General features: G+C 42.4%; 615 protein-coding genes, 28 tRNA genes, 12 rRNA genes, 4 pseudogenes and 2 riboswitches (1 of these 661 only partly in view). Of the genes and pseudogenes, 411 read left to right on the top strand and 248 right to left on the bottom strand.

Annotation, left to right across the window (positions count from 1 at the left end):
* Positions 1-659: 659 nt before the first annotated feature.
* From rpmH to mnmE, 5 genes are all read left to right on the top strand, one after another.
* The gene (gene rpmH, locus ABZP31_RS14860; RefSeq protein WP_000831329.1) at positions 660-794 is read left to right on the top strand and encodes a 50S ribosomal protein L34; all 135 of its coding nucleotides are present in this window, start codon (positions 660-662) and stop codon (positions 792-794) included.
* A 31-nt stretch (positions 795-825) separates the two neighbouring features.
* Positions 826-1,218 carry a ribonuclease P protein component gene (gene rnpA, locus ABZP31_RS14855; RefSeq protein WP_017401113.1) on the top strand — a complete coding sequence of 131 codons (393 nt, stop codon included), beginning with the start codon at positions 826-828 and terminating at the stop codon, positions 1,216-1,218.
* Between the two features lie 8 nt (positions 1,219-1,226).
* On the top strand, positions 1,227-1,547 hold the full coding sequence (gene yidD, locus ABZP31_RS14850; protein WP_017401114.1) for a membrane protein insertion efficiency factor YidD: 321 nt from the start codon (positions 1,227-1,229) through the stop codon (positions 1,545-1,547).
* A gap of 5 nt (positions 1,548-1,552) precedes the next feature.
* Positions 1,553-3,307 carry a membrane protein insertase YidC gene (gene yidC / locus ABZP31_RS14845; RefSeq protein ID WP_005023828.1) on the top strand — a complete coding sequence of 585 codons (1,755 nt, stop codon included), beginning with the start codon at positions 1,553-1,555 and terminating at the stop codon, positions 3,305-3,307.
* Positions 3,308-3,409: 102 nt separating this feature from the next.
* Positions 3,410-4,765 carry a tRNA uridine-5-carboxymethylaminomethyl(34) synthesis GTPase MnmE gene (gene mnmE / locus ABZP31_RS14840; RefSeq protein ID WP_348907627.1) on the top strand — a complete coding sequence of 452 codons (1,356 nt, stop codon included), beginning with the start codon at positions 3,410-3,412 and terminating at the stop codon, positions 4,763-4,765.
* 347 nt (positions 4,766-5,112) lie between these two features.
* Here mnmE and ABZP31_RS14835 read toward each other — a convergent pair whose 3' ends face one another.
* Positions 5,113-6,285, bottom strand: coding sequence for an MFS transporter (locus ABZP31_RS14835; protein WP_005404705.1), 1,173 nt, complete (start codon positions 6,283-6,285; stop codon positions 5,113-5,115).
* 145 nt (positions 6,286-6,430) lie between these two features.
* Positions 6,431-6,694: a metal/formaldehyde-sensitive transcriptional repressor gene (locus tag ABZP31_RS14830; RefSeq protein WP_005023836.1), complete on the bottom strand. Its 264-nt coding sequence runs from the start codon at positions 6,692-6,694 to the stop codon at positions 6,431-6,433.
* Between the two features lie 53 nt (positions 6,695-6,747).
* Between ABZP31_RS14830 and dmeF the strand changes: the two genes are divergently transcribed.
* Both dmeF and ABZP31_RS14820 read left to right on the top strand, forming a co-directional pair.
* Positions 6,748-7,677, top strand: a complete 930-nt coding sequence (gene dmeF / locus ABZP31_RS14825; RefSeq protein WP_367156851.1) for a CDF family Co(II)/Ni(II) efflux transporter DmeF — start codon at positions 6,748-6,750, stop codon at positions 7,675-7,677.
* A gap of 98 nt (positions 7,678-7,775) precedes the next feature.
* Complete coding sequence (locus tag ABZP31_RS14820) at positions 7,776-8,489, top strand: DsbC family protein (RefSeq protein ID WP_017401117.1); 714 nt, start codon at positions 7,776-7,778, stop codon at positions 8,487-8,489.
* Between the two features lie 58 nt (positions 8,490-8,547).
* Here the strand turns inward: ABZP31_RS14820 and ABZP31_RS14815 are convergent, their stop codons facing one another.
* From ABZP31_RS14815 to ABZP31_RS14800, 4 genes are all read right to left on the bottom strand, one after another.
* Positions 8,548-8,817: a GlsB/YeaQ/YmgE family stress response membrane protein gene (locus ABZP31_RS14815; RefSeq protein WP_005017546.1), complete on the bottom strand. Its 270-nt coding sequence runs from the start codon at positions 8,815-8,817 to the stop codon at positions 8,548-8,550.
* A gap of 206 nt (positions 8,818-9,023) precedes the next feature.
* Complete coding sequence (gene hpt / locus ABZP31_RS14810) at positions 9,024-9,551, bottom strand: hypoxanthine phosphoribosyltransferase (protein ID WP_005017552.1); 528 nt, start codon at positions 9,549-9,551, stop codon at positions 9,024-9,026.
* Between the two features lie 216 nt (positions 9,552-9,767).
* A complete protein-coding gene (gene guaD / locus ABZP31_RS14805; RefSeq protein ID WP_017401118.1) occupies positions 9,768-11,093 on the bottom strand; it encodes a guanine deaminase in 1,326 nt (441 codons plus the stop codon).
* 122 nt (positions 11,094-11,215) lie between these two features.
* Positions 11,216-12,172: a TerC family protein gene (locus ABZP31_RS14800; RefSeq protein ID WP_005017558.1), complete on the bottom strand. Its 957-nt coding sequence runs from the start codon at positions 12,170-12,172 to the stop codon at positions 11,216-11,218.
* A 385-nt stretch (positions 12,173-12,557) separates the two neighbouring features.
* Between ABZP31_RS14800 and ABZP31_RS14795 the strand changes: the two genes are divergently transcribed.
* Complete coding sequence (locus ABZP31_RS14795; protein ID WP_005017561.1) at positions 12,558-12,839, top strand: GNAT family N-acetyltransferase; 282 nt, start codon at positions 12,558-12,560, stop codon at positions 12,837-12,839.
* Between the two features lie 57 nt (positions 12,840-12,896).
* Here the strand turns inward: ABZP31_RS14795 and ABZP31_RS14790 are convergent, their stop codons facing one another.
* Both ABZP31_RS14790 and ABZP31_RS14785 read right to left on the bottom strand, forming a co-directional pair.
* A complete protein-coding gene (locus tag ABZP31_RS14790; protein WP_248134735.1) occupies positions 12,897-14,414 on the bottom strand; it encodes a 3-hydroxyacyl-CoA dehydrogenase in 1,518 nt (505 codons plus the stop codon).
* 15 nt (positions 14,415-14,429) lie between these two features.
* On the bottom strand, positions 14,430-15,203 hold the full coding sequence (locus ABZP31_RS14785) for an enoyl-CoA hydratase (RefSeq protein ID WP_367156850.1): 774 nt from the start codon (positions 15,201-15,203) through the stop codon (positions 14,430-14,432).
* A 458-nt stretch (positions 15,204-15,661) separates the two neighbouring features.
* Between ABZP31_RS14785 and ABZP31_RS14780 the strand changes: the two are divergent.
* The 4 genes and pseudogenes from ABZP31_RS14780 to ABZP31_RS14765 all read left to right on the top strand — a co-directional run bounded on the left by ABZP31_RS14780 (position 15,662) and on the right by ABZP31_RS14765 (position 22,416).
* A pseudogene (locus ABZP31_RS14780) lies at positions 15,662-16,939 on the top strand (MFS transporter).
* A gap of 146 nt (positions 16,940-17,085) precedes the next feature.
* Positions 17,086-18,459, top strand: a complete 1,374-nt coding sequence (locus tag ABZP31_RS14775) for a long-chain fatty acid transporter (protein ID WP_248134737.1) — start codon at positions 17,086-17,088, stop codon at positions 18,457-18,459.
* A gap of 318 nt (positions 18,460-18,777) precedes the next feature.
* Positions 18,778-20,580 carry an acyl-CoA dehydrogenase C-terminal domain-containing protein gene (locus ABZP31_RS14770; RefSeq protein WP_248134739.1) on the top strand — a complete coding sequence of 601 codons (1,803 nt, stop codon included), beginning with the start codon at positions 18,778-18,780 and terminating at the stop codon, positions 20,578-20,580.
* Positions 20,581-20,757: 177 nt separating this feature from the next.
* Positions 20,758-22,416, top strand: coding sequence for an AMP-binding protein (locus ABZP31_RS14765; RefSeq protein WP_248134741.1), 1,659 nt, complete (start codon positions 20,758-20,760; stop codon positions 22,414-22,416).
* Positions 22,417-22,455: 39 nt separating this feature from the next.
* On the opposite strand, the gene mpl is transcribed toward ABZP31_RS14765, so the two are convergent.
* A complete protein-coding gene (mpl, locus tag ABZP31_RS14760) occupies positions 22,456-23,820 on the bottom strand; it encodes a UDP-N-acetylmuramate:L-alanyl-gamma-D-glutamyl-meso-diaminopimelate ligase (protein ID WP_248134743.1) in 1,365 nt (454 codons plus the stop codon).
* A gap of 272 nt (positions 23,821-24,092) precedes the next feature.
* On the opposite strand from mpl, the gene ABZP31_RS14755 reads away from it, so the two are divergent.
* From ABZP31_RS14755 to ABZP31_RS14740, 4 genes are all read left to right on the top strand, one after another.
* On the top strand, positions 24,093-24,443 hold the full coding sequence (locus tag ABZP31_RS14755) for a DMT family protein (protein WP_016801137.1): 351 nt from the start codon (positions 24,093-24,095) through the stop codon (positions 24,441-24,443).
* A gap of 184 nt (positions 24,444-24,627) precedes the next feature.
* Positions 24,628-25,140 carry a 5-(carboxyamino)imidazole ribonucleotide mutase gene (gene purE, locus ABZP31_RS14750; protein WP_248122826.1) on the top strand — a complete coding sequence of 171 codons (513 nt, stop codon included), beginning with the start codon at positions 24,628-24,630 and terminating at the stop codon, positions 25,138-25,140.
* Positions 25,141-25,155: 15 nt separating this feature from the next.
* Positions 25,156-26,277 (top strand): 5-(carboxyamino)imidazole ribonucleotide synthase, encoded by a 1,122-nt coding sequence (locus ABZP31_RS14745; RefSeq protein ID WP_248130396.1) that lies wholly within the window; start codon positions 25,156-25,158, stop codon positions 26,275-26,277.
* A gap of 662 nt (positions 26,278-26,939) precedes the next feature.
* Positions 26,940-28,223 (top strand): lytic murein transglycosylase, encoded by a 1,284-nt coding sequence (locus ABZP31_RS14740; protein ID WP_248130397.1) that lies wholly within the window; start codon positions 26,940-26,942, stop codon positions 28,221-28,223.
* A 64-nt stretch (positions 28,224-28,287) separates the two neighbouring features.
* On the opposite strand, the gene ABZP31_RS14735 is transcribed toward ABZP31_RS14740, so the two are convergent.
* From ABZP31_RS14735 to grpE, 3 genes are all read right to left on the bottom strand, one after another.
* Positions 28,288-28,683, bottom strand: a complete 396-nt coding sequence (locus ABZP31_RS14735) for a hypothetical protein (protein WP_005023870.1) — start codon at positions 28,681-28,683, stop codon at positions 28,288-28,290.
* A 166-nt stretch (positions 28,684-28,849) separates the two neighbouring features.
* Positions 28,850-30,796 (bottom strand): molecular chaperone DnaK, encoded by a 1,947-nt coding sequence (gene dnaK, locus ABZP31_RS14730; RefSeq protein WP_005023873.1) that lies wholly within the window; start codon positions 30,794-30,796, stop codon positions 28,850-28,852.
* Positions 30,797-30,913: 117 nt separating this feature from the next.
* The gene (gene grpE / locus ABZP31_RS14725; RefSeq protein ID WP_248130398.1) at positions 30,914-31,468 is read right to left on the bottom strand and encodes a nucleotide exchange factor GrpE; all 555 of its coding nucleotides are present in this window, start codon (positions 31,466-31,468) and stop codon (positions 30,914-30,916) included.
* 612 nt (positions 31,469-32,080) lie between these two features.
* Here grpE and ABZP31_RS14720 point away from each other — a divergent pair.
* Complete coding sequence (locus ABZP31_RS14720) at positions 32,081-32,365, top strand: molybdenum ABC transporter substrate-binding protein (protein ID WP_248130399.1); 285 nt, start codon at positions 32,081-32,083, stop codon at positions 32,363-32,365.
* A 452-nt stretch (positions 32,366-32,817) separates the two neighbouring features.
* Here the strand turns inward: ABZP31_RS14720 and ABZP31_RS14715 are convergent, their stop codons facing one another.
* Complete coding sequence (locus ABZP31_RS14715) at positions 32,818-33,138, bottom strand: hypothetical protein (RefSeq protein ID WP_005017598.1); 321 nt, start codon at positions 33,136-33,138, stop codon at positions 32,818-32,820.
* A 205-nt stretch (positions 33,139-33,343) separates the two neighbouring features.
* On the opposite strand from ABZP31_RS14715, the gene ABZP31_RS14710 reads away from it, so the two are divergent.
* Positions 33,344-34,414: an alpha/beta hydrolase gene (locus ABZP31_RS14710; RefSeq protein WP_005017599.1), complete on the top strand. Its 1,071-nt coding sequence runs from the start codon at positions 33,344-33,346 to the stop codon at positions 34,412-34,414.
* Positions 34,415-34,489: 75 nt separating this feature from the next.
* Here ABZP31_RS14710 and ABZP31_RS14705 read toward each other — a convergent pair whose 3' ends face one another.
* Positions 34,490-35,155, bottom strand: coding sequence for an acetoacetate decarboxylase family protein (locus ABZP31_RS14705; protein ID WP_005017601.1), 666 nt, complete (start codon positions 35,153-35,155; stop codon positions 34,490-34,492).
* 99 nt (positions 35,156-35,254) lie between these two features.
* Between ABZP31_RS14705 and ABZP31_RS14700 the strand changes: the two genes are divergently transcribed.
* The 14 genes from ABZP31_RS14700 to rrf (ABZP31_RS14635) all read left to right on the top strand — a co-directional run bounded on the left by ABZP31_RS14700 (position 35,255) and on the right by rrf (ABZP31_RS14635) (position 50,164).
* Complete coding sequence (locus tag ABZP31_RS14700) at positions 35,255-35,824, top strand: peptidylprolyl isomerase A (RefSeq protein WP_005023877.1); 570 nt, start codon at positions 35,255-35,257, stop codon at positions 35,822-35,824.
* 436 nt (positions 35,825-36,260) lie between these two features.
* Positions 36,261-37,797 (top strand): 16S ribosomal RNA (locus ABZP31_RS14695).
* A gap of 61 nt (positions 37,798-37,858) precedes the next feature.
* Positions 37,859-37,935: transfer RNA gene (locus tag ABZP31_RS14690), tRNA-Ile, on the top strand.
* A gap of 54 nt (positions 37,936-37,989) precedes the next feature.
* Positions 37,990-38,065 (top strand) — tRNA-Ala (locus ABZP31_RS14685).
* A 363-nt stretch (positions 38,066-38,428) separates the two neighbouring features.
* Positions 38,429-41,318 (top strand): 23S ribosomal RNA (locus tag ABZP31_RS14680).
* A gap of 190 nt (positions 41,319-41,508) precedes the next feature.
* Positions 41,509-41,623: ribosomal RNA gene (gene rrf / locus ABZP31_RS14675) — 5S ribosomal RNA — on the top strand.
* The 16S, 23S and 5S rRNA genes sit together here with 2 tRNA genes alongside, the layout of an rRNA operon.
* A 436-nt stretch (positions 41,624-42,059) precedes the next feature.
* Positions 42,060-42,374: an ankyrin repeat domain-containing protein gene (locus tag ABZP31_RS14670; protein ID WP_248130451.1), complete on the top strand. Its 315-nt coding sequence runs from the start codon at positions 42,060-42,062 to the stop codon at positions 42,372-42,374.
* A 311-nt stretch (positions 42,375-42,685) separates the two neighbouring features.
* Entirely contained in the window at positions 42,686-43,123 is a 438-nt protein-coding gene (locus ABZP31_RS14665; protein WP_005017607.1) for a MarR family transcriptional regulator, read from the top strand.
* Entirely contained in the window at positions 43,120-43,971 is an 852-nt protein-coding gene (locus tag ABZP31_RS14660) for an alpha/beta fold hydrolase (protein ID WP_075041420.1), read from the top strand. Before ABZP31_RS14665 ends, ABZP31_RS14660 begins: the two co-directional genes overlap by 4 nt.
* An 831-nt stretch (positions 43,972-44,802) precedes the next feature.
* Positions 44,803-46,339: ribosomal RNA gene (locus ABZP31_RS14655) — 16S ribosomal RNA — on the top strand.
* 61 nt (positions 46,340-46,400) lie between these two features.
* Positions 46,401-46,477: transfer RNA gene (locus ABZP31_RS14650), tRNA-Ile, on the top strand.
* 55 nt (positions 46,478-46,532) lie between these two features.
* Positions 46,533-46,608 (top strand) — tRNA-Ala (locus ABZP31_RS14645).
* A gap of 361 nt (positions 46,609-46,969) precedes the next feature.
* A 23S ribosomal RNA gene (locus ABZP31_RS14640) occupies positions 46,970-49,859 on the top strand.
* Positions 49,860-50,049: 190 nt separating this feature from the next.
* Positions 50,050-50,164 (top strand): 5S ribosomal RNA (gene rrf / locus ABZP31_RS14635).
* Between the two features lie 107 nt (positions 50,165-50,271).
* On the opposite strand, the gene ABZP31_RS14630 is transcribed toward rrf (ABZP31_RS14635), so the two are convergent.
* The 3 genes from ABZP31_RS14630 to ABZP31_RS14620 form a co-directional block, all read right to left on the bottom strand.
* Positions 50,272-50,817, bottom strand: coding sequence for a type 1 glutamine amidotransferase domain-containing protein (locus tag ABZP31_RS14630; protein WP_248130420.1), 546 nt, complete (start codon positions 50,815-50,817; stop codon positions 50,272-50,274).
* Positions 50,818-51,052: 235 nt separating this feature from the next.
* Positions 51,053-52,138, bottom strand: a complete 1,086-nt coding sequence (locus tag ABZP31_RS14625; protein WP_111282697.1) for a putative zinc-binding peptidase — start codon at positions 52,136-52,138, stop codon at positions 51,053-51,055.
* Positions 52,139-52,210: 72 nt separating this feature from the next.
* Positions 52,211-52,903, bottom strand: coding sequence for a TIGR04219 family outer membrane beta-barrel protein (locus tag ABZP31_RS14620; protein ID WP_005023885.1), 693 nt, complete (start codon positions 52,901-52,903; stop codon positions 52,211-52,213).
* A gap of 537 nt (positions 52,904-53,440) precedes the next feature.
* On the opposite strand from ABZP31_RS14620, the gene ABZP31_RS14615 reads away from it, so the two are divergent.
* The 3 genes from ABZP31_RS14615 to zupT all read left to right on the top strand — a co-directional run bounded on the left by ABZP31_RS14615 (position 53,441) and on the right by zupT (position 55,955).
* On the top strand, positions 53,441-54,919 hold the full coding sequence (locus ABZP31_RS14615) for a sodium-dependent transporter (RefSeq protein ID WP_248135499.1): 1,479 nt from the start codon (positions 53,441-53,443) through the stop codon (positions 54,917-54,919).
* An 8-nt stretch (positions 54,920-54,927) separates the two neighbouring features.
* On the top strand, positions 54,928-55,056 hold the full coding sequence (locus ABZP31_RS14610) for a methionine/alanine import family NSS transporter small subunit (protein ID WP_005017618.1): 129 nt from the start codon (positions 54,928-54,930) through the stop codon (positions 55,054-55,056).
* Positions 55,057-55,145: 89 nt separating this feature from the next.
* Positions 55,146-55,955, top strand: a complete 810-nt coding sequence (zupT, locus tag ABZP31_RS14605; protein WP_248135497.1) for a zinc transporter ZupT — start codon at positions 55,146-55,148, stop codon at positions 55,953-55,955.
* Between the two features lie 23 nt (positions 55,956-55,978).
* Here zupT and rsmB read toward each other — a convergent pair whose 3' ends face one another.
* Together rsmB and fmt are read right to left on the bottom strand one after the other, a co-directional pair.
* Positions 55,979-57,286 (bottom strand): 16S rRNA (cytosine(967)-C(5))-methyltransferase RsmB, encoded by a 1,308-nt coding sequence (gene rsmB, locus ABZP31_RS14600; RefSeq protein WP_248135495.1) that lies wholly within the window; start codon positions 57,284-57,286, stop codon positions 55,979-55,981.
* Complete coding sequence (gene fmt, locus ABZP31_RS14595; RefSeq protein WP_248135494.1) at positions 57,283-58,245, bottom strand: methionyl-tRNA formyltransferase; 963 nt, start codon at positions 58,243-58,245, stop codon at positions 57,283-57,285. The genes rsmB and fmt overlap by 4 nt, the downstream gene beginning before the upstream one ends.
* A 315-nt stretch (positions 58,246-58,560) precedes the next feature.
* Between fmt and ilvD the strand changes: the two genes are divergently transcribed.
* Both ilvD and ABZP31_RS14585 read left to right on the top strand, forming a co-directional pair.
* Positions 58,561-60,246, top strand: a complete 1,686-nt coding sequence (gene ilvD, locus ABZP31_RS14590; protein ID WP_367156847.1) for a dihydroxy-acid dehydratase — start codon at positions 58,561-58,563, stop codon at positions 60,244-60,246.
* Between the two features lie 74 nt (positions 60,247-60,320).
* Complete coding sequence (locus ABZP31_RS14585; protein ID WP_005404695.1) at positions 60,321-61,625, top strand: hypothetical protein; 1,305 nt, start codon at positions 60,321-60,323, stop codon at positions 61,623-61,625.
* 63 nt (positions 61,626-61,688) lie between these two features.
* Here the strand turns inward: ABZP31_RS14585 and ABZP31_RS14580 are convergent, their stop codons facing one another.
* Positions 61,689-62,435: an HAD family phosphatase gene (locus tag ABZP31_RS14580; protein WP_005404694.1), complete on the bottom strand. Its 747-nt coding sequence runs from the start codon at positions 62,433-62,435 to the stop codon at positions 61,689-61,691.
* A gap of 185 nt (positions 62,436-62,620) precedes the next feature.
* On the opposite strand from ABZP31_RS14580, the gene ABZP31_RS14575 reads away from it, so the two are divergent.
* Entirely contained in the window at positions 62,621-63,364 is a 744-nt protein-coding gene (locus ABZP31_RS14575; RefSeq protein WP_005023901.1) for a sulfite exporter TauE/SafE family protein, read from the top strand.
* Here the strand turns inward: ABZP31_RS14575 and ABZP31_RS14570 are convergent.
* The 4 genes from ABZP31_RS14570 to ABZP31_RS14555 form a co-directional block, all read right to left on the bottom strand.
* Positions 63,361-64,266 (bottom strand): LysR substrate-binding domain-containing protein, encoded by a 906-nt coding sequence (locus ABZP31_RS14570; RefSeq protein ID WP_005017641.1) that lies wholly within the window; start codon positions 64,264-64,266, stop codon positions 63,361-63,363. The two genes, ABZP31_RS14575 and ABZP31_RS14570, sit on opposite strands and share 4 nt — an antisense overlap.
* Positions 64,267-64,354: 88 nt before the next feature.
* Positions 64,355-65,650 carry a solute carrier family 23 protein gene (locus ABZP31_RS14565; RefSeq protein ID WP_005404693.1) on the bottom strand — a complete coding sequence of 432 codons (1,296 nt, stop codon included), beginning with the start codon at positions 65,648-65,650 and terminating at the stop codon, positions 64,355-64,357.
* Between the two features lie 362 nt (positions 65,651-66,012).
* Positions 66,013-68,697 carry a phosphoenolpyruvate carboxylase gene (gene ppc / locus ABZP31_RS14560; protein WP_005404692.1) on the bottom strand — a complete coding sequence of 895 codons (2,685 nt, stop codon included), beginning with the start codon at positions 68,695-68,697 and terminating at the stop codon, positions 66,013-66,015.
* A 151-nt stretch (positions 68,698-68,848) separates the two neighbouring features.
* Positions 68,849-69,481 (bottom strand): TetR/AcrR family transcriptional regulator, encoded by a 633-nt coding sequence (locus ABZP31_RS14555; protein ID WP_005404691.1) that lies wholly within the window; start codon positions 69,479-69,481, stop codon positions 68,849-68,851.
* Positions 69,482-69,626: 145 nt separating this feature from the next.
* Here ABZP31_RS14555 and ABZP31_RS14550 point away from each other — a divergent pair, with 145 nt between their 5' ends.
* The 4 genes from ABZP31_RS14550 to dnaJ all read left to right on the top strand — a co-directional run bounded on the left by ABZP31_RS14550 (position 69,627) and on the right by dnaJ (position 75,596).
* A complete protein-coding gene (locus ABZP31_RS14550; protein ID WP_005404690.1) occupies positions 69,627-70,733 on the top strand; it encodes an efflux RND transporter periplasmic adaptor subunit in 1,107 nt (368 codons plus the stop codon).
* Positions 70,730-73,858 carry an efflux RND transporter permease subunit gene (locus ABZP31_RS14545; protein ID WP_005404689.1) on the top strand — a complete coding sequence of 1,043 codons (3,129 nt, stop codon included), beginning with the start codon at positions 70,730-70,732 and terminating at the stop codon, positions 73,856-73,858. The genes ABZP31_RS14550 and ABZP31_RS14545 overlap by 4 nt, the downstream gene beginning before the upstream one ends.
* A gap of 144 nt (positions 73,859-74,002) precedes the next feature.
* Complete coding sequence (locus tag ABZP31_RS14540; RefSeq protein ID WP_005017647.1) at positions 74,003-74,380, top strand: hypothetical protein; 378 nt, start codon at positions 74,003-74,005, stop codon at positions 74,378-74,380.
* Between the two features lie 103 nt (positions 74,381-74,483).
* The gene (dnaJ, locus tag ABZP31_RS14535) at positions 74,484-75,596 is read left to right on the top strand and encodes a molecular chaperone DnaJ (RefSeq protein ID WP_005017657.1); all 1,113 of its coding nucleotides are present in this window, start codon (positions 74,484-74,486) and stop codon (positions 75,594-75,596) included.
* Positions 75,597-75,707: 111 nt separating this feature from the next.
* Here the strand turns inward: dnaJ and ABZP31_RS14530 are convergent, their stop codons facing one another.
* Positions 75,708-76,067, bottom strand: coding sequence for a hypothetical protein (locus ABZP31_RS14530; RefSeq protein WP_005404688.1), 360 nt, complete (start codon positions 76,065-76,067; stop codon positions 75,708-75,710).
* A gap of 297 nt (positions 76,068-76,364) precedes the next feature.
* Between ABZP31_RS14530 and dapB the strand changes: the two genes are divergently transcribed.
* Together dapB and ABZP31_RS14520 are read left to right on the top strand one after the other, a co-directional pair.
* On the top strand, positions 76,365-77,186 hold the full coding sequence (gene dapB, locus ABZP31_RS14525; protein WP_005404687.1) for a 4-hydroxy-tetrahydrodipicolinate reductase: 822 nt from the start codon (positions 76,365-76,367) through the stop codon (positions 77,184-77,186).
* 67 nt (positions 77,187-77,253) lie between these two features.
* The gene (locus tag ABZP31_RS14520; RefSeq protein ID WP_005404686.1) at positions 77,254-77,907 is read left to right on the top strand and encodes an START domain-containing protein; all 654 of its coding nucleotides are present in this window, start codon (positions 77,254-77,256) and stop codon (positions 77,905-77,907) included.
* A gap of 40 nt (positions 77,908-77,947) precedes the next feature.
* Here ABZP31_RS14520 and ABZP31_RS14515 read toward each other — a convergent pair whose 3' ends face one another.
* Both ABZP31_RS14515 and dkgB read right to left on the bottom strand, forming a co-directional pair.
* Complete coding sequence (locus ABZP31_RS14515) at positions 77,948-79,114, bottom strand: MFS transporter (RefSeq protein ID WP_111282685.1); 1,167 nt, start codon at positions 79,112-79,114, stop codon at positions 77,948-77,950.
* A 6-nt stretch (positions 79,115-79,120) separates the two neighbouring features.
* On the bottom strand, positions 79,121-79,924 hold the full coding sequence (dkgB, locus tag ABZP31_RS14510; RefSeq protein WP_101161967.1) for a 2,5-didehydrogluconate reductase DkgB: 804 nt from the start codon (positions 79,922-79,924) through the stop codon (positions 79,121-79,123).
* Between the two features lie 110 nt (positions 79,925-80,034).
* On the opposite strand from dkgB, the gene ABZP31_RS14505 reads away from it, so the two are divergent.
* Positions 80,035-80,943 carry a LysR family transcriptional regulator gene (locus ABZP31_RS14505; RefSeq protein ID WP_151725653.1) on the top strand — a complete coding sequence of 303 codons (909 nt, stop codon included), beginning with the start codon at positions 80,035-80,037 and terminating at the stop codon, positions 80,941-80,943.
* On the opposite strand, the gene ABZP31_RS14500 is transcribed toward ABZP31_RS14505, so the two are convergent.
* Positions 80,922-81,296, bottom strand: coding sequence for a hypothetical protein (locus ABZP31_RS14500; RefSeq protein WP_075040574.1), 375 nt, complete (start codon positions 81,294-81,296; stop codon positions 80,922-80,924). The genes ABZP31_RS14505 and ABZP31_RS14500 overlap by 22 nt on opposite strands.
* Before the next feature lie 89 nt (positions 81,297-81,385).
* On the opposite strand from ABZP31_RS14500, the gene ABZP31_RS14495 reads away from it, so the two are divergent.
* Positions 81,386-82,813, top strand: a complete 1,428-nt coding sequence (locus ABZP31_RS14495; protein WP_005404682.1) for a PLP-dependent aminotransferase family protein — start codon at positions 81,386-81,388, stop codon at positions 82,811-82,813.
* On the opposite strand, the gene ABZP31_RS14490 is transcribed toward ABZP31_RS14495, so the two are convergent.
* The 8 genes from ABZP31_RS14490 to ABZP31_RS14455 all read right to left on the bottom strand — a co-directional run bounded on the left by ABZP31_RS14490 (position 82,810) and on the right by ABZP31_RS14455 (position 88,070).
* Complete coding sequence (locus tag ABZP31_RS14490; RefSeq protein ID WP_005404681.1) at positions 82,810-83,838, bottom strand: NAD(P)-dependent alcohol dehydrogenase; 1,029 nt, start codon at positions 83,836-83,838, stop codon at positions 82,810-82,812. The genes ABZP31_RS14495 and ABZP31_RS14490 overlap by 4 nt on opposite strands.
* Positions 83,835-84,428, bottom strand: a complete 594-nt coding sequence (locus ABZP31_RS14485) for a DNA-3-methyladenine glycosylase I (RefSeq protein ID WP_005404680.1) — start codon at positions 84,426-84,428, stop codon at positions 83,835-83,837. Before ABZP31_RS14485 ends, ABZP31_RS14490 begins: the two co-directional genes overlap by 4 nt.
* A 34-nt stretch (positions 84,429-84,462) precedes the next feature.
* Positions 84,463-84,708: a hypothetical protein gene (locus ABZP31_RS14480; protein WP_005404679.1), complete on the bottom strand. Its 246-nt coding sequence runs from the start codon at positions 84,706-84,708 to the stop codon at positions 84,463-84,465.
* An 8-nt stretch (positions 84,709-84,716) separates the two neighbouring features.
* The gene (locus ABZP31_RS14475) at positions 84,717-85,253 is read right to left on the bottom strand and encodes a M23 family metallopeptidase (protein ID WP_005404678.1); all 537 of its coding nucleotides are present in this window, start codon (positions 85,251-85,253) and stop codon (positions 84,717-84,719) included.
* A 51-nt stretch (positions 85,254-85,304) separates the two neighbouring features.
* Positions 85,305-86,336, bottom strand: coding sequence for an A/G-specific adenine glycosylase (mutY, locus tag ABZP31_RS14470; RefSeq protein ID WP_075040572.1), 1,032 nt, complete (start codon positions 86,334-86,336; stop codon positions 85,305-85,307).
* 210 nt (positions 86,337-86,546) lie between these two features.
* Entirely contained in the window at positions 86,547-86,912 is a 366-nt protein-coding gene (locus ABZP31_RS14465; RefSeq protein ID WP_005023934.1) for an HIT family protein, read from the bottom strand.
* Positions 86,913-86,997: 85 nt separating this feature from the next.
* The gene (locus ABZP31_RS14460; protein WP_005023935.1) at positions 86,998-87,732 is read right to left on the bottom strand and encodes a dienelactone hydrolase family protein; all 735 of its coding nucleotides are present in this window, start codon (positions 87,730-87,732) and stop codon (positions 86,998-87,000) included.
* A gap of 179 nt (positions 87,733-87,911) precedes the next feature.
* Complete coding sequence (locus ABZP31_RS14455) at positions 87,912-88,070, bottom strand: DUF1328 domain-containing protein (RefSeq protein ID WP_005017692.1); 159 nt, start codon at positions 88,068-88,070, stop codon at positions 87,912-87,914.
* Positions 88,071-88,259: 189 nt separating this feature from the next.
* On the opposite strand from ABZP31_RS14455, the gene ABZP31_RS14450 reads away from it, so the two are divergent.
* Complete coding sequence (locus ABZP31_RS14450) at positions 88,260-88,712, top strand: YcgN family cysteine cluster protein (protein ID WP_005023938.1); 453 nt, start codon at positions 88,260-88,262, stop codon at positions 88,710-88,712.
* A 46-nt stretch (positions 88,713-88,758) separates the two neighbouring features.
* On the opposite strand, the gene ABZP31_RS14445 is transcribed toward ABZP31_RS14450, so the two are convergent.
* A complete protein-coding gene (locus tag ABZP31_RS14445) occupies positions 88,759-89,376 on the bottom strand; it encodes a cation transporter (RefSeq protein ID WP_005023940.1) in 618 nt (205 codons plus the stop codon).
* A gap of 72 nt (positions 89,377-89,448) precedes the next feature.
* On the opposite strand from ABZP31_RS14445, the gene ABZP31_RS14440 reads away from it, so the two are divergent.
* The 5 genes from ABZP31_RS14440 to ABZP31_RS14420 all read left to right on the top strand — a co-directional run bounded on the left by ABZP31_RS14440 (position 89,449) and on the right by ABZP31_RS14420 (position 95,266).
* The gene (locus tag ABZP31_RS14440) at positions 89,449-89,853 is read left to right on the top strand and encodes a MerR family transcriptional regulator (RefSeq protein WP_005023942.1); all 405 of its coding nucleotides are present in this window, start codon (positions 89,449-89,451) and stop codon (positions 89,851-89,853) included.
* Between the two features lie 130 nt (positions 89,854-89,983).
* Complete coding sequence (locus tag ABZP31_RS14435) at positions 89,984-91,156, top strand: PQQ-dependent sugar dehydrogenase (protein ID WP_005023944.1); 1,173 nt, start codon at positions 89,984-89,986, stop codon at positions 91,154-91,156.
* 143 nt (positions 91,157-91,299) lie between these two features.
* On the top strand, positions 91,300-92,571 hold the full coding sequence (locus tag ABZP31_RS14430) for a replication-associated recombination protein A (protein ID WP_005023946.1): 1,272 nt from the start codon (positions 91,300-91,302) through the stop codon (positions 92,569-92,571).
* A 529-nt stretch (positions 92,572-93,100) separates the two neighbouring features.
* Positions 93,101-93,337 (top strand): DUF378 domain-containing protein, encoded by a 237-nt coding sequence (locus tag ABZP31_RS14425; protein WP_005023947.1) that lies wholly within the window; start codon positions 93,101-93,103, stop codon positions 93,335-93,337.
* Between the two features lie 357 nt (positions 93,338-93,694).
* Positions 93,695-95,266: a histidine-type phosphatase gene (locus ABZP31_RS14420; RefSeq protein WP_026444019.1), complete on the top strand. Its 1,572-nt coding sequence runs from the start codon at positions 93,695-93,697 to the stop codon at positions 95,264-95,266.
* Between the two features lie 120 nt (positions 95,267-95,386).
* On the opposite strand, the gene purC is transcribed toward ABZP31_RS14420, so the two are convergent.
* Genes purC through dapA form a run of 3 tightly spaced genes read right to left on the bottom strand, consistent with a single transcriptional unit; the run spans position 95,387 to position 97,661 of the window.
* Complete coding sequence (purC, locus tag ABZP31_RS14415) at positions 95,387-96,106, bottom strand: phosphoribosylaminoimidazolesuccinocarboxamide synthase (protein WP_005023952.1); 720 nt, start codon at positions 96,104-96,106, stop codon at positions 95,387-95,389.
* A 36-nt stretch (positions 96,107-96,142) separates the two neighbouring features.
* Positions 96,143-96,751 (bottom strand): hypothetical protein, encoded by a 609-nt coding sequence (locus ABZP31_RS14410; RefSeq protein WP_005023954.1) that lies wholly within the window; start codon positions 96,749-96,751, stop codon positions 96,143-96,145.
* Between the two features lie 13 nt (positions 96,752-96,764).
* Entirely contained in the window at positions 96,765-97,661 is an 897-nt protein-coding gene (gene dapA, locus ABZP31_RS14405) for a 4-hydroxy-tetrahydrodipicolinate synthase (RefSeq protein ID WP_248133786.1), read from the bottom strand.
* Between the two features lie 709 nt (positions 97,662-98,370).
* Between dapA and mhpT the strand changes: the two genes are divergently transcribed.
* The 3 genes from mhpT to ABZP31_RS14390 all read left to right on the top strand — a co-directional run bounded on the left by mhpT (position 98,371) and on the right by ABZP31_RS14390 (position 101,444).
* Positions 98,371-99,573, top strand: coding sequence for a 3-(3-hydroxy-phenyl)propionate transporter MhpT (mhpT, locus tag ABZP31_RS14400; protein ID WP_119879725.1), 1,203 nt, complete (start codon positions 98,371-98,373; stop codon positions 99,571-99,573).
* 145 nt (positions 99,574-99,718) lie between these two features.
* On the top strand, positions 99,719-100,363 hold the full coding sequence (gene pncA, locus ABZP31_RS14395) for a bifunctional nicotinamidase/pyrazinamidase (protein WP_248133785.1): 645 nt from the start codon (positions 99,719-99,721) through the stop codon (positions 100,361-100,363).
* Positions 100,364-100,481: 118 nt separating this feature from the next.
* On the top strand, positions 100,482-101,444 hold the full coding sequence (locus tag ABZP31_RS14390) for a bile acid:sodium symporter family protein (RefSeq protein WP_248133784.1): 963 nt from the start codon (positions 100,482-100,484) through the stop codon (positions 101,442-101,444).
* Positions 101,445-101,800: 356 nt separating this feature from the next.
* On the opposite strand, the pseudogene ABZP31_RS14385 reads toward ABZP31_RS14390, so the two are convergent.
* A pseudogene (locus ABZP31_RS14385) lies at positions 101,801-103,213 on the bottom strand (PLP-dependent aminotransferase family protein).
* Positions 103,214-103,325: 112 nt separating this feature from the next.
* Between ABZP31_RS14385 and ABZP31_RS14380 the strand changes: the two are divergent.
* Complete coding sequence (locus tag ABZP31_RS14380) at positions 103,326-104,234, top strand: DMT family transporter (protein WP_248133783.1); 909 nt, start codon at positions 103,326-103,328, stop codon at positions 104,232-104,234.
* Between the two features lie 74 nt (positions 104,235-104,308).
* Here the strand turns inward: ABZP31_RS14380 and glmS are convergent, their stop codons facing one another.
* The 8 genes from glmS to ABZP31_RS14340 form a co-directional block, all read right to left on the bottom strand.
* Complete coding sequence (gene glmS / locus ABZP31_RS14375; RefSeq protein WP_005017717.1) at positions 104,309-106,147, bottom strand: glutamine--fructose-6-phosphate transaminase (isomerizing); 1,839 nt, start codon at positions 106,145-106,147, stop codon at positions 104,309-104,311.
* An 11-nt stretch (positions 106,148-106,158) separates the two neighbouring features.
* Entirely contained in the window at positions 106,159-107,523 is a 1,365-nt protein-coding gene (gene glmU, locus ABZP31_RS14370) for a bifunctional UDP-N-acetylglucosamine diphosphorylase/glucosamine-1-phosphate N-acetyltransferase GlmU (protein ID WP_248133782.1), read from the bottom strand.
* Between the two features lie 21 nt (positions 107,524-107,544).
* Positions 107,545-108,021, bottom strand: coding sequence for a phosphatidylglycerophosphatase A (locus ABZP31_RS14365; RefSeq protein WP_248133793.1), 477 nt, complete (start codon positions 108,019-108,021; stop codon positions 107,545-107,547).
* Positions 108,022-108,043: 22 nt separating this feature from the next.
* Positions 108,044-108,961, bottom strand: a complete 918-nt coding sequence (gene thiL / locus ABZP31_RS14360) for a thiamine-phosphate kinase (RefSeq protein ID WP_248133781.1) — start codon at positions 108,959-108,961, stop codon at positions 108,044-108,046.
* A gap of 12 nt (positions 108,962-108,973) precedes the next feature.
* Positions 108,974-109,423 carry a transcription antitermination factor NusB gene (gene nusB / locus ABZP31_RS14355; protein ID WP_005017726.1) on the bottom strand — a complete coding sequence of 150 codons (450 nt, stop codon included), beginning with the start codon at positions 109,421-109,423 and terminating at the stop codon, positions 108,974-108,976.
* Positions 109,424-109,426: 3 nt separating this feature from the next.
* Positions 109,427-109,897 carry a 6,7-dimethyl-8-ribityllumazine synthase gene (gene ribE / locus ABZP31_RS14350; RefSeq protein WP_005017729.1) on the bottom strand — a complete coding sequence of 157 codons (471 nt, stop codon included), beginning with the start codon at positions 109,895-109,897 and terminating at the stop codon, positions 109,427-109,429.
* Positions 109,898-109,908: 11 nt separating this feature from the next.
* On the bottom strand, positions 109,909-111,030 hold the full coding sequence (gene ribBA, locus ABZP31_RS14345) for a bifunctional 3,4-dihydroxy-2-butanone-4-phosphate synthase/GTP cyclohydrolase II (protein WP_005017730.1): 1,122 nt from the start codon (positions 111,028-111,030) through the stop codon (positions 109,909-109,911).
* Between the two features lie 280 nt (positions 111,031-111,310).
* On the bottom strand, positions 111,311-112,594 hold the full coding sequence (locus ABZP31_RS14340) for a hypothetical protein (protein ID WP_155757371.1): 1,284 nt from the start codon (positions 112,592-112,594) through the stop codon (positions 111,311-111,313).
* A gap of 59 nt (positions 112,595-112,653) precedes the next feature.
* Between ABZP31_RS14340 and serB the strand changes: the two genes are divergently transcribed.
* The 3 genes from serB (at position 112,654) to ABZP31_RS14325 (ending at position 115,256) form a co-directional block, all read left to right on the top strand.
* Positions 112,654-113,874, top strand: coding sequence for a phosphoserine phosphatase SerB (serB, locus tag ABZP31_RS14335; protein ID WP_005017734.1), 1,221 nt, complete (start codon positions 112,654-112,656; stop codon positions 113,872-113,874).
* A gap of 414 nt (positions 113,875-114,288) precedes the next feature.
* On the top strand, positions 114,289-114,624 hold the full coding sequence (gene aciT / locus ABZP31_RS14330) for a ciprofloxacin tolerance protein AciT (RefSeq protein WP_005017736.1): 336 nt from the start codon (positions 114,289-114,291) through the stop codon (positions 114,622-114,624).
* A gap of 152 nt (positions 114,625-114,776) precedes the next feature.
* On the top strand, positions 114,777-115,256 hold the full coding sequence (locus ABZP31_RS14325) for an SCP2 sterol-binding domain-containing protein (RefSeq protein WP_005023979.1): 480 nt from the start codon (positions 114,777-114,779) through the stop codon (positions 115,254-115,256).
* Positions 115,257-115,305: 49 nt separating this feature from the next.
* Here the strand turns inward: ABZP31_RS14325 and dtd are convergent, their stop codons facing one another.
* The gene (dtd, locus tag ABZP31_RS14320; RefSeq protein ID WP_075040556.1) at positions 115,306-115,746 is read right to left on the bottom strand and encodes a D-aminoacyl-tRNA deacylase; all 441 of its coding nucleotides are present in this window, start codon (positions 115,744-115,746) and stop codon (positions 115,306-115,308) included.
* A 206-nt stretch (positions 115,747-115,952) separates the two neighbouring features.
* Here dtd and ABZP31_RS14315 point away from each other — a divergent pair, with 206 nt between their 5' ends.
* From ABZP31_RS14315 to asd, 5 genes are all read left to right on the top strand, one after another.
* Positions 115,953-117,473, top strand: a complete 1,521-nt coding sequence (locus ABZP31_RS14315) for a catalase (protein ID WP_248133780.1) — start codon at positions 115,953-115,955, stop codon at positions 117,471-117,473.
* Positions 117,474-117,611: 138 nt separating this feature from the next.
* The gene (locus ABZP31_RS14310) at positions 117,612-118,097 is read left to right on the top strand and encodes an ankyrin repeat domain-containing protein (protein WP_248133779.1); all 486 of its coding nucleotides are present in this window, start codon (positions 117,612-117,614) and stop codon (positions 118,095-118,097) included.
* A 172-nt stretch (positions 118,098-118,269) separates the two neighbouring features.
* On the top strand, positions 118,270-119,478 hold the full coding sequence (gene pncB / locus ABZP31_RS14305; RefSeq protein WP_106438842.1) for a nicotinate phosphoribosyltransferase: 1,209 nt from the start codon (positions 118,270-118,272) through the stop codon (positions 119,476-119,478).
* A gap of 114 nt (positions 119,479-119,592) precedes the next feature.
* On the top strand, positions 119,593-120,438 hold the full coding sequence (locus tag ABZP31_RS14300; protein WP_248133792.1) for a sulfurtransferase: 846 nt from the start codon (positions 119,593-119,595) through the stop codon (positions 120,436-120,438).
* Positions 120,435-121,286 carry an archaetidylserine decarboxylase gene (asd, locus tag ABZP31_RS14295; protein WP_111282629.1) on the top strand — a complete coding sequence of 284 codons (852 nt, stop codon included), beginning with the start codon at positions 120,435-120,437 and terminating at the stop codon, positions 121,284-121,286. Before ABZP31_RS14300 ends, asd begins: the two co-directional genes overlap by 4 nt.
* A 46-nt stretch (positions 121,287-121,332) precedes the next feature.
* Here the strand turns inward: asd and phoR are convergent, their stop codons facing one another.
* The 3 genes from phoR to ABZP31_RS14280 all read right to left on the bottom strand — a co-directional run bounded on the left by phoR (position 121,333) and on the right by ABZP31_RS14280 (position 124,327).
* On the bottom strand, positions 121,333-122,691 hold the full coding sequence (gene phoR, locus ABZP31_RS14290; protein WP_005017755.1) for a phosphate regulon sensor histidine kinase PhoR: 1,359 nt from the start codon (positions 122,689-122,691) through the stop codon (positions 121,333-121,335).
* 9 nt (positions 122,692-122,700) lie between these two features.
* The gene (gene phoB, locus ABZP31_RS14285; protein ID WP_005017756.1) at positions 122,701-123,411 is read right to left on the bottom strand and encodes a phosphate regulon transcriptional regulator PhoB; all 711 of its coding nucleotides are present in this window, start codon (positions 123,409-123,411) and stop codon (positions 122,701-122,703) included.
* Between the two features lie 238 nt (positions 123,412-123,649).
* Positions 123,650-124,327: a TetR/AcrR family transcriptional regulator gene (locus ABZP31_RS14280; protein WP_248133778.1), complete on the bottom strand. Its 678-nt coding sequence runs from the start codon at positions 124,325-124,327 to the stop codon at positions 123,650-123,652.
* Between the two features lie 198 nt (positions 124,328-124,525).
* On the opposite strand from ABZP31_RS14280, the gene ABZP31_RS14275 reads away from it, so the two are divergent.
* Positions 124,526-125,377: an SDR family oxidoreductase gene (locus tag ABZP31_RS14275; protein ID WP_005017759.1), complete on the top strand. Its 852-nt coding sequence runs from the start codon at positions 124,526-124,528 to the stop codon at positions 125,375-125,377.
* 86 nt (positions 125,378-125,463) lie between these two features.
* On the opposite strand, the gene ABZP31_RS14270 is transcribed toward ABZP31_RS14275, so the two are convergent.
* The 5 genes from ABZP31_RS14270 to ABZP31_RS14250 form a co-directional block, all read right to left on the bottom strand.
* Positions 125,464-126,831, bottom strand: a complete 1,368-nt coding sequence (locus ABZP31_RS14270; RefSeq protein WP_005017760.1) for an MATE family efflux transporter — start codon at positions 126,829-126,831, stop codon at positions 125,464-125,466.
* A 117-nt stretch (positions 126,832-126,948) separates the two neighbouring features.
* Entirely contained in the window at positions 126,949-128,103 is a 1,155-nt protein-coding gene (locus ABZP31_RS14265; protein WP_248133777.1) for a methionine aminotransferase, read from the bottom strand.
* A 33-nt stretch (positions 128,104-128,136) separates the two neighbouring features.
* Positions 128,137-129,438, bottom strand: a complete 1,302-nt coding sequence (locus ABZP31_RS14260) for a DUF445 domain-containing protein (RefSeq protein WP_248133776.1) — start codon at positions 129,436-129,438, stop codon at positions 128,137-128,139.
* Between the two features lie 32 nt (positions 129,439-129,470).
* Positions 129,471-130,037 (bottom strand): hypothetical protein, encoded by a 567-nt coding sequence (locus tag ABZP31_RS14255; RefSeq protein WP_034672305.1) that lies wholly within the window; start codon positions 130,035-130,037, stop codon positions 129,471-129,473.
* Positions 130,038-130,089: 52 nt separating this feature from the next.
* Positions 130,090-130,629, bottom strand: coding sequence for a DUF924 family protein (locus tag ABZP31_RS14250; protein WP_367156846.1), 540 nt, complete (start codon positions 130,627-130,629; stop codon positions 130,090-130,092).
* A 206-nt stretch (positions 130,630-130,835) separates the two neighbouring features.
* On the opposite strand from ABZP31_RS14250, the gene gshA reads away from it, so the two are divergent.
* Complete coding sequence (gene gshA / locus ABZP31_RS14245) at positions 130,836-132,413, top strand: glutamate--cysteine ligase (protein WP_367156845.1); 1,578 nt, start codon at positions 130,836-130,838, stop codon at positions 132,411-132,413.
* Positions 132,414-132,436: 23 nt separating this feature from the next.
* Entirely contained in the window at positions 132,437-132,961 is a 525-nt protein-coding gene (locus ABZP31_RS14240; RefSeq protein ID WP_367156844.1) for a disulfide bond formation protein B, read from the top strand.
* Between the two features lie 136 nt (positions 132,962-133,097).
* On the opposite strand, the gene ABZP31_RS14235 is transcribed toward ABZP31_RS14240, so the two are convergent.
* The gene (locus ABZP31_RS14235) at positions 133,098-134,429 is read right to left on the bottom strand and encodes an alpha/beta fold hydrolase (RefSeq protein ID WP_367156843.1); all 1,332 of its coding nucleotides are present in this window, start codon (positions 134,427-134,429) and stop codon (positions 133,098-133,100) included.
* Positions 134,430-134,653: 224 nt separating this feature from the next.
* On the opposite strand from ABZP31_RS14235, the gene ABZP31_RS14230 reads away from it, so the two are divergent.
* The 9 genes from ABZP31_RS14230 (at position 134,654) to ABZP31_RS14190 (ending at position 147,728) form a co-directional block, all read left to right on the top strand.
* The gene (locus tag ABZP31_RS14230; protein WP_034669752.1) at positions 134,654-135,241 is read left to right on the top strand and encodes a YqiA/YcfP family alpha/beta fold hydrolase; all 588 of its coding nucleotides are present in this window, start codon (positions 134,654-134,656) and stop codon (positions 135,239-135,241) included.
* Positions 135,242-135,256: 15 nt separating this feature from the next.
* Entirely contained in the window at positions 135,257-137,137 is a 1,881-nt protein-coding gene (gene parE, locus ABZP31_RS14225) for a DNA topoisomerase IV subunit B (protein WP_248133773.1), read from the top strand.
* Between the two features lie 112 nt (positions 137,138-137,249).
* Positions 137,250-137,885, top strand: coding sequence for a TnsA endonuclease N-terminal domain-containing protein (locus ABZP31_RS14220; RefSeq protein WP_367156842.1), 636 nt, complete (start codon positions 137,250-137,252; stop codon positions 137,883-137,885).
* Complete coding sequence (locus ABZP31_RS14215) at positions 137,875-139,791, top strand: Mu transposase C-terminal domain-containing protein (protein ID WP_367156841.1); 1,917 nt, start codon at positions 137,875-137,877, stop codon at positions 139,789-139,791. The genes ABZP31_RS14220 and ABZP31_RS14215 overlap by 11 nt, the downstream gene beginning before the upstream one ends.
* Positions 139,791-140,786, top strand: a complete 996-nt coding sequence (locus tag ABZP31_RS14210; protein ID WP_367156840.1) for a TniB family NTP-binding protein — start codon at positions 139,791-139,793, stop codon at positions 140,784-140,786. The genes ABZP31_RS14215 and ABZP31_RS14210 overlap by 1 nt, the downstream gene beginning before the upstream one ends.
* 614 nt (positions 140,787-141,400) lie before the next feature.
* Complete coding sequence (locus ABZP31_RS14205; protein ID WP_367156839.1) at positions 141,401-142,861, top strand: TniQ family protein; 1,461 nt, start codon at positions 141,401-141,403, stop codon at positions 142,859-142,861.
* Between the two features lie 159 nt (positions 142,862-143,020).
* Entirely contained in the window at positions 143,021-144,277 is a 1,257-nt protein-coding gene (locus ABZP31_RS14200; RefSeq protein ID WP_367156838.1) for a DNA cytosine methyltransferase, read from the top strand.
* Positions 144,277-146,379 carry an ATP-binding protein gene (locus tag ABZP31_RS14195; RefSeq protein WP_367156837.1) on the top strand — a complete coding sequence of 701 codons (2,103 nt, stop codon included), beginning with the start codon at positions 144,277-144,279 and terminating at the stop codon, positions 146,377-146,379. The genes ABZP31_RS14200 and ABZP31_RS14195 overlap by 1 nt, the downstream gene beginning before the upstream one ends.
* 20 nt (positions 146,380-146,399) lie before the next feature.
* Complete coding sequence (locus ABZP31_RS14190; RefSeq protein WP_367156836.1) at positions 146,400-147,728, top strand: hypothetical protein; 1,329 nt, start codon at positions 146,400-146,402, stop codon at positions 147,726-147,728.
* Positions 147,729-147,775: 47 nt separating this feature from the next.
* Here the strand turns inward: ABZP31_RS14190 and ABZP31_RS14185 are convergent, their stop codons facing one another.
* Entirely contained in the window at positions 147,776-148,540 is a 765-nt protein-coding gene (locus ABZP31_RS14185) for a hypothetical protein (protein ID WP_367156835.1), read from the bottom strand.
* A 16-nt stretch (positions 148,541-148,556) separates the two neighbouring features.
* Positions 148,557-148,769 carry a helix-turn-helix domain-containing protein gene (locus ABZP31_RS14180; protein WP_367156834.1) on the bottom strand — a complete coding sequence of 71 codons (213 nt, stop codon included), beginning with the start codon at positions 148,767-148,769 and terminating at the stop codon, positions 148,557-148,559.
* 88 nt (positions 148,770-148,857) lie between these two features.
* Between ABZP31_RS14180 and ABZP31_RS14175 the strand changes: the two genes are divergently transcribed.
* On the top strand, positions 148,858-149,352 hold the full coding sequence (locus tag ABZP31_RS14175; protein ID WP_367156833.1) for a hypothetical protein: 495 nt from the start codon (positions 148,858-148,860) through the stop codon (positions 149,350-149,352).
* 335 nt (positions 149,353-149,687) lie between these two features.
* Here ABZP31_RS14175 and ABZP31_RS14170 read toward each other — a convergent pair whose 3' ends face one another.
* The gene (locus ABZP31_RS14170; protein ID WP_111282610.1) at positions 149,688-150,425 is read right to left on the bottom strand and encodes an outer membrane protein OmpK; all 738 of its coding nucleotides are present in this window, start codon (positions 150,423-150,425) and stop codon (positions 149,688-149,690) included.
* A 692-nt stretch (positions 150,426-151,117) separates the two neighbouring features.
* On the opposite strand from ABZP31_RS14170, the gene ABZP31_RS14165 reads away from it, so the two are divergent.
* The 3 genes from ABZP31_RS14165 (at position 151,118) to ABZP31_RS14155 (ending at position 152,914) form a co-directional block, all read left to right on the top strand.
* On the top strand, positions 151,118-151,471 hold the full coding sequence (locus ABZP31_RS14165) for an HPF/RaiA family ribosome-associated protein (RefSeq protein WP_005017781.1): 354 nt from the start codon (positions 151,118-151,120) through the stop codon (positions 151,469-151,471).
* Positions 151,472-151,589: 118 nt separating this feature from the next.
* Positions 151,590-152,132, top strand: coding sequence for an ankyrin repeat domain-containing protein (locus ABZP31_RS14160; protein ID WP_248133772.1), 543 nt, complete (start codon positions 151,590-151,592; stop codon positions 152,130-152,132).
* 14 nt (positions 152,133-152,146) lie between these two features.
* Entirely contained in the window at positions 152,147-152,914 is a 768-nt protein-coding gene (locus ABZP31_RS14155; RefSeq protein WP_017400576.1) for a transporter, read from the top strand.
* Between the two features lie 159 nt (positions 152,915-153,073).
* On the opposite strand, the gene ABZP31_RS14150 is transcribed toward ABZP31_RS14155, so the two are convergent.
* On the bottom strand, positions 153,074-153,985 hold the full coding sequence (locus ABZP31_RS14150; protein WP_248133770.1) for an alpha/beta hydrolase: 912 nt from the start codon (positions 153,983-153,985) through the stop codon (positions 153,074-153,076).
* Between the two features lie 159 nt (positions 153,986-154,144).
* Between ABZP31_RS14150 and ABZP31_RS14145 the strand changes: the two genes are divergently transcribed.
* Positions 154,145-154,582: a DUF2147 domain-containing protein gene (locus tag ABZP31_RS14145; protein WP_005017798.1), complete on the top strand. Its 438-nt coding sequence runs from the start codon at positions 154,145-154,147 to the stop codon at positions 154,580-154,582.
* 65 nt (positions 154,583-154,647) lie between these two features.
* On the opposite strand, the gene ABZP31_RS14140 is transcribed toward ABZP31_RS14145, so the two are convergent.
* Together ABZP31_RS14140 and ABZP31_RS14135 are read right to left on the bottom strand one after the other, a co-directional pair.
* Positions 154,648-155,004: an arsenate reductase gene (locus tag ABZP31_RS14140; RefSeq protein WP_248131763.1), complete on the bottom strand. Its 357-nt coding sequence runs from the start codon at positions 155,002-155,004 to the stop codon at positions 154,648-154,650.
* A 447-nt stretch (positions 155,005-155,451) separates the two neighbouring features.
* Positions 155,452-156,273 (bottom strand): exodeoxyribonuclease III, encoded by an 822-nt coding sequence (locus ABZP31_RS14135; protein ID WP_248133769.1) that lies wholly within the window; start codon positions 156,271-156,273, stop codon positions 155,452-155,454.
* A 39-nt stretch (positions 156,274-156,312) separates the two neighbouring features.
* On the opposite strand from ABZP31_RS14135, the gene pyrE reads away from it, so the two are divergent.
* Together pyrE and gshB are read left to right on the top strand one after the other, a co-directional pair.
* Entirely contained in the window at positions 156,313-156,963 is a 651-nt protein-coding gene (gene pyrE / locus ABZP31_RS14130) for an orotate phosphoribosyltransferase (protein WP_248133768.1), read from the top strand.
* A 309-nt stretch (positions 156,964-157,272) separates the two neighbouring features.
* Positions 157,273-158,217, top strand: coding sequence for a glutathione synthase (gshB, locus tag ABZP31_RS14125; RefSeq protein ID WP_248133767.1), 945 nt, complete (start codon positions 157,273-157,275; stop codon positions 158,215-158,217).
* 36 nt (positions 158,218-158,253) lie between these two features.
* Here gshB and ABZP31_RS14120 read toward each other — a convergent pair whose 3' ends face one another.
* Complete coding sequence (locus ABZP31_RS14120) at positions 158,254-159,450, bottom strand: CynX/NimT family MFS transporter (RefSeq protein WP_248133766.1); 1,197 nt, start codon at positions 159,448-159,450, stop codon at positions 158,254-158,256.
* Between the two features lie 402 nt (positions 159,451-159,852).
* On the opposite strand from ABZP31_RS14120, the gene murG reads away from it, so the two are divergent.
* The 7 genes from murG (at position 159,853) to lpxC (ending at position 167,974) form a co-directional block, all read left to right on the top strand.
* Positions 159,853-160,950: an undecaprenyldiphospho-muramoylpentapeptide beta-N-acetylglucosaminyltransferase gene (gene murG / locus ABZP31_RS14115; protein ID WP_248121983.1), complete on the top strand. Its 1,098-nt coding sequence runs from the start codon at positions 159,853-159,855 to the stop codon at positions 160,948-160,950.
* A 13-nt stretch (positions 160,951-160,963) separates the two neighbouring features.
* Complete coding sequence (gene murC / locus ABZP31_RS14110) at positions 160,964-162,412, top strand: UDP-N-acetylmuramate--L-alanine ligase (RefSeq protein ID WP_174498802.1); 1,449 nt, start codon at positions 160,964-160,966, stop codon at positions 162,410-162,412.
* A gap of 52 nt (positions 162,413-162,464) precedes the next feature.
* Positions 162,465-163,400, top strand: coding sequence for a D-alanine--D-alanine ligase (locus ABZP31_RS14105; protein ID WP_248133765.1), 936 nt, complete (start codon positions 162,465-162,467; stop codon positions 163,398-163,400).
* A gap of 3 nt (positions 163,401-163,403) precedes the next feature.
* Positions 163,404-164,261: a cell division protein FtsQ/DivIB gene (locus ABZP31_RS14100; RefSeq protein ID WP_005024040.1), complete on the top strand. Its 858-nt coding sequence runs from the start codon at positions 163,404-163,406 to the stop codon at positions 164,259-164,261.
* 67 nt (positions 164,262-164,328) lie between these two features.
* On the top strand, positions 164,329-165,591 hold the full coding sequence (ftsA, locus tag ABZP31_RS14095) for a cell division protein FtsA (protein WP_005017834.1): 1,263 nt from the start codon (positions 164,329-164,331) through the stop codon (positions 165,589-165,591).
* Between the two features lie 165 nt (positions 165,592-165,756).
* On the top strand, positions 165,757-166,941 hold the full coding sequence (ftsZ, locus tag ABZP31_RS14090) for a cell division protein FtsZ (RefSeq protein WP_034429207.1): 1,185 nt from the start codon (positions 165,757-165,759) through the stop codon (positions 166,939-166,941).
* Between the two features lie 130 nt (positions 166,942-167,071).
* A complete protein-coding gene (gene lpxC, locus ABZP31_RS14085; RefSeq protein WP_005405195.1) occupies positions 167,072-167,974 on the top strand; it encodes a UDP-3-O-acyl-N-acetylglucosamine deacetylase in 903 nt (300 codons plus the stop codon).
* Between the two features lie 98 nt (positions 167,975-168,072).
* On the opposite strand, the gene ABZP31_RS14080 is transcribed toward lpxC, so the two are convergent.
* Positions 168,073-168,513: a DciA family protein gene (locus ABZP31_RS14080; protein WP_248133764.1), complete on the bottom strand. Its 441-nt coding sequence runs from the start codon at positions 168,511-168,513 to the stop codon at positions 168,073-168,075.
* A 106-nt stretch (positions 168,514-168,619) separates the two neighbouring features.
* Between ABZP31_RS14080 and ABZP31_RS14075 the strand changes: the two genes are divergently transcribed.
* From ABZP31_RS14075 to recJ, 10 genes are all read left to right on the top strand, one after another.
* On the top strand, positions 168,620-169,306 hold the full coding sequence (locus tag ABZP31_RS14075) for a M23 family metallopeptidase (RefSeq protein ID WP_248133763.1): 687 nt from the start codon (positions 168,620-168,622) through the stop codon (positions 169,304-169,306).
* Between the two features lie 207 nt (positions 169,307-169,513).
* Positions 169,514-172,231: a pyruvate dehydrogenase (acetyl-transferring), homodimeric type gene (aceE, locus tag ABZP31_RS14070; protein WP_248133762.1), complete on the top strand. Its 2,718-nt coding sequence runs from the start codon at positions 169,514-169,516 to the stop codon at positions 172,229-172,231.
* Between the two features lie 5 nt (positions 172,232-172,236).
* Positions 172,237-174,276, top strand: a complete 2,040-nt coding sequence (locus ABZP31_RS14065) for a 2-oxo acid dehydrogenase subunit E2 (protein ID WP_248133761.1) — start codon at positions 172,237-172,239, stop codon at positions 174,274-174,276.
* Positions 174,277-174,405: 129 nt separating this feature from the next.
* A riboswitch (yybP-ykoY riboswitch) is annotated at positions 174,406-174,563 on the top strand.
* Positions 174,564-174,653: 90 nt separating this feature from the next.
* Positions 174,654-175,229, top strand: coding sequence for a TMEM165/GDT1 family protein (locus ABZP31_RS14060; RefSeq protein WP_248133791.1), 576 nt, complete (start codon positions 174,654-174,656; stop codon positions 175,227-175,229).
* Between the two features lie 179 nt (positions 175,230-175,408).
* Positions 175,409-176,206, top strand: a complete 798-nt coding sequence (locus ABZP31_RS14055; protein ID WP_005017851.1) for an MBL fold metallo-hydrolase — start codon at positions 175,409-175,411, stop codon at positions 176,204-176,206.
* Between the two features lie 92 nt (positions 176,207-176,298).
* Complete coding sequence (locus ABZP31_RS14050) at positions 176,299-176,661, top strand: YkgJ family cysteine cluster protein (RefSeq protein ID WP_111282584.1); 363 nt, start codon at positions 176,299-176,301, stop codon at positions 176,659-176,661.
* A 173-nt stretch (positions 176,662-176,834) separates the two neighbouring features.
* Positions 176,835-178,301, top strand: a complete 1,467-nt coding sequence (gene guaB / locus ABZP31_RS14045; RefSeq protein WP_005017853.1) for an IMP dehydrogenase — start codon at positions 176,835-176,837, stop codon at positions 178,299-178,301.
* Positions 178,302-178,441: 140 nt separating this feature from the next.
* Complete coding sequence (glmM, locus tag ABZP31_RS14040; RefSeq protein ID WP_005024058.1) at positions 178,442-179,788, top strand: phosphoglucosamine mutase; 1,347 nt, start codon at positions 178,442-178,444, stop codon at positions 179,786-179,788.
* A gap of 3 nt (positions 179,789-179,791) precedes the next feature.
* A complete protein-coding gene (gene pdxH, locus ABZP31_RS14035) occupies positions 179,792-180,445 on the top strand; it encodes a pyridoxamine 5'-phosphate oxidase (protein WP_005017855.1) in 654 nt (217 codons plus the stop codon).
* Positions 180,446-182,158, top strand: a complete 1,713-nt coding sequence (recJ, locus tag ABZP31_RS14030) for a single-stranded-DNA-specific exonuclease RecJ (protein ID WP_248133760.1) — start codon at positions 180,446-180,448, stop codon at positions 182,156-182,158.
* Between the two features lie 142 nt (positions 182,159-182,300).
* Here the strand turns inward: recJ and ABZP31_RS14025 are convergent, their stop codons facing one another.
* The gene (locus tag ABZP31_RS14025; RefSeq protein WP_005017857.1) at positions 182,301-183,086 is read right to left on the bottom strand and encodes a putative porin; all 786 of its coding nucleotides are present in this window, start codon (positions 183,084-183,086) and stop codon (positions 182,301-182,303) included.
* 561 nt (positions 183,087-183,647) lie between these two features.
* Here ABZP31_RS14025 and prfB point away from each other — a divergent pair.
* A protein-coding gene (prfB, locus tag ABZP31_RS14020; protein ID WP_100067877.1) for a peptide chain release factor 2 occupies positions 183,648-184,743 on the top strand; the annotation gives its coding sequence in 2 pieces (ribosomal slippage) (positions 183,648-183,719 and positions 183,721-184,743; 1,095 coding nt in all).
* A gap of 71 nt (positions 184,744-184,814) precedes the next feature.
* Here the strand turns inward: prfB and ABZP31_RS14015 are convergent.
* Together ABZP31_RS14015 and ABZP31_RS14010 are read right to left on the bottom strand one after the other, a co-directional pair.
* Positions 184,815-185,300 carry a VTT domain-containing protein gene (locus ABZP31_RS14015; RefSeq protein ID WP_227499305.1) on the bottom strand — a complete coding sequence of 162 codons (486 nt, stop codon included), beginning with the start codon at positions 185,298-185,300 and terminating at the stop codon, positions 184,815-184,817.
* A gap of 365 nt (positions 185,301-185,665) precedes the next feature.
* The gene (locus ABZP31_RS14010) at positions 185,666-186,103 is read right to left on the bottom strand and encodes a GNAT family N-acetyltransferase (RefSeq protein ID WP_248133759.1); all 438 of its coding nucleotides are present in this window, start codon (positions 186,101-186,103) and stop codon (positions 185,666-185,668) included.
* 307 nt (positions 186,104-186,410) lie between these two features.
* On the opposite strand from ABZP31_RS14010, the gene ABZP31_RS14005 reads away from it, so the two are divergent.
* The 4 genes from ABZP31_RS14005 (at position 186,411) to ABZP31_RS13990 (ending at position 189,905) form a co-directional block, all read left to right on the top strand.
* On the top strand, positions 186,411-186,716 hold the full coding sequence (locus ABZP31_RS14005; RefSeq protein ID WP_005017861.1) for a helix-turn-helix transcriptional regulator: 306 nt from the start codon (positions 186,411-186,413) through the stop codon (positions 186,714-186,716).
* A gap of 42 nt (positions 186,717-186,758) precedes the next feature.
* Positions 186,759-187,814 carry an alkene reductase gene (locus tag ABZP31_RS14000; RefSeq protein ID WP_248133758.1) on the top strand — a complete coding sequence of 352 codons (1,056 nt, stop codon included), beginning with the start codon at positions 186,759-186,761 and terminating at the stop codon, positions 187,812-187,814.
* Positions 187,815-187,901: 87 nt separating this feature from the next.
* The gene (locus ABZP31_RS13995) at positions 187,902-189,179 is read left to right on the top strand and encodes a 3-deoxy-D-manno-octulosonic acid transferase (protein ID WP_248133757.1); all 1,278 of its coding nucleotides are present in this window, start codon (positions 187,902-187,904) and stop codon (positions 189,177-189,179) included.
* 12 nt (positions 189,180-189,191) lie between these two features.
* Positions 189,192-189,905, top strand: a complete 714-nt coding sequence (locus tag ABZP31_RS13990) for a 16S rRNA (uracil(1498)-N(3))-methyltransferase (protein ID WP_262475460.1) — start codon at positions 189,192-189,194, stop codon at positions 189,903-189,905.
* Here the strand turns inward: ABZP31_RS13990 and ABZP31_RS13985 are convergent.
* Together ABZP31_RS13985 and ABZP31_RS13980 are read right to left on the bottom strand one after the other, a co-directional pair.
* Positions 189,879-190,871, bottom strand: coding sequence for a mechanosensitive ion channel family protein (locus tag ABZP31_RS13985; RefSeq protein WP_005017875.1), 993 nt, complete (start codon positions 190,869-190,871; stop codon positions 189,879-189,881). The genes ABZP31_RS13990 and ABZP31_RS13985 overlap by 27 nt on opposite strands.
* 98 nt (positions 190,872-190,969) lie before the next feature.
* Complete coding sequence (locus tag ABZP31_RS13980) at positions 190,970-191,533, bottom strand: DUF805 domain-containing protein (RefSeq protein ID WP_005024080.1); 564 nt, start codon at positions 191,531-191,533, stop codon at positions 190,970-190,972.
* 299 nt (positions 191,534-191,832) lie between these two features.
* On the opposite strand from ABZP31_RS13980, the gene acs reads away from it, so the two are divergent.
* Positions 191,833-193,779, top strand: coding sequence for an acetate--CoA ligase (gene acs / locus ABZP31_RS13975; RefSeq protein WP_248133755.1), 1,947 nt, complete (start codon positions 191,833-191,835; stop codon positions 193,777-193,779).
* A gap of 118 nt (positions 193,780-193,897) precedes the next feature.
* Positions 193,898-195,082 carry an acyl-CoA dehydrogenase family protein gene (locus ABZP31_RS13970; protein ID WP_248133754.1) on the top strand — a complete coding sequence of 395 codons (1,185 nt, stop codon included), beginning with the start codon at positions 193,898-193,900 and terminating at the stop codon, positions 195,080-195,082.
* Positions 195,083-195,270: 188 nt separating this feature from the next.
* Here ABZP31_RS13970 and sfnG read toward each other — a convergent pair whose 3' ends face one another.
* Together sfnG and msuE are read right to left on the bottom strand one after the other, a co-directional pair.
* Entirely contained in the window at positions 195,271-196,380 is a 1,110-nt protein-coding gene (gene sfnG / locus ABZP31_RS13965; RefSeq protein WP_075040529.1) for a dimethylsulfone monooxygenase SfnG, read from the bottom strand.
* 20 nt (positions 196,381-196,400) lie between these two features.
* Positions 196,401-197,138: an FMN reductase gene (gene msuE, locus ABZP31_RS13960; RefSeq protein ID WP_248086972.1), complete on the bottom strand. Its 738-nt coding sequence runs from the start codon at positions 197,136-197,138 to the stop codon at positions 196,401-196,403.
* 367 nt (positions 197,139-197,505) lie between these two features.
* Between msuE and ABZP31_RS13955 the strand changes: the two genes are divergently transcribed.
* On the top strand, positions 197,506-198,156 hold the full coding sequence (locus ABZP31_RS13955) for a response regulator transcription factor (protein ID WP_005017881.1): 651 nt from the start codon (positions 197,506-197,508) through the stop codon (positions 198,154-198,156).
* A gap of 60 nt (positions 198,157-198,216) precedes the next feature.
* On the opposite strand, the gene ABZP31_RS13950 is transcribed toward ABZP31_RS13955, so the two are convergent.
* Together ABZP31_RS13950 and ABZP31_RS13945 are read right to left on the bottom strand one after the other, a co-directional pair.
* On the bottom strand, positions 198,217-198,984 hold the full coding sequence (locus tag ABZP31_RS13950) for a hypothetical protein (RefSeq protein ID WP_005017882.1): 768 nt from the start codon (positions 198,982-198,984) through the stop codon (positions 198,217-198,219).
* A 396-nt stretch (positions 198,985-199,380) separates the two neighbouring features.
* Positions 199,381-202,878: a PAS-domain containing protein gene (locus tag ABZP31_RS13945; protein WP_367156969.1), complete on the bottom strand. Its 3,498-nt coding sequence runs from the start codon at positions 202,876-202,878 to the stop codon at positions 199,381-199,383.
* 192 nt (positions 202,879-203,070) lie between these two features.
* Here ABZP31_RS13945 and ABZP31_RS13940 point away from each other — a divergent pair, with 192 nt between their 5' ends.
* Both ABZP31_RS13940 and ABZP31_RS13935 read left to right on the top strand, forming a co-directional pair.
* Positions 203,071-203,415, top strand: a complete 345-nt coding sequence (locus ABZP31_RS13940; protein ID WP_005017884.1) for a DUF485 domain-containing protein — start codon at positions 203,071-203,073, stop codon at positions 203,413-203,415.
* Position 203,416: 1 nt separating this feature from the next.
* Positions 203,417-205,132, top strand: coding sequence for a cation acetate symporter (locus ABZP31_RS13935; protein WP_005017886.1), 1,716 nt, complete (start codon positions 203,417-203,419; stop codon positions 205,130-205,132).
* A 48-nt stretch (positions 205,133-205,180) separates the two neighbouring features.
* Here ABZP31_RS13935 and ABZP31_RS13930 read toward each other — a convergent pair whose 3' ends face one another.
* Positions 205,181-206,221 (bottom strand): hypothetical protein, encoded by a 1,041-nt coding sequence (locus ABZP31_RS13930; RefSeq protein ID WP_248114878.1) that lies wholly within the window; start codon positions 206,219-206,221, stop codon positions 205,181-205,183.
* 346 nt (positions 206,222-206,567) lie between these two features.
* Here ABZP31_RS13930 and ABZP31_RS13925 point away from each other — a divergent pair, with 346 nt between their 5' ends.
* Both ABZP31_RS13925 and ABZP31_RS13920 read left to right on the top strand, forming a co-directional pair.
* Positions 206,568-207,263, top strand: coding sequence for an ion channel (locus tag ABZP31_RS13925; protein ID WP_248131864.1), 696 nt, complete (start codon positions 206,568-206,570; stop codon positions 207,261-207,263).
* A gap of 165 nt (positions 207,264-207,428) precedes the next feature.
* The gene (locus tag ABZP31_RS13920; protein WP_262475467.1) at positions 207,429-209,396 is read left to right on the top strand and encodes a choline BCCT transporter BetT; all 1,968 of its coding nucleotides are present in this window, start codon (positions 207,429-207,431) and stop codon (positions 209,394-209,396) included.
* A gap of 60 nt (positions 209,397-209,456) precedes the next feature.
* On the opposite strand, the gene omp33-36 is transcribed toward ABZP31_RS13920, so the two are convergent.
* On the bottom strand, positions 209,457-210,383 hold the full coding sequence (omp33-36, locus tag ABZP31_RS13915; protein ID WP_026444009.1) for a porin Omp33-36: 927 nt from the start codon (positions 210,381-210,383) through the stop codon (positions 209,457-209,459).
* A gap of 1,388 nt (positions 210,384-211,771) precedes the next feature.
* Here omp33-36 and ABZP31_RS13910 point away from each other — a divergent pair.
* Positions 211,772-213,469, top strand: a complete 1,698-nt coding sequence (locus tag ABZP31_RS13910; protein WP_262475469.1) for a GGDEF domain-containing protein — start codon at positions 211,772-211,774, stop codon at positions 213,467-213,469.
* A 271-nt stretch (positions 213,470-213,740) separates the two neighbouring features.
* On the opposite strand, the gene uvrA is transcribed toward ABZP31_RS13910, so the two are convergent.
* Entirely contained in the window at positions 213,741-216,572 is a 2,832-nt protein-coding gene (gene uvrA / locus ABZP31_RS13905) for an excinuclease ABC subunit UvrA (RefSeq protein ID WP_034688131.1), read from the bottom strand.
* A 107-nt stretch (positions 216,573-216,679) separates the two neighbouring features.
* Positions 216,680-217,354, bottom strand: a complete 675-nt coding sequence (gene tenA, locus ABZP31_RS13900; RefSeq protein ID WP_262475471.1) for a thiaminase II — start codon at positions 217,352-217,354, stop codon at positions 216,680-216,682.
* A gap of 240 nt (positions 217,355-217,594) precedes the next feature.
* On the opposite strand from tenA, the gene ABZP31_RS13895 reads away from it, so the two are divergent.
* The 3 genes from ABZP31_RS13895 (at position 217,595) to ssb (ending at position 220,826) form a co-directional block, all read left to right on the top strand.
* Positions 217,595-218,677, top strand: coding sequence for a DUF475 domain-containing protein (locus ABZP31_RS13895; protein ID WP_262475473.1), 1,083 nt, complete (start codon positions 217,595-217,597; stop codon positions 218,675-218,677).
* A 148-nt stretch (positions 218,678-218,825) separates the two neighbouring features.
* On the top strand, positions 218,826-220,190 hold the full coding sequence (locus ABZP31_RS13890) for an MFS transporter (protein WP_262475475.1): 1,365 nt from the start codon (positions 218,826-218,828) through the stop codon (positions 220,188-220,190).
* Between the two features lie 51 nt (positions 220,191-220,241).
* Positions 220,242-220,826 (top strand): single-stranded DNA-binding protein, encoded by a 585-nt coding sequence (ssb, locus tag ABZP31_RS13885; RefSeq protein WP_005017910.1) that lies wholly within the window; start codon positions 220,242-220,244, stop codon positions 220,824-220,826.
* 145 nt (positions 220,827-220,971) lie between these two features.
* Here ssb and ABZP31_RS13880 read toward each other — a convergent pair whose 3' ends face one another.
* The 5 genes from ABZP31_RS13880 to ABZP31_RS13860 form a co-directional block, all read right to left on the bottom strand.
* Positions 220,972-221,838, bottom strand: a complete 867-nt coding sequence (locus tag ABZP31_RS13880) for an SDR family oxidoreductase (protein ID WP_262475476.1) — start codon at positions 221,836-221,838, stop codon at positions 220,972-220,974.
* A gap of 75 nt (positions 221,839-221,913) precedes the next feature.
* Positions 221,914-222,240 carry a hypothetical protein gene (locus ABZP31_RS13875; protein WP_005024124.1) on the bottom strand — a complete coding sequence of 109 codons (327 nt, stop codon included), beginning with the start codon at positions 222,238-222,240 and terminating at the stop codon, positions 221,914-221,916.
* Positions 222,241-222,516: 276 nt separating this feature from the next.
* Entirely contained in the window at positions 222,517-223,164 is a 648-nt protein-coding gene (locus tag ABZP31_RS13870) for a hypothetical protein (RefSeq protein WP_111282560.1), read from the bottom strand.
* A 313-nt stretch (positions 223,165-223,477) separates the two neighbouring features.
* The gene (gene katE, locus ABZP31_RS13865; RefSeq protein WP_138000923.1) at positions 223,478-225,601 is read right to left on the bottom strand and encodes a catalase HPII; all 2,124 of its coding nucleotides are present in this window, start codon (positions 225,599-225,601) and stop codon (positions 223,478-223,480) included.
* Between the two features lie 52 nt (positions 225,602-225,653).
* Positions 225,654-226,124 (bottom strand): CinA family protein, encoded by a 471-nt coding sequence (locus ABZP31_RS13860; RefSeq protein ID WP_005017921.1) that lies wholly within the window; start codon positions 226,122-226,124, stop codon positions 225,654-225,656.
* A 670-nt stretch (positions 226,125-226,794) separates the two neighbouring features.
* On the opposite strand from ABZP31_RS13860, the gene ABZP31_RS13855 reads away from it, so the two are divergent.
* The 3 genes from ABZP31_RS13855 to ABZP31_RS13845 all read left to right on the top strand — a co-directional run bounded on the left by ABZP31_RS13855 (position 226,795) and on the right by ABZP31_RS13845 (position 230,782).
* The gene (locus ABZP31_RS13855; protein ID WP_075040524.1) at positions 226,795-228,213 is read left to right on the top strand and encodes an iron-containing redox enzyme family protein; all 1,419 of its coding nucleotides are present in this window, start codon (positions 226,795-226,797) and stop codon (positions 228,211-228,213) included.
* A 427-nt stretch (positions 228,214-228,640) separates the two neighbouring features.
* A complete protein-coding gene (locus ABZP31_RS13850; RefSeq protein WP_248121968.1) occupies positions 228,641-229,939 on the top strand; it encodes an FAD-dependent oxidoreductase in 1,299 nt (432 codons plus the stop codon).
* A gap of 6 nt (positions 229,940-229,945) precedes the next feature.
* Positions 229,946-230,782: a cyclopropane-fatty-acyl-phospholipid synthase family protein gene (locus ABZP31_RS13845; protein ID WP_367156831.1), complete on the top strand. Its 837-nt coding sequence runs from the start codon at positions 229,946-229,948 to the stop codon at positions 230,780-230,782.
* A 27-nt stretch (positions 230,783-230,809) separates the two neighbouring features.
* Here the strand turns inward: ABZP31_RS13845 and ABZP31_RS13840 are convergent.
* The 3 genes from ABZP31_RS13840 to ABZP31_RS13830 form a co-directional block, all read right to left on the bottom strand.
* Positions 230,810-230,885, bottom strand: a tRNA-Thr gene (locus tag ABZP31_RS13840).
* A gap of 137 nt (positions 230,886-231,022) precedes the next feature.
* Positions 231,023-232,084, bottom strand: a complete 1,062-nt coding sequence (locus ABZP31_RS13835; protein ID WP_367156830.1) for a type II asparaginase — start codon at positions 232,082-232,084, stop codon at positions 231,023-231,025.
* A 456-nt stretch (positions 232,085-232,540) separates the two neighbouring features.
* Positions 232,541-232,630: transfer RNA gene (locus ABZP31_RS13830), tRNA-Ser, on the bottom strand.
* Between the two features lie 120 nt (positions 232,631-232,750).
* Between ABZP31_RS13830 and ABZP31_RS13825 the strand changes: the two genes are divergently transcribed.
* The 3 genes from ABZP31_RS13825 (at position 232,751) to ABZP31_RS13815 (ending at position 236,175) form a co-directional block, all read left to right on the top strand.
* Positions 232,751-234,628: a potassium transporter Kup gene (locus ABZP31_RS13825; RefSeq protein ID WP_005404642.1), complete on the top strand. Its 1,878-nt coding sequence runs from the start codon at positions 232,751-232,753 to the stop codon at positions 234,626-234,628.
* 160 nt (positions 234,629-234,788) lie between these two features.
* Entirely contained in the window at positions 234,789-235,862 is a 1,074-nt protein-coding gene (locus ABZP31_RS13820; RefSeq protein WP_005405261.1) for a DNA/RNA non-specific endonuclease, read from the top strand.
* A 70-nt stretch (positions 235,863-235,932) separates the two neighbouring features.
* Entirely contained in the window at positions 235,933-236,175 is a 243-nt protein-coding gene (locus tag ABZP31_RS13815) for a hypothetical protein (protein WP_005404640.1), read from the top strand.
* A gap of 39 nt (positions 236,176-236,214) precedes the next feature.
* Here the strand turns inward: ABZP31_RS13815 and ABZP31_RS13810 are convergent, their stop codons facing one another.
* Positions 236,215-237,222 (bottom strand): AraC family transcriptional regulator, encoded by a 1,008-nt coding sequence (locus tag ABZP31_RS13810; RefSeq protein ID WP_005404639.1) that lies wholly within the window; start codon positions 237,220-237,222, stop codon positions 236,215-236,217.
* Positions 237,223-237,336: 114 nt separating this feature from the next.
* On the opposite strand from ABZP31_RS13810, the gene ABZP31_RS13805 reads away from it, so the two are divergent.
* Positions 237,337-237,981 carry a sterol desaturase family protein gene (locus ABZP31_RS13805; RefSeq protein WP_004797727.1) on the top strand — a complete coding sequence of 215 codons (645 nt, stop codon included), beginning with the start codon at positions 237,337-237,339 and terminating at the stop codon, positions 237,979-237,981.
* A 323-nt stretch (positions 237,982-238,304) separates the two neighbouring features.
* On the opposite strand, the gene hisF is transcribed toward ABZP31_RS13805, so the two are convergent.
* The gene (gene hisF / locus ABZP31_RS13800) at positions 238,305-239,063 is read right to left on the bottom strand and encodes an imidazole glycerol phosphate synthase subunit HisF (protein WP_004659983.1); all 759 of its coding nucleotides are present in this window, start codon (positions 239,061-239,063) and stop codon (positions 238,305-238,307) included.
* A 112-nt stretch (positions 239,064-239,175) separates the two neighbouring features.
* Between hisF and ABZP31_RS13795 the strand changes: the two genes are divergently transcribed.
* The 3 genes from ABZP31_RS13795 to ABZP31_RS13785 are packed head-to-tail and all read left to right on the top strand — an operon-like array spanning position 239,176 to position 241,179.
* Positions 239,176-240,126 carry a homoserine kinase gene (locus tag ABZP31_RS13795; RefSeq protein WP_005405260.1) on the top strand — a complete coding sequence of 317 codons (951 nt, stop codon included), beginning with the start codon at positions 239,176-239,178 and terminating at the stop codon, positions 240,124-240,126.
* A gap of 8 nt (positions 240,127-240,134) precedes the next feature.
* Complete coding sequence (locus ABZP31_RS13790; protein ID WP_017400563.1) at positions 240,135-240,752, top strand: DUF1294 domain-containing protein; 618 nt, start codon at positions 240,135-240,137, stop codon at positions 240,750-240,752.
* 31 nt (positions 240,753-240,783) lie between these two features.
* A complete protein-coding gene (locus ABZP31_RS13785; RefSeq protein WP_005404635.1) occupies positions 240,784-241,179 on the top strand; it encodes a hypothetical protein in 396 nt (131 codons plus the stop codon).
* Between the two features lie 29 nt (positions 241,180-241,208).
* Here ABZP31_RS13785 and ABZP31_RS13780 read toward each other — a convergent pair whose 3' ends face one another.
* The 6 genes from ABZP31_RS13780 to hisB all read right to left on the bottom strand — a co-directional run bounded on the left by ABZP31_RS13780 (position 241,209) and on the right by hisB (position 246,179).
* Entirely contained in the window at positions 241,209-242,156 is a 948-nt protein-coding gene (locus ABZP31_RS13780; protein WP_005017954.1) for a DMT family transporter, read from the bottom strand.
* A gap of 217 nt (positions 242,157-242,373) precedes the next feature.
* Positions 242,374-243,114: a 1-(5-phosphoribosyl)-5-[(5-phosphoribosylamino)methylideneamino]imidazole-4-carboxamide isomerase gene (gene hisA / locus ABZP31_RS13775; protein ID WP_005017957.1), complete on the bottom strand. Its 741-nt coding sequence runs from the start codon at positions 243,112-243,114 to the stop codon at positions 242,374-242,376.
* A gap of 422 nt (positions 243,115-243,536) precedes the next feature.
* Entirely contained in the window at positions 243,537-244,193 is a 657-nt protein-coding gene (locus ABZP31_RS13770; RefSeq protein ID WP_005017959.1) for a 3'-5' exonuclease, read from the bottom strand.
* A gap of 73 nt (positions 244,194-244,266) precedes the next feature.
* Positions 244,267-244,800 (bottom strand): DUF805 domain-containing protein, encoded by a 534-nt coding sequence (locus ABZP31_RS13765; RefSeq protein ID WP_005017961.1) that lies wholly within the window; start codon positions 244,798-244,800, stop codon positions 244,267-244,269.
* 168 nt (positions 244,801-244,968) lie between these two features.
* Positions 244,969-245,586, bottom strand: a complete 618-nt coding sequence (hisH, locus tag ABZP31_RS13760; RefSeq protein ID WP_005017963.1) for an imidazole glycerol phosphate synthase subunit HisH — start codon at positions 245,584-245,586, stop codon at positions 244,969-244,971.
* A complete protein-coding gene (gene hisB / locus ABZP31_RS13755) occupies positions 245,586-246,179 on the bottom strand; it encodes an imidazoleglycerol-phosphate dehydratase HisB (RefSeq protein ID WP_005024164.1) in 594 nt (197 codons plus the stop codon). Before hisB ends, hisH begins: the two co-directional genes overlap by 1 nt.
* A gap of 104 nt (positions 246,180-246,283) precedes the next feature.
* On the opposite strand from hisB, the gene ABZP31_RS13750 reads away from it, so the two are divergent.
* The 4 genes from ABZP31_RS13750 (at position 246,284) to ABZP31_RS13735 (ending at position 247,814) form a co-directional block, all read left to right on the top strand.
* Positions 246,284-246,661 carry a GNAT family N-acetyltransferase gene (locus ABZP31_RS13750; RefSeq protein ID WP_005017967.1) on the top strand — a complete coding sequence of 126 codons (378 nt, stop codon included), beginning with the start codon at positions 246,284-246,286 and terminating at the stop codon, positions 246,659-246,661.
* 166 nt (positions 246,662-246,827) lie between these two features.
* A tRNA-Phe gene (locus ABZP31_RS13745) sits at positions 246,828-246,903 on the top strand.
* A gap of 123 nt (positions 246,904-247,026) precedes the next feature.
* A tRNA-Phe gene (locus tag ABZP31_RS13740) sits at positions 247,027-247,102 on the top strand.
* A gap of 244 nt (positions 247,103-247,346) precedes the next feature.
* Positions 247,347-247,814 (top strand): hypothetical protein, encoded by a 468-nt coding sequence (locus ABZP31_RS13735; RefSeq protein WP_228127195.1) that lies wholly within the window; start codon positions 247,347-247,349, stop codon positions 247,812-247,814.
* A gap of 71 nt (positions 247,815-247,885) precedes the next feature.
* On the opposite strand, the gene ABZP31_RS13730 is transcribed toward ABZP31_RS13735, so the two are convergent.
* The 3 genes from ABZP31_RS13730 to ompR form a co-directional block, all read right to left on the bottom strand.
* On the bottom strand, positions 247,886-249,400 hold the full coding sequence (locus ABZP31_RS13730) for an acetyl-CoA hydrolase/transferase family protein (RefSeq protein ID WP_005017988.1): 1,515 nt from the start codon (positions 249,398-249,400) through the stop codon (positions 247,886-247,888).
* Between the two features lie 202 nt (positions 249,401-249,602).
* A complete protein-coding gene (locus ABZP31_RS13725) occupies positions 249,603-251,060 on the bottom strand; it encodes an ATP-binding protein (protein ID WP_005017989.1) in 1,458 nt (485 codons plus the stop codon).
* Between the two features lie 210 nt (positions 251,061-251,270).
* Positions 251,271-252,035 (bottom strand): two-component system response regulator OmpR, encoded by a 765-nt coding sequence (gene ompR / locus ABZP31_RS13720; RefSeq protein WP_005017991.1) that lies wholly within the window; start codon positions 252,033-252,035, stop codon positions 251,271-251,273.
* A gap of 336 nt (positions 252,036-252,371) precedes the next feature.
* On the opposite strand from ompR, the gene ABZP31_RS13715 reads away from it, so the two are divergent.
* From ABZP31_RS13715 to ABZP31_RS13705, 3 genes and pseudogenes are all read left to right on the top strand, one after another.
* The gene (locus tag ABZP31_RS13715) at positions 252,372-254,729 is read left to right on the top strand and encodes a Tex family protein (RefSeq protein ID WP_005017993.1); all 2,358 of its coding nucleotides are present in this window, start codon (positions 252,372-252,374) and stop codon (positions 254,727-254,729) included.
* A gap of 84 nt (positions 254,730-254,813) precedes the next feature.
* A pseudogene (locus ABZP31_RS13710) lies at positions 254,814-256,790 on the top strand (DUF2075 domain-containing protein).
* Between the two features lie 219 nt (positions 256,791-257,009).
* Complete coding sequence (locus ABZP31_RS13705; RefSeq protein ID WP_367156829.1) at positions 257,010-259,196, top strand: SulP family inorganic anion transporter; 2,187 nt, start codon at positions 257,010-257,012, stop codon at positions 259,194-259,196.
* A 58-nt stretch (positions 259,197-259,254) separates the two neighbouring features.
* Here the strand turns inward: ABZP31_RS13705 and ABZP31_RS13700 are convergent, their stop codons facing one another.
* Positions 259,255-260,142, bottom strand: coding sequence for an SDR family NAD(P)-dependent oxidoreductase (locus ABZP31_RS13700; protein WP_005407184.1), 888 nt, complete (start codon positions 260,140-260,142; stop codon positions 259,255-259,257).
* Between the two features lie 410 nt (positions 260,143-260,552).
* Positions 260,553-261,830: an aminotransferase class I/II-fold pyridoxal phosphate-dependent enzyme gene (locus ABZP31_RS13695; protein WP_105919102.1), complete on the bottom strand. Its 1,278-nt coding sequence runs from the start codon at positions 261,828-261,830 to the stop codon at positions 260,553-260,555.
* 284 nt (positions 261,831-262,114) lie between these two features.
* Here ABZP31_RS13695 and ettA point away from each other — a divergent pair, with 284 nt between their 5' ends.
* Together ettA and ABZP31_RS13685 are read left to right on the top strand one after the other, a co-directional pair.
* Complete coding sequence (gene ettA / locus ABZP31_RS13690) at positions 262,115-263,776, top strand: energy-dependent translational throttle protein EttA (protein ID WP_005018007.1); 1,662 nt, start codon at positions 262,115-262,117, stop codon at positions 263,774-263,776.
* Between the two features lie 232 nt (positions 263,777-264,008).
* A complete protein-coding gene (locus tag ABZP31_RS13685) occupies positions 264,009-264,935 on the top strand; it encodes a cation diffusion facilitator family transporter (RefSeq protein WP_005018011.1) in 927 nt (308 codons plus the stop codon).
* A 13-nt stretch (positions 264,936-264,948) separates the two neighbouring features.
* On the opposite strand, the gene ABZP31_RS13680 is transcribed toward ABZP31_RS13685, so the two are convergent.
* The 5 genes from ABZP31_RS13680 to ABZP31_RS13660 form a co-directional block, all read right to left on the bottom strand.
* Positions 264,949-265,287, bottom strand: coding sequence for a hypothetical protein (locus tag ABZP31_RS13680; RefSeq protein WP_005024185.1), 339 nt, complete (start codon positions 265,285-265,287; stop codon positions 264,949-264,951).
* A gap of 106 nt (positions 265,288-265,393) precedes the next feature.
* Positions 265,394-265,469: transfer RNA gene (locus tag ABZP31_RS13675), tRNA-Glu, on the bottom strand.
* Between the two features lie 33 nt (positions 265,470-265,502).
* Positions 265,503-265,578: transfer RNA gene (locus ABZP31_RS13670), tRNA-Ala, on the bottom strand.
* Between the two features lie 56 nt (positions 265,579-265,634).
* The gene (gltX, locus tag ABZP31_RS13665) at positions 265,635-267,146 is read right to left on the bottom strand and encodes a glutamate--tRNA ligase (protein ID WP_005405258.1); all 1,512 of its coding nucleotides are present in this window, start codon (positions 267,144-267,146) and stop codon (positions 265,635-265,637) included.
* 113 nt (positions 267,147-267,259) lie between these two features.
* Positions 267,260-267,601 carry a hypothetical protein gene (locus ABZP31_RS13660; protein WP_005018018.1) on the bottom strand — a complete coding sequence of 114 codons (342 nt, stop codon included), beginning with the start codon at positions 267,599-267,601 and terminating at the stop codon, positions 267,260-267,262.
* Positions 267,602-268,092: 491 nt separating this feature from the next.
* Between ABZP31_RS13660 and ABZP31_RS13655 the strand changes: the two genes are divergently transcribed.
* From ABZP31_RS13655 to ABZP31_RS13620, 8 genes are all read left to right on the top strand, one after another.
* Positions 268,093-269,073: a sulfate ABC transporter substrate-binding protein gene (locus tag ABZP31_RS13655; RefSeq protein WP_005405257.1), complete on the top strand. Its 981-nt coding sequence runs from the start codon at positions 268,093-268,095 to the stop codon at positions 269,071-269,073.
* Positions 269,074-269,274: 201 nt separating this feature from the next.
* On the top strand, positions 269,275-270,186 hold the full coding sequence (gene rsmH / locus ABZP31_RS13650; RefSeq protein WP_005018024.1) for a 16S rRNA (cytosine(1402)-N(4))-methyltransferase RsmH: 912 nt from the start codon (positions 269,275-269,277) through the stop codon (positions 270,184-270,186).
* Positions 270,187-270,197: 11 nt separating this feature from the next.
* Positions 270,198-270,545, top strand: coding sequence for a cell division protein FtsL (gene ftsL / locus ABZP31_RS13645; RefSeq protein WP_075040515.1), 348 nt, complete (start codon positions 270,198-270,200; stop codon positions 270,543-270,545).
* 10 nt (positions 270,546-270,555) lie between these two features.
* The gene (gene ftsI, locus ABZP31_RS13640) at positions 270,556-272,379 is read left to right on the top strand and encodes a penicillin-binding protein PBP3 (RefSeq protein WP_005407254.1); all 1,824 of its coding nucleotides are present in this window, start codon (positions 270,556-270,558) and stop codon (positions 272,377-272,379) included.
* Positions 272,380-272,391: 12 nt separating this feature from the next.
* The gene (locus ABZP31_RS13635) at positions 272,392-273,891 is read left to right on the top strand and encodes a UDP-N-acetylmuramoyl-L-alanyl-D-glutamate--2,6-diaminopimelate ligase (RefSeq protein ID WP_248133748.1); all 1,500 of its coding nucleotides are present in this window, start codon (positions 272,392-272,394) and stop codon (positions 273,889-273,891) included.
* 8 nt (positions 273,892-273,899) lie between these two features.
* Positions 273,900-275,306, top strand: a complete 1,407-nt coding sequence (gene murF / locus ABZP31_RS13630; RefSeq protein WP_005405254.1) for a UDP-N-acetylmuramoyl-tripeptide--D-alanyl-D-alanine ligase — start codon at positions 273,900-273,902, stop codon at positions 275,304-275,306.
* The gene (gene mraY / locus ABZP31_RS13625) at positions 275,306-276,424 is read left to right on the top strand and encodes a phospho-N-acetylmuramoyl-pentapeptide-transferase (protein WP_005018035.1); all 1,119 of its coding nucleotides are present in this window, start codon (positions 275,306-275,308) and stop codon (positions 276,422-276,424) included. Before murF ends, mraY begins: the two co-directional genes overlap by 1 nt.
* Positions 276,425-276,490: 66 nt before the next feature.
* Positions 276,491-277,297, top strand: coding sequence for a putative RNA methyltransferase (locus ABZP31_RS13620; protein ID WP_248133747.1), 807 nt, complete (start codon positions 276,491-276,493; stop codon positions 277,295-277,297).
* A gap of 46 nt (positions 277,298-277,343) precedes the next feature.
* Here the strand turns inward: ABZP31_RS13620 and ponA are convergent, their stop codons facing one another.
* Complete coding sequence (gene ponA / locus ABZP31_RS13615; protein ID WP_262475134.1) at positions 277,344-279,890, bottom strand: penicillin-binding protein PBP1a; 2,547 nt, start codon at positions 279,888-279,890, stop codon at positions 277,344-277,346.
* 160 nt (positions 279,891-280,050) lie between these two features.
* Here ponA and ABZP31_RS13610 point away from each other — a divergent pair, with 160 nt between their 5' ends.
* The 18 genes from ABZP31_RS13610 (at position 280,051) to ABZP31_RS13525 (ending at position 302,677) form a co-directional block, all read left to right on the top strand.
* Positions 280,051-281,109, top strand: coding sequence for a pilus assembly protein PilM (locus tag ABZP31_RS13610; protein ID WP_119879669.1), 1,059 nt, complete (start codon positions 280,051-280,053; stop codon positions 281,107-281,109).
* On the top strand, positions 281,109-281,768 hold the full coding sequence (locus ABZP31_RS13605) for a PilN domain-containing protein (protein ID WP_139880691.1): 660 nt from the start codon (positions 281,109-281,111) through the stop codon (positions 281,766-281,768). The genes ABZP31_RS13610 and ABZP31_RS13605 overlap by 1 nt, the downstream gene beginning before the upstream one ends.
* The gene (locus ABZP31_RS13600) at positions 281,765-282,475 is read left to right on the top strand and encodes a type 4a pilus biogenesis protein PilO (RefSeq protein ID WP_111282513.1); all 711 of its coding nucleotides are present in this window, start codon (positions 281,765-281,767) and stop codon (positions 282,473-282,475) included. Before ABZP31_RS13605 ends, ABZP31_RS13600 begins: the two co-directional genes overlap by 4 nt.
* A complete protein-coding gene (locus ABZP31_RS13595) occupies positions 282,472-282,999 on the top strand; it encodes a pilus assembly protein PilP (RefSeq protein WP_005018049.1) in 528 nt (175 codons plus the stop codon). Before ABZP31_RS13600 ends, ABZP31_RS13595 begins: the two co-directional genes overlap by 4 nt.
* A 17-nt stretch (positions 283,000-283,016) precedes the next feature.
* Entirely contained in the window at positions 283,017-285,197 is a 2,181-nt protein-coding gene (locus ABZP31_RS13590; RefSeq protein WP_005405252.1) for a type IV pilus secretin PilQ, read from the top strand.
* Between the two features lie 36 nt (positions 285,198-285,233).
* Positions 285,234-285,785, top strand: coding sequence for a shikimate kinase AroK (gene aroK / locus ABZP31_RS13585; protein ID WP_005018052.1), 552 nt, complete (start codon positions 285,234-285,236; stop codon positions 285,783-285,785).
* A gap of 18 nt (positions 285,786-285,803) precedes the next feature.
* Positions 285,804-286,889: a 3-dehydroquinate synthase gene (aroB, locus tag ABZP31_RS13580; protein WP_005405251.1), complete on the top strand. Its 1,086-nt coding sequence runs from the start codon at positions 285,804-285,806 to the stop codon at positions 286,887-286,889.
* Between the two features lie 7 nt (positions 286,890-286,896).
* Positions 286,897-287,760, top strand: a complete 864-nt coding sequence (locus ABZP31_RS13575; protein WP_248133745.1) for a hypothetical protein — start codon at positions 286,897-286,899, stop codon at positions 287,758-287,760.
* Positions 287,761-288,228: 468 nt separating this feature from the next.
* The gene (gene gltB, locus ABZP31_RS13570) at positions 288,229-292,698 is read left to right on the top strand and encodes a glutamate synthase large subunit (protein ID WP_265755693.1); all 4,470 of its coding nucleotides are present in this window, start codon (positions 288,229-288,231) and stop codon (positions 292,696-292,698) included.
* Positions 292,699-292,770: 72 nt separating this feature from the next.
* Positions 292,771-294,192 carry an FAD-dependent oxidoreductase gene (locus tag ABZP31_RS13565; RefSeq protein WP_119879663.1) on the top strand — a complete coding sequence of 474 codons (1,422 nt, stop codon included), beginning with the start codon at positions 292,771-292,773 and terminating at the stop codon, positions 294,190-294,192.
* Positions 294,193-294,562: 370 nt separating this feature from the next.
* Complete coding sequence (locus ABZP31_RS13560; protein WP_138000990.1) at positions 294,563-295,426, top strand: metal-dependent hydrolase; 864 nt, start codon at positions 294,563-294,565, stop codon at positions 295,424-295,426.
* Positions 295,427-295,646: 220 nt separating this feature from the next.
* Positions 295,647-296,237, top strand: coding sequence for a LemA family protein (locus ABZP31_RS13555; RefSeq protein ID WP_005018078.1), 591 nt, complete (start codon positions 295,647-295,649; stop codon positions 296,235-296,237).
* A 21-nt stretch (positions 296,238-296,258) separates the two neighbouring features.
* A complete protein-coding gene (locus ABZP31_RS13550; RefSeq protein WP_138000907.1) occupies positions 296,259-297,323 on the top strand; it encodes a YgcG family protein in 1,065 nt (354 codons plus the stop codon).
* Positions 297,317-297,877, top strand: a complete 561-nt coding sequence (locus tag ABZP31_RS13545) for a TPM domain-containing protein (protein ID WP_138000906.1) — start codon at positions 297,317-297,319, stop codon at positions 297,875-297,877. The genes ABZP31_RS13550 and ABZP31_RS13545 overlap by 7 nt, the downstream gene beginning before the upstream one ends.
* Positions 297,878-298,077: 200 nt before the next feature.
* Positions 298,078-298,494, top strand: coding sequence for a pilin (locus tag ABZP31_RS13540; RefSeq protein WP_111282499.1), 417 nt, complete (start codon positions 298,078-298,080; stop codon positions 298,492-298,494).
* A gap of 61 nt (positions 298,495-298,555) precedes the next feature.
* Positions 298,556-300,490, top strand: a complete 1,935-nt coding sequence (locus tag ABZP31_RS13535; protein ID WP_138000905.1) for a hypothetical protein — start codon at positions 298,556-298,558, stop codon at positions 300,488-300,490.
* A 96-nt stretch (positions 300,491-300,586) separates the two neighbouring features.
* Positions 300,587-301,438, top strand: coding sequence for a glycosyltransferase family 2 protein (locus tag ABZP31_RS13530; RefSeq protein ID WP_111282495.1), 852 nt, complete (start codon positions 300,587-300,589; stop codon positions 301,436-301,438).
* 9 nt (positions 301,439-301,447) lie between these two features.
* The gene (locus ABZP31_RS13525) at positions 301,448-302,677 is read left to right on the top strand and encodes an oligosaccharide flippase family protein (protein ID WP_138000904.1); all 1,230 of its coding nucleotides are present in this window, start codon (positions 301,448-301,450) and stop codon (positions 302,675-302,677) included.
* A 24-nt stretch (positions 302,678-302,701) separates the two neighbouring features.
* On the opposite strand, the gene ABZP31_RS13520 is transcribed toward ABZP31_RS13525, so the two are convergent.
* Genes ABZP31_RS13520 through ABZP31_RS13505 form a run of 4 tightly spaced genes read right to left on the bottom strand, consistent with a single transcriptional unit; the run spans position 302,702 to position 307,057 of the window.
* Complete coding sequence (locus ABZP31_RS13520) at positions 302,702-303,733, bottom strand: class I SAM-dependent methyltransferase (RefSeq protein WP_111282491.1); 1,032 nt, start codon at positions 303,731-303,733, stop codon at positions 302,702-302,704.
* The gene (locus ABZP31_RS13515; protein WP_248133744.1) at positions 303,733-304,773 is read right to left on the bottom strand and encodes a glycosyltransferase; all 1,041 of its coding nucleotides are present in this window, start codon (positions 304,771-304,773) and stop codon (positions 303,733-303,735) included. The genes ABZP31_RS13520 and ABZP31_RS13515 overlap by 1 nt, the downstream gene beginning before the upstream one ends.
* A 47-nt stretch (positions 304,774-304,820) precedes the next feature.
* A complete protein-coding gene (locus ABZP31_RS13510; protein WP_111282487.1) occupies positions 304,821-305,924 on the bottom strand; it encodes a glycosyltransferase family 4 protein in 1,104 nt (367 codons plus the stop codon).
* A 20-nt stretch (positions 305,925-305,944) separates the two neighbouring features.
* Positions 305,945-307,057 (bottom strand): UDP-N-acetylglucosamine 2-epimerase, encoded by a 1,113-nt coding sequence (locus tag ABZP31_RS13505; protein WP_111282485.1) that lies wholly within the window; start codon positions 307,055-307,057, stop codon positions 305,945-305,947.
* Positions 307,058-307,343: 286 nt separating this feature from the next.
* Between ABZP31_RS13505 and ABZP31_RS13500 the strand changes: the two genes are divergently transcribed.
* Positions 307,344-307,508 carry a prepilin-type N-terminal cleavage/methylation domain-containing protein gene (locus ABZP31_RS13500; protein ID WP_111282483.1) on the top strand — a complete coding sequence of 55 codons (165 nt, stop codon included), beginning with the start codon at positions 307,344-307,346 and terminating at the stop codon, positions 307,506-307,508.
* A 318-nt stretch (positions 307,509-307,826) separates the two neighbouring features.
* On the opposite strand, the gene bfr (ABZP31_RS13495) is transcribed toward ABZP31_RS13500, so the two are convergent.
* From bfr (ABZP31_RS13495) to gmk, 6 genes are all read right to left on the bottom strand, one after another.
* Positions 307,827-308,291 (bottom strand): bacterioferritin, encoded by a 465-nt coding sequence (bfr, locus tag ABZP31_RS13495; protein ID WP_005405243.1) that lies wholly within the window; start codon positions 308,289-308,291, stop codon positions 307,827-307,829.
* Positions 308,292-308,599: 308 nt separating this feature from the next.
* Positions 308,600-308,794, bottom strand: coding sequence for a bacterioferritin-associated ferredoxin (locus ABZP31_RS13490; protein ID WP_138000902.1), 195 nt, complete (start codon positions 308,792-308,794; stop codon positions 308,600-308,602).
* A 222-nt stretch (positions 308,795-309,016) separates the two neighbouring features.
* The gene (locus ABZP31_RS13485) at positions 309,017-309,400 is read right to left on the bottom strand and encodes a RidA family protein (RefSeq protein WP_005024272.1); all 384 of its coding nucleotides are present in this window, start codon (positions 309,398-309,400) and stop codon (positions 309,017-309,019) included.
* Positions 309,401-309,488: 88 nt separating this feature from the next.
* Complete coding sequence (locus tag ABZP31_RS13480; protein ID WP_138000901.1) at positions 309,489-311,588, bottom strand: HD domain-containing protein; 2,100 nt, start codon at positions 311,586-311,588, stop codon at positions 309,489-309,491.
* Positions 311,589-311,792: 204 nt separating this feature from the next.
* Positions 311,793-312,074 carry a DNA-directed RNA polymerase subunit omega gene (gene rpoZ / locus ABZP31_RS13475; RefSeq protein ID WP_005024277.1) on the bottom strand — a complete coding sequence of 94 codons (282 nt, stop codon included), beginning with the start codon at positions 312,072-312,074 and terminating at the stop codon, positions 311,793-311,795.
* Between the two features lie 76 nt (positions 312,075-312,150).
* On the bottom strand, positions 312,151-312,774 hold the full coding sequence (gene gmk, locus ABZP31_RS13470; protein WP_005018152.1) for a guanylate kinase: 624 nt from the start codon (positions 312,772-312,774) through the stop codon (positions 312,151-312,153).
* Positions 312,775-312,907: 133 nt separating this feature from the next.
* On the opposite strand from gmk, the gene ispH reads away from it, so the two are divergent.
* From ispH to rplS, 12 genes are all read left to right on the top strand, one after another.
* On the top strand, positions 312,908-313,858 hold the full coding sequence (ispH, locus tag ABZP31_RS13465; RefSeq protein WP_119879648.1) for a 4-hydroxy-3-methylbut-2-enyl diphosphate reductase: 951 nt from the start codon (positions 312,908-312,910) through the stop codon (positions 313,856-313,858).
* A gap of 152 nt (positions 313,859-314,010) precedes the next feature.
* Positions 314,011-314,442, top strand: a complete 432-nt coding sequence (locus tag ABZP31_RS13460) for a Tfp pilus assembly protein FimT/FimU (protein ID WP_119879647.1) — start codon at positions 314,011-314,013, stop codon at positions 314,440-314,442.
* A complete protein-coding gene (gene pilV / locus ABZP31_RS13455; RefSeq protein WP_119879646.1) occupies positions 314,433-315,011 on the top strand; it encodes a type IV pilus modification protein PilV in 579 nt (192 codons plus the stop codon). The genes ABZP31_RS13460 and pilV overlap by 10 nt, the downstream gene beginning before the upstream one ends.
* Positions 315,012-316,061, top strand: a complete 1,050-nt coding sequence (locus ABZP31_RS13450) for a PilW family protein (RefSeq protein WP_119879645.1) — start codon at positions 315,012-315,014, stop codon at positions 316,059-316,061.
* A complete protein-coding gene (locus ABZP31_RS13445) occupies positions 316,061-316,840 on the top strand; it encodes a PilX N-terminal domain-containing pilus assembly protein (protein WP_138000900.1) in 780 nt (259 codons plus the stop codon). The genes ABZP31_RS13450 and ABZP31_RS13445 overlap by 1 nt, the downstream gene beginning before the upstream one ends.
* Before the next feature lie 21 nt (positions 316,841-316,861).
* Complete coding sequence (locus ABZP31_RS13440; RefSeq protein WP_138000989.1) at positions 316,862-320,782, top strand: PilC/PilY family type IV pilus protein; 3,921 nt, start codon at positions 316,862-316,864, stop codon at positions 320,780-320,782.
* Positions 320,766-321,332, top strand: coding sequence for a type IV pilin protein (locus ABZP31_RS13435; protein ID WP_138000899.1), 567 nt, complete (start codon positions 320,766-320,768; stop codon positions 321,330-321,332). The genes ABZP31_RS13440 and ABZP31_RS13435 overlap by 17 nt, the downstream gene beginning before the upstream one ends.
* The gene (locus ABZP31_RS13430; protein ID WP_034669853.1) at positions 321,319-321,762 is read left to right on the top strand and encodes a type IV pilin protein; all 444 of its coding nucleotides are present in this window, start codon (positions 321,319-321,321) and stop codon (positions 321,760-321,762) included. Before ABZP31_RS13435 ends, ABZP31_RS13430 begins: the two co-directional genes overlap by 14 nt.
* Before the next feature lie 143 nt (positions 321,763-321,905).
* The gene (gene rpsP, locus ABZP31_RS13425) at positions 321,906-322,163 is read left to right on the top strand and encodes a 30S ribosomal protein S16 (protein WP_005018185.1); all 258 of its coding nucleotides are present in this window, start codon (positions 321,906-321,908) and stop codon (positions 322,161-322,163) included.
* A gap of 20 nt (positions 322,164-322,183) precedes the next feature.
* Complete coding sequence (gene rimM / locus ABZP31_RS13420) at positions 322,184-322,732, top strand: ribosome maturation factor RimM (RefSeq protein ID WP_005404607.1); 549 nt, start codon at positions 322,184-322,186, stop codon at positions 322,730-322,732.
* Positions 322,733-322,775: 43 nt separating this feature from the next.
* The gene (gene trmD, locus ABZP31_RS13415; RefSeq protein ID WP_138000898.1) at positions 322,776-323,525 is read left to right on the top strand and encodes a tRNA (guanosine(37)-N1)-methyltransferase TrmD; all 750 of its coding nucleotides are present in this window, start codon (positions 322,776-322,778) and stop codon (positions 323,523-323,525) included.
* Positions 323,526-323,699: 174 nt separating this feature from the next.
* A complete protein-coding gene (rplS, locus tag ABZP31_RS13410; RefSeq protein ID WP_005024307.1) occupies positions 323,700-324,074 on the top strand; it encodes a 50S ribosomal protein L19 in 375 nt (124 codons plus the stop codon).
* A 59-nt stretch (positions 324,075-324,133) separates the two neighbouring features.
* Here the strand turns inward: rplS and ABZP31_RS13405 are convergent, their stop codons facing one another.
* From ABZP31_RS13405 to ABZP31_RS13395, 3 genes are all read right to left on the bottom strand, one after another.
* Positions 324,134-325,105, bottom strand: a complete 972-nt coding sequence (locus ABZP31_RS13405; RefSeq protein WP_138000897.1) for a triacylglycerol lipase — start codon at positions 325,103-325,105, stop codon at positions 324,134-324,136.
* Positions 325,106-325,206: 101 nt separating this feature from the next.
* Complete coding sequence (locus ABZP31_RS13400; protein WP_138000896.1) at positions 325,207-326,193, bottom strand: triacylglycerol lipase; 987 nt, start codon at positions 326,191-326,193, stop codon at positions 325,207-325,209.
* Between the two features lie 427 nt (positions 326,194-326,620).
* On the bottom strand, positions 326,621-327,649 hold the full coding sequence (locus ABZP31_RS13395; protein ID WP_138000895.1) for a lipase secretion chaperone: 1,029 nt from the start codon (positions 327,647-327,649) through the stop codon (positions 326,621-326,623).
* 149 nt (positions 327,650-327,798) lie between these two features.
* Between ABZP31_RS13395 and truB the strand changes: the two genes are divergently transcribed.
* The 3 genes from truB (at position 327,799) to ABZP31_RS13380 (ending at position 330,166) form a co-directional block, all read left to right on the top strand.
* On the top strand, positions 327,799-328,704 hold the full coding sequence (gene truB / locus ABZP31_RS13390; protein WP_248133742.1) for a tRNA pseudouridine(55) synthase TruB: 906 nt from the start codon (positions 327,799-327,801) through the stop codon (positions 328,702-328,704).
* A 37-nt stretch (positions 328,705-328,741) separates the two neighbouring features.
* The gene (locus ABZP31_RS13385; RefSeq protein ID WP_248133741.1) at positions 328,742-329,518 is read left to right on the top strand and encodes a TSUP family transporter; all 777 of its coding nucleotides are present in this window, start codon (positions 328,742-328,744) and stop codon (positions 329,516-329,518) included.
* Positions 329,519-329,710: 192 nt separating this feature from the next.
* On the top strand, positions 329,711-330,166 hold the full coding sequence (locus tag ABZP31_RS13380) for a hemerythrin domain-containing protein (RefSeq protein WP_005018199.1): 456 nt from the start codon (positions 329,711-329,713) through the stop codon (positions 330,164-330,166).
* A gap of 47 nt (positions 330,167-330,213) precedes the next feature.
* Here ABZP31_RS13380 and ABZP31_RS13375 read toward each other — a convergent pair whose 3' ends face one another.
* The 3 genes from ABZP31_RS13375 to serA all read right to left on the bottom strand — a co-directional run bounded on the left by ABZP31_RS13375 (position 330,214) and on the right by serA (position 333,436).
* Positions 330,214-331,095, bottom strand: coding sequence for an EamA family transporter (locus ABZP31_RS13375; RefSeq protein ID WP_026056639.1), 882 nt, complete (start codon positions 331,093-331,095; stop codon positions 330,214-330,216).
* Between the two features lie 95 nt (positions 331,096-331,190).
* Positions 331,191-332,096, bottom strand: a complete 906-nt coding sequence (locus ABZP31_RS13370) for an EamA family transporter (protein WP_034669864.1) — start codon at positions 332,094-332,096, stop codon at positions 331,191-331,193.
* 107 nt (positions 332,097-332,203) lie between these two features.
* Positions 332,204-333,436 carry a phosphoglycerate dehydrogenase gene (gene serA, locus ABZP31_RS13365; protein WP_367156827.1) on the bottom strand — a complete coding sequence of 411 codons (1,233 nt, stop codon included), beginning with the start codon at positions 333,434-333,436 and terminating at the stop codon, positions 332,204-332,206.
* 400 nt (positions 333,437-333,836) lie between these two features.
* Here serA and ABZP31_RS13360 point away from each other — a divergent pair, with 400 nt between their 5' ends.
* The 3 genes from ABZP31_RS13360 to ABZP31_RS13350 all read left to right on the top strand — a co-directional run bounded on the left by ABZP31_RS13360 (position 333,837) and on the right by ABZP31_RS13350 (position 337,328).
* Positions 333,837-335,246, top strand: coding sequence for an FAD-binding oxidoreductase (locus tag ABZP31_RS13360; RefSeq protein WP_017400873.1), 1,410 nt, complete (start codon positions 333,837-333,839; stop codon positions 335,244-335,246).
* Positions 335,247-335,324: 78 nt separating this feature from the next.
* Positions 335,325-335,690 carry a hypothetical protein gene (locus ABZP31_RS13355; protein ID WP_005024332.1) on the top strand — a complete coding sequence of 122 codons (366 nt, stop codon included), beginning with the start codon at positions 335,325-335,327 and terminating at the stop codon, positions 335,688-335,690.
* Between the two features lie 408 nt (positions 335,691-336,098).
* Positions 336,099-337,328 carry an MFS transporter gene (locus ABZP31_RS13350; RefSeq protein ID WP_248087063.1) on the top strand — a complete coding sequence of 410 codons (1,230 nt, stop codon included), beginning with the start codon at positions 336,099-336,101 and terminating at the stop codon, positions 337,326-337,328.
* A 72-nt stretch (positions 337,329-337,400) separates the two neighbouring features.
* On the opposite strand, the gene sodC is transcribed toward ABZP31_RS13350, so the two are convergent.
* The 3 genes from sodC to ABZP31_RS13335 all read right to left on the bottom strand — a co-directional run bounded on the left by sodC (position 337,401) and on the right by ABZP31_RS13335 (position 339,949).
* Positions 337,401-337,949, bottom strand: a complete 549-nt coding sequence (sodC, locus tag ABZP31_RS13345; protein ID WP_248133739.1) for a superoxide dismutase [Cu-Zn] SodC — start codon at positions 337,947-337,949, stop codon at positions 337,401-337,403.
* Positions 337,950-338,058: 109 nt separating this feature from the next.
* On the bottom strand, positions 338,059-339,177 hold the full coding sequence (locus tag ABZP31_RS13340; protein WP_248133738.1) for an AI-2E family transporter: 1,119 nt from the start codon (positions 339,175-339,177) through the stop codon (positions 338,059-338,061).
* Between the two features lie 127 nt (positions 339,178-339,304).
* Positions 339,305-339,949, bottom strand: coding sequence for a ParA family protein (locus ABZP31_RS13335; protein ID WP_248121925.1), 645 nt, complete (start codon positions 339,947-339,949; stop codon positions 339,305-339,307).
* Between the two features lie 123 nt (positions 339,950-340,072).
* On the opposite strand from ABZP31_RS13335, the gene ABZP31_RS13330 reads away from it, so the two are divergent.
* Positions 340,073-340,543, top strand: coding sequence for a Holliday junction resolvase-like protein (locus ABZP31_RS13330; protein ID WP_005018222.1), 471 nt, complete (start codon positions 340,073-340,075; stop codon positions 340,541-340,543).
* 143 nt (positions 340,544-340,686) lie between these two features.
* Entirely contained in the window at positions 340,687-341,247 is a 561-nt protein-coding gene (locus ABZP31_RS13325) for a hypothetical protein (protein WP_005018223.1), read from the top strand.
* A 139-nt stretch (positions 341,248-341,386) separates the two neighbouring features.
* On the opposite strand, the gene ABZP31_RS13320 is transcribed toward ABZP31_RS13325, so the two are convergent.
* Together ABZP31_RS13320 and ABZP31_RS13315 are read right to left on the bottom strand one after the other, a co-directional pair.
* Complete coding sequence (locus ABZP31_RS13320) at positions 341,387-341,968, bottom strand: hypothetical protein (RefSeq protein WP_005407245.1); 582 nt, start codon at positions 341,966-341,968, stop codon at positions 341,387-341,389.
* A gap of 34 nt (positions 341,969-342,002) precedes the next feature.
* Positions 342,003-342,785: a class I SAM-dependent methyltransferase gene (locus ABZP31_RS13315; protein WP_005407273.1), complete on the bottom strand. Its 783-nt coding sequence runs from the start codon at positions 342,783-342,785 to the stop codon at positions 342,003-342,005.
* A 125-nt stretch (positions 342,786-342,910) separates the two neighbouring features.
* On the opposite strand from ABZP31_RS13315, the gene ABZP31_RS13310 reads away from it, so the two are divergent.
* The 3 genes from ABZP31_RS13310 to ABZP31_RS13300 all read left to right on the top strand — a co-directional run bounded on the left by ABZP31_RS13310 (position 342,911) and on the right by ABZP31_RS13300 (position 345,649).
* Complete coding sequence (locus ABZP31_RS13310; RefSeq protein ID WP_119879633.1) at positions 342,911-344,179, top strand: hypothetical protein; 1,269 nt, start codon at positions 342,911-342,913, stop codon at positions 344,177-344,179.
* Between the two features lie 201 nt (positions 344,180-344,380).
* The gene (locus ABZP31_RS13305) at positions 344,381-344,599 is read left to right on the top strand and encodes a hypothetical protein (protein WP_248133737.1); all 219 of its coding nucleotides are present in this window, start codon (positions 344,381-344,383) and stop codon (positions 344,597-344,599) included.
* A 96-nt stretch (positions 344,600-344,695) separates the two neighbouring features.
* Positions 344,696-345,649 (top strand): 2-hydroxyacid dehydrogenase, encoded by a 954-nt coding sequence (locus tag ABZP31_RS13300; RefSeq protein ID WP_005018230.1) that lies wholly within the window; start codon positions 344,696-344,698, stop codon positions 345,647-345,649.
* Between the two features lie 146 nt (positions 345,650-345,795).
* Here the strand turns inward: ABZP31_RS13300 and ABZP31_RS13295 are convergent, their stop codons facing one another.
* The 6 genes from ABZP31_RS13295 to ABZP31_RS13270 form a co-directional block, all read right to left on the bottom strand.
* A complete protein-coding gene (locus tag ABZP31_RS13295; protein ID WP_005018232.1) occupies positions 345,796-346,281 on the bottom strand; it encodes a hypothetical protein in 486 nt (161 codons plus the stop codon).
* Between the two features lie 219 nt (positions 346,282-346,500).
* The gene (locus ABZP31_RS13290; protein WP_248133736.1) at positions 346,501-346,890 is read right to left on the bottom strand and encodes a hypothetical protein; all 390 of its coding nucleotides are present in this window, start codon (positions 346,888-346,890) and stop codon (positions 346,501-346,503) included.
* A gap of 71 nt (positions 346,891-346,961) precedes the next feature.
* Positions 346,962-347,912: a COG2958 family protein gene (locus tag ABZP31_RS13285; protein ID WP_248087073.1), complete on the bottom strand. Its 951-nt coding sequence runs from the start codon at positions 347,910-347,912 to the stop codon at positions 346,962-346,964.
* 69 nt (positions 347,913-347,981) lie between these two features.
* A complete protein-coding gene (gene glyS, locus ABZP31_RS13280) occupies positions 347,982-350,051 on the bottom strand; it encodes a glycine--tRNA ligase subunit beta (protein WP_248133735.1) in 2,070 nt (689 codons plus the stop codon).
* Positions 350,051-351,040 (bottom strand): glycine--tRNA ligase subunit alpha, encoded by a 990-nt coding sequence (gene glyQ / locus ABZP31_RS13275; protein WP_005018241.1) that lies wholly within the window; start codon positions 351,038-351,040, stop codon positions 350,051-350,053. The genes glyS and glyQ overlap by 1 nt, the downstream gene beginning before the upstream one ends.
* A gap of 261 nt (positions 351,041-351,301) precedes the next feature.
* Positions 351,302-351,760, bottom strand: a complete 459-nt coding sequence (locus tag ABZP31_RS13270; protein ID WP_005018242.1) for a hypothetical protein — start codon at positions 351,758-351,760, stop codon at positions 351,302-351,304.
* Positions 351,761-351,968: 208 nt separating this feature from the next.
* Between ABZP31_RS13270 and ABZP31_RS13265 the strand changes: the two genes are divergently transcribed.
* The gene (locus ABZP31_RS13265) at positions 351,969-353,075 is read left to right on the top strand and encodes an HPP family protein (protein ID WP_367156826.1); all 1,107 of its coding nucleotides are present in this window, start codon (positions 351,969-351,971) and stop codon (positions 353,073-353,075) included.
* Between the two features lie 77 nt (positions 353,076-353,152).
* Here ABZP31_RS13265 and ABZP31_RS13260 read toward each other — a convergent pair whose 3' ends face one another.
* Positions 353,153-353,422 carry a PspC domain-containing protein gene (locus ABZP31_RS13260; protein WP_151828691.1) on the bottom strand — a complete coding sequence of 90 codons (270 nt, stop codon included), beginning with the start codon at positions 353,420-353,422 and terminating at the stop codon, positions 353,153-353,155.
* A gap of 350 nt (positions 353,423-353,772) precedes the next feature.
* Between ABZP31_RS13260 and ABZP31_RS13255 the strand changes: the two genes are divergently transcribed.
* Positions 353,773-354,435 carry a hypothetical protein gene (locus ABZP31_RS13255; protein ID WP_227499304.1) on the top strand — a complete coding sequence of 221 codons (663 nt, stop codon included), beginning with the start codon at positions 353,773-353,775 and terminating at the stop codon, positions 354,433-354,435.
* A gap of 93 nt (positions 354,436-354,528) precedes the next feature.
* Here the strand turns inward: ABZP31_RS13255 and ABZP31_RS13250 are convergent, their stop codons facing one another.
* Positions 354,529-356,352, bottom strand: a complete 1,824-nt coding sequence (locus tag ABZP31_RS13250) for an acyl-CoA dehydrogenase C-terminal domain-containing protein (RefSeq protein WP_034682871.1) — start codon at positions 356,350-356,352, stop codon at positions 354,529-354,531.
* 243 nt (positions 356,353-356,595) lie between these two features.
* On the opposite strand from ABZP31_RS13250, the gene ABZP31_RS13245 reads away from it, so the two are divergent.
* On the top strand, positions 356,596-358,986 hold the full coding sequence (locus ABZP31_RS13245) for a hypothetical protein (RefSeq protein WP_034682870.1): 2,391 nt from the start codon (positions 356,596-356,598) through the stop codon (positions 358,984-358,986).
* A gap of 53 nt (positions 358,987-359,039) precedes the next feature.
* On the opposite strand, the gene aroE is transcribed toward ABZP31_RS13245, so the two are convergent.
* The 4 genes from aroE to ribA form a co-directional block, all read right to left on the bottom strand.
* Positions 359,040-359,831 carry a shikimate dehydrogenase gene (gene aroE / locus ABZP31_RS13240; RefSeq protein WP_046205891.1) on the bottom strand — a complete coding sequence of 264 codons (792 nt, stop codon included), beginning with the start codon at positions 359,829-359,831 and terminating at the stop codon, positions 359,040-359,042.
* A gap of 123 nt (positions 359,832-359,954) precedes the next feature.
* Complete coding sequence (locus ABZP31_RS13235; protein ID WP_005018267.1) at positions 359,955-360,161, bottom strand: hypothetical protein; 207 nt, start codon at positions 360,159-360,161, stop codon at positions 359,955-359,957.
* A gap of 339 nt (positions 360,162-360,500) precedes the next feature.
* Positions 360,501-361,442 carry an oxygen-dependent coproporphyrinogen oxidase gene (gene hemF, locus ABZP31_RS13230; protein ID WP_026443875.1) on the bottom strand — a complete coding sequence of 314 codons (942 nt, stop codon included), beginning with the start codon at positions 361,440-361,442 and terminating at the stop codon, positions 360,501-360,503.
* A 134-nt stretch (positions 361,443-361,576) separates the two neighbouring features.
* The gene (gene ribA, locus ABZP31_RS13225; protein WP_005407243.1) at positions 361,577-362,179 is read right to left on the bottom strand and encodes a GTP cyclohydrolase II; all 603 of its coding nucleotides are present in this window, start codon (positions 362,177-362,179) and stop codon (positions 361,577-361,579) included.
* 302 nt (positions 362,180-362,481) lie between these two features.
* Between ribA and dxs the strand changes: the two genes are divergently transcribed.
* The 8 genes from dxs to ABZP31_RS13185 all read left to right on the top strand — a co-directional run bounded on the left by dxs (position 362,482) and on the right by ABZP31_RS13185 (position 371,306).
* The gene (dxs, locus tag ABZP31_RS13220) at positions 362,482-364,395 is read left to right on the top strand and encodes a 1-deoxy-D-xylulose-5-phosphate synthase (RefSeq protein ID WP_005407177.1); all 1,914 of its coding nucleotides are present in this window, start codon (positions 362,482-362,484) and stop codon (positions 364,393-364,395) included.
* A gap of 117 nt (positions 364,396-364,512) precedes the next feature.
* A complete protein-coding gene (locus ABZP31_RS13215) occupies positions 364,513-365,343 on the top strand; it encodes an inositol monophosphatase family protein (RefSeq protein ID WP_005024392.1) in 831 nt (276 codons plus the stop codon).
* 523 nt (positions 365,344-365,866) lie between these two features.
* Positions 365,867-367,735 carry a DEAD/DEAH box helicase gene (locus ABZP31_RS13210; RefSeq protein WP_367156825.1) on the top strand — a complete coding sequence of 623 codons (1,869 nt, stop codon included), beginning with the start codon at positions 365,867-365,869 and terminating at the stop codon, positions 367,733-367,735.
* A gap of 347 nt (positions 367,736-368,082) precedes the next feature.
* On the top strand, positions 368,083-368,901 hold the full coding sequence (locus tag ABZP31_RS13205) for an ABC transporter ATP-binding protein (RefSeq protein WP_005024396.1): 819 nt from the start codon (positions 368,083-368,085) through the stop codon (positions 368,899-368,901).
* Positions 368,898-369,674: a lipid asymmetry maintenance ABC transporter permease subunit MlaE gene (mlaE, locus tag ABZP31_RS13200; RefSeq protein WP_005024399.1), complete on the top strand. Its 777-nt coding sequence runs from the start codon at positions 368,898-368,900 to the stop codon at positions 369,672-369,674. The genes ABZP31_RS13205 and mlaE overlap by 4 nt, the downstream gene beginning before the upstream one ends.
* On the top strand, positions 369,674-370,336 hold the full coding sequence (locus tag ABZP31_RS13195) for an outer membrane lipid asymmetry maintenance protein MlaD (protein WP_005024401.1): 663 nt from the start codon (positions 369,674-369,676) through the stop codon (positions 370,334-370,336). The genes mlaE and ABZP31_RS13195 overlap by 1 nt, the downstream gene beginning before the upstream one ends.
* Positions 370,337-370,353: 17 nt before the next feature.
* Complete coding sequence (locus ABZP31_RS13190; protein ID WP_005024404.1) at positions 370,354-370,992, top strand: phospholipid-binding protein MlaC; 639 nt, start codon at positions 370,354-370,356, stop codon at positions 370,990-370,992.
* A gap of 23 nt (positions 370,993-371,015) precedes the next feature.
* The gene (locus ABZP31_RS13185) at positions 371,016-371,306 is read left to right on the top strand and encodes a lipid asymmetry maintenance protein MlaB (RefSeq protein ID WP_005024406.1); all 291 of its coding nucleotides are present in this window, start codon (positions 371,016-371,018) and stop codon (positions 371,304-371,306) included.
* Positions 371,307-371,340: 34 nt separating this feature from the next.
* Here ABZP31_RS13185 and ABZP31_RS13180 read toward each other — a convergent pair whose 3' ends face one another.
* Entirely contained in the window at positions 371,341-372,354 is a 1,014-nt protein-coding gene (locus ABZP31_RS13180) for a magnesium and cobalt transport protein CorA (RefSeq protein ID WP_005024408.1), read from the bottom strand.
* 164 nt (positions 372,355-372,518) lie between these two features.
* On the opposite strand from ABZP31_RS13180, the gene ABZP31_RS13175 reads away from it, so the two are divergent.
* Complete coding sequence (locus tag ABZP31_RS13175) at positions 372,519-373,100, top strand: TIGR00730 family Rossman fold protein (protein ID WP_005404596.1); 582 nt, start codon at positions 372,519-372,521, stop codon at positions 373,098-373,100.
* A gap of 9 nt (positions 373,101-373,109) precedes the next feature.
* Positions 373,110-373,511 carry an NUDIX domain-containing protein gene (locus ABZP31_RS13170; RefSeq protein ID WP_005024410.1) on the top strand — a complete coding sequence of 134 codons (402 nt, stop codon included), beginning with the start codon at positions 373,110-373,112 and terminating at the stop codon, positions 373,509-373,511.
* Here ABZP31_RS13170 and ABZP31_RS13165 read toward each other — a convergent pair.
* Both ABZP31_RS13165 and recG read right to left on the bottom strand, forming a co-directional pair.
* On the bottom strand, positions 373,508-374,143 hold the full coding sequence (locus ABZP31_RS13165) for a ComF family protein (protein WP_367156824.1): 636 nt from the start codon (positions 374,141-374,143) through the stop codon (positions 373,508-373,510). The two genes, ABZP31_RS13170 and ABZP31_RS13165, sit on opposite strands and share 4 nt — an antisense overlap.
* Complete coding sequence (recG, locus tag ABZP31_RS13160; RefSeq protein WP_248133727.1) at positions 374,130-376,175, bottom strand: ATP-dependent DNA helicase RecG; 2,046 nt, start codon at positions 376,173-376,175, stop codon at positions 374,130-374,132. The genes ABZP31_RS13165 and recG overlap by 14 nt, the downstream gene beginning before the upstream one ends.
* Before the next feature lie 23 nt (positions 376,176-376,198).
* Here recG and ABZP31_RS13155 point away from each other — a divergent pair, with 23 nt between their 5' ends.
* Positions 376,199-377,008 carry an NAD-dependent epimerase/dehydratase family protein gene (locus ABZP31_RS13155; protein ID WP_248133726.1) on the top strand — a complete coding sequence of 270 codons (810 nt, stop codon included), beginning with the start codon at positions 376,199-376,201 and terminating at the stop codon, positions 377,006-377,008.
* 39 nt (positions 377,009-377,047) lie between these two features.
* Here ABZP31_RS13155 and plsB read toward each other — a convergent pair whose 3' ends face one another.
* Positions 377,048-379,615 (bottom strand): glycerol-3-phosphate 1-O-acyltransferase PlsB, encoded by a 2,568-nt coding sequence (plsB, locus tag ABZP31_RS13150; RefSeq protein ID WP_248133725.1) that lies wholly within the window; start codon positions 379,613-379,615, stop codon positions 377,048-377,050.
* Between the two features lie 289 nt (positions 379,616-379,904).
* On the opposite strand from plsB, the gene ABZP31_RS13145 reads away from it, so the two are divergent.
* Both ABZP31_RS13145 and ABZP31_RS13140 read left to right on the top strand, forming a co-directional pair.
* Positions 379,905-380,777 (top strand): acyl-CoA thioesterase II, encoded by an 873-nt coding sequence (locus ABZP31_RS13145; protein WP_248121912.1) that lies wholly within the window; start codon positions 379,905-379,907, stop codon positions 380,775-380,777.
* 143 nt (positions 380,778-380,920) lie between these two features.
* Positions 380,921-382,168: a dicarboxylate/amino acid:cation symporter gene (locus ABZP31_RS13140; protein ID WP_248133724.1), complete on the top strand. Its 1,248-nt coding sequence runs from the start codon at positions 380,921-380,923 to the stop codon at positions 382,166-382,168.
* Positions 382,169-382,265: 97 nt separating this feature from the next.
* On the opposite strand, the gene yihA is transcribed toward ABZP31_RS13140, so the two are convergent.
* The 4 genes from yihA to ABZP31_RS13120 form a co-directional block, all read right to left on the bottom strand.
* Positions 382,266-383,102: a ribosome biogenesis GTP-binding protein YihA/YsxC gene (gene yihA / locus ABZP31_RS13135; protein WP_005018323.1), complete on the bottom strand. Its 837-nt coding sequence runs from the start codon at positions 383,100-383,102 to the stop codon at positions 382,266-382,268.
* Positions 383,103-383,202: 100 nt separating this feature from the next.
* Positions 383,203-383,652: an Rrf2 family transcriptional regulator gene (locus tag ABZP31_RS13130; protein WP_005018324.1), complete on the bottom strand. Its 450-nt coding sequence runs from the start codon at positions 383,650-383,652 to the stop codon at positions 383,203-383,205.
* Between the two features lie 102 nt (positions 383,653-383,754).
* Positions 383,755-384,516 carry a globin domain-containing protein gene (locus ABZP31_RS13125; protein WP_111282407.1) on the bottom strand — a complete coding sequence of 254 codons (762 nt, stop codon included), beginning with the start codon at positions 384,514-384,516 and terminating at the stop codon, positions 383,755-383,757.
* 266 nt (positions 384,517-384,782) lie between these two features.
* Entirely contained in the window at positions 384,783-385,976 is a 1,194-nt protein-coding gene (locus ABZP31_RS13120) for a PLP-dependent transferase (protein WP_248133723.1), read from the bottom strand.
* Positions 385,977-386,137: 161 nt separating this feature from the next.
* Between ABZP31_RS13120 and ABZP31_RS13115 the strand changes: the two genes are divergently transcribed.
* From ABZP31_RS13115 to ABZP31_RS12970, 30 genes and pseudogenes are all read left to right on the top strand, one after another.
* Positions 386,138-386,866 carry a type 1 glutamine amidotransferase gene (locus ABZP31_RS13115; RefSeq protein ID WP_248133722.1) on the top strand — a complete coding sequence of 243 codons (729 nt, stop codon included), beginning with the start codon at positions 386,138-386,140 and terminating at the stop codon, positions 386,864-386,866.
* Positions 386,867-387,123: 257 nt separating this feature from the next.
* The gene (rpsJ, locus tag ABZP31_RS13110) at positions 387,124-387,435 is read left to right on the top strand and encodes a 30S ribosomal protein S10 (RefSeq protein ID WP_000070912.1); all 312 of its coding nucleotides are present in this window, start codon (positions 387,124-387,126) and stop codon (positions 387,433-387,435) included.
* Positions 387,436-387,493: 58 nt separating this feature from the next.
* Positions 387,494-388,132: a 50S ribosomal protein L3 gene (rplC, locus tag ABZP31_RS13105; RefSeq protein ID WP_005018329.1), complete on the top strand. Its 639-nt coding sequence runs from the start codon at positions 387,494-387,496 to the stop codon at positions 388,130-388,132.
* An 11-nt stretch (positions 388,133-388,143) separates the two neighbouring features.
* The gene (rplD, locus tag ABZP31_RS13100; RefSeq protein ID WP_005018333.1) at positions 388,144-388,746 is read left to right on the top strand and encodes a 50S ribosomal protein L4; all 603 of its coding nucleotides are present in this window, start codon (positions 388,144-388,146) and stop codon (positions 388,744-388,746) included.
* A complete protein-coding gene (rplW, locus tag ABZP31_RS13095) occupies positions 388,743-389,063 on the top strand; it encodes a 50S ribosomal protein L23 (protein WP_005018334.1) in 321 nt (106 codons plus the stop codon). Before rplD ends, rplW begins: the two co-directional genes overlap by 4 nt.
* 11 nt (positions 389,064-389,074) lie before the next feature.
* Positions 389,075-389,899, top strand: coding sequence for a 50S ribosomal protein L2 (rplB, locus tag ABZP31_RS13090; protein WP_005018335.1), 825 nt, complete (start codon positions 389,075-389,077; stop codon positions 389,897-389,899).
* A 20-nt stretch (positions 389,900-389,919) separates the two neighbouring features.
* Positions 389,920-390,195, top strand: a complete 276-nt coding sequence (rpsS, locus tag ABZP31_RS13085; RefSeq protein ID WP_004985338.1) for a 30S ribosomal protein S19 — start codon at positions 389,920-389,922, stop codon at positions 390,193-390,195.
* A gap of 9 nt (positions 390,196-390,204) precedes the next feature.
* Positions 390,205-390,534: a 50S ribosomal protein L22 gene (gene rplV, locus ABZP31_RS13080; RefSeq protein ID WP_001982638.1), complete on the top strand. Its 330-nt coding sequence runs from the start codon at positions 390,205-390,207 to the stop codon at positions 390,532-390,534.
* A 1-nt stretch (position 390,535) separates the two neighbouring features.
* Positions 390,536-391,352: pseudogene (gene rpsC / locus ABZP31_RS13075) on the top strand (30S ribosomal protein S3).
* A complete protein-coding gene (gene rplP / locus ABZP31_RS13070) occupies positions 391,292-391,705 on the top strand; it encodes a 50S ribosomal protein L16 (protein ID WP_005018339.1) in 414 nt (137 codons plus the stop codon). The pseudogene rpsC and the gene rplP overlap by 61 nt, the downstream one beginning before the upstream one ends.
* Positions 391,705-391,902 carry a 50S ribosomal protein L29 gene (gene rpmC / locus ABZP31_RS13065; RefSeq protein ID WP_005018343.1) on the top strand — a complete coding sequence of 66 codons (198 nt, stop codon included), beginning with the start codon at positions 391,705-391,707 and terminating at the stop codon, positions 391,900-391,902. Before rplP ends, rpmC begins: the two co-directional genes overlap by 1 nt.
* Positions 391,899-392,156: a 30S ribosomal protein S17 gene (gene rpsQ, locus ABZP31_RS13060; RefSeq protein ID WP_005018344.1), complete on the top strand. Its 258-nt coding sequence runs from the start codon at positions 391,899-391,901 to the stop codon at positions 392,154-392,156. The genes rpmC and rpsQ overlap by 4 nt, the downstream gene beginning before the upstream one ends.
* A 92-nt stretch (positions 392,157-392,248) precedes the next feature.
* Entirely contained in the window at positions 392,249-392,617 is a 369-nt protein-coding gene (gene rplN, locus ABZP31_RS13055; protein ID WP_005018345.1) for a 50S ribosomal protein L14, read from the top strand.
* A gap of 9 nt (positions 392,618-392,626) precedes the next feature.
* The gene (gene rplX / locus ABZP31_RS13050) at positions 392,627-392,947 is read left to right on the top strand and encodes a 50S ribosomal protein L24 (RefSeq protein ID WP_005018346.1); all 321 of its coding nucleotides are present in this window, start codon (positions 392,627-392,629) and stop codon (positions 392,945-392,947) included.
* A gap of 15 nt (positions 392,948-392,962) precedes the next feature.
* Positions 392,963-393,499, top strand: a complete 537-nt coding sequence (gene rplE / locus ABZP31_RS13045) for a 50S ribosomal protein L5 (RefSeq protein ID WP_005018347.1) — start codon at positions 392,963-392,965, stop codon at positions 393,497-393,499.
* A gap of 9 nt (positions 393,500-393,508) precedes the next feature.
* Positions 393,509-393,814: a 30S ribosomal protein S14 gene (gene rpsN / locus ABZP31_RS13040; protein WP_005018349.1), complete on the top strand. Its 306-nt coding sequence runs from the start codon at positions 393,509-393,511 to the stop codon at positions 393,812-393,814.
* Between the two features lie 12 nt (positions 393,815-393,826).
* Complete coding sequence (rpsH, locus tag ABZP31_RS13035) at positions 393,827-394,222, top strand: 30S ribosomal protein S8 (protein WP_005018351.1); 396 nt, start codon at positions 393,827-393,829, stop codon at positions 394,220-394,222.
* A gap of 13 nt (positions 394,223-394,235) precedes the next feature.
* Positions 394,236-394,769 carry a 50S ribosomal protein L6 gene (gene rplF / locus ABZP31_RS13030; protein WP_005018353.1) on the top strand — a complete coding sequence of 178 codons (534 nt, stop codon included), beginning with the start codon at positions 394,236-394,238 and terminating at the stop codon, positions 394,767-394,769.
* A gap of 14 nt (positions 394,770-394,783) precedes the next feature.
* Entirely contained in the window at positions 394,784-395,134 is a 351-nt protein-coding gene (gene rplR / locus ABZP31_RS13025; RefSeq protein ID WP_005018355.1) for a 50S ribosomal protein L18, read from the top strand.
* Between the two features lie 2 nt (positions 395,135-395,136).
* A complete protein-coding gene (rpsE, locus tag ABZP31_RS13020) occupies positions 395,137-395,634 on the top strand; it encodes a 30S ribosomal protein S5 (RefSeq protein ID WP_005018357.1) in 498 nt (165 codons plus the stop codon).
* Positions 395,635-395,640: 6 nt separating this feature from the next.
* Positions 395,641-395,817 (top strand): 50S ribosomal protein L30, encoded by a 177-nt coding sequence (gene rpmD / locus ABZP31_RS13015; protein WP_005012961.1) that lies wholly within the window; start codon positions 395,641-395,643, stop codon positions 395,815-395,817.
* A 3-nt stretch (positions 395,818-395,820) separates the two neighbouring features.
* On the top strand, positions 395,821-396,261 hold the full coding sequence (rplO, locus tag ABZP31_RS13010) for a 50S ribosomal protein L15 (RefSeq protein WP_005018359.1): 441 nt from the start codon (positions 395,821-395,823) through the stop codon (positions 396,259-396,261).
* A gap of 45 nt (positions 396,262-396,306) precedes the next feature.
* Entirely contained in the window at positions 396,307-397,626 is a 1,320-nt protein-coding gene (gene secY / locus ABZP31_RS13005) for a preprotein translocase subunit SecY (RefSeq protein ID WP_171053907.1), read from the top strand.
* Between the two features lie 20 nt (positions 397,627-397,646).
* Complete coding sequence (rpmJ, locus tag ABZP31_RS13000; RefSeq protein ID WP_000867907.1) at positions 397,647-397,763, top strand: 50S ribosomal protein L36; 117 nt, start codon at positions 397,647-397,649, stop codon at positions 397,761-397,763.
* 106 nt (positions 397,764-397,869) lie between these two features.
* Positions 397,870-398,226, top strand: a complete 357-nt coding sequence (gene rpsM / locus ABZP31_RS12995) for a 30S ribosomal protein S13 (RefSeq protein WP_005018362.1) — start codon at positions 397,870-397,872, stop codon at positions 398,224-398,226.
* A gap of 19 nt (positions 398,227-398,245) precedes the next feature.
* Positions 398,246-398,632 (top strand): 30S ribosomal protein S11, encoded by a 387-nt coding sequence (gene rpsK, locus ABZP31_RS12990; RefSeq protein WP_001040166.1) that lies wholly within the window; start codon positions 398,246-398,248, stop codon positions 398,630-398,632.
* Positions 398,633-398,644: 12 nt separating this feature from the next.
* Positions 398,645-399,268 (top strand): 30S ribosomal protein S4, encoded by a 624-nt coding sequence (gene rpsD / locus ABZP31_RS12985; protein ID WP_005018363.1) that lies wholly within the window; start codon positions 398,645-398,647, stop codon positions 399,266-399,268.
* A gap of 17 nt (positions 399,269-399,285) precedes the next feature.
* Positions 399,286-400,293 (top strand): DNA-directed RNA polymerase subunit alpha, encoded by a 1,008-nt coding sequence (gene rpoA, locus ABZP31_RS12980; RefSeq protein WP_005018365.1) that lies wholly within the window; start codon positions 399,286-399,288, stop codon positions 400,291-400,293.
* A gap of 18 nt (positions 400,294-400,311) precedes the next feature.
* Positions 400,312-400,689: a 50S ribosomal protein L17 gene (gene rplQ, locus ABZP31_RS12975; protein WP_005018373.1), complete on the top strand. Its 378-nt coding sequence runs from the start codon at positions 400,312-400,314 to the stop codon at positions 400,687-400,689.
* Between the two features lie 180 nt (positions 400,690-400,869).
* Positions 400,870-402,360, top strand: coding sequence for an NAD(P)/FAD-dependent oxidoreductase (locus ABZP31_RS12970; RefSeq protein ID WP_248133721.1), 1,491 nt, complete (start codon positions 400,870-400,872; stop codon positions 402,358-402,360).
* Positions 402,361-402,413: 53 nt separating this feature from the next.
* On the opposite strand, the gene ABZP31_RS12965 is transcribed toward ABZP31_RS12970, so the two are convergent.
* A complete protein-coding gene (locus ABZP31_RS12965; protein WP_248133720.1) occupies positions 402,414-403,586 on the bottom strand; it encodes an acyl-CoA dehydrogenase family protein in 1,173 nt (390 codons plus the stop codon).
* 183 nt (positions 403,587-403,769) lie between these two features.
* Here ABZP31_RS12965 and ABZP31_RS12960 point away from each other — a divergent pair, with 183 nt between their 5' ends.
* From ABZP31_RS12960 to ABZP31_RS12940, 5 genes are all read left to right on the top strand, one after another.
* Entirely contained in the window at positions 403,770-404,027 is a 258-nt protein-coding gene (locus tag ABZP31_RS12960) for a succinate dehydrogenase assembly factor 2 (protein WP_111282399.1), read from the top strand.
* Positions 404,020-404,406 carry a hypothetical protein gene (locus tag ABZP31_RS12955; protein ID WP_005024450.1) on the top strand — a complete coding sequence of 129 codons (387 nt, stop codon included), beginning with the start codon at positions 404,020-404,022 and terminating at the stop codon, positions 404,404-404,406. The genes ABZP31_RS12960 and ABZP31_RS12955 overlap by 8 nt, the downstream gene beginning before the upstream one ends.
* Positions 404,407-404,885: 479 nt before the next feature.
* Positions 404,886-406,001 carry a hypothetical protein gene (locus tag ABZP31_RS12950; protein WP_005024452.1) on the top strand — a complete coding sequence of 372 codons (1,116 nt, stop codon included), beginning with the start codon at positions 404,886-404,888 and terminating at the stop codon, positions 405,999-406,001.
* 77 nt (positions 406,002-406,078) lie between these two features.
* Entirely contained in the window at positions 406,079-406,672 is a 594-nt protein-coding gene (gene rrtA / locus ABZP31_RS12945; RefSeq protein WP_005024454.1) for a rhombosortase, read from the top strand.
* Positions 406,673-406,830: 158 nt separating this feature from the next.
* Positions 406,831-409,110 (top strand): TRAP transporter large permease subunit, encoded by a 2,280-nt coding sequence (locus tag ABZP31_RS12940; protein ID WP_248133719.1) that lies wholly within the window; start codon positions 406,831-406,833, stop codon positions 409,108-409,110.
* A 66-nt stretch (positions 409,111-409,176) separates the two neighbouring features.
* On the opposite strand, the gene ABZP31_RS12935 is transcribed toward ABZP31_RS12940, so the two are convergent.
* The 4 genes from ABZP31_RS12935 to rnr form a co-directional block, all read right to left on the bottom strand.
* Entirely contained in the window at positions 409,177-409,608 is a 432-nt protein-coding gene (locus ABZP31_RS12935; RefSeq protein ID WP_005407221.1) for a hypothetical protein, read from the bottom strand.
* 9 nt (positions 409,609-409,617) lie between these two features.
* Complete coding sequence (locus tag ABZP31_RS12930) at positions 409,618-409,833, bottom strand: YheV family putative zinc ribbon protein (RefSeq protein ID WP_248133718.1); 216 nt, start codon at positions 409,831-409,833, stop codon at positions 409,618-409,620.
* A 36-nt stretch (positions 409,834-409,869) separates the two neighbouring features.
* Positions 409,870-411,924 carry a M3 family metallopeptidase gene (locus ABZP31_RS12925; RefSeq protein ID WP_248133788.1) on the bottom strand — a complete coding sequence of 685 codons (2,055 nt, stop codon included), beginning with the start codon at positions 411,922-411,924 and terminating at the stop codon, positions 409,870-409,872.
* A gap of 194 nt (positions 411,925-412,118) precedes the next feature.
* Complete coding sequence (gene rnr / locus ABZP31_RS12920) at positions 412,119-414,527, bottom strand: ribonuclease R (RefSeq protein ID WP_174498813.1); 2,409 nt, start codon at positions 414,525-414,527, stop codon at positions 412,119-412,121.
* 267 nt (positions 414,528-414,794) lie between these two features.
* On the opposite strand from rnr, the gene ABZP31_RS12915 reads away from it, so the two are divergent.
* The 4 genes from ABZP31_RS12915 to ABZP31_RS12900 all read left to right on the top strand — a co-directional run bounded on the left by ABZP31_RS12915 (position 414,795) and on the right by ABZP31_RS12900 (position 415,437).
* A tRNA-Ser gene (locus ABZP31_RS12915) sits at positions 414,795-414,884 on the top strand.
* Positions 414,885-414,898: 14 nt separating this feature from the next.
* Positions 414,899-414,975 (top strand) — tRNA-Arg (locus tag ABZP31_RS12910).
* A 74-nt stretch (positions 414,976-415,049) separates the two neighbouring features.
* Positions 415,050-415,126: transfer RNA gene (locus ABZP31_RS12905), tRNA-Arg, on the top strand.
* A 234-nt stretch (positions 415,127-415,360) separates the two neighbouring features.
* Positions 415,361-415,437 (top strand) — tRNA-Arg (locus tag ABZP31_RS12900).
* 77 nt (positions 415,438-415,514) lie between these two features.
* Here ABZP31_RS12900 and ABZP31_RS12895 read toward each other — a convergent pair.
* Positions 415,515-416,822, bottom strand: coding sequence for an SRPBCC family protein (locus ABZP31_RS12895; RefSeq protein WP_248133717.1), 1,308 nt, complete (start codon positions 416,820-416,822; stop codon positions 415,515-415,517).
* A gap of 155 nt (positions 416,823-416,977) precedes the next feature.
* On the opposite strand from ABZP31_RS12895, the gene ABZP31_RS12890 reads away from it, so the two are divergent.
* Both ABZP31_RS12890 and ABZP31_RS12885 read left to right on the top strand, forming a co-directional pair.
* Complete coding sequence (locus ABZP31_RS12890; protein WP_034682819.1) at positions 416,978-417,475, top strand: YcxB family protein; 498 nt, start codon at positions 416,978-416,980, stop codon at positions 417,473-417,475.
* Positions 417,476-417,512: 37 nt separating this feature from the next.
* Entirely contained in the window at positions 417,513-418,151 is a 639-nt protein-coding gene (locus ABZP31_RS12885) for a fumarylacetoacetate hydrolase family protein (RefSeq protein ID WP_248133716.1), read from the top strand.
* Between the two features lie 71 nt (positions 418,152-418,222).
* Here the strand turns inward: ABZP31_RS12885 and ABZP31_RS12880 are convergent, their stop codons facing one another.
* Positions 418,223-419,467 (bottom strand): YhjD/YihY/BrkB family envelope integrity protein, encoded by a 1,245-nt coding sequence (locus ABZP31_RS12880; protein WP_005024473.1) that lies wholly within the window; start codon positions 419,465-419,467, stop codon positions 418,223-418,225.
* Positions 419,468-419,579: 112 nt separating this feature from the next.
* On the opposite strand from ABZP31_RS12880, the gene wrbA reads away from it, so the two are divergent.
* On the top strand, positions 419,580-420,173 hold the full coding sequence (gene wrbA / locus ABZP31_RS12875) for an NAD(P)H:quinone oxidoreductase (protein WP_005018403.1): 594 nt from the start codon (positions 419,580-419,582) through the stop codon (positions 420,171-420,173).
* A gap of 38 nt (positions 420,174-420,211) precedes the next feature.
* On the opposite strand, the gene ABZP31_RS12870 is transcribed toward wrbA, so the two are convergent.
* From ABZP31_RS12870 to ABZP31_RS12860, 3 genes are all read right to left on the bottom strand, one after another.
* On the bottom strand, positions 420,212-420,787 hold the full coding sequence (locus ABZP31_RS12870) for a xanthine phosphoribosyltransferase (RefSeq protein WP_005407147.1): 576 nt from the start codon (positions 420,785-420,787) through the stop codon (positions 420,212-420,214).
* 92 nt (positions 420,788-420,879) lie between these two features.
* On the bottom strand, positions 420,880-421,593 hold the full coding sequence (locus tag ABZP31_RS12865; protein ID WP_248133715.1) for a DUF3108 domain-containing protein: 714 nt from the start codon (positions 421,591-421,593) through the stop codon (positions 420,880-420,882).
* Positions 421,594-421,760: 167 nt separating this feature from the next.
* Positions 421,761-422,441, bottom strand: coding sequence for a hypothetical protein (locus ABZP31_RS12860; RefSeq protein ID WP_005024481.1), 681 nt, complete (start codon positions 422,439-422,441; stop codon positions 421,761-421,763).
* A 243-nt stretch (positions 422,442-422,684) separates the two neighbouring features.
* On the opposite strand from ABZP31_RS12860, the gene ABZP31_RS12855 reads away from it, so the two are divergent.
* On the top strand, positions 422,685-423,566 hold the full coding sequence (locus ABZP31_RS12855; RefSeq protein WP_010699894.1) for an energy transducer TonB: 882 nt from the start codon (positions 422,685-422,687) through the stop codon (positions 423,564-423,566).
* A gap of 15 nt (positions 423,567-423,581) precedes the next feature.
* Here ABZP31_RS12855 and ABZP31_RS12850 read toward each other — a convergent pair whose 3' ends face one another.
* The 4 genes from ABZP31_RS12850 to miaB all read right to left on the bottom strand — a co-directional run bounded on the left by ABZP31_RS12850 (position 423,582) and on the right by miaB (position 427,135).
* Positions 423,582-423,962, bottom strand: coding sequence for a hypothetical protein (locus ABZP31_RS12850; protein ID WP_227548706.1), 381 nt, complete (start codon positions 423,960-423,962; stop codon positions 423,582-423,584).
* A 91-nt stretch (positions 423,963-424,053) separates the two neighbouring features.
* Complete coding sequence (gene ybeY, locus ABZP31_RS12845; protein ID WP_005018409.1) at positions 424,054-424,533, bottom strand: rRNA maturation RNase YbeY; 480 nt, start codon at positions 424,531-424,533, stop codon at positions 424,054-424,056.
* An 8-nt stretch (positions 424,534-424,541) separates the two neighbouring features.
* On the bottom strand, positions 424,542-425,639 hold the full coding sequence (locus ABZP31_RS12840; RefSeq protein WP_005018410.1) for a PhoH family protein: 1,098 nt from the start codon (positions 425,637-425,639) through the stop codon (positions 424,542-424,544).
* A gap of 38 nt (positions 425,640-425,677) precedes the next feature.
* Positions 425,678-427,135, bottom strand: a complete 1,458-nt coding sequence (gene miaB, locus ABZP31_RS12835; RefSeq protein WP_005018411.1) for a tRNA (N6-isopentenyl adenosine(37)-C2)-methylthiotransferase MiaB — start codon at positions 427,133-427,135, stop codon at positions 425,678-425,680.
* Positions 427,136-427,405: 270 nt separating this feature from the next.
* Here miaB and ABZP31_RS12830 point away from each other — a divergent pair, with 270 nt between their 5' ends.
* The 4 genes from ABZP31_RS12830 to ABZP31_RS12815 all read left to right on the top strand — a co-directional run bounded on the left by ABZP31_RS12830 (position 427,406) and on the right by ABZP31_RS12815 (position 431,709).
* A complete protein-coding gene (locus ABZP31_RS12830; RefSeq protein WP_005024490.1) occupies positions 427,406-429,391 on the top strand; it encodes a lytic transglycosylase domain-containing protein in 1,986 nt (661 codons plus the stop codon).
* Between the two features lie 47 nt (positions 429,392-429,438).
* Positions 429,439-430,095, top strand: a complete 657-nt coding sequence (locus ABZP31_RS12825) for a hypothetical protein (protein ID WP_005024492.1) — start codon at positions 429,439-429,441, stop codon at positions 430,093-430,095.
* 201 nt (positions 430,096-430,296) lie between these two features.
* A complete protein-coding gene (locus ABZP31_RS12820) occupies positions 430,297-431,283 on the top strand; it encodes a malate dehydrogenase (protein WP_005018414.1) in 987 nt (328 codons plus the stop codon).
* A 162-nt stretch (positions 431,284-431,445) separates the two neighbouring features.
* Positions 431,446-431,709, top strand: coding sequence for a DUF2789 family protein (locus ABZP31_RS12815; RefSeq protein WP_005018415.1), 264 nt, complete (start codon positions 431,446-431,448; stop codon positions 431,707-431,709).
* A gap of 37 nt (positions 431,710-431,746) precedes the next feature.
* Here ABZP31_RS12815 and ABZP31_RS12810 read toward each other — a convergent pair whose 3' ends face one another.
* A complete protein-coding gene (locus tag ABZP31_RS12810; protein WP_138000882.1) occupies positions 431,747-432,274 on the bottom strand; it encodes a hypothetical protein in 528 nt (175 codons plus the stop codon).
* Between the two features lie 74 nt (positions 432,275-432,348).
* The gene (locus tag ABZP31_RS12805) at positions 432,349-432,951 is read right to left on the bottom strand and encodes a 2OG-Fe(II) oxygenase (RefSeq protein ID WP_248133709.1); all 603 of its coding nucleotides are present in this window, start codon (positions 432,949-432,951) and stop codon (positions 432,349-432,351) included.
* A gap of 116 nt (positions 432,952-433,067) precedes the next feature.
* Between ABZP31_RS12805 and ABZP31_RS12800 the strand changes: the two genes are divergently transcribed.
* The 9 genes from ABZP31_RS12800 to ABZP31_RS12760 all read left to right on the top strand — a co-directional run bounded on the left by ABZP31_RS12800 (position 433,068) and on the right by ABZP31_RS12760 (position 443,149).
* Positions 433,068-433,925: a 23S rRNA (adenine(2030)-N(6))-methyltransferase RlmJ gene (locus ABZP31_RS12800; RefSeq protein ID WP_005407192.1), complete on the top strand. Its 858-nt coding sequence runs from the start codon at positions 433,068-433,070 to the stop codon at positions 433,923-433,925.
* Between the two features lie 49 nt (positions 433,926-433,974).
* Positions 433,975-434,805: a CDP-diacylglycerol--serine O-phosphatidyltransferase gene (gene pssA, locus ABZP31_RS12795; RefSeq protein WP_005024502.1), complete on the top strand. Its 831-nt coding sequence runs from the start codon at positions 433,975-433,977 to the stop codon at positions 434,803-434,805.
* A gap of 19 nt (positions 434,806-434,824) precedes the next feature.
* On the top strand, positions 434,825-435,898 hold the full coding sequence (locus ABZP31_RS12790) for a DUF6670 family protein (protein ID WP_111282372.1): 1,074 nt from the start codon (positions 434,825-434,827) through the stop codon (positions 435,896-435,898).
* 439 nt (positions 435,899-436,337) lie between these two features.
* A 16S ribosomal RNA gene (locus ABZP31_RS12785) occupies positions 436,338-437,874 on the top strand.
* Between the two features lie 61 nt (positions 437,875-437,935).
* Positions 437,936-438,012 (top strand) — tRNA-Ile (locus tag ABZP31_RS12780).
* Positions 438,013-438,067: 55 nt separating this feature from the next.
* Positions 438,068-438,143: transfer RNA gene (locus tag ABZP31_RS12775), tRNA-Ala, on the top strand.
* A gap of 361 nt (positions 438,144-438,504) precedes the next feature.
* Positions 438,505-441,394: ribosomal RNA gene (locus tag ABZP31_RS12770) — 23S ribosomal RNA — on the top strand.
* Between the two features lie 190 nt (positions 441,395-441,584).
* Positions 441,585-441,699 (top strand): 5S ribosomal RNA (rrf, locus tag ABZP31_RS12765).
* A 172-nt stretch (positions 441,700-441,871) separates the two neighbouring features.
* Positions 441,872-443,149: a M20/M25/M40 family metallo-hydrolase gene (locus ABZP31_RS12760; protein WP_174498962.1), complete on the top strand. Its 1,278-nt coding sequence runs from the start codon at positions 441,872-441,874 to the stop codon at positions 443,147-443,149.
* Positions 443,150-443,198: 49 nt separating this feature from the next.
* Here ABZP31_RS12760 and ABZP31_RS12755 read toward each other — a convergent pair whose 3' ends face one another.
* Positions 443,199-444,581, bottom strand: coding sequence for a dihydrolipoyl dehydrogenase (locus tag ABZP31_RS12755; protein ID WP_367156821.1), 1,383 nt, complete (start codon positions 444,579-444,581; stop codon positions 443,199-443,201).
* A gap of 207 nt (positions 444,582-444,788) precedes the next feature.
* Between ABZP31_RS12755 and ABZP31_RS12750 the strand changes: the two genes are divergently transcribed.
* Positions 444,789-446,471 carry an Ig-like domain-containing protein gene (locus ABZP31_RS12750; RefSeq protein ID WP_248135235.1) on the top strand — a complete coding sequence of 561 codons (1,683 nt, stop codon included), beginning with the start codon at positions 444,789-444,791 and terminating at the stop codon, positions 446,469-446,471.
* 150 nt (positions 446,472-446,621) lie between these two features.
* On the opposite strand, the gene ABZP31_RS12745 is transcribed toward ABZP31_RS12750, so the two are convergent.
* Positions 446,622-447,056, bottom strand: a complete 435-nt coding sequence (locus tag ABZP31_RS12745) for a sulfur transferase domain-containing protein (protein WP_248132934.1) — start codon at positions 447,054-447,056, stop codon at positions 446,622-446,624.
* Positions 447,049-447,384, bottom strand: a complete 336-nt coding sequence (locus ABZP31_RS12740; RefSeq protein ID WP_005018435.1) for a TIGR01244 family sulfur transferase — start codon at positions 447,382-447,384, stop codon at positions 447,049-447,051. Before ABZP31_RS12740 ends, ABZP31_RS12745 begins: the two co-directional genes overlap by 8 nt.
* Positions 447,385-447,647: 263 nt before the next feature.
* Here ABZP31_RS12740 and trxC point away from each other — a divergent pair, with 263 nt between their 5' ends.
* Entirely contained in the window at positions 447,648-448,079 is a 432-nt protein-coding gene (gene trxC, locus ABZP31_RS12735) for a thioredoxin TrxC (protein WP_005018437.1), read from the top strand.
* Between the two features lies 1 nt (position 448,080).
* Positions 448,081-448,503, top strand: coding sequence for an acyl-CoA thioesterase (locus ABZP31_RS12730; RefSeq protein ID WP_005404776.1), 423 nt, complete (start codon positions 448,081-448,083; stop codon positions 448,501-448,503).
* Positions 448,504-448,545: 42 nt separating this feature from the next.
* Here the strand turns inward: ABZP31_RS12730 and ABZP31_RS12725 are convergent, their stop codons facing one another.
* Positions 448,546-449,049 (bottom strand): DUF4442 domain-containing protein, encoded by a 504-nt coding sequence (locus ABZP31_RS12725; protein ID WP_248135238.1) that lies wholly within the window; start codon positions 449,047-449,049, stop codon positions 448,546-448,548.
* Positions 449,050-449,076: 27 nt separating this feature from the next.
* Positions 449,077-449,565, bottom strand: a complete 489-nt coding sequence (locus ABZP31_RS12720) for a YajQ family cyclic di-GMP-binding protein (protein WP_005018442.1) — start codon at positions 449,563-449,565, stop codon at positions 449,077-449,079.
* Positions 449,566-449,656: 91 nt separating this feature from the next.
* On the opposite strand from ABZP31_RS12720, the gene ABZP31_RS12715 reads away from it, so the two are divergent.
* Positions 449,657-449,971, top strand: coding sequence for a rhodanese-like domain-containing protein (locus ABZP31_RS12715; RefSeq protein ID WP_248135241.1), 315 nt, complete (start codon positions 449,657-449,659; stop codon positions 449,969-449,971).
* 77 nt (positions 449,972-450,048) lie between these two features.
* Here ABZP31_RS12715 and mnmC read toward each other — a convergent pair whose 3' ends face one another.
* Genes mnmC through ABZP31_RS12695 form a run of 4 tightly spaced genes read right to left on the bottom strand, consistent with a single transcriptional unit; the run spans position 450,049 to position 453,432 of the window.
* A complete protein-coding gene (gene mnmC / locus ABZP31_RS12710) occupies positions 450,049-451,956 on the bottom strand; it encodes an FAD-dependent 5-carboxymethylaminomethyl-2-thiouridine(34) oxidoreductase MnmC (RefSeq protein WP_248135244.1) in 1,908 nt (635 codons plus the stop codon).
* 39 nt (positions 451,957-451,995) lie between these two features.
* Complete coding sequence (locus ABZP31_RS12705) at positions 451,996-452,484, bottom strand: hypothetical protein (protein ID WP_005018451.1); 489 nt, start codon at positions 452,482-452,484, stop codon at positions 451,996-451,998.
* A gap of 4 nt (positions 452,485-452,488) precedes the next feature.
* Entirely contained in the window at positions 452,489-452,791 is a 303-nt protein-coding gene (locus ABZP31_RS12700) for a YciI family protein (RefSeq protein WP_005018454.1), read from the bottom strand.
* Positions 452,792-452,817: 26 nt separating this feature from the next.
* Positions 452,818-453,432, bottom strand: a complete 615-nt coding sequence (locus tag ABZP31_RS12695) for an inner membrane-spanning protein YciB (RefSeq protein ID WP_005018456.1) — start codon at positions 453,430-453,432, stop codon at positions 452,818-452,820.
* 44 nt (positions 453,433-453,476) lie between these two features.
* Between ABZP31_RS12695 and ABZP31_RS12690 the strand changes: the two genes are divergently transcribed.
* Positions 453,477-454,343: a PHP domain-containing protein gene (locus ABZP31_RS12690; RefSeq protein WP_248135247.1), complete on the top strand. Its 867-nt coding sequence runs from the start codon at positions 453,477-453,479 to the stop codon at positions 454,341-454,343.
* 6 nt (positions 454,344-454,349) lie between these two features.
* Here ABZP31_RS12690 and ABZP31_RS12685 read toward each other — a convergent pair whose 3' ends face one another.
* Positions 454,350-455,261, bottom strand: coding sequence for a bestrophin family protein (locus tag ABZP31_RS12685; RefSeq protein WP_005018461.1), 912 nt, complete (start codon positions 455,259-455,261; stop codon positions 454,350-454,352).
* Positions 455,262-455,303: 42 nt separating this feature from the next.
* Entirely contained in the window at positions 455,304-456,029 is a 726-nt protein-coding gene (gene radC, locus ABZP31_RS12680; RefSeq protein ID WP_248135250.1) for a DNA repair protein RadC, read from the bottom strand.
* Between the two features lie 111 nt (positions 456,030-456,140).
* On the opposite strand from radC, the gene coaBC reads away from it, so the two are divergent.
* Positions 456,141-457,406: a bifunctional phosphopantothenoylcysteine decarboxylase/phosphopantothenate--cysteine ligase CoaBC gene (gene coaBC / locus ABZP31_RS12675; RefSeq protein WP_248135253.1), complete on the top strand. Its 1,266-nt coding sequence runs from the start codon at positions 456,141-456,143 to the stop codon at positions 457,404-457,406.
* Between the two features lie 59 nt (positions 457,407-457,465).
* Here coaBC and secB read toward each other — a convergent pair whose 3' ends face one another.
* The 4 genes from secB to rsgA form a co-directional block, all read right to left on the bottom strand.
* The gene (secB, locus tag ABZP31_RS12670) at positions 457,466-457,918 is read right to left on the bottom strand and encodes a protein-export chaperone SecB (RefSeq protein WP_005018466.1); all 453 of its coding nucleotides are present in this window, start codon (positions 457,916-457,918) and stop codon (positions 457,466-457,468) included.
* Between the two features lie 27 nt (positions 457,919-457,945).
* Positions 457,946-458,203 (bottom strand): glutaredoxin 3, encoded by a 258-nt coding sequence (grxC, locus tag ABZP31_RS12665; RefSeq protein ID WP_005018469.1) that lies wholly within the window; start codon positions 458,201-458,203, stop codon positions 457,946-457,948.
* A gap of 11 nt (positions 458,204-458,214) precedes the next feature.
* The gene (locus ABZP31_RS12660) at positions 458,215-458,637 is read right to left on the bottom strand and encodes a rhodanese-like domain-containing protein (protein WP_005018472.1); all 423 of its coding nucleotides are present in this window, start codon (positions 458,635-458,637) and stop codon (positions 458,215-458,217) included.
* 102 nt (positions 458,638-458,739) lie between these two features.
* Entirely contained in the window at positions 458,740-459,798 is a 1,059-nt protein-coding gene (gene rsgA / locus ABZP31_RS12655) for a small ribosomal subunit biogenesis GTPase RsgA (protein WP_248135255.1), read from the bottom strand.
* Positions 459,799-459,924: 126 nt separating this feature from the next.
* On the opposite strand from rsgA, the gene orn reads away from it, so the two are divergent.
* Positions 459,925-460,488 carry an oligoribonuclease gene (gene orn, locus ABZP31_RS12650; protein WP_005018477.1) on the top strand — a complete coding sequence of 188 codons (564 nt, stop codon included), beginning with the start codon at positions 459,925-459,927 and terminating at the stop codon, positions 460,486-460,488.
* An 88-nt stretch (positions 460,489-460,576) separates the two neighbouring features.
* Here orn and ABZP31_RS12645 read toward each other — a convergent pair whose 3' ends face one another.
* The 3 genes from ABZP31_RS12645 to ABZP31_RS12635 form a co-directional block, all read right to left on the bottom strand.
* On the bottom strand, positions 460,577-462,358 hold the full coding sequence (locus ABZP31_RS12645; protein WP_005405087.1) for an acyl-CoA dehydrogenase C-terminal domain-containing protein: 1,782 nt from the start codon (positions 462,356-462,358) through the stop codon (positions 460,577-460,579).
* Positions 462,359-462,528: 170 nt separating this feature from the next.
* Positions 462,529-464,331: an acyl-CoA dehydrogenase C-terminal domain-containing protein gene (locus tag ABZP31_RS12640; RefSeq protein WP_005405088.1), complete on the bottom strand. Its 1,803-nt coding sequence runs from the start codon at positions 464,329-464,331 to the stop codon at positions 462,529-462,531.
* Between the two features lie 309 nt (positions 464,332-464,640).
* Positions 464,641-465,048, bottom strand: a complete 408-nt coding sequence (locus ABZP31_RS12635; protein ID WP_005018481.1) for a hypothetical protein — start codon at positions 465,046-465,048, stop codon at positions 464,641-464,643.
* Between the two features lie 133 nt (positions 465,049-465,181).
* Here ABZP31_RS12635 and baeS point away from each other — a divergent pair, with 133 nt between their 5' ends.
* Together baeS and ABZP31_RS12625 are read left to right on the top strand one after the other, a co-directional pair.
* On the top strand, positions 465,182-466,849 hold the full coding sequence (gene baeS / locus ABZP31_RS12630; protein ID WP_034430262.1) for a sensor histidine kinase efflux regulator BaeS: 1,668 nt from the start codon (positions 465,182-465,184) through the stop codon (positions 466,847-466,849).
* Between the two features lie 12 nt (positions 466,850-466,861).
* Positions 466,862-467,548 carry a response regulator gene (locus ABZP31_RS12625; RefSeq protein WP_005018483.1) on the top strand — a complete coding sequence of 229 codons (687 nt, stop codon included), beginning with the start codon at positions 466,862-466,864 and terminating at the stop codon, positions 467,546-467,548.
* A 335-nt stretch (positions 467,549-467,883) separates the two neighbouring features.
* Here the strand turns inward: ABZP31_RS12625 and ABZP31_RS12620 are convergent, their stop codons facing one another.
* Positions 467,884-469,326, bottom strand: coding sequence for a protein adenylyltransferase SelO family protein (locus tag ABZP31_RS12620; protein ID WP_196432061.1), 1,443 nt, complete (start codon positions 469,324-469,326; stop codon positions 467,884-467,886).
* Between the two features lie 173 nt (positions 469,327-469,499).
* A complete protein-coding gene (locus ABZP31_RS12615) occupies positions 469,500-470,663 on the bottom strand; it encodes an acyl-CoA desaturase (RefSeq protein WP_005018486.1) in 1,164 nt (387 codons plus the stop codon).
* A 196-nt stretch (positions 470,664-470,859) separates the two neighbouring features.
* Here ABZP31_RS12615 and ABZP31_RS12610 point away from each other — a divergent pair, with 196 nt between their 5' ends.
* Positions 470,860-471,393 (top strand): META domain-containing protein, encoded by a 534-nt coding sequence (locus tag ABZP31_RS12610; protein WP_196432060.1) that lies wholly within the window; start codon positions 470,860-470,862, stop codon positions 471,391-471,393.
* Between the two features lie 9 nt (positions 471,394-471,402).
* Here ABZP31_RS12610 and ABZP31_RS12605 read toward each other — a convergent pair whose 3' ends face one another.
* The 3 genes from ABZP31_RS12605 to ABZP31_RS12595 all read right to left on the bottom strand — a co-directional run bounded on the left by ABZP31_RS12605 (position 471,403) and on the right by ABZP31_RS12595 (position 474,656).
* Positions 471,403-472,116: a glycerophosphodiester phosphodiesterase gene (locus tag ABZP31_RS12605; protein ID WP_005018491.1), complete on the bottom strand. Its 714-nt coding sequence runs from the start codon at positions 472,114-472,116 to the stop codon at positions 471,403-471,405.
* A gap of 44 nt (positions 472,117-472,160) precedes the next feature.
* Positions 472,161-472,739 (bottom strand): cob(I)yrinic acid a,c-diamide adenosyltransferase, encoded by a 579-nt coding sequence (locus ABZP31_RS12600; RefSeq protein ID WP_005021357.1) that lies wholly within the window; start codon positions 472,737-472,739, stop codon positions 472,161-472,163.
* 99 nt (positions 472,740-472,838) lie between these two features.
* Positions 472,839-474,656, bottom strand: coding sequence for a TonB-dependent siderophore receptor (locus tag ABZP31_RS12595; RefSeq protein WP_196432059.1), 1,818 nt, complete (start codon positions 474,654-474,656; stop codon positions 472,839-472,841).
* Between the two features lie 38 nt (positions 474,657-474,694).
* Positions 474,695-474,900: riboswitch (cobalamin riboswitch) on the bottom strand.
* A 145-nt stretch (positions 474,901-475,045) separates the two neighbouring features.
* On the opposite strand from ABZP31_RS12595, the gene ABZP31_RS12590 reads away from it, so the two are divergent.
* From ABZP31_RS12590 to ABZP31_RS12575, 4 genes are all read left to right on the top strand, one after another.
* Positions 475,046-475,687 carry a phosphoribosylanthranilate isomerase gene (locus tag ABZP31_RS12590; protein WP_196432058.1) on the top strand — a complete coding sequence of 214 codons (642 nt, stop codon included), beginning with the start codon at positions 475,046-475,048 and terminating at the stop codon, positions 475,685-475,687.
* Complete coding sequence (gene trpB, locus ABZP31_RS12585) at positions 475,671-476,900, top strand: tryptophan synthase subunit beta (RefSeq protein ID WP_005018505.1); 1,230 nt, start codon at positions 475,671-475,673, stop codon at positions 476,898-476,900. The genes ABZP31_RS12590 and trpB overlap by 17 nt, the downstream gene beginning before the upstream one ends.
* Positions 476,901-477,164: 264 nt before the next feature.
* Positions 477,165-477,674 (top strand): DUF1543 domain-containing protein, encoded by a 510-nt coding sequence (locus tag ABZP31_RS12580; protein WP_005407019.1) that lies wholly within the window; start codon positions 477,165-477,167, stop codon positions 477,672-477,674.
* Between the two features lie 255 nt (positions 477,675-477,929).
* Positions 477,930-478,925, top strand: a complete 996-nt coding sequence (locus ABZP31_RS12575) for a DUF2804 domain-containing protein (protein ID WP_196432057.1) — start codon at positions 477,930-477,932, stop codon at positions 478,923-478,925.
* Between the two features lie 74 nt (positions 478,926-478,999).
* Here the strand turns inward: ABZP31_RS12575 and ABZP31_RS12570 are convergent, their stop codons facing one another.
* Positions 479,000-479,878, bottom strand: a complete 879-nt coding sequence (locus ABZP31_RS12570; protein ID WP_196432056.1) for a metal-dependent hydrolase — start codon at positions 479,876-479,878, stop codon at positions 479,000-479,002.
* Positions 479,879-480,004: 126 nt separating this feature from the next.
* Here ABZP31_RS12570 and ABZP31_RS12565 point away from each other — a divergent pair, with 126 nt between their 5' ends.
* A complete protein-coding gene (locus ABZP31_RS12565; protein ID WP_248135258.1) occupies positions 480,005-481,030 on the top strand; it encodes an AraC family transcriptional regulator in 1,026 nt (341 codons plus the stop codon).
* A gap of 38 nt (positions 481,031-481,068) precedes the next feature.
* Here ABZP31_RS12565 and ABZP31_RS12560 read toward each other — a convergent pair whose 3' ends face one another.
* Positions 481,069-482,400 carry a Na+/H+ antiporter NhaC family protein gene (locus ABZP31_RS12560; protein WP_005021370.1) on the bottom strand — a complete coding sequence of 444 codons (1,332 nt, stop codon included), beginning with the start codon at positions 482,398-482,400 and terminating at the stop codon, positions 481,069-481,071.
* 353 nt (positions 482,401-482,753) lie between these two features.
* Here ABZP31_RS12560 and trpA point away from each other — a divergent pair, with 353 nt between their 5' ends.
* From trpA to ABZP31_RS12540, 4 genes are read left to right on the top strand one after another with little or no spacing between them, the layout of a single operon-like run.
* Complete coding sequence (gene trpA / locus ABZP31_RS12555) at positions 482,754-483,557, top strand: tryptophan synthase subunit alpha (protein WP_005021373.1); 804 nt, start codon at positions 482,754-482,756, stop codon at positions 483,555-483,557.
* Positions 483,554-484,450 carry an acetyl-CoA carboxylase, carboxyltransferase subunit beta gene (accD, locus tag ABZP31_RS12550; RefSeq protein ID WP_005018522.1) on the top strand — a complete coding sequence of 299 codons (897 nt, stop codon included), beginning with the start codon at positions 483,554-483,556 and terminating at the stop codon, positions 484,448-484,450. The genes trpA and accD overlap by 4 nt, the downstream gene beginning before the upstream one ends.
* The gene (folC, locus tag ABZP31_RS12545; RefSeq protein ID WP_248135260.1) at positions 484,447-485,730 is read left to right on the top strand and encodes a bifunctional tetrahydrofolate synthase/dihydrofolate synthase; all 1,284 of its coding nucleotides are present in this window, start codon (positions 484,447-484,449) and stop codon (positions 485,728-485,730) included. The genes accD and folC overlap by 4 nt, the downstream gene beginning before the upstream one ends.
* Positions 485,727-486,728 carry an SPOR domain-containing protein gene (locus tag ABZP31_RS12540; RefSeq protein WP_367156820.1) on the top strand — a complete coding sequence of 334 codons (1,002 nt, stop codon included), beginning with the start codon at positions 485,727-485,729 and terminating at the stop codon, positions 486,726-486,728. The genes folC and ABZP31_RS12540 overlap by 4 nt, the downstream gene beginning before the upstream one ends.
* Before the next feature lie 8 nt (positions 486,729-486,736).
* On the opposite strand, the gene ABZP31_RS12535 is transcribed toward ABZP31_RS12540, so the two are convergent.
* On the bottom strand, positions 486,737-487,267 hold the full coding sequence (locus tag ABZP31_RS12535) for a dual specificity protein phosphatase family protein (protein ID WP_196432054.1): 531 nt from the start codon (positions 487,265-487,267) through the stop codon (positions 486,737-486,739).
* Positions 487,268-487,416: 149 nt separating this feature from the next.
* Positions 487,417-488,058 carry a peroxiredoxin gene (locus tag ABZP31_RS12530; RefSeq protein WP_075041321.1) on the bottom strand — a complete coding sequence of 214 codons (642 nt, stop codon included), beginning with the start codon at positions 488,056-488,058 and terminating at the stop codon, positions 487,417-487,419.
* A gap of 339 nt (positions 488,059-488,397) precedes the next feature.
* On the opposite strand from ABZP31_RS12530, the gene secA reads away from it, so the two are divergent.
* The 20 genes from secA to hisC all read left to right on the top strand — a co-directional run bounded on the left by secA (position 488,398) and on the right by hisC (position 508,005).
* A complete protein-coding gene (secA, locus tag ABZP31_RS12525; RefSeq protein ID WP_248135263.1) occupies positions 488,398-491,127 on the top strand; it encodes a preprotein translocase subunit SecA in 2,730 nt (909 codons plus the stop codon).
* 135 nt (positions 491,128-491,262) lie between these two features.
* Positions 491,263-491,622, top strand: coding sequence for a hypothetical protein (locus tag ABZP31_RS12520; protein WP_248135269.1), 360 nt, complete (start codon positions 491,263-491,265; stop codon positions 491,620-491,622).
* Positions 491,623-491,786: 164 nt separating this feature from the next.
* On the top strand, positions 491,787-493,007 hold the full coding sequence (argJ, locus tag ABZP31_RS12515; RefSeq protein WP_248135266.1) for a bifunctional glutamate N-acetyltransferase/amino-acid acetyltransferase ArgJ: 1,221 nt from the start codon (positions 491,787-491,789) through the stop codon (positions 493,005-493,007).
* A gap of 140 nt (positions 493,008-493,147) precedes the next feature.
* The gene (gene nadA, locus ABZP31_RS12510) at positions 493,148-494,212 is read left to right on the top strand and encodes a quinolinate synthase NadA (protein WP_034683707.1); all 1,065 of its coding nucleotides are present in this window, start codon (positions 493,148-493,150) and stop codon (positions 494,210-494,212) included.
* 153 nt (positions 494,213-494,365) lie between these two features.
* A tRNA-Pro gene (locus ABZP31_RS12505) sits at positions 494,366-494,442 on the top strand.
* Between the two features lie 45 nt (positions 494,443-494,487).
* Positions 494,488-494,564: transfer RNA gene (locus ABZP31_RS12500), tRNA-Arg, on the top strand.
* A gap of 36 nt (positions 494,565-494,600) precedes the next feature.
* Positions 494,601-494,676 (top strand) — tRNA-His (locus tag ABZP31_RS12495).
* Positions 494,677-494,680: 4 nt separating this feature from the next.
* A tRNA-Pro gene (locus ABZP31_RS12490) sits at positions 494,681-494,757 on the top strand.
* A 694-nt stretch (positions 494,758-495,451) separates the two neighbouring features.
* Positions 495,452-496,988, top strand: a 16S ribosomal RNA gene (locus ABZP31_RS12485).
* A 61-nt stretch (positions 496,989-497,049) separates the two neighbouring features.
* A tRNA-Ile gene (locus tag ABZP31_RS12480) sits at positions 497,050-497,126 on the top strand.
* Positions 497,127-497,181: 55 nt separating this feature from the next.
* Positions 497,182-497,257, top strand: a tRNA-Ala gene (locus tag ABZP31_RS12475).
* A 363-nt stretch (positions 497,258-497,620) separates the two neighbouring features.
* A 23S ribosomal RNA gene (locus ABZP31_RS12470) occupies positions 497,621-500,510 on the top strand.
* A 190-nt stretch (positions 500,511-500,700) separates the two neighbouring features.
* A 5S ribosomal RNA gene (gene rrf / locus ABZP31_RS12465) occupies positions 500,701-500,815 on the top strand.
* 249 nt (positions 500,816-501,064) lie between these two features.
* Positions 501,065-502,510, top strand: a complete 1,446-nt coding sequence (locus ABZP31_RS12460) for an RNA polymerase factor sigma-54 (protein WP_005406579.1) — start codon at positions 501,065-501,067, stop codon at positions 502,508-502,510.
* 170 nt (positions 502,511-502,680) lie between these two features.
* Positions 502,681-503,013 (top strand): ribosome-associated translation inhibitor RaiA, encoded by a 333-nt coding sequence (gene raiA / locus ABZP31_RS12455; RefSeq protein ID WP_034686074.1) that lies wholly within the window; start codon positions 502,681-502,683, stop codon positions 503,011-503,013.
* Positions 503,014-503,148: 135 nt separating this feature from the next.
* Entirely contained in the window at positions 503,149-503,400 is a 252-nt protein-coding gene (ibaG, locus tag ABZP31_RS12450; RefSeq protein ID WP_005018558.1) for a BolA family iron metabolism protein IbaG, read from the top strand.
* Between the two features lie 7 nt (positions 503,401-503,407).
* Positions 503,408-504,667, top strand: coding sequence for a UDP-N-acetylglucosamine 1-carboxyvinyltransferase (gene murA / locus ABZP31_RS12445; protein WP_119879572.1), 1,260 nt, complete (start codon positions 503,408-503,410; stop codon positions 504,665-504,667).
* Positions 504,664-505,362 carry an ATP phosphoribosyltransferase gene (hisG, locus tag ABZP31_RS12440; RefSeq protein WP_005406781.1) on the top strand — a complete coding sequence of 233 codons (699 nt, stop codon included), beginning with the start codon at positions 504,664-504,666 and terminating at the stop codon, positions 505,360-505,362. The genes murA and hisG overlap by 4 nt, the downstream gene beginning before the upstream one ends.
* Positions 505,363-505,545: 183 nt before the next feature.
* Positions 505,546-506,844 carry a histidinol dehydrogenase gene (gene hisD, locus ABZP31_RS12435; RefSeq protein ID WP_171405379.1) on the top strand — a complete coding sequence of 433 codons (1,299 nt, stop codon included), beginning with the start codon at positions 505,546-505,548 and terminating at the stop codon, positions 506,842-506,844.
* Between the two features lie 72 nt (positions 506,845-506,916).
* Entirely contained in the window at positions 506,917-508,005 is a 1,089-nt protein-coding gene (hisC, locus tag ABZP31_RS12430; protein WP_248134197.1) for a histidinol-phosphate transaminase, read from the top strand.
* On the opposite strand, the gene ABZP31_RS12425 is transcribed toward hisC, so the two are convergent.
* Complete coding sequence (locus ABZP31_RS12425; protein ID WP_248134195.1) at positions 508,006-509,364, bottom strand: anthranilate synthase component I family protein; 1,359 nt, start codon at positions 509,362-509,364, stop codon at positions 508,006-508,008.
* A gap of 261 nt (positions 509,365-509,625) precedes the next feature.
* Here ABZP31_RS12425 and ABZP31_RS12420 point away from each other — a divergent pair, with 261 nt between their 5' ends.
* The 6 genes from ABZP31_RS12420 (at position 509,626) to ABZP31_RS12395 (ending at position 517,653) form a co-directional block, all read left to right on the top strand.
* On the top strand, positions 509,626-510,591 hold the full coding sequence (locus ABZP31_RS12420; RefSeq protein WP_005027722.1) for a DUF6160 family protein: 966 nt from the start codon (positions 509,626-509,628) through the stop codon (positions 510,589-510,591).
* 193 nt (positions 510,592-510,784) lie between these two features.
* Positions 510,785-511,618 carry a C39 family peptidase gene (locus ABZP31_RS12415; protein WP_005018574.1) on the top strand — a complete coding sequence of 278 codons (834 nt, stop codon included), beginning with the start codon at positions 510,785-510,787 and terminating at the stop codon, positions 511,616-511,618.
* A 49-nt stretch (positions 511,619-511,667) separates the two neighbouring features.
* Positions 511,668-512,777, top strand: coding sequence for a hypothetical protein (locus ABZP31_RS12410; protein WP_106439133.1), 1,110 nt, complete (start codon positions 511,668-511,670; stop codon positions 512,775-512,777).
* A 12-nt stretch (positions 512,778-512,789) separates the two neighbouring features.
* Positions 512,790-514,454 carry an OmpP1/FadL family transporter gene (locus ABZP31_RS12405; RefSeq protein ID WP_248134193.1) on the top strand — a complete coding sequence of 555 codons (1,665 nt, stop codon included), beginning with the start codon at positions 512,790-512,792 and terminating at the stop codon, positions 514,452-514,454.
* Between the two features lie 14 nt (positions 514,455-514,468).
* Entirely contained in the window at positions 514,469-515,680 is a 1,212-nt protein-coding gene (gene filE / locus ABZP31_RS12400) for a putative pilus assembly protein FilE (protein WP_174498850.1), read from the top strand.
* 23 nt (positions 515,681-515,703) lie between these two features.
* The gene (locus tag ABZP31_RS12395) at positions 515,704-517,653 is read left to right on the top strand and encodes a hypothetical protein (protein WP_367156819.1); all 1,950 of its coding nucleotides are present in this window, start codon (positions 515,704-515,706) and stop codon (positions 517,651-517,653) included.
* Positions 517,654-517,749: 96 nt separating this feature from the next.
* On the opposite strand, the gene ABZP31_RS12390 is transcribed toward ABZP31_RS12395, so the two are convergent.
* A complete protein-coding gene (locus ABZP31_RS12390; protein ID WP_005404874.1) occupies positions 517,750-518,298 on the bottom strand; it encodes an NUDIX hydrolase in 549 nt (182 codons plus the stop codon).
* 130 nt (positions 518,299-518,428) lie between these two features.
* Here ABZP31_RS12390 and ABZP31_RS12385 point away from each other — a divergent pair, with 130 nt between their 5' ends.
* The 7 genes from ABZP31_RS12385 (at position 518,429) to fghA (ending at position 524,441) form a co-directional block, all read left to right on the top strand.
* The gene (locus ABZP31_RS12385; protein WP_005018581.1) at positions 518,429-519,034 is read left to right on the top strand and encodes a CoA pyrophosphatase; all 606 of its coding nucleotides are present in this window, start codon (positions 518,429-518,431) and stop codon (positions 519,032-519,034) included.
* A 24-nt stretch (positions 519,035-519,058) separates the two neighbouring features.
* On the top strand, positions 519,059-519,589 hold the full coding sequence (locus ABZP31_RS12380; protein ID WP_106439130.1) for a gamma carbonic anhydrase family protein: 531 nt from the start codon (positions 519,059-519,061) through the stop codon (positions 519,587-519,589).
* 135 nt (positions 519,590-519,724) lie between these two features.
* Positions 519,725-520,390, top strand: coding sequence for a tRNA (adenosine(37)-N6)-threonylcarbamoyltransferase complex dimerization subunit type 1 TsaB (tsaB, locus tag ABZP31_RS12375; RefSeq protein WP_367156818.1), 666 nt, complete (start codon positions 519,725-519,727; stop codon positions 520,388-520,390).
* 13 nt (positions 520,391-520,403) lie between these two features.
* A complete protein-coding gene (locus ABZP31_RS12370) occupies positions 520,404-521,228 on the top strand; it encodes an undecaprenyl-diphosphate phosphatase (RefSeq protein WP_005018595.1) in 825 nt (274 codons plus the stop codon).
* Between the two features lie 3 nt (positions 521,229-521,231).
* Positions 521,232-522,032 (top strand): class I SAM-dependent methyltransferase, encoded by an 801-nt coding sequence (locus ABZP31_RS12365; RefSeq protein WP_005404876.1) that lies wholly within the window; start codon positions 521,232-521,234, stop codon positions 522,030-522,032.
* A gap of 128 nt (positions 522,033-522,160) precedes the next feature.
* Positions 522,161-523,588 carry a C13 family peptidase gene (locus ABZP31_RS12360; protein WP_005404877.1) on the top strand — a complete coding sequence of 476 codons (1,428 nt, stop codon included), beginning with the start codon at positions 522,161-522,163 and terminating at the stop codon, positions 523,586-523,588.
* 13 nt (positions 523,589-523,601) lie between these two features.
* Entirely contained in the window at positions 523,602-524,441 is an 840-nt protein-coding gene (fghA, locus tag ABZP31_RS12355; protein WP_005406862.1) for an S-formylglutathione hydrolase, read from the top strand.
* A gap of 24 nt (positions 524,442-524,465) precedes the next feature.
* On the opposite strand, the gene ABZP31_RS12350 is transcribed toward fghA, so the two are convergent.
* Positions 524,466-524,747 (bottom strand): DUF2218 domain-containing protein, encoded by a 282-nt coding sequence (locus ABZP31_RS12350; RefSeq protein ID WP_005018600.1) that lies wholly within the window; start codon positions 524,745-524,747, stop codon positions 524,466-524,468.
* 172 nt (positions 524,748-524,919) lie between these two features.
* On the opposite strand from ABZP31_RS12350, the gene rpe reads away from it, so the two are divergent.
* From rpe to ABZP31_RS12335, 3 genes are all read left to right on the top strand, one after another.
* Positions 524,920-525,606: a ribulose-phosphate 3-epimerase gene (rpe, locus tag ABZP31_RS12345; RefSeq protein ID WP_005027700.1), complete on the top strand. Its 687-nt coding sequence runs from the start codon at positions 524,920-524,922 to the stop codon at positions 525,604-525,606.
* A 538-nt stretch (positions 525,607-526,144) separates the two neighbouring features.
* Positions 526,145-526,465, top strand: a complete 321-nt coding sequence (locus tag ABZP31_RS12340) for a multidrug efflux SMR transporter (protein WP_005018603.1) — start codon at positions 526,145-526,147, stop codon at positions 526,463-526,465.
* A gap of 16 nt (positions 526,466-526,481) precedes the next feature.
* The gene (locus ABZP31_RS12335) at positions 526,482-526,970 is read left to right on the top strand and encodes a methylated-DNA--[protein]-cysteine S-methyltransferase (protein ID WP_005018605.1); all 489 of its coding nucleotides are present in this window, start codon (positions 526,482-526,484) and stop codon (positions 526,968-526,970) included.
* A 17-nt stretch (positions 526,971-526,987) separates the two neighbouring features.
* Here ABZP31_RS12335 and ABZP31_RS12330 read toward each other — a convergent pair whose 3' ends face one another.
* Positions 526,988-527,551 carry a 3'-5' exonuclease gene (locus tag ABZP31_RS12330; RefSeq protein WP_005027697.1) on the bottom strand — a complete coding sequence of 188 codons (564 nt, stop codon included), beginning with the start codon at positions 527,549-527,551 and terminating at the stop codon, positions 526,988-526,990.
* A 125-nt stretch (positions 527,552-527,676) separates the two neighbouring features.
* Here ABZP31_RS12330 and ABZP31_RS12325 point away from each other — a divergent pair, with 125 nt between their 5' ends.
* From ABZP31_RS12325 to ABZP31_RS12310, 4 genes are all read left to right on the top strand, one after another.
* A complete protein-coding gene (locus tag ABZP31_RS12325; RefSeq protein WP_005027695.1) occupies positions 527,677-528,303 on the top strand; it encodes a nuclease-related domain-containing protein in 627 nt (208 codons plus the stop codon).
* A gap of 450 nt (positions 528,304-528,753) precedes the next feature.
* Entirely contained in the window at positions 528,754-530,967 is a 2,214-nt protein-coding gene (locus ABZP31_RS12320) for a TonB-dependent siderophore receptor (protein ID WP_016801133.1), read from the top strand.
* 603 nt (positions 530,968-531,570) lie between these two features.
* Positions 531,571-532,485, top strand: coding sequence for a LysR family transcriptional regulator (locus ABZP31_RS12315; protein WP_005027690.1), 915 nt, complete (start codon positions 531,571-531,573; stop codon positions 532,483-532,485).
* Positions 532,486-533,448: 963 nt separating this feature from the next.
* Positions 533,449-537,372, top strand: a complete 3,924-nt coding sequence (locus ABZP31_RS12310) for an alpha/beta hydrolase (RefSeq protein ID WP_248134178.1) — start codon at positions 533,449-533,451, stop codon at positions 537,370-537,372.
* A 400-nt stretch (positions 537,373-537,772) separates the two neighbouring features.
* Here ABZP31_RS12310 and ABZP31_RS12305 read toward each other — a convergent pair whose 3' ends face one another.
* The 6 genes from ABZP31_RS12305 to ABZP31_RS12280 all read right to left on the bottom strand — a co-directional run bounded on the left by ABZP31_RS12305 (position 537,773) and on the right by ABZP31_RS12280 (position 545,111).
* Positions 537,773-539,776, bottom strand: coding sequence for a TniQ family protein (locus ABZP31_RS12305; RefSeq protein ID WP_248134176.1), 2,004 nt, complete (start codon positions 539,774-539,776; stop codon positions 537,773-537,775).
* A complete protein-coding gene (locus tag ABZP31_RS12300) occupies positions 539,776-540,720 on the bottom strand; it encodes a TniB family NTP-binding protein (RefSeq protein ID WP_248134174.1) in 945 nt (314 codons plus the stop codon). Before ABZP31_RS12300 ends, ABZP31_RS12305 begins: the two co-directional genes overlap by 1 nt.
* A 368-nt stretch (positions 540,721-541,088) precedes the next feature.
* A complete protein-coding gene (locus ABZP31_RS12295; RefSeq protein WP_248134172.1) occupies positions 541,089-542,669 on the bottom strand; it encodes a Mu transposase C-terminal domain-containing protein in 1,581 nt (526 codons plus the stop codon).
* Between the two features lie 2 nt (positions 542,670-542,671).
* On the bottom strand, positions 542,672-543,343 hold the full coding sequence (locus ABZP31_RS12290) for a hypothetical protein (protein WP_248134170.1): 672 nt from the start codon (positions 543,341-543,343) through the stop codon (positions 542,672-542,674).
* Positions 543,344-543,578: 235 nt separating this feature from the next.
* The gene (locus tag ABZP31_RS12285) at positions 543,579-544,130 is read right to left on the bottom strand and encodes a hypothetical protein (RefSeq protein ID WP_262475646.1); all 552 of its coding nucleotides are present in this window, start codon (positions 544,128-544,130) and stop codon (positions 543,579-543,581) included.
* 642 nt (positions 544,131-544,772) lie between these two features.
* Positions 544,773-545,111 carry a hypothetical protein gene (locus ABZP31_RS12280; protein WP_248134166.1) on the bottom strand — a complete coding sequence of 113 codons (339 nt, stop codon included), beginning with the start codon at positions 545,109-545,111 and terminating at the stop codon, positions 544,773-544,775.
* A 439-nt stretch (positions 545,112-545,550) separates the two neighbouring features.
* On the opposite strand from ABZP31_RS12280, the gene ABZP31_RS12275 reads away from it, so the two are divergent.
* Positions 545,551-546,698 (top strand): IS3 family transposase gene (locus ABZP31_RS12275; RefSeq protein WP_104425814.1). Its coding sequence is split into 2 segments (ribosomal slippage): positions 545,551-545,797 and positions 545,797-546,698, totalling 1,149 coding nucleotides; the frame shifts between segments, so codons are not numbered across the junction.
* Between the two features lie 75 nt (positions 546,699-546,773).
* Positions 546,774-547,832 (top strand): hypothetical protein, encoded by a 1,059-nt coding sequence (locus ABZP31_RS12270; RefSeq protein WP_367156817.1) that lies wholly within the window; start codon positions 546,774-546,776, stop codon positions 547,830-547,832.
* A 459-nt stretch (positions 547,833-548,291) separates the two neighbouring features.
* Here ABZP31_RS12270 and ABZP31_RS12265 read toward each other — a convergent pair whose 3' ends face one another.
* From ABZP31_RS12265 to ABZP31_RS12255, 3 genes are all read right to left on the bottom strand, one after another.
* Positions 548,292-549,575: a ribonucleotide-diphosphate reductase subunit beta gene (locus tag ABZP31_RS12265; protein ID WP_005027688.1), complete on the bottom strand. Its 1,284-nt coding sequence runs from the start codon at positions 549,573-549,575 to the stop codon at positions 548,292-548,294.
* Between the two features lie 139 nt (positions 549,576-549,714).
* Positions 549,715-549,843 carry a hypothetical protein gene (locus tag ABZP31_RS12260; RefSeq protein WP_005018611.1) on the bottom strand — a complete coding sequence of 43 codons (129 nt, stop codon included), beginning with the start codon at positions 549,841-549,843 and terminating at the stop codon, positions 549,715-549,717.
* Positions 549,844-549,943: 100 nt separating this feature from the next.
* Positions 549,944-552,772 carry a ribonucleoside-diphosphate reductase subunit alpha gene (locus ABZP31_RS12255; protein ID WP_248134162.1) on the bottom strand — a complete coding sequence of 943 codons (2,829 nt, stop codon included), beginning with the start codon at positions 552,770-552,772 and terminating at the stop codon, positions 549,944-549,946.
* A gap of 597 nt (positions 552,773-553,369) precedes the next feature.
* Here ABZP31_RS12255 and bfmR point away from each other — a divergent pair.
* Both bfmR and bfmS read left to right on the top strand, forming a co-directional pair.
* On the top strand, positions 553,370-554,086 hold the full coding sequence (bfmR, locus tag ABZP31_RS12250) for a response regulator transcription factor BfmR (protein WP_005018641.1): 717 nt from the start codon (positions 553,370-553,372) through the stop codon (positions 554,084-554,086).
* A gap of 55 nt (positions 554,087-554,141) precedes the next feature.
* Positions 554,142-555,794 (top strand): sensor histidine kinase BfmS, encoded by a 1,653-nt coding sequence (gene bfmS / locus ABZP31_RS12245; protein WP_034685885.1) that lies wholly within the window; start codon positions 554,142-554,144, stop codon positions 555,792-555,794.
* Positions 555,795-555,816: 22 nt separating this feature from the next.
* On the opposite strand, the gene ABZP31_RS12240 is transcribed toward bfmS, so the two are convergent.
* A complete protein-coding gene (locus ABZP31_RS12240; RefSeq protein WP_005018643.1) occupies positions 555,817-556,173 on the bottom strand; it encodes a hypothetical protein in 357 nt (118 codons plus the stop codon).
* 96 nt (positions 556,174-556,269) lie between these two features.
* Positions 556,270-557,691 (bottom strand): GGDEF domain-containing protein, encoded by a 1,422-nt coding sequence (locus tag ABZP31_RS12235; RefSeq protein WP_248134160.1) that lies wholly within the window; start codon positions 557,689-557,691, stop codon positions 556,270-556,272.
* 414 nt (positions 557,692-558,105) lie between these two features.
* On the opposite strand from ABZP31_RS12235, the gene ABZP31_RS12230 reads away from it, so the two are divergent.
* The 14 genes from ABZP31_RS12230 (at position 558,106) to upp (ending at position 573,914) form a co-directional block, all read left to right on the top strand.
* A complete protein-coding gene (locus tag ABZP31_RS12230; RefSeq protein ID WP_005018657.1) occupies positions 558,106-558,657 on the top strand; it encodes an NADH-quinone oxidoreductase subunit A in 552 nt (183 codons plus the stop codon).
* A 6-nt stretch (positions 558,658-558,663) separates the two neighbouring features.
* Entirely contained in the window at positions 558,664-559,341 is a 678-nt protein-coding gene (locus ABZP31_RS12225; RefSeq protein ID WP_005018660.1) for an NADH-quinone oxidoreductase subunit B family protein, read from the top strand.
* Positions 559,342-559,429: 88 nt separating this feature from the next.
* Positions 559,430-561,217 (top strand): NADH-quinone oxidoreductase subunit C/D, encoded by a 1,788-nt coding sequence (gene nuoC, locus ABZP31_RS12220; protein ID WP_005018663.1) that lies wholly within the window; start codon positions 559,430-559,432, stop codon positions 561,215-561,217.
* 13 nt (positions 561,218-561,230) lie between these two features.
* A complete protein-coding gene (nuoE, locus tag ABZP31_RS12215; RefSeq protein ID WP_005018664.1) occupies positions 561,231-561,740 on the top strand; it encodes an NADH-quinone oxidoreductase subunit NuoE in 510 nt (169 codons plus the stop codon).
* Positions 561,737-563,065: an NADH-quinone oxidoreductase subunit NuoF gene (gene nuoF, locus ABZP31_RS12210; protein WP_005018667.1), complete on the top strand. Its 1,329-nt coding sequence runs from the start codon at positions 561,737-561,739 to the stop codon at positions 563,063-563,065. The genes nuoE and nuoF overlap by 4 nt, the downstream gene beginning before the upstream one ends.
* Positions 563,066-563,076: 11 nt before the next feature.
* Positions 563,077-565,761 carry an NADH-quinone oxidoreductase subunit NuoG gene (nuoG, locus tag ABZP31_RS12205; RefSeq protein WP_119879555.1) on the top strand — a complete coding sequence of 895 codons (2,685 nt, stop codon included), beginning with the start codon at positions 563,077-563,079 and terminating at the stop codon, positions 565,759-565,761.
* Between the two features lie 2 nt (positions 565,762-565,763).
* On the top strand, positions 565,764-566,777 hold the full coding sequence (gene nuoH / locus ABZP31_RS12200; RefSeq protein WP_005027679.1) for an NADH-quinone oxidoreductase subunit NuoH: 1,014 nt from the start codon (positions 565,764-565,766) through the stop codon (positions 566,775-566,777).
* A gap of 18 nt (positions 566,778-566,795) precedes the next feature.
* Positions 566,796-567,338: an NADH-quinone oxidoreductase subunit NuoI gene (gene nuoI, locus ABZP31_RS12195; RefSeq protein WP_005018674.1), complete on the top strand. Its 543-nt coding sequence runs from the start codon at positions 566,796-566,798 to the stop codon at positions 567,336-567,338.
* Positions 567,338-567,862, top strand: coding sequence for an NADH-quinone oxidoreductase subunit J (gene nuoJ / locus ABZP31_RS12190; protein WP_248134204.1), 525 nt, complete (start codon positions 567,338-567,340; stop codon positions 567,860-567,862). Before nuoI ends, nuoJ begins: the two co-directional genes overlap by 1 nt.
* On the top strand, positions 567,855-568,163 hold the full coding sequence (gene nuoK / locus ABZP31_RS12185; RefSeq protein WP_005018679.1) for an NADH-quinone oxidoreductase subunit NuoK: 309 nt from the start codon (positions 567,855-567,857) through the stop codon (positions 568,161-568,163). The genes nuoJ and nuoK overlap by 8 nt, the downstream gene beginning before the upstream one ends.
* On the top strand, positions 568,160-570,052 hold the full coding sequence (gene nuoL, locus ABZP31_RS12180; RefSeq protein ID WP_248134158.1) for an NADH-quinone oxidoreductase subunit L: 1,893 nt from the start codon (positions 568,160-568,162) through the stop codon (positions 570,050-570,052). The genes nuoK and nuoL overlap by 4 nt, the downstream gene beginning before the upstream one ends.
* Before the next feature lies 1 nt (position 570,053).
* Complete coding sequence (gene nuoM / locus ABZP31_RS12175; RefSeq protein WP_005018684.1) at positions 570,054-571,661, top strand: NADH-quinone oxidoreductase subunit M; 1,608 nt, start codon at positions 570,054-570,056, stop codon at positions 571,659-571,661.
* 3 nt (positions 571,662-571,664) lie between these two features.
* Complete coding sequence (nuoN, locus tag ABZP31_RS12170) at positions 571,665-573,158, top strand: NADH-quinone oxidoreductase subunit NuoN (protein ID WP_248134156.1); 1,494 nt, start codon at positions 571,665-571,667, stop codon at positions 573,156-573,158.
* 120 nt (positions 573,159-573,278) lie between these two features.
* On the top strand, positions 573,279-573,914 hold the full coding sequence (gene upp / locus ABZP31_RS12165; RefSeq protein WP_005018688.1) for a uracil phosphoribosyltransferase: 636 nt from the start codon (positions 573,279-573,281) through the stop codon (positions 573,912-573,914).
* Positions 573,915-574,198: 284 nt separating this feature from the next.
* Here upp and gigC read toward each other — a convergent pair whose 3' ends face one another.
* Positions 574,199-575,080, bottom strand: a complete 882-nt coding sequence (gigC, locus tag ABZP31_RS12160; protein WP_367156816.1) for a LysR family transcriptional regulator GigC — start codon at positions 575,078-575,080, stop codon at positions 574,199-574,201.
* Positions 575,081-575,165: 85 nt separating this feature from the next.
* Here gigC and ABZP31_RS12155 point away from each other — a divergent pair, with 85 nt between their 5' ends.
* The gene (locus ABZP31_RS12155) at positions 575,166-575,927 is read left to right on the top strand and encodes a ferredoxin--NADP reductase (protein ID WP_248134152.1); all 762 of its coding nucleotides are present in this window, start codon (positions 575,166-575,168) and stop codon (positions 575,925-575,927) included.
* Positions 575,928-575,953: 26 nt separating this feature from the next.
* Here the strand turns inward: ABZP31_RS12155 and ABZP31_RS12150 are convergent, their stop codons facing one another.
* On the bottom strand, positions 575,954-576,376 hold the full coding sequence (locus ABZP31_RS12150; RefSeq protein WP_005018694.1) for a hypothetical protein: 423 nt from the start codon (positions 576,374-576,376) through the stop codon (positions 575,954-575,956).
* Positions 576,377-576,532: 156 nt separating this feature from the next.
* Here ABZP31_RS12150 and ABZP31_RS12145 point away from each other — a divergent pair, with 156 nt between their 5' ends.
* The 4 genes from ABZP31_RS12145 (at position 576,533) to ABZP31_RS12130 (ending at position 579,668) form a co-directional block, all read left to right on the top strand.
* On the top strand, positions 576,533-576,865 hold the full coding sequence (locus tag ABZP31_RS12145) for a hypothetical protein (protein ID WP_005406693.1): 333 nt from the start codon (positions 576,533-576,535) through the stop codon (positions 576,863-576,865).
* 272 nt (positions 576,866-577,137) lie between these two features.
* Positions 577,138-579,099 carry a mechanosensitive ion channel gene (locus tag ABZP31_RS12140; RefSeq protein WP_005406548.1) on the top strand — a complete coding sequence of 654 codons (1,962 nt, stop codon included), beginning with the start codon at positions 577,138-577,140 and terminating at the stop codon, positions 579,097-579,099.
* 78 nt (positions 579,100-579,177) lie between these two features.
* Positions 579,178-579,384: a hypothetical protein gene (locus ABZP31_RS12135; RefSeq protein WP_248088142.1), complete on the top strand. Its 207-nt coding sequence runs from the start codon at positions 579,178-579,180 to the stop codon at positions 579,382-579,384.
* 137 nt (positions 579,385-579,521) lie between these two features.
* Positions 579,522-579,668 (top strand): hypothetical protein, encoded by a 147-nt coding sequence (locus tag ABZP31_RS12130; RefSeq protein WP_248088144.1) that lies wholly within the window; start codon positions 579,522-579,524, stop codon positions 579,666-579,668.
* A 1-nt stretch (position 579,669) separates the two neighbouring features.
* Here ABZP31_RS12130 and ABZP31_RS12125 read toward each other — a convergent pair whose 3' ends face one another.
* From ABZP31_RS12125 to ABZP31_RS12110, 4 genes are all read right to left on the bottom strand, one after another.
* Positions 579,670-580,869 (bottom strand): NAD(P)/FAD-dependent oxidoreductase, encoded by a 1,200-nt coding sequence (locus ABZP31_RS12125; RefSeq protein WP_367156815.1) that lies wholly within the window; start codon positions 580,867-580,869, stop codon positions 579,670-579,672.
* Between the two features lie 31 nt (positions 580,870-580,900).
* Complete coding sequence (locus ABZP31_RS12120; RefSeq protein ID WP_248088148.1) at positions 580,901-581,797, bottom strand: 1-aminocyclopropane-1-carboxylate deaminase/D-cysteine desulfhydrase; 897 nt, start codon at positions 581,795-581,797, stop codon at positions 580,901-580,903.
* A gap of 102 nt (positions 581,798-581,899) precedes the next feature.
* Entirely contained in the window at positions 581,900-583,045 is a 1,146-nt protein-coding gene (locus ABZP31_RS12115; protein WP_248088149.1) for an HlyD family secretion protein, read from the bottom strand.
* Between the two features lie 57 nt (positions 583,046-583,102).
* On the bottom strand, positions 583,103-584,740 hold the full coding sequence (locus tag ABZP31_RS12110) for an MFS transporter (RefSeq protein ID WP_248088151.1): 1,638 nt from the start codon (positions 584,738-584,740) through the stop codon (positions 583,103-583,105).
* A 463-nt stretch (positions 584,741-585,203) separates the two neighbouring features.
* Between ABZP31_RS12110 and ABZP31_RS12105 the strand changes: the two genes are divergently transcribed.
* Positions 585,204-585,371 carry an NF038215 family lipoprotein gene (locus ABZP31_RS12105; protein ID WP_171405377.1) on the top strand — a complete coding sequence of 56 codons (168 nt, stop codon included), beginning with the start codon at positions 585,204-585,206 and terminating at the stop codon, positions 585,369-585,371.
* A 268-nt stretch (positions 585,372-585,639) separates the two neighbouring features.
* Here the strand turns inward: ABZP31_RS12105 and ABZP31_RS12100 are convergent, their stop codons facing one another.
* Positions 585,640-586,095 carry a DIP1984 family protein gene (locus ABZP31_RS12100; protein WP_005406622.1) on the bottom strand — a complete coding sequence of 152 codons (456 nt, stop codon included), beginning with the start codon at positions 586,093-586,095 and terminating at the stop codon, positions 585,640-585,642.
* A gap of 186 nt (positions 586,096-586,281) precedes the next feature.
* Here ABZP31_RS12100 and ABZP31_RS12095 point away from each other — a divergent pair, with 186 nt between their 5' ends.
* Complete coding sequence (locus ABZP31_RS12095) at positions 586,282-586,905, top strand: LysE family translocator (RefSeq protein WP_005027647.1); 624 nt, start codon at positions 586,282-586,284, stop codon at positions 586,903-586,905.
* 278 nt (positions 586,906-587,183) lie between these two features.
* Entirely contained in the window at positions 587,184-587,561 is a 378-nt protein-coding gene (locus ABZP31_RS12090; RefSeq protein ID WP_119879544.1) for a hypothetical protein, read from the top strand.
* A 63-nt stretch (positions 587,562-587,624) separates the two neighbouring features.
* On the opposite strand, the gene metG is transcribed toward ABZP31_RS12090, so the two are convergent.
* Complete coding sequence (gene metG, locus ABZP31_RS12085; protein ID WP_248088153.1) at positions 587,625-589,685, bottom strand: methionine--tRNA ligase; 2,061 nt, start codon at positions 589,683-589,685, stop codon at positions 587,625-587,627.
* 367 nt (positions 589,686-590,052) lie between these two features.
* Here metG and apbC point away from each other — a divergent pair, with 367 nt between their 5' ends.
* The 8 genes from apbC (at position 590,053) to ABZP31_RS12045 (ending at position 598,981) form a co-directional block, all read left to right on the top strand.
* Positions 590,053-591,282: an iron-sulfur cluster carrier protein ApbC gene (apbC, locus tag ABZP31_RS12080; RefSeq protein ID WP_034675728.1), complete on the top strand. Its 1,230-nt coding sequence runs from the start codon at positions 590,053-590,055 to the stop codon at positions 591,280-591,282.
* A gap of 222 nt (positions 591,283-591,504) precedes the next feature.
* Complete coding sequence (locus ABZP31_RS12075) at positions 591,505-591,681, top strand: hypothetical protein (RefSeq protein ID WP_171070615.1); 177 nt, start codon at positions 591,505-591,507, stop codon at positions 591,679-591,681.
* Between the two features lie 246 nt (positions 591,682-591,927).
* Positions 591,928-592,521 carry a LysE family transporter gene (locus ABZP31_RS12070; protein WP_005018736.1) on the top strand — a complete coding sequence of 198 codons (594 nt, stop codon included), beginning with the start codon at positions 591,928-591,930 and terminating at the stop codon, positions 592,519-592,521.
* Between the two features lie 116 nt (positions 592,522-592,637).
* Entirely contained in the window at positions 592,638-593,207 is a 570-nt protein-coding gene (gene dcd / locus ABZP31_RS12065) for a dCTP deaminase (protein ID WP_005018739.1), read from the top strand.
* Positions 593,208-593,450: 243 nt separating this feature from the next.
* A complete protein-coding gene (locus ABZP31_RS12060) occupies positions 593,451-594,914 on the top strand; it encodes a hypothetical protein (protein WP_034675725.1) in 1,464 nt (487 codons plus the stop codon).
* A gap of 9 nt (positions 594,915-594,923) precedes the next feature.
* Positions 594,924-595,580, top strand: a complete 657-nt coding sequence (locus ABZP31_RS12055) for a hypothetical protein (RefSeq protein ID WP_034675722.1) — start codon at positions 594,924-594,926, stop codon at positions 595,578-595,580.
* A 33-nt stretch (positions 595,581-595,613) separates the two neighbouring features.
* Positions 595,614-597,890 carry a DUF6160 family protein gene (locus ABZP31_RS12050; RefSeq protein ID WP_034675719.1) on the top strand — a complete coding sequence of 759 codons (2,277 nt, stop codon included), beginning with the start codon at positions 595,614-595,616 and terminating at the stop codon, positions 597,888-597,890.
* Between the two features lie 29 nt (positions 597,891-597,919).
* Positions 597,920-598,981, top strand: coding sequence for a hypothetical protein (locus tag ABZP31_RS12045; RefSeq protein WP_005018748.1), 1,062 nt, complete (start codon positions 597,920-597,922; stop codon positions 598,979-598,981).
* A 39-nt stretch (positions 598,982-599,020) separates the two neighbouring features.
* Here ABZP31_RS12045 and ABZP31_RS12040 read toward each other — a convergent pair whose 3' ends face one another.
* The 4 genes from ABZP31_RS12040 to ABZP31_RS12025 all read right to left on the bottom strand — a co-directional run bounded on the left by ABZP31_RS12040 (position 599,021) and on the right by ABZP31_RS12025 (position 605,715).
* On the bottom strand, positions 599,021-600,736 hold the full coding sequence (locus ABZP31_RS12040; protein WP_005018749.1) for a proline--tRNA ligase: 1,716 nt from the start codon (positions 600,734-600,736) through the stop codon (positions 599,021-599,023).
* Between the two features lie 90 nt (positions 600,737-600,826).
* Complete coding sequence (locus ABZP31_RS12035; protein ID WP_248088162.1) at positions 600,827-603,931, bottom strand: efflux RND transporter permease subunit; 3,105 nt, start codon at positions 603,929-603,931, stop codon at positions 600,827-600,829.
* Positions 603,932-603,943: 12 nt separating this feature from the next.
* Positions 603,944-605,071, bottom strand: coding sequence for an efflux RND transporter periplasmic adaptor subunit (locus ABZP31_RS12030; protein WP_248088164.1), 1,128 nt, complete (start codon positions 605,069-605,071; stop codon positions 603,944-603,946).
* A gap of 62 nt (positions 605,072-605,133) precedes the next feature.
* A complete protein-coding gene (locus tag ABZP31_RS12025; RefSeq protein ID WP_248134202.1) occupies positions 605,134-605,715 on the bottom strand; it encodes a hypothetical protein in 582 nt (193 codons plus the stop codon).
* Between the two features lie 337 nt (positions 605,716-606,052).
* Here ABZP31_RS12025 and pilG point away from each other — a divergent pair, with 337 nt between their 5' ends.
* The 6 genes from pilG to ABZP31_RS11995 all read left to right on the top strand — a co-directional run bounded on the left by pilG (position 606,053) and on the right by ABZP31_RS11995 (position 614,522).
* The gene (gene pilG / locus ABZP31_RS12020) at positions 606,053-606,436 is read left to right on the top strand and encodes a twitching motility response regulator PilG (protein ID WP_005018759.1); all 384 of its coding nucleotides are present in this window, start codon (positions 606,053-606,055) and stop codon (positions 606,434-606,436) included.
* Between the two features lie 21 nt (positions 606,437-606,457).
* On the top strand, positions 606,458-606,826 hold the full coding sequence (locus ABZP31_RS12015; protein ID WP_005018768.1) for a response regulator: 369 nt from the start codon (positions 606,458-606,460) through the stop codon (positions 606,824-606,826).
* A 4-nt stretch (positions 606,827-606,830) separates the two neighbouring features.
* The gene (locus ABZP31_RS12010) at positions 606,831-607,367 is read left to right on the top strand and encodes a chemotaxis protein CheW (RefSeq protein WP_005406522.1); all 537 of its coding nucleotides are present in this window, start codon (positions 606,831-606,833) and stop codon (positions 607,365-607,367) included.
* A gap of 45 nt (positions 607,368-607,412) precedes the next feature.
* Positions 607,413-609,494, top strand: a complete 2,082-nt coding sequence (locus tag ABZP31_RS12005) for a methyl-accepting chemotaxis protein (RefSeq protein ID WP_248134151.1) — start codon at positions 607,413-607,415, stop codon at positions 609,492-609,494.
* A 165-nt stretch (positions 609,495-609,659) separates the two neighbouring features.
* Entirely contained in the window at positions 609,660-614,042 is a 4,383-nt protein-coding gene (locus tag ABZP31_RS12000; RefSeq protein ID WP_367156814.1) for an Hpt domain-containing protein, read from the top strand.
* A 15-nt stretch (positions 614,043-614,057) separates the two neighbouring features.
* The gene (locus tag ABZP31_RS11995) at positions 614,058-614,522 is read left to right on the top strand and encodes a hypothetical protein (protein WP_005027621.1); all 465 of its coding nucleotides are present in this window, start codon (positions 614,058-614,060) and stop codon (positions 614,520-614,522) included.
* Between the two features lie 60 nt (positions 614,523-614,582).
* On the opposite strand, the gene dapE is transcribed toward ABZP31_RS11995, so the two are convergent.
* The 3 genes from dapE to ABZP31_RS11980 form a co-directional block, all read right to left on the bottom strand.
* Positions 614,583-615,719 (bottom strand): succinyl-diaminopimelate desuccinylase, encoded by a 1,137-nt coding sequence (gene dapE / locus ABZP31_RS11990; RefSeq protein WP_005027619.1) that lies wholly within the window; start codon positions 615,717-615,719, stop codon positions 614,583-614,585.
* A gap of 143 nt (positions 615,720-615,862) precedes the next feature.
* Complete coding sequence (locus ABZP31_RS11985) at positions 615,863-616,003, bottom strand: entericidin A/B family lipoprotein (RefSeq protein WP_005018775.1); 141 nt, start codon at positions 616,001-616,003, stop codon at positions 615,863-615,865.
* Between the two features lie 137 nt (positions 616,004-616,140).
* Positions 616,141-617,010: a DUF1853 family protein gene (locus ABZP31_RS11980; protein WP_005027617.1), complete on the bottom strand. Its 870-nt coding sequence runs from the start codon at positions 617,008-617,010 to the stop codon at positions 616,141-616,143.
* A 105-nt stretch (positions 617,011-617,115) separates the two neighbouring features.
* Between ABZP31_RS11980 and ABZP31_RS11975 the strand changes: the two genes are divergently transcribed.
* The 9 genes from ABZP31_RS11975 (at position 617,116) to ABZP31_RS11935 (ending at position 619,494) form a co-directional block, all read left to right on the top strand.
* Positions 617,116-617,523, top strand: a complete 408-nt coding sequence (locus tag ABZP31_RS11975) for a YbaN family protein (RefSeq protein WP_005404349.1) — start codon at positions 617,116-617,118, stop codon at positions 617,521-617,523.
* Between the two features lie 3 nt (positions 617,524-617,526).
* A complete protein-coding gene (gene elsL, locus ABZP31_RS11970; RefSeq protein WP_005404350.1) occupies positions 617,527-618,036 on the top strand; it encodes a cell wall-recycling L,D-carboxypeptidase ElsL in 510 nt (169 codons plus the stop codon).
* Between the two features lie 228 nt (positions 618,037-618,264).
* Positions 618,265-618,340: transfer RNA gene (locus tag ABZP31_RS11965), tRNA-Val, on the top strand.
* Positions 618,341-618,364: 24 nt separating this feature from the next.
* Positions 618,365-618,441 (top strand) — tRNA-Asp (locus ABZP31_RS11960).
* 45 nt (positions 618,442-618,486) lie between these two features.
* Positions 618,487-618,563 (top strand) — tRNA-Asp (locus ABZP31_RS11955).
* Positions 618,564-618,582: 19 nt separating this feature from the next.
* Positions 618,583-618,658, top strand: a tRNA-Val gene (locus tag ABZP31_RS11950).
* A 43-nt stretch (positions 618,659-618,701) separates the two neighbouring features.
* A tRNA-Asp gene (locus ABZP31_RS11945) sits at positions 618,702-618,778 on the top strand.
* Between the two features lie 102 nt (positions 618,779-618,880).
* Positions 618,881-618,956: transfer RNA gene (locus tag ABZP31_RS11940), tRNA-Val, on the top strand.
* 76 nt (positions 618,957-619,032) lie between these two features.
* Complete coding sequence (locus tag ABZP31_RS11935) at positions 619,033-619,494, top strand: DUF2750 domain-containing protein (protein ID WP_005404351.1); 462 nt, start codon at positions 619,033-619,035, stop codon at positions 619,492-619,494.
* 58 nt (positions 619,495-619,552) lie between these two features.
* On the opposite strand, the gene ABZP31_RS11930 is transcribed toward ABZP31_RS11935, so the two are convergent.
* Both ABZP31_RS11930 and ABZP31_RS11925 read right to left on the bottom strand, forming a co-directional pair.
* Positions 619,553-620,728 carry an acetyl-CoA C-acyltransferase gene (locus tag ABZP31_RS11930; RefSeq protein WP_367156813.1) on the bottom strand — a complete coding sequence of 392 codons (1,176 nt, stop codon included), beginning with the start codon at positions 620,726-620,728 and terminating at the stop codon, positions 619,553-619,555.
* A gap of 110 nt (positions 620,729-620,838) precedes the next feature.
* On the bottom strand, positions 620,839-621,363 hold the full coding sequence (locus ABZP31_RS11925) for a type IV pilin protein (RefSeq protein WP_101235255.1): 525 nt from the start codon (positions 621,361-621,363) through the stop codon (positions 620,839-620,841).
* Positions 621,364-621,745: 382 nt separating this feature from the next.
* On the opposite strand from ABZP31_RS11925, the gene omp38 reads away from it, so the two are divergent.
* On the top strand, positions 621,746-622,792 hold the full coding sequence (gene omp38 / locus ABZP31_RS11920) for an outer membrane protein Omp38 (protein ID WP_005018785.1): 1,047 nt from the start codon (positions 621,746-621,748) through the stop codon (positions 622,790-622,792).
* A gap of 401 nt (positions 622,793-623,193) precedes the next feature.
* Here the strand turns inward: omp38 and ABZP31_RS11915 are convergent, their stop codons facing one another.
* Genes ABZP31_RS11915 through ABZP31_RS11905 form a run of 3 tightly spaced genes read right to left on the bottom strand, consistent with a single transcriptional unit; the run spans position 623,194 to position 627,122 of the window.
* Positions 623,194-624,657 (bottom strand): amino acid permease, encoded by a 1,464-nt coding sequence (locus ABZP31_RS11915; protein WP_005018786.1) that lies wholly within the window; start codon positions 624,655-624,657, stop codon positions 623,194-623,196.
* A gap of 18 nt (positions 624,658-624,675) precedes the next feature.
* Positions 624,676-625,692, bottom strand: a complete 1,017-nt coding sequence (locus ABZP31_RS11910) for a class I SAM-dependent methyltransferase (RefSeq protein WP_034670713.1) — start codon at positions 625,690-625,692, stop codon at positions 624,676-624,678.
* A 59-nt stretch (positions 625,693-625,751) separates the two neighbouring features.
* On the bottom strand, positions 625,752-627,122 hold the full coding sequence (locus ABZP31_RS11905; protein WP_005027602.1) for a uracil-xanthine permease family protein: 1,371 nt from the start codon (positions 627,120-627,122) through the stop codon (positions 625,752-625,754).
* A gap of 174 nt (positions 627,123-627,296) precedes the next feature.
* Here ABZP31_RS11905 and typA point away from each other — a divergent pair, with 174 nt between their 5' ends.
* Positions 627,297-629,132: a translational GTPase TypA gene (gene typA, locus ABZP31_RS11900; RefSeq protein ID WP_005018791.1), complete on the top strand. Its 1,836-nt coding sequence runs from the start codon at positions 627,297-627,299 to the stop codon at positions 629,130-629,132.
* A gap of 175 nt (positions 629,133-629,307) precedes the next feature.
* Positions 629,308-629,754, top strand: coding sequence for a large conductance mechanosensitive channel protein MscL (gene mscL / locus ABZP31_RS11895; protein WP_005027600.1), 447 nt, complete (start codon positions 629,308-629,310; stop codon positions 629,752-629,754).
* A gap of 94 nt (positions 629,755-629,848) precedes the next feature.
* On the opposite strand, the gene ABZP31_RS11890 is transcribed toward mscL, so the two are convergent.
* On the bottom strand, positions 629,849-630,133 hold the full coding sequence (locus ABZP31_RS11890; protein ID WP_005018793.1) for a peptidylprolyl isomerase: 285 nt from the start codon (positions 630,131-630,133) through the stop codon (positions 629,849-629,851).
* A gap of 26 nt (positions 630,134-630,159) precedes the next feature.
* Complete coding sequence (gene mutM, locus ABZP31_RS11885) at positions 630,160-630,978, bottom strand: bifunctional DNA-formamidopyrimidine glycosylase/DNA-(apurinic or apyrimidinic site) lyase (RefSeq protein ID WP_367156812.1); 819 nt, start codon at positions 630,976-630,978, stop codon at positions 630,160-630,162.
* Positions 630,979-631,065: 87 nt separating this feature from the next.
* Here mutM and ABZP31_RS11880 point away from each other — a divergent pair, with 87 nt between their 5' ends.
* On the top strand, positions 631,066-631,632 hold the full coding sequence (locus ABZP31_RS11880; RefSeq protein WP_005018795.1) for a DNA-3-methyladenine glycosylase: 567 nt from the start codon (positions 631,066-631,068) through the stop codon (positions 631,630-631,632).
* A 167-nt stretch (positions 631,633-631,799) separates the two neighbouring features.
* Positions 631,800-632,921 carry an NADH:flavin oxidoreductase/NADH oxidase gene (locus ABZP31_RS11875; protein ID WP_119879526.1) on the top strand — a complete coding sequence of 374 codons (1,122 nt, stop codon included), beginning with the start codon at positions 631,800-631,802 and terminating at the stop codon, positions 632,919-632,921.
* Positions 632,922-632,965: 44 nt separating this feature from the next.
* Here ABZP31_RS11875 and ABZP31_RS11870 read toward each other — a convergent pair whose 3' ends face one another.
* Both ABZP31_RS11870 and ABZP31_RS11865 read right to left on the bottom strand, forming a co-directional pair.
* Complete coding sequence (locus ABZP31_RS11870) at positions 632,966-633,754, bottom strand: tetratricopeptide repeat protein (RefSeq protein WP_106438857.1); 789 nt, start codon at positions 633,752-633,754, stop codon at positions 632,966-632,968.
* A gap of 426 nt (positions 633,755-634,180) precedes the next feature.
* Positions 634,181-634,900: a folate-binding protein YgfZ gene (locus ABZP31_RS11865; protein ID WP_017401156.1), complete on the bottom strand. Its 720-nt coding sequence runs from the start codon at positions 634,898-634,900 to the stop codon at positions 634,181-634,183.
* A 260-nt stretch (positions 634,901-635,160) separates the two neighbouring features.
* Between ABZP31_RS11865 and acnD the strand changes: the two genes are divergently transcribed.
* From acnD to ABZP31_RS11810, 11 genes are all read left to right on the top strand, one after another.
* Positions 635,161-637,767, top strand: coding sequence for a Fe/S-dependent 2-methylisocitrate dehydratase AcnD (acnD, locus tag ABZP31_RS11860; RefSeq protein WP_262446937.1), 2,607 nt, complete (start codon positions 635,161-635,163; stop codon positions 637,765-637,767).
* A 76-nt stretch (positions 637,768-637,843) separates the two neighbouring features.
* Positions 637,844-638,380 carry a hypothetical protein gene (locus tag ABZP31_RS11855; RefSeq protein WP_119879524.1) on the top strand — a complete coding sequence of 179 codons (537 nt, stop codon included), beginning with the start codon at positions 637,844-637,846 and terminating at the stop codon, positions 638,378-638,380.
* A 379-nt stretch (positions 638,381-638,759) separates the two neighbouring features.
* A complete protein-coding gene (locus ABZP31_RS11850; protein ID WP_106438859.1) occupies positions 638,760-639,032 on the top strand; it encodes a hypothetical protein in 273 nt (90 codons plus the stop codon).
* Positions 639,033-639,172: 140 nt separating this feature from the next.
* Positions 639,173-639,856, top strand: coding sequence for a hypothetical protein (locus ABZP31_RS11845; protein ID WP_367156811.1), 684 nt, complete (start codon positions 639,173-639,175; stop codon positions 639,854-639,856).
* A 39-nt stretch (positions 639,857-639,895) separates the two neighbouring features.
* The gene (locus ABZP31_RS11840) at positions 639,896-640,603 is read left to right on the top strand and encodes a DUF1003 domain-containing protein (protein ID WP_248134131.1); all 708 of its coding nucleotides are present in this window, start codon (positions 639,896-639,898) and stop codon (positions 640,601-640,603) included.
* A gap of 604 nt (positions 640,604-641,207) precedes the next feature.
* Positions 641,208-641,873: an RluA family pseudouridine synthase gene (locus ABZP31_RS11835; RefSeq protein WP_005404917.1), complete on the top strand. Its 666-nt coding sequence runs from the start codon at positions 641,208-641,210 to the stop codon at positions 641,871-641,873.
* A 230-nt stretch (positions 641,874-642,103) separates the two neighbouring features.
* Positions 642,104-642,490 carry a ribonuclease E inhibitor RraB gene (locus tag ABZP31_RS11830; protein ID WP_005404916.1) on the top strand — a complete coding sequence of 129 codons (387 nt, stop codon included), beginning with the start codon at positions 642,104-642,106 and terminating at the stop codon, positions 642,488-642,490.
* 99 nt (positions 642,491-642,589) lie between these two features.
* The gene (locus tag ABZP31_RS11825; protein WP_005404915.1) at positions 642,590-642,970 is read left to right on the top strand and encodes a hypothetical protein; all 381 of its coding nucleotides are present in this window, start codon (positions 642,590-642,592) and stop codon (positions 642,968-642,970) included.
* 220 nt (positions 642,971-643,190) lie between these two features.
* Complete coding sequence (locus tag ABZP31_RS11820) at positions 643,191-643,436, top strand: hypothetical protein (RefSeq protein WP_005404914.1); 246 nt, start codon at positions 643,191-643,193, stop codon at positions 643,434-643,436.
* A gap of 132 nt (positions 643,437-643,568) precedes the next feature.
* Positions 643,569-644,162, top strand: a complete 594-nt coding sequence (locus ABZP31_RS11815) for a DUF2939 domain-containing protein (RefSeq protein WP_248134130.1) — start codon at positions 643,569-643,571, stop codon at positions 644,160-644,162.
* 114 nt (positions 644,163-644,276) lie between these two features.
* The gene (locus ABZP31_RS11810) at positions 644,277-645,320 is read left to right on the top strand and encodes a DUF1176 domain-containing protein (protein WP_248134129.1); all 1,044 of its coding nucleotides are present in this window, start codon (positions 644,277-644,279) and stop codon (positions 645,318-645,320) included.
* A gap of 30 nt (positions 645,321-645,350) precedes the next feature.
* Here ABZP31_RS11810 and ABZP31_RS11805 read toward each other — a convergent pair whose 3' ends face one another.
* Positions 645,351-646,292, bottom strand: a complete 942-nt coding sequence (locus tag ABZP31_RS11805; protein WP_248134128.1) for a tRNA-dihydrouridine synthase — start codon at positions 646,290-646,292, stop codon at positions 645,351-645,353.
* A 216-nt stretch (positions 646,293-646,508) separates the two neighbouring features.
* Between ABZP31_RS11805 and ABZP31_RS11800 the strand changes: the two genes are divergently transcribed.
* Positions 646,509-647,276, top strand: a complete 768-nt coding sequence (locus tag ABZP31_RS11800) for a class I SAM-dependent methyltransferase (protein ID WP_367156810.1) — start codon at positions 646,509-646,511, stop codon at positions 647,274-647,276.
* Between the two features lie 43 nt (positions 647,277-647,319).
* Here ABZP31_RS11800 and ABZP31_RS11795 read toward each other — a convergent pair whose 3' ends face one another.
* Positions 647,320-648,129, bottom strand: a complete 810-nt coding sequence (locus ABZP31_RS11795; protein WP_005027562.1) for an inner membrane protein YpjD — start codon at positions 648,127-648,129, stop codon at positions 647,320-647,322.
* Positions 648,130-648,273: 144 nt separating this feature from the next.
* On the opposite strand from ABZP31_RS11795, the gene ffh reads away from it, so the two are divergent.
* Complete coding sequence (ffh, locus tag ABZP31_RS11790; RefSeq protein WP_005018824.1) at positions 648,274-649,689, top strand: signal recognition particle protein; 1,416 nt, start codon at positions 648,274-648,276, stop codon at positions 649,687-649,689.
* A gap of 156 nt (positions 649,690-649,845) precedes the next feature.
* Positions 649,846-650,412 carry an alpha/beta hydrolase gene (locus ABZP31_RS11785; RefSeq protein ID WP_005018825.1) on the top strand — a complete coding sequence of 189 codons (567 nt, stop codon included), beginning with the start codon at positions 649,846-649,848 and terminating at the stop codon, positions 650,410-650,412.
* On the opposite strand, the gene ABZP31_RS11780 is transcribed toward ABZP31_RS11785, so the two are convergent.
* Both ABZP31_RS11780 and ABZP31_RS11775 read right to left on the bottom strand, forming a co-directional pair.
* Positions 650,394-651,128 carry a type III pantothenate kinase gene (locus ABZP31_RS11780; RefSeq protein ID WP_005018826.1) on the bottom strand — a complete coding sequence of 245 codons (735 nt, stop codon included), beginning with the start codon at positions 651,126-651,128 and terminating at the stop codon, positions 650,394-650,396. The two genes, ABZP31_RS11785 and ABZP31_RS11780, sit on opposite strands and share 19 nt — an antisense overlap.
* Positions 651,129-651,145: 17 nt before the next feature.
* Positions 651,146-651,892, bottom strand: coding sequence for a biotin--[acetyl-CoA-carboxylase] ligase (locus ABZP31_RS11775; RefSeq protein ID WP_005027555.1), 747 nt, complete (start codon positions 651,890-651,892; stop codon positions 651,146-651,148).
* A 30-nt stretch (positions 651,893-651,922) separates the two neighbouring features.
* Between ABZP31_RS11775 and ABZP31_RS11770 the strand changes: the two genes are divergently transcribed.
* The 6 genes from ABZP31_RS11770 (at position 651,923) to ABZP31_RS11745 (ending at position 661,633) form a co-directional block, all read left to right on the top strand.
* Complete coding sequence (locus tag ABZP31_RS11770) at positions 651,923-652,732, top strand: sulfite exporter TauE/SafE family protein (protein ID WP_026055462.1); 810 nt, start codon at positions 651,923-651,925, stop codon at positions 652,730-652,732.
* A gap of 150 nt (positions 652,733-652,882) precedes the next feature.
* On the top strand, positions 652,883-653,578 hold the full coding sequence (locus ABZP31_RS11765; protein ID WP_026444054.1) for a GntR family transcriptional regulator: 696 nt from the start codon (positions 652,883-652,885) through the stop codon (positions 653,576-653,578).
* Positions 653,579-653,588: 10 nt separating this feature from the next.
* On the top strand, positions 653,589-657,038 hold the full coding sequence (gene smc, locus ABZP31_RS11760; RefSeq protein ID WP_026444055.1) for a chromosome segregation protein SMC: 3,450 nt from the start codon (positions 653,589-653,591) through the stop codon (positions 657,036-657,038).
* A 2-nt stretch (positions 657,039-657,040) separates the two neighbouring features.
* Positions 657,041-658,051 carry a cell division protein ZipA C-terminal FtsZ-binding domain-containing protein gene (locus ABZP31_RS11755; protein WP_026444056.1) on the top strand — a complete coding sequence of 337 codons (1,011 nt, stop codon included), beginning with the start codon at positions 657,041-657,043 and terminating at the stop codon, positions 658,049-658,051.
* A gap of 75 nt (positions 658,052-658,126) precedes the next feature.
* Positions 658,127-660,163 carry an NAD-dependent DNA ligase LigA gene (gene ligA / locus ABZP31_RS11750; protein WP_367156809.1) on the top strand — a complete coding sequence of 679 codons (2,037 nt, stop codon included), beginning with the start codon at positions 658,127-658,129 and terminating at the stop codon, positions 660,161-660,163.
* Between the two features lie 270 nt (positions 660,164-660,433).
* Positions 660,434-661,633 carry an MFS transporter gene (locus ABZP31_RS11745; protein ID WP_075040994.1) on the top strand — a complete coding sequence of 400 codons (1,200 nt, stop codon included), beginning with the start codon at positions 660,434-660,436 and terminating at the stop codon, positions 661,631-661,633.
* A gap of 93 nt (positions 661,634-661,726) precedes the next feature.
* Here the strand turns inward: ABZP31_RS11745 and ABZP31_RS11740 are convergent, their stop codons facing one another.
* Both ABZP31_RS11740 and otsB read right to left on the bottom strand, forming a co-directional pair.
* Entirely contained in the window at positions 661,727-663,163 is a 1,437-nt protein-coding gene (locus ABZP31_RS11740) for a trehalose-6-phosphate synthase (RefSeq protein ID WP_101159952.1), read from the bottom strand.
* Positions 663,151-663,999 carry a trehalose-phosphatase gene (otsB, locus tag ABZP31_RS11735; protein ID WP_248134122.1) on the bottom strand — a complete coding sequence of 283 codons (849 nt, stop codon included), beginning with the start codon at positions 663,997-663,999 and terminating at the stop codon, positions 663,151-663,153. The genes ABZP31_RS11740 and otsB overlap by 13 nt, the downstream gene beginning before the upstream one ends.
* 533 nt (positions 664,000-664,532) lie before the next feature.
* Between otsB and bfr (ABZP31_RS11730) the strand changes: the two genes are divergently transcribed.
* From bfr (ABZP31_RS11730) to bioD, 6 genes are all read left to right on the top strand, one after another.
* A complete protein-coding gene (gene bfr / locus ABZP31_RS11730; protein WP_248134119.1) occupies positions 664,533-664,997 on the top strand; it encodes a bacterioferritin in 465 nt (154 codons plus the stop codon).
* A gap of 107 nt (positions 664,998-665,104) precedes the next feature.
* Positions 665,105-665,821 (top strand): transporter, encoded by a 717-nt coding sequence (locus ABZP31_RS11725; RefSeq protein WP_248134117.1) that lies wholly within the window; start codon positions 665,105-665,107, stop codon positions 665,819-665,821.
* A gap of 105 nt (positions 665,822-665,926) precedes the next feature.
* The gene (gene bioA, locus ABZP31_RS11720) at positions 665,927-667,219 is read left to right on the top strand and encodes an adenosylmethionine--8-amino-7-oxononanoate transaminase (protein WP_248134115.1); all 1,293 of its coding nucleotides are present in this window, start codon (positions 665,927-665,929) and stop codon (positions 667,217-667,219) included.
* The gene (locus ABZP31_RS11715; RefSeq protein WP_248134113.1) at positions 667,206-668,363 is read left to right on the top strand and encodes an 8-amino-7-oxononanoate synthase; all 1,158 of its coding nucleotides are present in this window, start codon (positions 667,206-667,208) and stop codon (positions 668,361-668,363) included. The genes bioA and ABZP31_RS11715 overlap by 14 nt, the downstream gene beginning before the upstream one ends.
* The gene (bioC, locus tag ABZP31_RS11710; RefSeq protein ID WP_248134111.1) at positions 668,360-669,142 is read left to right on the top strand and encodes a malonyl-ACP O-methyltransferase BioC; all 783 of its coding nucleotides are present in this window, start codon (positions 668,360-668,362) and stop codon (positions 669,140-669,142) included. The genes ABZP31_RS11715 and bioC overlap by 4 nt, the downstream gene beginning before the upstream one ends.
* On the top strand, positions 669,139-669,783 hold the full coding sequence (bioD, locus tag ABZP31_RS11705) for a dethiobiotin synthase (protein WP_005027530.1): 645 nt from the start codon (positions 669,139-669,141) through the stop codon (positions 669,781-669,783). The genes bioC and bioD overlap by 4 nt, the downstream gene beginning before the upstream one ends.
* Positions 669,784-669,831: 48 nt before the next feature.
* Here bioD and rluB read toward each other — a convergent pair whose 3' ends face one another.
* The 6 genes from rluB to ABZP31_RS11675 form a co-directional block, all read right to left on the bottom strand.
* Complete coding sequence (rluB, locus tag ABZP31_RS11700; RefSeq protein WP_005018857.1) at positions 669,832-670,737, bottom strand: 23S rRNA pseudouridine(2605) synthase RluB; 906 nt, start codon at positions 670,735-670,737, stop codon at positions 669,832-669,834.
* 41 nt (positions 670,738-670,778) lie between these two features.
* On the bottom strand, positions 670,779-671,369 hold the full coding sequence (gene scpB / locus ABZP31_RS11695; protein ID WP_248134109.1) for an SMC-Scp complex subunit ScpB: 591 nt from the start codon (positions 671,367-671,369) through the stop codon (positions 670,779-670,781).
* Entirely contained in the window at positions 671,366-672,157 is a 792-nt protein-coding gene (locus tag ABZP31_RS11690) for a segregation/condensation protein A (protein WP_005027523.1), read from the bottom strand. The genes scpB and ABZP31_RS11690 overlap by 4 nt, the downstream gene beginning before the upstream one ends.
* Before the next feature lie 237 nt (positions 672,158-672,394).
* Positions 672,395-672,664 (bottom strand): hypothetical protein, encoded by a 270-nt coding sequence (locus tag ABZP31_RS11685; RefSeq protein ID WP_005018862.1) that lies wholly within the window; start codon positions 672,662-672,664, stop codon positions 672,395-672,397.
* A gap of 74 nt (positions 672,665-672,738) precedes the next feature.
* Positions 672,739-673,356, bottom strand: a complete 618-nt coding sequence (locus ABZP31_RS11680) for an L-threonylcarbamoyladenylate synthase (protein WP_005018864.1) — start codon at positions 673,354-673,356, stop codon at positions 672,739-672,741.
* A gap of 94 nt (positions 673,357-673,450) precedes the next feature.
* A complete protein-coding gene (locus ABZP31_RS11675; protein WP_248134199.1) occupies positions 673,451-674,113 on the bottom strand; it encodes an elongation factor P hydroxylase in 663 nt (220 codons plus the stop codon).
* 97 nt (positions 674,114-674,210) lie between these two features.
* Between ABZP31_RS11675 and ABZP31_RS11670 the strand changes: the two genes are divergently transcribed.
* From ABZP31_RS11670 to lysM, 6 genes are all read left to right on the top strand, one after another.
* Complete coding sequence (locus ABZP31_RS11670; protein WP_005018869.1) at positions 674,211-674,768, top strand: YceD family protein; 558 nt, start codon at positions 674,211-674,213, stop codon at positions 674,766-674,768.
* A 73-nt stretch (positions 674,769-674,841) separates the two neighbouring features.
* A complete protein-coding gene (gene rpmF / locus ABZP31_RS11665; protein WP_000290730.1) occupies positions 674,842-675,027 on the top strand; it encodes a 50S ribosomal protein L32 in 186 nt (61 codons plus the stop codon).
* Between the two features lie 154 nt (positions 675,028-675,181).
* A complete protein-coding gene (fabD, locus tag ABZP31_RS11660; RefSeq protein WP_248134108.1) occupies positions 675,182-676,168 on the top strand; it encodes an ACP S-malonyltransferase in 987 nt (328 codons plus the stop codon).
* The gene (gene fabG / locus ABZP31_RS11655) at positions 676,165-676,899 is read left to right on the top strand and encodes a 3-oxoacyl-ACP reductase FabG (RefSeq protein WP_262475375.1); all 735 of its coding nucleotides are present in this window, start codon (positions 676,165-676,167) and stop codon (positions 676,897-676,899) included. The genes fabD and fabG overlap by 4 nt, the downstream gene beginning before the upstream one ends.
* 85 nt (positions 676,900-676,984) lie before the next feature.
* Positions 676,985-677,224, top strand: a complete 240-nt coding sequence (gene acpP, locus ABZP31_RS11650) for an acyl carrier protein (protein ID WP_005018879.1) — start codon at positions 676,985-676,987, stop codon at positions 677,222-677,224.
* A 220-nt stretch (positions 677,225-677,444) separates the two neighbouring features.
* Positions 677,445-677,960 carry a peptidoglycan-binding protein LysM gene (lysM, locus tag ABZP31_RS11645; protein ID WP_101235180.1) on the top strand — a complete coding sequence of 172 codons (516 nt, stop codon included), beginning with the start codon at positions 677,445-677,447 and terminating at the stop codon, positions 677,958-677,960.
* An 84-nt stretch (positions 677,961-678,044) separates the two neighbouring features.
* Here the strand turns inward: lysM and ABZP31_RS11640 are convergent, their stop codons facing one another.
* The gene (locus ABZP31_RS11640) at positions 678,045-678,812 is read right to left on the bottom strand and encodes a hydroxymethylpyrimidine/phosphomethylpyrimidine kinase (RefSeq protein WP_101235181.1); all 768 of its coding nucleotides are present in this window, start codon (positions 678,810-678,812) and stop codon (positions 678,045-678,047) included.
* A gap of 99 nt (positions 678,813-678,911) precedes the next feature.
* Here ABZP31_RS11640 and ABZP31_RS11635 point away from each other — a divergent pair, with 99 nt between their 5' ends.
* Positions 678,912-679,568 carry an HAD-IA family hydrolase gene (locus ABZP31_RS11635; protein ID WP_101235182.1) on the top strand — a complete coding sequence of 219 codons (657 nt, stop codon included), beginning with the start codon at positions 678,912-678,914 and terminating at the stop codon, positions 679,566-679,568.
* Positions 679,569-679,692: 124 nt separating this feature from the next.
* On the opposite strand, the gene hemJ is transcribed toward ABZP31_RS11635, so the two are convergent.
* Positions 679,693-680,142: a protoporphyrinogen oxidase HemJ gene (gene hemJ, locus ABZP31_RS11630; RefSeq protein WP_101235183.1), complete on the bottom strand. Its 450-nt coding sequence runs from the start codon at positions 680,140-680,142 to the stop codon at positions 679,693-679,695.
* Positions 680,142-681,371, bottom strand: a complete 1,230-nt coding sequence (locus tag ABZP31_RS11625; RefSeq protein ID WP_005018889.1) for a beta-ketoacyl synthase N-terminal-like domain-containing protein — start codon at positions 681,369-681,371, stop codon at positions 680,142-680,144. Before ABZP31_RS11625 ends, hemJ begins: the two co-directional genes overlap by 1 nt.
* Positions 681,372-681,662: 291 nt before the next feature.
* Between ABZP31_RS11625 and ABZP31_RS11620 the strand changes: the two genes are divergently transcribed.
* The 7 genes from ABZP31_RS11620 to rimI all read left to right on the top strand — a co-directional run bounded on the left by ABZP31_RS11620 (position 681,663) and on the right by rimI (position 689,534).
* On the top strand, positions 681,663-683,132 hold the full coding sequence (locus tag ABZP31_RS11620; protein WP_101235184.1) for an EcsC family protein: 1,470 nt from the start codon (positions 681,663-681,665) through the stop codon (positions 683,130-683,132).
* A 159-nt stretch (positions 683,133-683,291) separates the two neighbouring features.
* A complete protein-coding gene (gene rpsL, locus ABZP31_RS11615) occupies positions 683,292-683,666 on the top strand; it encodes a 30S ribosomal protein S12 (RefSeq protein WP_000246374.1) in 375 nt (124 codons plus the stop codon).
* 164 nt (positions 683,667-683,830) lie between these two features.
* Positions 683,831-684,301, top strand: a complete 471-nt coding sequence (rpsG, locus tag ABZP31_RS11610; RefSeq protein WP_004655203.1) for a 30S ribosomal protein S7 — start codon at positions 683,831-683,833, stop codon at positions 684,299-684,301.
* A gap of 132 nt (positions 684,302-684,433) precedes the next feature.
* Positions 684,434-686,572, top strand: coding sequence for an elongation factor G (fusA, locus tag ABZP31_RS11605; protein WP_005027507.1), 2,139 nt, complete (start codon positions 684,434-684,436; stop codon positions 686,570-686,572).
* A 94-nt stretch (positions 686,573-686,666) separates the two neighbouring features.
* Complete coding sequence (gene tuf, locus ABZP31_RS11600) at positions 686,667-687,857, top strand: elongation factor Tu (protein ID WP_005017071.1); 1,191 nt, start codon at positions 686,667-686,669, stop codon at positions 687,855-687,857.
* 237 nt (positions 687,858-688,094) lie between these two features.
* Positions 688,095-688,970 (top strand): metal-dependent hydrolase, encoded by an 876-nt coding sequence (locus ABZP31_RS11595; protein WP_005406897.1) that lies wholly within the window; start codon positions 688,095-688,097, stop codon positions 688,968-688,970.
* A gap of 105 nt (positions 688,971-689,075) precedes the next feature.
* Entirely contained in the window at positions 689,076-689,534 is a 459-nt protein-coding gene (rimI, locus tag ABZP31_RS11590) for a ribosomal protein S18-alanine N-acetyltransferase (RefSeq protein WP_005027502.1), read from the top strand.
* An 11-nt stretch (positions 689,535-689,545) separates the two neighbouring features.
* On the opposite strand, the gene ABZP31_RS11585 is transcribed toward rimI, so the two are convergent.
* The 3 genes from ABZP31_RS11585 to trxB all read right to left on the bottom strand — a co-directional run bounded on the left by ABZP31_RS11585 (position 689,546) and on the right by trxB (position 692,199).
* Positions 689,546-690,361, bottom strand: a complete 816-nt coding sequence (locus tag ABZP31_RS11585) for an arginyltransferase (RefSeq protein ID WP_005027500.1) — start codon at positions 690,359-690,361, stop codon at positions 689,546-689,548.
* Positions 690,362-690,380: 19 nt separating this feature from the next.
* Positions 690,381-691,112 (bottom strand): leucyl/phenylalanyl-tRNA--protein transferase, encoded by a 732-nt coding sequence (aat, locus tag ABZP31_RS11580; RefSeq protein WP_005027498.1) that lies wholly within the window; start codon positions 691,110-691,112, stop codon positions 690,381-690,383.
* 127 nt (positions 691,113-691,239) lie between these two features.
* Positions 691,240-692,199 (bottom strand): thioredoxin-disulfide reductase, encoded by a 960-nt coding sequence (gene trxB / locus ABZP31_RS11575; protein WP_005018904.1) that lies wholly within the window; start codon positions 692,197-692,199, stop codon positions 691,240-691,242.
* A 251-nt stretch (positions 692,200-692,450) separates the two neighbouring features.
* On the opposite strand from trxB, the gene ABZP31_RS11570 reads away from it, so the two are divergent.
* A protein-coding gene (locus tag ABZP31_RS11570) for a DNA translocase FtsK (RefSeq protein ID WP_005027496.1) crosses the window boundary here: on the top strand, positions 692,451-693,047 show its beginning. It continues 2,535 nt past the right edge of the window; the window shows 597 of its 3,132 coding nt (coding positions 1-597); its start codon is at positions 692,451-692,453; its stop codon lies beyond the right edge, outside the window.

Genomic DNA, 693,047 nt, shown 5'->3' with positions numbered 1-693,047 from the left:
GTGAATCCCCTATCTTCATGTTTTAAATTTAAATTGAACTACAGCACCCCTTGCGAGGGGTGGCCATTCTAACCAAGTTATCCACATCTGTCATGGGTCATTTCTAAAGTTTTGGCCAAAAAAGAAACTTTCTGTTTTAAATTTGAATTTAAACCACATGTGGATAAAGTTTTCCATAACCTGTGGATAAAATATATCACAAAGTTATCCACAATTCATATAAATTATAAAAACATAGTTATCCACAATATAATCATATGATATTAGAATATAAAAGTATCATTTCCACAGAAAAAAGCCGCTCTAATAATAATAAATTTAAATTTTAAAATTTGAATTTAATAATAACGATGCAATCTGGTGTGGATAACTTAACTTACAATGAATTTAAATTCAAAACCAGTAGCCTAATTCAGAAATACAAAATATTGTTTATAAAACTGTGGATATTTTTAGTTTTTAAATAAATGTATTTTAAAATAAATGGTTTATATTGTGTATAAGTTTTAAATTTTATCTCTCTCATTTTTATATTTGTATATTTCTCTATTCTTGGAATTACAATCAAAATTGAACAAAAGACGGGTTTTCATTGACAGCGTAAAGATTGCACAATACAATCGCGAACCTTTATAGAAAGATCATTTTGGAGTTTCGACATGAAACGTACATTCCAACCATCTGAATTAAAGCGTAAGCGCGTTCATGGTTTCCGTGCTCGTATGGCTACTAAAGCTGGTCGTCAAGTATTAGCTCGCCGTCGTGCCAAAGGTCGTCACAGCTTAACTGTTTAATTTCAGTTTAAGTTTAAACGACTTGGGTGTCATGACACTTTATAGCTTCAGCACAGCTGTACGTATCCGCTGTGCTGCAGATTACAAAAGTGTGTTTGATGGTGCGCTTTTTAAAGTGCATCAACCCCACTTCTTATTTCTTGCCAGACCGACCGAATTGCATTATAGCCGTTTGGGTATTGTTGTGGCCAAGAAAAAAGTGCGTCGTGCACATGAAAGAAATCGGATAAAACGACTTGCTCGCGAAAGTTTTCGCCTGCATCAGCAGCAACTGGAATTATTAGATATCGTAGTAATGCCTAAATTAGGTATAGAAGATATTTCTAATGCCGAGTTGCACCAGCAATTACAGATAGCTTGGCAAAAGTTACAACGCCAGGTTAAAAAACACCGAAAAATAGCTGTTTCTTCCTCACAAAACTAGAGATACCAATGAGACGTTTATTGCATTGGTTGATACGTTTCTATCAAATTGCGATTAGTCCGCTGCTTGGACCTCGTTGTCGTTATATTCCAACTTGTTCTCAATATTCGTTAGAAGCCATTCATGCGCATGGCGCGATGCGTGGTGTGTGGTTGGCCGGTAAACGTATCTGTCGCTGTCATCCGTGGGGTGGTTCTGGCTATGATCCTGTTCCCCCAAAAGCAATTCGTTTTATTTCATTTCAGCAAATAGATTCTCAAACCTTTCACGTTGCTGTACCCTTTCGTGATCGTTTTTTGAATCAAAATCACTCTAACCACTTGGGGTAATAGATATGCAACAATGGGCCAGGTTTGCAATTCTCGGGGCCATGTTTGTCGTCGCATATTTGCTCATTTTGGCGTGGCAAAAAGATTATGGTCATGCAGAGACAGCGCCGCAGCAACAGGCAGTCGTTTCGCATGAAGTATCTGCAGATTTGCCAAATAGCCAAGCGGCATCAGCTTCTTCTGATGTACCGCAAGCAAATATTGCAACGCCACAAGCAACAGATGTAACTGCACCTGTAAATCAGCAGCTGATTTCAGTACAGACTGACCTCTATCATCTTTTGATCAATCCAAAAGGTGGGGATATTGTACGAATTGAATTACTGAATCATGACAAGAATAAAGACAGCGATCAGCCGTTTGTCATGCTGGAAAGTGATGCCAAGCGTACCTATGTCGCACAATCTGGTCTGATTGGACTCAATGGTCCAGACAGTAACCGTAGCGGCCGCCCGGTATATGAGGTTGAAAAAACTTCTTATGACTTGCTTAAAGATGCTCAGACTGTCAGTAAAGATAATGGTAAAGCAGTAAAAGTACTGACTATACCAATGGTCTACAAGACTGCCGATGGTGTAGAGATTATTAAGACCTTTACCTTTAAGCAGGGCGAATACCCGATCGTGGTCAACCATAAAGTGGTGAACCGTAGTCAGCAAAACTGGCAGGGTCAGATGTTTGGCCAGATCAAACGTGATAATTCTGAAGATCCTGGTAAGTCTGATCAAGGGATCTTTACGCTGGGTACCTTCCTGGGCGGTGCCTGGGGCACACCAGAAGAGCATTACAACAAGCTCAAGTTTGATAATTTTAATGATGAAAAGCTGAATGTTGATGCAAAGGGTGGCTGGATTGCTGTAGTACAGCATTACTTTGTGAGTGCCTGGATTCCGGGTCAGCTTAAACTGACTCAAGCCAATGGACAGCCATATGCTGCCAAGCTCGAATCACGCAAATCAGCTGATGATATGAATATCATTAGTTTTACTTCGCCAACTATCAATGTGCCAGCCGGTACGGTTGCTGAAGTAGATGCAACCTTCTACTCAGGTCCAAAGATTCAGTCCGAGCTTAAAGATCTGGCAGTAGGTTTGAACCAGACTGTAGATTATGGCTGGTTATGGCCAATTGCTAAATTATTGTTCCTGGGTCTGCAGTTCTTCCATAACATTGTCGGTAACTGGGGTTGGTCAATTATCCTGCTGACTATACTGGTTAAACTTATTCTTTGGCCACTATCGTCCAAGAGCTATCGCTCTATGGCGAAAATGCGGGTAATTGCACCAGAAATGCAGCGCATGAAAGAAGAGTTCGGTGAAGACCGTATGCGTTTCTCTCAGGAAATGATGGCACTCTACAAGCGTGAGCAGGTTAATCCTCTCTCAGGCTGTTTGCCGCTCTTGCTGCAAATGCCAATTTTCCTTGCCCTATACTGGGTATTGATGGAAAGTGTAGAACTGCGTCATGCGCCATGGTTCGGCTGGATTCAGGATTTGTCGGCGATGGATCCGTGGTTTATTCTGCCGTTAGTCATGGGTCTGACCATGTTTACTCAGCAATCACTGAATCCGCAGCCAGCTGATCCAATGCAGGCAAAAGTCTTTAAGATCATGCCGATCATTTTCACTGTATTTATGCTGTTCTTCCCAGCAGGACTAGTACTGTACTGGATTGTCAACAACAGTATCACTATCTTGCAGCAATGGTTTATTAACCGGAGCGTGAAGAAAGAACGTGAAAATGGTGTTGAAGTGATTTAATAATCCATTCAGCTCACTTGATCGATGCTGAATAAATCCGTCCAAGATGATAATCTTGGACGGATTTTCTTTTGCTGTTTTTAAAATTTTTAGGTGATCAATATGCTCAACTCCACCACAATTGCTGCGATAGCGACTCCACCTGGCCGTGGTGGTGTTGGGGTAATTCGCCTCTCAGGTCCGAAAGCCTATATGATTGCCGAACAGTTAACCCAGCGCTCTTTACCAAAAGCCCGCATGGCAGCTTTTCGACAGTTTTATGATGCAGAGCAGCAGGTAATGGATGAGGGATTGGTTATCTGTTTTCCAAATCCCTATTCATTTACGGGAGAAGATGTTGTTGAGCTACAGGGTCATGGTGGACCGGTAATTCAAAATGCCCTGCTCTCCCGACTATTCGAGCTGGGTGCCATAGCGGCCAAGGCTGGCGAGTTTTCCATGCGTGCCTTTGAAAATGGCAAACTTGATCTGGTACAGGCCGAAGCCATTGCTGATCTGATTGATGCCACGTCACAGGCAGCTGCACGCTCGGCAGTACGTTCTTTACAAGGTGCTTTTTCTGTTAAGGTGAATTCTGTATTAGAGAAGCTTATTCATTTACGTTTACATGTAGAAGCGGCGATTGATTTTCCTGAAGAAGAAATTGATTTTCTCGCTGACGGAAAAATTCTCAAGCTGCTGGATGATGTTGCCAGTTCAGTTACGCTGGTACAGCAATCTGCACGTCAGGGCCAGTTACTGCGAGAAGGATTACAGGTGGTCATTGCCGGAAAACCAAATGCCGGTAAGTCTTCGCTCTTAAATGCATTGGCAGGCAATGACCGCGCTATTGTTACTGATATTGCCGGAACAACCCGTGATGTACTGCATGAAAAGATTAGTCTGAACGGGCTACCCATTACGCTCACAGATACAGCAGGTTTACGTGAAACCGGTGATATTGTAGAACAAGAAGGGATACGTCGCGCAATTAAGGAAATTGAACAGGCTGATTTACTGTTACTGGTCTATGATTTGAGCCAAGGTGAAGATCCTTTAAAATTAGCCCAGAATTATTTTGCTGAACATCTGGAGCCTAAGCGGCTTATGTTAATTGGAAATAAGTGTGACCTCATTGGGGTCCAGCCAGAAGCAGGACAATATCAGGGTTTTCGTCATATCAGTGTATCTGCAAAAATGGAAACCGGCGTCCAGATGCTCATAGAAGCGATTACAGACCATGCCGGCTTCCAACCAGAAGAAGATACCTTTATTGCCCGAACACGGCATCTGGACGCAATGAAGCGTACACAGGCATATCTGGCTGAGGCACGTGAGCAGCTTACAGATTTTCATGCAGGTGAGCTGGTAGCCGAATCATTACGGCTGGCCCAAAATGCTTTAAGTGAAATTACTGGTGAATTTAGCGCCGATGACCTGCTTGGGAAAATTTTCGGATCTTTCTGTATCGGGAAATAGTTCAAAAGCAAGTGAACTCATTATCAATAAATTGATAAGTTATTTAAGCCGGTCTTAGGACTCTTTATAGAGAATTAAAACCCTACCTTCATCAGAGTTGGCCGGCTTTTAATCTCTATTAATAATTTGCCAGAATTTTTATAAAAAGTATAAGCAATGAGCTAAATTTTAATATTAGTAACTCCAAGACTTAATAGAAAATTTTACCTGAATCAGGTCTAGATAAAATTTATGGAATTCCAAATATCTAAATAATATTTCCAGTGAAAATGATTAAAATATAATAAATTAAGCTGATTTAGGATTTGATGACTGCTCCATTCTGCTAAGCCATAAAGTTCAGGTAGTCATGATGAAACTATTTTTTTAGGCCAGAGTAATAAGGCCAGACAGAGCAGCGCTATGCTTGCACAGAAACTCAGTACCCCGAATGTTAATCCAAAATGATCAGCCAGATAGCCTACGGCAATAATTGGTACAATTGTGCCCAGATAACCGATAAAAAGATAAGTTGACATAACCGCAGCACGATTACGTTCATGAGTCATGCTGTGAATCAGACCAAATGCACCCATTAACCCTAACCCATGCCCTGCGCCGACCAGAAGGTCACTGATGAAAAATAGCGGGCTCCATTGCGAAATCATACACAAGGCCAGTAAGATCAGGCTGAACATTAATGTACCCACACCCAGATTCAGACTTTTAATGGGTGACAGTGAGCGTGCAAAAAACTGTACAACAGCAGAGGTAAGTAAAATACTGGCAATTGCACTGCCACTTACCAGCGGGCCATGCCATGGAATTAAATCTTTCACAAAAGAAGGTGACAGTGAAGCAAATAAACTAAAAGCACCAAAAGCACTAAAGGCAGTCAGGCCGGCAATAAAAAACAGGGTCTTGTAATGTGACTCAGGAATTTCCAGATGTGGCGCTATAGAAAAATTCTGCCGTTCGAATTGAGGTGATTCAAGGCGGGCCAAACCTAACAGGCAAAGGAAAGCTACCACAATCACCGGCAAATAAGGACTTATAAGAGGCTGATCAGAAAACTGGGCAATCAGTCCTCCAATAAAGGGCCCAAGCCCGAAACCAATCACAGTAATCACTGAACTGAGTTGCGGTGCATAAAGTTTATGTTGATCAGGAATCGTCGTAATCAGGCCAAGCATGGCTGAGGTACTAATCAGTCCAGAAGCAATCCCGATCACAAATCGTCCTGCCATCAACCAGTAAATATCAACGGCAACTGCAGAAAGTGCCAATCCACAAATCACGATGACTAAACCGATTTGCAGTGTACGGAGAAAACCCAAACTATTACTAGTACGACCAAAGAACAGTAAAGTGGCAAGACAGCCAAACATATAGGCGACGAAAATATAAGTAATGTGACTTGGCAGTAAATGCCATATTTGCTGGTAAATCGGATAAAGCGGGCTAGCGAGCGCTGTTCCAATGGTACCAGTACATAAGGCAAGGCTTACCATAAGAAATGGATGCCAAGATTGTTGTTTCATAAATGAAAAGATCAGGTCGTAAGCAGGAATAAAGCTGATAGTAGCCTGAAGCCTTCGAAAAATCGAAAGTAAATAAGTAACCTGGATTAGTGCCTGTCATAAATCTGGGACATTACTATTTAGATAGCCAAGATCTATGGCCAAATCAGGTATAACGCTTAAGCAACCTGAGAAACTCGGCCAGTTCCTTTTCATTATCATCATTTTGTTTGATTACATGTTCACGTAGATGAGATTCAATCAGCTCGTTCATCAGGCCATTTACTGCACCTTTTATAGCTGCCACCTGCTGTAATACTTCAATGCAGCTTTTATCTTCTTGCTGCAACGCAGTTTCTACAGCTTGAAGCTGCCCTTGAAGCCGCTTGACCCGATTTAAAATCTTCTTGTCCTGATGTAAATGACCCATGCATGACCTCTAAAAATAATTATACTAGGGGGGAGTATATGGAATAAACTGTTATGCAAAATTTTAACCTATCCCGACACCATAAACACCAGTTTGATCAGGGGAATCCGCTAGCCCAGAAACGAATCCTGTGGGCTACACTGTTAACCGGTTTCATGATGCTACTCGAAATAAGTGGTGGCTGGCTATTTAACTCTATGGCTTTACTGGCTGATGGCTGGCATATGAGTTCACATATGTTGGCTTTGGGGCTCGCTTATCTGGCTTACCGCGCGGCGCGCCACTATGCAAATGACCAGCGTTTCAGTTTTGGAACCTGGAAAATCGAAATTCTGGCAGGCTACAGTAGCGCCATTTTATTGATTGTTGTAGCTTTATATATGGCGGTTCATTCAGTTGAACGTCTGATTTTTCCGGTTGCTATTCACTATAATGAAGCAATTCCGATCGCAGTACTCGGCCTATTGGTAAATCTGCTTTGTGCCTGGCTCTTGCATGATCATACTGACCATCACCATCACCATCACCATCATGAACATGAACATCGTAAGCATAGTCATGATTTAAATCAAAAAGCTGCTTTCTTGCATGTGGTTGCTGATGCGGTGACATCGGTTTTCGCTATTATTGCGCTTCTGGCTGGAAAATATTTCGGCTGGGCCTTTCTGGATGCCGTCTTGGGAGTTGCTGGTGCTGTATTGGTAGCGCGCTGGGCCTGGGGACTTATAAGAGATACAGGCCGAACCTTGCTGGATGCAGAAATGGATCATCCGGTAGTCGCTGAGATTCGTGAGGTTATTGTCGGTTTACCAGTACAAGTAGAAATTACTGATCTGCATGTGTGGAAAGTAGGCCGTGGAAAATTTGCCTGTATTTTGGCTTTGGAAACCCAAGATGACTTGAATGCTGATCAGGTTCGTGATGCATTAAGTATTCATGAGGAAGTGGTGCATATTTCGGTTGAAATCAATATGCCATTGTAGATGTTCCACGTGAAACCTTCCTTAGTTAGTTAAAATATTTTGTTAAAAATATGTTTAAAAAGAGCCAAAAGATTAGAATCAGGCAGGATTAACCTAAAATGAGCCATCCACGCATGAAAAAATTATTAATGCTAGCGCTAGCTGGAATACTCAGTAGTAGCTGCTTTGCCAATGTAGAGTCAGTACAGAATAATTTAAAGCAGCATTATCCTAACCTGAAATTTGAGCAGATTCAGTCTACTGAGATGAATGGAATCTATAGTGCAGTGCTAGATGGCCAAGTAGTTTACGTGGGTGAAGAAGCCAATCATATTCTGGTTGGTTCCATGATACGTCTTAAGGATCAGCAGAATCTAACCAAAGATCTGGTGCTTAAGCAAAATAGTATTGACTGGAAACAGCTGCCTTTACAGGATGCGATTAAAATAGTGCGAGGCAGCGGCAAGCGTCAACTTGCTGTTTTTTCTGACCCAAATTGTCCATATTGCAAAAAGCTTGAGACTGAGCTTGCCAAACTTAATAATGTGACGATTTATAGTTTTATTTATCCGATCAAACCACAGTCGGTAAAACCGGCTAAACAGGTATGGTGTTCGGATAGCCGTACAGTGGCTTGGCAAAACCTGTTAGTTAAAGGAATACAGCCCACTGCCAATACCAATTGCACTAATCCGATTGAGCGGAATTTGAGTCTGGGAAAATCACTGGGCTTGCAAGGTACTCCGGCAATCATTTTCTCAAACGGTTTTAAACTGATGGGGGCTTATCCGGCGGAACAGATTGAACAGGCTTGGCAGGAATTTGGCTTATAAGCTATAGCCATAAAAAAGCACCGGAAACGGTGCTTTTTTATTTTAATTTTTAAATTATTTAAGGATGATGATTTACACGTGAACGCTTGGTAATCATGTTATAAATAAACAGGATGATCAATGCACCCACGACTGATGCAATAAAGCCTGCAGCCGAGTTTTCATCATAAAGGCCGAGCATACGGCCACCATAGGTAGCCACCAGTGCACCAGCGATCCCTAATAAAGTGGTAACGATAAAGCCTGCCTTGTCATTACCTGGGTGAATTGCCCGTGCAATTAGCCCTGCAATGAAACCGACGATAATAGCAACAATAAGTGACCACATACGCGTTCTCCTTCTTATCTTTTCTGATGTGATGTCTGGAACATGTACGCTTATTATCATTGAGCACGTATCAAATTTTAAAAAGTGCCATAATGCTACTTCCTGTTGAGTTTTTGTGCCGCTAGGGCATCAATACGATAAAACTGCTAAAGAACGTATAAAAAAAGTGGCCATAGGCCACTTTTAAGTATCAGGAATTTAGAAAACTAAAGACCAATTTCCCCAATAAAAGGAATGTGTCGATACTTCTGGTCATAATCCAGACCATAGCCAACAATAAATTTATCTTCTACTTCAAAGCCTAAAAATTTGACTTCAAGTTCAATTTCACGGCGTGACGGTTTGCTTACCAAGGTGCAGAGTTCGATTGAATTAGGATTACGGGTTTGCAGAATTTCCAGAACTTTACTCAGGGTATTGCCTGAGTCGATGATATCCTCGACTACCAGAACATCTTTACCCCGGATTTCCCCGTCCAGATCTTTCAGGATTTTTACATCACGACTTGAAGTAGTGCCTCCCCCATAACTGGAGACGGTCATAAAGTCCAGTTCATGTGGTTTATGAATGGCACGGCATAAATCTGCCATGAAAATGACCGAGCCACGTAACAGTCCGATCAGAACCAGTTCCCGGTCACTTTGTGCATAGTGAGCATCAATTTTTGCACCAAGCTCTTTGACTTTTGCCTGAATCTCTTCAGCAGAAATCAATACGCTCATTTCAATGGTCATGGGCAGATCCCTAAAAACGAGTAAAATGGAAAAATAAAAAAGGTGTTGACCTGCAACACCTCGAATAGGGAAATTTTAATGCAATTTTTCATTCTGTGCATCCTTTTCAGAAGCCAGAATGTGAATTATCTGTTAGTTGAGGGCTGATCAGACTTGAGCAGAACTGCACAGGCTAAAGCCAATACTCCCCATTTAAAAAGACTACTACCAGGAACTCTAGACTGGTTCTGCTTTGCTGTAGGCCTTTTGTCCATAGATATAGGTTGCTTCAACATTACGATCATCTCCTAATGTAAACAGGGCAAATAGGCTGTCTTCTAGTCCCTTGCTATGTTCCTGACGCAGTTTCTGTAAAGCTGTTGCCTTCAGGTCGAGTACTATAAAGTCAGCTTCTTTACCTAAATCGAAATTGCCCAGTTTGTCCTCTAGGTTCAATGCACGTGCGCCCCCCAGTGTAGCGTGGTAGAAAGCTTCAAGCGCAGAGAGCTTGTTGCCCTGTAACTGCTGGACTTTATATGCTTCATTGGCTGTCTGTAACAGGCTGAATGATGTACCTGCACCAATATCAGTCCCGAGGCCAACCTTTACCTGTTTTTGCCAGGTTTTAGACAATGGAAACAGCCCGCTTCCTAAAAACAGGTTTGATGTTGGGCAGAATGCGATTGCAGATTTACTCTGGTGCAGACAGTCCCATTCCTGCTCCTGCAGATGAACACAATGTGCAAATACACTGCGTTCTCCAGTCAGGCCGTAATGGTGATAAACCCCCAGGTAACCCTGCTGCTCAGGGAACAATTCTTTTACCCAAGCAATTTCATCCAGATTTTCACTCAAATGGGTATGTATATAGACATCCGGAAATTCTGTTTTTAATTTTCCCGCCAGCTGCAATTGTTCCGGTGTAGAGGTAGGCGCAAAACGTGGTGTAATAGCATAGAGTGCCCGGCCCTTGCCATGCCATTTTTCAATCAGTGCCCTGCTATCTTCATAGCTGCTCTGGGCCGTGTCACAAAGTGCCTCGGGCGCATTACGGTCCATCATGACCTTACCTGCAATGAGCCGCATCTGGTACTGTGCTGCCTGCTCAAATAATGCATCTACTGATTGTGGATGCACCGTACAGAAAACCAATGCAGTGGTGGTTCCATTTCTAAGCAGTTCTTCTACAAAAAAATGGGCAATCTTGCTGGCATGTTCAGGATTTTCAAACTGCATTTCAGCCGGAAACGTATAAGTATTAAGCCAGCTCAGCAGTTGCTCGCCATATGCACCAACCATTTCACTTTGCGGATAATGTATATGCGTGTCAATAAAGCCAGGAACAATCAACTGTTCAGGATAATGTTCTACCAGAATACCGGCAGGTAATTGGGTCTGGCCCTCCTGCCACGGGCCAAACCAGACTATTTTCCCCTGTTCTGTAATCAGCAGGCCATCTTCTAAATAGCGGACCTGATGAGCCAGATCGGTAGGCTGGGCTACAATCTGCCGAATATCTAGAAAACGCCCGCGAATGGCTGTGGAAATGGGAAGTGAAGACATGGTTAAAACCTGCAAGTTATACTTTTTTCAACCGATTTTAACCGTAACTCTCAGCGACTGTATACCGTTATAATGCGTAAAACGGTTAAGTCAGAGTCTTAACCGTTTAAGCTATCTGTGGACTATTGTGGTAGCTGCTTTTGGTTATAACGGTATGACATCCAGCCGGTAATGGTGAGCACAACTGCAATAAAGCCTAGAGAAATCCAGATTGGCATATGGAATACGTCAAGCAGAAGCATTTTTGCGCCAATAAACAGCAGGATTACACCTAAACCATAAGGAAGGTAATGCATTTTTACTGCAGCACCAGATAGCAGAAAGAACATGGCACGTAAACCGAGAATCGCCATCAGGTTTGCTGTAAGAACAATAAACGGATCACTGGTGACTGCGAAGATTGCCGGAATAGAATCTACTGCAAAAATTACATCAGAGAATTCAACCAGAATCAGTACTACAAAGAGCGGCGTCAACCATAACTGGCCCTGTTTACGTACCCAGAATTTATGACCTTCGAGCTGCGGGGTAATACGAAAATGCTTACGCAGCCATTTCAGTAAGGCCATCTCTTCAATATTGGGGTCATCATCTTGCCCTTTCAGGAATTTATAGCCGGTATATACCAGGAAGGCACCGAAGATATAAAGTACCCAGGAAAACTCCTGTACCATCCATGCGCCAATAAAGATAAAAATGGTCCGCAGGATAATTGCACCCAGAACCCCGTAAAGCAGAACCTGTTTCTGCAAAGCAGGTGGAATGGCAAATGCCGAGAAAATCATCAGCCAGACAAACACATTATCAATAGCCAGCGATTTTTCCAGTAGATAACCGGTAAAGTATTCCATGGTTTTCTGGTTGGCAATTTCAATTCCGCTGTTCTGTTGCAGATAAAACCAGAGACCTGCACCAAAAATCACTGAAACGGTTACCCAGGCTGCACTCCACCACGCAGCCTGCTTCATAGGAACAGGCTGATCCTGATGCTGTCTGAAACCTAAAAAATCTACCAAAAGCATGACTGCAATTATGGCAAAAAATACCAGATACAATCCCATACTGCCGATTGATTCCATCACTATCTCCTCATCCGGCATACGGGCACAAAAAAACCTTGACCTGCTGCCAGATGTTTTTATTCATCTGTGTCAACATGATCAAGGTCTTGCCTACATCAGGGTTAGAACATCCTGATGCTCAGATACCGACTTTTTGCAAAGTGTATTGACGATATCTGACACGCAACCGAACGTTATAAAAAACTATCGGCTACGCTTGGAGGAGGCTACTCCCCTTGTCAAACTAAAATTCTGTCTCAAATAGAATGCTCTATTTGAATATGTGTAGAGTTGCACATTTTTTAACAAAGTGCAATTTAAAAAAATAACTCAAATCAACGGTAATTGTTGTCTGGATGTGGCATGTTAAAACAAATTGACAAGATTCATGAAGGAGAAAAGTATGGAAGTTCAGCATCATGAAAATGACCAGCGCGGTGCCTTTATTATTCCTGAAAATGGCGAACGCTTGGGCGAGCTGACTTATGTGTGGCAGGGTGAGGACAAATTTGCTATTGATCATACCTGGGTCAGTCCGGCAGCACGTGGCCGAGGCGTGGCACGCGAACTGCTTGATGCTGCAGTTGCTTATGCACGTGAGAAACAGGTCAAGATTATTCCAGTCTGCTCTTACGTAGCTACCATGTTTCAGCGTGAGAAAAGTTTTGCTGATGTAGCTGTCTGAGTCTTGTATCTGAACAGGTACTGCTGCTACAAGCAGTACCTGAGAGACTTTAAAGGATTATACAGTCGTGACCAATGGCAGTTTTAACTGAACACGACGGCGTAACCATGCACTCGGACGATAACGTGGATCACGGCTAATTACAGACATACGGTCCAGAATAAGCAGAATTTTATCTGCTCCCAACTTGTCGCCCCATTCAATCGGGCCATAAGGATAGCCCAGACCCATACGTACTGCAGCGTTAATATCCTCAACACTGGCCACACCCTGCTGGGCAATGTCACAGCCCAGATTGACGATCATGGCCAGTACACGCTGTGCTACGAAGCCGGTACTTTCCTGAATCATGCTAAGTGAGGTGCCATCCAGATTAAAAATGGAATGTGCTGCTGTCTTATGTTTTGAGTCAGTGATGAGGGTTGGCATAAGAGTACGATGTTTATTAAAACCGTATAGCAGGTCAATACATACTACCTGTTTCGGATTTACCTGATAGCGTAAGGCCGCAGTCGTTGCGTCTTCACCATAGCTGGCAATGAGCACTAAAGCCTGTTCAGAAGGCTCTGGACCTGTTTCTAGCATTATGCCCTGCTGTTCCAGATAATCTTTTAAAATACTCTGGTCTTTTTCAAGGTCTGCTGCAATCCAGACGGTTGGATAATGATCCAGCTTTTCTACAAAAACTGCCGGGTCTTCACCCTGCTTTTCACCAGTCGTATAGTCATAAAAACCTTTACCGGTCTTTCTGCCCAGCTGTTTGGCTATATATCGCTGCCGGGTAATAACACTTGGACGATAACGGGCTTCTTCATAGTACTGATGATAAATTGATTCGCTCACCGGATGGGAGACATCCATCCCGGTCAGGTCTACCAGTTCAAATGGACCCATTTTAAAACCGATACCATCACGGTAAATCCGGTCAAGCTCAGACACTGAAGCCACATTTTCAATCAGCATGGCATAGGCTTCACTGCCAAAAGCTCGGCCCGCATGATTAATGATAAAGCCCGGGGTATCCTGTGCTTTAACCGGATGATGACCCATTTTGACAGAGAGCTGCATGAGTGCATCTACAATATCCTCACGGGTATTGAAGCCCTGAATGACTTCGACAACTTTCATCAGCGGTACAGGGTTGAAGAAATGGTAACCTACGATCTGTTCAGGACGCTTACAGCCAGCAGCAATTGCAGTAATAGATAAAGAAGAGGTATTGGAAGCCAGAATGGTTTGTGTACCCACCAGGCTTTCCAGCTGCTGCATGAGCTGCTGCTTGACCTCAAGATTTTCAACAATTGCTTCAACAATCAGGTCACAGTTTTTGAGCTGTTCCAATTCGGTCGCTATACTAAGATGGCTCAAATCCTGATCGGCTTTTTCCTGACTGAATTTTCCTTTACTGGCCAGCGTATTTAAAGTCTTGCCGAGTTTTTCTCTGGCTTGCTCTGCAGCCCCCGCCTTGGCATCAAACAGTATTACATCGTGGCCAGATTGGATTGCAATCTGGGCAATACCTGCGCCCATAGTGCCTGTGCCAATAATTCCGATCTGCTGAATCTGAATACTCATGTTTCTATCCCTGAATTATTTACCCTGATAATTTGGTTTTCGTTTTTCAATAAAAGCCTGCATGCCTTCTTTCTGGTCTTCGGTATCAAAGAGTAACTGGAAGGATTTACGCTCTAGCGCCAGGCCCGCATGAAGAGGTACATCTTCGGCCATCAGCGCAACTTCTTTAATCTGTTCCAGCGCGACAGGAGGCAATTTAGCTATAGATTCAGCCATTTTGAGGGCAGCTGGAATCGCATTATCTTCTTCAACTAACTGGGACACCAAGCCCATTTGTAAGGCTTCTTGAGCTGGAACCAGACAGCCAGTCAATATCATGCGCATGGTCTGGAATTTGCCTACCGCACGGAACAGACGCTGGGTACCACCTGCCCCTGGCATTACACCAACTTTTACCTCTGGTTGTCCAAATACCGCTGTCTGGCTGGCAATAATAATATCTGCATGCATGGCCAGCTCACAGCCTCCACCCAAAGCATAGCCATTGACTGCAGCAATGACCGGTTTTGGACAGCTGGCAATTGCCTGCCAGTAACGCTCACTGCGACGTTGCATCATCTGAACTGCATGAGCATTTGCCAACTCTTTTAAATCTGCGCCTGCTGCAAAGTCCTGTTCTCCGCCTGTCAATACAATGGCACGAATTTCCGGGTCATCGCTGAGTTGATTAAAGATTTGTGCCAGCTGAATCCTGACCTGGGTATTTAAGGCATTTTTTGCTTCTGGACGGTGAATTTTAACTACAGCTACATAGGATTTTAAATATTCAACCTGAACGACCTGTTCCATTTTATCTCCATTGTTTCGTTATGCGGAAATATGTTTTATTAAAAATAAGTTTATTCTATAGCCAATGCAATGCTTTTTTAATAAAAACTTAGCTTAATAGGCAATCTTGGCTTCTTTGTAGTGTTTTAGGAAAAACACTTGAGCAGTTTATGGGAATATGATTTTATATTTCGTATTATGAAATAAAATTTTGGACTCATCTAAAGCTGGTTTATTTCATTAATATCCGACTCATATAAAAACTCAATTCAAGACAAAAGCTGCTGCAGTGACGCAATAGCAGAAACCATAAAGATAAGCCTCTACAGCCCAGGAGGAAAACTAGAAAAAATATTAAGAATTTGATGAGCCTGTTCTATCACCGGTATATCTAACTATATGACATCACTTCTAATTGCTGCTTAATACCCAAAACAATAATTTGCTGTAAGCAATAAAGATAATAAGGAAAATTTAATATGGAAAAGGTTTCACCTTTAATAATAGAAGAGGTTTCAGTACCGCCTGCTAAAAAGGTCTGGATGACCGCATTTATATTTTCATTTCTGGTTTTACTGGTCGATGGCGCTGATATTGCATTTTTAACCTATAGCCTGACCAGTCTTAAAGCCGAATTCGAATTAACCTCGATTCAGGTAGGTGCCTTGGGCAGCTGGTCATTGATTGGCAGTGCAGTAGGTGGCCTGATTGGCGGCTGGGCCTGTGACCGTTTTGGCCGGGTACGTATTATTGTAATTTATCTGGTAATTTCATCTGTTCTATCCTGTGCATTAGGTTTCGCAGACTCCTATTATCAGTTTGTTATTTTAAGAACGCTGGCTGCGGTCGGACTGGGTTCATTATACATTGCCTGTAATACCTTAATGTCAGAATATGTGCCTACCAAATACCGGACTACGGTACTTGCGGCGCTAATGACCGGTTTCACTATGGGATCTCTGGTGGCCACACTGTTAGCCGGCTGGATTATTCCGGCTTATGGCTGGCGAATGCTGTACTGGATTACTATTGTTCCCATCTTTCTCTCGGTTCTGATTCATTTTATGGTACCAGAGCCGGAATCCTGGAAAAAATCCATTGCCTTAAAGCTCAAGAAAGCCGAACAGCTGGCACAAACTATCAAACCCACCAATCCATATAAAAATATATTTAAAGAGAGAAAACACCGCAAGATGTTTTTACTCTGGTCATTAAGTGCGGGTGCATTATAGTTTGGTTATTATGGTATGAGTAACTGGTTACCATCTTATCTTGAGGCCGAAGTCGGCATCAAGTTTAAAGAGATGACCATGTATATGATCGGTACATTCCTGATCATGATCTTTGCCAAGGTTGTAGCAGGGATGGTCGCCGACCGCTGGGGACGCCGTGCAGTTTTTGCTTTTGGAACTATGGGCACGGCGCTGTTTATTCCTGTTCTGGTCTACCTCAATACACCTGCCAATATTTTATGGCTGATGTTGTTGTTCGGTTTCCTGTACGGTATGCCATTTGCTATTAATGCTACTTACATGACCGAAAGTTTTCCAACATCTATTCGTGGAACGGCGGTTGGCGGTGCATTTAATGTCGGGCGAATTGGAGCAATTTTTGCGCCTGTTACAATTGGTATTTTTGCTCAGAATGGCTCTATTGGAACCGGCCTTCTGGTAATGGGGGCTGCTTATTTTCTATGTGGCCTGATTCCGCTGTTATTTATTAAAGACCGCTTATATGATCCGCAAAAAGCTGATTAAAAAAGAATTCACAAAGCAAAAATCTACTTTTAATTAGATTTTTTATTAAAAATGCAAGACAAATTAACAGATTAAAAAGAATTTTTATAAATAAAAAACCATGATCAATAACCGATCAGATTCCATATAAGAAAAGGATCACAAGAATGAGAAAGACAGTAATCGCTACAGTAATTGGAACATTATTTAGCCCAACACTTCATGCGGCAGCATTTGACCGTACTGGCCAATCAATCTCCAGTTTTTTACAGCCGGGCAATTACTTTGAAGCCACTTTAACGGTCAGTGATACTACACTCAAGGGCCAGGAGGCTGGCACGACAAATACTGACCGTATGATTGATGATATTGCCAATACTGATTATCGGCCGGCTGCTGCATTCAAATTGCAGCTTGCACCACAATTTTCATTTGGCCTGATTTATGATCAGCCTTTTGCTTCAGACAGTGAATACTCAGGAAATAACAGTTTCACTGCTACTCCGCAGGATCAGGTGGTACTGCCAGGAATTACAACTGGCAGTCTGGCTGAGGCTACAGATGGTCAGATACCTGAGGGACAAACCCTGTCACAGGTAGATACACAGAATTTGAGCTGGATCATGGGCTATCAGCCCAATAAAAACTGGAATGTTTATGCAGGGCCGGTTTATCAGACTTTTAAAAGCGATATTCAACTGCGGGGGGCCACTTACAGCTTATATAACGGTTATAACTTTCAGGCCGAGGAAACAGGAGATTGGGGCTGGCTTGCCGGCTTCGCCTACCAGATTCCTGAAAATGCTATCAGGACTTCCTTAACTTACCGCTCTGCAATCACCCACAAGATTAATGCCAGCGAAGAAGCACCACTGATTGATATGCTGAGTACCCGGTCCGGACGAGATTATGTGGGCAATTATCTGCAACAGCTGGTAGCTCTTGGCCAGATTTCTCCGGAGCAGCAGGCTGCCATTAATAGTATCGTTGCCCGTTTACCTTCTGCAGGGGAGTCTGGAACCACCAAATTTGAATCACCGGCTTCGCTTAATCTTGAGTTCCAAACTGGTTTACGGCCGGGCACTCTTCTGTTTGGTAATGTGCGCTGGGTAAACTGGGATGACTTCGCATTTCAACCTTACCGCTTTGGCGCAATATCTGAAATAGTCGGTGTGCTTTCTACGCCGAGCCGGCCGGAGGGATTTAATCTGGTGCGCTATTTTCATGACCAGTGGTCAGCGAATTTAGGTATTGGACAGCGTTTTAGCTCCAAATGGAATGGTTCTGCTTCTATAGGTTGGGATTCCGGTGCTGGAGAATATGTATCTACGGGCGGTCCAATAAAAGGTTATTACAATATTGGACTGGGCTTTCAATATAGCCCTGCCACGTCATATTTTATTTCTGGAGGAATGAAATATACCTGGCTTGGAGACGCCAAAGGGCAAGTCGGTGCACAGGCAGGAAGTCAATACTATGTCAGCGAATTTAAAGATAACCATTCTATCGGCTATGGATTAAAGATTGGTTATCGTTTCTAGTCAACTAATGGTACAGCCGGTCTCATCCAATAGAACCAATAAGATGTACAGCTTATTTAAAGTAAATCCTAAGCCACTTGATTAGTAAAAATAAGATGACTGCTTTTCTGAGTATATTTAAAAATTTTAGCTAAAATTTAATTTCTTGATATGAAATTTTTTGTAATAGCTATTCTTATGCTTCACTGGATTTTCAAGATTTCTTAAATTATGATGGAATAAAACATAACTGAATTTCACAGTGCGAAATATTATTTACAAATAGCTTGAGCCGTACAGATAGAAATTCAGACTACAAACCCGATAAGGATATGGCCGATGCCGAATTATATTGCACCGCTACGCGACATGAAATTTGTTCTCAATGATTTTTTAAACTTTGAACAGAGCTATCAACAATATCCGGCTGCCCAAGATAACTTTAGTGCAGAGATATTAGAGCAGTACTTGGAAGCTGCAGCAGATTTTTGCCAGAACGAACTTTTACCACTTAACCGTATTGGTGACCAGCAGGGCTGCAAGCTGGAAAATGGTGTAGTAACCACGCCAGACGGTTTTAAAGATGCCTATAAAAAATATGTCGAGCTGGGTTTTACTTCACTCACTGGCGATGAGCAGTATGGTGGACAGGGCTTTCCTACCCTATTCCGTATTGCAATTTCAGAAATCATTACTTCAACCAACTGGGCTTGGGGCATGTACCCTGGACTCTCACATGGAGCCATGCGAACTATTGAACATCATGGTTCTGAACAGCAGAAGCAGCACTACCTTACCCGGCTGATTTCGGGGGAATGGACAGGTACTATGTGCCTGACCGAATCCCATGCGGGCTCTGATCTGGGTCTGATCCGGACCAAAGCAGTGCCCAATGCGGATGGCAGTTATGCTATCAGTGGTGAAAAAATCTTTATTTCTGCTGGGGAACATGACCTGGCTGAAAATATTATTCATATTGTACTGGCACGTTTACCAGATGCTCCTGCGGGTACCAAAGGAATCTCCCTGTTTATCGTACCTAAGTTTAATTTGGATTCGGACGGGAATATTGCCGAACGTAATGGCGTGGTGTGTAGTGCACTTGAACATAAAATGGGTATTCATGGAAATGCGACTTGTGTACTGAATTTTGATCAGGCTAAAGGCTTTCTGATTGGGCCGGAAAACCGGGGCCTAAACTGCATGTTTACCTTTATGAATTCGGCACGGATCGGCACTGCAATTCAGGGACTGGCTGCTTCTGAAGCTTCTTATCAGGGTGCACTGGCATATGCCAGAGAACGCCTGGCAATGCGCTCTCTAGCTGGACCCCAATACCCAGAACTGCCGGCTGACCCAATAATTGTGCACCCGGCAGTACGCCAGATGCTATTAACTCAAAAAGTCTTTGCAGAAGGCTCGCGTGCCCTTGCCTATTACTTATCTACTTATGTCGATATGGCCGAGTTTTCAAATAATGAAGATGAAAAGAAACAGGCAGAAAACAAACTTGCCCTTTTAACCCCAATCGCCAAAGCATTCATGACCGAAACGGGGGTAGAGTCGGCCAAGCATGGAATGCAGATTTTTGGCGGACATGGTTATATCGCTGAACATGGAATGGAACAAATTGCTCGTGATGCACGGATCGCCTGTCTTTATGAAGGAACAACCGAAATTCAGGCAATTGACCTGCTGGCACGTAAGGTAATTGGTTCTAAAGGTAACCTGCTCAAAGCCCTGACCGATGAAATTCAGGAGTTTACTGCGCAGCATCAGCAGCACGATAAATTCTCTGCTCAGGTGCAGCAGCTTGAGCAGCTAGTCAAGGAATGGTTAGAACTGACCAGAGACGTGGTGGATAAAATGCAGCAGAGACCAGAAGAAATTGGTGCCGCAGCAGTCGATTATCTTTATTTCTCTGGATACACCGTATTTGCCTATTTGTGGGCAAAAATGGCGATTGTAGCGGAAGATAAAATTGCTCAGGGCGATACAGATCCTTACTATCCGGCCAAGGTAGCTACGGCGCAGTTTTATTATAGCCGCATTCTAAACCGTACCTTAACCCATGCGGCAATGATCCGTTCTGGAATGGATACCCTATTTGAACTTAATCCGGCACAGTTCAAGTTTGATTAATGACTTTGACTCGACAGGTGTGTAATTCACACCTGTTTTTAAAATTCAAATATAAAGATCATTTTGAAGCTGCTCGCAATGAGCAGTAACTAGCTCCATGATAAGAGACTGATTTAAAAATAATAATTCTGAATAGAAAACTGCTTTGATCTAAAGCGCACAATAAAGGATAGAGCAATGACAGAAAATGTCTGGTCAAATGAATACAAACAATGGAATATTGCCCCAACTATTCAATTGCCTGCACGACATGTGACTTTACTGGATTTCTGGGAACATAGTTTTCAAAAATTTAGCTCGCGTACTGCATTTATTTTTAAAGATAGAAAATTCTCTTTCGACGAGATTGAGCAATATAGCCGTAAATTTGCCAGCTTTTTACAACATCTTCAACTACCTCAAGGTAGCCGCATAGCAGTGATGATGCCGAATATCATTCAGTATCCGATTGTATCACTGGCTGTCATCCGGGCCGGTTATATACTGGTCAATGTCAATCCACTTTATACCGCACGTGAACTACAGCATCAGCTTCATGACGCAGGTGCCTCTGTACTGGTACTGCTCGACCAGTTTATGCCTGTCTACCAGCAGGTCAAAGATCAGCTTGCTATACAGTATGTGGTGATTACAGCTGCGCCAGATTTGCTGATTGATCCTGCTGAAAAACCTGAAAGCCAACAGGAAGCACAAATATTCAGTTTAAAAGATATTCTCTCTGAAACTTTACCGGAGACCTATCTTCGTCCCAAGCTTGATCAAGAGGATACTGTAGTACTGCAATATACAGGTGGAACGACTGGAGTTTCTAAAGGTGCAGAGCTGACACATCGTAATATTATTGCCAATCTACTGCAAAATAATGCAGTGTTTTGCAGTTACTTCGGTGACCGTGATGCCTATGCAGATGAAGTCACGATCTGTGCCCTTCCGCTATATCATATTTTTGCCTTTACCGTGTGTTTATTGCACAGTACATTAAATAAAGGCTATGCCACGGTGCTGGTAGCCAATCCGCGCGATCTGTCTGATCTGGTGCATTGTTTTAAAACATATCAGCCTGCAGTTTTTCCAGCAGTAAATACCCTGTTCAATGCACTTATTAATCATCAGGAGTTTAAAACACTCGACCATAGCCATCTGCGCATCACTACAGGCGGCGGCATGACTGTACTCAAATCTACTGCCGATGCCTGGCAGAGAATTACCGGCTGCATGATCCGTGAAGGCTATGGTCTGTCTGAAACATCTCCAGTGGCTACATTTAACCCTCCGGCTTCCACTACATTCAGCGGTTCAATTGGCATTCCACTCCCGGCAACAGAAATCAAAATTCTTGATGATACAGGGCAAGAAGTGGTACAAGGCGAAAAAGGCGAGATCGCCATACGGGGACCGCAAGTAATGAAAGGTTACTGGAATCTGCCTGAAGAAACAGCAAAAGTCATGACAGTAGACGGGTTTTTCCGTAGTGGCGATATTGGCGTCATGGATGCAAAAGGCTATGTACGAATTATTGACCGTAAAAAAGATATGATTCTGGTTTCAGGTTTTAATGTCTTTCCCAATGAAATCGAGGCTGTCTTATCACAGCATCCTAAAGTGCTGGAAGTTGCAGTGATTGGGGTAGCAGATGAAAAATCTGGGGAAGTACCAAAAGCTTTTATTGTCAAAAAAGAACAGTCTTTAACAGCAGAGGAAATCCAGTCTTATGCCCGAGAAAATTTAACCGGCTACAAACAGCCACGCTATATCGAATTTCTGCATGAACTGCCTAAATCAACGGTGGGCAAAATTCTGCGTAAGGCACTCAGGCAGGATACATCACTACAGTAAAGAGTCATAAAAAAGCGGGTGTTAACCCGCTCTTTCAGTTTAGCTTTGTAATGCTGCCAGCAGTTTTTGATGCAGTCCGCCAAACCCGCCATTTGACATAATCACCACAGCATCACCCTCACCTGCTTCCTGAACTATACGCTGGATAATTTCATCCAAAGAACGGCTCACCTGTGACTTATTCGGAGCGGCCTCGACTACAGGTTGCAGATCCCAGTCCAGGCCTTCTGGCTGATACCAGATTACCTCATCTGCCAGGCGGGTCGAGTGGGCCAGTCCGTCTTTATGGCTACCCATACGCATAGTATTTGAACGCGGTTCAATAACCGCCCAAAGGCGCCGTTCACCCAGACGTTTACGGGCACCATCCAGTGTCGTTTCAATTGCAGTGGGATGATGTGCAAAGTCATCATAAACTTCGATACCCCTGAGCGTACCCAGCAGCTCCATACGGCGTTTGACACCCCCAAAACTGGACAGTGCTTCACATGCCTGAACAATACTGACACCCACATGCTGTGCAGCAGCAATGGTAGCCAAAGCATTGGCAACACTATGCTGGCCTGTCATGGACCATTGAACTTCAGCAATAACCTTACCCTGCTCCAGCACCTTAAAATGGCTGCCATCTGCTTGAATTAGTTCTGCATAGAGTTCGGCTTGGGTATCGGTATCCAAACCGGTACGTATAACAGGTGTCCAGCAGCCCATTTCCAGTACTTCATCAATATGGGTTTCAGTAATAGGCGCAATAATCCGGCCAGTGCTTGGAATGGTGCGCACCAGATGATGAAACTGTTTTTGAATGGCAGCCAGATCATCAAAAATATCGGCATGGTCAAATTCGAGGTTATTCAGGATTGCTGTTTTAGGATGATAATGAACGAACTTGGAGCGTTTATCGAAGAAAGCCGAATCATATTCATCTGCCTCGACTACAAAGTACTTGCCCCCGCCCAGCCGTGCGCTCTGGCTAAATCCAAGGGGCACACCGCCAATTAGAAAACCGGGATTTAAACCGGCCTGATCCAGTACCCAAGCCAGCATGGTGGTGGTGGTGGTTTTACCATGAGTACCCGCGACACCAAGAACATGTTTACCCTGTAATACATGATCAGCCAGAAACTGTGGTCCCGAAATATAAGGCAGACCGGCATCTAGCATATATTCAACAGCATCAATTCCACGCTTCATGGCGTTGCCCACAATGACCAGATCGGGATGTGGCTGTAAATGGCTGCGATTATAGCCCTGCATTAAGGTAATGCCCGCATTCTCAAGCTGGGTAGACATTGGCGGGTAGACACTCTGGTCTGAACCGGTCACAGTATGCCCAAGATCACGTGCCAGAAGTGCCAGTGATCCCATAAATGTGCCGCAAATACCTAAAATATGCAGATGCATAACTCACCCTCTCTACTACTTTTGACACATCACTTGATCTTATCGTGTTGTTGTCGTGATCGATTAAAATTGTCAGCAACGATAGCAAGGCTATTCATGAAAAGATAGTTGTTCTTGTAGTCGTTATAAGGCTTTCAGGGATTTTTTATCAGATCTGATTACTGTTGCCCCGCTATTAAATTATTACGATAAAAAATCTGGTTAAAATATTTGTCGAATTTTTCAAATAGATTAAAGTCTTTACTCTCCTGTACCGTCTTGTATAAATACCCATGAATCCAAACCTGTACCTGCCCCTGCTGTTATTGATTATTTCGAACTGCTTTATGACTCTGGCCTGGTATGGGCATTTAAAATTTTTACATGGTGTACCGTTATGGCAGGCTATTTTATTTGGCTGGCTGATTGCACTGCTTGAATACAGTTTTATGATTCCGGCAACACGTCTTTTATCCCAGTATGGATGGAGCTTGGGCCAAATGAAGATTACCCAAGAAGTAGTCACCTTACTGGTATTTGTTCCTTTCATGATTTTTCTGTTTAAGCAGCCGTTTAAGTTGGACTATTTATGGGCAGGTTTATGTCTGTTAGGCTGTGTTTATTTTATCTTTCGCAGCCAGTAAGAATTTTTTAACTATTTTAATAAAGTTTCTCGGCTGCTTCCTGAAAAATCATAAAAAACAGCCAGCAGCTATAAGGTTAAATGGTCGTGAGCGCAAAAATCAGTCTATAATAGAGGGCTACTTATTCATTTAAAGCTTGGCTCTGGTCGAGATCTCTTTTTACCTAGTCTCTGGAACATTAGCAATGAATGCGGTCGCAACTGACGCTCAACCCCTAGTCGGAATTATCATGGGCTCCCAATCGGATTGGGCTACCCTCGAACATACTGCCAATATGCTCAAGCAGCTTGGTGTCCCTTTTGAAGCTGAAGTCGTCTCTGCACACCGTACTCCAGACCGTCTGTTTGAATACGCTGAAACAGCTCGCGATCGTGGGATTCAGGTCATTATTGCAGGAGCTGGTGGAGCTGCACATTTACCTGGAATGTGTGCAGCCAAAACCGATCTACCTGTACTGGGTGTTCCGGTTAAGTCCTCAATTCTAAATGGTGTAGATTCCCTGTTGTCTATTGTACAAATGCCGGCAGGTATTGCAGTCGGTACCTTGGCCATTGGCCCTGCAGGTGCTGCCAATGCCGCTATTATGGCCGCCCAGATTCTGGGTTTGACCCGTCCCGAAATTGCAAAAAATATAGCAGGCTTCCGTGAAGCGCAAACTGCAAAAGTTGCGGGTAATAATATTCCAGGTCAGGGTTAAGACAGGATCGATATCATGAATAAGACTATCGGTATTTTTGGTGGCGGCCAGCTCGGCCGTATGATGGCCCAAGCTGCCTTACCACTCAACATTCAATGTACGTTTTTTGAAGCCAACCATAACTGCCCTTCAGCAATATTGGGTCAGGTCTTTTCTGAGCATGACGTGCAGGGTCTGGAAAAATTTATTGAAAGTGCAGATGTATTTTCCCTCGAATTTGAAAATACGCCTCTCGCGGATGTTGATACTCTCTTGCAGAGCAAACAGCTTTATCCACCACGTCAAGCATTGGCTACTGCTCAGAACCGTCTGCTAGAGAAGGCACTGTTTGACCAGCTGGATATACCAGTAGCGCCGTATCGTGCAGTAGATTCTTTGTCGAGCCTACAGCAGGCTGTAACCGAGTTGGGTCTACCGATTGTACTGAAAACGGCAACTGGAGGTTATGATGGTAAAGGGCAATTTGTACTGCGCGAGCAAGAGCAGATTGAACAGGCTTGGGCTGAACTGGGTCCGGCCAAATCTTTAATTGCAGAAAGCTTTGTAAAATTTTCCCGTGAAGTTTCAATTATTGCGGTACGTGGACAGAACGGTGAAGTTAAGAGCTGGCCATTAGCTGAAAATCATCATCATCATGGTATTTTGTCACATTCGATTATACCTGCACCGAATAGTGAGCAGTTACAGCCGGTTGCTCAGGATTATATTACCCGGCTGCTGAATCATCTGAACTATGTAGGTGTACTGACACTTGAGTTATTTGTGACAGAAGCCGGTCTGTATGCCAATGAAATGGCGCCAAGGGTACATAACTCGGGGCACTGGTCAATTGAAGGTGCAGTCTGTTCACAGTTTGAAAACCATATACGTGCTGTTGCAGGCCTACCGCTCGGTTCTACAGAAGTGCTTCGCTCTACGGTGATGGTCAATATTATTGGGCGATATCCTGATGCCGCACAGGTACTGGCTTTAAATGGTGCGCATCTGCATATGTATAACAAGGAAGAACGGCCGGGGCGTAAACTCGGTCATATTACCTTAATGCCGGTTAATCATGCAGAGCTGACAGAGCTATGCCGTCAGCTGGCGAAAATATTGCCAGAGCCATTAGCCTTGACTCAAGATATGAACATTTAAACCTTAAACTGTTGCTAAAAAAAGCGGTCATTTTAGTGACCGCTTTTTTTATAGCTGTCATTACGGCATGATTGCGCCTCTTTTTTATTAGCTATAAATATCTTTAATTTTTTAAGTTTTATTTAATATCTGAATCGCGCCAGATTCTTCAATAGTTACTGAATTTATCAACTCAATATTCGACTGAAAAAAGTAGCTTTATATATAGAGTTTATGAAATTAGGGAATAATATTTAGATTTATGAATTCATTTTATTGAATTTAAATTTTCTATTTTAAGTTTGAATTCAAAGTTTCATGCTGTTTGTCTTATGGATAAAATTTAAATTTAAAAAATAAATTCTGAATTTAAAACTAAAAAATAAATTCAAAATTCATCTTGTTGAGCGTAACCATTCTTTAGCCAGTGTATTCGTATTGATAATTATCTATAAATTTAAAAGAAATTATTTGAATTCAAATCAGTTAAAGATGGATTTTAAATTTGAATTTAAACTATTTTTATAAATTTAAATACTGAAAGGTTGTGGATAAAATTTTTAAATTTAAAATAAATTTAAAACAAGGAATTATGAATTTAAATTTACGTTTCAAAACTTCCATTTTGACTTCAGAATGCTATGGTAAAAACAATAATTTAAATTCAAAGTGATAAGGATCTTATGCGCCACTTTGCTCTAATTTTTTCTACCGCTTTTTTGAGCGTGTCTCAGGTTAATGCTGAATTAATTATTAATGGTCAATCGAGTTCTACTTCGGTAACAGCAACATCTGCTATTTCAAATGCCTATAGTCCACAAAATAATTTTCAGGCATGTCTGGGCAACTTGCGTTCACAGGCTATATCTGCTGGAGTAAACGGAAGTACTTATGACCGTTATACCCAATCTTTAACACCTGATTATTCAGTAATCGACAAGCTAAATTATCAGCCAGAGTTTTCTACACCAATCTGGGATTATCTGTCGGGTCTGGTGGATGAAGAGCGAGTACAGGCAGGCCGAACGAAACTGGCACAGCATGCAGAGGTACTCAAGCGTGTTGAGGCAGCTTATGGTGTACCAGCCGAAACAGTAGTAGCAGTATGGGGGGTAGAGAGCAACTTCGGTGATATTTCAGGAAGTTATCCCTTGTTGCAAGCGCTTGGAACATTAAGCTGTGAAGGCCGGCGCCAAAGTTATTTTCGTGGCGAGTTTTTTGCAGCCATGCGAATTTTACAACGTGGAGATTTACGTGAAGAGCAATTAAAAGGTTCATGGGCAGGCGCTTTTGGCCATACCCAATTTATGCCTTCGACCTATGAGGAACTGGCGGTCGATTTCGATGGAGATGGCCGGCGTGATTTAGTCTCAAGTACTACAGATGCCTTGGCTTCTACAGCAAACTTTCTAAAAAAACGCGGCTGGCAAACCGGTATGCCTTGGGGATTTGAAGTCAAACTTCCTTCAGGTTTTTCTGCACAGGGAGAAGGGCGGCGTAATAAAAAAGCTTTAAACAGCTGGGTAAATCGCGGATTAACTCGTACTGATGGTACTGCACTGGTTCAGGGAAATCTTTCAGGTTCTACACCAGCAGGTTTGATGATGCCGGCAGGTGAAAATGGACCGGCTTTTCTAGTATTTAAAAATTTTGATGCAATTTATAGTTATAACGCGGCAGAAAGTTATGGGTTGGCGATTGCCCATTTGTCTGACCGTTTACAAGGACAGGGACCTTTTTTGACGGCCTGGCCAACCGATGATGCCGGAACATCACGTGCGGAGCGGCGTGAAATTCAACAGTTTTTATTAAGAAAGGGTTATGACATCGGGGCAGTAGATGGACTGATCGGTGATAAAACCCGGCAGGCCATTCGTCAGGAACAGCAGCGTTTAGGATTAAATCCAACCGGACGGGCGGGGCAGCAAATTCTGCGTGCTCTGCGTGCTGAATATATTATGCAGTAAAATTTAAAATTAAAGCAGCGAAATATTTCGCTGCTTTTCATGAATATAAAAGTCGGAAAATAATTTAAATTATTTCATCATCTTCGTCTGGTGTAATCATCGCCTCTAGCAAGTCCATAATAACGGCGGTAACATCTTGGCAAACTTCATGGTCATTTAAAATTTCAGATGCAGTGATGGTAATTTCAGTATCACTTGGCAAAAGTTTTTGTTCTTCTTCAATGAGCTGTTCAATAGGTAACAAGGTCTGCTTGATAGAGAAATGTAAAATATCATTAAATTCAATATTTTCATCTTCAAGTTCAATCGCACAATCATTTAAGTAGGGGAGCAGTACTGAATAAAGATAGGGCTTTAAGTCTGTAATATTAAATAGCTCGATATCACGCGATTGCTCAATAGTGCTGATATGATCATTTGCTTCAATCAGAATATGATAGTAACTCACCTGAATATCCATCTTTGTTCCCCTCTAGCTGTCTTAACCATATCATGAAAATGATCTGTAACTAGACAGGGTAATATCCATACATAATATTGCAAGGCTTTTTACCGGAAAACCCTAAAACTATAAACAAGAAAAAACCGCGCCTGAGCGCGGTTTTTTTGAAAGTTAAAGTGAAAAATTATTTTTTATCATCTTTAACTTCAGTAAATTCAGCATCAACGACACCGTCATCAGCTTTTTGTTGCTGACCAGCATCACCACCTTGAAATGCATTCGGATCAAAGCCTTGCGCACCACCCTGAGCACCTTGAGCGGCTTCATAAGCACGCTGGGTGATTGGCATAATGATGTTTTGTAATGCTTCAGTTTTTGCCTTAATAGCGTCAACATCATTTTCTTTAGTTGCAGCTTCAAGTTCAGAAACTGCTGTTTCAACGGCAGTTTTCTCATCAGCAGTTACTTGCTCGCCCAGATCTTTTACTGCTTTTTGTGCAGAAGAGATCAGTGCATCCGCTTCATTACGTGCTTTTGCCAGTTCTTCAAACTTGCGGTCTTCTTCCGCATTCGCTTCCGCATCTTTAATCATTGCTTCAATTTCAGCATCAGACAAACCTGAGTTTGCTTTAATCTGGATCGATTGCTCTTTACCAGTACTCTTGTCTTTTGCAGAAACTTTCAGGATACCGTCAGCGTTAATGTCAAATGACACTTCAATTTGCGGTACGCCACGTGGAGCAGGTGGGATATCGCCTAACTGGAAGTTACCCAACAATTTATTTTGTTGAGCCATTTTTCGTTCACCTTGGTAAACCGAAATATCTACAGCAGGCTGATTATCTGCCGCTGTAGAGAACACTTGTGATTTCTTCGCAGGAATCGTCGTGTTTTTCTCGATAATTGGAGTCAACACGCCGCCCATAGTTTCAATACCCAGTGTTAACGGGGTTACATCCAGCAATAGTACGTCGTTCTTGTCACCAGACAATACAGCACCTTGAATCGCAGCACCAATCGCAACTGCTTCATCCGGGTTTACGTCTTTACGTGGCTCTTTACCAAAGAATTCTTGTACTTTTTGTTGTACAAGCGGCATACGAGACTGACCACCAACCAAAATGACGTCAGAGATGTCAGAAGTTGAAAGCCCAGCATCTTTAAGCGCAATACGGCAAGGCTCAATGGTACGCGCCACTAAATCAGCAACCAAACCTTCAAGTTTCGCACGTGTTACATTGATCACTAAGTGTTTAGGACCAGTTGCATCGGCGGTGATATATGGAAGGTTGATTTCAGTTGCATTTGATGAAGAAAGCTCGATTTTTGCTTTTTCAGCAGCTTCTTTCAAACGTTGTAACGCAAGTGGATCATTTTTCAAGTTCACACTTTGTTCTTTCTTAAATTCTTCAACTAAGAATTCAATTAATGCGTTATCAAAGTCTTCACCACCAAGGAAAGTATCACCGTTTGTTGATAACACTTCGATTTGCTGGTCGCCATCAAGGTCTGCGATTTCAATAATTGATACGTCAAAAGTACCACCACCTAAGTCATAAACTGCAACTTTACGGTCGCCTTCTTTTTTATCCATACCGAACGCAAGTGCAGCAGCAGTAGGTTCGTTAATGATACGTTTAACGTCTAGGCCAGCGATTTTACCCGCATCTTTGGTTGCCTGACGTTGCGCATCGTTAAAGTAAGCAGGAACGGTAATGACTGCTTCAGTTACGGTTTCACCTAAATAGTCTTCTGCAGTTTTCTTCATCTTTTTCAAGATTTCAGCAGAGATCTGTTGCGGTGCCAATTTTTTGTCGTTAACTTCAACCCAAGCATCGCCATTGTCTGCTTTGATGATTTTATAAGGTACAAGGCCGATGTCTTTTTGTACCGCTTGATCTTCATAACGACGACCGATCAAACGCTTGATTGCGAATAATGTATTTTTCGGGTTGGTTACTGCTTGGCGTTTCGCGCTTTGACCAACCAGAATTTCGCCATCTTTATAGGCAATAATGGATGGGGTAGTGCGTGCGCCTTCCGCATTTTCGATTACTTTAACTTTATCGCCTTCAAGTACAGCAACACATGAGTTGGTTGTACCCAAGTCAATACCAATAATTTTAGCCATCTGACATATTCCTCAGTAATTTTTACAATCTTATGTTTGTTATCCGATATGAGAGTCTTTCAAAAATTTTCAAGTAAATTAGCTAAAAATTTTTAAAAACTCCCGCATTTAGAAGGCTTATTGCCCTACCATGACCATTGCAGGCCGTAACAGACGACCGGATAGGGTATAGCCTTTTTGCAAAACTGTACCTATTTCACCAGACTTGGCATTTGGATCAATACCCACCGCCTGATGCAGATCGGCATTAAAACCATTTGCCGTATCCACAACTACCACGCCCGCTTTTTCAAGCGTAGTCAGTAACCCTTTTAATGTGAGTTCTACACCTTCCGATAAGGGAGTTTGTTCTTCACCAGTGGCTTGCAGCGCACGTTCAAGGTTATCTACTGTCTCAAGCAGGTTTTTCGCAAATTTCTCTAGAGCAAATTTTTTCGCAGTCTCAGCTTCACGCTCAAGACGCTCTTTTACTTTTTCACTCTCATAAATGGCATTCGCCGCACGAGCTTTTTCAAGTTTCAGGCTTTCTTCAAGCTTGGTAACTTGTGCTTTTAAATCTTCAGAATCTGTTTCTAAATGCCCTGAACCGCTTTCAGCCTGGGTCTGTTGGTCATGTGCTTCTAATTGCTCTTCTTGAGGATTTTGAGCCTGCTCATTTTGCTCATTCGCCATTGCTGATCTCCGTTTAAATGGGTTTTTAAACATGTACAGTCCTTATTTGGCCTCAGTACTAACTGCGTTACTTCTGAACTGCCATGATTGCTCATTCATTAATACTGTTGAAGTCGGGGCTAGATGAAAAAAATCAAGCAGAAACCCATATAAATATAAGGTTTTTTATTCCTTCTATATATAAAAGATCATTTTTCTAAAAATTATCGGAAAATAAAATCGCTAAACCCCCTATAACAGGACGCTATAGAGGTATTTTTTCTTAAAACGGGCATAATTCTTAAATCATCTTCTTCAATTACAATGTAAAGCTTTTATAACGGTGTATAAGAGTTGTATAGCTGAATTATTATTAAAAATGAAAATTTCATCCTTTATGTAAACTAAAATCTTTATAAACTGAATAATTTAAATAATTCTCATTTTCTAATCCTAAAGATGTGCTTATTTATTTTACTCTGTAACAGTTTAATAAAAGATTTCAGAAGCTGTACCTGTCTTATTCAAAACACCAACCAATTGTATGCAGGACAATGAAAAGCTTTTGTTCATTATGACTTTCGCAAAGCAGTGTCTAGGCTTTGTGTATTTGATGTTTTTTTAAGGAAGGAAATGATGAAAAAATTAGGTTTAATTTCACTGGTGCTGGCAGGTGTTTCTTTTGCAGCTGTAGGCTGTGCGACCAATGATGGTATGACTCATCCTGAAACTGCACAAAGCCAGTCTGCTGTACAGTCTGAGACTGACACTTCATTAGTAAGTGCTCAAGCGTCTACAGATATTAGCGCACAAGGTGAAGTTGCGGCTCAAGCTGATCCTGCAGCTCAACAAATCGAAGCAGTACAGGCAGCTCCTGCTGAGCAGCCAGCAGCTATGACTGATGCTACAGCACAGTAAGAACTAATCCTCCAGGAAAGGATACAATGAAGAGGAGCCATCTCTTGCTTGTTTAATTGTTGAGGAAACAATTGGAAATAGATAATAGACCTGAGATCTGTTATCTATTTTTGTCTAAACAGTCGTTATTAATAAAAATATAAAAACTCAATAAGAAAGATGAACTGTTGATTTAGAATCATAGATGAGAAAGTAATCCAAGTGTTTGACTTAATATTTTAAGTTAACCATAGAGATATTGTTGTTAAGCTGACGGCTGACTTGTTTGGTAGAAATATCTGGCATGATATAAATAGAAAAGACAGTTAAAGTTTTAGTCTGCTCTATAATTTTGAGTTTATTTTAAAGAATAACTGCTATGTCAAACTATGCATAGGTTATAGCTAGAGTAAAAGATAAAAGAAAGCCCGGTTAAAACCAGGCTTAGTCTAGAGGAGGTAAGAAAAAGAGATTTAGTCTCTATCCCATTTCCGATATTCACGCTCGCGTTCACGCTGACGCTTTTCCCATTCCTTGTGATCTTTCTTCCATTCTTTACTATTTTCTCTACGCTGTTCATACAGCTTTTTACGCTGCTCCATACGCTTACGTTCCCATTCACGCTGATCATAACGCTGCTGGTCATAGCGTTGATCTCGGTCATACCGATGATCACGATCATAACGCCGGTCCTGATCATAACGGCCATCATATTGATAGTCATCCGGATAAACCGCACAACCACTTGCTAATACTGCTGTTGCAAGCGAAAGTCCTAATAATTTATTTAACATGCTGCTGTTCCTTTCTACTCTTGCCGTCCAGTGGCAAAAAACATCCTGAAAACCATTGCTTAATGTCAATGACAGTTTATAGAAATAAGAATAGCGTATTCAGCTTGTTGGATTTGTATACACACTAGTTGTTTTATATACCAGTATAGTCAAATGACAGTTAATCATGTAGAAAGTATGAAGAAATAAATAAGGAGAAAATGGCATGGCAGTTTCTAACTTGGCAATACAACAATTATTAAAAAAAACTCAAGGTCCCGCAGCACGTGCACTCGATAAATTGCCTGATCTTGCCAAAGAATCAATTGCCAAGGCATTGGGCTATAGCTATATCTATCCGCAGCTCGACCCTCTGGTCAAATGTTTAATGGCCATACAGCATAAGCAGGGTAAGTTTGGTTTAATTACAGATCAGCCCTTAAAAGATCGAGAAGGCTTTGAAAAACAGATTGCAGAGCTAACCGCAAAGAAAACTCCTATCAAACATGTAGAGGACATCCGGCTACCTTTACAAAGTGGCACGATTACAGCCCGGCATTATCATCCTGATCCACAGAAAAAATTACCTTTAATCATGTTTTATCATGGAGGAGGGTTTGTGATTGGTAGCTTGAATACACATGATGAAGTTTGTCGTCTGATTGCCAAATATGCCAATACTCAGGTGATCAGTATAGATTATCCACTTGCACCTGAGGTTGGTCCAAAACAGATAATTCAGTGCTGTGAGGATGCGCTCGCATGGGCCTATCAGAACCGTAAGCAGCTTAAGATTTATAAAAACCGTATTGCAGTCGCAGGGGACAGTGCCGGTGCCAATATCAGTGCAGTAGTTGCACAGCGTACAGTGAATAAGGCTTATAAACCTTCTGCGCAGTTATTAATTTACCCGGTAGTAGACTTCAAGAGCCGTCACCCTTCTTTTTATAACTATAATGAAGGATTAGTACTGACCAAAGATGACGTGGACCGCGTTACAGAGTTTTATGCTATTCGTCATCATATCGAATTGGATGACCCGATGATTTCGCCTACTTATGGTGAGTTAAAACATCTGCCGCCAACTTTTATTTTAACTGCCGGGCATGATGTTCTACACGATGAAGGAAAGATTTATAGCCATAAGCTGCGTCAGCAGGGCGTAAAGGTCCGCTATCAGGAATTTGAAGACCAGGCTCATGGTTTTGTTAATCTGACTTTGGTATCTGGAAAAGCCAAAAAATATACAATTCAAATTGCCAAGGATTTCCGTAAATTCTGGAATAAAGCAGCATAACTGCTATCAAGGTTTCTTATATTTCTAAAGCTCATTTAGATGAAGTATTTTAGGTTCCACGTGAAACAAAAAATATCAAGTGATCTGAGCTTTAGGAAATATTAAGTCAAACGCAGGTACGTATAGACCTTTTAGAAAAATTGCCTGGGAAAAGTCCGGAAACAGGCAGCCAGTATTTTTCCAGTGTGCCTGATATATTACATTTAAGGAACCTTTAAATTCAGGACGGAAACGGTAATGCCGTTGTCCATCAAACTGATCAATCTGCATCAACTGTTTAGGTAGATATTTAGAGTTGACTGGTACACTTTTAAAGTAAGGTGAAAAACCAATATGCAGAGACATTTCATGTTCAGAAGATGCAATATGGCAAAAGAGTTGATTCTGCTGTCGTCGCCATTCAAAACGTGCCAGTTCTTTAGGAATGCCCCATAACTTACGGCCGTGTATTACAGACTCTGTAGTTGAGACATAAATTTTTGGAATAGTAGAAAGTATACGTTGTGTCATTAAAGGATGATCAAGAATCAATAATTCATCATAAGGTTGTATAGGAGTATCCTGATAGCGTACCAATATGACTTGGACGAAGCGCCCTGTAGAAGAGTAGGACAAACCAAAATGGCGAAATTTTTTCAGAAACTGCGGAGTAAGCCAGTAATTTAAAATAAAGCCTTCTCCTTGCAAGTTCCAAGGCGGTAACTGTAAGTTATGCGGATCAGTATGATTTATTCTTGTCATAACACATACTCAAAATAATTACTTTTCTGCTGATTAATAAATTATGAAAGCTTAATATAGCTAAATCTAAAAGCTCTAGAAAATAGTGTGGGTAAATAAATGTTAAAACAGATAATCGTGGGTATGAGCGCAGGTTTTTTGAGTATCTCGGTATGGGCTGCCAACAGTGCCATGCAAATAAAAACATCTTTGGGTAATATCGAAATAGAATTATTTAACGATAAAGCGCCTGTGTCAGTTAAAAATTTTGAAAGCTATGTAAAGAGTAATTTCTACAATGGTACCATTTTCCATCGGGTCATTCCTGGCTTCATGATTCAGGGTGGAGGGTTTGATGCACATATGAAACAGAAACCTACAAATGCCCCTATACGTAATGAAGCAGGTAATGGTTTAAAAAATACCCGGGGTACTTTAGCAATGGCACGTACCAATGATCCAAACTCAGCTACCAGTCAATTTTTTATAAATATTGCTAATAATGACTTTTTAAATAGAAATATAATGAATGACGGATACGCAGTATTTGGCCGGGTTACTCAAGGAATGGAAATAGTCGATAAAATCGGTGCTGTACCGACAGGTAACAATGGCCCATACCAAAATGTTCCAGTTCAACCAGTTAAAATTTTAGAGATAAAAACAAAAGTAAACAAAACTGATAAATAAATACTCATTTAAGTGGGAATATTTAACTTATATTTCTATTTTAAAATTAATAAGTTATAGGGTAGCTATACTAATAAAAAGTTAAATAAAATGTATATTTTTAGAACACTTGTAAAAACAGCAGCTTAAAAGTGCTTGCCATAGCTCATTTTTGCCCTATAATGAGCTCATCCCGACGCGATTAAGACAAAGATCTTCACTAAAGGGTGAAGGTAGTGGTTCTTATTTGCGTTAATTCTGTCTCTGACGAAGAGCAGAAAGATCATTAAGAGAGTATGAAGAACAACTTGTGTGGATTTTTACTGGTTGATCGATCGAAATAATTTTCATTGATTGAATGGTAGAAATTTCTCGAAGTTTATTTGAGTAAATTTTTAGTCAGAAGATTAATGAGCCAGAATTGGTACCTTGTCTATAAATAAGGTACAAATGATTTTAACTGAAGAGTTTGATCATGGCTCAGATTGAACGCTGGCGGCAGGCTTAACACATGCAAGTCGAGCGGATGAAGGTAGCTTGCTACTGGATTCAGCGGCGGACGGGTGAGTAATGCTTAGGAATCTGCCTATTAGTGGGGGACAACGTTCCGAAAGGAGCGCTAATACCGCATACGTCCTACGGGAGAAAGCAGGGGACCTTTGGGCCTTGCGCTAATAGATGAGCCTAAGTCGGATTAGCTAGTTGGTAGGGTAAAGGCCTACCAAGGCGACGATCTGTAGCGGGTCTGAGAGGATGATCCGCCACACTGGGACTGAGACACGGCCCAGACTCCTACGGGAGGCAGCAGTGGGGAATATTGGACAATGGGGGGAACCCTGATCCAGCCATGCCGCGTGTGTGAAGAAGGCCTTTTGGTTGTAAAGCACTTTAAGCGAGGAGGAGGCTACCTAGATTAATACTTTAGGATAGTGGACGTTACTCGCAGAATAAGCACCGGCTAACTCTGTGCCAGCAGCCGCGGTAATACAGAGGGTGCGAGCGTTAATCGGATTTACTGGGCGTAAAGCGTGCGTAGGCGGCCAATTAAGTCAAATGTGAAATCCCCGAGCTTAACTTGGGAATTGCATTCGATACTGGTTGGCTAGAGTATGGGAGAGGATGGTAGAATTCCAGGTGTAGCGGTGAAATGCGTAGAGATCTGGAGGAATACCGATGGCGAAGGCAGCCATCTGGCCTAATACTGACGCTGAGGTACGAAAGCATGGGGAGCAAACAGGATTAGATACCCTGGTAGTCCATGCCGTAAACGATGTCTACTAGCCGTTGGGGCCCTTGAGGCTTTAGTGGCGCAGCTAACGCGATAAGTAGACCGCCTGGGGAGTACGGTCGCAAGACTAAAACTCAAATGAATTGACGGGGGCCCGCACAAGCGGTGGAGCATGTGGTTTAATTCGATGCAACGCGAAGAACCTTACCTGGCCTTGACATACAGAGAACTTTCCAGAGATGGATTGGTGCCTTCGGGAACTCTGATACAGGTGCTGCATGGCTGTCGTCAGCTCGTGTCGTGAGATGTTGGGTTAAGTCCCGCAACGAGCGCAACCCTTTTCCTTATTTGCCAGCACTTCGGGTGGGAACTTTAAGGATACTGCCAGTGACAAACTGGAGGAAGGCGGGGACGACGTCAAGTCATCATGGCCCTTACGGCCAGGGCTACACACGTGCTACAATGGTCGGTACAAAGGGTTGCTACACAGCGATGTGATGCTAATCTCAAAAAGCCGATCGTAGTCCGGATTGGAGTCTGCAACTCGACTCCATGAAGTCGGAATCGCTAGTAATCGCGGATCAGAATGCCGCGGTGAATACGTTCCCGGGCCTTGTACACACCGCCCGTCACACCATGGGAGTTTGTTGCACCAGAAGTAGGTAGTCTAACCGCAAGGAGGACGCTTACCACGGTGTGGCCGATGACTGGGGTGAAGTCGTAACAAGGTAGCCGTAGGGGAACCTGCGGCTGGATCACCTCCTTAACGAAAGATTGACGATTGGTAAGAATCCACAACAAGTTGTTCTTCATGACGATGTATCTGAGGGTCTGTAGCTCAGTTGGTTAGAGCACACGCTTGATAAGCGTGGGGTCACAAGTTCAAGTCTTGTCAGACCCACCACTACTGACGAAAGCAGTATGCAGAAAAACAGATATATTGACTTATTGATAAGCTGGGGACTTAGCTTAGTTGGTAGAGCGCCTGCTTTGCACGCAGGAGGTCAGGAGTTCGACTCTCCTAGTCTCCACCACGAATCAAACATGATTTGATTCGAAGCTAGAGATTACAGAATTTAATAAATGGAAGGTTCAAGAATCCTGGTTTATTAACTTCTGTGATTTATCACAGTTGACTGCAATCCGACGAGGATGCAGTGAATCATTAACAGATTGGCAAATTTGAGTCTGAAATAAATTGTTCAACTCATTCAATAGACGTTACAGGGTAACCTGTTAACTAACGTAGATTGAACTGAGAACTAGCAAATTAACTGAATCAAGCGTTTTGGTATATGAATTTAGATTGAAGCTGTACAGTGCTTAAATGCACAGTACTCTAAACTGTAATGTTGAAGTTGCTCCTTGTAGGTAACGTCGACTGTTTGGGGTTGTATAGTCAAGTAATTAAGTGCATGTGGTGGATGCCTTGGCAGTCAGAGGCGATGAAAGACGTGATAGCCTGCGAAAAGCTTCGGGGAGGCGGCAAATATCCTGTGATCCGGAGATGTCTGAATGGGGAAACCCACTTACCATAAGGTAGGTATTGCATGATGAATACATAGTCATGCAAGGCGAACGAGGGGAAGTGAAACATCTCAGTACCCTCAGGAAAAGAAATCAATTGAGATTCCCTCAGTAGCGGCGAGCGAACGGGGATCAGCCCATTAAGTTATGTGTGTTTTAGCGGAATGCTCTGGGAAGTGCAACCGTAGAGGGTGATAGTCCCGTACACGAAAGGGCACACATAATGATGACGAGTAGGGCGAGGCACGTGAAACCTTGTCTGAATATGGGGGGACCATCCTCCAAGGCTAAATACTCCTGACTGACCGATAGTGAACCAGTACCGTGAGGGAAAGGCGAAAAGAACCCCTGTGAGGGGAGTGAAATAGATCCTGAAACCGCATGCATACAAGCAGTGGGAGCACCTTCGTGGTGTGACTGCGTACCTTTTGTATAATGGGTCAGCGACTTATATTCAGTGGCGAGGTTAACCGAATAGGGGAGCCGTAGAGAAATCGAGTCTTAATAGGGCGTCTAGTCGCTGGGTATAGACCCGAAACCGGGTGATCTATCCATGAGCAGGTTGAAGGTTGGGTAACACTAACTGGAGGACCGAACCCACCGTCGTTGAAAAGCCGGGGGATGACTTGTGGATAGGGGTGAAAGGCTAATCAAACTCGGTGATAGCTGGTTCTCCCCGAAAGCTATTTAGGTAGCGCCTCGGACGAATACCATTGGGGGTAGAGCACTGTTTCGGCTAGGGGGTCATCCCGACTTACCAAACCGATGCAAACTCCGAATACCAATGAGTACTATCCGGGAGACAGACTGCGGGTGCTAACGTCCGTAGTCAAGAGGAAAACAATCCAGACCGCCAGCTAAGGCCCCAAAATCATAGTTAAGTGGGAAACGATGTGGGAAGGCATAGACAGCTAGGAGGTTGGCTTAGAAGCAGCCACCCTTTAAAGAAAGCGTAATAGCTCACTAGTCGAGTCGGCCTGCGCGGAAGATGTAACGGGGCTAAAACTATGTGCCGAAGCTGCGGATGCACATTTATGTGCGTGGTAGGGGAGCGTTCTGTAAGCCGATGAAGGTGGATTGAGAAGTCTGCTGGAGGTATCAGAAGTGCGAATGCTGACGTGAGTAACGACAAAACGGGTGAAAAACCCGTTCGCCGAAAGACCAAGGGTTCCAGTCCAACGTTAATCGGGGCTGGGTGAGTCGACCCCTAAGGCGAGGCCGAAAGGCGTAGTCGATGGGAAATTGGTTAATATTCCAATACTTCTGTGTAATGCGATGAGAGGACGGAGAAGGTTAGGTCAGCCTGGCGTTGGTTGTCCAGGTGGAAGACAGTAGGCATGCATCTTAGGCAAATCCGGGGTGCTCTATGCTGAGAGTCGATAGCAAGCCAGTTTACTGGCGAAGTGGCCGATACCATACTTCCAAGAAAAGTCTCTAAGCTTCAGTTACACAGGAATCGTACCCGAAACCGACACAGGTGGTCAGGTCGAGTAGACCAAGGCGCTTGAGAGAACTCTGCTGAAGGAACTAGGCAAAATGGTACCGTAACTTCGGGAGAAGGTACGCTGCTGATGGTGATAGGACTTGCTCCTTGAGCTGTCGGCAGCCGCAGAAACCAGGCCGCTGCAACTGTTTATTAAAAACATAGCACTCTGCAAACACGAAAGTGGACGTATAGGGTGTGATGCCTGCCCGGTGCTGGAAGGTTAATTGATGGGGTTAGCGTAAGCGAAGCTCTTGATCGAAGCCCCAGTAAACGGCGGCCGTAACTATAACGGTCCTAAGGTAGCGAAATTCCTTGTCGGGTAAGTTCCGACCTGCACGAATGGCATAATGATGGCGGCGCTGTCTCCAGCAGAGGCTCAGTGAAATCGAAATCGCTGTGAAGATGCAGTGTACCCGCGGCTAGACGGAAAGACCCCGTGAACCTTTACTGCAGCTTGACACTGAACTTTGACCTTACTTGTGTAGGATAGGTGGGAGGCTTTGAAGTAGGGACGCCAGTTCCTATGGAGCCATCCTTGAAATACCACCCTGGTAATGTTGAGGTTCTAACTCTGACCCATAATCTGGGTCGAGGACCGTGTCTGGTGGGTAGTTTGACTGGGGCGGTCTCCTCCTAAAGAGTAACGGAGGAGTACGAAGGTGCGCTCAGCGTGGTCGGAAATCACGCGTAGAGTATAAAGGCAAAAGCGCGCTTAACTGCGAGACCCACAAGTCGAGCAGGTACGAAAGTAGGTCTTAGTGATCCGGTGGTTCTGTATGGAAGGGCCATCGCTCAACGGATAAAAGGTACTCTGGGGATAACAGGCTGATACCGCCCAAGAGTTCATATCGACGGCGGTGTTTGGCACCTCGATGTCGGCTCATCTCATCCTGGGGCTGAAGCAGGTCCCAAGGGTATGGCTGTTCGCCATTTAAAGAGGTACGCGAGCTGGGTTTAGAACGTCGTGAGACAGTTCGGTCCCTATCTACCGTGGGCGCTGGAAATTTGAGAGGATCTGCTCCTAGTACGAGAGGACCAGAGTGGACGAACCTCTGGTGTACCGGTTGTGACGCCAGTCGCATCGCCGGGTAGCTATGTTCGGAAGGGATAACCGCTGAAAGCATCTAAGCGGGAAGCCTACCTCAAGATAAGATTTCCCCGTGACTTTATGTCACCTAAAGAGCCGTTCAAGACCAGGACGTTGATAGGTTGGATGTGGAAGCATAGTGATATGTGAAGCTGACCAATACTAATTGCTCGTGAGGCTTGACTATACAACACCCAAACAGTTGTATACAAAGCATCAATCGATTCATAAATATGCAATATCCCTTGATTCAGCCTGATGCTGGAACATACAATTCAGACCCAGATCTGCCCTCTGTTAATAACTCATTTGGACTAAAGTACGGCATATACTGCACCGCAGTTAAATCAGACCCGAACAAGTCCATCAACAGTTGTGCTGGCGACCATAGCAAGAGTGAACCACCTGATCCCTTCCCGAACTCAGAAGTGAAACCTCTTAGCGCTGATGGTAGTGTGGGGTTACCCATGTGAGAGTAAGTCATCGCCAGCTCATTATTCTAAAAAGCCCCCTCATATGAGGGGGCTTTTTTTATGCGTGGGGGAGTGGAAAAAATATTTAGAATGATATTTTTTGAACTCTTTTAAGTAATAGTCAATAATTCATCTAATGTTAAGTAGTCCTATATAAGGATTAAACAATATAAAATTTAGTGAATATTCAACAGGCTTGCTCTAGCCTATAAATATTTTAATATTTAAATTTCTTTTAAAAGCATGAAGTAGCTTATTTTATAAATAATCAGTTATAAGCTAAAAATCTATACTTTATTTTTAGATAATATTTATAAATATTTAAAATACTTCTAGAATGAGAAAATTAATTTTCTGTAAATAAATAGAAAATAAATAACTAAGGTTGGATCTTATTTAAAAGCTGTCTCTCAATTTAAACTAGCCATACTCAAGGCAAAGTAGGCGTTATTCATATGAAATTTAATTCATTCTCTCCTGTATCCCAAGATGAATCTGAACTTCACCTTCCTGAACTTGTGTATTGGGCGTCTTTAGGTGATATGGAACACGTTAAACAGTTATTAGATGCTGGCATTGATCCAAATCAGGCTGATGAAGAAGGATACAGTGCACTGCATGCTGCAGTCGAAAATGGTTATTTAGGTATTGTGAAACTTCTTATAGACAAAGGAGCTGATCTACATAGTAAAGGACAATATACTGCTCTACAGCTGGCAGAAATGGCTATGCATTCTGAAATTGTCGAGTTTCTAAAATCATTTAAATAATTATATTAAAAAAGGAACCTCATCATCCTGATGAGGTTCCTTTATATTTCGCTTGTAGGTAAAACTCCTGTTATACCTCACGTTCCTGGTGCTAAAACATATTATTGTTGTTTTATGTTCTGGAACTTGTCTGTTCCTTGTTGATCTCAGAATACTTTGAATAACTTAACTGATCTAGCTGCAAAAAGCAGAAGAAGATGTAAGTTTAAACTGACAATATTATATTTCTTGACTGTTCAGTAAATTTGAAAAATTTACACTTTTGCTTTAATCAAGCAGAATAATTAATTATTTCACATATGAAGTATTTTGTGTCTCGACCTAAATTGATCTATCTGCTGAGTCAGGCAGACCATAAAGTACAAAGCCTGATCAGGCAGTGTCTTCCAGAAGAATTACAAAGTCCTTCACAAATGCTGGTACTGTTTTATCTTGATCAGCAGGATGGCATAACGCTTACGGAACTGGCTTCACGGATGCAGTTGGTTCCCTCTGCAATTACCGGGCTCATTCAACGAATGACAATACAAAAGCTGGTGATTAAAAAAAGTTCTCCAACCGATGCTAGAACTACCTGTCTATTTTTGACCGATTTATCCAGATCACTTCTTCCAGAGCTCAAGCAAAAAGCCACTTATTTAAATCAGTATATGCAGCAGGGATTTAGCATTGAAGAAATTTGTACTATTGAAAAATGGCTAGATTTTTTGACAAAAAATTTAGATAAAATGAAGGAAAAAGATTTATGAATAACTATATTGAAGTGAAATGTCGAGATGGCTATATCCTGAAAGGAATTTTTTACCCTAGTACTGCCCCTATAAAAAAGAGTGAACCTGTAATCATTTCTCCAGCTACTGGTATTGTTCAGCAATTCTATCAACCTTTTGCCGTATGGTTAACTCAGCAGGGCTATGATGTTCTGACTTTTGACTTTAGGGGAATTGGTGCTTCACTTAATGGCGCACTAAAAGATTCTAAAGCATCTATTCAAGATTGGGGTTTACTGGACCTGCCAGCGGTCATTGATACGGCGCTAAAAAAGACGGGTGCCTCTCAGGTAAACATTATCGGGCATAGTGCGGGTGGTCAGTTAGTGGGTCTGGTTGAAAATCATCAGCAGGTTAAACAGCTTATTTCTATTGCAGGCTCGACAGGGTATATCAAAGGATTAAAAGGTCGTACCAAACTTCTGGCACCCCTTATGTTTAATCTGCTATTTCCCCTAAGTTCAGCTTTTAAAGGATATGGAGCCGCTAAAGTAATTGGAATGGGCGAAAACTTACCGAAAGGCGTTGCGCGGCAATGGGCACAATTCTGTAGCCGTCCTGGCTATGTTATGAATGCGGTAGATAAAACGATCAATAAACATTATCATGAGCAGGTTTGCTGCCCGATTACTGCTATTGCAGCAGCTGATGATGAAATTGCAACAGAACAGAATATTGATGCTTTGTTGAAACTTTATCCGCTAGCCCCTACAAAGAAATTAATTATACAACCAAAACATTATGGCCATCGATCAATTGGGCATATGTTAATGTTCAGGCCTTCACACCAAAATTTATGGCCACTTATTGCTGGTCAGTTAAACTGATTCTAGAGTATTAAGGAAGAGTGAATAAAGCTACTCTTCCTTGATACGTAGAGAACAGAAAATTTAAAAATAAAATTTTTTAATATCATTAAGAGGCTAGGGTTAATTATATCTAAGCGGGATATTAATCTGCCTGAATACAAGCAGTGAGTGATTCTTCATTATCATATAAAAAATGCGCTCAACTATTTTTTGAAAAAGAATATAAAAAGGTCCGGGCCAGTATCCAGCAATGACCAGCCTAAAGGTCGATGAAAGCTATATAGCCTTTCTTAAAAATTAATTTAAATAGAGGCGATAAAACATACAGCAGGGTTTAAATAATAATTTAGGTCATATGAAATAGATGAGTGAAGAATAAAAATTGACTTGTCTAGCCGAAGTTAAAATAAGAAATAATGATTTAAAAAAATTAAAAAAGTAAGAAAAAATACAAGAAAATGGTTAAAAAATGAGAAATAAAAAGCCTTTTTCCCTATTTTTGCTGAAAAATAGTACATACGTGAAAAATATATTAAATGGGGGGTTGCAATGATTCCGAAATCCTCTAGAATGCACCCCATACCGACGAGATAGACGGAAATAAACAAGCGCAAGGCGCTAAGTTGTTGAGTTTATCGAAGTCCAGCTTCTAGTACTGACGAGGTATTAGAAAGATCATTAAGAGAATATGAAGAACAACTTGTGTGGATTTTTACTGGTTGATCGATCGAAATAATTTTCATTGATTGAATGGTAGAAATTTCTCGAAGTTTATTTGAGTAAATTTTTAGTCAGAAGATTAATGAGCCAGAATTGGTACCTTGTCTATAAATAAGGTACAAATGATTTTAACTGAAGAGTTTGATCATGGCTCAGATTGAACGCTGGCGGCAGGCTTAACACATGCAAGTCGAGCGGATGAAGGTAGCTTGCTACCGGATTCAGCGGCGGACGGGTGAGTAATGCTTAGGAATCTGCCTATTAGTGGGGGACAACGTTCCGAAAGGAGCGCTAATACCGCATACGTCCTACGGGAGAAAGCAGGGGACCTTCGGGCCTTGCGCTAATAGATGAGCCTAAGTCGGATTAGCTAGTTGGTAGGGTAAAGGCCTACCAAGGCGACGATCTGTAGCGGGTCTGAGAGGATGATCCGCCACACTGGGACTGAGACACGGCCCAGACTCCTACGGGAGGCAGCAGTGGGGAATATTGGACAATGGGGGGAACCCTGATCCAGCCATGCCGCGTGTGTGAAGAAGGCCTTTTGGTTGTAAAGCACTTTAAGCGAGGAGGAGGCTACCTGGATTAATACTTTAGGATAGTGGACGTTACTCGCAGAATAAGCACCGGCTAACTCTGTGCCAGCAGCCGCGGTAATACAGAGGGTGCGAGCGTTAATCGGATTTACTGGGCGTAAAGCGTGCGTAGGCGGCCAATTAAGTCAAATGTGAAATCCCCGAGCTTAACTTGGGAATTGCATTCGATACTGGTTGGCTAGAGTATGGGAGAGGATGGTAGAATTCCAGGTGTAGCGGTGAAATGCGTAGAGATCTGGAGGAATACCGATGGCGAAGGCAGCCATCTGGCCTAATACTGACGCTGAGGTACGAAAGCATGGGGAGCAAACAGGATTAGATACCCTGGTAGTCCATGCCGTAAACGATGTCTACTAGCCGTTGGGGCCCTTGAGGCTTTAGTGGCGCAGCTAACGCGATAAGTAGACCGCCTGGGGAGTACGGTCGCAAGACTAAAACTCAAATGAATTGACGGGGGCCCGCACAAGCGGTGGAGCATGTGGTTTAATTCGATGCAACGCGAAGAACCTTACCTGGCCTTGACATACAGAGAACTTTCCAGAGATGGATTGGTGCCTTCGGGAACTCTGATACAGGTGCTGCATGGCTGTCGTCAGCTCGTGTCGTGAGATGTTGGGTTAAGTCCCGCAACGAGCGCAACCCTTTTCCTTATTTGCCAGCACTTCGGGTGGGAACTTTAAGGATACTGCCAGTGACAAACTGGAGGAAGGCGGGGACGACGTCAAGTCATCATGGCCCTTACGGCCAGGGCTACACACGTGCTACAATGGTCGGTACAAAGGGTTGCTACACAGCGATGTGATGCTAATCTCAAAAAGCCGATCGTAGTCCGGATTGGAGTCTGCAACTCGACTCCATGAAGTCGGAATCGCTAGTAATCGCGGATCAGAATGCCGCGGTGAATACGTTCCCGGGCCTTGTACACACCGCCCGTCACACCATGGGAGTTTGTTGCACCAGAAGTAGGTAGTCTAACCGCAAGGAGGACGCTTACCACGGTGTGGCCGATGACTGGGGTGAAGTCGTAACAAGGTAGCCGTAGGGGAACCTGCGGCTGGATCACCTCCTTAACGAAAGATTGACGATTGGTAAGAATCCACAACAAGTTGTTCTTCATGACGATGTATCTGAGGGTCTGTAGCTCAGTTGGTTAGAGCACACGCTTGATAAGCGTGGGGTCACAAGTTCAAGTCTTGTCAGACCCACCACTACTGACGAAAGCAGTAATGCAGAAAAACAGATATGTTGACTTATTGATAAGCTGGGGACTTAGCTTAGTTGGTAGAGCGCCTGCTTTGCACGCAGGAGGTCAGGAGTTCGACTCTCCTAGTCTCCACCACGAATCAAACATGATTTGATTCGAAGCTAGAGATTACAGAATTTAATGAGAACTTAGCGTAAAGCACATCTTATTAACTTCTGTGATTTATCACAGTTGACTGCAATCCGACGAGGATGCAGTGAATCATTAACAGATTGGCAAATTTGAGTCTGAAATAAATTGTTCAACTCATTCAATAGACGTTACAGGGCAACCTGTTGACTAACGTAGATTGAACTGAGAACTAGCAAATTAACTGAATCAAGCGTTTTGGTATATGAATTTAGATTGAAGCTGTACAGTGCTTAAATGCACAGTGCTCTAAACTGTAATGTTGAAGTTGCTCCTTGTAGGTAACGTCGACTGTTTGGGGTTGTATAGTCAAGTAATTAAGTGCATGTGGTGGATGCCTTGGCAGTCAGAGGCGATGAAAGACGTGATAGCCTGCGAAAAGCTTCGGGGAGGCGGCAAATATCCTGTGATCCGGAGATGTCTGAATGGGGAAACCCACTTACCATAAGGTAGGTATTGCATGATGAATACATAGTCATGCAAGGCGAACGAGGGGAAGTGAAACATCTCAGTACCCTCAGGAAAAGAAATCAATTGAGATTCCCTCAGTAGCGGCGAGCGAACGGGGATCAGCCCATTAAGTTATGTGTGTTTTAGAGGAATGCTCTGGGAAGTGCAACCGTAGAGGGTGATAGTCCCGTACACGAAAGGGCACACATAATGATGACGAGTAGGGCGAGGCACGTGAAACCTTGTCTGAATATGGGGGGACCATCCTCCAAGGCTAAATACTCCTGACTGACCGATAGTGAACCAGTACCGTGAGGGAAAGGCGAAAAGAACCCCTGTGAGGGGAGTGAAATAGATCCTGAAACCGCATGCATACAAGCAGTGGGAGCACCTTCGTGGTGTGACTGCGTACCTTTTGTATAATGGGTCAGCGACTTATATTCAGTGGCGAGGTTAACCGAATAGGGGAGCCGTAGAGAAATCGAGTCTTAATAGGGCGTCTAGTCGCTGGGTATAGACCCGAAACCGGGTGATCTATCCATGAGCAGGTTGAAGGTTGGGTAACACTAACTGGAGGACCGAACCCACCGTCGTTGAAAAGCCGGGGGATGACTTGTGGATAGGGGTGAAAGGCTAATCAAACTCGGTGATAGCTGGTTCTCCCCGAAAGCTATTTAGGTAGCGCCTCGGACGAATACCATTGGGGGTAGAGCACTGTTTCGGCTAGGGGGTCATCCCGACTTACCAAACCGATGCAAACTCCGAATACCAATGAGTACTATCCGGGAGACAGACTGCGGGTGCTAACGTCCGTAGTCAAGAGGAAAACAATCCAGACCGCCAGCTAAGGCCCCAAAATCATAGTTAAGTGGGAAACGATGTGGGAAGGCATAGACAGCTAGGAGGTTGGCTTAGAAGCAGCCACCCTTTAAAGAAAGCGTAATAGCTCACTAGTCGAGTCGGCCTGCGCGGAAGATGTAACGGGGCTAAAACTATGTGCCGAAGCTGCGGATGCACATTTATGTGCGTGGTAGGGGAGCGTTCTGTAAGCCGATGAAGGTGGATTGAGAAGTCTGCTGGAGGTATCAGAAGTGCGAATGCTGACGTGAGTAACGACAAAACGGGTGAAAAACCCGTTCGCCGAAAGACCAAGGGTTCCAGTCCAACGTTAATCGGGGCTGGGTGAGTCGACCCCTAAGGCGAGGCCGAAAGGCGTAGTCGATGGGAAATTGGTTAATATTCCAATACTTCTGTGTAATGCGATGAGAGGACGGAGAAGGTTAGGTCAGCCTGGCGTTGGTTGTCCAGGTGGAAGACAGTAGGCATGCATCTTAGGCAAATCCGGGGTGCTCTATGCTGAGAGTCGATAGCAAGCCAGTTTACTGGCGAAGTGGCCGATACCATACTTCCAAGAAAAGTCTCTAAGCTTCAGTTACACAGGAATCGTACCCGAAACCGACACAGGTGGTCAGGTCGAGTAGACCAAGGCGCTTGAGAGAACTCTGCTGAAGGAACTAGGCAAAATGGTACCGTAACTTCGGGAGAAGGTACGCTGCTGATGGTGATAGGACTTGCTCCTTGAGCTGTCGGCAGCCGCAGAAACCAGGCCGCTGCAACTGTTTATTAAAAACATAGCACTCTGCAAACACGAAAGTGGACGTATAGGGTGTGATGCCTGCCCGGTGCTGGAAGGTTAATTGATGGGGTTAGCGTAAGCGAAGCTCTTGATCGAAGCCCCAGTAAACGGCGGCCGTAACTATAACGGTCCTAAGGTAGCGAAATTCCTTGTCGGGTAAGTTCCGACCTGCACGAATGGCATAATGATGGCGGCGCTGTCTCCAGCAGAGGCTCAGTGAAATCGAAATCGCTGTGAAGATGCAGTGTACCCGCGGCTAGACGGAAAGACCCCGTGAACCTTTACTGCAGCTTGACACTGAACTTTGACCTTACTTGTGTAGGATAGGTGGGAGGCTTTGAAGTAGGGACGCCAGTTCCTATGGAGCCATCCTTGAAATACCACCCTGGTAATGTTGAGGTTCTAACTCTGACCCATAATCTGGGTCGAGGACCGTGTCTGGTGGGTAGTTTGACTGGGGCGGTCTCCTCCTAAAGAGTAACGGAGGAGTACGAAGGTGCGCTCAGCGTGGTCGGAAATCACGCGTAGAGTATAAAGGCAAAAGCGCGCTTAACTGCGAGACCCACAAGTCGAGCAGGTACGAAAGTAGGTCTTAGTGATCCGGTGGTTCTGTATGGAAGGGCCATCGCTCAACGGATAAAAGGTACTCTGGGGATAACAGGCTGATACCGCCCAAGAGTTCATATCGACGGCGGTGTTTGGCACCTCGATGTCGGCTCATCTCATCCTGGGGCTGAAGCAGGTCCCAAGGGTATGGCTGTTCGCCATTTAAAGAGGTACGCGAGCTGGGTTTAGAACGTCGTGAGACAGTTCGGTCCCTATCTACCGTGGGCGCTGGAAATTTGAGAGGATCTGCTCCTAGTACGAGAGGACCAGAGTGGACGAACCTCTGGTGTACCGGTTGTGACGCCAGTCGCATCGCCGGGTAGCTATGTTCGGAAGGGATAACCGCTGAAAGCATCTAAGCGGGAAGCCTACCTCAAGATAAGATTTCCCCGTGACTTTATGTCACCTAAAGAGCCGTTCAAGACCAGGACGTTGATAGGTTGGATGTGGAAGCATAGTGATATGTGAAGCTGACCAATACTAATTGCTCGTGAGGCTTGACTATACAACACCCAAACAGTTGTATACAAAGCATCAATCGATTCATAAATATGCAATATCCCTTGATTCAGCCTGATGCTGGAACATACAATTCAGACCCAGATCTGCCCTCTGTTAATAACTCATTTGGACTAAAGTACGGCATATACTGCACCGCAGTTAAATCAGACCCGAACAAGTCCATCAACAGTTGTGCTGGCGACCATAGCAAGAGTGAACCACCTGATCCCTTCCCGAACTCAGAAGTGAAACCTCTTAGCGCTGATGGTAGTGTGGGGTTACCCATGTGAGAGTAAGTCATCGCCAGCTCATTATTCCAAAAAAGCCCCCTCATCGAGGGGGCTTTTTTTATGCCTGGGATGTAGAAAACAAAGGGAATTAACTATAGCAATGCTGGCAATGGCTGATAGTCCGGTTTAAGCGGCTTCTAGTTCTTTTAAGATTGCTTCATTAAATTCAGGCAGATCTCCTGGATTACGTGAAGTAATTAAAATCCACCCATGGGCCTTGCAATAGGCCACCGCTTCATCTTTCCATAATCCACCTGCATTTTTCAGGTCCAGTTCCAGGCTTTGATAGCCAGTAACGGTTTTACCTTCAATTCGCCCGGCATTAATTAATGTCCAAGGTGCATGACAGATCATGGCTATGGGTTTACCGTTATCTGTAAAATGCTGAATGAGTTGTTGCACCTGTTCATTAATGCGCAGGGTATCAGCATTTACCGTACCGCCTGGTACAATCAGGATGTCATAATCGACCGGATCGACCTTTTCAAAAGTACTGTCAGGTGTGTAGGTTGGTCCAGGTTCTTTATCACCTTTCATGGTCTGTACTTCTTCATTTTTTTCGGCAGCATGAATTGCTTCAATGCCTTTACTCTTCAAAAATTCAAGCGGTTTAATCAGCTCGTCATGTTCTACACCGGCATTTGAAGTAATAATTAATGCTTTTTTTGCCATGTTCCTGAACTCCTTACTGGTTTTATATTTCTTTAGATTAGTCGAGTTTTATAGAACCCCCTATAGCAGTTCTTAAGCAGCTTTGTATAAAACAGATACAGTTTCAAATTTATTTACATTCATTTTTATGACTCATATAAAAAGCCCTACTAAAAGCAGGGCTTTTTAAATACTGTGTTTTATTCAGCATGAAATTGTCTAATTCAAGTAATAATCATTGTCCAATTTCAGTGATTCAGGCTTCCCGTACTTCTGGCTGTAATGCTACTTTGAGTAATCCATTATGTATGAAACGGAGTTTATCCAGTACTGTATCGGATAAGGTAAACGGATAAGCGTCTTCAAGCCCCATACTGCGATTAAGTGCATTTAAGCTATAGCTCAAAGCAAACCAGTTAATCAGGGTCTGTTCAAAGTCCTGTGAGCCAATAGGAGATTCTTTAAACTTCATGGCAGGGTCAGATGGACGGTTAGGCTCTAACCTTAGACCAGCATGATATGCGGTATCGAGCGTATCCATCATATGTAGGTAATGCGCCCAGGTTTCCGCCCAATCTTCCCAAGGATGTGCAGAGGCATATTGGCTAATATAGCTCTCACTCCAGTTCTCTGGTGCACCCTGTTCATAATGATGCTCTAAGGCCTTGGCGTAGTCCTGTCTTTCATCACCGAACAGCTGGCGAAATTCTTCCAGCCATTCTGGATAAGTATGGGTCAGCAGATCAAAATAATAATGGCCGCTTTCGTGACGGAAATGGCCGAGCAGGGTGCGATAATTTTCACCCATGTTAAGCCGTGTCCGTTCACGATGCACTACATCCGCTTCTGAAGCATTTAAGGTAATCACACCATCAGCATGGCCAGTCATCACAGACTCATGCGGAAGGGGCATCAGGAAATTGAAACGCAGGCCATAACGGTCATGATCATCTGTTTTCGGACGCGGCAAGATATTCATCTGCTGGGTTAGATATAAAAATCTGCGTTTGGCCTGTTCTAATGCTCCCCAATACTGTTTATTTTCAGGAATGGATAGATCCGGAATCTTATGGGTTAACTGACACGAAGGACAATACATATTCGGGTCATCTACCGGAATCATCCAGTTGCAGACCTGGTGGTGAACGTAGTTATAACAGGGTTTATAGTCTGGCTTGGAATCCTTGGGATCCGCATGTTGCCAAAGCTGGTCATTAACTGGCTTGAAAGTACCCATTATTTTCTTTTCGACAATATAGCCTAGAGCGGCTTGGCACTTTTCGCAGTAGATATTATTAAAGAAAACTTGGTTCTGGCATTGTTGGCAATAGAAGATTTTCATTGCTTACTCAGTATGCATAGGTGATGACGACCAGTAATGAAGTTTTATTGGCTGGCCGTCTGGATGTTCTTGTTAAAAATGTGCTTCTAATCCTAGATATGGACCTTTGAACTCGAATTTCAGATCATTATCTTCATAGTCATCCAGGTCGATACTCAAACTACGGTAGCCAACTTTTGCACCTAAATCAACGAGCAGACTGTCAATTACGTTATATTTTATTTCAGCTTGTAGATCAGTTATTTTGGCATCATTGACGTTAGTATAAATACCTTCTGCCTGAGCACTTAGACCAGTAAAGGGAAGTTTGGCCTGCACCAGACCATAAAGTACCGGGTAGGTCTCATCAATGTCGAGGGTATTTAGCCCTACAGAAGAAATTTTACCATCAAGAAAACGTGCTCCCACACCGACATCAGCACTGATAATATTGTCGAGTATCTCGTAATATAAAATAGCATCAGTCTGATCTAGATCTACTTCATGTAATGGTACACCGGCAAGCTCATTTTCTGTCTGACTGTTTAAATTAACATATTTAAGTTTGGCATTCGGTATCAACGGTACAGGATGTTCAATAGAAAGCGACAGCTGAGGGCTACCTTTTTGGTCAAGGTCCTGATCATTAAGGTTCTGCTGGTTGCGGTTGAGCTGGCCATCATAGAACCAGTAATCTATACCGGCTTTTGCACCAATGATATCTGCATGGCTAAGCTGGGCTAGGCTGACCATTAATGCAATACCTGAATATTGAAAAAACTTCATAAGGTCTCTTTTATAATGATGAAAAAGCAAATTAAAAAACCGGAGCAGTAAAAAGGTGTTTTTTTACTATTTCTACGGGTAATAGAGCGCATCATATAGCAAACTTTATTTGATGACTTATATTTAAATGTAGAGTCAGCAAGAGAAAAATATTGGGTTATATTGGATAAAACAGAAAATTTTTAATAAGATTTTTATAATTTTTAGGACTATATAAGACTGTACTTTATAAATTATTTTTCTAAATAATTGAAATTAAAACAAGTGAAGGATAAATAGACGAAAGATTTAAAAAGGTGACTGTAGAAATTACAGCAAAGTAAAACAAAAACAGGTATTGTTTCTTCATAAAAAAGCAAAACTCCAGATTCGGCTTTAAGCAGGCCTTTCTGACTTTGCAGGTTTGTGAATTAGACATACAGCTCAAAAGGCTGACCTAAGTTCAAACAAGGAAGATTTATTCAGGATACTTTTTTTGCTTGCGTTATTATCCCAAAAAAAAGCAGCATTAAAAGAAACCTAAGATTTAGGTGTTTTATGACAGATAATCGTGAAAATTGGTCCGCGCGATCAGGTTTTATTATTGCGGCCATCGGTTCAGCCGTGGGGTTGGGAAATATTTGGCGCTTTCCCTATGTTGCCTATGAAAATGGCGGTGGTGCATTTTTAATTCCCTATCTTATTGCTCTATTAACAGCAGGATTACCCCTGCTATTTCTGGACTATGCCGTCGGGCACCGAAGCAATGGTGCACCGCCTAAGGCTTATAAAAAACTGTTTAAACCTGCTGAATCACTGGGCTGGTGGCAGGTGTGTGTATGTATCATTATTGCTTTGTACTATGCGGGAGTGCTCACCTGGGCGGGTAGTTATATATTTTTCTCCATGGGACAAATATGGGGGAATGACCCGGAGGCTTTCTTCTTCAAAACCTTCCTGAGAACTTCAGAAGCCAGCAATTTTGATATGTCTTTTGTTAGCCATCTTTTTTGGCCTCTGGTGGGTGTCTGGGCGCTGGTTTTGGCTATTCTCTATGGAGGCGTAAAAAAAGGAGTTGAGCTTTCTAACCGTATCTTTATGCCTTTACTGGTAGTGCTATTCACTATTCTGGTGATTCAGGCGTTACGCTTACCAGGTGCAGCTGATGGTTTGAACGCCTTCTTCACCCCGAACTGGAAAGCCATGATGGATTATAAGGTCTGGCTGGCAGCTTATGGTCATATCTTTTTTTCTTTGTCTGTTGGCTTCGGTATTATGGTGACCTACGCCTCCTATCTAAAGCCAAAAACCAATTTAACGGGTTCGGGTCTTATTGTCGGTTTTGCCAATTCGTCATTTGAGCTTCTAGCTGGTATTGGGGTATTTGCTGCACTGGGCTTTATGGCTCACTCGGCCGGTACTAGCGTACAGGAAGTAGTAAGTGGCGGGATCGGACTGGCCTTTATTGCATTTCCTAAACTGATTTCAAGTCTGGGAGCTGGGGCTGATCTGTTTGGTATTCTGTTCTTTGGTTCACTGTTTGTAGCTGGTGTAACTTCAATGGTCAGTATTCTGGAGGTGCCAATTGCTGCCATGCAGGACAAGTTAAACTGGAGCCGCAAGAAAGCTGTAAGTGTGGTTGGTTTCAGTACAGGTGCGGTATCTATTTTCCTGTTCTCAAGTGTCAATGCCATCAAGCTGGTCGATATTATTGACCACTTTATTAATAACCTTGGAATTGTGTCGGGTGCTTTAGTTTCAATTATTATCGTTTCCTGGTTCAAACGTGTACTGATGACTGAGCTAGAAATTCACATCAACTCGATTTCTACAGTTAAACTGGGCCGAACTTGGGAACTTACACTAACTGTAGTTACTCCAGTGGTACTGCTGTCAACTTTGGCACTGACTTTAAATGCCTTACTGCAAAAAGGCTATGGTGATTACTCCTTAAGCCTTCAGGTCTGGTTTGGCTGGGGCAGTATTATTTTCTGTGCGCTAGGCGCATTGCTGTTTACTAAGCTCAGTCAGCGTTAGGAGGTGATATGAATACATCTGCAATTATTATGCTGGTCATTTCCATTGTCTTTCTATGGGGTGGTCTAATTTTATCTATTCTTCACTTGATGCGACATCCTGAAGAGATCGATATTAATGACCAACATAGACTCTAAATAAAAATACATTGCTTCAATACTGAAAGACTATAAAAAAAGTCATTATCTCTTGTAGATAATGACTTTTTACTTTTAAGGGACAAACCATGGATAACTTCATGCAGCAAGAAGTCCTGATAGCTTTTCTGGTCACTTTATTGGCCGGACTGGCCACAGTGATTGGCGGAGCGCTGGTCCTGTTTTTTAGGCAGCCCAGCTTCCGGTTTTTATCATTCGGTCTGGCCTTTTCAGCCGGTGCGATGGTTTACGTTTCGCTTACTGAAATTCTTAATAAATCTATTGCTTCTTTCTCTGGTGCTTTTGACCCTAAAACCGGTTATGCCTTGGGAACTTTTTCATTGCTGCTGGGCATTATTCTGGTATTACTACTTGATCACTTCATTCCTAACCCGCATGAAAGTGTAGAAAAAGGTACAGAGCATGGACTGGATCAGCAGCAGCTGATGCGGACGGGACTGCTGACCCTGTTTGCTATTACTGCCCATAATCTGCCCGAAGGTCTGGCAACTTTTTTTGCCACACTGGAAAGTCCGACCTTGGGAGCACCACTTGCAGTTGCAATTGCTATTCATAATATTCCTGAAGGGGTAGCCATTGCTTTACCCGTCTATATAGCCACTCAGAATAAAAAACTTGCTTTAGGTGCAAGCTTTGTTTCCGGTCTTGCTGAACCTGTAGGTGCAGCACTTGGCTATTTTATTTTGCAGCCTTTCATGAGTGATGCAATTTATGGCATTGTCTTTGGAATTATTGGTGGTGTGATGGTTTATCTGGCCTTAGACGAGCTGCTGCCTACAGCCAAACGTTATAGCCAAGGCCATGAAACCGTATATGGACTGGTATCCGGCATGGCGATTTTGGCTTCAAGTCTGGTACTGTTCAGATTTATCAGTTAAGAGTGGCTGAATAAAAAAGTGGCTTAAATTGCCACTTTCTTAATTCTACAGTAATAAAAGCCATCGCCATGTCCAGGTTCTGGCAGCAGCTGGCGGCCATAGAGCTGCTCAATCCCCCAATCTGCCTGGATCTTGTCTTCTACAGCATCTTTGTGTTCAATAAAGAACTGGGTCATTTGCTGCTCATTTTCAACTTTTAAAATCGAGCAGGTGATATAAAGCAAAGTTCCGCCAACATTAAGCTGTTGCCACATATGATGCAAAATCCGTTTTTGCAGATCGACAGTCTGGGCAATGTCTGAGGGCTGACGCAACAGCCGGATGTCGGGATGCCGGCGCAGAACCCCAATAGCCGAACAGGGCGCATCTAAAATAATACAGTCTACTGGCTGTTCAGGCTGCCAGCGTGTTGCATCGCCTGCTTCAATCTGAACATGACCAGCTTCAAGGTCAAGCCGTTGCAGATTCTCTGTAATTCGTTTTAAACGCTGTGGGTCCTGATCTAATGCAACCAGTAGCGCAGGTTGGTACTTTTCTAGAAGATGCGCCGTTTTCCCGCCAGGCGCTGCACAGGCATCAATAACCGTTTTAGTATTCAAATTGGGCAAAAGGCTGGTACTTAGCTGGGCATGTTCATCCTGTACTGAAAACCAGCCCTCGTCATAACCTGGTAGTTCACGTATAGGCATACTCTGGTCCAGTACAATTCCTACATCTGATACAATGCAGGCATGGGCCTGAATCTGTATATTATGCAGTTGTTCCAGATAGGCTTCACGACTGATTTTACGCTGGTTTACTCTTAGGGTCAGTGGGGCTGATTGCTTGAGGTTCTGGCTGAGTGACTGAATCTGCTCGGGCCAGTCTTTATTTAATCGTTTAAACAGCCAGCTTGGCAGACCATGCGCCTGGTTCAGGGTGTGCTGAAATTGCTCGGTTTCCCGTGTGGCCCGCCTTAAAATGGCATTAACCACGCCGCTGAGCGGATGAAAGCCCAGCTGTTTGGTTGCAGTGACCGTTTCCGAAATTGCAGCATGTGGTGCAATACGAGTGCAAAGTACCTGATACAACCCTAAATACAGGCAGGTTTCGACTACAGGATTATTCAGGGGCTTGGTCAGCAATGGCAGGGCCAGTGACTTGAGGGCGAACCATTGGCGTAAAGTACCAAGTAACAACTCATGGAACAAGGCACGGTCACGGTCGGCCACCTGGTTTAGCTGCTGGTTCAGGATCAGTGATAGAGACTGGCCCTGTTGTACTGCCAGCAGACTATGCACCACTTGTGCACGTAAATTCAGGTCTGGACCGGGAGAGGGAATATAACTCATTGTAGGATTTGCCCAACCTTCAGTTTCTGGGTTTGATTAATTTGTACAGCATTCAGCGGTTTACCGCCTGGCCATTGCAGGCTGGTCAAGCAAAGTACAGTGTGCTGACCGCACTTTATATGAACCCCTTTTTTATCGATCGCAACAATCTCACCTGGCTGGGCGGCAGTATCTTGCTGATCTGAAAGCCGTGATTCCCAGACACGCAGCGCAGTATGGTCATCTAGTTGACAAAATGCTACCGGCCACGGATTAAACGCCCGGATATTGCGGTCCAGAGCTACTGCATCCTGAGTCCAGTCAATTTCTGCTTCAGCCTTGCTCAGCTTATGGGCATACACAGCCAAGCTATCATTCTGGACTTCACTGTCAGCAAGTGCCTGTTGCAGGGTCTGCTCAGATTCGAGCACTGTACAGATGGCTTCAGCGCCTTGTACTGCGAGTTTATCATGCAAGGTTGCCGAGGTATCACTGGCCAGAATCGGACATAGCGTTTTAAGCATCATATCGCCTGTATCCAGCCCGGCAGCCATTTTCATAATAGTGACACCAGTAACCTGATCGCCTGTAGCGATAGCGCGCTGAATAGGGGCAGCACCACGCCAGCGTGGCAGCAGCGAACCATGAATATTCAGGCAACCATATTTAGGAGTATCTAAAACAGCTTGTGGCAAAATTAGACCATAAGCCGCCACCACCATTACATCTGCATTAAGTGCGGCCAGCTGCTGCTGTGCGGCCAGCCCTTGTTCAGTACTGCTTTTAAAATGCAGAGGCTGAAAAACGGGCAGATCATGTGCAAGTGCCAGCTGTTTTACCGCTGAGGCAGTCAATTTCTGGCCACGACCTGCCTTGCGGTCTGGCTGGGTATAAACCGCCACAATGTCATGAGGTGTTTTTAATAATGCATTTAAAGCTACTGCGGCAAATTCAGGGGTGCCGGCAAAAATGATTCTCACAAGTGCAATCCGCTATAAATTTGTTTCAAGTATAAGGCATAATCGGCTGGAGGCCTAAAAGCGATGCGTATCCGGCTGTAACCTGAACAAACTGACTGCTATATATGAACAAAAATTTATTTAAAACTATTTATTTATAATTTTATTTTATATAAAAATAAAAAATTATTCATGCAAGTTTTCGGGATTATTCGAGAGATAAAGGCCTTTGCAGCTTTAAGAAATACAGAGGCTTCTATAGAATGATCACAATTAAAAAATACAGATGATGCGATCATAGCTACGGCCATCGCCTAAGCCACGGAGTGAGTTTTCATGAGCAAAGAAAATATACGCGAGCATTCAGCACCAGTTTATGAGGGCATCGAAAATGCGCCGGCACGTTCCATGATGCGTGCAGTGGGCTTTAATGATGATGATTTTACCCGTCCATTTATTGGTATTGCCTCGACTTGGGCAAATGTTACACCATGCAATATGCATATTGATGGTCTGGCGCGTGAAGTAGAAAGTGGTGTGAATACAGCCGGTGGTAAAGGAATCATTTTTAATACCATTACTATTTCTGACGGTATCTCAAATGGTACTGAAGGTATGAAATACTCACTGGTATCCCGCGAAATTATTGCTGACTCAATTGAAGCTGTTGTTGGCTGTCAGGCTTATGATGGCGTAATTGCAATTGGTGGCTGTGACAAGAATATGCCGGGATGCATCATGGGACTTGCTCGTCTGAACCGCCCGGGCCTGTTTATTTATGGTGGTACGATTCAACCGGGTGAAGGTCACACCGATATGATTTCAGTCTTTGAAGCAGTAGGTCAGCATGCCAAAGGTGAAATCAGTGCAATTCAGGTCAAGCAGATTGAAGAAGTGGCATTGCCTGGTCCGGGATCATGCGGTGGAATGTATACCGCAAATTCAATGGCCTCTGCCATTGAGGCGCTCGGCATGAGCTTGCCGGGTTCATCTTCGCAAGAAGCTATATCAAGTGACAAACAGCTCGACTGTGCGCGTGCTGGCGAAGCAGTAATGAACCTGTTGCGTCTGGATATCAAGCCTCGCGATATCATGACCAAGGCGGCATTTGAAAACTCAATTAAAGTTCTGATTGCTCTGGGCGGTTCAACCAACGGTGTATTGCATTTGATTGCGATGGCACATACTACCGGTGTCGAACTGACACTGGATGACTTCGTACGTATTGGCAAGGATATTCCGGTTGTTGCTGATGTACGCCCTTCAGGTAAATACCTGATGTCGGAACTGATTAAAATCGGAGGCATTCAGCCCCTGATGAAGCGGATGCTGGACCGTGGCATGCTGGATGGTTCTTGCATGACAGTAACTGGTAAAACTCTGGCTGAAAACTTGGCTGATGTAGAAGATTATCCTGAGGGTCAGCAGATTATCATGCCGTTTGATGCACCAATCAAAAAGGATTCACATCTGGTAGTGTTGAAGGGCAACTTGTCTCCTATGGGTGCCGTGGCAAAAATTACCGGTAAAGAAGGGCTTTACTTTGAAGGCCCGGCGCGGGTATTTGAAGGTGAAATTGGAGCTATGCGCGGTATTCTGGATGGCGAAGTTCAAGAAGGCGAAGTCGTGGTCATCCGTGGTGAAGGGCCAAAAGGTGGACCCGGTATGCCAGAAATGCTCAAGCCAACCTCTGCCATTATCGGTAAGGGCTTGGGCCAGTCAGTTGCCCTGATTACAGATGGCCGCTTCTCGGGTGGTAGTCATGGTTTTGTAATTGGTCATGTAACTCCGGAAGCCTATGAAGGCGGACCGATTGGTCTGGTCAAAAATGGTGACCGGATTTCGATTAATGCCGAGACCCGTGAGATGACCCTGCATATTTCAGATGAAGAAATGGCAGCTCGTAAAGCCGTTTGGGTTAAACCGAAACCAAATTATACTTCGGGTGCGCTGGCCAAGTTTGCTAAACTGGCAGCAGGCGCAGACAAGGGTGCCGTTACTGATCTAAATCTGGATGTGTAATTGAACATTTTGTCCTGACTTGTTATAAACCCTTGTATTAAGACAAGGGTTTTTTATTTTTAGAGGCTACTCACATGTCACTGTTACGCCGTTGGTTTGATCCGATCCGATCGAGCTGGTTTTATCAAAAACCTTCCCGGCAGGCGGTATTGCCTACAGATCAGGGGCTGAGTATTTATCTGCGGCTGGATGATGTCTATAGTTATCTGGCTGCACAGCAGCTGACCCAGCTCGACAATATTCTCAGTGATGACATCAAGCCGCTCAAAATTATTATTTCAAGCCGGGCAGCTGAACCACCTAATAATATGACAGCCAGTGAATGGCAGGCCTATTGTGTTAATGATGCGCAGATTCTGGCAAAGCAGCACCGGTTTAGTTTTCATGAAACTCCGGAACTGCCTACTGCAGAGGCCTTGCAACAGGCCGAACTGATACTTCGTAATACACCGTTACAGGGGCGTAATTTCCTGTATCTGCTTGAGGATGTGTTTCATATGCTTTGGCAGCAGCAATATGGCAAGTTGCGCACGCTGTATGCAATGGCCAAGCGTCATCAACAGCCGCATGACTATCCGGAGCGAATCTTTACAGATAATGCAGTCTTGTCCAGCTACTTTGAGTTCGGTGGACGAAAATACCATGCAGTTGATGATCTGCTGCGTTTAACCCGCCGTCTTAAACAGCAAAAACTGCTGACGGGTAATCCGATTTTTCTGATCAATCATATCGAATGGCGTGAGCATCTGCTCAGTGACGCTGAAGAGTTGTCAGATATTCAGAGTATGCATCCGGAGCTTGATCTGTATATTGCACTTGAAGACCCTATTAGCTGGCTACTGCTGGCTTATATTAAAGAAGAGTTGGCAGATTATTATAATATCCAGTTGCAGGTTTATCCACTCAGTTACCATGGCCGTGACTGGTTTGACTGGAGTCTGGCCACCCGCCTATCAAAACGCACCGAAGTTGCTTTTACGCCATTTTGCCGCCCCACTCAGGAAGCAACTTTAAATATGGCACGACTATTTCATAGTGTGCCGGAAGAACAGCGTATTGAAACCATGTACACTCTACTCAAAGCAGTGTGGACGCAAGGCAAAGATTTGTCGTATAAACTGCATTTTATGCAACTACAGCATAGTCTGGGAATTGAGCAGCTTGGTGAACAGGATGTTGTGACATTACTGGAAAAGAATGATATGCACTGTGAAAACATGCACCAACCTAGTTTACCAGTATTGCAATTACGGATTGATGGGCAGAGCTATACCTTTAACAGCCTGTACCGGGTCTGGATGATTGAAAGTATTTTTAACAATGTATTGGAAGAAAAGTATAAAACTGAAAATGATGCAGAGCATCAGCAGAGGGATTAATCAAAGAACCTGAACCCGACTGGAATAAAAAACAGCTGTAAGTTCCAAGCAGTAATATATCAGTTATATTTTCTTTGACCAGACTGAGCTGACAGCCTGCTGGTTCAGAACCTCCAACAATTCTTTATAGTCCTGCACTATATAGTCCGCTTTAAGACGGATTTGATCCTGTTCATGTTGGGAATGTTCATCATATATGGCCACGACCTGTATGCCAGCCGCATGTGCTGCCTCTACACCGACCAGCGAGTCTTCAATAATCAGGCATTCACTGGCTGTAATCTGAAAATGTGCCAAGGTCTTAAGGTAAACTTCAGGGTCCGGTTTAATGCGCGTAACATTTTCGCGGGTAAGAATGAGGGAAAACTGGGTATTAAAATCTATCTTCTGGTAAATGTTGGGATTATTCTGCTGATAACGCTGGATATTATGAATACTGGTTGTGGTGGCGAGGGCCAGCAGAAAATTCTGCTGTTGTAATTCCTTTATGAAATGCTCGGCATACGGTTTTAAACGTATTACCTGATCAAGAAAATGCTGGGAGATGGTATAACGTAATGTTTTGATTTCCTGTTTTGATAAAGCAGAACCATAACTGTCTTTTAAAAAACCACAATATTCTAGGTATGGATCAGCATGAGTCCTGAACAGATTCAGTTGTTGGTCGCGCTGCTGTTGAATCTGTGACAGTGAGATGTTCTGGCCACTCAAGCTTTTAATCAGGTGGGCATCAATATCATTCCAGATACCAACTGAATCGATCAATGTTCCATCGAGATCAAAACAGATTACTTTTTTGTTACTAAACATGGTACGTATTCTTTACTCAGCCCAAGCGCATGGAAGTATAACATGGACGGCTAAAACAGTTTTTCCGCTCTGTCCCTTGTATCATTTGGCCTCAATCTTCTGTTGAGGCCTGCTCCATAAAACCCTGATATTGGAAGTTGCTGACTTTACTTAAAATAATCGCTCTACCCAAAGGGATGAGTTGAATGCTTGGTTATGTCATAGGTGTATTTGCAGTAGCGGGAATGATCAAGGGAACTATTGGTCTGGGCCTGCCCGCAGTTTCAATGGGATTGCTAAGTCTGGTGATCAATCCATTTCAGGCGGCCACCTTATTGATTATACCTTCCATGGTCACCAACTTTTGGCAGCTTTTTGCCGAAGGCCATGTGGTACGACTGATCCGACGTTTCTGGCCGATGCTAGTGGGAATAGTCACCGGGACAATATGGAGTATTTTTCCAACCCTGGGTGAAACAGATATGGCGTTTCATAGCGAAATTTTACTAGGGGCTATGTTGGCGCTTTACGGACTATATGGCCTGTGCGCTAAAAATATGCCGAATCTGGCACCGTATGAGAAATGGCTTTCTCCAGCAATAGGATATCTGGGCGGAGCACTGACGGTAGCAACTGGGGTAGTAGTCATCCCGGTTGTCCCTTATTTGCAGTCTTTACAGCTTAAAAAAGATGATCTGGTACAGTCCTTGGGGTTAGCTTTTACCGTTTCCACACTGTGTCTGGCTATTTTTCTGCATCAAAACCCGGTTGATAATACACCGATTGATTATACTCTATCGATGATTGCCCTGATTCCGGCACTTATTGGCATGTGGTTGGGTACTAAAATCCGTTATCAGATAAGCGAGCAGAAATTCCGGAAAGTGTTTTTTATTGGTCTGGTTTTATTCGGCAGTTATATGATGCTACACCAGTTAGGCTGGCTCTAGCCCAGACTGAGCTGACTTTTCTTTGCCAGCAAAAACTGGCTGAAATGCTGATATGGCACAGGCAGCTCGTCAAAACTACGTGCGGCCAATAAGAGTTTACGATTGGCCCAAGCACCATTCAGCTTGATCTGATGGAAGGTGTAATGAACACTTAGTCGCATGGCTGCACGTTTAGGCATAACTGCCACTCCTACGCCATTGGCAACTACCTGGGCAATGGCTGCAAAATTTGGCAGGCGTAAACGGTACTGGATAGCGCAGCCAAGAAGCTGGGCTTGGGTTTCAATTGACTGCTGTAGAGAATGATGCTGCATTAATCCGACAAAAGGCTGGGTGAGCGTATCGGCCAGAACCAATTCTTTAAAATGACTCAGTTCATGCTTTAGGGGGCAGATCAGTACCAAAGGATCATCAGAGAACTCCAGTGTCTGTAACTGATGGGCCTGAAAGAAACTGGAAATCAGGCCCAGGAGCGCCGTCCCCTTATCCAATGCATAAATAATATCGTTACTTTCTGCCTCTTTCAGATCGATTCTGACCTGAGGATTTTCAACCAGATACTGGGGTAGCAACTGTGGCAGATACTCACTTTGTGCAGATGAGTTACACCAGAGTGCGACTTCACAGCTTAAATTTCTGGAGAAAGGTAGCATACTGTGCTGTAAATGCCGCCCTTGCTGAATCATCAATGTGGCCTGCTCGGCAAAGGCTTGTCCGGCTAAGGTCAGACTAACACCAGAAGAGTGCCGGATAAACAGCTGTACGGTAAACTGCTGTTCCAGTTTTTTGATACGTTCACTGGCTGCCTGCAAGGAAATGGCTGAGCGCTCAGCACCCCGGGTCAGACTGCCACTGTCTACAATATTCAAAAAAAGCTGCAGATCAAATAAGTCAAGGCGCATGGCTGAGCTGTTCTTGGAAAGTACCACTATCTTACTAAAACCCCCATAAAAAAAGCAGCCCGAAGGCTGCCGAAATCAACAGATCAAATCAGGTTTTATCTTTAAGGCTAAAAAACCAGTTCAATAAAATTGCTGCGAAGGTTGCAGTACCAATACCGCCCAGATTAAAGTTGCCAAAGACCAGCTCAAAATTACCGGCTCCCAGAATAATAGTCACGGCAGCAACCACCAGATTTTTGTTATTAGCAAAATCGACCTTGTTTTCAATCCAGATTTTGGCGCCGGCAATGGTAATCAGGCCAAATACTACAATTGATGCACCTGTCAGGATAGCGGTAGGAATAGTAGAGATGACTGCACCAAATTTTGGTGAAAGGCCCAGAAAAATTGCAAAGATACCGGCAATCACAAAAATAATGGTAGAGTAAACCCGGGTAATCGCCATTACCCCAATATTTTCACCATAAGTCGTCATACCGGGAGCACCAACACTGCCAGACAGTGAAGTCGCAATCCCGTCTGCAACAAATGCCTTGCCTAGATGCGGGGTCAGATTTTCACCTGTCATCGCCCCAACTGCCTTGATATGTCCCAGGTTTTCAGCTACCAGGATCAGTGCAACAGGTGCAATAATCAGCATGGCATTCATTTCAAACCGGGGCGTGGTCATACTTGGCAGTCCGAACCAGGCTGCATTCGAGATGACTGAAAAATCAATCGGTTTACCATAGCCCAGCACATTACTGATGATAAAATAAAGCAGGTAAGACAGTAGTAGCCCAACCAGCAATAATAAACGCTGCAAAAGTCCACGGGTAAAGACTGCGATCATACCCATAGAAAGTACCGTTAGTAGTGCCATCCACATATCAAACTGATTGCCTGCTACACTCTTGACGGTCACTGGCGCAAGGTTCAGGCCAATAATCATTACCACTGCGCCTGTTACCACAGGAGGCATCAGTTTCTCGATCCAGCGGGTACCAGTCAGCATGACAATGAAACCGATGACGGCATAAAATACCCCACAGGCCACTATACCGCCCAGAGCAACAGCCAGGTTCGGATTGACACCGCTACCAATGGCATGACCACTTGCTGCTGCGACTACACCAATGAAAGCAAAGCTTGAACCCAGATAACTTGGTACCCGACCGCCTGTAATTAAAAAGAATAAAATGGTGCAGATCCCGGACATCAAAATAGCCAGGTTAGGATCAAAACCCATCAGTAAAGGTGCAAGTACCGTTGCGCCAAACATGGCGAATGCATGCTGGATACCTAAAACTACACTTTGTGCCGGAGGGAGATATTCATTGGTAGAGACGGGTCGCTGGTCAATGTGACCGGCATAAGGACGCCATTTGGGAAACCAATTGGACATAAAATGAGCTCTTGAAATTCAAACTGGCGACATCATACTCTTTCTTTTCTGGAGAATTAATCTCTCCAGTAAAATTAAATGATGATAATTACAATAGTTTTTTGGTTTTTTTACCAACCGGTAAAAAGGTTGAATAAGCTAAATTTTACGAAATCAATCAATTAATTTATGATTTTTTAGAGTATTGACTTTAAAAATAATTTTTGCATGAGATAAAAATAATATGTTTTAAGCAGTATTTTTTAATAGAGCCTGATTGGAATGGAAAACGGATGATAGCTACATATTGATCTGCCAGTAAATTAAATCTTATTTACTGGCAGAGATTTTAAGTATTTAAAACCTATTCGCTAAAGTATGGATTAGCCTGTGTTACGTAAACCTGCGGCAATACCCGCAATACTGACCATCAGGGCGTGGTCAACCGGTGTATGTTCAAGTTGCTGTTCAGCCAGATAGATCCGGCGGCGTTTCATCAATTTGGCCTGTAACAGGTGCAGGGGCAACAGATACGGTTTACGCACCCGCATTGACTGGTCCAGTACTTCATTATGGCTGAGCAGCTTGGATTCGCCCTTGAGTGCCAGTAAAGTCTGAACAGCATCTTGCAGACGCTGACGCAACTCTTGTCCAAGTGCTTTGAGTTCAGGGTCATCAGTCAGATGAGCCTCATAATATAGCGCTACATGGGCATCGGCCTTAGAGAGCACCATTTCCAGCATGTCTATCAGTGTCTGAAAATAAGGCCATTGCTGTAACATTTCATCCAGCAGTTCTTTTTGGCCCTGATCCAGTACCTGATTTAGTGCAGCACCTGTACCCAGCCAGGCAGGGAGCATCAGCCGGATCTGGGTCCAGGCAAATACCCATGGAATAGCACGCAGGGATTCGATACCGCCACTGACTTTACGTTTGGCCGGGCGTGAGCCTAGCGGCAGCATCTGCAGTTCCAGCTCAGGAGTTACAGTACGCAGATATTGCACAAAGTGTGGATTCTCCCGTACAGTCTGGCGATAGACCTGTACTGAAAGATCAGTCATGCGATGCATCAGTTCACGCCATTCGGCTTTAGGTTCTGGCGGTGGCAATAAAGTTGCCTCTAGCGTTGCCGCGGTATAAATTTCCAAATTTTGCAGGGCAATACCTTCCACACCAAATTTGAAGCGAATCATTTCACCCTGTTCTGTTACCCGAATGGCCCCTGATATTGAACCGGGTGGCTGGGAGAATAAAGCCTGCTGGGTTGGTGCTCCACCACGGCTAATAGAACCACCACGACCATGAAACAGAGTCAGCTGAACAGCATGTTGCCGCGCCACCGCAGTTAGCTCTTCCTGAGCACGGTATTGTGCCCAGTTGGCAGACATAAAGCCGGCATCTTTTGCGGAGTCGGAATATCCGATCATTACCTCATGCTTACCCTGAATGTGCTGTCTGTACCAGTGCATATTGAACAGTGTCGCCATCGTAGCGGCTGCACCATCCAGATCCTTTAAGGTTTCGAACAGGGGCACAACACGCAATGGTCGTTGTATACCTGCTTCTTTTTGCAGTAGTAGTACGGCCAGTACATCGCTCGGGTACTCCGCCATGGATATAATATAGGCACCCAGGCTTTCAGTTGGCTGTTCGGCCAAGGTCTGCATAGTCGCAAACACTTCCTGAACATCGGGATGCAGGATCAGACTTTGTGCCGGCTCATTGAAGTGTTTAGGCAGTAAAGGCCGTTTACTTTGTAATTCCTGCAACAAGAAGTTCTGGCGTGCCTGTTCTGTCCAGGTGTCAAAATTTCCCAGACCCAAGTATTCAGTAATGGCCGAGATGGCTTGGCGATGACGGCCCGACTCCTGACGGACATCCAGTTTTAAGAGTTCGATACCAAAACAGTTAACCCGACGGATAAAATCCAGCAGTCGGCCATTGGCAATTTCTGGCAGATTACAGGCCATCAGTGAGCGATAACAGAGAAGTAAAGGCTGGAGTAATTCGTCCTTGCTATGAATAACAAGGCTGGCGTCAGCATCTTGCCCCTGTAATTTCTGTGCAAGCCAGTGACGGGTAGCGCGTAAACGTTCGCGTGTTTGACGCAGATATTCCCGGTAGGGTTCAGGATGGGTATATCCCAACGCTTCGCTCATTTCCTCGGAGCAGTTCTGAATGGAAAGTTCCCAGCGCAAGGCTTCAATATCACGTACATACAGATCAGCAGCCTGCCAGCGTGATAGCCATAAAACTTCCTGTGTAACCTGATGGGTTACATTCGGATTCCCGTCCCGGTCGCCGCCCATCCATGAAGCAAAGCGAATAGGTGCAACTTCGAGCGGCAGAGGTCGGCCACAATGCTCGAGTACCAGCTGATCCAGTTCATGAATAAATTTAGGTACAGCATTCCACAGGGTTTGTTCAATAGTGGTAAAACCCCATTTTGCCTCATCAATCGGGGTTGGACGATGCTGGCGGATTTCATCGGTTTGCCAGGCTGAACAGATCAGCTGCTTCATTTCATCCAGCACACTCTGACGTTCATGAGGGGTCAGTTTTTGCTGGTCCAGACGCGACAGGCACTGGTTGATTCCGTCATATTTCTGAATCAGGGTACGGCGGCTGACTTCTGTAGGATGTGCGGTCAGTACCAGCTCGATCTTGAGTTCACAAACTTGCTGGTAGAGCGCATCAGCACTGATATCTTTTTGTTTAAATTTCTGAAACAGGTGATCAAGCGGGTTTGGAGAAGGAGCATTTTCATCGAATTCATGCTGTCTCCGGCTGCGGACCAGATGATATTGCTCGGCAATATTGGCAAAGTTCAGAAAATGGGAAAAAGCCCGGGTCAGGGGCAGAATTTCTTCATCTTTTAATGTTGAAAATAGTTCTTCGAGCTGTTTTTCTGCTTCTTTTTGTCCGTCACGCGCACCTTTAGCTAAAGCACGAATCTGTTCAATCTGATTAAACAAATCCTGTCCCGCATGCAGTTTGAGGGTTTCACCCAGAAGATTACCGAGCAAACGGACATCTTCACGTAACGGGGCATCAATTTGTTGAATCATCACCTTTCTCCTGAGGCTGTTTTCCTTATATCTTTTTGACTATACCGCGATTATGTGACTTGCCAAGACAGAGAATTTGAATTCCTGATCTTTTGTGCAAAAAATAACAGGCAATACAGTTAAATTTTTTAAAATAGAGTAGAAGTCTGGTTCAAGGTGGAGATGAGCGAACCTGATAGCGTAATAAAAACAGCTCAATGGACTGCTGAATCATGCAGTCACGTTCTTGCTGATCTGGGACCGGCTGCATACCAAGTAATACATGCTGATGTCGGATACCCAATAACAGGGAAAGTAATAGCTCGGTATACATGACCGGGGCAGCTGGCTGAATAAAGCTCAACTCAATAGCCTGGCGGAAGAAATCTGTCAGGCTATTGGTCAGGCGCTGATGCGAAGCCTTAAAAAACTGTTCTACCAGAGGACTCTGCTCGGCTGCCAGCTGTAGCAGGATATATTCAAGCTTGAGCGCTTCTGGCAGGTAAATTAGATGTAATACCCGGCTACAGACCTGATACAGCTCTTTAGCAAAATGACTTTGTGCATGCAGACTGAACTGGCGGGCCGGTATCGCTTCCTCGCAACTTTCTTCAATGGCACAGGTAAATAAAGTGGCCTTGTCCTGAAAATGATTATAGACCGTCAGCTTGGTTACACCGGCTTCAGATGCAATCTGGTTCATACTGGAGCCGTGATAGCCCTGTTTTAAAAACATACACTTGGCTGCAGCCAGGATCCGGGCTCGTTTTTCCAAATCTTTAGGACGACCTGCTGTTATTTGCACACCATTATCCAGAAACTTTAAATAAAAGAAGAATTAAAAATATTTTAATTTATGTACCGCGCGGTATATTAATTAAAAAATAAACAATTTAGTATAGCGATCATTATTCTGCCTTAAAAATAAATCTGAAATAAGAGCAATTTGCATGAGTTTAACCAAATCCGCCCTGGTGAGCCTGATTTTTATGTGTTACCTGACTTTAGGGGGGTGTAGCCGGGAAGCTCCCCAAACTGAAGAAATTCCTTATGTAATGGTCGCACAGCCCTTGACTACGCATCATGAACAGAAAAGTTATGCCGGCGAGGTTCAGGCCCGCCAGCAGACAGCACTGGCTTTTCGGGTTGGCGGGCAGGTTACTGCCCGGCTGGCGGAGGTAGGGGATCGAGTCCGGGCAGGGCAGGTCTTGGCCCGGCTGGATGTGAGTGATGCACAACTACAAAGTAATGCTGCCAGGGCTCAGCTGGAAAGTGCTCAAGCTGCTTTAAAAATAGCGGCCGATGAATTACAGCGCTTTAGACAGCTGCTGCCGATGAATGCAGTCAGCCGTTCCCAGTATGACGCGGTTGAAAACCAGTATAAATCGGCTGAGTCCGCCTATCGTCAGGCCCAGTCCAATTATCAGGTCAGTACCAACCAGACCCGCTATAACCAGCTGCAGACTAATCGAGCGGGCGTGATTACCGAACGTAATATTGAGGTTGGGCAAGTGGTAGCAGCCGGGCAGGCAGCATATCAACTGGCAATTGATGACGACCGGGACGTAGTTATCGGCATACCTGAGCAGACTACCAGCGCTATAAAAGTTGGTCAGACTGCCTGGGTCACCCTTTGGTCACAGCCACAAGCCAGATTAGCTGCTTATGTTCGGGAAATCTCACCTGCAGCAGATGAGTCACGTACCTTCAAGGTTAAAGTTGCGTTACGTGAAGGGCCATCTGTCATTCAGCTCGGGCAAAGCGCACGGGTATTTTTTGACTATAGTCAGCCGAATGTCCTGAGTGTGCCTTTATCTAGCGTATCTGCCCATGAAAAACAGCCTTATATTTGGGTTCTTCAGCCGGATCAGCGTATACATAAAGTACCAGTTCAGCTCGGAGCCTATGGCCGGGACTCTGTGCCCGTACTTTCCGGTCTCAAAGCTGGGGACTGGGTAGTAATTGGAGGAGTACACCTGTTGCATGACAAGCAGAGAATTCATCCGGTAGACCGTAATAATCGTCCGGTGAAGCTTGCAGCAGGAGCACAACCATGAAGTTTAACCTGTCGGAATGGGCACTGCGTCATAAAGGATTAGTACTTTATTTGATGATATTGCTGGGTATTGTCGGCATTTATTCTTATTCCAAACTGGCACAAAGTGAAGACCCGCCATTTACCTTTAAGGTTATGGTGGTACAAACTTACTGGCCGGGAGCAACAGCCAGAGAAGTTTCCTTGCAGGTTACTGACCGTATTGAAAAAGAGCTGATGACCACCGGACAATATGAACGCATCATGGCTTATTCCCGGCCGGGCGAGTCAATGGTTACCTTTATTGCCAAGGACTCGCTCAAATCAAACCAGATTCCCGATGTCTGGTACAACGTGCGTAAAAAAGTCAGTGATATTCGCCATCAATTACCTCAAGGTGTACAGGGGCCATTTTTTAATGACGAGTTTGGAGATACCTTTGGCAATATCTATGTACTGACCGGAAAAGATTTTGACTATGCCATTTTAAAAGAATATGCCGACCGTTTGCAGTTACAGTTACAGCGGGTCAAGGACGTCGGTAAAGTTGAGCTGATCGGACTGCAGGACCAGAAAATCTGGGTTGAAATTTCTAATACCAAGGCGGCACAGCTGGGTATCCCGGTGACTGCCATCCAGCAGGCCCTGCAACAGCAAAATAGTGTTGCTAATGCCGGATTCTTTGAAACCAGAACTGATCGTATCCAGCTACGGGTGAGCGGACAGATTCAAAGTGTAGACGAATTAAAACAGATGCCGTTACTGGTCGGCGGGCAGACTATCCAGTTATCTGATGTGGCAGAGGTTTACCGCGGCTTTAGTGAACCGGCCCAGCCGCGGATGCGCTTTATGGGTGAAAATGGAATTGGAATAGCCGTTTCCATGCGTAAGGGTGGAGATATTCTGGCGCTGGGAAAAAATCTGGAAAATACCTTTGCTAAGTTACAGAAAACCTTGCCGCTGGGTATGCAACTGCAAAAAGTATCTGACCAGCCAGTTGCAGTGAAACGTAGTGTTAACGAGTTTATGAAAGTACTGGCCGAAGCAGTTATTATTGTTCTGCTGGTCAGCTTTTTTTCTCTGGGCTTTCGCACTGGTCTGGTGGTGGCTTTTTCTATACCGCTTGTGCTGGCGATGACATTTGCCGGAATGAACCTGTTTGATGTCGGCCTACACAAGATTTCACTTGGTGCCCTGATTCTGGCTTTAGGTCTGCTGGTAGATGATGCCATTATTGCTGTCGAAATGATGGCTATTAAAATGGAGCAGGGCTACAGCCGTATAAAAGCTGCTGGTTTTGCATGGAACAGTACAGCTTTTCCAATGCTGACCGGAACACTGATTACTGCTGCCGGTTTTCTACCAATTGCCACAGCTGCTTCAAGTACTGGTGAATATACCCGTTCTATTTTTCAGGTAGTCACAATTGCCCTGATTGTTTCCTGGTTCGCAGCAGTGTTGTTTGTTCCTTACTTAGGTGAGAAGTTTTTACCTGATTTTAATCAGTTACCGGTTCGGGCACCGTGGTACCAGCGTCTCTGGGCGCGGCTGCGCAAACGCCCTGAACCAGAGCCGGTCAGACCGGTACATATATTGGATGAAGTTCATGATCCCTATCAGAGCGGTTTTTATCAACGGTTCAGAAAACTCGTCAATACCTGTGTAACTTATCGTAAGACCGTCATCATCAGTACAGTGGGATTATTTATACTGTCAATCCTCATGTTTAAACTGGTGCCACAGCAGTTCTTTCCACCATCTAACCGTGCTGAAATTCTGGTTGATTTAAAACTTGAAGAAGGTGCCTCGCTTACTGCTACTGAAAATGCTGTCAAAAAGGTCGAGAGATTCCTCTCCACACAAGAGGGTATTGATAATTTTGTAGCCTATGTCGGAACCGGTTCACCACGATTTTATCTGCCTTTGGACCAGCAGTTACCTCAAGCCAGCTTTGCCCAGTTTGTTGTACTGGCTTCTTCTCTGGATGACCGGGATGAAATCCGTCGCTCACTGGACCAGCAGATCCGTAAACTTTTACCGGAAGTTCGTACCCGGGTGTCATTACTGGAAAATGGGCCTCCGGTCGGATATCCGATTCAGTACCGGGTTTCAGGTGAGGATTTAAGCTTAGTCCGTCAGTGGGCACAGCGTGTAGCGCAGGTCATTGGTAAAAATCCAAATACTACCAATGTACATCTGGATTGGGGTGAGCCCAGCAAGACCATTATTTTAAATATTGATCAGGACCGCGCTCGCCAGATGGGAATTAGCAGTGCTGATCTGGCCAGATTCCTGAACAGTTCCATCAGCGGGGCGGCTATTGACCAGTACCGGGAAAAACGTGAACTGATTGAGATCCGTCTAAGAGGAGACCAGGCAGAACGGGTGGATGTCGGTTCATTGGCCAGCCTGGCCGTACCGACCAGTCAAGGGGGTACTATTCCTTTGGCCCAGATTGCCCAGATTGATTACAGCTTTGAAGAGGGATTGATCTGGCATCGTAACCGTTTACCGACCATTACAGTCCGGGCAGACATACGCAGTCAGCAGCAACCTGCAACAGTCGTGAATGAAATGGCTGGACAGATCGAGCAGTTACGTACCGAGTTACCGCCTGGTTACCTGATTGAAGTTGGCGGGACAGTGGAAGAGTCGGCACGTGGCCAAAGTTCAGTAAATGCAGGAATGCCGCTATTTCTGGCTGTGGTCATGACTTTACTGATGTTACAGCTCAAGAGTATCTCGCGGGCATTGATAGTATTTCTGACCGCACCTCTTGGCCTGATTGGTGTAGTCATCTTTTTGTTGCTGTTTAACAAACCTTTCGGTTTTGTGGCCATGCTGGGCACGATTGCCCTGTCCGGCATGATTATGCGTAACTCTCTGATCCTGATTGACCAGATCGAGCAGGATATACAGGCCGGTCATGATCGCTGGAATGCCATTATTGATGCGACGGTTCGGCGTTTCCGTCCTATTATTCTGACGGCCTTGGCGGCGGTTCTGGCCATGATCCCCCTATCACGCAGTATTTTTTTCGGTCCGATGGCAGTAGCGATTATGGGTGGACTAATTATTGCGACGCTGTTAACACTATTTTTCCTGCCAGCTTTATATGCAGCATGGTTTAAGGTGAAAAAACCGTAAATATGCAGTAATTTTTGCTGAATATGAGGTGCGAAATATTGAAAACTTCAATATAGTAGCACCTTATCTTTTACACAAAATAACACAGCAAATTTCATTGCATAAAAATAACTGATGCATGCAATGAATGAGGTCAGAGAATCCATGAGGCAAGATACACTCGCACAGCATCGCCGTTATATTGCGATCTCGTATGTTTTCATGTTTCTGGCATTATTTAGTGTCATTACCGCAGTCATTGCCTATATTCTGGCGCGCAAAGTTGCTGGTGTCGATCATGCAGAAGTCTGGCTTAATTCCCATGCCTTATGGATTATGCGAAATATAGTGCTGTTTTTGGGAATGACAGTTTTTGCAGCGCTATGGTTTATTCCGCTGATTTTCTTTTACTGGGACAGCGAACTTTGGGTTACAGCCTGTACAGTTCTAGGCGTCGTCTTTACTGCGATTGCCTGGCTGTTCCTGTTAAATGCCTGGATTAAAGGTATTTCCAAGTTCTTCAATTACAAGGCAGTTTTTTAAAGTCTTTTAAAAAAACCGGCTTTGCCCTTGTAAAACAGTGCCTAATCCCCAATTTTACACGGCAGTTGTATAAATTAAAATTCCGTGAGGAGCATCGCCAGTCATGGCTAAACGTGATTATTATGAGGTTTTAGGGGTTTCCAAAACCGCAAGTGATGATGAGATTAAAAAAGCCTACCGAAAGTTGGCGATGAAATATCATCCGGACCGAAATCCTGATAACCCGGAAGCTGAAGAAAAATTTAAAGAAGCCTCAGAGGCTTATGAAGTCCTGTCTGACAGCGAAAAGCGTAGTATGTATGACCGTATGGGTCATAGCGCGTTTGAAGGCGGCTTTGGCGGCGCAGGCGGCGGCTTTGGCGGTTTTAGTGCTGAAGATATTTTTAGCCAGTTTGGTGATATCTTTGGCGGGGCTTTTGGCGGTGGTGGGCGTCAGCAGCGTCAACGCCGTGGTTCCGACCTGCGTTATGTGATGGAATTGACACTTGAAGAGGCAGTACGTGGTGTCAAGAAAACTATTACTTTCAATGCGCCTGCGCCTTGTGAAGTCTGTCATGGAAAGGGTTCCAAGAATCCAAATGATGTAGAAACCTGTAAAACCTGTCACGGTGCAGGACAGGTACGTATGCAGCAGGGCTTTTTCTCTGTACAGCAGACCTGTAGCACTTGTCGTGGCCAAGGTAAAATTATTAAAAACCCATGCCATGCCTGTCATGGTTCCGGTGTTGCAGACCGTCAGCAGACTCTGGAAGTCACGATTCCTGCAGGTGTGGATAATGGTGACCGGGTACGTCTGAGTGGCAAGGGCGAAGCCATTCGTGATGGCCAGTCAGGTGACCTGTATGTTGAAGTCGTAGTGCGTGAGCATGAAATCTTCCAGCGTGATGGGGCTGATCTGTATATGGATGTGCCTGTCAGCATTGCTGATGCAGCGCTTGGCAAGGAAATCCAGATTCCTACACTTGAAGGCCGTGTAAGTCTGAAAATTCCTGAAGGTACCCAGACCGGAAAGTTGTTCCGTTTACGTGGTAAAGGCGTACGTCCGGTACGTAGCAGCATGGTAGGCGATCTGCTTTGCCGTATCGTGATTGAAACCCCGGTCAATCTGACCAGCCATCAACGTGAACTGCTAAAAGAATTGCAGGCCTCTTTTGATGGTGAAGACAGTACGTCTTCACCGAAGAAAAAGTCATTCTTTGATCGCCTGTTTGACTAAGCAGGTGCTCTGAAATAAAGGGCAGCTATTGAGGAGCTTTTCTTCATAGCTGCTTTTTCTTATTTAAAATAATCTGGAATACTTAACAAACCTGTCTGTTTAGTCACAAGTTTATTCTGACTGTATAGCATCAATATCATTCCAGCTTACCAGTTCCTCCTGCCCAGTGGCTGAGGTAGAGGCCTGCACTATACTCTGCTGGGTAACCTGTGCCGCAGAAGACTGTTCCTGTATTCTACTTGCCTGCTCATCGGGCATAATAGTGTCAATTTCCTCGACTGCAATACCTGTAGCTGTTTCATTCGGAACCTGTACTGTCCCAGACGGTAAAGAGGTCTGGTGCAGAGTCGTCGTGATGCGTGCTGTAGATAAACTTGCCAGTGTATCGCCCGCTTGAACTGCCGGCTCAGCCCAGACTGCACCCGTAAACAGTATTAAAACGATTCCCAAACCCGTAAAGTGAAAGCGCATATCTTTTCCTTATCTGATGACACCCAATGGTGCTGGCTAGTCTGCGCCTGCTTGTTTAAAGAATTGTGAAAAATACGGAATTATCTGAACATTTTTTAATATTTTTTCAGTAGTTAACTAGATAAATAAAGTCATGAATGAGCTAAAAATATTGCTTCTTCTTTGAACTGTCTGTTTTCTTAATGGTTCATTTTTATAAAGGAACTTTAAGCCATAATTTTTCCAGACAAGTTTCAGAGAGCGGGAAGAGTTTTGTTATAGTAGAGCAATTTTAAAGATGACTTCAGGGAAAATGTTATGTCAGCAACTCCACGTATTGGTGTTTTAGGCGCAGGTGGCCGTATGGGCCGGATTCTGGTTCAGGCAGTCCAGCAGGCAGGTTACCAGCTGGCAGCAGCAGTAGAGCGTCCAGAGAGTTCACTGGTAGGAGCCGATGCGGGTGAGCTGGCAGGTATTGGTACGCTGGGGGTCAAAGTATCTGGACAGCTGGCTGACGTGCTTAATGACTGTGATGTGATCATTGATTTTACGGCACCTGCTGCCACTGAACAGCACTTGAAACTTTGCCGTGAAGCAGGGGTAGCAATGGTCATCGGAACCACTGGCATGAATGATGAACAAAAAGCCGTACTGGAAGAAAGTGCTAGCCAGACACCTGTAGTTTATGCAGCCAATTATTCAGTTGGAGTCAATGTGTCGATCAAGCTGCTCGAGCTTGCAGCAAAAGTGTTTGGTGATACGGTTGATATTGAAGTGATTGAAGCACATCACCGTCACAAAGTTGATGCTCCATCGGGCACTGCGCTCATGATGGGTGAAGCGATTGCGGATACTTTAGGCCGTAATTTAAAAGAAGTGGCAGTTTATGGCCGCGAAGGCCATACCGGCCCACGTGAGCGTCAGACCATTGGCTTTGAAACCATTCGTGGTGGCGATATTGTTGGTGAGCATACTGTCATGTTTATCGGGGAAGGTGAGCGCGTCGAAGTGACCCATAAGGCAACCAACCGGATGAATTTTGCCGCAGGTGCAGTACGTGCAGCCGCATGGGTTGTTGGACGTGAAGCAGGTAAATATGATATGAAAGATGTGCTTGGATTCAATAATATCCAGATGTAGCGCTAATGGCCCTTTTCAGGAAGAAAGGGGCCTGATTACAGTTATATAAAAAGTATGAAAAATAAAAATGAAAAAGAAAACTATATTCAATATTTGCTTGATGTTACTGAGTCTGTTAATTACTCAATCTACCTCGGCAGAGCAGGCCAGACTAAAAATTAATAAACAGAATATCAAGGTCTGGACTTACCAGACGTCTCGTAACCCGGCTGCATCCTATAAGGCAGAGACAGTATTTAATGTACCCCTGGAACGGGCTGTTGCGCTGATTATGGATGTTGAGCGTGCCCAACAATGGGTCCCCTATATGGGGAAAATCAGTATATTAAACCGAGATGATCAAGCTGGAGGATTTTTGCTGCATGTGGTAATGGACTTACCTTTTCCGCTTAAAGATCGTGACCTTATTATTCAAAGTAAAATTACTAGAGAGCGTAATGGTACAGTGAATATCCGTAACCGGGGTATGGCAGATTCCCGTTTTAGTCAGCCTGACTATATACGTCTTCAAGACTATCAGGGGGACTGGACTTTTCAGCGTTTAGGTGCAAATAAAGTTAAAGTCACCGCAATGGGATATGTAAACCCGGAAGGCAGTTTGCCCATCAGTTTTATGAACATGTTTGTGGAACAGCAGCCTTACCAAATGCTTAAAATCATGCGATCCGAGCTTGAACGGCCTATGTATATCAATGCCAAACTTCCTGTAGCTATTCAATAACGTCATTTCAGCCTGCCTTACAGGCTGAAATTGATAACACTTATGATTCACAGGCTATGGAAGGCTGTTGTCCTTTCCTCTGGATGAATACCAGAAGCAGGCCTACTATGCTCAGTACTGCGCCACTGACCGACACTGCCATATAACTCCAGCCCATGCTAAGTACGGCACCACCCGCTACAGCGCCAAGCGCATTACCCAGATTAAATGCCCCGATATTAACTGAGGACGCGAGTCCTGGTGCATCATGAGCGGCTGACATTACCCGCATCTGTAAAGGGGGTACCAGAGCAAAGGTGGCTATGCCCCAGATCACCAGTCCGACTGCTGCCCCCAGTGGATTTTTTGCCAGTAACGGAAAGAGCAGCATACTGACGATCAGCAATACAAAGAAACCGATTAGGGTTTTGTCCAGAGACAGGTCAGCAAATTTTCCGCCTAAATGATTGCCGATCGAGAAACCTATACCAATCAGTACCAGCATCAAGGTAATGAATCCTGGAGATGCCTGGGTAAATTCAACCAGGCTCGGGGCAATATAGGTATACAGGGTAAACATTGCACCAGAGGCCAATACTGTGGTCAGCATTGCCAGTACGACCGGCCTGCGTGTCAATACTTTCAGCTCAGCTCTTACATCAGGCCTGCTACCTCTATGGTCTTTAGGTAAAGCTTTCCATAAAGATAGCATCGTCAGCAGACCAAGACCGGTAATTGCCAGAAAGGACTTTCGCCAGCCAATATTTTGTCCAACCCAGGTTGCCAGAGGGACACCACCAATATTGGCAACAGTCAAACCCATAAACATAGCTGCTACTGCGCTGGCCTGTTTATGGACCGGAACGACACTGGCGGCTACTACAGACCCGATTCCAAAAAATGCACCATGGTTTAAACTGGTGATAAGACGTGCACCCATCAGACTCATATAACTGGGAGAAACTGCTGCCAGCAAATTACCTATAGTGAAAATAGCCATAAGCAGAATAAGTGCCTTACGGCGGCTAAAGCTGCTAAACCATAAAGTCATCACTGGAGCGCCAAGCATTACGCCCAGCGCATAACCGGTAATCAGCATACCAGCTCTCGGAATAGAAACATCAAGATCCCCGGCAATATCAGGTAACAGTCCCATTGGCGAGAATTCGGTTGTACCAATCGCAAACGCACCGACTGCAAGGGCAAGCAGCGGAAAATTAATTTTCATCCGTACTTAATCCCATACTGGTGCCAGCTGCTCCGGACTGATTTCCCGTCCATTACGTTCAAGTTCGGCGATTTGCTGCATCTCTTCATGGCTCAGCAGAATTTTCTGGGCTTCTAGATTACTGAGCAGATGCTCACGCTTGGTAGAAGATGGAATTACTGAAAAGCCCTGCTGCATAGCCCATGCCAGGGCAATCTGGGCGGTACTCGCTTCATGTAAGGCTGCAATACGCATAAGAACAGGGTCTTGCAGCACCTTGCCATAAGCCAGTGTCATATAAGAGGTAACCTGTATATTCTGGCTCTGCAGATATTGCACTAATGTACGGTTCTGCAAATAAGGGCTTAGCTCGATCTGGTTGGTTACAATCTGGTCTGGTCCAACTGCTGCAATCGCCTCTTTTGTCTGGGCAATATTGAAATTGGACACACCAATATGTTCGGTGAGTCCCAGCTTTTTGGCTTGATACAGGCTCTGCACCAGTTCAGCAGCAGAGTAGCCCAGACCGGGTGCTGGCCAATGAATGAGTGTCAAGTTCACAGCATCTGTCTGTAACTTGTGCAGGCTGTCCTTCAGGCTGGCAATCATCCGTTCTGGTGCATAATTTTCAGTCCAGATCTTGGTGGTTAAGAAAAGCTCCTGTCGGGAGACCTTACTTTGCTGTATGGCTGTACCAACTTCTGCTTCATTACCATAAATCTGGGCTGTATCAATCGCCCGGTATCCAACATCGAGTGCCTGGCTGACTGAATCAATGACGGTTTGACCGGACAGGCGAAAGGTACCTACACCGATTTTAGGAATAATCATCGTAACCTCGACTATTTTTAAAAGTTAAGATTATTTTGTCGGAAGCTTTATTGCTAAAAAAGTAGATAATCTGCAAAATATTATTGTTAATTTGTCATTAATTGGATTTGATGAAATCTACTTTTGAAGAGCTGCAGGTTTTTGTCAGTATTGTGGATAGTGGTTCGATTGTTAAGGCGTCTGAACAGCTCGGCCAGTCAACTTCTGGATTAAGCCGTATTTTGCAGCGTCTGGAGAGTAAGTTAAACGTTACGTTACTGGAACGTACTACCCGCAAGCTCTCGCTGACACAGGAAGGCCAGCTGTTTCTAGAGCGTGCACGCAAGATTATCAATGAGCTGAACGATGCTGAAGAGCTGCTGCTTAAATCTGACCACGAGGTTTCCGGTAAAATCCGGATCGACTCGGCCACCCCCTTTGTGCTGCATGTAATTGCTCCACTCATGCAGAAATTCATGCAGCGCTATCCGTGTATTGAAATTGAACTGAACAGCCATGACCAGATTATTGACCTTTTAGAACATCGGACCGATGTGGCTATCCGTTTTGGTCAGCTGAATGATTCAAGTCTGCATGCCCGTTTACTCACTCAAAGCCGCTTATATATAGTTGCAAGCCCCGCTTATCTGGAACAGTATGGCACTCCACAAACTGCTGGGGAGCTATTGCAGCATCAGTTAATCGGGTTTAGTTCTCCCAAGCATTTAAACACTTGGCCTCTCAAACTGGGTAATGAATACTTTACCGCAACTGCACCACTTCGGGCATCTAATGGTGAGACTGTACGGCAGCTGGCCCTGTTGCATCATGGAATTACCTGCCTGTCTGAATTTCTGGTGGGTCAGGATCTGGCCCAGAACAGACTGGTTGCCTTGTTTGAAGACCAGATTGAATTACATTATCAGCCTATTCATGCAGTTTATTATCAGCAGGAACATTTACCAAAACGGGTCAGGCTGCTGATCGAATATCTGGTACAGGAATTAAGCTCGGGTTTTCATTTTAAACCATTTGCCTGAGATGCTGGTACAGGTAAACGGAGCTCAAATAATGGAAGCCTCAGCTGTCTGGATGTCTGCAATAATTCGAGTCGTAAATACTGCTGCTGTTGTGAACAGACAAACTCGATTTTAGGTTGGAGTAGACCTGTCATAATCAGCCCGTTTTCAGTAGGTTTCTTATAAAGATAATGCCACTCTGTGCTGGAAGGGAGTGCTGTAATTTTCCAGAGCTGATAGCCAGGCAGTGACTGCATTTTTAAATAACCTCCAATTAATGACTGACACAGTGCATTTTGAGAAGTATTCTGCTGATATTGTGGCTGACAAGCTGCTAGCCATAGACAAATAAATAATAAAGTACAAGTTTTCATCAAGTTTTGCTCAATTTTAATTTTTTTCAGCTTAAACCTGTGCTATAGAGCATTACAGACACAAAAAAATTTAAAAAAGCAGTACAGATATGGCATTTCACTACCAACTTCTTGCCAGTCAGCTGGCCGGAAAAATTCACAGCCAAGCTTTAAAAGCCGATCAGCGGCTCAGTTCTCTTCGGGATTTTGCCCGGCAGCATGAAGTGAGCCTGAGCACTGCACAAAGCTGTTATGAATTACTGGAAGCTCAAGGCTTAATTTATGTACGGCCCAGATCTGGCTATTTTGTGAAAGGGCAGTCATTACAAAACCCGTTACCCCGTCATTTAGATTTCCAGTCCAGACCGCGTGATGTCAGTAATCTTGAACTGCAAATTGAAATACAGCAGGCTTCCATTCAGACTAATTTAGTACATCTGGGGGCTATCCAGCTATCACCACAACTGGTACCTGTAGAGGCTTTGCGCCGTTCGATTCAGCGTGCGCTCAAGCATAGCCAGCCGGAAGACTTTCTATACAGTGACCGGCAGGGCCATAAAAAGTTACGTCAGGCTTTAAGCGAACACTGGGCAGAAGATGGCCTGTATATTCAGCCAGAAGATATTTTAATTACCAGTGGCTGTATGCCTGCATTATCACTCATTATTCAGCAGCTTACTGAAGTGGGTGATAGCATTCTGGTACCAACCCCAAGTTTTAATGGCCAGTTACAGCTACTGGCCAGTCTGAAGCGTAAAATTATCGAAATACCGGCCAGTCATGCAGGCGTTGATCTGGACCGGCTGGAACAGATGATGCAAAGCGGGCAGGTAAAGGCCTGTCTGATGACTGCGAATTACCAGAATCCGCTTGGCTACTGTCTGACCAATACAGAAAAGGCACAGATTGCACAGCTGGCAGAACGCTACCGCTGTTATGTGATTGAAGATGATATTTATGCTGAATGCGGCTTTAATCTGGAACGACCATTACCTATTAAGTACTGGGATCAGGCTGGTTACATCATCTACTGCGGTTCAGTTTCCAAGTCTTTATCATCTGCTTACCGCATTGGGTGGGTATGTATCAGCCAGCAGCTACAGTCTTTTAGAATTGGGTTATTAAATGGAAATGCCATCGTCAATACACCATTGCAGCTTGCACTGGCCGATCTGATATACAGCCGCAGTTACCGTGAACATTTAAATAGTTTACGCCCCCGTCTTATGCAGCAAGTAAGACAATATCAGGAATATATTTTAAAGGCTTTTCAAGGCGTTAAAATCGGTCTAAGTCAGCCTGAGGGTGGTTATGCCCTGTGGCTGGAATTTCCGGTACAGATTGACGGACTGGAAATGTATCATTTTGCACAGCGGCATGGTATTAACATTGTACCGGGAGAAGTATTTGGAGAAGACCGGCGCTACCGGCATTTTATCCGTTTAAATGCCGGACATGGCTTAAGTCATGAGATCTGCCAGTCAATTGATAAACTGGCAGAATGGGTAAAACAAAAACTTGATAGCACAGACAGTTAGTCAAAATCTGCTTTTAAAACCACCCGGTAACGTACTTGACCTGAGTGCAGGCGTTCAATAGCTTCATTAATCTGTGACATTGGAAACAGTTCAATCTGTGGAGCAATATTTTTACGTGCTGCAAACTTGAGTAACTGACGCAAAGCCGCCGGTGAACCGGTGGGTGAGCCCGTCACTGATTTGTTCCCTCCAATAAGGGTTCCTACTGGTACCTGCATCGGTTCAAGGGTGAGTCCCAACATATGTACGGTACCATGTGGTGCCAGTGTGTGCAGATAGGATTTCCAGTCCAGACTGACATTAACGGTACTGAGCAATAAGTCAAACTTGCCGTATTGGTCTTTAAGTGCCGCAGAATCACGGCTGTTTACTACGTGATTTGCACCCATTTCAATCAGCTCGGGTGTTTTATCCAGACTGGAAGTGAAGGCGGTAATTTCGCAGCCCCATGCTTTAAGCAGCTTGATGGCCATATGGCCCAAGCCCCCAATTCCGATAACACCGACATGATGTACAGATTGAATTTGATGTTTCAATAAAGGGTCAAAAACAGTAATACCGCCACAAAGCAGGGGGCCGGCACTTTGTGGATCCAGATCATCGGGAAGAGGAATCGCCCATTGCCAGTCGGCACGTACTTTTTCAGCAAAACCGCCAGCATGGTCAACAATAGTCGCTTTAGAGCCACCATTACACATTACCTGATCACCGGCAATACAGTAATCACAATGCTGACAGCTTTCTGCTGTCCAGCCGATACCCACACGTTGGCCCAGTTGCAAGCCTCTGGCTTCTGAGCCTAAACCAATAATTGTACCGATAATTTCATGACCAGCCACAACCGGATAAACTGAACTGCCCCAGTCATTATTTAGTACTGAAATATCAGAGTGACACAAGCCACAGTACTCAACCTTGACTTCAACCTGATGTGGCTGCAAATCACCGGCATCGAACTCATAGGGAACCAGTGTTGCACCTGGCTGCATGGCAGCATAGGCACGAATAGTATTCTTCTGACTCATAACAACTCCTTGGCAGAAAAGCGGATGTTTGGCTTAGACTTAAATTTACAGCTATTTTCATGATCATCAACCATACCGACGGCCTGCATAAAAGCATAACAGGTCGTCGGTCCAACAAATTTGAAACCATATTTTTTTAAAGTTTTTGAAAGTGCAAGACTGGTCTCTGTCTGGGCAGGAGCCTGACGAAAATCTGTCACATTCCGATATAAAGGTTGACCATCGACAACTTGCCATAACCAGTGGCCTACATCACCGACTTCAGCTTTAAGTTTTTGCCAGGCAACTGCGTTGTCACGAATAGCCTTCAACTTGCCCAAGTGACGGATAAGACCTGAATCCTGCATTTTTTGCTGTAACAGCTCATCACTCAAGCCGGCAATCTTAGCAATCGGATATTGAAAAAAATGCTGCCGATAAGCCTCGCGCTTTTTTAAAACGGTAATCCAGGAGAGGCCGGCTTGCTGACCTTCCAGACACAGCATTTCAAATAGGCGTTGCTCATCATATTCAGGTTTTCCCCACTCCTGATCATGATAGGCAATATAAAGCGGGTCATCCGAGCACCATCCGCAGCGCTGAGGGGTCATCATGGTGCTCCCTGAGTGGTTTAACTTAAGGTTCTTAAACAGTAAATCTTAGCCACTCACTGGTAAGATTATTCCAAAAATATAGTTCGGCGATAGCAAGATCGTCAAACTTTAACCAGAAATCTTTACCATTCTTATCATTAAAACCTGTGCTGATCATCAGCGCATCTTCAGTAATTTCCATTATCCAGCCTTGGTAACTCTGTCCGGCTAGCACAATTTTCTGCTGGTTTCCAGATTCTGCAAACTCGACCAGCCGTTGAATTAAAGTTTCTGACATATTTTTTCCTAACGCAGATACAGATAAGGATTCACTGCACCACGACCTTTGCCTTGCAGATAAATTCCATAATGAAGATGAGGAGCTGTATGACGGGCATTACCAGTATTGCCTACGTAACCGATGAGCTGTCCCTTTTTAATATAATCACCGACTTCCAGACCTCTCTTGTGCCCATCAAGATGGGCATAATAGTGCCAGCTGCCACCTGGTCCCAAAATCCAGATGACTTTACCTCCAAGATTGTTATTGCGCAGATCTGCGATCAGCCCCTCTGTGGCACTATAAACTTTTGTACCGCGTGGAGACATAATATCAATACCTTCATGAGTGCGTCCTTTACTACGTGACACTCCCCAGGTATCACTGAGTTGTTGACGCTCCACACTCTTCACTGGAACCGGCAAACGCGAAGCAAGCTGCATACGATGAAGTTTACTTACTTGGGCAGCGGGTAGGGCAGAAGGTTTTTTCGGCGCAGAGGTACAGGCCGCTATCAAGATAAAACACAAACTTAAAAAAATATAACCGGCAAAACGTGACACACGACTTCCTTGATTAAATAAGTTTATAAAATGACAGTAACCAGTATGTCATCACTCGATAAGCTGAATCAATTTTTTCATAGCCGTTGGCAGACCACGCATTAGAGCCTGTTCAGGACTCAGCCATTCACCACCCAGTTCAGTCTGTAGAAACTCACGTTGTTCTGGTTCCACGTGGAACAGATAGGTATCTAGCAGCCAGGTAAAATGAGTGAAGCCATGTGTAATCTGAACGGGCGCTTGCTTCTGCTTTAAACCATATTGTGCCAGCAGCTGAGAAAACTGCTGCTTATCTTCAATTATAGGCAGACAATACAAGCCGCCCCAGAGACCGCTAGCTGGCCGCTGCTGCCATAACCATTGGTCTTGGCTTTGTAATAATAAGATATGGCCCTGTTTCAGCGGCACAGGCTTTTTGGGTTTTTTATAAGGCAATTCAGTTTCTAACCCTTGCTGATGGGCAAGACAGTGCTCCTGCATCGGGCAGTAAAGGCATAACGGTTTTTTGGGTGTACAAATGGTAGCACCCAGATCCATGATAGCTTGCGTATAATCATGGTTACGTTCAGTCGGACATAGCTCTTCTGCCAGTTTCCAGAGCCTGCGTTCTTGTGCCGGCTGGCTCAAATCTTCTTCAATTGCAAAAAAGCGTGCCAGTACCCGTTTAACATTGCCATCCATAATGACACCATACTGGCGCAATCCGAGTGACATTAATGCGCCTGCTGTCGAGCGGCCTATACCGGGCAAAGCAATCCAGCCCTCAAGGCTGTCTGGAAATTTACCTTCACGGCTAACTATTTCAGCTGCTTTATGCAGATTTCGGGCACGTGCATAATAGCCCAGTCCAGCCCAGTATGGGGCTACTTCATCCCAACTAGCCAGTCCCAAGTCATTTACAGTAGGAAACCGCTGGATAAAGCGTTCGAAATATTGCAGCACAGTCTTGACCTGGGTTTGTTGAAGCATAATTTCTGAAACCCAGACTTTATAGGGATCATCACTGACTTGCCAAGGCAGATCATGCCGGCCATGAACATCAAACCATTCAAGTAAAGCATGTGAAAAGGAAAATTCGGACATATAAATTTCAGGCAAGAATTACCTAGAGATTATAGCTGAACTACAGCGAGAATAGATTTTTTAGTTGGAAAAAGGCTGTTTCATGGCAGGTGTTTTAAACAGCTTAAAGATTAAGTATTAAAGATAAATAGCACCGTTATAGTAAATGGCAGAAATCAGTAAACTCAGTAACCAGGATAAAAGATGATGCCCTAGGCATCATCTACTCATTTATTCTTCGTCCAGTATTCCCCAGCGCTCGTCCAGTCTTAAAGCCTGACCCGCATAGCGTGGAATAATATGGATATGGAGATGCTGGGAAGCTTCTCCAAAGACAGAACCATCATTAAAGCCGATATGGAAACCTTCAGGCTGATGACGAATTTTAAGTTCATTACGCGCCAGTTCCAGAAGCGACATCAGACTTTTACGTTCTTTATCAGTGACATCGAAAAATGAACTGATATGGCGCAGGGGAATAATAACAGAATGTCCCTTAGATAACGGTTTTGGCTCAGGCAAAATGGCACCAAAGTCATTTTTATCAATCACATCATATTCATCAAAGTCACAATATGGACAATTATTTTCAATCATGATTATACCCTCATCGTTTTATTTATAGGTTGAATCTATGCAGTAAGGTAATCAGCACCTTACTGCGGTTTTAATCTTTTATAGGTTAAAGGTGACGTTGTAGCAAATCATACATGGCCTTTAAGCTTTGTCGCTCTGCTTCTGCGTTATAGCCCAGATCTACTCCATTGGCCCGGGCACGTTCATCGGCTAATGGATTACTAAAACCATGTTTTGCTGCTTCAAATACAATAACATCATGCTCTACATCCGCTGCCTGCATTTCCTGCTTGAAACTGGCTACATCATCTAGAGTGACCATGCTGTCGAGTTCACCGTGCAATACCAGAACTTCAGCCTGAATTTTTCCAGGCTGTGCCGGCTCTTTTGCAGAGAGATTACCGTGAAAAGTAGCAACGGCTTTAAGTGGTGCACCTGAGCGTGCCAGATCAAGGACGACCTTGCCCCCATAGCAAAAGCCTATTGCTGCCAGTTTATCCGGATTTACTTCATTTTGTTCAGCCAAAGCCTTTAGGCCAGCTGACGCACGAGTCACTATTGTGTCCGGATCCTGAAAAGTTTGGGTCATCCATTCATTGGCTTGGCCCGCGTCGATAGTTACCTTTTTGTCACCATACATATCAATTGCAAGTGCAGCATAACCATGCTCAGCCAGCTCACGGGCACGTTGTTCAGTATATTCAGTTCTGCCCCACCATTCTGGCGCTACAATCACACCCGCTACTGGTGCATCAGATTCTGGCGCAGCAAAATAGCCAACTAAATTGGTACCATCTGCTACGTTATAATGAATTTCGCGGGTTTTGATTGTTGAAGTCATTCTGATCAATCCTTGTATAAACTTAAGAGAATGACCTGATTAAATCATAAAAAATATTTAAAATGACTGAAAAGAAAAAGAATATAAAAGAAGAAATGTGAAAATTTATGTTTTTAATAAGATGAAAAAATAAAAAAGAAGGATAAATCCTTCTTTTTTATAACACGATGAATATATATTTATACTCGGCCGCGTGAGATAAAACCAACGATTGCCAGAATAACTGCAATCACAAGCAGAATCACTGCAAAGTCTTTAGATAAGCCTGCTACGCCACCAAAACCTAACAGACTTGCAATTAGTGCAATCACCGCAAAAATAATCGCCCAACGAAACATGATTTATCTCCATAATTTTTTATTAATGTGTTTTTAGTATAGAGAGCAAAATAAAATATAAGTGTGAGCTTTGTGTTTAAAAATTATACCAGGTATTGCGTTAAGTAAATGATTTGTGAGAGATGTATTTTTTAAAAGTCAAAACACACAATGATATACTGTTCAGGTAGTAAATTTGTATGAAGTATTATGGTGAAGCCGTTGCGTCCACAGTTTTGGAAAGTCTATCCACTTGAACAACTTAGCCCGGAAGAGTGGGAAGCGCTTTGTGATGGCTGTGGTTTGTGTTGTCTGGTCAAACTTGAAGATGAAGAGACTCAAGAGGTTGCCTATACCAAAGTTGCCTGTAAATTACTGGACTGCAAGACAGCGCGGTGCAGTGATTATACCAACCGGAAACAGCAGGTTCCTGACTGTATCCAGCTGACTCCAGAAAAGCTCGCTACAATTCACTGGTTACCTCCGAGTTGTGCTTATCGCCGTCTGTCTGAAGGTAAAAATTTACCTTCATGGCACTATTTGAATACCGGCAGTCGCCAAAGTGTGATGAAAGCCAAAAAATCAGCAGCCGGCCGCTGTATTTCTGAACTGGACATTGAGGAAGACCAGATAGAAGAATATATCGTGCGCTGGGTACGTTAAATTAAAAATAAAAGAGAAGTATCTCAAGCTTCTCTTTTATTCTATCTCATCCGAGCTTGGCCTGAATCCGTTCTTTCCATGAGGTCCGGATAATAGTAAGGCTGGAGCTTAAGCCAAGTAAAATCATAATTAAGGCTACAATTAAATCTGGCCAGACCTGCTGTGTTCCAAATACGCCTACAGCAGCCAGAACTACCGCTATATTACCAATCGCATCATTACGACTGCACAGCCACACAGACTTCATATTGGCTTCGCCATCCCGAAAAGCATATAGAATCAGGGCAGTCAGGATATTAGCGATCAGTGCCAGTGTACCAATAATACCCATAGTAATTGCTTCTGGCGGTACACTATGTATATAGGACCAGACCACTTTGCCCAGAACAATGAAAGCAAAAACCAGCATCATCAGTCCTTTTAGCAGGGCAGCTGTTGCGCGCCAGTATAATCCAAGACCCAGTACGAAAATAGAAATCAGGTAATTGAAAGAATCTCCTGCAAAATCCAGTGCATCAGCCCAGAGTGAAGTGGAACCTGTATGTGCTCCACCTGTAACCTCAACAATAAACATAGTGAAATTTAAAAATAGGGCTATCCACAGCGCATTTCTGAATTTACGGCTTTTGGCCTGTGTTTCCTGACAACTACAGCAACCTGCCATTATTCAACTCCTGAAAGATCAGATAGAATAATTAAAAAGTCTGGAGTAACTCCAGAGTCAAGAGGGGAACGTATGCTGTATTCGATTGGTGAACTGGCTAGGAAAAGTAAAATTTCGGTAGACAGTATTCGCTTTTATGAAAAGAAAAATCTGCTTTCGCTGCCATTACGGGGTAATAATAACTATCGTTATTATGATGACACTGCGCTTGAACAGCTTATCTTTATCCGGCATTGCCGTGAACTGGGAATGTCACTTAAAGAAATTGGACAGCTGACTGAACTGTTGAAAAAGCCGTATCAACAGTGCAATACAGTTGATCAACTGCTAGAAGATCATTTGGGACATATTGAACAAAAACTTCAACGCCTTGAAAATTTCCGTACAAAGTTACAACAGCTGCGCCAGACCTGTCGGGCTGACCTTACTATTCAGAACTGCAAAATTATTTCTGGCCTTAAGCACCCTGAACCATAAGCTTTAACTTTCCTGAAAATTAATTAAATCAAAAGGAAATATTTGGTAAAGCAATACTTTGATTAAATCGGACAGATATATTCATTCATTTGTATGATGGAAAATATAGTCAGAATTTAAGAGAGAAGTAATGTATAACAATAAATTCCGCATAACATCTATATTATTTTTTAGCCTGTTTACCTTGTATGGCTGTAATTCAAATCAGGGACACACTAATACTCCGGAAAGCCATCAACAGGCTGACCAGACTTCAACTTCTAAGCAATTACAGATATTTAAAGTACAGCAAATTACCCAGTTTAATGAACCTTGGGCACTCGCTATCCTACCTGACCAGCGACTACTGGTCACTGAACGAAAAGGTCAGCTCAAGCTATTTGACCCGCTGACAAAACGTACAGTAAATATCACAGGTCTGCCTGAAGTAGCATACGGTGGGCAAGGCGGTCTGGGCGATATCGTATTGCATCCAAATTTTAATCAAAACCAGTGGGTTTACTATAGTTATGCGGAAAAAGGTGCTGGAGGACAGGGAGCAGCTGTCGCCAGAGCCCGGCTGGACCTGAACAGTGCAGTGCCAGCTTTAAAAAACCATGAAGTAATCTGGCGTCAGATACCAAAAGTTTCGGGGCAAGGCCATTATGGTCATCGTCTGGCTTTTGACCATGAAGGAAAACTCTGGATTGCCTCAGGTGAGCGCCAGAAGTTTACGCCGGCACAGGATATGAAATCTAATCTTGGGAAAGTACTGCATCTAAACGATGACGGTACACCGGCCAGTAATAATCCATTTGCACAGCAGAGTAGAGTAACCGCCGAGATCTGGTCATTCGGACATCGAAATCCGCTTGGGATTGCATTTGATGCTAAAAATCAGCTCTGGGTCGTAGAAATGGGACCGAAAGGTGGGGATGAGCTGAACCTGATTAGAGAGGGGAAAAACTATGGTTATCCCATCGTTTCCAATGGAGACCATTATGATGGTAAAGCGATTCCTGACCATTCAACCCGACCTGAATTTCAAAAACCCGAGCTAAGCTGGACACCTGTCATTTCTCCCTCGAGTCTGCTGATTTATCAAGGCCGGCAATTTCCCAAGTGGCAGGGGAAGGCACTGATTGGAGGGCTGTCTTCAGAGGCTTTGATTATCGTAGATCTGGAGCAAAACCCGGCGAAAGAAATTCAGCGTATTGATATGAAGGAACGTATTCGGGGATTACAGGAAGCTCAGGATGGTTCGATCTGGGTTATTGAGGATGGCAAAAATGCAAAACTTTTGAAACTAACGGCTGGCTCATGAAGCATCGGGGTATGAAGCTGATATTTAAGCCAGAATATTTGCTATTTTTGCCCCGCACTTATATACAGTACTGCTTAAAAACTGCCGTGCAGCAGCCTGAAAATACGCTACTATAAAAGCTTATACAGTAATGCAAAAAGAATATGTCAGATACTCAAATCCCTCTACCTGAACGTCTGCGTCCACGTGACCTCTCAGAAATTATCGGACAGGATCATCTGCTCGGTGAGCAGGCACCTTTACGGCAGATGATTGATCAGGGGCATTTGCCTTCTATTATTTTCTGGGGTCCACCGGGTGTGGGTAAAACTACTATTGCCTTGCTTCTGGCACAGGCTGTAGATCGACCTTTTATTAGCCTTTCAGCGCTCAATACTGGGGTTAAAGAACTACGGGAAATTATTGCTGAAAGTGGCGATCTGCTGACACCTGTAGTTTTCATTGACGAAATTCATCGCTTTAACAAGTCTCAGCAGGATGCGCTATTAAATGCGGTAGAGAAAGGTAAAATCACCTTAATCGGAGCGACAACTGAGAACCCGTCTTTTGAGGTAAATGGTGCGCTTTTGTCACGCTGCCAGGTTTATACCTTAAATATTCTTGATAGCGAATCTATTCAAACCTTGCTTGATAAAGCACTTCAAACAGATGAATTTTTAAAAGAACGGCATATCCAGATTGAAGAATATGATGCACTCATCCAGTTTGCTGCTGGAGATGCTCGCAAGGCACTCAATCTACTTGATCTGATTGCCAGTACCTTTGAACCCGGCCTTGAAAATATAATTAATAATGCCATCGTGGTTAAGGTTGCACAGCAGAATATCGCACGTTACGACAAATCCGGTGAACAGCATTATGATTTAGTATCAGCATTTATTAAGTCAATTCGGGGAAGTGATCCGGATGCAACTTTGTACTGGATGGCCCGGATGCTTAAAGGTGGAGAAGATCCGGTATTTATTGCACGCCGTATGCTGATTGCAGCATCAGAAGATATTGGCAATTCTAATCCGAATGCACTTTTACTGGCTGGAGAATGCTTCCGTTCAGTTCAGGCAGTGGGTATGCCTGAAGCACGGATTATTTTAGGTCAGACAGCAGTATATCTGGCTACCAGTGCGAAAAGTAATAGTACTTATCTGGCAATTAATAAGGCCTTGGCCTTGGCCGAGAAAACTGCCAACCTGCCTGTTCCCCTACATTTAAGAAATGCGCCTACCAAAATGATGAAAGATCAAGGTTATGGAGTGAATTATCTATATCCGCACGATTATCCGGAGCATTTTGTATTACAGGAGTACTTGCCCCCTGAGCTAAAAGGTACTCAATTGTATGAGTCGGCACGTAATAAGCGGGAAGTGGAAGGTGAGAAGCTACAACAGCGCCGCTGGCAGCAACAACAGCAACAGTAAATCAAGGGCCGTACCCGGGCCCTTGTTTTTAGGATTTAAAAAGTCTGTTAATGATATTCAGCCTATTTTTCTAGATATTATTTTGAAAAGTTGAGTCTTCCGATAAGCCTTTTTTATTTTTGGTATATTTATTTATATTTACTTAATGGGTTATATAAAAAATAAAAAATTTCATTAAATATTTTAAAGTTATTTATTCTCTTAATTTTAAGATCATAAGTTAGTAATTGGCTAGAGATAAATTTTTTAAATAGAAAATTCCAAAATTTTTAATCTTTAGGCACTCTATATAAGGAATTTAAATTATATAAAATATTTAATAGTATTTCTTTTATAGCTAAAAAACTCAATTTTTATAAGTTTACATTGAACACTAATTGTACAAATAAAAGTAACCTAGTTAAAATTTAAACTCTATAAAATGACACTAGCTCAACATAGAAAACAGCTTTTTAGCATCAAAACAACATATTAAATTTAATTAAATTCTCATAATTAATATATCAAATAGATGGCTGGAGAGTAACCTATGAGACTTAATACAATCGACTGGATTGCATATGCTTTAACAATTATTGGTGGAATTAACTGGGGCCTGGTTGGTGCATTTAATTTTGATCTAGTTGCTGCAATTTTTGGTGAAATGAGTGCTCTATCCCGAATTATTTATGTATTGGTTGGTTTGTCTGCACTTTATCTAATTTATACGGGTACTAAACTGGGTAAAACAGTGCACCATGACCCTCATGCAAAAGTTGTTCGCTAAGTAAGCCTAATATTTTAAATTTTATATAAAAATGGAGTCTTGGCTCCATTTTTATTTTTATAAAACACTATTTTTACCTTTTTCTTAATATTTAAAAGCCACTCTATAAATATTAGCTTATAGCTTTTCTATTATTTTTTATAAATTTCCTACTGCTGCTTTACAGTTAAATATTAAATTTCTATTTTAAAAATTAACTTCTTATTTTAATGGAAACTATTTAATCAATACTATTCACCCAATTATAAAACAATTAATAGAATATTCTAGCAGAGATCCTCTTTTAAAATTAGTAATAAAATTGACATAACATTAAATTATTATACCCAGCATTTCCTTATCTATTATTTAAATTATATGAATAAAATATTTAAAATCAGCATATTAGCTTTAAATTTATTTATAGTTGCCTGTAACGATGAAACCAGTAAAAATTTAGTCATACCACCTTCAAATCATACTGAGTCAAAATATTATCAAACTAAAACCCCTTATCAGCCACAACAGGATATAAAAAGTTACGAGCCAGTTCCTTCAGGCTTTCAGCCTGTCTTTATAGAGATGGTTGCACGTCATGGATCAAGAGGGTTATCAAGCCTTAAGTATGATCTGGCCTTATATCATTTATGGAAACAGGCGAAAGCAGAAAATGCCTTAACTCCTTTAGGGGAACAACTGGGTAAAGACCTAGAAACTATGATGCAAGCTAATATACTTTTAGGCTATGGGGTAGAAGGTATTCGCCAGTTTGGTTATGGTAATGAAACTGTGACAGGCATTTTGGAACATCGTGGAATTGCTGACCGCTTACTGCAGCGTTTACCAAACTTGTTTAATCAGGATGCTTCAATCTGGATACAAAGTTCTGGAGTGGACCGGGCAGTCGATAGTGCAAAATTTTTCACAGCTGAATTAATTCAGCAGCGAAGTGAGCTTAAAAATAAAATAGAACCTGACTCCTATACCAGTCTGACCAGTACTATTTCTCCTACCATTGAAGAAGGTGGAGTCGACCGCTTCAAGCTTTATTTTCACCGCTTAAATGCAGAGGAAGATTTAATTAAAGCACTTAACCCTCATCAACAGGAAATTTATGAGACGAGTCAGACCTATCAACAGTTTGAAGAAAATAATGATGACTTGAACAAGAAACTTGATGAATTATCTAACCATACTCAGGCTGAGGCAGTTGCATTAACTGTACTCGAACCCATCTTTAAGGCAGATTTTATTCGAAAGCTCGGTTTACCTGACTATATTTTCAGTAATACAGGCTCATTTACGGTCACTACTCCTGCAGGGGAGCAAGTTACAGAAAAGGGTAAGGGTAAAAATACAATCGCAAGCACGGTAGATGCTGCAGCTTATCTGTATGAGCTTTATTCGATTTCAGGTGGAATGCAAAGTGAATTACGAGGAACAGACTTTGCTAAATACATGCCTTTAAATGCTGCCAGGTTTTACGCTGAATTTAATGATGCTCATGACTTTTATGAAAAAGGACCAAGCTTTTTAGAATCAAATCAGGTAACAAGTAAAATAGCATATGGCCTAAAACAGGATTTATTTCAACAAGCTGATCAGGTTATCGAGAAAACACAACCTTATAAAGCTGTTTTACGTTTTGCCCATGCAGAAATTATTATTCCGCTTGCGACCAGTCTTGATCTGCATAGTATGATGCAACCTTTAGCCCTGCATCAGACTTATAGTTATGCTACCAGCACATGGCGGGGCGAAACAGTTTCACCTATGGCCGCCAACATACAGTGGGATATTTATCAAAATCCTCAAGGTCATACGCTAGTAAAAATGCTTTATAACGAAAAAGAAACTTTATTTAAACCAGCTTGCAATTATGCACGTTACCAACCCACAAGTTTTTATTATGATTATCAAAAATTAAAACAGTGTTATCAGGGCCGTTAAATTGCTGGGTAAAAAATTATACTTATCTGAATAATAAATCCATGATTGAAGTGTCCAAACATAATACTATTAAAATAAAAAACCGGACTCTATGTCCGGTTTTTTGATTTACTGCTATTTTCAGATGTCGGACAGATCAATACCTAAACGTGCAGCTACTTCTTCATAGGCCTCAACAACACCTCCTAATCCCTGACGGAAACGGTCTTTGTCGAGTTTTTTCTTGGTATCCTTATCCCATAGACGGCAGCCATCTGGAGAGAACTCGTCACCAAGTACTATACGGTCATGGAACACACCAAATTCAAGCTTGAAATCTACCAGAAGCATATTGCCCTGAGCAAACAGGTCTTTTAGAACTTCATTTACTTTATAGGTAAGAACCTTCATCTGTTCCAGCTGCTCCGCAGTAGCCCAGCCTAAGGCAATTGCCTGAGACTCGTTTACCATTGGATCACCTAAACCATCATCTTTAAAGAACAGTTCAAAAGTAGGTGGATTAAGTTCCTTACCTTCTTCGATACCTAGACGACGACATAATGAACCTGCAGCATAATTACGGATCACACATTCTACCGGAATCATTTTCAGTTTCTTGACCAGAACTTCTGTAGGTGAAAGCAGCTTCTCGAAATGAGTTTCGATCCCGGCAGCAGCAAGTTTTTCCATGATAAAGGCGTTAAAACGGTTATTCACCTTGCCCTTACGATCTAGTTGTTCGATTTTTTCGCCATTGAACGCAGAGGCATCATCACGAAAGACTAAAATCAGATGGTCGGCAGAATCTGTTTCATATACAGATTTCGCTTTACCCGTATAAAGCAAGGTTTGTTTTAACATGGAGGAACCTTTTTACAAAAAAAATGCCTAGTACGACTAGGCTGGCCAATTTTGGTAAATCTGAGCTAACAGCTCTGCAGCCTGCTGTGGATCTGCAAAACTATTATCGGCATTAAACACAGCAAGTGTATGACTTGCACCTACGGAGGTTAGTCTTAAAACATATGTCCGGTTATCAGCTTTAATAGTGGCTTCATGACCATTTTTACTCTGGCCAACCACGCTATAGTTAAGGCTGCTCAGCGTGGCAAGAGTATATTGCCAGATCGTTGCCGAGTTACCCTCAATTTTAAGTAACGGATTGCGGTTACCATCCATCACTACTTGAGGACGCCCAGTTTCAGTCACATTCTGAGCTGTAGCAGACTGATTTGTACCTTGCTGAGCTGATTCTGGACGAGGCAGGGCAAAACGGTTGCCCCGCTTATTTTCAAGTTTAGGCGCATTATCAATGGCGAGCTGTTCAACTGTAGGTGCCGGATACAGCGGCGTAGCTGGTCGTACCAGAGAACCTTCAGGATATTTAAGTGGTTCTAGTGTGGTTGTATTTTTATAGTCAAGAGAACCATTATTGATGCTCATGGAACTGCAACCAGCCAGACTTAAGGCTGAAAGGGTCAGGGCTAAACCAATACGTAACTGCATAATCTTTGTGCTCTTATTCAAGTATACCCGCTGCTTTGAGGGCATCACGCAGTGGGGTGCGATACTGTTCTGCAAGTGGGGTCAGCGGCAAGCGAATACCAGTGCCAATCAGACCCATTTCATGAAGAGCCCATTTCACAGGAATTGGATTCGATTCACAAAATAGAATGTTATGTAAATTTGATACTTTATTGTTAAGTTCAAGAGCTAAAGTCTTATCTCCCTTGATTGCAGCTGCACAGATTTCGCTCATGATCTTAGGTGCAATATTGGCAGTTACAGAAATATTCCCCTGAGCCCCGCCATGAATCAGCTCGCATGCTGTAGCATCATCACCCGAATATACTGAAATCTTGTTTTTCAGCCCTTCGATCAGTTTGCAGCCCCGCATAATATCGCCGGTAGCATCTTTAATACCAATAATCTGTGGAAGATCAGCCAGACGGATTACAGTTTCATTCTGCATGTCTACACCAGTACGACCTGGTACATTATACAAAATCTGTGGTAAATCGACAGCTTCAGCAATCGCTTTATAATGTTGATAAAGACCTTCTTGTGTCGGTTTATTATAATAAGGAGTCACCAGCAGGGCAGCATCTGCACCCAGTTCCTTGGCTTCTTTAGTCAGTTCGATGGCTTCGCGTGTTGAGTTCGCACCAGTGCCGGCAATAATAGGAATACGTTTGTTGGCCACACGAATGATTTCTTTGATCACCTGTGTATGTTCAGCCATACTTAAAGTCGATGCTTCACCTGTTGTGCCAACAGCAACAATGCTGTTAGTGCCTTGTTCTATGTGCCACTCAACCAGCTTCTCAAGACCCTTCCAATCTACGCTACCATCTTCAAACATTGGGGTGACAATGGCGACAATTGAGCCTTGAATGGTCTGTGCTTGCTGAGTCATTTTAAAAAAATATCCTTGTTGTCCATCCGGATAGTTTAAGAATTAAGTGTCTGGATGGTTGCAGTATTTTGAGTGTAAGCAAAATATGAACAGGCATGGCCCATTGCATAATGCTTATGCAAATTATGACTGAACATCTGGTGAAGAACAATATACTTTCGCCAAAGCGATGAAAAACTTTGATGAAACATATTCAGGCGACCAAAAATTTTTAATTTCCAGTCTGATAATGAATTGAACCGAATTATTTTAATTTAGAAAACCTGTAGTTCAGGACAGTGAAATGACCAGGTAAATCATCAAATATTAAAATTAATAGTCTGGAGAGCCAGAAAGATAAAAATCACCTGATTAAGAGCTAATTGTGATGAGCTTATAGAGGAATATAATAAAAAAAATTTAAAATATGATGTGCTAAAATTACTCAAAAAATAATAAGTTATTAGTTCTAGCTATCAGAAAATTAGTAGAAGTTAGGCTAAAAAATCAAAAAAATATAGTATTTACAGCTCTATTGCTGAGTTTTTTAGTCAGTATTATTTGCCAGTTATTGTTTTTATCACTATCTCAGTATTTTTATATTAGAAGAAAATTCCAGTAATTAATAAAAAAAATAGAAATTTCTAGAACTTATGGATAGTTATATTAAATGTTGGCCTTCTGGATGATGTGAGGCTAAGTCATCACCTCTACTTTAAGGATACGCTAGATGGGTGGATCAAATAAAAAGCATTCCATTATTACGGTGGTTATCTGTTTTTTAATTGCTGTCATTGAAGGGCTAGATATTCAGGCTGCGGGAATTGCAGCTGCCGGTATCCGTGAACATTTTGGGCTAGATAGCTCACAGTTAGGCATATTTTTTAGTGCTGGTATTCTGGGGCTGTTACCGGGCGCATTAATCGGGGGACGTTATGCAGACCGGATTGGCCGTAAAAAAGTTCTGATCTGGTCAGTTGCAACCTTTGCGGTATTTACTTTATGCACGGTATGGGTCAACAGTTTCTATAGCCTGCTATTGGTACGGTTGCTGGCAGGTGCAGGGCTCGGCGCGGCTATGCCGAATCTGATTACTCTGGCTTCAGAAGCCGTGAGTCCTGCCCAGCGTGGCCGTGCTGTAGGTTTGATGTACTGCGGTATGCCGGTCGGCGCTGCCGCACTATCCTATATCGCCAGTCTGGAGTTTGGGGCTGACTGGAAAAATATTTTCTACCTGGGTGGATTGCTACCGATTATTGTTATTCCGATTATGGTTAAATTTTTGCCAGAATCACATGAATTTTTGCAATCCCGACAATTACAACCCCAAATCGAAATACCAAATTCATTTAAACCACTGTTCAACCAAGAAAATTTATTACGGACTTTGCTGGTATGGGGCAGTTATTTTTTGACCCTGATGGTGGTGTATATCATGTTAAGCTGGTTACCGTCCCTGTTTATGGAACTCGGTTTCTCGCGTAAAGAAGGCAGCACTGCACAGTTCTTCTTCATGGTCGCAGCTACCGTTGGTACAATTATTCTGGGTATTTTGACAGATCGCTGGAAAAAAGCCTATGTCATACTCCTCATGTATGGCGGTATTGCTGCCGGGCTGTTTAGTTTAAGTGCAGCGGGTTCCTTGCAGCAGATGTACTGGGCAGCTGCTTTAACTGGTGCTTTTGTCATTGGTTGCCAAGGGGTACTGTATGCGTTTGGCAGTATTGTTTATCCGACTAATATCCGGGCTAGTGGAGTAGGTATGGCATCTGCTGTAGGACGGGTTGGAGCTATGCTTGGGCCAGCAATTGCAGGTCAGTTGCTGTCTGCCGGTTTTGGTGCTGTTGGAGTCATTTCTGCAGCTATTCCCTGTATTATTATTTCAGCAATACTCATGCTGTTTTTAGTACGCCGCTTGCCTGCACAGACCTGAATCTGATCATTTAAAAGCCCGCATCTGCCGGGCTTTTTTATTGGTGTGACGAGAAAAACACAGAAATTCAACTTGTCTGGTTAAACTGTGCTGAAACCACGCTACACTATTTTGATTTTCAGATACAGCTTAGAGGGGCTACCGCATGCTTCCGCAAAACAGTGCTTTGATTATTGTCGATGTGCAAAATGGTTTTTGTCCCGGTGGCAATCTGGCAGTCAATGGGGCGGACCAGATTATTCCGTTAATTAACCGGCTGGCTCAAAAGTTTAAAAATATTATCCTGACTCAGGACTGGCATCCGGAAAATCATATTTCATTTGCAAAAAACCATGTAAATAAAAAGCCTTATGACAGTATTGAGCTAGCTTACGGGACACAAGTACTGTGGCCGGCACATTGTGTTCAAGGCACTGACGATGCTGAATTACATCCCTTGCTCAATGTTCCAGCTGCACAGCTGGTAATCCGAAAAGGATTTCATCCTGACATTGACAGCTACTCAGCTTTTCTGGAAGCAGACCAGGAAACTGTAACCGGTCTGGCAGGTTATTTAAAAGAACGCCGAATTGATACAGTATATATTGCAGGGATTGCTACAGACTTCTGTGTGGCCTGGACAGCAATGGATGCACGTCAATTCGGTTTTAATACTTTTGTAATTGAAGATGCCACCAAGGCAATTGATCTTGAGGGTTCACTTGAACAAGCTTGGCAGCAGATGCTGGATAGGGGCGTACAACGTATCCAATCAGATGATTTATTTAAAGTCACAGTTCAAGATGAGTGATGTGCTCAAAGAATATGGCAGAATGGGTATTTAAACCCGCTTACCTCAACAGAAAAAGAATATTTTTATAGTAAAACTTTAAAGTTTGATTTTCTCTGTCAATACATGGATGAATTTTATGGCTGCCTTGTTACGCTTAACCCAGTTTATTCAGAAAACTTTTGCATTATGGGTTGTCCTGTTTGCAGGGATTGCGCTATTAGTGCCTGAGGCTTTTGTCTGGCTCAAGGCCTATATTACCTGGATGCTGGGTATTATCATGTTTGGCATGGGCATGACCATGACACCAAATGATTTTAAAAGCGTATTACAAAGCCCAAAAGCAGTAATCATTGGAGTAGCTGCCCAGTTCGTAGTCATGCCGGGTCTGGCTTTTATTTTGTGTAAATTATTCCAGTTACCGCCTGAAATTGCGATTGGTGTCATTCTGGTCGGATGTTGCCCGGGAGGTACAGCTTCTAATGTAATTACTTATATGGCCAAGGGCAATACGGCGTTATCAGTAGCCTGTACCTCGGTATCTACCTTATTGGCACCTATTCTTACACCAGCAATTTTTTATGTATTGGCCAGCCAGTGGATTGAAATTAATGCTGCTTCAATGCTGGTTTCTATTTTGCAGGTAGTGCTATTTCCAATACTGCTAGGGCTCATTGTCCGTAGCTTACTTAAGCAAAAGGTAAAACAGTATATTCAGGTCATGCCTCTGGTTTCAGTGGTTGCTATTGTGGCCATTGTGGCTGCGATCATTGGCGGCAGCAAGGCTTCTATACTGGAATCCGGGTTAATGATTCTAGGAGTAGTCATGCTGCATAATACCTTGGGATATTTGTTGGGATTCTGGGCCAGTCGCCTGTTTAAGTTACCTTATGCAGACAGTAAAGCGGTGGCAATCGAGGTTGGTATGCAGAATTCAGGACTGGGTGTTGCACTTGCCGCCGTACATTTTGCTGCTTCACCAGTTACAGCAGTACCAAGTGCCATCTTTAGCCTCTGGCATAATATTTCCGGCCCGGCATTGGCAACTTACTGGGCCAGCCGAACTCGACAGGAAGTAGCGCCACAGCGGCATGAGGAATAAAACTGGTTGTATCTAAACTGTGAACCCAGCTTTTCTCAGAGATGATGATCTAAAGTGCTAGAGTGGTAGTGTTCAATAAGAGTGCGCAATATTAATGCGCTTCAGCCGGTATAATATAAAATTTGGCTAGCCTTAAACCACCAGATGAAACAGGTACAACTTATAGTCTTCACCCGGCCATACCATATAGCGAGCGATAATATTGGAAAATAGACGTTACGCATAATCTTGAAAATTCATGATTATTAAAGCTGTCAGCGGTACAACTATAACTGATCACCTAGAGACTAACTTTCCTAATCGGCTTATAGGATGGATATACAAGACGTCTATACTAATCAGGAATAATCCTGCAGTTAAATATCGGTGCTGCCAGCTCTGGATTGTTTGTTTAAGACTTTCTCCAGGATCTGGTAGATTTTCTTATGATTGGACTGTGCCACATTAAATCTTAGGAACTGATTAGCGGTTGGTGATGAGCTGAATGCTCCGCCTGGTGCGAGAATTACACCATGTTTGAGCGAATCTTTAGAAATTTTATCCGCCTGATAGCCCGCAGGTAACTGGCACCAGAGAAACATACCCGCTTTAGGTAACAACCAAGGGTGAATATCTAGCTTTTTTAAGTTTCCTGCGGTTTTACTCATAGCCTCTGCCAGATGCAGGCGCAGCCAGTCCAGATGCTTGCGGTAGGCTGAATCTGTTAAGGCATGATAAATAATTTCAGTATTTAAATGATTGCTGTTAAAACAGGTAGCAATCTTAAGATCGATCAGGCGTTCAACCCATTCTGGTTTGGCAGCGATATAACCGCAGCGAATAGATGCTGACAGGGTTTTAGAAAAGCTGCCAATCTGTATTACCTGATGAAAGCCATTTAATGCTGCATAACGGGGTGCCGGAATTAATTCAAGATCAGCAAAGATATCATCTTCTATAATAATCAGTTGAGCTGCCTCGGCCAGTTTGAGTATCTGGTATGCAGTAGAAATCGAGAGGCTGGCCCCAGTCGGGTTATGTATACCGGCATTAGTAATATAAAGTCGCGGCCGTTTAGCCAGTGCAGCTTGAAACGCTGCTATATCTGGACCCTGAGCTGTAAAAGGAACTGCTATAGTTTCGACTTTATGCACCTTGAGTAACGCGTGAAAGTTAAAATAGCAAGGGTCATCAATCAGGACAACATCACCTGGATTTACAAAGAGCCGACAGATCAGGTCGATTGACTATGTACCGCTATCAGACAAAATTATCTGCTCAGGTAGACTGTATACCCCTGTCATCTCCATACGTCTGGCAATCAGATGGCGTAAGGGTGCATAACCGGCAGGTGTAGAATAGCTGACCAGACCATCAGGTTCAGTTCGTGAGGTTTTTCTCAGTGCTTTTCGTAAAGCAGCTTCTGGCATCCAGTTTGCCGGCATCCAGCCACATCCTGGTTTGAGAGAATCTGGCTTTGCTTCAAGAGATTGCCGTGAGATCCAGAGCGGATCTATTTCCCGGGTGAAACAAGGTTCAACCGTATTTAAAGGATAAGCCCTGACCGACGAGCAAACAAAATAGCCCGCTCCGGCACGTGCTTCTATAAGTTCTTCCGTGACCAGCCGTTCATAAGCCTCTACAACGGTAGAGACCGAAAAATTAAATTCCTGGGCCATTGCCCGTACTGAAGGTAAGCGTGCCCCTGAGACCAGATGGCGGTTTGCTACTTTTTCACGCACACTTTGCATGACTATTTCTATTTTTGTTTTCTTTACATTATTTTCCATAACAGTGCCAATTTCTAGAGCAATACAGTACGTTTAAATTGTATGGGGCTGTATCTGTTAGTACAACTATAAGATGTCTTATAACACATCAACCGTTATAGGAAGATAGAGTATGTATAAGTCATCTAGAGGCTGGTTAAATGGGCTGATTGGCGTAATTATTTTTTCAGGTTCCCTGCCTGCAACCCGAGTCGCTGTGGCAGGTTTTACCCCGGAGTTTTTAACTGCTGCCCGTGCAGCAATTGCCGGATTGCTGGCCTTATTGGTCTTAAAAATATTGAAAGAGAAATGGCCTAAACGTACTCATGTGGGCTCTCTGGTAATTGTATCTTTAGGCGTTGTTATAGGTTTCCCTTTATGTACTGCACTTGCGTTGCAATACATTAGTGCATCATATTCAATTGTCTTTATTGCTCTGCTGCCCCTATCTACAGCTATTTTTGGTGTAATACGTGGTGAACAGTGGCCCCAGCCTTTATTTTGGTTATTTGCACTTCTGGGTAGCAGTGGTGTCATGGGTTTTATGCTGCTTAAAGTACAGGGTGAAAATAGCATGTCTGGAAACCTTTGGATGCTAGCTGCCATAACGGTTTGTGGACTGGGTTATGCTGAAGGAGGAAAACTGTCGAGACAGCTTGGCGGGTGGCAAGTAATTTCTTGGGCTTTGGTAATTTCTTTACCGCTTATGCTCATACTGAGTTATGTCTATCTACCACAAAGTTTTAGCCAGATTACTATTTCTGAGCTGCTGGCACTGTTATATGTCGCTTTCTTTAGTATGTTTCTCGGTTTTATTTTCTGGTATCAAGGCTTGGCACAAGGTGGGGTACTGGCAGTAGGACAATTACAACTGCTACAACCGTTTTTAGGTTTAGGCTTGTCTGCTTGGTTGTTGAATGAAACCGTAAGCCCAATAATGTGGGGGATTTCACTCATGGTTGTCATTTGCGTAGCAGGAGCTAAAAAATTTTCGGTATATCCCTCGTCTACTAATTCTATAAACAATGTAAAACAATCTTAATTATGAAATGATCATTTCTTTTAAATAATAAAAAAGAGAGCAATAAACTCTCTTTTTTATTATCAGATATTAAATTATTCGACAGTAACGGACTTGGCTAAATTACGCGGCTGGTCCACATCGGTACCACGTAGCACTGCAACATGGTAAGACAATAACTGCACTGGAACACTATATACAATAGGTGCCAAGCAGGCAGTTACAGTAGGAATGCTGACCACATGCTGACGCTCTTTTTCCTGTATACCACTGTTCTCATCTGCAAAAACAAATAATTCTCCACCACGTGCCTGTACTTCTTCCATATTCGATTTTAATTTATCGAGCATGTCATCTTGTGGCGCAAGAATAACTACTGGCATATCGTTATCTACCAATGCCAGTGGGCCGTGTTTTAATTCTCCTGCTGCGTAGCCTTCAGCATGGATATAGGAAATTTCTTTCAATTTAAGCGCGCCTTCTAGCGCGATCGGATAATGAATCCCCCGGCCTAAAAACAGACAATGCTGTTTTTCTACAAACAGCTCAGAGAGACGTAAAATCTCACTGTCATGTTGCAAGGTATCCAGTATTACTTTTGGACAGTGCCATAACTCTGCCGTAATCTCAGCAATCTGCTGAGCACTAATACTTTGCTTGACCTGACCGACTTTTAATATTAACAGCATTAATGCCGCCAGCTGGGTAGTGAAGGCCTTGGTTGAGGCGACACCAATTTCTGGCCCTGCCAAAGTCAGCAGATAATGATCTGTTTCACGTACCATTGATGAAGTTGCAACATTACAAATCGTCATGGTGGTAATTGGGATATTTTTCTCGGCAGCCCGTTTTTTGGTATCACGCAGGGCAGCAAGTGTGTCGGCAGTTTCACCAGACTGAGAAATACAGATATATAGGGTATTTGCTATAATTACCGGCGAACGATAACGGAATTCGCTGGCGATTTCGACTTGGCAGGACAGCCCGATAATCTGTTCAAACCAGTATTTGGCAATCATCCCGGCATGATAGCTGGTGCCACAGGCAATAATCTGTACCTGCTGGATATTCTTGAAATCATTTTCAGCACTTTCCAGAAAATCTTCACGCAGGTGGTCACTATTTAGAGCCTGAGATATTGTCTGCTGAATCGCTTCCGGCTGCTCATAAATTTCTTTGAGCATATAGTGCTTATATTCACCTTTAGATGCATTGCTTACTGTAGCATCCAGCTCTTTTACCGGACGGTCAATACGCTGGCCATGAGCATAAACTTCAATACTGTTACGGGTGAGGCGTGCAATATCACCTTCTTCCAGATAGATAAAACGGTTAGTGATCGGAAGCAATGCCAGCTGGTCAGAGCTAATAAAGTTCTCGCCAATACCTACTCCAATCACAAGAGGTGAGCCTTCACGTACTGTAATTAACTCATCCGGATGATCAGTATGGATAATTCCCAGTGCATAGGCACCTTTTAACTGTGGAACCACCTGATTAACTGCTTCCAGCAGATTTGAGGTTGATTTAAGGGCATCATTAACCAGATGTGCCACTACTTCGGTATCGGTCTGTGAGGTGAAAACATAGCCGAGAGCTTCCAGATCATCTTTGAGTTCCTGGTAATTCTCAATAATACCGTTATGAACAACTGCAACATTACCAGAGATATGCGGGTGAGCATTATCTTCAGTCGGTTTACCATGAGTGGCCCAGCGCGTATGAGCAATACCGACCGAACCGCTAATCTGGCTGTCACGAACTGCCTCTTCCAGCATGGCTACTTTACCGACACGGCGTTCGCGTACAATCTGGCCATTATGCAGCAGGGCAACACCGGCTGAGTCATAACCCCGGTATTCAAGGCGTTTTAGGCCTTCAATTAAAATATTAATAATATTACGTTCAGCAACGCCACCAACAATACCGCACATAGTTTATTCCTCTATTTTTTAATTTTTTGTGGACGCTGATAGTTTTCTTTGGAGAGCTGTTTGGCACGTTCAAAAGCCAGAGAATAATCTTCAACATCACGGGTAATGACTGAGCCTGCACCAACTGTTGCGCCATTACCTATTCTGACCGGGGCAACCAGTGAGCTATTTGAACCGACAAAGGCCTCATTACCAATAATGGTCTTATGCTTGTTGGCACCATCATAATTACAGGTAATTGTGCCTGCACCAATATTGGAATTTTCGCCGACTTCAGCGTCCCCTAAATAAGTAAAATGATTGGCTTTCGAGCCTGTACCGATAGAGGTATTTTTCACTTCAACAAAATTACCAATATGTACATCATTGCCAAGTTTTGCGCCCGGACGAAGGCGGGCAAATGGCCCAATCTGGGTATTTTCACCCACTACCGCGTTTTCAAATACGCTATATGGCTGGACTTTGGTTCCAGCCGCAATTTTAGTATTTTTGAGAACACAGCCTGCGCCAATCTCGACAAAATCACCGAGTTCACAGTCGCCCTCAATAATGACATTAATATCAATTCGCACATCTTGGCCGGCTTTTAATGTTCCACGTAAATCAAAGCGTGAAGGATCAATCAAATGCACCCCTTGCTGCATAAGATCTTTCGCCTGCTGCTGCTGAAAATCGCGTTCCAGTGCAGAAAGTTGCAGGCGGTCATTTATTCCTTCAACTTCAAATGCCAGTTCTGGTTGAATTGATGCAATCTCCAGACCGTCTGCCACGGCCATCGCTACAATGTCAGTCAGGTAATATTCACCCTGTACATTGTCATTGGAAAGCTGCGGCAGCCACTGATGCAGCTTGGCATTGCTGACACAATAAATACCGGTATTGATTTCATTAATCAGACGCTGCTCATCCGACGCATCTTTGTGCTCGACAATTGCCTGAATTTTGCCACTTTCACGTACAATCCGGCCATAACCTGCTGGATTTTCTGCAGTTAAAGTAATCATGCCAATACCGGTTTCTCTGGATGCCTCCAGCAGCTGTGCTAATGTCTGCTGGCGCACTAACGGCACATCACCATATAGAATCAGAGAAATACCTTCTTTAGGTAATACCGGCAGCGTCATTTGAACCGCATGTCCGGTTCCGAGCTGTTCTGCCTGTTCTACCCATTGAATTTTTTCTTCAACAAATGCATCTTGAACCAGTTGGCCACCATGGCCATAAATCGTAATAATATTTTCAGCTTGTAGTTTTTTTGCGGTCTCAATCACATGACCAAGCAATGGACGCCCTGCCAGAGGTTGTAAGACTTTAGGTAAATGGGAACGCATTCGGGTTCCTTTACCTGCCGCAAGAATAATAACGCTTGTAGACATGAGTAATCCTAAAAAATAGGGTTAAATCTTGGAAAAATATAAATAAATTAATATACAGAGTGCAGCCCAGATACCCGCGATAATATCATCAAGCATAATACCAAAGCCACCATGTACCCGGCGGTCAACTACCCGGATTGGCCAAGGCTTCCAGACATCGAACAAACGGAACAGGGCAAAACCGATAAGAACCCACAGCCAATTCATCTGACCCAGATACACCAGTGGTAAAAATGAAATAGACTGTCCAGCAAATTCATCCCAGACAATGCGGCCATCGTCATGTACACCCATGAGTTCAGCAGTACGCCCGCATAGATAAATACCTAGCAGTGACATCAGTACAATAATTAAGACACTATTAAAAAAACCCAGTGCCAGCCAAGCGGGTATAAACAGCAAGGCAAAAGCAGAACCAAACGTACCCGGTGCCTTAGGTGCTAGACCTGAACCGAAACCTACGCCAAAAAATACAATACAGCGCTGTGTCCAGGTCATCTGTTTAAATTTGATGGAAGGTTTATGCAAAATGTTGATATCCGTGAAACTGAAACGGATGGTCTATGCCATCTTTTTCAAAAGTTAAGCCGAGCCGCTCAGTAATATGCCCGATTTTGCTAATTTTTACATGACTTTGTTGTTGTAAAAGTTTTTCATAAGCCGTCGGACTCAGCGTAAAGCAAAGCTCATAGTCATCACCACCAGCTAGGGCATACTGGAATTTTTCATTTAAAGAGAGCTGCTGTAGTACAGGATCAAGTGGCAGACACTCGAGTTCGATCCGTGCGCCTACATGCGATACCTGTAAAATATGACCTAAATCCTGTGCCAGTCCGTCTGAAATATCGATCATGGCTGAGGCCATGCCTTTAAGCTGCTGGCCAAGTTCACAGCGTGGTGTGGGATAATCTAGCCGTTTTTGCAGAGGATGCCCGGGATGTTGCAGACCATAAGCCGCATCTCCAACCTGCCCACTTACACAGATATAGTCACCTGCCTGGGCCCCGCTACGTGTAATGGCCTGTCCGGCTTCAACCCAGCCCAATGCAGTAATACTGATAGTCAGATGTGGACCCTGAGTGGTATCACCACCAATCAGGCTAACACCAAACTGCTGGCAGCAGTCAAATAGGCCTTGGCTAAAAGCCTGTAACCACTCGTGATCTACCTGTGGCAAAGTTAATGCCAGTAAAATACTGTGTGGTTTGGCACCCATGGCAGCAATATCAGAAAGATTTACCGCGACACTTTTCCAGCCAATGGCATGGGCAGAGGTCGAGAGCGGGAAATGACGGCCGGCCACGAGTGTATCGGCACAAATGACCAGTTGCTGGCCAGGAGGAGGGGAGACCAGAGCCGAGTCATCTCCAATACCTAAATCAACCTGACTATGATGATCACGGTTAAAGTAGGTCTGAATTAAGGAAAACTCGGCCATCGTCAACAGCTTTTATTCAGCTTGCTGTTTTTCTGCCGCACGCAGACTTTGTGCCAGACGGTCAAGTACACCATTAATGTATTTATGACTATCTGCACCACCAAAATGTTTGGCTAGTTCGATCGCTTCATCCAGTACGACCCGGTAAGGAATTTCAAGATGATCCCGTAGCTCGTAAGCGCCCAGACGTAACGTAGCCAGTTCTACACCATCAAGTGCACCAAGCTCACGGTCAAGTACCGGAACCAATAAGGTATCAAGTGCTTCATGCTGGGCAACAACTTGCGTAAGCAGCTCATGGTAATAGCCAAGGTCGACCTTATGCATGGCATTTTCAGCACGGGTACGAGCTTCAATTTCATGCACCGGATTATGGCTCATTTGCCATTCATATATACCTTGTACAGCAAAACGGCGTGCTTTGCGTTTTGCTGCATAAGTTGCTTGAAGAGTTTGCGACATCTTTTAGATTGCCTTTAACAAGTTAACCATTTCAATAGCAGTCAGGGCAGCTTCGCTACCTTTATTACCTGCTTTTGTACCAGAGCGTTCAATCGCCTGTTCAATACTGTCCGTAGTTAATACACCATTGATCACTGGCAAGCCAGTATCTAGCCCAACTACGCCCAAGCCCTTGGCACATTCACCGGCTACAAAGTCAAAATGTGGTGTACTGCCGCGAATCACTGCGCCTAGCGCAATAATGGCATCAAATTTGTCTGTTGCAGCTAGTTTTTTTGCAACTACTGGCAGTTCCCAAGCACCCGGTGCGTGAACAACAGTAATATTCTCTTCAGATACACCATGACGTTTCAGTGTATCAATCGCACCTTCTAACAGATGTTCTACAACAAAACTGTTAAAACGGCCGACCAGAATCGCGTAACGGCCTTCGCTCGCGAGATGTAATAAACCTTCAATACGGCGAATCGCCATAGCAACCTCGATTATTTAACTAAAGTTTGATCTGCGGTGATATATTCCACCACTTCCAGATTAAAGCCGGACAGGGCATTAAAGCGTAATGGCGAGCTAAGTAGCTGCATTTTCTCTACCCCCAGATCCCGTAAAATTTGTGCCCCTACCCCAATAGTCTGATACTGCTGCGATAACGCTGCGTTCGATTTGATCGGTTTAGGCTTGTTCAGGCTTTCAAGCGCAGGGCCCAAGTCCTGCAAGTGACGCTGTCCGATCCAGACCAGTACACCACGTTCGCTATCAGCAATGGTTTTTAAGGCACGGTCCAGATTCCAGGCTGGCTCGCCTTCCTGCTTGTTAAGTTTCAGCAGATCACGAGCTGGATTAAAACCATGCACACGAACCGTAGTGACCCCTTCTTTAGGCTCACCTTTTACTAGCGCCAGATGAATATCCGGGTTACCGATTTCACGATAACGATACAGGTCAAAAGTTCCATATTCAGTGTCGATACTTTGCTGGTCAATACGTTCGATAGTCTGTTCATTGGTCATACGGTAATGAATCAGGTCTGCAATTGTACCGATTTTCAGTCCATGTTTTTCAGCAAAAATTTCCAGATCCGGACGGCGTGCCATTGTACCGTCTTCTTTAATAATTTCACAAATGACTGAAGCCGGTTCCAGTCCTGCCAGTCTTGACAGATCGCAGCCTGCTTCTGTGTGTCCGGCGCGGTGCAAAACACCTCCCGGTTGAGCCATTAATGGAAAAATATGTCCTGGCTGGACAATATCACTTGGTTTGGCATGGGCGGCTACGGCAGTACGAATCGTGTGAGCTCGTTCAGCTGCTGAAATGCCGGTTGTGATACCTTCAGCCGCTTCAATAGACAGCGTAAAGTTAGTTCCGTGCTGGGCACCGTTAGAATCCACCATCAGTGGCAGATCCAACTGCTTGCAGCGTTCACGGCTTAAAGTCAGACAAACCAGACCACGCGCATGCGTAATCATAAAATTAATATCTTCAGGGCGTACGTGCGTGGCGGCCATCACTAAATCGCCTTCATTTTCACGATCTTCATCATCCATCAGGATGACCATTTTTCCTGCACGGATATCTGCAACGAGCTCTTCTACAGTATTGAGCGGCATCTATCTAGACCCTCTTTTTTTGTCTTGCTGACAATAAATTGCATTGATAAGCCATAGTCTAACGTGTTTTAACTATATTTGCCTATGCTTATGATATGGATGTTCCGGTTCTGTTATACACACCCTAATAGCCCTTTGAAAAGAGTGAAGATTTTAAAACAGAGCTGAATGTGCTTAATCTTTGTTCACCTGGAAGATTTTGGGCCTGTGTGCCAAGGCTTTTAGACTGAAATAAAAAAACCTGACCTATATACAGATCAGGTTTGTGTTTTCAGAGAAACTAGACTTGTTCTGAACGTACTTTTTTACCCATCAGGATTTCAGTACGGATTTGCTGTGCAAGTTCAGCAGACTCAGTATTTAAACCATTGAGCATAAATGCATTTCGGGTAAGGACATTACTCGGATTTGGCATTGGCATTAGCTGGTAATTCTGGCTGATGTCTTTAAGCTGTTCATTATTGAGATATAAGGCAGTTTCCTTGGCGTTGAGCTGCTGGGCCAGACGTTCAGCAGCTTGCTGGGCGTTGAGTTGCATTGCCTCAACCGCGGTTGCAACCGCACTCCGTGTTTGCAGGGCAAAACGTTTGTCTTCACGGTAACGTTTATACAGTACATCTGAAAGTAACTGGAATACCGTGCCTACCATAAGCAGACACTCAACTGCCGGTTTGGAGTCAGCAGAGACAGAAACGACTGCACCATTCTGGTTAAATTCCTGTCGAATTTCCAGATTGCTACTGCGTAGATGATAATGCTGTGCACACAGCTCAATACTTTTATTCAGAAAAATCTGACAAAGCTTAAAGTAAGGCACAGAAACGGACTGGTTTACGCTACTAAGCAACTGTTTTGGATCATAGAACTGAATGTTTAAAGCCACTCGCTGATCATTATCTGAGGTTGTTTCGGCAGTTCTAGCTTTAGGTAATGGCTGGGCTTTAGCCTGCTGCTGGACTTGGGCCACCATCAGGGCAGAATTATGTTTCTCTAGTTCAAGGGCCTGGGTCAACTGCTGAATTTCATGTTTCAGGCGTGACTCATTATTGATCCGTGCCAGATATTCGCTACGGCTTGGACGCGCAACTGCCCGGTAAGCCAGCCATAACAGCATATGTATAAACAGTGATGCCAGAATTGCCAGCCATTGGGTCCGTAAAATTTCACCAATACTGGGTTTAATCAGACTGACTTCAATACTGCCCACTTTCTTTTCATTCTGCAGCGCATCACGCACAAATACTTCACCCTGACGGGTTTTAGCCATGCCACTTGATGCTAAAAGCTGGTTGTTGGCATCCAGAATGCGAATAGATGCCACACTCGGATTGGTCGCATAACGGTTGGCGACCAATGCCAGCGAAACCGGGTTGGGGGGGTCCAGCTCTGCCAGAGAGTCGCTGACCAGTTGACTGGTCATCAGCTGGCCTTGGCTGGCCCGATTCTCATTGAGTTGATGGGTTGTTGCAAGAACCAGTAAAAAGGTATGCAATGCAAAACTTATTATCAGCAGGCTAGCAAATAGCCCTTGTCTAGGCGCATTCAACGTAAACTTCCAAGGCAATTATATTTGATTTCGATTATGATTCTTACAATAGTTGTAGCTCAGACCCGAGTCAATTCATGCGAGAAATCATTCTTATATCATTTTTAGGACCTGATCAACCCAACCAGTTTACGCGATTAATGCAGGTATTGTCCGTACATTCCTTGCAAATTCTGGATGTGGGGCAGGCCGTTATTCACAATCAGCTCACCTTAGGCATTGTAGTCGCGTCAAACGACCAGACTGCAACAGCTCTGGCAATGAAAGAGATTTTGATTTTAGCACATGATATTGGTTTAACTGTGCGCTTTAAACCAATCTCAAGCACAGAATACGAACAATGGGTGAATGAAGGTGGCCGAACCCGTTATATTGTCACGGCTTTAGCACCTGAACTGTCAGCTTCGCATTTACAAGCTGTTACGAATATTGTCTCAGGGCAAGGCTTTAATATCGAAACGGTCACCCGTCTATCGGGACGGCCTCATCTGAATCATGAACAGGTAGAACCTAAGCGTAGTTGCATACAGTTTGGCTTGAGCGGACAAATGCTCGATGCCGCAGCTATGCGAGCTGCCTGTCTGAGGCTCTCAACTGAACTTAATGTTGACGTTGCTGTACAAGAAGATAATGCTTACCGGCGTAACCGACGCCTGGTCTGTTTTGATATGGATTCCACCCTGATTGAACAGGAAGTCATTGATGAATTGGCAATAGAAGCTGGTGTTGGTGCACAGGTGGCTGAAATTACCGAGCGTGCCATGCAGGGTGAACTCGATTTCCAGCAGAGTTTCCGTGCACGGGTTGCTCTGCTTAAAGGGTTAGATGCCGAAGTTCTACCAAAAATCGCCGAACGACTGACAGTGACAGAAGGTGCAGAGCGTCTGATTTCAACGTTAAAAGCTTTGGGTTATAAAACTGCTATTCTCTCGGGTGGTTTTCAGTATTTCGCAGAATATTTACAGGCCAAACTCGGGATTGACGAAGTACATGCCAATATACTTGATGTAGAAAATGGCCGTGTCACTGGTGAAGTGAAAGGACATATAGTCGACGGTGCCCGCAAAGCCTTCTTACTGCGTGAACTGGCAGAAAAAATGGGTATTTCCCTGGAACAGGCAATTGCTGTTGGAGATGGTGCTAATGACTTGCCTATGCTTTCAATCGCGGGCTTAGGGGTGGCTTTTCGTGCCAAACCTCTAGTACGGCAAAATGCTAATCAGGCAATTTCGAGTGTAGGCCTAGATGGTGTTCTTTATTTATTGGGTGTACACGATAAGGACCTGAATCGTGCCTGATGCGTAAATACAGTTACAACTTGTGCGACTCAGGAGTCGCACTTTTTGTTGGTAAACTTCTGATAAACAGATAGTTAATAAAAAAATAATCTTGGTTTGTATATGTGTAGATTAAACTAAAAAATTATCTTTTTGCTCAAAAAAGCAACATATTTTTTTGTAATGACGCGCCAAGATTGATACAGCTTGGGATAAGACATTTCTATATATTTTTTAAATGTAATGACAAAAGAATGTTGCGACAAGGTATGTCGTGTAATCGGAATTCAGGGCTTTTTTTCTATAGAAAACTCTTCATAATGCCAACAAGTACAAAACAGGCTAAGCAGAATAATCAATTTTGCAGGGCATTTGGGGAATAACATGATGGTCTAAGAAAGGGCCTAACGACATCATTAATGACGGAGATTGGTTATGTGGACAGCGAATTATGCAACCATCATGGGATTTGGTTTAATTGTTGCTGCACTTGTTGCTGTTTTCTTTTCGCCTTACCGTCGTTGGCTGAGTTTTATGCTTGCCGGTATGGTGTTCTGGGGACTACTGGAAATGGTACGTTTTGGTATTCAGTCAGTTTTTATTATTCCACTCACTTACAGTTATTTATGTGCACTCAGCCTGGCCATGCTGGCGATTACCATGCTCTTGCTGCGTGAAGACCACCGTGCACAAAAAGCCCTGGCTAAACGCCAGTATATTGAGCATACTCCAGTTTATGAAGACGACCAGCAACAGTGTTCAAGTCGCTAAAAATAAGCTGACTTAACAAAAAAGGTGTACCTGTCCGTACACCTTTTTTTACGTTTGATAATTTTTAATATACAAAGACTTTATTTAAAAATAAGCTTTTATGCTACGATCATAAGATTATTTTTTATAAGAATATAATAGGCGCGCATGTCATGAAACTCTCTTCAATTCCTGTTGTTCACTTGCCTCTGGTTGACCTGAGTACTGATCCTCTCGATTTACTCCTGATGGGATTAGCTCTACGTATGAAGCAATTGGCCCGTACCAGTCCAAAGTTTATTGAACTGACCCATGATCGCCAGTTCCGTATCCAGATTGGGACAGAACAGGGGATGGCACGTCAGTTTGTCATTAATCATGGGCAGGTAGAAACTGTATCTGGTTCTGCTGAAAAAGCTGACTTTATTTTACAGTTTGCTGATAGTGAGCAGGGGGTGAAGACGCTGCTTAAAGGTGATCCAACTGCTTTTATGACAGGGATGCAAAATGGCAGTATTAAAATGGAAGGTGATTTTGGTTTACTGGTCTGGTTTAACCAGGTAGCAAAACTGCTTCCACCTAAACTGCCAAAGCCGGTTAAAGAAAAAATTAAAATGGCTCGCCAGTTTTTAAAGGAAAAAACAGGTAAATAATAAAACCCAGCCCTCTTAAAATAGAGGGCTTCTTTATATTTTTTTAAAATTACTCTATTTCAAGATTGAAGGTAACCGGACCATCATTTACCAGATGGACTTTCATATCTGCTGCAAAAATACCGGTTTGTACATTCTCAAACTGAGACTTCGTGTAGGCAACCAGTTCTTCATAAAGTACTCTGGCTTCACTCGGTGGCATCGCTGGTCCAAAGTCCGGACGTAACCCTTTTTGGGTTTGAGCCATCAGGGTAAACTGGGAAACCAGTAAAATACCACCCCCTGCCTGACTGACATTCCAACCCATTTTTCCCTGCTCATCATCAAAAAACCGATATTTTAAAATTTTATCGATTAATTTCTTACCCGTATCCAGCGTGTCTTCTTTCCCTAATCCTAAAAATACCAGAATTCCATGACCAATTTCACCGGTAGTTTTGCCTTCCACTACGACTTTGGCCTCAAGTACACGCTGTAATAATGCCCGCATTTCACTCTCTTTTTTGCTTACTTAAAGACTGGGTTAATAGTGTATCAAAACTCGCTTTCTAAACTTGAATATATATTTTATTGATATTATACAATAGCTTATTTTTAAATATTTGAATAACCGATTATATTTATTTTTATTATCATTTTTAACTATTTTAAAGACTCTAGTAAAGTGCCGCTGCAGAAAATTAAAGAGATGATGTTATGTTTAAGCGTTCATTACTGGTCACCATGCTGGGTGTTACCATGTCAGCAAGTTACGCAGCGCCTTTGACCAAAGACAATGGAGCACCTGTAGGGGATAACCAGAATTCAATCACTGCCGGCGAGAATGGCTCAACTTTGCTTCAGGATGTACAGCTGATTCAAAAATTGCAGCGTTTTGGTCGTGAGCGTATTCCTGAGCGTGTAGTACACGCACGTGGTACAGGAGCATATGGCGAGTTTATTGCGACAAAAGACTTATCGGACTTAACGGTTGCATCACTATTTAAAGCAGGAACCAAAACACCGGTTTTCTTGCGTTTCTCTACTGTAATCCATCCTAAAGGTTCACCAGAGACATTACGTGATCCGCACGGTTTTGGCCTGAAGTTTTATACTCAGGAAGGCAACTGGGACCTGGTCGGCAACAACCTGCCTGTATTTTTTATTCGCGATGCTATTAAATTTCCCGACTTTATTCATGCCATGAAGCCAAGCCCGGTGACAAATGTTCAGGATCCAAACCGTGTGTTTGACTTCCTGCAAAGTCAGCCTTGGGCTGTAAATATGCTGACTTACGTGTATTCTAACCTCGGTACTCCAGTCAGCTACCGTAACCTGGATGGCTTCGGTGTGCATGCTTTCAAACTGTACAATGCTAAAGGCGAGTATAAGTATGTGAAATTCAATTTCCGTACTCAACAGGGTGTTAAAGGCATGAACATGGAACAGACCCGTGAAATGCAAGGTATGGACTTTAATCACCTGACCAATGACCTGTACAACAATATTTATGCCGGAAACTATCCAAAATGGGATTTATATATTCAGGTACTTGACCCGAAAGATCTAAACAAATTCGACTTTAATCCACTGGATGCTACTAAAATCTGGCCCACTCACCTGATTCCAGAAGTTAAAGTAGGTACTTTGACGCTAAACCGTATGCCGAAGAATTTCTTTAATGAAACTGAACAGTCGGCATTTGCACCAGGTAATCTGGTTCCAGGCATTGAGCCTTCTGAGGACCGTCTGCTACAGGGCCGTATCTTCTCTTATTCAGATACCCAGATGTACCGTTTAGGTGCAAACCATCAGCAGATTCCAGTAAACCGTCCTCTGGTCAAGGTCAATAACAATAACCAGGAAGGCTTCATGAATGTATCTGAACGTGATTCAGATGTGAACTATGAACCAAGCCGCAAGGAACCTAAACCTCCAACTACACATGCCAAAGCAGTCATGACACCACTTGAAGGAAGTGTATTACAGCAGGCAATCAAGAAAGAGCAACCATTCAAACAGGCCGGTGAACTCTATCGCTCCTATTCAGCGGTTGAAAAAAATGACCTGATCCGTAATTTGGCAGCTGATTTGGGTGCAGTAAAAGATACCGAAACCAAACACATCATGCTGTCCTACTTTTATAAGGCAGATGCAGAGTATGGTACACGGCTGACCCAAGCGGTAAAAGGTAACCTGACTACTGTTAAGGCAAAAGCAGAGCAACTGCAAGACTAAGTCCGGTCAGTCCTTCAGTGAGGAAAGGTGAGTTAACTTAATCACCTTTACCTCATGCGGTGCACTAGTTTTAAAGTGGAGTGATTACAGCAATATGTTAGAGATATTTTATTATTTTGAAGACTAAAGGGAATCCTGATGAGTTTTTTAAAAAGCACTTTCCTGATTTCACTATTTTGCCTGAGCAGTACCGTCGTGATGGCCGAAGTAGCTGAGACTCCTGTGCAAGACAGTAAGCTGTCAGCCCAGCAGGAACTGGTTGATCTTTTCTTTGCGGCTGCAAAAACAGGAAATAAAGAAGTAATTGATGAATTCCTAAAATATAGATTTCCGGTCGATAGCAGAAATCATGCAGGTTTTACTCCCTTGATGATGGCAACTTACTATGGCCAGCAAAATATTGTCAGCACATTATTGGCATCCGGGGCTGACCGCTGTGCCAGAGACAATAAAGGTAATACAGCCTTGATGGGTGCTATTTTTAAAATGGAATGGGCAATTGCCAGACAGCTGCGTAAGGTCGACTGTGATATGAATACACAGCAGCCCGGACAAAAAACTGTAGCAGAATTTGCTAAAGTGATTGGACAGGAACAGGCTCTTAAAGAGCTATTGAACGAATAATATATACTGGCTAAGTTTTTAAAATATAGATAAAAATTTAGCGGACTGTTTGCAGGTAGATTCTGAACAGTATAAGACCATAGTCTTGCTTTACGTATCTACATGAAAAACTTGGCTTATAGCTCATCAAAATATGTTTTAATTAAAAGATTAAAGCAAAAATTTTCTGCATATGTCTGCAATTATTCACTCCCTTCTTGATACTGACTTATATAAATTCACCATGCTACAGGTGGTATTACATAAGTTTCCGCAAACTGACAGCGTCTATCATTTTCGTTGCCGGAATCTGGAAGATACTGTATATCCTTTGTCAGATATCCTGGATGAACTCAATCAGCAACTAGATTATTTATGCCAGCTCACATTTAAAGAAGATGAGTTGCAGTATCTGCGCAATCTGCGTTTTATCAAGAGTGATTTTGTCGACTATCTGGAACTGTTTCAGCTCAAGCGTCGTTTTATTAAAGCCAGTATAGATGCAGAAGGCCGACTGGATATCTGGATTGAAGGCCCAATGGTTCAGGCCATGATGTTTGAAATCTTTGTACTGGCACTGGTTAACGAACTATATTTTCGCCGTATTCGCAGTGAAGAAGTATTGGCTGAAGGTGAACGACGTTTGCAGGCCAAGCTGGAACTGATCAAGAGTTATGAGCGTGGACAGCAGCCAAATGATCCTCCTTTTCTGGTGTCAGACTTTGGTACACGCCGTCGCTACAGTTTTGAATGGCAAAAGCATGTAATTGAAGAGTTCCATAAGGCCAGTCCAAGTGTTTTCCGTGGTACCAGTAATGTCTTATTGGCAAAAGAGCTGGGTATTACTCCTATCGGTACAATGGCACATGAATTCTTGCAGGCCTTTCAGGCACTGGATGTACGGCTGCGCAATTTTCAGAAAGCTGCACTGGAAACCTGGGTACAGGAATATCGTGGTGATCTGGGCATTGCCTTAACTGATGTTGTGGGTATGGATGCCTTCCTGCGTGATTTTGACCTGTATTTTGCCAAACTGTTTGATGGTCTGCGGCATGATAGTGGTGATCCTTATGCATGGGGTGACAAGGCCTATAAGCATTACCGCAAGCTAAAAATTGACAGCCGGACTAAAATGCTGACCTTCAGCGATGGCCTCAATCTGGAAAAAGCATGGAAACTTCATCAGTACTTTAAAGACCGCTTTCAGGTCAGTTTCGGTATTGGTACCAATTTGACTAATGATATGGGTCAGACACCCTTAAATATTGTTTTAAAACTGGTGGAATGCAATGGACAATCGGTTGCCAAAATTTCAGACAGTCCGGGTAAAACCATGACCGATAACGATACCTTTCTGGCCTATTTACGACAGGTTTTTGATATTCAGGAACCTGAAATTTAAGCCGGTTTACATAGCAGTTATTTTATAAAGGCCCTGTAAAAAACCGCAATGGCTTTAAATTAGACTATGCTAAAATTGGCTTCAGATAAAAAATAACCTGAAATAAGTGTAATGATGACACCTGATTTTAACTTTGGTTTACTGATCGAAGCCGAGGAGCTTTTACCACAGCTGGGTCATCCGAAACTGCGTATTGTCGACTTAAGCCGAGAATCGGTTTATCAGCAACTGCATATTCCGCACGCTTTACATTTAAAACCTAAATTATTGGTGCGTCATGAAGAGCAAGCCTCTGGCCTGCTCCCAGATGAGCTGGGCCTGCAGGCATTAATTGAATATTTACAAATTTCTCCAGAACATCATGTAGTTGCTTATGATGATGAAGGCGGGGCATGGGCAGGACGCTTGCTCTGGAACCTGCATTGCTTGGGTTTTGAACAGACCAGTCTGCTAAATGGTGGTATTCATGGCTGGCTGGCTGCCGGTTTACCTACTTCATCTGAACAGGCGGTTATTAAAGCCGCTGATGCACTGGTACAGGTTGACCTTGGCCAAATTGAGAAATATCGGGTAAAATATGATCTGCTTCGTCAAATGATTAAAGAAGATAGCACCCAGCTATGGGATTGCCGAACCTTTGATGAGTATACTGGCCTGCGTCTTGCAGCCCGTCGTGGTGGACATATTCCAGGTGCTCGCCATTTTGAATGGAGTACTGCCCTTGACCGACAAAATCATCTAAAATTGCATCCGCTAGAACGCACCCGACAAAATCTGCAGAATGCAGGTTTTCAGCTGGACCAGCCTGTCGTGGTGTATTGTCAATCGCATCATCGCTCTGGGCTGGCTTATATACTGGGCCGACTTCTCGACTGGGAAATACAGGCTTATGATGGTGCATGGAGTGAATGGGGCAATCGCCTCGACAGCCCTATTATTACCGGAGAGTTGCCGTTTTGAGCCTCACATCACGTCTGAAAAAAAATATCTTTATTCGGGTCCAGCGCCTAGTTCCCCAGCATCAGCTAAGCCGGGTAGTCGGTAAAATTGCTGCCAGTGAGAACCCGCTGGTACGTGCGGCGGTCATTCAGACCTTTAAAACCCGCTATGGCGTAGATATGTCAATTGCCGAGCAGGTTAATGCTTTAAAATATAAATCTTTTAACGAATTTTTTACCCGTGCCCTACGCGAAGGTGTGCGTATGGTAGATGCTGATCCTAAGAGTATCGTTTCACCAGCCGATGGCGCTATCTCACAGCTGGGTACGATCCATGACGGTGATATTTTTCAGGCGAAAGGGCAAAGTTTTTCTGTCGAGAAACTCATCGGTGATCCACAACTGGCAGAGCCATTTAAACATGGCCAGTTTGCTACGGTCTATCTTTCTCCGCGGGATTATCATCGTGTCCATATGCCAATAACAGGTACATTAACTGAAACCCTGTATATTCCAGGTGAGCTGTTTTCAGTTAACCAGATTACTGCCGAGAATATTCCTGGCCTGTTTGCACGTAATGAGCGTATGGTCTGTCTGTTTGATACCGAACTGGGACGCATGGCGGTAGTCATGGTAGGTGCCATGATTGTGGCTGGAATTGAAACAGTGGTTACTGGAAAAGTAAAACCGTCCGGTCGTCTTGAGCTAAACCAGCATAATGTGGTACTGGAAAAGGGTGCCGAACTGGGACGTTTTTACTTGGGCTCAACTGCTGTAATTTTATTTGAACAGGATAAAATGGCTTGGGATGCGGAATTTAAGGCCAATTCTGTGGTGACTATGGGACAGAAACTGGGTCAGGCTCTTTAGAAGACCAATAATAAAAAATGCGCCTTGAGGCGCATTTTTTATAGATCTAGTTTAAATGATATAGGCGTTCTTTAGGGAAGACAGCTTTGAAGGTCGAGCCTTCATTTTCCTTAGATTCAATTTCCAGATAGGCATTATGCTGCATGAGTACATGCTTGACGATCGCAAGGCCTAATCCGGTACCGCCGGTTTGCCGGCTGCGGGCACTATCCACCCGGTAGAAACGTTCAGTCAGTCTTGGTAGGTGCCGTGGGTCAATTCCGATGCCTGTATCCTGTACGGTAAAATAGCCATGTTCACCATCATCATGCCAGCCGATAGTAATTGTACCGCCCTTAGGCGTATATTTAATGGCATTGGTAATCAGGTTGCTAAAGGCACTAGCCAGTTCCATATCTGAACCGATCAGGTCACAATGGCTGTCTATGTCCAGATTAAGCGTATGGCCATAATCGACATTATAGGCCTGAGCATCATCAAAAAGCTGGTTCATTAGACCGGGCATTTCCACAATCTGGTTCTTGGCAATTTTCTTGTTATTTTCAAGACGTGATAACAGCAACAAGTCATTAACCAGAGAATTCATGCGCTTGGTTTGTGCCTGCATCTGGTCAAATGCCCGTTTCCAGCGTGGATTCAAATCTTCCTGATCGGTAAAAGTCTCAATGTAGCCACTTAATACAGTGAGCGGGGTGCGTAATTCATGCGAAATATTGTCGACAAAATCTTTACGCATCTGTTCCAGGTTTTGCATGCGAGTAACATCATAAGCCACCAGCAAATGACTTTCGCCACCAAAACGGGTTAGCTTGATTTGCACATAGTGGTCTTCATGCACGGGCGACTTCATCTTGATGCCATCTGGCGCCTGATCAATATTTTGAAAATATTCAATAAAAATAGGCTGGCGTAGTATCGTGAGCAAATTACGACCACGATCTAGGGGCTGTATACCAAGCAGTTTTTCAGTAGCCGGATTAAACCATTCTATCTGGTTCAGATCATCAATCAGCATTACTGCTTCAGACAGTGCGACTAATGAAGATTGCGCCCGGTCAATCAGTCCGACCATTTCTGCCTGCACGATGCGTTCCTGACGCTGGGCCCGGTATACATTAAACAGGAGTGCTCCCCAGATACCGTTTAAATTAGGTGGAGCATCATAAGGCCGGTTGGAAATCCATTCATTTACTAAATATAAGGACCGTAGTTGAAAGGCAAAAAACACGACAAAGCCAATGAAAATACAGCTCCAGAAATAGCCGATTCCGAAACCGATCAGACTGGCAACGAGCAGTAGAAAGACCAGCAGCCGTAAGTCCTGTTTAGCAAAAGTCCATAAACTGCTGTATCGGAATTTTTTGTAGTCCCGGGCCAGCTCAGGGACCGGATATGGTTCATACATAAAGTCAGTTTAACCTAGAGCGACATCAGCACGGGTCGAGAAGCGGTAACCGGTTCCACGTACAGTCTGTACAAAGCGGTCGGCACCATAAGGCTCAAGCACCTTGCGTAAACGTCGGATATGTACATCAATGGTACGATCTTCAATATATACATTTCCGCCCCAGACCTGGTCAAGTAACTGGGCACGGGTATAAGCACGCTCTGGATGAGTCATGAAGAACGCCAGTAATCGGTATTCGGTTGGCCCCATTTCCAGAATAGAATCACCAAAGCTCACACGCTGACTGACCGGATCTAATAGCAGGCCATTGGCATCAATTGTTTTCTCACCGCTCAAGGCATTGGCACGGCGCAGTACAGCTTTAATTCTGGAAACCAGTTCACGAGTTGAGAATGGCTTGGTCATGTAATCATCTGCACCGGCATCAAGGCCTTGTACTTTATGGTCTTCTTCGCCACGAGCAGTGAGCATAATTACCGGAATTTCAGAAAGATTTTCATCGCGCTTCAGACGGCGACACAGATCAACACCACTGATACCGCCTGGCATCATCCAGTCCAGAAGAATCAGGGCCGGGCGCTGATCAACAATCATCTGATGAGCCTGCTTGGCATCTTCAGCTTGCAGACATTGAAAACCTGCCATGTCCAGAGAGGTATGAATCATTTCACGGATCGGTAATTCATCATCTACAATTAAAATATAATCATCTTTCACAGCGCAATACCCTATTCGTTATTAACGGTGAACCGTTTTTATTTATGACAGGCTTATTACAAAGATAAATTATGACAGTATCATTGCAAAAATGGGGACAAAGTCTATTTTAGCAATTATTTGTGACAAATATTACATTCAAATAGCAGCTCTGCAAAAGTATGGTATTAATAATTCAGAAATTGTCAGAATATTAAATTAAGAAAGATAAGCGATCAGCTCACAATTTAAAGAAAGACTATTTCTCAAATTTTTCTAATAATGCCATAAATACCACTTGGGCTGCTGCCAGTATATCTTCAAGGCTCTGTTTAAAACCGCCCATAACCCAGCGAATTGCCAGCTGTGTGACATAACCATTCAGGCCAGTCGCGATCAGTGAAACTTCATGCTGGCTACGGCTTAGATGCGGCATCATTAACATCACAAAAGCCTGAATCATTCGATCAAAACGCAGCATGGTTTCCTGAATGGTGGCCTGGTTATGCAATTCCTGAACCAGCATGGCATCCACATAAATGATACGTGCAACCCGTGGATCATCTTTTAACATGTTGAGTAAAGCCCGTAAGCCGGCTTCAATCATTTTATCAGGATTAGGCGAAGCCTGCATAATAGCCTGCATTACCCTTTGCTGTAGCTCTTCAATCAGCTGGAGAAAAATAGTCTGGAACAGCTGTTCACTTTTCTTGAAAGATTCATAAAAATAACGTTCAGTCAGTCCGGCTTCACGGCAAATATCTTTAACCGTAACTGAAAAAAAACCTTGAGTACCGTAAGCCTTAATTCCCGCTTCAATCAGCTTGGTGCGACGTGCCAGTTTACGTTCTGACAGAGATAATCCCTTGAACTGGCGTTCCCTCGAACTGGTAGCTGTATCTGCCTGTGGCTCCTGAGCATATTCTGACTGACTCATCTTTACCTATTATTTATAGAATTTTATGGCAGCCATTTTAACAAGTTTTTTAAAAGAAGGTGCTGGCAGATACTGCCGTTTATTTTTTATACATTTTTAACTTTAAAGAAATATTGACAATATGAATTGTCAAAATTATATTGAAAAGGAAATTTGCTATCTATCTGCCACTGCAGAGAGAAAAATAAAGGAACATGCATGAAGAATTTTAAAAATAAAGTTGCTGCCATTACAGGTGCAGGCTCAGGGATTGGCCAACAGCTGGCAGTTTTGCTGGCTAAACAGGGCTGCCATTTGTCTTTAAGTGATGTTAATGCGCAAGGCCTACAAAAGACTGTCGAACTGTTAAAAGACAGTAATGTACGAGTCACGACCCAGATAGTGGATGTGGCAGATCGTGAAGCAGTAAAAGCATGGGCTGAAGAAACCGTCAGAAATCATGGGTCGGTAAATCTGATTTTTAATAATGCCGGCGTTGCTTTAGCTTCAACAGTCGAAGGTGCCAATTATGATGAGCTGGAATGGATTGTCGGAATTAATTTCTGGGGCGTAGTATATGGCACTAAAGAATTTCTGCCTTATCTGAAAAAGAGTGGTGATGGGCATATTGTCAATATTTCCAGTTTATTTGGTTTGACAGCTCAGCCTACTCAGTCTGCCTATAATGCGACCAAATTTGCAGTGCGTGGTTTTACTGAATCGTTACGTCAGGAACTGGACCTGCAAAAATGTGGGGTAAGTGCCTTATGTGTGCATCCAGGCGGTATTCGTACCAATATTGCCAATGCTGCTAAAGTCAATCAAAGTCTTAAATCACTAGGCATGCATCCCGAAAAATCAGTCAGTTCATTCAACAAACTGCTCCGTATTCCACCAGAAGAGGCTGCTCGCCAAATTCTGGATGCAGTACTGAAAGACAAGCGCCGTCTATTGATTGGTAATGATGCAAAATTTCTGGATGCCTTGCAGCGCGTTATGCCGGCCAAATACCAATATATTACTGGTCTGCTGACTGGCATGAATAAAAAACCACGTAACCAGATCGTATAACTGTTTATTAATATACTAAATAAAAAAAGCCCAGATCTTATTATCGGTTCTGGGCTTTTTAATACCTAAAAGAAGAGGGTATTATTTTAAATTAATACCTCTACAGTTTTTTTCTTCCATACAAACTGGTAATACAAACCTTGTAAAATACACAGACTTACAAAAGCAAGTGCATAGGCATACCAGATTCCTTTAAGGCCCCAAATTTGACTAAACCAGTAAGCGCATGGCAGTTCAATCGCTAAAATAGCAAAAATATTGATGAGCATCGGTACAGTTACGGTGCCACTGGCCCGCATGATGGAGGCGAAAATGGCACTGGCTCCAAAAAACAGAATAGACCACAGTACAATAAACAGTAACTGCTGACCCAGCTCGACTACTTCCGGATCGGTAATAAAAAGTGCCATCAGATACTTCGAGAAAAGATAGCCTAATATTACCAGAATGCCAGTGATGACAAAATTCATGCCGAGCGCAGTACGGCTCACCCGTGACAGTAAATCATTTTTACCCGCTCCAATCGCTTGGGCTGCAAAAATTGAAGCTGCGATACCTATAGAGAGTGCTGGGAACTGGATATAGTTTAAAACCTGGTTAACTGCACCATAAGCTGCTGTGGCATGGGCACCAAAACGGTTAACCAGCCCCACAATGACCAAGCCAGCTACAGAGGTGGTTACCATCTGGATGCCAGTAGGAATACCTAGCCTTAAAATAATTTTACTTAATTTCGGCTGATGACGGATATAACTGAACAGCTCCCGGTCTGGACGTAAAGGATGATGTTTTTTATTCAGATAAACTGCAAGAAAGCCCAGCACCGCAAGATAGCCCACAATAGTCGCAATAGCCGGTGCAATAATCCCCATTTTAGGTAAGCCGAAATAACCGGCGATCAGGATAGGGGTGATCATTAAGCCGATCAGGCTGGTCATACCCAATGCAATCAGTGGCGTTACACTGTCACCGACACCCCGTAAAATAGATGTATAAATAATATAAATAAATAGCAGGGGACTGCCAGCCAGCATCCAGCGGACATAAGGAAGTGATAAATGCATCACAGCCGGGTCTGTACCCAGTGCAAGCAGAATATGCTCGGCAAATATAACCCCCAGTAACGCCACAATAATCCCGCCGATTAATGTCATAAATAAGGTAGAACCAACTACGCAGCGTACCTTCTGAATATTCTGAGCACCCCAGGCCTGGCCAACCAGTACGGTGGCTCCTGCTGAAAGCCCAATTACAAATGCCATCAGGCAGAATAAAATTGGAAAAAACACGGAAACGGCAGCAATTGCCTCGACGCCCATCATCTGCCCGACAAAGATCGTATTAATTGTCCCGGACAGATTTTGCAGAATATTGGTTGCAATTAACGGTAAAAGAAAAACTAAAAAAGTTTTCCAGAGTTTCTGCTGCTGTATAGTAGTTTGATGTGGTGCCATAACAGTGCGTCGCACTCTCCCTGTTTTTAGTATTATCTTTAAAATAACCTTAACATAGGGCTGATCTGAAAAACGCTATGAATTAAGTAACTTCCTGCCGAATATAGTGGTATCTGTTTAGCAGCCGCGTAAAATTTCGCAAGCTTTATGCAATGTAGATTCCTGTTTAGCAAAGCAGAACCGGATCAAACGTAGTTCAGAGGGCGGTTTTTCATAAAAGGCAGAAACAGGAATAGCCACAATACCATGCTGTTCAGCCAAAAATTTACACATTTCCATATCATTCAGTTCTGGGCAGATCTGGCTGTAGTCCAGATTCTGAAAATAAGTACCTTGAGGAACTTCATACTGGAAGCGTGAACCTTTTAATCCTTCAATAAACAGGTCTCGCTTGGCCTGATAAAAACTGCCGAGCTGCTCAATATGTTCCGGATGCTGTTGCATATAGCTGGCCAAGGCTACCTGGCAGGGAGTATTCGCACAGAAATTTACAAACTGATAAACCTGACGAAACAGGCGCATGAGATGCGGTGAAGCTGCACAATAACCTGTTTTCCAACCTGTCACATGAAAGGTTTTACCAAATGAACCAATCACGAAACTGCGCTCGGCCAGCTCAGGGAAACTGAGGGCACTTAAATGCGGACGGCCATCAAATACCAGATGCTCATACACCTCATCGCTGAGAATCACGATATTGGTGTCTTGCACCAGTTTAATCAACTGTTGCCAGTCTTCACGTGTCCAAACAGTAGCACTCGGATTATGTGGAGTATTGACGACTATCATTCGTGTTTTAGAGTTGACCTGTTGTTTTAAATGTTCCCAGTCAACCTTGAACTCTGGCGCTTGCAGGGCTATACGCTTACAGCTTCCTCCCATCATCTGTACACTGGGTACATAGCTGTCATAACTCGGATCAAAAATAATTACTTCATCACCCGGACGAATCATCGCTTGAATAGCGCAAAAAATAGCAATTGTAGCACCTGGTGTAATGGTAAGCTGAGCCCGTGGATCAATATTGATCTGGTCCCGTTTATAAAACTGGGCAGCCAGCTGTTCACGAAGTGTCAGTAAGCCATCACCCGGAGCATATTGATGATGGCCGTCACGACTGGCTTTAGATAATGCCTCGACCAGATCGGGAGGTGCTGGAAAATCTGGAAAACCCTGAGACAAGTTCAGTGCACTCAGGCGCTGTGCCATTTCTGTCATCACGCTGAATATGGTCACGTTCTGTGCGGCAAACTTAGACTCTACTTTAAACATATCGTCAACCTCCTTTTAAAATTTAACTCAAGCTTAAAAAGCAAAGTCCACCAGCGCGCGAATAATGCCGAGAGTCAGTCCGATAAAAGCGCCTACGACTACGCCGTTGACGCGGATCATGTGCAGGTCGCCACCCACTTCGTTCTCAATTTTGTCAATCATTTCCCGCGAATCCCATTCATGAATTCGCTCACTAATAAAATGAATCACCCGGTCACTGTACTGGTCACTAAAGCTAACAGCTAAACTACTCATCCGCTGATTCAGCAAGTGACGGACTTCTCTATTCTGCATTAGGTTCTCACCCACCTGCTGAATGGCAACTCTTAAATTCAGAGCAATTCCCGAATCCGGTTTTTCTAAATCGTCCTTGACAGCATTACACAATATAGCTACCGCGCCACTAATAAAGTTAAGTACTTGCGGACTGCCGAGCAAGGCATCCTTGGCACTGTTCAGACGTTGACTCGACAGGCTATTTTCATCTGTCAGTTCCAGCATAAGCTGGCTTGCATATTGTTCAATACTCTGCCGCCACGGATGCTCGGGATCAGCCAGCATGGACTCGACCCGGCCAAGCATCGAATCAACAGTCCGCTGCTGTACATCAATACCAATCCAGCTGGCGCCTCTTGCCAGTTTCCAGACACCGAGTTCCTTAAACAGCTTACGGGTCAGCTCACGTGTCTCTTCCGGATGTGACTTCATCCAGTCCTGAGCTAGATCCAGCCCACGCTGCAATACATCCTGGTGAAAATCATTTTCCAGTACAGCACGCAACATTTCACTGGTCAAAGTGTTGATCTGGGTATTACGTACCCACTGCACACTATTATTCTGGATAAAACGGCCAATTTGCTCCTGCCCGACAAATTCAAAAATTTTGGGTACAGTCTGCTGGATAATCTGTACCACTTGCAGATTGTTATCTGGCTGAGCCAGCCACCGTCCGGCTGCCATGGCCAGATCAGTATCTTGCAGACTGCGTTCTACCACTGAGGGAGACAGGAAGTTTTCCTGTACAAAGCGGCCCATAGACACGGCAATCCGATCCTTGTTGCGTGGAATGATTTCCGTATGGTCTTTTAAAAATGCCGGAATAGGAATACGACCAAAAGGATTCCGGAATAGAACTGTAATCGCATACCAGTCAGCAAGCCCGCCCACTACTCCAGCTTCAGCAGCAAGCATCAGGATCTGGATTAGCCAGGCATACTCTGGCACGAGCTTGGCCATGGCAATGAGTATGAGCCAGGCTACAACCGCCACAACCAGAGCGATTGTGGCATAACGTTTACTACGGTTCAGACTCGGAGAAGTCACAGGTTCAGCCATAAAATTTTATTTGTCCTTAATTTTTGTTTTTATCATTTGGTTGTGTTCTGGGCTGGTGCAGTCTGGGGTTGTAGGACCTGACCAGTTGGACTGACTCCATATTTCTGTCCAATAGATGACAGAATAAGGCGTGCATCAAAGGCCTCCTGAGGCACATTTTTCTGCTCCTTGTAACATTCAATAGTATAGGAAACCTGAACCGGGTCAATATTTACCACTTGTGGCATATCATAAAACGGATCTGGCCAGAAGCCGGGATAACGCCGGTAATAAGCAGAAGGATAATAGGACCGGCTTGGATAGACGACTGCCTGACGGGGTGGCTGCTGGGTACGGTTGCTCGGATCATCCAGTACTTTAAAATAGCGAAAACCGTTTTGTACTGTGGTCTGTGCCGCTTTAACCAGGGTAATTTCTTCTGCAGTCCCATAACTGATATTGTCACGAGCTTGGTAACTGATACGATAGGTCTGCGCATTTAAAGCATAACTTGAGAATTGTCCCAACTGGTCAAATGTCAAAGGCTTGTGCGGGGTAGTAGCACAACCGCCAAGCAGCAGAGCTGTACCGAGAGCAAAACCTATAGATAAATTTTTCATCATACACCTCCTATCAGGAAGGACAGCACAATGGCTGGGGAGTGCAGGAAGGTTAAAAGCTGCTTCCTGGCTGATCTAGGAATTCCAGTTCTTCCGGAGGTGATTCACGGCCCAGAATTTTGTTGCGATGCGGATAACGCCCGAAACGTTCAATAATTTTCTTGTGACGTTTTTCATAATCCAGATTAACCGGATTACCCAGACGCTGAAAGAGCTTTAATGCAAATTCATGCATCATTTTTGATTCACTGTGCATGAATGGCATGTATAAAAAAGAACGTTGTTCAGGATTGAGCTGGGCATCCAGATTCAGGCTGATCGCTTCCTGGGCCAGAGCCAGAGCTAACCCGTCCTGTGCAAAAGCCAGCGGCTGGTCACGATAAAGGTTGCGGGAGAACTGATCTAGAACAATAATCTCGGCAAGGCGTCCATGGGCTGTTTTGCGCCATGACCAGAGCTCTGCCTGAACTGCTTGTGTATGAACTTTGCTAAAGTTCTGCCGTATTTTCTGATCAAAAGTATCACTTTTTGAAAACCATAGTGACTGGTGCTCAGGATTAAACCAGAAATCGAGGATCTCCTGATAATTCATAAGTTTTAATACCTATCAAGATTTATTTTTCAATAAAATCACAAATTTTCCGTGTCTTATACAGCAAGATTGTGATAAATATTTGCCGGGATAAACGCAGTATAATTGCCGGAAAATCAGTTGACTGTCACAGTAGAGCGGGTAAATCGCGTTATACTGCATGACTTAGATGATTTGAATTAATAGTTTTTAAAAGTGAGCCATGTATGAGTCAACCCGAATCAATCTCTCAAGTTTTGATACCAACATGGGTAGATTCTTCGCTCTTCAAAGGCATGTTGCGCGGAGTGGAACGGGAAGGCCTGCGCATGCAAAGTAATGGGTTTATCTCTCAAGGTCCGCATCCACACAGCCTGGGGGCGGCGCTCACTCATCCGCATATTACCACTGACTACTCTGAAGCCTTGATGGAATTCATTACGGCCCCCCAACCTGATATTCAGACCATGCTGGCTGAACTGACAGATATTCATGCACTGGTTTACCAGCATCTTGAACATCAGGAAAAACTCTGGCCACTTTCAATGCCATGTATGCTGGACCGTGAAGAAGACAGTATTCAGCTGGCACAATATGGCTCGTCTAATATTGGCCGGTTTAAAACCCTATACCGCCGTGGCTTAGGGGTGCGTTATGGCCGGCGTATGCAGACTATTGCAGGTGTTCATTATAATCTTTCATTTCCCGATGAGCTCTTTGAACAGTTACAGCAGCATGAGCAAGATAAAGCCTTAACACAGCTGAGTTTGCAAGATTATCGCAGCCATCGTTATTTTGGCCTAATCCGTAATTTCATCCGCCTGACGCCACTGGTAATGTATCTGGTGGGCGCTAGTCCGTCAGTATGTCAATGCTTCTTAACAGGTCGCGAACATCACTTGCTGCCACTGGTCAAAGGAACTTTATATCTTCCATATGCTACCGCATTACGCATGGGGCGTTTTGGCTACCAGAATTCGGCACAAAAACAACTAGGTATTCACTATAACAACCTGTCCGGCTACCTGGATGGTCTACAAAAAGCTGTGAAAACCCCTTATGCCAAGTTTAGCCGTCTGGGACTAAAAGACGCAGATGGTGAACCGCTCCAGATTAATGATCATGTACTCCAGATTGAAAATGAATATTACAGTCTGGTCCGGCCAAAACAGGTACCAAGAGATGGAGAAACACCATCTGAGGCTTTAGCAAACCGTGGTGTCGGTTATGTGGAACTGCGGGCCGTCGATATTAATCCTTATAATCCGATTGGTATTGACGAAAATACTGCTGGTTTCCTTGAAGTGCTGGCTTTATATTGTCTGCTAAAAGACAGCCCAGACCTGCTGCCAGAAGAACAGGACCAGATTGAAAATAATCAGGCTGAAGTGGTTAACCGGGGCCGCGCTTCCAACAGTCACATCACTGAACGTGGCCAGGAACAATCCTTGGAACAATGGGCTCAAGCACATGTTGTGGCCATGCAGCCTCTGGCAGTATTGCTGGATGAGGGCTATCACACCCAGCTGTATAGCCATGCCCTGCAACTGATGCAACAGCGTATTCAACAGGTTGATGAGACCTTATCAGCGCATGTAATTGCCGATACGATAAAATGGGGTGGAACCTGGAATCTGGGTAGCTACCTTGCACAAGAACATGCCAATTTTTATGAACAGCATGCACTTACACCAGAGAAGCAGGAATACTTTACAAAACTTGCACAGACATCGCTAGAGCACCAACAACAGCTTGAAGCCGATACCCGTATCAGTTTTGAAGATTATCTTGCCCATTATCAATAGTGAAAATAACAAGAGGTTGATCCATGCAATGGGGTAGTTATCGCTTCGTAAATGGTTTATTGCTGATTGCCAGTATTGTAGGGATGGCATTTGCACTTTATCTGGAACATGTCAAAGGCTTGGAACCTTGTCCTTTATGTGTCTTCCAGCGAATTGGTCTGATTGCGATGGGCTTGGTTGCCTTAGTGGCAGTAATTCATAATCCGGTATCGAATATAGTCAAACGTCTTTACGCCTTTTTGGCGACCTTAGCCATGATCTGGTCTGTAGGTGTTGCTGCGCGACACGTCTGGTTGCAGCATTTACCACCAGATCAAGTGCCAAGCTGTGGGCCGGGACTGGACTATCTGGTAGATGCCCTGCCATTGAAAACCGTTTTTCAGCAGGTTCTGACCGGTTCGGGCGAGTGTGCCATGGTAGACTGGACATTTTTAGATCAGTCGCTGCCGTTCTGGTCACTGGTATTTTTCTGTATCTTGTTAATGCTATGCTTATGGCAGCTGGTACGTAATTATCCATATAGCAAAGCAGTCAAGAAAAAATATTAATCCGGATCTACCTGACAAGATATCGAAAGGCCAGCTTGATATATATCAAGCTAGCCTTTCAAATTCAGATAATTAAAAAATTTATGAGCCATAAATTATTTAAGAGTAGCAGTGGCTATTTTATATTCTTAATATTTTATGTCTCAGCAATATCTTCAAGTTTTATATTTTCTGTATGCAGAATGTAGTGATCTAAACGTGTATTTTCAAGCAGAGGATCAGGATAGAACCACTGTACAATCTGCTGAGCAACCTGAGTATGATACTGGATCTCAAAATGGTTCAAGCCGAAAAATACTGCCTTATGGTGTTCAGGTACCTTGAGCTGGAAACGTGGATTGGGATGTTCTCCCAAGGCACTTTTAATACTCACCAGATAATCACCAATAATCTTTAAAGCGCGGCTGTTAATATGTTCTGCTTCAACTGTACCAGCTACAAAAAAGGCCTGAATATGTGAAGGCAGGGGCGCAGGTTTACGGCTGTCATCCATTGTTCCAATACGCGCATCTAAATATTCCCAGTCGTCATCACGAACACTGCCATGGCGCAAGTCAATAATTCCATTACTACGAATATTTACCAGGTTACCAATCATATTAATCAAGGGGAAACGTCCGAGCTTTTCCTGCAAGGTAAAACCAAAACGCTCTAGAACCGCACCATGATGCGGCGACCCCAGACAAACCAGATTCCCTACTTTACTCAACCAGCCCTGCATATTTTGCTTGCCATAAAATAAGGCACTACGAGACACCAATCCCCCCATACTATGGCCAATCAGGTCAATCTGGCTAATATCAGGGTTACGCTGGATCAGGTCATTCAGTAAATTGGCAAAACTGCGCCCATTGGCAGAAATTCGCCGTCCCGTATTATAGTTTAAATAAAGCATAGTACCAGGATGCGGTTGTGTCAGCAGATGCGCACCAATACCTGTAAAATTTGAATTGGCCCAGGTCAGGTGGTTCATGCAGAGTCCATGTACAAAAATAACCACTTTACCTTTAAGCCGGCCCTGCTGTACCCGGCCATGGTGTTCATACAGAACCATAGGAAGTGCGAGCGGATTTTGCTGTGCTAAAAGATAATCACCTAATACACCGTTCAATATACCAATTAGAGAATGTAATTGCGGTGTCAGGTCTTTGCGATGCAGGCCGGGAAAGTGCTCAATAATTTGACGTAAACCGGGCGCAAGAAAATAATGGCCATAGCGTTGCAGGGCCCGGTAAGAAAACTGGTAAATCTTTTCTACACGGGGCAGGGCCTGAAAATATCTGGACTGCTGTTCACTCATGCCTAATGTGTTTAATAATAATTCACGGTGAATCATCTGCACCAGTTCATGTATACCGCTTAAACTGGTGGATGCCAGCTGTGCCAGTCCCTCTAAGAGATCTGCCTGACTGGGTGGCGTGCGGTCCCATCTACAATAGGTTTCATGCAGTGGCGTCAAACTTGGCATATTTATAGTCCTGATAGCCTGTTGGTTACATGTAGCCGGCTCTTTATTTTTTAAATATTTAAGAGTATAAAAACTACGCATCCCTGATGAGCTAAACATACTGTGAATAGAGAGATGAGCTGCATTTTTTTGTCCAACAATCTGCTTTTTCCTGTAATGATCAATTTTTAGGAAGACACTCGGGTCTAAAATTTCGGACACATTCAGAGATAATAAATATTTTAATGAATATCATTTATTTACATGGCTTTAAAAGTAATTCGAACTCTATTAAAGGGCGACTGCTTAAACAGTACTGTGCAGAGCATTTACCAGACATCAAGATCCATCTGCCTGACTTGAATATGCCGCCTGTCGAGGCATTAAAACAAATGTCTGAGCTGATTGAGGCTTTAGAACATGTGGCTTTGGTAGGAAGCAGTCTGGGGGGATTTTATGCGACACAACTGGTCGCTAAGCATAATATTCCAGCTGTACTGATTAATCCGGCTATGCGACCATGGTTACTCTTTCGAAAACTATTTGCTGTAGAATCCGTTCCTTATCCAGTGACCGAACACTGGACGCTTGATAATGCCCAGTTACAGCAGCTTGAACAGCTTGCAATTCCTTTTGCCCGGCATGCCGAAAAAATTTTGGTATTACTGCAACAAGGTGATGAAGTTTTGGATTATCGAGAGGCCCAGCGTTATTATAGTGCGCCTGCACATTCATCATTAATTATGACTGAAGCGCATGGCAGCCATGGGATGGACAATTTTGCAGAAAAACTTCCCATGGTGCTTGAATTTTTATCGTATTCCATAAAATAAAGGAAATTGTACAACGTGTCTCAATATACGGCTCAATCACTTGAAGTTCTCTCTGGTCTGGATCCGGTCCGTCGCCGTCCAGGGATGTATACCGATACCACACGTCCTAACCATCTGGCACAGGAAGTGATTGATAATGCTGTAGACGAAGCACTGGCAGGACATGCTAACCAGATTACGGTTAAGGTCTATAAGGATGGTTCATTGTCGGTTGAGGACAATGGGCGTGGAATGCCGGTTGATATTCATCCGGAATACGGTCAGAGTGGCATTGAAATTATTCTGACCAAACTGCATGCCGGAGGTAAGTTTAGTACCGATAACTACCAGTTTTCGGGTGGTCTGCATGGTGTAGGTATTTCTGTAGTGAATGCTCTTTCAACCCGGGTAGAGGTTGAAGTACAACGGCAGGGCAATCTTTACAAAATGGCTTTTGAACATGGAGAGCCGGTTGGACCTTTAGAAGTTCTAGAAGGTAAAGCACCTAAGCGCGCCAGTGGAACCACAGTTCGGTTTTGGCCAGAAACCAGATATTTTGACAGCCCAAAATTTGCCTTGAAGGCGCTCAAACATAATTTGAAGGCCAAGGCAGTATTGGCAGCTGGTCTGAAAATTAATTATATTGATGAAATTAATAATGAAAAAATAGAATGGCAGTTTGAAAACGGTCTGGTCGATTACCTTATGGATGAACTGCAGGAGCGGGAGATTGTTCCACAGCCTGCTTTTGTAGCAACAGGTGAGGCAGAACGAGCCAGTGCTGAATTTGCAATCTGCTGGAATACCGAAGGTGGTGAACAGATTCAGGAAAGTTATGTCAACCTGATTCCAACAGCTCAGGGAGGAACGCATGTAAATGGCTTGCGTTCAGGCATTACCGATGCATTACGGGAATTCTGTGAGCTGCGTAATCTATTGCCCCGTAATCTCAAGCTTTCGGCTGAAGACGTATGGGATGGGGTAAATTATATCCTGTCTTTAAAATTCCAGGAACCGCAGTTCTCTGGTCAGACTAAAGAACGTTTATCAAGCCGTGAAGCATCATCGATTGTGCAAAATATTGCTAAAGATGCTTTTACCCTATGGTTGAATCAGAATTCTGAAATTGCCATGCAACTGGCAGAAATGGCAATCTCTAAAGCTGGCCGGCGCCTGAAGGCGGCTAAAAAAGTCGAGCGGAAAAAAATTGTTTCGGGTCCGGCTTTACCTGGAAAACTGGCCGACTGTGCCGGCTTGACCCGTGAAGATAGTGAGCTGTTTATTGTAGAAGGGGACTCAGCTGGCGGTAGTGCCAAACAGGCGCGAGACAAAAATTTCCAGGCAATCATGCCGATTCGGGGAAAAATTCTGAACACCTGGGAAGTATCTTCCGATGAAGTGCTTGGCTCTCAGGAAGTCCATGATATCGCAATTGCTATCGGGGTCGATCCAGGCAGTGATGATCTGTCCGAATTGCGTTATGGGAAAGTCTGTATTTTGGCTGATGCTGACTCGGATGGCCTGCATATTGCCACTTTGCTTTGTGCCTTATTTGTTAAACACTTTCCAGCACTGGTTGAAGAGGGTCACTTATTTGTAGCAATGCCACCTTTATTCAGGATTGATGATGGTAAGGATGTGCATTACGCTCTGGATGAGGATGAACTTGAAGCCATCCTGAAAAAGACCAAAACCAAGACTCCACAGATTACCCGTTTTAAAGGTCTGGGTGAAATGAATGCCAGCCAGCTTCGTGAAACCACCATGGATCCAAATACCCGTCGTCTGGTACAACTTGATCTGGATGATATTCAACTGACAGCAGGTTTGCTCGACAAATTACTGGCCAAGAAGCGTTCTAGTGACCGCAAGCACTGGCTCGAACAAAAAGGGAATCTGGCTGATATTGTAGTGTAGTGTAGATTGTAGGATAAATCTATAAAGTTGTAGGAATAACCTATAAATTGTGTAGGATAAACTTATAAAAAAGCTTATAATTTGAACAAGGAAGTTCAGGATGAGCTAGAAAGTGAATAGCCCTGCACGCAAAATTCAGAAATCTGCTGTTAAGAACATTGTTCGTTTTCCCTCAATAAAGGCTAATGATGGAAAAACAATTCTTGTTGAATCCCTCTTAGAGTCGAAATATTGTCTTCATTTAGAGTTTGACGCTGAGGTCGAGACTTATTCTCCACAACCTCGAAAATTTGAGGTTCCTAAAGGTGATGGTGAGAGTGGTATATATACACCTGATTTTGAAGTTATTTACATCTCTGGTGTGAGGAAGTATGTGGAGGTCAAGCCCTCTGCAAATGCTCAAACTGAACACTATCAATCTCTCTTTTCTCGCTTTTCCAATTTCTTGCAGGGTACTAATACAGACTTCATGATAGTGAGTGAAATTGAGATCTATCAGCAGCCATTACTATCAAACTATGAAAAGCTTTATCAATATAAAAAGCGTCCCCTATTAGATATGAGAAATCTTCAACAGTGTGCTGAAGCTATTAATGGTTCAATATCACTAGCACAGTTGGTAAGTTTACTTGGTGATCGTGCGCATTTGAGAGAAATATACTCATGGCTTGCGCTGGGTTATTTGCGATTTGATATGAATTTAGAACCATTAAGTATGACAACAGAGGTGAAATTCGATGTCTGTTGAACTGTGGGAACAGGGTGTAATTATTGAGTTTAGCAATAGTATTCCTTGTCATCGTGCGATGGTTAGAACTGTAGGAAAAGCAGAAATTGTTTTAGTAGATATTGAAAATGGGGAAGTATCTAGACTAAATCGAGAAGAGCTAGGAACAATTTACGCTTTAGGAAATATAAAATTTCTTGCAGAATCACGAGATTTTGGGGATCTTAAATTTATTGATCTGTCAGAAAAAGAGCAGTATGAAACCAATAGAAAATATAAATATATAAAAAGGCTTCAGGAAAATAGTATTAGCAAAATCACTGAGAAAAGTGCCAAAAACACTATAAATCAAGTAGCGATAGAGCTAGGTGAAAAACCACCCCATTGGCAGTCAGTAAGAGGATGGTACGCTAGTTTTGTAGAGGCTGGTTTAAAGATAAGAGGTCTTTATCCTAAACATCGATTTAAAGGTCATAGAAATCCTAAGATAGATACAAAAGTTATTGAAATTATTGAAGATGCTGCAAAGCAATATTACACACTAAGTCAATCATCCATGGCTTCGGTTGTTCGCAATGTTGAAGCTAAAATTATATCGCATAATTTAGATCATCCTGAAGCCCCACTTCAGAAACCTACATATCATACTGTCCAGAAACGCGTTTTATGTGGACTTTACCAAACTAAGAGAAAAGGACGACATGGGGCTCGAGTTTTACAGGCAGAACTTTCTAAAGCATTAAGTGGAATGACTACCACTAGAGTATTGGAGCGTGTTGAGCTTGATCATACTCAGTTGGATATTCATGTTCTGCATGATGACTATAAGACCTTACTTGGTCGGCCTTATATTACTGCTTTGATAGACCATTATTCTGGAATGCTACTTGGGTTTCAAATGTCTTTTGAAGAACCTTCATATGCGTCAGTTTGTTTAGCTTGTTTGAATGCGTTCTTACCAAAAGATGATTGTATGAAGGAATTAGGATTAAACAGTTTTTGGCCTGCTCATGGTATCCCTTCTACGCTTGTAACAGACAATGGTAATGAGTTTTGGGGAAAGAAGTTTATTGCTGTTGCAGATGAGCTAGGGGCTGTTTTTCAGTATTGTCCGATCCGTAAAGGTAATTATAAAAGTCGTATTGAACGTTTCTTCGGTATAGTTAATGCACTGGTACTTGATGATTTGCCTGGCGTGGTTCGAAAAGCTGGTAAATGCGGGGATGGTTATGACGCTAGACAGGAAGCTGTGCTCACGTTTTCAGAGTTTAAACGCTATTTTGTGAAGTGGGTGACAGAAGATTATCATCATTCGCCTGTAGAAGATTCAGATCTGACACCTTATGAAATTTGGACAGGTTCGGAAGAATGCTTTCCAGTCCCTGTAGAAGACAAAATGGAGTTAACTACTATCTTATTAGCTACAGCAACACGTACGCTACATAAGGGTGGTATCGAAATTTTTTCAATGAACTATGACTCAAGTCTACTTAAAGATTTATATAGAAGAGATGGACCGGGAGAGGTAACTGTAAAATATAATCCTTTTGATATTGGCTATATTTTGGTGTTAGATAAGATTAATAAGGTCTATTTAAAAATAGATTGCCTGAAATATTCTTATGCCTCTAATCTTTCTGAGTTTGAACATAATAAGATTCGTGCTGCTGCAAGAGCTGCTCGACAATCAAAATTTGATAACCTGAATCTCCAAAAAGCTAAAGTTCAACTTGCCAAAGAGCGTGAAGAATATCATGCAAGAAATGCTCGAAAAAATAAGCAAGTAACAACATCTAAAGCAGCCAGATCAGATAAAACGGGTATCCCTAATATCAGTCTTGTGGTGAATAATTCACAACGTATGATGAAAGTCGATTTTGAAGATGATGGGGATAATCTCAGCTTAAACGGATGGAGTATGGGCTAATGAGAACTGCTGATGAGAATCATCCATTCATTAAAAGTCCATTTCTTACGAAAATGGTGAATCTATTTGATTCTTTACGTAATAAGAAGAAACAATATGGTGTTGCTTCTTGCATGTTGGTGACTGGAGAATCTGGAAGTGGGAAATCTGAGTTAGCAAAATACTATGCAAACAGTAATCCGAAAATAGAGGAAGTAGAGCGGACATATATTCCTGTTCTACACTACGAATTACGCTCAGTTTCTACACCAGAGGAGTTCTTAAGGTCACTGTTGGTTACTATTGGCGATCCACAGTGCGGACGGGGTGCGAGAAACAAAGGTGAACTGTATGAGCGATTGATTACATTGCTTAAGGTGGTTGGTATAGAGTTACTGATCCTTGATGAAATTCAGGTGATCATTGAACGTCGTAGTGCAAAGGTTGTCACAGGAATTGCAGATTTATTTAAAGATCTAATCAATGATACAGAAATACCGATCATTTTTATGGGAATGCCTTGGAGTAGATATCTTGTTGAATCAAATCAGCAATTAGCACGTCGAATATCATACCGATACACCATTCCACCTTTTAGGATCAGTAGTAACGAGGATCGTGATGATTATAGAAGGCTCTTAATGTGCTTATCAGAAGCATATGGGCTTTCTAAAAAGATTAAATTGGAAGAAATTACAATGTCATTAAGGTGTTTTAGTGCAACGAGTGGAAATCTAGCAGCTACTGCTAATCTTGTTCGAGATGCTAAGATGATGTCTGAAATGGAAGACATGAAAGTAGATACTGATTTGTTTGCTGAAGTTCTTAGCAGCTATGGTATTGATGAGCGAAATAATGCTTTTTTACAGCCGATTGAAAAATTGGTCTTGAGAGAACTCATCGTTCATTCAGATTGGCATTTTGGGTATAGAGCAAATAAAAATGCGATCATCGATGCTGAATATGTTGAGTTTGGCGTATCAAAAGGCAATAAAGTGTTTTGTTTGGCAGGATAAATGATAGTTTATTTCAAGGTGAAGCATTGTGTTACTTGATCGATCACGACCAAATGATCAGCAAACATTTATCGATTACTTGCATGATTTGGGAAAGAAAAATGGTTTCTCTGATATCAAAACCTTTAAAAAATTTCTAATAAATTCCTCTAAAGAACGGTATTGCATCTATTCTGTTCACAGCGTTGATATATTTAGAGTTATTTCAGGGCTTTTTCTTGAGCTTGGAATTGATCAAGTAGAAGTATCAGATGTGACGAGACCAAAATGTTTCAAGTGCCTAGATCGATATCCAGCAAACTGGTCGTGGAATAAGATAGCTAAATACGGATGTGTAGGTCAGATCTTTACTAGTAAAAAGTTTGAGCCGCTACACCAAGCATTTAAAACTAAAAATAAAGAGGAATATTGTGGTTTGATAAAATGTTCTATGAGTAAGCTCGGACTAAATACTTCACTTATGTCGGATAGGCTTTATTTCTCTAGTCTAATCCCCGAAGAAAATTTATATTCGAAGAAATATAGATTGATAAGGAAATATCTATAAATAGGCTGATAGTCTTAAGATTCTAGTGAGTATTGTATAGTTTACTATCGATTTTGAGGTCATTGTGATGCTTCTCGCTAGACCTGTAATTCAACTAGATGAATGCTTGGTCAGTTATCTGATTCGAATATCAGAGCAAAATGGCTTTAAACACATAGGTCATTTGCTGCATTATGCTGGTTTGGCTTGGAAAAACAACCGTGTACCAGTGCATCAGATTTTAACTGGTGAGTTTGATCTTACCGTATATTTGTTGCAGCTTGGGTTAACAAATAGTTCTTCTCAAATTGAGCCCATATTTAATTCTTTTCAAAGCGTTATTGATACACCCTATCTATTTGTTAAGTATCCTAAGGTATGTCCAGATTGTATTGAAGAGTTTGGGTTTTGTAGATTTGAATGGAGTTTATTGCCATACCTTGTATGTACTCGACATAGAAAATTACTGATAGATATACACTCTAGTACTGGTAAACGGCTGAGTTGGTATCGTAGGTGTTTAAATAAATTTGATGATGATATTGATGTTATCAATTCATTAAGTAATGTTGCTCCGTCTGAGGCAATCAAACTCAGCCAATATATTGAAGCACTATTACAAGGTAGAAATGGAGTTTCTTGTCCTGAGATTTTGCAGGGTTTGGAGCTTCGAGAATCTCTCAGTGTGATCCATTTTATTGCTCATTATAGATCAAGGTTACTTGGTAGTTCATTTCAACCTCGCTCGATAACGAATATTGAGCTTGCTCAACATTATCAGTATGTATGGGGAATGCTTGAGAATTGGCCAGATGCTTACTACAAATTCCTCCACCAATATCTTGACTACCCAATGAGCAAGCGAGGAATCGGTGGATTAAATAAACATTTTAGGGATTTATATGAGTCTCTGCATCGTCAGAGGGAAAACAAGGGAGTTGCTCGGATAAAAGTTGAATTTGACCAGTATATAGAAAGGTATTGGCCTAGTGTCTTGGAGTCGAAGCGTATAACACGCATTCAGCTGACTACTCTAGTACGAAATATTGTGTCAAAAAAGGAAGCTGCTAAAATTCTTAATTGTCATCCAGATAGAATAGATAAATTAGTACAACAACAAAAGCTTACTCCTAGTGTTTTTGAAGGGAAAAAGCACTATTCTCGTGAACAGGTTGAGGATCTTGCAATTCAGATATCCTCAAATTGGACGATTAATGAAGCCTGTGATGCATTACAGCTCACAAGATATCAGTTAAAGCAATTGTTAGATGCGGGTATATTACATTCGTTTCAGCGCCCCAATGCTTTAAACAGAGATTGGATTGTCGATAAAACGAAATGCCAAGAGTTGATACAGAGCTTGTGCCAGAAAGCACGGAAGAATTCTCCACCTTCAGGAGCATTATCAATTTCAAGTATACAGCGTAGAGGGTACTCAATAGTTCGTTTAGTTCTAGCCATGCAAGCTGGACAGATCGAATTTGGGCAATGCCAAGATATTAATCATCCTTTAAGCTGTAAGCAATTTACCGATTTTACTTTAAAATAGTATTTTGAATTATCAAAAGGCCGATAGTAAAAAACAATAGATTTCAAAACAGGACTCATTGAGGAGCAGGGTATAGCTTTTTAAATTCGTCTCTATATTTTTTGCTAAATCTTAGGATTCTTGATATCCTGGCATTTATTTATTTGCTTCTGATGCTGTATGCCTAACGCTTTAAAATTTCTCGATTTATTTGCTGGTGCTGGAGGCTTGTCTGAGGGATTTATTCGTGCTGGATTTCAACCAGTTGCCCATATCGAAGCGGATACTTCAGCTTGCTTTACACTTAAAACACGTCAAGCATTTCATTGGCTTAAAAATAATAATTCTATAGACATTTATTCAAAATATTTAAGAAACGAAATAACACGTCAGCAATTGTACAAGACTATCCCTCAAAATGAGATTGATTCTGTAATCAATGAGTTTATTGGTCCCGATACTCTTAAATCAATCTTCAAAAAAATTGATACCCTATTGGGGAATACAAAACTAGATCTTATTGTTGGTGGTCCACCCTGCCAAGCTTATTCTTTAGTTGGACGCTCACGCAGTAACATGGTTAATGATCCAAGGAACCACCTATATAAATACTATGCAGAATTTCTAAAAAGGTATAAGCCTAAATATTTTGTTTTTGAAAATGTACTTGGACTATTAACCGCTAAAGATCCAAATGGTGAGTTTTATTTCGACAAAATGAAAAGTCTATTTGTCGAAATAGGTTATTCAATTGAATATAAAACTTTATCAGCAAGTGAGTATGGTGTTCTTCAAAATAGAAAGCGAATCATTTTGGTAGGTAAAAGAGGACATCGTAGTAAAAAATCTTTTTACCCTGAGATTGAAAAATGGGCTCCTGAAGCAACCGTTTGGGATCTACTCAAAGATCTTCCTAAAATCAATGCCGGTGGAGGTAAATCTTCCCCATTAGAACCGATCTCTGAACCATCGCAATGGCTGAAAGATGCTCAGATATCAACTGACCTCCCTTTAACTTGGCATGAGGCACGTCCACACTCTGAGCAAGATTTAGAAATTTATAAGCACGCTGTTAAGTTATGGGATACTGAAAAAAGACGTCTCCATTATGATGATTTACCTGAACGCCTAAAAAGTCATAAAGGGCGTAATTCTTTTGTTGATCGTTTTAAAGTGGTTGCTGGAGATTTGACCGCCTGCCATACTGTTGTTGCACATATCTCTAAAGATGGACATCATTACATTCATCCTGATATTGAACAAAATCGTTCATTAACACCTAGAGAAGCAGCAAGAATTCAAAGTTTTCCTGATGATTATTATTTTGAAAATGTTTCGGGAAAACCAGCACGTACAAGTGCCTTTAAACAGATTGGAAATGCAGTACCTGTTTTACTTGCACAAAAAATTGCAGAAAAATTATTAAAGGATTGGTAATGACTGAAAATTACATTACTTCAGAAGATTTAGCATTTCGTCCACGAGCACGTCTACTACAAATGCTCGGTGATCAGCTAATTGGTTCTTCTCGTTTAGCAATTTTTGAGCTTGTGAAAAATGCTTATGATGCTGATGCGGATACTGTTTTAATTACATTAGAGGGAGTTAATACAGAAAGTGCCAAAATTATTGTCGAAGATAATGGTGAAGGGATGTCAGCAGAAATTATTAAAAATATTTGGCTTGTCCCAGCTCACGATCATAAGGAACAGCAAAAAAAAGAAAAAAAGAGAACAAAAGCAGGTCGTCTACCTTTAGGTGAGAAGGGGCTGGGAAGATTTGCAGTCCATAAATTAGGTAATGAAATACAACTCGTCACAAGGGCTAAAGATTCTGATGAATGTGTTCTCCATATTAATTGGCAAGATTTAATTGATAAACCTTTTTTAGAAGATACTCGAGTAGAAGTAGTTACGAGAACTCCAATTACCTTTACAGGAGAAAATACAGGTACTCAAATTACTATAAGTAACTTAAGAGAACAAAATTGGTCTAGAGGCGATGTAAGAAAACTTTTACGCCAAATTACTTCAATATCTACACCTTTTAATGAAAAACGAAGTGATAAGTTTGAAACTTTACTTGAAGTTAAAGGACATCCTGACTGGACCGAAGGTATTTCAGATATTGATAAATTAAAGGAGAGAGCTCCTTGGCATATCTCATTTTCAATCGTCAAAGGTTTACTATCTTTAAGTTATAATTTTATTGGTGTTCCTGGAATCAAAGTAGAACCTCGTCAAGAATTATTAGAAAATGAAAAACTTTTATTACCATCAAATTTGAAAAAAAATAAAGTTGTTGTGGAGCCTGAAGACCTATTTGGAATTGGTGATATTAGCGGTGAATTTTTTATATATGATCGCGATAAGCTAGTTATATCTAAGTTTGGAGAGCAACAACTTGTTGAAAGCTTCTTGAATGAAAATGGCGGTATTCGTGTATATCGAGACAATATACGAGTTTATAACTATGGCGAACCTGGCGATGATTGGCTCGGTCTAGATTTACGAAGAGTGAATGTCCCTGGTAGGCATATTAGCCGGAACATCATTGTTGGTTCGTTAGATCTCAGCGTTGAAGATAGCTTTGATTTACAAGAGAAAACTAATCGAGAAGGTTTCATTGAAAATGAGACGTATGAAAGATTCCAACAAATTGTATTAAGTGTCCTATCTATTGTTGAGACAGAGCGTCAAAAAGATAAAGAGCGTATAAGACAAGTAACGGAAACAGGTAAAAATATAGAAGAGAAAAAAATTGAAAAGCCATTAACTGAACTTAGAAAACTGGCGAAGAAGCATAACTTAACAGATGAATTAGAACCATTAATTGAGAAAACTGAAAAAAATTATAATGAAATGCGTGAAGTAATGCTTACTTCAGGTTTTAATAATATGGGACTAGCTATTGTTTTCCATGAAGTTGAACATGGTGTTAGATCTTTATATCGGACTATTGAGTATAGTGAAGATATTACTTTAATTAAAGATCATGCCTATGAACTTGTGAAAATTTTAGATAGTTTCTCTGACTTGTTGAGAAAAGGGGATAATAAGCCGGCGAGCCTAAAAAACTTGATTCGTCGTGCAAGAGATATTGCCTCGATTCGATTCAGAGCACATAAGGTTCAATTCGTTTGTCCATTCCTTGAGGAAAATATTCCTGATATTGAACAAAAATATATATTTAAAATATTAATCGGTTGTTTAAATAATATCTTTGATAATTCAATATATTGGCTTCAAGCACGCTGGCCTGAAGATACTATAGGTCAAAGAAAGATTTATATAGACGTACGTAGAGACTTTTATGGTAAAACAGCAATTATTGTTGCTGATAATGGTCCAGGTTTCCAAGATGAGCAAGAGCAGTTAGTAAAACCTTTCTTTACGAGAAGACCTAATGGTATGGGTATAGGCTTGTATTATGTGAATCTTGCAATGGAAGTAAATAAAGGACGTCTAGTTATTCTTGATGATCAGGATGATGTACCAAATGAGTTTGATGGTGCAGCTATGGCTTTAGTTTTTGATTAATTTTTTAGGTTAAATTAATAATGTTAACACCTCCACGTTTTGTTGTGCTTGATGATAAAAAAGAACACTTAGAGCCTATTATTGAGACATTTAAACATATTGGTTCTTCATGTATTGGGGTTCAATATAATGAAGAAGATGCTTCTCATTTACATCAAGATTATTACAAAGGCGTGAGAGGTTTATTCATAGATTTAAATCTATCTGGTAGTAGCTCATTGGGATCAAGTACCCATTATGCTGAAATTACTAGAATTTTAGAGACAGTTATTTCATGTGATAATGGTCCTTTTATAATGATTCTATGGACAGATAATCCGCAAGAATGTGATCAATTAATTGAATATATAGAAACTCGTTTAGATCCAAATAAAAAATATTGCAAACCTTTACTTATCAAATCCTTATCTAAAACTATGTATATTGATGCTAATAGCTCAATAAAAGAAAGTAATCGCGAAACGTTCAAAGAAGAAATTAAAGGTTTTTTTTCGTCTGTCCCACAAATAGCAGCTCTTTTTGACTGGGAGTCAAGAGTCTTAGAGGCTGTAAATCAGACCCTTATTGAACTATTAAATTTAGTGCCAAACGATAAGAGAAATTTTAACGACTATCCATCTGAAATAGACAAAGTATTAAGCTGTATTACTAGCTCTACATTGGGTGATGGACATGTTAATAAAGACCGTCAACAAGCGTTCAATATTACAATTGCACCAATTCTAACTGATAAAATTCTGAATAATAAAAATTTTAATGAAGAAATTTGGGAAAATGCTATTACTAAGGTAAATACCCCAGAATCAAGAATTACTGATCCTAAAGCAATTGGTAAGTACAATAAGATGCTACATCTTGCCGTTACTGGTTATGAAAACATGACACCATTGGATTGGGGAGCTGTATTAAACCCGATGAGTTGGGGCAATGAAATGACGAATGATTTTTTTGGATTAACTATAGATCAAATTAAGACAGATGTATTTGGGATAAAACCTGAAAAATCGTCAAGCTATGAACCTATATTTGTTAGACTAGGTGCAGTATGTGATTATGCTCAACAAAAAGAAGGTTTAATTCCATATTATTTAGGTTATAAGATATCAAAAACAGATTTCGTTAAAAGAAAGAATGACTTCGAATGGCATTCGCCCTTATTTTTTACGGATGTAGAGCAAGAACCTTTTTATTTAGTTGTTAATTTAAAATATCTACTAACTTTACCCTCACATAAAACCTCAATTTTTGAAGCCAAATACAGGATTAGAGAGCAATTACTTAATCAATTAATTTTACGAGCAAGTAATCATGCATCGAGACCTGGTATCAATGAGCTGTATGTAAAATAAAGATATTTTTATTCAATATAGCTAAAGTAGATTGGAATTGAAACTATCTACTTTGGCTTATAATATTCGTTCAATATTTGATATGCTGTATTCCGAAGGCCATTCATTGTTGAATCATCTAGATTATCGTCTTTAATCATATTTTTTAATTCTTTTTTTAATTCTTTATCATTTTTAATCTTAAGAGCTCTTGATGAGATAAATCTAAAACCAATATCCACATTCGTTGCGATTGTAGCGATACATAAAAAGTCTTCATTCTTTTTATCATCGCTTAAAAAAATATTATTTTTATTGTTAACATAATATTTTGAAAAGATGACAAATCTATCTTCAATTTCTGAGTTTGTATAACTAATTAATCTACCATAATCACTGCCACCGTAGCTGATAACAGCTCCAAAATCTAATCCATGCTTTAAAATATTTTGACCATTTTTAGCTGGGTCATATTCATACAAAGAAGCTTTAGATAAAAGGTTATTATCAGGAAGCTTAAACCTATTTAAAAAATCTATATCATTTGATTCACATAGCTTTTTTGCGATACATCTTAAAATATCATTCATTAAAAATTCATCTACTTTGATATTTCTGCTTAATATTTTAATTATGAAATCATATCTATTTTTAGAAATTTGAAGCTTACTTTTTATAATTTCAAAAAAAAGCTCCTTACCATTCTCTAATACATAATTATTTATAAAGGTAGTCAATAAATTATTTTGCTCAACAATTTCATCAAATATATTTATATCAGACATAGATTCACTTTTCTTATTGAATAAAAAATTTTTACTACTAAGTTTCATTCTCTAGAATCTTGTATTAAGGCATTAATTCAGAGGCTTTGATCTGTAATGCATTTGATAACTCATAGATTTTTTCAAGTGTAGGATTTACTTCTCCTCTTTCAATCCGTCCTAGATAACTACGATCGATGTTACAGAGCAATGCTAATTGCTCTTGTGACATATTTATTTCTTTTCTGTACTTGCGAACCAATTGCCCAAATTGAATAGTAAGTTCTGACATAAACATTCAAATGCTTAAAAAACAGAACTATCACTATTTGTGGATTATATATCCACGGACTATAATCCTCTTTTTGATTTTCTAGTTTTTAATCATGAAACAAATAGTCTCTCCTATCTTTCAATCTTTTCTTGTTCTTTTACATCAAAACAAAATTGATGAATGGACATCAAACCAAATTTGGAACAAATTGAATCTTTCAGAAGATGAAAAGCAACGAATCAACCAACAACAACTTTATAGAATCTTAAGAAAACTAGTAAAACAAGGTTACTTGGCCAAAAATATTCATTCTGACAATTCAAGGCTTTCAACATTTGTGGAAACAGAAAACATGTACGAATTTAGAAAACAATTTGATCTAATCGCAGTTAAAAGTAGTTTGAAAAAACTTGTTTGTAAAACTACTGAGCTAAAAGAGAAGCAAAAAAGTTATGAGAACCAAATCAAAGCTTGTGAGCAAGCCCTTATAGACTTTCCTGAGCTTAAAACAGAAATTATCAAAAGAAAAAACAAGTTCAATCAAAATATTGAAGAAATTAAATACTATAGTGACTTTTTGAAATCGTTATTAGAATCAAAAAATTAAATGCATAAAAATTTATTTTAATCGATAGGAATGATCCGTAACTAAAAAAATGTGCTTTTAAAAGTAAGTATTTAGATAGGATAGTTTTAAACTTTTTAAAGTAGTAGGAATGATCTGCCAGTAGCTTTTTATAGTTTTATCCTACAATTCGATTTATATATTTATGCTTCAATATGCTTATTTAAGCTTTAAATTTAGGCAAACTTTATAAAGTTATCCTGCAACTGACATGTAGGCCAAGAAAAATCTGTCCAATGTAGAACTTTGATATAAGTTAAAAAATCAAAGTATTAAAAAGCAGAGCCTTGGCTCTGCTTTAAACATTTAATTATTGTTTAAAAATGGTATTTTACTAACGCACTTACGTTATTTTCGCGTACATCTGGTACACCGTATTTATTGTTCCAGAGAGAATATTCAATACCTAGGTAAAGACGGGTTTCAGGTGAAATATATTTACCGGCATTCCATTTAAGCTGGCTGGTCCAGTTCAGTTCACTTGCATGAGCTACTTCGTCATCTTCTGCAGTTGACCAGTCTAAAAATCCGTCAAACAAGAAGTCTTGGCTGCCTAATTTAAACGGTACTCCATAAGTGAGTGTCATCTGCCAGTCATCTTTCTGGATTTCATTATTTGCGCGATAAAAGTTGATGCTGGCATATTGAGTATAAGGAATAGCTAAATCAAAACCGATACCGTAGAGATAGTTATTAAAACTCTCAATTCCATCACCGCTATTGCCTTCCCAAGTGGTTGAAATCAGTACATCTTTAACTGGGCCGGCAGACAGTTTTTTACCCGAAACTTCGCCCAGGCTTAAGCGTGGAGAAAATTCAAAATAGGTACCTTTATCACCGCCGCTTTCAGTACGGTCTGCAAAAGCAAATACATCACCATATTGTAATTTGGCTGCATATTCAAAGGTTACAGTAGTTTGTTCCGGCTCTGTAGTAAGTTCATAGTTTTCACCGTACAGTCCGGTAATACTAAAATCCTGCCAGACTGGTTTGGCTTGAGCCATGGACGCAGTTGCTGCTAGAGCACATGTCAGTGCGATATGTGTAAATTTCATGTCAGTCTCTCCCCCGTAGACGGCATAAAGAATACACACTATTGTTTAAAAATAAAGACAAAATTTAAGCAGTAAAGAAAAAAAGTCCACCGAAGTGGACGCGCTAAAACAAATATAAGATAAACCCGGAATTAAAGCTGAAACTGTATGCATCAAGAATTTTAAGCGGAACTCTTGAAATTTTCCTTAAACTCTCTGGTTAAAAAACTGGCCCTTCTCTAGTTATTTGGAATAGGCCTGAAAAATTATATATTTAGATCATACCGATTATAGAACAAGTTGCAACCTTAATCTCTGTATTCTATGAACTCAAAATAAATCTTCTTATAAAGGGGGCATGTCTAACCGGTTCGAAAATATAGGACAAGGTTCTTCAAAAACCACTTGGCTTATTAAAGCAGGATTTATGCATATATCTAAATAGGTTTGTAGGGAAAAGCGTGATGTGTTGTTACCGTTGTGTATGCTTTAGAAATTTTTACAGAATTCACTTGCATATTTTTAAACTTAGCCCGATATTGAAGATAACAGCATGAATAAAATTTTAGCGAGAATTGAGCTAAAACAGGAGGATAGGCACAAAAAACTGCTCGGTAAATCATTAAGTATTGTGTTTAAGTCACCCGTAATATGTGTCAATTCCAACAAGTTTTGCACAGGTAAGATTCGACCAGAAAGAAGAGGATGAGATTATGAACATTGAAATCCGTACAGATAAAAATATTCAAAACAGTGAACGTCTGATTAGCTATGTGCGTGCAGAACTAAACCAAGAATTCGAACGTCACAATGAGCGAATTACTCATTTTTCAGTTCATATCACCGATGAGAACGGCTTAAAAGGTGGAGATGACGATATCCGTTGTATGATCGAAGCCCGTCCTTCCGGATTAAAACCTGTTGCAGTCAAGCATAAAGCACCGAGTGTCGATTTAGCCATTCATGGAGCTATAGATAAATTGAAACGTAGTCTCGAGCATTTAATTGAAAAAAATGAACCTCAGCGTGGTGGTACTCTCGAAATACCAGATGAATTACCTGAGTAAGAAAAAAAGCCCCTTAGGGGCTTTTTTATGGCTTATTATTTTTATTCAACAATTTCCTTTCAACAAATAAATAATTCTTCGGCATAATAGGAGAAAATTTCCTGTAGAGTGCCAAGATATGTTAACTGCCTCACAACAAGCCTTGATCCAGGCCATAGAAGAATTAGATCTGGAGCAGGTACAACGTCTTTTAAATGAGGGGCTCGACCCGAATTTTATTGATCCTGAAAAAGGCCCTCCTATTTCAGTAGTATGCGATGGCCTGTTTCAATGGTGGGAAGACGTTTCAGAAGCTTATGCTTCTGATCAACCTTTGACAGAGCAGGAAAAACAGCAAAAATTACAACCACATTTGGCGATACTTGATGCTTTAATTGAAGCTAAAGCCAATTTACACCTATGGGATGCCGAAGAGTTTTATGGTCCACTTTGGGATGCTGCAAGTGCTGCCTGTACTCCTGCCATACAACGTTTACTTGATCATAAAGTAGATCCAAATACTCGTGATGAGGAAGGTCAAACTATTCTCACATCAATCAGCGAATTATTCTTTGACTGCGATTTTGATAAAATAGACTGGACACAGTCACTACCTGAAGAAAAAGATGCATTGGAACTGCTACGTCAAAATGGCGCAAAAATGTCGAAAGAATTAATCTGATTTTGAGTAATCTTATGAATTTATCTAAAACTTTATCTTTTGTTATGCTTTCTACTGTAGCCGTACATACAATGGCTGCCGATTTTTCTTTTGACCGTCCAGGTACAGGTTTTGGTACCAGTATTACACCAGTAGGCCAGCTTGCATGGGAACAGGGATTACCGACAGTAAGTTATGATAAAAGTTATCAGGCTGGCGAAAAACAGAGAGTATTAAATTTAAATGCCGATACACTTTTACGGACCGGTTTAATGCCTGACCTGGAATTACAACTAGGCTGGCAAGGACCAGCCTGGACCCAGACTAAATATAATGGCAAAACAACAGAAGATGACGGTTTGGGTGATATCAGTATTGGTGTAAAAAAAGCCATAGACTTAGGTGATGAGCGTCTATCGATGGCAATTCTGGCAGAAGCTGTTCTGGCAACCGGTAATAGTGGTTTTAGTAATGAAGATGATATTTATAGTCTGAGTTCTGCTGTTGCCTATGTTTATAATGATCTGGTTAATACTTCAATCACAATGCGTTATGAAGTACAAGATGGTAACTGGGCAGTTACTGCGGTACCTACATTTGAATATCAGATTGCTGGCAAGTTGTCCGGTTTTTCTGAATTCGTTTACCGTAAGGCAGAAAGCCGGTCAGATGAAACCTCTCTGGCTTCAGGCCTGATGTATCAGGTTAATAATCGTACCCAGCTGGATGCTAGCGTCGGGGTCGGCCTTGCAGGAGACACACCGGATTATCAGGGTGGTTTAGGTATTTCTTACCTGTTTTAGGAAGTAATACAGATAAGATTAGTGAAAAGCCGGCATTTATTTAAATGCCGGCTTCTGCTGATATTTGATATTAGTTATTATTAATAAACAGAATATAAAACTATATTGACTGTCCTATTGAACAATAAAATGACACTATCTTTCTGATTTTATTAAAATTTAGCTGCGATCTATTCGATGCGCAAATTCAGATAGGTCAGCGAGTGCCTGTTTACTTTCATCAAACCAGGCGCTGAACATTGAAAAGTTATGCCACATACCTGTATAAATTTTAAAATCTACCTCAACTCCAGCAGCTTCGGCCTTTTCCTTAAAACGCTGCGCATCATCTAGCAGAATTTCTTTAGAGCCGACCTGAACCAGAGTTGGGGGTAAACCGCTGAAGTCACCAAATAAGGGTGAAACCTGTGGATCTGCTGTATCTATTGAAGGCGGTACATAGTATTCAATACCCCGTTCCAGTAATTCGATTGATAATAATGCATCAAGTTTACGGTTGTAGCGTAAGGATTCACTGGTCAAGGTCAGATCCAGAAATGGTGACATAAGTACCAGTGCACTCGGCAATGGTTGTTCATTCTGCTTGAGTCGTAAAATCAGTGCTAATGCAAGATTAGCTCCACAAGAATCACCTGACAAAATAATATCTTTGGGCTGAATATCTTGGTCGAGTAGAGTCTGGTAAATATCATATACAGCTTCCAGAGCTTCGGGGTATGGATGCTCTGGTGCCAAAGGATAGTCAATATGAACGACCTGCATCTGGGTTCGGGCAGCAAGCTCAGTCATAAAAGACCGGTGAGTAGCCAAACCTCCTAAAAAGAAAGCACCCCCATGAATATGTAGAATCATCTGGGTAGCATTAGGTTGAGGCTTGATTTCTTCTGCGCGAACACCGGCTAACCGGAGTGCCCGGATCTCGACTTCAGGATTTTTGGGAAAGACTCGGCCCAACTGATTAAACGCAGTACGCAGTACAGGAAGAGGAAGAGCAAATTGGCTGGGTTTACGTACCAGCGATTTCAGCAGTGACTCGGCTAAAAATTGTTTAAAAATTGGGTCAATCTTCATACTTTTTCCATTATGGTGATTTACTATTTTTATTGAAGTGTATTTACCGACAGTTTTTACAAGCGTACACTAAACGGTCACATTCAAAAGTTGAATTCTTGTTGTGACTTCTTTAATACTAGGGTGGTCGACTAGTGCAGGACAAGGGAAGCTAGAAAAATGAAAAAAATCGCAATTGTGTTAGGACTGTTCAGCGTGACTGCTTTGGCAAATGCAGCTGATCCGCTTAATGGTACAGTATGGAAAACGATAGACGACCAGACTAATCAAGCGAAAGCCTTAGTCAAGTTTACTGAACAGAAAAATGGAACTCTGACAGCATCTATTCAGAATGTACTCACCAAAGGTGAGGAAAATGCCTGTACGAAATGTGAAGGTCCATACAAAAACAAGTCACTTAAAGGTTTAACCATTGTTCATAACCTGAAAAGTGTAGGTACCAACAAATATGATGGCGGAACCATTCTTGATCCACAGTCAGGTAAAACCTATAAACTGAAAGGTGAGCTGGCTGAAGGTGGTAAAAAACTGAAATTGCGTGGTTATATCGGTGTATCAGCTCTAGGCCGTAACCAGACTTGGGTTCGCGCTAACTAAGCTTGAGCTAAAGTCAAATTCGATAAAACTCCCGGCAAAATTGCCGGGATTTTTATATTTTAAACTTAGCTTCTCTCAGCAAGCGTTCGATAAGAAAATTCATCAAAACCTACCACATAGCCTTGTGGTGTTTTTAATACCGGACGTTTGATTAAGCTGGTATGGGTAATTAAAGTTTGAATCAGCTGCTCTTCACTCTCTAGGGCTTTCTGCTGCTCTGTTTCCGAAAGTTTTCGCCAGGTAGTTCCTTTTTTATTAAGAATTACCTCAGCTCCCATCTGCTCCAGCCATTCCTTGAGAGTCTCTTTATCTATTCCCTGTTTTTTATAGTCATGAAATTCATAGGGCAAGTTTAGTTCATTGAGCAGATCAAACGCTTTTTTCATTGAACTGCAATTTTTAATTCCATAAATTTTCAGCATATTACTATCTTTTTTAACCTTTTCGACAAGACTAAAGGTTAGCTAAAATTACTAGTATTGGCTATTCGATTGAAATTAAACTTTTATGAAAGTGACACAGGACTGTCACATGAAAGACTTAAAATAATTTAATAAAGGAGTAAGATTTAAAAATATATGAATCAAGAGGGTTTTATAAAATGAGAGTCCTAAAATAGAGAAAACCCACATTTAATCATCCTGATCATGCGGGTCTCAAGCTAACGTCCATTGTCATGTCCTTAAAAAATAAGCTAAATCATTTAGTTTATTTTCTTCATCCTACGGCTTCCGATCCTTTTCGTGTCATCCTGACCCATCCTTGTGCCGTAGCGGTATAATGCGCTTAAGCAGCTGTAATAAAAAGAAACAATAACTACAAATCATGTAGGACAAAAACTCACATTGAGTTTACATGTGTACACTATTTTAGTTTATTTTATAGTCGATTATGACTGGTGCATGATCACTAAACCATTGTTCTTTATATACCCAAGCATTAACTGTACGGTTTTTCCAGTCTGGTGAACAGGCTTGGTAATCAATTCGCCAACCTACATTTTTAGCACGGGCCTGACCACGGTTGGACCACCACGAATAAAGTTCTGCTTCTGGACGAACTTCACGGAATGTATCTACATAACCCAGTTCATTATAGATATGGTCCAGCCACGCCCGTTCATGAGGTAGACAACCGGAGGACTTCTGGTTACCTGACCAGTTTTTAATATCAATACGTTTATGTACGATATTATAATCCCCACAGATAATGATAGATTTGCCTTCCTCTCGCCACTGCTTAAGGATTTTTTGATACTCTTCTAAAAAGTAATCTTTACGTGCCTGTGCTTCATCACCAGATGAACCTGATGGTAAGTAAAGTGAACAGATATAAACCGGATAGCCGAATCCTAAATCAAATTCAGCTGTAACAAAGCGGCCTTGGCTGTCAGCCAGTTCAAAACCTAGGCCATCTTTAACTGAAATAAAAGGCAGGCGGCTATAGATCGCAGTTCCAGCATAGCCTGGACGCTCAGCTGGAAACAGATGCGTGTACCAGCCTTCTGGTTTAAATTTATCGGTCCACTGCGCATGGGTAATCCGGCTCTCCTGCATGCAAATTACATCAGCATTAGACTGTTCCAACCATTCCAGCAGGCCTTTAGTCACTGAGGAACGTAAACCGTTTACGTTAATTGAAACCACACGTAGAATTTTTTGATCACCTGGATAGCTACTCTTTGGTATCATGCGCAAGTCTTACCTCAATCTAAAAATTTGGAGCACCTCATGACAACGCCTGTGCAATTTAACCCGCAAGCTTTCATCGAACTTGCCTTATCACGTGGTGTGCTTAAATTTGGTGAGTTTACTTTAAAATCAGGCCGTGTGAGTCCTTATTTTTTTAACGCAGGTTTACTTAATGATGGCGAAGCATTGTCATTACTGGCAGCAGGTTATGCTGACAAGCTGACAGAATGCAATCAGGTAGAAGTAATTTTCGGGCCAGCCTATAAAGGGATTCCATTTGTGGCCGCTACAGCTGTGGCTTTGTCACAAAATCATGGTGTAAGTGTGCCATGGGGCTTTAACCGTAAAGAAGCCAAGGATCATGGCGAAGGTGGAGTACTGGTAGGTGCTTCAGTACAAGGAAAAAAAGTCTGGATTATTGATGACGTGATTACTGCTGGCACAGCCATCCGTGAAGTAGTAACTATCCTTAAAAATGCGGGTGCATCAATTGCCGGCGTACTGGTTGCTCTTGATCGCCAAGAAAAAGGTCAGGGTGAACTCTCTGCAATTCAGGAAGTGCAGAAGGAGCTGGAGATTCCTGTACATGCACTGATTACGATGAAAGACTTGATGAATTATCTAAAAACGAAGGGCGATAAGGTGGCACTTTCAAAAATGGAAGCCTATCGAATGAAATATGGGATCTGATATTCAGTCGAAAAGTTTAAGTCTTTTAAAGCCCTATTTATAATAGGGCTTTATTCTTCTATTCAATCAAATAAAGTTATAACTCCTGACCAGTTTGAGTTCTTTATTCCGTTTTGATCACCTGGAAAAATTAGCCCATATAGAGGAACTAAAAATAATTAATAATATTAAGGTCTGACAGGGTTTTATATACTGACCCTTTTTATAAAGATATTTAACATGAAATAAAAGCTTTACTAAAATTGAGAAAAAAGCACAGTTAATCTCCGCTATACTTTTCTGGATTAAAAATTGATAGAGCAAAGACAGATGCGCGTACTTGTTGTGATGGATCCTATTGAAAATGTAAATCTGAAAAAGGACTCAACCATGGCTATGCTATGGGCAGCCAGCCGTCGTGGCCATGAACTCGGTTATGCATTACAGCAAGACTTATACATTGATCAGGGTAAAGCTTGGGGCCTGATTTCTCCTTTAAAGGTATTTGAAGACTATAATCATTACTACGAGTTAGGCGAAAAACAAAAAGAATCAATCGCAGCCTATGATGTGGTATTGATGCGTAAAGATCCGCCATTTGACATGAACTTCATCTATACAACTTATATTTTGGAGCAGGCAGAGCGGGAAGGTGCACGTATTGTCAATAAACCGCAGAGCCTGCGCGACTGTAACGAAAAACTGTTTGCAACTCAGTTTCCAGAATTGCAGGTGCCAACCCTGGTGACCTCACAGCAACAGCTGATTCGTGAATTTATTGCAGAACATCAGGATGTGATTGTCAAACCACTTGATGGTATGGGCGGCGCTGGAATTTTCCGCTTAAGTGCGACAGGAGCCAATATTGGTTCCACACTAGAAATGCTGACTCAACTCGGACAACAGCCAATTATGGCACAGCGTTATATTCCGGAAATTGTTGATGGTGATAAACGTATTTTAATGATCAATGGAGAGCCTGTACCATACTGCTTGGCGCGTATTCCACAAAATGGTGAAGTACGCGGTAATCTGGCAGCAGGCGGTTTGGGCGAGGCCCGTCCCTTAACTGAAAATGATAAAGTAATTGCAGCTAAAGTTGGACCTTACCTGAGGGAGAAGGGCCTGATCTTTGTAGGCCTTGACGTTATTGGTAATTATGTGACTGAAATTAACGTTACCAGTCCAACCTGTATTCGCGAAATTGATAACCAGTTTGGTACTTCAATTGCGGATGATCTGTTTGAAGTTCTGGAAAACAGCCCCTCAGCTTAAAACTGGAAATATAAAGAAGCCCAGATCTGGGCTTCTTTATATTCTATAGGGATAGCGCTGAAATAATTTTATGGTCAAGATCAGACCAAGCACAGAGAGAATCGTACTGACCCAAGCAATCATGCTCCAGAGCTGAGTATAAGAAATTAAGGCTGCAGTCAGTGGGGGAATAGTAAGTTGTGCAAAAGCAGAGACTTGCAGGACTAACCCGATACTGGCTGCTGTGGCATTTGGCTGTGGTGCATAATGCAGACTAATGGCAGAAATAGTAGTGGGAATAAAACCTCCCAATATTGAAAATACCATGATAGCTAGATATTTCAGACCAAAAGACAAATTAAAATAAGTAGAGAAAGCCAGCCAGCACATCATGACCATAAGTATAAAACCTGTGCTAATGAGCCGTACAGGTGCCAGACCACGATGCAATAAAATACCGGAAGTAAACGTACCTAAAATATTAGAAACTGAAACAAGAGCAGTTAGTGTTCCGGCAACTTTTAGACTAATCTGCTCATCAAGATACAATGTCGGTAAAAAGCCAATTACTGTCAGCCATTGGCTGGTATAACAGGCAAAAATAAGAGCCAAGATCAGTACAGGCGGATGACTTAAGGTTGTTTTCAAAAGCTTAATGAATAAAGGAGGGGAGCTATTTTGTATTTTGTTGATAGGCGGTAACTGTAGGTACGCGACAGCCGCCAGCAACAGGCAAGATAAGCCAAGCATATTCCAGATCTGCTGCCAGCTCCAGAACTCTAACAAGAGTGGTATAAACAGCAGGGCGAGACGCACACCTAATCCCAGATAGGATCCCCATAGCCCCATTTTCAGGTTAAGTGATTCAGGCGTACTCAGCTGTTTAAGCAAAGTTGGAGCACATAAAGTGATAAAAAGGAAGCCAACACCTTCAATAAAACGGAAAATAAACAGGCTATAAAGATCGTTAATCCATAAACTGCCCATGCTGGCACAGCCTAGAATGACTAAACCCAATATAAGACATCTTTTTAAACCAAAATATTGTGAAAGCTCGCCCAAGCTTAGAGCAAAACACATACCAGCTGCTTGTACCAGTGAAAGTGCTAAACCTGCCTGAGTTAAACTCAGGCCAATTTCCTGCTGTAGAATGGGTAAACCCGCAGATAGTTTACCTACGTGAATAGCGGCTAGGTAACCTGCGAAAATGATGCAAAAATTAGTCTTTAAAGAAGCTGGAGCCACGTTTTTCATCCATGAAAATATTGGATTTTTTGAATATTAAGAGAATTTTTTTATAGTTTATAATGAGATTTTATAAAAAAATTAGAATTTTTGCATAATATGATAATTTTTATTAATCTTGTATTTGAGTCAGTAAAGCTCTTATACAAAACTTTACTCAAGAGAAAAATCATAATAAAGAACGAGAAGGGATATTTTTATCTTTAATTAAATTAAACTCTCGATAATTATACGAATTTATATAGGGTTAATAATAAAACTAGTTTAAACTTTAAAATTCCAAGAAAAAAACGATGATATGCTTGGTGAAAAAAAGTAAATAAACTTTTCGAAGCTTAAACTTTGTGATTACAATTAGCGGTCAAAAAACTGGTTCCCAGTCGAATTATTTTAGTATTGAAGAATTAAGCCGTGTCTGACTCACAACAACGTATATCCAAACATGTCATGATTATGGCTGCCGGCACAGGCGGCCATGTTTTTCCTGCGCTTGCTGTTGCCAAACAATTACAATCAGAAGGTGTTCAGGTTTCATGGTTGGCAACTCCTCAGGGTATGGAGAACCGCCTGCTTCAAGATCAGAAAATTCCAATTTACCAGATTGATATTCAGGGTATACGTGGTAATGGCATACTTCGTAAACTTATGGCGCCCTTTAAAATTTTAAAGGCAACTTTTAGTGCTATGCGTTATATGAAGCAGCTAAAAATTGATGCGGTGGCTGGTTTTGGTGGATATGTTGCAGGACCTGGTGGCTTGGCTGCTCGTTTATTGGGTATACCTGTCATTATTCATGAACAGAATGCCGTAGCCGGTTTTACCAATATGCAGCTTTCTCGTATTGCAAAAATAGTCTGTCAGGCATTTCCAGAAACTTTTCCGCCACAGTCCAAAGTGGTCACAACCGGTAATCCGGTTCGTAAAGAAATTGCTGAAATTCTAAATCCAAAATGGCGCTATGATCAGCGTGCAGCTGCACAGGCACCGCTAAATATTTTAATTGTGGGAGGTTCCTTGGGTGCACAAGCATTAAATGAGCGAGTCCCTGCCGTATTAAAACAGTTTGATATGCCTTTAAAGGTATTTCATCAGTGTGGACAAAAACAGCTGGAATTTACCCAGTCTGCCTATCAGGGAGCACCAGCAAGTTTGCAAATTGAAGTACAGCCGTTCATTACCGATATGGCCAAAGCTTATAGTGATGCTGACTTAATTATTTGTCGTGCTGGCGCACTTACTGTTACTGAAGTCGCAACTGCTGGGGTGGCTGCCATATTTGTACCTTTACCTATCGCTGTAGATGACCATCAGACTGCCAATGCCCGGTTTCTAGCAGATTTGGGTGCTGCCAAAATCTGTCAGCAAGCCGTCATGAGCCCTGAATATTTAAAAGAACTTTTAACGCCCTTACTTAACCGCCAGTTACTGACTGAAATGGCAGTCAAAGCGCGGCAACAGGCACAACCGAATGCAACTCAGCACGTGGTTGATTTAATTAAAAAATTGTAATATAGAGTTTATTATGTCTCCTTCTATTCCTGCTGAACAAGTTAAAGAATTAATTAAAATTCCTGAAATGCGCCGTATCAAGCAAATTCATTTTGTCGGAATTGGTGGGGCAGGTATGTGTGGTATTGCTGAAGTACTTAAAAATCAGGGTTACTGCGTTTCAGGTTCAGATATTAAGGCCTCGAAGACCACAGCTCAGCTCGAAGAAAATGGTATTAAAGTATTTATTGGCCATGCGGCTGATAATATTAAAAATGCCAGTGTACTGGTAGTGTCTACCGCAATTGATCCTGAGAATCCGGAAGTCAAAGCCGCGATCGAACAGCGTATTCCAGTGGTACGCCGTGCCGAGATGCTGGGCGAGCTGATGCGTTACCGTCATGGCATTGCAGTAGCAGGGACTCATGGTAAAACCACAACTACCAGTCTCCTGACCTGTATGCTGGCAGAAGAAGGCATGGATCCTACTTATGTTATTGGCGGCTTGCTGAACCGTACTGGTGTAAATGCTGCATTAGGAGCAAGTCGTTATATCGTAGCTGAAGCCGATGAGTCAGATGCATCCTTTTTACATCTTGAGCCAATGGCAGCTATCGTAACCAATATCGATGCTGACCATATGGATACTTATGGCGGTAGTTTTGATGTACTGAAAGATACCTTTATCCAGTTCCTTCACAAGCTGCCATTTTACGGCTTGGCAGTTGTATGCGGTGATGATGCCAATATTCGTGAAATCATGCCGCGGATCGCGCGTCCATTATTAACTTATGGCTTCAATCCAGACAATGACATTCGCGCTGTCGATGTTGAACAGGATGGCATGCGCAGTCACTTTACGGTATTACGTAAAGATCGTGAGCCATTACGCCTGACGATTAACCAGCCCGGCCTGCATAATGTATTAAATGCACTGGCAGCTATTGGTGTTGCAACAGATGAAGGTGTATCCGATGCGGCAATTGGCCGTGCACTGGAAGGTTTCAGTGGCGTGGGGCGCCGTTTCCAGGTTCAGGGTGAGTTTGGGCTGGAACAGGGTACAGTCAAGCTGGTCGATGACTATGGACATCATCCGAAAGAGGTAGAAGCTACCATCAAGGCTGCACGGCAGAGCCACCCTGACCGTCGACTGGTTATGATGTTCCAGCCTCACCGCTTCAGCCGTACCCGAGACTGTTTTGATGACTTTGTCGATGTACTTTCACAGGTTGACCAGTTACTGTTACTTGAAGTTTACCCTGCTGGTGAAAAGCCGATAGTGGGTGCGGACAGCCGATCGCTAGCACGCAGCATCCGTCTGCGTGGCGAGGTTGAACCAATCCTGATCGATCCGGTCCAAGGCAATCTGCAGAATGTTATACAAAAAGTGTTACAACCGAATGACTTGTTATTAACCCAAGGTGCAGGTAACGTGGGGGCTATTTCACTTGAACTCGCTCATCACCAGCTCTATCTGAAATAGGACTTTTGGGTCATTTAAAAAATATTAGTGATAAAACTTTAAGGATATCAACGTGTCAAATGCTTTAAAATTCGGCAAAGTTGCAGTATTGCTTGGCGGGAAATCAGCAGAGCGAGAAGTTTCGTTAGATAGTGGTCGTGCTGTGCTTGAAGCATTGATACGTTCAGGGGTGGAAGCTGAGGCCTTTGATCCACAAGAACGTTGTGTCACTGAACTGGTGAATTATGACCGCGCTTTTATTGTATTGCATGGTCGTGGCGGTGAAGATGGACAGATTCAGGGTGTACTGGAGTGGTTAGATATTCCATATACCGGCACAGGGGTACAAGGTTCTGCGATTGGTATGGACAAGATCAAAACCAAGCAGGTCTGGCAGGGCAGTGAACTGCCGACAGCCCCACACCGTATTGTGAACAAAGATGCCGATGCTGATGAGGTAATTACCAGTCTTGGTTTGCCATTCATCATTAAACCGGTACATGAAGGTTCAAGTATTGGCATGAGTAAGGTAGAAAAACCTGAAGACTTTGCTGAAGCTTTGGCCAAGGCCACTGAACATGATGCTGTAGTCATGGCAGAAAAATGGATCAATGGCCGTGAGTTCACGATCGTATTGCTAAATGGCCAGGCCCTGCCAGTTATCCGTCTGGAGCCGCCAAAAGATGTCGCGTTTTATGATTATGAAGCTAAATATAATCGTAATGATGTGCAATATGGTATTCCTTGCGGCTTAAGTGAAGCTGAAGAGAAGATGCTTCAGGAGCTGGCCTTGCGTGCATTTCAGGCAGTGGGCTGTAAAGGCTGGGGCCGTATTGATGCCATGCAGGATGAACAGGGTAATTTCTGGCTGCTTGAAGTCAATACTGTACCAGGCATGACCAGCCATTCACTGGTTCCTAAAGCAGCCAAGGCTGTGGGTTATGATTTTGACCAGCTTTGTGTCACGATTTTGGAGCAAACACTGCAATATCATGGAGTAGACCAGTAAGCCATGGCTCAGCTTCCGACTTCTATGCGCCGTAAACCGCGGGCAGCAATTACTTCTATTCATGAAAAACCACCAACCCGGAAGGAAAAGCTTACTAATCTGGGTGGGTGGCTGATGCTGGTAATTGCCTGCTTGGTGCTGGTTATAGGAGTTTATGGTTTATACCGGGTTATGACAGATGCTACTGTAGCTGAACTTCAGGTAGTTGGAGCACGCTCCGATGCTGAACAGCAGCAGCTGGTCAAACATCTGGACCCGGTAATTCAGGCTAACTATTTTACCTCTGATCTGGAACAGATCCGGGACGAAGCCTTGGAAATATCTTGGGTAGATAGAGTCGTCGTATCACGTGCATGGCCAAATGCCATCCGGGTACGTGTTATGCCACGTCACGCAATTGCCCGTTGGGGAACAGGACGACTGCTTAGTGACAGTGGGGATATTTTTACTGAGGCGGTGTATAGCAGTCATCAGCAATTGCCCTTACTTCATGGTCCGGCCAGTCAGTCCAAGGTGATGATGCGCCGTTACAATGAGATCAATCAATTATTTCGACCAGTCAATTTGCGTTTAAAAGAACTTTATTTAACAGAACGTATGACTTGGTTTATGCAATTTGATTCTGGACTTCGTATTATCGTGGACCAAGATCAGACTATGAGTAAACTGCAACGTTTGAGTCATCTGGCACAAACTGACTTAAAACCAGTGTGGAACAAAATCTCGGCAATTGACCTGCGTTATCGTAATGGCCTGGCTATTCAGTGGAAAAGTGCAGCACCACCTAAAATCATAAATAGTCAGTTTGTTGTAACGATTGATGACACAAGCATTGCAGGCGGAATAAGGGCAAAGCCATAATACGTGGCTTTATAAGATTGAGGCATTGGGCCAAATATAAACAACGAACATAAAATGGTAGTGAGTAATGAGTGAAGCTGTTCCCTCGGTTGTTGCGATTGATATTGGGACGCACAAAGTTTCAGTTTTAATTGGTAAGGTCCATGCTCCGGATAATATTCAGGTCATTGGTATGGCGAGTGCTCGCAACCGGGGTATGAATAAAGGAAAAATTGTCAGTCTCGATAAAGTCATTGCCGCAATAAAAAATGCTGTCGCAGAAGCAGAAAATATGGCGGAATGCCGTATCCACTCGGCTTGGGTGTCTATACCGAGTACAGAATTAAAAAGTTTCTATGCTGCTGGCCGTACCCCTGTTACCAATCCGGAACGTATTATCAGCACCAATGAAGTGGTGCGTGCGCTGGAACTAGCCAAGGCAAGCCATGTAACAGCAGACTACTATCTGGCCAGTGCTGTACCATTAGGTTTTGAACTGGATGACACGCCAGAATGGGTACAAAATCCGATTAACATGTCAGCACAGAGTATGACCGGACATTATCAGCTAATGATGATGCCAATCAGCACTATGCAAAATCTTGACCGGGCCATGAAAGGTGCAAATATTGGGGTCGAGAAGATGGTGGTATCTTCTTTGGCAACATCGGAAGGCAGCCTGTTGAAAGATGAAAAAGAATATGGCGTCTGTCTGGTCGATATAGGCGCAGGTACCACCAATCTGGCAGTCTATCTTGACGGTCATTTAGCACTGGTTCATACCTTGCAGCGAGGAGGGGAGCATGTTACCCGGGATATTGCTGCTGTGCTACAAACAACGACTGAAGAAGCCGAGCGTATTAAAATATTACATGGTTGTGTTGATTTACATGCAGTAAAGCCTGATCATATGATTCAGGTACAAGGGATTGATGGTCCGCAAACGATTAGTCGCATTGAACTTGCAGAAATTATTATTGCACGCTATGAAGAAATTTTTTCTAAAATTCGAGAAGAACTAGAACGAAGTGGTGCAATTCATGGCTTGTATCATGGTGTCGTGCTTACAGGGGACGCATGCCAGATCGAAGGCATGGTAAATCTGGCGCGCCGTATGCTAGGTGTATCCGCCCATTTAGGTAATCCACCTTTACAGGTGTATGCAGAAGAACAGCATCAGGCTTCTTTGCGTCGCTCCATGTATGCCACTGCTTCAGGCTTACTACTTTTTAGCCAAAGTGAAATGCAGGCGACCGTTGATGAGCCGGAAGAAACAGAGAAACGCCCATTCTGGAGTCGGGTTGCCAATGGATGGACTAACCTGAATAGCAAACTAAAATCGATCTTCTAGGATGTATGGGTTTTTTGGGAATATTGTTAGGAAGTTGTAAGTGAAAAGCCGTGTACTTGACAAGGTGAGCATTGCACAGCATTCTAAAAAATATTTTTTACAGATCAAGGCAGTATACGGGCTAAAGTGACTGCCACAATTTAATTAGGAAATCTAAAGGTCATGTTGTCCTCATTTGAACTAATAGAAGATGAACCAAGCGATAGCAACGGTCAGGCCCGTTTCACTGTATTTGGTGTAGGCGGTGGTGGCGGTAATGCTGTACAGCATATGGTGCAGTCCGATATCAAAGGTGTAAAGTTTGTCTGTGCTAATACCGACAAACAAGCTCTCGACCGGATGAACGCTCCATTTAAAATCCAGCTTGGCGAACAAAGTACACGTGGTCTTGGCGCAGGTGCTAATCCGGAAGTAGGACAGATTGCCGCTGAAGAAAGTCGCGAAGTAATCCGTCAGCATCTTGAAGGTGCTGATATGGTTTTTGTGACTGCTGGAATGGGCGGGGGAACAGGTACAGGGGCCGCACCTGTGGTTGCTGAAATTGCTAAAGAGATGGGGATTTTAACCGTCGGTGTAGTGACCACGCCTTTTAACTTTGAAGGCCGTCGTCGTCAGCGTTCTGCAGAAAAGGGTATTGATGCGCTTGAAGCTCATGTCGATTCCCTGATTATCATTCCAAACCAGCGCCTGCTCAGTGTGTTTGGTGATATTTCCATGCAGGATGCATACAAAAAAGCAGACGATGTACTGCTTAATGCAGTACGTTCAATCTTTGATCTGGTTGTACGTCCAGGGCATATTAACCTTGACTTTGCTGACTTGAAAACTGCAATGAGTACCCGTGGCTATGCCATGATGGGTGAAGGACGTAGCAGTGGACAGGATCGTGCCGAGAACGCAGCCCGTCTGGCTATTCGTAGTCCGTTACTTGATAATGTTAATATCATGAATGCCAAAGGTGTTCTAATTAATATTACAGGTGGTGCTGACGTAACTTTACGTGAAACCGAGATTATTACAGATGTCGTTAACCAGATCGTGGATCTGGATGATGGTGAGGTATTCTTTGGTACGGTATTTGATCCAGATGCGCGTGATGAAATTCGTGTTACAGTCATTGCCACCGGTTTGACCCGTAATGCTGCTGATGCCGTTGAGCCAAAACGCCAGGCCCAGTCAGCTCAAGCACGCACTCAGGCTACCCCCCATGTTTCTGTTGAAGAAGATGATGTGCCTGCTATCAGCAAGCGTCAGGCTGTAGAAGCTCCAGCAGCCTCTACACCAAGCTCTACGCCGCGTTCCTCACCAATGAGTATTCAGGATTACCTGAAAAACCAGCAACGCAAGTAAAAATGCAGCTAGTTTGAACAAAAGCTGATGTCTTTACAAAAGGTAGTGGTCAAACACTACCTTTTTGTTTTTTATCAATGGCTAAATATGCTAACGTATAGCGGTTTTTTAGGTGGAAGACAAAAAGCGAATGTTGAAACAGCGTACCCTCAAACGTATGGTCAAAGCCAGTGGCATTGGACTGCATAGCGGTCAGAAAGTCATGATTAACTTTGTTCCGCATACAATTGATGGCGGCATCATATTTCGTCGTATTGATCTAAACCCTCCTGTTGATATTCCTGCTGATGCCTTACTCATCCAGGAAGCATTTATGTGTTCTAACCTGGTGCAGGAAAATGCCAAGGTTGGAACCATTGAGCATGTCATGAGTGCAATTGCCGGCTTGGGAATTGATAACCTGATTGTGGAGGTTTCAGCCTCTGAAGTGCCAATTATGGATGGTAGTGCAGGTCCATTTATTTATTTACTCATGCAAGGTGAGCTGGTTGAACAAAATGCACCCAAGAAGTTTATTAAAATTTTAAAGCCGGTTGAAGCCCTGATTGATGACAAACAGGCTATTTTTACTCCCCATCATGGCTTTCAGTTAAATTTTACAATTGATTTTGATCATCCTGCATTTGCTAAAGAATACCAATCTGCCACGATTGACTTCTCTACTGAAACTTTCGTATATGAAGTTAGTGAAGCCCGAACTTTTGGGTTTATGAAAGATCTGGATTATCTAAAAGCAAATAATCTGGCGCTAGGAGCCAGTCTTGAAAATGCAATTGGTGTAGATGATACCGGCGTAGTGAACGAAGAGGGGCTACGTTTCTCAGATGAGTTTGTACGCCATAAAATCTTGGATGCAGTAGGTGACCTATATCTGCTCGGGCACCAGATTATTGCTAAATTCGATGGCTATAAGTCTGGCCATGCTTTAAATAATCAGCTGCTACGCAATGTGCAGAGTGATCCCAGTAATTATGAAATTGTAACATTTAATGACATTGAGGACTGTCCAATTTCTTATGTAAGTCTTTCATAAGTCATTGTCTTTATATGGTTATGTTATAATATAACATCTAAAAATGTGAAATAATTCTCTAAATATCTTCTCTAAAGTAATTGTATATTGCTGCCATGTTACTTTTTATTGCTTGCCAAACGTAGCAAGGCTTGGCTAAGCTTGGGGTCGCTCACAAAGCCAGCAGCATTTCGTAACATTTCCTGTGTTTCTGGTGCAAGTGATTGAGAAGATGCAGTTCTGACAGGAATATCAGGTTGTCTAGACCTGAGATAAGGCCGGATCTGTTTCAGATCTTTCAGTTCAGCATGTTGAGCTAACTTAGAAATATATTGCTTTTGCAGGTAGCCGAGCTGACTAATCAAGGCTTGATTTTCACCAGTTACCGTCAAAATGCCGTATTCATAACACACGACTTGCCATTGTTCCGGTTGGGGTAATAGCGGTTGAATTAGTTTCGTAAGTTTCTGCCATTTAGCAACTTGCGCTTTAAGAAACGTTAAGTTTCCTGTTTTTAGGTGTTTTCTTGTCTGTTGAAAGACGTTGAAAGGTTCTGACATACATATTTTCCACATAGTAATGTCTTAATCTTATGCGCTTGTTTCAGCTGATATCAAGGAAGAGATCACAAGGAACCTTGAGTAAGAACAGTTAAATGAGGTTTTTATGCACACGCGTCGTATTTTACTAGCGTTTTCACTCGCCGCATCAGCTGCATCAGTTGCATTTGCAGATCTGGTTGAATTAAACGGTACCACATCATCACCAGATCGTCTTGAAGAACTTACCCGCACTTTAGCTCAAGGTTCATATTCTCAGCCGGATGATATTAATATTCCAGCAAACACGAATGTCAGCATTACTCTTCGTGAGAAAACTGTTGAGTTGAATAATGAATCTTTAGCAAAAAAGTACGGAACTAAAGCGACCCCATCTTACAACTCCAGTAATCCTTATTCATGGCTAGTCAGCCATCCCCTACCTGATATGAAACGCGTCAGTTCTAACTACGGTGGCCGTGTTATGGGTGGCCGGGCTGAAAATCATTCAGGTCTGGATCTATCTGCACCTAGTGGTACTCCAATCTATGCAACTGGTCCAGGTATTGTGACCAAATCAGGCTGGGGTACAGGCTATGGCCAGTATGTAGAAATTAATCATGGTAATGGTTATTTAACTCGCTATGCCCATACTTCACGTTTGGTCGCCCGTGTAGGTGACCGTGTTGAAGCAGGTGAACATATTGCAAATGTTGGCTGTACCGGCCGCTGTACCGGCCCGCACCTTCATTATGAAGTAGTCAAAGATGGCCAGCGTAAGAATCCTTCAACTTACCTTGCTATGCTGCCGTAAAATTATAGTATCACCACTTTTAATATGAATTGTATAAAAAATCGCCTATATTGGCGATTTTTTGTTATTCTGAGTAATAAAACGTCACTTGGTATTTATCTTATGAATAATTCTCCATGATGGCATTCACCTGCGGCGATACCTGCTCTACACGAAAACATGATACATATAGGGGATAAGACAGGAAGATTAAGAGAAAGGTGAGTTATGGCGTTTTACGGTGATACCGACGCACAGGAAACACAAGAATGGCAAGATGCTTTTGATTCAGTACTACAGCATATGGGTACAGAACGGGCAGCATTTCTGCTTGAAAAATTGTATCAGCGCGCGATAGCTAAACATGTTCCTATTCAGCGTCTCAATACGCCATATCTCAATACAATTTCAGTAGATGAACAGCCTGCTATGCCAGGCGATCAGGATATGGAGCGAAGAATTCGCGCCCTGATTCGCTGGAATGCCTTGGCAATGGTGTTACGTGCTAACAAGACTGGTGATGATCTTGGTGGCCACTTGGCAAGTTTTGCATCTAGTGCCACCCTGTATGATGTAGGTTTTAACCATTTTTTCCGTGCTGCTAGTGATAATTTCGGCGGTGATATGATCTATTATCAAGGTCATTGTGCACCGGGCATTTACGCACGTTCATTTCTGGAAGGCCGACTTACTGAAGAGCAGCTCGGCAATTTTCGCCGTGAAGTAGGCGGAAATGGTTTACCAAGCTATCCACATCCTTATCTGATGCCAGATTACTGGCAATTCCCGACAGTATCTATGGGCTTGGGACCAATCATGTCAATTTATCAGGCCCATATTCAGAAATATCTGATGAACCGTGGCCTGATTAAAGAAGAAGACCGGAAAATCTGGGCATACCTGGGTGATGGCGAGATGGACGAGCCAGAGAGTCTGGGTGCGATCTCATTGGCAGGTCGCGAAAAGCTCGATAACCTGATTTGGGTGGTGAACTGTAACCTGCAGCGTCTGGATGGCCCGGTGCGTGGTAATGGTAAAATTATCCAAGAATTAGAATCACTGTTCCGTGGGGCAGGCTGGCGAGTAATTAAGGTAGTGTGGGGTCGCCACTGGGACCCGTTACTGGCCAAAGATACCTCTGGTGCATTAAAAGCTGCAATGGAAGAAGCAGTAGATGGTGACTATCAGCGCTATCAGGTTAAAGGTGGAGCCTATACGCGTGCTCACTTCTTCGGTAAATATCCGGAAGCTGAAGAGCTGGTAAAGAATTTAAGCGATGAAGATATTGATAATCTGAATCGTGGCGGTCATGACCCGTACAAGGTCTTTGCTGCCTATGCTGAGGCAACCAAAGCCAAAGGTCAGCCGACAGTTATTTTAGCTAAAACAGTAAAAGGTTATGGACTGTCTGAAGAGATTGAAGCGGTAAACAAGACGCATCAGATCAAGAAAATGCAGCTTGAGTCACTGAAATATGTTCGTAACCGCTTCAATCTGCCATTTAATGATGAACAGCTTGAAGAACTGCCATTCTATCGTCCGAGTGAAAATTCTCCCGAGCTAAAATATCTTAAGGCACGGCGCGAAGCTCTAGGGGGTTATCTACCGGCACGACGCAAAGAAAGCTATGCTCTGGATATTCCAGAACTGTCAGTTTTTGATGGCGTTCTACGTGGCAGTAATGGTAAACAGCAATCTACTACCATGGTAATGGTACGCCTGATCTCAGCATTGCTTAAAGAAAAAGCAATTAAAGATCATGTTGTTCCGATCGTACCGGATGAGGCACGTACTTTTGGCCTAGAAGGCATGTTCCGGCAGTTAGGTATCTATGCTGCACATGGTCAGCAGTATACGCCAGAAGATAATGAACAGCTCATGAATTACCGTGAAGCCAAAGATGGGCATATGCTTCAGGAAGGTATCAACGAAGCTGGAGCCATGAGTGCTTGGGCTGCACTGGGAAGTAGCTATTCAACCAATAATTTGCCGATGATTCCGATGTACATGTATTACTCCATGTTCGGTTTCCAGCGTATCGGTGATATTGCCTGGGCTGCAGGAGATGCGCAGGCTCAAGGTTTCTTGCTGGGTGCAACTGCAGGTCGCACTACCCTGAATGGTGAAGGTTTGCAGCATCAGGATGGTCATTCACATATTCTGGCCAGTACCATTCCAAACTGTGTTTCATATGACCCTTGCTTTGGTTATGAGCTGGCTGTTGTGGTACATGATGGTTTGCAACGCATGTATGTAAATCAGGAACGTGTGTTCTATTACCTGACACTCATGAATGAAAACTATGAACATCCACCAATGCCACAGGGTGTAGAAGAGGGCATCAAACGCGGGATGTACCTGCTTGAAGAAGAAGATAAAGCCACTGTCCAGTTGCTGGGTTCAGGCGTCATTCTGCGTGAAGTGATCAAGGCTGCTAAAATTCTGCGTGAGGAATATCAGGTTCATGCCAATGTCTGGAGCGTCACCAGCTTCAATGAACTGGCACGTGATGGAATGGCATGTGAAGAATATAACCGCCTGCATCCAGTAAATGAACAAACCCGAGAATCTTGGGTTTCTCAGCAGCTGCGTGGTACAGATGGTATCGTGGTTGCAGCAACGGATCACATGCGTACTTATAGTGAACAGATCCGCGCTTATCTGCCAGATAACCGGCCTTACGTTACATTAGGTACAGATGGCTATGGCCGTTCTGATACCCGCGCCAATCTTCGCAGTTATTTTGGTGTAGATGCAGCTCATATCGTGGTTGCTACTCTGAAAAAACTGGCAGATGAAGGTGAAGTTGAAAACCGTCTGGTTAAAGATGCTATTTCCAGTTTTGAGCTGGAAACAGACCGTCCGGTAGCCTGGGCACCTCAAGCTCATCCGGAAGTCCAGACAGTTGCAGAATATCAAGAACCAGTATCAGGTGAGGAGAACTAAGCCCTATGCAAATCAAGACACCTGATATCGGCGTAGATCAAGCGAATGTTGCAGAAATTCTGGTCAGAGTAGGCGACCATATTGAAGTAGATGACAGCATTGTCGTGTTGGAATCCGATAAAGCAACGGTTGAAGTGCCTGCCACTTCAGCCGGAGTAGTTAAAAGTATCCTGGTCAATCAGGGCGATGACGTGACTGAAGGCACAGCATTGATTGAACTTGAAGCAGAAGGTACATCTGGTGGCGTTACTGAAGCTCAAGAAGCCGATGCAGCACAGAAAACTTCAGAAAATACTCCAACTGAATTACCTGACCGGGAAATTCAGCAGGAAATTTCATCCCATCAGCCAAACTCTTCGACCCAAGCTGCTCAACCGTCTGAATCTGAATCATCTTCAGCTGCTACGGTTGAAGTTAAGTTGCCTGATATTGGGGTAGAGAAAGCACTGGTGGGTGAGCTGCTGGTTCAGGTAGGTGATGATATTCAGGTTGACCAGAGCATTGCAGTAGTTGAGTCAGACAAAGCCACCGTAGAAGTACCAAGTACTGTAGCAGGCAAAGTACAAAGTATTACCGTCAAAGAAGGTGATAGCATTAAAGAAGGTGTGGTGCTGATTACTGTACGGACCGCTGAAGGTTCGGCCGAACCTGTATCAGAGAAGCCTTCCGTCCAGTCTGCTACAGAAAAATCTGCATCTCAACAGCAGGCTGCTACATCAGTTGAAAATAGTAGTAGTGCTGAAAGTACAGAAATTGAAGTCACTGTACCGGACCTTGGGGTAGATAAAGCCACAGTCACTGAAATTTTAGTTAAAGTCGGTGACCGTGTAGAGGCTCAGCAAAGCTTGTGTGTGGTTGAGTCAGACAAAGCTTCAGTTGAGATTCCAAGTTCTGCTGCCGGCATCATTAAGGCGTTACATGTAGAGTTAAACCAGGTCGTTAAACAGGGACTATTACTGGCTGTAGTAGAGACAGAGAGATCATCTGAACCGGTTAAAACTAAACAGGCTGCAGCGGTTAAAGAGCCGGATGCTGCAACGCAACAGACTGTAGCTAAGCCGCAAAATGATACTGGTACTTTATCAGCTCCAAAGCAGGGCACTGATAAGTTAAGTAAAGAACAGCAACTTGAAAATGCCAAGGTTTATGCTGGGCCTGCAGTACGGAAGCTGGCTCGTGAACTGGGCGTAGTATTAGCACAGGTTAAGGCATCGGGTCCGCATGAACGTGTAATGAAGGAAGACGTTTTTGCATATGTCAAAACTCGTCTGACTGAAGTGCAAAAACCTGCAAGCTCAACTCCAGCACCTGTGGTTTCAGGTTTGCCAGCTTTGCCAGATTTTACTGCTTTTGGTGGCGGTGAACTGAAAACCATGACACGTTTGCAGCAGGTGTCTGTTCCACAGCTTTCACTCAACAATTATATTCCTCAGGTAACCCAGTTTGATCTGGCTGATATTACCGAACTTGAGGCATGGCGTGGTGAATTGAAAGCTAACTTTAAAAAAGAAGGCATCAGTCTGACTATCTTGGCCTTTATCGCCAAGGCGGTTGCTCACCTGTTAAAAGAAGAGCCTTATTTTGCAGGTCATCTGGCTGATGATCAGAAAGCAGTAATGCTGCGTCATGAAATTCATATGGGTATTGCGGTAGCTACGCCAGATGGGTTGACTGTACCGGTACTACGTAATCCTGACCGGAAATCTATCCGTCAGATTGCACAAGAACTGGGGGAGCTGAGCCAGAAGGCGCGTGATAAAAAGCTGTCTCCAAAAGACCTGCAAGGTGCCAACTTTACCATTACCAGTCTGGGTTCAATCGGTGGTACGGCATTTACGCCGCTGGTTAACTGGCCACAAGTGGCAATTCTGGGAATTTCTCCGGCAACCATGCAACCAGTGTGGAATGGTGAGTCTTTTGATCCGCGCCTGATGTTGCCATTATCATTGTCTTATGATCATCGGGTCATTAATGGTGCTGATGCAGCACGTTTTACCAATAAGCTGACCAAACTGTTAAAGGATATACGCAGTTTATTGCTGTAATCTCCTTATCTAGATAAAAAGCCCTGCAATTGCGGGGCTTTTTATCAGCCCGATTAAAAAATATTAATGTATAAATCCGGGTTTAAAATAAAAGGGGTTTGAAAATTTGGCTGGCTCGTTTTACACTAGGCCTACTTCATTGGGGAGTAGCCGCTATTTACGTTCCAGTAAATAGGTGATGGTCAACATAATTGTTCAACAGAACATGGTCATCATAGCCAAAGAACCCGAGCTTTAATTCTTTTGTTGGCAAGACCTTTGATTTATCTTTCTGCTTGATTATGGCTGGCGGGAGAGATAAGTCATGGGACTACGCTAGCCAGAGAATAATCATGCCAGATTTTTTCACCTCCTTAATCTCTAATATGCCAAGTAGTATGGCGGCTTTTTCTGTATCAACAGCGATTGTTGCTTTGGCTGAAATGGGCGATAAAACTCAGCTTTTGGCCCTTTTGTTGGCTGCGCGTTTCCGTAAGCCTTTACCTGTTATTTTGGCCATTCTCGCTGCTACGCTGATTAATCACGGGCTTTCCGCAGTATTAGGGCAATTTATTACCCGTATGGTTGACCCGACTGTAATGATGTGGATTCTGGCAGCAGGTTTTATTGGCATGGCAATCTGGATGCTGATTCCTGACGAGCTGGATGATGAAACTGAAAATATTAATAAATGGCAGCGCTACGGAGTATTTGGTGCCACATTTGTATTATTCTTCTTGGCAGAAATTGGTGATAAAACCCAGATCGCTACAGTTGCCTTGGCAGCTCGTTTTGACAGTATTTTCTGGGTAACAGCCGGCACCACGCTAGGTATGCTTCTGGCTAATGTACCTGCAGTGTTTATTGGCGATAAGCTGGCACACAAGCTGCCCATAGCTCTAATTCACAAGATTAGTGCCTTTATCTTCTTGGCGATTGGTATCTTTACTATTGTGCAGCATTACTTTTTCTAAGCCAACTTTATGACAGCCCGGCAGATACCGGTCGGGCTGTATTTTATATTTTGAGCCTACTTAAAAAACTGCCTGAGCAGTACAAACTAAATTTTTTATTTTATTGTAAGTTTTAATGAATCCCATTATTTTAATAAGGAATTAAAAATTTAACTTGTTAAGTCAATTTGGGGTAGGGGATGAGTTTAGATCGCACCACATCACAGGTGCTGTTTGATAACGGCACACATAAATGCATCAGTTTTACCAGTCTGGTTAAAGGTGAAGGTGTACAGGCCAATCAGTTTCTGATTATTGATCATGAGCGGGCGGCGGTTCTCGACCCTGGTGGCGACTTAACATATATTCCCCTGACCATGGAATTAAACCGTTACACCCGGCTGGCCAATCTTGATTATGTAATGGCTTCACACCAAGATCCGGATATTATTACTTCCATGCCACGCTGGCTGGTTTATACCGATGCCAAGGTGGTTGCATCAAAACTCTGGGCACGCTTCTTACCCCATCTGAACTCAGCCTTCATGAGTGACCGCATGAAAGGTAACTGGCTGGACCGTCTGGTTGAGCTCCCAGATCAGGGGCAGAGTATTGCGCTGGGACATGCTGCGATACTGGCTATTCCGGCTCACTTTTTACATTCAGTGGGTAATTTTCAGTTCTACGATCCGGTTTCTAAAATTTTATTTTCAGGTGATATGGGTGCTTCTATGGTAGAGAATGCCAGTCAGCCACTTGAAGACTTTGAAGCTCATATTCCTAAAATGAAAGCTTTTCACCAGCGCTATATGTGTGCAAATAAGGTTATCCGTTTATGGGTGAATATGGTTCGTAAAATGGATATTGAAATGATTGTGCCACAGCATGGCAGTGCATTTATTGGCAAGGAAAAAGTGAAACAGTTTCTGGACTGGATTGAGACACTCCAGTGTGGCGTTGATCTGATGGATGAGCGTATTTTTCACTGCCCGGTTTAAAATATTAAAAAATACTTGAGTAGAAAAACAACATTTTCTAAGATTCTGCTATTGGAAATAGCCAATATCTAGACTAACGAGAATATAAGAAAATGTTGTCTCAAGTAACTTATGAAAATGCCTGTTTAAGCTGTGGTGCCTGCTGTGCCTATTACCGGGTATCATTTTATTGGGCAGAAGGCGAACAGATTCCTGAACATCTGGTAGAGCCAATTACACCAGTTTACTCATGCATGAAAGGGACTAACCAGACCCAGCCACGTTGTCAGGCACTAGAAGGAACGCCAGGAGAACAGGTTAGCTGTAGTATTTACAGTATGCGAAGTTCAAGCTGCCAGGAAGTTCAGGCTGGTGACAGTCAGTGTAATAAAGCGCGAAGCGCGCATGGGATGATTCCGCTGATTAATATTGAACCTCAGGTAATCAATGATGAAAGCTACGATCAGGTTAGCTAAGCATAAATAAAAATAAAACGAGTAGGTAGATAAAACTATGGGCAAAAATGCTTCTGCGAAGATACTGATTTCTCTGGTCTGAAATCGCTGAAATAAAAATTCTCTGGGAGAAAAATGAAATTTGAGGAGAAATTTGTTTATAATAGCTCACGGAAATTACCAGTGAGACTGTTATGCTGACCATCGTTCAAGAAGCGTTAACCTTCGATGATGTCTTGTTACTCCCTGCCTACTCTACTGTTCTCCCAAAAGATGTCTCCTTAAAGACACGTTTGACCCGCGGTATTCAACTTAATATTCCTCTTGTTTCAGCAGCTATGGATACTGTAACCGAGTCACGTATGGCAATTGCCATGGCTCAGAACGGCGGTATCGGTATTCTGCATAAGAATATGGATATTGCACTTCAGGCTGCAGAAGTCCGCCGTGTCAAAAAATTTGAAGCCGGTATGGTTAAAGACCCGATTACAGTTACCCCTGAAACCACTGTACGTGAACTGATTGCGATTACGCAAGCCAATAATATCAGTGGTGTACCTGTGGTTAAAGATGGCCAGGTGGTCGGCATTGTTACTGGCCGTGATACCCGTTTTGAAACTAATCTTGAACAGCCTGTCAGCAATATTATGACGCCACAAGAGCGCTTGGTGACTGTGCGGGAAGGCGAGTCTAAAGAAAATATTCAGGCCTTACTGCAACAGCACCGTATTGAAAAAGTACTGGTCGTGGACGAGCAGCATGCGCTTAAGGGGCTGATTACGGTAACGGATTTCCGTAAAGCTGAACTTTATCCAAATAGCTGTAAAGATGACCTTGGCCGATTGCGTGTTGGTGCAGCAGTAGGAACTGGTGCCGAAACACCAAGCCGTGTTGAAGCCTTGGTTGAGGCAGGTGTAGATGTCATTGTGGTCGATACTGCTCATGGTCACTCAGCCGGTGTAATTGAACGTGTCCGCTGGGTCAAGAATAACTATCCGCAGGTTCAAGTCATTGGTGGAAATATTGCCACAGGTGATGCTGCGCTGGCGTTACTTGATGCCGGTGCAGATGCAGTTAAGGTAGGTATTGGACCAGGTTCAATTTGTACCACCCGTATTGTTGCCGGTATTGGTATGCCGCAGATCTCTGCAATTGACAGTGTGGCCAGTGCACTTAAAGAACAGATACCACTGATTGCAGATGGCGGTATCCGTTTCTCGGGTGACATGGCCAAAGCAATTGGTGCAGGTGCCAGTACGATTATGGTCGGTTCATTGCTAGCAGGAACTGAAGAAGCACCAGGTGAGGTTGAATTCTTTCAGGGACGTTATTATAAGGCCTATCGTGGCATGGGTTCATTAGGAGCAATGGCTGGAGCGACTGGGTCTGCAGACCGTTACTTCCAGGACTCTAAAGCGGGTGCCGAGAAATTGGTTCCAGAAGGTATTGAAGGCCGTGTACCATATAAAGGCCCGATGGGTAATATTGTGCACCAGATGATGGGCGGTTTACGTTCATCCATGGGTTATACCGGATCTGCGACAATTGATGATCTTCGCCAAAATGCTAAATTTGTAAAAATTACGGCAGCAGGTATGTCTGAGTCTCATGTACATGATGTCACGATTACTAAAGAAGCACCTAACTACCGTGTAGGTTAAATCATGATTGGGCTATTTTTGACCTGATCCTTATAGAAAAAGCCGTCAGTTTTATGACGGCTTTTTTGTTTTGGTGTAAAGTAAATCCAATTTGCAACAGCTTGGTTAAATAACCATAAACTATAAGAAGTGAGTAAAATATGAGCTATTTTGGAACCGATGGTATCCGTGGTAAATTTGGTGAACTCCCAATCACCCCTGAATTTGCCTTAAAACTTGGTTTCGCTGCAGGTAAGGTACTCAAAAGAATCAATCCTTCTGATAAAACATTAGTCGTACTAGGTAAAGATACCCGTTTGTCCGGGTATATTTTAGAGTCAGCCTTACAGGCTGGTCTTAACGCTGCTGGCGTTTATGTACATTTACTTGGGCCTTTACCGACTCCCGCAATTGCCCATTTGACACGAGCTTTACATGCCCATGCCGGGATTGTCATTTCTGCTTCGCATAATCCTTATTTTGATAATGGTATTAAATTCTTTTCCAGTCAGGGTAAAAAATTGCCAGACGAGCTTCAAGAAGCAATTAATGCGGAACTGGAAAAAGAAATTCGTATTGAGGATACAGCTAATCTGGGTAAGAGTGTCCGGGTAAAAGATGCAGCTGGCCGTTATATTGAATTCTGTAAATCCACCTTTCCTTACCATCATGATCTCCGTGGCCTGAAAATTGTAGTAGATTGTGCCAATGGAGCAGCCTATAACGTAGGTCCTGCTGTTTTTCGCGAATTAGGGGCAAAAGTTATTGCTCTATATAATGAACCAGACGGCCTAAACATTAACGAGCAATGTGGTTCAACTCATCCGGAAAACCTGCAAAAAGCAGTAATACAGTCACATGCCGACCTTGGTATTGCATTTGATGGCGATGCTGATCGGGTCGTTATGGTAGATAAAGCCGGTAACCTGATTGATGGTGACCATATTCTGTATATTCTTGCGACACAAACCAGCCAGAAACCTGCAGGTATTGCCGGTACCCTGATGAGTAACCTGTCACTGGAACTGGCATTAAAAAAAGCCGGTGTCGATTTTGTTCGGGCCAAAGTCGGTGATCGCTATGTATTGCAGGCACTGGAAGAGAATGGCTGGATGACTGGCGGTGAACCTTCTGGACATATTCTTACCTTGGACAAGAGTACAACAGGAGACGCTATTATTGCTGCACTTCAGGTATTAACTGTCATGGTTGAGCAGGGTAAGGCTCTGGATGAACTGGTTGCAGACTTTGAGCTTTTTCCACAAGAGCTCATTAATATTCGTTTAGAAAAAATGATTGATCCTTATTCGATTCCTGCATTGGTTGCTGAATTTGAAAAAGCTGAAGCACAGCTTGAAGGGAGAGGACGGCTTTTAATAAGAAAATCAGGTACTGAACCAGTCATCCGTGTCATGGTAGAGGGTGAAAATGAGCAGGAAGTAAAAGCACTGGCTCAACATCTGGCCAATGCCGTAAAAAATCAGGCAGATGTACTTGTGGAGGGCTAAAGCATGAGTGATGTGATTAAAGATTTAAGTGAGTTACGCCTGACTTATCAGAAAGGTGAGCTGCATGAAGCAGAAGTAGATACCCAGCCACATGAGCAGTTCTTGAGCTGGTTTAATTATGCTCTTCAAGCAGGATTGCATGAACCTTATGCCATGTCCTTAGCTACCGCAAATGCTCAGGGGCGACCACATGTGCGTACCGTGTTGCTGCGCGGCGCCACTGAAACAGGTTATGACTTCTATACCAATTATGACAGTCAAAAAGGCTTGGATCTGGCAGTTAATCCTTATGCCGAGCTGCTATTTTACTGGCCTGTATTGGAACGGCAGATCCGTGTCCATGGGCGGGTTGAGAAAATTTCAGAACAGGAGTCAACGGAGTATTATCATAAGCGGCCACATGACAGTCAGGTTGCTGCCCATATCAGTCAGCCACAGAGTGGCGTAATTTCTAGCCGTGAAGAATTACAGCAGCGCTTTCAGACTCTACAACAGCAAGTAGAGAACCAGCCTCTTGAAAAACCTGTATTCTGGGGAGGCTATCGTCTACACCCTGAATATTATGAATTCTGGCAGGGACGGCCTAACCGTTTACACGACCGCCTCAGTTATGAAAGAATCGATGGTCATTGGAAATTACAACGATTAATGCCATAGATGCCGAATATTCAAGTTAAGCAACGCCCTTTACTGACACGTGTAGAAAGTTTTCAACACGTGTCACCCTTTCTTGCCCATATTCTGGCCAGACGTGGAGTCGCTTCTGAACAAGAACTTGAACTCAGATTAAAATATCTGCTTTCTCCTTGCCTTAAAGGACTGGAACAGGCAGTTGAGATTATAAATCAGGCCATTGACCAGCAGAAAAAAATTGTTATTGTCGGTGATTACGATGCAGATGGTGCAACCAGCACTGCTCTGATGATTCTTGCTTTAAGAGATATGGGCGCAGATGTAGCCTATCTGGTTCCTGACCGGTTTAAATATGGTTATGGACTTACGCCTGCAATTGCGAATCTGGCTTTTACCCGTTTTACTCCCGACCTTTTGATTACTGTAGATAATGGTATTTCTAGTCATGAAGGGGTAAAACAGGCGCAAGACCATGGTATGCAGGTTATTATTACAGATCACCATCTGACTACCAAAGAAACGCCAGCCGCTGAGGCAGTAGTTAATCCGAACCAACGGGGCTGTAATTTTCCGAGTAAAGCCTTGGCTGGAGTAGGCGTTGCCTTTTATGTACTTGCCAATCTGTGCAGTTTTCGCAAAAGGGCAGACAAATCTGTCAGCAATATAACCCAATATCTGGACCTGGTTGCCTTAGGTACCTACGCCGACGTTGCGAGCCTTGATTACAATAACCGTATTCTGATCGATGCTGGTTTGAAACGCATACACCAACAGCAGTGCCGTCCAGGAATTCTGGCATTACTTGATATTGCCGGACGCGAACCGGCAGCTCTTAAAGCACAAGATTTAGGTTTCGTACTTGGGCCGCGTATTAATGCAGCAGGCCGTATGGAAACTATGGAAATCGGAATTGAGTGCCTGTTAGCCCCTGATCTGGAAAATGCTTATCCTCTGGCCCGGCAACTTAATCAGCTAAATATTGAACGCCGTCAGATTGAAGCACAGATGAAGCAGGAAGCCTTGCGCTATCTGGAGCAATTACAGTTATCAAAAGAAAATATACCTCCCGCGCTGATTATGTTTGAAGAACACTGGCATCAGGGCGTGATTGGAATTGTCGCTGGACGCTTAAAAGAGCAGTTTCACCGGCCAAGCATTGTATTCGCAGCAGATGAAGACGGTATTCATATCAAGGGATCGGCCCGTTCGGTTGAGGGAATTCATATTCGTGATTGTATTGAGCAGATCGCTGAACAGTATCCCCATCTGGTACGTTATTTTGGCGGTCACGCTGCCGCTGCCGGACTCACGATCCGTAAAGAGCATTTTTTAGAATTTAAACAGGTCTTTACTCAGCTAATTGCAGAAATGGATGAAACGCTGCTCTCTGCTACACTTTGGACAGATGGGGAGCTGCCTGCAGAAGCATTGGTTCTTGACACAGTGGATCTGATTGAAAAGTTAGGACCATGGGGACAAAAATTTCCGTCACCTGTGTTTGAAGGAACTTTTAAGGTTGTAGACTTCAGATGGCTTAAAGAGACTCATCTCAAATTACGTCTGGCATTAAATAACGGTCAGGTAGTAGATGCAATTGCCTTTAATGCAAAAGACAGATTTGAGTATGATCCGGAAAATGATCAAGTCGATCTGGTCTATGAACTGGAACGTAACGAGTTCAATGGTAATACAGGCCTGCAATTACGTATAGTCTATCTTAAGCAGAAAATTTTATAATAGGCCGTTTGAACCAGTTTAAGTATAGTAGATCGAATTGATGGGTACTGACCGTAATAGATATATTGCTTTATGACTTGTAAAATATAATAAAAAACCCATCCGGAGATGGGTTTTTTATTAGTCTAAATATTACTTCAGATTAGAAGCGGTATTTTGCAGCTACACCAAAGCTGTTGTAGTCGTTATTACCTGCTTCACCGAAGCCTACACGACCTTCCAGACTTACTTGCTGGTTAATGAACTTACGGGCATTTACGCCAAATTCATTAGAGTCTGTTAAATCATTGTTGTAATAGTCGGCACCGATACTGAAAGTTTTGTCAATGAAGTAATCTGCCGCCAGATTATATTCATCAAGATCACCGAACGCTGCACCCGCTTCAAGGTTGATATCTTTACCATTGCTAAGAGTCGTAACATATTTAGCACGAAGTGTTGGGTCTACACCGTCGTCATTGTCATTGTCATAACCTTTTAGACCGGCTGCAATTAAGAGACCTGGAGCTGGTAAGTAACCAACTTCTGCACCATAGTAAGTTGTATCATAATCAACAGTACCAATTGGTGTATCACGTTCTATATCTTGACGACTAACATTACCACTTAAGTAAAAATCTGAGTTAGGTACAAAGTATTCTGCACCGACACCATAACGGTTATCATCAACATCACCACGGTCAGCGAAAGTTGCGAATGCACTTACATTGCTGGCACGGTCAAGGAAAGCAGCTTCTGCAAGCGGCGCATTACGTGTTTGAACCGGATTAAAATAATAAGTACCGTTTACACCAAAAGCACTACCTGAATCGCCATTGTCGGGGTCTACATAACTTGCAGATGCACCTACTTCGGCTTGATAAGCATTGGCTGTGCCCGTTACTGCTAGAGCTGATAAAAGCGCTGACGCAATTGCTAGTTTTTTCATGGTTATTCACCCCTCTTAAAATCTTGTTAGCTAAGTTGCATACATAATGTTTTGTTACAACTTCAGTTTATGTGTTTTTAAATTCGGGTCAATCACAGGAAAGTAACGAGAATGTTGTTCGCGTAATAATATGTAATTTTTTTGATATAAGTATTTGATATATAATATTAAAACTTAAATGTTTAGTTTTATTAAAAGCATGGAGATTTTGTGAATAGTATAGGGGTTAGATTATAGATTATTCAATTTTGATTACAACTTATTTAAATGTGAACAAAATTTACTCATTTTTATCTTTTTATTTTCAAGCTGAATTTACATATTGTGTTAGCTTTGAAATATGATGTTGATCTGTTGCATACATTCGGACAACTTGTAATTCACTCCCATTTATTTCATTTTCAATATAAATTTTTAATTTTAATAAACTCATGAATGATCCCTGCCCAATATCAATTTTCAAATTTTTTATCACGCTACTGTTATTTGAAATGATCTCAACGAGACAGATGCTCTATGCTACAATTTAAAGATTAAAAGGTTTTTTTGAGAGTAAATCACGTGGAAATTAATCCGTATCTAAACCAGTTAAAAGATTTAAGTGAACGTAGTCAGACTCTACGGGGGTATCTTTGACTACGATCTTAAAAAAGAACGGTTAGAAGAAGTTTTACGTGAGTTAGAAGATCCGAGTATCTGGAATGACCAGAGTCGTGCTCAGGCGATGGCTAAGGAAAAAGGTGAGCTTGAAAATGTTATTAATGTGCTGGAAGGTTTAAGTACCCAGCTGGAAGATGCACAGGCAATGCTAGACCTTGCAGTCGAAGCGGATGATGAAAGCCTGCTTGCGGATGTACAGGCTGAACTGAGCTCTGCGGAAGAAGCATTGGCAAAACTTGAGTTCCGCCGCATGTTCAGTAACCCCATGGATCCAAATCCCTGCTATGTCGAAATTCAGGCTGGTTCGGGCGGTACAGAGGCACAAGATTGGGCCTCTATGTTACTGCGGATGTATATGCGCTGGATTGAACGTCATGGCTTTAAAGCTGAGTTGATGGAAGAGTCTGATGGTGATGTCGCGGGAATCAAATCAGCCACTATCCGGGTAGAAGGCGAGTATGCATATGGCTGGCTACGGACAGAATCCGGTGTACACCGTTTAGTACGTAAGTCGCCATTCGACTCGGGTAACCGTCGTCATACGTCATTTTCTGCTGTATTTGTTTCACCTGAAGTAGATGATAATATCGAAATCGATATCAATCCATCTGATGTACGTACAGATACTTACCGTGCATCAGGCGCGGGTGGACAGCATATTAACAAAACTGACTCTGCAGTACGTTTGACCCATATGCCAACAGGTATCGTGGTCGCATGCCAGAATCAACGATCACAGCATGCCAACCGTGATCATGCCTGGAAACAGCTACGTGCCAAGCTTTATGAACTTGAAATGAGTAAGCGTAATGAAGCTGCACAAGCTTTGGAAGATTCCAAGTCGGATATTGGCTGGGGTAGCCAGATTCGCTCTTACGTACTTGATGACTCACGGATTAAAGATTTGCGTACTGGCGTTGAAAATTCAAATACCGGAGCAGTACTTGATGGCGATCTGGACAAGTTTATTGAAGCAAGTCTGAAACAAGGGCTTTAATTTTAATTATAGCTCATATAAAAACAGGAGCAGGCCTCCTGTTTTTATAATTTTATTAATAAAATAATTAATTAGGTAATTTCATTAATTAAAAAAATCGTACTGCCAGCAAAATATCCCAAGCCCAGCAATAGCCCAATCCAGAACAGGCCGCCTAGCAGGTTATAAAGCAGAAACATCGGATAATTCATCTGATTGGCACCTGCAGCAAATGGAGCCACTGAACGTACAAAAGGAATAAAACGAGCCATCAGAATAGTTTTACCACCATGACGCACAAAATAGCGATTTGTACGGGCTAAATGTTCCGGTTTGATAAAACGTGATTTTACACTGGTAATCTGTGGCCCAAAGAATTTACCGGTATGATAGTTAACAATATAACCTAGAGTGGCCGCTGCAAAAAGCAGCATGATCATAAAGTCAAGGTGCATAAAATCTACTGAAGCACATAATGCTCCTACACTCAGGAGCAAGCTGTCTCCTGGCAGGAAAAACATGGCAATAAATGCAGTTTCAGCAAAAATAATCATAAACAGGAGCGCATATACCCACATACCATAGGCTTCAATAAAGCCGGGCAAATGCTGTTCGAAACCAAGCAAAAAATCAATCAATTCCGTCTACCCATTTGTCGTGTTTATATAGAAAACGAGAAGTTACAGGCACTTCCATACAGCAGGCTGTATACAACGTTATACTCATTCAGCTTTGGCCTGATCTGGTCACAGTCAAAAATCCATATTTCAATATATAAATAAAAAATTAATATATTCAATATGATATAAAATTTATGACTTTTATTCATTCTCAAAACTGACAGCAGTATAACCCGGTTTAGCTTAAAGTAAACCTCAGGTGTTTACCGATAAAACTGCTTTTCTGGTCTGATCAGTAGCTTTATAAGTGCTCTGAATAGAATTTAAGACATAGTTGAGGAAAGGGTTAAATGCATATTAATATGGGGTATACCACAATCTTCATATACTTCCCCAAAACATGCAAAACCGAGTTTCTGATAAAATGATATTGCATGGACTTGAGAAGATAGACACACCTGATCAAGCTGCTGCTCCTGTGCATATTTAATGATAGCCTGCATTAGAGCTTTACCTAAACCACGTCCACGATCAGTTTTAAGAACGGCTACTCGGCCAATCCAGTGATTTGGTAGTAACCGTGCAGTTGCAATGGCACGTGTCTGATCATACAGAATAAAATGAACAGCACATTTATCGTCCTGATCCCATTCATCTTCTGCTGCAATCTTTTGCTCCTGAATAAATACTTCAGTACGAATAAACTTTGCTGCTGACTGGAGTTCGTTCCAGCTGCCATGTCTAATCTGGATTAAAGACAAAACTTGCTCCTGTAGCATATCGATATAAATGAATTAGCCTGATTTTAATGCAGCAAACCGGTACTGCTACACTATTTTTATAAAACTTTTTGAATATAGAGAGTTTTAATATTGACTCATCAATGAGTACAGTGAAGGTTATGGGGAAAGTCTTCTGAGAGTGTTAAAATAAAATCCCCCGTTCAACAGATCACGTTTATTTCTAAATTGAATAACAAATATCGTAAAAATTCGATATTAATATCGATAAAAAACGATATACTGTATTTTAAGGGTGACGTGTTTTACATCAGTGCGAGAAAAAGTGATGGACACAGAAGCGATTTATAAAGCTTTGGCAAATCCGATCCGCAGGCAGATTTTACAGTGCCTGAAAGATCCTGAGCAGTTTATTCCTAAGCTAAATGAGTGTGAATATGATTTTAGCCGGGGAGTCTGTGCAGGGCAGATTGAAAAAATTGCCAATGTCTCTCAGTCGACTATGTCCAACCATCTGTCAGTGTTGCAACAGGCAGGACTGATCCAGGCAACCAAATATGGTCAATGGTCTTATTTTTCGCGCAATGAAGCACTGATCCAGGAATTTGTAGATACTCTACAACAATCTCTCTAAATCTTTTTCAGGTGAAGAAAAGATCTCCCAAGGATATGAAATATGACTGATCTGTCTACTCCCGCACAGTTTGGCGAACTTCAGCTCAAGAACCGTCTGGTTATGGCCCCATTAACTCGAACCCGTGCTACTGAAGACCGTATACCCACTGATCTGATGGTGGAATACTATACGCAACGTGCGAATGCTGGCCTGATTATTGCGGAAGCAACTGTGATTGCAGAAGAAGCAAACGGATATGAACGTAGCCCAGGTTTATATAATGATGAACAGGTCGCTGCATGGAAAAAGATTACAGATGCAGTGCATGCTGAGGGAAGCCTGATTATTTCACAACTGTGGCATGTAGGCCGTATTTCACATCCAGATTTACTCAAGGGTGAAATACCAGTTTCATCAAGTGCCATCAAACCGAAAGGTACCGTTAGTCTGCTACGACCAAAACGTGAATATGTGACCCCACGCCCGCTCGAAATTTCTGAAATTAAAGCCATTGTAGCGCAGTATAAGCAGGCAGCCATATATGCCAAAGCTGCCGGTTTTGATGGGGTAGAAGTTCATGCTGCAAATGGCTATCTGCTGGACCAGTTCCTGCAAAGCAGTACGAATCAGCGTGAAGATGAATATGGTGGTTCTGTTGAAAATCGTGCCCGCTTCTTACTTGAAGTTGTCGATGTTCTGATTGAGGTATGGGGAGCAGGACGTGTTGGCGTCCATCTGGCACCACGTGGTGATGAGCATGATATGGGCGATGATAACCCGAAAGAAACCTTTGGCTATGTGGCTGAAGAGCTGGGTAAACGTCAGATTGCCTTTATATTTACCCGTGAATATCTTGCAGAAGACAGTATTAGTGCTTATCTGAAAGAACGTTCAGGCGTACCCTATATCGCGAATATGCGCCTAGATGCGGAAACAGCTAAAGAGCTGCTGGCCAGTGGTAAAGCAGACGCCGTATCGTTTGGCAAGGCTTATATTGCCAATCCGGACTTATATCAACGCCTGATGAGCAATGCGCCACTTAATGAGCTTAATACCACTACCATGTATGGTTTTGGACCGGAAGGCTATACTGACTACCCGAAAATGGCTATATAAACACCAGGGTTAAAATTCTTAAGGGGCATGATCCAGAGGACTGGGTCATGCTATATTTGCCGATTGTTTCTTGACTGAGAGTTCTGCTTGGGAACACCATTTTGGTACAACGCCTTACTGGCGTTAATAAAGCCGCTTTATCGGAAGCGTTTATATAAACGTTCGGGACACTTGCCTGATTTTCAGGATGAGCTGCTGGAACGCTTTGGGCCTTTTCAGCCTCCTTTACATACGCAAGCGCTCTGGTTCCATGCTGTTTCTGTCGGTGAAACCAATGCAGCACAACCTCTGATTGAACATTATTTAAGTTTAGGTCAGCCGGTACTATTGACCAATACGACCCGTACTGGACAGGCACGTGCCAAATCCTTATTCGCACAGCGTTATCCGACACTGTTTCAGGCAGTATTTCTGCCGGTAGACCATCGTTACTTAATTGAAGAGTTTCTGAACAAATACCAGCCCAAACTGTTGGCACTGGTTGAAACTGAACTCTGGCCGAACCTGTTGCAAATAACCCGATTTTGGCATATTCCTGTCTTATTGTTAAATGCACGCTTATCTGAAAAGTCCGCCAAAGGTTATGCCAGAGTAAAAGGCCTTAGCCGTTCCATGGTCGAATGCCTAGATTTAATGCTGGCTCAGGATCAGCCAACCAGACAGCGTTATATCGAATTGGGTATGCCACCTGAAGCTGTTCAGGTTGTAGGAAATATCAAGTTTGATATTTCTGCACCGCCTAAATTTACTGAACGGGCTGTCCAATTAAAGAGAGACTGGCAGTTAGAGCCACGCAAGATTATTCTACTGGCCAGTACTCATGCGCCTGAAGAACTAGAGCTGTTAACTGCTCTTCGGCCCTTTTTACAAAAGCAGCCAGAACTCTTATGCATTGTAGTACCACGACATCCTGAACGTTTTAATGAAGTATTCGAGCAGTGCCAGAAACTGGCACTGCTTACCCGACGCCGTAGCCTTGACCAGACGATTCAGCCAGATACACAAGTCTATCTGGCCGATAGTATGGGTGAATTATGGTTATGGTATGCTTTGAGTCAGGCCTGTTTCGTTGGTGGCTCTTTAAATGAGCCAGGGGGCGGACATAATATTCTTGAACCGATTGCACTTCATGTTCCCACGGTTATCGGTATGCGTTACTTTAATTTCCAGAGTATTGTTGATGAGTTCATAGAAGCTCGAGGAATTTTGATTGCACATGATGCAAACGAGGCTGTAAACCAGCTGCTTGCCTGTATAGATGACCCGGAGGCCGCAGGTCATTTAAGCCAGCAAGCCTATAATGTTCTCCAAAAAAATCAGGGTTCTCTAAATCGGCACATCCATGCTATTGATCAGTATTTATAAGTCAGCATAAAAATGAATATTGTTTTACTTGAGCCGCAGGCAGCAGCGACCGAACCATGGACTATCTGTTCCAGACGTCAAGTCCAGCATTTACATCAGCATCTGAATATAAAGACAGGTGATACTTTAAAAGTGGGTATCCGTAATGGTGAGCGTTACCTGACAGAAATCGTTGCTCTGAATGACAATACAGTACAGGTACGGCCATTAAAACAGGAACAGCTACCAGATAAACTTCCTGTCACCCTCATTGTGGCTATGCCACGGCCAAAAGTATTACGTCGCCTGATTATGGACAGTGTAACACTCGGTGTTGAAAAGATTATTTTATTGCACAGCTACCGGGTCGATAAGAGCTACTGGCAAACCCCATTTTTACAACAGATTGAAAGTTATGTAACACTGGGCCTGGAGCAGGCAGGAGATACAATTGCACCGGCTGTAGAAATCCATAAGCGTTTTAAGCCTTTTGTTGAAGATATATTGCCTGGGTTAATCTCAGCGCAGCAACCTGCTTATGTGGCACATCCCTATAGCGAGCAGGCTATGCCGTCCAGTATAGTGCATCCCTGCACTGTAATTATTGGACCAGAAGGTGGCTTTATTCCTTATGAAATAGAATTGCTCACTCAAAATGGCTGTCAGGCCGTGCATCTAGGCCAACGTATTATCCGTACTGAAACCGTGATTCCGTATGTGTTAGGTCGGCTGTTTAGTGGCATCTGATGGTTTATCTTCCTGTACTAGACTGTTGTCGCCGCGGTAAACTTTAACTTCCTGTACCGGATAAGGAATAGAGATGCCATGCTCATCAAAGGCTTTGATCACCTGTTCCTGAACTTCACTGACTGAAGCACCAATATTGGTTTCTTTTGTATCAATCCACCAGAACACGCTGAGCCTGACAGAAAAGTCAGATAAAGCAGAAACATTCACACTAAAAGCCGGCTGGCTTAAAATTGTACGCTGGTTATTAAGTATATTCAGAATCAGTTCTTTGGCTTTTTGTGCATCATCTTCATAGCTGATCCCGACATCAAAGTTACAGCGGCGGCGCGGGTAGGCAGTGTTGACAGTTATTGAGCTGGTATAGACTGTCGCATTTGGGATCAGAATACGGCGACCATCCGGCGAGCGTAAATAAGTTGCCCGAATCTGGATATCTTCGACCGTACCTTCCAGTCCATTTACAATAATATCGTCACCAATCCGGAAAGGTTCACTCAGTAAAATCAGGATACCTGAAAGCAGGTTCTGAAAAATATCCTTAAATGCAAAACCGATTGCGACCGAGCCGATTCCTAACGCGCTCATCAGTTGTCCCGGTGTAAAGCCGGGCACTGAGATTACCAATGCAATCAGCAAACCAAAAGATACAATAAAGGTACTTCCTACCCGGTTTAGTACCAGAACCAGATTCTGTCGGGTATAGGTTTTATTATGCAGGGTCTTGCGAATAAAAAATTTAAACAGGGCTGATAAGAGCCAGAAAATCAGGAAAACTGCTAGAGCAATACAGAAGTAGGGCACACGTTCCCAGAAACCTTCAATGATCTTATCAATGGTACTATAGGCATCATTATATTTGCTGGTGTGTTCAATCACCTTTTGTGCAGTTTTTTCACCTGCTTCGTGCAGTAACTGAGTAGTTCCCTCAGTTACATCACTCAATTTCTTTGCTTCTTCAGCCACAGCTTCATCCGCACCTTAAACAAAGACCATATTCTGCCTGAAAACCATATTGAATTTAATCGGCTACTTGCCAAAATTATACATAGGCTGTACCTGAGTTAAAAATACGGCGTCGCTTTTTGCAAGACTTCCCGTGGTATTTCAATAGGCTGACTTTCACTCAGGTAAATCCAGGTACTGCGGCTGACAAAGAAACTTAAAATGACTAAAGCAATTAACAGCCAAGCTACAGTTTTTTCCCAGAGCAGGGTTCGACGTGGATGCCCAAAACGGTTAATCCCTGCATCACCCGCGGCAAAAAGCAGGTAAATCATGAACAGGAAATTAACCAGAGGTAAGAACAGCAGCAGCGCCCACCAGCCGCTATGATTACGGTCATGCAAACGTCGTACTATCAGGACCAGGTTAAAATAGGCATAAAGCAAGGTAAGTATTAATAAACCTATACTGGCCAGCTGATCCCACATCCCTGTAATATTATAGCTCTGAGGAGTGCTTTGCATATTAAAGCTGCCCATGAGCAGACTGAATATAACCAGTATGAAGAAAGCGATACAATTTAAAAGGCCATTCCAGCCAATATAGCTTAAACGGCTAAAGCGCCCTCTCATCGAAAGAGGATGATCGGTTTCAGTGGGGTAAAAATTATATTCAGCAGTCATGATCGCTCATCAGTTAATGGCTGGATTGGGTAAGAAAATGTTGCTTTTATGCAATTATTAAAGTTTTACCGGTTTAAAATTATAAGATAAAGATTAAATTAGTTTCTGATAAATCAATCATATTTGTTAAAAAGCAGTTATTCTGTTGAATAAAAGTTAAGCGCTTTATCTACGACCAAAGCATGATTGTCAGTTGTACTGAACAGTCCTATTACTGGTTGAAAGGCAATCAATAAAATAAATAATACCCCGTGCTAAAAGTCTCGTGAGGAGACGTACAATATCAAGGAAGTGATACTATGAGTGAGATCTATCCTGTACCTGAAGAATTTAAAAAAACTGCCCGCACTGTCGAAGAAGATTATCTGAAACGTTACCAGCATTCGATTGAACAACCTGAAGAATTCTGGGCTGAAGAGGCAAAAAGGATTGACTGGATCAAGCCATTTACACAAGTTAAAAATAGCAGTTTTGCTGCTGATAATTTCAAGATCGAATGGTTTGCTGATGGCCAGCTTAATGTCAGTGCCAACTGTCTGGACCGACATTTAAAAGAGCATCCGCACAAGCCTGCAATTATCTGGGAGGGAGACCATCCTTCACGTCACAAGATTATTTCTTTTAAAGAACTGCATGATGAAGTATGCCGTTTTGCCAATGCCCTGAAAAAATACGGGATTGTTAAAGGCGACCGGGTAGTCCTATACATGCCAATGGTCAGTGAAGCTGCCATTGCCATGCTGGCATGTGCCCGTATTGGAGCAGTGCATTGTGTAGTCTTTGGGGGATTCTCTCCTGATTCGCTGGCCAGCCGTATTGAAGACAGCCAGGCAAAAATGGTAATTACCGCTGATGCCGGTATGCGGGGCGGCAAGCTGATTCCTCTTAAAGAAAGTGTCGATCAGGCCTTAGAGCATGCAGAAACAGACTCAGTTGAACATGTAGTAGTAGTACACCGTACCGGTAATCCGGTAGAAATGAAACCAGAGCGCGATCTGTGGTATCACGAAGTAATAACTGAAGTGAATGAAATCTGCCCGCCGGAGCCGATGAATGCTGAAGATCCACTTTTTATTCTTTATACCTCTGGCTCTACCGGTAAACCTAAAGGCGTACTGCATACTACTGGCGGATATCTGGTTTATGTCAACAGCACCTTTCGAGAAGTATTTGATATAAAACAGGACGACATATACTGGTGTACTGCCGATGTGGGCTGGATTACTGGTCACAGCTATATTATTTATGGGCCATTATCTAATGGTACCACGACGGTAATGTTTGAAGGTGTGCCGCAATATCCAAGTTGGGCGCGTGTAGGCCATATTGTCGACAAACATAATATAACCATCTTATATACTGCACCCACTGCAATTCGGGCCATGATGCGTGAAGGTGATGCTTACGTGCGTGAAAGTGACCGCAGTAGCCTGCGTTTGCTGGGCTCTGTTGGTGAACCGATTAACCCTGAAGCCTGGTCATGGTACTACAACGTAGTTGGAGAAGGGCGCTGTCCAATTGTCGATACCTGGTGGCAGACTGAAACGGGCGGCATACTGATTTCACCACTCCCCGGTGCGACTGACCTTAAACCCGGTTCGGCTACGCGGCCTTATTTTGGAGTGCAACCTGCTATTGTCGATGGTGAGGGTAAGGAGCTGGACGGTGCAGCAGAGGGTAACCTGATTATTAAAGATTCCTGGCCGGGCCAGATGCGAACCATATGGGGAGATCCACAGCGTTTTATTGAAGCCTATTTCTCGACATTCCCGGGTAACTATTTTACTGGTGACGGTGCTCGTCGTGATGAGGACGGTTACTACTGGATCACAGGTCGTGTTGATGATGTGTTAAATGTTTCAGGTCACCGGCTGGGAACTGCAGAAATTGAAAGTGCCTTGGTGGCACATGACCATGTTGCTGAAGCCGCTGTAGTGGGAATGCCTCATGAGATTAAAGGACAGGGGATCTGTACTTTTGTAACCTTACAGGCAGGCGTTAATGAGTCTGAAGAGTTAAGGCAGGAACTGGTCAGCTGGGTACGCAAGCAACTTGGCCCAGTGGCAACACCAGATGCGCTGCACTGGGCACCCGCACTGCCCAAGACACGTTCCGGTAAAATTATGCGCCGTATTTTAAGAAAAATTGCTGCCAATGAACTGGACAGTCTGGGAGATACTTCGACCTTGGCAGAACCAGCTGTAGTCGAGCAATTGATTGTTACGGTCTATCCGGGCCACAAGTAAAATATTTCTGAATACCGCCTTGCTTTAAGGCGGTATTTTTAACTATAAGAATAAACTGAAGAATACACACAGCTGTACAAGCCATAAAATTTTAATGAGTACCCTAGATAAAAGCTTAATGAATACAACAGAAAATTCTTACTCTGCCGAGCAGGCGATACAGACAGCACAACAACTCACCCGGCTATTTTCACATACCGCTGCCTTACGTGATAAGCAGGGCGGTAACCCTAAAAAAGAACGTGACCTGATTCGGGAAAGTGGGCTACTTAAACTGTCAATTCCTACTGAATATGGCGGTTCAGGAGCAAACTGGACGACAATTTTTGAAACTATTCGAATTATAGCGCAGGCAGACAGTTCACTGGCGCATGTCTACGGATTTCATCACTTGTTGATTGCCACGGTACAACTGTTTGCACAACCACAACAATACGCCAGCTGGTTCAGGCAGACTGCTCAAGATAACCTGTTTTGGGGCAATGCGCTCAACCCCCTCGACCGTCGTACTACAGTAACCCGAATTACAGATCATGAATATATTTTTCAGGGGGATAAAAGCTTCTGCTCCGGTTCAATAGACTCAGACCTGCTGCTGTGCTCGGGCTATGATGAACAGGGCAAATTGCTGATAGGTGTGATTCCATCGCAGCGCAACGGCGTTAGTTTTTTAGGGGACTGGGACAATATGGGTCAGCGCCAGACCGACAGTGGCACCAGCCATTTTGAACAGGTGCATGTCTATAAAAAAGAGCTATTACTTAACCCCGGCCCACTGAGTACGCCCTATTCGAGTCTTCGTCCGCTTATTGCACAGCTGATTTTTGTCCATTTATTTTTAGGTGTAGCAGAAGGAGCATTTGAGACTGCTAAAGCTGTTGTACAGGGCCAAAAAGCCTGGTCAAAGTCTCTGGCTGAACAAGCTGTAGATGACCCTTATACCCAGAAACATTTTGCCGAGTTTTATGTGCAGCTTGAAGGGGTAAGGCTACTTGCAGCAGATGCTGTGAAGAAACTGCAGGCAGCATGGTTACAGGGTGAACACTTAAGTTCAGTGCAACGCGGGGAGGTTTCTGTTGCAATCGCAACTGCTAAGATTGCTGCAACCAATACCTCACTTTATATCACGCAAAATATATTTCAGGTCATGGGGGCACGTGCCACAGCTGCCAAACTGAATCTGGACCGCTTCTGGCGCAATGTTCGAACCCAAACCCTGCATGATCCGGTTGACTATAAATATCAGGAAATTGGGGAATGGATATTAACCGGTAAACTACCTGAACCCAGCTTTTATTCTTGAACGGGTATGAGAGAAATAATTTTCAGGTCAATCTTTATGTCCAGAATTTAATATACAACTCTCTTCAGAGACAGCTTATAGAAAAAGTGCAGGCTATAAAAAACCCTCAAGCCGAGTCTTGAGGGAGGAGAACTGCCATGGGGTGTTATTATTATTTGATTCATGAGCAACCAGGTTTAGCTGATTAATCAGGCAGACTTGGCAGATACAACATGCTGCTGCTCTACTTCTAACTCACGAACCAATGGCAAAACTTTTTCGCCGAAATACTCTATTTCTTCTATAAAATGTAAAAAGCCTGAGAGGATCAAATCAACCCCGGCATTTTTAAGCTCAATAATCCGTTCAGCAATTTGTCGGGGAGTACCAATCAGATTGGTCTTAAAACCATCATTATATTGCACCAGATCCTCAAAAGTGGATTTTGCCCAGTTTCCTTCGCCTTCACGACTGGCAGCTCCTGCCTCACGAGTAGCCTTCCCAAAAGCCTGTACTGCCTGAATATCGGCCTGCTCGATAATCTCTTGTAATACTGCCTGCGCTTCTTCTTCTGTATCACGAGCAATAATAAAGGCATTTACCCCGACCTTAATTTGATGACCATTTAAAGCCGCTTTGGTACGCAAATCACTAATCTGTTTGACCAGTTCATCAACGCTATTACCATTGGTAAAATACCAGTCAGACACACGTGCAGCCATATCACGTGCGGCTCGGGAACTTCCACCCTGAAATACCTCAATATGAGGCTGCTGTAGAGGTTTGGGTTTAAGGGTATAATTCTCAAACTGATAATATTTACCTTTAAAACTATACTGATCCGTAGTCCAGATTCCTTTTAAAGCTCGAATAAATTCTTCAGAACGTACATAACGTTCATCATGTTCAGGCCAGATCTCTCCAATGGCATCAAATTCTCCACGAAACCATCCACTCACAATATTAACTGCTATGCGACCTTGAGTCAGATGATCAATAGTAGCGAGCTGTTTGGCAGCCAGAGCCGGTTTCCAGGGACCTGGTAAAATGGCAGCAATGACTTTCAGCTTTTCAGTTTTTGCGAGAAGAGCATGGCTAAAGCTGACAGACTCATGCTGGTTTTCGGCGCCATAGCCTGCTGTAAAACGAATCTGGGTTAATGCATATTCAAAGCCGTTTTTCTCGGCAGTCTGCGCTAAACGGACGTTATATTCATAACTCCAGTCGGTGCGCTGCTCAATCTTACTCACCACTAAGCCGCCACTGACATTTGGAACCCAGTAAGCAAACTTCAGCTGCTGTGCTTGATCATCCTTCATAGTGATTTCCTCACAAACTGTTAGGCTACATGAGTCTTCAGGTTTTTTGGATGCAAACGCGACTCTGCTGCATCTAGGCTGGGTACAGCGACAGATGGCAAGACCTCTTCCTGCTCAATCTGTTTATTGATCCCCAAATTCTGGTTAGCCTGCTCAGTTTTGACTTTAACCAGTTCTGCACGTTGCCCTTTGGCTGGCGCCCACTCTAGAATTGGAAGTGCGCGGGCAACAGCCAGTGTAATGCGGTCTGCCAGCTGTTGACTCTGGATGGTATATTCTGGAGTAAAATCACGATCTGTGGCATAAACACCAATTGGTAAAGTCTGTGCCTGAAAAAAGCTAAACAATGGGCGTAATTGGTGTTCCAATACCAATGCATGGCGGTCGCTACCACCAGAGGCAGCCAATAATACAGGTACATCCACTAAGGCTGTCTGTTCGACAAAGTCAAAAAAATGCTTGAATAGGCCAGTAAAAGAGGCACGGTAGACCGGGGTCCCAACAATTAAAGCGTCTGCTGCTTCCACAGCAGCCAGATCATCCTGTACGCGCTGTGGAAGCTGGTTACGGTAAATAGCGCCTCCCAGTAAAGGCCCAATTTCACTAAATTTAATAAAGTGGATATTAATAGGCGTTGCCTCGCCGAGTTCATTTAATACCGCCTGAACCAGAGTTTCAGTTTTAGACGGTGTATTGAGACCACCTGAAACTGCAACAATATTAAGAGGCTGAACAGAAGATGAAAAATGATGTGTCATGTAAATAAACCTGAATAGCTCGCTAGTTACTATTTATTAACGGTCAGAAGCAGCCAGCCTGTAAAATAAGGAAATTAAAATAAGTTATCGTTTTTCAAGATATCTTTTAGATCAAAAAAAAATAAAATTTAAGTTATTGTTTTATAAAAATTTAATATAAACTGAGATTTAGGCGGCTCTAAAAATAGTAATTTATATGAAATTCTGATTTGAATTGAATAAAAATATCAAATACATTAAGAGCGCTTTATTATTGATCAGTTCTTGCTAGCTTGCACACTAAATTAGTGAAGAATTGCATATCCTTAATGTCATGAGTGCAGTTAGAATAAAGCTGTACTGTGCAAAGAGATCTCCTGTTTCGCTTATGAACATATTAATCGTTGATGATCATCCACTGTTCCGGCATGCCCTGATTCAAGCCGTGCGTTATAGCCTGCCACAGGCACAAATCTCTGAGACAGCTGCAGTAAATGAATTTTATGAACGTCTGGAAAAGGGTTCAGAACCAGATTTGGTTTTACTGGATTTAAACTTGCCCGGTGCTTCAGGTTTTTCAGCACTGGTTCATGTCCGGGCCCAATATCCTTCTATTCCGATTATTGTAGTCTCTGCTCATGAAGAGCTCTCAATTATTCAGCGTGCAATTGCGCACGGGGCAATGGGCTATATTCCTAAATCTGCCCATCCAAGTCATATTGGCGAGGCAATTCGTCAGGTATTAGAAGGGGAAATCTGGTTACCACCGAATTTGCCTACCAACGTGAGCTTTGATCCGAGAGCAACTGATGAGACCGAACTTGCAGAGCGAATTCAGTCACTTACACCACAGCAGTTCCGTGTACTGATGATGGTTGCTGAAGGTCTGCTCAACAAGCAGATTGCTTATGAACTGGATGTTTCAGAGGCTACCATCAAGGCACATGTAACAGCTATTTTCCGTAAGCTGGGAGTACAAAACCGTACTCAGGCAGTATTGGCTATCAAGGCACTTAATATTGATGAAAAGAGAGTCTAATTTAAAATAGCTATAAAAATAAGGCCCATAAATAAGGCCTTATTTTTTGTACCGAATGTTTTAAGCCAGGCAGTCCTGTTTGGCCATCAGATCAGTGCAAAACAGCGGATTCAAGGCAAATTCTAAATCATCAATCTGATCTTGTGATACTTGTCCTTTTTCCTTTAAATAATTTGCTACACGATCATCACGCAGGCTCAAGAATGCTGCATCATATACACCAAGCTCGACAAATAAAGCCGCAGTTTCCAGACTGTTAAAACGGTCCAGAAAAATATCACCTTCATACATTAAGAAAATATGATCCGAATCAGCCTGAGGGTCTACCTTTAAATACTCGGCCAAATCATAAGGTGAAGTCTTAATAAAGAGCAGATCGGATAATTCATCAAACTGGGTCATATCCAATTGGTCCTGTCCGGTTTTTACCTTACCCAGCCATGCCTTAAAGACCAGTACCGCTCCACCACGCAGCAGCATACTCCAAAGCTGATGACGTGCAGCATCATCTAGACACTCAGATTCTGACTGTAGGACCTGAATCAGCTTTTCTTCCTGCTGGGCTAGCTTGTCAAATAAACCCAGACCTTGGGGCTGATAGGCAGCGGGAGCAAAAACATCAAATCTTAATGCTTCAAATACCTGAAGTGCCAGAGGAACTGCGCTGTGGTAAAGGGTATCGAGAGCCTGTAATTGGGGTTGGGCAAGCTTGCTATGTTTAAACAATTGCTGCCACTGGATTTCAGGTAATAGCGCATTGGCACTATAATCCCGATAAAACTGTTGTGAAGGCTGGGCACCGTGTCCGACAATTTCTGACATATTCATAATAGAATCCTTAGGTTTTTTCTCTGACCGGTTTTTTCATAATGCAGGCAATGAGAAAACCTGATGTATATATCTATTTTATGAGGGTGGAGGGGGGTAAATAGAAATAAGACTAAAGTTGTATAAGATTAAAAATGGGTTTTTTATTTTTATAAAATCAATAACTTGTTTAATTGTAACTAAGTATACAAGTGTTCACTTTAAAATTGAGCAGCTTTGCCATAGAAAATTCACAGTTGAAATTTTTGGCCAGTTTTTCATCATTAAATTAGCTGTTTTTTGATTTATTCTGCCTGTCTTGCCCTTATATTTTGTCAGTTAACGCTGAAAATAGTTTTTCACAGTCTTTTTCACCAGCTTTATACTGGCAAAAGAGACTGTTCAATTATTTATAGATCAAGACTGATCACCTATGATTTTTAAACCCGATAACCAGGCGCGTAATGCTGCTGGTTTTAATGGTTTTTTCAATAAGACAATATTGTGCTGTTTTAAACGGTGAGGTAATTCAGGATCTGAATCTGCGGTAATCAACGCTACGGGTACAGGATGATGACGATGCTCAAGAATAAAGTCTAATCCTAATTGTCCCTGATTTAGATGTTGGTCAATCAGCCAGACCTGAATATTTTCCTGTTCGATAAGAGCAATTGCCTGTTGAGGTTCACGGGCTTTAAAGACCTGATACCCCCATTTTGTTAGTAAGGTTGACATACCTTCAAGGATAGTTTCGTCATTGTCCAGACAAAGAATGCGATAAGCCTTGGTTTTCAGTGGTGCCACCTGTACTGGGGCAGTTACTGTTTTGGGTGGCGCTACAATTGGAACTTCCAGAATAAAGCAGGAGCCCTTACCTTGGGTAGAGTATACATGAACCGGATAATCTAGCAGGCTGGTCATCCGCTGAACAATGGCCAGACCTAGGCCCAGACCTTGCTCACCCCAAGGCGAGGTATGCCCACACCGTTCAAATTCCTGAAAAAGTTTAATACGCTGTTCTTCAGCAATCCCGGGCCCGGTATCCCAGACGCCAATTCGGATATGGCCCGGTCGTTCACTGGAACGTAATACACCTAAAAGCACCCGGCCTTTAGCGGTATAACGTAAGGCATTACTGACAAAATTCTGTACAATCCGGCGTATCCACTGCGGATCTGTGTCTATCCAGAAGGGTGCATCGTGGACGTGAAACTGAATATTGCGCTGTGAAGCAATCGACTTGAACTGCAACTCCAGATCGCGTAGCAGGTCATGTAGAGGATAAGACTGCCGGTTTGGCTGCATATTGCCCCCTTCTAGTCGGGCAATATCCAGAAGAGCTGAAAGCATACTTTCAGCCCCATGCAGGGCCCGGTCCAGTTGTTGCAAAGTGATACGATCTTCATCGTTGTTAACACTCTGCTCCAAAGCGGTACTAAACAGCCGGGCAGCATGCATTGGCTGTAACAGGTCGTGACTGGCAGCTGCAATAAAACGGCTTTTCGACATGTTCGCCTTATCTGCCTGTTCGCGGGCAAGTTGCTGCTCTGCCAGGGCATCTGCCAGCTGGCGGGTGCGGTCAATAACGCGTGCTTCCAGTATGGCTTCATTTTCCCGGAATGCAGTAATGTCGGCAAAGGTAGTCACGAAACCACCCCCTTCAATTGGGTTGCCGCGCATCTGGATCACCCGGCCATCCTTACGGATACGCTCAAACTCATGTGCGCTGCCGACCTGCATCCAGTGAATCCGCTTACGGACATGTTCTTCAATAGACCCGGGACCACATTCGCCACGCTCGGCATTATAACGGATCAGATCAGAAATCGGACAGCCGACATAAACCAGATCTTTAGGATAGTCAAACAGCTTCAGGTACTGGTTGTTCCACGCCACCAGACACATATTTTCATCGACTACACTTACACCTTGGGTCATGTGGTCAATCATGGTCATCAGCAGATTCTGGTTGAAACGCTGCCATTGTGAAGCCTGGTCCAGAATATTGGCCACCTGGCCTAATGCCAGGCCATTATTAACCATGGCCGTAGTAAGCAGGGTACGGGCTGAAGCGGCACCAATAGTACCGGCCAGATACTGCTCGGTAAAGCGCCACCACATACCGTTAGCGACACTATTTTCATTAAGAACCAGATTGTTCTGGGCACAAAATTGCTGAAAAGCATGCGTCGCTGGCCCTTCTCCAGTAATACGTCGCGCCAGAGTCATGAGGTCACCTACTTTTAAACGGACCGCATCCTGGTGCAAATAACTCATGTCAGTGGAAGCACTGTGTGCTGGTAAAGGTTTAGTTTCATAATAAAAGAAACTTTCAGCCTGAATCTGCTCAGCAATACTTGGGCGGTAAATTCGTGATATCCAGATATATAAAATAATATTGAGACCTAATGCCCAGATGACGCCATGCGTTAATGGCGCAAAGGATTCAAAGCCTAACAGGGCCTCCGGGCGTAACCAGTGCAGGCCGAGTGGTCCAGCCGTAAGGAACTGTTGGGCAAATTCAGTATAGCTTTCTGGCAGACTGCGCAAGATGGTAGGTAGCAGCAGGGTATAGGTCCACATAAAGAAACCAACAATCAGTCCGGCATACACCCCCTGACGGCTACCACCCCGCCAATAGAGTCCACCAATCAGGGCAGGGGAGAACTGGGCTACTGCACTAAAGGCCAGCAGGCCAAACACAGATAACTGGTCAATATCGTTAAAAAAATGAAAGAACAGGAAGCCCAGGAGCATGACACCCAAAATGCAGACCCGCCGGGTAAATTTAAGAACTTGTGGTAAGCGTTTGTCATGCCGGGAAATAATATTAAAACGCCATAATGCCGGCATGATCAGATCATTACTAAGCATAATGGAAAGTGCAACCGATGAGACCAATAGCATACCGGTCGAGGCAGAAAAGCCTCCTAAAAATGCTAATAAAGTCAGCCATTCCTGATTATAGCTGAGCGGAAGGGAAAGCACTGCCACATCAGGTACGGTAAGAAAGTTTGGTGCAGCATGCAATGCCCAGCTGGCAATAGGAATAATTGCTAGTGTCGTTAAAATCAGATAAGCGGCAAACCAGCGACGTGCCCCGCGAATATGTTTTTCGTCGCGCAGTTCAACCACGGCCACATGGAACTGTCGTGGCAGGCAGATGATTGCCAGTGCAGCCAGCAAGGTCTGTACCCAGAAAGTTTCCGGCACACCAAATAGCTGTACTTCATAAAATGTCTTGGCAACATCACCAGAGACCTGCACAATATTTTCAGGAGCATCAAAAAGAAAAAAGAGCGCTACACAAAGTAGGGCAAACAGCTTAACAAAAGACTCAAAAGCGACAGCCAGCATCAGACCACCATGTTGCTCAGTATTGGCGATCTGCCGTGTACCGAACATCATTGCGAGTATAGCCAGAACACCGGTAAGTAAAAGCACACTGTTGGTGGTGGTATGTAAGGATTCATTCTGCGTTAGTATGACCGATGCACTCAATGCAATGGCCCTGAGTTGTAAAGCCAAGTAAGGAATAATGGCAATGACAGCCAGAATAGTCACTAAAGAGGCAAGACTACCGCTTTTACCATAGCGGGCAGCTACAAAGTCAGCAATAGAAGAAATAGCATGATGCTGGCGTACCCGACCCAGACGGCGCCAGATATCATAGCCTAATCCGACGAATAGCAATGGCCCCAGATAGATCGGCAGAAAAATAATACCTTCACGTACTGCAGCACCAGTTGCGCCATAAAATGTCCAGGATGAACAATATACTCCGAGCGTCAGGCTGAATAACAACATACGGCCACGAGTACTTAAACGGCTGGCATGCTTTTCACCAAAGAATGCACAGACAAAAAGTATAAAAATATAAAGGGCCAGTACCCCGATGATCAGCCAGCTGTTCATATTGCTCACGGTCTTTATTGCTGCTTCTATGATACCTCAAGCGCAGGATAAACAGATGCCTGATCAGTATTTAAAGACCAAAGTCTAAGTTACGGGAACCCTACAATATTGTTAATTTTGTATACGTAAAAAAAAGATTAAAGATTGGACAAAAGCGACCAATAGCTTGGCCGCTGATTAAGGAGCAAGGTTATGGATGAGCTTAAGGTAGAACGAATTCTACAAAATCCAAAATTTAAAGAGATGGTGGCCAAGAAAAGAAATCTCAGCTGGACATTAACTGCAATTATGCTGTTTGTCTATGTCGGTTTCATGCTGTTGGTAGGTTATAACAAAGAATTCCTGATGAGTTCTTTTAGTGGCGGGGTAACAACTTGGGGAATTCCTTTAGGCCTCGGCATTATTGTCCTGTCATTTGTATTATGTGCAGTGTATTCATATATCGCCAATAACACACTTGATGAACTTAACAGAGAAGCTTTGAAAGAAGTCGAGGCAATCGCGCAAGAGTCTACGACTACTAAAGGAATGCACTAATATGAAATGGAATTCATGTAAAGCAAAAGTATTTGCTGCGTCCACATTTTTAACTTCTGGTCTGGCTATGGCTGGCCCTGATCTGGGTGCGGCTGAGCAGCAGGCTACGAATTGGCACGCAATTATCATGTTCGTGATTTTTGTCGGCCTTACATTGTTCATTACCAAATGGGCAGCCAAACAGACTCAGTCAACTCAAGACTTCTACACTGCAGGTGGTGGTATTTCGGGTTTCCAGAACGGTTTGGCGATTGCCGGTGACTTCATGTCTGCTGCATCGTTCCTGGGTATTTCTGCCATGGTGTTCAGTTCAGGATTCGATGGTCTGCTGTACTCGCTAGGCTTCATGGTTGGCTGGCCAATTGTTCTGTTCCTGATTGCAGAGCGTCTGCGTAACTTGGGTAAATATAACCTGTCAGACGTGGTGTCATTCCGTCTGGAAGAAAAGCCGGTTCGTACCTTGGCAGCAATCAGCTCACTGGTCGTGGTCGCGTTTTACCTCATTGCACAGATGGTCGGTGCGGGACAGCTGATCAAACTGCTATTTGGCTTGAACTATAATATTGCGGTCGTAATTGTTGGCCTGCTGATGATGGCTTACGTAATGTTCGGCGGCATGTTGGCTACCACCTGGGTACAGATCATCAAGGCTGTAATGCTGCTTTCTGGCGCAACTTTCATGGCATTTATGGTAATGAAAGGTGTTGGCTTCAGCTTTACTGCAATGTTTGACCAATCTATCCAGATTTTCGCTAAAGTCCATGATATTACACTGGCAGAAGCAGGCAAAATCATGGGACCAGGCAAACTGGCAGAGAACCCAATTGATGCGATTTCCCTCGGACTTGCGTTGATGTTTGGTACTGCTGGTCTTCCACATATCCTCATGCGTTTCTTTACAGTAAAAGATGCAAAAGAAGCACGTAAATCAGTGGTTGTAGCAACAGGTTTCATTGGTTACTTCTATCTGCTGACCTTCATCATTGGTTTTGGTGCAATCTTGTATGTATCGAATAATCCACAATTCATTGATGTAGCGAAAATGGCGGTTACAGGCAAGTTAGAGCTTGTAGGCGGTAACAATATGGCTGCGGTCCATCTGGCTGATGCTGTGGGTGGCGACCTGTTCATGGGCTTCATTTCAGCGGTAGCATTTGCCACAATTCTTGCCGTAGTGGCTGGTTTAACCCTGTCAGGTGCTTCTGCAATCTCGCATGACCTGTATGCAAACGTATTTAAAAAAGGACAGACTACGCCTGAATCTGAACTTCGCATGTCTAAAATTGCCACTCTGGGCCTTGCGATCTTTGCAATGATTTTAGGTATCCTGTTTGAGAAACAGAACGTGGCCTTCATGGTAGGTCTGGCATTCTCGGTTGCTGCGTGTGCTAACTTCCCGGTACTTGTTCTGTCTATGTTCTGGAAAGGCCTGACGACACGTGGTGCAGTAGCCGGTGGTGTTGTGGGTCTGTCACTTGCTGTAATTCTGATTGTGCTGTCTAAAGCAGTCTGGGTGGATACACTCGGTATTTCTGATACGCCAATTAACCCTTTCAATGGCCCTGCAATCTTTGCTATGCCACTTTCATTCTTCTGCTGCTGGTTATTCTCTGTAACTGATAAATCAGCGCGTGCACAGCGTGAACGTAAAGAATTCGATGCCCAGTTTGTACGTTCCATGACTGGTATCGGAGCTTCCGGTGCTCAAGATCACTAATTAATTCAAATAAAAAGCCCCGCAATTGCGGGGCTTTTTATTAATTCATTATTTTTTGTCACCAATAATAGTTGACCAGTACAGGTCAGCAATTTCACTACCATTAAAATAAACAGTAGCTTTTAATGATTCAGGCTGGTTCTGGCGCACATCAATCATCTGGTTGTAGGTGTCACGTATTTTTAAATTACCCTCAGTAGGTAAATGCTTATAATTGTTAGATACGGTTTCAGCCATTTTAAAGGGTGTAGTGGTCTCAAAATTAAAGCTATAACGGAAATCTGCCTGGTAAGGCTGGCCAATAATTGTCCCGCTGGTGGTAAGTGTGCGTATTCCATTACTTCCGCTGCCATATTCATCGGCTAAACGGTAGTTATAGTTTCTGACTTGCAGGTACTCTTTACTGGTTTCATTATAGTTTGTTCCGCCAGCTGGTGCATTAGCATCCTTGCTGACCCGCTGAAATTCCAACTGATCAACCTGATAAGCCTTTTCTTTACCTGCTGTAGTTGTTGTTTCCCGATAGGAAATACTGCCTGAAATCAGGTAATCATCTTTCAGGCTAAAATCTACATTTGAACCATAGCGCACATTAGTAAATTTCAAAGTAGTGGTATCACCATTTACGGTTTGGGTAATACTTGAGCCCTGACGATAAGTTTTATCGAGAATAATACAGTTTTCTTTATCCTGTTTTAGGCTTAAAGTCTTTACTGAGCCATTCGTAATTACTTCTGCACAAAGTCGGTTTGGAAACTTGATGCTATTTAGACCCAGATTATAAATCTGTACCAGTCTGCCAGTCCGGCCATAAGGATAGTCTGCAAAAACCTCCCCAACCATGTGGCCTAATGCAACGTTATAGTCTGTCTCATTGCTGCGATCACCAGTGATTTTATCGCGAATCTTGTCCAGAATACTCTGGTCTTCAAAAGGCACGAATTCTTCTGATAATTCTGGCGAAATTGTTTCATTAGGAACATTTGGTGGCGTACTGATAGTAACGTCATCGGAACTTCCGCCTCCTCCACAGGCTACCAGTAAAGTTGAGCTCAAAGCCAAGCCAAGTAAGCTGATCTGCTTTTTCATAAAATGTACTTCCTTAATTTTATTTGTTTTTTTAGACTTAAAAACGAATTAGAATTTTTACTCTAAAATTTTGGATATGGGTCTTTTTAATGTCATTATTTTGTAAAAATTGAATAGATATAAGATTCAGAAATATTTTTTAGATAAAATTTTAAAATTGTTGTTTTTAAAAGATTAATTGAAAGAAAACCTCTGGACGTAGAGTTTATAGGCATAGGGTTAGAGTTACATTTCTTAATATAAGATTTTATAAATTTATACTTTCTTTTTATAAGGTCTCGCCACACTCCATTTAATTAATAAATAATAATGGCTACATCATAAAATGGCTGGGTTAAAAGCAAGCTTGCATGTACTTCTTGGATTCTGGAAAGGGTTTCGCTTATTACCTTCCGCCCAGTTAGTTTTATTACAATTTTTTATACTGATTCTATCTTTGCTCAGCAATGATAGTACACCGTCTCGTTCTGTCACCTGGTTGCTGGGCGTGATCGCACTATTACTGGTGGCAAAAATGATACGCCAGACTCCAGCCTACACCGCACTCGGTCTCATTTTTGTCGGTGGTGCTTTTATTTTTTCTGTGCCCATACTTTTTGGTTATGAACATGTGGGTCTGATCATTACTACCCATGCTTTTGAAGCAAGTGCCTATTTCTGTGCGGCTTATGGACTGATCCGCTATATGTTTGCTGACCGTTATCTTACTAAGGATGAGCTTTTTGCAGCTGCCGCAGTCTTTACCTTGATCGCTTGGGGTTTTGCCTTTCTTTATAACATCTGCCAGCTGGTAGTTCCTTATAGCTTTCAAAATCCAAATCGGACAGGGCCATTGCAAACCTGGCTGGATCTTCTGTTTTTAAGCTTTAGTCTCCAGTCAGCTACGGGTCTTGCAGACCTGATGCCAGTCAGTCCGGCGGCACGTGTTCTGGCAATGTTACAGATGTTTGGCGGAGTAATGTATCTGGCACTTATCGTTTCAAGACTTATTGTACTGCAATATATTTCACATTCACCCCGTACGAATAAAGACAAATCTTGAAAATTTTCCTTTACAGGAAGTTAACGGCTTTCATTTGTAAGTTAATTTAATATATCACTCTGAATACTGGTTGGGTATTCTTTGTTTTTACAATGTCTTAGCAGAATGCATTTTGACCGCAGAGTCTGTCATCCTATTAAAAAAATATATGGGGGTAAATCACCTATGTCTTCCAAGTCCAAAGCTTGGTTTTCCAATGTTAATCCTAATGTGTTTATTAGCACGGTTGTGATTATCCTGATCTTTTTAGCTATTGTTATTTTTGCTCCTGATGCATTTGAACTTCTGACCAAAAAATTAAATCAGTGGATTACTGATTCTTTCAGCTGGTTTTATGTTTTATCGGTTGCCTTATTTTTAATCCTGCTAACAGGTATTGCTGTGTCTTCCATGGGCCGGATCAAACTTGGGCCAGATCATAGTCAACCTGATTATACCTATCCTTCCTGGTTTGCCATGCTGTTTACTGCAGGTATGGGGATTGGCTTAATGTTCTTTGGTGTTGCTGAGCCCATTATGCATTATGTCAGTCCACCAAGTGGCCAGCCGGAGACCGTACTGGCAGCACAACAGGCCATGCGTGTTACTTTCTTCCATTGGGGTTTACATGCCTGGGCTATTTATGCAGTTGTTGGGTTGTCACTGGCTTATTTTGCATACCGTCATCAGCTTCCATTAAAAGTCCGCTCAGCCTTATATCCTTTAATTGGTAAGCGTATTTATGGACCAATTGGTGATGGAGTCGATACTTTCGCCACAATTGGGACCATATTCGGGGTTGCCACTTCTCTGGGTTTTGGTGTAACACAGATTAACTCGGGATTAAATTACCTGTTTGGCTGGGAGCAGAGTATTCTGACTCAGATTATTTTAATTGTTGTGGTAAGCAGTATTGCTTCACTCTCGGTTTTTTTAGGTCTGGATAAGGGCGTTAAGCGTTTATCTGAACTCAACCTCATTCTGGCATTGCTATTGCTGGCTTTCATATTTTTAACTGGCGCCAGCATTTATTTATTGCAGACCACCATCCAGACAGCAGGACAATATGTATCTAACCTGTTCAGCATGACTTTTAACTTATATGCCTATCAGCCTAATGGCTGGATTGGTGGCTGGACTATCATGTACTGGGCTTGGTGGATTTCTTGGTCACCATTTGTAGGTATGTTTATTGCCCGAGTCTCACGAGGACGTACTGTTCGTGAGTTTATTGCAGGCGTATTGCTGATCCCTACAGGTTTCACCATTATCTGGATGGGATTCATAGGTAATGCAGCGCTATATAATGTGATGTTTGAAGGAAATAATAGCCTGCTAGAGGCAGTGAAAACTGATTCTTCTGTAGCGCTGTTTGAATTCTTGACCCAGTTACCCTGGTCTGGAGTAAGCAGTATTTTAGCAACTGTTCTGGTCATGCTGTTTTTTGTGACCTCTGCCGATTCAGGCGCCCTGGTTACCGATTATCTCACCTCTAAAACAGATCAGTCTCCTGCTTGGCAGCGGCTGTTCTGGACAGTACTTATGGCGCTACTGGCTATTATTCTACTCATGGCTGGTGGTTTAGGTGCATTACAGTCCGCCACCATTATGAGTGCTTTGCCATTTACCTTTATTATGCTGCTCATCTGCTGGGGGTTGCTCAAGGCATTAAGATTAGACAGTTTGAAAATGCAGGCTATTCAGGAGGCACGTATTACACCGCGTGCTATTCATAACCCGCGCAGCTGGCAACAGCGTTTAGGCCTGATTATGCATTATCCACATAGTCGTGATGAAATAGAGCATTATATAAAGTCTACAGTTGCTCAGGCATTTCAGCATATTCAGCATGAGTTTAAACGTCGTAATCTTGAGGTGAGCATAGAAAATCTTGAGGACGGATTGCTATTAAGGGTGGATCATCGGAATGAGATTAATTTTATCTATAAAGTAGTTTCACGTGAAACCACCCCTCCGAGCTTTATGACTGAAGCCCAATCAGCTACCGACCATGAATATTATCAGGCTGAGGTGTTTTTAAGAGAGGGAGGACAAAATTATGATGTTATGGAATGGACGCAAGAAGATCTGCTTCAGGATATTCTGGACCAGTATGAACGTCATCTTTACTTCCTGAACGTCATACGCAGTTAAATGCAATAATAAAAAGGACTCCAATGGAGTCCTTTTTTAGTTCCTTAATCTGTTAACAGATTAGAAACGGAATTTGGCGTTAACCCCTACAGTTTGAGTATCTGCATCTATACCTACTGCGTTTGCATTAACATAGCTTGCGCCTACTGCAACTGCTGGAGTAATAAAGTAGTTAATGTTTGCTCCCCAAGCTGAATCCATTACATCAGTAAAATTAGATTCAGCATAAGAAGCGCCTACACTAAATTTTGGTGTAAAGTAGACATCAGTTTTTAACTGATATGCATTGTTGCTGTCTGCATGCATCATTGCGGCTTCAAAACCAACTGATGCATTTGTACCATCAACTGGGCCTACATATTTAGTGCGGGCAGTTACGATATCTTGAGAAAGACGCTGATTAGTAAAACCGGCAGTTGCAGCTTCACCTACAGTTTTTAGAATACCATTAGACATAATATTGTTGGCGTCTAGAGCAAAAGGATCAGCAATATTTGCATAGCCTACTGCTACCAGGAAATTAGGTGCCAGAAGTGCACCAAGCTCTAATGCATAACGATCGCCATTATTTTCAATAGAACCTAATTTTGTACCAAACTCAGATATATCTGTATCTGTTTTAGTGTGGCTATAAGCTGCACTGGTATATAACGGAACAACTGAAGTCGGAATATATGCTTCACCTTTTACACCGTAAGTGTGTGCTTCAGTATCTAGACTCAAGGTACGATCTGCACCCAAGTCAAGATTACCATAGGTGTAAGCAAGAGAAATGTTAGAAGCTTGGTTTAAAAATGCGGCTTCAGCTAATGGCCCTTTGCTTGAATCTACATTTTTATAGTAGTAAGTTCCGGCTACTGAACCAGTAAAATCTTTATCATTGAGTGTGGCATCGATATATTCAGATTGTCCCTGAACCTCAAATTGATATGCTTGCGCACCGGTCATGGCTAGTAGTAAAGCAGTGGCTAAACCGAGTTTTTTCATGATATTTACCAGTTTATTAAAAATGGATTAAACCACTGCATTGTATTGTAACAATTTATTAAGTCAATGAAGTAAAAAGATATTATTTTATAGAGTAATTATACTAAATATGATAAAGAACATTTTTTGCTCATTTGGAATAAGGTTTGTCAACCTTTTAAAAAGTTTCGATATAACAGTTAAGTAATACTTAATTAATGAATAAATTTTAGGAAAAAATGAGTTTTGAATAAGAGTTTTATGATTGTTTTAACTGATTAATATAGAAGAATTAATCAATAATTTTAGAAATAAGAAAGGAATCAAATTGAAGTATTCTATATTTAATTTTTGGTAGGATAGATGCTTTTTTAAGCACCCTATAAGCTAAAAACTTTAAATTAGAATTTATCTTAGTAGTTAGATTAAGATAAGACTTAGCTCTACAAAATTGTAAAAAGCGATAGATTTTCTAATCCTTATTAAATTAATCAACTTTACTTTATACATGAAAAATCACATAATATTTATATCAGATATATACAACTTATATCTGCACCACAGAATTTTTAAAACCGTATTTCTGGTTTATCCGCCCAGCTTTCCCCAAGGTTGGGCTTTTTTTTAACCTGAGTTTTATACTTAGACAGTGTGCTATTTTAAATTACAGTTAAAATAAGAAATTTGAGCTGTACATGCAAAACCAAAAAATGACTTGCGTAATTTTAAAAAAGTTTTAACTAAAAATAAGTAAATTTTAAGTAAAAAAAGGCCCAGCTTAAAAGAGATAACTGGGCCAGAAAGGATGCATAATATTTGGGAGATACATCCTGAGGAATTCAAATAAGTGTGATTAAAATCTCACTTATTGTTCTTAAATGTAGTATGCAACAGTTTTTTAAATGTGTTAAATTGATAATTAATATTTTAAAAAACGGTAAAACCAATTAATAGAAAAATTATAGAGTTAGAAAAAATATTAATCTTTAACTTGAAAAGGGATTTAAGCTAAATGAAATATTATATAGTTGCAGAAACTATTTATCTTTTATCTTTCAGAAAAGTTATTAAAATTATAGTTCTGATTTTTTAATAAAATTTTATAAATTTTGTATAGAGAAAAAATATAGTGTATTTAAAATTATTTATATTTTTACTCAGGGCTCTATGTATTCTGCAGATCTCTTAGACTTTAAAACTAGAGTGATAAATTTTTAAACTATTGAAAAAGATAGAGTAAAAGGTAAAATAGCCCCTCTTGGGGAACAGGTTATTACTAACTTTCCATTAAAAAAACATCAGTAAACTTTAAGTATTCTAAAGAAGCTATCTCTGCCCGAAACTTTTATGATCTTAAGTTTTTATAAAATATATTTTTGAATACTAGAATTTGTAATGGGATATGTTTGATGAAGAACCAGCTACGTTCAGAATATATTACCCGGCGTTTGTTCTGGTCCATGTTGGTTATTATTTTTTCACTTCTTTTTATTTGTATTCCTCTGACTATAGACAGTTATCGTACTTACAAGAAAACAGACTTGGCTCTGACAGAAATCTCTGCACTACGTAATATGGCCGAGCTGACAAATATGATTTCACGAGAACGTGGCCCATCAAATAAAGTCATGTCGAGTACCACAGAAGAGTTCGCACAGAATCTCAGGGAACTAATTGAGTTTCGAAAATCAGTAGATACACATATTGCTGAAACAGTAAATATTTTAAACAAGGCCGGCTTGTCAGCAGATGCTGAAAATGTATCTAAGAATGTGTTGCATTCGCTAGAGCAGGGTAGACAGGCTATAGATGGCTATATTGCTATACCTCGCTCTAAAAGAACCTCTATACAGCTTGATCAGTCGATTCAGAAAATGTTTGCTGCTTGGGATAGCGCTCATCAGGTCTTAAAAAATGTCATTTCACATTCAATGGGGAAAAATACCGTTATCTCTGATTATTATACCCTGATTTTAATTTTGACTGACCTGCGGGATCAGGCTGGACGTTTGGCCTCCAATATTATTGCAGCGGTCACTTTTCAGGAGAAAATTCCAGAGGAAAATCTTGTACGCTCTTTGCAGACCCAGTATCAGGCTTATTACTTATGGGATCTGATTAATTCTATTCAACAGGATAAATATAGAACACCCCAATATTTAAGACTACATGGTGAAGTTAAAACAGAGTTTCTGGAAAAAGCGATTCCAATGGTAAAAACGCTGATCAATGAGAGTATAAAAAATCAGCCGTACTCTATGACAGGAACCCAGTTAACTGAACAAATCGTTGATAAATTTTTGACAGTGGTTAATTTACAGGATTTTCTGCTGGATCATAGCGTTAAAACAGCTGAAGAGGTACGCAGTAAGGCATGGAAAAAATTTATCCTGACTCTTTCTGTTTCTGTTATTTCTGTGTTTAGCGCCATTTTTACTATGGTTTATGCACGCTATAAAGTATTTACCCCCTTAATCCGGGCACGCAATCTGATTTTAAAGCTTGCCGGTCATCAAGATGCTCGTATCCAGTCCTCAGATATTCTTTATCCACTCTCGCTATTTGAGGCCATACAAAAACTACAGGCACAGCTGGCCGAGCGTGATGTACTTGAATTACAACTGCGTAATATTGCCAATACCGATATTTTAACCGGAGTATCGAATCGCCTAGCATTGGATGAGCACATACAGTATCTAGAAAAGCACGTTAAACAATTAAGCCAGACTTGTCTGATTCTGGTAGATATTGATTATTTTAAACAGGTGAATGATCAGTACGGACACATTATTGGTGATCAAATTATTCAGCTTGTTGCCAGTCAGCTTAAAAAAAGTGTACGTTCTTCGGATCTGATTATTCGTTATGGCGGAGACGAATTTATCATATTCTTGGAATATGTCGAGTTCGGTGCAGCTTTGAAAGTGGCAGAAAAAATTCGTGCTGAAGTCCAGCAGGCCCATCTTAAGCTTGAAAATGGTAACTCAATTTCTGTTTCAGTGAGTATAGGCGTCGCGACAGGCGCAGAAAACTGGTTAGAACTGCTGGAAAAGGCGGATCAGGCGTTATTCCGGGCAAAGGCAGCGGGACGAAATAGTGTTGCGTAGTAAGAGATTTAAATTCCCGAATGTCTAGAATACGCTAACTTGGAATTTTTATTTAAGCTATTAAAAATTTTAACTTTTTATATTTTGATGAATATTTTTATAAATGAGGCAGCTGTTAAAGCTATTGATAGAAACAACAGCGTATTGCTAAAAAAAGTATTTATAAGTATCTGTCTGCATAAAACGTCTCAGTAAAAAATTATGAAGTTTAAAAATAAAAAAAACGGTGAATATATCACCGTTTTCAATAGGGCTTTAACAGCTGGGGAGTCTATTTCAATAAAGGTTTCAAGAAACGGCCTGTATGTGAAATAGCTACTTCAGCAACCTCCTCTGGTGTGCCGGTAGCAATAATCTGACCACCACCAGAGCCTCCTTCCGGTCCAAGATCGACCACCCAGTCTGCAGTCTTAATAACATCCAGATTGTGCTCAATCACTACAATGGTATTACCCTTGTTGCGTAGCTCATGCAGGATATCTAATAACTTGGCAATATCATGGAAATGCAGGCCTGTAGTAGGTTCGTCCAGTACATACAGAGTTTTCCCAGTATCACGTTTAGCTAATTCACGGGCCAGTTTTACCCGTTGAGCTTCACCTCCCGACAAGGTGGTTGCCGACTGGCCCAGACGGATATAACCGAGACCTACCTGAGTCAGTGTTTCCAGACGGCGATGAATTACCGGAATAGCCTCGAAGAATGCAGCTGCATCTTCTACCGTCATTTCCAGTACATCGGAAATATTTTTACCTTTATAGCCAACTTCCAGAGTCTCACGATTATATCGTTTGCCATGACAGGCATCACAGGGTACATACATATCCGGCAGGAAGTGCATTGCTACCTTAATCATGCCGTCACCTTCACAGGCCTCACAGCGGCCACCTTTTACATTAAAGGAGAACCGGCCAGCACTATAACCGCGTGCTTTGGCTTCTTGTGTTTGGGCAAACAGTTCCCGGATAGGTGTAAATACGCCTGTGTAGGTTGCCGGGTTGGAGCGTGGGGTACGTCCAATCGGACTCTGGTCAATATCTACAACTTTATCAAGAAATTGCAGACCATCTATACTGTTAAATTTCTCTGGTGTTAAGGTTATTGCTCCATTGAGCTGAGTAGCTGCCAGAGGTAACAAGGTCCGGTTAATCAGGGTGGATTTTCCAGAACCAGACACGCCGGTAACACAGGTCATTACACCTAGGGGAATGGTAAGGTCAACATTTTTCAGGTTATGTCCTGACGCCCCTAACAGCTTAATCTGTTCTTCCGGTTTTGGCGGTTGAACACGCTGTTGTGGTACCGCGATTTTTAACTCACCAGAAAGATATTTGCCAGTCAGCGAATCTTTGTGCTGGCAAAGTTCATCGGCTGTACCCTCAGCAATTACATAACCGCCATGCACACCTGCACCTGGGCCAATATCAATGATATGGTCAGCAGCACGAATGGCATCTTCATCATGTTCAACCACCAGTACAGTATTGCCCAGATCACGCAGACGAATCAGGGTTTGCAGTAGGCGATCGTTATCACGCTGGTGCAAGCCAATCGAAGGCTCATCCAGTACATACATTACACCCATCAGACCGGCACCAATTTGTGAAGCCAGACGAATACGCTGTGCTTCACCACCAGACAAGGTTTCTGCTGAACGCGCAAGACTCAGATAATTCAGCCCGACACTGACCAGAAAGTGAAGACGCTCACGAATCTCCTTGAAGATTTTGTCACCAATTTCACCTTTGGCACCTTCCAGATGCAGATGCTCATAATAATGTGCGGCATCACCGATCGACATGCGGGTAATCTGGCTGATGGTATGGTCCAGAATCTTTACATTACGTGAAATCTCATTTAGCCGAGAACCGTCACAGACATCACAAGCAGCATTCGACAAATATTGTGACAGGTCATCTCGTACATAATTACTTTCAGTCTCACGGTAGCGCCGTTCTAGATGTGGCAATACACCCTCAAAAGGCATAACCCGGTTATGACGGCGGCCACGTTCGTCCACATAGCTGAGATCAATTTTCTCACGCCCTGTACCATATAAAAACTTCTTCTGGATATCTTTACCTAAGTCTTTCCACGGGGTATCCAGAGAATAATCATAATGGGCAGCTACTTTTTGTAGCATTGAATAATAATAAGGGCGCTGACGGTCCCAGCCACGGATTGCGCCTTGGCTAATACTCAGCTCTGGGTTATGGATCAGTTTATCGGCACTGAAGTGGCTACGGGTACCCAGACCATCACAAGCCGGACAGGCACCAAACGGATTATTAAATGAAAATAACCGTGGTTCCAGATCACCTACCGCACGCTCACAGTCCGGACATGAATGTTTGGCCGAAAATACCCGGTCTGGATGTTCATCTTTCATCCAGGATAAAACTGCCAGATCTCCACCGAGCCGTAGGGCGGTTTCAAAAGATTCAGCGATACGATTACCCAGGTCATCACGTACTTTGAAACGGTCCACAATTACTTCAATAGTATGTTTCTTTTTCTTGTCCAGTTCGGGAGGCGTATCAATTTCAATAATTTCGCCATCTACACGTGCACGGACAAAACCCTGACTTTGCAACTGTTCAAAGAGGGTAGAGTATTCACCTTTACGTTCACGTACTATCGGTGCCAGCAGCATCAAGGCCGTTCCTTCGGGCAAGGCTTTTACAGCATCTACCATTTCTGACACAGTCTGCGCCACCATTGGCAAGTCATGTTCCGGGCAGTACGGTGTACCTACACGGGCGTAGAGCAGTCGCAAATAGTCATAAATTTCTGTAATAGTTCCCACTGTAGAACGTGGATTATGACTGGTTGACTTCTGTTCAATTGCGATTGCAGGAGACAGGCCTTCAATTGCATCAACTTCCGGTTTTTCCATCTGGGATAAAAACTGACGCGCATAGGCCGACAATGACTCGACATAACGGCGCTGACCTTCGGCATACAGGGTATCAAAAGCAAGAGAAGATTTACCTGAGCCCGAAAGTCCCGTAATTACCACGAACTTGTCCCGTGGAATATCGAGTGACACATTTTTGAGGTTATGGGTACGTGCGCCTCGAATACGGATATGACTTTGACTCATGAATCGTCCTAAGTAAGCGTTTAAAACTCTATATATGGTAGCGCTTTAAAAATGTTCAAGCGTAGTTTTTATGATTTTAAAGCGTCAGTTTATGTCACATTGTTTTACTATTCACTTAAACCTTCAGGCCAGTCCCGCTGCCGGTAGGCACTGTCCCAAAAAATCCACTCCAGCTCAGCACCACGTTTATAAACTTGCTGCATTTTATTTAATGTCTCTTGATCACACTGCTGAGCCACCCGGTCCAATGTCATGATCACTTCCCTTACCGCATGATGAAACTCTTCACCCGCATAGGTATCAATCCAGGCCTGATAGGGATTGTCGGGCGCTGAATGCTCAACAATATATCTGCCGACTTCAGCATATATCCAGAAACAGGGTAACAGGGCAGCCAGAACCACCGGATAGCTTTCTGACCAGGCAGTTGCACTCAGGAATGATGTGTAATGATGGCAGGCTTGAGTCAATGGTGTAGCTGCAAATTGGGCTGGGCTAATACCGAATTTCTGCATGAAATCCTTATGCAGGCTACGTTCAAATACAATTGCTACCCGTGCAGCTTCAGAAAACTGAATCACTTCCTCGGCATTTGCAGCCTTGGCTGCACAAACTGCAAGGGCACGGCCGTAGGCAAGCAGATAATGTGCATCCTGAATAATATAATGAGTGAAGATTTTTTTGCATAAGGTTCCCTGCATCAGTTCCTGGTTGAAAGGCATCTTGAGGATTCGTTCATATAAACCCAGATTATCCCGCCACAGTAATTGTGAAAAATGCAATTTTATACTCCTGAAGGTAAGCGTTAAAAAATACTTAAAATATCCCAATACTATAGGATGTTATCTATAAGACCATGAGCTCTTGAATATAACTTAAACTCCTTAATACATCAGGTTGCTCACTGATCAAAAAGTTTTTACCGGCTTCAAAAAAAACAGGTCATAATTATTGGAACAAGATGCCGTAGATTTCTCCGGTTCAAACAGGTTTTAAAACATTCATTGCGAATAGGTTTATCCATGAAGCATTTCCGATTTTCCATTTTTTTTACGGTGGTGTGTCTCGCACTGTCAGCTTATTGGGGCTATACCCATGGGCCTCAAGCAGGTATAGAAACCATGTTCAAGGCTCTGACCATCACGGCCATCCTGGCAGTAATGGAGGTGTCTCTGTCATTTGACAATGCCGTAGTCAATGCCTCAGTACTACGTAACTGGGACCACTTCTGGAAAATGATCTTCCTGACAGTTGGTATCTTAATTGCGGTTTTCGGTATGCGTCTGATTTTCCCTGTGGTGATTGTTGCAGTCACTGCTGATATGGGATTAATGGAAGTGGTAAGACTGGCACTTAATGATCCAGCGACCTATTCGCAGCGGTTGATGGACCATCATGCTGAAATTGCCGCTTTTGGTGGAGCTTTCTTGCTTCTGGTTTTTCTGAATTTCTTCCTGGATGAAGGTAAAGATACTCACTGGTTTCGCTGGCTGGAGCGACGCTTAACCAGTTTGGCCAGCGTACCGGCCATGTCTGTATTTATTGCCCTGATTGCTTTGCTGGTAGTGGCTGCCAATGTAGACGAGACAAAACGTCTAGTCGTAACTATGGCCGGTATCTGGGGAATTGTAATTTATATCGGGGTACAGGTACTTAGTCATCTGCTAGGCGGTGAACCGGAAATTGATGAAGAAGGTAACGCTGTTACACATGACAGCACGGGCGCAGTAACCGGTGTAGTAAAAGCAGGTTTCGGCGGTTTCCTGTATCTTGAAGTGCTGGATGCATCTTTTAGCTTTGACGGTGTAATTGGAGCTTTCGCAATTACCAGTGATGTAGTTATTATTATGCTAGGCTTGGCAATTGGTGCAATTTTCGTCCGCTCCATGACTATTTATCTGGTCGAAAAAGGTACACTGGATGCTTACATCTACCTTGAACATGGTGCGCATTATGCAATTGGCGCACTGGCCATCATCATGCTGGCAAGTGGCACAGGCGTACATATTCCTGAAGTGGTAACCGGCCTGATCGGGGTAGCATTTATTGTCTGGGCAGTACTGGCTTCAATCCAGTATCGTAAACGGACAGAACGTCTTGGTTAGAATATATTTTTAAACTCAGAATAAGTTGAAGGGTATAGTCATATACCCTTTTTTATTGTCATTAATATCGTTATTTCGAATAACAGAGCTACGCGCTTTGAGCTGCTTTATCTTATAATTCATCTTATTTTCTAATAAGCCTGTTGCTATGATGAATGCCTTAGAACGCCGTTCAACTTTTGCCTTAAGCAGTATCTTTGCTTTACGCATGTTGGGCCTGTTCATGATTATTCCTGTATTCTCTGTAGCAGGACAGTCATATCAGTATGCGACACCAGCATTGTTGGGCCTGGCTGTGGGTATATATGGTCTGAGCCAAGCGATTCTTCAAATTCCATTCAGCTTGCTGGCAGATCGATTCAGCCGTAAACCTCTTATAGTGATTGGCTTGTTGCTGTTTGCTCTGGGCGGTACAATTGCTGCCATGTCAGAGACTATCTATGGCGTGATTATTGGCCGTGCTATTGCCGGGGGTGGTGCAGTTTCAGCGGTAGTGATGGCTTTACTCGCTGATGTAACCCGTGAAGAGCAGCGTACTAAAGCAATGGCTGTGATGGGCATGAGTATCGGCCTGTCGTTCGTAGTAGCTTTTAGTCTGGGTCCTTGGCTTACAGGAATTGTCGGTATTTCCGGCCTGTTCTGGGTAACCACAGTCATGGGACTTCTGGCGATTCTGATGTTATTCATGGTGCCTAAGGTCACTCGTCATCATAAGAATTTTTCACAAGGCTATTTGCAACAGCTTAAGCAGGTCCTGAAAATGGGTGACCTGAACCGTCTGCATTTTTCAGTATTCAGCCTGCATTTGCTGCTTACCGCAATGTTTGTATATATACCTTCACAGCTGATTGAATTTGCTCATATTCCGCTTGCCAGTCATGGGATGGTCTATTTACCGCTTTTGGTAGTTAGTCTGTTTTTTGCTTTTCCCAGTATTATCCTGGCGGAAAAATATCGCAAAATGCGTGGAATCTTTTTGACGGCAATTACTGGAGTTATATTAGGCCTGCTGATCATGATTTTTGGCTTTGAGTCTAAATATATCCTGCTGACCGGCCTTGGGTTTTTCTTTATTGCTTTTAATGTGATGGAAGCATTATTGCCGTCCTGGCTGTCCAAATCTGCACCTTTGCAGTCTAAGGCTACCGCCATGGGTGTCAATGCCAGTGGCCAGTTTCTGGGTGCCTTTTTCGGAGGAACACTGGGCGGTTTCCTGCTGACTTTGCATAATACTTCTCTAGGCTGGAGTATCCTGACAGCAATTGCCATAATCTGGTTATTCATCAGTTTTGGTCTGGCTCAGCCACGCTATTTAACTTCACTGGTTTTAAGCTTGCCAGAAATGCAGGAAACAGATGAATGGACTTCTAAGTTATTGGCGATTCGTGGTATTGAAGAGGTCGTGGTGATGCCTGAACAGCAACTGGCCTATATTAAAGTCGATAAACAGCAGGTGGATGCAGCTGCTCGACATAATTTGACGCAGTTGTTGGGTAAAGAGGTAGCCATTTAAGCATAACTCTTATAAAGTAAAACATAGAAATGAATAGGAAGAGAACAGCTGATGCGTGGTGTAAATAAGGTTATTTTAGTAGGGACTTTAGGGCGCGATCCAGAGACAAAAACTTTCCCAAATGGCGGCTCTTTAACACAGTTTTCTATCGCAACGAGTGAATCGTGGACAGATAAAAGCACAGGTGAACGTAAAGAACAGACAGAATGGCACCGTATTGTGCTACACAACCGTCTAGGTGAAATTGCCCAGCAATATTTACGTAAAGGTTCAAAAGTTTATATTGAAGGTTCATTGCGTACCCGTCAATGGACCGACCAGAACGGTCAGGAACGTTATACTACCGAGATTCGTGGTGAACAGATGCAGATGCTAGACTCAGGCCGACAGCAGGGCGATCAGGCAGGTGCAGGTTTTGGTGGTGATCAAGGCTATGGTCAACCACGTTTCAATAATAATCAGGGTAGCCAGGGCGGTTATGGTAACGGCAACCAGCAGGGTAGCGGTTTTAATAATAACAGCAACCAAGGTGGCGGTTATGGCAATAATAACCCGGGCGGTTTCGCACCTAAAGCTCCTCAGTCAGCTCCAGCCTCTCAAGTTCCGGCTGACCTGGATGATGATCTGCCATTCTAACTGGTATTAATAAAACAAAAAGCAGACCCGTGGGTCTGCTTTTTTACGTTCATTTTTTAAATAAAAAAGAACGACTCAAAAAAAGAGCTGAGTCGTTGTTGAGCAAGTTCTATCAAAAGTAAAAATACTGCAAATCTATTTTTAATTAGCCATTAACGATTGAACCGCCGTTTACATGAATAACCTGGCCTGAAATATAGCTGGCATCATCGGAAGCCAGAAATAGATAGGCAGGCGCCACTTCGCTTGGTTGGCCCATGCGTTCCATTGGCGTTTCCTTACCAAAATCTTTAACCTGTTCTTCATCAAAGCTACTTGGAATAAGCGGGGTCCAGATTGGTCCGGGCGCAACACCATTTACACGAATTCCTGTTTTATTTTTAAGGAGATTAGTCGATAAACTACGTGTAAAAGAGGTAATGGCGCCTTTAGTACTCGAGTAGTCAATTAGCTGGTCATGTCCGTGATAACTGGTGATGCTGGTTGTATTAATAATACTGTCACCTTCTTTTAAATAAGGCAGTACTGCTTGGGTCAGGTAGAACATTGAAAAAATATTGGTTTCAAAAGTCTTGAATAATTGCTGCTGCGGAATATCAGTCAGATATTTCTGTGGGTACTGTACCCCGGCATTATTCACCAGAATATTAATTTTCTGGAATTCATTTAGAGTTTTTTCAACTAGCTGATCAACTTCTTCTTTTTTCTGGATATCACATTTTACCAGAAGGCAACGCCGGCCTTCCTGTTCAACCATTGCTTTGGTATCTTCAGCATCCTGACTTTCTTCTAGATAAGCAATCACAATATCTGCACCTTCACGTGCAAATAACAACGCAACTGAGCGACCGATTCCACTGTCACCACCAGTAATCAATGCAACTTTATCTTTTAATTTATCACTACCTTTATGGGAAGCCTTGATAATTTCAGGCTCGGGATTCATTTTGGTCTGTTTACCCGGTTGATGGGTTTGAATCTGTGCAGGTGGTGTAGCTGGGTACTGATTCATAAGATCTCCGGATGATTGTTATAAAAAAATAAATAAAAAGGATTCAGAGAACTCTGAATCCTTGACTTAAAATAATTACATACGGTCCCAAGCATCTTTAATAGCATGTTTAGCCTGTTCCCACTTTAAACGTGATTCACGTTTAGTTTCTTCCCATTTCTGCTGCAAGCTGCCTTCCATCTCATCAAAGTGACGGCCTTCATTTTCTCGGCGGCTCGTATAACCCAAGTTATAAGCACCTGAATAATCACGATCATATTCCAAGTCAGGATAGTGTGTTAATGCATCTTTATAATATGGAGTCTTATTATAATTTTCCTTCCAATATTCCTGAGATTGACGATGTGTATCGTCTTTATAAGTGCTGGTCGTATCCGTTAGGTTTTCATTTACGTCAACCATTGTACATCTCCTGCTTTATAGTAAAAATCTATAGTTAAAATATAAAAGCTATTTACTAAAAAAGATGTTGGGAAAATATATTAAAACATAGAGGGATTGCTGCTTTATGTTTTCTAATTTTACATTGAAATATTATTTAATAAATTAAATATAAAAAATCGGATATTATATAAATATCCGATATTAAATTTTTTATTTTTAAGAAAGAAGTAATATATTTAAATCTATCTATATTAACAAATAGCCAAAGATGAAAATAATCTTAATTTTCTAAGATTAATAATCTTCATTTTGACCTTCCTGACGAGAGCGATATTGATCATCGGTTTCATGCTGCATTGCATTATTACTATTTTGCTGATGCTGCTGACCCTGTTCATACTGAGTGGTGCGTTGCTGCTGTTGCTGTTCAGGGCTAACTTGCTGTGGCTGGCCGCCATGACTTTGCTGATTATGCTGACTGGTAGCACCCATGCCTGTACCTGTCAGCCCTTGGCCTTCCTGACCACGATTAGTTCCTTGCTGGTTATTATCAACACCACCTTGCTGATTCAGACTTTGGCCTTGTTGGCTCATGCCCTGCTGGCCCATATTTTGACCCTGCTGACTCTGAGATGAACCTTGCTGGCTTTGTTGATTATACTGATTCTGTTGACCCTGCGGGTTATAATTCTGCTGATCTGGCTGTCCTAAACCTTGGCCTTTCTGATCTGACTGCTGGGTATGTTGCTGGCTTTGCTGCTGTTGTTGCTCAACATTCTGCTGGCCTTCCTGCCCGACGCCAAGTTGTTGGTTCTGGTGGTGGATACCCTGATCCTGTTTGCTCTGGGTATTATTTTCCTGTTGTTTCTGTTCGCCAGTCTGTCCTTGCTGGTTTTGCAAATGCTGTTGATTTTCCTGATTTTGATTGTTCATATTATTCATGTCTCACCTCTTGTGTTTAAAATAGTCTATACATCACATGAAAATAATTAGAACATAGAATTAGGTTATGAAGTGTTTAAGCATGTTGCTGAATAATTAAAATTAATTATTTAAAATAAATAAGAATATAGAATTAGGTAATTAAAATAGGAGGTTGTTATGTTTTAGGTTAATCTTAAATTAATTTAATATTACATTGGTTACATATAAATAAGATTTAAAGATTATCTAGATGAGTTTTGCTTTATTAAAAAAAATAGGAAAAGCACTTTAGTGCTTTTCCTATTATTATTTATTATTACAGTTTAGAAAATTATGCCGGAATCTTTTTGGCCTGCATTTCACGAGCCCAGACGCGATGCTTGAGCAGTGCAGTCTTCAGCTGTTCCTGAACAGCTGTAAAGTTCGGCATAGTAATTACACCTTCATCAGGTTCAATAAGAGGCATGGTAGTAATTAATCTTTCATTCCCGTTCAGGAAGACCAGTGGTTTCAGATGCTTATAGGTTTCCATAATATAATGCATCAAATAACCTTCCTGATCTGGTACAACTTCTTTGGTACCGCCAAGTACTACAGTTGCATCATAGAAAATCGAAGGTTCTGACTGATAGTTTCCTTTGAGTGGTAAAGTCGCGTTCGTATCAGAAGTTACGAAACCACTATGGTCACTGATACATTCAAGGATAACGCCTTCCTTGATTGCCCAGTCCTGAATGGTTTCAAATTCCTGCATGCTGAAGCCATCTTGTACCAACAGGGCCAGACGGCGTGCACGAATATCAAGTGGCGGGAAGGCCTCCTGACTCAGGCGTTTTGACGGAGTAACAGTTGCTAGCTCGCGTTTTGGTGGCATAGGAAGTGAAAGCTTCTGTGCAACATAACTTGCCAGTTCATCATCGATATAGCTGAGCATTTCATTGACGATACGTTCACGGATATAAGCACGTTTAACTTTGGTAAGCTCAAATACATAAGCATCTTTAATATGCTGTTGCTCATGTGGAGTCTGGCTAACATAAAATAGACGTGCCTGACTAAAGTGATCATTAAAAGACTCACTGCGCTCACGTACCTTATGTGCATCTACACGTTCATAGTAGCTTTCAAAACCACCGCCACTTGGTGCCGGTGGAGTTTCACGTGGCCAGTTGTTATCAATCGAATTAGGTTCATAGTTTGCCTGACCTTGATGCACAATCCGCTGGTGATAACCATCACGCTGATTATTATGGAAAGGACAAACGGCACGGTTAATTGGAATCTGATGGAAGTTTGGACCTCCAAGACGTATTAACTGGGTATCTGTATAAGAAAACAGTCGTGCCTGTAGTAACGGGTCATTACTAAAATCAATACCCGGTACAACATGTGCCGGACAGAAAGCTACCTGTTCAGTTTCTGCAAAGAAATTATCTACATTACGGTTTAGTGTAATTTTACCAATTGGAGTTACAGGTACCAGCTCTTCTGGTATTAATTTGGTGGCATCCAGAATATCAAAATCAAACTTATGCTCATCCTCTTCAGGAATGAGCTGAACACCGAGTTCCCATTCCGGATATAAACCGCTTTCAATAGCATCCCACAGTTCACGGCGGTTAAAATCAAGGTCTTTACCATTGATTTTTTGTGCTTCATCCCAGAGTACCGAGAATACACCTTGCATCGGGGTCCAGTGGAATTTCACAAAGTGAGATTTACCTTCAGCATTGATCAGGCGGAAAGTGTTCACCCCGAAACCCTGAATGCCGCGGAAACTTCGTGGAATTGCACGATCAGACATTAGCCAGATTACATGATGCGCTGTCTCTGGTGTAAGTGAAACAAAGTCCCAGAAAGTATCATGTGCTGAAGCTGCCTGAGGGATATCATTGTGTGGTTCGGGTTTAACAGCATGTACGACATCTGGAAACTTTATCCCGTCTTGAATAAAGAAGACCGGCATATTGTTACCCACCAGGTCATAATTTCCCTCAGTGGTATAAAATTTCATGGCAAAACCGCGAACATCACGTGGAATATCTGGTGAACCGCGTGAGCCCTGTACAGTCGAGAAGCGTACAAACATAGGTGTGGTAATTTGGGTATTAGTCAGGAAGGCCGCCTTGGTAAACCGTTCATTTCCTTCATAAGCCTGAAATACGCCATGTGCACCAAAACCACGGGCATGTACAATCCGCTCCGGAATACGCTCATGGTCAAAGTGGGTAATTTTTTCCCGCATGATAAAATCTTCAAGCAGGGCAGAGCCACGCGAACCTGCTCTTAGCGTATTCTGGTTATCTGCAATTTTTAAACCCTGATTGGTCGTCAGTGCATGACCCGTAGCATCACTTCGTGCACTATTTAAGTCAAAAGTCTTGAGGTTATCGTTTTCTTTATCTGGTGTGTCGGCGCCTGCCAGCTCACTTTTAGAATAATGTTGATTCGTCATACCATGCCTCTATTGTTTTAGGTGTGTGTACTACAAACTTCAAAGACAACCCTTATTCAGGTTGAATCAGCTGATTTAATTCACGGCAAGCCTGATTTAGAACTTTATGCAACTTCTCTTCAGGCGCACCCTCTGCATAGAATCTGAAATCATGAACCTTGCCGTTATAGTAAATAGAATAGAAAAAGGTCCCGACAGGTTTTTCTGGTGTTTCCGAACCACCAGGTTTCACCAGACCTGTACAAGCCACAATAATGTCGGCATCAAAGAAATGATGACCATGCTCAGCCAGATAATGAGTAACTTCCTGAGACTCAGGCGTATACTCTTCAATCAGGTCTTTAGGAATATTTAAGATTTTTTCTTTAACTTTTAAGTCATAACAGACCAAACTGCCAATTAAAACTTCACCCGAATGCGGGTTAAGTGAAAACTGATAAGCCAGATAACCTGCTGTTGCACTTTCGATGAACGCAACTTTTAAGCCTAGATCTGCCAAGTGCTTGCAACAGACATAAAACATTTAGAAGCTCCCTTGTCTTATTAGATTTAGTTCTAGAGCAATGCTTTTTAAATTTATTGCGATGTCGGTAGATAAAAACAGAAAATGGGCAAAATTGAATTAGCAACTTACATACTTAATACTTTTTGAATATAAAAGTTAAATAGGGTTTTCTAATATAAAATAAATAAAAATAAAGACTTAAGTATAATTGTTTCTCTGTATTTCTATAATATTTACATATCGCTATATAAACAGTTGTATAAAAATATATCCAACATACACAATCCTTACACATTAAATTAAAAGTTAAAACTTAAGGTGGTCATTCCTTTAAAAATATAATCATGCATGATTAAGAGAAATAAAATTTCTGCATTTGAGATTTATTAAATTATTTATATAAATCAATAAATTAATCTATATTTTTGGTTTATTGTTATTTGTGGGAATATTAGAATTAATAAATTTAATGAAAAACTTCTACAATAATATCCCAGGTGTTTCAAAATATTAAAATGTAAATAAAAGTAGAGTTTATAGTCTTTAGTTTTTTGAAAATAAAAGAAATTTATTAAAACACAACTTTATTTTTACGTGTTCTTAACCAGAGATAACACAAACTTTATTTAAAAGAAGAGGGGAATGCTATTTCTTAACAGGAGTGGATTAAAAAAAGAGATAATGAAATATGGTTACCACAACAACGCAGCCAGTGAGAAAGCTGACCCAGAAGAAAAGCCCGGCCTTATCTCATAAAGAAACAGTAAAATTTTTTTCTGAACCTGAGCGGGATACGGCTGAAAAGGAAAAATTCGCCGAAATTTATTTAGAGCGTTTTATTGATACAATTACACTTGAAGAAAAGGAGTTTCCACAAAATTTAGAAGATTTAGGGGCATGGCTCAACAATAAAAATATTCAGGCATGTGAATCTTTTCAGAGCTATCTGGAACGAAGGAGGCAAAATGGTGCCCGTGAATATTTTAAAAACGTCGGTGAAGCTCTAGAATTTCTGGTCAAGATTGGCCCGACCAAAATGGTTGATGGTTCTTGGCTCTATAGCTTGTGCAAATACTGGCAAAATCCTGTTTACAATGAAGCGATCTCGATTTACCTGGATGAACTGGGAGGTGGATCTTCTTCACTCAACCATGTCTGCCTCTATCAGCAATTACTGGATCAGCTTGAACTTAACGATTTTGAAAATCTTTTGAGTGATGAACATTATATCCAGGCCGCGGTGCAACTGGCTTTAGCTTATGCACCTGCTGAATATATTCCAGAAGTGTTAGGATTTAACATGGGATATGAGCAGCTTCCCTTACATTTACTCATCAGTAATTATGAGTTAAAAGAACTTGGTATTGACTCACATTATTTTAATTTGCATATCACGATTGATAACTTTGATAACGGCCATGCCCAGAAAGCCCTAGAAGGTGTACTTAAAGTTGCCCAGCGCTATCAGGATAAAGAAGAATTTTTGCGCCGTGTAAAAATTGGCTATTACTTGAATGATGTAGGTATAGGTTCCACTGCGGTAGTTAAAAATCTTGATCTGCGCAGTAATGTAGAAAAAATTCTGATCAAGAAAGCCAAAGTGGGTCGTTTTATTCATGGTGATAAATGCCGTATAGAAAACCGGCAGATTAATGACTGGTTACAGGATGATGAGAGTACAGTGGCCTTCTTGGATGCCCTGATCCGTAAAAACTGGATCAAGCCGGGGGAAGATGTACAGGAAAGCCGTTTCTGGAAATTGATTGATGATGACCGCGGTAAAATGTTTGGTGTATTTAGCTATCCTGAAAAACAGATGATTTACGACTGGATTCAGGGTCCACAAAGTACTTCAACCACCAGCTTGCGTGGTTGGGCAAGAAAGCATGAGCAGAAGAACCAGAATCAGGACCGTCCAGAAGATATGGTCGATTTTGAACTGACTTTTTTGAAGAAGTCCTATCAGGCTGAAACTGATTTCCAGAAGCGTATGAATATGTTACTTCCTTATCTGGCACCTCATATGCATCATACCCCGGTAGGGCTATGGAGTACGGATCAGTTTACACGATCACTGTTTCCAGCTCTGAAAGCTTCTTTTGTTTAAGTTCAGTTAGGCGGGAATTTTCTTGAATATAAAGTTCTTACATGATCGGGTATAGCGCAATTCTATACCCGAATTATTTTGTGAAAATGAACTACAGCAAGATCTGACCATTGAGCCAGTTGGCCTTTATGTAAATACTGAAATTAACATTATATATACAGAAATTTGTACTTAATTTTTTCATCCTGAAAGAAACTTTTTAAGTTTATTTCTTCTATTTCAGTGGGAATTCGTCTTATAAAAATATTATTTATTAATGGGTTATATTTTTTTAATTATTAGGCCGAATTGTTTAGTTAGATGAATTTATCCTCCAGTTTGCTTAATACTTGAGATAGACAATTTAGAATTCTGGCATTTTTTAATACGGCGTTTCTGAGAGCGTTGGTACATAATCTGGAAAACGGTTAACTGACGGATAATAACTTTGGATATTGCAGTAATCGGTAGTGGCATGGCTGGGCTTGCTACCGCAAGAATTCTGAAAGATGCAGGACATGAAATTACTATTTTCGAGGCACTCCCGGGCCGAGGTATGGACAGTCATAGTCTGGAGTTTGAGGGGGGCCTGATTGATGCCCCGCTACGGGTTATGAATCCCTATTTATGGAAGAATACATTGAGTCTGGCCAGTTACCTGGGCATTAAAACTTTTCCGGTACGTACCTATATGGCCTGTAGCTGGCTATTTGAAGACCGTACTGAAACCTGGCTCACAACTTCACGTACCCGCATTGGTAATATTCCCATTATTAATAACCGCAAGGGCATCAAGCAGTATGGCTGGCGTCTGGTTAAAGGTATGCTACAGCTAAAAACAGCAATTCATCAGTTCTTCAAGTCTAAAAATCAGGATATTACACTGGCTGAGTTCATTAACCAGCATGATATTGAAGAAGTATTCTGGCATGGCGCAGTAATGCCGGTACTCTATACTATCTGTACCTGTAATCCGAAAACCATCGGAGACTGGCCTGCCAAACCGTTACTAATTTTTCTGCGTCAATTGACTGATGGAGATGCCCTGATCCGTATGCAAGGCGGAACACCTGCATTGGTAGATAAATTGATCGAAGGTATTCGTATTCAAAGTGGCTCTCCAATCTGTAAGGTGGAAGAACAGGGTGAAAAAGTTCTGCTGGAAAAACAGGATGGTGAGCAGTCGGTCTTTGACCGGGTAGTAGTTGCAACACCGACCACTAAACTTGAAGAGTTCATGAACCCGCAACAATTTGCGGATGATATTGAACTTCTCAAACAGTTTAAGTTTGAACAGGGAGAACTGGTTATACATACAGATAGCTCAGTGATGCCGCCGCGCCGTAAAGACTGGTGTGTACTGAGTTATATGATGGACCGTCATTTTACCCGACAACAGTTTACTGTCTGGCTTAATGCAGTTGAGCCAAGTTTGGTCGGTAAGTCTCCGGTATTTCAGACATGGCGTCCGGTTACTGAAATTGATCCAAAAAAAGTGATTTCCAGTGTAACGTTGACTCGGGCAGTAGTTGATTCCAAAACTGTGGCATTAAACAAAGAAGTCCAGCAACGGCATTTACAGCCGAACCGTAAGGTATTCTACTGTGGTTCATGGTCATGTGATGGTCTGCCGATCTTGGAGTCTGCTGTCACTTCGGCTATTCATATTGCCAAGATCTTTGATGCACCTTTGCCATTTTTAGGTTTAGAACCTAAAGTGGAGATCGCACCGCAACTTGGTTATTAAAATCTCATGAAATGGGCCCAGATACTCTGCCAGTATTTACCCCAACATAAATATGCTATTGATGCAGCACAGTTGGGTGACTCGGCAGAGTTGGCCTGGACCAACCTGGGTTACTGGCAAGCTGAGGAAAATTATCCTCAGGCCTGCCAGCAGCTGGCTGACCGGTTAGCACAGGCAGTACAGCTTAAGGCTCAGGATGCTGTATTAGATCTGGGCTGCGGCCAGGGAGCGAGTCTGCTGCATTGGCAAAATCAGTACCAGGTTCAATATATAGAAGCTGTAGAGTTACAGCAAAACTGTGTCAAAAAGATTGGTCAATATCATCTGCCAGCCTTAAAAGCGATTTATAACCAGTCTTTTCTTGCCTTAAAACCAATAAAATTTACTCAGCAGTTTGATGTAGTTCTTTGTATTGATGCTGCTTACCATCATGCACTAAGCCATTTTCTGAATAGTGTAACTAGTCATTTAAAGCAGCATGGTCATCTAGGATTCCATTATTTGATGTTGTCAGATGACTGGCAACAGGCAAGCCTCTGGCAAAAAAGTAAATACCAGTTATTGGTCAAAGTAGCTGATCTCAAACTTAAAGACTTAAAAACTCAAACTGAAATGGTAAATCTGCTAGAAAATTATGGTTATGAGCAAATAATGATCCAAGATATATCTTCAGAAGTTTTGCAGGGCTTTTCCAAATACGTGGCAAAACTACGTAACTCTGGACAATCCACCATAAAAAATACAGATTATTATAAAATCCAGATGACAGCCAAACTTTGCGCCCAGCTTTACGCTGATGGATTAATTCGCTATGTACAGATTAGTGCAATAAAAGCTGAATAAATCGAGAAAAGAAAAGTAGAGGAGAAATGGTGCCGGCACACGGATTCGAACTGTGGACCTACTGATTACAAGTCAGTTGCTCTACCAACTGAGCTATGCCGGCACTGTGGCGTAGATTCTACCGAAAAACACCTAATTTTCACAAGCGAAAAAATGAACAAATGAATTTTGTCTAAGTTTAATGCTTTCAGGTCATCAAGAAGGTATCGGAAGATACCTTCTTTAATTAATATTTAAAAATTAATATTCCCAGAACATACGCTGAATTTCTTTAGCATCTCTGGTCTGAGTGAGTGCAAGTGCAGTCAGCAATTTGGCTTTTTGCGGATTTAAATCATGTGCAACCACCCAGTTATATTTATCATCTGGCTGTTCGGCATTTCTTAATACAAAACCTTGGGGTACACGAGATGAACGAATAATCTGTATACCGCGCTGCTGGAGCTCAGTCAGGGTAGGTACAATATTTTTGGCTACCGAGCCATTGCCTGTACCCGCATGAATAATTGCCTTTGCGCCTGCTCGAGCATATGCTGTATAGGCATCGGGCAACATATTGCCAGAACCGTAAACAATCTGGACCAGCGGCAGAGCATCGCCCTTAATATTCTCGATATTAAATTCAGACGTATTGTTAAATCGTTTGGCTACGCTTCTAAACCAGTAAGGTTTCCCTTCAACCAGTGTACCTAGCGGTCCCCATTGACTGGCAAAGGCATCGGTATGGATATTAATTGTCTTGCTGACATCACGTGCTGCAAAAATATTATCATTCATGAGCACGAATACGCCTTTATTTTTTGCATTTTCTGCGGCTGCCAGAGCAACAGCACTATACAGGTTTAAGGGCCCATCAGCAGACAGCGCTGAAGGTGGACGCATAGAACCTACCACTACAATCGGTTTATCAGTATGCACGGTCAGGCTTAGAAAGTAGGCAGTTTCTTCCAGAGTATCTGTTCCATGCGTAATCACTACACCGTTAACATCAGGTCTTTTAACCAGCTCATTAACTTTACGGGCAATTGTCAGTAATTCTTTATCAGTAATACTCTCGGAAGCTATCTGAAGAGCCTGTACTCCAGTAACATTAGCCAGATTCTGGATTTGTGGTACTGCGTTTAATAGGTCATCAACGGGTACCTTAGCCGCTGTATAGGTAGCACTGTTGGTTGAGCTGGCACCAGCACCGGCAATGGTTCCTCCAGTTGCTACAACCACAACATTATTTTTGGCAAAAGCAGAAAAGGGCAAGAGTAAGCCCAAGCTTAAAGTCAGAGCGGAGAGTGTTTTTTTCATCATTTTTCCTTTTAAGATTTATGTACATTCCAAGCATTTTTTGTACCATTTATAAGTTAATACAAAGCAGCAGATTTTAGTCATATAAATTTAAAATACTGTTTTTAGATTAATAAATATTCAGTGATGAGGATTTCGATATTTAAATAGAATGTTGAGATATAAATTCAGTTTTAAAAGATTAAAAGAAGTTTGAGGAGGTTTAAATGATATTTAAGAGTTACTAGATAAGCTTGAGATTATTTTATTCTTAATTTATAAATTTTTGGCATTGAGCTCAATGATAAGAAATTTTTTTATTAACTGATTTAAGCTTCTTTAGATTTATAAATTAATCATTATACCCCAACTAATTTAGGATTCAATAGGGCCAACTGGAAAACATGAGGCAATAAAAAAAGCCTAAACCCTTTAGATTTAAGCTTTTAGAACTCTATGAGATATCATAGAAAGTAAACTTGGCGGTGAGAGAGGGATTCGAACCCTCGATACGCGTAAACGTATACACACTTTCCAGGCGTGCTCCTTCAGCCACTCGGACACCTCACCAAGGCGTGCGATAATAACTAAAAAAACCGCGCCTGCCAAGTTGAAACAATTGATTTGAAGAAAAATAAATAACTCGGTGATAATATGGCGCAAAAATGGCATCTGTTATGAAGACAAAATATGCAAAGTTCTGCAAAAAAAGCCGCATTGCCTGCGATTACCTTGGCAGCATTAGGGGTGGTATTTGGGGATATTGGGACCAGTCCGCTTTATGCACTTAAGGAATCATTCCATGCAGCTCATGGTTTAGGGATCAGTACAGCTAATGTATTAGGTATTTTGTCGATTATCTTCTGGACAATGACGCTGGTCATTACCATTAAATATATCGCTATTGTAATGCGTGCAGACAACAATGGTGAGGGCGGCATCATGGCGCTTCTTGCATTGAATTTACGTAATACCCGTTTCAGTGACCGCAAAAAATTACTGTTAATTGCTATTGGTTTTATTGGTGCTTCACTATTTTTTGGTGATGGCATTATTACGCCTGCGATTTCAGTATTATCTGCCGTAGAGGGTCTGTCTATCGCAACAGATGCTCTGGATCCGTATATTGTTCCAATCGCCATTACCATCGTGACGACCCTATTTATCATGCAAAAGTATGGTACTGCTTTTGTTGGCAAATTTTTTGGTCCATTAACCCTGCTCTGGTTTTTCTCGCTCGGCTTATTGGGCATTTCCAGTATTATTCAGACACCTGTGGTACTAGGAATGTTCAGCCCACACTGGGCGTTTCAGTTTATTGTAAGCCATCCGCTCATGACTTTTTTTATCATGGGAGCGGTAGTGCTTACTGTGACAGGTGGTGAGGCACTCTATGCCGATATGGGACACTTTGGGCCTGTACCCATCCGTCTGGCCTGGTTTTTTGTAGTCTTGCCATGTCTGGTACTTAATTATGCAGGACAGGGCGCATTATTATTGAGAAATCCGAGTGCTATTGAAAATCCATTTTATCTGCTAGTGCCGGAATGGGCGCTGTATCCAATGATTTTTCTGGCCACTATGGCTGCAGTAATTGCTTCTCAGGCGGTGATTTCAGGCGTATTTTCATTGGCGCGTCAGGCTATCCAGCTGGGTTATTTACCACGCCTTACTGTTAAGCATACCTCGGATTCAGAACAGGGCCAGATTTATGTGCCATTGCTCAATTGGGTACTGCTTGCTTCTATTATTGTCTTAATCCTGATTTTCCAGACCAGCTCGCGCCTTGCTAATGCCTATGGCCTGGCTGTAACTTTAACCATGCTGTGTGACACTTTGCTGATTGCTGCATTTATCCGTTACAGCTGGAAATGGAAAATGCCAAAGCTGATGCTGCTGATCATTCCATTTCTGATACTGGACTTGGTACTGGTCAGTGCTACCTCACTAAAGGTATTCTCGGGCGGATGGGTGCCATTATTGATCGGTGGAGTTGCTTTTCTTCTGCTGATTACCTGGAAACAGGGGCGTGAGCTGACCTTTGTAAAATTACAGCAGGATACCTTGCCTCTGGAGCTATTTGTCGAGAGTATCGGTGATCAGGCTAACTGGGTAGAAGGAGAGGCAGTTTTCCTGACCGGTACACCTACTGTAGTTCCACATGCGATGCTGCATAACATGAAGCATAATAAGGTCTTGCATCAGAAAAATATTATTCTGACAGTCAAGATACAAGATGTACCTTATATGCCTGACGAACAGCGCTTTCATGTAGAGGTACTAAATCAACATTTTTATCGGGTTGAGCTGTACTATGGTTTTAAGGATGAGATGAATATTCCTCATGCTCTGGAAGCAGTCTATGAGGCACTTGAGCTTGAATATAACCTGATGCAGATTAGTTTCTTTGTCTCACGTGAACGGATTATTAGTACAGTTGGAGACGGTATGGCACCTTGGCGTGAGAAGCTATTTATTTCAATGCAGCGTAATACCAGCCCTGTGAGTGACTTCTACCAGATTCCGACCAACCGTGTGGTAGAACTGGGTAGCCAGATCGAGATCTAGTGAAAATACACATAAAAATGGCACTTTCGAGTGCCTTTTTTATTGCCTGCTGATCAAGTGAACAGTTTTGCGACATAAAATGTCGTTCTAAACGGTAGCGCAATATACAGCATGCTCCTGAATTGTTAAGCTTCGCGTTCATGTTGATCTTGATGTGGTTATGGCAAAGAAACCAAGCAAAAAGGCTAAAACTCAAGCTAATTTTTTAAGCCAGAATATTGGAAAGATTCTACTTACCCTAGTTGCAACGGGAAGTTTTGCAATCGCATTTGGCAGTGAAAAAATTGCCAAGCTTCTTCCTGCCTCAGGCGGCAATAGTGGATGCCTAAAACAGTTCTACCGTGATGTGCCACCGATACTGAGCAGGGAAAGCCTGAAAAAAGACAGTTATGCACTGTGCTTTAACGGCTTCAACGTGATGTATTCGGGGGTGTCCAAAACCCCATTGTGGTCGGCCGAGTATCTGACACCTGAACGTTTAAGCATCAAGATCAAGCGTGAAGACAATTTCCATGAGGAAACACGGGTGCAACAGGCGCATCGTGCATTGCTGACAGACTACCGTGGTTCAGGCTATGACCGTGGGCACATGGCGCCAAATGGCGATATGAATAACACCGCTGCACAATATGATAGTTTCTCTTTAGCTAATATGGTACCGCAATCGCCTAAAAATAATCAGGAACTCTGGCGTAAGCTGGAGGAAGCCGTGCGTGCGATTGTAACCAAACAGCATAGGGATGCTTATGTTGTTACAGGGCCTGTGTTTGAGGGAAAACGACTCAAAACCATTGGGCAGGGCGTGATTGTGCCAACTGCCGTGTATAAGGCGGTCTATCTGCCCAAGCAGGGCATTAGTGGTGCCTACTATGCGCCCAATAATGATTCCCAGCAGGTAAAAGTGGTCAGTATCTGTTATCTGGAAGAAAAGCTAGGCATTAATTTATTCCCGCAACTGACCGAGCAGCAGAAGCGTAACATCTATCAATTACCGTTGACCGCAGCTCAGGTTAAGGCCAATCAAGACATTAAATATATGCGTTGGGATGCGGAAAGCCAATGTGCGGAAGAAGCCGATACCGCCAGCATACAGGCTCAACAAAAGCAGTTTGCTTCAGGACAGCCCCAGACTGCTGAAAGTAAGTTGCCACAGATTGATGAGGAAACCAAGCAGGCGCTGATCAAGCAGTTGGTGGATATGCTGGTGCAGTATTTTTTACAATTGTTGAGATAATGTAGAGCATCTTGCAAATCATCTATGTTTAGCTCAGTGTGATGAAAAGAGAATAATAATGGGGAACGAGATGTTTAAGCCTTTTGTGAATGGAAATGAGTCTTCCGCAATCTATGACCTAACGCTGGAAAATCAGGTCGATTGTGTGAGCCTATATGGCAATCTGCAAATAACCAAAGATCAGGTCGGTTTACAGGCTGCCAAGAAGTTGCAAGCCTTTATTAATGAGCTGGTGGCAGCCCTGGAACAGGAAAATCTCCCTGAAAAAATTCAGCGCCAACCTGAACAGGAAATCGAAAATCCATTTCTATAAAAAATGCTTTAAGAAACCATCGTTTCCTTATCAACTTGATTAAGAACTATAAATGGTATTGTTCTTCCGCCACTGTTGTGGGGTTAAACCAGTCCAAAGCTTAAATGCGCGCTGAAAAGCGCTTTGTTCTGAATAGCAAAGCAGCAGGGCAATCTCCTGTAAACTCAGGTGTGGGTCTTTTAGATATTCAGTTGCCAGCATAAAGCGAACTTCCTGTACCCGTTCCTGAAAAGTGGCATTTTGCTGTTGCAGGTGGCGTTGTAACTGCCGAACCGAAACCCCCAGTTTCTTCGCAATAAAGTCGATCTGGTATTGGTTCTTTTGCAGGCCTGTCAAAATGGCGTGCTGCAGACGTTGATCGAGTTGAGTGGAATTGGGAAGCTTATCCAATAAAGCTTGAGCTTGTTGTAGCAACAATTGCTGTAAAGTGTGATCGCCTGTTCGAAGTGGCTTAAAGGCTTCGGTAACAGGTAGAAGTAGCTGAGTTTTAGGCTGATCAAAACGGACTTTACAACGGAAATACTGCTCATAAACCATAATGTTTTTCGGTGCGGTATTCACAAAATGCACTTCGTGTAGATTGAGATCTTCACCTGACAGAAATAACTTATGGAATTGCACCATCAGCGCAATTGCAATTTCATCTGTTAATTGGGTTGGGTTGGGTTCTGGAGCTTCCCAGCGGATTGATGCGTAGGGTGGGTTAAATTCAACGACGAGAGGGCTACCATCATAAATTAAGCGATGAAAATCATGATAACGCGCCAATGCTTCGCCCAAGTTTTCACATGACAGTGCGAGATAAGCAATAATTCCTAAATGTTTAGGTTGTACGTGCTCTGCAATTTCTAAGCCTAAACCTGTCTTGGGATTTAAACGATTAAGATCTTCAAGTAAGTCACGCCAAATGACGTAATCAAAACGTTCAAGATTTTGGACTTGTTGTAATTGCTCAGGAATTTCAATATTTTTTGTTTCGCAATAAGCCTTTAATAAATGCCCTAATCCGCCATAAACAGAGCCTGTATAGTTCTTGAGTTGGGACATCCTGTCTACTCCTTATTCTGTCGTGTTTTGTCAATATAAATATATCGTATCGTCAATACTTCGCCTACAAAAATTTATATCTTTAAAAAAATAAGGAAACATTTGGAGAAAACCATGTTGAAGGGTTTTGTTGCAGGTTTGGCAGTTGTAAATGCATATGAATGGTTTGCTCATAAATATCTATTGCATGGGGTACACCGTAAAGGCAAGCCACGTTTCAGTCCAACGCCAAAACAGATGGAATCGCATTGGGCACATCATCGTGAAGTCCGTAAACAAGACTTTTCTGATGATTGTTATGTGGAAGGTCTAGACAGTTGGCGTACACGTAATGAAATTATGTCATTGGCTGTGGTTGCAACCGTGTTGAGTGCGGCAGCCTATCCATTCTCCAAAGGGATGGCGCTGTCATTCTGGTATTGTGCAGGTAATTATTATTATGTGCATCGCCGTTCTCATTTAGAGCCAGAATGGGCAAAAAAACGTATTCCCTGGCATTATGATCATCACATGAACTCAAATCAAGATGCGAATTGGTGTGTGACCCGTCCATGGTTTGATTATGTCATGGGCACACGCGTGGTTTCATCTGCTGATTTAAAAGAAGCCAATCCACTCGGTTTACCTCTACCTGCGCCACTTTCCAAAGCGCTGACTCAAGCGATTGAATCGGTTTTCCCTGCGAAGTGGGTTGAGCAAAAACCAAAGTTAGTGACACCACCTGTAGCCGATGCGGAGCAACAAGAATCAGTTGCTTAGTGAAAAATGCGAAGTGTGACAATAAAGCACCAAAATTTTGACGAATCACGACAATACTTCAGTCGTCCATGTCGTGAATTGTCAATAAAATCTGTTTTTAATGTCAATATTTTTGTTCATTTTATAGCTATTTTGATTCAAGCATTTGAAATGCACAGAATTTTCAAAATGACAAAATTCACGTTTACCCTCTAGCGTTGTATAAACGCAGTTTCCATACCTTGCTTAGGCAAGGTATTTTTTTGCCTGAGGAAATGTTGAGTGAATAAAAAACCTCTCAAACGATGATTTTGAGAGGTTGGTTTTTTGAGTAATACTCGCGTTTAAAGACGCATTTCAATCCCTTGCTCAGCCAAATATTGCTTAGCTTCTGGAATGGTGTGTTGACCAAAATGGAAAATTGAAGCAGCCAGTACCGCATCTGCACCGCCTTTCAAAATTCCGTCAGCCAAATGTTGTAAATTGCCTACGCCACCTGATGCGATGGTCGGAATATTGACACGATCATTGATCTGACGCATCAAGGCAATGTCATAACCCGCTTTGGTTCCATCGGCATCCATACTGGTAATCAGCAATTCGCCCGCACCGAAGTCAGCCATTTTCACAGCCCATTCAATCGCATCAATTCCTGTTGGCTTACGACCACCGTGGGTAAAGATTTCCCACTTGTTTTCGCCAGTTTTTTTCGCATCAATTGCGACCACAATACATTGTGCGCCAAAACGCTGTGAGGCTTCCTGCACAAACTCAGGCGTAAATACTGCTGCCGAGTTGATACTGACTTTATCAGCACCCGCATTTAGTAATAAACGAATATCTTCAACTTTACGGACACCACCACCAACAGTTAAAGGTACAAACACGCTTTCAGCCATACGTTCGACTGTACGATAAGTCGTATCCCGCCCATGATGGGTTGCAGTAATATCAAGGAAGGTAATTTCATCGGCGCCTTGTTCGTTATAACGACGTGCAACTTCGACAGGGTCACCTGCGTCACGAATATCAAGGAATTGAACGCCTTTAACAACTCGGCCATTATCAACATCCAAGCAAGGGATAATACGTTTTGCGAGCATAAATTTTTCCAATTATAACAGCCGATTATGAAACTCACCTCCGCAGATGCTACACCTTGATAGAGGGAGAAGGTATTCTATCAAATTCGATATGTTTTTTTGCAGGTTTTCTATGTCGGTTTATACCCCGTTGAGTTTAAAGGAAGTTCAGTCCTTCGCAGCACCTTATGGACTAAAGGTTCAGGAACTGATTCCAATTCAAGGCGGTATTCAGAATACAAACTATTTTTTAGTGAACGAGGATGGTTCGCAGTTTGTACTTACAGTATTTGAAGAGATGAATGCAGCACAGGCAGGTGAACTGGTGCCAGTACTTGAGCATCTGGGCAATGCACATTTGCCAGTTGCGGTGCCCTTAAAACAGGCTGAAGCTGCAATTGGCCAGATTGCCGGAAAGCCTGCCCAGATTGCACCACGACTGGTAGGAGAGCACCCTATACCGGCCAATACTGCCCAGACAGCTGAGGTTGCCAGAGCACAGGCAAAATTGCATGTCGCTTTACAGGATTTTGATTTTGAGCGCCAGAGCTACCGTAATCATAGTTACTGGAGTCAGGTTGCTGCTGAACTAAGACCCGACATGGATGTACAAGACCAGCTTTTACTGGATAGTGTATTTCAGCAGTTTGAAGTATTTCAGGCTAAATACCCGCAGCGCCCGCTTGGCTTCATTCATTCCGATCTGTTTCGTGACAATACCTTATTCGAGGGTGACACTTTAAAGGGAATTCTGGACTTTTATGAGTTAAACCATGATGAATTGCTGTTTGATATTGCCATTACGATTAATGATTTCTGTAGCGATTATCCGGCGGTGAAACTTGATCAGACACGGGTACAAGCCTATCTGGAAAATTATCAGACTGTGCGTATGCTGACAGAAGATGAAAAAGCCTGTCTGCCGGTTTATCTGGCCATGGCAGCCTGCCGTTTCTGGTTAATGCGTCTGCAAGTAGCACAGAAGAATGCGCAGGAACAGCGAGGTGGAGAGGATATCTTGCAAAAAGACCCGCTAGAAATGCGTAATATGCTACAAAATCGTCTGGCACTTATCGGGAAGTAAGGCAAATGATGCGTGATCAGGGGCGACTGGTAGAGTGGTTTGATGAAAAAGGTTATGGATTTATTCAACCCAATGAGCCTGATAAAGGACGGGTATTTTTACATATAAAGGATTTTGCCCGACCTGGACCCCGGCCAATTATTGGTTGTGCACTAGAATATCTGGTTATTCTGGATGCACAGGGCCGCTATCGTGCTCAGCAGGTGACCTATCTCACAGCTGCACAGGCCCGTAAAAAACCAGCCCGGCAGCAGACACGTTCACAATCTAAAAAAGCTTTGCAGCCCTTTCAGCTTCTGATCGCAGTCTATTTTATAATGTTGGGTATAGTGACTGCGAGTGGTCTTATAAATGGACTGCTTTTATTATTTACTATGCTCATGAATGTAGCAACTTACTGGTTTTATGCTCAGGATAGAGAAGCAGCACAGGCCGGACGGCGCCGTATATCTGAGCAGACTCTACATATATTATCCTTTCTGGGAGGGTGGCCTGCTGCCTGGTTAGCCCAACAGAAACTGCGACATAAAACACAAAAACAACCTTTTCGAAAAATATATTGGATTACTATAGTTCTAAATATCCTGTTGGTTTTATGGCTGATTTCTCCTTTGAATCCCTATTGATTCAAATTCATACTTAAAAAAGGAAAAATAAATGAATTCTGGTACTGTCATGAATGACTCAAGACGCAGTCTGACTTTCAGTCTGTATATTCTTTATATTCTGGCGATTTTCACAGCTGGTTTGCTGGCTGTAGTGGCGCTGGTGATCAATTATGTTAAACAGGACCAGATGCGCGGCGGTATCTATGAAAGTCATTTCACTTGGCAGATTCGGACATTCTGGTGGTATCTGATCTGGAATATTGTGGCTTTTATACCTTTTATCTTTTTGCTGTTTACAGATAATAATGCCGATGCTTTTGCCTCAGTTCTGCTACTTGCCTCAGGTTTTTGTGTAGGAGTAATCGGGTTGGCATGGCTATGGATTGTATACCGTGCTATTAAAGGTTTATTGCGTTTAAATGAAAATAAAGCCATGTATGAATAATTTTAAATTAATTTCAAAAGCCTGAAACATCAGGCTTTTTTATTATTTAAAGTATTTAAATCTTCAGTAACAGGCTCTATATCTTTTGAACCTAAAAATTTAGGTCGCCATTCACTTATCATAATGCTCAGAACGACCAGAGCACCCCCTATTAAAGCTAATGGCGCCAGACGCTCACCTGCAAGCCGGCCAAACAGGCTGGCCCAGATGGGTTCTCCTGCATAGATAATTGCCGCACGGGATGACTCTACATAACGCTGTGCCCAGTTCATGACCAGTTGAATAATTGCACTGCTTATTCCTAAACCAAATGCTGCTACTGCAAGCTGCCAGGAAAATACCGGAATACTGTGCTCTCCCAGAAATGGCATGCTCATAAAACTTAACACCGAAGTAAAAACCAGCTGAATAACTGTTACCCGCCGCAAATCTACCTTTCCTGCAAAATAGCCGATCAGGATAATTTCCAGTGCAATGGCGATAGCACCAAATAATGTGAGCGCCTGTCCAAAACTAAAAGAGATCTGTGTAAAACCATTACCAGTCAAGAGTACCAATCCGCTAAAGGCCAGAATGACACCTATCCAGGTCATGATATGTGGTATTTTACGGAAGATAATCCAGAGTAAAAATGGAACAAGCGGAACATAGACTGCCGTAAGAAATGCTGACTCACTGCTACTGATGGTCTGTAAACCAATAGTCTGCGTGCCATATCCAATCGCAATGGTGCAGCCAATTAGAAAGCCTGCTAACAACTCTCGCAGATTGAGGCCACGCATGATTCTCCAGGATAGCAGCAGCACCGCCAGAGCTGCGGCTGCAAACCGGCAGCCTACAAAAAACATTGGTGAACTATAATTCAGAGCAAACTGGACTGTCAGGAAAGTTCCACCCCAGATCACTGTTATCAGAATCAGGGCAAATTGTGGCAGCAGCGAAGAGGAAGCGAGTTTGGATAAATTTGCAGTATTCATTACATCTGGCTTGGTTTTAAGGCCCGCCTATATTGCGACAAGCTTGCACTAGATACAACCTTTGCTAGTTTTCAGTTAAACCCTATTCATAAGCAGTTATTATATTTTTACTTTGTTTTACTTGCTGCTCATTTATAAAGCGGCAATACACTATAAAAAGAGGTTTCAGTTAATATAAAAAAGAGGCCAGATGGCCTCTTTAAATCTGGCTGTATATTTACAGCACTACAGGCGATTGCTCGTCAAGAAGCAATTGTGCTTCACGCAGGCTGAGCGTACCTTCATAGATTGCACGACCGGTGATTGCACCCAAGATGCCTGGCTGGTCTTTCAGCATACGGATATCTTCCATATTGGTTACGCCACCAGAAGCAATAACAGGTAACCCCGAGTACTGGGCCAAGGCTACAGTCTGCTCAATATTTACACCTTGCATCATCCCGTCACGTGCAATATCAGTATATACAATACTGGATACACCCGCATCTGCAAATCGTTTGGCTAGTTCTGTCGCTTTAACATCAGTAACGTTAGCCCAGCCATCAGTAGCGACCATACCATCTTTGGCATCGATACCCACAATAATGCGTCCAGCAAATTTTTTACAGGCTTCTTCAACAAATTCAGGATTTTGAACTGCTTTAGTTCCAATAATAACGAAAGACACCCCGGCTTCAAGATAATGTTCAATCGTTTCCAGAGAGCGGATTCCGCCACCAATCTGCACAGGCAGTTCTGGTTGTGCCCGTACAATAGCTTCAACTACAGGTTTATGAATGGGTGTACCTGCAAAAGCACCGTTCAGATCGACCAGATGCAAACGACGTGCCCCTTCATTGACCCAATGCTGTGCAGTTGCTACCGGATCATCAGAAAACACCGTATCGTCTTCCATACGGCCCTGTTTTAAACGGACACATTTACCATCTTTTAGATCAATTGCCGGGATGATCAGCATGCTTTCGCTCCTTGCTTAACCTGTTGAATTTTATTGGTCTAATCTTAACAATAAACTTGAATTTTCTAAATGCTATATTTTGATCTATCAATAAAATAAGACTGACTTAAATTAGGCTAGATATTGTCAGCTTAGAGTTATGTTTTTGTATTATTCAGTATGGCATTCTATATAAAAACAAACATGTTATTAAGTGAATTCAGCAATTAACTTCAGGCTAAGTATCCAAATGATAAGGTGCGGTAATTGAGCTGCTATTATCAGTCTGAACTAGTAACTATGTCCCGCAATTAAAGGGAATATCAAATCACTTATCTGATTCGCTGCTGATCAATTAAAATTCTATTCATAGATGTAGCTATCTTTACATAAGATCAGGCACATCATTTATAAAACAGAAAATCTGGATAACCATTACGCGGTCACTGGTCTAAACAGTTCACCTGTTCAAGCAGCCGTAAAGTATGCTCAGGCAATAGGCTACGTTTTCTGAGTTCCTGAAATACCAGCAGTGCTGCATAAACATCTGCTGCTGCATAGCCGATTTGTGTTGAGCTTAAACGCATATTAGACCAGTCAGATATACTGATTTTTTTAAATTTGGGAAAATTTTGCTGGAATAGCAGGGCCACAGCATTTTTTAAACCTATAGGCTGCTTAAAGCCAAATGCAGAAAAGCATTTTGAGAGTTCTACTGTACTTTGCAGTTCTATACCTTTTTTCCGGAACAGGTGAACATCATTTTTTAAACCAAAACCGACCTTCACCTGTTTCTGATTTGCCAATATTGGCTTGAGAAAATTGAGGATGTCTGGGTTAAGCTGAAACAGGAACACCTTTTCTGCAGTGGCCAGTTGGATAAGATGAGGCCCTGTTGAAATCTCGCCACGTCTAAAAGTCGGTTTAGATTCTGAATCAAAACCCAGTACAGTAGCCGTAACTAACTCATATTGCAGAGGTAGACAGTCTTTCAGACTGCTAAGCACATAGATATGTGAAGCATCTAAATTTTTAAAGAGAGGAAGCTTATTGATTTCTTCTTTATTCGGGAGCAGAGAAAGTTCAGTGCTTTCAGGCATAACAAAAGCTCCCGAGTAAAAGTATCAGTTATTTATAATACTCCAGCCGATACATGGCTTGAGTATAGGCCTGCTATTCAGCCCGTTGCTGTATTTCAAGCTGGCTATATTGTGCTTTTTGTACATAGTCCTGATAAGCTGGAACAGCAATAGCTGTTAAAATTCCGAGTGGAACAATCAGTATATATAACCAGCCTAGCACCTTTTCCCAAGTTGCGGTTGCACGCGGCAGCCCATAGTTATTTATGCCTTCATCACCACGGGCAAAGAACAGATATAATATTAAAAACAGATTCACCAGCGGTACTAGCATCAGCAGTGATAACCAGCCGGTATGATTGCGGTCATGCAGACGCCGAATGGTAAAAATAAAGCTAAAGTATATCAGGACAATATACAAGATCCCCATCATGATCAGACCAGGTATAGAGATGTTCTCTGCACCCTCAGCAGTATTAAATAAACCCGGTGCAAAAAGTCCTATTAAGAAAACAAGCAGGATAACGCCGAAACTCATCAGCATGTTCCATCCTAAAAAGGACAGGCGTCCAAAACGGCCATGTGCTTTTAAAGGTGAATCTGTAGTTGAACTGAAACTGGAAGTCATTTTTTATAATCCTTAATGTTTTTATTAAGTTTTTGTTTAAAGCAGTAGGCATCATAAACAAGCTTGAACAAAAGGAAAAGTGAAAACTTCTAAACTATAGGTTTAAAGCTGAATTACAATAAAAAAGCCCACCTGATGATGAGCTATGGTAAAAGGTTTTAGACCTGTTTAAATCTTCCAGTCCACAAAGTTTTTAAGTAACTGTAGACCGGCAGTATGACTTTTTTCTGGATGAAATTGGGTGGCGAATAGATTATCTTTTTGGATAGCTGTACAGAAGTCCAGTCCATAATGGCAGGTTGCCGCAACCAGTTCAGGGTTCTGTGGTTCGACATAAAAACTATGCACAAAATAAAAACGGCTATCCTGAGCAATATTTTTCCACATTGGATGACTTGGTTCAGCCTGCTTAACCCGGTTCCAGCCCATGTGGGGAACTTTTAAACCTTCAATCTCAGGAAAACGCTTCACTGCGCCTGCAAAAATACCCAAGGCATCGGCGCCACCATTTTCCTCAGAATATTGCATTAATGCCTGCATGCCGACACATATAGCCAGAACCGGTTTATTGAATACTGCATTTTTAACAACATCATCAATTCCGGCTTCATGCATACCTTGCATACAGTCACGCATTGCCCCAACACCGGGGAACACAATTTTATCTGCCTGAGCAATGAGTTTAGGGTCATTGGTGACATCAACAGTAGCACCCACATACTCTAGTGCTTTCGCGGCCGAGTGCAGATTGCCCATGCCATAGTCAAGTAAAGCAATACGGGTCATTACAGGCTACCTTTAGTTGAAGCCACAGTATTTTCTGCACGTGGATCGACTTCACATGCCATACGCAGGGCACGTGCAAAGGCTTTGAATACACTTTCGATCTGGTGGTGTGAATTTTTCCCTTTCAGATTGTCGATATGCAAGGTCATTAAGGAATGATTGACAAAGCCCTGGAAGAATTCAGAAAACAGGTCTACATCAAAACTGCCAATACGGGCACGGGTAAATGGAATATCCATAAACAGACCCGGACGGCCAGAGAGATCGACTACAACACGTGACAGTGATTCATCCAGTGGCGCATAAAAGTGTCCATAGCGGCGCAATCCCTTTTTATCACCCAGTGCCTGGGCAAAAGCCTGACCTAACGTAATACCACAATCTTCTACTGTATGGTGGTCATCAATTTCCAGATCACCATCACAATGAATATCAATATCAAAAAGACCATGACGCTTGATTTGATCAATCATATGATCTAAAAAGGGAATGCCAGTATTTAAGGTGCCCTGACCCGTACCATCAAGGTTGAGACGAACTCGAATCTTGGTTTCGTTAGTATTTCTTACCACTTCACTGATACGTTGCGTCATGGACACATTCCTCAAAAACGTCAAAAATGTTTGATGTGAAAACTTGCGCTGTGTTGATCAAGGTCAAAGCCACAGCATATTAGATTGCTCAGGAGGGTTAATCAATGCCTATTACCGTACATGCTCATACTTCTCTAGAAAATGCAGAAGTCCGCAGTCAGCTTGAGCGATTGTATGACACCAGTCCGGAATTCGGAGACGGGCAGGATGCGGTCGAGCAACTTGAACAGCATCTGGCCCAGTATACAACGTTGTATACAGCAGAGTTTAATACCAAAATTATAGGTGCAATCTGGTGTACGGGACAAGGGGAGAGCAAAACTCTGGAATATATCGTAGTACATCCAGCAAATCGTGGTCGTGGAGTTGCTGAACGTCTGGTCAGTGAAGTCTGCCGCTATGAAGAGGCAAAAGAAGTCAAAAGGTTTGAGCCAGGCTGTGGGGCTATCCATCGTTGCTTGGCACATCTAGGCAAACTGTAAAGATATAACTAGGCAAATATAGCTTAAGAGGATATTAAGTTTATCAGTCTCGCTATTACTGCTTGTTCAATCTTTTTAATTTTGCATGAAAAATAATCTTTTAAATATTTTTATAAAGGAAAGACTTGACGATCAGTTAATTAGATTGTTTAATACGCCCCACATCGGCGCGATAGCTCAGTCGGTAGAGCAACGGATTGAAAATCCGTGTGTCGGCAGTTCGATCCTGCCTCACGCCACCATATTTGTGTTTTCAGTCCCTGATCCCATCAGGGATTTTTTTTGCTTAAAATATATGCATTTAAACTAAAAAAAACTGATTTTTGTTGACTCTTGCCAGCAGATACGGCTTAATACACCTCATCGGCGCGATAGCTCAGTCGGTAGAGCAACGGATTGAAAATCCGTGTGTCGGCAGTTCGATCCTGCCTCACGCCACCATATTTGAAAAGCCCCATATACTGTATGGGGCTTTTTTTATGCTGATTAAAAATAATGAATATAGCTAAAGGGCAAAATCAGGAGTCTTTATTAATATTTAGATACTGATTTAACTGAGCGTAACAGAATTAATGGTTAATTATTATACAAAATAAAACAAGTGACTTATATATTGAATTGATACCAGCTCTGGAGTGACATTGCTATGCACTTCTTTAAATACATTATTCTGATAGTTTTTAGCATGAATGCTTCGATAGCAGTTTTTGCACAAAGTGTCGAACTGCCAGTATTAAAAGTCATGGCTGAGCCTGAGATGCGCCAGGAAACTGGGTTTATTCCCTATCAGGAGAGGAAAAGCGAGCAGCGTGCTTTACAGCATCGGATGATGCAGATTGAGGATGACTTGCAGAATATCACTGTTAATGCCCATCCGGTGCGGAATATTGAAGCGAGTGAGGGCAGGCCAGAGGTTAATATGGATCATCTGCCCTTAGCCTTACAACAGCATTTACTGGCAATAGCAGCAGGTTTACAGTCAGATAACCCGATGCGTGGGCTGGAGATCATGTTACAGCCATTTCGTAATGAATCAGGACAGATTCAGTGGGATTTGGGTAAGGTTTCGCTAGGTACACTAGAGACTCAGGCCCTTAGAGACATAGACTTTAGTCAGCCAGTTACCACTATACCCCGTCTTCGTATAAATTAATCCAGTTCTTGCTATTGCAATAATTCAGACAAGAAAAAACGCCCAGATGGGCGTTTTTTAACAAACTGATATTAAGCAGTTTTTACTGCAGGCTCAACAGCCAGCATATGTCCATTTTCTTCAAAGTTAATATGCCATTGCAGCGCTTCACGAAGCAGATGTGGTGTATGGCCACCTTTAGCAGTTGAACGGTCAAAATAGTCGTTCAAGGCATCTTTATAAAGTGGGTGTACACAGTTCTCGATAATTACACGGGCACGCTCACGTGGAGCCAGTCCACGAAGGTCAGCTAGACCCTGTTCTGTAACCAGAATATCAACATCGTGTTCGGTATGGTCAACATGAGATACCATTGGAACGATTGAAGAAATATCGCCCCCTTTTGCAATCGATTTAGTTACAAAAATTGCCAAGTGTGCATTGCGGGCAAAGTCACCTGAACCACCAATACCATTCATCATCTTGGTGCCGCAAACATGGGTAGAATTCACATTACCGTAAATATCAAACTCAAGCGCAGTGTTAATACCAATAATACCTAAACGGCGTACCAGCTCAGGGTGGTTTGAAATTTCTTGTGGACGTAATACAAACTTGTCTTTATATGCTTCCAGGTTGCCGAAAACACGCTCACCACACTGGGTAGACAATGTCATTGAACAGCCAGAAGCAAATTTCATTTTACCGGCATCGATTAGCTCAAAAGTACAGTCTTGTAATACTTCTGAATACATCACCAGATCTTCAAAGTTTGAATCTTTAAAGCCGGTCAGTACAGCATTGGCAATTGAGCCGATACCTGCTTGCAAAGGGCCCAAATTTTTCGGTAAACGGCCATCAGCAACCTCTTTTTCAAAGAAATTAATCAAATGATTGGCAATTGCCTGAGTTTCCACATCTGGTGGTGTTACTGTAGATGGAGAATCTGGTGTTTCATTAAATACAATACCAACGATTTTTGCAGGATCAATTGGAATCGCAGTTGAACCGATACGGTCATCTACCTGAGTTAAAGGTACTGGTGTACGGGTTGGGCGGTAAGTCGGAATATAGATGTCATGCAGACCTTCAAATTCTTCACTTACTGAAGTGTTAATTTCAATAATGACTTTTTCTGCAAAAATAGCAAAGCTTGCAGAGTTACCTACAGAAGTTGTTGGCACAATATGGCCATCTTCAGTAATTGCAACTGCTTCAATAACTGCAATATCCGGGCGTTTAAGCTGCAGGTTACGCATCTGTTCTACAGTTTCAGACAAATGCTGGTCAATAAACATTACTTCGCCATTGTTGATCGCACGGCGCAGTGTGTTATCTACCTGAAATGGCATGCGACGAGCCAGCACGCCAGCTTCAGTCATCTGTTTGTCCAGATCGTTACCCAAGCTTGCACCGGTAATTAGGGAGATTTTTAAAGGATGCTGCTTGGCACGTTTTACCAGTGCCTGAGGAATTGCTTTGGCTTCACCTGCACGAGTAAAGCCACTCATACCGATAGTCATGCCATCTTGGATGAACTCGGCAGCTTGATCTGCACTGATTACTTTGTCATGAAGGGAGGCTAATCGAATACGATCTAAAGACATGGTTTACTCTCAATATGCTCGAAACTAGACGGATTGTACCGCCCAAAAAACAAATTGTGCATGCCTGTTAGGCTAAGGTCTAATTTTTTCAGAAAATGAAGGTATAAATATTTTTGATGATTTTTAAGCTACTATTTTTTAAATAAATATTTTTAAAGGCTAAGATAATTGTAAAATTCAAATGTCCAAAATTTAATCATGATTAAAAACGGTCACTTAGACTTTGCTTAATCTTTTCTAGCGGATTATGACTACTATTTTCTTCAGTTTTCTCTTTAGGTATCAGCAGTGAGATAATAGCTTCTAACCCGCCTTCAGGACGATTATGGATTTTAAGTTCGCCTTGATGGATATCAACAATACGTTTGACAATTGCTAAGCCCAAACCACTACCTTGCACGGTACGGGCGGAGTCTCCACGCACAAAAGGTTGCATCAGATCCTGAATCTGGTCTTCTGGAATTCCCTCGCCATGATCTGCTACCTTGATGATAATCCGGTCATTTTCTGTATAGGCAGACAGTTCGATTGGTTCAGCACCATAACGCTTGGCATTATTGATCAGGTTGCCAATCAGGCGTTTCAATGACAGGCTACGTGCTGGAATGATAGGAACATCCTGTGCTTCAAAACGAATATCTAGCGGTTTGAACTGAACAATCAATTCCTGTAGCAAGATGTTGATATTGGTGTCTTTCAATTCTTCGTCAGAGCCATCACGCATATAGGAGATGAACTGATTCAAAATTGCATCCATATCATCAACGTCATAAATCAGCCCTTCACGCAGGAATTCATCCGGTAACATTTCAGCAGTCAGACGAATTCGGGTCAACGGTGTACGTAAATCATGTGAAATACCTGCTAGCATGATCATCCGCTCGCGCTCTGTCTGCTCTAGCGTATAAACCATATGATTAAAGGCCTGATTTACCTGACGGATTTCTAGTGGACCATGATTGGTTTCCAGATAAGGTGCCTTCCCAGTTTTACTGTACTGGTTTGCCGCATTTTGCAGCCGACGTAAGGGGCGATTTAACTGCCGGACCAATGTCAAAATAATAATAGATGCAATAATCGGAACACCGAGCAGCCAACCAAAAATCAGTTCAGGGCTATAGTTGGCATAAGTTTTTAATGGTTCACGGACCCAGTTTCCGTGCATTTCGGGGGTCTGTATCCAGATTCTTGGGCTTGGCTTAAACTGGAAATACACCGTAACATTATCGACTTTTAACTCTCTAGCCAGCTTTTCCTCAATATGGTTAGTAAAGAATTCGGCGATCACCTTTTCTCGAACATTGGGATACTCTTTAGGGTCAGTGACATATTCAATTCCGACCCGATTTTTGAGCCAGGTATCTATATCCATTTCAACATTGTCATGGAAGATACGCAGTTTGGGGTTATTGATAATTTCAAGCTCAACAGCCAGATAACGGGCATGTTGCTGAATTTCAGGTAAATATAAAGTACGCCAGAAAAACCAGAGTGACATGACCAGACTGAACAGCACCACAAAACCGACCAGAACTGTAGTACGCATTGCTGCGGAGCGTGGCTTGATCTTGTCCAGGAAACGTTCCCCACGGGTGCGTTTTTTCTCTGAATAAGCCACATAGTCAGTAAATTCTTGTGGATCAATAGGGTCGAGTTTCACTCCAGATTCCTATAAGTGTATTTTATAGTCAGACTGTAATTTTATGACAGAATTTTAGCAGCTTGTCTTGGCTCAAAGGCCATAGGCAATGCGATTTTTTAAGCATTCTTATACGAATTAGCCATTCACTTTATTGGCAGATATAAAATCTCCCAGTAGTGAATGGCATGTACAAATCATTAGGATAATTCCGATCATAAAATAAACAGGTTATTCAGCGCCATCTGGCACAAAAACGTAACCTACGCCCCAGACTGTCTGAATATAACGCGCACGTGCCGGATTTTCTTCAATCAGACGACGCAGGCGAGATACCTGAACATCAATTGAACGTTCCATGGCACCCCATTCACGACCACGCGCCAGATTCATCAGCTTATCACGTGTTAGGGGCTCACGTGGATGCTGAACCAATGCCTTGAGCACGGCAAACTCACCAGTTGTTAAAGTGACCACCTGACCTTCACGTGTCAGCGTACGGGTCGATAAATCTAGAGACCATGGTCCGAAACTTACGACCTCTACCTGCTGACTAGGAGCACCAGGTACTTCACGGACCTGGCGACGCAGAACTGCCCGGATACGGGCAAGAAGTTCGTTCGGATTAAATGGTTTAGGCAGATAATCATCTGCACCTGCTTCAAGACCGGCAATGCGGTCAGAATCACTGCCACGCGCGGTCAGCATAATAATTGGAATATCAATATTGGACTGTCGTAAACGGCGGCAAATACTCAAGCCATCTTCAACTGGCAACATAAAGTCGAGTACAATCAGTGAAAACAGTTCACGTTGTAGCAGACGATCCATCTGGGTAGCATCATGTGCAGTTTTAACAACGAAGCCTTTATCTTCCAAAAAACGTTGTAACAGAGTACGCAAACGCACATCATCATCGACCACGAGGATACGTTCAACGCGATCTGTATCGGCTTGTACAGCATCTGTATGTTCAGCAGGTACAACTAGACTCATGATGTGCTCCTTTATTGTTTATTGTCATCGTGATCAGACCCATATACAGTATTGAGTATACGATGCTTACAATGAGTTTTACTATGCTCTAAAGCACCAAATATTGCAGTAAAAATCAAGACATAGATACCAAATATATACAGGTAAAAAATAAACAGGAACAGCCAGATCTTGGTAATTTACGGGAATTTTGTCGTAAAATTGCATAAAAACCATGGAACTTCACTAAATTAGCATTATTGCTGATGTGTAATTTAGATAAAACAATAGTAGATTTTATGGCCTTGGTCTTTATAATCACAGCTTTTAGTATTTATCCTTGTGGAATCAAACACGATGACTGACTTAGTTCAGCAGCTGGCAAGCGAGCTTGCCGTACGTCCAGATCAGGTTGAAGCTGCCATCAAGCTTATAGATGAAGGTGCCAGTGTTCCTTTTATTGCCCGTTACCGTAAAGAAGTGACACAAGGCTTAGACGATACGCAGCTACGTCAGCTTGATACGCGTTTATCCTATTTACGTGATTTAAATGAGCGACGCGCTAAAGTCATCGAATCGCTGAAAGAACAGAATAAATTAAGCGATGACTTGCTGGCCCGGGTCGAGGCCGTCGAAACCAAAAATGCTCTTGAAGAAATTTATGCACCTTATCGTCCAAAACGGACCAGCAAATCTTTCAAGGCAAGAGAAGCTGGGTTAGGGCCGGTTGCTGAGAAAATATTGGCTGAACAGGTTGACCCGAGTGAAGCACTTGCAGGGTTCTCGCATGAAGAGTACCCAGACCTGGAAAGCCAGCTGGATGCCATTCAGCATATTATTATTGATGAGTGGGCACAGAATATTGCGCTGACGGCTGAGCTTAAAGCCAACTTTGCAAAAACTGCCGTTTTGAAAAGTGCAGTAGCAAGTGAAGAGAAGAAAGAAGTTGGTAAAAAATTCCGTGACTATTTTGAATTTTCAGAAAATTTGAATAAAGTCCCTTCGCATCGTTTACTGGCCATGTTACGCGGGCGTCAGGAAAATGTGCTGGGCCTTAAAGTTGATGGTGAAAATGATCCGGCGATTCAGCGTATTGAGGTTGAATATCAGCTGGATCAAATTCAGCCACAGACACGTCAGGATTTTCTCAAGCAGACTGCAAAACTGTTCTGGATGGGTAAAGTACGTCCACAGGTTGAGCATTCATTACTGACCGAAAAGCGTTTAGCTGCTGAAAATGAAGCTATGCAGGTCTTTGCAGAAAACCTGCGTCATTTACTCTTGTCTGCACCGGCAGGTAGCCGACGTACATTGGGCGTAGACCCGGGTATACGTACTGGCGTAAAACTGGCAGTAGTGAATGAGTCAGGTGATGTACTCGCCCATAGTACGATTTATCCGTTTGCTCCAAAAGAAGATAAAGAAGGTTCAGTGGCCGAACTTGCGCGTTTGTGCCGTGAATTTAATATTGAACTGATTGCAATTGGTAATGGTACAGCCAGCCGTGAGACTGAAGCTGTAGTGGCTGAAATGATGGCAGCCAACCCGGATCTAAAACTGACCCGTGTGACTGTAAGTGAAGCTGGTGCATCAGTCTATTCAGCGAGTGAGCTAGCTTCTCAGGAATTGCCTGAACTGGATGTGTCTATTCGTGGAGCAGTATCTATTGCCCGTCGATTACAGGACCCACTGGCTGAGCTGGTTAAAATTGATCCGAAATCAATCGGCGTGGGGCAGTATCAGCATGATGTAAATCAGGCCGGTCTTGCAAAAACGTTAGATGCGGTAGTTGAAGATTGTGTAAATGCGGTGGGCGTAGACGTTAATACCGCCTCTTCTGCAATTTTAGGTTATATTGCTGGTTTAAATAAAGCAATTGCCCAACAAATTGTAGAATACCGTAAAGAGAACGGTCGTTTTGACAACCGTCAGGACTTGAAAAAAGTTCCCCGTTTGGGCGATCGTACATTTGAACAGGCAGCTGGTTTCTTGCGTATTCAAGAAGGTAATCAGCCATTAGATGCATCTTCTGTTCATCCGGAAAGTTATGGTCTGGTTGAGAAAATTGTTGAAGCCAAAGCCACTACTGTAAAAGATATTATTGGAAATAGTGAAATTATTCGTCAGGTAGACCCTAACCAGTTTATTGATGACAAGTTTGGTCTGCCTACTATCCAGGATGTATTGGCCGAACTGGAAAAACCGGGTCGTGATCCGCGCCCTGAATTCCGTACTGCCAAGTTCCGTGATGATATTACTGATGTAAAACAGCTGACTGAAGGTATGCAACTGGAAGGCGTGGTAACCAATGTTACTAACTTTGGCGCTTTTGTTGATATTGGCGTCCACCAAGATGGACTGGTACATATTTCAGAATTGGCAAACGAATTTGTTTCAGATCCGCACAAGATTGTAAAGCCGGGACAAATCGTACAGGTACGTGTGATTCAGGTCGATGCAGAGCGTAATCGCGTTAATCTTTCTATGCGACCTGAGGGTGCTGCTGCGCCGGTAAAAACATCACCACGTCCGCGTCGTGAACAAAATCAGGAGCAGCGTCCGGAGCGTAAGCCACAAGGTAAACGTCCTCAACATGCCCGTCCGCAAGGTGAACGCCCACAAGGGAAGAAACCACAGGCAGCTAAACCGCAGGAACAGAAAATTGGCGGATTAGGCGCTTTATTATTGCAAGCAGGTATTAAAGGATCTAAATAATCTCTGCGAAGTAAACGGAAACCTCCCAAGTGGGAGGTTTTCTTTTTCATCTAAAATAAATTGAAGAAAGTTTGGCTAAAAAGAATGGGTCTTGCACAAAGTTACTACCAGAATAATTTTTTAGAATTCAGGAATGAAAATGAAGAGGCTATATTAGGTTCACTGGCTTATCAGCATGAGTTCAGTCTTGATGAATTACAAAAAAGTGCATGGCTTAAGCAAATTACGATTTTAAAGAGAGCTCTTTGTATACTTGATCAAGGCGAGATCTTTTTTGAATTTCATATTCCACGTATGGGGAAACGTGTAGATAATATTTTGATCATTCAAGATTTGATTTTAGTCATTGAATTCAAAGTAGGAGATACGCAATACAGTCACTCAGCACAAATACAAGTAATTGATTACTGTTTGGACTTACTTAATTTTCATGCAGGTAGTCATAATCAGAAAGTAATTCCAGTTTTGGTGGCTACACAGGCAGCAGAAACTAGGCAGAATTGGGAGGAAATAGCCTCATTAAATGAGGCAGCATGCTGTAATGCAGAAAATTTTGGAGAGATACTTTCTGAAATTATTCAGCAATTTTCTCATAATTCAGTCATTAATACCCAATCTTGGCTGGAAGCTCCCTACAAACCGACACCGACAATTATTGAAGCAGCACAAGCTTTATATAAAGGCCATCAAGTCCAAGAAATTTCTCGTAGTGATGCAGGTATGATTAATCTTGAAATTACCTCTAATAAGATTGAGGAAATCATTGAATACTCCAAGCAAAATAAAATAAAGTCGATCTGCTTTTTAACCGGGGTACCTGGTGCAGGCAAAACGCTTGCTGGTCTAAATATTGCGAATCAGCGCTTGAAAAAGGACCAGACAGAGCATGCTGTTTTTCTTTCAGGTAATGGGCCATTGGTCGATGTATTACGTGAAGCATTGGTGCGCGATACAGTAAAAAATTTTAAATTGCAGGGCCTGTCAAAAAGTCGTCTAGCGGCAGAGCGTTCAGCAAAAGCGTTTGTACAGAATATTCATCATTTCCGAGATTATTATTTACGCTCTACAGAAATACCTGTTGAGCAGGTAGTGGTTTTTGATGAGGCGCAGCGGGCCTGGCAAAAAGAACAGGTTTCTAATTTTATGAAACTCAAAAAGGGGATTGATAATTTTACTATGTCTGAACCCGAGTTTTTGATCAATGTGATGAATCGGCATATAGATTGGTGTGTTGTAGTCTGTTTAATCGGTGGTGGTCAAGAAATTAATACAGGAGAAGCTGGCGTTACTGAATGGTTAGAAGCCTTGAAACAGAAGTTTTCTGATTGGCAAATTTATTATTCCGAAAAGATATTAGAAGACAGCGTTTATTTGGACTCTACAGAACATAGGAACTGGCTACAAACTACAGGCATTAATGAACAGGATTTACATTTAGCTGTCTCTGTACGTTCATTTAGAAGTGAGCGGGTATCACAATTAATTCAATATATTTTAGATGGGAATTCTCAGGCTGCTCAACAGCTCTATTCAGAGATCAGTTCTGATTATCCTGTCGTATTGAGCAGAAATTTGAAGTAAGCTAAACAATGGTTAAAAACCAGGGCAAAAGGATCGGAGCGTTACGGCATTGTAGCAAGCTCTGGAGCAAAGCGTTTAAGAGCAGATGGAATAGATATTAAAAGTAAAATTACTCCTGGACATTGGTTTCTGAATCTAGATACAGATGTACGCTCTTCATATTACCTAGAAGAGGTCGCTACCGAATTTGATATACAGGGTCTGGAAATTGACTATACCTGTATTGCTTGGGATATTAATTTTTATTTTGATCAGGAGTGGAAGTATCAGGCTTTCAAGGGTAGTACATGGCAGAAAATTAAAAATGAAGTCAAGCAAAAATACTTGCTAAATGCATATCGGGTTTTATTGACTCGCGCGCGACAAGGCATGGTAATTTATGTGCCTGAAATAGAGCAGGCCGACTGGACCCGGCCAGCGAAATATTATAATTCTACTTATCAATTTTTAATGGATTGCGGTTTCGAAACCTTAAAATGAAAAAGTAAGATGAAAAAAATCCAACTCTAGCAAGCATAAGGCAGAGTTAGATAAAAGTTAAATAAAATAGTGTAAAAATCACACATTATAGTAGCATAATCAGGCTTTAATTCAGAAAGATTGTCAGACAATATCAACTCGCTTTTTATAAAAACATCGATGTTAGTGTTACATCTGACCTCGAAGTCGATTCTAATTTTTATTCCAAACGGTTGTTTTATGTCAGTTTTAAATTTGAGAAAACCCTTTTATTTAAAAGATATACTCTCTGGACTTGTCGTTTTTCTGGTCGCATTGCCCTTGTGTTTAGGCATAGCTTTAGCCTCAGGTGCACCCATTATTTCCGGTATTATTGCGGGGATTGTAGGCGGAATTGTCGTCGGGGTGTTGAGTGGCTCACACATCAGTGTGGCAGGCCCGGCAGCCGGGCTCACGGCAGTCATTCTGGTACAACTGGATCAATTAAGCGGCAATTATGCCGCTTTTTTATTGTGTATTATTTTTGCCGGTTTACTTCAAATTGGCTTTGGTCTATTCAAGCTAGGTTTTTTTGCTAATTTTATTCCCAATAACGTTATTTTAGGGCTGCTCGCAGCAATTGGCGTAATTCTGATTGCAACTCAATTACCTTATTTATTGGGTATCAATGATTTCTCATGGTCAGCAGTTTGGTCTGGAACATTTTTTTCAAATTTTAGCTCCCTTGATAAAGGTGCAGCACTGATTGGTCTGCTCAGTCTATTTTTGATTCTGGCTTGGGACAGTAGTCCTCTTAAAAAACTGGTTTTGCCATCGGCACTGCTAGCTGTGGTTGCCGCCGCGCTATTAAATTTTATTTTAATGTCGATGGGGTCTCCTTTGGCAGTTCAGAATCATAACTTGATTCAGTTACCTAATTTACTGGAAGCTCCAAGAGATGTACTGATTTTCCCGGATTTTAGCTATTTAGCAGAACCACTGATTTACACCGGGGCTATTACCCTTGCGGTAGTCGCTTCTCTGGAAACACTTCTGAATCTCGAAGCGGCAGACAAACTTGATCCACAAAAACGTTCATCACCACCGAACCGCGAGTTATGGGCACAAGGCACAGGCAATATTGTTTCCGGTTTAATTGGAGGCATGCCAATTACGTCGGTAATTGTACGTAGCTCCGTCAATGCCAATTCTGGCGCACGCAGTAAATGTTCGACCATTATTCATGGCATTTTCCTGTTACTGGCAGTGATGTTTTTTGTGCCATTGATGAATATGATTCCTTTATCAGCTCTAGCTGCGATTTTAATTTTAACGGGCTTTAAACTTACCCATCCAAAACTCTTTAAAAAGCTTTATCAGCAGGGCTGGAAACAGTTTTTGCCTTTTATTATTACATTAGTTGCGATTTTACTCACAGATCTGCTCACTGGAATTCTAATTGGATTATTGGTCAGTAGTGCTTTTATCCTATACGGTAATTTGAATAAGGGCGTACGTGTATATAAGGAAAAGCATTTGCACGGTATTGTTACACGGATTGAACTGCCTTCACAGGTTACTTTTTTAAACCGTTCAGCACTCATTTCGGCTCTCGAACATGTTCATAAAGGTGAGCAGTTAATTCTGGATGCGACTCAGTCCGATTCAATCGATCCAGATATTTATCAAGTTATTCAGGACTATCAGAATGAAACTGCCATTAAACGCAAGATTGATTTAAAACTAATCGGATTCAAACAGCATTATCATGAACTGGATGACGCAGTACTAGATATTGATATCAGTACTCGCGATTTGCAGCAGCAACTGACACCTGCCCAAGTACTGAACTTGCTTAAGGAAGGAAATGAGCGTTTTGTGAAAAATGAACGTTTACAACGTGATATTTACCGGCAGATCCGAGTAACTGCTGATCAGGGTCAACATCCGATTGCTGCCGTACTCGGCTGTATGGACTCAAGAGCTCCTACAGAGATGCTGTTCGATGTCGGAATTGGGGATTTATTCAGCCTGCGTATTGCAGGAAATGTGGCCGGACAGAAGGTCATAGGCTCTCTTGAGTTTGCCTGTCAGGCTAAGGGTTCAAAAGTAATTGTGGTGCTGGGCCATACTGACTGCGGAGCAGTAACTAGTGCCTGCCAGCTGCGGTTACAGCATAAAAGTATTTCTGACATTAAAGAAATGCCGCATATTCAGTATATCTTGGGGCCGCTAATGCATTCGGTTCAGAGTGCTTACGATATTATGCAGCCGCGTGAGCTGAATCGGCCTTTTATTGATCAGGTAACTACCCTGAATGTTCATTACAATATCCAGTATATTGTTAACCACAGCTCTGTCTTAAAAGAGATGCTTGAACGTGGAGAAATAGCCATTGTGGGAGCAATTTATGATGTGCAGACCGGTCGGGTCAATTTTCTGGAATAAAAAAACTAGCAAAATGCCTCCAGAATAGGAGGCATTTTTATTGATAAAGTAATTATATTTACCAGTGTTCACCTGGAAAAATACGGGCATAAGCGCGTTGAACCCAGTTAAGTTTTTCCTGTTTACCCACTGATGCGCTGGAACTTGGAAACAGATTAAAGCCAATTGACATAAACATATTGTTGATTTCAGGAGCAATCGAATAAGTAATGGATGCCAAACGGCCAAGATGCGTAGCCAAGCGTTTCGGACGCTTGATAATGGCATAGGCAATCAGATCAGCTGCCTGCTCAGGCGACAGCGTAGGGACATAACGATAAATTTTGGTTGGTGCAATCATGGGAGTGCGCACCAGAGGCATATAAATTGAAGTGATTGCAATCTTGTGTGAATGCACTTCTGCTGACAGACAGCGGCTAAAAGCATCTAGCGCGGCTTTAGAAGCCACATAAGCAGAAAAACGGGTTGCATTAGCCAACACACCAATTGAACTGATATTAATGATCTGTCCGTCACGACGCTGCATCATTTGCGGCAATATATTCAGAATCAAACGGATCGCACCGAAATAATTCAGCTGCATGGTACGCTCAAAGTCATGAAAACGGTCAATTGATTCATGGACGGCACGGCGAATAGAACGTCCAGCATTATTAATCAGGATATCAATATGGTCTACAGACGCCAGAATTTTCTGGGAACATGCATCAATAGCATCCAGATCATTTAAATCACATGGGAAAATAGTTGCTTTTCCGCCTTCTGCTTCAATTTCAGCCTGAACTTCTTGCAAGGTAGATTCAGTACGGGCAACCAGCAGCACATGTGCACCCGCTTGAGCAAGTTTCTTGGCTGTAGTTAGGCCAATTCCACTGGAAGCACCGGTGATGAGTGCTACCTTGCCATTTACCTTATCTTCGAAAAGTTTCTCTAATTTGTTGTTCACGTAGATCTTCCTGGCTGAAAATTTGCTGAGGCAAAATAAATATAATTTTTTTAAATATGTTATAGCCATGACCTGCGATAGGCCAAGGGGCTCAGTCGGTTTTTATCTTAACGAAATGACGGGAAAAATCCAGAGTTAAGTGGTTGAATCTAAAAATAATATTTAGAGTAATTACTCTAATTTGGGTATGTGTTTATACTGTGTTTTAACACAAGTTAAAATAGTTGAAAAGATAAAACTTTGAAAAAGCAGTTCATAAATGGAAAGTAAAAACATATGCCAGATTAAAATAAAGCTATCAGGTAGGGCTAATTATCAGAAACATTCGAGTTCAAGCTTTTTAGTCACACTGTCTGGTATTTGAGGGAATATAAACAGGGCCATGTATGTTGACCCTGCTTGTGTATAACTTAAACTGCGGCAAGTGCCTGTTCCAGATCGGCAATCAGGTCATCAGCATGTTCAATGCCGATAGATAAACGCACCATATCCTCGCTAACCCCTGCAGATTTCAACTCCTGTTCATTGAGCTGACGATGGGTAGTGGTTGCCGGATGACAAGCCAAACTTTTCGCATCGCCAATATTGACCAGGCGGGTAAAGAGCTGCAGTGCATCAATAAAACGGGTACCGCCAGCAAGTCCATCCTGTACCCCAAAGGATAAGATAGCCGAAGGTTTACCTTGAACATATTTTTGTGCCAGTGCATGCTGTGGATGGTCTGTCAGGCCTGCATAATTTACCCATTTGACTTTTGGATGGGCTTTCAAATACTCGGCAATTTTTAGAGCATTTTCGGTATGGCGCTCCATGCGCAGGCTTAAGGTTTCCAGTCCTTGCAGAATCAGGAAAGCATTCATCGGGCTAATGGCGGCGCCAGTATTACGTAAAGGTACAACACGTGCACGGGCAATATAAGCAGCTTCACCAAGCGCCTCAACATAGTTAACCCCATGATAACTTGGGTCGGGCGTATTTAACACTTTAAAGCGGTCCGGATATTTACCCCAGGGGAATTTACCGCTATCGACAATCGCACCACCAATACTGTTACCGTGACCTCCAATATATTTGGTTAGCGAGTGCACCACGATATCAGCACCAAATTCAAAAGGCTTGAGCAAGACCGGTGTCGCTACCGTATTGTCAACTACCACCGGTACACCATATTCATGGGCAATTTTACTGATGGCTTCCAGATCAATGATATTGCCAAGCGGATTACCTATTGACTCGACAAATACCAGTCTGGTTTTATCATCAATCAGAGAGTGTAATGCTTCTGGATTCTGATAATCGAAGAAGCGCACTTCAATTCCCTGTTTGGGCAAGGTATGGGCAAACAGATTATATGTACCACCATATAGGGTGGAAACAGAAGCAATATTATCGCCTGCTTCGGCAATAGTCTGAATCGCATAGGTAATTGCCGCCATACCCGAAGCAAGTGCCAGTGCACCTATTCCACCCTCTAGAGCTGCGATACGCTGTTCAAGAACCGCTGTTGTAGGGTTCATAATACGGGTATAAATATTGCCTTGGACTTTTAAATCGAACAGGTCGGCCCCATGTTGAGTATTATCGAAAGAGTAGGACGTGGTCTGGTAAATAGGTACCGCTACGGCTTTCGTCGTCGCTTCAGGACTATAACCGGCATGAATTGCCAAAGTTTCATCTTTATATGTCATATTATTTCTTCGATGTGGGTTAAAACCTAATCGAGTCTAGCATTTTTTAATATGAAATAAAGCTTTCCTATTCTTTGTCTATATCTATTTATTTCATAAGTATAGTGATGAGTTTAAGCAAACTCAAAATCTTGGTGTGAGTTTAATTTTTAGTCACAAAAGGCTATGAGATAACCCGCAGAATACCCAGAGTACGCCTTATGTTTTCATGGTATTCATCGTATAATACGCTGGTTATTTTTTCGCAGTTTGCGATATTCTGATTTTCAATTGAGGAGTCCTGCGTGGCCCAATATATTTACACGATGAACCGTGTGTCGAAGATGGTTCCGCCTAAGCGTGAAATCCTGAAAGACATCTCTTTGTCATTTTTTCCGGGTGCAAAAATTGGTGTGCTCGGTCTTAACGGTGCAGGTAAATCAACTCTGCTCCGTATCATGGCGGGCGTAGATAAAGATTTCTCTGGGGAAGCACGTGCGCAACCAGGTATTAAAATCGGCTATCTGGAACAGGAACCACCTCTGGATCCGAACAAAGATGTACGTGGAAATGTTGAAGATGGTCTGCGTGAACCGTTAGATGCATTAGCCCGCCTGGATGAAGTGTTTGCAGAATATGCAGCAGAAGATGCTGACTTTGATGCACTTGCAAAAGAACAAGAGAAACTTGAAGCCATCATCCAGACTTGGGATGCACATAATCTGAATAACCAGATGGAACAGGCTGCTGCTGCATTAAACTTGCCGGCTTGGGATGCTGACGTGACTCTACTTTCAGGGGGTGAACGCCGCCGTGTTGCACTTTGCCGTCTGCTTCTATCTAAACCGGACATGCTTCTTCTTGACGAACCGACTAACCACCTGGATGCAGAATCTGTGTCTTGGCTAGAACGGTTCCTAAAAGACTTTCCTGGTACCATTGTTGCTATTACGCACGACCGTTATTTCCTTGATAACGTTGCTGAGTGGATTCTGGAACTTGACCGCGGACATGGTATTCCTTACCAGGGCAATTACACGTCTTGGCTGGAACAGAAAAATGCCCGTCTAGAGCAGGAACAGAAACAGGAAGAGTCTTTTGCTAAAGCCTTGAAAAAAGAACTGGAATGGGTTCGTTCAAATGCCAAAGGCCAGCAGAAAAAGAACAAGGCTCGTATGGAGCGTTTTGAAGAGTTAAACTCTAAAGAATTCCAGCAGCGCAATGAAACTTCTGAAATTTATATTCCACCTGGTCCACGTTTAGGTAATAAGGTAGTAGAAGTTGAAGGCATCAGTAAATCCTTTGATGGACGTCTGCTTTATGAAAACCTGACCTTCTCTGTACCACCAACAGCAATTGTTGGTATTGTTGGTCCAAACGGTGCGGGTAAAACCACACTATTCCGTATGATGACTGGGGAACAGCAGCCAGATACCGGAACAGTTACTCTGGGTGATTCAGTTAAAGTGGCCTATGTTGGCCAGATTCGTGACACCTTGGATAATAACAAAACCGTATGGGAAGAGGTTTCTGGCGGTCTGGATATCTTGAAAGTAGGTGATTACGAAATTGCGTCTCGCGCCTATATTGGCCGTTTTAACTTTAAAGGCCAAGACCAGCAGAAACGTGTAGGTGAACTTTCTGGTGGTGAGCGAAACCGCTTGCAGCTGGCAAAAATCTTGCAGCAGGGTGCTAATGTAATCCTGCTCGATGAACCTTCAAACGATCTTGATATTGAAACTTTGCGTGCACTTGAAGATGCAATTTTGGTCTTTCCGGGTACAGTTATGGTGGTATCGCATGACCGCTGGTTCCTGGACCGTATTGCAACGCATATTTTGTCGTTTGAAAATGAGCAGCCTGAATTTTACACGGGTAACTATGCTGAATATGAAGCATATCGTCAGTCACGCCTAGGCGATGCGGCTGTAACCAAACGCGCCAAATATAAAAAAATTAGTGGATAATAGCCACAACTGAAAAACCAGCCTGAGGGCTGGTTTTTTTGTTTTTAGGATTTTGGCATCTCAGACTATACCAATAGAAAAAACTGTAGTAACAATTAGTTACTGTGGTTTTCAAATTGGTAAATTAAACATCGTTCTACTGTCAGAAGTGAACTGGATATCCCAGTAGCATACTGTTACCTTAGAGGATAAGAGCTGTAAAGTAATCCACTAAGAACCGAGGAGACTGTTAATGGGCGCGCATCATGGGCACGATCACAGTCATGCAGTCGTCACTGAAGGTAATGCCAAAAAGCTTGGTTTTGCTTTGGCACTAACCACGATCTTTTTAATTATTGAAATAGTTGCCGGCTTTATAACCCAAAGTTTGGCTCTGTTATCAGATGCTGCGCATATGTTTACCGATGCCGCAGCGTTAGCTATTGCATTGGTTGCCATTAAAATTGCTAAACGTCCCGCTGATGATAAGCGTACCTTTGGCTATCAACGCTTTGAAATTCTGGCAGCACTTTTCAACGCCTGTATGTTGTTTGTGGTGGCTATCTATATTTTATATGAAGCCTACCAGCGTCTTAGCCAGCCCCCCGAGATTCAGAGCCTTGGCATGCTCTCCGTGGCAATTATTGGTCTAGTGATCAATCTGATTTCCATGCGCATTCTGTTTTCGAGTTCGAAAGACAGCCTGAATGTGAAAGGGGCTTATCTTGAGGTTCTGAGTGATGCCTTGGGTTCAGTTGGTGTTATTGTTGGCGCCTTAATTATTTATTTTACTGGCTGGATGTGGGTAGATACCCTAATCGCAGTGCTAATTGGTTTCTGGGTATTACCACGGACCTGGATATTGCTGAAACAGAGTATCAATATTCTACTTGAAGGCGTACCTGAAGAGATCGATATTGAAAAGCTGCGTAATGACCTCTTGGAACTCGATGGTGTCGAGAGCATTCATCAGCTTAAAGTCTGGGCTATTACTTCTAAAAATGTGCATCTAACTGTGCATTTGTATGCACCACATGCAAACCGGAACCAACTTTATCAAAATGCTCTCGAAATGTTGACCCATGAGCATGGTATTACCGAGGTGACGTTACAGATTGAGGAGGACCCATGTCAGACACTTGCTCATGACCATCAGAATGATCATGAACACAGTCACTAAGTTATTTTAGGGTTTAAATCTGCCACTCATGGCCACATTCACGACACTTCCATTGTTTCTGGGATTGCATAAATGCCTGCATGGACAGTTTAAAGTCTGGCAAATCGCGCCAGAACAGGAATCCGGCTATAAGGCAGATAATAAATACAGCTACAGTCGCCATTTGCAATGTACTGCCGGCACCATCACCAAAGATCCACATGCCGATACTGATTACCACCAGTAGTAATAGAATAAAAATAGCCGGAATCAGGAACACCAGACTTTTAGGAACCACAGGACGGGGGGTATTGGTTCCTTGACTCACTGGTATGATCTTGGGACTCTGGCATTGCGGGCAGCGATATTGCATGGAAAACTCCTAAACTCTTTTGCGGTCTATTTTACCGAATAGTGTAGGTAAGCCGAAAGTGTAAGCATAAAAAAAGCCACTGAATAGGTCAGTGGCTTTTAGAATTTGGCGTCCCTACGGGGATTCGAACCCCGGTTACCGCCGTGAAAGGGCGATGTCCTAGGCCTCTAGACGATAGGGACTTATGAGGCAGTTACACAAAGTAGAACAGCTTCTGGTGGAGTCAAGCGGGATCGAACCGCTGACCTCTACAATGCCATTGTAGCGCTCTACCAACTGAGCTATGACCCCAGCGTTTGTGTGAGCGCAATATTAGGGGCATTGCGCTCATACGTCAACACAAATATTTACTCGTCTTGATCATCTGCTTTATTTTTCGGCAATTTCAGGCTTTCATTAAGTTTTTCCCAGGCTTTTAACTCTTTTTTGCTCGGACCACCCACAATTTCTAGTGCACGACGCAAACGGGCAAAGGTCAAGTCGGGACCTAAAGTCACCATAGATTGCATGACAGGCGTGGATGAGGTTGAACCGGCAATCGCAATAAAAAAAGCAGGCATGAAATCACGTAGCTTGATGCCCATTTGGTTAGACAGATCCATTAGAGTCTGGCTGACCGTATCATTATTCCAGGTAAATAGACTTTCCAGCCGCCAGATGGCAAATTGCAGGCTTTGACGAACCTGCTCCTCAGTCAGTTTTTTACTTTCAAACTGTTCTTTGGAAATATTCGGGAACTGATTGAAGTAAAAGCCCGCCCAGTTTACTGCATCAGAAAGCAGATTGATTCGCGGCTGGATGGCTGCAGCAATCTCTTCAAGTTTATTACGGTCTGCCTTCCAGTTGAGCAGGGTATTTAACAATTCTGCAGGAGACAATGCCTTAATCCACTGACCATTTAACCAGTTAAGCTTTTCAACATCAAAAATCGGGCCGCCTAGTGATACACGTTTAATGTCAAAGTGTTCGATCATTTCTGCCAGCGTAAACTTTTCACTTTCATCTGGCATAGACCAACCCATACGACCCAGATAGTTTAGTAGGGCCTCTGGCAATACACCAATATCACGGTAATAATTGATTGATGTTGGGTTCTTCCGTTTAGATAACTTGGACTTATCCGGATTACGTAGTAGTGGCATATGACAGATTGTTGGCATATCCCAGCCAAAGTAGGAGTACAGCAACTGGTGTTTTGGTGCCGATGGAATCCATTCTTCGCCACGGATGACATGCGTAATTTGCATAAGATGGTCATCAACCACGTTGGCTAGATGATAAGTAGGCAATCCGTCAGTTTTTAGCAGAATCTGCATGTCTACCTGAGCCCAAGGTATCTCAACTTCACCACGCAGCATGTCATTAAATTTACATACGCCTTCAGCAGGTACTTTCATGCGAATAACATGAGGTTCACCAGCTGCCAGACGGCATTCAACTTCTTCATGAGAGAGCTGCAGACCCCGGCCGTCATAGCGTGGACTTTCACCACGGGCCTGCTGTTCGGCACGCATCTGGTCGAGTTCTTCTGGAGTTGCAAAGCAATAAAAAGCATGACCTTTTTCAACCAGTTCTAATGCATACTGTTTATAGATATGCATACGCTCGGACTGGCGATATGGTGCATGTGGGCCACCGATATCTGGTCCTTCTGACCAGTTCAGTCCCAACCATTTTAATGAGTCCAGAATCATTTTTTCTGATTCAGGGGTTGAACGCAGCTGATCGGTATCTTCAATACGCAATATAAATTCGCCTCCATGCTGCTTGGCAAAGCACATATTGAACAGGGCGATATAAGCAGTACCAACATGGGGAAAGCCAGTTGGAGAAGGAGCAATACGGGTGCGGACGTTCATAACTCTTAATTTTCAATAACAGATTAAGACTATTATAACGAAAAAGCCTGACAGCTTAAGGGTTAATTCACCGCAGGCAGGTCAGGCTAGAAAAGACTATGAAAATTATAAAATTAAGAGGTTTGCTGTGGAAAAATAATCTGTACCAGACGGCTGAAGCGCTGGTTCTGTGCCGCCAGAAAATTCTGGGTAGGAGCAGCACGCATAGAAGTCAACATTTTTAAATCCAGCTCGGATCTGTCAACTGAAGGCGTAGTTTTCTCAGATTGGCGCTGGTTTAAAGCTTTTTCAATAAGAGAGCCTGTTTTAGCAGGAGCATGGGTAGAACCAGGTATTTTAGATAAATCCTGATTTTTAAGACTGTTGCCTTGTACAATAACTGCGCTATGCCCCATCTGACTGAGTGTAAGCATACTCAAACTTAAGTAAAAAATCTTAAATAAATTCATGTTCATGTAAGAAGAGTCCCCCTATAAATCGGCTAATTTTTATAAAGTTTGCCGAAAATCGCATGAATTAAAACAGCTTTGTCTTAACAGTTACAGTATAGACTCACAATTCATTACAAAATTTTAAACTAACTCTAGTTAAAAAATTACAATAAACCCTAAGCTGTATTGGAAGTGTAGTTTTAACAGATAAATGTGTAGAGAAGGTGAAGAGAAAATAGGAAACTTAAGAGTGCTCAAGATACTTGGATTTTTTGACTGTACTAGAAGCTAAATGAAAGATGAGAGTTTCGGTTAGAGAAAACCTGATAACTGTGCCTAAAACAACGTTATAGAAAAATCAAGGACTGTAGAACTTAATCAATTGAAGGGAATGCAATACTCAACTGTATAATGAGTTGTTGTTTTATAAAAATTTTCAGTATATTGCAAATTGTTTATCAAGTGACCTAGAGAAGTAAATGAGAAAGCATTTCCAATGGGGTTTAAAAGGTGGCATGTTAGCCACCTTAATACTATGTGGTTCAGTTACACAAGCTGCTGACCGTCAATTTTTGAATGTCTCATATGATGCGACACGTGAATTTTATGATGATTTCAATAAGTCATATGGTGCTTACTGGAAAAGCCGTACTGGTCAAACAGTTGAATTTAAACAGTCACATGGCGGTTCAGGTAAACAGGCACGCTCAGTAGTTGATGGTTTAAAAGGTGATGTAGTGACTTTAGCCTTGGCAAATGACATTAATGAGATCGTAAAATCTGGCCAGATTAAAGCAGGCTGGCAAAAAGAATTTCCTTATAATTCTGCACCCTATACTTCAACCATCGTTTTTATGGTACGTAAAGGTAATCCGAAAAAAATTCAGGACTGGAAAGATCTAACCAGACCGGGTGTGCAGATTATTACACCTAACCCTAAAACAGGCGGCTTGCCACGCTGGATTTATCTGTCGGCCTGGGGCTATGCACTGAAACAGCCGGGTGGTAATGATGCTAAAGCACGAGAGTTTGTTAAAAGCATGTATAAGAATGTCAAGGTGATGGACTCTGCTGCACGTGCCTCTATGACGACATTCGCCGAACGTGGCATGGGTGATGTACTGCTAACCTGGGAAAATGAAGCTCTAGTCACGCTTAAAACTTTAGGCCCTGATAAATATGATATTGTTTATCCATCAATTTCAATTTTAACAGAACCATCGGTTGCAATTGTTGACAAGACAGTTGAAAAAAATGGTAATAAATGGCTGGCTACCGGCTATATTAATTATTTGTATTCTCCTTTGGGCCAGGAAATGGCAGCAAAATACTATTATCGGCCACGTAACCAGAAAGTTATGGCGAAATATGCTGCTCAATTTCCCAAGCTGAAAACTTTCACCATTGATGAAGTATTCGGGGGATGGAGCAAGGCACAGCAAACCCATTTTGTAAATGGAGCAACATTTGACCAGATTTATAATGATCGTCGCTAACCATTCGTCGTTCAAGTAGTTCCTCTGGAAAAGCCCTGTAGCAGAATAATTCTGTCAGGGCTTTTTAATGATGCTTTAAAAAAGATCGGCAAAACGGTTTTCTCTATAGAAAATAATATTTCCCTACAAAAAGCCATTTGGAGCTTTATAAAAACAGGGTAATAATGTGCAGTTAAATTTTTAGCTGTCTGAACCGATCTTATGTCGCATATTTCTGTATTACTCCATGAAACTGTTGCTGCCGTACTGGCAGAGCGCAATACAGGAATTTATGTAGACGCAACCTTCGGCCGAGGTGGCCATAGCCGTGAATTACTGGCTCAGCTCAATACAGATGCTCAGGTTTATGCCTTCGATAAAGATCCTCAGGCTTTGGCTGTTGCTGCCGAGCTCGAGCAGCAGGACGCTCGCTTTAAAATTATTCATGCCAGTTTTGCTGACCTTAAACAGGAGCTTGAAAAAATTGGTATAACTGAAGTTGATGGGATCATGGCAGATTTGGGGGTTTCATCGCCACAACTTGACCAGGCTGAACGCGGTTTTAGCTTTATGCAAGACGGACCTTTAGATATGCGTATGGATAATTCCCAAGGCCAAACCGCAGCAGAGTGGCTGGTCAATATTGAAGAAGAGGCATTAGCCAATATTATTTATCAGTATGGGGAAGAGCGTTACAGTCGCCGCCTAGCCCGCGCAATTAAACAGGCAGGCTACATTGCAACCACTGGCCAGCTGGCTGAACTCGTGAAAGCTGCCCATCCAAAATGGGAAAAACATAAGCATCCTGCTACGCGTACCTTTCAGGCTATTCGTATTGCCATCAATAAAGAATTAGAGGATATTGAGCTGTTTCTACCACAGGCAGTCGATATTCTTAAACCACATGGACGCTTGGCGGTAATCAGTTTCCATTCACTGGAAGATCGTCTGATCAAACAGTTTATACAAAAAGAATCAAGTTTGGCCGAAGATTCAGGCTGGGGAATGCCGCAAATACAGCAGGACACTCGCCGTCTGAAGAAAATTTCACGTATTAAAGCCAGTGATGCCGAAGTTAAAGAAAACCCACGCTCACGTAGTGCTTGGTTAAGAGTAGCAGAACGCTTAGCATAGTAAGGCGCACAATGAAAAAAAAAGTTGTTGAAGAAAAAGCTGAACAACCTTTCTTGCAGAAACCGGCTCTCAAGAAAATTGTGGTTTACACAGTTCTGGTACTGCTGGTTTTTATGAGTGCGGTCATGGTGGTTTTTCAGGTTTTTCAATATCGTCATGATTACCGAGATCTGAGTTCCTATATGCGTGAAAGGGATGACCTGAACGCAGAATGGGGACGCCTGCTGATTGAACAACAGACTTTTGGCGCCACTGCCCAGATTGGAACCCGGGCAGTAACCCAGTTGCGTATGTATTCTCCGCCGGCTTCACAAACTGTGGTGATTTCCTTACCTATGACTTCTGAGCAAAAAAAATAAGGCATGCTGTATGGTAGACAAGCGAATTAAGCAAACACGAAGAAAACAGCAGTCAATTTCGGAAAAACCTACTCTTGCCTTTGATATGTGGCGCTTCTATTTAATGTGGGGCGTGGTATTACTGTGTTTTGTCATATTGATTGCGCGTGCATTTTACGTACAGATTATTAATAAGGACTTTCTGCAGAACAAGGCCAATGCCAATATTTTAAGAACCGAGTCTTTAAAAGCCATGCGTGGGGTCATTAGCGACCGTCATGGTGTACCTCTGGCGATCAGCACGCCAATTATGAAAATTGTAATTGATCCGCGTGATTATTTTGATAATAAAAAGCTCTACGACGAGATTACAGCCGAGTTAAAAAAAGATCCGAATAACCGCAAACTCAAGCGTCAGTTACCTGATAAAAATCTTAATCTGGATGAGTTGGCCGATGCAGTCGGTATCGATCGGGCCGAATTAAAAAGAAAATTAAACGAGCGGCCAAGATCACGTTATCTGGTTCTGAAAAAAGAAGTACCACCACAGCAGGCAGACCTGATCGTCAAGCGAGATTTTCAGGGGGTATATGCCGAGAAAAATTATAAACGCTATTATCCGCAGCCACAGCCAAATGCTCAGATTATTGGTTTGACCAATAGTGAAGGGACTGGTATTGAAGGCCTGGAAATGCAGCTTAACAAACGGCTGGCTGGTGTTGATGGTGAGCAGAAAGTTATCCGTGATAAACGCGGTAACCGGTTGAAGGTAACCGAGGTTATTAAAGAAGTTGAACCGGGTGAAAATATTACACTCAGTATTGACTCACGTTTGCAATATATTCTTTATCGTGAACTTACAGCTGCAGGTATCGCCAACAATGCCCGCTCGGCCAGTGCTATTGCAGTAGATGTTAAAACCGGTGAGATTCTGGCCATGACCAGTTGGCCCTCTTATAACCCGAATGATAAAAATGGACTGGCCAATAAAGATGCCATGCGAAACCGCGGTGCAATCGATATGTTTGAACCGGGTTCTACCATGAAGCCATTAAGTGTGGCTGCGGCGCTAGAAAGTGGTAAATATACACCAAATACCATTATTAATTTAGGCTCAGGCTCAATGCGGGTCGGTAACCATACTATTCGTGATACGCATAGTTATGGCCAGCTTAGTGTAACTGGTGTAATTATCAAGTCATCAAACGTTGGTGTGGCGAAGATGGCTTTATCTTTACCCTATTCAACTCTTCCGACATTTTTTAAGCGAATTGGTTTCGGGCAACGTTCAGCTGTGAAGTTCCCGGGTGAGAGTACAGGCCTGATTTTACCACCAAGTAAATGGAATGTTTCAGAAGTAGCCACTATGTCTTATGGTTACGGTATTAATGCCACTGTACTGCAAATGGTACAGGCCTATGCCATGCTGGCAAATCATGGTGTAAAAATGCCTCTTAGCCTTTATAAGCTGGATGAACCGCCTAAAGGCGAGCAGCTTCTTGAACCTAAAATCGCTGATCAGGTACTCCTGATGATGGAACAGGTAACATTACCTGGAGGAACTGCACGTCAGGCTAATATTCCCGGTTACCGTGTTGCAGGTAAAACAGGTACGGCCCATAAACTGCGAGCTGACCGTAAGGGTTATTCGAGTAATGAGTACCGCGCCCTGTTTTCTGGTGTAGCACCAGTAAGTGATCCACGACTGGCTATTTTTGTGGTCGTAGAAAATCCGAAAGGAAAATATTATGGCGGTCTGGTGGCTGCGCCAGTATTTGCCAGGGTAATGCAGGAATCACTCCGTTTGATGAATGTGCCATTAGATAAGCCGCTCGATGTTCCACAGGAACCGTAAATCAGGTGATGCATGACAATTACATTTAATGAAATATATCCAGGTAACGCCAACGTAGAGTGGGCGAATCAGCCATTTAGCGGTTTTTGTCTGGATAGCCGTAAAGTACAGGCAGGACAGATCTTTATCGCTTTAGATAGCTTAAGTCAGTCTGATAAAACTCGTATTTTTGCGGAAAATGCATTAAGCCAAGGTGCTCTTGGTATTATTTCCGAATCTGATCTCGGCGTGACCACAGCATGGGTTTGTCCCCAGGTCAGAAAATGGATGGGTGGGTGGCAAAAACAGTATTTACAGGCTACCCGGCCGGTAAATTCTGCCCGAATTCTAGCTGTCACAGGGACTAATGGTAAAACCACTATTTCCCGGCTGATAGCAGAACTGATCAGCTTCCAGAAGCAGCCCTGTGCTGTAATGGGAACAACTGGTAATGGTATTTTACCGCATCTGGTCGCTTCAACACATACCACACTAGATGCGTTACAGCTGCAAAATGCCCTGCATGATTTTTCCTGTCAGGGTGCGAATTTTGTTGCTCTCGAAGCTAGCTCACATGGCCTGGAGCAGGGTCGTCTGAATGGCTGCGAGATTGAAATCGCTATTTATAGTAACCTGAGTCGAGACCATCTGGATTATCATGGAACCTTGGCAGCTTATGCAAATGCCAAGGCTTTGCTGTTCAAATTTGCTACGCTGCGTAGTGCCGTAATCAATCTGGATGATGATTATGCACCAGTAATGCTGGAAACAGCACAAGCCAATCCGTCCCGACCAAAGATTTTGACCTACTCATTACAACATCCAGAAGCAGATTATCGCGTATCTGATATTCACTACAGTCTTGAAGGAGCGAAGTTTAAGCTGATCGCCCCAACAGGTGAATATGTGGTACAGAGTCCGCTTTTAGGTCAATTTAATGTTGAAAACCTGGTGGCCAGTCTGATTGCAGTAGAGCAGGCCGGTTTTAAACTGAGTGATATTTTAGCAACTGTACCTCAGCTCAAGGGAGCTCCAGGCCGCATGCAGGTGATCCGTGATGCAGAGCGTTTATTTGTAGTGGATTATGCTCATACACCTGATGCTTTAACACAGGTTCTGGTTACCTTGAAACGCCATGTCCAGCATCAGCTTTGGGCCATATTCGGTTGTGGTGGTGATCGCGACCGTGGCAAACGTCCGTTGATGACTCAGGCAGCTCTTAATGATGCTGACCCGGTGATTCTCACTTCAGATAACCCGCGAACAGAAAGTCCTGAACAGATTTTTACTGATATGAAACATGAGGTTGATTTTGGTAATCATCATGTGCAGGAAATTCGCGACCGGCGTGAAGCAATCAAATATGCAGTGCAACAGGCACAAGCTGGCGATATTGTAGTCATTGCCGGAAAGGGTCATGAAAACTATCAGGAAATTGATGGCGTTCGTCACTGGTTTGATGACGTGGTCGAAGTGCAGTCCGCACTTGAAGCCCAACACTGCAATTTATCTCAAGCCTATTCTGCTGACTAGGAAAACTTATGCATACCTCTACAACAAGTACCGGGTCTTTGGAGCCCTGGACAGCCCAACAATTAATGGAAGCAACACAAGGCTACTGGTATCAGGAACGTTGCCCTGAGCAGCCAATCAAGCGGATTCTGACGGATTCACGGCAGGCAGAAGCTGGAGATGCTTTTCTTGCCTTAAAAGGTGAGCGTTTCGATGCACATGATTTTGTGGCTCAAGTTTTAGATAAGGGCTGTCAGGTTGCAATTGTTGAGCGTCCTCTTGACCTTGACATGATGCAGCTGGTTGTTACAGATACACGGCAGGCACTAGGAAGGCTTGGAGCCTATCGTCGTCAGCAGAATCCACAGCTTAAAGTAATTGCGCTGACGGGGAGTAGTGGTAAAACGACTACTAAAGAAATGCTGGGCAGTATTTTGTCCCGTCTTGCACCTACCTTGGTCACAAGAGGCAATCTGAACAACGACTTGGGCGTGCCTATGATGTTGCTCGAGCTTACAGCTGAACATCAATATGCAGTGATGGAACTGGGCGCCAGTCATCAGGGTGAAATTGATTATACTTCACAGCTGGTTCAGCCACAGGTGGCAGGTATCATTAATGTTGGTACTGCACATTTAGGTGAATTTGGAGGTCGTGAAGGTATTTGTCGGGCTAAATCGGAAATCTATGCTCATATAGCAAAAGATGGAACCTCAGTTATTCCAGCGGCTGATGATTTTACTGACGCTATCCGTCATGCTGTTCAGACAACGCGAGTCCTGAGTTTTGGTGAAGGCGGCGATATATATGCAACAGAAATGACGCTATTGGCTCAGTCTGCCCAATTCATGCTACATACACCACAGGGCGTGCGTGAAGTTAATCTGCCTTTTGCGGGTTTACATAATGTACAGAATGCAACTGCAGCTACAGCTTTCGCGCTTGCGATTGGTATTTCTCTGGACGATATAGTCATCGGTCTCGAGCTGGCACAAGGGGCTAAAGGGCGATTAAATTTTATTAGCCATAAACAGCATTTGTTTATTGATGATACTTATAATGCCAATCCTACATCGATGCGGGCCGCCGGAGAGGTTCTGGCACAGCAATCCGGTATCAAAGTAATGGTCACTGGCGATATTGGCGAGCTGGGTGATGCTGCAGCTGTTGAGCATTACCGTCTGGGGCGTGATCTGGTGAGCCAGGATATCAATTTTGTAGTAACAATTGGCGAGTTTGCACCCGCTGCACTTGAAGGTGCCCGTAGCACCCGGTACGGGAAAAAAATGCAGGCCTTTCTGACTCAGGCCCAAGCACTTCCTTTTCTAATGAGTCTGGTCGAAACACATCAACCACAGTCTATGAGTTTCCTGTTTAAAGGTTCTCGTTATACCCATATGGAGACGTTGATGGCTGATTTGATGGAGAAAATTTAATGCTGTTATGGTTGTTTGAACAGCTTGCGGGCTATCATAGTTCGTTTCAGGTGGTTCGTTATTTAACATTTCGCTCTCTATTGAGTGTCCTGACGGCCCTCAGTATTGGTCTCATTCTGGGACCAGTCATGATTCGCAAGTTACAGGCACTTAAATATGGTCAAGCAGTCAGCTCTTTTGCTCCTGAAAATCATGCGAAAAAAATGGGTACACCTACTATGGGTGGGGTGTTGATTCTATTATCGATTGGTATTTCAACACTACTCTGGGCAGATTTATCTAATCCTTATGTCTGGATTGTACTGGGCGTGATGGTAATTTTTGGTGCAGTAGGCTGGGCAGATGACTGGATCAAAATCCGTTATAAAGATAATGCCGGACTACCTGCGCGCAAGAAATTCTTCTGGACATCTATTGCCTCTTTAGGTGCCGGTATTGCACTGTATTATATTGCAACCCAGCAACCTAGTGCCGTACAGACAGCTAACATGCTGGATCTGCTTATTCCATTTTTTAAAAATCTGACGATTCCATTATCCGTTATCCCATTCGGTATCGCCTTTATTGTCTTTACCTATCTGGTTATTAATGGTGCTTCAAATGCGGTTAATCTGACTGATGGTCTGGATGGTTTGGCAATTATGCCTATTGTACTGGTTGCTGCAGGACTAGGTGTATTTGCCTATCTGGCAGGTGATGTACGCTTTGCTGATTATCTGCATATTCCTTATGTAAAATATTCTTCTGAACTGGTAGTTATCTGTTCGGCCATGATTGGTGCCGGTCTGGCTTTCCTCTGGTACAACGCTCATCCTGCTCAGGTGTTTATGGGAGATGTGGGTGCTCTGGCACTGGGAGCAATGCTCGGTACAATTGCGGTCATGGTTCGTCAGGAGATTGTTTTTGCAATTATGGGCGGTGTATTTGTCATGGAAGCAATTTCCGTCTTCCTGCAAATTGGCTCGCTACGTATGCGTAACAAACGAGTTTTTCTGATGGCACCATTGCATCATCATTATGAAAAGCAGGGCTGGAAAGAAACCCAAGTAGTAATCCGCTTCTGGATTATTACAATTATGCTAGTGGTTTTGGGACTAATGACCTTAAAATTACGTTAAGCAAATCTTTTTATAAAAGCCGGCATTTGCTAATAACTGCCGGCTTTTTTTATTCTGGAGAAAATAATGAACCTGCTCATGTGTCCTGTATGTCGGGAACAACTCAAATTGGTAGACAGGACATGGCGCTGCGTAAATCACCACAGTTATGATGTAGCCAAACAGGGGTATGTCAATCTGCATGTGGTACAACATAAACACAGTAAAAATCCGGGCGATACGCCTGAGTCGGTTCAGGCAAGACGAGCATTCTTGGCTGATGGTTTTTATGCACCGTTACAGCAGGCAGTGGTCAAGATAATCTCCAGTCTTCGTATTGAAAACCTGCTGGACATTGGTTGTGGTGAAGGATACTACACACAGGCCATGCAGTCTGAAGTCTTGCAATGTGTAGGAGTTGATATCGCTAAAAATGCGGTACAGGTTGCTGCAAAGACCAATCGGCAGGTAACTTGGGTGGTTGGTACAGGTGCAGTTTTACCTGTAATTGACCATTCAATAGATTTATGTACCAGTTTATTTAGCCCCATTCCCCAGCAGGAAATCTTGAGGGTTTTAAAGCCAGGGACTTATCTCATGGTAGTTACGCCAGGGCCTGAGCATCTCTACAGTATGCGTGAAGTATTATTTGAAGAAGTAAATGCTCATGAACCGGCCAAGTTTGTTGAGCAGCTGGCAGAACATTTTGAGCTGGTTGAACAGCCACTGATTGAAACCCGGCTACTGCTCAACCAGGCGCAACTCAAAAATCTGGTTGCCATGACCCCTTATGCTTATAAGGCAAAACCAGAGCGCCACCAAAGATTAGAAGCACTGGAAAATTTTGAGACTCAAGGCAGTTTTCAGGTTTATCTGTTCAAGAAAAAAGACTGACTTTAAGAATAAAGAAGCCACCTTTATGGTGGCTTCTTTATTTAAATCATTGGACCTCTTGAATCAGATTCTCCAGTGCATCACGTTGCTGAGGTTCAGTACGTGGTTGCTGTGTTCGGGCAGGTTGATCTGGTGTATTAACTTGAGGGGGAGCTGAGCGTGAAGGAATCAGGATTTCTTCACCGGGCAAATCGGCAAAGTCATTAGTGACAGCAGCCGGAGGAGGGGCCGGACGATATAAAGGACGTGCCAGAGGAGGGGAAGCACGATCAACCTTAGGTTCTACTTGGCCCGATGTTTCTTGTAGTCGGGGAGCTTTGGCATTTTTGTCTAGCTGTACCCAGGATGATGGAGTACCCTTGAGCGCATTACCCATGAAGTTAATCCAAATCGGTAAAGCTGCTACCCCGCCATATTCACGACGGCCCAGAGTTGTTGGCTGGTCAAAGCCAACCCAGGCGACAGTCACTAGTTTGCCGTTAAAGCCCGCAAACCACGCATCTTTAGCATCATTTGTAGTACCGGTTTTGCCTCCAATATCACCACGGCCAATTTTTAAAGCAGCGCGTCCTGTACCATGCTGGATCACATCCCGAAGAATATTGGCCATATCATAAGCCGAGCTCGATTTTAAAATGCGCTGCGCCTGACGATAATCTGATTCCGGTTCTTTCTGCTCGCTAATATTATTCTTTGATTGCTCTAAAGACTGATTGGTCACTTCAATGACTTCATCATCAGGCGTCTGCGGAATGTCTTCTTCAGTATCATCTTTGGCATTAATGCAAGGAATACAAGCATATTCCGGGTCAGCCTCGAAAATCACTTTGCCATAGGCATCTTCAATTCGACTGATAAAGTGAGGCTGGATTCGGTAGCCCCCATTGGCAAAGGTGGCATAACCGGTTGCCATCTGTACAGGTAGAACCTGCGGTGTTCCCAAAGCAATGGTATAGTTACGTGGAATCTGGTCATCACGTAAACCAAAGTCCATAAGTAACTGTCGTGCACGCTCAATTCCTACATTTTGTAGTAAACGTACAGAGACCGTATTACGTGACAAATAGAGTGCACGGCGTAAAGGAATCATTCCCAGATATCGACCATCCGAGTTTCTGGGTGTCCATTTACCGATCGTAATCGGACTGTCATTTACCATCGTATAGGGGGTCATTCCACGCTCTAAAGCCAGAGCATAAATAAAAGGTTTAATCGTGGAGCCAGGTTGACGCCAGCCTTGTAAGGCCCGGTTAAACTTGGACTGATAAAAACTGTAGCCCCCTACAACTGCTTCAATCGCTCCATTATTTGGATTAATTGCAATCAGCTGGCCCTGTACTTTTGGTAACTGGACCAGTGCCCATGAAGTTTTACTTTCATTTGGGCGCAACCGGATAATATCTTTAACTTTCACAATCTGAGAGGCACGACTTGGCGCTCCCCCTACACTGTTAGCATTGCGGTAAGGCCTTGCCCAAGACATGCCAGACCATGGTACTGTCACTGTAGAACCATCCTGCATCAGTGCTTCAAATGAGTTGGAATTGACCTTGACTACCTGTGCAGGGTAAGTATTTGCAAATGCCCGAAATTTGTTTAAAGGCTCATCATGTGCCTCGGCCCCGCGCCAGCCATGGCGACGGTCATAATCTTCCAGACCATTCTGGACTGCCTGTTCAGCATAGGCCTGACGTTTACTGTCAATGGTGGTGTACACTTTATAGCCTGAATCAATGGCCAGATCACCAAAGCGTTCTACCAGTTCAGAGCGAACCATCTCACCTACATAGGGAAAGCGGTTACTGATTCCACGATCAGGCATGTCCAAGTTGATCGGCTCAGCCACGGCAGCCTGATATTGTGACTGGCTGATATATCCAAGCTGTAACATACGGCCCAGAATCCAGTTGCGACGTTCCAATGCCCGTTCAGGGTTAGCAACCGGATTATATTTTGATGGAGCTTTAGGCAGGCCGGCCAGCATCGCCATTTGTGCCAGACTTAGCTCATCCAGACTTTTGTTATAATAAATTTTGGCAGCTGCGGCGATACCATAGGCATTTTTACCCAAGAAAATCTTATTGACATATAAGGTCAGAATTTCTTCTTTACTCAGGTTTTGCTCGATTTTTCGTGCCAGAAAAATCTCTGTCAATTTACGTTTTAAGGTGCGCTCCGGGCTTAAATAATAGTTCTTGGCCACCTGCATAGTAATAGTTGAACCGCCAGTCTGCACGTCAGATCCGGTAACACTCTCTGTAACAGCACGCCCCAAGCCTTTAAAGCTGATGCCACTATGCTCAAAAAATGAGGAGTCTTCTGCGGCAAGAAAAGCATGAATAAAGGCTGGCGGAATCTGTTTATATTCAACCGGTACAGACAATTTTCCACCGTACTCAGCCACTAGCTCGTTATCGGCAGTATAGACCTGTAACGGCTTAAGTAAAGGTGCTTTTTTGAGCGAACTCATTTCAGGCAGTGAAGGGGCAATATAAAGATAAATACCATAAAACCCCATTGGTATTGAGACTAGAATGATAATTAAAATAGAAAAAAAGGGGTGAACACGGCCTGAACTGGATAGCTTTTTCATAACAAGTAAGTTTTAATAAGAGCTAATGGCAAACTAATTGATGGTCAGTATAGCCGTTAGATAAACGGATTGTTAGATTAGATATTGTATCCGTGCAAAATTATACGCTGACTATTAGTTCGTTATTTTTTTGGGGATAAAAAAATAATAGGAAAGCATTGTGCTCAGGTTATATCGTAAACCAAATAAAGGATTAGTCGGAGTAGATGTAAGTTCTACTTCGGTTAAATTGTTAGAGCTCTCTGTAAAAGGTGGCAGATACTGGGTTGAAAGTTACGGGCTTTATCCGCTTTCCGATGGAAGTGTCGTTGAAAAAAATATTCTGAATCCTGAAGCGGTTGCCGATGCTTTAGAGCGCGTAATTGACATTGCTAACCCTCAGGCGGCTAATGCGGCTTTTGCAGTACCTACTTCGGCGGTGATTAATAAAGTCATCGAGATGGATGCAGACATGAACGATGATGAACGTGAAGTTCAGATCCGTATGGATGCAGAGCAATATATTCCTTTTCCTTTAGACGAAGTCAGTCTTGATTTCGAAGTGTTGCCAGATATATTGGCAAATCCTGATCGAGTAAATGTACTGCTGGTGGCCACCCGTACTGAAAATGTAGATGCACGTGTCGAAGTGCTGGAAATGGCAGGTCTAACTGCGAAAATTGCCGATGTAGAAAGTTATGCGCTAGAACGTGCGTTTAAAGTGTTCGCTGATACATTGCCTATAGGGGTGAATACTGTAGGTATTCTAGATATCGGCCACACCATGACAACTTTGTCTGTCATGCAGCATGGCAAGATTATCTATACTCGCGAGCAGGTTTTTGGTGGAAAGCAGCTGACTCAGGACATCCAGAATCGTTATGGCCTTTCCTATGAAGAAGCTGGCCGGGCCAAAAAAGAGCGTAATTTGCCAGATGATTATGATATTGAAATACTCGAGCCTTTTTTAGAGGCCTTAGTGCAACAGGCTGCTCGCTCTTTGCAGTTTTTTTTCTCGTCTTCACAGTTTAATGAGATTGATCATATTTTATTGGCAGGTGGAAATGCCAACATACCGGGACTGGCCAAACTACTCCAACAAAAGCTGGGCTACCGGGTAACAATTGCCAATCCATTTTTACAGATGGGTTTTGCGCCGCAGGTTGATGTACAAAAAGTTGAAAAAGATGCATCTTCACTCATGGTGGCTTGTGGTTTGGCGCTGAGGAGTTTTGATTAATGACAACAATTAACCTGCTCCCTTGGCGTGATGAGCTAAGGGAACAACGGAAAAAGCAATTTATTATTATTTGTATTGGGGTAGCATTACTAGGTTTAGCCGGAGTGGTACTGACCTGGATGTACTATGACCGCAAGCTGGATGATCAGGAACAAGCTAATCAACTGATTATCAGTACTAACCAGAACTTGGATATACAGCTTAAATCTCTAGATGGCCTGCAAGAACAGCGTGATGCCATTATTGAGCGCATGAACCTGATTCAGGGCTTACAGGGTAAACGTCCGGTTACTGTACGTTTGGTGGATGAGCTGGCACGTGTAATCCCAGCCAATATGTATCTGACCAAATTTGCACGGACTGGTGATAAATTCACTCTCGAAGGGAAGGCAGAAAGCCCGAACACTGTAGCTGAGCTTTTGCGTGGACTAGAAGCTTCACCTTGGTATCGTAATGCCTTTATGAACTCATTCCTTGCCGCGGAAGAAAAGAAAGAGCAGAACCCAACTTCGCTGATACCCCGACCAGAAGAAAACTATGGCAGTTTTGTTGTAACTGTAGACGCAGGCGAGATTGCTGCTGATAGTCCGCCATCGGCTGATCCCAATGCACCAACCAATACAGCAGCAACGGGTCCTGCAGCGGGAGCAGCACAATGAGTCGTGAAGAATTTGATGATTTAAACCAGGAAGATGCTAAACCTGCTAAAAGAAAAATGACGCTAGAAGCCTTCCTGCAACAGTTTAATACTCTGGATACACATAATTACGGCAGCTGGCCTTTTTCAGTCAAACTGACCTGCTGGGTATTTCTGTTTCTGCTGGTTTGTGCAATTGGCTATTTTTTAGCAATTCGCCCCAAACTTGAAGCTATTTCTAATGCGCAGGCACAAGAACAGAATCTGTTAAACGAGTTTCGTGAAAAGGACTCTAAACTGCGTAACTTACAGCAATACCAGGCACAACTACAGGAAATGGAAGCGAATTTTAATGAGCAACTGGAACAGTTGCCTAAAGAAACCGAGATTCCTGGACTGGTTGAAGATATTAACGTTGCAGGAGTAAGTTCTGGCCTGAAATTTAAAAATATTCGTCTGGAAAGTGAAATTCGGCAGGAATTCTTTATTGAACAGCCAATTGATATTCAGGCAACAGGTGATTATCATGCCTTTGGTTCTTTTGTGAGCACTATTGCGGCGCTTCCACGAATTGTAACCCTGCATGACTTTGAAATTACCAGTACACAGGCGCAGAACTCAGATATTCCAGAAGTAAATTATGCGGTGAAAGCTAAAACATACCGATATGTCGGTAATAATGAGCAGCCAAATACTACGGATACCCCAGCAGGAGGGCAGCCACAATGACTTGGAATAAGATCATTTTAGGCCTGTGCTGCGGCATGATTCTGGTAGGCTGTGATTCACGTATAGATGCAGTAAATGAAGAGATGGCAGTCATTCGTAACCAGCCACCTCTACCGATTGAACCGGCACCTGTGTTCAGTCCTGTACCTACATTTGCTTATGCAGCACATCAGTTCAGAAGTCCATTTTTACCTAGCTCGCTTGCAGCTGAGTTAAAAGTTATGGCCGGGAAGCGGGTTTATCCGAATTTTTCACGCCAACCCCAACCTCTTGAGAGCTATGCCCTTGAATCTTTAAATATGAAAGGCAGTATGCGTAATTCAAGAGGGCAGATTATTGCACTAATCCAGACGCCCGATGGCCAGATTGAACAAGTGCAGCGCGGGAATTATATGGGTATGCATCATGGGCGTATTGTTCAGATTACACCTACCCAGATTGACCTGGTTGAGATCATCCCGGATGGGCGAGAAGGCTATGTGGAACGTCCCCGCAGTCTAGTACTGATTGGGCCACAGCCTTAAGGATGAAAGGAATAAAAATGAAAAAGAGTTTTCAAGAATTTTTGATGGGGGATGGCAACAGCATGATTCATTTATATCGTCAATTTGCGATGGGAGCAGTTGCTGCAGCAATGATGCAGGTGGTAAGTGCAGCGGTCAATATTACCAATATTGTACCTATGCAGATTCCGGGACAAGGGACAGAAATTCGAGTCATATTTAATGGATTGCCACCCCAGCCCCAGGCTTATCAGCTTGAACAGCCTTCGCGACTGATCTTAGACTTTGATCAGGCCAAGCAAAATCTTAAACAGCCTAGTATTCCGGTTGCTACCAATGAAGCAAGCGCAATTCATGTGGCCTCTGATGAACAACGTTCCCGAATTATTGTAAGTTTAAAAGATGCAGGTGCCTTTACTACCCGTGTAGAAGGCAATACTTTTATTTTAAAGATTAATCCGGTAACAGGCGCGCCTACAGTATTGCCTCAGCCAGTTGCTGTAGCACAGCAGCCTGCTCAGGGTATCTCGAACATTGGTTTCCAGCGTGGAAGTCAGGGCGAGGGACAGGTTTTAATTGATTTTCTGAACCCGAATACTCCTGCTGATGTACAGCAGCAGGGAAGTAAAGTCATAGTCAGGATGCTGGGAAATAAAATCCCTTCCCATCTGATCCGCCGCTTGAATATGAATGATTTTGCCACGCCGGTCTCGACTGTTGATGCCTATAATGAAGGCGGTAATGGTATTATTACTATTCAATCAACTGGCAGTTATGAATATATGGCGTACCAGACTGAGAACCGCTTAACAGTCAGTTTAAAGCGCCCGGAAGAAAAGAGTACGGTCAAAACCCGTTCTGCACCTAATTATAGTGGTAAAAAGGTTTCACTCGACTTTCAGGATATTGAAGTTCGTCGGGTATTACAGTTGTTAGCAGATTTCACTGGTATCAACCTGGTTGCAGCCGACTCTGTTCAGGGAAATATTACGTTGCGCCTGAAAGATGTACCATGGGACCAGGCTTTAGACATTATTTTAAAAACCAAAAACCTGGATAAACGTCGTAATGGTGATGTAATCTGGATTGCTCCGGTTGCAGAGCTGATTAAAGCAGAAGAGGAAGAAGCTAAGGCGATTGCGCAAAGTACCAGACTTATGCCTTTACAAACTGAATATATCCAGCTGAATTATGCAAAAGCTGTCGATATCGAAAAATTGATTACCCAAGGCAGAAATAGTGGTAATGGTAGTGCTAACGGTGCTTCAAACAATACGGAGGCACTGGGTGATAGCGTGGGAAGCCTGCTGAGTCCAAGAGGAACCATTTCAATAGACCCACGTACCAATACCTTAATCATTAATGATACTGCTCAGAAACTTGACCAGATCCGCCGTATGATTGATCTTCTGGATGTAGCTGTAAAACAGGTGATGGTTGAAGCCCGTATTGTCAGGGCTAGTACTGACTTCACCAAAGAAATGGGCGTGAAGTGGGGAATTCTTTCACAGGGTATTACCCGTAATAACAGCCTGCTGGTCGGCGGCAGTGAAACTACCTTATGGAATCTGCGTGATCCTGATGACGATGGTAAATACACCATAGAGCGACCACAAAACCTGAATGTGGATTTAGGCGTTACAGCATCGGGTGCAAGCCGTATTGCCTTCGGTTTAATTAGTCTTTCTGATTTTATGCTGGATCTCGAATTGTCAGCCTTGCAGGCTGATGGTTATGGTGAAGTCATTTCTACGCCGAAAGTACTAACAGCTGACAAACAGCAGGCCCGAGTTGCTTCTGGTACCCAAATTCCCTACCAGTCTTCAGAGGGCGGTGGCGCCAATGCAGTCTCTACCACTGAATTTGTGGATGCTACTTTAAGTCTGAATGTAACACCCAGTATTACCCCTGATGGTAAAATCCAGATGTTGCTGAACATTACCAGCGATACTCCGGGGAACCCGACACCAACTGGCCAGATCGCGATTAACAAGAATGAAATTAATACTAATGTGCTGGTTAACAATGGTGAAACTGTAGTCCTTGGCGGTATTTTTGAACAGGAAACCAGGAATACGCAAACGAAAGTACCTGTTCTCGGAGACCTGCCGGGTGTAGGCCGTTTATTCCGCCGTGATGCTAAAAGTAATAACAAGCGTGAGTTACTGATTTTTGTCACACCACGAATTGTTAATGACAGTGCGACTGGAAATCATTAATATATTTTTAATTCAAGTAATTCAATAGGTGACTCCTTGCCAAGCAAAGAGTTTGACACCCTGCCAAATATCTATTTGGTAGGGCCGATGGGAGCTGGAAAAACCACTGTGGGGCGACATCTGGCAGAGTTACTGGGCCGGGAATTTCTGGACAGTGATCATGAACTGGAGCGTAAAACAGGAGCAAATATCCCTTGGATTTTCGAAAAAGAGGGAGAAGCTGGTTTTCGGAGTCGGGAGACCGCCGTTATTGACCAGCTAACACTTCGGCAAAAGCTGGTGCTAGCTACAGGTGGTGGGGCTGTAACGCAGGCGCCTAACCGTGAATTCCTCAAGCAGCGCGGCATCGTAGTATATCTCTATACACCAGTAGAAATTCAGCTTCAACGTACCTATCGTGATAAAAACCGGCCATTATTACAAGTAGAAAACCCGGAACAGAAGCTTCGAGACCTGTTGGCTGCCCGTGACCCGCTCTACCGGGAAGTGGCACATTATATTATCGAGACCAATCAAGGGGCAGCACGAGATCTAGCCCAAAAAATCTTGAAGATTATTAGCTCTGAAGAGTTACACTCCGCACCATGATTACGGGTTCCAGACTGTATGCAAACCTTATATGTTGAATTAGGCGATCGCCGTTATCCTATTTTTATTGGTAGTGATCTGAGTCCTCAAACTTTGCTTGAACCTTATATTCTGGGCAAGCAGGTTATGATTGTAACCAATACTACCCTCGAAAAACTTTACTTGAACCATTATGTAAGGGCGGTTAAATCTCTGGATAAATTAGTCGCTACGTGTGTATTGCCTGACGGTGAACAGTATAAAAATATTCAGCATCTTAATCTGATTTTCGATGCACTTCTGCAAGCTGGCTTTAACCGGGACTGTACCGTTCTGGCGCTTGGAGGTGGTGTAATTGGAGATATGGCCGGATTTGCATCTGCCAGCTTTCAGCGTGGAGTTTATTTTATTCAGGTGCCAACGACCTTGCTTTCGCAAGTGGATTCCAGTGTCGGGGGGAAAACAGGAATTAATCACCCGCTGGGTAAAAATATGATTGGTGCTTTCCAGCAGCCACAGGTAGTTATGGCAGACATGTCACAGCTAAAGACATTACCTGACCGTGAGTTATCGGCTGGCCTTGCTGAAGTAATCAAATATGCCTTACTGGGAGACCGTGATTTTCTGGAATGGCTAGAGCAGCATATGGATCAGCTGGTTGCTCGTGATCCTGAGCTTCTGGCCGAAGCAGTGTATCGCTCCTGTGCGCATAAAGCCCGTATTGTGGCGCGTGATGAAAAAGAGCAAGGCGACCGTGCGTTATTAAATCTTGGCCATACTTTTGGCCATGCGATTGAATCTTATCTGGGCTATGGAGTGTGGTTGCATGGAGAGGCAGTTGCCACCGGTATGGTCATGGCAGCAGATTTGTCTCAACGTATGGGCTGGATTTCAGCAGACGACTTGCAACGTACAAAAAATATTATTCAACGTGCAAATTTACCGATAGTATGTCCGCACATTCCGCTTGAGCAGTTTCTGGAATATATGGCACATGATAAAAAAGTTCTGAATGGACAACTGCGTCTGGTTCTCCTGAAACAGTTAGGACAAGCTATAATTACCAGAGAATTTGACTTAAAGCTGATGAAGCAGGCAATTCTTGCAAATCAACAAGGAGCATAGGCAAAATATGGCAGCAGTTCGTATGCAACGGGACAATATTCAGCGGTATATCTGGCTGATGAGCGGATTGCTGTGCCTGTTACTTGCTTTTATCTTTTGGCTGATGACAGATAAAGAGCAATTGGTCGAAGTGAAAAAAACGCCTGAGAGTGAAGCCCAAACTCAGATCCAGCCTGAGAAGGTTGGTTCAATGACCCATCTTGGTGCATTGCTGGAAGAAGTTCGGCCACTTGAGCTGACTACTCGAATAGTGGCTTCAGGCATTCATGAGCCTGAGTTTCGTGGTACTAAATTTATGCTGGAGAATAAGAAACTCTGGACCAATGAACTATTTCGCTCTTCTGAAGAAGATATTATTAAAAGCTTTCTGAAGAAACAGCCTCAACGTAATAATTTTATTTATTTCCGACTCAGTGGCGAAGAACAGACAGAACAGTATGTGCTGGCTTATGGCAAGTATAAGACAGCTCAGGAAGCTGAGCAGGCATTGGATCAATTAAATCTTGTACTTCCACCTTCGCTTAAGCCGCATACACAAAAGTTTGAAGATTATGCAGCTTTTGTAAATGATTTAGGTTCAGAGGAGATGAGCGGAAGTGCAAAAGTACGTGAGATTGTCTTGAAACCGGCTGCCTTACCTAAAATTGATGAGAGCTTACTTAGCCGAACAAACCCGGCAGCTAATACAGCGCAAACCAATAATGCGCCTTCCACTGTAAAAACGACAATTACCCGAAGAGATCAAGAGGGTAATGTAGTTGATATACAGCGTTCACAATCTAATATTCCTGTTTCGCAGCCATCACGTGCTGGCACCTCAGCTGATGCGTCTAGACCTGTTGAAAATGAAATTAGTGATCCTTTTAATTAATAGTAAAATTCAGGACCTGTATAAAACTCTTCGCAATGATGCAAAATAGAGCATATTTCTTATATTTAAAATAATTTTGCACCATATTGGGTCGTAAATTAGTCTTAAAAATAAACTTACTATGCTTTTAAGTAGCTTAGATTTATGTTTTTTAAGTAATTAGTAATATTTTTAAAAGTTGGCATTTTTTTTGCTTTATTAAAAGGCTATTTGAATCTGATTTATCCGGTTGACACCAAAACTGCTCAGTTAAACTGCTAGATACTTCTCTTGCATGCTTTAAAAGAGTTCGTAAAAAGAAAAACAGAAGCCATAACCATATACCTTCCTTACAGAGTAAGCGTATATTTAGGCCGGTGACTGAGCTTTTTACATCTGCTGCTGGTTAAGAGAGCAAATTGCAAATTATAGAGAGAAAAATTGTTCGATGCCCATTAGGGGCCATGTTAAGAAGGGTACGCTATGCACATGCCATCGCCTAATACTGTAGCTCCCGCTCAAGGTTTATATCAACCCGATGAGTTTAAAGATAACTGTGGTTTTGGCCTGATCGCCCACATGCAGGGTGAAGCCAGCCATCATTTGGTCGAGACTGCAATTCATAGTTTAAGTTGCATGACTCACCGTGGCGGTATTGCTGCAGATGGTAAAACCGGTGATGGTTGTGGCTTGTTACTGGCGATGCCTAAACAGTTTTTCCGTGAAGAAGCACAAAAACTTGGCGTCAACCTGACTGAAATATTTGCTGCCGGAACCGTATTTCTAAATACTGATCCAGCCTTAGCTCACCATGCTAAACAGATTTTAAATAAAGAAATAGAAGCAGAAGGCTTAAAAGTTGCAACTTGGCGCGTAGTCCCAACAAAAACTGAAGTGTTGGGTGAAATTGCTTTGCGTTCTCTACCTGCTTTTGAACAGATTTTAGTGAACTGCCCGATGGGAGTTACTGAAGTCGAGTTTAACCGCAAGCTTTTCCTGGCACGTCGTCGTGCCGAACAGCAGGTCAATGATCCACTGTTCTATGTTACCACGCTGGCTACTACTGTCATTAGCTATAAAGGTCTGATGATGCCAGAAGCGATTGCAGATTTTTATACGGATCTGGCCGATGAGCGCCTACATTCACATATCGTGGTGTTCCATCAGCGTTTCTCGACTAATACGCTGCCGCGTTGGCCACTGGCTCAACCATTCCGCTATCTGGCACATAATGGTGAAATTAATACCATTACAGCTAACCGTAACTGGGCAATGGCGCGCACACCAAAATTTGAAAATCCGCTATTACCCGGCTTGACTGAGATGACGCCAATTGTGAACCGTACCGGTTCAGATTCATCAAGTTTAGATAATATGCTAGAAATTCTGGTGGGTGGTGGTATGGATCTGTTCCGTGCTTTGCGTATGCTGGTTCCACCAGCATGGCAAAATGTGGAAACACTCGATGCAGACTTGCGCGCATTTTATGAATTTAATTCTAAGCATATGGAAGCTTGGGATGGTCCTGCAGGTCTGGTTATTCAGGATGGCCGCCATGCGATCTGTATGCTAGACCGTAACGGACTGCGTCCGGCTCGTTGGGTAATTACCAAAAATGGCTATATTACCTTAGCATCAGAAATTGGGGTATGGGGTTATGAGCCAGAAGACGTAATTTCTAAAGGTCGTGTTGGTCCTGGACAGATCCTCGTGATCGATACCCTGACCGGTAAGTTGCTGGACACTCAGGATGTCAACAAGCACTTGAAAAATATGCGTCCTTATCGTGCCTGGTTGCGTGACCATGCTATCCGGTTGCAAGGCAGTCCGGAGCTTGAAGAGCACCTGTGTGAAAAAGGCCTGAAAAATGAGCAGTTAAAAGCTGCACAAAAAATGTTCATGGTCAGCTTTGAAGAACGGGACCAGCTATTGCGTCCGATTGCTGAAAGTGGACAGGAAGCTGTCGGTTCAATGGGTGATGATACTCCTATGGCCGTCTTGTCACGCCAGGTTCGTCATGTATCTGATTATTTCCGTCAGCAGTTTGCGCAGGTGACCAATCCGCCAATTGATCCTTTGCGTGAATCAATCGTGATGTCACTGGAAACCTGTCTGGGTCGTGAACAAAATGTATTTGAGCAGGGACCAGAACATGCAGATCGTCTGATCATTTCAAGTCCAGTATTGTCTAACTCAAAAATGCATCAGATCCGTACATTGGGTCGCACAGGCTATGAGATTGCCGAGATTGACCTAAACTATGTTGCAGAAGAGAGTTTACAGGCTGCAATCGCGCGGATCTGTGCCGAGTCTGCTCAGGCCATTCGTGATGGTAAAACTATTCTGGTCTTATCGGACAAAAAGATTCGTGAAGGCTATCTGCCGGCAAATGCGGTCATGGTGACAGGTGCTGTCCATCATTACCTGATTCAGGCTGGCTTGCGTACCGATGCCAATATTGTGGTCGAGAGCGGCTTTGCACGTGATCCACATCAATTTGCAGTACTGTTAGGTTTTGGTGCAACAGCTATCTATCCTTATCTTGCTTATGATGTCATCAATGATCTGATTGCCAAAGGCGAACTGCTGGGTGATCCGATTCATGCGCAAGCAAACTTCCGTAAAGGTATTGAAAAAGGCCTGCTGAAAGTCCTGTCAAAAATGGGCATTTCTACCGTTGCATCTTATCGTGGCGGTCAGCTGTTTGAAGCTGTGGGTTTATCAAGTGAAGTAGTAGATACCTGCTTTGTTGGTGTACCAAGCCGTATTCAGGGCGCAACTTTTGTTGACCTTGAAAATGATCAGAAAAAACTGGCTGACTTAGCCTGGAAAGCGCGTAAGCCAATTGATCAGGGTGGTATGCTAAAATTCGTATTCGGTAAGGAATATCATGCCTTTAATCCGGATGTGATTAATGCGTTGCATAAAGCTGTGCGTTCTGGCCAGTATCAGGACTTTAAAGAATATGCACAGCTGGTTAACCAGCGTCCAATTGCCACTATTCGTGATCTATTTAAGCTGAAAACAGATAATCCGATCGCATTGGATCAGGTTGAGTCTGTAGAGTCGATTCTTCCACGTTTTGATTCTGCAGGAATGTCATTGGGTGCGTTATCTCCAGAAGCACATGAAGCGATTGCTGTAGCAATGAATACCATTGGTGGTCGTTCAAACTCTGGTGAGGGTGGTGAAGATCCGGCACGTTACGGGACCATTCGTAACTCAAAAATCAAGCAAATTGCTTCTGGACGTTTTGGTGTAACACCTGCTTATCTGACCTCGGCAGAAGTTTTGCAGATTAAGGTAGCTCAAGGGGCGAAACCGGGTGAAGGCGGACAGCTACCAGGTGGTAAGGTCAATAGTCTGATTGCACGCTTACGTTACTCGGTACCAGGCGTTACCCTGATTTCTCCTCCACCGCATCATGATATTTATTCAATTGAAGATTTGTCTCAGCTGATTTTTGATTTGAAACAGGTTAATCCGCAGGCTATGGTTTCAGTCAAACTGGTGTCTGAGCCAGGGGTGGGAACTATTGCAGCGGGTGTAGCCAAAGCATATGCGGACTTTATTACCATCTCTGGTTATGATGGTGGTACAGCAGCCTCACCATTATCATCAATTCATCATGCCGGCTCTCCATGGGAGCTGGGCCTGGCAGAAGCGCATCAGGCCCTGCGTGTAAATGATTTGCGTGGCAAGGTGCGAGTACAGACTGATGGTGGCCTGAAGACTGGTCTGGATGTTATTAAAGCTGCAATTCTGGGTGCGGAAAGTTTCGGTTTTGGTTCTACACCAATGATTGCATTAGGCTGTAAATATCTGCGGATCTGCCACTTGAATAACTGTGCAACTGGTGTCGCAACTCAGCAGGACCATCTGCGTCATGAGCACTACATTGGTGAGCCAGAAATGCTAATCAATTTCTTCCATTTTATTGCGGAAGAAACTCGTGAATGGCTGGCTGCGCTTGGGGTCGCTTCACTCAAAGATCTGATTGGCCGTGTAGATCTGCTTGAAGTATTGCCTGGTGAAACTGACAAACATGCCCATCTGGATTTAAGTGCATTACTGACTTCACATCCGGCAGCAGAAGGCAAGGCGCAGTACTGTGAGGTACAGGGCAATGAGCCATTTGATAAAGGTCTGCTGGCTGAACGTATGGTTGAAGAGATGCTGCCAGCGATTGAAGCGGGAACTACAGGGACCTTTAACTATAAAGTGGTGAACTGTGACCGTTCGATTGGAGCACGTATCTCTGGTGAGATTGCCCGTCGCTATGGAAACCTCAGTATGGAAGCCCATCCAGTAGTCATGAACCTGAATGGTACAGCAGGTCAGTCACTAGGGGTATGGAATGCGGGTGGTCTGCATATTCGCCTTGAAGGTGATGCCAATGACTATGTTGGTAAAGGCATGGCGGGTGGCCGGATTTCGATCTTCCCGCCAAAAGGTTCGCCGTTCCAGACTCAGAATACCGCAATTATTGGTAACACCTGCCTATATGGTGCAACTGGTGGTAAACTGTTCGCGGCTGGTACAGCTGGCGAGCGTTTTGCGGTACGTAACTCTGGTGCCTTTGCAGTAATTGAAGGTGCAGGTGATCACTGCTGTGAATATATGACTGGTGGCGTGGTCACTGTCCTGGGTAAAGTTGGACATAACTTTGGCGCGGGCATGACCGGTGGTTTTGCTTATGTGCTTGACCTCGACAATGATTTTGTTGACCACTATAACCATGAGTTAATTGATCTAAACCGTATTTCGACTGAAGCGATGGAAGATCACAAAGAGTTTCTGCTGCGAATTATTGATGAGCACATTGCCGAGACAGGTAGTGCCTGGGCCTACAAGATCCGCAATGAATTTGATTACTACAGCCGTAAATTCTGGCTGGTGAAACCAAAAGCGGCAAACCTGTTGACGTTGTTAAAAACGACTCAGGCTGATCCTCAATAATTCCACGACTGCAAATAAACAGGCAGGTACAGACTCCTGAACACGGAGCTGTGCCCACCTACGGAGAGAGACATGGCAGAACGCCTCAATAATGACTTTCAATTTCTGGATGTAGCACGTCAGGATCCAGAAAAAAAAGATATTGCTGTCCGCAAAGCAGAGTTTGTGGAGATTTATAAACCGTTTAGTCAGGATGTTGCATCTAACCAGACTCATCGCTGTTTAGGCTGTGGTAATCCATACTGTGAATGGAAGTGTCCGGTACATAACTATATTCCAAACTGGTTAAAACTGATCGCTGAAGGTCGCGTATTCCAGGCGGCGGAACTGTGCCATCAGACCAATACCCTGCCAGAAGTCTGTGGACGTGTTTGTCCGCAAGACCGTTTATGTGAAGGTGCATGCACCCTAAATGACGGATTTGGTGCTGTAACTATTGGTAACGCTGAAAAATATATTAATGATACCGCCTTTGCACTGGGCTGGCGTCCAGATATGTCTAATGTCCAGTGGACCAGCAAAAAAGTTGCTATTATCGGTGCTGGACCGGCGGGTCTTGGCTGTGCAGATATTCTGGTCCGTAATGGGGTAAAACCGGTAGTTTTTGATAAACGCCCGGAAATCGGCGGCCTGCTGACATTTGGTATTCCTGAATTTAAGATGGAAAAAGATGTCATGAAACGCCGCCGTGAAATCTTCACCGGTATGGGGATTGAATTCCGTCTGAACACTGAAATTGGTACAGATATCACGATCGATCAGCTACTGAATGATTTTGATGCAGTGTTCATGGGAATGGGGACTTATACCTACATGAAAGGTGGCTTTGCAGGTGAGGAATATGAAGGTGTATATGATGCTCTTGATTTCCTGATCGCCAATGTTAACCGTTGTCAGGGCTGGGAAAAAGATCCATCTGAATACATTAGTATGGAAGGAAAAAAGGTGATTGTCCTAGGTGGTGGTGATACTGCCATGGACTGTAACCGTACATCAATCCGGCAGGGCGCAGCAGAAGTAACCTGTGCTTATCGCCGTGATGAAGCCAACATGCCAGGTTCACGTCGTGAAGTACAAAATGCCCGTGAAGAAGGGGTGAACTTCCTGTTTAACCGCCAGCCTGTCGAGATTGTAGGTGAAAATGGTAAGGTGACAGGTGTTAAAGTGGTGACGACTCAACTGGGTGAACCTGATAGTCGCGGCCGTCGTAGCCCAGAGCCAATACCGGGTTCGGAAGAGATATTACCCGCAGATGCCGTGTTGCTTGCTTTTGGTTTCCGTGCTAGCCCTGCTGACTGGTTTAAGGAGGTCAATATTGGACTGGATGGTTCAGGTCGTGTAGTTGCTCCAGAACTTCAAACATACAAATTCCAGACATCGAACCCGAAAATCTTTGCAGGTGGTGATATGGTTCGTGGCTCTGATCTGGTAGTCACTGCAATCTGGGAAGGCCGCCAAGCTGCTGAGGGTATTCTGGACTACCTGGACGTTTAAGTTACTGTTTTAATGCATCACCTCGGGCCAGTCTTGGGGTGATTTTTATATATCCGGTTTTTTGATCAATCAGAAAACTAGAAGAAATACTTATAATAAATCATCTTATAAGTATTTGTATTTAAATATAAAATAAATATTTGGTCTTAAAGTAACCGTCTTAATGATTTTTCAAACCCGCTATGTTATGAGTCATAGGTACTATATATTTTCATCATAAATATTCTTTTCAATACATAAAAAATCTTGTATGCCATCTATTTAATTTATCAATTTGATAGTTTTGGCTAACTAAAGCAAGCAGTTTAGCCATGTGCGTTACAGTTTTCTAAACTCATACTAATGGTATCTCCGTTAGGCAGCCATTATGATGAATGATTTAATGACAGCAAATCCACTGTACCGGAATCGGCCAAAGGCATCAGGAATTACTGTACGTAAGTTAGACTTCAATCCGGAAAAAATTTCGCGTTATTATTTTGCTCACTCACCTTTGATGTCACATTTTCTTACAGCATTATCTTCTACCTTTCCGGTAGGTGAACAGTTTTTTGTACATAGTGTCCGGAATGTACGGGATCAGATTACAGATCCGGTTTTACAAACACAGATTGCTGCTTTTATTGGACAGGAGGCTATGCACTCCAAGGCCCATACTGAATTTAATCAGGCTTGGCGTAAAGATGACTATCAGCTCGATAACTTTCAGGCATGGCTGGAATGCCAGAATAAACACGTGCGCAATTTACCGCCCAAGGTACAGCTCGCGATTACCAGTGCTTTTGAGCATTTTACAGCTTTACTTGGTGGATATATCCTCAAACATCCTGAGGTATTAAGTACACTGGATGAGGATGCCATGAAGCTTTGGGTATGGCATGCCATTGAAGAGATTGAACACCGCTCTGTTGCATTTGATGTTTATCAGCAGTTATATGCTGACCAGCGCTTGCGTCGTCGCGTGATGAAACGGGTAACTGGCGGGTTTTTTAGTCTCGCAGCCTACTCAACCGGACGTTTATTTATGCAGGATAAATGGAAGAGCCTGCCTCAAATTAAGGGTAATCTATTTGGTGCTTATCTGCTGGTTAAAATGCTGGTTCAGCTGTTTCCAGAATATTTGTCATATTATAAAAAAGACTTTCATCCTGAACAGAATGATTATTCTATTGAACTCGAATACTGGAAAAAGCATCTGGCACAAGATTATCAGATGACCGACTTTCAGTATTAACTCTCAGTTTAATATTGAAAGAATAGTAGGGTTTCATCTATCGTCTCTTATAAATTTTTACTAATAATTTTAATAAATTAAAGCTTTTTTAGGCTTTCCTAGCCTGTTCCTTCCTTGAATTTCCTTGCTCATCTTTAAAATAAAGCAACACAAATAGCTTAAATTATATTTACAATGAATTTAAATGAACAAATACAAATAAATATTAGAGGATAGCTGCATGAAAATGCTGAGTAAAAGCCTAATCGCTCTCATTCTGGCCAGTACATTAAGCCTTTCAGGCTGTGGTTATAACACTTTACAGGTGAAAGATGAGGCAGTAACTGCTGCTTGGTCTGAAGTACAAAACCAGTACCAGCGCCGCGCTGATCTTGTACCGAATCTGGTCAATGTTGTTAAAGGCTATGCCAAACACGAAGAACAGGTACTCACTGAAGTAACTCAAGCACGTGCCAATGTGGCCGGGCTAAAAGTAGATCGTGAAGTACTGGAAGATCCTGAATTATTTCAACGCTATCAGCAGGCACAAAGCCAGTTGACCGGTGCATTATCACGCCTGATTGCAGTTTCAGAAAACTACCCTGACCTGAAAGCAAATGAACAGTTTCGTGATTTACAGGTCCAGCTTGAAGGTACCGAGAACCGTATTGCTGTAGCACGTAACCGCTACATTAGCAGCGTGCAGGACTTTAACTCTTATGCCCGTCAGTTCCCGCAGGTTATGACAGCAAAAGTCATTGGTATGGAACCTAAACCAAACTTTACTGCTGAAGCTGGTGCACAAAAAGCTCCAACCGTATCTTTTGAATAAACTTAAAAAAGGGGGATGATAATGCAGAATAAATTTGCAGCTCAAGCGACCATCCCTTTTTGTATTATACGGCTGTGTTTGCTCAGTATAGTCCTGCTAGGCGGTCAAGCGGTTTGGAGTGAACCTGTAGAAAATGACACAACTGAAGCTGTGGTGTTAGGTAAGGTTTTACAAAACCAGCAACAGGCCAGCCATACCGCGACAGACCCCGTGACTACGTCTGCACGAACTAAAACACCTGAAGTTAATAATGATATGGCGGAAGGTGAGTCTATTCGTGGGTTACCGACTTTAAATCAACCAGTAGTAGATCAGGCGGGACTTCTTACTGCTGCTGAAAAGCAGGCAATTGATCAGAAAATTTTAAATCTCTATCAGCAGGGTAAGGCACAGATTGGAATAATTATTGTACCTACTACAGGACAAGAAGATATTTTTGACTTTGCTATGCGTGCCGCAAACCAGTGGAAACTGGGTTCAGCCGAACAGGATAATGGACTGTTAATGGCTATCGCAGTAAATGACCATCGCATTCAAATTCTTTCAGGATATGGCCTTGAGGGCGTATTACCTGATATTGTGCTGAGTAGGATTATCCGTAATCAGATTACACCCTTTTTTAAACAGGGGCAGTATGTAAAGGGAATTAACGCCGGTTTAAATGAGATTGAGCGTATTTTAAACCTTGATCCTGAAATCGCACAGCGGGCGGCCGAGCAGCTGAAATTACAACAAGAACAGGCACTGCATGAGCAGCAAGCCAAAGAGCGCACCTTTAACATGGGGCTGTTTATTTTAATTGCCGGTATTTTTGGCTCATTTATTGTCGGTAATCGTTTAAGTGCTTCCACTGCTGGTGTAGCTGCAGTTGCTGCAGGTCTGGTAAATGGTGCAGGTGCAGTCACCAGTTTATTACTCGGTTTTGGGATTTTCTTTTTACTGATTACTTCAATTGCCCAGACCATACTACATCTGTTTATTGCTTCACGTGGTGGAGGCGGTGGTGGCAGAGGCGGATTTGGTGGCGGTGGCTTTAGTGGTGGAGGCGGTGGCTTTGGCGGGGGAGGAGCATCAGGCTCATGGTAACTAAAACAGATACGACAGAGATTGTCACACAGCCAAAATTAGAAGAGAAAACTTCTCATAGTTTAAAACGCTGGTTTAAACACTTCTTTTATATGCCAGCCAGCAAGCGGTATTTCAGTCGTGAAGACCAGAATGCGATTGCCCAAGCAGTACAACAAGCTGAACAGGGACATGTCGGTGAAATTCAGGTAGTGATTGAAGGTCATATTCCCTGTCAGCAGGCCTATAGTCAAGATACCTGTTTGCGCGCCCGACAGCTTTTTGCAGAGTTAGGCGTCTGGGATACCGAATATAATAGTGGTGTTCTTTTATATCTGAACCTGTGTGAACGTACTGTTGAGATCGTAATTGATCGTGGCATAAAACAGGCTACTGAGCAGCATACCTGGAATGAAATCTGTCAGCAGATTACTGCCGGTTTAAAACAGCAGCAGTACCGTGAGGCAGTGGTAGAAGGTGTATTAAGTATTGGACAGGTTTTAAACAGTTTTTATGTTAACCAAGTCATTGATGATAACAATGAAATAGAAAATCGTCCTATTATATTAAATTAATGAGACGTATTTTTAGACCGATAGTGACATTTTTTGTCAATTTATGACAATTAAATTAAATATAGATTAGGCTAAAAAATTTTATTTATATAAGTATCTGTTCCTGTAGCAAAAATAATTATAATATGCCTTGGCACAGTTAGTGCTATATATAAATTAGTTGTACAGCTATATAAAAATCACATGTGGTGGAGAATGTTATGAATACACAAAAAGGTTTTACCTTAATTGAACTCATGATCGTGGTTGCGATCATTGGTATCTTGGCAGCAATTGCGATTCCTGCTTATCAGAACTATACCAAGCGCTCTCATGTTACTGAAGGTCTAAATTTAGCGGGTGGAGCTAAGGCTGCTGTTTCTGAGTATTATTCTTCTCAAGGTGTTTGGCCTGCAGGCAATGCTGCAGCTGGTTTACCGGCATCTGCATCTATTAAAGGTAATGCTGTGCGTAGCGTTGCAGTAGATGCTAGTAAAATTACTATTACTTACAATACCAAGGTAGAAGCTGGTAAAACTATTGAGTTGAAAGCTGCTCAAACCAGTGGCGGTATTACTTGGAATTGTACTGGTGGTGACTTGAAAGCAGAATTACGTCCTAGTAACTGTCGCTCTTAATTGTTATGTAAAAAAAGCATCTTCTTAGATGCTTTTTTTATTTTTGGACAAAGACAAAATAATGCCAAGAAAAATTATACCTTACCTTCTTCTTTGCTGCAGTATTATCGCTACTTTTATACTTTATCAAGAAGGACTCTATGGGGTTTATGTATTTGACGATGGAGTTAACATACTCGAAAACGAAAAATTAGCCATTACCTCTCTCGATTGGCTAAACTTACGATCAGCTTGGGGGGCAGGAGACGCTGGGCCTTTAGGTCGTCCAATTGCAATGCTTAGTTTTGCCATTAATCATTATGTTACTGGTTTTGATCCTTATTATTTTAAGCTTACTAATTTAGTTATTCATTTACTTAATGGATTATTGGTTTTTTGGGTTAGTTTAAAAATACTGCAATGGCTAAGTAAACGTTATCAAAAGATTAGCTTTCAAAGTACGCCATATTTAGCTGTATTAGTAAGCTGTGTATGGTTGCTGCATCCACTCAACTTAACTAGTATACTCTATGTTGTACAACGTATGACTAGTCTTTCGGCATTATTTGGTTTGCTAGCGGTATTAATTTACTGTATATGGCGCATGCGCACAGTAACCTGGTTGAGTACAGGGCTTGCTGCTTTCGGACTAAGCTTAGCTTTGTTAGCGTCCGTTTACAGCAAAGAATCTGGTATTTTATTTATTTTACTAATTTACTGGATAGAGCTTACTTTATTCCAAGCCAAGAATAATAACTTTCAACCCGTCTATATTAAGCGACTCAAATTAATTTATTTAGTATGGGGACTAGGAGCAGTTGGTTTATTAGTATTTATATATCTGCTTCCACCATATCTAAATCCTACCAATTTTACCCGTCGTGAATTTTCTTTAAATGAACGATTGCTCACCGAGACCAGAGTAATCTTTTTTTATTTAAAAATGTTTTTTTATCCACTCCTTTCTGATTTAAGTTTATATCATGATGATTTCTTAATTTCTAAATCTATCATCAATCCCATAACAACATTATATTCTCTAATAGGTTTAGCTGGAATTAGCGTAGTGTGTATTATTTTAGTCAAAAAGCATCCTATGTTACTGTTTGCATGGGGATGGTATTTGATTAGTCAACTACTCGAATCTACTTTTATTAGTTTAGAGCTTATTCATGAGCACCGTAATTATTTTGGTACTATTGGTTTTATAATCACTGCAGTTTATTATTTAGCGCAGATTGGTAACAAAAAAATACTGCCATTTATTTATCTACTCAGCGGGCTTTATGTGGTAAATCTAGCCTTTACCACTTGGCAGCGTGCAGAGATTTGGTCTAATTTGGTAGATCATGCAGTTTATGAAGCAACTATGCATCCTAAATCTGACCGCGCTAACTATCAGCTTGCTCGTATTTATATGAACCTGATGCAGCTTCATCCTGAACAACAGACTTACTATGCTGATTTAGCAAAAAAAGCATTGGAACATTCTAAACATAGCTATATGCCTGCTAATGGTGCTTGGTTCGCAGAGCTGCATTTGGCCTCTTATCTTAAACACCCGATTAAACAACAAGCAATTGATGAGCTAACTTGGCGACTTAAGCATAAACCTTTTCAAAATAATAATGTAAGTTTTTTGAGTGCGTTTGCTAATTGTCAGATTAATGGTTTTTGTAAAATTCCTCATGAACAAGCAGTACTTATTATTGCAGCAGGTTTAGATAATCCAAGCGTAGGGGATGATCTAAAATCTGAGATTTATAAGCTATTAACGCAATATTATATAGGTGTCATTTCAGACTTTGAAAAGGGTAGGGAGTTTATACAGCATGCAGTGGCTTTGCATGAGGATGTAAATGGGCGACTTTTATTTGCCCAAGTTTATCGTTTGCAGGGCAAATATAGTCAAGCCAATGCCCAATTGCAGCGTGCTAATCAATTGGATAAACACCAAACTTGGTATAAGGAAATAGCAATTGAGCAAAGAAATTTGCGACAGGCAGAAACCAGATAATACAGCAGTTATTAAGTTCTTACCTGCTACATGACTGCTAAAAGCAAAACAAGCTTATGCTAGAATGTTAAAGCTAGTCGCTTAAAGGATAAAGAATTGAAAGTTAGTATAGTTCTTCCTGCCAAAAATGAAGTTGGTGCAATTAGGCAAACTATTGAAAAGATCAGACAACTTAATATTGATAATGAAATCATCGTGGTGAATGATGGTTCAACCGACAAAACTTCAGTTGTAGCGGAACAGGCTGGTGCAAAAGTCATTACTCATCCTTATTCAAAAGGAAATGGTGCAGCAATTAAAACTGGTGCACGTTCTGCAACCGGTGAAATTATTGTCTTTATGGATGCTGATGGTCAGCACGATCCAAATGATATTTTACACCTACTTAAAAAAATTGAAGAGGGTTATGATTTAGTTGTTGGGGCACGACAAAAGGGGTCGCAAGCAAGTATGGGGCGTGGTATTGCAAATGGTCTTTATAATAATCTTGCAAGTTATATGACAGAGCATAAAGTAGAAGACTTAACTTCCGGTTTCCGTGCTGTTCGTGCAGAAAAATTTAGAGAATTTTTATATCTTCTGCCAAATGGGTTTTCGTATCCTACTACTAGTACGATGGCATTTTTCAGAGCTGGCTATTCGGTTACTTATGTGCCCATTCATGCTGCCAAGCGTATTGGGAAAAGCCATATTCAGCCTATGAAAGATGGTGTGCGTTTTTTTATTATTATTTTTAAAATCGCTACGCTATTTTCACCATTGAAAATGTTCTTACCGATTGCTGTAGTACTGTTTTTGATAGCGACAGGATGGTATGGCTATACATTATGGGATGTAGGCCGTTTTACGAATATGAGTGCTTTGCTTTATACAGGTAGTATTATGATTTTCTTGATGGGGCTGATCTCTGAGCAAATTACCGCATTAATGTATAAAGACAATCAATAAGATATTTTAATGGGTCCTATCACAAAATCCACACTACGCACTAGCATAGTATTAGGCTTGCGCTTATTAATTCAGGCTGGGACATTATTAATCATTGCTCGTATGCTCGGGCCAAGCCAATTTGCAGCTTTTGCAGGACTTGCAGCCCTAGCGGTTCTACTCGGTACCTTTTCAACCTTCGGTACACATCTTGTTTTATTAGCTGAGGTTGCTAAAGATAAAACACATCGTCAGGAAGTGCTACGCTATGCTGTACCCACCACGCTTATTACAGGTAGCCTACTATTTTTTGCTTATATCGCTGCAGGTTTGTTGTTTTTTAAGAATATTGAGTTGTCTTTATCGGTCATACTTTGTATTGGTTTTACAGAAACTATATTATTACCTTTATTTTTAATACCAGCTACTGAAGAGCTAGCTCTAGAAAAAACTGCACGCTCACAGTTATTGATGATTTTCCCATTAGGTTTGCGGACACTAGCAGCAGTTGTCGTGATGTTGCTTGCGGTAAAGCAGCCATTAGTGGTCTTTGCTTGGCTATACCTTGCCAGTGCCCTATTAGCACTACTTTGCATGAAATGGTATAAACCAAACGCTTGGCTTAGCCCAAACGAGTGGCAACTGGCGAATAAACAAGAATTAAAATACAGTGCAGGCTATGCAACATTGGCATTAACTGCTGCTGGCCCAAGTGAACTTGATAAAATGCTTGCAGTAAAACTATTACCGCTGGGAGTAGGCGGCTTATATATCGCAGCGTCAAGGGTTATTGGTGCAGCGACTTTACCTGTAACTGCGCTATTACTTGCTGCGATGCCTCGATTATTTCGTGGTCATATCGAATCACAGACACAATCACAACGATTAAACCACTTGATACTCGGCTCTGTCTTTATTTATGGGGTTATTTTAGCAGGGTTTTTATGGGTATTAGCACCATGGGTAGAGTGGCTATTTGGGCACAAATACCAAGGCATAACCGAGATATTGCAATGGCTATGCTGGGTTGTACCGGCATTGGCTCTCAGGATTAGCTTAGCAAGTATATTAATGACTATGGGTAAGCCTTGGCTACGAGCTGGCATTGAAATCTCTGGTACGTTTACTCTTATTATAGGGGCTATTATTCTTTACCCTTTGTTGGGGATAGTGGGTATGGTATTAGCATTGACTGTTTCGGAGTGGGGTATGGCTGCTGTCGGATATTTTTTCACTTTCAATAAGTTGATTTATAAATGAATGTGATATTTAAGCTATTTATTTTTACTCCTTATACCCAATAATCACTGTTTCCTCACCCCTCCTTTGAGTAAAAATATTAATTAAATCCGCTTCCATATATTTAGCTTTGTTAAATTTAATATCTTCTTTTCCTAACTTGCTAGAAAGTTTTAAGCTCTCTTCCCAGTTAAATTTTGCATGTGCCCCCCTTTGTAAAATCTCAATCTTGCAAAACCCTGCATCATTAAGCCAACGTGCTAATACATTTTGTGAAGGTATACATAAGTGATATGGGGGATGTAGCCCAGCCCACGCAGAACCAAAAAGTTTAGCACCACTAGCATTTGGGTTGGGCGTTCCAATCCAAAGGCAACCGCCATGGTTCAATGCTTGATAACAATCCTTTATTATTTGTTGAGGGTTGATAACGTGCTCTATTACCTGATTCATTGTGATTACATCAAACTTCTCATTTGCATCGAAAGCATTCAAATCACCGAGGCGAACATCCAATTCATTATCCCTACATTTATCTACCACAATAGGATCAAAATCGCAGCCATAAGTCTCCCATCCCATTTGAATAGCAAGGCGTAAAAAATCACCTGCTCCACACCCCAAATCGAGTAATCTACCCTTTTTCTTAAATTTTTTAGTTAGCAAATTTCGCCCAAAACGATCCAATTTATGCCGCAATGGTGGAACAGACATAAATAAAAAATAGCCTAGAGTGAAGATTTTTTTATCAAACTTGATGCCTAATCTTAATGAAAAAAAACCTCTTATTAACTTCCACAATAACGAATCACTTGTAAAAACAGGCTCTACCTCGATAGCTCTATGGGTGAGATAGTCCTGATAAAGTGCTGGCAAACTTTCTTCTGCAGGTCTGGGGTTTAAAAATAGTGACTGACAAAAGCTACAGCGATAGATACTCCACTCATCAGGCATAATATTTTCGTCATCATGCCTTTTATAAATTGGTGTGGTTTCAATTCGTTTATTACAAGCTGGACATCTATCTAAAAATACTAAATTACCACGTGACCAAGTATTTGTTTGTTGTTCTTTCATCAAAAACTACCTAATACTTTTGCCCAAGCATCAGCGGACTTTTCTACAGTAAACGCTTCCGCACGCTGTAATAATTCTTGTGAAGATGCAGGGGTTTTGTCGATCAACCTCTGAATGATACCATCTGCCAAAGCTGTTGGGTCTTCATTCTCAACCAAAATACCCCAGCGACCGTTTTCTAGTATCTCTCTAGGTCCGTGTGGACAATCTGTTGCGATAATTTGGCAACCATTTGCTAATGCTTCAACCAATACTAAGCCAAAACCCTCAAAACGTGAAGATAGCACAAATAAATCTGCTTGCCCCAACACATCTAGGGGCTTATCTGTATTGCCTCGTAAAAAGATATGTTGCTGCAAGTAATATTTATCAATTAAATTTTGCAGAGCTTGTTTATCTTCACCATCGCCCCAGATATCTAGTTGCCAAGGTTGAGGAACTTTAGCCATTGCTTCTATAAGGATATCAAAACCCTTTTGGTAAGTTAATCGGCCAAGTGCCACAATTTTAGGTATTCCATTATTTGGTATATCTTTCGTTGCTCTTGGAATGAGTTGTGTATCATCTAAAACAGGATTATAAATCGTAATAACTTTATCTTGATTCACCTTAAAATTGTCAAGTATATCGTGTTGCACACCATTAGAAACAGCTACAACCACATGACATTTTTTATATACAGTAGATGCAAATATTTTATCTAGCTCAAATCGTATTCGTCCCATCATAGTTGGCTTGGCAATGATTAAATCATGTGTAGCATGCACGCCATGTGCCCAAAAAATTTTCTGACCTGAACGGTTTATGGCTAAGTGAGTTAAAAAGCCAATATCAGTAAATGCAGTAATAATATGGGTAGGCTGCCATGTTTTTATGAGTTTGGAAAGATTAGGAACGAACTGATGCAGACCACCAGCAGCGATTTCATATATAGGACATAAGTCTTGAGCTTCTTGTAGAAACTCACCATAGGCTTGACGTAGAGCAAATGCACATTCATGTCCACGTCGCTGCAATTCGGCAACCAAACGTAGCGTCACACGCTCAACGCCCCCAGTAACCATACGGGGTAGAACAAATAGGATTTTCATAATTCAACTTGTGAAGTAAGTAGTTTATTTATCTTTCCTTTTACTTTAAGAGTAATCTCATTCCAATACATATAGCTCGGTTTATTAACTAGAAAACCATCTTTTAACTGCTTAGCGATAGCTGATGCTAAGCTTTCAGGACTACGTGGTCTTGCTAAATAAGGCTCTAAGCTTGCAGCTTGTTTTGGAAAATTAGCAAATAAATTCGGTGATCGTGTTGCAACGATAGGACGATGCATCATCATGGCTTCTCCTATTTTATTAGGCGCAGCTGCATCTAAAAAAGCCGAACGGCGATGAGGAATCGCCAACACATCACAAGCAGCTAGTGCATACGGCACCTGTCTAAACAGTACATTACCCAAATAGTGTATACCTAATTGATCCAAATCCAAGTTTGGATCAGACCGTCCACCAAGTAGTAATACTATATCATGACCTTGCTGGCGTAATATTTTTACAGCATCTATTAAATCTTGTACGCCTCTATCGGGCTCCATACTACCAAAATAGCCCACAAATGTTTGTGTTAGAGGTAACTGTAGCTTAGTCCGTGCTTCTGTTTTGTCTATAGCCCTAAAATGCTTGGCATCTATGCCATTACTTAAGATTGTATCGTATTGCGGTTGCCCCAGTTCCTGTAATAATGTATGACTAGCAAAGAAACGCATATCTGCTTTTTTTAATAAGAAGCCAAATAGGTCAAATCCTAGTGGCTTTATATATCCAGAGAATTCATCATATTTATCATATACATCAAATATAAATTTTGCTTTATGCGATATTGCTAATATATAACCCAGTAGACCAATATAACAATCTCCACTTGCTATAACTAAATCATATTTTTCTCGCTCAATACTTTCTTTGATGTATTGGTAAAATACTGCTCCTGTTCTTACAGGGGTAGAGATAATTTTTAGATTGTTGTCAGTATTCTTTATTCTTTTTGATGAATGGTAATCGATAAGCCAGAGCTTAATTTTTATATCTTGCTCTTTGGATAAATGTAAGGGTAACTGATAAATACGACCGAATTTTTCAGTTAGCGCATCACGGTTAGTATTGAAGCGTTTGCCTATGAAAAGGATGTTCATCATTATATTTTACTATCTAAGCACTATTTGTAATTTTGGAGAGTGCTAATAATCATCTCTGAAGGTGAGTAAGATGATTTCTTGTCTTCTTCTCTTAAATTAGTATATTTTCTAAGAGAAAAAAAATCTGAAAAGTCCACAACTTCACTTTCCATAATAGCATTACTACCTAAGCCATCTTCCCGCTCCGTATGGCTGCGCATAACAATCGTAGGTACACCAAGATAAGCTAGCTCTTCCTGATTTGAACCACCATCGGTAAGCACGCACTCTGCAGCATAAGCGAACCTTATAAAATTAAAATAACTCATTCTAGGTAGTAGCTCAATATTCTTTTCTTGTTCAAGAATTTCATATAGCTGATATTGATTTAATCTTTTAAGTGTTGCAGGGTGAAGCACAAATTTAATGGAAATAAACTGTGCCACTTGCTTAATTTTTTTAATGAGTTCAACCAATCTTGCTTTATGATATATATTATTAAAACGATGAATAGAAACCACTACATAAGGAGTTCTATTCTTTGAGCTACTAAAATTATTATCTTGTGCTACTTTATCAATGGCGTCAAAAATTGTATTTCCATTGGTATTAAATATAGTTGCCTTACTTACTTTCTGCATATGCCTATATGACTTATCATCTGGGCAAAAAGCGATATCTGTCATTTTAAAAACTAAATTGCGTATTAACTCTTCAGGAAAAGGGCTCAAATAATTTCCTGAGGTTAAGCCACTTTCTATATGTATTACTTTGCAGCCAGCCCTTCTACCACAGTAGGCACTGATGAGGGTGGTAAGGGTATCACCGTGTACAAGTACCAAAACATCGGAGTTGTTATATTTATCTTTCATTGTTTTTAGCTGCTTCACTGTACCCCCGTACGCCTTAGGCAGCCAAGCAAATAAAGAAAAAATAGTAGATCGCTCAATAGGTATAGTTGCGTATAGTTTTTCTGTTTTTATGGAAAATTCATTAAATAAATCATCCATAGTATCTTTATGTTGACCAGTCATCAGGATAGTGCATGGAAGGGCACTTTTTTCGCAATTTGAGATAATAGGAGCTACTTTGATAAGTTGTGCCCGAGTTCCGATGATAAAAACAATATGCCTATCTGAACTTATTTCACTCATTTCTCTATCTCTTACTATTGTTCCAAATTAATCGTTCCCTGCTGCTAATTAGAGGAGGCAAGTTACGAGTAATAATTAAAATTCGATTTTTAGACCTGACAGATAAGCTAGACTATTTTAGATATATTGTAGTGTAATTTAGTAAACAATAAAGTAATCTAATATGATAAAAACTGACATATTTTTTCAGATTAATTATTTTTTAAGTATAATTTATTGATATAAAATTAAAATATTCTTGGTCTGAATATGGCCATCATATATACATTATAAATTATCGTAAAAAATGCAAAAGGGCTTCACTTTGATTGAGCTGATGATTGTTTTGACAATCATTGGTCTTCTAGCTGTAACTGCTATTCCAGTTTCTCAAAACTATGTGACTCACTCTCAAGTTTCGGAGGCTTTAAGTATGGTCAACGCATATAAGAGTGATTTAATCACGCTTTAGGTAGAAAGAGGAGTGGGTCCACCCTCACTGCCTGATATAGGTATCATTTAAACAGGCATGATAAATTCAAAATATGTGCACAATATTGCGCTCAATACTAATTACCTTAGAGCTATATGTGCTTTTGAGTTTACTTTTCACACTATAGGTGTAAATAATGGAATTACTGACAAAAAATAGCTTTTGTAATAATGAATTACAGTAGAAATGATTCTGCTCATTGAGAATGCATCTCTACCAAAATTAGACAGCTTTATTTATCGAGCACATATGAAGGGATATAAAAATAAGAAAACCAGCTTAATGCTGGCTGTATTTTTATATCTGACTCTGAATGTAGTTCTCAATTCCCACACTCTGAATTAAATCCTGCTGGGTTTCTAACCAGTCCCAATACTCTTCTTCAGATTCTAGAATTTCTTGTACCATATCACGGGTTACATAATCCATAAGTTGCTCAGATAACAACACAGCTTTTTGTAATGCTTCAATATTCTCTTTTACCTTACGTACATCACAAGAGAGAACCTCTTCAGTATGCTGACCAATATACAGCTTGCCAAGGTGCTGCAAATTCGGCAGCCCTTCTAAAAATAAAATCCGTTCAATGACTTTATCGGCATGCTTCATCTGATGAATAGACTCTTTGTACTCGGCCGAACCCAGCTTTTCAATCCCCCAATCATTGAACATACGGGAATGTAAAAAGTACTGGTTAATAGCGGTCAGTTGATGATAAAGCACTTGGTTGAGCTGATTGATTACATCACGATTGCCTTTCATTGTAAGTTCTCCATAAACAATTTCTGCCTTATGAAAGATATAAGGCAATCTATAGAGTTATCTTAGCGAACCCATCCATGAATGGCGAGTAATTTATAGAACAGCAAATGAAAATCGCAATCAGAAACACAGCAGCTATTTTATGGTGGAGAATAAAAACCCGCTTGGAATCACAAGCGGGGAGGAGAAGATGATCGATTGATCATGAGAGAGTTCTTGCATAAATCTTTTAATTCTCTTCACAAGAAACTTGAAGCTGAACCTCAATTTATACAAGAAGAATCTTTATTATCATTATATTTCGGGGTTTAAGCTGCTACAGAAATACGTGCTGCAATTTCGGACAGTTCATCACTAATAATACTACGTGCTTCTGGAGCACAGCGACCACAGCAGGTTCCTAGGTCAAGTAAATCACGAATTTCACGATAGCTTTCTGCACCATTGGCGACAGCATCTTTGATATCTTGATCAGTAATTCCACGGCACAGGCAAATGTACATATCGGCGCTAACCACAGTAATATAAACGGGATAAGTGATATTATTGATAATTATTATCGTTTGTCAATGAAATTCATTTAAAAAGACTATTTTTTTAATTGGCTTTCTGAATAAAAAAATATCACCTGAGCGGAAATCTGAGTATTACATAGATTGCCGCACAAAGTGATTCATGATTTAGATTTAATTGCTTAAGATTAAAGTACTGATGAATTTTATAAGTTATTGATTAATAATAACGATACCGTCCATCTCAACCAAAGCCCCTTTAGGTAGGCTTGCTACACCTAAAGCAGCACGCGCCGGATAGGGCTGAGCAAAATATTCACCCATAATCTGGTTAACCAGCTGGAAATGAGAAAGATCAGTCAGATAAATATTGAGTTTGGCAATATCAGCCAATGTGCCGCCAGCAGCTTCACACACAGCTTTTAAATTATCAAAGACGCGACGAACCTGTGCTTCGATGCCATCGACCAGCTCCATACTGTAAGGGTCTAAACCAATCTGACCAGACAGGTAAAGTGTTTCACCAACCAAAATAGCCTGAGAGTAGGTACCAATAGCAGCTGGAGCATTTTCAGTATGAATCACTTGGCGGGACATCGATTTCTCCTTGATTTTTAACCTGTCTGATCATAAACCATGCCCGGCAGTGACAAAAGTACTAATCGATATAACTGATCAACTTGATTTAACTGGCATTCTGGACCAAAGCAACTGGCATAGACAAACGGCTAATACGTGGAAAACCAAAATGCATGCGTAAATCGCGAATGATTTGGGCAATCTGACGACGGTTATTGACTACGATGTTGACATAAGTCCGGTCATCCTGCGAGTGAACCATTTCCACTCCGGTCTTGGCTTTACGACATTGATAGATCAAGTCAGAAATCTGCTCGTCATCCATTGCCATGTCGATACACAGATAAGCAGTGAAACTGACTTCTTCCTCACTTTCTGAATTCCAGTGTAGCGGCATGATCGTTTCCGGATGCAGATGCTGTTCATGCATTAAATTATTACAACGGGCCCGATGTACAATTAAGCCACGGCGTGACAGATGGCCCTGAATCGGGTCGCCCAAGACCGGGTTGCAACAGTGCGCATATTTCACATCTACGCCATCTGTGCCCTGAATCAGGCGTTGTGAATTATATTCTTCATCAGCCTGTTCCTGAGCATAAAGATGATTAGCAACCAGTTGTGGTAGCAGATCGCCTACAGCGATTTGTTCAAACAGACTTTCTTTATGCTCAATGTGGCGCCATTGCAAAAGATCAACCCAATCAGCATCAGACAAATCTTTTATTGAGCGATTGAACATCTTCAATGCCCGATTCAAAGCTTGCTGACCCACTAAACGCTGCTCATCAATATCCTGATCTTTTAAAATATTCTGTAAGGCACGACGTGCTTTTTGTGTGTTGATAAAGCTGAGCCAGTCTGGATTTGGAGTTGCCAATACATCTGTAATAATCTCAACCACCTGTCCACTGACCAGAGGCGTAGAAAGCGGTCGTATTTCTCCATTAATTTTGGCACCAACGGCATGGTTACCTAAAAACAGGCTGGCCGCATAGGCAAAATCAACTACGGTAGCACCTTGAGGAAGTTCATGCAGATGACCGTGTGGGGTATAAACCCAGATTTTTTCCTGATGCAGATAATCCAGCAAATCATTAAAAGTGGTTTTGGCACATTCGCCATCAATCAGCGTATTCAGATTTTGCATAGAAGCCTGAATAGCCGAGCGGCAAGCTTGTGGTGCACTTTCACCTAATACTACACCAAAGCGCGCGGCCTTACGCATCAGTTCAGTCTGAATGGTTAAAGACAAGGTAGTCTGTTCGCCCTTAAGTTTCATCAGAAGCGATTGATTACCACCGGGCAGGGGACGACGGATATAGTCTTCAAACTGTAAAACCTGAAAATTCTGCTCTAAAGCCTCAACCAGGCGATCACAGTCAGCAATACTTTGCAAAATAATCTCGAATGCATGGCTATGGGTTAGCTCTTGCAGATTCATCTCATTTTTAACAAAATGTCGTAATAGTTCAATATTGTTATCTTTCTTCTTAATTCGCCCTTCAAGATGATAAGCTTTTAACAGCTCTCCAAGCTTCTGTTCCCATATTGCCTGAAACTGGCAACGTTTTGGCTTGGTCTGTTTGAGTGCTTCCTGAACATTATCAAACATATCAAGGTCAAGATTCTGATAACACAAATGCTCGAGGTTATCAGCCATCTCGTTCATACCCACAATACGCGCCATAGGTACAAAAATATCAAAGGTTTCTTGGGCAATACGCGCACGCTTGTCAGGGCGTAAGGCATCCAGTGTAGTCATATTATGGTAGCGGTCAGCCAGTTTAATAATAATGACACGCGGATCTTGTAAAGTTGCCTGCAAAATTTTGCGGAAGGACGCAGCCTTATTATATTGTTTGTCACTGGAATGCGTTAGCTTGGTAACACCATCTACCAGCTCGGCAACTACAGGACCAAATTTTTCTTTAATATCTTCTTTCGAAAAATCGGTATCTTCTACCACGTCGTGCATCAAGGCAGCCATCAGTGTTTCACTGTCAAGACGCATATGCGCCAGAATACAGGTCACAGCAATCGGATGCAGTATATAGGGCTCGCCACTTTTACGGGTAATGCCGGTGTGTGCAAGATCAGCAAAATCACAGGCCGCAAGTACACGCTCGACGTCGTCTGGACTTAAATACGCATCGATAATCATTTTGAGCTGTAATCTGGCTTGGCTGACCTCTTCGCCTGGCATAAATCACCCTTTACTGATAGTTTTCAGTTAAATTTAACAATCTTCTAATGAAAATCATATTGCTTCACTTGTCAATTTTTTACAGGCAAAAAATAGCAATTTTTTTCAATCAGACCTATTGTTTTTGCCGATTTTTAAAACATTCAATTCCCTTGGAATAAAAAGGCCTAGTATTGAACTAGGCCTTTTTAGAGAAGCTTGGTCTTATTGAAAAGAGAAACCTTCAAGATTCAGATTATTTGCAGACAGGGCCAAATCAAGGCTAGAAGTCTGATAATCCTGATCACGCTGTTTCAGGATGTCTTTAGAAACGTGACCAGCTGCAATTTCACGTAAAGCAACTACAGTCGGTTTGTCATTGTCCCATTCAACAGTAGGCTCAATGCCTTGTCGTGCAAGTTGACGCGCGCGCTTGCTTGCCACTAGTACAAGCTCAAAGCGGTTGTCTACATGGTCTAAACAATCTTCAACGGTTACGCGTGCCATAAGAGTTCTCGTTTATTTCAATATAAAATCTGGGCTAGACTGCACAGTATAAAATGCTTTTAGGCTTGACTCAAGTTTATTCACTTACCGGGCTGATGAGTTTTTCGATCAGGCCTTGATGACGATTAGCTTGCTGGACCATGGTAAGGCGGTTAGCATTGATTACAGACTCAAGATCGTGCAAGGCTTTATTGAAATCATCATTAATGATTAAATAATCAAAATTGACATACTGCTGCATGTCTTCAACCGCACAGCTCAGGCGGTGTTCAATTACCTCAACGCTGTCAGTACCGCGATTAGATAAACGCTGACGCAAGTCAAACTGACTTGGCGGTAGAATAAAAATCTGTCTGGAATCAGGAAAAATCTTGCGAACCTGCTCGGCACCTTGCCAGTCAATCTCAAGTAAAACATCATGTCCTTTAGCCAGCTGTTCTTTTACAGTGGCCTGTGATGTCCCATAATAATTACCAAAAACTTCTGCATATTCTACAAAACCGCCCTCTTCAACTTGGGCCAGAAATTCTTCTTTACTGGTAAAATGATAGTGTACACCGTTCAGCTCGCCGGGACGCTGACCACGAGTCGTATGGGAAACAGATACATGCAAATTGCTGACACGTTCAAGAAGGGCTTTAACAAGAGATGTTTTGCCTGTTCCTGACGCAGCAGAAACGACAAACAATAGACCCGACATGATATTTTTCCTGATATGATAAAATATCTTCTCTATTTTAGAGCAGAGCGCGCCTAAACTAAATAGTTGAGCTGAAATAGTTGGCGGGTTCTGACAAAAATATTCAGCCGTTTAAGTGAACATTGAGGATCTTATGGAAATTGTATTGGCCAATCCACGCGGGTTCTGTGCAGGTGTAGACCGAGCCATTGCGATCGTCAACCGTGCACTTGAATGCTTTAACCCGCCCATTTATGTTCGTCACGAGGTGGTACATAACAAATTTGTAGTAGATGATCTGCGGCAGCGTGGCGCCATCTTTGTTGATGAACTGGATGAAGTACCAGACGATAATATTGTTATTTTTAGTGCTCATGGAGTTTCCAAGGCAGTCCAGCTAGAAGCTGAACGTCGTGGTCTGAAAGTATTTGATGCAACTTGCCCCTTGGTGACTAAAGTTCATATTGAGGTAACCAAGTATGCACGTGAAGGTATAGAAGCAATTCTGATCGGGCATCAAGGTCATCCGGAAGTTGAGGGAACCATGGGGCAGTACGATAAAAGCCAAGGTGGCGATATTTATCTGGTTGAAGATGAACAGGATGTTGAGGCCTTAACTGTGCGTAATCCTGAAAAAGTTGCTTTTGTTACCCAGACGACCTTATCTATTGATGATACGGCTAAAGTGATTGATGCATTGCGTAAGAAATTTCCTCATATTCAGGGACCACGCAAAGATGATATTTGTTATGCCACACAGAACCGCCAAGATGCAGTGCGTGATCTCTCGAAGCAGTGTGATGTTGTACTAGTAGTAGGTTCCCCCAATTCTTCTAATTCTAACCGATTACGTGAACTGGCAGAACGTATGGGTAAAACAGCCTATTTGGTAGATAATGCTGATCAGCTGGAACATGGCTGGTTTAGACAAACTACCAAAATTGGTGTAACCGCTGGAGCATCTGCGCCAGAAATTTTAATTAAACAGGTAATTCAGCGCCTGCAGGATTGGGGAGCCCAAGCACCGCAGGAACTTTCAGGCTGCGAAGAAAATATTACTTTTAGCCTGCCTAAAGAATTGAGAATTCCTGTAACGCAGGCTTAAATATAGATTTTTATTAGCTTTTAAAGTTTTAAAACAGATAGTTGTTAAATAACGGTTATCTGTTTTTTTATACCTTTTATCTGTTCTGTATATGTTCTGTTAATGTAAACTGTATTATTTAAAAGACGTCAAAATTTTGACAGGAGGCGATCATGCAACTCAAGCGCGGTTTTACGTTGGTTGAATTGATGGTCACTATTGCGGTAATAGCAATTCTTGCTACCATCGCTGCACCCTCTATGAATAATTTGATAGCAAAGCAAAGACTTAATTCAGCAATTAGAGAGCTTTCAAATACTCTAGGTAAAGCACGCAGTCAAGCTGCACTTTTAAGAATAGAGGTGACAGTGATTCTGAATACTGATAACTCTAATACTGCGAATACTTTTTATTGGAATCCGGTGGACTATAATCGGCTCATTTCTTCTACAAGTAATATTACCTTTAATCCGGACGGAACAGTTAAAAATTCATCGGGTGATATTGATTTCATAGTGTGTAACTCCAAAACAAAAACTACAAAGACAATTACTTTAACTAAGATAGGAACTCAGTACATAAAGCCAGAAGGAACATGTACATGAATTATAGAAAAAAGAATCAAGGCGTTGGTATGGTGGAAGTATTAGTAGCGCTGACTTTACTGGCTATAGGGGTTTTAGGTTTTACTGCTCTTCAGTTAAGGGCAGTAGATGCTACAGCAGAGGCAAATAATCGTATCCAGGCAATGAATTTAGCACGTGATCTGGCAGAGAGAATCAGAGCCAACCAAGTTGGATTGTCTAAGAGTATTGTCGTAAAAGATAGCACAGGCAAGGATACTAACCAAAAAATTAGTGCCTATATGAATGCCTTCGCTTCAAAACAATACTTGGAGTCTTATAGTTGGAGCGGACAAAACTGTTATCAAAGTAAGAGATGTAGCAGTACAGAGTTGGCAAATCAGGATGCTAATCAAATTCTATATAAGGCTTTTTTGATTGGGATGAAAGTAGGGTTAAGTGATTGTGCTGGTGCTTTAAAAGGCGAAAGAAGCTGCATTTATGTAGCTTGGGGAGATTCGCAGCCAAATGATGGGAGTAGTTCTACAAGTTGTACTAATAATGGAAGTTATACGATGACTTCACAGTGTGTGGTACTAGAGGCCTATTAAATGAATATTAAAAATAATCAGTTAGGGTTTACATTAGTTGAACTGATGGTCTCTATAGTTTTAGGATTATTAATTGTAGCTGCAGCCTCTCAGCTTTTTATAACAGGGCAAACAAGTTTAAATCTACAGCGGGCAATGGCTGAAATACAAGATAATGGTAATTTTGGGCTCAATTATCTTATTCAGGATATTAGAAAAGCTAATCTTGACGCGGCTCAGGCCGTTATTAATGATCGTAATTTATATGGAGGTATAGTTCTGACTGGTTTGGCGAGCTATCCAGCTAGTCTGACGCCGGCTGAACAGGAGATAATAACAGCTAATCTCCCATATACTTTAAGCTCTGCTAATATTCCTAAAACCTTAATGACACGAGGTGCTGGTCAGTCTACAGGAAGTGGTAATCAGTGGACAGGCGCTAGTAATGCAATCGGTTCAGCAGGTGATAGTAGTATTGTATCGGCAAGTGATCAGTTAGTAATTCAATATAAGGCAGTAGAACCAAATACCACTGACTGTGAAGGTAATATAATAAATCAAACTGATATTACTGATGGAACTTATATAGTACAGCGCTACTTTTTAAGAAGAGATGGTAGCGACAGTAATAATTTGGCTCTTGCTTGTGACGCAGGGCGATATAAAACAAAGGTTGCCACTTTGCCTACATCAATTAGTGGTTACGGTGGGGCAGGAGAGATTATCATGCGCCGTGTAGATCATTTTCATCTTTTACTTGGTATAAAAGAAAATAATACTGACGAGTTTCGTTATGTTTCTATAAGCGAATATATGGGTAATAACTCTAATGATCTCACCCTTACTAATATATTGCCTAGACCGCGTATTATGTCACTTCAAATAGGGTTATTAGTAAGGGGTAGTGAAAATATGAATGATAGTCTGGTTACTAATACCCAAGAATATAATTTGTTAGATCAAAAGTTAAATTTAACGCCTGCTGCCCAGAATTCTGGTAAATATCTCCGTCAGATTATCACTCAGACTATAGCTCTTCGTAACGGTTACGGTTTAACGGAGGAGTTATAATGAGTTATATAAGACAGAAAGGCGCTACATTAATTGTTGTATTGATCCTATTGGTCATTATAATTATCGTTGGTACTCTTGCGATTCGCCAAAGTATTACAAGTTTAGCAATCGCTACCAATAGTCAAGCTCAGACCTTATTAATGCAAACAGCAGACAGTATATTTTTTACAATAGAACGTGATAACGCCGTTTTAGCAAATTTACAGAAAAATATAAGTGCATTAGGCTTATTTGGTGTGGTTAAGCCTGATTCATATATTAATAAAGAGCTCGTATTTTGTTATCGACCTAAAAATAGAAGTAATCTTTTTAATTTACGCGACTCCAGCATAGTATATTGGAATAGTCAAAGCTCAATTAATAATACCGAGCTGGGTATTAGTGGTTTTTGTAAAATACAAAATAGTGATTATAGTAGTGGTAGAGCAGCCGTAATTACACAAGTGGCTGTGAAAAAAGGAAGTTTAGATTCTGACACACCATTTAAATTTTTTCCTATAGGCACTGATAATACAACAGTACAATTACAGGAAGTTCAGCCTGTGAGAATTATTGTAACTTCGGTTATTCCTGGTGCAGCAGTCTCTACTAATTTACCAAATGGCGTAAGCAATTTCGACAGTGCCGTAGAAAATTGTTTCAAGAATTATACCAATGATAATGTAGAGGCTTATCCTACAAATGACACAGTAGCAGACTGCTTTGCAAAATTAGGTGTTCCTTATAATCGACAGGTTATGGATTATGCAGTTATCAACTATGCCACTAAAAGTTGATTAGAAGATGGAGTGTATATAATGGATAAACTCATTAAAAAAATAAAAGTGGCATCTGTATCTGGCATAGTGACAATTTTAATTTGTATAACTCAGTCTGTTTCAAGTTATGCAAGTGATACCGAATTATATCGTCCGCCTCAAAATAAAGAATTGACACTTATGTTTATGCTGGATGTGTCAGGTAGTATGAGTCCTAGTGGCAATAGTTATGGTGAGAATCGGCTACAAAGTTTAAAAAACGGTATGCTTAAACTTTTACAAGGTGATTCAAGTGATGGCACACAGCCATTACCAGATGATCTGGTTACTGGCCTGTCAGAATTTAGTGGAACTACAGGACGCATCAAGCTTGAAGCGCGTTCTTTAGGAGAGAAAATTTCTATAGGTGGTGCCAAAGAGGTTTATAGGACTATACAGACTATAGAGCAGAACGCTAACCGTACTGTTACCAGCTCGCGTATTACAAGTTTTTCTCAGAATAGAACACAGTATGGTACACGTACACAAAGCTGCTGGTTTATTTTCTGCTCTTGGGATGAACCAGGTAACTGGACACCATCTGATAGTTCTAACACTGGTTGGGTTAACCAGTCATCCAGTTCTGGCACTTGGACCAGTGACAATCCTTCTTGGTCATTATCAGGTAACCCTACTGCTACAGCTACTACTAATCAAGAGTGTAGGGCATGGGCAACAAACAATACTTCCTGTACATTATGGATAAATACCAGTACACCCTTATCAAGTTTTAATACGAGTACAAGTGTTACTTCTAATACATCTTTTAGTTATTCAAATATTCGTAGTGGAAGTGAAAGTCCAATAAGTTCATCCTCACCGGTTACTAGTGGTATTACCAATAGTAATCCTAGTTGTAGTGGCTCAAACTGTTCAAGAACACAGTCAAGAACACAGTCAACTACAGAAATTAAAACAACACCTCAGAATGCTACAGCCAGCTATACATCAACAGTGACTTATAGTGGGGCAAATACTATAACTCATCGTGAAAGAATGATTAATGCGGTAAATGCTTTGACAGCAGGTGGGGGTACACCTACTGCATTTGCCTATGCTGAAGTGGCAGCCTATTTGATGGGGCAAACAACTAAAAATGTTGTTAATAGCGGATTTACTGCCTCTAGTGAAGGCGCAATTAGAAATACTAATAATTATATTAAACCAGAGCAAATTGATAGTAGCAAAACCTGTAATGGCCAAGGGATCTATTTCTTAACAGATGGTGTACCTGAGTACGGGAGATCTAATTCATCTCTAGATATTATGAGAACAAGTTTAGGGACCTCGGGAAGTGATTTTTCTTGTAAGGCTGACTCATTAGGCTGGAGAACTCCTTATTACAACTCATCAAATAATACGAATAACTGGACTTGTATAGGTGAATATACGAAAGCAATATTAAATAAAGATTTAAATCCAACAGGTACGAGTATTCTTACAGCTGTAGTAGGTTTTGGTAGCGATATGTCAGCTGATCGCCCATCTTCATCTGTTGCTAATGATATTGCAGATGCTAAAGCTTGGGGAGAGCTTGGAGAAGGTGGCTTCTATAAAGGAAATAATGCACAGTCTATTGTCGACAGTGTAAGTGACTTTATTAATAAGCTAGATCGTTATATTCCTGGTGTTACTGTAGGTTCTGCTACTATACCAGTCGATGCTTTAGATACACAGAATGTACAGCCTTGGGCCTATTTTCCCCAGTTTGACCCTAAACCAACCAATAGCAGCACAGGTGCATTAACTTGGATTGGTAATGTTAAAAAATATAAAACTCTTAATAATAATTTACTAGATCGTAGTAATGAAATTATTACTGATAATAATGGATTGCTAAAAGATGATTTAAATGATTATTGGGCGGATACTTCTGTTACAAAAACTATTACTAAGGAGGTAAATGGCAATAAAATTTCCTTTAAGGTCAAAGTGGGAGGAGCTTTAAGTCAATTGCCTGTAGGATATAATGCAAATAATACCCCTATAGAACGACGTATATTTACAGACAGAACTATTCAAGTTAGCTCTACTGACTCTACTACAAACCAAATAGGCAGTATTAGTTCAGGTAACCTTAAAAAAATAGGAAGGAATGATTTTATTTCTTCTAGTGTTAATCAATTTAAAGAAGATCCAAAAAGAGGATATATTTTATCGTTATTAGGATATAACGTAAGTAGAGAGCTGGCGAGCAGTATTAACAGCTTACCTAAAAATGATACAAACCAGACTCAACTTGAAAGACTAGTTTCTTCTAACTCTGCATTATTAAGGCAGATGGGGGCGGTCATGCATTCTCGTCCTATTTTGTTAACCCAGCAAGGGACTACGAAATATGAGAATGAGGTACTGTCTTATGATGATCGAGATGATTTAATTTTATTTGGTACAACACAAGGTTTATTACATATTGTAAAAGCTGGGAAAACTGCAACAGATACTGAGGCAGGAAAAGAATTATTTACTTTTGTTCCTAATGAAATGATCGAAAATCAGGCTGAAGCCTTTCTAAATCAGGAATCTCAGTCAGGTACACTACAATATGGAATAGATGGTCAATGGACAGCATATACAGAATACGTTACTCAAAAGGGTTCCAATTCAACGGATGAACCTGTAGTTACTGTAAAGGGGGGGAAACAGTGGGTATATGGGGGTTTACGTATGGGAGGGAGAAGCTATTACGCACTAGACTTAACGGATATCTCTTCAACTGATAATAATTCGGTACCAAAATTAAAATTTCGTATAAATCCTTCTGCTACAAGTAGTGGACCTTTAAGTTATATGGGTCAAAGCTGGTCTAAGCCTAATATTACTTGGGTAAACTGGAAAGGCAAACGTAAATTAGTTATGTTTGTCGGAGGCGGTTATGACATGGGGTACGAAGCTGATGTATATAATCAGGTCAATGGAGTTGGGGCTGGTGTGTACATGTTTGATGCTGACAATGGCGATTTATTATGGTGGGCCAGTAGTAATTTGGCAGCAGATGTAAATTCTGAAAATTCCCCTAATGCATTGAAAGTAGATGATATGAAATATAGTGTGGTCAGTCAGATCAAAACGGTAGACCGTAATAATGATGGATTAGTCGATCATTTATATTTTGGAGATTTAGGGGGGCAGGTTTGGCGTATTGACTTAAATAATACTAAAACTCTTACTGATGCTTTCGCCAAGAGAGCAGTAAAAATTTTAAATTTAAATAAAACTAACGGTAGTAGCCCACGTTTTTATACGACCCCTAGTTTTACCATACATAATGGCGGAGCTTCTGGTTTGTTTGCTACGATTTCTTTAGGGTCGGGAGACTTGAGTTCTCCTATGTCTGCTGAAAGTTCTAGCGGTAAAGATAATATCTATGTAATTTTTGATAAAGATGTTACTAAAGCCAATTTGTATCAGTTAACAGATAACCAGTTAATTACACGAAATATAGTTATAGGTAGTTCTGGCAATACATTAGCAGTCAATACTGATGGTAATACTAAAACTACTCTTGCTCGGGCAGGCTGGTACTATCCTCTAGCAAATAAACTTAGAGTTTTAAATGATACCGTCGCTATTGCTGGTGATTTATATGTAAGTGTTTTTGATTCTTCAAAGGATCTGGATGCTTTAAGTTGCAGTGGGGGCGTACGGGGGGAAAGTAATGTAGAGCAATTTTGCCTACCGTATGGACAATGCTCTGAAATAAAAAATGGTTCAGAAGTTATAGGAACGAGATTAAAAGATGTGCCTCTAGGAAAAGGTAATATTGGTATTGCTTTTGGTGGATCGACAGGAACACCTTCTCCAGACCGGACATTAATTCTGAACGTATCTAAATCCGTAGGGAAGGTCTTGCCTAACTATCCAGGTAAGCTAAAGCTTGTATCTCAGCGTTGGTATGAAAAGTATGCGAAAGCAAGTTAATATAAGAGATAAGAGGTTTATCGCTTATAAAAAATATCAGCATGCTTACACTTTGGTAGAGCTGATGGTTGTAGTAATGGTTATTGCAATCTTAGCTGCAATTGCATTGCCAAGTTATCAGCAATATAAGCGTAAAAATGCGCTTTCTAATGCTCAGCAAGAAATGCTTAAACTTGCTGAGCAGCTAGAAAGATATAAAGGTAGAAACTTTAGTTATAAAGGATTTGATGCTAGTTATCTATATAACTATATTGCTAATGGTACCTCTAGTAATTATCTGAACAGTGACCAGAGTTTATCATTGCCATTAGGTGGCCCTAATGTGGATTATACAATTGAAATTAAAGATATAAGTCAAAGTTCTCCAAAGCTATTAACTGCAAGTGATGCACTAGGTCAGAGTTGGGTTATTAAGGCAACCAAGAGCACAGCAGGTACACAGGTTCAAAATTATAATGTTTTACTAAATAGTGCAGGACTACGATGTATGACTAAAAATACTATTGCTGGTTATGCCAATTGTGGGGCTAGTGGTTATGAAAGTTGGTAAATATAATGGTTTTACGCTTATAGAAGTTATGATTGTAGTAGCTATTATTGGAATTTTAGCAGCGATTGCCTATCCTTCTTATAGCCAATATATTATAAGAACCAAACGTACAGATGCACAAAGTGAAATGTTGCAAGTTGCACAGCGTATGCAAACCTATAGGGCAGCTAATAATACGTTCGCTGGTGCTACAATAAATACAGTTTATGGAAGCAGCGTGATCCCGAAACAGGGAACAGCGCTTTATAACTTAACTTTTAGTCCCTCCCCGACCACAGCAAATGAATGGACATTAATAGCGACACCAATTAGCAGCACATCTCAGGCTAATGATGGGGTTATTTGTCTGAATCACCAAGGCCAAAAATTCTGGGTCAAAGGTGCCAGTGCCTGTGCCTTATCTAATACCTCTAACTGGGACGGCCGCTAACTTAAATTCAAAATTGCGGATAAATAGTTTTTGATCTTTCATTCAGGGTAAACTTCGCGTAAAATATTGCCCTCTATGAAAGGGGTTTGAAACGTATCGATGGTCGGTACAGGGATAATCCGTAAAAACTATAAGGTTCTATCATGGTTGTTATTCGTCTTGCACGCGGTGGTGCTAAAAAACGTCCGTTCTATCAAATCATTGTGACTGATAGCCGTAATGCACGTGACGGTCGTTTCATCGAACGTATCGGTTTCTTCAACCCTACAGCTCAAGGTAAAGCAGAAAAACTTCGTTTAGATGCTGACCGTTTTGCTCACTGGGTTTCTCAAGGTGCTCAACCTTCTGAACGTGTTGCTTCTTTGGCTGCTCAAGCTAAAAAAGCTGCAACTGCTGCTTAATTTCAGGTAGTAGTTAGCCCATGACACCAACACAGAATGTTCCCGAAGATCGTATTCAGATTGGACAGTTACGTTCAGCATATGGATTAAATGGGTGGCTCTGGGTCTATTCCAATACAGAACCCATGAGTAATATATTTGACTATCTGCCTTGGTACATTGAAACCAAAGCAGGTTGGCAAATAGTTGATGTAAAACGTTGGAAACCACATGGTAAAGGCCTGGTTGTAAGCTTGAAAGGTGTGAGTGATCGTACCGCAGCAGACAATCTGGTTGGCGCAAATATCTGGATTTCAAAATCGCAACTACCACAACCAGGTGTGGATGAGTATTACTGGTCAGATTTAAAAGGACTCACTGTGCTGGGTCTGGATGAAGAAGAGCAGGAAGTTAATCTCGGACAAATTCATGAACTGTTTGAAACAGGTGCCAATGACGTGATGGTGGTACGCGCGACCACTGACAGTGTTGACGGCGAAGAGCGAATGATTCCATGGCATAAAGATGTGGTACAGCGGGTTGATCTCGAAACTGGTCGTATCTACGTGAATTGGGGCGTAGATTTTTAATTCTGTTTAGGATTAACGCAGCAGGAAAATAGAGGAGTCTGTGATGTTTTTTGCAGTCATTACGATTTTTCCTGAAATGTTTGAAGCGATTACAAGTTTTGGGATTAGCAGGCGTGCAGCAAAACGCGATTTAATGCAAATTCATTGTATTAATCCACGCGAATTTGCTGAAGGGAATTACAAACGGGTGGATGAACGTCCATTTGGTGGAGGTCCCGGTATGGTGATGATGGCTGAGCCTCTGGCAAAAGCAATTCATCATGCCAAAGAGCTTGCTGTGCAGTCAGGTGCAGTTCATGTTCCTGTGGTATATATGTCGCCACAGGGAAAAACCCTAAATGAGACTGCGGTACAGGATTTCGTTCAATATGACGGACTGATTGTACTGTGTGGCCGTTATGAAGGGGTTGATGAACGTCTGATCCAGAAATATGTTGATCAGGAATGGTCAATTGGTGATTACGTGTTATCGGGTGGTGAACTGCCGGCGATGGTTTTATTAGACAGTATTATCCGGAGGCTTCCGGGTGCGATGTCTGATGAGCAATCTCATGTGCAAGACTCTTTTGTGGATGGTCTGTTAGACTGCCCGCAATATACCAAGCCAGACCATTTTGAGGGAATGAATGTTCCAGAGATTTTAAAATCGGGACATCATGCCAATATTGAAAAATGGCGGTTTTTGCAGCGCTATCAACGTACTTTAGAACGCCGGCCCGAGCTGGTAGAAAAAGTTGAATTGACCAAGCAGCAAAAGAAATGGCTACAAGATTCGCAAAGACAGGCCAAATAACAGGTATTGTCCAAGCATATATACTACAGGCAGTTTGCCTGAAGTATTTCAATAGGCTCTTTATGCATTGAAGCGGTCAAGCATAAAGGGAAAGTCAATCGGGTTTATGCGTTTTAGCCTCTATACCCAGCGATGATCAGACCTCTTCTGACTCGCGCATACTGGAGATACCCCATGAGCGGTAAGCATCCTTTAGTACAAGCTGTAGAAAATGCTCAGCTTAAACAAGACATCCCGGCTTTTGCACCAGGTGACACAGTAGTTGTCCAGGTAAAAGTAAAAGAGGGCGACCGTGAACGTCTACAGGCATTCGAAGGCGTAGTAATTGCTAAGAAAAACCGTGGTCTGAACTCTGCGTTCACAGTACGTAAAATTTCTAGCGGTGTTGGTGTTGAGCGTGTATTCCAAACTCACTCTCCAATCGTTGCTCGTATTGATGTGAAACGTCGCGGTGCTGTACGTCGTGCTAAACTTTACTACCTGCGCGATCTGTCTGGTAAAGCTGCACGTATCCGTGAAAAACTTCCAGCTCGTAAAACTGAAGCTTAATCAGTTTTGTACAGCTAAAAAATGCGCCTTCTGGCGCATTTTTTATAATTAATAATATATTATAATCCCTGAAGTTTTAGGCGATTGGCATGCTGCCGGTAAACATCTACAGGGTCAGGTGCAAACACATCTCTTAAACCTAAAACCTGATTCACTTCATCTAAATGATTCCAGTGATAGTTATCACGGATTGTTTTACCAAAGCGGGCGCTACAGCGTGAAACCAGCCCATCATTATCTTTACCCTGGTCAATCAGTAAACTGGTGGCCTTTAATGCCGAGTCTGGATCAAGGGCATTAGTAATAGCTCCTACGCCGGTAAATGAATAAAAATAGATTCCTTGTTGCTGATACGGACCTTCACCACAGCTCGTAGTAGGCATACCAAGTGGAAATCTGCTGTTAAATTGGGCTGAGCCTGTCAGGCTTAAGCTGTTGCCACCTGCCAAGGCATCATGTGGATAACTATTTGGATCAAGTCCTTGAGCCCAGGTAATCATTTTTGAAACCAGATTGACTACGCCCACCAAGGGTGCCTCTACGACTGTACCTTCAGCCTTTAAAATCAGGTCAGCTACCGGTGAACCTTTATTAGGTGCCCCGACTGCTGTCAATGAAGCCACACGTTCAGGTAAAACTCCGGCAACATAACGGATGGTAGGACCACCATGAGAGTGTCCGACCAAATTCACCTTTTGTGCGCCTGTCAGGGCCAGAATTTCTTCGACCTGCTGCGTAAGCTGCTCTCCCCGTACTTCAGTAGAGTTTAAAGGTGATACCCGGGTTGCCCATGCATTTGCTCCATTACGTGCCAGATCTGGCAAAATCTGATAAAAATAGTCGAGACCGAACTGGTCTGTACCAATACTGATAAAACCTGCCATACCATGATTGAATACGATTGGATATTTAGTTTTAGCATAGTTTGAAACGATCAGTCTGGTCGTAGCCTGTTCAGCGCTGGTTGCCGCTTGTGCTGTTAAAGCTACTGAGGCAAAAAATATAGCAAGAATGAATTGTCCGTATTTCATAATAATCCTCAATTTTTTTATTTTGATACTGATTTGATTCTTAATGGGTCATCCATCTGATGATGTAACTGACCAGAGAGAAGGTGCTGTTCAGTCAGCTTTTATAAACCCTCAAGTTTTAAGCGATTGGCATGCTGACGAAACAGCGCTACCGGGTCAGGCGCAAAGCGGCCTGTTAAGCCAAACATCATATTGGCAAGGTCTGTATGATTCAGATTATAGTTATCCCGAACCACAAGACCGATATGGGTGCTACAGCGTGCAACCATTCCGTCATTGTCTTTGTTGCCATAGGACAGTGGTCCTAATTGCATCAGGATGCTGTCAATATCCAGTAAATTAGTTGTTTGTGCTGTACCGGTCCAGGAATAGTAATGAATTCCTCGATCTACTTTAGTACCTTGCCGGTTACAGTCAGAGGCTAAGGCAGAGGTTGGGAAGCGCCGGTTGAAATCGGCCGATCCTGTTTCAGTAAGGGATTTCATTGAGCCATCAAAATCAATGGGCAAGTCAAACTGCAACTGTGCCAATGAAATCAGAGGCGCGATTAGATAGTCACCGACAATATTAAATACGGTCCGGGTTGCTGTATTATTCTGGATATCATCTGCTACCTTTGAACCACGAAATGTTCCACCTACGCCAGTAACCGAGGCAATATATTGTGGTTTGATGGCGGCTACATAACGTGCCGTAGGTCCGCCATGCGAGTGACCAATCAGATTGACTTTATGCTGGCCAGTAATGGCCAATACATCTTCGACCTGACTCAGCAGCTGTTCGCCACGTATTTCAGTAGTGTTGGCCGGCGAGAGTTGAGCGGCAAATACAGTTGAGCCATTACGCGCCATATCTGGCAGAATCTGATACCAGTAATCAATATTAAAGCTTGAGTTGCCAATTCTAGACCAGCCTAACCAGCCATGAGTCATCACAATTGGATATCTGGTCTTGGCATAATCTGATAATGCTTTTTCCTGAACCTGTAATATCGCAGGTTTGGTATGCGCTATTGTGGTCAGGGACGTGATGCTGGCTAATAGCATAGCAGCACTGAGTATTTTTATTTTTTTACTCGTATAATCCATAATCTATCCTTAATTTTGTTTCTTTTTTTATTTATGACTTAGCAACACCTGTTTTAGTTTTTCCTCCCTGATGTGATGAAATAATAAAGTCCAATTTAGATATAGCTATGTACCTCCCTGATGAACTGGTTTTTTTATTTTTCAGTTATCTCATGCAAATAAGCAGAGTATTTAAAGTGCCGAGTAATTACTGATCTTCTTTAAATGGCTGTTGAATTAATATACATTTTTTGGAATTTTAGGATAAGGGTTTTGGTTAATTTTTGTACTCTGATATTTATGCCTGAACATTGTATTTGGTGTATTGCACATAAAAATTTTCCTGTTTATAAAGTGCTGGACTAAATTGCTCAAGTCACTGTTTACCTTGTTCATCAAGCAGAACTGTTGTTGAGCTATACTGATAGATGAGTAATCCATACATTGATTAGTTGGCAAAAGGCAGCTTGCCACCCTGGTCATGTACAGTTTCAAAGGTTTCAACCCGTAACTGCTCTTGTGCATTATTAAAATATTGCTGGCGTAGCTGCTGTATTGCCTGGTCTTTCGCTGCCTCGCTCATCCCGCCTGTCTTAATATGATCGCGTGCACTCAGATACTGGTTCACCCGGCTTTTCCAGTCGTCACGTTCAGTGTCCAGTCTTTCCAGACGTTGGGTTGCCTCTGGTCCCACCAGATTTAGCCGCATCTGGCGTATCTCATCATTTGAACCACCGCGTGCCTGAATGTCTGCGGTAAGTTTTCTTAAATCTTCGAGTTTATTAAGCTGCTCAAGATTATCCTGCCAGTCTTGTGGAAGCTGTTTGAACAGTTCTTTAAGTTCCTGTGCTTTCTCACTTTCAGACAGGTTTTTATCATCCAGAATGTCCATGCGGTCCAGTGTATATTGATGATAAATATTTTCGGTTCCAAACAGACCTTCTATTTCATAAGCCGAGAAAAACTGCTGACGCAGATTTTTCATCTTGTTAAAAATAGCGCGATAGTATTGTGTGCTGTCTCTGTCGGTACTTGAAGCCTGCAAGTCACCTAGAGCAATACGGTAGTCAATATAACGGTTCCACAGGTCCAGAATCTGTGACTGTGCGGGGTCTTTATGAACTGTCTGAATATAGGACTTAAAATCGAGCTTGATCTGCTCAATATTTTTCTCACCATATTGTGTAATAAAATATTCAAAACAGTTACGGGTCTGTTCATTAATGATGAGGCGATTAGAAGAATCTAGCCGGAGCTGGCAGTTTATTTCAGTATCCTTCTGGCTTGGACTCAGGTAGGGAATACCTGCTTTAACCTGTGCTTGAGTTAGTACGGTTTGTTGGGGTAACAGCCCGGAAGCCGCTGCTGGTCCAACCGGCTGTTTTATGGTTTTATCCTGAGGCATAAGCCAGAAAATCAGGCCTGCTACACAAATGATAACAATAGATAAAACCATCCATATTTTATATTTCTGCATTCCTATGCACCTGTAATGCCGTTCTATTTATTTTAATTTTTAGAATCGGGTTCAATATGCCATAAAATTTTCTGGAACCTATAGAAAAGTTGTAAAAGGTGGGAACAGATTGATAACATGACGGCACTTACTCTAATCTGATTTTTCTCATGAAACGATCCTCATCCAAGATTCAGCGCCGCCCGGTTAGCGGGGTTTTTTTATTGAATAAACCGCTGGGGATCAGTTCAAATGCAGCATTGCAAAAGGTACGTTGGCTGTATCGTGCTGAAAAAGCCGGGCACACTGGGGCACTCGACCCTTTGGCTTCAGGCCTGTTACCCATTTGTCTGGGTGAAGCCACCAAATTTTCGCATTACCTGCTTGATTCAACCAAACGTTATCAGGCCACTATACAGCTTGGGCACAGCACGACTACTGGTGATGTCGAAGGTGAAATACTTTTACAGGCTGAGATACCCGAACTGGACGAAGAGAGAATCCGGCAGGTACTGGCCCAGTTTAAGGGTAATATCGAACAGGTGCCGCCGATGTATTCGGCTTTAAAAAAAGAGGGTCGTCCCTTATATGAGCTGGCACGTAAAGGTATTGAAATTGAACGTGAAGCACGGCCAGTGAGTATTTATGCGATTGAATTACTGTCATTTACGGCGCAGAGTATTACGCTGGATATAACCTGCTCTAAAGGAACTTATATTCGTGTCCTGGGGGAGGATGTTGCTCAGGCGCTCGGGAGTTATGGCCATCTGACTTATCTGCACCGTATAAAAACAGGGCCTTTCGACCTGATTCCCAGCTATACCATCGAATACTTGGAAAGTCTGAATGAAGCTGAACGTGAGGCACTATTATTACCAGTTTATGCACCGGTTGACTATTTTCCTAAAATACAGGTACCAGAAGGACGAAGCGAATACTTTAGCCGGGGTATGGAAAGTAATATCGAGCATATAGCAGAGACCCAAGTGCTGGTATTTGAGGGTGAAAAATGTCTGGGTCTGGCAGAAATTACAGATAAGAAACGGCTGGTACCAAAAAGGGTGCTGAATCTCTGATTTACTGCAATATTAAACATCAAGGATAGATCTGGATATGGATATCGAAATTATTATCAGTCTGGTTTTTTTTGCGTTTTGTGCCGGCCTGATTGATGCTGCTGTTGGAGGCGGTGGCCTGATCCAGATTCCAGCACTGATGGGAACTTTCCCGCATTTGCTCCCAGCAACAATTTTCGGTACTAACAAGCTGGCGTCAATCGCAGGTACTGCTTCAGCTGCATTTTCCTACGCCAGACGGGTGCGTTTTGTCTGGAAGTTACTGGTGGTCATTGCCGGCTGTGCATTTGTCAGCAGTTTTATCGGGGCTGCCTGTGTATCGATGATTCCGGTTTCTGTATTACGTCCACTGGTACTGCTTATGCTGATCATCATGGCTGTATATACTTTCATGAAAAAGCAGTTCGGCCAGGTACATACTGAACGTCCGGTTAACTCCAGTTTCTTGTTAATGGCGGCACTCGGCAGTATTTTAATCGGATTCTATGATGGTATTTTTGGCCCTGGTACAGGTAGCTTCTTTATCTTCTTCTTCATCCGGTTTTTAAGTGTTGATTTTTTACATGCTTCTGCACTGTCTAAAATTGGTAATTTAATGACCAATCTGGCAGCTTTAAGTTTTTTTATTCCAACCGGTCATGTTCTGTTTGGTATTGGTTTAGGTATGGCACTGGCCAATATTTTCGGGTCTTTAATGGGGGTCCGGCTGGCTTTAAAGTATGGAAGTGGCCTTATCCGGATTTTATTTTTAATTCTGGTGAGTATTCTGATTATACGCCTGACCTATCAGATGGTAACAGCAGGCTTCATGTAAAATAAAAAAGCATAGTGAATACAAGCTGATACAAAAACACGGTTTTTTAAAGACAAAGTGAAGCCTGTAAAAAAGCTAATATAAACAAACATTAAAGATAAGACTCTAATAAAATTATATCCAACTGGAAATATTTTGTACGGGTTGCATCATCACCTTAGCCAATGAATATTTTAGTGAAAGGGGAGCAGTATGAATATATTTGAAGCATTACGCGAGAGCCATGAACGCCAGCGCGATCTTGCTGACCAGCTTTTAAAAACCCATGGAGATTCTCCAGAGCGTCGTAGTGTATTTCAAGCACTTAAAAACGAGCTGTTCGCTCATGAAGTGGCTGAAGACCGCTTTTTTTATATTCCCTTAATGATGACTGATTCTGGTCTGGGTATTACTCGCCATGCTTTGGCTGAACATCATGAAATGGATGAAATGGTTGAAGAGCTCACCGAGCTGGATATGAGTAATACAGGCTGGCTGGCACTGGCAAAAAAACTGACTGAGACAGTTCATCACCATCTGACTGAAGAAGAACACCGTTTTTTTCAGCAAGCCGGTAAAATTCTGGATGAGCAGCAAAAAACTGTATTGGCCAAACAATATCTGAACGAATATGAACACTATAAGGAAATCAGTAAAACCATGCTGTAGTATCAGAAAAAGATGGCAAGAGCCATCTTTTTTGGTTTATTGGGCTTTTAGAAGTCGGTGACCGGTTGACGTGAACGTTTGCTGGTTCCTACCGTTACACCAACTGAGGCAAGCATAATGCAGCCAAGCGCAACCCACTGCCAGGTATTAATCTGTTCTTTTAACAGGACCATGCCAGCCAGCGCAGCCAGTGCAGGCGAGAGACTGGAGAGGGTACCATAGCTAAGTTTACTCAGGCTTTTCAGTGCCAGCAGATCCAGTGCATAAGGTATGGCGGTAGCCAATAAGGCAACCATAAGTACTTTACCCCAATGCTGGGTTTGCACTAGTGCAGGAGCATCCTGATATAATCCGATAGGCAGGAGTGCCAGTGCCGAGATAATAATGGCAATCGTCAATGCATGCATCCCAATATTTTGCTGTACTACTTTTTGACCAAAATAAATATAAATTGCCCAGCAGAAGCCGGCCCCCAGTGCACAGGCAGCTCCAAATACTGAAAAATTCTCGGCATTGGCACTGCCCCAAGGCACCATCAGTACAATTCCGATAATAGCCAGTAATACCCAGATATAGTCGCTACGATATTTGACCGACAATAAAGCCAAGCCTAGCGGTCCGGCAAACTCCAGCCCAACTGCAATACCTTGAGGAAGTTTATCTAGTGACAGATAAAACAGAATATTCATCAGGCCAAGTGATGCGCTATAGCAGAGCAGATCACGCCACCGTAAATAAGGCAGTCTTGAAATGATGCGCCAGGAACGAAACATGAGAGTTACGAGTACAGCGGCAAAACACAGCCTTAAAATAGTTACAGTCAGCGGATCCAGAACTGAAAAAAGCTGTTTGGCAAAGGATGCACTGATCTGATAGGAAATCATGGATAAAACCATGAATAGCACAGCAAGCAAAGATGAGTTTGACATAGGCGCGCGTGATCAGAGCATTTACCCAGATCGTAAAGAAAGAGATAGAGTCTATTATAACCAAAGCCCGGATAAATAGAGCTGGGAAAAAATACCTAGTTTGAAGAAGCCGAGGAATCTTTAGCTTGGGCGCGCAGGCGCGCGCGTTGAGTTGTTACTGTACAGCCAATTGAAGCAGCAATAATAGTTGCCAATGCGAGCCACTGGCTCCAGAGCAGCTGTTCACCCAGAAATAAAAAACCTGAAAATGCAGCAATCGCAGGTTCCAGACTCATTAAAGTACCAAAGCTAAGTGCAGTCAGATTACGTAGTGCAATCATTTCTAGAGAAAAAGGCAAGGCACTGGCCAGTATGGCAAGGACAATAAAAGAACCTATATGAGGTAATTCAAATGCGCTAAGAGTGGCAGGTGTAAACAGTAAAGCGGCTGGAAGCAAACAGCATGTACCGACCATCATGCCCAGGCAGACCGTATGATTCCCTGAAATACCCGAAGGTTTTTGCCCTGCAATAATATAGACAGCCCAACAGGCGCCGGCCCCTAATGCATAAGCTACACCTAACAGATCAAGTGACTGCTGCGTTTCATCTAAGGGTAGAAGTAATAAAAGGCCTAATACCGCAAGGCCGATCCAGATAAAATCATAGCGCTGACGGGCAAAAAACAGAGCTACACTCAAAGGGCCAATAAACTCAAAAGCGACTGCAATTCCTAATGGTAACCGGGCTATAGATAAATAAAACAGCAAGTTCATGCCAGCTAGTGCCAGTCCATAACTCAAGATGGCTTTCCAGCGGATATTCCTGAGATTAACTTTCCAGATTTGAAACACTGCAGCCAGAATGAGTGCACTAAACATTAAACGCAATGCTGCCACAGTAATGACCGGAAACTCACTGATCAGTACTTTTGCAAATGATCCGCTACCCTGTACTGAAAGCATTGCCAGTATAAGAAGCAAAAGAGCTTGTAAATGCGGTGCCTGTTTTATATTAAGCATGAAAAAAGACTGGAGCAATCAAAAGGATAATATCAGGTTCACTATAGGACTGGCACAAAGAAAAAGCCACAACCTCACGGTTGTGGCTTTGTCAGTATTTGTACGGATCAGAACAGTACACGAACGCGGATTGTGCCTTCTACTTGATGCAGAGTATCGAGTGCTTCTTGAGATGCAGAAGCATCTACATCCATCACCAGATAACCTACGTCACCTTTGGTCATTAATGACTGGCCCGAGATATTAATATTATGCTCGGCAAACAAAGTATTGATTTTGGACAGTACGCCAGGCACGTTTTTGTGAATGTGTAGCAGACGGTGTTTGCCTTCGGTCAGCGGTAAGGCAATTTCCGGGAAATTAACTGCAGAAAGTGTCATACCTTTATCAGAATAGGCCACAAATTTTTCAGCTACTTCCAAACCGATATTTGCCTGTGCTTCCATGGTAGAGCCACCAACATGTGGTGTCAGGATCACATTATCAAGACCACGCAGTGGAGAGACGAACTCTTCCCCATTTGCTTTTGGCTCTTTCGGGAATACGTCGACAGCAGCGCCAGCAATATGGCCAGATTTAATAGCATCGGCCAGATCTTCAATCACCACACAGGTACCGCGTGCTGCGTTTAAAAAGATTGAACCCGGCTTCATTTTTGCAAGCTGTTCTTTTGTAAAGAAATTACGGGTAGATGGAACGTCTGGCACATGCAGAGACACTACATCAGCAGTTGCAAGCAACTCATCTAAAGAGCCTATCTGACGGGCATTACCCATAGGCAGTTTAGTTACTACATCATAATAAATAACTTGCATGCCCAGGCTTTCAGCCAGAACAGAGAGCTGTGAACCAATTGAGCCGTAACCCACAATACCTAAAGTTTTGCCACGTGTTTCAAATGAACCGTTGGCAGATTTATTCCAGCCACCACGATGACAGGAAGCAGATTTCTCAGGTACACCACGAAGCAGCAGGATAGTTTCTGCCAGTACCAGCTCTGCTACAGAACGGGTATTTGAATAAGGTGCATTAAATACCGGAATCCCACGTTCCATTGCTGCTTTTAGGTCAACCTGGTTGGTACCGATACAAAAACAGCCAACCGCGATAAGCTTGTTGGCTGCTTCGAAAATCTCTTCGGTCAACTGCGTGCGAGAACGTATACCGATGAAGTGGGCATCTCTGATCGCTTCCTTGAGCGCTTCGCCTTCAAGCGCAGTCTTGCGATAGTCAATGTTGGTATAACCTGCAGCATTTAAAGTGTCGATCGCGTTTTGGTGAACGCCTTCTAGCAACAAGAAACGAATTTTATCTTTAGGAAGTGAAAGGTGTTGGCTCATTACCGCTCCGCTACAAAGGCCAAATTTAGTGGCAGTATGATAACATATTGGTCGCCCTATAGACATTTGCTTTATGACTGCCTCAGTGGATATTTTCCTGCTTTATGGTCGCTAGGCTGGTTTTATAAAACGCCAGCATGCCAAACATAACCTGAAAATCTGCTGTACTTATATATATGGTGTTGTGACAGTATATTTTTAGCATGCTTTATCCCGGCCTGACTTAGGGGTAAAATGTAAGCGCTTTTAATACCGGAATGAAAAAATTTCACGGTTTTTTCATCTTGTCCAAAGCAGTGCTTCTATTTCATGATCAGATTGTTGTTCTTTAAATTTTATTGGAAATGAAGCTTCTATAGTGCCGCACTTCTAATCTATTTCTTGCTAGGTCCGCAAAACGATGAATGCTCCAGTTACTTTAGCACCTGAATTATTGACCCAACTTTCTGCAATTGTTGGGGAAAACCGTATTAAAACCGATGCTGCCAGTCTGGATGCCTGGGGCAGGGACTATACCAAGCATTTTGAACCTAACCCGTCAGTCATCGTTTTTCCATCCAGTACAGAGCAGGTTCAGCAAGTCGTCAAGCTGGCCAATCAGTTTAATATTGCGATTACCCCTTCAGGGGGGCGTACCGGGCTCTCTGCTGGAGCAGTAGCAGCCAATGGTGAAATCGTAGTAAGCCTGGATAAAATGAACCAGGTACTGGAATTTTTTCCGGCAGACCGGATGGTACGGGTACAGGCGGGTATTGTAACCGAGCAGTTGCAGTCTTATGCAGAAGAACAGGGGATGTACTATCCGGTTGATTTTGCTTCTTCAGGTTCATCTCAAATTGGCGGCAATATCGGTACCAATGCAGGCGGTATTAAGGTTATTAAATATGGCATGACTCGTAACTGGGTGTTGGGCCTGACTGTAGTAACTGGTAAAGGTGATATTTTACGCCTGAACAAAGGTATGATTAAAAATGCAACCGGGTATGCCTTGCAACATCTGTTTATTGGTGGAGAAGGTACATTGGGGCTGGTAACTGAAGCTGAAATCAAGCTGGAACGTCAGCCACAAGACTTACAGGTCATGGTACTGGGTGTGCCAGATTTTGATGCGATCATGCCTATTCTGCATGCGTTCCAGAGCAAGATCGATCTGACAGCATTTGAGTTCTTTGGTGAACTGGCAATGCAGAAAGTGCTAGCCCATGGTCGTGTACAGCGTCCATTTGAAAGCCAGTGCCCATTTTATGTTCTGCTTGAGTTTGAAGCACCTTATGAGCCAATCATGGATAAGGCAATGGAAATCTTTGAACATTGCATGGAGCACGGCTGGGTACTTGATGGTGTGATGAGTCAGACTCTGGACCAGGCACAAAATCTATGGCGTCTGCGTGAAGATATTTCCGAGTCAATTGCCCCATTTACTCCCTATAAAAATGATATTTCAGTATTGATCACGCATGTACCGGCGTTTATTAAGGAAATTGATGCAATTGTTCAGGCCAATTATCCAGATTTTGAAATCTGCTGGTTTGGGCATATTGGCGATGGCAATCTGCACCTGAATATTTTAAAACCTGAAAATCTGAGTAAAGACGAGTTCTTTGCCAAATGCCAGGTCGTTAACAAGTATGTATTTGAGACCGTAAAAAAATATGATGGTTCAATTTCTGCCGAGCATGGGGTTGGAATGACCAAAAAGCCTTATCTCGACTATAGCCGTTCTGCTGAAGAGATTGAATATATGAAGGCACTTAAAAAAGTATTTGATCCGAATGGTATTATGAATCCGGGCAAACTGTTTGATCTTTAAGGCTACATAGCTTTAATAGTGTAAACAAAAAAAGCGTAGCACAATGGCTACGCTTTTTTTGCTGAAGGGGAACATGCAATGTTAAGAGTTTTTATTTTATCTTCGCTGTTACTGGGCGTGATGAGTGGCTGCGCTACAACCAGCAAGCTCATGAACTTTAAGTCTGATACACCTATACAGCAAGTTTTACAGGAGCGTCCCGAGCTGCTCAAAGATCTTGCTACAGTAGAAATACGCCAGTTTTTTAATAATATTGAGCGTCCGACAGCAGCTCAGGTAAAGGTTACTGAAACCGGCTTAAAAGATGATTCGGTCCGTTCAGTTCGCACTATTTATAGTTTCAAACATATTGAAAATAACTGGGAACTGGTAAATACCCAACGCTCATACCAGTGCATGCGTGGTAAAAATACCAAGTCTTTTCAGGCTGCTCAGTGTCCCTGAAAATATATAACTGATGTATAGGGATAATTCGGCTAAAAGTGGATCTGCTCGATATAGCCTTATTTTCTGGAATGGGTGGATCACTGTAAAAAATATAATTATTTCTTTTTCTTAAAAGAAGACTGCTACACATAAATTTTGCGACTGTAAAATTCACAGTATTTAAGATTATTCTCTGTTAGACTATACTGACTTGACCAAGTGGGTGTACTTGGTGAAGTCATAAAATCTCACATCATTATTTTTATCTTGCTAGACACTTTGTGAATACAGTGTTCTAAGTCGCTGCTCTCAAGCGCATTTTCTAAAACTTAATTTTTGAATACTTAGTGCTTGTCATTGGGCTGACGTTTATCTCCCTAAAAATGATACTCAGCCTTACAAGCCGATAAAGATATGTAGATAACAATGCAAAATATTCAAACCACCACATTGAGCCGCGCTACGCTCATGTTCCCATTGGCTTTGGTCCTGTTCGAATTTTCAGTGTATATCGGCAATGATCTGGTCCAGCCGGCAATGCTTGCTATTACTAGAGACTTCGGAGTCAGCAGTAGCTGGGCACCTTCTTCAATGTCATTTTATCTATTGGGTGGCGCCTGTGTTGCATGGCTTTTAGGACCACTTTCAGACCGTCTTGGCCGCAAAAAAGTTCTGCTCTCTGGAGTATTATTCTTTGTAGTGTGCTGCCTGCTGATTTTATTGACGCAACGTATTGAAACTTTTCTGGCCCTGCGTTTTTTACAGGGCATTGGCCTGACGGTAATTACCGCAGTAGGCTATGCTGCCATTCAAGAAACTTTTGAAGAGCGTGATGCGATTAAGGTCATGGCACTCATGGCCAATATCTCCTTGCTGGCACCTTTGCTTGGCCCTATTTTGGGTGCTTTTTTAATTGACCATGTTTCTTGGCACTGGGGTTTTATCGGTATTGCCCTGCTGGCATTTTTAAGCTGGTTTGGTCTGAAAGCTAAAATGCCGGAGTATAAGCAGAGTATTCCTAAACAGCCGATCAGCTATATTCTTTATGATTTCAAAAAGGTTTATCAGGATAAGCATTTTTTAGGCTTAACACTCGCTTTACCGATGGTCAGCATGCCGCTGATGTTATGGATTGCACTCTCTCCAGTCATGCTGGTCGAAGAACTTGGACTCAGCAGTCTGCAATATGGCATGGCACAGTTTCCGGTACTTGGCGGTCTGATCCTGGGCAATATTGTACTGATTAAAGTGATCGACAAGCTGGCATTAGGAAAAACAGTACTTATAGGTCTGCCTATTATGCTATTCGGTACTTTTATCCTGCTTCTGGGCGTGATCTGGCCAGCATATTTTTTGTGGAGTCTGATCATTGGAATGACCTTGATCAGCTTTGGAGAGGGACTCAGCTTTTCTGTCCTTTACCGGTTTGCCCTGATGTCATCGCAGGTTTCTAAGGGAACAGTTGCAGCCGCAGTATCAATGCTATTGATGTTCAGTTTTTTCATTATTATTGAGCTGGTTCGTATGCTTTACGAGCAGTTTCATTTATTGGGATACAGTCTGGCATGTCTTGTACTGATTGCGCTCTGGTTTACATTTCCACGGATGCTTTTAAATAAAGTAATGCAGCAGCGTCAGCAGCAGGATCTGAATTAAATACCCATTAAGTAGGCAATAAAAAATATGGACATCTGTTGAGATGTCCATATTTTTTATAGGAGCTATATTCTATTTAATTACACCACAGGCAATACGCTCACCACCACCACCAAGCGGTTTAGGATGATCTGAATAGTTATCACCACCTGCATGTACCATCACCGAAAGTCCCTGGATCTGGCTCAGGGTCAGACGCGGTGATAGCAAGGTCTGGTTAGCTTTCCCGTTGGAATCTACCGTAACAGCGGGCAGGTCCCCCAGATGACCAGTGGTTGGAGTACCATGACCTGTACCTGTGGGGTTAAAATGTCCGCCAGCAGCTTGGGCGGCAGTCATTTTTCCGTCTTTCATTGCTGGTTCGCATGAGCCACGTTCATGGATATGGAAGCCATGCTGACCTGAAGGCAGACTAGACAGGTTGGTCATGACTATAAGCCCCTGAGGACTGTCATGGAAGGTAACTGTACCGATTTTACTACCCACACCTTCAGGTGAAACAGCATGCACAGTAACGGTCTGCTGTTTGGCTGAATTGTGATGATCCATGGTAGTACAACCTACCGATACCGCCGCAGTCAGTGCACAAAGCGCGCTAACTTTAAATAGGGAGGAAAACATACAGTGCATCCTGATTGTGATTATTGTGCAGTCCAATTCAAGCAAAGCACTGTTCAATACACAATCAGCATTAAGTATGGTCTTGTATAAGTTTATTAACTTTAATCATTTACGGTGATTTCGGCGGCTCTTCATCATTTAAAATTTCATAGGCCAAAGAAGCATCCGGCACAGGTTCGGGTTCAGTGGTTTCATGCAGCCATTCACGCCAGATTGCCAGTATTACGGCTAAGATTACCGGACCAATGAATAGACCAACCAGGCCAAAACTGGCGACTCCACCTAGAACCCCAAACATGATAAGCAGGAAAGGGATTTGAGTCGCACCAGAGATTACCAGTGGCCGAATAACATTATCTGATGTACTGACAATACAGACACCCCATGCAAATACACCAATGGCTTCTACCGTCTGCCCCTGTGAAAATAGCCAGAGAGCAACCGAGCCATAGGCGACCGGTGTACCAAATGGAATTAATGCCAGCAAGAAAGTTGCAATAGTCAGAACCATCGGATTAGGCACCCCCGCCACTACATAACTTAAGCCAGCCAGGATTGCCTGAGCAATTGCAGTTAGACCTACACCATAAACTACGGCACGGGTAGTTTCTGAAATAGTGTCCATATAATGATGGATACGTGGCCCAATCACTTTTTCCATGGCTGTACTGACCTGTCTTAGAATAGTCTGTCCGTCACGGTAAAAAAAGAATAAGGACATGATCGCAAAACAGAGTTTAATAATATTTTTGCTAATTTCATTCAGGACGAAACGGCCATAACCTAAATGACCTTGGATCCAGGCAGCTACGTTTTGGGTAATGGACTGCGGGTCAGTATTTAGTTCTTTTAAGGTCCGGGTAACTTCTTTGCCAATGATAGGTAACTCGCGGATAAAATCAGGTACAGAAACATGTCCGGAAAAAATCTGGCGTTGCAGCTCGTAATACAGGTTACGGCCTTCATGCTGCAAAATGAAAATAGCAAAGGTCAGGGGAATACCAATGACCAAAATAATCAGAACAATCATGACAGACGCACTGATACTTGAACGCTGGTCGCACATCCGCTGGATAGACAGATAAAGTGGCCAGGTCATATAGGCGATAATTGCTGCCCAAAGGACCGGTACAATAAAGTATTTGAGCACATGGAAGCCCAAAAATACCAATATAAAAAACAGTCCAAATAACAAAACCCGCTGTAGGGTTGGAGCATATTGTTGCACTGATTTCTCTGATCTTTGATAGCCGATTAATCATATTAACCGAAAATACTCACCGGGGAAATGAATGCCGGGTGTAGGCCCGTGAATAAATTACACGATATAAAAAGAGCGGATAGCAGCTCAAAAATCAGAACCACTCGGTTGGATCTTCAATAATACTATCCAGAACCGGTTGCCACTGAGCTTGTAAAACCAGCAGATTTTTCTGATATTTATCAAATATAGCCAACCCCTGCATGGCCTGTTGGGCATAAGCTGAACGTTCTGCAATCCAGGCTACGGGTTCCTGTCCAACTTTTTGAAAAAAGCTCTGCATATCCTGCTGATTACTTTTTGGTGACTTGATCCGGTTTGCCAGCAATAGAATTTTTACCTTGCCTTTTTGTATCCGCCTGATCTCTTGGAGATGTTTTAAAAAACGCCGGGTACTGTCAATATCAAAAAAAGAAGGTTGAAGCGGAACAATAATATGCTGGCTTTCACGGATCAGCTGTTCAGCATGTTCTCCACGTAATGCGCCGGGTGCATCAATAATTAAATAGTCCAGGTCTGCGGGAGCTTCACCGATCTGTTTTTCTTTTCGCCAGTCTAGAGCAATAATTGGCGTGGCTGTTTCAGGTCGTAGCTTTAACCATTGTAAGGCTGACTTCTGGTGATCTGCATCTGCCAGCCCGACCTGATAACCTTTTTGGGAGAGTGCCGTGGCTAAAGTGATTGCTGCAATGGTTTTTCCACAGCCCCCTTTCTGGTTAGCAATCAATATTGTTTTCATTCACTTTAGTACAATGATCTATCTCTACCCTAGCTTAGCAGCTTTTTATGTGAGAAATGTGACACATGACAAAAGTTGTAGGACTCTATACATTACTATGCACATGAAATATGAGGAATATATATGTCAATCTGGATGGCCATGCTGATTGGTGCCTGCATCGGTGTGGTACTTGCCACTTTCATTTTGTCAAATACACGTAATGGACGGATCAAGGCGGAATATGAACAGTATATTGCCGAGCTAGAACGTGAACACCAGAAGGCACTGACTCATGCACAAAAGCGCAGTGTAAACACTAGCCGTGCAGTCCTTAAGGGCAAAATGGCCGAACAGCTGGCTCCAATCCTGCCTGAGTTCCAGTATTTGCCGAGCGATGCCAAATTTTTAGGGGACCCGGTGGATTATGTGGTATTTGATGGCTATACCGACTTTCGTGATGGCGAAGGCCGAGCAGATGAAATTCAAGTAGTGCTGATTGATATTAAAAGTGGAAATGCACGCTTAACCAAAGGCCAGCAGGCAATTGCTCAGGCAATCCGTGACGGGCGGGTACGTTTTGAGACCGTGCGTATTGATTTTGATGAAGTATAGCGCTTAGACCCGCGTTTAAATAAATAGAGTCAAGACAAAATCAAACCTAAACCGTGCTGATTGTTACTAAAATTTGATACTCTTTTCATATTTTCTTCTTCTAATATAGAGTTAAGAAACACGCTGATTACAGGGGGAAATTGATGTCAAAACGCTTAATATGTAGTGTATTACTGGGCTTATGGGTAGGACAGGCCAGTGCATCGACCTCTGCTGAATATAATATTGCTAAAGGATTGGCACCTGCTGTAAAAGATCAGTCTATTGCAGTACTTAAACCTTTCGCTGGTGATTTCCGTATATTAGGTTCAAAAATTTATACTCATGATGAACAAGCCAAATTTTCCCCCATTGATTATGCAGTCAGTTGGGGAATGTTTGCCGAGCCGGAAATTGCCCGGCGTATCAGTGTGAACCAGTATGACCGTTTCCTGAACTGGAAAATAGACAAGCTGCCGGTACCACCGAAACAGGCCATGCAAATGGTATCAAATATGCATATTATTCCAGCCAATCCTAAAATTGCCCAGGAAATTAAGAAAGTGAAACGGGGTGATCTGGTCCGTTTACATGGCGAGTTGGTTGAAGTAAAGGATAAAGATTTGGTCTGGACCTCATCACTTACTCCAACTGATTTGGGAGAAGGGGCTTGTGAATTATTTCGGGTAAACTCGATTCAATGGATCGAGAAAGTCAGAAGTTAAATTTAAAGTTGTTACGAAATTAAATAAAGGAAGTTTAATCCAGATAACCTATACCCGACTTCACAATAATGCAGCCGGGTATATGTTTTCGGGCTTCAGAGGTATAATTACCAAGAATTATATATTTTAGCTCTGCCATTTACTGCTGTTTTGCAGGTTCAGAAAATGGTGGCTGTGATTGTTGGCTGGCAGTTTGCTGCTGGTTTTTCCAGTGCTTCAATTGCTCTTGCGCATGTAAATAATCGCCTAAGCCCTGTACCTGATTGTTATTACCTTTCTGTTCAGGTTGCTGCTCAAGTAATTTGGCCTGATTATCCCAGTATTCTGCATGTAGCCCCTGAATATAGCGACCCTGCTCAGTTTTTAAGTCCAGTTCACGCAACATATTACGTGCTGACTGAATATGCTCGCGTTTTCGCTGCTGCTCAAATTCTTCAGTGAGCGAGCCTTCCTGACGCATTTTACCAAGTTCTTCCTCCAGTTCATCACTCATGGCTAAAAAACGGCTTTCATAGTCTTCCAGTAGCTGAATATCGTGAGCATCATTCGGAGTAGCCGGAAATTGTTTAACTGGAGGCGTTTCCAGCTGTTTCATGACTTCTACATCTTCCTGCTGTTGCTGCGAAAGATCACCAGTTTCCGGGTTTTCCTTTTGGCAGCCGCCCAGTAAGAGGCCTGAACAGAACATCAGAGGTAAAGCGAGACGGGCTGTTTTATTCATATGTACTCCCTCATTTTAAACATGATTTTTTCAGTTATTTATAACTGACTTTTTTAAAGCTATAAGCATAAGTTACATATGGAAATTCAATTTCATCCTGAGGTTGCTTGTTAGTATAGTGCCGGACGGTTTCTTCAAACTGCTGTTTTAGGGCCCGCTGTTGAGACTCTGACATGGCTGCAATAAAGCTGGTCGACAGTAAACGTTTGGATACCACCTGTTCTACCGTACCTTTTTGTACTTGTGATAAAACCTTGACCTTTTCCAGCTGAAACAGAAACTGGTTATCAAAAACTTCTTTCCAGTGACCACTATGATAGCGTGGGGTAGTTCCTTCAAATGGCGCAATCAGCTCAGCCAAGGCATGCACCCATTCAACTTCAATATCACGCTGGTTCCAGACCAGTCCCAGATAACCTGCCGGTTTAAGCACCTCATAAATTTCATTCAGGCTCTGAATATCAGCAAACCAGTGAAAAGATTGTGCACAAAGTACGGCATCCTGGCTCTCATTCCCTAAAGGTAAATGCTGTGCGGTGCCCGGTAATGCGACAACATCCGGATAACGTTTTTCCAGTTCTGCGAGCATTTCTGCAACAGGTTCAACCGCAGTAATATGAGAAGTTAAAGCCTGTAAATATGGTAAAAATTTGCCTGTACCTGCGCCCAGATCGACGACATACGACGATTGACTTAAATTCAGGTCATTCCTTAGCCAATCAATTACCTGTTTAGGATAGCTGGGCCGTACCTCCTGATAAAGTCGGGCAGCCTGACTAAAGCCTTTTTGTGCGGCAGGATGTAGTGAATGTGTCATATTTTGCGCTTTTTAATTTGAGTGACCTCGATAAAATAAGATACTGAGCAAATTGGCTCAGGCAAAGGCCTTATTGTTTTCATTTTTATAGGAGAAGTGTAGGCGCTACGGTGCCTCATAGGCGAATGGACAAGCAGATAGTTTTTGAAGACGACGATATCCGGGTAATTTTTCTAAAAGGACATTCTCGTGAACTGGTTTTTTCCTTTGGTGACTTAATTACCAAAGCTAATGGTATGTCAATTAATGCCGAGAAATCTCTTTCTAAATATGACTACAACGTTATTGGTGTCATGCCCAAGCGGAAATCATGGTTTCCGGCAGCCAGTATGCAGGCCATGCTGGAACAGATACAGCCTATTTTAGCGCAGTTCGACTATGTAGCTGGATATGGCGGCTCAATGGGTGGTTATGCTGCGATAAAATATTCTCGCTTGCTTGGCATGAACCGGGTCATTGCTTTTGTTCCGCAATACTCCATTAATCCAGATGAAGTCAATGACCGCCGTTATAGCGAGTTCTTTGATGCTGACCTGAATGCCAATATGCGGATTGAACGCTCTGATATTGCGCCAGATAGTGAATATATTCTGGTTTATGACCCGTATTTTGAAGCTGATCATGAACATTATTCAAAAATTCAACCCCTAATTCCGCAACTGCATACTATTCATTTACCGTTTACCGGCCATGATGCCTTGGCTGTACTGGCCAGCTCGACCCTGCTAAATGACTTTATTTCACATGAATGGGACCAGCAATATTTTTATAAACAGGTGCGTGAGGTTAAAAAGAACAGTAAATTCTATTACCGTAATGTTATTGCCAGGTTCCTGCCAAAACACAGCGCCAAACTTGGAAAAATCCTGAAAAATGGTGAATTCCAGCTCGACGGGCAATATCTGGATGCTCAATTAAAGCAGCTGATTACCCGAACCTTGCTGACCAACAAGCAGGTAAATGAGCAGGACCTGTTGAAGCTGGGTATTAAAGTCAACATGCCACATGATCAGGAGCAGCGCAGCCTGTTGCAGGACTGCCATCAGGCCTATCTGGTATTTAATTTAATTACTCAGAAGCTGGAAAGCTATAGTCAGGATGCGATTAGTCTCAATAACAAGTATCTGATCTCTCTACAGGCGAAAGAAACTGGTCTGCTCAGTGTTGATCTGAACAATGAGCGCTATATGGTGGTAATGAATGACCGCCGTATTATGCGGCTGGTAAAAGAGCAGGATGCACTTTCTCCAGACATGAGTCCGATTGTTCTAAAAAAATATCCGGATTTTTATGTACTCAGTTATAAAAACCTGAACCTGAGCTGTGATGAATATGGCAATTGCCATTTTTCTGTAGAACACGTTCAAAATACAGAGAAATTTGTGGTGGTCTAAAGGCCAGATTAATCTGTTAGCCGGTCTAAGCCTTCATGGTTTAGCCCGGCTTTTTTGGGTCTGTAAATAGCTGGAATTTAAATAGGAAAGTTACCTGATCTTACAAACTTGCTTTATTCTGTATGTGGGCTATAGTCGGGATTCAGTAATAGGTTTTTTGTAAATACCTAAATTTAAAGAAAAAAGATAAGGAGTGTAGATGTGAATGTTTATCCATCTTTGCTGTTTAGCTTAATATTTTTATTCCCTGGCTTCGCTCATGCGGGTGCAGTACATACACCGCATCTGGTTTTTGGTCTGGGAGTCATGGTAGTGCTGACTTTCGCGCTATATATCTTAAAAGAGGCCTGGCAATTTTATAAAAGCCATCAGCACAAACCAGTGATTAAAAAACGTAAATTGCTGGCACCTGAAATTTAACACTAAAATTGTAGGCTAAGGATCATCTCTTGCATTGCTCTGGAATAAACATGGACGAGCTGTTTAAATGGAGTAGAGTCGCAGGAGATGAATCCAATGAAAGCCGTATTTCTAGACTTTAATTCACTGAACCAAAATGATCTGGAGATCAGTCGTCTTCAACAGCAGTTTGACCAGCTGATTTTACATGCAGTTACTGCACCAGATGAAATTCTGGAGCGTGTACAGAATGTCGATGTCATTATTACCAATAAAGTCAGAGTAAATGCCGAACTGATTCGTCAGCTTCCCAAGTTAAAACTGATTCTGATTTCTGCTACCGGCACCAATAATGTAGATCTGAGTGCAGCCCGTGAGCATAACATCGTGGTCTGTAACTGTCAGGGCTATGGCACACCGGCTGTTGCCCAGCATACCTTATTGCTTATGCTGAGTCTGGCAACCTCCTTTTTAAAATATGACCGTGCGGTGCGGACCGGTGCATGGAACAAGGCCGAGCAGTTCTGTCTACTCGACTTCCCGATTGTTGAACTGGCTGGAAAGACTTTAGGAATTGTAGGGTATGGCGAACTCGGACAGGCTGTAGCCCGGCTGGCAGAGGCATTTGGCATGCAGGTCAAGATTGCCTCTTTACCGTGTCGTCCGGGGGGAACTGATCGGATTCCATTAAAGGAGCTGCTACCGCAAGTTGATTTTCTGAGTCTGCATTGTCCTTTGACCGAACAGACCCAAAACCTGATTGGAGCAGCAGAGCTGCAACAGATGAAACCTACCGCCTTTCTCATTAACTGTGCACGTGGTGGACTGGTGAATGAGACAGCATTGGTCCAAGCCTTAAAAAATGGTGAAATCGCCGGAGCTGCCAGCGATGTACTCACCGTTGAGCCACCTAAACAGGGCAATATTTTACTGAATGAGGATATTCCAAATCTGATTGTTACACCGCATTCTGCTTGGGGAAGTGTTCAGGCGCGACAGCGTATGCTAGAGCAGCTTGCTGAAAATACTGAAGCCTTTAAACGAGGCCTGCCTATCCGGCAGGTCAATTAGTAAAGAGTTTTAACCAGCCAGCCCATTCCAAAGCATGGGCGTTGCATAATTCTAATCTCTTAATATTTTGCCCAAATATTGTGTAAGCCTGTTAAGCATTTAAAGAAAGGTGTTAGCTCAATATATTTATTTAATCCCACGCAAGTTTAAAGTTCTGTGATTGCATAGCTGGTAGCGCCTGAATGGGGTTGTAAGGGCGCTGTAGTTTGGGTAGCTGTCGATGATTGGCTTAGAGGTTGCTGAATAATAGGCGCCGGTTGTTGCGGTGTGCCACCCCATGCTTCTCGGGAGCTCTGGATTCTCTGGTTAGCTTGTTGAGCTGCCTGCTGTGTTCCCTGATCCACCTTTTGAATAGTATCTGAGGCAACAGATTTGGTGTTGTTCCAGGCGCGGTCGACATCTGGTTTAATTCTGGCGATGCCTTTTTCAGTCACCTTTCCCACTTTCTCCGCAGTATTGATTACGCCTTCTTGTGCTTTATAGGCAAATACATGCAGCAGATTTGGGTTCTCACCATAAGGTGTGACCGGTTTAGTAATCTGTGAAGAGGTCTGAGTAGAATTCGCCTGGGCGAGGAGTGGTACAGCGCCCATAAGAGCGATGAGCAAAAGTATTGGAGTTTTAATATTCATTAAGAATCGACCTCGAATTTGTTAAAGAGCGGTCTGAATGTTTTAGTGTAGCGGATGATGTTTTAAAAACAATGAATATCCTGTGAAGAATCGCTAAAGAAGAATATTGCAGTATCTTATAATTATTTTAATTTAAAAAAGATATAAACGGTTATACAGCGATTTATGCAGCAACGTTATAGAGGACGCCCTATCTTTTATAAAAACAGGGCGAGTTTGCTAGTTACATTGATCTAGCGCTTCTTTGGCAAAATGATCGCGCAGGGTAACAAAATTCTTTTGAACATTCGCATCATGCAGGTTAAATTTCTCTGCTTTGCTGGTGCCATCACGCTGGAATGTGGCCGAACCGGCATTAATTAATCCCATACCTTTAAATGACCACTGCTCCACAACACGGTTTTCACCAATATCACCTGTAAATTCAATCACGCATTTATCAAGGAATTTGGTCAGTTTTGCCTTGTTGTTGTTAGTTGCCGGAACAACTTCAAGATTTTGTACTTCCTGTAAAACGCCAAGATCAAGCTGAGGAATTTTTGGGGCTGAGCTACAAGCTGTAACTGCGATACTCGCAAGACCCGTCAACATGAGTGTTTTAAATGTCATATGATTCTTTCTTGTTGAGTGTTGTTAGTTTGAGTATATGAAATATATAGTGAATTGCCTATAGTCATACATTATCTATTCCAGTCTTGAGGACGAATACGGCCTGTTTGATAGTAAATAGAAACAAGTTCTATAAAATTTCTAAAATCAGAATTTTCATTTAATATTCGATTAATGGATTGCCAATCAACCTCTGGTCTACGACGAGCAGGTAATAAAATTTCACTTTCACTTGGATTTTCAGGAATTAGAAGTATTACCCCGATACCGTGGAGGGCAGAAAGCATCCGAAGCTCTTCTTCAACCTCACTCGTAGATATTGATGTTGCGACTAAATATCCTTCATTAGCCCAACTTGAATTACTCACAGCCTGAAAAAAACTACTACGAATATTACTGCTATTTAGTTCCTTCTTGACTTCAAAAGACCATAGACGAACATTTTGACCAGAGCTATGTTTTACACAGGTTCTGATTAATTCATTCCAACGGTTATCTAATGCTTGCATAGCAACAACGTCAGGATGTAGCCATTGATTTCCATTCTGACCACGGGAATTTTTTGAACGTTTCTCATCAATTCTAAGGCAGTTTAGATTAAATTCAGAATTTAAAAACTCAATAAGAATTGGATAAAGATCATGTTCAGATAAATGATCTAATTTAATAATAGGTAAGTGAACTTCAGCATCAATATTTTCAGAATTAAAAATAGTATTAATTTCCCGTGTTAATTCATATGTTGAATTAGGATCAAACCAGAATTGTCTTGGACGAGGTTGATCACGTATATGAATATGCGGCGATACCTTTAAAATACTAGTTTTTGCATTACTACTAATTTCACGAACAATTTGTTGTACAAAATCTGAATTTGATTCAAATCGATGGTTTAATCTTTTTTGTTCGTAATCTTCAGGAAAAAGCTGAATAATAGCCTCAGCTATTTCACGTGATGTAAATTTTTGATTTGGGTAAGATTTTAAAAATTCTACAACTTTTTGCGATTGTGATAATTTCATTATATTTAAAAAAATAAAAACCCCACTAACTTATAGCGGGGTTCTATAGACTTTTCAACTAATTAAAGCTTAGTGCTGCAACACCGAAATATCAGCTACTTTGGTAAACAAATCACGAAGCTGTGCAAGCATACGTAAACGGTTTGCTTTCAGCTCAGCATCATCTGCCATCACCATAACACCGTCAAAGAACGCGTCCACTGGCACACGAAGAGCAGCAAGTGCAGACAACGCAGCAGTGTAGTCTTTGGCAGCAAATAATGGCTCAACCACAGGCGTAATTTTCGCAAGTTCAGCAAATAATGCTTTTTCAGCATTTTCAACCAAGTTTGCTTCAACCACTGAACCTTCAGGTGCAGCTTCTTTCGCCAGAATATTTGCAACACGCTTGTTTGCAGCAGCCAATGCAGCAGCTTCAGGCAGATTGCGGAAATGGTTAACGGCATTAACACGTTTGTCAAAGTCAAGCGGAGAAGCAGGTGACATCGCCTGGACTGCCTGAATGACATCTACCTGAACACCTTGGTCTTCATATTTGGCCCGGTAACGGCCTTCAAGGAAGGCAACTGCATCACTACGGGTTTTATTCGGATCAGTAATCAGCGCGCCATAGGCATGCAGGGCAGAGTTCACCAGTGCTTCAATCGTTACATCAAGATTATTTTCAATAATCAGGCGCAAGGTACCAATTGCCGAACGGCGAAGTGCAAACGGGTCCTTTGAACCTGTAGGAGCCTGCCCAATTCCAAAAATACCTACCAGTGTATCCAGACGGTCGGCCAGTGCAATCGTAGTGCCTGTTTTGGTTTTCGGTAAAACATCACCTGCAAATTTTGGCAGATACTGCTCGCCAAGCGCTTCAGCGACTTCATCATTTTCACCCTCAAGTCGGGCATAGTATGTCCCTGCAATCCCTTGAAGCTCAGGGAATTCACCTACCAGCTCGGAAGTCAGGTCGCATTTAGACAGCATGGCGGCTCTTTCAGCATCAGCAACCTGTGCACCTGTAAACTTGGTCAGTTCCACAGCCAGCATTGCGATACGTACAGTCTTGTCCCATAAGGTGCCAAGCTGTGCCTGAAATACCATGTTAGCCAGTTTTTCTGAACGTGAAGCCAGCGGCTGTTTCTGATCCTGCAAAAAGAAGAACTCGGCATCTGACAGACGTGGGCGAACAACTTTTTCATTACCTTCAATAATCTGCTTCGGGTCTTTTGACTCAATATTCGATACGGTAATAAAATAAGGCTGAAGCTTGTGGTCGCTGTTGACCAGACAGAAGTATTTCTGGTTATCCTGCATGGTCGTGATTAGTGCTTCTTGTGGAACGGCAAGAAAACGCTCTTCAAAGCTGGCACGCAGAGCCACCGGCCATTCTACCAGTGCAGTTACTTCATCACGCAAGTCAGCCGGTACAATGGCAATTGCATTGACTTCATCAGCGAGAGCTTTTACCTGCTGGTCAATAATGGCTTGACGTTCTTCAAATGAAGCTACGACTTTAGCTGCACGCAGTGCATCCAGGTAGGCATCAGCATTTGCAAGTGTAATTGCGTCTGGTGCATGGAACCGGTGACCATAGGTTACATTACCAGCTGTATGGTCTTGAATAGTAGCATCAATGACCTGATCATCTTTTAGTAATACTACCCATTTGACTGGCCGTACAAATTCAGTACGGCTGGCTGCTGAGCGCATACGTTTTGCCACAGGCAGATGATCTAAAGCAGTTTGCAGGATTTGTGGCAGTAATACATCCAGACTCTGACCTTTTACATCTTTTAAGTAGCAGACCTTTTCAACTTTACCTGCCTGGAATGTTGATACTTGATCAATACTGATACCCTGACCACGCATAAAGCCTTCTAAAGCTTTGGTTGGTTTGCCTTCAGCATCATAAGCCGCTTGAACCGCAGGACCATCAAAACGCTTCTGTGTATCTGCTTGTGCACCATCGACATTCACAATTTTAAGGGCTAAACGACGTGGGGCAGCATAAGCTTCGATTGAATCAAAGGCTAGACCAGCATCTTTTAAACCTTTCACTGTTTCTGCCTGTAAGGCATCTCGTAGGGTTTTCAGGCTTTTTGGAGGAAGTTCTTCACAGCCAAGTTCAAATAAAACTGTATGTTTAGACATTATTTGTTCTCCGCTGATTTTTCTGCCTGAGCAGCATCATTTTCCGCTTGAGCTTTAAGCTGGGCCAAGACTTCATCACGCAGATGAGGCTCGGCCATCGGGAAGCCTAGTTTGGCACGGGCCTGTACATAACTCTGTGCAATGGCACGGGCCAGTGTACGTACACGCAAAATATAGCGCTGACGTTCAGTCACAGAAATCGCACCACGTGCATCAAGAAGGTTAAAGCTATGTGAAGCTTTGATCACCTGTTCGTATGCCGGTAGTGGAAGTTCTGCTTCCATTAAACGGCTGGCTTCAGTTTCGTAAAAATCAAATAGTTCAAATAGTTTTTCAACTGGCGCATATTCGAAGTTATAAGTGGACTGTTCTACTTCATTCTGGTGAAACACATCGCCGTAAGTGACCGTACCAAACTGGCCTTTGGTCCAGACCAGATCATAAACCGAGTCTACACCTTGCAGGTACATGGCCAGACGCTCAAGACCGTAAGTAATTTCACCTGTAACCGGATAGCACTCTACCCCACCAACTTGCTGGAAATAGGTAAACTGTGTCACTTCCATACCGTTCAGCCAGACTTCCCAGCCCAAACCCCAAGCGCCAAGTGTTGGAGATTCCCAGTTGTCTTCTACAAAACGGATATCATGGGTTAGCGTATCAATACCAATAGCCTTTAATGAATCCAGATAAAGCTGCTGGATATTATCCGGATTAGGCTTCAGCACTACCTGGAATTGGTAATAATGCTGTAAACGGTTTGGATTCTCACCGTAACGTCCATCTTTAGGACGGCGTGATGGCTGGACATAAGCCGCATTCCAGGTTTCAGGGCCTAATGCACGCAGAAAAGTCGCAGTGTGGAAAGTACCTGCACCCATTTCCATGTCGTAAGGTTGTAATACGACGCAGCCTTGCTCGGCCCAGTAATTTTGTAAGGCAAGAATTAAGCCTTGAAATGTATCAATATGTGATATGGCGCGACTCATGTAGCATCCACTAGAATATGAGAAAAAATTGTCCCTAAGTATAGGGAATTTGCAGGGGAGTGGCAAAGAATTCTATTTAAGAGTGCGAATCATGAGTTAAAGCAGAATTTTCAAGTCAGACCAGGCTTATTATTAAAATCAGTTCAACTTTTTTATACAGATAAAATTCCACCAAACAGGTATTTAAACCTAGATTCTAGAAAATAAACCAGCATAAAACCTGATTTAGCTATAGCGGAATTCCTGTCCTTCAACTATTCATCAGTAGGTTTTTAACTTGTTAAAATGTGCAATCGCTGGGGCAGGCTGTGAATCAAAATATTTAAGTAGCAACCAGTAAAAGAATCCGGTCAATAAGGCCATCATATAATAGCCGCCACTTAAATAAAGTTCCCAGCCCATTGAAATATTATGATTGAGTATGAGCTGCAACAAAGTCAGCATAATTAACCATACACTTATAGAGCCGACTAAAATAATTCCCAGATTTAGATGAAATTTGAGTTGTATAAGCTGAGATAAGCCATAAGCAAACGGTAATGCTAGAATACAGTAAACTGCATAAATCATGACAGCTACAAACAGAATACTGACTACAGAGGATAACTGGCCTGCACCATTGGCGGCTGCCGAGAAAATTAAAATCACCAGCAGGCTTGGTATCGGTGCCAGAAGCAAAGAGCGTATTAAAGCTGTATTGCTATAGATTTTATTGTTCATATCATCCAGTCTTGATTAATCCCTGATCAATTATGAGTAAATAACAGAGCCAAGTAAGTATAAAGCCGAGAAAAGTTAAGTAACGCTAAGAAGCGTTGTGACTGCATTACAAAAAAACCAATATTGTAAAGATATAAAATCAATGCACCTTAATAAGGCTTAGGCGTATACTCGCCCTGTTTTTTATCTAACAAGAACAGGTTGTGCAGTGAGTAATTCACAGTTTTGGCTAGACACCCTTAAACCTAATTTTAAAACGCTGCCTTTAAAAGAGCGCTTACTCTGTGGTTGTGGCGCTCTGCTGGGACTGGCGATTTCATCAATTATTAGCTGGTATGCACTGGGCGGAATCAATGCCTGGTATATTGCGCCCATGGGTGCTTCCTCAGTTTTATTATTTGCAGTGCCGGCCAGTCCACTGGCGCAGCCCTGGAACATGGTGGTGGGCAATACCATTGCCGGCTTAATTGGTGTCAGTTGCGCTTTATGGATTCCTGATCTTACTTCTGCGTTTAGCTTGGCCGTTGGCCTATCTATTTTCTTGATGATGACTACAGATTCATTACATCCGCCTAGCGGAGCTGTAGCAATTACGGCAGTTTTGGGTGGCGAGGGTATACATCATCTAGGTTATCATTTTTTATTTTATCCCGTGTTACTAAATTCGGTTTTATTGCTGGGTTTTGCTATTTTTTTTAATCGTCTGTTAGGGAAGCATTATCCTCATCCACGGCAGGTAAATGAGCGTTCCAAAGACCCGACGCCTACCCAGAAGGTGACCATTCAGCCACAGGATATCCAGCAGGCACTTGAGCATCAGACCGAGCTTCTTGATATCAGTCAGTATGACTTGGAAAAAATTATTCTAGAAGCCCAAGAACGGGCAAATGAACGCATAGTTTTACACTATCACTGTCGTGATATTATGAGCCGTGACGTCATTGTGCTGCATGAAAACGATGATATTCATAAAGCCTTAGACAAGTTCAAACAGGTCAATTTAATGAGTCTGCCCGTAGTGAATGCCTCAGAGCATTTGGTGGGTACACTTGCGTTATATGATGTGGTCGAGTGGTTTAAGCGCGGTGCAGATTACCGGGCATCATGGGAGTATCTGGTAAAACAGATTATGAACCGTAAGGTGGTGACAGTTCACCCTGAACAGCCAATTCAAGATTTGGCGCCCTATTTTGTAGAGAAATCTTTTAACTATATACCTGTAGTTGAAGCAGAACAGTTAATTGGAATTATTAGCCGGGCAGATATGATTGCAGCCATGCAGCAAGAAATTCTGCATTTGCGCCAGAAACCATAATTTATAGATAAATAAGAAGGCTACGGCTGTCTAGGGGCACAACCGTAGCGACCAAACTGGTTAGAGAGGAGAGCTATTTAGCGTTTCACCTTATGTTCATCATAAACAGTACGTACTGGCTGCTGATAATTTTGTGGCGGTGCATCCAGACGATAATCACGTTTAGGCATTAATAGCCATAAAATCAGATAAACCAGAATTCCAGGAAAAGCTGCACTCATAATCGAGATCAAGACAAAAATGATGCGCAGCAGATTGGCATTCCAGCCAAAACGTTCTGCAATACCGCCCATTACGCCGGCAATCATGTTTTGTCGGTTAGAACGATATAAGCCAGAATCTGACATCGAAGTCTCCTCGCTGTAAAAAATAAATCTGATAACGAAACAATCATTACCCTCAATATTTATATAGTGATGAATGAATACCTTTTAAAGACGTATGTTCAGTAACTTGGTTAAGTTATGTAAGCAGGAGTTCAAATTTCTATAATTTGACCACTAAAATACCCTTAAAGTTATTTCCAACTCAGGAAGTCGACTTTATTTTTATTGGTATGCCTTTTCTACTCTTTTGAGTATTTAATTTAACTTGAGCGACAATGGTATTGAAACGCCTGATTTTAATGATAAAAGTGTATTGAAAATACATTTATTGGCCTGTATAAGCCGAATGTCGTCGGACCAACAAGTGAGTGATGAATAGAAAAATGCCTGTTCTAGCCAGAGTCTGTACCATTGTGTTATTAGGCGCATTGATGGGTGGCTGTGATCTCTCGCAGTCAGAAACACGGGAAAGCTCACCTCTAAGTCAGGGTCAGCTCCCTTCTTTGAATAATATAAATTATACTGATGAAAGTTTGGTGACAGGCCGAAAACTGACTGAGGTTGCAGGCCGTGCGTCTTTGCCAGTACTGCAAAATGAGCAGAATGAAGAAGTACGCAGTACAAATTTACAGTATGCAGGACGTTACTATACGCAGGTTCCCTGTCAGGATGCTTTTGTAAATTGTGGCAAAGGAAGGGCAGAATATATTTTAAATTTGCTGCCTGACGGCAGTGCCCACCGTATGATCGCTACATTTGGCCGGGTGCAACCTGGCGTAGACAGGCCTGATATAGCGCAGCGCCGTTTTTATCGCAAAGATCACTGGTCTGTTGATCAGGCTAAGAATGAAATTATTGTGCACTTGGCTGAAGGGGTCAATTTTTATTATCGTGTTGATCCCAAGCAGAATCTGGTCATGAATCTCTATAAGACCTTGCATGCTAATGATCAGCGGGTAATACAGACTTTTATACAGCAGCATCCATTACCTGAACAGCCCTATAAACTGGTCAAAGATGCAGTAGAGTTTTAAGACTTGGAATAATTTAGAATCAATAATAGTCTGAAGTTAAAAAGAGCGCCTAAGCGCTCTTTTTAAAGAATATCTTATGTTGAAATGATGAGCTTAGTAGTCAAAGCTGAAATGTTCAGCTGCCAGAGAAGTCATGGTACGTGAAGGATTCACCATGGCTTCAGCATGGCCTTGTGCACGTGGCAGCATACGTTCGAAATAGAAGTCTGCAACCTTGATTTTAGCTTTATAGAATTCAGGAGTTTCTTTACCTTCACCCGATTCAAGTTTTTCTGAAGCCACTGCAGCCTGCTGGGCCCAGAAATAAGCCATCATGGCGTATCCAGAGAACATGAGATAATCAAAAGAGGCACTTGAAACAATATCCCGGTCTTTACGTGCAGCCAGCATGATACGTACAGTAAGAGCATTCCACTGAGCACAGATTTTAGTCAGGTCCCAGGCAAAACGGCGCATATATTTGTTGCGTGCATGACGGCCACTGAATTTTAAAATTTCAGCGGTATAATCACGAACGACTTTACCTTTAGAAGACAGCAAAACTTTACGGCCAATCAAATCCAGTGCTTGCACACCGGTTGTACCTTCATACAAGGTGGCAATCCGTGCATCACGAACGATCTGCTCCATGCCCCATTCTTTGATATAACCATGACCACCAAAGACCTGCATACCATGGTTAGCTGCTTCAAGACCAAGTTCGGTCAGAAAGCCTTTTAAAATAGGCGTATAAAAACCGAGTTTATCATCGTATTCTTCATATTCAGCATTGTCACCGCGGGTAAGGGCATCTGTCATTTTATCGGCAAGCTGTGCAGCATGATAAATCATGGCACGGCCACCTTCGGCAATAGCTTTTTGTGTTAGTAGCATACGGCGTACATCAGCATGATGAATAATCGCATCAGCAACTTTTTCCGGATCTTTTTTACCGGACAGGGCACGCATTGACATGCGCTCTTTGGCATAAGGCAGTGCGCCTTGGAATGAAAGTTCAGCATGTGCAATACCCTGAACCGCTGTCCCGATCCGGGCAGTATTCATGAAGGTAAACATGGCATGTAGCCCTTTATTTTGTTCACCAATCAGATAACCGGTAGCATTATCAAAGTTGAGTACTGCTGTTGCAGAGGCCTTGATACCCATCTTGTGCTCAATTGAACCGCAGTTCACTGCATTGCGCTCACCGATACTTCCTTCAGCAGTTGGGAGGAACTTCGGTACGATGAACAGTGAAATACCTTTTGTACCCGCAGGTGCATCTGGCAGACGAGCAAGCACGATGTGTACAATATTTTCAGTCAGGTCATGTTCACCCGCAGAAATAAAGATTTTGGTACCGGTTATTTTATAGGTACCATCAGCCTGAGGTTCAGCTTTAGTCTTTAATTGACCCAGATCGGTACCGCACTGGGGCTCAGTCAAACACATGGTCCCTGACCAGGTACCTGCAACCAGAGGTGGCATGTAAATATCTTTCTGCTCTTCAGTCCCGAATTGCAAAATAGTATTCATGCAACCCATGCTTAAGCCCGGATACATGGTAAACGCCCAGTTGGCTGTGCCCATCATTTCCGACTTGATCAGATTGAGTGACATAGGGAGACCCTGTCCACCATACTGCTCCGGATAAGACAATCCCTGCCAGCCGCTTTGTACAAACTGGTCATATGCTTCTTTATAGCCTTTAGGGGTAGTGACTTCACCGTTGTTCCAGTGACAGCCTTCATCATCGCCGGTTTGATACAGGGGGGAAATTACATTTTCACAGTAATCTGCTGCACCTTCTAGAATCATGTCGACGGTATCACTATCAGCCAGTTCACCATTGGATAAAGTCTGGTAATGGGCTGGATAATCAAAAACTTCGTTCATCAAGAAGCGTGTATCACGAAGGGGAGCTTTATATGCTGGCATGGGTCTTAATCCTAATCTAGAAATTGTTTTGGATTATCTGATGTATGTATTCAATTATTCATAAATTCTATAAAAATACATTGATATGACAGCAAAATTAAAATGTCAGAAAAGCTAATCTAAGCACAATTGCCAATCTTAAAAGGACTTGAGCTTGTTAAAATAAGCTGGATTATCTGTACAGATTAATTTGCAGTTTTTTTAGTTTAAATTATAAATAAATAAGGTGTTTAGAAAAACCTCATGAAATTACAATATTTAACCTTGTGCCTGTTAGGTTTAAGTCTGGGGGCGTGTACACAGCATGTCATTAAAACCAGTCCAGATGCTGCTAAAAGTGCTGGACAGCGCGCGATACATGGTCTTAATTCCATGCTTGAAACCTCGAGCTATGATTATCGTGGCCAATTCTTAGTAAAAGCATCTGCGTTACAAGATATAACTAAAACTCAGGAAGAACAGAAGAAATCGGATCGGTTCGACCACACATTGCAAAAGCAGATTGACCAGTTTTTAAAGAAACAGCATATTTCTCTTACAACACAACAAAAGCAGCAACTTTATCAGGCGATGGACAAGGAAGCTGATCGTTATAGAGCAGCGAGTACAGTTTCCGGGCGCCAGTTTGATGTTTGGGCGTTAAATCTGCTGAGTAATATTCAGTTTGATTATGCTGGTTCAGTACATTATCGCCAGAAACTGGCGTCTCTTAATCTAACGGCAACCTATAAAAAACCGACTCTGCTGGTACAAGCCAAAATTCCAATGGTCGTGGACTTTAAAGATTATAAGTTCTATAGCAATTATTTTGCGCTTATGCCTTATCTGGTCAATCAAGACAGTCAGAGCAGCTTTACCTATATTGACTTTTCCAAATATAAAAGTGATATCAATAGAGTAAACCTGCAAGAACTGGCTGAGTACATTAAGCAGATGAATGCAGTCGCTTACTTGCTAGCAGAGCCGCAACAGATACATTCGCTCGCTCTAACGGCTCAAGACCGTCAACAAGGCCTGGTTGAGAAAGTCCGGTTAGATACCACTCTTGAAGCTATTTCTTTACAATCAAGTCTGTTTAGTCAGCTCAACAAAGGGTACTTATCTCATACCGTCTTAGGTATGCCAGTACAGTCTAAAGACAATCAAATAGCAACCGATGCTGCTAGAGAAAAGGATGACTTTTCACACAAGGTAGAACTGGATATTTTATCTTCTGAAATAGGTGGTAGCGCCGAAACAGAAGCTTACCAGTCACGTGTATTATTAACCCAGTTGGTTAATGAGCACTTGAACCAGTTACAACATCCTGATATGGCAACAGACAGTGCTGTTGAAACCAGTTGTATAACGGACAGCCACAAGAACTGCAGAGATGCAGCCCAACTGACAGAAGATTCTGGACGTTTAGATACTGCTAAAGAGCAGACGTATACAGCGGCTGAAGAGGAAGCGAGCGGTTACCTAACCAAAGAGGAATGTCAAGCATTGCTTCAACAGCCTCAGCAGGTTGCTATGGGGCAGCTGAATGCTTGTCGAAATGAGTATGGTTTAGATGTTTTTCAAAAAAATGTAAAAGATAAGGGAACACTTTATAGTCTCAATGAAGCTTTGCTGAATTTACAGAAGGTATTTCTCCCTTATGAAAAACAGCAGTTGACTACAGCTGAGGAATTTACCGGTTTATGGAAGAATCACCAATCCGATATACAGCAGGCAATGAAGGGGCTTCATCGGCAGACACCATTACAGGTGGATGTTGGACTAGACCAGCAGGGCCGGGTAGTACAGATTAAATATGGCTTGCAGTACACAACACAAAAATATGGTGTACTAAATATAAAAGCTGACATGGATATTTTAAATTATGGTAATGCTACCAAAATTGACCGTGCCCAGTTGCGTAATGCCAAGTCGATTGAAGAAGTCAGTAAAGGCTCAATGTTTGAAAACCTGATTAAAGGATTAGGGCGCTCTATGGGTGAAGACGAGTCATCCAGAACCCATACTCGTAATGAAATGCCTGATTTTGAGCAGCAGGTACATAAGCTGGCAGAAAAGACTTACGCACGTACTCACTCTTACCAGCAAACTTATCAGACTATTTTCCTGATGGAACTGGCAGTTCAACAGCCAGAACTGCTGAATAATTACAGTCCGCAGGCATTACAAGAAATCTCTCAGGTTTATGCGTATCGTTATCAGGACGCTGATCAGAACACACCAGATACACAAGAACTGGCAAAAATTAAAATCTTGCAGGAAAAACATCAGCTCAAGGAAAGTATCCAGTTTGATGAGGTTTTGGGTAAAAGCGTAGACAAAATGGTCTCGGAAGTGATTACAGATGCTGAAGACCGTCAAAACTGGAACAAGCTGGCAACCCAGTACAAACAGCCCCAAGCTCTCTTTATTCAGTATTATATACAGCGTTTTGATGAGGAATATGAAGTTGAGCCAGCTAGCCGTCCCTTTCTGAAAGCAGCCGCAACAGTACTGGTGCGTGCATATAAAGACACTACCCAGAATAATCTTTCAGTAAAAAGTATTCAGCAGCTGACTTTAGATCAGGCCGATTATATTGACTTCGATTTATACCAAGAGACTTATCAAAAATTAAAGCAGCATGTTAAATAAGGCAGTTTAATTCTCTATTATAAAAAGAACCTCAGTTGAGGTTCTTTTTATATTTAATCTAGAAAATCCTGCAATTCTGGTTTAACACCGTGCCAGATTGAAAATGATTCAATTGCTTGTCCAACTAGCATGCCATACCCATCGGCATACTTTACTCCGCGTGCTTTGGCTTGGTCCAGAAAGCTTGAAGCTTTGCCATAAGCCATCTCATAGGCATAGTGAAAGCTCAGACTTTCAGGTAGAACCAGTGCTTCACCAGTTAAACTGGCTGAAGTTGCATTAATCACTAAGTCAAAGTTTCCACTCAGTTCGTTTAATGCCATGGCCTGTAACGTGGTTTGTGGTACGGCTTGCTGCAAATCCTGAACCAGCTGTTCAGCACGACTTAAGGTACGGTTAGCTATAACAATCTTTCTGGCACCTGCCTGAGCCAGAGGATATATCACACCGCGAGTAGCGCCACCTGCCCCAATAATCAGAATTTGACTATTTTTTAGTGGCCAGCCCAAAGCAGTAATGGCGGCCACTAAGCCCTGCCCATCGGTATTGTCTCCATATAGCTGGTCATTTTCCCGCCATAACGTATTGACTGCTTTGGCAATCTTGGCACGTTCAGTCAGTACATCACATAAGGCAAATGCTTCTTCCTTAAAAGGTACCGTCACATTCATGCCTCGGCCGCCTTGTGTAAAAAAAGCTTTAACCGAAGTTTTAAATGCATCAGGTGCTGCCAGTTGTTTGACATAATTTAGATGAATGCCAGTTTTCTGGGCAAAAGCCTGATGAAGCTCAGGAGAGCGGGACTGCTCAATCGGGTTACCAATGACGGCAAACTGCTGATTCATCTCACAGTATCCATTAAATGAAATGCAGACAATATACGTCAATCAGTAATTTTTGCCCACTGAAGTTAAAAACGGTTTCAATCAAAACTGAAAGCTGAAAATGAATAAAATCCTTAAGCTGACTCAAGGATCACAAATCGAGCGGATAACATCAATGAGGACCGTAACCAGACTTAAAGCCAGTGCAATACCAGCAATCACACTGACTGTTATGGATACGCCATCTGAGATCGTATTATCAGAGACAATTGTTACAGCGATGGAACATAGAAGAATAGAGAAAATACACCATGACAAAATCACAGTATGATTATTTGATTTTCTTAACATTATTTTGCTCAAGATAACCTGTTTAATAGTAGCGGTATAACTCGGCAGACATATCATTACCTTTTCATAGGTAAGAGCGACAACCGGGCCTAAAGAAATAGGCTAATGTATTCTCTTCATAAACATGCAAATATGCACCAAGAGAACTGATCTATAATCAGGATCAATAGCCTGACCAAGTACATAAAGTGTACCTGATATTTTTTAATTTATAAGTATTAAAATGCTAATGAATGAAACACTATGTGAAGCTGTTTAACAAAGTGCAAAGATGTAATTTAAAATTGCATAAAAAAGCTGCTTTAAATAAAGCAGCTCCCATACTTTAAATGCTGAATATTATTGCAATTCATTCAGCCAGTCATGAGGTTTTAAATAATAATCAGTCAGGCGTTTTTCTGGCGAATCCTGTTCCCATTCAGGGCGATATGACCAAGCGGCCAGATTTGGCAAACTGACCAGAATGGATTCAATTCGTCCGCCAGTTTGCAGGCCAAACAGAGTGCCACGGTCATAGACCAGATTATATTCAACATAGCGACCACGACGGTACAGCTGGAATTCACGCTGTGCTTCAGTATAAGGTTTTTCTTGGTTCTTTTGAAAAATTGGTAAAATCGCCTCAAGGTAACCGTTACCTACAGCTTGTATATATTTAAAGCAGGTTTCAAAATCCCACTGGTTTAAGTCATCAAAAAACAGGCCTCCTACTCCGCGTTGTTCGTCACGGTGCTTCAGGTAAAAGTAGTCATCGCACCATTGTTTATGTTCGGTGTATACCTCTTCACCAAAAGGCTGGCAGAGATCATGGGCTTTCTGGTGCCAAGCCCGTACATCTTCATCATCTGGATAAAAAGGAGTAAGGTCAAATCCTCCACCAAACCACCAAACCGGATCTTGGCCTTCTGGTTCAGCAATAAACAGACGGACATTTGCATGTGAGGTTGGGACATTCGGATTTTTAGGATGAATGACCAGTGATACGCCTAGAGCCTGTGCTTTGGCACCTGCAATTTGAGGATGACGTTCGGTAGCTGATGCTGGAAGTCTGGAGATATTGATGTGAGAGAACATCACTCCACCTTTTTCAATCACTTCGCCATTTTGCAATACGCGCGAGCGCCCACCACCACCTTCAGGGCGCTCCCAGTCATCAATTACAAATTGCGCCGTTCCGCCGCCGGCCTGTTCTCGCTGCTCTAACCCGGCACAGATACGTGCCTGCAGATCAAGAAGAAATTCACGAACACGTTGAATATCAGCTGAAGTTGGATTCTGCATGATGACCCTCGAGGGAGAAATAAAAAAGGTTAATCACATCAAAGCATAAAGACATAGAAAAAGTAAGGGATTTTTTCTAATAATATTGAAAAAATCCCTTAAGTTTTTATTTTATCTGGTTTAAAGAAAGTGAATTAGAAGTCATCTTTTTTATAAAGATGTGACATACGCTTATGTTTAGTTTTTAAATATTCTTCATTAAATGGATTTAAGCCCACAGTTAATGGAATACGGTCTACCACGTTTATACCCTGATCCTGCAGCGCTTTAATCTTTAATGGATTATTGGTGATCAGACGTACCTGTTTAACTCCAAGATGATTAAGCATAATTGGACACATATCATAATGACGCGCATCTGCGGGCAGATTTAGCATTAAATTGGCATCGACAGTATCATGACCCTGATCCTGCAGGGCATAGGCACGGATCTTGTTAGTCAGGCCAATCCCGCGTCCTTCCTGACGCAAATACAAGATCACACCTTGACCTGCTTCATTGATTAACTGCTGGGTCGCCTGTAATTGTGGACCGCAATCGCATTTAAGTGATGCAAAGGCATCTCCAGTAAGACATTCAGAGTGAATACGGACCAGCACCGGGCCATCTGGCGGAGTTTCCAGCCCTTTGGAAAGTGCCACATGTTCCTCACCGGTATCCGGATCCTGAAATACACTGATCTTGAACTCACCAAACTTGGTGGGTAATTTGGATGTGGCAACAAATTCAATCGGCACAGCTCAGCTCGTCTTTGTCATAGAAAATCGCTAAAGTATAGCCTAATGCTCGGCTATTGGTAGAATTGCGATACTGAAATTATTGATAAGATTTTCTTTTTTGTAGAAAGCACACAATAATAGTTGATAAATAGTAAGATTATTCAGGATAATCCTGTGCACTAAACAACGCCCTATGAGATAATGCTCGAAATTACGTCGCTAGAAATGTGGCTGATGGAAGGTGATTTCTTTCGATAATTTATCGATTTAACCCGTTTACCTAGCTTAGATTTGCCCGGCTTTAGAAGGCTTTGCCACATATGCTGTATACCGAAATTCCCACTCAACGCCCCGTAATCTCCTTGTTAGAGGGTATTGATCATCCGCAACAATTACGTGAGCTTCGCCAAGAACAACTGGCTCAGGTTGTAGATGAATTGCGTCAATATATTTTATATGCGGCCGGACAAAGTGGCGGGCACTTTGGTGCAAACCTGGGTGTAATTGAACTGACCGTCGCCCTGCATTACTGCTTTAATACACCAGATGACCGCTTGATCTGGGATGTAGGTCATCAGGCCTATCCGCATAAAGTACTGACTGGCCGGCGCGAACAAATTACTACAATTCGTGCCAAAGATGGTCTGGCAGCCTTTCCTGCACGAGATGAATCTGAATTCGATACTTTTGGTGTGGGACATTCATCCACAGCAATTTCTGCCGGCCTGGGTATGGCACTTGCACGTCGTTATCAAAACAATCCGTGTGAAGTGGTATGTGTGGTGGGCGACGGTGCCATGACTGCGGGCATGGCTTTTGAAGCCATGAATGACGCAGTGGCTCATGATGCTGATCTGATCGTAGTGCTCAATGACAATGACATGTCAATCTCACAAAGTACTGGCGGTTTTGCCAAACATCTGGCTGCAATCTGGGAAAAAGGACAATTTGTCAATGTTGATGAAAATGGTGAGGCTTATGTACAGCCGCACCCACAGTGGATTTATAATTCACGTCTGCATCAATCAGCGACCAGTGCGGCTGATAACCTGTTCAAAGCTATCGGATTCGACTATTTTGGTCCTTTTGATGGTCATAATATCGACCAGCTGGTTCAGGTGTTTAATGCCCTGAAAAAACGCAAAGGTCCACGTCTGGTTCACATATATACCAAGAAAGGAAAAGGGTTTATACCTGCCGAAGCTGATCCGATTACTTATCATGCTATTAGCAAGTTGCCTGCCCAGCCAACCTTGGCGACTAAAAAGGCCCCACCTAAATATTCAGAGATTTTTGGGCAGTGGTTATACGATCAGGCAGCGCAAGATAAGCGTCTCATGGCAATCACGCCTGCCATGTGTGAAGGTTCGGGTATGGTTGATTTTGCTCGGGACTATCCGGAACGCTTTTTTGATGTGGCAATTGCAGAGCAGCATGCCGTTACGCTGGCTGCCGGTATGGCTTGTGAAGGCCTCAAGCCTGTCGTGGCCATTTATTCTACTTTTCTGCAACGCGGTTATGATCAGCTGATTCACGATGTCGCATTACAGAATCTGGATGTTACTTTTGGAATTGACCGGGCCGGTCTGGTAGGTGAAGATGGTCCAACCCATGCAGGGGCTTATGACTATGCTTATATGCGGACTATTCCAAACATGATCATTATGGCACCTAAAGACGAGAATGAATGCCGTCAGATGCTACATACAGCCTATGTCTATCCAGGACCTGCTGCGGTACGTTATCCACGGGGTTCAGGCTTAGGTGTAAATGTTCAGCAGGAAATGAGTTTGCTGGAGCTTGGCCGTGCTGAATTACTGGCTGAGTTTAATCCGCATCATGAGCAGCAGATCAGTATTCTGGCGTTTGGAAGCCGGGTACAGGCTGCACTCGAAGCAGGACAGGAACTGGCCGCTGCGCACAAACTTGGTGTTCGTGTAGTCAATATGCGTTTCGTGAAACCGCTAGATGAAGAAATTATTCAACAGCTGGCCGGACAGACCACATTATTTGTAACTGTAGAAGAACATGCAGTGATGGGCGGCGCAGGTAGTGCTGTTAATGAGTTCTTGGCCGAGGCTCTTCTTGTGAAGCCAGTGTTAAATCTGGGGCTGGCAGACAGCTTTATGCCACAGGCTTCTCATGCGCAAATGTTAGAGGAAAGCGGCCTCGATGCACTCGGTATTCAGCGCTCGATTGCACAGTGCTGGGCCAAGCTGACTTTACATCCGTAAAACAGGCTCTAAAATTTAACAACATTTTCTCCCTAAAAGCGCATTCATTTGATAAAATGAATGCGCTTTTATGCACTATTCTTTGTCAAAATTTTTCTATTCTGTAGTGGGTGTTCAATGGAACCTATGGTGGTGATGGCTGCGCGTGCGGCTCAAACAGTTGGTCAAGAGCTTTTAAAAGCGCATCAAAATCGTCATAAGCTCGATCTACAAGTGGAAGAAAAAGGAATTGATGGTCCAGTAACGCGTGTAGACCGTTATCTGGAACAGTTAACTATCGATACACTTCGTAAAAGTTACAAAAATCATAGTTTCTTGGGTGAAGAGTTCGGTCTTCAGGAAGGAAAAGGTCACGATGCCGACTGGTGCTGGGTGATTGATCCGCTGGATGGAACTTTAAACTTTATTCATGGTTTTCCGCATTTCTGTATTTCTCTTGCTGTTCAGCATAAAGGGATTACCCAGCATGGCGTAATCTACGATCCGGTAAAAGATGAGTTATTCTCTGCCAGCCGTGGCCGCGGAGCAATGATGAACCAGCGCCGCATTCGTGTAAATGTTAAGGACAGCCTGGACAATACCTTCCTGGCAGTAGGTCATCCTTACCGTACTCAGCGTGCTGGTGAAGTAGTATCTTATGCCGAGCAGCATTTTGCTTCTTTGCTGGCTGTGACTAAAGCTGGTGCACAAATTCGCCGTGGCGGTTCTGCTGCGCTGGACTTGGCTTATGTGGCTGCTGGCCGCTTTGATGGCTTTTTTGAAGTTGGTCTGAAGCCTTGGGATATTGCAGCAGGTGAGCTCTTGGTTAAAGAGGCGGGTGGTACTGTAGTGGATGCGCGTGGTGGTTCTGAATCCATGTCAAATGGACAGGTCTTGGCATCTTCAATGAAAATGTTAAAACCGTTGATGCAAACTGTAGTTCCTGCTTGGGGCGATGCAGCTAAATAAACTCTGCAATAACGTTTAAAAAGCCCTCAATTGAGGGCTTTTTACTTACTGGTACGATATATATTAAGGTTTGTTTCTCTATACAAGTTTCCACAAATGCTGAATTAAGGTTTTTTAAAAATTAATTGTATAAAAATTAATCAAAATTAACTTAAAAATGAGTCAATTACTGCTAAAACCGCTCTTTATTTTAGATTTAATCGAAAAAAATGATTACTTTTTAAAATGTTTCTGGTATCATGCTGTCACGCACTTAAATTTCCGTTCATTACCTGAACATTCTCTTCTAATCATTGTGTATGCGCGTACTGTCCATAGAGAGGACTATTCCTCGCGCCCCAATCGCTTAAGCGATTCTTTCAGGTTGCGGCCGTAATCATGCGTGCGTTTAATCCACATCGTCGTTATTCGGATCGCTGCTGAATTCTATATTTTTTCAGCTTCTAGTCGCTGTGCCGCTTTGTGCCGATGTCCATATTTGTATTTATTAAATGGAGCACCCAAAACAGGGTGAATACTCTCTATGAGCAAAACTTTTGCTGAATTTTCTTTACATGAATCTCTTACCCAAGCACTGACAGACTTGGGCTTTACAGCGCCAACTGCTGTACAAGAACAGGCGATTCCTGCTGCCTTAGAAGGTAAAGACCTTCTTGTTTCAAGCCAAACTGGCTCTGGTAAAACTGCGGCATTCTTATTGCCAACATTAAATGCTCTTGCTGATCAAGATACTTTCCTGCCGTTTAAAGAACGTATGCGTGCAGTGACTCAACCGAATATTCTGGTGATTTCGCCTACTCGTGAATTAGCCCAGCAGGTTTGTCAAGATGCAATCGCGCTGGTACGTCATATGAAAGGTGTACGTATTGCTGCGATCATGGGCGGTATGCCTTTTGGTAAACAAATCCAGCAGTTAAAAGGTGCGCAGGTTGTAGTGGCCACTCCAGGCCGTCTGCTTGACTTGGTAAACCGTCGCCAGATTAAACTGGATAAAGTTGATGCGTTAATTGTAGATGAAGCTGACCGTATGCTTGACTTGGGCTTCTCTGAAGACCTGGAAGCGATCAGCGAACTTGCTCTAAACCGCAAGCAGACTTTAATGTTTTCTGCAACTTTTGCTGATCGTATTATTCGTCTTGCTGAATGCATGATGAAAGATCCAATGCGTATTGCTATTGAAACAGGTCATTCAACCAATACTGACATCACCCAGACATTACACTGGACTGATGGTTTTGAGCACAAGAAAAAACTGCTGACTCACTGGTTAGAAGACGAAACTCTGGATCAGGCTGTTGTGTTTGCAAGCACTCAAGAAGATACCGACATGCTGGCTGAAGAACTGGCTGAAGCGGGTCACTCTGTTGTTGCATTACATGGTGCGATGCCACAAACCGTACGTAACCGTCGTCTGCGCAGTATTCGTGAAGGCCGAGCTAAAATTCTAGTGGCAACTGATGTAGCTGCTCGTGGTCTGGATGTACCAACCATTTCACACGTAATTAATTTCGGTTTACCGATGAAGCATGAAGATTATGTACACCGTATTGGTCGTACTGGTCGTGCTGGCCGTACCGGTAAAGCCATTACACTGGCAACTTACCGTGAACGTGGCAAGATCCGTGCTCTGGAAGATTACCTGGAAACTCGTCTGAATGTTTCAGAAATTGAAGGCCTAGAGCCATCTCCACCGCCGGCTCGTCCGCGTCGTGAAGGTGGTGGCGGTAAACGCCCGGGCGGCCGTGATGGTGGCCGTGGTGGTTTTGGTGGTGGTCGCCGCTTTGAAGGTGAATCAAACTTCAAACGTCGTGAAGGCGGTCGTGATGATCGTCCACGTCGCAGTTTTGATGATAAACCGCGTAGCGAACGTCCATTTGGTGATGACCGTCCTAAGCGTGATTTTGGTGACCGTCCAGCCCGCCGTGATTTTGGCGACCGTCCACAACGCAGCTTTGATGATAAGCCACGTGGTGAGCGTAGCTTTGGTGGTGCTGAACGCCCACGTCGTGAATTTAATTCAGACCGTCCACAACGTAGCTTTGGTGATCGTCCGCAATCACGCAGTTTTGGTGGTGAAGACCGTCCACGTCGTAGCTTTGATGACAAGCCACGTGGCGAGCGTAATTTTGGTGGCGATCGTCCACGTCGTGAAGGCGGTTTTAATGACAAACCACGCTTTGACTCAAATGATGACAACCGTGGAAACCGCGTAGATTATAAACCACGTACTGGTGGATTCCGTGCTGCGGGCGACCGTAGTGAGCGTCCAGCTGGTGGAGACCGTCCACGCCGCAGTTTTGATGACAAACCGCGTGGCGAGCGTAGCTTTGGTGGTGAAGATCGTCCACGTCGAGACTTTGGCGGTGAGCGTCGCCGTAAATTTCAAGACTAAGCTGTAATAAAATAAAAAAGCCAGTTCCTGAACTGGCTTTTTTTATACTTTTAATTTAATTAAGTTTAATGGGCCAACATCTTATTTTTATAAAATAATGAACCAATAAAAAGAAGCGGTATCAAACGATTCATTTTGTATATGTCATTTTAAACTTCTTGAATATCAAGTTATAGCTTTCAAGTTTAAAGTCTTTTCAAATCTCGCTATTTGAATCAAATAGAATGATCTTGGCATTTTTTCTTAATCCTTTGGCACTCTCATAGGACAAATTGTTAAAATACAACCAAGTTTTAATGGTTCGATGCTATAGTAGGCGGGCTGAAAAAGGCAGGAAATTCTCAGTTATGAATTACCCAAGTTCTCTTGATACTCGGCCCCTGATTGAAATCAGGAACCTGAGTTTTAAACGTGGGGAACGTATCATTTATGACAATGTTAGTTTAAGCATCCGTCGTGGTCAGATTACTGCAATCATGGGCCCTTCCGGTACGGGTAAAACTACCTTACTACGCCTGATTGGTGGTCAACTTACACCTGATCAGGGCGAGATATTGCTTGATGGCCATAACATTGCCAAAATGTCGCGTTCAGAGCTGTTTAAAGCGCGTGCTCGTATGGGGATGCTGTTTCAAAGCGGTGCATTGTTTACAGATATGACTGTATATGAAAATGTCGCATTTCCATTGCGTGCTCACACGCAGTTGCCCGAGCACCTGATTACTGAACTTGTTGCACTTAAACTCGAGTCAGTCGGTTTGCGTGGTGCCGAACAAATGATGCCTTCCGAACTCTCAGGTGGCATGAACCGTCGTGTTGCACTGGCGCGTGCGATTGCTCTTGATCCTGAACTGATTATGTATGATGAGCCCTTTGCAGGACAGGACCCGATTGTCATGGGGGTACTTACCCGCCTGATCCGTTCTTTACGTGAAGCACTAGATCTGACGACAATTGTGGTTTCACATGACGTTGCTGAGACTCTTTCAATTGCTGATTATATCTATGTAATTGCAGAGGGCAAGATTCAGGGTGAGGGTACACCTGAACAGTTACAGGCTGATGCTTCACCCTTTGTTCGCCAGTTTTTAACTGGTGCTGTGGAGGGGCCTGTGGATTACCAATTTAGCAATCAGGCTTATCTGAAAAATGAGGTTGGTTCATGAATGCCATTGCCTGGTTAGGCCGACTTGTTATTGAACGGGTGCGTGGTATTGGTGTAGCAACCTTGATGTTGCTGCAGATTATATTTTCATTGCCGACCTGGCTTGGGGTAAAACTATTTATTTACCAGATGTACCGGGTTGGGGTGATGTCGCTATTGATTATTACGGTCTCTGGACTCTTTATTGGACTGGTATTAGGGCTGCAGGGCTATTCAATTCTGGTGAATGTGGGTAGTGAAGCCATGCTGGGTACCATGGTTGCCTTAACCTTACTGCGCGAACTGGCTCCAGTGGTCGCGGCACTACTATTCGCTGGCCGGGCTGGTTCTGCACTGACAGCAGAAATTGGTCTCATGAAAGCCACTGAACAGCTTTCCAGTATGGAAATGATTGGGGTAGACCCGCTTAAACGGATCGTTTCGCCACGTTTATGGGCAGGTATAGTAAGTCTTCCCATGCTTACCGTAATTTTTGGTGCAATAGGCATACTGGGCGGCAAACTGGTCGGCGTAGATTTTCTGGGTGTAGATGAAGGCTCTTTCTGGAGTGGAATGCAAAGCAGTGTACAGTTCGGGCATGATGTAGTGAATGGCATCATCAAAAGTATTGTATTTGCATTAATCTGTACCTGGATTGCAGTTTATCAGGGCTATGCCTGTGAACCGACTTCAGAAGGCATCGCTACTTCAACCACCCGCACAGTAGTTTTTTCTTCATTATGTGTTTTAGGTTTTGATTTTGTGTTGACTGCGGTCATGTTCGGAGGGGTTTGATGAGATCACGTATTAGTGAGCTGGCCGTAGGTATTTTCGTTATTCTTTTCGGCATCGCTCTATTTTTTCTTGCCATGAAAGTCAGTGGTCTGGCGGGTACCAGCTTACGTGACAGCTATGAAATGAGTGCTCAGTTCGACAACGTAAACGGACTGAAACCCAGAGCTAAGGTTACCATGAGTGGCGTCACAATTGGACGTGTAACCGATATTACCCTAGATCCAGTGTCGCGTCTGGCCAAGGTGGATTTTGAGCTTGATGGTAAACTTACAGGTTTTAATCCTGAGCAGTTAAAAACTGTACAGCAAAATGCCATAGAGGAATTACGCTACAGTAGTGAATATGCTGCTGCGGCACCGGCACAACAAAAAGCTATGGAACAGCAACTGATCAGTAACATGAAATCCATCACCAGTATTGATGAAGATGCTTATATTATGGTGGCTACCAATGGATTGTTAGGCGAGAAATATCTGAAAATTGTTCCAGGCGGTGGACTGAACTATGTCAAACGTGGTGAAACAATTGCCAATACGCAGGGCACTATGGATCTGGAAGATTTAATCAGTAAATTTATTACAGGTGGTGCGGGTAAATCATCAGAAAGTTCGGCAACTGAAACGGCTGAAGCAAATAATGCTCAGACTTCATTTGTCGAGTAATGTAGAGGAGTGATTGAGTGAAAACTTTATTTAAACAAACCCTGACAGTAAGTATATTAACCAGCTTATTGGCAGGTACAGCATTTGCTGCACCTTCTGAAGCTCCTCCGGCTTTCATTAAACGTGTAGCAGATGGGTTGATTGGCCGTTTAAAAGCTGATCATAACAAGCTGCAAACTAATCCGGCTGCAGTCAAAACCATTGTACGTGAAAATCTGGACCCTTACATTGATTCCCAAGCATTTACACGTATTGTGATGGGTACTTACGCAACCAATCAATACAGTTCAGCTGCCCAGCGTGCTCAATTTGAGAAAAATTTCCGTGAAACTCTGATTGAAAATTATGGCAGTGCTTTTGCAAAATATAGTAACCAGTCTTACAGCATTCGTCCTTATAAAGCCACTAACAGCAAAAATCCTGTAGTTACTGTCGACTTTAACAATAAGGGCGAGAAAATTCCGGTTTCTTTCCAGTTGGTAGATAAAGGTACGCAATGGAAAATCCGTAATATTAACGTCTCTGGTATCGACTTGGGCTTGCAGTTCCGTAATCAGTTTGCAGCTACGGTAAAACGTAATGGTGGTAATCTGGATAAAGCGATTGCAAACTTCCAGCCGGATGCAGATGCTGCAGTCAGTCAGGCAAAAAAATAAGGTTTAGTTAGGGCAGGTGCAGAGTGGTTGAATTAATTGGGCAGGAGCTTAAGGTTACTGGGAAAATTGATTACGCTAATGCGGAACAATATTATCAGCAGGGCCTCAAGCTTATTCAGTCTCAGCAGCATTACCCACTTATAGTTAACTTGGCTGGACTAGAGCATAGGAGTACGCTGGCCTTAGCGGTGCTGATCCGCTGGTTAAGGCAAACTCCACAGGCTCAGGGTTTGCAATTTAAGGGTGTGCCAGACAAGATGATGAAAATCATTCAGGCTTGCCATCTGGAAAATGACTTGCAACTGCTCAGCTAAACTGAAATTAGAAAAGCACCATAAGGTGCTTTTTTTATATCCATTTTTTCCAACGGAAGTAAATTAAGGGGCCTACAAAAAAGGCAATCAATATACTGATGACTACCATGAAACTGGTGGTACCTTTAGCAAATGGAAGCACATCAGTATTCATACCATAAACACTGGCAATCAGCATCGGTGGCGCCAGCATACTAGGCAAAATCGAGAAGCGACGGATCGTATCGCTCTGTTCAGTATTAATAAATCCTGAAGTTGTATCCAGCAGGAAGCGAACCTTTTGAAAGAGGAAAGCATCATGTTCAACCAAAGAACGTACATCTTCACTTAATTCACGAATATCTGCATCATAAATATGACTGCTTAGAGCACGCGGACGCGATAAAAAAGTTAGTACTCGACGCAGGTCAATCAGGCAGAGCTGGGCTTTACCCAGGGTATCTTCTTGCTGGGCTAGCCGCGTAATCATGTCGTCCAGATCCAGAATCTGTTCGCGATGATGATTATTTAAGACCTCAGTAGAGTATTTTTCCAGATCCCTATGGATATCTTCTAATATATCCGCAAGTTCATCCAGTTTGGCTTCTAATAACCCTAATAAAATCCAGGTCGGATCTTTATAATCCATTTCATAATCATTACGGCGCGCACGTGCCCGGAATGCCCGAAATGCCACCAGTTTTTCGCCACGTAATGTGAATAGATGATTTTTATGTAAAATAAAAGCCACAGTCTGTACGGTAGCCAGTCGGCTCATTCCATCTTCAGTCTCATTATCGACTTGATAATTTTTATTTTTCGTTAAAAAGTAGGTACTGATATGCAAAATTCCATCGTCATCGCGGTAGAATCGTGCTGATGAAGAAATGTCTTCTAGAGACTTTAAAGTCGGTAAATTTTGGTTATAGGCATCTATGACCCATTGCTGTTCCTCCTGTGAGGGCGCAATCAGGTCAATCCATACAAGTTCTGGATGTAAATCAAAGCCACCATTAATAGTGGCATCTTCCAAACTACCGCGCTCTGTGGCGTAAAAGGCTTCAAGCATATCTTTGGCTCCCTTGCGCAGTATTGGCGTTCAAGATGGGTGAGTATTTTAGACAAGGATTGCCGGAAAAACACACCCCAACAGAGATTTTTTTAGTCTCCTTTGCAATTCTGCTTTAAGCTTACTTGAAAAGTATGAAAAATTTACAACATGGTCAACATATTATGAAAGCTATTGGTGTTTTTTGTGGTTCTGCCATTGGAACTGAGCCTGTTTTTTTAGAAACGGCCCAAGCAGTCGGACAGGCAATCGCCCAGCGTGGGCAGACTTTGGTTTATGGTGGGGGACGTTCCGGCTTAATGGGTGTTATTGCAGATAGCGCCCTACAGGCAGGGGGAGCAGTGATTGGCGTGATTCCCCATGCTTTAGTTGACCGTGAATTGGCACATCCAGACCTGACTGAATTGCATGTCGTTCAGAACATGCATGAGCGAAAAACTAAAATGTCAGAACTTTCAGACGGTTTTATTGCACTGCCGGGTGGCGCTGGAACCTTGGAAGAAATATTTGAACAATGGACATGGGCTCAGTTAGGGATTCACCAGAAGCCTTGTGCTTTTTTAAACCTGGATGGCTTTTATAATGATCTGCTTAAAATGATTCAGTTTACAGTCGATAAAGGTTTTACCCATAGCCGGTTTGTTGAAAAATTAATTGCCTCGGACAATATCGAACAAATCTTGCAGCAGTTTGACCAGTATCAGCCGCCTGCACCGAAGTGGGGAACTTCTGGCGTAAATCCATAAGGCAAATTGATGAAAAAAATTACTGTGGCAGCTGCCGTAATTCTAAATAAAGAGCATGAATTACTGGTAGTACGTAAGCAAAATACTCAATATTTTATGCAAGTTGGTGGCAAGCTGGAAATAGATGAGCCACCAGAGCAGACAATTATCCGCGAGATTCAGGAAGAAATTGGTTGCGAGGCACAAGTAGAGCAGTTTATTGGCCGTTTCGAAACACAGACAGCTAATGAGCCTGACCATGAGCTGATCAGTTACCTATATGTGGTTGCTATAGCCCAGTCACCCCGGATTGCCGCAGAAATTGCTGAAATGAAGTGGGTCAGACTGGATGATCAGACCACTTTGCTTGCTCCGCTGACTCGTGAGATTGTTATACCTTGGTGCGAGCAGCAATTGCTGGAAAAAAACTAGGCTGTTTCTGCGGCTGCAATACACGCAGCAAAAATATGCTGGCAGCCCAGCTGGGTCAGGGCTTGAGCCAAGGCCGAAAGTGAGCTGCCTGTAGTCACTACATCGTCTAGCATTAATACCCGGCGGTAACGCCGGCGTTCGGTGAGGATCGGCTGAAATTGCATTTCAATCTGGTTCAGACGTTCGAGTCGCGATAAGCCTTTTTGCGAATGCTGAGCCAGCCGAATTACAGGTTGCCAGACCGGAACATTCAGCTCACGGGCTAGAATTTTTGCAATGACCAGTGACTGATTATAGCCGCGTTCAATTAAACGTTCGGTTGATATGGGCATAGGCACAATGGCCTGAACTTTAGGTAACCTGAGGGTTAGTATCGATGCAGTCAGTAACTGCTGATAGTTTAACTGCTGCTCATATTTAAACTGCTGGATAATACGATCTATTGGATATTGATAGCCATAGGCAACATGAATGTTTAATTCTTGTCGTTCTACAGTCTGCCGATACCAAGGCAGCTGTTCCCAGCAATCATGACAAACCCCATGCTGCATTTGCAAACTGCTGCTACAAAGCGGGCAGGGTAGTAGCCGTGAGATAGGTCTGAGTAAAGAAGATGGGTTAAACATAGGCATAACGTGGTGCCTCAGGTAACCAGCGCTTAAGTAAAGCTTCTGCATTTACAGGATAATCCTTGAGGACTTGTTCGGCTACATAGTGTGCCTGAGTCAGCAAATGATCGTCCCGCTCCAGTTTAGCCACGCGAAAGCCCATATCGCCTGTCTGCTTGGTTCCAAGCAATTCTCCTGGGCCCCGCAGTTCTAGATCTTTTTCGGCAATCACAAAGCCATCATTACTTTCCCTTAAAATGGAAAGCCGCTCCTGGCCATTTTGTGAAAGAGGAGTTTTATAAAGCAGGGCACAAAAGCTGGCTTTTGCTCCCCGCCCAACCCGGCCCCGTAACTGATGCAGTTGTGACAGCCCAAGGCGCTCGGCATTTTCTATCACCATAATTGAGGCATTAGGTACATCTACCCCGACTTCAATTACTGTAGTCGCAATCAGAAGTTGTAGTTCATTGTTTTTAAATTGTTGCATGACTGACTGCTTTTCATCAGCTTTCATTTTGCCGTGTACCAGTCCAATATTCAGGCTAGGAAAGCGTTCCTTAATTTCTGCATAAGTCGCTTCAGCAGCCTGGGCATCCAGTGTTTCGGACTGTTCTACCAAGGTGCAGACCCAATAAGCCTGTTTGCCCTTTTGACAGTTGGTAGCAATTCGCTGCAAAACTTCTTCACGGCGGTCAAGTGGTATAGTCACAGTCTGAATCGGTGTACGTCCGGGAGGAAGCTCATCAATCACCGAAGTGTCGAGGTCACCATAGGCACTCATGGCTAGAGTGCGTGGAATTGGTGTAGCTGTCATCACTAGCTGGTGTGGAGTCATCTGTTCAGCCCCTTTGTTACGTAAAGCCAACCGCTGATCGACACCAAAGCGGTGTTGCTCATCGATAATAACTAGACCTAAACGGGCAAACTCGACATTTTCCTGAAACAGGGCATGAGTGCCTACAACCAATTGAGCTAGTCCGCCTCGTATAATTGCTTCTGCCTGTGTCCGGGCTTTACCTTTTTGTTTGCCTGATAGCCAGGCCACCTGAATGCCCAGTGGTTCGAACCAGCGTTTGAAATTCAAATAATGCTGTTCAGCCAAAATTTCTGTAGGTGCCATGAGTGCGACCTGCCAGCCGGCTTCTAGGGCATGACAGGCAGCCACTGCTGCAACTAGCGTTTTACCTGCACCTACATCGCCTTGGACCAGCCGTAACATGGGTTGATGCTGCTTGAGATCAATCATGATCTCTTTAGATACTCTTCTTTGAGCGCCCGTCATATTAAAAGGCAGATTAGCCAATAATTTTTTAGCCAGTATTGTGCTGGGTTCAAAAGCGGGGGCTTCAATTTCACGGATATAAGCGCGCCGAGCTAACAGGCTGATCTGATGAGCGACCAGTTCTTCAAAAATAAGCCGTTGCTGTGCGGGATGTGAACCTTGCATTAACTGTTGCATATTGGCATCAATGGGTGGCTCATGAATATATTCAAGCGCTTCTTTTAAGGCGTAACCGTTGGTGAATTTTTCTGGTAAAAGTTCAGGAAGATTTTCACTGTGCTGCTCGAGAGCTTGGCGTACGTATTCACGTAGCTTGGCTTGAGTTAGGCCCTCGGTAGAAGGATAAATGGCAGTTAAGCGGGTTTTAGGCAGAGCAGTTTGTGCACTGATTTGCTGAATTTCCGGATGGTAAAGTTCTAGTCCGCGTGCGCCTACTCTAACTTCACCGAATACCCGCAGCCGGTTGCCACTACGCATTTTATCAGTCAGGGCCTTGTAGATATGATAAAAGCGCAATGTAACCTTACCAAAATCATCTTCGAGCAATACCGCCATAGATTTGCGTTTGCCGGGCGGAAAATCGATAGAACTTACCATTCCTTCAAGCAAATAGCTACGGCCCACGACAAGTTGGTTCATGGGAATAATAGTGCTACGATCTTCATAATCACGCGGAAGATGAAATAGCAGATCATCAGTAGTAAAAATATTCAGTTTCTCGAGTAATGCAGCTGACGCTGTACCGACACCCTGTAATTGATGGACTGTAGCCATGTCCCCCTAACTTAGGTCATACCATGCATATTCTATTTATTGGTTATGGTAAAACATCTCAAAGACTTGCAAAACAGTTATTTGAGCAAGGCCACCAAATTACCACAATCAGCCGAAGTCCGAAATTTGATCCTTATGCCACTCATCTGATTCAGGATGTACAGCAGGCTGACTTCAGCCAGATTCTCCCTGTTGATTGGGTGTATATTTTACTAAGTCCAGACCAAAGTACAGCTGAGGCATATCAACAGACCTATGTATCTCCAATTGAATCGTTAGCAGCTGCTTTAAATGGCCATCCGGTAAAACGTATTGTAGTAGTGTCATCTACCCGGGTCTATGGTGAACAGGCAGGACAGGAAATTAATGATGAAACTACAGTTTATCCATGTGATGAACAGGGCTTTCTATTACAATTAATGGAGCTGAAATGGCAGGCAGCCTGCCCTGAACAAGTGGTAGTTGTGAGGCCGACCGGAATCTATGGTACATCGGTTGCACGAATGCAAAAGTTGGCCCAGAGCCGAAAGACTTATCCAGACCTGCATTATAGCAACCGCATTCATATTGATGATCTGGTAGCTTTTTTGGCACTTCTAATTTGTATTGAAACTCCGCAGCCGAGTTATATCGTAACGGATAACCGGCCTTTGCCTTTGCCTGGTATTATTCAGTGGTTTCAGCAGCAGCTAGGATTACCTATACTGGCCCTTGAGTCGCAGCAAGCCAGCGGTAAACAGGTATATGCCAGCCGTATGCTGGACAGTGGTTTTCAGCTTAATTATCCTGACTGTTTTCAGGTCTATGCTGACCTGTTAAGTCAGTCAGCTTAACCAGTTTAAAAAAAGCCGCTGTCAGCGGCTTTTTTTAAATTACTTTCTTTTGCGCATCAAGCGGCGTTTAGCTTGCTGTGCAGCCACTGCATTTAAAGCTTCTTGCAGTTCTTCATCACTAAAGTCAGTAATGTGATGCAACATTTGTAAGGTCACTTCATCCAGTACCAGTTTAGCGCCTTCGGCCATATTGCTAAAACCGGCATCGAATTCAATTAGGCCATTCTCATTGGTACGGATATATTCTTGCTGGGTTAAGACTTTAATAAAGCTCTGGAACAGGGCCTTATCAAAGAATTCTGGTGAGTTAAATTCATAAAGTACAGACAGGCGCTGACCCAGCAGATGGCTTAAATCTTCAACCTGTTTTGCAGAAATAGTGCCAGAACCCCGTTGCGTAATTAGGGCCAAGGTCATGTAATAACGCTCTAGGCTCTGCTTTACGGGGGCGGCTAATACAACCAGCTGATTATGTTCTTCAGTATTTGGGGCAGAACTTATCAGATTGCCTTCTTCATCCTGGCTCATCAGGCCACCTTGAATCAGAGCATCTGCATTTTGGCAAATCTGCTCTTTTAATTCGTCAGTATTCCATTTCAGGAATAACTCGGCCTTCAGGAATGGATACAAAGTACGGATAACACTGATCAGATCGCCGCGGCTGATTTTACCATTGTGCTCAACCAGTGATGCAACCAGAGAAGGCAAAACAAACGAATGTAAAATATTATTGCGGAAATAGGTCAGTAAGACTGCCTGATTATCTTCAATTGCAATAATATCCCCCAGTACATGCTGAACCCGTTTGATCAGTTTTAGTTTCAAGCCATAGGCAATTATTTCTTTACCAGATAAAGGCGTAACCTTAGTACGTTCATCATAAGGCAGTGCAGAGGCTAGACGTCGGTAAGCATCAAGCTGTTTAATACATACTTCTTCATCAAGTGTATGTTTCGGAGTGGCCAGTAAGATGAGTGATAATAACGATACTGGATTAATTACCACCGCACGGTTGATATTTTCTAAAATAGCAACAGCCGAGCTATTAATTGCTTCTGAAACTGCCGCAGGAACCGGATCATCATTTTTCTCGATGACTATATTTTCGGCGCCGTGCTGTTTCAGCAAGTCATCTAGGAATACAGGTTCACCAAAATTTACGTGGACCTTACCAAAAATCCGTTCGATTTTACGCAGGGTCTGCAAGATTCCAAAAATAGATTCAGCTTCTTTTGGTTTGCCCTGCATTTCACCTACATACGTTGCGCCTTCCATGAGACGTTCATAGCCAATGTAGGTGGGTACAAAGGCAATAGGTTTAGCACGTCCACGTAGATGGCTATGCACAGTCATTGCCAGCATACCGGTTTTGGGGGGCAGCAGACGGCCGGTACGTGAACGGCCACCTTCAATAAAGTACTCAAGCGGTGTATTACGTGACAGAATGCTATATAGATATTCTTTAAATACCGAAGTATACAGTGCGTTGCCACGAAAAGAGCGGCGAATAAAAAATGCGCCCCCACCACGTAATAGCTGGCCCACAAATGGCATATTCAGGTTATCACCTGCCGCAATATACGGAACCATCAAACCACGCTTATAGATCACATAAGAAAGCAGCAGGTAGTCGATATGACTACGGTGACATGGTGTATAGATAATTTCATAGTCTTTTGCCAGTTCACGAACAGTATTAAAGTTATGTACTTCTACACCATCATAAAGCTGCGTCCAGAGGCGGGTCAGTGCCATATCGGCAAACCGTACTGCTGAAGCTGAATAATCCGATACGATCTCATTCAAGTAACCAATTGCACGGCGTTCAGCTTCCAGCATGCTAATTTTGCCACGGATGCTTTCACGGCGAATGGCTTCTTGAACATCACGCGATTTGATCAAAGACTGCATCACATTGCGACGGTCAGATAAATCTGGTCCGAGTACGACTTCGCGCTGGCAATCCAGATAGTCATTTAAGGTACTAATAATATAAGTCGCTGCTGAGAGGTTCGGATAATTTTCTTTGGCGTATTCAACCAGTGTACGTAAAGACTGGCCTTCATGAAATTCCAGATACGTTTCACGGCCATGTAAACCAATATTAACCAGCTGTTTGACTTTACCCGGCGTCGCCCAGGTATCTGTAAATAAAAGTTTAAACCAGGAATCTTCTTTATCTGGCGAGCGGCCCCAAAGCACAGTAACTGGCACCAGTTCAATATCGTACTGTGGATACTGGTCGAGAAGCTCAATCAGACGAAGTAAACGTGGTGGAAAATTATGAGCAGGCGGATTTAAAAGATTTTTTTCATCATAATGTTGCAGAAAAAGAACCGAAGCTTTTTCTTTATGCTCGTCAATGACCAGCGGGTCCAATGCCGGAGCAAGCTGTAAACGTCGGGTTTCTGCATCTACAATTAAGGCATTACTGCGAGAATAGTTTTGCAGGACATAACAGGTAATTTTTTTATTAACTTCAGCCAATTCCTGCTCTTCAGCCGGTGACTTGCCTGGAACTTCGCCAATAACATGGGGGGTTACGACAAGGTCAAGCAGCTTGCTTGAAAGCCGCCGATACAACTGACCAAATCCACTCTTGGACATAAAAACTCCTAGCTAGACGACTGAAACCGGTATCCGGTCATCGACTGATTTTGTATTAAATCGAACAGAAAAACGGATCTGCCATTTTCTGCTAAAACAGAAGAGAATGGCTAGCTTTTATCGTTAAAAATCGTATTTTTAGGGATTATAACTCAAAAGTAAATATGGCAGCAGCTCTCAGGAAAGTTTAGCGTTTTACTCAGAAAATATGGCAAAATAGTTTATCTGTCTTGTTTTCGTTCATCATTTCATGGGGCTGTTTCGGTCTTTCATTCATTAAAGGTATCTTATGAATACTTTAACTCAAGAACTTGTTGAGCTTTTAACCCTGGAAAAGCTAGAAGATAATATCTATCGGGGAATAAGCCGCAACCTGGTCGGTAAACGGGTGTTTGGAGGCCAAGTACTTGGACAGGCCTTACGTGCAGCATCTTATACTGCGGACCGTCCCGCACACTCCATGCATGCTTATTTCCTGTTTGGTGGCGATGTTAATGCGCCTATCATTTATGAGGTTGAACGTCTGCGTGACGGAAAAAGCTTTGTCAGCCGTCAGGTGCGAGCCATTCAGCATGGACGTACCATTTTTTCTGCGATGGTGTCTTTTGCAGAACCGGAAGAAGGTTTGAACTATCAGCATCAAGAACCAAGTTATCCTGCACCTGAAACACTAAAAGCCGAGCAGGAGTTAAAAGAAGGTTTAATCAGCTTTATCCCTGAAAATGTACGTGCTAGCTTTATGCGGGACCGTCATATTGAAATCCGTCCGGTAAATGTGGATAACCCGTTTCAGCCGCAACCTGAAGCGCCTTATTATGCCCACTATTTACGAACCCATGACCAGATTGCAACCGAAGTCGATGAAATTTCCCTGCATCAGGCCATTGTAGCGTTCTATTCTGATTTCACCTTGATGACCACAGCGCTACGTCCACATGGCTTAAGCTATCTTTCACCAAGTTTGCAATGTGCCAGTCTGGATCATGCAATTTATTTCCACCGCCCTTTGCGCGCGGATGAATGGATGTTATATGACATGGAGGCAACAGTCAGTGCCAGCTCACGCGGTTTAAACTTTGGCCGCATGTGGCAAAATGGCCAGCTAGTATGCAGTACTGTACAAGAAGGCCTGATGCGTTTACGTGAAATTGAAACCCAGTAATATCTGCTAAAATGTACATTCTAAAAGCCCTCCTCAGGGAGTGGCTTTTAAATATTAATAAAAGTCCCTATAAATAGCCTCGATTCTTGTGGAAGCTCATGGCATAGTGCCTGAAAGGGACTACTTGACTACTACTTACTCTAATGAGCCTAAATACACAGATTCTATTTGCTGCCATTATCGGGCTGGCTTTCGGTTTTTTCTTAAAATATAACCCTGACCTCAGTTTTTTTGACAGCAGTATTTATCTGCTCGGCATTGCCAGCAGTATATTTATTGGTTTGCTCAAGATGTTGCTCATTCCACTCATTTTCAGCTCGATTGTGGTTGGTGTTTCTAACCTACAGTCTGGTGGGCAATTGGGCCGGATCTGGAAAACCACTTTAATTTGCTGTGTGACCACTACAACCCTGGCACTAATTTTAGGTATTGGTTGTGCCCATCTGTTTGAAGTGGGTAAAGGGATGAATATTAATTTATTCCAGGAAGCCATGCAGTCATATCAGACCCCAGATACAATGACGCCGTCTGCTTTTTTTACCAATTTTATTCAAAATACTCTTATTAACCCGTTTAAAGCTTTTAGCGATGGTAATGTGCTGGCTGTAGTAGTGTTTGCATTGTTTCTTGGGGTTGCACTGGTGAAAGGCGGGGAGAGGTTTAATTCGATTCGCGGACTGAGTCAGCAGTTTTTTGATCTGATGATGATGTTGGTCGGCTGGGTCATGAAACTGGCTCCCTTGGGTATTTTGGCACTCCTGGCAAAACTGGTCGCGACTGAAGATATTTCTATTTTGAGTCGACTGGCTGAATTTGCTGCAGTAGTAACCGGCACAACAATTTTTCATGGACTGGTAGTCTTGCCGCTACTGCTCTGGATTTTTGGCCGGATGTCACCGATACGCTTTTTCCGTGGTGCACGTATTCCCTTGGTAACAGCTTTTGCAACCAGTTCGAGTTCAGCAGTCATGCCTTTGAGCCTGAAGGCTGCACAGGAGAATCTGGGAGTACGACCTCATATTGCCGGTTTTGTAATTCCTTTGGGCACACAGCTTAATATGGATGGGACGGCTCTTTATGAAGCTGCGGCGGCTTTGTTTATTGCGAATCTGATCGGGCTGGACTTAAGCTTGGGACAACAGGTGATTGTCTGCCTGACCGCCATGATTGCTTCATTAGGGGCCCCGGGAATTCCAAGTGCAGGAATGGTTACCATGATTATGGTATTACAGTCAGTAGGGTTGCCTGCCGAAGCAATTGCTATTTTACTGCCGATTGACCGTTTACTTGATACAGTGCGTACTGTAGTGAATGTGCAGGGTGATATGATGATTAGTGTAGTGGTAGACCGTTATAGCCAGCCGGCTAAAGATCTTCAGTCCGAAGTTTAAAAGAACTGTGTTCTGTATTTCCTTAACATGGACTGCAAAGTATTCCTACCGGAGAAATAATCTATTCCGGTAGGATAATTTCTGTATCTTTACCGGGTTATTCTGGTTTTTGTTCAGCGTGCTGTTCTGGTAAAAAGTCTTCCAGCTCTTCTACAGTATCCGCTTCATCTTCTTCAACTGCTTCTGGAATACTGTCCAGATCAAACTGTGTGGACTGTTCTAGCGTAAAGTTCAGACGACCCGCCATAACACTGGCCAGCTCTTCTAACCCCTGTTTGTTCAATGAAGAAAATAGCTGGATCGAGAAATTGAGCTTCATCTTCTTCAATTCCTGCTTGACCTCAAGCAAAGTTTTATTAGCCGGACCGCGGTTTAACTTGTCTGCTTTCGTCAACAGGATATGTACAAACAGTTTCCGGGAATGTGCCCATTCCAGCATCATGGTATCGAAATGCTGTAACGGATGACGGATATCCATGAGTAGTACTAAACCTTGCAGGCTTTCACGGTGAATCAGATAATTTTCCAGTTCTTTTTGCCAGACAATTTTCATGGTCTCTGGAACGGCCGCATAACCATAACCAGGTAAATCTACCAGACGCTGGTCAGGGTTACCCAGACTAAAAAAGTTGATCATCTGGGTACGGCCAGGCTTTTTAGAGGCACGTGCTAGTTGTTTTTGGTTGGTTAATGCATTAATGGCACTGGATTTTCCAGCATTTGAACGACCTGCAAATGCAATTTCGTAACCGGTATCTTCAACACAAAGCGAAAGCTTGGGTGCACTCATCAGGAACTCGGCTTTACGTAACCAGTTTAGTGCCCGTACAGAGTATTCGGTAATAGCAGGGTCCAGCGCTTTTTCATAGCTGATTTTCTGCCTAGGCGCCTGCGCCGTTTTACTGTTTTTAGATTTACCACTGCTGCGATGCATAGCACTTCACTTGCGTTACTGAGATTACAGCGCCTAGTATAAAGGAAGTAAAGGATTCTCGCGAATCTTGTACTATCAAGTTATACAGATTAGCAAAAATTCAGGAAAGATTAAGTAAAGCAATTGCTGAATGAGTAGAGAGATGTGGTTGAACAGGCTGAATATTTAGAACCTGGCCTAATGTATATTGGTTCAGACTCTGATAGAACTGTTCAACTGCTGTATCTAAAATACCTTTAAGGCCACAATCCGAACGGAGCACACAAGGCGGTGAATTACATTCTACAATTGGCTGGTCACCTTGCAATATCCGAACAATATCGCCTACACGTGAATCAAGTGCCTGCGGATTCAGCTGAATACCGCCCCCTTTGCCACGTAATGTAATCAGCCAGCCCTGTTTACCCATAAAATGTACAATCTTGACCAGATGATTATGGGAAATCTGTAAATCTACTGCAATTTCTGCAATGGTATATGGCGTATTTCTTGGACGTGAAATATACATCAAGCTACGCAAAGCATAATCAGTGAATTTATTTAATTGCATGACCAGCCAGCTTTGGAAACAGAGAAATAGGACACTATCTTAGCCTGAAAGCTTCCCGAAAGAAACTTTCAGTACATTATATAAATCTTTATATTCATAAGATCAAAAACTTACCGGCGCAGTCACATCCACCTGGTCACCTGCTTTATAGTGGTTAAGCAGAATGTCTTCTACAGAGTATTCCGTCGGGGTTAGGTCAGGCTTGACCACAAATGTATAACTATTTTCTTGAGCTTCCTGAAAACTGAACTGTAGTGGTTGTAACAGTTCCTGACCAGGAACATGGACACGGACTGAAATAAACGCGCCCTCATCAGCCGGAGTAATTGGCTGGCCATCTGTTGATTCTATGGTAAAGCGTTTACCACCTTCTACATCTTCAACCTGTGTAATCTTGAAAGGACGCCAGCCAGCCCAACCACCTTGATGCTCTGCCAGATTGCTGTATTTCTGTTTTTCCACCCCAATTAAAATATCTGCCAATTGTAAATAAGCCTGTTTCCATGCTTCGATCAATTCCGATTCGAATGGTACATCCAGTACTTCACTAATCGAATGCAATAAATTATCACCTACGATTGCATATTGATCAGGTTGAATGTCGAGGCTAACATGTTTGGTAGTGATGCGTTCAACGGCCTTAGCTAAAACAGCAGGATTCTCAATGTGCTCTGCATAAGCTAGTACCGCAGCAGCCAGTGCGCGTGGCTGGCGTCCTGTACTTTGATGGTCCAGATTGAAGACATTTTTTAATTCTGGATGGTTGTTTAGCATGCGTTTGTAGAAATAGCTGGTTAGTGCCACACCATTTTCACGCAGTACAGGAACAGTAGATTGGACCAGTTCGATTTGTTGTGAATTCATGTTGAGAATCTCAAGGTATCTAAAAAGATATATTTAAAATACATTTTTAAAAATTGTTATGCAATAGATTGCTCATACAAAAACCATATTTTTTTTATGGTTTAAGATAAGTGGTTCTAATTAAATATGAAATAATCATAAATAAAAGCGAAAAATTGTAGTTATATTGAACAATCTACTGTTAATTAAATTTAATCAGCCCATTAAGAATATAATTTTTATGACATGAATAAAAAAAGAGGAGAGTAAGCTCTCCTTGATTAAAACTATCTTAAAACCTGTAAAGCTTGCTGAATATCAGTTATCAGGTCATCTACAGCTTCAAGACCAATACAAAAACGGACTAAAACACCCTCTTTTAGGTGGGTACATTCAAGCGTCCGCATCTCTTTGAGCTGATACAGCATAACTAAACTGACCGGTCCACCCCAGCTAAAGCCTAGCTTAAAGAGTCTGAGCCGGTCACAAAATTTTCGTACTGACTCAAGATCATATTCAGGTTTAAAAATAACGCTGACTAGTCCGGCACTTTGTTTATCTATACAGGTTTCTTTCCAATATTGATGACCGGGTGAATTTTCATCTGCGGGATGTAATACCTGTACAAACTCAGGCTGCTGCTTCAACCAGTTCAAGAGCACGATGGTATTGGCAGACTGCTGCTGATAGCGAAGTTGCATATGAGCCAGACTGCGTTGTATCTGGGCTGCATCATCTCCAGAAATCGAGATTCCCTGAATGGCATGCATGCGAAACAGTTGTTGATATAGTTTCCGGTCACGTGTAACTACACTTCCCATTAGAATGTCAGCACCGCCACTTGGGTATTTGGTCAGGGCATGGACTGTCAGATCTACACTCAAATGCTCATCAGAAAAATCAAAAGCATTAAAAGCAAGACCGGCTCCCCAAGTATTATCTAGTGCAGTAAGTATTCCTGACTGCCGGGCTTTTCTAACCAGTCTTTTTAAATCTGGAAACTCCAGACTGACTGATCCTGCTGCTTCCAGCCATAAAAGTTTGGTTTTTGAAGTAGGCTGAAAACTTTCATGCTCCAGCGCATTATAAATTTTAACCTCAATACCATAACGTTGATGCAGGTTGCGCAAATGCTCCATGTTTGGACCATAAATATTGTCTGGAACCCAAACCTCATCCCCGTGACTTAAGAAACAGGAATTGACCAGATTAATTGCTGATAGTCCGCTAGGGGTAAGCAGACTGTGCTGTCCACCCTCAATCTGGGCAATATTATCTGCCAGGGTAAAAGTAGTCGGTGTACCGTGTGTGCCATAACTATAATCATATGCATCAGTCCAGTGCCGGTTAAACAGGGCATCGGTGTTTTTAAAAATGATAGTGGATGCACGAAAGAGGGGAGGCTGCACTGTTTCAATATATTGTGGAGCTTTACGTGGTGCGTGAACTAGGCACGTCTGTTTATTCTGAATCTTAGACATAATAAACTGATAACGCCAATGTGGATTAAAATGACAGATAAAGTGATTTTTCCAGATTTTGCAAATGGATTTGTGAAAATGCGTAATCAATTTTTCACTTATCCAAAATTGGCGTCATTTTTGCAAATATTTGGCTAATACATTAATGATTGGTCAATACTATGAAAAAAAATTTAAAGGTCCATTATTTTCAACATATTGCCGGTGAGGGTTTTGGGAGTTGTTACGATTTTTTACGTCAGCATCAAGCCCAGATTAGTGCAACAGAATTTTTTGCCTTGCCTTTTAACCTTCCCGTAGATCTTGAGGCTCTGCCTGATATTGATGATGTCGACTTGCTAATTGTCATGGGTGGAAAAATGAGTGTAAATGATGAAGCACTCTATCCATGGTTAAAAGTAGAAAAGCAGTGGATTCGCCGTTATATTTCAGCTGGAAAACCGGCAATTGGTCTGTGTCTGGGCGGACAGTTGATTGCCAATGCGCTGGGTGCAGAAGTTAAGCCTAATCATCATCAGGAACTTGGCTGGACTACAGTTTACCGTAGCCGAACTGTTCCCAAAGACTGTTTTGCTCTACCTGCCCAGTTTGAAGTAATGCAGTGGCATCGGGAAACATTTGAAATTCCTCACGGGGCTATCCAGTTAGCAGAAAACCCTGTGTGTGCCAACCAGATGTACCAGGTCGGAAAAAATGTACTTGGTTTCCAGTTCCATCCAGAAATCACTCCGAATACCTTGAGGCTTTTTCTGGATGATGATGAGGAGTTATCCATATTCAACGGTGATTACACACAGTCCGCAATACAATTAAAAAAATCGGTTTCCGAACAGTTTGTCGTGGGGAACTCTATTTTGAATGAAGCGATTCAATACGTATTGCGTAGTTAACATACCAGTGCTCCTTAAATATCAAATAACCCAGATAAAATCAGGAAAATTGAAAAAGAGAATTGCGTAAGAGTTAAACAATCGTTATAATGAGCAACCCCTAAATTTGGGGCACTAACGGCGAATAAAGTCGTTAGGATCGTGACAGTCGTGGCATCGATCATGACCTTAGTGATTTTCACTGCCTTTGACACTTACCAATAGGTGAGGTGCGTCAAGGGTGATTCTTTATATATTTTGGCTTGGAGTTTACTGGTATGTCTAACCAGAGAATCCGTATCCGTCTTAAGTCTTTTGATCATCGTCTGATTGATCAATCTGCTCAAGAGATCGTAGAAACCGCTAAGCGTACTGGCGCACAAGTGTGTGGTCCAATTCCGATGCCTACTCGCATCGAACGCTTCAACGTTCTTACTTCACCGCATGTAAACAAAGATGCGCGTGATCAGTACGAAATCCGCACCTATAAACGTCTGATCGATATCGTTCAGCCAACAGACAAAACTGTTGATGCGCTGATGAAATTGGATCTTGCGGCTGGTGTTGACGTTCAGATCGCATTGGGTTAAGGCTTTCGGTTAATTAGCTCCTAAGTTAATTAAGCCGCTTTTTTAGAGGTTTACACACATGGCTATTGGTTTAGTCGGTCGCAAGTGCGGTATGACCCGTATCTTCACAGAAGCCGGCGTCTCTGTGCCAGTTACAGTGATCGAAGTTGATCCAAACCGCATCACGCAAATCAAAACGCTTGAAACTGATGGTTATCAAGCAATTCAAGTAACTACTGGTGAACGTCGCGAATCTCGCGTTACTAACGGTCAAAAAGGTCACTTTGCGAAAGCAGGCGTGGCAGCTGGTCGTCTGGTTAAAGAGTTTCGTGTTACTGAAGCAGAGCTTGAAGGTCGTGAAGTTGGTGCTTCTATCGGTGTTGATTTGTTCGCAGTAGGTCAGATCGTTGACGTAACTGGTCAATCAAAAGGTAAAGGTTTCCAAGGTGGTGTGAAGCGTTGGAACTTCCGTACGCAAGATGCTACTCACGGTAACTCTGTTTCTCACCGTGTTTTAGGTTCTACAGGTCAAAACCAGACTCCTGGTCGCGTGTTCAAAGGCAAAAAAATGGCCGGTCACCTAGGTGATGAACGCGTAACAGTACAAGGTCTTGAAATTGTATCTATTGACGCTGAACGTTCTGTTTTAGTTGTTAAGGGTGCTATTCCTGGTGCAACTGGTGGCGACGTGATCGTTCGTCCTACCATCAAGGCCTGAGGGGAAATAACGTGAATTTAAATACTGTTTCCGGCTCTGCTGTTGAGTTGTCTGAAGTTGCCTTCGGACGTGAGTTTAACGAAGCACTTGTACACCAAGTTGTTACAGCTTACTTAGCTGGTGGTCGTCAAGGCTCAAAAGCTCAAAAGTCACGTGCTGACGTATCTGGCGGTGGTAAAAAACCATTCCGTCAAAAAGGTACTGGCCGCGCTCGTGCTGGTTCTATTCGTAGCCCAATCTGGGTTGGCGGCGGTAAAACTTTTGCTGCTCGTCCACAAGACTGGTCTCAAAAAGTTAACCGCAAAATGTACCGCGGTGCAATGCAATGTATCCTGGCTGAACTTGTTCGCCAAGATCGCTTGGTTTTGGTTGAAGAGCTTCAGGTTTCTGCTCCTAAAACTAAAGAATTGCTTGCAAAACTGAACGACTTGAACGCACCTCGCGCATTGATCGTTACTGATGCGGTAGATGAGAACTTATATCTTGCAGCACGCAACCTTCCACACGTTGATGTGGTAGATGCAACTGCAATCGATCCTGTAAGCCTGATCGCGTTCGATAAAGTTGTAATGTCTGTAGCTGCTGCTAAGAAAATTGAGGTAGAACTCGGATGAACAACGAACGTATCTATCAGATTCTGAAAGGACCAGTCTTCTCAGAAAAAGCACAAGTTTTAGGTGAAACTGCTGGTGTTCAAGTATTCAAGGTTGCGATTGATGCAAACAAGCTTGAAATCAAAAAAGCAGTTGAACAACTCTTTGGTGTAGAAGTGGTTAAAGTAAACACGACTATTACTAAAGGTAAGTCTAAACGCTTTGGTAAAACATTAGGACGTCGTTCTGATGTTAAAAAAGCATACGTCACCCTGAAAGCTGGCCAAGATGTTGAAATGGCTGACTTGGGCGATACCGCTGAAAGCGCAGCGGAATAAGGACGAAAATTATGCCGATTCAAAAATGTAAGCCAACGTCTCCAGGACGTCGCTTTGTAGAGAAAGTCGTTCACGACCATCTTCACAAAGGCGCTCCTTATGCTCCGTTGGTTGAAGCTAAGAAACGTACTGGTGGTCGTAACAACAACGGTCACATTACAACTCGTCACGTTGGTGGTGGTCATAAACAGCACTATCGTATCGTAGACTTCAAACGTAACAAAGATGGTATTCCTGCGACTGTAGAGCGTATTGAATACGATCCGAACCGTACCGCACACATCGCATTGTTGAAGTATGCTGACGGTGAACGTCGTTATATCATCGCGCCTAAAGGTCTGCGTGCTGGCGATAAAGTACAGTCTGGTAACGATGCTCCAATTCGTACCGGTAACTGCTTGCCACTTCGCAATATGCCACTTGGTTCTACACTACATAACATCGAACTGAAAATTGGTAAAGGCGCGCAGTTAGCACGTTCTGCTGGTACTTCTGTTCAGTTGTTGGGTCGTGACGGTTCTTACGCAATTGTTCGTCTGCGTTCAGGCGAAATGCGTAAAATTCACGTTGAATGCCGTGCTGTAATTGGTGAAGTTTCTAACCAAGAAAGCAACCTTCGCTCACTGGGTAAAGCTGGTGCTGCACGCTGGCGTGGTGTTCGTCCTACCGTACGTGGTATGGCGATGAACCCAGTTGATCACCCGCATGGTGGTGGTGAAGGGCGTAACAAAGGTATTCAACCTGTAAGCCCATGGGGTCAAAAAGCTAAAGGGTACAAGACACGTACCAACAAGCGTACGACTAAGATGATTATTCGCGACCGTCGCGTTAAGTAACAAGTAAAGGAATCTGACTAATGCCTCGTTCTCTGAAAAAAGGCCCATTCGTCGATGCGCACTTGTTCGCTAAGGTTGAAGCGGCTGTTGCGGCTAATAACCGTAAGCCGATCAAAACTTGGTCGCGTCGTTCGATGATCCTCCCAGACTTTGTTGGTCTAACAATTTCTGTTCATAATGGTCGTAACCATGTTCCAGTAATTATTACTGAACATATGGTTGGTCATAAACTCGGTGAATTCGCGCCAACTCGTACCTATCGTGGTCACGGTGTTGACAAGAAGTCTAAACGTTAAGGTGCTATGATGGAAGTTACTGCTAAATTACGCGGTGCCGCTATCTCGGCACAAAAAGCTCGTTTGGTTGCGGACCTTATTCGTGGCAAATCTGTTGCTCACGCGCTTAATATCTTGAACTTCAGCAATAAAAAAGCTGCGGTACTGGTGAAAAAAGCTTTGGAATCTGCAATTGCAAACGCTGAACACAATAACAGTTTAGATGTAGACGACCTTAAAGTTTCTACGATTTACGTGGATGAGGGCATGAGCCTGAAACGCATTATGCCACGTGCTAAAGGCCGTGCAGATCGTATTACTAAGCGTACTTGTCACATCACCGTTAAGGTAGGGGTTTGATATGGGTCAGAAGGTTCATCCAATCGGTATCCGCCTAGGTGTTGTGAAACGTCATAACGCTAACTGGTATGCGAATCCGAAACAATACGCTGAATATTTGCTTAAAGATCTTCAAGTACGTGAGTTTTTAACTAAAAAACTTAAAAGTGCGATGATCAGCAATATTCTTATCGAACGTCCTACAGGCGCTGCTAAAGTAACTATTAGCACTGCTCGTCCAGGTATTGTAATCGGTAAAAAAGGCGAAGATATTGAGAAATTACAGCGCGAACTTACCAACATCATGGGTGTTCCAGCGCAAGTAAGCATCAATGAAATTGATCGTCCAGACTTGGATGCTCGTTTAGTTGCTGAAGCGATTGCTTCTCAACTGGAAAAACGCGTTATGTTCCGTCGTGCTATGAAGCGTGCGGTACAAAATACGATGCGTGCTGGTGCTAAAGGTATCAAAGTTGAAGTTTCTGGCCGTCTAGGTGGTGCAGAGATCGCTCGTACTGAGTGGTATCGTGAAGGTCGTGTACCTTTACATACACTTCGTGCTGACATCGACTACGCTACCATGCGTGCTGAAACAACTTACGGTACAATCGGTGTTAAAGTTTGGATCTTCCGTGGTGAGATCTTGGGTGGCATGAAACAAGTCATGAACCCTGCTCCAGCTGAAGAGCGTCCAGCTAAACGCGGTCGTGGGCGTGGTGAAGGTCAAGAGCGTCGTGGTCGTCGTTCGGACCGTGCTGCAGACAAGGGAGAATAATCCATGTTGCAACCTAAACGTACCAAATTCCGTAAAGTGCAAAAAGGCCGTAACACTGGTCTAGCACATCGTGGAAGTACAGTATCATTTGGTTCTATCGCACTCAAAGCTACTGGCCGTGGTCGTATGACTGCGCGTCAAATCGAAGCTGCGCGTCGTACCATTAGCCGTCGTGTTAAACGTGGTGGTAAAATCTTTATCCGTGTATTCCCGGACAAACCAATTACTGAAAAGCCATTAGAAGTTCGTATGGGTAACGGTAAAGGTAACGTGGAATATTGGGTTTGCGAAATCAAACCAGGTAAGATCCTGTACGAAATGGAAGGTGTGAACGAAGAACTGGCACGTGAAGCATTTACGCTTGCTGCTGCTAAGCTTCCGTTTAAAACCACTATCGTGACTCGGACGGTAATGTAATGAAAACTAAAGATCTACGTGAAAAATCGGTAGAAGAATTGAAAGCTTTGCTTGATGAGCAGCAGCTTAACCAATTCCGTCTTCGTATGGCGAAAGCAACTGGTCAGTTGGGTAAATCGCACGAAGTGCAACTTGCTCGCAAGGCGATTGCTCGCATCAAGACACTCCTTACCGAAAAACAGGGGAACGGACAATGAGTGAAAATACAGTCCGCACGTTAACCGGCAAAGTCGTAAGTGACAAAATGGACAAGTCTATTGTTGTGCTTATTGAACGCCGCGTTCAACACCCGTTGTATGGCAAACTTATTCGCCGTTCAACTAAATTACACGCTCATGATGAGAACAACGTTGCTAAACTTGGCGACCTTGTGACCATTAAAGAAAGCCGCCCAATTTCTAAAACCAAGTCATGGACATTGGTTGAAGTTGTTGAAGCAGCTGCTGAGTAATTAGACGTTCTTGTTGCATCATCGGACAATTTCAAGTACTCTTTGAGCCTTTCGAAATTGTGACCGGTGATGCTCGGTTTTGGAGTAGGGCAATGATTCAAACCGAAACGATGCTCGACGTAGCAGACAACAGTGGTGCACGCCGCGTACAATGTATTAAAGTACTTGGTGGCTCACATCGTCGTTATGCTTCTGTTGGCGACATTATTAAAGTTACTGTAAAAGAAGCAATTCCACGTGGCCGTGTTAAAAAAGGCGACGTAATGAATGCAGTTGTGGTACGTACTAAGTTCGGTATCCGTCGTCCGGATGGTTCTTTGATCCGTTTTGATGACAATGCTGCTGTATTGTTAAACAACAATAAAGCTCCGATTGCCACTCGTATTTTCGGACCAGTGACTCGTGAACTTCGTACTGAACAGTTCATGAAAATTATTTCACTGGCTCCTGAAGTTCTATAAGAGGCAATCATGGCTAAGATTAAAAAAGGCGATCAGGTAATCGTGATCGCAGGTAAAGAAAAAGGCAAACAGGGTACTGTTCTGTCTGTTTCTGGTGACCGTGTTAAGGTTGAAGGCCTTAACTTGGTGAAGAAGCATCAAAAGCCAAACCGTGTAACTGGCGCTGAAGGCGGTATTGTTACTCAGGAAGCTTCGCTTCATATCTCAAACGTGGCAGTTTTTAATGCTACAACCCAAAAGGCTGACCGTGTTGGTTACCGCGTAGATGAAAACGGTGTGAAAACTCGCGTTTATAAATCTAACGGTGAATCAGTGGCGGTAGCGAAGTAATAGGTTGAATGGGCAATGGCCAGACTTAAAGCGCGTTACAATGAAGAAATCAAGACTAAGTTGAAAGAAGAACTTGGTCTTGCTAATGTGATGGAAACTCCTCGCATTACTAAAATTACCCTGAACATGGGTGTAGGTGCAGCTGCAACTGATAAGAAATTATTAGATGGCGCTGTATCTGATATGCAAGCAATTGCTGGTCAAAAACCAGTGGTAACACTTGCACGTAAGTCAATCGCTGGTTTCAAAATCCGTGATGGTTGGCCGATCGGTTGTAAAGTAACTTTACGTGGCGACCAAATGTACGAATTCTTGGACCGTCTGATCTCAATCGCAATCCCTCGTATCCGTGACTTCCGTGGTTTCTCAGCGAAATCTTTTGATGGTCGTGGTAACTATTCTATGGGCTTGAAAGAACAAATCGTTTTCCCTGAAATCGATTTTGACAAGATTGATCGTATTCGTGGTATGGACATTACCATCACTACGACTGCTCGCACCGATGACGAAGGCCGTGCGCTTATGCGTGCATTCGGCTTCCCGTTCAAATAAGAGGTCGATATGGCTAAGAAAAGTATGATTAATCGCGAATTAAAGCGCGAGAAAACCGTTGCTAAATACGCTGCAAAACGTGCTGAATTAAAAGCTACGATTGCAAACGTAAATGCAAGCGACGAAGAGCGTTTTGAAGCGATGATGAAATTACAAGCATTGCCGCGTAATGCATCTCCAATCCGTCTTCGTAACCGTTGTGGTTTAACTGGTCGTCCTCATGGTTACTTCCGTAAGTTTGGCCTGGGCCGTAATAAACTACGTGATACAGTAATGCAAGGTGATGTACCAGGCGTTGTTAAGGCAAGCTGGTAAGGAGCGACTATAATGAGTATGCAAGATACCGTTGCCGACATGCTAACACGTGTTCGTAACGCACAAATGGCGAAGAAACAAACTGTTTCTATGCCGAATTCTAAGTTGAAAGTTGCGATTGCTAACGTACTTCAACAAGAAGGTTATATTTCAAATGTAGAAGTTGCTGATGTTGAAGGCAAACCTACTTTGACTATTACTTTAAAGTATTTTGAAGGCAAGCCAGTTATCGAAACTGTGAAACGCGTAAGCCGTCCAGGTCTTCGCCAGTATCGCGGTAAAGATAAACTTCCAAGCGTCAAGCAAGGTTTGGGTATTGCAATTGTTTCTACAAGCAAAGGCCTCATGACTGATCGCGCTGCACGTGCTGCAGGTATCGGTGGTGAAGTTATTGCTTTTGTTTCTTAATAGGTGATTCCTCATGTCTCGTGTGGCTAAAGCCCCAGTAACTGTACCTAACGGTGTTACAGTTACTCAGAACGGCCGGCAGGTCGAAGTGAAAGGCACAAAAGGTAACTTGTCTTTCAACCTGCATGCGCTGGTCGAGCTAAAACAGGAAGAAGGTCAGCTTCATATTGCTCCAGTTAAAGAGTCGAAAGACGCTTGGATGCAAGCTGGTACTGCTCGCGCTGTGTTAAATAACCTTGTAAAAGGTGTTAACGAAGGCTTCGAACGCAAGTTGCAACTGATCGGTGTTGGTTATAAAGCTGCGGTTAAAGGTGACGTTGTCAACCTGAACCTTGGTTATTCTCACCCAATCGATTATTCCCTTCCTGAAGGCGTAACTGCAGAAACTCCTACTGCAACTGAAATCGTACTTAAATCTGCGAATAAACAGTTGTTAGGTCAGGTAGCTGCTGACATCCGTTCATATCGTCAACCTGAGCCGTATAAAGGTAAAGGTGTTCGTTATTCGGATGAAGTTGTACTTCGTAAAGAAGCTAAGAAGAAATAAGGCGCGAGGTTCTGATGAACGAAAAGAAACAATCCCGTTTGCGTCGTGCGAAAAGCACACGCTTGCACATTCGTGCATTGGGTGCGACTCGTTTGTGTGTAAACCGCACTCCGCGTCACATCTATGCTCAAGTTATCTCAGCAGATGGTGGCAAAGTTTTAGCGCAAGCTTCTACTTTAGATGCCTCTCTGCGTAGTGGTACTACCGGTAATGTTGAAGCAGCTACTAAAGTGGGTGCTTTAATCGCGGAACGAGCTAAAGCAGCTGGCGTTACTAAAGTTGCATTTGACCGTTCTGGTTTTAAATATCATGGTCGTATCAAAGCCTTGGCTGATGCTGCCCGTGAAGGCGGCTTGGAGTTCTAATCATGGCGAAAGTTGAACAAAACGAAGGTCTCGTTGAAAAGCTGGTTGCCGTTGATCGTGTAGCCAAGGTTGTTAAGGGTGGTCGTATCTTCTCTTTCACAGCATTAACTGTTGTGGGTGATGGTAATGGTCGTGTAGGTTTTGGTCGTGGTAAAGCACGTGAAGTTCCAGCTGCTATCTCTAAAGCACTTGAAGCTGCTCGTCGCAACATGATCACTATCGAACTTAACGATGGTACTCTGCAACACCCAGTTCGTGCTCGTCATGGCGCAAGCCGTGTATTTATGCAACCTGCATCAGAAGGTACTGGCGTAATTGCTGGTGGTTCTATGCGTGCTGTTCTTGAAGCAGCAGGCGTGCGTAATGTATTGACGAAATGCTATGGTTCTACTAACGCTGCAAACGTCGTAAATGCAACCTTTAACGGTTTGCGTGACATGACTACTCCTGAGAAAGTTGCTGCGAAACGTGGTCTATCAGTAGAACAAATTCAAGGGTAATCAGTCATGAAAACGATTAAAGTTACCCAGACTAAATCTTCATCGCACCGCTTGAAAAATCACAAGCTGAGCCTGAAAGGTTTAGGTCTGCGTCGTATTGGTCATACTGTAGAAGTGCAAGATACGCCTTCTAACCGTGGTATGATCAACCAAGTCTACTATATGGTTAGTGTAGAGGAATAAGCCATGACTCTGCGTTTAAATGAACTTGCACCTGCAGAAGGTGCTAAACGTGAAAACCGTCGTCTGGGCCGTGGTATCGGTTCTGGCGTTGGTAAGACCGGTGGCCGTGGTGTCAAGGGTCAAAAATCACGTAAGAGCGGTGGTGTACGTCCAGGTTTCGAAGGTGGTCAAACTGCACTTTACCGTCGTTTGCCTAAATTCGGCTTCACTAGCCAAATCGCTTTAAAAACTGCTGAAGTACGTTTGTCTGAACTTGCTAAAGTTGAAGGTGATATTGTTTCACTTGAAACTTTAAAAGCAGCGAATGTAGTACGTAAAGATATGTTGCGTGCTCGTGTCGTACTTTCTGGTGAAATTACTCGTGCTTTCACTGTACAAGGTGTTGCATTGACTGCCGGCGCTAAAGCAGCTATTGAAGCTGCTGGTGGCAAAGTCGAGGAGTAATCGCTAGTGTCTATGTCTCCTGGTTCTTCAAGTCATGTTAACATGATGAAAGGTCAACCTTTTCATGTGAAATACCGTGAAATTATTCGTCGAATGATGTTTCTGATCGGCGCATTGTTGGTCTTTCGGCTAGGAGCGCATATTCCAGTACCAGGCATTAATAATGCTGCGCTCGAAAACCTATTTAATGCAAACCAAGGTACGATCCTTGGTTTGTTTAATATGTTTTCAGGTGGGGCATTAGAGCGAATGTCTATCCTTGCGCTTGGAATCATGCCCTACATTTCTGCCTCGATTATTGTGCAGTTGATGTCAACCGTGATTCCAAGTCTTGAAGCCTTGAAAAAAGAAGGCGAGCAAGGTAAGCGTAAGATTAATCAGTACACACGGCAAGGTACGCTGTTGCTGGCTTTAGTGCAAGCAACCGGCATGTGTGCCGGCTTGATTGGGCAGGGGATTACCCTAACTTCAGGTTTGGCTTTTTATGTACCGGCTGTAACCTCTCTGGTTGCAGGGACCATGTTTTTGATGTGGCTTGGAGAACAGATTACCGAACGTGGTGTTGGTAATGGTATTTCCATGATTATTTTTGCAGGTATTGTAGCAGGTTTACCTAATCTGATTATGCAATCGCTTTCATCTGTAGATAGCGGCCAGACCAGCCTGATTGGCCTGGTCATTTTTGGCTTGTTATCACTTGGGGTGCTGGCGGCAATTGTATTTATCGAAAAGGCCCAACGCCGCATATCAGTAAACTATGCACAAAAACAGCAGGGCCGTCGTGTATTTACTGCTCAGCAAACCCACTTGCCATTAAAAATTAATATGGCAGGCGTTATTCCGGCAATTTTTGCCAGCTCTTTGCTGCTGTTTCCAGCAAGCTTGGGCCAGTGGGTAGGGAGTGCTGATCCAAATGCAGGGATGATCAAACGTGGTCTTCAAGACTTGGCTCTTGTATTATCGCCTGGACAGCCTTTGTATTTGGTGCTCTTTGGTGCGTTAATTATCTTTTTCTGCTATTTTTATACGGCACTTGTTTTTAGTCCAAAAGAAGTATCAGAAAACTTAAAACGCAGCGGAGCTTACGTGCCTGGTATTCGCCCAGGTGAGCAAACTGCTCGTTATTTAGATCATATTCTCAATCGTCTGACCTTCATCGGTGCGATGTATATTACAGTGATCTGCTTGATGCCGATGGTATTACAAAGTTCATTTGGTATTCCGTTTTATTTAGGCGGAACCTCCCTGCTCATCGTAGTAGTGGTTGTTATGGACTTTATGGCCCAGCTTCAGGCTCATCTGACTTCGCATCAGTATGACAACCAGAGTTTAATGAGAAAAACGACTGCTCATCCTAAAGGATAAGCGCACTTAGAGGTTTCATCATGAAAGTACAAGCTTCTGTAAAGAAAATTTGTGGTAGCTGTAAAGTTATCCGTCGTAATGGGGTTATCCGCGTGATTTGCAGCGCTGAACCTCGTCATAAGCAGCGTCAAGGTTAATCTGATCAAGACCTGTTGATTTCAGTAGGCTAATTAGGTTAATATCCGCCCCTCAAGATTTTTGTGGGGCGGTTGATTATCTCTACTGCCTTTTTGGAGAAAGTGAATGGCTCGTATTGCCGGTGTAAACATTCCGGATAACAAGCATGCTGTTATCTCCCTCACGTATATCTTTGGTATCGGTCGCCACACTGCTAAGAATATCTTAGCTGCTGCAGGCATCACACCGACTGTCAAGATCCGTGAATTGGATGATGCTCAGCTTGATGCGATTCGTGCAGAAGTTGCCAAGGTTCCAACCGAAGGTGATTTACGTCGCGAAATTTCCATGAACATTAAACGTTTAATGGATTTAGGCTGCTACCGTGGTCTTCGTCATCGTCGTAGCTTGCCTGTCCGCGGTCAACGCACCAAAACTAACGCACGTACCCGTAAAGGTCCGCGCAAACCGATTAAAAAGTAAGATTTCTGGAAGCTAAAAGATGGCTAAAGATACTCGCACACGCAAGAAGGTCACTCGTACCGTCTCTGAAGGTGTTGCACACATTCACGCGTCTTTTAATAACACCATTGTGACTATTACCGATCGTCAAGGTAATGCACTGGCTTGGGCCACTTCAGGTGGACAAGGCTTCCGTGGATCACGTAAATCAACTCCGTTTGCTGCTCAGGTAGCTGCTGAAGTTGCTGGTAAAGCAGCTTTGGATTACGGTTTGAAAAACCTGGACGTCCTTGTAAAAGGTCCTGGTCCTGGTCGTGAGTCTGCGGTTCGTGCATTAGGTGCAGTGGGTTATAAGATTAATAGCATTACCGATGTGACGCCAATCCCTCACAACGGTTGTCGCCCACCTAAAAAACGTCGCGTGTAAGGAGAAACATTCATGGCTCGTTATATTGGTCCAAAATGCAAACTCTCTCGCCGCGAAGGGACAGACCTGCAACTTAAATCTGGCGTTAAACCTTTTGACGTCAAAACTAAAAAACATGCTAAAGCGCCTGGCCAACATGGGCAATCTCGCGCTAAGCAATCTGAGTACTCACTACAATTACGTGAAAAACAAAAAGTACGTCGTATGTACGGTGTGTTAGAGCGTCAATTTAGTAATTACTATAAAGAAGCTGCTCGTGTTAAGGGTGCAACTGGTGAGAACCTGTTGAAGCTGCTTGAAAGCCGCCTTGATAACGTTGTTTATCGCATGGGTTTTGGTTCTACACGTGCAGAAGCTCGTCAGCTTGTAAGTCACCGTAGCATTACTTTAAATGGCCGTCGTGTAAACATTGCTTCTATTCAAGTAAAAGCTGGTGATGTTATTGCGGTTCATGAAGGTGCTAAACAACAATTACGTATTAAAAGCGCAATTGAATTAGCTGCTCAACGTGGAATTCCAGCTTGGATTGAAGTTGATCATTCTAAGTTCGAAGGTACGTTTAAAGCTGCGCCGGATCGTTCTGATTTACCTGCTGAAATCAACGAAAGCTTGATTGTAGAATTGTATTCTAAATAATCCTTGAGGTAGCAATAATGACGCGTACTGCAAACGAGTTTCTAACTCCGCAAGCGATCAAGGTCGAAGCGGTAAGCGGGACCTCGGCAAAAGTGATTCTGGAACCTTTAGAGCGTGGCTTTGGTCATACTCTAGGTAATGCTTTACGTCGCATTCTATTGTCTTCTTTGCCTGGCGCTGCTGTGGTTGAAGTAGAGATAGAAGGTGTCGAGCACGAGTACAGTACTTTAGAAGGCTTGCAGCAGGACATCGTCGAGCTCTTGCTGAACCTAAAAGGATTGTCTATTAAGCTGTTCGATCAAAACGAAGCTTACTTAACATTAGAAAAACAAGGTCCAGGCGATATTACTGCTGCTGACCTGCGTTTACCTCATAATGTTGAGGTGGTTAACCCAGAGCATTTGATTGGTACACTAAGTGCTTCAGGCTCAATTAAAATGCGCTTGAAGGTTGCTCAAGGTCGTGGTTATGAGACTTCTGACTCACGTTTCCCGGAAGGTGAAACCCGTCCAGTCGGTCGTTTACAGTTAGATGCTTCTTATAGCCCGATTCAACGTGTGTCTTACACAGTGGAAAACGCTCGTGTAGAACAACGTACTGACCTTGACAAGCTGATCATTGATCTTGAAACCAACGGTACTGTTGATCCTGAAGAAGCAATCCGCAAAGCGGCAACAATCTTGCAACAGCAAATTGCAATTTTTGTTGATCTTCAGAAAGATCAGGCACCTGTGGCTCAAGAACCTCGCGAAGAAGTTGACCCAATTTTGCTTCGTCCAGTGGATGATCTAGAGCTAACTGTTCGTTCTGCTAACTGTTTGAAGGCAGAAAATATTTACTACATTGGTGATCTTGTTCAACGTACTGAGGTTGAGTTACTTAAAACTCCAAACCTAGGTAAAAAATCGTTGACTGAGATTAAAGATGTTTTGGCATCGAAAGGTTTACAACTCGGCATGCGTTTAGAGAACTGGCCACCGGCTAGTCTGCGTATGGACGATCGTTTTGCCTATCGTAGCCGTTAATTAAGTAGGACTATCACCATGCGTCATCGTAATAGTGGTGTGAAATTAGGCCGTACAAGCAGTCATCGTAAAGCGATGTTCCAAAACTTGGCTAATTCTTTGTTCGAACACGAGTTGATTAAAACAACTGTGCCTAAAGCAAAAGAGTTACGTCGTGTTGCTGAGCCTTTAATCACTTTAGCTAAAAACGATACTGTAGCAAACCGTCGTTTAGCGTTTGCTCGTACTCGTTCAGCAGCAACTGTTGGTAAGTTATTTACCGTTCTTGGCCCTCGTTACAAAGAACGTAACGGCGGTTATCTGCGTGTTCTTAAAGCTGGTTTCCGTGCAGGTGATGCTGCGCCGATGGCTTATGTAGAGCTTGTAGATCGCGAAGTTCAAGCTTCTGCAGAATAATTTTTATTATTCAAAAAAGGGCCGGTTTTTAACCGGCCTTTTTTTATTAATTGTCTGACCAAATGTAAAATTGTCCTCAACTGATAAGAAAAATAGATAAATTGCATAAACTTGACATTGCCTATTGTCAATTTTGTGTTTTAATAAAATAATCGTGTTCAACAAGGTTATAACAATAAAATGGATAAACACATTGATGTTCTAATTGTAGGAGCTGGTATTTCAGGCTTGGGCCTGGCCGCGCATCTTTCTAAAAACTGCCCCCAGCGCTCATTTGAAATTGTAGAAAGACGTGAAGGAATCGGGGGAACTTGGGATTTATTCCGCTATCCAGGTATCCGCTCCGATTCGGATATGTCGACTTTTGGTTATAATTTCAAACCATGGCGTAAGGCCAAAATTCTGGCAGATGGTGCCTCAATACGCCAGTATTTACATGAGGTTGTGGATGAATTTCACCTAGACAGGAAAATTCATTTTAAACACCGAGTAATTTCTGCGAATTATGATACGGCCCTTAAACTCTGGATAGTGGAAATCGAAGACCAGCAAGGTCAGAACCAGACTTGGTACGCTAATTTTCTACTCGGCTGTACCGGTTACTATAATTATGATGAAGGCTTTATGCCTGAGTACCCTGGACAAGACCAGTTTAAAGGTACTTTGGTGCATCCTCAGCATTGGCCAGAAAAGCTGGACTATACTGGCAAGCGAGTCATTGTGATAGGTAGCGGTGCAACAGCTATTACTCTCGTACCCTCTATGGTGAAAGGGGGGGCGGCTCATGTAACTATGCTACAGCGTTCGCCTACCTATATTGCTTCAATTCCTTCTATTGATTTTGTTTATCAGAAAATGCGTGGTTTTCTTTCGGAAGAGATGGCTTATAAACTGACGCGTGCACGTAATATTGGTATGCAGCGTGCAGTCTATGCACTCTCACAGAAACAACCTAAACTGGTACGTAAGCTCCTTTTAAAATCGATCGAAATGCAGCTTAAAGGTAAAGTGGATATGAAACACTTTACTCCAAGCTATAACCCATGGGATCAACGCCTTTGTGTAGTACCCGATGGTGACCTGTTTAAAGCTTTGCGTGAAGGTCATGCCAGTGTCGAGACTGACCATATTGAAAAATTTACTGAAACAGGAATCCAGTTAAAGTCAGGCAAGCATCTGGAAGCAGATATTATTATCTCTGCAACTGGTTTGCAGATCCAGATTATGGGTGGAATACAGGGAACTGTAGATGGTCAACCGATAGATACCTCAGAACATATGCTATACAACGGTATTCTGATCAGTGACGTACCTAATATGGCAATGATTATTGGTTATATTAATGCTTCTTGGACATTAAAAGTCGATGTTGCAGCAGAGTATATCTGTCGACTACTTAATTATATGGATAAGCATCATTATGATGAAGTGATAGCGCCTACCGATCATAGTGAGATTGAACAGGATACTGTGATGGGTAGTCTGTCCGCAGGATATATCCGTCGCGCTGCCGACGTAATTCCAAAGCAGGGGAAACATGCACCTTGGCAAGTGACTAATAACTATCTGGCTGATCGTAAAGCCTTGAAACAGGCTGGCTTTGAAGATGGAATCTTGCAATTTACTAAGCGTGATAAACAGCTAGAACGTAAACCTAAACTGGTTTCATAATCCCGATTAAAAAGGAGCTTTAAAGCTCCTTTTGTAGTATTAGAATTTAGATTTTATAATGTTCTGGAAATTAACTCTTTCATGATTTCATTGGTGCCGGCATAAATTCGGTTAGCGCGGTGATCAATATAGGCACGTGCAATTGGATACTCCAGCATATAGCCATAACCACCATGCAGCTGTAAACATTCATCCACGACTTTTGAATACATATCAGAAAGCTTGTATTTGGCTGCTGCTGCTGCATCAATACCTAATTGCGCCTCAAGCTGCAATTGCATACAGCGGTCCAGGTAGGTACGGCCCATGTCAATTTCTGTACGCAATTCAGCGAGCTTAAATCGTGTATTTTGGAAAGTTGCTATCGGTTTACTGAAAGCTTTGCGTTCTTTTGTATATTGTACCGTATGCGCAAATGCAGCTTCAGCACCAGCTTGGCAAATGATTGCTACCAGCATACGTTCCCATGCCAGCTCTTTCATGAGCATCATAAAGCCTATACCTTCCATGCCCAGCAGATTTTCTTTAGGTACCCGGACATTATCAAAAAATAGCTCACAAGTATCTTGGCCTTTCATACCAATCTTATTGAGCGGTTTACCTTTGCTAAAACCTGGGCGGTCAGCCTCTACCATAATCAGAGACAGGTTTGCTGAACCTTTATCACTGTTCCCGGTTTTACAGACTACAATTGCCATATCGCAAAGATAACCATTGGTAATGAATATTTTCGAACCATTGATGACATATTCATCCCCATCCAGTATCGCCGAGGTACGTACTGCCTGAAGATCAGAACCAGTACCCGGTTCAGTCATAGCAATAGCAGTTACTACTTCGCCGGTGGCCATTTGTGGCAGCCAGTACTGTTTCTGCTTTTCATTACCAAAGTTATTAATATAATTCGCTACAATATCAGAATGCAGAGAAAAACCGGTCGCTGAGTCACCTGCATATGCCTGTTCTTCAATCAAAATCATACTATAAAGCCGGTCTACACCAGCGCCGCCATATTCTTCTGGCATGGTCGGGCAAAGCAGACCCAGAGCTCCAGCTTTATTCCATAAATCACGATCTACATGCTGCTGTTGCTCGTATCGTTCTGTATAAGGGATGACTTCCTTTTCATAAAATTTACGTACAGTCTCACGAAATGCATCATGATCAGAATTAAACAGATTTCTAGGTAACATGGGTGCAAGCGGACGAATAGCAGCAGATTGCATTTTTTGTTTTATCCTTGTGTGATATTTTCTTTTAAACCTAAACAGCCCGGCTTTTTTGTACAATAGGCCAAATGCTCAATCACCATCAAAAAATTGATGGTTTTCGCCATTTTATGGAAAAGCTGCAAATTTTAAGAGTGGATCAGTTAAACTATTCTGAAATTATTCACTTGGGAATAGAAAATGTCTGAAGAAATGACTTTGGAAGAACGTAAAGTAATTTACCGTGCACGCCGGGGACTAAAAGAAATTGATGTATATTTTGACCCTTATGTAAAACAATATTATTTACAAGCTGATGTGGAAGAAAAAGCCACCTTCGCCGAGCTCGTCGCACAGGAAGATCCTGATCTTCTAGACTGGTTTATGGAGGTTTCTGAACCTCCACGTCCGGAGATGAAACAGCTAATCATTAAACTTAAACATTATGTCCATGGTTAAGCAGTGTTTTAAGCTGAAACCTAGCCGCATGGCTATTATGGTTCAGCTTTCTTTACTACTCGGTTTGCTGATTTTGTTCTATTCACTACTACCGTTGGGGCTATGGCTACTCTGTTCTGTCATTGGTTTGATAAGTTATAGCTTATTTTTAAAAGCGCCGCGTCCTGTACGCTTTGAATATCTAGATGCTGAAGAATGGACTCTTCAGTTCTGTAAAGCTAAACACTTAGATCGTGTTGTGATTCGAAAGATAATTGATCATCAACTTTATATTGTAATTTATTTTCAGAAAAATCAGGTTAAACCCTTGGTTATCTGGAGTGATCAATTGTCTCTTGTATACTGGAAAAAATTAAAAATGTTAGCCAAGCTGTATTAGTAATATTAAAATATTGTTTTAATTTACTTTTTTGTTTATGTAAATTATTTATTAATCCGATTATTAGGTGAGTTGCTGTTCGTCAAATAAATTATAAAAATTTTAATTTGTCTGACAATTCTTCATGTCTAGTTGTCAAACATAGGTTAAATTGATTCACAAGCAGTTTTTAATATCTTTACTTTTTAAGATAACACTAGATTAAAACGCTGCATCAAATTTAAAAAATTACAAATGAATTTGAATGTAGGGTTTGCACTGAATATGTCCAGTTAATAAGTAGCATGTGCTGAACCGTCGCAATGCTACTTTTTTTTGCCTAAATTTTTTAAATTTCCTGATTCAGGTCATATTTAATCGTACTTTTTACTGGCACAGTTGCAGTGAAAATTAGAGTAATTACTCTTCTCTTCAGATTTTGCATCTGATATGTTGAGCTAACTCATGGATATAACAAAATTAAAAAGAGGACAGGAAGAATGTTAAACGTCCAAAAAATTGGCCAAGGCATGGCACTCGCAGTAATGGCAAGTTCTTTATTTACCGGATGTTCTTATGCAGTAAAGTCTGGGACAAATCTGGCCTTGGGCTTTAGTGAACGGCACATTGTGCCCCCAATACTGGCTATGAATGATTCGGATATGGTCTGTAATTCTGGTAATGCTTTAACACCGGCAATTATGGCGACTAAAGATATGGGGGGAGATCCTACCCGCATAGCTGTGTTGCTTTACACGGCTTCTGGCATGTGTGCGGAAAATCAGGCACTTGAAGCCGAGCTGCGTTATTTGCGTGCATCAAAAAGTGGTAACGTGACCGAAGCACAGGATGCCCGGATTGAGCAAAAACGCTGGGCTGCAACTGCTGCACAGCGCCAGTATACGGCCTATCAACTATTTGCAGAGCGCTGGGAAGCAAAACATAAAGCTACCCTCGGTGACTCATGTCCGACCATGCGTAGTGACCTAGACCAGACTGTGTATTTGCTGGGAATGATCAGCGGCTTGCAAGCCATGACTAATGATATTAATTCGGGGGGGGAAGCCAATGTACCTAAAGATATCGCTGCAATTGTAGAGCGCGGCATGACTTGTCTGGATAATAACAAGTTCTGGGGCGCTCCACAGGCGACCCGCGCCGTGATCTGGACTCTGTTGCCTGGTTCAGGTGATGGTAAACCCGACCCGTATCAAACCTTAAAACAATCGGTACAAATTGGAGAGCAAAAAGGCGTGCGCATGTCACATGCATTATATGCAGTCGCAGCACAGGCATCAGGTGATGATAATAAAATCCGTGATGCATTACGTACCTATCATGCCTCACTTGCTGAAGACAAACCGGTTAATCCGGATTACCGTTTAATCGATACAATGGCAGGAATGATGGTTCGCGGTATTTCTGATCGTTACTGGACTGAGAATACCGGAGTACGTACTGCTGAAGGCGGGATGAGCAGTTTCTGGGATGAGCAGCAATCTGGCAATGAACTAGAGGACCTGTTTGAAGGGGGAGATACAAATGGCGTGGAGGACTCTAGCGATATAGAAGTCGAAGCATCAGATACCCCAAACGAAACTAAACAGGGCAATTAACAGTTCAAAAAGGGCAGAACATGATGCTAGCATAATCTGGATTTACCTACATTTGAATATGGCGAGTATAAGGGCATATGACTATAAACGACTGGAATTTAATTAAGAAGTTAGTTTTTATAGCCAGCTGTGCCTCAATTTCAGCCTGTTTACAGGTATATGCGGATTATTTTATTTATTGGCGTGATCTTGTATTTAGAGAGCCGTGGCGTTTATGGTCTGCCCACTGGGTTCATGTAGGCTGGATACACTATTTACTGAACATGCTGGCATTCTCTTGTCTGCCTTTTATTTTTCCCCATATTCGTATTCGCAATTTCTTTTTCTTGCTGATTGTTTTAGCTCCACTCATCAGCCTGAGTTTTTATTATATTTTACCCTCAGTTGAAGCCTATGCAGGTCTATCCGGTGTCTTGCATGGTTTATATGTAGCAGGCGCAGTCATCTATAGCCAGTATAAAAGAGAGCGTAAATTTGCATTGTTAGTATTCAGTCTGATACTGGCCAAACTACTTTGGGAAAATACAGTAGGTCAGCAGGGAACAGCAGAGCTAATTGGCAGTCCCGTACTGGTTGAAGCTCATCTGCTAGGCGTATTCTGGGGCACTATATTGGCCTTAATTGCTCTGGTATACCGCAGGAGGAAAATTAAAATAGGCATGGCAATTTAGAAAAAGAGCAAGGATCGTATTTAACTACTTTTTACAGTTTCATCATAAATAGCGTAACCGTAGTGTGGATAAGGATATATCCACATTAAAGAAATAAAAAAAGAATTTTATGCCCAAGCATTGCTGAAGCATAAACACAGGATAAAAGTGGAAAGAACATGCAACCAACACAAAAACAAACTGGCTTGGGCCGCCTAAGCTATATCTGGACAGAGTGGATTTCCACTTTTGTTATTCTTGTTTTGTTACTGCTTACACTGGTGATTGGGACCGGTGAAATGATTCATGGTCAACTACTACGGATGGGAGAACGTCTGTATGGCGATCCTACAAGTGGAATGCAATATTCGTTTTTACGGGCTGAACCAGAAAAACCAACCTGTGAACGTCATCCTGATATTGATGCACAGGTACAAAAACAGATGCAGGCCAATGCAGCAGATGAGTTCGCTGATATTTTCGGCACCGCTTCAGAAGCTGATGTTAGGGCTTCGATCTTGGCAGGGCAGCAACTCTGTGAAGAAAAATATCAGTTCCATGATCGAGCAGTTACCTATATTGATGAGCACAGTACCCTCAGAACATATCGGGCTGTCGAAACTTCATTTTTCGGAGTTTTTCAATTTGGAACCGAAAACCGTGCTCTAATTCTAGTTATTATGGTGGTATTTGCTGCCATCAGCGCGACTTTAAAAACCCATCATATTGGTTTGCGGAGCCCCGCTACCCGAATTGACTATAAAGTATATTCGGTCTTCATGCTGGCGGCGAATCTGTTACTCACTTCATCTGCTTTAAGCCAATATCATTCAATGATGAATGCCGGAGTTGAAATTGGCCGGGAAATCCAGATTATTTATGGGCTGTGGATTACCCTGTTTGGTATATTAAGCCTGATCAGCTTATTTTATCTGTTTAAGCCTCCTAAACCGTCACGTGAAGGCGGCAGCTTTGGTCTGGCATTTCTAAGTGTGCCTTTATATGCCTATATGGCAGTAATTACTGGGGTGGCCTTTACTTTCTTCATGGACTATCCGATGGGTCAGGGAATTTATCTCGGACAATTGGTCGAGTTCTCCAGTATCTTTTTAAATCTGGCTTTATTTATCTGGGCAGGGATGCTGTTAAAACAGACCCATATTGTAGATATGTTCCTGAATATTTTACGTCCATGGAACTTGGCTCCAGAAACTTTGACCTGGTTAATTTTGCTGGCTGCTGCTTTGCCTACAGCTTATACCGGTGCATCGGGAATTTTTGTTATTGCAGCCGGCGCGATTATATATAAAGAGGTTTGGCTTTCAGGTGGGCGCCGACAGTTCGCACTGGCCGCAAGCGCCATGTCTGGCTCACTTGGTGTAGTATTACGTCCATGTCTGTTGATTGTAGTGGTCGCTTCACTGAACAAGGAAGTAACGACTGACTTACTTTATCACTATGGTTTATATGTATTTTTATTGACTTCGACACTGTTTCTCGTTATTTCACTCTTCTTTGCCGAACGGAAATTTCGGATTGCTGCGCCAAGTGTCGCTTTTCCAAAGTCATTTCGTGCTATAGGCCCAGTACTACCTTATGTACTGATCTTTGTATTGATCTGGCTATTTTACAAATATATCCTGGCAACCGATCTTAATGAATTTACAGCGCCAGTCATGATGCCCGTAATTCTGCTTATGATTGTTCTGTTTGATAAGTTAAGGCAAAGCCCGGAAGCTGTTACTACGGTAGGCTACAATCCTGCTGTAGACCGTTATGCAGTAACAATGGGCGATCCAGCTACACTGGCTACAGTGAACACCGCTATACCTGCGACTGAATACCATCAGGTGGTTACAGCTAACGCAACACAAGGAATGTCTGCTGATCATAGCGTAGCAAGATCAGGTCCGGTAAAAGAACCCCAAGTAGGTTTTAAGCGTGCTTTACATTTATCTACCAGTGAAACAGTGGGCCATATTGGTGCTTTAGTAATTCTCATGGCACTGTCAGTCAGTGTGGGTGGGTTTCTGGAACACATTGAGATTATGAGTGCTTTCCCAACTGATATCAGCAATACCTTTTTAATGCTGGCAATGATTGTTGCTGTCATGGTATTTGTTGGCATGATTATGGACCCATTTGGGGCAGTCATTCTAATCTCAGCTACAATTGCGCCCGTGGCTTATCAATATGGTATCCATCCTGTACATTTCTGGATGATTGCTTTAATTGGTTTTGAACTGGGCTATGTCACGCCACCTGTTGCCTTAAACCATCTCCTTGCCCGTCAATCTATTGGTGATGAAGAGGTAGCAGATGCGGATGCAGAAGTACGCCATAAATCATTTTACTATCGCTATGAGCGGTGGATATTACCAGTTATTGTAATGTTTCCTGCGATGCTAATTATTACTTTCGCGCCTTATATTTTTAAGCTATTCGGCTGGTATCAGTAAAATATTGAAACATTAATAAAAAAGCACTCTCGAGTGCTTTTTTTGTAAGTATCTTTAGGCAACAGACTAGCTCGAAGGTTGTTGTGCCAGCTGGGCTTCAAGCAATTTAATCTGCTCTTCTTTAAGCTGAATCAGTTTATCTGCACTGGCATGCTGTTCTTGAAGAAGTGCCTGCTGCTGCTTTAACTGGTCCTGGATATCATCCAGTTTAGCAATTTCTTCTTTAGCCAGTGCTGGAGCCGGATGAACAGGTTCATTTAGGAGCTGATCATCGACCAAGGGAGGACCTTGTTTGGCTTGCTGAGGTTCGGACTGGTCTGAAGGGACAGCATTCATAGGCTTTGATGTACTTTGCTTAACTTCTACCGGCTGTGAGACAGCAGGGGACTGGTCTTGTAGCAACCAGAAATACAGCGCGATCATGACGATGATTGCCGTGATAACACCGGCAATAAACCATAATAAGTTTGAATTATTTTTTTGCACTGTAACAGACATCTTTACAGCCTACTGTTTCTGACGAGGCTTGAACTGGATTACCCCTACATCATCAGGAAGAGCAAGTTCCTGTGGCTGCTCTATATGAGTAGGACGCCGATCTGAATAACTACATTCAATGCATTCAATCCATTCATCATCTTCGGTAGTCAGCATAATAATTTTATCCAGCGCTTCGCATTTTGGACATCTTACTCCTGCGATAAAACGACGTTTAATATTCATTATCCTAACCACACACTGATTAAATAAAGGACTAGTTTAAGCGGTTTTAGGGTGATCCGTCCAACCTTGATGACGTAATAGCGCGTCAATTTTAGGTTCACGACCACGGAAATTGACAAAAGCATCTAGTGCCTTATCTTTACCACCTGCGGCCAGTATGGCTGAACGGAAAGCCTTGCCGGTTTCAGTATTGAAAATACCTTCATTTTCAAAGCGGTCAAATGCATCACTTGCCAGTACTTCAGCCCACTTGTAAGAATAATAACCAGCAGCATAACCGCCGGCAAAGATATGACTAAAACTGTGCTGGAAGCGATTATAGGGTACAGCTGGCACTACTGCATATTGTTCGCGAATATCATCCAGAACCTGCTGAATCTGTGAGCTATTTAATGCTGACGTCATTTTATGAATAGTAAGGTCAAATAGTGCAAACTCGACCTGACGTAAAGTCTGCATGCCAGACTGGAAAAAACGTGCTGCCAGCAGTGCCTGTAATAACTGCTCTGGTAAGGCATCTTTAGTTTCAATATGTTCACTTAACAGGTTCAGGCTCTGCTGATCCCAAGTCCAGAATTCCATAAACTGACTAGGTAGCTCGACTGCATCCCATTCCACACCATGTGTACCTGCTACTGAAATATTGTCGACTTCGGTGAGCATGTGGTGCAGGCCATGACCAAATTCATGGAATAGCGTATTGACTTCATCATGAGTGAGCAGGGCAGGTTGTGTTCCGACTGGGGGAGTAAAGTTACAGACCATGTAACATACAGGCTTTTGCAGGTGTTCGGATTGCTGCATGCGTGAACGGAATCCGCTCATCCAGGCTCCGCCGCGTTTACCGCTACGGGCATACAAATCAAAATAGAAACCGCCCAGAACTTCGCCTTGGTCTTCAAGCTCAAAATAATGTATATCGGGATGCCATGTGGCTGCTTCCCGCTCTACAATCTGGATACCATATAAACGTTCTACGATCTGGAATAAACCACGAATGACTTTAGGAGCAGGAAAGTAAGGCTTTAGATCTTCCTGAGACAGATTGAACTGTTGTTGTTTAAGTTTTTCTGAGTAGTAGGCTGTATCCCAAGGTTTAAGCTCATTCACCCCATCTGAGCCGGCTATTGCTTTAAGTTCAGCAATTTCTTTCAGAGCGGGCTTACGGGCATGTTCAGCCAGTTCAACCAGAAATTTATGCACACTGTCTACATCGGGTGCCATCTTGCTAGCCAAGGAGTACTCAGCATAGTTGTTAAAACCTAGCAGTTTTGCCATTTCCTGACGCAGACTCAGAATTTCTTCCATAATCTGGCTATTATCATATTCAGGATGGTCAGACTGCTCTGAAGCGCGTGTAGTATAGGCCTTATATAGTTCTTCACGTAACTCGCGGTCATCGGCATAAGTCATAATTGCCAGATATGCAGGCAGGTCCAGTGTTGCCACAGGCTGTTCCAGTTCACGCTGCTGTCCATACTGTTTTAGCAGCTCGATACTGCTTTGTGGTAAGCCCCTGAGCTGCTCCTGTTCAAGCGGTTTAAAATAGGCCTGCGTAGCATCTAGCACGTGATTGGAAAAATCTGAAGAGAGTTGTGATAAACGTGCAGAAATCTCTGCATAGCGTTTCTTTTCTTCACCTTCTAGAGCAACACCTGAAAGTTTAAAGTCACGTAATGCCAGTCGAATGGCACTTTGCTGAGCTTCTGGCAACAGGGAGAAGTCAGGGCCGTCATGTAGAGCCTGATAAGTCTGATACAAGACACTATGCTGACCAAGTTCAGTATAATATTCACTTAAGGCAGGAAGTAAGGCCTGAAAAATCTCGCGTGTTTCGCTATTATTCATCACGGCATTTAAATGCGAGAGTATGCCCCAAGACTCGCTCATATTATTCTCAAGCGTATCTACCTGTTCCAGTATGTGAAGCTGTTGCTGGTGATTTTCTGGGACTTGCTGTAACTGCTTTAAAAAAGCCTGACCATATTCAATCTGCTGTTCAATCTGCCGCTTTAAATGCTCAAGTTTGATCTGGTCAAATTGTGGCAAAGGTAAAGTTGCTTTTTCCAAAGTCATCGTTATACGCCTGATTTTCAAAATACTTGCTACTAGATGTAAGACTTGTATAAAGGGAAATCAAGAGTTGGCAGGAAAATAAGCGTGGGAATCTTGTGGCTGAGCATTAAACTTGCCTTTAAAAAACATGATTGTAATAAAATTTTTAATAAGGCTAAAAATGAAAAGGCAAGAGATTAGCTCTTGCCATTCACCAAAATAAAGAAGATTTAATCCTGCCGTGATTTGGCATTGGACCTGCGCTTCTTATCCTTTGATTTTTTCTTGGGAGCTTCTTTGCTTACAGAAGCCTTTTCAGCAGATTTTTTTCCTGACTTCTTGGTATAAGAGCTAGGTTTACTGCTTTTATTGCGTTTTTTACGGACAGGTTGCTCACCAGAGTCATCCTTGTTGCGTGCGCCGTGATTTTCTTCCCGCACCTGTGCAACGCGAGGGGCACGGCTACGCACTGCTCGTCCAGCATGAGTAAGTTGCCGAACCAGCTCAAAGTCAATTTTCCGTTCTTCAAGCTGAACACCTGCAACCTTAATTCTGACTTCATCTCCCAAGCCAAAAACCTGGCCACGAGACTGGCCAATCAGACTCTGACTCGGCTGGTCATAGACAAAAAAGTCATCTCCAAGCTGGCTGACATGCAGCATGCCATCAACGTACAGATCTTTCAGGGTAACGAACAGCCCGAATTCAGTTACAGCACTGATTATACCATCGAATTCTTCACCTAGATGCTGCTGCATATAATGGCATTTTAGCCACATTGTTACACTACGGGAGGCTTCATCAGCACGGCGTTCTGTCTGAGAATAATGCTCACCTGCCTCAGCCAGCTGGTTGCCTGACAGGGCAAATTGTTTATGTTTCAAATGTGCTTTAATTGCGCGGTGTAACAGTAAGTCCGGATAGCGGCGGATTGGCGAGGTAAAATGAGTATAAGCTTCATAAGCCAGACCGTAATGACCGATATTTTCTGGTCCATAATAAGCCTGCATCATAGAACGTAATAATACGGCATGAATACTTGGTGCATCAATCCGGTCTTTTGTTGCTTCAATGACGGCCTGATAATCGGCCTGAGTTGGCTGCTCCGGGAAATTTAACCCCAGGAGTTTCACATAATCCCGTACTTTCTGGGTACGTGAAAATTCTGGTGCATCATGGACTCGATATAACATTGGAATTTCATTTTTCAATGAATATTCAGCAGCTGCAACGTTAGCCAGCAGCATACATTCTTCAATCAGTTTATGTGCTTCATTACGGCTACGTGGCAAAATTTCCTTAATACCGCCCAGCTCGTCAAATGTCATATATGTTTCGACAGTTTCAAATTCCATCGCATGACGTTTTGCACGTAATTCTTTCAGGACCTGATAAAGTTGGAACAGGGTATTAAGTGATTTGCGAACAGTACGATCTTCAGGGACAGCTTGGCTGTCACCGTCCAGATAGGCAGCAACCTGGGTATAGGTCAGACGCGCTTTAGAGTGCATGACTGCCGGATAAAATTCATACTGGGTAACACGGCCGGCACGTGAAACATTTAAATCACAGACCATACACAAGCGGTCCAGATGCGGATTCAGTGAACAGAGACCATTAGAGAGCGCTTCTGGCAACATCGGCAGGACAAAATGCGGAAAATACACAGAGGTCCCGCGTTCTTCAGCTTCTTCATTCAGTGCTGTGCCCAAACGTACATAGTGACTGACATCAGCGATTGCGACCACCACTCGATAACCACCGCCCGGACGTTTTTCTGCGTATACGGCATCATCAAAATCGCGTGCATCTTCACCGTCAATTGTGACCAGAGCCAGATCACGTAAATCTACCCGGCCCTGACGGTCCTGTTCATCCGGCTCTTTAAAACTGGCTGCTTCCTTTAAAACCTCTTCAGGAAACTCATAAGGCAGCCCATATTCCAAGATGGTTTGTGGAATGATAATTTCAGTATCGGCTTTATCTGCCATTGATTGCACAATATGACCGGTAGAAAACTCTTCCCGAGTCGGATAATCATCAATGGCAACACGCACCATATCACCCAAGTTAATTTTGGCGTGATCGATCAGTTCTTTTTCCAGGGTAATCGGTTGATGCTGGTTTGGCATGGAAGGCTGAATAAAATATTCACCTTCATACATTTTCAGCTGCCCAATAATCTGCTTGACCCGGCGCTGGATTACTTCAGTAATAAAGCCCCAAGCTTTACCCTTGCGGTCAGTACTGGTCTGACGTACCCGTACCCGGTCACCATTAAAGACCAGACGCAGTTCACGTTCTGGTAAATACAAATTATCCTGGCCATCAATCTGTGCGATGCCCATACCTTTTGTATTGATATACACTGTAGCTTCATAAGTAGGCAAGTCAGCAACCAGCTGAAACTTGAATCCATCCTTGACCAGTTGTCCATCACGTACCATTGCAATCAGGCGGTGATTAAGCGCGTCAATACTTTTTTGGTCCTGGATTTCAAAATGCTCAACCAGGTCGGCATGGGATTGCGGCGCCTGTAACTGTTCAATCGTTTTTTGAATCAAAATACGACTTGGAATAGGATTGTCATAACGTTCAGCTTCTGCTTTAGCTTCAGGATCGACCCAATTTTTCATAATTTCGTTTGGCTTGACATCAGAAGATACCTTTAGCATAAGTCATGCCGGCCCGGACTGCACGTAAATGATTGCAATAATGTGTTTTATCTTGAGAATAATCGGAAACTAAGTACCTCAAAAATTATAGAGTGAGCATTTAAAGATCAGAAAAGTCTGTAAAACCCGATAAATTGCTTAAAAAATATTTAATTGAACAAAAAAGGCAGAAATTTTTTCAGTCATGGCTTGATGATTGGGAATTAAGTTTGTATTATGGCGGCTCGTTACGGTGAGATGGGTGAGTGGCTGAAACCACGTCCCTGCTAAGGACGCATACGGGTAACTGTATCGAGGGTTCGAATCCCTCTCTCACCGCCAACGATTACCTCAATGCGCTCATAGCTCAGCTGGATAGAGCACTTGGCTACGAACTAAGGGGTCGGGAGTTCGAATCTCTCTGAGCGCACCAATTTATCGGTTTAATTCCTATAAATATTTGAAGTAATTGATTGTAACGACTTGCCGTTAATGGCACACAAGTACGCGCTCATAGCTCAGCTGGATAGAGCACTTGGCTACGAACTAAGGGGTCGGGAGTTCGAATCTCTCTGAGCGCACCAACTTGAACATTAAACCGCTTTATAGCGGTTTTTTTGTGCCTGAAAATAATAGATTACTACTTTAATAAATTGGCCTTTAGCTACTTTGGAAATATGAAAACTGCTTATAAAAATTTTTGATCAAGAGTTATCTGATTTTCTCCAAAACGCTTACTAACTAGGCATTCAGATAAAAGTTGTTAAAAAAGACTTATAAAAGTCTGAAAAACACGTATAATGCGCAGCATCAAGTACGCGCTCATAGCTCAGCTGGATAGAGCACTTGGCTACGAACTAAGGGGTCGGGAGTTCGAATCTCTCTGAGCGCACCAACTTGATAAACGATAGAAAAAACCGCACATTTGTTGCGGTTTTTTTGTATCTAAAATAACGATAAAATATTTAATAATTATTTCACTCGCTGTTTAATTTTTAAAGCTAATATCGTATTTCCACCTATGGCAGGTAACATATCATGATAGGGCAAACTGCGCATGGTCCGCAGCAGGAAAGGCGCCTGGTCATGAATTTTTACCGCACTGGTAAGCTTTAATACAGTACCCTGACCATATGCATCAAGCTGCATACCGCCTTGTATATACTTTAAGTCCCCACCCACCGCATGAAAAACATTTTGTAGTGAATTCGGGTAGTCAAAGCGCAGTTTAAAATCGAAAGGAATACTGATTACACCTAAACCAACAGAAACCTGATAATCAGCATCAAGTTGTTGTGGATTAAGCTGCTTGCTCTGTACATTTTTAATCTGACGTGGAAAGAGCGATTTAAAGCTAGGTGGCTGTAGCCAAGGTTTAAGTTGCTCCGGGTTCTGTGCAAGATACTGATAGCTGGTACTAAAACGCATAGCTTCTGTACCCTGCTGATAGGGCACTTGATAGCCCGAAAGAATAAAAGATACAGGTTCTTGAGACTGCTGGCTTAACTTGACAATTTTCTGACGCTGAGCAGTACTGAGCTGGAACTCTGGTAATGTGCCTGCTTTCAGGTTTTGGGTTGTTGATATTTTATAGCGACGTTGCAAGGCTTCTAGTAAAAAGGCATTGGTAGCACCTGGAATACCAAGTTTGGCTTCTGGAATGGCATTCAGGATCTTACTGAATAAAAAACCTTTAGGCTGGTTAAGATCGCCCCATTGGGTAATCGTAACTAAAGTTCTCTGGTTGCCTATATCAAACCATTCAATTTTTCCCGCACCGTAAGGGACAGGAGCATCAATTACTAAGGTGGCAATACTATTATTGCTGTATTGATGCTGCATTAATACCTGTTCTTTGAAATTGAGTACCGGAATAGGCGTGGGAATATGAATCTGATATTTGACCTGAGTAATATTGCCTTGTTGAGCTTGGATCTTCGCAGATTTAAGCGTGGGAAATAAACCGGCATAATTACGATAGTGAGTCAGCAGTTTGGCAATATTCTGGCTAGAGGTTGGAACAATTACTGCACCACTATAATATTTTCCTTGTATTTTCTGCTGGGCTTGAAATGTAGGCAGTTGAATATTTTGTTTAGGGTGAGCATAAATAAAAATACGGTCGCCTGTGAGGCCTGCAAGCGTCTGGATGTTACCTTGAAATGGTGAAAGACTGCTGGGTATCTGTTCGGTCCAGGTTATAATTTGGGCTGATACTACAGTACTGGCAGATAGCCAAAACCATACAATGAGATAAAAATATCTGTTGCTATAGAACATGCCAATCCTGTTTATCTATTTTTTATGCGACAAAGTGAAAGAATATTAAGGAAAAAGGGTAGTTATCTACTATAACTTCGGACACTAAAAAGATGAGGAAATAACGTATTCTGGTGTAAAATTTAAAACAATTTGAAAGTTTTGATGATGTGCTTATGTCTGAAGTTCAGCCTGCTGTATCTGTGCGCTATAGCCTAAATCTGGAAGAATCCCAAGATGGGTTCTCTTTGGCGACATTTGGCAAAAAACAGCTGACTCGTTTTATCACGCCTCTTGTCAGCATCGCTATTGTGATATGGGGTATTTATTTAGGACCTACTGGCGTTGGCCGTTATTATGTGGCACTTGGCGTATTCTTCCTGATATTACAACTCATCATGCGTTACTGGTTTTTACCGATGATGTTCAAACGTCAGTTTATCAAGTATCAGTTTGGTAAAAGTGAGCAGGGGATTGAGCTGTTTCAGGACTATATTGAACTCTATGCAAATGGTCGCAAGCAGACTTTCCAGTATGCAGAAGTACAGCACTTTGCTATAGGCAAGCTTACTTATATGCTTGAGTTCAAGAACCGGACTGTCATTATTGTACCGAAACGGGCTTTTCTAAATGCCCAGCAACAGGCTGTATTTGAAAATACATTCAAGAAATAAATTTTATTGAACTGAAATAGAAAAGGAAGGGAAAAGCATGGCTACGCGTCCATCAAAAATTGTCTGTGTAGGCCGCAGTTATGCGGATCATGCCAAAGAGTTGGGGAACGCCGTACCTGACCGTCCGGTACTATTTATCAAGCCGCCAAGCAGCTTGGTTGGACTTGAACAGGGAATTAGCTGGAATCCGGCATGGGGCGACTGTCACCATGAATGTGAGCTCAGTTTACGTATAGACCAGCCATTACATAATGAAACTGATCCGCAAGAAGCTTTGAAAGCTGTTGGAGCAGTAACTCTAGGTTTGGACCTCACCTTACGAGAGTTACAAACCGAACTTAAAGGCAAGGGCCAGCCTTGGGAGCGGGCCAAAGCTTTTGATGGTTCCTGTATCTTGGCAGACTGGGTAAGTCTGGAAGAAATAAAAGACTGGAAAAATATTCATTATAGCTTACAGGTAAATGAGGCATTACGTCAGGAAGGTGACACTTCATTACTGATTTTTGATATTGGTTATCTGCTTGCAGATATCAGTCAGGTATTTACACTTGAATCGGGTGATGTCGTCATGACCGGTACACCGGCTGGTGTGGCTGCATTAAAATCTGGAGACCGTCTAATCATGACGTTAAAAGGTGTTTCCCAAGATTTTACATGGAATACATTTGTTCAGTAAATAGATGGTTTTAAGTGTTAAAAAAGGCCATTTCATATGGCCTTTTTTAAGAAGACAGGTAATTTTAAATTTTATTTTCTCTCAAAAATCGTTGAAAGAGGAACAGAAAGTTTGGCAGAAAGATAGTCATCACTTTCAATGAGTACGGGACCAAGTTTTTGCATCCATTCATCATCTGGATGAATATTGCCTACATCATTACGTCGTGGCAGTGGATACGGAAGTGCTTTATAGAAGCTCCAGAAGTCAACCTGACTTAGATTACGTACCAGTACATAATCATTATTTTCTGTACGCTTGACCAGATTCTGCTCTTCCAGCATAGCCACATAAGCCGGCCAGCGGCCTATTTCCCCACGGCCCAAGATATTCATAGCTTCTTTTTCAGTAACCGTTTCCCCCAGTTTCTGTTTTCGATAAAACAGATCCAGAACATCCAGCAGCATCAACACCGGATGACGTGTCTGGCCATAGCGAGAATGAAACGCAGTAATCGCAAAACTGACCTCAACCCCTAAAAGTACAATATTCCAAGACAGGTAAATCCATAACAGGAAAATAGGAATTGCGGCAAAGGCACCATAGACAATTTCATAACTGGTGAAATTGGACATAATGGTGCCAAACAAGTTCTTGAGCATTTCAAAAACAATTGCACTGAATACGCCGGCCAGTGCAGCAGCAATCACAGGTACATTGCGGTTGGGTATAGTCCAGTAAATAATAAAGAAACCAGCAATCGTCAAGGCAATCGAAAGCAACGACAGGAGAAACGCGCCATCCATTTCATAGCCGGCAAAGTTATTGCTTAAAATACTTAAAGAAGCCAGCGCAGATGAGATGACAAAAGCACTGCCAAGCACAATGGGCCCTAAAGAGATAATTGTCCAATAACGCATGAAACCGACAATACCTCCGCGTGTTTCTTTAACACGCCAGATCCGGTTAAACGCGGTTTCAATGGTACTTAACATCATGATGGTTGTAACAAAGAGGAACAGCACCCCGATGACAGTCAGATTGCTAGACTTCTCGGTAAAAGCATTGAGCATTTTGTCAAATGCAATCGTGCTTTTAGGCAGAAAATTGCTATAAATAAGCTGCTGTAACTGCTGACGCGCTGGTTCCAAGGCCTGAATAGAGGAAATAATGACCAGAAATACGGTCAGCATGGGCACAATCGCAAAGAGCGTAGTGTAGGTTAAAGAACCTGCCAGCTCTCGACAACGGTCTGCTTCAAAACGGCGAATGACAAACAGGATAAACTTGAACCAAGTTTTGTCATAGAACGGAAGCTTCTTCAAAAAATTCAACATAAAAATAAAATCTCGATTTTTTTCATGATCTTTATGTAATTCGTTGTTCCAGCTTAGCAAAAACTTAAAGAAATACCGTATAGTTTTCTTTTTAGCTAAACTCTAAAAGTGTATGCAAGCTTATATTCTTGTTCTTTATTACAGTAAATATGGTTCTACCCGGGATATGGCGCATTTAATTGCAAATGGTATCGAAGCCACTGGTATGAATGTAAAGATCCGTACGGTCCCACAATTAGCGACGGTAGTCACAGAAGCTGCACCGAGTATTCCTGCAGAAGGTGATATCTATTGTACGCTAGATGAGCTGGCTAATTGTAGCGGTCTGGCTCTTGGTTCACCTACCCGCTTTGGTAATATGGCCAGTGAAATGAAATATTTCTGGGACCAAACGACCAGTTTATGGCTGAGCGGAGCATTACATAACAAACCTGCCTGTGTATTTAGCTCGAGTGGTTCTATGCATGGTGGGCAGGAAAGCACTTTACTGAGCATGCTGCCTCCACTTTTCCATCATGGTATGATGATTATAGGGCTTAGTAATGACCATCCGGCGCTCTCAAATACTAAATCTGGGGGCACGCCTTATGGTGCCACACATGTGAGTGGACCACGCCATGACCAAGGGCTGACTCAGGAAGAAAAAGATTTGTGCTTCGCCCAAGGTAAAAGGCTTGGAGAGATTGCTCTTAAACTGCAGCCATAAAAAAGAGCGCTAATGCGCTCTTTTATTGTCAAAGAAGCTTATTCCTGAACAAAAACTACTTTGCCATCTGCCAGTGACTGTACACGGGCTAGTGACTCGACACGATATCCTTTTTCAAGTAAGACATCGCGGCCAGGCTGAAAAGACTTTTCAATTACAATCCCGACCCCAACAACTTCGGCATTGGCTTGATGAATCAGGTCAATCAGACCTAAAGCCGCTTGGCCATTCGCCAGAAAGTCATCAATGACCAGTGCGCGGTCACTTGAGTTCAGATGCTTGTTTGAAATCGCAATTGTACTTTCAGTCTGCTTAGTAAATGAAAAAACTTTAGAACGGTATAAGTCATCTTTTAAAGTCAATGACTGATATTTACGGGCAAAAATTACAGGAACACCCAGTTCTAGACCTGCCATGACTGCAGGAGCAATACCAGATGCTTCAATCGTGATAATTTTGGTGATGCCTGCATCTTTAAAGCGGGCAGCAAACTCTTTACCAATCTGCTGCATCAATACAGGATCAATTTGGTGATTTAAGAACGCGTCCACTTTTAAGACTTGATCAGATAGAACGATACCTTCACTTAAGATTTTCTGTTCTAGTGCATGCACGGGAGAATTCCTCTAGGGGCGGATGCTTTTTCAAGCAAAAGCGTATTTTAAAAAGCATCCGCAAAAATGCAAGCTGAAATTGATCAAATTACTTAATTTGTTGGTCCTTTATAACCTGTTAATAACAGGCCATAGGACGTTTTACCATCTTGATGGGTAACTTTAACCGGTAAGTAATCCAGTTTTGGGGCCAGCCAGAAAACTGTATTTCGCTCGGCCTTGTCATGTTGCATTCGTACTTTAATGGTGCTGAATGTACCATAAGAGGTTTTCACCTGTTCAGTACCTTGCCTAATAAACTTGCGGTTTTCCACTTCTTTGGCATCAGCAATTGGATAGGTTGACTTTAAACCTGAGCCTTTTAAATCTTCCCGAATCTGTAATTCGGCATTTAGCTCATCGAGTACCCCAGATTGCCAGGCAAAAGAACGGGACTTATCATCTTTTTGCGTTTTGATAAGTTTGGTGCCCGGATTAAACTGGATGCTCATTTTGTCATTATGTACTAAAATTTTGCTCGTCCGGTTAAAGCTGTCAGAGATAATCTTGTTATTGTTAAAGCTAAAACGGCTGGTTTCGGTGGCTGATGCAATAGCGCCCGCCTTTGCGGCAAAGGTGTACACCCACTGGTTACCGTTCTTACTTAAAGTCCGGGTCGCTGTACCCATATTCTTATCATTATAAGAAAATTGATAACTGGCTTGAAAGGGACTCATGGCGAGAGCATGACTTGAAAAACCGGAAAATAACAGCGCCGTGGTCATACCAGTCGCTAAGGTCAGGGTTTTAAACAGGGTAGTTGCCATAAGTGTGGGGATCCTTTTACAGAAACAGGTTGCATCAAAGAAACATAACTTATTTTTCATCTAGTATTATGCTCTTCAATAATGAAGAAGTAATAGAAATAGGCTACTTAACTGTATCAGTATGTAGGTTTTTCACAGTTCAGCTTAAATATAAGATATTTTAAAGTCTATTTTTGTTGAAGTGGCGTCACATGGGTAGCTTCAATATCATCTTCTATTTTCTGCATTTGGGCATCGCGCATAGACTTATGCAGAATAGCCCGCATATTAACATTCCCAACCAGAACCAGTTCTGCTTCACGTAACAGCCCCTGATTTACATTGATTTTATCCAGTGTTTCCAGAACCGAACGGCTTTTGCCCAACCACTGATTCAAATCCAGATATAACAGGTCATCTTTAACTTGCACAATATTAAAACGCTCCAAGATAGAACCTAAAGGGTCTTTTCTTAAAATTTTCTGGTAAAAGAAGAGAGCGGCATTAAATCCGATTTTTATAAATACATTTTTAAATTTGGCCTCAATCACCTGCGTGTCACTGATCTGCTCAAAAATCAGAAGCTGGGTGTTTTTATTGAGTTCCATCTGTAGCAGTTTTAAGTCAACAGACAGGGTGGTATATAAACCCTTTACTTCCAAAGTGGCGTACAGTCTGAGCCAGTCATCATGCACATCAGCATGCAAATCCTGCAAAAGTTTAACATTATTGGTGACATAACGTTCAAAAGTGGCATTCAAAAAAACTTGAGACAAGGCAAACTCACGCTCTTCTTCAATAAATCCCTCTGCTTTTTGATATACTTGACGTATACGTTTAGAAATATTGGAAATTAGCGTTCTAGGCATAAAAATGATTCCAGATGGAGAGTTCTTTTTCGTTCAGTTGCAATCTTGACGGGACGTAAGAAAATTTCAAGCTTGAATCCTGCAGTTAGCTGAATTTAATCGCGTCATTTTTAATGTTGAGTATGAAGATTGGTGACTGGGGTGACAAGTCCATAAGTTTAATAATAACTTTGTATTGTTGTTATTTTCTACTTCTTTCTAAACCGACTTCAAACCAAAAGAGTCTGGCTGGTAAAAAGTCATATGTTGAAAAAAATAATTTTACCTGGTGGGATAGGTCTGGCTTGGTGGCAGGATCCGATTTTTATGGGTGCTCTGTTGCTGGCTGTCATTTTACATTCGGCGATTTTAACTCTGCATTTTGCAATGCCAGATCCAGAGGCTGCTGCCAGTAAGGAAATCGCTGTCAGCATTCGTCCGAGTTCTGAGCAGGTCAAAGATGCCGACTATCTGGCACAGGCAGACCAGCAGGGTTCAGGCCGCTTTCGAGAGGCTCACCGTATCTCAAGCCAGCTACCGGCCAGTTCACAACAACAGAGTGCGGGTGAGCAGCAGCAGGAGACTTTACAGCAGATGCACCAACAGCCTCAAATACAGTTTGAAGACAAAGTCCTGATGACAATCATGAGCTGGCGCAAAGAAGCGGAGCAAAACCAGCGTAAAAAGGCTTTAGAAGAATTACAGAGCCAGTTTCAGGCTAAGGCAGCAACGGCTGCCAGTCTGGAAGCCCAGTATTTACAGCGTCAGCAGGATTTCAGCCGTCAGCAGCGTATCAAAACGGTGGATGGAATACAGGCCAAGCAGGATGCAGCAGCTGCCTATCTGGACAAGTTCCGTGAAAAAGTTGAACTCTATGGTAACCGCTATTATCCGCAGCAGGCTAAGGCTGAGCGCCTAACAGGAGAAGTGCAGCTTATGGTCATCCTGAATGCTCAAGGCGGGATACGTGCAATCCGGTTATTGGAAAGTTCAGGACATACCATTCTAGATGAGGCAGCTAAGGCTTCTGTACGTAAAGGTGCGCCATTTGGGCGATTTGATGCAGGTATGAAAGATATTTCTGAACTACGCATTGTACGGACGTGGCGATTCGACCCGGCCGAGGCTGAATTCGAAGTAAAATAAATTAAAGGTTTCGTATTAAGGATTAGAGTTCAGTTTCGGCCGGTAATAAGTTCCCTGCTCACGGCCATCTGCCCAGACAGCTTTGAGTTTTTCATCAGCAAGATAAAGAGAACTTGGAAAAATCTGAAGCTGTTTTAAGAATTTGGCTTCAGGTTTGAGACCGATACACTCTCCGGTTTTCCACCAGATACCTTCTGCATATTGGTCCAGGCTACCGACTGCCAGCATCCATTTAAAATGACCATTTTCTTCCAGTAGCAATTCAGAGCCAACTTCCATGACGCCGCTGAGATAATAATGTCCACTCCATGTTTTATCTTTAGACTGAAACTCAGACTGCGGACAGCTGCTCTGCACAGTAACAGGTTGTTCTGCAAAAACTACAGGCATAAACATTGTACTGGTCAACAGGGCAGTAATTTGCATGAGTAGTTTCATAGTTATTATTCCTGCCAAGTTTGTAATTATTAAAATAGCTTACTTTAATTTATTCTTCCTGATAAGGATTATTCAGGCCAAGCTTGGCCAGAATTTCAATTTCCAGTGCTTCCATTTCATCGGCATCTTCATCACTGATTTCGTGGTCATAACCTAACAAATGTAATGTGCCATGGACCAGCATATGTGTGAAATGCTCTACGGGTACTTTCTGCTGCTCGGCAGCTTCTTGTAATACGACCGGAATACAAATCACCAGATCACCCAAAGGCCGGGCTGCCAGCATGGGTAAAATTTCTTCCGGAATTTCACTCGGGAAAGATAAGACATTGGTAGGTTTGTCTTTCCGGCGGTATTCCAGATTCAGCTGTTGACTTTGATCAAGGTCAACACAGGCAATTCCAATTTCGCAGTCCTGTTTAACGTCAAGATGACGAAGAGTGGTTTCAATCACTTTTTTAAGATAAGCACGTTTGAGCACCAGTTCAGGCGCTACAAACGTTTGTTGCAAAGAGAGACTAAGTTTCAAAATAAACCTTAAATGTTGTCTGGTGTTTCTGATTGATGCTGTGCATCTGCAGCAGTATCATTTTCATTTACAAGTGCTTCTTGACGTGCCTTGCGCTCAGCACGTGCTTCAGCACTCAGCCGGGACTGTTCACTGTCCCAGCCTTCATATGCTTCTACAATTTTTTGTACCAACTGGTGGCGTACTACATCACGTGAATGAAAGCGGGTAATATGAATTTCCTTAATCGGTTCCAGTACCCGCAAAGCATGGGCTAGTCCTGATTGCTGTCCACGTGGTAAATCTACCTGAGTAATGTCTCCGGTAATTACTGCACGCGAACCAAAACCCAGACGGGTCAGGAACATTTTCATCTGTTCTGGCGTGGTGTTCTGTGCTTCATCCAGAATGACAAAAGAATGGTTCAGGGTTCGACCACGCATATAAGCAAGTGGGGCAACCTCAATGACCTGCCGTTCGATGAGTTTGGCAACCTTCTCGAAACCGAGCATTTCATACAGTGCATCATAAAGAGGGCGAAGGTAAGGATCAATTTTCTGGCTTAAATCACCCGGCAGGAAGCCCAGCTTCTCACCTGCTTCTACCGCCGGACGGACCAAAAGAATTCTCTGGATTTCATTACGTTCCAGCATATCGACTGCAGCAGCAACCGCCAGATAGGTCTTACCTGTACCAGCAGGACCGATACCAAAAGAGATATCACTTTGCAAAATGCGCTGCACATAACGTTTCTGGTTGGCACCGCGTGGATTGATCCGGCCTTTTCGGGTCTGTAACCAGACACTGTCGAGGCCGGTATGTTCCTGCTCGGTATCATCCATCAGCTCGCGCTCGGTCTGACTGCCTTGAATCATCATATGCAGTACATCGGCACTGATCTGCTGCGAAACCTCGGCTTCTTCATGCAGTCGCTGTAACAGGCTTTCTGCCCGTTCAACTGCATCGATTTCACCATCTACAAAGAAGCTATCACCACGATGGGTAACTTTGACATCCAGACGCTGTTCAATCTGTTTCATATGTCCGTTATAAGCACCTAACATGCTCTTAAGGCGTTCCATAGAAATGCCAGGGAAACTTACTGTACGTCGAATCGCTGCAGTCAAGAGAAATCCTTTAAGTAATTTTTGTCGTTCCCCTTACATTACGCCACGTCAGGCTCAAGATTCAAGAGTTCTCCGTAAACTAAATTTAAAGTTTTAATTTCGGTAATTTCAATCTCGGCAAAACGTCCCACCCAGGCCGGGTCTCCGATAAAGGTAACCAGACGGGTATTATCGGCCGTACCGACTAGCAGGTTCGGATCCCTTTCTGAAATATTTTCAATCAGAACACGTTGAATCGTTCCTTGCATGGCATTTGTTTTTGCAATACTGGATTGCTTGATCCATTGCTGAACACGTGCTAAACGCTCTTTTTTCACTTCTTCCGGTGTGTCATCTGCCAGCTCTGAGGCTGGTGTACCAGGACGTTTGGAATAAATAAAGCTATAAGAGTGGTCAAAGTCCATTTCCTGAATAAACTGATAAGTTTCTTCAAAATTCTGATCAGTCTCGCCTGGAAATCCAATAATAAAATCACTTGATAAGTGCATATCGGGACGGACTTTGCGAAGCTTGGCTATTTTTTCAATATAAACATCAATAGTATGGTTACGCTTCATTGCCTGAAGTACGTCATTTGAACCACTTTGTACCGGCAAATGTAGGTGTGAGACCATTTGTGGCAAGTCGCGGTAACACTGAATCAGATCATCATTAAATTCTAACGGGTGTGAAGTGGTATAACGAACCCGACCAATACCCGGAATTTCGGCCACCAGACGCAGCAGGTCAGCAAAGGTACAGATAGTGCCTTCGAAAGTCTCTCCACGATAGCCATTTACGTTCTGGCCAAGCAGATTGATTTCGCGAACGCCTTTTTCTGCCAGACCAGCAATCTCGGCCAGTACATCATCCAGCGGACGTGAAACTTCTTCACCACGGGTATAAGGAACTACACAAAACGAACAGTATTTTGAACAGCCTTCCATGATTGAAACAAAAGCTTTATAGCCTTCTACGCGTGGTTCGGGCAAAAAGTCAAATTTTTCAATATCCGGAAAGGAAATATCAACCAGCTTGATCTTCTCTTTCTTTGGCTTCTCAAGCTGGTCTATATGCTGGTCCAGCATTTGCGGTAAACGGTGCAGGGTTTGCGGGCCAAATACCATATCGACATAAGGCGCACGCTTTTGAATATTATCGCCTTCTTGGGAGGCCACACAGCCACCCACACCAATCACCAAGTCAGGATTCTGGTCTTTCAGCTTACGCCAGCGGCCCAGCTCACTAAACACTTTTTCCTGTGCTTTTTCACGGATTGAACATGTGTTCATCAGCAGGATATCGGCATCAGCCGGATTGCTGGTCAGGATATAGCCATGTGAGTCGCCTAAAAGGTCTGCCATACGGTGACTGTCATACTCATTCATCTGACACCCTTGCGTTTCAATATACAGTTTTTTAACTGGCATATTATCGGCAGGGGTGTGCTGTGGCTGGGTAACAGTGTTTTCTGAGGCAGCTTTGGCACCATTTGGAATGAAGGTTTGAACCGTCATGTAGGCTCCTAAAGGATAATGATCAGATAACCGGCCTGAATATACATAAATCGACCGGTAAAGGGATTTTTAAGGTCGCACATTTTAACAGTATTTTTAACGAAAGCCCTAAAAATAAATTCAGTTCAGTTTACGTTGATTTTACAGACAAAATTACTTTTGAATTAATGAGAGGTGAATCATGAGTTTACATAACACAACAGTAGTCATCATAAAGAATAATTAAACTATCGGTCCGGAACTGGGTTTTGCAGCTGGAAAAGGGCGGGTATGCATCTCAAGAAAAATAATTCATTAAGTAAATATGGATTAAAAAACAAAAGTTTTCAGCGCCTCTTGCTTGGAAGCTTGATGAGTGTATTCGGTATACATTGTAGCCAAGCTGCTGACGAGCAGTTTAATGATGCCTTAAGGGCTGCCAATGCGGGTAATGTTGCGCTGTTAGATCAGTATCAGGCTGCTATGCAAAATGATGTACTTGGCTATTATCCGGAATACTGGAAATTAAATACCAATCTGGGTTTTCAGTCGCCTTCAGCAATTATTAGCTTTGCCCAGCGGTATCCACAGGCTGCCATGACCGAAAAACTTGCCGCTGACTATGTAGAAGAAAAAGTAAAACAGGCTGATTATGCCAATGCCCAGCCAGTTTTGGCTTATGTGACCAATCCTGACCGTGCAGAAAGCTGTGCGGTTGCCCAGGTGCGGGCTAAGACTGGCGACCCTCTGGTCTTCGCCGAGTATAAGGATATATGGTTTACTACTGAATCGCAGCCTGATTCCTGTACCGGTTTGGGGCGTATGATGCTGGCCAGCCCATTAATGACTGCTCAAGATCGCCAGCAGCGTTTATGGGGACAACTACGGGCAGGACAGTCGGGTCATGCGCTGGCAACTGCACAAACTATTGGGCTACCTTTATCATTGCCCCAGCTGAACCAGATTCAGGCTAATCCGCTTAATTATTTATGGTCTGCACCCAAAGCGACTCCAACCGATCATGCTTATCTGATTTTTGCCTTGGGACGCTTGGCCAATAACGAACTGGAAACAGCGTTATCTTCGGTAAAACGCGCGGCTGAGGGTACGCCTGCCGATGTACAACGCTATTTGTATCGCACAGTGGGTTATATTGGCGGTACTACTGTCATGAAGAATAATTTTAATCGGGAAGTCCTGAATGCTTTAGATACCAGCTATGGTTATCCATTTACCCCTGAAGAAGCAGAAATCTATGCGCGACAGGCGATTCGCTTTGGAGCGTGGGAGAGTGTAATCCGTGCTATTGATAGTATGACAGTCACCCAGAAACAGGAAGACCGCTGGCAATACTGGCTGGCCCGTAGCGTGGAAAAACGGAATGACAGTGGTTCACGCCAGACAGCACGAGCTATCTATAGTAAATTGGCCCAGGCAGGCGATGATTATCATAATCTGTTAGCAAAGGATCAGTTGGGCCAAAAATACAGCAGTGTGCCGGGTAATCAGCAACCTTCTAGCCAAGACATGCAGCGGCTGAACCAGAATATCCATTTTAACCGCGCGTTTACCTTGCGCCGTATTAATGCACCAGATAGCTATATTAACCGTGAGTGGAACTGGGCAGTACGTCAGGCATACCTGAAGCAGGATGATGGTTTATTACTCGCTGCGGCGAAACGTGCTCATGATATGGGATGGTATGATCGAGCAATCTATGCCGCAGAACGTACAGTGAGACAGCATAATTACAGTTACCGTTATGCTACTCCACATCAGGGTACAGTGGTGAGTCATAGCCGCAATGTGGGAGTAGATCCTGCTTGGGCTTATGGACTTATGCGTCAGGAAAGCCGTTTTGTATCTTCTGCACGTTCACATGTTGGAGCTGGCGGATTGATGCAGATCATGCCGGATACAGCACGACTGGTCGCCCGGCAAATGGGCGAGAGTTATAACCCGGCTGCCCTGACTGATATGAATACCAATATCCGCTACGGTACTTATTATCTGTCCATGATACAAAATCAGCTCAGTAATAACCCTGTATTGGCAACGGCTGGCTATAATGCCGGTCCGAACAGGGCTAAGCGCTGGCAGCCTGAATTTCAGAGTCTGACTGCTGATCAATATACGGAAGCCATTCCGTTACTTGAAACCCGTGACTACGTTAAAAATGTCATGGCAAATGCAACTCATTATGGGGTGCTATTGGGGCAAGGACCACAATCTATTCAGAACCGGATGAAAGTAATACCGGTCAGGAATACACCATAAGGGTCCGGTGAATTAATGTGTTACTGCAATTTATAGCTAGTTTTTCAATGAAGAAAATAAGTCTAAAGGCAACCTCTTCTTTTGCAGCTGCCGGATGTGTAACTGCTGTGATCGGGTTGTGTAGTTCTCCGGCCTTTGCTGCACCAGCTTTGCAGGGGTATGTGATGCGTGTGCAAATGACACCGGCAGTATGTGCACTGGACTCATCCAGACAGAAAACCCGCCAGTGTCTGGAAGGGTATTCATTGACGATTGCCGGTTTGCTGCCTGAAACAACAGAAGAAGACTGTACAACCAGTTCTTCTGCAAATCTGTCACCCATTCAGGCAAACGTTGTGTCGCGTATTATGCCGGGTGAAAATAGCCGTGCTCAGTTATGGCATAGCGTAGGAGGGTGTTTGCCAATGAATGCCAGCCAGTATTTCCGTACCATTATTAATTATGCCGAACGCTTAAAAATACCTGCCGATCTGACCGGCTCAGTCAGTCGTCAAATGCAAAATAATTCATTAAAACAGCAGTTTTTAAAACTGAACCCTGCTTTGCCAAATAATGGAATACGCTTTAGTTGTGAAAGTTTAAGAGGCACACCTGTCTTGACAGAGGTTCAGGTATGTTACCGGGTTAATGGGCAGTATAAACAGTGCTCAAGTGAAGTCGTCTCCAGTTGTCCAGGTAGCTTTACCGTAAAAGGGGCATATTAAACAATTATTTGATGCTTAAAGATAATCTGTAAGTATGAAAAGGATTTCATTTATATTTCCTATCAGACTTTAGGGGAAATCCATTCTCTTTTACATGCATCTGTCAGACGATTGGAGTACAATCTTTGCCGTTTATGTTTATTAAGATTAGATAGAACAGCTATTTAATCATTATGACGATCCTCAATTGGAGATAATTACATGAAGCAACCTGTTCGCGTTGCCGTTACTGGCGCTGCTGGTCAAATTGGTTACAGCCTGTTATTCCGTATCGCAAGCGGCGAAATGCTGGGTAAAGACCAACCAGTTATTCTTCAATTATTAGAAATTCCTGTTGAGAAAGCTCAACAAGCGCTGAAAGGCGTAATGATGGAACTAGACGACTGTGCTTTCCCATTGTTGGCGGGCATGATCGGTACTGATGATCCTAAAGTAGCATTCAAAGATGCTGACTACGCACTTCTTGTGGGTTCACGCCCACGTGGTCCTGGTATGGAACGTGCTGACCTGCTTAAAGTGAACGGTGAAATCTTCATCGGTCAAGGTCAGGCGCTTAACGAAGTGGCTAGTCGTGATGTTAAAGTATTGGTTGTAGGTAACCCTGCAAACACCAATGCTTACATCGCAATGAAATCTGCCTCAGATCTTCCAGCGAAAAACTTTACAGCAATGCTACGTCTTGACCACAACCGTGCCTTGACTCAGCTTGCTCAAAAAGCAGGTGTTGCAGTTTCTGACATCGAAAACATGACTGTTTGGGGTAACCACTCTCCAACCATGTATGCTGACTATCGTTTCGCAACTGTGAACGGCGAAAGCTTGAAAGACAAAATCAACGATGCTGAATGGAACAAAGACGTATTCCTTCCAACTGTTGGTAAACGTGGCGCTGCGATTATCGAAGCACGTGGCCTGTCTTCTGCTGCTTCTGCTGCAAATGCTGCTATCGACCATATGCGCGACTGGGCACTTGGTACAAACGGCAAATGGGTAACAATGGGTATTCCTTCTGACGGATCTTACGGCATTCCTGAAGGCGTAATGTTTGGTTTCCCTGTAACCACTGAAAACGGTGAATACAAAATCGTTCAAGGTCTTGAAATCGACGAATTCAGCCGTGAGCGCATTAACGTAACTCTGAACGAACTTGAAGAAGAGCGCGCAGCAGTTGCTGACATGCTTAAATAATCTATTTTTTAGGTTGATAAAAAGCGCCTGTCATAGGCGCTTTTTTTATAGTCACCTTTAGATTTATCACAAAAGATAACAAGAATACATCGGCCTGTAGCCCTAATTTTCTGCGTATTTGTTAGTTTATAGATTGATGAAATAACAAATAGGAGTCAACTTATGGTACTCGAACAACAACCCACTTTAGAATTATTATTTGAGCAATTAGGCTTACCTTCAGATGAAGCTTCTATAGACCAGTTTGCAAAAGATCATCAGCTTCCTTCTGATGTAATTTTACCAGAAGCAGATTTCTGGACACAGGGGCAGAGTTCTTTCCTGCGTGAACACTGGCATCAGGATGATGAATGGATCGTGATTATTGACAAGCTGAACCAGATGCTGCACGTTGAAGACGATAAAAATCCTAAGCATCCTGAATAAGAAAAAAGGCTCTTCTGTGAAGAGCCTTTGATTTCAATCAATGAACACGCGACTGAAGCAGTTTCATAAACCAGTCCTCATTACGCACAGCCTGAAAGGCAAAATGTTGTCGTAACGTTTTCCGATCAAACTCTTGAGTCTTGGTATATTTGCTCAGCCAGTGCCGGGTAAGAGCCAATTCATTTTTAGCAACAGATGCATAGCCTAAAATCAGAAAAATTTCACCATGCTCATAATGTGCCAATGGTTTTAAAATCTGCTGGGCAATTAAAGCAAAATGCGCTTCACGATTCAATTCAAAGAAAACCATATAGGCTTTAGCTAGCTGAATCGAGAGGTCAAGGTAAACCCTTAACGGCATTTCTTCATATTCCAGGCGGCCTTGTTCAAGAATGACAATAGCTTCCTGTAAGAAATGAACCTGTTCCTGACGATGATTGCTGCGGTTTACCAGTTCCATACGTAACTGCCCACGCTCAAGCGCCAGTTCAGGCGTACTGGATGACAAGAACAATTGATCTGTTTCACCAATGCGGGCTATCAGTTGCTTGGTATCTTCTAGCATTCGCCATTACTCTTATAAATATTAAGTTTATATATGAGGCTGGTTTTACAGATTTAAAGCGACCGGCCTGGCCTTTACCATAACACCGGTCCACTACGTAACCATGCAGTAATGGACAGGCGCTGTTGTTGCGCCTTTAAGACTTCATGCAAAAGATCACTTTGAAAAATCACCAATCGATTGGGTGCGGGTTCAATAATATGCCAATCCTGATGCACATCCTGTAAGCGCAACTGCCCACCCCAGTGACTCTGCCATTGTTCATGTAAGTAGTAAACAGCAGAAAAAACCCGATCATTTTTTTGTTGGGGATTATCACGGTGTAAAGTATAAAACTCGCCAGCATTATAACAGGCGAAATGAGCTTCAACTTCACGAATACTGGTAAAGAATGCCCGGCTAAGTGTGATAGCCAGTTGTTGCAAGGTGTTTATATGTTGCTGTGCAATAGGCAAATTCTCATTGATCCATAAAATATGGTCACTGCGGATTTGCGTAACCACTCCGTTTTGAACAGCAGCTTCCCGAAAACGATTAATATTTTCAGTACATTCTTCTACTAAATCATGCAAATAAGCTTGCTCATAGGCTCGATCAATAACTGCAAAACCATGTTGATGTAAATCACTGATCACTTGGTCAAGAGCCCAGGATTGCGGTAGAAGAACGTCTTCCATATCACCTCGAAAAAATAAGGATAAAAAGTAAGGGATTATTTTAGAATAAGAGAAGTTCCTTAAAGAAACATTTTTTCATGCTAAAATGCCTATTGAACTAAGGAATTAATGCAAAAATGAATTACCGTCACCATTTCCATGCAGGCAACTTTGCCGATGTTATGAAACATGTACTGTTGCTGCAATTGTTGACACGCCTGAATAGTAAAGACAAGCCTTATCGTTATATCGATACGCATGGCGGCGCGGGTCAATATGATCTGTCGTCTGCACCTGCACAAAAGTCTGGTGAATTTCTGACAGGTATTCACCGTTTGGTCAAGCTGGATGACTCAGTCAAGCGTAATGCACCAGAAGGCGTACAGCAATACCTGAAACTGGTTGAAAGTATGCGTAGCCAGCAGGGTCAAGGGGCTTATCCTGGCTCACCATGGTTTGCATTACAGGGAATGCGTGATATTGATAAAGCCACAGTGTTTGAAATGCAACGGGATGTATTTCAGCAGTTACGTGACAATATTCGTGATTCACGTGCTGGGCTGCATGAACGTGATGCTTATGAAGGACTGCTGGCCGTTATTCCACCGAAAGAAAAACGCGGTCTGGTCATGATTGATCCGCCTTATGAATTAGAGCGTAAAGATTTTCCGCAATTGGTAGAGCTTTTACAGAATGCCTATAAAAAATGGCCGACGGGCGTATTTGCCGTGTGGTATCCGATTAAGGATCGCGCCATGATTGAGCGTTTTGAAAAGAAAATGATGAAGACCGGTATCCGCCGGCAGCTCATCTGTGAAATCTGTGTATGGCCGGATGATACGCCAGTCGGTTTAAATGGTTGTGGTTTACTGGTCATTAATCCGCCTTGGAAGTTTTCTGAAGATGCAGATGAGGCACTACAGTGGTTGTTTCCACATCTGCGCATGCAGGAAATTGGCGGACATGCGGCAGTACGCTGGCTAGTTGGTGAATAGTCTGTATTTTACCGTAAATTGGATAAGGTCATAGTTAGGACGTATAAGAATGACAAATATACCTAAGCCTGAACGGGATGATAATTCTCACGACTCATTTGATGGAATTACCTTTGAAGTGGTCGAAGAAGAGCATACTCATGAAGGGCAGAAAATAAGGCGTCGTGGAATTTATCTATGGCCGAACCTAATTACGACCGCAGCTTTACTTGCAGGGTTCTATTCAATAGTCGCGAGCATGAATGGAGTCTATAGTCAGGCCATTTATGCGATTTTTATTGCTGCGCTCTTAGATGGTCTGGATGGACGGGTAGCACGTGCCATCGGTGCACAAAGTGCTTTTGGTGAACAATTTGACTCATTGTCTGACCTGCTGGCTTTTGGCGTAGCGCCTGCAATGCTCATGTATAGCTGGAGTCTTAATGATCTTGGTCGTATTGGTTTAGCTTGCTGTTTTGTCTATACCGCTTGTGCCGCCTTCCGGTTAGCCCGTTTCAATGTGCAGATCGGAGTAGTCGATAAGCGTTATTTCATCGGGATTGCAAGTCCGTTGGCTGCAATCATTGTGGTTTCATTAATCTGGGTAGGAATAGATTTTCCAGCGATTTTTGATCTGCAGGACCGGGGAATTCAAGCCACCAATGCTGTCCTGATGCTGATTATCGGAATCCTGATGATTTCTAATATCAAGTATTACTCATTTAAACAGATGGATCGCAAACGTGTACCTTTTGCAGTCATGCTTCCTGTTGTTTTGATTCTTGCAGCAATTACGTACAATATACCTGTTGGAATACTGACTGTTTCTATTATTTATGCATTATCAGGTTTCATTACAACATTTTTGGCCCGAAGACATCAAAGTCGTATTATAACCTAACCAAATCAGGGGGTTCAGTATGGTTAAATTGATTACGTCCTTGAATCAATCACAGCAGCTGAACCCTAAATCATTTTCTAAACTGAACTTGGCTTATCATCCGCCTAAAGGCCGTTTTAAAATTATCCATCAGGGTCTGATTCTACCCAATCTGCCTGCTCCACTTCATTATCTTAATTTTATAAGTATTATCGGGCAGCCCCGAATACCCGTATTTTTTAATCAAAGTGCCATTCTTGAGCAGGCGCTCGATACTGCAACAGTTTTAGTCAGCTCCAGTCCACATATGGTGGGGCAACTTAAAAGTTACTCTGTAAAAGAACAGTGCTTTTTTAATTCTGATGATTTTTCCTTTGCAGATATTGATCAAGTATCTGGTGAATTACCTGTATTACGAATCAAACGCCAGTCACCCGAGTTTTCTATAGATTTAAATGTGGTGACTCTGCCTGTTCTTTCTCAATTTATAAAAATAAAATGGGGTTTATTCGAGCACTGGTCTTTGCTTTGCCAGTGTAAAGGCGAAGTTTACTACCAAGAACAGCGTTATTTGATTGAAGGAACCGGTAGCTTTGAATATGCCCGTGCTGCCAATATACCCGTAATTACCTGGTGCTTTTTTACCTATCAGGTCATTAATCTGAGCCCGTCCTTACAAGTTCTGCTTCTGCAAATCCGTAATAATTTTAATCAACTTGTTCAATCACATCTTTATGTGCGTGATATAGCTGGAGATATGAAGCTCCATGATAAAAATGTAATATTCAAAGTAGACCGTGTTTATCCTAAGGTGACTACACCTAATGGTAAAGAGATGTACTTGCCTAGAGAATTTTCTTGGTGCGTAGAACATGAAGGACAAATATTATTTGAATTGCATGCACAAAGCCGAGGGGATTTCAAATTTGGTTTAGCGGCAGGCTATGTCGGAAGCTTTCGTTATCAGGCTCATTGGGATGGCGAAAGCTATGAAGGCGAGAGCGGTTATATTGAATATATTGACTGCCGACCTTTGCGTTGGCAGGAAAAAAATGAACAGGATAAAATACTGGATCAGTTAAGTGTGGCTGAGCCCTGTATACTTAAGAAATAAAAAAAATCCGGGTTTTTGCCGGATAAATAACCAGTCGATCACTTTTTTATAAAATACCGCTTGCGTTGAGAAATAAATGGCCTATAATGCACATCCATCGGCGGTGATGAAGATTAAAACTTCTGATAAAACAGCAACTTAGTTAAATATAATTAAGTCAGGTTTTGTTAGATAGGTTTAAAATAATCTGAATTACCAGTTGACTTTCTGAAAAGAAAGCGTAATATAGCCGACCTAGCTTGCTGCTGACGAAGCAGTAAGAAGATCATTAAGAGAATATGAAGAACAACTTGTGTGGATTTTTACTGGTTGATCGATCGAAATAATTTTCATTGATTGAATGGTAGAAATTTCTCGAAGTTTATTTGAGTAAATTTTTAGTCAGAAGATTAATGAGCCAGAATTGGTACCTTGTCTATAAATAAGGTACAAATGATTTTAACTGAAGAGTTTGATCATGGCTCAGATTGAACGCTGGCGGCAGGCTTAACACATGCAAGTCGAGCGGATGAAGGTAGCTTGCTACCGGATTCAGCGGCGGACGGGTGAGTAATGCTTAGGAATCTGCCTATTAGTGGGGGACAACGTTCCGAAAGGAGCGCTAATACCGCATACGTCCTACGGGAGAAAGCAGGGGACCTTCGGGCCTTGCGCTAATAGATGAGCCTAAGTCGGATTAGCTAGTTGGTAGGGTAAAGGCCTACCAAGGCGACGATCTGTAGCGGGTCTGAGAGGATGATCCGCCACACTGGGACTGAGACACGGCCCAGACTCCTACGGGAGGCAGCAGTGGGGAATATTGGACAATGGGGGGAACCCTGATCCAGCCATGCCGCGTGTGTGAAGAAGGCCTTTTGGTTGTAAAGCACTTTAAGCGAGGAGGAGGCTACCTGGATTAATACTTTAGGATAGTGGACGTTACTCGCAGAATAAGCACCGGCTAACTCTGTGCCAGCAGCCGCGGTAATACAGAGGGTGCGAGCGTTAATCGGATTTACTGGGCGTAAAGCGTGCGTAGGCGGCCAATTAAGTCAAATGTGAAATCCCCGAGCTTAACTTGGGAATTGCATTCGATACTGGTTGGCTAGAGTATGGGAGAGGATGGTAGAATTCCAGGTGTAGCGGTGAAATGCGTAGAGATCTGGAGGAATACCGATGGCGAAGGCAGCCATCTGGCCTAATACTGACGCTGAGGTACGAAAGCATGGGGAGCAAACAGGATTAGATACCCTGGTAGTCCATGCCGTAAACGATGTCTACTAGCCGTTGGGGCCCTTGAGGCTTTAGTGGCGCAGCTAACGCGATAAGTAGACCGCCTGGGGAGTACGGTCGCAAGACTAAAACTCAAATGAATTGACGGGGGCCCGCACAAGCGGTGGAGCATGTGGTTTAATTCGATGCAACGCGAAGAACCTTACCTGGCCTTGACATACAGAGAACTTTCCAGAGATGGATTGGTGCCTTCGGGAACTCTGATACAGGTGCTGCATGGCTGTCGTCAGCTCGTGTCGTGAGATGTTGGGTTAAGTCCCGCAACGAGCGCAACCCTTTTCCTTATTTGCCAGCACTTCGGGTGGGAACTTTAAGGATACTGCCAGTGACAAACTGGAGGAAGGCGGGGACGACGTCAAGTCATCATGGCCCTTACGGCCAGGGCTACACACGTGCTACAATGGTCGGTACAAAGGGTTGCTACACAGCGATGTGATGCTAATCTCAAAAAGCCGATCGTAGTCCGGATTGGAGTCTGCAACTCGACTCCATGAAGTCGGAATCGCTAGTAATCGCGGATCAGAATGCCGCGGTGAATACGTTCCCGGGCCTTGTACACACCGCCCGTCACACCATGGGAGTTTGTTGCACCAGAAGTAGGTAGTCTAACCGCAAGGAGGACGCTTACCACGGTGTGGCCGATGACTGGGGTGAAGTCGTAACAAGGTAGCCGTAGGGGAACCTGCGGCTGGATCACCTCCTTAACGAAAGATTGACGATTGGTAAGAATCCACAACAAGTTGTTCTTCATGACGATGTATCTGAGGGTCTGTAGCTCAGTTGGTTAGAGCACACGCTTGATAAGCGTGGGGTCACAAGTTCAAGTCTTGTCAGACCCACCACTACTGACGAAAGCAGTAATGCAGAAAAACAGATATGTTGACTTATTGATAAGCTGGGGACTTAGCTTAGTTGGTAGAGCGCCTGCTTTGCACGCAGGAGGTCAGGAGTTCGACTCTCCTAGTCTCCACCACGAATCAAACATGATTTGATTCGAAGCTAGAGATTACAGAATTTAATGAGAACTTAGCGTAAAGCACATCTTATTAACTTCTGTGATTTATCACAGTTGACTGCAATCCGACGAGGATGCAGTGAATCATTAACAGATTGGCAAATTTGAGTCTGAAATAAATTGTTCAACTCATTCAATAGACGTTACAGGGCAACCTGTTGACTAACGTAGATTGAACTGAGAACTAGCAAATTAACTGAATCAAGCGTTTTGGTATATGAATTTAGATTGAAGCTGTACAGTGCTTAAATGCACAGTGCTCTAAACTGTAATGTTGAAGTTGCTCCTTGTAGGTAACGTCGACTGTTTGGGGTTGTATAGTCAAGTAATTAAGTGCATGTGGTGGATGCCTTGGCAGTCAGAGGCGATGAAAGACGTGATAGCCTGCGAAAAGCTTCGGGGAGGCGGCAAATATCCTGTGATCCGGAGATGTCTGAATGGGGAAACCCACTTACCATAAGGTAGGTATTGCATGATGAATACATAGTCATGCAAGGCGAACGAGGGGAAGTGAAACATCTCAGTACCCTCAGGAAAAGAAATCAATTGAGATTCCCTCAGTAGCGGCGAGCGAACGGGGATCAGCCCATTAAGTTATGTGTGTTTTAGAGGAATGCTCTGGGAAGTGCAACCGTAGAGGGTGATAGTCCCGTACACGAAAGGGCACACATAATGATGACGAGTAGGGCGAGGCACGTGAAACCTTGTCTGAATATGGGGGGACCATCCTCCAAGGCTAAATACTCCTGACTGACCGATAGTGAACCAGTACCGTGAGGGAAAGGCGAAAAGAACCCCTGTGAGGGGAGTGAAATAGATCCTGAAACCGCATGCATACAAGCAGTGGGAGCACCTTCGTGGTGTGACTGCGTACCTTTTGTATAATGGGTCAGCGACTTATATTCAGTGGCGAGGTTAACCGAATAGGGGAGCCGTAGAGAAATCGAGTCTTAATAGGGCGTCTAGTCGCTGGGTATAGACCCGAAACCGGGTGATCTATCCATGAGCAGGTTGAAGGTTGGGTAACACTAACTGGAGGACCGAACCCACCGTCGTTGAAAAGCCGGGGGATGACTTGTGGATAGGGGTGAAAGGCTAATCAAACTCGGTGATAGCTGGTTCTCCCCGAAAGCTATTTAGGTAGCGCCTCGGACGAATACCATTGGGGGTAGAGCACTGTTTCGGCTAGGGGGTCATCCCGACTTACCAAACCGATGCAAACTCCGAATACCAATGAGTACTATCCGGGAGACAGACTGCGGGTGCTAACGTCCGTAGTCAAGAGGAAAACAATCCAGACCGCCAGCTAAGGCCCCAAAATCATAGTTAAGTGGGAAACGATGTGGGAAGGCATAGACAGCTAGGAGGTTGGCTTAGAAGCAGCCACCCTTTAAAGAAAGCGTAATAGCTCACTAGTCGAGTCGGCCTGCGCGGAAGATGTAACGGGGCTAAAACTATGTGCCGAAGCTGCGGATGCACATTTATGTGCGTGGTAGGGGAGCGTTCTGTAAGCCGATGAAGGTGGATTGAGAAGTCTGCTGGAGGTATCAGAAGTGCGAATGCTGACGTGAGTAACGACAAAACGGGTGAAAAACCCGTTCGCCGAAAGACCAAGGGTTCCAGTCCAACGTTAATCGGGGCTGGGTGAGTCGACCCCTAAGGCGAGGCCGAAAGGCGTAGTCGATGGGAAATTGGTTAATATTCCAATACTTCTGTGTAATGCGATGAGAGGACGGAGAAGGTTAGGTCAGCCTGGCGTTGGTTGTCCAGGTGGAAGACAGTAGGCATGCATCTTAGGCAAATCCGGGGTGCTCTATGCTGAGAGTCGATAGCAAGCCAGTTTACTGGCGAAGTGGCCGATACCATACTTCCAAGAAAAGTCTCTAAGCTTCAGTTACACAGGAATCGTACCCGAAACCGACACAGGTGGTCAGGTCGAGTAGACCAAGGCGCTTGAGAGAACTCTGCTGAAGGAACTAGGCAAAATGGTACCGTAACTTCGGGAGAAGGTACGCTGCTGATGGTGATAGGACTTGCTCCTTGAGCTGTCGGCAGCCGCAGAAACCAGGCCGCTGCAACTGTTTATTAAAAACATAGCACTCTGCAAACACGAAAGTGGACGTATAGGGTGTGATGCCTGCCCGGTGCTGGAAGGTTAATTGATGGGGTTAGCGTAAGCGAAGCTCTTGATCGAAGCCCCAGTAAACGGCGGCCGTAACTATAACGGTCCTAAGGTAGCGAAATTCCTTGTCGGGTAAGTTCCGACCTGCACGAATGGCATAATGATGGCGGCGCTGTCTCCAGCAGAGGCTCAGTGAAATCGAAATCGCTGTGAAGATGCAGTGTACCCGCGGCTAGACGGAAAGACCCCGTGAACCTTTACTGCAGCTTGACACTGAACTTTGACCTTACTTGTGTAGGATAGGTGGGAGGCTTTGAAGTAGGGACGCCAGTTCCTATGGAGCCATCCTTGAAATACCACCCTGGTAATGTTGAGGTTCTAACTCTGACCCATAATCTGGGTCGAGGACCGTGTCTGGTGGGTAGTTTGACTGGGGCGGTCTCCTCCTAAAGAGTAACGGAGGAGTACGAAGGTGCGCTCAGCGTGGTCGGAAATCACGCGTAGAGTATAAAGGCAAAAGCGCGCTTAACTGCGAGACCCACAAGTCGAGCAGGTACGAAAGTAGGTCTTAGTGATCCGGTGGTTCTGTATGGAAGGGCCATCGCTCAACGGATAAAAGGTACTCTGGGGATAACAGGCTGATACCGCCCAAGAGTTCATATCGACGGCGGTGTTTGGCACCTCGATGTCGGCTCATCTCATCCTGGGGCTGAAGCAGGTCCCAAGGGTATGGCTGTTCGCCATTTAAAGAGGTACGCGAGCTGGGTTTAGAACGTCGTGAGACAGTTCGGTCCCTATCTACCGTGGGCGCTGGAAATTTGAGAGGATCTGCTCCTAGTACGAGAGGACCAGAGTGGACGAACCTCTGGTGTACCGGTTGTGACGCCAGTCGCATCGCCGGGTAGCTATGTTCGGAAGGGATAACCGCTGAAAGCATCTAAGCGGGAAGCCTACCTCAAGATAAGATTTCCCCGTGACTTTATGTCACCTAAAGAGCCGTTCAAGACCAGGACGTTGATAGGTTGGATGTGGAAGCATAGTGATATGTGAAGCTGACCAATACTAATTGCTCGTGAGGCTTGACTATACAACACCCAAACAGTTGTATACAAAGCATCAATCGATTCATAAATATGCAATATCCCTTGATTCAGCCTGATGCTGGAACATACAATTCAGACCCAGATCTGCCCTCTGTTAATAACTCATTTGGACTAAAGTACGGCATATACTGCACCGCAGTTAAATCAGACCCGAACAAGTCCATCAACAGTTGTGCTGGCGACCATAGCAAGAGTGAACCACCTGATCCCTTCCCGAACTCAGAAGTGAAACCTCTTAGCGCTGATGGTAGTGTGGGGTTACCCATGTGAGAGTAAGTCATCGCCAGCTCATTATTCTAAAAAGCCCCCTCATCGAGGGGGCTTTTTTTTATGCGGAGGGTTTTATATAAAATAATAGTTACTTTTAATAAATAAATTATTATATTGATTTTTCACTTATTTAAACTTCAGCTTGTGAGCTGTATTTATAAAGCAGATAAATTGATAGGGATTATTATTAAATGAAAAGACAATTAAAATATGGCATAAGTATAGGTATATCACTTTTTATTTGTACTTCAATCAGTCATGCCGCCTCAGCTCAAGAATTAATAAAAGTAGCTGAGTCACAAAAGCAGCCTTTTTTAAATACTTTAAAAAACTTAGTAAATATTGAGTCCAGTAGTCGCGATATAGAAGGGCTGAATATAATTGCCAAGCAGGTAGCCCAACAACTTAAAAATACGGGTGCTCAAGTAGAAATTATTACTAATCACGATATTTATCGTATGGATGATACGCCCGAGCAAGTGGGACCAGTTGTGAAAGCAACCCTTAAAGGTAAAGGGCAAACTAAGATTATGTTAATTGCGCATATGGATACAGTTTACCCAAAAGGCTCATTAGCAAAACAGCCATTTCGTATTGAAGGTGATAAAGCATATGGCTTGGGAATCATTGATGATAAGCAGGGAGTTGCATCAATTATTCATATTCTGTCTATGCTTAAAAAATTAAACTATCAGGACTACGGCACCATAACAGTATTGATGAATTCAGATGAAGAAATCAGCTCGCCAGGCTCCCGTAAACTGATTAGTAAAATTGCTCAACAGCAGGATGTCATATTTTCATTTGAGGGTGGGGGAACAGATGGAAGTTTACGCTTGGCCACCAGCGGTATTGGCGCTGCCTATTTAGAGGTTAAAGGTAAGGCCTCTCATGCGGGCGTTAAGCCTGAAGATGGGGTAAATGCATTAACTGAGCTTTCTCACCAGATATTACAGCTGCAGAATCTGTCTGATGCTAAAACAGGTTTAAAATTAAACTGGACAGTTGCTACAGCTGGCAAAACCCGTAATGTAATACCAGAAGAGGCACAGGCCCAGGCAGATGTACGTGCCTTAGACAATGCCGATTTTAAGAAAGTTGAAAGAATATTGGCTGAGCGGATAAAAAATAAAAAATTAAAAGACAGCCAAGTGGCAGTTAAATTCGAATTGCGCCGGCCTCCTTTATCTGCAAGTGAGCAAGCTCGATCAATTGCCAAGCAGGCCCAACAAATTTATTTGCAAGAATTCAAACAGTCATTAAATATTCTAACTGAGGCAACAGGTGGAGGGACAGATGCTGCCTTTGCTGCGCTGGATTCCAAAGCAGCAGTCATCGAAGGAATGGGAGTTTCAGGATATGGAGCCCATTCCAATCAGGCCGAATATATTCTGGTAGAAAGTATTGTTCCACGTTTATATATGGCTACTCGGCTCATTATGGATATTTCAGAGCAGAAAAATAAATAGTTTTATATAAGACTAGAGTAAAGCCATGAATTCTTATTCATGGCTTTATTTAATTTAGGACATTTAATTGTCTGCGTGCGTGCTTTAATGCTGTTCTTAATCCTTCTTCCATAGTTGGGTGATAAAATGGTTTTGCAAGTAAGCGATCAACAGTTATATTTTCGGCCATCATCCAGTTTAGCAGATGGGCAAAATGTTCAGCATTGTTTACTAATAGTTCTGCACCCAGTAATTGTTTAGTCTGTTTATCTACGTATACCTCAACTTTGCCCATATTCTTTCCTAATACGATGGCTCTTCCCTGTTTCTCATAAAAAACTTCTCCAGTCACAAATTGAGAGCCTGCTTTAACCAGTTGTTGATAACTTTTTCCAACTATAGCCATTTCTGGTTGGCTAAATACAATAGATAGGGGCGTAAATAATTTTATAGGTTGAATATGGGGGTAATTTAAACAGTTATGTACAGCAAGCTTGCCTTCTTGTGCTGCCTCATGCTGAATGGGAGTATCTGTATATGCATCGCCTACTATAAAGATAGGGTACTCAGCAAGCTGTTTGGTTTCTGGATGAACAGGAAGATTTTTAATATCTTTAAAATCAGAATGAATCTGGTCAAGTTTTAATGTATTTAGAAGACTTTTCCTTCCGGTAGCTACTAACAAATAATCAACTTCTAAGTCTTTAAATTTTCCATTCTGCTGATAACTTAACTTTACCCCATGCTCTGTTTTTACCACCTGTTCAGGTAAGGTGTTATATAAAATAGATAACTCTTTAGCAAATTCCTGCTGGGCGATTTTCTGAAGTTCTGGACTACTTAAATTACCTATCCGCTGACTACGTGCAAATATGGTTGTTTTTACATTTAAACGTTGCATGGCTTGTGCGAGTTCAAGGGCAATTACACCGCTACCCACTACGGTCAGTGAATTGGGTAGAGTCTCGAGCTCAAAAATATCATCTGATGTAATTAAACGATCCTGAAGTTCTTTTTTCCATTTAATATCGAAGCTTGGAGTTGAGCCAACTGCAAGAATAAAGCTTTTAGCCTGATAATGCTGGCTATTCACTTCTACGGTGTTGGCATCAATAAAATGTGCCTGTCCAGAGATTTTATGAGCTTCATTCCAGCTTTTTACATCCATCAGAGTAGCTTTTACAAATTGATCTCTGAGCCGTCGTACATGTGGCATGACGTGAGCTGTATTAATCTTGCTTTTAGCTTCTAAGCCAACTTCATCTGCATGATGTATATCATGCATCCGGTTAGCTGAAGAAATCAGAACTTTACTTGGCATACAACCTACACGGGCACATGTAGTATCCCAAGAGCCGTCATTGATAATTAAAATATTTTGTGTATGTTTAATTGCCTCCTTATACGCACCAATGCCGGCTGTGCCTGCCCCAACAATAATAAGATCGTACATTTATCTACCTATTTTAAAAGATTTTTTATATTCAAGGTTTCATCATATAGTGTTGTAATTTTTGGTTTGTATCTTTTGTTAGAACTGATTAAATAAAGGTATTAATAAAGATTCAGATTGATAAAAAATGTTATTTTAAGTAAATTTAACTTATAACTAATCAATTTTTAAATGATTTGAATTTTACAAGAAATATAGGGTCTATAAATGTCTAACTATTTAATCAAGTTAAGAAAACTTGGGGTAAATATAACTCTACTCACGAGTTCAATTGTATTGGTCGCTTGTGGTGGTGGTGGAAGTGAAGGTTATTTTAATAATGATAATTCTAATTCTGGTGGGAATAGTGGCAGTGAAACACCTTCAACACCTGAACAAACAAAAGATCTTTATGCGAACTTTAAAGCTTCTAAAACTGCAATGTTGTTATCAGGCGACACACTAGTATTAACTACACAAGTATTAAATTCAGAAACTGGTGGAGCTGCAGCGGATGAACCTGTAACATTACAATTGGTCAACGCAAAAGAATTAGGCATTTCAATTGATGGACTAGCTGAGCAAACAACTGATTCTAATGGTTATGCCATCTATACTTTAAAACTTAATGCTTCAACAAATCAAGCTTTGTTGAGAGATGGTATCTCGATCAACTTATTAAATGCTGAAAAGAAAAAAATTTCTGACATACATATTAATATTGTTGAAAGTGAAGTTGAAAGACCTCTGTATGATCTGGCTATTCAAACTAATAAAAATTTACTTTCAGTGAAGGGAGATACTGCAACTATTACTGTAAAAGCTTTAGATACAAATGGTGGTTCTCTAATAGGAAAAACAGTAACTCTTAGTATATTGGATTATACTAATAATCGTGTCTTAATAGATGGTCCTTCTACACAAATTACTGATGAACTTGGAAATGCAATATTTACAGTTCGATTGCCTTTATCTACTGGAGAGTTAGCTACATCTCTAATGGCAAAAGGAATTAGTCTAGAAGCCAAAATTACAGATCCAAAAAATGTCACAGTAATAAAGCCTTTAAAACTTAATGTAATTGCAGGTGAAACTTTAACTCCAGTTGGAAATATTACATTTGGTAATGCAGGGGTACTGACAACTAATAATGAAAAAACCTTCTATTCAGAGGATATTTCTGCTCAAGTAGTAGATATCGATGGGAAGCCTTTAGCTAATCAGAAAGTTACGATGTCTATTAATATTGTTTCTGGAGCGTCGGGACGTTATATATTAAGTTCTGAACTTGAGACATTAAGAGCTACAGATATTTTAAACATTGATATTTATAAAATTAGACCATTAAAGGCAAAATTAAATGAATTTAATACATCCTTAGCATCTTTAAATGGTCAATTAGCTTTAATCGATGAGACTGACCCAGATGCAAAAACTAAAAAAACTGCATTACAATCACAAATTAATTCTCTAAATATTGAAATACAAAAAATTAATAATGAAATTTCAGGAATCGAAGCAGATAAAACATTTATAGCACGTTACGTAATTGAGCCTAGGACATACTTATTATGTTCAGCTAGTCCTAGCCCGTCTTCTACTTCGCTCGCTACGAGTTTAGTTGACAGGAGTAAGGCTGATGATTCTGCAGTAAATGAATTTAGCTATACTACAAGCGCAGCAGGCTCATTTGATTTTAAAATTAATTATTTGCGTCGTTATGCCGGTTGGCAAACGGTTCAAATTAAAGCATCTACAACAGTTAGTGGAAAAACTGTTGAATCTATAATGTTTTATCCATTAAATCCTCTAAAAAGTGATTTGGAGGCAGATGTCTCTCAACCTTTTGATATTAGCCCTTATGGGGCAGGACGCTGTAGTTACCAAAAACCTTGGGCAAATTTACTCTAGAAATAGAAACAGCGCCTAGGCGCTGTTTTTTTATGAATGTCAGTATCTGAAAATTAAAGTGAGGTTCCCATACTTACCCCAACAGTTGGGCGTACATTCATAGAACTGCAGCCCATCAAGGTAAGTGAACATAAAAGAACGAGTAAAATTTTATTCACGTAATAATCCCTGTTGCTTGGCGTGATTAAATAGAGCAGTCGAGCGCCCCCCACTGCGACAGACCAGCAGAATCGGTTTAGGCAGGCTATTATAATAACGAGCAAACTCAACAATATCCGGCTGTGAAACTTTTACACTTTCAACAGGCTGGTAAATCAGACTGACATGAGACTTTTCTGCAACAGTCCGGAGCTGATTTACGGTTACAGGATTGCCGAGCTCACCGTCGGGCCGGTTAACAATGACTGATTTAAAACCCTGCTTGAGTAACTGCTGAAACTTTACCAAATCCATCTGTCCGGCTACGCTAACCTCTTCATTTAAAGGTTTGCTGATGGCTTGGTCAGTAACAGCAGCATTGACTGAAGAGATGGCACTTCCACACCAGCCCAGACTGAGCAGAAGGGCGCATATGTATTTAGTCATCCAGCAGGTCCATCTGTTTTGCTAATTGATAGAGGTTATTTGAGCGATTGCCAGTACGGCAGAACATTAAAATAGGTTTTGGCAGTTCATTATAGTGATTTGCAAATGTGCGCACATCAAGTTCACTGATCTGGCCAGCAACAACAGGCTGATAGACATAATCTAGGCCCGCAGCTCGAGCGGCCTCTTCAATCTGTGCACTGGTAGGCTGTTCAGCACCACCTTCCATATCTGGACGGTTATTGATGATCGATCTGAAACCTTTTTCAACTACTTGTGACACATGATCAGGGCCAATCTGGCCTGCAAAACCTACATTCTCGCTCATTTTTTTACTCCATAGATTCATAAGGAATTTATGCAGACATGATAGCATTAAGCAAGATTATGCGTCGAAATCGGTAGAAAATTAATAAATTTTTCCCAACAAAATATTAATGGATCTGATGAATATTTTTGATTGGAAGGTTTTTTAATCATATATGGGTTGAGGGGCAGATTTAGAGTTTCTGTTCTTATAAAATAATACTATTTGAAAAGTCGGGCATACTCGCATTAAAATTTTCATATACATTGACTGGATGAAAATGAATGATTCTTGTATGTCCAAGCTGCAGTGCAAAAAATCGTGTACCAGAGGAAAAGCTTGATGCAGCTCCGAATTGTGGACAATGTCATGCTGCCTTGCTTCCACGAGCACCAATTGAGTTAACTGAGCAGAATTTTAGTAATTTCATGAGTCATAGTGACCTGCCTGTACTGATTGATCTATGGGCCGACTGGTGTGGGCCATGCAAAATGATGGCGCCGCATTTTGCTGAGGCTGCCAAACATAACCCGCATGTTATTTTTGCCAAGATTAATACCGAGACTTCTCCACGCTTAAGTGCTGCATTTAATGTCAGAAGTATCCCGACCCTAGTACTGATGAATAAAACCACAGAAGTTGCTAGAATAAGTGGCGCCCTTCGATCTGCCGAGTTACAACAATGGCTGGATCAGCAACTTAAAGTCCGGAGTTAATGTGTCAGATACTAATCTAAAACCTGAAGGGGTATTGTCTCTTCAAACAATTGCTATGCCTGCTGATACCAACTGGAGCGGAGACGTATTCGGCGGCTGGATCGTTTCACAGATGGATTTAGCTGGTGCAATTCATGCTGAACGTTTTAGTAAAGGACGATGCGCCACTATTTCGATTAACCAGATGACTTTTCTGGTACCGGTTAAAGTGGGCGATGTAATTAGCTGTTATACCAAGATTTTAAAAGTTGGTAATACTTCAATCCAGATGCAGATTGAAGTCTGGGATAGCCATGATTCATCACGACCAGCTAAACGTGTTACAGAAGGAGTTTTTACTTTTGTCGCTGTAGATGTGAAAGGTAATAAACGCATAATTCCAGAAGAGGTTAAGCAGAAGTTTTTAGAGTCACAACAGGTTTAAAATAAAAATCCCAGACATAATCTGGGATTTTTTATATTGTCATTAAGATGGTTTAAGCCGATCTTTAGCGACCCAAGCCCACAGCATTTCACACTGAATAGGCTCTTCACCAGACTCGTCTACCACTGAGACTGTAACGAGCGTTTCGCCTTTCTCCGAGGTTTGCATCATCTGCTGCTGTTCAGCAGTCAAAGTTGCTACAGCGGTCATCGCTCCCTGAGTGGGCCGTTTAAAGTCAATTTTAAAACTTTTAATCAGTACAATAGCATTCTGAGGAACATTCATTGCAGTTACAAAACCAGTAGCAGTTTCGGCAAGAAGTGTCATGGCACAGGCATGAATCTGACCAATATGGTTCTGCATGACATGATGATTTGCCATACTGACTACCACTTTGGATGCGGTTACTTCAAGATAACGAACCTTTGCTGTACCTACCATTGGCACCACCCGACCAAATGCTCTACTCCACAAAGTACTGCGCAGGCCTTTAGGAAGCTTTGATGTGGTCTTGATCAGTCTGGACAAGCGATTATTATGGGCCATGAGGTTTCTCTTGCAAGCAATAGTGTCTTAATCTTTGAAGTTGTTAAATTGTAGTGGCAAGCCAAACTGCTGCTCACGCAGAAAGTTCATTACCTGCTGCAGGGTATCGCGCTTTTTGTCTGTTACACGGATTTTGTCACCCTGAATCGATGATTGCACTTTAATCCCACTTTCTTTAATGGCTTTATTAATTTTTTTTGCCGTATCTGAGTCAAGACCATCTTTAAGTTTGATCACTTGGACTACATTTTTTCCTGAAGCAGTCGCTTTTTGGGGATCGAGTGCCTGTACATCAATTTTACGTTTGTAAAAGTGATTCTCTAACATGCTATACACTTGTTCACATTGGAAATCACTTTCTGTGCTAATTTTAATTTCTTTATTTTTTTCATTTAGTTCGATGGAAACATCCTGGCCGCGGAAGTCAAACCGGGTTGCAATTTCCTTTTGGGTATTTTGAACAGCGTGATTAACTTCAAATAACTCTAATTCAGATACAATATCGAAAGATGGCATGGTTTAGACCTTTACAAAGGGAAAGAATATCTGAGATGCTAGGGATGTTTTCTTCATTTGCCAAGTATTGTTTACATCAAAGGAGTGCGCAATGATCCGTAAACAAGAAATTACTACATTTGAGTTCCCAGAAAATGCTGTTATCTGGGATGTCCGTGACACAGGTTCATATGCAGAAGGTCATATTCGAGGTGCGATCAATCAGCCTATCAATGATCTGAGCGCGGAAAGCTTGTCTCAGGTAGCAGCGGATCAACCGATTTATATCCTGTGCGGTGGTGGCAGTAAAGCCCCGCGTGCGGCTGAAATGCTTGAAAGCATAGATGACTCGCGTGAATACGTGGTGTTGATGGGGGGGACCCGAGCAGCACGTGATGCAGGATTGCCTTTGGAACAAGAAGGATAGAAAAAAGCGCCCCAGAGAGGGCGCTTTTTTTCAGGCTATGAGTACTGTACTGTCCAGCTTCGCACAGGCTGGTTGATTCAAGAATTTCTTTGCTGTTTTAAACGTTTTTGAAACCGTTGAGGGTTGAGCTTCTGTACTACACTGGCCGGTACAGGGCAGGCTTCTTTAAATACCAATGCAGCCAGTATTTCACTGCATAAGGGTGCATACAGAAAACCTTTAGAGCCTAAGCCGGAAAAAGTATAAATTTCTGTATCAGACCCCATTTTGCCGAGCAGGGGAAAGTAATCCATAGTTTGGGCACGAACAGAGGCACGGCCCTGCCAAGCTTCTATAGGCGGCAAAGTAGATGCATATTCTGGAAATACTTTTGCAAGAAGTTCTGCATTATGCTGATGATCTTCAGCCAGGACTTCATCATCTTCACGGCCTGGTAAGAACGAAGCGCCAAGAAGCAGATTTTCAGGATCAAATTGCAGACAATAACCGCCATAACTGATGGCTTCCTGCATATTCAGAGGTTGTACCGTATTATTGACCCAGCTTACTTGCCCTCGAATTGGCCGTAGTTTCGGGCAATTGCTGAGCAGTGACTGGCTCTGTCGAGCACAGCACACCACCACATGGTCAAATTTACCCAGAGATTTACCGTTGGCATCATATAAGACGGTGTCTTGAGCTTGCGGAATAATACGTTCCACGGCTGCCTGCGCAAACTGGATCAGTGAATGTTCTAAAATCTGGTCACGTAACAGATGTGGAGAGACACCGCCAGCTCGATTAAGCCGTAGACTTTCAGACTGTGTAGAAAGCGGGTGACATTGAGCAGTTTGTACTGTAAGTAATTCATCCGGATATTGTTCTGCCAGACTCAAGAGCTGTTCGCCTTCTTTTAAAGCCATCTGGTGAATCTGTAATGGTCGGAAAGCTCTAAATTGCTGATAATGATTAAGTGCATATTGCCAAGTAACTGTCATTAAATGGGTATGACTTTTTTCGATCTGGCTGAGCTTCGGATTTAACAGGGCAAGTGGATTTCCAGAGGCACCAGCTAAAGGCGCATTGCGGTCAAACAGTTTAACCTGATGGCCACGCTGGGCAAAAGACCAGGCTACACTTAATCCGGCAATACCTGCACCAATCACAGCGATCTGTTTTTGCCGATGAGTTGTTTTAACAGCTATTCGGGGGGGGAGTTGCCCTGAAGTCAGACTCTCTGGTTTTTCCTGCTTTTCAGTTGCAGCATCGGCAACGGACGGCTGCCAGATCGCTTTTAACATTTCACGCTTATGACCAAAACCACGTGGACGTGTAACCTGAATGCCGTGACTACGTAACCCCCGCTTGAGAACACCGGCGACGCTGAATGAAGCAAATGTAGTACCATGGTCAGATAAACGGATAATATGATTTAAAACCTGTTCTTCCCACATATCCGGATTACAAGAAGGCGCAAAGCCATCCAGAAACCAGGCATTTACAGATGCTGTCTTTTCCATAAGGGGGAACATATCATGTGCATCTCCCAGCCATAGGTCAAGGCTAAAGCGTTCTTCAGGAAATGACAGCCGGTGACAGCCTGCAATCAGTAAGGGATACTGCTGGAGCAGCTGCTCGGCTAAAGGAGCAAGTTCTGGCCAGGCTTTTAATGCACGGATCAGATCAGGTTTACCAAGCGGAAACTTCTCTACACTGACTGCATGCAGATGGCTATGATTATCAGGTCTGACCTGTTGCCAAAGTTGCCATAACGCTAGAATATTCAGTCCAGTACCAAAACCGGTTTCACCTACACAGAAATATTCAAAGTCGCTTAAGGTAGCGAGGCGTTCAGTCAAGTCATTGCCATTTAAAAAAACATGGCGTGTTTCCAGCAGACCGTTATCTTTAGAGAAATAGACATCTCCAAACTGTCGGGATACCGGTACCTCAATATTATCGATAAGTTGCCAGTCTAAAGCAGCTGTTTGAATCGGATAGGACAAACCATAAAACCCTTTATTTATGCAGAGAAAAAGTGGAAATTACCACTGACGCCGGCGCTTGGTGTATACATAACTTGCAATAAGAAAACCCATCAATACGCCTACAGCTAAAGTTGCTGCGCCGTAGAGAAACATCTGGGCACTACGTTCACTCTGTAAAACCTGAACCTGTACAGCAAGGCTATCATTTTTTAATTGCAGTTCCTGATTTTGTGCCAGCGCGTCCAGATTGGCTTTTTCCAGTTGTTGCAGGCGTATACCTTGATCTTTGATCAGTGTTTTAATCTTGGCATCTTGCAAGGCCTTATTTTTGGCGAGTTGTTCAGCTGTTAAAGGCCGGACTTCCTGAGGTTGGCCTGTAGGGGCAACTGTTGCAGCGACAGCCATAGCGGCTGGTCGGTTAGCCGTATTAGCATTTAGTGGGGCTGTTACAGGTGCAGCTGCTACAGGTTCACTGACTGCTTCAACAGCCCAGGCGGTAGAACAAAAAAATAGAATGCCCAGACAGCTTTGGACTACAACACGCATGAATTTATCCTTGAGGAAAGGCTTTATTGAAAGGCTTAATATCGATATGCGCATAAACACCAGCTTTTAGGAAAGGCTCTTCTTTAAGCCAGACATCCAGTGCTTCACGGCTATCAAACTCAACAATCATAGTACTGCCATAAAAACCTGCCTGAGGATCAGCAGGGTCTTTAGGCATCGCACCTGCTACGATCAGGCGGCCTTCGTCATTTAGCTTTTGTAACCGTTCAATGTGTTGAGGACGTGTGGCGAGACGTTTTTCAACTGTACCCTCGTGATCGGTACAGCTTAATACAAATAAAGGCATGAAATTTTTGACCTGTATGACACACCTTAAGCTTCGGGCGACTTAAAGTGTTTACGTAAGACTATGAACTGAATAATGATAAAGGAAAACATAACAATCATGTCACCAAATGCCGTAAATTCTCCCCAATATTTTCCATTCATCCAGATAAAGGCAAAGAAAATATGCAGGCAGGCCATGACTACAAACATGGCAGCCCAAGCAAAGTTCAGATTCTTCCAGCCTTTTTCGGTCAGGTTGAAAATAGGACCAAATAAACGCTGGATCAGGGGTTTACGTTCTTTACCGAAAAATGGCGACAAAAGGAAAGCTCCGGCAAAGACCAGATTCAAAATAGCTGCCTTCAGACGGATATAAAAATCATCGCTAAGCATTAAAGTGATACCACCAAAAATTACGGTCATAAACAGCACAATCCACTGCTGTTTATCCAGACGGAATTTTTGCATGACAAATAAAGCACCATACACCACCAACATGGAAATGATGAGTCCTGTGGTCGCCACCAGAATATTATTGTTATCTACACCGCCCGCAGAGCCGATCAGTTGTAAAAGTGGATGTTGGGTATCATCTGGTTCAACCGTCTTGTACAGATAAAAGAAAATAATCAGTGGAACAAAGTCCAGAAGCGCTTTCATGTTAGAGTATCAGTTCTGTTTAAATAAATAGCATAGTATAAGAGATGCACGGCATAGATTTACATACACACAGCAATATTTCTGATGGAACTTTGTCTCCAGAGGCGCTGGTGCATGCTGCTGTTGCAGCAGGTGTTCATACCTTGGCCCTTACAGATCATGACAATATGGACGGCATCCAGCGGGCTAAAGCCTGTAGCATGACACTTGAGGCTCCTTACTCACTCAGGATTATTCCTGGTGTAGAGATTTCAAGCCAGTGGTCACGCCCTGCCACCAAAAAGAGTTATGGTGTACATGTAGTTGCACTGGGCATGCAAAATCCGGCCCCATTACTGCAAATGCTTGAGCAGCAAAAACGTATACGTGCAGCACGTGCCAGACACATTTGTCATCTGCTCACCGATATTATTCAGGTAGATATTTATGAGCAGGTTCTGGCGTTGGTTGAAGGTGAACCTGACCGAATCACCCGAACACATATTGCCAAAGCACTGGTACAGCAACAGATTGTATCCCGGCCACAGCAGGCTTTTGACCGTTATTTAAAAGAGGGGAAAAAAGCTTTTATAAATTTTGAAGGTCTAGGACTGGCCGAAACCATTCAAGTTATACATGCCAGTCGTGGTTTTGCAGTTTTGGCTCATCCAACCCGTTATACCTTGTCGGCCACCAATATTCGTTACCTGGTCGAGTTATTTGCAGAGTCTGGCGGAGATGCAATCGAATTGCCACCGGCCAGTGACCCGACTTCTACTCGCCAGATGATTGACCGGCTGATTCAGCAGTATGCGCTGAAGGTTTCAATTGGTAGTGATTATCATGGTGAAAACATGCCTTGGCTCAAACTGGGCAATGTACCTTCACTCCGCCCAGACCAGATTGGGATTTGGGAAAGTTTTTCGCTATAAACCTGTTTAAAGAAGATTATCGTCCTGTGCCTGAATTGGGGGAGGCGTAGGCTTACCTAAAGTGCCGAGCAGTTCAATTTCAATCAGTCGTACCATTGAGTCTAGCGGTAAGTCATTACTTTGGGTGCCAAACGGTTCTTCAAGTTCTGTACTCAGTGCGTCAAGCCCCAGGAATGTATAGGCTAGCAGCCCGACCAGAAATGGGGTAAGCAAACCTAAAGTCTGGCCCAGACTAAAAGGCAGCAAGAAACAGAAACAATAAACAGTACGGTTAAGCAAAACCGAATAGGCAAACGGAAGAGGCGTATTGGCAATCCGGTCGCAACCAGTCTGAACCTCACTCAGTGCTGCTACATTTTGATTCATCTGTGTATAGATGATGTCGGAAATTTCGCCTTCTTTTAAAGCCAGCAACAGTTCCCACTGAATCAGGCTCAAAGTATACTGCGGCGCATTATGGTGCTGATAAAGCTGGGTCAGTGCCTGCTGTGACATACCGCTGGTCTGCAAAAGTTCAGTAGGATTAGCAGTCTGATGACGCAAACGGTCACGTAATACATTGGCAAATACAATGACGTGCTGAATAATACGTTCACGACGTGCCTGTGGCAGTACACGGCAGTCACGGTCAAAATGGCGGGCATTGGCAATCAGAATACCCCAAAGACGCCGGGCTTCCCACCAACGGTCATAACAGGCGGTATTTTTGAAACCCAGAAAGATCGAAAGTACTACTCCAATTAAAGTAAAACCGGCTAAAGGAACTTCCGGAAAGCGATACAGATCAATATATTCAATTCCGCCTACAATGGCTGAGATGAGCATAACAATCCCAAGCGGCGGCAGAATTTTAGGTAGAATCGTACCGCGCCAAGAAAATAATAACTTTAAAACATCGGGTTGCTCGCGGACAATCATATCTGCTAAAACGTCACTGGGTTTAAGCTGATCTTTACGGCTTCAACCGGCTTTGTCAACCTTATTCTCGACCTGTTCTGAAGTATTGAATAAGCCCTGCTCAGCAAAGGAAAAACTGCATTCTGGAGAGATAATAAAATGATCAAGCAGGACAATTTCTACTAATTTACAGGCCTGAGATAATTGCCGCGTGAGTTCCAGATCAGCCGGTGAAGATTGTGCCTGTCCAAAAGGATGGTTATGTGCAATAACCAGATGACAAGCATGCTGTTTTAAGGCATAGCGCAAAATCTGGTTGATAGATACGGCACAATGATTCAGTGAACCAAAAAATAATTTCTTGAAACTGAGCTTGCGCAGGTCATTATCCAGACAGAGCACTGCAAAAACTTCCTGCCGTTCTCCCAGCAGTTCGTAACGTAAATAGTCTAGCACCTGAGCTGAAGAGTTAAGCTCGAGCTGGGGCTGGTGGAAATATTGCTGGAGGTAACGCCGTCCTAACTCTTTAACTGCCATGAGCTGTGAATATTTACTAGGTCCCATGCCATGGAACTGGCTTAGGTCACTCAGTTCGGCATCAAATACTGGACTCAGGCCACCAAAATGCTGAATCATCTGTCGTGCCAGCTCCACTGCTGAATGCTGTCTAGAACCGGAACGCAGGAAAATGGCCAGAAGTTCTGCATCGGAAAGACTTTGTGCCCCTTGCTGTAATAGCCGCTCTCTGGGCCGTTCCTGTTCCGGCCAATGCTTGATTGAATTTTGCATAATAGTTCACTTTTCTTGTTTATTTTCGTTTTTATATTTCCAGCCGAGAGGCTTGGGTCAGCAGATATTTAATGCTATTGTGAGCGGCACTGCAACAGAGGATTACTGTTCGTGAGCTTTGATTTAAGTGTAATTTCAAATAAAAATATTATTGTCGCTGTCACGGGCGGAATCGCCGCCTATAAATCTGCTATTCTGGTCCGCCGGCTAAAAGACTATGGTTTTAATGTCAGAGTAGTGATGACGCATGGTGCCCAGGCTTTTATCACACCGCTGACTTTCCAGGCCCTCTCAGGTAATCCGGTATATACTGAACTTTTAGACTCTGAAGCTGAAGCAGGAATGGGGCATATTGAACTGGCACGCTGGGCAGATCTGGTTCTGGTTGCACCCGCCAGCTGCGATACACTGGCAAAATTCGCTGCCGGTCTTGCCGATGATTTGCTGAGTACCTTATATCTGGCGACTAAAGCTCCAGTCTGGGTAGCGCCAGCAATGAACCAGCAAATGTGGGCAGCAAAAGCTACACAACGAAATCTGGCGACACTGGTTGAAGATGGTGTTCATGTGGTTATGCCAGAAGCAGGTGCTCAGGCTTGTGGTGATGTCGGACTTGGTCGCATGCCGGAACCAGAAGATCTGGCCCGTCAGGTTAAAGACTATTTTCATAAAGCCCAGCGTGCTATTGCTGAAAAATTTGGTCTGCTGGCCAGCAAACATGTGGTCATTACAGCAGGTCCGACCCGCGAAGCGATTGACCCGGTACGTTATATTTCTAACCATAGTACCGGAAAGATGGGTTTTGCTCTGGCCGCGGCCTGCTATGCAGCGGGAGCTAGAGTTACCTTAATTGCTGGCCCGGTAAGTCTGGATACGCCTAATGGGGTAAGACGCATTAATGTATCTTCAGCAGTTCAGATGTTAGAACACAGTATGCAGATGCTGGAAGAAGGCTGTGATATTTTTATCGCCACCGCAGCTGTTGCCGATTATCGTGTGGCAGAAGTTGCTGAGCATAAAATCAAGAAAGCCGGCGATGAGCTGAATGTTTCCCTGATTAAGAATCCCGATATTGTGGCAACTATTGCCCAGCAGCAAAAGCGCCCATTTATGGTCGGTTTTGCAGCAGAAACCCGTAATGTAGAAGAGTATGCAGCTGGGAAGCTGATTGCGAAAAAGCTGGATATGATCGCTTGTAATGATGTATCACGGAATGACATCGGTTTTGCTTCCGATGAAAATGCCATGATTGTATTTTTTGCCGAGCAGTATCATCTGCAAAAACGTGAGCTGGAAAAGGCGTCTAAGCAGGAAATTGCCCAGCAGCTGGTTGAGGCTGTCGCTGATGCTCTGCATCAAAATGCCGCTGTATCCTGATGTATAAAAGACAGCCTGTAAAAAAGACCGCATTTGCGGTCTTTTTTACAGGCTGTTAATTAAGCCTGACCTTCAGCATCGGCAGCCCGTTGCATATTAGCTTCAAACTCGGCATCAAAGTTGATTGGAGTTAAAAGCAATTGCGGGAAGCTACCTTTAGTAACCATATCATTTACAGCTTCACGCAGGAATGGAAACAGGATATTCGGGCAATAAGCACCCAGAATGTAAGGAAGACGCTCTTCCTCAACATTATCTACCAAAAAAATGCCTGACTGGGTTACATCGACAATAAACGCAGTATCGCCGGCATTGTTTGCTTGAACTACTACTTTGAGTGAAACCTCAAAATGAGTCGGATCAATTTTCTCTGCGGAAGAGGATAAATTGATATTCAGTTCAGGCTGCCATTCTTTGGTAAATACTTGTGCCCCTGGTACTTCAAAAGAAATATCCTTAGTATAAATACGCTCTAAGGCAAGTTGTGGTTGAGTTTGTTGTTCTTCACTCATTCTTTATATCCTTGATATGGAAACGGGTTAAGCTAAAAGACTATCGAGTTTACCTTCGCGCTCAAGAGCATAGAGCTGATCAAAACCACCGATAAACTGATCTTTAATAAAAATTTGTGGAACAGTACGATGATTAGTGCGCTGCATCAACTCCACACGTACTTCAGGTGCTTCATTTGATAAGTTAATTTCTTTGTATGCTACACCTTTACGCTCAAGAAGCTGTTTAGCACGTACACAGTACGGGCAGAAGGTGGTTGAGTAAATTGTTACTTCAGCAGCCATAAATTATCTCCTTAAGCTTTGGTGGTTTTATTACCTTTTACCAAGGGTAAACCTTGGGCTTTCCAGTTGCTAATGCCACCGTCGAGACGGTAACTGTCATTATGTCCAACTTTCTGTAGCGCACTACCTGCAACCTGACCCAGATTGCAGATAAAAACTAAAGGACGTTCTGTCGCTTTTAATTCATCAACATGATTGGCGATCTGGCTATAAGGGATATTTCGACTACCACTAATATGGCCTTCACGAAAATCTTTAGCATCACGCAGATCGATCAGCATGGCATTTTTTGCCTTGACCAGAATTCCAAGTGACTGCGGTGAAATTTTGCGGCCATTTCGCTGTCCTTCAAAAATGAAAAACAACACCAGCAAAACCCCTAACGTACCAAACAAAAAGGGGTGATTCCCCATAAATTCAAGCCAACGTTCCACAAGTCACCTAATTCAAATCAAAACTGATCTAGAGTATATCGTATATATATGGTGATCAAAATCATCCCTTCAAGGGATGGACTTTAGAAAACCGTAATAAAACTAATTTTTTTGCTGAGCTTCAGCAATCTCATCCTGCAAGCGTAAATAGCTTTCCAGACGACGGGGCAGAATTTCTCCATTCTTGGCCGCCTCTCTGAGCGCACAATGTTTTTCATGTGTGTGAGTACAGTTACGGAACTGACAGTGCCCCAACAGATTTTCAATTTCAGGAAAACCGCGCTGAACCTTATCTGCATCCAGATGCCACAGGCCAAATTCACGAATTCCAGGCGAATCAATCAATGCGCCGCTAGTTCCAAAACGGATTAAACGCGTAGAAGTAGTCGTGTGCTGACCTAAAGCAGAATTCTCGGAAATTATATTGGTTTTCTGAGAGGCATCAGGAACAATTGCATTGATCAGGGAACTCTTTCCTACACCAGACTGGCCTACAAATGCGACAGTTTCACCATCTAGGCGTTGTGCCAAAGCAGACAGATCACCTTTAGACTGTGTTTGCATGACTTCATAACCCAGTGCTTCATATTCGGACACTAGCTGTAAAATAGGATCATTCTGACTGAGCAGATCAGTTTTGTTGAGTACTAGAAGCGCAGGTATCTCAGCATCTGCACATGCAACTAAATAGCGGTCAATTAGCATCGGGGCCGGTTCTGGCAAGACAGCAAAAACGACTACGATCAGAGAAATATTAGCTGCAACCGGTTTGACCTTATGATAGCGATCCGGACGGGTGAGTAAGGAAGACCGCGGATGAATCGCTGTGATAATACCTAAACCGGTATTGGGGTCGGCTTGCCATTTGACCCGGTCTCCTGTAACCAGTAATTCTAGATTGGTACGGGTATGGCAGCGCCAGACACTGCCCAGTTCCATCGGTTTCCAGAATGGCTCCGGTTCACCTGGCTGGGTCACAGGTTGTGGCGGATGTTCAACAGGAACAGACAAGGCTTCCACTTCAAGCTGGCGGCCATAATGCTGTACCACCAGACCTTCAAGGTCATTTGAAGTATCGATTTCTTCCTGACGTGTTTTTTGCTGTTTCTGAATCCGGCGTTGCTGTTGTTCAGTCAAGCGACGTTTACGAATTAATGCCATTCATATCCTGAGAAAAACCACCTGTTAAGGATGGCAAAAATAGCATGAAGCGGGGTTGAAGTTACAGCCAAGATACAAGAAATTTGCTACTATTATTACTTTCCAAGTACATTAAGATGGTCTTTCATGAGTAGTACCCCAGATACACGGTTAATTTGGATTGACCTGGAAATGACCGGTTTAGATACCGATAACGATCAGATTATTGAAATTGCAACAATTATTACAGATGATCATTTAAATATTCTGGCTGAAGGTCCGGTACTGGCTATTCACCAGTCTGATCAGGTCTTAAATGCAATGGATGAGTGGAATACTCGCCAGCATGGACAATCGGGTCTGATTCAGCGTGTACGTCGTAGTACTTTAACTGCTCTTGAAGCAGAACAGCAGACGATAGATTTTCTAAAAAAATGGGTTAACCCGAAAACTTCACCAATGTGTGGTAACTCGATCTGTCAGGATCGCCGTTTTCTGCACCGGTTAATGCCAGAACTGGAACAATTCTTTCATTACCGTAATCTGGATGTTTCTTCAGTCAAGGAACTGGCGAAACGCTGGCGGCCAGAAATTATGAGTGGCCTTAAAAAGCAGGCATCGCATCTGGCAATGGATGACATTCGTGACTCAATCCGTGAATTGAAATATTATCGCGAGTATTTCTTTATTACACATGATAACCAGCATTAAGATATTTTTAGACTCAAATATGTTGCTGAATTAAAATATCAGCCATAAAAAAACGCCTGAATTTACAGGCGTTTTTTAAAATGTTGAATCAAGATTGTGATGTAAAGAACTCTTCACTAAATTCCATCACCAGCTCAGAGCCAGCATTAATCTTGGCAATACGCATAGACAGTTCAGGTAAAATGCGCTGTACAAAGTAATGTGCCAAGGTCAGTTTGTTCTGGTAAAACTCACCAGATTTATCTTTTGCTGCCGCTGCAATACGTGCAAACATATAACTGAAGCTGAGCAGGCCAACTGCATGCAGGAAGTCAACTGCAACAGAGTTAGAGAAATCCGGTTTTTCTGATGCCTGTTCAATGATAAAACGACTTACCGCTTCAATATCAGTTGCCGCGTCTAGTGTTGCATCTTTAATGAAGTTGAGATGAGTATCCATATTGTTGGCAAAATCACGGATCTCTGCAATGTACTCTTCCAGGAAAGCACCATTATTTTTTATCAGCTTACGGCCAATCAGATCTTGTGACTGTACACCATTGGTGCCTTCATAGATCTGGGCAATACGTAGATCACGAACACATTGTTCCATACCCCATTCGCGAATATAACCGTGCCCCCCGAAGACCATTTGTGCATCCAGAGTTGCCTGGAATGCTGTATCCGTTAAATATGCTTTAGCAATTGGAGTGAGCAGGGCCACGCGATCATTGGCTTTTTTCACAGCTTCCGGGTCAGTAGAGAACTTGGTAATGTCCAATTGCTGACCTACATACACTGCAAATGCACGTGATGCTTCATTGTTAGCACGAACATTAAGCAGCATACGGCGCACATCACCATGAACCAGAATACTGTCGGCAACCTTGTTTGGTGATTTTATACCTGAGGCGCTACGACCTTGAATACGGTCAGTAGCATACTGAGCTGCATTCTGGTAGGCGAACTCGGAAGCTCCAATACCTTGAATGCCCATTGACAAACGTTCATAGTTCATCATAACGAACATGGCTGCCAAGCCTTCATTCTCTTTACCAACAATAAAGCCTTTAGCGCCATCAAAATTCATTACACAGGTAGCGGAAGCTTTAATACCCATCTTATGTTCAATAGAGCCTGGTCCGACAGGGTTACGTTCACCTAGACTGCCATCTTCATTGACCAGGAATTTCGGAACAATAAAGAGCGAAATACCGCGTGAACCAGCAGGGGCATCCGGAGTTTTTGCCAATACCAGATGAATAATATTATCACTCAGGTCATGGTCGCCACCGGTAATGAAAATTTTGGTACCGGTAATACTGTAACTGCCATCTTCATTCCGTTCTGCTTTGGTTTTAATAATACCCAAATCAGTGCCTGCATGCGGCTCAGTCAGACACATGGTCCCTGACCATTCACCTGAATAGATTTTTGGCAGATAGGTTTCTTTTTGTTCCTGCGAAGCATAACTGTTAAGTGCCATACCTGCACCTACAGAAAGCAGGGGATAGAGCATAAATGCCGGATTGGTCGCAAACAGCATTTCATCTGCCAATACAGTCAGCATTTTTGGCATTGCCTGACCGCCCCATTCTTCATCGGCTCCCAAGCCAATCCAGCCACCTTCTGCATATTGGCGAAAAGCTTCCTTATAGCCCGCAGGAGTAGTGACTGTACCATTATTATATTGTGCACCTTCTTCATCACCACTGCGGTTTAATGGCAGAGTCACGTTCTGTGCAAACTTGGCCATTTCTTCAAGAATTGCTTCAGCAGTTGCTGCATCTACATGGTTTAGGTTTTCATTGGCTTGCCAGAATTGTTCTGCCTGAAAGACATCATTCAGAATAAAGCGCATATCTGCAAGAGGTGCATTATAAATTGGCATAGTTCACCTGTTTATTGTTCGAATCAGTAGATTTTAATCAAGTTAAGTAAAGTGCCGTTATACCTTAACCGATTACGTACCAGATTTTGAGTATTTGATAAAAGAAAAGGACTGTCCAGAATAATGCTGTGCAGTCCTTTCCCATGAAAACTTGCTATAACAACGTTTTGTTAGAAGACGAAATGTTCAGCATCAAGTGCCATGAGTGAATCAAGGCCGCCTGCGATTACGTCAACATGTGAGCGTACACGTGGCAGGATTTTCTTGAAGTAGAATCGTGCAGTGGTAATTTTGGCATTGTAGAAATCAACTTCTGTACTGCCAGCTGCCAGCTGCTGCTGAGCCAGAAGTGCCATACGTGCCCACAGGTAAGCCAGTGTTACATAGCCCGAGAAGTACATGTAGTCAACTGCTGCTGCACCTACTTCATCCGGATTTTGCATTGCTTTCATACCAATTTGCATAGTCAGCTCACCCCACTCTTTATTGAGTTTGGCAAGTGGCTCGATGAACTGGGCAAGTTCTGCATTATCTTTGTTGGCTTCGGCAAATTTATGAATAATCTTGGTGAAATCTTTCAGCATGGCGCCTTGAGTGCCCAGCACTTTACGGCCTAGCAGGTCAAGAGCCTGAATTTCAGTAGTTCCTTCGTACAGGCAGGCAATACGGGTATCACGTACAATCTGTTCCATACCATGTTCAGAAATGAAACCATGACCGCCATACACCTGAATACCTTTATTCGCAGCTTCCAGACCGGTTTCAGTCAGGAATGCCTTAGCGATTGGGGTAAGAAGTGACAGGATATTGTCAGAGAATTTACGCTCTTCTTCAGTTGCGCCTTTTTCAACAACATCAGCATGCTGGGCCAGCAGATAAACCAGTGCACGGCCACCTTCGGCAAATGCTTTCTGAGTCATCAGCATGTTACGTACTGCCGGGTGAACAATAATTGGATCAGCTTCTTTTTCTGGGGCTTTAGGGCCAGAAAGCGAACGCATCGCCAGACGGTCTTTTGCATATACAATAGACCCTTGGAACGCTGACTCAGATGCAGCCAGACCTTGTACTGCCGTGCCAATACGTGCCGTGTTCATGAATGTGAACATACAGTTCAGGCCGCGGTTTTCAGGACCGATCAGGTAACCGGTTGCACGATCAAAATTGATAACGCAGGTGGCATTACCATGAATTCCCATTTTATGTTCAATTGAACCACAACGCACGGCATTACGCTCGCCAACTGAACCATCAGCATTCACGTTGAATTTTGGCACAATAAACAGAGAAATACCTTTGGTACCTTTAGGCGCGCCAGGCAAGCGGGCAAGAACAATATGAATAATATTTTCTGCCATGTCGTGTTCGCCGGCAGAAATAAAGATTTTTTCGCCAGAGATTGCATAGCTGCCATCAGCATTTGGTTCAGCTTTGGTACGAATAATACCTAGATCAGAACCTGCATGTGACTCGGTCAGGCACATGGTGCCCGTCCATTCACCTGATACCAGTTTCGGCAGATAGATCTCTTTTTGTTCATCAGAACCATGATGCTCAAGAGTACGCACTGCACCATGAGACAGACCCGGGTACATGCCCCAAGCCCAGTTAGAACTACCTACCATCTCAGAAATAGCAATGCCCAGCGAGTTTGGCAGGCCCTGACCGCCGTACTGCTCTTCAGCAGAAAGAGATGGGAAGCCGAGTTCGATATATTTTTGATAAGCTTCTTTAAAGCCGGTTGGTGTAGTCACTACACCATCATTCCAGCTACAGCCTTCACGATCACCAATCTGGTTTAACGGAGAGAGTTCGTTTTCACAAAAGTCTGCAGCCGCTTCAAGATACTGATCTACTAAATCACGGCTTACATTTTCCTGAAAAGCCGGTAATTTTGCATAATGTTCTTCGGCATTTAACAGTTCATGCAGAACAAATTGCATATCACGTAAGGGCGCTTTGTATTGTGGCATATCGGGTTCCTCAATACTGGTTAAACCAGATTTATAATCCTAATAAACGATTTACGTGCCAGCAGCGACACATATATTTGTATGCTTACATCGTGCAATAAGTTGTACCACCACACAAGCGTCGAAGGGGTATTGTTGGTGACTGTAAAGTCAAAGAAAAGGCTCTTGAAAAATCTAACCTGTTTGAGTGTAAACAGTTTTTATTATTTTAAGCTGACACAAATAGTCAAAATCGTAAGGGAATATGTATGGTATGAGCAAGGAATTAAATAAAAAAGACACCCAAAGGTGTCTTTAATAGTTTTACTTTCATGCTACCGGTTTAGCAGCAGGCTGCGGTGTTAATGGCTGAGCAGTTGAAGGCTGGGGCGCCACTGTTGCTGTCCGTTTAGGCTTAAAGCGCATTTCACAGGTGCCTTCAATGGTTTTGTCGGCCATCTTGAGCTGAACGGTTTGTCCGGCAGGCTTACCTGCGCAGGCCTGCTGGAGCTGCTGATAATGCATCTGCCGTTCAGTACGGCGCTTATCCCACTCTGCACGCTGTTCCGGTGTCATATTCCGATGATGGCGTTTCATATGATGACCTCTATCACCATCTTTGTGCATCATTGGGTGATGTGGTTTATCTTGTGGAGCTGTAGAGGATTGACAGGCAGTCAGGCCCATAACAGCAGTCAACGCTGTACCCAATAATCCGGCCTTGATTAAAGATTTCATTATTATTACTCCTGAGCCAACTATATTTACCAATAGCTTAAGATTAAATAATAAAGATGTAGAAACAATGAAGAGTATTTTTGCCAGAGCTTAGTTACAATGATGAATCAGAAGAATAAATTGAGAAATTGTTTTGAAGATCCGCCGAGTTCCTATTGCCTTACGCCTGTTTCTGACCGTGCTGTTTACGACGTTATTCATTACGACGCTCAGCTTGGGGGTATTACATTGGACCATGCAGAAAAACTTTGCCAAGTATGTGGCAGATGTAGAAATGCAGAAGCTGGATCTTCTGATCAGTAATCTGGCTGGTGTATACGGTTTATATCAGGACTGGGGTAATGCTATTCAGGCGCAGATTTTACAGATTGAAGGTGAGGCTGCACCAGACGACTATGACCGTCTTTCGCGGTGGTGGCTGCGCCGTCAATACGATATTGCCTTGCAGCAGCGTTATTTTCAAGAACATTCCATGATGAATGTCTCTCCCCAGTTTCCGGCCAATGAACAGTTACGGCAAAAAATGGTGGATACTGAAGAACTGCGGTTTATTGAAGAAAATTTACCTTCCGAATATCAGCCTTTTGAAGGATTGCGTTTTCCGTTAAGTGCTAACCAGAGCATGACCCATAATCCGGAAAAGAAAACCAATCCCTCTACGCTTCAAAGCGTAGAAGCTCAAGCTGGTAAAAAACGGTTCATTTTTATGCCAGACCGTCTGGGGCTAAGTTCGCGGTTATCACTGTATGATGCCCAGCGACAGTTTGTAGTCGGTGAGCCCTCTGATCAGGAAGTATCTTATCGTCCTATAGTGGTAGGTAATCAGGTAGTCGGCTATCTGGGCTTAAAACCTGTGCTGGATCAGGATGATGCTTTAAGTATCAATTTCTTCAGTAACCAGAAGCGCTACCTGCTTTTAGTATACGCATTAACCATTTTGGCCAGTTTGATTGCTGCTATATTAATGGCAACCTATTTTAAAAAACCGATTCAGCGCCTGCTGCGTGCCACACAGGAATTAACTCGAGGTAATTATCTGCATCAGGTCAAAATTCGCCGTAATGATGAGCTGGGTGATCTGGCCAATGAGATTAACCAGTTAGCAATTATTCTTGACCAGCATGAGCAGTCACGCCGGCAATGGGTTGCAGATACTTCACATGAGTTGAAAACACCGTTAGCGGTACTACAGGCCCAGATTGAAGCCATGCAGGATGGCATCCGAAAAGCTACCCCTGAGCATCTTGCTGCCATGATGCGTCAGGTCAGCAGTCTGAAAAAACTTACTAAAGATCTGGCGGATCTGGCCCAGGCCGAGGCCCAGCAGCTCAAGTGCTATTTCTCTAATGTTGATCCGTGGTCTGTGGTACAGCAGGAAATTGAAAACTTCCGGCCGAACTTTGAACAGGCAGGACTCTCAGTACACTCAGAGGGAACAGGGGCTGAATTACAATTGGATGTAGACCGATTCAAACAAATTGTGGTCAACTTGCTTGGAAACAGTATTCGCTATACAGAAAGTGGTGGAGAAATCCGTATTCATACTGAACAGTCTGATACGCATTGGAGTCTGTATGTGGATGACAGCCCGTTTGGGCTCAGCGATGAGCAGCTGTCACGTCTGGGTGAGCGCTTTTACCGAGTAGATGATTCGCGTACGCGCAGTACCGGCGGAACCGGATTAGGTCTGGCCCTGTCCTGTAAAATTGCCCAAACCATGGGCGGAGAATTAACATTCCATCATTCACCACTCGGCGGTTTGCGTTGCAAGCTGACTTTTCCCAAATTAACCACTATATAAGGAAGCACACTCATGAAGCATGTCATGCTGGTAGAAGATGAAGTTGAACTTGCTGGACTGGTACGCGATTATCTTGAGGCTGGCGGTTTTGAAGTGAGCGTCTTTCATGATGGGCAAGAAGCCTATGACCATTTCCTTCAGCGCAAACCAAGTCTCATGATTCTGGATCTAATGGTACCGCGTATGGATGGGTTGACTATTTGCCGAAAAGTACGTGAACAGTCAGATATTCCTATTATTATGGTCACTGCCCGGACTGAAGAAATTGATCGTGTACTTGGCTTAAATATGGGTGCTGATGATTACATTTGTAAACCGTTTAGTCCTAAAGAGCTGGTAGCACGTGTACAGGCGGTACTGCGCCGTCTGGACCGCAAGGCTGAACCTGAACAAAATAGTCTTTTCAGAATCGATAAGGCGCAACAGCGTATCTGGTATCAGCAGAAATCCTTGAATCTGACACCCACAGAGTTCCGCCTGTTAGAGCTGTTTTTAGAACACGTGGGACAGGTATATTCACGTGCCCAGCTGTTAGATCATATTAATCCTGACAGTTTTGATGTAGCCGACCGTGTGATTGATAGCCACATTAAAAATCTGCGCCGTAAAATCACTGATGCAGCTAATACTGGTAACCGCCATGAGTGGATTCAGGCAGTTTACGGGGTAGGCTATCGTTTTGAATATCCAGATGAATAAATAGCACAGCTTTAATTTTCTCACTAAAAAGCGGAGAGCATATGATCCGCTTTTTTATTGATTAGCTCTGGTTAGAGGCTGTGGATGCTGAGGCTAAGAAGTTGTCTGATGATCAGTGCGGTGCAGAATATGATAAGTCTGCTAGCCATATATTATTCTCTTGTCTTTATACGACAAATACTCTATTTCTTATAAAACCCATTAGATAAATTGTTTTTAGAGAAATAGTTGCTGAACAAATACTTATAATTTCCTGTATTTTTTCTAATTAGTTGGCTCTAACCGGATTAGAGGTGTGGATAAAATGTATCTTATCCACACCTCTACAGTTTCAGCTATGAAGAGCAGCTAACCATAATTTCGGGTATATCACTTGGTAGAGGCGCCAGGTCTTCTGATTTCTCGGTTTCTGGCTGAAAAACAAACGGCTGACTGAGTAAGGTGAATAAACGATCTACTTCAGAAAAGTCATCCTGTTCTGCCAGTTCAATCGCTTTTTGTGCCATGTGGTTACGCAGAATATAGCGAGGATTAACCTGTTGCATGGCCTGATCCAGCTTATCTGTGTCCTGATGCTCACGGATTTGCTGATACAGGGTTAAGAAGGTATCAAACTGCCGGATATCGAGACAGTCATCACGAAGAGCCTTATATTCCTTTTGCTGTAAGCGGATAAAACTGTGAGTGTAGTCCAACTGTTCACTTTGCAGAATTCTTAAGAAGGCCATACCACATTCCATACTGTCTTTATGGAATTCGGGTAAGCCCATTTTCTGACATAAACCAAATTGATACTGTTCCAAAAAGGTCGGTTCAAACTGTTCCAGACATTTGGTAAGTTCTTCCTTGAATTGTTCCTTTTCGGTTTCTTCAGCCAAAGGAATAAGGTTATTTAACCAGATCCATAAGTTCCAGTGAGCAATACTTGGCTGGTTCTGGTAACTATAGCGTCCCTGATAATCCGAGTGGTTATTGATCCAGCCCGGGCGGAAACGCTCCATAAAGCCATAAGGACCAAAATCAAGGGTTGAGCCAGTAATATTAAGATTATCGGTATTCATCACCCCGTGAGCAAAACCAACCAGTTGCCACTTGGCGATCATGCTAGCAGTTCTTTTAATCACTTCTTCAGCAAATGCCAGTCCAGGTAATTGTGTTTTCAGACAATCCGGATAATGCCATTCGATACATTGATATGTAAAATCTCTAAGTAACTCTGGAGCATACTGGTTAATCCATTCAAAATGTCCGAAGCGGATATGGCTATCAGCAGTTCGCAGTAACATGGCACCTAGTTCCAATGTCTCGCGCTGTATATTCTGGGTGGAACTGGTGAAACCTAGGGCATTGCTAGATGGCACACCCAAGGCATTAAGTGCATGACCAGCCAGATATTCACGGATTACCGAACGCAATACAGCCCGGCCGTCACCCATGCGTGAATAGGGGGTAGGTCCTGCACCCTTAAGGTGAAGGTCAATCGTCTGGCCTTGTCGGTCAAGTACCTGTGCAATCAGCAGGCCGCGACCATCTCCAAGTTGTCCTGCCCACTGCCCAAACTGATGTCCTGCATAGACCATGGCTAAGGACGGACATTCCTGAAACGTTCTTTGTCCGCTGCAAATTTCAACCCAGTTTTGTTTTTCTTCTTCAGTCCATTGCAATTCTTCCGCCAGATGCAAGTTAAAGTGACCCGGCTTGGCACCTCGTAATGGTACAGGCTGTTGCTGATGATAAAGTCGGGAGTCGAGGGAAGAATATCTTGGATTAAATTGCATAAGGTACCAGACAAATAAAAATATAGATTTACTATAACAAATTTACTGGTCCAGCCTAGTACTAGTTAAGGCATGATAAGAATTGGATACAAATACCTTAAAAACATAACTGCTTTAAAAGAAAAAAGGCTAAAACCCATTTCCGGTTTTAGCCTTTTTTAAAGTTTTAAAAATCAGGTAGTCTGTTTTTTCAGGCCACGCATAACTTCTTCTAACGATTTACGGTGATGAGCCAGACGCTCCTCTACCTGCTGGAATTCACCTTTTAGGCGGTTATCCATCTGGTGGATTTTTTCTGCTACAGCAGCTTTTTTGGCATGAAGCTCCTGTTCCTTGAGTTTAGCCCAGTCATTTAAGGTATGAGTAAAAGCTTCGTATTCCTGAGCAAGCCGCTGTTTAACAGTACTGATATCTGTATTCACATCATGGCCGTAGATAGCAAGATCTTGTTCAGCATATTTAAACTTCATTGCCAGTTCAGCTTTCTTGATATTAAAGCTTGGTATGCGACGCAGATTTTTAGCAAGTCCCAGTTTTGAACAGCTCCAGATGAGCCACTTGGTAGGGTCATATTGCCACCACTTTACACCATTACGATAGTCGTACTGGAAAATGTGGTGATAGTTATGATAACCCTCACCCCAGGTAGCAATTGCCAGCCAGAAGTTATCACGTGCTGTATTTTCATCTGTATAGGGACGTTTACCCCACATATGACAAAGAGAGTTAATAAAGAAAGTCACATGATGACTTAGAACCAGACGTAACAACCCACCCAGTAGAACTACTCCCCAGATATCACCTACAGCCCAGCCAATCCCGCCCAGAATTGCAACATGTACGGCAATTACCAGCGGTACATAGTACTTGTGCTGAAACATAACCAGTTTGTCATTTAAGAGGTCAGGTGCATTTTTATAGTTAGGTGCTGCAGCCGGATAGTCACGAATCATCCAGCCCAAGTGGGCATACCAGAAACCATTATTGATGGAATACGGATCTTCTTCTACATCATCAACATGACGATGATGGGTACGGTGGCCAGAAGCCCAGTATAAAATACTATTTTGTACTGCAAACGTTCCACCAATCATCAGGAGGATTTTTAAAGGCAGGGAGGCTTCATAGGCACGGTGCGCCCATAACCGATGGTAACCTGCAGTAATACTTAAGCTACTAAATGCTAACAAGAAAAATAAGCTGAGCCATGCACTTAAGCTAAAATCATGATGATACGCGTAAAGCGGAATCAGAACAGCGGCAGCAATGGGAGTCCCAAGTAGAGTAATACTGGCGGTCCAGTTAATTGGGGCTTTAGTTAGGGGAGGATTATTCATCTCCAGTAACGCTCCTACAAGCCTTTGCAACAAAGGCAAAAACGAAACAGCGCAGCTATTTTTTGTCAAAAATAGCCATAAGACCCGCATCTTAACATGTGAGTACAGCTGTTCACTAGCATTATTGTACGCTTGTACACCTTAAACCGTAACAGAATGAATGTTTGTTTTTCACGCGTAAGCAGGAGAGTACAATATGAAGAAATATACTGATAAAGCGTTTAAAAAATATACCTTTTTGAATCTAAGGCTTAGCGTGCTTACAGGCAGTTTAATGTTCTTGATTGGGCTTGCAGGCTGCCAGTCATCACAACATTCCACTTCTCTAGAATCCCGCCCAGTCTCAAAACAAAAAGTAGTGACTCAAGCATCATCTAAGCAGCTCAGCCGTGACGGTGTTCAGGATGTAAATTGGCGTATTGTCAAAATTAAAAGCCAGCCAGCCAAATTTTTCAATCAGGTACCTTTTATTCGCTTAAACTCTGTATCAAGAACCGTGACCGGACATACAGGATGTAATACTGTCTTTGGGCGTTATGACATTAATACGGCCCAGAAAACCCTGAACTTGACTGCTAAGGCAGGACATCAGAGTTGTGATCAGGCACTGGCACAGGAAGCTGATCTGGCTGATGCTCTAGAGCGGGTCAGCCGTTTCCAGCTGAATAATAAGCAGCTGTATTTGCAGGACCGGACTGGCCAGATTCTGATTCAGGCCGAGCAAAACTAGCTAACCGGTTTAAAGCTGACTCTGCATGGTTTTGGGAATGTCGGTAATAAGACCTTGTACCCCTGCATCACGCAGGGCTTTTGCCCGCTCAATACTGTTGACTGTCCAAACACTAATATTCAGTTGAGCTAAATGAGACAGTTGAATCATTTCAGGAGTAGCCAACTGGTCCATCCAGCCAATGTGCGAGCAGCCTAAATGATGGGCTTTTTCGATTGCCTTGCTTTTAATATCATCTTCTACCAGAAGGCCGCGTTTAAATCTGCTGCGTTGCTGCTGCAAGCTACTTAAGACTTTTTCATCAAAGCTGGTGATAGTAACCTGTTGCTCCAGACCCTGTAGCTGTTGTTCTAGGCTCAGTGTCAGTTTTTCTGCTTCTGGAAGTGTAGTAACCGGTTTAATCTCAACTTCAATATGCTCAAAGTCATTTACCAGACTAAGCACCTGCTGTAATTTTGGCGTGTTTTCCGTTTTAGGCCAGTTGGCCCACTGATGCCGATGGTCATAACGTACCAGATCACTTTCAACACATTCATACAGGGGGTGAGGTAAGCCTGCGGTTCTCAGAAAGTTATCATCATGAATAACAGTAAGACAGTTATCCTTGAGCTGCCGTACATCAAACTCGACAGCACGAACTCCCAAATCACGTAAATACTGGAAGCCCCCTAGTGTATTTTCAGGAGCTTCACCACGGGCACCACGATGGCCAATAATTTTCATGAAACAACTCGAACGAGTTTTGAACTTAACTGAATATTATAAACCTAAATTGTGTCATTTATATTTTTTTGCCACAGAACCTCATTGCCACCCTCAGCCCGTTGCAAGGCACGTGAAGCCACGAACAACCAGTCCGATAAACGGTTCAGAAGTTGTAAGGACGTTGGTTGGATATTCTGGTCACGGCTATGTACAGACATCAGGGTGCGCTCGGCACGACGGCAAACAGCACGTGCCTGATGGGCATAACTACAGGCTAAAGTGCCTGCCGGTAAGATAAAGTCCTTTAACATCGGTAGATCTTCATTCATCCGGTCAATTTCCTTTTCAAGAAATTCCACTGAAACTTGTTGTAGCAGGTTGAAATTTGGAATACAGACTTCACCCCCTAAGTCGAACAGCCAGTGTTGAATTAAACTTAGAGATTTATCCCAGCAGCTTTTGTCTTTAATTGTACTCACTGCAATTTGTGCACGTAAGACGCCTATACATGCATTCAACTCATCCACATCCCCTAAAGCGTCTATACGCAGATCATCCTTGGCGACGCGTGAGCCATCTCCAAGGCCGGTAGTACCTGAGTCGCCTGTACGGGTATAAATTTTACTTAAACGGTGGCCCATAAGTTTTCCTTAAACTGAAAGCAATAAAAAAGGATAATGCCGGTCAGAACATTATCCATAAACTGCGCTGTTTTAAATATATTTTTTAGAGTTCAAATATTAATAACGGAATGTAACACCGGCTGAGGCGAGGCGGCCGCCATTAATATAATAACTCCCACTGCCATATGCTGTACGATATTTTGAATCACTAACGTTTTGAATGTTAGTAAAAATATTTATATGGTTATTGATTTGATATTGTCCATGAATATCTACACGGAAATGGCCCGGGATTTGGACATCGTCAAAGGCACTATTATCATAATGTCCATTTGCAAGCATCGTAGTTGAGAAGATGTAATGTTCATCCCTCCAGCCTGCTGTTAAAGCAATATTTTGACGCGGACGACGGCTTAAATCTTCATCACTGTTCTTATTCTTTGCACGGACATAATTGTAGCTTAAATTTGTAAATAAGTTTTTACCTTGCCATTTCACATAAAGCTCACTACCTTCCATTTTCGCTTTATCAAGGTTTTTCATCTGATTGAGAATACCATCAAAGTCAATAAGATTATCAACCTGGGTGATATAGAGAGATAAACCAGTTGAAATATTATAAGCTAGTTTCTGGTCTAGACCGATTTCATATGAAAGGCTTTCTTCTGGTTTTAAGTCAGGATTTCCACCATAAGCATACATGTCATTAAGTGTAGGCGCTTTAAAGGCTGAACCAATATTTCCATAAACACTGGTTAATGGTAGAACTTGGTAACGAACAGAACCTTGAGCAACAGTGTGTGTGCCGAATTTCTCATTGTCTTCAACACGAAGGCCAACCTGTGTATTTAATCCTGCCTGATCATATTTATGTTGAATATAATAGCCTGTCGAATTAACATCTTCCTGATATGGCGTGCCATATGAAATGACATCCCCATCAATGTTTCGATGTGTTACACCCAGCAATAATTTTTGATTTGGTGTGAAGCCCCATTGGCTATAAATTTCAGCTTCTTGGGTTTTGCTATGTACATAATCTGAAGAACTATTTTGATCAATATCATCTTTAAATTGAGAGATACGTGCGTTTAACGCTAGATTCTCAAGAATATTTATACGACCTTTAACATTAATAATTTCATTTTTAAAATCTTGAGAAATTAGGTTCCCATAATTGTCATAATCGCTATAGCCTTCATTTTCGCTATAATCAACAGAAGCAGCATAATTTTCTTTATCAACCCCTATCTTTGCACTATAACCTTTTTGATCAAATGAGGCATTAGGAGCATTTTTTATATCTTTTATGGGTGTCCCATCAGTTTCTAGACGTTGGCCACGAATTTGTGCATAAAAATCATTCTCTACTAGATCAGCACCAATAACAGACTTATATGTTTTATCTTCACCAATTTCACCCGTAATAAAAGCTGAGGTTTTTTCAGGTGTTTTTGAAATTAGTTGTACAACACCAGAAATTGCATCAGTACCGTATAAAACAGAGGCTGGTCCTTTTAGTACTTCAATCTGCTGAATATCTGTTGTGTCAATAAATGCGAGTGATGCCGTGCCAGAAGTTGCTGAATTTAGACGAACTCCGTCTCTTAATATAAGAGCTTGATCTGATTTGCCGCCACGTAAGAAAATTGAAGCTATTTGTCCATAACCTCCGCTTTGTACCATATTGATAGCAGCATCTGTCTGTAATAATTGTGGTAAAGATGCGATGGGTGACTGTTCAAGAACCTCAGGTTCAATAATCGTAATTCGAGCAGGTACTTCACTTACTTTTTCAGCACTTTTTGACGCAGTTACTACAATTGGATCAAGTTGAGCCGATATAATCGTATCTTCAGCAAAAATTGCAGGAGAAAACCCCATCGCAATAGCGATAGCCCCTACCAGACGGGTAGGTTGAAATAAAATAGACATGACTTTATGCTCCATACATTCACCCCCCGTGAATGATTGAGTTGACAGGCGCAACAAGCAGGTCTCCGGACTCAAACATAAATATTGCTTTGCAATATTGGCATATTCGCCTTCCCACACTTTATGCAGTGGCGTAAGTTAAAACTCAAATAATATGCGGTTCATTTTACCGTTGCGGGGGCAGTGTTGGATTTGCACCAACTTCCCTAAAGCTCTAAGCTAGACTTGTTGCAATCGCGCGCAGTATAAAGTTTGCCTGTCAATTAAACAATCCATATCAAGAATATTCAGGATGAATTTTACGCAAGCCAAAAAAATTGCATTACAATGAACGGCCCGTCATATTTATAGATGAACTATAAACCAGGCAGTCTAAGAGCCAGAACTGTATGCGTACCCGTGCTAAAATTTGTGGAATTACCCGAACTTCTGATATTCAGGCCGCTGTTGAGGCGGGTGCAGATGCTATTGGGCTGGTGTTTTATGCACCAAGCCCCCGATATGTCAATATGATACAGGCTAAAAATCTGATAAAACATATACCTGCTTATGTCCAGATTGTTGGACTATTTGTTAATGCTACTGCAAGTGATGTCTGTCAGGTACTGCATGACATTCCATTAGATGTGCTTCAGTTTCATGGTGATGAAACGCCTGAACAGTGCCAGAATATTGCAAAGCAGGCTAAACGGCGCTGGTATAAAGCAATTCAGGTCAAACCTGATCTGGATATATCGGCCCAGATCAGTCATTATCAGCAAGCAGGTGCAAGTGCTGTATTACTGGATGCCTGGCATCCTGTACTTAAAGGTGGTACAGGACACCAGTTTGACTGGTCAAAATTTCCTAAAATCGATGTACCTTTAATCCTGGCAGGTGGTTTAACGCCTGAAAATATTAAAGAAGCTATTCAGACTACCGGAGCATTTGCGGTAGATGTCAGCGGAGGCGTAGAGTCCGCAAAAGGTATTAAAGACCAGCAACTCATTGAACGATTTATGCAAGGAGTCCAACGTGGATCAGCAAAATAATGTGATTGACTACACCCGGTACCCGGATGCCCGTGGGCATTTTGGTATCCATGGCGGACGTTTTGTGTCAGAAACGCTGATGGCGGCTTTAGAAGATTTAGAAAATCTATATAACCGCATGAAAAATGATGAGCAGTTTCTGGCAGAATTCGACCGTGATCTTGCCTACTATGTAGGTCGTCCTAGTCCTTTATATTATGCTGAGCGATGGTCAAAAGAATTAGGCGGTGCGCAGATTTATCTGAAACGTGAAGACTTGAATCATACCGGCTCCCATAAAGTGAATAACACGATCGGACAGGCTCTGCTTGCTAAGCTTTCTGGTAAAAGACGGATTATTGCAGAAACTGGCGCCGGTCAGCATGGAGTAGCTACCGCTACAATTGCAGCACGTCTGGGAATGGAATGTATCGTTTATATGGGCGCAGAAGACGTTAAACGACAGGCCATGAACGTGTACCGTATGCGTTTGCTGGGCGCGACTGTAGTACCGGTAGAAAGTGGCTCTAAGACACTCAAAGATGCCATGAATGAAGCCATGCGTGACTGGGTTACCAATGTCGATTCTACTTATTATGTAATTGGTACAGTAGCGGGTCCGCATCCATATCCACAACTGGTTCGTGACTTTCAGTCGATTATTGGCCGTGAAGCCCGTCGTCAAATTCAGGAGCAGGCCGGACGTTTACCCGATGCACTGGTTGCCTGTGTAGGAGGCGGCTCTAATGCTATGGGACTATTTTATCCGTTTTTAAATGATGAAAATGTCCAGATGTATGGTGTAGAGGCCGCAGGACACGGTATCGAGACAGGCAAACATTCAGCACCATTGAATGCTGGTCATGTCGGTGTATTGCATGGTAACCGTACTTATTTGATGTCAGATGCACAGGGCCAGATTATTGAAACCCATTCTATTTCGGCAGGTCTGGATTATCCGGGAGTAGGGCCGGAACACAGTTTTCTAAAAGACATGAAACGTGTGAATTATGTGCCCATCAATGATACAGAAGCCTTACAAGGTTTTCGTGATCTGACCCAGATTGAAGGAATCATTCCTGCACTGGAAAGCTCACATGCCATGGCCTATGTTTCCAAGCTGGCACCCACCATGTCAAAAGATCAGATTATCATTGCAACCGTATCAGGACGTGGTGACAAAGACCTGATGACTGTTGCCCGTATTGACGGTGTAGAAATGGTTGAGATGTAATTCTCCATCTCTTCATACACCTAAAATAGCTCGTGCTGGATTAAACTCCAGCACGATTTTTTTATTTATCAGATCAATTAATACTTTTATCAATTTTAGAATATTAAAAATATTTATAAGTAGAGTGGCTATTAATATAACTTGGTATTTCAATGATTGATTGCTAAAAATATAAGATCTTTTTCTGGTTGGTCCGATTTTATCAAGACAGGATAAAATTATGGCCAATACACCTCATCTATAGATATTTTGACAGGAGTATCAATGCCTAGTCTATTTATTGTTATGCTTGGCGGACGACATGCACGTGCCAATACTGAAGTACATGATGTGGTGCTGGCAGTCGGGGATACACTTGAAGAAGTTTACCCCCAACTCAAGCAGTCGTGGTTTGGAGAACAGAAAGGCCTGCACATAGATGCATGGGCTAAAATCAATGGTATAACGTTTGAAGAAAAGAATTATCAGATCCATTTTACCCAAGCTCAGCCTCAGGCTTCTGAACAGAAACTCTATTTAATTAACCTTGGCGGTTATGATGCACAGGAATTTGGGGAACTGCATCGTTATGTACTGGTCGTAGCACAGAACCATATGATAGCCAAACAGCGGGGGAAGCAGTATTTTGCCAGACATTGGAAAAAACAGCATACAGACCGCGTATTAGATATTGATGACTGTATTGCCATTGATCAGGTTTATGGCCGTTACATACAATTGATAGAAGGTAATTTTTTTGGTAATTGTTGGGAAAATACCTATCTAACCATTTAATCAAAAAATTGGTAAAAGAAGTTCTGGATATTTTCTGGAAAAGCATAATTGACTGTTAAACCCAACTGTTTAATACTTGAACAGTGTTTTTTCTATATTGTTTTGAAATTTATGGAAGAGTCTCCTTAAACGGTTTAAATGAGCAAAAAAATAAAGGGAAATATAGAGAGTAAAATGATCTTAGTAGGCAGATTATAGTTTTTAAAAAGCTTAAATAAGCTGATATAGCTTGGGTTTGGGAGCAGGGGAAATAAAATGGATTTGATTCAGGCAAATGGACAGCCGCGTTATGGGCGATTTTCTCAATTGCCGAGTAGTATCAGCCTTGACCAGTACGAGTACAAAACACCCTATGGGGAGGTCCTTCAAGGCTGGCGTAAAAAACTAAAATATAAAAAGTTTAAATTCTGTAGTATTCAGCATGAACATTATTCAATTGGTCTGGCAATTGTTGATATTGGCTGGGCCGGACATGCTTTTTTCTATATTTATGATCATGCAAATGAGCAGGTGCAGCAGTGGAATGCAATTCAGCCTTTTGGCTATAGAACCCATCTGGATGAGCAGCCACTTTACAATCAGAGTCATTTCTACAAATCACCCTTTGCAATTGAAATCCAGCATGCCAATGGGGTGCGTTATATCCGTATAACCAGACATGGCGAAATTAAATTAAGTGCACGAATGTTTTGTGCCGGTACCCAGCCCTTGAGTTTGTGTAGTCCAAATGGAATCAATGGGTGGACTTATACCCAGAAACTGACCACCTTGGCCGTAGAAGGTTATTTTGTTAATAAGCAGAAACAGACCATTCAGTTTAATGAAACCAGTTTTGCTTCACTGGATGACACCTGTGGTTTTCTAAGACCGGAAACTGCCTGGTACTGGCTGTCATGCAATTTCTGGGATGCTAAAAAACGGCGAATTGGATTGAATCTGGCCTCTGGGGTGAATGAAAGCTTTGGTAATGAAAACTCGCTCTGGATTAATGGTGAGCTTTTTACTTTAAGTGATGTATTATTTGAACCGATTGATGACAAAAGCTGGAGTATCCGCGCATTAGATCAGCGTTTAAATCTGGTGGTCCAGACCAGCTGGCGTCGTTATGAAAGTATTAACTTACGAATGGTAGGAAGCCAGTTTAGCCAATGGCAGGCAAAAATAAGTGGAACAATCCGGACTGAACAGGATGAAACTATAGAACTTCTATTTGAACATGGCTTATTAGAACAGCACTATGCAAAATGGTAATGTTCGCTTATTTATAGTGACTCAAAAATGAAAAGGCCAAGATGACTCAGCCTTTCCATTTTTTATATATAGCTTTAGTCTTGTGCTGCCTGCCAGAAAGCCTCTCCTGCCAGAACCGGATCACCCGTTTCTTCTAGTGTTTTTATCCATACATCATATTGCGCAATAATAGGATGCTGACTGGGATGAAAGTCTTTTTTAAACCAGTCCCGGTACTGTTTGCCCATACGTGTTAATGTACCGTGACGGCCAAAAAACCAGGGTAAACCCCGAACATTCATCTGCAAGCGTTGCCAGGCAGAAAAGCCGTCATGCCTTAACATGACGTTGGCACGATAAAGAGTAAAACCAAACATCAGGCCGGTAGTCCACACTAAAGTAAATTTACGGGTCATTTCTGGCACATTGGCGATGTCATGCATGACATCAAATGCAACATCACGATGTTCCATTTCTTCAATAGCATGCCAGGCAAACAGAGCACGGACATAGGGATGCGCATCTTTTAAAGTTGATTTGTATGCAAAAAAAGTCTCGGCCATTAACGCGGTGAGATGCTCGGCAGCAGCAGTCATGGCAATATTATATTCAGGAGAACGCTGCTCGAGTTCAAATTTGAAAATTCTGGTTAAACGCTGAATAAACTGATCTACGGGCATACCCTGTGCTTTCATGAGCTGGTTCATCTGATCATGGGCAATTCCATGCTGTGCTTCCTGACGGATAAAATCAGCCACCCGGTTCTTCAGCTCAGGGTCGGTAATCTGATCACGAAACAGGCGTACACTCTGAATAAAATAACGCTCACCATCAGGGAAGGTCAGACTTAATGCATCAAACATACGAGTAATAAACGGATCACCGCCAAACCAGAAACGTGGTATTTCATTCAGTTTGAAATTCAGGTGAGAGCGCACCACCGGACGGGCTTGATACTGGACTACTGCATTCATATTATTTTACTTCATATAGCCATTTATACTGCTCAGTATGTCGGGCTTTATCGCTTTTGTTTTGACAGTTCTTGCCAATTTTTATACTTTTTACGACAGCAGGACAGTTAATGGATTAAGCTGCACATGTCAGTATTCAAAATATCAAATGGTTATTTCCATTTATGGAAAACCTGCTTGCAGAGCAAAAACCTGAACTGGCGCCAGCTGGACATATCTGCTGAACAGCAGCAACAGCTTGAGCATATTTTAAGTCTGCCGATTGATACCCAGTCAGACATGCAGTTTTTTCTTGATTTGATTGAGGTAAGCCGGCAACAGTGGTCGCTTCCGAATCTGGTACTCGATATGGCCTACTGTATTAGCCCGGCAAACTTCGGTGTACTAGGCTATATGGCTTCCAATAGCGCTACCTTGGCACAGGCAATTCAATACGTGATGCGGTTTCATCGTTTAGTGATTGACAGTGAGCAGGCATTACCTCTGCATATTACCGAATATAAAAACAAAATCCGCCTCTATTGGCCTTTGGTTGATGAGCAGATGACGGTATTATGCGAACTGACTCTGGCTGCAATGGTACATTTGGCCCGTCAGATCATCCCTGAACAGCAGCTTTTTTTACAGGCTGTGGAGTTTGTCCATTTTCCAAAAGTTTCCTTACTGAATTACCAAAAGTTTTTTCAGTGTACGCTAAAGTTTCAGCAGCCTTATTATGCTATTACCTTTGCACGGGAAAGTTTAAGTAGCCGGCCATATCAGGCAGATTCTACCCTTATACAGTTGCTGGTCAGGCAGGCAGAAGAAGCGCTGGCCTCTAAAGCGACAGCGCAGGATCTTACCCAGCAAATTCACTGGATTGTAGGTGAATATATGAAACAGCAGCAACGGGCACCTTTACTGGAATGGATTGCAGACGAGTTGCATCTATCTGTGCGAAGTCTGCAGCGCGCCTTAAAAAAGCAGGATACTTCCTTTAAGGAAATTGTAGACCTGCAGACGATGAAGCGCTGTGAGCTATTACTGGTACAAAATGAAAGTCTAAACCGGATTGCTGAGCAGCTGGGCTATTCGGACCAGTCAGCATTAGCACGCGCCTATAAACGGGTGAGAGGCTCTACACTGCTGGCATTTCGTAGAGCACAGCAATGAGACCATTTATATAATAACTGTTTACAATATAGGCTGATTCAGACTGTTTTCAGGCGTGGATAACGGAACAGGATGGAGAGGATGGCAAAAATTGCCAAGACCCAGCAGTAATAAATATGGCCAAGCAGCTCAACAGGCGACAGTTTGGCAATGGAGCAGGCCAATAGCAATTGAGCTCCATAAGGAATCAGACCCTGAACAACACAAGAAAAAATATCCATTAGAGCAGCCACACGTTTTGGATCAAGTCCATATTCTTTGCTGACTTCACGTGCCATGTCACCTGAAAGGATAATTGCTACGGTATTATTTGCCACAAACAGATTGGAGAAAACTACCAGAAAACTGACCCCCAGTTCACCGGCCCGTTCACGGCTAATCCTGAATAGACGCGTAACGCTATAGATCCGCTCAATCAGCCACTGCAGTCCGCCTTCCTTTTGCATGATGGCAGACAAACCGCCTAAAAACATAGACAGCAAGGCAACTTCAAACATGCCGACAAAACCGTCATATATTGCAGTGTTTAGCTTCAATAGATTAAATTCAGGCTGTACAAACAAACCGATAAGACCTGAAAGCAAAATTCCTGTACCTAAAGTAACCAAAACATGCAAACGGCTAAAAGCCAGCAAGAAAACAGCCAGATACGGTAAAATGAGCCATAAATTATAAGAAGTATGCTCAATGGTCTGGGAGTCATGCGTGGTTAGAATATAGATCATCAAAGTAATTACCGAAGCGGGGACGGCAATCCAGACATTCACCCGGAACTTATCGCGCAATTCAACATTCTGACTACGGGTAGCGGCAATTGTAGTATCTGAAATCATTGAAAGGTTATCACCGAACATTGCGCCACCTACCACTGCACCAATAGCGTAAACCACTTCAATATCGGTAACTTGGGCAAATCCAAAAGCAATTGGTGCACAGGCAGCGATTGTTCCCATTGAGGTGCCCATCGCCGTAGCGATAAAAGCTGAAATAATAAACAGCATGGGTAAAACAAAAGAAGGCGGAATAATAGAAAGTCCGAGCTGTACGGTTGCATCTACGCTGCCAATGGTACTGGAAACACTGGCAAAAGCTCCTGCAAACATAAACACCATGAACATAAGAATCAGGTTCGGATGACTGGCACCTTTTAGAAATTCTTCAATAGCTTCATTAATCTGGCCGCGATAGATCAGCAATGCAAGAATAATCGCTGGGAGGGCTGCAACAGGAGCTTTAACTTGATAAAAGGCAAATTCGGTTCCGATAATTGAATGGTAAATACCACTGCCTAAAAAGATGGCCAAAAATACAATAAGCGGAAGCAGTGCAAGCACGCGAGCCTGCACCTTGCTAGAAAGGTCGGAGGTCATAAAGTATAAGAGAGAATAAGAAAACCTTTATAGTATAAGGCAGGTTTCAATATTTCAGTAAATTTAAACAACCGTGCAGGAAAACTGCAAGATATAAAAAATAAAGGCTGTAAAAATTAGGTCTAACTCATTTAAGTTCATTTCAGACAGCCCAAAAATAGGAAGCTTTGATCATTGAGAAAAAAACGAAAATATTGATAAATGTAGACCTCGGGTTGTTCTGGAATAGATCGCCACAATGCGCTGCTTGCTTGCTCTATCTATTGAGTAAAAAATAGCGTTACAATGCAGCGTCTTGTATTTCTACAAAACCAAGTTCTCAGTTTTCAATGATTCAAGGAATGCACAACCCTATGTCACGTTTAGCCACCCGTTTTGAGCAGCTTAAATCACAACAGCGTAAAGCTTTGGTTTCTTATGTGATGGCTGGTGATCCAGCACCGCATGTAACAGTCCCGCTGTTACATCGCATGGTGGAAGCAGGGGTAGACGTGATTGAACTTGGGTTGCCATTTTCAGATCCAATGGCAGATGGTCCAGTCATTGCTTTGGCTGCAGAGCGGGCACTGGCAGGTGGAACCAATACGCTAGATGCACTGAATATGGTAAAAGAATTCCGTGAGACGGATCAGGAAACACCGGTCGTACTTATGGGTTATCTGAATCCGGTCGAAGTAATTGGCTATGAGCAGTTTGTTTCAACAGCCAAAGCTTGTGGTGTAGATGGCATATTGCTAGTCGACTTGCCGCCTGAAGAATCTGATCGTCTGGTGACGATCCTGAAACAGCATGAGATGGATCAGATCTTCCTGCTTGCTCCGACCTCAACCGACCAGCGTATTCAGCACGTAGTAAAACAGGCTAGTGGCTTTATTTACTATGTTTCGCTCAAAGGTGTAACTGGAGCTGCCAGTCTGGATGTCACTGCAGCTGCAGAACGTATCGAAAAAATCAAAAAAGCCACCGATGTTCCAGTCGGAGTAGGCTTTGGAATTAGCGATGCGGCTTCTGCAAAAGCAATGGGCAGTGTGGCAGATGCAGTAATTGTGGGAAGCGCTTTTGTAAAAACTTTTGCAACTTTGGCCCCAGAACAAGCCGTTGAGCAAACGGTCAATAAAGTCAAGGAGCTTCGAGCAGCGCTCGATGAATTAGTATGAATCAAGAAGTGAAACCAGGGAAAATCCTTAGTACACCAACACCATGGACGGAACGTTCGGTTCCGGGTATTGAGGTACCTGACGAACAGCAGGCTTTAAAAGCCACCTTTACCGAGCCAACTATTGAGTGCCCGGAATGTCATGCCCTGGTTACACGTACGGCTATGTCTTTTAATGCCTATGTTTGTCCACAATGTGATGAACATTTACGTATGAAAGCCCGCGAACGCCTGACTTGGTTCCTGGATCAGGTCACAGCTGAACTTGGTCAGGAATTTACTGCTAAAGATCCATTACATTTCGTCGACAGTCGTCCTTATCCGGAGCGTATGCGTGAAGCACAGGATAAGACCGGTGAAAGTGAAGCTCTGATTGTCATGCAGGGTACGCTTAAAAATCTTCCGCTAGTGGCTTGTGCTTTTGAGTTTGATTTTATGGGCGGTTCCATGGGTACGGTTGTGGGCGACCGCTTTGTGCAGGCCGCTGAGCGAGCAATCGCACAACGTCAGCCGCTGATCTGTTTTGCAGCTTCAGGTGGTGCCCGTATGCAAGAAGGGATGTTGTCTCTTATGCAGATGGCTCGTACTTCTGCAGCGATCCAGCGACTTAAGGATGCAGGTTTACCTTATGTTGTGGTCTTGACTCATCCGGTATATGGTGGTGTTACTGCATCTCTAGCTATGCTGGGCGATGTACATATTGCTGAGCCTAAAGCCATGATTGGTTTTGCTGGTAAACGCGTTATTGAGCAAACTGTTCGAGAAAAGCTTGAAGAGCCGTTCCAGCGTGCTGAATACCTGCTTGATCATGGTGTAGTCGATCAGATTGTCCACCGTCATGCATTACGTGATACTGTATATCGCATTGTAGCTAAACTGATGAACTTGCCTTGAACAATGCTCCACATGCAACCGATACATTAAACACATGGCTCGATTATTGGAGCCATGTTCACGTTACAGGGATTGATTTAGGTCTTGAACGGGTCATCCCTGTTGCTGAAAAACTGGAAGTCACCCAACCTGTTGCCAAGGTATTTACTGTCGCTGGTACCAATGGCAAGGGATCAACCACCACCACTCTGGCCGCAATTCTCAATGCGCAGGGTTATAAGGTGGGTTTATATCAATCTCCTCATATTTACCGTTTTAATGAACGGGTCAAACTGGCCGGTCAGGAAGTTGATGACCAGTCCCTGATCAATGCGTTTGTAGCTGTAGATCAGGCCCGCCGTGAATGTGGACTGAGCCTGTCTTTTTTTGAAGCCACTACACTGGCCGCTTTTGTCATCTTTAAGCAGCAGCAATGTGATGTCTGGGTACTAGAAGTCGGGTTAGGTGGACGCCTCGATGTGGTTAATGTGGTTGATCCGGATATTGCTGTCATTACCAATATTGGACTCGATCATACTGACTGGTTAGGTGATACTATTGAAAAAATTGCCTATGAAAAGGCCGGGATTATCCGTCCCGGTATTCCTGTAGTATTTGGTGGTTTACAGACTCTGCCTCAAGCCATCCAGACAAAAGCCGAAAGTTCACAGGCAACGCTATATACCGCTAATCGGGATTATTTCTTTAAATATAGTGAAAATGGACAGTACTGGTTTTTTGCTTCATCGGGCCTGACCGTGAAATTGCCAGTCGGCTCACTGGCACTAGAAAATATTGCGCTGGCTGTTGCGGCAGTTCTGCTGAGTGGCCTTGATGTTACTCAAACTGCTGTTGCTCAGGGCATTCAAAAAGCTCGCCTGCCGGGGCGTTTTGAAATACGTAAATTGCAGAATCGCACTATAATTTTAGATGCAGGGCATAATCCTCATGGTGTAGAATTTTTGTTAAAGCAATTGCGAAAATTTCTGGAATACAATAAACAATACACGGAAATTATAACTGTCTTTTCAATGTTGGCAGATAAAGATATTGAAACCGTGGTGGATATACTCAAACCTGCTGTTTTAAGTTGGAATATTGCCCCGTTAACCGTACCGCGTGCAGCTTCTTTGGTGCAGCTTGGCTTTGCATTACAGGAAGAGACAGTTAAACAGTTCAGCAGTGTGCAAGAAGCATTTCACTCGGCAGTGGCCGAAGCTCAACAGCACCAGCTGATTTTGGTTTGCGGTTCGTTTCATACCTTAGAAGCGGTTTGGGAGTATCTGGAAGAATGTCAATGAATAGCAAACAGCGCTGGATGGGAGGCGTTGTTTTATTAGGTGGTGGTGTTTTATTGGCAGCATTACTCTTAAAGGGTAAAGAAGAAATTGACCAAAAACATGTTCAGGTTCTCCCAACTGAACAAGTACAACAACAACGTAAAAATCCTGCTAACCAAGATCTGGTTCAGCTACAACCTTTAGCTGTAGATGTCGAAACTGAAAAGCGTCTGCTTGAGGAGCAGCGTCGCGCGCGTGAGAGAGCAGTTGCCGAACAGGAAGCACGTGCTGCAGAATTTTTACAAATGCAACAACAGGCCGAAGCAGAGGCTGCAAGAAAAGCTGCTGAGGAATATGCAACGTTAAATGCCTTGCGTAATGGAAATCAGGAAAGTTCAGATAATATTCCACCTGAACTGGTTGATGAGAAAGCTAAATCAGCACCTAATACACAAAATAAACCACAGAATACTCTGAACGCACAGCAGTCAGAAGCTCAGAAGAAGGAAGCTCAGCGCAAGCAGGAAGCTGAGCGTCAGGTGGTTGAAAAAAAGCGCAGTGAGCTAGAGGCCAAACAAAAGGCTGAGGCAGAACGCAAAGCGGCGGCAGAGAAAAAGGCCCAAGAAGAGCAAAAACGTAAAGCAGCAGAGAAAAAAGCTGCCGAGGAAAAAAACTTAAAAGCTGAAGCTGAAAGGAAAAAATCTCAGGAAGAGGCCAAGAAAAAAGCCGAAGCTGAAAAAGCTCGTAAATTACTGGAGGAAGGAGATGATGACCGACAGTGGATGGTCCAGGTGGCTCTGGCAGCTAATGAAGCTAATGCAGACGCCATTGTCTCCAAATTACGTGCTAAAGGCTATAAAGTTACCCGTAGCCCAACTTCTAAAGGAATCCGGATTATGGTCGGACCGGCTAAAGACCGGGACACGGCAGATGAAGCCCGTAAAAAAATTGTTAATGATGCCAGCCTGAATATGAAATCTGCTTGGGTTATTGACTGGGTACCACTCGATAAACGCTAATCCTATCATTATTTTTGTTCTGGACTCTGCAGCTGTTGCCGGGTCCATTGAATATTTTCTGTACTAAAGAGTCGCTCTATATTCTTCCAGATAACATGGTAACCATAACCCCCATGCTTCATTTCAAGTAAAGCCTGCTCTGTGCTCCAGTTTTCAAATACAATACGGTACATTGCAATACTGGCACCAGTACGGTCTGAGCCATGATAGCAATGAATCAGTACCTTCTGTCCAGAGTGTTGAGCTTGCTTTAGATATCGCATAATTCCCAGCAACTGTTCACGGTTCATTGCCCAGGTGCGAATGGGCAGATGTATGACTTGAATATTCTCTCCCTCTAAAATACCGCTATCCCGGTCGTGTGTACGCAGATTAATTACAGTCTTGATATTTTTCTGTTTTAATAAAGGTAATAAACCGGAACTGGGCTGTTCGCTACGGTAGACCCATGAACTGACCCGATAAAAATTATGTGCTGCTGAAAGCTGGTTGCCCCAGTGCTCAGGTCGCTGATGGTCGGGCAGCGCAGGAGCAGTCATGCATCCATTGACTATCAACACACTGCTGCATAGACCTGTGAGAATGTATCTGTTTTCTATCATCCTGCTTTTCTTTAAATTAAGTAGCTATTTATAACAAAAAGCCTATCTGCAAGAGATAGGCCTAAGAGAATATAAACAGATTAAATTTAGTCTTTATCAGGTTGTGGAGTTAAGCGTAGATAAGGTTTAACCGCCTTATAACCCTTTGGAAAACGTTCTTTTAGTTCGGCTTCATCCTGAAGAGATGGAACAATCACAACATCTTCACCTTGTTGCCAGTTTGCTGGAGTAGCGACTTTGTGATTATCGGTAAGTTGTAATGAATCTACAACGCGCAGGATTTCATTAAAATTACGACCAGTAGATGCAGGATAGGTAATAATCAAACGTACTTTTTTATTCGGATCGATAATTACCAGAGAGCGGACAGTTGTAGTTTCACTGGCATTTGGATGCAGGAAACCATAAAGTTCGGAAACCTTGCGATCCTGATCTGCAATAATCGGAAAATTTACTGTAGTGTTCTGGGTCTCATTAATGTCATTTATCCAGCCTTTATGTGATTCCACATCATCTACAGATAAAGCAATCGCTTTTACTCCGCGGCGTTCAAACTCGTCTTTAAGCTTTGCAGTATAGCCCAGTTCAGTGGTACAGACCGGAGTATAGTCGGCAGGATGTGAAAACAGAATTCCCCAGCTATCTCCAAGAAATTCATAAAAATCAATAATTCCTTCACTAGACTGCTGCTGGAAATTTGGTGCGGTATCGCCTAGGCGTAATGTCATGATTATTGCCTCTAATTCTGATTGGTAAGTATAGTCTTTATATAATATGGAACAGATCTTTAGTATTGAGAACCACTGTTTACATATTTTCTTATGAAAATTTTGTATATGAATATTTTAATTTTCATCAGTAATTCTGATGGAAAACTCTTTTCTGTGCTAGGTGAAACTGTTGTAAGTTTGCTAAATTAGCAGCATTTTCGTGTAGCGATATGCATGCCATTCAACAATTTTTTTTACAGGTTTTGTGCAAAGCCCTTGTACTTGTAAATTCTGGCATCATAATAACGACTGAGAAAAAATTACCATTTGACAAGCAAGATTTAGAGAGTCTATTACATGTTGGCAAGTCTGATCGGAGGTATCTTCGGTACAAAAAATGAGCGCGAACTCAAGCGGATGCAGAAAATTGTCGAGAAGATCAATGCGCTCGAGCCGACCATATCTACCTTAAATGATGCAGACTTATCTGCAAAAACCCAAGAATTCAAACAACGTTATAATAAGGGTGAAACGTTAGATAACCTTCTGCCAGAGGCTTTTGCTGTCTGTCGTGAAGCTGCAAAGCGTGTAATGGGCATGCGTCATTATGATGTGCAGCTGATCGGTGGTATTACCCTGCATGAAGGCAAGATTGCCGAGATGCGTACCGGTGAGGGTAAGACCCTGATGGGAACACTGGCATGTTATCTTAATGCCATCAGCAGTCAGGGCGTGCATGTTATTACTGTCAATGACTATCTGGCGCAGCGTGATGCTGAGTTAAACCGTCCTTTATTCGAGTTTCTCGGCTTGTCGATTGGTGTCATCTATTCGATGCAGAATCCGGTAGAGAAATCTGAAGCTTATAAAGCTGATATTACTTACGGAACCAACAACGAGTTTGGCTTTGACTATCTGCGTGACAACATGGTGTTCTCGCTGCAAGAGAAAAAACAGCGTGGTCTGGTGTATGCCATTATCGATGAAGTTGACTCAATTCTGATTGATGAAGCACGTACACCACTGATTATTTCTGGACAGAGTGAAGACTCGTCACAGCTTTATGCAGCGATTAATACGATTCCACCAAAACTGCGTCCACAAAAAGAAGAAAAAGTGGCCGATGGCGGTCATTTTTGGATCGATGAAAAACAGCGCTCAGTAGAGATGACTGAAATTGGTTATGAAACGGTAGAGCAGGAACTAATCCAGATGGGCTTGCTGGCAGAAGGTGAAAGCCTTTACTCCGCAGCAAACCTGAACCTGGTACATCATATTACTGCTGCGATCCGTGCACATTACCTGTATCAGCGAAATGTACATTACATCATCAATGATGGTGAAGTAATTATTGTTGATGAGAATACTGGCCGTACCATGCCGGGACGCCGCTGGTCAGAAGGCCTGCATCAGGCAGTAGAAGCTAAAGAAGGCTTGGAGATTCAGCCGGAAAACCAGACACTGGCAACCACGACTTTCCAGAACTATTTCCGTCTGTATCAAAAACTTTCTGGTATGACCGGTACAGCTGATACTGAAGCTGCGGAGATGAAAGAAATTTATGGACTGGATGTGGTGATTATTCCAACTCACCGCCCAATGATCCGTAAAGATCTCAACGATTTAATCTATCTGAATCGTAATGGTAAATATAATGCCATTATCGGAGAGATCCGAAATATTCGTGAAGCTGGTGTAGCACCAATTCTGATTGGTACCGCTACCATTGAAGCCAGTGAAATTCTGTCTGAGAAATTAACGCAGGCAGGTATTCATCACGAAGTTCTAAACGCTAAGCAGCATGAGCGTGAAGCAGATATCATTGCGCAGGCGGGTTCACCAAATGCTGTTACCATTGCTACCAATATGGCAGGCCGTGGTACAGACATTTTGCTTGGTGGTAACTGGAAAGCTAAACTGGCAAAACTTGAAAACCCGACAGCAGAAGATGAAATACGGCTCAAAGCAGAGTGGGACCAGTACCATGAAATGGTACTAAATGCCGGCGGCCTGCATATTATTGGTTCCGAGCGTCACGAATCACGCCGTATTGATAACCAGCTGCGTGGTCGTGCCGGACGTCAGGGTGACCCGGGCGTGTCACGTTTTTATCTGTCACTAGAAGATGATCTGATGCGTATCTTTGCAGGTGACCGTGTAGTGGCAATGATGCGTGCTATGGGGTTGCAGGAAGATGAAGCAATCGAGCATAAAATGGTATCGCGCTCTATTGAAAATGCGCAGCGCAAGGTAGAAGCACGTAACTTTGATATTCGTAAAAATCTGCTCAAATATGATGATGTTAACAATGAGCAGCGTAAGATTATTTATTCTCAGCGTGACGATATTCTCGCAGAGAATAGTCTGCAAGATTATATTGAAGAGATGCATCGCGATGTCATGCAGGGACTGATCGGTAATTTTGTACCCCCTGAATCGATTCATGATCAGTGGGATATTGATGGTCTGGAAAATGCATTGCGTACAGATTTAGGAATTGATCTGCCAATTCAGCAATGGCTGGAAGAAGACCGCCGACTGGATGAAGAAGGTCTGGTTGCACGAATTACGGATGAAGTCATTAACCGTTACCGGGCCCGCCGTGAACAGATGGGTGATGAGTCGGCAGCAATGCTGGAGCGTCATTTCCTGCTCAGTTCACTAGACCGTCACTGGAAAGAGCATCTTGCGGCAATGGATTATCTGCGACAAGGTATTCACTTACGTGGTTATGCCCAGAAAAATCCTGAACAGGAATACAAGAAAGAAGCCTTTAACCTGTTTGTAAATATGTTGGGTACCATTAAAGCTGACGTGGTAACAGATCTGTCACGTGTACATGTGCCGACTGCTGAAGAGCTGGCAGAAATGGAAGCACAACAACAGGCACAAGCGGAATCTATGCAGTTAAACTTCGCTCATGATGAAGTAGATGGCCTAACAGGTGAAGTAACTCATGAAGAGACTTCTTCTGTACCAGAGCGTTCACGTCCAGCTCAGGGGAATATTACTCCGCCAGCAAGTCGTAATGCTCCTTGTCCGTGTGGTTCAGGCCTGAAGTATAAACAGTGTCATGGTAAAATCTAAATATTAGCACGTTAAGCTTAAAGCAGAACTTCGGTTCTGCTTTTTTACAAGGTGTTACATATTATGTATTCGATTGCAGATGCTGCATTTAAATGTTATTTACTTGCTCATGATGAGTTGAAAAACTGGAAAAATATGAAAAAAGTACTCAACCTTTTAGTGGCTGCTACGCTCGCTTTACCTGCTCTAGCTTTTGCCGAAACGGGTCAATCAAGTCACGCTACCCCTGCGCAAGTACAAGCTGCCCAAGGAACAGCTACGGCTCAGGCTGAATTAAAAAATGATACCATTACCCTGATCAGCCCTCGTACTGGTATTCGCTATACCATGAAAGCTACTGAACGCCCGATTATTTTGAGAACAGCGGCTATTGCAGCAGTAAATAACGTTACAGTGAACCGCATTGTAGCGTCAAATCCTGCATTATCGGCTGCCAGTCAGGAACAGGCCAAACAGTCACTTCTAGGTACAGAAACAGCTCTTGCTTCAAATTAATTTTATGATTCACATATTAAAAGCCGGATTCTATTCGGCTTTTTTGTATGTATTTAATAAAGCTTAATATAAAAATCACCAATTCATTTAGAGTCTCTCGATTTTTAGAAAAATTTGCACTAAGCTGTTGTGTTTTCAATAACTATATCACTGGAAATTCAAAAATGACTGTGGGTGACGTATCAATGCCACAAATGCATGTGGTGCAAGGCGTAAAAATTGGTTCAACTGAAGCATATATACGTTATCCGAACCGACGAGATCTGGTTATTTTTGAATTTGCAGAAGGGTCAAATGTTGCGGGCGTATTTACCCAAAATGCTTTTTGTGCTGCGCCAGTGCATATCTCTAAAGCGCATCTTTTAAAAAGTAATGCCCGTTACCTGGTGATTAATACAGGTAATGCCAATGCCGGTACTGGTAAGCTGGGGATGCAAAATGCGCTAGAGACCTGTAACAGGCTTGCCGAATTAGCTGGTGTTCAGACATCTGAAGTGCTGCCCTTTTCTACAGGCGTCATTGGTGAGCAGCTACCAATGCAGCGTTTACTTACAGGCTTACAGCCTGCACTTGATAGTTTGAAAGCAGATGCGTGGCTGGATGCAGCAAGTGGAATAATGACCACTGATACTACACCTAAAGGTGCATCGGAACAGTTCGAACTTGATGGCATTACCTACAGCATGACTGGTATTTCTAAAGGTGCAGGTATGATTCGGCCCAACATGGCGACTATGCTGGGGTTTATTGCCACTGATGTACCTATTAGTTGTGAGCTGGTACAGCATCTGTTGAAAACTACTGTGGAACAGTCCTTCAACCGCATTACTATTGATGGCGATACATCAACCAATGATTCATGTATTTTGGTGGCTACCGGTCAGGCTGGCGGAGCAGAAATTACCAGTCTGGAAGATGAGCGCTATCAAACTGTACTTGAGGTCTTAACCCGCATCATGAAACGGCTGGCCCAACTCATCATTCGTGATGGAGAAGGGGCAACCAAGTTTATGACTGTGGCGGTCGAAGGCGGGGCAGATACCCAAGAATGTTGTGACGTTGCCTATAGTATCGCTCATTCACCTTTGGTAAAAACGGCTTTCTTCGCATCTGATCCGAACTGGGGACGGATTCTGGCCGCGATTGGCTATGCAGGTGTTAAAAACCTGGATGTAGAAAAAATTCAGGTCTGGCTGGATGATGTCCAGATTTGTAAGGATGGCGGAACTGCTGCTGACTATACCGAAGAAGCCGGAGCAGAAGTGATGGCACAACAGGAAATTACAATTCGTGTTGATTTAGGCCGTGGCGAGGCGAAAGATACGGTTTATACCTGCGATCTGTCTTATGATTATGTCAAGATTAATGCAGATTATCGTTCTTAATATCATGAATAAAAAAAGCCCTCCATGTGGGGGCTTTTTTCTAAAATAAAGGTTTTTATCAACTGTATGTTTAATACGGTTGAGATGATGGATCAAATGCCAGCGAAAAGGCTAGCAGCAAAAACAGAGAAGGCATGGTTATGACTGATGCGACATTAATTGCCAATGAAGCAAAAAATATTGTGCAGGCGCATTTGGACCGTTTAGGGGAACCCAAAAGTACTGCCCTGACTGAACAAGTGAAACAGGAAAAATTTGAACAGATCAGGGCCGAACTGAACAAGCGTGATGCTGTACTGGTTGCACATTACTATTGCGACCCTGAAGTTCAGGAACTGGCTGAACTGACAGGCGGCTGCGTATCCGATTCACTGGAAATGGCACGTTTTGGTCGTGATCATGCTGCTTCTACCTTGGTAGTAGCCGGTGTAAAATTTATGGGTGAGACAGCTAAAATTCTGTCACCAGAAAAAACTGTGCTCATGCCTACACTGGAAGCTACCTGTTCACTGGATCTAGGTTGCCCTGAAGATGCGTTTACGCGGTTTTGCGATGAACACCCTGACCATACTGTTGTGGTATATGCCAATACTTCAGCTGCGGTCAAAGCACGTGCTGACTGGGTAGTGACTTCAAGCTGTGCAGTTGAAATTATTGAGCATCTAGATAGCTTGGGTGAGAAAATCATCTGGGCACCTGATCAGCATCTTGGTCGTTATATCCAGAAGAAAACCGGTGCAAATATGTTGCTCTGGGATGGGGCTTGTATTGTTCATGAAGAGTTTCGCGCACGTGGTATTGCCACCTTGAAAGCTCTCTATCCAGATGCAGCCGTTCTGGTGCATCCTGAATCCCCTGAATCGGTGATTGAGGTGGCTGATGCAGTAGGAAGTACATCACAATTGATTCAGGCAGCAAGGTCTTTGCCACATACCCATCTGATTGTGGCAACAGATCGTGGTATCTTCTATAAAATGCAACAGGCCGTGCCTGACAAGATCCTGCTTGAGGCACCAACAGCAGGTGAAGGGGCAACCTGCCGTTCATGTGCACATTGCCCTTGGATGGCTATGAATGAACTCGATGGAATTTTGCAGGTTTTACAAAAAGCTGACCAGAAAATAGAGGTTGACCTTGCACTTGCACAGCGTGCAAAGTTGCCTTTAGACCGTATGTTAGCCTTTAGTGCCAGCTTAAAGCGTTGAAAATGATTAAAAAATGTCTAAAGTGCCTGATAAATATACATTTGAGGTGTTTTTTAATATTTTTTTAAATATAGGTGTTGACGTGACCATGCGTCACGCCTAGAATGCACACCGTACCGCACAAAGTGCGATACAATAAAAGCTGAGATGAATCGGAGTATGGCGCAGCCTGGTAGCGCATCTGGTTTGGGACCAGAGGGTCGTAGGTTCGAATCCTACTGCTCCGACCAATTTAAATCGGCGAAGTATCGCATGATATTTTTATCATCGGTCATGCGCCTGTAGCTCAGTTGGATAGAGCATCCGCCTTCTAAGCGGATGGTCACAGGTTCGAATCCTGTCAGGCGCGCCATTTGGTAGCTTGGTATTTAGAATCAAAGATGTTATGGTGGATGTAGCTCAGTTGGTAGAGCCCTGGATTGTGATTCCAGTTGTCGCGGGTTCGAATCCCGTCATTCACCCCATACTCGGAGTATGGCGCAGCCTGGTAGCGCATCTGGTTTGGGACCAGAGGGTCGTAGGTTCGAATCCTACTGCTCCGACCATTTAAAGAACCCGCGTCAAGCGGTTTTTTTATGCTTGAAATTTAGAAAAATAAATCATAATCTCTAATCTCTAATCTCTAATCTCTAATCTCTAATCTCTAATCTCTAATCTCTAATCTCTAATCTCTAATCTCTAATCTCTAATCTCTAATCTCTAATCTCTAATCTCTAATCTCTAATCTCTAATCTCTAATCTCTAATCTAAGAATTAATTATAAGTTTCTTAATAATGAGCCTTATATACTTAAGAAATAAAAAAAATCCGGGTTTTTGCCGGATAAATAACCAGCCGATCACTTTTTTATAAAATACCGCTTGCGTTGAGAAATAAATGGCCTATAATGCACATCCATCGGCGGTGATGAAGATTAAAACTTCTGATAAAACAGCAACTTAGTTAAATATAATTAAGTCAGGTTTTGTTAGATAGGTTTAAAATAATCTGAATTACCAGTTGACTTTCTGAAAAGAAAGCGTAATATAGCCGACCTAGCTTGCTGCTGACGAAGCAGTAAGAAGATCATTAAGAGAATATGAAGAACAACTTGTGTGGATTTTTACTGGTTGATCGATCGAAATAATTTTCATTGATTGAATGGTAGAAATTTCTCGAAGTTTATTTGAGTAAATTTTTAGTCAGAAGATTAATGAGCCAGAATTGGTACCTTGTCTATAAATAAGGTACAAATGATTTTAACTGAAGAGTTTGATCATGGCTCAGATTGAACGCTGGCGGCAGGCTTAACACATGCAAGTCGAGCGGATGAAGGTAGCTTGCTACCGGATTCAGCGGCGGACGGGTGAGTAATGCTTAGGAATCTGCCTATTAGTGGGGGACAACGTTCCGAAAGGAGCGCTAATACCGCATACGTCCTACGGGAGAAAGCAGGGGACCTTCGGGCCTTGCGCTAATAGATGAGCCTAAGTCGGATTAGCTAGTTGGTAGGGTAAAGGCCTACCAAGGCGACGATCTGTAGCGGGTCTGAGAGGATGATCCGCCACACTGGGACTGAGACACGGCCCAGACTCCTACGGGAGGCAGCAGTGGGGAATATTGGACAATGGGGGGAACCCTGATCCAGCCATGCCGCGTGTGTGAAGAAGGCCTTTTGGTTGTAAAGCACTTTAAGCGAGGAGGAGGCTACCTGGATTAATACTTTAGGATAGTGGACGTTACTCGCAGAATAAGCACCGGCTAACTCTGTGCCAGCAGCCGCGGTAATACAGAGGGTGCGAGCGTTAATCGGATTTACTGGGCGTAAAGCGTGCGTAGGCGGCCAATTAAGTCAAATGTGAAATCCCCGAGCTTAACTTGGGAATTGCATTCGATACTGGTTGGCTAGAGTATGGGAGAGGATGGTAGAATTCCAGGTGTAGCGGTGAAATGCGTAGAGATCTGGAGGAATACCGATGGCGAAGGCAGCCATCTGGCCTAATACTGACGCTGAGGTACGAAAGCATGGGGAGCAAACAGGATTAGATACCCTGGTAGTCCATGCCGTAAACGATGTCTACTAGCCGTTGGGGCCCTTGAGGCTTTAGTGGCGCAGCTAACGCGATAAGTAGACCGCCTGGGGAGTACGGTCGCAAGACTAAAACTCAAATGAATTGACGGGGGCCCGCACAAGCGGTGGAGCATGTGGTTTAATTCGATGCAACGCGAAGAACCTTACCTGGCCTTGACATACAGAGAACTTTCCAGAGATGGATTGGTGCCTTCGGGAACTCTGATACAGGTGCTGCATGGCTGTCGTCAGCTCGTGTCGTGAGATGTTGGGTTAAGTCCCGCAACGAGCGCAACCCTTTTCCTTATTTGCCAGCACTTCGGGTGGGAACTTTAAGGATACTGCCAGTGACAAACTGGAGGAAGGCGGGGACGACGTCAAGTCATCATGGCCCTTACGGCCAGGGCTACACACGTGCTACAATGGTCGGTACAAAGGGTTGCTACACAGCGATGTGATGCTAATCTCAAAAAGCCGATCGTAGTCCGGATTGGAGTCTGCAACTCGACTCCATGAAGTCGGAATCGCTAGTAATCGCGGATCAGAATGCCGCGGTGAATACGTTCCCGGGCCTTGTACACACCGCCCGTCACACCATGGGAGTTTGTTGCACCAGAAGTAGGTAGTCTAACCGCAAGGAGGACGCTTACCACGGTGTGGCCGATGACTGGGGTGAAGTCGTAACAAGGTAGCCGTAGGGGAACCTGCGGCTGGATCACCTCCTTAACGAAAGATTGACGATTGGTAAGAATCCACAACAAGTTGTTCTTCATGACGATGTATCTGAGGGTCTGTAGCTCAGTTGGTTAGAGCACACGCTTGATAAGCGTGGGGTCACAAGTTCAAGTCTTGTCAGACCCACCACTACTGACGAAAGCAGTAATGCAGAAAAACAGATATGTTGACTTATTGATAAGCTGGGGACTTAGCTTAGTTGGTAGAGCGCCTGCTTTGCACGCAGGAGGTCAGGAGTTCGACTCTCCTAGTCTCCACCACGAATCAAACATGATTTGATTCGAAGCTAGAGATTACAGAATTTAGTAAATGGAAGGTTCAAGAATCCTGGTTTATTAACTTCTGTGATTTATCACAGTTGACTGCAGTCCGACGAGGATGCAGTGAATCATTAACAGATTGGCAAATTTGAGTCTGAAATAAATTGTTCAACTCATTCAATAGACGTTACAGGGCAACCTGTTGACTAACGTAGATTGAACTGAGAACTAGCAAATTAACTGAATCAAGCGTTTTGGTATATGAATTTAGATTGAAGCTGTACAGTGCTTAAGTGCACAGTACTCTAAACTGTAATGTTGAAGTTGCTCCTTGTAGGTAACGTCGACTGTTTGGGGTTGTATAGTCAAGTAATTAAGTGCATGTGGTGGATGCCTTGGCAGTCAGAGGCGATGAAAGACGTGATAGCCTGCGAAAAGCTTCGGGGAGGCGGCAAATATCCTGTGATCCGGAGATGTCTGAATGGGGAAACCCACTTACCATAAGGTAGGTATTGCATGATGAATACATAGTCATGCAAGGCGAACGAGGGGAAGTGAAACATCTCAGTACCCTCAGGAAAAGAAATCAATTGAGATTCCCTCAGTAGCGGCGAGCGAACGGGGATCAGCCCATTAAGTTATGTGTGTTTTAGAGGAATGCTCTGGGAAGTGCAACCGTAGAGGGTGATAGTCCCGTACACGAAAGGGCACACATAATGATGACGAGTAGGGCGAGGCACGTGAAACCTTGTCTGAATATGGGGGGACCATCCTCCAAGGCTAAATACTCCTGACTGACCGATAGTGAACCAGTACCGTGAGGGAAAGGCGAAAAGAACCCCTGTGAGGGGAGTGAAATAGATCCTGAAACCGCATGCATACAAGCAGTGGGAGCACCTTCGTGGTGTGACTGCGTACCTTTTGTATAATGGGTCAGCGACTTATATTCAGTGGCGAGGTTAACCGAATAGGGGAGCCGTAGAGAAATCGAGTCTTAATAGGGCGTCTAGTCGCTGGGTATAGACCCGAAACCGGGTGATCTATCCATGAGCAGGTTGAAGGTTGGGTAACACTAACTGGAGGACCGAACCCACCGTCGTTGAAAAGCCGGGGGATGACTTGTGGATAGGGGTGAAAGGCTAATCAAACTCGGTGATAGCTGGTTCTCCCCGAAAGCTATTTAGGTAGCGCCTCGGACGAATACCATTGGGGGTAGAGCACTGTTTCGGCTAGGGGGTCATCCCGACTTACCAAACCGATGCAAACTCCGAATACCAATGAGTACTATCCGGGAGACAGACTGCGGGTGCTAACGTCCGTAGTCAAGAGGAAAACAATCCAGACCGCCAGCTAAGGCCCCAAAATCATAGTTAAGTGGGAAACGATGTGGGAAGGCATAGACAGCTAGGAGGTTGGCTTAGAAGCAGCCACCCTTTAAAGAAAGCGTAATAGCTCACTAGTCGAGTCGGCCTGCGCGGAAGATGTAACGGGGCTAAAACTATGTGCCGAAGCTGCGGATGCACATTTATGTGCGTGGTAGGGGAGCGTTCTGTAAGCCGATGAAGGTGGATTGAGAAGTCTGCTGGAGGTATCAGAAGTGCGAATGCTGACGTGAGTAACGACAAAACGGGTGAAAAACCCGTTCGCCGAAAGACCAAGGGTTCCAGTCCAACGTTAATCGGGGCTGGGTGAGTCGACCCCTAAGGCGAGGCCGAAAGGCGTAGTCGATGGGAAATTGGTTAATATTCCAATACTTCTGTGTAATGCGATGAGAGGACGGAGAAGGTTAGGTCAGCCTGGCGTTGGTTGTCCAGGTGGAAGACAGTAGGCATGCATCTTAGGCAAATCCGGGGTGCTCTATGCTGAGAGTCGATAGCAAGCCAGTTTACTGGCGAAGTGGCCGATACCATACTTCCAAGAAAAGTCTCTAAGCTTCAGTTACACAGGAATCGTACCCGAAACCGACACAGGTGGTCAGGTCGAGTAGACCAAGGCGCTTGAGAGAACTCTGCTGAAGGAACTAGGCAAAATGGTACCGTAACTTCGGGAGAAGGTACGCTGCTGATGGTGATAGGACTTGCTCCTTGAGCTGTCGGCAGCCGCAGAAACCAGGCCGCTGCAACTGTTTATTAAAAACATAGCACTCTGCAAACACGAAAGTGGACGTATAGGGTGTGATGCCTGCCCGGTGCTGGAAGGTTAATTGATGGGGTTAGCGTAAGCGAAGCTCTTGATCGAAGCCCCAGTAAACGGCGGCCGTAACTATAACGGTCCTAAGGTAGCGAAATTCCTTGTCGGGTAAGTTCCGACCTGCACGAATGGCATAATGATGGCGGCGCTGTCTCCAGCAGAGGCTCAGTGAAATCGAAATCGCTGTGAAGATGCAGTGTACCCGCGGCTAGACGGAAAGACCCCGTGAACCTTTACTGCAGCTTGACACTGAACTTTGACCTTACTTGTGTAGGATAGGTGGGAGGCTTTGAAGTAGGGACGCCAGTTCCTATGGAGCCATCCTTGAAATACCACCCTGGTAATGTTGAGGTTCTAACTCTGACCCATAATCTGGGTCGAGGACCGTGTCTGGTGGGTAGTTTGACTGGGGCGGTCTCCTCCTAAAGAGTAACGGAGGAGTACGAAGGTGCGCTCAGCGTGGTCGGAAATCACGCGTAGAGTATAAAGGCAAAAGCGCGCTTAACTGCGAGACCCACAAGTCGAGCAGGTACGAAAGTAGGTCTTAGTGATCCGGTGGTTCTGTATGGAAGGGCCATCGCTCAACGGATAAAAGGTACTCTGGGGATAACAGGCTGATACCGCCCAAGAGTTCATATCGACGGCGGTGTTTGGCACCTCGATGTCGGCTCATCTCATCCTGGGGCTGAAGCAGGTCCCAAGGGTATGGCTGTTCGCCATTTAAAGAGGTACGCGAGCTGGGTTTAGAACGTCGTGAGACAGTTCGGTCCCTATCTACCGTGGGCGCTGGAAATTTGAGAGGATCTGCTCCTAGTACGAGAGGACCAGAGTGGACGAACCTCTGGTGTACCGGTTGTGACGCCAGTCGCATCGCCGGGTAGCTATGTTCGGAAGGGATAACCGCTGAAAGCATCTAAGCGGGAAGCCTACCTCAAGATAAGATTTCCCCGTGACTTTATGTCACCTAAAGAGCCGTTCAAGACCAGGACGTTGATAGGTTGGATGTGGAAGCATAGTGATATGTGAAGCTGACCAATACTAATTGCTCGTGAGGCTTGACTATACAACACCCAAACAGTTGTATACAAAGCATCAATCGATTCATAAATATGCAATATCCCTTGATTCAGCCTGATGCTGGAACATACAATTCAGACCCAGATCTGCCCTCTGTTAATAACTCATTTGGACCAAAGTACGGCATATACTGCACCGCAGTTAAATCAGACCCGAACAAGTCCATCAACAGTTGTGCTGGCGACCATAGCAAGAGTGAACCACCTGATCCCTTCCCGAACTCAGAAGTGAAACCTCTTAGCGCTGATGGTAGTGTGGGGTTACCCATGTGAGAGTAAGTCATCGCCAGCTCATTATTCTAAAAAGCCCCCTCATCGAGGGGGCTTTTTTTATGCGTGGGATTTAAAAAAGAAAGAGAGTTAGCCATAGCAGTGCTGGCAATAGCTGATCTATTTAAGCTGCTTAAGAGTTTAAAATTTTTTAATTAGCTGGCTATCCTAAAAAATAAATTGTATGTTTTATAATAAAAATATGCTATAAAAATTAAAAGAGGCATAAAAATTGCATTAATTTTATATGATAAAGTAAGGATGGGATATTATGAAGTTGTCGGTTGGGCTTAAAGTTGCAAATAGTTTATCCCTTACTCCCCAATTACAACAAGCCATCCGTTTACTTCAGTTATCTAGTTTGGAACTCGAACAAGAAATCCAGCTTCAGTTAGAAAGTAATCCTTTACTTGAACAAATAGATGATGAAAATTCAATTTCTACCCTATCAAATTCTAATAATACAGATATTCATGAGCTTGATCAGAGTCTAAATGCAGATCATTTACCTGAAGAGCTACCAGTAGATACTCATTGGGATGAAGTTTATATTCACCAGTCTACCGCGCTTGAGATTCCTGAGTTTCAGGAACAAGAGGACAATAATCATAAATCTTTAAGTTTAAAACAGCATTTGCTTGAGCAAATTAACCTTTTACATTTTTCCCAGATTGATCAGTTAATTGCCTATTGTTTAGTTGATTCTTTAGACCAGCGAGGCTTTCTTGAAGCTGAAATTGAAGAAATTACTGCTTCTGTTCAGAATTTACTTGCAGAAATGGGTCATGAAGAAGAAGTAGAGGATGATGAGGTTTATGTGGTACTCAAGCATATTCAGCGGCTTGATCCTTTGGGTGCAGGCTCACGTAATCTGGCAGAATGTCTTAGGATTCAGCTTGAAGCTTTACCCTCTGTGCCAGTTATTCAGGATGCTTTGATATTGCTGGAGCATTATCATTTACTGATTGCTAATGATCTTGGCAAGCTATTAAAACAGACAGGGTTGAATACTGAACGTTTAAAGTCAGCAATTAATATGCTTAAAACTTTAAAAGCTTATCCCGGTATAGAATTTGAGGATGAATCATCTAATTATCAGATTCCTGATGTAATTGTATCTAAGAAGGACCAGATTTGGCATGTTCAGCTAAATACCGATATTTTACCTAAACTGCGTATTAATTCTTTTTATGCTGGTATGATTCGGCGCGCTGATCAAAGTACCGATAATAATTATTTAAAAGATCAGTTATATGAGGCAAAAAATTTTATTAAAAGTATTGATGAGCGGCATAAAACTTTATTAAAAGTAGCCAGCTGTATTGTTGAACATCAGCGGACTTTTTTTGAAATTGGGGCAGAGGGCATGAAACCCCTCATTTTGAGAGAGGTCGCTGAAGAAGTACAGCTGCATGAGTCAACTGTATCCCGGGTCACAAGTAACAAATATATGCTGACTCCACGTGGCCTGTTTGAGCTTAAGTATTTCTTTTCAAGTCACGTAGGCACCACCTCAGGGGGCGAGGCTTCTTCAACTGCAATTCGTGCCATGATTAAAAAACTAGTCTCAAATGAGAATCCCCGTAAACCCTTGTCTGATAATTCCATTACGAATTTACTTAAAGAAGAAGGGATTGATGTAGCACGCAGGACAGTAGCAAAATATCGTGAATCTTTAAATATTCCGTCGTCTTCTGACCGAAAGGTCTTGATCTAGTTTTTAGTCGAGCTATTCTAATAGTTCATTATGACAGCATAGTGAAACTTTCATTTTGATTTAGAGGAGCGGCAGGAATGGTTTGATATAATTTAACAGAATTCTATTTTCTGTCATTAGACTATCCCTGTTCTGACTTTAAAGCCTGAAACGAGGTGAGGAATAGAATTATGCAAATTACCATTCGTGGCCACCATTTAACGATTACCCCTGCAATAGAGCAGGATATCCGTTTCAAGTTTAATCAGCTGACTCAGCATCTTGACCAGGTAAATAGTATGCAGGTCAAGCTTAGTAAAGATCATGAAGTTACCAAGCGTTCAAAAAAAGGTAGTGCTAACCATAAGGCTGAAGCGATTATCCGTTTACCTGGAATTGAGCTATTTGCACAGGCTTGTGCAGATGATATGTATACTTCTATTAAAAAATTATCAGAAAAAATAAAAAGACAGCTTTATAAACATAGAAAGTTGCAGTGTAGTCATCAACCTTTAGGAATTTAACGAAACAGTTTAAAAAAGAGGTTTAGTACCTCTTTTTTTTCATGTGTAAATTTTACAGGCCAACTGCATTATTCCTTTAGAGTTATAGTAATATATCTGGTTTTTACACCGTCAGTCTTACAAGAGGTTTTTACAATGAATAGTGAACAGCTCACTGAGATTCTACAAGCTGCTTTTCCAGAGGCAGAAGTTGCTGTGAGCGGACAGGCGGGAAAATTTGATCTTCGTATTGTTGATGATCAGTTTGAAGGTAAACGTACAATTGCTCGTCAGCAGGCAGTATATGCTCCTCTAAATTCCTATATCGCGAGCGGAGAAGTGCACGCGGTCACTATTCGCGCAATGACCAAAGAAGAGTGGCGCAAAGCAAGCCTGTTTGGAGCTTAAGACTTAAATGGATAAATTTGTAATTAATGGCGGTATCAAGCTCCAGGGTGAAGTACGTATTTCGGGTGCAAAGAATGCAGCTTTACCTTTACTTGCCGCCACTATTCTTGCCGAAACACCTATTACACTGACCAATGTTCCTAACTTAAAAGATGTAAATACGCTGGTAGAACTGATTGCCGGTTTGGGAATTAGCATCAGCTACAGTGGTGATACAGTCAAGGCAGATACCTCTACCTTAAATAATCAGTTTGCACCTTATGAGCTGGTTAAAACGATGCGTGCCTCTATTTTAGTGCTTGGGCCATTGGTAGCCCGTTATGGCAGTGCTCAGGTTTCCCTGCCAGGTGGCTGTGCAATCGGATCGCGTCCGGTTGACCAGCATCTCAAGGCACTCGAAGCCTTGGGCGCACATATTGAAGTTGAAAATGGCTATGTTAATGCCAAAGTAGATGGCCGTTTAAAAGGTGCAGATATTACCTTTGATATGGTCACAGTAGGCGGTACAGAAAATATTTTAATGGCAGCAGTACTGGCAGAAGGCGTGACTACACTTCGTAATGCTGCTTGTGAGCCAGAAATTACAGATTTGGCTAATATGCTCATTAAAATGGGAGCCAAGATTGAAGGTGTAGATACAGATACACTGGTGATTACAGGCGTAGAATCTTTGCTAGGCTGTGAATATGCTGTAGTAGCTGACCGTATTGAAACCGGTTCATATCTGGCTGCTGCCGCGATTACTGGTGGTAAGGTTAAGACGACCCATACAGACCCGACATTACTTGAGGCAGTGCTAGATAAGTTCGAGGAAATGGGTGCAGAAGTCACACGCGGAGATGACTGGATCGAACTGGATATGCAGGATAAACGTCCTAAAGCAGTAAGTTTCCGTACCTTACCTCATCCCGACTTCCCGACAGATATGCAAGCACAGCTTATGGCTGTTAATGCGATTGGACATGGTTTTGCAACTATTAGTGAAACAATTTTTGAAAATCGTTTTATGCATGTGCCTGAGCTTTCACGCATGGGAGCCAATATACAGGTGGAAGGTAACGATGCCGTCGTGACAGGAGTTGAAAAATTATCAGCAGCTCCGGTCATGGCTACAGATCTGAGGGCTTCATTCTCTCTGGTACTGGCAGCGCTGGCAGCTGAAGGGGAGTCCATCGTTGACCGTATTTATCATATTGACCGGGGCTATGAGAATATTGAGGCTAAACTTCAGAGTTTAGGTGCCCAGATTAAGCGAGTAAGTGCATGAGTGATGTAAGAAACGATGATCCAAATTTTGATGTAATGGGTAATTTTGATCATGGTTTAACCTTGGCTTTGAGTAAGGGACGTATTTTAAAAGAAACATTACCTTTACTTGAAACAGCAGGTATTAATCTGCTGGAAGATCCGGAAAAGTCTCGCAAGCTAATTTTTCCAACTACCCATAAGCAGGTACGTATTCTAATTTTACGTGCTTCAGATGTACCTACCTATGTTGAAAATGGTGCAGCAGATCTGGGCGTTGCTGGTAAAGATGTGTTGATGGAACATGGGGCTCAGCATGTTTATGAGCCACTTGATCTAAAAATTGCTAACTGCAAGTTAATGACAGCAGGCAAAATTGGTATGAAACGTCCACAAGGACGTTTAAAAATTGCCACTAAATATGTCAATCTGACTCGCCAGTACTATGCAAGTCTGGGGGAACAGGTAGATGTAATTAAACTTTATGGTTCAATGGAGCTTGCTCCCTTGGTTGGCTTGGGGGACTATATTGTTGATGTCGTAGATACCGGCAATACCTTGCGGGCTAATGGTTTGGAGCCGCTCGAAGAAATCTGTAAAGTGTCTTCACGTCTCATTGTTAATAAAGCTAGCTTTAAACGTAAGCAGGCATTGCTCAATCCAATTATTGCGCAGCTGGAAAAAGCAGTAGAAGCACGCCAGCAAATGAGCCCATAAAGTATTTGTTATCTAAGACCGTCCTCAAGGACGGTTTTTTTATACCTTAATTGGTTTTACCGCAGATTTGAAACTTCATCAATCTTAGCAAAAGTTATTTTCAATAAAAGTCCTTGAATACAAGAGCGATTCCTACCCACAAGTTCGTAGAAAACAGGTAAACTAAAGTTTTACATAGACCTTGTGGGTAAATTGATGCGACGTTTATCGACTCAAGATCAAAACTTCAAGCAAGCTTTTGCAGACTTGTTAGCTTTTGAGACAGTTAGTGACCCTGAACTTTTAAAAACTGTAGACCAGATCATTGCTGATGTGCGTCAACATGGTGATGCTCACGTTCTTAAACTCACTCAACAGTTCGATCGACATCCAGCGCATCAGTTTTCTGAACTTGAACTGACTCAAGCACAGTTAAAAACAGCATTTGAAAATTTAGAGCCGCAGGTACGTGATGCTTTAGAGATGGCAGCGGATCGGATACGTGCTTTTCATCAGGCACAGAAACAGGATGGCTGGTCTTATATAGATGAATTGGGCAATACCTTAGGCCAGAAAGTGACTCCATTAGATCGGGTCGGTATTTATGTTCCGGGTGGCTTGGCCTCTTATCCTTCCTCTGTTCTGATGAATGCGATCCCTGCACATGTAGCAGGAGTATCCGAAATAATCATGGTAGTACCGGCACCAGATGGTGAATTAAATCCTCTGGTACTTGCCGCTGCATTCCTTGCCGGGGTAAGCCAGGTATTTACTATTGGCGGAGCACAGGCAGTAGCTGCACTTGCTTATGGTACAGAAACTGTTCCGCGTGTTGACAAGATTACCGGACCGGGTAACCGTTTTGTTGCAGCAGCCAAGCGTGCCGTATTTGGGCAAGTGGGTATTGATATGATTGCAGGCCCTTCAGAGATTCTGGTTTATGCTGAGGGACTAAATAATGCTGATTGGCTAGCCATGGATGTGCTGTCTCAGGCAGAACATGATACTGTGGCTCAAGCTATTTTTATTACGCCAGATGAGCAGCTATTACAGGCTGTGGAAGAGGCGATTGAAAAACATTTAAGTCAGCTACCCAAAGCCGAGATTGCCCGTACTTCAATTGCCAATCGTGGTGCTTTAGTTCTGGTAAATAGCCGTAAAGAGGCAATAGAGCTGATTAATCAGGTTGCTCCAGAGCATTTAGAATTATGTCTTGATGAAGCTAAAGAGATGGCTACCTTGATTCGTCATGCAGGAGCTATTTTTATGGGCCGTTATACACCAGAGGCAATTGGTGATTATTGTGCAGGTCCGAACCATGTCTTGCCGACCTCAGGCACAGCGCGTTTTTCTTCTCCGCTTGGTGTATATGATTTTCAGAAGCGGACCAGTCTCATCATGTGTTCTGAACAGGGCGTACAACCACTGGCACGCACTGCGGATATCCTGGCACAGCAAGAAAATCTGGATGCTCATGCTCGCTCAGCCCGCTATCGCTATTGAGAGGCTTTTATAAAGAATTCAGGGGCTGTCAGGAACAGCCCTTTTTGGAAAATGAATTTGAGAATCTTAAACATGGAACTAACTACCGAACAAATGCGTTTTTGGAGTCCTGAAGTACGTAAACTTGAACCGTATATTCCTGGTGAACAGCCTAAACTTCAAAATCTGTTAAAATTAAATACTAACGAAAATCCTTATCCGCCATCACCTTATGTTGTTGATGCAATACAGGCTGTGCTGGCTAATCAGGCTGATGTATTACGTCTTTATCCGGACCCCGATGCAACTGCATTAAAAGAAGCAATTGCCCAGCAGCAGGGTATTACAGCCAGTCAGGTATTTGTAGGCAACGGGTCTGATGAGGTACTTGCACATATTTTCAAAGCATTTTTTATTCAAGAGTATCCAATTTTATATCCAGATATAACCTACAGCTTTTATCCGGTATATAGCCAGTTTTTTGGAGTTAAAACTAAAATACTGCCACTAAACGCTGACTTCGAAATTGACATTGCTGATTATAGGCAACCCAATGGCGGTATTATTATTACTAATCCAAATGCGCCCACCAGCATTGCATTAGATCTGCTGTCAATTGAAGAAATTCTTCAGAATAATCCTGACTCTGTAGTGGTTATAGATGAAGCCTACGTAGATTTTGGTGCAGAATCTGCAGTAAGTTTGGTAAGTAAGTATGAGAATCTGGTGGTATGCCAGACGACCTCCAAATCACGTTCACTCGCAGGTTTACGCGTTGGTTTTGCAATTGCCCAGCCACATTTAATTGCTGCACTTGAGACTGTTAAAAACAGTTTTAATTCCTATCCAATGGACCGTTTAGCTATTGCTGCTGCGGTAGCTTCATTTCAGGATCAAGACTATTTTCAGGCTATGTGCCAGAAAGTAATTGATAGCCGTGAGCAGCTTGTAAATGGGCTAGAAGGTTTAGATTTCAAGGTATTACCTTCTAAAGCTAATTTTATTTTTGTTTCTTTAGCTCATAAAAATGCTGCTGACTTGGCTGCCGAGCTGCGTCAACATGGCATTATTGTACGTTATTTTAACAAACCCCGTATTAATCAGTATTTACGTATTACTGTCGGTACGGATGAACAAAATCAAAGACTTATTGATACATTGAGAAATCAGATTCTAGTCTGATTATGATTCACCTGTTCTCTGCCATGTATTGAGTAAGTCCAGCATGGCAGATATTTTATCGAAACATTCCTGATATTCTGCCTCCTGTTCTGAAGCAATAGTAATACCGCCGCCTGCCCAGATAGAAATATCATGATCATATTTCTGGATGGTCCGGATCAGGATATTCCAGCAGCCTGTTCCATCAAAATTAAAATAACCTAATGAACCGCAATAAGTACCCCGAGCAGCTTCTTCAAGTTCTGCAATAATTTCCATGGCACGTATTTTAGGCGCACCCGTAATTGAGCCGCCCGGCAAAGCAGATAACAAGACCTGAAACGGTGAAATATTTTTGTTTAATATAGCTTGTACTTCACTGACCATATGATGGACTTGATTAAAACTTTCAATTTCAAATAATTTTAGTGTTTTAACTGAACCCTTTTGGGCATAGAGACTGAAGTCATTACGCAGTAAATCAACGATCATAACATTTTCTGCCTGATCTTTTTTGGAATTAATTAAAGTGTTTTTTGCTTTCTGGTCAAGTATCGGATCTGCATAACGCGGCATGGTGCCTTTAATCGGGCGTGTTATAATTTGCTGTTGTTCTTTAAAATCAATAAAAAGCTCAGGAGAGCAACTTAAAATTTCAAGATTATCTATTTTTAGGTAGCCCGCATAAGGTGCATTTGTTATAGCCCAAAATTTCGCTGCACAGTCTAGTAAATGACCATCACCTTGAGCTTTAAACTCTTGAGTTAAATTAATTTGGTAACAGTCACCTGCTGTAATATATTCCTGCACTTGCTTAAAGGCTGAAATATATTGCTGTTTAGTCCAGCGTGGCTGACAGGTCTGAACCAGCTGAAACACCTGAGTATCTGAATCATGATCTAAATGAAGAGCATCATAAATATTTTGATAAATGATTAATGCATCTTGACCTTCACTATAAAATATCCACTCTTCTGCTTCATACTTTAAATAATGATGATATTTGCCTAAATATAAACTTGGCTGTTTTTTATATTCTATATGAATTTTAAGATGTTGTTGGGCAGCAAAATCGTAGCTAATAAATCCAATATATCCACCGTTAAATCCTGCTTGAGAAGAACCCTTAAATTCAGGATCTAAACAAATAAAATCAAGTAAATCTATTTTATGATGAGTAATTGAATAAGAATGATCAGTATTTTTTTTATAAGCTGAAAATAAGCCGGACTGGTATTTAATATATTGATCTGGCAGAAATGCAATAATAGGCCGATGATTATCTTCTAAATAAACTAAACCAAAAAAATCCCTCAATTTATTTAAAATAGAAGCAGGATCATTATGATAAAAATCAAGCTTTTTTCTCAGCTTTGGCATAGTCTATAAGTGCATCTGATAAAACAGTGGCACATATTACTACATAATTAACTATGACCTAAATCCAGATACCGTTTATCGGTTTTGCTTTGATTATGATGGGCAGCAGTTGATCAATTAATCCTCTCAGGCTAACTTAAGCTTGCTAATCTAAAGTAGCTACTCAAGGACAGGATGTTTCTACTGCAGAAAATAAAAAAACAGTAGAAATTAAGAGTAGCTAGACAATCAAAAAAATAAAAACTCTTAGGAGAGTATGGAATGAAAATGTTTACTAAAATTGCTTTAGTTTCTTCTATGGCAATTAGTGCAAATGCAATGGCAATGCAAGCGATGGATGATGCTTCATTAAGTGCAACCACTGGCCAAGATGGTATTAATATCGGGATCGGTATTTCAAAGGTTGAAATTGAAAAATTATTTATTCATGATAATGATGGCCTAACAGGTGGAAGCACTGCTGGAAAGGCTGGTGCCATCGTAATTAAGGGTAACGGTAAAACAGGCGATATTAACGAAAAGCTGGGTGTAGTAGTCAAAGCCAATTATGATGATGCAGGCAAATATCTGCTAACAACTCGTAATCTTGCTGACCTGCGTATTGACTCTGATGCAGGCGACAAAGCAGCTGGTGGTGCATTTATTAATATTGCTGCTGATGTATCGGGTCTAGATATCAATATTGGCGAGATTGGGGTAACCGGTTCTAATGCTGTAGCAGATCCTGCAACTGCAACGAGTATTCGTCGTGGGGGGGATGATACAAACTATAATGCTATTCTCTCTGGCCTTTCATTAAAAACAGGTCCAATGTCAGCAAATATTCAATTAGGTGCAGCTCCACAGGGCGCCATGATTAAGCTAGATGCAAAAATGCTGGGCGGTCTTGAGATCAAGAACCTGGGTATTCTAGATAACTCAACTAAAACAGCTACACGTGCTGCTGGTGAAATTTTTGTCGATAGTATTAAAGTAGCTGATGCTAATGCTCGTGATCTATCAATTGATCAAAAAATTAGTGTGATCGGTAAAGAAGGTACTAATAATGGCTATATTCGTATGGTAAGTAACTCAGGTCCAATTGATAACTATGTTAAGGGTGTTCATTTAGGTAGCCGCGATGCTGCTTCAATTGGGGATGTAGAAATTCAGGGACTACAAACTTATTACAGTCCTGCAATGGGTCAATACAACCAAGGTTCTGTGATTACCATTTCTGGTCGATAATAAATTTCTATTTAAAAGCGCGTGACTTCACGCGCTTTTTTTTACAATAAAATATAATTTTTTTCAAAAATCCTAAAAAAAGCTGTTATTTTTAAAAAAAAAAGGTATCTTGAGTGGTACAAGGAAGTAGAGTTTATACTCTAGAAAAATAACGAATATCAGTATAATTACTGAAAACTAAAAAGTTAAAGATATGTTAGAGATCGCTTTAGGCTCGGCATTAATGTATTACTTTGCCACGGAAGCCTTTGAAATAAAAAAGAAACCGGAAGAAGCAGTTTATTATACAGAAACTTTAGATTCTCGAAATAACTCTTTTGTCCGAATGCATAGAGAACCTGTACTTATTAAACCCGCATTAGAAGACCAGTTCCGAGGTATTGTCCGTCAGGCTTACGATTATAGTTGTGGTTCAGCCGCACTTACTACACTTTTAAATGGGTATGTTGGCACTGATTTATCAGAACAGCAGACCATGAATGGACTTTTAAAGTTTGGTGAAACAGAACGTATTATTGAGCGACGCAGTTTTTCCCTGTTGGACATGAAGCGTTTTGTAGAAGCTTTAGGTTTAGAAAGTGGAGGGTATAAAGGAGAATTTTCAGATTTGGTCAAGCAGGGTCAGCCTGCAATTGTACCAATCAGTTACGCCGGTTTTAAGCATTTTGTGGTTTATAAAGCCTATAAGAATGGGCGCGTTTACGTCGCTGACCCGGCTTTGGGGAATATAAGTTTTGACGAGCAGCGTTTTAAGGAAATTTGGGAAAATAATACACTGTTCTTGATTAACGTAGCGCCTGAACAAAGAAAAAACCTGTTGGCTTTGCAAGATGCTGATATGCGTCATGTAGAAGATGCCACAGTAAACCGTTATGCCTTCGTAGATATTCAATACCCGCAATTCTATATGGAAAAAATTGCCGATAAAGCCTCAACTATACGTCTAGATCGAAATTTGAATAAGGAATCAGAAAGTTATGGGCAACCTACCTATAACTATCTGAGGCTCTATTACAAAAATAAATAGCAGCACAGCAATTGTTTGAAATTAAAAAAATAAAAAGGTGGGATGGAAAATGGACCGTAAGTGGATGAATAGAACAGTCTTGGCTTTAAGTATTCAGATGTTATTTGGGATGGCTTATGCGGCAGAACAGCCGGTAGCCCCAGAGAAGGAGAAAACAGCAAATCGGCAGGACGTTGAAGCCGCATCTCCTGAACAGGCTATTACATCAGAAACAGTGTCAGAGCAGCAAGACGCTTCAATGGCTCTGCAACAACAGGCAGGTGATGCGACTAAAGAAACCAATTTACAGGAAGTGTTTACATCCAATGAGCGTCAGTATTCTTTAATCAAAAAGGGTGATATCTCTGCATATTATGATGTCGACTATACTTATTACAGAGATACACAGCTAGATTTAGAAATGGCTCAAGGGCAGCTATACCAATTACGGGTGCAGGAAAATGCCAGTCATACCCTAACCAATACCTTTACTGCTCAATATGGCGTGCTGGATAATTTAACGTTCACTGCTTCATTACCTTTGGTTGCAAAAACAGATCTGCTCAAAGATGCTTCTACTGCGGGTCTGGGGGATATTTCAGTAGGGGCGCGTTGGGAGCCTTTTCCCTTAAAAGCTGGACGCTTACCGCTGATCTTATTTGGTAATCTTTCCAGTAAAACTGGCGATAGTCCTTATGAGATTAATCCAACAACAGACCTTTCTACCGGTAAAGGATATTATTCGGCAGGTATAGGGGCGAGTACCCGTAAATATATTGATCCTGTTGTACTCTTCGCCTCAGTATCAGCCAACTACGGTTTTAAAGAAACTGGACTGAATCAGCGCCGTGGGTCACGAATCATTGATGAGTTTAATCCAGGTATAAGTGGTGGATTCGCTTTTGGTTTTGCCTATTCATTTAACTATGACGTTTCGATGACCATGTCTTATCAGCAAAGTTTCAATACTGATGCTGAATTCACATATACAAGTGGAGAAAGTTATTCGGTTGCAGATCAAACCAGTTCAACCTTTGCAATATCTCTAGGCGTACGGGTATCACCAGAGACTATTGTAAACGGTACACTGGGTATAGGACTGACAGAAGATGCACCTGATGTCTCTTTAGGTCTTTCTTTCCCACTGGATATTTTGGGTTTTGGTAAAAAATTACGCTAAGAGGCTGGTCGTATGAAAATTAATCGACTTCGCCCGCTAGTGTCTGCAATTTTATTATCGGGCTGTTCCAGTGTTGCATTTGCTCAATTAGGGCAAAATTTATCTGTTGATATTCGGTCATTAACTATGGGAAATGCTGTAACAGCAGACCCTCCCGGGATTAGTGCAATCCATTTTAACCCGGCGGCATTGACCAAAATTGAGGGCTTACAGACCGACCTGCAAGGAATTGTGGCGAATTTTGATATCAAACGTGAATTTACCGTACCTGCTGGCTACAATGTATTTGGTTATTCTGATGACCCATTAGTATGTAATGACGGGCCAGAAGTTGATTCGGACTTGTGTACTGATTTTAAAGGCCCGGTCAGGGGCGATGTAGAGTACGTCAGCCTGTATGTTCCGATTTTAAAAAAAATGGTCGATTTGGGCGAAGGGATGCCAATGGTCGCACCAACAGCGGGGATTGCATATAATCCGCCTGGATCTAAAACTACATTTGCTACCGCTATGTATGCACCTCTGGTAGCCGGTTTTGGTGCTGAAAATGGTAATCCTGGTAACTTTATGGGGCAACAGGTTGCCTTGGAGAGGATTACCTATCTATCGCCATCTTTTGCTTATGAAGTGAATGATGAATTATCAATTGGCGCATCTATTGGCATGTCTTATCAAGCCATTGGTCTGAAAACAGATTTACGTTTTCCCAATGAATTGATTGGAATGTTACGTATGATTGATGAGGTTGTCTGTACACCTTTCAAGGAAAACCAGGACATTATTACTGATATCTTACTATTAGGTATTTGTAATGCTGAAGAAGGTATGAATCCTTTTAGCCGTTTTGGACAGATGCAAGTTGCTTTAGAACAATCTCTTAGTCCAAGTTATAACTTGGGTGTACTGTGGGAGCCAACGGATGACTTTAGCTTAGGCATGGTGTATCAAAGTTCTGCAAAAATGCGGTTAAAAGGTAAATACCATATTGATAATGCCAAAGCTCCACAAGAACTCATCAATGGTCTCATGTCCTCACCGACTGGGCAGATTCTGGCTGCTATTTTAGGCTTTCCCCGTTCTATTCCAGGAAGTGAGTCAGGGCTGGTGGCTATGGATTTTGAATACCCAGCACACTTTCAGGCAGGAATAAAGTATAAAATTTTACCTGATTTACAGCTTAACTTCGATGTAGGCTGGACAGACTATAGGGCTTGGGACAAATTTAAATTTGAATTTGACCGGGAAATTTCTGTGCTAAAAATTGCAAAACTTTTATCTGAAAATATTGGGGATGCCAATCTGGCCTTGCCTCTAGAATTTACTTCGCCATGGAATTTTGGAATTGGCTTCGAATATTCAGCTACAGACCGTTTAAAGCTACGGGCAGGCTATGAACCACGGACCAGTGCTATTCCTGACCATAAACGTAATACCATGGTTCCAATCAATAACGCACAACTATTTGGTCTTGGATTAGGCTATCGTTTTGATGCAGATACAGATCTGGATTTATCAATTGGTTTCTTACAAAGCCGCGATAAAATTCCAGCAGGTGGCAGTAATTTAGGTAATTTGCCTGGGGTAAATAATATCTTGCTGAACCCGTTTGCGGGTTTAAATATGAAAACGGATACTAAAATTACAATCTTGGGTCTAAGTTACAGAACAAAGTGGTAGGCTTTGAAAAGAAAATGAAAAGGGACATCGTCATTAAAATGATATTCGCATTAGGTTTAATGCCAGTATCGTTTGTATCAGCTGGAGAGTTTCATACTATTATTGGTCCTGATGGGCGGCCTATGGTAGTACAACGCCCAGATAAAAGACCTGAAAAACTGGTTCAGCCTGAGGCTGAAACTACCAATTTTACTCATAAACTAAAAACATCTAGGGATGACAAAAGTCAGATAGATGTTGTGATTATGTCATCAAAAAATATTCCATCTTCTTCAAATGGGATGGAGAAGAAAACAGCTCAAGATATAATTAATGCAGATAATCAGCCGTTGATTGTTGCCCCTAAAGAAATACAGGCTGTTACATCGATAGTTAAACCAGTAGAAAAGTTGCCAGACCATAGTTCTTCTATAAAGCAGCCGAAACAAGTTGTGACGCCACAAAAAAACATTATTATTCCAGAGACGCAAGCAACCCATCAAAAAGAGCAAAAAATCAATACTCCAGCCCTCACCGCACAGCAACAGGCTTTAACAGTAATTGACGGTGAGCAATATATTAAAAGTGAATATCTGGAAGATAAAGAATTTAATATAGATGGAAAAAAACGTTTCTATACTATGCCAGAAGGGATTATTGATACACGTAATGGCTCCACGCGTTTACAGGTTATTGAAAGAGAGAAAGGGGTAGGCAAGTCCACTTTAGATCATCTGTTCAAAAAGAGTCCGATACAGGCAAATCAGGTAATTGTTTTAGCTCCTACTTACTATCGTATATCTCAGGCCGAAGCAGTAGAAAGTTTAGGACAACAGTGTTTTAAAGATAAAAAGATTAAGAAAGCTAAAAGGATGAATGCAGAGCAAGAAATTAATATCTGGCCGCGCGCTCCTTTAAAGGATCAGTTCGATTTTGAAGTGGTTGAACTATCTGACCAGATACAGCATGTCCAGATTAACTCGTACGCCTCCCAGCAAAACAGACCGACTTTTTATTGGCCTTTAGTCATATTTCTGGATGCAAAAGGTTGTGTCATTGAGGGGGCTGGAGGCTTTAAAAACCATGATACTGATGCCTCGATGATTCATTTTAAAAAACTTGAAGGTGTGATCCGTATACCAGTCCATACTCAGTACTTACTAATGACTCCCTTACTTTCAGCCCCAGATACGCCGAATTATGTACTGAGTAATCAGGGACAGTTAAAACTAATTGCACTACGTTAAACCGAAAAAAAAGAGCATGAATAATGAAAAATAAATATCTACTACCATTTACGATGACTGCATTAATGGCTGCATTGAGTGGCTGCGGTGGTGAAAGTGCAAATATTATCCCCGAAAAAGATACGATGACGTATGTCAATGGAACATGTAAAGCAAATGATAAAGGATGTACTGAATTTATTTTAGATTATCCCGTTGATGGTCTGAATTTTACCTGTAGTAGTGACGCCAATAATACGTTTATAACTTTAATGGATTTTGCCAACTCTGTAGTTACAGGAACTTGCCGTACAGGCGATAAGGCAGAATTCTTTATGATGGGCAGTGACGACAGAAAAATTAGTCTGGGTGAAGTAGATCTCAATAAAATTAGTTCATCCGATACAATTGGTACGGTTCCTCGTTTGACCTTGCTTGATCTTGCTGCTGGAATAACTGGACAAGATGCCAAAATGCTTCAGCAGAGTGATCCTACCGTGAAAGTTGCCTTAGAACTGGTTAAAATTATTCAGGCATTGGCACTCAAAGAACAAAGAATTGAAGTGCCTACGGATATCCAGGCACTTTATATTACAGATGCAGTAAGACAAAATCTGGAAAAAATTTCTACCTCAGTGACTGCCGAAGATATTGTCAGTAAAAGATATGTTGAATTGATTCGCCCATGGCTGGATGTTTCACAAATTACAGATCAAGATGCTTTTATTACACTGAATAAATTAGTCAATATTGCTAATTCTGCAGTTTACCAACCTGAATTTGCCGTCTTTCCAACAAATTTAATTGATCAAATAGCAAGTAATGCCGGCTCAGAAGGCATGGTAGGGTGTAATAAACCAGTTTGTGACTTAAATGATATTTCTATTAAACGTGCTTTAGGTCATTTTATGTTGATTACTGACCGGCAGGGCTACACTCTTGGGAGTGGCATTCAATGGAAAGGAAGTGTTACTAAAGCTACATCTGCAGTTATCGGTGCTAATCTGGAACTTATTACCTCTACCAGGCCAGTGAGAATCACTGCGGAATCACAGGATCACTGGATTAATCCACTTACTAAGAGAATAGATCAGCCTTTTACATTTAAAGTCAGTGAACAGAACTCTCAGGATTTACTGATTACTCAAGGTAAACTACTTAATAACAGTATTATGGCCGGGCAAGAAAAGTTCTACAAAAAAATTACCAGAAAAACAACGATCACAGAAGCAGATAAAAATGATTTAGGTCACTGGCAGCAGGAGGTAGCCGGTGAGTTATTTCAAGGACCTATGGACCTGTACAAAATCTACCATATTACTTATCTGGATAAAAAAGTCTTCAAGTCTATTAATAATAGCCGTGTAGGCGAAAATTATATTTTTCCACTTTATGCTGACCTGACCTTCAAGTTTAATGATACTTCGGTCAATAATATTAAACTGGGCATTGTAGTAGATGCCAATGGAGATATTCGAACTAATATCCGGCCAAATGCAACTGCATCAGATATGTCTACGGCTTTATGTAATTCAGATAGTATCAGCTCGGAATTAATAGATAATTATGGAGTGCAACAGTATCGTTTAGGAACCACAGCCCGCGTATTTACTAATGATAATTCTATTTCTGTACGCATGATTTTAGCCAATGATACTTTTAATAATATCAATGGGGCATTAGTGGGAATGAATGTCAAATTGCAGCTCGCAGAAAATGGTGAAATACTTTCTGTTGGGGGAGCGAGGATACAGCTTGGTGGACTATTAAACGGTAACAGGTCAATTCGCTTTACGGACTCTGCAGGAGAAGCTGTACAATGGGCCAATACATTAGCAAGCTTCCAGAATACCTTTAATAATGCAAACCAGAAAAAGTCTGAAAATGATCCAACTAAAAAAGAAGTCACACAGGCTGATTTAAATCTGGCAAAGCTGGCGGGCGGAAAAATAGAAATGACATTGCCAGACTGTTATCAGGTTAAAACTAAATAAAATTCTGACATTAAATGATTTGTATTTATATGAATCAAGTTCTATGAAAGACCAGAGTAATGTTAATTTGCTCTGGCCTTTTTATTATATTTTATATTAGCCGGTATGATCTATACGCGTACCAATAGTTTCAAGATGGGTAATAAAAGAATTATTTTTCCGGTCTTCAAAATAATGACGCAAAGTCCGCTCAACACTCGGAAAAGCTAATTCAGTCCAGGGAATTTCATGTTCATCAAAGAGACGACATTCAATACTTTCTTCACCCGCTCCAAATGTACCATCAATTAAGTTAGCTTTAAACAGCACATAGATCTGCCCGATTCGTGGAATATTATACATACAGTATAACTGTTCAATATGAATTTCGGCTTCAGCTTCTTCACGGGTTTCACGTGCTGCACCCTGTTCCATGGTTTCAAATAATTCCATATAGCCAGCTGGCAGTGTCCAGAGTCCGTAACGCGGTTCAATAGCACGGCGACAAAGCAGGACTTTATCTTCCCAAAGTGCTAAAGCTCCACAAATTACCTTCGGATTCTCATAATGTATATTTCCACATTGAACACAGACACGACGAATTTGATGATCGCCTAAAGGAATTTTTTCAGTTGTCTCATGCCCACAAATGATGCAGAAATTCATATACATTAACGCCAGGAGAGGTGGCATTCAGCATAACCGAAATTTTATGCTTTCGCATCATTTGTATGTCAAGCCCGACAATTTCAGCTATGATGAAAATAGAATAAAAGAGCGAAGATAAGGTAATGGCATGGATGATCATTCACTCATACAACTTCTGCAACAACGCTTGCGGTTTTCAAGACGTATACAGCCTGCCCATGCCGCAGTCCTGATTGCTATTACCAATGAGCCTGATCCGAAAGTGCTGCTAACACGCCGTTCTGCCTATCTGAACAGTCATGCAGGTGAAGTCTCGTTTCCAGGCGGGAAACGGGATGCGACAGATACCAGCAATATTGTGATTGCACTACGGGAAGCTCAGGAAGAAACTGGCCTTAACCCGTTTGAAGTAGAGCTGATAGGCGATTTACCTATGCATCGTGCGCGTAATGGTATGTTGGTTAAACCGGTAGTTGGACTTATTCCGGCCGGGTTGGAGCTCAATCCGCAGCCTTCTGAAATCGACCGGATTTTTTATGTTTCATTAGACGAACTGATGCATGCACCTCCTGTACCTTATGAGGTTCACTATGCGCATCAGTCATTATATTTTCCCAGTATGCGGATTAATAATGAAATTATTTGGGGCCTGACTGCCCGAATGTTAATTGCGCTGTTTAAATATGGCTTAAATTATAAAAAAGAATGGCCATTCTTGTTGAACTCGCCTACTTTTCAGGCTAGAAAATACTGACTAAAACAAACAGGGAATAGAAACATGTTATATAAATTTGAAGGGCACGCGCCTAAAGCTTTACAGCAGCCTTGGGATGGATGGGTAGCAGACAATGCCACAGTGATTGGTCAGGTTGAAATGGGGCAGCAGGTCAGCATCTGGTTTGGAGCGGTGATCCGTGCAGATAATTCTAAAATTCACCTTGGTGATTATACCAATGTGCAGGAAAATGCAGTATTACATACTGATGCCGGCATCGAGATGAATATCGGGCAATATGTTACGATTGGTCATCAAGCCATGCTGCATGGCTGTACCATTGGAGACAATACATTAATTGGAATTAATTCTGTAATTCTAAATAATGCAGTAATTGGTAAAAACTGTATTATTGGTGCTAATGCCTTGATTCCAGAAGGTAAGGTTATTCCAGACAACTCAGTTGTTATGGGGTCGCCTGGAAAAGTCGTGAAACAGGTGGATGAGCAGGTTGCAGCGCATATCCGTTTCAGCGCACTACATTATGCAGAACATTTTAAGCGGTTTACACACTTGGAAGAAGTTAAACTTTAACGGAATCTGAAAGATGAAAATTTAGCCAAGTATAGACTTGGCTTTTTTGTATTTGCTCTGTGAAATCCTCGCCACTGAAACATGAGTGGAGTATGATAGCCAACAATTTTTAACTGATTTTATTTAAGGTTGTGCATGAAATTGCTGGCATTGGAAACTGCCAACGAGCAGTGTTCCGTATCCATAGTAGATGACACTCAGGAGCTGTTCTTTCAGCTGGATGAGCGTACTAAAGCACAGACACAAATGATACTACCTATGATTGAAAAGGGGTTGCAGCAAACTTCACTGCAATTGGAGCAGTTATCCGCAATAGCGTTTAGCCGTGGACCAGGCTCATTCAGTGGAGTACGCATTAATGCTGCAGTCACCCAGGCACTGGCTTGGGCTAACGATTTGCCAGTCATTCCCGTATCAACCTTACAGGCACTGGCTCAGGCAGCCTATCGTCTGACGGGCCTCGAAGAAGTGAGTGCCGTACTGGATGCACGGATGCAGGAAGTTTATATAGGCAGTTTTCAGTTAGATGAACAGCATATTATGCGGCCAGTTGCTGAGGAACAGCTACTTGATTATGAGACTGCCAGACAAGCTGTCCAGTTTCCACTGGTGGGTTCTGGTTCAGCCTTAGTTGATACAGCACAGGTAAACTACCAGCAGATTACGGCAACAGCCCAAGATATTGCAGCGATCGCACGAGTACAGGCATTAAAAGCCGAGTGGTTAAGTGCCGAGCAGGCTTTACCAGTCTACTTGCGTGACAATGCGTGGAAAAAAATACCAGAACAAGGTAAAGCATAATTAGGAATACGGTATGGATCTTTTACTGCTATTTAAAGCAGCCATCATGGGTATTGTTGAGGGAATCACTGAATTCCTTCCGATTTCAAGTACTGGACATTTGATTCTGGCCTCAGAGTTAATGGATTTCTGGACTAAAGAAAAAAGTGCAGTCTTTGTAATTGCCATCCAGATGGGGGCAATCGCGGCAGTGATTTATGAATACTGGTCGCGTCTATGGGGCGCTGCCACAGGTATGATCACGGGCGAAGAAAAAGGTCGCCGTCTGGGCTTTGGGCTGATTCTGGCCTCGATTCCAATTGTACTGGTGGGTCTGACGTTTGGTCAGCAGGTTAAAGAGCTTCTATTTAATGATGTGGCAGTAGCAATTGGTTTGATTGTTGGTGGCCTGATTATTATATGGGTAGAAAAGAATCCACCTAAAGTCAATGCACCTGAAGTTGAGAATATCAGTATCAAACAGGCAATCTGGATTGGCCTGATTCAGGTCTTATCACTGATTCCGGGCACCTCGCGCTCAGGCGCAACAATTATTGGCGGCATGATGTTGGGTCTGTCACGTAAATCGGCAACCGAATTCTCTTTCTTTCTCGGTATTCCTGTCATTATCGGAGCCGGTCTTTTAGATCTGTATCAAAGTTATGATGTACTGGAAAGTAATTTTGACTGGTTGGTAATCGGCTGGGGGATTCTAGTTTCCTTTATTTCAGCATTGTTCCTGATTCGTGTTTTAGTCGCTTATGTGGCCAAGCGCGATTTCATGATCTTTGCCTGGTACCGGATCGCATCCGGATTACTGATCCTGCTATTTGCCTTTACTGGCTGGAGATTATGGTAAGCCATGCGCTTATTTTGTGAAGCTGAATATGAGGATCAAGCACAGCACTACGCTGCTGTGCTTGGTTCACGAGGTATAAATTTAGGTATAGAAACAGTTGAGAAAATCAATAGCCGTTTTTTACGCCTGAATCCGGAACTTGCTTTATGTACAGACGCGCAAGGTTTATGGCTATGTGCAAATGGCATGAAAATGCAACCAGACTGGAAAGCTGAAATTCCACGTTTAAAGCGTGCCAGTTTAAAGTCGGAAATGCTTGCCCGCGCCTGCCAACTGGGAGAAAAGCCGCAACTGATTGATGCCACTGCCGGTTTGGGGCATGACAGCTTGCTGATGGCCCATTTAGGTGCAGAAGTCACTTTAGTCGAGCGTCATCCCATTCTATTTACGCTGCTGGAAGAAAGTCTGGCCCAGGCACAAACTGATGCATTCCTGAACTCAGCCGCAGCAAGGATTAAACTGGTTTTTGCCGACTCTGCTGATTATTTGCGTCAGCAAACAGCTCGACAGCACAGGATAGACGTTGTTTATCTTGATCCGATGTTTCCACAGCGTGACCAGAACCAGCAGGACCATAAAAAACAGGCCCAAGTTAAAAAACAGATGCAGCTTTTACATATGCTGTTGCCTGAACAGGGAGAGATGGACTTGGGAGATGAACTTTTATCTCTTGCACAAGCAGTTGCAAAACGGGTCATAGTAAAACGGCCACGTCATGCAGGATTTCTAGCCGAACAAACACCTGATCATCAATGGTTAGGCGACGCCTGCCGCTTCGATGCCTACTTTTATCTGCCTGATTAAAACTATTTGGTAACAGCTTCAATATTAAGCAAAGTTTTGTTATATAGTTAGAAAGTGGCATTGCTAAATTCTATCTCAGGCCTAAACTGTTTAGGCCTTTAAAAAAATATCATTTTCCCAGACATCCTATGATTAACCTCAAACCATCGATTAATTTTTGGCATGATTTTCAAAGCAATCAGATTGCCGGGATGTGGTTATTTTTAGGTTCTCGTCGCGCACTGGCTGCTGTGCGGCCTTCAATCCTTCAGTTTATTGTCTGGGGCGTACTGGGAGGGCTGGCCAATACTTTATTTAGCTGGCTGACTGCTGGTGAAACTGGCGAGTTTAATTCTCAAGGACTGGTGAGTTATGCCTTATGGCCTTTTCTGGCCTTAATTGTCGGCATATTCCTGTCACAGCGTACCAATAATCCACGATTAATGCTGGTACCGACTATCTTATGGCTGATTCTGGATACGCATATTGCGCTATTGCAAAGCCTGATTCAGTATCTGGGGCAACTTGATTATTTACCTTATGCAATTTATGACTATTTGCCCATCCTGTTTATGGTGCTGTTTGTCTGGCAGAGTATGGCTGTGGTCTGGGTATTTGGTCGTGAACTAAAATGGCCGTGGTGGGAATTTGCCCTGATCATGCTGGCGACATTTATTACATTGGTCGTATGGCAGATGTCAGTTAAAGACCAGCCAATCTGGAAAGTAGAAAGTGTCCCGCCATCATTTTCTGAAGAGGCTTTCTATAAGCAGAGTCAAATACTGAATCGTACTCTGGAAGATGTGGAGTATGGTGAGTTTGCTCAAACGCACTGGTATTTCTTGGGTGTCGCTGGTGCTAGCTATCAGGATGTTTTTAAATCTGAAGTAAAACGGATTAGGGAACAGTTTGATACCCGTTTCGGAACATTCGGCCGTTCGGTAATGCTAATTAATAACCCACAAACCCGTACTGAAATACCTATTGCTTCTAGAACCAGCATTAATCTGGCGCTACGCCGTATCGGGCAGCAAATGAACCGTGAAAGTGATGTGCTATTTTTATATATGACTTCACACGGGCTGCAAAATCAGTTTGAAATTGAAAATGCGCCTTTAGAGCTGGATCAGGTTGATCCAAAATGGCTACGTGAAGCATTGGACCGTTCCGGTATCCGCTGGCGTGTAATTGTAATTTCTGCCTGCTATTCTGGCAGTTTTATACCTGCCTTGCAGTCTGCCAACACTTTAATTATCACAGCTTCTGCTGCTGACCGTGCTTCATTTGGCTGCTCCAATGAAGCTGACTATACTTATTTTGGGCGGGCTTTCTTTGATCAGGCTATGCGTGAACAGTCTTCCTTAAAAACGGCGTTTGAACAGGCACGCAGTACGGTAGCGACTTGGGAGAATGCTCAAGGTTTTGATCCTTCTGAGCCTCAGTGGGTCATCGGCAAAAATATGGAACTGATGTTGCCTCAACTGGAACAGCGCCTGTTCCCGGCTACCACAGCAAATCAGCCTAATTTATCATTAGCTGTATCCCAGTCTGCTCAGCTCGAAAGGGCAGGAAAATAAAAGGAATAAGAATATGGAACTATTGCAGACCAATCGTTGCTTTGATGGTGAACAGCGTATTTATCAGTGGACTTCAAAATATCTGAAGGGTGAGAGCCGTTTTAGTATTTTTTTGCCACCTCAGGCGCTGCTGGATGAACCCTGCACCACTTTATTTTATCTGGCAGGCTTAACCTGTACCGAAGAAACCTTTGCAATTAAAGCCCACGCCCAGCGACTTGCTGCCCAGCTCGGACTAATTCTGGTCTCTCCTGATACTTCGCCAAGAGGGGAAAATGTTGCCCAGGGAGACAGTTGGGACTTAGGCCAAGGCGCTGGTTTTTATATTAATGCCTGTGCAGAGCCATGGTCTGAACATTACCAGATGGAAAGTTATGTGACAGATGAGCTTTATCCGGCAATTCTGAAAAACTTTCCAGTGCAGACCGATAAAGTCGGGATATTCGGACATTCTATGGGTGGCCATGGTGCCTTGACGCTAGCATTTAAATATCCGGAAAAGTTTAAATCGGTATCCGCATTTGCACCAATCTGCGCACCGAGTCAGTGTCCGTGGGGAGAAAAAGCATTTCGACATTACTTGGGTGAAGACCGCCAGCAGTGGACTAAACACGACGCTGTACAGTTGATGACACAAAAAGGTACCTTATTTCCTGAAATCCTGATTGATCAGGGGCTGGATGACCAATTCTATGACCAGCTCCATCCTGAACTGTTTGCACAGGCCTGCAAACAGGCAAGCCAGCCACTACGCTTGCGCCAGCATACTGGCTATGATCATGGTTACTACTTTATTCAAAGCTTTATGGATGATCACTTACAGTTTCATGCCATCCAGCTGGAAGAGAAATAAGCTTGAATGATACAGAGCATACTTCTAGTATGCTCGCCATTGTGCCTGAAATTCCTGTTGTGCCATGCGATTCAGATGATCAATAACGACTTTTTCCAGACGTTGATGCTCATCTTCGGCACGTTGACTTTCTACCTGAACAGCTAACTGTTCAGTTTCAGGGGTTAAAATGACTTTTGCATCTGGCATAACAATTGTAAAAGCTGTCCCATGCTCTTCAATTTCAAACTTGTGTTTCCAGTGATTTACCAGACGTTTAGCTATACGACCAGCATCTTGAGTATCAATTTCTGTGCGACTATTCATGTTGCTTCTCATTCTCAATAACAAGCATACTGTAGCAGAGTTTTACTCAAAGTACTTCCTCAAAATTTTAATACCTGTCTCAACAGGGATTGCATTTATGCTTTAGTGCCCAGTAATCAGGAGCTTTTTGCTATAATAATACAATAGTCAATTTCTCAAGCCAGGTCCTCCGATGTCCAAGCCCTATCTAATTGCACCTTCAATTTTATCTGCAGATTTTGCCCGTCTCGGTGAAGATGTGGAAAAAGTATTGGCAGCCGGTGCTGATGTAGTTCATTTCGATGTAATGGATAATCATTATGTGCCTAATCTTACTTTTGGGGCGGGTGTATGCAAGGCGCTCAAAAAATATGGTATTCAGGCACCCATTGATGTACATCTGATGGTTTCACCAGTTGATCGCACAATCGGTGACTTTCTGGACGCAGGGGCGGACATTATTACCTTTCATCCAGAAGCATCTGACCATATTGACCGCTCTTTACAACTGATCAAATCTGGCGGAGCGCAAGCTGGGCTGGTGTTTAACCCAGCAACTCCATTGCATTATCTGGACTATGTACTGGATAAGGTAGACCAGATTCTGTTAATGAGTGTAAACCCAGGGTTCGGCGGCCAGAAATTTATTCCAATGACTTTAGAAAAACTACGTCAGGTACGCAAGATTATTGACGCAAGTGGCCGTGATATCCGTTTAGAGGTAGATGGTGGCGTAGGACCTGCCAATATTCGTGAAATTGCTGAAGCAGGTGCAGATATGTTTGTAGCAGGTTCAGCCATTTTTGGAAAACCAGATTATAAAAATGTCATTGATGAGATGCGGGCTGAACTGAATAAAGTAGGCAGTGTAGAAGTTTAAGCTATTTTAAATAACTCGATAAGGTCTGTGGATAACTTTGTTTATAACTCTATGGATATCCTTGTTGATAACGCTAGGGATAACTTGGGTGAAATATAAACAATTAACTATCAATTGCTTATTAATTAGACAAAAAAAGTATAAAAAGGATTCAACTGAATCCTTTTTTATTGACTTAATCACTCCAAAAGCAAGTATTTTTATTAGCCAGTGTCTAAAATTTGAACTGTCTAATTTATAGCTACAGCCTGTAGAACAAGGCTTTTTTAAAGCTATATACTTATCTGGAAGTGAAGTTTGGCTTTTGTGCATAACTTTGATAAATTTTTCCCCATCTGCTGTAACACTATTTTTAGGGTTTACTTAAAGCTCAAGAGATTTTAAATTTAAATGAATGGAATCTGAGCAAAAGATACCTTTGTATTGAGCTACTGTTTATCTGGACAGGCTCAGTTAAAATAATCAAAGTTTCAGGAGGAACGGCCTCCCCATAGTGGAAAAATTGTCAGGACGGCCTGACGAGAAAGGAAAAGACCGGATGGCATGGTTACTATTACTCTTAGCAGGTCTTTTTGAAGTAGTTTGGGCTTACTCAATGAAGCTTTCAGAAGGCTTTACTCGCTTAGGCCCAAGCGTAATTACGATTGTTTTTATGATACTGAGTGTAGTGCTGCTCTCTATTTCGATGCGGACTTTACCTCTAGGTACAGCTTATACTGTCTGGACAGGAATAGGCGCAATCGGTTCTTTTTTACTGGGGATTTTTATTTTAAATGAACCGGCAGGAGCAATGCGAATGCTGGCAGCAGTACTGATTGTATCTGGATTGGTTCTGATGAAATTATCTTCAAGCAATTAGAGGCAGGTAAAAAAATATGAAACTTGCAATGCAGTATATGGATTCTCCAGTGGGCCGTTTAAGGCTGATCGCAAACGAGAAAGCACTGGTAGCCGTTCTTTGGGAAAATGAGCAACCTAAACGTATTCAGCTGGCAGAACTGGTGGTTGAGCCGGAGCATCCGGTTTTGCTTCAGGTACGCCAGCAGCTTGAAGAATACTTTGAGGGAAACCGGCAGCGATTTGACATACCGCTAGACTTTGCCGGAACAGAGTTTCAGAAACTGGTCTGGACCGAACTGTTAAAAATTCCTTATGGACAGACCCGTAGTTATGGGCAGATTGCTCAAGCGATTGGTCGACCTAAGGCGATGCGCGCCGTAGGTGCTGCAAATGGTCGTAATCCGATTTCAATAATTGCACCTTGTCATCGGGTAATAGGAGCTAGTGGTGCATTAACTGGTTTTGCGGGTGGACTGGATAATAAAACAATTCTGCTGAACCTAGAAAAGAATATCCAGCTTTAAGGCGTTGATTTGCTGAGTTAGCCAAGCGGACGGTTCATCTTTAACTGCTGACCCCGTATTAGCCTAAACAGCTCTGCCTGATATAAAGCATCATCTAGAGCATTGTGATTTTTACTTAGCTTTGGATGTAATAGTCGGTCCATATGCCGTGAACTGGTTTCTGACCATTTACAGTGCTGGGCAGCCATAAAATAAGACTTAATATCCAGCGCGCTGATTCCAAATGGGTTATGCCCTAAAAATGCCCAGAAATAATAGTTAATAAACGACCAGTCAAATCCGGCATTTAAACCTACAAAGACCAGTCGTTGATCTCTTACAAGTGAGCTAAGCCACTGATCAAACATTTGCATAGCCTGAACTGGTTCCAGACCGGTTTGCTGTAAGCTCTCTAATGAAAGTCCACAGACATTTAATGCTTCCGGTATTGCATTACTATTTAATGGCTTGATTTCACATTGAAAGTTCTGTTCAGGATGATCAATATTACATGCGCCAATGGAAAGCAGGCTATAAATACCAGGTATAGGGCCAGACGCTTCAATGTCGACTGAAATATAAAGTTCTGATTTCTGAGCCAATATAATTTATTTCCTTGAACACTGCATATTAAATCATAATAGCGCTGAATGAGTTTGAAAAGCTTGATAGAACCTTAAATTCTACTTCATAACATATTTATAGCTAAACAACTGGGGTAAGGAAAATGTTATTTAATTTTATAATTATAGTGGCTGTAATCGGCCTGATTGCTTGGATTTCTTCTCCTAAATTTAAAGGTAAACTGGGCGAATTCACAGTGAAGGTACATGCTAAAAAATACTTGAGTGAAGAGTATATTATGCTAAATGATTGCACGCTACCTGATGAACAGACTGGTACTACTCAAATTGATCATATTCTGTTAAGTCCTTATGGTATATTTATTATAGAAACTAAAAATTATCAAGGATGGATCTTTGGCGGAGAACGCCAGAAACACTGGACACAGAAAATATATAAAAAATCTTTTAGGTTTCAAAATCCGTTATATCAGAACTACAAGCACATTAAGGTATTGGAGTCAGTGCTTAAAGATGTAGTTGAGCCTGAGTATTTGCATTCAATTATAGTTTTTACCCCCCAGAGTACTTTCAAAACACCCATGCCAGCTAATGTATTACAGGGAAAAGCATGGACAGATTACGTCAAACAATTCCAGCAGACTGTGATTCCGGCAATGAAACTCAAACGCATTAAATACCATCTAGAAAAAGAAATACTAGAAAAGGGCTGGAAAACTGACCGGCTGCATATCGAAAATCTTAAGCAAAAACAGGAAGAGCAGAACTGAACCTGTGCAAAAATAAATAACTGATAAAAATAGTCAAACACTGGATTGAGTAAAATTATAGAAATTAAAATCTGATGAATCTTTTATAAATTTGTACCGCTTTCTAATAGGAAAAAGAGAAGCTAATAATTTGTTTAAATTAAATTTTTAGAAATGATTTTAATATCTGAACAATTATATTTAAAATCTAAAAATAAGATAATGATGATAAAAATGATAATTAGTATCATTAAGGTATGCTTCATGTTAAGATTCTGCCGCGATTGAATTGATATACCTTGCTTTAAAAAATTGACTTTAGTGGACTTTGAAAGAAGAACCGTACTATGCAAGGCTAAGGCGAGTTGCAGCCAGTGCCCTATAAAAGTCTAACCTTAATAAAAAGATGAGGGAGACTATATCAATTCATTAAGGGAATTATTGACGACAACTATTTTTGGCTTAACTCGTATGTCTAGACCATTAAACTCTACGCCTAAACCTTTATTTTTGGCAGTACGGACTATTCTGTTTGCTTCCACTGCTTTACTGATACAAACTACCTTTGCAGCAGAAACGGATCAGAAAAATGAAACAAGTCATTCTGATAATGTACAGCAGCTTCAAACCATTACTTTAACAGCAGAGCAGCCACAGGCAGTCACAGAAAACTCCGGAAGCTATACGGTTAAAAGTGCAAGTACAGCGACCAAGCTGGATCTATCTTTACGAGACACGCCACAGACAGTTAAGGTCTATACACGGGCCTATCTGGATGACCGGAATATTGAGTCTTTTCAGGAACTCATGAGCCATATTACGGGAGTAACAGCTTCACGTACCGATGAACGCCAGAGTTATTATGCACGTGGTTTCCAGGTCGATTATTATCTGGTCGATGGCTTGCCAAGTACCTTAACACTGGCTGAAGGTGATCCGGATTTAAGTATTTATGACCGGGTAGAGGTAGTTAAAGGGGCAAATGGTTTAATGACGGGAGCTGGAAATCCGGCAATCGGGCTTAATCTGATCCGCAAACATGCTAATGCAAAAGAACTGACAGGTAACCTGACTGCATCAGCCGGTTCATGGGATAGCTACTCTAGCTCGGCAGATTTTTCAAATGCTTTAAATGAAGACGGTTCATTACGCGGTCGGGTCTTTGTGAAACATTTACAAGAAAATTCCTTTATGGATTTTTATTCCAAAGAGCGCAATATTGCTTATGGAGCACTGGACTACGACCTGTCCGATCGGACCACTTTATCGTTTGCCGCCATGTACCAGCAATTAGAACGTGATGGAATTCGCTGGGGAGGGCTACCGGCCTTTTATAATGATGGTACACGAACCAAATTTGACCGCTCCCTAACCGTTAGCTCAGACTGGACCTATTGGGATGTCGACTCAAAGGCCATATTTGCTTCACTCCAACATAACCTGTTTAATGATGTCGATTTACATATAGGTTATTCTTATCGTCGGGATGACAAAGATACAGCTCTGCTTTATGTCGATGGTAATGTAGATAAAAACACCCAAAAAAGTTTGGGGGCTATTTCTGTTTATTCCTCTGAACAGAGAAATGATGAAAATAATGTCGATATTTATATTACTGCGCCGTTTACCTGGGCTGGACGCCAGCAGGAAATTGTAACTGGTGCTTCATGGAACCAGAATGAGCTTCTTACCAATAAATATGGAACGATTCAGGGAAAAAAAGAAGGTACAAATGATCTGGACATCAATACCCCTAATGAGCTGGATTTTTCCAATATGAATACGGAGTTGCTGACTCCGATTACTAACCCGAAAAGACTGGCATTAAACAAGACTACTCAAAGCGGTGTTTATATTGCTGGTAAATTTCATGTGCTTGACCCTCTTAAAGTTGTGACAGGGGTACGGCTGTCAAACTGGGAATTTGAATCAAGTGATGGCAAGGGAACGCGTAAATTCGACAATCAGGTTACTCCTTATGTCGGAGTCATATATGACTTTGCAGCAGATCATTCGTGGTATGCCAGTTATACCGATATTTTTAAATCGGAAAACCGTCGTGATATAGATGGTGGTTATTTAGACCCGGCTATTGGTAAAAACTATGAAACGGGTATTAAAAGTGAATTTTTTGATGGCCGTTTAAATACAGCTTTATCTGTCTTTAGAATAGAGCAAGATAACTTTGCCGAGAAAATTACAGATGGATATGTAATTGTTAATGGCGTTAAGACCTCTGAACAGGCTTACCGAAGTATTGATGGAGTCGTCAGTAAAGGGGTAGAGCTAGAGGTTGATGGCGAAATTAATGATCAATGGAGTCTTAACTTTGGTATCGCCAACTTTGAAGCACGAGATGCTAAAGGTGAGAAGGTAAATCCCAATAATTCCCGTACTACCTCAAATCTGTTTGTTAAATATAGCCAAGATAAATGGAGTGCTGGAGCAGGAGTGGATTATCGAAGTAAAACTTATTCATTAATAAAAAAGGATAACTGGCGAATTGACCAAGGTAATATCTGGTTGGCGAGTCTTATGCTGGGTTATCAGGTTGACCCGAATATCAAGGTTCAGCTCAATATCGATAACTTATTTGATAAAGTTTATTATGAAGGGATTGGTGAAAGCAGTATGAATTATGGTGCACCACGTAATGCAACACTAAGCTTGCGTTATAAATTCTAACCAGACTTTTGTCTGAAGATTATAAATATTCAAAAGACAAGTAAAAAGGGGTAAATAGCCCTTTTTTATTGTATATAATAGATATATATTTAATGCTCATAAATAAGAATTTTCTTTTAAAGTAAAATATTAGAAGAACTAAATATATTTAAATTTTTATTAATTTTAAATTGTGGTGTAGAGGCGTTTTAAAAAAATAATAGAATAAATGAAATTTTACCCTAATATAAAGGTTTTAACTTAGTTTTTAATAATTAGTCAAAAGTAAGATTTTAATAAAAATAAGTTTAATTTAAATATAATTCAGTATTGAATTAAATGTTAAAATTTGAAGGGTTATTAAATAAAATAATTTATTAATATAATATAAAGATTAATCGGTTAATAAATCTATAGTCTCTAAAGCTGATTTGGAAATGTTTTTAGTGTAGTTATCATAAGATTGGGCTGCTAGACATATAGCTATTATAGTCATAAATAAGATAATTTTTTTATTAATAATCATGTTGAATTAACCCTATTCAATTCTGTTAAAGAAAAGATATATTAATTTAATGATCTAATCTAATATAGAAATATTACTCATCTATCTGTTTTTGAGATATGTTAACTTTTAAACAATGTAATTATCTGATCAGTATTGTTGAAGAAGGCAGCTTTAATGCTGCTTCCGAAAAACTTTTTATTGCTCAGTCAGCTTTAAGCAGACAAATAAAAAATCTGGAAGATGAAATAGGTTTTTGTGTTTTTAATAGATCCGAAAAAAAAATTAAATTGACCCCTGCTGGATTGGTTCTTTATAAAAGTTTAAAGAATCATCTTGAGAATTTTAACAATTCAATTGAACTGGCAAAGAGAATTAGCGAGGGAGAAGACAGAAATATAAAAATCAGCCACTCTAGCAGCATTATCTTTGATCAAAAAAAGTTGCAGATTTTAGATGAGTTATGCGGAAAATATAAAATTAATATAGAAATTAATACTATTTCATCTGAGGATCAAATTGAAGCAATTCTTAGCGGTAATATTGATATCGGTTTTATTCGACCGCCTGTTCATCACAATTTAGATGAAATAGCTTCTATAAGTTTATATGAAGCCCCTTTATATGTAGCAGTTTCTGCTTCTAATCAGAATTTTAGTGACAAGACCAAGGTTTATATCAGAGATTTAAAGGACTTAGAATTTGTTTCTACCCCCCATTCTGAACGAGGAGGACTGAGCTACTTAGCTTCTAATCTTTGCTTAAGCAATGGTTTTTCTCAAAAAAAATCAAGAATAACTTCACGAAAGTTGTCCCAACTGGATTTAGTTGCAAAGGATTTTGGGATTTGTATTGTTCCTGAGGAATTTGTTAGTATTCTTCCACAGAATGTAAAGTTGCTTTCTATAAACGATAAGAATAATCAATCTGAAGTTAAATTAATTTGGAAAAAGGGGAATGATATTATTATTAAAAACTGTGTAGAAGCTATTCAGGATTCTTATATATCGGATTTTAAATTATCTGAAAATTGATAAATAAAGTTTATATTAAGTATTAGAAATATTTAAAAAATAAGGTTTTAAACTAATTTAATAACTTTTATAAAATATAATTTTTATTTATAAGCTGGTTGCTTTTAATACTTAAGCTAAGTTAGATATTAATTTTTCAAATATAAATAATCTTTAAGATATTAAATAAATTTTTATTACTAATTTGATAGAATTGATATAAAGATAGAGCCCTAAAGCTCTATCTTTACTAGTAAAATATATATAATGAAAATAACATCTGATATGTTGTTTTACATTAAGCGTAAAACGACACAACGATTGTCATTCTACTTCTAATATAATCAATAGATTAAATTGCGTTGCGACATAAAATGACATCAATAAACGACATGACCCTTGTCATTATCTTAAAACAACGACGCAATTTATGTCATTAGAAAGAGTAAAGATAAAATTTTTAATGAGAAGCTAATGTTAAGTATGCAAAAAGAAGATCATATTTATTTGAAATATCTATTTTTTTTGTAAAAAAATTTAAGGTATTTTAAGGTGGGTAAATTTTAAACTATTATATTGAAAGTTCATGTTTTAGATGCGGGGCATGGTGATTGTATTCTTCTGGATTTCGAGCACACTAAAATCTTAGTAGATAGCGGTCCCAAAAAATGAAAATAAGAAAAGTTATTATTTCAACATTAGAAGCCTTATTGGGTGACTCAAGTAAAATTGATTTAGCGATTGTTACACATAATGATGATGATCATATTGGGCGATCTAAATACTTATTACAAACTAGTATTAAATTGGTTTCACGCCTTAATCATATTAAACTTAAAAATTTGAAATTTATAACATTTAATTAACCACTTTAGACTTTGCGGATTTCAGTCTAGTAATGGATTTAACTGATTGTTTTGTTGGCAAAATTGCATATTTTTTAATATGATTGCCTCAACTCAAATTTAACTAAAAGATGGATTAATGAATAAATATATAATTTTTGTTCATGGTTTAACCGGAAAGGTTGGTACAACATGGGGACTATTTCCTCAGCTTCTGAGTGAAGACCCAACTCTCGGAGATTACAGAGTGAAAGAATTTGGATATTACTCTCCTAACTTTGCATGGATTAAGCCAGCTCCATCAATTTCAAGTATCGCAAATGGAGTATTAAGTGATATCAGAGCTGAGTGTGATTTAGAAAATGATGACATAATATTGGTCGGTCATAGTATGGGCGGCATAGTCATAAAAAAATTATTATTAAGACTTAATGCTCAAGGGATAAAACATAATATTAGCAAAGTATGTTTTTTTGATGTGCCACATGACGGATCAGGCTTAGCTAAGATTGCTAAATACATTAGTTGGAGAAATAAGCACTTAAAATCACTAGTCAGTAATTCTACTGACCTAGATGATATACACGAACAATGGGTGGATAAAAGAATAGATCAACATTTAGACATATTAAGTATTATCGATGCTAACGAAACTATAGTTTCAGCAATGAGCTCTAAAAGCATCTTCAGACATCACCAGATTGAAACTATAAATAATGTAGATCATAGTTCAATTGTTAAACCTAAAACAGCAAATGATAATATAGTAATTCATTTAAAAAAATTTATAAAATCAAAGCGTTCATTAGGGAAATTCAACTCTCAAATCGGCAAACCAATATATGAATGGCTTAAGTATGATGAACGTAAACATGAACTGCCTTACAAAACAGATAGTGCTCGACAGTTAGCATTTGACTCACTAACACAAGCTCTTGAATCTGAAACTCCTTATGTTAGGTTAACGGGTTTGTCGGGCTTAGGTAAATCCAGATTAATACTAGAATATAAAAATCATAAAAATATTGATGATGAAGATTTCTTAGTTCTTAATGGTGCAGATTTGGAGACAGCCATAAAAAATGAAATATCAAGACTTTCTGAAAGTGGTGTAACAGGTTATGTTATTATTGATAACTGTTTAGTTGAACTACACAATTATGCAGTGAATGCAATTATTACTAATAAATCTAATCTTAAGCTAATAACAACTTATTTTTATCATGATGAGCCAAGACATCTCAAAAATAGTATTCCAATTAAATTAGAAAAGTTAGCATCCGAACAAATTAACGAAATTATTCATGAACGTTTACCTCAATTGGATGCCCCTTTAAGAAAACAGTTAGAAGCATTTATTGAAGGATTTCCATTACTAGCACAAATGGCTACACATGAGTTACAAAACGATGGGGCTCTAACTACAAACTTCAATGAGCCTGAGCTAGTTGAAAAGTTAATTAATGGTGATGGTGCTCTTACTGATGAATCCAGAGACCTATTAATTGTTTTTTCTCTGTTTGATTATTTCAAATTTCAAAAAGACAGTCATCAAGCCTCCAATATTGATGCCGATTTTATTAATCGAATAGCCCAAACAGATCAAAAGTGTTTTGACAAAACTATCACTATTTTTAGTCAAAAAGAATTAATTAACTGCACTAGTAACTTTGCTCGGATAGTTCCAAAACCACTTGCTCTTAATTTAGCTATGCAATGGTGGAATACAAGTTTATTCGATAGGCAATCAGATTTAGTTAGTCAACTACCTCCATCATTGTTAGAAAGCTTCTGTAAGCAAATTAAATACTTAGATTCATCAATGAATATTCAAGAATTTGTTAAAAACTTTTGTGCATCTAATCGCCCTTTCGGCCAAGCGGAACTGTTGCTTACTAAAGCGGGTTCAAGACTTTTCCGCGCACTGGTTGAAGTGAACCCTGTAGTTACAACTCAACTTATATTTCGCATTATTAATAATTTAGATGATACTGATATATTATCTATTTCTGGGGATATCAGACGTAACTTTATTTGGTCATTGGAAATGTTAGTATTTCATGACTCTTGCTTTAATGAGGCGGCTTGGTGCTTATTTAAATTTGCTCAGTTTGAAAATGAAAGTTATGGTAATAATGCTACTGGTCAATTTGCACAATTATTTAGAATAAACTTGTGTGGCACTGAAGCAAGCTTTGAAAAGCGATTAGCCTTGCTAGATAAAGCAATGGGATTAAATACTGAAAGTGCTGACTCCGTCATTATTCAAGCAATCAAATCAGCTATTAGCACCCAAGGAGGCACAAGAGTAGTTGGAGCCGAATATCAAGGTACTAAGCCAGAACTTAAAGAATGGCAACCTGAAAAATACTCAGAAATATATGATTATTGGCAACATCATCTGAATACATTAATTACTCTTATTAAGCGTGGCAATATAACTGAACAAGTTAAGAATGTATTTGGACATGAAATCAGAGGATTAATAAAATACCCAATTCAGCAGCAACTAGACCTCTTTTTTAAAGAAGTAATTAGATTTTCTGGGAAATACTGGCCTACGGCTGCTCAATCAATAACTCATGCTTTGCAATTTGATGTTAAAGGCTTGGAACCAAAAGAAATAGAACTTTTAAAGTCTTGGGAACAATTATTATCACCAGATGATAATGACCTTGAAGAAAAACTGAAACTAATTGTTCTCAATCCTTCTAGAGAATATGTTAAAGATGCCGATGGCCGCTATATTGATGTTGCTGCCGAGGATGCTAAAGCTTTAGCAGAATCTATTAAAGGAACTTATAATGATTTAATTCCTCATCTTAAGATGTTATTAACCTTTCCAGAACATAAACAAAGCTGGATCTTTGCTAAGCATCTAGCCATACAATTGGATGAAAATGCTATAAATGTAATTTTGAATAATCTTTTAAACTCTTTACGTAGAGATAAACCAACCAACATACAATTCCTTGCAGGATTTTTAAGCGGTATTAATGATAAAAATATCAACAAATGGATGGAAATAATTGAGTTAATTGCTTCAGATGAAGCTTTAGTTCAATACTATCCAGATACGGTACGAACAGGTAAGTTCAACTCACATCATTTAGATATTTTTCTTGGATTGATAAGTACCGGTAGACTACCAAGTAGTGCTGCATCAATACTGAGTTATGGAAGTGTAACTCAACATCTAACAGAAAAAGAAATTACAGAATTTTGTTTATCCTTAAGTAAATTTGATGCTACAGCAGTTTGGGTTGCATTAGATAATTTAAGTATGTATGTGTTTGGACGTACAGATCTTGACTTAAAATTGATAAATCCAACTTTAGCTATTTTAGTTCTCAATGTTTCTTTCAAAAAAAATGATAAATTATATCAATTTGATAGTCATCATTGGCTTGATTCAGTAGAAAAACTATTAGATACCGAAGATAAAGAGTTTGCTTTAAAGTTGTGTCTTCACTTGATTGATCAAGTAGGTAGCTATGATATTAATTACAATGATTTATGGGACTATATTGGCGAAGCATTCTATAAAGCATTTGAGCTTCATGGAGAATACTTGTGGTTTAAAGTCTCATCCAAGTTCCTAGATGAGAACTATAAGAAATCGTATAGATTATTAGATTTACTAGGAAGTGGAAAATCATATCATACGCGTGACAAAAGCATCTTTGATCTATTGGATGCAAATAGTATCGTTGAATGGTGTAAAGATGAAGTTGCTTTGATGATCACAACTCATGCAATAAAAATGTTTATTTTGGATGGGGATAATAGGATTTTTAATCCTTTGCTCCTAAGATTAATATCTGAATATAGTGATAATGAATCTTTTAACAGCACAGTTTCAGCAAATTTTTCAAGTAGGTCTTGGATGGGGTCTCTTATTCCTTACTTGCGAGAGGATAAAAAATTGATAGAAGCCTTAATTGACCATGAAAACATAAAGATCAGAAATTGGGCAAAGCAGTTTGTTGATTATATCGATAGAAAAATTGATTATGAAACCAAGCAAGAGGCAGAAGAAAAAATGCTTAGAGGATTTGATTAATTTCTTAAATATAACTATTTATAATTAGTGAAAGGGGGGATTATGTTTTCTTAAATGTAATACCTCTCAGAATCAAATACTCAGTACAATATATTTGTAGTTATTTGAAAAAAAGTTAAGTGTATTAAAATCATAAAACTTTTTTAACTCACTATTTAAAAGCATACAGTGAGGGAAAACACTCAACTTTCTCAGGAAAAAATTTATGCTGCTTAGCAAAGTATAAGATCAATAACTACTTGGACTTGGACACTCTTGATCAACAGGAAAACGGTTGTGTTAAAATATTAATCTATTATTTAAAATTTTTTTATTTTTTCCTATTATTTTGAATAGCTTAATTTACTCATAATTCCTCTATAAGCATATTGATATCAATAAAAGTGAGATGAAGTCTTAACTAAGATTTTGAGGAATAGCCATAGCCTTTCTTGATCAAATAAATTACATCAGCTTTCCTGTAAAATTTAATTTTATGTGTATTACCAATTAAAAGTGGTGTAATAAGGCCCTGAATGCTTAAATTAGGTATATGTGACTTATGCATATTCATGAGTTTACTAACTTCAGCACCTGTTAAGTATTCACTCCTAATTTTTAGAGCCCTATTAATATCGGCAGTTGTAATTACTTTCCAATAAAGTAAATCCTCGATTTTAAGTATTTCTGTTTTGATCCAATAAGTATTGAACCAGTTAGGAGGACAATTTAATAATTGAAGTGCATCTTCATAATGGGTATACATTGGAGAAGAAATTTTTTCCAATAGTAAATCAAGTGATTCTAGGTTTATAAGAATGTTCCCGGGATTCGATAATTTTTTCTTAAGGAATTGTTTGGTGACAAGTTGTGCTACCTGTAGTGGAGATTTTTCTAAGCGTTTTGCTGCTTCTTTTAAGGGAATGTAAAGGCTGTCCTCAGTTTGAGTAATACGATCATTAGCATGCTTTTTTCTACCTGCTGAGTTGGGATAAGTTTGAATAGATAAAATCTTTTCCCGCGTTATATGATTTATAGAAGACTTCAAAAAAATATTATTTCGAGTTTGATCCACTTTAGGTCCATGAATAGGAAAAATACCTAAACTAGCTAGCTTTTCCGTTAGATTAGTTGGATTAACATTCAGTTCTCTTGCGACAGCTCCAATAAGAATTTTTTCACGATGGAACTCATCAAGGGACTTTTTAGAAATAAAGTGTTGAGTGGTTTTTGAAGTTGATGTTTGAGTTGCTAAAGAGAGAATATGGTTCTTTATAAGAAATCTTACAGTCTCTGTATTAACATTGAGGCAATTTGCGGCTTCTTTTAGTGTATAAAATACTTCAGATTTCTGAATGATATAGTTTTCATCTTTGATGCTCGAAAGTATTATCTGTAATTCTTTATATTTTGATAAGCAGGTAACGATGCTAGGTATTGAAATATAAATTTCATCCTTTTGCTTATGGAGATGTAAATGATTTAAGGTGATTAAATGTTTTATCTCATTCCTAGATTTATTTAATACCTTACAACAATCTTGAATAGTTAAGAAACCTTGATGAGTCGTTATATTAGAAAAGTTAAATTGGTCACAAGCTGATTTAATAAAATCTTTATATAGGGGGATAAATCTATCCTTAATAAGAAAAGGTAGTAATGCAATTCTTGGATGTATATTTGGAAGGTGATTTAATAAAATAGAGTTTATCGAGTTTTGAAAATTTTTCGTGTTGTTGAGAAATGCATAAGTAAGATTAACTAACTCTTCATTATTTATATTTAGATTATTGGAAATATTGAATTTTTCCAGCTTAGTGAAACAGTTTATAAGGATATTTATCTTGTCTTGTTCCGCATAGGAAAATAGAGTTTCTAACCATTCAATGGTCTGTGTTGTATTGCAAGCTATAATAGGAGCAAGTCTTATATCTGTTTGACATTTTGGGCAAATACAGAGTTTAGAACGAATAATATTTAGCTTTTTGAAACAGTGGGGACAGTGGTTTAATAACATTACCTTATGTTTAGGGCATGCATAATTAAGTTTCAAAAGCCAATCTTTTCGCCAAAATTCTTGATCTCTAAGGCATAAGGGACAGTAATGCTGTAAATCATTATGAAAGAATTTATCAGGTAAGAAAGCATTCTTCCAAAGTACCTCTGAACGCTGTGTAATTGATTTTCTTCTTAAAGATAAATGACTATTCCTAGTATCTAACCTCATTTTGGATAAGAAAGACGCGAACTTTAGATCATGACTAATTATAGAGACAAATTCTTCAATACCTTTAATATCCGCTAAGTGTTTGTAAATGGCAGCAGCATGTTGATAAGAATTAAGCTGAATCAATCTTGTTATGAGACTTCCGGCAGACTCTCCATCATAAGCTATTGGGGTAGTCGGATAAAATAATCTGTCCATTATCTAAACCTTATTTTTAAAGATAATTGATTTTTATTCATTAAAAATGGGTTTTGATTAATGAGGGACACAAAACTTGTTAATCCGGTTTCCCATGTTTCTGCAAAGTCTATTGATTTAATATTATAGTGATTATTTTGCAAGGCCTTAAAAATTGTTTGTTTTATCAATAGACTAATGAAAGCAATATTTCCTCCTGTAGCTACGTGTATTTGTAAGCTAAGTAATTCATCTTTTAATGGGGTTTCAAAAATAATAGGCGTATGCTCAGTAATATTTTTTTGATAACGATCTAAGAACTTTAGTAAAGAACCATTTTGATCGAGAGAATATTCAAGCTTTTTAAAATGATAACTAAGTGGAAATCTACGGGCTAATTGCGTGTCATTCTTTATAATATTTTCAAATTCAGGTAATCCTACTAGACAAAAAGTAATTCCTGTACGATTGACAAGATTTTTGATCCATGAGGCTACGTTCTGGTTTAATCTTTTTGATGTTTTTGTTAAATCAACTAAATGATGAAACTCATCTAAAATAATCAATTTAGTTTCACAAGTTTCAATGCATTTGCACAGTCGATTCGTAAGTTGAAGTGTATCCCCAATTGTAGGCGTTGGATCATTAAATTGTTCTAGCATATGTGCTGCTAAAGATTTAACTGTAACAGGTGAGGGCACCTCAATGTAAAAAGCAGGGATAATCTGCTGAATAGCCCCATCAATTCTTTTTTCAGAAATTTTGTATTTAGACATTAACGCTTTACAAATAGTGGTCTTTCCCATACCACCCTCAGCAAGAATAAAGCAACCTAAAGGTGTCCCAAATAATTGAGTTTTAATCACAGCTTCATCTACCTCAATAAGTATCTTTTTTATATCTGGGGGGATGACAATTATGTTCTTTACTTTTTCTATTATCTGTAGAAGTTCCATTGTACTCATCTAAATTCCCCTTTATATGTTAAATAGTTAAATTAAAGTTCCATTGATTCATAATCATCATCATCTGTGGTAGATAAAGACTTTTCTGAAAAGGAGGGGGTAGGTATTTGTTCTTGAGAATATTTATTCAAAGTATCTTGAGTTGATAATATGTCTATCGAATCTGATAGTTGAGTATTAATTTGGTTTATAGGATTTGCTTGGGACAAAAGAGCTTGTATTTTTGCAGGTAAATCTAATTTTATATTTTTTAATTTTTTATTCTCAGCGTAAGCATCTTGAATTTTAGTATAAAGTTTCCATCGAGCATATAAATCAGTATATTCACCTAATAGTCTTTGGTCTTGTTGAGAAATACTTTTTTTCTGTTATTGAATACACAAATGTTCATAAAGAGATAAACCTTTAGTATAATAGGGATTAGTGGATTCAGCGACAATAAAACTATTATTATCTTGAGGGTTTCTAATATAAATTCTTTCTAGATTTGTCTCATCTACTAAAATAATAACACTCTTATTATCATAATTTTCGTTAGTTAATACATGAGAGTAATAAGTTAGATAGGAAAAATGAATTCTTCCATTATTAACTTTTTTCTTTTTAGGAATGCGAGCTAGTATGTCAATTTCTTGCTCCGACATGGAAAGCACAGGAAAAAGCTTGATTGTTTCATTCCAAAAAGTTAAAGGTATTCTATTATCAATTCCACTATGTTTAGATTGATGATAAATACATTCAATCCATTCATGTATAAAATCTCTTAAATTTGAAAAAGTTAAAGATGCCTGTTTTTTAGAATTATATTCGCCTCGAAAGGCTGCATTAGAAAAAGTAGTACCTTTAAGCTTTTGACTAAAGCTTAAAGTAAAAGTTCGAAAAAAATTTTCGATATGTGGCTTGTCATCAGGAGTATGCTTTTGAGAGGGAATAATAGTAATTTTTCGATTTTCACAAATACTACTAAGCGCATTATTTTTGAATTCAACACCGTTATCAGGAATAATCGAAGAAGGTATCCCCCCTGGTAAATTTCTTTGAGGGCGTGTGAACATATCTTTGAGTAAACACAATGTATTACTGCTATTAGGTGGCAATATACTTAAATGCCATCCTACAATACACTTAGAAAATACATCTATACCACAAGTTAAAGTGGGCCTTCCAATAACTTCAAATGTATGATCATCTAAGACAATCACATCTAGTAAATGAGAGTCTATCTCAATGATACTCAGTAAGAAGGGGCTGTCACGTTCTTCACCCGCAGCCCTAAATTTTTTATTCGCTACCCGCAGTCCTTTTTTACTTCTAACAATGTCATATTGATCCAAAGCTTTTATATGACGTTGGATTGTTCTTATGGTTGGAGGCTTAGAATAGATACCTTTCTCAAGCATTTGAGATACAACATATGCTTCAACATCTTTCGCAGATCTTCTTTCTGCTGGTTTGAGAAAAATCTCAAATATTCCATTTTTTAGAATAGCAACTACATCCGGTGAGAATCGTAGAGAGCGATTACCCTGATTATGCTTGAACTCAGTTAAAAATTTTTCTTCTTCTCTAAACCTTTTGATCCATCGTATGACTGTTCGAGAACTAGGAGGGGCTTTATCTTTAATATTGGATGAGACTTCTTCAATTATTGTGTTAATAGCATTATGAGATGAAAGATAAGACAAGTTTAAGGCTGCCTCAATGTATCTTTTTTTGCGATTAATTACTTCATAATTATGTTGATCTAAGAATGGATAGAAAGGGGTTTCACTATATTCGATCTCATGATTATTAGATAAGTGAATAAACTTATCTAACGGCATATTGTAAACCTTACCTCCTTTGATAGAGGAAAATCTAACTTTATTACCAATTACAGCAGTGATTTCATAATCATTACCATACAAGTTAAATCTAAAGCCCTCTCTAGGGAACAGTTCATTGCTCATAGTTACCACGACAAACCATTAATAGATATCTCTTTATGGAAGATTAAGTAATCACCTAAATTACTAGGTAAATTTAATAGGGAGAGTGATCTATACACATCACTTGGTGCCTTATAGTATTTGTCTAGATTATGTAGGGCTTTATATATCAGTTCATCAGGCCAAGTCTGTGTATGCCCTCTTGAATAAAAAAATAAGATCCTCTGAACTAATTTATCGTTAGCAAGAACAGACTTATCAATTACATTGAATTCAATTTTTAGGTAATTAAAAATATGATGACCTAACCGTTCTAATTTTTTCAATTGGTCACTGTTTAAATGATCAATTGAAGGTTTTACTTCATGAACTGCATAAGTATGATCTTTGTATTTAATAAGAAAATCAGGATACAAAAAAATCTTATTAAAATTAGGAATTTCAATTGCTTGAGTTCTATAGGCGATAACTTTTTTATCTTGCTCAAGAGAAAGGGCGTATGCTAATTCAAGTTTACTTTCAAGTGGTATCATCCCTTGATTCTTAAAACTAGGAAAAAGCGAGGTTCTTTTACCTATAGTCCCTTGTTCTATTCTTCTTTTACCCACTAGAGTGCGCGCAAGATTGGTACTCGTAGAAAATGCACGATCTATTTGTGCCTTTATATTTTCAAGATTTGAATTGTCGAAGCTCATGATGCACGACTCCCTAAATAACCTAAAATCTAAGCTATCTACAAGGAATTTAAAGGAATTTAATATTCAAGTAGTGAAATGATTTATTATTAAGAGATGAAATTTTTATTTTAATGCAGGTGAAAAGTATATTTTTATAAAATTCAAAGTGTTTTTATAAGTTTTGGTATTATAATACCCATGTGATGTCTTTAAAATGGTATTATAATACCAATAATAATTGTAACAATGTATTTCAATTGATAATTATTTTTTTATTTAATATATTGTTTATGATCTCTAACTTAGATTTATCCTCTATTAACTTTATGAATAAATCCTTTATTTCATCCTTATAAAATGTATGGTTTTGAGGTTGTTTTTGCATTAATGAATCAAGATAGTCAAGGTTTGATTCAAGCATTGATATATTATCCAGTAATTGTGATTTTGTAGATTTTAAGTCTATACTTTCACTATGTTTTTCATGGATTGAACTTCTTAACTCATTCATTTTTAAAGTTTCTTCATAGCAGTATGTATTTCTTTTAGATTTTTCAAAATTAATAGAAAGATAGTTCAGTTTACACAAGTAGGAAATTCCTCGGTAAGCTTGTTCTTTTTTAAATTTATCTTCTAGCTTCATTTCTTTTAAAAATCTTTTGGGTTCCCAGCCATCTATTGTATTTTCTTTGATCAGTTTAAAGAATAAGTTATCAAGAGGAAAGCTTATCAAATTCATATCTAGATGCTCGTAAAAAAAAGACATTATATTTTTAATTTTTATTTTTACAAGATCAAAAAACATTGCTTTCTTAACTTTATTATAATATTAATTTTATAATGAAATTATTTTTGTGCTACATATTTTATTAATAATTTAAACTTTTTTTATATTTTCCATTGGTTTTATATTTTATTTAAAAATATTTTTATTGTATTGTTTTTTTGTTAATTAAACTATTTTATTTTATTAATTAATAATCAAGTATTTGTTTTAGATCTGACACTTTTGATTTCTGTACTTTTATTTATATTGAATTGAGTGTTAATTTAATCATTATTTTAATATATAAAAAAGATTAGTATGGATTTCTTCTTGGAAGAGTATATTGTTTGATTTTATTGGAGATAACTGATTGTTTATTTAATAGCCATAAAACAAATATAAAGAAAAATTTTATCACTTACATAGTTTAAAGTTAGGTCTATATTATCTAATTATTCATCATTTTTGAAAGCGGTGACTTTTCATCCTCTACTTTAAGGTGCTCAGTGACCCCACTTGTTAAATGACATAGTGAGGGAGATTTAATATTCCAATCAAATCAAAAGAACTACTTGTGGGTTGGACATATTAGAGTTTTTAGGTTTGATCAAATAAGTACTTAATCAGTGATACAAAAAAATAATCCCTCCAAATTGGAGGGATTATTTTTTTGTATCACAGCTATCTAAACAGATTATTTAAGTAGGGATCACGACCATAATTGTATTGTAGATAGTCTAAATCCCAATAAATACCGTCACCTTCTGCATCAGCACCAGTATCAAAATTGATAATTCTATAATCATTAGCTAGAGCAAAAATATGAAGGCACCCAGATGATAAATCGCATCTTAAATCATATCGGAACATTGGACAGTCATAGGGAATAATACGACCATCTTCATCCTCGAAATGTGTTAGTCGGCTTGAGGTTATCTCAATTTCACTATACGGAATTTGATAACCAGAATAACCTACAACGATGTATCCACCATCAATATGCAATTTTTTATAAGCCATGTGACTCACTCCTACTCAACATTGTTTGTATCATTCCAATTGAATGATTGCTTGAGAGACAGGATATCTAGTTTCAAAATTTTTATTCCCCCCAAAAAATTGCTCAAAATTTGGGGGAGATTTAGTATAGGCTTTGTCTATATGAAAAATTAAAATTTATTTATGAAACCTCTCAAAATATACCATGAAATAGATTTACGAACATTCAGAGTTGAAATATCTGATTTCATACATCAAGAAATTTACCGTTGTTTACAAATAAAAAATAAACTAGATGATGTGAATAAAATAATAGAAATACATTCATTATTAAGGAAAAAACTAGATAATTTTAATTCTGTATATACAGAAGATCATATTGTGGAAATGGCAAAATGAATAGCCACCGATTTTGTAGACACCTTTTAGTTAGATAAAATGGCTAATTAACGAGGTGCTTATGAGCAGTAAACGATACCCTGAAGAATTCAAAATTGAAGCAGTAAAACAAGTCACTGAGAAAGGTCATAGTGTGGCTGAAGTTGCTACACATTTAGGAACCACTACACATAGTCTGTATGCTTGGATCAAACGTTATGATCCACAGCAGCCCAAGACAACAGAATCTAGTGATCCAACTACAGAATTAGCGAAATTAAAAAAAGAGCTGCAAAGGGTCACTGAAGAAAGGGACATATTAAAAAAGGCCGCGGTGTACTTCGCAAGCCAGTCCAAATGAGGTACGCCTTTATTCGGGACAACCAACATATATGGTCTGTTCGTCGTTTATGTTCAACGTTAGATGTTCATCACAGTGGTTATTACGCCTGGTTAAAGAAACCTACCAGTATAACTGCGAGGAAGCGGCAACAGCTTTCAGGATTAATTAAACAGTTCTGGTTGGAATCTGGCGGAGTCTACGGTTATCGCAAGATTCATTGTGATTTGAAAGACGTTGGCGAAAGTTGCGGTATCAATCGAGTACATCGACTCATGAAGGCGAATGGTCTCAAGTCACAGCGTGGCTATCGCAAACCTAGAGCTAATGTTAGTACTCCATCGATTGTGGCTCGAAATACTTTAGACAGACAGTTTAACCCCACCCAGCCCAACCAGTTGTGGGTGACTGACATCACTTATATTCGCACTCATGAAGGATGGCTGTATCTTGCAGTAGTAATCGACCTATTCTCACGGCTAGTCGTTGGCTGGTCTATGAAGTCGAGAATCACAACAGATCTGGTTTTAGATGCTCTACTGATGGCTTTGTGGCGAAGAAGCCCAAAGAACAAAGTCCTGATTCATTCTGATCAAGGTAGCCAATACACCAGTCATGAATGGCAGACATTTCTCAAGCATCACAACCTTGAAAGCAGTATGAGCCGGCGTGGAAACTGCCATGATAATGCTGTTGCTGAGAGCTTCTTTCAGCTGTTAAAGCGAGAGAGGATCAAGAAGAAAATCTATGTGACAAGAACTGAAGCAAGGTCGGATATCTTTGAATATATAGAGATGTTCTATAACTCAAAACGCAGACATGGTTCCAATGGTCAGCGTTCTCCATTAGATTATGAAAAGGCCCATCAAAAGATGGTTATGTGTGTCTAGAATTTTGGTGGCTATTCAAAAGATGCTTTAGATGCGATTGTTTTGGGTTATAACAAAGGCTATTTCACTCAATACATGAAGGAGTCTATTCTTAATAAATACTATGCTGAACAGGAGTTCCCTTGGCTTATAGATAATAGTGGAACTGTGCAAGAAAAAGACAATAGAAAAGAGGATCTAAGACAAACTTTAAATGATTTTCTATGTGTTTATGAAGAATACTCAGCCCATAAATGGTCAATCAATTTACTTTATCCACCCCAATTATTTGTATATGAAATAGATTATGAATTTGTTTTGGAATATTTACAAAATAGCGAATATTTAAGCACATTTGTACCTTGTACCGATGATATTACTTTTATAAATGGACCTACCATAACAAGTGAACAAATTGGTAATGAACTTGTAATAAATCAAACACCATTTGAAGTATTTAAAGCCTACAAAAGAGAGGTGATGAACTTTGATTATGACTATGAAGAGTTAGAAATACCTAAAAGTACAATTTCAAATAAATTAGATTCAGAAGAATTACAAAGTAAGGAGCTTACAACTCGACATTACTCGAATTTGATAGAACTTTCTTATGAAGGTCAACCTACCCATACCCAAGTGTGTAGCAAACTTAAAGTTGAAGTAGATATGACTTCACCTTTAAGCCAAAAGGAGTTGGAAGAAACAATTGAACTATTTAGAAGAGAAGTATGTAAAGTTCAAGGGAGAAATCGTACTGCCAATATGTTACTTGCTGAAAATTTGGAAGAACTCGGAAACGCAGCTAATCAGGCTAAGTTAAAATCAATAGACTTTTATGATTCGATGGAAGTGTTTTCATCATCTCCTCTCAATATTGTTAAAGTCTCAGAATTTAAATTATTGCTATGCGGATTGATGGTATATAAAGCACGTTGGTTAAATACAATGGAGGAGCAGGCACATTGGGTAGTAGATTCAAAGATAAAATTTGATCTATATAACTTGTGCTGTGATTTATCTAAATCGCTAATGGCAATTTATAAACGAGGCTTTAGTGAAACAAACATTGAACGTGGATATGAGCAAGTTAGTGCATTAATAAATACAACATTTAAAGAATTATATCCAAATCACAAGTCTCGAAAAACATCATGATCGCTTATGTGCTGCATAATAGTTACATAATATGAGGCTTATTATTACGAGATTTTAGATTTAATACCTGTAAGCATTGTGATATATGATGATAAGAATCAATGTCACAATTGATGTTTATTTTAGGCAAAGTTGCAAAACTTCATTTTTCTTGAAAAGTTAACTTTATTATTGTTTTTACAAAATAATAAGGCTTTATAAGGCCTTGATTTTGTAGTTGTATGAGATGTGAGTTTCGTATATTTAATATTTTTTAGTTTCTGCAGCCGTTATATATTTGTTATTCCTCTCAAGAATAATTTTGGTATTCCATAGTGGTTAAATAAAAATAGAGCTATTAAGCTCTATTTTTATTTAACAGTGGAATGACTTTATAATAATTTCACATCAACTATTATTTAACTAGTGACATTTATGTGTCGCAAATGACAATCGATGTGTCGTTTTACGAAGTTACTTTTACCAGCTTAATGCGCCACCTGTCTGATAATCAGTTACGCGTGTTTCAAAGAAGTTCTTTTCTTTACGCAAGTCCATCATCTCAGACATCCACTGGAATGGATTATTTACACCAGCAAACTGCTCAGGCAAGCCCAACTGGTTTAAACGACGATTACAGATAAATTTGAGATACTCTTCCATCATTGCTGCATTCATACCAAGTACTCCACGTGGCATGGTATCCCGTGCATACTCAATCTCAAGCATAGTGCCTTCTAAAATCATCTGAATGATTTCTTGCTGGAACTCCGCAGTCCATAGGTGCGGATTTTCGATTTTGATCTGGTTGATCATATCGATCCCGAAATTCAAATGCATTGACTCATCACGCAAGATGTACTGGAACTGTTCAGCTACACCATTCATTTTATTACGGCGGCCCATTGATAAAATCTGGGTAAAGCCACAGTAAAAGAAAATACCTTCAAGAACACAATAAAAGGCAATCAGGTTACGTAGCAGAATCTGGTCATTTTCCGGAGTGCCCGTTTTAAAAGTCGGATCACTTAAAGACTGGGTATATTTCAGTCCCCACGCCGCCTTACGTGCTACTGACGGTACTTCACGGTACATATTGAAGACTTCGCCTTCATCCATTCCCAACGACTCGATACAATACTGGTAAGCATGGGTATGAATTGCCTCTTCAAATGCCTGACGCAGAATATATTGACGGCATTCCGGGTTGGTAATATGACGGTAAATTGCCAGTACCAGGTTATTTGCGACCAGTGAATCGGCAGTCGAGAAGAAACCGAGTGAACGCATGACAATAGTACGCTCATCTTCAGTCAAGCCGTTTTCAGACTTCCAGAGCGCAATATCATGATTCATGTTAACTTCTTGCGGCATCCAGTGGTTGGCACAACCATCCAGATACTTTTGCCATGCCCACTCATATTTGAATGGAACAAGCTGGTTTAAATCAGCACGACAGTTGATCATGGCTTTATCATCAACCTGTACACGCTGCGCACCCATTTCCAGCTCTTCAAGCCCAGGCGCAACATCCAAATGATTTAAGGATTCAGATGCTCGAGCCAGCGTATCGGTTGAATCTGCTGGTCGCAGCTGACCGGTTCCAGCGGATTGTCCATAAGCCGCATTCTGCGGTGATGGCTTTGCATCAGATACCACTTGCGTATGAGCCGCTTTTTGCGGTTCGACGGGCGCAGGCTGCTGTGCTGGAGCAGCCGGTTTTTGCGAATCATCTTCGAAATCGTCCCAACTTAGGATAGACATAATAGTTCTCTCTTCGTTGCTTATATCTTTATCTGACATCTCACATACGAAGATGTCACTACTATACGCTCATTCTGTGTAAGCAAAATTAAGTTTTACCAATTGCTGCTCTATTTTTAGTCATTAGGCTGCATTGATCTTACTTATTTTGGTTACGCTGTTGTGCCCGGATTTTAATAAAGGCATATACCATCGGTACGTAGAAAAAAATAAAGGAAAAAACCAGAACCGCGAGTCCTAACACATAGTTATGAGTCATATGAGGCATGATCATTTCCTTTACTTTACAAATTTATTTTTGGCTCTCCATCCTTATCCTTAAACATATTATTATTTCCAGGATAAGGACAAAGGCCTTAGCTCATCAATTACTGACAAGCTTCACAGTCAGGATTATCAATCGAACATGCCATAGGCACCGGCGCAGCTTGAGCAAAACCGTCTTCTTCAGCTACAGTTTCCGGTTTGGTTTCTACCACAGGAGCTGCAGCTACTGGGGCCGCCGCTGTGGCTTTAACAGCATTTAATGCACCGGTGTTAATAGTTGATTTCTCGGCTGAAGTAGCACCAAGCGCTCGCAGATAATAGGTTGTTTTCAGGCCACGCAACCATGCCATTTTATAGGTTAGATCAAGTTTCTTGCCATTGGCACCTGCAATATACAGGTTCAGAGACTGGGCCTGATCGATCCATTTCTGGCGTCGTGAAGCAGCATCTACAATCCAGCGTGGCTCAACTTCAAATGCTGTGGCAAAAATAGCTTTTAACTCATCTGGAATACGGGCAATCTTCTGTACAGAACCTTCAAAGTGTTTCAGGTCATTTACCATTACCGAATCCCACAGGCCGCGTTCTTTCAGGGCACGTACCAGATACGGGTTTATCACTGTAAACTCACCAGACAGGTTTGATTTCACATACAGGTTCTGGAAGGTTGGCTCAATTGATTGCGAAACACCACAAATATTAGAAATGGTTGCAGTCGGTGCAATCGCCATTACATTCGAGTTGCGCATACCGTCTTTCTGGACTTTAGTACGTAGAGTATTCCAGTCCAGACGTTGGGTACGGTCCACTTCAAACATACGGTCCGGGCGGGATTTTGCTACAATTTCCAGAGAGTCAATTGGTAAGATTCCTTGATCCCATAGCGACCCTTTGAAGGTTGAATAAGCACCACGCTCAACTGCAAGATCACTTGAAGTCTGAATGGCGTAGTAACTGATCACTTCCATAGATTCATCAGCAAATTCAACTGCTGCATCTGAACCGTAAGCCATGTCAAGTTCATACAGTGCATCCTGGAAGCCCATGATACCCATACCAACCGGACGGTGTTTCAGGTTAGAGTTTTTGGCTTGTGGTACAGCATAGTAGTTAATATCGATAACGTTATCGAGCATACGTACAGCTGTTTTTACGGTACGTGCCAGTTTCTCGCGGTCAAGCTTGCCGCCTTGTACATGCTGTACCAGGTTAATAGAACCGAGGTTACATACTGCAATTTCATCCTGATTGGTATTCAGGGTAATTTCAGTACACAGGTTGGAAGAGTGAACCACACCCACATGCTGCTGAGGTGAGCGCAGGTTACATACATCTTTGAAAGTAATCCAAGGATGACCTGTTTCAAACAGCATAGACAGCATTTTACGCCACAAGTCTTTTGCACGGATTTTCTTGTGCAACATGTTCTGTTCTTTGGCAACAGACTCATAATAAGCATAACGCTCCGCAAATGCTGAACCTGTCAGGTCATGCAGATCAGGCGTTTCAGAAGGGGTAAACAGGGTCCATTCACCATCTTCGAAGACACGCTGCATAAACAGGTCAGGTACCCAGTTGGCCGTGTTCATGTCATGGGTACGACGACGGTCATCACCTGTATTTTTACGTAGTTCCAGAAACTCTTCAATATCAAGATGCCAGGTTTCAAGATAGGCACATACTGCACCTTTACGCTTGCCACCTTGGTTAACTGCAACCGCAGTGTCATTTGCAACTTTAAGGAATGGAACTACACCTTGAGATTTGCCATTAGTCCCTTTGATATATGAGTTCAGCGCACGAACCGGGGTCCAGTCATTGCCCAGGCCACCAGCCCATTTTGACAGCATGGCATTATCACGCATTGCGCCATAGATATTGTAAAGATCATCTGAAATGGTGGTCAGGTAGCAGCTGGAAAGCTGTGGACGCAGGGTACCTGAGTTAAATAGTGTCGGCGTAGACGCCATATAGTCAAAACTGGACAGCAGGTTATAAAATTCGATTGCACGGGCTTCTCGATCATCTTCCTGAACAGCAAGTCCCATAGAAACGCGCATAAAGAATAGTTGCGGCAGTTCGAAACGTATCCCATTAGAATGGATGAAATAACGGTCAAATAAGGTTTGCAGGCCTAAATAGGTAAACTGGTTTGAACGTTCTGGCTGAATTGCTGCTGCCAGCTTTTTCAGGTCAAATTTCAGCAACTCGGCATCAAGCAGTTCAAGCTCGACCCCTTTTTTCAAGAAAGCTTCAAGCGCTTCACTTTCCGGTGTATCTTCAGACAGTCCCAAAAATGCCAGACCGGTTGCCACCAGTTCATCACGTAACAGACGGGCCGTAACATAAGTATAGTTAGGTTCCTGTTCGATACGGGTACGTGTTGCCATCATCATGGTGGTGGCAATATCAGATGCTTTAACGCCGTTGTAGAGGTTTTTTACAGTTTCATCAATAATTGCTTGTACATCAATACCTTCCAGACCTTCACTAGCTTTTTCCAGTGTGGTTTGAAGTTTGCTCATGTCCAGTGGCTGAAGCTGTCCTTTACTGTCAGTAATCTGCAGTGTTGGATGGTGATGAGCGCCAGTTTGCTGGCGAGCTTGGTTACGCTGTTCACGATAAATAACATAAGCACGGGCAACTTTCTGCTCGCCAGTGCGCATAAGTGCCAGTTCAACCTGATCCTGAATTTCTTCAATATGAATCGTCCCGCCAGAAGGTAAACGACGCTTGAAGGTATTCATGACCATTTCAGTTAATTGGGTAATCCGGTCATGGACGCGACTAGAGTCAGCACTTTGCTGGCCTTCTACCGCCAAAAATGCTTTACCAATCGCAACAGAGATTTTTTCTGCATCGAAAGCGGCAACTTCACCGGTGCGTTTGATCACCTGAAGTTGACCTGGGGTTGAAGTGATTGCGCTCATCTCAGTCGCTCTCCATTGTCATCTATTGTTATGTTTAATAAGCCTGATTCATCTGTTTGCAAAACAGGACAGCTGATCAGGATAAACACAAGACTTAGTGGTTTATATTTGAATTGGACACAAGATACGGGAATTTTTAGAGTATATCAATATTGACATTTTAGTAAAAATTTTTCTTGAAAAAGGCCTTTGCTTCGCAGCAAATTTCCCCATTTTCTGTCATTCAGCTATAAGCCTTATTGGCTAAGGCATAGCATAACAAAGCTGGTTCAGCATGCTTATAGATAACTATGTGGATAACTAAAAAAGCGACGAATCAATTACTCAGTTTCTGAACAATGCAATCTTTTGTATATAAAAATACATTTTATCGGTTAAAAAAAAGCTAAAATCCGGGACAACTACTAGAATCTATATAAAAGCCTAGTGATATCAAGCATTAAAAGAATATTACAAAACAATGCTGACATGTATCAGTTTGGTGAACAGCTACTTGTTTACAATGTAAACGTGTGTATATTGCGAATTATTAATGACGTATCACTGAGTTTCGATTCATTAAAGATACCAACAAACATATACATAGAGGCATATTTCATGAGCCAAGAAGAAAAGTTACCAAAAATTTTAATCGTTGAAGATGATGAGCGTCTTGCTCGTCTGACCCAGGAATACTTAATTCGTAACGGGTTGGAAGTGGGGGTAGAAACGGATGGTAACCGTGCAATCCGCCGTATCATCAGTGAACAGCCAGATATGGTCGTACTTGATGTAATGTTGCCAGGAGCAGACGGATTAACCGTTTGTCGTGAAGTGCGTCCACATTACCATCAACCGATTCTGATGCTTACAGCACGTACTGAAGACATGGATCAGGTACTGGGTCTGGAAATGGGCGCTGATGATTACGTGCCGAAACCAGTTCAGCCACGAGTACTATTGGCGCGTATCCGTGCACTGCTGCGTCGTACAGATAAAACTGTTGAAGATGAAGTGGCACAGCGTATTGAGTTTGATGATCTGGTTATTGACAATGGCGGTCGCTCGGTCACTCTCAATGGTGAGCTGGTTGATTTCACCAGTGCTGAGTATGATTTGCTGTGGTTACTGGCTTCGAACGCGGGCCGTATCTTGTCACGTGAAGATATCTTTGAGCGTCTGCGCGGTATTGAATATGATGGTCAGGACCGTTCAATCGATGTACGTATCTCACGTATTCGTCCAAAAATCGGTGATGATCCAGAAAATCCAAAACGTATTAAAACTGTACGAAGCAAGGGATATCTGTTTGTCAAAGAAACCAATGGTCTATAAGATATAGCGGTTTTTTTGCTTCTAAACAAATTCATCTCCTTACAAGGTTGGTCGAGTGTTCAAACACAGTATATTCCTGCGTATATACGCAGGACTTGTAGTTCTGGTTGCTTTAGTTGCTGTATTTGGTTACCTGCTGGTCCAAATCATTAACTATCAACGGGCGCAGGAATATCGGGAATCACTCACAGATGGTATTTCTTATGTGATCAGTGAGGGGGTTTCCCGGCAGCCAAGTGAACAGCAAAAACTGGACTGGATTGCGGATGCCTCTGATCTTCTGGAACTTTCAATCTATTATGTTGATGCCAGTAAAGTAGAGCTGTCACGTGCGGAACGCAAACGAATCAATAATTTGCAGGCAGTAGTACGTTATGATGCCAAGAATACAACTGCGTATATTATTCTTGGGCTAAAAGATGATCCTAAACATTATCTCTATGTCAAAGTAGACAAGATTGGCGAGCGTCAAATGAAGGCCTTGCCAATTTTTATTTTAGATTATCTGATTTACTATCCGGGTCAGGAGCGCGAGTATCTGGCCAAGATTCAAAAATACTTTACTTATCCAATTTCTATTCAAAACCTGCATGAGCTCCAGCTCGATTCTGAACAGATCGGGCAGCTGCGTCAGGATCAGAGCATTATGCTCTATAAAGATAGCGCGACCATGCGTGGTACTAATATTACGATTATTTCACCAATGCCAAGCAATCCGTCTGAAGTGCTGGTGATTGGTCCTGTGCCGGTCTTTAACTGGATGCCGTTCCAGCTGGCTGGTGGCATTACCTTGCTGAGCCTGTTTTTATTGAGCTTGGGAGTTTACGGTTTAATTGTACCGCTAGAGCGCAAGATCCGTCAGGTACGTTATGCTTTAAACCGTATGAAATCTGGTGATCTGTCATTACGTGTACCTATTGAAGGTAATGATGAAATGGCTAATCTGGCAGCCAGTTACAACAATATGTCAGATCATATCCAGCGCCTTATTGAAGCACAACGTGAGTTGATGCGCGCCGTTTCACATGAGCTAAGAACACCAGTGGCCCGGATTCGCTTCGGTATGGAAATGCTGGCAGAAGAGGATGATTATGAATATCGTCTGCAACAGATTGAAATGATCGATAAGGATATTGAAGCACTGAATACCCTGATTGATGAAATTATGACTTATGCCAAACTGGAGCAGGGGACACCTTCGCTTGAGTTTGAAGAACTTCCGCTGGTAGAAGTGCTGAGTCAGGTAGCAACCGAAACAGAAGCTTTAAAGACCCAAAAGGAAATTGAATTGTTAGCACCAGCCCCTGATCTCCGGGTAGATGCTGAACGCCGCTACCTTCATCGTGTAGTACAAAATCTGGTGGGTAATGCAGTTCGTTATTGTGACCATAAGGTGCGAATTTCGGGTGGTATCGATAAAGATGGGAAAGCTTTTGTCAGTGTTGAAGATGATGGAGCAGGTATTCCAGAAATAGATCGTGCCCGTATTTTTGAAGCCTTTGCTCGTCTAGATGACAGCAGAACCCGTGCTTCAGGTGGTTATGGACTGGGCCTTTCTATTGTCAGTCGTATTGCATACTGGTTTGGTGGAACCATACAGGTTGATCAGAGCCCGGACTTGGGAGGGGCACGTTTCATTATGACTTGGCCTGCTCAGCGTTTTAAACATGAAGCCAGAAAAAATCGTATCGATAAAAAAAGCACCTGACAGGTGCTTTTTTATATTAGTCTTATTGCTGGATGGTGGGGTCAGGTGCAATCAGTGGATTGCCTTGGCGTAAACCTTCTAAAGCTGCCTGATTAAAATCAACCAGAAGTTTATGATTTTCGACATCGATACGATGGTTAAGAATTACTTTACAGTCCCCATTGATAGTTTCAACTGTATATTCGTCCGCAATATTTAAAATGCCAGCCAGATTAACGGTAGTAGAAGCATAATCTTCAGTGAAAAGCTTATAAATATCGTTTAAGTCAAAAATGGCATTATTAACTTCCGGATATTTACGTACATACCCCTGTATATATTTAATCAGTAAATCTGCATATAAAAAATAATTAGGTTTATGGGTGAATTTTAAGCTCATGTTATTGCTCCTTATTCTTTGATTTTAAGCATAACCTGTAGTGAAAATTAGCAGTGTATTAAGTTCATTAAAGCATGTAACTGAATTATCAAAAAATTATTGAGTGATCACAACACGGTCCCGTCCTGAGCGTTTAGCTTCGTAGAGAGCTAAATCAGCTTTATGCAGTAGTGCTTCTATATTGTGTGGGACTGCCGGATTAAATAAAGTCAGACCGATACTGATCCGGATAGAAAATTGAGTCTCTGCATCTAGCTGGATGATATGTGTTTTTAAAGTTTCTCTTATCCTTTCAGCAATTTCAAATGCCTCAGCAGGACCAACATCAAGCAGCACTATAGCAAACTCTTCACCACCTAACCGGCCAAAAAGATCATAGCTGCGCAAGCTGCGCCGAATAACTGCAGCACAGGCCCTTAATGCCTCATCTCCAGCCTGATGCCCATATTTGTCGTTGATCAGTTTAAAATGATCAATATCAAGCATAAGTACCGCAAGCGACTGACTTTTCTGAGTGCGCTGTCTAAGAAGTAAATGAGCAGAGCGCATAAATTGGCGCCGGGTTAAGCTGGCAGTCAGCTCATCATGTGCTACATGATGTTGAAGTTCCCGGATCAGTTGGGAACGGATGCGGTTAATACTTGAAACAGTTAAGGGGGCAATTGCCATGGTAATAATACCAAAGCGGAGTGAAATCATTTCCAGATAGTACTGTTCAGGATAAAGTGTCAGGTATTTATCTGACATGAAAAAAGCAATATAGAAGCAGCTAATTGATGTAATCAGTGCCACAGTAAAATGCCGGTAATTCAGGGCACACCAGATTAATGCTGCAATCGGATAAAGAATGGCGCCTGGGCCTGAATCGTAGTAACTGAGTGATAACGAAAATAACAGTACAAAAATGGGTAAGATATGCAGAAAGCTATATGGTCCATCTGCTGGGCGAAAGATCTGATGAATTCCTTTTTGATAAGGCAAGTTTAAAATAAGAGGCAAAATTAAAATCGCATTCTGTAACTCGGCACTAAACCAGTAACCAAAAATAGTCCAGAATGAGCCGTGAATAAGTTTGGTATCTAATTGAGGAAATAGACTGGCAATAAAGAGTGAGCTAACCAAACTGCCTATGCAGCAGAATAAAAGCAGAAACAAATAAAAATAGCCCTGGTGCAGTAGACGAAAATAAGGGCGAAATTTTATATAAAAGGCAAAGGCAATAATTACATAGAGCAAATTGGCAGTAGTAAAACCAAGGGCAATACACCATGAGTGAAATGACAGAAGGTCTGAAACTACATAACCAGTAAAAGCACCTGCTAAAGTATAGGCATTTCGGGTAGCCGGAAAGCGTGCCAAGCAACCCAAGAGAATGGAGTTAGCTGGCCAGAAAGCTGCCAGATGATTAAAAGGACGGGTTGCAATACCCCACATGCAGCAAGCGAAAATCATTATTGCGAAGATGAAGAAGTATTGCCATGCCTGAACCTTTAGTATTCTTCCTTGAAAATAGGGCATGAGCTAAGCCTTGCAAGATATATAATTACAGTCTCATAAAAAGTTAATAAAGCATTGTTGTTTAAATGTTGATCATAGTTGAGTAATATTTATAAATACAGTCATGTTTTAAAGCAAGATCAAGAAAAATGTAAACTGAAAGAATAGGGATGTTAGAAAAGAATATTAATATGAAAAAACAATAGAGCTTGAGAATATTATTTTTTTAACCGATTTTATGGCTGTAAAAGTACAAGACTTGTCTATATAGGTTTAAAAACGAATAAAAAATCATCCAAAAGACTAAGTGCCTTTAACTAGCAAGTCAAATCATAAATCAGGTACAATTGGCGGGATTAATTTTATGTTTGGTATATTTAAACGGCCAATACATACATTCTTTGTTAATATAGGCCTGCCAGGAGTTATCCCCGCATGAGTGCCATTACTCCATACGATTGGGCAATTATTGCTTTCGTGATCGGCGTTACATTTCTTTGTGTTTTTATGCTGACAGTTCCCTTACTCCTTGGGGGTAAATCATGGGGGCGTGCCAAGCAGGAACAGTTTGAATCAGGTGTAGTGAGTGCCGGTGGTGCACGTATTCGCTTGTCTGCAAAGTTCTATCTTGTTGCTATTTTCTTCGTGGTATTTGACCTTGAAGCTCTCTATCTTTATGCATGGGCATCTTCTGTGCGCGAAGTGGGCTGGATCGGTTTTGCAACAGCCGCTGTATTTATTTTAGTTTTACTCGTTGGTTTGATTTACGAAATGTCGACAGGTGCACTGAACTGGGCACCTTCAGACAAGCGTAAAGCAGCAGGGATTAAACCTAAAGTAGGCTCACCTAATATGGATCTTGCAGAAATTACCCGCTTCAACTCTATCGACGAGCTGGTGATGGACCCAACGGGTCAGATTCCAGCTCAATCCTCAGGTCGTATGAAACAAAAAACATCGACTGTTTTGACATCTGAACAGGAGTAACTCGGGATGAAATATACCTTAACCCGTGCGAATCCAGATGCTGAGCAATATCCGCTTCAAGAGCGTCAAATCGTAACTGATCCGCTTGAGAGTGAAGTGAATAAAAATGTGTTCATGACCCGTTTAGAGGACGTGCTGCACACAGCTGTAAACTGGGGCCGTAAAAATTCTATCTGGCCTTTTAACTTTGGTACATCTTGCTGTTATGTAGAGTATGCAACGACCTTAACAGGCGTTCATGATATGTCACGCTTTGGTGCCGAGGTTATCCGTGCTTCACCGCGTCAGGCTGACCTGATGATCGTTGCCGGAACCTGTTTTACCAAAATGGCACCGGTAATTCAGCGTCTGTATGAACAGATGCTTGAGCCAAAATGGGTTATTTCCATGGGTGCCTGCGCCAACTCGGGCGGTATGTATGACATTTACTCTGTAGTCCAGGGTGTAGATAAAATTATTCCTGTAGATGTATATGTACCAGGCTGTCCGCCGCGTCCTGAAGCTCTGCTCCAGGCATTGATGCTGTTACAAGACCAGATTCAATTAGAGCGCCGTCCGCTTTCTACAATAATCGGTGATGATCTTCAGCCAGTATATAAGCCAAAGATGATGCCGGAACGGGACCGTAAACAGGCTCAGCGTATTGCTGTGACTAATTTGCGCTCTATGGATGAAATTGAATAATTTTAGCGACTGAATTTTTAAATGCACCCGTATGGGTGTAATTGTCGTTAGGGTTGACCAAATTTGTATTGAATAGGAAGCCAAGCCAATGGCTGAAACTGACATTGCTATGCCAGAATCAACGCCAGTTGATTCACGCCCAGCATTTGCAATTGTAGAAGAACTCAAAACCAAGTTTGGTGAGAACTTCTACGTGCAACCGACTTGTGAAAATTTTCCGACGGTCTGGGTCGAACGCGCACGTGTACAAGAAGTGCTGATGTTCTTGCGTACGGTAAGTAAGCCGTATGTGATGCTATTTGACTTGTCTGCGATGGATGAGCGTTTACGCCAGCATCGTGATGGTTTGCCTGCATCAGACTTTACTGTGTTCTATCATTTGTTATCGCTTGAGCGCAATACCGATATCCGGATTAAAGTGGCGCTGAATGAGCATGACTTGAACCTGGGTACCATTACCAATATCTGGCCAAATGCCAACTGGTATGAACGCGAAGCTTATGACATGTTCGGGATTAACTTCGAAGGTCATCCGATGCTTCGTCGTATTCTCTTGCCAACTTACTGGGAAGGTCATCCGCTTCGTAAAGAGTACTCTGCGCGTGCAACTGAATATACGCCATATATGCAGGACAAGGCCAAGCAGGACTATGAACAGGAGCATCTGCGTTTTGTACCAGAAGACTGGGGTCTAAAACGCGGCAATGCCGATGAAGACTTTATGTTCCTGAACCTGGGTCCTAACCACCCGTCTGCGCATGGTGCATTCCGTGTCATCTTGCAGCTAGATGGTGAAGAGATTAAGGACTGTGTACCGGACATTGGTTATCACCATCGTGGTGCCGAAAAGATGGGTGAACGCCAGACTTGGCATTCATACATTCCTTATACTGACCGCGTAGACTATCTGGGTGGCTGTTCTCAGAACATGCCTTATCTGATGTCGATTGAACAGTTGGCTGGTATTACTGTGCCAGATCGTGCACAGTGTATTCGTGTCATGATGTCAGAGCTGTTTCGCATCAATAACCATCTGTTATATATCGGTACTGCGATTCAGGATGCCGGTGGTATGACTCCGGTGTTCTATATGTTCGCCGATCGCCAGAAAATTTATGATGCAATTGAAGCTATTACCGGTTTCCGTATGCATCCGGCCTGGTTCCGTATTGGTGGTACTGCACATGATCTGCCAAATAACTGGCAGAAACTCATCCGTGAAATCCTTGAGTGGATGCCGAAACGGATGAATGAATACTATACGGCTGCACTTCGCAACTCGGTGTTTATGGGTCGTACCAAAAATGTGGCACAGTATGATGCTAAAGCAGCATTGGCTTGGGGCGTAACGGGTACAGGTTTGCGTGCGACAGGTATTGATTTTGATGTGCGTAAATACCGTCCATATAGCGGTTATGAAAACTACGACTTTGAAGTACCAGTAGAGTATGAAGGTGATGCTTACGCGCGTGTCATGGTTCACTTCCATGAAATTAACGAAGCACTGAAAATTATCAAGCAATGTTTGGATAATATGCCTTCTGGTGCTTATAAGGCAGACCATCCACTGGCTGTACCACCACCAAAAGATAAAACTTTAAAAGATATTGAAACCCTGATTACCCACTTCTTGAGTGTGTCTTGGGGACCTGTAATGCCAGCAGGTGAATCCGCAGTGATGGCAGAGGTGGTTAAAGGCGCGTCAACTTATTATTTGACTTCAGACAAGTCAACGATGAGCTATCGTACCCGTATCCGTACGCCGACCTTCACGCACTTGCAGCAAATTCCTTCTGTGATTAATGGCAGCCTTGTGTCTGACTTGATCATTTATTTAGCGACTATTGATGTCGTAATGGCAGACGTGGATCGCTAAGGGGTAACGCATTATGATGATTTTGACTGACAAAAAACCACGTGTGAATGTCGAAGGGATTTTAACTTCTGAAGAAATCCATGAAATTCAGCATCACATTGGTCATTATCCCTATGCACGTGCGGCTTCACTGGACGCACTAAAATGTGTGCAGCGCCGTAACGGCTGGGTAGATGATGCCCAGCTTAATGCGATTGCCCAGCTGCTTTCAATCAGTACTGCTGATCTGGAAGGCGTTGCAACGTTTTACAACCGTATTTATCGCCAGCCTGTAGGGCGTCATGTGATCCTGTTGTGTGATTCGATTGCATGCTTCCTGATGGGTGCAGAAACTTTGGCAGAAGCATTTCAGCGTGAACTTGGCATCCAGTTTGGTCAAACGACTGCTGATGGCCGTTTTACCTTGCTACCAATCTGCTGCCTGGGTAACTGTGACAAAGGCCCAACGTTAATGATTGATGGAGATACTCACGGTCTGGTTGAAGTGACCTCTATCCAACAGTTATTGGAGAAGTATGTATGAATACCGAACCAAAACCAATTTACGGCGACGGTAACCCGGAAACTCATCCATTAACTTGGCGTCTAAGTAAACAAGAGCATGTACGTAGTGCTGATGACTATGAAACGCTTGAAGGTTATGAAGGCTTTAAAAAAGCGCTAGGTATGCCGCCAAAAGATGTACTGGAAATTGTCAAAGCTGCAACCGTTAAAGGGCGTGGTGGTGCAGGCTTTCCGGCGGGTATCAAATGGTCGCTGATGGCGCCAAATGATAATTCAGGACCACGTTACCTGATCTGTAACGCCGATGAGATGGAACCAGGTACATTCAAAGACCGTTTGCTGATGGAGCGTTTACCGCATCAGCTGATCGAAGGTATGCTGATAGCAGGTTATACCCTGGAGGCGACTCATGGTTATATCTTCATCCGTGGCGAGTATATCGAAGCTGCACAGTATTTAAATGAAGCTTTGGAACAGATCCGTGCCAAAGGTTATTTGGGTGAAAATATCCTGGATACTGGCTGGAACTTTGAAATGTACGTGCACACTGGTGCAGGACGTTATATCTGTGGCGAAGAAACTGCACTGATCAACTCGCTAGAAGGCCGCCGTGCCAATCCGCGTACCAAACCGCCATTTCCACAGGTCGCAGGTGCTTGGGGACGTCCTACAATTGTCAACAACGTAGAGACTTACAACAATCTGCCAGCGATTATGCTGCGTGGTCCGGAATGGTATATCGGTCTGTCTGCAGGCAAGTCTAAAGATCCTGGTACCAAAATTTATGGTGCATCAGGCAAGGTAAAATTTCCGGGACTATGGGAGCTGCCATTTGGTACTACGGCACGTGAAGTCATTGAAGAGCATGCCGGTGGTATGCGTGATGGACTGAAACTGAAAGCCTGGCTGCCAGGTGGTGCATCAACAGACTTTCTGACCGCCGATCATATTGATCTGCCAATGGACTCTGACAGTATCATGAAAGCTGGCTCTCGTCTGGGAACCTGCTTGCTAATGGTGTTTGATGAGAACCAGTGCATGGTTTCAGCGACCCGTAATTTAGAAGAATTCTTTGCGCGTGAATCTTGTGGCTGGTGTACACCATGCCGTGATGGTTTGCCATGGAGTGTGAAAGCACTGCGTTCAATTGAAAATGGTGAAGGCAAGATGGAGGATATCCAGCATCTTCAGGAACTCACCAAGAAATTGTGGATTGGCAAAACATTCTGTGCCCACGCACCAGGTGCGATGGAACCGCTACAGAGCGCATTAAAATATTGGCGTCATGAGTTCGAAGCGAAGATCAAAGATCATGCTCCAGCTCGTGAAGCAGAACAAGCTTAAGGAATTCGACTATGGCTACAATTCATGTCGATGGAAAATCATACGAAGTTGACGGCTCAGAAAACCTGCTACAGGCCTGTCTGTCACTGGGTATCGATATTCCGTATTTTTGTTGGCATCCATCCTTAGGCTCTGTAGGTTCCTGCCGTCAATGTGCAGTAACCCAGTATGCAAATCCTGAGGATACGCGCGGTCGTCTGGTTATGTCATGTATGACCCCCGCGGCTGACAATACCTATATTTCGATTGAGGATAAGGAAGCGGTAGATTTTCGTGAGTCTGTCATTGAATTCTTGATGACAAACCACCCGCATGACTGTCCGGTATGCGAAGAGGGCGGCCACTGTCACTTGCAGGATATGACTGTGATGACCGGTCATGACCGCCGTCGTTACCGCTTTACCAAGCGGACGCATTACAATCAGGAACTGGGTTCATTTATTGCACATGAAATGAACCGCTGTATCGCATGTTACCGCTGTGTACGTTATTACAATGACTATGCCGGCGGTACTGACCTGGGCGTATATGCCAACGCGTCACGTGTGTATTTCGGTCGTCCGGAATCAGGTGCCTTGGAATCTGAATTCTCTGGAAATCTGACAGAAATCTGTCCAACTGGCGTGTTCACTGATAAAACTCACTCAGAGCGTTATAACCGTAAATGGGATATGCAGTATGCGCCGAGCGTATGCCAAGGCTGTTCTTCAGGATGTAATATCTCTCCGGGCGAGCGTTATGGTGAGCTGCGCCGTGTTGAAAACCGGTTTAACGGAGAAGTAAACCAGTACTTCCTGTGTGACAAGGGTCGTTTTGGTACCGGTTATGTCAACCGTGCCGACCGTCCACGTCAACCGCAGTTCCGTTCAGGTACCACAGTGACTACCGCAACTGTAGATGAAGCGCTGGATCAAACTATTGCCAAGTTAAAAGGTAAAAAAGTTCTGGGAATTGGTTCGCCACGTGCCAGCCTTGAGTCTAACTTTGCACTACGCGAACTGGTTGGGCAGGAAAACTACTCAACAGGTATGAACCAGAAAGAGCAGTCACTGGTCGAGCTAGCCGCAGCTATCATGCAGACTGAGGGAATTTATAACCCGAGCATGCGTGAAATTGAAAGCTATGATGCTGTTCTGATTTTAGGTGAAGATCTGACCCAGACCGCACCACGTATGGCCTTGTCTGTACGTCAGGCTGCAAAAAATAAAGCCAAAGAAATGGCTGCAGAGCGCCGTACTCAAGAATGGCTGGCTGAACCGGTCAAGCGTATTGCTCAAGATGCAAAATCTCCGATCTATATCTTGGCTGCAACCCAGACCCGACTGGCAGATGTCGCTACAGGTGAAGTGGTTGCTTCTCCAAACGATATCGCGCGTTTAGGCTTTGCGGTCGCACAAGCAGTAGCGGGTGAAACCATTACTGGTCTGGATGACAGTGCATCTGCATTTGCACAGACTATTGCTGATACCCTGAAAGCTGCGAAAAAACCTTTGATCATTTCAGGCACCAGCTTGCAAGATGCTGCCATTATGGAAGCTGCTGCACAGGTCGCACAAAATCTGGGTGCTCATGCCGGTTTAAGCCTGACTGTTCCTGAAGTGAACTCAATGGGGCTGGCTCTGCTTGGTGGCTTAAGTCTCGAACAGGCGTTTGCACAGGATTATGATGCAGTAATTGTGGTTGAAAACGATTTGTATCGTCGTCTGCCAGCTACCCGTATTGATGCCGCACTGGCTAAAGCGGCTGAGGTTATTGTATTGGACCATTCTGATACAGCGACTGTTGCTCAAGCATCGATTGTATTGTCTGCTGCAAGCTTTGCTGAAGGAGATGGTACGGTAGTTAGTCAGGAAGGTCGCGCACAGCGTTACTATCAGGTTTATGATCCGTCATACTATAACCCTGCTTATGCGATCAAGGAGTCTTGGCGCTGGCTGCATGCTTTACAGACCGGTCTTGAAGACAAGAACATTAGCTGGACTGTACTGGATGATGTCATTGAAAGTGTCGCCAAAAATGTACCTGTACTTGAAGCGATCCAAGATGTTGCTCCAGACGCAGGCTATCGTATCCATGGTCTGAAAATTGCGCGTGAACCACGTCGCTATTCTGGTCGTACTGCAATGCGTGCGCCGCTTTCTGTACATGAGCCAAAACAGCCAACAGATATTGACTCTGCATTAACCTTTTCTATGGAAGGTTATGTGGGTCCGCAAAAAGCATCATCTCTGGTACCATTTGCCTGGGCTGCGGGTTGGAACTCGCCACAAGCCTGGAATAAATATCAAGATGAAGTCGGTGGCCATTTAAAAGGTGGAGACTCCGGCGTGCGTCTGTTTGACCGTCTGGCTAAACGCCCGGCACGTAGCTATGTTGCACCTGCTGCAGTTCTGGCAAATGCAGAAAGCTTCCGCCTGGTTCCAATGCATCACATCTTTGCTTCTGGTGAGTTCACTGTTAAAACACCAGCGATGGAAACCCGTATTCCTGAAGCGATGTTTGCTGTAGGTGAACAGGATGCCAGCCGCCTCAATGTACAAGATGGTCAGCGTATTACTGTTAAAACAGGGGATACCTCCATCAGCCTTCCTGTACAAGTGATTGAATATTTACCGACAGGTTATATCGGTTATCCGGTAGGACTGGCGCCTACGGTATCCTTGGCTGAGCCTGTATCAGTTGCGGTAGGAGTGTAATCATGAACGAAACCTTACGCGTACTACCGCAATGGGCAGCCGGCTGGGAAACTACCTTTATGGTAGTACAGGCCATTATCGTACTGCTGGTGGTGGTATTAATGGCAGCACTGATGTCTTTTATTGAGCGTCGCCTGCTGGCTGTCTGGCAGGACCGTTATGGTCCGAACCGTGTAGGTCCAGGCGGTATGTTCCAGATCGTAGCCGACATGCTTAAAATCATGTTCAAGGAAGACTGGACACCAAAATTCTCTGACAAACTGACATTCCGTCTGGCACCTGCGGTTGCGATGGCAACTGCAGTACTCTCATTTATGGTGATACCTGTATCACCATCTCTGGGCGTAGCCGATATGAGTATCGGCCTGCTGTTCTTTATGGCGATGGCTGGTATTGCAGTTTATGCCGTATTATTTGGCGGCTGGTCTTCAAACAACAAGTACGCATTACTGGGTGGCCTGCGTTCTGCAGCCCAAACGATTTCTTATGAAGTCTTCCTGGGTATTTCACTGATGGGTGTAGTTGCAATTGCAGGTTCTTTCAACCTGCGTGAAATTGTAGAAGCCCAGCGTGACATGTGGTTTATCATTCCGCAGTTCCTTGGTTTTATGATCTTCGTAGTCGCAGGCGTAGCGGTGACTCACCGTCATCCATTTGACCAGCCGGAAGCCGAACAGGAACTTGCAGAAGGTTACCATGTTGAATATGGTGGTATGAAATGGGGGATGTTCTTCGTTGCTGAATACGTCAATATCATCCTGATTTCTGCCCTGATTGTAACTCTGTTCTTTGGTGGATGGCTTGCACCATTCAATCTTGAAATTCCGTTCTTGCCACCAGCATTTTGGTTCATTATTAAAACTGCTTTCTTTGTCATGATGTTTGTATTGGCTCGTGGTTCACTTATGCGTCCACGATATGACCAAGTGATGAATTTTGGCTGGAAAGTGTGTCTGCCATTGGCGTTAGTAAACCTATTGGTAACTGGCGCTGTTATTCTGATGAATGCGGCCTAGGACAGCAGGGAGTTAAAAATGTATAAAATTCTAGCTGGAGTTGGGTCAATTGTTCGTACGCTATGGATGGTCTTCACCCATGTCGGACGTAAACGTGACACCATTTTATATCCGGAAGTACCTGCTGAGCAGATCGTACCGCCACGTTATCGTGGACGGATTATTCTGACACGTGACCCGGATGGTGAAGAGCGTTGTGTTGCCTGCAACCTGTGTGCTGTCGCCTGTCCAGTAGGCTGTATTTCACTGCAAAAGGCAGAGAAAGAAGATGGCCGCTGGTATCCGGAATTTTTCCGTATCAACTTTTCACGTTGTATCTTCTGCGGTATGTGTGAAGAAGCATGCCCAACCACAGCCATTCAGCTGACACCTGACTTTGAACTTGGTGAATATGTTCGTCAGGATCTGGTTTATGAAAAAGAACATCTGCTAATTTCTGGTCCTGGCAAATATCCTGACTACAATTTCTATCGTGTAGCAGGTATGGCAATCGAAGGCAAAGACAAAGGTCAGGCACAAAAAGAAAGTGCACCTATTGATGTACGGAGTCTATTACCATGATGTGGCCATTTTATCTAATGGCTCTTGTGGCCATTATCTCGACGATTCGTGTGGTAACCAACACCAATCCGGTACACGCTTTACTCAGCCTGATTGTTTCACTTCTGGCAGTAGCAGGTATTTTTCTGATCGTAGGTGCGCCGTTTGCTGGTGCACTTGAAGTGATCGTTTATGCAGGCGCTATTATGGTGCTGTTCGTGTTTGTGGTTATGATGCTGAATCTGGGGCAGCAAACCATGGAGCAGGAGCGTAAATGGTTAAACTCATCTGCTTGGGCCTACCCGGCACTGATGTCATTCCTGATGGGGCTGATTTTAGTGTGGATGCTCGGTGGTGAATACACTACTGCAGGTGCTATGCTCGGCCGTGAAATTATCGGACCCAAGGCTGTAGGTCAGTCACTCTTTACACATTATTTATTATTGGTTGAGGTTGCCGCAATGCTGCTTCTGGCTTCGCTGGTTGCTGCATTCCATATTGGTCGACGTGAGCCGGGTGCAGAAGAGGAAAACAATAATGGGTAACATCCCTCTAGAACATGGTTTGATTGTCGCGACCATTCTTTTTGCACTGGGCTTTTATGGTGTAATGGTACGACGTAACCTTTTGTTTATGTTAATGAGCCTTGAAGTCATGATGAATGCAGCAGCATTGGCATTTGTATTGGCGGGTAGTGCTTGGGCACAGCCGGATGGACAGATTATGTTTATCCTGATTCTGACCTTGGCAGCAGCAGAGGCTTGTATCGGTCTCGCGATCGTCCTTCAGTTTTATCATCGCTTCCATCATCTGGATGTGGATGCTGCTAGTGAGATGCGCGGATGAGCTATTTATATTTAACAGTATTATTCCCGCTAATCGGTTTTCTCTTGTTGGCGGCAGGACGCGATAAGCTTTCTGAAAATATCTCTGCAGTAATCGGTGCAGGCTCAGTAGGACTGTCTGCTCTGATCGCACTGATTGCTGGTATAGAGTTTGTAGGTAATGGTTCAGTGGCTCAGGTTCAGCATTTGTGGACCTGGTTCAGTGTTGGTACATTTGCTCCTGGCATTAGTCTGCATCTGGATGGTCTATCTTTATTGATGACCGGTATGATTACTGGGGTAGGCTTTCTGATCCATATCTTTGCTTCGTGGTATATGCGTGGTGAAGAAGGTTATGCACGCTTTTTCTCTTACTTCAACCTGTTTGTAGCAAGCATGTTGTTGTTAGTACTTGGCGATAACCTGGCACTTTTATTCTTGGGCTGGGAAGGCGTCGGCCTGTGTTCATATCTGCTGATCGGTTTTTATTATTCGAATCCTGCTAATGGCTGGGCGGCAATTAAAGCCTTTACCGTGACTCGTGTAGGTGACGTATTCCTGCTGATTGCATTATTCCTGCTTTATCAACAGTTCGGAACATTAAATATCCAGTATATCGTGGCAAATGCGGCTCAGGTCATGACTCTAAGCTCGTCACTATCTATCTGGACTGCTTTAATGTTATTCCTTGGAGCAGCCGGTAAATCTGCACAGATACCACTGCAGACCTGGCTTGCAGATGCAATGGCAGGTCCAACACCTGTTTCTGCACTGATCCATGCCGCTACTATGGTAACTGCAGGTGTCTACCTGACCTGCCGTATGTTTGCTGTAATGGAAATGGCGCCAGAAGTGATGCAGTTTATCTCTATTACTGGTGCGGTTACTTTGCTGGTTGCTGGTTTTGCTGCCTTGGTACAGACCGATATCAAACGTATTCTGGCTTACTCAACCATGAGTCAGCTGGGTTACATGTTTATGGCGGTTGGTGCAGAAGCTTATCAAGCAGGGCTGTTCCACATGCTGGCACATGCTTTCTTTAAAGCATTACTGTTCCTGTCTTCAGGTGCAGTGATTCTGGCTTGTCATCATGAACAGAACATTTTCAAAATGGGTGGTTTACGCAAGAAAATTCCATTTGTGTTCTGGTGCTTTGTTATTGGTGGTGGTGCACTGGCAGCGTTACCAATTGTGACCGTGGGCTTCTTCTCTAAAGATGCGATCCTTGGTGCAGTTTATGCACAGTCAGCCATGTCCAACCTGCCACTTTATAATACATTGTACTGGGTAGGGGTAGTGGGTGCTTTCCTCACTTCAATTTATACATTCCGCTTGATCTGGGTAGTATTCTTTGGTGAAGAGAAGACTCATGCGCATGAAATCAAGGGAGTGACCTATTGGGGTCCGCTGGCAATCCTTGCAGCGTTGTCAACCGGTTTGGGTTACTTCTTGCAAGGTCCAGTAAATAAGCTTCTGGCTACAGCTATTCCTGCATTTAGTATTCCTGAAACACTGGAAGATGCGGTTGCACATGCCGAGCATCTAGCAAGCGGTGTTGCAATTGCTGGTCTGATCGTGGGAATTATCCTGTTTGCTTTTGCTTACAATGTCGTAAAAAGCATTGCCAATACATCGTTTGGTACAGGTATTGCCAATATCTGGCGTAATGCTTTTGGCTTCGATGCCCTTTATCATCTTGTTTTTGTAAAACCATATTTGCTCATCGCAAAGATCATGGGTCGTGATCCGATTGACAGTCTGTGGCTGGTTCTGCCTGCGCTAGTTAAAAGCGGCAACAGCTTTACAAGTTCTCGTCAAACCGGTTTGCTACGTGAATACGCATCTAGCATGTCACTCGGGGTAGTGGTGTTGCTGATGATCCTGATCGTGATTCAGGTAGTGGGGAAATAAAATGGAAAACAATTTAATTTTACCCGCGCTGATCCTTGTTCCGTTCATTGCAGGTTTTATTTGCTGGCTGGTCGACAAGCTCGACCAACATCTACCACGCTGGATTGCTTTAATTGGCATGCTCGTTACTTTGGGTCTGACCATTGCTCTTTGGCAGACTGGTACTTATGACTATAGCTTGGGCCAGAAGGTTCCAACCTGGTCTGCAGAGTTTGCACTACCTTGGATTCAAACCCTGGGTATCAATATCCACTTGGCAGTAGATGGACTTTCTTTACTCATGGTCGGCCTGACAGCACTTCTTGGTGTGCTGGCAGTAGGCTGTTCATGGGGTGAAATCCAGAAAAATGTTGGTTTCTTCCACCTGAACTTATTATGGTCTCTAGGTGGAGTCATCGGGGTATTTCTGGCTATCGACATGTTCCTGTTCTTCTTCTTCTGGGAGATGATGCTGGTGCCGATCTACTTCCTGATCGCACTTTGGGGACATAAAGGTTCAAATGGACGTTCGCGTGTTTATGCGGCAACCAAGTTCTTTATTTATACGCAGGTTGCAGGCCTGATCATGCTGATCGGTATTCTGGGGCTGGTGATTTACGGTTATATGATGACCGGTACTATCAACTTCAGCTATAACTATCTGCTGGGCGTTGCCAATGCGCTGGACACTCAGCTGCCTTCAGTTGCATACGCATTTATGATCTGTATGTTTATCGGGTTTGCGGTCAAGTTGCCAGTATTCCCGTTACATGGCTGGTTACCAGATGCCCATGCTCAGGCGCCTACAGCAGGTTCGGTTGACCTTGCAGGGATCCTGATTAAGACTGCTGCTTATGGTTTGCTCCGTTTTGTTATTCCGTTCTTCCCGGCAGCATCTGCAGATTTTGCCAATATCGCTATTATCTTTGGTTTGATCGGTATTTTTTACGGCGCATGGTGTGCTTTCCAGCAAACAGACATGAAGCGTCTGCTGGCTTACACTTCCATTTCGCACATGGGTTTTGTGTTATTGGCGCTATATGCCGGTAATATCCTAACCTTCCAGGGTCTGATGATCATGATGCTGGCTCATGGTTTGTCGTCTGCTGCATTGTTTATTATGTGTGGCCAGATTTATGAGCGTCTGCATACACGTGATATGCGTCTGATGGGCGGTATTCGCGGTCAGTTCCAGTATCTGCCATTCTTCCTGATGTTCTTTGTGGCAGCGTTAGTTGGTATTCCTGGTTTGGGTAACTTCATTGGTGAGTTCCTGATCCTGATGGGTTCTTATGCAAAATTTCCAGTATTTACAATTCTTGCAGCAGTCAGTCTGGTATTTGCCGGTCTGTATGGTTTAATCCTGATTCACAAAGCTTTATTTGGTGTGCCAAATGAAGAACAAAAGCAGCATTATTCACATCCATTAAAAGATCTGAATGCTCGTGAGATGGTAATTCTGCTGATCTGTGCGCTAGGTCTAGTCTGGCTTGGTCTCTATCCACAAACTTTCCTTGATGTGTCCAACTCAAGTATGGCGTGGTTAGCAAATAGCTACATTCCTGTTCAAGAAGTCGTTGATGTCACCCAGCAGGTGTCGACTCAACTCGAAAATGTGGAGATCCAATAAGCCATGAACTTCACAATGTCATTTTCCGAGCTTATGCCATTAGCTCCTGTGATGATCGTGGCCTTAACTGCGATCGTGGTAATGATCCTCACGGCAATCAAACGTAACCATAACCTGATTGCTACTGCCACAGTAGTGGGTTTAAACCTGTCCGTCATCTATATCCTGATGGAAATGTTCGGTGGTCATTTTGTACCGGCGAATGTTATGGGCATGTTTATGGTTGATCCATTTACCATGCTGTACCAGTTACTGATCTTGATTGCTGCACTGGCCTGTTCAACACTGTCTCATGCTTATATCGAGACCTATAAGAGTAACCGTGAAGAGCTGTATATTCTGCTACTGACTTCAGTGGCTGGTGCAATGCTGATGGTTTCAAGCAGTCACTATGCATCTTTCTTTATCAGCCTCGAACTGATGTCAATTCCGGTTTACGGTTTGCTGGCCTATACACATCAGCGCGCCCGTTCTCTTGAATCTGGTGTGAAGTACCTGGTGCTGTCAGCTACTGCTTCAGCTATGCTGCTGATGGGTATGGCATATATCTATGCTTATACTGGCTCACTGTCATTCTATGACTCTGTACAGGCACTCATGCAGGCAATCCAGCAACCAATGGTAATTATTGGTCTGGGACTGATTATCTTTGCTATTGCATTTAAACTATCGCTGGCGCCATTTCATAAATGGACGCCTGATGTTTATGCAGGTGCACCAGCACCGATGGCAACCTTCCTTGCTACCGCAGCAAAAGTAGCGACTATTGGCCTGTTTGTGCGCTATATACTCACTTCAGGTGCGATCCTGATTGAGTCACTAGTGACTATTATTACCATTATTGCAGTTCTATCGATTCTGGTCGGTAACCTGCTGGCAGTTCGTCAAGTAAACTTAAAGCGCATTCTAGGTTATTCATCGATTTCGCATTTCGGTTATCTGCTGATTGCACTGGTCAGCATGACCTATGTAAGTCTGGGCAGTGTAAGTGTTTACGTGATTACTTATGTATTAACTACGATCGGCGCTTTCGGTGCTGTTGCCCTGATGTCGAGTCCATATAATAATCTGGATGAAGCTGAATCACTGGCAGATTACCGAGGTCTGTTCTGGCGCCGTCCGGTTCTGACTGCAACCTTAACTGTCATGATGCTGTCTTTAGCCGGTATTCCGTTGACTGCAGGCTTCATTGGTAAGTTTCTTGTAGTTATGGCAGCAGTTACTACCCAGCACTGGTTCTTGGCTGCAATGGTGATTGTAGGTTCAGGTATTGGTCTATATTACTACCTGCGTGTAATGGTGGTTATGTATATGACGCCGCCTGAGACACCGCGTATCGATGCAGATAAGCACTGGGGCCAGAAAGTCGGCGGTTTAATGGTTCTTGGTGCAGCTGTGCTGGTATTGTTCCTGGGTATCTATCCAGATCCAATGATCAAGCTTGCGCTTCAAGCCGAGATTTTATCTCCAATCCACTTCATGTTAAGTCAGCAATAATTCTTAAAAATTATTGGATTTAACAAAAAAAGCCCCCAGACATTGGGGGCTTTGCTTATTTCAGATATAAAAAACATTTATAATGCCTCCAACTAAAACTTATTCTTTAGGTGTTCTCCCGTGCCCATTCAAGAAATCCGACATCCATTAATCCGTCATAAAATTGGTCTTTTGCGTCGTGCCGATATCAGTACAAAGAATTTCCGTGAACTGGCTCAGGAAGTTACTATGCTGCTGACTTATGAAGCAACACAGGATCTGCCAGTGGTTGACCATGAAATTGCAGGATGGGCAGGACCAGTTACAACTCAACGTATTGCCGGTAAAAAAATTACCGTAGTACCAATTTTACGTGCCGGCATTGGTATGCTGGACGGTTTTTTAAATCTGATTCCGAGCGCCAAAGTTTCTGTATTGGGGCTTGAACGTGATGAAGAAACATTAGAAGCGCGGACTTACTATAAGAAACTGGTTCCAGATGTACAAAATCGTATTGCCATGATTATTGATCCAATGCTGGCCACAGGTGCTTCGCTAGTGGCTGCAATTGATGTCCTTAAAGCCAGTGGCTGTAAGGATATCCGGGTGATGGTCCTGGTTGCAGCGCCTGAAGGAATCAAGAAAGTAGAAGATGCTCATCCAGATGTGCGTATTTTTACTGCTTCAATTGATGAAGGACTAAATGCACAGGGGTACATTGTGCCGGGTCTAGGGGACGCAGGCGACAAGATTTTTGGTTCAGTACAAAAAGACTAAAATATTTGCTGTCGAGGTAAGAAAGAGGCGAAAGCCTCTTTTTTTATTAGAATATTTTAAATTTGAAATACTGCAAATTATGCTGTTAAGGTTAAGAGTGTAACATTATAGCAAAGGCCTGTACCCGCTTAATCTGGCTAGAATGAGCGTGATATTAGCCAGATGAATTCCTGCTAAAAAATGAGATTTTTTCAAAAATAGCTCCAAAATAAGAAAGACAGTAAGAATATAGCTAATGAAAATGATGTAGACTGATCAAAAAAAGCGCCTTAAGGCGCTTTTTTTTATCTCTCTTCACAAAATCGCATAAATGCTTTTAAACCCGGACCCTGATATTTCTGGCGGTGAACCAGCATAAAAAGAGGGCGCGTTAACTGCCAGAAGGGTGTATCTAGTATGACTAACTGACCTTTTTCACGAAGAGGCTCAATAGCTAGTCTGGAAATACAGGAAACCCCCATACCACCAGCAACTATTTTTAAAATGGCTTCATTATGCCCAAGCGTTAAACGGATGTTTGCATCAGGTAGATCCTGCAAAATACTATTATCAAATACTTCACGGGTACCTGAACCTTCTTCACGCAAAATCCACTCAGTATTTAAAAAATCTTTCTGACTCAGCGGTTGTTTAAGCTGTGCCAATGGATGATCAGGTGCACAGCAGACAGCAAGCTCATCATCACGCCAATGGATACATTGCAGTTGGGGTAAATGGCATGAGCCTTCAATGAGTGCCAAATCCAGCTGAAACTGATTTACAGCTTCAATCATCTGGCGGGTATTACCTACCTGAAGCTGTAGATGAGCTTGGGGCTGAAGCTGCAAAAAACCAGCCATCAGATCAGGCATTAAATAATCACTGATCGTTAAGGTCGCACCCAGACGCAAATCAATACTTTGTAGTTCACCTTTGGCAGCCTGTTCAAAAGACTCACAACGACCTAGTATTTCTAAAGCTTGCGGAAGCAAGAAACGTCCCAGATCATTCAGTTGTAGACGTTTACCTAAGCGGTCAAACAGGGGGGCACCCAAACCATCTTCCAGATCTGCCAGTGCCATACTGGCTGCACTTTGAGTCAGTTTTACGGCATCGCTTGCCCGGGTGACGGTACCCTCTTGAGCAACTGCTACAAAAACCGCCAGCTGGCGTAATGTCATACGCATGAATGAAGCCTTAACGTTTAAAAAATATAAAATAAATAGATGGTCATGCTACCATGAGCACAGTCTCTCATGCCATGTAGAAATCATGTCAATTGAAAAATTTACTCAGGAAAAAGTTTTATCAGTACAGCGCTGGACCTCTAACCTGTTCAGTTTTACGCTGACACGACCTGCACATTTCAAGTTTACTGCCGGCCAGTTTGCGCGTATAGGCTTAAAAGTTGGAGATGAGCTGATCGTACGTGCTTATTCAATTGTTTCTTCACCTTTTGATGAAACCCTGGAATTTTTCTCGATTGTTGTGCCTGACGGTGCTTTTACTTCTCAGCTACAGTACCTGAAAGTAAATGACGGGCTGTATCTGGAAAAGATTCCTTATGGGTATCTGACTTTGGCACGTTATCAGTTGCCACTGCCTAAAGATCTATGGCTGCTTGCCACAGGAACCGGTCTGGCACCGTTTCTATCAATGCTACAGGATTTTGAAACTTGGACTAAATATCAGTCAATTCAGCTGGTCTACAGTGTACGTACAGCGGCTGAGCTGGCTTATATAGACCGCATTCAGGAAATGGCCAAAATATTTGGGGAAGAGCATCAAGGCTTTCATTTTATACCAGTTATCACCCGTGACCCAAATGCACGATTACATGAACGTTTGCCCGTACTTATTGAAAATGGTGCACTGGAAGCTGCGGTAGGGCTGCAATTTAACCCTGAGACCAGTCATGTAATGCTTTGTGGTAATCCGCAAATGGTAGAAGATACCAAAGAGGCACTGAAACGGCGTGGGCTCAGTATGAATCGTCGGGGTGAGGGAAATATTGCGGTGGAAAATTACTGGTAAGGAATAATAAGTATATATAGATATGTTTAATGTACAAACATATCTACAAACTCACGGATCTCCTGAATTGCACTGTCAACATCTGAACTGAGCCAAGTCGGTTCAAATATCCCTGAATAATGTTCAATACGGTCTTGTGGGACCACCAGCCGGATTGGACAGTCTTCTTCAAGCAGGCGCCAAGGAATGATAGGCACTTCCTGATCCAGAAATGCACTGATATTACGAATATCAATGATCATCGCATTTACACAATCGGGAAACGGCATTACTGAAAATTCTTCAGTACGACGCCGGAAGTATTCTAGATCACCCCACTTTAACACATAGCTAGGCTTGCTAAACTCAATAATCCCGATCAGGTGCAGGTCACGCGTATGATGTAAATAGCACTGATGCGTAACATCTGTGTCTAAATCCAGTGAGGTACGCTGTAGACGATATGCCATAAATAAACAGAATGCATAAAACTTGGCCCAATAGTATAGCGCATTTTTAACTACAACTTAGAAACATTGCACACGTTCCCACTATGCTTTTTCACACAATACAACATAAGTGCTTGTTATGATGAAAATCCAAGCCATAAGAATAAGAGAATGACTATGCAACACGATTTTAATAAACCGCCTCATACTAATGGCCCACAGGATACGGCAAAAAAAAACCGTTTACCTATTTATATTCTTATTGCGGTAGGTATTTTTCTGGCGGCTTTAGTAGTTTATATGATTGGCGACCGTGATCCGGATTCCTCTGAGGCTCCGCCACAGCATCCTAATGCAGAAATGGAACAAGCTTCCATGAACAATACAACCCCAGCAGTAGCCGGTAATACCGAAGCGACAGCAGTAGACAACAGTACGGCAACGGCAACAGATACTGGCGGTACAGCAGCAGCTCATGATACCGGTACTGGCTCTGCCCATGGTCAATAAGGCTAGCTAGACGAGGATCAGACTATAGTGGCGGCCGTTTAAATATTGCTATCCACTTAAGTCACCTCAGCCTATAGCCTTAATGTGTATACATTAGGGCTTTTTTGCAATCTTTTACTGACGATTTGTTGTATTTATGCTCACTGTAGTTGAATAAACATTGTCCACAAAATATGTTGAAAAGGAATATAAGCCTAGCTTTCTAAACATTCTTAACAACTTAAAACGCTTTAAAACAAGCAAATTGAAGCATAACAAGAGGGCATAACAAAATGAATGATTACTATGCTGGAGGAGCCCGAGGTCCGGGTTTTGATGCAATGTACTATTGGGATCAATTCCATCCCATTATTGCGGCGGTTGTGATATTAATTCTGGGCTGGATTATTGCATTGGTCATTGCTGCCGGAGTTAAAAAGCTTCTGCAAAAAATGAATACCAATCATAAATTATCTAATGCAGCAGGGCACACTACAACTACAGGAACGTCTCCGAATTATGAGGGACTTTTCTCACGTATTGTATTCTGGTTTATTTTAATTATTGCCATTATTGCTGCTTTAAATGTTCTGAATATCAATAGCGTCAGCGGTCCGTTTAGTAATATGATCAGTCAGGTGCTGGTATTCATTCCTAATCTGATTGCAGCAATCGCGGTAGGCTTTATTGGCTGGCTGGTAGCACGTCTGGTGCGTACCGGTTTAACCAAGGTACTGGCCCGTACACAACTTGATGAAAAGTTGAGTAATGATGTCGGTGTAAGTCCTATCAGTAAAAATATTGCTGATATCATTTACTGGTTAATCCTTTTACTGTTCCTGCCAATTGTCCTTTCTATTCTGGGACTGGATGGCCTCTTGGTGCCAGTTCAAAACCTGGTTAATAAAGCTGCGCTATATATTCCTAATATATTCATGGCAGCTATCATCCTGTTTGCAGGCTACATTCTGGCCAAAATTGTTCGTGGCATTGTAGAAGGTCTGGTTAATAGCCTTGATTTGCAGACTCAGGTACAAAAAGTAGGTTTATTTAAAAATTCTAATTTACCTGGATTCCTTGGTTCATTCGTGTTTGCAATCATTATGATTACAGCACTGATTGTAGCTTTTGAAGCACTAGGTATACAAAGTATTTCTCAACCTGCAACTGCGATGCTCTATGAAATCATGAATGCAATTCCGCATATTATTGCTGCGGGCCTGATTCTGATTCTGGCATACATCGTGTCACGCTTTGTCGGCCGTCTGGTTGCTGAACTGATTGCCGGTACAGGTGCAGATGAACTACCAGCTAAGGTTGGTGTTCAGCGTTTCATGGGTAATGCCAAAGTATCCAGTATTGTTGGTTACCTAATTGTATTCTTCACTATGCTGTTTGCTCTGTCTGAAGCAGCAAACCGTCTTGGTTTTGAGCAGGTCAGCGCGCTAATTGCCATGTTCATTTACTTTGGTGCCAATATTCTGCTAGGTGCAGTAATTTTGGTAGTAGGTTTCTGGCTGGCCAATATAGTAGCGAATGTTGTTGAACGTGGTGAATACAATAGCTCACGTTGGTTAGGTTGTCTGGTTCGTGTATTAATTATGGGTCTGGTAATTGCTATGGGTCTACGTGCAATGGGCATTGCCGACTCTATTGTAAACCTTGCCTTTGGTCTGACTCTGGGTGCTGTAGCAGTAGCATTTGCTCTAGCCTTTGGTTTAGGTGGACGCCAACCGGCTGAACGTGTTTTGACTGACTTGATTGATAAAGCAAAACGTGAGGCAAACCATCCAAACCCTTTACGTAATAATGACTCTGGTACTACCAGTTCAACAATGACTTCAACCACTGGTTCATTTGCAGCTGCTCACACCCCTGCAACTAGCCCGTCAATGACTTCATCTCAAGGTACAGATACTTCAGCCGCTAAATCATCTGAATTATCTATGGACGGGGCTTCGTCCCAGGTAACTGACAGCACAACTAAAACTGCGGAGAATGGAACTTTTATGCCAGATACCGATAATGATACCAATGCGCCAATGCGTACTGATTTGTCAAATACTACTCCGGCAACATTAACGACTGCACCATATGGTGATGATGAAGCCTCTGGCATTGATCAGGTTACGCCTGATTCAGTAGGGGTTAATCCAGTAAATCCGCCTACTAATAATCCATTTGGCTCTACAGGTGAAGCTGAGCCGAATGTAGATGCTAACAAAAATCCAGAAAAGAAAGATGATCAAAAATAAGCTTTGATCTGATTAAAAGATGGGTCACCTGAGCGTGGCCTTTCTTTTTAAGTTCATAACAGGAGAGGTATAAAAATAATGCAAAACTATTCGGAGCGACGTTCACCTAACAAGGTTCTTGCACCATTAATTATTGCCGGTATTACTACAGGTTTTTTAAGTGCGGCTTATAAGTTTATCTTTAAGAAAAATTCTGAGTTAAGTCATAAACAGAATGTAACCGAAAGTAAGTCCGAACATAATTCAAAGGTAAAATGTCCAGAACAGAAGCATGAGGAGTTCTGAAAAATCTTTAAGACCAAATATCGTCATGAAAGTATGGCAAATTTTGCAGGGCGTCAATTGTGCTGAGGAAACAGTTTATATATGATGAAGACTTAAAGAAAAATAGTATTCAATAAAAATCTAAACAAGGAACTGTTATGTTAATTAAAAATCTTTTAGATACAATGTTTAAAACAGAAAAACCAAGTTCAATGAGGCTTGCTGTAAACAAGATGGAGGCGACCATTAACCGTTTACAGCAGGCGCGCCAGATCATTTTATTACGTACAGATTATCTCGAATAACTTATACATATTGACTGGCAGCATGGGCAGAAGCCCATGCCCATTGAAAGTTGTATCCCCCTAAGTGACCAGTGACATCCAACACTTCACCAATAAAATAAATCCCTTTCTGTTTTTTGCTTTCCATGGTTTTGGATGAAACTTCAGTCGTGTCTATCCCACCCAAAGTTACTTCAGCGGTACGGTAACCTTCTGTGCCAGAAGGCTTAACACTAAAATTTTGCAGATTCTCACCGATTTCTTCTAGTCTCTGGTCACTTAAATTACCAATTCCAATTTCAGATTCTTCAGGCCAAATCAAGTTCTGTAGCTCTACTTCAATACTTTTAGCCATATATTCATTAAGTAATGTACGGAGCAGAACTTTAGGCTGCGACTGTTTTTTTTGTTTTAACCATATCGCTATATCTGTTCCCGGCAGAAAATTAATCTGAAAGCTTTCACCATTACACCAATAATTAGACAGCTGTAGGGCACTTGGGCCACTTAGACCGCGATGGGTAAATAACAGGGCCTCAGTAAAACTATTTAAAGAATTACTTAGAGTTGCTTCCAGTGCATTGCCACTTAAACGGGTAGTTACTTCCTTGAACTGATCACTAAAGGTAAAAGGAACTAAGCCTGCACGGGTAGGGTAAACATAATGACCGAACTGTTTTGCCAGTTCATAGCCAAAACCTGAACCACCCAGTGTAGGAATAGACAAACCACCAGAAGCTACAACAACAGATTCACAGTTAAACTGACCTTGTGCTGTGATAACTTCGAAGCTGTTTTCACAAAGTGGATTTACCGCTTTGACTTCACAGCTGCTTCGAATTTCAATATTTCCTGTTTTTTTACATTCACTGAGCAGCATGTTTAAAATATCTTTGGCGCCGTTTAAGGTAAAGAGCTGTCCATGCTTGCGCTCTTCATACTCAATACCATAATCACACACCAGTCCAATAAAATCCCAGTTGCTATAGCGGGATAGAGCAGAGATAACAAAATGCGGATTATGGGAAATGTAGTGTTCAGGCTCGACATATAAATTGGTAAAGTTACATTTACCGCCACCAGACATAAGAATTTTTTTGCCGACTTTATTGGCTTTCTCTACAACCAGAACCTTACGCCCCCGTCTGGCAGCCAAAGCTGCGAGCATTAGTCCAGATGCGCCGGCACCTATAACAATCACATCATAATATGCTGCAGCCATCAGTAATTCCCAGTCATAAAAAAGCTCGGCATTATAGTCGATTTTCAGAAAAAGATTCAGGAGGTAGAGGGAAACCTTGTAATCCTCCACTGTGAATGGCGAGAATACGGGTATGAGGTTGAAAATAATTTTTTTGAATCAGATCTATTAGTCCAAATAGCATTTTTGCCGTATAGATTGGTTCAAGAGGAATACTATAAGCTTTCTTAAAGTGTTGTATAAAGTCGAGCAGCGCAGGCGTAGTTTTAGCATAACCACCAAAGTGATAATCCTGTAGCAGCTGCCAGTGGGTTTTGTTAGTCCATTGAGTAATTTCTGCTTGTAAAAAATTTCCCTTTAGCACTGGAAAACCTAAGACCTGATGCTGTTCTGAACTGGCTTCAATCAAGCCACTAATAGTTCCGCCAGTACCCACCGCACAGCAGAAAACATCATAGTTTTCCAGATCTTGTGAAGAAAGGATTTCCTTGCACCCAGTTACAGCGAGTGAATTGGTACCGCCTTCTGGAATGATATAAGCCTGAGGAAAACGTTGCTGTAACGTCTGCAGGTAGGCCTGGTCGGCCCGGTGTCTGTATTCATGACGACTTATAAAATAGAGCTGCATGCCATTTGCTTGGGCCTGCATAAGGGTTGGATTAAACGGATGCTGAGCCAGTTCTTCTCCCCGGATAATACCTATAGTAGATAAACCGGCAAGTTTGCCTGCGGCGGCGGTAGCAGCAATATGATTCGAAAAAGCGCCTCCAAAAGTCAGAAGCTGTTTGAATCCTTCTGCCAGAGCAAAATGGATATTGTTTTTAAGTTTATAAAATTTATTGCCAGAAATTTCTGGATGAACCAGATCTAGCCGCTTGACAGTTAAGTTCAGTTGAGCGTTCTGAATAATAGTCTGGTAAGGTACAGGCTGAGCTAGAAGGTCAAGCATAAAAACTGGCAATATAGACTAGACTAAGATAAAACAATCATAAACTGTTGTAGCTAAAAAGGCAGTCCACTGCTGTTACATGGTAGTTATTTAAACAGCTCATTATGAGCTGGTATCAACTGAACTGATTACGGACATACCCGGACGCAAATCCTTAATTCCTGGCTGATTTGAATCAATTGCAATCCGTACCGATATACGCTGTACCACCTTGGTAAAATTGCCTGTAGCATTATCAGCCTTAATTACACTAAATTCTGAACCGGCTGCCGGAGCAATCCGCTCTACGCGACCAGTAAACTGACGATCATTCAAAGCATCTACTGTAAAACTTGCTTTCTGACCTACTTTCATATTGGCAATCTGGGTTTCTTTAAAGTTGGCGATAACCCAAGTCTGTTTTGGAATCAAAAATAAAAGCTGTGAACCTGCAGCAACGTATTGCCCCACACGCGGGTTTACCTCCCCAAGCTGGCCGTCCATTGGAGCACTGATCAGACTATAGTTTTGGGTGGTTTGAGCCTGTGCTTGTTGTGCCTGTGCATTTTTGACCTGTGCTTTCAGACCAATCTGGGCCACTTGAGCAGTTTTCAATGCTTCACGTGCGACCTCAACATTTGCTTCAGCCTGTCTAAGCTGTGCTTGTGCATTTTTTACATCAGCTGCGGCTCTGTCCTGTTCTGTTTTAGATGCAGCACCGCTATTACCAAGCTGCTGATAGCGCTGTAGCTGGCTACGCGCCAGTTCATAGTGTGCTTTGACCTGTTCTACCTGCGCCTGAGCTGCTGCAATATCGGCGCGGTGCTGGGCAATTGCCTGTTCTTGGTTAGCCAGATTGTTTTCTGCCTGTTCTACCGCAGCTTCTGCCTGGACAACTTGTTCCCCATAAGTTTTTGCATCAATTCTCAGTAAAGGTTGCCCTTTTTTGACATAGTCAAAGTCTTTGACCATGACCTGCTGAATATAGCCATTAATTTGAGAAGACAAAATAGTTGTTTGCCCTTTAACATAGCTGTTATCAGTACGTTCTATTGCTGTATGAAACGGACCTAAACGCCAGGCCCATAAGATAATTGTAATACCAATAATTAAAACAAGCAGCATCCAGAATAAAGTGGAATGTCTGGTTGGAATCAGCTTGCTGGAAGGTTGAGGTGTAGCAGGGGCTTCAGTCTTTTCATGCTCAACCTGTTCAGATTGTGCTGCCGGTTCTGTCTGTTGATCAGTTTTATTTTGGTCTTCTGGCATGGATATAACTCAAATTCTGTTTTTATATCAAATTTTCATTTAACTTGCAGGTTGTGTCTATGTCTGCATGCGTCTTGCAACAATCTTCATCCGGACAATAATAAACAGGCCCCAGATTAACAGTACTACAGCAAACAGCCCGTTCAGGGCAATAACATCATTATAGGCCCGGACTTGTGCTTCGCGGGTTACAACTTGATTCAAGTTTCGTAATGCTTGAGTTTGTGCGAGTACCCTATCAGGTGACTGAGCAGCTGTGGCGGCTTGGTATTGATGTAAACGCTGGCTAATCAGTGGATCGGTTCTGTCCATTTCTAAAGTAATTTCAGCTTTGTAGTTTTGGGTACGATGCTGTTGGTAGGTATTGAAAAATGAAGAACCGACCAGTCCGCCAAAAGTCTGAGTTGCAGAGAACAGCACAATGAAGGTAACGACATGCGATGGCCCTTGTGCTAGTGTTTTGGCAAAACCGGCCAGTAGCAGGGGGCCAATAAAAACACCGCCTGCAAACCCAACCAGAAACTGACTGGTAAAGAAATTGGAAGGCCGTACATCACTGGTCAGATGATAATCTAGACCACATGCCACCAGGATCAAAAACTCAGCCAGTACCAGATGTATAATAATTCGCTCTCTAGAAAAGGTTAAAGCACTAAAAAGTGTACCGGACAGAATACCCGCTCCAATAACGATATACAGTGGAACAAACTGGTCTGGCCCCATACCTACCGTTTTTAAAAAACTGACAGCGGCATAACTTTGTTCCGACATGAGCAGACGAATGGCAAAAGCGCCCAGAATAAAATGTAAAATTGCCCCCGTACTCAACCAGCGCGTCATAATAAGCGGGTTGACCCGGTAGTGTTCATAAAGTAATCCGGCGACTAACAGGGTAAGACCAGCAATAAGCACATATGCCAGCCATTCACTATTAAACCACCACAAGATTGGTCCCTGAGTAAGTACTATACACAGGCAGGCAAAACCTGGAGCAAGTAATGAAAAGGTAAAAAAGTCCTGTTTTTCAAAAACATAAATTCTTAGACTACGTGGTAATTTTAATGAAACTACCATTGCCAGACAGCAGATGGCTAACCCTAGTTCAAAAGTGTAAAGTACCATCCAGCTATGAGTATCGACCAGGTAAGGTGAAATAATCCAGGCTAGAGGCAAGCCAAGCTGCTGAAAACCAAAAGCAATATAAATACCTTTGGCCATATCTTCTTTCTTGAAAGCTTGCATAACATAATACATACCTAGAGAACTGAGCGGCGCGGCAGCCAGACCGGCAATAAAACGGGCAAAGAGAGCCATTTCATAGGTATGTACTAAAATATGCAGAATCAGAACTGCAATAAAAGCAATCAGCCCGACTTCTGAAAACAGACGTAAACCATATTGTTGTCGGGCTTTAAATAAAATCAGGTTTGAGCTGACATTAGCCATAACATAGGCTGCTGGTAGCCATGCCGCTTCTGATAGGGTTAAACCATATTCCCCCTGAATGATAGGTAGATTGGCAGTGATAAAACCATTACTCAAGCTGGCTGCAATGGCTACAAATAATCCAATAAACAGATAAAGAAAACGCTTTGGGCGTGAGTGGGCGATTGCTGCTGGAGAACCAGGTAAGGTCGGGCGTTCATCCGGTGTCCAGTCCGGTGGAGTTTCTATAAAACGTGGTGTTTTATCCATACAGCTTCCCAGTTTTAGAACCCAAGGTTATAAACCTTAAGTTCCACTCATATTTCCCTATATTAAGGCGACCGCCAACTCTATAAATAAAGCTTCAAACAAAGAGTGAGCTTATTACAAGTTATAGCTTTCTCGCTAATTGAATTTTTAAGTATTAAAAATGATGGAGAGTTCGACTAGGCATATATTGAAAGCTATATACTGATATGTAAGTAAGTTTTTTGTTGAAACTCTAAAGCTTTAGTTAAATATAAGACACTACAGTATAAAAAGAAAACTGCATTTATACTTTTCAAAGGGGCAGTTTTGAGCATGCTCCCTATGGTTTTCTGCAAGTTCAAGGAAGGCTAAAGTAAATATAAGTTTTATATAAAAGTTTACTTATTCAGGCTGTTTGCTGAGCGATGACTGTTGTATTATTTTCAGTATGAAACAATAACAACAACAAAAAAGGAGTGCCAGTATGGAAAAGCAGTCCCCAATTTTTTATCTATTTGTATTAATGCTGCTGAGCGGATGCGGTCAAGATCAGCTGAACAAACCGGTAACTCAGACACCCCTCAGTATTGCAGGTACGCCTGTATATGAGCAGCATTACCGTTTGACAGATATACAAACAGCTAGGCCATAAGACAAATTATATCCTTACAAGAGAGTTAGCTGAAAAAGAAAGGAAGGTGGGCATATTGTCAGTACACGGTAGTGCTAACTAAAGAGTAAGAGATAAAAGATGAAAAGTGCTACGTCAGACTAATGAAGTATTGAAGTAGACGTCTTACCTCTATGCAAGGGTTTGTCTTATTTAAAACCTTACAAACCGGATAAAAAGGTCTTGTACTCGCCCAATATGCCCGAACTTTGAATATTGTCCTGTTTTTAAAAACAGATCAATAAAATAATCAAATGAGATCTACTTGCCAGTTTGATGCTTGAATTTCCAGATTGTTCTGACGTAATTTCTGACTGATCTGGTCGGCCTGTTTTTGTAGATCGCTGACAGAGACTACTTTTATCCAGCGAATTTCACTGGAACTGTATCTTGCAGATTCACGCCGTGTACTGTCAATTGCCTGTTGAAGAATACGATGCTGACTAATCAGGAAATCCCGTTCATTTAAAACATCCAGTAAAGCTTTACCCTGAACGGTTTGGGCCTGGGCATTAGTCATGTGAATCCGTTTAATCAAATCATGCAGCTCGGTGTTGACTGCAAATGCTTCTTTTAACAATTTCTCGGGGTCTTCACTGGGCTGGTCGCCTTCTTGTATCAGTACATTGTTATTAATACGTTGCTGCAAAGATGCAAGCTTGGTCTGTAAATCACTTCGCAGAATCAACGCTTCGGCAAGTTTCATGAGATAAAGTTATACTCTGCTATTTTCTTAATATAAAAATATTCTGAGTCTTTATTTAATACCATACAATTTCAGTTTGTATCTTGGCTGCTGTATGTTTTCTAATAAATTGATAGACTAACTCTATGCACTTCGCTATAAAGACCACAATTAAAGATTTCTCTCTAATGATTTGAGGACACGCTTGTGGAATCGTTATTTATTATAGGTTCAATTGCACTAGCTCTGATGCTGGGCGCAATAAGTCCGGGCCCAACATTTATTTATGTGGCAAAAAATTCAATTGCGATTTCACGTAAGCATGGCCTGTTTACTGCACTGGGCACAGGGACTGGCGCAGCATTGTTTGGTTTTCTTGCCGTCATGGGGTTACAAGCCATATTGCTGGCTGTGCCTTCGGCCTATTTTATTTTGAAAGTCTGTGGCGGTTTATATTTACTTTGGCTGGCTTATAAAATTATTAAGCATGCTAAAGAACCAATGGGTAGTACCTATGGATCAGTTCAACCGATGAGCTATGCCCAAGCTTATCGTTTAGGCCTGATTACACAGTTAAGTAATCCTAAAATTTCTATTATTTTAGCCAGTATTTTTACTGCACTCTTACCTAAAGAAATACCTCCCTATTTTTATGTGGTCTTACCTCTGCTGTGTTTCTTTATTGATGCTGGCTGGTATTCTCTGGTAGCTGTTGCACTATCTGCCGAGAAGCCACGTCAGGTTTATTTGAAGTTTAAAGCTATTTTTGACCGGATTGCTGGTGGTGTAATGACATTATTAGGTCTTAAATTAATTTTTGGGATGAAGTAATACTTTCTTTTTTTATAAAATAATAAGGCCTGTTTAAAAAGCCCCTCACTTGAGGGGCTATTACTTTTTAAAATCAGTTAAAAAGATTTAATAAATTTATAAGACTTAAAATAGTATTGAGTTTAATAGGTGTGTTAAAACGCTTAATTTAATTAAATATTTTATGAATAGTAAAGTTAAAAAATATTTGTAATTCAGAAATAATAAGTATAGTTTAGCACTTTTTAAATTGCTGACCATTTTTTATTAAATAATCGTTACTTATTTCGGGGGAAATAATGAGAAAACTTCTGGTTTCAGTTTTAGGATGCACGCTATTAATGATTTCGGGTTGTGCTACTATATTTAATGGTTCAACTCAAACTGTAAATATTCGTAGTAATGATGCACTTGCTAAACTATATGTTAATGAAGAATACATGGGTCAACATAATGCTGTTTATACTTTCAAAAAGAAAGATAATTATATAATTAAAGCAGAAAAAACGGGTTGCCAGACTACAACGATTACTCCTAAAAAAGTATTTGATCCGACTACCTTATTAGGTGTTTTTCTAGATTGGGGAATAGTCTCTATCTTTGTAATAGATGGAGCAGCGACAGGGGCATGGCAAAAATTTACTCAAACTAATTTTGTAATTGATCCTAACTGCTGATCTACTTGATTAAAATAAAGCCCCTATAAACATAGAGGCTTTATGAAGTTTAGTAACCTAGTCTTAAGACACTTTATCACCCGGTTTAGCGCCATTCTCAGGTGAAATTATCCACACACCTTCGCCATTACCTGCCGCCAGAACCATCCCGTTAGAAACACCAAAACGCATTTTACGTGGGGCCAGGTTTGCCACCATAACGACTAATTTACCTTTAAGATCTTCAGGTTGGTAAAACTCACGAATTCCACTAAATACATTTCGCGGTTCAGTTTCGCCAACATTTAAGGTAAGTTGAAGAAGCTTATCAGACCCTTCTACATGCGCAGCTTCTAAAACTTCTGCTACACGCAGGTCAACTTTTATAAAGTCTTCAATACCAATAATGTCTGCTTCACCGACTTGAGCTTCAGCTTTTTTCTCTTTGGCTTTTTCTTTTTTCTTCTCTACTTTAGCAGGCTCTGCCACAGGTGCTCCTAATGACTCTTTAGATGCATCAACCATTGCTGTAACTGCTTTTGGATCAACGCGTTGCATCAGCGGCTGGAATAATTCAATTTCATGATTTACCAGTACCTGCTTACGGGATTCAAAGTTAAAACTGTCAAGCTTCAAAAAGTCTTGAACCTGTTGAGCTAATACCGGAAGTACGGGCGCCAAGTAAATTGCCAGTTGGCGGAACAGGTTAATACCAACAGAACATACATTATGAACTTGAAGCTCTTCACCTTCAATTTTCGCAAGCGCCCAAGGTTTTTTCTCATCAATATACTGATTTGCACGGTCAGCCAATGCCATGATTTCACGAATAGCAGTCGAGAATTCACGGGCTTCATAAGCCTTCGCAATCGAATCACCAGCTTCAATAAAACTCTGTACCAGCTCAGGTTCAGCACATTCAGCAGATAGTTTATGATCAAATTTAGTATTAATAAACTTGGCACAGCGGCTGGCAATATTAACCACTTTTCCAACTAGGTCAGAATTTACCTTCTGAATAAAGTCGTCCAGATTAAGGTCGGAATCTTCTACTTTATCTGAAAGCTTTGAAGCAAAATAATACCGCAGGTATTCAGGATTTAAATGTTCCAGATACGTTTCTGCTTTAATAAAGGTCCCACGAGACTTTGACATTTTCTGCCCATTGACAGTCAGAAAGCCGTTTACAAATAAACCTGTAGGGGTACGATAATTAGCACCTTCAAGCATGGCAGGCCAAAACAGGGCATGGAAATAAACGATATCTTTTCCAATGAAGTGATACACCTCATTTTCAGAATCTTTTTTCCAGAAATCATCAAAATTTAAATCTGGGCGTTTGGTCTGGATATAGTTTTCAAAACTCGACATATAGCCAATCGGTGCATCTACCCAAACGTAGAAGTATTTATTCGGTGCATCTGGAATTTCGAAACCAAAATAAGGCGCATCACGGGAAATATCCCAGTCTGAAAGCCCTGCATCAAACCATTCATCTAACTTGTTGGCAATTGAAACCGGTAAACGTCCTGAATCACGAGTCCATGTCTGCAGATATTCTGAAAAGTTAGGTAATTTAAAAAAGTAGTGATCTGAAGATTTCTCTACTGGTGTCGCGCCGCTTAAAGTTGATTTTGGATTAATCAGCTCAGTTGCATTATAGGTCGTTCCACATGCTTCACACGAGTCACCGTATTGGTCTTCCGTTTTACATTTTGGGCAGGTACCTTTAATGAAACGGTCTGAGAGGAACATGCCTTTTTCAGGGTCAAATAGCTGAGTAACCGGGCGAACCGCAATATTTCCAGCTTCACGGTTTTTAATATAGATTTCTTGAGAGCGTGCTTTATTCGTGTCGCTATTGGTAGAGTCATAATGATCAAAGTGAACCCCAAAGCCATTAAAGTCACGAATGTGTTCTTTTTGCACATTGGCAATCTGTTCTTCCGGTGTAATGCCATTTGCCTCGGCACGTAACATAATTGCTGTACCGTGAGCATCATCTGCGCAGACATAAGTCACGTCATGGCCCATTGCACGCATAGCACGAACCCAGATATCCGCCTGGATATAACCAAGTAAGTGTCCCATATGGATGGGGCCATTAGCGTAGGGAAGGGCGTTAGTGACTAAGATATTACGCACAGATTGACTCTCTCATTCGTATTCATTATTTAAGACGGTCAATTTTACCTGATGAGCGAAGGAAAACAAAGCGAGGCTTTATTTAACAGTAAGTCTCACGCTGTAGTTAAGTAAAGAAAGAAAAATGAGTTTTCAAAGAAAATAAGACCAAATTTTTATTTGATAAATAAAGGCAGAGATAATTAAAAAGAATTGAATAGAACTAGATTTAGAAAAGAAATTAGAAACCAGCAGCTATAAAGCTGACTAAATTACTTGAAAATTAGAGGCTTTTGTCTGTCTGGCACAGAACAGCTATTAACCTTCACGACACTTACAGGTAAACTAACCCTATTCAGCAGAAATGGTCCGGTTTGGAGTCAAAGTTATGTCATGGTTTTCTTCATTAAAATCAGTATTTTCACCAGCTAAAGGCGTGAAAGAAGAAGAAATCCAGCAGGTACTGCAAAATTATGTGCTGCCGCATTCTAATAACCGTTTGCAGGACCGTATTACCCAGTTGCAATTGCATGAGGCAACCCTGCAACTGACCATTAAAACATATCCTGAAGAAAAGCCTTATCTACAGCAATTACATGATGAACTGGCTGACCAGTTAGAAAAATGCGGATTGCAAGAACTGAACCTGCATGTAATTCAACAAAAAAATAATCTCGCAGCTGCGACCCCTGCTCAAGACAGCCAGAGTGAGAAAAGTTCTTTACCGCCGGTAGTGGATGCTTCAGCTCAAGTCAGTCCTAATACTGCGCCTGACAATGACCCGAATAATCCACCTATTGAAAAAGCTGCGCCCCAGCAACGCGATGTACCAAAACATTCACGTATTCAGAATATTATTCTGGTCTCTTCTGGAAAAGGTGGGGTAGGCAAGTCTACAACAACTGTTAATCTGGCGTTAGCATTACAGAAACTGGGCTTAAAAGTTGGCGTACTGGACGCCGATATTTATGGGCCGAGTATTCCGACTATGCTTGGCAATGCTGGACATACGCCTCTTATTGAAGCAGAAAATTTTGTTCCTCTTGAAGCCTATGGCATGGCCGTACTTTCAATCGGCCATTTAACCGGAGATCACAATACACCTGTAGCGTGGCGTGGTCCCAAAGCTACAGGCGCGCTGATGCAGCTATTTAACCAGACTTTATGGCCTGAACTGGATGTGCTGGTAATTGATATGCCACCTGGAACAGGGGATATACAGCTTACATTGGCTCAGCGTATTCCAGTAACAGGTGCTGTAATTGTAACTACACCTCAGAATGTAGCATTAATGGATGCCACTAAGGGAATCGAACTGTTCAATAAGGTAAAAATTCCGGTGTTAGGTGTAATCGAAAATATGTCTACACATATCTGCTCAAATTGTGGTTATGAGGAGCAGATTTTTGGCACAGGCGGAGGTGACCAGTTGGCAGATCAGTACCAGATTCCGCTGCTTGGCCGTCTTCCACTTAATGTTCAGATCCGTGAAAATGCCGATGCCGGTAAACCTTCCGTAATTGCAGGGGATGAGGCAGCTGAAAGTTATATTGAAATTGCCAGAAAAATTGCTGAAAAACTGCCTCAGCATAGTCGAGATGAGAAGCGCATCTTCTAATTGCGATATTCTGAAAGCAAAGCCTTCTTGATACGGCAGGGTGAAGTTCAAGAAGGTTTTTTTGTTTGATATTTTAAAATAACTAAAATTAATTAAGTATTTACTCTAGAATGACTGCCAAGTCAATTTGAAAATTTTCGCCGTTTTTATCATTTTTTCTTTATTAGCTCCCCGCTAAGCTCTCAGCTGTTTTTTTTAACTGTTATTTTTAGAGCTAATCTTATGAAAACTCTCCTGAAAGTTTTACCTCTCTCTTTAGGTATGCTGGTCGCGGCTGCTCCTGTGATCAGTTCTGCTACAGTGGTTTATACTCCTTCATTTCCTGCTGCGAAAAAAACCGTGCCTGTTCAGGCAGCTGAGGTACAAAATACAGGAGTTACTACAGAAGCAGCTGCTTAATATTTCAACTACCTAGCTATAAATAAAAAAGGATCAGCTCTGATCCTTTTTTATTTATAGTCTTTCGAGCAGAAGAAGTGACTCAAGCGTTCTATTTGTATTTTTTCTTACAAATTATTGTATTTAAAATATTTATATAAATAACACTCGGTGGTAAATTCTATTTTATAAAGGCTCCTAAAATTATATTTTGCGAGAGTTTATAAACTCCTTTAATCTTCGCTCACTCAATAGTGAGGTGACTCTATGATTTCATGGCTTTTTATTGGCCTAGTGGCAAGCGTGCTGCTTACACCAGGACCGACAAATACTCTACTAGCCTCTTCTGGAATCCGGCTTGGGGTGCGACGTTCTGCACGTTTAATTCCAGCAGAAGTTTTAGGTTATATTATTGCCATTACTGTCTGGGGCACCTTGATTGATACAGTATCAGCTACCCTGCCGATCCTGCCAACTTTATTAAAGCTTTTAAGTGCGTTTTATATTATTTTTCTGGCAGTTAAACTATGGAAAACTGCAAATGTACAGCTTGATCTGAATCAGCCTGCGATTCGTCCTCGTGAGCTATTTGTAGCGACTCTACTCAATCCTAAAGCTTTATTGTTTGCTTCGGCTATTTTTCCGGTCGCTGCATGGGTCAACTGGTCTATCTATGCTGTGCATATGGGAGTTTTTCTGGCTCTTATTGTGCCGATTGCATTATTCTGGACTTTTATTGGTTCAAGTTTGAATACCCCAAAAGTCCGGTGGTTAAATCAGCGTAATCTACAGCGAACGGCTTCCTTGATTCTGGTCAGCTTTTCTATTCCACTAAGCTACTCGGCTTTACTGAGTCTGTAATAATATTCAACATGCATACGTGTCAAGGCTTGTAGCTGATCTTGTTTTCATTGTGACAGATTTAAGTTAAAGTACAGCGCAATAATTGATTTTCAGTATTTTTGGATAGAAACAAGATGGCTATTAAGTCTGATCGTTGGATTCGCGAAATGAGCGAAAAACACGGCATGATTGAACCGTATGCAGAAAACCAGGTCCGCCTCGATGAAAATGGTCAAAAACTGATTTCTTATGGTGTGTCCAGCTATGGCTATGATGTTCGCTGTGCACGTGAGTTTAAAGTTTTTACAAATGTCCATTCTGCAATTGTTGATCCAAAAAATTTCGATGATAAAAGTTTCATCGATATTGAATCAGATGTCTGTATTATTCCACCTAACTCGTTTGCTTTGGCCCGTACGGTAGAGTATTTCCGTATTCCACGCAATGTACTAACAATTTGTCTGGGTAAATCCACCTATGCACGCTGCGGTATTATTGTTAATGTCACACCGCTGGAGCCAGAGTGGGAAGGCCATGTTACGTTAGAATTTTCAAATACTACCAATTTGCCAGCGCGTATTTATGCAGGTGAGGGTGTTGCTCAGATGCTGTTTTTTGAAAGTGATGAAGTGTGTGAAACTTCTTATAAGGATCGTGGCGGGAAATATCAGGGGCAACGAGGTGTGACTTTGCCAAAAGCATAATTCAGGTTTCATTTATAAGTAGGCGGATCATTTGAATCCGCCTATTTTTTTACAATTCATTCATCGGAAACCATGTCTTTCAAGGCTATTTTTTTTGCAATTACATTTATATTCAGCATAATTAACTTTAAAAGATCTAGGTATAAGTACTGTTATAGCAATAATTGAATAAAGCTAGAAATACCAAGATATCGAGGAATAAAAATAAATGATGCGGAGCATCAGATAAAAAGGAAGACCGAGATGATTCATCATTGGAAGACTACAGGATTTCGTATGTCCTGTTTGGCCGCTATGGCCGGCTTATGCTTGACCCAAACTGGTTATGCACTTGAATCCTTGTCTGATGACCGTTTAGCTGAAACAGCAGGAGAGGGAATAGCACTTCTTCCCGAGAATTTTAAAATGGTCTTTCAGGGACCCAATGATCAGTCGGCAGCTTCAAGTTATAACCGTTCAAATATTACCGATGCAGCCAAGTATGATACAGGTTTCATCCGAATCATTCCGACGGGTGAGAACTATGAACAACTTAAACTGACCGCCGCCCAAGCCGCAGCAATGCATAATAAAGCAGACATTTTTATCTACGGTCTGGCCTTATCAAAATCCAATTCAGACTTGAACCAGAGGTTCAGTAATCAGGGATTTAACTGGGGAGATGCTGCAAATCCATGGTTATTCCGTGCTGGAACAGCGACCAATATTAAACAGTTCGCTGCAAAAAATCCTTCTGGTGATATCAGCTATCTGGCTCTAGAAGCTCCCCTGGTTAAAGTTGATGCCGATGAATCAGATAATAATATCAAGCTGGGTTTCTGGCTGGATGCTTTTTCACGCTCTTGGGATTCCTCTAATACATTAAATCCGATTACGGGAGCACCGATTCCCAAGCCAACTGCTGATGGAAATGATCAGGATCTTGATAGAAATCAAAGACTGCGGATGCAATTCGTAGCAAATGGTCTGAGCCTAAATGGATCTCAAGTCCGTTTATTTCAGACTCAAGCTTCAGACAATACCCAGCATAACCAGTCACTTGGTATGGCTAATATTATCCGGTTGAATACCAATGATAACCCATCCACTCTCAAGATAAGTGACTCAGAAACCAGCCGCAATGCTAAAGCTATACGTTTGAGTACAGCAGCTATTCAGGAGGGTACGGCAGCTACACCAGCTTTGGATAAATCTTTCGCGCCAATTTTTAATGATCAGGAAGGTTTATATCTGTACAGTCCAAACCTTAATCTGGTCTTGGGTAATATGTACCAGCCTTTTGTTCTAGGTTCTGAAGGAAACAATATTATTCTTGAGGTCACCCGCATTCCGAATGTGCCGGAAATCTATAGCCAGATTTATACTTTTTATAATGATACAGATAAAGATACCAAGCTTGAGGGTGCTTTAACCGCAGCTTCTTTTAAGGGCTCAACCTGTAATGTGGCTTATTGCGGTTCGAATTTATCTGATGTCAAAGCCGGTACCTCAACTATTAAATATCAGGGCACAAATGCTACTCATAGCAGTATCTCGATTGGTAGCGTAACACGTGATCCAACTACAAATTTACTTAAAGCAAATACTGATAGTAATGCTACAGGTGTGGTATTCAGAGGACCATCCAATACGATGACTAATTTAGGCTCTGCGGTGATTGACGGGGTCATGATACAGCATCTTAAATTCAAGACGACCGGACTATAGGAGAAGTATATGTTAAATAAATTTAATTTATTATGTGCTTTAGTCCTTTCATCTACAGCCCAAGCAGAACTTATAAATCTCGATAATGAGGCATTGTTGAGTATCACAGGTCAGGGGGGAGCTGATTTAAGCTGGACACTGTCGTTAAACCATCAGTATGCGAATAATATGAGTCTTAAAAATATTTCTGAATATGATCCACAGGGAACTGTAACTCAAGCTTTTTATTCTTATCAATGTGTTTCAGATATTTTATGTCGATTTGCTTTTTCACCCAACAACCATACCGAAAATGGTAGTCAAAAATGGCTGGTATTTAAACAGTTACAGGGTACTCTTCAAATAGATAAATTCTCTTTAGATGGTTCTACAATTCTAAACCGGGAGGGTGAACCGCAAACCGCACTGCAACTTACTTTTTATGATGACCATCCGTTAAAAGTCCGTAATTTGGGCTTTAAAAGTCTTGCGGTAGAAAGCGGAAGTGAAGGGTATTTAAATGATAAAAAGTATACAACTTACGATGGCGGCAAGCTGGTCCCGAGATTTGATCAAGGAGGGGAACAAGGCTTTATGGGAGTGAACATGCATGGGAACCTGCATATGTCAGGTAATCTGAAGATTTTCAGTTATAACTGTGCGGGCACAACGACAAGTCGCTGTTAAAAGAAAAGAGAGCTCATCAATAAGGATGTTGAAATGAGAAAAATAACAAAATTAAAGTGGCTCAGTGTCTGTATATTTATGGCACAGCATTCTTATGCATTGCAGCAACTTTCTGATTCATCATTAAGTACAGTCACTGGTCAGGATGGTATTTCTATTACTCATGAAGTCTCTAAAGTGGTCATCGATCAAGCAAACTGGGTAGATTATTCCAACACTGGAAAAATGAAACTAGGTTTACATAATGTCAGAGTAGAGGGAATCCACCAGCAGAATATCAAAAGTACTTTAGATGTTGATGTTGGAAAAACTGAGCGGGGCGTAGGAATAAAGATACAGGGCAGTATTTCACCTTTTCAGGCGACTGTCGAAAAACTGATGCTGATCTGTGATACCAGTTGCACGAACACCGTTGCTCAACAAAACCTGGGTTCCTTGAGCCTCGCGACTATCTCGCCACTTATTTTTAATCTGGAAACAACAGCGGGCCTGTTTAACCGTGACGAGAAAGCTCATCTGGATTTCAGACTACAAAATGCCAGTATTGGTTATGGCTTGAATGGCCATAATCTAACCTTGAAAGATTTAAATTTTAATATTTCAGCGGATGGATATATGTATATCGACCCGACAGAAGGAATTGTACTGGCCACAAAAAGTAAAAATGGAGCCACAGATCATGTAATTGAACTGGGCCGGGTTTCTGATCTAACTGATGTTCATTCAAGCCGGAGTGATGCTACTAATCCTGGAGTAAACCTGGATTTACGTTACGGTTCTGACCCCGCTAACCAGAAAAACCTGATCCGTATGGGAGCATCAGGTGCTTTAACCAATGGCAAGATTTTTCTAAATGCTGACCAGACAGGACTGGCAAATTTTAATACAGTTAATGCTACAGATTTGAAAGAAACAACACGTAAGGCACAAGGGTACGATACCAAAGGTGGCTTACACTTAGGACTGGCAGCAGAGTTTACCCGTCAGGGAAATCCATTACTTACGGCTAATCATCAGGCTACAACTCTTGAGCTAGGTCATACGGGTAAAGGCAGTTATGCGATCGAATTTTCTAACTTGTCTCCCTTGGCCATTCGCAATGCAAATAGTATAACTGCTTACAACACCCAAAATGCTTATATAGACTTGGGTGATATCTATATTAATGCTGCCCAGACACCTACATTAAGTTTTATCATTAATGAAAATATGAGAAAGGTATTGGGTGAAACAGCAGCTGAACTGGTCTATAACATAGTGCCATCCGGTACTACACAAAATATTGCCTTACTGGCTATGCGTGGTATGGACTTTCAGGCGATTGCCCGTAAAGCAAGATTCATTTCTGATAATTCTATGGCAGCATTAACCAATCAAAGTGCGGAATGGGGTATTGGTATTCCTATTTTTAACTTAAATACCAATCTTGCCCTATTTTCTAAGAATTATAGTTACCACGGAAGCAGCAAAGCCGGATTAGGCTATAACTTGGCTTTGTCTACAGAAGGTTATGGTATTGACCAGAAAACTAATACGCCTAGTACTACCTCGCTTATTATTGTTGATGGTGCAAGAGGTTCGCATGGTGAAGAAGTAAATTATTATGCAGGTTTTAGAAATATAGATGCGTATTTAAAATCTGATGGTGTCATCGGATTTGAAGATGAGGGAATCTATATTAAGGCTGACCACTTGTTACTCGCTGCTAAAGCAGAAATCGCAATTGGCCAGTTACCTGGCTCTTTATATAACTGTCCGGCTGGGGTAACAAGCTGTGATAAAAAGGTAGTACCCATTGATAACTTTGCTCGCAAAAATGATGTTTTAACCTCGTTGGCATTTAAACTGGATGGTAATGGTGAGTTGTTTATTATTCCGGGTGTTAACCCGACTGAAGGGAATCTGGATAGCAATTTTTTAACTCTAAAGGCAAATTTCGATTTTAGCGAGTTAAATACTTCACAAAAGCAAGATCCTTCAGTGTTAGGAAGTTATGTAAGTCTGATTAATGAAGACATAAGGCCAGACGGTACGTCTAAAACTTCAAGCATAAATATCAATAAAATGCAGGGTAGTGTCGGTCTTGAATCTAGAGTCTATGTAAAGCAGGATACCGTGAAGGTAGACAGTCAAATACAGTTTAACCGGGCTTCTACATTAATGAGTCCTGGACAAGTTAATACATTGAATACGGGTAAGATTTTTAAAGCAGAGATGGCGATGTCCCCTTCAGGTAGCATGCAAAAGATTGCAGACCTTGCAATTACGGGTGGCACCATGCGTAGTACTTTAGGTATTACACCACGCTAGATTATAAAAAGAACAGATAAGGAAAGATAATGAAAAAGACTGGTTTAGGTATTTTGTTTGTCTCTATATTAAGCAGTTCAACCCTATATGCGATGACAGAGTTAGATGACAATGCCCTCTCACAAGTTGAAGGGCAGGCTTTATTAAATTTAACATATAATCAAGGCATAAACTCTGGCTCTATGCAGCAAAGCAATATGGGATTTTATCGTTTAGGACTGGCTGCTGAATTATCTCTGAATGCCAATATTAAGAAATTACAGTTAGGATGCGGGGGAAGTAAGGGAGCAGGCTGTGATATTGATATTGATAATATTGCTCTGACTGGAATAAATCCTGTAGATGGTTCATATGTAAACTCAGATTTTGTCTTAAATAATCCTTTCATTGAATTTGCTATTGATAATCCTAATTCAGCAGCCACACGTCAAGTGGCTGGTTTCCGTCTGGGTGCACTTTCAGCTTTAGGTATGATGAGTATAGGTGGAAATTCAGATTTAAGTAAACTTAATGATGATAAGGGGATTAATAGTTTAAGTGGTGATATTGGAGTGAGAGTTACAAATGCTAATATTAAAGGCATCCAAGTCACCCTATTGGGACTACCAATATCGACGGCAGATGCGAAAGTTACAGATTATGCTACTACTCTAGTGGTAAATCGTTCCTCTACATTTGATCTATTAGGTATGGACGCGAATAGTACTTTAAATATTGCAGGCTATCCATTATTAAAGAATCTTCATTTAGATACCAATATGAAAGATATTCCATTTAGTACCGTCCATCGCTTAGTAATTGCAGATAGCAATGGGGGGGCAACAAGTAATGCTTCTCTATCTTTACAGAATAAGGATATTTTTTGGCAAAATGTAACTGATAACTCTTGGAAAGCAAATGCAGCTCAAAAAGGCTGGTGGATGTCTATTCCTGATACGCAGTTTGCAAATTTAAATATGGACGGATCAAATGTTAAACTTCCTATTTCAAGTGCGGTTGGAGGTTTATTAGGAGCAACAGTTAATATTGATCCTATGGACTTAGGTCAGCTGCCTATTTCCAACTGTTACGGTGGCCTTAAATTCTGCTAATAAAAAAATCCCGCATTGAGCGGGATTTTTTATGGAAACCTATTTAGCAAGTTTTGCCAGTAATTCATCTTTGTTAATGTTAACTGATTCTATATCAGTACGGCCTTTATATTCAAAAGTACCCGCATCCAAGCCTTTTTCACCAATCACAATTCGATGTGGAATACCAGTGAGCTCCAGGTCAGAGAACTTAACGCCTGGGCGCTCATTACGGTCATCTAGCAGTACATCAAAACCTTGAGCTTGTAGTTCGATGTACAGTGCTTCAGCGGCCTCCAGAGTGCGTGGCGACTTATGGGCATTCATTGGTACAATCGCTACTTCAAAAGGAGCAATGGCAGCAGGCCAAATGATACCTTTTTCATCATAGTTTTGTTCAATTGCTGAAGCAATTACACGAGTTACCCCAATACCATAACAACCCATAGTAACGGTAAGTGGCTTGCCATCTTCTCCCAAAACTTTACAGCCTAGCGCTTCAGAATATTTTTTACCAAGCTGGAAAATATGTCCGACTTCAATACCACGCTTAATTTGTAAAGTACCTTTGCCATCTGGAGATGGATCGCCCTCGACCACATTACGCAAATCATAAACTTCAGTAAATGATGCATCACGTTCCCAGTTCACTCCAGTTGCATGTTTGTCAGCTTCATTCGCTCCAGCAACAAAATCTGAAAGTACTGAAGCAGCACGGTCAACAATTACGGTAAGCCCTTTCTCGACCAGCCCTTGGGGACCAATGAAGCCAGCAGTCAAGCCCAGTGCGGCAATTTGTTCTTCAGTCGCGAAAGTGAGCGGTGCAGCAATCAGTGGATGCTTCTCTGCTTTAATTTCATTAAGCTCATGGTCACCACGCAAAAATAATGCAATTACAGGTGAGTGACCTTTTTCATCGGCGATACCCTGCACGAGGAGTGCCTTAACAGAATGGGCAGGATCAGTGTTCAAGAAAGTTGAAACATCTGCAATGGTTTTTTGATTTGGCGTGTCTACAATTTCGAGTGCTTGAGTAGGCGCTGCACGTTCTCCCACTAAAATAGCCTCTGCCATTTCAATATTGGCTGCATAGTCCGACTCTGTCGAGAAAGCGATATCATCTTCACCACTTGAAGCCAGCACATGAAACTCATGTGAACCTGAGCCACCAATAGAACCTGTATCTGCTTGTACCGGACGGAAATCGAGTCCTAATCGACTGAAGATCCGGCAGTAAGTTTCATACATCACATCATAGGTTTCTTGTAGGGATGCCTGGTCAACATGAAAAGAATAGGCATCTTTCATGATAAATTCACGTGAGCGCATAACACCAAAGCGCGGTCGAACTTCGTCACGAAACTTGGTCTGGATCTGGTAAAAATTGATTGGCAACTGCTTGTAGCTTTTAAGCTCATTACGCGCCAGGTCAGTGATTACTTCTTCATGAGTCGGACCGAGTACAAACGGGTTAGTATGACGGTCATTGAAACGCAGTAATTCCGGACCATATTGTACATAACGGCCAGATTCTTCCCAGAGACTGGCAGGCTGGGTTACGGGCATAAAGGTTTCCAGAGCACCAGCCCTGTTCATTTCTTCACGTACAATCGCCTCTACTTTATTCAGCACACGTACGCCCATCGGCAACCAGGTATACAGCCCTGAAGCCAATTTACGAATCATCCCCGCTCTTAACATGAGCTGATGCGAAATAACTTCTGCATCATTTGGGGTTTCTCTTAACGTTGCAAATAGAAAGCGGCTTGCGCGCATGAAAACAGTCCTAAAAGTGAGCATTGTAAAAATAAGATTATACGACAAAAAATGAGATGAATATTTCATCTCATTTTTTTCATGGCCTGATTATGACATTAATTTACGGAATTGACGTATCATCAGGTTCTTTAGATCATCCAGATAAGTAAAAATGACTGGAACCACGACCAGTGTCAACAACGTAGAGGTAATTACGCCACCAATTACAGCATGGGCCATGGGCGAACTCTGTTCACCACTTTCACCTAAGCCCAGTGCGAGCGGTACCATCCCCATGACCATAGCGCTAGTTGTCATCAGAATGGGTCTCAAGCGTGTTGTACCCGCAGCAATAATGGCATCGTAGCGGTCCATTCCACTTTCAATTCCTTTTTTAATAAAATCAATCAGCAAAATGGCATTTTTGGTCACCAGTCCCATTAACATGATGATACCGATAATCGAGAACAGGTTCATGGTCGAGTTAAATAAATAGAGGGCCAAGAATACCCCAATCAGTGAAAGGGGGAGAGAAGCCATAATAGCAGCCGGATGAATAAAGCTATTAAACTGTGAACCTAAAACAATATAGATAAATACAATGGATAAGGTAATTGCAGTGATTGCATATCCTAAAGATTCAGCCATATCTGCATTGGCGCCTTCTGTGTCGAAACTATAGCCGGGCGGCAGTTTGAACTGGGCTTGCATGGCATCAATATCCCGGCCAATATCGCCAGCAGGGCGGCCTGAAGTATTCGCTTCAATCAGCACTTCACGGGACAATTCACGGCGGTTAATCTGGGACGCACCTGAAGTTTCCTTGAAGCTTGCGACCGTTGCTAGCGGAACCAGAATATTCTGGTTGTTATTATCGAGTTTTTCTGAATTAATATACATATTCTGGATATCACTTGGCAGAGTGCGCGCATTTTCACTCAGGCGTAGATTGACGTCATAGTTCTCACCACGTTCATCTTCCCAAGTTGTGACGTTATCACCTGCAATTAGTGGACGTACGACATTTGCAATCTGGTTCACTGATAGTCCTAAATCACTGGCCAAGACGCGATTAATACTGACAGAGAGTGTAGGTTTTGGCTCTTTAAGAGAAGTTTCAAGATCAACCACACCATTAATTTTTTTCATTTCTGCCATAAAACGGTCGGATATTCTCTGGAGTTCATCCAGATCGGGCCCTTTGATTGAAATCTGGATAGGTTTGCGTCCACCGGAAACGACCTCATCTGCCGATGCCACTGAAGTAATAGTAATACCACCGACCTGTTGTAACCGGTTACGCAGGTCATTATTCAGATCATTTAAGGTTTGTTCACGTTCGTGTCTTGGCGTAACAGTCACCCGGATGCTGCCGTGGTTTTTTCCGCGGTCAGTCATACCGTTAATTACGCCATATGTGGTCTGTACTTCCGGGTGCTGCCGAATAATATTTTCGACCTGTTGCAGTTTTGCCTGGGTATATTGCAAAGAGGCATCAACCGGAGTTTCAAACTTTACCCGAATAGAACCTTTGTCAGGTGTAGGTACAAATTCAGTACCGATCAGTTTTGACAAGGCAAACGCCCCAAATAAAGAAAGTACAGCAATCAATACTGTTAACAGGCGAAAGCGTAAGGCTAACCTGAGCAACTTTTCATAAACTGCTGTCAGGTCATCCAGCTTTTTAGAAGTCCATGCAAAAAAACGGGTTAAAGCGTTCTGTTTTTTAGGCCTGTCTTTGCGTTCAGCCCAGTGTGCAGAGAGCATCGGGTCAAGAGTAAAGCTGACAAACATGGAGATCAGGACAGCGGTACTAACAGTAACGCCAAACTGATAGAAGAAACGGCCAATAATGCCGCCCATGAAAGCGACAGGCAAAAATACAGCCACAATGGTAAGGGTAGTTGCCAGCACTGCCAGTCCAATTTCTTTAGTACCATCAAGTGCTGCGGTCACATGATCTTTACCCATATCACTGTGCCGGACAATATTTTCCCGAACTACAATCGCATCATCAATTAGTAAGCCGATACTTAAAGAGAGTGCCAGCAGAGTCATCATATTGATAGTAAAACCAAATGCCCAGATAAAGGTTAGTGTTCCAAGCAAGGCAATCGGCAGAGTTAAACCAGTAATGACAGTAGAGCGGAAAGAACCTAAAAACAACAGTACAATAATAATTGCCAGTACCGCCCCCTCTACAATGGTGCGGGCAACGTCCTTAATGGTAGATTGAATTGATTCTGAGTTATCAACTACTACTTTTAGCGTAGTACCTGCCGGTAACTGTTGCTCGATCCGGTCAATGACCTGATAGGCATTTTTGACCACATCTACAATATTGGCGTCCGCACTACGTAAAATATCAATGGCAACTGCTGACTTGCCATTTAAATAGGCCGCAGTTTCCATTTCAGCCTGAGAGTCGGTAATCGTGGCAACCTGTTTTAGGTAAACTGGAGTACCTTGTTTATTGGCTATAATAAGCTCGCCGAACTGATACGGATTGAGAACCTTGGCCTGAATTTCAACCACCAGTTCCGAGTCAGGTTGCTGCAACGCTCCACCTGGAATCTGTACATTCTCATTTTTTAAAGTATTAATTACCTGGTCAATACCGACTCCAAAGCTTCGGAGCTTTTTTGGATCGACTGCAATGCGGATTTGTCGCTGTGCATCGCCGAGCAGATTAACATTACCCACTCCTTCTACAGTCCTTAACTGCGGTAAAATCCGCTGATCCAGATAAGAGCTCAGGTCTTTTAATGACATGTTATTAGATTCGAATACCAGCGACATGATGGCACTTGAGGTCGGATCATACCGCTCTACTACCGGATCTTCAATTTCATCCCTGAACTGTGCTGTTACTGATGCAATTTTATCGCGAACGTCTTGTGCGGCTACAGAGGATGAAATATCCAGGTCAAATTCTGCCACAATGGTTGAAAGCCCTTCGCTTGAGGTCGAGGTAAGCTTTTTCAGGCCTGAAATGGTGTTAATCTGATCTTCCATTTTTTTTGTAATTTCAGACTCAACCGTTTCCGGGGATGCGCCTGGGTAACTGGTATACACCACTACAAAGGGAAAATCTACGTCGGGATATTCTTCTACACCCATTCGTTGCCATGAGGCCAGTCCCAGCACCATCAAACATAACATCATCATGATGGTAAAGACCGGGTACTTCACACTGATCCGCGTAAACCACATATGTCTAGATCCTTATGATGCAGGCTTGCTGATACTGACCGGCTGGTTAACCTGATCAGTGGAAAACTGGACCCGGCTGACCACATCCGTATTTTGCAGTCCCTTTACCACAGCCGTATTATTGCTGAAGTCTTGACGCAGGAGAGTAAGAGGAACCTTAGTAATACGATTATTGCGGATAGCCCAGACATATGGGCTCTGGTCTATGCTCTGAATCACATCTAGAGGTATAAGCTGACCCTGAAGCTGGTCACTGCTAATGATATAACCTTCAACAAAAGCACCCATACTTAAGGACTGAATGGCTTCATTTGGTCGTGCAAAGAACTCAATCTGGCGGCTGACCTGATTAGCAATTGGTGAAATCCGGCTTAGGGTTGCAGTGAGCTGCGCCGGGTTACCCTGAATCTGGTATTCGATTTTCTGGCCGACTTTCAAGGCCTGCTGCTGATCAGCTGGTAAGGATGCCTGTATTTCCAGCTGGCTAGGATCAACAATTTCAAATAAGGTCTGACCGGCGCTCACTGTCTGGCCCGGCTCCACTTGGCGTGCAGTAATTACACCTGAAATCGGACTGCGTAAAATACCGTCCCGGTCAGCTTTTTGTGCAATATCTACATTCGCCTGTTGAGCTCTGACGTTTTCCTGCTGACCTCTATAGTCAACCTGGGCTTCTTCATACTCTACCTTGGAGATAAATCCTTGATTAAACAGGCGACGTTTACGTTCAACCATTAAACGACTCTGTTCAGCCTGAGCACGGGTAGAGGCTAAATTAGCTTGTGCTTGAGCCAGTCTGGCAGCATTATCCTGATTATTAAGCTGCACTAGCACTTGGCCTTTATGAACAGACTGACCTACGGATGCATTCACTTGAGTGGCAGTTGCTGTAATTTGTGCCTGAATTGAGCTTTGATTTACAGCTTTAATTGTTCCAGTAAAAGCCGTTCTATTAAATAAAGTACCACTTTTAACCGGAATCAGATCTTGAGGAATCAGTTCAATTTTAGTGGCTTCGGTCGGTGTTGCAACAGGTTCTGACCTGTCACAGGCTATTAAAGCCAGACAGAGACATAACAGGCTTATTCTGGGAATAAGGTCAAGAGTAGGCAGAGTCAATATACGCGTTGCTACTCGCATGCATATTCATCCTTATGTTCAGCATAATGCTTTTAAATTATTTTTCTCTAAAAAAGCTTACATTATTCAATAGCTTTTAAACGTGAGATAATTCTGTCGTATTGGGCTTGGATATTGCGATAGTTTGTTTGTAAAGAAGTAATATTATTTTTAATGAGAACAATATTCTGATAATTGCTGTTCAGACTATTTTTCAAGACAGCAGGTACAGGTTGGCCTTTCCTTAAATAATCCATTTCCTGCCGTTTAAAATAGATCCGGTCACTCTGTAATTGTCGAAGCTGGTCTTGCTGAAAACCAAGCTGTTTTTTGAGGTTGGCTAAATGTTCATCACGTTTAGCCTGAGCTACCCGGCTGTTGGTATATGCTCTTTTAAGTTTTAAGTCCTGTTCACGCTCTCGGGCCTGAACAGCGCGCTGTGGAGCCTGCTTTATGTCTTTATCTACATTGTAGGGCCGACTGCGTTGAATAACCTGCATATTCTGATCTAGTGCTTCATATCCATAACGAATATGGGCCGGAGTCACCGAGGTACTAATATTGGCAATACCATTATTATCATAATAACGGTACCACGCCGCTTTAGGTGTTTCAGTGGCATTTGCAATTACTGGAATAGACAGGCAGCTCAGGCTGCAAACTATCAAAAACTCACGGGTTATATTTTTCGTTCGTATCCAGCAACTTTTAGCTATAGCATGTAACACCATAAAATTCCCCAACACACTGGACCGAAGCACTTATCTTTCAGTAATAAAATTGTTATATTAGAGCTGATTTTTGCAGTTAAAAATACGGTATAGGCAAAAAAAACCAGTTTCTGATAAAAACATAAATTATCTTATTGATTTAAATGACACCCTGTAAAGCTATACTTAAAATGTTCATTGGAAATACAAGTAAATTTATGTTAAAAAAGTTGAATAACTGTAAAAATTAATCCGTCAAATATTATGTTGAATAAGCGGGAAGGCCGATTAGATGGAAGACAAGTTTCAAAACCTTAAGGTTATGGTAATCGATGATTCAAAAACTATTCGCCGTACAGCAGAAACTTTGCTGCAACGTGAGGGCTGTGAGGTAATTACCGCAGTTGATGGTTTTGAAGCATTGTCCAAGATTGCCGAAGCCAATCCTGATATTGTCTTTGTCGATATCATGATGCCGCGTCTAGATGGTTACCAGACCTGTGCACTGATTAAAAACTCACAAAATTATCAGAATATACCGGTCATTATGCTGTCTAGTAAAGATGGGCTATTTGATCAGGCTAAAGGTCGTGTAGTGGGTTCGGATGAATATCTGACCAAACCGTTTAGTAAAGACGAATTGCTCAATGCAATACGTAATCATGTCAGTGTCTAGAAAAAGAACTTGGGGAAGAAAATGGCTCGTATCTTGATTGTTGATGATTCACCTACCGAAACTTTCCGTTTTAAAGAGATCTTGACCAAGCATGGTTATGAGGTTCTTGAAGCGACTAATGGCGCAGATGGGGTAACTATTGCCCAGGCAGAATTACCAGACTTGGTATTGATGGATGTGGTGATGCCGGGTGTTAACGGTTTTCAGGCAACTCGTCAGATTGCTCGTGGTGAAACAACTAAAGATATCCCGGTGGTCATTGTCAGTACAAAAGACCAGGCAACTGACCGGGTTTGGGGCAAGCGTCAAGGCGCCCGTGACTATCTAACCAAACCTGTTGATGAAAATAAACTAATCGAAGTAATCCAACAATACCTCAACGCAGGATAGTGCTATGGCAGCAAATGGATTTATCGAATTACTTCGACTGGCAAAGCGTGGCAACCGTAGCTATGCTGCCAGCAATAATGAAGTAAACCGGTGGTCAGGTATTGCTTTTGAAATGCTGGGGCAATATTTTGTTGCTCCACTTGGGGAAGTTTCTGAGGTTATTTATCCTCCAAAGTATACCGCAGTCCCTAATACTCAGCCTTGGGTACGTGGACTGGCTAATATTCGGGGAAGACTACTTTGTGTGGCTGACTTGGCACAGTTTATATCTGGTCAACGCAGCAATTTCTCACCTACTCAAAAAGTACTCTGCATTAGTCATAATGAACAATATGTGGGTGTGGTGGTCGATCGGGTCTTGGGGATTCAGCATTTTAACAAACAAAGTTTTTTTTCAAAGAATGACGGACTGGAGGTTCAGTTAAATCCATATTGTCAGGGTTATTTTTATCAGCATAACCAGCATTGGCATGTGTTTTTATTCAGCCGTTTATTGAAAGACTCACAGTACATGAACGCATCTACAAAATTTATAAACTAATTTGACGCGCCTACTCAATAAAAGCGTTTTCAGGGGAGAGGCTGTATGGGCTTTAAACTCAAAAAGAAAAATACGGGAGAAAGCGGTGCTGCTCACAGCAGTAATGCGTTTTTAACCAAAATACAGACACAAGTCGAAGACTTTGCACGGTTATTTGGAGATAGTTCCAAATCTAAACCGTTTATTTATGGGGCAGCATTATCTTTAATTCTATCCGTTATTCTTTTACTGTTTTTATTCTATAGCGTACCTCGTCATAATGAGTTAACTCGTAGTTTGGGTGAATTGCGTCTACTGTCGCAAACTATTTCCCGTCAAGCAACCGAGGCGACTGCTTCTGGAACGCCTGAGTCCATTAAAACCCTGTCACAGTCACAGGCGCGCTTTGCTGAAAATCTAGAAACTGTACAGGATATTCATGGCTCAACTGATGCCGAGGTCCGGCAGGTTGAACAGACCTGGAATGCGGTATCTCGAAATATTGACCAGATTACCAGCCAGCAGAAAATTATTAACAAACTCTACGATACCAATATTGCTATTTCTGAAATCATTCCAGGTATTCAGGCAGAATATAACCTGCTAGTCGACCAGATGGCACGACAAAATATGAGTAGTAGCCAGGTAGTTATTGCTAAAAACCAGGTATTTATCGCGGAACGTATCTTGCGTTCGATCAGTTCCGTACTTGTAGGTAATGACAGCTCACGTGAATCTGCAGACGACTTCAATGCTGATACTGAAACTTTCGGTACTTATCTCAATGCACAGCTGAACGGCAGTAGTGAGCTAGGTGTAGAGCGTATTAATGACCCCGCATTACGTGAATCTCTAACCAATATTCAAGATGAGTATAATGCGGTCTTAAAATCTGCTGCAGCGACAGTTCTAAATAACTCCAACCAGATTGTTCAGGTTCGTCAGGCATCAGCACAAATTTTCTCTCAATCTGACGAACTGCTGGCAGCTCTAAACAAACTGACTGAGTCGGCAAGTAGTAACTGGGCAGAAGTGGCGCTTGCAATTCTGCTGCTGGCGTCAATTGCTGCCTTGATCTTCTCTGTAATTAAACTTCTGGCACTGCGGGGAGCGACGGATAAACAGCGTGTGACCCGCCTACAGGACGAATACGACCGTAACCAGAATGCAATTTTACGTCTGCTGGATGAAATTGCAGATCTTGCAGATGGTGACTTGCGTTCTTATGCAACCGTATCTGAAGACTTTACTGGTGCGATTGCGGACTCAATTAACTTTGCGATCGACCAGTTACGTGATCTGGTATCACGTATCAATGAAACCTCGCAAGAAGTATCACGTTATACCCAAAATACGCAGAATATTACTAACCAGCTGGCTGAGGCTTCAGAACATCAGGCTCAGGAAATTGCCGGCGCTTCCAGTGCAATCAGTGAAATGGCAACCTCAATTGACCAGGTATCTGCCAATGCTTCTGAATCTGCCGAGGTTGCACAGCGCTCAGTACAGATTGCTTCTAATGGTGCAGATGTTGTAAACCGTTCTATTGAAGGGATGGATACCATCCGTGAACAGATTCAGGAAACATCAAAGCGTATTAAGCGTCTGGGTGAGTCTTCTCAGGAAATTGGTAATATCGTTTCCCTCATCAATGATATTGCAGACCAGACAAACATTCTGGCATTGAATGCGGCTATTCAGGCATCGATGGCTGGTGAAGCAGGCCGTGGCTTTGCTGTGGTTGCCGATGAAGTACAGCGTCTTGCAGAGCGCTCAACCTCTGCAACGAAACAGATCGAGACACTGGTAAAAACCATTCAGGCCGATACCAATGAAGCAGTAATCTCGATGGAGCAGACCACAGCCGAGGTAGTACGCGGTGCCAATCTGGCAAAAGATGCGGGTATTGCACTGGATGAAATTCAGAAAGTATCAGGCGATCTGGCAAAACTGATTGCGAGCATTTCTGATGCTGCAAAGTTACAGGCTGCTTCAGCAGGTCATATTTCCAGTACCATGAGTATCGTACAGGAAATTACCTCGCAGACCACCAGCGCTACTTTTGATACTGCACGTTCAGTATCAGAGCTGGCCAGTATGGCAGAGTCACTACGTGAATCTGTAACTGACTTTAAACTGCCTGAATAATCTCAATAAAAATAGAAAACCAGACAGCAGCCCCTGAAGCAGGTTGCTGTCACAGGCACTAAGCGCATCGACAAGATGAATTCGTGTTCGAAAGTAACGTCTTGCATGATGGTTACAAAATAGTTTTCTGCCGGTCTTGGTAGAAGAAACGAAGAAGTTTTAGCTATGAAACAAATACTAAAAGACCTGATTGGAACAACGACTCTTCCTGAAGATAGCTATCTTGACCAAGATGCAGAGATTCTTGAAATTTTTGTTGAAGAACTAGAAGAAATCTTTACTGATTTGGATGTTTTGATCCAGCAGTGGATACAGCAGCCTGAGCAGCAGGACAAGCTGACCAGTATTCGCCGTTATTTTCATACCTTAAAAGGCTCCGGCCGGATGGTAGGAGCTAAAAGTTCCGGTGAGTTAGCTTGGACGGTTGAAGATCTCTTGAATCGAATAATTGCTAAAACACAGGCTTTTACCCTGGCGATCAGTCGTTATGTAGAATTGGTCTTTAAGATTTACAAATACAAGTTATTTTATAACTTTAAAAATAGTCAGCCTCATGCGATTGATTTGCGTCCCCTCGTATTGATCGGGCAACAACTGCAACAGCAGGGCAGTCTTGCACCGGCACTTGAGGAATTGCTGGAGCTTAGCTGGACCTTATGTTCGCCTGAGACAGTCACCGGGCTTGAGCTGGTGGAACATACAGCAGAGACTCTACCACCACTAGGTGTAGAGAAGCTTGAAATTCACGAGGAATTTGATTCATTAACTGCCGAGACACTGGCGATATTTCTTGAAGAGTCGGAAGAACATCTGGCAACTATTGATGAGTTCTTGAATAATAATGAACAGGGCAGTAATTATAATGCTCTGATCCGCGCTTTACATACTTTGCGTGGCAGCTCGGCCATGGCTCAGGTAGAACACATATTTGAAGCAAGTAGTAAAATTGAAAATCTGTTTAAAACCATGCTGCAAGATGAGCTGGTATCTACTTCAAATGAAACCGCTTTACTTACTCATTATGCTGAATTTGTAAGGGATTATCTCTACATTCTAAAACAGGAATGTAATATAGAACAGTTGGAACGGGTTTATCAGACCTTTAATCATGCTTGGGAAAACTACGGATTTCATCAAGAACCTGTGGATGATCTCGTGAACCCTCAAGGTCTGGTTTCAAGGCTCCTCGAGCTTGAGATCAACCAGTTACTAGATGCCGAGTTCGAGTTTGATCAGCGTACCCGTACCGAATATCCAGAATATTTACAGCTTTTGGTAAAGCAGGCACAGGAACTGGTTGAACATACACGAAACCGTGCCTCTCAAGGCGTATATGATTTTACGTTAGAACTACTTCAGAGCTATCAGCAGCTCTTGGCAAAACCGCAGCTATTAAATCTTGATTATGCATATGAACTGTATACTCAAGCTCATCAGCAGCTGATTTATCTGTTTGATACGCTTGCAGCGGGACAGCGTGTCAGCCTGAGCCCGGCTCATCAAAGTCTGCTTGAAGAATTATCTGCATTTGTACAGCAAGAAATACAACAGGTAGAAGAGTTGTCCACTGTTACTGAGCCTTTTAAAGCTCCGGTTGACGTAGCAGTTTTGGAACATACTTTCAACTTGGGAGAGCTTTCAGCACGTATAGCGGCTGATAAAGCGCTGATGCATTCTGAACATAGTAATCAGGTTGCTGATGCTGATCTGCGCGATATCTTCTTGGAAGAGGCCGAAGAATTACTGGCTGGTATGGATAGTGACCTGAACAATTGGACAAAAGAATCAGGCCAAGTTACTGCTCTGAACAATCTAATGCGTTATTTGCATACCTTAAAAGGTGGTGCAAACATGGTGCAGGCCACCCATATGGGATTAATTGCACATGAGCTGGAAAGCATTTATCAGCGAATTATTAACGGGCAGGTTCAGGTCTCTACTGTACTGATGAGTATTATCCGGCTGGTACAGGATGAGCTGGCAGAACGCATCCAGATACTACGTGAACAGCAGATTGACTACCCGGCGCCAGCAACTATTGAAATCCTCAAAAATATTGAGTCGATCAGCACTGGTGTATTAGTGACTACGGCTGAGCCAAAAGTAGCAGAAGAGAAGCTGTCCGAGTCGAGCCAAAATATTGAATCAGATATAGCTGATTGTACACTTGCGGATGCGGAAATCGCTGAGCATTCCGAAGAGTTACAAACAGATGAACAGGTAAGATCAATTGTTGAAGAAGTTTTTCTCGAGGAAGCCGAAGAGCTGTTACAGACCGCTCATAAATTACTAGATCAATGGGTAGAAGAGCGCAGTAACCGGAGTCTGTTACTACAGCTGCAACGGAATGCTCATAGTCTTAAGGGCGGCGCACGGATGGCCGAGCTTGAGCCGGTAGCCGTGATTGCTTATGCGCTGGAAAATACTTTTGAACAATTTGGTCTGCACAATCTTACCACTAGTGTTTATGACCCGCTTTTACATACTGCTTTACGCTGGTTGGAAAATGCTATCTTCAAAGAGCAGTATGAAAACTTTGACAGTTTGAAGCACAGCTTGGACTCGATCCAGTTTACTGAAATTCCTGCTCAGCTCATCAATCAGATTCCTGCAGATGATATCGTAGCTGATGGCAGTCTGTTTGAATTCGTGCATGGTGATGGTACTGAACCGCCTTCCATGATGGGTGAATGGGACAATACAGAGCGGACTGAAAATAATGAAATGATCCGGATTTCAGCCGATCTGGTTGAGAAAATGATTGATCTTGCAGGTGAAAACTCCATCAACCGTTCCCGTATTGAAATGGATGTGGGACAGGTCGGTTCTATTCTTTCCGACATGGAACTGGCTATTCAACGACTGGCTGACCAGTTACGCCGTATGGAGGGTGAGCTTGAGAGTCAGATTATTGCTAAGCATGGTACAGAGAATTCACGTTATAGTGATTTTGATCCTTTAGAAATGGATCAGTATTCTTCGCTAAATCAGTTATCCAAATCACTGGCTGAGTCAGCATCTGACTTACTTGACTTTAAAACCACATTATCTGAAAAAATACGTGATACTGAAGGTCTGCTATTACAGCAGTCAAGGATTCAGGCAGAGATTCAGGAAAACCTGATGCGGACCCGTCTGGTACCCTTTTCTCGATTATTACCGCGTTTACAGCGCATAGCACGGCAGACCTCTTCAGCACTAAACCGTCCTGCAGAACTCGTTGTTCAAAACACTGAAGGAGAGCTGGACCGCAATATTTTAGAGCGACTGGTCACCCCGCTTGAACATATGCTGCGAAATGCAATTGATCATGGTATTGAAACCATTGAGCAGCGTCTCAAGCAAGGGAAACCTGAAAGTGGCCGTATTGAGCTAAATATTAATCGCCAAGGTACAGATGTCATCATTACTTTTACAGATGATGGCCAAGGTATTAATCTTGACAAGCTGAAAAATAAAGCACTAGAGCGAGGCCTGATTGGAGCGGAACAAAAACTGGAAGCTGAAGAGCTGGCCCAGTTGATTTTCCATCCAGGTTTAAGCACTGCAGCAGAAATTACCCAGATTTCTGGTCGTGGTGTAGGGCTGGATGTGGTACAGAGCAGTATCAAGGCGATGGGTGGTCACGTGACGGTCGAGTCTGTACAGGGGCAGGGTACAACATTTACGATTCGTGTACCAACTACAGTAGCAATCAGTGATGCCCTGATGGTTAAAGCAGGTGACCAGCAATATGCTGTACCATTGGCGCAGATTGAACGTATTGTGCGTATCTCTCCTTCTATGCTGGAAGACTATTTTGCTGGCAAAGAAGATACTTTCCGTATCGACAATATGTATTATAAGCTGCGTTATCTTTCAGAGTTTGTAGCAAATCAGTCTCTGCCTCGTCTTACCGGTATAGCCCACTCTCTGCCGGTACTGCTGATTAAAGGGAGCAGTGGCCAGACAGTAGCGTTACTAGTTGACCAGCTGGTCGGATCTCGTGCACAAATTGTGGTGAAACCAGTGGGTCAACAGCTGGCTAGCGTAGGTGCAGTAGCTGGTGCAACAATTTTGGGTGATGGACAGGTTTGTCTCATTCTGGATGGGCAGTATATTGCTCGTCAGGTACAGTCTTCATTACGTGTCAAGGAAGTAAAAGAATCTCGTGAGTTGCATCGCTTTAATGATGAACGACGTCTGATTATGATCGTTGATGACTCAGTCACTGTACGCAAAGTCACCAGCCGATTGCTTGAGCGTCAAGGTTATGATGTAGTGACCGCTAAAGATGGTGTTGAAGCGATTGAACAGCTGGAAAGTATTAAGCCTGATTTAATGCTGCTCGATATTGAAATGCCGCGTATGGATGGTTTTGAAGTAACTAATCTGGTACGTCATCATGATGTACATCGTAATATGCCAATTATTATGATTACTTCACGTACAGGTGAGAAACATCGTGAGCGCGCTTTTGCACTCGGAGCAACGCAATATATGGGCAAACCTTTCCAGGAAGCAGACCTGTTGGCCAATATTGAAGCGTTACTTGAGGTTATGGTCTAACGCGGGAGAAAAAAGATGAGTCAAACCAAAGCGAATTCAACTCTGGCAAAGATTGATCAACAAGAGTTACAGCACCTGATTACAGTATCGACCGGTTTTATCGATGCTTATATTATTCAATGCTATGCTCAGGTACCGATGTTGCTACCCCAGAATATTGTATTGTCTGCTCTTGATAGTTCGATTAACGTCGATCATATTGATTGGCATGATTTTAAGCTTCCGGTCTATAAGGTAAATAGCCCTACGGCTAAAACAGCAGTTGCACTGGTAATAGAAGGAGAGCAGGTAGATCAGCGCTTTGCCTTGATCTGTGATGAAATGCCTCAGACTATCAGACTGCGGATTTCAGAGGTGGTCGATGAAGAACAGCCTTTTGATGATTCAAATATTTATCAGTATGTACGTATGGGAGACCAGATTTTTCAGGTTCCCAACCTGAACGAGATTCAAAACCAGTTAAGTCATAAGACATTCTAAAAATTCATTTGAAACAAAAGAGGAACCGACAGGGTTCCTTTTTTGTTTATCTTATATTCATCAGCTCAGGAGCTGTATCAGGATTTTTTCATAAATCTCTGCTAGCGGTTCCAGATCGTCTACATTTACGTGTTCATCAATTTGGTGGATACTGGCATTCAATACCCCAAGCTCCAGTACCTGTGCACCAGTTGGAGCAATAAAACGTCCATCTGAAGTACCACCGCTGGTTGAAAGCTTGGCTTCTACACCATTAACCTCATGTATCGCTTGTACAGCAGCGTTTACGAGCTCCCCCACGGGTGTCAGGAAAGGTAAGCCAGATAAGGTCCACTTAATATCAAAATCAACCTGATGATACTGTAAAATAGCAATTACTCGTGCTTTAAGCTCATCTGCGGTCACTTCAGTAGAATAACGAAAATTAAATGTAACTGTCATTGTGCCAGGCACTACATTGGTTGCACCGGTACCAGCTTGGATATTGGAAATCTGGAAAGAGGTTGCTGGAAAATACTCATTCCCGCTGTCCCATACGGTCTCACATAGCTCTGCAAGCGCTGCAGAAGCTGTATGAATCGGGTTAATCGCCAGATGTGGATATGCTACATGTCCCTGTTTACCCTTAACAGTTAAAACACCATTTAGAGAGCCCCTACGACCATTCTTAATGATATCACCCAGCTGATGAGTACTAGACGGCTCGCCCACCAGACACCAGGTCATTTTTTCATTACGGGACTCAAGTGTTTCTACTACCTTTACGGTCCCATTTATTGAAGGACCTTCTTCATCAGAAGTAATTAAAAAAGCAATTGAGCCTTTATGATCAGGATACTTGGCAACAAAACGTTCTGAAGCGATTACCATCGCTGCCAGAGCTGTTTTCATATCGGCACTACCACGACCATATAGCTTACCATCACGTATTTCAGGAATAAACGGATCAGAATTCCAGGCATCCAGGCTTCCAGTGGGCACCACATCAGTGTGTCCTGCAAAACAGAAAACTGGGTCTTTAGTACCACGACGGGCCCATAAATTATCTACGTCTTCAAAGCGCATGTTTTCTATATGAAAACCGACCTTTGATAAACGTTCAGCCATAATATTCTGGCAGTTATGGTCTACAGGAGTAACTGAGGGCTGGCGCAAAAGTTGCAGGCTAAGGTCGAGAGTGTCTGATGATGAAGTCATACCGGAGATCAATGTCTTTAAAACTTGCCGATATAATAGGGGAATATGTAATTGAAAGGGAGTTTAATTAGAACAAACCTAGTCTGTATAAAATTAGGAAACCCTATCCGTAGATAAGGTTTTTTGAAAAACTGATAGCAAAATTAAAGTTTTTGTTTAGTATCTTCTGCAGTATTGGATACAGCACTTCCTGCACTAGAAACATCCTCGCCCAAGCCTTTTACTGTGTTACAACCAGTCAGTACAATTGCCAAAAACATTGAAGCAGCTAAAATTTTTTTCATCATCATCTCCAAGTTAGATTTATTTTGATGTTCACTCAGGCTAAAAAATATGCTTAATAAATAACATTATGTTTTGATAGTAGAAACGTTATGAAATGTTTCAGAAAAAGATAAATCACTTATTTATATTGCATTTTTTAAACATTATTAGAGGTTTTGAGTAAGGGAGGTAGACGGTACATAAAGAACTGCGGAGATGCATGATCAGAATAATATAAACCTTGAGTCCACCATAAAGCCCTGTCCGAACTTTGCACCTGATCCGGACATAACCACTCCTGTCGCTGTAGACGATAGTAGTCTTGCTGGGGAATATAATCAGCCCATCCTCCAAATCTACGAGATAAATTAATCCAGGTTGAAAAGGGCTCAGAAGAGTCAGGCCAGTTTTTTAAGGGGAAGTAAAGTTGTCCCTTGAGAATAGCGTAGCGCTCTTGAATGAGATGTCCTGATACCTCTTCAAACTGGAACTGTTTCTGCGTAAAGTGATTTAGTTTGCGTAATAAGGTATCACTACGGTTAAGACCAAACCACGATGCCAAAGAAGGTTCTCTTTCAGCCAGATAATATTTTAAAGCCACTTCCCAATGTTCTGTTTTTCCCGTTTCGGTATTTAGAATTAAAAAATCCAGCTCACCAATTGTTTTTGGTCCATCAATAATCTGGATGCTATGTCCAAGTAAACGATATGGATGATATGCATGATCAAGTAGCCAGAACCAGATCAGCATTTCAAAACGTAGTCCTAGGCGCGTACTTTTAAGCTGTCGAAGGAAGTGCTCAAGTGGTTCAGGTTGCTGGTCAAGCTGTTTTAAACGGGGCAAATAGGCTTGGAAATATTTTTGCCAGATATGGTCACTATGCAAATTAAAATGATGCTTAATTATGAGTTCTTGTGGCAGGCTTTTAAGAATATTCGGACTGGCTAGACTAAAAGCCAGCTGACGTATGGCAGGATGCTTAAATTGTAACCATGGTTCAAAATAAGCCTGCTGATCACCAAACATATACATAGTCCGCCCATAAATATCATAAGAAAACGCGCAGAATAAAAATATAGTGCGCATATAAAACACTTTATACTAGCGCAATTGCGGGATTAGGAAAGAGATATGAGAACATTGTTTTGGCGAAGTCTGGTACTGATTTTTATTGTACTTGGACTGATAGGGGCAATTTTACCCGGCATGCCAACGACAGTGTTTTTAATACTTGCTGCATGGGCTGCGTCTAAAGGCTGGCCACAAATGGATAACTGGTTACTGAATCATCCAAAATATGGGCCAACGCTCAGGGCTTGGAGAGCTAATGGCACTGTTCCGCGTAAAGCGAAATGGTTGGCCAGTATCATGATGTTAATAAGCGGTATTATTATGCTATTTACTAATGCACCACTGCTTGTCAAAATCTTTACAGATGGCATCATGCTGGTTGTGGCCATCTGGTTATGGATGCGTCCTGAGCCTCAAGATCGACCTTTACAGTCCATCGAAAAAAAAGTACCGGGAGAAATTGAGTAAAAAATGTCTAGCTATACCTTGGATCAGGCAGATCTGTTAATTGATCTGGCACAGCAGAAGCTTCATCTTCCTAAACTAAAAAAGTGTTATGCCATTTCTTCTGGTAAAAATGGAGTAGGTGAGCAGGAAAATACAGGCCAGACTCCACGAGGTTGGCATCGTATAGAAAAAAAAATTGGGGCGGAACATCCTAAAAATTCAGTGTTTATTGCACGTCAGTTTACTGATGAGATTTATAGTCCTGAACTGGCTGCTCAGTTCCCACAAAGAGACTGGATTCTAACACGCATACTCTGGTTACATGGGCTTGAGCCTGGTTTTAATCAGGGAGAAGGGCGGGATACCTTCCAGCGCTATATTTATATTCATGGTACACCAGATACTGAGCCGATGGGTATTCCGATGTCACATGGCTGTATTCGTATGCGTAATGAAGAAATCATTGAGCTTTTTGATTTAGTGCCCGAGCAGGCTTTAGTTTTTCTCTCAGAAACACCGCTTGAATTAATTTAAACAATACATAAGTCACATTATATTTATCAGATATAAGTAAAAATAGACTGTATAAACACCTCTAATTTTTTAGAGAAATGTTTAAATAAAATACAAAAAACATTGTTTTTCCTTTAATTTACCTATTTTTTAATCATTCGAAAGTATTTTTATGAAAACAGATAGAAAAGCGTTTGACACCAGATGAGGATTCTCTATAATGCACCTCACAAACGATGAAGACCTAAAGGGCGCTTAGCTCAGTTGGTAGAGCGTCTGCCTTACAAGCAGAATGTCGGCGGTTCGATCCCGTCAGCGCCCACCAAGCCTTTATGTTGTGATCTTTCGTGCAGCGGTAGTTCAGTTGGTTAGAATACCGGCCTGTCACGCCGGGGGTCGCGGGTTCGAGCCCCGTCCGCTGCGCCACTTAAGATTTCAGAGTTTGTACCACAATAGCGACATTGTGCAAATGCAGCGGTAGTTCAGTTGGTTAGAATACCGGCCTGTCACGCCGGGGGTCGCGGGTTCGAGCCCCGTCCGCTGCGCCATTTATGCAAATCCTATTGAGGGCGCTTAGCTCAGTTGGTAGAGCGTCTGCCTTACAAGCAGAATGTCGGCGGTTCGATCCCGTCAGCGCCCACCATAACTTAGTGACTTTTACATTATTTTAAATAATGTAATGTGATGCAGCGGTAGTTCAGTTGGTTAGAATACCGGCCTGTCACGCCGGGGGTCGCGGGTTCGAGCCCCGTCCGCTGCGCCATTTCATAAAATTTGGTATCCTAATTTCCTGAGATTAAGATATTAATCAGTGTATAAGCATAACTGCTTATGCTACTATCTCTAATAGCTATGCTATTTCTCAGGGCGCTTAGCTCAGTTGGTAGAGCGTCTGCCTTACAAGCAGAATGTCGGCGGTTCGATCCCGTCAGCGCCCACCATATATCCTATTCAGTTGCAAAACATTATTTGTTCCCCTAAGATTATCTAAAAATATTCTTAATATAACTAATAATTATGAAAAACCCTTATCAGCGTAAAACTGTATCAAAAAATCAGCAAAAACCTTATTCGGTGCTCGAGAACTATCAGCAATTTATTCAAAATATTATCGCGCAACGTATGATTATTGCGCTTTATCATGAAGGATGGGCACTCTGCGCAACGCCTTCAGGTCAGCAGGCATTTCCCGCCTGGCAAAGTAGAAGTCTGGCAAGATTGTTAATAAAAGATCAGTGGGAAAACTATAAGATTCATGAAATTACATTAAAAGATTTGATTGGAAAAGTTCTGCCTTATCTGAGGGTAAATGACACACATCTGTCTTTAGATCTGACACCAGAGGGACAAAATATTCTGGTTCGACCAGAAAAATTTTTACTTGATCTTAAAAACTATTTATATCAGCTGTATTTACAGCAACCCGAAGTATTTAGAGAAATGCAATTACCTGCTCCTCGAAGTATTCGTCTTCATTAAAAGTTTATTTTTCTAAATAAAAAATCCTGCAATAGCGGGATTTTTTATTTGATTATTTTTAAAGAATTTCAATTGCCACAGCTGTAGCCTCACCGCCACCAATACATAACGCAGCTATGCCTTTATGTCCACCTGTACGTTTCAGGGCATGAATAAGTGTCAGAATAATACGTGAGCCGGTAGAACCTACAGGATGACCAAGAGCACATGCACCGCCATGAATATTTACTTTTTCTGGATCAAGGCCAAACTCATCGATTGGGTACATGGTAACCATTGCGAATGCCTCATTAATTTCCCATAAATCGACATCAGCCGCGGTCCAGCCTGCCTTGTCTAGAACTTTTTTTACTGCACCTACCGGCGCAATGGTAAATTCAGAAGGGTGCTGGGAGTTTGAAGCGCTCGCAATAATCTTTGCTAAAGGTTGTAAACCACGTTGCTTAGCAGTTTCATCCGAGCAGAGAACAAGCGCAGATGCTCCGTCCGAAATTGAGCTGGCATTGGCTGCTGTAATTGTTCCATCTTTTGCAAAAGCCGGACGCAAAGACGGGATTTTATCAATATTGGCATTAAATGGCTGCTCATCCTGATCTACTACTGCCTCACCTTTACGGCTAGAAATAGTTACAGGGACGATTTCATCTTTAAAATAACCTTCAGTAATCGCAGTTTGAGCACGTTTTAAAGAGCGGATGGCAAAATCATCCATTTGTTCACGTGTATAACCGCGCTCATTGGCCATATCCTGAGCAAAAGATCCCATCAGGCGTCCAGTTTCTGCATCTTCCAGGCCGTCAAGAAACATGTGGTCTTTGATTTCGCCATGACCCATGCGAAAACCTTCACGGGCTTTTGGCAGAAGGTAAGGCGCATTCGTCATGGACTCCATACCGCCTGCAACTACAATGTCTGCTGAACCGGCTTTGATCATATCTGCGGCCTGCATTACAGCTTTCATCCCTGACCCACAGAGTTTATTAATAGTAACAGCGCCTGTACTATCTGGAATGCCAGCTAAACGCATTGCCTGGCGAGCAGGGCCCTGTTTTAAACCTGCTGGAAGCACGCAGCCCATAATGACTTCTTCAACGTCGTGTGCCTGCAGCCCAGCACGGGAAACTGCTTCTTTAATTACTGCTGCACCCAATTCTGGTGCAGTCTTTGTAGCGAGTGAACCTTGGAAACCACCCATCGCAGTACGCGCACCGTTAAGAATCACGATGTTTACCATTGTTCTAATCTCCACTATTTCATTATAAAAATAACTGATCTTGAGCAGTATATTTAGAAAAAATTAATGAATAAAGAATAAACACTAGTGAACATTAGACTGAACAGTTCTTAGCAAGTACTTGCTAACGATTCTACTCGTAAGTGGCCCATAGGACTAAGTACTAAACGTTTATTTAGGCTGGCAGATGAGCTGGCACAATAGAAAAAACTACCATTCGAACCACGCGGTAGCCCGGTATCTGCTTTAAAAAACAAACGCGGTTTATTAAGAGCCCCTCGCCAATCTAGTCGACCATACTCAAGATCAAGCATTACTGTAGACAGTATTTTTTCATTAGAATTAAGCTCCTTATCATTATTGGTATCTACAAAGATGAGTAAACCTTTATTCCATTGCTCATCTTCACACTGCTCTAGGTTCTGGCTTGAACAGATAACTATCTGATTACGATAAGTTAATGCATAATTTTTAGCTTGAATAATCTGCATGTTTAATAAGTGTGGAAGTGATTTGGCTTCCTGCTGTGCTCGGTACTCTTGGTAAGCAGGAATAGCAAAAGAAGCTAAAATTGCCACAATCGCTATACAAACTACGAGTTCCAGTAAAGAAACTCCATTGTTATTTTTCTTCATGGTTAAAAAATTACCTGTTTATTATAGTTTTTTGTTTTTTTAACAGTAAATTAGTGTGTAGTTATTGCATTCAAAACCAGAACAAATGATCATTAGCTTAGCTTTTGAATACTGTTAAAATAAACAGAAGCGAAAAAGATAAGCTATTCATTAGAATAAATTGAGTGAAAATTTACCGAATTACAACGGAAATTGTAAGTAATTTTGTCAATAATTTACTTGATTAAAATTATCAAGCACTTGGAAAAAAAACAAAGTGTTTGTATGATTCAAAGTGAGTAGCTTAAAAATAATACTGGGGTATATATAAGCTTATCTCAGGAGCCAAAAAGTTAATTTTAGGCTGAGCTTGAACAACAATGTTATCTCTGGAGGATAATCCATGAAATTGAGTCGTATTGCACTTGCTATGCTTGTTGCTGCTCCTCTTGCTGCTGCAAATGCTGGCGTAACTATTACCCCATTAATGCTTGGTTACACAATGTTTGATACCCAGCACAACAATGGCGGTAACGATGGCGACCTGACTGATAGCGTAGAACTTGATGATGACCTGTTTGTTGGTGCAGCACTTGGTGTTGAACTTACTCCATGGTTAGGTTTTGAAGCTGAATATAGCCAGATCAAAGGTGATACCAGCGTTGCAGGCAATGAATATAAAGGCGAAAATATCGCTGGTAACTTCTATGTTACTTCTGACCTGTTCACTAAAAACTATGACAGTAAAATCAAGCCTTATGCATTGTTAGGTGCTGGTCACTATAAATATGAGTTTGACACTGATGCTGGTCGTGCTGGTCGTGGCTTAGATGAAGAAGGTACTCTAGGTAACGCAGGTCTTGGTGCATTCTGGCGTATTAATGATGCCCTGTCTCTACGTACAGAAGCACGTGGTACTTACCATTTTGACGAGCAGTTCTGGAACTATACAGCTTTAGCTGGTCTGAACGTTGTTTTAGGTGGTCACCTGAAACCTGCTGCTCCTGTGGTAGAAGTTGTTCCTGTTGAGCCAACACCAATTGTTGAGCCACAACCACAAGAACTGACTGAAGATCTGAATATGGAACTTCGTGTGTTCTTTGATACTAACAAATCAAATATCAAAGATCAGTACAAGCCAGAAATCGCTAAAGTTGCTGAGAAGTTAGTAGAATATCCAAATGCTACTGCTCGCATCGATGGTCACACTGATAACACTGGTCCACGTGCTCTGAACGAACGTCTGTCACTGGCTCGTGCTAACTCTGTGAAATCTTCACTGGTGAACGAGTACAATATTGATCCATCTCGCTTGACTGCTCAAGGTTTTGCCTGGGATCAACCAATTGCTGACAACAGCACTAAAGAAGGTCGTGCTATGAACCGTCGTGTATTCGCGACAATTACTGGTAGCCGTACTGTTGTTGCTCAACCAGGTCAAGCTCAATAATCTGAGTTTAACTAAAAAAAGCAGTTCTTCGGAACTGCTTTTTTTTATACTAATTTTATTCTAATAAGCCATCTTTCAGTATCTATCTTTACTTTTAATTACTCACTGTTTATCTCTGGTCAGTTCAAAATTTTTACCTTAATTTTTATTCTTAACTTATAGGCTACTTATTTATCTGAATTTTTTAAGAAGAGCAGGCGCGATATAGTAGAATAATTTTTATTTCCTAATTTAGAAGGCAATAATTGCTTTTCATAGTTACATCTTATGTCATATGAAAATAACCAAGAGCGCTACAAGTATAAAGAAATATAGAAATAAAAATACCCAGCACAATCATATATAGAGTGAGCTGGGTATATTCATATTTAGAAAGAGGGTTAAGTTCTTGAAGGTAGGGACTAGTCAAGGTTTCCCGGTTTAACATCCATTTCTTTGTAAGAAACTAACTTGGTTTTATGTTTAAGCTTATAACCAAACCAGATGACTAAAAACAAGGGAATACTGATATAGGTTGATAGCAGTCCAATCCAATCAATTTTTCCTCCTGTCACAGCTTCATAATTTTGCCCAAGAATAATAATGGAACATAAAATAAATGCGAACCATGGAGCGAAAGGAAAGAATTTTGCTCGATAAGCCAGGTCTTCAAGCTTGTAGCCTTGCGCGATATAACCTTTACGGAAACGATAATGTGAGATCGCAATACCCAACCAGACAATGAAACCGCACATGCCCGACATATTCAGTAACCAGTTAAAGACTTCCTGCTCACCGACAAATGTCGTCAAGAAGCACAGCGCGGCAATCGCAGTGGTGGCGTATAATGCGTTCATTGGAACGCCACGTAAATCCAGCTTAGAAAATATTTTTGGCGCCCGGCCTTCACGTGCCATATCAAATAACATACGAGTGGACGAATACATACCCGAGTTACCCGCCGATAGAATGGCAGTCAAAATTACAGCATTCATCAGGCTGGCAGCAAAGGCAAAGCCGGCCTGTTCATAAAGTAAAGTAAAGGGTGAAAGTGCTATATCTTCACTGGCAGCTGCTTGTAGCAATCTTGGATCATCATAGCTCACTAACGTGCCAATGATAAAAATACATACGATATAAAACAGCAGGATACGCCAGAAAATCTGTTTAATAGCAAGCGGAATAGTGCGTTTTGGATCTTTGGATTCCCCTGCAGCTACTCCGACCATCTCAGTGCCCTGAAATGAAAAACCAGCAATCATGGCTACACCGATCATTGCCTGTAAGCCACCAACGAATGGTGCTTCGCCTTTGGTCCAGTTGCTAAAAGTAATCATTCCCGGCGTTAACATGATTTTTATAATCATGGCGATACCAATAATGATAAAGGCAATAATGGCTACTACTTTGACCATGGAAAACCAGAATTCGCTTTCTCCAAATCCTTTAACGGTCAGTGCATTGATGCCGAAAATGATGGCCAGAAAGATTGCACTCCAGTAAAAACCAGGAATATCTGGAAACCAGAATTTCATAATGAACTGAACTGCCACCAGTTCAAATGCGACAGTAATAGCCCAGTTGTACCAGTAGTTCCAGCCCAAGGCAAAACCAAACCCATCTTCTACATATTTGCTGCCATAGGTAAAAAAAGCACCAGAGGTTGGATTATGGGTGGCCAGTTCACCAAGGCTGGTCATCAGAAAATAGATCATGATACCGATTAGGCCATAAGCCAGCAGCGCACCACCAGGACCGGCATTGGCAATAGTTGATCCTGACGCAAGGAACAGTCCTGTGCCAATAGAACCACCGATCGCAATCATATTTAAGTGGCGAGCTCCCAGCTTGCGCTTGAGTTTCGCGGGCTGATTTATTTCGCTCATCGAGATTCCTTTATTACATTAACGCGCACAGGCATACAAAACTTTAAAGCCTTGTTGATCAGCCTTAAGAGTGCATTGACCAAAACGCTGTTCAATCAAATGGGGATAATTTAAAAAACGGTTTGCAACAATCCATAGCTCGCCACCATTCTTTAAATGCTGAGGCGCAGTCTTACAGAGTTCTTCGCTGGCCTCATAATGGGTATGAATACCCTGATGAAAAGGCGGATTACTGACAATTGCATCAAGCTCAAAAGGTGCATCTGCAATACTGCTCACAGGTTGCAGACGCAATTGGGATGCTGGAACCTGATTACGCTGAAAAGTAAGTTCTGTTGAACGTAAAGCAAAAGCATCGACATCAAGAGCATATACAGTATTTGCCGGATTGGATTTTGCCAAATAGCAGGCAATAACACCAGCCCCGCATCCAAAGTCGGCAAGTGTACCTGATTTTACTTGGTCCAGATAAGGAATTAATACAGCGGTGCCAACGTCCAGATGACTCTGGCTAAAAACGCCCGGAAGGGCACAAATCTCGATTTGCTGGTCTTTTAACTGGACAGTATAGGTTTTTAACCAGCTCTCTAGTGGTTTTTGCTGTTCTATATGTTCCAGTTTTAATTGCCAGAACTGGCAATGACGTGCACTGTCGAGCTTGACCGGATGCCCAAAAGTATGTAACTGCTTGGCTGCACGTTCAACACCTCCTTTTTTCTCTCCGACCAAAAACACAGACTGACCGATTTCTAAATGGCTGACAATATTATGCAGTACATAGTTAAGCAATTCCTTGGACTTGGGAACAAATATGACCACCTGATTAAACTGTTGTTGCGGAAAATCTACACCAAAATGGGCGTTAAAACCTGCTGCCTGAAATCCCTGATAATCACTAAAATTCCAGGTCCAGATAGAAGCATCTATCCGCGGTCCCAACTGGTTTAATAGCTGATCATTGGGTGCATGAATAAAAAGCACCTGCCCAGAGAGCTGGTCAATCTGCCGCAGCACAACTTCACTTCTTGGATCCATGGCATTTCTCATCAAAAACAATGCCCAGACTGGGCTGGGCAATATCACTATAACAAGTATTATTTCTTGGTTTCAGGTAATACGATATTAAGAATTAATGCTGCAATACCACCTGTCGCTACACCAGAACTAAAAATATTTTTAAATAATTCAGGCAAATGTTCCAGAATTTGAGGCACCTGCGCCACACCTAAGCCCAGTGCCAGAGAAATTGCAATAATCAGCAGGGCACGACGGTCAAGCTGAATACCTGACAGGATATTTACCCCGGATGCAGCAACTGCACCGAACATCACCATCACTGCACCACCGAGTACCGCTTGTGGTACTGCTTGAATAATCCCGGCAACGGCAGGGAACAGACCCAGGATAATCAGCATAATTGCAATCCACAAACCTACATAACGGCTAGCCACACCAGTCAGCTGAATGACACCATTATTTTGTGCAAAGACTGAACTCGGGAAAGTATTAAATAAACCTGCCAGCAAAGAGTTGGCACCATTTACCAGAACGCCACCCTTAATACGTTGCATCCAGCTATCGCCATCTACTGGCTGATTTGACAGTTTACTGGTTGCAGTAATATCACCAATTGCTTCTAATGAAGTGACCAGATAGATGAAAGCCATCGGAATAAATAAACTCCATGAGAAGCTTAAGCCAAAGTGCATTGGTGTCGGTATCTGGATTAAAGGTGCCTCTTCAAGCGTAGAGAAGTCTAAATAACCCATAAATCCGGCCAGAATATAACCGGCAACTAAAGCAATTAAAATGGCAGAGCTTTTGATCCAGACTGCTCGCATACGGTTTAGCAAAATAATAATTGCCAGGACAGTACAAGACATAATCAGGTTATCGGCACTGGCAAAAGTTTTACTTTCCATTGCCTGATAACCACCGCCCATAGAGATCAGACCTTCTTTAATTAAGGTTAACCCGATGAGCAGTACAACAATACCAGTTACTAAAGGCGTAATCAGTTTTTTTACCCAAGGTAAAATACGGGATACCCCCATTTCAATGAATGAGCCTGCAATCACTACACCGAAAATAGCAGCCATAACCGCTTCTACCGGCGTGCCTGACGCTACCATGGCTGAGCCAATCCCAATGATAGGGCCAATAAAATTAAAACTGGTGCCCTGTACAATCAATAGTCCAGCACCAAATGGTCCGACCTTCTTACACTGCAAGAATGTCGCGATACCTGAAATGACCAGAGACATTGATAAAATCATGTTGGTATCTTCACGAGACACCCCCAGCGCCAGACAGATCAGCAGGCCTGGAGTAACAATAGGTACAATGATGGCCAGCAAATGCTGTAATGCAGCCAGAAATGCAATTAATGGACGAGGCCGGTCATTAAGGCCGTAGACTAGATCTAGACGCTCATTTTGATCAGATGAAGTGTTTAAGTCAGACATGAGACAAACAGGGGAGTGGCAAGGTGGCGCTATTCTAATCGAGTTGTTACACTTTAAAAACCTTAAAGTACACCGCTTGTCAAAATATATTGTAGTTGTCAATCAACTGTCACTACTAATGCGTAGCATTTTTTTGTATAATTTGCCCTCAAAATTGTAGGCGTATCGAATTTCATGTCAGATATCAAAACTCTCCGCAACATCGCAATTATTGCGCACGTTGACCACGGGAAAACCACTCTTGTCGATAAACTTCTTCAACAATCAGGTGCACTCGGTGATCGTGCCGGCGAGATTGAGCGTGTCATGGACTCGAATGCGCTTGAATCAGAGCGTGGTATTACCATTCTCGCTAAAAATACAGCGATTACATGGTTAGATAAGCGTACTGATACCACTTACCGTATCAACATCGTAGATACTCCGGGACACGCAGACTTTGGTGGTGAAGTTGAACGTGTTATGTCGATGGTAGACTGTGTACTTCTTCTGGTTGACTCTCAAGAAGGCCCAATGCCACAAACCCGTTTTGTAACACAAAAAGCATTTGCACGTGGTTTGAAACCAATCGTCATTATTAACAAAGTAGACAAGCCAAGTGCCCGTCCAGACTGGGTTATCGATCAGGTATTTGACTTGTTCGACAACTTGGGTGCAACTGATGAACAGTTAGACTTCCCGATTGTATATGCTTCAGGCTTACGCGGTGTTGCTGGTCCTTCACCAGAAGAACTGGCTGAAGACATGACACCGCTGTTTGAAACTATTGTTGACATCGTTGAGCCACCAGCAGTTGATGTTGATGGCCCATTCCAAATGCAGATTTCATCACTTGACTATAACAGTTTTGTTGGTGTAATCGGTGTTGGCCGTATTCAGCGCGGTTCAGTTAAAACCAATACACCAGTAACTGTGATTGATAAAGAAGGCAAGACCCGTAATGGTCGTATTCTGAAAATCATGGGTTACCATGGCCTCGAGCGTATCGATGTTGATTCTGCAAATGCAGGTGACATTGTATGTATTACCGGTATTGATGCACTAAACATCTCTGACACTATTTGTGATCCGAAAAATGTTGAAGCATTACCGCCACTGTCTGTAGATGAACCAACCGTATCTATGACTTTCCAGGTAAATAACTCACCATTTGCTGGCCGTGAAGGCAAGTTCGTGACTTCACGTAATATCCGTGAACGTCTGGACCGCGAATTGATCCATAACGTTGCTTTACGTGTTGAAGATACAGACAGCCCGGACCGTTTCAAAGTTTCAGGTCGTGGCGAACTTCATCTGTCTGTACTGATTGAAAACATGCGTCGTGAAGGCTTCGAGATGGGTGTATCCCGTCCTCAAGTGATCATGAAAGAAGTTGACGGTCAAATGCAGGAACCGTATGAAAATGTGACCTTTGATGTTGAAGAACAGCATCAGGGTTCAATCATGGAACAGATGGGTAACCGTAAGGGCGAGCTGACCAATATGGAAGTTGACGGTAAAGGCCGTATCCGTATTGAGGCAACTGTACCTTCACGTGGTCTGATCGGCTTCCGTTCTGAATTCCTGACCATCACTTCTGGTACAGGTATCATGACTTCTAGCTTCTCGCACTATGGCCCAGCCAAAGCAGGTGCTGTAGCTAAACGTCAAAACGGTGTGCTGATCTCTATGGTAAATGGTACCTGCCTGGCATTTGCTTTGTTCTCGCTGCAAGACCGTGGCCGTCTTTTTGCTGAACCACAGCTTGAAGTTTATGAAGGTATGATTGTTGGTATGAACTCACGTTCAGACGACATGGTGGTCAACCCGACTAAAGCAAAACAGTTAACTAACATGCGCGCATCTGGTACAGATGAAGCATTAACACTGACTCCAGCTATTAAATTTACGCTGGAACAGGCGCTTGAATTTATTGAAGATGATGAACTGGTTGAAGTTACACCTAAATCAATCCGTATTCGTAAAAAATTCCTGACAGAAAACGAACGTAAACGTGCTTCACGCAGTTAATTCTCGTTTAAGTTGAAAAAACCGCCAGTAATCTGGCGGTTTTTTTATATAAATAACAAAAAGAAATTGGAATCTTTAAAGAAATCGCTAAATTATCCTAAAGGTTAATGCCCTTTAAATAGGATTAAGAATGTGAAAAAGATTAGGGCATGGGTAAATTGAGTCTGGAGATAAAATGAGTATTATTCAAGAATTTAAAGAATTTGCTATTAAAGGCAATATGATTGATCTTGCAATTGGTGTCATTATTGGTGGGGCGTTTAATAAAATTATTGACTCTCTGGTTAAAGATATTTTTATGCCCCTGATTTCTTTTATTCTAGGTGGAGAAGTTGATTACTCTAACTGGTTTCTGGTGCTAGGCGATAATCCAAATAATGTTAGTAATCTTGCAGCGGCTAAGGAAGCAGGTCTGAATGTCTTTGCCTATGGCAATTTTCTTACCATCTTAATTAATTTTCTGTTACTGGCTTGGGTTGTCTTTTTAATGGTTAAAATGATTAACCGTTTACGCCGTAAACACGAGGAAGCGCCACCTAAAGAAGAGGCAGCACCTACACCAGAAGATATCCAGTTACTGCGCGAAATCCGTGATGAGCTTAAAAATCGCTCGGCACCTTAAAATATAAATGGAAAAACGGCACAACAAATGCCGTTTTTTATTTTGACCGAACGCATCACTTTAAGTCTTAAAAAAATAAAGCTGAATAAAACCGCTAGAAATTCATACGGAACTTGATTTCCAGCAAGTGGAAGCCAAACTGGCTTTTTACCGGACCATGGATTACACGTTCAGCACCACTAAAAACCAGTTTATCGATTACCGGCACCAGTTGACCTTTTTTGACTTCACCCAATTCACCTCCGCGTCTAGCTGAGTTACAGGTCGAGTATTGCTGTGCAAGTTTATTAAAGTCTGCACCACTCTGGAGCTTCTTTTTCAACTGTTCAGCCAGTGTTTTTTCTTTAACCAGAATATGACGGACGATTGCTGTTTTCATATAGTTTCTCCTGCAACTGAACCGGTTTATTTTACTGTTCGTAGCGGCTGGCATTCAGGGCAAAAAACACTTGCACGCTGTCCTAAACGGATATTCTGCAAAGGAGTTTCACAATTAATGCACATTTCACCTCCACGGCCATATGCCAGCAGAGTCTGTTGAAAATAGCCATTTTCTCCTGCGGCATTACTGTAATCACGCAAGGTCGAACCCCCTAGTTCAATTGCAAATTTTAAAATCCTTTTAATTTCAATCACCAACTGATCAATTTGTTCATAGCTTAAGCTTGAAGCAGGTTGAGCTGGATGGATTCTGGTATTGAAGAGACTCTCGGTTGCATAAATATTGCCGACACCGACCACTACATGATTATCCATGAGTGCAACTTTTATGCCGACCTGCTTGTTTTTGAGTTTATTTACCAGGTATTCAGTATTAAATGTCTCAGATAGTGGCTCTGGTCCTAACGGATCAATTAATTTATGTTGTGTTTCATGGTTCAGCCATAAAATACAGCCAAAACGACGCGGATCATGATAACGCAGCTGTATATTTTGGAAACTAATAATCAAATGATCATGTTTACGTAATTCGGTCGCAGCCTCACACAAGCGAAACGAACCTGACATGCCTAAGTGCCATAACATGGTATCGTGTTCAAACTGCGCAAGAATATATTTAGAGCGGCGATTTAGCCTGATGAGCTTCTGGCCTTGCAGCTTTTGAATATCTTGAGGAATGGCCCAGCGAAGCCGCGGCTCACGGACCTCAACAGACATAACTTTTTGCTGTAATAAGGGTTCAAGGCTCTTTTTGGTGGTTTCAACTTCGGGTAATTCAGGCATTGATCGAGTCATTCTTATGCAATAGCAATAATATCGGGTTGCATGAATAATTTACAAGCTGGTATTGATATGAAAAGGAGGAAAAACATGGCAGAGATTCTACCTTTAACCTGGTTTCAGCGCGATACTTCAGACGTTGCGCATGATCTGGTTGGGTGTAGGTTATGTGTGCGCCAAGATAGTGGAGAAATCAGGCGCTGTATCATTACAGAAACAGAAGCTTATCTGGGCTGTCAGGATAAAGCCTGTCATACCTATAATAACCGTAAAACACCACGTACCGAAGTTATGTACCAAGCAGGTGGAACTATTTATGTATATCTGATCTATGGCATGTATGAAATGCTTAATATTATTACCCAGACTGAAGGTGTGCCAGAAGGTGTGATGTTGCGGGCCGGCTATTTTGAGGATGCCGAGACACGGCAGGAATTCAAGTTAATGGCTGGTCCAGGGAAACTGACCCGGCATATGGGAATTAATCGTACTTTTAAAGGACAGAAAGTCGGACTGGAAAGTGGGCTATGGATAGAACAGAAAACTCAGCAGCCTGAAATTGTACAGACACCGCGTATTGGGATCGACTATGCTGAAGAGGCCAAAGACTGGCTGGAGCGTTACTGCTGGAAAGCACATCCGAGTTTGAGCCGTTAAGGTTTGGTTCATATTAACTCCTGTACAGAGTATGTTGTATTAAAGGCTGTCTTACTCATGATTTTGTATGGTTTTTTTAGGCTGGACTATAAAAATAAAGCTGGTTCAGTGTAGGCTAGTGAGCGTCTAGGCACTCTGCCCACTTAATAATAAAACCGGAGAAATATATGGCCAAGCTGTTTGAGAAAATTAATTTTGGTAGCCTTGAACTTGCCAATCGCATTATTATTGCACCTATGTGCCAATATTCAGCCACTGATCAGGGTGAGGTGACTTACTGGCATGAACAGCAGTGGGCCAATTATGCTCTGTCTGGTGCCGGTTTATGCATTGTAGAGGCAACGGCGGTACAGGCTGAAGGTCGAATCAGCTATGCTGATCTGGGCTTATGGAATGATCAGCAACGCGATCAGATGTGGGCTTTGCTTAGTAAAGTCCGCCAGATATCTCCCATGCCTTTTGCGATTCAGTTAGCTCATGCCGGGCGTAAAGCATCAACTGATAAGCCATGGCTAGGCAAAGGCCAGATTGCACCAGATCATGAACATGGCTGGAATACGGTGGCACCCAGTGAATTAAGTTTTGCCGCAGCTGACCTGAAACCACATGCCTTAACACTTGATCAGATTCATCAGGTACAGGCAGATTTTGCGGCAGCTGCGCGTCGTGCAGTCGAAGCAGGTTTTGACCTGATTGAACTCCATGCAGCCCATGGATATCTGTTGCATCAGTTTTTATCGCCCTTATCCAATCAGCGTACAGATGAATATGGCGGCTCACTTGAAAACCGTATGCGGATGGTACTGGAAGTATTTCAGGCGATCCGTGATGCAGTACCAGCAGGCTTCCCGGTCGGGGTGCGTCTTTCGGCTACTGACTGGATGGATGAGCAGGGAGGCTGGAATGTAGAATGTAGTGCCGGCCTATCAAAAGCCCTACAGATGCTGGGAGCGGTTTACATCCATGTTTCATCAGGCGGACTGCATGAAATGCAGCGTATTGAAGTCGGGCCAAATTATCAGGTGCCTTTCGCAGAGAAAATTAAACAGGGTGTAAGCATTCCTGTTATCGCAGTCGGACTGATTACCGAGCCTGAACAGGCCGAAGAAATCCTCCAAAAAGGTCAGGCAGATGCAATTGGTTTAGCCCGTGCTATGCTATATGACCCACGCTGGCCTTGGCATGCAGCTGCAAAACTTGGTGAAAATATTTCGATCGCACCGCAGTATCTACGGAGTCAACCGCATGGTTTAAAAGAGTTGTTCCATCCTTTTAAAGCAGAAAAATAAATTATAAAAAACCCCGTCATCTGGCGGGGTTTTTTATTCAATCTTTAGCTTTTCTTGGCTTTATTCTGATCAGTCATCATTTTATTAACGGTATCCAGTGATTCTTTAGCGCGTGGAACATTCTGCTGGGCCAGTGCACTAAAAATTTTCTGTGCCTCAGGCAGATTTTGCTGCACAATAGTTCCATTGGCAAGCATATTACCCACTGCCATCAAGGCTGGTATATAACCTTTTTTGGCCAGATTCTGAATACTTTGGAGCCCCTGATTAACCTTGGCTTCCTGCTTGTTCTTGATGCCTGTACTAATGTCATAAAGTGCCTTGGTATGAATTGCCGGCATACTATTTTTCTTGATAAGCGGATCAAGTCGCTTTAATGCCTGTTGGTCAGATGCTGGCTTATTTTCTGAAAATAGCGCCACTGCAAGCTGGACAGTTGCATCATCAAAGCTCGCATTTGAGGCCTTTTCCAGATACTCTCTGGCTTTCTTCTCATCTTTAGGCAGGCCCAGTCCACCAGTCACGTAGTTATTGGCAAGTACATAATCGGCCACTACATAGCCTTTCTCTGAGGCCTGCTGGTAGTATTTTAAGGCCTGCTGCTCATTTTTAGTTACGCCTCTTCCCACCTGGGTCAGGTAACCCAGATTATACAACGCCTGCGGATTACCTTCTTGAGCCAGCTTTTGCAACTGTTGATAAGCACTGGTGTAATCATTCGCTTTAATTAGCTGTTCAATTTGTTCAAAAGCCGGATTTTTATCACTACTTGGTGTAGCCATGCTAAACGTGCTGGTGACTGCAATCAGGCTGGCGAGCAGAATTTTTTTCACTTTTTTCCTCTTCTTTCTGCAAATAATTCCATTTATGTGGAATAACTGTGATTCATTCAACATAAATCATAAGCTGAATTATATGAATGTAAATATGGGACACCAAAAATCTTGCAAGATTAATCAGGCTACAGCTATGACTATGCCGGTCTTTCCTTAAATTCTGATTAAAAAATAAAAGAATGTATTAGGTGATAATTTTTGATGAAAGCTCTAAAACTATTGAAATAGTTTTTATATCTTAACCTGCTTTATAGATAAAAATATTTATAGTAATTTGATTTTTCTATTAGAAATTAGGTTAAACCTGGTTTCTTCGAGAGCAATAGAGTTCAAAGAATGAGTTTTAAAAAATATAGACTGATTGATAAAAAACCTCCAGATTTACTGGAGGTCATATTTACTACTCATATTTCAAACACGGTTTTATTTTGGCCGTGCCACATCGCCTCTAAGCGTTTCTGGCAATTCCAATAAGGTTAGTCCAAGCGTATCAAGTGCTACCGGTTTAGCAACTACTAATGCCTTATAGCCATCTTCAACAGCGATACTATTAACCACTTCTACATCATCATGCAGTAGAGTCGCCGGAGCAGGGGCAGTACCTGAGCCTTGTACTAAATGTAGCCAGTGCTTCGGTTTTGCCTTGAACCATAGCCGAGCGACGATTTCCTGACCCAGATAACACCCCTTGTCATAATGCACACCACCACGCTGATGCAGGCGTAGTTCCTGAGGCTGGAATTCATGCTCAGTCAAGCTGGTGATCCAGGCTTGGCCCTGTTCAATTGCCTGCAATTGCCAGGCATTTAAATCCGTATCTTCACTACTAAATCTGGTGAGAGCATTATCCATGCTTGGAGAAACGGCACCACTCTCTTCAAATGCCATTTTAGAGAATGCACCATATTTGCGGATATGCTTGGCAAATTCTTCAGACTGGTCCTGAGTCACCACAATACTGAAATTTTCAGCATCTTGCCGACTTAACCATAAGCCAAAATGAATACGGCCTTTTAAGTCACAAATAGCAGTATAACGGTAGTTACTGTCCAGTCGCTCTACATCTGCCGTGACTTGGCCCTGCAAGAATTTTTGTGCATCGACACCTTTTAAGCTAAAACAGAGAAAAGCCAAACTAGTCATGTTATCAGTCTCAATCTTGCAATTTAATACTAAAGAATGAGTTGTATTTTCCCTGATTTTTAATAAAAAAGCAGCTTTTTGCTAGAAAAGCCCATTTAAAGGTAACCAAATATTTCAAAAACCGGTATTTTTATATATAGGTATTTGAAATATATAAGATTTGGGAAATGGGTTTTGAACAGCGTACAATGCCAATGCACGGAAAGTGAAATCAACACAAAAAGATGAAATAAAGCAAAAAGATGCAGAGGCAAGTACGTATGAATAACCAATACCGCAAAACGTTGCCAGATACCCAGCTTGAATACTTTGATGTGCGTCAGGCCGTCGAAGATATTCAGCCAGGCGCTTATGACCAGCTTCCCTATACTTCCAAAGTACTTGCTGAACAATTGGTGCGCCGCTGTGAACCAGAAATATTAACCGAATCTTTACAGCAACTGATTGAGCGCCGCCAGACTCGTGACTTTCCATGGTATCCGGCACGTGTGGTTTGTCATGACATTTTAGGCCAGACTGCCTTGGTTGATCTGGCAGGCCTGCGTGATGCAATTGCTGAACAGGGCGGTGATCCGGCCAAAGTTAATCCGGTGGTACCGACCCAGCTGATTGTTGATCATTCGCTGGCTGTAGAATATGGCGGTTTTGACCCGGATGCTTTTGAAAAAAATCGCGCTATTGAAGACCGCCGTAATGAAGACCGGTTTCATTTTATTAACTGGACTAAAACTGCATTTAAAAACGTTGATGTCATTCCTGCCGGAAACGGCATTATGCACCAGATTAATCTTGAAAAAATGTCACCAGTGGTTCAGGTCAGAGATGGTGTTGCATTTCCAGATACCTGCGTCGGAACAGATTCGCATACCCCCCATACCGATGCGCTGGGCGTAATTTCGATTGGGGTGGGTGGCTTGGAAGCTGAAAACGTGATGCTTGGCCGTGCCTCATGGATGCGTCTGCCGGATATCATTGGTGTAGAACTGGTTGGACAGCGTCAGCCTGGCATTACTGCGACTGATATTGTGCTGGCTTTAACTGAATTTCTGCGTAAGGAACGTGTAGTAGGTGCCTATCTGGAGTTTTTTGGAGAAGGTGCTGATAGCATGTCAGTCGGTGACCGTGCCACGATTTCCAATATGACGCCGGAATATGGCGCCACTGCAGCAATGTTCTATATTGACCAGAATACTATCGACTATCTGCGCCTCACAGGTCGTGAACCGGAGCAGGTACAACTGGTTGAGCAGTATGCCAGACAGATCGGGCTCTGGGCCGAGCAGATGAAAGAAGCAGTTTATCCAAAAGTATTACGTTTTGATCTGTCTCAGGTAACCCGTAACATCGCCGGGCCGTCTAATCCGCATGCGCGGGTTTCTACCAGTGACTTAAAAGCAAAAGGAATTGCCGGGGTAGTTGAACAGCGTGATGACGGTTTAATGCCGGATGGGGCGGTTATTATTGCTGCCATTACTTCATGCACCAACACGTCGAACCCGCGAAATACAGTAGCTGCCGGTTTGCTGGCACGTAAAGCCAATGAATTGGGTCTAACCCGTAAGCCTTGGGTGAAATCTTCATTTGCCCCCGGCTCAAAGGCGGCAGCATTATATCTTGAAGAAGCAGGGGTGCTTGAAGATCTGGAAAAACTCGGTTTTGGTATCGTAGCTTATGCCTGTACCACCTGTAACGGTATGTCAGGCGCGTTAGATCCAGCAATCCAGCAGGAAATTATTGACCGTGACCTGTATGCCACAGCTGTACTTTCTGGTAACCGTAATTTCGATGGCCGGATTCACCCTTATGCTAAACAGGCATTTCTGGCTTCACCGCCATTAGTCATTGCCTATGCAATTGCTGGGACTATCCGCTTTGATATTGAAAATGATGTGCTGGGTCATGATCAGGCAGGAAACCTGATTTATCTGAAAGATGTCTGGCCTTCTGATGAGGAAATTGATGAACTGGTGGCACGTAGTGTAAAACCGGAGCAGTTTCAGCAGGTTTATATTCCTATGTTCAATCTGGACCGATCCGAGCAGGCAATAAGTCCACTATATGATTGGCGGCCCCAAAGTACCTATATTCGCCGCCCACCATATTGGGAAGGGGCGTTGGCTGCACCGCGTACCCTTGCAAATATGCGTCCTTTAGCAATCCTTGGTGATAACATCACTACCGATCATTTATCTCCATCAAATGCGATTGTGCGTGATTCGGCAGCGGGTGAATACCTGGCAAAAATGGGTGTACCTGAGGAAGACTTTAACTCTTACGCGACGCATCGTGGCGATCACCTGACTGCACAACGTGCAACCTTGGCGAATCCGAAACTGTATAACGAAATGGTGGTGCGTTCTGACGGTACTATCAAGCAGGGTTCAAAAGCGCGTGTGGAGCCTGAAGGCGAAGTGATGCGTATGTGGGAAGCGATTGAAACCTACATGAACCGCAAGCAGCCACTCATCATTATTGCCGGTAAGGATTATGGTCAGGGTTCAAGCCGTGACTGGGCTGCCAAAGGTGTGCGTCTGGCGGGAGTTGAAGCAATTGTGGCTGAAGGTTTTGAGCGTATTCACCGGACCAACTTGGTGGGTATGGGCGTGTTACCACTTGAGTTTAAACCGGGTACAGACCGTAAGACTTTAAAATTAGATGGTACTGAGCTGTATAGCGTGATTGGTAATATTGCACCTCGCTCGACGCTGACTTTGGTGATTGAACGTGCCACTGAAGATGGTAAGGAACAGACGATTGAAGTGCCTGTAACCTGTCGTCTGGATACGGAAGAAGAAGTATCTGTGTATGAAGCGGGTGGTGTATTGCAACGCTTTGCACAGGATTTTTTAGAAGGTTCAATTGCTTAAAATCTTAAGTTAAAAGCTATTGTAATTGTTTAAAAAAGACCCTACTGTTGAGTGGGGTTTTTATAGATAGATGAAAATGAAAATACTTAAAGATGATTTAAATTTTTTAAAAGAGCTTGCTAACGATTTTTTTCAACAAACAGAGATAGTGAATAAACTTAACCAATTTATAGAAAATCGAATAAAAGGATGGGAGATTTGGCTTCAAGTTGAGTTTGCATTATTTTTATTTAATCATCCTAATGTTTCTGAAATAGAAAGAGAAAAAAGATATGAGTTAGATAAAAGAATGTCAAAGGATAAAAATATTTGTTCAATAGATTTTCTAATTCGCCAAAAATTTAAGCAAAGTGCAATACCATTAGAAATAAAACAGCATGAAAATGCCTCTAATTGCATTCGCTATATGCTTAAAGATATTGAAAAATATGAAAAAGTTAAAGGTTCTGGCACAACTACAGGACGCTCACTTTGGTGTTTAGGCGTACATCCTACTGTTGAAGAAGACTACTTAAAAAGACTGATTGATGATAATAAATTTAGAGAAATTCATCCAGATTATGTGTTTTCTAAAAATATTGAAGGGACGAGCTTTAGTTTTACTTTAATCTAGTCTCAAATCATTTGGTTGGTTTTTTAATAATCTACCGTTAAAGTATTAGAGATGAAGTCTCTGTATAGAAAGCAGGCGGGGTATTGCAAAGCTTTACATAGGATTGCTTTTAGAGGATGTTTAAAAATCTCCTCAAAAACCCTCTTTAGTAAAGAGAGGGACTCTCTTTTTAGAAGGATAGTGGGAAGGAGATTAAATTTATCGATAATGCCTAAAAAACATACTACGAAGTAGGGTTTTTATTTGACACTTTTATTTTGTGAATAGGTTTAACTTGTTTATTGATTTAAAGCTTCTCACTATATTTGCGTCTAATGCCTCACTTATTTCAATATTATCAAAAAACTTAACTTAAAAAGTTTTAGTGAATAATTACTTAATGAGCAAGAAATTAAAAAATATTACTTCGCCCAAACGACACTATCATTTACAAAAATGGACAATAGACATTCATCACAACAGGGTTATACTGTTTAGACCATTTTCTAAACACTCATGGAGAACAAAGATGGTAACAGCTGGCTCAAAACCGGGAACAGGTTTCTATTTTTGTGTTCAATGCGGGCATCGCGTTTACTTAGAAATTGGTACAGACCGTTTACCCCCGTGTACCAAATGCTACGGCACCCAATATAACGATAAGGTGGCTTAAGCAATAAATAAAACAGATACCCCTGTTTTTTAGAAAAGTCCTATTACTCCATAGGGCTTTTTGCTTTTTAAACACTCCTGTATTTTACAGACAGTCGAGTTCATACTGTAAAAAGCTATTACCTTGGAAGTATCATTCTGATGATTCCTTATATATTTATATTCTTCATGGCTATTACGTTTCCAACATTAATATGGGCTGAAAATAAAAGTTCTGAAGAAATCCGGCTGAAAGAAGACAGTAGTCGCTACAAATCTTATATTCCGAGAAGTTACAGACTCACTGAAGTTATAACAGGAGATTTGAATAAAGACCGGAAAACAGATGTGGTGCTGATAGTTAAGGCAACTGATCCTGCAAAATGGGTAAATGATGAGTATCAGGGAAAGCTAGACCGAAATCGTCGTGGCATAATTGTGCTTGTAAATGAAAATGGTCAATATAAAAAGATCATACAGAATCTGTCATGCTTCTCGTCGGAGTATGAAGATGGGGGCGTATATTATGCGCCGGAATTACTATTATCTGTCGAACAAGGGTTGCTGAATGTGCATTATGCCCATGGCCGTTATGGTTACTGGCGCTATCGCTTTCAACTAAAAGAACATGATCTGCAATTGGTAGGCTATGACAATTCAGATAATTTCGGTCCTTATATTAATAGTCAAACAAGTATTAACTACTTAACTCAGCGTAAATTAGTAAGAGAAAATATAAATAAGAACCGGGATGACGATATACCAAAATTTAAAGAAACTTGGTATAAGATGAATCAGGCACCTGTGTATTTATCTAAAATTAAAGATTTTGATCATTTAAATTAATTAAAATAAGCAGACTGAAATATAAAAAAGGACATAAGGATGAATAATAAAAACGAATTACATAAATGTCTGGTTTGTAAAAGAAATTTTAATGAAAAGAGTCTGATTCCTTTAGGTACGGTACGGCAAGATATTACACAGGAAATAGCAAAGGATTTTCCAGCATGGTCTGTTCATGATTATATTTGTCAGGTTGATTTAACCCATTATCGTATGCAGTACGTGCAAGGGTTATTAAAGTCTGAACAGGGGGAAGTTTCTAGTCTTCAGTATGAAGTTATTCAAAGCTTGCAAGAACATGAGCTTATTACAAAAGACACAGAATCAGAATTTGACCAGAACTGGACACTGGGTGAACGGCTGGCCGATAAAATAGCAACTTTTGGTGGTAGCTGGGCATTTCTGATCTGCTTTACACTTTTTCTGGCAGGCTGGATATTAGTCAATACCGTTATAATGATAAACCGTCCGGCAGATCCTTATCCATTTATCTTGCTAAACCTGATTTTATCATGTCTGGCTGCAGTGCAGGCGCCTATTATCATGATGAGCCAGAACCGGCAGGAAGCCAAAGACCGGTTACGTTCGCAAAATGATTATCAGGTCAACCTGAAAGCAGAGCTTGAAATCCGGCATTTACATGAAAAGCTTGATCATCTGCTGATGCACCAGTGGGACCGATTAGCTAAAATTCAGGAAATTCAGTTAGATCTATTAACTGAGCTCAACAAAAGAAACTTAAAGTAATAAAATAAAATTATTTAATGACGAGATAAATATAGAGTTAGAAGTTTTCTGATTTTAAAAGAAAATAATTCTGTAAAAATAAACTTTACTGCAATAAAAATATTGAAAAATGAGAGATAAAAGAAAAAATCCTTAAAATTTTACTTTTAGTAGAAAATTTTTCTAAAAAATATAAAAATTAACTGAACTTCGAAAATTAATTCCGTCCAGCTTTAGTTAAAGTAGATCTCAAGGTGTAGTAGGGATCGAAAAGAGTAGTATGCTGTGAGCGGCGCAAAACGCGAGTGCAGTACTTACCCAAAAGGTCTCGATTCGGCTTAGGACGCTATAAACCAGAAGTTTATAGGCTATAAGATCATCACTTACAAAGTTATGATAGTTGAAGTAAACCGTAAAGTTTTCCCTGACACCTGAAATATTCTGTTATTACAATAAATCTTTAGATAGTAGAACTATCAAAATAATACTTTCAAAAATATAAAGCTGCTCTTTCAGTTTGAATTCCAGACCAGAAAATCAACTGTTTAACCTGTTATAAATCAAGAATTGACAGCTGTATAATCCCTTGTTATTTTTCGGGCTAATTTGTTCTCCATATAACCGCATGGCTTTGAATCAACCCTTTATCTATGCACCGCCGCAACAGCCATTATCTATTATATATGAAGATGATGATTTAATTATTATAGATAAACCGGCAGGATTACTTTCTGTACCCGGACGTCTGCCTGAGCATCAGGACAGCGCATATCTACGTCTGCTGGAAAAATATCCACATGCTAAGATCACCCATCGGCTGGATATGGCAACTTCAGGTATCCTGATGTTTGCCAAACATCGTGATGCAGAAGTCGCGATCAGCAAAATGTTTCAGGCACGTACCGTAACCAAGCGCTATGTTGCGCTAATACAGGGCCAGCTTAACGAACAGGGCAGTATTGATGTGCCATTAATTACCGATTGGGAAAACCGTCCGCGGCAAATCGTACATTTTGAACTGGGGAAATCGGCTAAAACCTTATTTCAGGTGCTTCAATATCATGAGGAGCATGACATGACCCGGGTATTGCTGACACCTATAACTGGACGTTCGCACCAGTTAAGAGTACATATGCAATATATTGGACATCCTATTATGGGAGATAAGCTATATCACCCTGAACCTGGTGGTTTTTACTTAAGGCGAATGGCATTGCATGCCAGTTACCTGGCTTTTCAGCAACCGCTAAGCAAAGATTTGATTGAAATTAATATGGCTATCCCGTTTTAATCACAGGTGATCTTTAAACTGGTATATTAGCTATATAAATTAATTTAAATATAAAACAGGTGGTTCTTAAACCAGGTGCAGGGTTATAAACTTTATATTTAAAATCATCATGAATTAATTAGAAACAGAATTAAGCTGGTCATGTGAAATTAAAATAGATTAATCTTTGTGCTGATATTGAATAATGATGATTTATTTATAATGACCACAAGCATAACAAGGATAATCTCATGACTCGTGACTATCAGCAATTTCCTGACGATGAAAATGGCGATGTACTTTGGCAAATGTATGAAGACGGCAATGACTTGAGTGACCTGCATGAGGTCGAATTTTCTATTGTTTTTAAAACTCAGGAACTGGCAGAAAAGTGCGCGCTACATTTACTGCAGCAGGAACAAAAAGTTTCCATGTTTCAGGAAGACGAGCAGACTGACGGGGCAAACTTATGGATATTAAATATTCATATTAATATGATTCCTGAACATGAAGATATTGTGGACTTGGAAGAATGGTTTACTAAAATTGCTGGAGAATTTGACGGCGAATATGATGGTTGGGGCTGCATGTCTTATATCTATGAAGATGAAGAAGAAAGTCCTAATATTTCATCCTGATAAAATTTTGATCTGACCTCAAGATTGTAAATAAAAGTATTTTGTTTCTGATATTAAGTACGCTATTTTGGCCGATAAATTTTCTAGATTTAATCGGTCATGATTCGTACTTTATTTTTAAGCCTGCTGTTGGCTAGCCCTTTGACTCATGCAGCCAACTGGAGCTGCAAAAATCATGATTTCGAAATCTATTGTGGTGCGCGTGGCTGTGAAATAAATCAGGAAAATTTTACGCCGATGTATATCCAGCTGCAGCAAGCTGGTGAGTTAAAGGTTTGTGCCTATAGCGCTTGTTGGTCAGGACAAGCAAAAATTTTATATGACCGGCAGCATCTTTTAGCCTCAGCGAATGAATTGGCAATGGATGGACAAAAAGATATTGCAGCCAATTTTATTCTGGCAATAAATGAAAATAACCAGACTGGATTTATTCAGGGTGAGGGTTTCGCAATGCCGGTACAATGTGAGCCTGAAAAATAATTATAAGTATCTTTTATCATGGGAAGTCTAACCTTATGGCAGCTGAACTTATTAGCCATTATTTAAATACATGAAGTATTCAGGTTGCTTTTTCAGCGTTTGCCCGTTGATCAAAATTATACAAAGCGGTAGGGCTGAAAGATTAAACTAATACAACGTAAATTAAAAAATCAGTTGCTCGCCTTGCAGGATAGAATAGGGCGACTATGTTAAGAGACAGGTGGGCCTGATCTTGGAACCATATAAAGATGTTAGCGGTAAATCCCATATTGAATTTTATTATATTGGCTCGGACTATATCATGGTGCAGTTTAAAGGATCAGCCAAACAATATGTCTATACCTATATTAGTGCGGGTGAACATCATGTCGAAAAGATGAAGCAGCTTGCAGTCAGTGGTAAAGGACTCACAGCCTATATTAATCAGCATGTGCGTGATGCCTTTGCTACTATAATGTATGCTTAATAAAAAGTAAGAATTAACTAAGGCACAGAGATTTTAAGATAAAAAACTGAATAGCTGAAAGAAGACTAAAACTGAAACCAATGATGCAATAAATAAACATCACTAGTTTAGATGAAATGGTATAAAGGTTATATGAAAATTCTGAAAATATTCAGTGGATTATTGGTATTATTGATTGCCGGTTGGTGGTTTGCATCACCTTATTGGGTACTTTATCAGGTTAAGCAGGCAGTTGAGGAGAATCAGCCTGGCAAGCTTTCAGCCTATATCGATTATCCCGCTGTGCGGCAAAGCTTAAAAAGTCAGCTAAGCCAATATTTAGAGCAAAAACTGAATTTTGAGCAACGCTCCAATCCGTTTGAGCAATTTGGTGCGCAGCTTACAACAGACTTGACTAACTACCTGGTAGAAACTTTGGTTAATCCATATGGTGTCGCACTGTTACTACAAGGGAAGGAGTTCTCAGAAGCAATCCGGCTCACCCGGTATGAAGGCTCTTCAGTTGTTTATCATCTGCCTGAACCTAAAAAAGCTGCTGCCTCATTCTTATCTGGGTCATCTGTTGCTTCAGCATATTCTTCACAAACAGCTTTAAATTACAAGGCTGGGTATTTGAGCATGAACAGGTTTAGAGTTCAGGTACCTACAGCTAATAGGTATACCAGCTTTATCTTGAGTCGTAGTGGGTGGAGCTGGAAAATTACGGCCATTGAACTGCCTCAGTAAATAAAAAACTTTAAAACAACTATAATTATTTCTTTTTATTTACAATTTCAAACTAGGCATCTGGGCAGATGCAATTCAATATCAGGGACAATAAAATAAGTACAGGAAGCCAGTATGAAAACAGTATTTGGTCTCGGCGCTATTTTAATGTGGCCCACATTATGTCTGGCTGGTGCCTCTGCCAGTTTGGCCTTTGAATATAAAGACTGGTCACTCGCCTGTGAAAATACAGGTACCTGTCGTGCTGCCGGTTATCAGACAGAAGAAAACATCTCCCATCCGGTATCAGTTTTGTTGACACGTAAGGCTGGGCCAGATACCGCAGTGCTGGCTCAGGTCCAGATTAGTCATGAAGACGAAAAATTTCTGGAACAGATTAAAGGTACTCCTTATCTTAGCTTATATATTAATGGTCGGCCTCTGGGCAGTATTATACTAAAAAGAGACAATGCGCGTGGTACGCTCTCTAAACAGCAGACCCAGCATCTTTTAACCGCTTTAAAGGGCAGTAGCCAGATTGTCTTCAGTTTGGGTAAGGACCAGTGGCAACTGTCTGATCAGGGTGCAACCGCAGTATTACTTAAAATGGATGCCTTCCAAAACCGGGTAGATACTGCATCTGCTCTGATTCGTTCTGGAAATGTCAGCCAAGATAAAGTAATCAAGGCCCAGTCTATGCCAGTACTTACTAAAACCTACCGGCCGGGCACAGCACGACATTTCGCCTTAAATAGCCCGCAAGCTAAGGCACTAATCACTAAATTTAAAAAAACAGCAGACCGGGAAGGCTGTCCAATTTTATTTGAAGCAAATTATCTTGATCATGACCAGATAACGGTCTATCCATTAGACAAGCAGAATGTTGTAGTTGAAAGTCCGTGCTGGCGTGGTGCCTATAATGCCGGTTCAGGTTACTGGGTGATGGACCCTCAACTTAAACAGGTCAAGCATCTGGCAACTACACAGGGTTCAAGTTTTAGTGAGGGTGAAATTTTTGCCCATCATAAAGGCCGTGGCTTGGGGGACTGCTGGAGCCGGCAGGAGTGGGTCTGGACCAGTAACGGTTTTGTAGAAAGTTACAATGCAACCACTGGTCAATGCAAAGGTTTTTCAGGTGGAGCCTGGCAGTTACCTACTTTTGTTTCACAAGTTAAGTAAGTGGTATGGCCAGTCTGTCATATTTTAATTTTACGGACTGGCCAGCTGTATTGTGATCTTTTCATTAATTTCGTCAATTTTTTTCAGACGTTTGATTTCATTCCACAGCATTTTTGCTTCTGGATAATGTTTTGACATCATGCCTAACCACTGTTTATAACGGCCAACCATACCGATTTCAGTTTTGGATGGGCCATTGATAAAGCGTATCTGTAAATCTAACAGGTCTTGCCAGCAAAGCAGAGGTTCATCTGAGTTATTGCGGATGCATTGGGTTAAATCGGGGGTGGTAACTGCACCACGTCCAATCATCAAATCTTCACAGCCAGATTCTAGCTGGCATTGACGTGCATCAGTGTTGTTCCAGATTTCGCCATTGGCAATTACATTAATCTTCAGGGCCTCACGAATGGGTTGCAGCTGGTCCCAGAACGCAGGCGGAGTATAACCATCAGCTTTGGTACGGGCATGAACTGTCACCCAAGATGCGCCTGCATTTTCAATAGCATGCGCATTGTCCAGCATAAAGTTACGGTCCATATAGCCTAAGCGCATTTTAGCCGAAACTGGAATATGGGCCGGGACTGCATCACGTACAGCTTTTACCAGCTCATATACAACTTCTGGTTCATCCAGGAGTACAGAACCACCACGATGGCGGTTTACAGTTTTTGCCGGGCAGCCAAAATTCATATCGATTGCGGGAGCACCCAGTATAGCAGCGCGTACCGCATTTGCCGCCAGCATTTCAGGATTATTGCCTAAAAACTGGACATGAACCGGAGTACCTGCGGCTGTTTTACCTTCAGTTTTTAATTCAGGACAATAACTGTAATAGATATGGTCGGGCAGAACAGAGTCCGTAACACGAATAAACTCGGTCACACACCAGTCAAAGCTCCCCACATGTGTGAGTACATCCCGCATAATCGGATCAGTTAAGCCTTCCATAGGCGCAAGAACAAGTTTCACAGTGTCTTACCTGGACAATGAAAAAACAGCGTTATACGCATTTTTAAGTGGGATGTCCAGAATCGAGATAAAATAAGCTTTAATAGAATTAAACTAAGTTATGAGGATCAATTAATCTACCAAACTACTTTGTATTTTAACTATTGTAATAGATAGCAACAGGATAGGCTTTGCATTGTACAAGGTTTTATTCAAACTCAGGCAGGATGGGTTCCCATGGAAAACCGACAGTTTAAGGACCATTTTTCAAAAGACTCAAGACTGTATGCATTGTACCGACCGAACTACCCCCATATATTAGCCAAAATGCTGGCCGAGCTTGCTCCATCTTGTGCGCGTGCACTGGATTGTGGCTGCGGTACAGGCCAACTTTCGGTTTTGCTTGCCGAGTATTTTGATGAGGTGGTTGCGACAGATGCCAGTACAGAGCAGATTGCCAAGGCTCAGCCACATCAACGGATAAACTATAAAACTGCCTTGGCAGATAATAGTGGACTACCCGGAGAAAGTGTAGATCTGATCACGGTCGCGCAAGCCGCGCACTGGTTTAAACTGGAAAGTTTTTATGAAGAGGTGAGACGGGTTGCACGTCCAGATGCCATAATCGCTCTGATAAGTTATGGTGTGTTACATGTAGACGGAGAGGTAAATGCACCTATTCAACATTTTTACTACGACACCATCATGCCTTATTGGCCTCCTGAACGGCGCCATGTAGAAGATGAATACCAGAACTTGGCTTTTCCATTTCAACCAGTTGAAACACCTGCTCTGAACATGCACATGATGTGGAATCTGGAACAGCTTCTCGGGTATATCAGTACATGGTCTGCATTAAAACAAGCCAGACAGAGCTTGGGTATTGATCCCTTAAAGTCACTTCAAGCCGAATTAGTGGCAATGTGGGGCAATCCTCAACAGACCAAACTGGTTAAATGGCCATTAGCCTTGCGTATTGGTCGTGTACATCCAGTATTAAAATAAGAAGCTGACGTAAAACTGAGATTCAAAAAATACTCAATTTTATTTAACGGCCTAATATCATTTCTAAAATAAATTTACTGCCAATGAAGCCAATAGCCAGCAAAAGAAAACCGACTAATGTAAAGCGAATCGCCTTTTGACCACGCCAGCCGAATTTGTAATGCCCAAGTAAAAGGGCACCATAAATAAACCAGGAAATGATACTAAAAGCCGTTTTATGAGCCAGATGCTGGGCGAAGAAGTTATCAACAGTAAAGAAACCCAGACCCAAGGCAATCGTAAGTAAAATAAAGCCGGTAATAATCAGGTCAAATAGCAGGGATTCCATTGCCTGAACAGAAGGCAATAAATTCACCCAAATCCGGCGTTTCTGTTTGTTTTTAAGTTCACGGTTCTGGAACCAGAGCAGCACCGCATGAATAGTTGCCATCAGCAGAACCGCGTATGCAGATAATGATAAGATAATGTGCAGGTCTAAACCTAAATCCCGCTGCTCAATAATCTGGGTCGGACGGCTAAAAGCGAATCCCATGACCAGACCGGTCGCCGCTACAGGTATACCTAACAGGTTTAAGGCCAATACCGGTCGGTAAGTACTAAACAGCAGGCTCAACAGCAGCATCAGTCCTGAGGTGAAAGACATCAGGTTGAAAACATCATAATTAATGCCCGCTGGTGTAAGCATATCGCTATACAATACTGCTGCATGCAGAAAAAGTCCTAAGCCCAGCATAATGCCGATGAGCCCATGGTTTGGTTGATGTTTAGACATTAAATTAACAAACAAATACCAGAATGATGTGGTATAAGCGATTAATGCTAAGATCGTAAAAACCAAGGGGAGACTGAGCATGTCAAACCTTTTCTCGGACTATGAATATTGAAGTTATAAGATATAAATTCTACGCGAACTACAGTATCCTATAGCATTCTATGCATAAATTTTCTATTTTTAGGAAAGATTTTTTGCAACTGGCCATTTTAAGCGGATTTTGCAATGTTTGATACCTTAACAGAACGACTCACGCAGAGTTTAAGAAATGTTACTGGCTCAGGGCAACTGACCGAAGACAATATTAAAGATACGTTACGCGAAGTACGTATGGCGCTTCTTGAAGCCGATGTTGCGTTACCTGTAACTCGTGAATTTATTGCGAAAGTTAAGGAACAGGCATTGGGTCAGGAAGTTATGAGCCAACTTTCTCCTGGGCAGGCTTTTGTCAAGATCGTCTATGACGAACTGACCAAAATGATGGGAGAGGCTAATGAAAGTCTTGACTTAGCTGCAAAGCCTCCGGTTATAGTACTACTTGCAGGTTTGCAGGGCGCTGGTAAAACGACAACTGCTGCAAAATTGGCTCGCTTTTTAAAAGAACGTCAAAAGAAAAAAGTAGCAATGGTTTCTGCCGATATTTACCGCCCGGCAGCCATTAAACAGCTTCAGACCGTTGCGAATGAAGTCGGTGCGGAATTCATTGAGTCAAGTGCTGATGAAGATCCGATTGTTATTGCGAATCGTGCCATAGAACAGGCCAAGATCAAGTTTGCTGATGTGCTGATTGTCGATACTGCAGGCCGTCTGCATATTGATGATGACATGATGGGTGAAATTAAAGCACTCCATGCTGCCATTCAGCCAACTGAAACCCTGTTCGTGGTAGATGCCATGACTGGTCAGGATGCTGCAAATACTGCCAAGGCGTTCAATGATGCCTTGCCTTTGACTGGCGTGATCCTGACCAAAACTGATGGTGATGCACGCGGTGGTGCGGCATTGTCAGTGCGTGCTATTACCGGCAAGCCAATCAAATTTCTGGGGATGGGTGAGAAACTTGATGCCCTGGAACCTTTCCATCCGGAACGTGTTGCACAGCGTATTCTGGGTATGGGTGATGTTCTGTCACTGGTCGAAGAAGTTGAACGTAAGATCGACAAAGAAAAAGCCGAAAAAATGGCGAAGAAACTGCAAAAAGGTGGCAGTTTTAACTTTGAAGATATGCTGATGCAATTCGAACAGATGAGCAAAATGGGCGGCATGATGGGTTTTCTGGACAAGTTGCCAGGTATGAGCAACTCAGGAATTCAGCAGGCGCTAGAGCAGGCTAATCCTGAAAAGCAGGTCAAGAAAATGGAAGCTATCATTCAGTCTATGACTGTAAAAGAGCGCCGTAATCCTGACCTGATTAATCCGAGCCGTAAAAAACGTATTGCTGCTGGTTGTGGTATGGACGTCGCCGAAGTCAATAAACTGATTAAACAGCATGCTCAGATGGCAAAAATGATGAAAAAGTTCTCCAATCCCGCAGGTATGAGCAAGATGATGCGTTCACTTGGCAATCTGCAAAAACAGTTTGGTGGCGGTGGTGGCGCAGGCCCGCTTTTTGGCGGAAACGACCCGCAGAAAAAGCCTTAATCGTATTTAAAAACAGAGCGCACTAAGCGCTCTTTTTTATTTTCAAGCTTAAGAATTTAGATATTTTAAGGTTAAGAAAACCCAACATTTGCTTACCCGAATCAGTCATAGTTTACGGCACACTCAAGGCATTCATCGTCAAAAGTGAGAAGAAAAATGACACAGGTTATTGTAGTTCATGGTTATACCGCTGGCCCTGAACAGAACTGGTTCCCCTGGATTCAACAATATGCCAAACAGCAAAATGTCAGTTTGCAGGTACTACGTCTGGACCCTTCAACAACTCCTAAACTGCAAGACTGGGATCAGCAAATGGCTGAGCAAATTAAAGAGATTAATGAAAACAGTATCTTTATTGGTCACAGTCTGGGCTGTATTGCCACCTTGCATTACTTATCACATCAATTAAAGAACCAGAAGATCAAACAATTGGTACTGGTGGCAGGCTTTAACGGTCGTTTAGGGCGTCTTGAAGAGGTTGACCCTTTTATTGATGCCTGCAAAATTGACCTGGAACTATTAAAGCAGCAGATAGAGCATCGGGTTGTGATCTATTCAGAGGGTGATGACCGTGTACCACCAAAATTTAGCTTGGAACAGGCTAAAAGCCTGGATGCTGAAGTTATCCAGGCTAAGCATCAAGGGCACTTTATTGACTCTGAAGGCTGTACCGAGCTGCCGGAGGTGTGGCAGGCGATTGAACCTTATGTGCTGACTGAATAATAATGAATATAACGTTGTAGCCCCTTGAGCAGTAAATCAGTTTCAACTTCAGGTTGATACTGCTCAAGGAAGCGGGCAAACAGTGGTGCATCGCCTCCAGTCAGAATTAACTGACGGGGGGACTGTAGCAAGACATGCTTGATAGTACTGAGGAGGCCTAATAATATTCCATGGTGTACTGCATCGAGTGTATTACGGCCAGGGCTCAAGTCATCAAAAGCTGCTTCAGGAATACGAATTCCTTTAGTGTGCTGAATCAATGCATCACGTTGCAGATAGAGGTTCGGCAAAATATATCCACCTAAATGCTGATGACCGTGTGTCAGATCAATAGTCAGTGCTGTTCCACAGCTGATGATACATAAGTCCTGTTTTGGCCGGGCTACGGCAAGAACCTGCAGCCAGCGGTCAATACCGAGCTGCGTGACATCATAGGCACATTCAAGGCCAGCATATTCAGCATGAACTTTGGCAAAAGTTACAGGAATATTCAGGAACCTTAAAATTTTATAAATACGATCATTATTTTTTTTATCCTGAACCGAAGATACGCCAACCCGGGATAAATCTAAACTTTTAAAGTGCTGAATCAGACCTAACAGCAAGTCAGACGGTGACTGTAAATGCAACTCGGCTGCATGTTCAATCACCTGTTGATCTTCAGTAATCCAGTATTTCAGGCGTGTATTGCCAATATCTAACCATAACTCTCTCATAGCACAACCCTGATTTTTTACTGCTGACGGCGTAAGCGGCCCTGATAAAAAGTATGGCTTTCATCAGCGATTTGTAACGTAACTGCGCCATCATTTTGAATTCCGATGAATTTTCCTTCAGCAATACCTTGATGATGCTCGAAGTAAACCATATCGTTTAAAAAAGCGGCATGATGATTAAAGCGGTTTGCCAGCTGATGGCTACCATGACTAAACCATTCTCCTGCCTGCTGGATGGCATGATAAAGTTCAGCGATAAGTTGCATTAAATCTATTTGAGCCAAACCCAGTTGTGTCAACGAAGTTACCGACTGGTCGAGTACATCATGTATCTGGTAAATGTTGATCCCTACGCCAATAATAGCTTGCTGTGCAGTAATTGGTTCCACCAGAATGCCGCCCCATTTCCCCTGATGGCTGTAAAGGTCGTTTGGCCACTTGACCTGAAGTTTAAGGGGTTGTAAAGAAGGGCATTGCAAGATATTCAGGGCTATTTCAAGAGCCAGCCGGCCGTCTATTGCTGTTCCTGTCTGCAACAATGTGCTTAAATAAATGTTTCCTTCAGGCGATACCCAAGGCCTCTGATGCTGGCCACGCCCTTGAGTTTGTCTGGCACTACAGACCAGTGCAGACTTTATTCCTTTCTGTGCAATTTCACGGACATCATCATTGGTTGAGGTGGTCTCTGCTTTAAGTACTACTGCCTCAGGGCAATGGTGTGTTTGCGCCAGTAGTTGCTGGAGCCGGCGGGAATCTAAATCCATATTGAAATAAAGAGAAATGAGAAATTAATGATGGAGTTAATCATATATTTGCTGATTGGTGCAATTGCAGGTTTTGCTGCCGGTCTGTTTGGAGTAGGCGGCGGCCTGATTATTGTACCTATTCTTTATATCGTTTTTACCCAGTTAAATTATGATCCGAATGTGCTGATGCATATGGCGGTTGGTACTTCTTTAGCCACCATCATTGTTACTTCAATCAGTTCGGTAATGGCACATCATAAACGCGGTGCCGTATTATGGGCAGTGTTTAAAAACTTGGCTCCTGGCTTGGTTCTTGGTTCTTTTCTGGGAGCGGGTGTGGCAGATCTGCTGTCTGGACAGCATCTGCAGCTGGCTATTGGGCTGTTTGCCATATGGGTTGCATACAAGATGTTCAGGGGTGCACATGTTCAGGTAAATCCGGACCGCACATTACCTTCTGCACCGGTACAAATGCTGGCCGGAGGAGGTATTGGTATAGCTTCTGCCATTTTTGGCATTGGTGGAGGCAGTCTGACAGTGCCTTATTTAAACCGGCATGGTGTGATCATGCAAAAGGCTGTAGCTACCTCTGCGGCCTGTGGCTTACCAATTGCCATTGCAGGTGCCTTGGGCTTTATCTGGTTTGGACACCAGGCAAATGTAGAAGTGCCAAATGCGATTGGCTATGTTCATATCTATGCATTTATTGGTATCAGTACAATGAGTTTCATTACTGCCAAGCTGGGTGCCAGAGTCGCCCATATGCTTTCTCCCGTTATGCTCAAAAAGTGCTTTGCCGGAATGTTGAGTGTCGTAGGTGTATATTTTATTTATCAGGCAGTCAGTATTTATTTCTAAAGCTTTCTCTTTCATGATGTGAGAATTGACCTAAAATACCTGAAAATTGTCCGACAATGACATAGTTTTAAAGTTTAAAGCTGTCAACAATTCATTTACCAATAAAAAACTGCATTCAGTGCAGTTTATATAAATAAAAGTAGGTGAGTCATGACAGTTAAAGCAACAGACAGTCTCTCTGAACAAATTGCTAAAAGCATTGCTGAACAGATTATCAGCGGAGAACTGGTTGAGGGTGAACGGATACAGGAATTGAGAATTGCCAAGGAGCTGGATGTCAGCCGTGGGTCAGTCCGTGAAGCACTGCTTTTATTAGAGCGTACTCATCTAATTGAGATTTATCCGCGTCGGGGGGCAATTGTAGCTGAAATGTCGCCTCAACAGGTTCGAGCGCTATTTGATACCAGTTGCTTGCTGCTCGGGCAGGTGGTCCAGCAAATCAGTCAGGGCTGGCGTGGTACAGATGCCCAGATTCTACAGCAACTTCTGGTTTATTTGCAGGAGCAGGTAAAACATGGCCATACGGAAAAATTTTATGATCAGATTTTCGAATATCTGATGGAGCAGCAAGGAATAGTTGCCAATCTCTATTTAATGAAATTTCTGAATGAGCTGTTACCTTCTTTGAGACGCAGCTATTTTCTGACCTTAAATACTTCACGTCGTGAGCTGCAGGAGTCATTTGAACTGTTTAAATTAGTGATTGATGCTATTTTGAACCGAAATTCACAACAAGCCACTTTATTTATGGAAGATTTTTGTCGACACTTGCGCAACCTTGTGTTGGAATCGCTGACACGAATGAAACAGATCGAATTAGCTTGGGCCCGTCGCTCGCGTCGCTAATCAGGACACTATGCGTTTAAGCAGTTTAAAACTTTCCGGCTTCAAATCGTTTGCCGATTCAACCACCTTGAATTTCAGAGATAGCCGCAGTGCAGTGGTAGGCCCAAATGGCTGTGGCAAATCTAATGTGATTGATGCCATCCGCTGGGTAATGGGCGAGTCTAGTGCTCGTCAGCTGCGAGGTGGCAGCATGCAGGATGTTATTTTTACCGGTACAGCAAAACGAAAACCTGTGGGTATGGCCAGTGTCGAGCTCCGCTTTGACAACACCTATGGAAAACTGGGCGGCGCCTACAATGCATATAACGAACTGGCTGTACGTCGACAGGTTAACCGTGAAGGTAAGTCTGAATATTTTCTTAATGGTACGCGCTGCCGCCGCCGCGATATAACCGATATCTTTTTGGGAACCGGTTTGGGCCCACGTTCCTATGCCATTATTGAACAGGGCATGATTAACCGGCTGGTAGATGCCAAACCTGATGAAATGCGGGTTTTCATTGAGGAGGCCGCCGGTATTTCACGTTATCAGGCCCGTCGCCGAGAAACGCTGCTACATCTTGAACATACCACTCAAAACCTGTCCCGTCTGGAAGATATTGCGCTAGAGCTTAAAAGTCAGCTAAAAAGTTTAAAAAAACAGGCCGAAACTGCAGTTCAGTACAAGGAACTGGAAAATCGGATTCGTACCCTTAAAATCGAAATTCTCTCTGTGCAATGTGAACGAAGCCAGCATTTGCAGCAGGAATATACCTTGCAGATGAATGAACTGGGAGAGTCTTTTAAACTGGTGCGTTCTGAGCTACATACTCTAGAGTATAATCTGACCTCGACCAGCGAGCTATTTCAGCGGTTATTGCAGCAATCTGCCCCTTTACAGAGTGAGTGGCAGCAAGCTGAAAAGAAAATGGCTGAACTCAAAATGACGCTGGAACAGAAGCAGTCACTATTTCAGCAAAACAACACGATGCTTAACCAGCTTGAGCAGCAGAAAGTTCAGACTAAAGAAAGGCTGAAGTTGATTGAGCTTCAGCTGGAAAATCTGTATCAGCAACAGGAACAGCTGGATGAGCAGATACAGCAACAGGAACAGCAGCACCAAGGTCGGACTCAGGATATACAACTTTTAAAAGCCCAGCAGCAACAGGTAGGGCAACAGTTTGAGCAGCTCAAACAACAGGTCGAAAAACAGCAACAGCAGAAAATGCAGATGTTGGCGCAGACCGAGCAGCTCTTAAAAAATATTGCTCGGATTGAACAGCAACGTGAAACTTTACATACCCAGATTGCCCAGCTTCAACAGCAGTATGAATCAGATGAGCTTGAACAGCGATATACTGAAAAACAGCAGTTGCAACAGCAGATTGAAGTTTTAGAACTGCAGATTAATGCAAGAAAGCAGAAAATTATCGGGCTTGAATCAGGCTATACACAAAAGAGCAGTGAACTGGGAGAGCTGAAATCATCAATTCATGTACTATATTCTGAACAGAAAAACCTGAAACAGTTGATGACTCAACATGGTCCGGTAATCCAGAAAGACCAGGTACAGTTAGTACAAATACTTAAACTGAACAAGCAGGCTAAACCATATGCAAGCCTCATTGAAAAGTTTCTGTCTAAATGGCTGACTGCACATGTGCTAGAGACCGGGCAAAGCTTCAGCGAGAACATTTCAAGACAACTTAAAGGCCACTCAGATGAACTCATTCAACTGGACCACTTACCTTGTTTAGCCAACTGGATTGAAACACCACATTATTCTTTATGGACACAGGTTGCGGTCGCTACAACTTTATCTGAAGCGCTATCTTTACAGGATAAACTGCATACTGGTCAGTCCATCCTGACACTCGATGGTTATCATGTAGGTGCAGATTGGACCATTGCACTTTATTATGATGATGACAGCCAAGCCGGACAGGGTATGTTAAGCCACCGTATCCGTCTGGAAGAAATCGAAGCATTATTAATACAGTCTGGTGAGCAGCTGGAACAGCAAGAAGCTCAGCTGTTAACGGTCAAGCAGCAAGTCCAGACCGAGCAGCATCAACAGCAATTACAGCTTGATCTGCTTAAGCAGCAGCAAACAGTATTACAGCAGCTTGATATCAGCATTGCTAAAATACAAAGTACCGCACAGGCACTGAAATTACAGCAGCAGCAATTACATATCCAGCTGCAACAGTTTGATCTTCAGCTGCAAGAAGATGCCATGCAAAAGGATGATCTAGAAATTGATCTGCATGCCTTGGGTTTAAAGCTCGAGCAGATACTGCCAGACTATAAAGCCCAGCAGTTCCAGTTTGAAGAATTGACTGAGCAGCTGGAAAGTACCCAGCAAAATCTGCAACATGCCCAACAGGAGCTGGATTTAATACGCCGGCAGGCAATACAAACCAGGCAACAGATTGAATTGCTGGAAAAAGATGCTTCATTTTTAAAAGTCCAGTATCAGCAGATTATAACGCAAATAGAGCAGTCTAAAAAATTTGTTGACCCTATTCAGCTGGAGTTACCTAATCTGGAGTCGCAATTTTCACAGCAGCAGCAACTTACTGAAAATTTAGAAAAAAGCTGGCATAAATGGCAAGTTGAACTGAATCAGGTTCAGGAAAAACAACAGCAACTGACGGAACAGCGTCATCGTTTTCAGCAGCAGGATGAGTCTTTGCGTACCGAGCTGGAAGAAAAGCGTCTAGCCTGGCAGGCGGCCAAATCAGACTTTTTGCATTATGCTGAACAGCTTAAAGAATTAAATAGCGAGCCGGTTTTAGGGCTAAAGATTGATTTGTCTGGTCATCAGCAACAGCTTGAAAAAATACAGCAAAAATTTGAAAAAATTGGTGCAGTAAACCTGGCTGCTTCACAGGAATATGATGAGGTAAGCCAGCGTTTTGAAGAGCTGATTCATCAGATGCGGGACTTGGAAAATACTGTAGAGCAGCTAAAAAATGCCATGAAGAGTATCGATCAGGAAACCCGTAAGCTGTTTATGAGTACTTTTGATCAGGTAAATGCCGAGCTACAGGTACTATTTCCTAAAGTCTTCAATGGCGGTGAGGCCAGTCTGAGCTTGGAAGATGACTGGCAATCTGGTATTAAATTAATGGCACGGCCACCTGGGAAACGTAACAGTTCTCTGGCTTTATTGTCAGGTGGAGAGAAAGCACTGACTGCACTGGCCTTGGTATTTGCAATTTTCAGGCTAAATCCGGCTCCGTTTTGTGTACTGGATGAAGTTGATGCGCCTTTAGATGATGCCAATGTTCAGCGGTTTTGTAATTTGGTAAAAGAACTTTCTGAACAGGTACAATTCATTTACATTACACATAATAAAATTGCAATGACCATGGCAACAGACTTACTCGGTGTAACCATGCCTGAGCCAGGAACATCAAAATTAGTCACAGTCAATTTAGAACAAGCAAAAGAATACGGTTTAGTCGCGGAGGCATAAGTATGGAAGTCACTACCATGATAGGGATTATTGTTGCTGTTATTATTATTCTGGTCGGGCTGCGTATGATGCTGAAAAAGCCAAATACGGCACCCTCACTCGAATCTGAACTTTATATAGACCCGCAAAGCAACAAGCCGGTGATTCCCCGTCATGTCCGTGACCAGCTACAGGCCAGCGAGAGTGCGGTTACACCAACAGTGCGCAAAGAACCACAGCTTGATCAGAGCTCGGCCACTCAACAGTCTGTACCAACAGCCGGACAACATTCTAAACAAGCTTCAGAACCTGAAGTATCTGCTTCTCAGTCTGTCTCTACAGATAAGGCTGAAACTCGGGCTCAGCCAGAAGCACCTGCAGAAGCTATTGCTTTGAGTGAAACTCAGGCGCAAGTAAAGAAAGTAGAAAAGACAACTTCAGAATCAACTGAAGTGGCTGATGGGTCTGAGCCAAAAGAGCCGGAATTTAGCTTGAATCCCACTATTGAAACTGCCGAAATTGCCGAGTTTGATGGTGAAAGCAATATCCTTGATGTACATTTACATGAACAGCAGCGCTGTGATGATGAAAGTGCTCTAGCAACTGCGCAGCAGATTATTGCACTGAATGTTTATCCGAATCCGCGCCGTGCTTTATCAGGTGATAAAGCCCTGAAGGTACTGTTAAAATATGGTTTGCGTTATGGTGAAATGTCCTGCTTCCACCGCTATGAAAAAACAGAAGAACAAAGTCCACTGATGTTCTCTGTACTGCGTATTACTGATGAAGGTCCGGCAGGTTTTGACCTTGAAAGTCTGTCTACCGAGCAAGTACAGGGTTTGGCTTTCTTTCTGGCATTGCCGAATCCGAATGCTATTACCGGTTTTGATATGATGACCAGTATTGCCGGCCTGATTGCGCGGGAAATTGATGGTAAAGTATATGATGAACAGAATCTTGAGTTTACGCCACAGCTTAAAGAGCACTGGCGTCATCAGGTGATTGATTACCGGCCGGATCATGTCAGTGTCTGATCGGATATTTAATTAAAAAACAGATTGAAAGCAGCATCAGGGCGGGAGTATCCGCCCTTTTATATGGTGAATCTTATGGAATCTACAGCAGGCATTGTGACGCAGATGCGTCAACTTATACAGCTGATCGCACAGCATAATCACGCTTATTATGTAATGGATCAGCCCAGTATTTCCGATAATGAATATGATTCCCTGTTTCATCAGTTAAAAGCACTCGAAGAGCAGTATCCGGATCTTGTTCAAAATGATACGCCGACTCGTCGTGTAGGTGGACAAGCTCTGAGCAAGTTTATGTCAGTCAGACATGCAGTGCCGATGCTGTCGCTCGGAAACGTGTTTAATAAGGAAGACCTGTTCGCGTTTGCCCGCCGGGTAGAGGAGCGTCTTCCGGGGCAACAGGTCAAGTATGAGGTCGAGTTAAAACTCGATGGACTGGCTATTTCACTCTGGTACGAAAATGGTGAGCTGGTACGTGGGGTAACGCGGGGCGATGGAGAAACTGGAGAAGATATTACCCAGAATGTTAAAACTATCCGTAATTTGCCAAAGTACCTTTATTCTGATCAGGCTGCTATACCTAAATTGCTGGAAGTGCGAGGGGAAGTTCTAATTCCTAAAACCGGTTTTTTAAAATTAAATGCTGAAAATGAAGCCAAAGGTGAAAAAATATTTGCCAATCCGCGCAATGCTGCTGCTGGAAGCCTTCGCCAGTTAGATCCGGGTATTGCCGCTGCACGTCCATTGGCCTTTTATGCTTATGGAGTTGCCCAGTGTGAACCAGAACATCACTTAAACTCCATGACCGAAAGTCTGTACTGGTTACGTGATCTGGGTTTTGAAATTGCCGAACGGCAATTTTTATGTGATTCGATTGAAGAAGTACAGCGCCGCTATGAAAAAATTATGGAAGAGCGCGCTGACCTGGGTGTAGAAATTGATGGCATGGTGGTTAAGGTAGATAGCCTTAAACAGCAAAAACAGTTGGGCTTTCTAAGCCGGGAACCACGCTGGGCAACTGCCTATAAGTTCCCTGCAATTGCAGCCCTCACTACAGTAGAGAATATAGACTGGCAGGTAGGACGAACAGGTATCCTGACGCCTGTTGCCCGGTTAAATCCGGTATTTGTCGGAGGTGTAACAGTATCCAATGTAACACTGCATAATATTGGCGAGATTCACCGTCTGGATGTAAGAATTGGCGATACAGTGAGCGTTTACCGAACCGGAGACGTGATTCCTAAAGTGGAAAAAGTCTGGCCTGAGTTTCGTCCGGACACTGCCGAAGTCATAAACCTACCGGAAACCTGTCCTGTGTGTGCCTCACCTGTAGTGATGCCGGAAGGTGAGGCTTTGGCCCGCTGTTCGGGAGAGTTATATTGTGCAGCACAGCGAATTGAATCAATTCGCCATTTTGTGTCCCGCAAGGCTATGGATATTGAAGGTCTGGGGGACCGCTGGGTAGAGTCACTGCTGCATCTTGAACTGTTGAAAGATGTCTCAGACATTTATCATCTGCACCAGCATCGGAATACGTTGCTTGGCATTGAAAAAATGGGTGAAAAATCAGTTCAGAACCTGATCAATGCAATTGAACAAAGTAAAAAAACTACACTGGCCCGTTTTATTTATGCCTTGGGGATACGAGGTGTCGGTGAAACAACGGCACGGATGCTGGCCAACAGCTTTCAAACCCTAGAAGCCTTGCAACAGGCAGATGTAGATAGCTTGAAAAAAGTGCCTGATGTAGGCGATATAACAGCCGAATGGATTTATGACTTTTTCCGTGCAGAACATAATCTGGAAGTAATTGATCGATTGCTGGCCGCAGGCATCCATTGGGATGCACCAATTGCCTCAACGCGTCAGCCATTGAATGGTGAAAGCTGGGTTTTAACAGGCACACTTAAGCACCTTACACGCGAACAGGCTACCCAGATGTTACAGGCTTTAGGCGCACGTGTAAGTGGCAGTGTATCTACCAAAACTAAATGTGTGGTTGCCGGGGAAAAGGCTGGGTCAAAACTGGAAAAGGCACAAAAGCTTAATATTCAGACACTAAATGAAAAGCAGTTTATTGAGCTAATGGAAACCTATGGTCAAGTAATTTAATGTAAATTAAATTACATGGTTTATCCATATTCATGCTGTTTTTTAGTGCATTGAAAATGTTTTCAAAGCCTTACGTAGCAAGGCTTTTATAGTTACAAAAAAGACTGAAAAAATATTTTGAAATGGATGTATTGTTCTTGTAAGTGTGTATAATTTCGCCATCAAAAGCCCTTGCCAATAAGTAGATATATCTACAGACCGGTGGGGGTTTTTCTATTGGAATTCTCTGGAATGGAATACCGAGGTCTTTTTTAATGGTGGTGGCACACTGTGATACTTTTCTCCAGAACAGCAGTTTTAGATAGCGCAGCTCAACTGAGTGCACAACGTCTATCTACACGTTTGAACTTTTTTAGCTTGGGCTTTGGAACGGCGGCCTGGGCGCCCTTGATTCCATTTGCACAGCAGCGTCTAAATTTAAATCATGCTGATTTTGGTTTGTTATTGCTCTGTATGGGTGTAGGGTCAATGATTGCTATGCCTGCGACTGGGGCTCTGGTACAACGAATCGGTTGCCGTGCAATTATTGGCTTTGCGGCGCTGTTGATACTGTTAGTATTGCCGGGGCTTGCTGTCTGGAATACATCAGTAATGATGGCGGTTTCTCTGTTCCTGTTCGGTACAGCTGCAGGAAGTTTTGGTGTCGCCCTCAATTTACAGGCAGTTATTGTAGAGAAGAACAGTCTGCGTGCCATGATGTCGAGTTTTCATGGTATGTGCAGCTTAGGTGGCTTGGCTGGTGTAATGACTGTAACGGCGCTTTTAGCGGCTGGCGTATCGCCACTGATTAGTGCGCTGGCAGTAAGTATTATGCTATTCGTCATTAGCATTATTGCGGTTCCAGCTTCATTAAGTGAAATTGAACGCGATGAACAGATTGAAGCAGACACGGCAGAGCATAAAAAAAGTCATAAAAAACTGCCTGCGCCTATTATCTTGCTGATTGGACTGATGTGCTTTATCGCATTTTTATCGGAAGGTGCGGCCATGGACTGGAGTGGCATTTACCTGACCAGCAAATATGGTGTTAATCCCGCCTTTGCAGGGCTGGCTTATACTTTCTTTGCGATTGCCATGACATTGGGCCGTTTCTCGGGGCGTTACCTGTTGAAAAAACTGGGTGAAAAAAATATCGTAACTTATAGTGCTATCTGTGCTGCTACAGGTTTAGCAGTAGTGGTACTGGCTCCACATTGGTTTATTGTACTGTTAGGTTATGCACTGGTTGGTCTAGGTTGTTCAAATATCGTACCTGTCATGTTTTCACGTGTTGGACGTCAGAACTTTATGCCTAAAGCGGCAGCCCTATCTTGTGTATCGACTATGGCTTATACAGGATCTCTGTCTGGCCCGGCATTGATCGGTGTAATTGGTGAGATGACCGGCTTAACCATCATGTTTGCGAGTGTGGCAGTATTATTGGCTACTGTAGCTATTTTAAACCGGTTTACTCGAGTAGACCCCGCCTAAAGTCAGCTTATTTAAACGCCACTACATAAAAACCGGTAAGCTGGAAGTTTACCGGTTTTTTTATGGACAAAACTTCTATATAAGCTGAGGGCACTACAGCAATTGATAAACTGGATTGGCTGTATCACGGCCAGGCCGTTTAAAGTTCTGCAATTCATTATTTTGACGCAGGTCAACCAGAAATGCATTACGCCAGTCATTAATATCAAAAGCTTTAAGCCCCGCAATCAGTTTTTGATAACGGCGGGTACGCTCCTCTTGAGGCATATCTAGCGCAAGTTTTAATGCCTGAACCATTGCTTTAGGATCTTCTGGATCAACAATAATAGCTTCTGGCATCTGCTCAGCAGCCCCTGTATATTTTGAAAGGATCAATACACCAGGATTTGCAGGGTCCTGAGCTGCAATGTATTCTTTTGCTACCAGGTTCATACCATCACGGATTGAACTGATCCAGCAGATACTTGATTTGCGGTAGATGCCCATTAATGCCTCATGAGCAACGACATCATGACTGCATTCAATTGGCAGCCAGTCATCTTGAGCAAATTGTGCATTAATAGTTTTAACCTTCTCTTTTAGACGTTTAAATAATTCCTGGTAAGCCACAATATCCAGACGGCATGGGCAGGCAATCTGTAAATCTGTTACTTGACGGTGATATTCCGGATAAGTAGCTAAAAAGTCGGAATATGCATTAAAACGTTCAAGTAATCCTTTGGAATAATCAATTCGGTCAACCCCAATAATGGTCTGCTGTTTACCTAAGGCATCAAAGTCAAAAACAGACTGTGAGTCATCGGCATACTGACGGGCTACTTTCTGAATATGATCCGGATTGACCCCAATCGGATAACATTTAATAGTGGTAATGCGTTTCTGGTAACTAAGCAGGTATTGCTGAATCTTTTGTGCCTGAAGTAGGGTGGTGCAGGCCTGCATACACAGGTTCTGATCATGTTCAGTTTGTAAACCCACTACATCATACTGACATAGGTCTTGAATGAGGCGGTTTGCCATAGGTATCTGGCGCCATATGGCTAAACGTGCAAATGGAATATGCAAGAAGAAGCCGATTTTGTTTTGCATGCCTAATTCACGGCAATAGCGTGCTACGCTAAAAAAATGATAGTCATGAACCCAGATCACATCATCTGGCTGGGCAATATCTTTTAGTTTTTCAGCAAATAAGCGGTTTACCTGCTGATAGGTTTCATATTCTTCCGCATTACATTCAATCAGGTCTGCGCGCTCATGCATTGCAGGCCATAGGGTATTATTGGCAAAACCGCAGTAGTACTGCTCATATTGCTGGTGAGTCAATGGACAGGTCAGATATTCTACATTTTTATTATTAATGCGACCAAACTCGGCTTGTTGATCATTATTGATTTGTTCGCCATTCCAGCCTAACCATATCCCGCCGGTTTCATCAAGTGCATCCTGTAACGCCACTGCCAAGCCTCCCGCAGCGGGCTTGTCGGGATTTGGCAGACTAACACGATTCGATAATACGATTAGTTTAGACATGCTTTTTCTCCATTTGGTGTTTGATTCTGTGTCAAAACACGCGTTTTTAAGAATTCTGAAAATAGTGCAAGAAAATCAGCTACTGTTTTAATATCTTTGAGCCGATAATGAGCCTGGGTTTCTCCTGGGCCGACTTTTATACTTATACCGTTATGGTTATTTATTGTTCTAAAACCAGATTCATCGGTTTTATCATCACCTATAAAAATCGGTAAAACTTGAGTAAGTTCCAAATGCTTTAATATGGTGTTTATTGCTTCTCCTTTATCGGCTTGTCGAGGAAGTAACTCAATAACACATTTACCTTCATTGATTTTAAGTGCCGTATGAGACTGATGCAGTACCTGCATGATTTGCTTTGCTGTGTCTGCCAGTTCAGGACACTGCCGGTAATGCAAAGCAACCGAGTACTGTTTATCCTCAATTAACAGCTGGGGATAAGATGCACAAGCTGCTTTTAAATCCTGCCTCAAGCGGACAAAATCAATCTGACTCAGATCAGGTTTGAAATGCGTATGAGCATCAATTTGGATATCTAGCCCATGCAGTCCAGCAACCGGAATGCATAAGGGGGCAAAAAGAGACTGGGCGACCTGTACATGTCGGCCGGTTACCGCAATAACAGGCACATCAAGCTTTAAAATGGTCTGAAGAATATTTAATGTGTTTTCAGGAATAAAACTATCTTCGGGATCATCCTGAAAATCAGAAAGTGTGCCGTCAATATCGAGAAACAAACAATAATGAGTATTTCCCTTATGACCATCTGCAATCATCTTCTGTAATGAAACAGCAGAGAACTGTACTGTGGCATAGGAAAATGCAGATTCGTTCATTGCTCAAATAGCCTAATTATTCTGATAAATGGTCTATCTTATTTATCATTAAAAGTTGACTTTTGGCCGGAATTTATTATTAAACCTACATAAGGTTAACAAGCTTTACATACTTTATTCACATTAACAATATAGTAAAAATAAGCCAATTTGATATGTTGTGTGAGTGCTGTCTAAAAAATTGAAAGGCTTAGGTTTTTATATATTACTTATAAAAAGTAGGATTAAGCTGGTTTATATAGTTCACTCAAATCATATTAAAACCCGTTTTTAAGAGGTATTTAGTTGTAGCTCAGCAGTTAATAAGATTACTTTTTTAATTTTTTGTAAACAAATTAAATGACTTTAAAAAATCGCCAATCTCAAAATAAAAAAAATCTATTCTGAAAACAACCAATTAATTGATGATATAAAATGCAAATGCGTATGCTTCTCATTTTTAATTTATATAAATCATAAACTTACATAATTTTAGTTTTGCATTATAAATACCAATCACCCATAATAACTTTAAAATGATGAGGAGTAAGAATATGCGCGGCAATCCAGAAGTCATAAACTACTTAAATATGTTGATTGGTGGCGAACTGGCAGCTCGCGATCAATACCTGATTCATTCTCGCATGTATGAAGATTGGGGCCTGAGTAAAATCTACGAAAGAATTAACCATGAAATGCAGGAAGAAGCAGCTCATGCTGATGCAATTATCCGTCGTGTCCTGTTTTTAGGCGGTACACCTAATATGGAACGTGACAGTATTGATGTTGGTTCAGATGTTTGCACCTGCTTAAAAGCTGATCTTGCACTTGAATATCATGTGCGTGAAAAACTGGCCCGTGGTATCCAGTTATGTGAAGAAAAAGGGGATTACATCAGCCGTGACATGTTACGCCAGCAGTTGTCTGATACGGAAGAAGACCATACATATTGGCTGGAAAAACAGTTAGGTTTGATTGAATTGATTGGCCTGCAAAATTATATTCAGTCTCAAATTTAAAATTTATATGATTCAAGCAAGCCCAGTCAGAAGATTGGGCTTTTTAATGACTGTATTCTATTGAGCAGTATTTTATAGTAGAACCGATCAATTAAATCAGATTAAGCATGCAAAAGATTTTACTTATTAGTGGCTGGGGCTTGGGTTGTCAGCCTTTAGCCGGACTTAAAACTGCTCTTGAAAACCTGCATTTTCAAGTTGAACTGATTGATATATTCGACAGTTCTAACCCGGCAGTTTTGGAGGGGGTGCTTCAAAAAGCGGTTAAAGCTGATATTTTAATGGGCTGGTCGCTAGGAGGTCAGCTTGCCACTATTCTGGCTCAGAGGATTTTTGAACAGACCGGTCAGGCTAAAATTCTGGTTACATTGGCTTCCAATCCGTGCTTTGTTGCTACAGAAGAGTGGCCAAATGCAATGTCTCGTGTAACTTTTGAGGCATTTAAAGGTGCTTTTCTAAATGACAGGGAGGCTACTCTAAAGCGTTTTTGTCATCTGGTTGGTGCAGGGGGACTTACAGCCCGTAACGATATAAGATGTCTACAAAGTTTTATTAAAACTGATGATCCTATAAATCTGATTTCTGGTTTACAGCAACTTGAGCAATTAAATTTAGTTTCAATCTTACAAAAATATCCAGGTCGACAGTATCATCTCGTCTCTGAACAGGATCAGCTGATACCTTGCCAGATTATCACTGATTTTCATTTTTTAAAGGCAAATTTACTTATAACTGAACTGTTGCCTAATGTCGGACATGGTTTCCCTTATAGTGAAATTACATTAACTAGCAAAAAAATTTGTAGTTTTTTAAATATGACTTAGGGAAATATAAACTTTGTTGTTTCTCGCAATTTATTTTATTGCTTTACGCTATTAAGATGCATGAGTTATATAAATAATAGTTTTAATGTGAAGGATGGGTGTTGGATGGCTGACTTATTTGATCTTGAGCATCTTTGGCATCCTTATACTTCTATGACTCAGCCTTTACCAGCTTTCAAGGTAAAACGGGCCTATGGCTCAACTATCGAACTGGAGAATGGTCACAAGCTTGTTGATGGTATGTCATCTTGGTGGTGTACTATTCATGGTTATAATCATCCTGAATTAAATCAGGCGGTTCAAAATCAGTTACAAGATATGGCACATGTCATGTTTGGTGGACTGACCCATAATCCTGCGATTGAGCTGGGCAAGCTTCTTCTGAATATTACGCCACCTGGTCTCGATAAGATTTTCTATGCTGATTCCGGTTCGGTTGCAGTTGAAGTCGCTTTAAAAATGGCAGTGCAGTATTGGAGCGCGCAGGGCCAGCTGAAGAAGACTAATTTTGTTACGCCTCGCTCCGGGTATCATGGTGATACCTGGAATGCAATGTCGGTATGTGATCCAGTAACCGGCATGCACCAGATTTTTGGTAGCAGTCTGCCCAACCGTTTTTTTGTTCCGGCTCCACAAACTGCTTTTGATGAAAAGTGGAATCCGCAAGATATTGCAGAGCTAGAGCAAACTTTAGTACAGCATCATACCTGTATTGCCGCGCTGATTCTGGAACCCATTGTACAGGGCGCAGGAGGTATGCGTTTTTATCATCCTGAATACTTGCGTCAAGCCAAGCTACTTTGTGAAAAGTATCAGATCCTGCTTATATTTGATGAGATTGCTACCGGTTTTGGACGCACTGGTAGACTGTTTGCTTGGGAACACGCGGGCGTCGAGCCGGATATCATGTGTATAGGAAAAGCCTTAACTGGCGGATACATGACTTTGTCAGCAACTTTAACCAGTAAAGCGATTGCTGAAAAAATCAGTCAGGGAGAGGCAGGGGTATTTATGCATGGGCCTACTTTTATGGCCAATCCACTTGCCTGTGCAGTTGCCCTTAAAAGTACACAGTTATTACTGGCTCAAGACTGGCAAGCCAACATCTGCCGTATTGAACAGCAACTCAAACAGTACTTACCTGCACTATCTCAACTGGAGTATGTTGAGGATGTTCGAATATTAGGTGCTATCGGTGTTGTTGAACTGACTGTGCCGGTAAATATGCAGATTCTACAGCAGGAATTTGTCCGTCGTGGAATTTGGGTACGCCCGTTTGGAAGGCTGGTATATGTGATGCCTCCTTATATCATCACTTGTAATGAACTGGATTATTTACTTCAGCAGTTGGTAGAAGTAATGCAACAGCTACAGGAGCTTCAGCATGAAACTGCTTGAGCATTATACCAAGCAGCTGGAGCAGTTAAGACAGCAGGGGGATTTTCGCCAGTTTACGGCCAACCGGCAACAAGGACGGATCATTGAAATTGCAGGCCAGCATATGCTGAATCTGTCTTCTAATGATTACCTGGGTCTGGCTGCTGATCTCGAATTAAGACAGGTCTTTTTTGATCAGTGCCCTCTGGAACAGTGCTGGCTCAGTTCCTCTTCATCACGTCTGCTTACTGGTAATTTTCCGGAATATGAACAGCTGGAAGCCTGTATGAGCCAGGCTTTTGACGGGCGTGCAGTGCTGCTGTTCAATAGTGGCTATCATATGAATATAGGGATTTTACCGGCATTAAGTGATGGTAAGACTCTGATTCTGGCCGATAAACTGGTTCATGCCAGCATGATTGATGGAATTCGCCTGTCCTCAGCCAAATACCTGCGGTACCGTCATAATGATTTAAACCATTTACAGCAGCTCTTGCAAAAGTATCATGCAGATGACACTTATGAACGCATCATTGTGGTCACCGAATCTATTTTTAGTATGGATGGCGATGAAACAGACCTGAACCAGCTGGTGTTGCTAAAACGGCAGTTTGCAAAAGTTATGTTGTATGTCGATGAAGCTCACGCTATTGGTGTCCGCGGAGTGCGGGGATTAGGCTGTGCGGAGCAATATGCAGTAATTAACCAGATTGATTTTCTGGTAGGCACTTTTGGTAAGGCGCTTGCTTCAGTGGGAGGATATCTGGTCTGTGAACCTGTAATTCGTGAATATCTGATTAACAGCATGCGTCCACTTATTTTCAGTACCGCATTGCCTCCGATTTCGATAGCTTGGACTCGGTTTGTTTTCGAGCATATGCAAAAAATGCAGAAGCAGCGCGATCACTTGGCAGATTTAAGCCATCATTTACAGCATAAAGTTCAGAGTCTTGGTTTTTGCTGTCCCTCAAGTAGTCATATTGTTCCAGTTATTACCGGAGATAGTCAGCGGGCAGTAGACAAAGCCAACTATTTACAGGCACAAGGTTTTTATATCATGCCCGTACGCCCACCTACTGTACCGGCCAATAGTGCACGACTGAGAATCTCGCTGACATCACAAATTCAGCCAGAAGAAATTGAACAATTGGTAGCATTACTGTGAGTCAAAATTTTCATATAGATACCGGGTTGATTGCCCAGCGCTTCGCTAAAGCTGCCTCCAGTTATTCTGAACATGCAGTCGCGCAAAAGATAATTTGCCAGCGATTAATTGAAATGATGCGCCGGCATATATCCATACAACTTCCTCGAGTACTGGAACTGGGCTGTGGCTCAGGTCACTTAACAATATTACTGCAACAGAACTTTCAGATCGAACAGCTCATACTCAATGATCTGTATCCTGAGGTCAGACAGCATTTTTCTGCTGCTGAACAGCTGGACTGGTGTATTGGAGATATTGAACGACTTGATTTTCCGGAACAACTTGACGCTATTATGTCCAGTTCAGTCTTGCAATGGATGCATGACCTGGAGCAGGTATTTAACAAATGCAGCGAGGCATTAAAACCGCAGGGCTGGTTCTGTTTTTCAAGCTTTGGTTCAGAAAACTTGCGTGAGATTAAAACTTTAACGGGTCAGGGGTTAAATTACCTCAGTCTGGAAGAGCTAAAAGAAAAAATGTGCAAATCAGGGTTTGAAGTTCTGGAAATACAGGAAGAGCAGGAAACCTTATATTTTGAGCATCCAAAACAGGTTCTCCAGCATTTAAAACTGACCGGCGTAACGGCAACCAGTAGTCAGCATCGCTGGACTAAGCAGTCACTGTACAAGTTTTATGATCAGTATCAGCAGTTTGTAAAAAGTCCAGCTTATGAGGGAATACAGCAATATCCATTAACTTACCACCCAATTTATTGTATAGCTCGGAGAGTTCGATGACAGGCTCAATTTATTTCGTGAGCGGAATTGATACTGGTATAGGAAAGACCTTTGCCACTGGTTATCTGGCCAAAATCTGGAATGAACATGGTACCCGTACTATTACACAGAAACTGGTACAAACCGGAAATATCAACATTTCGGAGGATATCGAACAGCACCGGACTATTATGGGCATGGGCTGGTTTGCCGAAGACGAAGAAAAGCTTACGATGCCAGAAATTCTGTCTTATCCAGCTTCGCCGCATCTTGCAACAAAAATTGATGGGCGTGAAATTGATCTGGATAAAATTCATGCTGCGACTCAAGAACTGGCTAGACGTTATGATGCAGTGCTGCTAGAAGGTGCCGGCGGGCTTATGGTTCCTTTAACAGATGATGTGCTTACTATCGATCATGTAGCGGCTCATCAGTTCCCTGTTATTCTGGTTACCTCTGGGCGTCTGGGAAGTATTAATCATACGTTACTGAGTCTGGAGCTGCTGAAAAGCCGAGGGGTAGAGCTGTTTGCTGTGGCCTATAATGGAATGGATGATTCTCAAGACCCGTTAATCGCCTGTGATACATCAAACTATCTACGGGCTTACATGACAAAGCATTTCCCGGAAGCAGAATGGATTGAAATTCCGGTGATCCGTTAAAAAAAGTCGCCAAGGCGACTTTTTTGTTTAAAGCAGTAAAAGACCGTTTTAAAACTTCTTCGGACTATAAGGCTTGCGTGGTGCAGCAGTTTGTTCTGTTCCTTCATTCTCGCGGCGCTGTTGACGCAAATAACCACCGCGGCGGGCTGCCATAGGTTTTTCAGCCATACGTTCAGTACGACGTTTCGCCATACCATACAGGCCAGTACCTTGACGCGGTTTAAGCTCAACCGACTTGGTCAGGTTGTCGATATCTGCTTTATCCAGCTCAATCCAGCGCCCAGTGCGTAGCTCGCGCGGCAGAATAACCGTGCCATAGCGAGTACGTAAAAGACGACTTACTTTTAAACCCTGTGATTCGAAAATACGGCGAACTTCACGGTTACGTCCTTCTTTAACCACAACCTGGTACCAGCGGTTAATACCATCACCACCAATTTCAGAAAAAGATTCAAACTTGGCTGGGCCATCATCTAGCACGACGCCATTTAGCATATTCTGACGGATCTGCGGGGTAACTTCGCCCATAACACGGACTGCGTATTCACGTTCGATCTCATTTGAAGGATGCATTAGACGATTTGCAAGCTCACCGTCATTGGTAAACAGTAAAAGGCCGGTAGAGTTAATGTCCAGACGGCCTACCATAACCCAGCGGTCATTGGCGATTGTAGGCAAATGATCAAATACAGTCGGACGTGACTCTGGATCATTGCGTGAGCAGATTTCACCTTCTGGCTTATAGTAAATCAGAACGCGACGACGAATCTCATCTTCAATCTGAAATTGCACCTTACGCCCATCAATACGCAATTCGTCGCCTGGTTCAATACGCTCACCGACCTGAGCAACACGACCATTGACACTTACGCGACCAGCAGCAATGACCTCTTCCATATAACGGCGAGAACCTAGCCCGATACGTGCTAGGACTTTTTGCAATTTTTCACTCATGACAGCATAACCTTAGAAATAATTATCAACAGTCCACCTATTCATGACATTGCTGCATTAGCATCAAGCGTCATGAAAGCTTCCTTGGCATCCTGCAGGGGAGGCAATTGACCTAATGAAGCCAGGCCAAAAGCATTTAAAAATTGAGACGTCGTCACTAACAACGCGGGGCGTCCCGGAATCTCTCGGAAACCGGATTCTTTAATCCAGTTCCAGTCAAATAATGTTTTCAAAATCTGGCTATTATTCGAAACTCCGCGAATCTGTTCAATATCTGCACGTGTAACAGGCTGATGATAAGCAATGACAGCTACTGTTTCGAGCAAAGATGGGGAAAGCCGGGTTGGCCGCTCCTGCCAGGTCTGGGCAATAATCTGTTTGTATCTGGCACGAACCTGAAAACGAAAGCCCTGAGCACTTTCGACCAGCTCAATTGAACGGCCATGTTGTAAAACAGCCAGCTGCTGTAAAAACTGTCGCAACTGCTGTTTATTATACTGGTTCTGGAAAGCTTCTTTAAGCCTCAAAAGACTGACCGGTGCTTCACTGGCAAAAATAATGGCTTCAAGCTGCATCAGAACTTCATGATGCAGCTCATCAACTGAGAATGCTGCACTTTGGTCGATGGTCATGCTACTGCTCCCTGAATAGTCAAGGGTGCTTCTATTCCGCTATGAATAATCTGGATTCTCTGCTGGCGGGTGAGCTCCAAAACTGCCATGAATGTCACCACCATACCCATTTTACCTTGGCTCGGTTTGAGCAGCTCGTCAAAACTTAAGCTTTTGCCTGATTCAATCAATTCTTCAATATAGGCAATCCGCTCTTCAAGTAAAACTGGTTCCTGCTGAATCTGATGAACGACAGGCTCAGGGCGGTTAAAGATGCAATATAGCGCGTCTCGCAGATTTGCAGCTTCATAGCCTTCATAAATACTATTTACTGTTCCTAAACTTACATTCACATTGAATGTATCACGTTCCAAGACTGGCATTTGTCCTAAACGTTCAGCTGCCTGTTTAATGCGCAAATAATTTTCGAGCCGGTCAATCAGCTGCTGCTTGGGATCTTTTTCCAGAGTTATAGCAGCAGGTTTAGGTAATAGCAGTCGGGACTTCAAGTCTGCAAGCAAAGCTGCCATGACCATATAGTCCGCAGTCAGTTCAATGTTGAGAGATTTCATGCTATCCATGTAGGACAGATATTGGCTGGCAATTGGTGCGATATCTAACTGCAGTAAATCAAAGCCATTTTTCTGGATCAGGTAAATTAAAAAGTCGAGGGGACCTTCGAAATGTTCAAGTAAAATTTCGAATGCAGCAGGCGGAATATAAAGATCATCTGGAATACTGTGCTGCCATTCATCCATTACGCGGATATAAGGCAGCTGTTCCATAGAACTATGGGTCGCTTGATTCATTTCGGTTATAGGCCACGCGAATTTTCAAAGGCATGAAAGCTGGAGAACTTCTAGGATCTTGCACGCAAGAAAGCGAGATCACTAAAAAGCAAAAAATAAGGTGAACGTATTCTAATAGAAAAGCCAGGCTGAATAAATTATAAAAACCATAAAAATGTAAAAAAACTGATAAACCTGCGTGGTAGGCAGGAAAGAATAGGGTGAGCTATAGAAATTGGTAAAGAGCCTTTTTAAAGGTCAGGCATCATTTATGGCGTATTCGATCACTTTCTGACAGCTCTCCCGTAAACAAAGGTTTGTTTTGGTCAGACTAATCAACAGCTCTTCAGCTATATATACTTCTAGAAAATAGCTATAGCTAATATCTTTAATGTTTAGGGTTACGCTCCCGGAGTCTGGTTCTGAGACGACAATTGTTTCAGATTCAAGTGTCCAAGGAAGCTCGGCATAAATAGTGTGATCTTCTGGAAAATTCTCTAAATCAAGAAGGACTTTAAAAAGGTTCATACCAATTGCCTCAGCATCAACTTATCAGATGTTGGGTGCATATGATTTTACAATTGTCCGAGAAAGTGTAAAACCTACTCAAAAGCACTGACATCACCTTCGCCATAGCGGATAATTTCCGGATTTTCTCCAGAAAGGTCTACGATACTGGTGGTGCTTAGCATGCCAAAGCCCCCATCAATGAAAACATCAATACGTTTACCAAGTTGCTGCTCGATTTCGTAAGGGTCATCCAGCGGGTCTTCCTGTCCAGGTAAAATCAGGGTACTGGTGAGTAACGGTTCTCCCAATTCCTGGAGTAACATCTGGCAAATTGGATTACTTGGAATACGTAAACCAATAGTTTTCCTTTTCGGATGCATTAAACGCCGTGGTACTTCACTGGTGGCGGGAAGAATAAATGTAGTAATTGCAGGGGTATTGGCCTTTAACAGCCGATACATGGCATTATCGACCTTGGCATAGGTTGCAATATCAGAGAGGTCACTGCACATAATGGCGTATTGATGTTTAGGCCCTAAACCGCGGATTTGCGCAATACGTTCCATAGCATTTTTATTTCCGATCTGGCAACCAATTGCATAAGCAGCATCGGTGGGGTAGACCACTACATCGCCCGCACGGATCCGTTCGACTGCCTGAGTGATAAGCCGTGGCTGTGGATTCTCAGGATGTACTCTTAAATGAAGCATCTTATTGTTCCTCAAAGTTCACGGACAGTAACTTTCTAAATTATCAGTGCCCAGAGAATTGGGTTACAAGTTTAGATCGGTTGATTTATGTAAATTAATCAAGCATTTCTCTTTTAAATTCGCTGGCCTGTAACATTTCGCCACCACGTATGCAGGTACAAATACAGGAAATCAGATACCAGGCGTCTTTTGGCAGGAGGGCTTCTGCATTCAGGTAGCGGCACACTTGGGCATAGACATTGTCTTTAAAGGTATTGCCATTACCACTTTCACCAGTAAGGTTATCTAAAGAGACCCGAAACTTGCGGCCAAAAGCTGTGGCAAAAAGCCATTCAATTGCCTGCGGTTTAACTTCAACCTGTTCGAACAGGGCTTGCTGCTCTTTTGTCCGACCATCTGGAGCATACCAGTATCCCAGGTCAGCCAACAGGCGGCGCTCTTTACCGGCAATCGTCCAGTGGCTGATTTCATGCAGGGCGCTGTTAAAAAAACCATGGGCAAACTGGATGCGGGCAGGAGAGGTATCGGTGGCCGGAAAATATTCTGGTTCAAATTCTCCTCGTACCAGCATGACATTATGGTGGGAAAACCAATAATTAAAGTGTAAGATAAGCCAATCAACTTGCTGTTCTTCTGTATGCAGTGCGTTCCAAGGCAAGAGTTGCAGTGCCGCCAGAGCCGATACCTGCCCAGAAGTGGAGTTGATGCGAACAAGAGACGAAGTTATGACTTCAGGTTGCGGCTGCAACTGATCCATGACTGAATAAACCCAAATGATCTGTCTAAATAAGTACAAAATTGTATCTTAATCTTTGACAGAGTACTGATGAATTTGTAGAATTGCCGCCTTAATTATGTCAGCAAATACCTTTCCGGCACAGATTGAGCCGTTTAAATGGGCTGAACAAGGCTTTACATGGTCAGGTACCCTGCCATTGTCTCGCTTTGTTCGTATTGCTCGTGAAGCTGTTGGACCAATTGATCATCAACTGGTCTCTATAGACTGTAAGCTATCAATGGATGCGTATCATCGTGTCGCGTGGTTTGATGGTCATGTTGAAACGAAAGTTCCAATGGAATGCCAGCGTTGTCTGGAACCGGTGGAAATTTCACTTGTTTCAGACTTTCATATCGCGTTACTGGATGATGAGTCACTGATAGAGCGCTTGGATGAGGATGCTGATTACATCGTTCTAGCTGAGAGTGAAGCTTTGATCAAAGGTGATCCTGATGCACCTGCCCTGATTGATTTGGTCACTCTGCTTGAGGATGAGCTGTTATTGTTGGTGCCACTTTCACCTAAGCATGACGCTTGTGAACATAAGCATCGACCTGCCGAAGAGCATGCCGAAGAAAAGCGTGAAAATCCGTTTGATGTTTTGGCAAGTTTGAAAGGCAAACTTAACTCATAAGTGCTATACTTACAGGTTAAGACAACTGAATTTTTGTTCTGATCCATTTTTTCGATCTTTGTAAGGAGCCATCATGGCCGTTCAGCAAAACCGTAAAAGTCGCTCTCGCCGTGACATGCGCCGTTCACATGACGCTTTAACCGAGAATGCATTAACTGTAGACCAAGCTACTGGTGAAACTCATCGTCGTCACCACGTGACTAAAGACGGTTTCTACCGTGGTCGCCAATTGTTCGCTAAAGCAGCTGATGCTGAATAATGAACAATAATATGCATTAAGCATCATGCTTAAGTATAGAAAAAATGGGAGCGTATGCTCCCTTTTTTTGTTGTATTTCGCAATTAAAAAACGATGAATTAAATGTTAAATTTCTGCACCGGAAATGAGTGAAGACGAAATAAAGGATTTTTATATGTCTGCTAAACGACTCGAGCAAGTGGCTCAGGCAACAAAAACTGCATTTGTGTTTCCTGGTCAGGGCTCACAAAAAGTCGGCATGCTCGCTGAACTTGCAGAACAGTTTAGTGGTGTGATTGATACTTTTGCGGAAGCTTCAGAGGCTGTGGGTTTTGATCTTTGGCACATTGCACAAAGTGGTGAAGGCCTGGACCAGACAGAAAATACTCAACCGGTGCTGTTAACGGCAAGTATCGCCTTGTGGCGTGTATGGCTAGAACTTGGTGGCTTAACACCGAAGTATTTAACTGGTCACTCTTTGGGAGAATACAGTGCGCTGGTGGCTGCAAAAGCGATGTCTCTGGCAGATGCGGTGAAACTGGTACATTTGCGCGGAAAACTGATGCAGTCTTCCGTACCTCAAGGTGAGGGTGCCATGGCAGCAATTCTGGGCCTTGCAGATGAGCAGGTGGTTGAATTGTGTCAGACTGCTTCACAGGGTGGCCAAGGTTCGGTTGAGGCGGCAAACTATAATGCACAAGGTCAGGTAGTCATTGCAGGAACTGCTGCACTGGTAAGTAACGTCATGGCCCAAGCCAAAGAAAAGTCAGGCAAGGCAATTGCACTTCCGGTATCTGTACCATCACACTGTTCATTAATGAAGCCTGCCGCAGAGAAATTTGCAGAAGCATTGGAACAAACTGCCATTGAGCTACCTGTGCTACCTGTAATACAAAATGTCAGCGCAGAAATCGCGACAGATGTTGGCCAGTTGCGTCAAGCTTTAACTGCACAACTTTACCAGTCAGTTCAGTGGACCAAAACTATGCAATACCTGCAAGATCATGGTATCCAGTACGTTGTAGAATGTGGTCCGGGTAATGTACTGGCAAATCTGGCAAAGCGTTTACCGAATATTGAAAAAGCATTTCCACTCGACACTAAAGGTCGTATGGAAGATGCATTAAATGCCGTTTTAGTGGCAGAAGGGAAAATCGCATGACACAAGAACGTAAGGTTGCTCTGGTTACAGGTGCAAGCCGGGGCATTGGTGCGGCCATTGCTCAACAACTTATTCAAGACGGTTATTTTGTTGTGGGCACTGCAACTTCGGAAGCAGGTGCTCAAAAGCTGACCCAAGACTTTGCAGAACAAGGTGCTGGAGCAGTGCTGGATGTACGTAGTGCCGATGCAATTGATACTGTGGTAACTGAAATTGAGCAGAAATATGGTCCAGTTCTGATTCTGGTCAATAATGCCGGTATTACTAAAGATAATTTATTGCTGCGTATGTCAGAAGATGACTGGGATGACATCTTAAATATTCATTTAAAAGCTGTTTATCGTCTATCTAAACGTGTATTAAAAGGCATGACACGTGCCCGTTTTGGTCGCATCATCAATATCAGTTCAGTGGTAGCTCATTTTGCGAATCCGGGGCAGGCCAACTATTCTGCTGCAAAAGCTGGTATTGAGGCATTTAGCCGCTCGCTGGCAAAAGAAATGGGTAGCCGCCAGATTACAGTAAACTGTGTGGCGCCTGGCTTTATAGCAACGGAAATGACAGAGCAGTTGAGCGAAGAAATACGTAAGAAAATGAGTGATCAAGTGGCACTGCAACGTTTAGGTGAGCCACAAGATATCGCTAATGCAGTAAGTTTCTTGGCTAGTGAAAAAGCAAGTTACATTACTGGTACAGTTTTACACGTAAATGGTGGTTTATACATGGCTTAAGGCTGTTGGATAAACTTTTAAAATAATTGATATTCAATTAAACTAACGGCAATTAAAAACGCCACAAGCAATGAGGAGAATTCCTGTGAGCGATATCGAACAACGCGTAAAACAGGCTGTAGCAGAACAACTCGGTATGCGTGCTGAAGAAATTAAAAATGAAGCATCTTTCATGGATGACTTGGGTGCAGATTCTCTGGACCTGGTTGAACTTGTGATGTCTTTTGAAAATGATTTTGACATTACTATTCCTGATGAAGATTCTAACGAAATCACTACTGTTCAATCAGCAATTGATTATGTTACCAAGAAACTTGCTCAGTAAGTTATCTTTTAGCATGTGTTGATAAAAAGCCACCTCAAGGGTGGCTTTTTTTATTTCATCCTTAATTGAAACAAAAGACTAATAGGGAATAAATAGAGCGTAGTAAGTCTTACATAAGTTTACTGTTTACAGCCGAAATAAAACTTAAGTACCTTAAATTGTTCGGTATAAAAATAAGATAGCAATACACAATATTCATCCACTAACATGGAGTAGAACGATGGGACTTTTTGACTTTGTAAAAGGTATTGGTAAAAAGAATGAAGCAAAGATAGAACAGCATCAAGCTGCTACACCTGCTAATTCTGCCCCTCAAGTGGCTCCACAGGCTCCACCTAAGGCTGCAGAACCTTCAGCACAACAGATCGCGAATCAGTTACTGGCTCATGTAAAGAGTCTGGGGCTTGGTGTAGAAGGTCTGTCAGTCAGTTATAACAGTAATACTGATTTGGCTACAATCAAAGGCCAGGTGAAAAGTCAGGCAGACCGTGAGAAAATTATTCTGGCCGTCGGTAATATTGATCATGTGGCTCAAGTAGATGATCAGATGACAGTTGCTACACCTGAACCGCAAAGCAAATTCTATACTGTAAAGTCTGGGGATTCTCTCTCTAAAATCTCTAAAGAATTTTATGGTGATGCTAATCAATATAATAAAATTTTTGAAGCTAACCGTCCTTTGTTAAAAAATGCTGATGATATTTATCCAGGTCAGGTTTTACGTATTCCCCAATAGACAGGGTGAGTAAGCAAAAATTGTTGTTTGTATGCTCGATAAAGCAATAATAAAAAGCCCGCTATATTAAGCGGGCTTTTTATTTTAAAAACGTTTTGGTATTTTCTGCCCATCAGGCACTGGAGTTTCTGCATTTTTTAAGACACCAAATAGCCAGGTTTCTGCATGTTGGACTGCCTGAACCAGCTCATCTCCTAATGCTAAGCGTCCTGCGATAAAGCTTGCCAGTGAACAGCCAGAACCATGATATTCACCTTGTAATCGTGGACAGTGGCTTTCTGCCACCATTTCACCCTGAATATAAAGTGCATTACGAATATAGTCTGGGGTATTCTCATGCCCACCTTTAACCAGAACGGCTTTTGCACCCATTTCAAACAGCTTTTGGGTGGCAGTTTCCAGGTCGTCAAAACCAGTTAAAGCCCGCAGTTCGACTGTGTTAGGGGTTAGAATGCTGGCCAGAGGAATAAGCTCCATAAATGCTTTAACTAAAGTTTCCTGATTACCAAGTGAACCGCCACTATTGGCCACCAGTACCGGATCAAGCACATATTGATAATCCGGGTGAGTTCTTAAAAATTCGGCCAGCGCGCTAATATTTTCTGTAGTACCCAACATGCCAGATTTTACACATCGGATAGGTAGGTCACCGACTACTGCATTGGCCTGCGCTAGTAATAATTCTCGTGAACTTGCCTCAAAACCGAATACTTGTTGAGAGTTCTGTATGGTTAGAGCAGTACAGGCAATTGCAGCATGTGCACCACTTTGCCCAATTGCTTCAATATCAGCCTGCAGACCTGCGCCGCCTGAAGGATCAAGTCCGGAAAAACAAAGAACTGTAGGACGCACTGCCGTATCCTTATTTAATGCAAATTACGCTAGTATAGAATAGTTTACTTCATCTCTCGACCTTAATCCCGCGTTAAACCTACTGAATGACTGTGCAACATGACTATAAAGAATCTGCTGATTGACCTTGATGGCACCCTGACTGATCCTAAGGTGGGAATACATACTTGCATCCGCTATGCCATGGAAAAACTGGGTTATCCCCTAAAGCCCGATCTGGATATTGACTGGACCATTGGGCCGCCGTTAAAAGCATCTTTTGTTAAGCTGCTTGATAATGGAGATGAACAACTTGCTGAGCAGGCTTTGCTGGGGTATCGGGAGCGTTTTTCTGTAGTCGGACTTTTTGAAAATAAAGTTTATCCGGCTGTGCCAGAAACTCTCGGATATCTCCAAGAGCAGGGGTATCAATTATTTCTTGCCACAGCAAAACCTGCTATCTATGCCAGACAAATTTTGGAACATTTTCAGCTCGCAGATTATTTTACTCAAATTTATGGAAGCGAGTTGAGTGGTGAGCGCACAAACAAAGCAGAATTAATTGCTTTCATTTTGCAGCAGGAGCAACTTAGGCCACAGGAGTGTTTAATGGTCGGAGATCGTGAGTATGATATTTTAGGGGCGCGTCATAATGGCATAAATACAATTGCGGTCGAGTATGGTTACGGTTCAGCAGAAGAGCTCATGCAGGCACAGCCTCAATATATGATAAAAAGTTTTGATACATTACCGGCAATTTTAAGTAGGCTAAACTAATAAATATGAAGATCAGTTTTTAATTTTATATTTATATAGTTTAAAGGTCTTATACATAAATAAATTTAAAAAGCTGAGACAAATAAAAAAGCCCCGAATCTGGGGCTTTTTCGGTTATTGATAATTAAAAGGGCTTGACCACTACCAGAATGACAATAGCAAACAGTAAAAGGGTCGGCATTTCATTAAAAAAACGCCAGAACTTATGTGTTTTGTAATATGCATTTCCGATCAGTTTTTTACGGTAATAGCCACAAAAAAAATGGTAAATGACCAGTAAACCGACTAATGCTACTTTTAGATAAAACCATGAAGCTTCATGGTAATGATAAAACTGATCCCCCCAGTCCACCAGAAAGTGTGCTGTAATCAGGGTGGCTATCATTGCAGGCCACATAATTCCGCGGTACAACTTGCGCTCCATTACTTCAAAGCGCTGATGACTGACTGTATCATCACTCATGGCATGATAAACATAAAGACGTGGTAGATAGAACAGAGCAGCAAACCAGCATACCACGGCAATAATATGTAAAGCCTTTATCCAAAAGAAAGCATCAGAAGGTGCATTCATCAATTATCCCATTTCTTGAAAATCAGGCAGGCATTGACGCCGCCAAAACCAAAACTGTTACTCATTACAGTATTTAGTTTCGCATCACGTTTTTCAAGCACAATATCAAATGGTTTAGCGCCTTCATCCAGTTCGGTCACGTTAATGTTGGGAGCAATGAAGTCATTCTGCATCATTAAAACAGAATAGATTGCCTCATGTACTCCTGCTGCCCCCAGACTGTGACCAGTCATGGACTTGGTTGAGCTGACTGCTGGTACATGGCCTTCGCCAAAAGCGCGTTCCATTGCTTTAAGCTCGGTTACATCGCCGGCAGGTGTTGATGTCCCATGAGTATTCACATAATCGATGCTTTCTATACCATGCTGCTTGGCTTCTTCAAGCGCCATTAAAATACAGCGGGTTGCACCTTCACCACTTGGCGCTACCATGTCCGCACCATCAGAATTGGCTGCATATGCAACCACTTCAGCAAGAATTTTGGCACCACGAGCCTGAGCGTGCTCAAGAGATTCTAAAACAACAAAACCACCGCCACCTGCAATGACAAAGCCATCACGATCAGCTGAATATGGGCGTGAAGCTTTTTCTGGTGTGTCATTATATTTTGAAGACAATGCGCCCATAGCATCAAATAACAGGCTTTGAGACCAGTGATCTTCTTCACCGCCACCTGCCAGCATTAGGTCCTGTTTGCCTAGCTGAATCAGATTATAGGCATACCCAATTGCATCAGCAGAAGTAGCACAGGCGCTGGTAATAGAGTGCGCCATACCTTGAAGTTTGAATGCAACACCTACGTTAGCAGTAATGGTATTACTCATATTGCGTGGCACAAAAAAAGGTCCGATTTTACGTGCGCCTTTTTCTTCTAGTAACTTGGTCATTTCAACTACAGAAGCTGTTGAGTTGCCGCCAGAGCCACCCGCAATGCCATAGCGTGGATTGCCAGCGAGATCTTCTACCTGAAGGCCCGCATTTTCTACTGCAGCCACAGCCGAGTTATAAGCATACATCGCACATACGCCCATAAAACGTTTCAGTTTACGGTCAATATTGTCAAAGTTCTGTTCTGCAGCTGCACTTACATGACTTTTGAAATTAAGTTCAGCATAAGTTGGATTAAAACGTGTTCCTGAAATGCCGTTTTGTAAAGAGTGAGTAACATCTTCTAAAGTATTACCAATGCATGAGTTGATACCCATACCAGTGATTACAACACGTTTCATCTACAGTTCCCTTTATGGTGAGGTTATGAGCTTGGCTTGGACACTCTGGCAGGAGCGGGGTTATGCCGGATGCGCTACGCTACTCATCTTTCAAATTGAACTCATAATAACAGAAAGGTTTTTGTTTTCTTATGGCAAATCCTATGCGTATTGCAAGCTATACACGAGTTGCACATAGCATGCTTTGAGTTACCTGCTTATAACTAAAAGAAACACTTTAGAATTGTGTTAAATCTTCACTACACCTAGTATTTACTATCAAATAACTAACTGAATGAAGAGGGGAGATTGATGACGAATACTAATAATAATCAGTCAGCAGGTTTTATTTCCAGTGCTGTGAAAGTGGCTAAAAAGCTCAGTTCTACAGGTTTGGATATGCTGAATCAAGCAACGCCTGGCGGTGCCACTAAGCAGAATGGACAGACAGATCAGAATCAGGTTATAGAAGGCTCTGCTCGTGTAAAAAGTCCAATGGAAGCTAGTCCTGATGATCATCCACAGCATATTTTACGTGATTATGTTCCCAAAATGTCACGTCAACTATTAGGTCGTCATTACAACCGTTTTAATGGTGTTGCTAATTTTATTCCTCCTGAAGTCAGCAACAAAATCTCTGATTATATGTTTGAATGTCTGAGTGAACTCAGTTCACAACTCAGTTCGGTGGAAGCCATTTTAAGCGAGGCAGGTGCCAGTAAACTTGAAGAACTCGAAAAAGATCCTAAACGTTCAAAACGTTTAAGTCAGGCTCTGGCAGAGCAGAATAAATGGATTGCATCAGTCCAGGGCGCGGTCAGCGGTGCAACCGGTATTGTAGGGGCTGCGGTTGATGTACCAGCATCTCTAGCGTTAGCTCTTAGAACCATTTACCAGACCGGACGGGCGCATGGCTTCGATTTGAAAGAAGATCAGGAAATTGTACAGCATGTGCTGCGACAGATTGACATGGGTTTAATTGCTGAAAAACAGGCAATACTGATGGGTCTTAAAGCTGTGAGCGGTATGCTGCAAAATAATGATGTTTCACAGTTACAGCAGCTGTTAGGGTCGAGTAATGATTTTGAAATGCTTAAAAAATGGCTAGGGCAGGATGGTCAGCAACAAGATAATCCTTCCGTTCTTTCTAAGCTATCTATATTGACCAAACTTACCCCTTTGGCTGGTGCAACAGTTGGCGCAATCTATAGCTGGAAACTGGTTGAAGAGGCCAGCCAAAAGGCACAGACAGCATTTGCTGAAGCACGATCTTATCTAGAGCAGCATAATGACTCTTCACTTTCACCTCTGGAAGCATTTAACCGTTCAGAAAAAGCCTTAGAGCAGGCAAGTCCTGCGGTTTCTGCCAAACCAGAAAAAATTGAACAGCCGGAACAGGTCAATCTTGATAAGGTAAAAGAAGTTGAGCTTAAAGACCATGACACGATTGCCAAGGTGAAAGTTCAGAAAAAACCTTCTGAAGAAGAGAAAAAGACAGAAGCTGATATTGAGCAGGAAGTTCAGCAAGATATCGAAAGCTTGGCGGAAGATATGGTGGAGCCTCATGAAGCAGTAGAGCCTCAAAAAACTGCTGTGCCATTAGATGAAGATAACCCGGTAGTTGATGAGGAAGAACTGGTTGCTAGCAATCAGGCTAAACTTGCAGCCGAAGAAGCAATAGATAAGCCTGTTGATCAGGTTAAAGTTGAAACTAGTGACACTACAAACTCTTCTACAGAAGCTAAAGAAGCAGTTACAAAAAAGTCTTCTTCAAAAAAATAGGCTAAAAACATAAAAGCTTGATAAATAAGCTTTGTCAGGTACTTGGTCAACATTTGTTATGGCATCAAATGTTGACCATTTTTGTGTCTTGGCTTACAATTGCATGCCCTCAAAAAGTGGTATTTTTTTGAGGTTTTTTATTTACGGGAGAATTGCCATATGGCAACAACAAATCAGTTGATCCGCAAGGGTCGTACGACTTTGGTTGAGAAATCCAAAGTTCCTGCGTTGAAGGCTTGTCCACAACGTCGTGGTGTTTGTACACGTGTTTATACAACTACACCTAAAAAACCTAACTCAGCAATGCGTAAAGTTTGCCGTGTTCGCTTAACTTCAGGCTTTGAAGTATCAAGCTATATCGGTGGTGAAGGCCATAACCTGCAAGAGCACAGTGTTGTTCTGATCCGTGGTGGTCGTGTTAAAGACTTACCAGGTGTACGTTACCATACCGTTCGTGGTTCTTTAGACTGCGCTGGCGTTAAAGATCGTAACCAGTCACGTTCTAAATATGGTGCTAAACGTCCTAAGAAATAATTTCTTAAGGATATAGAGCCACAAACCTTTATCGTCTCGCTTGTCTGATTTCTGCATTTATTTTTGTGAAATTCAAGCGACGTGTAGTAAGGCCAGCGAATGCACACGACACTTTGTGCTACTGCTGGATTAACCTGAAGTGTCATATTTATAGGTAGTTTAAAATGCCAAGACGTCGCGTAGTCGCTGCTCGTGAAATCCTTCCGGATCCAAAATTCAGCAGCCAAACCATCGCTAAATTCATGAACCACGTAATGCAAGATGGTAAAAAATCTATTGCTGAAAGTATCGTTTACGGTGCTTTAGACCGCGTTCAAGAAAAAAACAAAGTAGATCCGGTTGAGTTTTTCGAGACTACTCTTGAAAAAGTTCGCCCTATGGTCGAAGTAAAAGCACGCCGTGTTGGTGGTGCTACTTATCAAGTACCTATGGAAGTGCGCCCATCCCGTCGTACTGCCCTAGCAATGCGTTGGTTAGTAGATGCTGCTGCTAAGCGTTCTGAAAAAACTATGGCTTTACGTCTTGCTGGTGAGTTGCTAGATGCAGCTGAAGGTAAAGGCGCAGCGATCAAAAAACGTGAAGATGTGCACCGTATGGCTGAAGCTAACAAAGCCTTCTCTCACTACCGCTTCTAAGCGGTTAAAACAGGCCCTAATCAGGAAGATGATAGGCATGTTTTTCATTGATCTGTCATCAATTCGCTTTAAGTTGCAAAAGTAGCTTAAAGCGTCCTGTTTTAACAACAAAATTTAGGAATGCAAGAAATCATGGCTCGTCAAACCCCAATTTCTCGTTACCGTAATATTGGTATCTCTGCGCACATTGACGCAGGTAAAACAACTACGTCTGAACGTATTTTGTTTTACACAGGTGTTTCTCACAAAATCGGTGAGGTACACGACGGTGCCGCGACTATGGACTGGATGGAACAAGAGCAAGAACGTGGTATTACCATTACTTCTGCTGCAACTACTTGTTTCTGGTCTGGCATGGGTAACCAATTCCCGCAACACCGTATCAACGTAATTGATACCCCGGGACACGTTGACTTCACAATCGAAGTTGAACGTTCTATGCGTGTACTTGATGGTGCATGCATGGTGTACTGTGCGGTAGGTGGTGTACAGCCTCAGTCTGAAACAGTATGGCGTCAGGCAAACAAATATAAAGTACCTCGTTTGGCATTCGTGAACAAGATGGACCGTACTGGTGCCAACTTCTTCCGTGTTGTTGAACAAATGAAATCACGTTTGGGTGCAAATCCAGTACCTGTAGTAATCCCTGTAGGTGCTGAAGATACTTTCACCGGTGTTGTTGACTTGATCGAAATGAAGTCAATTATCTGGGATGAAGCGTCTCAAGGCATGCAGTTTGAATACGGCGAAATTCCAGCTGATCTTCAAGATCTGGCTGAAGAATGGCGTGTAAACATGGTTGAAGCCGCTGCTGAAGCTTCAGAAGAGTTAATGGACAAATACCTGGAAGAAGGTGATCTTTCTAAAGAAGACATCAAGAAAGGTTTACGTGCCCGTACATTAGCATCTGAAATTCAACCTATGCTTTGCGGTTCTGCATTCAAGAACAAAGGTGTTCAACGTATGTTGGATGCAGTAATTGAGTTCTTGCCTGCTCCTACTGACGTTGAAGCGATCAAGGGTATTCTTGACGATAAAGCTGAAACAGAAGCGACTCGTGAAGCATCTGATGAAGCACCGTTCTCTGCGCTTGCATTCAAAATCATGAATGACAAATTCGTAGGTAACCTGACCTTCGTTCGTGTTTATTCTGGTGTATTAAAACAGGGCGATCCTGTATACAACCCGGTTAAATCTAAGCGTGAACGTATTGGCCGTATCGTGCAGATGCATGCCAATGAGCGTCAGGATCTTGATGAGATCCGTGCAGGTGATATCGCAGCATGTGTAGGCCTGAAAGACGTAACTACAGGTGATACTCTGTGTGATGAGAAAAACATCATTACGCTTGAGCGTATGGAATTCCCAGAGCCAGTAATTTCATTGGCTGTTGAGCCAAAAACTAAAGCTGACCAAGAAAAAATGTCAATTGCTTTAGGTCGTCTGGCGAAAGAAGATCCATCGTTCCGTGTTCGTACTGATGAAGAATCAGGTCAGACCATTATTGCTGGTATGGGTGAGCTTCACCTTGACATCATCGTTGACCGTATGAAGCGTGAATTCGGTGTTGAAGCGAATATTGGTAAACCAATGGTTGCTTACCGCGAAACAATCAAAAAGACTGTTGAGCAAGAAGGTAAATTCGTACGTCAAACAGGTGGTAAAGGTAAATTCGGTCATGTATATGTCCGTCTTGAGCCTATTGATGTTGACGAAGCTGGTAAAGAATACGAATTCGCTGAAGAAGTTGTTGGTGGTGTAGTACCTAAAGAATTCTTCGGTGCAGTTGACAAAGGTATTCAAGAACGTATGAAGAATGGTGTACTGGCTGGTTACCCTGTTGTGGGTATTAAAGCGACACTATTTGATGGTTCTTACCACGATGTCGACTCTGACGAATTATCGTTCAAAATGGCAGGTTCTTATGCCTTCCGTGACGGTTTCATGAAAGCAGATCCTGTTCTTCTTGAACCTATCATGAAAGTTGAAGTAGAAACTCCAGAAGACTACATGGGCGACATCATGGGCGACTTGAACCGTCGTCGTGGTATGGTTCAGGGTATGGACGACTTACCTGGCGGTACTAAAGCTATCCGTGCAGAAGTTCCACTGGCTGAGATGTTTGGTTACGCGACTCAAATGCGTTCTATGTCTCAAGGCCGTGCAACATACTCAATGGAATTCGCTAAATATGCTGAAACTCCACGTAACGTGGCTGAAGGCATCATCAGCAAATTCCAATCTGGCGGTAAAAAAGGTGACGACGAGTAATCTTTCGATTACTATAAGCCCAAACTAATTCTTAGTTAAAAACCAAGTGCTCATGGGGTGACCCTCCATGAGTAGTTAATAAAGGAAGATCATCATGGCTAAAGCCAAGTTTGAACGTAATAAGCCACACGTAAACGTGGGCACAATCGGTCACGTTGACCATGGTAAAACAACTTTAACCGCTGCGATTGCAACAATCTGTGCAAAAACTTACGGCGGTGAAGCGAAAGATTACGCAGCAATTGACTCTGCACCAGAAGAAAAAGCGCGTGGTATTACCATTAATACTTCACACGTAGAATATGACTCTCCAACTCGTCACTACGCTCACGTAGACTGCCCGGGCCACGCTGACTATGTTAAAAACATGATCACTGGTGCTGCTCAGATGGACGGCGCGATCCTTGTATGTGCAGCAACTGATGGCCCAATGCCACAGACTCGTGAACACATCCTGCTTTCTCGTCAGGTTGGTGTACCTTACATCATCGTGTTCCTGAACAAATGTGACCTTGTTGATGACGAAGAGTTACTTGAACTGGTAGAAATGGAAGTTCGTGAACTTCTGTCTACTTATGACTTCCCAGGTGATGACACTCCAATCATCCGTGGTTCAGCTCTTCAAGCACTGAACGGCAACGACGGTCAGTATGGCGAGTCTGCAGTTCTTGCTCTGGTTGAAGCGCTTGACACTTACATTCCAGAACCAGAACGTGCAATCGACAAAGCATTCCTGATGCCAATCGAAGACGTATTCTCAATTTCAGGTCGTGGTACAGTAGTTACTGGCCGTGTTGAGTCTGGTATTGTTAAAGTCGGCGAAGAAGTTGAAATCGTTGGTATCAAAGATACAGTTAAAACGACTGTAACGGGTGTAGAAATGTTCCGTAAACTGCTTGACGAAGGTCGTGCAGGCGAGAACTGTGGTGTTCTGCTACGTGGTACTAAACGTGAAGACGTTCAGCGTGGTCAGGTACTGGCTAAACCAGGTACAATCAAGCCGCACACTAAATTCGATGCAGAAGTATATGTACTTTCTAAAGAAGAAGGTGGTCGTCACACTCCATTCCTGAATGGTTACCGTCCACAGTTCTACTTCCGTACAACTGACGTAACTGGTGCGATCCAGCTGAAAGAAGGCGTGGAAATGGTTATGCCAGGTGACAACGTTGAGATGTCAGTTGAGCTGATCCACCCGATTGCGATGGACGCTGGTCTGCGTTTTGCGATTCGTGAAGGTGGTCGTACAGTAGGTGCTGGTGTTGTTGCGAAAGTAACTGCATAATCACTTTACTGTGTCAAAAAAAAGCGTCCTTTTAGGGCGCTTTTTTTATTTATATAAATATATATCTAAATAACTTTATAAAATTGTCAGACAAAAATAAATATCAGCTGTCCTTAACTGATAATTCTATGTCCTTATCTGCCCTTATAGCACAATAAAAAAAACGTATGATAAGAAATAAGAAATCAAAAAATAAAAGCAAGCTAGCGAATTGCTCACTTGCGAGGAGTAACCCTAATGAATGCTAAAGTAAATATTTCAAATCGTGCCGGTGCTAGCTTTCCTGTACGTCGTATGGACTTTGAATTTAATCAGGTTCCACGTTACTGGGCGAGCGGCGATGCCGGTATAACCCATTTTATGACAGCTTTATCTGCACTGTTTCCAGAGGGTGAAAAATTTTTTGTAGATAGTACCCGTGCGGTGCGTCAAAACCCTAAACTCTCAGATCCAGCACTTCAAAAAGAGATTAGTGCTTTTATCGGGCAAGAAGCTATGCATTCTAAGGAGCATCTTGCCTTTAATGCTTCTGCTCAGGCTTATGGTTATGATGTACGTAAAATGGAAGAGCAGACAGGGCAAGTACTTAAAGTAGGTACGGAAGTTGTATACCGTCTGATGAAACCGTTCGGTTACACCAAGGAAATGGTTGATTTAACAGGTACATGTGCTCTTGAACATTTTACTGCCACTATTGCGGCTGAGCTGTTGCAGAATGCAGATGTGCAGGCCTTATTTAATGATGAGACCATGTATAAACTCTGGATGTGGCATGCCATAGAGGAAAATGAGCATAAAGCTGTAGCCTTTGATGTTTATACAGCAATGTATGGGCAAGGGCCTAAGGCTTATTTTATGCGCTCTTCGGCGCTAATCATTGCCTTAACGCTGATTTTCTTTACACAGTCATATTTTACTGTGCGTCTCTTAAGCGCAGATAAAAAACTAACCTGGAAAGATACCAGATATATGCTGAAATTTATGTATGGCCGTAAGGGTTTTATAACTCGACAAATTCCTGAACTGGCAGACTTTTTAAGACCAAAATTTCATCCAAATGATACAGATACCACAGCTCTTTTAGAAAAATGGCGTAATAAACTAGGTTTCTAAAAGTATATAAGAAAAGGGACAATTTAAATTGTCCTTTTTTATTCTCGATTTTTCATAAACAATTCTTATAATGCAAGTTGGATAGCTATAAAAGCCCTGTTGTATATGATCCGCTTAATGCAAAAATCTGACCTGCCTCAGGTGACTGAGATTGAAAAACAGGTTCAGACTCACCCGTGGTCTTTTCGATTATTCGAAGAGGCATTACAAAGTTATCTGTGTACTGTATACGAGCTGCAAGGTCAGGTTATCGGCTTCTGTATTCTACAGCCCGTTCTAGATGAAGCTAACCTGTTATTAATGGCTATTCATCCTTCCTGGCAAGGTAAAGGACTAGGTTATACCCTGCTTGAGCAATCAATTTCACTTTTAGAAAATATGCCTGTACAAATTTTTCTGGAAGTACGTGAAAGCAACACAGCTGCCATTGCACTTTATGAAAAGAGCGGCTTTCATCAAATTGATCAGCGACGTAATTATTATCCTGGACCGAATGGAGGACGTGAACATGCCATTATCATGGTCAAGTCTTGTAGTGAGGATTTCAGCCAGTTATTTCGCTAAGTCAAACTGATTTATTTAACAATCAGCTGATTCCAGCCCGAAGGAAGGGTGGTGAGGAGCGAATCACCCAGCGCATGAATCTCTTCAGCGTTTAAGGATCGGTTCAAATGCCGCCACTGTCCATCTAGTAAAATTTCTAATGGGGTATATTGGGATTTATAGTTCATTTTAGCTGAATGTGGTACCCAGTAACCGAGGTAAATGTAATCTAGACCTAGCATTTTTACATATTCAATCTGCTTTAAAATTGCAAATACTCCTAGGGAGCGACGGTTTTCATCAGGATCAAAAAAAGTATAAACCGCTGAAATACCATCATCCAGCGGATCACATGTAGAAACGCTGATGAGCTGTTCATCCTTCCACAGCTCAAGAAAGAAGCTTTCTGTACAGCTATGTACCAAGAATTTTTCAAACTGGTCTTGACTGGGTGGATACATGTCTCCATCAGCATGACGTGCCAAAATATAGCGCTCATACAGTGCATAATGCTGCCAGGTTGCATCACGGGTTGAAATAATATTCATGCGTAAATTCTGGTTACGCTTCCATGCTTTTTTCTGGCTGCTGTTCATTTGAAAAGCATTTACAGGGACCCGACAGGAAAGGCATTGCCGGCACAGATGGCATTCTGGACGATAGATAAAGTCGCCACTACGTCGGAAGCCTAGCCGAGAAAGTTCAGACAATGTTTCTACGTCAATACGATGAACAGGGTCCAGAAAGACCATGCGTGCAGATTTCTTTTCTAGATAACTACAGTCATGTGGTGGTGTAATATAGTACTGCAAGTCATTTAACAGGGACTTAGGGTGATAAGATTTCATACATGGTCCCTCATTATTATCATTCGCTCAGGCGGCTATTAAGTGCAACTGTTTCACTTGAAAATACACGCTCCTGATACTTTTTCCAATCGATAGCAGGTTGAATAATTACATCTTGTAACGATTTAAGATAATCCTGCCGAGAAACTGTACAGGCACCCAAGCTAAGCAGATGTTCATTTACCAGCTGGCAGTCGACCCAAGGTAAATTATTCTCCTTTGCAATTAACATGAGGCTATAAAAAGCCATTTTTGAAACATCAGTGCGGGTACTGAACATCGATTCACCGAAACAGCCTTTGCCAATGGTGACCCCATACAGGCCTCCTACCAACTTTGTATCGTCCCAGACTTCAACACTATAACCAAAACCTGCATTGAACAGGTTGCAGTAGCCTTGGATAATTTGTTTGGAAATCCACGTCTCTTCACTATAGCTACGCGGTAGGGCACATGAGGAAATAACCTGTTCAAAGGCCTGATTGACCGTGATGTGATAGTCGTACTTTTTCATACTCCGTAGTAAAGATTTGCTCGGTTTATAATGTTCTGGATAAATTACACAGCGTGGTTCTGGTGACCACCAGCAAATAGGTTCACCTGCATTAAACCAGGGAAATAACCCATGTGTGTAAGCTTCTAATAAAGTAGATGGAGAGAGGTCAGCCCCAATACATATGAGGCCTTCGCCTTCAGGATCGGCTTCTATAGGATCAGGAAAAATATATTGAGAGGGGGGAAGCATGGTCATGATTCAGTCTGAAAAAATCACTTTAATTTATGGTAAGTAATTTCATACAGCCATACAAGCACAACTGTAAAACTGAAAATAAGAATAGCCGCACTAAGGCGGCTATTAAGAAAATAACCAAACTCTGTTAACTTTCTGGTGTTAAACCATCCAGGTATTTCTCTGCATCAAGTGCAGCCATACAGCCTGAGCCCGCAGAGGTAATGGCCTGGCGATAAACATCATCTGCTACATCACCTGCTGCAAATACGCCTGGGATTGACGTTGCAGTCGCATTACCTGCTGTGCCACTTTGTACCTGAATATAGCCATTACGTAATTCAAGCTGGCCCTCAAACATTGAGGTATTTGGTTTGTGGCCAATAGCAACAAATAAACCTTGAACATCAACATCACGTAGTGTGTCATCCTGAACAGATTTAAGTCTTACACCGGTTACTCCCGTATTGTCGCCCAGGACTTCTTCAACCTGATGGTTCCAGAGAATCGAAATTTTGCCTTCTTTCTCTTTTTCAAACAAGTGATCTTGTAAAATCTTTTCTGAACGCAGTTTGTCACGACGGTGTACAAGCGTAACATGTGAAGCGATATTTGATAAATACAATGCTTCTTCAACCGCAGTATTACCTCCACCTACTACCATAACTTTCTGGTTTTTGTAGAAGAAACCATCACAGGTTGCGCAGGCACTTACACCCTGGCCCATAAATTTGGCTTCGGATTCCAGACCAAGATACTGGGCAGTTGCGCCTGTTGCCACAATCAGGGCATCACAGGTGTACTCTTCCATATCACCCTTCAAAACAAAGGGACGAACATTTAAGTCCACTTCATTAATATGGTCATAAATCATCTCAGTACCAAACCGCTCTGCATGAGCATGCATACGTTCCATTAAAGCTGGACCAGTCAGACCCTCAGGGTCACCTGGCCAGTTGTCTACTTCAGTAGTGGTCGTAAGCTGGCCACCCATCTGCATGCCTGCAATGAGTGTCGGCTTTAGGTTTGCACGTGCTGCATACACTGCTGCGCTGTAACCGGCAGGGCCCGAACCCAAAATAATTAACCGTGAGTGACGAATGCTCATTAAAGCTATCCTTTTTTATGTAGAATTGTTAAAAGTATACGTGAAACATCAGCAAAGTTGTGTTCAATCCATGTGGATAATCTTGATGATGGAAATCGGTTTGAGCTATATAAAATATGTTAACAACACAAATAAATAATGATGCATCATTTTAATGGGAACCGGTGCATAATATAAAGTTTTCTTCTTTGAAGAAAGCCTGACGGCTTCTATATAAGAACATCAATTGATAAATGGTTACGGGACAGTATATGACTGCGGTGTCAAATGTTTATGCACAGCGCTTATTAATGACATTATTCTTGGTTTCATTCGGGATTTACCTGTTTCTGGCAACAGTAACATATACACCGTTTGACCCCGGGTGGATGCATATTTCCAGTGATACCCAGCAAGTCTCTAATGCCAGTGGCGTAGCGGGTGCCTGGATTGCAGATTTGCTTTTTGGCTTTGTAGGATGGGCAAGTTTGCTTATTCCCATCTACCTGTTTATTGAAGCTATCCAGCTCTGGTGGCCACGCAGTTTCCTGAACCGTCCGTTTCGTTATGCTGCCCAGTTTTTTTTAATCCTGACCACGTCCAGCCTTTTATATCTACACTGGAATTTACCTGCAGATACTCTGGAAAATGCCTCTGGTGGCATTATCGGTTATGAACTGGGAAGTAGTCTGGCGCAGGTGTTAACAATTTATGGTGCTACTTTCTTTCTGATTGTATTTTGTCTAATTTTACTGACCTTGGCATTTGGTATTCAATGGAATAAAACCTGGGTTACGCTTAAGGCAACCCCTGCATACCTGCAAGATCTGTTTTACCGTAATGTACCTTCCAGTGAATCAGACTTTGAC

Source organism: Acinetobacter sp. FL, assembly GCF_040744925.1.
Classification (GTDB): Bacteria; Pseudomonadota; Gammaproteobacteria; order Pseudomonadales; family Moraxellaceae; genus Acinetobacter; species Acinetobacter radioresistens.
This window is presented reverse-complemented; position numbering and strand designations above follow the sequence as displayed.

Coding starts and splice junctions, on each gene's coding strand:
- ABZP31_RS14160 (WP_248133772.1), top strand. CDS start 151,590: ATGTTAACTGCCTCACAACAAGCCTTGATCCAGGCCATAGAAGAATTA.
- ispH (WP_119879648.1), top strand. CDS start 312,908: ATGGAAATTGTATTGGCCAATCCACGCGGGTTCTGTGCAGGTGTAGAC.
- ABZP31_RS14080 (WP_248133764.1), bottom strand. CDS start 168,513: ATGTCAGAACCTTTCAACGTCTTTCAACAGACAAGAAAACACCTAAAA.
- ABZP31_RS13520 (WP_111282491.1), bottom strand. CDS start 303,733: ATGAAAGAACAACAAACAAATACTTGGTCACGTGGTAATTTAGTATTT.
- ABZP31_RS11855 (WP_119879524.1), top strand. CDS start 637,844: ATGAAAATACTTAAAGATGATTTAAATTTTTTAAAAGAGCTTGCTAAC.
- dxs (WP_005407177.1), top strand. CDS start 362,482: ATGCTGTATACCGAAATTCCCACTCAACGCCCCGTAATCTCCTTGTTA.
- omp33-36 (WP_026444009.1), bottom strand. CDS start 210,383: ATGAAAAAACTCGGTTTAGCCACTGCTTTACTACTAGCCATGACCGGT.
- rpsL (WP_000246374.1), top strand. CDS start 683,292: ATGGCAACAACAAATCAGTTGATCCGCAAGGGTCGTACGACTTTGGTT.
- ABZP31_RS11995 (WP_005027621.1), top strand. CDS start 614,058: ATGAGTCAAACCAAAGCGAATTCAACTCTGGCAAAGATTGATCAACAA.
- mscL (WP_005027600.1), top strand. CDS start 629,308: ATGAGTATTATTCAAGAATTTAAAGAATTTGCTATTAAAGGCAATATG.
- ABZP31_RS14300 (WP_248133792.1), top strand. CDS start 119,593: ATGACACCTGATTTTAACTTTGGTTTACTGATCGAAGCCGAGGAGCTT.
- ABZP31_RS14000 (WP_248133758.1), top strand. CDS start 186,759: ATGACTGATCTGTCTACTCCCGCACAGTTTGGCGAACTTCAGCTCAAG.
- ssb (WP_005017910.1), top strand. CDS start 220,242: ATGCGTGGTGTAAATAAGGTTATTTTAGTAGGGACTTTAGGGCGCGAT.
- ABZP31_RS11785 (WP_005018825.1), top strand. CDS start 649,846: ATGACACAGGTTATTGTAGTTCATGGTTATACCGCTGGCCCTGAACAG.
- ABZP31_RS12940 (WP_248133719.1), top strand. CDS start 406,831: ATGCAACCAACACAAAAACAAACTGGCTTGGGCCGCCTAAGCTATATC.
- ribBA (WP_005017730.1), bottom strand. CDS start 111,030: ATGCCGCTCAATACTGTAGAAGAGCTCGTTGCAGATATCCGTGCAGGA.
- ABZP31_RS13695 (WP_105919102.1), bottom strand. CDS start 261,830: ATGACATATAAAGATGAAACTTTGGCAATTCATGCCGGTTATAGTCCT.
- ABZP31_RS12235 (WP_248134160.1), bottom strand. CDS start 557,691: ATGCCCTATTTTCAAGGAAGAATACTAAAGGTTCAGGCATGGCAATAC.
- purE (WP_248122826.1), top strand. CDS start 24,628: ATGAATGCGGTCGCAACTGACGCTCAACCCCTAGTCGGAATTATCATG.
- nuoK (WP_005018679.1), top strand. CDS start 567,855: ATGGGTAACATCCCTCTAGAACATGGTTTGATTGTCGCGACCATTCTT.
- ABZP31_RS12800 (WP_005407192.1), top strand. CDS start 433,068: ATGAATTACCGTCACCATTTCCATGCAGGCAACTTTGCCGATGTTATG.
- ABZP31_RS14210 (WP_367156840.1), top strand. CDS start 139,791: ATGAGAACTGCTGATGAGAATCATCCATTCATTAAAAGTCCATTTCTT.
- ABZP31_RS13370 (WP_034669864.1), bottom strand. CDS start 332,096: ATGCTTAATATAAAACAGGCACCGCATTTACAAGCTCTTTTGCTTCTT.
- ABZP31_RS13895 (WP_262475473.1), top strand. CDS start 217,595: ATGAAGCATTTCCGATTTTCCATTTTTTTTACGGTGGTGTGTCTCGCA.
- rrtA (WP_005024454.1), top strand. CDS start 406,079: ATGACTATAAACGACTGGAATTTAATTAAGAAGTTAGTTTTTATAGCC.
- ABZP31_RS13260 (WP_151828691.1), bottom strand. CDS start 353,422: ATGTCAGATTCTGGCTTATATCGTTCTAACCGACAAAACATGATTGCC.
- dcd (WP_005018739.1), top strand. CDS start 592,638: ATGGCTATTAAGTCTGATCGTTGGATTCGCGAAATGAGCGAAAAACAC.
- hisB (WP_005024164.1), bottom strand. CDS start 246,179: ATGACGCAACGTATCAGTGAAGTGGTAAGAAATACTAACGAAACCAAG.
- ABZP31_RS11840 (WP_248134131.1), top strand. CDS start 639,896: ATGAATAATAAAAACGAATTACATAAATGTCTGGTTTGTAAAAGAAAT.
- ABZP31_RS14265 (WP_248133777.1), bottom strand. CDS start 128,103: ATGTTTAAAGTAGAGTCTAAGTTTGCCGCACAGAACGTGACCATATTC.
- radC (WP_248135250.1), bottom strand. CDS start 456,029: ATGCAAAATTCAATCAAGCATTGGCCGGAACAGGAACGGCCCAGAGAG.
- ABZP31_RS12860 (WP_005024481.1), bottom strand. CDS start 422,441: ATGCCTAGAACGCTAATTTCCAATATTTCTAAACGTATACGTCAAGTA.
- ABZP31_RS12955 (WP_005024450.1), top strand. CDS start 404,020: ATGGTTAAGCAGTGTTTTAAGCTGAAACCTAGCCGCATGGCTATTATG.
- ABZP31_RS12285 (WP_262475646.1), bottom strand. CDS start 544,130: ATGTTTTTTGATCTTGTAAAAATAAAAATTAAAAATATAATGTCTTTT.
- ABZP31_RS11880 (WP_005018795.1), top strand. CDS start 631,066: ATGGCAGAGATTCTACCTTTAACCTGGTTTCAGCGCGATACTTCAGAC.
- ABZP31_RS13215 (WP_005024392.1), top strand. CDS start 364,513: ATGGAACCTATGGTGGTGATGGCTGCGCGTGCGGCTCAAACAGTTGGT.
- ABZP31_RS13810 (WP_005404639.1), bottom strand. CDS start 237,222: ATGTCCCAACTCAAGAACTATACAGGCTCTGTTTATGGCGGATTAGGG.
- ABZP31_RS13450 (WP_119879645.1), top strand. CDS start 315,012: ATGAATATTAAAAATAATCAGTTAGGGTTTACATTAGTTGAACTGATG.
- ABZP31_RS13405 (WP_138000897.1), bottom strand. CDS start 325,105: ATGAAATACGGACAATTCATTCTTGCTATATTTTTTGCCTCAGTAGCT.
- ABZP31_RS12050 (WP_034675719.1), top strand. CDS start 595,614: ATGAGAAAAATAACAAAATTAAAGTGGCTCAGTGTCTGTATATTTATG.
- typA (WP_005018791.1), top strand. CDS start 627,297: ATGTCAGATATCAAAACTCTCCGCAACATCGCAATTATTGCGCACGTT.
- trmD (WP_138000898.1), top strand. CDS start 322,776: ATGTTTTTTGCAGTCATTACGATTTTTCCTGAAATGTTTGAAGCGATT.
- ABZP31_RS14630 (WP_248130420.1), bottom strand. CDS start 50,817: ATGGCAAAAAAAGCATTAATTATTACTTCAAATGCCGGTGTAGAACAT.
- trpA (WP_005021373.1), top strand. CDS start 482,754: ATGTCACGTTTAGCCACCCGTTTTGAGCAGCTTAAATCACAACAGCGT.
- ABZP31_RS11635 (WP_101235182.1), top strand. CDS start 678,912: ATGACTATAAAGAATCTGCTGATTGACCTTGATGGCACCCTGACTGAT.
- ABZP31_RS12090 (WP_119879544.1), top strand. CDS start 587,184: ATGAGAAAACTTCTGGTTTCAGTTTTAGGATGCACGCTATTAATGATT.
- ABZP31_RS12125 (WP_367156815.1), bottom strand. CDS start 580,869: ATGGCTGCAGCATATTATGATGTGATTGTTATAGGTGCCGGCGCATCT.
- ABZP31_RS13705 (WP_367156829.1), top strand. CDS start 257,010: ATGTCAGTTTTAAATTTGAGAAAACCCTTTTATTTAAAAGATATACTC.
- aroB (WP_005405251.1), top strand. CDS start 285,804: ATGCAAACCTTATATGTTGAATTAGGCGATCGCCGTTATCCTATTTTT.
- ABZP31_RS12340 (WP_005018603.1), top strand. CDS start 526,145: ATGGCATGGTTACTATTACTCTTAGCAGGTCTTTTTGAAGTAGTTTGG.
- ABZP31_RS13970 (WP_248133754.1), top strand. CDS start 193,898: ATGAATACAACAGAAAATTCTTACTCTGCCGAGCAGGCGATACAGACA.
- hpt (WP_005017552.1), bottom strand. CDS start 9,551: ATGACCATTGAAATGAGCGTATTGATTTCTGCTGAAGAGATTCAGGCA.
- ABZP31_RS13155 (WP_248133726.1), top strand. CDS start 376,199: ATGCATATTCTATTTATTGGTTATGGTAAAACATCTCAAAGACTTGCA.
- ABZP31_RS14755 (WP_016801137.1), top strand. CDS start 24,093: ATGAATCCAAACCTGTACCTGCCCCTGCTGTTATTGATTATTTCGAAC.
- ABZP31_RS12575 (WP_196432057.1), top strand. CDS start 477,930: ATGGATTTGATTCAGGCAAATGGACAGCCGCGTTATGGGCGATTTTCT.
- ABZP31_RS12380 (WP_106439130.1), top strand. CDS start 519,059: ATGTTATATAAATTTGAAGGGCACGCGCCTAAAGCTTTACAGCAGCCT.
- ABZP31_RS12360 (WP_005404877.1), top strand. CDS start 522,161: ATGATTAACCTCAAACCATCGATTAATTTTTGGCATGATTTTCAAAGC.
- ABZP31_RS13325 (WP_005018223.1), top strand. CDS start 340,687: ATGTCAAAACGCTTAATATGTAGTGTATTACTGGGCTTATGGGTAGGA.
- ABZP31_RS13310 (WP_119879633.1), top strand. CDS start 342,911: ATGGACAAGCAGATAGTTTTTGAAGACGACGATATCCGGGTAATTTTT.
- dtd (WP_075040556.1), bottom strand. CDS start 115,746: ATGCGGGCATTATTACAGCGTGTACTTGAGGCCAAAGTCGTAGTGGAA.
- purC (WP_005023952.1), bottom strand. CDS start 96,106: ATGTTAAAACAAACCTTGCTTTATACGGGTAAAGCGAAATCTGTATAT.
- ABZP31_RS12970 (WP_248133721.1), top strand. CDS start 400,870: ATGGATAAACACATTGATGTTCTAATTGTAGGAGCTGGTATTTCAGGC.
- ABZP31_RS12385 (WP_005018581.1), top strand. CDS start 518,429: ATGGATGATCATTCACTCATACAACTTCTGCAACAACGCTTGCGGTTT.
- yidD (WP_017401114.1), top strand. CDS start 1,227: ATGAGACGTTTATTGCATTGGTTGATACGTTTCTATCAAATTGCGATT.
- mutM (WP_367156812.1), bottom strand. CDS start 630,978: ATGCCTGAATTACCCGAAGTTGAAACCACCAAAAAGAGCCTTGAACCC.
- ABZP31_RS12605 (WP_005018491.1), bottom strand. CDS start 472,116: ATGAAAATTATTGGCCATCGTGGTGCCCGTGGTGAAGCTCCTGAAAAT.
- ABZP31_RS12695 (WP_005018456.1), bottom strand. CDS start 453,432: ATGAAAGCGCTTCTGGACTTTGTTCCACTGATTATTTTCTTTTATCTG.
- rpsE (WP_005018357.1), top strand. CDS start 395,137: ATGGCGAAAGTTGAACAAAACGAAGGTCTCGTTGAAAAGCTGGTTGCC.
- ABZP31_RS13750 (WP_005017967.1), top strand. CDS start 246,284: ATGCCTATTACCGTACATGCTCATACTTCTCTAGAAAATGCAGAAGTC.
- ompR (WP_005017991.1), bottom strand. CDS start 252,035: ATGAGTCTAGTTGTACCTGCTGAACATACAGATGCTGTACAAGCCGAT.
- ABZP31_RS14835 (WP_005404705.1), bottom strand. CDS start 6,285: ATGAAACAACAATCTTGGCATCCATTTCTTATGGTAAGCCTTGCCTTA.
- ABZP31_RS13510 (WP_111282487.1), bottom strand. CDS start 305,924: ATGATGAACATCCTTTTCATAGGCAAACGCTTCAATACTAACCGTGAT.
- ABZP31_RS12000 (WP_367156814.1), top strand. CDS start 609,660: ATGAAACAAATACTAAAAGACCTGATTGGAACAACGACTCTTCCTGAA.
- ABZP31_RS12055 (WP_034675722.1), top strand. CDS start 594,924: ATGTTAAATAAATTTAATTTATTATGTGCTTTAGTCCTTTCATCTACA.
- ABZP31_RS12740 (WP_005018435.1), bottom strand. CDS start 447,384: ATGAGCGAGAATGTAGGTTTTGCAGGCCAGATTGGCCCTGATCATGTG.
- aciT (WP_005017736.1), top strand. CDS start 114,289: ATGTGGACAGCGAATTATGCAACCATCATGGGATTTGGTTTAATTGTT.
- rplE (WP_005018347.1), top strand. CDS start 392,963: ATGGCCAGACTTAAAGCGCGTTACAATGAAGAAATCAAGACTAAGTTG.
- ABZP31_RS11825 (WP_005404915.1), top strand. CDS start 642,590: ATGATTCGTACTTTATTTTTAAGCCTGCTGTTGGCTAGCCCTTTGACT.
- ABZP31_RS14195 (WP_367156837.1), top strand. CDS start 144,277: ATGACTGAAAATTACATTACTTCAGAAGATTTAGCATTTCGTCCACGA.
- ABZP31_RS14455 (WP_005017692.1), bottom strand. CDS start 88,070: ATGTTTCGTTGGGCGATTATTTTTGCGGTGATTGCACTAATTGCAAGT.
- dmeF (WP_367156851.1), top strand. CDS start 6,748: ATGCAAAATTTTAACCTATCCCGACACCATAAACACCAGTTTGATCAG.
- ABZP31_RS14575 (WP_005023901.1), top strand. CDS start 62,621: ATGCTTGGTTATGTCATAGGTGTATTTGCAGTAGCGGGAATGATCAAG.
- ABZP31_RS13430 (WP_034669853.1), top strand. CDS start 321,319: ATGAAAGTTGGTAAATATAATGGTTTTACGCTTATAGAAGTTATGATT.
- rplO (WP_005018359.1), top strand. CDS start 395,821: ATGACTCTGCGTTTAAATGAACTTGCACCTGCAGAAGGTGCTAAACGT.
- ABZP31_RS13285 (WP_248087073.1), bottom strand. CDS start 347,912: ATGAAATTATCACAATCGCAAAAAGTTGTAGAATTTTTAAAATCTTAC.
- ABZP31_RS11715 (WP_248134113.1), top strand. CDS start 667,206: ATGAAACTGCTTGAGCATTATACCAAGCAGCTGGAGCAGTTAAGACAG.
- ABZP31_RS14615 (WP_248135499.1), top strand. CDS start 53,441: ATGACAGATAATCGTGAAAATTGGTCCGCGCGATCAGGTTTTATTATT.
- ABZP31_RS13805 (WP_004797727.1), top strand. CDS start 237,337: ATGTTGAAGGGTTTTGTTGCAGGTTTGGCAGTTGTAAATGCATATGAA.
- acs (WP_248133755.1), top strand. CDS start 191,833: ATGAGTGAGATCTATCCTGTACCTGAAGAATTTAAAAAAACTGCCCGC.
- ABZP31_RS12390 (WP_005404874.1), bottom strand. CDS start 518,298: ATGAATTTCTGCATCATTTGTGGGCATGAGACAACTGAAAAAATTCCT.
- gshB (WP_248133767.1), top strand. CDS start 157,273: ATGCGCGTACTTGTTGTGATGGATCCTATTGAAAATGTAAATCTGAAA.
- ABZP31_RS12595 (WP_196432059.1), bottom strand. CDS start 474,656: ATGTCTATTTTATTTCAACCTACCCGTCTGGTAGGGGCTATCGCTATT.
- ABZP31_RS12395 (WP_367156819.1), top strand. CDS start 515,704: ATGAAAAATAAATATCTACTACCATTTACGATGACTGCATTAATGGCT.
- ABZP31_RS14775 (WP_248134737.1), top strand. CDS start 17,086: ATGAGAAAGACAGTAATCGCTACAGTAATTGGAACATTATTTAGCCCA.
- truB (WP_248133742.1), top strand. CDS start 327,799: ATGAAACGATCCTCATCCAAGATTCAGCGCCGCCCGGTTAGCGGGGTT.
- pncA (WP_248133785.1), top strand. CDS start 99,719: ATGCTTCCGCAAAACAGTGCTTTGATTATTGTCGATGTGCAAAATGGT.
- ABZP31_RS12625 (WP_005018483.1), top strand. CDS start 466,862: ATGAAGCATGTCATGCTGGTAGAAGATGAAGTTGAACTTGCTGGACTG.
- ABZP31_RS13125 (WP_111282407.1), bottom strand. CDS start 384,516: ATGAATTCACAACAAATCGAACTGGTCCAATCTACTGTTCCTGTACTG.
- ABZP31_RS11810 (WP_248134129.1), top strand. CDS start 644,277: ATGAAAACAGTATTTGGTCTCGGCGCTATTTTAATGTGGCCCACATTA.
- ABZP31_RS13385 (WP_248133741.1), top strand. CDS start 328,742: ATGGATATCGAAATTATTATCAGTCTGGTTTTTTTTGCGTTTTGTGCC.
- ABZP31_RS14740 (WP_248130397.1), top strand. CDS start 26,940: ATGCGCCACTTTGCTCTAATTTTTTCTACCGCTTTTTTGAGCGTGTCT.
- dkgB (WP_101161967.1), bottom strand. CDS start 79,924: ATGATTATTCCTAAAATCGGTGTAGGTACCTTTCGCCTGTCCGGTCAA.
- bfr (WP_005405243.1), bottom strand. CDS start 308,291: ATGAAAGGCAATCGTGATGTAATCAATCAGCTCAACCAAGTGCTTTAT.
- ABZP31_RS13940 (WP_005017884.1), top strand. CDS start 203,071: ATGGATGAGCTTAAGGTAGAACGAATTCTACAAAATCCAAAATTTAAA.
- ABZP31_RS12460 (WP_005406579.1), top strand. CDS start 501,065: ATGAAGTTGTCGGTTGGGCTTAAAGTTGCAAATAGTTTATCCCTTACT.
- ABZP31_RS12865 (WP_248133715.1), bottom strand. CDS start 421,593: ATGGCAACTACCCTGTTTAAAACCCTGACCTTAGCGACTGGTATGACC.
- ABZP31_RS14580 (WP_005404694.1), bottom strand. CDS start 62,435: ATGTTTAGTAACAAAAAAGTAATCTGTTTTGATCTCGATGGAACATTG.
- ABZP31_RS12950 (WP_005024452.1), top strand. CDS start 404,886: ATGTTAAACGTCCAAAAAATTGGCCAAGGCATGGCACTCGCAGTAATG.
- msuE (WP_248086972.1), bottom strand. CDS start 197,138: ATGACACATCATTTTTCATCTTCTGTTCAGCCTCTTAATATTGTTGCA.
- ABZP31_RS12520 (WP_248135269.1), top strand. CDS start 491,263: ATGAAAAAAGTACTCAACCTTTTAGTGGCTGCTACGCTCGCTTTACCT.
- rpsK (WP_001040166.1), top strand. CDS start 398,246: ATGGCTAAAGATACTCGCACACGCAAGAAGGTCACTCGTACCGTCTCT.
- ABZP31_RS14165 (WP_005017781.1), top strand. CDS start 151,118: ATGAACATTGAAATCCGTACAGATAAAAATATTCAAAACAGTGAACGT.
- zupT (WP_248135497.1), top strand. CDS start 55,146: ATGGATAACTTCATGCAGCAAGAAGTCCTGATAGCTTTTCTGGTCACT.
- ABZP31_RS13140 (WP_248133724.1), top strand. CDS start 380,921: ATGAGCCTAAATACACAGATTCTATTTGCTGCCATTATCGGGCTGGCT.
- ABZP31_RS12890 (WP_034682819.1), top strand. CDS start 416,978: ATGTCTGAAGTTCAGCCTGCTGTATCTGTGCGCTATAGCCTAAATCTG.
- ABZP31_RS11800 (WP_367156810.1), top strand. CDS start 646,509: ATGGAAAACCGACAGTTTAAGGACCATTTTTCAAAAGACTCAAGACTG.
- yidC (WP_005023828.1), top strand. CDS start 1,553: ATGCAACAATGGGCCAGGTTTGCAATTCTCGGGGCCATGTTTGTCGTC.
- ABZP31_RS14425 (WP_005023947.1), top strand. CDS start 93,101: ATGAGACTTAATACAATCGACTGGATTGCATATGCTTTAACAATTATT.
- ABZP31_RS14255 (WP_034672305.1), bottom strand. CDS start 130,037: ATGAAAAATTTATCTATAGGTTTTGCTCTCGGTACAGCTCTGCTGCTT.
- recJ (WP_248133760.1), top strand. CDS start 180,446: ATGCCGAATATTCAAGTTAAGCAACGCCCTTTACTGACACGTGTAGAA.
- tuf (WP_005017071.1), top strand. CDS start 686,667: ATGGCTAAAGCCAAGTTTGAACGTAATAAGCCACACGTAAACGTGGGC.
- ABZP31_RS14140 (WP_248131763.1), bottom strand. CDS start 155,004: ATGCTGAAAATTTATGGAATTAAAAATTGCAGTTCAATGAAAAAAGCG.
- ABZP31_RS13655 (WP_005405257.1), top strand. CDS start 268,093: ATGTTAGCCACCTTAATACTATGTGGTTCAGTTACACAAGCTGCTGAC.
- ABZP31_RS12535 (WP_196432054.1), bottom strand. CDS start 487,267: ATGACTGCTCCTGCGCTGCCCGACCATCAGCGACCTGAGCACTGGGGC.
- guaB (WP_005017853.1), top strand. CDS start 176,835: ATGCTGACCATCGTTCAAGAAGCGTTAACCTTCGATGATGTCTTGTTA.
- ilvD (WP_367156847.1), top strand. CDS start 58,561: ATGAGCAAAGAAAATATACGCGAGCATTCAGCACCAGTTTATGAGGGC.
- ibaG (WP_005018558.1), top strand. CDS start 503,149: ATGAATAGTGAACAGCTCACTGAGATTCTACAAGCTGCTTTTCCAGAG.
- ABZP31_RS13855 (WP_075040524.1), top strand. CDS start 226,795: ATGGTTACCACAACAACGCAGCCAGTGAGAAAGCTGACCCAGAAGAAA.
- rpsS (WP_004985338.1), top strand. CDS start 389,920: ATGCCTCGTTCTCTGAAAAAAGGCCCATTCGTCGATGCGCACTTGTTC.
- ABZP31_RS14060 (WP_248133791.1), top strand. CDS start 174,654: ATGGCGGCTTTTTCTGTATCAACAGCGATTGTTGCTTTGGCTGAAATG.
- dapA (WP_248133786.1), bottom strand. CDS start 97,661: ATGACTCAGCAAGCACAGACCATTCAAGGCTCAATTGTCGCCATTGTC.
- rplX (WP_005018346.1), top strand. CDS start 392,627: ATGGCTAAGATTAAAAAAGGCGATCAGGTAATCGTGATCGCAGGTAAA.
- hisG (WP_005406781.1), top strand. CDS start 504,664: ATGAGTGATGTAAGAAACGATGATCCAAATTTTGATGTAATGGGTAAT.
- hemF (WP_026443875.1), bottom strand. CDS start 361,442: ATGCAGAATCCAACTTCAGCTGATATTCAACGTGTTCGTGAATTTCTT.
- ABZP31_RS14585 (WP_005404695.1), top strand. CDS start 60,321: ATGTCACTGTTACGCCGTTGGTTTGATCCGATCCGATCGAGCTGGTTT.
- ABZP31_RS14520 (WP_005404686.1), top strand. CDS start 77,254: ATGAAAAAGAAAACTATATTCAATATTTGCTTGATGTTACTGAGTCTG.
- ABZP31_RS14515 (WP_111282685.1), bottom strand. CDS start 79,114: ATGAAAATTAATTTTCCGCTGCTTGCCCTTGCAGTCGGTGCGTTTGCG.
- ABZP31_RS12280 (WP_248134166.1), bottom strand. CDS start 545,111: ATGGCTTATAAAAAATTGCATATTGATGGTGGATACATCGTTGTAGGT.
- glyS (WP_248133735.1), bottom strand. CDS start 350,051: ATGTCTAAACATACAGTTTTATTTGAACTTGGCTGTGAAGAACTTCCT.
- ABZP31_RS13820 (WP_005405261.1), top strand. CDS start 234,789: ATGGCAAAGAAACCAAGCAAAAAGGCTAAAACTCAAGCTAATTTTTTA.
- ABZP31_RS13175 (WP_005404596.1), top strand. CDS start 372,519: ATGAAAGCTATTGGTGTTTTTTGTGGTTCTGCCATTGGAACTGAGCCT.
- nusB (WP_005017726.1), bottom strand. CDS start 109,423: ATGTCGCAAACTCTTCAAGCAACTTATGCAGCAAAACGCAAAGCACGC.
- ABZP31_RS14720 (WP_248130399.1), top strand. CDS start 32,081: ATGATGAAAAAATTAGGTTTAATTTCACTGGTGCTGGCAGGTGTTTCT.
- grpE (WP_248130398.1), bottom strand. CDS start 31,468: ATGGCGAATGAGCAAAATGAGCAGGCTCAAAATCCTCAAGAAGAGCAA.
- ABZP31_RS12370 (WP_005018595.1), top strand. CDS start 520,404: ATGGATCTTTTACTGCTATTTAAAGCAGCCATCATGGGTATTGTTGAG.
- guaD (WP_017401118.1), bottom strand. CDS start 11,093: ATGTCTTCACTTCCCATTTCCACAGCCATTCGCGGGCGTTTTCTAGAT.
- ABZP31_RS11670 (WP_005018869.1), top strand. CDS start 674,211: ATGTCAGCAAATACCTTTCCGGCACAGATTGAGCCGTTTAAATGGGCT.
- ABZP31_RS14800 (WP_005017558.1), bottom strand. CDS start 12,172: ATGGAATCAATCGGCAGTATGGGATTGTATCTGGTATTTTTTGCCATA.
- ABZP31_RS14820 (WP_017401117.1), top strand. CDS start 7,776: ATGAGCCATCCACGCATGAAAAAATTATTAATGCTAGCGCTAGCTGGA.
- ABZP31_RS13605 (WP_139880691.1), top strand. CDS start 281,109: ATGACAACAATTAACCTGCTCCCTTGGCGTGATGAGCTAAGGGAACAA.
- ABZP31_RS13130 (WP_005018324.1), bottom strand. CDS start 383,652: ATGCAATTAAATAAATTCACTGATTATGCTTTGCGTAGCTTGATGTAT.
- katE (WP_138000923.1), bottom strand. CDS start 225,601: ATGACGAATCAACATTATTCTAAAAGTGAGCTGGCAGGCGCCGACACA.
- ABZP31_RS11890 (WP_005018793.1), bottom strand. CDS start 630,133: ATGAAAACAGCAATCGTCCGTCATATTCTGGTTAAAGAAAAAACACTG.
- ABZP31_RS14365 (WP_248133793.1), bottom strand. CDS start 108,021: ATGACCTGGACACAGCGCTGTATTGTATTTTTTGGCGTAGGTTTCGGT.
- ABZP31_RS13880 (WP_262475476.1), bottom strand. CDS start 221,838: ATGAATCAGTACCCAGCTACACCACCTGCACAGATTCAAACCCATCAA.
- ABZP31_RS13770 (WP_005017959.1), bottom strand. CDS start 244,193: ATGCCTGAAAGCACTGAACTTTCTCTGCTCCCGAATAAAGAAGAAATC.
- ABZP31_RS12745 (WP_248132934.1), bottom strand. CDS start 447,056: ATGACTAAATACATATGCGCCCTTCTGCTCAGTCTGGGCTGGTGTGGA.
- ABZP31_RS13180 (WP_005024408.1), bottom strand. CDS start 372,354: ATGCTTGAAGCCTTTTACGCCACAGAGCGCGGTAGTTTGGAAGATGCC.
- ABZP31_RS12790 (WP_111282372.1), top strand. CDS start 434,825: ATGGTTAAATTGATTACGTCCTTGAATCAATCACAGCAGCTGAACCCT.
- ABZP31_RS12225 (WP_005018660.1), top strand. CDS start 558,664: ATGAAATATACCTTAACCCGTGCGAATCCAGATGCTGAGCAATATCCG.
- ABZP31_RS12035 (WP_248088162.1), bottom strand. CDS start 603,931: ATGTGGTTTACGCGGATCAGTGTGAAGTACCCGGTCTTTACCATCATG.
- ABZP31_RS11625 (WP_005018889.1), bottom strand. CDS start 681,371: ATGAAACGTGTTGTAATCACTGGTATGGGTATCAACTCATGCATTGGT.
- thiL (WP_248133781.1), bottom strand. CDS start 108,961: ATGGCCGAGTTTTCCTTAATTCAGACCTACTTTAACCGTGATCATCAT.
- rplP (WP_005018339.1), top strand. CDS start 391,292: ATGTTGCAACCTAAACGTACCAAATTCCGTAAAGTGCAAAAAGGCCGT.
- rpsH (WP_005018351.1), top strand. CDS start 393,827: ATGAGTATGCAAGATACCGTTGCCGACATGCTAACACGTGTTCGTAAC.
- scpB (WP_248134109.1), bottom strand. CDS start 671,369: ATGACCATCGACCAAAGTGCAGCATTCTCAGTTGATGAGCTGCATCAT.
- ABZP31_RS13320 (WP_005407245.1), bottom strand. CDS start 341,968: ATGAATAAAACAGCCCGTCTCGCTTTACCTCTGATGTTCTGTTCAGGC.
- fghA (WP_005406862.1), top strand. CDS start 523,602: ATGGAACTATTGCAGACCAATCGTTGCTTTGATGGTGAACAGCGTATT.
- bfr (WP_248134119.1), top strand. CDS start 664,533: ATGCGCGGCAATCCAGAAGTCATAAACTACTTAAATATGTTGATTGGT.
- ABZP31_RS11690 (WP_005027523.1), bottom strand. CDS start 672,157: ATGAATCAAGCGACCCATAGTTCTATGGAACAGCTGCCTTATATCCGC.
- ABZP31_RS12060 (WP_034675725.1), top strand. CDS start 593,451: ATGATTCATCATTGGAAGACTACAGGATTTCGTATGTCCTGTTTGGCC.
- ABZP31_RS14790 (WP_248134735.1), bottom strand. CDS start 14,414: ATGAGTATTCAGATTCAGCAGATCGGAATTATTGGCACAGGCACTATG.
- ABZP31_RS12930 (WP_248133718.1), bottom strand. CDS start 409,833: ATGAATATTAAACGTCGTTTTATCGCAGGAGTAAGATGTCCAAAATGC.
- ABZP31_RS12270 (WP_367156817.1), top strand. CDS start 546,774: ATGAAGGAGTCTATTCTTAATAAATACTATGCTGAACAGGAGTTCCCT.
- gltX (WP_005405258.1), bottom strand. CDS start 267,146: ATGAACGTCCGCACCCGTATTGCTCCTTCTCCAACTGGCTTTCCCCAT.
- smc (WP_026444055.1), top strand. CDS start 653,589: ATGCGTTTAAGCAGTTTAAAACTTTCCGGCTTCAAATCGTTTGCCGAT.
- wrbA (WP_005018403.1), top strand. CDS start 419,580: ATGCAAGCTTATATTCTTGTTCTTTATTACAGTAAATATGGTTCTACC.
- ABZP31_RS12350 (WP_005018600.1), bottom strand. CDS start 524,747: ATGAATAGTCGCACAGAAATTGATACTCAAGATGCTGGTCGTATAGCT.
- ABZP31_RS14205 (WP_367156839.1), top strand. CDS start 141,401: ATGCTTCTCGCTAGACCTGTAATTCAACTAGATGAATGCTTGGTCAGT.
- ABZP31_RS14190 (WP_367156836.1), top strand. CDS start 146,400: ATGTTAACACCTCCACGTTTTGTTGTGCTTGATGATAAAAAAGAACAC.
- ABZP31_RS12040 (WP_005018749.1), bottom strand. CDS start 600,736: ATGCGCGCAAGCCGCTTTCTATTTGCAACGTTAAGAGAAACCCCAAAT.
- ABZP31_RS14705 (WP_005017601.1), bottom strand. CDS start 35,155: ATGACAAGAATAAATCATACTGATCCGCATAACTTACAGTTACCGCCT.
- secA (WP_248135263.1), top strand. CDS start 488,398: ATGTTGGCAAGTCTGATCGGAGGTATCTTCGGTACAAAAAATGAGCGC.
- glyQ (WP_005018241.1), bottom strand. CDS start 351,040: ATGAGTCGCGCCATATCACATATTGATACATTTCAAGGCTTAATTCTT.
- phoR (WP_005017755.1), bottom strand. CDS start 122,691: ATGTATGAACCATATCCGGTCCCTGAGCTGGCCCGGGACTACAAAAAA.
- glmM (WP_005024058.1), top strand. CDS start 178,442: ATGAGCTATTTTGGAACCGATGGTATCCGTGGTAAATTTGGTGAACTC.
- rpmC (WP_005018343.1), top strand. CDS start 391,705: ATGAAAACTAAAGATCTACGTGAAAAATCGGTAGAAGAATTGAAAGCT.
- ABZP31_RS13335 (WP_248121925.1), bottom strand. CDS start 339,949: ATGAAAACAATATTGATTGCTAACCAGAAAGGGGGCTGTGGAAAAACC.
- ABZP31_RS12705 (WP_005018451.1), bottom strand. CDS start 452,484: ATGCGTGTTGTAGTCCAAAGCTGTCTGGGCATTCTATTTTTTTGTTCT.
- ABZP31_RS13660 (WP_005018018.1), bottom strand. CDS start 267,601: ATGAACATGAATTTATTTAAGATTTTTTACTTAAGTTTGAGTATGCTT.
- ABZP31_RS13795 (WP_005405260.1), top strand. CDS start 239,176: ATGTCGGTTTATACCCCGTTGAGTTTAAAGGAAGTTCAGTCCTTCGCA.
- gigC (WP_367156816.1), bottom strand. CDS start 575,080: ATGCGTATGACATTACGCCAGCTGGCGGTTTTTGTAGCAGTTGCTCAA.
- ABZP31_RS13380 (WP_005018199.1), top strand. CDS start 329,711: ATGAATATATTTGAAGCATTACGCGAGAGCCATGAACGCCAGCGCGAT.
- ABZP31_RS13295 (WP_005018232.1), bottom strand. CDS start 346,281: ATGAATATTAAAACTCCAATACTTTTGCTCATCGCTCTTATGGGCGCT.
- ABZP31_RS13910 (WP_262475469.1), top strand. CDS start 211,772: ATGAAGAACCAGCTACGTTCAGAATATATTACCCGGCGTTTGTTCTGG.
- ABZP31_RS13195 (WP_005024401.1), top strand. CDS start 369,674: ATGAGATCACGTATTAGTGAGCTGGCCGTAGGTATTTTCGTTATTCTT.
- ABZP31_RS14135 (WP_248133769.1), bottom strand. CDS start 156,273: ATGATACCAAAGAGTAGCTATCCAGGTGATCAAAAAATTCTACGTGTG.
- ABZP31_RS14485 (WP_005404680.1), bottom strand. CDS start 84,428: ATGACCCCTCAGCGCTGCGGATGGTGCTCGGATGACCCGCTTTATATT.
- ABZP31_RS14620 (WP_005023885.1), bottom strand. CDS start 52,903: ATGAAGTTTTTTCAATATTCAGGTATTGCATTAATGGTCAGCCTAGCC.
- rplS (WP_005024307.1), top strand. CDS start 323,700: ATGAGCGGTAAGCATCCTTTAGTACAAGCTGTAGAAAATGCTCAGCTT.
- ABZP31_RS13535 (WP_138000905.1), top strand. CDS start 298,556: ATGCCAAGAAAAATTATACCTTACCTTCTTCTTTGCTGCAGTATTATC.
- nuoM (WP_005018684.1), top strand. CDS start 570,054: ATGGAAAACAATTTAATTTTACCCGCGCTGATCCTTGTTCCGTTCATT.
- aat (WP_005027498.1), bottom strand. CDS start 691,112: ATGACCATGCTTCCCCCCTCTCAATATATTTTTCCTGATCCTATAGAA.
- ABZP31_RS13815 (WP_005404640.1), top strand. CDS start 235,933: ATGTTTAAGCCTTTTGTGAATGGAAATGAGTCTTCCGCAATCTATGAC.
- rpsD (WP_005018363.1), top strand. CDS start 398,645: ATGGCTCGTTATATTGGTCCAAAATGCAAACTCTCTCGCCGCGAAGGG.
- ABZP31_RS14545 (WP_005404689.1), top strand. CDS start 70,730: ATGAAGTTTAACCTGTCGGAATGGGCACTGCGTCATAAAGGATTAGTA.
- nuoL (WP_248134158.1), top strand. CDS start 568,160: ATGAGCTATTTATATTTAACAGTATTATTCCCGCTAATCGGTTTTCTC.
- ABZP31_RS14495 (WP_005404682.1), top strand. CDS start 81,386: ATGGCATTTCACTACCAACTTCTTGCCAGTCAGCTGGCCGGAAAAATT.
- ABZP31_RS14550 (WP_005404690.1), top strand. CDS start 69,627: ATGAGTTTAACCAAATCCGCCCTGGTGAGCCTGATTTTTATGTGTTAC.
- ABZP31_RS12815 (WP_005018415.1), top strand. CDS start 431,446: ATGGTACTCGAACAACAACCCACTTTAGAATTATTATTTGAGCAATTA.
- ABZP31_RS12565 (WP_248135258.1), top strand. CDS start 480,005: ATGTCAGTATTCAAAATATCAAATGGTTATTTCCATTTATGGAAAACC.
- rpsQ (WP_005018344.1), top strand. CDS start 391,899: ATGAGTGAAAATACAGTCCGCACGTTAACCGGCAAAGTCGTAAGTGAC.
- ABZP31_RS13565 (WP_119879663.1), top strand. CDS start 292,771: ATGGCAGAACGCCTCAATAATGACTTTCAATTTCTGGATGTAGCACGT.
- ABZP31_RS13270 (WP_005018242.1), bottom strand. CDS start 351,760: ATGAACAATAAAATCTATAGCAATACAGCTTTAATACGCTCTTTGCTT.
- ABZP31_RS12145 (WP_005406693.1), top strand. CDS start 576,533: ATGCAACACGATTTTAATAAACCGCCTCATACTAATGGCCCACAGGAT.
- glmU (WP_248133782.1), bottom strand. CDS start 107,523: ATGTCTACAAGCGTTATTATTCTTGCGGCAGGTAAAGGAACCCGAATG.
- ABZP31_RS11585 (WP_005027500.1), bottom strand. CDS start 690,361: ATGAAATCTTATCACCCTAAGTCCCTGTTAAATGACTTGCAGTACTAT.
- ABZP31_RS12965 (WP_248133720.1), bottom strand. CDS start 403,586: ATGCAATCTGCTGCTATTCGTCCGCTTGCACCCATGTTACCTAGAAAT.
- hisH (WP_005017963.1), bottom strand. CDS start 245,586: ATGACCCGTATTGCTTTACTTGACTATGGCATGGGCAATCTGCACTCG.
- nuoI (WP_005018674.1), top strand. CDS start 566,796: ATGTATAAAATTCTAGCTGGAGTTGGGTCAATTGTTCGTACGCTATGG.
- ABZP31_RS13145 (WP_248121912.1), top strand. CDS start 379,905: ATGAATACTTTAACTCAAGAACTTGTTGAGCTTTTAACCCTGGAAAAG.
- ABZP31_RS14150 (WP_248133770.1), bottom strand. CDS start 153,985: ATGAAGATTGACCCAATTTTTAAACAATTTTTAGCCGAGTCACTGCTG.
- lpxC (WP_005405195.1), top strand. CDS start 167,072: ATGTTGAAACAGCGTACCCTCAAACGTATGGTCAAAGCCAGTGGCATT.
- rimM (WP_005404607.1), top strand. CDS start 322,184: ATGACACCAACACAGAATGTTCCCGAAGATCGTATTCAGATTGGACAG.
- ABZP31_RS12005 (WP_248134151.1), top strand. CDS start 607,413: ATGGGCTTTAAACTCAAAAAGAAAAATACGGGAGAAAGCGGTGCTGCT.
- lysM (WP_101235180.1), top strand. CDS start 677,445: ATGGGACTTTTTGACTTTGTAAAAGGTATTGGTAAAAAGAATGAAGCA.
- ABZP31_RS13115 (WP_248133722.1), top strand. CDS start 386,138: ATGAAAAAAAATTTAAAGGTCCATTATTTTCAACATATTGCCGGTGAG.
- hisF (WP_004659983.1), bottom strand. CDS start 239,063: ATGCTCGCAAAACGTATTATCCCTTGCTTGGATGTTGATAATGGCCGA.
- ABZP31_RS11685 (WP_005018862.1), bottom strand. CDS start 672,664: ATGAACCTTTTTAAAGTCCTTCTTGATTTAGAGAATTTTCCAGAAGAT.
- ABZP31_RS13680 (WP_005024185.1), bottom strand. CDS start 265,287: ATGCAATATCGCTGCCCGCAATGCCAGAGTCCCAAGATCATACCAGTG.
- ABZP31_RS12255 (WP_248134162.1), bottom strand. CDS start 552,772: ATGAGCGCAATCACTTCAACCCCAGGTCAACTTCAGGTGATCAAACGC.
- ABZP31_RS13245 (WP_034682870.1), top strand. CDS start 356,596: ATGAAATTACAATATTTAACCTTGTGCCTGTTAGGTTTAAGTCTGGGG.
- rplQ (WP_005018373.1), top strand. CDS start 400,312: ATGCGTCATCGTAATAGTGGTGTGAAATTAGGCCGTACAAGCAGTCAT.
- dnaK (WP_005023873.1), bottom strand. CDS start 30,796: ATGGCTAAAATTATTGGTATTGACTTGGGTACAACCAACTCATGTGTT.
- nuoJ (WP_248134204.1), top strand. CDS start 567,338: ATGTGGCCATTTTATCTAATGGCTCTTGTGGCCATTATCTCGACGATT.
- ABZP31_RS13590 (WP_005405252.1), top strand. CDS start 283,017: ATGAAAAAGAGTTTTCAAGAATTTTTGATGGGGGATGGCAACAGCATG.
- ABZP31_RS11875 (WP_119879526.1), top strand. CDS start 631,800: ATGGCCAAGCTGTTTGAGAAAATTAATTTTGGTAGCCTTGAACTTGCC.
- ABZP31_RS12620 (WP_196432061.1), bottom strand. CDS start 469,326: ATGCAATTTAATCCAAGATATTCTTCCCTCGACTCCCGACTTTATCAT.
- ABZP31_RS14430 (WP_005023946.1), top strand. CDS start 91,300: ATGTCAGATACTCAAATCCCTCTACCTGAACGTCTGCGTCCACGTGAC.
- ABZP31_RS14715 (WP_005017598.1), bottom strand. CDS start 33,138: ATGTTAAATAAATTATTAGGACTTTCGCTTGCAACAGCAGTATTAGCA.
- ABZP31_RS13935 (WP_005017886.1), top strand. CDS start 203,417: ATGAAATGGAATTCATGTAAAGCAAAAGTATTTGCTGCGTCCACATTT.
- glmS (WP_005017717.1), bottom strand. CDS start 106,147: ATGTGCGGTATTGTTGGTGGCGTTGCTGAACGTAATATTATTAATATT.
- ponA (WP_262475134.1), bottom strand. CDS start 279,890: ATGAAAAAGCTATCCAGTTCAGGCCGTGTTCACCCCTTTTTTTCTATT.
- ABZP31_RS13440 (WP_138000989.1), top strand. CDS start 316,862: ATGGATAAACTCATTAAAAAAATAAAAGTGGCATCTGTATCTGGCATA.
- bfmR (WP_005018641.1), top strand. CDS start 553,370: ATGAGCCAAGAAGAAAAGTTACCAAAAATTTTAATCGTTGAAGATGAT.
- ABZP31_RS13505 (WP_111282485.1), bottom strand. CDS start 307,057: ATGAGTGAAATAAGTTCAGATAGGCATATTGTTTTTATCATCGGAACT.
- ABZP31_RS14270 (WP_005017760.1), bottom strand. CDS start 126,831: ATGGCACCACATCAAACTACTATACAGCAGCAGAAACTCTGGAAAACT.
- ABZP31_RS14235 (WP_367156843.1), bottom strand. CDS start 134,429: ATGCCAAGTTTGACGCCACTGCATGAAACCTATTGTAGATGGGACCGC.
- ABZP31_RS14440 (WP_005023942.1), top strand. CDS start 89,449: ATGCTGTATTCGATTGGTGAACTGGCTAGGAAAAGTAAAATTTCGGTA.
- ABZP31_RS12810 (WP_138000882.1), bottom strand. CDS start 432,274: ATGCTAGAAGATACCAAGCAACTGATAGCCCGCATTGGTGAAACAGAT.
- rpe (WP_005027700.1), top strand. CDS start 524,920: ATGTCCAAGCCCTATCTAATTGCACCTTCAATTTTATCTGCAGATTTT.
- ABZP31_RS13525 (WP_138000904.1), top strand. CDS start 301,448: ATGGGTCCTATCACAAAATCCACACTACGCACTAGCATAGTATTAGGC.
- ABZP31_RS12855 (WP_010699894.1), top strand. CDS start 422,685: ATGTTGAAAAAAATAATTTTACCTGGTGGGATAGGTCTGGCTTGGTGG.
- rsgA (WP_248135255.1), bottom strand. CDS start 459,798: ATGGCATTAATTCGTAAACGTCGCTTGACTGAACAACAGCAACGCCGG.
- ABZP31_RS12150 (WP_005018694.1), bottom strand. CDS start 576,376: ATGGCATATCGTCTACAGCGTACCTCACTGGATTTAGACACAGATGTT.
- ABZP31_RS11755 (WP_026444056.1), top strand. CDS start 657,041: ATGGAAGTCACTACCATGATAGGGATTATTGTTGCTGTTATTATTATT.
- ABZP31_RS11770 (WP_026055462.1), top strand. CDS start 651,923: ATGGAGTTAATCATATATTTGCTGATTGGTGCAATTGCAGGTTTTGCT.
- ABZP31_RS14315 (WP_248133780.1), top strand. CDS start 115,953: ATGTTTAAGCGTTCATTACTGGTCACCATGCTGGGTGTTACCATGTCA.
- ABZP31_RS13550 (WP_138000907.1), top strand. CDS start 296,259: ATGCAGAATAAATTTGCAGCTCAAGCGACCATCCCTTTTTGTATTATA.
- murF (WP_005405254.1), top strand. CDS start 273,900: ATGCATACCTCTACAACAAGTACCGGGTCTTTGGAGCCCTGGACAGCC.
- ABZP31_RS11620 (WP_101235184.1), top strand. CDS start 681,663: ATGACGAATACTAATAATAATCAGTCAGCAGGTTTTATTTCCAGTGCT.
- trxB (WP_005018904.1), bottom strand. CDS start 692,199: ATGAGCATTCGTCACTCACGGTTAATTATTTTGGGTTCGGGCCCTGCC.
- secB (WP_005018466.1), bottom strand. CDS start 457,918: ATGAGTGAAGAACAACAAACTCAACCACAACTTGCCTTAGAGCGTATT.
- ABZP31_RS11935 (WP_005404351.1), top strand. CDS start 619,033: ATGAAAAACCCTTATCAGCGTAAAACTGTATCAAAAAATCAGCAAAAA.
- murA (WP_119879572.1), top strand. CDS start 503,408: ATGGATAAATTTGTAATTAATGGCGGTATCAAGCTCCAGGGTGAAGTA.
- ABZP31_RS11905 (WP_005027602.1), bottom strand. CDS start 627,122: ATGTCTGACTTAAACACTTCATCTGATCAAAATGAGCGTCTAGATCTA.
- ABZP31_RS12140 (WP_005406548.1), top strand. CDS start 577,138: ATGAATGATTACTATGCTGGAGGAGCCCGAGGTCCGGGTTTTGATGCA.
- pilG (WP_005018759.1), top strand. CDS start 606,053: ATGGAAGACAAGTTTCAAAACCTTAAGGTTATGGTAATCGATGATTCA.
- ABZP31_RS12645 (WP_005405087.1), bottom strand. CDS start 462,358: ATGCCAATTTATAATGCACCTCTTGCAGATATGCGCTTTATTCTGAAT.
- ABZP31_RS13555 (WP_005018078.1), top strand. CDS start 295,647: ATGAAAATGCTGAGTAAAAGCCTAATCGCTCTCATTCTGGCCAGTACA.
- ABZP31_RS11865 (WP_017401156.1), bottom strand. CDS start 634,900: ATGACTAGTTTGGCTTTTCTCTGTTTTAGCTTAAAAGGTGTCGATGCA.
- aceE (WP_248133762.1), top strand. CDS start 169,514: ATGGCGTTTTACGGTGATACCGACGCACAGGAAACACAAGAATGGCAA.
- ABZP31_RS12075 (WP_171070615.1), top strand. CDS start 591,505: ATGAAAACTCTCCTGAAAGTTTTACCTCTCTCTTTAGGTATGCTGGTC.
- rplF (WP_005018353.1), top strand. CDS start 394,236: ATGTCTCGTGTGGCTAAAGCCCCAGTAACTGTACCTAACGGTGTTACA.
- ABZP31_RS13560 (WP_138000990.1), top strand. CDS start 294,563: ATGAATGATTTAATGACAGCAAATCCACTGTACCGGAATCGGCCAAAG.
- ABZP31_RS11975 (WP_005404349.1), top strand. CDS start 617,116: ATGAGAACATTGTTTTGGCGAAGTCTGGTACTGATTTTTATTGTACTT.
- nuoF (WP_005018667.1), top strand. CDS start 561,737: ATGAATACCGAACCAAAACCAATTTACGGCGACGGTAACCCGGAAACT.
- ABZP31_RS14185 (WP_367156835.1), bottom strand. CDS start 148,540: ATGAAACTTAGTAGTAAAAATTTTTTATTCAATAAGAAAAGTGAATCT.
- ABZP31_RS13780 (WP_005017954.1), bottom strand. CDS start 242,156: ATGAATACTGCAAATTTATCCAAACTCGCTTCCTCTTCGCTGCTGCCA.
- ABZP31_RS14120 (WP_248133766.1), bottom strand. CDS start 159,450: ATGAAAAACGTGGCTCCAGCTTCTTTAAAGACTAATTTTTGCATCATT.
- ABZP31_RS11675 (WP_248134199.1), bottom strand. CDS start 674,113: ATGGATCAGTTGCAGCCGCAACCTGAAGTCATAACTTCGTCTCTTGTT.
- ABZP31_RS14310 (WP_248133779.1), top strand. CDS start 117,612: ATGAGTTTTTTAAAAAGCACTTTCCTGATTTCACTATTTTGCCTGAGC.
- serA (WP_367156827.1), bottom strand. CDS start 333,436: ATGAGCCAACACCTTTCACTTCCTAAAGATAAAATTCGTTTCTTGTTG.
- ABZP31_RS13395 (WP_138000895.1), bottom strand. CDS start 327,649: ATGCAGAAATATAAAATATGGATGGTTTTATCTATTGTTATCATTTGT.
- ABZP31_RS12070 (WP_005018736.1), top strand. CDS start 591,928: ATGATTTCATGGCTTTTTATTGGCCTAGTGGCAAGCGTGCTGCTTACA.
- ABZP31_RS14390 (WP_248133784.1), top strand. CDS start 100,482: ATGGCTGCCTTGTTACGCTTAACCCAGTTTATTCAGAAAACTTTTGCA.
- ABZP31_RS11815 (WP_248134130.1), top strand. CDS start 643,569: ATGAAAATTCTGAAAATATTCAGTGGATTATTGGTATTATTGATTGCC.
- ABZP31_RS13250 (WP_034682871.1), bottom strand. CDS start 356,352: ATGCCAGCATATAAAGCTCCCCTTCGTGATACACGCTTCTTGATGAAC.
- ABZP31_RS11915 (WP_005018786.1), bottom strand. CDS start 624,657: ATGAGCGAAATAAATCAGCCCGCGAAACTCAAGCGCAAGCTGGGAGCT.
- ABZP31_RS12110 (WP_248088151.1), bottom strand. CDS start 584,740: ATGGATAAAACACCACGTTTTATAGAAACTCCACCGGACTGGACACCG.
- dapB (WP_005404687.1), top strand. CDS start 76,365: ATGTCAGCAACTCCACGTATTGGTGTTTTAGGCGCAGGTGGCCGTATG.
- ABZP31_RS14710 (WP_005017599.1), top strand. CDS start 33,344: ATGGCAGTTTCTAACTTGGCAATACAACAATTATTAAAAAAAACTCAA.
- ABZP31_RS12960 (WP_111282399.1), top strand. CDS start 403,770: ATGTCTGAAGAAATGACTTTGGAAGAACGTAAAGTAATTTACCGTGCA.
- ABZP31_RS12410 (WP_106439133.1), top strand. CDS start 511,668: ATGGACCGTAAGTGGATGAATAGAACAGTCTTGGCTTTAAGTATTCAG.
- hisC (WP_248134197.1), top strand. CDS start 506,917: ATGGAACTAACTACCGAACAAATGCGTTTTTGGAGTCCTGAAGTACGT.
- ABZP31_RS12825 (WP_005024492.1), top strand. CDS start 429,439: ATGAAGAAAATAAGTCTAAAGGCAACCTCTTCTTTTGCAGCTGCCGGA.
- ppc (WP_005404692.1), bottom strand. CDS start 68,697: ATGATTCAACAAATTGATGCCCCGTTACGTGAAGATGTCCGTTTGCTC.
- rplR (WP_005018355.1), top strand. CDS start 394,784: ATGAACGAAAAGAAACAATCCCGTTTGCGTCGTGCGAAAAGCACACGC.
- ABZP31_RS14065 (WP_248133761.1), top strand. CDS start 172,237: ATGCAAATCAAGACACCTGATATCGGCGTAGATCAAGCGAATGTTGCA.
- ABZP31_RS13620 (WP_248133747.1), top strand. CDS start 276,491: ATGAACCTGCTCATGTGTCCTGTATGTCGGGAACAACTCAAATTGGTA.
- rpsM (WP_005018362.1), top strand. CDS start 397,870: ATGGCTCGTATTGCCGGTGTAAACATTCCGGATAACAAGCATGCTGTT.
- ABZP31_RS12935 (WP_005407221.1), bottom strand. CDS start 409,608: ATGTCTGTTACAGTGCAAAAAAATAATTCAAACTTATTATGGTTTATT.
- ABZP31_RS14795 (WP_005017561.1), top strand. CDS start 12,558: ATGGAAGTTCAGCATCATGAAAATGACCAGCGCGGTGCCTTTATTATT.
- trxC (WP_005018437.1), top strand. CDS start 447,648: ATGATTCTTGTATGTCCAAGCTGCAGTGCAAAAAATCGTGTACCAGAG.
- ABZP31_RS14075 (WP_248133763.1), top strand. CDS start 168,620: ATGCACACGCGTCGTATTTTACTAGCGTTTTCACTCGCCGCATCAGCT.
- argJ (WP_248135266.1), top strand. CDS start 491,787: ATGACTGTGGGTGACGTATCAATGCCACAAATGCATGTGGTGCAAGGC.
- ABZP31_RS12045 (WP_005018748.1), top strand. CDS start 597,920: ATGAAAAAGACTGGTTTAGGTATTTTGTTTGTCTCTATATTAAGCAGT.
- ABZP31_RS13950 (WP_005017882.1), bottom strand. CDS start 198,984: ATGAATATGTCAGAAATTGTCGGACACGGTGCCCAGCCTTCACAACAG.
- ABZP31_RS12590 (WP_196432058.1), top strand. CDS start 475,046: ATGCGTACCCGTGCTAAAATTTGTGGAATTACCCGAACTTCTGATATT.
- ABZP31_RS14530 (WP_005404688.1), bottom strand. CDS start 76,067: ATGCGCTTTCACTTTACGGGTTTGGGAATCGTTTTAATACTGTTTACG.
- ABZP31_RS14155 (WP_017400576.1), top strand. CDS start 152,147: ATGAATTTATCTAAAACTTTATCTTTTGTTATGCTTTCTACTGTAGCC.
- ABZP31_RS13435 (WP_138000899.1), top strand. CDS start 320,766: ATGCGAAAGCAAGTTAATATAAGAGATAAGAGGTTTATCGCTTATAAA.
- ABZP31_RS12640 (WP_005405088.1), bottom strand. CDS start 464,331: ATGCCACAATACAAAGCGCCCTTACGTGATATGCAATTTGTTCTGCAT.
- ABZP31_RS13205 (WP_005024396.1), top strand. CDS start 368,083: ATGAATTACCCAAGTTCTCTTGATACTCGGCCCCTGATTGAAATCAGG.
- ABZP31_RS11850 (WP_106438859.1), top strand. CDS start 638,760: ATGAGCAAGAAATTAAAAAATATTACTTCGCCCAAACGACACTATCAT.
- ABZP31_RS14830 (WP_005023836.1), bottom strand. CDS start 6,694: ATGGGTCATTTACATCAGGACAAGAAGATTTTAAATCGGGTCAAGCGG.
- ABZP31_RS13980 (WP_005024080.1), bottom strand. CDS start 191,533: ATGACTGCTGAATATAATTTTTACCCCACTGAAACCGATCATCCTCTT.
- ABZP31_RS14025 (WP_005017857.1), bottom strand. CDS start 183,086: ATGAAAAAACTAGCAATTGCGTCAGCGCTTTTATCAGCTCTAGCAGTA.
- fabD (WP_248134108.1), top strand. CDS start 675,182: ATGTCTGCTAAACGACTCGAGCAAGTGGCTCAGGCAACAAAAACTGCA.
- ABZP31_RS11985 (WP_005018775.1), bottom strand. CDS start 616,003: ATGAAAAAAATTTTAGCTGCTTCAATGTTTTTGGCAATTGTACTGACT.
- ABZP31_RS13920 (WP_262475467.1), top strand. CDS start 207,429: ATGTCTTCCAAGTCCAAAGCTTGGTTTTCCAATGTTAATCCTAATGTG.
- rplC (WP_005018329.1), top strand. CDS start 387,494: ATGGCTATTGGTTTAGTCGGTCGCAAGTGCGGTATGACCCGTATCTTC.
- ABZP31_RS12130 (WP_248088144.1), top strand. CDS start 579,522: ATGTTAATTAAAAATCTTTTAGATACAATGTTTAAAACAGAAAAACCA.
- ABZP31_RS14700 (WP_005023877.1), top strand. CDS start 35,255: ATGTTAAAACAGATAATCGTGGGTATGAGCGCAGGTTTTTTGAGTATC.
- ABZP31_RS14275 (WP_005017759.1), top strand. CDS start 124,526: ATGAAGAATTTTAAAAATAAAGTTGCTGCCATTACAGGTGCAGGCTCA.
- ABZP31_RS12600 (WP_005021357.1), bottom strand. CDS start 472,739: ATGGGCCACCGTTTAAGTAAAATTTATACCCGTACAGGCGACTCAGGT.
- rpmD (WP_005012961.1), top strand. CDS start 395,641: ATGAAAACGATTAAAGTTACCCAGACTAAATCTTCATCGCACCGCTTG.
- ABZP31_RS14815 (WP_005017546.1), bottom strand. CDS start 8,817: ATGTGGTCACTTATTGTTGCTATTATCGTCGGTTTCATTGCAGGGCTA.
- ABZP31_RS12760 (WP_174498962.1), top strand. CDS start 441,872: ATGAAAAGACAATTAAAATATGGCATAAGTATAGGTATATCACTTTTT.
- ABZP31_RS12135 (WP_248088142.1), top strand. CDS start 579,178: ATGCAAAACTATTCGGAGCGACGTTCACCTAACAAGGTTCTTGCACCA.
- ABZP31_RS12300 (WP_248134174.1), bottom strand. CDS start 540,720: ATGAGTACAATGGAACTTCTACAGATAATAGAAAAAGTAAAGAACATA.
- bioA (WP_248134115.1), top strand. CDS start 665,927: ATGGCTGACTTATTTGATCTTGAGCATCTTTGGCATCCTTATACTTCT.
- nuoE (WP_005018664.1), top strand. CDS start 561,231: ATGATGATTTTGACTGACAAAAAACCACGTGTGAATGTCGAAGGGATT.
- ABZP31_RS13715 (WP_005017993.1), top strand. CDS start 252,372: ATGACTGACTTAGTTCAGCAGCTGGCAAGCGAGCTTGCCGTACGTCCA.
- ABZP31_RS12265 (WP_005027688.1), bottom strand. CDS start 549,575: ATGTCTATCCTAAGTTGGGACGATTTCGAAGATGATTCGCAAAAACCG.
- ABZP31_RS13545 (WP_138000906.1), top strand. CDS start 297,317: ATGGTAACTAAAACAGATACGACAGAGATTGTCACACAGCCAAAATTA.
- ABZP31_RS12530 (WP_075041321.1), bottom strand. CDS start 488,058: ATGACATTACGCCTAGGCGATACCGCACCAAATTTCCAGCAGCAGTCT.
- dnaJ (WP_005017657.1), top strand. CDS start 74,484: ATGGCTAAACGTGATTATTATGAGGTTTTAGGGGTTTCCAAAACCGCA.
- ABZP31_RS12540 (WP_367156820.1), top strand. CDS start 485,727: ATGAATAGCAAACAGCGCTGGATGGGAGGCGTTGTTTTATTAGGTGGT.
- ABZP31_RS12635 (WP_005018481.1), bottom strand. CDS start 465,048: ATGAAATCTTTAATCAAGGCCGGATTATTGGGTACAGCGTTGACTGCT.
- ABZP31_RS12320 (WP_016801133.1), top strand. CDS start 528,754: ATGTCTAGACCATTAAACTCTACGCCTAAACCTTTATTTTTGGCAGTA.
- ABZP31_RS14460 (WP_005023935.1), bottom strand. CDS start 87,732: ATGACTTCAACAATCAAAACCCGCGAAATTCATTATAACGTAGCAGAT.
- ABZP31_RS12305 (WP_248134176.1), bottom strand. CDS start 539,776: ATGGACAGATTATTTTATCCGACTACCCCAATAGCTTATGATGGAGAG.
- ABZP31_RS12230 (WP_005018657.1), top strand. CDS start 558,106: ATGAGTGCCATTACTCCATACGATTGGGCAATTATTGCTTTCGTGATC.
- bioD (WP_005027530.1), top strand. CDS start 669,139: ATGACAGGCTCAATTTATTTCGTGAGCGGAATTGATACTGGTATAGGA.
- ABZP31_RS14055 (WP_005017851.1), top strand. CDS start 175,409: ATGAGTTTAGATCGCACCACATCACAGGTGCTGTTTGATAACGGCACA.
- ABZP31_RS13255 (WP_227499304.1), top strand. CDS start 353,773: ATGAATAGAAAAATGCCTGTTCTAGCCAGAGTCTGTACCATTGTGTTA.
- sfnG (WP_075040529.1), bottom strand. CDS start 196,380: ATGAAGGATGATCAAGCACAGCAGCTGAAGTTTGCTTACTGGGTTCCA.
- ABZP31_RS13500 (WP_111282483.1), top strand. CDS start 307,344: ATGCAAAAGGGCTTCACTTTGATTGAGCTGATGATTGTTTTGACAATC.
- ABZP31_RS12030 (WP_248088164.1), bottom strand. CDS start 605,071: ATGCGAGTAGCAACGCGTATATTGACTCTGCCTACTCTTGACCTTATT.
- ABZP31_RS13350 (WP_248087063.1), top strand. CDS start 336,099: ATGCAAAATATTCAAACCACCACATTGAGCCGCGCTACGCTCATGTTC.
- ABZP31_RS13790 (WP_017400563.1), top strand. CDS start 240,135: ATGCGTGATCAGGGGCGACTGGTAGAGTGGTTTGATGAAAAAGGTTAT.
- ftsI (WP_005407254.1), top strand. CDS start 270,556: ATGGTAGACAAGCGAATTAAGCAAACACGAAGAAAACAGCAGTCAATT.
- ABZP31_RS12615 (WP_005018486.1), bottom strand. CDS start 470,663: ATGAATAATCCTCCCCTAACTAAAGCCCCAATTAACTGGACCGCCAGT.
- ABZP31_RS12755 (WP_367156821.1), bottom strand. CDS start 444,581: ATGTACGATCTTATTATTGTTGGGGCAGGCACAGCCGGCATTGGTGCG.
- ABZP31_RS14660 (WP_075041420.1), top strand. CDS start 43,120: ATGAATAACTATATTGAAGTGAAATGTCGAGATGGCTATATCCTGAAA.
- pyrE (WP_248133768.1), top strand. CDS start 156,313: ATGACAACGCCTGTGCAATTTAACCCGCAAGCTTTCATCGAACTTGCC.
- ABZP31_RS14625 (WP_111282697.1), bottom strand. CDS start 52,138: ATGAAAATCTTCTATTGCCAACAATGCCAGAACCAAGTTTTCTTTAAT.
- ABZP31_RS14765 (WP_248134741.1), top strand. CDS start 20,758: ATGACAGAAAATGTCTGGTCAAATGAATACAAACAATGGAATATTGCC.
- ABZP31_RS12690 (WP_248135247.1), top strand. CDS start 453,477: ATGCACGGCATAGATTTACATACACACAGCAATATTTCTGATGGAACT.
- ABZP31_RS13490 (WP_138000902.1), bottom strand. CDS start 308,794: ATGTACATTTGCCTGTGCCGTGGAATTACTGATCAAGATATCAAAGAT.
- ribE (WP_005017729.1), bottom strand. CDS start 109,897: ATGGCGATTCGCCGTATTGAAGGTTTATTACATCTCGCGAGCGAAGGC.
- ABZP31_RS11910 (WP_034670713.1), bottom strand. CDS start 625,692: ATGGATCCAAGAAGTGAAGTTGTGCTGCGGCAGATTGACCAGCTCTCT.
- ABZP31_RS14745 (WP_248130396.1), top strand. CDS start 25,156: ATGAATAAGACTATCGGTATTTTTGGTGGCGGCCAGCTCGGCCGTATG.
- ABZP31_RS12115 (WP_248088149.1), bottom strand. CDS start 583,045: ATGCCAGAAGACCAAAATAAAACTGATCAACAGACAGAACCGGCAGCA.
- ABZP31_RS12895 (WP_248133717.1), bottom strand. CDS start 416,822: ATGTTCTATAGCAACAGATATTTTTATCTCATTGTATGGTTTTGGCTA.
- ABZP31_RS13845 (WP_367156831.1), top strand. CDS start 229,946: ATGAAATGGGCCCAGATACTCTGCCAGTATTTACCCCAACATAAATAT.
- elsL (WP_005404350.1), top strand. CDS start 617,527: ATGTCTAGCTATACCTTGGATCAGGCAGATCTGTTAATTGATCTGGCA.
- rplW (WP_005018334.1), top strand. CDS start 388,743: ATGAACAACGAACGTATCTATCAGATTCTGAAAGGACCAGTCTTCTCA.
- recG (WP_248133727.1), bottom strand. CDS start 376,175: ATGGCTACAGTCCATCAATTACAGGGTGTCGGTACAGCGTCAGCTGCA.
- mraY (WP_005018035.1), top strand. CDS start 275,306: ATGCTGTTATGGTTGTTTGAACAGCTTGCGGGCTATCATAGTTCGTTT.
- ABZP31_RS12105 (WP_171405377.1), top strand. CDS start 585,204: ATGGAAAAGCAGTCCCCAATTTTTTATCTATTTGTATTAATGCTGCTG.
- ABZP31_RS12310 (WP_248134178.1), top strand. CDS start 533,449: ATGAATAAATATATAATTTTTGTTCATGGTTTAACCGGAAAGGTTGGT.
- ABZP31_RS12155 (WP_248134152.1), top strand. CDS start 575,166: ATGTCAATTGAAAAATTTACTCAGGAAAAAGTTTTATCAGTACAGCGC.
- ABZP31_RS12100 (WP_005406622.1), bottom strand. CDS start 586,095: ATGAAACTTGCCGAAGCGTTGATTCTGCGAAGTGATTTACAGACCAAG.
- ABZP31_RS11740 (WP_101159952.1), bottom strand. CDS start 663,163: ATGTCTAAACTAATCGTATTATCGAATCGTGTTAGTCTGCCAAATCCC.
- ABZP31_RS13120 (WP_248133723.1), bottom strand. CDS start 385,976: ATGTCTAAGATTCAGAATAAACAGACGTGCCTAGTTCACGCACCACGT.
- ABZP31_RS13480 (WP_138000901.1), bottom strand. CDS start 311,588: ATGCCAGGCGAAGAGGTCAGCCAAGCCAGATTACAGCTCAAAATGATT.
- ABZP31_RS13460 (WP_119879647.1), top strand. CDS start 314,011: ATGCAACTCAAGCGCGGTTTTACGTTGGTTGAATTGATGGTCACTATT.
- hemJ (WP_101235183.1), bottom strand. CDS start 680,142: ATGAATGCACCTTCTGATGCTTTCTTTTGGATAAAGGCTTTACATATT.
- ABZP31_RS14200 (WP_367156838.1), top strand. CDS start 143,021: ATGCCTAACGCTTTAAAATTTCTCGATTTATTTGCTGGTGCTGGAGGC.
- ABZP31_RS12820 (WP_005018414.1), top strand. CDS start 430,297: ATGAAGCAACCTGTTCGCGTTGCCGTTACTGGCGCTGCTGGTCAAATT.
- ABZP31_RS14785 (WP_367156850.1), bottom strand. CDS start 15,203: ATGGAACAGGTCGTTCAGGTTGAATATTTAAAATCCTATGTAGCTGTA.
- nuoC (WP_005018663.1), top strand. CDS start 559,430: ATGGCTGAAACTGACATTGCTATGCCAGAATCAACGCCAGTTGATTCA.
- ABZP31_RS14445 (WP_005023940.1), bottom strand. CDS start 89,376: ATGGCAGGTTGCTGTAGTTGTCAGGAAACACAGGCCAAAAGCCGTAAA.
- ABZP31_RS13600 (WP_111282513.1), top strand. CDS start 281,765: ATGAGTCGTGAAGAATTTGATGATTTAAACCAGGAAGATGCTAAACCT.
- yihA (WP_005018323.1), bottom strand. CDS start 383,102: ATGCATCGCAGCAGTGGTAAATCTAAAAACAGTAAAACGGCGCAGGCG.
- ABZP31_RS12580 (WP_005407019.1), top strand. CDS start 477,165: ATGCCTAGTCTATTTATTGTTATGCTTGGCGGACGACATGCACGTGCC.
- ABZP31_RS14215 (WP_367156841.1), top strand. CDS start 137,875: ATGTCTGTTGAACTGTGGGAACAGGGTGTAATTATTGAGTTTAGCAAT.
- ABZP31_RS11930 (WP_367156813.1), bottom strand. CDS start 620,728: ATGGTAAACATCGTGATTCTTAACGGTGCGCGTACTGCGATGGGTGGT.
- ffh (WP_005018824.1), top strand. CDS start 648,274: ATGTTTGATACCTTAACAGAACGACTCACGCAGAGTTTAAGAAATGTT.
- raiA (WP_034686074.1), top strand. CDS start 502,681: ATGCAAATTACCATTCGTGGCCACCATTTAACGATTACCCCTGCAATA.
- ABZP31_RS14410 (WP_005023954.1), bottom strand. CDS start 96,751: ATGCAGTTACGTATTGGTTTAGCCCTGACCCTTTCAGCCTTAAGTCTG.
- ABZP31_RS12850 (WP_227548706.1), bottom strand. CDS start 423,962: ATGTTTATGCCTGTAGTTTTTGCAGAACAACCTGTTACTGTGCAGAGC.
- rpsJ (WP_000070912.1), top strand. CDS start 387,124: ATGTCTAACCAGAGAATCCGTATCCGTCTTAAGTCTTTTGATCATCGT.
- mnmE (WP_348907627.1), top strand. CDS start 3,410: ATGCTCAACTCCACCACAATTGCTGCGATAGCGACTCCACCTGGCCGT.
- ABZP31_RS13355 (WP_005024332.1), top strand. CDS start 335,325: ATGTTAAGAGTTTTTATTTTATCTTCGCTGTTACTGGGCGTGATGAGT.
- ABZP31_RS14770 (WP_248134739.1), top strand. CDS start 18,778: ATGCCGAATTATATTGCACCGCTACGCGACATGAAATTTGTTCTCAAT.
- ABZP31_RS14170 (WP_111282610.1), bottom strand. CDS start 150,425: ATGAAATTTACACATATCGCACTGACATGTGCTCTAGCAGCAACTGCG.
- ABZP31_RS14175 (WP_367156833.1), top strand. CDS start 148,858: ATGAAACAAATAGTCTCTCCTATCTTTCAATCTTTTCTTGTTCTTTTA.
- rsmH (WP_005018024.1), top strand. CDS start 269,275: ATGTCGCATATTTCTGTATTACTCCATGAAACTGTTGCTGCCGTACTG.
- rpoZ (WP_005024277.1), bottom strand. CDS start 312,074: ATGGCACGCGTAACCGTTGAAGATTGTTTAGACCATGTAGACAACCGC.
- gltB (WP_265755693.1), top strand. CDS start 288,229: ATGCCATCGCCTAATACTGTAGCTCCCGCTCAAGGTTTATATCAACCC.
- filE (WP_174498850.1), top strand. CDS start 514,469: ATGAAAAGGGACATCGTCATTAAAATGATATTCGCATTAGGTTTAATG.
- ABZP31_RS13330 (WP_005018222.1), top strand. CDS start 340,073: ATGTCAATCTGGATGGCCATGCTGATTGGTGCCTGCATCGGTGTGGTA.
- ABZP31_RS13300 (WP_005018230.1), top strand. CDS start 344,696: ATGAAAGCCGTATTTCTAGACTTTAATTCACTGAACCAAAATGATCTG.
- mhpT (WP_119879725.1), top strand. CDS start 98,371: ATGGGTGGATCAAATAAAAAGCATTCCATTATTACGGTGGTTATCTGT.
- rpmF (WP_000290730.1), top strand. CDS start 674,842: ATGGCCGTTCAGCAAAACCGTAAAAGTCGCTCTCGCCGTGACATGCGC.
- ABZP31_RS12260 (WP_005018611.1), bottom strand. CDS start 549,843: ATGCCTCATATGACTCATAACTATGTGTTAGGACTCGCGGTTCTGGTT.
- dapE (WP_005027619.1), bottom strand. CDS start 615,719: ATGACTTCATCATCAGACACTCTCGACCTTAGCCTGCAACTTTTGCGC.
- ABZP31_RS13945 (WP_367156969.1), bottom strand. CDS start 202,878: ATGAACAGCTGGCTGATCATCGGGGTACTGGCCCTTTATATTTTTATA.
- ABZP31_RS12405 (WP_248134193.1), top strand. CDS start 512,790: ATGAAAATTAATCGACTTCGCCCGCTAGTGTCTGCAATTTTATTATCG.
- ABZP31_RS12700 (WP_005018454.1), bottom strand. CDS start 452,791: ATGCCTTTATTTGTATTAAGCTGTACCGATCACGAGGGTACAGTTGAA.
- ABZP31_RS14735 (WP_005023870.1), bottom strand. CDS start 28,683: ATGGATATTCAGGTGAGTTACTATCATATTCTGATTGAAGCAAATGAT.
- ABZP31_RS13785 (WP_005404635.1), top strand. CDS start 240,784: ATGAATTCTGGTACTGTCATGAATGACTCAAGACGCAGTCTGACTTTC.
- ABZP31_RS12415 (WP_005018574.1), top strand. CDS start 510,785: ATGTTAGAGATCGCTTTAGGCTCGGCATTAATGTATTACTTTGCCACG.
- rpmJ (WP_000867907.1), top strand. CDS start 397,647: ATGAAAGTACAAGCTTCTGTAAAGAAAATTTGTGGTAGCTGTAAAGTT.
- ABZP31_RS14500 (WP_075040574.1), bottom strand. CDS start 81,296: ATGAAAACTTGTACTTTATTATTTATTTGTCTATGGCTAGCAGCTTGT.
- ABZP31_RS11980 (WP_005027617.1), bottom strand. CDS start 617,010: ATGTTTGGTGATCAGCAGGCTTATTTTGAACCATGGTTACAATTTAAG.
- ABZP31_RS12015 (WP_005018768.1), top strand. CDS start 606,458: ATGGCTCGTATCTTGATTGTTGATGATTCACCTACCGAAACTTTCCGT.
- ABZP31_RS14280 (WP_248133778.1), bottom strand. CDS start 124,327: ATGAGTCAGTCAGAATATGCTCAGGAGCCACAGGCAGATACAGCTACC.
- ABZP31_RS11780 (WP_005018826.1), bottom strand. CDS start 651,128: ATGAGAGAGTTATGGTTAGATATTGGCAATACACGCCTGAAATACTGG.
- acnD (WP_262446937.1), top strand. CDS start 635,161: ATGAATAACCAATACCGCAAAACGTTGCCAGATACCCAGCTTGAATAC.
- ABZP31_RS14015 (WP_227499305.1), bottom strand. CDS start 185,300: ATGTGGGTATATGCGCTCCTGTTTATGATTATTTTTGCTGAAACTGCA.
- grxC (WP_005018469.1), bottom strand. CDS start 458,203: ATGGCTGCTGAAGTAACAATTTACTCAACCACCTTCTGCCCGTACTGT.
- ABZP31_RS12610 (WP_196432060.1), top strand. CDS start 470,860: ATGAAGAAATATACTGATAAAGCGTTTAAAAAATATACCTTTTTGAAT.
- uvrA (WP_034688131.1), bottom strand. CDS start 216,572: ATGAGTCAAAGTCATATCCGTATTCGAGGCGCACGTACCCATAACCTC.
- ABZP31_RS12750 (WP_248135235.1), top strand. CDS start 444,789: ATGTCTAACTATTTAATCAAGTTAAGAAAACTTGGGGTAAATATAACT.
- ftsL (WP_075040515.1), top strand. CDS start 270,198: ATGAAAAAAAAAGTTGTTGAAGAAAAAGCTGAACAACCTTTCTTGCAG.
- ABZP31_RS11830 (WP_005404916.1), top strand. CDS start 642,104: ATGACTCGTGACTATCAGCAATTTCCTGACGATGAAAATGGCGATGTA.
- ABZP31_RS11765 (WP_026444054.1), top strand. CDS start 652,883: ATGACAGTTAAAGCAACAGACAGTCTCTCTGAACAAATTGCTAAAAGC.
- aroE (WP_046205891.1), bottom strand. CDS start 359,831: ATGAATCAGCAGTTTGCCGTCATTGGTAACCCGATTGAGCAGTCCCGC.
- ABZP31_RS13575 (WP_248133745.1), top strand. CDS start 286,897: ATGGCAGCAGTTCGTATGCAACGGGACAATATTCAGCGGTATATCTGG.
- ABZP31_RS12725 (WP_248135238.1), bottom strand. CDS start 449,049: ATGGCCCATAATAATCGCTTGTCCAGACTGATCAAGACCACATCAAAG.
- ABZP31_RS13765 (WP_005017961.1), bottom strand. CDS start 244,800: ATGACTTCCAGTTTCAGTTCAACTACAGATTCACCTTTAAAAGCACAT.
- ABZP31_RS14250 (WP_367156846.1), bottom strand. CDS start 130,629: ATGAATTATCAGGAGATCCTCGATTTCTGGTTTAATCCTGAGCACCAG.
- ABZP31_RS14260 (WP_248133776.1), bottom strand. CDS start 129,438: ATGGCTGAACCTGTGACTTCTCCGAGTCTGAACCGTAGTAAACGTTAT.
- ABZP31_RS12325 (WP_005027695.1), top strand. CDS start 527,677: ATGTTATTTAATTTTATAATTATAGTGGCTGTAATCGGCCTGATTGCT.
- ABZP31_RS13375 (WP_026056639.1), bottom strand. CDS start 331,095: ATGTCAAACTCATCTTTGCTTGCTGTGCTATTCATGGTTTTATCCATG.
- rplV (WP_001982638.1), top strand. CDS start 390,205: ATGGAAGTTACTGCTAAATTACGCGGTGCCGCTATCTCGGCACAAAAA.
- ABZP31_RS11925 (WP_101235255.1), bottom strand. CDS start 621,363: ATGAAGAAAAATAACAATGGAGTTTCTTTACTGGAACTCGTAGTTTGT.
- ABZP31_RS13400 (WP_138000896.1), bottom strand. CDS start 326,193: ATGGATTATACGAGTAAAAAAATAAAAATACTCAGTGCTGCTATGCTA.
- gshA (WP_367156845.1), top strand. CDS start 130,836: ATGAGTCAACCCGAATCAATCTCTCAAGTTTTGATACCAACATGGGTA.
- ABZP31_RS13445 (WP_138000900.1), top strand. CDS start 316,061: ATGAGTTATATAAGACAGAAAGGCGCTACATTAATTGTTGTATTGATC.
- ABZP31_RS12560 (WP_005021370.1), bottom strand. CDS start 482,400: ATGACCTCCGACCTTTCTAGCAAGGTGCAGGCTCGCGTGCTTGCACTG.
- ABZP31_RS11845 (WP_367156811.1), top strand. CDS start 639,173: ATGATTCCTTATATATTTATATTCTTCATGGCTATTACGTTTCCAACA.
- ABZP31_RS13990 (WP_262475460.1), top strand. CDS start 189,192: ATGAATATTGTTTTACTTGAGCCGCAGGCAGCAGCGACCGAACCATGG.
- ABZP31_RS13210 (WP_367156825.1), top strand. CDS start 365,867: ATGAGCAAAACTTTTGCTGAATTTTCTTTACATGAATCTCTTACCCAA.
- ABZP31_RS12295 (WP_248134172.1), bottom strand. CDS start 542,669: ATGAGCAATGAACTGTTCCCTAGAGAGGGCTTTAGATTTAACTTGTAT.
- ABZP31_RS12570 (WP_196432056.1), bottom strand. CDS start 479,878: ATGAATGCAGTAGTCCAGTATCAAGCCCGTCCGGTGGTGCGCTCTCAC.
- ABZP31_RS14505 (WP_151725653.1), top strand. CDS start 80,035: ATGAAATCTACTTTTGAAGAGCTGCAGGTTTTTGTCAGTATTGTGGAT.
- ABZP31_RS11795 (WP_005027562.1), bottom strand. CDS start 648,129: ATGCTCAGTCTCCCCTTGGTTTTTACGATCTTAGCATTAATCGCTTAT.
- ABZP31_RS13825 (WP_005404642.1), top strand. CDS start 232,751: ATGCAAAGTTCTGCAAAAAAAGCCGCATTGCCTGCGATTACCTTGGCA.
- ABZP31_RS13635 (WP_248133748.1), top strand. CDS start 272,392: ATGACAATTACATTTAATGAAATATATCCAGGTAACGCCAACGTAGAG.
- tsaB (WP_367156818.1), top strand. CDS start 519,725: ATGAAATTGCTGGCATTGGAAACTGCCAACGAGCAGTGTTCCGTATCC.
- ABZP31_RS14380 (WP_248133783.1), top strand. CDS start 103,326: ATGTATAAGTCATCTAGAGGCTGGTTAAATGGGCTGATTGGCGTAATT.
- gmk (WP_005018152.1), bottom strand. CDS start 312,774: ATGTCGGGTCTATTGTTTGTCGTTTCTGCTGCGTCAGGAACAGGCAAA.
- ABZP31_RS12240 (WP_005018643.1), bottom strand. CDS start 556,173: ATGAGCTTAAAATTCACCCATAAACCTAATTATTTTTTATATGCAGAT.
- ABZP31_RS14450 (WP_005023938.1), top strand. CDS start 88,260: ATGGTGAAGCCGTTGCGTCCACAGTTTTGGAAAGTCTATCCACTTGAA.
- rluB (WP_005018857.1), bottom strand. CDS start 670,737: ATGAGTGAAAAATTGCAAAAAGTCCTAGCACGTATCGGGCTAGGTTCT.
- ligA (WP_367156809.1), top strand. CDS start 658,127: ATGGAATCTACAGCAGGCATTGTGACGCAGATGCGTCAACTTATACAG.
- ABZP31_RS13835 (WP_367156830.1), bottom strand. CDS start 232,084: ATGATGAAAAAAACACTCTCCGCTCTGACTTTAAGCTTGGGCTTACTC.
- rpsP (WP_005018185.1), top strand. CDS start 321,906: ATGGTTGTTATTCGTCTTGCACGCGGTGGTGCTAAAAAACGTCCGTTC.
- ABZP31_RS14540 (WP_005017647.1), top strand. CDS start 74,003: ATGAGGCAAGATACACTCGCACAGCATCGCCGTTATATTGCGATCTCG.
- ABZP31_RS13890 (WP_262475475.1), top strand. CDS start 218,826: ATGATGAATGCCTTAGAACGCCGTTCAACTTTTGCCTTAAGCAGTATC.
- ABZP31_RS11680 (WP_005018864.1), bottom strand. CDS start 673,356: ATGCTTCATTTAAGAGTACATCCTGAGAATCCACAGCCACGGCTTATC.
- ABZP31_RS14230 (WP_034669752.1), top strand. CDS start 134,654: ATGAATATCATTTATTTACATGGCTTTAAAAGTAATTCGAACTCTATT.
- ABZP31_RS13685 (WP_005018011.1), top strand. CDS start 264,009: ATGGGCGCGCATCATGGGCACGATCACAGTCATGCAGTCGTCACTGAA.
- ABZP31_RS12720 (WP_005018442.1), bottom strand. CDS start 449,565: ATGCCATCTTTCGATATTGTATCTGAATTAGAGTTATTTGAAGTTAAT.
- ABZP31_RS13595 (WP_005018049.1), top strand. CDS start 282,472: ATGACTTGGAATAAGATCATTTTAGGCCTGTGCTGCGGCATGATTCTG.
- rpoA (WP_005018365.1), top strand. CDS start 399,286: ATGACGCGTACTGCAAACGAGTTTCTAACTCCGCAAGCGATCAAGGTC.
- ABZP31_RS12805 (WP_248133709.1), bottom strand. CDS start 432,951: ATGGAAGACGTTCTTCTACCGCAATCCTGGGCTCTTGACCAAGTGATC.
- mpl (WP_248134743.1), bottom strand. CDS start 23,820: ATGCATCTGCATATTTTAGGTATTTGCGGCACATTTATGGGATCACTG.
- ftsA (WP_005017834.1), top strand. CDS start 164,329: ATGAGTGAAGCTGTTCCCTCGGTTGTTGCGATTGATATTGGGACGCAC.
- accD (WP_005018522.1), top strand. CDS start 483,554: ATGAATCAAGAAGTGAAACCAGGGAAAATCCTTAGTACACCAACACCA.
- ABZP31_RS11835 (WP_005404917.1), top strand. CDS start 641,208: ATGGCTTTGAATCAACCCTTTATCTATGCACCGCCGCAACAGCCATTA.
- ABZP31_RS14480 (WP_005404679.1), bottom strand. CDS start 84,708: ATGTCAGAAACTTTAATTCAACGGCTGGTCGAGTTTGCAGAATCTGGA.
- fabG (WP_262475375.1), top strand. CDS start 676,165: ATGACACAAGAACGTAAGGTTGCTCTGGTTACAGGTGCAAGCCGGGGC.
- ABZP31_RS13360 (WP_017400873.1), top strand. CDS start 333,837: ATGAATGCTCCAGTTACTTTAGCACCTGAATTATTGACCCAACTTTCT.
- ABZP31_RS12010 (WP_005406522.1), top strand. CDS start 606,831: ATGGCAGCAAATGGATTTATCGAATTACTTCGACTGGCAAAGCGTGGC.
- otsB (WP_248134122.1), bottom strand. CDS start 663,999: ATGAACGAATCTGCATTTTCCTATGCCACAGTACAGTTCTCTGCTGTT.
- rpsG (WP_004655203.1), top strand. CDS start 683,831: ATGCCAAGACGTCGCGTAGTCGCTGCTCGTGAAATCCTTCCGGATCCA.
- nuoG (WP_119879555.1), top strand. CDS start 563,077: ATGGCTACAATTCATGTCGATGGAAAATCATACGAAGTTGACGGCTCA.
- ABZP31_RS12880 (WP_005024473.1), bottom strand. CDS start 419,467: ATGTTGAATTTTTTGAAGAAGCTTCCGTTCTATGACAAAACTTGGTTC.
- ABZP31_RS12715 (WP_248135241.1), top strand. CDS start 449,657: ATGATCCGTAAACAAGAAATTACTACATTTGAGTTCCCAGAAAATGCT.
- ABZP31_RS14435 (WP_005023944.1), top strand. CDS start 89,984: ATGTATAACAATAAATTCCGCATAACATCTATATTATTTTTTAGCCTG.
- rimI (WP_005027502.1), top strand. CDS start 689,076: ATGATCCGCTTAATGCAAAAATCTGACCTGCCTCAGGTGACTGAGATT.
- ABZP31_RS12885 (WP_248133716.1), top strand. CDS start 417,513: ATGGCTACGCGTCCATCAAAAATTGTCTGTGTAGGCCGCAGTTATGCG.
- ABZP31_RS14240 (WP_367156844.1), top strand. CDS start 132,437: ATGCAATGGGGTAGTTATCGCTTCGTAAATGGTTTATTGCTGATTGCC.
- mutY (WP_075040572.1), bottom strand. CDS start 86,336: ATGTCCGAATTTTCCTTTTCACATGCTTTACTTGAATGGTTTGATGTT.
- ABZP31_RS12830 (WP_005024490.1), top strand. CDS start 427,406: ATGCATCTCAAGAAAAATAATTCATTAAGTAAATATGGATTAAAAAAC.
- nuoN (WP_248134156.1), top strand. CDS start 571,665: ATGAACTTCACAATGTCATTTTCCGAGCTTATGCCATTAGCTCCTGTG.
- murC (WP_174498802.1), top strand. CDS start 160,964: ATGTCTCCTTCTATTCCTGCTGAACAAGTTAAAGAATTAATTAAAATT.
- ABZP31_RS14005 (WP_005017861.1), top strand. CDS start 186,411: ATGGACACAGAAGCGATTTATAAAGCTTTGGCAAATCCGATCCGCAGG.
- ABZP31_RS12335 (WP_005018605.1), top strand. CDS start 526,482: ATGAAACTTGCAATGCAGTATATGGATTCTCCAGTGGGCCGTTTAAGG.
- ABZP31_RS13930 (WP_248114878.1), bottom strand. CDS start 206,221: ATGAAAAAGCAGATCAGCTTACTTGGCTTGGCTTTGAGCTCAACTTTA.
- ABZP31_RS14570 (WP_005017641.1), bottom strand. CDS start 64,266: ATGCGCCTTGACTTATTTGATCTGCAGCTTTTTTTGAATATTGTAGAC.
- plsB (WP_248133725.1), bottom strand. CDS start 379,615: ATGTCCAAGAGTGGATTTGGTCAGTTGTATCGGCGGCTTTCAAGCAAG.
- ABZP31_RS12365 (WP_005404876.1), top strand. CDS start 521,232: ATGCGCTTATTTTGTGAAGCTGAATATGAGGATCAAGCACAGCACTAC.
- ABZP31_RS12420 (WP_005027722.1), top strand. CDS start 509,626: ATGAAAATGTTTACTAAAATTGCTTTAGTTTCTTCTATGGCAATTAGT.
- ABZP31_RS13870 (WP_111282560.1), bottom strand. CDS start 223,164: ATGAATAATATGAACAATCAAAATCAGGAAAATCAACAGCATTTGCAA.
- ABZP31_RS14145 (WP_005017798.1), top strand. CDS start 154,145: ATGAAAAAAATCGCAATTGTGTTAGGACTGTTCAGCGTGACTGCTTTG.
- rnpA (WP_017401113.1), top strand. CDS start 826: ATGACACTTTATAGCTTCAGCACAGCTGTACGTATCCGCTGTGCTGCA.
- ABZP31_RS13735 (WP_228127195.1), top strand. CDS start 247,347: ATGAATGCTTCGATAGCAGTTTTTGCACAAAGTGTCGAACTGCCAGTA.
- ABZP31_RS13315 (WP_005407273.1), bottom strand. CDS start 342,785: ATGACACATTCACTACATCCTGCCGCACAAAAAGGCTTTAGTCAGGCT.
- ABZP31_RS13485 (WP_005024272.1), bottom strand. CDS start 309,400: ATGTCCCGCCAAGTGATTCATACTGAAAATGCTCCAGCTGCTATTGGT.
- ABZP31_RS12685 (WP_005018461.1), bottom strand. CDS start 455,261: ATGATTGTCCGCGAGCAACCCGATGTTTTAAAGTTATTATTTTCTTGG.
- ABZP31_RS13860 (WP_005017921.1), bottom strand. CDS start 226,124: ATGTTTTATGTCTGTTGCAAGCACTTGGCAGATCTAGGCTTAAAAGTT.
- ABZP31_RS14670 (WP_248130451.1), top strand. CDS start 42,060: ATGAAATTTAATTCATTCTCTCCTGTATCCCAAGATGAATCTGAACTT.
- ABZP31_RS14465 (WP_005023934.1), bottom strand. CDS start 86,912: ATGATTGAAAATAATTGTCCATATTGTGACTTTGATGAATATGATGTG.
- rpsN (WP_005018349.1), top strand. CDS start 393,509: ATGGCTAAGAAAAGTATGATTAATCGCGAATTAAAGCGCGAGAAAACC.
- ABZP31_RS13290 (WP_248133736.1), bottom strand. CDS start 346,890: ATGACATTTAAAACACTCATGTTGACGGGTCTTGCGAGTATCGCAGTT.
- fusA (WP_005027507.1), top strand. CDS start 684,434: ATGGCTCGTCAAACCCCAATTTCTCGTTACCGTAATATTGGTATCTCT.
- pdxH (WP_005017855.1), top strand. CDS start 179,792: ATGAGTGATGTGATTAAAGATTTAAGTGAGTTACGCCTGACTTATCAG.
- ABZP31_RS14180 (WP_367156834.1), bottom strand. CDS start 148,769: ATGTTTATGTCAGAACTTACTATTCAATTTGGGCAATTGGTTCGCAAG.
- ABZP31_RS13730 (WP_005017988.1), bottom strand. CDS start 249,400: ATGTCTTTAGATCGTATTCGATTAGCCTCCCTTCATGACAAAGTAATC.
- ABZP31_RS13170 (WP_005024410.1), top strand. CDS start 373,110: ATGAAAAAAATTACTGTGGCAGCTGCCGTAATTCTAAATAAAGAGCAT.
- ABZP31_RS14420 (WP_026444019.1), top strand. CDS start 93,695: ATGAATAAAATATTTAAAATCAGCATATTAGCTTTAAATTTATTTATA.
- ABZP31_RS14325 (WP_005023979.1), top strand. CDS start 114,777: ATGAAACTCTCTTCAATTCCTGTTGTTCACTTGCCTCTGGTTGACCTG.
- ABZP31_RS13540 (WP_111282499.1), top strand. CDS start 298,078: ATGAATACACAAAAAGGTTTTACCTTAATTGAACTCATGATCGTGGTT.
- pssA (WP_005024502.1), top strand. CDS start 433,975: ATGACAAATATACCTAAGCCTGAACGGGATGATAATTCTCACGACTCA.
- nadA (WP_034683707.1), top strand. CDS start 493,148: ATGACTGATGCGACATTAATTGCCAATGAAGCAAAAAATATTGTGCAG.
- ABZP31_RS11775 (WP_005027555.1), bottom strand. CDS start 651,892: ATGGATTTAGATTCCCGCCGGCTCCAGCAACTACTGGCGCAAACACAC.
- ABZP31_RS14050 (WP_111282584.1), top strand. CDS start 176,299: ATGTTGTCTCAAGTAACTTATGAAAATGCCTGTTTAAGCTGTGGTGCC.
- ABZP31_RS13955 (WP_005017881.1), top strand. CDS start 197,506: ATGAACATATTAATCGTTGATGATCATCCACTGTTCCGGCATGCCCTG.
- ABZP31_RS13165 (WP_367156824.1), bottom strand. CDS start 374,143: ATGCCTATGTTTAACCCATCTTCTTTACTCAGACCTATCTCACGGCTA.
- rplN (WP_005018345.1), top strand. CDS start 392,249: ATGATTCAAACCGAAACGATGCTCGACGTAGCAGACAACAGTGGTGCA.
- orn (WP_005018477.1), top strand. CDS start 459,925: ATGAGTAGTACCCCAGATACACGGTTAATTTGGATTGACCTGGAAATG.
- ABZP31_RS13875 (WP_005024124.1), bottom strand. CDS start 222,240: ATGGTTGACGTAAATGAAAACCTAACGGATACGACCAGCACTTATAAA.
- nuoH (WP_005027679.1), top strand. CDS start 565,764: ATGAACGAAACCTTACGCGTACTACCGCAATGGGCAGCCGGCTGGGAA.
- pilV (WP_119879646.1), top strand. CDS start 314,433: ATGTACATGAATTATAGAAAAAAGAATCAAGGCGTTGGTATGGTGGAA.
- mlaE (WP_005024399.1), top strand. CDS start 368,898: ATGAATGCCATTGCCTGGTTAGGCCGACTTGTTATTGAACGGGTGCGT.
- ABZP31_RS12315 (WP_005027690.1), top strand. CDS start 531,571: ATGTTAACTTTTAAACAATGTAATTATCTGATCAGTATTGTTGAAGAA.
- rplB (WP_005018335.1), top strand. CDS start 389,075: ATGCCGATTCAAAAATGTAAGCCAACGTCTCCAGGACGTCGCTTTGTA.
- serB (WP_005017734.1), top strand. CDS start 112,654: ATGCGAGAAATCATTCTTATATCATTTTTAGGACCTGATCAACCCAAC.
- apbC (WP_034675728.1), top strand. CDS start 590,053: ATGTCATGGTTTTCTTCATTAAAATCAGTATTTTCACCAGCTAAAGGC.
- miaB (WP_005018411.1), bottom strand. CDS start 427,135: ATGACGGTTCAAACCTTCATTCCAAATGGTGCCAAAGCTGCCTCAGAA.
- ABZP31_RS12425 (WP_248134195.1), bottom strand. CDS start 509,364: ATGCCAAAGCTGAGAAAAAAGCTTGATTTTTATCATAATGATCCTGCT.
- ABZP31_RS11595 (WP_005406897.1), top strand. CDS start 688,095: ATGAATGCTAAAGTAAATATTTCAAATCGTGCCGGTGCTAGCTTTCCT.
- sodC (WP_248133739.1), bottom strand. CDS start 337,949: ATGTTTTCCTCCCTATTTAAAGTTAGCGCGCTTTGTGCACTGACTGCG.
- ABZP31_RS14610 (WP_005017618.1), top strand. CDS start 54,928: ATGAATACATCTGCAATTATTATGCTGGTCATTTCCATTGTCTTTCTA.
- ABZP31_RS13235 (WP_005018267.1), bottom strand. CDS start 360,161: ATGTTAAGAAAATCAAATAATCATACTGTGATTTTGTCATGGTGTATT.
- hisA (WP_005017957.1), bottom strand. CDS start 243,114: ATGCTGATCATCCCGGCAATTGATCTAAAAGATGGTAAATGTGTCCGT.
- ABZP31_RS14100 (WP_005024040.1), top strand. CDS start 163,404: ATGGCTCAGCTTCCGACTTCTATGCGCCGTAAACCGCGGGCAGCAATT.
- ABZP31_RS14565 (WP_005404693.1), bottom strand. CDS start 65,650: ATGTCCAATTGGTTTCCCAAATGGCGTCCTTATGCCGGTCACATTGAC.
- omp38 (WP_005018785.1), top strand. CDS start 621,746: ATGAAATTGAGTCGTATTGCACTTGCTATGCTTGTTGCTGCTCCTCTT.
- secY (WP_171053907.1), top strand. CDS start 396,307: ATGAAAGGTCAACCTTTTCATGTGAAATACCGTGAAATTATTCGTCGA.
- pncB (WP_106438842.1), top strand. CDS start 118,270: ATGTCTGCAATTATTCACTCCCTTCTTGATACTGACTTATATAAATTC.
- rpmH (WP_000831329.1), top strand. CDS start 660: ATGAAACGTACATTCCAACCATCTGAATTAAAGCGTAAGCGCGTTCAT.
- rsmB (WP_248135495.1), bottom strand. CDS start 57,286: ATGAGTTATATTCCCTCTCCCGGTCCAGACCTGAATTTACGTGCACAA.
- ABZP31_RS11725 (WP_248134117.1), top strand. CDS start 665,105: ATGCAAAAGATTTTACTTATTAGTGGCTGGGGCTTGGGTTGTCAGCCT.
- ABZP31_RS14490 (WP_005404681.1), bottom strand. CDS start 83,838: ATGAGTCAGAAGAATACTATTCGTGCCTATGCTGCCATGCAGCCAGGT.
- ABZP31_RS12290 (WP_248134170.1), bottom strand. CDS start 543,343: ATGAGCTTCGACAATTCAAATCTTGAAAATATAAAGGCACAAATAGAT.
- ABZP31_RS12120 (WP_248088148.1), bottom strand. CDS start 581,797: ATGCTTGACCTTCTAGCTCAGCCTGTACCTTACCAGACTATTATTCAG.